At 57.8% G+C, this 920216-nt stretch carries 822 protein-coding genes, 15 tRNA genes, 3 rRNA genes, 2 pseudogenes and 1 riboswitch (2 of these 843 running past the window's edge); of the genes and pseudogenes, 475 read left to right on the top strand and 367 right to left on the bottom strand.

From position 1 onward, the window contains the following. The 4 genes from IT895_RS16625 to IT895_RS16610 all read left to right on the top strand — a co-directional run. Nucleotides 1–653: the 3' end of an L-serine ammonia-lyase gene (locus IT895_RS16625; RefSeq protein ID WP_199284099.1), read on the top strand. It extends 727 nt beyond the left edge of the window; 653 of the gene's 1380 nt are visible here — the last part of the coding sequence; its start codon lies off the left edge, out of view; it ends in the stop codon at nt 651–653. Between the two features lie 157 nt (nt 654–810). Next, entirely contained in the window at nt 811–2184 is a 1374-nt protein-coding gene (locus IT895_RS16620) for an aspartate aminotransferase family protein (RefSeq protein WP_199284098.1), read from the top strand. Nucleotides 2185–2204: 20 nt separating this feature from the next. Continuing rightward, nucleotides 2205–3701 (top strand): CoA-acylating methylmalonate-semialdehyde dehydrogenase, encoded by a 1497-nt coding sequence (locus IT895_RS16615; protein WP_199284097.1) that lies wholly within the window; start codon nt 2205–2207, stop codon nt 3699–3701. A gap of 101 nt (nt 3702–3802) precedes the next feature. After that, nucleotides 3803–4423 (top strand): TetR/AcrR family transcriptional regulator, encoded by a 621-nt coding sequence (locus IT895_RS16610; protein ID WP_199284096.1) that lies wholly within the window; start codon nt 3803–3805, stop codon nt 4421–4423. A 32-nt stretch (nt 4424–4455) separates the two neighbouring features. Here IT895_RS16610 and hpxO read toward each other — a convergent pair whose 3' ends face one another. Beyond that, the gene (gene hpxO / locus IT895_RS16605; protein WP_199284095.1) at nt 4456–5676 is read right to left on the bottom strand and encodes an FAD-dependent urate hydroxylase HpxO; all 1221 of its coding nucleotides are present in this window, start codon (nt 5674–5676) and stop codon (nt 4456–4458) included. Nucleotides 5677–5968: 292 nt separating this feature from the next. On the opposite strand from hpxO, the gene IT895_RS16600 reads away from it, so the two are divergent. The 3 genes from IT895_RS16600 (at nt 5969) to IT895_RS16590 (ending at nt 8042) form a co-directional block, all read left to right on the top strand. Further along, the gene (locus IT895_RS16600; RefSeq protein WP_085919749.1) at nt 5969–6430 is read left to right on the top strand and encodes an Hsp20/alpha crystallin family protein; all 462 of its coding nucleotides are present in this window, start codon (nt 5969–5971) and stop codon (nt 6428–6430) included. 34 nt (nt 6431–6464) lie between these two features. Next, a complete protein-coding gene (locus IT895_RS16595) occupies nt 6465–6860 on the top strand; it encodes an Hsp20/alpha crystallin family protein (RefSeq protein WP_085919750.1) in 396 nt (131 codons plus the stop codon). A gap of 129 nt (nt 6861–6989) precedes the next feature. After that, on the top strand, nt 6990–8042 hold the full coding sequence (locus IT895_RS16590; protein WP_199284094.1) for a class I fructose-bisphosphate aldolase: 1053 nt from the start codon (nt 6990–6992) through the stop codon (nt 8040–8042). Nucleotides 8043–8085: 43 nt separating this feature from the next. Here IT895_RS16590 and IT895_RS16585 read toward each other — a convergent pair whose 3' ends face one another. Together IT895_RS16585 and IT895_RS16580 are read right to left on the bottom strand one after the other, a co-directional pair. Then, the gene (locus IT895_RS16585) at nt 8086–8967 is read right to left on the bottom strand and encodes a PhzF family phenazine biosynthesis protein (RefSeq protein ID WP_199284093.1); all 882 of its coding nucleotides are present in this window, start codon (nt 8965–8967) and stop codon (nt 8086–8088) included. After that, nucleotides 8954–9166: a DUF1127 domain-containing protein gene (locus IT895_RS16580; protein ID WP_199284092.1), complete on the bottom strand. Its 213-nt coding sequence runs from the start codon at nt 9164–9166 to the stop codon at nt 8954–8956. Before IT895_RS16580 ends, IT895_RS16585 begins: the two co-directional genes overlap by 14 nt. A 165-nt stretch (nt 9167–9331) precedes the next feature. Between IT895_RS16580 and IT895_RS16575 the strand changes: the two genes are divergently transcribed. Further along, nucleotides 9332–10777 (top strand): aminotransferase-like domain-containing protein, encoded by a 1446-nt coding sequence (locus IT895_RS16575; RefSeq protein ID WP_199284091.1) that lies wholly within the window; start codon nt 9332–9334, stop codon nt 10775–10777. Here the strand turns inward: IT895_RS16575 and IT895_RS16570 are convergent. Beyond that, on the bottom strand, nt 10767–11477 hold the full coding sequence (locus IT895_RS16570; protein WP_199284090.1) for an anti-sigma factor: 711 nt from the start codon (nt 11475–11477) through the stop codon (nt 10767–10769). The genes IT895_RS16575 and IT895_RS16570 overlap by 11 nt on opposite strands. After that, on the bottom strand, nt 11456–12019 hold the full coding sequence (locus tag IT895_RS16565; protein ID WP_085919756.1) for a sigma-70 family RNA polymerase sigma factor: 564 nt from the start codon (nt 12017–12019) through the stop codon (nt 11456–11458). Before IT895_RS16565 ends, IT895_RS16570 begins: the two co-directional genes overlap by 22 nt. A gap of 187 nt (nt 12020–12206) precedes the next feature. Between IT895_RS16565 and IT895_RS16560 the strand changes: the two genes are divergently transcribed. Next, nucleotides 12207–12758, top strand: a complete 552-nt coding sequence (locus IT895_RS16560) for a fasciclin domain-containing protein (RefSeq protein WP_085919757.1) — start codon at nt 12207–12209, stop codon at nt 12756–12758. A 67-nt stretch (nt 12759–12825) separates the two neighbouring features. Here the strand turns inward: IT895_RS16560 and IT895_RS16555 are convergent, their stop codons facing one another. From IT895_RS16555 to pdxR, 3 genes are all read right to left on the bottom strand, one after another. After that, entirely contained in the window at nt 12826–13455 is a 630-nt protein-coding gene (locus IT895_RS16555) for a DNA-3-methyladenine glycosylase I (RefSeq protein ID WP_199284089.1), read from the bottom strand. A gap of 10 nt (nt 13456–13465) precedes the next feature. Then, entirely contained in the window at nt 13466–14149 is a 684-nt protein-coding gene (gene pcsA / locus IT895_RS16550; RefSeq protein ID WP_369596867.1) for a phosphatidylcholine synthase, read from the bottom strand. Nucleotides 14150–14337: 188 nt separating this feature from the next. Beyond that, nucleotides 14338–15828 carry a MocR-like pyridoxine biosynthesis transcription factor PdxR gene (gene pdxR, locus IT895_RS16545; RefSeq protein ID WP_199284088.1) on the bottom strand — a complete coding sequence of 497 codons (1491 nt, stop codon included), beginning with the start codon at nt 15826–15828 and terminating at the stop codon, nt 14338–14340. A 92-nt stretch (nt 15829–15920) separates the two neighbouring features. On the opposite strand from pdxR, the gene IT895_RS16540 reads away from it, so the two are divergent. Together IT895_RS16540 and IT895_RS16535 are read left to right on the top strand one after the other, a co-directional pair. Beyond that, nucleotides 15921–16370, top strand: coding sequence for a GNAT family N-acetyltransferase (locus IT895_RS16540; protein WP_199284087.1), 450 nt, complete (start codon nt 15921–15923; stop codon nt 16368–16370). A gap of 10 nt (nt 16371–16380) precedes the next feature. Beyond that, nucleotides 16381–16836 (top strand): rhodanese-like domain-containing protein, encoded by a 456-nt coding sequence (locus IT895_RS16535; RefSeq protein ID WP_199284086.1) that lies wholly within the window; start codon nt 16381–16383, stop codon nt 16834–16836. A gap of 1 nt (nt 16837) precedes the next feature. On the opposite strand, the gene IT895_RS16530 is transcribed toward IT895_RS16535, so the two are convergent. From IT895_RS16530 to IT895_RS16505, 6 genes are all read right to left on the bottom strand, one after another. Beyond that, nucleotides 16838–17101, bottom strand: coding sequence for a Txe/YoeB family addiction module toxin (locus tag IT895_RS16530; RefSeq protein ID WP_199284085.1), 264 nt, complete (start codon nt 17099–17101; stop codon nt 16838–16840). Beyond that, complete coding sequence (locus tag IT895_RS16525; protein ID WP_199284084.1) at nt 17094–17348, bottom strand: type II toxin-antitoxin system Phd/YefM family antitoxin; 255 nt, start codon at nt 17346–17348, stop codon at nt 17094–17096. Before IT895_RS16525 ends, IT895_RS16530 begins: the two co-directional genes overlap by 8 nt. Before the next feature lie 93 nt (nt 17349–17441). Beyond that, complete coding sequence (locus IT895_RS16520; RefSeq protein ID WP_199284083.1) at nt 17442–17918, bottom strand: YbaK/EbsC family protein; 477 nt, start codon at nt 17916–17918, stop codon at nt 17442–17444. A 51-nt stretch (nt 17919–17969) separates the two neighbouring features. Continuing rightward, the gene (codA, locus tag IT895_RS16515) at nt 17970–19238 is read right to left on the bottom strand and encodes a cytosine deaminase (RefSeq protein WP_199284082.1); all 1269 of its coding nucleotides are present in this window, start codon (nt 19236–19238) and stop codon (nt 17970–17972) included. A gap of 17 nt (nt 19239–19255) precedes the next feature. Further along, nucleotides 19256–20521: a cytosine permease gene (codB, locus tag IT895_RS16510; protein WP_199284081.1), complete on the bottom strand. Its 1266-nt coding sequence runs from the start codon at nt 20519–20521 to the stop codon at nt 19256–19258. Nucleotides 20522–20588: 67 nt separating this feature from the next. After that, nucleotides 20589–21212: a TetR family transcriptional regulator gene (locus tag IT895_RS16505; protein ID WP_085919763.1), complete on the bottom strand. Its 624-nt coding sequence runs from the start codon at nt 21210–21212 to the stop codon at nt 20589–20591. Between the two features lie 166 nt (nt 21213–21378). Between IT895_RS16505 and IT895_RS16500 the strand changes: the two genes are divergently transcribed. The 3 genes from IT895_RS16500 to IT895_RS16490 all read left to right on the top strand — a co-directional run bounded on the left by IT895_RS16500 (nt 21379) and on the right by IT895_RS16490 (nt 27669). Continuing rightward, nucleotides 21379–22473: an efflux RND transporter periplasmic adaptor subunit gene (locus tag IT895_RS16500; RefSeq protein WP_199284080.1), complete on the top strand. Its 1095-nt coding sequence runs from the start codon at nt 21379–21381 to the stop codon at nt 22471–22473. Between the two features lies 1 nt (nt 22474). Next, nucleotides 22475–25522, top strand: a complete 3048-nt coding sequence (locus IT895_RS16495; RefSeq protein ID WP_199284079.1) for an efflux RND transporter permease subunit — start codon at nt 22475–22477, stop codon at nt 25520–25522. 467 nt (nt 25523–25989) lie between these two features. Then, nucleotides 25990–27669 (top strand): methyl-accepting chemotaxis protein, encoded by a 1680-nt coding sequence (locus IT895_RS16490; RefSeq protein ID WP_199284078.1) that lies wholly within the window; start codon nt 25990–25992, stop codon nt 27667–27669. 135 nt (nt 27670–27804) lie between these two features. On the opposite strand, the gene IT895_RS19530 is transcribed toward IT895_RS16490, so the two are convergent. From IT895_RS19530 to IT895_RS16475, 4 genes are all read right to left on the bottom strand, one after another. After that, complete coding sequence (locus IT895_RS19530) at nt 27805–27933, bottom strand: MFS transporter small subunit (protein ID WP_254902953.1); 129 nt, start codon at nt 27931–27933, stop codon at nt 27805–27807. After that, on the bottom strand, nt 27914–29308 hold the full coding sequence (locus IT895_RS16485) for an L-lactate MFS transporter (RefSeq protein ID WP_233337287.1): 1395 nt from the start codon (nt 29306–29308) through the stop codon (nt 27914–27916). Before IT895_RS16485 ends, IT895_RS19530 begins: the two co-directional genes overlap by 20 nt. A 124-nt stretch (nt 29309–29432) precedes the next feature. Next, entirely contained in the window at nt 29433–30632 is a 1200-nt protein-coding gene (locus tag IT895_RS16480) for an NAD-dependent formate dehydrogenase (RefSeq protein WP_199284077.1), read from the bottom strand. A gap of 192 nt (nt 30633–30824) precedes the next feature. Next, complete coding sequence (locus tag IT895_RS16475; RefSeq protein ID WP_199284076.1) at nt 30825–31802, bottom strand: LysR family transcriptional regulator; 978 nt, start codon at nt 31800–31802, stop codon at nt 30825–30827. A 384-nt stretch (nt 31803–32186) separates the two neighbouring features. Between IT895_RS16475 and IT895_RS16470 the strand changes: the two genes are divergently transcribed. Then, nucleotides 32187–33086, top strand: coding sequence for a LysR substrate-binding domain-containing protein (locus IT895_RS16470; protein WP_139839385.1), 900 nt, complete (start codon nt 32187–32189; stop codon nt 33084–33086). 86 nt (nt 33087–33172) lie between these two features. Here the strand turns inward: IT895_RS16470 and IT895_RS16465 are convergent, their stop codons facing one another. Together IT895_RS16465 and IT895_RS16460 are read right to left on the bottom strand one after the other, a co-directional pair. Beyond that, nucleotides 33173–33757 carry an HD domain-containing protein gene (locus tag IT895_RS16465; protein ID WP_085919770.1) on the bottom strand — a complete coding sequence of 195 codons (585 nt, stop codon included), beginning with the start codon at nt 33755–33757 and terminating at the stop codon, nt 33173–33175. Between the two features lies 1 nt (nt 33758). Next, complete coding sequence (locus IT895_RS16460) at nt 33759–34892, bottom strand: TauD/TfdA family dioxygenase (RefSeq protein WP_199284075.1); 1134 nt, start codon at nt 34890–34892, stop codon at nt 33759–33761. 490 nt (nt 34893–35382) lie between these two features. On the opposite strand from IT895_RS16460, the gene IT895_RS16455 reads away from it, so the two are divergent. Together IT895_RS16455 and IT895_RS16450 are read left to right on the top strand one after the other, a co-directional pair. Then, complete coding sequence (locus IT895_RS16455) at nt 35383–37026, top strand: SulP family inorganic anion transporter (RefSeq protein ID WP_199284074.1); 1644 nt, start codon at nt 35383–35385, stop codon at nt 37024–37026. A 175-nt stretch (nt 37027–37201) separates the two neighbouring features. Then, nucleotides 37202–38803 carry a BCCT family transporter gene (locus IT895_RS16450; RefSeq protein WP_199284073.1) on the top strand — a complete coding sequence of 534 codons (1602 nt, stop codon included), beginning with the start codon at nt 37202–37204 and terminating at the stop codon, nt 38801–38803. A gap of 137 nt (nt 38804–38940) precedes the next feature. Here IT895_RS16450 and betC read toward each other — a convergent pair whose 3' ends face one another. The 5 genes from betC to IT895_RS16425 all read right to left on the bottom strand — a co-directional run bounded on the left by betC (nt 38941) and on the right by IT895_RS16425 (nt 45906). Then, on the bottom strand, nt 38941–40455 hold the full coding sequence (betC, locus tag IT895_RS16445) for a choline-sulfatase (RefSeq protein ID WP_199284072.1): 1515 nt from the start codon (nt 40453–40455) through the stop codon (nt 38941–38943). A gap of 344 nt (nt 40456–40799) precedes the next feature. Beyond that, a complete protein-coding gene (preA, locus tag IT895_RS16440; protein WP_085919774.1) occupies nt 40800–42134 on the bottom strand; it encodes an NAD-dependent dihydropyrimidine dehydrogenase subunit PreA in 1335 nt (444 codons plus the stop codon). Beyond that, the gene (locus IT895_RS16435) at nt 42131–43510 is read right to left on the bottom strand and encodes an NAD(P)-dependent oxidoreductase (protein ID WP_199284071.1); all 1380 of its coding nucleotides are present in this window, start codon (nt 43508–43510) and stop codon (nt 42131–42133) included. Before IT895_RS16435 ends, preA begins: the two co-directional genes overlap by 4 nt. 58 nt (nt 43511–43568) lie before the next feature. Then, a complete protein-coding gene (hydA, locus tag IT895_RS16430) occupies nt 43569–45008 on the bottom strand; it encodes a dihydropyrimidinase (RefSeq protein ID WP_199284070.1) in 1440 nt (479 codons plus the stop codon). 31 nt (nt 45009–45039) lie between these two features. After that, complete coding sequence (locus IT895_RS16425; protein WP_085919777.1) at nt 45040–45906, bottom strand: nitrilase-related carbon-nitrogen hydrolase; 867 nt, start codon at nt 45904–45906, stop codon at nt 45040–45042. A 537-nt stretch (nt 45907–46443) separates the two neighbouring features. On the opposite strand from IT895_RS16425, the gene IT895_RS16420 reads away from it, so the two are divergent. Then, a complete protein-coding gene (locus IT895_RS16420) occupies nt 46444–47964 on the top strand; it encodes an NCS1 family nucleobase:cation symporter-1 (RefSeq protein WP_085919778.1) in 1521 nt (506 codons plus the stop codon). 44 nt (nt 47965–48008) lie between these two features. On the opposite strand, the gene IT895_RS16415 is transcribed toward IT895_RS16420, so the two are convergent. Beyond that, nucleotides 48009–48932: a LysR family transcriptional regulator gene (locus tag IT895_RS16415; protein WP_199284069.1), complete on the bottom strand. Its 924-nt coding sequence runs from the start codon at nt 48930–48932 to the stop codon at nt 48009–48011. A gap of 160 nt (nt 48933–49092) precedes the next feature. On the opposite strand from IT895_RS16415, the gene IT895_RS16410 reads away from it, so the two are divergent. After that, nucleotides 49093–51786, top strand: a complete 2694-nt coding sequence (locus IT895_RS16410; RefSeq protein ID WP_199284068.1) for a bifunctional diguanylate cyclase/phosphodiesterase — start codon at nt 49093–49095, stop codon at nt 51784–51786. Here the strand turns inward: IT895_RS16410 and IT895_RS16405 are convergent. Genes IT895_RS16405 through IT895_RS16385 form a run of 5 tightly spaced genes read right to left on the bottom strand, consistent with a single transcriptional unit; the run spans nt 51775 to nt 56507 of the window. Continuing rightward, on the bottom strand, nt 51775–52800 hold the full coding sequence (locus tag IT895_RS16405) for a CobW family GTP-binding protein (protein WP_199284067.1): 1026 nt from the start codon (nt 52798–52800) through the stop codon (nt 51775–51777). The two genes, IT895_RS16410 and IT895_RS16405, sit on opposite strands and share 12 nt — an antisense overlap. Then, complete coding sequence (gene moaA, locus IT895_RS16400) at nt 52800–53792, bottom strand: GTP 3',8-cyclase MoaA (protein ID WP_199284066.1); 993 nt, start codon at nt 53790–53792, stop codon at nt 52800–52802. The genes IT895_RS16405 and moaA overlap by 1 nt, the downstream gene beginning before the upstream one ends. Then, a complete protein-coding gene (gene moeA / locus IT895_RS16395; protein WP_199284065.1) occupies nt 53789–55036 on the bottom strand; it encodes a molybdopterin molybdotransferase MoeA in 1248 nt (415 codons plus the stop codon). The genes moaA and moeA overlap by 4 nt, the downstream gene beginning before the upstream one ends. Further along, nucleotides 55033–55650 carry a molybdenum cofactor guanylyltransferase MobA gene (mobA, locus tag IT895_RS16390; RefSeq protein ID WP_085918940.1) on the bottom strand — a complete coding sequence of 206 codons (618 nt, stop codon included), beginning with the start codon at nt 55648–55650 and terminating at the stop codon, nt 55033–55035. Before mobA ends, moeA begins: the two co-directional genes overlap by 4 nt. Continuing rightward, entirely contained in the window at nt 55647–56507 is an 861-nt protein-coding gene (locus tag IT895_RS16385; RefSeq protein ID WP_085918941.1) for a formate dehydrogenase accessory sulfurtransferase FdhD, read from the bottom strand. The genes mobA and IT895_RS16385 overlap by 4 nt, the downstream gene beginning before the upstream one ends. 109 nt (nt 56508–56616) lie before the next feature. Here IT895_RS16385 and IT895_RS16380 point away from each other — a divergent pair, with 109 nt between their 5' ends. The 11 genes from IT895_RS16380 (at nt 56617) to IT895_RS16330 (ending at nt 67390) form a co-directional block, all read left to right on the top strand. Continuing rightward, entirely contained in the window at nt 56617–57057 is a 441-nt protein-coding gene (locus IT895_RS16380; RefSeq protein WP_085918942.1) for a DUF3305 domain-containing protein, read from the top strand. Further along, the gene (locus tag IT895_RS16375; RefSeq protein ID WP_085918943.1) at nt 57054–57674 is read left to right on the top strand and encodes a DUF3306 domain-containing protein; all 621 of its coding nucleotides are present in this window, start codon (nt 57054–57056) and stop codon (nt 57672–57674) included. Before IT895_RS16380 ends, IT895_RS16375 begins: the two co-directional genes overlap by 4 nt. 250 nt (nt 57675–57924) lie before the next feature. Beyond that, a complete protein-coding gene (locus IT895_RS16370) occupies nt 57925–59679 on the top strand; it encodes a 4Fe-4S binding protein (RefSeq protein ID WP_085918944.1) in 1755 nt (584 codons plus the stop codon). Between the two features lie 3 nt (nt 59680–59682). Then, the gene (locus tag IT895_RS16365; RefSeq protein WP_085918945.1) at nt 59683–60297 is read left to right on the top strand and encodes a TorD/DmsD family molecular chaperone; all 615 of its coding nucleotides are present in this window, start codon (nt 59683–59685) and stop codon (nt 60295–60297) included. Between the two features lie 98 nt (nt 60298–60395). Further along, nucleotides 60396–60596: a twin-arginine translocation signal domain-containing protein gene (locus IT895_RS16360; RefSeq protein ID WP_085918946.1), complete on the top strand. Its 201-nt coding sequence runs from the start codon at nt 60396–60398 to the stop codon at nt 60594–60596. Nucleotides 60597–60620: 24 nt separating this feature from the next. Next, the gene (locus IT895_RS16355; RefSeq protein ID WP_199284064.1) at nt 60621–63476 is read left to right on the top strand and encodes a formate dehydrogenase subunit alpha; all 2856 of its coding nucleotides are present in this window, start codon (nt 60621–60623) and stop codon (nt 63474–63476) included. 65 nt (nt 63477–63541) lie between these two features. Continuing rightward, complete coding sequence (fdh3B, locus tag IT895_RS16350) at nt 63542–64156, top strand: formate dehydrogenase FDH3 subunit beta (RefSeq protein ID WP_085918948.1); 615 nt, start codon at nt 63542–63544, stop codon at nt 64154–64156. Nucleotides 64157–64167: 11 nt separating this feature from the next. After that, nucleotides 64168–65265: a formate dehydrogenase subunit gamma gene (locus IT895_RS16345; RefSeq protein WP_085918949.1), complete on the top strand. Its 1098-nt coding sequence runs from the start codon at nt 64168–64170 to the stop codon at nt 65263–65265. 87 nt (nt 65266–65352) lie between these two features. Then, complete coding sequence (locus tag IT895_RS16340; RefSeq protein WP_085918950.1) at nt 65353–65670, top strand: DUF1244 domain-containing protein; 318 nt, start codon at nt 65353–65355, stop codon at nt 65668–65670. A 3-nt stretch (nt 65671–65673) separates the two neighbouring features. Continuing rightward, nucleotides 65674–66192 (top strand): molybdenum cofactor biosynthesis protein B, encoded by a 519-nt coding sequence (gene moaB, locus IT895_RS16335; protein WP_085918951.1) that lies wholly within the window; start codon nt 65674–65676, stop codon nt 66190–66192. Beyond that, on the top strand, nt 66185–67390 hold the full coding sequence (locus tag IT895_RS16330; protein ID WP_199284063.1) for a molybdopterin molybdotransferase MoeA: 1206 nt from the start codon (nt 66185–66187) through the stop codon (nt 67388–67390). Before moaB ends, IT895_RS16330 begins: the two co-directional genes overlap by 8 nt. 14 nt (nt 67391–67404) lie before the next feature. Here the strand turns inward: IT895_RS16330 and IT895_RS16325 are convergent, their stop codons facing one another. The 5 genes from IT895_RS16325 to IT895_RS16305 are packed head-to-tail and all read right to left on the bottom strand — an operon-like array spanning nt 67405 to nt 71450. Next, entirely contained in the window at nt 67405–68571 is a 1167-nt protein-coding gene (locus tag IT895_RS16325; protein WP_199284062.1) for a glutathionylspermidine synthase family protein, read from the bottom strand. A gap of 18 nt (nt 68572–68589) precedes the next feature. Beyond that, complete coding sequence (locus IT895_RS16320) at nt 68590–69201, bottom strand: DUF1190 domain-containing protein (RefSeq protein WP_085918954.1); 612 nt, start codon at nt 69199–69201, stop codon at nt 68590–68592. Nucleotides 69202–69216: 15 nt separating this feature from the next. After that, nucleotides 69217–69630, bottom strand: coding sequence for a DUF350 domain-containing protein (locus tag IT895_RS16315; RefSeq protein ID WP_085918955.1), 414 nt, complete (start codon nt 69628–69630; stop codon nt 69217–69219). Nucleotides 69631–69663: 33 nt separating this feature from the next. Next, on the bottom strand, nt 69664–70371 hold the full coding sequence (locus IT895_RS16310) for a DUF2491 family protein (protein WP_199284061.1): 708 nt from the start codon (nt 70369–70371) through the stop codon (nt 69664–69666). Continuing rightward, the gene (locus IT895_RS16305; protein ID WP_085918957.1) at nt 70371–71450 is read right to left on the bottom strand and encodes an ion channel; all 1080 of its coding nucleotides are present in this window, start codon (nt 71448–71450) and stop codon (nt 70371–70373) included. The genes IT895_RS16310 and IT895_RS16305 overlap by 1 nt, the downstream gene beginning before the upstream one ends. Before the next feature lie 514 nt (nt 71451–71964). Between IT895_RS16305 and IT895_RS16300 the strand changes: the two genes are divergently transcribed. Then, nucleotides 71965–73560 (top strand): solute:sodium symporter family transporter, encoded by a 1596-nt coding sequence (locus tag IT895_RS16300; RefSeq protein WP_085918958.1) that lies wholly within the window; start codon nt 71965–71967, stop codon nt 73558–73560. 80 nt (nt 73561–73640) lie between these two features. On the opposite strand, the gene IT895_RS16295 is transcribed toward IT895_RS16300, so the two are convergent. The 5 genes from IT895_RS16295 to dctP (IT895_RS16275) form a co-directional block, all read right to left on the bottom strand. After that, nucleotides 73641–75164: a malonate--CoA ligase gene (locus IT895_RS16295; protein ID WP_199284060.1), complete on the bottom strand. Its 1524-nt coding sequence runs from the start codon at nt 75162–75164 to the stop codon at nt 73641–73643. Continuing rightward, on the bottom strand, nt 75161–76513 hold the full coding sequence (locus IT895_RS16290) for a malonyl-CoA decarboxylase (protein ID WP_085918960.1): 1353 nt from the start codon (nt 76511–76513) through the stop codon (nt 75161–75163). The genes IT895_RS16295 and IT895_RS16290 overlap by 4 nt, the downstream gene beginning before the upstream one ends. Nucleotides 76514–76526: 13 nt before the next feature. After that, complete coding sequence (locus IT895_RS16285) at nt 76527–77861, bottom strand: TRAP transporter large permease (RefSeq protein WP_085918961.1); 1335 nt, start codon at nt 77859–77861, stop codon at nt 76527–76529. 2 nt (nt 77862–77863) lie between these two features. Beyond that, nucleotides 77864–78382 (bottom strand): TRAP transporter small permease subunit, encoded by a 519-nt coding sequence (locus IT895_RS16280; RefSeq protein ID WP_199284059.1) that lies wholly within the window; start codon nt 78380–78382, stop codon nt 77864–77866. 107 nt (nt 78383–78489) lie between these two features. Further along, nucleotides 78490–79485 carry a TRAP transporter substrate-binding protein DctP gene (gene dctP, locus IT895_RS16275; protein WP_085918963.1) on the bottom strand — a complete coding sequence of 332 codons (996 nt, stop codon included), beginning with the start codon at nt 79483–79485 and terminating at the stop codon, nt 78490–78492. A gap of 158 nt (nt 79486–79643) precedes the next feature. Here dctP (IT895_RS16275) and IT895_RS16270 point away from each other — a divergent pair, with 158 nt between their 5' ends. From IT895_RS16270 to IT895_RS16240, 7 genes are all read left to right on the top strand, one after another. Further along, nucleotides 79644–80330: a GntR family transcriptional regulator gene (locus IT895_RS16270; RefSeq protein WP_085918964.1), complete on the top strand. Its 687-nt coding sequence runs from the start codon at nt 79644–79646 to the stop codon at nt 80328–80330. Between the two features lie 109 nt (nt 80331–80439). Continuing rightward, nucleotides 80440–81444 carry a GlxA family transcriptional regulator gene (locus tag IT895_RS16265; RefSeq protein WP_199284058.1) on the top strand — a complete coding sequence of 335 codons (1005 nt, stop codon included), beginning with the start codon at nt 80440–80442 and terminating at the stop codon, nt 81442–81444. Continuing rightward, nucleotides 81435–82604, top strand: coding sequence for an MFS transporter (locus IT895_RS16260; protein WP_199284057.1), 1170 nt, complete (start codon nt 81435–81437; stop codon nt 82602–82604). The genes IT895_RS16265 and IT895_RS16260 overlap by 10 nt, the downstream gene beginning before the upstream one ends. A 106-nt stretch (nt 82605–82710) precedes the next feature. Continuing rightward, the gene (locus IT895_RS16255) at nt 82711–83076 is read left to right on the top strand and encodes a hypothetical protein (RefSeq protein WP_199284056.1); all 366 of its coding nucleotides are present in this window, start codon (nt 82711–82713) and stop codon (nt 83074–83076) included. After that, a complete protein-coding gene (locus tag IT895_RS16250; protein WP_085918968.1) occupies nt 83076–83249 on the top strand; it encodes a DUF1289 domain-containing protein in 174 nt (57 codons plus the stop codon). Before IT895_RS16255 ends, IT895_RS16250 begins: the two co-directional genes overlap by 1 nt. Before the next feature lie 117 nt (nt 83250–83366). Continuing rightward, complete coding sequence (locus IT895_RS16245; protein WP_199284055.1) at nt 83367–83924, top strand: YgjV family protein; 558 nt, start codon at nt 83367–83369, stop codon at nt 83922–83924. Between the two features lie 43 nt (nt 83925–83967). Beyond that, entirely contained in the window at nt 83968–84234 is a 267-nt protein-coding gene (locus IT895_RS16240; protein WP_085918970.1) for a DksA/TraR family C4-type zinc finger protein, read from the top strand. A 17-nt stretch (nt 84235–84251) separates the two neighbouring features. On the opposite strand, the gene IT895_RS16235 is transcribed toward IT895_RS16240, so the two are convergent. Continuing rightward, on the bottom strand, nt 84252–84536 hold the full coding sequence (locus tag IT895_RS16235; RefSeq protein WP_085918971.1) for a YrhK family protein: 285 nt from the start codon (nt 84534–84536) through the stop codon (nt 84252–84254). Between the two features lie 211 nt (nt 84537–84747). On the opposite strand from IT895_RS16235, the gene IT895_RS16230 reads away from it, so the two are divergent. Further along, nucleotides 84748–85995, top strand: a complete 1248-nt coding sequence (locus tag IT895_RS16230) for a GGDEF domain-containing protein (protein WP_199284054.1) — start codon at nt 84748–84750, stop codon at nt 85993–85995. Nucleotides 85996–86033: 38 nt separating this feature from the next. Here the strand turns inward: IT895_RS16230 and recQ are convergent, their stop codons facing one another. From recQ to IT895_RS16200, 6 genes are all read right to left on the bottom strand, one after another. After that, a complete protein-coding gene (recQ, locus tag IT895_RS16225) occupies nt 86034–87860 on the bottom strand; it encodes a DNA helicase RecQ (RefSeq protein ID WP_199284053.1) in 1827 nt (608 codons plus the stop codon). A gap of 64 nt (nt 87861–87924) precedes the next feature. After that, nucleotides 87925–88767 carry a carbohydrate ABC transporter permease gene (locus IT895_RS16220; RefSeq protein WP_199284052.1) on the bottom strand — a complete coding sequence of 281 codons (843 nt, stop codon included), beginning with the start codon at nt 88765–88767 and terminating at the stop codon, nt 87925–87927. Further along, nucleotides 88764–89648 carry a carbohydrate ABC transporter permease gene (locus IT895_RS16215; protein ID WP_085920478.1) on the bottom strand — a complete coding sequence of 295 codons (885 nt, stop codon included), beginning with the start codon at nt 89646–89648 and terminating at the stop codon, nt 88764–88766. The genes IT895_RS16220 and IT895_RS16215 overlap by 4 nt, the downstream gene beginning before the upstream one ends. Nucleotides 89649–89725: 77 nt before the next feature. Further along, complete coding sequence (locus IT895_RS16210; RefSeq protein ID WP_199284051.1) at nt 89726–91009, bottom strand: ABC transporter substrate-binding protein; 1284 nt, start codon at nt 91007–91009, stop codon at nt 89726–89728. Nucleotides 91010–91019: 10 nt separating this feature from the next. Next, nucleotides 91020–92177 (bottom strand): ABC transporter ATP-binding protein, encoded by a 1158-nt coding sequence (locus IT895_RS16205; protein ID WP_199284050.1) that lies wholly within the window; start codon nt 92175–92177, stop codon nt 91020–91022. A gap of 112 nt (nt 92178–92289) precedes the next feature. Then, complete coding sequence (locus tag IT895_RS16200) at nt 92290–93708, bottom strand: sigma-54 interaction domain-containing protein (protein ID WP_199284049.1); 1419 nt, start codon at nt 93706–93708, stop codon at nt 92290–92292. A 204-nt stretch (nt 93709–93912) separates the two neighbouring features. On the opposite strand from IT895_RS16200, the gene speB reads away from it, so the two are divergent. The 6 genes from speB to IT895_RS16170 all read left to right on the top strand — a co-directional run bounded on the left by speB (nt 93913) and on the right by IT895_RS16170 (nt 101572). After that, nucleotides 93913–94863: an agmatinase gene (gene speB / locus IT895_RS16195; protein WP_085919983.1), complete on the top strand. Its 951-nt coding sequence runs from the start codon at nt 93913–93915 to the stop codon at nt 94861–94863. Between the two features lie 132 nt (nt 94864–94995). Beyond that, complete coding sequence (locus IT895_RS16190; RefSeq protein ID WP_199284048.1) at nt 94996–96372, top strand: YjiH family protein; 1377 nt, start codon at nt 94996–94998, stop codon at nt 96370–96372. 10 nt (nt 96373–96382) lie between these two features. Beyond that, entirely contained in the window at nt 96383–98041 is a 1659-nt protein-coding gene (locus tag IT895_RS16185) for a 5-guanidino-2-oxopentanoate decarboxylase (RefSeq protein WP_085919981.1), read from the top strand. Continuing rightward, nucleotides 98031–99341, top strand: a complete 1311-nt coding sequence (locus tag IT895_RS16180) for a purine-cytosine permease family protein (protein ID WP_199284047.1) — start codon at nt 98031–98033, stop codon at nt 99339–99341. The genes IT895_RS16185 and IT895_RS16180 overlap by 11 nt, the downstream gene beginning before the upstream one ends. After that, nucleotides 99338–100072 (top strand): MBL fold metallo-hydrolase, encoded by a 735-nt coding sequence (locus IT895_RS16175; RefSeq protein ID WP_085919979.1) that lies wholly within the window; start codon nt 99338–99340, stop codon nt 100070–100072. The genes IT895_RS16180 and IT895_RS16175 overlap by 4 nt, the downstream gene beginning before the upstream one ends. A 12-nt stretch (nt 100073–100084) precedes the next feature. Further along, a complete protein-coding gene (locus IT895_RS16170; protein ID WP_233337286.1) occupies nt 100085–101572 on the top strand; it encodes an aldehyde dehydrogenase family protein in 1488 nt (495 codons plus the stop codon). Nucleotides 101573–101616: 44 nt separating this feature from the next. Here the strand turns inward: IT895_RS16170 and IT895_RS16165 are convergent, their stop codons facing one another. The 5 genes from IT895_RS16165 to IT895_RS16145 all read right to left on the bottom strand — a co-directional run bounded on the left by IT895_RS16165 (nt 101617) and on the right by IT895_RS16145 (nt 107299). Then, on the bottom strand, nt 101617–103044 hold the full coding sequence (locus tag IT895_RS16165; RefSeq protein WP_442786524.1) for an FAD-binding oxidoreductase: 1428 nt from the start codon (nt 103042–103044) through the stop codon (nt 101617–101619). A 27-nt stretch (nt 103045–103071) separates the two neighbouring features. After that, nucleotides 103072–104232, bottom strand: a complete 1161-nt coding sequence (locus IT895_RS16160; protein WP_085919978.1) for a fumarylacetoacetate hydrolase family protein — start codon at nt 104230–104232, stop codon at nt 103072–103074. A gap of 26 nt (nt 104233–104258) precedes the next feature. Continuing rightward, a complete protein-coding gene (locus IT895_RS16155) occupies nt 104259–105542 on the bottom strand; it encodes a TRAP transporter large permease (protein WP_085919977.1) in 1284 nt (427 codons plus the stop codon). A gap of 3 nt (nt 105543–105545) precedes the next feature. Continuing rightward, nucleotides 105546–106139 carry a TRAP transporter small permease gene (locus IT895_RS16150; protein ID WP_199284046.1) on the bottom strand — a complete coding sequence of 198 codons (594 nt, stop codon included), beginning with the start codon at nt 106137–106139 and terminating at the stop codon, nt 105546–105548. 83 nt (nt 106140–106222) lie between these two features. Beyond that, entirely contained in the window at nt 106223–107299 is a 1077-nt protein-coding gene (locus IT895_RS16145) for a TRAP transporter substrate-binding protein (RefSeq protein ID WP_199284045.1), read from the bottom strand. Between the two features lie 248 nt (nt 107300–107547). Here IT895_RS16145 and IT895_RS16140 point away from each other — a divergent pair, with 248 nt between their 5' ends. Genes IT895_RS16140 through IT895_RS16125 form a run of 4 tightly spaced genes read left to right on the top strand, consistent with a single transcriptional unit; the run spans nt 107548 to nt 112105 of the window. Then, a complete protein-coding gene (locus IT895_RS16140; protein ID WP_199284044.1) occupies nt 107548–109350 on the top strand; it encodes an IlvD/Edd family dehydratase in 1803 nt (600 codons plus the stop codon). A gap of 37 nt (nt 109351–109387) precedes the next feature. Continuing rightward, on the top strand, nt 109388–110329 hold the full coding sequence (locus tag IT895_RS16135; RefSeq protein WP_085919973.1) for a DMT family transporter: 942 nt from the start codon (nt 109388–109390) through the stop codon (nt 110327–110329). A gap of 31 nt (nt 110330–110360) precedes the next feature. Beyond that, the gene (locus tag IT895_RS16130; protein WP_085919972.1) at nt 110361–111131 is read left to right on the top strand and encodes a FadR/GntR family transcriptional regulator; all 771 of its coding nucleotides are present in this window, start codon (nt 110361–110363) and stop codon (nt 111129–111131) included. A 47-nt stretch (nt 111132–111178) separates the two neighbouring features. After that, nucleotides 111179–112105, top strand: a complete 927-nt coding sequence (locus tag IT895_RS16125; RefSeq protein ID WP_085919971.1) for a Gfo/Idh/MocA family protein — start codon at nt 111179–111181, stop codon at nt 112103–112105. A gap of 19 nt (nt 112106–112124) precedes the next feature. Here IT895_RS16125 and IT895_RS16120 read toward each other — a convergent pair whose 3' ends face one another. From IT895_RS16120 to IT895_RS16100, 5 genes are all read right to left on the bottom strand, one after another. Next, on the bottom strand, nt 112125–113699 hold the full coding sequence (locus IT895_RS16120; RefSeq protein ID WP_085919970.1) for an aldehyde dehydrogenase (NADP(+)): 1575 nt from the start codon (nt 113697–113699) through the stop codon (nt 112125–112127). Nucleotides 113700–113730: 31 nt separating this feature from the next. Next, nucleotides 113731–114717 carry an AraD1 family protein gene (gene araD1 / locus IT895_RS16115; RefSeq protein ID WP_199284043.1) on the bottom strand — a complete coding sequence of 329 codons (987 nt, stop codon included), beginning with the start codon at nt 114715–114717 and terminating at the stop codon, nt 113731–113733. Between the two features lie 28 nt (nt 114718–114745). After that, nucleotides 114746–116047: a TRAP transporter large permease gene (locus IT895_RS16110; protein WP_085919968.1), complete on the bottom strand. Its 1302-nt coding sequence runs from the start codon at nt 116045–116047 to the stop codon at nt 114746–114748. Beyond that, nucleotides 116047–116655: a TRAP transporter small permease subunit gene (locus IT895_RS16105; protein WP_199284042.1), complete on the bottom strand. Its 609-nt coding sequence runs from the start codon at nt 116653–116655 to the stop codon at nt 116047–116049. The genes IT895_RS16110 and IT895_RS16105 overlap by 1 nt, the downstream gene beginning before the upstream one ends. A 74-nt stretch (nt 116656–116729) precedes the next feature. Next, complete coding sequence (locus IT895_RS16100) at nt 116730–117749, bottom strand: TRAP transporter substrate-binding protein (RefSeq protein ID WP_085919966.1); 1020 nt, start codon at nt 117747–117749, stop codon at nt 116730–116732. A gap of 202 nt (nt 117750–117951) precedes the next feature. Between IT895_RS16100 and IT895_RS16095 the strand changes: the two genes are divergently transcribed. Next, complete coding sequence (locus IT895_RS16095) at nt 117952–119697, top strand: IlvD/Edd family dehydratase (RefSeq protein WP_199285511.1); 1746 nt, start codon at nt 117952–117954, stop codon at nt 119695–119697. An 18-nt stretch (nt 119698–119715) separates the two neighbouring features. Here the strand turns inward: IT895_RS16095 and IT895_RS16090 are convergent, their stop codons facing one another. Next, complete coding sequence (locus IT895_RS16090) at nt 119716–120657, bottom strand: LysR substrate-binding domain-containing protein (protein WP_199284041.1); 942 nt, start codon at nt 120655–120657, stop codon at nt 119716–119718. A 150-nt stretch (nt 120658–120807) separates the two neighbouring features. Here IT895_RS16090 and IT895_RS16085 point away from each other — a divergent pair, with 150 nt between their 5' ends. From IT895_RS16085 to IT895_RS16060, 6 genes are all read left to right on the top strand, one after another. Beyond that, nucleotides 120808–122034: an aldose epimerase family protein gene (locus IT895_RS16085; RefSeq protein WP_199284040.1), complete on the top strand. Its 1227-nt coding sequence runs from the start codon at nt 120808–120810 to the stop codon at nt 122032–122034. Nucleotides 122035–122123: 89 nt separating this feature from the next. Next, nucleotides 122124–123131, top strand: a complete 1008-nt coding sequence (locus IT895_RS16080; protein ID WP_199284039.1) for an arabinose ABC transporter substrate-binding protein — start codon at nt 122124–122126, stop codon at nt 123129–123131. Nucleotides 123132–123157: 26 nt separating this feature from the next. Then, on the top strand, nt 123158–124651 hold the full coding sequence (araG, locus tag IT895_RS16075) for an L-arabinose ABC transporter ATP-binding protein AraG (protein ID WP_199284038.1): 1494 nt from the start codon (nt 123158–123160) through the stop codon (nt 124649–124651). A gap of 83 nt (nt 124652–124734) precedes the next feature. Further along, nucleotides 124735–125745 (top strand): L-arabinose ABC transporter permease AraH, encoded by a 1011-nt coding sequence (araH, locus tag IT895_RS16070; protein ID WP_199284037.1) that lies wholly within the window; start codon nt 124735–124737, stop codon nt 125743–125745. Between the two features lie 63 nt (nt 125746–125808). After that, nucleotides 125809–127554: an IlvD/Edd family dehydratase gene (locus tag IT895_RS16065; RefSeq protein ID WP_199284036.1), complete on the top strand. Its 1746-nt coding sequence runs from the start codon at nt 125809–125811 to the stop codon at nt 127552–127554. A gap of 31 nt (nt 127555–127585) precedes the next feature. Beyond that, nucleotides 127586–128362, top strand: coding sequence for an SDR family oxidoreductase (locus IT895_RS16060; protein ID WP_199284035.1), 777 nt, complete (start codon nt 127586–127588; stop codon nt 128360–128362). A 6-nt stretch (nt 128363–128368) separates the two neighbouring features. On the opposite strand, the gene IT895_RS16055 is transcribed toward IT895_RS16060, so the two are convergent. Further along, nucleotides 128369–129580, bottom strand: coding sequence for an ROK family transcriptional regulator (locus IT895_RS16055; RefSeq protein ID WP_199284034.1), 1212 nt, complete (start codon nt 129578–129580; stop codon nt 128369–128371). 200 nt (nt 129581–129780) lie between these two features. On the opposite strand from IT895_RS16055, the gene IT895_RS16050 reads away from it, so the two are divergent. The 15 genes from IT895_RS16050 to IT895_RS15980 all read left to right on the top strand — a co-directional run bounded on the left by IT895_RS16050 (nt 129781) and on the right by IT895_RS15980 (nt 144020). Further along, nucleotides 129781–131292 (top strand): sugar ABC transporter ATP-binding protein, encoded by a 1512-nt coding sequence (locus tag IT895_RS16050; protein ID WP_199284033.1) that lies wholly within the window; start codon nt 129781–129783, stop codon nt 131290–131292. Further along, the gene (locus tag IT895_RS16045) at nt 131285–132283 is read left to right on the top strand and encodes an ABC transporter permease (protein WP_233337285.1); all 999 of its coding nucleotides are present in this window, start codon (nt 131285–131287) and stop codon (nt 132281–132283) included. The genes IT895_RS16050 and IT895_RS16045 overlap by 8 nt, the downstream gene beginning before the upstream one ends. Nucleotides 132284–132377: 94 nt before the next feature. Then, nucleotides 132378–133343 carry an ABC transporter substrate-binding protein gene (locus IT895_RS16040; RefSeq protein ID WP_085919960.1) on the top strand — a complete coding sequence of 322 codons (966 nt, stop codon included), beginning with the start codon at nt 132378–132380 and terminating at the stop codon, nt 133341–133343. 84 nt (nt 133344–133427) lie between these two features. After that, entirely contained in the window at nt 133428–134480 is a 1053-nt protein-coding gene (locus IT895_RS16035) for a sugar phosphate isomerase/epimerase family protein (RefSeq protein WP_199284032.1), read from the top strand. A 43-nt stretch (nt 134481–134523) separates the two neighbouring features. After that, nucleotides 134524–135687: a Gfo/Idh/MocA family protein gene (locus IT895_RS16030; RefSeq protein WP_199284031.1), complete on the top strand. Its 1164-nt coding sequence runs from the start codon at nt 134524–134526 to the stop codon at nt 135685–135687. Nucleotides 135688–135734: 47 nt separating this feature from the next. Beyond that, on the top strand, nt 135735–136505 hold the full coding sequence (locus IT895_RS16025) for an SDR family NAD(P)-dependent oxidoreductase (RefSeq protein ID WP_085919957.1): 771 nt from the start codon (nt 135735–135737) through the stop codon (nt 136503–136505). A gap of 280 nt (nt 136506–136785) precedes the next feature. Next, a complete protein-coding gene (locus tag IT895_RS16020) occupies nt 136786–137073 on the top strand; it encodes a hypothetical protein (protein WP_085919956.1) in 288 nt (95 codons plus the stop codon). 212 nt (nt 137074–137285) lie between these two features. Further along, nucleotides 137286–138401, top strand: coding sequence for an OpgC domain-containing protein (gene opgC, locus IT895_RS16015; protein WP_199284030.1), 1116 nt, complete (start codon nt 137286–137288; stop codon nt 138399–138401). A gap of 26 nt (nt 138402–138427) precedes the next feature. Next, nucleotides 138428–139525: a serine hydrolase gene (locus IT895_RS16010; RefSeq protein WP_233337284.1), complete on the top strand. Its 1098-nt coding sequence runs from the start codon at nt 138428–138430 to the stop codon at nt 139523–139525. Between the two features lie 89 nt (nt 139526–139614). Further along, nucleotides 139615–140550, top strand: a complete 936-nt coding sequence (locus IT895_RS16005) for an ABC transporter ATP-binding protein (RefSeq protein ID WP_085919953.1) — start codon at nt 139615–139617, stop codon at nt 140548–140550. After that, nucleotides 140547–141308, top strand: a complete 762-nt coding sequence (locus tag IT895_RS16000; protein WP_066316609.1) for an ABC transporter permease — start codon at nt 140547–140549, stop codon at nt 141306–141308. Before IT895_RS16005 ends, IT895_RS16000 begins: the two co-directional genes overlap by 4 nt. A gap of 34 nt (nt 141309–141342) precedes the next feature. Next, nucleotides 141343–142347 (top strand): nucleoid-associated protein, encoded by a 1005-nt coding sequence (locus IT895_RS15995; protein ID WP_199284029.1) that lies wholly within the window; start codon nt 141343–141345, stop codon nt 142345–142347. 36 nt (nt 142348–142383) lie between these two features. Beyond that, nucleotides 142384–142848 carry a tellurite resistance TerB family protein gene (locus IT895_RS15990; RefSeq protein ID WP_085919951.1) on the top strand — a complete coding sequence of 155 codons (465 nt, stop codon included), beginning with the start codon at nt 142384–142386 and terminating at the stop codon, nt 142846–142848. Continuing rightward, nucleotides 142841–143434, top strand: coding sequence for an exopolysaccharide biosynthesis protein (locus IT895_RS15985; RefSeq protein ID WP_085919950.1), 594 nt, complete (start codon nt 142841–142843; stop codon nt 143432–143434). Before IT895_RS15990 ends, IT895_RS15985 begins: the two co-directional genes overlap by 8 nt. A gap of 28 nt (nt 143435–143462) precedes the next feature. Continuing rightward, nucleotides 143463–144020: a YqhA family protein gene (locus tag IT895_RS15980; RefSeq protein ID WP_085919949.1), complete on the top strand. Its 558-nt coding sequence runs from the start codon at nt 143463–143465 to the stop codon at nt 144018–144020. A gap of 5 nt (nt 144021–144025) precedes the next feature. On the opposite strand, the gene IT895_RS15975 is transcribed toward IT895_RS15980, so the two are convergent. Together IT895_RS15975 and IT895_RS19575 are read right to left on the bottom strand one after the other, a co-directional pair. Then, a complete protein-coding gene (locus tag IT895_RS15975; RefSeq protein WP_199284028.1) occupies nt 144026–145051 on the bottom strand; it encodes a serine hydrolase domain-containing protein in 1026 nt (341 codons plus the stop codon). Between the two features lie 276 nt (nt 145052–145327). Beyond that, nucleotides 145328–145819, bottom strand: a complete 492-nt coding sequence (locus IT895_RS19575; RefSeq protein ID WP_325073165.1) for a hypothetical protein — start codon at nt 145817–145819, stop codon at nt 145328–145330. A gap of 39 nt (nt 145820–145858) precedes the next feature. Between IT895_RS19575 and IT895_RS15965 the strand changes: the two genes are divergently transcribed. From IT895_RS15965 to IT895_RS15850, 24 genes are all read left to right on the top strand, one after another. After that, complete coding sequence (locus tag IT895_RS15965; RefSeq protein ID WP_199284027.1) at nt 145859–147175, top strand: UDP-glucose dehydrogenase family protein; 1317 nt, start codon at nt 145859–145861, stop codon at nt 147173–147175. A gap of 205 nt (nt 147176–147380) precedes the next feature. Continuing rightward, nucleotides 147381–148733 carry a flagellar filament capping protein FliD gene (gene fliD / locus IT895_RS15960; protein WP_199284026.1) on the top strand — a complete coding sequence of 451 codons (1353 nt, stop codon included), beginning with the start codon at nt 147381–147383 and terminating at the stop codon, nt 148731–148733. 213 nt (nt 148734–148946) lie between these two features. Then, complete coding sequence (gene fliD, locus IT895_RS15955) at nt 148947–150341, top strand: flagellar filament capping protein FliD (protein ID WP_199284025.1); 1395 nt, start codon at nt 148947–148949, stop codon at nt 150339–150341. 237 nt (nt 150342–150578) lie between these two features. After that, complete coding sequence (locus IT895_RS19570) at nt 150579–152324, top strand: flagellin N-terminal helical domain-containing protein (RefSeq protein ID WP_199284024.1); 1746 nt, start codon at nt 150579–150581, stop codon at nt 152322–152324. A gap of 98 nt (nt 152325–152422) precedes the next feature. After that, nucleotides 152423–152770 (top strand): hypothetical protein, encoded by a 348-nt coding sequence (locus IT895_RS15945; RefSeq protein WP_199284023.1) that lies wholly within the window; start codon nt 152423–152425, stop codon nt 152768–152770. A gap of 27 nt (nt 152771–152797) precedes the next feature. Next, a complete protein-coding gene (locus IT895_RS15940) occupies nt 152798–152989 on the top strand; it encodes a hypothetical protein (protein WP_199284022.1) in 192 nt (63 codons plus the stop codon). 174 nt (nt 152990–153163) lie between these two features. Beyond that, nucleotides 153164–154825: a methyl-accepting chemotaxis protein gene (locus IT895_RS15935; protein ID WP_199284021.1), complete on the top strand. Its 1662-nt coding sequence runs from the start codon at nt 153164–153166 to the stop codon at nt 154823–154825. Between the two features lie 141 nt (nt 154826–154966). Continuing rightward, the gene (locus IT895_RS15930; RefSeq protein WP_199284020.1) at nt 154967–155737 is read left to right on the top strand and encodes an amino acid ABC transporter substrate-binding protein; all 771 of its coding nucleotides are present in this window, start codon (nt 154967–154969) and stop codon (nt 155735–155737) included. 68 nt (nt 155738–155805) lie between these two features. Continuing rightward, nucleotides 155806–156474 (top strand): amino acid ABC transporter permease, encoded by a 669-nt coding sequence (locus tag IT895_RS15925; RefSeq protein WP_233337283.1) that lies wholly within the window; start codon nt 155806–155808, stop codon nt 156472–156474. After that, entirely contained in the window at nt 156471–157226 is a 756-nt protein-coding gene (locus IT895_RS15920) for an amino acid ABC transporter ATP-binding protein (RefSeq protein WP_199284019.1), read from the top strand. The genes IT895_RS15925 and IT895_RS15920 overlap by 4 nt, the downstream gene beginning before the upstream one ends. A gap of 265 nt (nt 157227–157491) precedes the next feature. After that, nucleotides 157492–157758: a 30S ribosomal protein S20 gene (rpsT, locus tag IT895_RS15915; protein WP_066316664.1), complete on the top strand. Its 267-nt coding sequence runs from the start codon at nt 157492–157494 to the stop codon at nt 157756–157758. A gap of 79 nt (nt 157759–157837) precedes the next feature. Then, nucleotides 157838–159415, top strand: coding sequence for a murein biosynthesis integral membrane protein MurJ (murJ, locus tag IT895_RS15910; RefSeq protein ID WP_199284018.1), 1578 nt, complete (start codon nt 157838–157840; stop codon nt 159413–159415). A gap of 91 nt (nt 159416–159506) precedes the next feature. After that, on the top strand, nt 159507–160544 hold the full coding sequence (ribF, locus tag IT895_RS15905; RefSeq protein ID WP_085920108.1) for a bifunctional riboflavin kinase/FAD synthetase: 1038 nt from the start codon (nt 159507–159509) through the stop codon (nt 160542–160544). A 7-nt stretch (nt 160545–160551) separates the two neighbouring features. Further along, nucleotides 160552–163383, top strand: a complete 2832-nt coding sequence (ileS, locus tag IT895_RS15900; protein WP_199284017.1) for an isoleucine--tRNA ligase — start codon at nt 160552–160554, stop codon at nt 163381–163383. After that, nucleotides 163376–163915, top strand: a complete 540-nt coding sequence (lspA, locus tag IT895_RS15895; RefSeq protein WP_066316673.1) for a signal peptidase II — start codon at nt 163376–163378, stop codon at nt 163913–163915. The genes ileS and lspA overlap by 8 nt, the downstream gene beginning before the upstream one ends. A gap of 24 nt (nt 163916–163939) precedes the next feature. After that, complete coding sequence (fkpB, locus tag IT895_RS15890; RefSeq protein WP_199284016.1) at nt 163940–164386, top strand: FKBP-type peptidyl-prolyl cis-trans isomerase; 447 nt, start codon at nt 163940–163942, stop codon at nt 164384–164386. 61 nt (nt 164387–164447) lie between these two features. Then, the gene (ispH, locus tag IT895_RS15885; protein WP_066316681.1) at nt 164448–165428 is read left to right on the top strand and encodes a 4-hydroxy-3-methylbut-2-enyl diphosphate reductase; all 981 of its coding nucleotides are present in this window, start codon (nt 164448–164450) and stop codon (nt 165426–165428) included. A gap of 65 nt (nt 165429–165493) precedes the next feature. After that, a complete protein-coding gene (locus IT895_RS15880; RefSeq protein ID WP_199284015.1) occupies nt 165494–165925 on the top strand; it encodes a type IV pilin protein in 432 nt (143 codons plus the stop codon). A gap of 4 nt (nt 165926–165929) precedes the next feature. Next, nucleotides 165930–166433 (top strand): GspH/FimT family pseudopilin, encoded by a 504-nt coding sequence (locus IT895_RS15875; protein ID WP_233337282.1) that lies wholly within the window; start codon nt 165930–165932, stop codon nt 166431–166433. Then, a complete protein-coding gene (gene pilV, locus IT895_RS15870; protein WP_199284013.1) occupies nt 166430–166852 on the top strand; it encodes a type IV pilus modification protein PilV in 423 nt (140 codons plus the stop codon). Before IT895_RS15875 ends, pilV begins: the two co-directional genes overlap by 4 nt. Beyond that, nucleotides 166849–167502: a PilW family protein gene (locus IT895_RS15865; protein WP_199284012.1), complete on the top strand. Its 654-nt coding sequence runs from the start codon at nt 166849–166851 to the stop codon at nt 167500–167502. The genes pilV and IT895_RS15865 overlap by 4 nt, the downstream gene beginning before the upstream one ends. A 10-nt stretch (nt 167503–167512) precedes the next feature. Beyond that, nucleotides 167513–168925: a pilus assembly PilX family protein gene (locus IT895_RS15860; protein WP_199284011.1), complete on the top strand. Its 1413-nt coding sequence runs from the start codon at nt 167513–167515 to the stop codon at nt 168923–168925. A 102-nt stretch (nt 168926–169027) separates the two neighbouring features. Beyond that, on the top strand, nt 169028–170041 hold the full coding sequence (locus IT895_RS15855; protein WP_066316691.1) for a tryptophan--tRNA ligase: 1014 nt from the start codon (nt 169028–169030) through the stop codon (nt 170039–170041). Between the two features lie 14 nt (nt 170042–170055). After that, complete coding sequence (locus IT895_RS15850) at nt 170056–170631, top strand: isochorismatase family protein (protein ID WP_199284010.1); 576 nt, start codon at nt 170056–170058, stop codon at nt 170629–170631. Nucleotides 170632–170639: 8 nt separating this feature from the next. Here IT895_RS15850 and yaaA read toward each other — a convergent pair whose 3' ends face one another. Together yaaA and IT895_RS15840 are read right to left on the bottom strand one after the other, a co-directional pair. Beyond that, nucleotides 170640–171419 carry a peroxide stress protein YaaA gene (yaaA, locus tag IT895_RS15845; RefSeq protein ID WP_066316694.1) on the bottom strand — a complete coding sequence of 260 codons (780 nt, stop codon included), beginning with the start codon at nt 171417–171419 and terminating at the stop codon, nt 170640–170642. Between the two features lie 94 nt (nt 171420–171513). After that, a complete protein-coding gene (locus IT895_RS15840) occupies nt 171514–172545 on the bottom strand; it encodes an NADP(H)-dependent aldo-keto reductase (protein ID WP_199284009.1) in 1032 nt (343 codons plus the stop codon). Between the two features lie 249 nt (nt 172546–172794). Here IT895_RS15840 and IT895_RS15835 point away from each other — a divergent pair, with 249 nt between their 5' ends. Both IT895_RS15835 and IT895_RS15830 read left to right on the top strand, forming a co-directional pair. Beyond that, nucleotides 172795–173283, top strand: coding sequence for a tetratricopeptide repeat protein (locus IT895_RS15835; RefSeq protein ID WP_085920121.1), 489 nt, complete (start codon nt 172795–172797; stop codon nt 173281–173283). A gap of 34 nt (nt 173284–173317) precedes the next feature. Then, on the top strand, nt 173318–173818 hold the full coding sequence (locus IT895_RS15830) for a hypothetical protein (RefSeq protein ID WP_199284008.1): 501 nt from the start codon (nt 173318–173320) through the stop codon (nt 173816–173818). Between the two features lie 26 nt (nt 173819–173844). On the opposite strand, the gene IT895_RS15825 is transcribed toward IT895_RS15830, so the two are convergent. The 5 genes from IT895_RS15825 to IT895_RS15805 form a co-directional block, all read right to left on the bottom strand. Then, complete coding sequence (locus IT895_RS15825) at nt 173845–174381, bottom strand: TIGR00730 family Rossman fold protein (RefSeq protein ID WP_085920123.1); 537 nt, start codon at nt 174379–174381, stop codon at nt 173845–173847. A 37-nt stretch (nt 174382–174418) separates the two neighbouring features. Further along, nucleotides 174419–174940 (bottom strand): DUF501 domain-containing protein, encoded by a 522-nt coding sequence (locus IT895_RS15820; RefSeq protein ID WP_199284007.1) that lies wholly within the window; start codon nt 174938–174940, stop codon nt 174419–174421. Nucleotides 174941–174998: 58 nt separating this feature from the next. After that, a complete protein-coding gene (locus IT895_RS15815) occupies nt 174999–175292 on the bottom strand; it encodes a hypothetical protein (RefSeq protein ID WP_085920125.1) in 294 nt (97 codons plus the stop codon). 39 nt (nt 175293–175331) lie between these two features. Then, a complete protein-coding gene (locus IT895_RS15810) occupies nt 175332–175739 on the bottom strand; it encodes an acyl-CoA thioesterase (protein WP_186253834.1) in 408 nt (135 codons plus the stop codon). 119 nt (nt 175740–175858) lie between these two features. Next, nucleotides 175859–176290: a hypothetical protein gene (locus tag IT895_RS15805; protein ID WP_199284006.1), complete on the bottom strand. Its 432-nt coding sequence runs from the start codon at nt 176288–176290 to the stop codon at nt 175859–175861. Between the two features lie 38 nt (nt 176291–176328). Between IT895_RS15805 and IT895_RS15800 the strand changes: the two genes are divergently transcribed. After that, nucleotides 176329–177492: a MalY/PatB family protein gene (locus IT895_RS15800; RefSeq protein ID WP_199284005.1), complete on the top strand. Its 1164-nt coding sequence runs from the start codon at nt 176329–176331 to the stop codon at nt 177490–177492. A gap of 4 nt (nt 177493–177496) precedes the next feature. Here the strand turns inward: IT895_RS15800 and IT895_RS15795 are convergent, their stop codons facing one another. After that, nucleotides 177497–178441 (bottom strand): co-chaperone YbbN, encoded by a 945-nt coding sequence (locus IT895_RS15795; RefSeq protein ID WP_199284004.1) that lies wholly within the window; start codon nt 178439–178441, stop codon nt 177497–177499. Between the two features lie 252 nt (nt 178442–178693). On the opposite strand from IT895_RS15795, the gene IT895_RS15790 reads away from it, so the two are divergent. Together IT895_RS15790 and IT895_RS15785 are read left to right on the top strand one after the other, a co-directional pair. Continuing rightward, on the top strand, nt 178694–179905 hold the full coding sequence (locus IT895_RS15790) for a YeeE/YedE family protein (protein ID WP_085920130.1): 1212 nt from the start codon (nt 178694–178696) through the stop codon (nt 179903–179905). A 191-nt stretch (nt 179906–180096) separates the two neighbouring features. After that, entirely contained in the window at nt 180097–181776 is a 1680-nt protein-coding gene (locus tag IT895_RS15785) for an NAD-dependent malic enzyme (RefSeq protein WP_199284003.1), read from the top strand. Nucleotides 181777–181838: 62 nt separating this feature from the next. On the opposite strand, the gene acnA is transcribed toward IT895_RS15785, so the two are convergent. Beyond that, nucleotides 181839–184571, bottom strand: a complete 2733-nt coding sequence (gene acnA, locus IT895_RS15780; protein ID WP_085920131.1) for an aconitate hydratase AcnA — start codon at nt 184569–184571, stop codon at nt 181839–181841. Between the two features lie 282 nt (nt 184572–184853). Here acnA and trxB point away from each other — a divergent pair, with 282 nt between their 5' ends. After that, nucleotides 184854–185807 carry a thioredoxin-disulfide reductase gene (trxB, locus tag IT895_RS15775; RefSeq protein WP_085920132.1) on the top strand — a complete coding sequence of 318 codons (954 nt, stop codon included), beginning with the start codon at nt 184854–184856 and terminating at the stop codon, nt 185805–185807. A gap of 18 nt (nt 185808–185825) precedes the next feature. Here the strand turns inward: trxB and IT895_RS15770 are convergent, their stop codons facing one another. Further along, nucleotides 185826–186374 (bottom strand): GspH/FimT family pseudopilin, encoded by a 549-nt coding sequence (locus IT895_RS15770; RefSeq protein WP_199284002.1) that lies wholly within the window; start codon nt 186372–186374, stop codon nt 185826–185828. A 124-nt stretch (nt 186375–186498) separates the two neighbouring features. On the opposite strand from IT895_RS15770, the gene thiO reads away from it, so the two are divergent. After that, the gene (thiO, locus tag IT895_RS15765; protein WP_085920134.1) at nt 186499–187599 is read left to right on the top strand and encodes a glycine oxidase ThiO; all 1101 of its coding nucleotides are present in this window, start codon (nt 186499–186501) and stop codon (nt 187597–187599) included. 1 nt (nt 187600) lies between these two features. On the opposite strand, the gene IT895_RS15760 is transcribed toward thiO, so the two are convergent. After that, a complete protein-coding gene (locus IT895_RS15760; protein ID WP_085920135.1) occupies nt 187601–187879 on the bottom strand; it encodes a PP0621 family protein in 279 nt (92 codons plus the stop codon). A 120-nt stretch (nt 187880–187999) separates the two neighbouring features. On the opposite strand from IT895_RS15760, the gene IT895_RS15755 reads away from it, so the two are divergent. Continuing rightward, a complete protein-coding gene (locus IT895_RS15755) occupies nt 188000–189634 on the top strand; it encodes an NAD+ synthase (RefSeq protein WP_199284001.1) in 1635 nt (544 codons plus the stop codon). 16 nt (nt 189635–189650) lie between these two features. Here the strand turns inward: IT895_RS15755 and IT895_RS15750 are convergent, their stop codons facing one another. From IT895_RS15750 to IT895_RS15740, 3 genes are all read right to left on the bottom strand, one after another. Continuing rightward, complete coding sequence (locus tag IT895_RS15750; RefSeq protein WP_199284000.1) at nt 189651–191807, bottom strand: putative bifunctional diguanylate cyclase/phosphodiesterase; 2157 nt, start codon at nt 191805–191807, stop codon at nt 189651–189653. 103 nt (nt 191808–191910) lie between these two features. Further along, nucleotides 191911–193626, bottom strand: a complete 1716-nt coding sequence (locus IT895_RS15745; protein WP_199283999.1) for a methyl-accepting chemotaxis protein — start codon at nt 193624–193626, stop codon at nt 191911–191913. Nucleotides 193627–193875: 249 nt separating this feature from the next. Next, on the bottom strand, nt 193876–194688 hold the full coding sequence (locus IT895_RS15740; protein WP_085920139.1) for an outer membrane protein assembly factor BamD: 813 nt from the start codon (nt 194686–194688) through the stop codon (nt 193876–193878). A gap of 159 nt (nt 194689–194847) precedes the next feature. Between IT895_RS15740 and rluD the strand changes: the two genes are divergently transcribed. The 5 genes from rluD (at nt 194848) to ilvN (ending at nt 201928) form a co-directional block, all read left to right on the top strand. Continuing rightward, on the top strand, nt 194848–195807 hold the full coding sequence (gene rluD, locus IT895_RS15735; RefSeq protein ID WP_199283998.1) for a 23S rRNA pseudouridine(1911/1915/1917) synthase RluD: 960 nt from the start codon (nt 194848–194850) through the stop codon (nt 195805–195807). Continuing rightward, on the top strand, nt 195804–196559 hold the full coding sequence (pgeF, locus tag IT895_RS15730; protein ID WP_085920141.1) for a peptidoglycan editing factor PgeF: 756 nt from the start codon (nt 195804–195806) through the stop codon (nt 196557–196559). The genes rluD and pgeF overlap by 4 nt, the downstream gene beginning before the upstream one ends. Before the next feature lie 144 nt (nt 196560–196703). After that, nucleotides 196704–199298 carry an ATP-dependent chaperone ClpB gene (gene clpB / locus IT895_RS15725; RefSeq protein ID WP_199283997.1) on the top strand — a complete coding sequence of 865 codons (2595 nt, stop codon included), beginning with the start codon at nt 196704–196706 and terminating at the stop codon, nt 199296–199298. Nucleotides 199299–199712: 414 nt separating this feature from the next. Beyond that, entirely contained in the window at nt 199713–201437 is a 1725-nt protein-coding gene (locus IT895_RS15720) for an acetolactate synthase 3 large subunit (protein ID WP_085920143.1), read from the top strand. Then, nucleotides 201437–201928 carry an acetolactate synthase small subunit gene (gene ilvN, locus IT895_RS15715; RefSeq protein ID WP_066316765.1) on the top strand — a complete coding sequence of 164 codons (492 nt, stop codon included), beginning with the start codon at nt 201437–201439 and terminating at the stop codon, nt 201926–201928. Before IT895_RS15720 ends, ilvN begins: the two co-directional genes overlap by 1 nt. Nucleotides 201929–202001: 73 nt before the next feature. Here ilvN and ilvY read toward each other — a convergent pair whose 3' ends face one another. After that, nucleotides 202002–202889, bottom strand: coding sequence for an HTH-type transcriptional activator IlvY (gene ilvY / locus IT895_RS15710; RefSeq protein ID WP_085920144.1), 888 nt, complete (start codon nt 202887–202889; stop codon nt 202002–202004). 197 nt (nt 202890–203086) lie between these two features. On the opposite strand from ilvY, the gene ilvC reads away from it, so the two are divergent. The 6 genes from ilvC (at nt 203087) to IT895_RS15680 (ending at nt 210989) form a co-directional block, all read left to right on the top strand. Further along, on the top strand, nt 203087–204103 hold the full coding sequence (gene ilvC / locus IT895_RS15705) for a ketol-acid reductoisomerase (protein ID WP_085920145.1): 1017 nt from the start codon (nt 203087–203089) through the stop codon (nt 204101–204103). Nucleotides 204104–204281: 178 nt separating this feature from the next. Then, nucleotides 204282–205169, top strand: coding sequence for a CDP-diacylglycerol--serine O-phosphatidyltransferase (gene pssA / locus IT895_RS15700; RefSeq protein ID WP_085920146.1), 888 nt, complete (start codon nt 204282–204284; stop codon nt 205167–205169). Nucleotides 205170–205618: 449 nt separating this feature from the next. Next, nucleotides 205619–207150: ribosomal RNA gene (locus IT895_RS15695) — 16S ribosomal RNA — on the top strand. Between the two features lie 250 nt (nt 207151–207400). Beyond that, a 23S ribosomal RNA gene (locus IT895_RS15690) occupies nt 207401–210289 on the top strand. A gap of 148 nt (nt 210290–210437) precedes the next feature. Beyond that, nucleotides 210438–210553: ribosomal RNA gene (gene rrf, locus IT895_RS15685) — 5S ribosomal RNA — on the top strand. Together the 16S, 23S and 5S rRNA genes form the textbook arrangement of a ribosomal RNA operon. Before the next feature lie 247 nt (nt 210554–210800). Beyond that, nucleotides 210801–210989 carry a hypothetical protein gene (locus tag IT895_RS15680; RefSeq protein WP_085917018.1) on the top strand — a complete coding sequence of 63 codons (189 nt, stop codon included), beginning with the start codon at nt 210801–210803 and terminating at the stop codon, nt 210987–210989. Between the two features lie 72 nt (nt 210990–211061). Here IT895_RS15680 and IT895_RS15675 read toward each other — a convergent pair whose 3' ends face one another. After that, nucleotides 211062–212087, bottom strand: coding sequence for a Fe(3+) ABC transporter substrate-binding protein (locus tag IT895_RS15675; RefSeq protein ID WP_085917019.1), 1026 nt, complete (start codon nt 212085–212087; stop codon nt 211062–211064). A 199-nt stretch (nt 212088–212286) separates the two neighbouring features. Here IT895_RS15675 and IT895_RS15670 point away from each other — a divergent pair, with 199 nt between their 5' ends. Further along, a complete protein-coding gene (locus IT895_RS15670) occupies nt 212287–213399 on the top strand; it encodes an ABC transporter ATP-binding protein (protein WP_199283996.1) in 1113 nt (370 codons plus the stop codon). Between the two features lie 21 nt (nt 213400–213420). On the opposite strand, the gene IT895_RS15665 is transcribed toward IT895_RS15670, so the two are convergent. From IT895_RS15665 to dctP (IT895_RS15650), 4 genes are all read right to left on the bottom strand, one after another. After that, nucleotides 213421–215043 carry an ABC transporter permease gene (locus tag IT895_RS15665; RefSeq protein WP_233337435.1) on the bottom strand — a complete coding sequence of 541 codons (1623 nt, stop codon included), beginning with the start codon at nt 215041–215043 and terminating at the stop codon, nt 213421–213423. 226 nt (nt 215044–215269) lie between these two features. Then, nucleotides 215270–216595 carry a TRAP transporter large permease gene (locus IT895_RS15660; RefSeq protein ID WP_085917022.1) on the bottom strand — a complete coding sequence of 442 codons (1326 nt, stop codon included), beginning with the start codon at nt 216593–216595 and terminating at the stop codon, nt 215270–215272. Beyond that, nucleotides 216592–217095 (bottom strand): TRAP transporter small permease subunit, encoded by a 504-nt coding sequence (locus tag IT895_RS15655; protein ID WP_085917023.1) that lies wholly within the window; start codon nt 217093–217095, stop codon nt 216592–216594. Before IT895_RS15655 ends, IT895_RS15660 begins: the two co-directional genes overlap by 4 nt. Before the next feature lie 83 nt (nt 217096–217178). Further along, on the bottom strand, nt 217179–218282 hold the full coding sequence (gene dctP / locus IT895_RS15650) for a TRAP transporter substrate-binding protein DctP (RefSeq protein WP_066318211.1): 1104 nt from the start codon (nt 218280–218282) through the stop codon (nt 217179–217181). Nucleotides 218283–218603: 321 nt separating this feature from the next. On the opposite strand from dctP (IT895_RS15650), the gene IT895_RS15645 reads away from it, so the two are divergent. Together IT895_RS15645 and IT895_RS15640 are read left to right on the top strand one after the other, a co-directional pair. After that, nucleotides 218604–220784: a tRNA(Met) cytidine acetyltransferase TmcA gene (locus IT895_RS15645; protein WP_199283994.1), complete on the top strand. Its 2181-nt coding sequence runs from the start codon at nt 218604–218606 to the stop codon at nt 220782–220784. A 32-nt stretch (nt 220785–220816) separates the two neighbouring features. Further along, complete coding sequence (locus tag IT895_RS15640) at nt 220817–222283, top strand: aminoacyl-histidine dipeptidase (RefSeq protein ID WP_085917025.1); 1467 nt, start codon at nt 220817–220819, stop codon at nt 222281–222283. Between the two features lie 58 nt (nt 222284–222341). On the opposite strand, the gene IT895_RS15635 is transcribed toward IT895_RS15640, so the two are convergent. Beyond that, complete coding sequence (locus IT895_RS15635) at nt 222342–222818, bottom strand: Dps family protein (RefSeq protein ID WP_085917026.1); 477 nt, start codon at nt 222816–222818, stop codon at nt 222342–222344. 162 nt (nt 222819–222980) lie between these two features. Continuing rightward, a complete protein-coding gene (locus IT895_RS15630; protein WP_199283993.1) occupies nt 222981–224117 on the bottom strand; it encodes a glycerate kinase in 1137 nt (378 codons plus the stop codon). A gap of 92 nt (nt 224118–224209) precedes the next feature. On the opposite strand from IT895_RS15630, the gene IT895_RS15625 reads away from it, so the two are divergent. From IT895_RS15625 to IT895_RS15610, 4 genes are read left to right on the top strand one after another with little or no spacing between them, the layout of a single operon-like run. Then, entirely contained in the window at nt 224210–224755 is a 546-nt protein-coding gene (locus tag IT895_RS15625; RefSeq protein WP_199283992.1) for a hypothetical protein, read from the top strand. Next, nucleotides 224752–225111: a hypothetical protein gene (locus IT895_RS15620; RefSeq protein ID WP_199283991.1), complete on the top strand. Its 360-nt coding sequence runs from the start codon at nt 224752–224754 to the stop codon at nt 225109–225111. The genes IT895_RS15625 and IT895_RS15620 overlap by 4 nt, the downstream gene beginning before the upstream one ends. After that, nucleotides 225108–225779, top strand: a complete 672-nt coding sequence (locus IT895_RS15615) for a DUF1007 family protein (RefSeq protein WP_199283990.1) — start codon at nt 225108–225110, stop codon at nt 225777–225779. The genes IT895_RS15620 and IT895_RS15615 overlap by 4 nt, the downstream gene beginning before the upstream one ends. After that, a complete protein-coding gene (locus IT895_RS15610) occupies nt 225776–226768 on the top strand; it encodes a nickel/cobalt transporter (protein WP_199283989.1) in 993 nt (330 codons plus the stop codon). The genes IT895_RS15615 and IT895_RS15610 overlap by 4 nt, the downstream gene beginning before the upstream one ends. On the opposite strand, the gene IT895_RS15605 is transcribed toward IT895_RS15610, so the two are convergent. Continuing rightward, nucleotides 226765–227187, bottom strand: a complete 423-nt coding sequence (locus IT895_RS15605; protein ID WP_199283988.1) for an HIT domain-containing protein — start codon at nt 227185–227187, stop codon at nt 226765–226767. The two genes, IT895_RS15610 and IT895_RS15605, sit on opposite strands and share 4 nt — an antisense overlap. A gap of 146 nt (nt 227188–227333) precedes the next feature. Between IT895_RS15605 and IT895_RS15600 the strand changes: the two genes are divergently transcribed. Further along, nucleotides 227334–227465, top strand: coding sequence for an entericidin A/B family lipoprotein (locus IT895_RS15600; RefSeq protein ID WP_085917033.1), 132 nt, complete (start codon nt 227334–227336; stop codon nt 227463–227465). Between the two features lie 83 nt (nt 227466–227548). After that, entirely contained in the window at nt 227549–227905 is a 357-nt protein-coding gene (locus tag IT895_RS15595; RefSeq protein WP_085917034.1) for an I78 family peptidase inhibitor, read from the top strand. Nucleotides 227906–227947: 42 nt separating this feature from the next. On the opposite strand, the gene IT895_RS15590 is transcribed toward IT895_RS15595, so the two are convergent. The 7 genes from IT895_RS15590 to IT895_RS15560 form a co-directional block, all read right to left on the bottom strand. After that, nucleotides 227948–228952 carry a hypothetical protein gene (locus IT895_RS15590; protein WP_085917035.1) on the bottom strand — a complete coding sequence of 335 codons (1005 nt, stop codon included), beginning with the start codon at nt 228950–228952 and terminating at the stop codon, nt 227948–227950. 42 nt (nt 228953–228994) lie between these two features. After that, nucleotides 228995–229516, bottom strand: a complete 522-nt coding sequence (locus IT895_RS15585; protein ID WP_199283987.1) for an acyl-CoA thioesterase — start codon at nt 229514–229516, stop codon at nt 228995–228997. A gap of 72 nt (nt 229517–229588) precedes the next feature. Next, complete coding sequence (locus tag IT895_RS15580; protein WP_085917037.1) at nt 229589–230899, bottom strand: short-chain fatty acid transporter; 1311 nt, start codon at nt 230897–230899, stop codon at nt 229589–229591. Between the two features lie 96 nt (nt 230900–230995). Further along, nucleotides 230996–232285: an MATE family efflux transporter gene (locus IT895_RS15575; RefSeq protein WP_085917038.1), complete on the bottom strand. Its 1290-nt coding sequence runs from the start codon at nt 232283–232285 to the stop codon at nt 230996–230998. A gap of 9 nt (nt 232286–232294) precedes the next feature. Next, the gene (locus IT895_RS15570) at nt 232295–232543 is read right to left on the bottom strand and encodes a YfhL family 4Fe-4S dicluster ferredoxin (RefSeq protein WP_085917039.1); all 249 of its coding nucleotides are present in this window, start codon (nt 232541–232543) and stop codon (nt 232295–232297) included. Between the two features lie 72 nt (nt 232544–232615). Next, nucleotides 232616–233110, bottom strand: a complete 495-nt coding sequence (coaD, locus tag IT895_RS15565) for a pantetheine-phosphate adenylyltransferase (RefSeq protein WP_085917040.1) — start codon at nt 233108–233110, stop codon at nt 232616–232618. After that, nucleotides 233107–234993, bottom strand: coding sequence for a beta-ketoacyl synthase (locus tag IT895_RS15560; RefSeq protein WP_199285507.1), 1887 nt, complete (start codon nt 234991–234993; stop codon nt 233107–233109). The genes coaD and IT895_RS15560 overlap by 4 nt, the downstream gene beginning before the upstream one ends. Before the next feature lie 317 nt (nt 234994–235310). On the opposite strand from IT895_RS15560, the gene trmB reads away from it, so the two are divergent. The 6 genes from trmB (at nt 235311) to IT895_RS15530 (ending at nt 242121) form a co-directional block, all read left to right on the top strand. Beyond that, on the top strand, nt 235311–235976 hold the full coding sequence (gene trmB, locus IT895_RS15555; protein ID WP_199283986.1) for a tRNA (guanine(46)-N(7))-methyltransferase TrmB: 666 nt from the start codon (nt 235311–235313) through the stop codon (nt 235974–235976). Next, entirely contained in the window at nt 235973–236302 is a 330-nt protein-coding gene (locus IT895_RS15550; RefSeq protein WP_085917042.1) for a DMT family transporter, read from the top strand. The genes trmB and IT895_RS15550 overlap by 4 nt, the downstream gene beginning before the upstream one ends. Nucleotides 236303–236312: 10 nt before the next feature. Then, complete coding sequence (dacB, locus tag IT895_RS15545; protein WP_199283985.1) at nt 236313–237782, top strand: D-alanyl-D-alanine carboxypeptidase/D-alanyl-D-alanine endopeptidase; 1470 nt, start codon at nt 236313–236315, stop codon at nt 237780–237782. A gap of 24 nt (nt 237783–237806) precedes the next feature. Further along, complete coding sequence (locus IT895_RS15540) at nt 237807–238178, top strand: diacylglycerol kinase (protein ID WP_085917044.1); 372 nt, start codon at nt 237807–237809, stop codon at nt 238176–238178. Nucleotides 238179–238210: 32 nt separating this feature from the next. Next, nucleotides 238211–241165 (top strand): bifunctional [glutamate--ammonia ligase]-adenylyl-L-tyrosine phosphorylase/[glutamate--ammonia-ligase] adenylyltransferase, encoded by a 2955-nt coding sequence (glnE, locus tag IT895_RS15535; RefSeq protein WP_199283984.1) that lies wholly within the window; start codon nt 238211–238213, stop codon nt 241163–241165. Nucleotides 241166–241227: 62 nt separating this feature from the next. Then, a complete protein-coding gene (locus IT895_RS15530; protein WP_085917046.1) occupies nt 241228–242121 on the top strand; it encodes an AEC family transporter in 894 nt (297 codons plus the stop codon). A gap of 38 nt (nt 242122–242159) precedes the next feature. Here IT895_RS15530 and IT895_RS15525 read toward each other — a convergent pair whose 3' ends face one another. After that, nucleotides 242160–242534, bottom strand: a complete 375-nt coding sequence (locus tag IT895_RS15525) for a hypothetical protein (RefSeq protein ID WP_085917047.1) — start codon at nt 242532–242534, stop codon at nt 242160–242162. A gap of 161 nt (nt 242535–242695) precedes the next feature. On the opposite strand from IT895_RS15525, the gene IT895_RS15520 reads away from it, so the two are divergent. Then, a complete protein-coding gene (locus tag IT895_RS15520; protein WP_085917048.1) occupies nt 242696–244321 on the top strand; it encodes a BCCT family transporter in 1626 nt (541 codons plus the stop codon). A gap of 26 nt (nt 244322–244347) precedes the next feature. Beyond that, the gene (locus IT895_RS15515) at nt 244348–244494 is read left to right on the top strand and encodes a hypothetical protein (protein WP_176243600.1); all 147 of its coding nucleotides are present in this window, start codon (nt 244348–244350) and stop codon (nt 244492–244494) included. A 9-nt stretch (nt 244495–244503) separates the two neighbouring features. Here IT895_RS15515 and IT895_RS15510 read toward each other — a convergent pair whose 3' ends face one another. From IT895_RS15510 to IT895_RS15500, 3 genes are read right to left on the bottom strand one after another with little or no spacing between them, the layout of a single operon-like run. Beyond that, entirely contained in the window at nt 244504–245769 is a 1266-nt protein-coding gene (locus IT895_RS15510) for a GGDEF domain-containing protein (protein ID WP_085917049.1), read from the bottom strand. Then, nucleotides 245762–246493, bottom strand: a complete 732-nt coding sequence (locus tag IT895_RS15505) for a substrate-binding periplasmic protein (protein ID WP_085917050.1) — start codon at nt 246491–246493, stop codon at nt 245762–245764. Before IT895_RS15505 ends, IT895_RS15510 begins: the two co-directional genes overlap by 8 nt. Further along, on the bottom strand, nt 246483–247286 hold the full coding sequence (locus IT895_RS15500) for a substrate-binding periplasmic protein (protein WP_199283983.1): 804 nt from the start codon (nt 247284–247286) through the stop codon (nt 246483–246485). The genes IT895_RS15505 and IT895_RS15500 overlap by 11 nt, the downstream gene beginning before the upstream one ends. Nucleotides 247287–247430: 144 nt before the next feature. Between IT895_RS15500 and IT895_RS15495 the strand changes: the two genes are divergently transcribed. From IT895_RS15495 to IT895_RS15480, 4 genes are all read left to right on the top strand, one after another. After that, entirely contained in the window at nt 247431–248780 is a 1350-nt protein-coding gene (locus IT895_RS15495; RefSeq protein ID WP_085917052.1) for an MFS transporter, read from the top strand. 66 nt (nt 248781–248846) lie between these two features. Continuing rightward, on the top strand, nt 248847–249026 hold the full coding sequence (locus IT895_RS15490) for a PLDc N-terminal domain-containing protein (RefSeq protein ID WP_085917053.1): 180 nt from the start codon (nt 248847–248849) through the stop codon (nt 249024–249026). Nucleotides 249027–249472: 446 nt separating this feature from the next. Beyond that, nucleotides 249473–250231: a winged helix-turn-helix domain-containing protein gene (locus tag IT895_RS15485; protein ID WP_233337280.1), complete on the top strand. Its 759-nt coding sequence runs from the start codon at nt 249473–249475 to the stop codon at nt 250229–250231. A 13-nt stretch (nt 250232–250244) separates the two neighbouring features. Further along, the gene (locus IT895_RS15480; RefSeq protein ID WP_085917055.1) at nt 250245–251840 is read left to right on the top strand and encodes an ATP-binding protein; all 1596 of its coding nucleotides are present in this window, start codon (nt 250245–250247) and stop codon (nt 251838–251840) included. Here the strand turns inward: IT895_RS15480 and IT895_RS15475 are convergent. Continuing rightward, nucleotides 251803–252741: a LysR family transcriptional regulator gene (locus IT895_RS15475; protein WP_085917056.1), complete on the bottom strand. Its 939-nt coding sequence runs from the start codon at nt 252739–252741 to the stop codon at nt 251803–251805. The two genes, IT895_RS15480 and IT895_RS15475, sit on opposite strands and share 38 nt — an antisense overlap. A 99-nt stretch (nt 252742–252840) precedes the next feature. Here IT895_RS15475 and metE point away from each other — a divergent pair, with 99 nt between their 5' ends. Beyond that, nucleotides 252841–255138 carry a 5-methyltetrahydropteroyltriglutamate--homocysteine S-methyltransferase gene (metE, locus tag IT895_RS15470; protein ID WP_199283982.1) on the top strand — a complete coding sequence of 766 codons (2298 nt, stop codon included), beginning with the start codon at nt 252841–252843 and terminating at the stop codon, nt 255136–255138. 54 nt (nt 255139–255192) lie between these two features. Here the strand turns inward: metE and ppk1 are convergent, their stop codons facing one another. Together ppk1 and hemB are read right to left on the bottom strand one after the other, a co-directional pair. Then, nucleotides 255193–257319 carry a polyphosphate kinase 1 gene (gene ppk1, locus IT895_RS15465; protein WP_442786537.1) on the bottom strand — a complete coding sequence of 709 codons (2127 nt, stop codon included), beginning with the start codon at nt 257317–257319 and terminating at the stop codon, nt 255193–255195. Nucleotides 257320–257524: 205 nt separating this feature from the next. Next, nucleotides 257525–258538 carry a porphobilinogen synthase gene (hemB, locus tag IT895_RS15460; RefSeq protein WP_199283980.1) on the bottom strand — a complete coding sequence of 338 codons (1014 nt, stop codon included), beginning with the start codon at nt 258536–258538 and terminating at the stop codon, nt 257525–257527. A gap of 160 nt (nt 258539–258698) precedes the next feature. On the opposite strand from hemB, the gene elbB reads away from it, so the two are divergent. Further along, on the top strand, nt 258699–259358 hold the full coding sequence (gene elbB, locus IT895_RS15455; RefSeq protein ID WP_199283979.1) for an isoprenoid biosynthesis glyoxalase ElbB: 660 nt from the start codon (nt 258699–258701) through the stop codon (nt 259356–259358). An 82-nt stretch (nt 259359–259440) separates the two neighbouring features. Here elbB and tatC read toward each other — a convergent pair whose 3' ends face one another. The 13 genes from tatC to IT895_RS15390 all read right to left on the bottom strand — a co-directional run bounded on the left by tatC (nt 259441) and on the right by IT895_RS15390 (nt 271849). Continuing rightward, the gene (gene tatC, locus IT895_RS15450; RefSeq protein WP_199283978.1) at nt 259441–260226 is read right to left on the bottom strand and encodes a twin-arginine translocase subunit TatC; all 786 of its coding nucleotides are present in this window, start codon (nt 260224–260226) and stop codon (nt 259441–259443) included. Next, a complete protein-coding gene (tatB, locus tag IT895_RS15445) occupies nt 260223–260645 on the bottom strand; it encodes a Sec-independent protein translocase protein TatB (RefSeq protein WP_085917062.1) in 423 nt (140 codons plus the stop codon). Before tatB ends, tatC begins: the two co-directional genes overlap by 4 nt. A gap of 3 nt (nt 260646–260648) precedes the next feature. After that, nucleotides 260649–260924: a Sec-independent protein translocase subunit TatA gene (tatA, locus tag IT895_RS15440; RefSeq protein ID WP_085917063.1), complete on the bottom strand. Its 276-nt coding sequence runs from the start codon at nt 260922–260924 to the stop codon at nt 260649–260651. A gap of 42 nt (nt 260925–260966) precedes the next feature. Next, on the bottom strand, nt 260967–261329 hold the full coding sequence (locus IT895_RS15435) for a phosphoribosyl-ATP diphosphatase (protein WP_085917064.1): 363 nt from the start codon (nt 261327–261329) through the stop codon (nt 260967–260969). Nucleotides 261330–261350: 21 nt separating this feature from the next. Beyond that, complete coding sequence (gene ubiB, locus IT895_RS15430; protein ID WP_199283977.1) at nt 261351–262973, bottom strand: ubiquinone biosynthesis regulatory protein kinase UbiB; 1623 nt, start codon at nt 262971–262973, stop codon at nt 261351–261353. Continuing rightward, the gene (locus IT895_RS15425) at nt 262970–263608 is read right to left on the bottom strand and encodes a ubiquinone biosynthesis accessory factor UbiJ (RefSeq protein WP_085917066.1); all 639 of its coding nucleotides are present in this window, start codon (nt 263606–263608) and stop codon (nt 262970–262972) included. The genes ubiB and IT895_RS15425 overlap by 4 nt, the downstream gene beginning before the upstream one ends. Nucleotides 263609–263630: 22 nt before the next feature. Continuing rightward, nucleotides 263631–264386: a bifunctional demethylmenaquinone methyltransferase/2-methoxy-6-polyprenyl-1,4-benzoquinol methylase UbiE gene (ubiE, locus tag IT895_RS15420; protein WP_085917067.1), complete on the bottom strand. Its 756-nt coding sequence runs from the start codon at nt 264384–264386 to the stop codon at nt 263631–263633. Between the two features lie 122 nt (nt 264387–264508). After that, nucleotides 264509–264892 (bottom strand): gamma-butyrobetaine hydroxylase-like domain-containing protein, encoded by a 384-nt coding sequence (locus tag IT895_RS15415; protein WP_066318303.1) that lies wholly within the window; start codon nt 264890–264892, stop codon nt 264509–264511. 78 nt (nt 264893–264970) lie between these two features. Then, nucleotides 264971–266293: an ATP-dependent protease ATPase subunit HslU gene (hslU, locus tag IT895_RS15410; protein ID WP_085917068.1), complete on the bottom strand. Its 1323-nt coding sequence runs from the start codon at nt 266291–266293 to the stop codon at nt 264971–264973. Nucleotides 266294–266301: 8 nt separating this feature from the next. After that, nucleotides 266302–266835 (bottom strand): ATP-dependent protease subunit HslV, encoded by a 534-nt coding sequence (gene hslV, locus IT895_RS15405; RefSeq protein ID WP_066318308.1) that lies wholly within the window; start codon nt 266833–266835, stop codon nt 266302–266304. A gap of 136 nt (nt 266836–266971) precedes the next feature. Then, nucleotides 266972–267694: an SPOR domain-containing protein gene (locus IT895_RS15400; RefSeq protein WP_085917069.1), complete on the bottom strand. Its 723-nt coding sequence runs from the start codon at nt 267692–267694 to the stop codon at nt 266972–266974. Between the two features lie 3 nt (nt 267695–267697). After that, nucleotides 267698–269383, bottom strand: coding sequence for an arginine--tRNA ligase (gene argS / locus IT895_RS15395; protein WP_199283976.1), 1686 nt, complete (start codon nt 269381–269383; stop codon nt 267698–267700). Nucleotides 269384–269500: 117 nt separating this feature from the next. Continuing rightward, nucleotides 269501–271849, bottom strand: coding sequence for a primosomal protein N' (locus IT895_RS15390; protein ID WP_199285506.1), 2349 nt, complete (start codon nt 271847–271849; stop codon nt 269501–269503). A 19-nt stretch (nt 271850–271868) separates the two neighbouring features. Between IT895_RS15390 and rpmE the strand changes: the two genes are divergently transcribed. Both rpmE and IT895_RS15380 read left to right on the top strand, forming a co-directional pair. Continuing rightward, nucleotides 271869–272084, top strand: coding sequence for a 50S ribosomal protein L31 (gene rpmE / locus IT895_RS15385; RefSeq protein ID WP_044630499.1), 216 nt, complete (start codon nt 271869–271871; stop codon nt 272082–272084). A gap of 347 nt (nt 272085–272431) precedes the next feature. Further along, on the top strand, nt 272432–273703 hold the full coding sequence (locus tag IT895_RS15380; protein WP_199283975.1) for a malic enzyme-like NAD(P)-binding protein: 1272 nt from the start codon (nt 272432–272434) through the stop codon (nt 273701–273703). Nucleotides 273704–273762: 59 nt separating this feature from the next. On the opposite strand, the gene IT895_RS15375 is transcribed toward IT895_RS15380, so the two are convergent. Next, a complete protein-coding gene (locus IT895_RS15375) occupies nt 273763–274584 on the bottom strand; it encodes an acyl-CoA thioesterase (protein ID WP_085917071.1) in 822 nt (273 codons plus the stop codon). An 86-nt stretch (nt 274585–274670) separates the two neighbouring features. Here IT895_RS15375 and tadA point away from each other — a divergent pair, with 86 nt between their 5' ends. After that, complete coding sequence (tadA, locus tag IT895_RS15370; RefSeq protein ID WP_217807966.1) at nt 274671–275138, top strand: tRNA adenosine(34) deaminase TadA; 468 nt, start codon at nt 274671–274673, stop codon at nt 275136–275138. Between the two features lies 1 nt (nt 275139). Here the strand turns inward: tadA and IT895_RS15365 are convergent, their stop codons facing one another. Continuing rightward, nucleotides 275140–277101: a GGDEF domain-containing protein gene (locus IT895_RS15365; RefSeq protein ID WP_199283974.1), complete on the bottom strand. Its 1962-nt coding sequence runs from the start codon at nt 277099–277101 to the stop codon at nt 275140–275142. 12 nt (nt 277102–277113) lie between these two features. Beyond that, nucleotides 277114–278577, bottom strand: coding sequence for a membrane-bound lytic murein transglycosylase MltF (gene mltF / locus IT895_RS15360; RefSeq protein WP_085917073.1), 1464 nt, complete (start codon nt 278575–278577; stop codon nt 277114–277116). A 184-nt stretch (nt 278578–278761) separates the two neighbouring features. Between mltF and purL the strand changes: the two genes are divergently transcribed. From purL to nadA, 8 genes are all read left to right on the top strand, one after another. Continuing rightward, nucleotides 278762–282703 carry a phosphoribosylformylglycinamidine synthase gene (gene purL / locus IT895_RS15355; RefSeq protein WP_199283973.1) on the top strand — a complete coding sequence of 1314 codons (3942 nt, stop codon included), beginning with the start codon at nt 278762–278764 and terminating at the stop codon, nt 282701–282703. 21 nt (nt 282704–282724) lie between these two features. Continuing rightward, nucleotides 282725–284533 carry a DEAD/DEAH box helicase gene (locus tag IT895_RS15350; RefSeq protein WP_441316937.1) on the top strand — a complete coding sequence of 603 codons (1809 nt, stop codon included), beginning with the start codon at nt 282725–282727 and terminating at the stop codon, nt 284531–284533. A 105-nt stretch (nt 284534–284638) separates the two neighbouring features. Continuing rightward, nucleotides 284639–285601 (top strand): segregation and condensation protein A, encoded by a 963-nt coding sequence (locus IT895_RS15345; RefSeq protein ID WP_199283972.1) that lies wholly within the window; start codon nt 284639–284641, stop codon nt 285599–285601. After that, nucleotides 285598–286425, top strand: a complete 828-nt coding sequence (scpB, locus tag IT895_RS15340) for an SMC-Scp complex subunit ScpB (protein ID WP_085917076.1) — start codon at nt 285598–285600, stop codon at nt 286423–286425. Before IT895_RS15345 ends, scpB begins: the two co-directional genes overlap by 4 nt. Then, a complete protein-coding gene (gene rluB / locus IT895_RS15335) occupies nt 286412–287275 on the top strand; it encodes a 23S rRNA pseudouridine(2605) synthase RluB (RefSeq protein ID WP_085917077.1) in 864 nt (287 codons plus the stop codon). The genes scpB and rluB overlap by 14 nt, the downstream gene beginning before the upstream one ends. A gap of 103 nt (nt 287276–287378) precedes the next feature. Further along, a tRNA-Lys gene (locus IT895_RS15330) sits at nt 287379–287454 on the top strand. Between the two features lie 40 nt (nt 287455–287494). Then, nucleotides 287495–287570 (top strand) — tRNA-Lys (locus tag IT895_RS15325). A 246-nt stretch (nt 287571–287816) separates the two neighbouring features. After that, nucleotides 287817–288845 (top strand): quinolinate synthase NadA, encoded by a 1029-nt coding sequence (gene nadA, locus IT895_RS15320; RefSeq protein WP_085917078.1) that lies wholly within the window; start codon nt 287817–287819, stop codon nt 288843–288845. Nucleotides 288846–288909: 64 nt separating this feature from the next. Here the strand turns inward: nadA and IT895_RS15315 are convergent, their stop codons facing one another. Next, nucleotides 288910–290370 (bottom strand): M48 family metalloprotease, encoded by a 1461-nt coding sequence (locus tag IT895_RS15315; RefSeq protein ID WP_199283971.1) that lies wholly within the window; start codon nt 290368–290370, stop codon nt 288910–288912. Nucleotides 290371–290519: 149 nt separating this feature from the next. Between IT895_RS15315 and IT895_RS15310 the strand changes: the two genes are divergently transcribed. Beyond that, nucleotides 290520–290783, top strand: coding sequence for a sulfurtransferase TusA family protein (locus tag IT895_RS15310; protein ID WP_085917080.1), 264 nt, complete (start codon nt 290520–290522; stop codon nt 290781–290783). Then, a complete protein-coding gene (locus tag IT895_RS15305; RefSeq protein ID WP_199283970.1) occupies nt 290780–291883 on the top strand; it encodes an AI-2E family transporter in 1104 nt (367 codons plus the stop codon). Before IT895_RS15310 ends, IT895_RS15305 begins: the two co-directional genes overlap by 4 nt. Before the next feature lie 63 nt (nt 291884–291946). Here IT895_RS15305 and IT895_RS15300 read toward each other — a convergent pair whose 3' ends face one another. After that, nucleotides 291947–292420 carry a peroxiredoxin gene (locus IT895_RS15300; protein WP_085917082.1) on the bottom strand — a complete coding sequence of 158 codons (474 nt, stop codon included), beginning with the start codon at nt 292418–292420 and terminating at the stop codon, nt 291947–291949. Between the two features lie 251 nt (nt 292421–292671). Between IT895_RS15300 and dapA the strand changes: the two genes are divergently transcribed. The 3 genes from dapA (at nt 292672) to purC (ending at nt 295380) form a co-directional block, all read left to right on the top strand. Continuing rightward, the gene (gene dapA, locus IT895_RS15295) at nt 292672–293556 is read left to right on the top strand and encodes a 4-hydroxy-tetrahydrodipicolinate synthase (protein WP_085917083.1); all 885 of its coding nucleotides are present in this window, start codon (nt 292672–292674) and stop codon (nt 293554–293556) included. Between the two features lie 80 nt (nt 293557–293636). Next, nucleotides 293637–294632 (top strand): outer membrane protein assembly factor BamC, encoded by a 996-nt coding sequence (locus IT895_RS15290; RefSeq protein WP_199283969.1) that lies wholly within the window; start codon nt 293637–293639, stop codon nt 294630–294632. Between the two features lie 31 nt (nt 294633–294663). After that, nucleotides 294664–295380 carry a phosphoribosylaminoimidazolesuccinocarboxamide synthase gene (purC, locus tag IT895_RS15285; RefSeq protein ID WP_085917085.1) on the top strand — a complete coding sequence of 239 codons (717 nt, stop codon included), beginning with the start codon at nt 294664–294666 and terminating at the stop codon, nt 295378–295380. Between the two features lie 3 nt (nt 295381–295383). On the opposite strand, the gene tsaA is transcribed toward purC, so the two are convergent. Then, a complete protein-coding gene (tsaA, locus tag IT895_RS15280; protein WP_085917086.1) occupies nt 295384–296112 on the bottom strand; it encodes a tRNA (N6-threonylcarbamoyladenosine(37)-N6)-methyltransferase TrmO in 729 nt (242 codons plus the stop codon). Between the two features lie 117 nt (nt 296113–296229). Between tsaA and IT895_RS15275 the strand changes: the two genes are divergently transcribed. Continuing rightward, complete coding sequence (locus IT895_RS15275) at nt 296230–296751, top strand: GNAT family N-acetyltransferase (protein WP_085917087.1); 522 nt, start codon at nt 296230–296232, stop codon at nt 296749–296751. 10 nt (nt 296752–296761) lie between these two features. On the opposite strand, the gene nadC is transcribed toward IT895_RS15275, so the two are convergent. Continuing rightward, a complete protein-coding gene (nadC, locus tag IT895_RS15270) occupies nt 296762–297616 on the bottom strand; it encodes a carboxylating nicotinate-nucleotide diphosphorylase (protein ID WP_085917088.1) in 855 nt (284 codons plus the stop codon). A gap of 81 nt (nt 297617–297697) precedes the next feature. Between nadC and ampD the strand changes: the two genes are divergently transcribed. From ampD to IT895_RS15235, 7 genes are all read left to right on the top strand, one after another. Next, nucleotides 297698–298300 carry a 1,6-anhydro-N-acetylmuramyl-L-alanine amidase AmpD gene (gene ampD, locus IT895_RS15265; protein ID WP_233337433.1) on the top strand — a complete coding sequence of 201 codons (603 nt, stop codon included), beginning with the start codon at nt 297698–297700 and terminating at the stop codon, nt 298298–298300. Nucleotides 298301–298648: 348 nt separating this feature from the next. Continuing rightward, nucleotides 298649–301321 carry a pyruvate dehydrogenase (acetyl-transferring), homodimeric type gene (gene aceE, locus IT895_RS15260; protein ID WP_199283968.1) on the top strand — a complete coding sequence of 891 codons (2673 nt, stop codon included), beginning with the start codon at nt 298649–298651 and terminating at the stop codon, nt 301319–301321. Between the two features lie 58 nt (nt 301322–301379). Next, nucleotides 301380–303410, top strand: a complete 2031-nt coding sequence (gene aceF / locus IT895_RS15255; protein WP_199283967.1) for a dihydrolipoyllysine-residue acetyltransferase — start codon at nt 301380–301382, stop codon at nt 303408–303410. 236 nt (nt 303411–303646) lie between these two features. Further along, a complete protein-coding gene (gene adk / locus IT895_RS15250) occupies nt 303647–304300 on the top strand; it encodes an adenylate kinase (protein ID WP_085917092.1) in 654 nt (217 codons plus the stop codon). A 114-nt stretch (nt 304301–304414) separates the two neighbouring features. Further along, nucleotides 304415–305113 carry a tRNA (adenosine(37)-N6)-threonylcarbamoyltransferase complex dimerization subunit type 1 TsaB gene (gene tsaB, locus IT895_RS15245; RefSeq protein ID WP_199283966.1) on the top strand — a complete coding sequence of 233 codons (699 nt, stop codon included), beginning with the start codon at nt 304415–304417 and terminating at the stop codon, nt 305111–305113. Then, a complete protein-coding gene (locus IT895_RS15240; protein ID WP_085917094.1) occupies nt 305110–305817 on the top strand; it encodes a class I SAM-dependent methyltransferase in 708 nt (235 codons plus the stop codon). Before tsaB ends, IT895_RS15240 begins: the two co-directional genes overlap by 4 nt. Before the next feature lie 20 nt (nt 305818–305837). Then, nucleotides 305838–306959 carry a phospholipase D-like domain-containing protein gene (locus IT895_RS15235; RefSeq protein ID WP_199283965.1) on the top strand — a complete coding sequence of 374 codons (1122 nt, stop codon included), beginning with the start codon at nt 305838–305840 and terminating at the stop codon, nt 306957–306959. 1 nt (nt 306960) lies between these two features. On the opposite strand, the gene IT895_RS15230 is transcribed toward IT895_RS15235, so the two are convergent. Beyond that, nucleotides 306961–307623, bottom strand: coding sequence for a YecA/YgfB family protein (locus IT895_RS15230; RefSeq protein WP_199283964.1), 663 nt, complete (start codon nt 307621–307623; stop codon nt 306961–306963). Between the two features lie 69 nt (nt 307624–307692). On the opposite strand from IT895_RS15230, the gene IT895_RS15225 reads away from it, so the two are divergent. The 3 genes from IT895_RS15225 to IT895_RS15215 all read left to right on the top strand — a co-directional run bounded on the left by IT895_RS15225 (nt 307693) and on the right by IT895_RS15215 (nt 311289). Then, nucleotides 307693–308232, top strand: coding sequence for a SprT family zinc-dependent metalloprotease (locus IT895_RS15225; RefSeq protein ID WP_085917278.1), 540 nt, complete (start codon nt 307693–307695; stop codon nt 308230–308232). Between the two features lie 181 nt (nt 308233–308413). After that, the gene (gene acs / locus IT895_RS15220; protein WP_199283963.1) at nt 308414–310363 is read left to right on the top strand and encodes an acetate--CoA ligase; all 1950 of its coding nucleotides are present in this window, start codon (nt 308414–308416) and stop codon (nt 310361–310363) included. A gap of 263 nt (nt 310364–310626) precedes the next feature. Continuing rightward, complete coding sequence (locus tag IT895_RS15215; protein ID WP_066318388.1) at nt 310627–311289, top strand: LuxR C-terminal-related transcriptional regulator; 663 nt, start codon at nt 310627–310629, stop codon at nt 311287–311289. A 95-nt stretch (nt 311290–311384) separates the two neighbouring features. Here IT895_RS15215 and IT895_RS15210 read toward each other — a convergent pair whose 3' ends face one another. The 4 genes from IT895_RS15210 to IT895_RS15195 all read right to left on the bottom strand — a co-directional run bounded on the left by IT895_RS15210 (nt 311385) and on the right by IT895_RS15195 (nt 318117). Beyond that, nucleotides 311385–315326, bottom strand: coding sequence for a hybrid sensor histidine kinase/response regulator (locus IT895_RS15210; protein WP_085917099.1), 3942 nt, complete (start codon nt 315324–315326; stop codon nt 311385–311387). A gap of 106 nt (nt 315327–315432) precedes the next feature. Next, entirely contained in the window at nt 315433–315948 is a 516-nt protein-coding gene (locus IT895_RS15205) for a hypothetical protein (protein WP_085917100.1), read from the bottom strand. A gap of 105 nt (nt 315949–316053) precedes the next feature. Continuing rightward, the gene (locus IT895_RS15200) at nt 316054–317850 is read right to left on the bottom strand and encodes a sodium:solute symporter family protein (protein ID WP_085917101.1); all 1797 of its coding nucleotides are present in this window, start codon (nt 317848–317850) and stop codon (nt 316054–316056) included. 6 nt (nt 317851–317856) lie between these two features. Further along, the gene (locus IT895_RS15195; RefSeq protein WP_066318397.1) at nt 317857–318117 is read right to left on the bottom strand and encodes a DUF4212 domain-containing protein; all 261 of its coding nucleotides are present in this window, start codon (nt 318115–318117) and stop codon (nt 317857–317859) included. A 593-nt stretch (nt 318118–318710) separates the two neighbouring features. On the opposite strand from IT895_RS15195, the gene IT895_RS15190 reads away from it, so the two are divergent. The 3 genes from IT895_RS15190 (at nt 318711) to ttcA (ending at nt 322179) form a co-directional block, all read left to right on the top strand. Beyond that, on the top strand, nt 318711–320540 hold the full coding sequence (locus IT895_RS15190) for a putative nucleotidyltransferase substrate binding domain-containing protein (protein WP_199283962.1): 1830 nt from the start codon (nt 318711–318713) through the stop codon (nt 320538–320540). Then, the gene (locus IT895_RS15185; RefSeq protein WP_233337279.1) at nt 320537–321178 is read left to right on the top strand and encodes a DNA polymerase III subunit epsilon; all 642 of its coding nucleotides are present in this window, start codon (nt 320537–320539) and stop codon (nt 321176–321178) included. Before IT895_RS15190 ends, IT895_RS15185 begins: the two co-directional genes overlap by 4 nt. Nucleotides 321179–321255: 77 nt before the next feature. Then, nucleotides 321256–322179 carry a tRNA 2-thiocytidine(32) synthetase TtcA gene (gene ttcA / locus IT895_RS15180; protein ID WP_085917103.1) on the top strand — a complete coding sequence of 308 codons (924 nt, stop codon included), beginning with the start codon at nt 321256–321258 and terminating at the stop codon, nt 322177–322179. Here ttcA and fnr read toward each other — a convergent pair. After that, nucleotides 322176–322913, bottom strand: a complete 738-nt coding sequence (fnr, locus tag IT895_RS15175; RefSeq protein WP_199283961.1) for a fumarate/nitrate reduction transcriptional regulator Fnr — start codon at nt 322911–322913, stop codon at nt 322176–322178. The two genes, ttcA and fnr, sit on opposite strands and share 4 nt — an antisense overlap. Nucleotides 322914–322976: 63 nt before the next feature. Beyond that, nucleotides 322977–324401: an oxygen-independent coproporphyrinogen III oxidase gene (gene hemN / locus IT895_RS15170; protein WP_199283960.1), complete on the bottom strand. Its 1425-nt coding sequence runs from the start codon at nt 324399–324401 to the stop codon at nt 322977–322979. A gap of 114 nt (nt 324402–324515) precedes the next feature. Between hemN and IT895_RS15165 the strand changes: the two genes are divergently transcribed. The 6 genes from IT895_RS15165 (at nt 324516) to IT895_RS15140 (ending at nt 325972) form a co-directional block, all read left to right on the top strand. After that, on the top strand, nt 324516–325241 hold the full coding sequence (locus tag IT895_RS15165) for an alpha/beta fold hydrolase (RefSeq protein WP_085917106.1): 726 nt from the start codon (nt 324516–324518) through the stop codon (nt 325239–325241). A 120-nt stretch (nt 325242–325361) separates the two neighbouring features. After that, a tRNA-Val gene (locus tag IT895_RS15160) sits at nt 325362–325437 on the top strand. A gap of 63 nt (nt 325438–325500) precedes the next feature. Further along, nucleotides 325501–325577: transfer RNA gene (locus IT895_RS15155), tRNA-Asp, on the top strand. Between the two features lie 40 nt (nt 325578–325617). Next, a tRNA-Asp gene (locus IT895_RS15150) sits at nt 325618–325694 on the top strand. Between the two features lie 58 nt (nt 325695–325752). Next, a tRNA-Val gene (locus IT895_RS15145) sits at nt 325753–325828 on the top strand. A gap of 67 nt (nt 325829–325895) precedes the next feature. Beyond that, nucleotides 325896–325972, top strand: a tRNA-Asp gene (locus IT895_RS15140). 115 nt (nt 325973–326087) lie between these two features. Here IT895_RS15140 and IT895_RS15135 read toward each other — a convergent pair. From IT895_RS15135 to IT895_RS15115, 5 genes are all read right to left on the bottom strand, one after another. Next, entirely contained in the window at nt 326088–326489 is a 402-nt protein-coding gene (locus IT895_RS15135) for a heme-binding protein (RefSeq protein ID WP_085917107.1), read from the bottom strand. Nucleotides 326490–326566: 77 nt separating this feature from the next. Continuing rightward, entirely contained in the window at nt 326567–327796 is a 1230-nt protein-coding gene (glcF, locus tag IT895_RS15130; protein WP_199283958.1) for a glycolate oxidase subunit GlcF, read from the bottom strand. A 14-nt stretch (nt 327797–327810) separates the two neighbouring features. Further along, nucleotides 327811–328911, bottom strand: a complete 1101-nt coding sequence (gene glcE, locus IT895_RS15125) for a glycolate oxidase subunit GlcE (RefSeq protein WP_199283957.1) — start codon at nt 328909–328911, stop codon at nt 327811–327813. 33 nt (nt 328912–328944) lie between these two features. Continuing rightward, complete coding sequence (glcD, locus tag IT895_RS15120; protein ID WP_085917110.1) at nt 328945–330444, bottom strand: glycolate oxidase subunit GlcD; 1500 nt, start codon at nt 330442–330444, stop codon at nt 328945–328947. A 144-nt stretch (nt 330445–330588) separates the two neighbouring features. Further along, the gene (locus tag IT895_RS15115) at nt 330589–332286 is read right to left on the bottom strand and encodes an L-lactate permease (protein ID WP_085917111.1); all 1698 of its coding nucleotides are present in this window, start codon (nt 332284–332286) and stop codon (nt 330589–330591) included. A 390-nt stretch (nt 332287–332676) separates the two neighbouring features. On the opposite strand from IT895_RS15115, the gene IT895_RS15110 reads away from it, so the two are divergent. After that, nucleotides 332677–333372 (top strand): glutathione S-transferase family protein, encoded by a 696-nt coding sequence (locus IT895_RS15110; RefSeq protein ID WP_199285505.1) that lies wholly within the window; start codon nt 332677–332679, stop codon nt 333370–333372. Nucleotides 333373–333498: 126 nt separating this feature from the next. After that, the gene (locus tag IT895_RS15105) at nt 333499–333855 is read left to right on the top strand and encodes a phasin family protein (RefSeq protein ID WP_085917112.1); all 357 of its coding nucleotides are present in this window, start codon (nt 333499–333501) and stop codon (nt 333853–333855) included. 104 nt (nt 333856–333959) lie between these two features. Here IT895_RS15105 and uraD read toward each other — a convergent pair whose 3' ends face one another. Next, nucleotides 333960–334508, bottom strand: a complete 549-nt coding sequence (uraD, locus tag IT895_RS15100; protein ID WP_199283956.1) for a 2-oxo-4-hydroxy-4-carboxy-5-ureidoimidazoline decarboxylase — start codon at nt 334506–334508, stop codon at nt 333960–333962. 126 nt (nt 334509–334634) lie between these two features. On the opposite strand from uraD, the gene uraH reads away from it, so the two are divergent. Genes uraH through IT895_RS15085 form a run of 3 tightly spaced genes read left to right on the top strand, consistent with a single transcriptional unit; the run spans nt 334635 to nt 336945 of the window. Beyond that, nucleotides 334635–334988 carry a hydroxyisourate hydrolase gene (uraH, locus tag IT895_RS15095; RefSeq protein WP_199283955.1) on the top strand — a complete coding sequence of 118 codons (354 nt, stop codon included), beginning with the start codon at nt 334635–334637 and terminating at the stop codon, nt 334986–334988. Nucleotides 334989–335003: 15 nt separating this feature from the next. Further along, nucleotides 335004–336215: a urate hydroxylase PuuD gene (locus IT895_RS15090; RefSeq protein WP_199283954.1), complete on the top strand. Its 1212-nt coding sequence runs from the start codon at nt 335004–335006 to the stop codon at nt 336213–336215. A 16-nt stretch (nt 336216–336231) separates the two neighbouring features. Next, on the top strand, nt 336232–336945 hold the full coding sequence (locus IT895_RS15085; RefSeq protein ID WP_085917116.1) for a GntR family transcriptional regulator: 714 nt from the start codon (nt 336232–336234) through the stop codon (nt 336943–336945). 226 nt (nt 336946–337171) lie between these two features. On the opposite strand, the gene IT895_RS15080 is transcribed toward IT895_RS15085, so the two are convergent. From IT895_RS15080 to IT895_RS15070, 3 genes are all read right to left on the bottom strand, one after another. Next, nucleotides 337172–338653 carry an NCS1 family nucleobase:cation symporter-1 gene (locus tag IT895_RS15080; protein ID WP_199283953.1) on the bottom strand — a complete coding sequence of 494 codons (1482 nt, stop codon included), beginning with the start codon at nt 338651–338653 and terminating at the stop codon, nt 337172–337174. A gap of 29 nt (nt 338654–338682) precedes the next feature. Then, the gene (locus tag IT895_RS15075; RefSeq protein WP_199283952.1) at nt 338683–340053 is read right to left on the bottom strand and encodes an NCS1 family transporter; all 1371 of its coding nucleotides are present in this window, start codon (nt 340051–340053) and stop codon (nt 338683–338685) included. A gap of 120 nt (nt 340054–340173) precedes the next feature. Next, entirely contained in the window at nt 340174–340932 is a 759-nt protein-coding gene (locus tag IT895_RS15070; protein ID WP_267905857.1) for an aspartate/glutamate racemase family protein, read from the bottom strand. Between the two features lie 314 nt (nt 340933–341246). On the opposite strand from IT895_RS15070, the gene puuE reads away from it, so the two are divergent. From puuE to IT895_RS15005, 13 genes are all read left to right on the top strand, one after another. After that, nucleotides 341247–342176 carry an allantoinase PuuE gene (puuE, locus tag IT895_RS15065; protein ID WP_199283951.1) on the top strand — a complete coding sequence of 310 codons (930 nt, stop codon included), beginning with the start codon at nt 341247–341249 and terminating at the stop codon, nt 342174–342176. 21 nt (nt 342177–342197) lie between these two features. Beyond that, complete coding sequence (locus tag IT895_RS15060; RefSeq protein WP_199283950.1) at nt 342198–343073, top strand: MurR/RpiR family transcriptional regulator; 876 nt, start codon at nt 342198–342200, stop codon at nt 343071–343073. Nucleotides 343074–343379: 306 nt separating this feature from the next. Beyond that, a complete protein-coding gene (locus IT895_RS15055; protein ID WP_199283949.1) occupies nt 343380–344234 on the top strand; it encodes a transporter substrate-binding domain-containing protein in 855 nt (284 codons plus the stop codon). Between the two features lie 8 nt (nt 344235–344242). After that, nucleotides 344243–344920: an amino acid ABC transporter permease gene (locus IT895_RS15050; RefSeq protein ID WP_199283948.1), complete on the top strand. Its 678-nt coding sequence runs from the start codon at nt 344243–344245 to the stop codon at nt 344918–344920. Then, nucleotides 344917–345573, top strand: coding sequence for an amino acid ABC transporter permease (locus IT895_RS15045; protein ID WP_199283947.1), 657 nt, complete (start codon nt 344917–344919; stop codon nt 345571–345573). Before IT895_RS15050 ends, IT895_RS15045 begins: the two co-directional genes overlap by 4 nt. Next, nucleotides 345554–346282 carry an amino acid ABC transporter ATP-binding protein gene (locus IT895_RS15040; protein ID WP_085917123.1) on the top strand — a complete coding sequence of 243 codons (729 nt, stop codon included), beginning with the start codon at nt 345554–345556 and terminating at the stop codon, nt 346280–346282. Before IT895_RS15045 ends, IT895_RS15040 begins: the two co-directional genes overlap by 20 nt. An 88-nt stretch (nt 346283–346370) precedes the next feature. Then, nucleotides 346371–347228, top strand: coding sequence for a bifunctional allantoicase/(S)-ureidoglycine aminohydrolase (locus IT895_RS15035; RefSeq protein WP_199283946.1), 858 nt, complete (start codon nt 346371–346373; stop codon nt 347226–347228). 9 nt (nt 347229–347237) lie between these two features. Continuing rightward, nucleotides 347238–347729 (top strand): ureidoglycolate lyase, encoded by a 492-nt coding sequence (locus tag IT895_RS15030; protein ID WP_199283945.1) that lies wholly within the window; start codon nt 347238–347240, stop codon nt 347727–347729. Nucleotides 347730–347811: 82 nt separating this feature from the next. Beyond that, on the top strand, nt 347812–349296 hold the full coding sequence (pyk, locus tag IT895_RS15025; protein WP_199283944.1) for a pyruvate kinase: 1485 nt from the start codon (nt 347812–347814) through the stop codon (nt 349294–349296). A gap of 3 nt (nt 349297–349299) precedes the next feature. Continuing rightward, nucleotides 349300–350079 carry a molybdate ABC transporter substrate-binding protein gene (gene modA / locus IT895_RS15020; protein ID WP_199285502.1) on the top strand — a complete coding sequence of 260 codons (780 nt, stop codon included), beginning with the start codon at nt 349300–349302 and terminating at the stop codon, nt 350077–350079. A 20-nt stretch (nt 350080–350099) separates the two neighbouring features. Beyond that, nucleotides 350100–350747 (top strand): molybdate ABC transporter permease subunit, encoded by a 648-nt coding sequence (modB, locus tag IT895_RS15015; protein ID WP_233337278.1) that lies wholly within the window; start codon nt 350100–350102, stop codon nt 350745–350747. Then, complete coding sequence (locus IT895_RS15010; RefSeq protein WP_233337277.1) at nt 350740–351846, top strand: ABC transporter ATP-binding protein; 1107 nt, start codon at nt 350740–350742, stop codon at nt 351844–351846. The genes modB and IT895_RS15010 overlap by 8 nt, the downstream gene beginning before the upstream one ends. Nucleotides 351847–351861: 15 nt before the next feature. Then, nucleotides 351862–352383: a DUF192 domain-containing protein gene (locus IT895_RS15005; RefSeq protein WP_199283942.1), complete on the top strand. Its 522-nt coding sequence runs from the start codon at nt 351862–351864 to the stop codon at nt 352381–352383. On the opposite strand, the gene IT895_RS15000 is transcribed toward IT895_RS15005, so the two are convergent. Continuing rightward, nucleotides 352380–353240 (bottom strand): DMT family transporter, encoded by an 861-nt coding sequence (locus IT895_RS15000; protein WP_085917130.1) that lies wholly within the window; start codon nt 353238–353240, stop codon nt 352380–352382. The two genes, IT895_RS15005 and IT895_RS15000, sit on opposite strands and share 4 nt — an antisense overlap. A 233-nt stretch (nt 353241–353473) precedes the next feature. Here IT895_RS15000 and IT895_RS14995 point away from each other — a divergent pair, with 233 nt between their 5' ends. The 10 genes from IT895_RS14995 (at nt 353474) to IT895_RS14950 (ending at nt 366048) form a co-directional block, all read left to right on the top strand. Then, nucleotides 353474–354484: a DctP family TRAP transporter solute-binding subunit gene (locus tag IT895_RS14995; protein ID WP_085917131.1), complete on the top strand. Its 1011-nt coding sequence runs from the start codon at nt 353474–353476 to the stop codon at nt 354482–354484. A gap of 58 nt (nt 354485–354542) precedes the next feature. Next, nucleotides 354543–355022, top strand: a complete 480-nt coding sequence (locus IT895_RS14990; RefSeq protein WP_085917132.1) for a TRAP transporter small permease — start codon at nt 354543–354545, stop codon at nt 355020–355022. Next, nucleotides 355012–356319, top strand: coding sequence for a TRAP transporter large permease (locus IT895_RS14985; RefSeq protein ID WP_085917133.1), 1308 nt, complete (start codon nt 355012–355014; stop codon nt 356317–356319). The genes IT895_RS14990 and IT895_RS14985 overlap by 11 nt, the downstream gene beginning before the upstream one ends. A gap of 280 nt (nt 356320–356599) precedes the next feature. Beyond that, the gene (locus IT895_RS14980) at nt 356600–357586 is read left to right on the top strand and encodes a TAXI family TRAP transporter solute-binding subunit (protein WP_085917134.1); all 987 of its coding nucleotides are present in this window, start codon (nt 356600–356602) and stop codon (nt 357584–357586) included. Between the two features lie 149 nt (nt 357587–357735). Continuing rightward, nucleotides 357736–360339, top strand: a complete 2604-nt coding sequence (locus IT895_RS14975) for a TRAP transporter permease (RefSeq protein WP_085917135.1) — start codon at nt 357736–357738, stop codon at nt 360337–360339. 12 nt (nt 360340–360351) lie between these two features. Then, nucleotides 360352–360780, top strand: coding sequence for a universal stress protein (locus tag IT895_RS14970; RefSeq protein WP_085917136.1), 429 nt, complete (start codon nt 360352–360354; stop codon nt 360778–360780). A gap of 15 nt (nt 360781–360795) precedes the next feature. Next, a complete protein-coding gene (locus IT895_RS14965) occupies nt 360796–361314 on the top strand; it encodes a molybdopterin-dependent oxidoreductase (protein WP_085917283.1) in 519 nt (172 codons plus the stop codon). After that, nucleotides 361304–363538 (top strand): hybrid sensor histidine kinase/response regulator, encoded by a 2235-nt coding sequence (locus IT895_RS14960; protein WP_199283941.1) that lies wholly within the window; start codon nt 361304–361306, stop codon nt 363536–363538. Before IT895_RS14965 ends, IT895_RS14960 begins: the two co-directional genes overlap by 11 nt. Next, nucleotides 363519–364682 carry a nitric oxide-sensing protein NosP gene (gene nosP, locus IT895_RS14955; RefSeq protein ID WP_199283940.1) on the top strand — a complete coding sequence of 388 codons (1164 nt, stop codon included), beginning with the start codon at nt 363519–363521 and terminating at the stop codon, nt 364680–364682. Before IT895_RS14960 ends, nosP begins: the two co-directional genes overlap by 20 nt. Further along, nucleotides 364654–366048 carry an ATP-binding response regulator gene (locus IT895_RS14950; protein ID WP_233337276.1) on the top strand — a complete coding sequence of 465 codons (1395 nt, stop codon included), beginning with the start codon at nt 364654–364656 and terminating at the stop codon, nt 366046–366048. The genes nosP and IT895_RS14950 overlap by 29 nt, the downstream gene beginning before the upstream one ends. A 2-nt stretch (nt 366049–366050) precedes the next feature. On the opposite strand, the gene IT895_RS14945 is transcribed toward IT895_RS14950, so the two are convergent. Continuing rightward, the gene (locus IT895_RS14945) at nt 366051–366740 is read right to left on the bottom strand and encodes a LuxR C-terminal-related transcriptional regulator (RefSeq protein ID WP_085917140.1); all 690 of its coding nucleotides are present in this window, start codon (nt 366738–366740) and stop codon (nt 366051–366053) included. Between the two features lie 117 nt (nt 366741–366857). Here IT895_RS14945 and exaC point away from each other — a divergent pair, with 117 nt between their 5' ends. Then, entirely contained in the window at nt 366858–368378 is a 1521-nt protein-coding gene (gene exaC, locus IT895_RS14940; RefSeq protein ID WP_085917141.1) for an acetaldehyde dehydrogenase ExaC, read from the top strand. A 128-nt stretch (nt 368379–368506) separates the two neighbouring features. Further along, nucleotides 368507–369535, top strand: coding sequence for an alcohol dehydrogenase AdhP (adhP, locus tag IT895_RS14935; protein WP_199283938.1), 1029 nt, complete (start codon nt 368507–368509; stop codon nt 369533–369535). 75 nt (nt 369536–369610) lie between these two features. On the opposite strand, the gene dauA is transcribed toward adhP, so the two are convergent. Then, entirely contained in the window at nt 369611–371359 is a 1749-nt protein-coding gene (dauA, locus tag IT895_RS14930) for a C4-dicarboxylic acid transporter DauA (protein ID WP_199283937.1), read from the bottom strand. A 248-nt stretch (nt 371360–371607) separates the two neighbouring features. On the opposite strand from dauA, the gene IT895_RS14925 reads away from it, so the two are divergent. Then, a complete protein-coding gene (locus IT895_RS14925; RefSeq protein WP_085917143.1) occupies nt 371608–372264 on the top strand; it encodes a methyltransferase domain-containing protein in 657 nt (218 codons plus the stop codon). Here the strand turns inward: IT895_RS14925 and betT are convergent. Further along, entirely contained in the window at nt 372261–374300 is a 2040-nt protein-coding gene (betT, locus tag IT895_RS14920; protein ID WP_085917144.1) for a choline BCCT transporter BetT, read from the bottom strand. The two genes, IT895_RS14925 and betT, sit on opposite strands and share 4 nt — an antisense overlap. Nucleotides 374301–374546: 246 nt before the next feature. After that, a complete protein-coding gene (locus IT895_RS14915; protein WP_199283936.1) occupies nt 374547–374945 on the bottom strand; it encodes a hypothetical protein in 399 nt (132 codons plus the stop codon). A 183-nt stretch (nt 374946–375128) separates the two neighbouring features. On the opposite strand from IT895_RS14915, the gene IT895_RS14910 reads away from it, so the two are divergent. Continuing rightward, nucleotides 375129–376001: an alpha/beta hydrolase gene (locus IT895_RS14910; protein WP_233337275.1), complete on the top strand. Its 873-nt coding sequence runs from the start codon at nt 375129–375131 to the stop codon at nt 375999–376001. A 13-nt stretch (nt 376002–376014) separates the two neighbouring features. On the opposite strand, the gene IT895_RS14905 is transcribed toward IT895_RS14910, so the two are convergent. Genes IT895_RS14905 through IT895_RS14890 form a run of 4 tightly spaced genes read right to left on the bottom strand, consistent with a single transcriptional unit; the run spans nt 376015 to nt 382465 of the window. Next, on the bottom strand, nt 376015–376713 hold the full coding sequence (locus IT895_RS14905; protein WP_085917147.1) for a response regulator: 699 nt from the start codon (nt 376711–376713) through the stop codon (nt 376015–376017). A 30-nt stretch (nt 376714–376743) separates the two neighbouring features. Next, nucleotides 376744–378162 carry an ATP-binding protein gene (locus IT895_RS14900; protein WP_085917148.1) on the bottom strand — a complete coding sequence of 473 codons (1419 nt, stop codon included), beginning with the start codon at nt 378160–378162 and terminating at the stop codon, nt 376744–376746. After that, nucleotides 378162–381260, bottom strand: coding sequence for an efflux RND transporter permease subunit (locus IT895_RS14895; RefSeq protein WP_085917149.1), 3099 nt, complete (start codon nt 381258–381260; stop codon nt 378162–378164). Before IT895_RS14895 ends, IT895_RS14900 begins: the two co-directional genes overlap by 1 nt. After that, a complete protein-coding gene (locus IT895_RS14890) occupies nt 381260–382465 on the bottom strand; it encodes an efflux RND transporter periplasmic adaptor subunit (protein ID WP_199283935.1) in 1206 nt (401 codons plus the stop codon). Before IT895_RS14890 ends, IT895_RS14895 begins: the two co-directional genes overlap by 1 nt. A 213-nt stretch (nt 382466–382678) precedes the next feature. On the opposite strand from IT895_RS14890, the gene IT895_RS14885 reads away from it, so the two are divergent. Beyond that, entirely contained in the window at nt 382679–383269 is a 591-nt protein-coding gene (locus tag IT895_RS14885) for a TetR/AcrR family transcriptional regulator (RefSeq protein WP_085917151.1), read from the top strand. Here IT895_RS14885 and IT895_RS14880 read toward each other — a convergent pair. Continuing rightward, nucleotides 383266–384066, bottom strand: a complete 801-nt coding sequence (locus tag IT895_RS14880; RefSeq protein ID WP_199283934.1) for a helix-turn-helix domain-containing protein — start codon at nt 384064–384066, stop codon at nt 383266–383268. The two genes, IT895_RS14885 and IT895_RS14880, sit on opposite strands and share 4 nt — an antisense overlap. A gap of 195 nt (nt 384067–384261) precedes the next feature. Here IT895_RS14880 and IT895_RS14875 point away from each other — a divergent pair, with 195 nt between their 5' ends. From IT895_RS14875 to IT895_RS14865, 3 genes are all read left to right on the top strand, one after another. Continuing rightward, nucleotides 384262–386445, top strand: a complete 2184-nt coding sequence (locus tag IT895_RS14875) for an OsmC domain/YcaO domain-containing protein (RefSeq protein WP_199283933.1) — start codon at nt 384262–384264, stop codon at nt 386443–386445. A gap of 253 nt (nt 386446–386698) precedes the next feature. Further along, complete coding sequence (locus IT895_RS14870) at nt 386699–388162, top strand: alanine/glycine:cation symporter family protein (RefSeq protein ID WP_066322543.1); 1464 nt, start codon at nt 386699–386701, stop codon at nt 388160–388162. 43 nt (nt 388163–388205) lie between these two features. After that, on the top strand, nt 388206–389228 hold the full coding sequence (locus IT895_RS14865) for an asparaginase (RefSeq protein ID WP_199283932.1): 1023 nt from the start codon (nt 388206–388208) through the stop codon (nt 389226–389228). A 13-nt stretch (nt 389229–389241) separates the two neighbouring features. On the opposite strand, the gene IT895_RS14860 is transcribed toward IT895_RS14865, so the two are convergent. From IT895_RS14860 to IT895_RS14830, 7 genes are all read right to left on the bottom strand, one after another. Further along, nucleotides 389242–390174, bottom strand: a complete 933-nt coding sequence (locus IT895_RS14860; protein WP_199283931.1) for a lysine exporter LysO family protein — start codon at nt 390172–390174, stop codon at nt 389242–389244. Beyond that, on the bottom strand, nt 390175–390891 hold the full coding sequence (locus IT895_RS14855; RefSeq protein WP_233337274.1) for a hypothetical protein: 717 nt from the start codon (nt 390889–390891) through the stop codon (nt 390175–390177). It lies immediately after the preceding gene. 53 nt (nt 390892–390944) lie between these two features. Further along, a complete protein-coding gene (locus IT895_RS14850) occupies nt 390945–392294 on the bottom strand; it encodes a nicotinate phosphoribosyltransferase (RefSeq protein ID WP_199283930.1) in 1350 nt (449 codons plus the stop codon). Further along, the gene (locus IT895_RS14845) at nt 392291–392860 is read right to left on the bottom strand and encodes a nicotinamidase (protein WP_092826229.1); all 570 of its coding nucleotides are present in this window, start codon (nt 392858–392860) and stop codon (nt 392291–392293) included. Before IT895_RS14845 ends, IT895_RS14850 begins: the two co-directional genes overlap by 4 nt. A 77-nt stretch (nt 392861–392937) precedes the next feature. Next, entirely contained in the window at nt 392938–393873 is a 936-nt protein-coding gene (locus IT895_RS14840) for a 2-hydroxyacid dehydrogenase (RefSeq protein ID WP_199283929.1), read from the bottom strand. A 125-nt stretch (nt 393874–393998) separates the two neighbouring features. Beyond that, the gene (locus IT895_RS14835; protein ID WP_199283928.1) at nt 393999–396041 is read right to left on the bottom strand and encodes a CocE/NonD family hydrolase; all 2043 of its coding nucleotides are present in this window, start codon (nt 396039–396041) and stop codon (nt 393999–394001) included. A 41-nt stretch (nt 396042–396082) separates the two neighbouring features. After that, nucleotides 396083–397384 carry an ATP-grasp domain-containing protein gene (locus tag IT895_RS14830; protein ID WP_085917160.1) on the bottom strand — a complete coding sequence of 434 codons (1302 nt, stop codon included), beginning with the start codon at nt 397382–397384 and terminating at the stop codon, nt 396083–396085. Between the two features lie 356 nt (nt 397385–397740). Between IT895_RS14830 and IT895_RS14825 the strand changes: the two genes are divergently transcribed. The 10 genes from IT895_RS14825 to IT895_RS14780 all read left to right on the top strand — a co-directional run bounded on the left by IT895_RS14825 (nt 397741) and on the right by IT895_RS14780 (nt 411903). Next, complete coding sequence (locus IT895_RS14825) at nt 397741–398589, top strand: cyanophycinase (RefSeq protein ID WP_233337273.1); 849 nt, start codon at nt 397741–397743, stop codon at nt 398587–398589. Continuing rightward, a complete protein-coding gene (gene cphA / locus IT895_RS14820; RefSeq protein ID WP_199283927.1) occupies nt 398586–401222 on the top strand; it encodes a cyanophycin synthetase in 2637 nt (878 codons plus the stop codon). The genes IT895_RS14825 and cphA overlap by 4 nt, the downstream gene beginning before the upstream one ends. Further along, a complete protein-coding gene (iadA, locus tag IT895_RS14815) occupies nt 401219–402418 on the top strand; it encodes a beta-aspartyl-peptidase (protein ID WP_199283926.1) in 1200 nt (399 codons plus the stop codon). The genes cphA and iadA overlap by 4 nt, the downstream gene beginning before the upstream one ends. Nucleotides 402419–402581: 163 nt before the next feature. Further along, nucleotides 402582–403781: an ectoine hydrolase DoeA gene (gene doeA, locus IT895_RS14810; RefSeq protein WP_085917164.1), complete on the top strand. Its 1200-nt coding sequence runs from the start codon at nt 402582–402584 to the stop codon at nt 403779–403781. Nucleotides 403782–403793: 12 nt separating this feature from the next. Further along, complete coding sequence (gene doeB / locus IT895_RS14805; protein ID WP_085917165.1) at nt 403794–404825, top strand: N(2)-acetyl-L-2,4-diaminobutanoate deacetylase DoeB; 1032 nt, start codon at nt 403794–403796, stop codon at nt 404823–404825. A gap of 8 nt (nt 404826–404833) precedes the next feature. Continuing rightward, nucleotides 404834–405304: an Lrp/AsnC family transcriptional regulator gene (locus tag IT895_RS14800; protein WP_085917166.1), complete on the top strand. Its 471-nt coding sequence runs from the start codon at nt 404834–404836 to the stop codon at nt 405302–405304. A gap of 186 nt (nt 405305–405490) precedes the next feature. After that, a complete protein-coding gene (locus IT895_RS14795; protein ID WP_199283925.1) occupies nt 405491–406369 on the top strand; it encodes a carbon-nitrogen hydrolase family protein in 879 nt (292 codons plus the stop codon). Nucleotides 406370–406401: 32 nt separating this feature from the next. Then, complete coding sequence (locus IT895_RS14790) at nt 406402–408024, top strand: biotin carboxylase (protein ID WP_233337272.1); 1623 nt, start codon at nt 406402–406404, stop codon at nt 408022–408024. Nucleotides 408025–408080: 56 nt separating this feature from the next. Next, complete coding sequence (locus IT895_RS14785; RefSeq protein ID WP_233337271.1) at nt 408081–409064, top strand: C45 family autoproteolytic acyltransferase/hydolase; 984 nt, start codon at nt 408081–408083, stop codon at nt 409062–409064. 61 nt (nt 409065–409125) lie between these two features. Beyond that, nucleotides 409126–411903, top strand: coding sequence for an aminotransferase class I/II-fold pyridoxal phosphate-dependent enzyme (locus IT895_RS14780; RefSeq protein ID WP_085917168.1), 2778 nt, complete (start codon nt 409126–409128; stop codon nt 411901–411903). 40 nt (nt 411904–411943) lie between these two features. Here the strand turns inward: IT895_RS14780 and IT895_RS14775 are convergent, their stop codons facing one another. Then, on the bottom strand, nt 411944–413146 hold the full coding sequence (locus IT895_RS14775) for a GGDEF domain-containing protein (protein ID WP_199283924.1): 1203 nt from the start codon (nt 413144–413146) through the stop codon (nt 411944–411946). A gap of 361 nt (nt 413147–413507) precedes the next feature. Here IT895_RS14775 and IT895_RS14770 point away from each other — a divergent pair, with 361 nt between their 5' ends. From IT895_RS14770 to IT895_RS14735, 8 genes are all read left to right on the top strand, one after another. Next, nucleotides 413508–415004 (top strand): NAD-dependent succinate-semialdehyde dehydrogenase, encoded by a 1497-nt coding sequence (locus IT895_RS14770; RefSeq protein ID WP_085917170.1) that lies wholly within the window; start codon nt 413508–413510, stop codon nt 415002–415004. Between the two features lie 71 nt (nt 415005–415075). Further along, nucleotides 415076–416509 carry an aminotransferase gene (locus IT895_RS14765; protein WP_085917171.1) on the top strand — a complete coding sequence of 478 codons (1434 nt, stop codon included), beginning with the start codon at nt 415076–415078 and terminating at the stop codon, nt 416507–416509. A gap of 115 nt (nt 416510–416624) precedes the next feature. Beyond that, a complete protein-coding gene (locus tag IT895_RS14760; RefSeq protein ID WP_085917172.1) occupies nt 416625–417302 on the top strand; it encodes a haloacid dehalogenase type II in 678 nt (225 codons plus the stop codon). Between the two features lie 16 nt (nt 417303–417318). Further along, nucleotides 417319–417777 carry a DUF302 domain-containing protein gene (locus tag IT895_RS14755; protein WP_085917173.1) on the top strand — a complete coding sequence of 153 codons (459 nt, stop codon included), beginning with the start codon at nt 417319–417321 and terminating at the stop codon, nt 417775–417777. Between the two features lie 87 nt (nt 417778–417864). Beyond that, nucleotides 417865–418212, top strand: a complete 348-nt coding sequence (locus IT895_RS14750; RefSeq protein ID WP_085917174.1) for a putative quinol monooxygenase — start codon at nt 417865–417867, stop codon at nt 418210–418212. Between the two features lie 52 nt (nt 418213–418264). Then, nucleotides 418265–418732, top strand: coding sequence for an S-ribosylhomocysteine lyase (locus IT895_RS14745; RefSeq protein WP_085917175.1), 468 nt, complete (start codon nt 418265–418267; stop codon nt 418730–418732). A gap of 245 nt (nt 418733–418977) precedes the next feature. Further along, nucleotides 418978–420030: a CNNM domain-containing protein gene (locus tag IT895_RS14740; RefSeq protein ID WP_085917176.1), complete on the top strand. Its 1053-nt coding sequence runs from the start codon at nt 418978–418980 to the stop codon at nt 420028–420030. A 156-nt stretch (nt 420031–420186) separates the two neighbouring features. Next, on the top strand, nt 420187–420837 hold the full coding sequence (locus IT895_RS14735; RefSeq protein WP_199283923.1) for a peroxiredoxin: 651 nt from the start codon (nt 420187–420189) through the stop codon (nt 420835–420837). An 88-nt stretch (nt 420838–420925) separates the two neighbouring features. On the opposite strand, the gene IT895_RS14730 is transcribed toward IT895_RS14735, so the two are convergent. The 10 genes from IT895_RS14730 to IT895_RS14685 all read right to left on the bottom strand — a co-directional run bounded on the left by IT895_RS14730 (nt 420926) and on the right by IT895_RS14685 (nt 428961). Continuing rightward, nucleotides 420926–422197 (bottom strand): methyl-accepting chemotaxis protein, encoded by a 1272-nt coding sequence (locus IT895_RS14730; RefSeq protein ID WP_199283922.1) that lies wholly within the window; start codon nt 422195–422197, stop codon nt 420926–420928. Between the two features lie 221 nt (nt 422198–422418). Continuing rightward, nucleotides 422419–423081 (bottom strand): DUF3047 domain-containing protein, encoded by a 663-nt coding sequence (locus IT895_RS14725; RefSeq protein ID WP_233337269.1) that lies wholly within the window; start codon nt 423079–423081, stop codon nt 422419–422421. Between the two features lie 10 nt (nt 423082–423091). Continuing rightward, nucleotides 423092–423292, bottom strand: a complete 201-nt coding sequence (locus tag IT895_RS14720; protein ID WP_085917180.1) for a zf-HC2 domain-containing protein — start codon at nt 423290–423292, stop codon at nt 423092–423094. A 49-nt stretch (nt 423293–423341) separates the two neighbouring features. Next, on the bottom strand, nt 423342–423662 hold the full coding sequence (locus IT895_RS14715) for a hypothetical protein (protein ID WP_199283920.1): 321 nt from the start codon (nt 423660–423662) through the stop codon (nt 423342–423344). Between the two features lie 42 nt (nt 423663–423704). After that, entirely contained in the window at nt 423705–424136 is a 432-nt protein-coding gene (locus tag IT895_RS14710) for a DoxX family protein (RefSeq protein ID WP_085917182.1), read from the bottom strand. Nucleotides 424137–424293: 157 nt separating this feature from the next. Then, entirely contained in the window at nt 424294–424860 is a 567-nt protein-coding gene (locus tag IT895_RS14705; RefSeq protein ID WP_233337268.1) for a sigma-70 family RNA polymerase sigma factor, read from the bottom strand. Nucleotides 424861–424925: 65 nt separating this feature from the next. After that, nucleotides 424926–425483 (bottom strand): carboxymuconolactone decarboxylase family protein, encoded by a 558-nt coding sequence (locus tag IT895_RS14700; protein WP_199283919.1) that lies wholly within the window; start codon nt 425481–425483, stop codon nt 424926–424928. A 257-nt stretch (nt 425484–425740) separates the two neighbouring features. Beyond that, a complete protein-coding gene (locus tag IT895_RS14695) occupies nt 425741–426289 on the bottom strand; it encodes a DinB family protein (protein WP_085917185.1) in 549 nt (182 codons plus the stop codon). Nucleotides 426290–426366: 77 nt separating this feature from the next. After that, complete coding sequence (locus IT895_RS14690) at nt 426367–426612, bottom strand: hypothetical protein (RefSeq protein WP_085917186.1); 246 nt, start codon at nt 426610–426612, stop codon at nt 426367–426369. Between the two features lie 57 nt (nt 426613–426669). Further along, nucleotides 426670–428961: a PqqD family peptide modification chaperone gene (locus IT895_RS14685; protein ID WP_199283918.1), complete on the bottom strand. Its 2292-nt coding sequence runs from the start codon at nt 428959–428961 to the stop codon at nt 426670–426672. A gap of 253 nt (nt 428962–429214) precedes the next feature. Here IT895_RS14685 and IT895_RS14680 point away from each other — a divergent pair, with 253 nt between their 5' ends. The 3 genes from IT895_RS14680 to IT895_RS14670 all read left to right on the top strand — a co-directional run bounded on the left by IT895_RS14680 (nt 429215) and on the right by IT895_RS14670 (nt 431828). Beyond that, on the top strand, nt 429215–430186 hold the full coding sequence (locus IT895_RS14680; protein ID WP_199283917.1) for a sulfurtransferase: 972 nt from the start codon (nt 429215–429217) through the stop codon (nt 430184–430186). A gap of 220 nt (nt 430187–430406) precedes the next feature. Continuing rightward, nucleotides 430407–430991 carry a TetR/AcrR family transcriptional regulator gene (locus IT895_RS14675; protein WP_176243602.1) on the top strand — a complete coding sequence of 195 codons (585 nt, stop codon included), beginning with the start codon at nt 430407–430409 and terminating at the stop codon, nt 430989–430991. Nucleotides 430992–431048: 57 nt separating this feature from the next. Further along, the gene (locus IT895_RS14670) at nt 431049–431828 is read left to right on the top strand and encodes a ZIP family metal transporter (protein WP_085917190.1); all 780 of its coding nucleotides are present in this window, start codon (nt 431049–431051) and stop codon (nt 431826–431828) included. 12 nt (nt 431829–431840) lie between these two features. Here IT895_RS14670 and IT895_RS14665 read toward each other — a convergent pair whose 3' ends face one another. Next, complete coding sequence (locus tag IT895_RS14665) at nt 431841–432305, bottom strand: MerR family transcriptional regulator (protein WP_085917191.1); 465 nt, start codon at nt 432303–432305, stop codon at nt 431841–431843. A gap of 68 nt (nt 432306–432373) precedes the next feature. Here IT895_RS14665 and IT895_RS14660 point away from each other — a divergent pair, with 68 nt between their 5' ends. After that, the gene (locus tag IT895_RS14660) at nt 432374–434512 is read left to right on the top strand and encodes a heavy metal translocating P-type ATPase (protein ID WP_199283916.1); all 2139 of its coding nucleotides are present in this window, start codon (nt 432374–432376) and stop codon (nt 434510–434512) included. A gap of 11 nt (nt 434513–434523) precedes the next feature. On the opposite strand, the gene IT895_RS14655 is transcribed toward IT895_RS14660, so the two are convergent. After that, nucleotides 434524–435537, bottom strand: a complete 1014-nt coding sequence (locus IT895_RS14655) for an isocitrate dehydrogenase (protein ID WP_199283915.1) — start codon at nt 435535–435537, stop codon at nt 434524–434526. A 566-nt stretch (nt 435538–436103) separates the two neighbouring features. Here IT895_RS14655 and IT895_RS14650 point away from each other — a divergent pair. The 4 genes from IT895_RS14650 (at nt 436104) to IT895_RS14635 (ending at nt 440843) form a co-directional block, all read left to right on the top strand. Further along, on the top strand, nt 436104–437594 hold the full coding sequence (locus IT895_RS14650; RefSeq protein ID WP_199283914.1) for a SulP family inorganic anion transporter: 1491 nt from the start codon (nt 436104–436106) through the stop codon (nt 437592–437594). Between the two features lie 35 nt (nt 437595–437629). Beyond that, nucleotides 437630–438490 (top strand): universal stress protein, encoded by an 861-nt coding sequence (locus IT895_RS14645; RefSeq protein WP_085917287.1) that lies wholly within the window; start codon nt 437630–437632, stop codon nt 438488–438490. A gap of 155 nt (nt 438491–438645) precedes the next feature. After that, complete coding sequence (gene cfa, locus IT895_RS14640) at nt 438646–439806, top strand: cyclopropane fatty acyl phospholipid synthase (RefSeq protein ID WP_199283913.1); 1161 nt, start codon at nt 438646–438648, stop codon at nt 439804–439806. A gap of 65 nt (nt 439807–439871) precedes the next feature. Next, a complete protein-coding gene (locus IT895_RS14635; RefSeq protein ID WP_085917196.1) occupies nt 439872–440843 on the top strand; it encodes an arsenic resistance protein in 972 nt (323 codons plus the stop codon). A gap of 22 nt (nt 440844–440865) precedes the next feature. Here the strand turns inward: IT895_RS14635 and crcB are convergent, their stop codons facing one another. Further along, nucleotides 440866–441249 carry a fluoride efflux transporter CrcB gene (crcB, locus tag IT895_RS14630; protein WP_199283912.1) on the bottom strand — a complete coding sequence of 128 codons (384 nt, stop codon included), beginning with the start codon at nt 441247–441249 and terminating at the stop codon, nt 440866–440868. Next, nucleotides 441246–441635: a fluoride efflux transporter FluC gene (locus tag IT895_RS14625; RefSeq protein ID WP_233337267.1), complete on the bottom strand. Its 390-nt coding sequence runs from the start codon at nt 441633–441635 to the stop codon at nt 441246–441248. Before IT895_RS14625 ends, crcB begins: the two co-directional genes overlap by 4 nt. A 148-nt stretch (nt 441636–441783) precedes the next feature. Here IT895_RS14625 and IT895_RS14620 point away from each other — a divergent pair, with 148 nt between their 5' ends. Beyond that, complete coding sequence (locus IT895_RS14620; protein WP_085917198.1) at nt 441784–442638, top strand: universal stress protein; 855 nt, start codon at nt 441784–441786, stop codon at nt 442636–442638. On the opposite strand, the gene IT895_RS14615 is transcribed toward IT895_RS14620, so the two are convergent. Beyond that, a complete protein-coding gene (locus IT895_RS14615; RefSeq protein WP_199283911.1) occupies nt 442635–443828 on the bottom strand; it encodes an MFS transporter in 1194 nt (397 codons plus the stop codon). The genes IT895_RS14620 and IT895_RS14615 overlap by 4 nt on opposite strands. A gap of 91 nt (nt 443829–443919) precedes the next feature. Here IT895_RS14615 and IT895_RS14610 point away from each other — a divergent pair, with 91 nt between their 5' ends. Both IT895_RS14610 and IT895_RS14605 read left to right on the top strand, forming a co-directional pair. Next, on the top strand, nt 443920–444261 hold the full coding sequence (locus IT895_RS14610; protein WP_199283910.1) for a TraR/DksA family transcriptional regulator: 342 nt from the start codon (nt 443920–443922) through the stop codon (nt 444259–444261). 38 nt (nt 444262–444299) lie between these two features. Further along, entirely contained in the window at nt 444300–444659 is a 360-nt protein-coding gene (locus IT895_RS14605; RefSeq protein ID WP_199283909.1) for a RidA family protein, read from the top strand. A gap of 5 nt (nt 444660–444664) precedes the next feature. Here the strand turns inward: IT895_RS14605 and IT895_RS14600 are convergent, their stop codons facing one another. The 4 genes from IT895_RS14600 to IT895_RS14585 form a co-directional block, all read right to left on the bottom strand. Then, nucleotides 444665–445525: a MurR/RpiR family transcriptional regulator gene (locus IT895_RS14600; RefSeq protein ID WP_199283908.1), complete on the bottom strand. Its 861-nt coding sequence runs from the start codon at nt 445523–445525 to the stop codon at nt 444665–444667. After that, on the bottom strand, nt 445525–447282 hold the full coding sequence (locus IT895_RS14595; protein WP_199283907.1) for a putative bifunctional diguanylate cyclase/phosphodiesterase: 1758 nt from the start codon (nt 447280–447282) through the stop codon (nt 445525–445527). Before IT895_RS14595 ends, IT895_RS14600 begins: the two co-directional genes overlap by 1 nt. Then, nucleotides 447279–449516: a GAF domain-containing protein gene (locus IT895_RS14590; protein WP_199283906.1), complete on the bottom strand. Its 2238-nt coding sequence runs from the start codon at nt 449514–449516 to the stop codon at nt 447279–447281. The genes IT895_RS14595 and IT895_RS14590 overlap by 4 nt, the downstream gene beginning before the upstream one ends. Nucleotides 449517–449581: 65 nt before the next feature. Next, nucleotides 449582–450937 (bottom strand): aldehyde dehydrogenase family protein, encoded by a 1356-nt coding sequence (locus IT895_RS14585; protein ID WP_199283905.1) that lies wholly within the window; start codon nt 450935–450937, stop codon nt 449582–449584. Between the two features lie 137 nt (nt 450938–451074). Here IT895_RS14585 and IT895_RS14580 point away from each other — a divergent pair, with 137 nt between their 5' ends. The 12 genes from IT895_RS14580 (at nt 451075) to lpxL (ending at nt 461588) form a co-directional block, all read left to right on the top strand. Beyond that, a complete protein-coding gene (locus IT895_RS14580; RefSeq protein ID WP_199283904.1) occupies nt 451075–452220 on the top strand; it encodes a GNAT family N-acetyltransferase in 1146 nt (381 codons plus the stop codon). 89 nt (nt 452221–452309) lie between these two features. Then, nucleotides 452310–452651 carry a cell division protein FtsB gene (gene ftsB / locus IT895_RS14575; RefSeq protein WP_085917207.1) on the top strand — a complete coding sequence of 114 codons (342 nt, stop codon included), beginning with the start codon at nt 452310–452312 and terminating at the stop codon, nt 452649–452651. Continuing rightward, entirely contained in the window at nt 452644–453351 is a 708-nt protein-coding gene (gene ispD, locus IT895_RS14570) for a 2-C-methyl-D-erythritol 4-phosphate cytidylyltransferase (protein WP_199283903.1), read from the top strand. The genes ftsB and ispD overlap by 8 nt, the downstream gene beginning before the upstream one ends. Next, the gene (gene ispF / locus IT895_RS14565) at nt 453351–453839 is read left to right on the top strand and encodes a 2-C-methyl-D-erythritol 2,4-cyclodiphosphate synthase (protein WP_085917209.1); all 489 of its coding nucleotides are present in this window, start codon (nt 453351–453353) and stop codon (nt 453837–453839) included. The genes ispD and ispF overlap by 1 nt, the downstream gene beginning before the upstream one ends. Next, nucleotides 453832–454866, top strand: coding sequence for a tRNA pseudouridine(13) synthase TruD (gene truD / locus IT895_RS14560; protein ID WP_199283902.1), 1035 nt, complete (start codon nt 453832–453834; stop codon nt 454864–454866). The genes ispF and truD overlap by 8 nt, the downstream gene beginning before the upstream one ends. A gap of 44 nt (nt 454867–454910) precedes the next feature. Beyond that, on the top strand, nt 454911–455657 hold the full coding sequence (surE, locus tag IT895_RS14555; protein ID WP_085917211.1) for a 5'/3'-nucleotidase SurE: 747 nt from the start codon (nt 454911–454913) through the stop codon (nt 455655–455657). After that, a complete protein-coding gene (locus tag IT895_RS14550) occupies nt 455644–456321 on the top strand; it encodes a protein-L-isoaspartate(D-aspartate) O-methyltransferase (protein WP_199283901.1) in 678 nt (225 codons plus the stop codon). The genes surE and IT895_RS14550 overlap by 14 nt, the downstream gene beginning before the upstream one ends. Next, nucleotides 456318–457289, top strand: coding sequence for a DUF368 domain-containing protein (locus IT895_RS14545; protein WP_199283900.1), 972 nt, complete (start codon nt 456318–456320; stop codon nt 457287–457289). Before IT895_RS14550 ends, IT895_RS14545 begins: the two co-directional genes overlap by 4 nt. Nucleotides 457290–457296: 7 nt before the next feature. Next, complete coding sequence (locus tag IT895_RS14540; RefSeq protein ID WP_199283899.1) at nt 457297–458334, top strand: peptidoglycan DD-metalloendopeptidase family protein; 1038 nt, start codon at nt 457297–457299, stop codon at nt 458332–458334. Between the two features lie 147 nt (nt 458335–458481). After that, nucleotides 458482–459450, top strand: coding sequence for an RNA polymerase sigma factor RpoS (rpoS, locus tag IT895_RS14535; protein WP_085917215.1), 969 nt, complete (start codon nt 458482–458484; stop codon nt 459448–459450). 110 nt (nt 459451–459560) lie between these two features. After that, nucleotides 459561–460661: an alanine racemase gene (gene alr, locus IT895_RS14530; RefSeq protein WP_199283898.1), complete on the top strand. Its 1101-nt coding sequence runs from the start codon at nt 459561–459563 to the stop codon at nt 460659–460661. Between the two features lie 12 nt (nt 460662–460673). Further along, entirely contained in the window at nt 460674–461588 is a 915-nt protein-coding gene (gene lpxL / locus IT895_RS14525; protein WP_199283897.1) for an LpxL/LpxP family Kdo(2)-lipid IV(A) lauroyl/palmitoleoyl acyltransferase, read from the top strand. Between the two features lie 10 nt (nt 461589–461598). Here lpxL and speD read toward each other — a convergent pair whose 3' ends face one another. From speD to IT895_RS14500, 5 genes are all read right to left on the bottom strand, one after another. Next, complete coding sequence (speD, locus tag IT895_RS14520; protein ID WP_085917218.1) at nt 461599–462393, bottom strand: adenosylmethionine decarboxylase; 795 nt, start codon at nt 462391–462393, stop codon at nt 461599–461601. A gap of 222 nt (nt 462394–462615) precedes the next feature. Then, complete coding sequence (locus tag IT895_RS14515; protein ID WP_066319734.1) at nt 462616–463035, bottom strand: OsmC family protein; 420 nt, start codon at nt 463033–463035, stop codon at nt 462616–462618. 95 nt (nt 463036–463130) lie between these two features. Continuing rightward, nucleotides 463131–463526, bottom strand: a complete 396-nt coding sequence (locus IT895_RS14510) for a gamma-glutamylcyclotransferase family protein (protein WP_085917220.1) — start codon at nt 463524–463526, stop codon at nt 463131–463133. Further along, nucleotides 463523–464197, bottom strand: coding sequence for an N-acetylmuramate alpha-1-phosphate uridylyltransferase MurU (murU, locus tag IT895_RS14505; RefSeq protein WP_085917221.1), 675 nt, complete (start codon nt 464195–464197; stop codon nt 463523–463525). Before murU ends, IT895_RS14510 begins: the two co-directional genes overlap by 4 nt. After that, entirely contained in the window at nt 464194–465204 is a 1011-nt protein-coding gene (locus tag IT895_RS14500; protein WP_199283896.1) for an aminoglycoside phosphotransferase family protein, read from the bottom strand. The genes murU and IT895_RS14500 overlap by 4 nt, the downstream gene beginning before the upstream one ends. Nucleotides 465205–465274: 70 nt before the next feature. Between IT895_RS14500 and IT895_RS14495 the strand changes: the two genes are divergently transcribed. The 7 genes from IT895_RS14495 to IT895_RS14465 all read left to right on the top strand — a co-directional run bounded on the left by IT895_RS14495 (nt 465275) and on the right by IT895_RS14465 (nt 473046). Next, complete coding sequence (locus IT895_RS14495) at nt 465275–467704, top strand: LPS-assembly protein LptD (protein WP_085917223.1); 2430 nt, start codon at nt 465275–465277, stop codon at nt 467702–467704. 38 nt (nt 467705–467742) lie between these two features. After that, nucleotides 467743–468759 carry a peptidylprolyl isomerase gene (locus tag IT895_RS14490; protein WP_085917224.1) on the top strand — a complete coding sequence of 339 codons (1017 nt, stop codon included), beginning with the start codon at nt 467743–467745 and terminating at the stop codon, nt 468757–468759. After that, on the top strand, nt 468759–469814 hold the full coding sequence (gene pdxA / locus IT895_RS14485) for a 4-hydroxythreonine-4-phosphate dehydrogenase PdxA (RefSeq protein ID WP_085917225.1): 1056 nt from the start codon (nt 468759–468761) through the stop codon (nt 469812–469814). The genes IT895_RS14490 and pdxA overlap by 1 nt, the downstream gene beginning before the upstream one ends. A gap of 71 nt (nt 469815–469885) precedes the next feature. Then, nucleotides 469886–470701 carry a 16S rRNA (adenine(1518)-N(6)/adenine(1519)-N(6))-dimethyltransferase RsmA gene (gene rsmA / locus IT895_RS14480; RefSeq protein ID WP_199283895.1) on the top strand — a complete coding sequence of 272 codons (816 nt, stop codon included), beginning with the start codon at nt 469886–469888 and terminating at the stop codon, nt 470699–470701. After that, nucleotides 470698–471075 (top strand): Co2+/Mg2+ efflux protein ApaG, encoded by a 378-nt coding sequence (gene apaG, locus IT895_RS14475; protein WP_085917227.1) that lies wholly within the window; start codon nt 470698–470700, stop codon nt 471073–471075. The genes rsmA and apaG overlap by 4 nt, the downstream gene beginning before the upstream one ends. Nucleotides 471076–471103: 28 nt before the next feature. Next, entirely contained in the window at nt 471104–471928 is an 825-nt protein-coding gene (locus tag IT895_RS14470; RefSeq protein ID WP_199283894.1) for a symmetrical bis(5'-nucleosyl)-tetraphosphatase, read from the top strand. Continuing rightward, entirely contained in the window at nt 471925–473046 is a 1122-nt protein-coding gene (locus IT895_RS14465; protein ID WP_199283893.1) for a polynucleotide adenylyltransferase, read from the top strand. Before IT895_RS14470 ends, IT895_RS14465 begins: the two co-directional genes overlap by 4 nt. A 13-nt stretch (nt 473047–473059) precedes the next feature. On the opposite strand, the gene folK is transcribed toward IT895_RS14465, so the two are convergent. Next, a complete protein-coding gene (gene folK, locus IT895_RS14460; protein WP_085917230.1) occupies nt 473060–473605 on the bottom strand; it encodes a 2-amino-4-hydroxy-6-hydroxymethyldihydropteridine diphosphokinase in 546 nt (181 codons plus the stop codon). Next, a complete protein-coding gene (gene folB, locus IT895_RS14455; RefSeq protein WP_199283892.1) occupies nt 473602–473982 on the bottom strand; it encodes a dihydroneopterin aldolase in 381 nt (126 codons plus the stop codon). The genes folK and folB overlap by 4 nt, the downstream gene beginning before the upstream one ends. 80 nt (nt 473983–474062) lie before the next feature. On the opposite strand from folB, the gene plsY reads away from it, so the two are divergent. Beyond that, nucleotides 474063–474635, top strand: coding sequence for a glycerol-3-phosphate 1-O-acyltransferase PlsY (gene plsY / locus IT895_RS14450; RefSeq protein WP_085917289.1), 573 nt, complete (start codon nt 474063–474065; stop codon nt 474633–474635). A 10-nt stretch (nt 474636–474645) separates the two neighbouring features. On the opposite strand, the gene tsaD is transcribed toward plsY, so the two are convergent. Beyond that, on the bottom strand, nt 474646–475695 hold the full coding sequence (tsaD, locus tag IT895_RS14445) for a tRNA (adenosine(37)-N6)-threonylcarbamoyltransferase complex transferase subunit TsaD (RefSeq protein ID WP_199283891.1): 1050 nt from the start codon (nt 475693–475695) through the stop codon (nt 474646–474648). A gap of 199 nt (nt 475696–475894) precedes the next feature. On the opposite strand from tsaD, the gene rpsU reads away from it, so the two are divergent. The 3 genes from rpsU (at nt 475895) to rpoD (ending at nt 480222) form a co-directional block, all read left to right on the top strand. Further along, nucleotides 475895–476110 (top strand): 30S ribosomal protein S21, encoded by a 216-nt coding sequence (gene rpsU, locus IT895_RS14440; RefSeq protein WP_008956349.1) that lies wholly within the window; start codon nt 475895–475897, stop codon nt 476108–476110. A gap of 191 nt (nt 476111–476301) precedes the next feature. Next, nucleotides 476302–478158: a DNA primase gene (dnaG, locus tag IT895_RS14435; protein ID WP_199283890.1), complete on the top strand. Its 1857-nt coding sequence runs from the start codon at nt 476302–476304 to the stop codon at nt 478156–478158. 219 nt (nt 478159–478377) lie between these two features. Further along, on the top strand, nt 478378–480222 hold the full coding sequence (gene rpoD, locus IT895_RS14430; RefSeq protein WP_085917234.1) for an RNA polymerase sigma factor RpoD: 1845 nt from the start codon (nt 478378–478380) through the stop codon (nt 480220–480222). 88 nt (nt 480223–480310) lie between these two features. On the opposite strand, the gene IT895_RS14425 is transcribed toward rpoD, so the two are convergent. Both IT895_RS14425 and IT895_RS14420 read right to left on the bottom strand, forming a co-directional pair. Continuing rightward, entirely contained in the window at nt 480311–480961 is a 651-nt protein-coding gene (locus IT895_RS14425; protein ID WP_199283889.1) for a hypothetical protein, read from the bottom strand. Between the two features lie 152 nt (nt 480962–481113). Beyond that, nucleotides 481114–482010, bottom strand: coding sequence for a LysR family transcriptional regulator (locus tag IT895_RS14420; RefSeq protein WP_199283888.1), 897 nt, complete (start codon nt 482008–482010; stop codon nt 481114–481116). Nucleotides 482011–482212: 202 nt separating this feature from the next. Between IT895_RS14420 and IT895_RS14415 the strand changes: the two genes are divergently transcribed. From IT895_RS14415 to mtgA, 4 genes are all read left to right on the top strand, one after another. Then, a complete protein-coding gene (locus IT895_RS14415; protein WP_233337266.1) occupies nt 482213–483193 on the top strand; it encodes an MBL fold metallo-hydrolase in 981 nt (326 codons plus the stop codon). Nucleotides 483194–483248: 55 nt separating this feature from the next. Beyond that, entirely contained in the window at nt 483249–484358 is a 1110-nt protein-coding gene (locus IT895_RS14410; protein ID WP_085917237.1) for an S-(hydroxymethyl)glutathione dehydrogenase/class III alcohol dehydrogenase, read from the top strand. A 72-nt stretch (nt 484359–484430) separates the two neighbouring features. Beyond that, nucleotides 484431–485285, top strand: a complete 855-nt coding sequence (gene fghA / locus IT895_RS14405) for an S-formylglutathione hydrolase (RefSeq protein WP_085917238.1) — start codon at nt 484431–484433, stop codon at nt 485283–485285. Between the two features lie 10 nt (nt 485286–485295). After that, nucleotides 485296–486018: a monofunctional biosynthetic peptidoglycan transglycosylase gene (gene mtgA / locus IT895_RS14400; protein WP_199283887.1), complete on the top strand. Its 723-nt coding sequence runs from the start codon at nt 485296–485298 to the stop codon at nt 486016–486018. Nucleotides 486019–486080: 62 nt separating this feature from the next. Here the strand turns inward: mtgA and IT895_RS14395 are convergent, their stop codons facing one another. Both IT895_RS14395 and IT895_RS14390 read right to left on the bottom strand, forming a co-directional pair. Further along, on the bottom strand, nt 486081–486854 hold the full coding sequence (locus IT895_RS14395; protein ID WP_441316940.1) for an EAL domain-containing protein: 774 nt from the start codon (nt 486852–486854) through the stop codon (nt 486081–486083). A gap of 25 nt (nt 486855–486879) precedes the next feature. Beyond that, nucleotides 486880–487818, bottom strand: a complete 939-nt coding sequence (locus IT895_RS14390; RefSeq protein WP_199283886.1) for a DMT family transporter — start codon at nt 487816–487818, stop codon at nt 486880–486882. A 141-nt stretch (nt 487819–487959) separates the two neighbouring features. Between IT895_RS14390 and IT895_RS14385 the strand changes: the two genes are divergently transcribed. The 3 genes from IT895_RS14385 (at nt 487960) to IT895_RS14375 (ending at nt 491191) form a co-directional block, all read left to right on the top strand. After that, nucleotides 487960–488349 carry a DUF4168 domain-containing protein gene (locus IT895_RS14385; protein ID WP_085917241.1) on the top strand — a complete coding sequence of 130 codons (390 nt, stop codon included), beginning with the start codon at nt 487960–487962 and terminating at the stop codon, nt 488347–488349. A 204-nt stretch (nt 488350–488553) separates the two neighbouring features. After that, nucleotides 488554–490464 carry a DUF294 nucleotidyltransferase-like domain-containing protein gene (locus IT895_RS14380; protein WP_199283885.1) on the top strand — a complete coding sequence of 637 codons (1911 nt, stop codon included), beginning with the start codon at nt 488554–488556 and terminating at the stop codon, nt 490462–490464. 1 nt (nt 490465) lies between these two features. Next, nucleotides 490466–491191 (top strand): 3'-5' exonuclease, encoded by a 726-nt coding sequence (locus tag IT895_RS14375; RefSeq protein ID WP_085917243.1) that lies wholly within the window; start codon nt 490466–490468, stop codon nt 491189–491191. Nucleotides 491192–491275: 84 nt separating this feature from the next. Here IT895_RS14375 and IT895_RS14370 read toward each other — a convergent pair whose 3' ends face one another. The 5 genes from IT895_RS14370 to IT895_RS14350 all read right to left on the bottom strand — a co-directional run bounded on the left by IT895_RS14370 (nt 491276) and on the right by IT895_RS14350 (nt 496579). Next, on the bottom strand, nt 491276–492919 hold the full coding sequence (locus IT895_RS14370) for a BCCT family transporter (RefSeq protein WP_199283884.1): 1644 nt from the start codon (nt 492917–492919) through the stop codon (nt 491276–491278). Nucleotides 492920–492957: 38 nt separating this feature from the next. Beyond that, complete coding sequence (locus IT895_RS14365) at nt 492958–493380, bottom strand: universal stress protein (RefSeq protein WP_085917245.1); 423 nt, start codon at nt 493378–493380, stop codon at nt 492958–492960. Between the two features lie 144 nt (nt 493381–493524). Next, nucleotides 493525–494397, bottom strand: a complete 873-nt coding sequence (locus IT895_RS14360) for a glycine betaine ABC transporter substrate-binding protein (protein ID WP_199283883.1) — start codon at nt 494395–494397, stop codon at nt 493525–493527. A gap of 149 nt (nt 494398–494546) precedes the next feature. After that, a complete protein-coding gene (locus IT895_RS14355; protein WP_199283882.1) occupies nt 494547–495377 on the bottom strand; it encodes an ABC transporter permease in 831 nt (276 codons plus the stop codon). 2 nt (nt 495378–495379) lie between these two features. Further along, nucleotides 495380–496579 carry a quaternary amine ABC transporter ATP-binding protein gene (locus tag IT895_RS14350; RefSeq protein ID WP_085917248.1) on the bottom strand — a complete coding sequence of 400 codons (1200 nt, stop codon included), beginning with the start codon at nt 496577–496579 and terminating at the stop codon, nt 495380–495382. A 517-nt stretch (nt 496580–497096) separates the two neighbouring features. On the opposite strand from IT895_RS14350, the gene IT895_RS14345 reads away from it, so the two are divergent. Beyond that, nucleotides 497097–497528 (top strand): hypothetical protein, encoded by a 432-nt coding sequence (locus IT895_RS14345; protein WP_199283881.1) that lies wholly within the window; start codon nt 497097–497099, stop codon nt 497526–497528. A 129-nt stretch (nt 497529–497657) separates the two neighbouring features. Here the strand turns inward: IT895_RS14345 and IT895_RS14340 are convergent, their stop codons facing one another. The 5 genes from IT895_RS14340 to IT895_RS14320 form a co-directional block, all read right to left on the bottom strand. Then, nucleotides 497658–499064 carry a sigma-54-dependent transcriptional regulator gene (locus tag IT895_RS14340; RefSeq protein WP_199283880.1) on the bottom strand — a complete coding sequence of 469 codons (1407 nt, stop codon included), beginning with the start codon at nt 499062–499064 and terminating at the stop codon, nt 497658–497660. A gap of 5 nt (nt 499065–499069) precedes the next feature. Then, complete coding sequence (locus tag IT895_RS14335) at nt 499070–500515, bottom strand: sensor histidine kinase (protein WP_085917251.1); 1446 nt, start codon at nt 500513–500515, stop codon at nt 499070–499072. A 41-nt stretch (nt 500516–500556) separates the two neighbouring features. Continuing rightward, entirely contained in the window at nt 500557–501717 is a 1161-nt protein-coding gene (locus IT895_RS14330) for a PQQ-dependent sugar dehydrogenase (protein ID WP_199283879.1), read from the bottom strand. Between the two features lie 87 nt (nt 501718–501804). Then, nucleotides 501805–502683, bottom strand: a complete 879-nt coding sequence (locus IT895_RS14325; protein WP_085917253.1) for an AEC family transporter — start codon at nt 502681–502683, stop codon at nt 501805–501807. A 75-nt stretch (nt 502684–502758) separates the two neighbouring features. Further along, nucleotides 502759–503673 carry a LysR family transcriptional regulator gene (locus IT895_RS14320; protein ID WP_199283878.1) on the bottom strand — a complete coding sequence of 305 codons (915 nt, stop codon included), beginning with the start codon at nt 503671–503673 and terminating at the stop codon, nt 502759–502761. Nucleotides 503674–503878: 205 nt separating this feature from the next. On the opposite strand from IT895_RS14320, the gene IT895_RS14315 reads away from it, so the two are divergent. Beyond that, nucleotides 503879–505867, top strand: coding sequence for a ligand-gated channel protein (locus IT895_RS14315; RefSeq protein WP_066319594.1), 1989 nt, complete (start codon nt 503879–503881; stop codon nt 505865–505867). 92 nt (nt 505868–505959) lie between these two features. On the opposite strand, the gene IT895_RS14310 is transcribed toward IT895_RS14315, so the two are convergent. From IT895_RS14310 to IT895_RS14290, 5 genes are all read right to left on the bottom strand, one after another. Next, nucleotides 505960–506709 (bottom strand): sulfite exporter TauE/SafE family protein, encoded by a 750-nt coding sequence (locus IT895_RS14310; protein WP_233337265.1) that lies wholly within the window; start codon nt 506707–506709, stop codon nt 505960–505962. Between the two features lie 124 nt (nt 506710–506833). Then, nucleotides 506834–507913, bottom strand: a complete 1080-nt coding sequence (locus tag IT895_RS14305; protein WP_199283877.1) for a porin — start codon at nt 507911–507913, stop codon at nt 506834–506836. Nucleotides 507914–508304: 391 nt separating this feature from the next. After that, entirely contained in the window at nt 508305–510251 is a 1947-nt protein-coding gene (locus tag IT895_RS14300) for a tripartite tricarboxylate transporter permease (RefSeq protein WP_199283876.1), read from the bottom strand. A gap of 77 nt (nt 510252–510328) precedes the next feature. Then, nucleotides 510329–511447 (bottom strand): Bug family tripartite tricarboxylate transporter substrate binding protein, encoded by a 1119-nt coding sequence (locus tag IT895_RS14295; RefSeq protein ID WP_199283875.1) that lies wholly within the window; start codon nt 511445–511447, stop codon nt 510329–510331. A 65-nt stretch (nt 511448–511512) separates the two neighbouring features. Further along, the gene (locus IT895_RS14290; RefSeq protein ID WP_199283874.1) at nt 511513–512646 is read right to left on the bottom strand and encodes a 4-oxalomesaconate tautomerase; all 1134 of its coding nucleotides are present in this window, start codon (nt 512644–512646) and stop codon (nt 511513–511515) included. Nucleotides 512647–512790: 144 nt separating this feature from the next. Between IT895_RS14290 and IT895_RS14285 the strand changes: the two genes are divergently transcribed. From IT895_RS14285 to IT895_RS14260, 6 genes are all read left to right on the top strand, one after another. Beyond that, complete coding sequence (locus IT895_RS14285; protein ID WP_199283873.1) at nt 512791–513699, top strand: LysR family transcriptional regulator; 909 nt, start codon at nt 512791–512793, stop codon at nt 513697–513699. A 136-nt stretch (nt 513700–513835) separates the two neighbouring features. Continuing rightward, nucleotides 513836–514762, top strand: a complete 927-nt coding sequence (locus tag IT895_RS14280; RefSeq protein ID WP_199283872.1) for an ABC transporter substrate-binding protein — start codon at nt 513836–513838, stop codon at nt 514760–514762. 32 nt (nt 514763–514794) lie between these two features. Then, entirely contained in the window at nt 514795–515763 is a 969-nt protein-coding gene (locus tag IT895_RS14275) for a FecCD family ABC transporter permease (RefSeq protein ID WP_199283871.1), read from the top strand. A 19-nt stretch (nt 515764–515782) separates the two neighbouring features. Beyond that, on the top strand, nt 515783–516898 hold the full coding sequence (locus IT895_RS14270; protein WP_199283870.1) for a FecCD family ABC transporter permease: 1116 nt from the start codon (nt 515783–515785) through the stop codon (nt 516896–516898). Then, a complete protein-coding gene (locus IT895_RS14265) occupies nt 516895–517698 on the top strand; it encodes an ABC transporter ATP-binding protein (protein ID WP_199283869.1) in 804 nt (267 codons plus the stop codon). The genes IT895_RS14270 and IT895_RS14265 overlap by 4 nt, the downstream gene beginning before the upstream one ends. Before the next feature lie 101 nt (nt 517699–517799). Next, a complete protein-coding gene (locus tag IT895_RS14260; RefSeq protein ID WP_199283868.1) occupies nt 517800–519644 on the top strand; it encodes an ABC transporter ATP-binding protein in 1845 nt (614 codons plus the stop codon). Here IT895_RS14260 and IT895_RS14255 read toward each other — a convergent pair. Beyond that, nucleotides 519641–520216: a hypothetical protein gene (locus IT895_RS14255; RefSeq protein WP_199283867.1), complete on the bottom strand. Its 576-nt coding sequence runs from the start codon at nt 520214–520216 to the stop codon at nt 519641–519643. The two genes, IT895_RS14260 and IT895_RS14255, sit on opposite strands and share 4 nt — an antisense overlap. Before the next feature lie 144 nt (nt 520217–520360). Between IT895_RS14255 and IT895_RS14250 the strand changes: the two genes are divergently transcribed. Continuing rightward, nucleotides 520361–520437 (top strand) — tRNA-Ile (locus tag IT895_RS14250). Nucleotides 520438–520556: 119 nt separating this feature from the next. Here IT895_RS14250 and IT895_RS14245 read toward each other — a convergent pair. From IT895_RS14245 to hsdR, 5 genes are all read right to left on the bottom strand, one after another. Continuing rightward, nucleotides 520557–521666: an endonuclease NucS domain-containing protein gene (locus IT895_RS14245; protein ID WP_199283866.1), complete on the bottom strand. Its 1110-nt coding sequence runs from the start codon at nt 521664–521666 to the stop codon at nt 520557–520559. A 132-nt stretch (nt 521667–521798) separates the two neighbouring features. Further along, the gene (locus IT895_RS14240) at nt 521799–522776 is read right to left on the bottom strand and encodes an Abi family protein (RefSeq protein WP_199283865.1); all 978 of its coding nucleotides are present in this window, start codon (nt 522774–522776) and stop codon (nt 521799–521801) included. Next, nucleotides 522776–524548 carry a restriction endonuclease subunit S gene (locus IT895_RS14235; protein WP_199283864.1) on the bottom strand — a complete coding sequence of 591 codons (1773 nt, stop codon included), beginning with the start codon at nt 524546–524548 and terminating at the stop codon, nt 522776–522778. Before IT895_RS14235 ends, IT895_RS14240 begins: the two co-directional genes overlap by 1 nt. Beyond that, nucleotides 524545–526050 carry a type I restriction-modification system subunit M gene (locus tag IT895_RS14230; RefSeq protein ID WP_199283863.1) on the bottom strand — a complete coding sequence of 502 codons (1506 nt, stop codon included), beginning with the start codon at nt 526048–526050 and terminating at the stop codon, nt 524545–524547. Before IT895_RS14230 ends, IT895_RS14235 begins: the two co-directional genes overlap by 4 nt. 79 nt (nt 526051–526129) lie before the next feature. After that, the gene (gene hsdR / locus IT895_RS14225) at nt 526130–528553 is read right to left on the bottom strand and encodes an EcoAI/FtnUII family type I restriction enzme subunit R (protein ID WP_199283862.1); all 2424 of its coding nucleotides are present in this window, start codon (nt 528551–528553) and stop codon (nt 526130–526132) included. 289 nt (nt 528554–528842) lie between these two features. Here hsdR and IT895_RS14220 point away from each other — a divergent pair, with 289 nt between their 5' ends. The 7 genes from IT895_RS14220 to IT895_RS14190 all read left to right on the top strand — a co-directional run bounded on the left by IT895_RS14220 (nt 528843) and on the right by IT895_RS14190 (nt 535907). Continuing rightward, nucleotides 528843–529619 carry a type IV toxin-antitoxin system AbiEi family antitoxin domain-containing protein gene (locus IT895_RS14220; protein ID WP_199283861.1) on the top strand — a complete coding sequence of 259 codons (777 nt, stop codon included), beginning with the start codon at nt 528843–528845 and terminating at the stop codon, nt 529617–529619. Between the two features lie 37 nt (nt 529620–529656). After that, nucleotides 529657–530529 carry a nucleotidyl transferase AbiEii/AbiGii toxin family protein gene (locus IT895_RS14215; protein ID WP_325073207.1) on the top strand — a complete coding sequence of 291 codons (873 nt, stop codon included), beginning with the start codon at nt 529657–529659 and terminating at the stop codon, nt 530527–530529. Between the two features lie 100 nt (nt 530530–530629). Beyond that, nucleotides 530630–531109 carry a hypothetical protein gene (locus IT895_RS14210; RefSeq protein ID WP_199283860.1) on the top strand — a complete coding sequence of 160 codons (480 nt, stop codon included), beginning with the start codon at nt 530630–530632 and terminating at the stop codon, nt 531107–531109. Between the two features lie 125 nt (nt 531110–531234). Then, complete coding sequence (locus IT895_RS14205) at nt 531235–532410, top strand: HNH endonuclease (RefSeq protein ID WP_199283859.1); 1176 nt, start codon at nt 531235–531237, stop codon at nt 532408–532410. Further along, nucleotides 532410–533660, top strand: a complete 1251-nt coding sequence (locus IT895_RS14200) for an SMODS domain-containing nucleotidyltransferase (protein WP_199283858.1) — start codon at nt 532410–532412, stop codon at nt 533658–533660. Before IT895_RS14205 ends, IT895_RS14200 begins: the two co-directional genes overlap by 1 nt. A 148-nt stretch (nt 533661–533808) precedes the next feature. Next, nucleotides 533809–535428, top strand: a complete 1620-nt coding sequence (locus tag IT895_RS19525; RefSeq protein WP_325073206.1) for a ThiF family adenylyltransferase — start codon at nt 533809–533811, stop codon at nt 535426–535428. Beyond that, nucleotides 535425–535907: a Mov34/MPN/PAD-1 family protein gene (locus IT895_RS14190; protein WP_199283856.1), complete on the top strand. Its 483-nt coding sequence runs from the start codon at nt 535425–535427 to the stop codon at nt 535905–535907. Before IT895_RS19525 ends, IT895_RS14190 begins: the two co-directional genes overlap by 4 nt. 32 nt (nt 535908–535939) lie before the next feature. Here the strand turns inward: IT895_RS14190 and IT895_RS14185 are convergent, their stop codons facing one another. Next, the gene (locus IT895_RS14185; RefSeq protein ID WP_199283855.1) at nt 535940–536488 is read right to left on the bottom strand and encodes a 3'-5' exonuclease; all 549 of its coding nucleotides are present in this window, start codon (nt 536486–536488) and stop codon (nt 535940–535942) included. A 608-nt stretch (nt 536489–537096) separates the two neighbouring features. Between IT895_RS14185 and IT895_RS14180 the strand changes: the two genes are divergently transcribed. The 5 genes from IT895_RS14180 to IT895_RS14160 all read left to right on the top strand — a co-directional run bounded on the left by IT895_RS14180 (nt 537097) and on the right by IT895_RS14160 (nt 542946). After that, nucleotides 537097–537480, top strand: a complete 384-nt coding sequence (locus tag IT895_RS14180; RefSeq protein WP_233337260.1) for a hypothetical protein — start codon at nt 537097–537099, stop codon at nt 537478–537480. 88 nt (nt 537481–537568) lie between these two features. Next, entirely contained in the window at nt 537569–538267 is a 699-nt protein-coding gene (locus tag IT895_RS14175; protein WP_199283854.1) for a competence protein CoiA, read from the top strand. 255 nt (nt 538268–538522) lie between these two features. Continuing rightward, complete coding sequence (locus IT895_RS14170; RefSeq protein WP_199283853.1) at nt 538523–540901, top strand: SIR2 family protein; 2379 nt, start codon at nt 538523–538525, stop codon at nt 540899–540901. A gap of 939 nt (nt 540902–541840) precedes the next feature. Next, nucleotides 541841–542119, top strand: coding sequence for a DUF2726 domain-containing protein (locus IT895_RS19645; protein ID WP_199285496.1), 279 nt, complete (start codon nt 541841–541843; stop codon nt 542117–542119). 26 nt (nt 542120–542145) lie between these two features. Then, the gene (locus tag IT895_RS14160; RefSeq protein WP_199283852.1) at nt 542146–542946 is read left to right on the top strand and encodes a hypothetical protein; all 801 of its coding nucleotides are present in this window, start codon (nt 542146–542148) and stop codon (nt 542944–542946) included. Nucleotides 542947–543201: 255 nt separating this feature from the next. Here IT895_RS14160 and IT895_RS14155 read toward each other — a convergent pair whose 3' ends face one another. Then, on the bottom strand, nt 543202–543402 hold the full coding sequence (locus tag IT895_RS14155; protein ID WP_199283851.1) for a hypothetical protein: 201 nt from the start codon (nt 543400–543402) through the stop codon (nt 543202–543204). 484 nt (nt 543403–543886) lie between these two features. Between IT895_RS14155 and IT895_RS14150 the strand changes: the two genes are divergently transcribed. Then, the gene (locus IT895_RS14150; RefSeq protein ID WP_233337259.1) at nt 543887–545989 is read left to right on the top strand and encodes a TonB-dependent siderophore receptor; all 2103 of its coding nucleotides are present in this window, start codon (nt 543887–543889) and stop codon (nt 545987–545989) included. 28 nt (nt 545990–546017) lie between these two features. Here the strand turns inward: IT895_RS14150 and IT895_RS14145 are convergent, their stop codons facing one another. After that, the gene (locus IT895_RS14145) at nt 546018–546845 is read right to left on the bottom strand and encodes an ABC transporter ATP-binding protein (protein ID WP_442786523.1); all 828 of its coding nucleotides are present in this window, start codon (nt 546843–546845) and stop codon (nt 546018–546020) included. A 272-nt stretch (nt 546846–547117) separates the two neighbouring features. Here IT895_RS14145 and IT895_RS14140 point away from each other — a divergent pair, with 272 nt between their 5' ends. Then, nucleotides 547118–549256, top strand: a complete 2139-nt coding sequence (locus tag IT895_RS14140; protein ID WP_199283849.1) for a TonB-dependent receptor — start codon at nt 547118–547120, stop codon at nt 549254–549256. 77 nt (nt 549257–549333) lie between these two features. Here IT895_RS14140 and IT895_RS14135 read toward each other — a convergent pair whose 3' ends face one another. The 3 genes from IT895_RS14135 to IT895_RS14125 are packed head-to-tail and all read right to left on the bottom strand — an operon-like array spanning nt 549334 to nt 552367. Then, nucleotides 549334–550368: a FecCD family ABC transporter permease gene (locus IT895_RS14135; RefSeq protein ID WP_199285494.1), complete on the bottom strand. Its 1035-nt coding sequence runs from the start codon at nt 550366–550368 to the stop codon at nt 549334–549336. After that, the gene (locus IT895_RS14130; protein ID WP_199283848.1) at nt 550368–551369 is read right to left on the bottom strand and encodes a FecCD family ABC transporter permease; all 1002 of its coding nucleotides are present in this window, start codon (nt 551367–551369) and stop codon (nt 550368–550370) included. The genes IT895_RS14135 and IT895_RS14130 overlap by 1 nt, the downstream gene beginning before the upstream one ends. After that, complete coding sequence (locus IT895_RS14125) at nt 551363–552367, bottom strand: ABC transporter substrate-binding protein (protein WP_233337258.1); 1005 nt, start codon at nt 552365–552367, stop codon at nt 551363–551365. The genes IT895_RS14130 and IT895_RS14125 overlap by 7 nt, the downstream gene beginning before the upstream one ends. A 191-nt stretch (nt 552368–552558) precedes the next feature. On the opposite strand from IT895_RS14125, the gene IT895_RS14120 reads away from it, so the two are divergent. Continuing rightward, nucleotides 552559–553425, top strand: coding sequence for a putative RNA methyltransferase (locus IT895_RS14120; RefSeq protein WP_199283847.1), 867 nt, complete (start codon nt 552559–552561; stop codon nt 553423–553425). A gap of 94 nt (nt 553426–553519) precedes the next feature. On the opposite strand, the gene IT895_RS14115 is transcribed toward IT895_RS14120, so the two are convergent. Further along, on the bottom strand, nt 553520–553726 hold the full coding sequence (locus IT895_RS14115) for a cold-shock protein (protein WP_027336479.1): 207 nt from the start codon (nt 553724–553726) through the stop codon (nt 553520–553522). A 221-nt stretch (nt 553727–553947) separates the two neighbouring features. Then, nucleotides 553948–554163 (bottom strand): TIGR02450 family Trp-rich protein, encoded by a 216-nt coding sequence (locus IT895_RS14110; protein WP_199283846.1) that lies wholly within the window; start codon nt 554161–554163, stop codon nt 553948–553950. A gap of 118 nt (nt 554164–554281) precedes the next feature. Here IT895_RS14110 and IT895_RS14105 point away from each other — a divergent pair, with 118 nt between their 5' ends. Then, nucleotides 554282–555547 carry a dicarboxylate/amino acid:cation symporter gene (locus tag IT895_RS14105; RefSeq protein WP_199283845.1) on the top strand — a complete coding sequence of 422 codons (1266 nt, stop codon included), beginning with the start codon at nt 554282–554284 and terminating at the stop codon, nt 555545–555547. A 31-nt stretch (nt 555548–555578) separates the two neighbouring features. Continuing rightward, a complete protein-coding gene (locus tag IT895_RS14100; protein WP_199283844.1) occupies nt 555579–556061 on the top strand; it encodes a nucleoside deaminase in 483 nt (160 codons plus the stop codon). Between the two features lie 56 nt (nt 556062–556117). On the opposite strand, the gene IT895_RS14095 is transcribed toward IT895_RS14100, so the two are convergent. Next, a complete protein-coding gene (locus tag IT895_RS14095; protein ID WP_066319665.1) occupies nt 556118–556291 on the bottom strand; it encodes a YqaE/Pmp3 family membrane protein in 174 nt (57 codons plus the stop codon). Between the two features lie 213 nt (nt 556292–556504). Here IT895_RS14095 and IT895_RS14090 point away from each other — a divergent pair, with 213 nt between their 5' ends. After that, nucleotides 556505–558544, top strand: coding sequence for a TonB-dependent receptor family protein (locus IT895_RS14090; RefSeq protein WP_442786522.1), 2040 nt, complete (start codon nt 556505–556507; stop codon nt 558542–558544). 77 nt (nt 558545–558621) lie between these two features. Here the strand turns inward: IT895_RS14090 and IT895_RS14085 are convergent, their stop codons facing one another. The 3 genes from IT895_RS14085 to IT895_RS14075 all read right to left on the bottom strand — a co-directional run bounded on the left by IT895_RS14085 (nt 558622) and on the right by IT895_RS14075 (nt 562945). Beyond that, on the bottom strand, nt 558622–561144 hold the full coding sequence (locus tag IT895_RS14085) for a glucose/quinate/shikimate family membrane-bound PQQ-dependent dehydrogenase (protein ID WP_199283842.1): 2523 nt from the start codon (nt 561142–561144) through the stop codon (nt 558622–558624). A 221-nt stretch (nt 561145–561365) separates the two neighbouring features. Beyond that, nucleotides 561366–562367: an NADP-dependent oxidoreductase gene (locus IT895_RS14080; RefSeq protein ID WP_085918246.1), complete on the bottom strand. Its 1002-nt coding sequence runs from the start codon at nt 562365–562367 to the stop codon at nt 561366–561368. A gap of 191 nt (nt 562368–562558) precedes the next feature. Next, nucleotides 562559–562945 carry a septal ring lytic transglycosylase RlpA family protein gene (locus IT895_RS14075; protein ID WP_199283841.1) on the bottom strand — a complete coding sequence of 129 codons (387 nt, stop codon included), beginning with the start codon at nt 562943–562945 and terminating at the stop codon, nt 562559–562561. Nucleotides 562946–563259: 314 nt separating this feature from the next. On the opposite strand from IT895_RS14075, the gene IT895_RS14070 reads away from it, so the two are divergent. Further along, the gene (locus tag IT895_RS14070; protein WP_199283840.1) at nt 563260–564375 is read left to right on the top strand and encodes a hypothetical protein; all 1116 of its coding nucleotides are present in this window, start codon (nt 563260–563262) and stop codon (nt 564373–564375) included. 17 nt (nt 564376–564392) lie between these two features. Here the strand turns inward: IT895_RS14070 and IT895_RS14065 are convergent, their stop codons facing one another. After that, on the bottom strand, nt 564393–565271 hold the full coding sequence (locus IT895_RS14065; RefSeq protein ID WP_199283839.1) for a DMT family transporter: 879 nt from the start codon (nt 565269–565271) through the stop codon (nt 564393–564395). A 104-nt stretch (nt 565272–565375) separates the two neighbouring features. On the opposite strand from IT895_RS14065, the gene IT895_RS14060 reads away from it, so the two are divergent. Then, nucleotides 565376–566254: a LysR substrate-binding domain-containing protein gene (locus IT895_RS14060; RefSeq protein ID WP_199283838.1), complete on the top strand. Its 879-nt coding sequence runs from the start codon at nt 565376–565378 to the stop codon at nt 566252–566254. Nucleotides 566255–566359: 105 nt separating this feature from the next. Continuing rightward, the gene (locus tag IT895_RS14055; protein WP_066319680.1) at nt 566360–566917 is read left to right on the top strand and encodes a cytochrome b; all 558 of its coding nucleotides are present in this window, start codon (nt 566360–566362) and stop codon (nt 566915–566917) included. A 4-nt stretch (nt 566918–566921) separates the two neighbouring features. Here IT895_RS14055 and IT895_RS14050 read toward each other — a convergent pair whose 3' ends face one another. Together IT895_RS14050 and IT895_RS14045 are read right to left on the bottom strand one after the other, a co-directional pair. Continuing rightward, nucleotides 566922–568718, bottom strand: a complete 1797-nt coding sequence (locus IT895_RS14050) for a sensor domain-containing diguanylate cyclase (protein ID WP_199283837.1) — start codon at nt 568716–568718, stop codon at nt 566922–566924. A 287-nt stretch (nt 568719–569005) separates the two neighbouring features. Then, complete coding sequence (locus IT895_RS14045) at nt 569006–569875, bottom strand: LysR family transcriptional regulator ArgP (RefSeq protein WP_199283836.1); 870 nt, start codon at nt 569873–569875, stop codon at nt 569006–569008. A gap of 195 nt (nt 569876–570070) precedes the next feature. Here IT895_RS14045 and IT895_RS14040 point away from each other — a divergent pair, with 195 nt between their 5' ends. The 4 genes from IT895_RS14040 (at nt 570071) to IT895_RS14025 (ending at nt 575072) form a co-directional block, all read left to right on the top strand. Beyond that, complete coding sequence (locus tag IT895_RS14040; protein WP_199283835.1) at nt 570071–571366, top strand: imelysin family protein; 1296 nt, start codon at nt 570071–570073, stop codon at nt 571364–571366. 93 nt (nt 571367–571459) lie between these two features. Further along, on the top strand, nt 571460–572911 hold the full coding sequence (locus IT895_RS14035) for a di-heme oxidoreductase family protein (protein ID WP_199283834.1): 1452 nt from the start codon (nt 571460–571462) through the stop codon (nt 572909–572911). A gap of 43 nt (nt 572912–572954) precedes the next feature. Next, the gene (locus IT895_RS14030; RefSeq protein ID WP_199283833.1) at nt 572955–573980 is read left to right on the top strand and encodes an imelysin family protein; all 1026 of its coding nucleotides are present in this window, start codon (nt 572955–572957) and stop codon (nt 573978–573980) included. 3 nt (nt 573981–573983) lie between these two features. Further along, the gene (locus IT895_RS14025) at nt 573984–575072 is read left to right on the top strand and encodes a DUF1513 domain-containing protein (protein ID WP_199283832.1); all 1089 of its coding nucleotides are present in this window, start codon (nt 573984–573986) and stop codon (nt 575070–575072) included. 15 nt (nt 575073–575087) lie between these two features. Here IT895_RS14025 and IT895_RS14020 read toward each other — a convergent pair whose 3' ends face one another. Both IT895_RS14020 and IT895_RS14015 read right to left on the bottom strand, forming a co-directional pair. Beyond that, complete coding sequence (locus tag IT895_RS14020) at nt 575088–575891, bottom strand: metal ABC transporter permease (protein ID WP_066319694.1); 804 nt, start codon at nt 575889–575891, stop codon at nt 575088–575090. Next, nucleotides 575881–576621 carry an ATP-binding cassette domain-containing protein gene (locus tag IT895_RS14015; RefSeq protein WP_199283831.1) on the bottom strand — a complete coding sequence of 247 codons (741 nt, stop codon included), beginning with the start codon at nt 576619–576621 and terminating at the stop codon, nt 575881–575883. The genes IT895_RS14020 and IT895_RS14015 overlap by 11 nt, the downstream gene beginning before the upstream one ends. A gap of 140 nt (nt 576622–576761) precedes the next feature. On the opposite strand from IT895_RS14015, the gene IT895_RS14010 reads away from it, so the two are divergent. Continuing rightward, complete coding sequence (locus tag IT895_RS14010; protein WP_199283830.1) at nt 576762–577727, top strand: zinc ABC transporter substrate-binding protein; 966 nt, start codon at nt 576762–576764, stop codon at nt 577725–577727. A gap of 21 nt (nt 577728–577748) precedes the next feature. On the opposite strand, the gene IT895_RS14005 is transcribed toward IT895_RS14010, so the two are convergent. Together IT895_RS14005 and IT895_RS14000 are read right to left on the bottom strand one after the other, a co-directional pair. After that, entirely contained in the window at nt 577749–578516 is a 768-nt protein-coding gene (locus tag IT895_RS14005) for an ABC transporter ATP-binding protein (RefSeq protein WP_199283829.1), read from the bottom strand. A gap of 166 nt (nt 578517–578682) precedes the next feature. After that, nucleotides 578683–579480: an inositol monophosphatase family protein gene (locus tag IT895_RS14000; RefSeq protein ID WP_199283828.1), complete on the bottom strand. Its 798-nt coding sequence runs from the start codon at nt 579478–579480 to the stop codon at nt 578683–578685. A gap of 205 nt (nt 579481–579685) precedes the next feature. Between IT895_RS14000 and IT895_RS13995 the strand changes: the two genes are divergently transcribed. The 9 genes from IT895_RS13995 to IT895_RS13955 all read left to right on the top strand — a co-directional run bounded on the left by IT895_RS13995 (nt 579686) and on the right by IT895_RS13955 (nt 606271). Continuing rightward, on the top strand, nt 579686–580213 hold the full coding sequence (locus IT895_RS13995; protein ID WP_233337257.1) for an RNA polymerase factor sigma-70: 528 nt from the start codon (nt 579686–579688) through the stop codon (nt 580211–580213). Nucleotides 580214–580344: 131 nt separating this feature from the next. Beyond that, entirely contained in the window at nt 580345–580551 is a 207-nt protein-coding gene (locus IT895_RS13990) for a FecR/PupR family sigma factor regulator (RefSeq protein ID WP_199283826.1), read from the top strand. A gap of 229 nt (nt 580552–580780) precedes the next feature. After that, complete coding sequence (locus IT895_RS13985) at nt 580781–581026, top strand: MbtH family protein (protein WP_085918229.1); 246 nt, start codon at nt 580781–580783, stop codon at nt 581024–581026. Then, a complete protein-coding gene (locus tag IT895_RS13980; protein WP_199283825.1) occupies nt 581016–581756 on the top strand; it encodes a thioesterase II family protein in 741 nt (246 codons plus the stop codon). Before IT895_RS13985 ends, IT895_RS13980 begins: the two co-directional genes overlap by 11 nt. Beyond that, nucleotides 581734–582462, top strand: a complete 729-nt coding sequence (locus IT895_RS13975) for a 4'-phosphopantetheinyl transferase family protein (RefSeq protein WP_199283824.1) — start codon at nt 581734–581736, stop codon at nt 582460–582462. The genes IT895_RS13980 and IT895_RS13975 overlap by 23 nt, the downstream gene beginning before the upstream one ends. Beyond that, entirely contained in the window at nt 582455–583462 is a 1008-nt protein-coding gene (locus IT895_RS13970) for a TauD/TfdA family dioxygenase (protein WP_233337256.1), read from the top strand. The genes IT895_RS13975 and IT895_RS13970 overlap by 8 nt, the downstream gene beginning before the upstream one ends. 63 nt (nt 583463–583525) lie before the next feature. Next, nucleotides 583526–595738 carry a non-ribosomal peptide synthase/polyketide synthase gene (locus tag IT895_RS13965; RefSeq protein WP_199283823.1) on the top strand — a complete coding sequence of 4071 codons (12213 nt, stop codon included), beginning with the start codon at nt 583526–583528 and terminating at the stop codon, nt 595736–595738. Between the two features lie 25 nt (nt 595739–595763). Beyond that, a complete protein-coding gene (locus tag IT895_RS13960) occupies nt 595764–598949 on the top strand; it encodes a non-ribosomal peptide synthetase (protein WP_199283822.1) in 3186 nt (1061 codons plus the stop codon). A 14-nt stretch (nt 598950–598963) separates the two neighbouring features. Next, the gene (locus IT895_RS13955; protein ID WP_199283821.1) at nt 598964–606271 is read left to right on the top strand and encodes an amino acid adenylation domain-containing protein; all 7308 of its coding nucleotides are present in this window, start codon (nt 598964–598966) and stop codon (nt 606269–606271) included. A 60-nt stretch (nt 606272–606331) separates the two neighbouring features. Here IT895_RS13955 and IT895_RS13950 read toward each other — a convergent pair whose 3' ends face one another. The 4 genes from IT895_RS13950 to IT895_RS13935 all read right to left on the bottom strand — a co-directional run bounded on the left by IT895_RS13950 (nt 606332) and on the right by IT895_RS13935 (nt 612009). Then, entirely contained in the window at nt 606332–607201 is an 870-nt protein-coding gene (locus IT895_RS13950) for an ABC transporter substrate-binding protein (RefSeq protein WP_199283820.1), read from the bottom strand. 69 nt (nt 607202–607270) lie between these two features. Beyond that, nucleotides 607271–609466: a TonB-dependent siderophore receptor gene (locus IT895_RS13945; RefSeq protein WP_199283819.1), complete on the bottom strand. Its 2196-nt coding sequence runs from the start codon at nt 609464–609466 to the stop codon at nt 607271–607273. 114 nt (nt 609467–609580) lie between these two features. After that, nucleotides 609581–610873: a lysine N(6)-hydroxylase/L-ornithine N(5)-oxygenase family protein gene (locus IT895_RS13940; RefSeq protein ID WP_199283818.1), complete on the bottom strand. Its 1293-nt coding sequence runs from the start codon at nt 610871–610873 to the stop codon at nt 609581–609583. Nucleotides 610874–610896: 23 nt separating this feature from the next. After that, a complete protein-coding gene (locus IT895_RS13935) occupies nt 610897–612009 on the bottom strand; it encodes a GNAT family N-acetyltransferase (RefSeq protein ID WP_199283817.1) in 1113 nt (370 codons plus the stop codon). A gap of 167 nt (nt 612010–612176) precedes the next feature. On the opposite strand from IT895_RS13935, the gene IT895_RS13930 reads away from it, so the two are divergent. After that, the gene (locus IT895_RS13930) at nt 612177–613823 is read left to right on the top strand and encodes a cyclic peptide export ABC transporter (RefSeq protein WP_233337255.1); all 1647 of its coding nucleotides are present in this window, start codon (nt 612177–612179) and stop codon (nt 613821–613823) included. Here IT895_RS13930 and IT895_RS13925 read toward each other — a convergent pair. Further along, a complete protein-coding gene (locus tag IT895_RS13925) occupies nt 613809–614429 on the bottom strand; it encodes a cytochrome b (RefSeq protein WP_199283816.1) in 621 nt (206 codons plus the stop codon). The two genes, IT895_RS13930 and IT895_RS13925, sit on opposite strands and share 15 nt — an antisense overlap. Continuing rightward, nucleotides 614422–615366, bottom strand: coding sequence for a siderophore-interacting protein (locus tag IT895_RS13920; protein ID WP_199283815.1), 945 nt, complete (start codon nt 615364–615366; stop codon nt 614422–614424). The genes IT895_RS13925 and IT895_RS13920 overlap by 8 nt, the downstream gene beginning before the upstream one ends. A gap of 175 nt (nt 615367–615541) precedes the next feature. Between IT895_RS13920 and fhuB the strand changes: the two genes are divergently transcribed. From fhuB to IT895_RS13900, 4 genes are all read left to right on the top strand, one after another. Beyond that, nucleotides 615542–617542: a Fe(3+)-hydroxamate ABC transporter permease FhuB gene (fhuB, locus tag IT895_RS13915; RefSeq protein ID WP_199283814.1), complete on the top strand. Its 2001-nt coding sequence runs from the start codon at nt 615542–615544 to the stop codon at nt 617540–617542. Nucleotides 617543–617547: 5 nt separating this feature from the next. Beyond that, on the top strand, nt 617548–618327 hold the full coding sequence (fhuF, locus tag IT895_RS13910; protein ID WP_233337254.1) for a siderophore-iron reductase FhuF: 780 nt from the start codon (nt 617548–617550) through the stop codon (nt 618325–618327). 27 nt (nt 618328–618354) lie between these two features. Then, entirely contained in the window at nt 618355–620013 is a 1659-nt protein-coding gene (locus tag IT895_RS13905) for a multidrug ABC transporter permease/ATP-binding protein (protein ID WP_199283812.1), read from the top strand. 180 nt (nt 620014–620193) lie between these two features. Beyond that, the gene (locus IT895_RS13900; RefSeq protein ID WP_199283811.1) at nt 620194–620799 is read left to right on the top strand and encodes a LysE/ArgO family amino acid transporter; all 606 of its coding nucleotides are present in this window, start codon (nt 620194–620196) and stop codon (nt 620797–620799) included. Here the strand turns inward: IT895_RS13900 and ltaE are convergent, their stop codons facing one another. Beyond that, complete coding sequence (gene ltaE / locus IT895_RS13895) at nt 620800–621810, bottom strand: low-specificity L-threonine aldolase (protein ID WP_199283810.1); 1011 nt, start codon at nt 621808–621810, stop codon at nt 620800–620802. Between the two features lie 114 nt (nt 621811–621924). On the opposite strand from ltaE, the gene speG reads away from it, so the two are divergent. Next, nucleotides 621925–622479: a spermidine N1-acetyltransferase gene (gene speG, locus IT895_RS13890; protein WP_199283809.1), complete on the top strand. Its 555-nt coding sequence runs from the start codon at nt 621925–621927 to the stop codon at nt 622477–622479. 394 nt (nt 622480–622873) lie between these two features. Here the strand turns inward: speG and IT895_RS13885 are convergent, their stop codons facing one another. Then, nucleotides 622874–623011: a hypothetical protein gene (locus tag IT895_RS13885; protein WP_156524473.1), complete on the bottom strand. Its 138-nt coding sequence runs from the start codon at nt 623009–623011 to the stop codon at nt 622874–622876. Between the two features lie 144 nt (nt 623012–623155). Here IT895_RS13885 and IT895_RS13880 point away from each other — a divergent pair, with 144 nt between their 5' ends. Continuing rightward, nucleotides 623156–623917: a metallophosphoesterase gene (locus IT895_RS13880; protein ID WP_199283808.1), complete on the top strand. Its 762-nt coding sequence runs from the start codon at nt 623156–623158 to the stop codon at nt 623915–623917. 132 nt (nt 623918–624049) lie between these two features. Beyond that, nucleotides 624050–625537, top strand: coding sequence for an alanine/glycine:cation symporter family protein (locus tag IT895_RS13875; RefSeq protein WP_199283807.1), 1488 nt, complete (start codon nt 624050–624052; stop codon nt 625535–625537). A gap of 52 nt (nt 625538–625589) precedes the next feature. On the opposite strand, the gene IT895_RS13870 is transcribed toward IT895_RS13875, so the two are convergent. From IT895_RS13870 to IT895_RS13855, 4 genes are all read right to left on the bottom strand, one after another. After that, nucleotides 625590–626522 (bottom strand): cation diffusion facilitator family transporter, encoded by a 933-nt coding sequence (locus IT895_RS13870; RefSeq protein WP_199283806.1) that lies wholly within the window; start codon nt 626520–626522, stop codon nt 625590–625592. Nucleotides 626523–626593: 71 nt separating this feature from the next. Then, a complete protein-coding gene (nirD, locus tag IT895_RS13865; protein ID WP_199283805.1) occupies nt 626594–626986 on the bottom strand; it encodes a nitrite reductase small subunit NirD in 393 nt (130 codons plus the stop codon). Nucleotides 626987–627026: 40 nt separating this feature from the next. Then, complete coding sequence (gene nirB, locus IT895_RS13860; RefSeq protein WP_325073162.1) at nt 627027–629543, bottom strand: nitrite reductase large subunit NirB; 2517 nt, start codon at nt 629541–629543, stop codon at nt 627027–627029. Next, nucleotides 629543–630838: an NAD(P)/FAD-dependent oxidoreductase gene (locus tag IT895_RS13855; protein ID WP_199283804.1), complete on the bottom strand. Its 1296-nt coding sequence runs from the start codon at nt 630836–630838 to the stop codon at nt 629543–629545. Before IT895_RS13855 ends, nirB begins: the two co-directional genes overlap by 1 nt. A 697-nt stretch (nt 630839–631535) precedes the next feature. Between IT895_RS13855 and IT895_RS13850 the strand changes: the two genes are divergently transcribed. Genes IT895_RS13850 through IT895_RS13840 form a run of 3 tightly spaced genes read left to right on the top strand, consistent with a single transcriptional unit; the run spans nt 631536 to nt 636827 of the window. Beyond that, entirely contained in the window at nt 631536–634256 is a 2721-nt protein-coding gene (locus IT895_RS13850) for a nitrate reductase (protein ID WP_199283803.1), read from the top strand. Beyond that, the gene (cobA, locus tag IT895_RS13845) at nt 634216–635109 is read left to right on the top strand and encodes a uroporphyrinogen-III C-methyltransferase (protein WP_199283802.1); all 894 of its coding nucleotides are present in this window, start codon (nt 634216–634218) and stop codon (nt 635107–635109) included. Before IT895_RS13850 ends, cobA begins: the two co-directional genes overlap by 41 nt. Next, a complete protein-coding gene (locus IT895_RS13840; RefSeq protein ID WP_199283801.1) occupies nt 635097–636827 on the top strand; it encodes a bifunctional protein-serine/threonine kinase/phosphatase in 1731 nt (576 codons plus the stop codon). The genes cobA and IT895_RS13840 overlap by 13 nt, the downstream gene beginning before the upstream one ends. Here IT895_RS13840 and IT895_RS13835 read toward each other — a convergent pair. Continuing rightward, nucleotides 636821–638272: a phospholipase D-like domain-containing protein gene (locus tag IT895_RS13835; protein WP_199283800.1), complete on the bottom strand. Its 1452-nt coding sequence runs from the start codon at nt 638270–638272 to the stop codon at nt 636821–636823. The genes IT895_RS13840 and IT895_RS13835 overlap by 7 nt on opposite strands. Before the next feature lie 124 nt (nt 638273–638396). Between IT895_RS13835 and arfA the strand changes: the two genes are divergently transcribed. After that, nucleotides 638397–638633, top strand: coding sequence for an alternative ribosome rescue factor ArfA (gene arfA / locus IT895_RS13830; RefSeq protein ID WP_233337253.1), 237 nt, complete (start codon nt 638397–638399; stop codon nt 638631–638633). 105 nt (nt 638634–638738) lie between these two features. Here the strand turns inward: arfA and IT895_RS13825 are convergent, their stop codons facing one another. Together IT895_RS13825 and IT895_RS13820 are read right to left on the bottom strand one after the other, a co-directional pair. Further along, nucleotides 638739–638987 carry a hypothetical protein gene (locus IT895_RS13825; RefSeq protein WP_199283799.1) on the bottom strand — a complete coding sequence of 83 codons (249 nt, stop codon included), beginning with the start codon at nt 638985–638987 and terminating at the stop codon, nt 638739–638741. A gap of 283 nt (nt 638988–639270) precedes the next feature. After that, nucleotides 639271–639981 carry a response regulator transcription factor gene (locus IT895_RS13820; protein ID WP_199283798.1) on the bottom strand — a complete coding sequence of 237 codons (711 nt, stop codon included), beginning with the start codon at nt 639979–639981 and terminating at the stop codon, nt 639271–639273. Between the two features lie 163 nt (nt 639982–640144). On the opposite strand from IT895_RS13820, the gene IT895_RS13815 reads away from it, so the two are divergent. The 3 genes from IT895_RS13815 to IT895_RS13810 all read left to right on the top strand — a co-directional run bounded on the left by IT895_RS13815 (nt 640145) and on the right by IT895_RS13810 (nt 642915). Further along, on the top strand, nt 640145–640648 hold the full coding sequence (locus tag IT895_RS13815) for a molybdopterin-dependent oxidoreductase (protein WP_199283797.1): 504 nt from the start codon (nt 640145–640147) through the stop codon (nt 640646–640648). Between the two features lie 18 nt (nt 640649–640666). After that, nucleotides 640667–640963, top strand: coding sequence for a hypothetical protein (locus IT895_RS19435; protein ID WP_233337252.1), 297 nt, complete (start codon nt 640667–640669; stop codon nt 640961–640963). A 68-nt stretch (nt 640964–641031) separates the two neighbouring features. After that, nucleotides 641032–642915, top strand: a complete 1884-nt coding sequence (locus IT895_RS13810) for an ATP-binding protein (protein ID WP_233337251.1) — start codon at nt 641032–641034, stop codon at nt 642913–642915. A 19-nt stretch (nt 642916–642934) separates the two neighbouring features. Here the strand turns inward: IT895_RS13810 and IT895_RS13805 are convergent, their stop codons facing one another. The 5 genes from IT895_RS13805 to IT895_RS13785 all read right to left on the bottom strand — a co-directional run bounded on the left by IT895_RS13805 (nt 642935) and on the right by IT895_RS13785 (nt 649062). Beyond that, nucleotides 642935–644089 (bottom strand): EAL domain-containing response regulator, encoded by a 1155-nt coding sequence (locus IT895_RS13805; RefSeq protein WP_199283796.1) that lies wholly within the window; start codon nt 644087–644089, stop codon nt 642935–642937. Nucleotides 644090–644211: 122 nt separating this feature from the next. Then, a complete protein-coding gene (locus tag IT895_RS13800) occupies nt 644212–645888 on the bottom strand; it encodes a methyl-accepting chemotaxis protein (protein ID WP_199283795.1) in 1677 nt (558 codons plus the stop codon). A 153-nt stretch (nt 645889–646041) separates the two neighbouring features. After that, nucleotides 646042–647889, bottom strand: a complete 1848-nt coding sequence (locus IT895_RS13795; protein WP_199283794.1) for an ABC transporter ATP-binding protein — start codon at nt 647887–647889, stop codon at nt 646042–646044. A gap of 67 nt (nt 647890–647956) precedes the next feature. Further along, nucleotides 647957–648487, bottom strand: a complete 531-nt coding sequence (locus IT895_RS13790; protein WP_199283793.1) for a chromate transporter — start codon at nt 648485–648487, stop codon at nt 647957–647959. Continuing rightward, complete coding sequence (locus IT895_RS13785) at nt 648484–649062, bottom strand: chromate transporter (RefSeq protein ID WP_233337250.1); 579 nt, start codon at nt 649060–649062, stop codon at nt 648484–648486. The genes IT895_RS13790 and IT895_RS13785 overlap by 4 nt, the downstream gene beginning before the upstream one ends. 162 nt (nt 649063–649224) lie before the next feature. Here IT895_RS13785 and IT895_RS13780 point away from each other — a divergent pair, with 162 nt between their 5' ends. Together IT895_RS13780 and IT895_RS13775 are read left to right on the top strand one after the other, a co-directional pair. Continuing rightward, nucleotides 649225–649893, top strand: a complete 669-nt coding sequence (locus IT895_RS13780) for a GntR family transcriptional regulator (protein ID WP_199283792.1) — start codon at nt 649225–649227, stop codon at nt 649891–649893. Between the two features lie 76 nt (nt 649894–649969). Further along, nucleotides 649970–650533 (top strand): DUF1415 domain-containing protein, encoded by a 564-nt coding sequence (locus tag IT895_RS13775; RefSeq protein ID WP_085918279.1) that lies wholly within the window; start codon nt 649970–649972, stop codon nt 650531–650533. Here IT895_RS13775 and IT895_RS13770 read toward each other — a convergent pair. The 8 genes from IT895_RS13770 to IT895_RS13735 all read right to left on the bottom strand — a co-directional run bounded on the left by IT895_RS13770 (nt 650524) and on the right by IT895_RS13735 (nt 659566). After that, a complete protein-coding gene (locus tag IT895_RS13770; protein WP_085918193.1) occupies nt 650524–652182 on the bottom strand; it encodes a sensor domain-containing diguanylate cyclase in 1659 nt (552 codons plus the stop codon). The genes IT895_RS13775 and IT895_RS13770 overlap by 10 nt on opposite strands. A gap of 114 nt (nt 652183–652296) precedes the next feature. Further along, a complete protein-coding gene (locus IT895_RS13765; protein WP_199283791.1) occupies nt 652297–652791 on the bottom strand; it encodes a GNAT family N-acetyltransferase in 495 nt (164 codons plus the stop codon). An 80-nt stretch (nt 652792–652871) separates the two neighbouring features. Further along, nucleotides 652872–653864, bottom strand: a complete 993-nt coding sequence (locus IT895_RS13760) for an LLM class flavin-dependent oxidoreductase (protein ID WP_199283790.1) — start codon at nt 653862–653864, stop codon at nt 652872–652874. 141 nt (nt 653865–654005) lie between these two features. Next, nucleotides 654006–654692, bottom strand: coding sequence for an SDR family oxidoreductase (locus tag IT895_RS13755; protein ID WP_199283789.1), 687 nt, complete (start codon nt 654690–654692; stop codon nt 654006–654008). A 100-nt stretch (nt 654693–654792) separates the two neighbouring features. Further along, nucleotides 654793–656055 (bottom strand): nitrate regulatory protein, encoded by a 1263-nt coding sequence (locus IT895_RS13750; RefSeq protein WP_199283788.1) that lies wholly within the window; start codon nt 656053–656055, stop codon nt 654793–654795. Nucleotides 656056–656122: 67 nt separating this feature from the next. Next, nucleotides 656123–657475 (bottom strand): NarK family nitrate/nitrite MFS transporter, encoded by a 1353-nt coding sequence (locus tag IT895_RS13745; RefSeq protein WP_199283787.1) that lies wholly within the window; start codon nt 657473–657475, stop codon nt 656123–656125. Nucleotides 657476–657771: 296 nt separating this feature from the next. Further along, the gene (locus IT895_RS13740) at nt 657772–658818 is read right to left on the bottom strand and encodes a patatin-like phospholipase family protein (protein ID WP_199283786.1); all 1047 of its coding nucleotides are present in this window, start codon (nt 658816–658818) and stop codon (nt 657772–657774) included. Nucleotides 658819–658843: 25 nt separating this feature from the next. After that, on the bottom strand, nt 658844–659566 hold the full coding sequence (locus IT895_RS13735; RefSeq protein ID WP_085918186.1) for a murein L,D-transpeptidase catalytic domain family protein: 723 nt from the start codon (nt 659564–659566) through the stop codon (nt 658844–658846). Nucleotides 659567–659693: 127 nt separating this feature from the next. Between IT895_RS13735 and IT895_RS13730 the strand changes: the two genes are divergently transcribed. Further along, nucleotides 659694–661325 (top strand): L,D-transpeptidase family protein, encoded by a 1632-nt coding sequence (locus IT895_RS13730; protein ID WP_199283785.1) that lies wholly within the window; start codon nt 659694–659696, stop codon nt 661323–661325. 83 nt (nt 661326–661408) lie between these two features. Here the strand turns inward: IT895_RS13730 and IT895_RS13725 are convergent, their stop codons facing one another. Beyond that, nucleotides 661409–663133, bottom strand: a complete 1725-nt coding sequence (locus tag IT895_RS13725) for a peptidoglycan DD-metalloendopeptidase family protein (protein ID WP_199283784.1) — start codon at nt 663131–663133, stop codon at nt 661409–661411. Between the two features lie 528 nt (nt 663134–663661). Here IT895_RS13725 and IT895_RS13720 point away from each other — a divergent pair. Then, entirely contained in the window at nt 663662–664576 is a 915-nt protein-coding gene (locus IT895_RS13720) for a LysR family transcriptional regulator (protein ID WP_085918184.1), read from the top strand. Between the two features lie 76 nt (nt 664577–664652). After that, nucleotides 664653–665648, top strand: a complete 996-nt coding sequence (locus tag IT895_RS13715; protein WP_085918183.1) for a glutathione S-transferase family protein — start codon at nt 664653–664655, stop codon at nt 665646–665648. A gap of 86 nt (nt 665649–665734) precedes the next feature. Here the strand turns inward: IT895_RS13715 and IT895_RS13710 are convergent, their stop codons facing one another. Together IT895_RS13710 and IT895_RS13705 are read right to left on the bottom strand one after the other, a co-directional pair. Continuing rightward, nucleotides 665735–666232 (bottom strand): PRC-barrel domain-containing protein, encoded by a 498-nt coding sequence (locus tag IT895_RS13710; RefSeq protein WP_199283783.1) that lies wholly within the window; start codon nt 666230–666232, stop codon nt 665735–665737. A gap of 105 nt (nt 666233–666337) precedes the next feature. After that, entirely contained in the window at nt 666338–666535 is a 198-nt protein-coding gene (locus IT895_RS13705; protein WP_085918181.1) for a CsbD family protein, read from the bottom strand. A 522-nt stretch (nt 666536–667057) separates the two neighbouring features. On the opposite strand from IT895_RS13705, the gene IT895_RS13700 reads away from it, so the two are divergent. Both IT895_RS13700 and nfi read left to right on the top strand, forming a co-directional pair. Beyond that, nucleotides 667058–668770 carry a DEAD/DEAH box helicase gene (locus IT895_RS13700; RefSeq protein WP_199283782.1) on the top strand — a complete coding sequence of 571 codons (1713 nt, stop codon included), beginning with the start codon at nt 667058–667060 and terminating at the stop codon, nt 668768–668770. 121 nt (nt 668771–668891) lie between these two features. Further along, entirely contained in the window at nt 668892–669584 is a 693-nt protein-coding gene (gene nfi, locus IT895_RS13695; protein ID WP_066316895.1) for a deoxyribonuclease V, read from the top strand. Here nfi and IT895_RS13690 read toward each other — a convergent pair whose 3' ends face one another. Further along, on the bottom strand, nt 669585–670301 hold the full coding sequence (locus tag IT895_RS13690; RefSeq protein WP_199283781.1) for a glutamine amidotransferase: 717 nt from the start codon (nt 670299–670301) through the stop codon (nt 669585–669587). 99 nt (nt 670302–670400) lie between these two features. Between IT895_RS13690 and tpx the strand changes: the two genes are divergently transcribed. Next, nucleotides 670401–670904 (top strand): thiol peroxidase, encoded by a 504-nt coding sequence (tpx, locus tag IT895_RS13685; protein ID WP_199283780.1) that lies wholly within the window; start codon nt 670401–670403, stop codon nt 670902–670904. Here tpx and IT895_RS13680 read toward each other — a convergent pair. Both IT895_RS13680 and IT895_RS13675 read right to left on the bottom strand, forming a co-directional pair. After that, nucleotides 670894–671577, bottom strand: a complete 684-nt coding sequence (locus IT895_RS13680; protein WP_199283779.1) for a gamma-glutamyl-gamma-aminobutyrate hydrolase family protein — start codon at nt 671575–671577, stop codon at nt 670894–670896. The two genes, tpx and IT895_RS13680, sit on opposite strands and share 11 nt — an antisense overlap. Nucleotides 671578–671653: 76 nt before the next feature. After that, complete coding sequence (locus IT895_RS13675; RefSeq protein ID WP_066316886.1) at nt 671654–672664, bottom strand: amidoligase family protein; 1011 nt, start codon at nt 672662–672664, stop codon at nt 671654–671656. Between the two features lie 141 nt (nt 672665–672805). On the opposite strand from IT895_RS13675, the gene IT895_RS13670 reads away from it, so the two are divergent. Beyond that, nucleotides 672806–675292, top strand: a complete 2487-nt coding sequence (locus IT895_RS13670; protein WP_199283778.1) for a mechanosensitive ion channel family protein — start codon at nt 672806–672808, stop codon at nt 675290–675292. On the opposite strand, the gene IT895_RS13665 is transcribed toward IT895_RS13670, so the two are convergent. Together IT895_RS13665 and IT895_RS13660 are read right to left on the bottom strand one after the other, a co-directional pair. Next, on the bottom strand, nt 675209–675640 hold the full coding sequence (locus tag IT895_RS13665; RefSeq protein WP_066316878.1) for a hypothetical protein: 432 nt from the start codon (nt 675638–675640) through the stop codon (nt 675209–675211). The two genes, IT895_RS13670 and IT895_RS13665, sit on opposite strands and share 84 nt — an antisense overlap. Before the next feature lie 38 nt (nt 675641–675678). Then, entirely contained in the window at nt 675679–676668 is a 990-nt protein-coding gene (locus IT895_RS13660) for a J domain-containing protein (RefSeq protein WP_199283777.1), read from the bottom strand. A 133-nt stretch (nt 676669–676801) separates the two neighbouring features. Here IT895_RS13660 and IT895_RS13655 point away from each other — a divergent pair, with 133 nt between their 5' ends. Beyond that, nucleotides 676802–678229 carry a hypothetical protein gene (locus tag IT895_RS13655; protein ID WP_199283776.1) on the top strand — a complete coding sequence of 476 codons (1428 nt, stop codon included), beginning with the start codon at nt 676802–676804 and terminating at the stop codon, nt 678227–678229. 139 nt (nt 678230–678368) lie between these two features. Further along, nucleotides 678369–679058, top strand: coding sequence for a CBS domain-containing protein (locus tag IT895_RS13650; protein WP_066316865.1), 690 nt, complete (start codon nt 678369–678371; stop codon nt 679056–679058). An 81-nt stretch (nt 679059–679139) separates the two neighbouring features. Here IT895_RS13650 and IT895_RS13645 read toward each other — a convergent pair whose 3' ends face one another. From IT895_RS13645 to IT895_RS13610, 8 genes are all read right to left on the bottom strand, one after another. Continuing rightward, complete coding sequence (locus tag IT895_RS13645) at nt 679140–680264, bottom strand: aminotransferase class V-fold PLP-dependent enzyme (RefSeq protein WP_199283775.1); 1125 nt, start codon at nt 680262–680264, stop codon at nt 679140–679142. Between the two features lie 152 nt (nt 680265–680416). Continuing rightward, a complete protein-coding gene (cdd, locus tag IT895_RS13640) occupies nt 680417–680824 on the bottom strand; it encodes a cytidine deaminase (protein WP_085918168.1) in 408 nt (135 codons plus the stop codon). Between the two features lie 23 nt (nt 680825–680847). Then, nucleotides 680848–681573 carry a purine-nucleoside phosphorylase gene (gene deoD, locus IT895_RS13635; protein ID WP_085918167.1) on the bottom strand — a complete coding sequence of 242 codons (726 nt, stop codon included), beginning with the start codon at nt 681571–681573 and terminating at the stop codon, nt 680848–680850. A gap of 14 nt (nt 681574–681587) precedes the next feature. Then, entirely contained in the window at nt 681588–682832 is a 1245-nt protein-coding gene (locus IT895_RS13630; protein ID WP_199283774.1) for a phosphopentomutase, read from the bottom strand. Beyond that, nucleotides 682832–684157, bottom strand: coding sequence for a thymidine phosphorylase (deoA, locus tag IT895_RS13625; RefSeq protein WP_199283773.1), 1326 nt, complete (start codon nt 684155–684157; stop codon nt 682832–682834). The genes IT895_RS13630 and deoA overlap by 1 nt, the downstream gene beginning before the upstream one ends. 1 nt (nt 684158) lies before the next feature. After that, nucleotides 684159–684962 (bottom strand): deoxyribose-phosphate aldolase, encoded by an 804-nt coding sequence (gene deoC, locus IT895_RS13620; RefSeq protein WP_199283772.1) that lies wholly within the window; start codon nt 684960–684962, stop codon nt 684159–684161. Between the two features lie 89 nt (nt 684963–685051). Further along, nucleotides 685052–686335 carry a NupC/NupG family nucleoside CNT transporter gene (locus IT895_RS13615; RefSeq protein ID WP_199283771.1) on the bottom strand — a complete coding sequence of 428 codons (1284 nt, stop codon included), beginning with the start codon at nt 686333–686335 and terminating at the stop codon, nt 685052–685054. Nucleotides 686336–686368: 33 nt separating this feature from the next. Further along, nucleotides 686369–687208 (bottom strand): outer membrane protein OmpK, encoded by an 840-nt coding sequence (locus IT895_RS13610; protein WP_199283770.1) that lies wholly within the window; start codon nt 687206–687208, stop codon nt 686369–686371. A 413-nt stretch (nt 687209–687621) separates the two neighbouring features. Here IT895_RS13610 and IT895_RS13605 point away from each other — a divergent pair, with 413 nt between their 5' ends. The 7 genes from IT895_RS13605 (at nt 687622) to IT895_RS13575 (ending at nt 694262) form a co-directional block, all read left to right on the top strand. Further along, complete coding sequence (locus tag IT895_RS13605; protein WP_199283769.1) at nt 687622–688389, top strand: DeoR/GlpR family DNA-binding transcription regulator; 768 nt, start codon at nt 687622–687624, stop codon at nt 688387–688389. 308 nt (nt 688390–688697) lie between these two features. Then, the gene (gene cyoA, locus IT895_RS13600) at nt 688698–689654 is read left to right on the top strand and encodes a ubiquinol oxidase subunit II (RefSeq protein ID WP_199283768.1); all 957 of its coding nucleotides are present in this window, start codon (nt 688698–688700) and stop codon (nt 689652–689654) included. Nucleotides 689655–689657: 3 nt separating this feature from the next. Beyond that, on the top strand, nt 689658–691697 hold the full coding sequence (cyoB, locus tag IT895_RS13595; protein ID WP_199283767.1) for a cytochrome o ubiquinol oxidase subunit I: 2040 nt from the start codon (nt 689658–689660) through the stop codon (nt 691695–691697). A gap of 2 nt (nt 691698–691699) precedes the next feature. Continuing rightward, nucleotides 691700–692320: a cytochrome o ubiquinol oxidase subunit III gene (gene cyoC, locus IT895_RS13590; protein WP_199283766.1), complete on the top strand. Its 621-nt coding sequence runs from the start codon at nt 691700–691702 to the stop codon at nt 692318–692320. Nucleotide 692321: 1 nt separating this feature from the next. Further along, nucleotides 692322–692639 carry a cytochrome o ubiquinol oxidase subunit IV gene (cyoD, locus tag IT895_RS13585; protein WP_199283765.1) on the top strand — a complete coding sequence of 106 codons (318 nt, stop codon included), beginning with the start codon at nt 692322–692324 and terminating at the stop codon, nt 692637–692639. 5 nt (nt 692640–692644) lie between these two features. Then, the gene (cyoE, locus tag IT895_RS13580; RefSeq protein WP_199283764.1) at nt 692645–693538 is read left to right on the top strand and encodes a heme o synthase; all 894 of its coding nucleotides are present in this window, start codon (nt 692645–692647) and stop codon (nt 693536–693538) included. 118 nt (nt 693539–693656) lie between these two features. After that, a complete protein-coding gene (locus IT895_RS13575; RefSeq protein ID WP_085918156.1) occupies nt 693657–694262 on the top strand; it encodes a Yip1 family protein in 606 nt (201 codons plus the stop codon). 89 nt (nt 694263–694351) lie between these two features. Here the strand turns inward: IT895_RS13575 and pta are convergent, their stop codons facing one another. Then, the gene (gene pta, locus IT895_RS13570) at nt 694352–696535 is read right to left on the bottom strand and encodes a phosphate acetyltransferase (RefSeq protein WP_199283763.1); all 2184 of its coding nucleotides are present in this window, start codon (nt 696533–696535) and stop codon (nt 694352–694354) included. Beyond that, complete coding sequence (locus IT895_RS13565) at nt 696532–697716, bottom strand: acetate/propionate family kinase (protein ID WP_199283762.1); 1185 nt, start codon at nt 697714–697716, stop codon at nt 696532–696534. Before IT895_RS13565 ends, pta begins: the two co-directional genes overlap by 4 nt. Before the next feature lie 164 nt (nt 697717–697880). Here IT895_RS13565 and IT895_RS13560 point away from each other — a divergent pair, with 164 nt between their 5' ends. From IT895_RS13560 to IT895_RS13540, 5 genes are all read left to right on the top strand, one after another. After that, the gene (locus IT895_RS13560; RefSeq protein WP_199283761.1) at nt 697881–698801 is read left to right on the top strand and encodes an EamA family transporter; all 921 of its coding nucleotides are present in this window, start codon (nt 697881–697883) and stop codon (nt 698799–698801) included. A gap of 63 nt (nt 698802–698864) precedes the next feature. Next, entirely contained in the window at nt 698865–699926 is a 1062-nt protein-coding gene (locus IT895_RS13555) for an HlyD family secretion protein (RefSeq protein WP_199283760.1), read from the top strand. A 2-nt stretch (nt 699927–699928) separates the two neighbouring features. Next, nucleotides 699929–701005 (top strand): DUF2955 domain-containing protein, encoded by a 1077-nt coding sequence (locus IT895_RS13550; RefSeq protein WP_199283759.1) that lies wholly within the window; start codon nt 699929–699931, stop codon nt 701003–701005. A gap of 173 nt (nt 701006–701178) precedes the next feature. Beyond that, nucleotides 701179–701364, top strand: a complete 186-nt coding sequence (locus IT895_RS13545) for a CsbD family protein (protein WP_082925981.1) — start codon at nt 701179–701181, stop codon at nt 701362–701364. Nucleotides 701365–701506: 142 nt separating this feature from the next. After that, entirely contained in the window at nt 701507–702586 is a 1080-nt protein-coding gene (locus IT895_RS13540) for an NAD(P)-dependent alcohol dehydrogenase (RefSeq protein ID WP_199283758.1), read from the top strand. 107 nt (nt 702587–702693) lie between these two features. Here the strand turns inward: IT895_RS13540 and IT895_RS13535 are convergent, their stop codons facing one another. From IT895_RS13535 to IT895_RS13520, 4 genes are all read right to left on the bottom strand, one after another. Next, nucleotides 702694–704364, bottom strand: coding sequence for a hypothetical protein (locus tag IT895_RS13535; RefSeq protein ID WP_199283757.1), 1671 nt, complete (start codon nt 704362–704364; stop codon nt 702694–702696). Between the two features lie 180 nt (nt 704365–704544). After that, nucleotides 704545–706434, bottom strand: coding sequence for a phosphomethylpyrimidine synthase ThiC (thiC, locus tag IT895_RS13530; protein ID WP_199283756.1), 1890 nt, complete (start codon nt 706432–706434; stop codon nt 704545–704547). Between the two features lie 31 nt (nt 706435–706465). Then, entirely contained in the window at nt 706466–707134 is a 669-nt protein-coding gene (gene tenA, locus IT895_RS13525) for a thiaminase II (protein ID WP_199283755.1), read from the bottom strand. Nucleotides 707135–707224: 90 nt separating this feature from the next. After that, a riboswitch (TPP riboswitch) is annotated at nt 707225–707377 on the bottom strand. A 97-nt stretch (nt 707378–707474) separates the two neighbouring features. Next, nucleotides 707475–707606, bottom strand: coding sequence for a phage integrase N-terminal SAM-like domain-containing protein (locus IT895_RS13520; protein ID WP_233337431.1), 132 nt, complete (start codon nt 707604–707606; stop codon nt 707475–707477). A 240-nt stretch (nt 707607–707846) separates the two neighbouring features. Here IT895_RS13520 and IT895_RS13515 point away from each other — a divergent pair, with 240 nt between their 5' ends. The 6 genes from IT895_RS13515 to IT895_RS13490 all read left to right on the top strand — a co-directional run bounded on the left by IT895_RS13515 (nt 707847) and on the right by IT895_RS13490 (nt 712077). After that, complete coding sequence (locus IT895_RS13515; RefSeq protein WP_199283753.1) at nt 707847–708455, top strand: hypothetical protein; 609 nt, start codon at nt 707847–707849, stop codon at nt 708453–708455. 77 nt (nt 708456–708532) lie between these two features. Then, nucleotides 708533–709012: a hypothetical protein gene (locus tag IT895_RS13510; protein ID WP_199283752.1), complete on the top strand. Its 480-nt coding sequence runs from the start codon at nt 708533–708535 to the stop codon at nt 709010–709012. Between the two features lie 192 nt (nt 709013–709204). Further along, nucleotides 709205–710080, top strand: a complete 876-nt coding sequence (locus tag IT895_RS13505) for a DUF2971 domain-containing protein (RefSeq protein ID WP_199283751.1) — start codon at nt 709205–709207, stop codon at nt 710078–710080. Between the two features lie 55 nt (nt 710081–710135). Continuing rightward, the gene (locus tag IT895_RS13500; RefSeq protein ID WP_199283750.1) at nt 710136–710288 is read left to right on the top strand and encodes a hypothetical protein; all 153 of its coding nucleotides are present in this window, start codon (nt 710136–710138) and stop codon (nt 710286–710288) included. Between the two features lie 483 nt (nt 710289–710771). Further along, a complete protein-coding gene (locus tag IT895_RS13495; RefSeq protein WP_199283749.1) occupies nt 710772–711479 on the top strand; it encodes a hypothetical protein in 708 nt (235 codons plus the stop codon). Then, nucleotides 711472–712077 (top strand): GNAT family N-acetyltransferase, encoded by a 606-nt coding sequence (locus tag IT895_RS13490; RefSeq protein WP_199283748.1) that lies wholly within the window; start codon nt 711472–711474, stop codon nt 712075–712077. Before IT895_RS13495 ends, IT895_RS13490 begins: the two co-directional genes overlap by 8 nt. Before the next feature lie 423 nt (nt 712078–712500). Here IT895_RS13490 and IT895_RS13485 read toward each other — a convergent pair whose 3' ends face one another. Beyond that, nucleotides 712501–713460 carry a quinone oxidoreductase family protein gene (locus tag IT895_RS13485; protein WP_199283747.1) on the bottom strand — a complete coding sequence of 320 codons (960 nt, stop codon included), beginning with the start codon at nt 713458–713460 and terminating at the stop codon, nt 712501–712503. A 38-nt stretch (nt 713461–713498) separates the two neighbouring features. Continuing rightward, nucleotides 713499–714233: an SDR family NAD(P)-dependent oxidoreductase gene (locus IT895_RS13480; RefSeq protein ID WP_199283746.1), complete on the bottom strand. Its 735-nt coding sequence runs from the start codon at nt 714231–714233 to the stop codon at nt 713499–713501. 94 nt (nt 714234–714327) lie between these two features. On the opposite strand from IT895_RS13480, the gene IT895_RS13475 reads away from it, so the two are divergent. From IT895_RS13475 to IT895_RS13455, 5 genes are all read left to right on the top strand, one after another. Beyond that, nucleotides 714328–714693, top strand: a complete 366-nt coding sequence (locus tag IT895_RS13475; RefSeq protein ID WP_199283745.1) for a winged helix-turn-helix transcriptional regulator — start codon at nt 714328–714330, stop codon at nt 714691–714693. A gap of 291 nt (nt 714694–714984) precedes the next feature. Further along, entirely contained in the window at nt 714985–715731 is a 747-nt protein-coding gene (locus tag IT895_RS13470) for a CPBP family intramembrane glutamic endopeptidase (RefSeq protein WP_199283744.1), read from the top strand. Between the two features lie 269 nt (nt 715732–716000). Next, nucleotides 716001–716606 carry a porin family protein gene (locus tag IT895_RS13465; protein ID WP_199283743.1) on the top strand — a complete coding sequence of 202 codons (606 nt, stop codon included), beginning with the start codon at nt 716001–716003 and terminating at the stop codon, nt 716604–716606. 245 nt (nt 716607–716851) lie between these two features. Beyond that, on the top strand, nt 716852–717190 hold the full coding sequence (locus tag IT895_RS13460; RefSeq protein WP_233337249.1) for a low molecular weight protein tyrosine phosphatase family protein: 339 nt from the start codon (nt 716852–716854) through the stop codon (nt 717188–717190). 48 nt (nt 717191–717238) lie between these two features. Then, the gene (locus IT895_RS13455) at nt 717239–717664 is read left to right on the top strand and encodes a GNAT family N-acetyltransferase (RefSeq protein WP_199283741.1); all 426 of its coding nucleotides are present in this window, start codon (nt 717239–717241) and stop codon (nt 717662–717664) included. Nucleotides 717665–717747: 83 nt separating this feature from the next. On the opposite strand, the gene IT895_RS13450 is transcribed toward IT895_RS13455, so the two are convergent. From IT895_RS13450 to IT895_RS13430, 5 genes are all read right to left on the bottom strand, one after another. Further along, on the bottom strand, nt 717748–718419 hold the full coding sequence (locus IT895_RS13450) for an MFS transporter permease (RefSeq protein WP_199283740.1): 672 nt from the start codon (nt 718417–718419) through the stop codon (nt 717748–717750). Continuing rightward, nucleotides 718416–719363, bottom strand: coding sequence for an aldo/keto reductase (locus tag IT895_RS13445; RefSeq protein WP_199283739.1), 948 nt, complete (start codon nt 719361–719363; stop codon nt 718416–718418). The genes IT895_RS13450 and IT895_RS13445 overlap by 4 nt, the downstream gene beginning before the upstream one ends. Beyond that, a complete protein-coding gene (locus IT895_RS13440; protein WP_199283738.1) occupies nt 719360–719770 on the bottom strand; it encodes a hypothetical protein in 411 nt (136 codons plus the stop codon). The genes IT895_RS13445 and IT895_RS13440 overlap by 4 nt, the downstream gene beginning before the upstream one ends. Before the next feature lie 37 nt (nt 719771–719807). Next, nucleotides 719808–720629, bottom strand: coding sequence for an aldo/keto reductase (locus tag IT895_RS13435; protein WP_199283737.1), 822 nt, complete (start codon nt 720627–720629; stop codon nt 719808–719810). A gap of 263 nt (nt 720630–720892) precedes the next feature. Next, nucleotides 720893–721567: an FAD-binding oxidoreductase gene (locus IT895_RS13430; RefSeq protein WP_199283736.1), complete on the bottom strand. Its 675-nt coding sequence runs from the start codon at nt 721565–721567 to the stop codon at nt 720893–720895. Between the two features lie 97 nt (nt 721568–721664). Here IT895_RS13430 and IT895_RS13425 point away from each other — a divergent pair, with 97 nt between their 5' ends. Continuing rightward, complete coding sequence (locus IT895_RS13425; protein WP_085918836.1) at nt 721665–722087, top strand: MAPEG family protein; 423 nt, start codon at nt 721665–721667, stop codon at nt 722085–722087. A 71-nt stretch (nt 722088–722158) separates the two neighbouring features. On the opposite strand, the gene IT895_RS13420 is transcribed toward IT895_RS13425, so the two are convergent. Beyond that, a complete protein-coding gene (locus IT895_RS13420) occupies nt 722159–723115 on the bottom strand; it encodes an AraC family transcriptional regulator (protein ID WP_233337248.1) in 957 nt (318 codons plus the stop codon). A 451-nt stretch (nt 723116–723566) separates the two neighbouring features. On the opposite strand from IT895_RS13420, the gene IT895_RS13415 reads away from it, so the two are divergent. Next, on the top strand, nt 723567–724754 hold the full coding sequence (locus IT895_RS13415) for an efflux RND transporter periplasmic adaptor subunit (protein ID WP_199283735.1): 1188 nt from the start codon (nt 723567–723569) through the stop codon (nt 724752–724754). A gap of 6 nt (nt 724755–724760) precedes the next feature. After that, a complete protein-coding gene (locus tag IT895_RS13410) occupies nt 724761–727949 on the top strand; it encodes an efflux RND transporter permease subunit (RefSeq protein ID WP_199283734.1) in 3189 nt (1062 codons plus the stop codon). On the opposite strand, the gene IT895_RS13405 is transcribed toward IT895_RS13410, so the two are convergent. Next, nucleotides 727922–728863, bottom strand: coding sequence for a sodium-dependent bicarbonate transport family permease (locus IT895_RS13405; RefSeq protein ID WP_085918840.1), 942 nt, complete (start codon nt 728861–728863; stop codon nt 727922–727924). The two genes, IT895_RS13410 and IT895_RS13405, sit on opposite strands and share 28 nt — an antisense overlap. A gap of 119 nt (nt 728864–728982) precedes the next feature. On the opposite strand from IT895_RS13405, the gene IT895_RS13400 reads away from it, so the two are divergent. Beyond that, nucleotides 728983–729945, top strand: a complete 963-nt coding sequence (locus IT895_RS13400; protein ID WP_085918841.1) for a LysR family transcriptional regulator — start codon at nt 728983–728985, stop codon at nt 729943–729945. 5 nt (nt 729946–729950) lie between these two features. On the opposite strand, the gene IT895_RS13395 is transcribed toward IT895_RS13400, so the two are convergent. After that, nucleotides 729951–730616, bottom strand: a complete 666-nt coding sequence (locus IT895_RS13395; protein ID WP_085918842.1) for a phosphoribosyltransferase — start codon at nt 730614–730616, stop codon at nt 729951–729953. A gap of 171 nt (nt 730617–730787) precedes the next feature. Between IT895_RS13395 and IT895_RS13390 the strand changes: the two genes are divergently transcribed. After that, a complete protein-coding gene (locus IT895_RS13390) occupies nt 730788–731258 on the top strand; it encodes a GFA family protein (RefSeq protein WP_085918843.1) in 471 nt (156 codons plus the stop codon). Nucleotides 731259–731274: 16 nt separating this feature from the next. Here the strand turns inward: IT895_RS13390 and IT895_RS13385 are convergent, their stop codons facing one another. Next, nucleotides 731275–732000: a CDP-alcohol phosphatidyltransferase family protein gene (locus IT895_RS13385; RefSeq protein WP_085918844.1), complete on the bottom strand. Its 726-nt coding sequence runs from the start codon at nt 731998–732000 to the stop codon at nt 731275–731277. A gap of 243 nt (nt 732001–732243) precedes the next feature. On the opposite strand from IT895_RS13385, the gene IT895_RS13380 reads away from it, so the two are divergent. The 4 genes and pseudogenes from IT895_RS13380 to IT895_RS19430 all read left to right on the top strand — a co-directional run. Then, on the top strand, nt 732244–733227 hold the full coding sequence (locus IT895_RS13380; protein ID WP_085918845.1) for a zinc-dependent alcohol dehydrogenase: 984 nt from the start codon (nt 732244–732246) through the stop codon (nt 733225–733227). Between the two features lie 29 nt (nt 733228–733256). Then, nucleotides 733257–733655 (top strand): 6-pyruvoyl trahydropterin synthase family protein, encoded by a 399-nt coding sequence (locus IT895_RS13375; RefSeq protein ID WP_085918846.1) that lies wholly within the window; start codon nt 733257–733259, stop codon nt 733653–733655. Then, nucleotides 733652–735598, top strand: a complete 1947-nt coding sequence (locus tag IT895_RS13370; RefSeq protein WP_199283733.1) for a glycosyltransferase family 4 protein — start codon at nt 733652–733654, stop codon at nt 735596–735598. Before IT895_RS13375 ends, IT895_RS13370 begins: the two co-directional genes overlap by 4 nt. Next, nucleotides 735570–736481, top strand: a pseudogene (locus IT895_RS19430) (lysylphosphatidylglycerol synthase transmembrane domain-containing protein); the annotation flags it as partial. The gene IT895_RS13370 and the pseudogene IT895_RS19430, both read left to right, overlap by 29 nt. Nucleotides 736482–736529: 48 nt before the next feature. Here the strand turns inward: IT895_RS19430 and IT895_RS19425 are convergent. Then, nucleotides 736530–737225: a RibD family protein gene (locus IT895_RS19425; RefSeq protein ID WP_233337430.1), complete on the bottom strand. Its 696-nt coding sequence runs from the start codon at nt 737223–737225 to the stop codon at nt 736530–736532. Between the two features lie 208 nt (nt 737226–737433). Between IT895_RS19425 and ribA the strand changes: the two genes are divergently transcribed. Beyond that, complete coding sequence (gene ribA / locus IT895_RS13360) at nt 737434–738534, top strand: GTP cyclohydrolase II RibA (protein WP_199283731.1); 1101 nt, start codon at nt 737434–737436, stop codon at nt 738532–738534. A 57-nt stretch (nt 738535–738591) separates the two neighbouring features. Here the strand turns inward: ribA and IT895_RS13355 are convergent, their stop codons facing one another. The 4 genes from IT895_RS13355 to IT895_RS13340 are packed head-to-tail and all read right to left on the bottom strand — an operon-like array spanning nt 738592 to nt 743631. Further along, nucleotides 738592–739359 (bottom strand): creatininase family protein, encoded by a 768-nt coding sequence (locus tag IT895_RS13355; protein WP_199283730.1) that lies wholly within the window; start codon nt 739357–739359, stop codon nt 738592–738594. Nucleotides 739360–739371: 12 nt separating this feature from the next. Beyond that, complete coding sequence (locus IT895_RS13350) at nt 739372–740154, bottom strand: FkbM family methyltransferase (RefSeq protein ID WP_199283729.1); 783 nt, start codon at nt 740152–740154, stop codon at nt 739372–739374. Then, nucleotides 740154–742142, bottom strand: coding sequence for a glucans biosynthesis glucosyltransferase MdoH (gene mdoH, locus IT895_RS13345; RefSeq protein ID WP_199283728.1), 1989 nt, complete (start codon nt 742140–742142; stop codon nt 740154–740156). The genes IT895_RS13350 and mdoH overlap by 1 nt, the downstream gene beginning before the upstream one ends. Further along, complete coding sequence (locus IT895_RS13340) at nt 742135–743631, bottom strand: glucan biosynthesis protein (protein WP_233337247.1); 1497 nt, start codon at nt 743629–743631, stop codon at nt 742135–742137. The genes mdoH and IT895_RS13340 overlap by 8 nt, the downstream gene beginning before the upstream one ends. Before the next feature lie 143 nt (nt 743632–743774). On the opposite strand from IT895_RS13340, the gene IT895_RS13335 reads away from it, so the two are divergent. Further along, nucleotides 743775–745445 carry an alkaline phosphatase gene (locus IT895_RS13335; RefSeq protein WP_325073159.1) on the top strand — a complete coding sequence of 557 codons (1671 nt, stop codon included), beginning with the start codon at nt 743775–743777 and terminating at the stop codon, nt 745443–745445. A 61-nt stretch (nt 745446–745506) separates the two neighbouring features. Here the strand turns inward: IT895_RS13335 and IT895_RS13330 are convergent, their stop codons facing one another. The 3 genes from IT895_RS13330 to IT895_RS13320 all read right to left on the bottom strand — a co-directional run bounded on the left by IT895_RS13330 (nt 745507) and on the right by IT895_RS13320 (nt 747337). Beyond that, nucleotides 745507–746442: a lysophospholipid acyltransferase family protein gene (locus tag IT895_RS13330; RefSeq protein ID WP_085918977.1), complete on the bottom strand. Its 936-nt coding sequence runs from the start codon at nt 746440–746442 to the stop codon at nt 745507–745509. A 2-nt stretch (nt 746443–746444) separates the two neighbouring features. Next, nucleotides 746445–746852 (bottom strand): DUF4870 family protein, encoded by a 408-nt coding sequence (locus tag IT895_RS13325; protein WP_085918854.1) that lies wholly within the window; start codon nt 746850–746852, stop codon nt 746445–746447. 101 nt (nt 746853–746953) lie between these two features. Next, the gene (locus IT895_RS13320; protein WP_085918855.1) at nt 746954–747337 is read right to left on the bottom strand and encodes a VOC family protein; all 384 of its coding nucleotides are present in this window, start codon (nt 747335–747337) and stop codon (nt 746954–746956) included. 31 nt (nt 747338–747368) lie between these two features. Here IT895_RS13320 and IT895_RS13315 point away from each other — a divergent pair, with 31 nt between their 5' ends. The 15 genes from IT895_RS13315 (at nt 747369) to IT895_RS13245 (ending at nt 764978) form a co-directional block, all read left to right on the top strand. Further along, nucleotides 747369–748019, top strand: a complete 651-nt coding sequence (locus IT895_RS13315; protein WP_233337246.1) for a class I SAM-dependent methyltransferase — start codon at nt 747369–747371, stop codon at nt 748017–748019. A gap of 171 nt (nt 748020–748190) precedes the next feature. Further along, on the top strand, nt 748191–749564 hold the full coding sequence (locus tag IT895_RS13310; RefSeq protein ID WP_085918857.1) for an MFS transporter: 1374 nt from the start codon (nt 748191–748193) through the stop codon (nt 749562–749564). A 125-nt stretch (nt 749565–749689) separates the two neighbouring features. Next, a complete protein-coding gene (locus tag IT895_RS13305) occupies nt 749690–751477 on the top strand; it encodes an acyl-CoA dehydrogenase (protein WP_199283725.1) in 1788 nt (595 codons plus the stop codon). A 124-nt stretch (nt 751478–751601) separates the two neighbouring features. Then, on the top strand, nt 751602–753239 hold the full coding sequence (locus IT895_RS13300; protein WP_199283724.1) for an acyl-CoA synthetase: 1638 nt from the start codon (nt 751602–751604) through the stop codon (nt 753237–753239). Nucleotides 753240–753277: 38 nt separating this feature from the next. Beyond that, complete coding sequence (locus IT895_RS13295) at nt 753278–754126, top strand: 3-hydroxyacyl-CoA dehydrogenase family protein (RefSeq protein ID WP_199283723.1); 849 nt, start codon at nt 753278–753280, stop codon at nt 754124–754126. A gap of 117 nt (nt 754127–754243) precedes the next feature. Further along, on the top strand, nt 754244–755017 hold the full coding sequence (locus IT895_RS13290) for an enoyl-CoA hydratase-related protein (protein WP_199283722.1): 774 nt from the start codon (nt 754244–754246) through the stop codon (nt 755015–755017). 126 nt (nt 755018–755143) lie between these two features. Continuing rightward, entirely contained in the window at nt 755144–755833 is a 690-nt protein-coding gene (locus IT895_RS13285) for a glutathione S-transferase family protein (protein WP_199283721.1), read from the top strand. 55 nt (nt 755834–755888) lie between these two features. Beyond that, on the top strand, nt 755889–756428 hold the full coding sequence (locus tag IT895_RS13280) for a YaeQ family protein (RefSeq protein WP_199283720.1): 540 nt from the start codon (nt 755889–755891) through the stop codon (nt 756426–756428). 939 nt (nt 756429–757367) lie between these two features. After that, the gene (locus tag IT895_RS13275; protein ID WP_199283719.1) at nt 757368–757988 is read left to right on the top strand and encodes a glutathione S-transferase family protein; all 621 of its coding nucleotides are present in this window, start codon (nt 757368–757370) and stop codon (nt 757986–757988) included. A 47-nt stretch (nt 757989–758035) separates the two neighbouring features. Next, the gene (locus tag IT895_RS13270; RefSeq protein WP_199283718.1) at nt 758036–758704 is read left to right on the top strand and encodes a cupin domain-containing protein; all 669 of its coding nucleotides are present in this window, start codon (nt 758036–758038) and stop codon (nt 758702–758704) included. Between the two features lie 136 nt (nt 758705–758840). Further along, complete coding sequence (locus IT895_RS13265) at nt 758841–759437, top strand: TetR/AcrR family transcriptional regulator (RefSeq protein WP_199283717.1); 597 nt, start codon at nt 758841–758843, stop codon at nt 759435–759437. 61 nt (nt 759438–759498) lie between these two features. Continuing rightward, a complete protein-coding gene (locus IT895_RS13260; protein WP_199283716.1) occupies nt 759499–760581 on the top strand; it encodes an aldo/keto reductase in 1083 nt (360 codons plus the stop codon). A gap of 30 nt (nt 760582–760611) precedes the next feature. Then, complete coding sequence (locus tag IT895_RS13255; RefSeq protein ID WP_199283715.1) at nt 760612–761520, top strand: SDR family oxidoreductase; 909 nt, start codon at nt 760612–760614, stop codon at nt 761518–761520. A gap of 127 nt (nt 761521–761647) precedes the next feature. Beyond that, complete coding sequence (locus tag IT895_RS13250) at nt 761648–762661, top strand: lipid A deacylase LpxR family protein (RefSeq protein WP_325073157.1); 1014 nt, start codon at nt 761648–761650, stop codon at nt 762659–762661. Nucleotides 762662–762914: 253 nt separating this feature from the next. Continuing rightward, complete coding sequence (locus IT895_RS13245) at nt 762915–764978, top strand: TonB-dependent siderophore receptor (RefSeq protein WP_233337245.1); 2064 nt, start codon at nt 762915–762917, stop codon at nt 764976–764978. A gap of 58 nt (nt 764979–765036) precedes the next feature. On the opposite strand, the gene IT895_RS13240 is transcribed toward IT895_RS13245, so the two are convergent. The 4 genes from IT895_RS13240 to IT895_RS13225 all read right to left on the bottom strand — a co-directional run bounded on the left by IT895_RS13240 (nt 765037) and on the right by IT895_RS13225 (nt 767305). Continuing rightward, nucleotides 765037–765270: a DUF2798 domain-containing protein gene (locus IT895_RS13240; protein WP_066318722.1), complete on the bottom strand. Its 234-nt coding sequence runs from the start codon at nt 765268–765270 to the stop codon at nt 765037–765039. Nucleotides 765271–765355: 85 nt separating this feature from the next. Further along, a complete protein-coding gene (gene yghU, locus IT895_RS13235; protein ID WP_199283713.1) occupies nt 765356–766216 on the bottom strand; it encodes a glutathione-dependent disulfide-bond oxidoreductase in 861 nt (286 codons plus the stop codon). 70 nt (nt 766217–766286) lie between these two features. Further along, nucleotides 766287–766712 carry an organic hydroperoxide resistance protein gene (locus tag IT895_RS13230; protein WP_066318718.1) on the bottom strand — a complete coding sequence of 142 codons (426 nt, stop codon included), beginning with the start codon at nt 766710–766712 and terminating at the stop codon, nt 766287–766289. Nucleotides 766713–766855: 143 nt separating this feature from the next. Next, nucleotides 766856–767305, bottom strand: coding sequence for a MarR family winged helix-turn-helix transcriptional regulator (locus tag IT895_RS13225; RefSeq protein ID WP_066318717.1), 450 nt, complete (start codon nt 767303–767305; stop codon nt 766856–766858). Between the two features lie 256 nt (nt 767306–767561). Between IT895_RS13225 and IT895_RS13220 the strand changes: the two genes are divergently transcribed. From IT895_RS13220 to IT895_RS13195, 6 genes are all read left to right on the top strand, one after another. Continuing rightward, the gene (locus IT895_RS13220; protein WP_199283712.1) at nt 767562–768635 is read left to right on the top strand and encodes a TRAP transporter substrate-binding protein; all 1074 of its coding nucleotides are present in this window, start codon (nt 767562–767564) and stop codon (nt 768633–768635) included. 69 nt (nt 768636–768704) lie between these two features. Then, complete coding sequence (locus IT895_RS13215; RefSeq protein ID WP_199283711.1) at nt 768705–769298, top strand: TRAP transporter small permease; 594 nt, start codon at nt 768705–768707, stop codon at nt 769296–769298. Nucleotides 769299–769301: 3 nt separating this feature from the next. Further along, entirely contained in the window at nt 769302–770582 is a 1281-nt protein-coding gene (locus tag IT895_RS13210; RefSeq protein ID WP_066318705.1) for a TRAP transporter large permease, read from the top strand. Nucleotides 770583–770596: 14 nt separating this feature from the next. Then, a complete protein-coding gene (locus IT895_RS13205) occupies nt 770597–771124 on the top strand; it encodes a gluconokinase (RefSeq protein ID WP_066318698.1) in 528 nt (175 codons plus the stop codon). A 70-nt stretch (nt 771125–771194) separates the two neighbouring features. After that, the gene (gntR, locus tag IT895_RS13200; protein WP_199283710.1) at nt 771195–772190 is read left to right on the top strand and encodes a gluconate operon transcriptional repressor GntR; all 996 of its coding nucleotides are present in this window, start codon (nt 771195–771197) and stop codon (nt 772188–772190) included. 67 nt (nt 772191–772257) lie between these two features. After that, nucleotides 772258–773106 (top strand): MOSC domain-containing protein, encoded by an 849-nt coding sequence (locus IT895_RS13195; RefSeq protein ID WP_199283709.1) that lies wholly within the window; start codon nt 772258–772260, stop codon nt 773104–773106. Here the strand turns inward: IT895_RS13195 and IT895_RS13190 are convergent. Then, the gene (locus tag IT895_RS13190; protein ID WP_085918978.1) at nt 773060–773965 is read right to left on the bottom strand and encodes a DMT family transporter; all 906 of its coding nucleotides are present in this window, start codon (nt 773963–773965) and stop codon (nt 773060–773062) included. The two genes, IT895_RS13195 and IT895_RS13190, sit on opposite strands and share 47 nt — an antisense overlap. Nucleotides 773966–774137: 172 nt before the next feature. Here IT895_RS13190 and IT895_RS13185 point away from each other — a divergent pair, with 172 nt between their 5' ends. After that, the gene (locus tag IT895_RS13185; RefSeq protein ID WP_085918878.1) at nt 774138–774560 is read left to right on the top strand and encodes an OsmC family protein; all 423 of its coding nucleotides are present in this window, start codon (nt 774138–774140) and stop codon (nt 774558–774560) included. Nucleotides 774561–774674: 114 nt separating this feature from the next. Here IT895_RS13185 and IT895_RS13180 read toward each other — a convergent pair whose 3' ends face one another. Then, nucleotides 774675–775331 carry a 2OG-Fe(II) oxygenase gene (locus IT895_RS13180; RefSeq protein ID WP_233337244.1) on the bottom strand — a complete coding sequence of 219 codons (657 nt, stop codon included), beginning with the start codon at nt 775329–775331 and terminating at the stop codon, nt 774675–774677. Between the two features lie 8 nt (nt 775332–775339). Further along, nucleotides 775340–775990, bottom strand: coding sequence for a CoA pyrophosphatase (locus IT895_RS13175; protein ID WP_085918880.1), 651 nt, complete (start codon nt 775988–775990; stop codon nt 775340–775342). Between the two features lie 52 nt (nt 775991–776042). Here IT895_RS13175 and IT895_RS13170 point away from each other — a divergent pair, with 52 nt between their 5' ends. After that, nucleotides 776043–776600 carry an NUDIX hydrolase gene (locus tag IT895_RS13170; protein ID WP_085918881.1) on the top strand — a complete coding sequence of 186 codons (558 nt, stop codon included), beginning with the start codon at nt 776043–776045 and terminating at the stop codon, nt 776598–776600. Nucleotides 776601–776606: 6 nt separating this feature from the next. Here IT895_RS13170 and IT895_RS13165 read toward each other — a convergent pair whose 3' ends face one another. Beyond that, nucleotides 776607–776918, bottom strand: a complete 312-nt coding sequence (locus tag IT895_RS13165) for an NGG1p interacting factor NIF3 (protein ID WP_085918882.1) — start codon at nt 776916–776918, stop codon at nt 776607–776609. A gap of 128 nt (nt 776919–777046) precedes the next feature. On the opposite strand from IT895_RS13165, the gene IT895_RS13160 reads away from it, so the two are divergent. The 12 genes from IT895_RS13160 to IT895_RS13105 all read left to right on the top strand — a co-directional run bounded on the left by IT895_RS13160 (nt 777047) and on the right by IT895_RS13105 (nt 789486). Then, nucleotides 777047–778012: a sugar-binding transcriptional regulator gene (locus tag IT895_RS13160; RefSeq protein ID WP_085918883.1), complete on the top strand. Its 966-nt coding sequence runs from the start codon at nt 777047–777049 to the stop codon at nt 778010–778012. 182 nt (nt 778013–778194) lie between these two features. Continuing rightward, nucleotides 778195–779514, top strand: coding sequence for an ABC transporter substrate-binding protein (locus IT895_RS13155; protein ID WP_085918884.1), 1320 nt, complete (start codon nt 778195–778197; stop codon nt 779512–779514). Between the two features lie 64 nt (nt 779515–779578). Continuing rightward, nucleotides 779579–780469 (top strand): carbohydrate ABC transporter permease, encoded by an 891-nt coding sequence (locus IT895_RS13150; protein WP_085918885.1) that lies wholly within the window; start codon nt 779579–779581, stop codon nt 780467–780469. Between the two features lie 30 nt (nt 780470–780499). Then, entirely contained in the window at nt 780500–781327 is an 828-nt protein-coding gene (locus tag IT895_RS13145; protein WP_199283708.1) for a carbohydrate ABC transporter permease, read from the top strand. A gap of 12 nt (nt 781328–781339) precedes the next feature. Further along, the gene (locus IT895_RS13140) at nt 781340–782497 is read left to right on the top strand and encodes an ABC transporter ATP-binding protein (protein ID WP_199283707.1); all 1158 of its coding nucleotides are present in this window, start codon (nt 781340–781342) and stop codon (nt 782495–782497) included. Further along, complete coding sequence (locus IT895_RS13135; protein ID WP_199283706.1) at nt 782494–783192, top strand: HAD family hydrolase; 699 nt, start codon at nt 782494–782496, stop codon at nt 783190–783192. The genes IT895_RS13140 and IT895_RS13135 overlap by 4 nt, the downstream gene beginning before the upstream one ends. Next, nucleotides 783176–783961: an L-iditol 2-dehydrogenase gene (locus tag IT895_RS13130; RefSeq protein ID WP_199283705.1), complete on the top strand. Its 786-nt coding sequence runs from the start codon at nt 783176–783178 to the stop codon at nt 783959–783961. Before IT895_RS13135 ends, IT895_RS13130 begins: the two co-directional genes overlap by 17 nt. A gap of 6 nt (nt 783962–783967) precedes the next feature. Next, nucleotides 783968–784588, top strand: a complete 621-nt coding sequence (locus IT895_RS13125) for a nucleoside/nucleotide kinase family protein (RefSeq protein ID WP_199283704.1) — start codon at nt 783968–783970, stop codon at nt 784586–784588. A gap of 35 nt (nt 784589–784623) precedes the next feature. Continuing rightward, nucleotides 784624–786111 (top strand): mannitol dehydrogenase family protein, encoded by a 1488-nt coding sequence (locus IT895_RS13120; protein WP_199283703.1) that lies wholly within the window; start codon nt 784624–784626, stop codon nt 786109–786111. Then, on the top strand, nt 786111–787619 hold the full coding sequence (gene xylB, locus IT895_RS13115; protein WP_085918892.1) for a xylulokinase: 1509 nt from the start codon (nt 786111–786113) through the stop codon (nt 787617–787619). The genes IT895_RS13120 and xylB overlap by 1 nt, the downstream gene beginning before the upstream one ends. 12 nt (nt 787620–787631) lie before the next feature. After that, entirely contained in the window at nt 787632–788585 is a 954-nt protein-coding gene (gene tal / locus IT895_RS13110; RefSeq protein ID WP_199283702.1) for a transaldolase, read from the top strand. A 61-nt stretch (nt 788586–788646) separates the two neighbouring features. Then, nucleotides 788647–789486 carry a fructosamine kinase family protein gene (locus tag IT895_RS13105; protein ID WP_085918894.1) on the top strand — a complete coding sequence of 280 codons (840 nt, stop codon included), beginning with the start codon at nt 788647–788649 and terminating at the stop codon, nt 789484–789486. A gap of 3 nt (nt 789487–789489) precedes the next feature. Here IT895_RS13105 and cynS read toward each other — a convergent pair whose 3' ends face one another. Beyond that, complete coding sequence (cynS, locus tag IT895_RS13100; protein ID WP_199283701.1) at nt 789490–789930, bottom strand: cyanase; 441 nt, start codon at nt 789928–789930, stop codon at nt 789490–789492. A 72-nt stretch (nt 789931–790002) separates the two neighbouring features. Further along, complete coding sequence (locus IT895_RS13095) at nt 790003–790815, bottom strand: formate/nitrite transporter family protein (RefSeq protein WP_085918896.1); 813 nt, start codon at nt 790813–790815, stop codon at nt 790003–790005. A 609-nt stretch (nt 790816–791424) separates the two neighbouring features. Between IT895_RS13095 and IT895_RS13090 the strand changes: the two genes are divergently transcribed. After that, a complete protein-coding gene (locus IT895_RS13090; protein WP_199283700.1) occupies nt 791425–792189 on the top strand; it encodes a MipA/OmpV family protein in 765 nt (254 codons plus the stop codon). Here the strand turns inward: IT895_RS13090 and IT895_RS13085 are convergent. Then, entirely contained in the window at nt 792186–793103 is a 918-nt protein-coding gene (locus IT895_RS13085; protein ID WP_199283699.1) for an alpha/beta fold hydrolase, read from the bottom strand. The two genes, IT895_RS13090 and IT895_RS13085, sit on opposite strands and share 4 nt — an antisense overlap. 279 nt (nt 793104–793382) lie before the next feature. Here IT895_RS13085 and IT895_RS13080 point away from each other — a divergent pair, with 279 nt between their 5' ends. The 4 genes from IT895_RS13080 (at nt 793383) to IT895_RS13065 (ending at nt 800248) form a co-directional block, all read left to right on the top strand. Continuing rightward, nucleotides 793383–794870 (top strand): TolC family outer membrane protein, encoded by a 1488-nt coding sequence (locus IT895_RS13080; protein WP_199283698.1) that lies wholly within the window; start codon nt 793383–793385, stop codon nt 794868–794870. A gap of 99 nt (nt 794871–794969) precedes the next feature. Beyond that, on the top strand, nt 794970–796244 hold the full coding sequence (locus IT895_RS13075; protein ID WP_085917730.1) for an efflux RND transporter periplasmic adaptor subunit: 1275 nt from the start codon (nt 794970–794972) through the stop codon (nt 796242–796244). Further along, a complete protein-coding gene (locus tag IT895_RS13070) occupies nt 796241–799423 on the top strand; it encodes an efflux RND transporter permease subunit (protein WP_199283697.1) in 3183 nt (1060 codons plus the stop codon). The genes IT895_RS13075 and IT895_RS13070 overlap by 4 nt, the downstream gene beginning before the upstream one ends. Nucleotides 799424–799576: 153 nt before the next feature. After that, complete coding sequence (locus IT895_RS13065) at nt 799577–800248, top strand: hypothetical protein (protein WP_199283696.1); 672 nt, start codon at nt 799577–799579, stop codon at nt 800246–800248. A gap of 3 nt (nt 800249–800251) precedes the next feature. On the opposite strand, the gene IT895_RS13060 is transcribed toward IT895_RS13065, so the two are convergent. Further along, nucleotides 800252–800890 carry a TetR family transcriptional regulator gene (locus tag IT895_RS13060; RefSeq protein WP_085917733.1) on the bottom strand — a complete coding sequence of 213 codons (639 nt, stop codon included), beginning with the start codon at nt 800888–800890 and terminating at the stop codon, nt 800252–800254. Nucleotides 800891–801119: 229 nt separating this feature from the next. Between IT895_RS13060 and IT895_RS13055 the strand changes: the two genes are divergently transcribed. Together IT895_RS13055 and IT895_RS13050 are read left to right on the top strand one after the other, a co-directional pair. After that, nucleotides 801120–802151 carry a succinylglutamate desuccinylase/aspartoacylase family protein gene (locus IT895_RS13055; RefSeq protein ID WP_085917734.1) on the top strand — a complete coding sequence of 344 codons (1032 nt, stop codon included), beginning with the start codon at nt 801120–801122 and terminating at the stop codon, nt 802149–802151. A 189-nt stretch (nt 802152–802340) separates the two neighbouring features. Continuing rightward, a complete protein-coding gene (locus tag IT895_RS13050; RefSeq protein WP_199283695.1) occupies nt 802341–803795 on the top strand; it encodes a catalase in 1455 nt (484 codons plus the stop codon). Between the two features lie 36 nt (nt 803796–803831). On the opposite strand, the gene dusA is transcribed toward IT895_RS13050, so the two are convergent. After that, nucleotides 803832–804863, bottom strand: coding sequence for a tRNA dihydrouridine(20/20a) synthase DusA (dusA, locus tag IT895_RS13045; protein WP_199283694.1), 1032 nt, complete (start codon nt 804861–804863; stop codon nt 803832–803834). A gap of 261 nt (nt 804864–805124) precedes the next feature. After that, nucleotides 805125–805238, bottom strand: a pseudogene (locus IT895_RS13040) (integrase core domain-containing protein); the annotation flags it as partial. A 535-nt stretch (nt 805239–805773) separates the two neighbouring features. Between IT895_RS13040 and IT895_RS13035 the strand changes: the two are divergent. From IT895_RS13035 to IT895_RS12975, 13 genes are all read left to right on the top strand, one after another. Continuing rightward, the gene (locus tag IT895_RS13035) at nt 805774–806952 is read left to right on the top strand and encodes a transporter substrate-binding domain-containing protein (RefSeq protein WP_085917737.1); all 1179 of its coding nucleotides are present in this window, start codon (nt 805774–805776) and stop codon (nt 806950–806952) included. Beyond that, nucleotides 806949–807599, top strand: a complete 651-nt coding sequence (locus IT895_RS13030; RefSeq protein ID WP_199283693.1) for an ANTAR domain-containing response regulator — start codon at nt 806949–806951, stop codon at nt 807597–807599. The genes IT895_RS13035 and IT895_RS13030 overlap by 4 nt, the downstream gene beginning before the upstream one ends. A 150-nt stretch (nt 807600–807749) precedes the next feature. After that, complete coding sequence (locus IT895_RS13025; RefSeq protein WP_085917739.1) at nt 807750–808985, top strand: urea ABC transporter substrate-binding protein; 1236 nt, start codon at nt 807750–807752, stop codon at nt 808983–808985. 104 nt (nt 808986–809089) lie between these two features. Next, nucleotides 809090–809962: an ABC transporter permease subunit gene (locus tag IT895_RS13020; protein WP_085917740.1), complete on the top strand. Its 873-nt coding sequence runs from the start codon at nt 809090–809092 to the stop codon at nt 809960–809962. Continuing rightward, nucleotides 809963–811066, top strand: a complete 1104-nt coding sequence (locus IT895_RS13015) for an ABC transporter permease subunit (RefSeq protein ID WP_199283692.1) — start codon at nt 809963–809965, stop codon at nt 811064–811066. Then, the gene (locus IT895_RS13010; protein ID WP_199283691.1) at nt 811063–811785 is read left to right on the top strand and encodes an ABC transporter ATP-binding protein; all 723 of its coding nucleotides are present in this window, start codon (nt 811063–811065) and stop codon (nt 811783–811785) included. The genes IT895_RS13015 and IT895_RS13010 overlap by 4 nt, the downstream gene beginning before the upstream one ends. Beyond that, nucleotides 811772–812491 carry an urea ABC transporter ATP-binding subunit UrtE gene (gene urtE / locus IT895_RS13005; RefSeq protein ID WP_085917742.1) on the top strand — a complete coding sequence of 240 codons (720 nt, stop codon included), beginning with the start codon at nt 811772–811774 and terminating at the stop codon, nt 812489–812491. The genes IT895_RS13010 and urtE overlap by 14 nt, the downstream gene beginning before the upstream one ends. 138 nt (nt 812492–812629) lie before the next feature. Continuing rightward, the gene (locus IT895_RS13000) at nt 812630–813628 is read left to right on the top strand and encodes an acetamidase/formamidase family protein (RefSeq protein ID WP_085917743.1); all 999 of its coding nucleotides are present in this window, start codon (nt 812630–812632) and stop codon (nt 813626–813628) included. A gap of 17 nt (nt 813629–813645) precedes the next feature. After that, the gene (locus IT895_RS12995; protein ID WP_199283690.1) at nt 813646–815343 is read left to right on the top strand and encodes a nitrilase-related carbon-nitrogen hydrolase; all 1698 of its coding nucleotides are present in this window, start codon (nt 813646–813648) and stop codon (nt 815341–815343) included. A gap of 61 nt (nt 815344–815404) precedes the next feature. Further along, the gene (locus IT895_RS12990) at nt 815405–816916 is read left to right on the top strand and encodes an amidase (RefSeq protein WP_085917745.1); all 1512 of its coding nucleotides are present in this window, start codon (nt 815405–815407) and stop codon (nt 816914–816916) included. A 273-nt stretch (nt 816917–817189) separates the two neighbouring features. Beyond that, the gene (locus IT895_RS12985; protein ID WP_199283689.1) at nt 817190–819652 is read left to right on the top strand and encodes a DUF1266 domain-containing protein; all 2463 of its coding nucleotides are present in this window, start codon (nt 817190–817192) and stop codon (nt 819650–819652) included. 113 nt (nt 819653–819765) lie between these two features. Continuing rightward, on the top strand, nt 819766–820461 hold the full coding sequence (locus IT895_RS12980; protein ID WP_199283688.1) for a C40 family peptidase: 696 nt from the start codon (nt 819766–819768) through the stop codon (nt 820459–820461). 27 nt (nt 820462–820488) lie between these two features. Then, nucleotides 820489–821697: an MFS transporter gene (locus IT895_RS12975; protein ID WP_199283687.1), complete on the top strand. Its 1209-nt coding sequence runs from the start codon at nt 820489–820491 to the stop codon at nt 821695–821697. On the opposite strand, the gene IT895_RS12970 is transcribed toward IT895_RS12975, so the two are convergent. Genes IT895_RS12970 through IT895_RS12950 form a run of 5 tightly spaced genes read right to left on the bottom strand, consistent with a single transcriptional unit; the run spans nt 821645 to nt 826469 of the window. Continuing rightward, on the bottom strand, nt 821645–822283 hold the full coding sequence (locus IT895_RS12970; protein WP_199283686.1) for an ABC transporter ATP-binding protein: 639 nt from the start codon (nt 822281–822283) through the stop codon (nt 821645–821647). The genes IT895_RS12975 and IT895_RS12970 overlap by 53 nt on opposite strands. After that, nucleotides 822276–823091 (bottom strand): ATP-binding cassette domain-containing protein, encoded by an 816-nt coding sequence (locus IT895_RS12965; RefSeq protein ID WP_085917750.1) that lies wholly within the window; start codon nt 823089–823091, stop codon nt 822276–822278. The genes IT895_RS12970 and IT895_RS12965 overlap by 8 nt, the downstream gene beginning before the upstream one ends. A 20-nt stretch (nt 823092–823111) precedes the next feature. Further along, entirely contained in the window at nt 823112–823912 is an 801-nt protein-coding gene (locus IT895_RS12960) for an ABC transporter permease (protein WP_199283685.1), read from the bottom strand. Then, the gene (locus IT895_RS12955) at nt 823909–824889 is read right to left on the bottom strand and encodes an ABC transporter permease (protein ID WP_199283684.1); all 981 of its coding nucleotides are present in this window, start codon (nt 824887–824889) and stop codon (nt 823909–823911) included. Before IT895_RS12955 ends, IT895_RS12960 begins: the two co-directional genes overlap by 4 nt. Continuing rightward, nucleotides 824880–826469, bottom strand: a complete 1590-nt coding sequence (locus IT895_RS12950; protein ID WP_199283683.1) for an ABC transporter substrate-binding protein — start codon at nt 826467–826469, stop codon at nt 824880–824882. Before IT895_RS12950 ends, IT895_RS12955 begins: the two co-directional genes overlap by 10 nt. A gap of 87 nt (nt 826470–826556) precedes the next feature. Here IT895_RS12950 and nikR point away from each other — a divergent pair, with 87 nt between their 5' ends. Then, nucleotides 826557–826958, top strand: coding sequence for a nickel-responsive transcriptional regulator NikR (gene nikR, locus IT895_RS12945; protein ID WP_199283682.1), 402 nt, complete (start codon nt 826557–826559; stop codon nt 826956–826958). A gap of 75 nt (nt 826959–827033) precedes the next feature. Here nikR and IT895_RS12940 read toward each other — a convergent pair whose 3' ends face one another. After that, nucleotides 827034–827519: an FKBP-type peptidyl-prolyl cis-trans isomerase gene (locus IT895_RS12940; RefSeq protein ID WP_085917753.1), complete on the bottom strand. Its 486-nt coding sequence runs from the start codon at nt 827517–827519 to the stop codon at nt 827034–827036. A 173-nt stretch (nt 827520–827692) separates the two neighbouring features. Here IT895_RS12940 and IT895_RS12935 point away from each other — a divergent pair, with 173 nt between their 5' ends. Further along, entirely contained in the window at nt 827693–827971 is a 279-nt protein-coding gene (locus IT895_RS12935; RefSeq protein WP_085917754.1) for a hypothetical protein, read from the top strand. A 94-nt stretch (nt 827972–828065) separates the two neighbouring features. On the opposite strand, the gene IT895_RS12930 is transcribed toward IT895_RS12935, so the two are convergent. The 9 genes from IT895_RS12930 to IT895_RS12890 all read right to left on the bottom strand — a co-directional run bounded on the left by IT895_RS12930 (nt 828066) and on the right by IT895_RS12890 (nt 836790). Beyond that, entirely contained in the window at nt 828066–828533 is a 468-nt protein-coding gene (locus IT895_RS12930; protein WP_066318047.1) for a glycine zipper 2TM domain-containing protein, read from the bottom strand. A gap of 309 nt (nt 828534–828842) precedes the next feature. After that, nucleotides 828843–830441, bottom strand: a complete 1599-nt coding sequence (locus IT895_RS12925) for an isocitrate lyase (RefSeq protein WP_199283681.1) — start codon at nt 830439–830441, stop codon at nt 828843–828845. 303 nt (nt 830442–830744) lie between these two features. After that, nucleotides 830745–831182 carry a GNAT family N-acetyltransferase gene (locus IT895_RS12920; RefSeq protein ID WP_199283680.1) on the bottom strand — a complete coding sequence of 146 codons (438 nt, stop codon included), beginning with the start codon at nt 831180–831182 and terminating at the stop codon, nt 830745–830747. 1 nt (nt 831183) lies between these two features. Further along, on the bottom strand, nt 831184–832368 hold the full coding sequence (locus IT895_RS12915; RefSeq protein ID WP_199283679.1) for a cupin domain-containing protein: 1185 nt from the start codon (nt 832366–832368) through the stop codon (nt 831184–831186). Between the two features lie 80 nt (nt 832369–832448). Then, nucleotides 832449–833834 carry an adenylosuccinate lyase gene (purB, locus tag IT895_RS12910; RefSeq protein ID WP_085917758.1) on the bottom strand — a complete coding sequence of 462 codons (1386 nt, stop codon included), beginning with the start codon at nt 833832–833834 and terminating at the stop codon, nt 832449–832451. A 42-nt stretch (nt 833835–833876) separates the two neighbouring features. Then, the gene (gene hflD, locus IT895_RS12905) at nt 833877–834515 is read right to left on the bottom strand and encodes a high frequency lysogenization protein HflD (protein WP_199283678.1); all 639 of its coding nucleotides are present in this window, start codon (nt 834513–834515) and stop codon (nt 833877–833879) included. Beyond that, the gene (mnmA, locus tag IT895_RS12900) at nt 834512–835666 is read right to left on the bottom strand and encodes a tRNA 2-thiouridine(34) synthase MnmA (protein WP_199283677.1); all 1155 of its coding nucleotides are present in this window, start codon (nt 835664–835666) and stop codon (nt 834512–834514) included. Before mnmA ends, hflD begins: the two co-directional genes overlap by 4 nt. A gap of 69 nt (nt 835667–835735) precedes the next feature. Beyond that, entirely contained in the window at nt 835736–836179 is a 444-nt protein-coding gene (locus IT895_RS12895; RefSeq protein WP_085917760.1) for an NUDIX domain-containing protein, read from the bottom strand. Then, on the bottom strand, nt 836176–836790 hold the full coding sequence (locus tag IT895_RS12890) for a pseudouridine synthase (RefSeq protein WP_199283676.1): 615 nt from the start codon (nt 836788–836790) through the stop codon (nt 836176–836178). The genes IT895_RS12895 and IT895_RS12890 overlap by 4 nt, the downstream gene beginning before the upstream one ends. Before the next feature lie 232 nt (nt 836791–837022). On the opposite strand from IT895_RS12890, the gene IT895_RS12885 reads away from it, so the two are divergent. From IT895_RS12885 to clpA, 3 genes are all read left to right on the top strand, one after another. Then, nucleotides 837023–839257, top strand: a complete 2235-nt coding sequence (locus IT895_RS12885) for an NADP-dependent isocitrate dehydrogenase (RefSeq protein ID WP_199283675.1) — start codon at nt 837023–837025, stop codon at nt 839255–839257. Between the two features lie 247 nt (nt 839258–839504). After that, nucleotides 839505–839813 carry an ATP-dependent Clp protease adapter ClpS gene (gene clpS / locus IT895_RS12880; protein ID WP_085917897.1) on the top strand — a complete coding sequence of 103 codons (309 nt, stop codon included), beginning with the start codon at nt 839505–839507 and terminating at the stop codon, nt 839811–839813. A 137-nt stretch (nt 839814–839950) separates the two neighbouring features. Then, on the top strand, nt 839951–842227 hold the full coding sequence (gene clpA / locus IT895_RS12875; RefSeq protein WP_085917762.1) for an ATP-dependent Clp protease ATP-binding subunit ClpA: 2277 nt from the start codon (nt 839951–839953) through the stop codon (nt 842225–842227). A 148-nt stretch (nt 842228–842375) separates the two neighbouring features. On the opposite strand, the gene infA is transcribed toward clpA, so the two are convergent. From infA to aat, 3 genes are all read right to left on the bottom strand, one after another. After that, nucleotides 842376–842594: a translation initiation factor IF-1 gene (infA, locus tag IT895_RS12870; protein ID WP_066318014.1), complete on the bottom strand. Its 219-nt coding sequence runs from the start codon at nt 842592–842594 to the stop codon at nt 842376–842378. 137 nt (nt 842595–842731) lie between these two features. Continuing rightward, nucleotides 842732–843466, bottom strand: coding sequence for an arginyltransferase (locus tag IT895_RS12865; RefSeq protein ID WP_199283674.1), 735 nt, complete (start codon nt 843464–843466; stop codon nt 842732–842734). A gap of 59 nt (nt 843467–843525) precedes the next feature. Further along, on the bottom strand, nt 843526–844260 hold the full coding sequence (gene aat / locus IT895_RS12860) for a leucyl/phenylalanyl-tRNA--protein transferase (RefSeq protein WP_199283673.1): 735 nt from the start codon (nt 844258–844260) through the stop codon (nt 843526–843528). A gap of 130 nt (nt 844261–844390) precedes the next feature. On the opposite strand from aat, the gene IT895_RS12855 reads away from it, so the two are divergent. Together IT895_RS12855 and lolA are read left to right on the top strand one after the other, a co-directional pair. Continuing rightward, nucleotides 844391–847393, top strand: coding sequence for a DNA translocase FtsK (locus IT895_RS12855; protein ID WP_199283672.1), 3003 nt, complete (start codon nt 844391–844393; stop codon nt 847391–847393). Nucleotides 847394–847534: 141 nt separating this feature from the next. Then, complete coding sequence (gene lolA, locus IT895_RS12850; protein ID WP_199283671.1) at nt 847535–848191, top strand: outer membrane lipoprotein chaperone LolA; 657 nt, start codon at nt 847535–847537, stop codon at nt 848189–848191. Between the two features lie 28 nt (nt 848192–848219). On the opposite strand, the gene IT895_RS12845 is transcribed toward lolA, so the two are convergent. Beyond that, nucleotides 848220–849554 (bottom strand): replication-associated recombination protein A, encoded by a 1335-nt coding sequence (locus IT895_RS12845; RefSeq protein WP_085917767.1) that lies wholly within the window; start codon nt 849552–849554, stop codon nt 848220–848222. 111 nt (nt 849555–849665) lie between these two features. On the opposite strand from IT895_RS12845, the gene IT895_RS12840 reads away from it, so the two are divergent. From IT895_RS12840 to IT895_RS12820, 5 genes are all read left to right on the top strand, one after another. Further along, nucleotides 849666–850211, top strand: coding sequence for a hemerythrin domain-containing protein (locus IT895_RS12840; protein ID WP_066318002.1), 546 nt, complete (start codon nt 849666–849668; stop codon nt 850209–850211). Between the two features lie 135 nt (nt 850212–850346). After that, nucleotides 850347–851180, top strand: a complete 834-nt coding sequence (locus tag IT895_RS12835; protein ID WP_085917768.1) for a glutamate racemase — start codon at nt 850347–850349, stop codon at nt 851178–851180. A gap of 40 nt (nt 851181–851220) precedes the next feature. Further along, on the top strand, nt 851221–852333 hold the full coding sequence (gene trmA / locus IT895_RS12830) for a tRNA (uridine(54)-C5)-methyltransferase TrmA (RefSeq protein ID WP_199283670.1): 1113 nt from the start codon (nt 851221–851223) through the stop codon (nt 852331–852333). A gap of 164 nt (nt 852334–852497) precedes the next feature. Then, nucleotides 852498–857321, top strand: a complete 4824-nt coding sequence (locus IT895_RS12825; RefSeq protein ID WP_199283669.1) for an NAD-glutamate dehydrogenase — start codon at nt 852498–852500, stop codon at nt 857319–857321. Nucleotides 857322–857423: 102 nt separating this feature from the next. Next, entirely contained in the window at nt 857424–858449 is a 1026-nt protein-coding gene (locus IT895_RS12820; RefSeq protein WP_085917771.1) for a quinone-dependent dihydroorotate dehydrogenase, read from the top strand. A 59-nt stretch (nt 858450–858508) separates the two neighbouring features. On the opposite strand, the gene rmf is transcribed toward IT895_RS12820, so the two are convergent. Continuing rightward, the gene (rmf, locus tag IT895_RS12815) at nt 858509–858718 is read right to left on the bottom strand and encodes a ribosome modulation factor (RefSeq protein WP_066317995.1); all 210 of its coding nucleotides are present in this window, start codon (nt 858716–858718) and stop codon (nt 858509–858511) included. Between the two features lie 366 nt (nt 858719–859084). On the opposite strand from rmf, the gene rlmKL reads away from it, so the two are divergent. Continuing rightward, nucleotides 859085–861277, top strand: a complete 2193-nt coding sequence (gene rlmKL, locus IT895_RS12810; protein ID WP_199283668.1) for a bifunctional 23S rRNA (guanine(2069)-N(7))-methyltransferase RlmK/23S rRNA (guanine(2445)-N(2))-methyltransferase RlmL — start codon at nt 859085–859087, stop codon at nt 861275–861277. A gap of 19 nt (nt 861278–861296) precedes the next feature. Next, nucleotides 861297–861629, top strand: a complete 333-nt coding sequence (locus tag IT895_RS12805; RefSeq protein WP_199283667.1) for a glutaredoxin family protein — start codon at nt 861297–861299, stop codon at nt 861627–861629. 21 nt (nt 861630–861650) lie between these two features. On the opposite strand, the gene IT895_RS12800 is transcribed toward IT895_RS12805, so the two are convergent. Next, entirely contained in the window at nt 861651–861932 is a 282-nt protein-coding gene (locus IT895_RS12800) for a hypothetical protein (protein ID WP_085917774.1), read from the bottom strand. 96 nt (nt 861933–862028) lie between these two features. Here IT895_RS12800 and pdxB point away from each other — a divergent pair, with 96 nt between their 5' ends. Next, nucleotides 862029–863174, top strand: a complete 1146-nt coding sequence (gene pdxB / locus IT895_RS12795; protein WP_199283666.1) for a 4-phosphoerythronate dehydrogenase PdxB — start codon at nt 862029–862031, stop codon at nt 863172–863174. An 80-nt stretch (nt 863175–863254) separates the two neighbouring features. Here pdxB and htpX read toward each other — a convergent pair whose 3' ends face one another. From htpX to ylqF, 3 genes are all read right to left on the bottom strand, one after another. Beyond that, nucleotides 863255–864160 carry a protease HtpX gene (htpX, locus tag IT895_RS12790; RefSeq protein ID WP_085917776.1) on the bottom strand — a complete coding sequence of 302 codons (906 nt, stop codon included), beginning with the start codon at nt 864158–864160 and terminating at the stop codon, nt 863255–863257. Nucleotides 864161–864298: 138 nt separating this feature from the next. Then, nucleotides 864299–865546, bottom strand: coding sequence for a pyridoxal phosphate-dependent aminotransferase (locus IT895_RS12785; RefSeq protein ID WP_199283665.1), 1248 nt, complete (start codon nt 865544–865546; stop codon nt 864299–864301). 58 nt (nt 865547–865604) lie between these two features. Then, nucleotides 865605–866558, bottom strand: a complete 954-nt coding sequence (ylqF, locus tag IT895_RS12780) for a ribosome biogenesis GTPase YlqF (RefSeq protein WP_085917778.1) — start codon at nt 866556–866558, stop codon at nt 865605–865607. A 160-nt stretch (nt 866559–866718) separates the two neighbouring features. On the opposite strand from ylqF, the gene IT895_RS12775 reads away from it, so the two are divergent. Next, on the top strand, nt 866719–867180 hold the full coding sequence (locus tag IT895_RS12775) for a YeeE/YedE family protein (protein ID WP_085917779.1): 462 nt from the start codon (nt 866719–866721) through the stop codon (nt 867178–867180). Next, nucleotides 867177–867590: a DUF6691 family protein gene (locus IT895_RS12770; protein ID WP_199283664.1), complete on the top strand. Its 414-nt coding sequence runs from the start codon at nt 867177–867179 to the stop codon at nt 867588–867590. Before IT895_RS12775 ends, IT895_RS12770 begins: the two co-directional genes overlap by 4 nt. A gap of 5 nt (nt 867591–867595) precedes the next feature. Here the strand turns inward: IT895_RS12770 and dsbG are convergent, their stop codons facing one another. Further along, complete coding sequence (dsbG, locus tag IT895_RS12765; protein WP_199285483.1) at nt 867596–868342, bottom strand: thiol:disulfide interchange protein DsbG; 747 nt, start codon at nt 868340–868342, stop codon at nt 867596–867598. A gap of 172 nt (nt 868343–868514) precedes the next feature. After that, entirely contained in the window at nt 868515–870278 is a 1764-nt protein-coding gene (locus IT895_RS12760; protein ID WP_199283663.1) for a sugar phosphorylase, read from the bottom strand. A 144-nt stretch (nt 870279–870422) separates the two neighbouring features. Here IT895_RS12760 and nrdR point away from each other — a divergent pair, with 144 nt between their 5' ends. The 10 genes from nrdR (at nt 870423) to IT895_RS12710 (ending at nt 882018) form a co-directional block, all read left to right on the top strand. After that, nucleotides 870423–870899 (top strand): transcriptional regulator NrdR, encoded by a 477-nt coding sequence (gene nrdR, locus IT895_RS12755; protein ID WP_085917782.1) that lies wholly within the window; start codon nt 870423–870425, stop codon nt 870897–870899. Nucleotides 870900–870901: 2 nt separating this feature from the next. Next, nucleotides 870902–872062, top strand: a complete 1161-nt coding sequence (gene ribD, locus IT895_RS12750) for a bifunctional diaminohydroxyphosphoribosylaminopyrimidine deaminase/5-amino-6-(5-phosphoribosylamino)uracil reductase RibD (RefSeq protein WP_267905867.1) — start codon at nt 870902–870904, stop codon at nt 872060–872062. Nucleotides 872063–872104: 42 nt separating this feature from the next. Continuing rightward, nucleotides 872105–873262 (top strand): bifunctional 3,4-dihydroxy-2-butanone-4-phosphate synthase/GTP cyclohydrolase II, encoded by a 1158-nt coding sequence (gene ribBA, locus IT895_RS12745; RefSeq protein ID WP_085917783.1) that lies wholly within the window; start codon nt 872105–872107, stop codon nt 873260–873262. 29 nt (nt 873263–873291) lie between these two features. After that, nucleotides 873292–873783: a 6,7-dimethyl-8-ribityllumazine synthase gene (gene ribH / locus IT895_RS12740; RefSeq protein ID WP_199283662.1), complete on the top strand. Its 492-nt coding sequence runs from the start codon at nt 873292–873294 to the stop codon at nt 873781–873783. Beyond that, nucleotides 873776–874279 (top strand): transcription antitermination factor NusB, encoded by a 504-nt coding sequence (gene nusB / locus IT895_RS12735; protein WP_085917785.1) that lies wholly within the window; start codon nt 873776–873778, stop codon nt 874277–874279. The genes ribH and nusB overlap by 8 nt, the downstream gene beginning before the upstream one ends. Before the next feature lie 59 nt (nt 874280–874338). Next, nucleotides 874339–875316 carry a thiamine-phosphate kinase gene (thiL, locus tag IT895_RS12730; protein WP_199283661.1) on the top strand — a complete coding sequence of 326 codons (978 nt, stop codon included), beginning with the start codon at nt 874339–874341 and terminating at the stop codon, nt 875314–875316. Further along, complete coding sequence (locus IT895_RS12725) at nt 875313–875786, top strand: phosphatidylglycerophosphatase A family protein (protein WP_199283660.1); 474 nt, start codon at nt 875313–875315, stop codon at nt 875784–875786. Before thiL ends, IT895_RS12725 begins: the two co-directional genes overlap by 4 nt. A 48-nt stretch (nt 875787–875834) precedes the next feature. After that, complete coding sequence (locus IT895_RS12720; protein WP_085917788.1) at nt 875835–877091, top strand: DUF945 family protein; 1257 nt, start codon at nt 875835–875837, stop codon at nt 877089–877091. Between the two features lie 91 nt (nt 877092–877182). Beyond that, nucleotides 877183–879627, top strand: a complete 2445-nt coding sequence (lon, locus tag IT895_RS12715; RefSeq protein ID WP_085917789.1) for an endopeptidase La — start codon at nt 877183–877185, stop codon at nt 879625–879627. 225 nt (nt 879628–879852) lie between these two features. After that, nucleotides 879853–882018: a methyl-accepting chemotaxis protein gene (locus tag IT895_RS12710; protein ID WP_085917790.1), complete on the top strand. Its 2166-nt coding sequence runs from the start codon at nt 879853–879855 to the stop codon at nt 882016–882018. A gap of 57 nt (nt 882019–882075) precedes the next feature. On the opposite strand, the gene msrB is transcribed toward IT895_RS12710, so the two are convergent. The 5 genes from msrB to IT895_RS12685 all read right to left on the bottom strand — a co-directional run bounded on the left by msrB (nt 882076) and on the right by IT895_RS12685 (nt 887181). Then, nucleotides 882076–882474 (bottom strand): peptide-methionine (R)-S-oxide reductase MsrB, encoded by a 399-nt coding sequence (msrB, locus tag IT895_RS12705; protein WP_085917791.1) that lies wholly within the window; start codon nt 882472–882474, stop codon nt 882076–882078. Nucleotides 882475–882620: 146 nt separating this feature from the next. After that, complete coding sequence (locus IT895_RS12700) at nt 882621–884207, bottom strand: gamma-glutamyltransferase family protein (RefSeq protein ID WP_085917792.1); 1587 nt, start codon at nt 884205–884207, stop codon at nt 882621–882623. Between the two features lie 30 nt (nt 884208–884237). After that, nucleotides 884238–885563, bottom strand: coding sequence for a TRAP transporter large permease (locus IT895_RS12695; RefSeq protein ID WP_085917793.1), 1326 nt, complete (start codon nt 885561–885563; stop codon nt 884238–884240). 3 nt (nt 885564–885566) lie between these two features. Beyond that, the gene (locus IT895_RS12690; protein ID WP_085917794.1) at nt 885567–886076 is read right to left on the bottom strand and encodes a TRAP transporter small permease subunit; all 510 of its coding nucleotides are present in this window, start codon (nt 886074–886076) and stop codon (nt 885567–885569) included. Nucleotide 886077: 1 nt separating this feature from the next. Then, entirely contained in the window at nt 886078–887181 is a 1104-nt protein-coding gene (locus tag IT895_RS12685; protein WP_066317930.1) for a TRAP transporter substrate-binding protein, read from the bottom strand. Nucleotides 887182–887493: 312 nt separating this feature from the next. Between IT895_RS12685 and IT895_RS12680 the strand changes: the two genes are divergently transcribed. The 12 genes from IT895_RS12680 (at nt 887494) to IT895_RS12625 (ending at nt 892230) form a co-directional block, all read left to right on the top strand. Continuing rightward, nucleotides 887494–887569 (top strand) — tRNA-Glu (locus IT895_RS12680). A 24-nt stretch (nt 887570–887593) separates the two neighbouring features. Next, nucleotides 887594–887668, top strand: a tRNA-Gly gene (locus tag IT895_RS12675). A gap of 79 nt (nt 887669–887747) precedes the next feature. Continuing rightward, nucleotides 887748–887823, top strand: a tRNA-Glu gene (locus IT895_RS12670). Between the two features lie 37 nt (nt 887824–887860). After that, nucleotides 887861–887935: transfer RNA gene (locus tag IT895_RS12665), tRNA-Gly, on the top strand. Nucleotides 887936–887957: 22 nt separating this feature from the next. Continuing rightward, nucleotides 887958–888033 (top strand) — tRNA-Glu (locus tag IT895_RS12660). A gap of 22 nt (nt 888034–888055) precedes the next feature. Continuing rightward, a tRNA-Gly gene (locus IT895_RS12655) sits at nt 888056–888130 on the top strand. Between the two features lie 218 nt (nt 888131–888348). Continuing rightward, complete coding sequence (locus IT895_RS12650) at nt 888349–889323, top strand: ABC transporter ATP-binding protein (RefSeq protein WP_085917795.1); 975 nt, start codon at nt 888349–888351, stop codon at nt 889321–889323. After that, entirely contained in the window at nt 889320–890093 is a 774-nt protein-coding gene (locus IT895_RS12645; protein ID WP_085917796.1) for an ABC transporter permease, read from the top strand. The genes IT895_RS12650 and IT895_RS12645 overlap by 4 nt, the downstream gene beginning before the upstream one ends. A 3-nt stretch (nt 890094–890096) precedes the next feature. After that, a complete protein-coding gene (gene queF / locus IT895_RS12640; RefSeq protein WP_199283659.1) occupies nt 890097–890930 on the top strand; it encodes an NADPH-dependent 7-cyano-7-deazaguanine reductase QueF in 834 nt (277 codons plus the stop codon). A gap of 48 nt (nt 890931–890978) precedes the next feature. Next, on the top strand, nt 890979–891539 hold the full coding sequence (locus IT895_RS12635; RefSeq protein WP_085917798.1) for a nitroreductase family protein: 561 nt from the start codon (nt 890979–890981) through the stop codon (nt 891537–891539). A gap of 2 nt (nt 891540–891541) precedes the next feature. Further along, on the top strand, nt 891542–892048 hold the full coding sequence (locus IT895_RS12630; RefSeq protein WP_085917799.1) for a YiiD C-terminal domain-containing protein: 507 nt from the start codon (nt 891542–891544) through the stop codon (nt 892046–892048). 94 nt (nt 892049–892142) lie between these two features. Further along, nucleotides 892143–892230: transfer RNA gene (locus tag IT895_RS12625), tRNA-Ser, on the top strand. Between the two features lie 91 nt (nt 892231–892321). Here the strand turns inward: IT895_RS12625 and IT895_RS12620 are convergent. The 11 genes from IT895_RS12620 to IT895_RS12570 all read right to left on the bottom strand — a co-directional run bounded on the left by IT895_RS12620 (nt 892322) and on the right by IT895_RS12570 (nt 898702). Then, on the bottom strand, nt 892322–893488 hold the full coding sequence (locus IT895_RS12620) for an Arm DNA-binding domain-containing protein (RefSeq protein WP_199283658.1): 1167 nt from the start codon (nt 893486–893488) through the stop codon (nt 892322–892324). Between the two features lie 129 nt (nt 893489–893617). Then, nucleotides 893618–893833: a helix-turn-helix transcriptional regulator gene (locus IT895_RS12615; RefSeq protein WP_199283657.1), complete on the bottom strand. Its 216-nt coding sequence runs from the start codon at nt 893831–893833 to the stop codon at nt 893618–893620. Next, entirely contained in the window at nt 893830–894123 is a 294-nt protein-coding gene (locus tag IT895_RS12610; protein WP_199283656.1) for a hypothetical protein, read from the bottom strand. The genes IT895_RS12615 and IT895_RS12610 overlap by 4 nt, the downstream gene beginning before the upstream one ends. After that, entirely contained in the window at nt 894113–894337 is a 225-nt protein-coding gene (locus tag IT895_RS12605) for a TraR/DksA family transcriptional regulator (RefSeq protein ID WP_199283655.1), read from the bottom strand. Before IT895_RS12605 ends, IT895_RS12610 begins: the two co-directional genes overlap by 11 nt. Further along, entirely contained in the window at nt 894330–894659 is a 330-nt protein-coding gene (locus IT895_RS12600) for a hypothetical protein (protein ID WP_199283654.1), read from the bottom strand. The genes IT895_RS12605 and IT895_RS12600 overlap by 8 nt, the downstream gene beginning before the upstream one ends. Before the next feature lie 14 nt (nt 894660–894673). Further along, nucleotides 894674–897340 carry a toprim domain-containing protein gene (locus IT895_RS12595; protein ID WP_199283653.1) on the bottom strand — a complete coding sequence of 889 codons (2667 nt, stop codon included), beginning with the start codon at nt 897338–897340 and terminating at the stop codon, nt 894674–894676. A gap of 46 nt (nt 897341–897386) precedes the next feature. Then, the gene (locus IT895_RS12590) at nt 897387–897647 is read right to left on the bottom strand and encodes an ogr/Delta-like zinc finger family protein (RefSeq protein ID WP_199283652.1); all 261 of its coding nucleotides are present in this window, start codon (nt 897645–897647) and stop codon (nt 897387–897389) included. After that, entirely contained in the window at nt 897647–897850 is a 204-nt protein-coding gene (locus tag IT895_RS12585) for a hypothetical protein (RefSeq protein ID WP_199283651.1), read from the bottom strand. The genes IT895_RS12590 and IT895_RS12585 overlap by 1 nt, the downstream gene beginning before the upstream one ends. Nucleotides 897851–897888: 38 nt before the next feature. Then, a complete protein-coding gene (locus tag IT895_RS12580; RefSeq protein ID WP_066317083.1) occupies nt 897889–898092 on the bottom strand; it encodes a hypothetical protein in 204 nt (67 codons plus the stop codon). A 31-nt stretch (nt 898093–898123) separates the two neighbouring features. After that, entirely contained in the window at nt 898124–898330 is a 207-nt protein-coding gene (locus tag IT895_RS12575) for a hypothetical protein (protein ID WP_066317085.1), read from the bottom strand. A 45-nt stretch (nt 898331–898375) separates the two neighbouring features. Then, on the bottom strand, nt 898376–898702 hold the full coding sequence (locus IT895_RS12570; protein WP_199283650.1) for a hypothetical protein: 327 nt from the start codon (nt 898700–898702) through the stop codon (nt 898376–898378). A gap of 92 nt (nt 898703–898794) precedes the next feature. Between IT895_RS12570 and IT895_RS12565 the strand changes: the two genes are divergently transcribed. The 3 genes from IT895_RS12565 to IT895_RS12555 all read left to right on the top strand — a co-directional run bounded on the left by IT895_RS12565 (nt 898795) and on the right by IT895_RS12555 (nt 901647). Further along, on the top strand, nt 898795–899460 hold the full coding sequence (locus IT895_RS12565) for an XRE family transcriptional regulator (protein WP_199283649.1): 666 nt from the start codon (nt 898795–898797) through the stop codon (nt 899458–899460). Between the two features lie 101 nt (nt 899461–899561). Further along, nucleotides 899562–900671 carry a ParB N-terminal domain-containing protein gene (locus IT895_RS12560; RefSeq protein WP_199283648.1) on the top strand — a complete coding sequence of 370 codons (1110 nt, stop codon included), beginning with the start codon at nt 899562–899564 and terminating at the stop codon, nt 900669–900671. After that, nucleotides 900661–901647: a hypothetical protein gene (locus IT895_RS12555; protein ID WP_199283647.1), complete on the top strand. Its 987-nt coding sequence runs from the start codon at nt 900661–900663 to the stop codon at nt 901645–901647. Before IT895_RS12560 ends, IT895_RS12555 begins: the two co-directional genes overlap by 11 nt. On the opposite strand, the gene IT895_RS12550 is transcribed toward IT895_RS12555, so the two are convergent. Together IT895_RS12550 and IT895_RS12545 are read right to left on the bottom strand one after the other, a co-directional pair. Continuing rightward, nucleotides 901648–902592 (bottom strand): DNA cytosine methyltransferase, encoded by a 945-nt coding sequence (locus tag IT895_RS12550; RefSeq protein ID WP_233337243.1) that lies wholly within the window; start codon nt 902590–902592, stop codon nt 901648–901650. A gap of 134 nt (nt 902593–902726) precedes the next feature. Continuing rightward, nucleotides 902727–904046, bottom strand: a complete 1320-nt coding sequence (locus tag IT895_RS12545; RefSeq protein WP_199283646.1) for a Y-family DNA polymerase — start codon at nt 904044–904046, stop codon at nt 902727–902729. Nucleotides 904047–904162: 116 nt separating this feature from the next. Here IT895_RS12545 and IT895_RS12540 point away from each other — a divergent pair, with 116 nt between their 5' ends. Together IT895_RS12540 and IT895_RS12535 are read left to right on the top strand one after the other, a co-directional pair. Further along, entirely contained in the window at nt 904163–904513 is a 351-nt protein-coding gene (locus IT895_RS12540; RefSeq protein WP_199283645.1) for a hypothetical protein, read from the top strand. 252 nt (nt 904514–904765) lie between these two features. Further along, entirely contained in the window at nt 904766–905761 is a 996-nt protein-coding gene (locus tag IT895_RS12535; protein WP_199283644.1) for a hypothetical protein, read from the top strand. Here IT895_RS12535 and IT895_RS12530 read toward each other — a convergent pair. Genes IT895_RS12530 through IT895_RS12500 form a run of 7 tightly spaced genes read right to left on the bottom strand, consistent with a single transcriptional unit; the run spans nt 905744 to nt 912173 of the window. Continuing rightward, complete coding sequence (locus tag IT895_RS12530; RefSeq protein ID WP_199283643.1) at nt 905744–906757, bottom strand: phage late control D family protein; 1014 nt, start codon at nt 906755–906757, stop codon at nt 905744–905746. The genes IT895_RS12535 and IT895_RS12530 overlap by 18 nt on opposite strands. Beyond that, the gene (locus IT895_RS12525) at nt 906754–907197 is read right to left on the bottom strand and encodes a phage tail protein (protein ID WP_199283642.1); all 444 of its coding nucleotides are present in this window, start codon (nt 907195–907197) and stop codon (nt 906754–906756) included. The genes IT895_RS12530 and IT895_RS12525 overlap by 4 nt, the downstream gene beginning before the upstream one ends. A 14-nt stretch (nt 907198–907211) precedes the next feature. After that, nucleotides 907212–909944, bottom strand: a complete 2733-nt coding sequence (locus IT895_RS12520) for a phage tail tape measure protein (protein WP_199283641.1) — start codon at nt 909942–909944, stop codon at nt 907212–907214. Continuing rightward, nucleotides 909928–910071 (bottom strand): GpE family phage tail protein, encoded by a 144-nt coding sequence (locus IT895_RS12515; protein WP_199283640.1) that lies wholly within the window; start codon nt 910069–910071, stop codon nt 909928–909930. The genes IT895_RS12520 and IT895_RS12515 overlap by 17 nt, the downstream gene beginning before the upstream one ends. Nucleotides 910072–910097: 26 nt before the next feature. Then, nucleotides 910098–910406, bottom strand: a complete 309-nt coding sequence (locus IT895_RS12510; RefSeq protein WP_199283639.1) for a phage tail assembly protein — start codon at nt 910404–910406, stop codon at nt 910098–910100. Nucleotides 910407–910464: 58 nt separating this feature from the next. Next, nucleotides 910465–910977 carry a phage major tail tube protein gene (locus IT895_RS12505; protein ID WP_199283638.1) on the bottom strand — a complete coding sequence of 171 codons (513 nt, stop codon included), beginning with the start codon at nt 910975–910977 and terminating at the stop codon, nt 910465–910467. Between the two features lie 11 nt (nt 910978–910988). Next, on the bottom strand, nt 910989–912173 hold the full coding sequence (locus tag IT895_RS12500; protein WP_199283637.1) for a phage tail sheath protein: 1185 nt from the start codon (nt 912171–912173) through the stop codon (nt 910989–910991). Nucleotides 912174–912328: 155 nt separating this feature from the next. Between IT895_RS12500 and IT895_RS12495 the strand changes: the two genes are divergently transcribed. Both IT895_RS12495 and IT895_RS12490 read left to right on the top strand, forming a co-directional pair. Continuing rightward, nucleotides 912329–913108: a hypothetical protein gene (locus IT895_RS12495; RefSeq protein ID WP_199283636.1), complete on the top strand. Its 780-nt coding sequence runs from the start codon at nt 912329–912331 to the stop codon at nt 913106–913108. 19 nt (nt 913109–913127) lie between these two features. Next, nucleotides 913128–913721, top strand: coding sequence for a hypothetical protein (locus IT895_RS12490; RefSeq protein WP_199283635.1), 594 nt, complete (start codon nt 913128–913130; stop codon nt 913719–913721). A gap of 42 nt (nt 913722–913763) precedes the next feature. On the opposite strand, the gene IT895_RS12485 is transcribed toward IT895_RS12490, so the two are convergent. Continuing rightward, nucleotides 913764–914015, bottom strand: coding sequence for a hypothetical protein (locus IT895_RS12485; RefSeq protein WP_199283634.1), 252 nt, complete (start codon nt 914013–914015; stop codon nt 913764–913766). A gap of 217 nt (nt 914016–914232) precedes the next feature. Here IT895_RS12485 and IT895_RS12480 point away from each other — a divergent pair, with 217 nt between their 5' ends. Together IT895_RS12480 and IT895_RS12475 are read left to right on the top strand one after the other, a co-directional pair. Beyond that, complete coding sequence (locus IT895_RS12480) at nt 914233–914499, top strand: hypothetical protein (RefSeq protein WP_199283633.1); 267 nt, start codon at nt 914233–914235, stop codon at nt 914497–914499. A gap of 254 nt (nt 914500–914753) precedes the next feature. Continuing rightward, nucleotides 914754–915398: a hypothetical protein gene (locus tag IT895_RS12475; RefSeq protein WP_199283632.1), complete on the top strand. Its 645-nt coding sequence runs from the start codon at nt 914754–914756 to the stop codon at nt 915396–915398. A gap of 34 nt (nt 915399–915432) precedes the next feature. Here IT895_RS12475 and IT895_RS12470 read toward each other — a convergent pair whose 3' ends face one another. The 8 genes from IT895_RS12470 to IT895_RS12435 form a co-directional block, all read right to left on the bottom strand. Beyond that, entirely contained in the window at nt 915433–915972 is a 540-nt protein-coding gene (locus IT895_RS12470; RefSeq protein ID WP_199283631.1) for a DUF4376 domain-containing protein, read from the bottom strand. A gap of 2 nt (nt 915973–915974) precedes the next feature. After that, the gene (locus IT895_RS12465; RefSeq protein ID WP_199283630.1) at nt 915975–917171 is read right to left on the bottom strand and encodes a phage tail protein; all 1197 of its coding nucleotides are present in this window, start codon (nt 917169–917171) and stop codon (nt 915975–915977) included. Beyond that, nucleotides 917161–917793, bottom strand: coding sequence for a phage tail protein I (locus IT895_RS12460; protein ID WP_199283629.1), 633 nt, complete (start codon nt 917791–917793; stop codon nt 917161–917163). The genes IT895_RS12465 and IT895_RS12460 overlap by 11 nt, the downstream gene beginning before the upstream one ends. Next, a complete protein-coding gene (locus IT895_RS12455; protein WP_199283628.1) occupies nt 917786–918715 on the bottom strand; it encodes a baseplate assembly protein in 930 nt (309 codons plus the stop codon). Before IT895_RS12455 ends, IT895_RS12460 begins: the two co-directional genes overlap by 8 nt. Next, the gene (locus tag IT895_RS12450; RefSeq protein WP_199283627.1) at nt 918712–919053 is read right to left on the bottom strand and encodes a GPW/gp25 family protein; all 342 of its coding nucleotides are present in this window, start codon (nt 919051–919053) and stop codon (nt 918712–918714) included. The genes IT895_RS12455 and IT895_RS12450 overlap by 4 nt, the downstream gene beginning before the upstream one ends. A gap of 1 nt (nt 919054) precedes the next feature. Beyond that, the gene (locus tag IT895_RS12445) at nt 919055–919252 is read right to left on the bottom strand and encodes a hypothetical protein (protein WP_199283626.1); all 198 of its coding nucleotides are present in this window, start codon (nt 919250–919252) and stop codon (nt 919055–919057) included. Further along, on the bottom strand, nt 919252–919767 hold the full coding sequence (locus IT895_RS12440; protein WP_199283625.1) for a phage baseplate assembly protein V: 516 nt from the start codon (nt 919765–919767) through the stop codon (nt 919252–919254). Before IT895_RS12440 ends, IT895_RS12445 begins: the two co-directional genes overlap by 1 nt. A gap of 75 nt (nt 919768–919842) precedes the next feature. Beyond that, nucleotides 919843–920216, bottom strand: the 3' portion of a protein-coding gene (locus IT895_RS12435; protein WP_199283624.1) for a phage virion morphogenesis protein. Its footprint extends 85 nt past the window's final position; only the last 374 of its 459 coding nucleotides appear in the window; its start codon lies beyond the right edge, outside the window; its stop codon occupies nt 919843–919845.

Below are 920216 nucleotides of genomic sequence, written 5' to 3'. Positions count from 1 at the left end.
GTTTGCTGCATCAAAGATTGCAGGCAGTGGATGAAAATCCGTCAGTGATTACCACGACGATGTCGGCAATGGACTGGGTCAACCTCTATGCGCTGGCGGTCAATGAAGAAAATGCCGCGGGTGGTCGCATGGTGACGGCGCCGACCAATGGTGCCGCGGGTATTATTCCGGCGGTATTGCACTACTACATGCACTTCCGCGAAGGGGCCAGCGAGCGAGACGTCGTCGACTTCCTGCTGGCGGCAGGTGCCGTGGGCATTCTGTGCAAGAAAAACGCCTCGATCTCGGGTGCCGAAGTAGGCTGCCAGGGCGAAGTTGGCTCCGCGTGCGCGATGGCCGCCGCTGGCCTTGCGGAACTGATGGGCGGCAGTGTCGCGCAGGTCGAAAATGCCGCTGAAATCGGCCTGGAGCATAACCTCGGGCTGACCTGTGACCCCGTCGGCGGCTTGGTCCAGGTGCCCTGCATCGAGCGCAACGCCATCGCGTCAATAAAAGCCATCAACGCCGCCCAGATGGCACTAAGGGGGGATGGCGAGCACTTTATCTCGCTGGATAAGGTGATCCGCACCATGCGTGATACCGGCGCTGATATGCAGGATAAATATAAGGAAACCTCGAAAGGCGGGTTGGCGGTTAATACGATCGAGTGTTGATGAGGGGCCCGTTCAAGTTTGCAGGCTGTGAGGGGTAGCTTCGCCATGCCGTGTTACGTATAGATTGTCTAACGTGAACAAAAGGAAAGCATGATTTTATAAACGTGTTCAGTCGGCCACGCTGAGGCCATGCCTCACAGCGATGGAGCTGGACACCATGTTTGGACTAAAAAGCAAAACCACCCCTCAGGCTTCAGCGGATGCTGCTGGCGACCACGCGCCCGATGGCGTGCTGAATCAGCATTACTGGATGCCGTTTAGCTCGAATCGGGATTTTCGCGCCAACCCGCGTGTCATCACCGGGGCGGAAGGGCGTTATTACATCGACGACCAGGGCCGCAAGCTTTTCGATTCGCTTTCCGGCCTGTGGACCTGCGGCGCGGGCCACAACCGGGAAGAGATTCAGAAAACCGTGGCGGCGCAGTTGGGTAGCCTCGACTTTGCCCCCGGCTTTCAGATTGGCCACCCGCTGGCCTTCAAGCTAGCGGAAAAGGTGGCCAGCCTGACGCCTGCCGGGCTTGACCATGTGTTTTTCACCAACTCGGGCTCCGAGGCGGCCGATACCTCGGTCAAGATGGCCAAGGCCTACTGGCGCCTAAAGGGAAAGCCCGAAAAGACTCGCATGATCGGCCGCGCCAAGGGCTATCACGGGGTTAACATCGGCGGCACCAGCCTCGGCGGCATCGGCCCCAATCGTAAGCATTACGGCCCGTTGATGGACGTAACGCACCTGCCGCACACGCTCCAGGCGGGTCATGCCTTCACGAAAGGCCAGGCGGACTCAGGCGCTGAGCTTGCCGATGCGCTGCTCGATCAAATCGCGCTCCACGATGCCTCGACCATTGCCGCGGTGATTGTCGAGCCGATGTCCGGCTCGGCGGGGGTGATCGTGCCGCCAAAGGGCTATCTGGATCGGCTGCGCGAGATCTGCACCGCCCACGATATTCTGCTGATTTTCGACGAGGTGATCACTGCCTTCGGGCGCAGCGGCGCGACCACCGGTGCCGAGGCCTTTGGCGTCACGCCGGATATCATGAACGTCGCCAAGCAGATCACCAATGGCGCCATCCCCATGGGCGCAGTAATTGCGTCCAGCGAGATTTTCGATACCTTCATGCACGCGGGCGGCCCGCAGCACGCCGTCGAGTTTCCCCATGGCTATACCTACAGCGCCCACCCGGTGGCCTGCGCCGCGGGGCTTGCTGCGCTTGACATGATGGAGCGCGACAACTTCCCCGCTCAGGTCAATGCCATTGCCCCAAGCTTTGAGCAGAAGCTGCATGCCCTCAAAGGCCGTCAGCACATTGTGGATATCCGCAACTACGGCTTGGCCGGGGCGCTTCAACTGGCCCCCCGCGACGGCGACCCGACGATTCGCCCTCGCGATGCGCATATGGCGCTCTGGGAAGCAGGCTTCTACGTGCGCTACGGCGGTGACACGCTGCAGTTTGGTCCTCCGTTTGGCACTACCGAGGCCGAGCTGGAGCGGCTGTTCGACGCCGTGGCGACCACCCTGGATGCGCTGGCATAAATGATGACGGAGAGTAGAACATGAACGTTGTTTCCCACCTGATTAACGGTGATTTGATCGAAAGCCAGCGCACGCTGGACGTGACCAATCCCTCGACGGGGCAAGTGATTCGCCAAGTGGCAGATGCCAGTGCCGCCGACGTCGAGCAAGCGATTGCCGCCGCCCAGGCGGCGTTTCCCGCCTGGCGCGATACGCCGCCCAACAAGCGCGCCCAGGTCATGTACCGCTTCAAGCAGTTGCTCGAAGATAACGCTGACCGCCTGGTGCAGCTGGTCAGCGAAGAGCATGGCAAAACCCCCGAAGACGCCATGGGGGAGCTCAAGCGGGGCATCGAGAACGTCGAGTACGCCTGTGGCGTGCCGGAGCTGTTGAAGGGCGAGTACTCCCACAACGTCGGGCCGGGCATCGATGCTTGGTCCAACTTCCAGCCCCTGGGCGTGGTGGCGGGCATTACCCCGTTCAATTTCCCCGCCATGGTGCCGCTGTGGATGTACCCCATGGCCATTGCCTGCGGTAACACCTTCATCCTCAAGCCGTCGGAAAAAGATCCCTCCGCAGCCATGGCGGTGGCGGAACTGCTCCAGGAAGCCGGGCTCCCCAACGGCGTGATGAACGTGGTGCACGGCGGTCGTGAAGCGGTGGAAACGCTACTCGATGCCAAGGCCGTCAAAGCCATTTCGTTTGTTGGCTCCACCCCGGTGGCCGAGGCGATCTATACCCGTGGCTCCGCCGCCGGTAAGCGTGTGCAGGCCCTGGGCGGCGCAAAGAACCATGCCGTGGTGCTACCGGATGCCGACCTGGAGAACGCCGCCAATACGCTGATGGGAGCCGCCTACGGCAGCTGCGGCGAGCGCTGCATGGCGATCTCGGTAGCCGTATGCGTCGGCGATGAAACGGCGAATCGCCTGGTGGAAACCATGCTGCCCAAAATCGCCCACCTCAAAGTGGGCCCGGGCACCGAGAAAGGCCTGGATATGGGGCCGCTGGTCACCGCCGAGCACCGCGATAAAGTGCTGAGCTTCATCGAAGACGGCGTCAATGCCGGGGCAACGCTGGTCGCCGATGGCCGTAAGCTGGCAGTGCCGGGCCATGAAGAAGGCTACTTTGTCGGTGGCTGCCTGTTCGATAACGTCACCGCCGAGATGCGTATCTACCAGGAAGAGATCTTTGGCCCGGTACTTTGCGTGGTGCGGGTCGGCAGCCTGGACGACGCCATGCAACTGATCAACGACCACGAATACGGCAACGGCACCTGCCTGTTCACCCGCGATGGCGAAGCCGCCCGCCGCTTTACCGACGGCATTGAAGTCGGCATGGTCGGTGTCAATGTGCCGCTTCCGGTACCGGTGGCTTACCACAGCTTTGGCGGCTGGAAGCGTTCGCTGTTTGGTGACCTTCACGCCTACGGGCCCGACTCGGTACGCTTCTATACCCGCCGCAAGGCGGTTTCCCAACGCTGGCCTTCCGTGAGTGAAGCCACACAGGCGGAGTTCTCTTTTCCTGCCAATCAAAGTTGACGCGCCACAGTAACTAAGACATCTTCTCAGCACCGTCGCACTGCGATGGTGCTTTTTTTGGTGCGTCTTCTAGGCGTAAGACATGAAAGGATGAGTGCAGCGTGGCAAGAACCCAGGACGAAATTCGGCAGACCAACGTGAAAAAGATTCTTCAGGCGGCGGAACAGCTGTTTGCCGAAAAGGGCTACGCGGGAGCATCGATGGGCGAAATTGCCCAGTTGGCCGATATTCCCAAGTCCAACGTGCATTATTACTTTTCGACCAAAAAAGCGCTTTACCAGGACGTCTTGCTGGAGTTGCTAGAGGTATGGAAACAGGATGCGCTGTGTTTTGAGCTCTACGATGACCCCCGGGTCGTGCTTTCCACCTATATTCGCGCCAAGATGAACCACTCCCGCAATCGCGCCCACGGCTCAAAGGTATGGGCGGCCGAGGTGATGCAAGGCGCACCGATTCTGAAAGAATGCCTGCGCGACAACCTCTACGAATGGACCAAGCTCAAGGAAGCCAAGATCAGCGAATGGATCGAGTCGGGCCAGATCAACCCCGTCGAACCTTCCTACCTGCTCTATATGATCTGGGCCTCGACCCAGCACTACGCCGATTTCGACTACCAGATCTACCTGCTCAACGACGATCAACCGCTGGATGACCTGCAGTTCGAAAAAGCCGTGCAGTCGGTGACCACAGTGATTTTAAAAGGCATCGGCCTGACGGCGTGAGCCAGTAAGATACTCCCTTATAGTCAGTTCGATTAACCTAGTGGCCCGCCTGTCACCGTGGTCTTCAAGCCATCAATGATGGCTTGGCCATCTTCGTTCTTGAGCTCATCGTACCAGGCTTGGGTGTGAGTGGCGTCGTGCCCATGGATCATCGCGGCGCGCTTGCGGGCGCGCTGGACGATTTCGCCCACTCGGTCGACGCGCGCCCGGTCGTACTGGGCCAATGCACTGGCAATGGCCGCTGACGCATCCGCATTTCCTTCAAGTGACCGCTGCACTGCTTGGGCAAGTACCCAGGCATCTTCCATGGCTTGGCAGCCGCCCTGGCCTAGGTCAGGCGCCATGCCGTGAGCGGCATCACCCAGCAGGGCAACGCGGGGTGCGGTTAGTGAATCGAGCGGCGGGATATCGTAGATTTCCACCCGGGCCATGCGCGCCGGGTCAAAGTGTTCAATCAGCGTCTGTACAGGCTCGGCCCAGCCCGCGAAGTGTTCGCGTAATTCATCGCGGTAGTGGTCGGGGTCGTTTGTCGTACCGACAGGGAGAGGCACGTCGAAGAAGCAATAAAACTCCTGGGCGCCGTCATCATTACCACCTCTGCCCATGGGCATGAACGAGACCCGCTTAGCGTCCCCCACGTACTGGTCCCAGTGACTCAGCGGTGCCAAGGCTTCATCAGCAGGCACGCGGACGTTCCAGTTCACGTAGCCGACGTATTGGCGCTCCACGGGGTGGCCTACCAACTTGCTGCGCAGCTTTGAATGCGTACCTTCTGCCACGACCAGCAAGTCAGCATTCAGACTTTCGCCGTCATCAAAATGCGCCGCCACGCCGTCCTGGGTGACCGTGTAATCGTCACCGCGACGGCCAAACTGAATATTTTCATGACCTACTGCGTCCAGCAGTGTCTGTTGGAGGGCGGCGCGGGCAATCGGGCAGACGCGCTGGCCGACATCGCCAAACAGCGGTGCCAGGCTGAAGTCGGTCAAGGTCTGGCCGGTGTGGGTCAGGTAGCGCATCTGGGTCATCTCGCCGCTCAAAGCCTCGATGGTCTCACCCAGGCCTAGCTGGTGCATGACCTTGACGCCATTCGGCCATAGCGAAATCGCCGCGCCGACAGGGCGAATGGTCGCCACGCGTTCGACAACCGTGACGCGGTGCCCTTGCTGCTGGAAAGCCAGAGCGGTGCTTAGCCCGCCAATGCCCGCGCCGATAACGAGAATATGGAGAGAGGTGGTAAGAGGGCGGGGCATGACAAACTCCTAGAGCAGTGAAAGAGCACAATGAGCATTAATTCGACAAACCGGTCAACAACAGCCACATTGCGAAGGCTAACTGTATACAAGATTGAGGTTTAATGTACAGGTAATGGTCGGCCGGGCAGGCATTTACGGTGTGCTGGATAACTGAATTAAAAAGCAAAAAAATGCCTGTTACCCCCCTTGAAAACTGTCTGAATGCTCCTATTTTGCGATTTAAGAGGCGCTGCGATGGGATGTGGCGGCCTCTCTTCCCACAATCTGCTTAACGTAGGAGGTGTTCGATATGTTCGATGATCTCAAGCGTTTTGACGTTGGCTCGCCTCAGCGGCTGGACTGGTTCCGCCAATTGCTGGACGACTTCTTGCCCGACGGCAATGCGATGGATATTCGCGCTGTGCCCCATGGCAGCTTCCCTATGATCAATGTGGCCCGCAGCGACGAAGCCGTGCATGTGTATGTGTTTGCGGCGGGTCTGGCACCCTCGGATCTAGCCATTGATGTCCAAGACAATGTGCTGACCCTGCGTGGTAAGCGTGAGTCCGTCGTTGGCAATGAAGAGCGCGAGGGTTCTCGCCCGGTCTTCCGCCGCGAACGCGTCAGCGGTGAGTTCGTACGCGCCATTGCGTTACCGGATGGCGTGGATGCAGACCGAGCCGAAGCCCGCCATGCCCATGGTGTGTTCGAGGTGGTGCTGCCCAAGCGTGAGGAGCTCAAACCACGTCGTATCGATGTTCAAGCGGCTTAAGTCATGTTTATTGCTTGATAAGGAGGGATAAACCATGAATAACGTTGTTCGTTCATCAGATCGTTCACCGCTCCAACAGCGTACCGAGCAACGCGAGCAGGAAACGCTACTACCGGCGGTGGACATCATCGAGGAGTCCAGCGCCCTTACGCTGGTGGCGGATATGCCCGGCGTTACCCACGACACGCTGAAAGTAGAACTCGATAATAATGTACTGAGCTTGGAGGGCGAGATAAACCTGAACATGCCCGAAGGACTGAGTGCGCTTCACGCTGAAGTCCGCGGCCAGCGCTTTGCACGCCGCTTCAACCTCAGTCATGAAATAGACGGTGATGCGATTTCGGCACGGATCATCAATGGTGTGTTGACGGTAACGCTGCCCAAGAAAGATAGTCATCGCACGCGCCGTATCGAGGTACAAGCGGCCTAAAAGCTTGTGCTCTGCCGCCCCCGTACTCTGCTACTGCGTGGGGCGGTACTTTCCATCGTCGCAATTTAAGCTCTATGCTCTACATAAGGAGTGTTCGATACTTCCCTTATCGATAGAGAGGATTGCGTCATGACAGATATAACCGCGTTGCTCGGCAGCGATGCCGAGAGTTTGCTTAATCACACCTGCCAGGGCGTTCCCCGCGATAGCTTACACCTGCCCGGCCCTGATTTTATTGACCGCGTCATGGTGGATAGTGACCGCACGCCGGCGGTGTTGCGCAACATGCAGAGCTTCTTTAACCATGGGCGCCTGGCGGGCACTGGCTACCTTAGCCTGTTGCCGGTGGACCAGGGCATCGAGCATTCGGCAGGTGCCTCTTTTGCACCGAATCCGCGTTACTTTGACCCGGCCAATATTGTCGAGTTGGCGCTTGAAGGGGGATGCAATGGCGTCGCATCGACGCTTGGGGTGCTCTCTTCCGTGGCACGGCGCTACGCCCACAAGATACCGATGATGTTGAAGCTCAACCACAACGAAACGCTGAGCTACCCGGCCATGTATGACCAGACGCTGTTTGCCGATGTTGAGCAGGCACACGATATGGGCTGTGTGGCGGTGGGGGCGACGATTTACTTTGGTTCCCATGAAAGCCGTCGGCAAATCATGGAGATCAGCGAGGCTTTCGAGCGCGCCCACCAACTGGGAATGGTCACCGTGTTGTGGGCCTATCTGCGTAACCCGGCCTTCAAGCAGGAGGGGGCCGATTATCACGTTGCCGCTGACCTCACCAGCCAGGCCAACCACATGGCCGCCACGCTCAAGGCGGATATCGTCAAACAGAAGCTGCCGGAGAACAACGGTGGCTACAAGGCGGTCGGCTTCGGACATACCCATGAGAAAGTCTACAGTGAGCTGACCACTGATCACCCCATCGACCTGGCCCGCTACCAGGTCGCCAACTGTTTCATGGGCCGCGCCGGTTTGATCAATTCCGGCGGTGGCTCCAAAGGGCACTCCGATCTCGGCGAAGCGGTACGCACGGCGGTGATCAACAAGCGTGCCGGTGGTATGGGCTTGATCTCGGGGCGTAAAGCGTTCCAAAAACCGATGCCGGAAGGCGTTGAACTGCTGCATGCAATTCAGGATGTCTATCTCTCCAAGGACGTGACCGTCGCCTGATCTCCTGGCCCTCACGACTCACATGGGGGAACAGAAGGGGCGCTTAGCCAATGGTTTGGTGTATGTCGAAAGCGCCCCTGCCCACCACCACAGCGTTACCGCCCACTTCCACAAAGCCTGTCTTGATCCCGCCATTGGCGCCGGTATGGATAACGCTGGGCCTACCCATCTCAACCCCCTGATGAATCTGGCACTGCAAGGCATCTGGCTGAAGGGAGGCCAAATAGCCGGTCAATGCGGCTGCGGCACTGCCGGTGGCGGGGTCTTCGCAAAGGCTGTTCTCCATGGAAAACATACGACTGTGAATAAGCATCTCGGCACTGTGTAGCTGTTCAGCGACATATAGATAGATCTGCTCGGCACTGCTGTGTGCGACGGCATTTGCCCAGGTGGTTGTTGAAATGTGCACGTTCTCCAGAGCGGTGATATCTGCTAGCTCGATCAAATGAAAGGGCAATCCAAAGGAAGCCAGCACCGGGTTGCCAACCACCTTATGCCCCTCAAGCCCAAGTAGCTCGGCGGCGGTTGCGTGATCAAGGTTGCTGTCCGCGATGCTTGCAGGCTGGGCAGTGGTAAACGTCGCCCTTCCTTGGTTATAGCGTACCGCCAGTTCGCCAACAGGTGGCTGAAGCACCAAGGTTTGATCACGGTTCACAAGCTTTAAAGCGGCCAATAGATGTGCGGTGCCCACCGTCGGATGGCCTGCAAAGGCTAGTTCTTGAGTGGAGGTGAATATCCGCATGGGGAAATGATTCGGCCTAGTGGCGGCACTCAAGAACACCGTTTCAGCCAAATTGAGTTCATTGGCAAGCGCTTGCATGGTGCTGGTCTCAAGCTCTCCAGCCTCTAAAAAGACGGCCAGTGGATTGCCGGTAAATGGCTGGTCGGTAAATACATCCAGCAGGTAATACTCAACGGTTTTCATAAGGCCCCCTGTCAACAGACGCATGTTTCCAAAACGGTTTGCGGCCCTCTCTTCGGGCCTGCTCGCGGCTAATGCCGACATCCTCCAGCAGCCGGTCATCGAGCGTTAACAGATGGCGGCGACTGCGGCGGCATTGTTGATAGTAGCGAAGTTGATAACCTAGCTGGTAGCGGAGTCGGGTAAGGCTGAAGCGCGGCATGGCGAATCCTCAGTGGTGTGTGCCAGACCAGATTACTCAGCGCTGATGTTTTGATACAGATATAGAATTTATTGTTTTTAAGATACAGAAGGGCATGCTATACCTCTGTATGGCGGTTTTTGGGTGCGTCTGTATCGTTATCGGGTTGTGGAGGAGGAGGGTGTTATGACGCGCTATGAAGAAGTGGCGACCATTTTGCGGGAGCGTATCGAGCACGGTATTTACCGCGTTGGGGATCGCCTCCCCTCGATTCGTGCGGTCTGTCAGGAGTTGGACGTCAGCATTTCCACTGCCCAGGAGGCCTACCGGCAACTGATGGATGTGGCGTTGATCGAGTCGCGTCCTAAGTCTGGCTACTTTGTGCTGCCAAGCAGGGTTCCTTCGGTACTGCCGTCGGTCTCTCGTCCGGCGCAGCGCCCGTTGGATGTTTCTCAATGGGATCAGGTGCTGGAGCTTGTCGCCACCCAGCGGGACGATAATCGACTTCTGCTGGGGCGTGGGGTGCCCAATCTCGAGTATGAAACGCTGCGGCCACTGTCGAAAATCCTCGCTGGCCTGCATCGCAGCACTGATCTGAACGGATTCAACTACGACAAGCTGGGCGGTAGCCCCGAGCTGCGCCAGCAGGTGGCGCGGCTGGCGATTGCGTCCGGCTGCCTGCTGCACCCGGACGACATCATGGTAACCACCGGCTGCCAGGAGGCGCTGGCCATTGCATTGCGAACGCTCACCCAGCCCGGCGATGTGGTGGCCGTGGACTCGCCCAGCTTCTACGGCACCATGCAAATTCTCAAGGCCAACGGCTTAAAAGCGCTGGAAATCCCTACCGACCCGCAAACGGGCATCAGTCTGGAAGCCCTGGAGCTGGCATTGGAACAGTGGCCGATCCGCGCCATACAGGTCACGCCCACCTACAATAACCCGCTGGGCTACACCATGCCTGAAGCACGCAAGCGGGCACTGTTTCAGCTCGCCCAGCGTTTTGACGTGGCGATTATCGAAGACGATATCTACGGCGATTTGTCATTCTCCCTGCCCCGGCCGCGCACTGTGAAATCCTTCGATGACGATGGCCGCGTCATGTTGTGTAGCGGCTTTTCCAAAACGGTGGGGCCGGGGTTGCGGGTGGGCTGGCTGGCGCCGGGGCGCTACCGCGACCAGGCGATGCATATGAAGTATGTCTCCACGGGTGCCTCGGCGACGTTGCCGCAGCTGGCCGTGGCGGAATTTGTTGCCAAAGGCCATTACGAACGCCACCTGCGTTATGCCACTCGCCAGTATCAGCGCCAGCGAGACATTATGATCAGCTGGGTGCAGCGCTACTTTCCTGAGGGGGCGGGCATCAGCTACCCCCAGGGCAGCTTCCTGCTCTGGGTAGAGCTACCCGCCGCGGTGGATTGCGTGCGTCTAAACGAACGCTTGGCAAAGCAGGCTATTCATGTGGCGCCAGGCTCGCTGTTTTCCGCCTCGGGCAAGTTTCGACAATGTCTGCGCCTTAACTATGCGTTTACGTTAACGCCTGCTATCGAAAGTGCCGTTAGAACAGTCGGGGAGCTTGCCTCCGAGATGGTGGAAGAAGCGCTGGCCCACGAAGCAAATCTCATAGATTAAGGGTGCTGCCACGTACCGGCGTCAAGCGGCCATGGTCGATAATAGGACCGGTTGGCTGGCCTCCGGGAGCGCCCCCCTGGGGCTCGACACTGACGGCTAAATCGGCAGTAAATAATTGCGCACGCAGCTCGTCACTGGGTTCCAGACGATGGCTACCTTGCTCGGGTAACAGGCCCAGCGAGACGGGCGTACCATCGGCAATCAACCACAGCTCACCGGTCTGTTCGCTGTCGACCTGGGTCGGTTGAACCGCTTGTACAATCAACTCACCCTCCTGGGTCGCGCTAATGATCCAGCCTGGCGTGCGTGATTCGTCCTGAACCACGAAGACGGCTTCTCCGTCTGGTAGTTGGGTCCGTTCAGCTTGTTGCCAAAGAAGGCCCAGCGCTAACGCGATCACCCCAAAACTGGTCGCCATGGTCTGCCATGCACCCAGGCGCTGCCACCAACGTAAGGGGGACGCGCCTGTCGCCTGTATAATGCGCTGCCAGACCTCCTTGGGCGGTGTTTTAGGGTCCAGTTGCTCGTTGAACAGGTGCAGATATTCACGCCAGTCTTCCACATCATTACGTAGGTCATGGCTGACCGCCAACAGCGCTTCAAAGCGAGCTTTCTGATCGCTATCCAGCACGCCCAATACGTACTCACCAGCCGCAAGGTGGCGATCGTCAGGGTCGCTTAAATCCCATTGGTTAGACATGTTTTTAACCTCTCGAGTCCACGGCGGATCCAGCTTTTAACGCTGCCCAGCGGTTGGGACAGAGAGTTAGCAAGCTCGCTGTGCGTCATGCCCTGAAAATAGGCCATTTCCATTAACTGGCGCTGATGTCGACTGAGTGTGTCGAGGCAGTCGTTCAGTTTGTCATTTTGCTGATGACTGATGCTGTCATCTTCAGGGTCGTCGGTGCCTAATAGCGCTGCTAACAAGGGTTCATCGGTGGTGGTGTCCTGTGGCTTCTGGCGGCGCAGCCAGTCGATGCCAATATTGCGAGCGAGTGTGGAAAGCCAGGTCATCGGCTTGGCTCGCGTGGCGTCATATTGATCGGCGGCATGCCAGATTCTGATAAAAACATGTTGAAGGCAGTCCTGTGCAGCACTCTCGTCTCTTACTATACGCAGCAGTTGAGCATATAGATGCGCACTGGAGACGCGATAGAGACGTTCGAATGCGTTGCGGTCGCCCTGGGCGCAGCCGTTGAGTTGCTCGATAAGATACTGCTGGCGTTGTGTGGCATCTAGCATTCAGGCATCTCTGCACAGTTAACCGAAACGCCAGTCTTCGGGAGTCAGCCGTTGAAGGCAATAGGAGAGTGCTCAGCGGTGAATAAAAAAAATGTTGAGATGTTTGCATCCACTGATGCCTTGGGGCCGTAAGTATCAATGAGCTTGCATTGCTGAGCTCTTTTAATGACAACCAGGAGATGCCCCAATGAAACTCAAACTACTTACCGCTGGCGTTTGTGCCGCTGCCCTATTTACTGGCGCTGCCGTTGCTGGTCATGGCCCTACGACGGTAGGCGGCGCCAATATGCTTCCTGAGCGTAACATTATCGAAAATGCCGTTAATTCGGATGACCATGAGACACTCGTCGCGGCTGTTCAAGCCGCTGAGTTGGTTGATGTGCTGCAAAGCGAAGGTCCTTTTACCGTATTCGCGCCGACGGATGACGCCTTTGCGAAACTTCCCGATGGCACCGTTGATACGCTGCTGCAACCAGAGAATCAGGAACAACTTCAAACGGTTCTTACCTACCACGTCGTACCTGGCAATATGAACCGGGAGGCATTGTGGGAAGAAACCATGGAAAACGATGGCGCCGTGGCCTTTAAAACCGTCCAGGGCGAATACCTTACTGTATCGCGCAATGGTAATAACCTGATGGTCATGGATGCCCAGGGCAATAGTGCCAACATTACCGTTGTGGATGTCGCACAGTCGAATGGTGTTATCCACGTTATCGATAGCGTGTTAATGCCCTAAAGGTCTCGCTCACATCGGATAGTGACAATTATTCGTTTGAGGTTACGTTTGCCCACCGCCTGGCTTGCTAGGCGGTGGGTTTTTGCTGGCCGGTCGGCCGCAAAAATCCCTCCCGGGCGCGAGCTGCTTGTTCGCGAACGATACATCCTTCCGCGTGATCATTGAGCAGCCCCATCGCCTGCATAAAGGCAAACGCGGTTGTAGGGCCGAAGAACTTCCAGCCACGCTTTTTCAACGCCTTGGCAAGGGCAATAGATTCAGGCGAGGTGGTCTGGGACTGTGGTGGTGGTAGCGAAGAGGGGGCTGGTTCAAAACGCCAGAAAAACGCGGCCAGTGAGCCTTCCTGTTCGACCATTTCCTGGGCCCGCCTGGCATTGTTAATCGTTGCTTCAATCTTGCCGCGATGGCGAATAATTCCCGCGTCTTGAAGTAAACGCTGCACATCGTCTTCGCCAAAGCGGGCAACCTGATGGAAGTCGAAGTGGTGAAAGGCGGCACGAAAGTTGTCGCGCTTATTGAGAATCGTGCGCCAGCTCAAGCCTGACTGAAAGCTCTCCAGGCACAGCTTCTCGAATAGCCGCTGATCATCATCTACCGGAAAGCCCCACTCATTGTCGTGATAGGGTAATAATTCCGGCGCACCGCCACACCACTGGCAGCGGGGGTATCCATCGGGAGCGATAAAGTCGTTAGCCATCAGTGACCTGTCAATCGAACCATTCTTTCGCGGTACGCCACAGGCAGATACCCACGAAGTACACAGAGGTGACACCCCAGCCCCATAGTGCCCAGGCCGCGTGCTCGGGGGTGGAGAGTACCAGTGACGTGGCACAGACAAACCATGCAAGCGTCACGGCGATATTGAGCGGCATGAACAGGCGCACCCGGAACGGGTGAAGAAACTTCATCCGTGTCACGGTGAGGGCGGCCAGCAGGACAATCACGGCAAACGTGAACCAGGGCGGCAGATCGAGAATATAGACATAGACCGCGACGACGTTCCAGGCAGCAGGAAAGCCAACAAAGAAATTATCCTGGCTTTTCATATTGACGTTGCAGAAACAGAACATCGAAGACAGCAGGATGATGAACACTGTCAAAAGCCCAAGGTTGGGCGGTAGCTCAATAAAGGAGTAGATGAAAAGCGCCGGGATAAAGGCCCAGGTAAGGTAATCGATGACCATGTCGAGGGTTGAACCATCGAAATGGGGCAGCACGGTCTTGACGTCGAACTTGCGGGCCAGGGTGCCATCGAAGCCATCGACCAGCATTGCTGCGCCCAGCCAGAGAAGACAGGCAACCGGATTATTGTCGACCAGGGCGAGCATCGCCATCGTGCCGAGCAGAACGCCGCTGGCCGTGAAGGCATGCACGCCCCAAGCCTTACTTATCGAAGCGCGAGACTCTGTTTGCGAAGAGAACGGTTGAACCACGTTGACCCCATCGGGAACGCGTTGTCCCCTTGCTGGTTGATAGAAAGATGCGTGCGTAAAGAGCATTACCCTACTACAGGAAGGTACTCGGAGAATACGCGGCAGGCCATCAATTGATGGAGGGCGACGTTTGCTGTCATGTACTGCTAGGTAATGGTCACCGATTGCTTTATGGCCAAGTAGGCGTCGCTAAGCCATGCACCGGCGTTGGTAAGCTCGCATTCCGTTGAGCCCGCATAGCCGAGCACTAAACCAGGGCGCTTGTTCTCAGCAAGGTAATAGCGGGAAAGTGGCGAAAGCGTAATACCTTGCTTCTCGGCGCGTCTTACAAGCATGTTTTCTTCTTCTATGGTGTCGAGTTCGGCTAACAGGTGCATGCCCGCATGGCCGTCAGAAAGCCTAAGCCCTGCGGCCACTGCAGGCGCTAACGCCGCTCGCAAACAGGCTTGGCGCTGGCGGTAAGCGGCCCGCATCCGAGCGATGTGGCGAGTAAAGTGCCCGTTGGCAATGAATTCGGCGAGGGCCGACTGTACAGGGTAGTTACCCTCTCGGTGTAGGCGTGCGTGGGCCAGTCTGACGTCTTCGGCAAGCGCTTCAGGCACGACCAGATAGCCCAGGCGTAAGCCTGGATAGAGCACCTTACTGAAGGTGCCTACATAAATGACCGATGCCTGTTCAGCGAGGCCCTGGAGCGAGGGCGTTGGCGGCGTGTCGTAACGAAATTCGCTGTCGTAATCGTCTTCAATGATCCAACTGCCGGTGCGAGACGCATGCTCGAGTAACGTCAGCCGCCGGGGTACCGGCATGGTCACGCCGATGGGATACTGGTGAGAGGGTGTCACGTAAATAAGCCGAGGGGCTGGCGCATTCTCTGGGGCAAGTGACGGGTTTACCCCTTCTTTATCGACGGGTATGGGCGTGACCGCCAAACCTGATGCCAGAAAACAGGCCTGAGCGCCGCCGTATCCCGGCTCCTCCATCCAAACCGAATCCCCATGATCGGTGAGTAATTGGGTAATCAGTTCAAACGCCTGCTGGGCGCCCTGGGTAATCACAATCTGTTCTGGTTGGCAGCGCACCGCGCGGGATAGTCTTAGATAGTCACAAAGAGCCGCCTTGAGAGCAGGTAGCCCGCCGCCGGTTTGATAATCCATCCATGACCGTTCCGCCTGATAATAGTGCCGACGTAACAACCGCTGCCATTGCTTGCGAGGGAACAGGTCGAGCGCAGGGACGCCAGGCGCGAAGGCGCGATGACCGTGGCTTAACGTTCCGCTTAGCGCTAATAGTTTGTTGCCTCGGTTTGAGTAGCGAACAGGCACAGGGGTTGGTGCCTCAGCCCTGGTTAACAGCGTAGGTAGGTCTGCTACATAGAGCCCTGCCCCTTGGAGAGCAATCAGCAGACCTTCCGCTAATAGCCGATCTGTGGCGGCTAGCACGGTATTGCGGCTAATACTCAAAGCGCGGGCCAAGTAGCGGGACGAGGGGAGCGCATCGCCTGCCGACAACTCGCCGTATTGAATCCACTCCTTTAGCGAGCGATAGAGCTGCTCAACCAGCGTAGCCGCTTCGTGCGGGTTTAGCCTTAGCGCCAGCGCTTCCGCAATCCAGTCGCCAGCCGCATCATGTCGTTTCACTGGTTCCCTCAAAATAGCGTTAAGTGGCTCTTTATCGTAGACCACTATAGCGGCAATCTGTGTTGAATCACCACCCAGTTGGAGTAGTCGTTATGGTTAACATTCGTTCGGCGGTACTCGAGGATCTGGAACCACTCAGTGGTTTACTCGATGGCTATCGTCAGTTTTATAAACAACCGAGTGATATTGACGCGGCGCGTGATTTTTTAGATCAGCGCATGGGGCTGGGAGATTCATTTATTCTGGTGAGCGAGAATAGTGAAGGAACGCTCACTGGTTTTGTGCAGCTTTACCCTGGGGTTTCCACGGTGGGCCTAAATGCCCGCTGGACGCTGAACGACCTCTTTGTGCTGCCTGACTGTCGTGATAAAGGCACCGGAAGGGCATTAATGGAAGCCGCTACACAGCTGGCTCACGATCACGGCGTCGCACGTTTGATGCTGATGACACAGGTCGAGAACGAGCGCGCCCAGCACCTTTATGAATCATTGGGCTGGCAGCGCAACGACGCGTTTTACGGCTATTTACTCGATATCAAATAAGGGCCAAGCGATGAAAAGCGAACATCAATCCGCCGTATTGGCGTTTCCGCCTGCTAACCCTACCGCCATGGCCGCGGCGATGGTCGACAAGCTCTGCTGGCACACGGATGCCTGGGATGTGGCGCAGGATTTGGCCAATGGCATTGCCGATATTGTGGTGATCGATACCCGCAGTTTTGAGCACTACTGTGCCGGGCATATTCCTGGGGCAATCAGTTTGCCGCATAAAGAGATGACGCCAGAGCGCTTGGCTGAGCTGGATAACACCCTTGTCTATATCACTTACTGCGATGGCATTGGCTGTAACGGCTCAACCAAAGGCGCCTGGAAGCTGGCAAGCGCAGGGCTGAAGGTAAAAGAATTGCTCGGAGGGTTGGATTTTTGGCGTCGTGACCAACACCCCATCCAAACAGGTGAGCAACAGGGAAGTTTAATCAATGCAGAGCCTGTGGCATGCGGGTGTTAGCTTAGTAATGGTAGCGGCAGGCAATAATAGTGAGAGTGGATGCATCAACGGCATAAACCAAGCGATGTGTGTCGTCGATGCGTCGCGACCATAAGCCTGAGAGGTTTTCCCTGAGGGGTTCTGGCTTTCCAATGCCCTCGAAGGGAGAGCGTTGCGTATCTGAGATAAGTTTATTGATGCGCTTTAAGGTCTTTTTATCCTGCCCTTGCCAATAGAGGTAGTCACTCCAAGCTTCATTCGTCCAGCACAACAAACGACTATTCATCTATTAGTTCCCTTGATTGCGCCTGCCCCGCACGGTACTGAGCAATGGACTTATTTAAGCGCTCCGCGTTAGCGGGTGAGCGCATCAAGTAAACGGTTTCCATAAGGCTGTTGTAGTAGTCGAGTGACATGACCACTGCATCTTCTGCGTCGCGGCGGGTAATAATCGTGGTATCGGCATCATTGACGACACCGTCCAGTAAGCTTTTCAGGCCGTTCCGCGCTTCGGTAAACGATATAACACGCATACTTTATCTCCTGTACATTGAATGGTACAAGTATAGCGCTCTACTCCAACACGTACAGTATAAAAGACATCTTTATTGTTGTGATGGACTGGATTACTCCACCTTCTCCGGCAGCTTGCACACATCTACCCACTGGCCATTGACCAGCTCGGCCAGGCGCCTGGGGCTCAGGCGCACGGCGCTATTGGGCGAGCCGGCGGCGGGGAGCACTTCATCAAAGGTGTGGAGGGATTCATCGCAGTAAACCGGCAAGTCAGTGGCGAGGCCGAACGGGCAGACGCCGCCGACCGGGTGGCTGGTGAGTTCCATGACGGTGTCGGCGTCGAGCATCTTTGCCTTGCCGCCGAAGGTGTCGCGAATCTTGCGGTTATCAATGCGCGCGTTGCCGCTGGCGACGATCAGTAGCGGTTTTTCGCCCACCCGAAACGCCAGGGTCTTGGCAATTTGACCAGGGGCCACTCCATGGGCATCAGCGGCGAGCTGCACCGTGGCCGTGCTGGTTTCAAGCTCCTCGATGGTCACATCCGGGGCATGCTCGGCAAAAAACTGGCGAACGGTCTCGACGCTCATCGTGAAATCCCTGTGTTGGCTGAATGGTTAACCTAACGCGATTGGGTTGTGTTAGCCAAGCCACGGTGGCGTGGTGATTCTGGCCGGCTCGCGCTGCATAATGACCTCGCCGTGGCGTACCGAGAGCAGCACATCCCCCTGGGTGCGCAATACGCTGTAATCGTCCTCGCCGTCCAGCAGGTTGAAGCTGGCGGGTTTGCCCACTTCAATGCCGTAGCGTGATTCGATATCGAGGGTGCGCGCACTGTTGTCGGTGATCAGCGAAAGCGCCTGGCTGAAATCCTGATAGCCCATCATGTGGCAGATATGCAGGCCAAAATCCAGCGTGCGCAACAGTTTGCCGTTCCCCAACGAGTACCAGGGGTCGACGATGGAATCTTCGGCAAAGCACACGTTGATGCCTGCCTCGTTGAACTCTTTCACCCGGGTCACGCCGCGTCGCTTCGGGTAGCTGTCGAAACGCCCTTGCAAGTGAATGCTTTCGGTGGGGCAGGAGACAAAGTTGATACCCGAGCGCTTGAGCAGCAGAAACAGCTTGGAGCAGTAGGCGTTATTGTAGGAATGCATCGCGGTGGTGTGGCTGGCGGTAACGCGGCTGCCCAGGTCATGCGTCAGCGCTTCATGGGCCAGCACTTCGAGAAACCGCGAGTTGGGGTCGTCGATTTCGTCGCAGTGGACATCCACCAGACGGTCGTACTTGATCGCCAGTTCGATCACCCGCTGCATGGAGGCCACCCCCAGTTCGCGGGTGTATTCGAAGTGGGGAATGCCGCCGACCACATCGGCGCCGATCTCCAGCGCCTCTTCCAGCAGTTTCTCGCCCCCTGGGTAGGAGAGCAGGCCATCCTGCGGGAAAGCGACCACCTGAATATCAATCTTGTCTTTCAGTTCGTCGCGTAGGGCGCACAGTGTCTTGATGCCAATCAGGCTGGGGTCGCTGGTATCGGCGTGGGTGCGTACAAACTGAACGCCGTTACTGATCAGCAGGTTCAGCGTTTTAAGTGCCCGCTCGCGAATATCGGCTTCGGTGAGCATCGGCTTACGCTCGCCCCATCGCTCAATGCCTTCAAACAGGGTGCCACTCTGGTTCCAGCTTGGCTCGCCCGCCGTCAGCGCCGCATCCAGATGAATATGCGGCTCGATAAACGGCGCGCAAAGCAGTTTACCGCCTGCATCAATCTGTTCTTCGCGAATTTGGTCGTCGCTTATGGTTAGCGGTGCGTCCTGGGCCGTAATCGCTGTGAATATACCGTTCTCGATCTCAATACGGTAAAGCTCGGGGCGTTGGCGTAGCCGGGCGTTGATAATCTGTATGCTCATATAAAAAAATGGCTCACTTATTGTTTGGCAGCAGAGGGAAGGCTATCACCCAGCGTAGCGTGATTGACGCGCAACAGCACAGCATAGCTTCCTGCTGCGACCACGACGCCCACTAGCGGCGGCAGTAACGGCGAGAAGTAGGCAGCGCCAGCGCCTAGCGCATAGGCGGCTAAGCCACGGCGGTTAAAATCGGGTAGCTGAGCGCGTTCAAGCGCTGGATAGCGACCTTTATGCTTGAGCCAGAAGTCCGCCATGATCACGCCGCCCATGGGCGGAATAAAGGTGCCCAAAAGCACCAGGAAGGGGATCAGCAGGTTGTACATGCCGCCGACCGCCAGCACGGTCCCTATCGCCGCACCGCCTACCGTGACCAGGCGGCGTTTTTCGGTGCGTAGCAAATTGCAGCCCGCGACGGCAAAGTTGTAAATGGTGTTGTCCTGGGTGGTCCAGATATTCAGAAACAGCATCAGCACGGCGATGGTGACAAAGCCCTGGGCGATCAATACATCAACAATATCTGCTTGCTGGTAGATCATGGTGCCCAGGGCACCGGTGAGCACCATCAAGCCGTTCCCCACAAAGAAAGCCGCCACGGTAGAGATGACGGCAATTTTGGGTGTCTTGGCGAAGCGGCTCCAGTTGGTCGCCTGGGTGCCGCCGCTGATAAAGGTGCCAATGATGACGGTAATCGCCGCGGCCACGCTCATGCTCTCCGTGGGTGTTTGCTGGCTTAACCCGGCAAAGCCGCGCGCATCCACCAGCCCGGTGAAAAGGCTGATCAGGATAAACAGCATCATGGCGGGCACGGCAAAGCGTGAAAGCCAGTCCATCCCCTTGTAGCCGATCATGGCGGTGACGCAGAAACCAAAGCCAAACAGCACCATTAAGGGGATTTCCAGCCATTCGGGCATCCCGGTGGTGCGTACCAATACCAGAGCGATCGTTGCCGTGCCCCAGGCGTACCAGCCAATCTGGGTGAAGCCGAGGATGAAATCAGACAACTTGCTGCCTTTTTCGCCGAAGCAGAAGCGCCCCATCAGCACTGAATTAAGCCCGCTTTTACAAGCAATATAGGCAAGTGTAGCGGCGTAGGCACCCAGTAAAAGATTACCCACCAGAATGATCCATAGCAGTTGGCCGATCGAGAAGGCCTGACCCAGGGTGCCCCCTGCCCACATGGTGGCGGTAAAGAAGGTAAAGCCGAGCAGTACCGCTGAAGTGGAGAGCAGGCCCTTGCGGGCGCTTAGGGGGACTTCGCTGAGGGGGTAATCTGAATGATGCATGGCAAGCTCCAGGAGAAAGAACATTCATCCAGTGTAGGAAGCAAACCGTATGCCAAGGTGGTTAAATTTAGTGTGATTTCTCCAACAGGAGTCCGCGCATCAATGTTTCGACGATGCTGCCACGGTCGGCATCCAATGAATACTGATGGGTGTCTTGCAGCCAATCAAAGCAGGTGCCAATCAAGAACCCGTGAAACTGTCGACGAGCGCTTGCGGGCGTCAAGTCTGCACGCAACTGGCCCTGCTGCTGGACCTGTTCGAACAGTTGCTCGACCCTGGCTTCTGCATGCTCGGAAAGCCGTGTAATCATGCTGATACGCGGGTGGTCGTCTTCAAGTTTTTCGCAGCGGTGCAGCACGATGGTGGCAGCCCGTTGCAGCGGCAAATCGTGGCAGATACCCGCCAGCGAGCGTTGAGCGATGTCGCGCAAACACTCTACCGGTGTCGTGCCAAGCTGTTGCACGGCGTGGTCAACGATTTCATCCAGCGGAATGCGCACCCGCTCGAGTAACGCATCAAAGAGTGCGGCCTTATCCTCAAAGTGCCAATAAATCGCCCCACGGGTAACGCCCGCTGCCTGGGCAATATGCGCGAGGGTGGTGCGAGAAACCCCCTGGGCGAGAAAAGTGGTTTCTGCCGCGTCCAGGATAGTTTCCCGGGTGCGTTCCGCGTCGGCCTTGCGGCGATTCATGGCGGCTCCTGATCCAATACGTGACATTATTCTGGCATTGATCGCTGGCAAAGTCGCCAGCGAGTGATTAGTATACACTTCACTGACATTCATGAATGTCAGTGAAGTGTATACCACTGTCTGTTCATTGGGAATGCGGCGTTTGATCGTCATCAAGGAGCTTATCGTGCCCGTTACTTTTCTTCGCTTGCTGCCGGTTATGATGGTCTTGCTCGTGCTGGTGGGTTGTGATCAGCCTGAGGCGCAGTCAAACGAGGCGCCCAGGCCAGTGAAATTGGTAACGCTGGAAGCGGCGAATGCCACGGCGCTTAGGCAGTTTCCGGCACGCGTTGAAGCCACCACGCGCAGTAACCTCTCGTTTCGCATGGCAGGCGAACTGATTGAGCTCAACGTAAGTCCCGGTCAAAAGGTGTCGGAAGGCGAGGTCATTGCGCGTATTGATAACCGTAATGCGCAAAGCGAGCTGGATAGCGCACGCTCTCGCCTGGAGCTTGCCAAGGCAAACCTGGAACGCATGCGTTATACCCTGGAGCGTGGCGCGGTTAGCCAGTCTCGGTTTGATGAGGCAGAGAGCGAGTGGCGGGCGGCCCGCGCCACCTTTGAACAGGCTGAAGAGCAGGTCGAGCATACCCAGTTGCGTGCACCCTACGATGGTGTGATTGCCCAGGTGCCGGTGGATAACCGGCAGATTGTTCAGGTTCAGGAAACGGTCGCCGTCATCCAGCAGCCGGGGCAACTGGACGTGGTCTTTCACCTGCCCGAGCAGATTGTCCAGCGCATGCCGCGCAGCAACGGCATTCCCTTTGGTGATGCGTTAGCCTATGAAGTGAGCTTTGGTAACAGCGATAACCTTTACCTTGCCCAGCTAGCTTCCTATACCACTCAAGCCAGCGCGCAGAGTCTGGCGTACGAAGTCACGCTGACGCTGCCCCAGCCGGATGACATTACGCTTCTGGATGGCATGAGTGCCACCGTGCGCCTGGATTTGAGCGATCTATCGTCTGAACCTTCGGCGCCACTGTGGTACTTGCCTGCCGAAGCCGTGAGTTATGCAGGCGATAATCCTGATCAGGCCCAGGTATGGCGCTTTATCGAACCACAAAGCGTTGAGGCAGTGCCTGTCGATGTCGGCCGCCTGACCTCCAAAGGACTTGAGGTCAGCGGCGATTTGTCCGCGGGTGACCGGATTGTGGCCGCCGGTGCACATCGCTTGCACGCGGACATCCATGTGACCCCGTGGGAAAAAGAGCGGGGGCTATAACATGGTTGATTATTTTTTACGCCACCGGGCTGCCAGCTATTTGATGACCGTAGTACTGCTCGCCGGCGGCGCGCTTGCGTTTTTAGGTATGGGGCAGCTCGAGTTCCCCGAGTTCACCATCCGCAATGCGTTGATCACCACCCAATATCCCGGCGCGACCCCTGAAGAAGTAGAGCAGGAAGTCACTTCGACGCTGGAAGAGTCGATCCAGGGGATGTCGTCGATCAAGCGTATCAGCTCGGTAAGTTCCGACGGCCTCTCGCAGATTACCGTCGAGCTTGAAAGCACGGTACAGAACGAAGAGTTGGAGCAACTTTGGGATTCGCTGCGTCGTAACGTTCAGGACGCCCAGGCAGCGTTACCGCCGGGAGCCAGCCAGTCCCGAGTGAACGACGATTTTGGCGATGTATTTGGCTTTATGGTCAACCTGACCGGCGAAGGCTATAGCATGCCCGACCTTGCTGACCATGCCGATTTTCTCAAGCGTGAGTTGGCGCTGGTCGACGGGGTTGAAAAGGTATCGCTCGGCGGCGAGCACGAAGAGCGCATTTTTATCGAGGTCGACCGTGAGAAACTACGCGCGCTCAATATTCCGTTAACCCGCCTGCAACAGTTGCTCGACACGCAGAATGCGGTCGCCGACTCGGGGCATCTCGAACAGGATGGACGCCGCTTCCGTATTACCCCCACTGGCAGCGCGGCAAATATCGATGACCTGCGCGCGCTTATCGTCAGCGAGGGCGATGGCGAACTGGTACGGCTCAGCGATATCGCTGACATATCGCGCGAACTGGCGGAGCAGCCCCAGCAGCTTTACCGCGATATGGGTCGGCCGGCGATGTCGCTGGGCGTCTCCTTTGAAAGCGGTGTAAACGTGGTCGAGGTGGGAGAGCGACTGCAGCAGCGTCTGGATGAACTTCAGGCCCGCACGCCGCTGGGAATGGAGCTCAACGTGGTTTACGACCAGCCCCAGGTGGTCGATGAAGCCGTATCGGGCTTTTTGGTCAGCCTGATCCAGGCGGTGGCCATCGTCATCGTGGTGCTGATGATGTTTATGGGATGGCGCAGCGGCCTGCTGATGGGGTTCATCCTGCTGATCACCATTATCGGCACCTTCATGCTGATGCGCTTCCATGGGTTGCAACTGGAAAAGATATCGCTGGGCGCGCTGATCATCGCCCTGGGTATGCTGGTGGATAATGCCATTGTGGTCACCGAGGGCATGCTGGTGGGGTTGAAACGCGGCCATACCATCCGTGATTCGGCCCATCAGGTGATCCGCCAGAACGCCTGGCCGTTGCTGGCCGCCACGCTCATCGCCATTGCCGCCTTTGCCCCGATTGGCCTGTCGCCGGATACCACCGGCGAGTTCATCGGCTCGCTGTTTTTCGTTCTGCTCTACTCGCTGCTGCTCAGCTGGATTACCGCACTGACGCTGACCCCTTTTTACTTCAAGCTGTTCTTTCGCAATGTGGCGCCCGGCGATGGCCAGGAGGACCCCTATAAAGGCATTGTGTATCGCGTTTTCAGCCGGGTGATTATCACCGGCATTCGGTTTCGCTGGGTGACGCTGGTGTTGGTGGTGGCGATACTGGCCGGGGCGGTGGTCGGCTTTGGTTCGGTGAAAAACGCCTTCTTTCCGGCGTCCAATACGCCAATCTTCTTTGTCGATTACCGCACGCCGGAAGGCACGGATATCCTCGAAACCCAGCGGCGCGTCAGCGAGCTGGAAGACAGCGTGATGGCGATGGACGGCATTCGCCATCTGACCACCACCGTGGGCGGCGGTGCACAGCGTTTTACGCTCACCTACTCGCCGGAAGACCGCTACTCGAGCTACGCGCAGCTGATTGTCGAAACCGACGATAAAGCCACCCAGCGTGAACGGATGGCCGATGTTGAGGAAGTGCTGAAGCGCCACCATGGTGATATCGACTATAAAATCGCCCCGCTGGAAGTCGGCCCCGCGCCGAAAGCCAAGCTGGAGGCGCGCTTTTACGGCAGCGACCCGGAAGTGTTGCGTCAGCTGGGTGATCAGGTTGAGGCCATGTTCCGCGATACGCCGCATATGACCAGTGTGCGGACCAGCTGGGGTAATCGCGTTCAGGCCATCGAACCGGTATTTATGGAAGACACCGCGCGCAGACTGGGCGTGACCCGCGAAGACCTGGCCGCCACGCTCGCGTTGAGCACCAGCGGCAGCCAGGTGGGTATTTATCGCGACGGTAGTGACCTGATTCCCATGGTGGCGCGGGCGATCCCCAGCCAGCGCCACGACGTGGACAACCTCGGCTCGCTCAATGTGTGGAGCGAAGAGCAGGGGCGTTATATCACCGCCGACCAGGTGATCAGCGATATCAGGACCCAGGTGGCAGACCCGCTAATCAAGCGTCGCAACCGCGAACGCATGCTGGCGGTATATGGCGAGCCGGACCCGTTAAGCGGCGTGACCGCCGCCAGCGTACTGGCCGAGGTTCGTCCCGAGGTGGAAGACCTGGAGCTGCCGCCAGGCTACCGACTGGAGTGGGGGGGCGAGTATGAAACCGCCGGCGAAGCCCAAAGCGGGTTGTTCTCTTCGCTACCGCTGGGGCTGGTGATGATGTTTATCATCACCGTGGTGCTATTCAACAACTTCCGCCAGCCGCTGGCCATCTGGTCGCTGGTGCCGCTGACGATTATCGGTGTGGTGGGCGCGCTACTGCTCACTGGCTTGCCGTTCTCGTTCATGGCGCTGCTCGGCACGCTGAGCTTGATCGGCATGGTGATCAAGAACGCCATCGTGCTGGTGGAGGAAATCAACGTACAGCTACCGTTACACCAGGACCGCTACCATGCAGTGGTACGCGCCGCCATCAGCCGTGTCAGGCCTGTCGCCATGGCCGCGCTGACCACCATGCTGGGCATGATCCCGCTGATCAGCGACGCCTTCTTTGCCAGTATGGCGGTCGCGCTGATCGGCGGCCTGGGCGTCGCCACCTTGCTGACCCTGGTGGTGTTGCCGGTGGTCTACTGCATGCTATACCGGATCAAGGTTCACGCCGACGCATAATCCTGCCAACGGTTTTGTGCTCTTCGCTGCCCCCGTCGCTACGGCCACGGGGGCAGCGCTGTCTCTTCCCGCCACGATCCCGCTTCCCGCCATGCCGCCGTTATTTCATTGTTTTCTAGGCGCAATGGTGCGCCCGGCGTGATGAAGCGGCAGTGCCAAAGTTATATTAGTAAGTAATGGAATAAGCGCCGTTATAGTTTAAATGCACATTATTGAATGTTATTCGATAACATAGGTTAAGTTTAAAATTTTGTTCATAGATAAACAGTTTCTGGCTCTTGGTTGTGTAAAAGAGTTGGGTGCTTAAAGAAGTTTGGGTTTTCGCTAAAGTGGCATTTATCTTGGCCGATAAAGTTTTGCGCACAAGATAAAAGATTGTTCTTATAATCCAAGCCATCGGTCAGTCTGCGGCTAGGTTATCAAGATCATCTAAAGTGAATATACCTAGCCAGGAGCAGTACCGTACTATGAACCGTCTACTCAGCAATGTGTCCGTCAAAATGGGGTTAACCCTCGTTCTTGTTATCTTTTCGTTATTAATTATCGTTATCGCCTTTCTTGGTTATCGAGCGGGCGAAGAGGGTAGCTCTTCGCTTAGAGAAGTGGACCGTGCGGCGGATCAAATGCGCGCGGTTAACCAAGGCCAGTTATCGGTAGCAAACGCACAGCTTTTCTATGTAAACAGTTTTGTCGCGAGTTATGAAGGCGATGCTCGCGCGGCCCGTCAATACCTGGCGGAAGCTCAGGACATGCAGGAAAGTGCACGAGATCATTTTGACCAATTTGAGTCGATCGCGGTGCCGGCGCCTCGTGTAGACACCTTGATAGCAAGCTTCGAACGCCTGATCGAACAGGGGCTGATGCCCCAGGAAGTGGCGCTGGCCGCCAGTAACGAGGACGCTTTTCGCAACGCAAGAGAAACGGCCAGTGATTTGAATCAGCAGTTCATCGAGGCGAGCAGGGCTTACAACGATTACATGGCAGAGCACAACGGCATTATGGTTGCTGACTATGAAAGCGACATGCAGCTGATTGGCTATATCGATATCGCCGTGTTGATACTGGCGGCATTAATGGTGCTGTTCGTTCGCATCGCCATGGTGGGGGCGATTGTCAAGCCGCTCAATGAAGCGGTAGGACACTTTGAACGTATTGCGCAAAATGATCTCTCCGGCAGTGTCAGTTCGCGGGGCCGCAATGAAATTGGCAAGCTGTTTAGTGCCATGCAGCATATGCAGAGCAACCTGGTTAAAACAGTCACCGAGGTGCGCAATAGCAGCGGTTCGATTCATATTGGCGCGCGGGAAATTGCCAGCGGCAACGCCGATTTGTCCTCGCGTACCGAGCAGCAGGCGGCATCGCTGCAAGAGACCGCAGCAAGTATGGAACAGCTAACGACAACGGTGAAACAGAACGCCGATAACGCTCGTCATGCGACCCAGTTAGCGCAAGATGCGTCTACCACGGCAAGCAGTGGCGGCGAGGTGGTAGAGCGAGTCATTACCACCATGCACGGCATCTCGGACAGCTCCAAGAAAGTCACGGATATTATCAGTGTTATCGACTCTATTGCCTTCCAGACCAATATTCTGGCGCTTAATGCGTCGGTGGAGGCAGCACGCGCGGGTGAGCAGGGTCGCGGCTTTGCGGTCGTGGCAAGCGAAGTACGTAACCTGGCCAGCCGTAGTGCTGACGCTGCCAAAGAGATCAAGGCATTGATCGAGGCGTCATCAACCCAGGTGAAAGAAGGTTCGGTATTAGTCGAAAGCGCCGGGGAAACTATGCGCGAGGTGGTGTCGTCGGTGCGCCGCGTGACCGATATCATGGATGAAATATCGGCCGCTTCTCAGGAGCAGAGTTCAGGTATTGAGCAGGTGAACCAGGCGGTTAGCCAGATGGACGAAGTCACCCAGCAGAACGCCGCGCTGGTTCAAGAAGCTTCATCGGCGGCAAGCTCGTTGGAAGATCAGGCGGCCAAGCTGGAAAGTGTCGTTTCGGCCTTTCGTCTGGCGGAAGGGGAAAGCCGCACTCAGCATGCCCCGCTCGCCGCGCCCCAAACGCAACCGGCACTCAGGCAGCCCGCCGCACGGGGTAGTCAGCAGACAAAGGCCGGGGAAGCCGCCGATCAAGACTGGGAAGAGTTTTAAGGTCAAGCGCCTGTGACGACTCATTGTTAGAGGCAGGAACGCCGCCCTCCAGGGGCGGCGTTTTTGTAGTGCGCCCATCCTCACAAAGGTGCGAGGCGACTCTTCCTTTATGGACGGGGCAGGTTGTGGGCAGCGCTAGAAGAACAGTGGCGCTGCCTTGCCGAGCGTCTGCGCCAATCCCCAGCCCAGCGGAATCAGCACGAGCACCCAGACTAGGCCTAGTTGCCAGGTGGGGGGCGTATCCTCATGTGTTGTCTGTTGCATGGTCAAAACTCCTATCTTGTCCTTCGTCTGTCCGGTCTGCCAGGTGGTGTCTGCTATGCACGGCACGAATCTTCAAGTTGCAGATCAGGCCTATCAACAGCAGCGCCACCATGATGTACATGGTCATGGTGTAGGCCTGGGCCTTTGCCACGCCCGCTTCAATCTGCATCTCTCGGAGATAGTTGACCAATACCGGCCCCATCACCCCTGCTGCGGACCAGGCCGTCAACAGTCGTCCGTGAATCGCCCCGACGTGCATGGTGCCAAACAAATCCTTGAGATATGCCGGAACGGTGGCAAAACCACCGCCATACATGCTGATGATGATGCAGTAGCACAGCACGTACAGGAAGACGTTGCCCAGCGAGGCGACAGGCGGAACCGCCGCATAGAGCCCCATGCCGAGTACGAAGAAGATCGTGTACGTATGTTTGCGTCCCAGATAGTCGGACATGGACGCCCAGAAAAATCGGCCTGCCATGTTGAACACGCTTAGCAGCCCCACAAAACCGGCTGCCGCAGCAGCTTCGATCTTTCCGGGCATCATTTCCTGTGACATCGCCGATGCTTGCCCCAGCACCCCGATACCCGCGCTGACGTTCAGGAAAAGCACCAGCCACACAAGATAGAACTGGGGTGTCTTCAACGACTGGTCAACATCGACGTTCGCCGTCGTGATCAATTTGCTGGAGGTTTCAGCGGGCGTGTAGCCTTCTGGTTGCCATCCCTCGGGAGGTAGCCGCACGATCAGGGCACCTAGGCACATGAAGCAGAAATAGATGATCCCCATGGTAAGGAAGGTGGCCCCAACCCCGGCTGATTGTGCACTGGCGAAATGATCCATGAGGTCGGTTGCCAGTGGCGCCCCGATCATGGCACCTCCCCCGAATCCCATGATCGCCATACCTGTGGCCATGCCTGGGCGATCGGGAAACCATTTGATCAAGGTCGAGACGGGCGAGATATAGCCTATCCCGATACCGATGCCGCCAATCACGCCGTAGCCGAGGTAGATGAGCCATAGCCAGTGAGCCCAGACGCCAATGGCGGATATCATCAAGCCACCACCGAAGCAGAAGGCGGCCAGGAACATGGCTTTGCGGGGACCGACGCGCTCAAGCCAGCGGCCGGTCAGGGCGGCGGCGAGGCCCAGGAAGACGATCGCCAGACTGAAGATCCACCCCAGTTCGGTGAGTTTCCAGTCGGCGGGTGTCTGCTCGTTGACACCAAGCAGGCGTGTCATGGGGAGGTTGAAGACGCTGAACGCATACACCTGCCCAATACACAGGTGAATACATAAGGCGGCAGGGGGCACCATCCAGCGGTTGAAGCCGGGACGGGCGATGATTCGTTCCTTGCTGAGTAGCGATGTCATTGTTGTTTTCTCCGGCAGGGTCAGAGATCCGGCGAACCGACCCAACGGCTTGAGTCCGTTTAAGGTGACTCAAGGTGATCCCGTTGGGTGGTTTTGCTCAGAAGAGGTCTCGGCGGTGCTGCGCTCAAGTGGCCCCGAACTTCGAGGCTTCGTCGGCGCCGCCCGTGGTATTACCCGCGCTGTAGGCATGGGCGCCGGCGCCGGCCAGTCCGCCCTGATCGACGATCAGATACTCGTCGCGGATGGGTCGATCTTCCAGCCAGCATTCGAGAATTTCCCGCGTCCCTGCGGCATAGCGTGCCTGTGCGGATAAGGTGGTGCCGGAGGTGTGGGGCGTCATGCCATGATGAGGCATGGTGCGCCATGGGTGATCCTTGGGCGCTGGCTGAGGAAACCAGACGTCACCGGCATAGCCGGCAAGCTGTCCGGACTCAAGCGCACGCACGATGGCCTCCCGGTCGCAAATCTTGCCGCGCGCCGTGTTGATGAGATAGGCGCCCCGCTTCATCTTGCCGAGCAGGGTGTCATTGAACATGTGCTCGGTTTCCGGATGCAGCGGGCAATGAATACTCACCACGTCACACACCTGAACCAGCGATTCCACGTCCGGGTGGTAGGTGAGGTTGAGCTCCTCTTCGATTTCTGTCGGCAGCCGGTGGCGGTCTGTGTAGTGCAGGTGCACATCGAAAGGTGCCAGTCGCCGTAATACTGCCAGGCCAATGCGTCCTGCCGCCACAACGCCACAATGCATGGCTTCCAGGTCATAAGCGCGCTGTGAGCAGTCGGCGATATGCCACCCCTGGTCGAGGATCCACTGGTAGGAAGGCAGATAGTTGCGAACCAAGGCCAGGATCTGCATCACGGCATGTTCCGAGACGCTGATGCTGTTGGAATACGTCACTTCGGCGACTGTGAGCCCGTTCTCGGCGGCGGCTTCCAGATCGACGTGGTCGGAACCGATACCGGCGGTGATCGCCAGTTTGAGGTTGGGTGCCTTGGCGATGCGGTCTGCCGTCAGGTAGGCGGGCCAGAAGGGCTGGGAAATCACCACATCGCTGTCCGGTAGTTCGCGCTCGAAGGTCGAGTCCGGGCCATCCTTGTCCGATGTCACGACCAGCGTGTGGCCTTGACTTTCCAGGAACTGCCGTAGTCCTAGCTCACCGGAAACGCTGCCCAACAACTCCCCGGGGCGAAACCCGATGTCCTTGGGGGTTGGCAGTCGGCCGTCGGGATAATGCTCCATTCGGGGTAGATCGTCACGTGGGTAGGACTGCGGATAGCCGTCTACGGGATCGTCGTAAAGCACGCAGAGAATCTTGGCCATGATGGATTGCCTCCCGGTCGTCGGGCGACCGTTGCTGAATGGGTTATTGCCAGTCGCTCTGATTGTGTCGATGGTGAACAGCAGGGGCGAGGGCTGGCTCTTTTCACTCTTGTAGAGCGAGCGGGTTCCAGCAAAGTGAACGTTTCGATGAGGTGATCGACAACGTTTATCAAAGTAAGCGATGGGTAGCCGTCATGTCGTCAAGGTGGGCGGTTCTATTTCCTGTTGCCAGTCCCGTTCGCCAGCCAGGCTGAACAAGGCATGGGTCACGGGGGGGAGTGGATCCCGTGCGGAGGCGATCAGCCCGATCAGCGGATCCGTTATCAGGGTGGGTAACGGAACGATGCTCAATGGGCTACCGCCAGTGAGCAGGGAGAGGCTGGCACCTGGCAGGATGCTGTACCAACCGCCATAGCGAACATGCGATAGCAAAGTGGTAAGGGAGTCGGTTTCCATGCGGTGCGCCGGTTTGACGCCCACTTCGTCGAAACGCGCATCTAGGATGCGACGGTTCTGCATGTCCTGGGTGAGCAGGCACAGTCGATAGCTCGCGGCTGCCTGCCAGTCGATGCTGTCGGTATGGGTCAGCTTGACGGCGGGTGGGCCGACGAGAAAATAGCGTTCCCGATAAAGAGGATAGCGACGAACGCGGTTTAACGGCTCGTTATCGAGGTAGGTGATGCCCGCATCGAAGCCGAAATCATCGATGCCCTGCTGGATGGCATCGGAGGTGCAGGACTGAATGGACAGGCTAGCGTGCGGATAGTGCTCGACGAATTGCGTGGATAGGCAGCGGACAATGGGTAGCGCCGTCGGAATGACGCCCAGACGAAGCTGGCCTTCGAGCTGGGTACGCGAGTCGTGGAGGCTTTGTACCAGACTATCGTAGTCAGCTAGCATGCGCCGCGCCCAGGCGAGCACCTGCTCGCCTTCGGCGGTGAGTTGTTGATAGCTCTGGCCTCGTTCCACGATCAAGACACCAAAGGTATCTTCCAACTGCTTGATGCCGGCGGACAAGGTGGGTTGAGTCACATGACAGACGTTGGCGGCTCGTGCAAAGTGTCTTTCCCTGGCGAGCGCGTCCAGATAGGTCAGATAACGCATTTGTAACATGATCAACCTCGCAGTAAGGGCGATGTCATTCCACCAAAGCCCCTGATCGATTGTCATGCTTATCGTCTTCGAATGTAGCGACGAGCTTTGGCCAAACGCGGGTGAAAGGGGATGAGTGATGAGTGGATCGCAGATAGGGCTCCAGACAGGTTCGGAGAGCACGATTTAAGTATCATAAGAAGAGTCGCTGGTGCCATCAATAGCAGATGATAATCGTTACTGATACGGGTGGGCATATCAGGCCTTTTGTCCGCACGCAAAACGCCACCGCCCTCACTCTGTGGGGGCGGTGGCGTTTTATAGGGCGTTGATCAAGAGGAAGTCGTCGGACTAAAAGTCGAGGCCATGCGCCTACTGTCTGCTAAAGTGCCTTCCTCAGACTCCATTGATACGCTAAATGCTGGGCTGATGACGGAAGCTTAAAACACGGAGGCCTCACTGGTGTGCTACCCACCCCCTTCAATGAAGTCGCTAATTGCCTTCGAGGCCACGGCGCGGCTGGGTTCGATGACGGCAGCCGCCGACGAGGAGCGCGCGACCCAGCCGACGATCTCGCAGCGTATTCGCGCGTTAGAAGAGACGCTTGGATTGCCCCTGTTTGATCGTCAAGGCGGCCGCCTGGTGCTTACCCCTCTGGGAGAAAGTTTCTATCGGGAGATGGCCCCCAACCTCAAGGCGATTCGTGAAGCCTGCGAAAGAGTCATCCACCAGGGAGCACGGCCCGCGCCCTGTGTTTCAATCGCGGCAGGTGCGGGGTTTACCCACCTGTGTTTGTTACCATTGCTGCCAGCGCTCAAACAGGCGTTCCCGACGTTAACCTTCAAGCTGGTGACGGTTGATCGTGCTGACGACCCTGAACTGCAAGCGGCAGATATAGCGATCCGTTTTGGCCCTTATATACCCCAGGAAGAGGCGGTGTTGCTGGCCAAAGAAGCGGTGTTCCCCGTATGCAGCCCTGACTACGCGCATTCGCAGGGTTTGACGGGAACGCTGACGACAGCGCAGCTTTCCCGTCTGGCGCTATTGCACCAGGATATCAAAGATCCCCGCTGGCTCGATTGGGCACAGTGGTGTCAGCATGCGGGGATGGGCCTGACGACGCCAAGAGACGAGGTCTTTGCCTACCATAATTATGCCCTGTTGCTGAATGCGGCTCTCGCACACCAGGGCGTGGCACTGGGTTGGTCACCTCTCGTCAAGGAGTATCTGGCAAGCGGTCAACTGGTGGCGCTCTCCCCGTGTGTGACCCGTGATGATTATGGCTACTGGCTCAGCGTCAAGCATCATCGCAGTGCCGTCATTGCGCCGGTCAGCGATTGGCTCATCAAAGCCATCGGTTAGCCGGTCTGCCCGACCGGCTATTGCGTTCTCCCGTCTGCTCAGGAGAAAGGGTGAATGCCACGCCACGCCAGTGGCGAGCGTCATCATTACGCCAACGGATGCTCTTCCCCAATAACGGCGGGATCGAAGGGTGTGCGTGAAAACACGCTGCGCAACATGGGTTCGAAGTGCTCAAGCGGAGGCGTGGGGTAGTCAGGGTCGAAGGCCGCCTGATCATAGCGCTCGCAGAAGTCCACGCAGCTCTGGTACCAGGGATGATCCCGGTAGCGGTCACGCTCGTTGGGATCTTCGCCGAAGTGATGGGCGTAGTAGACTTTCTGGAAGAGGCCATGGTGGTGCACGATCCAGGTGACCTCGGCGCGGACGTAGGGGCGGATGATCGACGCGGCCAACTGCGAGTGATTATAGGGCGCGAGTTCGTCGCCAAGATCGTGTAGCAGGGCGCCAATGATCATATCCTTATCGGCGCCGTCTGCCTCGGCACGGGCGGCTGTCTGGAGCGAATGCTCCAGGCGTGTTACCTGATAGCCGCTCAACCCGAGCTCGAGATGACGCAATGCCTGCAGGATGCGGTCGACCAAGCCTTGGTTGAACTCGTCTTCAAGCTGTTCGAGGAAGACGTATTCCTCGCGAGTGCCGTCTTTCATTTGCCGAAACTGAACCTGTTCCATGTTAAGCCACCTTTCCCATTAAACCTTGCTGTTTCATCAGGCTTGCGAAGCGTTCGCGCGGACCATCGGTGTCGAGATAGCACCCCTGTACATGGCGATGGCCCTCGTCGGTGTTGTAACTCGTTCGCCCGTGCAGAACTCGGCTGTTGTCGAACATCATCAAATCGCCAGCGGCGAGGGGAAAACGCACTTCGTAGGCGGGATCCGTCAACAGTTCACCGAGGCGTTGACGCGCCCGATGAAAGAGCCGTGTCTGGGCATCGGAGAGGAGCGGCAGGGCATCCAGGCGAGGACTGTAGTGAACGCCGGTGGGATGGCCGTCGTCGTTGGTCTGGATCATGGTGCGATGGGTGACCAGCTCAGTACCGGCATCAATGAAGCGAAAGCGCACCGGGGTACGCTTGAGCAGCGCGTAACCCTCGGGGTTTTCCGCGCGCAATTGCTCGAGCACCTTCAGGCTGTCGGCGAGCGTAGACAGCCCCCCCGTGGTTTCGTTAACCAGGCAGTGCAGCAGTTGAATACCCGGCACCGGGCTGCGGTAGGGATTATCGGTATGCGGCCCCAGTGCGACGCTACGATAAGCCAGGTCGTTGCCGGTCGGGCGGGAGTAGACCTCGAAATAACGGCCAAAATTGGTTTCCTTGACGTAGCCGAAGTGGCTGCCGACCTGGAGGATTTGCTCCGGGTCTGTCGGCACGCCTTGAAGGATGATGTAGCCGTACCGCAAGTAGGCGTCCAGTGACGCCTGGAAGTAGGCTGGATCGTCTAGCGTTCGGGGCCAGTCAAAACGAAGCCGGTCTTGATTGAGGCTCGCGTCCCAAGGCTCGGCGAAAGGGAAGTGGCTGGTTTCGTCCAGCTCATCGGCGAGTACGCGAAGATCATAGGTCTCCTTGTGGCCATCGCTAAACGCCAAAACAACGTGATGCTCGTCGACCAGGACTGCACTCTCGAGTGTCAGCGCCGAATCGATGGCATGGGAGTCGAATAGGCGTTGCTGTGTCATTGACTCTAACTGATCAGGCGCGCGTGTTCGCTCACGTAGCCACAGTGGGCTGATTTCCTGAGAGTGATCTCCTTCGTCAATGACAATGGAGGGGGGCTGTTCATGGACGATAAGTGCATGGCGGTTGGGCATGGCGGTCCTCCTCGATGGGTTGCGATTAGCTCGTTTGCTATGACGGGGAACATAGCGATTGAGCAACCAAGCGAGTAGCGCCTTTCTCTTATGCCATTCCATGCATTTTTTTTATACCCGCCCGGGATAATTCGATAGGTCTTGAAGAACGGAGTGGTGAAGGGACCCGGAGGCCAATGTGTGCTTGGGCTCAGGTGCCGAATAAATCGTTGGTCTGTTGGCGACAAGCACGTCATCGTACAGAGACTTACGTCGACCCGATGAACTGTTTCAACGCTGGCAATCCGCGCCAGTGAGGTTTCCCCATGACAGCACCCCCAATAGGGATAAGCCAGTCTTCTGGCGTGCCTTTCAAGACAACTGACGTTTCCCTACGTCACCGTTGTCTCGCCGAGAGGCAGGGCGGCTCGCATGACGTCCATGACCCCAGTGAACGGAAATCTCTTGTGCGACGTGCGCGTGCCGCGAAACGTCTCCCGGAGATACCAAAATGACGTCGCCACCCCGTAGGAACCGGTCAACAGTCGGCTGGCACGGTTTGCCGTTTCTACAATGGCTGCCACAGCAAACGACGCGTTCACTGCGCATCGATGCCATCGCGGGATTGACCGGCGCGGTACTGGTGCTCCCCCAAGGCGTTGCCTATGCACTACTGGCCGGTCTTCCCCCGGAGTACGGCCTTTATGCGGCCATTGTGCCGGTCATACTGGCGGCGCTGTTCGGTTCGTCCCGACAGATGGTCAGCGGGCCGGTGGCTGCCCTGTCGATCGCGCTCTTTTCCACCCTGCAGCCTTTTGCCGACGCAGGCTCCAGCGAGTTCATTACGCTGGCGATGACACTGACGTTCCTGGCGGGTCTCTTTCAGTTGCTGTTAGGCCTGGCGCGCTTGGGCGCGCTGGTCGAGTTGGTGTCGCATTCCGTCATCACCGGATTTACGGCAGGGGCCGCGCTGATCATTGCCGCTAGCCAGTTACCCCATGCGCTGGGGCTGACGCAAATCGAAAGCGGCAACTTTCTTGCTATCTGGCCTCAGTTGGTTGCTCATGGCCACGCGATAGAGCCTATGGCGCCGTTCATCGCTGGTTTCACCGTCATCACCTGTCTGGCGTTTCAGCGCTGGCTGCCACGCTGGCCGGGGATGATCGTGGCGATTGTGGCGGCCACGCTACTGGCCGCCTGGCTGGATCCAAGCCGTGAGATCGTCCAGCGCGTCACGTCTGTCCAGGCCGGGCTGCCTCCGCTGTCAACCCCCGACCTTTCCCTGGAAAACCTGCGTTTGCTGACGCCAGGCGCCATCGCGTTGGGCCTGCTTGGGCTGGTGCAGTCGATTGCCATCGCCCGGGCCATCGCATCGCGAACGGGTCAACGGCTCGACAATAATCAGGAGTTCATCGGCCAGGGGCTATCTAACCTGGGCGGGGCTTTCTTCTCCGGTTTTATCTCTTCAGGATCACTGACGCGCTCAGGACTCAACGCCAGCGCAGGCGCCTGTTCACCCCTGGCCGCCCTGTTCTCGGCGCTGTTCTTGGTGCCTATTCTGCTGGTGGCCTCTCCATTACTGAAATACATGCCGATGCCGGCCATTGCGGGGCAACTGCTATTGATCGCCTTCAAGCTGGTCGACTGGAAAAGTATCCGTGAGTCACTGACGCTTAGCCGTTCGGAAGCCACGGTATTGCTGATTACCTTTTTAAGCACGCTGATCGTGGCGCTGGAGTTCGCGATCTACCTGGGCGTGCTGGCCTCGTTGATACTTTATTTGCGCCGCACCACTCGGCCACCGGTGGTGGAGAGCGACCTGTCCCAGGCGCCGTTGACGATTCAGCAAGTCGTGGAAGCGCAGTACTGCGATGTTGTCAGGATCGACGGCTCCCTGTTTTTCGGTGCTTGCGACTCGATAGCCCGCAGGCTGGAGCGTTGCGAACAGCCCGATCTTGTCATCCTGGCGGCGGGCATCAATTTCATCGACCTCAACGGCATTCATCTTCTACAGCGCCAGGCGCGCCTCTGCCATGCCCGGGGCGGCAAGCTGCACCTGGCCTGGATCAAGCCCAGTGTCGTCGCCCGCCTGCAACGCGTGGGGCTGGTCGGCGACGCGCAACCGAACGGGCCATTTGTGGCCATTACCTTGTGAGAGACGTGGTCAGGTTTTTTCTGATGACAACGTTTCGAGCAATACGTCATTTCACTTCGCAAGGCGGTCTTTAATGACCATAAGAGAGTAGCGACAACTCGATCACTACAATAAGGAGATAGACCCTATGGGCTTCTTAAATAAACGGGCTTCGTCGACGTACGACGATAGCGACATGCAGACGGATTATGTTGTCGGGCAGGACAACATCAAGGGCAGTGTGGGGCCCATCGGCTTTGACATTCACAACCGTGTCTTTGTCCTATCCGCCCTCGCCTCGTTGATTTTCATCGTGCTGACCCTGATGTTCCCGGCGCAGGCAGGGGCGCTTTTCCAATCCATCGTCAGCTTCTCGACGCGCACGCTGGACTGGTACTTCATGATCCTGGTGGATTTCTTCGTTGTTTTCTGTCTGGCGCTGATCGTGCTTCCCCATGGCAAGGTGAGACTGGGTGGGCCGGATGCCCGGCCGGAACACAGTTACTTGTCTTGGTTCGCACTGTTGTTTACCGCGGGTATCGGGATCGCCTTGCTGTTCTTCAGCGTGCTGGAACCGGTTTATCATGCGAATGTGTCGTCGCCCCTAGGCACCCCTTCACCCTTCGGCGCCGACGGTGCGCTGAATCTGGCCGCGGTTGACGAAGCCTCGGCCATGGGGCTGGCGGGGACCTTTCTACACTGGGGGCTGCACGGCTGGGCCGTCTACGCGGTGATGGCGCTTGCCCTGGCGATCTTCAGCTATAACAAGCAACTGCCGTTTTCTATTCGCTCGATCTTTTTTCCCATCCTGGGGGATCGCGTATGGGGCTGGTGGGGGCACGGGATCGATATCCTGGCGGTGTTTTCCACCTTGTTTGGCTTGGCCACGGCACTGGGCTTGGGCGCCCAGCAGGCCAACGCGGGCATGAACTTTGTCTTCGGCATGGCCATCAATACCACGACCCAGGTCATCATCATTGCGCTCGTCACCGCGGTGGCGCTGGTATCGGTGTGGCGCGGCCTCGAGGGGGGCGTCAAGCGGCTCTCCGAGATCAATATGGGGGCGTCCGTGTTGTTCTTCCTCTTTGTGCTGATCGCCGGCCCGACCCTGATGGCGATCAGCGGCATGTGGACAGGAATCAGCCATTATGTGACGGAATTCATTCCGCTATCGGCACCCTTTGGTCGTGACGATGACGCCTATCGCCAAGCCTGGTCGGTCTTTTACTGGGCTTGGTGGGTCAGCTGGGCGCCTTTTGTCGGCATGTTCGTCGCGCGGGTGTCCAAAGGACGTACTGTGCGTGAATTCTTGCTGTGCGTGCTGATCGTGCCGAGTCTTTTTATCTTTATCTGGATGGGGGTATTCGGCAGCATCGCGCTGGATCAGCTCTATACCAATCCCGCCGCCAGTCTGGTCAAGGAGTACGTGATCGATAGCTACCGTCCCGAATTGGCCCTGTTCGGCATGCTCAATGAGCTACCACTGACGGGCTTGATGTCGACCCTTGGGATCATCCTGGCGCTGACCTTCTTCGTGACGTCATCGGATTCCGGCTCTCTGGTGATCGATACCATCACCGCCGGTGGCAAGATCGAAGCACCGCGGCCTCAGCGCATGTTCTGGGCGACGGTGGAGGGGCTGATTGCCATTGTATTGTTGATCGGTGGCGGATTATCGGCGCTTCAGGCGGGTGTCACGGCGACGGCCATCCCTTTTTCCATCTTGATGCTGCTGATGTGCTACGCCATCATCCGCGCCCTGAACGGCGAGCTGCGCCGTATGCGCCACGCAAGTTGACGTGATGTTCCCTTTGCCGGACAAGACGTCCGGTAGAGGGGCTTTTACCATCCTCACAAGAAAAAACGCCCGTACCTAAGGTACGGGCGTTTACGTTGCTTGCCGAGTCGGCTCAGGCGAGGTGATTCGCCATGGCCTTATTCGCCACGGGGAAAGCGCTGGGCTTCTTCGACTTCGTTGAGATCCATGTGGTTACGCATGTAACGCTCGGAAGCGTCCTGAAGCGGCTGATAGTCCCACGGGTAGTAGTGGCCATTGCGCAGGGCCTCGTAGACGATCAGGCGCTGCGCCTGGGAGGCGCGCACGTCGGTATCGAAGGCTTTCATGTCCCAGCGCTCGTGCACCTTGGCCTGATAGTCGGTCACTACCTCGGCGTAGTCGGGATGCGCCGCCAGGTTGTGCTGCTCCAGCGGGTCGGCCTCCAGGTCGAAAAGCTGCGGCGGGTCGATCTCGCAATAGTTGAATTTCCACTTGCCCTCGCGGATGGTCACGATGGGCGAGTAGCTGGCCTCGGCGGCGTATTCCATGTATACCGGCGCGTCGCGCTTCTCGCCTCGGGTCAAGGGAAGCAGCGACTGGCCGTCGGTGTAGGGGGCGATCGAGGAGAGATCGATGCCGACCAGGTCGGCGATGGTGGTATTGATATCGATGATCGATACCGGATCCTCGACATTGCGCGGTTCGATCCCCGGCGCAGACAGCATCAGCGGTACCCGTGACGAGCCTTCATAGGGGCTCATCTTGAACCACAGGCCCTTCTCGCCCAGCATATCGCCGTGGTCGGCGCAGACCACGATAATCGTGTTGTCGAGCATGCGGGTGCGTTCGAGCACGTCGAGAACGCCGCCGATCTTGTCATCGATATAGGAGATGTTGGCGAAATAGCCCTGGCGAGCATTGCGCACGTCCTGGGGCTGGATATTGAACTTGGTATAGTCGTTGGCTTCGAAAATCCGCTGGGAGTGCGGATCCAGCTCATCGAAGGGTACGGGCCCTTGCTGTGGCTCTAGATACTCGCAGTCGTTATATAAATCCCAGTATTGGCGACGCGCCACATACGGGTCGTGCGGATGAGTAAAGCTGACGCACAGCGCCCAGGGACGCTCGTCATGACCGCGCGACAGGTCGTACAGCTTCTGCTCGGCGTGGAACGCGACTTCGTCGTCGTATTCCATCTGATTGGAAATTTCGGCAACGCCAGCGCCTGTCACCGACCCCAGGTTGTGGTACCACCAGTCGATACGCTCACCTGGCCTGGTGTAGTCAGGTGTCCAGCCGAAATCAGCCGGGTAAACATCGGTGGTCAGGCGTTTCTCGAAGCCATGGAGCTGGTCCGGGCCGACGAAGTGCATCTTGCCTGACAAGCAGGTGGAATAACCGGCGCGGCGCAAATGGTGCGCCCAGGTCGGCACGCTCGAGGGGAATTCCGCCGCGTTGTCATATACCCCGGTGCGGCTTGGTAGCTGGCTCGACATGAAGGCGGCCCGCCCCGGTGCACACAGATAACTTGGCGTATAGGCATTCTTGAAGTTGACCGAGCGCTTGGCCAGTTTCTTGAGGTTGGGCGCATGCAAAAAGTCGGCGGGGCCATCCTTAAAGAGTGTGCCGTTGAGCTGGTCGGCCATTAGCACCAATACATTAGGCTTTGTCATATGGGAATCTCCCTGGCGAGTATGGTTGGCGTTCGAAGCTGCGTATAAGCGCAACTTCTATCCCCGTACAATGACGTGCCCGGAGCAGGTAAACCAACGATTTATTCGCCCCCTGAGCCCTAACTCACATTGGTCTCCGGCAGAACCGACGTTGAAGTGATCGTCTCTGTTACCGTCATTAATGTATCAAGGCGCTGAATTGATCAGTCAAGCGAGGAGGTTCACGCTCATTGACGTTCGGGGGGGAGCCGTTCAATCAGGCCGAGGCCCATATGGATAAAGTGGCACAGCAAAACGCCACCGCCCTCACTCAGTAGGGGCGGTGGCGTTTTATAGGGCGTTGATCAAGAAGCCGCGCGGAAGGGGTTGCGCGGGTCGTCATCCCAGGCCAGGAAGGGCTTGCCGGTTTCCTGGGGCACCATGGTGATGCAGTTCTCCACCGGGCAGGTGATCTGGCACAGGTTGCAGCCCACGCACTCTTCCTCGATGACTTCGTAGCGGCGCGCGCCATCCTGCTCGGTGAGCTTGGCAATCGACTGGTGGGAGGTATCCTCGCAGGCGATATAGCAGCGGCCGCACTCGATGCACAGGTCCTGATCGATCTTGGCGATGGTCTTGAAGTTGATATCCAGATGCTTCCAGTCGGTCGTCTGGGGGATCGCCTTGCGCGAGAACGCCTCAATGGAGTCGTAGCCTTTTTCGGCCATCCAGCGGGAAAGCCCGTCTTTCATCTCCTCCACAATGCGAAAGCCATTGAGCATCGCCGCGGTACATACCTGTACGCTACCCGCTCCCAGGGCGATAAACTCCGCCGCATCCCGCCAGGTGGCAATGCCGCCAATGCCAGAGATTGGCAGCGTGGGCGTCGCCGGGTCGCGGGCAATTTCCGCCACCATGTTCATCGCGATGGGTTTGACGGCGCTGCCGCAGTAGCCGCCGTGGGTGCTCTGGTGGCCGACGGTGGGTTTGGCGACCATGTTGTCCAGGTCGATGCTGGTGATCGAGTTGATGGTGTTGATCAGTGACACCGCATCGGCGCCGCCGCGCAGTGCCGCCTGGGCCCCCACGCGAATATCGGTGATGTTAGGCGTCAGCTTGACGATCACCGGTTTGGAGTAGTGTTTCTTGCACCAGTAGGTGACTTTTTCGATCAGGTCCGGGTTTTGGCCCACCGCCGCACCCATGCCGCGTTCGGGCATGCCGTGGGGGCAGCCCAGGTTGAGCTCGATGCCGTCGGCGCCGGTGGCTTCCACGCGCGGCAGTATATAGGCCCAGGCCTCTTCATTGCAGGGCACCATAATGGAAACGATCAATGCCCGGTCAGGCCAGTCCTTCTTCACCTGGGTGATTTCTTCGAGATTGATCTCAAGCGAGCGGTCGGTAATCAGCTCGATATTGTTAAAGCCGATCACTTCGCGGTTCTTGCCGTAGTGGGCCGAATAGCGCGACGACACGTTCACTGCGGGCGGCTCTTCGCCGAGGGTTTTCCACACCACGCCGCCCCAGCCCGCTTCATAGGCGCGTACCACGTTGTAGGCTTTGTCGGTGGGTGGGGCGGACGCCAGCCAGAACGGGTTGGGGGCTTTGATACCGGCGAAATTGACCGATAGATCAACGCCGTTGACCACGCTATCGCCGCTGTCGTGCTTGCCTGGTGGGGTAAAATTGAGGGTGTTCATGCGGCCTCCTGCTTGGCGACGAGCGCCTGATGAATGGCGTGGGCGGCAAGCTTGCCGTGCTGCACGGCCTGAACGGTGAGGTCCTGGCCGGGTTTTACACAGTCACCGCCGGCGTAAACGTTGGGCAGCGAGGTGCGCAGCATGTCATCGACCTGAATGCGCTCGCCGTCGCGGGCGAGTTCGGCGGCGGTGGCGTCGCGAAGGCTTGCCCCTTCAAAGCCCTGACCAATCGCCTTGAAGATGGCGTCGGCGGCAATCTCGAAGGTGTCGCTGGTCGCCGTCAGTTGCCCCGCTTGTTCCTGGGTCTTGGCAAAGCGCATGCCGGCTACCCGGCCTTGGCTGTCCAGCAGAATGTCGTCGGGCTGTGCCCAGGTGACCATGCGCACGCCGTTGGCTTTGGCGATCTCCTGTTCGTGGTCGGTGGCGGACATCGCCTCGACGCCCCTACGGTAGACCAGCGTCACCTCGGTGGCGCCCAGGCGGGCCATCTGGGTCGCCATGTCGATGGCGGTATTGCCTGCGCCAATCACGATGCAGCGCTTGGCCACGGCTAGGCTGCCCAGGTCATCGGTTTGGCGCAGGGTCTTGATGTAGTCCACGGCGGGCATCAGGCCGGGTGCTTCATCGCCGGTAAGCCCCAGGGCGCGGCTGGTACCTAGCCCAAGGCCGAGAAATACACTGTCGTACTGCTGATGCAGGGCGGCCAGTTCCAGGTTGTCGCCCAGGCGCTGGCCGTACTGGATGTCGATGCCGCCGATCTCGAGCAGAAACTCGACTTCCTTACGGGCGAAGTCATCGGTCATCTTGTAGCGGGCGATGCCGTACTCGTTCAGTCCGCCGGGTTTTTGCTCGGCCTCGAAGATGGTTACCTGATGGCCGAGCATCGCCAGTCGGTGCGCGCAGGCGAGCCCAGCGGGGCCGGCGCCGACCACGGCAATATGCCGACCGGTGGTGGCAGCCCGCTTGAACGGGTGACCATCGAACTGCATGTTGTCGGTGGCGTGACGCTGCAGCAGGCCGATCAGCACCGGTTGGCACTCGGCGTCGTGGTTGCGCACGCAACTACGCTCGCAAAGGATTTCGGTGGGGCACACCCGAGCGCAGCTGCCGCCCAGGATGTTGGCTTCCAGGATGGTTTCCGCCGCGCCGTTGATGTTGTTTTCGCTGATCTGGCGAATGAAGCTCGGGATGTCGATCTCCGACGGGCAGGCCTCCACGCAGGGCGCATCGAAGCAGTAGAGACAGCGCTGACTTTCGATCATCGCCTGGCGATGGGTCAGCGGCGGGTGCAGATCGCTAAAGTTGCTTGCCAGCGTAACTGGGTCGTAGGTGCCGACCTCTTTTGCGCTGGGTAGGTGATTCAGTGGGCTAGTCACGGTAGAGCCTCCGCTGTTGTTATGGGCACAGCTGTTGGTCTTGGTCGTTCTTTATGGGTCAGCGCTTGACTGCCATCGGCGCATTTAGCTCGGCACGCTTGGCCAGCAGCTCAAACATGCCAGGGTAGGCAGGGCGTTCTAAATACCGGCCTGCACCGCGCTCGGCGCGCAGGTCACCGTCGCGCCACACCCATTTGCCCTGGCTGATGGTGTGGCGGGCGATGCCGCGTACCGTCTTGCCTTCGAAGATATTGAAGTCGACGTTCTGGTGGTGGGTCTTGGCGGAAATCGTCCGCGTGCCATTGGGATCCCACACCACGATATCGGCATCGGCACCCACCTGAATCGCGCCCTTGCGGGGGTAGAGATTGAAAATCTTGGCGGTGTTGGTCGACGTCAGCGCGACAAACTCCTGGGGCGACAGCTTGCCGGTGTTGACGCCTTCATCCCAGAGTACAGCCAGGCGGTCCTCGACCCCGGCGGTGCCGTTGGGAATCTTGGTGAAGTCGTCCTTGCCTGCGGCCTTCTGGTCGGCGCAGAAGCAGCAGTGGTCGGTGGCGGTGGTCTGCAGGTTGCCGGACTGCAGACCATGCCAAAGCGCTTCCTGATGGCCTTTAGGGCGGAAGGGCGGGCTCATTACGTGCGCCGCGGCGCGGCCCCAGTCGGTATCCTGGTAGACGCTGTCGTCGATCACTAGGTGGCCGGCCAGACACTCGCCGTAAACCTGGTGCCCCTGGTCCCGGGCGTAGGCAATTTCGTCCACGGCGTCCTTGGTGGAAACATGCACCAGATAAATCGGTGCACCCAGGGTGCTGGCGATACGAATGGCGCGGCTGGCAGCCTCGCCTTCTACCTGGGGCGGGCGCGAAAGCGGGTGGGCCTCCGGTCCGGTAAGGCCCTGGGCGAGCAGTTTCTGCTGCATGTGGTAGACCAGCTCGCCGTTTTCAGCGTGAACCGTCGGCACCGCGCCCAACTCCAGGCAGCGCGAAAAGCTCTCCACCAGGATGTCATCGGTGGCCATGATGGCACCTTTGTAGGCCATGAAGTGCTTGAAACTGTTGACCCCGTGTTCGTGCACCAGCGTGCCCATTTCCTCCCGTACACTGTCGTCCCACCAGGTGATCGCCACGTGAAAAGCAAAGTCGGTGGCGGCTTTTTCGGCCCACCCCTGCCAGGTCTCGAACGCCTCCAGCAGCGACTGCCCCGGCTGAGGAATCACGAAGTCGATAATTGAGGTGGTGCCGCCCGCCAGGGCCGCGGCGGTGCCGGTGTAGAAGTCTTCGCTGGCCACGGTACCCATAAACGGCAGCTGCATATGGGTATGGGGGTCAATACCGCCGGGCATCACCAGCTGGTCGCTGGCATCGACGACTTCACAACCATCGGGTATGTCTAAATCAGTGCCGATAGCGTGAATCTTACCGTCAACGCAGAGCACGTCGGCGCGGTAGGTATCGGTATTAGTGACGACAGTGCCGCCCTTGATCAATAGGCTCATTGCTCGCTCCTTTGCTTATCAGGTGGCCGGGCTATTCGCCGTCGGTCAGGCGGGTGTAGGTTTCCGGGCGGCGGTCGCGGAAGAACTGCCAGTTGTTGCGTACCTCGCGAACCATGTCCAAATCGATTTCGTGCACCAGCAGTTCGTCTTCTGTTTCGCTGGCCTGGGCCTCGATCTTGCCGCGCGGGTTAACGATATAGCTGGAGCCATAGAAATTGCCGATATTCCAGGGTGCTTCGGTACCAACGCGGTTGATGGCGGCAATAAAGCAGCCGTTGGCCGCGGCCGAGGCGGGTTGCTCAAGCTCCCAAAGGTACTGCGAAAGCCCGGCGACAGTAGCGGAAGGGTTGAAGATCACCTCGGCGCCGTTGAGGGCGAGCGCCCGCCAACCCTCGGGGAAGTGGCGGTCGTAGCAGATATACACACCAATCTTGCCAAAGGCGGTATCGAAGACCGGCCAGTTGGATTTGCCCGGCTTGAAGAAAAACTTCTCCCAAAAGCCTGCGATCTGGGGGATATGCGTTTTGTGGTACTTGCCCAGATAGCTGCCGTCGGCATCGAACACCGCGGCGGTGTTGTAGTAAACGCCGGTCTCGGTTTCTTCGTACACCGGGACGATGATCACCATGCGGTGCTTGGCGGCGAGTTTCTGCATCATCTGGCAGGTGGGGCCTTCCGGCACCTGCTCGGCGGCGGCATACCATTTGCCGTCCTGACTGGGGCAAAAATAGGGCTGGTTGAACACTTCCTGAAAGCAGAGCACCTGCACGCCCTGTTCTGCCGCTTTCTCGATCATCGGCAGATGGGCTTCGTTCATGGCGTCGCGGATGGCCGCGGGTTCCAGGTCGGTGCTGGTTTTCAGGCCCATTTGAATCAGGCCGATTTTCATCTTCTGCATTAGCGTCTCTCCCGTTATTAGTGTTAGCTCACGGCATCAGGATTAATTAATGATCTGACGGTGGGTAGTGGAGTCTAAAGCTGACTGTAAGGGCAGCTTTTAATAAAGTATCGTCAGGATGTGATTTTTAGCAAGTTAGTTGAATATTTTTTTAATGGCCTTTTTAACTCGTTGAGTTAATTTACTATTCTTCTTTTTGATTTGCGTTTTCCCTAATATGGTGAGTCATTGCACTACTTTGATGTTTTTTTATATGTCTTTTAAATCATGTGTTTAGTTATTATTTTAGGTCTTTAGGCATAATTTTAATGTTGAAAATTGGTGCAAATATTTTTTTTGATCTAGCCTTTTTGAATCCGTCGGGTATGTAGTGTCCTAAAGGGCGGCAAGATGAAGACAACAATAAAATTCTTGTCCCGGAAGACAGTTTTCCATCAATAAGTTAAGCGATAGTGCCGGGCGGTCGGCATGCTTATTGCTTGGGAGCCTCAGACCGTGAGGGTTTTCCGGGAAGCAGATGACACTGAGGAGAGACCAATGACGAAAACAACCTCTCAGATGGTAGACCGAGAAGGGCTGATTGAATTGGATGTGGGGGACGATGTTCGCGATAGCTCGCGCTTCAACAAGGACATCGCGCCTACCCAGGCGAGTGAACGAACCTGGACTAAGTGGAATATCGCCGCGCTTTGGGTGGGGATGGCGATTTGTGTACCCACCTACACACTTGGGGGTGTGTTGACCGCCTACTTTGGCTTGAGCGTGGGGGAGGCGTTGTTCGCGATATTACTGGCCAACGTGATTGTCTTGATTCCACTCACGCTCAACGCTTTTCCGGGTACTAAATTCGGGATTCCTTTTCCCGTTGTGCTGCGCTCTTCGTTCGGGATTTTTGGATCCAACGTGCCGTGTCTGGTGCGCGCCCTGGTCGGGTGTGGGTGGTTTGGTATTCAAACCATGTTCGGCGGGCTGGCCATTCACTTGCTGCTCTCGGAACTGATACCCGCGTGGGCGGCACTGGGCGGCGTTGGTGAAGTCATCGGCTTTTTCGTGTTTGGCGCCATGAATCTTTATGTGGTCATTCGCGGTGCGGAGTCGATCAAGTGGCTGGAAACCCTGGCCGCACCGTTGCTATTGGCGGTGGGTATTGGCTTGATGGTGTGGGCGTGGCCGCACACCTCGATGACCGAGCTGCTGGCTCAGCCGCCATCGCGTCCCGAAGGGGCGTCAGTGTATGGCTACTTCTTTGCCGGGTTAACCGCCATGGTAGGCTTTTGGGCGACCCTGTCGCTGAATATTCCCGATTTCAGTCGTTTTGCCAAAAGTCAGAAAGATCAGATTGTCGGGCAGGTGATTGGCCTGCCGTTGACAATGTTTTTCTTTGCCTCACTGGGTGTGGTGATGACCGCTGCCTCAGAGACGCTTGTCGGTCAAACCGTGGCCGACCCGGTGCGGTTGATCGGCTATATCGATAGCCCGTTCTGGGTAGTGCTGGCGATGCTGCTGATTATCATCGCCACGATTTCTACCAACACGGCCTCGAATATTGTCTCGCCGACCAATGATTTTCAGAATATTGCGCCCAAAATGATTAATCAGACCCGTGGTGTACTGATGACTGGTGCGGTGGGTGTGTTGCTGATGGGCTATGACCTGCTCCAAAAAGCGGGCATCATCCCGCCAGGGGTATCGCTGGAACAGATGTACTCCAACTGGCTGCTGGGTTATTCCAGCCTGCTTGGCCCGATTGCCGGTATCATGGCCGTGGATTACTTTTTGATTAAAAAACAGCGCTTGGATGTGCCCAGTCTGTATATGGACAGCCATGTTTATCCTGCGGTGAACATTGCCGGTTTTATCGCCTTTGGCGTGCCCGTTGCGCTAACGCTAATCTCGCTGACCACCGGTACGATGTACTGGTTCTACGACTACGGCTGGTTTACCGGCTCGGCGCTTGGCGCGATCGTTTATTATGTCGCAAGTCAGGTGCTTTCCTCCGCACCGTCGGTGGGTCCGGCGCCGGTGGCTGACAAGGAGCCGGCCGAGCAACTACCTTAGTTCGCGCGACGTGCGCTTCTCCAACATATCTCACCAACACCCGGCTAAATGCCGGGTGTTGGTGTTTGTGGCGTATTGATGAAGTGTAAAAAGGCGTCAACCACACGATTGGGGCGGCGATCGCGACGTGCAATAAGCACAAAGGGAATAAGGTAGTGCTGACTTGTGGTATTCAGGGCGCGCATTTTGCCCGCCGAGACCCACTGGTCTGCGACGTGTTCGGGAAGAAATCCCATAAAACGCCCGGTGAGAATCAAAAACGCCGCGCCCTCACGGTCTGACGCCGAGGCGCGCAGGTTGAGGTCATCGTGGGCCTGGCGTGCCTCAGCAGGTAGCGGATAGCGTGGTGATATGGCGGGATGCTGTGAAAGCTCGTCCAACGTGAGGCGGTCACTGGCCTTATCGAACAACGGGTGTCCCACCGAGCAGTATAGATAGGAAGGTTCGTCGTAGAGATGCTGAGTACTCAGGCTGGTGGGCAGGTTGACCGCTGGCACCACGCCGACGTGCATGTGGCCGTCCATCACGCCGCGAATCACCGCATCCGAGGGCTCCATGTGTATGTTCAGTGTCACATCGTGTTCCGGGGCGCTGAGCCTGGTCAGCGCATGGGTGACATGCATGGCGGGTAGCGTCACCAGGTTGTCGGTAATGCCAATATTCAGCTCCCCCTTGATGGTTTGATGCAGCGCGTTGACATCGCTTTTGAAGGTTTCAAGCGCGGAAAGCAGCGTCAGGCCTGCCTGATAAATCTCTTTGCCCTCCTCGGTTAGGCTGAACCCGCCACGCCCACGCTGGCACAGCGAAAAGCCTAGCCGTCCTTCCAGATCGTTCATGTGCTGGCTGATTGCCGACCGGCTTATGCCCAGCGTGGTCTCGGCCGCCGTAAAGCCACCGCACTCCACCACTGTTTGAAAAATACGAATCAGGCGAATCTCATAGTCGCTCATTTGACCAAGCGCGGGCATATCAAGCTCTCATGGCGGGTAATCAGTTGATTTAATGATAGAGGAATTGAAAAAGGCCGATGTACTTTTCAAAAATAGTTCTTCAATATCATCGACGTTTAAGCTTATGTTAGGGCGGTTCCGTTTGTTTAGTGCCACTTTATGACAAGGCGTCCGCGCAATGCCACAACCTGTTGCCCCGTTAACATCCGACTTGGCGAAAAAGTATCGCCAACAGCGCCGCGGAGCTTTAACGCTTTACGGGGTAGCGCTGTTGCTGCTCCTGAGTATTTTTGCATGGATACTCTACGAACAATATCGCCAGGAACTCCAGACGCTTGAGACGCGCAATGCGGCCAGAGCCGACGTCGTGGTCGAATGGGCAAAAGGCGTTTTTGCGCAAAGCGGTCAGGCCCTTTTTAGCGTTGCCGAGTTGGTGCAACTGGAGGGCATGCCGACCGAGGGAGAGTCTTCTGCTATTCAACAGGCATTACGCAACCGAACACGCTCTGTCGACTGGGTCGATGATATTGGTGTTATCGATGCTGAAGGAATTGTTCAGGCCAGCGCACGTAGCGCTGACTCAATAGGTCGCGACCTAAGCAGCAGCTCGTTTTTTCAAAAATTTCGTGATCAGGACGATCGCACGGAGCTGGTGACGCCGCTTTATTCGACCGCCCCTGACGAGCGCTACTATCTTTATCAAGCTCGCCGCTTGACCCGTGATAACGGTGAATTCGACGGCATAGCGGTCGCACGTATTTCCCCTGCGGTTTTTGAACGCGCCTTGCAGCGTCTAGGCGTGTCCAACGGCGAAAGTATTGCGCTGGTAGATGGTGAACTCAAGCTGATTGCCCGTTTACCTAGTCTTGAGGATCCCTTCACCGCTGGATGGCAGGTGGACAGTCCCGAGACCCTGGCGATGCTTGAACGGGATGTCGATAAGTGGTCGTTACGTGTGACCTCACCGCTGGATCAGCGCGAGCGGCTGTTTCAGATGCAGTGGATAGAAGAACTGCCGCTTTTGGTGGTCGTGGGCGAGGATGTTCATCTTCAATTGGCCAACTGGCGACAACGTGCCGGGATTCTGGCTGGGGTGATGCTGTTGATCGCAATATTGGGCGCCTGGGGTGTGCGTCACTACCTTAACCGGCTGCGCTTTGAACATCGGTTACATCAAAGTGAAGCGGAGCTGCGAATCTCTGCCACTGCGTTCCAGACCCATCTAGGCATGCTGATTGCCGATGCAAACGGCCATGTGTTGAAGGTCAACAATACCTTTACGCGAATCACCGGCTATAGCGAAGCCGAACTGGTGGGTAAAAGCCCGCGGATGTTGAACTCAGGCCGACACGATGCCGCTTTCTACCGCAAATTATGGCAGCGGGTTCAGGTAGCCGGTAGTTGGGAAGGTGAAATCTGGAGTCGCCGCAAGAATGGCGATGTGTTTCCCGAATGGCTGACCATTAGTGCCGTTTACGACCCGCAAGGCACCTTGACGCATTACGTAGCCACCATGAGCGACATTAGTGAGAGCAAAGCGGCAGAGCAGGAAATTCATCAACTGGCGTTTTACGACCCGTTGACCGGGCTTGCCAATCGGCGACTGTTCATGGACCGCATGGAGGCAGCTTTAAAGGACGTGAATCGTCATTCTCGCTGGGGGGCCTTGCTGTTTATCGATATCGATAACTTCAAGCAAATCAACGATACCCTGGGGCACTACGTTGGTGATCAACTGCTTCAACATCTTGCACGTTTAATGGGGCAAATGCTGCGTGAAACGGACACCCTGGCGCGGCTGGGAAGCGATGAATTTGCCGTGCTGATCGAAGGCCTGGGTAAAAGCCGGGAGCATACCGCTGAACTGGCCGAAAATATCGCGCAGAAACTTCAGGATATGATCAGCCAGCCGATGACGGTCCGGGATGACAGTCTTAGCGTCACGGCAAGTATCGGGATTACCGTGGTAAGTGATCATACCAGTACAGTCGATGATTACTTGCAGCAGGCGGACATGGCGCTTTTCCAGGCCAAAAGCAGCGGTCGCTGTGCGTTGAGCTTTTTTGACCCCACCATGCAAGCCGAATTGTTGGCGCGGGTTCGCCTGGAAAACGAACTTCGCCAAGCGTTGGCGAATGAAGAATGGCAGCTGTATTTCCAGCCTCAAGTTGATCAGGACGGCCGCTGCATAGGGGTCGAAGGCCTGCTGCGCTGGCAGCATCCTGAACGCGGCTTGGTCATGCCGGGCGTGTTCATTCCCCTCCTCGAATCGACCGAGCTGATTAACCCGGTAGGTGATTGGGTGCTGGAGGCTGCCTGTCAACAGCTGGCGCAGTGGGCCCACCAGCCTGGGTTTGCCGAATTGAGCGTGGCGGTCAACGTCAGCCCGCTGCAGTTCCGGCAGGTTGATTTTGTTAACAAGGTGGAGTCGATATTGCAGCGCACAGGCGCGCCGAGTCACAAGCTTAAACTGGAGGTGACGGAGTCGCTATTTGTGGAAGAGCGCGATGATGCCCGTGAGAAAATGCTGCAACTCAAACAGCAGGGGGTGCGTTTTGCGCTGGACGACTATGGTACTGGTTACTCGTCGCTGGCCTATCTGGCACACCTCCCTCTGGATCAGTTAAAAATTGATCAATCCTTTGTTCAGCAGGTGATTGACAGTAAGGCGAATGCTGCCATCGTGGAAAGTACCATTGCGCTGGCACAAAGTCTGTCGCTGGAGATCGTGGCCGAAGGCGTCGAGAGAGACGACCAGCAGGCGTGGCTTTTGGCCCATGGTTGCCGAGCTTATCAAGGCTTCCTATACGGAAAAGCAATGCCTCTGAACGTGCTTGAGATGTGGCTTAGGCATGAGCATTTAGCTTTGTAAGGTGCCGGCGAGCGCCTCTTTTAGCGTGTCCGCATCGGGCATATGTGGGCTGGACGACTCGTGGGCAATGATCTCCAGACGTGAGTCCTGACGCCAGGTGGATGGCGTGACGCTTAGCGTGCCATCAGCTCGGTTGAGCTGTCGCCAGCCATCCTGGGTGTGAAACACGCCCTTGACTCGCACGTCCCGTGAAAGCTCACTGAGATAGGCGGCCAGGCCGTCCAGGTCAAAGCAATCACTCGGATGCCAGCGCAAGCCGATACTTGCGTAACCCAGCGAGGCACCGGTTTCACATTGCGGCGTGCCGGGGGCAGGCGGGACGTCGAAAAAACCGCCGTCCAGACTGGGGGGAACAGGTAGTGGCTGATGGGCCTCAGGCGTTTCAATCGCGTTACGTTGAGCGCTGTCGCTTTCCAGCAAAAGCGACAGCGGCAGCCGACCATGGTCGGCCTCATGGACCCACTTGCGCGGTGGCCAGCGCTCGGCAACAAAGGCGTGGGCCGCACTGAGTTGCTCGGCGGTGCTTAGGTCGCGCATGGTCAAGGCAATAGCGTCGGCGATCTCGAGCTGGTCGCGGAAGGTTTCGTGGTCGACCACGCGTGGCTCATCCAGGCGACGTGGATCGAGCGTCGTCACAATATCGCGTACGTCTACGACACCCTGAAACGCCTCGCTACGCAGCAGATCCACCAACCCTGCCGGATGACCAAGGCCGGAAGGCTCGATGATCACCCGGTCAGGTTGGCTACGCGACAACAGATTGACCAGAGCGGCCTGCATCACGAAGGCCAACTGGCAACACAGGCAACCACCCGGCAAGCCTTTAACCACCACATCGTCGCGCGCTTCAAACATTGCCTGGTCGATGCCGATCTGGCCAAACTCGTTGACCAGAATCGCCCATTTTTCATCCACAGGCTTTTGCTCGACCAGGCTGTGGATAAGCGATGTTTTGCCACTGCCCAGAAAGCCGGTGATGATATGCACCGGCACATTGGATAACGCTGACACCATTAGCCGCCGGTCATGTTCATGAAGCGCACCACCTGAACATCACCGTCGGTGGTGAAATGATGACGCTCGGGTTTAAGTGGCAAGGCATTGATGATGGCATCCTTGAGCGCCTGCATATCCCCCGGGTGACGACGCAATACCGCACGCAAGTCGACCGAATGCTCGTTGCCCAGGCACAGCAGCAAGCGACCTTCGACGGTCACGCGAACGCGGTTGCAGGTATCGCAGAAGTTATGGCTGTGTGGCGAAATAAAGCCGATACGGCTGTTGCTGTCGGCCATGCGGAAATAACGCGAGGGGCCGGGCGTGGTTTCCGGGGTGGCGATCAGCGGGTAGCGGGTTTCGATCAGCGCCTGGACGTCATCGCTTGAATAGAAGGTTTCCGCGCGGGAGTGGTCGGAGACATCGCCCAGCGGCATTTCCTCGATAAAGCTGATATCCAGCCCTTCGCGGCGGGCAAAGTCGACCAGGTCGAGCACTTCATCCTCGTTGCGGCCCTTGAGGATGACCGCGTTGAGCTTGATGCGCTCGAAGCCGGCTTCCTTGGCGGCATGGATGCCGTCGATGACTTTATCCAGATCGCCGGTGCGGGTGAGCTGTTTGAAGCGTTCCGGGTCCAGCGAATCCAGGCTGATGTTTAGACGCCGCATGCCGCCAGCGTATAGCTGCTTGGCATGCTTGCGCAGGCTGGCACCATTGGTGGTCATGGTGAAGTCGTTGAGTCCCGGCATCGAGCCGATTTCATCCACCAACTGGGTGATGTCACGGCGTACCAGGGGTTCGCCGCCGGTGAGGCGAATTTTCTCGACGCCGAGCTCGGTAAAGGCGCGGGCGACCATGGCCAGCTCTTCCAGTGTAAGAACCTGCGCGCGGGGCAGAAAGGTCATCTCCTCGCTCATGCAGTAAACGCAGCGGAAGTCGCAGCGGTCGGTTACCGATATACGCACATAGTTGATGCGGCGGCCAAAGTTGTCGATCAGTTGCTCGGTCATAGCCAATCCGTTAATGGTTGTATGCTGACGACCTCACCTGGTTGCACGCCGTCCTGGTCATCGGCTAACTCTATCAAACAGTTAGCGGCCACCATTGAGGTTAAAATGCCCGACCCCTGGGCACCGGTGCTGCGTACGTGTAGCCGTCCTTCTTTATCATTATGGTAGATGCCACGGATAAAGTCTGTCCGTTGAAAGCGACTTTTCAAGGCGTCGTCGGCAACCGCCTGGAGGCGGCGCGGGGACGTCACCGGCCGACCCTGGAGCCGCTGCAGCAACGGCACCACAAACTGCAGGAAGGTTACCATGACGGCCACGGGATTGCCGGGCAGGCCGACGAAAGGCGTATGCGCCGTGCCCAGCCAGCCGCAGGCCATGGGGCGCCCAGGGCGGAGGGCCACCCGCCAGAACGTCAGGCGCCCAAGGTGCTCGAGAGCGTCACGGGTAAAATCGGCATGGCCGACCGAAACCCCGCCGCTGGAAATCACCAGGTCACTTTTCGCCGCGGCGTCTGCCAGGGTATCCGTCAGTGCGGTAAAGTCATCCGGCAAGATGCCAAGGTCAATGACCTCAGCGCCATGTTCAATGAGAAGCCCCGTCAGGGTAAAGCGGTTGGCGTCGTAAATGCCATCGCTTGGCAAGGTATTGCCTGGGGCTGTGACTTCATTGCCGGTCGAGAAAATCGCCACCCTGGGGCGCTGATAAACGGGTACTTGTGCCCAGCCCAACGAGGCGACCAGCCCCAGGGCGGCGGCGTCTAAACGAGTACCGGCGGTAAGGGCGACGTCGCCGATCGTGATGTCCTCTCCCGCTTGGCGCACGTTCTGGCCACGTTTGACACGCTCAGGCGCTTCAATCACGACGCTGTCGTGCTGCTCGACCAGCTGCTCGCGCATGATGACAGTATCGGTGCCGGGCGGGAGCGGTGCGCCGGTCGTAATGCGCACACACTGCCCAGCAGCGACGTTGCCCGCAAACGCCTGGCCGGCAAAGGCATCGCCTGCCAGTGCCCACTGGGTTTGGGCATTGTTCTCCCAGGCCAGGGCCACACCGTCCATCGCCGCATTGGTATTCTGCGGCACGTTAATCGTGGCGGTAATGTCTTCTGCAAGGCGCCGACCATGGGCATTCGTTAGGGCGACGCGCTCACTGACAAGGGGCCGTTCGATCAGGGTGGCAAGCGCCGTTCGCGCCTCGCTCACACTGAGCATCTGCTCGCCGAGCTCGAAACAGGACAGCGTCATGTGATGGCCTTTTTCGCGCTGGCGTCATTGCCAAGCGCTGTTTCCAGGCGAATTTTCTCTTCTTCGGTGTTCAGGTTGGCAAAGGCTTCCGCGCAGTCTGACATATCGACCCTGCACCAGGCATGGCGGGCATACCAGCGGTCGATCTTGCGTTCCCCATCGGCCAGCGTTGTTGCCAGATCATCAGCCAGAGAGGTGCGAATCAAGGCTACCACGGGGTGCATGCGTTCACCGTCAAAGGCAACGGCAATATCATGCTCGCCGATGCCCGCCACCATGCGTGCCACCAGGTCGTTGGGCAGCGCAGGGGAGTCACAGGGCGCCACCAGCAGCCAGGGGGTTTTAGCGGCGCGCAAGCCGCTGTAGATACCCATCAGCGGCCCCTTGAAACCGCCCTCGGCGTCTTCAATGACACGATCAGCGAACAACTCGTAGGCGTCGCTGTTGCGGTTGGCGTTGATCAGCAGTTCGGCTACCCGGCCATCGAAACGCTGAATGACATGAGCAATCAACGGCAGGCCAGCAAAGGGTTCGAGGCCTTTATCGCGGCCGCCCATGCGGCGGCCTTCACCGCCGGCGAGAACCATGCCGGTAAGTTGCTTTGCGGAAATCATTGGCGTGCCTCCTGTTTGGCTGCACGGGCGCGAGGCGGGCGTGCGGGAATGGCATCCAGCGTGAGGCGGTCTTGAGCGTTAATGGCTTGAAAGTGCTTGCCTTTGGCGCGGGCAATCAGCATGACGCCAAAGCGTTTCGCCAACTCGACGCCTTTTTGGGTCACGCCGGAGCGGGATACCAGGACGCTGATACCCATCTGGGCGACCTTGAGCACCATTTCTGAAGTTAATCGCCCCGTGGTATAGAAAATATCCGCATCGGCGCTGTCTGCCTGTTGCAGCCACTGGCGGCCTGCTAGTGTATCCACGGCGTTGTGCCTGCCGACATCTTCAACGAAATCCAGCACGTCGCTTTGCCAGCATAGCGCGCAGCCGTGCACCGCCCCGGCGCTACGGTAGGTTTCATTATAGGCATTGAGATTTTGCAGCAATTGGTAAAGCGTGGACTGGGCCAGCCGCGTGTCAGGCAGCTCGGTCAGGTCAGTCTGATCGAGGAGCTTGCCGAATACCGTTCCTTGCCCGCAACCGGTGGTAACGGTGCGAGTGCTGAGGCGAGCCTCAAGGTCGTCAGGTAAGTGGCCGGTAACGACCACAGCGGCTTCAACCTCCCAGTCCACCTGAACGACCGAAAGGTCAGCCGCGGCGCGCAGCAGCCCCTGATTACGTAGATAGCCGACTACCAGCGCTTCGGGGTCGTCACCCAGCGTCATCAGCGTGACAATCTCACGCTTGTTGAGATAAACGGTCAAGGCCCGCTCGGCGGCAATCGCCTGCCGACGGGTATCACCAAATTCGTCTACCACGTCAATCTCGGTGGTGGCCGGTAAGCGGGCTCGGCTTAGCTCCAGGGCGGGCATCCGTGATCCTCATGGTGCGTACAACGTTTGAGTTGACGATGATGGCGCTCGAAAGGCTTACTTGTCTACCTGAACCTTTCGTTCCGAATAAAGCATAAGGGCCGCCGTAATGACCGATAATCTCCGCCCGTTAAGTATTACGCTGGTCGCCGAGAACAAGCAGATCAACCGGTTTAGCCAGACACAATGGCGTATCGGTGAGGTGACGCTAGGTGAGCAGGGCCCACACGTGCTGTTTTTGCAGCTGTTCATGACCGAGCGCGCTGCCTATCGCTTTAACCTGACGGCCACCACGCCACGATTGTTCGTGCGTGCCGGTTTTACTGGACAGGCCCCTGAGCCTGCGGCGATGACGGCGAGTCAAGATGTCGCAGCCGGTTGGATGGATGGCGAGCAGCAGGTGCTGGAAGTGGCGATGCCGATGGCGATCCAGATATGGATCGAAAGCTATCTGGCCCGCCACGGTGAAGCGCCGATGGAAATTCGCAAGAAGAAACACAAGGGGGCCGGGCGCGCCAAGGAAACGCCCACCCAGGAGAAACCGCAATGAGTCGTTTAGAGCGCTGGTCGCGTATCAAGCGAGGTCTCGAGCCGGACGATCAACCATCCGCAGCAGCCCCCGAGACGAAAGACCGCAGCGAGTCACCACCACTTCCGCTGGATGAAACGGACCCGGCTAACAGGGCTGGATCGGCGGAAAATCATGAAGCAGACGATACCGAATCTGGCGAGCCCATACGACCTGCGCCACCCCCGCCCGGTAGCCTGGATGAAACCTTGCCCGACCCCGAAACGCTGGAGGCGGGCAGTGATTTCAGTGGCTACATGGTACCCGGTGTCAGTTCAGCGTTGCGGCGCCGGGCGTTAAAACGCCTTTGGGCAACAGGGAACTACAATGTGCGCGACGGTCTGGATGACTATGACCTTGACTATCGCCAGCAGTTGAAGCCCATGGCCTCCGAGCTGGCGGGCAAGTTGCGTCGGTGGGCCAAGAAAGCCGATGAATCCGTGGCCGACAAGGCCAACGATACCCAGGCCGAACAAGCACCGGCAGAGGGCGACAAGGAGCAAGTATCTTCTTCCAATGGAGATGCATCCAATCCGACTGGCTCTGAGGGAAAGGTGGCGCAAGACGACCAGTCTGATGGCTCTCATACCAAAGCATGAGATGAGTTTTAGTTTTTTTAAAACAATGACTTGAATAAATATCGGAACAACAGCGTTGAAAGTGCAAGGCGCGTTTTTCTTGGCATAGATGACGAAATCGCCATAAGCTGAGCGAATAGGCTTAAAAAAATGGAAAATGATTTTATCGCTGTGCACTAATGTTATGTATTGGTGCAGCCGATATGCCAAAATAGTTAAAAAATATGACCCACTAATATAATAAAAAATGATCCTCTGACCGTGAGAATGCATGAACCAAAGAATCCAACTGGCGTCCCTGGACGACCAGCGTAACGCCGAAGCCAGAGAAGCTGTACGCCAACGCATCTCATGGCCGGCGAACCTGACGCCCGCGAATGTGACCTATCACAGCCGTGGTCATGCGTTGGTGATTGGTCCAAGCGACGCCGCCGAGAAAGCTGCCCATGCCTTGAAGGGCAGCGGGCTCGCTTCGTTGACGTTGCTAACCATCAATACCCCCGCCGGCTCCGGTGAATCGCAAGATACCGGTTCCGAGGACACGCTGTCGTCCGACTCATCGCCACAGGGACATGCTCAACCGCTTGTCCGCTATCAAATGACGCCTGAGCAGGCCGAGGTGTTAAGCATTTCAGGCTACCTTGGCGCTTTTGCTGTCCAGTTTGATAACGACGGTACCCCGCTTAGTCTGGCTCGGGCACTCATTGATCGTGATCACTTCGATCTTGTACTGGACCTGAGCGCCCGCCCGGTGATGTCGCGCGAGTTGCCACCCCCGGGGTATGTCACCCTCGACTGGACCGATACCGAGCGGCGCCGCGAGGCGCTGGACAGCGTCGGCGAGCTGATCGGGGAGTTCGACAAGCCGCGTTATTTCCAGGTCAACAGCGATCTCTGTGCGCATTCCGCCAGCGGCAATGTTGGCTGCACGCGCTGCCTGGACGTGTGCCCTGCCGATGCCATCAGCAGCCATCAAGGGCGTATCGAATCGCAGATCGAGATTGATCCCTACCTGTGCCAGGGCGTAGGCAGTTGCACGAGTGCCTGCCCCACCGGCGCGATCGAATTTCGCTTGCCCGATACACGCCGCCAGCAGGACACGCTCTCAAGCTGGCTGGCCGCCTACCGCGAGGCGGGCGGTCAAGCACCGGTACTGCGCTTTATCACTCACGATTCCCAGGACGCCGAAAAAGCGGCGGGTGTAGTCCCCGCCGGGCACGTGCTGGATATTCCCCTGGAAGAACTGGGTGCGGCCGGTCATGACCAGTGGCTAACCGCCCTTGCCAGCGGCGCGGCAGAGGTGCGCATTCAGCGACATGCCGATATGCCTCAGCGCCTTAGCGCCTTCCTGACCGATCAGTTGGCCCAGGCTCGGACATTGCTGTCGGCGCTGGGGCATAACCCCGAACGCGTGCAACTGCTGGATACTGACGCTGCTCAGGCACGCGACGCGCTGCCATTGCTAACGCCACTGACCGACCAGCCACTGTCGTTGAATGAGCCTGAGAAGCGTGCTCGCCTGAATATCGTGCTCGCGCGCCTGGGCGAACTTGGCGAGCCCAGCGGCCAGCGACATGCCATGCCAGAGGGTGCCGCCTACGGCGGCATTCAGGTCGACAGTGATGCCTGCACCCTGTGCCACGCTTGTGTCAGCAATTGTCCAACCCCTGCGCTGTCATCCGGTGGCAATACGCCGTCGCTGAACTTCCGCGAAGCGGATTGCGTGCAGTGTGGGCTCTGCGAGCAGGCCTGCCCTGAAGATGCCATTACCCTGACTCCCGGCTTTCTGGCCACTGCCGAGCGTGAGGCTCGCCATGTGTGTCACGAAGAAGCGCCCTTTGAGTGCATCGGCTGCGGCAAGCCGTTTGCCACGGCGAGCACGGTCGCCAATATCAAGGCCAAGCTGGCTGATCATCCCTATTTTGCAGGCGACGCCATGCTGCGCCTGGAGATGTGCGAAGACTGTCGGGTGAAAGACGTATGGAAAACCATGATTCGTGATCCCGACGCCCAGTTGAAGGTATAAGCCATGACGCAAGCTGCCCCGACATTAAGCGAAGCCGATGCGTTACGAGCAGATATCTACCGGCTTATCGCCGCGCTATTGCGCGAAGCGCCCACCGAAGAGCTGCTTGGCTGGCTGGCGTCGCTCGATATCGAGCAGGACGGCAGCCGCCTGGCCGAATGCTGGCATGGGCTCAGTCAAGCCGCGAACAGCGTTGACGCAGCGAGCCTGAAGCGAGCGCACTTTGGTCATCTGGTCGGCGTGATCCAGGGCGATGTGGTGCCCTATGCCTCCTGGTACCGCAACGGTGAACTGATGGAGGCGGCACTGGTCGCGCTACGTCGCGATCTTGGTGCGCTGGGCTTCGAGCGCAGCGAGCACACAAAGGATCCCGAAGATCACCTGGCCGCGCTGTGCGAGGTGATGGCCATGCTGATCGACGCGACGAGCCCCGACCAGGCGCACTTCTTTATGCATCACCTTGCCCCTTGGGCAAGCGACTGTTTTGACGACTTAGGGCAAGTCGATACCGCTTTTTATGCAGCGCTCGGGCAGTTGGGCAGTGCTTTCATGACAAGCGAAGAGGATCGTCTGGCAATCGAGGCGAGCCATGCCCCAGTCAACATTGTGGAACCTTGACGTGACGCGCTAATGCGTTGATTCGCCCACCGGTGAGCGCGCAGCAGCCATAGCATAAGATAAAACGGCCAACGGCCATGGCAAGAGAGGAGAGCACCATGCAACAGTCACATAATCCTGAGCGCCGCCGGTTCATGAAAACCGTAGGTTTGGGAACAGCCGCTGCAGGCGCGGCCGCTACGGTCGGACACGTCACCCTGGCGCAAGCCGATAGCGCTCCCAGCGACGTTGAAAAACCAACAACCAATTATCGTGAGACCGATCACGTCCGTGCTTTTTACGCTTCCTTGCGTGACTGACGGCGGAATGCCAGGAGAATTGCCATGCGTTTAACTCGCAAAACAGACACTCCCAAAGCGCCCGGCCTGGGTATTTCGCGCCGCCAGTTTATACAGCGCAGCGGCGTGGCGACGGGCGGTGTGGCCGCACTAGGCTTTATGGGCGCGCCCATGATGCGTCGCGCGGAATCGGCTGACAAAACGCCGGTACTGGATTCCCCCGTGGAAACCAAGCGCACGATCTGTTCGCACTGCTCGGTGGGCTGCGGCGTGTATGCCGAAGTGCAAGAGGGGATCTGGACCAAGCAAGAGCCGGCCTTTGACCACCCGATCAACCGTGGTGCCCACTGTGCGAAAGGCGCTTCGCTACGCCAGCACGGCCATTCCAGCCGCCGTTTGAAGTACCCCATGAAGCTGGTGGGCGGCGAATGGGAGCGCATGAGCTGGGAAGATGCCGTCAACGAGATTGGCGACAAGCTGCTTGAGCTGCGCGACGAGCACGGCCCCGACAGCGTTTACTGGCTTGGTTCGGCCAAGTTCAACAACGAGCAGGCGTACCTGATGCGCAAGCTTGCCTCCATGTGGGGCACCAACAACACCGACCACCAGGCGCGTATCTGTCACTCCACGACCGTGGCCGGGGTTGCCAATACCTGGGGCTACGGGGCGATGACCAACTCGCTCAACGATACCCATAACAGTAAAGCGATTCTGTTCATTGGCTCGAACCCGTCCGAAGCGCACCCGGTGGCAATGCAGCACTTCCTGATTGCCAAGGAGCGTAACAACTGCCAGATCATTGTGGCCGACCCGCGCTTCACGCGCACGGCCGCCAAGGCCAACAAATACGTGCGGCTGCGCCCAGGTTCCGATGTGGCCTACGTGTGGGGCCTGTTGTGGCATATCTTTGAAAATGGCTGGGAAGACAGCGAATACATCAACCAGCGCGTTTACGGCATGGACGATGTACGCGCTGAGGTAGCCAACTTCCCGCCGAGCGTCGTTGAGGACATCACTGGCGTCAGCGAACAGGACATGTTCGACGTGGCCAAGACCCTGTCCGAAAACCGTCCGGGGTGTGTCGTCTGGTGCATGGGCGGTACCCAGCACACCACGGGTAACAACAATACCCGCGCTTACTGCATCCTCGAGCTCGCGCTGGGTAACATCGGCGTGGCCGGTGGCGGTGCCAACATCCTGCGCGGTCACGACAACGTGCAGGGGGCGACCGACCTGGGGTTGGGTTCCGATTCGCTGCCGGGCTACTACGGTCTGGCGGAAGGCGCCTGGCAGCACTGGGCCAACGTCTGGAACGTTGACTACGAGTGGCTGCAAGGCCGCTTTGATGACACCGAGTATGCTGACGGCAAACCCATGAACAGCGCCGGTATCACCGTGTCGCGCTGGGTGGACGGCGTGCTGGAGGAAGACGAGAACATCTCCCAGCGTACGGCGCTCAAGGCCATGTTCTATTGGGGTCACGCGGTCAACTCCCAGACCCGCGGCGTCGAAATGCAGCAGGCCATGAAAAAGCTCGAAATGATGGTCATCGTCGATCCGTACCCGACCGTTGCGGCCGTCATGCACGACCGCACCGACGGTGTGTACCTGTTGCCGGCCGCGACCCAGTTCGAAACCACCGGCAGCGTGACGGCGACCAACCGTTCCCTGCAGTGGCGCGACAAGGTCATCGACCCGCTGTTCGAGTCCAAGCCCGATCACGAGATCATGTACCTGTTCGCCCGCAAGCTTGGCTTTGGCGACGAGCTGGTCGCCAATTATGAGATGAACGGCGACGAACCGCTGATCGAAGATATCCTGCGGGAAATCAACGCTGGCATGTGGACCGTCGGCTACACCGGTCAAAGCCCGGAGCGCCTGAAGGAACACCAGCAAAACTGGCACACCTTCAGCTTTGAAAACCTGCGCGCCCAAGGCGGCCCGGCGGATGGCGATTATTACGGTTTGCCCTGGCCCTGCTGGGGAACGGCCGAGTTCAATCATCCCGGCTCGCCCAATCTTTATGATCCAAGCGTACCGGTGATGGAAGGCGGCATGGGCTTCCGCGCTCGGTTTGGCATCGAGCGGGACGGCGTCAATCTGCTAGCTGAAGGTTCCGCGCCGGTGAATGGCGATATCGACGATGGCTACCCGGAGTTCAACGACCAGCTGCTGAAAGACCTTGGCTGGTGGAACGACCTTACCGACGCCGAGAAACAAGCGGCGGAAGGCAAGAACTGGAAAACCGATCTGTCCGGCGGTATTCAGCGTGTCGCGATCGAGCACGGCTGCGCCCCGTACGGTAACGCCAAGGCGCGGGCAGTGGTGTGGACCTTCCCTGACGCAGTGCCGAAGCACCGTGAGCCGCTCTACTCAACCCGCCGTGACCTGGTCGACAAATACCCGACCTGGGACGACTTTGACTCCATCATGCGCCTGCCGACCATGTACAAGAGCGTACAGGACGGTGCCCCCTCGGTGGATGACTACCCGATCATCCTCACTTCCGGGCGACTGGTCGAATACGAAGGCGGCGGTGAAGAAACGCGCTCCATGTCTTGGCTGGCCGAGCTTCAGCAAGAGATGTTTGTGGAGATCAACCCGGCCGATGCCAATGATATCGGCATCAGCGATGGCGACCAGGTATGGGTCGAAGGGGCCGAAGGCGGACGCGTGAAGGTGAAGGCGATGGTCACGCCACGCGTGGACCGCAAGGTGGCCTTCATGCCATTCCACTTTGGCGGCATGTTCCAGGGCGAAAGCCTGGAGGGCATGTACCCTGAAGGCACTGCTCCCTACGTAATCGGCGAAGCGGCCAATACCGCGACCACTTATGGCTACGACCCGGTGACACTGATGCAAGAGACCAAGTGCACCATCTGCCGCATCGAGCGTGCCTGAGGCTCGCCTAGACCTGACAGCATCCACGGTGCGGGAGACATCCCGCACCGTATAAGGAGAACACCATGGCTCAAATGAAATTTATGTGTGACGCCGAGCGCTGCATCGAATGCAACGGCTGCGTGACCGCCTGTAAAAATGCCAATGATGTCGAATGGGGCATTCAGCGTCGGCGTGTTGTGACGCTGAATGACGGCGAAGCCGACGAGATGTCCATTTCGGTCGCCTGCATGCACTGTGACGACGCCCCCTGCATGGCGGTGTGCCCGACCGACTGCTTCTACAAGACCGACGACGGCATCGTGCTGCACGACAAGGACCTGTGTATCGGCTGTGGCTACTGCCTCTACGCCTGCCCCTTTGGCGCCCCGCAGTTCCCGCAGCAGGATGCGTTTGGCGAGCGCGGCAAGATGGACAAATGTACCTTCTGTGCGGGCGGCCCTGCCGAAAGCAAGGAAGAAGAGTACGAGAAGTACGGCGCCAACCGCATCGCCGAAGGCAAGCTGCCGCTGTGTGCGGAAATGTGCTCCACCAAGGCACTTCTGGCAGGCGATGCCCAAGACGTGGCGGATATTTTCCGTCAGCGTGTGGTGCATCGTGGCCATGAAGATGGCGCCTGGTCCAACAACCCTCAGGCCAGTGCCGACAACCTAGCCTATGATGCTGCCCGTAAAGGGTAAGGAGGCTTTCCATGAACCAGTTGACTGCTCAGGCACCCGGTGGGGTGCCGCACCTGTCTCAATGGCAAGGAGTCTGGCGCTGGCTGCTGTTGGCCTTCGCCCTGGTGTTCAGTCTGGGCGTGGCGCAGGTAGCTCATGCCCAGGAAGCTGACCCCAATCGTGAAATGAGCACGGCGGCGCCCGGCATCGATGCGGACCAGTGGCGACAAGTCCGTAGCGGCGAGACCGGTCCCAACTACCGTGATTCGCGAGCCGACAGTAACTACAACCTGATCAACGCCAGCGGTGAAACCTGGCGTCAGTGGCGTAACCGCTGGGTGTCACCCTTCGGCCTGATCGTGATTGGCGGCATGATCGTGATCATTACGCTGTTCTACCTCATCGTCGGGCGTAAACACCTTGAAGAGCCGCGATCGGGACGCAAGCTGTTCCGCTGGCCGCTATTCATGCGTGCCTTGCACTGGTCCGTGGCGTCGCTGTTTATCGTCCTGGCGCTCACCGGTCTCAACCTGCTGTTTGGCAAGTTTGTCTTTCGGGGGCTGTTTGGCGATGCCTTCTGGGGCTGGATGGTCTCGTCCTCTAAGTTGCTGCACAACTATCTGGGGCCGATCTTCAGCGTGTTGTTGATCGTGATGCTGGTCAGCCTGATCAAGGACAACATGCCCAAGAAGCACGACCTGGAATGGTTCAAGAAAGGCGGTGGCCTTGTTGGTAAAGGCCACGTGGATGCCGGCTTCGCCAACGGCGGTGAAAAAGCCTGGTACTGGCTGCTGGCCTCGGTGGGGCTGCTGGTGGTTGCCAGCGGCCTCGTCCTCGACTTCCCGAATTTCGGGCAAGGTCGCGACACCATGCAGTGGGCCAACCTGGTTCACGCTGTAGGCGCCCTGGGGCTCACGGCCGTGTCGGTCGGCCATATCTACATCGGCACCCTGGGCACTGAAGGGTCGCTGGAAGGCATGACCACTGGCTACGTTGATGAGACCTGGGCCAAGGAGCACCACAACCTGTGGTACGAAGAGGTCAAGGATCAGTCGGTTTCCGAGCAGGAGCTGGCTGACCAGAAAGCATCAAACAACTCGGGTGAGTCACCCGCCCCACGCTCGTCGTAAGGCGCGCTGGAATGTCGCAAAGGACACCGCCTACGGGCGGTGTCTTTTGTTATGCTGAGCGTAATGTCCATCATGGAGGTCACCTAAATGAATCAGTTTGACGATACCACCCGTACCGAGATCGAGGCGGCGGCCTTTCGCCAGCTGTTGCAGCATCTTGATGACAATAAAGACGTGCAGAATATCGACCTGATGATTCTGGCCGATTTCTGTCGCAACTGTCTGTCCAAGTGGCTGGTGAGCGCGGCGGAGGCGCGGGGCGAAAGCCTGAGCTATGAAGAGGCCCGCGAGTACGTTTACGGCATGCCTTACGATGAGTGGAAAGACCTCTACCAAGGCAAGGCAACGCCGGAACAACTGGCGGCGCTTGAGGCCCGGCAAGCGCAAAAGCGCGCCAAGGAGTAGCCCATGGAGCCGATGATTCCGCTGCGTATCGCGGTACTGACGATTTCCGATACGCGCACCGATGAGACCGACCGCAGTGGCCAGGCCCTGGTCGAACGGCTGACCCAGGCCGGTCACCAGCTGGTAGAAAAGCGTATCGTGCCGGACGACGTGTACACCATTCGCGCCGTGGTGGCCCAATGGATTGCTGACCCTGCGGTGCAGGGCGTGATCACCACCGGCGGCACCGGCTTTACCGGCCGCGATTCGACGCCGGAGGCGGTGCGGGTGCTGCTCGACAAGCCAATTGAAGGCTTTGGCGAGCGATTCCGTCAGCTGAGCGGCGAGGAAATCGGCAGCTCCACAATTCAAAGCCGCTGTCTCGGCGGGCTGGCCAACGCCACGGTGATCTTCTGCCTGCCGGGCTCGACCGGCGCCTGTCGCACCGGCTGGGACGGCATTCTTGCCGAACAGCTCGACAGCCGCCACAAGCCGTGCAACTTCGCCAACCTGGTGATCCCCGAGCGAGGCCAGCATGGCTGAGCTGCACTCCATTGATGATGCCCTGGCTGCGCTGCTGGCAGATGTCACGCCCATGACGGCGGAGCGCGTGGCGCTTCCCGGTGCGGCCGGACGAGTGCTGGCTGAAAACTTTACGGCGCAGCTTGACGTGCCGCCGTATACCAATAGCGCGATGGACGGCTACGCGCTGCGGGCGGGGGATGCCGGACAGCGACTGTGGGTCAGCCAGCGGATTGCGGCGGGCACGCCTGCCACGCCGCTGGCGCCGGGCAGCTGCGCGCGGATTTTTACCGGCGGTGAAATCCCCCCCGGGGCCGACTGCGTGGTCATGCAGGAGCGCGTCGAGGTGGATGGCGATGTTGCCACGATCCCTGCGGATATCCCCGCTGGCGACAATGTGCGTTTGAAGGGGCGCGATGTGCGCCAGGGGGATGTGCTGCTGAGCGCCGGTCAGTGCCTGGAGGCCGCAGCGCTAGGCCACCTGGCCGGACAGGGGGTGACAGAGGTTGGCGTTCGCCGTCGGCCGCGGGTAGCGCTGTTGTCTACCGGCGATGAAGTGGTTGACCCCGGTACGCCGCTCAAGCCGGGACAGCTGTATAACTCAAACCGCCCCATGCTCACGCGGTTGCTTACAACCTTTGGCGCTGAGGTGGTTACCCAGGTCAGCGTGCCCGACGATGCTGAACGCACTCGGGAGCTGCTCGCCCAGGCGGCGGAAGATGCCGACGTCGTCGTCAGCACCGGCGGGGTGAGTGTCGGCGAAGAGGATCACGTGAAAGCCTCGCTCGAGGCACTGGGTAAGCTCACGATGTGGAAGCTCGCCATTCGGCCGGGCAAGCCGTTGGCGCTGGGGCACTTGCCGCGACGCGAAGGCGGGCAGGCGCACTTTGTCGGATTACCCGGTAATCCCGTTTCCGGCTTTGTCGGCGCCTGGCTTTTTTTACGCCCGCTGATGGGCGCGCTATTAAGCTGCCCCGATCTGACAGCGCTGCCTTGTGTCACCGCGCGAGCAGAGTTTTCAACATCCACTGGCCCTCGGCAGCACTATATGCGCGTGGTCCTGACGTTTGATGCTCAAGGTGCGCATGCCAAGGCGTTTGATGATCAGAACTCGTCGGTTCTGTCCTCGTGTATTCAGGCCAATGCGCTGGCGGTCATCCCGCCGCATCGCGATATCGCCCAGGGTGATTCGGTCAGCTGTTTATGGCTGATGGGCTGAAGCATGATCAACCGTTAGACAATGGCGTGGGGCACAAAGCAGGAAGAATCCTTGGTGATGTGCCCGACGTCTTCGCGAATGCCCATGCCGCAGGCACGGTCGCCGACGACCCAACTGCCGACCAGGGCGTGATTATCACCGAAGCGTGGCATGGGGTGATACGCCTGCCGAATCCAGGGGCTATCGGTATAGGGGCCACCGACCGCTTCGCGCTGGCCCGCAGGGGTAATCAGTTCGATGTTGCTGCCTTCCCGCGAGAAAAACGGCTTGCGCACCCAGCCGGCGGGTAGCGGTGAGCTATTGGCTTTCTCGAAAAATGCCGGTAACAGGTTGGGGTGTCCTTCGAAGTGTTCCCACAGCAGCGGCAAGATACCTTTGTTGGATAACACCGCCTTCCAGGGCGGCTCAAACCAGTGAGTGTTTAACTGGGGGATCAATTCACCAAAAGCGTCGTCGGCCATTTCTTCCCAGGGATACAGCTTGAACAGTGCCTGAATGGGCTGGTCGTCGAGGTCGACGAAGTGATCGGCCGCCGGATGCTGGCCAATATCTTCGGTGTAGATAAAGGGGGCGTTGAGGCCTGCCTGCACCGCGACATCCTGAAGGTAGTGCACCGTGGCACGCTCTTCGGCGTTATCCTTGACGCACGAGAAATATAGCGTGCGGCCCTCGAGGCGGTCGCCCAGATGTGCCATGGCATTGATCAGCCGCTCCTGTATCGAGTTGTATTGATCGGCGTGACGCGGCAGGATGCCCTGTGTCATGGCTTGCTCGAGCCATACCCACTGGAAGAAGCCCGCTTCGTAAAGTGAGGTCGGGGTGTCGTAGTTGAGTTCCAGCAGCTTTGCCGGGCCATCGCCGGAATAGGCAAAATCCATACGCCCGTAAAGGTGCGGCTGACCAGCTCTCCACGAGTGATGGATGCTGTCCCACATGTGCTCGGGTAGCGCTAAACGCTGCATCAAGGCATTGGAGTGGCAGACCTTGTCGACCAACTCCATGCACATCTCATGGATTGCCTCGGTGGGTGCCTCTATGTCGCGCTCTACCTGCTCCATGGTGAACTGGTAGTAGGCGTTTTCCTTCCAGTAAGGCTCGCCCTCAATGGTATGGAAATGAAAGCCCAGTTCGTGGGCCAGGGCTTTCCAGTTTTGCCGCTCAGGGATATCGATTCGTAGCATGGTGAGCTTTGCTGGCGGTTAAGAGCCCCAGCCACTCCGTGTGGATGAACGCGAGCCAAAGCCACTACGCTGTGAAGACGCGCGCACCGAACTGCGCATGGCGTCGTTACGCTGAGAGATCCGCTGGGTAGCCTGGCTTGACGCGGTGTTCCAGTTGCCCTGGTTTTGGCGATTGCGGTACACCGGCTCTTGATAAACCCGCTCGAACGAACGCCCGCGGCTGGTGTTGGACATCATGCTGCCGACCATATAGCCCATCATGGCAGGCATGAACCAGCTGCCGCCGCTGCTACCGGTTGCCGCCTGTGACTGCTCATCTGTGGGTTCGGTACAGGCGCCTTCGCCGTGTTCCGCCTCACATTCTTCCAGGGTGTTAAAGCGCGGCACGTCCTCAAGCGAAGCCTCGTAGGCAGCCTCGCAGGCATTGCGCGTATAAACATCCGCGGCGACACAATCCTCGACGCTCTGGAAACTGCGCGGCTCATCAAACTCGATGTCGGTAATGTGTTCTTCCTGGGGTGGTTGTCCGCAGGCAGTCAGGCCAAAGGCGCTGGCGCCCATCATCGCGAGTGACAGGCGTGCGCTGCGTTTGCGTCTCGGCAAATGCGGTGTTTGATCGTATCTGGACATGTCAGCGGCTTCCTTTTACCACGTCATCGAGGCGGCGTTGAGCAAGCCAACGGCCACGGCGATGCTTGCCATTAAAATGCCGTAAGCCTGGTGGCCTTCGGTAATATGTTGCGAGAGGCTTTCTCCCTGCTTGCGTAGGAACAGCTTCACGCCGAAGAAGGTTGCCAACTGGACGATAAACGCAACCACGCCCCACAAAATGAAGTCGACAAAGCTGATGGAGTTGGCCATGGCGCTGTACAGCGGGATGGTAAAGCCCAGGATAGAGCCGCCGTAGGCGGTCGCGGCGGCCGCGTTGCCCTCGCGAATCAGCTTCCATTCGTGGTGCGGCGTGATGCGGCTATAGCAGTACATGAATGCGACCAACAAAATGATCGCCGCGACCAGGTAGGCAATAAAATACGGTAAACCCTGCAGATAATGCAGCATGGACGTTGTTTCCTTCGTGAAGGTTGAGAAAAGTCAAAGGGCGTCGATATCCATCGGGGCAACGTCAACGCCGACGTTATACACCACCATGAAACCACCGTCGCCATCGTTTTCGGCGCTGACCAATGCGTATTCCATGCGCTCAGCGTCCTGGATAGCGCGTTCAAAAAGCATGGCGTGGTGGGTAACGTAGCGGCTGCTAATACTGTCAGTGGTGACTACCTGTTCCTCGAATACGGCCGGCGGCGACCATTCTTGAGCGTCATCACCCCACACGCGTTGGTAAGTACAACGACGTTCGGATGTATCGGTCGAGGTAATCGTAACGGTTTGCGCGCCTGTTGGATTGGTATGCGGGTCAGTGCCGTTGACCAGCGTATCAAACTCGACAGGGGATAGCTGCGCGACGCGATAGAAATCGAACAGTTTGTATTCGACTACCTGCTCTTGCTCGATATTGGCTTGCAACCAAGTGTCGTTATCCAGGTAAAAGCGCACCAGGTGGGCACCTTGGCCGAGATCGACATGCCCGACAGCGGCGATATGATGAAAGGCCTCGTTGTCCCAGTGAAACAGGGCATCGGGGTAGGTGCACAGGTCAATCAGTTGGATGTTGACGCGACCATCGAGGCGCAAGCCTTCCAGCGCTGCTGGGGGCATACCGTTGGGCAAACCCGGTGCTGGAGGTGACGCAGAGGGAGCGGTGGTGGCGCGATATAACCTCTTAAGCGTCTTGAGCATCAGGCGGCCCCCTGCGCAGCAGACTGAAACAAGCGAGTTAGCTCGGCCTCTGTAAGTCGTTTGTCTCCCATGTAATACAGAGTGTCGCCTTTGCCTACCGCGAAATCAGCCGGAGGGTTGAGCATTTGATGCGCCTCAATGGATGGGCGCCACACCCCTAACAGTGTGATGTTGTCGCTTGATTTGGCCAGGCTCATCAGGTCGCCGTAGCGAGCTGTTTGATCGGCTGGCAGCGTGTTGGGTAAGCACCCCTGGAACTGGGTTGCGCCGTGGTCAATGGCGAGCAGTTCATTGACCACACGGCTGATGCCTGCGTCGGTGGCGGAGCGGACCAGCATTTCGATCGATAACCCCTGAGTACACTCAATACCCGGTAAGGTACGCCGCAACATGTTGGCCGTTGCCGGGTTATCGCAGTGGGCGACGACGTGGCAGCCAGCCGGCTTTTGATCGAAGACCGATAAGGCAATGGTGGCCACGCGCTCATCGGTCTCATCGTAAATAATGATGCGGCTGGCTCCTTGAATGCCCGCTCGTGCCAGCAGTTCAGTATCGGAAAAGCTATCGCCTTTGACGAACTTGATGCTGCCCGGCAATGGGTTGTCGATATCTTTGGCGACGCACAGCACAATATCGTCGGGGAGGTTAGTGTCGGCCTGCAGGATGCGAATAATATGCGCTGTTGGCTCGCCATGCCAACCGACGACGAGGGTATGTCCGTTAAGATGGCTGTAATCAGCATTACCCTGCACCAGCATTCTCCATGTTGAACTGATATTAGCGGTTGCTTTACCGATAAACGCGGCAAACAGCATAATGCCGCCGGGAATCACCCATAAGGCGGCGGCCCACTGGCCGCTGGACGTTACCGGACTATAGTCGCCATAGCCCACCGTTGTCGCCGTGGTGACGTAAAAGTACACCCATGTTCCGAAAGTCTCGGCTACCGCTTCACTGCTCATCGCCATAAGGGCCCATGAAAGTGCCGCATGGCTGATGACCATCAATAACAAAAACATCCAACTGACATTGATCGTAGACGCCTGAAGCGCCTTGAACAGACGTAATAGAACAGGCACTGCGAGCCCCTTTAGAACAGGCCCACCCGGCAGGGCGGGCTATACCAGCAGGTTAATACTGCGTGGCATGTTTCTTGGCTTTCAGGCGTGCCAGCAAGTCGCCGCTCTTGCTGGCTGCCGCCGATACCGGCCGATTCAAGGCGTTCCTCCAGTGAGCTTCCGCTCTCTGAAGCGGCCATCCCATCAGCGGCTTGTATCTTGGCCAAGTTAAGTAGCTGGTGCTTCTTGATGCGTTAAAGCGATTCCATAGCGCCACTCTAACATTGTGAGCGTCCAGCGACGTAGTGAAACGCGGCAACGGGCAGTCAGTCGATAGGTGGGGTGCAAATGTCTGATATTTAGAAAATTTTGTTAGAAAAACACCTCTTTAGGCGATTGATTGCGACTAAAGACGAATAGCGGAATCGAGTCACCGTTCTAAAATCCAACGCCACTCGGTAAATTTACCTAAATCCACTGCGCTGATGTTTTGTGTAGCACGCGAGCATGCGCGACCGCCCCGAAGGATGTTCTTATGCATGCCCTCACCCTGGCGTCATTTCTATTCTTCACTTGTTTAGTGGCCTTTATTACCTGGCGCATTACGCGACGGGATGATCACAGCAGCACCAGCGGCTATTTCCTGGCAGGGCGGACGCTGACGTTTCCTTTGATTGCCGGGTCGCTGTTGATGACCAATCTGTCCACCGAGCAGATGGTGGGGCTGAACGGCTCAGCCTTCAGCGATGGCCTGAGCGTAATGGCCTGGGAAGTGGTGGCAGTCATTGCCCTGGTGGCGCTGGCGCTGTTCTTCCTGCCGCGCTTTTTAAAAAGCGGTATTGCGACGTTGCCCCAACTATTGCTGATCCGCTTTGATAAAGGCACGCAACTGATCGCCAACGTGATCTTCCTGATTGCCTACGCGGTGATTTTGCTGCCGATTATTCTCTACTCGGGTGCGATAGGGCTGCAGGGCATGCTCGACCTGCCCGCGCTGACGGGTATCGAATCACCGACCACGCTACTCTGGCTGACGGTATGGGTCGTGGGGATTGTGGGCGCCATCTATGCGCTGTTCGGCGGGTTACGCACGGTCGCGGTATCCGACACTCTTAACGGCGTTGGTCTGTTGATCGGTGGCTTTGTGATCGTCTACTTCGGCCTGCAAGCCGTCAGCGGTGGTGAAGGCATCATGGAAGGCTGGAATACACTGAAAACCAGCAATCCTGACAAGCTCAATTCGATCGGCGGTAGTGATCAACAGGTGCCGTTCTTCACGCTTTTCACCGGTGTCTTCCTGATCAACCTGTTCTACTGGACGACCAACCAGCAGATCATCCAGCGGACCTTTGCCGCTAAAAACCTTGCGGAAGGCCAGAAGGGTGTCCTGCTGACGGGATTCTTCAAGCTGCTGGGCCCAATTTATCTGGTACTGCCAGGGATCATTGCCTACCACCTGTACGCCGATGATGGCATTCGCGCCGATGAAGCTTACGGCCATCTGGTGTTTAACGTGCTGCCGCCGTACCTCACCGGTTTCTTTGCCGCGGTGATGGTCGGGGCGATCCTGTCGTCGTTCAACTCCGCGCTGAACAGCACGACGACCATCTTCAGCTTGGGTATCTACAAGCAAGTCCTCAAGAAAGACGCCACAGAGGAGCAGGTGGTGAAGTCGGGCAAGGTGTTTGGTTGGATCATGGCCATTACCACCATGACCATTGCGCCCTTACTGGCAGGTCAGGAAAGCCTGTTCGGCTACTTGCAGAAGATGAATGCCATCTACTTCATTCCTATCCTGGCGGTGGTGCTGGTGGGGCTTTTGACCAAGCGTGTACCGCCGATGGCGGCGAAAATTGGCTTGGTAGGTGGCTGTTTGCTGATCGCCGCGGGCTATTTCGTGCCACCCTTCGACAAGCTACCCGCCGTCATGCATGAGTTCCACTTTGTCGCGGCGGTATTCGTGCTGCTGGTGGCGGTGATGCTGGTGATTGGCAAGCTACGTCCGCGCGAGACCGACTGGGTCCAGGAGCACTCTGGCGATGTTGACCTCACCCCGTGGAAAGGGGCGGTGCCTGCCGGTATCGTACTGGTGCTGCTGGTCATCATCATGTACGCCTCGTTCGCCGGTTAAGCGCGCCACGACGATTCGACCAACCGACAAACGCCCCGTTTCCTGTGCCTTGCAGGGAGCGGGGCGTTTGCTTTACTGCGTCAAGCTGACTGGTAAGTATCGTGGAAGCGTTTGCGTAGCTCGTTCTTTTGCACCTTGCCCATGGTGTTGCGCGGCAAGGTATCGATGAAGAACACGCGCTTGGGCTGCTTATACTTGGCAAGTTTTCCCTGCAGGTGGTCTAGGATGGTGGCTTCGTCGAGGTCCGCCCCCGGCTGGGTGACCACGGCGGCGGTGACGCCTTCGCCAAAGTCCGGGTGGGGCAGGCCAATCACCGCAGACTCGGATACCCCTTCCAGTTCGTCGATGACCTGTTCTATTTCCTTGGGATAGACGTTGTAGCCACCCGAAATCACCAGGTCTTTATCCCGTCCAACGATATGCACATAGCCCTGCTCGTCGACCTGGGCAAGATCGCCGGTAATGAAAAAGCCGTCTTCAAGCAACTCCTCGCGGGTTTTTTCCGGCATTCGCCAGTAGCCGATGAACACGTTGGGCCCACGAATCTGCAGCATGCCGATCTCGCCGGGGGCGACCTCATCGCCGGTTTCCCTGTCGGTGATGCGTATTTCCACGCCGGGCAGCGGCCTACCCACGGTGCCCGCGCGGCGCGCACCATGGTAGGGGTTAGAGATGTTCATGTTGGTTTCGGTCATGCCGTAGCGTTCGAGAATGGCATGCCCGGTCTTGGCCTCGAAGGCCTCGTGGGTTTCGGCGGTCAGCGGTGCTGAACCGGATACGAACAACCGCATGTTGGCGGTGACGTCAGGTGTCAGGCGCGAGTCCTGAACAAGGCGCGTGTAGAAGGTGGGTACGCCCATCATCACGTTGCCGCGGGGTAGTTCCTCGAAAATCACGTCGGCGTCGAACTTGGTCAGGAACAGCATGCTGGCACCGGCCATCAGGGTGACGTTGCACGCTACAAACAGCCCGTGGGTATGAAAAATCGGCAGCGCGTGGATCAGGCGATCCTCGGCGCTGAAGTGCCAGGCCTTGGCCAGGGTTTCGGCATTGGAGGCCAGGTTCTGGTGGGTCAGCATGGCCCCCTTGGAGCGCCCGGTGGTGCCCGAGGTGTATAGAATCGCCGCCAGGTCGCGAATATCCAGCTCGGCGATTTCATCATGGGGGGCGGCGCTCGCCGCTTCGTCCATCAGGCTACCATCGGCTGCGCTGCCCAGAGTGACAACCGCCGGGCATCCGGTGTCGGTGGCAATGCGGCGTGCCTCGTCGACGTCGGCAGGCCGACAGACAAACAGCGCGGGCTCGGCATCGCTCAGAAAATAGCGAATTTCATCGCCGGTGTAACCGGTGTTGAGGGGCAAATAGACACCGCCCATCCGCAGGCAGGCAAGGTATAGCAAAATGGCTTCGGGGCTTTTGTCCACCTGGACCGCCACACGATCCCCCTGGCGTACGCCAAGAGCGGTCAGAGCGCCGGCAAGGCGGGCGCTTTGGCTCAGCGCATCGGCGTAGGAATAGCGGCGGCCTTCGCGGGTGGTGATAAAGTCGGCGTCCCCGCGCTTGCGCATCTGAGTGGCAAAGGTGGCAAACAGATTGTGGTTCATTTGGCAGGTTCTCCCTTGGCCAGCTTGCGCGCCCGCTTGGCGAGGTCGCGCACGTCGCTCGAGCAGGCAATGGTGCCCTTGGCGGTATAGTTTTCGTGGTTACGCTCGATGTCGTCGAGCACATAGAGGTAGTTGACCATCAGGCCGGCGGCCTGCTTGAGGCCTTTTTCGGAAATATCGCCAAGCCAGTTGATACGCTGGAGCTTGGCGCCATTGCCCAGGTGAAAGCGGGCAACGGGGTTTAGGGGCAAACCATGGCGGTTTTTTTCGTCGGCCAGATAGTGGGCAGCGAGCGGTTGTAGCGTTGCTTTGAGCCGTTCCTGACGCTGTGTATCCTGATGCCATCCCGGCGTATCGAGCTCTGCCAGGGTGTCACGGACGCTGGACGGCCAGTGGTCGTTTTGGCGCTGTTCGCTGAGCCATTGAGCAAACCCGGGTACCGGTGAAAGCGTCACGAAGTACTTCAACTGAGGAAGCTCCTGGGAAAGCTCCTGTACCACCTGCTTGATCAGGAAGTTACCAAACGAAATACCACGCAAGCCGGTTTGGCAGTTGCTGATGCCAAAGAAGGCGGCACTGTCGGCGTCGTCGGGGTCATCCACGCCATCCTGCCCGGAAAGGATGGGCTGAATGCGGCTTGGCAGACCTTTATGAAGGGCGACTTCTACAAAGATGAGCGGTTCATCGCCGATGGCAGGGTGAAAGAACGCAAAACATCGGCGATCACGGGCGTCCAGGCGGCGCCGCAAGTCGTCCCAATCCTGAATTTCGTGTACCGCTTCGTAACGAATGATTTTCTCGAGAATCGATGCGGGCGTGTTCCAGTCGATGCGCTTGAGCATCAAAAAGCCGCGGTTGAACCAGGAGCCGAACAGGTGCGCAAAGTCGTCGTCGATGGGCGCAAGGTCGGGCTGATCGCGCAGCATACCCAATAAATCCTGACGCATGTTGACCAGTTCGTAGGTGCCGTCGCTGGCGAAGTTGAGCCGCCGGAAAAGCTCCTGGCGAAGCGGCTCGCAGGCTTCGAACAGCGTCTGCAGGGAGCGGTTGTCCCGCGCGTCGCGGTAGGCTTCGTAGGCGCTGTCAATCTGCTCGGGCTCGGCGGCGAAGTCCTCGGCGAGGCGTTTGAAGAAACGCTGCTTTTCTTCTTCGGAAAGGCGCCGGTAGATCGCCAGGGCGCGGCTGGCCAGGGCGATGCTGGAGGCTTCGCCGTCGCTCTCCAGTAGCGCCTGGCAGGCCTTGACCAGATGCGTATGGTCCACCGCGGAGGCGACAGACTGACGCCGCCGCAACAGTGCGTCGCGCTGGGTAATGTTGTTGAACAGTTCCTGAAGAAACATCATGTTCATGATCGTACTCCTTTCAGCCCATGATCAGGTTGGGCAGCCATAGAGCTAGGCCGGGGAACAGGCACAGCAATAGAATGGCCAGCACCATGCACAGCGCATACGGCAGGCTGCCCATCAGGATGTCGCGCAGCGAGATATCCGGTGCAATGCCCTTGATGATGAACAGGTTGAGCCCGACCGGCGGGGTGATAAGGCCGATTTCCAGGTTGATGGTGAGTACCACCGCGAACCAGTAAGGATCGAAGTTTGCCGCCAGGATGATCGGCAGCAAAATCGGCGCGGTCATCACGATCACGGCCACTGGCGGCAGGAAGAAACCCGCGACCAGCAGGAAGACGTTGATGACCCCCATCAGCACCCAGCGATTGACCTCCAGGTCGGCGATTGCTGCGGCGACGGTCTGAGTAATGAACATCGACGACAGCGCATAGGCGAACACCTCGGCGCAGGCGATAACCAGCATGATCATCACGCTTTCGCGCAGGGAGTCGCGCATGATCAGCTTGATCGGACCGATCTGCCACATGCGGTAGATCAGGATAGCCAGCATCAGACACAGGAAGGCGCCGACGCCCGCCGCTTCGGACGGTGTCGCGACGCCGCCGTACAGTGCGAACAGAATACCGGCCACCACCCCGAGGAAGGGCAGGACACGCACCACGGCTTTCATGTTGCTGTCGACATTCTGCTGGACGGTGTTCTTGAGCTTTTCCGCGGAGGCCGCCAGAGGATTGGCGTAGCCGCCCGCCAGCTTGCAGGCGATGATCGTCCAGATCATGAACAGCCCAGCCAGCATGAAGCCCGGCACAACGCCGGCGATAAACAAACGGCCGATGGAGGTTTCGGTGGAAATGCCGTAGATAATCATGGTCACGGAAGGCGGAATCAGTATCCCCAGCGTGCCACCAGCGGCAATACAGCCGGCGGCGACGCCGTCGGGGTAGCCCCGCGTGCGCATTTCAGGAATACCCATCTTGCCGATAGCCGCACAGGTGGCGGGGGAGGAGCCGGACAGCGCGGCAAAAATCGAGCAAGCACCAATATTGGATACCGCAAGCCCCGCCGGTAGCCGTCCCATCCACAAATCCAGCGAGCGATACAGATCGCGCCCGGTGGGCGAGGACGCCACGGCCGCGCCCATCAGAATGAACATGGGGATCGCCACAAAGCCGAATTCGGCAATACGGTCGAAAAACGTTTCCCCGAAGTAAGTCAGTTCGGGAAGGCCGCGGTCATAGAGCAGCGCCATCAGCGAGACACCGCCCAGGGCAAAGGCAATCGGCGTGCCGATGGCCATCAGCACGATCAGGCCCACGGCCACGATAATACCCAGCGTAATCGGATCCATGGTCAGCCCTCCCCGCGCAGAATGTCGGCGACGTACTGTAACGCCAGCAAGGTCGTACCGACCGCCACAGGAAGCAGCGCCGGCCAAAGCGGCGGGTTCCACACCGAGCCGGTTGTCCATTCGCCGTGGAGCGCTTCGAAGAGGTAGACCCAACTGGCGTAGGCAAGCGCGGCGCAGAACGCGAAGCCAAACAGCGAGGCGATGGTGAGCATGATCTTGCGGCTCAGGCCGCCAATGGCATCGGGTAAGATGGTGATGGCCACGTGGCCTCCGGTCATGAGTACATAGGGGCTGCCCATCAGCATCGCCCCAGTCACGGAAAAAATCGTAAATTCGGTTTGCCAACTGGTGCTCCAGCCGAGCACGTAGCGCGTGAACACCATGTGACAGATGGCCAGCACCCCGGCGATAAACAGGGCGCAGGCGATGTAGGCTGAAAAGCGAGAAAGCTGGTCCATTGTCCGGATGTAGCCACCTATCAGGCCGCTGCGTGTTGCCGGAGTGTGCGTTGTTGTTGCCATACGTCCCTCATCAAGCGGTGTCATCAAGCGGGGTCATCAGATCGGGCAAGTCATCAATCATGCCGACCATCCCGCAGGATGGTCGGACAGGTTGAATGCAGCGTGACTTATTCGACGGCTAGCGCCGCATCGATGATGGCTTGGCCGTTAGGGACGTTTTCGGCGAAGTTTTTATACGAGGTTTCACGGGCGATCTCGAGCCAGGCGTTGTAATCCTCTTCGGTCATCTTGACGACCTCAACACCGTTTTCCTCGTAGACGTCGACCATCTGCTGGTCAATGGCGGCGGCCTCTTCGGCAAAGAACGCCTCGGCTTTTTCGCCAGCGTCCATCAACGCCGCCTGCTGCTCATCGTTGAGGCCCTGCCAGACTTGCTCGGAGATCAGGATGGGTTCGTACATGAACCAGAGGGCAAAATCGCCGGGCTCGGTCAGGCACTCGACCTGTTCGTACAGACGATAGGACACAAACGACATGGAAGAGGTGTTGGCGGCGTCGAGTACGCCGGTTTGCATGGCGGTGTAGATTTCCGATGACGGCATTGAGGCGATGGACGCCCCGGCGGCCTCGAGCATTTCTTCAAATGCCGGCCCCGCTGCACGGAAAACCTGACCGTCCACGGTGTCGGGCGAGGTGATGCACTGCTCGCTGGAGGCAAAGCCGCCGGACAGCCAGGCATCGGCCAGCACGCGCGCACCGCCTTCCTGAATGACATCCTTGATCATGTCCATGTATTCCGAATCATTAAGACGCTGGGCGTGCTCGTGGTTGCGCACCAGCCCGGGCATCAGCGTGGCGGAAAACTCCGGGTGACGGCCGCTGGCATAGTCGAGCGGCAGTGAGGTGATATCCAGCCGCCCCCGCGCCAGCGCGCCCCATTGCTCGCGCGCCTTGAACAGTGATTGGCCAGGGTAGACTTCTATTTCAAGGCCGACGTCAGCGTTGGCCACTTCCTCGGCCATCATCTGGACCATTTCGTCGCGCACATCGCCCTGGCCACCAGGAAACTGGTGGGATGCGCGCAGTACGGTATTGGCTGAGGCGTGCGAAGCGGCGATTGCCAGTCCTAAAGCGGCGGCAGTGACTAGGTGGTTACGTTGCATGTGGCGTCTCCAACGGTTGTTGTTGTGGTCTTGGATTGGCTTTTATGTATTCATCAGCCGAGCTGATATATACATCAATAGGCGCTACGTATGCTAATGTCAACTTTATGACATATTCTTTATGTACAATTTAGCGCTGCCAATAAAGGGGGTGACGCATGCCAGGCTCGAAACGCTCCAACGCCCAGCGGCTCAAGGATTCACTGGAAGACGACATCATTAACGGACGCCGTTCGCCCGGCGAGCGGCTTGATCCGGAAACCCTGGGGGCGGAGTTCAACGTCTCACGCACGCCGGTTCGAGAGGCGATTCAGCAACTGGTGGCCAGTGGTTTGGTGACGGTCTCCCCCAAAAAGGGCACCTTCGTTGCCAGGGTAGGCATCGACCAACTGATCGAGATGTTTGAGGTCATGGCCGAGCTGGAGGGCATGTGCGGTCGGCTGGCCGCACGGCGCATTACCGATCAGGAGTTGTCTGCCCTGCGTGAGGCGCATCAACGCTGCGAAGCGGCGGCGCTGGCGGGGGACACCGATGAGTATTACTACGAGAACGAAGGTTTTCACGACTGTATCTACACGGCGAGCCACAACACCTTTCTCGCCAGCGAGGCACGCCAGCTCAAGCAGCGCCTGAAGCCGTATCGACGGTTGCAACTGCAGGTTCGCCAGCGCGTGCACAACTCGCTCAGCGAGCACCAGGCTATTTTCGATGCCATCGAATGCGGCGATGCGGTACGTGCCCAGCAGGCGCTCAGCGATCACGTACTGATCCAGGGCGAGCGCTTCAGCGACTTTGTGTCCAGCGTGCGCCGGATGGAAGGCGCGCCCGTCAGCCAAACGGGGTGAACGGCTAATGTCTTAATCGGTGGGGTAATGGTCCTTGCCGACATTTCGTTGAACGGTGACACTCTCTTCTATCGACTGAAGGCTTCTATCGTCTGAAGGGAGAACCACCGTGTCCCGCCATATTGCGCTACTCGCCTATCCCGACTGCCAACTGCTGGATGTGAGCGGCCCCTGGCAGGTATTTGCCACTGCCAATGAACTGAGCCAACGTCCGCTCTATCAGCTAACCCTTGCGGCCAGTGTGCCCGGCAAGCTGATGACCAATGGCGGTTTGGCGCTTGATGCAAGTCATTCCCTCGACCAGTTGGCGTCGCTAGCGCCGCTGGATACCCTGCTGGTGGCGGGCGGCAGCGGCGTGGCCCGTCAATGTGAGATGCCCGAGATGCTGGCGACGCTGCGCGCGCTCGCCCCGCAGGTACGCCGCCTGGGATCTATCTGCAGTGGCGCTTTTTTGCTGGCGGCGGCTGGGCTTCTGGACGGCCTGCGCGTGACCACCCATTGGCGATACGCCGACGCGCTGGCCAGTGCCTACCCGTCACTCAAGGTAGCGCCGGACGCACTCTACGTTGAAAGCGGTGGCCGTTATACCAGCGCGGGCGTGACGGCGGGGATCGATCTGGCACTCTCGTTGTTGGAAGCCGATCACGGCGCCGAGCTGGCCGGGCGCGTGGCCCGCGAGCTGGTGGTGTTCTTGCATCGCCCTGGCGGGCAATCCCAGTTCAGCGAGATACTGCGCGGCCAGCAATCCGCGGGCCCGCTGCGCCGCCTGCTTGACCACTTGCATGCCGACCCCGCTGGCGAACATGCCGTGGATCAAATGGCGGCTTTCATGGCCGTTACGCCGCGCCATCTGTCTCGGTTGTTCAGGCGGTATCTGAACACCACACCGGGCGCTTATCTGACGCAGTTGCGGCTCGAACAGGCTCGCCTTGCCTTACTCGACACGCATCAGCCCGTCGCGTTGGAGCGGTTAGCAGCGCGCTGGCGGCTGGGCGGTGCCGAGCAACTGCGCCGACAGTTCCAGCGCTACTACGGGGTCTCCCCCTCCGTCTATCGCCAACGCTTTGCGTCTTCCCATGCGGATTCCACCCTGGAGCATCACTCATGCCTTTAACCGTCACTCTGTTATCGCTCTGCCAGGCGCTGCTGGTCACTGGTAATGTCCTGCTGATTGCCGTTTCGCCGTTGATCGGGGCCTCTCTGGCGCCCAGCGCGTCATTGTCCACTGCACCGGTTGCCACCCAGTGGCTGGGATTGATGTGCGCCACCATTCCCGCCTCGCTGATCATGGCCAGGCTGGGCCGCAAGCGCGGGTTCATGCTGGGCAACATAGTGGGATTGGTGGGCGCGCTGGTGGCCGTTCAGGCGTTGATGAGCGAACGTTTTGGGCTGTTCTTGCTGGCGACCTGGTTGATCGGCATCGGCATTGGCTTTGGTCAGCTGTATCGCTTTGCCGCCGTGGAGGCGGCGCCTGTGCACCTGCGTGATCGGGCGATTGGCTTGGTGATGGGCGGCGGTGTCCTGGCCGCGTTTGCCGGGCCGTGGCTGGCAAGAGTCAGCCGGGAACTGGGTGAGGTGCCGTTTCTGGGCAGCTTTGCCGGTCTGGCTGCCATCTACGCCCTGGCGTTGGTGGTGCTGATCCTGACGCAATTACCGCCCGCTTCGCGCACCCACGGTGAAGGCACCGCCTTGCCGATGGGCAGGATAGTCTGCCAGCCCGGGTTTATTGTGGCGGTGAGCGCGGCGATGGTCGGTTACGGCGTGATGAATCTGGCCATGACCGCAACGCCGCTCGCCATGGCGGGAGCGGGGCACGACTTCAACCACGTCTCGATGACCATTCAGTGGCACGTGGTGGCCATGTTCTTGCCTTCGTTCTTTACGGGTCACTTGGCCACTCGCTTCGGTGCCAAACAGATCATCGTGGTAGGCTGCCTGCTATTGGTGGCAAGCGCACTGGTCGCTCAGTTGGGTATCAGTCTCGCCGGTTTCAACGTGGCGCTGATGCTGCTGGGCCTGGGGTGGAACTTTACGTTCCTGCCCGCCACCGGGCTGCTCACCGAAAGCTACCGGCCGGTGGATAAAGCCCGTACTCAGGCCGCCAACGAGTTTCTGGTGTTTGGCACCGCCGCTACCACGGCTCTGATGGCGGGGCCATTGGTCAGCAGCCTGGGCTGGGCAATGCTCAACCTGCTGTTGATACCTGTCGCGCTGGTGCCCGTGATGGTGCTGGTGTGGCAGTACCGAGCCCGGTTGGCAAATGCCACGCGGTGATCGTCAAGGCGCTTGGCACGAGGATGCAGGCGTTGCCGGGTGTCTCCCGGCAGTCGGCCAGCGGTTCGGATTACTTCTCTACACACACGAACGAGCAGGAACACTCATGATTGCCAAACGGGAACGCGGCAAACTGGAGCGCCGGCTAATTGCTGCGCTGACCGATGCCTGCGAACAGGCCAAAGCGGAGGTGGTTGGGTTTGTCTGGCTGACCCACTGCGTTGACTATCAGAACTTCCCCGCAAGCCTTGTCGTTATCTGGGTATTTGATACTGATGCACACCTGGCTTCAGCGCTGAAAGGAGGCGACAAGCAGCGCCTTCATGACCTTACGGCCAATGCCCTGGTTGATGCGGGCGTGGCAATCGACAGCGTTAGCCAGCATATCGATTTCGATAGTGAGCAGTCGTGCCAGCATACTCACGGTGGCGACTGGCAGCGCCGGTTGCGCTCCCGTGCCGCGAGGCACTGATGGCCAAGAAAATCGACAGTCCCTGCATCTCGGCTTGCCAGTTGAAAGGAGGCATGTGCACTGGCTGTGGGCGCAGTATTGAAGAGATCCGCCACTGGAAGTCGATGAAGCGGCCCGAAAAACTATCCGCCATCAAGCGGGCCGAACAGCGGCGCAAAAAACTCAACAAATAGCGTTTAGGCTTGGGTTGGTCACCGCTCAAGCTGTTACCAATGGCCGCCACTGGCCAGAGGCAGTGACGGTAACGACGTGGTAGCCTGGGGCAAAGCCGACCTAGGAGCCCTGTCGTTATGCTTGAAACATTCAGCCACAGCGCCCTGGCTGGTCAGTTCTTTGGCCTGGTCGCCCTGGTGATTTGCCTGGTGGCATTTTCAAGCAAGCACGATGACCGCCTGCTGGTGCTGCTGATCTCGGCCAACGTGGCCTTTGCGCTGCAGTTTGTGTTCTTCGGGAGCTGGACCGCCGCTGCGCTGACGGTGCTGGTGATCGTACGCATCGTGCTGGCTCGGCGCTTTCTGGGCAGCAAGCCGGTCATGACGGGAGTACTGGCGGTCAGCGGTATCGCGGCATGGCTTACCTGGCAGAGCTGGATCGACGTCTTGCCCCTAACGGCCATGGTGCTGGGCACGCTGGGCATGTTCCTGCTGCGCGGCATCGCCATGCGCGTCTTCCTGGGGCTGGCGGCCCTGGCATGGATGCTCAACAACCTGCTGATCGGCACGATTGGCGGCACGCTTGCCGAAGCCCTGATCGTGGTCACCAATATCATTACCATCATTCGGCTGGCGCGTGCCAAGCGCAAATATCCCGAGGTGTTCGAGGGCGTCGAGCAACACGACCCGTCCTAGCTGCTATGCTGAAAGAGGTTTTAACCTAGCGAGGAGCGCGGCCATGGCCGGTGGATGGGCAAAAGACGGCGCTGAACAAGCGCAGATAGAAAGCACCCTGGAAGACGCGGTGCAGCGAGCCCGCAGCCAATTGCCCCGGGGCGAAAGCCTGGACACCTGCGAAGAATGTGGCGAGCCGATCCCCGAGCCCCGCCGCAAGGCCATTCCTGGCGTTCGGCTGTGCGTTGACTGCCAGGCGGCCGTGGACAAGAAGCAGGCAAGCGTCAGCGGCTATAACCGTCGAGGCAGCAAGGATAGCCAGCTGCGCTGAGCGGTCTTCCTTGTCGGCTAGGCATCGTGATTGGTGTCCGGCAGTTGCTTGAAGTAGATATAGCGATGCAGGCGAATCGCCGGGCGTAACAGCAGCTGCACGCTGCCGATCACGAACAGCCAGACGCCCAGTGTTCTGAGGCTGCCTTCGTAGAAAAAGCAGACGCTGCCGATGGTGAACCAGATCCCCAACATGAAATCATTCAGAATGCTCAGCGCTTCATAGCGTTGGTGCACCACCAATTCCCTGTGTCCGAGTGTGAACGTCCAGTCGCGTGTCTTGGGGTCCTGTTCGCGCTGCATGCCTTTTCTCCTTAATCAATAGCGGATGCTTTCGCCGAGAGGCTGATGAGCGCCTCATACAAAAGTGTCACACGCGTTTAATCAGCGTCGGCGTATCCATTATAACTTGATGCTATCGTGGCTTTGCATAACCGTCTTCAAAGTAAAGTACTGTGCCCACTAACGCGGCATTGATGCGAAAGGTGAGCTGGTTGGGTCATAGGGGTGAGGCATGGTCAATGACGTGTTGCTCAAAGACGTCGAAGACGAGCTTGGACGAGGTTCCTGGCGACTACGCTTTGCCGACCATGTAGAAGCGCATTTCGAGGCCGATACGCAGCGTCAGCGCAGCCGAAACATGGTGGTGGCAGGGCTGATAGCGGCGTTTATCTATAATCTCTTCCTGATCAACGACTTCAGTTTTCGTCCCGATGCGTTTACCACCGCGGTGGCGTTTCGGGCGGGGGTAATGCTGCCCGTCGGGCTGACTATCCTCTGGTGGGTATATCGCGGGGTTTCGCCTCGAACTCGCGAATTTCTGATGGCCAGCACGGTGATCTGTGCCACGCTAATCTCCTGCATGATTCTTGTCTCGTCCACCGCGCGCTACTCCTACCTGGATGTGTTCTCCTTCGGGCTCATTCTGGTGGTGGGTAATATCGTCTATTCGTTGCGTTTCGGCTATGCGCTGGCGTCCTCAGTGCTCAGCGTTCTGATTATCGTGGCGTTTGTGGTTAACTACGCCCCAATGCCGCTGGAAATCAAGCGACTGGCCATCTTTACCCTTCTGGCCAATGGGGCCTTCACGCTGGTGGCCAACTATCGTCTCGAGCGCAGCGAACGGCTTGCCTATCTGCATGTGTTGCGGGAAAAGCTGCGCGCAGGTCATTACCTGAAAAACAATGAAATGCTCTCCCAACTGTCGCTGACCGATCCGCTGACGAACCTGGCCAACCGTCGCCAACTCGATATGGAATTTGCGACGCGCTGGCGTGAGGCCGTCGATAAAAACGCCTGGCTAGGGCTCATGGTGATCGATATCGACCACTTCAAGGCCTACAACGACCGTTATGGGCACCTTCAGGGTGATGACTGTTTGCGTCAGGTGGCCAGGGCTATGCAGCTGAATAGCCGCAGCGCCGATCTGGTAGTGCGGTTTGGCGGTGAGGAATTCGTTGTGCTCATGGCGGAAGCGTCGCCGGAAGCTGCCGAGCCCGCGGCCGAGCGTATCCGTCGCGGCGTCGAAGCCCTGCAGATAGCCAATGCCGGGGTCTCGCCTCAGGCGGTTGTCACGGTCAGCGTGGGCGTGGCGGTGCTGCCCCCAGAGGCAAACATGACCGCTGACGATATACTCTCCCACGCCGATCAGGCCCTTTATCAGGCCAAGCGCCGGGGCCGTAATCGTATCTGGGTGGCTAACCCGGTTGATTTACCAAACGCCGATGACGCTGCTGGTGACTTATTTAGATCAGCACGGTAGCGCCTATCAGCAATGCCATGGCCTGAGGACACGCGGGTTCAGCTGCTTTGCTCGGTTTCCTGATGCGTCTGGATAACGTTCAGAAAGCCCTCGCCGTAGTCCGTCAGCTTGCGCGCGCCGATGCCGGAGATGGCGCCCAGTGCCGCCAGGCTCTGAGGGGTCTGCTCGACCATCTCGGCCAGGGTGGCGTCGTGGAAAATCACATAGGCAGGTACGCCCTGGGCTTCAGCCAGTTCCCGGCGGTGCTGACGCAGGGCTTCCCACAGCGGGCCGTGGCCCTGCGGCACAGAGGTGCTTTTGCTTCCCCGTCGAGTTGCCTTGGCTTTGCTTGGTTTGCGCAGGGTGAGGGTCTGCTCGCCGCGCAGCACCGGCTTGGCATTGGCAGTGAGCTTGATGCCGCCGTGCCCCTCCATATCCACGCTCAAAAAGCCGCTGGCAATCAGTTGGCGAAAGAGCGCTCTCCATTCGCTGGCCGCGAGGTCTTTACCAATGCCGAAGGTGCTGAGGCGGTCGTGGCCAAAGCGGGTGATACGCTCGTTACTTTTGCCTAGCAGTACATCCACGAGGTAGGTCACGCCGAAGCGCTGTTCGGTGCGGTAGACACAGGAGAGCGCCTTTTGCGCCGCCACGGTGGCCTCCCATGTCTCGGGCGGCGTCAGGCAGTTGTCGCAATTGCCGCAGGGGGCGTCCAGATGATCGCCAAAATAGTGCAACAGCGCCTGGCGGCGGCAACTTATGATCTCGCAAAGCCCCAGCATGGCATCGAGCTTCTGCTGTTCGATGCGCTTTTGATGGTCGGCGGCGCTGGAGTCCTGCTGCATCTGGCGCAGCGTGATCACGTCCTGAAGCCCGTAGGCCATCCAGGCATCGGCGGCCAGGCCGTCGCGCCCGGCCCGGCCGGTCTCCTGGTAGTAGGCTTCGATGCTCTTGGGAAGGTTGAGGTGGGCGACGAAGCGCACGTCCGGCTTGTCGATGCCCATGCCAAAGGCGATGGTGGCCACGACGACCACACCCTCTTCGCGCAGAAAGCGGGTCTGGTGGTACTGGCGCTGCTCGGGGGGAAGCCCCGCATGGTAGGGCAGTGCCGTCAGCCCCTGGCGCTCCAGCCAGGCGGCGGTTTCCTCCACCTTGCGCCGGGAAAGGCAGTAGACGATACCCGCCTCGCCGTCGTGGTGCTCACGAATAAAGCGCAGCAACTGCTCCTTGGCGTTACCCTGATTCTCGGCGATATGGTAGCGAATGTTGGGCCGGTCAAAGCCGCTGTTGTAAAGCGCCGCTTCCTGAAGCTGCAGATGCTCCATGATATCGCCCCGGGTGGGCACATCGGCGGTGGCGGTGAGGGCGATGCGCGGCACGTGGGGGAAACGCTGATGAAGCTGGGAAAGCTGGCGATACTCGGGGCGGAAATCGTGGCCCCACTGGGAGACACAGTGGGCCTCATCAATGGCGAACAGCGCAATCCGGGTCTGCTCCAGTAGCATCTGCATACGCGGCGTGGCCAGCCGCTCGGGCGCGACATACAAAAGATCCAGTTCCCCCGCTCGCAGGCGGTTCTCAACCTCGACCGCCTCGTGATAATCGAGGCTGGAGTTAAGGTAAGCCGCCCTGACCCCGTTCTGTTGAAGTGCCGCTACCTGATCCTGCATCAACGCGATCAGCGGCGAAACCACAATGGCGGTGCCTTCGCGGAGTAGCGCCGGGATCTGATAGCACAGCGACTTGCCTCCGCCGGTGGGCATCAGCACCAGCGCATCGCCACCGGCGATTACATGCTCAATGATCGCCTGCTGCGGGCCGCGAAAGCTGTCGTAGCCAAATACCTCCTGCAGTACCTTGAGGGCTGCCGGGTGAGGGTCGCCGTGCATCAATGCTCTCCTTGTCTCGTGCCTGAGAGAGAATTGTCGCACGAAAAACCCGAGGGGCGTCTGCCTAGCGAATCCCCGCCCGTAAAAACGACTGCACGAACTGGCGCTGGAAGAGCAGGAAGGCGACCAGTAGGGGGGCGATACTCAACAGGGTGGCGGCACTCACCGTCGCCCAGTTAACGCCGGTTTCCGGTGCCGAAAAGACGCCCAGCCCGACGGTTAACGGACGGCTCTCTACCGAGTTGGTGACGACGAGTGGCCACAGGAAATTGTTCCAGTGGTGGCTGATCGAGACCAGGCCGTAAGCCAGGTAGGTGGGCTTGGCCAGCGGTACATAGACCTTCCACAAAATTTCCAGCCAGTTGCAGCCTTCGATGCGCGCAGCGTCCTCCAACTCCCGGGGGATGGTCTTGAACGTCTGACGCAACAGGAAAATCCCGAAAGCACTGGCCACGTAGGGCAGGCCGATCCCGGTGATGGTGTCGATCAAGCCCAGCCCGCTGGCGATACGGTAGTTCTCGACGATCAGTACTTCGGGAAACACGAACAGCTGAATCAGCACCAGCATGAACAGGACGTTCTTGCCGGGCACCGGAAAACGGGCAAACGCGAATGCCGCCAGGGTACAGACCACAAACTGGGCGAATACCACGCCGGTCACCAGTGCAAAGGTGTTCAGGTAGTAGCGGGCAAAGGGCGCCTGTGACCAGGCATCGGTGAAGTTTTCCAGCGTCAGCGGGGCGAATATTTCAAAATTCACCATGAATTCGCTGGGATGAAAGGCGGCCCAGAACGCATACAGCAGCGGAAAGACCCAGATAACCGCCAGCAGCCATGCGGCCACCGTTTCAAGCGACGGAATGGAGACATAACGAGAGCGGGGCGCAGTGGTCGTTGTGGTGTTCATTGGTAGTGCGTCCTGCGATCAAGGATCGTGAACTTCAGCGTTGCGACCACGGCGAGCACCAGAAGAATCACTACCGTAATGGTCGCCGCCGTGGTGCGGTCGAAGAACGAGAAGGCATTTTCGTAGACGTAATAAAGCAGCAGGTTGGTGGCGTTGTTGGGCCCACCCTTGGTCAGGATAAACAGGTGATCCACCACGCGTACCGCGTTGATCAGCGCATTGATCAATACAAAGAGTGTGGTGGGCATCAGTAGCGGAAAGGTAACCCGCCAGAAGAAGCTCCAGCGGCCGGTCCCTTCAAGGTCAGCGGCTTCCTTGAGTTCCGGTGGAATACTCTGTAGCGCGGCCAGGTAGAAAATCATGAAGAAACCGGCTTCCTTCCACACCGACATGACGATCACCGAGCCGAGGGCCACGCTTGGATCGCCCAGCCAATTCACGCCGGAAAATCCCAATGTTTCCAGCAGGCTATTGAACAGGCCGATCTGCGGTGCATAGAAAAACATCCAGATATTGGCGGCGGCGATCATCGGCAGGATGGTCGGCGTGAAATAGGCCATACGCACAAAGCCGCGCCCCGACAGCTTGCCGTTGACAAACAGCGCCATGCCCAGCGCCAGGGCAATGGAGGTGGGAATGGTGCCCAGCGCATAGAGCAGGTTATTACGCGCCACCTGCCAGAAGGTCGGGTCGTCAAACAGCACCTGATAGTTCTCGACCCCGACAAACGCCGCGGGCTCGCCACGAAAGCCGGGAAGAAAAAGGCTGTTGATGACGGTCATGATCGTGGGCAGATAGGCGAAAGCAGCCAGCAGTACGGCGGCAGGCAGCAACAGCAGCGCGCCGTAAAGTTGCATTTTAGCGTGGGCGGTTAGTGTCATGATTGAACACCGCGAGTCCGGAAAAAGCCGGGGCGCACCCCGGCGAATATGAAAGCGTTATGTTTTTTTGACGCGCCTTAGCGGGCGTAGCGGCGTAGCACACCTTCGGCCTCTTGCTGTGCCTGAGAGAGGGCGTCTTCAGGCGTCATCTGACCGGTCAACGCGGCTTGAACGGCATTGTCCAGAGCGCGGCGCACACGGCCACCCTGGTAGGTGGAAAGCTCCGCCGTGCTGTGTTCCAACTGATCCCGGGCGACCGCCGCAGGCGGGAAGTTGGCGACGTAGTCTCGCAGGGCTTCGGTTTCGTAGGCAGCAGGGCTGACGCCCATGTAGCCGGTCTCGATAGACCAGGCTGCGGCACGTTCAGGGGCGGTCATCCAGCGGATAAACGTCATTGCTGCCTGCTGTTCTTCTTCCGTCGTATCTTCAAAAATGTAGAAGTTGCCGCCGCCGGTGGGGCTACCGCGCTGGGTTTTCATCGGCAGCATGGCCACGCCAAAATCGAAGTCTGCTTCGCTACGCACAGCACTCAGGTTGCCCGTGGTGTGCCACATCATCGCGGTGGATTCCTCGATAAAATTCTGGCGCAGCGTGCCCCATTCGATGGTGTCGTCAGGCATGGCACCGTGCTCATTGGCCAGCGATACCCAGTATTCAAGCGCTTCAATGGCGGCAGGGTCATCGAAATAGACCTCGGTACCGTCTTCGCTCATCAGCCGGTGGCCGTTCTGGAAGGCGAAGGCCTGGAACATCCAGTAGGGGTAGCCGGTGGACGGTACCATCACGCCCCATTGCTCGCCGTCGGAGGCCTCGCGCACGGTGGCGGCCATTTCGACCATTTGTTCCCAGTTCTCGGGGGGCGTTTCGGGGTCGAGGCCGGCGGCTTCAAAGGCGTCTTTGTTCCAGAACAGCACGATGGTGGAGCGCTGGAAGGGAATGCCATAAGTTTTGCCATCCAACTGGCCGTTTTCCATCAGCCCGGGGTAGAAACTATCGAGCCACTCGCGTTCTTCGTCGCTTTCGACCAGATCGTCGAAGGCCACGATGGCATCTTGTTCCAGCAGTTCGTAGAGGTCGATGGAGAACATGACCGACAGCTGCGGCGTATCTCCCGCTTCCATCGCCGACATGGCGCGTACTCGGGTGTCGTCGTAGTTGCCTGCGTAGATGGCTTCCACGTCGATATCGGGATGCTCGCTTTCAAATTCGTTGACCAGGTCGTCGACCACATCGGTCAGCGCACCGCCGACGGCGACCGGGTAGTACATGGTCAATTCGACCGGGTCGTTGGCGGCGACCTGACCGGCGCTGAGCAGGCCAGCGGTGAGGGCAGAAAGAGCAAAGGGGAGACGGGCACGCATGGGAGACACCTCAACGTTGGGATTGGAGCTGGGAGTGGCGCAATTCATCTTGCGGTGAACCAGTGGGTAATTCGCTTTCCGGGGATACGGTGGGCATGAGTGAGTAAGCGGCAAGATCGTCACGACGCAGGCCGTCCTCGGCGAAGAGGTGCGCGGCGGACGCAGGCCAGCCGATCCGGCAGTGCTGGCCGGTAATCGCGTGGCGGCCGCGCAGTCGGATCCGCAGGGTATGGTCGCCGACCGCCAGGTGGGCGATGGTGTCGGCGCCCAGATATTCGTCGCTCAGCACCTTTGCCGGTACCCCGGAAGCTGATGCAGGGCGTAGCTCGATATCTTCCGGGCGGATGCCCAATTGCCCGTTGGCGGCTTCCAGCGGGGCTACCGTTGTGTCGGGTTCGCTTTCAATCACGGCACCCTGTTCGCCTGGCACAAGCGGCAGCAGGTTCATGGCCGGGCTGCCGATAAAGCTGGCGGCAAAGGCACTGGCCGGGCGGTTGTACAGCTCGTCAGGAGTGCCATCCTGCACGATCTTGCCGTGCTGCATCAGAATCACACGATCCCCCATGCTCATGGCTTCGACCTGATCGTGGGTGACGTAGATCACTGTCATGTTAAGGCGGCTTTGCAATGCCTTGATTTCCCGACGCATATCGCTGCGCAGCCGGGCGTCAAGGTTGGAAAGCGGCTCGTCCATCAGGCAGATCGGATGTTCGGAGATCACCGAGCGCGCCAGCGCCACGCGCTGGCGCTGGCCACCGGAAAGCTGGGCCGGTTTGCGGTTCAGGTAGTCGGTGAGGTCAACGAGTTCGGCGACCTTGGCCAGCCGCTCGCGCTGCTCGGCCTTGGGTACCTTGCGGCTGCGCAGACCAAACACGATGTTGTCAGCTACGCTCAGGTGCGGGAATAGTGCGTAGGACTGAAACACCATGCTCAGCCCACGATCCCCAGGCGGCAACCGGGTAACGTCGCGATCACCGATATGAATACGCCCGTCGCTGGCCTCTTCAAGGCCAGCAATCATGCGCAATGTGGTCGATTTACCGCAGCCCGACGGCCCCAGCAAAATGACGAATTGACCCGGGGTGACGTCGAAGGAAATACGATCGACAGCGGGTATCGCGTCCCAACGTTTGGTAACGCGTTCCAGGCGGATACGCGATTGGTCCATAACACTCATCACCGGCTGTTGGTTGTTATTGATCCAGCTTGTGTTGAAGGTGTTGCACTTGCATGACACTTACATGGATGGATGGTTACGTTAGCTGTGTCAAGCGAAATATTTACTTGGAGACCGTAATACCGTAACGCTGCAGTCGGCGTACGACGCTTGACTGGCTGATGCCCAGCCGCTCGGCGATGGCGTAGGTGCTGGGTAGCGTGGCGCTTAGTTCTTCAAAGGTTTGTCGCTCTAACCTTGCCAGATACTGTTTGAGGGTCTCGTGGGGAGCGATGGGTAATGTGTTGGAGGGGGGCGAGGCGCTTGGCGCATTCGTGGCGGGTTGTTCAGCGTGAGGGTGAACGGCAGGCGTTTCGATTTGATCGGTGGGGCTGGAAAGCCAGGCCCTCTCCAGCCAGTTTTCCAGTTCGCGGACGTTGCCCGGCCACTCGCTGCCCATCAGCGTCGACCATACCTGATTACCCAGGATTTTTTGCCGACCGTAGCGCTGGTTCAGCCGGTTCAGGCAGGCGTCGACAAGGTCGGGAATATCCTCGCGGCGGTCGCGAAGCGGCGGCAGGGTGACGGGAATCACGTTAAGGCGGTAGTAGAGATCCAGCCTGAAGTGCCCGGCTTCGACCTGCTTGGCCAGGTCCTGATTGGTGGCGACCACCAGGCGGAAATCGACCCGACGCGGTCGTGTATCGCCCAGGCGGGTCAGGCTGCCATCCTGAATCACCTTGAGCAGTTTGGTCTGCATCAAAAGCGGCAGCTCGCCGATCTCATCCAGAAATAGCGTGCCACCTTCGGCCTGCTCCAATAGTCCCGCTTTGCCCTGCCTGGCCGCCCCACTAAAGGCACCGGGCTGGTAGCCGAACATTTCTGACTCGAAAAGGTTCTCGGGGATGGCGGAACAGTTGACGTCGATAAAAGGGCCGTTACAGCGTTGGCTCCAGCGGTGTAATTGCTTGGCGAAGGCGGTTTTCCCCACGCCGGACTCGCCCAGCATGAGCACGTTGGCATCGGAGGGGGCCACGCGCTTGAGCAGCAGGGCAATTTCGCGCATGACATTGCTTCTGACCTGGAGGTCATCCAGGGCGTCATCCAGCGCCTGCTCTTCGGCATCGGGGGCGGCATGGCTGCGCTTCAGGTGTTCGCTGAAGCGTTTTTGCAGCAGAGCGTATTCATCTTGCAGCAACTGCAGGTCGGTCAAGTCCCGCGAGCGGCTGATGACGCGCTCAAGTTTGCCCTCCACAAAGACGGGGTAGGCTTCGGCAATGACTCGTCGGCCTGTCCCGGTGACCTGCATAAGCTGCGCAGGCCGACGCGTACGCATTACTTCAAGCGTAATCGACGGCTTAAGCACCCCCGCGGCCTGTAGCTGTTGAACGCTGCTGGCAAGCAGTTCCTCCCGTGATAACCCGTAAACCGCTTCAGCGCCCGGGCTGATATCCAGCACGCGGCCGTCGCCACCAACGATGAAGAAATGGTCGTTGGCTGTTTCCACGATGGTTTGCAGGACGCAGCTATCGATGTCGCTCACCGGGCGCTCCTTTGATGCGTTTCTGAATCGATAATGCATTCTTGAATCAATTGGCCCTATTTTCAATGCATTTTTGCATCAAAAGAGCTTTTTAACGACGCCCAATGGCGGTCTGTGCGCGAAATGGAAGTTGGCACGGTACCTGCAGTATTCAACAGTAGTCAGGCCGGATATGGCTCAATCAATAACAAGCTGGAGATGAGTATGTCGGACTTTAATCAGCCGATGGGCGGCAACAGCATGCCACGCTTTGCCGGCCCCGCGACCATGATGCGCCTGCCCACGCAGGAGACGGCTCAGGGGTTGGACGCCGCCTTTATCGGCATTCCCATGGATATTGGCACGTCAAACCGCCCGGGCACACGCCTTGGGCCGCGCCAGATCCGCGATGAGTCGCGCATGCTGCGCCCCTACAACATGGCGACCCGCGCGGCCCCCTTTGAAAGCCTGCAGGTGGCAGACATCGGCGACGTACCCATCAATACCTTTCACCTGCCGAAAAGCGTCGACATCATTACCGCGTTTTACGACGAGGTGCTCAAGCATGACTGCATTCCGCTGACCCTTGGCGGCGAACATACGCTGACACTGCCGATACTGCGCTCCATTGCCAAGAAACATGGCCCGGTGGGGCTGATCCACGTCGATGCCCACGCCGATGTGAATGAGCACATGTTTGGCGAGCCGATTGCCCATGGCACGCCGTTTCGCCGTGCCCAGGAAGAGGGGCTGCTGGCCGCCAACAAGGTCGTGCAGATAGGCCTGCGGGGGACGGGATACGCCGCGGAAGATTTCGACTGGTGTCGTGAGCAGGGCTTCCGCGTTGTGCCCGCCGAAGAGTGCTGGTACCGCTCGCTGGCGCCGTTGATGAAGGAAGTGCGCGAACAGATGGGCGATATCCCGGTATACATCAGCTTTGATATCGACTCCCTGGATCCGTCGGTTGCCCCTGGCACCGGCACGGTGGAAATGGGCGGCCTGACGTCTTCCCAGGGGCTCGAGATCGTCCGGGGCGCGTCAGGCTTGAACATTGTCGGCGGTGATCTGGTGGAAGTCTCTCCCCCCTATGACACAAGCGGCAACACGGCATTAATGGGGGCCACGCTGCTGTATGAAATGCTCTGCGTACTGCCGGGCGTGAAGACCGGCAGTTAATTCGATAATTGCGATAAAAAGCGCCGACTTAACAAGGCGTAGACGATAACGATGCAAGTTAAGAAGCGGTGTTGTCCGCCGCTTCAGAAATCGCCAGCTCACCTCCAATAAACCTTCAATACAGGTGAACCCATGTCCTCGCATGTGCAGTTAGACGAGCCAAGCGCCGATGAACCGATCCAGCGGCGCCATCTCATTAAATTCTTAATTCCCTCCCTGATTGGGGTGCTGTTGTTCTTGGTGCCCTTTCAGGTAGGCGACACCATTAACATCGGCATGGGCCTGATGGCCGATGGGTTGCAAACCCTGCTGGGAGCGGCGCTGCCTGCTATCGCCACGGTGGTATTGTGCTTCTCGGTCGTCGCCACGCTGTACGCCAAACTGGTGAACCCTTCCTGGGCGAAATCGGGCGTGCTGAACGAAATGTTTCACGTCGGGCCTGTATGGCTGGGTATGCGCATCCTGGGCGCGCTGTTTGCCTTGATGACGTTTTTTCAGGTAGGCCCCGAATTCGTCACCGCATCGTTTACCGGTGGCGTGATGCTTAACGATCTGGCGCCGGTGCTACTGACCTTCTTCTTTGCTGCGCTGCTGCTGCCGTTTCTGGTCGAGTTCGGCTTCATGGAGTTTATCGGCAGCCTGGTGCGCAAGCCGTTTCGGGTGATTTTCAACCTGCCGGGCCGCAGTGCTATCGATGCCACCGCGTCGTGGATGGGGTCGGGTACCGTCGGCGTACTGATTACCACGCAACAGTATGAGCAGGGCTACTATAACGGCCGCGAAGCCTCGGTGATTGCCTCCAACTTTTCGGTGGTCTCGATTGCCTTTGCGCTGCTCGTGACCAGCTTTGTGGATATTAACCACCTGTTTGTGCAGTTTTATTTCACGGTGGTCGTGGCGGGGTTGATCGCCGCGGTGATCGTGCCGCGTTTGCCGCCACTGTCGCGCAAAGCCAATGACTACTATGAGCCGGTAGGGTGCCAGATCAGCGAAAAACCCACCGCTAAAATAGGTCTGTTGCGTTACAGCTTGCTGCAAGCCACGCGTCGCGCCGCCGGTGCGCCGGGGCCAAGGGAACTGGCAAAGCTGGCGCTGCTGAACGTCATGGATATTTTCCTCGCACTGCTGCCGCTGGTGTTTGCCATTGGCACGGTAGCGCTGATTCTCGCCGAATTTACCCCGCTGTTTACCTGGCTTTCCTATCCCATGGTCCCGGTGCTGGAGCTGCTGCGAATTCCCGAGGCAGAAGCGGCAGCGCCCGCGACGCTGGTGGGCTTTGCCGACATGTTTCTGCCGGCGGTACTGGCGACCAATATCGAAAGCGAGCTGACCCGCTTTGTGATTGCCTGCCTGTCGCTCACTCAGTTGATTTACATGTCGGAAATCGGCGCGCTGCTGCTCAAGTCGAAGATCCCGATCAAGCTCTGGGAACTGGTGGCGATCTTCCTGCTGCGGACCGCCATCACGCTGCCGATCATTGCCTTTATAGCCCATACGTTTTTCTTCTAAGGGGCCTGCAATGAACACTAGCGTAACGAGCAATCAATCCACCATGAGCTGTGCCGAGCTGCTGGTTCATTTGCTGCGCGATACCTACGGTGTCAGCACACTGTTCGGCATTCCCGGCGTGCATACCGTGGAGCTTTATCGCGGGCTGGAAGGCAGCGATGTGCAGCATGTCACTCCGCGCCATGAGCAGGGTGCGGGGTTTATGGCCGACGGCTATGCCCGGGCCAGCGGCAAGCCGGGCGTTTGCCTGATTATCACCGGGCCAGGAATGACCAATATGGCCACCGCCATGGGCCAGGCCCTGGCGGACTCCATTCCCATGCTGGTGATCTCCAGCGTCAATCGCCGCGATACGCTGGGTTTGGGCCAGGGGCGGCTCCACGAGCTGCCTAGCCAGCAGCAGATGATCAGTGGTGTGGCGCGATTCAGCCATACGCTGCTGGACGCCAACACGCTGCCCGAGGTGCTGGCCCGTGCCTTTGCGGTCTTTAATGGCGCACGCCCTGGCCCGGTGCATATCGAAATCCCCATCGACCTGTTTAATGCGCCGGTAAATGAACCGGCCAGTTGGCAGGCACCTACGCTCTATCGTGCTGCTCCCGACCCGGAAGGGCTTGCCGAAGCCGCCCGTTTGTTGCATGCAGCGAAGCAACCCTTGGTACTGTTGGGCGGTGGCTGCGTGGCAGCGCCAGAGGCGGCGCGAGCACTGGTAGAACAGCTGGATGCGCCCACGGTCACGACCATCAATGCCAAAGGCCTGCTGGGCCGTGACCATCCGCTGGATCTGGGGGCTAACGCCGCGCTACCCGCGGTACGTGAACTGGCGGTCAATGCCGATGTGATTCTGGCGGTGGGTACCGAGCTTGGTGAGACCGATTATGACGTGGTGTTTGATGGTGGCTTTCATCTTAATGGTGCGCTGATCCGGATCGATCTCGACCCTGAGCAACTGGTGCGCAATCAGCGAACGACATTGGGGCTGGTGGGGGACGCCGGACGCAGTCTTGAACGTCTGTTGGCGCATTTCCCAGACGCAATGCAGCGTAATGGCATTGAGCGAACGGCTAACGCCTTGAGCGCGCTGAATCTAGAAAACGATCCTGCCTTCAGCGACTTTGTCCCGCTCTACGACACCCTGGCCGAGCATCTGCCTGGGGCGATATTGGTGGGTGATTCCACCGCGCCGGTGTATGCCGGCAATCACCTGGTTAGCCAGCCAGCGCCGAGGCGTTATTTCAACGCCTCAACGGGCTACGGCACCTTGGGCTATGGGCTGCCGGCGGCGCTGGGCGCTCAGTTGGGTCGCCCTGATCTACCGGTGGTGGCCTTGGTAGGCGATGGTGGGGTGATGTTTACCCTCGCTGAGATAGCAACAGCGGTAGAGGAGCGTCTGCCGGTGGTGATCGTGCTGTGGCACAACGCCGGTTACGAAGAGATTCGCCGCTATATGGATGCCAACGGCGTTGCCCGCCTGGGCGTGGACCTTCAGGCGCCGAACTTTCTCACTCTGGCCGAAGGCTTTGGTTGCCCGGGGGTGCTCGTAGAAAGCCCCGCCGAGTTGGCTAAAGCGCTCACCAACCACGAAGCGAACGGGCCGTTACTGATCGAGATAAACGCCGCCGCATGGCAAACAAACCTGATCGAAACAGGAGACAACAATGAAGAATAATCATGTATTAGGCCAGGATACGCTGTCGGCAGACGACGTGGAACACAGTCTCGGTCTGCCTGGAACCTTCGCGCTGTGGTTGGGCGCCAACGTCGTTGTTACCACCATATTGACCGGTATGTTCTTGGTGCCGGATCTCACTTTTCAGCATGCCATGATGCTGATCGCGGTAGGCTCGGCGATCGGCATTATCCCGCTGGTGTTGATCGGGGTCATGGGCCAGCGAACCGGGATGACGACCATGGTGCTGGCGCGGGGTACCTTCGGTAGAAAAGGCGCCAACTTTCCTGCCTGGGTGAACCTGCTGGCGCTGATTGCGTGGAGCTGGATCCAGGCGCTCTTGGCAGGCATGAGCCTCGACTACGCGGTGGAGAGCCTGACGGGCTATTCCAATGTGGCGCTGTTTACGGTGTTGTGCGAATCCCTGGTGGTGCTGATCGCCCTTCGCGGACACTTGGGTATCGAAAAGGTCGAGAAAATCGCAGCGCTTTTAATGGTGGGGCTATCGGCGGTGGTGCTGTTTGCGCTCAATCGCCATTACGACCTGCCAAGCATTACCCAACTGGAGCCGGAAGGCGTGCTGGGCGGCGGCGTGATCTTCGATATCGTCGTGGCCACTGCTTTTTCCTGGATACCGCTCGCGGCGGACTATAATCGCCACTGCCGTACGTTGAAGGCAGCGGTCGTCGGTACCTGGGGCGGCTATGTGACGGCCACCTTGATTGCCATGGGGCTGGGCGCCACGGTCTCGGCGCTATCCATCGCCGAAGGCATGGAGCAGACCTACGATCCCACCGCCCTGCTGAGCGGTTTCGGGTTTGGGCTGCCGGCGGCGCTGGTGATTTTCTTTTCAGTACTGACGACGAACGTCATGTGTGTCTACAGCGCGACGCTTTCATTCATGAGCGTGCGCCCCAAGGTGCCGTTCTGGAAGCCAGCGTTGATCATTGGCGTCGTGTCCGTGATCGGTGCACTGATCCCCGGTATTCTCGATCAGTTCCAGACGTTTCTACTGATTATTGGCAGCGTCTTTATTCCCGCCTTTTCGCTGATGATCGTCGATTACTTCCTGCTGGGTCGCCAGCGCTACACCTCGGCGCAACTGATTCAACAGGCCGATAGCCTGCCTGCATTTAACTGGCTGGCGTTGGGCAGCTATGCGGTAGGGGCGCTTTTGGCGTATTACTGGAACTGGGTGGCACCGCTGGACTTTGGTGCTTCGCTGCCCGTGTTTGTGATTACCGGCGGGCTCTATTACGTTGTCAGCAAAGTAGCCATCACCAGGCGAGCGACAGCATGAACTTGACGCGTATTGACGAACACCAGTGGTACCGTACCGCCGCCAAGGCGGACGGTATTACCTTGATCGACGAGCCGTGGATCAAGCCGTTTTATCGCTGCAATATCTGGCATGTCCAGGGCAGCGAGCGCGGCATGGTGGTGGATTTTGGCCTGGGTGCCATACCGCTGCGCCAACACGTTGCGCTGCTTAGCCAGCGTGACATCTTGGCAGTGGCCAGCCATACCCACTTTGACCATATTGGTGCGGCCCATGAATTTGATTGCTGCCATGTGCATCGGGCTGAGGCAGACATTCTGAATTCGCCGGATAATACACGCACCCTGGCAGCGCAGTTTCTCAGCGACGACATGTTCGAAGCGTTGCCGCCAGCGCCCTATTCCCACGAACGCTACCGCATTACCGCGCCGCAAATGGTGTGCCCATTAGAGGATGGTGAGGTGTTGGATTTAGGCAATCGACAGTGGGAAGTGATTCATACCCCGGGGCATTCTCCCGGCGGTATTGCGCTATGGGAATCCGCGACGCAAACCTTGATCTCGGGCGACCTGATTTACGATGGTCCGTTGATTGAAGACCTGTGGCACAGCGACCTCACCGACTATGCCGCCAGTATGCGACGGCTTAGAGAGCTGCCGGTGCGCACGGTGCATGGCGGACACTTCCCCAGTTTTAGCGGCCAGCATCTCAAGCAACTTATCGATGATTGGCTACGCCAACACGACCTTTAAAGGAGTCACCCGGTGTCTACGTTTTCAAGCGCGGAACACGCTTCGCTGCCAGATAGCCAGATTCTTGATCACCAGTTCATCAACAACCAATGGGTCGTCTCCCAGGGTACCCGTCTGCTCGACGTGATGAACCCTTACCGCGAAGAACGCATTGCCCAGGTGACCGCTGGGGATACGGCGGATGTCGATGCCGCCGTCAACGCCGCCCAGCAGGCGCAGCCCGGATGGCAGGCGCTCGGCGGTGCCGCACGGGCGGCGTTCCTGGAAAAGTTCGCCGACGCGCTGGAACCCCGCCGGGGTTCGATCCTCACGCTTTCAGCGACCAACAACGGTAAACCGCTGGCGGAAGCGGGCATTGATCTTGACGATGCGATTGCCTGCTATCGCTACTACGCCGGGCAGGCCAGGGCGCTGGATGCCCGCCAGGGCGAGTTGGTCAGCGTGGAAATGGAGGGTGTTGAAGCCCGCTGCTACCACGACCCTGTCGGCGTGGTAGGGCTGATTGCCCCGTGGAACTTCCCACTGGTGACCAGCGCCTGGAAGCTGGCCCCCGCTTTGGCCGCGGGCTGTACCGCCGTGCTCAAACCCTCGGAAGTGACGCCGCTCCCCGAGCGGGTGCAGGCAGAAATTGCTCTGGAAATCGGTCTGCCCACGGGCGTGCTGAATATTCTCAACGGCGACGGCGAAGGCATTGGCGCGCCGCTGACCCACCATCCCGATGTGGACAAAATTTCCTTTACGGGCAGCAATCGTGTCGGTGAAGCCGTCATGAAAGCCGCGGCCAGTCGCTCCGCCAACGTATCGCTGGAGCTGGGGGGTAAATCCCCCGTTCTGGTGATGGAAGACGCTGACCCCGCTCAGGCCGCTGATTGGGTGATGGCAGGCATCTACTTCAACGCCGGGCAAATCTGTTCCGCGACCTCGCGTTTATTGGTGCACAAAGATATAGCGGAAGCGCTCTACGCCGCCCTTGCCGAACGGATGGATGCGCTGACATTGGGCGACCCGCTGGCGGAAGGCACCGACTTAGGCCCGATGACCAGCGCCAGGCAGCGCGACGCGGTCCAGGGCTATCTGGACCTGGCTGAACAGGAAGGCCTGAAGGCAGTGCGCGATGTGAAACACCGCACGCTGCCAGAAAAAGGCTACTTCCTGGCGCCTACGCTCTACCGCGATGTGCCGGTGGACAGCCGCCTGTGGAAAGAAGAAATTTTTGGCCCGGTGCTCTGTGCACGAAGTGTCGCCAGCGAAGCTGAAGCCATCCAACTCGCCAACGACAGCGACTACGGCCTGGCGGCCACCGTCATCAGCGGCGACCCCGAGCGCGCCAAACGCATTGGCCGACAGCTCAAAGCCGGCAGCATCTGGTACAACAGCGAGCAACTGGTACTCCCCGAGACCGGCTGGGGCGGCTTCAAGCGCAGCGGCATCGGCCGCGAACTCGGCCCCTGGGGGCTCAGTGCGTACCTGGAAGTGAAGCATGTGGTGGGGCCTGCCTAGCTCTTACCTAAAGCGCCCGCTGACAATGTCAGGCGGGCCGCTTGCTAGTCATCTGCCGGCAAAATCCTGCCTGGGTTCATCAATCCCTTGGGGTCGAACAAAGTTTTAACGCCCTGGACCAACTCCCGCTCAAGTGGCGATAAGCGCGCCAGATAGGGCGCTTGCTTGGTACGGCCAATGCCGTGTTCGGCGCTGATGCTGCCATGGAAGTCGTCGAGCACGTCAAACAGTCGTTCTTCAAGGTCGTGGAGGTGGGCTTTTTTCTCACTGTCGGCCATGGCCATGGGCGGCAGGATATTGAAGTGCAGGTTGCCGTCGCCGACATGCCCGTAGGCAATGATCTCGCACTCGGGCGAAGCGGCCATCACTGTTTCGCTCGCCTGGGTAACGAAGTCGGGAAGTGCCGAGATGGGCACGGAAATATCGGTGCGCAGGTGCTCACCGCGCCGTCGCTGGCCTTCCAGCATGCTCTCGCGGAACTGCCAGAGCTGGGCGGATTGGGTATCGCTAGATGCCAGGGCGCCATCAAGTACCCACTCCCGCTCCATGCCTTTTTCAAGCAGCTGTTCAAGCATAGCGCTCAGGTCTATCGGGCCTGTGGCGGCGACTTCCATCAACACATACCAGGGATAGGCGCTTTCCAGCGGGTCGCGCAGCTCAGGCGTTGCTTCGATGGCCAACTCGATGCAGCGGCGGGGGATCAGCTCGAAGGCGGTCAGCAGGTCGCAACAGTCGCGACGCGCTAGACCGTACAGATCGATCACCGCCTGTACCGATGGCAGACCGAGCAGCGCGGTGCGGTTCTGGGTAAGGCGTGGGGAGAGTTTAAGCACCGCGCCGGTGACGATACCCAGCGTGCCCTCGCTGCCCAGAAACAGCTGTTGAAGGTCGTAACCGCGGTTGTCCTTATGTAGGGCGTCAAGGCCTTCCCAGACGCGGCCGTCGGGGAGTGCCACTTCAAGCCCGAGCACCAGCTCGCGCATCATGCCGTAGCGCAGCACGTTAAGCCCGCCGGCATTGGTGGCGATATTGCCACCAATCTGACAGCTGCCTTGGGCGCCCAGTGAGAGCGGGAAGTCGCAGTCATGTTCTGCGGCAGCAAGTTTGACGTTCTCAAGAATGCAGCCTGCGTCTACGGTGATGGTGAAGTTGACCGGGTCAATGGCGCGCACGCTATTCAAACGCTCCAGGCTGATGACCAGTTCCTGGCCATTTGCGGCAGGTAGTGCCCCGGCTACCAGGCCGCTGTGGCCACCCTGGGGCGTCATCGCAATGTCGTGTTCATAGCAACGCCTGACCACCTCGGCGACTTGCTCGGTATTCGCCGGGCGGGCAACGGCAAGCGGCGTGCCGAGCGTATCGCCCGCCCAATCGCTGACATAGCGCGCTATGTCGTTGGGGTCACGTAATACACCGCTTTCGCCCAGAAGAGTGCTGAGTTGGTCAAGAAAGTCGTCGTTCGTCATTGCCATCTGTTAACTCTTTGATAATGGTGGCTTTTAGGCCAGATGGCGCATCAGTTCGCGAATGCCATAGGTCCAGGGCGGCAACTGATCGCTTCTGCCCACCGGGTTGACCAGGGCGCCCAGGGCCGGGGTGGCGATGGTGACACGGTCGCCAAGGTGATGGGTAAAGCCCTGACCTTCACCGTCACGGTCCTGAATCGGCGAGAACATGGTGCCCAGAAACAGCATGAAGCCATCGGGGTATTGGTGATGGTCGCCGATGGTCTGGTTGACCAGGTCCAGCGGGTCGCGGCTGATTTCGCGCATATCGCTCTCGCCCTGGAGCAGGAAGTCGTCGTCCTCACCCTCGATACGCAGCGATACCTGGCAGTTGCGCACGCTGTCGATATCAAAGTGGTCGTCAAACAGGCGAATAAACGGGCCCAATGAGCAGGAGGCGTTATTATCTTTTGCCTTGCCGAGCAGCAGGGCACTGCGCCCTTCCACGTCACGCAGATTGACGTCGTTACCCAGGGTGGCGCCGCGCACCTGGCCGCGGCTATCCACGGCCAGGACAATTTCCGGCTCGGGGTTATTCCACTGCGAGGCCGGGTGCAGGCCCACTGTCGTGCCAAAGCCAACCGAGGACAGCGGCTGCGCTTTGGTAAACACCTCAGCATCGGGTCCGATGCCGACTTCCATGTATTGCGACCAGCCGCCACGTGCCTGGAGCGCTTTTTTAAGCGACATCGCCTCCTCGGAACCTGGCTTGATCTTGGAAAGGTCCTTGCCTATGAGTGCCTGTAAGTCGCTGCGCAACTCGGCCGCCCTGGCCGAATCGCCGCCCGCCTGCTCCTCAATCACCCGCTCCAGCAGGCTGACAGCAAAGGTCACGCCGCACGCCTTGACGGCCTGTACGTCGCAGGGGGCGAGCAGATAAGGCGCTTGCGGCGAAGACAGCTGAGAGTTGGTGAGTAGCGTATCAAGGGTACCCAGACTCGGCCCTTCTGCTTTACGCACGACGTCCAGTACGTCGTCACGTTCCAACAGGTCGGCCATGGTCGGGCCCAGCGGGGTAATATCGATGACCTGGTAATCACGCACCGCGACCAGTGCGGGCCCAGGGCGTGGACCTTCCTGCCATACGCGGCCAACTAATAAGGCGTTATCCAGGTCAGCCGGCAGTAGTTCGTGGGGACTTATCATCGTTTGCATGCCTTATCCATATAGAGTCTCAGTTATCAGTTACCGCTAACGGCGGTGAGGTCAGGCAACCAGGTCACAATGCCGGGAAAAGCGATCAGGATGACCAGCACCACCAGCAGTGTGGCGTAGTAGGGCAGCATGGCCTTGACGAGCTGCTCCATGGAAACCTTGCCGACACCGCAACCGACGTAAAGGCAGGTGCCCACCGGTGGTGTCAAAAGGCCGATGCCGAGGATAAATGCCATCAGTACGCCGAAGTACACCGGGTCGATGCCAACGGACTCGACAATGGGGGTGAGCATCGGCGCCATTATGACCATCGCGGGGGTCAGATCCATGACAAACCCCACCAGCAGCAGCAAGCCGGCAACGATCAATAACAGCAGGAAGGGGTCCTGGGTGATCGCCTGCACCTGGGTGACCAGCGTCTGTGGCACCATGTTGATGGTTAAAAACCAGGCAATGACGGTGGCGAAGGCCAGCAATAGCAAGACCATACCGGTCAAGCGGGCAGTGCGGATCAGCATGCCCCAGAGCGCCGTAATCTTGAATTCGCGGTAGACCACCAGCGATATGAACAGCGAGTAAAGCAGCGCGGCAACAGCCGCCTCAGTGGCGGTGAAAATACCGCCGATGATGCCGCCGATGACGAGCACGGGCAGTACCAGCGCCAGCCATGCGGCTTTGAAGGCTTGCCATAAAACATCCAAACGGAATTTACGGGTCTGCCCGGCACGTCCGATGGTGGCCATGATGAAGGTGGTCGCCATGAGCCCGAAACCGATCAATATCCCTGGCACAATGCCAGCGATGAACAGGCGGCTGATCGACGTCTCGGTAACAATGCCAAACAGGATCAGCGGAATAGAGGGTGGAATGATAATGCCGATGACTGACGAGACGGTGTTGATGGCGGTGGCCTGTGGCGCTGTGTACCCTTGCTTGGTCATGGAGGGGATCATCATCGCCCCGGTGGCGGCGGTATCGGCAACGGCTGAGCCACTAATCCCACCGAAGAACATCGAGCCGGTAATCGCCACCTGACCCAGGCCGCCGCGCACGAAACCCACCAGGGCACCGGCCAGTTCCATGAGACGACGGGCAATGCCGCCGTTGCTCATGACTTCACCGACCATGATAAAGAACGGAATGGCCAGCAGGGGAAAGCTGTTTACGCCACGAATCGACTGCTCGATCAGGATCGAGAGCGGTATATCAGAGAGTACCGCCATGACCACGGCGGCAATGCCCAAGCCAAATGCAATCGGCAGGCCCAAAGCTAACGAAACAAACAGGATGCCGAGAAAAATCCATAGCATGGTTTAGCTGCCTCCACCGGCGTTCGGCGTTGCGTTGGGGGAACGTATTTGTTGAATGCTCTTCCAGGCGCGCCAAATTGACACTGAACCAATAAAGCATGCGCAAAGCACGAATGAGACATTAACGAGATTCCAGGGCACATTAAGGATGGCCGTTTGCCCGGATGCGCGTGACATCACTAGATAGCCCCCCCAGATGATGACACCCATCAATACAGTGATAATGGTGTGCTGGAGTAGATACAGCATATGGGCGGCGCGGGGCTGTAGCCGACGCACCAGAATATCCACGGCGATGTGTTCAAAGCGCGCAAAGGCCGCCGCCGCGCCGATAAAAATCAGCCAGATGAACAGCATACGGGCCAGCTCATCGGCCCAGGGCACGGAATTGTTGAACACGGCGCGACCCACCACATTGACCGATACCGAGACGATTAACGCTAATAGCAATGCCGCAATCACGTGCTCCATGGCCAGCGTCAGCCAGCGAAACAAGGCGGGACCCTGGCGCTGCTCGGGGTCGATTTCCAACGGCTGGCGCTGGGGGTCGTCGAGAAAGGCCGCCGTATCTGGAATTTGCGTATCGGGGAAGTCCATAAGCTCTCCGCAGAGGCGAGTAACGGCAAGACAAGGGGCATACGCCCCTTGTCTTGGCTGACAGAGCGACAGTAACGCGACGCTTATTCCGTCATGGACGATTCGGCGATCTGCTGGAATTCCTCAACCAGGTCTTCGCCGATGCGGGGGGCCCACTCTTCATAAACGGGCTGTACCGCTTCCTGGAAAGCGGCAATTTGCTCGTCATCCAGACGGGTGATCTTCATGCCGCGTTCTTCAAGCTGATTACGCGACCAGTCGTCGTACTCGGCGGAAAGCTGGATTTCATAATCGGCTGCTTTCAGCGCGGCTTCTTGAATAAGCGCTTGGTACTCAGGATCTAAATCGTCCCAAGTGCGTTCGGAAATCATCTTGATAAAAGGTGTGTAGACGTGGCGGGTTTCTGAACCGAATTCCTGAACCTCGTAGAAGTTGGAGGTCAGAATAGTGCTCCAGGGGTTTTCCTGGCCGTCAACAACGCCCTGTTCCATGGCCGAGAACAGCTCACCGAAGGCCATGGGCGTGGGGTTGGCGCCCAGCGCTTCCCAGATATCCAGGTGTACCGGATTTTCCATGGTGCGAATTGCCAAGCCGCGAACGTCCAGGCCTGCGACATCCTCTGGCGAGGAGACTTCCCGGGCACTATTGGATAGCTGGCGGAAACCATTTTCAGAGAAGGCGAGGGCTTTGATGCCGGTGCCGTCAAAGGCATCAAGCATCTCCTGGGCGGCTTCGCTGCGCATCGCCGCAACAGCTGCTTCCCGGGTAGGCAGCAAGAAGGGCAGGTCAAATACGGCCAGTTCCTCGACGTAGCTCGTTGCAGGTGATGAAGAGGGGTAGGTCATATCCAGCGTACCGGTCTGCAGCATTTCCATCATCTGCACGTCATCACCGAGCTGGCTGTTGGGGAAGACATTAACTTTTATTCGACCGTCGCTACGCTGTTCAAGAATATCGGCGAAGTACTCGCTGGAGATGTACTGGGGAGAGCTTTCGGCCAAGCCAAGCCCCATGCGTAAGGTAACGCTGCCGTGGTCACCCACCTTTTCGCCATCAATCTCGGGCGGGTCGGAAAGATCAGGCGTTTGTGCGTAAGCCATGCCTGAGCTGAGCAGTGTGGCACCGGTCATTAACAGGGTGCGTTTCCATAGATAATGCATTGTCACTCTCCTGGCGTGCCGCAGGCCACTTCACTGAGGATATCTTGCAAGCGAACTGCAGCGTGGCGTCTGTTGTAGTTGTGTGTCAGCGGCGCTGCCTTATATGGCAAGCACCGCAATCCCTAGGCTAATGTCTAACGTTTTTATTGTATGTTCAACATATACTTTTGTATGTGTCGACCTGAAAGCGAAGAAAGCGTACCTTGCTTACTAACTTTCAATATTCACTCTAGGCGTGGAGCGATACCATGGCCAATTTTCAACGCATAACTCCTGAGCAATTGCGGTCACGTTACTGGTTCGACAACCCTGACCACCCCGGCACAACGGCGTTGTGCATCGAGCGCTACCTTAATTACGGCATTACGCTGGATGAACTGACCAGCGGTAAGCCGATTATTGGTATTTGTCAGTCGGGGTCCGATTTGACCCCATGCAATCGCCATCATATCGAGCTGGTAAAACGGGTCAAAGACGGTATTCGCGCGGCAGGGGGAGTGCCGTTCGAGTTCCCCATGCATCCTATCCACGAAAATGTCCGCCGGCCCACCGCGGCGCTGGATCGAAATCTCGCCTACTTAGGTATCGTGGAGGTGTTGCATGGCTACCCGCTAGACGGTGTGGTACTGACGACCGGCTGCGATAAAACCACCCCGGCGGCATTGATGGCCGCTGCAACGGTGAATATTCCGGCCATTGTGCTGTCCGGCGGGCCGATGCTGAATGGCTGGCGCGGTGCCGAGCGGGTCGGTTCGGGCACGATTATATGGGAGCTACGCAAGCGCCTGGCGGCGGGGGATATCGACTACGCCGAGTTTCTTTCCCGGGCCAGCGACTCGGCGCCTTCTATTGGTCACTGCAATACCATGGGCACCGCCTCCACCATGAACTCCATGGCTGAAGTGCTGGGAATGAGCCTGCCAGGGTCGGCGGTGATACCCGCGCCCTACAAGGAGCGCGCCATGGTGTCTTATGATACCGGTACGCGGATCGTCGATATGGTATGGGAAGATGTCAGGCCACTGGATATCCTGACCCGGGAAGCGTTCGAAAATGCCATTGTGGCGTGTTCGGCGTTGGGCGGTTCTTCAAATGCGCCGGTGCACATTAATGCCATTGCCCGTCATGCGGGCATTGAGTTGGATAATGATGATTGGCAGCGGCTGGGCCATGAGATTCCGCTGTTGGCCAATGTCATGCCGGCAGGTGCCTTCCTGTGTGAAGAATTCCACCGCGCGGGGGGCGTTCCGGCGATCCTCCATGAGTTACATACCGCCGGTAAGCTGCACGGCGACGCGCTGACGGTCAATGGCCGCTCTATTGGCGATAATCTGGAAGGCCGCGAAACCCGGGATGCCGATGTAATCTGTCGCTATGCCGACCCGCTGGTCGAGCACGCGGGCTTCCTCAACCTCAAGGGCAACCTGTTCGACTCGGCGCTGATGAAGACCAGCGTGATCTCCCGGGATTTTCGCGAACGCTTCCTGAATGACCCCAACGACCCCGATGCCTTTGAAGGCAAGGTGGTGGTATTCGATGGCTCCGAGGATTATCACGCTCGAATTGATGACCCGGCGCTCAACATCGACGCGCGCACCATTCTGGTGATGCGCGGCGCAGGCCCCGTCGGCCACCCCGGTGGTGCCGAAGTGGTCAATATGCAGCCGCCGGAAGCGCTGATTAAACAGGGCATCGAATCGTTGCCGTGCCTGGGCGATGGCCGCCAGTCGGGCACTTCCGGTTCGCCGTCGATTCTCAATGCCTCCCCGGAAGCCGCTACCGGCGGGGGCTTGGCGCTGCTGGAAAGTGGCGACCAGCTGCGGGTCGATCTCAAGCGCGGTGAGGTGCAGCTGTTGATTGATGCCAGTGAACTGGACGCACGCCGAGAGCGCTTGGCCCAGCAGGGGGGCTATCGCTATCCGGGCCACCAGACGCCCTGGCAAGAAATTCAGCGCAGCATGGTGGAACCGCTGGATCGCGGTATGACGCTGGAGACCGCAAGCAAGTATCGCGATGTCGCCCGCCAGCATCCGCCCAGGGATAACCATTAAAGGGGCGGTCACGGACACGAAAAGGACAAGCACCAGAATGAGCCATTTTAGTACTTTGTCGCATCGCCAGCAGGGCCTGCTGTTGACCGCGGGTGGCGCAATCATCATGGCGCCGGACGCCCTGCTGATCAAAGTGGCCGACCTCCCCGATGCAGAAATTTTGATGTGGCGTGGCTTTCTTTCAGGGTTGGGGTTTCTGCTGATCGCCCTGATGCGCTACGGGCGAGGCACCCTGGCAGCGTACCGGCGCTGTGGCTGGACGGGCATCGCGGTTGCGCTGCTGTTCAGCCTGACCACCTGCGGTTTCGTGCTGGGCAACCAGTACACGAAAGCGGGCAACGTACTGATGATATTGGCCAGTTCACCGTTAATTGCGGCCGTACTCTCCTGGATTATCCTCAAGGAGCGTCTGCCCAGACGTACCTGGCTGGCAATTTTTATTTGCATGCTGGGTATTGCGATGATCGCCCTCGATGACGCGGGCGCTGGCTCTTGGTTGGGTAATGCTTTCGCCTTGATGGCGGCGACAACCCTGGCGATCAACTTCACCCTCTGCCGGACGCGTCCGGGGGTGGATATGAGCCCCATGCTGGTGTTCAACGGTATTGTTGTAGGTAGTGTCGCCGGCCTGTTTTGGCTGGCGGGGAGCGAACCGGCCCTGCCAGCCGCCAACCAGCTAGCCGTGGTGATCCTGCTCTGTCTGATAATTGTGCCTTGCGGGGTGACGCTGTTGCAGCGTGGGCCGCTGTATCTCCCGTCCGCTGAAGTCGGTTTGCTGTTACTTCTGGAAGTAGTGATAGGCACGCTGCTGGCCTGGTGGATTCTGGCCGAACAGCCAGCGCCGATGGCCATGGTTGGCGGTGTCCTGGTACTGGGCACACTGAGCGCTAAAGGCCTTTATGAACGGCGGCTGGAACTGAGACAACGGGCGGGGCTTGATGCCCTTTCGGTGACAGTCGACCGGTCAAATACGTTATGATTGACAGGAATTGAAACAGGGGCCTACCGCATTGACTTCATCTTTAAGGAAACCCACCGCTCGCCCCAGTATCGCCGAGCATCTCGCCGAGGAGATTTTCGGAGGGCATTATCATCCGGGCGATTTTGTACCCCGTGAACTGGACCTATGCGAGCGCTTCGCGATCAATCGCTCAGCGGTGCGTAGCGACCTGCGTCAGTTGGTGGATGCTGGCATTATTGAGCGTATTTCCGGCCATGGCTCCAAGGTGCGTGAATACTCGGAGTGGCACATTCTCGACGCCCAGGTGACCGACTGGTTAACCCGCTACGCCGCCCCCAACCCGGATATTCAGCGCGAAATCCTCGCCTTTCGACTGGACGTTGAACCCTATGTGGCAATGACCGCCGCCAAGCGTGCCAAGGCACGGGATCTGGTCGCCATCGAGGAAGCCTTTGAGGGCCTGGGGCAGAACCTGCGCAATGCGACTTGCGAAGAAGAGCGACGACTGCATAGCGAATGCGATATTGCTTTCCACGAAGCGATCTTCAAGGCGACCCACAATATCGTCTGGGCACAGCTATCCCATATTCTGCGCCCCTCCATCTATATGCTGATATCCATGTCCAACGAGAGTGCCTCCGACCCTGAAGAGAGTCTGGAACGCCATCGACATCTCATGGAGAGCATTCGGTTGCGCCGACCCCGTGAGGCTTTTTTAGCTTCCCAAGCCGTATTGGCGGGTACCGCGGAAGCGCTGGGTCTTGAACATAGCGCCAGCTCATTAGGACGCACTGTCGAGCTGCTCCATACCGCACACTGACTCCCGATCGCTTCTCTAGAGTGAACGTTTTCAATTGAGGTAAGCGTATGTCTGACTTTACCCTTGGCCTGGTTGGCGTGGGCAAGATCGTCCGCGACCAGCACCTGCCGGCGATAGCCGCCACCCCGAACTGCCATCTTGTCGCCACGGCGGATCCTTATACTTCATTGCCGGATTTACCTGGCTATCAAGGTCTGGAAGCGATGCTTGATGCTCATCCGGATATCGACGCCGTCGCGATCTGCACACCAACCCACTTGCGCTACTCCCAGGCGCGGGCGGCGCTCTTGCGCGGCAAGCACGTGCTGCTGGAAAAGCCGCCAGGGGCAACGCTAAGCGAAGTGGAGGACTTGATTGCCACCGCTTCCAGGCAGGGCGTTAGCCTGTTTGCCGCCTGGCATTCGCGGTTTGCTCCCGGTGTGGCCCAGGCCCGGAAGTGGTTGAGTGAGCGTCAGGTGCAGCGAGTGGAGATCGAATGGAAGGAAGATGTTCGGGTATGGCACCCAGGCCAGGCGTGGATCTGGGAGGTCGGTGGCATGGGCGTATTTGATCCGGGTATTAACGCGCTTTCGATTGCCACCGCTATTTTGCCGCAGCCATTTTTCCTGCAAAAAGCACGGTTGCAGGTACCCAGTAACGCGCAAACCCCCATTGCAGCGGAGCTCTCCTTCACCGATCCAGAAGGCGCGCTGATTGAGGCTGATTTTGACTTTCGTCAACCCGGCCCGCCCACCTGGGATATGCATATCGACAGTGATGGAAGCCGCCTGAGCCTTACCCAGGGCGGCTGCCGTCTAGTGATTGACGACGACGTTCTCATCGACGCTGAAGAGCGCGAATATCAAGGCCTCTACGCGCGTTTTGGCGAATTGATCACAAAAAAACGCAGCGAGGTGGATGTTGCCCCGCTGCGCCAGGTCGCCGATGCATTTTTATACGGTCATCGTGAAACCACCGACGCCTTTATTGAGTAAGGTCTCAAGTCGCGCTTGTTTATTCGCGCTTGCCATCGACCAGACGAGATACGCCATAGGGGTTGCCGTCACGGAGCGCCTCGGGCAGTAACCCTTCCGGCAACGCCTGGTAGCACACCGGGCGAAGGAAGCGGAAAATCGCCGCGCTGCCCACCGAGGTGGTGCGGGAGTCCGATGTCGCCGGATAAGGCCCGCCGTGCACCATGGCATGGCACACTTCTACACCGGTTGGCCAGCCGTTGGCCAGGATCCGGCCTGCCTTGCGCTCCAGGGTTGGCAGCAGTTGCTTGGCGGTCGCCAGGTCGCCGTCATCCATCTGTAGCGTAATGGTGAGCTGTCCTTCGACCTGGGAAGCGACCCGCTGCATTTCGTCGACGTTGGCGCATTCAATGACCAGCGAGCTGGCGCCGAATACTTCGGCTTGCAAAGTCTCATCTGCCAGGAAGTCGGTCGCACTAGCGACAAACAGTCCGCTTTGGCAAGCATTCGGGCCTTCGCCGGCCTGACCCCGGGCGACGTTGCGAACGTTGGGGTGATTAGCCAGGGCGCCGATGCCATCGTTGTAGGCACCATGAACGCCCGGTGTGAGCATGGTCTGGGCGGCACTCCCTTTGACACCTTCGCCAGCGGTATCGATGAAGGCATCCAGGTCGGCACCCTTCACCCCGATTACCAAGCCAGGGTTGGTGCAGAACTGACCGGCGCCCATGTTGAGGGAGCCGACGAAGCCTTCGGCGATGGCGTTGGCGCGTGCCTTGAGCGCTTCCGGTAGCAGGAACACCGGGTTGATGGAACTCATCTCGGCGTAGACCGGGATCGGCTGAGGACGCGCCTGGGCAGTGGCCATTAGTGCCGTACCGCCACTGCGTGAACCGGTGAAGCCCACCGCCTGAATGCGCGGGTCGGCGACCAGCGCTTGACCAATCTCTTTGCCCGAACCAAACAGCAGTGAAAAGACGCCTTCAGGCAGGTTGCACTTGGCAACGGCGCGTTGAATGGCACGGCCGACCAACTCTGAGGTGCCGGGGTGGGCGGAGTGACCCTTGACCACCACCGGGCAGCCTGCGGCCAGCGCCGACGCGGTATCGCCACCGGCCACACTAAAGGCCAGCGGGAAGTTGCTGGCGCCAAATACCGCGACCGGGCCCAGGCCGATATGCCGCTGGCGCAGGTCGACGCGCGGCATCGGTTCGCGGTCGGGCAGTGCGGGATCAATGCGCACATCGAGCCATTCGCCGGCCCGTACCACGTTGGCGAACAAGCGTAGCTGGCCACATGTGCGGCCACGTTCGCCCTGCAGACGCGCCTCGGGGAGGCCGGTTTCGGCGACGCCACGCTCGGTCAGTGCTTCGCCGATTGCCTCGATCTCGCTGGCGATGGTTTCGAGGAACACGGCTCGGTCTTCAAGCGAGGTTTCGCGGTAAGTGGCGTAAGCCGCTTCGGCAAGTTCACACGCTTGCTCGACTTCCGCTTTGCTACCGCCGGGGTAGACGGGGTCCAGGGCCTTGCCGGTGGCGGGATTGACGGCTTGAATGTCCGCCTGTTTACCGCTGATGGCCTGCTGGCCAATAAGTAGTTTGCCTTCCAGAGTCATACAGCCTCCTGTTGGTGTAAAAAATCAGGTGTTAAAGCGGTTTCACGCTGATGGACGGTGCGTCTGCTTCAACCCTTAGCGGGTTGCGCAGGGTGCGGCCAAATTCATGGATGTTGATCTCAAAGCAATCGCCTTCGCGCACCTTGATGCCGTCGGCGAAGCTGAGTGTTGCGGTGCCGAAAAAGTGCACATGGACATCGCCGGGTCGGCGGAATCCCGGGTATTTAAAATGGTGATATTCCAGGTTAGCCAGGCTGTGTGCCATGTTGGCCTCGCCGGTAAGAAAGGGTTTCTCCCACACCGTTTCGCCATTGCGCTGGATACGGCTGGTGCCCTCTAAGTGCGCTGGCAACTCACCGATCAATAGCTCGGGCCCAAAGCTGCAGGCGCGTAGCTTGGAATGAGCCAGCCACAGGTAGTTGAAGCGCTCGGTGACGTGGTCTGAGAACTCGTTACCCAAAGCATAGCCGACTCGCCAGGGTTGACCATCGTTGCCAATCACGTAAAGCCCTGCCAGTTCGGGCTCCTCGCCGGCATCTTCAGCAAAGGCGGGGGAGGGGATCGCTGCTTCCGGGGCCACCACGCACTGGCCGTCGCCCTTGTAGAACCACTCCGGCTGCGCGCCCGGCTTACCAGCACCGGGTTTGCCACCTTCCACGCCCAGCTTGAACATGCGCATGGAATCGGTCATATCCTCTTCAGCCGCTTGAGCTTTTGCGTGCATCGCCGAGCGGGTATCGGCACTGCCCAGATGAGTAAGGCCAGTGCCGGTCACCAGGCAGTGCGCCGGGTCGGTGTGCGTCAGCGGTGGCATCAGGCGCTTATCGTCGACCAGCGCCTGGTAATCAAGGCGGATATCGGTGAGCGCTCCCGTCACCATTTCGCTGAGCGGCTTGCCGGCACTAATCGCCCGGTTGGCCAGGGTGTAGGTATCGCCGTCGAGCAGTCTGACTTGCTCTTCGCTCTCGACCAGCGCGGCGCGAACCTGGCCCTGGTGTTCACACTGAATTATTCGCATGGCGTTCTCCTCATGCAGGTGGCGGTTATCATAGTGGCCAAATGGCCAGTTGCGGCCACATCAATAGCGCCGCGAGTATGCACAGCTGAATGGCCATAAAGGGTAGTACAGACAGGTAGATATCCTTCAGGCTGATATCCGGCGGTGCCACGCTTTTAAGATAGAAGGCGGCGGGCCCGAAGGGCGGTGACAGGAACGACACCTGCATATTGACGGCGAACAGAATACCGAACCAGATCGGGTCGAACCCCAGTTGAGTGACGATGGGCAGAAAGATCGGCAGGGCCAGCATGGCGATCCCGATCCAGTCGAGAAATAGCCCGAGTACCAGCATGATGGCCATCATTACCAGAATGATCACAATCGGCGCGACGTCGAGCCCCAGGATCAGGCTCGACACAAAGCGGTTGCCGCCCATCAGATTGTAGACGCCCACCAGGGCGGCGGCGCCGATGCCGATCCAGATGATCATGCCGCAGGTGTTCATGGTTTGGCCCAGGCTATGGTGCAGCATGCTGGGGGTGAACTCGCCGCGCACGATGGTGGCGAGCAGTACGCCGAAGACACCCATGGCCGCTGCCTCGGTGACCGAGGCGATGCCGCCGTAGATAGTGCCCAGCACGAGAAAGGCAATCAGCCCTGGAAGCAGAATGGCTTTGACGGCGTCCAGTTTGCTGGCGAAAGGGTTGTCCTGGGTGTCCTTATCCAATGGCGGACCCAGCGCGGGATTTCTCAGGCAGCGCACCAGCACATAGGCGATATAGGAGCCCATCAGGATGATAGCGGGGGTAACGGCAGCAGCGAACAGGTCGGCAATCGATACACTGGCGATCAGGCCATAGATAATCAGCACGATAGAGGGCGGCATCATGGTGCCCAGGGCGCCACCGGCACACACCACGCCAATGGAGAGGCGCTTGTCGTAGCCCAGGCGGAGCATTTGCGGCAGTGCCAGAATCCCCAGCAGGACGATCTCCCCGCCGATAATGCCCGAAAGGGCAGCCAGGAAGAATGCCACCACAATGGTCTGCACCGCGACGCCGCCTGGCAGACGGCCGGCAAAAACGCGCATGGCGTTGAACAGGTCCTTGGCGATGCCAGATCGATCCAAGAGTGACGCCATCAACACGAACATGGGCACCGCTACCAGCGAATATTCGGTGATAAACCCATAGACGCGGCTGGTGACCAGTGGCAGCGCCGCCTCGCCGAACCAGCCAAAGGTAAAGGCCATGGCCACCAAACCGGTAATGAATGCCAACGGCAAACCGGTAACCAGCAGCGCGAAAATAGCACCCACCATGAGGATTGTTGCGGTTGAAATATCCATCAGCGCGTCTCCCCGGTACCAGTATGGGGTTTCGCTTTAAGCGATTGCCATAGGTGCAGCAAGGCCTGCAGCGTCATCAGTGTCAGAGCAAAAAAAATCATGCCCTTGACCATGGCAGGAAAAGGCGGATTCCAGGAGGTGCCTGAGCGCTCCAGCGACCATTCGCCCAGCGGGTTATGCGTCGCGCCCCAGAACATGTAAAAAGCGGCGTAGCTCATCGACATGCAAAAAATCAGCGTCAGCAGGTCGTTAAAGCGATCCATCCAGCACTTCAGCGTTGGGCCGGCGCTGTCGTAGAGCACCTTGACGCGAATATGGCTATTGCGCGCCATGGCCGCCGGGCCGCCAAGCACGAAAATAACGGCAATCAGAAATACCACGGTTTCGTGTACCCAGGAGGTGGGATTGTTAAAACCGTAGCGCATGAAAACTTCCACGACGCTAATGCCCATCGCCACAAGCACCAGCCAGGAAACCGCCCTGCCACCACGTACGATCAGGCGGTCAAGCGCGTTACGTTCGGGGGGGACCTCCTCCGTTTCGAGGATCTCGGGAAGATCATGAGTGGGAGGAGAGCGGTATTGATTGTCAGGTGTTTTTTGAGACATGGCGCGACTCTACGAACATCGCTCGGGTCGATGAATTCCCCGAGCGATGCGATGGTTAGTGAGATGAGACTGAGTTAAAGCAGATTGCGCGAGCGCAAAAAGGCGGTGGCGGAGTCATAGATCTTTTGGGTCATTTCATTCTCGCCGGCCCACTCTTGCCACTCCTGCTCAGCCGCGTTACGGAATTTCTGACGCTCTTCTTCCGGCAGGTTGAAGGGGTGAACCTCAGGGTCTTCCTGAAGCCGTTGCAGCGTCTCGATATCTTGCTCCTTGAGGCGGGCAATCAGGTCATAGGCCATACCATCAAAGGCCGTCTGCAAGGTCGTCTGAAGGTCCTCGGGCAGGCCATCCCAGATATCCTTATTGATCGATACGGCGATCATCGGCATGGAGTGAAAGCCTGGATACAGCGGGTAAGGGGCGAAAGCGTGCAGGCCCATGGCGTCGTTATTCGAGAGTACCGTGGAGTCTGCGGCGTCGATCACGCCTTTCTCCAGCCCGGTATACACCTCGGAGCCCGGTAAGTTGACCGGCGTGGCACCGATGCGCTCAAAGATGTTGTACACCATGCCTTGCGGTGCGCGGATCTTGAGGCCCTCAAAATCCTCAATCGATTCAATGGGGACAGTGGAGGGCACCGACTCTAACGGAAAGGTAGCGGCGGCTATCAGGTGGCTACCATAGGGCTCGACCAGTTCGTTGTAGAGTTCTTCACCGCCGCCGTACTTCATATACTCCAGGAAGTCGTAGGGGTTCTGCCAGGCGCCGACAAGGTTGCCGAGCATGCCGAAAGCGGGATCCTGGCCGGAGAAGTAGCTGGGGTCGGTCATATGGCCCTGAAGGATACCCGAACTAACCGCGGTCAGTGTCTCGGTGGGACCCACCACGGAGTTGATCGGCATTACCTCGATCTCAACCCGACCGTCGGTCATTGTCGTGATCTTGTCGGCCCATTCCTGTTTGATCTTGAAGCTGGGCTCGCCCGAGGTTTCGGATGCCTGAAACTTCCATTCGTATTCGGCTGCCTGAGCCGCCGAGAGGCCCAGCAGGAGCACTGAACCGGTCAGTAGCGAGCTGTATTTCGTTTTGAGCATGGCTAGAATTCCTCACCTTTGTTGTTGTGAAGCGACTATTTGATAATTCCTGCGAGGGTAATGTTGAACATTAAGAGTAATTGTTCAACATATACTTTTGTATGGTCGACCAGTGTGGGTGGGTAGTTTAGTGTTTTGCACATTCGGCGCAGACGTTCTCAGGTCTTCAGCCGTCACTGATTCAAAACAAGGAGTTAACCTCATGGTCAAACGTCAACGTCCGCTGCGTAGCGCAGAGTGGTTCGGCACCGCCGACAAGAACGGCTTCATGTACCGCAGCTGGATGAAAAATCAGGGCATTCCTGACCATGAGTTTCAGGGCAAGCCAATTATCGGCATCTGCAACACCTGGTCGGAGCTGACACCCTGCAACGCTCACTTCCGCAAGCTGGCGGAGCACGTCAAGCAGGGCATCCTGGAAGCGGGCGGCTACCCGGTCGAGTTTCCGGTGTTCTCCAACGGCGAATCCAACCTGCGCCCCACGGCCATGTTCACCCGCAATCTGGCCAGCATGGACGTGGAAGAAGCCATTCGCGGCAACCCCATGGACGGCGTGGTGCTGCTGGTGGGCTGCGACAAGACCACCCCGGCGCTGTTGATGGGGGCGGCGAGCTGCGATATCCCCACCATCGTGGTCACCGGCGGGCCAATGCTCAACGGCAAGCACAAGGGCAAGGATATCGGCTCCGGCACCGTGGTCTGGCAGCTCTCCGAGCAGGTCAAGGCGGGTGAGATCTCGATGCACGACTTCATGGCCGCCGAAGCCGGCATGTCCCGCTCCGCGGGGACCTGCAACACCATGGGCACCGCCTCCACCATGGCCTGCATGTCGGAATCGCTGGGCGTTTCGCTCCCCCACAACGCCGCCATCCCGGCGGTGGACTCCCGCCGCTACGTGCTGGCCCACCTCTCCGGTAACCGGATTGTCGAGATGGTCGACGAAGACCTCAAGCTCTCCAAGATCCTCACCAAGGAAGCCTTCGATAACGCCATTCGCACCAACGCCGCCATCGGCGGCTCCACCAACGCGGTGATTCACCTCAAGGCGATTGCCGGGCGCATCGGTGTTGACCTCACCCTGGACGACTGGAGCCGAGTCGGGCGTGGCACCCCCACCGTAGTGGATCTGCAGCCCTCGGGGCGCTTTCTGATGGAAGAGTTCTACTACGCCGGCGGCCTACCCGCGGTGCTCAGGCGCCTGGGCGAAGCCGACCGGCTGCCCTTCAAGGACGCCTTGACCGTCAACGGCAAGACCCTGTGGGAAAATGTTCGGGACGCCCCGCTGTACAACGACGAGGTGATCCGGCCGCTGGACAACCCGCTCACCGCGGATGGCGGCATCTGCGTGGTACGCGGCAATCTCGCGCCCAACGGCGCGGTGCTCAAGCCCTCGGCGGCGAAAGCCGAACTCATGCAGCACCGCGGCCGCGCGGTGGTCTTCGAAGACTTCGACGACTACAAGGCGCGCATCAACGACCCGGACCTGGACGTGGAAGCCAACGACATTCTGGTCATGAAGCACTGCGGCCCCCGGGGTTATCACGGCATGGCCGAGGTGGGCAATATGGGCCTGCCACCCAAGATCCTCGCCCAGGGCGTGACCGACATGGTGCGGATTTCCGACGCCCGCATGAGCGGCACCGCCTACGGTACCGTGGTGCTGCACGTTGCCCCGGAAGCCGCCGCGGGCGGCCCGCTGGCCGCGGTGCGCAACGGCGACTGGATCGAGCTCGACTGTCACAGCGGCCGACTGCACCTGGACATCAGCGACGAAGAGCTGGCCTCACGCCTGGCCGAAAGCGACCCTACGGCGGCCTCGACGCTGATCGCCAGCCAGGGTGGCTACCGGCAACTGTACATCGAACGAGTGCTTCAGGCGGACGAAGGCTGTGACTTCGACTTCCTGGTCGGTTGCCGGGGTTCTGATGTGCCGCGCCACTCGCATTGACCGAGTGGGTATGTCTGGCTAAGTACCCTGCGCGATAATCTCCCGCAGGGTGCTCATTACCACTGCCGCTCCGGGGGAGAGCCGCTGGTGGCGCAAACTCACTAACCCATAGGGTTGAACGCTGAGCGTCTCGCTGAAGGGCAGCAGGTGAAAGCGTTGCGGGTTGCATAACAGGTTGGCGGCTTCACGGGTGGTCACCGTGATAGTGTCGGATTTATCGACCAGCGCGAGGGACACCAACAAGTCGGCGGTATCGACGATTTGCCGCGGCGGCACTACTTGATGGTGCAAAAACAGGCTGTCGACCCGCTGACGCATCAAGGCGCCAATGGGCTGTAACGACCACGGATAGACCGCCATGTCGCTCAGGCTAAGCGGGTTTTTATCGGCTAACGGGTGTCCTTGGCGGCAGACAAAGCAGAGTTCCTCTTCACCAATCTCTTCAAATACAAAACGCTCCACGTCAAAGCCTGCCGGAATCCGCGTAATCGCAAAGTCAAGTTCACCTTCAAGCAAGCGCGGCACCAGCGCCTTGCTGACATCCACGTCAACGCTGATTTTGAGTCCCGGCCGGTCTCTATGTACTCGCTCAATAGTGCTGGTCAGTAGCGTGACTGCCGGGGCCATTACCGTGCCGACCGCTACCGTGCCCGCATTGCCTTCGCCTAATGCGCTCAACTCCTCACCCGTTTGGCGCAGTGTCGAGATCATGCTGTGCGCGTGGCGAATCATGATCTCGCCGTACCAGTTAGGCGTCAGCCCACGGGGGTGGCGGTCGAATAAACGAGTACCCAGGTTGGTTTCCAGGTCATTGAGTAGCTTGGAGGCGGCGGGCTGGCTCATGTGTAACTGAGCGGCGGCTCGGTGAAGGTTACGGTGCTCGTCGAGCGCTAAAAATAGCTGCAAATGGCGCAACTTTAGTCGCACGTCCAGAAACCAGTTCTCGCGGAGAACGCCCATGGAATAAGCCTCTTATTGTTATTGATAGCAATAAGTGTATCAAAGTTGCCATGTTCGTATATTGGTTGGTTATGCCGGAGGTGTCTACTGTAACGCTTGTATATGCGACGGTAGCGTCGCCCTAATAACAAAAACGCAAGGAGCAACATCATGTCTCTCATGTACGCTCGTAGGATCAGCGCAAGACACAATCTGTTGGTGAGTGCCGGTATCGCGATGCTGTTGCTTGGCGCGGCCCAGGCACAAGGCGAAGAAACCTCTGCTGGAAATAGCGCTGAAGGCAGCATTGATAAATCAGTATTTGGTCAATTGCCGGATGGCCGCCAGGTCGACGTCTACCGATTGACCAATGCCAACGGTATCGAGCTTCAGGTCACCAACTACGGCGGCATCATCCTGTCATTGAAGACGCCCGATGTAGACGGCGAATTCGATGATATCGCCCTGGGTTTCGACTCGCTTGATGCCTATCTCTCCGATGAATACCGCCAGGCCAATCCCTATTTTGGCGCCATCATCGGGCGTTACGGCAACCGCATCGCGGGTGGTCAGTTCTCCCTTGATGGCAAGACCTACTCACTGGCCACCAATGATGGCAACAACCATCTACATGGCGGCGATCAGGGCTTTGACAAGGTCCTATGGCAGGCCGAACCGTTCGAGAACGCGTCGGGCACGGGGCTGGTGCTGCGCTATACCAGCGAAGATGGCGAAGAGGGCTACCCTGGCCGATTGGAGGCGCAGGTCACCTACACGCTGACCGATGAAGATGAACTAAGGGTGGATTATCAGGCAGACACCGACAAGGCGACGCCGGTCAACCTGACCCAGCACAGCTACTTCAATCTGAAGGGCGAAGGCAGCGACACCATTCTCGATCATCAGTTGATGATCAACGCCCCCGACTTTACCCCGGTCAACGACACCTTGATCCCCACCGGCGAAATCCGCTCGGTAGATGGCACACCGTTTGACTTTACCCAGGCGACGCCGATCGGTGAGCGGATTGATCAGGACAACGAGCAGCTCGCCTTCGGCGGTGGTTATGACCACAATTTTGTGCTGGCCCGAAATAATGCCGCAGCGGATGAGTTGGTGCTGGCCGCCAGAGTCTGGGAGCCGCAAAGCGGACGCATGGTGGAAATCGAAACCACCGAGCCCGGTATCCAGTTCTATTCCGGTAATTTTCTCGATGGCAACCTGACCGGTAAACGGGGCCAGCCATACGATCACCGTTCCGGCTTTGCCCTGGAAACCCAGCACTATCCCGACTCCCCCAACCAGGAGGCGTTTCCCAGCACGATCCTGGAACCCGACGAAACGTATCGCTCAAGTACGGTATACCGTTTTTCCGCGCAGGAGTCCTTTGATCCGTAACTCGTCGGGTTCGCCACCGACAACCTGAGACATCAACAGGCATCACCACAATCAACAACAAGATTCGCTAAAACATCAGGAGTACGACCATGCAATTAACAACCAACCTAACCACGACCTTTACCCGTCTGGCACTCGGTAGCGCCGTCATGCTGGCGTCTCTAGGATCTGCACAGGCGCAGGATGACGAGGTGAAGATCGGTTTTATCGTCAAGAAGCCAGAACAGGCCTGGTTTATCAATGAGCAACAGGCAGCCACCGAGGTGGGTGAAGAACTCGGCTTCGACGTGGTACGACTGGGTGGTGAAGACGGCCAGGAAGTGCTCAGTGCGATTGATAACCTCAACTCTCAAGGGGCTGAGGGGTTTGTGATCTGCCCGCCGGATGTACGACTTGGGCCAGCGATCATGAACCGTGCTGAACAGTACGACATGAAAGTGATCACCGTCGATGATCAGTTTGTCAACGCCAGCGGTGAGCCGATGGAAGGCGTACCTCACCTGGGCATGTCGGGCACCAAGATCGGTCAGCAGGTAGGCGAAGCCATTGCCGACGAAATGGAAGCCCGCGGTTGGAACCCTGAAGAGGTTGCCGCGCTGCGAATTACCAATAACGAACTGCCCACCGCCGTTAAGCGGACCGATGGCGCGACTGAGGCGCTGCTCGACGCTGGCTTCCCAGAGAGCAACATCTTCGACGCACCCCAGCAAAACACCGATACCTCCAGTGCATTCTCGGCCGCGTCGCCGGTGCTCGCCCAGCATGGTGATTATGAGCACTGGGTGATCTATGCCCTCAATGAGGAGAGCGTACTTGGCGGGGTAAGGGCGACCGAACAGTACGGCATAGCTTCCGAGGACGTTATCGGGGTTGGGATCAACGGTTCAGGTGCCGCCTTTGCCGAGTTCTCTCGTGAAAACCCGACCGGCTTTCACGGCACCGTTGCGGTGAGCTCCACCATGCACGGTCGTCAAACGGCGGAAGACCTCTATCGCTGGATTACCGAGGACGAAAAGCCTCAGGCGAATACCGAGACCTCCGGCACCCTGATGACGCGGGATAACTGGCAGGAAGTTCGCGACGAACTGGGTCTGTAACAGATTGTCTGCTGGAGTGCTTACGCATGTCTGATGCTTATTTACGTTTCGATGGTATCAGTGTCGTTTTCCCCGGCGTGCGTGCGCTGGATGGCGTGAGCTTTGACGCTCACGCCGGCCAGGTACATGCGTTGATGGGCGAAAACGGCGCGGGTAAATCGACCCTTCTCAAGGTGCTGAGTGGCGTTAACCACGTTGCCGAAGGCGCGCTGTGGATTGATGGCAAGCGCCATGTCTTCAGCAACACTCGGGAGGCGTTGCGCGAAGGGATCGCCATCATCTATCAGGAATTGACGCTTTCTCCCAATATGTCGGTGGCCGAGAACCTGTTACTCGGCCAACTGCCCACGCGACAGGGGTTCGTGAACCGCCGTCAGTTGAAAGAAAGAGCCATGGCGATTCTGGCCGACCTGGGCGAGGGGGAGATTCATCCCTCGACCAAGGTACGTGAGCTTTCTATCGGCCAGCAGCAAATGATTGAAATTGGTCGTGCGCTGCTGCGCGATGCCAAGGTGATCGCCTTTGATGAACCTACCAGCAGCCTCTCTATCCAGGAAACCCGCCAACTCAAGCGTATCGTTCAACGCCTGCGTGATGAAGGGCGCGTTGTGCTCTACGTGACCCATCGCATGGAGGAGGTGTTCGAGATGTGTGATGCGGTCACCATCTTCCGTGACGGTCAGCACATTCGTACCCATGAGGATATGTCGTCGCTGAACCACGATCTGTTGGTGAGTGAAATGGTGGGTCGCGATATCGACGATGTTTACGGCTATCGTGCTCGTGAACATGGCGATGTGGTCTTGAGCGTGGAGGGTATCGAAGGACGCGGCCTCCAGGCACCGGTGAGCTTTTCCGTCAAGCGCGGTGAAGTATTCGGGCTGTTTGGCTTGGTGGGTGCCGGGCGCAGTGAGCTGCTTCGGCTGGTGTGCGGCGTTGAGTCCCCCAAAGCCGGTAGTGTGATCTTCAAAGGTAAGTCGCGACGTTTCAAGAGCCCTGGCGAAGCAATTCGCTCTGGTATCGCCATGTGCCCGGAAGATCGCAAATCCCAAGGCATCTTTCCGGTGGCAAGCGTCGCCGACAACCTCAATATCAGCTGTCGGCGTTTTTTCAAACGCTGGGGGCTTTTCCGCCACCCCGGTCGCGAACGTCGCAATGCCGAGTCGTATATTCAGCAGCTCAGCGTCAAAACCCCGGGGCCGCGTTCGCCTATTGGCAAACTCTCGGGGGGCAATCAGCAGAAGGTGATTCTGGCCCGCTGGCTGGCCGAAGAGATCGACCTGTTTGTGATGGACGAGCCGACGCGGGGTATCGATGTGGGCGCTCGCCGAGACATTTACTCGCTGCTTTACGACCTGGCCGAGCAGGGCAAAAGCGTCGTGGTGATTTCCAGTGACCTGGCGGAAGTCAGCTCCATTTGTGATCGCATTGCCGTGATGCGTGACGGCGAGCTGGTGGAAGTGGTGCCACGCGAATCAGCCACCCCCGAACGGCTACTGGGTCTGGCACTGCCTGCCTGACGCCTACTTTTTAGACCACAAATTTCAGAGCAGATGTTTTTCAGGACTCAAGCTCTGCAAAACGCAAGCTCAGGACAAACACGATGACAACCGACAACGTAACCCAAGGTGAGAATGAACCTGCCCGTCCGGCTGGGCGTCAGGGGCTTATCAAGCCGCTACGCACACTGCTGGACACTTCCGGGCTGATCGCCATTTTCCTGCTGCTGTTCATAGCACTGGCCGTTCTGATTCCTGATTTTCTGACCGGCCGCAACATGGTCGGACTGCTGCTTTCGGTCACTCTCATCGGCAGCCTGGCAACCACCATGATGCTGGTATTGGCGCTGGGCGAGGTGGACCTTTCGGTGGCTTCCACGGTGGCTTTTGCCGGGGTGGTGGCAGCGGTGGTGACGACCAACACCGGTAGCGTGTTTATCGGCGTGATCGGCGGTATTGTCGCCGGTGGTGCGGTCGGGGCCTTTAACGGCCTGGTGATCGCCAAGTTCGGCATTAACTCACTGATTGCCACCCTGGCGGCGATGGAGTTTGTGCGTGGGCTGGCCTACATCACCTCCGGTGGCGATGCCGTGATGATTACCGTGCCGAGCTTCTTTGATCTGGGCAGTGCCTCTTTTCTCGGCCTGACCCTGCCGGTATGGACCATGCTGGCCTGCTTCGTGATCTTTGGCGTGATACTCAACATGACCGCCTTCGGGCGCAACGTGCTGGCCACCGGCGGTAACGCCGAAGCGGCTGCGCTGGCCGGGGTCAACGTCCGCCGCCTGAAGATTATTGTCTTCGGTTTGCAGGGCGTCGTTGCGGGCGTGGTGGGCGTGTTGCTGGCGTCGCGCATGGGGCTGGGTGATCCCAATACCTCAATGGGGCTGGAGCTGGCGGTGATTTCTGCCTGTGTGCTGGGCGGTGTGGCGCTATCGGGCGGTGTCGCGACGATCACCGGCGTGCTGGTCGGGGTGATGATCATGGGTTGTGTGCAGAACGCCATGGGTCTGCTCAACGTGCCGACCTTTTACCAGTACCTGGTGCGCGGCGCGATTCTGCTGCTGGCGGTGATGTTCGACCGTTGGAAACACACGCGTCGTCAGCGGGCCTGACGCTAACGTTCCGATCCCTTTTTTTGCCACGCTCTTTTCACCGATTTGTACGGAGAGTCTCCCATGTCTGATCGCAAGCCGCCCCTACGCTCTGCCCAGTGGTTCGGCACCGCCGACAAGAACGGCTTCATGTACCGCAGCTGGATGAAAAATCAGGGCATTCCTGACCATGAGTTTCAGGGCAAGCCGATTATCGGGATCTGCAACACCTGGTCGGAGCTGACGCCGTGCAACGCTCACTTCCGCAAGCTGGCGGAGCACGTCAAGCAGGGCATCCTGGAAGCGGGCGGCTACCCGGTCGAGTTTCCGGTGTTCTCCAACGGCGAATCCAACCTGCGCCCCACGGCCATGTTCACCCGCAATCTGGCCAGCATGGACGTGGAAGAAGCCATTCGCGGCAACCCCATGGACGGCGTGGTGCTGCTGGTGGGCTGCGACAAGACCACCCCGGCGCTGTTGATGGGCGCGGCAAGCTGCGATATCCCCACCATCGTGGTCACCGGTGGGCCAATGCTCAACGGCAAGCACAAGGGCAAGGATATCGGCTCCGGCACCGTGGTCTGGCAGCTCTCCGAGCAGGTCAAGGCGGGTGAGATCTCGATGCACGACTTCATGGCCGCCGAAGCCGGCATGTCCCGCTCCGCGGGGACCTGCAACACCATGGGCACCGCCTCCACCATGGCCTGCATGTCGGAATCGCTGGGCGTTTCGCTCCCCCACAACGCCGCCATCCCGGCGGTGGACTCCCGCCGCTACGTGCTGGCCCACCTCTCCGGTAACCGGATTGTCGAGATGGTCGACGAAGACCTCAAGCTCTCCAAGATCCTCACCAAGGAAGCCTTCGATAACGCCATTCGCACCAACGCCGCCATCGGCGGCTCCACCAACGCGGTGATTCACCTCAAGGCGATTGCCGGGCGCATCGGTGTTGACCTCACCCTGGACGACTGGAGCCGAGTCGGGCGTGGCACCCCCACCGTAGTGGATCTGCAGCCCTCGGGGCGCTTTCTGATGGAAGAGTTCTACTACGCCGGCGGCCTACCCGCGGTGCTCAGGCGCCTGGGCGAAGCCGACCGGCTGCCCTTCAAGGACGCCTTGACCGTCAACGGCAAGACCCTGTGGGAAAATGTTCGGGACGCCCCGCTGTACAACGACGAGGTGATCCGGCCGCTGGACAACCCGCTCACCGCGGATGGCGGCATCTGCGTGGTACGCGGCAATCTCGCGCCCAACGGCGCGGTGCTCAAGCCCTCGGCGGCGAAAGCCGAACTCATGCAGCACCGCGGCCGCGCGGTGGTCTTCGAAGACTTCGACGACTACAAGGCGCGCATCAACGACCCGGACCTGGACGTGGAAGCCAACGACATTCTGGTCATGAAGCACTGCGGCCCCCGGGGTTATCACGGCATGGCCGAGGTGGGCAATATGGGCCTGCCACCCAAGATCCTCGCCCAGGGCGTGACCGACATGGTGCGGATTTCCGACGCCCGCATGAGCGGCACCGCCTACGGTACCGTGGTGCTGCACGTTGCCCCGGAAGCCGCCGCGGGCGGCCCGCTGGCCGCGGTGCGCAACGGCGACTGGATCGAGCTCGACTGTCACAGCGGCCGACTGCACCTGGACATCAGCGACGAAGAGCTGGCCTCACGCCTGGCCGAAAGCGACCCTGCGGCGGCCTCGACGCTGATTGCCAGCCAGGGTGGCTACCGGCAGCTCTACATTGAGCGTGTTCTTCAAGCCGACGAAGGCTGCGACTTCGACTTCCTGGTCGGTTGCCGGGGAGCTGAGGTGCCGCGCCACTCGCACTGATTCACTGAAGATTAACCGTACAGGAAACGCCATGTCCGCCAGGTTGGGCGCCAAGCATATACTGGTGACCGGGGCCGCCACCGGTATCGGCCGCGCCATTGCCGAAGCCTGTGTTCGCGAGGGTGCCACGGTCGTCTTGCTTGATAGAGACGGCGATAGCGTGGAACGGCTGGCTGCTCAGCTACGTAGCGCTGGTCATCAGGCCCAAGCAGTCGTTGCTGACATTGGCGACCGGTATGCGGTGGAAGCTGCCGTAGCAAAGTCCCGCAAGCTCTCTGGACCTTTAACCACCCTGGTTAATAACGCAGGAATGAATGTCTTCCATGAGCCACTGGCCATGCCTGATGAAGCTTGGCAGCGCTGCTTATCAGTGGATTTGGAAGGCGCATGGCACTGCAGCCGGGCAGTACTGCCTGACCTCATTGAGCAGGGTGGCGGTGCCATTATCAATGTCGCCTCCACCCACAGTTTCTCGATTATTCCCGGCTGCTTTCCCTACCCGGTGGCCAAACACGGCTTGATTGGTCTCACCCGATCGCTCGGTATTGAATACGCCCCACGCGGGGTGCGGGTCAATGCCATTGCGCCGGGCTATATCGCCACTCCGGCGGTAGAGGCACATTGGCAGACCTTCGATGACCCTGCAGCGGCGAAGGCTCGCATCGAAGCGCTACTGCCGCCTAGGCGGCTCGGGAAACCAGAAGAAGTCGCCATGACGGTGGTCTTCTTGGCCTCAGATGAAGCCCCTTTTATCAACGCCAGCTGCTTGACCATCGATGGAGGGCGCAGTGTGGTTTATCACGACTGACGCCCATTAACCGCTAGCCAGCAGTGTCTGGCTATCGGTGGCGTTCAGCGTCATGGCGATGCCGCCCATGCAGGTCATGTCGCGATCCCAGGCGCAGCTTTCGATGCGGGTAGTGCCCCTTAGTTCGGCCACCAGGGCGTCATCAATGGCGCTGTGCATGGCGGTTTGCATGGCATCAAAGCCGCGCACCCCGGAACCGGTAATCAGTACCAGGTCGGGGTTGAACAGTGCCAGCACATTGGCGATGCCATAGCCCAACGCTTGGCCTGCTTCTGTATAGATGCGCTTGGCTACCGAGTTACCTTGTAATGCCAACTGGGTTAGCGCCTGCATCTGCTGTTCGGAGGGGTGTGCACTATCGCCGGAGGGGAGTTCCAGGTGCTCGGCGGCGGCGCGATAGAGCGCGTAGTCGCTGGCGTAGGCTTCGATGCAGCCGCGTCGACCACAGGCACACAGGGCGCCGTCGGGCTGGTATTTACTATGCCCAAACTCGGCCGCTGAGCCATTGGCGCCCAGAAACGGCACGCCATTGATCAACACCGACATGCCGATGCCGTAACCCAGCATGATGACCACCAGGTTGGGGCAGTCTGCATAGGCGGGCTGCGCTGCCAGCACCCTGGCGATACAGTTGGCGTCGTTTTCCAGCAGCACGTCGCAGTGAAAACGCTCCGCTAAACGTGCCGATAGCGGTGCGTTACGAAAGCTCAGGGCGGGCGACCAGATAACCGTGCCGCTTTGCGACGACACCACGCCCTGCACCGCCAGGCAGATACCCGCCAGGCGTTGGAAGCCTTCCAGTTGTTGGGTGCAAACCGCACTGATTTTCTCTTCCAGCAGTGTTTCCAGGCTGTCGGCGGTGAGCATCAAGGTGGACACCGTGTGGTGTTCGCTGTGACGTACCTGGCCCGCAAAGTCACCCACTACCAGTTGGATCTCATTGATCGATAGCTTGATGCACACTACGCAGGCGGCATCGGGGGCGAGTTCAATCAGGGTTTTCGGCCGTCCACGGCCGTTGGGTCGCGGTGCTTCGGGCGGTCTTTCCGTAATCAAGCCCTGTTGAAGCAGCTCGGCGCTGATCGAGGTCACGGTGGCGGAGCTAATCCCGTTCAGTGTGCCCAGATCGACGCGCGCGGCTGGCCCTCGGTCGCGCAAGGTTCGAATCACCGCCAGGGTATTATCGTGGCGGCTGGTATCAGTGGACGGTAGGGCCATAAATATCGCCATTGTTGAGCAGGACGGGAAGGTCGGTTCACGTTCTCATCCTGGCGTGTTCGCCTGATGGCCAAAATGCGACCTAAGTTGCATATGCAGTTATTTATTTTAGTACCTAAAGTAAATAGGCCAGCATGCTGTAAAAAGCAATATTGGCAAGACCGGCACGCATAACAACAACAGCAATAAACAGGTGGCTCATGCTCTTATCGGCGCGGCAAGTCTGTCGCTCTTTCGGCGAAAATCAGGTGTTATTCGACGTTGATCTCGACCTGCAGGCGGGCGAAGTGCACGCGCTGCTGGGCGAGAACGGCGCCGGTAAATCGACGTTGGTCAAAATCCTTGCCGGTTATCTTCGTCCTACCTCGGGCGAGGTGTTTCTCGATGGCAAGCAGCGGTATTACCGCTCAAGCGGCGAGGCAGAAGCCGATGGTGTGGTCATGATCCACCAGGAACTGGCGCTGGCTGAACAACTTAGTGTGGAAGAAAACATCTTTTTGGGTCGCGAATTGCGCCGCGGGTTACTGCTTGATCGCCGCACCATGCGAGAGCGCAGCAAAGAGGCGTTGGCTGAACTTGAGACTGACGTTGATCCACGCGCGAGAGTGAAAGACTTGAGCACCTCCGATCAGCAGATGGTCGAGATCGCCAAGGCGATAACCCGCGATGTGCGCGTGCTGATCATGGATGAGCCCACCGCCACTCTGACCGAAAACGAAGTAATCGTACTGTTCGAGCTGATTGCCCGCCTGCGTGAGAGGGGTGTGGCGATTCTGTATATCTCCCATAAGCTGCGCGAAATCGAGCAGATCGCTGATCGTGTAACGGTGCTGCGCGACGGTCATCTGGTGGATAGTGGTGCAATGGCCGGACGCAGCAAGGAAGAACTGGCTCGCCTGATGGTGGGCCGGGAAATCACCGAGATGTATCCGCCGCGTACGGATATTCCGCCTGATGCGCCGGTGGTGCTTGAGGCGCGAGACGTCGTGGTGCCCGGTGCTGTGAAACAGGCCAGCTTTACCCTACGCCGTGGCGAAGTACTTGGGTTTGGCGGCATCGTGGGCGCTGGCCGCACCGCGCTGATGGAAGCGGTGCTGGGCCTGCGCGATAAAAGTGCTGGGCAGGTGCTGCGCAACGGCCAGCCGGTCGTGTTGAAAAATTTGCGTGATGCGGTGCACCAGCGGATTGCCTATTTGACGGAGGATCGCAAAGGCAAAGGCCTGGTGCTCAACATGGATCTGCGCTCCAACGTCACCCTGCTCAATTTACGTGCTCACTGCCACCCACTCATCGACCGCCGCCGCGAAGAGCAGGCCTTCCAGCAGGCCATCCAGCGCTTTGATATCCGCCTGCGTACAGCGGCACGTACCGCCGCCGAGCTTTCCGGTGGCAACCAGCAGAAGCTGTTGCTTGCCAAGGTGATGTCCATCGACCCTGACATCGTGGTTATCAATGAGCCGACGCGTGGTATCGATGTCGGCACCAAGCACCAGATCTATCATTTTATTCGCGAGCTCACCGAATCCGGCTGCTCGGTCATCCTGATCTCCTCAGAGATGGGCGAGTTGATCGGGCTTTCACACCGGGTGGCGGTGATGTGCGCAGGCGTGCTCACCGGGGTGCTTGAAGGTGAACAGATTAACGAACAAGAAATCATGCAGTATGCATCCGGCATCAAGGGGGTAGGGGTCGATGAGCAGCGTCATGCCTAATAAAACGACAGCATCGAAGGGGGTCTCTGTGGACCTGAAAACCTGGGGGCCCTTTGTAGCGCTGGTGGCCCTTGGGCTGCTCGGCGTGCTTATCAACCCGGCGTTTCTGGGGCTGGATAACCTTTCAAACATGCTCACCCGCAGCGCCTTTATCGGCATTATTGCCATCGGCGCCACCTTCGTGATTACCGCTGGCGGGTTGGATCTGTCTGTGGGGTCGATGGCGGCCTTTATTGCCGGGGTGATGATCATTCTAATGAACAGTCTGGTCGAGCAGTTTGGCGCAGGGCTCACCACCGTGCTGTTTGGCGTGGGGGCCTCGCTGTTGTTGGGACTCTGCGCTGGCTTTATCAACGGCATGGTGACCACCAAAGGCAGGATCGAAGCCTTTATCGTCACCCTCGGCACCATGGGGATTTACCGCTCGCTGGTTACTTACCTCGCCGATGGCGGCACCCTGACCCTGGATTGGGCGGTGCGCGATATCTATCGCCCGGTGTATTACGGCAGCTTTTTGGGTATCACCATCCCCGTTTGGGTATTTCTGTTTGTCGCCATTATTGGCTACATCCTGCTCAACTACACGCGCTTCGGGCGCTACTGCTTTGCTATCGGCTCCAATGAAAAAGTCGCCGAGTACAGTGCCATTCACGTCGACCGCATCAAGACCATGACCTACATGCTGCAAGGCGTGTGCGTGGCGTTGGCGACGATTATCTATGTGCCTCGACTGGGCTCTGCGTCAGGGGCTACCGGGGTGCTGTGGGAGCTGGAGGCAATTGCCGCCGTGATCATCGGCGGCACCATGCTAAAGGGCGGTCATGGGCGCATCTGGGGCACCGTGGTAGGCGCCATCATGCTGACCATGATTGGCAATATCCTCAACCTGACCGACGCCATTTCCAACTATCTCAACGGTACGGTGCAGGGGATCATCATTATCGTGGCGGTCTACCTGCAGCGAGCTTCGTGGAGGAAACCCGGACACTAAAACTCATAAGAAGTGCAACGCCAGTTCATAGCAGCGATGGCTGCATCAAAGGTTCCAACCGTATAACAAGTACAAACACGAAAGGAGTATCACCATGCCAACCATCAAGACTGCAGTGGCAACCTTCGTTACCACCGCTGCACTCACTTCAACGATAGGGCTTTCCGGCGCTGCCGTGGCCCAGGAACATACGATCGGGGTCTCGATTCCCGCCGCGACCCATGGCTGGACGGGCGGGGTCAACTATCACGCCGAGGAGGCGAAAAATCGCCTTGAGGCGCTCTACCCGGATATTGAAATCACCATCTCCACGGCGAGCACGCCGGGTGAGCAAGCCAATGATCTGGAGGACCTGGTATCGCTGCGCAATATCGATGCGCTGGTGGTGCTGCCGTTTGAGTCGGGTCCGCTGACCGACCCGGTGCGCCGCGTCAAAGAATCCGGCGTGTTCGTTACCGTGGTGGACCGAGGGCTTAATCAGGAAGGCATCGAGGATCTCTACGTAGCGGGCAATAATCACGAGTTGGGCCGCGTGTCCGGCGAGTACATCCGTGAGCGCCTGGATGGTGAAGGCGATATTGTCGTGTTGCGTGGCATTCCGACCGTGATTGACGACCAGCGTGTAGAAGGCTTCCAGGAGGCCATCGAAGGCTCCGACGTCAATATTCTCGATATGCAGCACGCCAACTGGAATCGTGACGATGGCTTTGAGGTCATGCAGGACTACCTATCGCGTTTCGATAACATCGACGCCGTTTGGGCCCAGGATGACGACATCGCTCTCGGTGTCATCGAAGCGGTGCGCCAGGCGGACCGTGAGGACGAGCTGTTTATTGTCGGCGGCGCGGGCATGAAGGACATTATCAAACGGGTCATGGAAGGCGATGAGCTGGTGCCGGTAGACGTACTCTACCCACCCGCCATGATCGCCACGGCGATGGACCTGACGGTTCAACACTTTGTCTCCAACGGTCCGGTCGTGGGCGAGTACATCCTCGGCTCGCCGCTGATCACCGAGGAGAACGCCGAACAGTACTACTTCCCCGATTCTCCGTTCTGATCGCGCTTATGCGCAAAGGCGCGGGTAAAAAGCAGCTCACCCGCGCTAATGTTCACCCCGTTGATACGTTATTGAGAGAGTCCTATGAAAACCATACAAGGACCGGCGCTCTTTCTCGCCCAGTTCGCCGGTGACGACGCCCCGTTTAACAGCCTCGACAGCATTGCCGCCTGGGCCGCGGGGTTAGGCTATAAAGGCGTTCAGATTCCCAGCTGGGATGCGCGCATGATCGATTTGAAACGTGCCGCCGAGAGCCGCACCTACTGCGATGAGATCAAGGGCACCCTGGCAGAACACGGCTTGATGCTCACCGAACTCTCTACTCACTTGCAGGGCCAACTGGTGGCCGTGCATCCGGTTTACGATGAGATGTTCGATGGCTTTGCGGCCCCCGAAGTGCGCGGTAATCCCAAGGCGCGGCAGGAATGGGCGGTGGATCAGCTCAAGCTGGCTGCCAAGGCCTCGCAAAACCTCGGCCTCACCGACCACGGCACCTTTTCCGGGTCCCTGGCGTGGCCGTTTATCTACCCCTGGCCCCAGCGCCCGGCGGGGCTGGTCGAAAGTGCGTTTGACGAGCTCGCCAACCGCTGGCGACCGATTCTGGACGCCTTCGACGAAGCGGGGGTCAACCTCTGCTACGAGATCCACCCGGGTGAAGACCTCCACGACGGCATCACCTTCGAGATGTTCCTTGAGCGGGTCGGCAATCACCCCCGCTGCCACATTCTTTACGACCCCAGCCACCTGATCCTGCAGCAGCTCGACTATCGCGGTTTTCTGGATGTGTACCGCGACCACATTCAGATGTTTCACGTTAAGGACGCCGAGTTTAACCCCAGCCCCAAGCAGGGCGTTTATTCAGGCTATCAGTCGTGGACGGAGCGCGCGGGTCGCTTCCGCTCTCTGGGTGACGGCCAGATCGACTTCAAGTCGATCTTCTCGTGGATGGCGGCCAACGACTATCACGGCTGGGCGGTCCTGGAGTGGGAGTGCTGCTTGAAGCACCCGGAAGTCGGCGCACGTGAAGGCGCGACCTTTATCCGCGACCACATCATCGAGGTCACCGAGCGGGCGTTTGATGACTTCGCCGACGGCGGCTCCGACGAGGCCGCCAATCGGCGAATCCTGGGTCTTTAATGACGTGCCTCAGTTAATGAACGAAAGTGGAGGGCAATACGCCATGAGTAATCAACACGACACGCCGCGTCGGCTACGCCTGGGCATGGTCGGCGGTGGCCAGGGCGCGTTTATTGGCGGCGTACACCGCATTGCCGCCCGGCTGGATGACCACTACGAGCTGGTGGCCGGGGCCTTTGCCTCTGACCCTGAGCGTAGCCGCGCCGCTGCGGCGGAACTGCACGTGGCCGATGACCGCGCCTACCCCGACTATCAATCCATGGTTGAAGCAGAGCGAAAGCGGTCGGACGCCATTGACGTGGTCGCCATCGTGACGCCCAACCACATGCACTTTGATGTGGCGCGCACCTTTCTTGAAGCGGGCTTTCACGTGATCTGCGACAAGCCGATGACGATCACGTTGGAAGAGGCCCAAACTCTCGCCGAGCTGGTGGAGCGCACCGGGCTGTTTTTCGGCTTGACCCATAACTACTCCGGCTACTCGCTGGTTCGCCAGGCGCGAGAAATGGTGGCAAACGGAGAACTCGGGGACCTGCGCGTGGTGCAGGTGGAATACCCGCAGGACTGGCTTTCCACACGCCTGGAAGATAGCGGTGTGAAGCAGGCCGAGTGGCGCACCGACCCCAAGCGCAGCGGCCCAGCGGGCTGTTTGGGCGATATTGGCACTCACGCCTACCACCTGGCGCGCTACGTGACCGGATTGCAACTGGAATCACTTGCCGCCGATATGCACACCTTTGTTGAGGGGCGGGCGCTGGATGACAACGTGCATATGTTGCTGCGTTTCAAGGGCGGTGCCCGGGGCATGCTGTGGTCGAGCCAGGTAGCGGCGGGTAATGAAAATGGCCTGCAACTGCGCGTTTACGGCAGTCAGGGCGGCCTTGAGTGGCGCCAGGAAAATCCCAATCAGCTCGTGCATTCGCCGTTGGGCGAGCCCCCACGTATCTTGACCCGCAACGGCCCAGGCTTGTGTGAAGCTGCCCAGGCGGCGGCACGCATCCCACCGGGGCATCCGGAAGGCTATCTCGAAGCCTTTGCGCAGTTATACAGCGATTTCGCGGTGCAGATCCACGCGCGTCAAAACGGCTCAAGTGCCAATGCACTTGCTGTGCCAACGCCGGGTGTGGCTGATGGTGTTGATGGCCTGACGTTTATCAACCGCGCATTGGTCTCGTCCGCCGCTGGCGGTCAATGGGTAGACGTTTAGTCGAGGCAGATGGGGTTGAATAACAATAAAGCGGCGTAGGAATCGATATGAACCAACAATCAGCGCGTTATGCGAGCCTAGAACAGCGGGTGGTCTTTATTACCGGGGGCGGCAGCGGCATCGGGGCTTCGCTTACCCGCGCGTTTCATCATCAGGGCGCGCGGGTGGTGTTGGTCGATATCAATGACACCGCCAGCGAAGCGCTGGTCGATGAACTCCGCGCAGAGACTGGTGCCGCGCCGCGCTACCACCACTGCGACATCCGCGATGTGGCAAGCCTCAAGCAGGTGATACACGCGACCGGCCAAAACGTCGGGCCGATCCATACGCTTGTGAACAATGCTGCCAACGACGATCGACATTCCTGGCGGGAAGTCGATGTTGCCTACTGGGATGAGCGTATGTCGCTTAACCTGCGGCCGATGTTCTTCGCCGCCCAGGCGGCCGCCGAGCAGATGATACAAGCAGGCGGCGGCTCGATCATCAACTTTGGCTCGGTCAGTGTGCGAATGGCGTTGGGCGGTCTGCCCCTTTACGTCACCGCCAAAGCGGCGATTCACGGTTTGACACGCAGCCTGGCTCGGGACCTGGGGCAGTATAATATCCGCGTCAATACGCTGGTGCCCGGCGCGGTCATGACTGAACGACAGCTCGAGAAATGGATTGGCCCCGATGACGAAGCCGCCATTCAAGCCCGTCAGTGTCTCAAACTGCGACTTGAACCTCAGCATATAGCGCCCACCGCACTGTTTTTAGCCAGTGCCGAAAGTCAGGCCATGACCGGCCAGGAACTGTCGGTGGATGCCGGTTGGGGCTAGGTAAGGAGGCGGCGTAGGCATTGTGTATAACCTCCTGATCCAGTTCTCATGGCAGAGCCTGTTGGGCGCATGTGCCAGCGTTAAACAGCCATCAAGCGGTTAAAGACGTCAAATTAACCGCTGTTGGAATGATGATTGGTTTTATATCTATTTGATTTTTATTGGTTGTTTTATTTATATAAAGCCCTGGCATGCTGGCTGCAAATATCTAGGTAAGAACGGACAGGCAGGAAGGCCTAACGTTCTTATCAGAAAGTGAAGCCAAACAGGAGGCAGTATCATGATGAAAACGGAATCTCTCAAGAAGCTAGGCATCCTCGGTGTATCTTTCGGTCTGATGGCCAGCCCGCTAGCCTTTGCTGACATGCATGAAGAAGACGAGCAAGACCCTGCACCGCAGGAAGAAACGATGGAGGATGAAGGCCAAGGTTCAATGAACTCCTTCGATTCTGAAGAGGAAGGTCAAGACACCACCACTTATGAGGAAGAGGAAGAAGAGCAGGAAGATTGGGAAACAACAGAAGAGGAGGACGCTGGTTCCGATTCTGAAGAAGATTCTGACTGGTAATCCCTTTATGCCAGTTGCTTAACGCCTCAAATTCAATGTTGAGTTTCAAGTGCCCCGCTTCTGGCGGGGCACTTCGCGTGTGCGATGAGTCGGTGCTCCGCTTACGCTGCAATCGAAAGCGTTGAACCTGCAAGCAAACATCGGGTTCATAATCGATCCCAAATGCGGTATTAACTTATTGACTGAAAAGGATCAGCACAGGAAATAAGGACATGCCGATGGCGATTGCCTGGAACGAAACGCCCCATCTACCCAAAGCGGACGGCCGCATTGAAGCGATTGATCTAGCCCGTGGTATCGCGATTGGACTGATGATCGTCAGTCACACCGTCAGCGGATTAGTGGGCATCCGCAATGTGCCTGACTGGGGCATGGTGCCGATTCACTTCCTCACCAAGTTTTCCTCGTCGCTGTTTATTCTGGTGTTTGGCGTCGCCCTGGCGGTGGCGTTTCTTGCCCATGTTGATCGCCACGACTGGCCTAAACGCCGCCTGAAACTCTGGCTGCGCGCGGTGGAGGTCTGGTTCTGGTACAAGGCGCTGTTGATCATCGAAATGCTGCCGTTCAATACGCCTAGCGAGATCGTCGACGCGCTGCTCTACGGTCGTTTTGGCATCTGGGTGGAAATCCTCGGCTTCTATGCCATCGCCTTGCTCTGGGTGCCGTTGATCCTGCCGTTGTGGGCGCGCGCCCCGCTGTGGGGGCGGCTGGCCGTCATCGCGCTGCTCACCGCCCTGGCCGCCTGGCTGCAAGGGTTTTCGTTTGGCGGGAACGACATCCTCAAGGCGCTGCTGGTGGACCATGAAGATCACTACGCCTGGGGCCAGATTAGCCGGGCGCCGCTTATTTTGCTTGGGCTGTTATTGGGCGAAGCGCTGCTGCGCTGTTCGGGCGACCAATTGCTGAAACGTCGCCTCACGCTCACCTTGCTCGGTCTGGGCGCCCTAATGATCGCCGGGTTTTATGGCCTGGCGCTTGTCGGCGGTGACGTTTACGCCGCCATGTTGGGGGTCGCCAATAACGAGGGTAAACATCCGCCCGGGATGGCCTTTATGCTATTTAGCCTGGGCGGCGCGCTGGTGTTGTTCGCCCTGGCCCTGGCGGGTGGCACCAAGGCGGCCAGGGTGCTTAAGCCCCTTACCCTGGTCGGCTCAGATGCGCTCAAGTCGTTTATTTTCCATATCGTGATGATTTTCCTGGTGCTGCGTTTCCTGTTGGAGGGCGAGGGCGACTACAGCTATCCACAGGCGCTTGGGATTGGCGGGCTGTTAATTCTTGGCACGGCGGCGTGGATTTGGCTGACCCGCTGGATGGCTCAGCATCGTTAAACGCCAAGAAAACGGGGAGAAATGGTTTGCGACACTGGATGCAGCACGGACTTGTGGCGGTAGCGCTGCTGTTTGTACAACCCGCTCAAGCGGAAGCATACGACGCGCATTGGTACCATGAGGTGGATAAACGTAGCGGCTGGCAAAGCGACCTTGATGCGCGCATGAGCGTATTGGAAGAACGTTTCGCCGGTGATATTGGTGTCTACGTGCAAGACCTTTCCAGCGGTGAGGCCTACCGCTGGCAGGCTGATCAGCCCTGGTACCTCGCGTCACTGATCAAGATTCCGGTCGCGGCGGAAGTCTTGGGTGAGCGTATACCGACCCGCGAGCGTCTCACACTGAACCAAAGCGATTACGTGGATGGCGCTGGGCCCACCAACTGGCACGACCCCGGCACGCCCATCTCGGTGGGGTACTTGCTGGAGCACATGATTACCGTGAGCGATAATACCGCCACGGACATGCTGATTGACCGCGTTGGCCTGGATAACGTCAATCATCGCGCCCAGTCCATGGTGGCGGCCAACGGTGGTGACCCCGACGCGCTGGGGCCAATCTCCAAGCTGGTGAGCGTACGTCAGGGTGTCTACGGTGAGCTCCATCCCGGGGCGCGTGAGCTTGGCGGCATGGACTTTATAAGTCTCCGTCAGTCGCCGGTAAATCAGCGCTCCCGCGCACTGGCGCAGCGGCTTGGCGTTTCACCCCAAGCGCTTAATCAACCTGATTACCATCAAGCCTTTGACGCCTACCACGCCAGCGGCGAAAACGTCGGTACCTTGCGCGCCGTTGGCGACGTACTGGCAACGCTGTACCTTGGCACCATGCCCGACCTCCAGGGTACGCCTCGTGATGAGTTGCTTGCCCTGATGGCCAACACCACCTCCGGGGAAGCGCGGTTAAAGCAAGGGTTGGGTGACTGGGTGAGCTTTGCGCATAAAACCGGCACCCAGGACCGGCGCAGCTGCGATGCCGGGCTGGTGGAGAGAAATGACATGCCCAATGCTGCCTGGGCAGTGGTTGCCTGCACCCAGGGGCCCGACGCGGTCAGTGAACACGAGCGCGCGCTAGCAGGCGTCGGATTAGCCCTGCGACGCAGCGGTGCATTGGGCACACCCTGGTAGCCAGCCGTTTGTTTACTGCCCGTGCTAAACTATCGCCCGCGCCATTCGCTATCAGCGGCTCACTTCAGCCGCTTTGTCAGGAGCCTGCCTTGAACGATGCCATTATCGAAATCCGAGGTCTGAACAAAACCTACCGGGGCGGTTTTCAAGCGCTCAGCCGTGTCGATTTACAGATCCAGCGCGGCGAGATTTTTGCCCTGCTGGGCCCCAATGGGGCGGGCAAAACCACGCTGATCAGTGTGGTATGTGGCCTGGTCAACCCCAGCGAAGGCCAGGTGCTGGTGGACGGCTTCGACAACGTCGCCGACTACCGCCAGGCCCGCGAGCGCATTGGCCTGGTCCCCCAGGAGCTCACCAACGAGGCGTTTGAAACCGTCTGGAACACGGTCAGCTTCAGCCGTGGCCTGTTCGGCAAGGCGCCTAACCCGGCGCATATCGAAAGCGTGCTCAAGTCGCTGGCGCTGTGGGATAAGCGCAATAACCGCCTCATCACGCTGTCCGGCGGCATGAAACGCCGCGTGCTGATCGCCAAGGCGCTGTCCCATGAGCCACGTATCCTGTTCCTCGACGAGCCGACAGCTGGTGTCGACGTCGAGCTGCGCCGCGAGATGTGGCAGGTGGTGCGCGAGCTGCGCGATAACGGTGTGACCATCATTTTGACCACCCATTATATTGAAGAAGCCGAAGAAATGGCCGACCGCATTGGCGTGATCAACAACGGCGAAATCGTGCTGGTCGAAGACAAGCACGCGCTGATGAGCAAGCTGGGCAGCAAGCAGCTGACGCTGTACCTCAACGAGCCGCTTGAAACCCTGCCGCCCGCCCTCGACCGCCCGGAGCTCAGCTTGACGGCCGAAGGCAATGAGCTGGTCTATACCTACGATGGCCACCAGGAAGAGGACGGCCACGGTATTCCTGCGCTGCTCACCGACCTTGAACGCGAAGGTGTTACCTTCAAGGACCTGCATACCCGGCAAAGCTCGCTGGAAGATATTTTCGTTGACCTGGTTAAGGAGCGCGCATGAATCTCTACCCTGTTCGCGCCATCTACATGGCCGAAATGGCGCGCACCCGGCGCACCCTGCTGCAAAGCATTGTCTCGCCGGTGATCTCGACGTCGCTCTATTTTGTGGTGTTCGGCGCGGCGATTGGCTCGCGCATCAGCGAGATTGATGGCATCAGCTACGGCGCCTTTATCGTGCCGGGGCTGATCATGCTGATGTTGCTGACCCAGAGCGTGTCAAACGCCTCGTTCGGGATCTTCTTTCCCAAGTTTTCCGGTAGCATTTACGAGCTGCTTTCGGCACCCATCTCGTACCTGGAGATTGTCATGGGCTACGTGGGGGCGGCGGCGTCCAAATCGATTCTGCTGGGGCTGATTATTCTTGCCACTTCCGGGTTTTTTGTACCCCTGGAAGTCGCGCATCCCTTCTGGATGCTGACCTTTCTGGTGCTGACCGCGGTTACCTTCAGCCTGCTGGGCTTTATCATCGGCATCTGGGCTGAGGGCTTCGACCGCTTACAGCTTGTGCCGCTGTTGGTGATTACCCCGCTGACCTTTCTGGGCGGCAGTTTCTACTCCATCGACATGTTGCCGCCGTTCTGGCAGGGCGTCACCCTGCTCAACCCGGTGGTGTATCTGGTCAGTGGTTTTCGCTGGAGCTTTTACGGCATCAGCGACGTCAGTCTGGCGGCCAGCGTTATCATGATCTGCCTGTTCCTGGCGGTCTGTTTAGCCACCATCGGCTGGATTTTCCGCACCGGCTACCGTCTCAAACCCTAGCCTTAAACCCTAGCAAGGGAGCGCCACACGTCTTATGCCACTTCTGCACAGTATCGTCCATCGCCTGGACCCGACGCTTGACGGCGAGCGCCTGACGCTGACCGCCGCCCCGGTTGAGGCCGACAGCGCCGAGCCGGTCATGGAAAGCCTGGTCAGCGCGCTCAACGACACCTACAACACCAAGCCCAAAGGCTGGGGGCGGTTTGCCGAAGAGGGCGAGCACGCCGGGCCGCTATCGGTGTGGCTGAAAGACTACCTCGCCGGTGAGCAGCCCTTTACCGAGCTTGCCACTGCGCTTGCTGAGCGGCTCGTCAGTACGCTTCAAGAGCAGCTGTCAGTCAGTGGTTACTTAGTGATCAGCCACCAGCGCCAGGGCGACACCGAAACGCTTTTCATGGGGCTTGCCCACCAGCGCGATGGCATTGGCATTGATGATGCGCACCAGGCGGTGCCCGCCGCCCAGCTCAACACCCGTCAGCTGACGCTGGCCGCTAGGATCAACCTCAGCCAATGGCAGAGCGATTCGCCGGATGCCCAGTACGTGTCGTTCCTCAAAGATCGCGGTGGCAAGAAACTGGGTGAGGGGATGATGGCCTTGCTGGGTATGGAAGAAGGCATTGATGCCCCGGAGGAAACCCGCACGCTGCTCAAAGCCTTCAGCGACTATGTCGAGAAAGAAGACTTCGATGATGAGGCCAGCCGGGAAAAAACCGACACCCTGGTGGATTACGCCAACGATCAGATGAGCCGTGGGGAACCCATGACGCTCGACGAACTCTCAGCGCTGGTCGACGAAAAACAGCCCAAGGCCTTCTACGAGCACATTCGCAATGCCGATTATGGCCTGTCGCCGGAAATTCCCCCGGACAAGCGCACGATCAATCAATTCCGGCGCTTTACCGGACGGGCGGGCGGCGTCTCGATCAGTTTTGACTCGCACCTGCTCGGCTCGAGCATTGAATACGACGCCACTCAGGACCGGCTGATCATCAAGCAGGTCCCCAAACAGTTAAAAGAGCAACTGACCAAGCAGTCGTAAGGCGCTTGCAGCGTCTTGCGTGCATAGGAGACCCCCATGCTGGACACCATCCAAGAGTTTTTTCAGCGTACGCTTGTGCAACCCGAGCAGCGCGATAACCGGACCATCACGCTCGAACTGGCTTCGGCCGCGTTGCTGTTTGAAATCGCCCGGGCCGACTACGATACAAGCGACGCCGAGCTTGAGGCGTTACGTCGTATGCTGCTTCAGCGCTACCAGCTCAGTGAAGCCGATGTTGACGAGCTGATGGCGCTGGCGCAGGACGAAGTGGAAGACGCGGTCGACCACTACCAGTTTGTCAGCCTGATCAAGGATCACTACGACTACGAACAACGCTGCGAGCTGGTGGCGTTGATGTGGCAACTGGCCTGGGCCGACGGCAGCGTCGATGCCCTGGAAGAACACCGTATTCGGCGCCTGGCGGATCTGCTTCACGTCAGCCACAGCGATTTTATTCGCACCAAACTATTAACCGAAGAGCGTATAAACCAGAATGGATGATCGTCGCGAAGGCTCGACTTTGATGGATCTAATTGCGTCGTTGGAGCGCATGGAGCAGGACGCTCAGCGAGTCAGCGTTGACGATGTGGTGCATGCCGTGGGGCGGCGTTCCTTTGGTCCCTTGTTATTGGTGACGGGGCTGATCACGCTGGCACCGATTATTGGCGATATTCCCGGCATGCCCACATTGATGGCGCTGCTGGTGCTGCTGGTATCGGGGCAGTTGCTGGCCGGGCGAGAGACCTTCTGGCTACCCAACTGGATGCTCAAGCGCTCGATTTCACGCCATAAGTTCGATAAAGGCATTTATTATTTAAAAAAGCCCGCTCGCTGGATTGATGGGTTGCTGCGGATTCGCCTGCCGTGGTTAACCGGCTATATTGGCATCCGCGTGACGGCCTTTGTGTGCCTGTTGATTGCTCTGGCTATGCCCCCCATGGAGTTTATTCCCTTTTCTGCCAACGGCGCCGGGCTGGCGCTGTCGTTGCTGGGCCTCGGGTTAGTCGCGCGGGATGGCGCTGCATTGGTGCTGGGGTTTGCGCTGTTTGGCATCACCTGCACACTCATTCTCGTTGGTCTGCTTTAATTTTTGCGCTAACAACAAGGAACCGACCATGATCGATACGCCGCCGACGCCCCCCAAACCGCCCGAACAGCAAGGTCGCTGGGAGCGGCGAGTCGAAACCGCACTATGGAACTCGCGGTTTCTGGTCATGCTGGCCGTGGTGCCCAGTCTGATCGGCGCGGTCATGCTGTTCGTGGTGGGCACAGTCGATATCTTCAAGGTCGTGATGCGCACGCTACACTACTATTTCGTGGACAGCAGCGTCGATATCCACGAAAGCCTGGTGCCCGATATCATTATCGCCGTGGATATCTATTTGATCGCCATCGTGCTGATGATATTCGGGTTGGGCATCTACCGGCTGTTTGTATCACGTATTGACCAGGCAGAAGCGCGCTATCCTCATCATCCTTTCAACGTCGCCTCGCTCGATCAGCTCAAGGATAAAATCGCCCGCGTGGTGATTCTCGCGGTGATTATCGAGTTCTTCCGTGCGGTGGTGGATATCCGCTTCGCTACCCCGCTGGAAGCGATCTACCTGGCGCTTTCGGTTCTCGCCCTGGCCGCTGCGCTCTACCTGATGAGCCTGGGACACAAAAAGGAATAGCCGGTTTACTCGTACGTTAAGAGATTCGCTACCATGGCATTCAGGCGTTCCTGAAACTGCCCGCCGGGCGAGGGCGGCGTTGGGTCAGCGGTCATGGCGATGGTTAACGCCCGCTCGGGGACCACAAACAGCGCCTGGCCGCCGAAGCCGCGGCCGTAGTAAACGTCTTCGCCGCCCAACTGCGTGATAAACCAGCCATAGCCGTAACCGTCGCCCGTCCAGCGAGAAGTGCCCCGCGGCGTCCAGGAGCGCGCGACCCAGCCTTCCGGCAGCACACGCTGTTCGTTGCCGTTGCCATCAACGACGACACCGTCGTTGCGATACAGCTCGCCAATGTGCACCAGCGCACGCGGCGAGAGCTGCATATCGTTACCGCCGAAGTAGATCCCCTGAGGGTCCTGCAGCCAGGGGGGAATGGCAATATTCAGCGGCTCCGCCAACAGCCGTTGGGCCAAAGCATAGGTGGACTCGCCGCTGGTGTAGGTCAGCGCGGCAGACAAAAGATGACTGGACCCCGTGGAATACAGCATGCGACCGCCGGGTTGGTCGACAAATGGTCGTGTCAGCGCATCTTCCACCCAGTTGGGGCTGGCTACCCAGGCGCCGTAATTCTGGCCGGATGTGCGCTCAAGCCCTGCCTGTAAAGACAGCAAATGACTCACGGTGATATCGGCAACCTCGGGGTCCGCCCCTTCAGGCACATGGTTGCCGAGCAGCGACACCAGCGTCTGATCGGTGGATTCGATAATACCCTCTTCGATAGCAGCTCCCACCAGCGCCGCCAGTACGGTTTTCGAGAGTGACTTGATGTTCGCGGGCGCATCAACCCCCGGGCCGCCCTGGTGGTGCTCGTGAATGATCCGACCCTGATGGGCCACCACAATGCTGTGCAAGCGTGAATAACCGCGGGCGTCGTCGCTCAGGTTGCTGAGCGCATCAGCCTTGGGCGGTGAGGGAGACGTCGGTTGGGCACTAATGGCGGAGGAGAACAGCGTGGCAGCGAAAAAAGCGGCGGACATCAACAAGCGCATGGCAAACTCTCAACAAACAGGAACCTGTTTGAACCCACAGCGGTGTAAGGGTTCCAGTCAGTCTTGTTAACTGAGGGGGCAACTAACGGCTTGAATACGCAAAATCTGGGAAGGCTGCTAGGCTACATAGGTCAACAAGAAATTGCTTTTTTAACCACGCAATTCGCAAGGAGTGCATCTATGAGAAACATTATCTATATCATCGGACTGGTCGTGGTCGTGCTGTTTATCCTGTCGTTTCTAGGTATCCGCTAAAAACGACGTTAGTGTCAGGGGCTAGGCACAGTCCGCTGCGCCTTCCCCGAACATATCAAACATCAGCTCGCGACCCATGGGGGTCAACACAAACCGACCCTGCTCGTTGCGGGTGGCCGCTTGGCTGGTTTCCAGCACCTGCTGGCAGGTGGCCCAGTCCGGCGCGCTCTGGTTGAGCAACTGCAATTCTTTGCTGCTCAGGCCGCGTTTGGTCAGGGTGATGGTTTCCAATACATGCCCGTTGTCGTAAAGCAGCTCTGCCACGACGGCCAAACACTGGCGTAAACTGCGCTGAACGTGACTGGCGGTGGACATGTCGTTGGGCATTTCCTTCTCCTGATACGTTAGCCGGGCAGCACTGAGCGTCTGAAAACGCATGCTTAATGCTATGTGCTCAATGCCGGGGTGTTGCAGTGCATTATAAACGAAAGTCGATATTAGACCAACGTCTATCCCATGTTTTTCCTGCCACGCCCCGTCATCAATGCCCAAATGACGTGATAAGCTCGTCATAAATTTCGCCACCCGTATTGATGAGTGAGTTAACACGGCATGCATATCAGTGTTTTTGGAACCGGTTACGTAGGATTAGTCGCAGGCGCCTGCCTGGCCGATGTCGGCCATCAGGTCACCTGCATGGACGTTAACGCCGAGCGGATCGCCCAGTTGAATGCCGGTGAAGTGCCCATCTTCGAGCCGGGTCTCAGCAATATTGTGGCTCACAATGTCGACGCCGGGCGGCTCAGCTTTACCACCAATGCCGAGCAAGCCGTGCGCGATGGTGAGCTGGTGTTTATCGCCGTGGGCACCCCGCCGGATGAAGACGGCAGCGCAGACTTGCGCTACGTCCTGGATGTTGCGCGCACCATTGGCCAGCACATGAACGATTACAAGCTGGTGATCGACAAATCCACCGTGCCGGTAGGTACTGCTGAGAAGGTGCATGCAGCGATCAGCGAAACCCTCGCTGCCCGTGGCGTCGATGTGCCGTTTGATGTGTGTTCCAACCCTGAATTCATGAAAGAAGGCGCCGCAATTGAGGACTTTACCCGCGGCGCACGAATTATCGTCGGGACTGAAAGCGAGCGCGTCAAAGCCCGCATGCACGAATGCTACGCCCCCTATAACCGTAACCACGAAAAATTGATGTTCATGAGCGTGCGCGCGGCAGAGCTCACCAAATACGCCGCCAACGCCATGCTGGCCACCAAGATCAGCTTCATGAATGAAATGGCCAACCTTGCCGAACGTCTCGACGTGGATATTGAAGACGTGCGCCGAGGCATTGGCAGCGACCCGCGCATTGGCTACCACTTTATTTACCCCGGCTGTGGCTACGGCGGCTCATGCTTTCCCAAGGATGTGCAGGCCCTTGAGCGCATCGCGCTGCAACTGGGCTACACCCCCGCGCTACTCAATGCAGTGGAAACGGTTAACGCCCAGCAAAAGCAAACCCTATTCACCAAACTGCAATCAGCGCTGGGTAATGTGACGGGAAAAACCATTGCCGTGTGGGGGCTGGCCTTCAAGCCCGACACCGACGACATGCGCGAAGCCCCCAGCCGCACGTTGATGGAAGCGGTCTGGCAGGCGGGCGCCAAGGTGCAGGCCTTCGATCCCGAGGCCATGGCCGAATGCCGCCGCCTTTACGGCGACCGCGACGATCTGCTGCTCGCCGGCGACCGCATTCAGGCAGTCAAAGGGGCTGATGCCCTGGTGATCTGTACCGAATGGAAAGCATTTCGCAGCGTCGATCTGGAATGGCTAGCCAGCCAGCTAAACGATAAAGTGGTGATCGATGGACGCAACCTGTTTACACCAAGCGCCGCCCAGGCAGCGGGGCTTACGTATCTGGGGGTCGGGCGATAGCGTGCACTCGCACACGCTTGGTTACATTTTGGTACTTAAAAATTGGCTAGAATGTTCAAGGTTGTTCTTTATAAGCCGAGTCACTAAGTAATCAGTAATGAAATAAACATATTTAACGTTAGCAACACGGTAGCCCAGTAAGGTGTAGTGGATGGGCGTTAATGAAGGCGGTTGCTTCACTCGTTTCAAAAAAGGCGGTTAGCGTATGGGTGCTATTTCTTCTCTCGGTATAGGGTCAGGGTTGGACCTGAACGGCTTGCTCGATCAGCTTGAAGACGCTGAACGCGAAAAGCTTGTCCCGATTGAGCAACAAGTAGAAACCGAAAATACCAAAATATCGGCCTATGGTCAGTTGGAGAGTGCGCTTTCCGCGTTCCAGGACTCGGCGAGTGCACTTGCTGACGGTTCCCTCTTCGAGAGCCTGTCGACCAATGTCAGTGGCGAATCAGTGGGCGCTGCCGCCGATGAAACTGCCATGCCCGGCAGTTACAACATTACCGTGGATACCTTGGCCACGCGGGGTACGTTGGCCTCCGAGGGTGTAGACGATGCGGAAGCGGCACTCACCACGGCCGCCCAGGACATGACGTTCGCCTTTGGCGACGGCAGTGAAACTACGGTTGCCATCGCCGCCGACAGTTCGATGGAAGATATCCGCGATGCCATCAATGCGGATGAAAACGCGGGGGTCAATGCCACTATCATCAACGATGGCACCCAAGATCGGTTGGCGCTAAGCTCACGAGAAACCGGTGCGGATGCATCTATCAGTAACTTCTCGTTTAGCGATGCCGCCCCGTTCGCTGCTGATACAGCAAATACATTGCAGGATGGCACCGACGCTGCTTTAAACGTCAACGGCATCGATATCACCAGCCCGACCAATCAGGTCGAAGGTGCGATTCAAGGCGTTACGCTGAACCTGCAAAGCGAGGGCGATAGCACCGTTGCGGTAGAGCAGGACACTCTTGCCGTGCGTGAAGCCGTCACGTCGTTTGTCGATTCGTATAACGCGCTGAAAGAGTCAACAGGCGAGCTGACCAGCTTCAACCAGGAGACCGGGCAGGCTGGACCACTCAATGGTGACAGCACGGTTCGTACCGTTGAGTCTCGCATGCGCAGCGTGCTGAGTGGCGGTGTCGCGCAAGATGGCGATGGCTTCTCGATGCTCAGTCAAATCGGTATTTCGCTTGAGGTTGACGGCACGCTCTCGCTGGATAACGACAAGCTAAATGACGTCGTCGCCAATGATCAGCAGGCGCTTTCTGAATTCTTCGCGGGCAGTGGCGATAACCCTGGCCTGGCAGGTCAAGTGAATACCGCTGTGGAGCAGATGCTGAGCTCAAATGGGACCGTAAGCGGCGCAATCAGCGGCAGTGAAAGCCGGGTCGAATCACTCGGCGACCGCTACACTAGCATGGAGCAGTCCATCGGCCAGACCATCGACCGTTACCGCACCCAGTTTGGCCAACTGGACGGCATGATCGCCGAGATGAACCAGACCAGTAACTACTTAACTCAGCAGTTTGATTCGCTCGATGCCCAGTTAGGTCGCTAACGCGCAGTCAATACAGTAAGTTACGTTTGAAAAGCCTGCTTCGCGCAGGCTTTTTTGTTAATTGAAACCGCCATAAATATCTAAAGCAATAAAAAAGCGCTAAAGTTGCGCTCACTTTGACCGATAATGTTTTTATTAAAATTTTGCGTTGACGTGGCGTGAGTGGCCCGCAGTGCAGAGGATAGGTTTAGCCTTTTACTGAGGACTCCCAGTATGGCAACGATTACCTCTCTAGGTATAGGTTCTGGCCTTGACCTTAACAGCTTGTTGGATCAGTTGAACGATGCCGAACGCGGCAAGCTCGCACCGATCACCCGCCAGCAGGAACAGCAGGAAGCCAAGATTTCCGCCTACGGCAAAATCCAGTCATCCATGGATAAATTCCAGGATGCAGTTGATGCGCTGAACGACCCCAAGCTCTACCAGAGCCTGTCGGCCAATGTACGTGGCGATGAAATTTCCGCCACCACCAGCGCGGATGCCCTGCCAGGCAGCTACCGCGTTGAGGTCACTGCGCTGGCTACTAGTGGCACGTTAGCTTCCCAGCGGGTAACCGATAGCGACACTCCCCTCGATATGGGCGGTGCTACTCAACTGCGGCTCGACTTCGCAGGCCAGGATAGCGTTAATATCGACGTAGCCGCGGACAGCAGCCTGGAAGACATTCGCGATGCCATTAACGCCAGCAAAGACTCAGGCGTCAGCGCCAGCGTTATTTTTGACGGCGAAGGCTACCGCCTGGCACTTAGCTCCAGCGAGACGGGCCTGGATGCCTCGGTAAGCGGCTTTAGTTTTGTTAATGCGGATGGCACAGACGTTACCACGCCGCCCTTCGCTAGCGACACCGCGCAAAGCGGCCAGGATGTCGCTCTGACGGTGAACGGCATCGCCATCACCAGCGCCAGCAATAGTATTGAAGACGCCATTCAAGGTGTGACGCTGAACCTGGGCGAGCTAAGTCTGGGCGATGGTGAAACCGCCAGCAGTACCGTCACGGTAGAGCGCAATACGCTGAAAGTGCGCGAAGCCATTGGCGACTTTGTTGAAGCTTTCAATGACGTCAAAAGCACCATCGGCACCGCGACTAATTTTGATAGCGAGTCGGGCGAGGCGGCCGAGCTGGTTGGTGACAGCACCGTGCGCACCATAGAAAACCGCCTGCGCAGCGTTCTGACAAGTGGCGTGGCAGGCGGCGAGCTTGCCACGTTAAGCCAACTAGGCATTACCTTGCAGCGCGATGGCACGTTGGAAATGGACGACGACGTTGTCAGCGAGTTATCTAAAAACAGCCCCGATGCCTTGAGCGACTTTTTTACTGGCATAGAAGACAATGAGAGCTCGGTAGGTCTTGCAAGCAGCTTAAGTACCACGCTTGAGCAGTTGATGAGCAAAACCGGCACCCTAGGCAATGCCATTAGTGGTGCAGAAAACCGCATCGATAGCTTGAACGACCGCTATGAACGGATGGAAAGTACCATCGAACGCACCATTAGTCGCTATCGTGCCCAGTTCGGCCAACTGGATGCCATGATCGCCCAGATGAACAGTACCAGCGAATACTTGACCCAGCAGTTTGATGCACTGGATTATCAGTTGGGCCGCAAGTAAACTGCTAGCCAGTAATAGCGTGAGTTCTATCAACAGGGCCGAAAGGCCCTGTTTTCGTATAGAAATGCTGGCAAGCACCATGCTTACGTTTGTTAACATTTTTCTGGCGTATTTTGGTGTTTTTTTAGCATTAGCCCTAAAGGTTCTCTCCGCCGCGCCGTTAATTAAAATAACGGCACACACAGTGGCCGAAAAGCGGGCCTTCTAGGCCAGTGTCCAAGCAAGGAGAATCACACCATGTCAGTGATCAATACCAACATCACCTCGATGATCGGTCAGCAGAATCTGAACGAATCGAAAAATGCGCTTACCACTTCCATGGAGCGCTTGTCTTCTGGCCTGCGTATCAACAGCGCCAAGGATGATGCGGCCGGTCAGGCCATCGCCAACCGCATGACCTCACAGATTAACGGTCTTGGTCAAGCGCAGCGTAATGCAAACGACGGTATCTCCATGGCACAGACTGCTGAAGGCGGTTTAGACCAAATCAACGATAACTTGCAGCGTATTCGCGAGCTATCTGTTCAGGCAGCTAACGGTACTAATAGCCAAGAAGATTTAAATTCCATCCAAGACGAGATTGATCAGCGCTTGACTGAAATCACTCGTGTTTCTGAAGAAACCGACTTCAATGGTACGAAAGTCCTAGGGGAGAATGAAGGCGCGGCTGATCCTACCCAGCGTACTGTTCAAATACAAGTCGGCGCAGATGATAGTCAAGTTATTGAATTAAACCTTGCTCAAGTCAATAAAGAAACATTGAATCTTGCAGGGTTTAATGTGAACGGTGCAGGTGAAATTGATAACGCAGCTGCGACAGAAACCGATCTTCAAACGGCGGGTAATGTCATTGCATCAGGCGGACCTGGAGATTATACGCTTCAGGAAGAAAACACAGTCGCCTCGGCAACTGATGTGTTAGGCCAGCTTGCTGATACCGATACAGTTACAATTACAAGTGATGGCGCCGGTACACCTGTGACTAATGCCGCTCAGCTTGGATTTGGTTCTGGTACGATCACTGGTACATTGACTAGTGATGGCGAAGGCAATCTGACTACAGACGTCACTGATCTTGCTGAAGGTGACGCAGCGACAATGTTGACAGGTTCTGCTGATGCACCTACCGAAGCCACCTATACCTTTAGTGGCGGTTCGCAAGATATCTTGGTCGATAGCACCGGAAACATTACAGATAAGGATGGAAACCAGCTCTACCTATCTGCAGCCAATGAATTGACGCTTAATGACGGTGGCTCCGGTACTGCTGCAACAGCAACTAATTTGACTGCTGCCGTTGCAGCCGATGCAAATGCTGCTGGAAACTCAGAAATTGCCATTTCTGGTGGCCCGACTCTTTCTTCAGATGGCGATGCTAATAATGACTTGTCTGTCTTAGGTGCTTCCTTAACAAATCAAGAAGTAGCTACACTTTCTAATGATAATAACAATTTCATCGAAACCACTGTTCAGTCTAATGGTGCTAATACCACTATTGAAGACGATGGAAGCGTGACTTCTGACTTCGGTGGTGCCGGTGCAGCCGCAGTTTATGTGGATGGCGACGACGCATTGGTTACCAATGAGTTCACAGAAACTGAACTGTTCGTCCGTGAAGATAATGGCGGAATCGTTACTGATGATACAGGTGTGCAGTATTTCACTGATCAAGATGGTGCGCTGACTACTGAGGCAACTACCTCTACTGAGCGTTCTAGTCTCGACGATCTTGATAAAGCCATTGCCGAAGTAGATAGCCTACGCTCCGACCTTGGTGCCGTGCAGAACCGCTTTGAATCTGCGATCACTAATCTGAGCACCAACGAAACTAACCTTTCAGCGGCCCGCTCGCGTATCGAAGATGCCGACTACGCGACTGAAGTTGCTAATATGACCCGTGCACAGATCCTGCAGCAGGCAGGTACTTCTGTACTGGCCCAGGCCAACCAGCTGCCGCAGAACGTTCTGTCTCTGCTGGGCTAATTGGTTAGCCAATAGGCTGATTGATCGACATATAACGGGGCCGCAAGGCCCCGTTTTTATGAGATAAACCGGCAAGCGTTATAGGCTGAAGTGACCCAATGAGCCAAAAAAGCATTTCTGCCCATGAGGTGGTGTACGATTTAATTCCCAGGCTCAACGCTCTGGAAAGGCAGATTAACAACACCCTTGAAGCCATGATCACGGCAAGCCAATCACCTGATGAGAAGCATCGAAACAAAAACCTGAAAATAGAGTTCGAGTTAGAGCTGACGATGATCCGCATGAACCTTCAGCACTTGCTAAGCCGCTACCAAACGGAGTTGGAAGCCGTCATCAGTGACGAGCGACGAGATGGCATGCTTACTCTGGATCAAAACGAAACCGTTGCGGTGGAAAGTGCCAAGGCGTTATACGACCGCGTGCAGCGTTTACAGCAAGGCCAATAGCGCCAAGGCTAAACAAGCGAGCCAACCATGAGTCCCGATGAACACCAACGCGTCGCGCAGGAACTTGAATCGCTAATCCGCGATACCCAAGCGACAATTGAGCGTGCCGAAAACCACGGTCTAGACCAAACATCCCCCGAAGACTTTCAAGCCCTGCTGGATATTGTCGACAGCGCCGTGAAGCAGCAGCGCGAGCATACTCAGGCGATGTTAGGCTGATAAAGCCGCTGCGCTTCCCCCCGGCGGATACAACGTTTATTGAAAGCAACATTTCTCGACGCCATGTGCTCAAGCCCACCGCGTCGCAGCCGATAGTAGAAAGACAGGACACAGCAACATTCTGCCAGGGTTGGCTATCACCATAATAAAGATGACAACTCAAAGGCTGATGCGATGCTGGAAAAACTCCATAAGATCAATGTGAAATACACCCTGGCGTTTATCCTGGTGGCCCTGTCGCTGCTGGGCGTCGTGGTGGTCGATAGTCTGCTTGTCCAGTCGATGCGTGAACGCATGACGGCGTTCAGTGGCTCCTTTAACCCGGCCGTTTCAGCTGTGCTCAATGCGGACCGCGACCTATACCAGGCACGGGTGGCCGAACTTGAAGTACTGCGTGAAGCGCCTGGCAGTGAGGGGGCAAGCGCTCAGTACGACGATTATCGCGAAAATGCCGAGCAGGCGTATGACCGGATGCATGACTTCCTCGAGCTACTAGAGGCGTATCCACAGGTAAGCGAGGGGCTTGAGCCGTTCGAGGATCGTTACGCGGCATGGGAGGCGGCGTCTCAGCGTGTTTTCGACCTGCATGCAGACGGCGAGCTTGACGCCGCTGAGGCGCAACTGGAAGGCGACTCGTTAGCGGCCTTTAATTCGTTGCGGGAGCTTTACAACATTGCCGGGGAAAGCGCCGATGCGCGTGGCCTGGCGCTGGAGCAAGAAACACTGGCGGCAGTCGCCGTTCAGCAGCGTTGGGTAATGGGTTTCACGGCATTGGTGTTATTGGCCACGCTGGTGATTGCCTTGATGGGGCCGAACCTGATGTCCCGGGCGCTTCGCCAGGTCAGCGGGCGCATTCGCGATATTACCGAGGGTGAGGGCGATCTCACCGCGCGTATTGATAGCCAGCGGCGCGACGAGATTGGTGAGCTGGCACGGGAGTTCGATGGTTTTATCGCGCGCATGGATGTCAGCTTCCAGGCGGTGCGCGACGGTGCCCGCAATGTCAATGTGGCGTCGGACGAGATTGCCTCCGGCAGCGAGGACCTTGCGTCCAGAACCGAGGAGCAGGCGTCTGCCCTGCAAGAGACGGCGTCCAGCATGGAAGAGATGTCTTCGATCGTGCGTCAGAACAGTGAGTCGGCCAGCAATGCCGATACCATTTCCAGCCAGGCGGCTGAAAAAGCCGAGAAAGGCGTCAAAGAGGTTCAGCACTCGGTGGAGTTGATGCGTGAACTCGAGACCAGTTCGCGCAAGGTGGGCGAAATTGTCGAAGTCATCGACTCGATTGCCTTTCAGACTAACATTCTGGCGCTCAATGCCTCGGTCGAGGCGGCGCGTGCGGGGGAGCATGGCCGCGGTTTTGCGGTGGTGGCCAGCGAGGTGCGCAATCTCGCCAGTCGCAGCGCGGATTCCTCCAAAAAGATTCGTGAGATGATAACGGATATCAGCCAGCGTATCGCCAGCGGTGCCGAGCAAGCGGTACGCAGTGGCGAGGGGATTCAGGATACGGTAGAGGCCATCCGCCAGGTGTCAGGGCTGATGAACGAGATTTCACTGGCCGTGCGCGAGCAGGAGTCCGGCATTCAGCAAGTGGGTACGGCGCTGACGCAGATGGACTCCGCCACGCAGCAGAACGTCACGCTGGTATCGCAAACCAGCGGCTCGGCGGCGTCGCTTCAGCAGGAAGCCAACCGTCTCACCCGCCTGGTGGATGCGTTCAAGCTCAGTGGTGATGCCACAGGCACTGCGTCGCCGTCACTACCTAAGCCGCCTGCCTCTCAGCAGGCGCCCCAACGCAACACGAAAAGAAACGAACCTGAGTGGGAAGCTTTTTAGATGAACTGTCGAAGACGTTCCTTGCCATCACAAAAGATTATTGGGGAATAAAAAACAGCTTTTATATTCTTTTATTCGCTGTTGATGCAAGGGTAAGATAACGTCATTAGTGCTTTTAGCTATCCAACAGGAATTACCACCATGCGACTGACACGCAAACTGACGATTACCCTTGCCACACTCTCACTGAGCATTACCAGTGGCGTGTTTGCCGCCACGACCCAGGCCGATACGCTCCGCGTTGGCATGTCGGGCGGTTACTTCCCCTTTACCTTTGTGGAGCAGGACGAGCTCAAGGGCTTTGAGGTAGATGTCATGAACGCCGTTGGCGAGATTACCGGTGATGACATCGAGTTCGTGACGGCTAGCTTCTCGGGTCTGGCGGGCATGCTGGAGTCGGGGCGTATTGATACGATCGCCAACCAGATCACCATTACCCCAGAGCGTGAAGCCAAGTATGTGTTCACGGAACCCTATGTGTATGACGGTGCACAGGTAGTGGTAAAGGCTGGGAATGACACTATTGAAGGTGTCGAAGATTTATCCGGCAAAAGCGTGGCGGTGAACCTGGGGTCTAACTATGAGCAACTGCTGCGTGAACAGCCCAATGCCGATGAAATCGATATTCGCACCTATGAGTCCAACATTGAACAGGATGTGGCCTTAGGGCGGGTAGAGGCATTTGTGATGGATCGCGTGAGTGCGACCCAGGTCATCAAGGAGAAAGGCCTGCCTTTAGAGCTGGCGGGCCAGCCTTTCTCGACCATCCAGAATGCGTTGCCGTTTCGTGATGACGAAGCGGGCCGTGCGCAACGCGACCGAGTTGGCGATGCCCTGGCAGAGCTACGCGAGAGCGGTGAGCTGCGCAAGATATCGGAAAAGTGGTTTGATACTGATATCACTCAGCCGTAACGGCCGGGTGACTCCGTTTTACGCGGCCGTGGCATTGCCACGGCCGTTTGCTTATAAGCGATATTGCTATGCTTGACCTTGAGTATATGTGGGGATTGCTGCCGGTTCTGCTGCGCTATCTGCCGCTCACACTTCAAATGGCGACCATTGCCATGCTGTTTGCCTTGGTGTTGGCGTGTCTGCTGGCGGTGATTCGCGTGTCGAAAGTGCCGTTTTTAAATGGGCTTTCGCTGCTGTTTATCTCGTTTTTCCGCGGTACACCGCTGCTGGTTCAGCTGTTTCTTTTCTACTATGGCTTGCCGCAGCTGTTTAGTTCGTTGATCGCGATTACCGGCGTGGCTGCCGCCGTGTTGGGGCTGACACTGCACTTCTCGGCCTATATGGCCGAGTCGATTCGCGCGGCGATTGTGGGCATTGATCGCAGCCAGACCGAAGCCGCGCTTTCCATCGGCATGACCCAGTCACAACTGATGCGCCGCATTATTCTGCCCCAGGCAACCCGTGTGGCGACGCCGACGTTGATGAATTACTTCATTGACATGATCAAGGCGACCTCACTGGCCTTTACGCTGGGGGTGACAGAATTGATGGGCGCCACGCAAAAAGAAGCGTCGGGCAGCTTTCTCTATTTAGAGGCGTTTTTACTGGTCGCGGTGATCTACTGGGTCATTGTGGAAATGCTGTCCTGGGGGCAGCGTCGGTTAGAAAGCTATCTTAATAAGGCCTACCAACGATGATTTCGCTGCAAGGGATTACCAAGCGCTTTGGAGCACATACCGTCTTCCAGGACATTGACCTGAGCCTCGCGCAGGGCGAGATTATCGTGATTATCGGCCCTTCCGGAACGGGCAAGTCAACGCTGCTGCGCTGTATTAACTTCCTGGAAAAACCGGATGCCGGGCATTTGCAGGTGGGCGATTTAAACGTTGATACCCAACGCGCCAGCCGGGCCGATATTCTGGCGCTGCGTCGCCGCACGGCGTTTGTCTTCCAGAACTACGGCCTTTTTGCCAATAAGACCGCGCTGGATAATATCAGTGAGGGGATGATCGTGGTGGACAAGCTGCCGAAAACCAAGGCGCACGCGCGGGCCAGAGAAATACTGGAGCGCATCGGCCTGGCTGATAAGGCGGATGCTTACCCCGCGTCGCTGTCAGGCGGCCAGCAGCAACGCGTGGGCATTGGCCGAGCCATGGCGGCTAACGCTGACGTGATCCTGTTCGATGAACCCACGTCGTCGCTAGATCCTCAGTGGGTAGAGGAAGTTTTGAGCCTGATGAAGCAGTTGGCGGTTGAGCGCCAGACGATGATCGTGGTCACCCATGAAATGCAGTTCGCCCGGGAGGTAGCCGACCGGGTTGTGTTCATGGACGAGGGCGGTATCGTCGAGCAGGCTCCACCCGAGGAACTGTTTACCGCGCCAAGGGATGAACGGACGCGCCACTTTCTGCGCAAGATTTTGGCGCCCATGGGACAGTCAGCGCCGTAAGGCGGCTGCGCTATCGTGCCGAGTGACTACTGCTAGCAAGGCCGCATTCTGCGTGATAGACTATGCCATCCTCTCAGACAAGACCCGTGAGCGGGCAGCTGAATTGAACTGCTCGCTACACTATTTTGGTCGGCTTATTGCACAAAATTTGTCGCCAAAACAATTGGTTGTTACGGAAGCGTCGCATTGGCCGTCTCGGCTCGCGACGAACACATAGTTAATCCGTTGCCCTTTAGTGGCAACCTTATTCTCCAAGGAGATACCAGTGGCGAACAGCAAGCAAGCTCGCAAGCGCGCCCGCCAGGCCGAGAACCGTCGTGTCCTGAAAGCCAGCCAACGCAGCATGGTCCGTACCTATATTAAGCGCGTACTCAAAGCGGTTAAGACTGGCGACCATGGCAAGGCGATGGAAGAGTTCAAGGTGGCGCAGCCGGTCATCGACCGCATCGCTGATAAAGACGTCCTTTCCAAGAAGAAAGCCGCACGTCTGAAAAGCCGCTTGAACAAGCGCATTAAAGCACTGGCGGCGTAAGCCGGCAGGCGCCTTAAAAAACCGGCTGCGGCCGGTTTTTTTGTGTCTGTGGATTGCCAAGGGAAGGATAGCGAAGGCGATGACCACGAATTCGCAGCAGGAAGGTCAGGAGCAGCCCCCGGGAAGAGGGTTGATGCGCTCAGGGTTGATTGTCAGTGCCATGACCATGCTGTCGCGGGTCATGGGGCTTGCGCGCGATGTGGTGGTGGCGGCGCTACTGGGCGCGGGGGACGGGGCCGATGCGTTTTTCGTGGCCTTCAAGATTCCCAATTTTCTGCGCCGTCTGTTTGCCGAAGGGGCGTTCAACCAGGCCTTTGTGCCGGTGCTTTCCGAGTACTCGACCCAGCGCAACAAGCAGGAAATTCGCGAGCTGCTCAATGCCGTGGCGGGGAGCTTAACCGCGATTCTGGCATTGATTACCGCGCTTGCGATGCTGGGTGCGCCCTGGTTGATCTGGCTGTTTGCTCCGGGGTTTGGTCGCGACCCGGAAAAGCTCGCCATGACCGCGGACATGCTGCGCTTGACCTTCCCGTATTTACTGCTGATTTCGCTTACCGCCTTTGCCGGTAGCGTGCTGAACACCTGGAACCGTTTTGCGGTCCCGGCGTTTACCCCGGTGCTGTTGAACCTGTCGCTGATCGGCGCGGCCTTGTTGCTCACGCCCTTGATGCAAGAACCCGCCATGGCACTGGCATGGGGGGTTTTGATCGCCGGGGTGGCGCAACTGGTGTTTCAGGTGCCGTTTTTGCTGCGCCTGGGGCTGATGCCCACCCCATGGCCCAACTTGGCCCATGACGGCGTCCGGCGAATATTGAAGCTCATGGGGCCGGCGCTGTTTGGCGTGTCGGTATCGCAGATCAACCTGCTGCTGGATACCGTGCTGGCCTCGCTGTTGGCCGCGGGTAGTGTGTCGTGGTTGTATTATTCCGATAGGCTGGTGGAGCTCCCGCTGGGTGTGTTTGGCGTGGCGATTGGCACGGTGATCTTGCCCGCGCTTTCCAAGCGCCACGCTGACCAGTCAAACGCGCACTTTGCCGCCATGCTCGACTGGGCAATCCGCATGGTGCTGCTGCTGGGGCTGCCCGCTGCGCTGGCGCTGGTGGTATTGGCGGAGCCGCTATTGATCACGCTGTTCCATTACGGCGCGATGACCGATACCGATATCCAGATGGCGGCGATGAGCCTGCGCGCCTACGCCGTTGGGTTGGTGGCCTTTATGCTGATCAAGGTATTGGCGCCGGGCTTTTTTGCCCGCCAGAACACCAAGACCCCAGTGAAGGTGGCCATCTTTGCCATGGTCGCCAATATGGCCTTCAACCTGATGCTGGTTTGGTCGCTGGCCCACGCCGGGTTAGCGTTGGCCACGGCGCTGTCGGCGTTCCTGAATGCCGGGCTGCTCGGTTACCTGCTGCGCAAGGAAGGCGTGCTGGTGTTTCAGCCGGGCTGGGGGCGCTTTGCGGTGCAGCTTTTAGGCGGTTGCGCGTTGATGAGTATTGCGCTGTACGCCATTGCCCCCGAGTGGACAACCTGGCTTGCCATGAGCCTGTGGCAGCGGGTCGCCTGGGTGTCGGGGCTGGTGGCGCTGGGCGCAGGGCTGTACTTTGCCTGGCTGGGCGCGCTGGGGTTGCGGGTGCGGCATTTGAAAATGCGCGCCTGACGCTGCACGACAGCGGCCAGGTTCGTTATAATCGGTGGCTTTGCTGCCTGCTGCTTGAGCGGGTGAGCGGGCTAGCAACGGCTGAGGTGCCATGCGGGTCATTCGAGGTTTGCACAATTTAACGGCGTCTTCGCGGGGCTGCGTGGCGACCATCGGTAATTTCGATGGGGTACACCGCGGCCATCAGGCGATCTTGCAGCAATGCCGCGAGCACGCCGCGCGCTTGGGCGGCCCACTGACCGTGGTGGTGTTTGAACCCCAGCCGCGCGAGTTTTTTGCCGGTGACCAGGCGCCGCCCCGGCTGACGCGGCTGCGTGAAAAGGTCCGCCTGCTGGGGCACCACGGTGCCGAGCAGGTGCTGTGCCTGCCGTTTAACGATGCGCTGCGCAGCCTCACCGGCCGTGAGTTTATTGACCAGGTACTGATCGACGGGCTGAACGTAAAGCACCTGGTGGTCGGCGACGACTTTCGCTTCGGCTGCGACCGGCGCGGCGACTTTACCCTGCTGGAGGAGGTGGGCCGCGAACAGGGCTTCGGCGTTGAGCATACCCGCACCTTTACGGTAGACGACGAGCGCGTTTCCAGCTCGCGGGTGCGTACACTGCTGGCCAGCGGCAACTTCACCGCCGCCGCCCGCCTGCTGGGTCGCCCCTATTCGGTGGACGGTCGGGTGGTGCGTGACCAGCAACTGGGCCGCACCATTGGCGTACCTACTGCCAATCTGCCGATGTTGCCCCAGCCGCTCACGCTGCGCGGGGTGTACGCCGTTGTTGGCGAGCTGGAAAACGGCGAGCGCCATTTGGGCGTGGCCAATGTCGGCTTTCGGCCCACGGTGGGTGCCACGCGGCCGACCCTGGAGGTTCACCTGTTCGACTTCTCAGGTGATCTGTATGGCCAGCGCATGACGGTGGTGCCCTGTGCGAGGCTGCGGGGCGAGGTCAAGTTTGACGATATCGAGGCGCTGAAAGCGCAGATTGGGCGCGATCAGCGTCAGGCGCGGCGCTACTTTGCGACCGCCGCTGCTGGCAACAACGCAACATTCCCGCTGGCCTCGGCCCCGCTCGGGCGAGAGACCGCATCTTCTGATTCCTCCTTGGCGGGCGATTCCGCCGAAGATAACGACGGCTGACCGGACTATGGATTATAAGCACACGCTAAACTTGCCAGAAACCGACTTTCCCATGCGCGGCATGCTGCCCAAGCAGGAGCCAGGGCGGGTGTCGACATGGCAGGATATGAACCTCTATCAGCGCCTGCGCGAAGAACGCGCGGGGGCGCCGCTGTTCGTGCTCCACGATGGCCCTCCCTACGCCAACGGCAGCATTCATATCGGCCACGCCGTCAACAAGATCCTTAAAGATATTATCGTCAAGTCGAAGAACCTGGCAGGCTTTGACGCGCCCTATGTGCCGGGCTGGGACTGCCACGGTCTGCCCATTGAGCACAAGGTGGAAACTACCCACGGCAAGCACCTGGCACCTGATCACGCCCGCGAGCTTTGCCGCGAGTATGCCGGGGCGCAGATTGAAACCCAACTGACCGACTTTGTGCGTCTGGGCGTGATCGGTGATTGGGATCACCCCTACCGCTCGATGGATTTCGCCAACGAAGCGGGCGAAATGCGCGCGCTGGCGGAGATGGTCGACGCGGGCTATGTGTTCAAGGGCTTGAAGCCGGTGAACTGGTGCTTTGACTGCGGCTCGGCACTGGCTGAAGCGGAAGTCGAGTATGCCGACAAGAAGTCCGACGCTATCGACGTTGCCTTCCCCGTTGAAGACGCCGACAAGCTGGCGGCCGCATTCGGTTTAGACACGCTGCCCAAGCCCACTGCCGTGGTGATCTGGACGACGACCCCCTGGACCATCCCCGCCAACCAGGCGTTGAACGTCCATCCCGAGTTCACCTACGCGCTGGTCGATACCGGCGAGCGTCTGCTGCTGCTGGTGGAAGACCTGGTCGAAAGCTGCCTGGAGCGCTATGCACTGAGCGGTGAGGTAATTGCCACCGCCAAGGGCGCGGCGCTGGATCTGATCAATTTCCGTCACCCGTTTTACGATCGCCTATCGCCGGTGTACCTTGCCGATTACGTCGAGGCGGAAGTCGGCAGCACGGGTATTGTCCACTCCGCGCCGTCCTACGGCATGGATGACTTCATTACCTGCCGCGAGCACGGCATGGAATTTGACGACATGCTCAACCCGGTGCAGGGCAACGGCGTTTATGCGGACGACCTGCCGTTCTTCGGCGGCCAGATGATCTGGAAGGCCAATCCGCATATCGTCGAAAAGTTGCGCGAGGTGAATGCGCTGATGGCCCACACGCCGATCACCCACAGCTACATGCACTGCTGGCGGCATAAAACGCCGGTGATCTACCGTGCCACGGCCCAGTGGTTTGTGGGCATGGATATCCAGGGCAAGGACGGCAAAACCCTGCGCGAGCGTGCCCTGGAAGGCATTGAAGCGACCAGGTTTACCCCTGCCTGGGGTCAGGCGCGCCTGCACAGCATGATCGCCAACCGCCCGGACTGGTGTATTTCCCGCCAGCGCAACTGGGGCGTGCCGATTCCGTTCTTCCTGCACAAGCAGACCGGCGAGCTGCACCCGCGCACCGTTGAACTGATGGAAGAAGCCGCCAAGCGCGTCGAGCAGGAAGGTATCGACGCCTGGTTCAAGCTCGACCCGGCGGAGCTGCTGGGTGCGGAGGCCGCCGATTACGACAAGGTGACCGACACCCTGGATGTCTGGTTCGACTCCGGTACCACCCACCGTCATGTGCTGCGCGGCTCGCACCCGCATGGCCATGAAAGCGGCCCGCGGGCGGACCTCTACCTGGAAGGCTCCGACCAGCACCGTGGTTGGTTCCACTCATCGCTGCTGACCGGCTCGGCCATCGACGGCCATGCGCCGTACCGCCAACTGCTGACCCATGGCTTTACCGTGGATGCCCAGGGCCGCAAGATGTCCAAGTCCATCGGTAACGTGGTCGTCCCGCAAACGGTCATGGACAAGCTCGGCGCTGACATTCTGCGCCTGTGGGTCGCCTCGACCGATTACTCCGGCGAAATGGCGGTCTCGGACGAGATCCTCAAGCGCACCGCGGACGTCTACCGGCGTATTCGCAACACCGCACGCTTCCTGCTTTCCAACCTCAACGGCTTTGACCCGGCGACGGATAAGGTGGCGTTTGGCGACATGCTGGCGCTGGACCGGTGGGTGGTCGACCGTGCCGCGCAATTGCAGGGGCGTATCGACACCGCCTACGACGAGTACCGTTTCCTGGATGTCTACCAGCAGGTGCATGGCTTCTGCGCCCGTGAGCTGGGTGGCTTCTATCTGGATGTGATCAAGGATCGCCAGTACACCACCCAGGCGGATTCGCTGGCCCGGCGCAGCGCACAAACCGCGCTTTACCACGTGGTCGAGGCGCTGAGTCGCTGGGTCGCCCCGATCCTGTCGTTCACTGCCGAAGAGATTTTTGAGCACATTCCCGGTGAGCGTGGCGACAGCGTCCTGCTGGAAACCTATTACACCGGCCTTGAAACGCTGGATGATAACGCCGCGATGGGGCGTGATTTCTGGGAGCAGGTGCTGGAAGTCAAGCACGCGGTCAACAAGTGCCTGGAAGATGCCCGTAATGCCAAGGTGATCAAGGGAAGCCTGGCCGCCGAGGTGACGCTTTACGTGAGCGACGCGCTCAACGCGACGCTGACCAAGCTGGGCGACGAGCTGCGCTTTGTAATGCTGACCAGCGAGGTAACGCTTAAACCGCTGGCTGAGGCCGAGAATGCTGAAGCCACCGAGCTTGAAAGCCTGAAGGTCGCGGTGGCGCAAAGCGAGCACACCAAGTGCGAGCGCTGCTGGCATCACCGCCCGGACGTAGGCACCCATGAGGCATATCCCGATCTATGCGGCCGCTGTATCAGCAACCTCCCCGAAGGCAGCGGCGAGATTCGTTACTATGCCTAACGCGACCCATACGCCTGATACCCCTTCTCAGCGGCCGCCGATGCACCGGCCGCTGCGCTGGCTGTGGCTGGCGGCAGCGGTGGTCGTGCTGGACCTGGCCACCAAGTACCTGGCCAGCAGCCAGTTGAGCTACGCCCAGCCGGTGGAAGTACTGCCGTTTTTCAACCTGACGCTGTTGCATAACCCGGGAGCGGCGTTCAGCTTTTTGGCCGACCATCCCGGCTGGCAGCGCTGGTTCTTTGCGATAATCGCGATTGGCGCAAGCATCGGGCTGAGCATTTGGCTCGCGCGGATCAAGGCCGACGAAAAGCTGCTGGCCGTGGCGCTGCCGCTGATCATCGGCGGGGCGCTTGGCAACCTTTTTGACCGGCTCGTCCACGGCTATGTGGTCGACTTTCTGTCCTTTCACGCGGCGGGCTGGTACTACCCGGCATTTAACGTGGCGGATATTGGCATTACCCTGGGAGCTGCCGGGCTAATCTGGGAGTCGGTAATGGGCGAACGGCGACGCAAAAAAGCCCAGCGGTCCTAACCTCCCTCAACAGCGAGTAACGCAATGAGCGATTATTTAATTGATGACGGTATGGAAGTGTCCTTGCACTTCACGCTCAAGCTGGAAGACGGCACGGTGGTCGACTCGACCAAAGAGAAAGTGCCCGCTACCTTTCAGTATGGCGACGGCAATCTGCCCCCCGGCTTTGAACACCCGATCAAGGGCATGATGGCGGGGCAGGAAGGCAGTTTCGAGATTACCCCTGAACATGCTTTCGGCCAGCATAACCCGCAGAATATTCAAACGCTGAAGCGTGACGACTTCGGTGATGAAGTCCCCGAGATTGGTATGGTGATGTCTTTTGCCGATAAAGCGGGAACGGAATTGCCGGGCGTGGTCAAAACGATCGAGGGAGACCGGATCGAGGTCGACTTTAATCATCCTCTGGCGGGGCGTACCCTGACGTTTGAGGTGGAAGTGCTCGACGTGAAGCCGGTCACGACACACTGAGACCCCACCTATCTGCAGGGGCGATATTCATCCAACGGTGTTCAGCATCAAGGCGCGACTTATGCAATCACAGCAGCAAACACACCCCATCGAGATCAAACTGGCCAACCCGCGAGGGTTTTGCGCGGGGGTTGACCGTGCCATCGATATCGTCAACCGGGCGCTGGATGTGTTTGGGCCGCCGATCTACGTCCGCCACGAAGTGGTCCATAACCGCTTCGTGGTGGAAACGCTGCGTGAGCGCGGCGCGGTGTTCGTCGAGGAACTGCACGAAGTACCCGACGATGTGATCGTGATTTTCTCCGCCCACGGGGTCTCCCGTGCGGTACAGCAGGAAGCCGAAGAGCGCGGCTTGAAAGTCTTTGACGCCACCTGCCCGCTGGTCACCAAGGTGCATCTTGAAGTGCTGCGCTATGCCAAGCGCGGCCAGGAGTGCATCTTGATCGGCCACCAGGGCCACCCGGAGGTCGAGGGCACTATGGGGCGTTACGATACGGCCAGCGGTGGGCGCATTTATTTGGTGGAAGACGAGCACGATGTCGCCAACCTGGAAGTTAAAGACCCAAGCCAGTTGGCCTTTGTGACGCAAACGACCCTGTCGATGGATGACACCGCCAAGGTGATCGACGCGCTGCGCGACAAGTTCCCCGAGATTCAGGGGCCGCGCAAGGATGACATCTGCTACGCCACGCAGAATCGTCAGGACGCGGTGCGTGAACTGGCCGCCGATAGCGATCTATTGCTGGTAGTGGGGAGCCCCAACAGCTCCAACTCGAATCGCCTGCGCGAGCTGTCCGAGCGTATGGGCACGCCCGCTTACTTGATCGACAATGCCGAGCAGATCGAGCCCCAGTGGTTGAAAGGCATCAACCGTATCGGCGTAACCGCCGGGGCGAGCGCGCCGGAAGTGCTGGTCAAGGGGGTCATCGAACGTCTGCAGACCATGGGCGCCACCGCGCCCCAGGAACTGCTCGGCCGGGAAGAGACGATCACCTTCTCGATGCCTCGTGAACTGCGCGAGCAGGTGATCGCCAGCAGCTAATACCTGGCAGCCAATCCAAGCCTGCGTAATGCAATGCGTATGGGTTTGCGACATACTGAAATGGTATGAGTCAACCAATACAGGAGCAACGCCGCTTGCATTACGTCTCTCATCGCCCCTTGTTACGTCACGGCCAGCGCGGCTTTACCCTTATTGAGTTAATGATCGTGCTGGCCATCATCGGTATCGTGGCGGCCATTGCCTACCCCAGCTATACCCGCTATGCACAAAAATCGCTGCGCACCGACGCCCATGCAGGGCTCATGCAGGCGGCGTCCGAGCTGGAGCGGTGCTATACGCGCACTTATGCCTATGCCGCGAGCTGCCTGGAAACGACACAGTCACCTGAGCAAAACTATGACATTGGGTTTGCCAGTGAGGATGGAGACGGCGGTTATACATTGACGGCAACGACCAGGAACGGCCAGGACGATGGCTGCGATAAGCCGCTGACCCTGGATGCCAAGGGCACGCAAGCACCCGATGAGTGCTGGTAGGCCTATGCCTCAACGCGGCTTTACCCTCATTGAGCTGATGATCGTGCTGGCTATCGCAGCATTGTTGCTGCTACTCGCGGCGCCCGCTTTCACTACGTTCATGGCCCGCCAGCAACTGGCCGGTGATGTAAACCAGCTGCAATCGGTGCTGACCTTTGCCCGCAGCGAAGCGATCAAGCAGCGTCAGCCCATCACGGTGGAATTTTCCCCGCCCGACGAACTCAACGCTACGCGCCGCCCTGAAGCGTGCAACGACGCCCCGTGGTGCTACTGGGCGGAAAGTGCTCAAGACGGCGGAGAGGCGAACGTCATGCGGGTAGGGCAAGCCGACAATATTACCCAGCCCGAAGGCAGATTCTCTTTAGCGTTTGAAAGCCTGGGCGATGCGGATATCAGCGACTGTGATGACGGTGATGGCCAGTGCGAGATTACGCTCTCGGGAGACGCTATCGACCCTGTGACGATTCGGGTTCGTGAAACCGGCAGCCTGCGCAAGGTGCCCTTATGATGTCACAGCGTGGCTTCAGTCTAGTTGAAGCGCTGATTGCACTGCTGGTGTTGTCGCTGGGTCTGGTGGGCGTGGCCGCCATGCAACTAAAAGCACTGCAAAGTGCGACCCAGGGTTACCAGCGCTCGGTGGCAAGCGTCGCCGCCGTTGATGCTCAAGAGCGTCTTTGGGCAACGCTTGAGCCCGGACAAGGCTGTGATGCCATCGATGTCGGGGCGGTTCAAACCGTCTGGCAAGACCATTGGTTTCAGGATGAGGACCATTCGCCACTGCGCAACGCCGTTGAATCGCAAAGCGATATTATGCGGGAGAGTGGAGGTAACAGTTGCCAGTTCACGGTCACCCTGGTGCTGGGCAGCGGTGATAACGACAAGTTGGATTACCGCTTTAGCTTGCCTAGCCTGGAGGACCTGGAATGAGGCACGCTCAGCGCGGGTTTACCCTGGTAGAGCTGATGGTAGCGATGGTGATCGGTACCATCATCATCCTGGGGGCAGGGCAACTGTTTCTCACTACTTTTCAAACCTTTCAAAACGTCGACAAGATCAGCCGCAAGCAGGAGAACCTGGTATTTATCGCCCAGCGCGTTACCCGCGAGATCCGTCAGAACGGCCCGGGGCGCTTCACGCTTGAATGCGAGTCAGAGCAGGTGCAGGAAAAAGACCAGTGCACCTGCACCGTGGCAGATACTGACGAGGGCAACCAGCCGTTGGTCAGTTTCCGCAAAGACCTTGCCAGTGATGCTATGGCCAGCCAGTGCGAAGAGCCGGTACGTGATCTCGGCGAGCCCGTAGAGAGTAATGATGCTCTTTATCGCGTGGCATTACCTATCGAAAATAATGGTGAGTCGCTCATCTTCCATGTCGCTCATCGCGCAGCGGTGCTGGATATTGAAAATGCTGGGAATGGCGGGAATGATGACAACAACAACGGCAACAACGGTAATAACGGTAATAACGGTAATAACGGTAATAACGGTAATAACGGTAATAACGGTAATAACGGCAATAACGGCAATGGCAATGGTGGAAACGCAAATGCGGGCGGACGTGGTAACCCTAATAACTAGGTAAATGCATATGAAACAACAAGGAGCGGCATTAGTGATCGTCATGGCTCTGCTTGCCGGCGCCATGACACTTGGTCTCTCAGGTATGCAAACTGCCTTGGTAGATGAGCGGCTGGCGGGCAATTATCGTGCTGCCACCTTGGCACAAATGGCGGCAGAGTCCGGGGCGATTGTCAGAGGCGAGAAAAACTCAGCAAATGACAGTGATGTGAGCTGTGAAGCGCTGAAAGAATCAGTTCAACGTAATGCCGCCGCGTCTGCAAATTTTTCAAAATTCAATGCCATTGAGTCGGCGGCTGGAAATAGCGATGTAGTGGCAGGGTATTATTTTGCCGAATGTCAAAATGCCGGAAAAAGCTCAGAGCTCATAGTTGGGCAAGTTAAACGTAATGCAGATGTTTCGGTGAATGAGTTCATCGCTGTCGATTATTATGTGCTTTACCCAAGTGCCAGTGGAGGTTCTTCTCCTGGTGAAGGAGGCGGCGGTAATAATAGCTTCGGTAGCGGAGCGGTCGTGGCAGGCAAGGGGGGCGTTAGATTAACGGGAAGTGCCCGAGTAAGTGGAGGGATAACGACAAGCGGTGACGTGGAAATTAAAGGCGGTGCTTCGGTGCCAGACTCGATTGATGCGGCTGGGGTGATTGATTCGCCAAACTACTGGGATGAAGATGACACACAAAATTTCCGGGAAAATGTTTCTTTTGACTCTGTTAAGCAAGATCCTCTGAGTATTGAAGACGTATATGCCTCTTTAGATAGAGAAACAGAGGCGCTGACAGAAGGCCCTTATGAATATGGCGATGTTCGCGTTGGGCAATATCCTTTAGTTGATGCCACAATAAGCGGTAATGGGCTTATTGGTTTTAATGAGTCTAAAAACCCCGGTGAAAATCAAGTCATGGTAGAGGCTGAAAATTACGACGTATCAGAAGTGCCTATGATAACGGGTGATTATCCTGTAATGAGAACGAGGGACTTTAACCAAACAAACGGCAGCCTAACAGTAACAGGGGATGCCGTGCTTATTGTGGATGGCGACTTAACCCTTGGAGGCGGTGGCGATGAAGGGCTTATATTTGCAGGGGATAGTTCCTTAACAGTTCTGGTGACAGGTGATGTGGATCTAAAAAGTTCGTTGCAGATGCAAAATTTATCTGTGAAGACGGAAAGCGGGAAGCCAAGGTTTGCTATTTACTCATTGGGTGAAAACGTCAAAATTGCTGGAAGCTCCCAGGCGATGGCCATGATTTATGCGCCCTTTGCCTCTGTTGATATTCTCGGCAGTGGTGGTTTGAGGGGCGCTTTATGGGGAGAAAGCGTGGATGTAAGGGGTGCTGGCCGCATTATCGGTGAAGGAAGTTTTATTGATAGCTCTAGTAGCGCAACTGACGGATCGGGAAGCAGCACCTGGGCTCCATTTTAGTAAAGGCTATTAAGGGGTTGAGGACGCCCTCCTTGCATTATCCGGCGTGGTAGACTCCAATGTTCAATCCGTCCAGCTTTTGAAGTGATAGGTTAATTTCCAATGAGTCAGACCCGTGTCCTAACCGGTATCACCACGACCGGCACGCCCCATCTGGGCAACTACGTCGGGGCGATCAAACCCGCCATTGAGGCGAGCCAGGACCCCAGCGTGCAGTCGTTCTACTTTCTGGCCGACTACCACGCGCTGATCAAGTGTCAGGATCCCAAGCGCGTGCAGCAGTCGCGGCTGGAAATAGCTGCCACCTGGCTGGCGCTGGGGTTGGATACCGACAACGCCATTTTCTATCGCCAGTCGGATATCCCGGAGATCCCCGAGCTTACCTGGATGCTTTCCTGCGTGTGCGCCAAGGGATTGATGAACCGTGCCCACGCCTACAAGGCCGCTGTGGCCGAGAACGAAGAGGCGGGTAACCAGGATCCGGATAAGGGCATCACCATGGGGCTGTTCGGCTACCCGGTGCTGATGGCGGCGGATATTCTGATGTTCAACGCCAACAAGGTGCCGGTCGGCCGCGATCAGATCCAGCATATCGAGATGGCGCGGGATATCGCGGGGCGTTTCAACCATCTGTACAAAGGCGACTATTTCACGCTGCCTAGTGCGGTGGTGGACGAAAAGAGCCAGGTGCTCGGTGGGCTGGACGGACGCAAGATGTCCAAGAGCTACAACAACACCATTCCGCTCTTTGTCGCCGAGAAAAAGCTGCAGAAGCTGGTGCGCAAGATCAAGACCAACTCGCTGGAACCCGGCGAGCCGAAAGACCCGGATACCTGTACGCTGTTCCAGATCTACGCCGCCTTTGCCTCAACCGAGGAAACGGCGGCCATGCGCCAGCAGTATGCCGACGGCATTGGCTGGGGGGACGCCAAGAACCAGGTGTTTGAGTATCTCAACGCTCATCTGGAAAAACCCCGCGAGCGCTATCACGCCCTCATGGAAGACCCCGGTCATATTGAAGCGGTCTTGCAGAAAGGAGCTGAAAGAGCGCGGCAAGAAACGGCGGTGACCATGGACAGGCTGCGAGCCGCCGTGGGGCTTGGCCGTTTCCACTAAAACGAGGTGATGGCGTGCGTCTGCAACGCGATAAAAGCTTACTGCTGATGGTCGATTTTCAAGCCGGCTTGGTGCCGGTGATTGACGACGGTGACCAGGCCATTGCCGAGGCTCATTGGCTGTATGGCGTGGCGGATGCCCTGGGCATCCCCGTATGGCTGACCGAACAGATGCCCGAGAAGCTGGGCGGCACGGCGCCGGCGCTGCTGGAAGCACGACAAGCGCCAACGATTTGGCAGAAGCAGCACTTCGGAGCGATGGAAGAGACGGCGTTTCGTGAAGCGCTGAGCGCCTCGGGCAGGCAGCAGGTGGTTCTGTGTGGCACCGAGGCGCATATCTGTGTCCTGCAAACGGCGCTGGGGCTGCTGGAAGAGGGCTATGCGGTCTACTGGCTGACGGAAGCAACGGCCAGCCGTCGGGCCGAGGAGGCCGTCTTGGCGCGCGAGCGAGCCTGCGCCCTGGGGGCGCAGGCGGTCTCGGCGGATATGGTGGCTTATGAGTGGCTTCACCGTTGCGATACCGCGTCTTTCAGCGCCGTGCATCGCCAGTTCCTGAAACCGCGTGCCGATAGAACCGTCCGCTTTTTCTAGCGGGAACCTTAACGATCCGATTCGCGGCGGGTGAAGACAAAGGTATCGCCCTGGGACGCGGCGGCATCGAAACGGTAACCTGCCACGTCAAAATCTTTCAGCGCCTCGGGGTCGTTCACCTGTTGGCGAATGATCCAGGCACTCATCAGGCCGCGCGCCTTCTTGGCGTAGAAGCTGATGATCTTGAAGGTGCCGTTTTTCTCGTCTTTAAACACCGGCGTAATGATCCGGGCATCAAGCTTGTCGGCATCCACGGCTTTGAAATACTCGTTGGAAGCCAGATTCACCAGTACCTTGGAACCGCTGTCGGCAATCGCCGCATCAAGCGCTGAGGTGAGCGTGGGCTTCCAATAGGCATACAGATCCTTACCCGCCGGGTTGGGCAGCTTGGTGCCCATCTCCAGCCGGTAGGGCTGAATCAAATCCAGTGGGCGCAACAGGCCATAGAGCCCCGAGAGGATGCGCAGGTGCTGCTGGGCATAGCGGTTTTCAGCGTCGCTGAAGGTATCGGCTTCAAGCCCGGTGTAAACATCGCCCTGGAAGGCCTGTGCCGCCGGTTTGGCGTTTTCCAGCGAAAACGGTGGCTGCCATTCGGCAAAGCGTGCCGCGTTCAGCCCCGCCAGTTTATCGCTGACGCCCATCAGGTCGCTGATTTGCTGCGGCGAATAGTCGCGCAGTATATCGATGAGTGTTTGGCTGTCGGTCAGAAAATCCGGCTGGCTGACGTCGTGGGTGGTTGAAGGGGTTTCAAAATCCAGTGTCTTGGCCGGCGAAATAACGCTCAACATGGCAGATTCCTTGGGACGTCGCAGAAATAATGATCCGTATTATACCAAGCCTCGGCGATGGCCGAGGCTATAAGGTCGATAGCGTTGTCTGCCATCAAGGGCAGGGGTTGGGCATACGGCGATGGATATCGTCGATCGCTTCCAGCAGTTCGTCGTCGAGCTTGAGGCTTTCGCTGGCCAGGTTGCTTTCCAGCTGTTCCATGGTGGTGGCGCCGATTATATTGCTGGTCAGGAAGCTGCGCGAATTGACGAACGCCAGCGCCATCTGCGCGGGGTCGAGGCCGTAGTCCTGTGCCAACGATACATAGGCCTTGGTGGCCGCTTCGGCTTCCGGCGAGGTATAGCGCTTGAAGCGTTCATAGAGGGTAAGGCGGCCTTTGGGTGGTTGGGCACCATTCAGGTATTTACCCGAGAGCACGCCAAAGCCCAGCGGCGAATAGGCCAAAAGCCCGACATCTTCGCGGTGGGCGATTTCGGCCAGGCCCACCTCGAAAGAACGGTTGAGCAGATTGTAGGGATTTTGAATCGAGGCCACGCGGGGCAGGTCAAGCTGGTCGGAGAGCTGCAGGGCGCGCATGGTGCCCCAGGGGGTGTCGTTCGACAGGCCAATGGCGCGGATCTTGCCAGCGTCGACCAGCTCCTTGAGCGCACTCAAGGTCTCCTCGAGCGGTGTGGCATCTTCTTCTTCGTTATGTGTATAGCCGAGCTTGCCGAAAAAGTTGGTGCTGCGGTCGGGCCAGTGCAGCTGGTAAAGGTCCACATAGTCGGTCTGTAGCCGCTCAAGGCTTGCGTCGATCGCCTTGAAGAGGTGGTCGCGGGTCAGGCGCGGCCCGCCGCGTATGTGGTCCAGCCCGGGGCCTGCGGCCTTGGTGGCCAGGATGACATCGTCGCGTTCGCCGCGCTGCTTGAGCCAGCTTCCCACATAGCGCTCTGTCAGCCCTTGGGTGTCGGCCTTGGGGGGCACCGGGTACATTTCGGCGGTATCAATAAAGTTGATGCCAAAGGCGACGGCGCGATCAAGCTGTTCGTGGGCCTCGGCCTCGGTGTTCTGTTCGCCAAATGTCATGGTGCCCAGGCAAAGTCGGCTGACGTGCATCCCGGTTCTGCCCAGTGGTCGCGTTTGCATGGTGGGTCTCCTAGTATGAACACAATGACCTGCGGAATGCGCGGTAATTCCAGCGCATCGCGTCGGGGTTGTTGGGCATGTTAGCGAGGCGTTCGCCAGGCAGCAAATAAGAGGGGTTGAGTCGTCGCCATGGCAGGCGTATGCTTGCCAGCCCATTGACCGGCCAAGGGCCGGTCTGTCGCGTGGTTGGTTGTCTCATAGAGAGTGACGGCTGGCCCAAGGTTTCATAAACAGGCAGGGTGGTTGGCCATGCCACAGGCATCATCTTTGTTCATTCGGCTTGAGTTTCGTCTGGCCGAAAGGCTGTTTCAAAATCGTTGGCTGTTGCCACGCTCACCGCGTACTCAGCGGTTGACGCTGAACTTGTTCAAGCGCTGCGCTGAGGCGGGCCATCCCGACGCGCTTTCCGTTTATGGCAACATGCTGTTACAGCGAAGCCTGTCGCCCCACGATAAAGCACGCGGGGCGCGCTATGTCATGGAAGCCGCCCATGCAGGCGATGTAAAGTCGCAGTATCAGGCGGCGAAAATTTATGAGACCGGCTGTGCGCAGTACCCGAGCCGCGATGATTACGCGGTGACCTGGTATGCACGTGCGGCACAATCCGGTCATTCACTAGCGGCTGAACGCCTGGCGCATGCTTACCGGGTCGGCGAGCTGGGCCTAGCGGTGGATGCCGACCAGGCTGCCTATTGGCAGAGCCTGGTAAGTGAGCCGTCCGACCCTGTTGCGGCATGATGTGCCGTCCCTTTTTTCGCAAGTGAGGTCGTCCGTGTCCGAGACGCTACCGACGGTGTTGGATATTGAAGCGTCCGGTTTCGGGCGCGGTAGCTACCCGATCGAGGTAGGCATTGCCCGTGCCGACGGGTCCACCTGTGCGTTCCTTATTCAACCGCTTGATGAATGGACCCACTGGGACCCGAAGGCTGAGTTGCTGCACGGCATCTCCCGCGATCGATTGTGCCGCGAGGGCTTTCCGGTACGTCAGGTGGCACGCTGGCTGAACGACGAATTAAGTGACGAGGGCAAGGCGTATAGCGATAGCTGGGGATATGACAATACCTGGCTATCGTTGTTGTTTCATCATGCGGGCATGCTGCCGGGCTTTCGTCTGGAAGCGCTGAGAATTCTACTGAGTGAAGATCAGCAGGCGCTATGGAGCGATACCAAGGAAGCGGTCATCGCCGAGCGCGGCATTCATCGCCATCGTGCCGGTGAAGACGCGCGGTTACTGCAACTGACTTACCAGCGCACCCAGCAGCTTTGTCAGTAAGCGTAGGCGTTATTTAACCATCCCCCTTATCTTTCAAGCGCCTCAAGCATTGCCTTGGGTGTTTCGGCGTCGAGCAGCATGTCTCGCGTTGCTTGTGCCATGAATCCCTGCTGGACGGTACTGTTCAAAAACGTCAGCAGCGGCGAGTAGAACCCGTCGACATTGAGGAGTCCCAGCGGCTTTTCATGCAGGCCCAGATACCCCCAGGTCCAGATTTCAAACAGTTCTTCAAAGGTACCGATACCGCCGGGCAGGGCAATGAACGCATCGGCATTGGCGGCCATCGTTGCCTTGCGCTCGTGCATATTGGGCACGCGTATCAGCTCGCTAAGGCCAAAGTGGGCCTGCTCGCGCTCGACCAGATGATCCGGCATCACGCCGACCACCTCGCCCCCGGCGTCAAGTGCCGCATTGGCCAGTACGCCCATCAAACCGACCCGGGCGCCGCCGTAGACCAGTGTATGACCGCGAGCTGCCAGGGTGTGCCCCAGTTCATGGGTGGCGTGACGAAAGGTAGGGCTATTGCCCTCCCGAGAGCCAAGATAAACGCAGATTCGGGACATCTTGCTTCCTTGTACTAATGGGGGCCGAGATGAAGGCTCAAGGCAGACAGGCGTCGACCTGATAGTGAGCATCCAGCCATTGGCCAATCACATTGTTGCCGCAAAGGTGGTGGGCGTACTGGGTGTGCAGGCAGCGAACCTGCTGCCAGTTGCTGATGCCGCCAATACCGCGCTGGGTCAATACCTCGGTGTAGCCGCGCTCGGCGACCTCGGCACGCTGAGCATCGCTCATCAGTGCCCAGCGCGTTTCAACGTAGTCGCGGTGGCTTTGCTGGTAGGCGGCGAGAAAGTCGGGGTCGTCCTGTAGCTGCTGCTCCAGCGACTTGATAACGCCGACGGCTTCAATGCGCGATATCTCGATTTTGAGCACGTCGGAGCACAGCCAGTAGAGTGTCGGGAAAGGCTTGCCCTCGACAATCGGGGCCATGCGCAGCACCAGTGGGGTGCCATTACCGTCGGTAGCCGTCACGGCCTCAATGCCCTTTGGCGGGCGGCCGAGCTGCTGTGTAATAATCGCCAGTTGGCGTTCGTCGGGCGCTTGATCAGTGCGAATCACCATGGGCGAGTCTCTTGCAGGCAGTCATCGGGTGTAAGGGAAGTGGTAGTAGTGCGCAGGATTAATCCCGGACAAACTTGGTGGAGCGGCCAACGGCGCGAAAAAAGCAGCGATTGAGCTGTTCCGGAGAGGCCACATAATGCCAGGTACGCTCACAATATTCAGCCGCTCGCGCCATCAGTACATCGTACAGGCGGTTGAACGGCGCATCATAATCGTAGGGGTCGGCGCCGAACAAGCGAATATGCGGATAATCGGCAAAGCGTTCCATAAAGTAGCGCTCAAGGTCGGCCTCGACGGCGCGGTGTTGGGCGGTGTTGTCCGGGTCTAGCCAAAGGTTATAGCGGATCGCCATGGGGCACTCCTGGCCGCCCCGTTGCCGGGGCGTCGCGGTTCAGGCGGGGGCGGGCGCGTCTTGGAGATGGGCGGAGAGCGCTTCCCGCAACTCGCCTTCGATGGGCACAGTGCATTTAGCCTGATGATCGTACTGCACGAGAATGGTGTGCCCGACATTGGTTAACTTGCCATGCTGACGCGCTTCCTGGGTAACAGTAAAGGAGCTGTTGCCCAGGCGCGTCAGGTAGGTACGTAATTCGATATCGTGACCATAAAACAGTTCAGCACGGTAGTCGACCTCCATCCGCGCCATGATCAGCCGCCATGCTTTGGGGTTCAGGTCGGGGGTGAATAACCTGAATAGGTCGTTGCGGGCCAACTCAAACCAGGCGGGAAGGCGAGTGTTGTTGATGTGGCCCAGAGCATCGGTGTCGTAAAACGCCGGCTCGATGGTGCGGGTAAACATGGCGCTATCCTTGTTGGTAGTAACAGGTTGTTAGTGGCGCGGAGCATCAAACAGTCGATGGACGACCTGCTTCAGGATTACCCCAAGCAAGCGCTTGGTCAAGTGTCGGCGGTGCTGGTTCACACCAGGCGAAGCCCTTGCTGGTCACGCCAAGCGGCTGCCAAGGCGCTTTTCAGCGGGGCTTGTAAATGAGCTGGAAGTGCCAGATGCGCGTCTTCCAGGTGGTCAAAATGCCGGTTGCGCAGCCAGCAGTATGCCCAGGCGCAGGCTTCGGCTTCGCTCTTGGGCACGGGGCGTGCGGGCATCTGGTTAAGCAGGAACACCGCTGTGCGCGGTGCCCATAGCGGAATGTCGGTGTCCTGAGCATGGCTCCAGGCATCCAGCGTGGCGCCTGTCGGCGTCTCGCTGGGTTCGCCAAGCTTGGCGACCCGCGCCGTCTCGGCGAGAATCAGTGCGAGGCGGTCGGCATCAGCCTGGCCGAGCGAACGCCATTGGCGTAATAGCGCCGGGCATCCTGCGCGGACCTTGGTATAAAAGTCATCTTGCGGCATGCTCTATAGCACCCCCGATTAGATAAGTGAGAGACATAATGGCATTTGATTTTGCCACGCCCATTGAACGACGCCACCCCAACGGGGGGTGGGCATCGCAAAAATGGCACCGGTACGCCGATGATGTGCTTCCCCTATGGGTCGCGGACATGGACTTTCACTCACCGCCCTCGGTGATAGAGGCCCTACACGCCAGGGTATCTCACGGTGTTTATGGCTACGGTGAAGTGCCTGATACGTTAACAGAAACCTTGTGCGAGTGGAGCGCTGACCACTATCTGTGGCCTATACAACCCGAGTGGCAACAGTGGCTGCCGGGCGTGGTGCCCGCGCTGCATCTGGCGGCCCTGGCGCTGACGGCCCCGGGTGACGGCGTGTTGACCGTGACCCCGATCTACCCGCCTTTTCTGGCGGTGGCCGAGCGTACCGGCCGGTTGCCTCAGCAGGCGGCATTGGCCACGCCGGTCAGCGCCGACGATAGCTGGCGGCTGGATATCGGTGCACTGGAAGCTGCGGTGACCCCGCAAACGCGCCTGCTACTGTGGTGTCACCCGCATAACCCGACTGGCCGCGTCTGGTCGCATGGCGAGCTGGCTGCACTGGCGGCATTTGTCGAACGCCATGATCTTTGGGTGGTGTCCGATGAGCTGCATTGCGATTTGCTGCTTGACGAAGGGGCGCACCACCAGCCGCTGGTCGCGGCTTTCCCGGCACTTGCCAAACGCACCATTACGCTCTGGGCACCGTCGAAGACGTTCAACCTGGCGGGCTTGACCACTGCCTGCGCGGTGATCCCCGACGAAAGCCTGCGCAAGCGTTTCGCCCAGGCCGCCAAAGGCTTGTTGCCCGATGGCAACGTGCTGGGGTTGGTGGCAGCGGAAGCGGCTTACCGCCACGGAGATCCTTGGCGTCAGGCCTTGCTGGGGGTTCTACGCGAGCATTGCGCGACGCTCAAGGCGAGGGTCGCGACGTGGCCGGGGGTCGAGATGAGCCCACCCGCGTCAACCTACCTGGCGTGGCTGGATATGCGCCAAGCAGGCCTGGGTGAATCGCCGCAGGCGTCACTGCTTGAGCAGGCGGGCGTCGCTCTTTCAGACGGTGCGGCGTTTGGCCACCCGGGGTTTGTGCGGCTCAACTTTGGCACCACCGCCTCGCAGTTGGAGGCGGCGTTAGCTCGTATGGATACGCTATTGGCCGGTTGAACGATCAGTAGAGCAGGGCAAACAGCTTACGGCGATAGGTGACCGTCAGCGGGTGGTCAGCTCCCAGGGCGTCGAATACCTGCAGCAGTGTCTTGCGTGCGGCATCGTCATTGTAGGCGCGGTCCTGCTTCATGAGCGTCAGCAGCGCCTCCAGTCCGGCTTCGTACTGGCCATCCGCTACCTGACGCAGGGCGCGTTGGTATTGCGCTTCGCTATCGGTGCGGTCACCCAGGGCGGCAATTTCGTCGCTGGAAAGTGCCTGTTCGCCGAACTCGATGCTAGCCCGAACGCCGCGGGCAGACGGAGCGTCGCGCTCTTCCGGGGGCAGGTTGTCCAACAGGCTGCGGGCTTCATCGCGGCGCCCTTCGCTGACCAACGCCCGGGCAAGGCCGATCTGGTAGGGGTAGTGGTCCGGGTATTGGCTGACCAGGTTTTGGTAAATGTCCCGTGCACCAGCGGGATCGCCCTCGTTGAGAGCCGCTTCAGCCTGCTCCTCGGGGCTGGGTGGCGCGTCTTCCGGGGCTGGGAAATAGCGATTGAGCCACTCACGAATCTGTTTTTCAGGTAGCGCGCCCTGGAAACCATCGACCAGACCACCCTGGCTGATCAGTTTAACATCGGGTACTGATTGCACGCCCAACTGACTGGCAATCTCAGGGTTGGCCTGAGTATCCAGTTTGGCGAGCAGGAAGGCCCCTCCGTACTCGACCGCGAGCCGCTCCAATACCGCCATGAGCTGTTTGCATGGCTCGGAGTCAGGCGTCCAGCAGTCCATCAGTACCGGGACTTTCATGGAGGCTTCCAGGACTTGCTGGATATTACCGGCGTTGAGGTCAATGATGACGTCTTCGGGGCGAACCGGTGGCTGGTCGCCGCTGGCTTGGCCGTCCTGGCCAGATTCAGGACTGGTTAATGCTTCACCGGTGCGAGGATCAATGATGGATGACATAAACGGACTCGCGATATAAGGAAATTTGACTCCTTATATGCAGCCGCATCGGCGCGGATTCAAGGTGAATCGGCTAAAAAAGCGTGCTTGTCGCCGGACGGTGCGTTTATATTCTTTAATGATATAGAAGATGCCCGATAAAGCATTTTACGCTATCGTGAGCAATCGGTAGGCTCATCATCATTATTATCTATATCGACCAAAAGCGCCGGTTTCCCCGCCAGGCGCTTTTGGTGTTGCCAAGGTGACTGTATGTCGACAACGACTGAAACCCCCTCCGCCCCGTATCGTGTGCCACTTATCGCCACAGCGGCGGTTGTGCTGGGCGCACTGGTCATCGGTGTGGTCTTTGAGGCCAATACCGGTCTGCTGATGATCGTCGGTGGGCTATTTGGCATGGTGCTTTATCATGCGGCGTTTGGCTTTACGTCTGCGTGGCGGGTGTTCATCAAAGAGCGGCGTGGACGCGGCCTGCGGGCACAGATGATCATGCTGGCGCTGGCCGTGGTGCTGTTTTTCCCCGCATTGGGCGCGGGTACGCTGTTTGGTCAAGAGGTGTACGGCTTTGTGGCGCCCATAGGTATCTCGGTGCTGGTCGGCGCTTTTCTGTTTGGCGTGGGTATGCAACTAGGCGGTGGCTGCGCCTCGGGGACCCTCTTCACGGCCGGTGGCGGCAATGCCCGCATGGTCATCACGCTGATCTTTTTCATCGTCGGGTCGGTGATCGGCACCGCGCACTTTAGCTGGTGGCAAAGCCTGCCCGCCTTTCAGCCCGTTTCCCTGGTGAGGGTGGCAGGCGCCGGTGGCGGTATCGCCATTAGCCTGGTGCTGTTTGCCGCCATTGCAGCGTTTACCGTGGTGATGGAAAAAGGCCGCCATGGCAGGCTCGAACAAGCCACGCCAGTAGACAAGCATGGTTATCAGCGCTGGCTAGCGGGTCCCTGGCCGCTGGTGGCAGGCGCAATTGGCCTTGCGGTATTGAACTTTGCCACCCTGGCGTTGGCTGGGCGTCCGTGGGGGATTACCTCGGCGTTCGCACTGTGGGGCGCTAAAGGCTTCGAGCTGATGGGTGGCGATGTATCCCAGTGGGGCTATTGGCAGTCGCCAGGCAATGAGGCAGCGCTTGCCGCAAGCGTATGGGGCGACGTGACCACTGTCATGAATGTGGGCATCATGCTGGGGGCGTTAGCGGCGGCCAGCCTTGCCGGACGCTTTGCGCCTAACTTCAGGATTCCGCTACGCTCAATACTGGCGGCGATCATCGGTGGCCTTTTGCTGGGTTATGGGGCGCGACTGGCCTTTGGTTGCAATATCGGCGCCTATTTCAGTGGCATTGCGTCCGGCAGCCTCCATGGCTGGCTTTGGTTAGTGGCGGCATTTGTCGGCAATATGGCAGGCGTCAAACTGCGCCCGTTATTTTTCACCGGGGAAGCTGCGCGTAAGCCGACGGCCAAAACATGCTAAGAAGTCATTAGCTAGCGCCATTTTCAGGCTACTTTTCTATTTACGCCTCAACGTTGGTTGGGGCTTTTTTGTCGCTTTAAAACGCCTGTTTGCTACCTTTGTAGGGTGGGCATGTTACATTACGCTAAACGGCTGCAGACGCGCTATGTTGCTGCATTGCAATAGAAATTTGCTAAAAAACGAGACTGCTTATGACCACCGCGAGCAAACGCCCCTTATACCTTCCTTATGCCGGTCCTTCCCTACTTGAAATGCCGCTATTGAATAAAGGCAGTGCGTTTACTCAGGAGGAGCGGCTGGCGTTCAACCTGATCGGTCTCTTGCCACAGAAGGTGGAGACGATCGATGAACAACTTGAGCGCGCCTATCGGCAATATCAGCAGTGCCACAGTGACCTGGAGCGCCATATTCACCTGCGTGCCATCCAGGATGATAACGAAACACTGTATTTTCGCCTGGTGTCACAGCACCTCGAAGAAATGCTGCCAATCATCTACACGCCGACGGTGGGCAAGGCGTGTCAGGAGTTTTCCAATATCTACCGCAACCACCGCGGGTTGTTTATCAGCTACCCTGACCGCGAGCACATGGACGACATCCTGCGCAGCGCCACCAAGGACAACGTCAAGGTGATCGTTGTCACTGACGGTGAGCGGATTCTCGGCCTGGGCGACCAGGGCATCGGCGGGATGGGCATTCCCATTGGCAAGCTGGCCCTGTATACGGCCTGTGGCGGCATCAGCCCCGCGTACACGCTGCCGATCATGCTTGATGTGGGTACCAACAATAAGTCGCTGCTGGATGACCCGATGTACATGGGCTGGCGGCACGAGCGGATCGGTCAGGAGGAATACAATGAGTTCATGGCCACCTTCATTGCTGCCGTCAAACGTCGCTGGCCCAGCGTATTGCTGCAGTTTGAGGATTTTGCCCAGGCCAACGCCATGCCTTTGCTGGAGCAGTATCGTGACCAGCTGTGCTGCTTTAATGACGATGTTCAGGGTACCGCCTCGGTAGTCGTAGGGACGCTCCTGGCGGCGTGCCAGGCTCGCGGGCAAACCATTGCTGATCAGCGGGTGGTTTTCGTCGGCGGCGGCTCTGCCGGTTGCGGTATTGCCGAGCAGGTGGTGGTGGCCATGCAGACGGAGGGCTTGCCCGAAAGCGAAGCCCGCGCGCGCATCTACATGGTGGACCGAGAAGGCCTGATGACTGACGATCAGCCCTGGCAGCGCGATTTTCAACGCCGCCTGGCCCACGAGGCAGACCTGGTCGCCAACTGGAACGGGCAAGGGCTTGAAGAGACGATTGCGCAGATCAAGCCGACAGTGCTGATTGGCGTATGCGGCCAGCGCGGGATTTTTACCGAGCAGGTGGTGCGCACCATGCACGCGGGGTGTGAGCATCCTGTGATCATGCCGTTATCCAACCCGACCTCCCAGGCGGAAGCGGTGCCCGAGGATGTCATTCGTTGGACGGAAGGCCAGGCGTTGGTGGCAACCGGCAGCCCGTTTCCACCGGTGGTCTTTAACGGCCGCACCTATCCGATTGCGCAGTGTAACAACGCCTATATTTTCCCCGGCATCGGGCTTGGGGTCGTGGCTGCCAGGGCATCGCGCGTCACTGATGAAATGTTGATGAGTGCTTCGCGGGCATTGGCGCGGGAGGCGCCATTGGTCAAGGAGGGCAGGGGCGCGCTGCTGCCACCGCTGTCGCGTATCCGTGACATCAGTCAGTCCATCGCCTTTGAAGTGGCGGCCCAGGCGCAACAGAACGGTGTGGCCCTCAAGACCGGCGGTACCGAACTGCGCGCTGCCATCGATCGTGCTTCATGGAATCCGGAATACCGCACCTACCGGCGGCGCGCTTTCTAGGCTTACGTGCAAAAAAAAGCCCCCACAAGGTGGGGGCCAGCAAGCATTGGTCGGTTTCCCGATTAGGCTGCGCCAATCATGTTACGCAGCACGTAATGTAGGATACCACCATGACGGAAGTAAGCCAGTTCGTTTTCCGTATCAATCCGGCACTTGGCATCAACGGTTTTTTCGCCATCAGCAGTTTTGATGGTCACCTTGACGCTACCTCCAGGTGTTAAATCGCTGAGTCCGGCAATCGATACCTCTTCATCACCGGTTAGCCCCAGCGTCTTGCGGCTCTCCCCTTCGGGGAACTGCAGCGGTACCACGCCCATGCCGATCAGGTTGGAACGGTGGATGCGTTCGTAAGACTCGGCGAGCACGGCGCGAACGCCCAGCAGGCGGGTGCCTTTGGCCGCCCAGTCACGCGAAGAGCCGGTGCCGTACTCTTTGCCGGCGATCACGACGAGCGGCTTGCCTTCTTCCTTGTACTTCATCGCGGCGTCGTAGATCGCCATCTGCTCACCGCTTGGCACATGACGGGTTTCGCCGCCAACCACGCCATCGAGCATTTCGTTTTTGATCCGCACGTTGGCGAAGGTGCCACGCATCATGACTTCATGGTTACCGCGGCGCGAGCCGTAGGAGTTGAAGTCCACCGGCTTGACGCCGTTCTCCTGAAGGTAGCGCCCGGCGGGACTATCGGGTTTGATGGCGCCGGCCGGGGAGATATGGTCGGTGGTCACCGAATCGCCCAGCATGGCGAGTACGCGGGCGTTGTGGACGTCCTCGATGGCGTCGGGTTCACGGCCCATGCCCTCGAAAAACGGCGGGTGCTGGATATAGGTCGACTCAGGCCACTGATAGACCTTGCTTTCGGGTACCTTGATGGCCTTCCATATATCGTCGCCTTCAAACACCTCACCATATTCTTTATGGAACATCGCGGTATTGACCTGCTCGACAGCGGTGGCGATTTCCGCCTGGCTTGGCCAGATATCCTTGAGATAAACCGGATTGCCGTTGCTGTCCTGACCCAGTGGATCCTTGCTCAGGTCGCACTGGACGTTGCCCGCCAGCGCGTAAGCGACGACCAAGGGGGGCGATGCCAGCCAGTTGGTCTTGACCAACGGGTGAACGCGACCTTCAAAGTTACGGTTACCCGACAGTACCGAGGCAACGGCCATGTCGCCGTCGGAAATAGCCTTTTCGATCTCATCGGGCAGTGGACCGGAGTTGCCGATACAGGTGGTGCAGCCGTAGCCCACCAGATTGAAGCCCAGCGCGTCCAAGTCATAATTCAAATCGGCGGCCTCCAGGTAATCGGTGACGACCTTGGAGCCCGGTGCGAGGGATGTCTTGACCCAGGGTTTGGTGGTGAGACCTTTTTCGCGCGCTTTGCGGGCGAGCAGGCCGGCCGCCATCATCACGCTGGGGTTGGACGTGTTGGTACACGACGTAATGGCGGCAATCACCACGGCACCGGGGTCGAGGCTGAAATCGTGGTCATTGAGCTTAACGGCCTGACTGGTGTCATGTTCAAAGCTGCGCTCAACCCCCACGGCAGTCTGGCCGCCCTCAGAGGAAAGTTTTCCGTTGGCGGTCGGTTCCGCGTTGGTATCTTCCTGCATGAATTTTTCAAAGGCCGACGCCATGTCTTTCAGGGCCACTCGGTCCTGGGGACGCTTGGGGCCTGCGAGGCTGGCTTCGACCTCGGTCATGTCGAGATGCAGGTTGTCAGAGAAAATCGGCTCGTCGCCCGGTTCGCGCCATAGGCCTTGAGCCTTCGAGTAGGCTTCGACCAGGGCAACCTGCTCATCTTCACGGCCGGTCAGGCGCATGTAGTTAAGCGTTTCGTCGTCAACCGGGAAGAAACCACAGGTGGCGCCATATTCCGGTGCCATGTTGGCAATGGTCGCCCGGTCGGCCAGCGGCAGGTCTTTCAGGCCATCGCCGTAGAATTCGACAAATTTACCCACGACGCCTTTCTTGCGCAGCATCTCTGTCACGGTGAGTACCAGGTCGGTTGCCGTGATGCCCTCGCGTAGCTTGCCGGTGAGTTTGAAACCGATCACTTCGGGGATCAACATGGAAACCGGTTGGCCGAGCATGGCCGCTTCGGCCTCGATACCGCCAACACCCCAGCCAAGGACACCAAGCCCGTTGATCATGGTGGTGTGTGAGTCAGTGCCGACCAGCGTGTCGGGGTAGGCAAGGGTGCGACCATCTTCCTGCTTGGTCCACACGGCTTTGCCCAGGTATTCCAGGTTGACCTGGTGGCAAATGCCGGTGCCGGGCGGCACCACGCGGAAATTATCGAAGGCCTGTTGCCCCCAGCGCAGGAACTCGTAACGTTCCCGGTTGCGCTGCATTTCAATGTCGACGTTTTCCTGAAAAGCGGCTGGGTTGCCAAATTTATCGACCATCACCGAGTGGTCGATGACCAGGTCCACCGGCGACAGCGGGTTGATCTTGGCAGGATCCTCGCCGAGCTTTTCAACAGCGGCGCGCATGGACGCCAGGTCGACCACGCCCGGCACGCCGGTAAAATCCTGCATCAGCACGCGGGCGGGACGGTAGCCGATCTCACGACTGGATTTGCCTTCTTTCTGCCAGTCGACCAGGGCCTGCATGTCATCCTGGGAAACGCTCTCGTCGTCGGCAAAACGCAGCTGGTTTTCGAGCAGAATTTTGAGTGTCTTGGGTAGCCGGTCGATGTTGCCAAGAGTGTCTGCTGCGTCTGGCAGACTGAAATAGTGGTAGGACGTGTTGCCTACCGTTAATGTTTTTTCCGTGTCAGAAAGCTTGCTCATGCGATTCTCCTCTCTATTGCTTGGCGTTGCGCGATGCGCGCCGGTCACTGTCTTCCTTTCCTCTGGCTGATCTTGATATGACGACTATCAGTATGGCTCATCCGGGTCGTTACACCCGAGCATCATGGCCCATGGTTGTTATTAGAGGTGGGTCTGTACGCCTGCGGTTTCAAGTCGCAGCGACCTTTTTGGGTAATACTGGCCTTGCAATCCCTTGTACTTGACGCCATTTCAGGCAGACTCTGTGCAAAATTATCAGCCGACTCTTTACAAGGTGGTGTCATGCAAACACGTCACGAGCGCTTAATCATTCTGGGATCTGGCCCGGCAGGCTACACGGCAGCGGTCTATGCGGCGCGCGCCAATTTGAAGCCGCTGTTGATTACCGGACTGCAAGCAGGTGGCCAGTTAACGACCACCACCGACGTGGATAACTGGCCCGGTGATGCGCAAGGCGTACAAGGCCCTGAGCTCATGGAGCGCATGAAGCTGCACGCCGAGCGTTTCAATACCGAAGTGCTTTTTGATCATATCCACGAGGTTAGCGTAAGCGATAAACCCTTTACCTTGAAAGGCGACAATGGTGTATATACCTGCGATGCGCTGATCGTGGCGACGGGAGCCAGCGCGCGTTACCTGGGCCTGCCCAGCGAACAGCAGTTCATGGGGCAGGGCGTGTCGGCCTGCGCCACCTGTGACGGGTTCTTCTATCGTAATCAAGAGGTCGTTGTCGTCGGCGGCGGCAACACCGCGGTTGAGGAAGCGCTTTACCTTTCGAATATCGCCTCCAAGGTGACCCTTGTGCATCGTCGTGACACCCTTCGCGCAGAGAAAATTCTCCAGGACAAGCTGTTTGAAAAAGTCGATGCGGGCAAGATCGTGCTGGAGTGGTTTCAGCAGGTGGAAGAAGTGCTCGGTGATAACACCGGGGTGACCGGCGTGCGGGTGAAATCGACAAAAGACGACACTCTGAAGGATATTCACGCGCCGGGGCTATTCATTGCCATTGGGCATAGCCCGAATACCGGCATTTTTGACGGTCAGCTGGATATGAGCGGTGGCTATATCAAGGTGAAGTCGGGGCTGGAAGGCAATGCCACAGCGACCAGTGTGCCTGGTGTCTTTGCCTGCGGCGATGTCATGGATCATGTCTACCGTCAGGCGATCACCTCTGCGGGAAGTGGCTGCATGGCGGCGCTGGACGCTGAGCGTTACCTGGACGGCATTACAGGCTGACAGACGCCACTGGCCAGGCTAGTGGGTGCATTGGGTTGGTGAGGGCGCCACTCGCCAGCGTCCAAGTTGGCTCAAGATCAGGGTGCTGCCTCTGGAGCGGGATTTTTCGCCCTGGGGGCAGAGGATAAATCGTCCGTTGTAACCGCTGCTGTGGCCCAGCGCATCGTAGCGTATTCGCCGCCAGCCCCGACTGTAGCGAATGTCGATGCGTTCGCTGGCGGGAAATGTGCGTAGTATGTCGATTGTCGCAATATCCTCGGTTTGATCTCCACGGACCACCATCAGAGCCTGGCTCCAGTTATCGCCGCAGCGCGATGTAGTCTGTGAGTCGGCGATGGGGCATAGCGTGATCGACCGACGCTGGGTAATGGCGGTTTGCCGGGCAAAGCCCAGCGCCGTTTGCAGTCGATTGATTTCGCCGGTGCGCGCAGTCCGTTCACCCAGCGCCTGAAAGCTGGGAATGCCCCAGACAGCGATGATGCCCATGACCAGCAGGGTGACCAAGAGCTCCAGCAGGGTAAATCCCCGAGCCTTGGCAACGTTCATGCGCCATTCTGGTTGATACATATCGCCTCCTTGCACTTGACCCCTTGGCGCCCACCGTTATGCTCGTGAGCAAGCGGCAGGTGGTGAAACTCTTACCTTAGGGGCTGCCGATACTTTTTTATGTAAGCCAAAGCGGACAAAGTGTGTGAGCGATTTCTTAATTGTGGGTGGCGGCGTCATCGGCATGATGACCGCGCTGCAGCTAGCCGATGCAGGGCAAAAGGTCAGTCTGGTCGAGCGTGGCGACTGTGGACAAGAAGCCTCATGGGCGGGGGGCGGCATCGTTTCGCCGCTGTATCCATGGCGTTACGCTCCAGCGATTTCCCAACTGTCGCGCTGGTCGGAAGGCGCCTATCCAAGCCTCGCCCTGCGTTTGCTGGAAGAGACCGGTATCGACCCGGAGTACCGTCAAAAAGGGCTGCTGTACCTGAGCGTGGATGATCCGGATTCCGCGCTGTCCTGGGCGCGGCAAATGGGCAAGCCGCTTGAGCGTGTGAGTGCGGATATGGTGCGTGCCAAAGAACATTGCCTGCCACCGACCGAGGGAGCACTCTGGATGCCGACGCTGGGCAGCGTGCGTAACCCGCGCCTTGGCAAGGCGCTGCGTGCCCGGTTATCGGCGATGCCCAGCGTGACGCTGCATGAGCAGTGTGAGGTGAATGGCTTTGTACGTCGCGGCGAGCGCATTGAGGGTGTAAGCACTGCCCAGCGGACGCTGACCGCGGCGCATACGATTGTATGTGGCGGCGCCTGGGCCGGGGCGCTGCTGGAAACGCTTGAGGTCTCGCTGCCCGTCAGGCCGGTAAAAGGCCAGATGCTTGCTTATCAAACGCCGCCTGGCTTGGTAAAGCGCGTTGTGCTCAAGGACGGGCGCTACGTGATTCCGCGGGCCGACGGTCTGCTGCTGGTCGGCTCGACACTCGAGGAGTGTGGGTTCGACAAGGCGACTGATCAGGAAGCGTTGATGTCGCTTCGCCGGAGTGCGGAGGGCATCGTGCCAGCGCTTGCCGACTATCCGGTGGCGTATCATTGGGCAGGGTTGAGACCGGGGTCGCCGGATGGCGTACCCTTTATCGGCGAACTGCCCGGCTGGAAGAATATATCGGTGAATGCGGGGCATTACCGCAATGGTCTGGTGCTTGCCCCAGCGTCAACGCACCTGCTGGTGGATCAGTTGCTCGGGCGCCCACCGTTGATCGATCCGGCGCCGTATCAGATGACGCCAGAGCGATTAACTGCCGGGTAGGCTATGGGTCGGTGTCGTTATCACGCTGGCTCTGCTGCTCCTGCAGGAAACGGTCGCGATGGGCGCTTGAGCAAAACCATTGCTCAGCCTCGCGCAGCGCTTCCTCTTCGGGTAAATGCACGTCGCACCAGCGGCAGCGTACCATATGGCCGCCGTCGTGCTGTTGGTCATGCTGCTGGGTAAGACGTTCACGCTGCCATTGGCGGTACATGCTGAAAAGCTTGAGACCGGCGTAGAACAACACCGCGAAAATGAGTAGCCGAATAATCAAAAGGTTCATCCTGTTAGCGCCCTCATGCAATTTGCAAGCGCGGCCTTTGCCTGCGAGCGGCCCTTGCGGGACAATGCGTATTGATGGTGTGTCTCCATTCTAAAAGATTCTCAAGAGATTTTATCGCCCATGCAAGATTTAACGCTGGTCATGGCTCAACTCGACCCCTTGGTGGGGGATATTCCCGGCAATGCCGCACGCGCCATTGAAGCCGTGCGAGAAGCGCGCATTGAGCACGGTGCCGACATTGTGGTGTTTCCCGAGTTATTTTTGTCGGGTTATCCGCCGGAAGATTTGCTGCTGCGTCCGTCCATGGAAACGCGTCTGCGTGAAGCGCGTGCCCGCATGGCCGAGAAGATGTCGCCGGACGTGCTGGTGATCATTGGGTATCCCGGTGTACGGGAAGGCCACTGTTATAATCTGGCGGGGTTGTTGTACAACGGCCAATGGGAGGCCGAGTACGCCAAGCAGGCGCTGCCCAACTATCAGGTGTTCGACGAGCAGCGCTATTTCACACCGGGCACCGAGACGCTGGTGCATGAGCACAAAGGGGTGAAACTGGGCATCGCCATCTGTGAAGACTTGTGGGATGGCGCGCCGATCAAAGCCGCGGCAACGGCTGGCGCTGAAGTGCTGATCACCTTGCATGCGTCGCCGTATCATCAGGATAAGCCCAGTGAACGTCTTCGCCTGCTCGAGCAGCGTGCTCAGGATGTCGAGCGGCCCATCGTCTACGTCAATACCATTGGCGGCCAGGACGAGCTGGTATTTGACGGCGGATCCTGTTGCTTCAACGCCCAGGGGCAGCTACAGGTGTTGGCGCCTTACTGGGAGGTCGGCTTGATGCCGGTGCAGTTACTGCAAACCAGTGCCGCGACCTGGGAGCCGCAACCCGGGGAGATAGAGCCTGAAGTTGAGCCCGAAGAAAGTCTCTATTGTGCCCTGGTAACCGGCGTGCGCGATTACGTCAATAAAAGCGGGTTTGATGGTGTGGTGCTGGGCCTTTCCGGTGGTATCGATTCGGGACTCTCATTGGCGATTGCCGTGGATGCACTGGGGCCGCAACGGGTCCAGGCGGTGATGATGCCCTACCACTACACCGCTGACATCTCCAAGCAGGATGCCGCCGAGCAGGCCCGCTTATTGGGCGTGCATTATGACATCATGCCCATCGAACCCATGGTGGAGGCGTTCATGGGCACACTGGCGGAAAGCTTTGCGGGCACCGAGCGGGATACTACCGAGGAAAATCTGCAGTCGCGTTGCCGTGGTGTGCTGCTGATGGCGATCTCCAATAAAAAGGGCTTGATGGTCCTGACCACCGGCAATAAAAGCGAAATGGCCGTGGGCTATGCCACGCTCTACGGCGATATGGTGGGCGGCTACAACGCCATCAAGGACGTATACAAAACCTGGGTGTACCGGCTGGCGCGCTGGCGCAATACCCAGTCACCGGCGATACCCGAGCGCGTCATAGAACGCCCGCCCAGCGCCGAGCTGGCACCTGATCAGCAGGATAGCGACTCGTTACCCGATTATGACGTACTCGACGCCATTCTGGCTCGCTATATCGAAGGCGATATGAGTGCCGAAGCGATCATTGCGGCGGGCTTTGCCCGGGAGGATGTCTATCAGGTCGTCAAGCTGGTTGACCGCTGCGAATACAAGCGGCGACAGGCACCAGTTGGTGTGCGGGTCACCCCGCGTGGCTTTGGCCGCGACCGGCGCTACCCGATCGTTAATGGCTGGCAGCCCGGCGAATAGCCGGGCATTCCGAGACCTAGTCAAGCATCGGCGGTGGTGCCAGACTACGCTTTACCATTTCGACAGCGGAGACCGGTTTGCTGAAATAGTAACCCTGGTAGGCATGGCACTGGTGATCGTTGAGGTGGCGCCAGTGCTCCTGGGTTTCTACGCCTTCGGCGATCACGTTCAAACCCAGTGCCTGCCCCATGGCAATAATGGTTTGCACAATCGCCATATCGTCCGCGTCCTTATGCAGGTCGCGGACAAACGCCTGATCGATTTTGATCTGGTCCAGCGGCAGTCGTTTAAGGTACTGGAGCGATGAATAACCGGTACCAAAATCATCCATGGCGAAACTGATCCCCAGCGCTTTAAGCTGATGCATGCGGGCAATGGTATCGTCCACGTTACCAATTATCATGCTTTCGGTGAGTTCCAGCTTTAACCGTTGTGGCAGAGCGCCGCTCCTGGCGAGTACGCAACGTACGCTATCGACAAAATCGGGCTGCTGAAACTGTTTGGCGCTGACGTTGACCGCAAGCGTCAGATGCGCGGTGCTCTCATCGTCGGCCCAGACAACGAGCTGCTCACAAGCGGTTTCGAGCACCCATTGGCCCATCGGTACGATCAGTCCGGTTTCTTCGGCCAAGGGGATAAAAGTCCCTGGCGATACCATGCCTTTCTGCGGATGTTTCCACCGAATCAGCGCTTCCGCGCCAATCGCACGCCCTGTGCTGTCGACCTGCGTTTGATAAACGAGTATGAATTCCTGACGTTCAATGGCCAAGCGCAGGTCGCGCTCCAGCTCGGTCCTGGCTTCTAGTTCAGCTTGCACCGCCGGGTCATAAAACCTCAGGCCGTTGGGAGCTGACTGTTTGGCAAGGTGGGCAGCCGCGTTGGCGTATTGAAAAAGGTTGTCGACGCTATGCGCTGCGTCGCCAAACAGTACTACGCCAATACTCGTGCTCAGGAAGTGCTCTTTTTCTTCCCAAAGACAAGGCTGGCCGAGAGCGTGATGGAGCTTCTCGGTAAGCAGCTCGGTTTTTTCGGCGGCCTTCAGTTGATCCGCCGGTAATCCATCCACAACCATGACAAATTCATCACCGCCTATTCGTCCAATGGTTGCGCCTTCGATACCAAGGGCCGATAACCGCCGGGAAAGTTCTTGAAGCAGGCTATCGCCTGCCCGGTGACCGCAGCTGTCATTGATGCGTTTGAAGTCGTCCACGTCCAGGTATAGCAACGCGCCGTAGGTCTCTGTCTGCTGGTTGGTGTCCAGGGAATGCTGAAGGTGCTCTTTCATTAGCTGCCAGTTAGGCAGTTGGGTGAGGCTGTCGTAGTAGGCCAGTCGGTGTACCTTGCGTTCGGCCTCACGACGCTGCTGCTCGGTTTTTCGAAACGATAGCAGTGCTGAGGCAATGCGCTTCAGTGGCCCTCGCTGACGTTGGCTCAGGTGTTGGATATCGGCAAAGTCAGGTAATGCTTGGTGCGTGTTGGAAAGCGCCAGGATGGCATCACCAACCATCACCAGTCGACGGTTGATACGCCAAGCGGCAAAGACAGCGGCGACGACCAGTATGCTCAATAATCCTAATCCCAGCCAGGCAAGGGTAGTTATAGATCGGCTCAGGTTATGGAAGGTTTGTTGATGACGTTCACTGGCGCGTTCGGTGAGTGTTTCAAAGGTACCTTGGGTGAGGATCATGAAACGATTGAAGTTGCTTTCCGCCTCCTGCATCAAAAAACCGATGTCTGCTTGATTAAGCGTGGCGGCTTCGTTGGCCATTTGGATAAAACGCCGATATTTTTGAAAAGCGACCAGTAGCGTTTCAGCACTTTCGGCATGCATGCCATCAATCAGGCCCGAAGACGCCAAATGCTCGATACGCTCGCCCATTTCGTTCAGCTTGAGGTGAATTTGACTGTATTCGCTATAGCTATCAAACGCACTGAGCTGGTCGTTGTCGGCTTCAACGAGAACGTGGCTAAGGCGTTCGTGAAGGGCGCCGAGACGGCGCTCGAAGGTTGCCATTTCAACCAGGCTGGCAAGATCGTTTGATTGCGTCTGGTGACGGTCGAGGAACTGTTCTCGGGCAATGCCCAGGGCAAGCATGCCCAACACAACGGCAGGAACAACGAACATCAAGACGGGCAGCAGGAAAAACACGATAAGATTTTGGGTGGGTTTCATATTCGCCTCAGCACAGAGGGCCTTGAATAGTGGCTCCCTTCCTATTGGGAGCCTTTCTTTTGGTGAGTGCCTATCCGTGGCAATGAAGACAGGGGGCCTTTGCCTAGAAGCTTTCCCACTCTGGCTGAGGTTGTTGCTGCTGACGCAATGCGGGTCGAGAGGCGGCTGGCACAGTGTTGGCGGTGGTCTGAGACGAGGCCAAGGCCATCGTGTGGTCTGAGCCGCTAGTAGGCAGCTTGAAGATGGACATGGAGTCGATCAGTTTATGGGCATTCTGGCGTAAATTGTTGGCAGCTGTGGCACTTTCATGTACGAGGGAAGCGTTCTGCTGGGTGACCTGATCCATCTCGGTAACCGCTTGGCCGACTTCCTGTACCCCGGCACTTTGTTCAGCACTGGCATGGCTGATTTCTTTCATGATGTCGGTGACCCGGCCAATTGCCGCCACGATCTCTTCGGTGGACTTGTTGGCGTCGGCGGCACGTTCATTGCCGTGCTTGACGCGCTCAAGATTGCTGGAGATCAAATCATTGATTTCGCGGGCGGCGTCGGCACTGCGCTGGGCGAGTTTGCGAACTTCTTCGGCCACCACGGCGAAGCCGCGGCCGTGTTCGCCAGCACGGGCCGCTTCAACGGAAGCGTTCAGCGCCAGGATGTTGGTCTGGAAGGCGATGGCATCGATGGTCGAGATAATCCCGGCGATTTCCTGTGAACTCTTGTTGAGATCGTTCATGGTGTCAGCCACCTGACGCACGGCGTCACCGCCTTGTGTCGCTGTACGGGAAGCACTGGTCGCTTCCTGGCTGGCCTGTTCGGAGTTGTCGGCGTTGAGTTTGACGGTGCTGTTGAGCTGTTCCATGGCCGAGGCGGTCTCTGCCAGTGCGCTGGCCTGTTGCTCGGTACGCGATGACAGGTCGTTATTGCCCTCGGCAATTTGCTCGCTGTTGCTGGCGACCGCCTGGGCTGATGCCCGAACGTCAGCGACGATGCCCTGCAGTTGACGCGCCATCTCCACCTGAGAGGCCATGATGCTGCGCTTGTCGCCCTTCTTCAAGCGCCCTTGGCTATCCAGCTCGCCGCGCCCAATGGCTTCGGCAAACGCCTTGACTTCATGGGGCTCGGCGCCCAGCTCACGCATCAGCTGACGGGTCATGAAGACCGCAATAAAGCCGCCTACAAGCAAGGCGAATACAGTCAGGCCGAGCATCTGCATCTGGAAGCCGGATGCGGTATCGCGAGCGGACGCAGTGGTAGCGTTATTCAGCTGTTCCTGATAATCGATGAACTGGTTGATGCGGTTGAGCCATTCGGCATAGGCAGGCCCGGCTTCAGCCAGCAGTAACTGCTCAGCCGCTTGATAATTTCCTTGCGCATGGGCATCCAGTACTTCGTCGGTGAGCGCACGGGTCGACTCGGCTTGCTCTTCAATACGGCTGAGTATGTTTTGCTCTTCGCTGTTGTTTTGGCCCTGTAGGCTGGCGTTGTTGGCGATAACGCTCTGCATGCCTGCTGAGGCGCTAGTGTAGTTGTCCTGCAAACGCTGCATGGTGTCCTGAAGCGCAGCAATGTTGCCGTCGCCAGTGAGCACAATGTCGCGCAGCGCGATGGCGCGGTCATGGACACTGCCTCGCCAGTCAATCGCGTGACGCTGCTTTTCGCCGTTGACGTCGTTGATGACTGCGAGGTCGCGGTCAATCTGGTTGACCTGGTAGATACCAATGCCCGTCAATATCACGAGAAGCGCAAGGAGTGCCGAAAACCCCAGGGTAAGACGCGTACTGATCTTGGTTCCCGTGAACCGTGAGTTTGACAAAAGCATTGAGTTTCTCCTTAGGCACCGTTTAGATGCTTGATCATATTGGTACGGGGATATTAGTCATTTATATAGCTTTTGTACAACTATTGGCGGCGGATTTAGCGTGGTTTTTTGTTAACTAGTTGATAAATATAAGCATAAAAAGAAAAGCCACGCGAATGCGTGGCTTTTAAAATGGCGGTTTAGCAAGAAAACTTGTACAGCTTTCTTGCTAGCTCATGTCAACGCCTGACATGGCGAATACGCGATACGCTAATCGATATGCTTGGGTACAAACCGATTGCCTTCTAGCTGGTCATGGTTGGGCGCATTGTCGCGCAGAACCGCGAGCACTTCGTTGGCGCGGTCGTCCATCTCCAGACCCTGGTAGCCTTCTATCATGGTGGCAAGTGCATCGTGAGTGGCGTTGGATTCAGGGTAGTTTTCGATCACCCAGCGACCGCGCTTAACGGCAGCAAGATAGGCGCCGCGACGCAGGTAGTAATCGGCCACATGGAGTTCATGGCGAGCGAGCAATTCACGCAGGTACACGATTCGCTGCTGAGCATCCGGTGCATACTCGCTTTGTGGGTAGCGCTGAATCAGCTCACGGAAATCGCTGTAAGCATCACGTGTGGCGCCTAAGTCGCGCTTGGAGATATCAATCAAGCGCAGGCGCTCAAGGCTGAAACGTCCTGCCTGCCAGGCAGACAAGCCCCGCAGGTAATAGGCATAATCGACCTGAGGGTGATCAGGGTGCAAGCGAATGAATCGGCTGGCGGCGGCGCGCGCTTCTTCCCAGTCGCCATTCTCGTAATAGGCGTAAATCAACTCCAACTGGGCCTGTTCAGCGTGCTCGCCAAACGGGTAGCGGGTGTCCAGCGCCTCCAGGCGTTCTACCGCGATATTGAAGCGGTTCGCATCAAGAGCATCGCGCGCCCGTTCGTAGAGTTCACGCTCGGCAACGCCAGCGTATTCGTCATCGTCGTAGGCTGTGTCGTTGTTGCCATTGCTGGCGCACCCAGCCAGTAGAGCAAAACTTAAAGCAAACACGCCAAAGCGGTTGGCAGCGGAAAAAGCGCGCATCATCATCCTCGTTGCAAACAAGCCTCAATCACCGAAAAGCGACGATGGCCATGAGTAGAAATGGTAGAATAAGTCACAGTCAGCCCACTATAAATCACCTCGGCAAAAAACGCAGGCTTCGTATTACATTGCCGGGGTGTCGTTAAAGGAAGTTATCCTATGCCTCGCAGTGTTGAAGCGACGCAACGCGTGCCAACGTCATTGGCAGGTGCCCGTTTGGACCAAGCGGCGGCCGAGTTGTTCAGTGATTACTCTCGTGAACGTTTGAAAGCGTGGATCAATGCCGGTGAGTTGACGGTCGATGGCGAAAAAGCCAAACCCAAGGCGAAGTTGCACGGTTACGAGACGCTCGTGCTGCAAGCAACACTCGAGGAAGATACGCGTTTTGAGCCTCAGGCGATCCCGCTGGATATCGTCTTTGAAGACGAGACGGTGATGGTGGTCAACAAGCCAGCGGGGATGGTGGTTCACCCGGCGGCGGGCAACCCGGATGGCACGTTGTTGAACGCCCTGTTGTATCATCATCCTGCGTTGGCGGAAGTCCCCCGGGCAGGCATCGTCCACCGGCTGGATAAAGATACCACCGGGCTAATGATGGTGGCCAAGACCCTGCCCGCGCAAACCGCTCTGGTTGAGCAGCTACAGGCGCGCACTGTTTCCCGCCAGTACGATGCCGTGGTGATTGGCAAGCCGATCGCGGGCAGCACGATCGATGCACCGATTGGACGCCATCCCAAAGATCGTAAACGCCAGGCGGTGAACGCCTCAGGCAAACCGACAGTGACCCATTTTCGTGTGGTGGAGCGCTTTCGTGCGCATACGCACGTTCGCTGCCAGCTGGAAACCGGGCGCACTCACCAGATCCGTGTCCACATGGCCCACGCCCGCTACCCGCTGATTGGTGATCAGCTCTATGGCGGGCGCGCCAAGCTGCCGCCTGGCGCTGCTGGTCCATTAAAAGACATACTGCGCGAGTTTCCCCGTCAGGCGCTGCACGCGCGCAAGCTGCGATTTATCCACCCTGTTAGCGGCGAAACACTGACTTTCCACGCAGGCCTGCCTGATGATCTACTAATGTTGTTGGACTACCTGCGCGACGATAGCGAGACCATGCAATGAGCGATGCCATTGACCTGAAGCCCACGCTGTTGGTGCCTGATTGGCCGGCACCGGCTAACGTGGGGGCGTTTGTCACCACCCGGGAAACAGGGCCCAGCCAAGGTGATTTTGCTGCCTTCAATCCGGCTGCCCATGTCGGTGATAACGCTGACCACGTTGATCTGTGTCGTCGGTTACTTGAAAAAGAACTCGGTGATGAGCGTCCATTGCTGTGGCTCAATCAAGTCCATGGCGCGCGCGTTCAGCAGGCGTATCAATGTGATGCGCCAGAGGCTGACGCGGCGATTGCCAATGACCGCGGCTACGCCTGTGTGGTGCTGACGGCCGACTGCCTGCCGGTATTGTTTTGCAACCGAGCGGGGACCCAGGTGGCGGTTGCCCACGCGGGCTGGCGTGGCATGGCCACGGGCGTGTTGGAAGCCACGGTCTCAGCGATGAACAGTGATCCAGACGATATTCTGGTGTGGCTGGGCCCGGCGATATCGAACGCGCAATTTGAAGTGGGCCCCGAGGTCTACGGGGCCTTTGTGGCAGCTCAGCCTGAAACGGCGGATGCGTTCGACCACAGCCCTTATCGTCTGGGGCATCACATGGCTGACCTCTACCGGTTGGCCCGCTTTCGTCTTGAGGCGTTGGGGATTCATCACATCAGCGGCGGTCACTTCTGCACTGCCTGCGAGTCACGCTTTTACTCCTATCGTCGAGACGGCGGCCGTACCGGCAGAATGGCGAGCGTGATCTGGATCAAGTAAATCAGCAGACGGTCACACTTCCCCTTGAAACCTCCTGGCGCTGACGCCATTTAACTAGTCAATCTAATCGTGATTAGCACGATGATGACAGGTTATCGGGATACGCCGTACGTCCAAACGCGCGGCCACCCCCAGGAGGAAACTATGCGATTTGATAAATTTACCGCCAAGCTTCAGGCCGCCATTGCCGAGGCGCAATCAGTGGCTGTTGGCCGTGGACACAACCAGCTTGAGCCTGCTCACTTGCTGCTGGCGCTACTGGATACCAAAGATACCGGCATCAAGGCCCTGGTCGAAAAAGCTGAGGGCAGTAGTTCGCGCCTGCGCGATGGCTTGGTTCAGCAACTTGACGATTTGCCCAAGGTCGGCCAGTTCGATGGCGAGGTGCAGCCCTCGCGGGATTTGGTCAAGCTTTTCAACTTGACCGACCGCGAAGCGCAGAAGCGTGACGACCAGTTTATTGCCAGCGAGCTGGTGCTGCTGGCCGCGCTGGAAATGAACAGCGCCATCACCAAGTTGATGAAGCAGGTCGGGCTTACCCGCAAAGCGCTTGAAGCCGCCATAGATAGCTTGCGCGGGGGCGCCAAGGTGGACGACCCGAACGCTGAGGACCAGCGTGAGGCGCTCAACAAGTACACCTTGGACCTGACTCAGCGCGCGCTGGACGGCAAGCTGGATCCGGTGATTGGCCGCGACGACGAAATTCGTCGCACCATCCAGGTGCTGCAGCGTCGCACCAAGAACAACCCTGTTCTCATCGGTGAGCCCGGTGTCGGTAAAACTGCCATTGTCGAAGGTCTGGCGCAGCGGATCGTCGATGGCGAAGTCCCAGAAGGCCTGAAGGAAAAGCGCGTGCTGTCGTTGGATATGGGCGCGTTGCTGGCGGGGGCCAAGTTCCGCGGCGATTTTGAAGAGCGCCTGAAAGCGGTGCTCAAAGAGCTCTCCCAGGAAGAAGGCCGGGTGATCCTGTTCATCGATGAGCTGCACACCATGGTTGGCGCAGGCAAGGCCGAAGGCGCCATGGATGCGGGTAATATGCTTAAGCCGGCGCTGGCTCGCGGTGAGTTGCATTGCGTGGGTGCCACTACCCTGGATGAGTATCGCCAGCATATCGAGAAAGATGCCGCGCTTGAGCGCCGTTTCCAGAAGGTGCTGGTCGACGAGCCGACGGAAGAGGACACTGTGGCGATTCTGCGTGGCCTTAAGGAGCGCTACGAGGTCCACCACGGCGTCGATATCACGGACTCGGCGATTATTGCCGCGGCGAAACTCTCCACCCGCTACATTACCGACCGCCAGTTGCCCGATAAAGCCATCGACCTGATCGATGAAGCAGCCTCGCGTATTCGTATGGAGCTGGATTCCAAACCTGAGGAGATGGATAAGCTCGACCGCCGCTTGATTCAGCTCAAGATGGAGCGCGAAGCGCTTAAGAAAGAGACCGACGAGGCGACCAAAAAACGCCTGGAAGCGCTCAACAACCAGATCCACGAGTTGGAGCGCGAGTACGCGGATCTGGATGAGATCTGGAAAGCCGAGAAGGCCAGTATTCAGGGGGCAGCGCAGTTCAAGGCCGACCTGGAACAGGCCCGTATCGATCTTGAACAGGCCCGCCGCCAGGGTGACCTGGGCCGCATGTCGGAGATTCAGTACGGCAAGATACCCGAGCTGGAGAAGAAAATCGCTGAAAGCGCCGACAGCGAAACGGATACCTCAAGCCATCAACTGCTGCGCTCCAACGTGACGGAGGAGGAGATTGCCGAGGTCGTTTCCCGCTGGACGGGTATTCCGGTCGCCAAGATGCTGGAAGGCGAGCGGGACAAGCTGCTGCGTATGGAAGAGGCGCTGCACGAACGGGTAATCGGCCAGGATGAAGCGGTCGAGGCCGTGGCCAACGCCGTGCGTCGCTCACGGGCCGGTCTTGCTGACCCCAACCGCCCGAACGGCTCGTTCCTGTTTCTCGGCCCCACCGGGGTAGGTAAGACAGAGCTGTGCAAGTCGCTGGCCAACTACCTGTTCGACACCGAGGAAGCCATGGTGCGTATCGACATGTCGGAGTTCATGGAGAAGCACTCCGTGGCCCGTCTGATCGGTGCGCCGCCCGGTTACGTGGGCTACGAAGAGGGCGGCTACTTGACTGAAGCGGTGCGCCGCAAGCCCTATTCGGTAATGCTGTTGGACGAGGTAGAGAAGGCTCACCCTGATGTGTTCAATATCCTGCTCCAGGTGCTGGAAGACGGGCGTTTGACCGACGGTCAGGGCCGCACGGTAGATTTTCGCAATACCGTGATCGTCATGACCTCCAACATGGGATCGGACATTATCCAGCGTATGGGCGGAGGCGCTGGTGAGGATCAAGACAGTGATTACGAAGTGATGAAAAATAGCGTCATGGAGGTGGTGGGTAACCACTTCCGGCCTGAATTGATCAACCGTATCGATGAAGTGGTGGTGTTCCACGCGCTTGGCCAAGAGCAGATTCAGGCGATTGCCGGCATTCAGCTTGAGCGCCTGAAAGCGCGCCTTGCTGAGCACGAGTTACGTCTGGAAATCAGTGACGATGCCTTGGCACAGTTAGCCGTAGTGGGGTTTGACCCGGTATATGGTGCAAGGCCGCTCAAGCGGGCGATTCAAAGCCGTATCGAGAACCCCTTGTCCCAGGATCTGCTGGCCGGCAAATTTTCACCCGGCGACACCATTCATATCAGTGCGGCCGATGGTAAATTAGTGTTCTCTTAATATAAGGTTCTCTGCCTATCAGCCCCGCTTGACGATGTCAGCGGGGCTTTTTTTGCTTTCAAATAACCTGTTTGTCGGCTTTCGTTGGATCGAAGGTTGACAGGCTGAGGATGCTAATGGAATCTTGAGGGTTCCTGATTTGCGGGCGCGGAACCAACGGGTAATCCCCAGTCCCCGCGCGAAGGGTAGGCGAATGCCTCTACCCGCCGAAGGACTTCCGGGCTTGGGCTAACCGCCCGACCTGGCCAACGCCCCGACACGGCGAACTGCCGTGATAAGAGTGCAGGCCCTAACCGGGCCTTATGCCAGGGTTTGGCATCAGGTGCCAGCGATGGCTGGCAGCGGCATACCGCCGCACTCGACACCGTAGAATTGTCTGCGGATCGCACTCGAGACCTTCAGGGGAGAAACACTGTGGAACTGCTTTCCGGCGCAGATATGATTGCCCGCTTCTTGCAAGATGAGGGCGTCGAATACATTTATGGTTATCCCGGCGGTGCGGCGCTGCATATCTATGATGCGCTCTTCCGCCAGGACAAGGTGAAGCACATTCTGGTGCGTCACGAACAAGCGGCGACCCATGCAGCCGACGGTTATGCACGCGCGTCCGGCAAGCCCGGCTGTGTGCTGGTGACCTCGGGCCCGGGTGCCACCAACGCCGTGACCGGCATTGCTACCGCTTATATGGACTCGATTCCCATGGTGGTGCTGTGTGGGCAGGTAATGAGTCACCTGATCGGCGATGATGCCTTCCAGGAGACCGATATCGTCGGTGTGACCCGCCCGATTGTGAAGCACAGCTTCTCGATTCGTCACCCATCCGAAATCCCGGAAGTGCTAAAAAAAGCCTTCTATCTGGCGGCCACTGGACGTCCCGGCCCCGTCGTGGTCGATATTCCCAAAGACATGACCGCACCCACCGAGCGTTACGAGTACGTCTACCCGAAGAAGGTCAAGATGCGCTCCTACAACCCGGTGACCCGAGGCCATACAGGGCAGATAAAGAAAGCCGTCGAGATGATGCTCAAGGCCAAGCGCCCGGTATTCTATACCGGCGGCGGTGTCGTGCTGGGTAAGGCCAGCGACGGTCTGACCGACCTGGTCAAGCAACTGGGCTTTCCGATAACCACCACATTGATGGGGATTGGCTCGTACCCTCAAAGTGACCGGCAGTGTTTGGGCTGGCTGGGGATGCATGGCTCCTATGAATCCAATATGGCGATGCATCATGCGGACCTGATCATCGCCATTGGTGCGCGCTTTGACGACCGCGTGACGAACAATACCTCGAAGTTCTGCCCAACGGCGAAGATTATTCACGTCGATGTCGACCCAAGCTCCATCTCCAAGACCGTACGCGCCGATGTGCCGATTGTCGGCCCGGCCTCAAGTGTCATTAATGAGATGATTAGTCTGGTGCAGGGGCAGGAAATTGCGCATCCGGAAGCACTGACGGAATGGTGGCAGAAGATTGATGACTGGCGCGCCGACCGTGAAGGCAAACTTTACGAGCCGTCCAGCACGGGGGAAGCCCTCAAGCCTCAGGAGGTAATCGAAGCGCTTTGCCGGGTGACCCGCGGTGAGGCCTACGTGACCACCGACGTGGGCCAGCACCAGATGTTCGCGGCGCAATACTACAAGTTTGATAAACCCAACCGACTGATTACCTCAGGGGGGCTGGGCACCATGGGATTTGGCTTCCCGGCTGCCATGGGTATCAAGCAGAACTTCCCGGACGATGACGTGGTATGCGTCACCGGTGAAGGCAGCTTTCAGATGATGATGCAGGAGCTTTCGACCTGTAAGCAGTACGGTGTCGGTGTCAAGATTGTCAATCTCAACAATGCCTCGCTTGGCATGGTGCGTCAGTGGCAGGACTTGAACTATAAGTCGCGCCACGCCCACTCATATATGGAGTCGCTGCCCGATTTTCATATGTTGATTGAGGCGTATGGGTTCACCGCGATCACCGTGACAACCATTGATGAGTTGGAACCGGCGATGGAGCGGGCGTTTGCTGACAAGCACGAGCTGGTGTTTCTTGACGTGAAGGTCGACCCTTTTGAGCACGTCTATCCGATGCAGGTGCCGTTGGGCGCCATGCGCGACATGCTGCTGTCTAAAACGGAGCGTACCTGATGCGTCATATCATCTCGATTCTGATGGAAAACGAACCGGGTGCGCTGTCACGTGTGGTCGGGCTGTTTTCCCAGCGAAACTTCAACATTGAAACGCTTAACGTCGCACCCACGGAAGACCCGTCGCTGTCGCGCCTTACAGTGACGACGGTGGGCGATGACCGGGTGATCGAGCAGATCACCAAGCACCTCAACAAACTGATTGATGTGGTCAAGCTGGTGGATCTCACCGAAGGCAACCATATCGAGCGTGAACTGATGCTGGTGAAGGTGAAAGCGCTAGGCGCCGCGCGTGACGAGGTGAAGCGCACGGTGGATATCTTCCGAGCCCAGGTGGTCGATGTCACGCCGAGCCTTTACACGGTACAGATCACCGGCGATGCCGCCAAGCTGGATGCCTTCCTTCAGGCCATGGCACCGGTGGGTATTCTGGAAGTGGCGCGTACCGGGGTGTCGGGTATTGCCCGCGGCGACAAGGTGCTGTCGCTGTAGGCAGCTCTGTTGACGAATGCCTCTGGTCGAAAGGCCGCCCTCTCTGGGCGGCCTTTTTCATGGGTGAAGGTTTTTACCGGGCGCTGACGGTTGCCCAGAAAGCGTCGATCATGGGATTTTTTAAACGTCGGTTGAGTACGCATAACCCAACATCGTAGTGAGGGAGTTCAGGTTTCACGTTCAGCACCTGAACCCGCCCGGCCAGCGGGCTGTTATCCAGTACAATTTTCGGCACTACGCCCACGCCAAAACCCAGGCCTACCATGCTGACGATGGCTTCATGTCCGGCCACCTGGGCATAAATCCGCGGTGCGATTCCCAATGCCTTGAACCAGGTATTGGTATGCTCCCTGGATAGCCCCGCTTCAGACAGAATCATGGGCACCCGTTGCCACTGCGCAGCGGTCGAGCTTTCGGGTTCGAGTGGTAGCCAGTCCTGTGTCTCGTTGGACGCAATAAATACTAACGGCGAGCGTGTGAGCGATTTAAAGGCCAGTGCGCCAGGCGGTATGCGCGGGCGCGGTGTAATCGCCATATCGTCAGCGCCATCCAGCACCCGGGTCATGGCGTTGGCGGGGTCGCCGGTGTGCAGCTTGAGCTCAATGCCCGGATGACGCGTGCGGACATCGCTCAATAACTCATAGAGAAAGCTGTAGCTGGCGGTGACCGAGCAGTAAATGCTGATTTCACCGCGCAGCTGTTCGGTGGTGGCCGCGAGGGTGCGCTTTTGCGTTTCCCACTGCTCCAGCGTGTCTTTGGCGTAGTGATGAAACGCCAAGCCTTGCGAGGTCAGCGTGACATGACGGTTGTCGCGCTCAAACAGGCGAGTGCCAAGTTCAGCTTCAACGTGCTGAATCGAGCGGCTGAGTGTTGACGGACTGATGTGGCAAAGTTCGCTGGCGCGACCATAATGCAGCGTCTCGGCCAGGGTAACCACATGTTTGAGTAAGCGGAAGTCCATGGCAGGCCAGTATCCTCGAGAATATTTCATAAAGTGAAATAGTATGTTGCAAACATAGCGTTTTACGCAACGGTGATGCTGTCGTAGAGTGACTCCAATGCCGAATCCCAGTGCTGCAGAAGATGGCACGGGTGGCCATCAACGCTGAACCACACGCTATTCAAACTGCTGATTCAACCCATTTTTGGAGTATTGCCATGCGCGTTTATTACGATAAAGACTGTGACCTGTCCCTTATCCAAGCCAAGAAAGTCACCATCGTTGGTTATGGTTCTCAGGGGCATGCCCACGCCAACAACCTGAAAGAATCAGGTGTCGATGTCACCGTTGCATTGCGCAAAGGTTCTTCGTCGGCGGCCAAGGCAGAAGGCGCTGGCCTGAAAGTCGCTACTGTTCCTGAAGCCTGCCAAACCGCCGATGTGGTGATGATTCTGGCGCCGGATGAGAATCAAAAGGCTATCTATGAGCAGGAAGTCGAGCCGAACCTGAAAGAGGGTGCCACTCTGGCGTTTGCCCATGGCTTCAACATTCACTACAACCAGATTGAACCGCGTAAAGATCTCGATGTGATCATGATTGCACCGAAAGCGCCGGGTCACACTGTACGCTCTGAGTTTGTAAAAGGTGGCGGTATTCCTGATCTGATCGCTATCCATCAGGATGCATCGGGCAGTGCCAAGGAATTGGCTCTTTCCTATGCGGCGGGTGTAGGCGGTGGCCGCAGCGGCATCATTGAAACTACCTTCAAAGACGAGACCGAAACGGATCTGTTTGGTGAGCAGGCAGTGTTATGTGGTGGTGCCGTTGAGTTGGTAAAAGCTGGTTTCGAAACCCTCACAGAGGCGGGTTACGCACCAGAAATGGCTTACTTTGAGTGTCTGCACGAGCTCAAGCTGATCGTCGACCTGATGTACGAAGGCGGCATTGCCAACATGAACTACTCCATCTCCAATAACGCGGAGTATGGCGAGTACGTGACCGGCACCGAGGTCATCAATGAGCAGTCGCGTGCCGCCATGCGCAATGCATTGAAACGTATTCAAACGGGTGAGTACGCCAAGATGTTCATCAACGAAGGTAACAGCAACTATCCTTCAATGACCGCGCGTCGCCGCCTTAATGCCGAGCACGACATTGAGCAGGTGGGTGCCAAGCTGCGTGGCATGATGCCATGGATCGCCGCTAATCAACTGGTTGATAAGTCTAAAAACTGATGGTGGTAAGTCATTAACACCACAGGGAAGGCTAACGGGGTGCGCACTGGCGCGCCCCGTTTTTTTATGGTGCGATTGTTAAGGCACGCTCGGGCGCAATTGACTGGCTGATAAGTCTTCAGCGTGTAGAATGAAAGTGATCACTGTTCCCGTGATTTACTTTTAATGGATGAGACCTATGACCCAGGACGCTCGCGATCAAGAGCAACCAAGTTCAGATCATTCTGGCGAAAACCAGGCAGGCAGTACGCGACCAGATACCGCTGACCAATCAGAAATAGGCGGCAATGAGGACTTGGCAGCAGCCTTCTTGCGCGACACGGAAGTGGTTGAAGAAGCGGTTGAAGATGGCAAAAAGGTTCGCCGCAAGGGTATCTACCTGCTGCCCAACTTGTTTACTACTTCGGCGCTGTTTTCAGGATTCTTTGCCGTGGTGGCGGGGATCAATGGTGACTTTACAGCGGCGGCCGTCGCCATCTTTATTGCCATGGTGCTTGACGGGCTAGATGGTCGAGTTGCGCGTATGACCAATACAGAAAGTGCTTTTGGTGCCGAATACGACAGTCTTGCCGACATGATTTCTTTTGGCATGGCGCCCGCGCTCGTCGCCTTTACCTGGATTCTGCAGGACATTGGTAAAACAGGCTGGGTGGTGGCATTTCTCTACGTTGCTTGCGCGGCACTGCGCTTGGCGCGCTTTAATGTGCAGATTGGTAGCGTGGACAAAAAATGGTTTATCGGCTTGCCCAGCCCCTCAGCCGCGGCGCTGGTGGCGGCGAGCGTATGGACATTCCATAGCTTCGACGCAGATGCTTTTGGCTTCAAACTGTTGATGCTGGTGGTTGTGGCGGCGGCTGGCGTGCTGATGGTCAGCAACATTCGCTATTACAGCTTCAAGGACCTCGACTTCAAAAAACCAGTGCCTTTCGTGGTCCTGCTAGCCGTGGTGCTGGGCTTTGTGATGATTTCCGTTGAGCCGTCTGTCATGCTGCTTTTGCTGTTTGGCACCTACGTGCTCTCTGGTCCTGTATTGGCCGTCATGCGCAAGGCAAAACCGAAAAGTTAAAAAATTCCGCACACCCCTTGCGTCCTCGTCAGCAAAGCCGTAAAGTACGCATCCGCTGCCGGGGACGCCCAGCGTTGCCAGCGGTGAATGAGGTGTAAAAACCTCGGTTTGTCAGTAGGTTAGGCAAATAGCAGGAAGGAAAGTTGAGTTAAACATTTCCTTCGCTTCTGCCAAACAGTCGTTGACAAACATTGGAAAGTGCGTAGAATACGCCTTCCTCGCTTAGCAGCGGCCATGTCAGATTTTGAGGCCCGCAAGCGAAACGCTCTTTAATAATGTGATCAGGTAATTCATGTGGGCGCTTGCCGATGAGGGTGATAAATCACCAATTATCAAGGCAAGCGACTCGTCCAAGGTCTTCGGACCTTGAGAGAACGTTTGAAAACCTTGAGCCAAGTTTGATCCGCTTTTGTTACTTTCGAGTGACAAGTAAGGATCACAATGATTGTAAACTGAAGAGTTTGATCATGGCTCAGATTGAACGCTGGCGGCAGGCCTAACACATGCAAGTCGAGCGGTAACAGGTCCAGCTTGCTGGATGCTGACGAGCGGCGGACGGGTGAGTAACGCATAGGAATCTACCCGGTAGTGGGGGATAACCTGGGGAAACCCAGGCTAATACCGCATACGTCCTACGGGAGAAAGGGGGCTTAGGCTCCCGCTATTGGATGAGCCTATGCCGGATTAGCTGGTTGGTGAGGTAATGGCTCACCAAGGCGACGATCCGTAGCTGGTCTGAGAGGATGATCAGCCACATCGGGACTGAGACACGGCCCGAACTCCTACGGGAGGCAGCAGTGGGGAATATTGGACAATGGGGGCAACCCTGATCCAGCCATGCCGCGTGTGTGAAGAAGGCCCTCGGGTTGTAAAGCACTTTCAGCGAGGAAGAACGCCTGTCGGTTAATACCCGGCAGGAAAGACATCACTCGCAGAAGAAGCACCGGCTAACTCCGTGCCAGCAGCCGCGGTAATACGGAGGGTGCAAGCGTTAATCGGAATTACTGGGCGTAAAGCGCGCGTAGGTGGCTTGATAAGCCGGTTGTGAAAGCCCCGGGCTCAACCTGGGAACGGCATCCGGAACTATTAGGCTAGAGTGCAGGAGAGGAAGGTAGAATTCCCGGTGTAGCGGTGAAATGCGTAGAGATCGGGAGGAATACCAGTGGCGAAGGCGGCCTTCTGGACTGACACTGACACTGAGGTGCGAAAGCGTGGGTAGCAAACAGGATTAGATACCCTGGTAGTCCACGCCGTAAACGATGTCGACCAGCCGTTGGGTGCCTAGCGCACTTTGTGGCGAAGTTAACGCGATAAGTCGACCGCCTGGGGAGTACGGCCGCAAGGTTAAAACTCAAATGAATTGACGGGGGCCCGCACAAGCGGTGGAGCATGTGGTTTAATTCGATGCAACGCGAAGAACCTTACCTACCCTTGACATCCTGCGAACTTGTGAGAGATCACTTGGTGCCTTCGGGAGCGCAGAGACAGGTGCTGCATGGCTGTCGTCAGCTCGTGTTGTGAAATGTTGGGTTAAGTCCCGTAACGAGCGCAACCCTTGTCCCTATTTGCCAGCGATTCGGTCGGGAACTCTAGGGAGACTGCCGGTGACAAACCGGAGGAAGGTGGGGACGACGTCAAGTCATCATGGCCCTTACGGGTAGGGCTACACACGTGCTACAATGGCCGGTACAAAGGGCTGCGAGCTCGCGAGAGTCAGCGAATCCCTTAAAGCCGGTCTCAGTCCGGATCGGAGTCTGCAACTCGACTCCGTGAAGTCGGAATCGCTAGTAATCGTGCATCAGAATGGCACGGTGAATACGTTCCCGGGCCTTGTACACACCGCCCGTCACACCATGGGAGTGGACTGCACCAGAAGTGGTTAGCCTAACTTTGGAGGGCGATCACCACGGTGTGGTTCATGACTGGGGTGAAGTCGTAACAAGGTAGCCGTAGGGGAACCTGCGGCTGGATCACCTCCTTAAACGATGCATCATCCTCGCGGTAAGCGCTCACAATGAATTACCTGATCAGATAGCTGTCGATACGCAGTGATAAGCCAACCGCCGCCGGCGGTGTCTTATCACTGCGCATAGCAGTCGCTCTTTAACAATGTATATCATGCTGACATGAACGTTTTTTTAAGACGTTCATACGTAATTGTTTTGTGATACGTCTCAAGCGTATCCGGCAATCGTTATCGTTGCGAGACACCAGACCCCTTCGGGTTATAGGGTCAAGCAATGAAGCGCACACGGTGGATGCCTAGGCAGCCAGAGGCGATGAAAGACGTGGAAGCCTGCGATAAGGCTCGGCGAGGTGGCAAACAACCTGTGACCCGGGCATTTCTGAATGGGAAACCCACTCATCATCAGATGAGTCCCCCACTGAATATATAGGTGGGGGAGGCGAACCAGGGGAACTGAAACATCTAAGTACTCTGAGGAAAAGAAATCAACCGAGATTCCCCCAGTAGCGGCGAGCGAACGGGGACCAGCCCTTAAGCATGAGACTGACTAGTCGAACACGTTGGGAAGCGTGGCCGTAGCGGGTGATAGCCCCGTAGTCGAAAGTCTGATCATGTGAAATCGAGTAGGTCGGGGCACGAGAAACCTTGACTGAAGACGGGGGGACCATCCTCCAAGGCTAAATACTCCTGGCTGACCGATAGTGAACCAGTACCGTGAGGGAAAGGCGAAAAGAACCCCGGAGAGGGGAGTGAAATAGATCCTGAAACCGTGTGCGTACAAGCAGTAGGAGCAGACTTGTTCTGTGACTGCGTACCTTTTGTATAATGGGTCAGCGACTTATATTCAGTGGCGAGGTTAACCGTATAGGGGAGCCGTAGGGAAACCGAGTCTTAACTGGGCGACACAGTCGCTGGATATAGACCCGAAACCGAGCGATCTATCCATGAGCAGGTTGAAGATTGAGTAACATCAATTGGAGGACCGAACCAGGATCTGTTGAAAAAGATTTGGATGACTTGTGGATCGGAGTGAAAGGCTAATCAAGCTCGGAGATAGCTGGTTCTCCTCGAAAGCTATTTAGGTAGCGCCTCACGTATCACCGCCGGGGGTAGAGCACTGTTTCGGCTAGGGGGTCATCCCGACTTACCAACCCGAGGCAAACTCCGAATACCGGTGAGTGCGAGCGTGGGAGACACACAGCGGGTGCTAACGTCCGTTGTGAAAAGGGAAACAACCCAGACCGTCAGCTAAGGTCCCGAAATCCTGGTTAAGTGGGAAACGATGTGGGAAGGCTCAGACAGCTAGGAGGTTGGCTTAGAAGCAGCCATCCTTTAAAGAAAGCGTAATAGCTCACTAGTCGAGTCGGCCTGCGCGGAAGATGTAACGGGGCTAAACCAGGTACCGAAGCTACGGGTTCACACTAAGGTGTGAGCGGTAGAGGAGCGTCGTGTACGCCGATGAAGGTGAATTGAGAAGTTCGCTGGAGGTATCACGAGTGCGAATGCTGACATGAGTAACGATAAAGGGAGTGAAAAACTCCCTCGCCGGAAGACCAAGGGTTTCTGTTCGACGCTAATCGGAGCAGAGTGAGTCGGCCCCTAAGGCGAGGCCGAAAGGCGTAGTCGATGGGAAACGGGTCAATATTCCCGTACCGGACATGATTGCGATGGGGGGACGAAGAAGGCTAGGTGAGCCAGGCGTTGGTAGTCCTGGTGAAAGTCGGTAGGCTGAGGGCTCAGGTAAATCCGGGCGCTCAAGGCCGAGAGACGAGACGAAGACACCACGGTGTTGAAGTCATCGATGCCACGCTTCCAGGAAAAGCCTCTAAGCTTCAGATCATGTGCGACCGTACCCCAAACCGACACAGGTGGTCAGGGTGAGAATCCCAAGGCGCTTGAGAGAACTCGGGTGAAGGAACTAGGCAAAATGGTGCCGTAACTTCGGGAGAAGGCACGCCGGCGTATTGTGAGAGCCCTCGCGGCTTCAGCGAGAACCGGTCGAAGATACCAGGTGGCTGCAACTGTTTAGTAAAAACACAGCACTCTGCTAACGCGTAAGCGGACGTATAGGGTGTGACGCCTGCCCGGTGCCGGAAGGTTAAGTGATGGTGTTAGCCGCAAGGCGAAGCTCTTGATCGAAGCCCCGGTAAACGGCGGCCGTAACTATAACGGTCCTAAGGTAGCGAAATTCCTTGTCGGGTAAGTTCCGACCTGCACGAATGGCGTAATGATGGCCACGCTGTCTCCACCCGAGACTCAGTGAAATTGAAATCGCCGTGAAGATGCGGTGTACCCGCGGCTAGACGGAAAGACCCCGTGAACCTTTACTATAGCTTCACACTGGACGCTGATGTTGCCTGTGTAGGATAGCTGGGAGGCTTAGAAACCCGGACGCCAGTTCGGGTGGAGCCAGCCTTGAAATACCAGCCTGGCATCATTGGCGTTCTCACTCAGGTCCGTTATCCGGATCGAGGACAGTGTGTGGTGGGTAGTTTGACTGGGGCGGTCTCCTCCCAAAGCGTAACGGAGGAGCACGAAGGTACCCTCAGCACGGTCGGACATCGTGCAATGAGTGCAAGAGCATAAGGGTGCTTGACTGCGAGACAGACACGTCGAGCAGGTGCGAAAGCAGGTTCTAGTGATCCGGTGGTTCTGTATGGAAGGGCCATCGCTCAACGGATAAAAGGTACTCCGGGGATAACAGGCTGATACCGCCCAAGAGTTCACATCGACGGCGGTGTTTGGCACCTCGATGTCGGCTCATCACATCCTGGGGCTGAAGTCGGTCCCAAGGGTATGGCTGTTCGCCATTTAAAGTGGTACGCGAGCTGGGTTTAGAACGTCGTGAGACAGTTCGGTCCCTATCTGCCGTGGGCGTTGGATGTTTGAGAAGGGCTGCTCCTAGTACGAGAGGACCGGAGTGGACGCACCTCTGGTGTTCCGGTTGTCACGCCAGTGGCATTGCCGGGTAGCTATGTGCGGACGGGATAACCGCTGAAAGCATCTAAGCGGGAAGCCCCCTTCAAGATGAGACATCCCTGAGGCCTAGAGCCTCCTGAAGGGCCCAGCGAGACCAGCTGGTTGATAGGCACGGTGTGGACGCGCTGCAAGGCGTTGAGCTAACGTGTACTAATGGCCCGTGAGGCTTGACCCTATAACACCCAAGGGGTCTGGTCGTGATGATAACGACGCGTGTGAAGACACGCAGAGAACCGGATACGCGTACTGAGCCAAGTGGTGATGACACAGGGCTTGGTAGGAGACGCACACAAAACACAGCATGATATGCATTTAAAGTTACGCCTGAGGACCATAGCAAGCGTGAACCACCTGATCCCTTGCCGAACTCAGCAGTGAAACCGCTTCGCGCCGATGGTAGTGTGGGGTCTCCCCATGCGAGAGTAGGTCATCGTCAGGCACCTATACCGCAGAAAACCCAGCCAATCGGCTGGGTTTTTTGTTTAGGGGTCTCCCCATGAAGCGTATCGGAGCGCCGACCGGCGGAAGGCCGCCCCGATCATCGTCAGGCACCTATACTGCAGAAAACCCAGCCAATCGGCTGGGTTTTTTGTTTGTATGTGCCATTTATTGGCGTGATTTATGTGTAGCACCTAATATGAAACGGCGTTTAACTGTTTAACTACCGTGATAGAAGGAGCATGGTGATGGATAAAGGATTCAAAGCTATTGGTGTGGCGCTTTTATTAGCATTTCTCGCCGTCGGTCTGACCGCCTGTGGCGATGATCAAGGCCCTGCAGAAGAGGCGGGCGAAAATATTGATGAAACCATGGAAGAAGCTGGTGATGAAATTGAAGAGGCCGGTGACGAAATGGAAGAGGCTGCTGAAGAGTAAGCGGCTGTAATGCAGTGACAAAAAAAGCCCCACGGTCGACCGTGGGGCTTTTTGCATGGTTAACGCTGGGTATTAACGCCATTCGACCCGATCAAAGATGCGAATCGCTTCGGGATTGTTTTCTCCCAGAATGCTGATATTTACATCATCCTTTTTGAAGTTGCCCCATGATTCGAGGACAGGGTCACGCTTGACGTTATTCACGACGGGAAATTCATTGTTACCCGACGCGAAGATTTCCTGAGCCGTATCGGATGCCAGGAACTCAAGGAATGCCACCGCGTTTTCGCGGTTAGGAGCACCCTCAACAACACCGGCACCGCCGACATTGACGTGAGCGCCTCGATCATCTTGATTGGGGAAGATGATACCGACGTTGCGTGCAGCCTCGCGATCCGCTTCATCGTCCGATTTCAACAGGCGAACGTAATAATAGTGGTTGGCGACGGCTAGATCGCACTCGCCGCTGGCGGCGCCAAGGATCTGATCTGTATCACCGCCTTCTGGGTCACGTGCCATGTTATCGACAACGCCTTGAGCCCACTCTTCAGCGCCTTCCTCACCGTGATGCTCAATCATCGAAGCGAGCAAGGACTGGTTGTAGATGTTGTTGGACGAACGAATGCAGATGCTATACCCCAGGTCGTCGCTGGCAAGGTCTTCGTAACGCGTGATGTCACCGGGATCCACGTTCTCACGGTTATAGAAGATCGCCCGTGCACGCTGGCTAAATCCGAACCACAGCCCTTCAGGGTGACGCATGGATTCAGGTAGGCGTTCAGCTAGCACATCGGATTCGATTCCCTGGAAAATCCCCTCCTGTTCAGCGCGCCACAGCCTGCCAGCATCAACCGTCATCATGATGTCGGCAGGGCTGGCAACACCTTCGCGCTGGATGCGTTCGATCAACTGATCGGAATCACCTTCCAGGATATTGACTTCAATACCCGTTTCTTCTGTGAAAGCATCGTAAAGTCGCTCGTCAGAATCGTAGTGACGAGCAGAGTAGATATTAAGCTCATCCGCCAGTGCATGGCTTGCGAAGGCAGAGCTGGCGAGAGCAAACGCGATAGGTGCGGCGAAACGTGCAGTTTTCATCGGCGATAATCCTTATATTGCTAATGATAATAAGTTGTATTATTAACTTGATTATTACAGCTTTTTGCAGCGTTAACGTCAAGATGACTTACCGTTGAAGGGTGCATATAGGATAAATAGAAAATAGAATGTTAATTACTTTCAAACGTATTATATGGTTGTCTGTTGGTCAGGCAACCGGGAATAGAACGGTGATGCAATGACAGCAACAATGAAGGCGGCGCAAAAAGCGCTTAATGAAACGGCGCTAGCGATGCATCAGGTGCAACACGCTTTTGACCAGAATACCGTTGTAAAGGGTGTGGATCTTACCGTGGCGCCGGGAGAAGTGGTCTGCCTGCTGGGCCCTTCCGGCTGTGGCAAGACCACCTTGCTGCGAATTGCAGCGGGCTTGGAAATGCTGCAAGAAGGCAGCGTCAGCCTGCAAGATGAACAAATTGCCGCGCCGGGACTGCGTCACGTGCCGCCAGAAAAGCGTAACGTGGGGCTGGCATTCCAGGACTCGGCGCTATTCCCTCATCTGTCCGTGCTGGAAAATGTCACCTTTGGCCTGAAGCACTTGTCGGCCAGTGCCAGGCGTGAGCGTGCCGAGGAGCTGTTATCTCAGCTGGGGATGGCGAGCTATGCGTCAACCTATCCGCATATGCTGTCGGGCGGTCAGCAGCAGCGTGTGGCGCTTGCCCGGGCGTTGGCGCCTGAGCCGAGGCTGATGCTGTTGGATGAGCCTTTTTCAAGCCTGGATGCGAGGCTGAGGGATCGGATACGGGACGATACGCTACACGTTTTAAAAAAGGTCGGAGCTGCGACCTTACTGGTTACCCATGACCCTGAAGAAGCCATGTTCATGGCGGATCGTATTGCACTGATGCGCGATGGGCGTATTGTACAAACAGGCACGCCGAGAGAGCTCTACTGTTCACCCAAGGATCCATTCGTGGTGACGTTTTTTGGTGAGGTCAATGAGATCGAAGGCGTGGTTGAAGAAGGGCACGTTACAACGCCTGTGGGGTGGGTGCCGGCTGAAGGCATTGCTGATGGGACGGCCGTGCAAGTGATGATTCGCCCGGAAGCCTTGCGTGTCATCGAGCGCGACCTGCCGGCTAATTCCCATGCACATAGTCATATCGTGATGGCGAAGTTACTCGGCCGCAGTAGTCTGTTGCATCTTTGTGCCCATGCAGACGACGGCCAGGAAGCCCACTTGCATGCCAGGGTGCCCGGGGTTTTTCTGCCTGCTGAAGGCCAACCGATCGATATTCATTTGGATTTGTCTCAGGTATTCGTGTTTCCGCACGCGTCTGAGGACAGTTAACGACATTCTTGGCGGTTACGGCTATGCCCCAGGGCGTGAACGACGCATGGCCATACTCAGAAGTATCACCGGCAGAATGCCGACCATCACGATCGCCAATGATGAAGTGGAGGCTTCAGCCAGGCGCTCATCAGATGCCAGGTTATGCGCTCTGACGGCAAGCGTATCGAAATTGAACGGCCGCAGTATAATCGTCGCGGGAAGCTCTTTCATGACATCGACAAATACCAGAATGCCCGCCGCAAGCAAGCTGCTGCGCATCAAGGGCGTGTGCACGTAGCGCAAAGTGCCGCCCGCCGTTTGCCCCAGGGTTCGAGAGGCCGCATCCATGCTGGGAGTGACCTTGCCGAGACTGGCTTCTACGGCATTGAAGGAAACGGCTAGAAAGCGCACGACGTAGGCGTAGAGCAGAATAAAGGCCGAGCCGCTGAAGATCAGGCCAATGATCTGGCCGTTATACGCCTGCAAGCCCGTATTGATGATGTTATCCAGCCAGGCAAAGGGGATCAGAATCCCTACTGCCACTACCGAACCGGGAATGGCATAGCCCATCGCCGAAATACGTGTTGTAAAGCGCGCAAGCGCTGTGTCGTGTACCCGAACGCCATAGCTAAGCAGTACCGCCGTACCGACGGCGATGATGGCCGCTAGCGCCGACAGGCTTAGACTATTCCACGCAAAGCCAAGAAAGCGCGATCCCCACAGAGAATCGCCTTGCGTCAGCGCCAAATCGAGCAGAATGCCGCTGGGCAGTAGAAATCCGACAATGATCGGAATGGCGCATGCCCCAGTGGCGGCGGCTGCCCGCCATCCATGAAGCGCATATTCAGGCAATTGCTGATACCGGTTTGTGGTGTGGAAGTAGCGCCGCTTGCCGCGGGACCAGCGCTCAAGTAACACCAGTACAATCACAAAACTGAGCAGGCAGGCAGCCAACTGGGCGGCGGCGACGGGCTCGCCCATGCCAAACCAGGTTCGATATATGCCCGTCGTGAAAGTATCGACCCCAAAAAACTGGACCGCGCCAAACTCATTGAGGGTCTCCATCAGTACCAATGATACGCCGCCTACCAGCGCCGGGCGTGCTAGCGGAACCGCAATGCTGAAAAACAGGCGCCAGGGGCCGCGACCCAGAGTACGGCCAACGTCGAGAACGCAGACCGACTGCTCTAGAAAGGAAGCCCGGGCCAGTAGGTAAACATAGGGATAAAGCACCATGGTGATAAGGGTGGCAGCACCGCCTAGCGAGCGAACGTCAGGGAAAAAATAGTCGCCGTGTTCCCAGCCGAACATGTCACGCAGGGCGCTCTGAAAGGGGCCTGCAAATTGTAGGAAGTCGGTATAGGCGTAGGCGATGACATAGGTAGGCACAGCCAGGGGAAGAAGTAATGCCCACTCGAATAACCGCTTGCCCGGAAAGCGGCACATGACGACCAGCCAGGCGCTTCCCGTGCCGATGATCAGGGTGCCGACTCCCACCCAGACGACAAGCCAGAAGGTATTGTTCAGGTAGCGCGGTAGCACGGTACTGGCGAGGTGTTGCCATACGCCATCGGTCGGCAGTGCAATATGTGCAAATACCACGATGACAGGCAGCGCCACCACTAACGCGACGCCGATGAGTACTGCCGACCAGAGGTTCAGTTTTCGCTGAGGACTGGGCCGCTGTGCGGCTGACTCACCAGAAGTGGAGCGGGACACGAGAAGACTCCTTGCAAAAGCAAACGGATATCGCAGCGACATAGGGTGCGCACGGCGAGGAATAGTACCATCGGCCGTCGACAGCTGCAGCCACTTGGCTTCTTGTGACGTGCTGTTCAAAAAAAGCCCGGCTTTATGCCGGGCTGAACGACTTGAAGGATGATGAAGATCAACCGACCAATAAGCTGGGTAAGCCGGTAATCAGGACGGGGAAGAAAGCCATCAGTGCGCACGCGAAGAGAATGAGCGCCACAAACGGAATAACCGCTTTGTAGAGGTCAACAATCTCTACCCCAGGCGGTGCCACCCCTTTGAGATAAAACAGGGCATAGCCGAATGGGGGGGTAAGGAAGGAGGTCTGGAGCACAACGGCGACCATTACCACAAACCACAGCACATCGATGCCCATCGTCTCGACAATCGGTAGCATGATGGGGAAGCTGAGTAGCACGATTCCTGTCCAGTCCAGGAACATTCCCAAGATGAATACCAGAAAGAGCATCAGCAGCAGAGCGCCGAACGTACCACCTGGCATGGACAGGACGACCTCGCTGATAACCTCCATACCGCCACCAATCGAAAACACGCCGGTAAACGCCGTGGCGCCTACCAGTACCAGCATTACCATGGTGGTGGTTTTGCCCGCTTCGATCATCGTGCTGTAGCAGGTGGAGAGTTTGCGGTCGCCGAAAATCATGAACAGGATGAAGGCGATGAAAACCCCGATGGCGGACGCTTCGGTGGCCGTTGCAATACCGGTAAACAGAGCCCCCAATACGCCCAAAATCAATGACATCGGCGGAACGACATACTTCGCAAGCATGACCATAAGCTGCCGAGTGCTGACTTCGGCGCGTTCCGCTGCTGGCACCTTCGGGCCATATGAGGGTTTTACATAGCAGATAATCAGCACGTAAAGCGCATACATGACGCCGAGTAGCAGGCCGGGTACCAGCGCTCCGGCAAATAGCGCACCCACCGATACGGGGGAATAGCTCGCCATCAGGATCAACATGATGCTGGGCGGAATCAATATCCCCAGGCAGCCGCTGGCCATGATGACACCGGCACTCAGTTCTTTGTTGTAGCCATACTTGAGCATCGGTACCAGGGCAATCATACCCATCACGGCAATGGAAGCACCGACAATACCTGTTGTGGCAGCGAGCAACACCGAGACCACGACCACCGTCAGGGCTAACCCGCCGCGCAGGTTGGCGAGTAATAAACGCATGACATCGAACATTTTCTCGGTCACGCCTGAGTCGTTCAAAAACCGCGCCATCAGGATAAACAGCGGAATGGCGACGAGGACGTAGTTATCCATGGCGTTGCCATAGACGTTATTGATAATAATGCCAAGGGTGTTGGCGCCCGGGCCCAAAAAGGCACCAATGACGGCCACGCCCCCCAGCACAAACGCTAACGGATGCCCCATGAACAGGCCGACTAACAGGCCGCCAAACATCACCAGAGTCAGTAATTCTGCACTCATGCGTGGTTCTCCTCACGCAGTTGGATAATAGCGCGCAGCACGATGGCAATGGCCTGCAGCAATATCAAAACCGCTGCCAGGACAATCACGCCTTTTACAGGATAAACCGGCAGGGCCACCATGCCGTAAGTGGTCTCGCCACGGCTAATGGAGCGCTCGAAGAAGGCCCAGCCTTGGGTTAACAGCAGCCAGATAAATGGTACAAAAAAGATGGCGTAGCCGGCGAGTTCCAGTGCTGCCTGTTTTTTTCGGGATAAAAGGCGTTTTAATACGTCGACTTCCACGTGAGCATGGTGACGAAGTCCATAGGCGGCCATCAGCATAAAATGGGCGCCGAAGAGCATTTTTGTCACGTCAAAGGCCCAGTCGCTTGGGCGTCCAAGGAAAAAACGCATCGCGATGTCATACAGCACAATCAGTGTGATAACCGCGATAAGAGGCGCAACAATTCGCCCAAAGAGCTCATTGAACCTGTCAATGGCTTTTGCGATCGCATGCATGGGACATCTCCCGCTTCTAAAGTATAGGCACTTGACGTAAAAACCGCCCCGACGGTGGTATCGGGGCGGCTATCGACAATCAATTACATGCAGGCTTCGATTTCTTCGAGCGATGGCAGGTTGTCGATGGAGCGGCTCATGTTGAACGGCACGGTGATGTCACGCCAGTTCGCGTAGTGCTCCATATAGCTGATCATGGAGTGATAAACTTTTGCATGCATCGGGTCTTCACATGCGCCGCGCAGAATCACTTCGTTAGTCGCATCTTGGATGGTGGCAAGGTCTTCGGCCGAAAGGGTGCTGATTTCGACGCCATCTTCCTGGAATTTCACTGTTGCCTCGGTGGATTGGCGCTCTGACCATGCCAGTGACCACGCCATTGTCGCGTCGGCAGCAATTTTCAGCGTCTCCTGGGTTTCCTCGGAAAGCTCATCCCACGCATCTTTGTTGATCATTACACCGAAGACACTGGCCGATTGGTGCCAGCCAGGTGTCGACCAGTAATCGGCTACTTCAGAGAAGCCAGCGTTATAGTCGACGCCTGGTGTCGAGAATTCACCCGCATCGATCACGCCGCGCTCGATCGCCTGGTAAACTTCACCACCGGCCAGCGTGACCTGTGAGCCACCCAGCTCTTCAAGGACGCGGCCCTGATCGCGGCCTGACAGGCGCAGGCGCTTGCCTTCAAGATCGGCGATACTTTCGATGGGCGTGTTGCCCATGAAGCCGGATTCGTTATTGGTGATCCCGTAAGGCAGATACACCATGTTGTAGTTGCCATATACTTCTTGATAGAGGTCCCAGCCACCCCACTGCTGAATCCAGTTGAGGTAGTCAACGCCGTTGAACAGGCTGGTGGTTGTGGCTAGCGGCGAAAACGCCGGGCTGCGGCCTGCCCAGTAGCCTGGCCAGTCGCCCGAGGCCTGGATGGCGCCGGTTTCGGTGGCGTCAAACACCTCGGTGCCCGGCATCAGCGTGCCGCCGGCGCGGAAGTTGATCTGCAGCTCGTCGCCCGCCAACTGGTTGACCAACTCGACCCAATGCTGATCAATTTTAATTAGATCCAGGTTGTCTGGCCATGTCGTGGTCATGGTCCACTCTTGCTGGGCATGAGCGGTCGAAGAGATGGCTGCTAATGCAACACCAGCAGCGAGGCTTGTGATGGCAAACTTGGCAGTTTTTTTCATGTTGGATCCTGTTGGTCGCCGTTAGATTTATTAGGGGATTTGGATGCAGTTAGTGCAGTTGGCATGCATTACGTTTACGTAAAGGAATGAATTACCCTGCATGCTTAAATTAGCACATTCTGGCCGTTGCAATGCAACATCCGTGCTGTGCTAGGTTGATGGCTGGCAAGCAGGGTGAAGATGTTTTTTATTTATATATAAATCATGTGGTTAGTTTGTTGTTGGATTGTTCGGGCAACAGGGTCTAAGTGTGAAAAACGTTGAAAGGGTCTCGGTGATGCAACCAAAGTTGTAAGCTGTCTATCCCGTCGAGGAGATGTTATGTCGTCGTTACCAACCGGCGAAGCGGTAGCGTCACGGTCGATCACGCTATTGGTTCAACGGGCAAGACAGTTGGAAAGGCGGCGTTGGCGTCAGCTTGTCTGGCTGCAAGGCGGTGCCAGGCAATGTGAAGCGCTAGCAGTTGCGTTATGGAAGTCGCGGGCATGGCGTTCCCCATTATGGATAGGCAAGGCCGCGCCTGTTCAACCCGCAATGAAAGCCAATCAGGCCCCTAATCGGCTCGGTGCCGAGCATCAACTGGTGGTGGTCAATGCCCATGATCACGCAGGTGGCTTCAATCCTGATGCGCTAGGCGCCATTGGCGGGACCCTGACAGCGGGTGGGCTGCTGGTGTTGATCACGCCCACCGACTGGGGCCGGGAGCCCGACCCGGACTACGCGCGCATCGCTGACTCCCCTTGGCAGTGGAACGACCTGACAGCGCGCTACCTGGCACGGTTGGCCGCTCAGTTGAAAACGTCAGAACAGATCATCCGCTGGTTACCCGGAGCGCTGCCTCGACTGGGGCGTCTTGTGGCCACGCCGCCTATAATGCAAAAGCCCGAGGATACCGACTGCATCACGCTGGATCAGGCCACTGCCGTCAGGGCACTGGTTGGTCTCAAACGCAGGCGGCCGCTGGTCATCACCGCCGACCGAGGTCGTGGTAAAAGCGCCGCGCTGGGCATTGCCTGTGTTCGACTGCTACAGCAGCAAAAAACCTCGAGAGTGATTGTCACCGCCCCACGCCTGGCCGCCGTGGAAGCTGTGTTTGAGCGTGTGGCAGCGCTATGCCCTGATGGCAATCGAACCACCCCAGAGCGATTTATATTCACCAACGGCGCTGAACTTTTGTTCGTTGCGCCCGATGCGCTTGGCGAACACGTGACAGCAGGTAAGCTGGGTGGCGACGGCAGCTACCTGATGGTCGATGAGGCCGCAGCACTGCCGCCAGCGCTGTTAGCACAATGGCTGGCCGCCTTTCCCAGACTTGCGTTTGCCACCACCGTCCACGGCTACGAAGGTTCCGGGCGCGGGTTTGCGCTGCGTTTTCGTCAAGTGCTGAATGTGAAGACACCGGACTGGAAGGCACTCACCCTTGATACACCGGTTCGTTGGCAGGCGGCGGATCCGCTTGAAGAAACGCTCAATCGTTTGTTGCTATTGAACGCGCCGCTGCCCACCGCTAAAGAAGCATTAGCGCTACCCGCTGCTTCCTATGAGGTCTCCAGAGATGAACTTGTCCTGGACGAGGAGGCTCTTGCCCCACTATTTGGTCTGCTGGTGCAGTCTCACTATCGCACGACCCCCAGCGACTTGCGCCAGTTGCTGGATGGCCCCGGTATGCGCCTGCGCGTTATCGGCCATCGGCAGCGGCCGCAGGCGGTGCTGGTCACCCGTGAAGAAGGAGGCTTTGCGGTGGACCTTGCTGATCAGGTGGCGCGCGGAGAACGCCGCCCCCAGGGGCATTTAATGGCTCAATCACTGGCGGCACATTCGGGCTGCCGGGATGCGTTGACAGCGTGTTGGCGGCGGGTGGTTCGCATTGCCTGCCACCCTGACTGGCGTCGTCAGGGAGTGGGGGGCAGGCTGTTGAGCGATGATCGGCAACAAGCCGTCGGTCAGGGCGCCATGCTGTATGGCGCGACCTTTGGGGCCGATGCAGGGCTGCTGCGTTTCTGGCGTGCCGAAGGGTTTAGAACGGTGCGCCTGGGCGTTACTCGTGAACCGTCAAGCGGTGAGTTCGCCATTATGGTGGCAAGCGCCCTGACTCCAGCAGGTGAAAAAGTGCTGGATGCCCTTTCCGGACGATTTATCTCCCTGCTGCCCAACTTGTTGGCATTTGAATTGGCGCGCTTGCCCGCTGAGGTGGTGAGCCTGGTGATTAACGAACTGCCCGAGCAGCCATTAACTGAGGTTGAGTGGCAGGATATCGACGATGTGGCGACAGCACATCGAGCTCCCGCGCTTGCCCGGTCGTCCTTGCAGGCACTGGCCCGCGAAGCGAGTCGCTGGCCGCTGTCGGCAGCGGGTCAATCAGCGCACCAGCAACTGGCCGCCTGGGCGTTCCAGAATCAGCCGCTTGACGATGCGCCGAGCGTGTCTGTGCAAGCGCTACGCGAGGCGGTGCGAACCCTTTGGGCTCAGCAACCGCTTCCCCCCGCTGCCCGGGACCGTTAAAGTAAGCCGGTTATCCATGATAAAGAGTTTCCATGAACGAACATCTTGATGCGCTGACCCCCACACTCGTGTGGCAGCACTTTCGTACGCTGTGTAATACGCCTCGCCCATCCGGCCATGAGGCCCAGCTTGTTGAGTTGCTGGAAGCCTGGGCAGCGACACAAGGCATGGCCCATGACCGTGATGCCTTTGGCAACCTGCGCCTGCGCAAGCCGGCCACCCCGGGTTATGAACACGTCCCAGGGCTCATCTTGCAGGGTCATCTGGACATGGTGGCTCAAGCCAATGCCGGGCACGCGCATGATTTCCAGCGTGACCCGATCGCGACCTATGTCGCTGACGGTTGGCTGCATGCCGAGGGCACGACCCTCGGGGCTGATAATGGCCTTGGGGTGGCCGCGATTTTAGCGCTGCTTGAAGATCCCGCGCTTACCCATGGCCCTCTGGAAGCCTTGTTTACCCTTGAGGAAGAAACCTCAATGGGCGGTGCCCTGCATCTGGCCGAAAACTGGCTGGAAGGAGAGCGCCTGCTGAATCTCGACAGCGAGGATCATGGCGAGGTGTTTATTGGCTGCGCGGGTGGGGCCGATGTGGTCGTTAATGCCCAACTACCTAGTGCTGCACTCAGGGACAATGAGTGCCTGCTCAGACTGTCGCTGACGGGATTAAAGGGCGGCCATTCGGGGATGGATATTCATAAGCCGCTAGGTAACGCCAACCGCCTGTTGGTACGCGTGCTGCGCTCCCTCGAGCATGTCGATGCCCGGTTGCTTAACTATCAGGGTGGCACACTGCGCAATGCGATCCCTCGCGAAGCCTTTGCCGATATCGCCCTGCCCGTTGACGAGCAGCAAGAGGCGCTGGCTATTGTTAGCGAATTGACGCAAACGCTGCAGCGCGAACTGGGCAGTGGTGATGAGGGTATGCGGCTGGTTGCCGAGCCTCTAAGCCCAAGTAGAAATGTTGAACCGCTGACACTGGATGCCAGCACGATGCTGGTGGCCGCGTTGCATGCAGCCCCCTGTGGCGTCGAGCGGATGAGTGCCGATGTGCCCGGTGTGGTTGAAACGTCCAACAACCTGGGGGTGGTGAGCCTCGATAAAGGGCGCTTTCACCTATGTGCACTGGTGCGCTCGCTACACGACAGCGCCGTCACGGCGATGGCGGACCGCTTTAAAGCACTGTTTGAACTGATCGGGGCACGAGTTAACGTCGAGCACGGCTACCCGGGCTGGGTACCCAACCCCAACGGTGATCTGCTCAAGCGCTTTAACGCCTGCCACCAGTCGCTGTTAGGGAAACAGCCAGCAGTCAAGGTAATTCATGCGGGGCTTGAATGCGGTATTCTGGGCAGTAAATACCCACATCTCGATATGTTGTCTTTTGGCCCCACGATTCGCGGTGCGCACTCGCCGGATGAGCGCGTGGAGCTGGCAACGGTGGACGAGTTCTGGCGCTTGCTGAAAACGCTGGTGGAAGACCTGGCGCATAACCCCTGAACCCAAAAACGGCACCCGATGGGTGCCGTTTTCATTCGACGACCGGCTTCTGAAACGCTTATTTACTGAGGTAGGCGTTCAGCATCCAGACGGTTTTTTCCTGCTCGCGAATGTAATCGCTTGCCTGCGATGCGGTGCCTTCATCGTCAGCATCTGACGCGATGGACAGCAACTCACGCTGCAATTCGATTAGCGCTTGATAGCCGCGCAGTACGCCATTGACGCAGGCGGTGCCGTCATGGACGTCTTTGTCTTCCTCGATACGCGAGAGCTTGATGTAGTCACTGTAGGCGTGGACAGGTTTGTGGCCCAGTGTGAGGATACGCTCGGCAACTTCATCCACTTTCGTCAGCAAGTCTGTGTAAAATTCTTCAAACTTGGCGTGCAGCTCGAAAAAGTCGTTACCTTTGACGTTCCAGTGATAGCCACGAACGTTCATATAAAAGATCTGATAGTTGGCGAGCAGGTGATTGAGTTTTTCTGCCAACTGGCTGGCGCTGCCTTCGTGAAGACCGATGCTGTTGGTATCGGACATATCTAGACTCCTTGATGGGCACCGCTGCGCGGCGACAAATGTTGGTGATTAGGTTAAGAGGGCGGACTAGCGTTGCAAAGCAGGTTTTTTGCATTGCCGCCATAGCGCTAGCCCATTACCTATCAATCTATAACCAATAAATGCAGACGAGGCCGTCGTTTTTCAAGGGCGGGCCGACTGCCAAAGCCGAACCAGGTTTTCGCAACGTGCTTCAAGCAGCTCAGCCGTTCTGGGCAATGCGTCGCTTAACGCCATCGGGCCATCCGCAAGCGCAAAGGCGGCGGTCACGCCTTCCTGCAAACAGGCCTGCCAGCCATCGCCCAGACTGCCGGCCAAGACAACCACCGGCACCTGATGCCTCGCGGCCGCTCGAGCAACGCCGATGGGTGTCTTGCCGGAAAGGCTTTGGCCGTCCAGACGTCCCTCTCCGGTAATTACCAGGTCGGCCTGGGCGAGCAAGGTATCAACCCCGGCCTGCTGCATGAGCATGTCGATGCCCGGTTTCAGCGTGGCGCCGAGGAATGCGTGCGCCGCAAAGCCCATGCCGCCCGCCGCACCCGCTCCGGGCAGGTCGCGGTCATCACGGCCCAATGTATCGGCCGCAATGTCGGCGAAATGGCTGAGCGCTTGGTCAAGTTGCTGAACATGAGCGGGTGTCGCGCCTTTCTGTGGTCCGAAGACGGCGCTGGCGCCGTGCTCGCCCAGCAGCGGGTTATCGACATCCACCGCGGCATCAATGGCCAGTTTGCCAAGCCGAGGGTCCAGCTCCTCTAACGATAGCGCCGCAAGGTCGGCAAGCGCTGCTCCGCCTGGGGGCAGCGCTTGTCCTTGGCCATCGAGCAGGCGAGCCCCCAGTGCCTGGAGCATGCCAGCACCCCCATCGTTGGTCGCGCTACCGCCTAATAGCAGTAGCGCCTTCTCTGCACCGTGGTCCAGTGCTGCGAGAAACAGCTGGCCCACGCCATAGGTAGACGTATAACGCGCATCGCGCTCGTTCTGGGTAAGTGGTTGCAGGCCACTGGCTTCTGCCAGTTCAATAAACGCGGTACGCTGCTCGGCAAGCCAGCCCCAATAGGCCTGGCTCGGGCGGCCCAGAGCATCCAGCACCGTTTGTTGACGACGCTCGGCCCCGGTTGCCGCGATCAGGGCATCGAGGCTGCCTTCGCCACCGTCAGCCAATGGGCAGATCAGCGGATGCAGGTCAGGGTCCGCCCTTGCGGCGCCCCGGGCCATGGCATGAGCCGCTTCTTCTGCGCTGAGTGCGTCTTTAAAACTATCAGGGCAAAACAGGATATGCATGGGCACCCTTTTCAATGATCATGGTCTGTAGAATGAGCTTAGCGCGCCATGCCGAAGCAAACCAGCACCATCCGTCAACCCAAGGAGTGGTTATGAAGTGGATGCCGTTCAGTTTCATATGCCTGCTCGCCCTTGGCGGCTGTCAGGCGGTACCGTCATCGCTGCCCAATGCGGACCCCCTGCCTTCCCCGGCGTGCTACTTTCCAAGCGAGGCGCCTTCAACCTTGACTGCCAGTGTCGATGTGCTGACTGAATGGGGCTTCAGTCTGGACGCAAGCGATACCCGGTTAGGTTTTTTAAGCGCCAGTCGAGAGCGTGAGCTACATGGTGCGTCAGACCTTTACGCCTCGCCGCATTTCAGCTCACGAATGTCGCTGAGCGTGTTCGGCGGGATGGGCGTTGGCAGCCGGTCGCATTTGGGAGTTGGTTTGGGTGGTGGGTTTGGCCAGTTGCCCACCGAAGTAGAACGGGTATCGCTGCTTTGGGATAACCATCACGTGCGAGTGTCACGCGATATCCGCCGGTTTGATCAGTATGGCAGTTTGCGCACGGGGCGTAGCGCCAGTACCGACGATTTTTGCGCGCGATTCCAAACTGCCCTGGACGCGTATACGGCCACAGGAGACAGCGCACCATGAGAGTGATTCATTGGGCCGCGGCTGGCTTGCTGTTAATGCTCAGCGGCTGCGCGACGACACCGCCGCCGGAGCCACGCGAACTGGTCTATCAGGCCCCGGCTGAAGACACCTTTCGCGCGGCAGTTAGCCTGATGGTCGAGCAAGGCTATGTCCTGCGCCACGCCGATTTATCGCTTGGGCGTGCCGAAGGCGTGTTGACACGCTGGCCAGGTTACCGGCTAGTGCTCGAGGTGAGTGAGGTAGGCAGAGACAGCCATGTGAGCGTTTCGGCGTGGCGTGGTGGGCAGTCGTTACCGCCGAACCGTCTGGATCCATGGTTGGTGGCGCTCCAAAGCCGCCTGGGGTTGGTACCATGACGTATTTGCTCCGCTGGCTGGCACCCCGCTGGGTCGGCTTTATAGGTGCGTTGAGCCTGTTGGCAAGCGCGAGCGCCATGGCGCATCCCCACGGATGGATAGATATCAGCGTCCGTGTGCTCACCGATGACCAGGGACGGGTAACGGGCCTGCACCAAACCTGGCAAATGGATCCGTTCTATAGCCTGGTGGTATTCGACGAGCTGCAACGTGTCGATGGGGCGACGCTCGACGAGGGGCTTGATCAGTTAGGTGGCGAAATACGCAACAATCTCGCCAGCCAAGGCTACTTTACCGAAGCGCGGATAGACGGTGAGCGCCTGCCGCTTAAAGAGGTTAGCGAATACACCGCCATGCGACGCGATAATCGACTGACGTTTATTTTTATCCTGCCGTTCGCATCCACGCCAGCATTAAGCGGCAGCACGCTCACGTATCAAGTGTATGACCCGACGTATTACCTTGAGGTGGTGCATAAAGCGGAAGGTGACGAGCCAAGCGACAATGCCCTTGTGCTGCGTGATATGCCCGAGTGCGAGCTCACCATCATGCCCGCTGACCCGGATCCCGAGAAGATCATGGAAGCGTCACGCCTGGATGCCGATGAAAGCGGCGAGCCGGGGTTAGGGCGCTATTTTGCTGAAACGGGTCAGGTGGTGTGTCCATGATGTCTCGGCGTTTACCTTTAGGGTTGCTATGCCTTTTAGCCCTGGGAGTTGCCGTCGCAAGCCTTGTCGTGTGGCAGGGCGGGTTAGCGTCAATGAGTTACACCTTGCTCGGCTGGCAGCGTGAGTTGCACCGGGACCTTACCCTTGCGCTGACGGCGCTTTCAGAGCAGTCAGCGGTGGCAACCTGGGCAACACTGCTGGGGGTAAGTTTTGGCTACGGCGTGTTTCATGCCGCCGGGCCAGGGCATGGTAAGGCGGTGCTGGCAACATTCTTGATGTCTCACGGTGGTGCCGTGGGGCGTGCCCTGGGGCTTTCGTTTGCCGCAGCGCTGCTCCAGGGGCTAACGGCCATCGTGTTGGTGGCCATCCTGGTCTACGGCCTCGGCTGGGTAACGCGCCAGGCGATGGGCAGCGTCGTATGGGTGGAATACGCCAGTTTTCTTCTGGTGGCGACCCTGGGGGTATGGCTTTGCTGGCGGGCTGTTGGCCAACTGCGCCGAGCCTATGCTGTGAACGACCACGACCACGACCACGACCACGACCACGACCACGACCATGCATGCTGCGGGGGGCACCATATTGGCCCGCAGCAATCGCTTGATTGGCGCACCGCGCTGATGACCGTCGGTGCGATTGGCATGCGCCCGTGCAGCGGGGCGGTGCTGATGCTAGGCGCAGCAGGCTTGTTGGGTCAGTTTGCGGTGGGGGTGGCCGCTGTTGCCGCCATGTCGTTGGGCACTGGGCTCACCGTATCGATGCTTGCGCTGGCCAGTGTTGTGGCGCGAGGCTGGGCGCAGCGTCGTCTGGCGCGTCAGGGGGCCGCTCACCACCGCGTTCAGCGGGCAGCGGGTTGGGTGGCCCTTGCGGGGGGCATCGTGATTGTCACGCTGGGCGTTTCGCTCTGGGCGGCCGGTGTCGCACAGCCGGTGGGGGACCCGGTGTTAGGCGAGCCGCCGTCTCGGTCAGGCAACCCGCTCACCGGTGGTTAGCGTAAGTCCAGCGTTTCAATCAGCGCCGAAAGACGTGCTTGCATGGTTTGCTGTTTGTTGGGCGTGTATGGCTCGGCCCTGCCATACCCCCAAACGGGCGCTGGCCAGGCCTCGTCGTCGTGGTGGCGAATCACTACATGCACATGCAATTGGCTGACCACGTTACCCAGCGTGGCGATATTGAGCTTGTCGCCGTTAAAGGCGGTCTTCATCACCTGGCCCAACTGGCCTGCCTCCCGCCAGAGCTGTTGCTGGTCGTCGGTCGTCAGTTCAAACACCTCGCTCAGCGCAGCACGCCTGGGCACCAGTACTACCCAGGGATAGCGCGCGTCGAGCATTAACAAAGCGCGGCAGAGCGGCAAGTCTGACAGTAGCAGCGTATCCTTGGCCAGGCGCTCATCAAGTGCAAAGGTTGTCATTACGGTGATCCTCATCGGGTAGTAAAAGGTATGGCTTTCAAAGTAGGCGCCATACTGAAAAGGCTGTTACCCTGAAAGTGCTTTTGGCTCATACGTATTGAGTTGAAGTATCCCGATAGTGATTGAATTTGTTAAGGAGAACACTCATGAAAAAACTACTGGCAATGAGCTTTATTCTTTTAATGTCGGCAGGCGTACTGGCGGGCTGCAATACCCTCAGTGGCGCAGGCCAGGATATAGAAGAGGGCGGTGAAGCCGTTCAGGACGCGGCAAGCTAAGCAAAGTGGTACCAGGCGGACCGACGTTTAGCGTCGGTCCGCTGCGTTATAAACGCATTTTTCATGTAACAGGAGTCTCAAGGATGATGTGTTGGCGAGGTTGGCAGCTTAGTGTTTTAACACTTTTATCTCTCTTCTTGGCGGCCTGTGCCCAGACCCCCGGCGCGGGTGATGATGTCCCGAGTGCGCCCCCGCCGCCGCAGGTTGGTAGCGCTCACACCACCGATGATGAAAGGACAGCCTGCCGTCTGGAAGATATTCAATTTGCCTTGGGAGCGCCGATAGATGGCACCTCAAGCGACGCGCTGGCGCAACAAAGCGGTGCTCAACAAGTTCGCGTGTTGCGGCCAGAGGAGGCTGCCACCCTGGACCATCGCCCGGGGCGGCTGAATATCCACCTCGACGATAATGACGTGATCGAAAAGCTAAGCTGCGGTTAGCCCGCATTGATCCTTCAGTGTCATCGGTTTTTTGTCTGTCAGCTAGTCGTAGCGGTCCTTCCAGCGCTGGCGGTTGACCTGTTCTTTGAGTAATTCCAGGACGTCGTACACCACCTGTTCGGTGACCCGGTCACTGCCTTCGTCTGGGGTCAGCCAGCTATCAAAGCCATTTTCCGCCGCGCCTTCAACGAGCCGTTGAAACTCGGGGGAGTGAATCGACAGGGCGACTTCATCCACCAGCCGTTGGGCAACGCCGCTTAACGATGCTTCCATGGCGCTGGTGGCAGTCTCTCCCATGGGCAGGCGGCGTAGTCGCTGGATTTCGGGACTTTCACGCAGCGTACGGCTGACCAACTCGCTGATCGCCGCCATGATGGCGTGTCGGTTGTGCTGGTAGGCAGTGCCCACAGACGTCTCAAGCCGCTGGGCAATTTCCTGGATGAGTTGCTGTTTGCGAGGCATGACGACACGGTCTATGACCTGTTCGGTCAATGAGTCGCTTGAGCGTATTTGCTGTTGAACATTCCCAAGCAACCGCAGGGCGATACGGTCGGAGAGCTCTTCCAGCAAGATATCGTAATACTTGCCGAAGAACTTATAGATCCACCAACCCTCGACGTTGATAAGACGCAGGCGGTGCAGCCGGTAAAGCAGCGAGATAACCCGCAGAATGCGCAACCAGCGCAGCCCGCTCAGCGGGATGCAACCAAGGACGTCGTACCAGTGTACAAAGGGGTAGAAAAACCAGCGGTGGTAACGGCGCTCGGCAATCGCCACGGCCCAGCCCAGCAACACGTCAGCGATAAAAATGCTGACAAAAAACAGGTCGATGGTAATGAAGCGGCTATGAATGGTGGTCGCGTAGGCGCCATGAAAGCTCGGCGATATCGCCTCTATCGTCTGGTTGATCGGAGCAAGTAAAAATAGTGAATCGAACAACAACAAACCGAGGTTGATCACCACGGCCGCAAGAATGAAAAAGTCCCAGCCAATGTGTGCGTACTCAACGCCCTTGGGAAGATGGGGATAGCGCTCCCTGGCAGGCATGGCAGCTCCTTTGGCTTAGTTGGCGGGCGTCGGCAAGACGGATCAAGTCGGCGTTTGTGATTGATGCTGCTGTTGGGCCAGCTGTTCTTGATGCTCGGCTTGTTTGCGCATTTTTTTGCGCAGGGCGGCTTTCTCAAAGCGTAGCTGCTGCAATGGCGTTGCCAAGGCAAGTGGCGGAACTTTAGCGGGTTTTCCGTCGGCGTCTACCGCCACCATACTGAGATAGCAGCTATTGGTATGGCGGATCAGTTTATTGCGGATATCTTCCGCCACCACCTTGATGCCAATTTCCATCGACGAACGCCCTACGTGATTGACGCTGGCCAAAAAGGTGACCAGTTCACCAACGTGAATGGGTTGCTTGAAAAGCACCTGATCGACCGACAGGGTGACTACGTAATGGCCGGAATAGCGGCTGGCGCAGGCGTAGGCAACCTCGTCGAGTTTTTTGAGAATCGCACCACCGTGAACTTTGCCACTGAAATTCGCCATGTCAGGCGTCATTAAGACAGTCATGGACAATTCATGCTGACCGGGCAGGGCGGTCATAGGGGTATCCGACATGGGCTCTACTCGTCTATTGAGATCAATGTAAAGCGCCTGCCTTCATGGCAGGCGCAGACGCATTGCCTGAGCTTAAAACCAGACAAGGCCAACCGAGATGATGGCACCGGTAATAAACAGCTGAACCAGGCAAAAGCCCATAATATCCTTGGCTTTCAGGCCCGCAATCGCCAGAACCGGCAAGGCCCAGAATGGCTGCAGGAGGTTGGTCCAGGCATCACCCCAGGCAACCGCCATGGCAATGCGTGAAATGTCCGCCCCCAGGGCTTCCGCCGCGGGCAGCATGACCGGTGCCTGAACAGCCCACTGACCACCGCCTGAAGGCACAAACAGGTTGACGATCCCCGCGCTGATGAACGACCAGAAGGGTAGTGACGTTTCAGTGGCAAACGAGATCAGCCATTCGGACATGCTCTGTGCCAGGCCGGACTCGACCATGATGGCCATAATGCCGGCATAGAAGGGGAACTGGATGACAATGCCAGCGCCACCTTTAATGGCTTCGTGCAGGCTGTTGAGCAGGTTGCGCGGTGTGCGGTGAAGAACAATCGCCAGAAACAGGAAAAGAAAGTTCACCACGTTGAGGTTCAAGCCGCCCCCGCGCAGCAGGAAATGATCGGCCAGGAACAACAGTCCTGGAATACCTACCAGCCAGGCCAATGAGGTGCTGTTTTCCAGCTTTTCAGCCGGGCGGGTAATACGGCCTTTGGTCTCTGGCTCATCGTCCAGCAGCTTGGTGTCTACATAGACGCTGTCTTTTTCGTCCGGCAGCATCAGCCGGTTGACCAGCGGAATGGAGATGAACAGGCACGCCACAATGGCCAGGTTAAAGAACGCAAATACCGTTGAGCCGGTGCCGATAATGCCGATATCGTCAGCGGCAAAGTGGCCCTCGGTGGCAATGGTGAGCGGAATTGAACCCGCCAGCCCACCGTGCCAGACCACAAAGCCGGAGTAGGCGCTGGCGACCAGTAGTCGGTAATCGACACGCACCAGGCGAGCCAGTTCCTTGGCAAACAGCGCGCCTACCACCAGGCCGAAGCCCCAGTTAATCCAGCTTGCTGTAAGCGATACCAGGGTGACCAGAATAATCGCGCCACCGGGGCTTTTCGCCGTACTGGCGAGGCGTTGCAGTAGTCGTTTGACCGGGGGAGAGCTGGCCAGCATGAAGCCGGTGACCAGTACCAGCAGCATCTGCATGGAGAAGGTCAATAAGCCCCAGAAGCCGTCGCCCCAGAAACGCAGGACAGCCAGTGGCGTCTGACGCTCGATGGCAATCGCCGCGACAGCGGCAATCAGGGTCAGCAGCAGTACAAAGATGTATGGATCGGGAAGATAGCGTTCGACCATCTTCACCGCCGGTTTGGATATCATTTTCAACATGGCAGGCTCACTTTTTCATTATTAGGAAGTGCACCGCTAATATACTGGGCAACGACCGTTTTTTCATCCTCACAGGCAGGTTTGACAAGTGCTTGATCAACGCCAGCGAGTAAGACGGTAGTGACGGTAATAGCCTATCAAGACAGCCGAGCGTACACAGGTAAATGCCATGAAGGCGAGCCACAGACCATGGTTGCCAAGTTCTTGGGTTAGCCACCAGGTAGGCAGGTAGGCCGCCAGGCCGATAAAGATGCTGTTGCGCATGGCCGCGATGGATGTCGTGCCGATAAACACGCCGTCCAGCAGGTAGCTCCACACGGCGATCAGTGGCATCACGACCATCCAGGGTAAGTAAGTGGCGGCAGTGGCGCGAACTGCTTCAAGACCGGTGAGCATGGCAATCAACCCATTGCCGCCCACAGCGAACACGAGTGCGGCGCCGGCGGCAGTCCACCAGGAAAATCGCGCCGCCGCCCGCACCGTGTCGGCAAACGCTGGCCAGTCATCACGGCCAACGGCACGCCCCACCAGCGATTCCGCTGCGTGGGCAAAGCCGTCAAGGGCATAGCTGGTAAGCATGATGAACTGCAGGAGTACGGCATTGGCGGCGAGGATGGTGTCGCCCTGGCGTGCACCCTGGGCAGTGAAAAATGCCATGGCAAACAAAAGTCCGAGTGTGCGTATAAAAAGATTGGCGTTGACGTTAAACAACGCCGCATAGGCAGAAAGAACCCCCAGACGGCTACGCAGAAACGTCCCTTCGAGCTTGCCTAGCTGACGCAAGACGAGAAAACCGCCGAATGCCAGGGCGGAATAGTCGGCGATCACGCTGGCCCACGCCACGCCATCGCTGGTGAGGCCCAGGCCCATCACGAACCACACATCAAGGACGATATTCACGCTGTTGGTAAGCACCAGGATCATCAGCGTGACGCGAGCGTTCTGCTGGCCGAGGAACCAGCCCAGAATGGTGTAATTGGCCAAAACCGCCGGGGCCGACCATAGACGTATTTCAGCGTAGCTTCTCGCAAGGGCTGTGGCGGCCTCGCTACCATCTAGCAGCCATAGTCCCAGGGCAATAATCGGCGATGCGAAGGCAATCAATAAACTGCCGATAACGACGGCCATGATCAGCGATTGGCCAAGCAGGTTGCGCACATCGCTGTCGCTTTCTCGGCCGACTGCCTGGGCGACTAGCCCCGTAGTGCCCATACGTAGAAAGCCAAACCCCCAATACAGGAAGCTGAACAGGGTGGCACCCAGGGTAACGGCAGCCAGGTAGCGGGAGTCAGGCAGGTGGCCGACCACGGCTGTATCCACCAGCCCAAGCAGCGGCACCGTGATGTTGGAGATGATGATGGGCCAGGCTAGCTGCCATATACGCACCTGATTAGCCTAGGCAGCCGTGATAAGACGGTACTTGTGCATCAGTTGGTCGTGCGTTTCGGGGCGTTCCGGGTCAAGTGGAATGCAGTCGACCGGGCAAACCTGTTGGCACTGGGGTTCGTCAAAGTGACCCACGCATTCGGTGCACAGATTGGGATCGATTACATAGATTTCTTCGCCAGGCGAGATGGCGTCGTTGGGGCATTCGGGTTCACAGACGTCGCAGTTAATGCACTCGTCGGTAATCATCAGGGCCATGGGTATACCTCACGGATGGCGTTCACACTCGGGTAATGCGATTACCCGAGTGTTTTGCTCAACATTAGCGTCTTAGCCATTGTAGTGCTTACGCAACGTCTCTGCGACCTTGGGATGAACCAGCGGTGATACATCGCCGCCAAGCTTGGCAATTTCCCGCACCATCGTGGAGGAGATATAGGAGTTTTCCACTGCTGGCGTGAGGAAAACGCTCTCAAGCTCCGGGTTCTGGGCGCGGTTCATGTTGGCGAGCTGAAGCTCGTACTCAAAGTCGGAGACGGCACGCAGTCCGCGCAGAATAATCGTTGCGCCCTGTTCGTGCATCATGCTGGTGAGCAGATTGGAAAAGCCGATGACGCCCACATTGGGTAACCCTGCACAGACCTCCTGAGCCAACTCGATGCGGGTGGCTAAATCCAGGGTTGGGTGTTTGCCGGGACTGGCGGCGATCGCAATTACCACCTTGTCGAACATGCGGGCGCCGCGCTCGATTAAATCGTAATGGCCGTGAGTGATGGGGTCGAAGGTGCCCGGGTAGACGGCGATATTGACGCGCTGATCCGTCATGACGTTGGCTCCTCATCATCCAGGCGGCCGAAGGGGTTATCGCTTTCCAGCGATACCGCGTGGTCATATCCGGGAATATGGATGCGATCCGCCCGAATATCCAGTTCGGGTCCTTCAAGTACCGCTTCACCAAACTGATAGCGGGGTGCGTAATGGCCTTGGTCGGCATGCGCCAGATAGGCGGCGGCATTCTCACGAACGCTTTCGCGGCGTGTTTTCCAAGCCTGGATGGCAGCGGCGCCATGGCGCTGCGTTAACAGGCGTTCGGTCACCGCAGGAGACAGCACAACGCCGGTTGCGTTATTACCGCCGAATCCCTTGGCGTTGATGAGGGCGGCATCGGCGTTAAACGGCTGGGCAACTGACGAGAAGCGCAGGCGGTTGGCGTAAACATCGTCAGCCACGGCGTCCAGGGTGGGAATGCCGGGCAGTAATTGGTGGGCAAAGCTGCCCAGTGCGCTGACCAGTTGATCGCCGGCCGCGCTACCCTGGGAGTGGCCGATAAAGGCTTTGACCGCCACCACCGGCCAGTCGTCGATGCCGTTGGCGCGGGCGATCTCATCAAAGACGTGGGATTCGGTAAGGCGGTTTTTGGGTGTGCTGGTGCCATGAGCGTGCAGGAAGCTGCGTGACCTCAAGGCGTTGTCGCCCAGCATGTTGCGGATCAACGATGCTGACTTGCCAAGCGTAATATAGTTGCCAATACCGGGAGCTGAAATAGACCGTTTGTAGCCGTCGGCGTTGACGAATACCTCCGGCACGGCGCCTAGAATATCGGCGCCGACTTCAAGGGCCAAGGCATCGTCCATCAACAGCACAAACTGGCTGGCCTCGGCCATGGTAAAACCACAGTTGCGCGCAAAGGGGCGGCAGGCACGTTGGTAATCTGCATCGGTCAACAGCTCCAGCGTGTCGAGCGCCTTGAGGCTGGCATCATCGGCCAGGGCGCCCATGGCCCGGAAGCCTTCGATAATCTCGGGGGTGATCGGCGCATCGGCGGTGCCGACCATCACCACACGGCGTCGCCCGGCACGAATATCGTCGATACCCAGTCGCAGGTTGTAGAGAAAGCTCGCGCAGGCACCCAGCGCGGCGCCGGTGCCCCCAACGCTGCCCAGCACGTAGGCGTTCAAGAAGTCGGCGGGCATCTGGCCATAGCCTAACGGCATCTGCTTAGAGGTGGCGCGCTGTCCGCTGACCAGGCTCTTCAGCAGTCCTCCCCAGCCCAGTTCGTCTAGCTGACCGATCGAATTACCTGCATAAACGGCAATATGGTCCGGGTTCAACTGCTGGCGAAGGTGTTCCCACGAAAGGCCGCTGGCGCCCAGGCAATCACTGGCCCCAAACACTGACATCGCCAAGCCGCGAGGGTGATGTACGCTGCGGTAAAGGCTGGCGGGGTCGAAGCCGGTAGGCAATTGAGCCGCCGCGCGCACCTTTGGGGGCTGCGCATCGGGAAGCAGGGCATTCATCTCACCTGCGGGCACGCAGACTTCAACCGTACGCAGGTCGATATCCTGAACCTGCCAGCTGTAGGGTAGCTGTTCAGGCAGCTGTCGACGGCGCAGCCGAAAACGCAGCGGCTCAGCGAGTTGCATGCTCACATGGCGATTGGCTGGGAGCCCAGGCTCGCTGAAACGCGGGTCTTCATTGCGGCGAATCAGCGTGTGGTTCAGAACGTATTCGCGTAACGTATCAGCCGGGGCCTTGATGGGCTGTCCTGCGCTGTCGTGCCACCCCTGGGGAGACGGCGAAGCCAGGCGCATCAGTGCCGCCAGCCCCTCTATTGTCTGGCGTTGCTGGTCAGCAGAGAGGGCATCAAGCACGGTCCGGCGGAAGGCCTGATGGCCCGAGGTTCTGCCAGCGGGATTGATGCCGCCCATGCCGACAATCACCGGTAAGTGTGACAAGCCGGGTTCCTCGTGGTGCGGTGGTTTAAATAACAGTTATCGGCAATGCGTCACTGACAGTAACACCTGTTGCTTATAAGCAAAGAGTCTTACCCGCCGCTTTGCACTTAATAAATATGACAAAATGCGTATTGCTGCCAGTGATCATATCACCGGGCGAGCAGCGGCGTCATGCCGCAACCATGCTGGACTGGTAGAATCGCATTATTTACGCGATTTATTGTGCGCTGGTGCCCGGGTGCGGGTGACATGGCGCGATGGTCGACAGATCCTTTTACAAGAGAGTCAATATGCAGCAGCCTTCGAGGCCGGTGGTGACCAATCAGCCAGGCCCGCACCACGATTTGGCCCGCCGGGTCAGCCGTGGGCTCACTCATCCACTGCGTAAGCCGATTGCGAGGCATACCCAGGAAGCATTCGCCTCCGTAGCGCAGTGGTATGAGTGCCAGTCAGGTCCGTTGATACTCGATGCGGGTTGCGGCGTTGGGTTTTCGACCCGGCGGCTGGCGGAGCAGTTCCCTGATCATAAGGTTATCGGTGTTGATCGCAGCGAGGACCGGCTCACCCGGGCTCATGGCGAGCTGCCCGCCAATGCCCGGCTGGTGCGCGCCGATCTGGTCGATTTCTGGCGGTTGGCGCACGAGGCCGGGTGGGCACCCGAACGGCACTATCTGCTTTACCCGAATCCTTACCCAAAGGCGTCGCATTTGAAAATGCGCTGGCATGGACATCCGGTCTTCCCCACACTGTTGGCGCTGGGAGGCTTGCTGGAAGTCCGCTCAAACTGGTCGCTGTATATTGAGGAGTTCGCCATGGCGGCCTGCCAGGTGACCGGTCAGCGGGCCGACGTCACTGAATGGGTGCCCAGCGGTGAATATTTAACACCGTTTGAGGCCAAGTATCATCAAAGCGGCCAAACACTATGGCGCTTGCGTGTGGCATTGGAGTCGACATGACATTTGTCTATTTGGTGCTGGCGATTATTGCCGAAGTGATTGCTACCAGCGCTTTAAAAGCGTCAATGGGATTTACCCGTCCGTTACCAAGCCTTCTGGTAGTCGGCGGTTATGGGATGGCATTCTATTTGTTGAGTCTGGTGCTGCGTAGCTTGCCAGTCGGGATCACCTACGCCATCTGGGCAGGGCTGGGGATCGTACTGGTCACGCTGGTGGGTATAGTGGTTTTCGGCGAAAAGCCGGATGTGCCCGCGGTCGTCGGTATTAGCCTGATCGTCGCCGGTGTGGTGACGTTGCAAGTATTTTCGAAAATGAGCGTGCATTAAGGAGAGGCGGATGTTGCGCGGTGGCTGGCAGCGTTTTAGTAGCAGTGATTGGGGATGGCGGTCAGCAGTGGGTGTGCTGAGCTTTTTGATCAGTTGCCCGTTGTGGGCTGATTTTAGCCGGGTAGGCCAGCTTCAGGATAAAGGGTTTGCTGTCAGCGCCGAGGCGCGTTTGCTGAATGCCGATGCGGCACCGCTGGCAAGCATTGAGCCGATGAGCCAGCTTTCCCCGGCATCGGTTACCAAGGCGTATCTGGCTGCTGCTGCGTTGGAGCGCTTTGGTCCCCAGCATCGGTTTACCAGTCAACTGGTCAGTTCCGGGCGTGTTCAAGACGGCGTTTTACGCGGGGATCTGATTTTCGAGGGCGGCGGTGACCCCGGTCTCACCACCGAAGATATCTGGCGTCTGGTGCAACGGTTGCAGCAAACAGGCGTGCGTCAGGTTGAGGGTGCTCTGGTTGTCAATCAGTGGCGCTTTGGCCCTGTTGACTGCATCACCACCGACCGCTGTGACGCGCTGACGCGTGTTGCCAATGCTTATAGCGCGCCGCTGTCGTCAGCGGGTGTGAATTTTGGTAGCTGGTGTGCCAATGTCGCTCCCGCGTCGGTGCCCGGCAACCCGGCGCGAATATCGCTATGCGACGGTCAGTCCTTGGGGACCACGATTGACAATCGGGTGGTAACCAAGCCCGATAACAGTGGCACCGAGATCAGCGCCGAAAGGATCACCAACGCCGACGGTGATATCTTTCGGTTGAGCGGGCAAATATCAACGAATGCCCGGGCACGGGATGTTTATCGTGGTGCGGGAGATGCCGCTGAGGTCACCGCCGAGGTAGTGCTGGGCATGCTCCGGCAGGCAGGGATTAGCGTGCGTGATGGATGGCGCATCACCTCGATACGGCCGCCAGGTGATGCGCAGCGACTTGCCGCGGTGGATAGCAAGCCGCTACAGGAATTGCTGTTGCGCATCATGAACTATTCAAATAATTACATGGCCGATGTGCTGGCCCTCAACCTGGTGGAGCCTCCCCAGGTACAGCTTCGCGAAGCGGGGCTGGCGTTGGAGCGTTATGCCGAGAGCCTGCCGGGGCACGGGCCGCTGACGCTATACAGCGGTAGCGGGCTGACCACCGAAAACCGTACATCGGCGCATGGTATCAATGTAATGCTGACCGAGATGTTCCATGAAAGTGCGCTATTTCCGAGTTTTATAGCGGCCTTTCAGTCACCCGCCAACGGCGTGATGCGTTTTATTCGGCGCGGTTCCGATACCTTTCAACACAATGTCATGTTAAAAACCGGTACGCTTAATCAGCCCTTCGCCGTGCGCGCTGCTGCCGGCTACTTTCGCACGGCTCAGGGGCGTTGGGGGGTATTCAGCGTGTTGGTCAACGGTAATGCCAGTACACCTTACCTGAACTGGTCGCAGGTGCTGGATCCGCTGACCAAAGATCTTGAAGCCATGATACTCGCCAATTGACGACTTTATTTTGAGGCAACCGCCATGAAACCAGGGCACACCGGCTTGACGCATTTGGCGCATTCAACGCGCTACTCATGGAAAGGATTGAAAGCGGCGTTCCGCAACGAAGCCGCGTTCCGTCAAGAGGTCACCATTACGGCCATTCTAATACCGTTTGCCTGGTGGATTGGCGAAGGCCCGGTGAGCTGGCTGTTGCTGATCGGCAGCTGTTTTTTCGTGTTGGTCGTTGAGTTGCTCAATAGCGCGATAGAAAACGTGGTGGACCGTATTGGCACCGAGCACCATGAACTTTCCGGGCGGGCCAAGGATATTGGCTCAGCGGCGGTGATGCTGTCGTTGATACTCGCCGGGCTGACCTGGGGCCTGTTAGGCTGGCTGAAATTCGTCGGCTAACGTAAGACTCACTCCAGGGCAGCGAGGTCATTATGCAACTCAATGAGGCGTTTTTACCGCTTGATATCTTACCCAAAGCGCTTCAGCCGGTGACGAAGCAAGCTTGGCAGCGGCTTTGTGAGGCGCTTTCCCAGGCGGACAACGTGGCTGACATGACCCAGCAACCACTGCCGTCTGCTGATTGGCCATCGCTGTCCGCTGAACGCCGCAAGGACCTGACCCGCGTTCTTTCAGTCTCGAGTTTTGCGCTCGATACGCTGATCCGTTATCCCGACTGGCTGGCGACGCTCGACAGTGGCGGTGAGTTGGATGCCACGCCGACAAGGGACGACCAAATCCAGCTGTTAGCCAGCGCGCTGGAAAATGCCGATGACGAAGACGCCATGCATCGGGCCATTCGCCGTTTCAGGCGCGCGCGTATGCTGGGTATCGTGTGGCGGGACCTCAATCGGCCGCCGGGCTACACCATGTGGGATACCGCCCATGCAGTCTCCCAACTGGCAGAGATCTGTCTTGAAGCGGCGCTTGGCTGGCTCGAACAGTTTTATGCACCGCGCTGGGGGCTGCCAGCCCCTACACGTGATGGCGAGCCGCAGCGACTAGTGGTGCTGGGTATGGGGAAACTGGGGGCCGGCGAGCTGAACCTGTCCTCGGATATTGACCTGATCTTTGCGTTTGCCGAAAACGGCGAAACCCAGGGCGGCCGCAAGCCGCTTGAGCATCAGGAGTATTTCACCAAGTTAGGCCAGAAGCTCATCGCGGCGCTGGATGCCATGACCGCCGATGGCTTTGCCTTCCGTGTTGACATGCGTCTTCGCCCGCTGGGCGACGGCGGGCCGCTGGTGGGCAGTTTTGCGATGCTTTCCAGCTATTATCAGGACCAGGGCCGCGAGTGGGAGCGGTATGCGATGCTAAAGGCGCGTCCTGTTGCGGGTGACCTGGACGCGGGTGAGGCGCTGCTGGCCGGGCTACGCCCCTTTGTGTACCGCAAGTATCTGGATTTTGGCGCCATCGAGTCGCTGCGCGAACTGAAAGCGATGATCAATCGCGAGGTGAAGCGTAAAGGCATGCAGCAAAACATCAAACTGGGGCCTGGCGGCATCCGCGAGGTCGAGTTTGTGGTGCAGGCATTTCAACTGATTCGCGGTGGGCGCGACACCGAACTTCAGGTGGCTTCCTTGCATACGGCGTTGACACGCTTGCCAGCGCTTGGGCTGTTACCTCAGGAAGTGGTGGATGATCTGTTGCCGGATTACGCCTTCCTGCGCGATATCGAGCACGTCCTGCAGGCCCTGGAAGACCGCCAAACGCAAACACTGCCCGGTGCGGAAACGGATCGTGAACGGGTCGCGTTTGCCATGGGGCACGATGATTGGCCGAGCCTTGTGCACCAGTTGGATGAAGTACGCGAACGTGTTCGTCATCACTTCGACGCGGTTATTGCCGAGCCTGAAGACGAAGTGGAGAACGACAGCGATGAGCAAGCGCCGGGGCTTGAGCAGTGGCGGCTGCTTTGGCGTGGCGAGCTGGAGCAGGACGAAGCCCTGGAGCGCCTGGGGGAGGCAGGGTTCAAGGCCCCTGACAAGACACTCACGCGACTGTCTCGTTTGTATCATTCGCGTCAGGTGCAAAGCATGCAGCGTATTGGCTTTGAGCGCCTGGATGCGTTGATGCCTCTGCTGCTGGATGCCCTGGCCGATAATGACACGCCGGATACGGCGCTTTCGCGTGTTCAGCCGCTGATCGAAGCGGTGCTGCGGCGAACGGCGTATCTGGCCCTGCTGCGTGAAAACCCCCATGCGCTTGAACATCTGATGCGTTTATGCGCGGCAAGCCCCTGGATCGCCGAGCAGCTGGCGCGCTACCCCATTCTGCTGGATGAGTTGCTGACCCCCGATACCCTCTATACGCCGGCCGATAAAGACCGTCTGGCGGATGAACTGCGCCAGACACTGAACCGGCTTCCCGAGGATGACGAAGAAGCCCAGCTCGAAGCGCTACGGGTCTTCAAGCATGCCCAGATGCTCCACGTGGCAGCTTCGGATATCGTAGGCACTCGGCACTTGATGAAAGTGAGTGATTACTTAACTTATATCGCCGAGGTGATCCTGGATGCCGTGCTGGCGATGGCCTGGAAGCATCTCGCTGCCAAGCATGGCGTACCCAGCGGGTGTGATGCCCGCGAGCCCGCGTTCTTGATTGTGGGTTACGGCAAGCTAGGGGGAATCGAGCTTGGCTATGGGTCCGACCTGGATCTGGTGTTTCTCCACGATAGCGATGGACAGGGGACCACTGATGGCCCGCGGCCCATCGATACGCCGGTATTTTTTACCCGCTTGGGGCAGCGGGTTATTCATCTGCTCACGGCGGTAACCCCGGCGGGCAGCCTGTACGAGGTCGACATGCGGCTCAGGCCTTCGGGTAATTCCGGTCTATTGGTCACCTCGCTCGCCGCCTTTGCCGATTATCAGCGCCAGCACGCCTGGACCTGGGAACACCAGGCGCTGGTGCGAGCGCGCGTGGTGGCGGGTAACGCATCGTTGGCAGACAAGTTTGACCAGTTGCGCGGTGATATTCTGGGGCGCAGTCGGGATACGATCGCTTTGCGCGACGATGTGGTCAACATGCGTCAAAAAATGCGCGATCATCTTGCCACCAAAAGCGAGGGGGATACCTTCGACCTCAAGCATGACGCCGGGGGCATGGTGGATATCGAGTTCTTCTGTCAATACGCGGTGTTAGCACTTGCTAACCAGACGCCGTCGCTGCTGACCTATAGCGATAACATTCGTATTTTAGAGGCCCTGGCAGAGAGTGGGCACTTACCAGAGGAAGAGGCGGAACAGCTTCGCGAGGCGTATCTTGCATACCGGAGCGCGACCCACCGGGCCGCGCTGACCGGTGACAAAGCCGTGGGGCGTGCCGCTGATTACGAGGCCCATCGTCATGTCGTAACGGCATTGTGGCAGCGCTTTTTGGCGCCTTGAAGGCTGACAAGGACAGTGGATGAACACAGTACAGCAGGTAAGCAGAAGAGTAGAGGCGCGCGATGATCGGTAATATTATTGGCACCTTGCTGCCCGTTTTTCTGATTGCGGGAGCGGGTGCTGCCTATGGGCGCTTTCGCACGCCGGATATTCGCAGTTTGAATACCCTGAACATGGAGCTGTTCGTCCCGCTTCTGGTGTTCGCTGTACTGGCCGACCGGCAGGCACCACTGGCCGATTACGCCTGGCTGGCAAGTGCCGCCGTAGCCGTTGTGCTGGGCTCGGGGGTGGTGTTGTGGCCGGTTGCACGCTGGCTGGGTCTGGATATCAAAACCTTCCTACCTCCGATGATGTTCAACAATTCCGGCAACATGGGCGTGCCCTTGTTGGTCCTGGCATTTGGAGAGGAAGCGCTTCCGGCGGCGGTCGTGGTATTTATTATAGAAATGCTGCTGCATTTTTCGGTCGGCCTCTACATGCTTGATCCACGCACGTCGCTGTGGCGTTTGCTGCGCATGCCGATTGTCGCGGCGAGTCTGGCGGGTTTGGCCGTCAACGTTAGCGGAATGCCGTTGCCCGACTGGCTTTTAGAAGCAATGAACATGCTGGGTGGGGTATGCATTCCGCTGATGCTGTTTGCGCTCGGGGTGCGGCTGCTGGATATCGATTTCAGCGACTGGCGAACCGGCCTGCTCGGCGCCTTGCTGTGTCCTCTGTCGGGACTGGTCATTGCGCTACCGCTGATTGTGCTGCTGCCGCTTAATAGTCTTCAGGCGGCGGTATTGCTGGTGTTCGGCGCGCTACCGCCTGCCGTGTTGAATTACCTGGTTGCGGAGCAGTATCGACTGTCGCCGCACAAGGTGGCTTCCATCGTGTTGATAGGTAACCTGGGCAGCCTGGTGGTAATGCCGCTTACCCTGGCGGCGGCCTTTATCTGGCTTCATGCACCCCAATAAAGCCACCTGCCGTGGAAACGGGGGCATTCAAGCACTATCTAACTAACGCCATCGTCAGTTTTCTTGCCCGTTTCAGTTTTAATTTCATACTGTCCTTCGAGAACATCCTGATGGCGAGAGCCTGAAGAAGGTTCGGAATGGTTGCCGCCAATGTCCTGGGCCTGTTGGGCGCGCATCTGCTCCATGCGTTTTTTCATCTTGTGGCGGACAAAGGGCATCATGGCCCAACCCACCAACAGGAAAAAAAGACCCAGCACGACGCCGACAATCATTAACAGGCCAAATGCCAGCCAGGTAAAGAGCAGCTTCAAGCTACCCATGACGCCATTTGGTTGAGTCCGGGTTGCCCGGGCGCGCCACTGGTGGGCGGCCTGCCAGGCGGCATTGCGTTGATCACGATTCATGTGGGGCATGAAAGCCTCCCTCGTTTGGTGTCACTGCTTGGAACACACCGGTTGGGGAGAGTTCAGTCACCTGGCTGGACCATAAGTTAAAGTCGCGTTGCATGCAGAGCAAGGGCGCAGGTGTTACGCTCCTTTGCAGCGTAACGAGTTCATTTTAACAGGGTTGTTGTATGGCAAATCATGGAGGAAAGTCGGTGTTCATCGCATCGACACTGATCATTTTTGGCTTGGTGGTTGTCGGCGCATCTTTCCCGGAAAGTTTTGGCAGTGCCGCAGAGTCGGCACTCGCGACGATCACCGAGTTGTTCGGCTGGTTCTACCTATTTTCCGTGTTTGGCTTTGTGGTGTTTTTGTTTGGCCTGGCGCTCAGTAAATACGGAAAGGTGCGCCTGGGGCCTCAGGACAGTCGGCCCAACTATACCTTCTTTTCCTGGATCAGCATGCTGCTGGCCGCCGGATTCGGCGTAGGCCTGGTTTTCTACGGCATGGCCGAACCCATGTTTCATTACATTGACCCGCCCTACGGAGATGTGACCGCAGAAAGCGAAGCCTCGGCACGCTACGCGATCCAATACAGCTATTTCAACTGGGGGATTCACCAGTGGGCAGCGTTTTCTGTCGTCGGTTTGATCATTGCCTATTTCCAATTTCGTAAGGGCCAGGCGGGGCTGGTGTCCTCGGTTCTGTCATCGGTCACGGCGAAGCACCCAAGAATACGTCCTTACGCCTCCTGGCTGGACGTGTTTGCTGTAGTGGCCACGGTCATGGGGGTGGCGACTTCGCTAGGCCTTGGTGTGTTGCAGATGAATGGCGGGTTGAATGCCGTCTTTGGCCTGCCGGAAAACGGTTTTTGGCAGTTCGTCATCCTGTTCGTAATGTTTTGCGCTTATATGCTTTCCACTTGGTCAGGCCTTGATAAAGGCATCAAGCGTTTGTCCAATCTGAACATGATCCTGTGCATTGGCCTGATGCTTTATGTGTTGTTTACCGGCCCGACCGTCGCGATTCTCGAGACCATTACGGTCGGGATTGGCGATTATCTGCAAAACTTTATCGGTATGAGTTTGCGTACCGCGCCGTATAGCGATGAGAACTGGGCGAGCAGTTGGACCATTTTCTACTGGGCATGGGTTATCGCCTGGTCGCCTTTCGTGGGTACCTTTGTGGCCCGCGTGTCCAGGGGGCGTACGATCAAGGAGTATGTCTTTGGCGTGCTGTTGGTGCCGCCGCTACTGGCCTGCTTGTGGATTGGTGTATTTGGCGGCGCCGCGCTCAACATGGAAATTGTCGGTGAGAATATTGGTCTGGCGGCGGCGACCCAGGACAATATTACGGTGGCGTTATTTGAAATGTTCGAACTGATGCCGTTTTCCGGCGTGCTGTCACTCATTGCCATCATGTTGATTTTTGTTTTCCTGGTGACGTCCGCCGACTCGGCGTCTTACATCGTGGCGCAAATGACCGATAATGGTTCTATCAATCCGCCGCTTTACAAGCGGGTGTTGTGGGGTGTGCTGATCGCCGCGATCTGCTTTACCCTGATTTTGGCGGGCGGGCTGACCGGCCTGCAATCGGCAGCGGTGCTGTCCGCGCTGCCGTTTACCTTTATTCTCTATATGATGGTGATCGTGCTGGTGCGCGAACTGCGTGCCGACCGTAAAGCGATGCTTACCCAGCTCTACCGTCGCCACGGTGAAACGCCTGTGGGGGCCGATGCTTTTGAAGCGGAAGAGCTAGGCGAAGAAGAGCGTTTACGCCGTGCGCCCAACGTCGTCAATCGGCGTATCAATCACTGAAGGTGTCCCATGAAGGGTAACGACTGATGGTCAGGCAAACACGGCACGGAGCCACACGGCGGCAGTCCAAAGGGGCTGCCTTTGATCGCTGGCTGGACCATGCCGTGTGTGTCGCTGTCATAACGGCGCTGGTGATCGGGCTTGCCGCTGTCGTCGCACACTGGTGGCTGTGAGCCGGTCGTTCAAGCTGTCCGCGAACGGGTTTCGATGCGGTTTCGGCCCAGATGCTTGGCGTGATACAGGTGCTGGTCTGCCTGTGCCAGCAGTGCCGCTGCACTGAGCGTTGTCTGGGCTGATGTGCTGGCGACCCCCATGCTGGCGGTCAAGTGGGTATGCGTACTTGAGTAAGCGTGAGGAATGGCTAAAGACAGCACTGCCCGGCGTAAACGCTGGGCGACGTCAAGCGCGGCCGCTTCATCTTGATTGGGCAGGACGCAGACAAACTCTTCTCCGCCATAGCGTGCAAGCAGGTCATGGGCCGGGTCGATGCAGTTATTCAACACCTGTGCCACCGCGCGAAGCGTGTCATCTCCCATGGCGTGACCGTAATGGTCGTTAAATTCTTTAAAGTTATCGATATCGATAAAGATAACCGAGAAGGGTTGGGCACCTCGCTTGGCGCGCTTCCACTGCTGTTGATAAAACAGATCAAAATGCCGCCGGTTGGCGACACCGGTCAGTCCATCAATATGCGACAGGTGGTGGAGTTGGTCGCGTTGGTCCAACCCTTGTTGGAAGGCCTGCAGCAAGTGGTCAAGGCTGTCGACCAAATGCCCCAGCTCATCATGACGGTGGCCCCGCAACTGCGGTTTATCCCACTCGCCGGGGCGTTCAGGATCGGCATGCGCGATGGCGTCGTGGACCTTGAGCAGTGGTCGGGTAATAAAGTAATGGAAGAAGGCAATAATCAACAGGCTGAGTATAAAGGCTTCCAGCACGCTGGAGCCAACGACCGATATACTGCGATCAAGGAATTGTTGGGTAAGGCGCTGCTCATCAAGCCGAAGTTCGACCTCGCCCACCACGGCTTCGGGTAAGTCGACGGCCACGTAATAATTCAGCGGAATCTGGTAATGCAGCATATCGCCAAACAGCCGCTGGCTTAACCAACTCGATTCAACCGCCTCGGTGGGAGCAAACTCGGACAGGGGGCTGCCGAAATCGTCGCGGATGGCGACTTCGGCAATTTCGTTATCGCTGAATAACCCATAGGCGATCTGGTGAGCCAGGTCAGGGTTCAGTTGAAAAGCGGCTTCGGCGGCAGCGCCGCTGACGATAGCCAACTGCTGTTCAACACGCTGGGCAACATTCTGGCGCATCGACAAGGCGTGATTAAACAACTCTACACTGCCGGCAATAACGCTGATCAAGATAGCCAGCAATATGGTGAGCAGCGCTTGCTTGGACGTCAGGCTACCCGAGCGCAACGGTATGGAAGTTTTATTCATGGCGCGAAACTCCGCGCGCCTCGCCGAGAGGAGGAAGGTGGTGCTGTAGCCGCTTGATCAGATCCTTGGATACGCTGGGATGACAGGCAAGATAAAGCGGTGCGCGATAAAACGTAAACAGGTGCCGTAACGCCACGTTTTTCGCGTTGGCCAGAAACTCGCCGGTGGCTTTGCCGGTGACGATGACATCAACGAGTCCCGCGTCCAGGCGCGCCAGGTTTTCGCGTTCATTCGGTGCGCGCAGCACGTCGACTCCCTGAGCAGCGACATGATTACCCACCGCATCTTCGCGGAAGCTACCCACACGAAAGTGAGCCAGTTCTTGTATTGAACTCGCCTGGATATCCCGGCCAGCAAGGCTGAATGCTGCCCACTCGTTGATAGCCAGCGGCCCCGCCCAGCGAAAGAGCGCCTCGCGCTCAGTGGTGCGGGTGGTCGAGTAAACGCAGTGTTGCTCGCGCAGGCGTGCAGCCGTATAGGCCCGTGCCCAGGGCAGCACCCGAAACTCCGCGTCAATATCTGCCGCCTGCAATGCCTCGCGCAGCACCTGGGTGGCACTACCCATGATCTGTCCTTGCTCGCTTGGGTAATTGAAGGGTGGGTAATCTTCGGTATTGATGATCAGCGGTGTCGCGCTGAGTGGCTGGCTCAGGGCCAGCAATAACGTAGCAAGCAAAGACCGCCAGCATGACGCGATGCGTTGTTGTATTGGGTTAGTTCGCATGATGGCCGGCCTCCCGGTCTTTTTGTCCAGCACGAACATTCTCCAGGGCCTTCTGCAGGCGATTAATCAGGTCTTGAGCCGTGGCCGGGTTGAAAGCAAAGTATAAATCCGATTCGCTTAACGTATGCACGGCAGTCAATCGACTGGCCTCAACGCCTTCCTGTGTGGCGATCCAGCGCGCCACTTCATCGCTGTAGGCCCATAAATCGACGCGCCCACGACGTAACATGTGCAAGGCGCTGCGGTTATCAATGGCCGGGCGGAGTAACTCGGCCGGGTAGTCGGCTTCTTGCAGCGCCTGAGCGCCAATATCTTCACGAATCACCGTGATGCTCAACCGCTTGTCAATTGCCTCTTCCAGCGACGCGAGCCGAGCGACCTGGTTATCCCAGGTCAACAGTACGACCCGGTCGCGTGCGATGGGGCCTACCCATTTGAAGTGTGCTTCTCGGGCAGGGGTGCGGGTGGTCGAAAATAACGCTGTATTGGGTTCACTTTGCGCCAACTCGTAGCCGCGTATCCAAGGGTAGTAGAGAATATCCTCACGCTTGAAAGGTGTGCCAGCCTGCTCAAGTATTGACTCAAGCAGCGTGATCGCTCGGCCTTCCAATTGGCCAGTCTGTGGGTCCTGATAATTATAGGGAGGGTATTCTTCGGTAACAAAGGTGAGCGACGTCAGGTCAGAAGACGAGCCGCCAGCGAGTGCCAGCGGTGCGAGAAGCGACAGTAGGCCTGCTAGCCAGCGCCCGACGATCGGCTTTCGACGACACCTTACTCCCCCCGCTTCCTTCATGTATTAACGTCCCTGTTATTAGATGATCAATCAAACTTAGAGCAAGCTGCCGCGACTGTCACCTCTATTCTTCCAACGATAGGCGTGTCGCTTTTGTGCGCCAACCTGATACGCTTGGCACCTTGTTAGCTGGTGAGAGACATCATGGTGCACGCTCAACCTACCCAAGCTGCTTCAGGCTTCGCTTCGCGTCGTGAAATTTTTGGCTGGGCGATGTTCGATTTTGCCAACCAAGCCTATACCTTGCTGATTATCACTGTGGTTTTCGGTGAATTGTTTACCACCGTGATTGTGGGTGACCGCGGCGATAACTTTCGTCTTGCCAATCTGCTATGGAGTCTCGCCCTGGCTACCAGTTATTTGTTGGTAGTTGTCACCGCACCCTTATGCGGCGCAATCATGGATGAGCGGGCAGAAAAGAAACGCTTCCTGCTGTTCAGCTACCTGGCGACGGTTGCGACGACCGCTATGCTGTATTTTGTGGCGCCTGGCTATGTGGTCATCGGGCTCATACTCATCATCATTTCGAACTATGCCTACTCGATGGGTGAGTCATTTATCGCGGCCTTTCTGCCTTCGCTGGGTCCTCCCGAGGCATTGGGTAAGATCTCCGGGTTTGGCTGGGCGCTGGGCTATATCGGTGGGCTCTTTGCCGCGGGGTTCACGCTGGTGGTGTTGGGCGAAGCAAGCGCTGATAACTTCGAGCGCATTCGCTGGGTAGGTCCCTTCGCTGCTGGATTTTTCCTGGTGGCCGCCATACCCACCTTCATATGGCTGAAAGAGCGGGCAATGCCGCAACCGCATCGCGGATCCTACTGGCATACGGCGCGTCGGCGCGTCACTGCTACCTTTCATGACCTGAAGCATTTCAGGGATCTGTCGGTGTTTCTGGTATCGCTGCTGTTTTCGATGGCAGGGGTGTACATCATCATCGCCTTTGCCTTTATTTACGGCGCCCAGGTGATTGGTTGGGAAGCAAGCGTGCGCAATATCATGTTCATTATTGTGCAAATTACGGCGGCCGCCGGGGCGTTAGGGTTTGGTTGGATTCAGGACCGGCTGGGTGCCAAGCGTACCTATCAGATTACTCTGGGGCTGTGGATCGCCGCCATTCTGGCTATCTGGCTGACCCCGCAGTTCACCGACTGGGTGAACCAGGTCACTGAATGGCAATGGCAACCTCAGTATGTCTTCTTGTTCGTGGGGTGTTTAGCCGGGCTGAGCCTGGGTTCCAGTCAATCGGCAAGCCGCGCGCTGGTCGGTTTATTCTCGCCAACGACCAAGTCAGCGGAGTTCTTTGGCTTTTGGGGGCTGGCCAACAAGCTGGCAGGTGTCATCGGGATTGTGCTGCTGGGAGGGTTGCAGGCCTTGGTCGGTCTCCAGGCATCTATTCTGCTGTGCGCGGTATTGTTTGGCGTGGCGATGCTGGTTTGCGCAAGGGTAAATGAAGCGCGTGGTCGCCAGGCCGCCCTGAACTGGCAGGCATCCTCTTAGTCGCTTGTGTCAGCTGTAGCTATATGCTTAGCTGCACAGTCATGGATCCCAATACAAGGAGTTGATATGGGCATTGAAGTGGGTGGATTACTGGGGCTTATCTGGCTCGTCATCATCGTCTGGGCCATCATTAAGGTAGCGAAAAGCACTGCCGGTGGCCTGGCCAAGTTACTATGGATATTGGTGTTGCTGTTTTTTCCGCTGGTCGGGCTGATCGTGTGGTTGCTGCTGGGGCCGAAAGGATAGCGAAACGTTACTGGTGATGTAGATATGAATAAGGCAGGCCCTGAGCCTGCCTTATTAAGTCACTACTATAGATAAATGGCGATCAGCTTTGTTCTTCACCGGGAGGGGATTTGTAATGCCCAGGGATTTTAAGTTTCTCCCCGTTAGGCAAATCACGCACTTGGGTAGGAACGTAAACACGTTTGATGACACTTTTGGGTTTGTCACTTCCCATGACCGTCTCCTCCTGTCAGGTTGACGACAGCGTAGTCACTTACATTAGCTGTCGGTGTGGCAAGAATCAAGCGGCGGCTTTTGGGTAAAATGTTTAAGAAACGTGCATATTGCGTCAGCTGACAAGCGCTTGAGCACTTTTGAGGTATTCTGTAAATAAACATAAACAGCCTGCTTCTGAGTGGGGTAAGCAGGCGATAAGACACATAGCTTAAGTGGAGTTGACAACTAGGATGGTGGATCACTTAGAAGAACGGTTTCAGACGCTTGGAAGTCAAGAATCGCACAAGCCTGATTATCCCGACCAGGATCACGTGCTCATCATTGAGGATGATCAGCGCCTGGCTGAGCTGACCCGGGATTATCTGGAAGCCAACGGCTTTCAAGTCACGCTGGAGGCTGATGGGGCGAAGGGAGTGGATCGCATCCTGACCCTGCAGCCGGATCTGGTGATTCTTGATTTAATGCTGCCCGGGGAAGACGGCCTGGCGATCTGTCGTCGCGTGCGACCCAACTTTGCAGGTCCGATCATGATGTTGACGGCACGTACGGACGATCTGGATCAGGTATTGGGACTTGAAATGGGCGCGGATGACTATGTGCCCAAGCCTGTTCAGCCAAGGGTACTCCTGGCCCGCATGCGAGCGCTGTTGCGGCGTGCCGACGGGCCAGCCTCGGAAGGCGAAATACGTCTGCGCTTCGAGAATCTTGAAATCGATAATGCCACCCGTGAAGCCTGGCTGTCGGGGGAACGCATCGATTTGACCAGCGCCGAGTTCGACCTGCTTTGGTTGCTGGCGCGCAATGCCGGGCGTGTGCTCACCCGTGAAGAGATTTTTAATGATCTGCGTGGGATCAAATATGATGGGCAGGATCGTTCGATCGATGTGAGAGTGTCACGTATTCGTCCCAAGATTGGTGATGACCCCAACCAGCCCCACCGTATCAAGACGGTACGTAGTAAGGGCTACCTGTTTGTAAAAGACAGCTAAGAAGGACAGCTACATGCGGCGGGTGCTCAGCCACGGCTCGTTTTTACGCTTTTATCTGCTGCTGGGTGCCGCGCTGCTAATGGTGTTTTTAATTGCCCTGGGCGGGCGCGCCTTTATCGAGCAGGTTAGCCGCGAGGACTATCGCGAGGCATTAACGGCGCTGCCAATGTCATTAATGACGCAGCAACTCGCCGACAGCACGCCGCGCGAACGCCAGGCGAAGCTAGCGGGTTGGGCTGAGCAGCTCGATATGCAGTTGACACTTTTGCCGTTGGAAGATGCTTCCCTGAGCTATTTCGAGCGTGCCCGCCTGGAGCGGGGAAAAGTACTGGTGGCGACGTCTCCCTGGCGACTACAGCGCCGCCTCCCTGGCCAACCCTGGCTGTTACAGGCCGACTTCCCTTACTGGAGCGAGCGACAGTGGCACGCCACCATAGAGATACTCGGTGCGTGGCTGTCGCCGCTTGACGGTAACGAACGTCGTGAGCGGCTTGGTGCACTGGAGCAGGGTGGCTGGCCACTTTCGCTGACCGATCGCCCCCCTGCTGCGTTGAGTGATGCGCAGCGTCGCCAGCTCGATCGCGGCGAGGTCGTCACGCGTTTACGCGGTGAACAACTATCGATAAGCTTCGTCTATCAGCTGTCCGACGGCTCCCAATGGCTTGAAGTAGGGCCTGCAGCCGGGGGCTCCGTCCTGCCGTTGAACCTTCACCTGCCGTTATTGATGGCTCTGATGGTCGTGCTGGCGCTGATTATCTACCTGGTGATGCGCAGTATCGAATCACGCATGGCGCGTCTCGAGCTGGCGGCGACAAGGATTGCCAGTGGTCGCCTGGAAACCCGCGTCAAAGTCGAAAGCGGCGACTTTCTTGGGCGCCTGGGCATGGCGTTCAACGGGATGGCCAATCAGGTGCAGTCGCTGTTGCGTGGGCAGCAGGAGATGATTCGCGCCGTGTCACACGAGCTGCGAACGCCGGTAGCCCGTATCCGTTTTGCCGTGCAAATGGTCGAGGATATGACCGATCAGCCCGCGATACGACGCCAGCTTCAGGGTATCGATACCGATATTGCCGAGTTGGATGAGCTGATCGATGAAATTCTCACCTATGCCCGGCTGGGGGGCGAGACGGTCAACGGCGCCGAGCTGGAAACGTCGCTGGTGGAATGTCGGGCGATGGCCGAGCGGGTGATCGATTCGCTTTCGCCGCTTCATGAAGGCTTGTCGATAACGCTGGCGCCGGGGCCTGACGTCGAGCTCCTGGCGGAGCCTCGCTACCTGCAGCGCGCGCTGCAGAACCTGGTCAGTAATGCCTGCCGACATGGTCAGTCCAAGGTGGTGATTGGACTATGGGATGAGCCCCACCTGGTGCGTATTGACGTGGAGGATGATGGACCGGGGATTCCAGCCGATGCTCGGGCCGACGTGTTCAAACCCTTCGCCCGTCTGGACGATAGCCGTGCGCGCAGTTCGGGGGGCTACGGGCTGGGGTTGTCGATTGTGCAAAAAGTCATGGCAGGCCATGGCGGTAGCGTCACCGTGGATACCAGCCCTTCCCTGGGTGGCGCGCGCTTCACGCTACTGATTCCGCGTCGCGAGTCGCCGGTTTGATACCGTTGAGGACGGCAAACGACGTTTCCCGTGCGGTGCGTAAAAAATCCTGCATCCATGGCGCCTCCAGCGTTTCTTCCCGCACGGCGGCATACAGCGTGCTCCACACACCCTGCTCTCCAAGCTTCACGGCACTAACGTAGTCGCGTTCCAGGTACTCCGAGAGCGCCCAGTTAGGCAGCGCACAGACACCACGGCCGCTGGCGACAAGCTGCATCATCATGATCGTCAGCTCGGCGGTGCGGATTTCCCGGGGGCGCACATTGGCGGGTGTTAAAAACTGGCTAAAGACGTCAAGTCGTGACTGCTCGACCGGGTAGGTGATCAGGGTTTCATCGGCCAGTGCCTCGGGCGTCACGAAGCTCTGACCGGCAAGTGGATGTTGCCTGGCAACCGCGAGCAATCCTTCATAGCGGAACAGCGGCGCGTAGTGCACCCCCTCGATGGGCTGCGGATCAGCCGTGATCACCAGATCGAGCTGTTCGCGCGCCAGCGCGGGCAGCGGGTCAAAGTGGTGGCCGCTGGGTATGTCGATCTCGACCTCGGGCCAGTGATCGCGAAAGTAGTCCACCGTGGGCATCAGCCACTGGAAGCAACTGTGGCACTCAATGGCCATGTGCAGTCTCCCCATTTCGGTTCCGGCCATGCGTGCCAGGTCGCGCTCGGCCTTGCGCACTTCGGGCAGAACCTCATCAGCGAGTGCCAGTAAACGCAGTCCGGCGCGGGTGAATTCAACCGGCCGGGTCTTGCGCATGAACAGTGGGCTATCCACCCGGCTTTCAAGGTCTTTCAACTGATGTGACAGCGCAGATTGGGTGAGATGGACCCGCTCGGCCGCCTCTACCAGAGACCCTGTCTCACGGAGCGCCAGCAGGGTGCGCAAGTGGCGTAATTCAATCATAATGAAGGTTTTTCATATTTAATATTAAAAACTTTAGTTTGATTCACTTTCTGTCGATGCCCAGACTAAGTGAAATCATTCACGTTGCAAGGTTTCATCATGACAGTTTCTCATATCCTCGGCTATCCCCGAATTGGCGCTCGTCGCGAGCTCAAAAAAGCCACTGAAGCCTACTGGCAGGGCGAGTGTTCCCGCGAAGAGCTTGAACAGACCGGCCGGGACTTGCGTTTGCGCCATTGGCAAGCCCAACAGGCGGCGGGACTCGACATGGTCAGCGTGGGCGATTTCGCGTTTTACGATCAGGTGCTGAATGTCTCGGTGCTGTTAGGCGCGGTGCCCGAGCGCTTCAATGCGGCACAGGAAGTGGCGGCGGGTGACGTTGACCTGGATACCACCTTTCGCATGGCGCGGGGACGTGCGCCCAGCGGCGAACCGGCAGCTGCCTGCGAAATGACCAAGTACTTTGATACCAACTATCATTATCTGGTCCCGGAGCTGCACCAAGGGCAACGTTTTGCTCTGGCCTCCAACCGGCTTTTCGACGAAGTCGATGAAGCATTGACCGCGGGATTTACCCCCAAGGTGACCCTGACCGGTCCGCTCACCTGGCTGTGGCTGGGGAAATCCCAAAGCGCCGAGCTGGACCGATTGACGTTGCTGGATAGCATCCTGGATGTCTACTGCGACGTGCTGGCACGCCTGGCCACCCAGGGGGTCGAGTGGGTTCAACTGGATGAGCCAGCACTGGTGCAGGACTTGCCCCTTGCCTGGCAGCAGGCCTTTGAACGCGCCTATCACCGCTTGCAGTCCGCTCCCTTGAAGCTGATGGTGGCCAGCTACTTTGGCGGCCTGGGTGATAATCTGTCGGTGGCGACCCGGCTGCCGGTGGATGGGCTTCACATTGATGCAGTGCGCGCGCCTCAGCAGGTAGACAGCGTGATTGATCGACTGAGCCCGCACCAGGTGCTATCGGTGGGGTTTGTTGATGGCCGCAATATCTGGCGTGCCGACCTTGCCGCGCTGCGCGAACGCCTGCTGCCGCTCAAGGTTCGCCTGGGCAAGCGGCTCTGGCTGGCGCCAAGCTGTTCGCTGCTGCACGTGCCTGTGGATCTTGCCCAGGAGACAGACCTTGATGAAGCTTTGGTCAGTTGGCTGGCCTTTGCCCGCCAAAAGCTCGACGAAGTGGTTTCCCTGGCCCGGCTGATCGATAATCGCGCCACCGACCTTGATGGGCAGCGCTTGAAAGCGGCAACGCAGGCGTTGGATGTCCGGCGTGAATCAGGGCGTATTCATCAGCCAGCCGTCAGTGCTCGCGTTGCCGCTATCACGTCCGAGGACAGCCAGCGCGGCTCTCCCTATGCAGAACGCGCGGTGGCGCAACGGCGTGCCCTGAACCTGCCCCTGTTGCCGACCACGACGATTGGCTCCTTCCCGCAAACCTCCGATATTCGTGCGGCGCGGCGTGCTTTTAAAGCGGGTGAGATAAGCCAGGCCGACTACGAGGCGCGCATGCGCTCGGACATTGCCTACGCGGTCGAGCGTCAGGAAGCTTTGGGTCTGGATGTGCTGGTTCACGGTGAGGCCGAGCGCAACGATATGGTGGAGTACTTTGGTGAACAGCTGGACGGCTTTGCCTTTACCCGTTTTGGCTGGGTGCAAAGCTATGGCTCGCGGTGCGTCAAGCCGCCGGTCATTTTTGGTGACGTGAACCGTCCGGCCGCCATGACTGTACGCTGGAGCGAGTATGCGCAAACGCTGACCGACAAGCCCATGAAGGGCATGCTGACGGGGCCGGTGACGATCCTGCAGTGGTCGTTTGTACGCGATGATCAGTCCCGGGAAACCACCTGTCAGCAGATTGCCCTCGCGCTGCGCGACGAAGTGCAGGATCTGGAGCGCGCCGGCATCAGGATCATTCAAATCGACGAGCCCGCCCTGCGGGAGGGCTTGCCGCTGCGCCAGCATGAATGGCAGGGCTACCTGGACTGGGCAGTGACGTGTTTCCGATTAAGTGCCTCAGGCGTCGACGACAGCACCCAGATTCACACCCATATGTGCTATTCGGAGTTCAACGACATCATAGGTGCGATTGCGGCGCTGGACGCTGACGTGATCACCATCGAAACGTCACGCTCGAATATGGAATTGCTGGACGCTTTCCAGGACTTTGCCTATCCCAATGAAATGGGGCCCGGTGTTTACGATATCCACACGCCGAATATTCCCGATGTGGCGTGGATGGTCGATTTGCTGGAAAAGGCGCTGGAAAAGATGCCCGCCGAGCGGCTGTGGGTCAATCCGGACTGCGGCCTGAAAACCCGCACCTGGGCGGAGGTGGAGCCGGCCCTGGCCAATATGGTCCAGGCAGCCCGGCAGATTCGTCAGCGCTATACGTAAGCGACATACCACAGGACGTTTAACCCCGGCTTGGTGCCGGGGTGTTTAACTGGGCTAGCTTTTGCTGGCGTAGGCGTAGAGCAGGGTTTCCTGGGCGCTGATCGCATCCCCGCTACCGGGGTTTTGAAGGTGATAACTGCCGTCGCTTTGCAGCAGCCAGCTCTGGCAATTGTCGACCAGGTAGGTTTCCAGGTCCTTGCGTACCCGCGTGGCGAGCTTTTTATCCAATAGTGGAAAGCAGGTTTCCACCCGGTGGAACATGTTGCGCGACATGAAGTCGGCGCTTGAACACCAGATCTCCGGCTTGCCGTCGTTGTGGAAATGGAAAACCCGTGTGTGTTCCAGGAAACGGCCAATGATCGAGCGCACACGAATATTGTCCGACACACCCGGCAGGCCGGGTTTCAGGCAGCACATGCCACGAATGATCAGGTCGCATTCAACACCCTCCTGGGAGGCGCGATAAAGCGCCTTGATCAGTTTCGGCTCGGTGAGCGAATTGCACTTGATGATGATGTGGGCTCGCTTGCCCTTGCGGGCGACCTGGGCTTCACGGTCGATCATTTCCATGAGCCGCTCGTGCAGGGTAAACGGCGCATGGAGCAGCGTGTCGATCTTGCGCGCGCGGCCCATCCCCGACAGTTGCTGAAACACCCGGTGAACGTCGGCGCAAAGTGCCTTGTTGGCGGTCAGCAGGCTATAGTCGGTGTACAGCTTGGCGGTCTTCGAATGGTAGTTACCAGTACCCAGATGGGCGTAGTGGCGTAGTTCACCGCGTTCGCGGCGCACGATGTGCAGCATCTTGGCATGCGTCTTGTACGCCATGATGCCGTAAATCACGATGGCCCCGGCTTCCTGCAGGCGCGATGCCAGCTGTAGATTATCGGCTTCGTCAAAGCGCGCGCGCAGCTCGATCACCACGGTGACTTCTTTGCCCTGGCTGGCCGCGTCCACTAGTGCGCTGACAATCGGCGAATCGGCCCCGGTGCGGTAGAGCGTCTGTTTGATGGCCAGCACATTCGGGTCGCGGGCTGCTTCGCTGAGCAGGTCCTCAATTGGCGAAAACGACTGGAAAGGGTGGTGCAGCAGCACGTCCTGCTTGGCGATGGCATCAAACAGGCTGCCGCCTTTCAGGGCTTTGGGGATCCCAGGCGTGTACGGCCTGTAGAGCAGCTCCGGCCGGTCAACATCGCCAAGAACGGCCATCATCCGGGTCAGGTTGACCGGGCCTTGCACACGGTACAGGTCGTCAGCTTCAAGGCTGAATTGGCGCAGCAGGAAGTTGGTCAGGTCGTCCGGGCAGTTATCGGCTACCTCCAGACGTACGCCACTGCCATAGCGGCGAGCCAAAAGCTCGCCACGCAGCGCGGAGGCCAGGTCGGAGACCTCTTCCGGGTCAACGCTCATGTCGGCGTTGCGTGTCAGGCGGAACTGGTAGCAACCGCGCACCTTCATGCCTGGAAACAGTTCTTCAGCATGGGCATGAATCATCGACGACAGGAACACGTACTCGGTATAGCCCTCGCTGCACAGATGCTTAGGCAGCGCCATGAGGCGTGGCAACGAGCGGGGCGCGGGGAGAATCGCCATGCCCCCGGCGCGTCCAAAGGCATCTTTGCCCTCCAGCTCGACGATAAAGTTGAGGCTTTTGTTCACCAACCGCGGAAAAGGGTGCGAGGGGTCCAGACCGATGGGACTGATGACCGGCATGATGTCGTTGTTGAACAGCTCGTGGACCCAGTCTTTTTGCGCCTTTGTCCATTGGTCGCGGCGACGGAACCTTAGCCCCTGCGCTTCTAGAGCAGGCAACAATGTATCGTTGAGAATCTGATACTGGCGGACGATTTGCGCGTGGGCAATGTCAGAAATCTCGGCAAGCACCGCCCTTGGCAGCCGCCCGTCGGCACCCGTTGTATCGTCACCCAGGGCAATCTGGTGCTTGAGTCCGGCCACGCGAATTTCAAAGAACTCATCCATGTTGGATGAAAAAATCAGCAAGAACATCAATCGGTTGAGCAGTGGATGTGCTTCATCCAGCGCCTGCTCCAGCACACGGATATTGAACTGCAGGTGGGAGAGCTCGCGATTGAAGTAAAGCTGCGGGTCGTCCAGATCGGTCTCAGGCAGCGCTTCGCGGGCCTGAACGCCTGTGGGCGTGCGGTTGACGCGAAGCGTGGACATCTCGGTGTCGCTACCGTCATTGTCATGGCGCGGGTAGGGCGAGTTATCGGTGACCTGGTCGTCCATGGTAGCTGCCTCCGGCGTTAGTCGTCTCTGAGCATATCACTGCCTGATACGCATCTGTTAACGCAGTATGGCGGAGGAAGATGACAAAGACGTGTCACGGCATTGTCATCTACGCTTTACTGGCTTCAGCCTCCCAGGATCAACGCGCATTCGTCAGCAGACGTGCGGCGTCAAGGGCAAAGTAGCTCAGAATACCGTCTGCCCCGGCGCGCTTGAAGCACATCAGAGACTCCAGGATGACCGTGTCGGCATCCAGCCAGCCATTGTCGAAAGCAGCGCGGTGCATCGCGTATTCGCCACTTACCTGATAGGCATAGGTGGGCACGCGCAACTCGCTTTTGACCCGCCGGACAACATCCAGGTAAGGCATTCCCGGTTTGACCATGACCATGTCAGCTCCCTCGGCAATGTCCATTGCCACCTCATGAAGGGCTTCGTCGCTGTTGGCCGGGTCCATCTGGTACGTCCGCTTGTCGGCTTTGCCCAGGTTGGCGGAGGAGCCCACGGCATCGCGGAAGGGACCGTAGTAGTGCGAGGCGTACTTGGCACTGTAAGCCATGATGCGCACGTTGTGCAGATGCTCCTGTTCAAGCACCTGGCGGATAGCGCTGATACGCCCGTCCATCATGTCGGAGGGGGCAACGACATCGGCACCGGCTTCGGCATGGGAGAGCGCCTGTTTGAGCAGGGTGTCGACAGTGCGGTCGTTAAGCACGTACCCGTTCTCGTCGATAATCCCATCCTGGCCGTGGATGGTGTACGGGTCCAGGGCGACGTCGGTGATGATACCCAGTTCCGGCAGCGCCTCCTTGAGTGCGCGCACGCTGCGCTGTACGAGCCCGTTGGCGTTGTAGGCCTCTTCGGCGAGTTCGGTTTTCTGTTCACCGCCGACAACCGGGAACAGCGCGATTGCGGGAATGCCCAGCGCATAGGCGTCGCGGGCCTGCTCGATCAACAGGTCAATCGACAGGCGCTCCACACCCGGCATAGAGGCGATGGCTTCGCGCTGCTGGCTGCCTTCCAGGACGAAAACCGGCAGAATGAGGTCGCCGGGCGTCAGCGTTGATTCGCGCATTAAACGGCGGGAGAAGTCGTCGCGGCGCATGCGACGCAGACGCGTCGCGGGAAAGTGGCGAGGGGTAGGTGTACTCAACGGTATTCTCCACAAAAACTCGTAAATGAGGGTATCTGCCGACCTTGGCTGAGTATATCAGCCCTGGTCTGCATCGAAAGCCGTCTTGTGGTGCGCTGAAAGACTGACTAAAGTGGCGCAAACGCTGCTGAACGAGCAGGCCCTGCACAAGGAGAAAAGCATGACCAAACAGGTAGCAGTGATTCTTGCTGGCTGCGGTGTATTCGACGGGTCGGAAATTTACGAAACCACCCTGACGCTACTGCGCTTGGACCAGTTGGGGATAGGATATCGTTGTTTTGCCCCGGATATCGAGCAGCACCATGTGGTCAATCACCTCACCCAGGAGACTGACACGGACGAAAAACGTGACGTGCTGGTGGAATCAGCACGTCTGGCCCGCGGTGACGTCAGCCCACTAACTGACCTGGCGGCTGACGAATTTGACGCGGTAATTGTACCGGGTGGTTTTGGTGTCGCCAAAAACCTGTCGGATTTCGCCTTGGCGGGAGACAGCATGCAGGTGTTGGCGTCGTTCAGGGAAGTCCTGTCAGGCTTTCGCGAAGATGCCAAGCCGATCGGCCTGATCTGCATTGCGCCAGTGTTGGCGACGCGTTTGTTGGGTGACGGGATCGCCGTGACGGTGGGCAATGATCCTGGCGTATCCGGGGCCATCAGCGCCATGGGCGGCCTTCACCGTAGCTGTAGTGTCGAGGATATCGTGGTCGATCTTGAGCACCGCGTGGTCTCGACGCCTGCCTATATGCTGGCAACGCGGATCAGTGAAGCGGCCACCGGCATCTTCAAGCTCGTTGATCGGATCGATGAAATGATGGACTGACCCATTAGCGACGCTTTCCGCCGGACGTCTATATCCATCCACAAACCGCTGCCTTTGGGCAGCGGTTTGTTTTTAGTGCGAGCTATTCTTCACCTGACGCTTCGGCGGCCTTTTCGGCGCGCCGCTTGCGGACCAGGCGGCCAAACAGCAGGCCAACCTCGTAAAGCAGGTACATGGGAATGGCCAGCAGGCTTTGCGATATGACGTCGGGTGGTGTGAGCACCATGCCAATCACGAAACAGCCCAGGATAATGTACGGGCGTTTTTGGGAGAGGCTCTCGACCGTGGTCGCGCCGGACAGAATCAGTAAAAACGTGGCAACCGGAATTTCAAACGCCACGCCAAAGGCAAAGAAGAGCTTGAGCACGAAGTTCAGGTACTGATTGATATCCGTCATTACCGTGATGTTTTCCGGCCCTGCCTGGGTGAAAAACGCAAACAGCAACGGAAACACCACGTAATATGCAAACGCCGCCCCGGCATAGAACAGCATAATGCTGGAGACCAGGATCGGAATTGCCAGTGCTTTCTCGTTATCGTAAAGCCCTGGTGCGATAAACGACCAAGCCTGGTGCAGCACAAACGGCACCGCAATAAATAGCGCTGTTACCAACGTCAGTTTGAACGGTGCAAGAAACGGTGAGGCCACTTCGGTCGCAATCATTTGCGACCCTGGGGGCAGCAGCGCCATCAGCGGTTCTGCCACGAAAAGATAGATGTCGTTCGAGAACGCATAAAGCCCGAGAAAGATCAAAAGAATCGCGATAACCGCGCGCATCAGTCTCGAGCGCAGTTCAATGAGGTGCTCGATTAACGGCGCTTGTTTCTGATCATTGCTGGGCTCCTGCGAATCATCAGAGGTGCTCATGGGTGCTTGCTGTCCTTGGTAGATGACTCGGCGTCGGGCGACGCGGGTGCTTTCTCACGGACGGTTTCCAGTGCTTCATCCAGATGCGAGGCGGCACTGGCGGCACGCTTTTCCGACGTCGTTGATGGGTCGCCGGAGGCTGGCGTTGGCTTTTCGGGGGCGTCCGCTATCCGCTCTACGTCATGCTTGGCTTTGCGAAGGCTGTCATCGAGCTTTTTCTGCTGGTCAGAGAGCGTTTGACGCAGATCTTCCGCTTCGAGCTGGGCGCTGATTTCGCGCTGCATGCCCGAGACGGTGCGCTTGATCTTGCCGACCCACAGGCCGACCGTGCGCGCCGCGCGGGGAAGGCGTTCCGGACCCAGTACCAGGAGCCCGACAACGCCAATGACCAGAATTTCAAAAAAGCCAAAATCGAACATGGCTTATTTGCGCTCGTCTTGATGATCAGCTGTCTGTTTTTCTTTCTCTTCCGCTTGAACGTCGTAAGTGTTGCCAGCCTCATCGTGACGAACTTTCGCCTGGGGCTGGTCATCGTCCTTCTTGCTGGCGTCTTTCTCGTCTTCATGGACGGCTTTCTTGAAGCCTTTCACCGCACCGCCCAGGTCGGTACCGACGTTGCGGAGCTTTTTCGTGCCGAAAACCAGGATGATGATGCCTAGTACAATCAGCAACTGCCAAATACTGATACCACCTAACATAAGCGTGTCCTCGTGATGGGGCTGTGTTGCAAAGCCTGAAGGCTATTGTTGACGCGCCGCTTTTTCGTCGTGGCCGGAAATGCCGAAACGGCGCGCCAATTCGTTGAGTACATCCTGGTGATCCAGGTCCAGATGCGACAGCATCACCAGGCTATGAAACCATAGGTCGGCGGTTTCGGCGACCAGTGCCTGTCGCTCGTCAAAGCTGCCATGTTCGGCGTCTTTGGCGGCGAGCAGTGTTTCGGTGGCTTCCTCGCCGAGTTTTTCGAGTATCTTGTTCAATCCCTTGTAATGCAAGGAGGCAACATAAGAATCGTCCGGCGACGCGTGACGACGCTGACGTAATACGTCGGCGAGCGCATCAAGCACAGGTGCATTATTAGGGGTGTAAGGCGTCGTGTCCATGGGGATCCTCGGGTTCTTGAACTATTGCCATACCAGCAGCAGCAGACCGATGGCGGCTGCGACAAGCACCGGCCATTGCTGACTGCCTGCCCATTGGCTCAGTGGCTGCCAAGCCAGTGCCAAGCCTAGCAGAACCAGGCCAATACGCAGGCGATGCTGGCGTTTGCCCTGGCGAGCCATTTGCTGTTGCATGTCGCTGATGGCAGAGGTCTGCTGGTGACGCTGGCGGTGCTCGTGCTCCATGCGGCTGAGCGCCTGATGCGCCAGTACCGGTAGCTCGGGTAACTGGTGCGACAGTTCCGGTGCCTGGCGCTTCAACGAGCGCCATAGGCCGCCGACGCCCGCCCGTTCTTTCATCCACTGCTCGAGATAGGGTTTTGCCGTGCTCCACAGGTCCAGGTCAGGGTAAAGCTGTCGGCCCAGGCCCTCAATATTGAGCAAGGTCTTCTGCAACAGTACCAATTGGGGCTGTACTTCCATGTTAAAGCGCCGTGCGGTCTGGAACAGCCCCAGCAGGACCTGGCCGAAGGATATATCTTTCAACGGTTTTTCCAGAATCGGTTCGCAAACCGTGCGAATCGCCGCTGCAAACTCGTTGGCGCGGGTGTTTTCGCCCACCCAGCCCGATTCAATGTGCAGTGCAGCGACTTCGTAATAATCCTGATGGAAAAACGCCAGCAGGTTGCGGGCCAGGTAATCCTGATCCTCCCGTGTCAGGCTGCCGACAATACCGCAGTCAATGGCGATATATTGCGGATCTTCCGGGTTATCACAGTTGACGAAAATATTGCCGGGGTGCATATCGGCATGGAAGAAATTGTCGCGAAACACCTGGGTAAAGAAGATTTCCACACCGCGCTCGGCGAGCTTCTTGAGATTGGTACCGTTGGCCTTGAGGGTGTCGAGGTCGGCGACGGGCACGCCGCGAATACGCTCCTGGACCATGACGTGGCGGCGGGTAAACGGCCAGTAGATGGTCGGTACAAACAGCAGCGGGGAGTCTTTGAAATTGCGCTTGAGCTGAGAGGTGTTGGCGGCCTCCTTATACAGGTCAAGCTCATCGAAAAGCGTGGCCTCGTAGTCCCTGATGACTTCCACCGGGCGTAGACGTCGGGCTTCGGGTACCTTGGCCAATAGTTTGGCCACCTGATACATCAACGCCATATCTTGACGCATGATGCGCTCGATGCCGGGTCGAATGATCTTGACCACCACGTCTTCGCCGCTATGTAATTGGGCGACATGAACCTGCGCAATGGACGCCGAGGCCAGAGGCGCCGTGTCGAAGAACGCAAAGGCATCGCTGAGCGACATTTCGAGTTCTTTTTCCACCCGGGTCACAGCCTGCTCACCCGGAAAGGGCGGCACCTGGTCTTGCAAGCGCCTGAGCTCGTCGGCAATGTCTTCGGGTAACAAGTCGCGTCGGGTGGAGAGCATCTGGCCGAATTTGATAAAAATCGGTCCCAGTGTTTCCAGCGCGAGGCGCAGGCGCTCGCCGCGCGTGCGTTGGCCGACGGGCATCAGGCGCAGTGGCGAGAACCACAGCAGAAGGCGCAACCACCAGGGAAACCGATCAAGCGGGAGGAGCGTATCCAGGCGGTAACGGGCCATCACCCAACTGATGCGAAACAACCGCAAACTCATGGGCGTGCTCCTGCTCGCAGCCGTCGCTCGAGGCGCTTGAATCGGGCTTCCAGACGGTCAGTCGCCACCTCGAGCGCGGTCAACTGGTCGCGTAATACATCGCGCTGCTGGCGGCCGGGCAGTAAGCGGGCTTCTTCAAACACGTACTCGGAGACATCCTGCACCAACTCGTCCTTGGTACGCAGCCCCCAGTCAGCCGCTCGCCGCACCCCCTCGGCCAGTGAGTGGGCAGGCGTATCCCCCAACCAACGTGCCAGTTCGTTTTCCCAGTCGAGATCCAGGTCAAGAAGCAGCGTGCGCGTCGCTTCGAGTAAATGCACCTGGCCGCGTATCGCCAGCTTGCCTTCAAACATCAACTGCTCGATCGACGTGCCGCCAATCCAGGCTGACAGGGTTTCCGGAGTCAGCTCCACGACGGCATCAACGTGGCGTTCGTCAATATCGTCGGCGCGCAGCAGGTCAATCCCGGCGGCGTGATAATGAAGTACCAGGGCGAACTGAGGCTGTTCGAAACGCACGAGCAGCCGACTACCCGAGAGCTGGGCAAGCCGCGCTGGTGACGCCGGGTCACGGGCAAGCAGGGCGTTCAGCGTGCGTTCACATCCGGCCAGCAACAGGGTCGGGGTTAGCAGCATGCTGACCTCTCGGTGGTTGGTGTCATAGCTTGATGCCGCGGTGCAGTGCCACGATACCGCCGGTTAAGTTGGTGTACTCCACCCGCTCGAGACCGGCATTTTCCATCATGCCTTTCAGCGTCTCCTGATCGGGGTGCATACGAATCGATTCGGCCAGGTAGCGGTAGCTTTCGCCGTCGCCTGCCACCCATTCGCCCATTTTCGGCAACAGGCGGAAAGAATATTCGTCGTAGGCTTTGGTGAGTAGCGCATTGCTAGGCTTGGAAAACTCCAGCACCAGCAGGCGTCCGCCGGGTTTGAGGACCCTTGCCATGGAACGTAGCGCGGCGTCCTTGTCGGTGACATTACGCAAGCCAAACGCGATGGTGATGCAGTCAAAGCTGTTGTCGGGAAACGGCAGGCATTCGGCGTTGGCCTGTACATACTCGACGTTGCTGCCCACGCCGTTGTCCATCAGCTTGTCGCGACCAACGTTGAGCATGGAGGCGTTGATATCGGCAAGCACGACTTTGCCTCGCGGGCCGACCAGGCGCGAAAATTTAAGCGTCAGATCACCGGTGCCGCCCGCGATATCGAGGACGTGGTGACCTGGCCGAACGCCGGCACGCTCAATGGTGAGGCGCTTCCAGACACGATGAATGCCCATCGACATCAGGTCGTTCATGACGTCGTAGCGTGCGGCGACCGAGTGGAAAACGTCGGCTACCCGAGAGGCTTTTTCGTCGAGAGGAACTTCCTGATAACCAAAATCGGTCGTGCGTTTATCCGTGGGGCTCATGGGGCTCTGGCTCCAGAGTTCGAGGCGATGAGCGTCGACCCAGCGGTCGCCGCATTAATAAGGTTGTCAGCATTGTAGCCTTGTCCGCCCCGGCTTGTCTGCGTTTGCTCTGGGGCGTTACGTCACAGCTGTTTGAACTGGATACTGGCAGGCTCGCGGGAGGCCCCGGCCTCCTCAAGCCGTTGCAGGTAGTTTTCCCAGTAGGCCGTTTGATGCTGGGCCAGGTCATAGAGATAGTTCCAACTGAACAGGCCGCTGTCGTGACCGTCGTCAAAGTGCAGTTTGAGTGCGTAGTTGCCCGCTGGGGTAATGTTCTGCAGCCCTACATCCTTTTTGCCGACCTGCAGCACCGCGGTATCGCCGCCATGGCCGCGTACCTCGGCAGAAGGTGAGTAAACGCGCAGCAGTTCCACCGGCAGGCGATAGCTTTCGCCATTGGCGTAGCCGAGCTCAAGCTCGCGGGTCGACTTGTGGTAGTGAACGCGGGTGGGGGTGGGAGCAGTCATGATACACCTCAAAAGCAGCTGGGTGTCGGCGGCCATTGGTGGCGCGCCAAGGCTCGGCATCCCTGCCGAGCCGACAGGTTACAGAATATAGCGCGACAGGTCTTCGTCGACGGCTAGCTCACCGAGTTGGGCATTCACGTAATCGGCGTCAATCAGTAGCGGGCTTTCCATGTCGCCACCCTTGAACGAAGCCTCTTCCAGTAGACGCTCCATGACGGTATGCAGGCGCCGCGCGCCGATGTTCTCGGTGCCCTCGTTGACCTGCCAGGAGATTTCGGCGATGCGCTCGATGCCGTCCTGGGTAAACTCGACGTTCAGCCCTTCGGTGGCCAGCAAGGCCGTGTACTGCCTGGTCAGCGAGGCAGACGGCTCGGTCAGGATGCGTTTGAAGTCACCGGGTGTCAGCGCATCCAGCTCGACGCGGATGGGCAGGCGGCCCTGCAGCTCGGGGATCAGATCCGATGGCCGCGACAGATGGAAGGCACCGGAGGCGATAAACAGGATGTGGTCGGTCTTGACCATGCCGTACTTGGTCGAGACGGTCGATCCTTCGATAAGCGGTAGCAAGTCGCGCTGCACACCCTCGCGGGAGACGTCGCCGCCACTCGACTGGCCACTGCCCTTGGCGACCTTGTCGATTTCATCCAGGAAAACGATACCATGCTGCTCGACCGCTTCCACGGCGCGGGCCTTGATCTCTTCCTCGTTGACCAGCTTGCTGGCCTCTTCATCGCGCAACAGTCCGAAGGCTTCTCTGACCTTGACGCGGCGTGTCTCGCGCTTCTGTTGGCCCATGTTGGAAAACAGGCTCTGCAACTGGCTGGTCATCTCTTCCATGCCGGGGGGCGTCATGATGTCGATCCCCTGACCCTGGGCGGAAATCTCGATATCGATTTCTTTGTCGTCCAGTTCTCCTTCACGCAGCTTCTTGCGGAACGTCTGGCGGGTGCCGTTATCCTCGCGCGGCTTGTCTTCCTGGCCGCGGGGTGGGGGCAGTAGCGCATCGAGAATGCGGTCTTCGGCGGCATCCTCGGCCCGGTGGGCGACTTCTTCCTTGGCGTGTTCGCGGACCATCTTGATGGCCGCTTCGATCAGGTCGCGAATGATCGATTCGACGTCGCGACCCACATAGCCAACCTCGGTAAACTTGGTAGCCTCCACCTTGATAAACGGCGCGCGCGCCAGTTTGGCCAGGCGACGGGCAATCTCGGTTTTACCCACGCCGGTAGGGCCGATCATCAGGATGTTCTTGGGCGTAACCTCCGGGCGCAGCTCATCGTCGAGCTGCATGCGGCGCCAGCGGTTGCGCAACGCAATGGCAACGGCGCGTTTGGCATCCTGTTGTCCAATAATATATTGGTCCAGGGCGTGGACGATTTCGCGGGGGGTCATCTGGGTCATAAGGGGCCTCAACGTTCGTTGGTGTTCAGCTCTTCAAGCGTGATGTGGTGATTGGTGAACACGCAGATGTCACCAGCGATAGCGAGGGATTTTTCAGTGATCTCCCGGGCGCCCAATTCGGTATTTTCCAGCAGTGCCCGAGCGCTTGCCTGGGCATAGTTGCCGCCTGAGCCAATGGCGATAATGCCGCGCTCGGGCTCGACGACGTCACCGTTGCCGGTAATGATCAGGGAAGCACTGTGGTCGGCCACGGCCAACAGGGCTTCGAGGCGGCGCAGGGCGCGATCGGTGCGCCAGTCCTTGGCAAGCTCGACGGCAGCCTTGGTGAGGTGCCCCTGGTATTTTTCAAGCTGAGCTTCAAAGCGTTCGAACAGGGTGAAAGCATCGGCGGTGCCACCCGCAAAGCCCGCCAGTACCTTGCCCCGGTAGAGGCGGCGTACCTTGCTGGCATTGCCTTTCATCACGGTGTTGCCCAGTGATACCTGGCCGTCACCCGCTAAGGCGACTTGGTTTCCGCGACGCACGGATACGATGGTGGTCATGGAGGTAACTCCTTGGGGGGAGGCTTGCTCCCGATGACGATCGGGTCGGTGCTCGACCCTCTTTAAGCAGTTCTCAACAAAATGCGGGCGGTCGATAAAAAATCAACCGCCCGCACGTCATTGGGGAGTGAGTTTGTCAGTTTTGCAGTTGAATCAGCAGCGGCTCAATGCCTTGGGTGGCCATTAAGTCCTGAGCGCGGTTGAGTTCGCGGGTATCCTCGTAAGGACCCACCTGCACACGATGCCAGGTGCTGCCGTCGGCCTGGATCTCGCTGATCTGTGCCAGCAGGCTCAAGTTACGCAGCCGTTGACGCAACTGTTCGGCATCGTCCAGCTCGCGAAACGATGCCGCTTGCAACACGTAGCGGGCACCGTCTTCATTGGCCGTTTGCTGCGCGGTGGTGACCTGTTCTTCCGGGCGCATATTGGCCGCGATCACCTGGGCGATGGGATCGTCGACGGTGTCGCCATCGCTGCTGGGGCTATCGGCTTCGGCGGCAGTCGGCGTCTCAACGCTTGAAGGAGGGGCCACGCCGGGGGCAATCACCTCGGTTTCAGGTAGCAGGGTGTAAAACTCGAAGGTCGGCATGGAGGGCTCTGTCGAGTCTTCGGTTTCCCGGGCGGCCTCACGTGCATTCCGCTCCTCAGCGCTTGATTCAGACGTCGTTTGGGTGGCGTCATCCGCGGTGTCCTGCCAGGGGGCTGTGCCATGCTGGTGTTGGGCCAGAAAGAAACCGGCCGCCATGCCCGCCAGACCCCATAGCCAGCCGGGTAAACGGAATCCACCGCTTGAGGGGCGGGGCGATTTGCGCTGGCTGGTAGCGCCGCGGCGGGTGGGCTTTTTACGCGGGCTCGCCATGGGTTACATCTCCTCGGGGGCGCTGACCCCCATTAAATCCAGGCCGTTACGCAGCACCTGGCGGGTCGCAAGGCCCAGCGCCAGGCGTGTGTTGCGAAGGGTGTCGTCTTCAACCATGACCTTGACGGCGTTATAGCAGGTGTGGAAATCACCTGCTAGGTCAAGCAGGTATTGGGCGACCTGCTGGGGTTCACGGTTGTGGGTGGCGTTTTCGATGACTTCCGGGTAGCGGGCCAGGCGATTGAGTACGGCGCGTTCCTGATCGCTGTCCAGCAGGGCCAGATTGGCCATGGCAAGGTCGTGATCGAAAGGCTGCTCCGCCGCTTCGGCCTTGCGCAGCATGCTGCACACCCGGGCGTGGGCGTACTGAATATAGTAGACCGGGTTGTCATTGGACTGGGAGCGTGCCAGGTCAATATCAAAAGTCAGTTGCGAGTCGGCCCGGCGGGCGGCCAGGAAGAAACGCGTCGCGTCGCGGCCCACTTCGTCGATCAGGTCGCGCACAGTGACGTAGCTTCCTGCGCGCTTGGAGAGTTTTACTTCAACGCCGGAGCGGGTCACCATCACCATCTGGTGCAGCACGTAATCCGGCCAACCCCTGGGGATGCCGACATCCAGCGCCTGCAGACCGGCGCGTACCCGGGTGATGGTCGAGTGGTGGTCGGCCCCCTGCTCGTTGATCACCGTCGTGAAGCCGCGCTGCCACTTGTCGAGGTGGTAGGCCACGTCGGGCAGGAAGTAGGTATAGCCGCCTTCCCGCTTGCGCATCACGCGGTCCTTGTCGTCGCCGAAGTCGGTGGTGCGCAGCCACATGGCACCGTCTTCTTCATAGGTGTGGCCTGCGGCGATGAGCTGTTCGACCGTGGCATCCACCTTGCCGTCGGCATATAGCGAAGACTCCAGAAAGTACACGTCGAACTCGACGCCGAACGCCTTCAGGTCGAGGTCCTGCTCCCGGCGTAGCCAGGCCACGGCAAAGGCTTGAATCGCGTCAAGGTCATCGGCGTCGGCATTGGCGGTGACCTCGCGATCATCGGCGCTCACCGTTTTGCCCGCCATGAAGTCCCTGGCAACATCCACGATGTATTCACCGCGATAGCCGTCTTCCGGCCAGCTGTCATCCTCGGGGCCAAGCCCTTTGGCGCGCGCCTGTACCGAACCTGCCAGGTTGGCAATTTGCGCGCCCGCATCGTTGTAATAGAACTCGCGGGTCACGTCATAGCCGCTGGCATCGAGCAGGCGACACAGGCAGTCGCCAATTGCAGCACCACGGCCATGGCCCACGTGCAGTGGCCCGGTGGGGTTGGCGGAGACAAACTCGACCTGCACTTTCTCACCCCTGCCGATCAGGCTGCGACCAAAGGCATCGCCGCTGTCGAGCACCTGGGCGACAATTTGCGCGGCGGCGTCCGAGGCAGCAAAGAAGTTGATGAATCCAGGGCCAGCAATCTCGGTTTTCTGGATGGCGTCGCTCGGCGGCAGCGCCGCTACCAAGGCGTCAGCCAGCTCGCGGGGTTTCATGCCGGCGGGCTTGGCCAGCATCAGCGCCAGATTAGTGGCGTAATCTCCGTGAGCCTTGTCCTTGGTGGGGTCCACCTTGATGGTGGGCGCTAGATCAGCGGGCAGCACGCCTTGGTGCTTGAGCGCGGAGACCGCGCCGTCGAGCAGTGAACTAATCGTGTCTTTCATTTAAGTATCCGGGTGTTATCAGTGGCGGCGTGGGCATGCACGCATCGCTATTCAGCGGCAAGGTGCCCCATTATCGGCAATTGAGGCGCAGTTTCAAAGCGGTGTGTCGGCTGGCATCTAGGACAAGCTTTGTGGATCAATGTCAATCGACCAGCGAACCCGGCGTGCGTCGCGGTTGGCTTCAAGCCATTGTGTCAGCCAGCTGGCGGCGGCGTGGAGCTGGCTGCGCTTATCCGCGGTCAGCATGACTTGCAGGTGGTAACGGTTCTGGCGGCGCTCCATGGGGGCGGGCACCGGTCCCAGGCAGCGTGCGGGTGTGTCGCTATTGGATAGCCATTGGCGCAGAGCCTGGGCGGCCTGCCGGGCCAGGCCAAGAGCTGCTTCCTCTTTGGGGCTTTCAATACGCAGTAGTGCCATAAAGCAAAACGGCGGCAACTGGGCGAGGCGGCGCTCTTCCAGCAGGTTGCGCGCCAGTGTGCCATAGCCGTGTTCGGCAAGCTGGCCCAGTTGCGGATCGTCGGGATGCAGGGTCTGTACCAGCACGCGCCCTGGGTGGGCCGCTCGTCCAGCACGACCGGCAACCTGTTCGAGCAGTTGGGCGCTGTGTTCCAGGGCGCGGAAATCTGCTGCGTAGAGTCCACCATCGGCATTGACCACCACCACCAGCGTCACATGGGGGAGGTGGTGGCCCTTGGCGAGCATTTGTGTGCCCACCAGCAGGCAGGGTTCGCCACGCTGAATCTCCTTGAGCATCTGCTCGAAACTGTCCTTTTTCCGCGTGCTGTCGCGATCGATGCGCTGCACCTTGGTCTTGGGGAAAAGGCTTTGCAGGGTCTCCTCGGTACGTTCCGTGCCGCTGCCCAGGGCGCGTAAATCGCCACTGTCGCATTCCGGGCAGGCGTCTGGCAGGGCGCGGCGGCTGTCGCAGTGGTGGCAGGCAAGCAGCGGTGGCTGGCGGTGCAGGGTCATGCGGGCATCACACTGGCCGCATTCGGCGAGCCAGCCGCAGCTGTGGCAGGCCAGTGTCGGCGCAAAGCCTCGCCGGTTGATGAAAATCAGCACCTGTTTGCCAGCGGCCAGGGTATTTTTGATGGCGCTGAGGGAGGCCGGTAATAGGCCGCCCTGGCGCCGCTGGTGACGCATGTCCACCAGTTCGAGTTTGGCGGGCGGGTGACGGCTGGGCCGCTGGGTCAAGCGCAAGTGCCGGTAAGCCCCTGTTAATGCTTGCTGTAGACTTTCCAGAGACGGTGTGGCACTACCCAGCAACAGCGGTATTTTATGGTGGTGGGCACGGGCCACGGCCAGGTCCCGCGCGTGATAGCGCAAACCGTCCTGTTGCTTATAGGAACCGTCGTGCTCTTCATCGACGATAATCGCGCCGGGGTTGGCGAGTGGGGTGAAAATCGCTGATCGGGTGCCGATGATGATCAAGGCCCGCCCGGAGGCTGCCGCCTCCCAGACGTCCAGGCGCTCGGGGTCGGTAAGTCCCGAGTGCAATGCCACGACGGGCACGCGGAAGCGGCTTTTGAAGCGTGACAGCGTCTGTGGGGTCAGGCCTATTTCGGGGACCAGTACCAGCGACTGCTTTCCCTTGGCTGCCACGGCCTCGATCAGTTGCAGGTAAACTTCGGTCTTGCCGCTGCCGGTAACGCCTTCCAGTAAGCAAGGGTGGTAGTCATCGAGTTTTTCATGCAGGGCGGCCAGCGCCGTCGCCTGTTCCCGGTTAAGCGGCAGCGCAGGGCTTGCCAGCAGGCTGCCGCCGGGTGGCGTGGGGGCGGTGAGGGTAATGTCTTGTGCTTCGGCCAGGCCCTTTTTTTCCAGCGCGAGCAACTGGTCGCGACTAAATCCATGCGCATTGACCGCGCGTCCCGGCAAGCCGTGGGGATGCTGTTGCAACAGCGCGTGTAACGCCGCCTGTTTCGGGGCGCGGCTCAAGCGGTCATCGCCCGGCGGGCCCGACGCCCGCCAAAGTGTTTGCGTGCGTCCGGCCATGGGGTGGCCCTGGCGCATCCGTGCAGGCATGGCCATGGCCAGGGTGTCGCCCAGGCTATGCTGGTAGTAGCGTGCCGTGAACTGGCAAAGCCATAGCCAATCGGCGGGCAGGGGAGCATCGTCCAACGTTTCGCTGACGCTGCGCAGTTGGGTGTGCGGCAGGTCGCTGTGGTCCGCCAGTTCAACGACCACACCGACGACATCGCGATGGCCGAACGGGACGCGGACGCGCAATCCTGGCTGCCAACCGCCAGGCGGTGTCTGGCGGTTGGGCAAGTAGTCGAACAGGCGTCGCAAGGGCGACGGCAGGGCGATTTTGAGCACCTGGGCGGAAACAGCGTCGGACAATTGGCCTCCGGCATTAGTTTTGCTAGAATACGCGGCCGCTCTGACTTTAAACGAAGGAGCGATTAACCGGTTAGTCGTTTTTTTAAACCCGTATGCGGTGCCTGGCACGAGATCAGGTGGCGGCATACCGCTGATGAGGCTCAAGATGAAACAAGGTATCCATCCGAATTACAACACGGTCACCGCCAACTGTTCCTGCGGTGCCAGCTTCCAGGTGGGCTCCACGTCGGGTCAGGATTTTTCCCTGGACGTGTGCTCCAACTGCCACCCTTTCTACACCGGTAAGCAGAAACAAGCGACCACCGGTGGCCGTGTAGAGCGCTTCAACAAGCGTTTCGGTGCTGCTATCAAGCGCGGCTGATCCTTTACGGACCTGCCATATCGAAAGCCCCAGGGCTTGCGAAAACCCACGCCAAGGCGTGGGTTTTTTTGTGCGTGACGAGAGCGTTGGCAACAGGTAATAGCCAAATGCCTGGATAAAATGGAAAAATTTTCCATAAATGCTGCATTGCATTAATAAAAACAATCGTTACCGTTGAAGTGTTTACGTGTAAATTTCACTAAAAATGTTTGAAATGTTACGAAATGAGGGTAAACGTCGATTAAACGACCGTTTTTATGCCGGGTTTACCGCTTGCTTGAGCGGGCCGGGGTTTTTCTATATTCTGGCACCACTTATCTCCTTTCTATGTAACTGGACCCTTGACCATGACCGATGCAAACAAGCAGGCCGCCTTGGATTATCACGCGAAGCCGATTCCCGGCAAGCTGTCGGTGGAGTTGACCAAACCCACCGCGACGGCACGGGATTTAGCGCTGGCGTATAGTCCTGGGGTGGCCGAGCCGGTCAGGGAGATTGCTCGCGAAGCCGAAAACGCCTACCGCTATACCGGCAAAGGGAATCTGGTCGCGGTCATTTCCGACGGCAGTGCGATCCTTGGGTTGGGCAATCTGGGGCCAATGGCGAGCAAGCCGGTGATGGAAGGCAAGGGCGTGCTGTTCAAGTGTTTTGCCGGCATCAACTCGGTGGATATCGAGGTGGATGCCGAAAGCCCGCAGGCGTTTACTGACACCGTGGCCCGCATCGCCGATACCTGGGGGGGCATTAATCTGGAAGATATCAAGGCACCTGAATGTTTTGAGATCGAAAAGGCGCTGATTGAGCGTTGCAGCATTCCCGTGTTTCATGACGATCAGCACGGCACGGCGATTGTCACCGCCGCGGGCATGCTGAACGCGCTGGATATCGCGGGTAAAACCATCGAAGACGTCAAGATCGTTTGCATGGGCGCAGGTGCGGCGGCCATTGCCTGTATGCGACTGCTGGTATCCTGTGGGGCGAGTAAGGAAAACCTGATCATGCTTGACCGGCGCGGGGTTATTCACAGCGATCGCGAAGGCATAAATGAATACAAGGCCGAGTTTGCCCGTGATACGGACATGCGCACCCTGGATGACGCCATCGATGGCGCCGACGTGTTTATCGGTTTGTCAGGCCCTGGCTTGTTGTCGGCAGAGCAGGTGAAAACAATGGCGCCGGATCCGGTGATTTTCGCCTGCACTAACCCTGATCCCGAGATTCATCCCGATGTTGCTCGCGAGGCGCGTCCGGATGTGATCATGGCAACCGGCCGCTCCGATTTCCCCAATCAGGTGAATAATGTCCTGGGCTTCCCGTTTATCTTTCGCGGCGCCCTCGACGTGCGCGCGACGCGCATCAATGAGGCCATGAAGCTGGCGGCGGTTCATGCACTCAAGGACCTGGCTCGCGAGCCGGTTCCCCAGGAGGTGCTGGATGCCTATGAACGCACCGAGATGCAATTTGGCCGCGAGTACATCATTCCCACGCCCGTCGATGTAAGGTTGCTGGCGCGGGTTTCTTCGGCGGTGGCTCAGGCCGCGGTGGATTCTGGCGTGGCACGTAAGCCATATCCGGCGCACTATCCACTACAGTCAATTAATGACGTTTACGGCGAATAGAGCCCGCAATATCCGCGACTGTTTATTCTGACGCCCGCTATCCAGCGGGCGTTGGTCGTTCAGTCAGCGGTGGAATAGCGTGTCAGGCCTTCCTGGGCGGTAGAGGCAACCAGGCGGCCGTCGCGCTGGTAGATATGCCCCCGCGCAAGTCCGCGGGCGCTGCCTGCCCACGGCGAATCGATAACGTACAGTAGCCAATCGTCCAGGCGGGTGTCTTCGTGTAACCAGAGGGCATGATCCAGGCTTGCAATGCGCAGCTGCGGATCGGTATAGCGGATGCCGTGGGGCGTCAGGCTGGTGGTCAGCAGGTTAAAGTCGGACGCGTAGGAGAGCAAATGACGGTGAAGGGCCGCGTCATCGGGCAGGCTGCCAGCCAGGCGAAACCACAGGCACTGACCGGCAGGGTGTGACCGATCTGGATTCCCCTTGAGATGCAAAAACTCGATCGGGTGGCCAGGGAAGCGAGAATGCTTGACATCACCGCTGTCTATCAATGATTCGGGAGTCGGCACCTCAGGCATTGCGCGCTGATGACTGAAACTTGTTTCGTTGCTCTGAAACGAGGCACTGCAGAAAAAGATCGGGCGGCCCTTTTGAATTGCTGTCACGCGGCGTGTGGTGAAGCTGCCCCCGTCACGAATGGTATCCACCTGATAGACCACCGGCCGGTGGGGGTCTCCGGGGCGCAGGAAATAGCCGTGCTGGGAATGCGGGCGACGCTCGACGGGCACGGTGCGACTGGCGGCGGCGAGCGCCTGTCCCAATACCTGCCCGCCGTAGAGTTGGGGGAATCCCAAGTCCTGACTTTGGCCGCGAAAAAGGGTGTCTTCAAGGGCTTCAAGCTCAAGCAAGTTGACCAGCGTATTCAGCGCGTCTGCCATTCTGGGTATCCTGTAGTCTCTCATTCGGCGGCGCTCAATGGCGCCGTTCATACGATCGTTTTGTTACCTTAACGGAGTTTGCTGTGATTCGCAGCGATGAATTTTACATGCACCGGGCGTTGGACCAGGCGCATCTGGCGGCTGAAATGGGCGAAGTGCCGGTGGGGGCCGTGGTGGTTGACGCTGATGGCAGGATTATCGGTGAAGCTGGCAATGCCCCGGTATCCAGTTGTGACCCCAGTGGTCATGCAGAGGTTCGTGCTCTTCGCGCGGCGGCCCGGCAGGTAGGTAACTATCGCTTGTCCGGTTGTACGTTATTCGTGACGCTGGAGCCCTGCATGATGTGTGTTGGGGCGATGATCCACGCCCGCCTGCGCCGCCTGGTCTACGCAGCTGCCGAGCCGCGCACGGGAATGGTGGAGTCTAAAGCCAATCTGCTGGCGCAGCCGTGGTTCAATCATGCCATCGATGTTCGGGGTGGGGTATTGGCGGGGCAGGCAAGCAAGTGCTTAAAAGCTTTTTTTGCCGCCAGGCGGAATGAGGCAGACCGATAGCCTAGTCGTCAATGCCGCCGGTGGCGATTTGGTTACGCCCTTCCCGCTTGGCACGATAAAGGGCTTTGTCGGCGGTTTGCATCAAGCGCGTCATGTCGAATGGTTGGGGGGCGGTGACACTCACGACCCCAGCGCTCAGGGTGATTGGCTTGCCATCGGCATGGGTCAAGCAGGCATCGATAACCTGCAAGCGCAGCGTATCGGCCAGCTTTCGGGCGGCGTCCATGTTCAGGCCGGGCAGCAAGGCGACAAATTCCTCGCCACCGTAACGCGCAAAAATACCGCCATGCTGTTCCATAAGCGCCTCTCCCAGCAACGCGATGTGTGCCAGGTAGTCGTCGCCTACCAGATGACCCAATTGGTCGTTGACGCGCTTGAAGTGGTCAATATCAAACAGCGCCAGGCTGAGTGGCCGCTTTGACCGGTGTGCGCTGACGTGGTCGATAAAGTGGCGCCGGTTGGGGATGCCGGTTAGCTCGTCATGGCTAGCCAGCCATTCAATCTCGCGCTGTAACTGACTGCGAGTGCGTATTTCCTGCTGCAACGAAGTATTGCTTTGCAGCATGGCGCGATGTTGGTAACCCAGGCGCTTGAAGCTATAGATGACCAGATACACGAGATAGGCAAATGTCAGGCCCAGCACGAGGCTCAAGGTGGGCAGCCGGGGGAGCTGGCTCAGCAGGTAGTTGCGTCGCGGTCGATCCGAGAGTGTCAGCGCCTTATCGCCAAGCATCACTTGGTGGTGGTAAATCCATGGGCCCGGGTGTCTGGTATCGCCGTAGACGGCGAGTATCTGCTCGTCGCTGTGCCATTGGATAATACCTTCAGCGTCCGTTAATTGCTTGAAGAGGGTATCAGCCAACTGGGGGAAGCTTATGACCATGGCCGCCGCGCCTATGGGCGCTTGCTGCTCATTTTTGACGGGCAAATAGTGGATCATGCCGCGTTCGCCTTGGAGTAGCTGGATGATATCGGTGCTGCCCTCGCGCTCGCCATTTAATGCCGGCTCCAGCGCGCGACGTCCTGCTGGCTGTGCGTCGAAAAGGCGTAGCCCCAGGGTGCTCAGGTTGAGCGGTGTAGCGGGGTATACCTGTCGAATACCGCTGTCAGGTGTGATGAAGGCCATGTTGATCAGGTAGTCAAAGTCTTTCTGATAGCCTTCTGCCTGCTGGACCCATTGGGCATAACTGGGGGGCGTCGACTGAAGCTCCCAGGTGCGCGCAAAGCGGCGCATGGCGTCGAGATGGGCGGTAATTTCGCGGCTGAGCTGTGTTGCCAGGGTTTGTACGCGGGTCTCGGCGCGCTGGTAGAGCGCGCGTTCGGCGTGCAGGTGAAGCTGGTGCCAAAGCAGCAACGAAAAGCCGACCACGGCAAGCGTTGACCATAACGTTACAGCCAAATAGCGTCGCTTGCCTCGCCAATAGGGAAGGGCATGAACCACCTGTGCGGTCAAAAGGGCCGCGTGGAGGATTAGCACGGGCCAGGACGTTGCGTAGTCGAGCAGGGGGGAGAAGCCAGGATACAGGGCGGGTTCAATGCCTTGCAGGCCGAGTAAAAGCGCGGCCGAAGCGCTTAATAACGGTGCGCCCAGTCGCGCGCGTAACTGCAGAATTAGACTGAGCGCAGTCAGTTGCAGGGCGACCGTCGTGAGTAGCGGCGCCCTGAGTGTTTCAGTCGTCGCATCCGGTAAAAAGTGCTCGGCCAGTCGTTGCCAACTGGCGGTGGGTAGCCAGGCTTCGGGCAGCAGGTAGCTGAGCATGCCCGGTGCGAGCATCCCTAGTACGCCAAAAGCAAGCAGGCATGCCAATGGCCAGATTCCGCGCATGGCAGCTAGATTGGCAAGTGCCAGCAACCACAGTGCCAGGGTCGTCATCCCTGGTGTTACCCACAGCAGCGTTGTCGCCCCCAGCATTACGACGATAGCAAGTGTCAGCGCAAAGCGGCTGCGAAGCGTTTGAGGCATTACGGTCTCGACTTAATCAAGCGGCGGTATCAACTCGAACATTAACAGTGGGTCTGCGTTGACAGGCGTTTGCTCTAGCTGAAAGAACTGCTGGCGACTGCGTTCAACGTACTCAAGCATTTCGTAGTAGCGGCGAATGTTACGCACATAAATGACGGGCTCTCCCCCGCGTGCGTAACCGTGGCGCGTTTTGCTATGCCATTCGCGCTGTTGCAGCAATGGGAGCGCCTTGCGCACATCCGCCCAGCTGTCCGGGTCGCCGTCGCGCATTTCCGCGATTTTGCGCGCATCGTAAAGATGCCCCAGACCGACGTTATAGGCCGCCATTGCCATAAACAGGCGGTCGTCTCCTGTGATGTCGTCAGGAAGGCGATCCATGAGGCTGCGCAGGTAACGCGAGCCGCCGTCGATGCTTTGCGCTGGGTCGCGGCGATTCTCAATATCCATTTCCTTGGCGGTAGGGCGGGTAAGCATCATCAGACCGCGGACGCCGGTGGGGGAGACGGCATCGGGGTCCCAGTGGGACTCCTGGTAACCGATGGCGGCAAGCAGTTTCCAGTCGAAGCCGGTATTCTCGGCGGCCTGCTTGAAATCCTCGGTGAAGCGGGGAAGACGGGCATCCAGATGGGAGAGAAAGGTGCGTGTACCGACATACTCTAGGTAGTCGTCATGGCCGAAATAGCGTGCAACAAGTTGGTCGAGAGTCCCTGTCTGTTGAAGGTCTTCAAGAAAGCGGTTAGCCGATTCAAGCAACCCCAGTCCCCGCCCGCTGGGAACCGCCCATGCCATCGAGACCGGGTCACCCAGCGGGAAGCCATCTTCGACATCTTTAAAAAACAGCCGGTTAATGCGGAACTGATGTTCGAAAATCACCGCCGCATCGAAACGGCCATCTTCGATTTGGGCCAATAGTTCGGCAACTTCCAGCTCGTGGGACTCGCGCCAGCTTAATTCGGGATAATCTTCCTGCAACTCGCGTAATGCTTTGCTTGTGCCCGCTCCGCTCAGTGTGCCCAGCGAGAGCCCGACGAGGTCGCCGGGTTCATCGATGCCGTTGAGTCCGCGACGGTAGACCACGAGTGGCTGCATGTTGATGATCGGACGGGTGTAGTGAATGCCTGGCGTGTCGGTGAGCAAGGGAAGCGCTGCCGCTCCCAGGTCGCCTTTTTCACGCACCGCTGTGAGCACGCTCTCCGGGTGGTGGCTGGCATCGATATTCAGGCTAACCCCCAGGCGATCGGCAAAACGGCGCATGAGTTCATACTCGAAGCCAGTTGGCCCATGACGGCCTTCATAATAGGTGGTCGGCGTATTTCGAGTGTGCAGGGTGATGAAGTCGCGCTGGCGTATCTGGTTCAGGTGTTCGCCGTCCGGCACAAATGAAAAGGTCGGCATCATCACCAGCAGCGCAATGGCTGTTAGTGCATAGTAATAGCTTGAGCGAGCGATAAAATGTCGGCAAATCAGCGTCAGCATGGTGTCTTGTCGGCGCAGGATAAGCTGCCACGATACCCAGCCATCAGCAGACTGTCACCTTGTTGATTTCGTGTGGCCGACGCTTTCCAGTATCATAGGGGGTAATCAGTGTCATAAAAGAAGGCCGCTCGGCGGCCCGGTGATTTCCCTGCTCGAATTCCCCCTGCTCTAGAGGCTTCTGGATATGCTCGAACTGCGAGGCGCACCCGCCCTTTCTGCCTTCCGTCATGCTCGGCTATTAGCGGTGCTGCGTGAACGTGTTCCCGAGGTCGAGGCGCTATCCGCCGACTACGTTCACTTTATCGACCATCACGCGCCGTTGGAGGCAGACGCTTACCAGCGGCTGGTACAGCTGTTGGATTACGGCCATGAAGCAGCGGTTGAACCACCCAAGGGCGCACAGCGTTTTTTGGTGGTGCCGCGCATAGGGACCCAGTCTCCCTGGTCGTCCAAGGCCACTGATATCGCGCATAACTGTGGTTTGCACCAGGTCAGCCGCATAGAGCGCGGTGTCGATTATCGGATAAGTGTTACCGTCATGCCGGATGAGGAGGGACTCAACGCGCTGACTGCCCTTCTGCATGACCGTATGACCGAAAGCGTACTCACCGATGCCACGGATGCCGCCAAGCTGTTTGCCCACCACGACCCGGCCCCGCTGGGCAGTGTGGATATCATCACCGGCGGCCGTGAAGCCCTGGCCACCGCCAACCATGAGCTGGGGCTGGCACTTGCCGATGACGAGATTGACTATCTTGTCGATGCCTTCAATGAATTGGATCGCAATCCAAGCGATGTCGAGTTGATGATGTTCGCCCAGGCGAACTCCGAGCACTGCCGCCATAAAATCTTTAATGCCGACTGGCTGATTGACGGCGAGCCGCAAAGTCATTCGCTGTTCAAGATGATCAAGAATACCTTTGCCACATCGCCGGACAACGTCCTGTCTGCCTACAGCGATAACGCGGCGGTCATCAAAGGGAGCCAGGCCGGGCGCTTTTTTGCCACTCCCTTGACCGGGGACGACGACGAGCGCGCCCTGTACGCCACCCATCAGGAACCTATCCACATCCTGATGAAAGTGGAAACCCATAACCACCCGACAGCCATTGCGCCTTTTCCCGGTGCGGCGACCGGCTCGGGCGGTGAAATTCGCGACGAAGGGGCGACCGGTATTGGCGGTAAGCCCAAAGCGGGGCTATCCGGCTTTACCGTTTCCAACCTGCGTATTCCCGAGTTTGTTCAGCCCTGGGAAGCCTTCGACTATGGCAAACCCGAGCGCATGCAGTCGGCGCTTTCGATCATGCTGGATGGCCCGATCGGCGGTGCGGCCTTCAACAACGAATTTGGCCGACCCAACCTGACCGGCTATTTCCGCACCTACGAGCAGGACGTGCTCAGCGAAGACGGCATCGAACGGCGCGGTTTCCATAAGCCGATCATGATCGCCGGCGGCTACGGCAATATTCGTGCCCAGCACGTCCAGAAAGGTGATATTCCTGTCGGCGGCAAGCTCATCGTCATGGGCGGCCCGGCGATGCTGATCGGCCTGGGTGGCGGGGCTGCCTCCAGTATGGCCTCCGGCGTGTCGAGTGCCGACCTGGATTTTGCCTCCGTGCAGCGGGAAAATCCGGAAATCGAGCGCCGAGCACAAGAGGTTCTCGATCGCTGCTGGGCGATGGGCGATCATAACCCCATCCGTTTTGTTCACGATGTCGGTGCCGGCGGACTTTCCAATGCCCTGCCAGAGCTGGTCAAGGACGGTGGCCGGGGCGGTCTGTTTGACTTGCGCGCGGTGCCCAATGCCGAGCCGGGCATGAGCCCGCTGGAAATCTGGTGCAATGAAGCCCAGGAGCGCTATGTGCTGGCGGTAGCGGCTGATGACCTGGCGACGTTTGAGGCGCTGTGTGCCCGCGAGCGTTGCCCCTATGCGGTGGTCGGTGAAGCGCTTGAGCAGCACCACCTTGAAGTGCACGACGGTCATTTCGAGACCCGGCCGGTTGACCTGCCGATGAGTGTCCTGTTCGGCAAACCGCCCAAAATGCTGCGTGAGTTCAATCGCCAGTCACCAACGCTGTCGGGCGTGATGCTCGACAATCTGGACCTGCGCGAGGCGCTGGACCGCGTCCTGCGTCTGCCCACGGTGGCCTCGAAAAGCTTCCTGATTACCATCGGTGATCGCTCCATTACAGGGCAAGTGGCCCGGGATCAGATGGTCGGCCCCTGGCAGGTACCTGTCGCGGATGTCGCCGTGACGACGGCGAGTTTTGACACCCATGCGGGCGAGGCGATGGCCATGGGCGAACGCCCGCCGGTGGCCCTGATTGACCCCGCCGCCAGCGCCCGTCTGGCGGTGGCCGAGGCGATTACCAATCTGGCAGCGGCGCCAATAGCAAAGCTGGGCGACGTCAAGCTGTCGGCCAACTGGATGAGCGCTGCCGACTACCCTGGCGAGAACCAGGCACTTTACGATGCCGTGCACGCGGTCGGCATGGAACTCTGCCCGGCGCTGGGCATTGCCATACCGGTAGGCAAGGACTCCATGTCGATGCGTACCGCCTGGCAGGCCGAAAATCCCAAGGGGGAGGTGGAAGAGAAGTCCATTACCTCGCCGCTGTCGCTGGTGATTACCGGCTTCGCACCCGTGACCGATGCCCTGGCGACCTTAACGCCGCAGATCAATCTGGAGCAGGATGAATCCGACCTGATATTGATCGATCTGGGCAACGGTCAGAATCGGATAGGCGGCTCGGCGCTTGCGCAGGTATACGGTCAGGTTGGCAATGAGTGCCCGGATGTGGATGACGCCGAAGACATCAAGGCGTTCTTCGAAGTCATTCAGGGGCTCAACCGCGATGGCAAGCTGCTTGCCTACCATGACCGCAGCGACGGCGGTTTGCTGGTGACGCTGCTGGAGATGGCCTTTGCCGCCCATTCCGGGCTTGAAATCAAGCTCGACTGGCTGATCGACGAGCCGGTGGAAGCGTTTGGCGCGCTGTTTTCCGAAGAATTGGGGGCGGTGATCCAGGTCAACCGTCAGGATACCGAAGAGGTGCTGACCCAGTTCGCCGTGGCCGGTATTGAGACCTGCGGCGTGATTGCCCGCCCGCGCTACGACGATCAGGTGCGCGTGACGCTGTTCGAAGAGCCGTTACTCGAAACCACTCGCCAACTCACCCAGCGCACCTGGTCTGAAACCAGTTATCGCATGCAGGCGCTGCGTGATAACCCCGAATGTGCCAAGAATGAATTCGATCAGTTGCTCGACGTTCGCGACCCTGGTCTCAGCGCTTCACCAAGTTTCGATATCAATGATGATATCAGCGCCCCGTTTATCAATACTACGAAACCGGCCATGGCCGTGCTGCGTGAACAGGGGGTCAATGGCCAGGTGGAAATGGCCTGGGCATTCGACAAGGCCGGGTTTGACGCTGTCGACGTCCATATGAGCGATATCCTTGAAGGGCGGGTGTCGCTCGATGATTTCAAAGGCCTGGTCGCCTGCGGTGGTTTCTCCTACGGCGACGTATTAGGCGCTGGCGGTGGCTGGGCGAAGTCAGTGCTGTTCAACGAGCGTGTCCGGGAACAGTTTGCGACATTCTTCAAGCGTGACGACAGTTTCTCGCTGGGGGTATGCAACGGCTGCCAGATGCTATCGCAGCTTCGGTCATTGATCCCCGGCGCGGAAGACTGGCCCGCTTTTGTGCGCAACGAATCCGAGCAGTTCGAGGCGCGCCTTTCCATGGTCCGGGTGGAAAAGAGCCCCTCCATCCTGTTGGCTGGCATGGAAGGCTCGCAGTTGCCCATCGCTGTTGCTCACGGTGAAGGTCAGGCGGCGTTCCGCGACAGTGCGCACCTGCGCCGGATGCAGTCGAGCAGTCAGGTCGCCCTGCGCTACATCGATAACTATGGTCAGGCAACGACCCGTTACCCGGCGAACCCTAACGGGTCACCATCGGGAATTACCGGGCTGACCACGCCTGACGGGCGCGTCACGATCATGATGCCGCACCCTGAACGCGTGGCGCGGGCGGTGACTAATTCCTGGCACCCCAGCGAATGGACCGAGGATGGTGCATGGCTGCGCTTGTTCCGCAATGCCCGAGCGTGGTTAGGCGAGGCCTGACGCACAAATGCCAGGTGATGGATGACACACCCTGAAAAGGCGGCCTCAGGGCCGCCTTTCGCGACTGACGTGATGACCCCTGAACTGCGCCCCTATCAGAGCCAGGCGGTTGGCCGTGTGGTTGAACATTTCCGTGCTTCCCACGCCCCGGCGGTGGTGGTATTGCCCACGGGAAGCGGTAAATCGTTGGTGATTGCCGAGCTTGCCCGTCTGGCGCGAGGGCGAGTGCTGGTGCTGGCACACGTGCGCGAGCTGGTCGAGCAGAACCACGCCAAGTATCAGGCCTACGGCCTGGAAGCCGATATTTTCAGTGCCGGGTTGAAGCGTAAAGAGGCCGAGCGACAGGTGGTCTTTGGTTCGGTGCAGTCGGTGGTGCGAAACCTGGATCGTTTTGCCGACGGTCGCTTCACCTTGCTGGTGGTTGATGAATGCCACCGTATTTCGCTCAATGAAGACGCCACCTATCGTCAGGTAATCGATCACCTGCAGCAGCAAAACCCACAGCTTAAAATACTAGGCCTTACGGCAACGCCTTATCGCCTGGGGCAGGGGTTCATCTATCACCACCATTATCACGGCATGGTGAAAGGCAGTGATGACTGCTTCTTTCGCGACTGCGTGTTCGAGCAGCCGCTCAGATTGATGGTTAAGCAAGGCTATCTGGCCGAGCCCAAGCGGCGTGATATGGCGGTCGAAGGGTATGATTTTTCCCGCCTGACACCGGCGGCGACGGGTGCTTACACGGAGGCGGCGTTGAATCAGGTGGTGGCCGGCAATCGTGCCACGCCGGGTATTATCCGCCAGGTCGTCGAGTTGGCGGAGGGGCGCCAGGGTGTGATGATCTTTGCCGCGACCGTGGCCCATGCGGAAGAGATCATGGGCTATCTGCCGACGGGGGAGGCGGCGCTGATTACCGGCGCCACTGTATCGCAGGACCGCACGGCGATTATCGACGCCTTCAAAGCCCAAAGACTTAAATACCTTGTCAACGTGGCCGTGCTGACCACTGGGTTTGATGCTCCCCACGTGGATTTGATTGCAATACTGCGGCCCACCGAGTCGGTCAGCCTGTATCAGCAGATGGTGGGCCGGGGGCTGCGCTTGTCGCCTGGCAAACAGGACTGCCTGGTGCTCGACTATGCAGGCAACCCGTGGGACCTCTACGCGCCGGAAGTGGGTGAACCCAGGCCGGATAGCGATAGCGAGCCGGTGCAGGTAACTTGTCCTGAATGTGGTCATGCCAACCTGTACTGGGGCAAGCGTGACGGTGAACTGGTGATCGAGCATTTTGGCCGCCGCTGCCAGGGGCTTGTCGAGGACGAAAACGGCACGCGTCGCCAATGCGAGTTTCGCTTTCGCTTTAAAGTCTGCGATGAATGCGGCGCCGAGAACGATATCGCCGCGCGCCGTTGCCACGGCTGCCAAACGCTGCTGGTCGACGCGGATAGCAAGCTCAAGGATGCCCTGAGGCTGAAAGACGCCAGGGTGCTAAGGGTCAGTGGCATGTTACTGGAAGCTGCCACCAACGGGCGCGGGCTGCCGCGACTCAAGGTCACCTATCATGATGAAGACGGCGCGAGCCTGGCTGAATGGTTTGCTCTGGAAACATCGGCGCAAAGGCGTGCTTTTTACGTTGCATTTTTGCGTGATCATTTGCGCGCGCCGGGTATGCCCTGGCAACCTGCCACGCCGCAGGAGGTTGTCAGCGAACAGCGCCGCCTGCGCCATCCCGACTTCGTGGTCGGGCGCAAGGTAGGGCGTCACTGGCAGCTTCGCGATAAGCTGTTTGATTATCAGGGCCGCTACCGCAAAGCCAGCGATGCAGGTTAAGGTGGCGGGGTCACTTTATTAAGTAATGCCGATATTGGAATATTGATTCATTAGCAGATACATACAGCCTTAAAAATCGCCTATCTAACTGAGGAACCGACCCGCGTGAGCGAGACGCCAAGTGCTAAACAGGCCCCCTCAAGCACGGACACCTCGGACACAGTGCCGGTGGCCGAAGCGCTGGGGCGGCTCTTCAACGAGCCGATCACTCAATTGCCGGAGGATTTATATATCCCGCCGGAGGCGCTGCGCGTCTTTTTGGAAGCCTTTGAAGGGCCGCTTGACTTACTGCTTTACCTGATTCGCCGCCAGAATCTGGATATTCTGACGATTAACGTGGCCACCATTACGCATCAGTACATTGAATACGTGGAACTGATGAAGGCCATGGAGATCGAGCTGGCGGGCGAGTATCTGCTGATGGCGGCGATGCTGGCCGAGATCAAGTCGCGCACCTTGCTGCCCCGGCCGCCCAAAGCGGAAGGCGAGGATGAAGAGGATCCGCGGGCAGAATTGATCCGTCGCCTGCAAGAGTATGAACGCCTCAAGGAAGCCGCCGAGTCGCTGGATACGCTGCCACGCGTTGGCCGCGACTGGTTCAGCGTGCAGGCAGGTTTGCCGCCGCTGGAGGCGCGGGTCATTCATCCGCCGGTCGAGCTGGATGAACTGTTGGGCGCACTGGCCGATATTCTCAAGCGCGCCGAGCTTGCCCAGGCGCACCATATTAGCCGTGAGGTACTCTCCACCCGTGAACGGATGCTCGCCATCATGGAGCGGCTCGGTGGTGAGGGCGGCGAGCCGCACTACGTGCCCTTTGCCGCGCTGTTTACCCTGGAAGAGGGGCGGGCAGGCGTTGTGGTGACGTTCATGGCGATTCTGGAGCTCGCCAAGGAAGCCATGATCGATATCGTGCAAAATGCCCCGCTCTCACCAATCCATGTGCGCGCGCGCCCCGCTGCCATTAGCGACGGCCATGACCCCGAAGACGCCTTTGCAATCGATGACGCTGGCGAACATTCTGATGAAGAAAGCGCGTTTGAAGCACCTGCCGACAGGGAAGCACCATGAGTGAGATTGATTCGCCGTTGGAGGAAATACTCGAAGCCGCGTTACTGGCGGCGGGAGAACCACTCCCGCTGGAGCGCATGGAAACGTTGTTTCTGGATGGCGAGTGCCCGTCTCGATACGAGCTTCGCGAAGTACTGGTCCGGTTGAGCGAGCGTCATGAACACGGCGCCCTGGAGCTTATCGAAACGGCATCGGGTTATCAGTTGCGGATTCGCCCGCGGCTTTCGCAGTGGGTGTCGCGGCTCTGGGATGAGCGCCCCCAGCGTTACTCACGGGCACTGCTCGAAACCCTGGCATTGATTGCCTATCGACAGCCGGTGACCCGCAGTGACATTGAAGATGTCCGCGGGGTCAGCGTGAGCAGCTCGATCATGCGTACGCTGATGGAGCGTGGCTGGATACGCGTGGTCGGGCACCGTGACGTGCCGGGAAGGCCGGCGGTCTACGCGACTTCGCGCAGTTTTCTGGATGATTTCGGCTTGAAAACCCTGGATGCCCTGCCGCCGATGCACGAGCTGGTCAGTGGGGAAGCCGATGGCCAGGACGCCGCTGATGTGCCTGATACGAACGACGGGCAAACGCTGTTGCCGGATTCGCCGTCTTCTGACACGCAGGAAGCACTGGACGACGCGCCCGAAACCGTGCAGGATGCGCCACCCGAAACGGCCGATAGCGCCGAGACGCACGCCGAGACGGCGTTAACCCAGCCGCTGAGCTTTGCCGATTTAGAGGCACGCCTGGCAGCACGTGCGCAGCGATCCGATGACCAGGAGGCGCGCACGCAGACCCATGATGAGAGGTCAGACGACCATGAGTCAGAGTAATACCCCCCCTACCAGCGAAAAGCTGCAAAAAGTTCTCGCCCGTGCCGGTCTTGGCTCGCGGCGTGAAATGGAAACCGTGATTGCCGACGGCCGCGTCAAGGTCAACAATCAGGTCGCCAAACTGGGCGACCGTGTTGAAGCGCGCGACAAGGTCAGCCTTGACGACCGGTTGGTGACGCTGAGAGCGGAAGACGAAACACCGCGCCGGGTGATCATGTACAACAAGCCGGAAGGCGAGTTGTGTACCCGCAAGGATCCCGAAGGCCGTCGCACCGTGTTCGATCGCCTGCCGCGCTTGAAAGGCGAGCGCTGGATTGCCATCGGTCGCCTGGATATCAACACCAGTGGGCTTTTGCTCTTCACCACTGACGGCGAGCTGGCCAACCGCTTGATGCACCCCTCGACGCAGGTCGAGCGTGAATATGCGGTGCGCGTGATGGGTGAAGTGAAGCGTGAACATATCATGGCCATGGTAGACGGTGTGATGCTGGAAGATGGTCCCGCCCGGTTCACCGATGTTCAGGAGTTCGGCGGCGAAGGGATCAACACCTGGTTCCATGTGGTCATTCTGGAAGGCCGAAACCGCGAGGTTCGTCGACTCTGGGAGTCTCAGGAGTTGACGGTAAGTCGTTTGAAACGGGTTCGTTACGGCAATATCTTCCTCGATAAGCGCGCCAAGGCGGGAGAGTGGGTCGAGCTTTCTCAGGATGAAGTGGATGACCTGGCGGCACTGGCCCAGTTGGAAACCCGCAAGGTTCCCGAGCTGACGCCGGATGAAAAGAACCGTTGGAGCCGCGATAAAAACAAGCGTCGCCCGGTGCAGGCAATGCGCAAGCCCAAGCGGCGCTAAAGGCCGTTTGTAATATGAGCAAATCGCGCGGTCGTTAAGGCAAAAGTTCAAAAAAGACTTGCGGATAGCGTGGGCTATCCGTAAGATATGCATCCGTTCGGGCGGGTCGTTAGCTCAGTTGGTAGAGCAGTTGACTTTTAATCAATTGGTCGCAGGTTCGAATCCTGCACGACCCACCAGCCGAACTTTATTTAGATTTGCCGCCGCCGTGTGAGTAGCGGGTCGTTAGCTCAGTTGGTAGAGCAGTTGACTTTTAATCAATTGGTCGCAGGTTCGAATCCTGCACGACCCACCAGATTCGACACCCCTGACAGTTCGCTGTCAGGGGTGTTTTGCTATGTGCACAACCTGATGCCTGACAATTGGACTTGCTGTCAGCAACCATTTCCCGCCAAAATAGTCACATTGATGTTGAGACCGACAGAAACCCAACGCGAAAGACGCAAGCGGTTTCTGTCAACGAGAGCGGCGCGTGCGGAGTGCATACGCCGTGACTGGTGTTTAACAGGGGGATTCCCTGTTCGTCACAGTGGTAGACACGATGACTATTATGACTACTCAAGCTGAGCTTGATGCTCCGCTCCCAAGCCCGTACTGCCCGACCCGCATACCCGCCGAAGACCAGGCGCGCGTGGAAGAAATCAAGCAGTTGCTGAACCAGCATAACGCCGTGCTGGTAGCGCACTACTATACCGATGACGCCATTCAGCAACTGGCGGAAGAAACCGGTGGTTGTGTGGCCGATTCGCTGGAGATGGCGCGCTTCGGTGCCCGCCACGATGCCACTACCCTGGTCGTGGCCGGCGTGCGCTTCATGGGCGAAACCGCCAAGATTCTGTCGCCTGAAAAACGCGTGCTGATGCCTACCTTGGAGGCGACCTGTTCGCTGGATATAGGCTGCCCTGCCGACGAATTCAGCGCTTTTTGTGATGCCCACCCTGACCGCACCGTGGTCGTTTATGCCAATACGTCGGCTGCCGTCAAGGCGCGTGCCGACTGGGTGGTCACCTCATCGATCGCCGTCGATGTGATCGAGCACCTTCAGGCCAAAGGCGAAAAAATCCTCTGGGCACCCGATAAACACCTGGGTGGCTACATCCAGAAAAAAACCGGTGCCGATATGCTCATGTGGGACGGTGCCTGTATCGTCCACGAGGAATTCAAGGCGAAAGGTGTCGAAGATCTCAAGCGGCTATATCCGGATGCCGCCGTGCTGGTTCACCCGGAGTCGCCCGCGCCGGTGGTTCAGTTGGCCGATGTGGCTGGGTCGACATCGCAGCTTATCAACGCGGCCAAAACCCTGCCCAACGAACAGCTGATTGTGGCAACCGATCGCGGCATCTTCTTCAAGATGCAGCAAGCGGTCCCTGATAAGACGTTATTCGAGGCCCCGACAGCGGGTAACGGCGCGACCTGCCGCAGTTGCGCGCATTGCCCGTGGATGGCCATGAACGCCCTCGACAACCTGGCGGGTGCGCTACGTGAAGGTAGCGGCGAAATTCAGGTCGGAAGTGAGTTGCGCCAGCTGGCGCTCAAGCCGCTGGAGCGGATGCTTAACTTCAACGCATAACCAGCACGCACGCCCAGTCTGGCCGTGCGTCCGTGAGACCGTGATCTGCCTGAATCGGTGGCGCCTAAAACTCTTCCAAGGCCTCGCGGTAGTCCATGAAATCCTCGCGTCGCTGTTCGATGCGTGCCAATGTCCGCTGATCGTTTTCGCGTTCAGCGGCGTCTTTGGCTATATCCAACTGGCGAATACCGCTATCCACGCGCCCGGTAAGCTGAAGATATTCCGCCCGAGCCAGATGCCCCAAACCGTTGCGCCCGCTTCGCCCGGCAGCTTCTGCCAGCAGGTTGAAGCCCTGCGGGTTTTCAGGATGTTGCGCGGTGACATCGCGCAGAATGTCATAGGCGGCATTGGGATCCCGCTGAAGTTGCGCCTCGGCTAAGATAAGCTGGGCAGGCAAGTAGTCAGGCATAAAACGCAGTAACCGCTGGCTGCGTTGGATCGCTTCATCGTAGCGCTGCGCCTGTAGGGCAACCTCTGCCGCCGATGCCGGTAACATGGCAAGATCAGGCTGTTCGTCACGTAGTCGATCAAGCGCTTTTAGCGCTGTATCCACTTGGCCGGACTGAGCATCGACCAAGGCCGTTACATAGCGCTGTGCCGTTTCGCTGGCATTTTCCTGAGCTAGTCGGGAGACGGCTTGCCGAGGCGACTGTGAATCAATCTGCAGTAAAGCACGGCCGCGAATCATGTCGTAGAGCGTATAGTTTGAGTAGCTTGAGGCAACGTCCATCTGAGCGGCCCGTGACTGCGCATCGCTCAAGCGAGATTCCGACACCGGGTGGGTCAGCAGGAATTCCGGTGGCGTCCCACCCTGAAGGCTGGACATGCGTTGTAAAGTACGGAACATGCGCGCCATGGCGTCCGGCTCATAGCCGGCATCGGCCATGGCCTGAAGGCCCACGCGATCTGCTTCCTGCTCGTAGCGGCGCGAGTAGGTGAGTTGGTCTTGAATGAGGGCGGCCTGAGACCCCATGGCGGTAGCGATGCCGGCATTACCGCCGCCGCCTGCTGCGATCAGCAAACCGGCCAGCATCCCGGCCATGGCCGGTAGCTGGGTCTGTTCAGCGCGCTCGCTGCTACGGGCATAGTGGCGTTGGGATAAGTGGCCAAGTTCGTGGGCGATGACTGAGGCAAACGCCCCTTCGTCTTCGGCAAAGGCGAACAAGCCAGCGTGAATCCCAACCACGCCACCGGGGACAGCAAAGGCATTGAGGGTTCGATGGTCGACCATGACGGTGGTCACGTCCAGGTCGCCCAGTTGGCTATGCGGGGCCAGGCGATCAACCAGACTGGTCAAGTAATCATGGGCAATGGGATCCTGCCATTGGGGGGCGTGGGCGCGGAACTGGCGCAGCCAAGCGCGGCCCAGCCGGTGTTCTTCGGCGCTAGCCGACGAATAGCTGCTACCCAGACTGGGTAGCGTCTGCTCGTCACTGACGGCAGGCGAGGGGATTAACAACGTCGTACTGCAGGCGAACGCTAAGGCACGCGTCCAGGCTGCTGAGGCGTTAAAAAGGCGCGGCATGGCATCCTCATCGGTGATGGAAAGCGCTAGGTCACTACCTACGACATTGATTCACCTTGTGAAGTGCCGTTAAATCAAATCGCAGTCAATACTGCACAGTCTATGCAACAATGATCGATACGTGCAGGGTCTTTTTTGAGGGGAGAAAAATGGTAGAGCGAACAACGCGTTTACAGCCTGATAGCGTGCTCGACGCCTGCGGGCTTCATTGCCCGCTGCCGCTGCTCAAGGCCAAGCAGGCCTTAGCAGGCCTTGCCCCTGGGCAGTTACTGGAAGTGCGCGCCACGGATGCAGGCTCGTGGAGGGATATAGAAGCCTTTGCCGAGCAGAGCGCCCATCATCTGGAAGCCCGTGAGCAGTGTGGCGATATCTATCATTACTGGCTTCGCAAGGCAGAAGGCGAGCGCTCATGAGCCTGCGTACGATCTTGAAAAGCTGGGTCGAACGGTATTTTTCAGACGAAGAAGCCTTGATTCTGCTGGTAGTGCTCATCGCCGGATTTGCCGCGGTGATCTGGTTTGGCCGTATGTTGGCGCCTTTTTTTACCGCGTTGGTCATTGCCTTCCTGCTCCAGGGCGTGGTGGGCGCATTAACGCGGAGAGGTATCCCTCATCTACTCTCGGTAATCGTGGTGTTCCTAGGCTTTGTCAGCGTGCTATTAGCCCTGGCGTTTATTTTGCTACCGCTGATATGGGATCAGTTGATTGGTCTTGTTCAGGAAACGCCGCGCATGTTTGCAAGCGGGCAAAACTGGCTGGATGAACTGCAATCGCGCTACCCCAACTTGATTACCCCGGATCAAATGCAAAATTGGATTGGCGTCGCCAGCCGCGAAATAAGTCAGTTGGGCCAGCGTGCCCTGACGCTTTCGCTGGCCTCTCTGGGTAATCTTCTATCGCTGATTATCTATCTGGTACTGGTGCCCATTTTGGTCTTTTTCATGCTCAAGGACCGAGAGGCGCTGGTTGGCTTCACATTGTCATTGCTGCCGCAAAAACGTGCCTTGATGGCGCGTATCTGGCATGAAATGGACGACCAGATTGCCAATTACATTCGCGGCAAGTTCATCGAGATCATTATTGTCGGCACCGTCTCCTTTATCACGTTTTCGTTCTTCCAGCTGCCGTATACGGCGCTGCTGGCGGTATTGGTCGGTTTTTCGGTGCTGGTGCCGTATATCGGCGCGGCCGTGGTCACCTTGCCGGTCGCTGCAGTCGCCGGATTTCACTTCGGGTTAAGCGAGTCGTTTGTCTACGTACTGGTGGCTTACGGGGTTATCCAGGCGCTGGATGGCAACGTACTCGCCCCGGTACTGTTCTCGGAAACCAACAATATCCACCCAGTGTCGGTGATTGTGGCCGTGTTGTTCTTCGGTGGTATATGGGGGTTCTGGGGCGTGTTTTTTGCCATTCCGCTCGCCACGCTGTTGAAGGCGTTGGTGCATGCATGGCCGAGGGGAATGAAAGGGCGCGAGGAGCAACATCATGCGCTCGCCAGCGAAGAGTCACTGTAAGTCAAATGGAATGGCGGGTTTGGCAACCTCCCCATCCAACCGTCTGTTGGATGGGGAAGGGGCTTACGACGCGTCAAGCGCCTGGGCCGCCGCGAGCACTTCGTCAACGTGCCCGGGTACTTTGACGCCACGCCAGGCCTGGGCAAGCTTACCCTCGGCGTCGATTAGAAAGGTGCTGCGTTCGATGCCCAGGTGCTCTTTGCCATAAAGCTTTTTAAGCTTGATGACATCAAACAGTTTGCAGACCGTCTCGTCCTTGTCTGACACCAGCGTAAAGTTGAAGTCCTGCTTGGCTTTGAAGTTCTCCTGGGCACGGATGCCGTCCCGGGAAACACCCACAATCACCGTGTTTGCGGCGTCAAAGTCAGCTTTGCGGTCGCGAAAGTCGCCGCCTTCGGTGGTGCATCCCGGCGTGCTGGCCTTTGGATAGAAGTACACCACCACCTGTTGGCCGCGAAGCTCGGATAATGTCAGGGTGGTATCGCCCGTTGCCGGTGCCGAAAAATCGGGGACTGTTTGGCCTATGTCGAGTGGCATAAAAGGTTCCTCAGGTAGCGTGGTTTTCAAGGGCGATTACACGCAAGCTTGCGCCGCATGTCAAAGAAGAAAGTATCGCAGGGGCAAAACTCGCCGCGCTTTCCGCTGTACAGGGTCGAGCGGCCTGAGTACCATTTGTCCTTCGTGGATTCCTGTTGAGATGATGGCACGCTGCGTAAAGCACTAGCTCGGCTCCTTATCTCGTGATATTCAGACGCTCGATTTAACCACTTGCAGGTGAGGAAAAAAGGATGATCACAGGCAGCATCGTCGCCCTGGCGACGCCGATGAAAGTCAATGGCGACATCGACTGGGAGGCGCTTCGTCGTCTGGTGAACTTCCACCTCGACAATGGCACCGACGGGATTGTGGCCGCAGGTACTACGGGTGAGCCCACGACCATGTCGTTTGCCGAGCACTTCGACGTGATACGCAGTGTGGTCGAGGAAGTGGATGGACGCATTCCGGTCATTGCCGGTACAGGGGGGAACGCGACCTCTGAGGCCGTCGAGTTGGCGCGTTATGCCAGTGAAGTCGGTGCTGACTATTGCCTGTCCGTATGCCCCTACTATAACAAGCCGACTCAGGAAGGCTTGTATCAGCACTTCAAAGCGGTAGCGGAAGGCAGTAAATTGCCGGTCATTCTCTACAATGTGCCGGGCCGCACCTGCTCAGACCTTTATAATGAAACGGTGGTCAGGTTGGCCGACATTAACAACATCATCGGCTTGAAAGATGCCACGGGTAACCTGGAGCGCGCGGAAGATCTTATCGCCCGTCTCAAGGGCAGCGACTTCATGCTTTACTCGGGTGACGATGCCACCGCCTGTGATTTCATGCTGATGGGTGGGCATGGTGATATTTCGGTGACCGCGAACGTAGCGCCCAAGGCCATGCATGAGCTTTGTGCCGCTGCGGTCGCCGGGGATGCGGATAAGGCGCACCAGATCAATACACGCTTGATGCCGCTGCATACCAATCTGGGGATCGAGTCTAATCCTATTCCGGTAAAGTGGGCGTTAAACCGAATGGGTTACGCAGACGCGGGTATTCGCCTGCCGCTGACATGGCTGTCAGACAAGTATCACGCCACGGTCAGTGAGGCCCTTCAGCTTGCTGGGGTTGTCGAGGAATAAACCGCAAAGAATTTTGCTACTTGGCGATCCTGGGTTGCATGGCGTCAGGTAAACGATCTGTTGACTGTTAAGGTGGCTTGATGAGCTCTGTGCTTGGAAAACACGCGCTGAAATGGATTCCGCTGGCGCTGGTAGGTGTCGTGACGCTTGCCGGTTGCGCCCGGGATGAAGGTTTTTATGATGATCGCAATTTGGATTATGCTGACGTAGAACCTGCGTCGCCGTTGGTATTGCCGGAAACCCGCAATACTCAGCGTTATCGTCAGGCACTGCCGGTGCCGGAAGCAGCCAGCCAGCGTGCTCGTGATGGGGTGGCCGAAGTGCGTCCTCCTCAACCTCTTACGGTTGGGGGAAGTACGGAAGTAGATTATGTTGAAGGCCGTGAGATCGGAGACCAGCGCTGGTTAGTCGTTGCGGCTGATCCGGGGAGCGTCTGGACACAGCTTGAAAGCTTCGCACGTCAGCGCGGTCTGGACGTTCAGGAAAGCCGTGCCAGCGATGGTGTTCTGGTCACCTCTCAGGCTGAGTTTCGTTTGCAAAGCGGTCTCCGGGAGGGGAGTAGTGAAGTCCGCTGCGAGCGTGGCGGCCAAAGCATGACAAGCTGCCTTGAGGCTCTAAAAACCTATCTGAGCGCCAACGCTTCCGCTTCTCAATCCGCTTCGGCGACTGCATCATCCTGGAGCGCGCAGCGTTTGGAAAACAATGACCCCCTCTCGCTTCGTCAGCGTGGTGATGGGTGGGAAGTATCAATACCTTACGCGGCAGATCGTGTATGGGCTGAGATCCATCATTATCTGGCGCAGGACTTCGATCAAACTGACGAGCGTGAGTTGCTGGCCGCCGACGCTGATAACTATGCCTTCCTTGTAAGCTATCTGGCCCGTGAACAGCGGGACCGGAGTTTGTTGCAGGTGGTGTTATTCACCGATACCAGCGATCAGGCCCAAGAAGTGCGCCTGATCGTTGAGCCTCGCGGCGACCAAAGCGTGCTTCGCGCCAAGGCAACCGGTGAGCAGCCGTTGAGCGAAAACGCCGAGCGCGAACTGCTCGAGCGGGTATCCAGCTATTTACGTTAATTCAATGACCTTGTCTCTCTGCGGAGCTCCCATGGAAAAGCGCCAAGAACTCTATGCCGGTAAGGCAAAATCTGTCTACACCACCGATGATCCGGATCTGCTGGTACTTGAGTTTCGTGATGACACCAGCGCCTTTGACGGCAAGAAGAAAGAGTCGCTGGCGCGCAAGGGGATGGTGAATAACCTCTTCAATGCCTACATCATGGAGCGGCTGGAAGATGCCGGCATTCCGACGCATTTCGAGAAGCAGCTTTCTGACACAGAAAGTCTGGTCAAGAAGATGCAGATGATCCCGGTGGAATGTGTGGTGCGCAATATTGCCGCGGGCGGTCTGGTCAAGCGACTCGGCGTTGAGGAAGGTATCGCGCTGAACCCGCCGACGTTCGAACTGTTCCTGAAAAACGACGAAAAGGGCGACCCGATGATCAACGAGTCGCTGGCGGAAACATTTGGCTGGGCGACCCCAGAGCAGCTCGCCAAGATGAAAACGCTCACCTTCAAGGTCAATCATGTGCTCAAGCAGCTGTTTGCGGAGGGCGATATGCTCCTGGTGGATTACAAGCTTGAGTTTGGCGTATTTAACGGCCAAGTGGTGCTGGGTGATGAGTTCTCCCCTGACGGATGCCGGTTATGGGACGCCAATACCCGCGAGAAGCTCGACAAGGATCGTTTTCGCCAGGGCCTTGGCGGCGTGATTGAAGCCTACGAAGAAGTTGGCCGCCGCCTCGGGGTTACCTTTCCCCGCTAACGTCTAGCCGCTAATGTCGATAGCCACCACCTCCAGTGTGGTGGCTTCGCCGTTCTGGCGCGGACAAAATTTGACGTCCACATCGCGAAGCCGGACACCGTAAACCCGCTCGGAAGCTTGGCCGTGCCGGTAGGCCGGTCGAGGATCCTGACCAATGACCTGCTCGATCAGCGCGCTTAATGAGTCGCGATCAGCACGCTGTGCCAGCTGATCAAGGGCAGTAGCGCTGAACTGAACCGTCAACTGTTCGGGTGGGGCGGGGGCAAAGCCTGCTTGCGCATTAGGTGGGGATTCAGCCCAGGGGAGGTAGGGTTTAATATCCACCACGGGGGTGCCGTTGACCAGGTCGCAGCCTGACAGTTTCAGGCGCACGCCCTGATGGGTATCAATACCCCCCAGTTCGACAAGCGAAAGACCTAGCCTGTTGGGGCGATGCGTACTGCGGCTGGCAAACACGCCCACTTTTCGGTTGCCACCTAACCGCGGCGGTCTGACGAGAGGTGACCAGCGTTCAGGACTCTGGTGGAACACAAAGCTGATCCACACATGGCTGAACGCGTCGAGCCCGCGCACGACCAGCGGGTCGTCATAAGGCGGGCTAAGTATCAACTCGGCGTTGGCTGCAGGCGCCAGGCCAGGCTGGCGGGGAACGCCAAACTTGTCGGCGTAGTCGCTAACCACATAGCCGATAGGCGTCAGTGTAAAGGACTCGCTGGAAGGGGCATGATGCATCACACTGCCTTATCAAAGGGAAAACCAGAGGGCTGAGTATAAAACAGCCGTGTTCTCAGTACAGTGGTGCTGAGCATGCCTTGAAAAAAGAAAGCGATAACGCTCACATGGTGAAACATGACAGATGAACAGACTGCACAGCCCTCGACGGCCCGCATCACCTACCGCGTGGCACGTGCCAGAGATGCCGCTGATCAAGCGGAGGTGTTTTACCATGCCGTCATGCAAGGGGCTGCAACGCGTTACAGCCTGGCGCAGCGGCGCGCATGGGCGAGCGCCTTACCCCGCGAGGCCAGCGCCTGGTCAGCGCGCCAGGCGCTATATACGACGCTTGTTGCCAGCTGTGATGGTCGCTGCGTCGGGTTTATTGAACTTGATGTGCCAGCCGGACGGGTTGAGACCCTCTATGTGTGGCCATCGCTCAACGGACGCGGCATCGGCACTACGCTGTTGATTCACGCTGAACGGTGGCTGTTGGAGCAGGGTGTTTCCCGTATTCAGATCGAGGCAAGCCTGACGCTCTATGAACGGCTGCTGCGGCGCGGTTGGGAAAACCTTGGCGAGCAGTGGGTTGAGCGTGGCGGTGAGCCGCTTCAGCGTTTTCGTCTGCAGAAGCGGCTTAACGCCGTCGAGACCTGACTTCATCCGGTTAACGGTTAGTTTGGCGGGTGATCCGCATCGACAGGTCAATGGCCTGGATGTCCTTGGTCAAGGTGCCACAGGAGATACAGTCGACGCCGGTCTCAGCAATCGCGCGCAGGGTCTCGGTATCAACATTCCCTGACGCTTCAAGCGTGGCGCTGCCAGCCGTCAGTTCAACGGCCGTGCGCAGTTCATCCAGGCTGAAATTATCCAGCATAATGACATCTGCTTTCGCGGCCAGCGCCTGTTCCAACTCGGCGAAATTTTCGACCTCAACCTCAACGGGAAGCTCGGCGGCCAGTTTGCGCGCCTGGGCCACCGCTGCCTGGATGCCGCCACAGGCGGCGATATGATTTTCCTTGATCAGAAACGCATCCCATAGGCCAATGCGATGATTGTGGCCGCCGCCACACATCACGGCGTATTTCTGTGCCAGCCGCATGCCGGGCAGCGTCTTGCGGGTATCCAGCAAGCGCACGCCGGTGTCGGCGATCAGGTCGACATAGCGGCGGGTCGTTGTCGCCGTGGCTGACAGCGTTTGCAGCACGTTGAGGGCGGCACGTTCGCCAGTCAACAGGCTACGTGCGGGGCCCTCCAGGGTGAGAAAACATTGCCCGGCCTCCAGTCGGTCACCGTCGGCGGCTTGCCAGTAAAGTGCAACGCGGCTGTCCAGGCGGCGGAAAATATCGTCGACAAAGGCAACGCCGCACAGCACGGCCGGGACGCGGGTAATGACCTCCGCCGTCGCCAGTTGGTGGTCCGGAATCAACTCGGCGGTGATATCGCCCGGGCCTACGTCTTCGGAGAGCAGACGAGCAGCACTGGAGCGGATTTCTTCGGCAAGGGCAGTTTGGTAATGCATGGCATCAATTCTCTGGGCGTTAACGTCGATGACCGGCATTATAGTGAAAGAGAGCGCCAACGTAGAGGAGTCCTTCGCGTGATTGACCGACAATTTTCTCCTGGCCGATGGCAAGTCGCACGCCAGGTGGCGTCGCCAAATGCAGACCAGCGCCCCGATGACGAGGTATCGCTACTGCTGATTCATGCCATCAGCCTGCCTCCCGGTCAGTTTCAGGGAACAGCCGTTGAGGCACTGTTTACCAACCAGCTAGACCCCGGTGCACATCCTTATTTTGCCGCCATTGCCCATTTACGGGTATCCGCCCACCTGCTGATTCGCCGCGATGGCGAATGCGTCCAGTTTGTCGACACCGATCAGCGGGCCTGGCACGCAGGACGTTCCCGTTGGTGGGATTCGCGCCAACAGCGCTGGCGGCAAGCGCTCAATGATTTTTCGGTGGGTATTGAACTGGAAGGTGATGAAACGACGCCCTTTACCAAGGCCCAGTATGTGGCGTTGGCCAAGGCTGCTCGGTGGTTGTTGGGCCGTTATCCTGCGCTTACCCCGGAGCGTGTGACCAGTCATGCACGGGTGGCACCGTTGCGTAAAACCGACCCCGGGCCAACGTTTGATTGGGCTTATTGGCGTCAGTTGGTTGCGACCCAGGAAGATGATTTAAGTCGGGATGAGTCAAGAAATTAAAACGGTAGTTTGACTACATGAGGGGGGTCTGGGTCGTCTTGGCAAGTGCCTTAACAATGCCTTATGTTGCGGTGCAATAGTTTGTTTTCGATAGCCTTTTAGGTGTTACTGTAATTGGCAGCGTGGCGACTTTGCGGTATCTTCGCCTATACAAAAGGCTAACTTTTACAACAATTATGTAGCTTTACTACATTTCCATGTATGTAGCTCGTTGAATGTAGAAGAAAAACCAGACGACGCTCAGGCGTCGACTGTCAGCATGCCAGTGGTGGCGACACACCACAGCCGCCCCAGGCCCAACGGGCCAGCGGGGTTGATTGTCATTTATCGTCATTCGGAGAGACCTCTATGAGTCTGGAGACAAGAGAAGATCTCGATCCGATCGAAACCACGGAATGGATTGATTCCCTGGAGTCGGTATTGGATCGTGAGGGCGAAGATCGTGCCCGCTACCTGATGACCCGCCTGGCGGACCGCCTGCGTCGGGACGGCATGAGGGTGCCCTTCTCGGTGACAACCCCGCATCGTAATACGATTCCGGTTCACCGCGAAGCGCCGATGCCTGGCGACCTGTTCATGGAGCGGCGTATCCGCTCCTTGATCCGCTATAATGCCATTGCCCAGGTGATTCGCAACAACCGCGCCAAGCCCGGTCTGGGCGGCCACATTGCCAGCTTCATGTCATCAGCCACGCTGTATGACGTGGGCTTTAACCACTTTTTCCGTGCTCCTCAGGGCGACTTCGAAGGCGACCTGATCTACATTCAGGGCCACGTGGCACCGGGTATCTACGCGCGCTCCTACCTGGAAGGCCGCCTGAGCGAAGAACAGATGGACCGTTTCCGCCAGGAAGTCGATGGTGATGGCCTGTCATCCTACCCGCACCCGTGGCTGATGCCGGATTACTGGCAATTCCCGACGGTTTCCATGGGCCTTGGTCCGATCCAGGCGATCTACCAGGCGCACGTGATGAAGTACCTGCATCACCGTGAGCTGAAAGACATGTACGACCGCAAGATCTGGTGCTTCCTGGGTGACGGCGAGTGCGACGAGCCGGAATCTCTGGGCGCCATTTCACTGGCCGGTCGTGAAAACCTCGACAACCTGATTTTCGTCATCAACTGTAACCTCCAGCGTCTGGATGGCCCTGTGCGCGGTAATTCCCGCGTCATGGACGAATTCGAGGGTGTATTCCGCGGTGCGGGCTGGAACGTTATCAAGGTTGTCTGGGGTCGCCACTGGGATCCACTGTTCGAGAAGGACAAGAAAGGCATTCTGCAAAACCGCATGGACGAAGCAGTCGACGGCGAGTATCAGAACTACAAGGCCAACGGCGGGGCCTATACCCGCGAGCACTTCTTCGGCAAGTATCCGGAAACCGAAGAGATGGTCAAAGACCTCTCCGACGAGGACATCTGGAAGCTCAACCGCGGTGGTCACGACCCGTTCAAGGTCTACGCGGCCTACCACGAGGCGGTTAATACCTCGAACGGCAAGCCCACGGTCATCCTGGCGCATACCGTCAAGGGCTATGGCATGGGTAGTGGCGATGGCGAAGCCGCCAACGAAGCCCATCAGGTCAAGAGCATGGAATACGAGGCGCTGAAGACTTTCCGTGACCGCTTCGGCATTCCGCTGACCGACGAGCAGCTCAAAGACGTGCCGTACTACATGCCAGAGCAGGATTCCCCCGAACTCAAGTACTTGCACCTGCAGCGCGAGCGCCTGGGTGGCTATTTGCCCAGCCGTCGCAGCGACTTCGAGGCGCTGGAAATTCCCACCCTTGAAGATAAAGCCTTTGCCTCGCAAATGGGCGGTTCCAAAGGCCGTGAAGTGTCCACCACCATGGCGTTTGTGCGGGTGCTGAACGGGCTGGTCAAGGACAAGAAGATCGGCAAGAAAGTGGTGCCGATTATTCCTGACGAGGCGCGTACCTTCGGCATGGAAGGCATGTTCCGTCAGTTGGGGATCTACACCTCTGAAGGGCAGAAGTATGAGCCGGTCGATAAAGGCCAGATCATGTTCTACCGTGAAGATCAGAAGGGCCAGATTCTCGAGGAGGGTATTTCCGAAGCAGGCGCGATGTCCGCGTGGATTGCAGCGGCCACCTCCTACAGCAACAACAACGTCACCCTGCTGCCGTTCTACGTCTATTACTCGATGTTCGGCTTCCAGCGTATCGGCGATCTGGCTTGGGCAGCAGGCGACCTGCAGGCACGTGGCTTCATGGTTGGCGGTACCGCAGGCCGCACGACGCTCAACGGTGAGGGTTTGCAGCACCAGGATGGCCACAGCCTGATTCAGGCATCGACCATTCCCAACTGCCGCAGCTACGACCCGACCTATGCCCATGAGGTCGCGGTGATTCTGCATGATGGCATGAAGCGCATGTTCACCGACAAGGAGAACTGCTTCTATTACCTGACGGTCATGAACGAGAACTACGAGCACCCCGAGCTTGAAACTGTGCCTGTCGACGACATCGTCAAAGGCATGTACCTGCTACGCGAAACCAAGGGCAAAAAAGGCCGCGTGCAGCTGATGGGTTCGGGTACGATCCTGCGCGAAGTCGAAGAAGCGGCCACACTGCTTGAAAACGACTGGGGGATTGGCGCTGATATCTGGAGCGTGACCAGCTTCAATGAACTACGTCGTGAAGCACTGCTGCTGGACCGGGAAGCCTTCCTGAGCCCTGAAGCCGAGGCCATCAAGCCTCACGTCACCAAGTGTCTGGAAGGCCGTGAAGGGCCGGTGATTGCGTCTACCGACTACATGAAGCTATACGCTGATCAGGTGCGTGCCTGGGTGCCGAACGATTACACTGTACTGGGTACCGATGGCTTTGGTCGTTCCGATACCCGCGAGAAGCTGCGTTACTTCTTTGAGGTGGATCGTTACTTCGTGACTGTCGCGGCGCTGCGCGCACTGGCAGACCGTGGCGAAATCGATCGCAAGCTTGTCGGTGACGCCCTGAAGAAGTACGGCATCGATGTCAACAAGCCGAACCCGCTGACCAGCTGATCCGCTGCCCGGCGGGCAAATGCCCGCCGGCTCGATCCGATTTTAAAGGAGCGCGACCTTGAGTAGCGAAATCATCAAAGTTCCCGATATCGGTGGTGATACCGATGTCGAAATCATCGAGATTGCGGTGTCGGAAGGCGATGTCATTGAAGCAGAAGACACCCTGATCACGCTCGAATCCGATAAAGCCAGCATGGACGTACCGGCTCCGAAAGGGGGGAAGGTCATAAAGGTGCTGGTCAAAGAGGGCGATAGCGTCTCTGAAGGTGACGATATCGTCGAGCTGGAAGTCGAAGGTGGTGGCGATGCCGGGGGTGAAAGCGACGTCTCTCCCGCTGAGTCATCCGGCAGCCAGCAGGACGAAGCCCCCTCCAAAGCACCTGCGCCGGAACCCTCGAAGCCTGCCGCCAAGAAGGCGTCCGGCGGCAAGCAGACCGTGGATATCAAAGTGCCCGATCTGGGTGGCTCGGATAACGTCGAAATCATTGAAGTCGCGGTGGGTGAAGGCGATGAAGTTGACGCCGAAGATACCTTGATCACTCTGGAGTCCGATAAAGCCTCCATGGACGTGCCGAGTCCTCATACCGGTAAGATCGTTTCGTTCAGCGTGAAAGAAGGTGATACGGTCTCTGAAGGCGATGTCATTGGGCAAATGGAAATCGCCGGTGAAGGCGACGACGCCGAAGACACGGCCGACGAGCAGACGTCCAGCCAGGCCAGCAGCGAACCACAAGCGGCGGCTGAGCAGCATGACGAGCCAGAAGAAGCTGCTAGCGGTGAGCCGGCGCGCAAAGAGATTCGAGTACCGGACCTGTCCGGCTCCTCTGACGTACCGATTATTGAAATTGGCGTAGCGGCCGGAGACGAGGTCAACGAAGAAGACCCGTTAATCACGCTGGAATCCGACAAGGCGTCAATGGATGTCCCTAGCCCCTACAAAGGCAAGCTCCTTGAGCTGACCGTCAAAGAGGGCGACACGGTCTCCGAAGGCGATGTGATCGGCTATATTGAAGTCGCGGGTGCCAAGCAGGCAGCCCCGAAAAAGGCCGCCCCTGAAAAAGCCCAGCCGCAGAGCGCCAGCCCATCCAGTGCCAAATCTGCCGAGTCGCCTGCTGGCACCCCCAGCCCCGAAGCGCAGATGGCATCGCACAAGCCACGTGATGGCAAGTTGGTTCATGCTGGCCCCGCCGTGCGCATGCTGGCACGCGAACTGGGTGTTGACCTGGGGCTGGTCAAGCCCAGTGGCCCGAAAGACCGTGTGTTGAAAGAAGATGTTCAGGCCTATGTGAAACAGGCCATTGCCAATCAGGGCAAAGCGCAGGCGGGTGCAGCGCCCGCTGCCACCGGTGGCGCAGGTATACCGCCGATCCCGGAAGTTGACTTCAGCCAGTTTGGCGAGGTGGAAGAGAAGCCGATGGGTCGTCTGCTCAAGATGGGCGCGACCAATTTGCATCGCAGCTGGCTCAACGTGCCCCACGTTACCCAGTTCGACGAAGCGGATATCACCGAGCTTGAGAACTTCCGCAAGTCCATGAAAGCCGAAGCCGAGGCCCAGGGCGCGAAGCTGACGCCGCTGCCGTTCATGGTCAAGGCTTGTGCCTTCGCACTGCGCAAATTCCCGCAGTTCAACGTCAGCCTGAAAGGTGACGGCGAAACGCTGGTATGGAAGAACTATGTGCATATCGGGGTGGCGGTGGACACGCCAGAAGGCTTGATGGTCCCGGTGGTGCGTAACGCCGACCAGAAATCCCTGATTGAGATTGCCAAGGAGATGGCTGAGCTTGGCAAGAAAGCGCAGTCCAAAAAGCTCAAGCGTGACGAGATGACCGGTGGGTGCTTTACCATTTCGAGCCTGGGCTCGATTGGCGGTACCGCGTTCACACCTATCGTCAATGCACCGGAAGTGGCCATTCTGGGTGTTTCCAAGTCCCAGATGAAGCCGGTATGGGATGGCAGTGCCTTCCAGCCGAGGCTTATGATGCCGCTATCGCTGTCATACGATCACCGTGCGATCAACGGTGCGGATGCAGCGCGCTTTACCGCGTTCCTTGCGGATGTCCTGACCGATATTCGCCGTCTACTGCTGTAAGTGGCAATGGAGGGTCTTGCGAGCGGCGTCCGTCAGGGCGCCGCTCGTGTTTGGGCCTCCTTTGTTTGAACACAAGGGCGACCAAAGTACAGGTTGGGCGTCACTTGGCTGATTTTATTTAAAAAAATGCCTTCACAACCATGCTTTCAGGCTTTTGGGTAGTTGTGTCGCCTTAGAGGCACGGTTATTGTCGGCTGATTGATTTATTGCATTTCTATTATTCAAGGAGCAGAGCCATGCGTTTAATCCTGTTGGGTGCCCCCGGTGCGGGGAAGGGGACTCAAGCTCAGTTCATCTGTGAGCGTTATAAAATTCCCCAGATTTCCACCGGCGACATGTTACGCGCGGCGATCAAGGATGGCAGCGAGCTGGGCCTCAAGGTCAAAGAGATCATGAACAGCGGTGGCCTGGTGTCCGACGATATCATTATCGACTTGGTCAAAGAGCGCATCAACCAGCCCGACTGCGAAAATGGCTTTCTGTTCGACGGCTTCCCACGCACCATTCCCCAGGCGGATGCCATGAAAGAAGGCGGCGTCAAGCTTGACCACGTGCTGGAAATTGCCGTTCCCGATGAGGAAATTGTTAACCGCCTGGCGGGGCGGCGCGTTCACCCTGAGTCTGGGCGGGTCTATCATGTGGAGCACAATCCTCCCAAAGAGCCGGGCAAGGATGACGTGACCGGCGAGGCGCTGATTCAGCGCGAGGACGACCAGGAGTCTACTGTACGTAATCGGCTGGCGGTTTATCATGATCAAACGGCACCGCTGGTCGATTATTACCAGCAGTGGGCTAAGGAAGACCCCGAGGCGGCGCCGCAATACCACCGCGTTGAAGGGGTTGGAAGCGTGGATGATATTACGCGTCAGGTCACCGAAGCGCTGAGTTAGGGCGCCCCAGGCAAGCACGAGCCAATACGTGATGGCCCGCCAAGTGCGGGTCATCGTCGTATGCGCAAGGCAAAGGTATAATGCCTCTCTACTTCTCACGAGTGCTGAATCGCTATGTCGCTATATCTTCTCGCCCTCGATGCCTCTTCAAGTGCCTGCTCCGCTGCCTTGCTGCGTCAGGACGCCGACCACAGCGAGTGTGTTGCGCGCTTTGAAATGACACCGCGTGCGCATACCCGGCGGCTGTTGCCGATGGTCGATGAGGTGTTGGGCGACGCCCAGGTTACCTCAAGCCAGCTGGATGCGATTGCCTACGGTCACGGCCCCGGTTCGTTTACCGGGCTGCGTATCGCAGCGGGGGCAGCGCAAGGCCTGGCATTTGGGCTGGATCGACCGTTGCTGGGTATCTCCACGCTCGAAGCGCTGGCACTCCAGGCCCACCGACGCTATCACTTGCGCCATGTTGTCACCGCGCTGGATGCCCGTATGGGAGAAGTTTATGTGGCGACGTGGCACTGTTTGCACGACAGCTTGCGCCTTCAAAGTGCCGAGGCGGTCATGGCGCCTGATGCGGTAACTCTGCCTGACGAAGAACCCGATTGGGTCGGTATCGGTTCCGGTTTTACACGTTGGGAGCAGTTCAGCGCACCCTTGCAGGCGGCGATGACGCAGCACCTGACCGACCTGGAGCCGCGTGCTGAGGAAATGGCCTGGCTGGCCGCCCGGGACTTCGCGGTTGGTCTGGGGCAGCCAGCCCACGCCGTGCAGCCGGTCTATCTGCGCAACCAGGTGGCGTGGAAAAAGCCCGCATGACACTGCCCGATGTCGGTGAACTGCCCGCCGGGTTAATGCTTGCCTACCGTGATGGGCAACTGGTATTGACCGGCGATGAGCGGCAGTTCGGCAAACCTCTCAGTGTTGATTTTGTGGCGGGCCGGGCTGCTCATCGGCGTCAATTTGGCGGCGGACGTGGTCAGTTGGTGGCCAAGGCCTGTGGTCTGAACAAGGGTTGCGACCCATACGTGGTTGATGCCACGGCCGGTCTGGGCCGCGATGCCTTTGTGCTGGCAAGCCTGGGGGCGTCGGTGTTGATGATCGAGCGCGTCCCGGCGATTGCCGCCCTGCTTGCCGATGGTTTGGCCCGTGCAGCCAACTCGGTCGATACCGCGCCCATTGCCGCGCGTATGACGTTGCGCCATGGGGATGCCGCTGGGGCATTGGCCGCGCTGGTGGCTGACGCTGACTTTAATCCCGAGGTTGTCCATTTGGACCCCATGTTTCCCCACCGTGAAAAATCCGCATTGGTCAAAAAAGAGATGCGCCTGTTTCGCGAGCTGGCGGGCGATGATGATGATGCGCCTCGCCTGCTGGAAGCGGCTTTGGATGTGGCCACTCACCGTGTGGTGGTCAAGCGACCACGCAAGGCGCCGCCGATTGACGGACCTTCACCCCAGCACACGCTGGAAGGCAAAACCAGTCGCTACGATATGTATGTCCATCGCGCCCTGACGCGCTAATGAGGACCAAGGAGGGGGGAATGTCGCCGATCTGGTGCGAAGGCAACCGCTTTACCCTGCTTCCTGAAGCGTCGCGGTTTCTACCTGCAATGCTCGAGGCTATTCATCATGCCCAGCATTATGTGCTGGTAGAGCTCTATCTGATGGAGTCAGGCAGGTTGGCAGACCGGGTTAGCGAGGCGCTCGTCCAGGCGGTCAATCGTGGGGTAACGGTGTGTCTGCTGCTGGATGGGTTTGGCTCGATGGGCTTGTCGAGCCAGGACCGACGTCGCTTGGTCAACGCGGGCATCCAACTGCGCTTTTTTAACCCGCTCGGCTTTCACTCCCTGGCACGTAACTTGAGTCGCGACCATCGAAAGATCGTGGTGGTCGATGGAGAACTGGCGTTCACCGGCGGCTTTGGCGCGGTCGATGAGTTTCTCGATGCCTGGTACGAAATTGCGGTGCGGGTTGAAGGTCGGGTGGTGGCGGACTGGGAAGGCCTGTTCAGACGTTTGTGGCGGTCACGGCTGACGCGCCCCGATAAGTCGCAGGCGCGCAGCCAGCCGCTGCCCGTTCAGCGCAAACCTCCTTATTTTGCCGACGGCGTGCGTGGGCGAGTCATGTCGGCGAGGGGCTATCGCTACCAGGCTATTCGTCATTCGCTGCATCAACGGGTAGGGCAGGCGACGCAACAACTGTGGCTGTGTACGCCCTATTTCGTGCCCACGTTTCCCTTGCGCCGACGGCTGGTGCGCGCCGCCAGGCGCGGTGTCGATGTTCGACTGCTATTGCCAGGGGCCCAGCACGATCACCCCGGCGTGCGCTATGCCGGGCAGCGCTTTTATCAGGCGATGCTCAAGGCCGGGGTGCGTATCTATGAGTTCCAGCCGACGTTTATCCACGCTAAATTCGTGTTGGCCGACGAGTGGGTCAGTATCGGGTCGTGCAATTTCGACCATTGGAATCTGCACTGGAACCTCGAAGCGAACCAGGAGGTGGAGGATCCAGGCCTTGCTCAACAAGTGCGCGAGCTTTTCGAGGGCCACTTCGCCGCCAGCGAGGAGGTGGACGCTGCCGCCTGGGCGGCGCGGCCCTGGAAGCAGCGCGCCAAGGAATGGGTCTATGGACTGCTGGATGCCCTGGTGACCCGGCTCAAGTGACTTATCGCCGCTGTTTGCCCTTGGCGGGCGTTTTACGGCGCGGCTTGGGCTTGGTGGTTTCTGGTGGCACGCGGTAGTGTAGGTAAAGGTCGAGCACCAGCTCCGGTAACTGGGTCACCAGGGCTTCCTGGCGCTCGAGGTCGCCAGCCATTTCGGCCATATCGGGCTCGTCGTCAAACAGCCCCGACAGCAGCATGAAAGGCAGCAGCAGGGTGGCCGCGGTTTCTTCGTCATCCCGGAACCAGGCACTCTCATCGCAGAACACGCCTTCCATGAACCCGGCGCACCAATCACCGATGGGCGTCTCTTCGGCGGGCATACCGGCAAGGGTCAGTTCGAAAGGCAGTTCAGGCAAGCCGCCCTGCTCGAGAACCGCCATGGCATTATCGCGTAGCAGCGTGAGCAGGTGGATAATATCGTCGCGCTGCGCCTCGTCGACGTAGCGGGGTTCGCCATGGAACAGCTCGGCGATCCATTGGGTAGGCGGCACTTCGCTGGGGCCGACGGCCAGCGCGACGAGAAATCCATGCGCCGAAATCAAATCCAGAGCATCTTCATCGACCCGGTCCGACGCGAGAAAGTCGTCCAGTCTATCGAGTTGTTCATCGTCAAGCAGCGGCTGTGGCGGAGTCGCCTCTTCGGGCGAATGGGGACGCGCTGGCATAAGGAGCCTCATCAATGAGCAGCGGAAACAAACAGTCAAAATGACACAATGACGGCTAGTTTATCACTAATGACGACCACGCCACTCCCCCCCTGGCCCGATGCAACGCTTGCGGCCCTGACGACAGACGCATTGCACCAGGCTGCCCGCGAGCGCGTCGAGCATGCTTGGCAGCGCTGCCGCGAGGTCTATCCAGAACTCCCGTGTCCTGGGGTATGGTTTGACCTGCGCGGTGCTTCTGCCGGGCAGGCGCACCTTGGCCGCGGCGGATTAAGGTTCAACCCGGTGCTGCTGGATGAAAACCGCTGCGCGTTTTTTGACGAGGTTATCCCTCATGAAATGGCCCACTGGCTGGTGTTTCACCTCGCCGATGGAACCCGCTTGAAGCCCCATGGGCGCGAGTGGAAAACCGTGATGCAAGACCTGTTTGGATTGCCGCCCAAGGTAACGCATCGCTTTAATGTGGCGCGTGCGCAACCGGCCCCTTATCGCTACCGGTGCGGTTGCCGAGATTACCAGTTGACGCCACGGCGTCATGCTTTGGTCGTAAAAGGTCGTCGCTATCGATGTCGTCATTGTGCTGAGACCTTGGTCTACTGTGCTGGATGACGTCCTGATTGTTTGCTATAAGTTATTGTAATTAATGCTAAAAACGTTAATACCAATGTCTAAAGGGAAGGCCGGGCCGAGAGGTTTATGCTAGGGTGACATTATGTGGTGCCGGTAACGTAAAAAATAATATCGGCTACATTCCTTCAGAGAGTGCATTTCCACGGACAGAGGCAATTTCATGAGCGAACAGCAGAACGTCTATCCGGTGCGCGAGGATATCGCCGCCAACGCGTGGGCTGACGAAGCCACCTACCAGGCTATGTACCAGCAGTCGGTAGACGATCCGGAAGGCTTTTGGGCTGAGCAGGCCAAGCGGCTTGACTGGATCAAGGCGCCGACCAAGATCAAGAGCACTTCCTTCGCGCGTGACAATGTCGATATTCGCTGGTTTGAAGATGGCCAGCTCAACGTTGCCGCCAACTGCCTGGACAGACACCTAGAAAAACGTGGTGATCAGACCGCGATCATCTGGGAAGGCGACGATCCCAATGATTCCAAGCAAATCAGCTATCGTGAGCTTTACGAACGCACCAATCAGCTGGCCAACGGCCTGAAGGAATTGGGGGTCGGTAAAGGCGACACGGTCACCCTGTATATGCCGATGATTCCCGAAGCCGCCATGGCAATGCTGGCCTGTGCGCGTATCGGTGCGGTGCATTCGGTCGTCTTTGGCGGCTTCTCGCCCGACGCCGTGGCCCAGCGGGTTATCGGGGCTGATTCCAAGCTGGTGATTACCGCCGATGAGTCGGTGCGCGGTGGCAAGCAGGTACCGCTGAAAGACAACGTCGACGCCGCCCTGACCCGGGAAGGCACCGACGTCTGCCAGAACGTGCTGGTGGTCAAGCGCACCGGCGGCGAGATTGAATGGAAAGAAGGTCGCGACCTGTGGTTTAGCGACCTGGTCGACAAGCAGTCAACCGAATGCAAGCCCGAAGCGATGGGCGCGGAAGACCCGCTGTTCATTCTTTATACCTCGGGTTCCACCGGCGCACCCAAAGGGCTCAAGCACACCACCGGCGGGTACCTGACCTTTGCGGCGATGACCCACCAGTACGTGTTCGACTATCAGGACGGCGAAGTCTATTGGTGCACCGCCGATGTGGGCTGGGTTACCGGGCACAGCTATATCGTCTATGGCCCGCTGGCCAACGGCGCCACCACGCTGATGTTTGAAGGCGTGCCCAGCTACCCGACCCATGGACGTATGGGCGACATCGTCGACAAGCATAACGTCAATATTCTGTACACCGCACCGACCGCGGTGCGTGCCTTGATGGCCCACGGCGACAATGTCATGGACTCAAGCAAACGCGATTCGCTGCGCCTGCTCGGTTCGGTGGGTGAGCCCATCAATCCTGAAGCCTGGGAATGGTTCTACCGGGTCATCGGTAACGAAAAATGCCCGATTGTGGACACCTGGTGGCAAACCGAAACCGGCGGTATCATGATCTCGCCACTTCCCGGTGCGACGCCGCTCAAGCCGGGGTCGGCGACCAAGCCGTTCTTTGGCGTACAGCCCGCGCTGGTGGATAACGAGGGCAACCTGCTCGAAGGCGCCACCGAAGGCAATCTGGTCATCCTGGATGCCTGGCCCGGTCAGGCGCGGTCAATCTGGGGCGACCATGATCGCTTCGTGCAGACCTATTTCTCCACCTACGACAACATGTACTTTACCGGTGACGGCTGTCGTCGTGATGAAGACGGCTATTACTGGATCACCGGCCGGGTTGACGACGTCCTTAACGTTTCGGGCCACCGCATGGGGACTGCCGAGATCGAATCGTCGCTGGTAGCTCATTCCGCCGTTGCCGAAGCTGCGGTGGTCGGCTTCCCTCATGATATCAAGGGTCAGGGTATCTATATTTACGTGACCCTGAACGATGAGATTGACCCGACAGAGGAGCTTAAAAAAGAGCTGACCCAGTGGGTGCGCAAGGATATCGGCCCCATTGCCTCACCGGACGTCATCCAGTGGGCGCCGGGCCTCCCCAAAACCCGCTCGGGCAAGATCATGCGCCGTATCCTGCGCAAGATTGCCGCCAATGAATGCGACGGTTTGGGGGATACCAGTACGCTGGCCGATCCTTCGGTAGTGGATGAATTGATCGAACATCGCGCAAATCAATAGCCCGTTCACTGGGCCCCGTTGTTGCCGCGATGGGGCAGGTGATAAAGAACAGGCTGAGTGTTGGCCTGCTTCCCAAGGGCCATGACGATCAGTGCCGGCCATCGTGCCGGCACTGCTTTGTTCAGCGCGATGAAGAATCCATTACAAATTGTGCATATGACGCTTGGGCATGGCGAAGCCCATGGGGTACCATGCTTTAACCGTATGAGCCTAGCGTCGCGGCAGCAGCAAACCCCGCTGCTTGAGGAACCGGAGGAATATCCATGGCAGTAGCCCACAAGTTTATCGTCGCAGACGACCATCCGCTGTTTCGTGCAGCACTCACCCAGGCGTTGCGCCAACTGGCCCCGCAGGCAGAAATCGTGGAAGCCGATACCATGGAGGCGACAACGGAGGTGGTCAACCGACACCCGGATGCTGACCTCATTCTGCTGGATTTGCACATGCCGGGCGCCCACGGTTTTTCGGGGCTTATCCAACTACGTGGGCAAATGCCTGATATCCCGGTGGCCGTGGTCTCCGGCAGCGACGAGCCCTACGTCGTGCGCCGTGCCATCGATTATGGCGCATCAGGCTTTATTCCCAAGTCCTCGTCGCTGCAGTTGATCGCTGAAGCAGTCAGCGAGATTTTGCAGGGCGAGGTGTGGCTACCCGAGGCATTGGCTGGCGTTCTGGAAGAAACCAGCGAAGAAGAATCGCGCTTTGCCGAAGCGATTGCCTCGCTGACCCCGCAGCAGTTCCGGGTACTCAACATGCTCACCGAAGGGTTGCTGAACAAGCAGATCGCCTACGAGCTCAATGTGTCAGAGGCGACTATCAAGGCGCATGTGACAGCTATTCTGCGCAAGCTGGGCGTACACTCGCGCACGCAAGCCGTGATTGCAGCGCAGAAGCTGGAAGTCGAGCCGCCCAAGGTCGAGTCATAACGACACTGTTGGGGTAACCCTTCTCCGTTCGCCTTCTTCGACGCCGCTCTGTTTGTATAACGAGCGCGGCGTCGTCGTTTAAGTTCTTGCAACGATCACGGTTTGGCCCGGCTGGCCTGAAGTGTGCGGGTCAGTAGTGCACGCAGGGCTGCCGGTTTAACGGGCTTGAGCAGCAACTGATACCCGGCGCGCTTGACTTCCTCGGCCACGGCTTCGGTGCGGTCAGCGGTAATCACGATGCCGGGGACGGCGCTGGTCAGGCGCTCGCTGAGGGCTTCCAGGGCCATCAGGCCGGTGACCTCGTTGTCCAGATGGTAGTCGGCCAGGATGGCATCCGGGTCGCCGTCCATGTTGCGCAGGATCGATTTGGCGCCACCGATACTGGTGGCGGTGAACACCTCGCACCCCCAGCCGCTGAGCATGGCGGTCATGCCCTCGAGAATCAGCGTTTCGTTGTCGATACATACGATGCGGGTACCCGCCAGTTTGTTACCCGTGCGACGCGGTCCCTGATCCTGGTCGACAACGCGGGTTTCGCTGGCTTCAACGCGCGGAACGCTGACCGAGAAGGCAGTGCCGGTGTCTTCCCATGAGCGGACCTTGATCGGATGATCGAGCACACGACTCATGCGATCGGCGATGGAAAGCCCAAGCCCAAGGCCTTTTTCACTTTCTTTGTGCCGTGACACCTGGTCCAGGCGACGAAACTCCTGAAAAATCTCGCTCAGCTTCGAGTCGGGAATGCCTGGACCGCTGTCCCAGACTTCAATCACCAGTCGCTCGCCCTGACGGCGACAGCCGAGCAAGACACGGCCTTCCTGGGTATAGCGAATCGCGTTGGACAGGAAGTTTTGCACAATACGTCGCAGCATCTGCGGATCCGAGTCGACCCATTGCTGGGTAGGTACCACGACCAGGTCCAGCCCTCGCTCATCGGCCATCACTTCAAACTCGGCGCGCAACGGTCGAAAAATGTCGGCCAGCGCAAAGTGACTGCGGCGCGGTGTCAGAGCCCCGGCGTCAAGCTTGGAGATATCCAGGAGTGTGCTGAGGAGTTCTTCCGCCGCTTGAAGTGAATTATCGATATGGCCAATGGTGCGCTGGGTATCCGGCACGCTGACGTTTTGCATCAGCGCCGAGGTGAACAGGCGCGCGGCATTCAGCGGCTGGAGCAGATCGTGACTGGCCGCGGCCAGGAAGCGTGTCTTCGAGGCGTTGGCATCCTCGGCCAGCTGCTTTGCCTGGCGTAGCGCCTGCTCGGCTTCGGCACGTACGCGGTTTTCCTGTCGCAGCGCCGCATTGGCCTCGGAAAGCGCCTGGGTGCGTTCGCGGACACGCTCTTCCAGGGTTTCGTTGGTTTCCTTGAGCGCGATTTCCGCCTGACGGCGTTCGGTAATGTCCTGGTAAAGGGCGAAAAAGCCCAGGATGGACTGGCTGTCACCGAAGTGCGGGGTATAGGTCACCAGCATGTGGCGCATGGAGTCGCTCATCTGCATGGCGACTTCAAAGCTGACTCGTTCACCGCCCAGGGTAAGGGCCACCCAGGGGGCTCTTTCCTGGGCCTGGCGTGTGGGCAGCACGTCTTCGTAGCGTTTGCCGATCACGGCATTACGATCAATACCAAAGGCCTGTTCATAAGCACGGTTGGTGAACAGGTAACGTCCTTCTTTATCGAAATAGGCGATCAGGGCAGGAACGTTATCGGTGTAAATCCGGATATTGTTCTCGGATCGGATCAGCGCTTCCTCGATGCGTTTCTGCTGGGTGATATCCTGATAGGTATAGACGAAACCGCCGCCGGGCATCGGGTTGCCCTGGACTTCGAGCACACTGCCATCCTGGCGGTAGCGGACGTAGCGGTGGGGCTGACCGTCGCGGATGTTGTCGAGCAGCAGCTGGACGTGTTCCTCAGGGTCGCCGGGACCGTATTCGCCGTTGTGGGCGTTATAGCGGAAGATGCGGTCCATCGGCGCACCTACACGGATGAGGTGATCAGGGAAACGAAACAGCTCGAGGTAGCGCTGATTCCATACCACCAGCCGCAGGTTCTGGTCGACAACGCTGATGCCCTGGTTGATGTTCTCGATGGTGGCCTGCAACAGCGCGCGGTTGAATTCGAGCACCTGGGAGGCTTCATCGACAATCGAGATGACGTCGGAAATACCGATGCCGCGGCCTTGCAGCGCGGAGTTGACCACGATCCGCGCTGAAGACGCCCCAAGCACTGAGGCCAGGAAGCGCTCCGTGAACTGGATAACATCGATAGAGGCTCGAGTACTGTCATCCAGCGGTTTCCCCGTGCGTCGCGCGTAGTCTTCAAAAGCGCGGTCCACTTGGTCAGCACCCAGGAAACGTTCACAGAGCACCTTCAAGTCGCCCACCGTGGTCGCCCCGGTCCAGGGGCGGTTAATCGAGGTTTGGCGGGTTTCAACACTATCGACGAATAGCGACGCCTGAATACGCTCGACCACGCGCTGGGACGTGACCTGGGAAATGAAGATATAGCTGAACAGGTTAACCCCCAGGGAAAGCATCACCCCATGGGTGAAGCTGTCGCCCAGGTTCAGGCCAAACAGCGCCGTAGGCGACAGCCATGCAAGCCCCAGGGGCCCACCGTCAAGCCAGTCGGCCGGCAGCACATCAGCACTGATCATGGCGGGCATGAGCAGGCTGTAGACCCAAATGGCAAAGCCGGCATTCATGCCCACGATGACGCCCAGCCGGTTACCGCGCTTCCAGTACAGGCCGCCGATCAGCGCAGGGGCAAACTGGGCTGCCGCCGCAAAGGACAGCATGCCAATCGACGCCAACGATGTGAACTCGGCGATCATCTGGTAGAAGCCGTAAGCCATCGCCAAGACGGCGACGATGGTCAGCCGCCGGGCACGCAGCACCAGCCGACCATAATCGCGGGCCTTGGTGTCGAACCAGCGCAACCGGAACAGTGCCGGAATCACGATCTCGTTGGAGATCATGATCGACACGGCGACGGCCGCAACGATGACCATACCCGTGGCGGCAGAAAAGCCACCGATGAACGTCAGCAGGGTGAGCCACTCATGGCCGGAGGCCATGGACAACGCCAGCACATAGGTGTCGGGCTCAACCGATGAGCCGGAAAACATCATCAAGCCAGCGGCCGCCAGCGGTACGACAAAAAACGCGATCACGATTAGGTAAAGCGGAAACAGCCAGCGTGCTTTTGTCGCATCATCGGAATGGGTGTTTTCAACCACCGCAACGTGAAACTGACGGGGTAGGCAGAGTATTGCCAGCATCGCCAGCAGTGTCTGAGCCCAGAAGCTTTGACCGAAATCCTGATTGGCCAGTTGGCGTTGAAGTTCCAGCTGGGTCTCCGCGTAGCCCATCAACTCGCCCAATCCGTCGAACATGCCCCAGGTGACAAACACGCCAAGTACCACGAAGGCGAGCAGTTTAACCATTGACTCGAAGGCGACAGCGTGGATCAGGCCTTCGTGGTGCTCGGTGGCGTCGGTATGTCGCGTCCCGAACAGAATGGCAAAAATTGCCATCACCACGGCGACATAAAAAGCGGTATCGCCAAACAGCGGCGTGTTGGTCATGTCGCCTTCGGCGGTCAGCACGCTGAAGGTCGTCGAGACGGCCTTTAATTGCAGCGCTATGTAGGGCAGTGTGCCGACCAGGGCGACAAGGCTGGCGAACGCCGCCAGCGATTGCGTTTTACCGTAGCGCGAGGCAATAAAATCGGCGATGGAGGTGACGTTCTGATGCTTGGCCACGCGAATCATTTTCGCAAGCACGGGCCAGAACAGTAAAAAGGTCAGTACGGGCCCCACGAAAATACTGGCAAACGACCATCCGGCGGTCGCTGCCTGGCCCACGGCCCCATAGAAGGTCCAGGAGGTGCAGTAAATCGCCAGTGCCAGGCTGTAGATAATGGGGCGACGGCGGCTTGATCCGACCATGCGAGCGCGGCGGTCGCCGTACCAGGCAATAGCGAATAGCACCGCGATATACACAAGTGATACCGCGACTAACAGTCCGCCATGAAACATAGCTGTCTCCCGCCTTATGCCTATCGTTCAAGCCATTGGAACCTACTCGTCAGGCGAACCATTCTAGGCGAAATAAGATTTGTCGTCAGGCGTGGGATAGGGGTGACTATGCGTTATCGCATACATTGTTCAGTAGCGGGGAAGTATCGCGCAGCGTACGCATCCGATCGATTTGCGGCTCCCGGGTTTCCGGTTCGAGAGGAATCAGTTCACGGCTATCGCAATTGAGTACATACGGATGGTGGGTAATCACATCGGTGTAGTGGCGTTCGAACTGATAAAGAATAAATTGTGCCACTCGCGCATCGTCGCTGGTACCCAGTTGAATGTTCTCGCTGTCGACGACGCTGAATTTGGTCGTCACTGGAAAGATGAACGTCCACGGCCGCCAGACCTGTTGACTTGTATCGCTGGAAATCACCTCAGCGGTGTCGGGAAGCTGCTGCTGCTTATGCTCAAACCACGAATATTCCATATGGATCTGGTAGCTGATCATACCCAGCCCCCCGCAAACGGGCACAATCCATTTGGGTAATCGCTTACCGCTGAGCGTGCGCAGTAATAAGCCAACCCCTGCCGCTGCCAAGCCTGCAAATATGGCGGCAATCAGATGCCAAATCATAATACGTCCTTCTAAAAAGCCATCGGGCCTCCCGGAGGAAGCCCGATGGCGGGTCGATTCCACAGCCTGCGACCCTTGGGTCGGCAGGTAAGGGATGATTATGACTTAATGGTCAACGGCAACGCCAGCGCCTTTCGGGTAGCGAACGCTTTCGACCAGGTCCTGAATCTCCTGCGGAGGCTCGTTGGTCACCTTGCAGACCAGGAAGGCCACGGCGAAGTTGATCATTGCGCCGACCGCACCGAAGGACAGCGGCGAAATGCCGAACAGCCAGTTTTCCTGGGTGTTGGCCAGCATGTTGGTGTCGGGGATGAACAGCCAGCCCAGGTAGGTGAAGATGTACAGCAGGGTGCAGCCCAGACCAGCCAGCATACCGGCAACGGCGCCTGAGTTGTTCATCTTCTTGGAGAAGATACCCATCATCAACGCGGGGAACAGCGAGGCACCCGCGATACCGAAGGCCAGAGCCACTGTTTGCGCGGCAAACCCGGGTGGGTTAAGGCCAAGGTACGTTGCTACCAGGATGGCACCCGCCATGGAAATACGGGCGGCCAACATTTCACCTTTCTCGGTGATTTTGGGATTGATCATGGTCTTGATCAAATCGTGGCTGATGGCCGACGAGATCGCAAGCAGAAGACCGGCTGCCGTCGACAGCGCCGCGGCGATACCGCCTGCTGCAATCAAGCCAATGACCCAGCCGGGTAGGTTGGCAATTTCGGGGTTAGCGAGTACAAGAATATCGTTATTGACGGTCAGCTCGCTCCCTTCCCAGCCACGTGACTCAGCAATTTCGGCATATTCTTCATTGCTGTCGTTGTAGACCTGAATGCGACCATCATTGTTCTTGTCGTCAAAGTTGATGAGGCCGGTTTCTTCCCAGGTGCGGATCCAGCCAGGGCGATCCTCGTAGACAAGTGCCTGTTCCGCAGCGGCGTCATAGTCTTCTACTTGCCCTGCCATTTCCGGGTAGATCGTCGTGGCGAGGTTTAAGCGCGCCATGGAACCAACCGCCGGTGCGGTGAGGTAAAGTAGCGCGATGAACACCAACGCCCAGCCGGCTGACCAGCGTGCGTCAGCGACCTTCGGTACGGTGAAGAAGCGAATGATGACGTGGGGCAGGCCCGCGGTACCGACCATCAGCGACAGGGTAAACAGCACCATGTTGAGCTTGTTGTCGACGTCAGCCGTGTAGTCCCGGAAACCCAGCGCGTTCACTACGTCATCGAGTTTCTCCAGCAGCGGAAGACCCGATTCAGTATGCGTGCTGAACATGCCAAACATCGGGATGGGGTTGCCTGTCAGCTGCATGGCAATGAATACCGCCGGGATGGTATAGGCAATGATCAGGACGACATACTGCGCGACCTGGGTATAGGTGATGCCCTTCATGCCACCGAAAACGGCGTACAGGAATACGATCGCTGCCGCAATCCAGATGCCGGCGGTGTTGGGCACTTCGAGGAAGCGAGAGAACGCCACACCCGCACCGGTCATCTGACCGATAACGTAAGTCACCGAAGCCACGATCAAACAGATAACCGCTACCAGACGGGCCGTGTTGCTGTAGAAGCGGTCACCGATAAAGTCGGGAACGGTAAACTTGCCGAACTTACGCAGGTAGGGCGCAAGCAGCATGGCGAGAATGACGTAGCCGCCAGTCCAGCCCATCAGGAAGGTAGAGTTGGCGTAGCCACCAGAGGCCAGAAGACCCGCCATTGAAATGAAAGATGCCGCTGACATCCAGTCCGCGGCGGTTGCCATCCCGTTGGTGATCGGGTGGACGCCGCCGCCAGCGACATAGAAGTCTTTTGTCGATCCCGCACGTGCCCAGATCGCAATGCCTATATACAAGGCAAAGGAGGCACCTACGAAGAGCAGGTTGATTGCAAATTGGCTCATACCGGCTTACTCCCCTAGGCCAAATTTTTCGTCGAGCTTGTTCATTTTCCAGGCATAGAAAAAGATCAAGGCGATGAAGGTGAGAATTGACCCTTGCTGAGCAAACCAGAAGCCCAGGTCGGTCCCACCGACAGGGATTGAGGCCAGTAGCGGGCGAAAGAGAATAGCGCAGCCGTATGAGACGAATGCCCAGACAGCCAAGCATCCAATAATGGTACGGACGTTGGCTTTCCAGTATTCAGCAGCATTGGATTTGTCGTCTGCCATTGTGTTGCTCTCCACTAGTGTTTTTTAGGTTGGAAAGTTCACTCGGAATAGCGGTTGACCCACCAGGTCAATCGCACGTTTTAGATCCACTCGCTTTTTGTGATGTCATGAATCAGCTGTTCGTTAACACGTCACTTGGCTAAGAAGGACTTTGAGTGGTGCAACGACGTGCGATTACCCTGCATGACTCACTGACAATACTGGGCAATAAATGCAAAAATTAAATCCCAGACTTTGGTATCAATAAACTTTGGTGGTGAACAAAAGGTATCCAATCAGTTGAAAATGAGCCTTTTTGTGGGTTTTTGACGCTATCGTGCAAAGTTTTATTAGCTGCATGGGACGATGGTCTAGGTGGGGAGTATAGGGCGATGTTTGCTATGTTCAGAAGATGGAAAGCCCTCTTTTTTAATAAGTCTAAAAGGGACGATTTGTTTTGTCAGTGACATGCCGACAACGTAAATAAAGCGCATTAGACATTAGCGCAATAACCCAAAGTAGTAGTTGAGAGACTGGTTGAGAAGAGTGGTTGTGAGATGTAGTTGAGACCGTCAGGTTATCTGACTCCGCATTATTCTAATGAGGTCATGCCCATGGTAGATGTAGACCTTTCCCAGCCCCCGTTTTCACTGCTGGATGACGAGGGCAAGGATCACGTGCGTCGTGGCATGGACCTCGCCTATTTTGAACGCCACGATATTATTGTCGAGACAGGCCAGACTGGCGAGTACGTCTATTTGATCCACAGGGGGGAGGTCGCTGAACTGGACCCTACCTTGCCATCGTCCATGTCACGTATCGGGCACTACACGGCAGGCGACTTATTTGGCGCAATCAGTATATTGAACGGTAAAAGCCGCTACCGCTTTCAAGCGGAGCAGGAATGCCTTTGTTACCTGATGCCCAAAGCGTTATTCAAGACGCTGTGTCAGAAGTACCCCGAGTTTAGCCAGTTCTTCCGCCAGTCACTGGCCCATAAAGCTCGCCTGTTGACCGAAAAGCGCGCCGAAGGCGGCGTGACAATGGCGGGCTTCATGCTGGCCCGCGTCAGCGAATGCATGCGCGCACCGCTTCTTCTGCCTGCCAACGCGGATATCGACAAGGCCGTGCGCACGCTCAGCGACAGCCATGCCGACAGTTTGCTGGTCGATGCCTCCAGCCAGACGGGTATGGTGACCAAGACCGACCTGCTCAATGCCATTGTGCTGTCGCAGCGCCCGGTGACCACGGCGCTTGCCGATATCGCCCAATATACCCTGGTGACGGTGAAGTCCGATCAATACTTGTTTGAAGCGCTGGTCAGCATGACGCGTCACAAGGTTACGCGTGTCGTGGTGGTGGACGATAAACAGGTCGTCGGCGTCGTCGAGTTGACCGATGTGCTGAGTTATTTCTCCAGTCGCAGTTATGTGGTCAGTCTCCAGGTTGAACAGGCCCATGACTTGACCGAGTTGGCAACTGCCAGCCACCGCACGCCCGAATTGGTCAGCGCGCTGATGGCCCAGGGTGTGAAGCTGCGTTTTGCGATGGATCTGCTGGCGGCACTGAACGGTCGCATCATGAGCAAGGCCTGGGAGTTCACGATTGATGCGGCGCACCACCAAGACAGCTGCATGATGGTCATGGGCAGTGAGGGGCGCGGCGAGCAAATTCTCAAGACCGATCAGGATAATGGGCTGATTCTGGCCGATGATGCAGACTGGACCGCGGTGCACGACGACATGCAACGGCTTACCTCGACCCTGATCGAGCTGGGGTATCCGCCGTGCCCGGGCAATATCATGGTGTCGAACCCGGACTGGGTCGCCACGGTGAGTGAATGGAAAGGGCGCATTGCACGCTGGGCCAGCGCGCGGGACGGCGACAGTCTGATGAAACTTGCCATCATGCTTGATTCCCACGGCGTGGCGGGCAATCCGAGCCTGCTGGAAAGCGTGCGCGAAGAGCTGTTCGAGCGCTGCTCGAGGGATGAGTTGCTGCTGTCTTACTTCGCCCGCACCGCGCTGCGCTTTTCCACGCCGCTGACGCTGTTCGGTTCGCTAAAGAAGCCCCAGCACGGTATCGATATCAAGAAAGGCGGCATTTTTCCCATTGTTCATGGTGTTCGCACACTGGCGCTTGAACGGCGTATTCATGCCACCTCGACATTTGAGCGTCTGGATGCACTGGCAGAGGACGGGCGACTCAACCGTCGTTTTGCCGATGACCTTGGCGAAGCCCTGGCGCTGTTTAGCGAGTTGCGGCTCAAACAGCAACTGGACGACATTACCAACGACGGCTCCGGTGACCAACAGGAGCGATCCAACCGCGTCGTGGTGCAGGAATTATCGTCGTTGGAGCGCGATCTACTGCGCGAAGCGCTGCATATCGTCAAGGATTTCAAGCAGCGTCTCTCGCATCGTTACCATTTGGAGTATTCGTGATCAGCCGACACTATCTGGACGCCCCTTTCGCTTGGCTTGGCGGCATGCTGCGCAGAGGAAGCGAGCGCCGCCGTTATGCAGCTTCTCCCTACGCATGGCTCTTCCAGCCCTACCTGGGCAATGAGCTGGTGGCATTGGCATGCTTTGCTCACCATGGCGTCATGAGCGTAGCAGCGGTCACACTGCGCCAGCATCAGGTGCTGACCAGTCGTGCCTGGGTGGCAGCGCTCATTGAAGACGCGTGCGGAAGTGATGCCGCCGAGCGGCGCCATCAACTGCTGTATAGCGTCGAGGCGACCAAACCGTTGAACATTGAAAGCCTGCGCTCGCTGGTTGAGTTTATCGGCAATCGGCCAATCATTGGCTGGCAACTCGACCAGCGTCTCGCCCCGCTTGAGCAGGCGCTTCGCCATCATTTGGGGTTTGGCCTGCCCAATGCCCGGGTGGATGTTACCAAGCTGCATCAGCGCCATCTGCGTCGTCTACATCCCCAGGCGGAACACGCGGCCGAGCTGGCGCGTGCGCTTGACTGCTGGCAAGTGCCCAGTAAGACGCCTCAGCGGGCACTGGAAGACGCCACAGCCAGCGCGCTCTTGTACCTTCGTCTGCAGCGTAACGAGGTAGATACTGTTTCATAGCGGCCTGCGATTGGGTCATTGCGCTGTGAGTTGCTAGAATAACGGCTGCTTCTCTTACCATCGGCAGTGCTATTACCATGCAACATGATCCTGTTCATTTTGACCCAGCGTTGGCGACTGCCGACGCGACATCCAGCTTATCCGAAGCGGCTGACACTTCGGAGTCCCAAGATGTCAGACAAAAACGCGAGTTCAATAAGCTGCAAAAGCGGCTCCGCCGTGAAGCGGGCAATGCGATTATCGACTATCGCATGATCGACGAAGGTGACCGCGTCATGGTGTGCCTGAGCGGTGGCAAGGATAGCTATACCATGCTGGAAATGCTGCTCAGCCTGCAGCGCAACGCACCGGTCAACTTCTCGCTGATAGCCGTCAACATGGACCAGAAACAGCCGGGGTTTCCCGAGCATGTGCTGCCGACCTATCTCGAGCAACGCGGTGTGGACTACCACATTCTGGAACGTGATACCTATTCGGTGGTGAAGGAGAAAACCCCCGAAGGAAAAACCACTTGCGCGCTGTGTTCGCGCTTGCGGCGCGGGTCGCTGTATGGCTTTGCCGAGGAAATCGGTGCGACCAAGATCGCCCTGGGGCATCACCGGGAAGATATCCTGGAAACGCTGTTTTTGAACATGTTTTTCGGTGGCAGTTTGAAATCAATGCCGCCCAAGCTGCTCTCCGACGATGGCAAGAATATCGTCATCCGGCCGCTGGCCTACTGCAAAGAAGCGGATATTGCCGAGTACGCGCGTTTGATGGCGTTTCCCATTATCCCCTGCAACCTGTGCGGCTCCCAGCCCAATATGCAGCGCCAGGTGGTCAAGGAAATGTTGGCCGAATGGAACAAGAAACACCCTGGCCGCCTGGAAAGCATGTTCAAGGCCGTCACCAACGTCGCGCCTTCACAGCTGGCCGACCGCGACCTGTTCGACTTTGCCGGGCTGGAGGCCAAGCAGGCGGAATTGAGGGCGGGGCGTATTCAGGCGCTCAACGTCGGTTAAGCGGGCTCTTCTTCGGCGAGCCGTTGAAGCTTCGCCATGTCGAGAATGTTTACCTCACGACCGGAAATGGCGACCACGTCCTGGGACTGGAAGCGACTGACAATCCGGCTGACGGTCTCAACGGCAAGGCCCAGGTAGTTGCCGATATCAGCCCTGGGCATGGAAAGACGGAAGCTATAGGGCGAGTAACCCCGGCGACGGAAGCGATCGGAAAGCGTGACCAGGAAGGTTGCCAATCGCTGATCAGCGGTCTTGCCCGATAGCAGACGCATCATTCGCCGGTCATTGCGCAGTTCTTTGCTCATGCTGCGATATATCTGGCCGCGTAACTCGGGCAGTTTCTCAGACAGTTGGTCAAGGCGGTCAAAGGGAATCTCACACACAGTGGTGGTTTCCAAGGCGATTACGCTGCCGGGGTAGTGCGGCTCATCGATAGCATCAAGCCCCACCAATTCACTGGGCAGGTAAAAGTTGGTCAGTTGGTCATGCCCGCCACCTTCGCTGGTGACCTGCTTGAGGCTACCAGAGCGCACCGCATAGACACTGTTGAAGGCATCCCCCTGATGAAACAGATGCTCTCCTTTCTTGAGGGGGGCGCGTCGCCGAATGATCGCGTCAAATTGATCGATATCCTCAAGCTCCAGTGCCAGCGGCAGGCACAGCGAACTCAAGCTGCAGGTCTGGCAGCGTGCTTCGTGCAGGACGGCGCGCCGCCGTTGCGGGGCTTCCAGCATAAGAGTCTCCAAAAGAGAATTCGTATGTTCATTATGGAAGCGTGTGCCCATGAATAACAACTGCTAAACAATATTCGAGTAGTGGTTGTCGGTCTGAGAAAGCAAGCGTGCATCAAAGGCCATGGCCAGGTGGCGTATTAACAGGCGTCCGACAGGCGTCACCTCCAGTAAACTGCCGCGGATATCGATCAAGCCGTCGTGTTGCGCCTGCTCCAGGGCGTTCAAGGCCGATTGAAAATAATCTTGCGCATCGACCTGCCAGCGCTCACTGAGCGCTGACAAGTCGAGCCGCATATCGCACATTAAACGCTCGATGGCTTCACGGCGAAGCAGGTCGTCTCGACATAGCCGTATGCCGCGTTGTGTGGCCAGTTGCCCTTGGTCAATCGCCGCCTCGTAGTGCTCAAGCGTGCTTTTGTTTTGTGCGTAGCTGTCATTCAGGCGTGAAATGGCGGAGACCCCAAGGCCGATAAGGTCGCATTGGGCGTGGCTGGAATAACCTTGAAAGTTGCGTTGTAGCGTACCGTGACGCTGGGCGATGGCCAGGCTGTCATCAGGGCGGGCAAAATGGTCCATGCCGATATGCACGTAGCCGGCGGTTGTGAGCAATTCAATCGTGATGCGCAGCATCGCCAGCTTTTCGTTGTGACTGGGTAGCTCGGCATCAAGGATCCGTCGCTGTGGAGGGAAGCGCTGGGGCAAATGGGCGTAATTGAAGACCGACAGGCGTGCGGGGTTCAGCTCGATCACCTGGCGAAGGGTTTGTGCAAAGCTGTCTGGGGTTTGTCTGGGCAGGCCGTAAATCAAGTCGAGGTTTAACGAACGGAAGCCCAGTCGATGGGCTTCGTCCATCAACGTTTCGGTTAGCGCCCGCGGCTGGGGGCGATTGATCGCCTTTTGAACCCGTGGATCGAGGTCTTGTACGCCCAGGCTCAAGCGATTGAAACCCAGTGACTGTAGATGACGCAGCGTCAGCACATCGGCTTCGCGAGGGTCGATTTCGATGGCATAGTCGCGCTCAGGGGCATCTGAAAGCCCGAAGTGCGCATCCAGCTTATCCACCAGTTCGCTCATTTGATCGAGAGTCAGAAACGTCGGTGTGCCACCGCCCCAGTGGAGCTGTTCAACCGGGCGTCGGGTATCCAGATGCTGCGCTGTCAGCGCCATTTCCGTGTCGAGCCTTGCGAGGTAGGGCGCGGCGAGCGCGGTGTTTTTGGTCGCGATCTTGTTGCACGCACAGTAAAAGCAGACTTTGCGGCAGAAGGGGACGTGCACATACAGTGATAGTGGTCGTTGAGCTTCGTTACTGCGTTGCAGTGCCGCGCTAAACTCGTCGGCAGTGAACGCCGCGTCAAAGGATAGCGCGGTCGGGTAGGATGTATAGCGCGGTCCGCTTCTCGCATAGCGATGGAGGCGGTCAGCGTCCCACACCGCCGCCGCGAGTGGATTACCCGGCGCTGAGTGATCTGAGTGAATGGGGGCAGGCATGAGGCAGGGCTCCAGACTGAGTATTGATTCATGGTAGCGAGTGCCGCACGAGGCAACGTTGAGCCACGTCAAGGAAAAGCCCGTTACCGACACAAGCGACACAGGAGGGGTGAGTTGGACGCGCAATGGCCAGAGGAAAAAGTCGTCAGCCAGCAGTTGCTGGCTGAAGCGGTCGCCGAGCAGGCCGAAGGCTGTTTTTGGCGGGAGGGCCTGGGGCCGCTCAGGCTTTATGGCCAGGCAGACCTCGGCTGCCTACTGCTCGCTCATGGAGCGGGTGCCGGGCAGCGTTCGGCCTTCATGCAGCAGTTTGCCAGTGCACTCGCGCGAAGGGGGCTGCAGGTGATTACCTTTGATCTGGGCTACATGCAGCAAATGCAGGCGACGGGCAAACGCCGCCCACCGCCCGCCATCGAACGGAGCGTTGCTGAACTGGCGCGTTGGTATGCCTGCCTGTCGCCGCTAACGATCAAGCCGCTATGGCTGGGGGGTAAATCCATGGGGGGCCGTGTGGCGAGTATGCTGGCAAGCGAGCAGCCTTGCCCCGGGCTGGTGATTGCCGGTTATCCCTTTCATCCCCCCAAAGCGCCCGACAGACTGCGCCTGGCGCACTGGTCGAAGGTGCCGGTGCCGGCGCTCATACTTCAGGGCGAGCGCGATCCGCTGGGGAATCGTGATGAAGTCGCGGGGTATGCGCTACCGGATAATGCCCGCGTGACCTGGTTGACCGATGGCGATCACGACTTCAAACCCCGCCGGGCATCTGGGCTTGATCAGACGATTTTGATTGACGAGGCAGCGGCTCATGGGGCATCCTTCGTGCGCGCTCAATCGCCGCAGTGAGGCGTCTGGAAAATTGCGTTGGAAACTGTCGTTGTAAGGACCGTATCTGGACGCAGTATTTCGACATAGTCTGTTGACTTCCTTCGCATCTACTGTAGAATGCAGCGCCACGTGACCAGCGGGTGGTTAGCTCAGTTGGGAGAGCACCAGCCTTACAAGCTGGGGGTCACTGGTTCGAACCCAGTACCACCCACCATCTTTTGATGGCCTGGAAACGTTGCAGTAAGGAAAGCACCTAGCGTTAGCAGTGCGATACAGCGGACCGGTAGTTCAGTTGGTTAGAATGCCGGCCTGTCACGCCGGAGGTCGCGAGTTCGAGTCTCGTCCGGTCCGCCATCGTCGCTTTTTCGTTTGTTTTCCATGTTTTGTCGTATGTGGACCGGTAGTTCAGTTGGTTAGAATGCCGGCCTGTCACGCCGGAGGTCGCGAGTTCGAGTCTCGTCCGGTCCGCCACGATAAACAAGCGGTAAAAATTCAATTGGCATAGTTCAGCTAATGATGCCAATGCGCTGGGTGGTTAGCTCAGTTGGGAGAGCACCAGCCTTACAAGCTGGGGGTCACTGGTTCGAACCCAGTACCACCCACCATTTGAATCGCTTGGCGTACTCAAATGGTAATAATGCAATACCCTGCTAGATATCAGTGCGATACAGCGGACCGGTAGTTCAGTTGGTTAGAATGCCGGCCTGTCACGCCGGAGGTCGCGAGTTCGAGTCTCGTCCGGTCCGCCATTACGCAGCTTTTATCTCCAGCAGCCAGAATTATCGGTTTTATACCGAACGAATTTAAAAAAACCCCGGATCATCGATCCGGGGTTTTTCGTATGTGCTTTATACAGCCGCTAACTCAGGCAATCGCACCCACGCCCGCTTTGGCGACCTGAACGTCCTGGTCCGGTTTGACGCCGGAAATACCTACCGAGCCGACCACCTGGCCGTCGACGATAATCGGCACGCCGCCGGAGAGCAGCCCTTGAAGTGGTGCGGATACAAAGGCGGTACGGCCGCCGTTGATCATCTCTTCAAAGACCTGGGTTTCTTTGCGACCTACCGCCGCGCTGCGTGCTTTCTGGGTGGCCACATCGGCGCTGAAGGGCGCCGCGCCGTCCAGGCGGCGTAGGGCAAGCAGGTGACCACCATCATCAGCGACGGCGATGGTCACCGCCCAGCCATTGCTGTCGGCTTCTTTTTGGGCGGCATCAAGTACGTGGGTAACGTCTGCTTGGGATAAGACAGCTTTAGTTTGCATCAGGTGGTCCTTTGGTTGGTTTGCCGTTAAACATGCCCGTGCCATTCGCTTGGCACGGGGTAATGTGATGTGTGGAATCAGTGTAACGCAGCGTCGACGATTTCCACCCAATGGCGTACCGGCGTGCGGTTGGCACCGGCCAGGTGGGTTTGGCAGCCAATGTTGGCGGTGACAATCATTTCCGGATTGCCCGCTTCCAGAGCGTTGAGTTTATTGTCGCGTAGCTGGGTCGCCAGTTCAGGCTGGGTGATCGAATAAGTGCCCGCCGAGCCGCAGCATAGGTGAGCATCCTGCACCGGGGTCAGTGCAAAGCCAAGCTTGGTCAGCACACTTTCAACCGCGCCGTTGAGCTTCTGAGCGTGCTGCAGCGTGCAGGGGCAGTGAAACGCCAGCCGCTGGCTGGCTTGCACATCCAGTGACTCAAGTGGTTCGTCACGCAGCACTTCGACGATGTCCTTTGCCAGGGCGCTGATTTTCTCGGCCTTGTCGGCATAGTCCGGGTCGTCTTTGAGCATTTCGCCATACTCTTTGACGAAGGCGCCGCAGCCGCTGGCGGTTTGCACGATGGCTTCGGCACCTTGCTCAACGTGTGGCCACCAGGCGTCAATATTGGCCCGCACACGGGCGAGGCCAGCTTGCTGGGCATTGAGGTGGAAGTCGATCGCGCCGCAGCAGCCCACCTCGGATACCGGCGTCACGCTGATGCCCAAACGGTCGAGGATCCTTGCGGTGGCGGCATTGGTGTTGGGCGATAGACCTGGCTGGACGCAGCCTTCCAGCATCAATACCTGACGACTGTGCTGGGTACTCGGCCGCTGACCCGCGTCGACTGGCGCGCCCGGCATTTTGCTGCGTAGCTTGCCGGGTACCAGGGGTTTGAAAGTTTGGCCCAGCGCCAGCAGTGCCTTGAAGCGCTGCGGCTCGACCAGCATTTTGCGTAGTGCATAACGCTGCGCCCGCTCGGCAGCCGGTCGCGGTACGCGACGCTCAATTTCGGCCCGGCCAATATTGAGCAGCTTGTGATACTCCACGCCTGACGGGCAGGTGGTCTCGCAGTTAAGGCAGGTGAGGCAGCGGTCCAGGTGCAGGCGGGTTTCTTCGGTGACCTGATCGTCGTCATCACGACTCTCAAGTAGCTCCTTCATCAAGTAGATGCGACCACGAGGACCGTCGCGCTCATCGCCCAGCAACTGATAGGTTGGGCAGGTGGCGTTACAGAAGCCGCAGTGCACACAGGTGCGCAGCACGCGGTCGGCTTCCTGGATGTGCGGCTTTTCAAGGTCGGCATCGGTAAACTGCGTTTGCATGTCAGCTCTCCTGATTAAAACGCCGCATAGAGACGTCCCGGGTTAAAAATGCCGTGGGCGTCTAGTTCCGCTTTCAAGTTGCGGTGGTATTTTTCCACCACGCTGGGCAGCGGCGTAAAGGGGCTTTGCGTGCCACCTTGCGCATAGGGGGTATAGCAGGTGGCGTGGCCACCGGCGGTATGGCAGGCATCGCGAAGCGTATCGGCATCCAGCGATGTCTTCACCCAGCGCTGGCTACCGCCCCAATCGTAGAACATATCAGCGTCGTCGATACCCAACGCCAGAGGCGGTGTGTTGGGTGGCAGCGACAGCCGCCACAGTACCTGGTCTTCACTTGGGGTGAAAAACGCGTGCTGATGGTCGCGCAACTGCTGCCAGAAGCTGGCATCAAGGTCGTCACCGCCCAGGCGTTCACGCGTGGCTTTCACCGAGCTATGACCACCTTCCAGGCGGATAAAAAGCTCGTCCTGATGCCAGGCAGCGGCCGTGATCGGCAGCGGCTGACGGCCAAGCTCGGCGAGCTTCTTCAGCGCATCGTCGATACCCATTGACAAGCGCAAGCTGTGGCTGGCGCTGGGCAACGGCAGTACCTTGAAGGAGATATCGGCCAGCACGCCCAGCGTGCCTTGTGCGCCTGCCATGAGGCGGGAGAAATCGTAACCGGCGACGTTCTTCATTACCTCGCCGCCAAAGCGCAGCAGTTTGCCTTCCTGGGTAATGACCCGTGTGCCGAGAACGAAATCGCGAGCGGCGCCTGCCCAGGGCCGGCGTGGGCCGGAAAGCCCGGTAGCCACAGCGCCGCCAATGGTGCTGGCCTCGCCAAAGGCAGGCGGCTCAAAGGCGAGCATTTGATGGTTCTTGGCCAATTCGGCGTCTAGTGCGCTTAACCGGGTACCGGCGCGAACGGTGACCACCAGCTCGACCGGGTCATAGTCGACAATGCCGCTGTGACCGGCAAGGTTGAGCGCTTGGCCTTCCACCGGGCGGCCATAGAAGGCCCGGGTGTCGCCGCCGACAATGCGCAACGGTGTGCGTGAGGCGTGGGCCTCGCGGACCTGGTCGCACAGCGCCTCGGCGATGTCGCCATCCGCAGTGTGAGTCACGGTGTTAGTCATGGTCTTTCCTAGTCAGGGTCTTTACCTGGCGCATTAGAAACGTGGCAGTTCAGGATGCGGTAATTCGTTGTTATGGACGTGCATCGCGCCGAACTCGGCGCAGCGCGCCAGAGTAGGAATATTTTTGCCCGGATTGAGCAACCGCAGCGGGTCAAACGCCGCTTTCAAGGCATGAAAAACGGTCAGCTCGTCGGGCTGGAACTGGCTGCACATCTGGTTGATCTTTTCCCGGCCTACGCCATGCTCGCCGGTGATCGACCCGCCAGCGGCCACGCACAATTCCAGTATCTTGCCGCCGACATCTTCCGCCAGCGCCAGTTCGCCCTCCTTGTTGGCATCGAACAGAATCAGCGGGTGCATATTGCCGTCGCCGGCGTGAAACACATTGGCCACCAGCAGGCCGCTTTCTTCGGACAGCGCGGCAATGCCCTTGAGCACCCTTGGCAATTCTCGTCGCGGAATAGTGCCATCCATGCAGTAGTAATCCGGCGACATCCGGCCAACCGCCGGGAAGGCATTCTTGCGGCCCGCCCAGAACTTGGCGCGTTCGGCCTCATCGCGGGCCTGCTGAATGTCGGTGGCCCCGGCGTCGATAAGCACGCGGCGAACGGTGTCGCAGTCGTCGTCCACATCGGCTTCCACGCCGTCGAGTTCGCACAGCAGAATGGCTTCGGCATCCAGCGGGTAGCCCGCCTTGACGAAATCCTCGGCAGCCTTGATGGCCAACTTGTCCATCATTTCCAGGCCGCCGGGAATAATGCCTGCGGCGATGATATCGCCTACTGCGCGACCTGCTTTCTCGACGTCGTCGAAGCTGGCCATCAGGACCTTGGCGGTTTCCGGCTTGGGCAATAGCTTGACGGTGATTTCGGTGACGACCCCGAGCATGCCTTCAGAACCGTTCATCAGCGCGAGCAGGTCAAAGCCTGGCGCATCGAGCGCCTCGGCGCCCAGTGTCATGCGTTCACCTTCGATGGTCAGTATGTCGACGCGCATCACGTTGTGAACAGTCAGGCCGTATTTCAGGCAATGCACGCCGCCAGCGTTCTCGGCCACATTGCCGCCAATCGAGCAGGCGATCTGTGACGACGGGTCGGGGGCGTAGTAAAGCCCATAGGGGGCGGCGGCTTCGGAGATCGCCAGGTTGCGTACGCCGGGTTGCACCCTTGCAAGGCGCGCTTCGGGGTCGACCTTGAGAATCTGATTGAAGCGGGACATGACCAGCAGCACGCCGCGTTCCAGAGGCAGCGCGCCCCCGGAAAGCCCGGTGCCCGCGCCGCGCGTGACCACCGGCACGCCGAGAGCGTGGCAGCGTTTGAGCAACCCTTCTACTTCTTCAAGGGTCCCGGGTAGCGCCACCAGCATCGGCAAAATCCGGTAAGCCGCCAGGCCATCGCACTCAAACGGTCGAAGATCCTCTTCGCGGTGGAGTAAGGTAAGCGAAGGCACTGCCTGCTGCAGGTCGGTCAACACCTCGGTTTTATCGCGGCGAACCAGTTCGCCATCGAGGCGCTCATCAAAGAGGATGTTCATGATAGCTCCTGAAGATGAGGAGAGCGTGGGAAGTCCGTGGCTCTATGTTATGGAAAAGATTTCCATAAATCCATCCTGATGATGGTGGAAAGCTTTTGCATAATGTCGCCGAGGTTTCCCCCGGCGACGTCATGGGGTTGAGGATTACGACCCGACAAGCGGGTCGGTAACACCCAGTACATAAAAGGCAATCAAGCCGATCAAGCCTGTGGCGACCAGGTAATAGATCGTCGGCAGGATCGTCTTACGAATGGTAGCCCCTTCGCGGCCTAATAGCCCAACCGTTGCCGACGCAGCGACCACGTTGTGAATCGCAATCATGTTACCGGCGGCTGCCCCAACGGCTTGCAGTGCCACCATCATGGCGGTGGACAGGCCAAGGGTTTCCGCGACACTGAACTGAAACTCGGCCAGCATCAGATTGGACACGGTGTTCGAACCGGCAATAAAGGCGCCCATGGCACCCACAGCTGGTGCGAAGAACGGATAGATATCACCCACGCCGCTGGCAACGGCCTGCGCCATCATCACCGGCATGGACGCGATATCAGCACCGTTAACCCCTGAGTTGATCAAGATTCGTACCATCGGCACGGTAAAAATCAGTACGAAGCCCGCGCCAAAAATGGTTTTGGTGGATTCAGATAGTGCCGCGCTCATCTTGCGGGCATTCATCTGGTGAATAAAGAAGGTGACGGCCACCACTGCCAGAATGATGCCGCCCGGCAGGTAGAGCGGCTGAATACTGCCGCTGATACCTTCCTCGCCGAGGATATTCGACCAGCTCAGGCTCAACGAGGTCAGTGCCGCTTGCAGCGGCTCAATGGTGCGCGACGCCACCAGGAAGACAGCCAGCAGCACATAAGGCACCCAGCCCTTGAAGGTCGACATCGGTGCCTGCCCGACAACGTCTTCAAGCTTGATCTGCAGGTTGCCGATCCACTCGTCGGGCCATGAGGTCGACTCGGGGAAGTCCCAGGTGTCCTTGGGCAGCAGAAAGCCTTTGCGTGCTGCCGGTACGACGATTGCGAGACCCACCATCGCACCGATCATGGACGGAAACTCTGGCCCCAGGAACACGCCCACCAGCATATACGGAACGACGAATGAAATACCCGTAAAGATGGCGAAGGGCACAATCGACAGGCCTTCTTTCCACGACCTGTTGGCACCGAAGAAACGCACCATGATCGTGACCAGAATCAGCGGCATCAGGATGCCGACAATACCGTGGGTGACCGCCACACCGCTGGTTACCTGCTGGAAGAAGATATCCCAGGTTGACCCCACGGATTCCAGTTCAGAGGTGATGCCTGCACGGTCAAGACCACTGCCCACGCCGACGACGATCGGGGTGCCCACGGCGCCAAAGGAGACGGGCGTGGACTGGATCATCATGCCGACCACAACTGCCGCCAGCGCCGGGAATCCCAAAGCGACCATCAGCGGCGCGGCTACAGCGGCGGGGGTGCCAAAGCCAGACGCCCCTTCAATAAAGCAGCCAAACAGCCAGGCAACGATCAGCGCCTGGACGCGACGGTCGGGGCTGATACCCGAAAAGCCGTTACGAATAGCAGTGATACCCCCCGAGTGCTTGAGCGTATTGAGAAGCAGGATCGCGCCGAAAATAATCCACAACAGCCCTGCCGTTTGGATCAGCCCCTGGATCGTCGAAGCAACTATCCGCGACAAAGACATGTCCCAGGCGGTCAAGCCGATAATGGCCGCCGCCAGGAAGACGATGGGCATGGCGATCTTGGCGGGTATTTTAAAGCCAATGAGCAATATTCCCGCTAACAACAGCGGTGTGAATGCCAGAAGGGCAAGAAATGATTCATTCATGGGAAGAACTCGACTCCTTGTTATTAACCGTTGTGCTCCACAATAATGACGCGCCGTATTTAAGGCATTAGATGTCAGAACGAAAGATACGGCGCTACCGATACGATGACTACTGGTGGAAAATTGGTATGACCAATAACGATCCGTCCTGATGTCATGTCGTAATCTTGTTGTTGTTCGTTAAGTAACTGTTTATATTATTTTTTATGGAGAATTGTTAAGCAGATATCGAGCGGTACTCATTAGACTAATAGACAGTAGGGTTAGCCTGTCGAGGGTCAGTGCTGCACCGCTAATCGCAGGCGCTTGCGTCGTGGAAGACTTGCGGCCATGGTTAGTGGGTTAAGGTGTCCTACCATTATGACCAACAGCAACAAGGAGACGATGACGGTGGCAATCAAACTCTATGATCTTTGTGGTCGCGACGAGCGACTACGTTTTTCGCCCTTCTGCTGGCGAGTGCGCATGGCGCTGGCCCATAAAGGTCTCTCATTTACCACCCAGCCCTGGCGGTTTCTCGAAAAAGACGCTATCGCGTTTGCCAATCACGACAAGGTGCCGGTACTGGTGGATGGTGAGCAAGTGGTGACCGACAGCTTTGATATCATGCGCTACCTTGACGATACCTACCCCCAGGCGCCGCTTTTTGGCGAAGGGGCCAGCTATCAGCGGGCGCGGTTCTTCAAGCATTATGTTGAACGTAGCGTGACGCCCGCACTGTTCAAGATAGTCGCGCTCGACTTGCTGGCGGTGATCCACCCCGACGACCGCGACTATTTCCGTGAGACCCGCGAGGCGCGTTTTGGCTGCACGTTGGAATCGCTTCACCAGCCCGAGAAGGGGCGGGCGCAACTCAAGCAGGCGCTTGCGCCGGTCTACGCTCAACTGAATGACGCCGACTTTATCGATGGCGACTCGCCCGCGGGGGCTGATTACCTGTTATTTGGCAGCATGATGTGGGCATATACCGTATCGAATGAGTCGCTGGTTGATGCAGAAGACGTTGTGGATCAATGGTTTAAGCGCATGCTGGCTGTTCACGATGGCATTGCCGGCAAGGCTGCCACGGTGCGGGATATCGCCTAGTCGAAAATTTATGTTGCACTGCACAAAATCGACTGCTAACGTGTGGTGTAGCAGAGGCGCTGACCTTACTGATATTCCCTTTCCAAGGCGCGCCTATGTCGTTACTCACTTTAAGGAGTTAGCGCGATGAATAAAGCCGCCGAAAAAGCCAGCCAGCAAGTCGAGTCCATCTTTGTATCGCCGATGCGTTCTTACACGCTGACAGCGCTGGACTACTATGATCAGATCGTTAGCGCACAGCTTGACGCTGTTCGTGCCTACTCGGATCTGAGCATTGCCCAGGCTCGCACCTGGCTGGACGTGAAAGATGCCGACAGCTTCAAGAAGGCAATGGAAAGCCAGCAGAAAGCTACCAGCGACCTGATGGAGCGCATGAAGGGGGATGGCGAAAAAGTCACTTCCATCAGCCAGAGCTTCATCAAAGACAGCCAGAAAATGGCCGAAGATACCACCAAGAAAGCGGTAGAGACGGCCAAGCAGTAAGCCTGGTCACTATCGTTTAATCGCCTTGGTTAATGACTGCGCTCTTTTTAGAGCGCAGTTTTTTTGCTGGGTGCTGTATACAAGCGGTTGGTAGGCCGCCAAACCTATTGCTGTTGTTCCGCGGCCCGTGCGCGGAGACGTAGCCTAGCGATGCGGATGATCTGTTCGATGGCGGTTTTGCGCTCTGTCATTGCGTCGTTCTCGAGGCGCTTGGCAAATGCCTCCAAAATGGCGAACCGGTCCAGCCCTTTCACGGCGATCACAAAAGGAAAACCGAATCTTTCCTTGTAGTCGGCGTTAAGCTGCTCGAAGCGGGCAAACTCTTCAGGCGTGCATTGGTCAAGCCCGGCCCCTGCCTGTTCACTGGTAGAGTCCTGGGTCAATCTGCCTGCCATTGCGGCTTTGCCAGCGAGGTCGGGGTGCGCCTGAATAACGCGTATCTGTTTTTCGCTGCTCGCCTGCTGGAGTTGAAGGCCCATCGCGTCAGCCAGGGCATCCGGGTGGTCATGTGTCGAGGTCAAGCCGGTTTCCCAGGCTGCCTGAGCGACCCAGGGAGAGTGCTCGTAGATATCGCCGTAATGCTCGATAAAGGCGTCAAGGGATAGCTCACTCGGGCAGGGTTGAAGGCATAAGTCGGCGGCGGGTGAGGGCATGGGGCGCTCCGGGCTAGGCTGAGTGTGTGATGGCTCAATGTATACAATAAAACAAGCTAACGGTACTCTAAAGCCATCGATACGCGACGCTGAACCCGCGATACACAAAAGCAATAAGGAGCCACCATGGGATATCTGACGACTCACGTGCTGGATACCGCACTCGGCTGCCCCGGCCAGGGCATTGCCATCGATATACTGCGGCTAAACGGCAGCGAGCGGCAGCATCTGCACACCGTGATCACCAACCAGGATGGCCGTTGTGATACACCGCTTCTCGAAGGCGATGCTTTTACACCCGGCGAGTACGAGCTGTGCTTCCATGCCGGCGACTACCTACGCGCCAAGAGCGTCGACGCCGCTGAACCGCGCTTCCTGGATGTCATTCCCATCCGCTTCGGCGTGGCGGATGCCGAGCAGCACTATCACGTACCGCTATTGCTCTCGCCCTATGGGTACTCGACCTATCGTGGCAGCTGATGGCGGAGGCCAGTGATGCAAACGTATTTGATAGACGCGGTTAACCTGCTGCTGCGGTGGCTGCATGTAATTGCGGCCATCGCCTGGATCGGTGAGTCCATCTATTTCGTGATGCTGGATAACAGCCTGCGTACGCCAAAGGCCGAAGCGGACCGCCAGAAGGGGATTTTTGGCGAGATGTGGGCCGTCCATGGCGGCGGCTTCTATCATAACCAGAAGTACACCACGGCCCCCGACAAACTGCCCAACGACCTGCACTGGTCGTTCTGGAAAGCCTACACTACCTGGCTTTCCGGCTTTGCCCTGTTCGTCATCCTCTACATGGTCAACCCTGGCTTCTACCTGATAAACCCGGATAGCCCGTGGCAGTGGGCGGCCAACATGTCAGGCTGGCAGGCCAACCTGCTGGCGTTACTGTTCCTGCTCGGCGGCTGGGTGGTTTACAACCAGCTGTGCAAACGCATCAGCCCCACCATGCAGCGCGACGGCCTGTTGAGCATCGCCGTGGCGGTGATGATGGTGGTAGTGGCCTATTTAAGCACTCAGCTGTTTGGCGGGCGGGCGGCCTTCCTGCTCACCGGGGCCGTGATGGCCACCGCCATGTCGGCGAATGTGTTCTTCTGGATTATCCCCGGCCAGCGGCGCATGGTGAAGGCCATGAAAGCAGGCGATGCGCCCAATCCTCTGGATGGCAAGCGCGGCAAGCAGCGCTCAGTGCATAACACCTACTTCACCTTGCCCGTGGTACTGTTGATGGTCAGTAACCACTACTCGTTTCTTTACTCCCACGAGCTGGCCTGGGTAGCGATGTCGCTGCTGATCTTTGCAGGCGCCGTTATCCGCCAGTTTTTTGTGTTACTGCACGCGGGCAAGCGGCAGTGGGGCTACCCGGCGGCTGGCGTGGTGCTGGTCATCCTGGCGTTTTGGGTAGCGTCACCGGATTCGCAAACCGCTGACCCATCAGATCGCGACACCCAGGTCAGCGATGTCGGCGACAATCAGATAGCGGGGCTGATCGAGGAGCACTGCGTACAGTGCCACGCAAGCAATCCTGAACATGCCGGTTTCTCCGCGCCACCGGCCGACTATGCGTTCGACGACTGGGACGACATCCTGGCCCACAAAGCGGTCATACAGCAGGTGGTCGAGAGTCGCTACATGCCGTTAGGTAACATGACCGAGATGAGCGATGAAGAACGCGATACCATCGCCGCCTGGGACGAATGATCAATGAGGAGAGTCGATGAGTGATGCGCAGGCGGTTAAGCGATCGGCGTCGAAAGCGGAAGGCGATGAACGCCACGAGGCGATTTATCGCGCGGTGAGCGACGCGATTGTTGAACAGCGGCTTAAGCCCGGCGCACGGCTGCGTGAAGATGCCTTGGCCGATGTGTTCGGCATCAGCCGCACCGGGATTCGCAAGATATTGCAGCGCCTGGCGCTGGAGCAACTGGTGACCCTGACACCGCGCCGTGGGGCCAGCGTTACCCGGCCCACCGCCGACGAAGCCAAGGATGTGTTTGATGCGCGCCAGTTGATCGAATGCGGGTTAATGCCCGACGTGGCGCGGCGCATGGGCGACAAAGAAGCAGCGGAACTACGCGACATGGCCAAGCGCGAGCGACAGGCGTTGCGCAACGGCGAGCAGAGCGTGGCGATACGCCTGTCAGCGGATTTTCACGTTCGCATAGCGCAGCTTTCCGGCAATGCGACACTGGCAGCCTTCGTGGAAAGCCTGTGTTCACGTTCATCGCTGATCTTGGCCGTCTATGGCCATCCCGGCCACTTAGGTTGTGAATCCCACGACCACGACGACCTGGTCGGCTATCTGGAAACCGGCAATGGCGAGCGCGCAAGCGCGTTTATGAGCCGTCATCTGAAAGCTATTGAAGCCTCGCTCTCGATGGTCGAAGAGGAAGAGAACGTGCCCGATTTGCAGCAGATTTTTGGGGGTTAAGGGGGCTTGCTCTTAATTGGTATTGCAATACCAGCCCGACAGAAAAATATGCGCTGTAGATTGAAAAAAGCTCATTGCACTGGGCTTCAATACCGCGAAATGAATTGCCATGTGAGGCTACTAACGGGCTTCATAATGACCGGTTTAGACCGACATATAAAAAGCGCCATCGGCGTTGAACCGATGGCGTTTAGAATCATTAGCCGCTAGCACCGGCTAATTCATTTCAGCTTGTCTTCTGCTCAGCAAGAGTAGGGTCTACCTTAAACTGCCGCATCAAACCGTAATAGAACAGCCCGCCAAGGCCCGCGCCCATCAGCCAGCCGTAGCCATTCAGGCTTGCCAGCGCCGGTACCAGCACGGTGGAAATCGAGAACAGTGCTGCCACGCCAAAGGCGATCAGCGCCCGGGTATTCCAGCCGTTGGTGTAGTAGTAGGCACCGCCTGGGTCGGAGGAAAACAGTTCCTGCATATTCAGGTGCTGGCGCTTGATCAGGTAGTAGTCGACCACGATGATGCCGTAGAAGGGCGCGACGATGGCCCCGACCGCATTCACAAAGCCGGGTACGCCAATCTGGCTGATGACCGAGACCCACAACGCGCCGACAAAAAACGCGATGATCGCCGTGATCAGGCCGCCCAGTTTAAAGCTCACCTTGCTGGGAAACAGATTGGCCAGGTCGTAGGCGGGTGGAATAAAGTTAGCCACCAGGTTGATCCCCACGGTGGCGGCGAAGAAGGTCAGGGCGGCCACGATCGTCAGCGACAGGTTATCCACACGCTCGACGATATCGGACGGGTTGGTCAATGCGTCGCCGAACAAGACTAGCGTGCCCGCGGTGATGATCAGCGCGATAAACGAGAAGAACGCGACGTTAAGCGGCAAGCCCAGCAGGTTGCCCAGCTTCATCTGGCGTTCGGTTTTCACAAAGCGGGTAAAGTCGCCGAAGTTGATCACCACTGCCGCGAAGTAGGCCACCATGGTGCCCACAATGGCCACGAAGGCACTAACTGGATGCGTGGTGGTATCGGCTTCGCCGCCGCTGAAAATCGTGTCAATCGCAGGCAATAATTCGCTGCCAGCCTTGACCCATACGATGACCATGAGCGCGATCATGACCAGGTACACCAGCGGCCCTGCCCAGTTGAGGAAGTGCTTGATACGCTCGATGCCCGCCCAGAAGATCGCGATCTGGAACAGCCAGACGATGATGAACGATATCCACGCTAAGCTGGATAATCCCAGGAAAGTGGCGCCGTCACCGCCACCGAACAGCGCTGCCAGCAGCAGCGTCATGGCGGTCGAGGCAAAGTAGGTCTGCACGCCGTACCAGAAAATCCCCACAATCGCCCGCAGCATCGCGGGCAGGTTGGCCCCACGCACGCCCATGCTGGCGCGTACCATCACCGGAAAGGGAATGCCGTACTTGACGCTGGGCTTGCCGGTCAGGTTGACCAGAAACATCACGATCACGCCCGCCAGGATGATGGCGGCCATGACGGCCCAGCCATTGAGGCCGTAAGTCAAAAATAGCGAAGCGGCCAGGGTATAGCCAAAAAGGCTCTGGATGTCGTTGGACCAGACGTTGAATATCTCGAACGCTCCCCAGTTGCGGTCCTGGGGTTTCAGTGGCGCGAGGTCCTCGTTATACAGCGTGGGATCGATATGCTTGATATCCAGATCGCCGACGTCGTTACGCTTGTTCATGGCATTAGCTCTTGTAGTGGCGAGTGGATTTACGAGTTAAAACGCTGGCAGGCGGGCCAGTGCTTCATCAACAGGAAGTAGGTCAGCCCGGCGGGAATCAGGCTGGCGTACCAGGAAACGGCTGAGAACAGCAGCGCCGCCACAATGCCCACGGCGGTGGCGATCAAGGCCGCCGCATTAACACCCCGGTATGGGCCGCTGGCGTCGTAGAGCTTGTCCAGATCCAGCGTGCGACGACGAATCACGTAATAATCCACCACCAGAATGGCGAAGATCGGGCCGAGAAAGGCAGAGTAGGTTTGCACGAAAAGCTGCAACCCTTCTGCCGATCCCGGCTGCACCAGCTTCCAGGGAAAGGTCGCGAACGCCAGCAGGCCGACGATCACGGTGGCCACGGGGAACTTGAGCTTAAAGATATCCATCAGGACGTAGGTGGGCGGAACGACGTTATTCAGGACGTTGGTCGTTACCTGCGCAAAGGCGATGAACAGTAGCGTGGTCATCAGCAGCGGGGTGTTATCCACGGCGTTGGCGAAGACCTGGATGGGGTCGGCGGTGCCGGTGGCTTCCGAGACCATAAAACCAATCAGGCCCATGAACAGCGTGCAGGGCAGAATCGACATGGCATACAGCGTGGTCAGCAGGCCCGGCCCCGAGCCGGTTTTATGCTCCCGGGAGTAGTCGCTGACGTTGAGCATCATGGTGCTGTAGATGCCCAGAAACAGCATGGTTGCGCCCCAGAACGGCATGCCCCAGGAGCCTTCCATGGTCAGCAGGTTTGCCGACAGTTCATCGCCGTAGCGCTGAATGGTAGCTACAAACATGTAGACCAGTGACAGGAGAATAAACCCGCTACCCAGATTTTCCAGCCACTTGATGCCCTGAAAACCGGTCACCGAAAGAGCGATTTGCAGCAGCTGGAAGGTAATGAAGTAGAACACCAGATTATCAAAGCCAAACAGCGTCGCTGACACCATGTTCAGCGCACCGGCGCCGATCCAGCTTTGAAACCCGTACCACACGATCGCCGGTACCGCGCGAACCAGCCCTGGCAGCCGGGTGCCCGCAAAGCCAAAGGCGCTGCGGGCCTGGACCATGAAGGGAATGCCGTATTTATAGCCACCGGCGCCGTTGAGCGCCAAGGCAATGCCAATCACAAAGCAGCCAATGGCGATCGCCAGCGTCGCCTGAATCAGGTTGAGCGTGCCGACCACACTCGAACCCATGGCGAAGGTGCCAATGGACACGCAGCCGCCAAACCAGGCAAGAAAATAAGAGGCGCGCCCCATTATTCGCGTACTTTGTGGCGCGAGCGATTCGTCGCCTATGCTTTTCTGGCCGTCGCTGGGTGTAACGGTCGCTGGGTCGTCCGACGTCAGACCCGATGGTGATGCACTCATGGTGTGAACCTCGCAAGATGGCTGTTATTGACCCTCAGCGGTGCTGGGGATGCTTGCGGCTGGCGTGTGTTTTTGATGCGGTCATTGTTATTGGCTGGCATCGTGATGGTGTCTTGTGGGTTAGCCTCCGGGCGGCAGCGTCAGGTTTGAAAAATCGGCAAACTGACCGGTAAACGGTTTGGGCCGCGGGTAAGCCAGGTCGCCGTGCTTGCTGGTAAAGAGCCCCAGCCCCACCAAGGATTCGGCAAGCTTGAGCCCAGCGCTGACACCCTCGACAACGGGCAGGCCTACCTCACGGCTAATTTCCTGGGTGAGGTTGGCCATGCCGCCGCAGCCCAGCACAATGGCGCCAATACCATCTTCGTCGCGGGCTCGGCAGCATTCTTGCACAATGCGCTGGTAGGCGACTTCGGGGTGGTGTTCAAGGTCCAGAACCGGGATTTCGGCGGCGCGAATGCGTCGGCAGTGCTGTCGAAAGCCGTACTGTTCCAGCAGGTGTTCGGCAATGATGCCGGTGCGGCCAAGCGTGGTGACAATCGAAAACCGCGTGCTGATCAGCGTCGCCATGTGAAAGGCGGCTTCGGCAATGCCCACCACCGGGGCGCGGGTCAGCTCACGGGCAGCGAGCAACCCAGGGTCACCGAAACAGGCCACGATATAGGCATCGATGTTGCCTTCCTGCTCGCCCTTGATGACTTCCTGTGCGACGCCGACGGCGCTGATTGCCTCATCGAAATGGCTTTCAATCGACACTGGGCCAGCTTCCGGCTGACAGGCACTGACCTGCGTGCCTGCGGCGGCATAGTCGTTGGCGGCACGATAAATCGAGGCGGTCATTGAGGCCGTGGTATTGGGGTTGATAAGGCGTATATGGGCCACCCGATTCTCCTCTTGGTCGCAATACGTTCGTTTCAGGTAAACAATTTATCTTTTCTTGTATACAAAATAGGGCGATTTTTCGCCCACCGCAAGTGCGAGACTGCGTCAAATGTCAAGTTGTTAGTTGACCAATTGATCAACTTTTGCGCTGTTCGCTGCTTTATTGGTAGTGAAACATCCCCTGTCTCAACCTATTCGCTTTGTCGTGCGTTGCGGTTAAGGTTTGATCAGGCTATTTTGTATACAAGCTAATAAGGCGTTGCGAATGATCATGTTATGTCGACGCATGCCAGGATTCATCTAAGGAGCCGTCTATGACACAGCGCCATTACCCCCGCGACTTGATCGGTTACGGACGCACCCCGCCCCATGCCAACTGGCCCGGCAACGCTAAAATAGCGGTGCAGTTCGTGCTTAACTACGAGGAGGGTGGCGAGAACTGCGTGCTGCATGGCGACTCAGGTTCCGAGCAGTTTCTATCAGAAATCATCGGCGCACCGTCCTATCCAGACCGCCATCTGAGCATGGAGTCGATTTATGAATACGGCTCCCGCGCCGGGGTGTGGCGCATTCTGCGCGAGTTCGAGAAGCGTGATTTGCCGCTGACGGTGTTTGGCGTGGCCATGGCGCTGGAGCGCAACCCCGAGGCCGCCCTGGCCTTCAAGGAGTTGGGCCATGAAATTGCCTGCCACGGCTATCGCTGGATTCACTATCAGGAAGTCCCCGAACATATCGAGCGCGAACACCTGCAAAACGCCATGGAGATTTTCCAGCGGCTGTACGGCGAGAAACCGCTGGGCTGGTACACCGGGCGCGACAGCCCCAATACCCGTCGACTGGTGTTGGACGAGGGCGGTTTCCTTTACGATAGCGACTATTACGGCGACGACCTGCCGTTCTGGACCCAGGTAACCGATAGCCAGGGCAGCGATCACAACCATTTGATCGTGCCCTACACGCTGGACAGCAACGACATGCGCTTTGCCGCGCCCCAGGGGTTTAACACCGCGGATCACTTCTTTACCTACCTGCGCGATGCGTTCGATGTGCTCTACGCGGAAGGGGAGGAGGCGCCCAAGATGCTTTCGGTGGGCATGCATTGCCGTTTATTGGGGCGTCCAGGGCGTTTTCGTGCCCTGCAGCGCTTTTTGGATTACATCGAAACCCACGACCGCGTTTGGGTGACCCGGCGGGTCGATATCGCCCGCCATTGGGCGGAGCACCATCCGCCATCAACGCGTTAATCAAGCAGCTAAAAGGATATTATGACGCCGCATATCGGACAGCGGATTACCGCTCAGTTTGACGCGCTAAGTGCCCAGGAACAGCGCGTGGCGAGCTTTATCCTCGATCACTTTGATGATCTTGCGGTATACAGCGCTGCCGATTTGGCGCGCTTGACCGGGGTCTCCAAATCGACTGTCAGCCGACTGTTCAAGCGATTGGGGTTCGAAAGCTATCGCTCGGTTAAAGACCACGCCCGTCAACTGCGCAACCTGGGGGTGCCGTTGGTGATCGATGCCAACGCCATGCAGGATGAGGCGGGCGCGCCGTTCCAGCGTCACTTGCAGCGCGAGCAGGATAATCTGCAGCGCTGCCTGAATGGCATCGCGGCGGATCAATTTACCGCGCTGGTAGAGCGCCTGGCTAGCGCACGTCATGTGGTCGTGATCGGGTTTCGTAACAGCTATCCCTTGGCGCTGCATTTTCGCCAGCAGTTGATTCAGGCGCGCTCCCAGGTGCGTGTGGTACCCCAGCCCAACCAATCGTTGGCTGAAGAGATTGTCGATCTCAACGAGCAGGATGTGGTGGTACTGTTTGGTTTTCGCCGCCGCCCGGCAGCATTTGCCGCGCTGGTGAATGCCCTCGAGCACTCGCCAGCCGAGGTGGCGCTGATCGCCGACCCTACCGCGGTAAATTTTGTCTCCCAGGTCGACTGGCTGATGGAAGCGCCGCTGGAAAGTCTCTCGGCGTTTGATAGCTACGCCACCGCCAATAGCCTGATCTGCCTGCTGGCCAACGGCGTATTGCACCGGCGCCTTGGTGAAGGTCGAAAGCGGATCAGTGCGATCAGCGATAGTTACGCTGACCTCAGCGAACTGGAATCACCCATCATGAGTGTTGATTGGAACGCCCAGTAGACTTCCACCCTGTCGTAGTGCATATCGTTCTTTTGTTGGTTTGAAACTGCACCAACACCATGCACACCTCCTTCCTTTCTGGCGCAGCGACCGCTGCACCATCGCCCGTGGTTTCAATAAAGTGCTGTTATAAATGCGGTTAGCGACTTCTGGCATCGCCATTGCTTTTATGTGAGTAGGTGAAACGAAAGTTTCTTGTATCTGCTGTATGAAACAAAGCTTTCATTAGCCTTACATGAATTGCCGCTTCGGCTTATTACATACAAAGCATTCCTTAATAAAACGCGTCCCTGCCAGGAGAGTCCTATGAAATTGTTATCGCAGCGTTTCAACCACGCCTTTAATGGCCGCTTCAAGCGGTTGCAGTCCGGTCTTTTAGCAACGGGCTTGAGTGCCGCTGTTGCCCTGGGGGCTGTCGCGACAAGCCCAGACGTTCAGGCGGATGCCCTTGAGGACATCGAATCCCGAGGCACCGTTCGCATTGCCGTGCCGCAGGATTTTCCGCCGTTCGGCTCGGTGGGTACCGACCTGGAACCCCGTGGCTACGACATTGATATGGCCAACTACCTCGCCGACGAGATGGGCGTGGAGCTTGAATTGATTACCGTGACGAGCGCCAACCGGATTCCCTATTTGCAGACCGGCCAGGCGGATCTGGTGATTTCCAGCCTGGGTAAGAACCCTGAGCGCGAAGCGGCGATTGATTTTTCAGACGCCTATGCGCCGTTCTTTTTGGGTGTGTTCAGCGCCGATGAAGATGAAAGCGTGGAGAGCCCGGAAGGCTTGGCCGATAAAACCATCGGTGTAACCCGTGGTGCCGTGGAAGATATGGAGCTTTCCGAGATTGCACCAGACTCCACCACGGTGCAGCGCTTTGAAGATAACGCCACCACCATTTCTGCGTTTCTTTCCGGGCAGGTCGATTATGTTGCCACCGGTAACGTGGTAGCGGCCGAGATCGCCGAGCGTAATAGCGACCGGGCGCCCTCGCTGGTGTATCAGTTGAAAGATTCACCCTGCTACGTGGGTATGAACAAGAACGAACCGGCGTTGATGGAAGAGGTTAACCGCCTGATCGCCCAGGCGCTTGAAGACGGCACCTTGAACGAGATGTCCCAGCGTTGGTTCAGTGCCGACCTGCCTGAAAACTTCGGTAGCTGAGGTTCATCATGGGGCCAACACTCGATTTCCTTACCCTGTTGCCCTACGTCAGTGAGCTTCTGAAAGGCCTTACCACCACGGTCATCCTGACCATGGTGACCACCTTGACGGGGCTTGCGCTGGCGGTGGCCGTGGCTTATCTACGCGCGAATGCGCAGCCATGGGTGCGTTGGGGGCTCGGCGGTTACGTCGAATTGACCCGTAACACTCCCTTTATCGTGCAACTGTTTTTTATCTTTTTTGGGCTACCAGGGCTCGGCATCAAAATCGATGCCATTACCGCGGCCTTTATCGCCATGACGCTCAACCTGGCTGCCTACAGCGCCGAGATACTCCGTGCCGGTATCGGTGCGACGGCGAAAGGGCAACTGGAGGCCGGGCGGGCGTTGGGCATGACCACATTGCAAAGCTATCGCCATGTCGTGCTGGTGCCTGCTTTTGCGCGGGTTTACCCCGCACTTATCAGCCAGTCGATTATCGTCATGCTGGGGTCGGCAGTGGTGTCACAGATTTCGGTGTTTGATCTGACCTACGCGGCCAACTTTATCCAGTCGCGAAATTTTCGCAGCTTTGAAGTCTACCTGCTGATCACGCTGGTTTATCTGCTTCTCGCCTTTGGTATGCGGCGCAGCTTTATGCTGGTGGGCAAACGCCTATTCGCCTATCAGCAAGGAGAGCAACGATGATCGAGTTCACCTTCTGGGACATTCTGCGCAACCTGTTGATGGCGGCGCGCTGGACGGTAGTGCTGTCGCTGATTGCCTTTGTGGGTGGGGCGACGGTAGGGCTGCTGTTGACCTTTATGCGCCTTTCCAGCAACCGCTGGCTGCAGCGTTTAACGTCACTCTACGTTGATCTTTTCCAGGGCACGCCGCTGCTGATGCAGCTGTTCTTGATCTTCTTTGGTGCCGCTGCCATGGGCCACCAGATTTCACCCTGGGTAGCAGCCTCCATTGCGCTCACGCTATTCACTAGCGCCTTTCTGACTGACATCTGGCGGGGGTGCCTGGAGGCGGTGGCCAAAGGGCAGTGGCATGCATCGCAGGTGCTGGGGATGAATTATTTCCAGACCATGCGTCATGTGATTCTGCCCCAGGCGCTGCGGCTTTCGGTTCCGCCCACGGTGGGGTTCTCGGTGCAGGTCATCAAAGGCACGGCACTGGCGTCCATCATTGGTTTTGTCGAGCTGACCAAGGCCGGCACCATGCTCAACAACGCCACCTTTGAGCCCTTCACCATTTTTGCCCTTGTGGCCCTTCTTTACTTCGCGCTGTGCTACCCGCTTTCGTGCTATGCGCGCTATCTGGAGAAAAAGCTCTATGACGCTGGTCTGCGTTGATAACGTTCATAAAGCCTTTGGCGACTTGGAAGTGCTTAAAGGTATTAATCTTTCGGTCGCACAGGGCGAAGTCGTCGCCATTATTGGCCGCAGCGGCTCGGGTAAAAGCACCCTGTTGCGCTGTTTGAATCAGCTTGAAAAGCACGACAGCGGCAAGATTACCATCGCCGACAAGCAACTGGATGCGGCTTCCATGTCGCCCAGGGAACTGAGTGAAAACGTCGGTATGGTATTTCAAAGCTTCAACCTGTTTCCCCATAAAACCGTGGGTGAAAACGTTTGCCTGGCGCCCATAGTGGTACGCGGCGAAGGGAAGGGGGAAGTCGAGAAAATCGCCCATGAAGTGCTTGAGAAAGTCGGCCTCTCGGATAAATACGATGCTTACCCGGCGCAGCTTTCCGGCGGACAGCAGCAACGAGTGGCCATTGCTCGGGCGCTTGCCATGCGCCCTAAAGTGATGCTCTGCGATGAGGTGACCTCGGCGCTTGACCCAGAGTTGGTGGGGGAAGTGCTGCGCGTCCTGGAAACGCTGGCGGCCGAAGGCATGACACTGATTCTGGTGACTCACGAAATGGGCTTTGCCCGGGACGTGGCTGACCGCGTCGTGTTTATGCATCAGGGGCGGATCCATGAAGAAGGCGTCCCCAGTGAGTTGTTCGCTAATCCGCAAACGGCCGAATTGCGACAATTCATTTCGGCGGTCCTCTAGCGTAATATCGTATACAAGGACGCATACACAAGAATGCTGCGCTGGATGGCGCAGTCTACGACATCACGCTAGCTGATGAGGATATAAAATGCCTGCAATTCCTTCGCCCACTTACGGCGTCTCCACTTACTACGCCCCCACCGGCGGGCACCCGCCGCAAACGCAGATCACCGCCGACCGGGCGGTATTTACCGAGGCTTATGCGCTGATTCCCAAAGGCGTCATGCGCGATATCGTCACCAGTAACCTGCCGTTCTGGGAAGGCACCCGGCTGTGGGTGCTGGCGCGCCCACTGTCAGGATTTGCCGAGACGTTCTCCCAATACATCATGGAAGTGCAGCCGGAAGGCGGCAGCGATAAGCCGGAGTTGGACCCTCAGGCCGAGGGTGTGCTGTTTGTTGTCGACGGCGAGTTAACCCTGATGTTGGCAGGCGAGCGCCACACCATGCGTCCCGGTGGCTATGCATTTATCCCGCCGGGCAGCCATTGGCAGGTGCGCAATGAAAGCCTTGAGGCAGTGCGCTTTCATTGGGTGCGTAAGGCGTATGAGTTTGTCGAAGGACTGGAGGTGCCCAAGGCGTTTGTCACCAACGAGCAGGATATAGCTCCCATCGAAATGCCGGGTACCGAAGGTCGCTGGGCGACCACGCGCTTTGTCGACCCGGCGGATGTTCGCCACGATATGCATGTCAATATCGTGACCTTTCAGCCGGGCGGCGTAATCCCCTTCGATGAAACCCATGTCATGGAACATGGCCTTTATGTGCTGGAGGGCAAGGCTGTTTATCACTTGAATCAAAACTGGGTGGAAGTCGAAGCCGGGGATTTCATGTGGCTGCGTGCCTTCTGCCCCCAGGCCTGCTATGCCGCTGGCCCGGGGCCTTTCCGGTATTTGTTGTATAAAGATGTTAATCGCCATGCCTCTCTAAAACTGTCATCTCGTTAAGGAGCCGCCATGTTGCAGCTAAAAGCCGAGCCGCTAACGGCAGGGGCCTTTGCTCCGTTTGGCGATGTGATTGATGCGCGTACATCGACGTCGTTTCCCATTAATGCCGGGCGTACCCAGCGCCACCATGACCTGGCCAAGGTGGAAACCCTGGGTGAAAACGCCCGCACGCTGATTAATATCTTTGTCAGCCAGCCGGTCACTCTGCCGCTGGAACTCACGTTTCTGGAACGCCATCCTCAGGGCAGCCAGGCGTTTATGCCGCTGCATGAAGAGCGGTTTATTGTGGTGGTTGCTCCCCCTGGCGAGCACATTGAAGACGCCAGCGTGCGGGCTTTTGTGACCGACGGTCGCCAGGGCGTCAATTATCACGCGGGCACCTGGCACGCCATTCAATCGGTGCTGGACCGTGAAGGCGAGTTTTTAGTAGTGGACCGGGGCGGTGATGGCAACAACTGCGACGAATACCCTCTGTCGTTGCGGATTCACCTCGCCGATTAACTTGAGGTGTTGCATAGCGGTCATGTTTCGCGCGTTATACTGTTAGGCTAGTGATCATCAACGTTTAGCGCCTGGGAGCTTTATGAACGCACTGCACCATTCCTCTATCCGCCGCACCAAGATTGTCGCCACCCTGGGGCCTGCCAGTGACCGCGAGGGCGTGCTTGACGCCATGCTCGCGGCGGGTGTCGATGTGGTGCGGCTGAATTTTTCCCACGGTAGCGCCGACGATCATCGTCGCCGACTTCAAGAGGTACGCGAGGCCGCCGCCAAACTGGGCAAAAGTGTGGCCGCGTTAGGTGACCTCCAGGGCCCGAAAATCCGTGTTGCCCGCTTTAAAGAGGGCGCGGTGACGCTGCAGGAAAGCCAGCCGTTTATTCTCGATATGTCGATGGACGGTGACGCAGGCGACAGCACACGGGTCGGCTGCGACTACAAGACGCTTGCCGACGACGTCGTGGCGGGGGATCGCTTGCTGCTCGATGATGGCCGCGTGGTGCTGGATGTCACCGGCGTCGAAGGCTCGCAGATTCATACTCAGGTCGTGGTGGGCGGCAAGCTGTCCAACAATAAGGGCATTAACAAGCAGGGCGGTGGACTTTCAGCCCCAGCGCTCACCGAGAAAGACAAGGAAGACCTTAAAACCGCCGTCGAGATCGGCGTCGATTACCTGGCAATTTCCTTTCCACGCTCGGCCGAGGACATGCTTGAGGCGCGTCGCCTCTTGGGTGAGGAAGGGAAAGATATCGGCCTGGTGGCCAAGGTGGAGCGCGCCGAGGCGGTAGCCGATGACGCTACCTTGGATGGCATTATCGAAGCCTCCGAGGCGGTGATGGTCGCGCGTGGCGACCTGGGCGTCGAGATTGGCGATGCCCAGCTTGTAGGCGTTCAAAAGCGCATGATCAAGCGAGCGCGGACACTCAACCGTGCCGTGATCACGGCAACACAAATGATGGAGAGCATGATCGCGTCGCCGTTACCAACGCGTGCCGAGGTGTTCGACGTGGCCAACGCCGTGCTGGACGGCAGCGACGCAGTGATGCTGTCCGCGGAAACCGCCGCGGGTGATTATCCCGTCGAGACCGTCGATGCCATGGCACGGGTATGTCTGGGAGCCGAGCGCGAAAAAACCGCCCAGGAGTCTGGTCACCGCATCCACGAAGGCTTTACCCGCCCGGACGAAACCATTGCGCTGTCCGCCATGTACGCAGCCAACCACATGGAAGGCGTCAAGGCGATTGCGTGTATGACCTCGTCGGGCTATACCCCACTGATCGCCTCGCGGATCCGCTCGGGGCTGCCGATTGTTGGCCTGGCACATAACCCCATCGCCCAGCGCCGCATGGCGCTCTACCGTGGCGTGGTATCACTGCCGTTTGATACCTCTGAAATGACCGCCACTGAGCTTAATGACCGCGCGCTTGAGTTGTTGGTCAAGCAGGGGGTCGCCAAGCCTGGCGATTACGTGATTCTGACCCGCGGTGATCATATGAATGCTCATGGCGGTACCAACACCATGAAGGTCATGGCGATTACCGAGCAGCACCTTCCTCCAAAGGCGGGCTAGGTGATGCGTGGCCTATACCGGCATGGGCTGTTGTTGGCCTGGCTGCTGCTTACCGCCATGCCCGTGTCGGCGGGGACGGCAACAGTGGCGGCGGCGTCTTCCCTGCAGTTCGCGCTGACCGAAGCCGCCGAGCGCTTCGAGCACGACACCGGGCACACGCTGCGGCTGAACTTTGGCTCTTCGGGCAATTTTCGACGCCAGATTGCCCAGGGTGCGCCCTTTGAGCTTTTTCTTTCTGCAGATGAGCGCTACGTAGAGGCGCTACATGACGAAGGCCATACTCGTGATGAGGGGGTGATTTACGCCCATGGGCGTCTGGTGTGGCTGCAGCGGCCAGGGCAGGCAAAGTCGTTTGGCGATGCCCCCATGGCGGGCGTAGAGCAGGCACTGGCGCGCCATGCGAAGGGTGAGCGCCCCCGTATCGCGCTTGCCAATCCTGAGCACGCACCGTATGGCGTGGCCGCGCAGCAAGCACTGACGCATGCAGGGCTTTGGGATCAAACCGAACCGCTGAGGGTGCTGGGAGAAAACGTTTCCCAGGCGGCGCAATTCGCGCTTTCTGATGATGCCCAAGGCGGCCTGGTGGCCTATTCGCTGGCACTGGCGCCGCCGTTAGTCGATCGAAGTGAGTACATACTCATTCCTGAAGGCTGGCACGATCCGCTGCGCCACCGCATGGTGCTCACCTGCGAAGCGGGCGATACCGCCCAGGCGTTTTATACCTGGCTCCAGCAGGAAGAAGGGCGGGCGATCTTTCAACACTATGGGTTTAGTACAGATTGATGGATTGGTCGGCGCTTTCTGTGTCATTCCGCCTGGCGGCGCTAACCTGTGCTTTTTTGCTGCCGATAGGTATTTTTCTGGGACGCTGGTTAGCGAGTGCCCGCTTTCGCGGTAAAGGCCTTTGCGAGGCGCTGGTGGCGCTGCCGCTGGTGTTGCCGCCCACCGTATTGGGGTTTTATCTGCTGCAAAGTTTTGGCCGCGAGGCGCCGTTCGGCCAGCTGTGGATGTCGCTCACCGGGGGCGGTCTCAATTTTACCTTCAGCGGTATCCTGCTGGCCTCCTTGGTTGCGAACCTGCCCTTTGCCGTGCAGCCGATTCAGCGTGCGTTTGAGAACATCCCCCATAACTTGCGAGAAGCAGCGTGGTGCAGCGGGCTAAGCCCGTGGCAAACGCTGCTGCGCATTGAACTGCCGCTGGTATGGCCGGGTATCCTGTCCGCTGCCGCATTGACCTTCGCCCATACCCTGGGCGAGTTCGGCGTCATCCTGATGGTCGGTGGGGCGATAGACGGCGAAACCCGAACACTGGCGATCGCCATATATGACCGGGTACAGGCCTTTGACGAGCAGGGGGCGGCTCTGATGGCGGCGTTGCTGTTGGTGGTGTCATTTACCACCCTGGGCGTCGTCTATGGCTTGGCGGGTCGCCGGAGGTGGGCGCGTGGCTAGGTTGATAGTGAGCGCGGAACAAAGTGGGCCGATTCCACTCAATGCCGAGTTCAGCTGCTTGCCCGGCGAGCTGTTGGCGCTGGTGGGGCCGTCTGGGAGTGGTAAAACCACCTTGCTGCGTGCCATTGCCGGGCTGTATCGCCCCCAGCAGGGCCTTATTGAGTGTGCCGGACAAACCTGGTTTGACTCGCGGGGTAAGCGCTCGCTATCGCCCCAGCAACGCCGGGTCGGCATGGTGTTTCAGGATTATGCCCTTTTTCCTCATTTGACTGCCCTGGCCAATATTGCGCTGGCACTGCGGCATTTGCCGCCCGCCAGGCGCCGCCCTCAGGCGGAACAATGGCTTGAGACGGTGCGCTTGAAAGGTCTCGAAAGCCGCTATCCCAACGAGCTCTCCGGCGGCCAGCGTCAGCGTGTAGCCCTGGCGCGTGCGCTGGCTCGCGAGCCTCAGGTGCTGCTGCTCGACGAGCCGTTTTCGGCGGTGGACCAGGTAACCCGGCGACGGCTACAGCGTGAACTGGCCAGGCTTCGCCAGCAAATCTCGATACCCATCGTATTGGTCACCCACGACCTGGAAGAAGCCGCCGCGCTGGCGGATCAAGTTTGTGTGCTGCATAACGGTCGCAGTCTGCAACAAGCTTCGCCTGAAATCCTCTTCAGAACGCCTGCCTCGCCCAGCGTCGCAAGGCTGCTGGATCGGCATAACGTCTTTGCAGGGCAGGTGGTCGAGGTCGGTGGAGAGCGCCGTTTGCGCTGGGGCAACGCTCAACTGGACGTTGCCTCGGGGCTTGACGCGCTTCCTATCAATGAGCGTGTGGCGTGGTACCTGCCACCCTCGGATATCGTGCTCCATCGTCGCGACCGACCGTCGCTTGGCGAGCGGGAAAATCCGATTGCCGCGACGGTCGATGAGCTTGTCGTGTTAGGCGGCATGACCTCGGTCGCATTGCGCGTTCAACATGGCGATATGCTACGTTTCGATATTGCCACCCATGCGGCACGACGTAATCAACTGACCCCCGGCGCCGCAGTGCACGTATCACTGTTGGCGGGAGGGATTCATCTGATGCCAGGATACGGCGTTGATAGCGCCCGATAAGACAAGGAAAACACCATGACCATGAACCGCCGGTCGCTGCTCAAAGCCTCCATCATATTACCGCTGTCGCTATGGCTACCCGGGACGTCATTGTGGGCGCAAGCGACGCCAGACGACGCTGAAACCTTGTCGTTGGCGATTCACACCCCGCAAGGCCCGCATCGCCTGTATGTCGAGCTGGCCGATACATTGGCTGAACGTCAGCGAGGGTTGATGCAGCGAGACCATCTCCCCGAAAAGCGCGGCATGCTGTTTGTCTTTGACAGCGAACGGTCAGCCGGGAATGGGTTCTGGATGTACCGTACCTTGATCCCGCTGGACATTGCTTTCATCGACGATGCAGGGCACATCGTCGCCATTGACACCATGCAACCCTGCGAATCGTCGTCACCGAGTGACTGCCCCTCGTATGCCCCCGGCGCCGCCTATCATGCGGCGCTTGAGGTCAACGCGGGCTACTTTGCCGAACGGAGAATTGGCGTGGGTGACTGTGTATCCGTCTCCGCCCTGGCCGGCTTTTGCCAACCGGAAGATTAAGCCGGACGAGAGCGAGGGGTGATATTGAGCACAATCAGGGCAATGCCTGCGATTACCAGACCGCCGCCCAGCAGTTTATGCACGCCAAGGCTGTCGCCCAGCAAGAGCGCACCCAGGCCGACCGCCAATACCGGTACGAGGAGTGTCATGGGCACCACACGGTTGACCGGGTGGCGGCGTAACAGCGCGTACCAGATCCCGTAAGCGATGATGGATGACATCACGGCGGTGTAAATCATCGCCCCCCAGCCCAACCAGCTCGCCTGCTGAATTGCCTGCCACTGGCCGCTCTCAAACAGCCATGAAGCCAGGGCCACCTGCGGCACCGCAAACAGCGCGACCCAGCCCGCCAACGCCAGCGGCGCAATGGGCGGCCCGCGTTTAATTAACAACTGCGATACCGCCCAGCCCATGGCGCTGCACAATAGAATTGCCAATGGCAGTGGGGTCGGCAAGGTGGGGCCACCTGCCAGCACAATGATGCCAGCAAACGACAGCAACAGCCCCGCAATACGTTTTGGCCCAAGTTTTTCCTTGAGAAATATCACGGCCAGTAGCGTGGCAAAGGGTGTCCCCATCTGCACCAGAAGCGCTCCGGTGCCTGCCTCTGCCTGCTCCAGGCCAATGAACAACAGAGCAAAATGCAGACTGCCGAATGTCGTCGACAACAGCATCAAAAAAGGCAGTTGCGCCCGTGCCACCGGGTAAAAGGGCACCAATAATGCCGCGACCAGCATAAAGCGCAGCGTGGTCAGCAGCAGAGGGGGAAGCTCTGTCACGCCGACCTTGATGACGATGATGTTCAACGCCCAGATAGTGATGACAAAGAGGCCGAGCAGCAGGTCGCGTAGGGGCACGTTGATGTCCGTTGATAGATGGCAAAGGTCGTCATTGTATCAGCTTGGTAGACTGCCCAAATGATAGTGCCGTAAGTCGCTGCATTTTCTTCATCTTATGCTGCCAACAACGACCAGGGCGACCTTGGATGTCTTCCTTTTACTAGTGAAGTGCATACAATGAAGCGGGGTGCCGCCAACGGCAGGCGGCCGTTGAACACACCACCATAAAAACCGATAAAAAAGGATCTGTTATGACGCTGACACGCTCAATGGCTTGCATGTCTACCGGCCTGGCCGGTGCAATGTTGTTGTCTCTATCGCTTTCCGCACAGGCGCGTGAGCTTTCGGTTTCCACCGTATTGTCTGACGCTTTTCCGTGGGGGCAGGCGGCCGAAAAGTGGGCAGAACTGGTCGAGGAACGTAGCGACGGTGAACTGACGATGCGGGTGTATCCCAACTCACAGTTGGTATCCGGCGACCAGACCCGCGAATTCTCGGCCATGCGTTCAGGGCTGATTGACGCCGCCGTCGGCTCGACTATCAACTGGTCACCGCAGGTGCCCGAGCTCAACCTTTTCTCGTTGCCGTTTTTCATTCCTGACGAGGCCGCGGTGGATGCGGTCACCGGTGGTGAGGCCGGAGAAATGGTGTTTGAAGCGATCGAGTCCCGGGGAGTTATTCCGCTGGCCTGGGGGGAAAATGGCTTTCGCCAGGTGTCTAATTCGCAAGGCCCCATCAGTGAACCGAGTGACTTGGACGGTTTGAAAATCCGCGTAGTAGGCTCGCCGCTGTTCCAGGATACGTTCTCCGCGCTGGATGCCGACCCGACACAAATGAGCTGGACCGATGCTCAGCCAGCGCTGACCACCGGTGCGGTTGACGGCCAGGAAAACCCGCTCTCGGTATTTGATGTGGCGCGCATTGACCAGGTCGGTCAGGAGCATCTGACGCTCTGGAACTACATGAATGACCCACTGATTTTTGCCGTCAACCAGCAGGTCTGGCAATCATTGAGTGAAGCACAGCAAACGATGCTGCGCGAAACCGCGGTTGAAGCGGGCGAGTGGGAAATCGCCATGACCCGAGAACAGGAAAGTGAGCGGCTTGAGGCCATTAAAGAACGCGGCGTGACGGTAACCGAACTAACCGATGCGCAGTACCAGGCCTTTGTCGACGCAACACAGTCCGTCTACGAAGAGTGGACCCCGCGTATCGGCGAGGACCTTGTAGAGGCCGCACAAGCCGCTATCGACGCACGCTAATCATCCCTGATGTTCTGTCTCCCAGTCGTCAAGGCTGGGAGTTTTCTGTGAGGCTGCCATGAAAGGCTTTCCTGATGCGCGCCCTGAGCGTTGGCTGGGCGCGCTGGCATTGATCATTATTGCATTGATTAGCCTGGGCAATGTGATCACGCGCTATTTAACCGGCGGGTCGTTTTCCTTCACCGAGGAGTTTTCGGTGTTCCTGCTGGTCGTGCTGACCTTCGCCGGGGCGTCGGTAGCGCTGCGACGTAACCGTCATATCCGAATCAGCTTCCTGGAACGCGCACTGCCGTTTAAGTACCGCCGTGCATTGATTCTGTTTCAAGCGCTATGCGGTGCCATTGTACTGGGCTTGATCACTTGGTACGGCGGCAAGCTTGCCTGGCAGGAATACCAGTGGGAGTCGCTTTCGCCTGGGCTTGGCCTGCCGCAGTGGTGGTATATCGTCTGGCTGCCGGTGCTTTCCGCGGCCATGCTGTGGCGTTTGCTGGAGCAAACCCGCGACCGTTTGAACGGGAGGTTCGGCGATGACGCCTGACGTGTGGATGATTCTGGCGTTTGCAGGATTGCTGATCGCGGGCGTTCCGGTGGCGTTTTCGCTAGCGCTTTCGGGCGCGGTGGGGATCCTTATCGGGCTGTCGCCGGATATGCTGGCAACACTTGGTACCAACACCTACAACAGTATTGCCAAATACCCGCTCATCGCCATTCCGCTGTTTATACTAACCGGGCTGATTTTCGAGCGTGCCGGTGTCGCGCTGCGCCTGGTGCGCTTTGCCCAGGCATTGATTGGCCCGCGCCACGGGGGGTTGGCGCTGGTCGCGGTGCTGGTGTGCATGATTATGGGGGGCATGAGCGGTTCTGGCCCCGCAGACGCGGCAGCCGTTGCCATGGTGATGTTGCCGAGCATGACCAAGGCAGGCTATCCAAAGCCGTTTTCCGCCACATTGATTGCGGCCTCGGCCTCCACCGCGATTCTCATCCCGCCCTCCGTCGCGCTGATTCTCTACTCCATTGTTGTGCCGGGTGTTGATCTGCGTGCCTTGTTTGCCGCCGGGTTGTTTCCGGGTGTGCTCGCGGGTTTGGCGCTGTTGCTACCGGCACTCTTGGTGTCCAGACGCTATGGCTGGGAAGGCGGGGCAATGACGGAGGGTGCTGAGCAGTTGAGTGTACGGGACACCTTCCGGCAGGCATTGCCCGCCTTATTCGCACCGGTGCTGATTCTTGGCGGGCTGCGCTCCGGGCTCTTTACCCCGACAGAAGCGGCGGTGGTGGCGGTGGCCTATGGCGCCGTCGTCGGACTTTTTCTTACCCGCGAGCTGTCATGGCGGGACCTTTGGGAACTGTTTGGCGAAGCAGCCATTATCTCGGGCGTGGTGATGCTGATTATTGCCCTGGCGGGTATTTTTGCCTGGGCCGGCACCATGCTGGGTACATTTCGGCATCTGGCGGAATGGATTATTGGGTTGACCGATAACGGCGTGCTGCTGCTGATTCTGGTGATGCTGGCCGTCCTGGTGGCGGGAATGCTGCTGGATGCGATCTCGATTTATCTGATCATGATGCCGATCCTGATTCCGGTCATGCAGCACTTTGAATGGAACCCCGTGTGGTTCGGCATACTGCTGGCCATGAACATTGCCATCGGGCAGTTTACACCGCCGGTGGCCGTGAACTTGATGGTCACGACGGAGGTGGCCAAAATCCGCCTGGAGCAGACCCTGGGCTGGGCATTGTTGTTCGTGGTGGCCATGGGCTGTGCATTGGCATTGGTGGCCATATTCCCAGGCATTGCGCTGTGGCTACCGCGTGTTCTGGGCTATAACGTTGATTGATATCGATTGGCCTATGCCAAAGCGGAATGACGGTTAACGCTCCCTAAACGGTGAAGATCGCTACACTGGGTTTACAGGTTGGTAAACGAAGTTTGCTGGTTTGATGTATCTGATTTCGCCAACGAGGTTTTTTTTCGCTAAAGTAGTGAAAGCCGACAGAAGCTGTCGATGCTGATAACAGATTGTCTTGAAAACGTTTTGGATCCTTAAGCCTGCATGATTAGCGCGCAGGTGGGGCCAACGCACAATGCTCATAACATCAAGATAAAGAGGTGTGTTCATGAAACGCCATGCATTTTCTACCGCTGCCTTCTCAGGCACGTTACTCGCTGCTACTGCCTTTGCTTCTCCCGCAATGGCACAAGAAGACGAACAATTCATTACCATCGGTACCGGTGGCCAGACCGGGGTATATTACGTCGTCGGCCAGTCCGTCTGTCGCCTGGTCAACCGCGGCAGCGACGAGCACAACATCCGTTGTAACGCGCCATCAACCGGTGGCTCGGTGGCCAATATTAACGGCATTAAATCCGGCGAGCTGAATATGGGCGTTGCCCAGTCCGACGTTCAGTACCAAGCCTACAATGGTACCGGGAATTTCGAGGGGGATGCGTTTGAGGACCTGCGTGCCGTCTTCCGTATCCATGGCGAGCCGTTGACGCTGCTGGCCCGCGCGGACTCGGGTATCGAAACGCTGGATGATCTCGAAGGCAAGCGCGTTAATATCGGCAACCCGGGCTCAGGTCAGCGCAACACCATGGAAGTGGTGATGGATGCCAAGGGCTGGGACGAAGACACCTTCTCCCTGGTCTCTGAGCTGGACGCCGCTGAGCAGGCTGCTGCACTGTCTGATAACAACATCGATGCCATGGTGTATGTGGTCGGTCACCCGAACGGTTCTATTCAGGAAGCCACCACCACGGTGGATTCACACCTGATCCCGATGAACGACGACGATATTCAGGGCATTGTTGACGAATATCCCTACTACTCCACGTCTGTGATTCCCGGCGGTCTGTATAAAAACAACCCTGATGACGTAGAGACCTTCGGTGTGGCGGCGACGTTCGTGACCTCAGCGGATGCCGATGACGATGTGGTCTACGAAACTGTTAAAGCAGTATTCGACGACTTCGACCGCTTCAAGCGTCTACACCCTGCCTTCGAAAATCTGGATGCCCAGGACATGGTGACGCAAGGCCTGTCTGCACCTCTGCATGACGGTGCCAAGCGCTACTACGTAGAGCAGGGCTGGATCGAAGAGTAAGGTTATCGGTACTGGGTGTTAATCACCGATTGAAAGATGCGCGCGGTCTCTCACGGGGCCGCGCGCTGTGTTTGGAATGTCGCCTTGATTGATCCAGGGCTTCTTATTGGCATTCCTCATTGTCATCCAAATTTTTGCAGGGCATGCATATGACAACGGATAACACCAAGACCGGTGGGTCAAATGTTGATCTTGAAGATCTGGTGGCCTCTACGGACTCCGGGTCTCGTAAACCGGCCGGAATGCCTGGCAAGCTGCTGGTAGGGATTGCGGCGGTGTGGTCACTTTTTCAACTGTGGATCGCGTCGCCATTGCCTTACATCTTCGGCTTCGGGGTGTTTAACGCGACGCAATCCCGTTCGATTCATTTGGCCTTTGCGCTGTTCTTGGCGTACATGGCATATCCTGCGCTCAAGCGGTCGCCCCGCGACCGTATTCCACTGCAAGACTGGGTGCTGGCGGCGGTGGCCGCATTTTGCGGCGCCTACATGTTCATCTTTTACGAAGGCTTGTCGGAGCGTCCTGGTGCTCCGCTGCTGACCGATGTCGTCGTCGGTGTGGCGGGGATTTTGCTGTTGCTGGAAGCGACACGACGTGCGCTCGGGCCGCCACTGATGATTGTTGCCTCCGTGTTTTTGTTCTATTCGCTGGCCGGGCCCTGGATGCCGGGCATGCTTGCCCATGGTGGCGTGAGTCTTTATGGACTGGTTAATCATCAATGGCTAACTACCCAAGGGGTATTCGGTATAGCGCTGGGGGTGTCCACCAGCTTTGTCTTCCTGTTCGTATTGTTTGGTGCGCTGCTGGATAAAGCAGGCGCTGGTAACTACTTCATTAAAGTCGCGTTTTCGTTGCTTGGGCACTACAAGGGCGGCCCGGCCAAGGCGGCGGTGGTGGCGTCGGGCATGACCGGCTTGATTTCGGGCTCTTCGATTGCCAATACGGTGACCACCGGCACCTTTACCATTCCCATGATGAAGCGCGTGGGCTTTTCCTCGGAGAAGGCCGGTGCTGTCGAAGTCGCCTCCTCTGTCAATGGTCAGATCATGCCGCCGGTCATGGGGGCTGCTGCGTTTCTGATGGTCGAATACGTGGGCATTTCGTATGTAGAAGTCATCAAGCACGCATTTCTACCTGCGTTGATATCCTATATTGCGCTGATTTATATCGTCCACCTGGAAGCCCTGAAAGCCAATATGCAGGGGCTTGAAAGCAGCAACCCGCCCAAGCCGCTCGTTCGCAAGGTGACGGGCTTTCTGGCTGGCCTGTTGCTGATGATGGTCACGGCACTTGCGGTATATTACGGCCTGGGCTGGTTGCAGCCCCTGCTGGGCCCGGCGGCCCCCTGGGTAATTGGTTTAGTGCTCGCGGCGGTTTATGTCGCATTGCTCAAACTGGCTTCGGGCTACCCTGAACTGGAAGTCGATGATCCCAATGAGCCAGTGGTCAAGCTACCGCAAACCCGCCCTACGGTGCTGGTGGGGTTGCAATACATTCTGCCCGTGATCGTATTGGTATGGTGTTTGATGGTAGAGCGCCTGTCCCCCGGGCTTTCAGCCTTTTGGGCCACGGTGTTCATGATCTTTATCATGCTGACTCAGCGTCCGATTACCGCGTATTTTCGTGGCCGTAGCGATATTGCCTACGACCTGCGTGAAGGCGCTATTGACCTGTGGAACGGACTGGTGACCGGCGCCCGTAACATGATTGGTATCGGCATTGCGACGGCGACGGCGGGTATCATTGTCGGTGCGGTTTCCCAGACAGGGGTCGGACTGGTGTTGGCCGATGTGGTCGAAACCCTGGCAATGGGCAACCTGTTGCTGATTTTGCTGTTTACCGCGGTACTCAGTTTGATCCTCGGCATGGGGCTGCCGACCACTGCCAACTACATCGTGGTATCGGCCCTGTTGGCGCCAGTGATTATTCAATTGGGGGCTCAGAATGGCCTGCTGGTACCACTGATTGCCGTGCACCTGTTTGTGTTTTATTTCGGCATCATGGCGGACGTTACGCCACCGGTGGGGCTTGCCTCGTTTGCGGCAGCTGCAGTGTCAGGAGGCGACCCGATTCGCACTGGTTTCCAGGCGTTTTATTACAGCCTGCGTACCGCCGCGCTTCCGTTCCTGTTCATCTTCAACACCGACCTGCTGTTGATTGACGTGACACCGCTGCAAGGGATATTGATCTTTGTGGTGGCGACCGTGGCGATGCTCATCTTTGCTGCAGCCACTCAAGGCTTCATGATTACGCGTAACCGCTGGTATGAGTCGGTCCTGTTGCTCGTGGTGGCCTTTGCGCTTTTCCGTCCAGGCTTTTTCATGGACATGATTCACGATCCTTATCGGTCTACCGAGCCCACCGAGTTTGTTGAAACCCTGGGTAACGTCGATGAGGGATCGTCGCTAAGAGTCCAGATTAGCGGCCTGGATGATTATGGTGATCCCATGACGACCTATATTCTGGTGCCTGTGCCGGAGGGTGATAGTGGACAGGAGCGCCTGGATAATCTGGGGCTGATGCTGCTGACAGAAAACGATGAAGCTATCGTCGATATGGTGACCTATGGCAGTGATGCGGCAGACCTGGGCTTTGATTTCGATCAGGAAATCGTCGAAGTACTGGCACCGGTGGACCGCTGGACAAAAGAGTGGATCTGGATTCCCGCTCTCGGCGTGTTCGCCCTGATCGTCATGCTACAGCGCCGTCGGCGGGACGCCGATGGTCGCACTACCAAGGCTAATGCCGCGTGAGGAGGGGCTGTCATGTACCACAAAATTTTACTGCCCGTTGATCTTAATGAAGAAAGTTCATGGAGCAAGGCGTTGCCCACGGCCATTGAGCTGTGCCAGACGTTTGACGCGTCGCTACACGTGGTGACGGTGCTGCCGGACTTTAAGATGCCCATGGTGGGGGCTTATTTTCCTAAAGACTTCTCCAAGAAGGCGCATGAGGCCGTCAAGGACGCGCAACATGCGTTTATAGAGCAGCACGTGCCTGAGACAATCAATACCCAAAGCGTGATTGTCGATGGCTCACCATGGGAGGCGATCATCAAGGTCGCTAAACAGCTGGATATCGACCTGATCGTCATGGCCTCGCATACCAAGCGCAAGTTTGTCGATTACGTACTTGGGCCTAACGCCGAGCATGTGGTACACCATGCGAAGATGTCGGTCATGATTGTCCGCTAGTTGCCCGAAGGGGATATCGCAGTGAAGGCGTTTTTATTGAGAGTCGTCCTGCTGGCGTTCAGCATTCCGCTGGCGGGGGCCGCGTCCACGTCAGTTGAAAGCCATGCGCCGACAGGTCCGGTGATTCTTAAAGTTGTGGGTGATATTGCCCGCACAAATGTCGATGACGAGGCGCATTTTGATCGCAAGATGCTGGAGCAACTGCCGCAGCATGATTTTGCCACGACCACGCCCTGGACCGACAGCCGGAATCATTATGAAGGCCCGCTAATGCGCGACTTGCTGGCGCATCTGGGGGTGGAGGATGGCAACGTCAATGTACAGGCGCTTAATGGCTACCAGGCGGAGATTCCGGTCAGTGATTTTTATGACTACGATGTCATTCTTGCGCTGAAGCGTGACGGTGAAGCGATTCCCATCCGTGAATACGGCCCGCTTTGGGTGCTTTATCCCTTTGATCAGGATGAGGCCTTGTTGAGTGAGAAAATGCGTTTTCGAGCTGTCTGGCAGGTGATGCTCATTAATGTCCTCTAGCGCTCCCACGACGCATTATCCTCGATTACTGCGCTATCCATGGCGTTTCAAACTGGTTGCCATGGCCGCGGTGGTGCTGTTTGCGGCAGCCCTGGTCGTGGCGACAATCGCCGCCTGGCGGCAAGATAACCTGACCCAAACCCTGCGTGAAGACACCTCCTGGGTGGTTTATAAACTGGACCGTGATGCGGTCCAGTTGCTCAACCAGCTACTCAACGCGACCCGGGGGCCAATAGCACCGAGTGCTCAGGATGAGTTGGAACTGAGATTTGAGCTGCTCTATAGCCGCCTCAACTTGCTCAATGAAGGGGAGGTCAGCGAGTTGCTCAACCGCATTGAGCCTGCACGTCAGCTGCTCAATGACATCCAGCAGCAGCTAGACACTCTCGACCCGATGTTCGAGCCGCACGAAGATCTCGAACAGATGCCTATCACCGCACTGGAAACCGAACTGCAAGCACTGACGCGGCTCACCGAACGGCTGGTGATCACGATCAATGGCTTTCTGGCAGAGTCCGCCACTGAAGAGCGAGCCCAGCTTAGCCTGCTTTACAAGCTGTTGATGAGCTTGATTATGGCGATGAGCCTGGCGGCATTGCTGGTGGTGGTCTTTCTGGTAAGGGAAATGCGTGAGAGCGCTGCAGCCCGGCGAGACCAGGAAACGCTTAGTCGCCAATTGGAAGTCACTGCCGAGCAGGCCCAGGCAGCCAATCAAGCGAAATCCGATTTCCTTGCCATGGTTAGCCATGAAATTCGCACGCCGCTCAATGGCGTTATCGGCATGAGCGAACTGTTGCGCGAGCCCGCCAATCGGGTACAGGTTGAAGATTACGCCAACACGATTTACGACAGCGCCAATCAGTTACTGGCGATGATCAATGAAATTTTAGACTTTTCCAAAATCGAGGCCGGTCATCTTCGCCTTGAAACGGCACCTACTGCGGTCAAGCCGCTGGTCGAAAGCGTCGTGGCATTGTTCAAGCCAAGGGCTGAAGCTAAAGGGCTGATGCTCACTATCGATGTGGATGAGCGGGTGCCTGCCTGGGTAATGGTGGATGCTGGTCGTTTACGGCAAATTTTGCTCAACCTGCTGGCCAACGCGATCAAGTTTACCGATGACGGAGTGGTCTCTGTGCGGGTCTCTGCCACGGCTGATCATTTATTCTTCGATGTCATCGATACGGGCTGTGGCCTGAGCGATGTACAACAACAGCGTCTTTTCGAACCTTTTCAGCAGGCCGATGCATCGGTCGCCCGGCGGTTTGGCGGCACTGGTCTGGGGCTTGCCATTTGCAAACGGTTAAGTCATGCCATGGATGGGCAATTGCGTGTTGATAGTCAGCCGGGTGAGGGCAGTACCTTCCGCTGCCAACTACCCCTGGAGGAAACGACGCCCCATCAGCGTCCGGAGCTGCCATCGCCGTCGACCCAGCACCATTTCCCTGATACGTCACTACTACTGGTGGAAGACAACGCTATCAACCGCAAGGTCGCCATTGAGTTGCTGGCGCGCTTGGGCTGCGATGTGGTCTGTGCAGAAAGTGGTCATGATGCACTGGACATGGTAGCGGCTCAGCGTTTCCACCTGATTTTCATGGATATTCAACTCCCCGACATGGATGGCCTGGATGTCACCCGAAAGCTACGAGCGCAGGGGGGGTGGCTGGTCGAGGTGCCCATCGTGGCCATGACCGCCGGTGGTGTTGAGGATGACCGGCAGCGTTGCCTGGATGCGGGCATGAACGACTACATCACCAAGCCGCTGTCAACGAGTGCGTTGAGCAACGTTCTCGCGTTTCAGCTGGGTGAGTCCGTTGCCGCTCCCGTTCAGCCCCAGACGTCGTCAGGCGGCGATAGCCTGCTCAACGGCGACACCCTGGGCAGCCTTGTCCAAACCCTCGATGAAAGCCATCTGCGTGAGCTGATTGCCCTGTACCACCGGCAGGTTGAGGATTATCTGGCGCAATTTACGACTTACCTCGGGTTTGAGACGTTGTCTGATGAGTACGCCGAACAGGTCGCTCGTCTGGCCCACCAACTGCGCGGTGAAGCGCTGAGTATCGGGGCTCAGAAGGTAGCGCAGCATGCCAAGAAACTCGAGATGCTGGTCGTCAAGAGGCCTGCTCCCGGCGAGTTGCATCAAGCCTTGAGTGCGCTGCGTCAAACCGCAGCACGTACGCATTTGGCGTTGGAGAAATGGCAGCGTGACGACTTCTCTCTCTAACCATGGCACGGTGGTCGTCGCCAGCCGATCGGCAAATGCCGAGCAGGCTGTACAAGTATTGGCCGAGGGCCTCAGCCATGCCGATCTTGGCGGCGTTATTTTTTTCTGTAGTGCCGAATATGATCTGGAGCGACTATCGGCTGCGCTGGTCCATGCGTTTCCGGCGGTACCAGTCAGTGGCTGCACCACAGCAGGTGAGATTACCCCCGAGGGGTATGATCGCGGCAGTATTGTCGCGATTGGCTTTGATCATCGGGTGTTCGCCATGGAAACGTCGCTGGTCAATGACCTGGACCGCTTCGCGTTGAGCGACGCCCAGCCGCTGGTCGATGACCTGATCGAGCGCTGTCGCCGTCGAGCGTTGGCACCGGTGAACGAGCATAGTTTTGCGCTGACCTTGCTGGACGGACTATCAAGCCGCGAGGAACAGGTGCTGGCGACGCTGGACGCGGCCCTGGGGCGCATACCCAGTTTCGGCGGTTCCGCCGGTGACGATAACCACCTTGCCAATACCCATGTGTATGCCAACGGGCGCTTCCACAGCCGTGCCGCCGTGGTTGTGATGATCAATACGTGCCTACCGTTTGAAGTATTCTCTACCCACCACCTATTGCCGCTGAGTCATAAGCTGGTCGTGACCGAAGCTGACCGTGAACGCCGCCGCGTGATGGAACTTAACGGCCTTCCTGCGGCCAGTGTCTACGCCGATTTGGTAGGCGTCTCGCTTGATGCCCTCGTACCCGAGGTGTTTGCACGGCATCCTCTTGCGGTGCAGCTTGGGGGGCAGCATTTCGTACGATCGATTCAGCGCGTGAATGACGACGGTAGCCTAAACTTTTACTGTGCAGTGGAAAACGGCATTGTACTGACGGCAATGCAGCCCGCCCCGTTGCTGGATGATCTCAATCGCATGCTTGACGGGGTAACGGCACGATTGGGGCCGCCATCGCTGATGATTGGCTGCGACTGCTTTTTACGCCGCATGGAGCTGGAAGCCGTCGATCATCTCGAGCAGGCCTCGGCGCTGCTGCGTCGATCGCGGGTGGTGGGATTTAACACCTACGGTGAGCAGCACCATGGTATGCATGTCAATCAAACCTTTACAGGAGTGGCGCTTGGCACTCTTCCAGCTCTCGACGGGTGATGACACGACACTCAGCCCCGAAGCCTTACGCGAAGAAAATCGCCGTCTGCGCAAAGTGTGTCAGGCGCTCATGAGCCGTGTGGAATCGGGCAGTGGTGCCGATGGTGCCCCGTACGCGGCTTTCGAGCGCTCTGTCCTGCTGGCCGAACAGGTCAAGGAACGTACCGATGCGCTGCACCGTGCCCTGGACGAGCTGGGGGAGGCCAACGCGCATTTGCAGGCGGCAAAAGCCGACGCTGACGCCGCCAACCTGTCAAAAACCAAGTTTCTTGCCGCCGTCAGTCACGACCTGCTGCAACCGCTTAACGCTGCCAGGCTGTTTGTCAGTGCCTTGGAATCTCATTCCTTGCCCGAGGCATCGACGACGCTGGTCGGCCATGTGGGGCGTTCATTGAAAGATGTTGAAGGACTGCTGGGCACCCTGGTGGATATTTCGCGCCTGGATGCCGGGGTGCTGCACGCCGACAAGGCACCATTTACGGTCAGCACTCTGCTGGATGCCTTGGCAGAGGAGTACCGTCAGGTGGCAGCAGTGCGTGGCTTGAGTCTGCATTACGTGCCGTCGCATGTCATGGTGGAGTCAGACTTGGCGTTGCTGGCAAGGGTGGTCCGTAATTTCTTGAGCAACGCCGTGCGCTATACCGAGCACGGTCACGTGCTATTGGGTTGCCGCCGCCGCCCCGAGGGCGTCGAAATCATGGTCGGTGATACCGGCCCGGGGATTGCTGAACAGCAGCGCGAGGCGATCTTCCTTGAGTTTCAGCGCGCCCCGGACGCTCAGCGCCATCATAGTCGAGGGCTGGGTCTCGGCTTAGCGATCGTCGACCGTATCAGTACCATGCTGGATCAACCGGTAACGCTGGCCTCTCGGTCTGGGCATGGATCGCTGTTTTCAATCACCGTGCCTTATGCATCTTCCCGTGTCGCCTTGTCTCAAACGAGTCCCGAGCAGGGAGGTGCTCTGGGAGACGATGATCCAGGGTCTCCGCTTGCTGAATGCGTGGTGTGGGTCATCGATGACGATGAGGCGATTATCGACGGCATGCAGGCGCTGCTGGGGGGCTGGGGCTGCCGGGTCAGGGCGGCGGCCACGGCCAGTGCTCTTGAAGCCACCAGTGACGGCGAGACCCCTGACGTCTTGCTGGTCGATTATCATCTTGGCGATCACCGGGAAACAGGCCTGGCACTGGCGGCGCGCCTGCGCCGTCGCTATCCAGGCTTGGCGGTGGTGGTGATTACCGCCAACCATGATGCGCAACTCAGCCGTTCCGCCCGCGAGGCGGGCATGCACTGCTTGTTGAAGCCGTTAAAGCCGATGCGCCTGAGGATGCTGCTGGTCAGCCTGTTAACCAAACGGGAGAGGTAAGGTTAACGCGTCGTTCGACTGGCCAAATAAAGCGGCAGGTTATCCTCGCCCGCCATCACGATGGCATGGACACGGCTGGTCGCTTCCAGTTTGCGCAAGATCGCCGAGACGTGAGTTTTGACAGTCGTCTCGGCAATATCCAGTTCGCGGGCGATCAGCTTGTTCGACATGCCCTGAGTCATGCAGCGCAATACCTCAAGCTGCTTATCGGTCAACTGGGTGAGCCTTTCACCGGCCAGGCGCTCGGCGGCTGCCGATCCTCTGGATTTGGACGGGGGCGTTGCTGATGGTGGGCGGCGCATGACATCGGAAGGCAGATAGAGCTGCCCTTCAAGAATCTGGGTGAGTGCATTGAGCATGACCTCCCTGGGGGTTGATTTGGGGATGTAGCCCACGGCGCCCAGGCTGATCGCATCCAGCACTAACTGACGCTCCTGATGGGCGGAAATAATCGCCACCGGCAGCCAGGGAAACGCTTCGCGCAGGTGGGTCAAACCGTCGAGCCCTTCCGCATCGGGTAAGCTCAGGTCGAGCAGCAGTAAGTCCAGGCCGTCGTGCTCGCTAATCAGGGAGATGGCGGTGGCGAGGCTATCGGCTTCCAACAGTTGGCTATGTGGCAAGCCGCTGCTGACCACGACCTGCAGCGCGTCGCGAAACAGCGGATGATCGTCTGCCACCAATAACGAATACATGGCGTCTCCTACCAAGGGATGAGGGCGCATCCTGCCAACGGGGTATGTCGCGTTGCGCCCGTCTGACCAACACTGCATGAGCAACCTTTAATAATCATAATACGCAGGAGCTCAATAATGATCTACGCCAATCCTGGTGATGCTGGTTCACTGGTGTCATTTGAAAAACGCTACGGCAATTACATCGGCGGCGAGTTTGTTCCTCCGGTTAAGGGCCAATACTTCGATAATATCAGCCCGGTTAACGGCCAGGTGTTTTGCGAAATCCCCCGATCAAGCGCGGAAGATATCGACAAAGCATTGGACGCGGCTCACAGCGCCGCACCTGCATGGGGCAAAACGTCCGCACAAGAGCGCAGCAATATTCTGCTTAAGATCGCCGACCGCATCGAACAGAATCTGGAAATGCTGGCCGTTGCTGAAACCTGGGATAACGGCAAGGCCGTGCGCGAAACGCTCAATGCCGACCTTCCGCTTGCCGTTGACCACTTCCGCTACTTTGCCGGCTGTATCCGTTCCCAGGAAGGCACGGCGGCCGATATAGACGGCAACACGGTGGCCTACCACTTCCATGAACCGCTGGGCGTGGTGGGGCAGATTATCCCTTGGAATTTCCCGATTCTGATGGCTACCTGGAAGCTGGCGCCTGCGCTGGCGGCAGGTAACTGTGTGGTGCTCAAGCCCGCTGAACAGACGCCAGCGTCGATTTTGAAAGTGATGGAAGTGATTGGCGATCTGCTGCCGCCTGGCGTGCTGAATATCGTCAATGGCTTCGGTGCCGAAGCGGGGCAGGCACTGGCGAGCAGCAAGCGTATCGCCAAAATCGCCTTTACTGGCTCCACCCCGGTGGGCTCACACATCCTGAAGTGTGCCGCGGAAAATATTATTCCCTCCACGGTCGAGCTGGGTGGTAAATCCCCCAACATCTACTTCGCCGATATCATGAATGCCGAACCGACATTTATTGATAAAGCGGTCGAGGGCCTGGTGCTGGCGTTCTTTAATCAGGGCGAGGTGTGTACCTGCCCATCTCGTGCGCTGATTCAGGAAAGCATGTACGACGAGTTCATGGCCAAAGTCATCGAGCGTACGCAAACCATCAAGCGCGGCAATCCGCTGGATACCGACGTGCAGGTAGGCGCTCAAGCCTCTCAGGAGCAGTTCGACAAGATCATGTCGTACATGGATATAGCTCGTGACGAGGGCGCCGAGTTCCTCACTGGCGGTAACAAAGAGACCCTGGATGACAGCATCAACAGCGGCTACTACATTCAGCCAACGCTGCTCAAGGGCAATAACAAGATGCGTGTCTTCCAGGAAGAGATCTTTGGTCCTGTCGTGGCGGTGACCACCTTCAAGGATGAGGAAGAAGCGTTGGCGATTGCCAACGACACCGAGTTCGGACTGGGCGCTGGCCTGTGGAGCCGCGATATCAACGTTGCCTTCCGCATGGGCCGGGGTATTCAAGCCGGGCGTGTGTGGACCAACTGCTACCACCAGTACCCTGCCCATGCGGCATTCGGTGGTTACAAGAAATCCGGCGTTGGACGCGAAACCCATAAAGTGGCGCTGGAGCACTATCAGCAGACCAAAAACCTGCTGGTCAGCTACGACATCAATCCGCTGGGCTTCTTCTAACCAGCACCGCTGGTCATACCGTCCGGCATAAAATATAAGCCGGACGGTATTTTCAGTTCCCCTGACGCTGACTTTTCGGATAAGAGCCATTGTAAATGGTCGTAGCGAAAACGATTAGGAGTTGCATCATGGATAGCACAATGCGCGCGGCGGTGGTCCGGGAGTTTGGCCAGCCGTTGGCGTTAGAAGAAGTCGACGTCCCCCGCCCCAAGCAGGGCGAGGTATTGATGAAAGTGGCGGCCTCTGGGGTTTGCCATACCGATTTACACGCCGCTCACGGCGATTGGCCGGTGAAGCCCGCGCCACCGTTTATTCCCGGCCATGAAGGCGTTGGTCATATCGTGGCGGTGGGTGAAGGGGTCTCCCATGTCAAAGAGGGTGATCGCATTGGTGTACCCTGGCTCTATTCGGCCTGTGGTTACTGCGAACACTGTTTAGGGGGGTGGGAAACCCTTTGTGAGTCCCAGCAAAATACCGGCTACAGTGTTAACGGTGGGTTTGCCGACTATACCCTGGCGGATGCGGGCTATGTCGGTCGGCTGCCCGACGCCGTTGATTTTGTCGAAATAGCCCCGGTACTGTGCGCGGGGGTGACGGTCTATAAAGGCTTGAAAATGACCGATACCCGCCCAGGCCAGTGGGTGGTGATTTCGGGGATTGGCGGCCTTGGTCATATGGCGGTCCAGTACGCCAAAGCCATGGGGCTTAACGTCGCGGCGGTGGATATCGACGACGGCAAACTGGCCCTGGCTGAACGCTTAGGCGCTACGGTAACTGTCAACGCCCTGAAAACCGACCCGGCGGCGTATTTGAAGAAAACCATCGGGGGTGCTCACGGTGCCTTGGTCACCGCGGTATCGCCTAAGGCGTTTGATCAAGCGCAGAATATGCTACGTCGCGGCGGCACTCTGGTGCTCAACGGCTTACCGCCGGGTGACTTCCCGCTGCCGATCTTCAGCACGGTGCTCAATGGTATTACCATTCGCGGCTCGATTGTCGGCACGCGCAGCGACTTGCAGGAAGCGCTGGACTTCGCCGCTGAAGGCAAGGTAAAGGCGACGGTCGCGACCGATACGCTGGACAATATCAACGACGTTTTCCAGCGCATGGTCGATGGCAAGATAGAGGGCCGTATCGTGCTCGATATGGCGAGCTGATAGCTGGCTATGAGAGCAGACGGGGGAGGCAACTCCCCCCTTTTTATTTCTGATACTGCCATGGCACCGACGCTATTAATTCCCTGCTGTCACCTCGCTGCTATTCCGCCAGCCCAACCAACGGCGCGCCATGCGCTCGGCGTGGGCAAGGTTACTGACGACCGCTAGCTTGCCCGCTTCGCGCTTAATGCCCGCGCGTTTTATTTTCAGCGCCATCCGCGGCGGCAGTCCAACAAATATAACACCTACATCTTGCTCACCCAGTTCTCGTCGCAGGCTGTCCAGCGCCACCATGCCCGTGGTATCCAGGCTAGACACGTCGCGCATATCCAGTACGACAATCCGAATGCTGTGATCAATGACTCTTAGCGTGGCAATGGCCTTTTCGGCCGCGCCGAAAAATAGCGGACCACTGATTTTGTAGAGTGCAACTTCTGGCGGAAAGTTTTCGCCGACGTCGGGTGCCGCCAAGCGCTGGGTATGAGTTAACTGTGCCATGCGACGGATAAACAGCGCGGCTGCCAGGCCAATACCCACGGCCACGGCAATCACCATGTCGAAAATCACCGTCAATGCAAAGCAGATTACCAGCACTGTGACATCGCTGGCGGGGGCGCTTTTCAGCGTATGCACAAAGTGGCGCGCCTCGCTCATGTTCCAGGCAATGATAAACAGCAGGGCGGCTAGGGCGGCCATGGGAACGTAGCCCAGTACACCCGCCAAAGCGACCACGGCAAGTAATACCACCAGCGAATGTACCACCGCGGCGACAGGAGAGCAGGCACCGCTTTTGATATTGGTCGCGGTGCGGGCCAGGGCCGCGGTAGCGGTAATGCCGCCAAAGAAAGGCACCACCATGTTGCCCAGGCCCTGACCGATTAACTCGGCGTTAGGGTCATGGCGCGTACGGGTCAGGCCATCCGCCACCGTGGCACACAACAGTGACTCAATGGCCGCCAATAGTGCAATCGCCAGTGCCGGACCGAGCAACGACTGAATCAGCGTAAAGTTGATCTCGAGCGGTGTGCCATCCGCCCCAGGGAAATGCCATGGTGCCGTAAAACCAGGCGCAAAGGGGGGAATGCCTCCGCCGGTTTGGCCTTCGAACTCCCAGCTAAAACGTGAGGCGATGGTATCGACTTCAACGCCAGTCATCATGAGCAGCGCGGCCGTCAGCGTTCCCATTGCCAAACCGACCAGCGGGGCTGGGATGGGAGTATTCAGACGGGGCCAGATTATCAGCGTCGCCAAGGTGATAAGCCCGACACTGATCTCTGCGGGTGAAAGACGGGGTAGTGCTTGGCCAATCAGCATCAGGTTATGCAGGGTGCTATCGCCAAGCTCGACGCCGGATAGACCGAGAAAGTCCGGCAGCTGCAATAGCGCAATCACCACACCGATACCCGCCGTAAAGCCGAGAATCACCGGATAAGGCACGTACTGAATCAGGCTGCCCAGCCGCGACAACCCCAGTGCGACCAAGATAGCACCTGCCATCAATGTGGCAATCAGTAGCCCGCCCAGACCGTGGTTGGCCACGATGGGAAACAGGATGACCACAAAGGCAGCGGTGGGGCCGGAGATGTTAAACCGCGAACCGCCAGTCAAGGCGATTACCGCTCCCGCCACGATGGCAGTGTAGAGACCATGTTGAGGGGGGACACCGGTGGCAATTGCCAGCGCCATGGAAAGCGGTACCGCGACTACGCCAATCGTGAGCCCCGCCATGATATCGCGCTTCAATTTGCCAAGGGTGTATCCTTCACGCCAAGCGCTAATGAGTGCACTACCAGGCACCGGAAAAACGTAACGCGAACGGGACATGCGGTAGGCCTCTTGGGTGGTAAGTAAATCAAATTGTTACGTTACTCTGCCTGCTGAATTTGCACAACGGGGCGTTATATATGATAGGGCCTCCCTAATGGTTCGCCGTGGGCACCTGGACGGCGGGTGTTAAGATATTGCCGCTTACGCTGTTGGTCAGTTGCATTGATTTGATCGGCTATCAATTCCGCCAAACTGTTCGATGGATCCGATCCACAAAGGGTCTTTTACTTTATATTGGAGTCTGTGTGACCGATTTAGAAACGCCGGATCTTCATCAGCAGCGGTTGCTTTATGTCGCCGAAAAACTTCGCGCAACCCAAGCCCGCGACGTATTGGATTTAGGTTGCGGGTCCGGAGGATTGTTACAATATTTATTGCAGGTGGAGCAGTTTGAGCGAGTCGTTGGTGTCGAACTGGACGGTGAGCTATTAGCGCAAGCCAAATTTCGCTTGGCGGATTTACCCCGAGCAAAGCAATGTCTAGAGCTGATTTGTGGCTCGTATACAGATGACAAGCAACCGCTAAAGCACTTTTCAGCCGCGGCCATGGTGGAAACCATTGAGCATATTCCTCCCGCCCAACTGTCGGCGGTGGAAAAAGCGGTGTTTGCGAGCTTCCAGCCGACTTATCTGGTGGTGACCACACCCAACGCCGACTATAACCCGTTACTCGGGTTAGAAGAGGGCGAGTACCGAGATCCAGACCATAAGTTTGAATGGTCCCGGGGGCGTTTTCAGCAGTGGGCAAGGGGAGTGGCCAAGCGCCATGGCTATCGAGTGCGCTTCACCGGTATTGGTGAGTGGCATGACGCACTGGGTCAGCCGACCCAGTTAGCGCACTTTACCCACAAAAAAACGCCCTCCCAGCCATTAGGCCGGGAGGGCGTTGCACGCTTGGTTTAAGGTTGCGTGGACTCTTCCGGTGGTTCACCGATAGTGCCCGGCATAGCCTGCTGATGGCCTGCCAGTGTCAGGAAGTGCAGGTGGCGTTCGTACTCGGCCACCAGATCACCAATCACCTGGCCACGGGTATAGCCGTTGAGGTCTTTATCCTGACCGCCTTCGGCGAGGAAAACATCCAGCCGCACGTAGAAATCATCGTCTGCCGGTATGAAGCTTGGCGTCCGCATGCGGTGCGGGCATACTTGATAGACAAAGCTGGTGGCTTCGCCAAAGTCGACCTGCAGCATCAACTTGGGTAGTGATTCGCCCTCTAACTGCTCTTCGGTCACGTTGGCGGTCTGGCCACGGCTCTCCAGCTCCTGAGCAAACTGCGTCATCGCCGGACGAATCGAGTGCTCAATCGTCGCAGCTGCGCCAGCACGGTTGGACGTATCCAGCGCACGATCAAGGCGTTCGCGCCAGTCACCCCCAGAGGCGCCGCCAGCAATCATGCGGCGTGCATCGGCCTTGCTGCCTTCAAGCTTCAAGGCTTTGACCATGCCCACCATGATAGCAAAAATCACCAGTGAGAACGGCAGCGCGGTAATCACGACGGCGCTTTGCAGCGCGTTCAAGCCACCTGCCATCAGCAGCGCAATGGTGATCAAGCCAATGATGGCTGACCAGAAAATACGCAGTTTGATCGGCGCGTCGTGGTTGACATCGCTGAGAATGGACGTGAAGTTGGCCAGTACCAGCGCGCCGGAGTCTGCCGAGGTTATAAAGAACACAATCCCCAGGATAGTGACCACTGCCGCTGTAATGCCGACATACGGATAGTATTCAAGCAGCGTGTATAGAGTGGTTTGCGGCGTATTGAGTGCCTGTTCGCCAAGCTCTGTAATGCCCTGGTTGGCGACGAGTTCGATGCCACTGTTGCCGAAGATAGACATCCACACCATCATGAAGGCCAGCGGGATAAACAACGCACCGGCAACGAACTCACGAATGGTGCGGCCACGCGAAATACGCGCCAGAAACAGACCGACAAACGGCGTCCAGGCAATCCACCAGCCCCAGAAGAAGATTGTCCACCACATTTTCCATTCTTGAGCGCCTTCACCGTCGAACGCGTAGGTGTTGAAGCTGGCGGCCACAAATCCGGAAAGGTAATCACCCGCGTTATTGACCATTTTATCCAGCAGCATCAGCGTATCGCCGGAAAACAGCACAAACAGCATCAGCGCTAACGCCAATAGCATGTTGAACTCGGAGAGTCGGCGGATACCTTTCTCAACGCCAGTGACCACGGAAATCGTCGCTAACACAACGACCAGTACAATCAGGATGATTTGCACGGTGAGGGTTTCCGGCACATCGAACATATAGTTCAGGCCGTAATTGAGCTGCATGACGCCAATGCCCAAACTGGTCGCGATACCGAACACCGTCGAGATCACCGCGGTAATATCAACCGCATTACCAATAGGACCATGGATGCGCTTGCCCAGTATGGGATACAAGGCGCTACGAATTGCCAGCGGCAAACGGTGGCGGTAGCTGAAGTAAGCCAGCGCCATACCCATCAACACGTAGAGTCCCCAACCGGAGAGGCCCCAGTGCAGATAGGTTTGAACGACGGCGTTACGCATGGCTGCCTGGCTTTCAGGGGTCAGATCCGGTGGCGCCAAATAATGGGCAACCGGCTCGGCAACGCTGAAGAACAGCAAGTCGATACCGATACCGGCGGCAAACAGCATGGCTGACCATGACAAGAGGGAAAACTCCGGTCGTGAATGATCAGGCCCCAGCCGAATGCTGCCGTAGCGCGACATGCCAATCAGCGCGACAAACACCAGGTACGCGACGATGGCCAGCATGTAATACCAGCCAAATGTTTTGCTCACCCAGGCAAGGCCAGCATCGAAAAAGGTACCAGCCTGCTCGGTGAAGAGCATGGTAAGCACCAGAAAGACCACAATGCCCGCTACGCTGCCGTGGAATACCACGGGGTTGAGGCGGTCTCGGGAGGGTAGGACGGGGTTGTCTTTCGCCATGGAGGCGGACTCCTGTTGTTAGACAATGATGGAAATGCGATCAAGCAAATTTATTTTAAATGAACGTTCAAATAAAATACGCGCTTTACCCTTTCCCTTCAAGTCTGTCTTTCAACTCCCCGTGTCGCTTCCTTGATCGGTACATGGCCGATCCCGGGGTGATCAACCTCCTAGTATGATCTGGATAGAAATAGAAATGCCCGGCAGAACCGGGCATTAAGCGTATTAGACGTTAAATAAACGTGCTTATTGGCTAGTTTTTTCCTCACCGTGATGACGTTTACCTTGGGCTTCCCGGTACTCCTCACGGTACTCTTCACGGGCCTCGTGCATGGCGTCGCGCAGCGCTTCCTGCTCGTCCTCGGTCAGAATCTCGGCCATGCGTGCTTGGTGGGCGTCGCGAACGTTTTTCATTTCATTGCGAAATGTGTCGTGGGCCTCGTTAAGTGCTTGTTGTTTATCGTCGCTGAGCGCCGCGCGTTCATAAACGTCCTGACGGTGTTCTTCCATTCTCTCTTCCATGCGCTCGCGGTCATGGTGAGGCTTCTCGCCGTCGTGATGATCCGCCTGGGCGGTCGCGGCTAATGGCAACAAGGCGGCGACGAACAGCGCCGGGGCAACGAATTGACGGAGTGAAAGGGTCATGACGTATCTCCTGATGGGTGGACGCTGTCAGTATTGTCCGTCCGGGTGCAAACCCTTTGCAGGGAGTGTGCAATAATCGTGATCTTGGTAGGCTCGCTGGGGGCGGGGGATTGTTCAAGGAGAAATGCTGTGTTGCATATATCGCGGTGGTCTTGCTTACGACGCTGTAGCGCTGTGAGTGCCTTGGCGTTGCTGTTAAGCAGCTGCGGTGTCACCCATCTTGCCAGCCAAGGTGAGCCCGCCAGCGGCGCGGACGAAGGTGCGCGTCAGGCGTTGTCCTATAAGCGCCTTCCGCCTACCCCCTATACACCCGATGCATGGCCTGAGGCGCTCAATGCCGAGGTCTATTTGCCGCATTCGCCTACCCAGACCCGTCGCCCCGCGGCGCTGATTGTCCACGGCGGGGGGTGGCGCAATCGTGGTCCTGAAGATATGCAGGGGATTGCCGAGCAGCTGGCCGCGCAGGGCTACGTGACAGTGAATATCGAGCATCGTTTTGCGCCGAGCTACCAGTTTCCCGCACAGTTGCATGACCTGCAGCAGGCGATGACCTGGATTCACGCCAACGCGGATGAGTGGCAAGTGGATACGCAGCGCATCGTGGGCGTAGGTTTTTCATCCGGCGCGCACCTGGTGAGCCTGCTGGCGCTGGCCGGGTCGCAAGGGCCGCTTGCGGAGCCTTATGGCGGAGAGCATGCTCGCTTGGCCGCCGTGCTGGCCGGTGGCCTGCCCAGTGATTTACTCAAGTTTGACGACGGGCGCCTGGTGGTCGACTTTATCGGCGGTACCCGCGCTGAAAAAAATCAGGCTTACCGTCTCGCTTCCCCCGAGCGCCAGATAACGTCGGAAGCGCCGCCGTTTTTTATCTTTCACGGCACCTGGGATCAACTAGTGCCGGTGGATCATGCGGAAGACTTTTATCAAGCACTGATCGACAACGGCGTGGAAAGCGAGCTCTACCTGCTGCATGGGCGTGGCCATTTCGCCAGCTTTCTGCTGCGTGGCGGCGCCATAGAGGCGGGGATTGCGTTCCTCAACGACCAGGTTTCGCCCTGAGGTGTGCGTACCGCTAACCTTCGGGCTGGTATTTGTAGCCGACGCCATACACCGAGCGGATGATTTCCTGCTCGGGGAGCGCTTCGTGGATTTTCTTGCGCAGCTTCTTGATGTGGCTGTCCACGGTGCGCTCCGAAACGATCCGGTTGTCTCGGTACATGTGATCCATCAACTGCTCGCGGCTGAAGATGCGCCCCGGCGCCTGCATCATCACCCGCAGCAATTGGAACTCCACCGCCGTGAGACCCAGGTCGTGGCCCTGTGCCAGGGCTTGCCAGCCGTCTTCATCAAGCGTTACCAGCGCGTTGCTCGCCGCTTGCGGGGTGGTGTCGGCCGCCGCCTGGCTTCGCCGCAGTACCGCCTTGACACGGGCAACCACTTCGCGCGGGCTGAACGGCTTGCATATGTAGTCGTCGGCCCCCAGTTCCAGCCCCAGTAGGCGATCCACTTCCTCGACCTTGGCGGTCACCATGATAATCGCAATATGTGGCCATTGATGGCGGATTTCACGACATAGTGTCAGGCCGTCTTTGCCGGGCAGCATGAGGTCGAGCAGGATAAGGCGGGGAACCTGCTTTTCAATCCACGGTACCACATGATCGCCATGGTCGAGGGTGGTCACCTCGAAGCCATGGGTGGTCAGGTAGTCTGCCATCAGACGGGCAATTTTTGGCTCGTCTTCCACGACCAGTAAAGAGGGGGTATCCATCATGGCAAGCTCGCTTGAAGAAAAAGGACCGGATTAATGGTTAGCGTTCAGCAACGGGAAACGTAGTGTCCAGCATAATCCACCCAGGGTCGAATGAGAGGCCGAAAGACTGCCACCATGGGCATGTACCAGGGCACTGGCGATCGACAGGCCAAGACCGCTGCCGCCGCTAGAGCGGCTGCGCGAGCCTTCGACCCGATAAAGTCGTTCAGTGAGGCGCTCAAGCTCGCTATCGGGCACGCCTGGCGCACTGTCTTGCCAGTTGACCACGGCCTCGTTGCCGTCTTGGGCCAGGGTGACGTTGAGTGAACCCGGGGCGCTGGTATAGGCACAGCTGTTATCCATCAGGTTATCCCATAGTTGGCGCAGTCGCTGGGCATCGCCGCGAATCATTATCTCGGGGGTGATCTGTTGGGTCAGACTCATGTCGCTGTCTGTCAGCCAGCGTTCGGCATCTTCCAGGCGACCCGCCAGCGCATCGCTAAGATTCATCGGCGCCAACTGAATATCCAGTGCGCCGGCATCGCTTTGGGAAAGCAGACGCAGGTCGGCGACCAGCCGCTCCAACTGATCCACTTCCTGGCCGAGGGACCCGAGGCTTTCCTGGTTCAGCGGACGAATCCCATCCTGCATGGCTTCGATCTCACCGCGCAGCACCGCCAGCGGGGTACGTAGCTCGTGGGCGGTGTCTGAGACCCAGCGGGCCCGGGCATTGCGGCTCGCTTCCAGGGTGGCAGCCAGGACATTGAAGTCGCGGGCCAATAGCGAAAGCTCGTCGCGACCACGCTCGGGCAGTCGGCTGTGATAATCACCTTCGGTCAAGCGCCGGGTGGCGGTGGCCAGGGCCCGAGTGCGTCGTCCCAGCCACCAGGAGAGCCCACCGGCCAACAACAAGGAGGCGACACCCAGCGAGAGAACGATAATAACCAGGTTGCGCTGCTGACGTTCAAGGAAGCGGTTTTCCATGCGTTCCATGACTTGTTGGGGAGGGCGAAACCCGAGCTCCCCGATCTCTTCGTCGTCGCTGCGTAGCGTGAGCCAGTGCCAGTTGCTCTGACTGGCATTATGGGGCGGGATCACAAAACGTTCATCGGCATCGCGCAGCACAAAGTCCTGTGCCTCGCCGAGAGGACTTGGACGGTCACGGTGCTCTTGGCCCAGGGCGTGGCGTACGACCATCGGCCAGCGTTCCGGTGAGCGTTCGAGCCACGCCCAGCTTTGCCGGGGCTGCCAACGCGTCACCAGGCTGTCGGCCAGCAAGGTGGCCCGCCGCTCCTGGGCCTGGTTAAGATACTCAAGAAATCCCCGGTCAATGCTGTACGAGACGGCCAGAAAGGCGCCCGCGGAAATCGCCACGTTAACGCTCAGGATGATCAGGAACAGCTTCAGTCCCAGCCGCGAGAAACGCCAGCGAAAGCCGCCCAGGGTTGAGCGCAACGAGGTCAACGACATTAGCTAACTCCTGCTGAATGCGGCTGCGGCGGCGTACGTAACCGCTCGCGCAGATTCTCGAGGCTGAGGTAGAGGCACGGTACCAGAATCAGCAGAATCAGCGTGGCGAAAAGCATGCCAAAGCCCAGCGAAATCGCCATGGGAATCATGAAGCGAGCCTGCCGGGAGGTTTCCATTATCATCGGCGCCAGCCCCAAAAACGTGGTTAGTGTGGTCATCATGATGGGGCGCAGGCGGCGGGTGGCGGCGGTGACGATGGCTTCGCGCGCCGCCATGCCTTCGCGCCGCTTGCGGTTGGCAAAATCGATCAGCACCAGCGCATCGTTGATCACCACACCCGAGAGCGCCAGCATGCCGAGCAGGCTGATGATCGACAGTCCGAAGCCCATCAGCATATGCCCGCCAATCGCTCCGACGATACCAAACGGGATCGCGGCCATCACCAGCAGCGGTTGCAGATAGCTTTTGAACGGGATCGCCAGCAGCGCATAAAGCGCGGCCATCATCAACCACATGGAGGTGCGAAGCGTAGCGAGGTTGTCGGCGGTATCCTGCTGGCGCCCGCCCAGGGTGACGTCAAGCCCCGGCCAGTTGGTTTCCAGGTCGGGGAAAACATCCGTCTGAAGGGTGGCCATTACCTGGTTGATGGGCAGGTCATCCTCGGCATCCGCAGTGACGGTGATAACCCGCCGGCCATTAATCCGCTCAAGGCCACTGGAGGCCTGGCTCAGCGAGATGTCGGCGACCCGGGAAAGCGGCACGCTGAGGCCGTCGGGTGTGCGTACCGGCAGGCGGTAGAGTTCGTTCAGACTATTGCGGTTTTCTTCGGGCAGGCGTACCTCGACGCTGACTTCGCTGCGCCCGACAAACTGCTCCAGGGCCGTGGCACCCTGGAGGGGGCCGCGCAGGGCTTGGGCCAGATCGCTGCCGGTAAGGCCCAGCGAGCGTCCTTCGGAGGAAAGGCGCATTTCAAGCTGCGGTTTACCATCGCCCAGTCCGCTGTCGATATCGATCAAACCATAGTTGCCCAGTGAATCGGCCAATTGGTTGGCCGCTCCTTCGAGCACCTGGGTGTCAGGGTGTGACAGGCGTAAGCTAAGCGCTGCACCGCTACCCGGCCCGCCTGCATCTGAAGCAAAGCGCACCGATTGCGCGCCAAGTAAATCGCCGGTTAGCTCGCGCCACTCCCGGGCAACTCGCGAAGGCGGCCAGTCCTCCAGGCTTTCTGGCGCAATCTCCAATTCTACCTGCAGGCTCTCGCCGTCCAGGCGGGTGTGGGTGCTGCTGAAGTGGAGAGACTCCTCACGTTGACTCAGTTGATCGCCAGCCTCCAATAGCTGTTGGCTGAGTTCGCGGCTAACGCTGATATGACTGCCAATGGGCAGTGTGACGCTGGCCTCGACCTCATCGGATTCGACCCGAGGCATCAGCGAGAAACCAAGCCGCCCGCTCATGCTCCAGGCAAGCGTCACCAGCAAGATGACGATTCCCAGCGCGACGGTCAGCCAGCGGACATTGAGCGCCCGCTGCAGAAAGGGCTCGAACTGATGATAGGTAAAGTGATGAAGCCCGCCTTGCATGTGTTGGCGCAAGGCTTCCAGCGGGCGTTGCCAGGTGGGTGTCTGGCGGGGTTTACGGCTATGGGCCAGGTGTGCGGGCAGAATAAACAGCGCTTCAGCCCAGGAAATCAAGAAGACGGTGATGACCACTACCGGGACGGTCGCAAAAATCAGCCCCAGGAAGCCGGGCAAGAACAACAGAGGTAGAAAAGCGACGATGTTGGAAAGAATCGCAAAGGTCAGTGGCGTAGCGATTTCCCGGGCACCCTTGACCGCTGCATCGCGCAGCGAATAGCCCTCTTCACGGTAGCTGTAGATATTTTCACCCACCATGATGGCGTCGTCGACCACAATCCCCAGCGCGATGATAAACGCGAACATCGATATCATGTTCAGCGATACGCCGATCCAGGGAAGGAATAGCATCGCGCCCAGGAATGCCGTGGGGATCCCAAGCGTGACCCAGAAAGCCAAGCGGGCTTCCAAAAACAGCGCCATCAAGACCAGGACCAACGCCAGGCCCATCCATGCGTTTTTCAGCAGCAGGCTCAACCGGTCTTCGTAGACCTCGGAGCTGTCCCGGGAAACATCCAGACTGACACCTTCGGGTAGCCCGGCACGCAGGCGTTCAAGCTCGCCGTTGACGGCTTCTGAAATGCTGGTCGGTGTTTGGTCGCCAATCTGATAAACATCCACCGAGAGGCCGGGTTGGCCGTTATAAAACTCCTCCCGGTCGGTTTCGGCAAACCCCTCGCGTACGTCGGCGATATCGCCTAGTCGAATTGGCATACCCTGGGAGCTGGTGAGAACCGGCAGCTCGGCGAAGGCATCGGCGCTGTTTCGTCGCCCCTGGTAGCGCACCAGCCATTCACCTTCGTTGGTGGTCAGCTGGCCGCTGGCCAGGTCCAGCGCTTCCTCACCAATCACGCTGGCCAATGCCTGATGATCCAGGCCGTAGCGTTCAATGGCTTCGTCATCCAGCAGCACCTGGATTTCCCGGGCGCGATTCCCCGATAGTTCGGCACGGGAAAGGCCGTCGGTGGCCTGTAGTTCGGCCCGGACGTTTTCCGCGGCATCGTGGAGCGTGCCCAAGTCGGTCTGACCGTAAACCTGCAGGCTCAATACGCTTCGCGCACGACCGGCCAGGGTGAAGCGGGGCGGGTCAGCGGCGTTGGGCAGCGTCGTGATCGCATTAACCGACTGCTGAATATCCTGATAGGCGCGCATCACGTCGATGCCATCCACGAGTGTGGCGCTGACGTTGGCGCTACCCTCGCTGGCGCTGGATGTCAGTTCATCGATGCCTTCGACGTCGGAAATGGCGGCCTCAACGGGCAGCAGCAGGCTCTGTTCGATATCTTCCGGCGTGGCGCCCGGGTAGCTGATGGTGACCTGGACCACTTCAGTCTCAAATTCCGGGAAGATCTCCTTCTTGATTGCCAGCGACGCCATGAGCCCGCCGACAATAAACAGGATCATCAGCAGGTTTGGTGCAACGCCATGGTCGACCATCCACGCCAGGGGGCCTTTACGCAGCATCAGCTGTCACCCCCGTTGTCGTCCGAGGGTATGTCGCCGCGTTGTCGGATACGAACGTGCTGGCTTTCCCTGGGCTGGGCCAACCCTGCTGTCACGACGCGTCGGCCGTCGGCCAGACCGCTACTGACCAATGCCTGATCCTGGCCGCGGTAGGCGAGCGTGACCTGGCTACGCTGCAGGCGGTCATCGGCGTCGACCCACCACACCTGTTCGCCGGGACGCAGCGCGGCGGAGGGCAGGGCGATGAGATCCGGCCTGGTGCGGGTGGTAAACGAGACGCGCAGCACATCGCCAAGGCGCAGGGCCGGACCTTGGGTGTTAAGCGCCAGCGGATCATCAACGGCAATCAGTAGCTGCGCCTGCAGGCCGTTTTCTTCCAGCGCGGGAAGAATCGAGACCAGTGTTCCTTCGCGCTGCTCGCCTGCCGGCCACCCGCTGCTCGACAAGCTGACACGGCTGCCTTCCTGCAGCCAGTCAAGCCATTCGCCGGGTAGCGAGGCGCGCACCCAGAACTGGTCGACGCCCACCAGATGCAACACCTCGGTGCCCTGGCTCAGCAGGCTGCCCGCGCCGACGAGGCGCTCCTGCACCATCGCCTCCCAGGGCGAGCGCAGGGTGGCTCGGTCCAGGTTAAGCGCGGCCTGGTCGCGGGCAACGCGTGCCTGGGCAACCAGCGCCTGGGCTTGGCGCAACTGTGGCTCGCGGAGGACCAACGCCCGGCGCTCGGCGGAAAGCTGGCGTCCGAAAGACTCATACTCACTGCGGGCGCGTTGCTGCTCCGCCTGTTCAAGTGACAACTGCGCCTGGGCATCGGCTAACTGAGCCTCGGCATCTTCCAGTGCCAACTGTAGGTCGGCCTGGTCGATATACGCGACGGGGGCATCCTTTTCGACCACCCGCCCAGGCATGACACCTTCGGCGAACCGTTCGAGCTGGCCGTCGACCCGGCTGGCGAGCATGGTTGCCTGCTCGGCCTCAACGCGGCCAAAGCCTTGCAGGTCAGGAGAACGGGCGGCGGATGATACGCTGACCACATCGACCAGTGGTGGCGCGGGTTCGGGTGGGGGCTGGCGCTCGATACGCGGGGGCTGAGTGACGATCCACCATGCCAGCGCCGCACCACCTATCAAAACAAATAGCGCAACCACTGCGCTTAGCCGAATGCGACCATGTTGTGATGGTGAGAGAGGTTGATGATCTGTCATGGTCGCGGGTTATCCATTGGCCGAAATCGAAACTTAGAGCTATTGGGGCGTATCATGCTAGCATCACCCTATGTCACGCAGCGATTAGGTAAGCAATGTGTAAATTGCGTGCAACTCGCCTTGCGAAGCGCCTTTATCGCCGTAACGTGGCTCAAGACTACTTGGCTGACACTTTATTTGCTAACAATAGACTGACTGGTCTACTTTAATGATATGAAAAATACCGCTACGCGCGACAAGCTCATTGAGACCGGTGCCGAACTGATTGGTCAGCACGGCTATAATGCCACGGGCATCAATGCTGTTTTAAAAACCTGCGGCGTGCCGAAGGGATCCTTCTACCACTATTTCTCGAGCAAAGAGGCGTTCGGTCTGGCGGTGATCGATAAGTTTGCAACGGCCTATGACGCCCAGCTTGCCGAGCTTCTGGAAGACACCACGATGCCTGCGCTTGAACGGCTAAGGCGCTATTTTGCGGCGGGTCGTGAGTATATGTGCGATTGCAACCATACGACCGGCTGTCTGATTGGTAACCTTGGGCAGGAGCTTTCCGGGCAAAGCGATACCTTTCGCGATGCTCTGGATCGCGTTTTCCAGCGCTGGGAACAATATTTTGTCGCTTGCCTGCAGGACGCTCAAAAGGCCGGCGAACTCAGTGCGGCCCTGCCTGCCGATCATCTGGCCAGCTTTATTCTCTCGGGCTGGGAAGGCGCGATTCTGCGGGCCAAAACGCTCAAGTCTGTCGAGCCGATGGAGCAGTTTGAGAAAATTCTGTTTCAACAGGTGCTGGTCTCTGACGATTAATGCCTGGCTCTGAAGTGATGCTCATCCGCTGCTACATCGTTTTGGGTTGCAGCGATCAGAGCGTCATCAAGGGACGGGTCTTCCAGGGTTATCAAGCCGCACTGTGCCAGCGCTTCGTGCAGGCTGACCTGTTCATCCAGGCGCTTATACACCACCCGCACACAGCAGGGCATGCGCTCGCTATTATCCGCCACGCCCATTTTCAAGCCAGTCAAGCGCGTCACCTGGCTCTGAAAACTCGGAAACAGAATCGTCTGGGTGATTTCATGACCGTTGAGCGTTTCGTGGTCGACCAAAAAGAGCCGATCAGCAAGCTTGACCGCAGTACCCACATAGCGATTGTGGCACGAGCGGGCACCCGGCAGAGTCTGCATCCGTTCGGTGCGCTGATAGACCACGCCGCCCTCCCGTGCTTCCAGGCAAACCAGGGTACGCATTAACAGCCCTGGTCGCGACATCGAACGATAAAGCTCAAAGTAGCGGCCGATATAGCGCTCCATGCCTTCGCGGCCGCGCTGAATCAGCGCGTTAGGCCATGGCAAAGTGGTTGGGTTTTCCCTATTGAGCTGACCGGTTTGTACCAGGGCACGAAAATCCTGGTGGGGAAGGGCAATATCGCCCGTGGTGACACCAAAAAAGTGGCAAATACGCTGAAGCGCCGCGTGGCTGGGACGATAACGCCCACTCAGGTAGCGGTTAAACTGAGCTCGGTTGATCGCCAAACGCCGACAAACTTCAGCAATGGACGGGTAGTAGCTGCAGAGTAGGCGTAGATTGGCCACAAAATCGTCATGCATGGGGTGACTCTGTTCTTTCATGGGCTTTTGGGCTGCCTAATGTGATGCCTTGGGTGGCAGAGTGCAACGCTTTCCCGCTATCGGCGTTGAATAGATTATTCGGGAGACTGCCCAAGACGAAGCGGGTAAAAAACTGGATAATGGCCACCAATCAGCTTACGGCCTTTAGACATTTACCACTCCGGGTGCCCGTTCATGGAAATCAAAGTCAACTACCTCGACAACCTCCGCCTGGAGGCCAAGTTCGACGACTTTAACGTTATCTCCGACCAGCCGATTCGCTACAAGGGCGACGGCTCGGCGCCTGGCCCGTTTGACTACTTCCTGGCCTCGTCGGCCATGTGCGCGGCTTACTTCGTCAAGGTGTACTGCAACGCGCGGAACATTCCCACCGAGAACATTCGCCTGTCGCAAAATAACATCGTCGACCCGGAAAATCGCTATAAGCAGATTTTCAAGATTCAGGTCGAATTGCCGGAGGATATCTCCGACAAGGATCGCGAGGGCATGCTGCGCTCCATCGATCGCTGTACGGTGAAGAAAGTCGTCCAGACCGGCCCTGAGTTTCAAATCGAGGTGGTCGAGAACATCGACGAGGACGCCCAGGCGCTGCTGATGGGCGCGCCGGAAGGCAGCAGTACCTATATTGAAGGCAAGGATCTGCCGCTGGAGCAGACCATCGCTAATATGAGCGCACTTTTCGCTGACCTGGGCATGAAGATCGAGATCGCTTCCTGGCGCAATATTGTGCCCCACGTCTGGTCACTGCACATCCGCGATGCGGCTGCTCCCATGTGCTTTACCAACGGCAAAGGCGCCACCAAAGAGAGTGCGCTATGTTCGGCGTTGGGCGAATTTATCGAGCGTTTGAGCTGCAATTTCTTCTACAACGACCAGTTCTTCGGCGAAGAGATGGCGGGCAGTGACTTTGTTCACTACCCCAATGAGAAGTGGTTCCAGCCGGGCCCTAACGACGAACTGCCTGCGGAGATTCTCGACGAGCACTGTCTGGCGATCTACAACCCGGAAGGCGAGCTGTGCGGCTCTAATCTGATCGATACCAACTCGGGTCGCGAAGACCGGGGGATTGTCTCGCTGCCTTGTGTGCGTCAGTCCGATGGCGAGACTGTTTACTTTCCGTCCAACCTGATTGAAAACCTGTTCCTCAGTAACGGTATGAGCGCGGGCAATACCCTGGTGGAAGCCCAGGTGCAGTGCCTGTCGGAAATCTTCGAGCGGGCGGTCAAGCGTGAAATCCTCGAACAGGAGTTGACCCTGCCGGATGTACCGCAGGAGGTGCTGGCGAAGTACCCCAGCATTGTCGAAGGCATTAACGCTTTGGAAGCCCAAGGCTTTCCGGTGCTGGTCAAAGATGCCTCCATGGGCGGGCAGTTCCCGGTGATGTGCGTCACGCTGATGAACCCGCGTACCGGCGGCGTTTTTGCCTCCTTTGGCGCCCACCCAAGCTTTGAAGTGGCGCTGGAGCGCAGCCTGACTGAGTTGCTCCAGGGCCGCAGCTTCGAGGGCTTGAACGATCTACCGCTACCGACCTTCAACTCGCAAACCGTGGCCGAGCCGAACAACTTCGTTGAGCACTTTATCGACTCGGTAGGTGTGGTTTCCTGGCGTTTCTTTAGCGCCAAGCCCGACTTTGAGTTCAGCGAGTGGGACTTCTCCGGCACCAACCAGGAAGAAGCCGAGACGCTGTTTGGTATCTTTGAAGAGCTGGGTGCCGAAGTATATATGGCGGTGCACGAGGATCTGGGCGCGCCGGTTTGCCGCATTTTGGTGCCGGGCTACTCCGAGGTTTATCCCATCGAGGATCTGATCTGGGACAACACCAACAAGGCGCTGGATTACCGCGAGGATATTCTCAACCTGCACCGCCTGGATGACGATCAACTCACCGATCTGGTCGAACGACTGGAAGACAGCCAGATGGACGATCACGCCGATATCATCACGCTGATCGGCGTCGAGTTTGACGAGAACACCGTTTGGGGGCAGTTGACCATTCTGGAGCTGAAACTGCTGGTCTATCTGGCGCTTCAGCGTCATGAAGAGGCGCTGGACTGCGTGCAGATGTTCCTCCAGTACAACGACAACACCGTCGAACGTGGTCTGTTCTACCAGGCAGTGAACGCGGTGCTGGAAATCGCCCTGGATGACGAGCTGGAACTGGATGATTACCTGCCCAACTTCCAGCGCATGTTCGGCGAAGCCACCATGGAAGCGGTGGTGGGCTCGGTGGAAGGCGCCGTGCGCTTCCATGGCCTAACGCCGACCAACATGCAGTTGGAAGGCCTTGAGCGCCACCAGCGCTTGATCGAAAGCTATAAGAAGCTTCACGCGGCACGGGCGGCGAGGGCGGAAGTGTAAAGAAACAACGCCACGCCGCCTGTATATCTCGCTGAACTAAAAGTGCGCAGCCTCATAAGGCGCGCACTTTTTTTATGATGCACTCTGGTGCACCCATTGATGCAGTAAGTGCATACAACTGCAACGCTGCGCCAAATTTAATTCTGCCTCACGCTTGGTAAAACGTTCTCCGCGGCGCGCTATTCCAAACGTGCGATTTTAGAAAGACACGCATTCCAACATAACGCTAATACAACAACGCGGAGAGAATCACATGCTCGATATGCTCAATGACCTTCTGTGGGGGAAGGTTCTGTTGGTGCTGCTGGTGGGGGTTGGTATCGGTTTTACCGTTGCGTCCCGCTTTGTGCAGTTTCGCTATTTCAGTGAGATGTTTCGTATTCTGGGCTCCGGCCAGGCCTTCAAGCGCAACCAACACGGCCATTTAAGCTCGTTCCAGGCGCTGGTGCTGTCTGTAGCCGGGCGTGTCGGTGGTGGCAACATCGCCGGTGTGGCGGTGGCGATTACGCTGGGTGGCCCAGGGGCAATTTTTTGGATGTGGTTGGTGGGCTTGATGGGCATGGCCACCAGCTTTTTGGAATGCACCCTGGCACAGACCTATAAAGAGGCCGAAGGTGACGGCACCTATCGCGGCGGTCCCGCTTACTACATTGTGAAAGGGCTGGGTAAGCAGTGGCGCTGGCTGGCAGCGTTCTACTCGGCACTGCTGCTGTTGACCTTCGGTTTTGCGTTTACCGCACTGCAATCTTATTCAGTGGCGACCTCTTTCGGTGACGCTTTCGGCGTGCCGGTGCTGTATAGCGGTATTGCTCTGGCGATGCTCGTCGGGCTGATTATCTTCGGCGGTATCAAGCGGATTGCGCGTATTTCCGAAGTGTTGGTGCCCTTTATGGCGGTGAGCTATATCGCCATTGCGCTGTTGGTCATTGCCATGAACATCGGTGACATTCCGGGCATTATCGCGCTGATTGTGAAAAGTGCTTTCGGCCTTGAACCGCTGATGGGTGGCGGGATCGGCGCGGCGATCATGATGGGCCTGAAGCGTGGCCTGTTTTCCAACGAAGCGGGCCTGGGTAGTGCGCCCAACGTGGCGGCCGTTGCCTACGTACCGCATCCGGCTAACCAGGGTATCGTGCAGGCATTTTCGGTCTTCATCGATACCGTGATCATCTGTTCCGCCACGGCGTTCTTGATTCTGCTTAGCGGCGCTTACGACCCCGCTGTGGGCGCTGGCGTTGAGGGGATCGCGCTAACTCAAGCCGCATTGGCCGACCATGTGGGCGAATGGGGACGCACCTTTGTCAGCCTGGCGCTGCTGCTGTTTGCCTTCAGTACCATTCTGTACAACTACTATCTGGGCGAGAACAGCCTCAACTTTTTCAGCCGTGACAACCAGAACCTGTTCAATGCCTTCCGCGTAGCCATCGTGCTGCTGGTGTGCTGGGGCGCGACCACCGATTTGGGCACCGTGTTCGGCTTTGCGGATGTCACCATGGGGCTTCTGGCCGTGGTTAACCTGTTGGCGTTGATCATGCTGTTCAAGCGCGGCCTGCGCATTTTGAAAGACTTCGACGGGCAGCGTCGTCAGGGCATCAAACAGCCGATTTTTGATGCTAACCAGCACCCGGATCTCGATCTGGATCCCAAAGCCTGGGAACTGGACCCCGAAGAGGCTGATGCATTAAAGCAGCGCCTGGAAGGGGTGCCTGCGAAGTAAGCAGTTAACTGGAACGTATTGCTAAGACAAAATAGGAGAGCCCATGCCCCGCGTACTGATGCTCTATACCGGTGGGACCATTGGTATGCAGCCATCGCCACAAGGTTATATACCCTGCGCGGGGCTGGCCGAACGCCTGGCGGCGCACCTGGCGCTGGGTGACCCTTACCGGCTGCCAGCGTTTGATGTGATTGAGATGCAGCCGCTGATGGATAGCGCCGAGCTAATGCCAGTTGCCTGGAACCGTCTGGTGGCGCTGCTGGAAAGCCACTGGCCCCACTACGACGCCTTTGTGGTACTCCACGGCACCGATACCATGGCGTACAGCGCCGCTGCACTTTCGTTTATGCTCGGTGCGTTGAACAAGGCGGTGATATTCACCGGCTCCCAAATTCCCTTGGGTGAGCCAAGAAGCGATGCGTTGAATAATGTCGTCAGCGCGTTACAGCTTGCGGCTCACCCCGCGACACCTTGCGAAGTCAGCCTGGCGTTTCATGACCGGCTATTGCGCGGTAACCGGGCGCGCAAGGTGCGCACTCAAGGCCTGGATGCCTTCGACTCTCCCAACTTCCCCTGGCTCGCTGAACTGGGTATTGGCGTAAGTTTCCCCCAGCCCTCGGCATTGCTGAGCGGTCTGCCCAACTTTGCCCCTATTGAGGTGGACGACGAGGCGGTCGCGGTACTGCCGCTGCATCCGGGGATGTCGCTGCGCCGGGCAAGGGCGTTGCTGGCTGATGAGAGTCTGAAAGGCCTGGTGCTTTACAGCTACGGCGTTGGCAACCCGCTTAGCTTTGGAGGCGAGCTGCTTGACGACCTGAAAGCGGCCAACGAGCGCGGCGTCGCGCTGCTCAACGTGACCCAGTGTGCCCAGGGCGAGGTGGTACAGGGCGCCTACGCCACCGGAGCCGCGCTTAATCAGGCGGGCGTGATTGCTGGAAGCGACATCACACTGGAAGCCGCCCTGGCAAAGCTCACCGTTTTACTCGGCCGCGGACTAACGGGCCTTGCATTGCGAGACTGTCTGAAAAGCGCGGTAAGGGGTGAGTGCCGTCATACTGATCAATGAACGTCGGGTATCGCTAACCCGAAAGCGACAGAAAGAACAGAATAAGCGGCGGTGACAGCAGCGAGAGAATAAACCCGCTGACCACGGCGATGGGAACGCAGGCCACGCCGCCGTGTTGTTGAATGACGGGCAGGGTGAAGTCCATGGAGGTGGCGCCGCCGTAGCCGATGGCCAGCGCCGTGTGGCGGTGGATCACCAGCGGAATCAGGATAAATGCCAGCAGCTCGCGGGTCAGGTCGTTGAAAAACGCCACGCCCCCCATCAGTGGCCCCAACTGGTCGCCAATCAGGATCGCCGACAGCGAGTACCAGCCAAAGCCTGCGGCCATGGCGAGGCCTTCGTTCCAACTGAGTGACAGAAGCGGGGCGGCCAACAGGCCTGCCAGTAGCGAGCTAAGCGCCAGGGTGACGGCAATGGCCAGCCCCAGGCGATTGAGCAGGATCTGCTTGAGCGGCATGCCCGAGTTGCGCAGCTGGCAACCGATCAGTGCCAGAAGGCCATAGAGGACCCATTCGGCCAACAAATCGGCCGTGGAAAACAGCCCTTCCCCAAACCGCGGGCCGGCCAACAGGCCGGTCATCACCCCAGCCGCCACTACGGCAACCAACAATAACGAGCCCTGCATCGCGGCGAGCTTGCTGGTCGGCGCATCCTTGACCACCGGTGACTGGCCTGCCTTTAGCGCCACCCTGCGCGACAGCCACCACAGCGCGACCAGGTTAAGCAGGGTGGTAATACTAAACAGGAGAAGGGCGTTGCCGCCCAGCTTGGCAAGCTGGTTGGACAGGTTTTCAAGCCCGGCCAGGCTAATGCCCATCAGCAGCAGGATGATGTAAACGGCACTGTTGACGGCATGGTTGATGCGCTGTTGCCAACGTAACGCGGGGACAGATACCAGGTAACCCAGCAGAAGCGGTAGTAAAACAATCAGTAATCCGGAAAGCATTTACGGCGTGTCGCCCCCGCTTGGGTTGAAGTCGGTCAGGGCAATCTGCGTTTCGCGCTCGCCGTCCTTGAAATATTCCGCTGAAAGCAACAGTCCGGGCCAGTCCGGATGAAAGCTCAGATGAAGCTCACGGTCATCTTTTTCTGCATTGAGCATGATGACATTCAACGCTTCGAACTCACCGGCGGGGACGTTGATGGGGGCTTGGCTTTCCATATAGTACTGGTAGTGCTCTTCTTCTCCCTCATGATCGAGAAAGCGCAGATCGCAGGGGGCCGATGCGCTGCAGTTTTCCTTTCCCGCACGACGGGAAAGGTCGAACAGAGCCGTTTGCCGATCAAGGGTCGTGAGTTGTTCTTCCTTGAGCTGGTAATCGTTGCCGATGCCAAACAGCGAGTAGCGGCTGTTATAAAGCAGTGCACGCGTGGCGTCGTCAGCGACACTGAAGCGGCTGCGCTCTTCACCGCTGACCACGGCAATCGAGAAACGCATGTCGCTTAGCCAGTGGCTCTCTTCCTGGCTCAAATGGTGAGTGATATTGGCGCTTGGCCAGCCGTCGACCTTGAGCCGGTAGTGTGCCTCAAAAGGCTTCGGCGTCGAGAAAGCCGTGCCGGGCGACACATCGGCGACGGCCGTCGTCAAGCCGGTAAAACAGAGTGTAACCGCTACCGCAAGGCAGCGCGGGTACGTAAGAGGAGGTAGTAGAGCGCATCGCATTTTGAGTTTCCCTGACAAGTAGTAGTCCAGCCAACGGGGGTAGCCTAGTGCTATCACACCGTGGACGATAGATGCTTCAGGGTGTCACTCAGTTCCACCGGGTAATCGCTTTCACCTTGCTCCAATGCCGTCACCGAGGCAGGAAAACGCGGTAGGGCATCCGCCACGCGAGCCCTGGCTTGATGTGCTTGCGCCATCGTGTCGGGGATGATAACACCGTTTTGCACCACCGGGCTCAGAAGGGCTTCTCCGTGAATGTGGGTGTCATCGCGTTGGGCAATGGTGTCGCCAATATAACGCCCGGCAGCATCCTTTCGGCGGTATATCTGTTTGCGTGTCGGCAGGCTGATTTTGCCGGGGGAGTGTTTGGCCCTTGGCTGCCCGGCGTATTCAACCAGCTTGTACGAGAGATCGATGACCGGGGCATCTGCCGAAACGCCCATTTGAGTGCCTACGCCAAAGGCATCGATGGGGACTTCCTGGGCGACAAGCTCGGCAATGCCATGCTCGTCCAGGCCGCTGCTGGCAATGATCTTGATGTCGGTGAAACCGGCATCGTCCAGCAAGGCGCGTGCCTTGCCTGCAAGCTGGCCTAGATCGCCGGAGTCGAGGCGTACGGCACCCACCGATAAATCGGGTAGGTCGCGGAGCATGTCAATCACATGCCTGACGCCTTCCAGGGTGTCGTAGGTGTCGACCAGTAAGGTGGTGTTGGGGTAGTGACGGGCGAAGGCACGAAATGCCGATGGCTCATCGTCATGGGCAAGAACATAGCTGTGCGCCATGGTGCCACTCAGCGGCAGGTCATGACGCAGCCCGCCGAGCACATTGCTGGTACCGTTCAGCCCGGCGGTCTTGTAGGCCCTGACCCCACGCACGGCAGCATCGATGCCGTGTACACGGCGCATGCCAAAGTCGACCACCGGACGGTTGCCTGCCGCCCACACGATGCGGGCGGCCTTGGAGGCGAGCACGGTTTCCAGTTGCACGAGGTTCATGATGAGGCTTTCCAGCAGTTGTGCCTCGGCGATCGGCGCGTCCACTTCAAGCAGCGGCTGATGGGGAAAAAGCGGCGTCCCTTCGGGCACGGTCCAGATGTCCCCGGAAAACCGCCAGTGCGCGAGCCAATTCAGAAAGTCGTCGTCGAAGCGCCCGGTCGAAGCGAGTTTTTCAATGGCCGCATCGTTAAAATGCAGCTGGCTGAGTTTGGCCGCAGCGTGCTGCTGGCCGCAGGCGAGGATAAAGCGGCGTGACGGGGGCAACTGGCGGAAAAACAGGCTGAAAGTCGCGGGCGTGTCATGTATGCCCTCCTTCCAGTACGCCTGGATCATGGTCAGTTGGTAGAGGTCGGTTAATAGCGCCAACTCCTCGTCTGCAACGCTCAGCGTTAACGGTTCATTCATGCGCGTACCTCGGCCCCGGCAGCCTGCATTTCATGGCGGCAGCGCTCGACGGCGTCAGGGTCAGCCGCGGCGGATAGCGTTTCCAGCAACAGGGTCGTAAAGCCCTCACGGCAGGCGGCAAGCACCGTGGCATGAACACAGACATCAAGCGCCAGGCCGCAGACCACGACGCGCTGGATACCGTTTTCGCGCAAGTACTCGCCAAGCCCGGTGCCATCGAATGCCGAGTAGGCATCGGCGTTGAACGCCGTGGCCTTGCTGACGCGAATGACCTCATCGGGCAGGGTGAGGTCGGGGTGGAAAGCCGCTCCCGGCGTATCCTGAACGCAGTGTATCGGCCAGGGGCCGCCCCGGTGGCTAAAGCTGACATGGTCCACCGGGTGCCAGTCGCGGGAAGCCACCACGGTGGCACCGGCGTTCAGGGCGGCGGCAATCTCGGTATTAATGCCCGGCACCAGAGCACTGCCGCCGTTAATCGCCAGCGCACCGCCTTCACAGAAGTCGTTTTGCATATCGACGACCAGAAGGGCGTCGTGGCGTTGATAATCATGGAGGGGCGACGTCATGGTACGTTTCTCCTTCGTTTACAAGGGTTTACTCCCTGTCCCGCAGGGACAGGATAGCACGCCGTCTGTTTCGGCCTTCAGTAACCGGCCTCAGGGTCAATAGTGGTGACGGTTTCCCCTGCTTCAAAGGCCTTTACGTAATCAATCACCTGGTCGATGGCGTCACTGAGGGGCGTGGGGGCGGCCATGTGCGGCGTGATGAGGACCCTGGGATGCTGCCACAGCGGATGCTCGTCGGGTAGCGGCTCTTCCTCGAAGACGTCCAGCAGGGCACCGCGGATATGGCCAGGTTGGCTGTTGTGGCCCAGCGCTTCCAGCAGTGCCTGCTCGTCAATCAAGCTGCCCCGGCCGGGGTTGATCACGCTGGCCCCTTTGGGCAGCTTGGCAAGCTGCTGGGCATCAAGAATATGCCGGGTGGCTGCGGTATCGGGCAGTATGGTGACCACCGTTTGCACTTGACCCAGGAGCGCGGCAAGCCCTTCATCGCCATGGTAGCAGTGCACACCTGTGATCTGCTTGGGTGAACGGCTCCAGCCGAGTACCGGAAAGCCCGCCTGGTGTAGCGCACCGGCTACATAGCGGCCAATCGCCCCCAGACCGAGTACGCCCACTGGCCATTGAGACTTCGCTACGACGTCTTGCGGCTGCCAGGTGGCGTCCTGCTGCTGAGCGGCATAGCGGTCCATGCTGCGGTAAAAATGCAGCACACCATAAAGCACGTAGTCGGCCATCAGCTCGCCCATGCCTGCATCGCGCAGCTTGACGATGGGCACATCCGTCGGCAGGCCCGGGGTTTTGAGCAGGTAGTCGACGCCCGCGCCAAGGTTGATAATGCCTTTAAGGTGGGTCTGCTCTTCGATCAGATGCGCAGGCGCTTTCCAGACGGCCAGATAATCGGCGTTTTGACGCTGATCTGCCGGCGCATCGCTGGTAACGACCTGGGCATCAGGAAACGCATCGGCCAGCGCGTTTTGCCACGCTGCGGCCTCGTCAATATGCACGATGATCTTCATTGCCTTGTCTCCCTCAGACGCTTGTTCGTTGCGTCTATCATGGGGAGCATCGTAGAGCGCTGCAAGCAGGGGTTAGCGCTTATGTACCCGTTGCCCTTGCAACGCCATCCGACCTCCAAGGCGTCTCACACCAGATCCCGCGGGATCTCCTCGTCCCAACTCTTGGAAAAGACCCGGCTATCACCCTCGAAGGCATCCATGGTCGCCCGTAGGCGAAAATGAGTGGCATTGGACGTCATCAAGGTGCGGGTCAAACTTCGGACTTCCCAGTCACCGCGGCGAAAACGACGCTCCCATTCGGTCCAGCCGCTCAGGCTGTCGTAGTTGCCGTATGAATAGGTGTAGCGCTCAACCACCCGCGACGAGAGTTCGAGATCGATATCATCGAGACGGAAGGTGCCCTCGTCATTGATGACCTCCAGCATGGTCTGATCCTGGGCCAGGTCGCGTATTACCCGCCATGATTCCTGGCTGGGCTGTAACAGGCTCACGGCCAGTGGCGGGGCGCCTTCCGGTTCCCCGAACGGGGGCAGTGCCGCTTCTTCCTGAGGTTGGGGCTCACGGCTCGGCAGGATCAATTGGCAGCCGGCAGGGTGCATGGTCAGCTTGACAGGAGCCGGCGACGGCCACGCCAACGGCCAGTAACTGGTCGAGAGCGATAGCCGTATGGCGTGGCCGACGGGAAATTTTTGGGCGATATGCTTAAGCTTGACGCGTACGCGATAACGCTTGCCGGGCTCCAGGGGCTGTGGAAATTCGTCGCTGTCACGGTGGGTCAGGTTGAGCAGGCCGTAGGAAATTCGGGTGGCCTTGTCGTCGTCGGCAATATCGATGAGCCTAACCGCGACCATGGCCACCGGCTGATCGGCTTCGATGTCGAGCTCGACCACGGGTTGTCCGCAAATCTCGATGTCGTGATCGAGTCGAGGGGTCTGGAATATCAGCGCACCGCCGTCCTCGTCGCGTTGGTCGTGAGGCAGGTCCGGCGGCGCGTTATAGGAACACCACTTGCCTGCATACAGGCCTACGGACAGCGGCGAACGTACGCTGAGAGGAACAGCGTTGTCCGCGGCAAATACGGTGGGATCCTGTGTAACGGGCAGCAGGTCATGGCCACTGGTGAGACGGAAATGTTTGGGGTCGATTCGCGGCGAGGGCCAGCTCGGCTCGGCGACCCAGCGCCCTGGACGTTCCTCGTAGCGGGCCGACGGCGGCACCGAATCCTGCATCCAGACGCGCAGCATGGGCTCGTCCATGATGCCCGTTTCTTTGCCTTTCAACCAATGGTCCCACCAACGCAGCGTTTCCTGTAAAAAACCGATGGCCGGGCCGGGAACGCCCAGATGAGGGTACTTGTGCGACCAGGGCCCCACCAGGCCTTTGCGCGGCACGTCGAGCCCCTCGAGCAGGCGGAAGACGGCGTTGCAGTAGCCATCGGCCCAGCCGCTAACGGCATAAACCGGGCAGCGAATGCGTGAGAAGTCTTCGCATACCGAGCCATGCTTCCAATAGTCGTCACGGCGCTGATGCTGGAGCCATGTCGCCAGCCAGAGCCCGCTGTGCTCAAGGCGCTCCATCCACATCTCGCGCCATCGCTCACCGACCAATTGCGGGTCGGGAGGGCAGGTATTGCCATCGAACATGGTCGAGGCCCACGACAGGTTGTCGCCCAGCAGGCAGCCGCCCATGTGGTGGACATCATCAGCGTAGCGGTCGTCGGTGGAGCATAGCGTAATGACGGCCTTCAGCTCGGGTGGCTGGAGCGCCGCGATCTGCAGGCCATTGAACCCGCCCCAGGAGATGCCGATCATACCAACGTCGCCGGTACACCAGGGTTGCTTACCCAGCCACTGTAGAATTTCGACGCCATCGTCGAGTTCCTGTTGCAGGTATTCGTCGGTCAGCACGCCGTCCGACTCGCCGCTGCCGCGCATGTCGACGCGCACCCCGGCGTAACCGTGGCCAGCCCAATAGGCGTGTGTCTGGGCATCGCGCATCGCCGTCAGATCTCGCTTGCGATAAGGCAGGTATTCCAGAATGGCCGGTACCGGGTCGCTTTCGGCATCCACCGGGCGCCAGATACGGATGGCCAGCCGACAGCCGTCGGCCAACGTGATCCAGTCTTCTTCCTCCTGTACCTCGCGGGGGAAATCGCTGACGATCTGCATGGGCGTGTTCCTTATCGTTTGTGTAGCGCGACGCAATTCCGTCAGCTGGTGATGTCGTCAAAGGTGAAATGGAGCTGCTCGGCAAGCCGTGCGTAGTTGTCTTCCAGCGCGAGATCGTCGTCGGCCCCCATCCATACGTAAGCCAGGGCGTAACTGTAGCTGTCCTGCTCGGGCAGGGAGGATAAGCGCGTTCCGGTCTCCACCTGGAGCGTGATCACGGTGCCGGGGAAAGCTTTCTGCAGCGCCTCGATCTGTTCAGCACTGGGGACCTGGGTGACGATGGCGTCGGTGAAGAATACGCGATAAAAGAACTTTGCGGCGACGTTAAAAGCCCCTTGGCGGTGCGGCATGTCGGGCAACTGCCCCAGCGCCAGGTCCACCGTTATTTGCTGGTGGCTGACCCCGTCGACCTTCTCGAACAGGTCGCAGTGCGATTGCGCCACACGGGTATTGATCTCCAGCAGCCAGATGCGGTCTTGCACTTCATCCCAGAAGTATTCGATGTTGAAGGCCGCATTGTCATAGCCGATATGAGCCATGATCTGACGCGTCAGGTCCTGCATCTTGGCTTGAATGGCATCGGGAAGGCGGGATGGATAGCGATAGTAGAAAAAGCTCAGTACCTGCGGATAGCGAATCGAATCGACAATGCCATACGGGACAACATCGCCCTGGAAAACGTAGCCCTCGACCGTGCATTGCCAGCCGCCGATGATCTCTTCCGCCATGCAGTGGCCGCCGTCGACCGAGCGAACGTCGTCTGGCAGGTTGGCGTGTTCCAGCACGTAATTAAACGGTTCTGAAATTGTCCCTATGCCTTCACATAGCCGCTCCACGGCATAAGCGAAGTCTTCCGGACTCTCGATGCGAAAGCCCAGTCGTGAACCCGAAGACTTGATCGGTTTGACGAAGAAGGGCATGTACAGCCCGGCTTCGCCGATACGCTGAAGGGCATTAGCGTCGAAAGGGTCAAAGGCCGTAAATCGGGGAATGTAGTCGGCCATTACCTCACGCTGGACGAGCCGACTCCAGTACTTGTGCTCACATTTGAGCAAACTTTCAAGGCTGGTGGAGGGCGTGCCGATGCGCTTGCAGAGCAGTGGCAGCATGGTCGACACGGGAAAATCCATGTAGCCCACGATGGCATCGATAGGCTCGCCAAATGCTTTCAACTGAGTTTCGGCTCGGGCCAGCATGTCTTCGATAGGAAAGATTTCCGTATCGTTGACTTCCTCCGGTTCGATCACGCCATGGAAGCGGTATTGCTCAGCTCCGCGTATATGCTCAAGGCGTTGACGATTATAGTCATCCATTCCGACAACAAAGATATTCCGAACGCTCATGATCGCCTCCAGGCGCAAACTTCGCTATCACTATGCTGACCACCGTCCTCTCCACCCAACGGCAATGGGCAGCAGGCGGGGTCGGGGGTATCGGTCTGACCTTAGGGCCAGGCAAGGAGTAGGCGCCTTTTGCAGTATAGCGATTTATGGTGGCGGCGCTTGGCCAATACGTGATGGCGCAGCCATTCAGTATTACCCAAGGAGTTTTCACCCAACCAAGGGGCATGATTAATCTGGCTAGCGCAGTTTCCAGCTGGTATAAGTTAAGATCAGGTTAAAACTTACGCGATACGACATTGCCGCTATCGGTAATGATTCAGCGTTCCTCCAAAGCGTCGCTGGGCGACGAAAGGAATATGGCCCATCCCCTTTTTTCGGCAGCCGGCCACCTCGTTGCCATCGGCGGTGCCGAAGATAGAACCTCCGATCTCGAAATCCTCAAGAACGTCTTCGCCCTGACCCCTGAAGGTAACCGGGAGGTCGCGGTTATTGCCACGGCCAGCGGCATACCCAAACAGGTCCTGCCCGAATACGAGGCAGCCTTCTCACGCCTGGGCGCGAGCCAGGTCCATTTGCTGGGAATCCGTGACCGTCGGGAAGCCGCCGATGCTGATACGGTGCGCAGGATAGAGAAGAGCGGCATCATCTTTTTTACCGGTGGTGACCAGCTGCGCTTGACCAATGTCCTGGGAGGCTCGCCGGTTCTGAGAGCCGTACGCAAGCGCCTGCAGGACGGCGCGGTAGTGGCTGGCACGAGCGCTGGCGCGGCGGCCATGCCGAGCACCATGATCTACAATGGTGCTGCTGCCGATGCTCTGCGCAAGGGGGCCGTCAATATGACCTCTGGCCTCGGCTTCGTCGACGGTTTGATCATCGACAGCCACTTCCTCGAGCGCGGCCGATTTACCCGCCTGATGGAAGTCGGCGCCAGCAATCCTGAGCACCTGGGGGTGGGGCTGGGCGAAGATGCCGGTGTCATCATGCATCCCCACGGTATTCTCGAAGCCATCGGGCCGGGGCATGTCATCCTCATCGATAGCCTCGACCTGGCGAGCTCGAACATCGCCGATCTTGATATGGGCAAGCCGGTGGCTGTCGAACACATGATCCTGCATGCACTGGTCAGCGGCCATGGATTTGACGTTGAAGCCCGACGTTATCTCGTTCCCCATGAACTCAGTGCTGCCCTCGCGGAGAGTCGATGAATATTATCGAGCATCGAGCTCTGCGCGGACCGAACTATTACAGTCGTTATCCGGCCATCTTCATGCGCCTGGACATCGGTGAGCTCGAAGAGCGGCCGAGCGACCTGGTTCCCGGCATCGTCGAGCGTCTGACAACGCTGTTACCAACCCTGCAGGAGCATCGCTGCTCGATAGGCCGCCCCGGCGGCTTTCTGGCGCGATTGGAGCGCGGTACCTGGGCGGGTCATGTTGTCGAGCATGTCGCCATCGAGCTGCAGAACCTGATTGGTTTTTCGGTGGGCTACGGCAAGACGGTTGATTCCTACGAAACCGGCATCTACAACGTGGTCTACCGTTACCGGGACGAGGCCTGCGGTCTGGCCGCGGGTGTCGAGTCCGTCGATCTCGTCGAGCGATTGTTTCGCGACGCAGAAATCGATTTGCCCGACATCCTGGAGCGCCTCAGACAGGTGCGCGATGCCCACATGCTTGGTCCCTCCACGGCGGCTATCGTCAATGCCGCCACCCAGCGTGGCATCCCCCATGTCCGGCTGAGCGAGGAAAACAGCTATATCCAGTTTGGTCATGGTCATCGGCAGCAGCGTATTCAGGCCACGGTGACCGGCCGTACGGGGCTTGTTGGCTATGGCATTGCCGACGACAAGGAGTGGACCAAGCAGCTACTCGGTGATGCCGGGATTCCGGTGCCCAAGGGGCAGGTGTGTGGCGCCTTCAACGAGGCGCTCGATATTGCCCGTGGCATCGGTTATCCCGTCGCGGTGAAGCCGGTTGTCGGCAACCATGGCCGCGGGGTGAGTACCAACATCGAGGATGACCAGGCACTGAGTGATGCCTTCGATATTGCCTCCCTGCGTCACCCATCGGTAATCGTCGAGCAGTACATCCGAGGCGAGGATCATCGTCTGTTGGTCATCGATGGCAAGCTTGTGGCTGCTGCGAGGCGTCGCCCGGCGCATGTGGTGGGTGATGGGGTCACCACCCTCCAAGGGTTGGTCGATAAGGAAAATCGCGATCCACGTCGCGGTATCGGCCACGAGAACCTGCTCACCCAGATTCAGCTGGATGACCAGTCGCTAAGACTGATCGGCCAGCAGAACCTGACCCTGCAGAGCGTCATCCCGGCCGGTGATATCGTTTATCTCAAGCCCACCGCGAACCTCAGCACCGGGGGCACGGCCACGGACGTCACCGACGATGTCCACCCGGAGGTGCGTTACGTGGCAGAGCGCATCGCTCGGCTGGTGGGGCTGGATATCATCGGTATCGACCTGCTGGCCGAGACCCTGACACTGCCGTTGGAAGAGCAATCTGCCGCCGTGGTCGAGGTCAATGCCGGCCCCGGCTTTCGTATGCACCTTTCACCCACCCACGGGGAGGGCCGCGACGTGGGTCGTCCGGTCATCGATATGCTGTTCCCTGACAGTGAGGCCACTGGACGCATCCCTATTGCGGCGGTCACCGGCACCAATGGCAAGACCACCACGGTGCGGTTGCTCTCGCACCTGCTGCGCCAGGCGGGACGCAGCGTCGGCATGGCCTGTACCGGGACCATCGAGATCGATAACCATGTGATCATGCGCGGTGACTACAGTGGCCCCCAGGCAGCGGCGATCGTCCTGCGTGAGCCCACGGTCGAGTGCGCTGTGCTGGAAGTCGCCCGCGGCGGCATCATGCGCCGTGGTCTGGGTTTCGACGAGTGTGATGTGGGCGTGCTGCTCAATATCGCCAGTGACCACCTGGGTGAGCACGACATTCATACCCTCGATGAACTGGCGCGCTGCAAAACGGTGGTCATCGACGCCGTCCGTCATGGGGGGACGGCGGTGCTTAATGCCGACGATCTACGGGTGCTGGAAGGTCAGGAGTGGGCCCGAGGCGATATCATCTTCTTCACGCTGGACCCCCATTCCCGCCCCGTCCGTCAGCATGTCCGCGAACAGGGCATCGCTTTTACCGTTCACAACGAGCGTATCGTGATGCGCCAGGGTCACGTTGAAGCCGAGGTGATTCCGGTAGTGGACGTGCCGATCACCTTTGAAGGCCATGCGCGCTTCAATGTTGCCAATGCCCTGGCAGCCAGTGCCGCCGCCTATGCGCTGGGCCTGTCGATCGCCGATATCCAGAGGGGCCTGCAGACCTTCCATCCCACGCCGGGTCAGAACCCCGGGCGTACCAACCTGATCGACGCCGACGGCATGAAGGTGCTGATCGACTATGGCCATAACGTCCCGGCGCTAGAGGCGCTGAGCGAACTGGTCGGCTGCATTCCGGCCCGCCGACGCATCAGCGTGGCCAGCGCCCCGGGCAACCGCCGCGACGAAGACCTGTTCACGCTGGGCACTCTGCTGGCCAGGATGCACGACGTCGTCTTTATCTATGAAACCGATGCCCGCGGCAGAACCCCCGGTGATGCTGCTCGCCTGCTGCGCGAAGGAGCCGAATCAATCCCGGGGGACTGCCGTGTCGAGGTCATCATGGAAGAGCAGGAAGCTGTCGACCGGGCCTTTAATGAGGCCGGCGAGGGCGATCTGCTGGTATTGCTGATCGACGATGTCGAGGGCGCCATTGAGCGTATCCGGGGGCGTCGCTTCCAGCCAGCTGCCGCCACGACACCCGACGGTGAGCCGACATGATGCCCGCCAACGCCCAGGACCAACTGCTGACCCTGCTGCGGGTGGGCAGTATCTTCGCACCGGACCCTCTAGAAGCGACCGATATCCTGATTGCCGACGGCCGGATTGCCGCGCTGGGCCGTGATATCGAAATCCCGGTGGGCTGGCCCATCCAGTTGGTGGAGGCACGTCATCTTATCGCCGTGCCCGCCTTTATCGATCAGCACGTCCACGTCACCGGCGGCGGTGGCGAAGGCGGCTGTGGCACCCGCTGTCCGGAAATCACCGCCCACGAAATCGCCTCGATGGGGATTGGCACGGTGGTGGGGGTGCTCGGCACCGACAGCATCAGCCGCTCTCCGGCTGACCTGCTGGCCAAGGTGCGTGGACTCAGGGCCGACGGCATATCGGCCTACATGTACACCGGCGCGTATCGCGTCCCGCCGCCCACGCTGACTGGCGACCTCCAGCGTGATCTGGCCTGGATACCTGAGGTGATAGGCCTAGGCGAAATTGCCATCTCGGACCATCGCTCGAGCCAGCCGCGCCAGGATGAAATCGAACGTATCGTCAGTGATACTCGTGTGGGCGCCATGCTGGCGGGCAAGCGGGGTATCTGCCATTTCCACCTTGGGGACGGTAAGCGGGGCCTGGAACCGCTGCGCAGGTTGCTAACCGAAACCGAAATTCCCGCCGATCAAATCATCCCCACCCATGTCAATCGCCATCCCGCTTTGCTTGAGGAAGCCGCTGCGTACGCGTTAGCCTTCAGTGCCTGTGTCGACGTCACCGCCTTTGAAGAACCCGGCGACGGTCTTTCAGCCTTTGACGCGGTGTCGCGTCTACTCGAGCGCGGTGTTCCCCCCGAGCGCATTACCATGAGCTCCGATTGCAACGGCAGCTTGCCTGAATTCGATACCCAAGGCGCTTACCTGGGCATGAAAGTGGCCCGCAACACGACATTGATTGCGGACTGGCAACGCCTCGTTCGTGACGGTGTACTGCCTATCGAGGCGGCGTTGGGCCTGATTTCAACCAGTGTGGCTCGAGTGCTTGGGTTACATGACATCAAGGGACGAATAGCCATCGGCTTCGATGCCGATGTGGTGCTTCTCGGCAGCGAACTTCAACCGCAACTGACGTTCGTGGCGGGAAAATGTATTTATGACGTGGACCGTGTGAAAAAGAGTGCCGGAGAGTGTTTCAGCACTGATTAGCATGCCGTATGCACATTTTGTAATAAAGGCTTTGACCGGCAACCAAGGGTGAGTGCTAGTATCGGCTCAAGACGACATTGGCGGGCCTACTGTGGCGATGGCCAGGTCGATCCTGTGGCCCAGCGGCGCTGGTTCTTAGTGATCTTTAATGGCGAGTTGCCCGATGACTCAGGTTTCCCTGCCCTTCACTCGTGAAGAGTATGCTAACCGCCTGTGGAAGGTGCGTGCTGAAATGGCCGGTAGAGGCATTGACGTATTGATCGTCAGTGACCCCTCTAACATGGCGTGGCTGACCGGTTACGACGGTTGGTCGTTTTATGTGCATCAGTGCGTTCTGGTGGGTCTTGAGGGCGAGCCGGTGTGGTTTGGTCGCCGCATGGATGCCAATGGCGCATTGCGCACCTGCTGGATTGATCCTGAGAACATCACCTATTACCCGGATTACTACGTCCAGAATCCGGACATGCACCCCATGGAATACCTGGCCCAGTCGATCATGCCCGACCGGGGCTGGCATCTGGGCGTAGTCGGCATGGAAATGGACAACTACTATTTCTCCGCTCAAGCTTACCTGAGCCTTTTGCGTTCATTGCCCCACGCGCGCTTCATGGATGCCAACGCCCTGGTCAACTGGTGTCGGAAGATCAAGTCACCTCAGGAAATTGCCTATATGCGTATTGCCGCCAAGATTGTGGAAGGCATGCATTCACGTATTCTGGAGGTGATGGAGCCCGGGGTGCCCAAAAGCAAGCTGGTCTCGGAAATTTACCGCGTGGGTATCGAAGGCTGGAAAGATGAAAACGGCAAGGTGTTCGGCGGCGATTATCCTGCCATTGTTCCGATGCTGCCGACTGGTAAAGACGCAGCGGCGCCCCATCTGACCTGGGATGATACGCCGTTTCGTGAAGGCGAAGGCACGTTTTTCGAGATCGCCGGCGTGTTCAAGCGCTACCACGCCCCGATGTCGCGCACGGTCTTTCTGGGCAAGCCGCCGATGGACTTTATCCGTGCGGAGTCGGCGCTGCTGGAAGGCATTGAGAACGGCCTGGCAGTGGCCAAGCCGGGTAATCGTACGGCGGATATTGCCATGGCGCTGGGGGCGGCCATGGATAAATACGGTTTTGACCGCGGCGGCGCTCGCTGCGGTTACTCCATTGGCCTTTCTTACCCGCCCGACTGGGGCGAGCGCACCATGAGTTTGCGTCCCTCGGATGACACTATCCTGGAACCCGGCATGACGTTTCACTTTATGCCCGGCCTGTGGGATGACGACTGGGGACTGGAAATTACCGAAAGCATTTTGATCACCGAAGACGGCTGCGAAACCCTGGCCAATTTTCCGCGCCAGCTGTTTGTTAAGTAAAAGGAAGACACCATGACGATACCCTCCAGCCAACAGCGGCCCAGTCCGATTTCGGCCACCGTGGATTTTGACGCCGACGGCGTGCAGCACGGTTTTTTAAAGCTGCCCATCTCCACCGATGAATCCGCCTGGGGCGCGGTGATGATTCCGGTCACCGTAGTCAAAAACGGTGACGGTCCCACGGCGCTGCTGACCGGTGGTAACCACGGCGACGAGTACGAAGGCATTACCTCGCTGTTGAAGCTGTCTTCAACGCTGAAAGCGGAAGACGTCACCGGGCGGGTGATTATCGTGCCATGCATGAATACCCCGGCTGTCATGGCCGGCAAGCGCACCTCGCCAATGGATAAAGGCAATCTTAATCGCAGCTTCCCGGGTGACCCTAATGGCGGTGTCACCTCTCAAATTGCCGATTACTTCACCCGCGTGCTGGTGCCGATGAGCGATGTGGTACTCGACCTGCACTCCGGCGGCCGCACGCTGGATATCCTGCCGTTTGGCGCCTCTCATGTACTGGACAACAAAGCCCAGCAGCAGGCAGCCCTTGAAGGCGCGAAAGCTTTCGGTGCTCCCTACGCCATGGTGATGTTCGAGCTGGATGCCGAGAAACTTTTCGACACCGCCTGTGAGCGCCAGGGCAAGGTTTTTGTCGCCACCGAGCTTGGGGGCGGCGGCACCTCCACCCCGGAGAGCATCGCCATTACGCAACGCGGCGTGCGCAACTTCCTGATTCACTACGGTCTGGTAGACGGCGAGGTGGAAATGCCCTCGGGCGGGCAGGTGTATCTCGATATGCCCGATGCCAGTTGTTACGTGCAGAGCCAGCACTCTGGCGTGCTGGAGCTGTTGGTGTCGCTGGGTGACGAAGTGACAAAAGGCCAGACACTTGCCTACGTGTACGACATGACCCGCAGCGGCACCGAGCCGGTTGCTTACAGGGCTGAGCGCGACGGTATTCTGATGGCCCGTCGAGCGCCCTCGCTGATCAATATGGGGGACACCCTGGCGGTGATCGCCGATGTTGTTGAGCGCCTGGAGGCGTAACATTCACCGTGATGAAACTTGACCGTTACGATCTGAAAATTCTCGATATCCTCTCCCGCGATGGGCGGATCACCAAGTCGAAGCTGGCCGAAGCGATCAACCTCTCGGTTAGTCCATGCTGGGAGCGGGTAAAGCGCCTGGAAAATGCCGGTATCATTCAAGGTTACAGTGCACGCATTGATACCGACGTGCTGGTGCCGCGCAACCCTGTCTGGGTACAAATCGAGCTCAAGCAGCACAATGCCGACAGCTTTACCCGCTTTGAAGCCCTGGTGATGCAAACCCCGGAAGTCACCGAGTGCGTCGCGGTAGGAGGCGGCGTGGATTACCTCGTCAAGTTCGAGGCGCGCACCATCGATAGCTATCAGCGCCTGATGGACAAGTGGCTGGTCTCGGATGCAGGTATCGAGCGCTACTTTACTTATATTGTGACCAAGACCGTCAAGCAGGAGCCTATCGGCATCGATATTAACGTTTAGTGCTTCAAAAGTTGAAATATTGATATTGCTAGGCACTTGGTCAACGCCAATTCAGCGCTTCGTTGGCTTACTATGAGATAAATGACCTTTATTCACTCACCTAATGGAATATACGCACCTGAATCACCGAGCTATACCGTAAGGCTAAGCTCAAACAACCCGTTCGCCTAACGCAGAGAGAACACGATGTCTTACTTCACCATTGCTGGTGTCCAAATGCATGCCCTGCACCATGGCGATAATACCGAAGCCATGCGTCATCGAGTTGACGCACTCATGACCCGCTTTCCTCAGGTTCAGATGGTGCTGTTCAGTGAGTTAATGCCGATGGGGGCTTCACCCCATCATGCCCAGCCATTGCCCAGTGATACCGAGGCGATGTTTTGTCAACTGGCGTTACAGCATCGCATCTGGTTGATACCTGGTTCCATGTTTGAGCAGGTCGGTGACCATATTTACAACACCTCCGTGGTCATTAATCCCATGGGTCAGGTGGTAGCGCGTTACCGCAAAATGTTCCCGTTCCGTCCCTTTGAAGCCGGTGTGGAAAGCGGCAGCGAATTTGTTGTCTTTGACGTGCCAAACGTCGGGCGCTTTGCCATCTCGATTTGCTACGACATGTGGTTTCCGGAAACGACTCGAACCCTTGCCGCCATGGGCGCTGAGGTCATTCTGCATCCCACCATGACCGATACCATTGATCGGGACCTGGAGCTTTCCATTGCCCGCACCAGCGCGGCGCTCAACCAGTGTTACTTCTTCGATATCAACGGTGCTGGCGCCTTGGGCAACGGCCGCTCAATTGTGGTTGGACCTTCTGGTGATGTCATCCATCAGGCAGGGAGTGGCGAACAAGTAATGCCCATCGAGATTGACCTGAACCGGGTGAGACGCGAACGCGAGAGAGGCCTGCATGGTCTTGGCCAGCCGCTCAAGAGTTTCCGTGACCGGAAGGTGAACTTCTCTATCTATGCAAGCGAAGGCGGCTCTTCACCATTTCTGGATACCTTAGGGCCATTGGTAAAGCCTGCTCGCGCTGACCTTGAGACGCCGCCGGAACATTAATCCCGGCAATGGCCGGCAAAGGGAGACCATCGATGAAATTTCTGTTGGATCTGATGCGTCGGCTATTGCGCCCCGCGCAGAACAATAAGGCCGCTAGCGATGCTATTGAGCCGTCAAGCGCTCCGTCACAGACAACGCTTGATAACACGCGCACTCCTTCCGCCACCCAGGGAGCATCAACCATGAGCAAGATCACCTCCATTGCCGATGTCCGTCGTCACTTTCGCAATAATCAGGAACCGATTTACTTCATATCAGCGACCAACTTCAATCTGTTGGGGATTGGCGACTGGGTGAGCAATTTTCGCCATATCAACTATATAGACTGTTTTGAGGGGCAGCAGCGAAACGTTTTTGTGCCTAAAGAAAAATTCCCGCGCGATTTTGAAGGCATCGAAGATATCAACAACTACCTGCTTGAACACAAGGAAGTGATCGATTTTATTCAGTCGCGATCCAGCGGTGATAACGCCGGTATTGCGTCTTTCCTGATGTTTGATGAGCATACCGAAGAGATCTGCAAGCAACTGGGGCTCAAGATTGCTTTTCCCCCGGCGACGTTACGCCAGCGCATGGATAACAAGATCGAGACGGTGCGCATCGGCAATAAAGCGGGCGTGCCAAGCGTGCCCAATGTACTGGCGAAAGTCGGCAGCTATCAGGAGCTATGTGAGGTCAGTAAAGAGCTCGGCAGCGACCTGGTGGTGCAGACCGCCTTTGGCGACTCGGGGCATACCACCTTTTTCATTGCCAATGAAGAAGACTATTACAAGCACGCCGAAGAGATTGAGGCCGAGCCCGAAGTCAAGATCATGAAGCGGATCAATTGTCGTGGCTCGGCGATAGAAGCCTGCGCCACGCGTTGTGGAACCGTCGTTGGCCCCTTGATGACAGAGCTTGTCGGGTTCAAGACATTGACACCCTACAAGGGCGGCTGGTGCGGCAACGAGATGTTCTCTGGTGCCTTTACCCAGGAAGTACGTGACAAGGCGCGCGACTATACGTTCCAGTTCGGTGAGGCGCTTCGCGAGGAGGGGTATCGCGGCTATTTCGAGCTCGACTTCCTGATCGATATGGATACCGACGACGTCTACCTTGGCGAGCTCAATCCGCGCGTCACCGGCGCCAGTTCACTGACTAACGTGGCGGCGTTCGCTCACTCCGATATCCCGCTGTTCCTTTTCCACTTGCTGGAGTTTTCAGACCTCGACTTCGATCTTGATATCGATGATATCAATGAGCGCTGGGCGCACCCCGAGAGCGTCGATAGCTGGAGTCAGCTGGTGATCAAGCATACCGACGAGAGCGTCGACCTGCTGACTCGTGCCCCAAAGACGGGGGTATGGCGTATCAGTGACGATGGCAGCATCAACTATGACCACTATAGCTACCATCCCCACGCTGCTGAAAACGAGCAGGAAGCCTTCTTTATGCGCATTAGCGGAGCCGGTGATTTCCGCTACGAAGGCGCTGACCTTGGCATTCTGATCACCCGTGGCCGTTTGATGGACGACGATTTCAATCTTAATGAGCGGGCGAAGGCCTGGATCAAAGGCATTCGCGGTGAATATGCTGGTCAAGCGTTGCAAGATCCTGTGGTGGAGGGAGTTGCCGTCAGCCATGCGATTGGCGGTGGCAACTTCAAAATTCTGTGAGTATTGACGGAAAGTTGTCAGCGGGCCGTTCGCCAGGCGTTGAGCTGGACAAGGCGTTGACGTTTCGTACCGTTCATGAAGAGCAGGCGGGACCCAAGTGGCAATCGCTGTTTGATTACCACTGGCCTGCTTATGAACCCTGGTACCTGTCCGAAGGTGAGCGTGAAAGGCCCTCCTATCTGGAGTGCTACAACGCCCTACGTCACTACATGCCGGAGTTGCTGGAAACCTATCGCACCTTGTGCGCACTGACCGGTGGGGGCGACCTGGCGTCGCGGCTGCTCAGTCTGTATCGGCCGCCGCCCTATATCACCGGTTGTTCCCAGGCGGTGTTGGCAAGGCCGTCTTCTACCGTGCTGGCACGCAACTATGATTATCCACCGGAACTGTGCGAGGGCACGATTCTCTACACCCGTTGGAATCAGCGCCGTGTGATCGCCATGTCGGACTGTCTGTGGGGCGTGCTGGATGGGATGAATGATTCGGGGCTTGCCGTTTCCCTGGCCTTCGGTGGGCGCAAGGTGGTGGGGGATGGCTTCGGCGCGCCGATCATTCTGCGCTATATCCTTGAATTCTGCGATACGGTGCCCGAAGCGGCGGCCGTACTCGAGCGGGTGCCCACGCACATGGCTTACAACATTACCGTGACAGACGCCAGTGGGCGCTATGTCACGGCGATGATTGCGCCAGACCGCCGCGCCAATATCCGGCGAGTCGCGGTGGCCACCAATCATCAAAAGAAAATTGAATGGTATGCCCACGCGCTGGCCTCGGAAACGCTGATTCGCGAGCGTCAGCTTTCGATCCTGGTGGACGATGACGAGACCACTAATGAGCGTCTGATCTCGGCTTTTTCCGCTCCTCCTCTATTTCGCCACGACTACCAGCGTGGCCTTGGAACCGTGTATACCTCTGTGTATTACCCCAAGGAAGGGCTTGTTGAGTTTCGTTGGCCCGGCAGGGTGCTGGATTTGAGTTTCGATAAATTTTGCGAAGAACAAATAATCGTGCGTTACGGCTTACGAGGGCTGTACGGCTGATTGAATCGTTGCCGACGCCAATGCGTTGCTAGATAAATACCGACAAAGGATGGGTGTCGTCATGTCAGAGAATAATCCTACCGAAACGTCCTACACCGCCTTGGGTTTTTATCACAAAATCTCCCAATTGCGTGCCGACACCTGGAATGCACTGAAACGTGACCTGGGTATTTTGACAAGGCTTGAGGATGAGGGCCGCGCCAAGAATCTGGTCAAGGCCATTGACGTTAAACTGACTCGCCTGGAAATCATCGAGGATTATCATGCGTTTCCGTCCAAGGAAGATTTTCGCCACCTGTGGACACTCTTCAACCGGGGGGAGTACGCGCTGCTGGACAAAGTCGTAAAGCGACTGGTAAGAGCCTTGATCAGCGAATCCTACCGCCGTCGCCATGTCGATCTCTCCGAGACGGATGCCGGTTCAGAAGACATGGAAGCACTCGATGCGCTCAATCAGCTGCGCCGCGGACACCCTGCTTCCAACAGTTCGGCACAACCTTATTTCGAGCTGTTGATCGTCGACAACCTCTCCAATCAGGAAGAGGAGGTGGTGCGCGAAGCGTTTCACAATATGCGTCGTCCCGAGGATCGTTTTGTCTATGACGTGGTGACGGTAAAGAGCTTCGAGGATGCGTTGATTGCCATCCTGGTCAATCCCAATATTCAGGCCTGCCTGATCCGCTACGAGTTTCCCTACAAGTCAAAGTACAACCTCAGTGCCCTGCGTAATTACCTGGAAGGCCTGTCGGAAAAGGAACTGGAGCATCAAACGGAAGCCGAGCGCAGTATCTTGCTCAGCTCGATGATTCATGAACTGCGTCCTGAGATTGATCAGTTCCTGGTCACCAGTGGCGATGTGGAGGCCACGGCGAGCCGGGACATCCAATATTTCAACCGTATCTTCTACCGTGAAACGGATTATATCGAGCAGCACCACACCATTCTGCGCGCGATCGATAGCCGTTATCGTACCCCCTTCTTTGATGCCTTGCGTGAGTACAGCAAAAAGCCCACAGGGGTGTTTCACGCCATGCCCATTTCCAGGGGTAAGTCGGTGACCCGCTCCCATTGGGCGGGCCACATGATCGACTTCTACGGCATCAATATATTTCTGGCTGAAACGTCGGCGACATCCGGAGGTCTCGACTCTCTGCTACAACCCTTCGGGCCGATTAAAAAGGCGCAAGAGTATGCCGCCCGGGCCTTCGGAGCGCGTCGCAGTTTTTTCGTCACCAATGGCACCTCAACGGCCAACAAGATCGTGGTGCAAGCCCTCATCAAGCCGAGGGACATCGTGCTCATCGATCGTGACTGTCACAAGTCGCACCACTACGGCATGGTGCTGGCCGGGGCGCATGTCAGTTATCTGGATTCCTATCCACTCGACGACTACTCCATGTACGGCGCAGTACCGCTGCGCGACATCAAGAAGACACTGCTTACCTACAAGCGCGCTGGCCAGTTGCACAAGGTCAAGATGCTATTGCTGACCAACTGCACCTTCGATGGCATCGTGTATAACGTACGCCGCGTAATGGAAGAGTGTCTGGCGATCAAGCCTGACCTGGTATTTCTGTGGGACGAAGCCTGGTTCGCTTTCGCTGGCTTCAACCCCACTTATCGGCCGCGTACCGCGATGAACACGGCAAGCACCCTGCGATATCGTTACCGCAGTGAAAGCTATCGTGAAGAATATGCGGCCTGGAAAGCCGAGTTCGACAAGCTCGATCCGGAAGATGATGCGACCTGGCTTGACCAGCGACTGATGCCCGACCCGGATCAGGTACGCATTCGTACCTATGCGACCCATTCGACGCACAAAACGCTGACTTCCTTGCGACAAGGCTCGATGATTCACGTCTGGGATCAGGACTTTCGCCAGAAGGTGGAGGCCTCTTTCCATGAGGCCTACATGACGCATACCTCAACCTCTCCCAATTACCAAATTGTGGCATCGCTGGACGTAGGACGTATGCAGGCGGAAATGGAGGGCTTCGAGCTGGTGCACTCCCAGGTCGAAACGGCGCTGTCCCTCCGCGAACAGCTTTATACTCACCCGTTACTGCAAAAATATTTCCGTGTACTTAAAAATAGCGACATGGTGCCTGAGGCTTATCGTGAGTCGGGTGTCGAGTCCTATTATGACCCGGTGACCGGCTGGAACAAAATGGAGGAAGCCTGGGCACGCGATGAGTTTGTGGTGGACCCTTCCCGCGTGACCATCGCGATCGGCAATACAGGGGTCGATGGCGATACCTTCAAGAACGAATACCTGATGAATAAGTACGGTATTCAGATTAACAAGACATCACGCAATACCGTGCTGTTCATGACCAATATCGGCACGACGCGCGGATCGATTGCCTACCTGTTGGATGTGCTAATGAAGCTGGCTAAGGAGTTCGAGTATCGTCTGGAAGACAGCAGCCGCCCCGAGCGCAAGATCATCGAACAGCAGGTGCATTCCCTGAATCATGATCTGCCCCCGTTGCCTGACTTCAGTCGCTTTCACGATGCCTTTCGTCCGAATGCCGACACGCCCCAGGGCGATATCCGTTGCGCCTACTTCCTTAGTTACGAGGAAGAAAACACCGAATATCTTCGTTTCGATAACGGCAAATTGCAGGCGCAGATGCGTGAGGGACGGGATGTGGTGTCTGCAAGCTTCGTGATCCCCTATCCGCCGGGCTTCCCGGTCTTGGTGCCTGGGCAGGTCATCAGCGAGGAAATTCTCGACTTTCTTCAAGCGCTGGATGTGACCGAGATCCATGGCTACCGGCCGGAGTTAGGGCTGGTGGTATTTACCGAGGAGGCACTGCTGAACCCGGCAGACGGCTGAGCCTTGGTATAGGCACTGATGGAGGAGCGCCGCCAGCCAATTAGAGGCGGCGTTGGTATGGCACATCAACGGGAGTATGGTCGCTTATACGGACTTGATTGCGCCCTTCACGCTTCGCCTCGTAGAGTGCACTGTCGGCGGCGATGATGATTTCATCGAGCTTGGTATGGGTATCGACCGGCGCGGTATATCCCCCTGCGCTTATGGTTACCTGTCCTAATGGGCTTTTTTGATGGGCAATTTCCAGGTTCGCGACTTTGCTGCGAATATGCTCCGCGAGTGACCAAGCGCCGTGTGCTGACAGGTGGCTGTCTGAATGTAGGACAAGAAATTCTTCGCCACCAAAGCGGCATACCAAATCCTCTGGACTACAAGCGGAGCGAATGGCGCCGGCAACAGCTTGTAAACAGTTGTCTCCCTCGGCGTGGCCATAATGGTCATTGAAGGGTTTGAAGTAATCGATATCTACAATCACCACGGCAAAACGTTTATGCGCTGTGGGTTGTTTAAACAGCATAGTGGCGTAGTGGACTAAAGCGCGACGATTAGCCAGTCCGGTAAGAGGGTCAAGACGGGATATCTTCTCGAGCTCTGCATTCTGCATCGACAGGGTTTCGCCTAGCCGGTCTGCGTGGACTTTAGCCATATACAGTCTCAGAGATTCAGCTGAAAAACGGTAATTGGCGATGAGCGTCAATACAAATGTGGGTAAGCCAAGAGCTAAATGATTGAGTATGTAATGGCTATCGACGCCCTCTAAAAACCAAATCGTTGTGTAAAGGCAAGCAAACACAAATAGCGAGCCATACACGCTATATTCGAAGGGTGGCGTGATGACAATCGTAATGACTAAAATGAATACGAGTCCTGCATAGAAGTAATCTAGTACGCCGGGAGCCGATGAGCCCAGTAGCACTGCGCACCATACGACAGTTCCCATGCAGACGACGAGAACACCAGCAAGCTCCTTACGGCGAATAGAAACAGGACGCTTGTAATAAAAAAATAAAAAGACGGTTATGGGCCCCACAACCAATGCACGCAATAGCACTGACCGAAAAGTGACATCACGGAGTAAAAAAATATCCACAAAAGTGTAAGAGAAATAGAAAAGCGCCAATACTGTTGTTAACACAAAAAGTGATCGCAAACGCTCGTCGTGGCGATCAAGGTCGTACTGCTCCCGGACCGTTACGTTGCCGATACGCTGGGAGAGCTGTTGAAAATAATCCAGTCGATACACGAGTCCGTCCATGGTGGCCACTAACGTGAAGACATTGAGTAAGTGAAAGTATTAAATAATATTCATTTTATATCGACTAATGCCACAAAAACTTAAACTGAATCAAAATCTAAAATACATTCCCGGCGGCCATCATGATGAGTCCATCATGATGGCTCAGCTTTTTGCGACGTCTCGCCAAAAAAAAGCGTTGGAAAAGCGGTTTTGACAAAAAAACTCGCGTCATACGTCGGTCCTTTCAAAAACACTTCGTGCGCAATCTCCCTTAGGCTAGACACATCGAAACACGACGGCTCAGGGCCGTCATTTTTAATGTGCAACGGCTGTCGCCCACGCCAGGCGTCAACCAGGGGAGGTTTCCATGACCACACTATCGACTACGCTCGCCAAGCGCCTGGAAGACCCGCGCCTTTTCCGTCAGTATGCCTACGTGAACGGCAAGTGGACCCATGGCGAAGGCGGTCGCGAAGAAGCCGTGATTGATCCGGCAACCGGCGAAGCCATTGGCCATATTCCGCTGATGGAAGCCGAACAGATCACCGCGGCGGTTGATGCCGCGGAAGATGCCTTTGTGCAGTGGCGGGCACTACGCGCCGATGAACGCTGCGAGAAACTGCTGGCGTGGTATGACTTGATTCAAGCCAACCGCGAAGATCTGGCCACCATCATGACGCTGGAGCAGGGCAAGCCGCTGCCTGATGCACGTGGTGAAGTCGAGTATGGTGCGAGCTTTGTGCGCTGGTTTGCTGAAGAGGGCAAGCGGACCTACGGTAACACCATTCCCAGCCCGATTCCCAACGCCTCGCTGGGTACCATCAAGGAGCCGGTGGGCATATCGGCAATGATTACGCCATGGAACTTCCCGTTGGCAATGATTACCCGCAAAGCCGCAGCGGCCCTGGCAGCAGGCTGCCCGGTGATCATCAAACCGGCCAACGAGACCCCGTTTTCTGCGCTCGCGCTGGCCGAATTGGCTGAGCGTGCGGGGATTCCGGAAGGCATTTTCAATGTCGTGCTGGGCGATCCCCCCGAAGTGTCCAAGATTCTGTGTTCCGAGCCGCGTATTCGGGCACTGTCGTTTACCGGATCTACCCGCGTCGGACGCATCCTGATCGAGCAAAGCGCCAACACCGTCAAGCGACTCTCATTGGAGTTGGGCGGTAACGCGCCCTTTATTGTCGGTCCGGATATGGATCCCAAGGAAGCAGCCTATGCGGCGGTTGCGGCCAAGTTCCAGACCGCCGGGCAGGACTGCCTCGCCGCCAACCGTATTCTGGTGCACGAATCCATCCACGATGAGTTCGTCGCGCAGTTTGCCGAGCGCATGTCTGCACTCACCGTGGGCAATGGCCTGCAAAGTGAAATAGACCTGGGGCCCTTGATCCATCGCCAAGCGGTAGAAAAAGCCGCCTCCATCGTTGATGACGCTGTCTCTCGCGGCGCCACCATGGTAGCGGGCGATCAGAGCCAGGCACCTGGCGAAAACTTCTTCATGCCCGTGTTGCTGACCGGTGTCACGCCACAGATGAAAGTATGGCGGGAAGAAAACTTCGCCCCGGTTGCCGGTATTACCGCTTACCGCGATGATGATGAAGCGATCGAGATGGCCAACGACACTGAATACGGTCTGGCCGCGTATATCTACACCCACGATATCCGCCGCATCTGGAAGCTGATGCGCGCGCTGGAATATGGCATGGTCAGCGTCAATTCGGTGAAGATGACGGGTCCCCCGGTGCCATTCGGCGGTGTGAAGCAGTCCGGCCTTGGCCGTGAAGGCGGTGCTACCGGTATCGATGAATATCTCGAAACCAAGTATTACTGTCTTGGAGCCCTGGGCTCCGTGTCCGGGAGCTAGTCAAAAAAGCTCGCCATATTTTCAACACCCTCCCCGCTGATCGGGGAGGTTTACCGTATAGAGAGAACATTATGAGCTTGCACCAGGATCTGATTGAACGTGATCGCAACGTCACCTTCCACGCATCCACTCATCTGCGCGACTTCGCCCATGGCGATGCCCCGGGGCGCGTAATTACCGGCGGTCAAGGTATCAATATCGTGGATAAAGACGGTCGCGAGTTTATCGACGGCTTTGCCGGGCTTTACTGCGTCAATATTGGCTATGGTCGCACCGAAGTGGCCGAGGCGATCTACAAGCAAGCCCTGGAGCTCTCTTACTACCACACCTATGTGGGCCACTCGAATGAACCGCAGATTGAGCTTTCCGAGCAGATTCTGAAAATCGCCGGTATGAACATGTCGAAGGTTTACTACGGCATGTCCGGTTCGGACGCCAACGAAACCCAGCTCAAGATTGTGCGCTACTACAACAACGTGCTGGGTCGCCCACAGAAGAAAAAGGTCATTTCGCGGATGCGGGGCTACCACGGTTCCGGTATTGCATCGGGGTCACTGACCGGTCTGAAAGCGTTCCACGATCATTTCGATCTGCCGATTGAGACCATCCGCCACACCGAAGCACCGCATTACTACCTGCGCGCCGCCGAACAGCACGGCATGTCCGAGCTTGAGTTCTCGGCTTTCTGCGCCGACAAGCTGGAAGCGATGATTCTGGAAGAAGGACCGGACACGGTAGCCGCCTTTATCGGTGAGCCTGTGTTAGGCACCGGCGGCATCGTGCCGCCGCCGGAAGGCTATTGGGACGCGATTCAAACGGTACTGGCCAAGTACGATGTCCTGCTGATTGCCGACGAAGTGGTCTGTGGTTTCGGCCGCACGGGCTCTGATTTCGGCAGCCACCACTACAACATGAAGCCTGATCTGGTGACCATCGCCAAAGGCCTTACCAGCGCCTATCAGCCACTCTCCGGTGTCATTGTAGGCGAGAAAGTCTGGCAGGTACTCGAGCAGGGCACCGGCGAGTATGGCCCCATCGGCCACGGCTGGACCTACTCTGGCCATGCACTGGGCTGCGCGGCCGGACTTGCCAACCTGGCGATCATCGAGCGCGAAAACCTGGTGGGCAACGCGGCCGAAACTGGCGCCTACTTCCAGCAGCAGCTCAAGGCCACCTTTGAAGGCCACCCGCTGCTAGGTGATGTTCGCGGTGTTGGCCTGATGGCGGCGCTGGAGTTCTCACCGGATGCCAAACAGCGCCTGCATTTTGATCCGGCGCTGAAAGTTGGGCCTCGTGTGGCGGCGGCCGCCATGGAAGAGAACCTGATTGCCCGCGCCATGCCCCAGGGCGATATTCTCGGCTTTGCGCCGCCGCTGACCATTAATCGCGGTGAGGTGGACGAGATGATTGGCCGCGCCAAGCGCGCCATCGACCGTGTTACCGATGAGCTGGTGCGCGCAGGCGACCTGAAAACCGGTGAAAAGGAAGCCGCGTTTACGGTCTGATTCGTAGGGCGATAGCCAAAACGCCGCTGCCTGATTCTTGGCAGCGGCGTTTTTGTTTTTCAACGCCTCGACTATGCTAAATACACGCCATAATCCGTGAAACTAAGGAGTTTCCATGCAGCCCGTATTAGCTTTCGATGTATACGGCACGCTGATTGATACCCAGGGGGTTAAGGCTGAGCTTGAAAGACGTCTGCCCGAGCGGGATAAAGCGGCCGAATTTGCCCGCCGTTGGCGCGACAAGCAGTTGGAGTACAGCTTTCGCCATGGCTTGATGGGCGCCTATGTGCCGTTTGTAGAATGCACCCGGGAAGCCTTGGTATTCACCGACCGTGCGTTGCAAACCGGCCTCTCCGACAATGACTATGATCACCTGATGGCGGTTTATGCCGAATTGCCCGCCTTTCCTGATGTCGTGCCAGCGATTGACCAGCTTCGCGATGCCGGTATGCGTTGTGTGGCGTTTTCCAATGGCACGTCTGACGCCGTCTCGGCGCTGCTGAAACGTGCAGGCGTTGACCAGCATATGGATGACGTTGTCAGTGTTGACGATATCAAGCGCTTCAAGCCCGACCCGGCGGTGTATGCGTTTTTAAGGACCCGGTTGGAAACCCGCCCTGAAAATACCTGGCTGATTTCCAGCAATCCTTTTGATGTGATCGGAGCGACCCATGCGGGGTTGCGCAGTGCCTGGGTACGCCGCAGCTCTGATGCCCCCTTCGACCCCTGGGGAATCGAACCCGATATGACGGTCACCGATCTGGAAACCCTGGCTAACCGGCTGCTCAAATAATTGACAAGGAGGAACTATGCGCCCTTTTTATGGGTTGGGAATCGCGGTACTTGGCGGACTGTTGAGCCAGCCGGTTCTTGCCGAGCGTGACAACGGCATTGAACATGTCATCAGTGATTCAGCTTACAGCACCGTCGTGAGGCAGCTTAATACGGCGCTGGAGGATAATGGCCTGAACATTATGGCCACCGTCAATCACGGGCAAAACGCGGCCAACAACGACCTTGAGCTACCGCCTACCATGACGTTTATCTTTGGTAATCCCAAGGTCGGCACCCCCATGATGCAGTGCCAGGGAAGCGTCGCATTGGACCTTCCGCAAAAGATGGTGGTGCGCGAAACCGACGACGGCGTGCGTCTGGAGTGGAACGACCCTCACTATCTTGCTGAACGCCATGGTTTGGAAGGGTGCGATCTGCCCCTCGGTAATGTGGCGGATGTGCTACGTGACGTCGCAGAGAGCGCTGCTCAGTAAAACTGTCGAACCTTGGTCAAGTCACATTGTCCAGGTGGCGTGGCAAAGCGCATAATACGCAAGCGTTCAATGACTCAGGGTATAAGCATGTCAGAAAAAATCTATTGTGTGGCGGGTTTCAAGCCCAAGCCCGGTAAAGAAGAAGCGGTGTTTAAAGCGCTGCAGGCGTTAGAACCCAATGCGCATCGCGAAGATGCCTGCATCCACTACACCGTGACGCGACAGATCGATAACCCCTTTGCTCAGGGCACCAGCTACCCGATCGTTTTCCACGAAATTTGGGCCAGCCGCGAAGAGTTTGAAGCCCACTGCCAGCGCAAGGAAATCCAGGATTTTTTTGCCCAGCACGTTGAAGCACCCGATGGCGATATCGAAGATGCCAACGTGTGTGTGTACACCGACGAGCCCTGGGACTTCGACGCGCCAAACGTGTAGCTTAAAGGTGTAGAATAAGGTTGAGTCAATACGCAAACGGAGAGGAGCCAATATGGCCGAGCAAAAAATGAACGTTGAAAGCTTTAACCTGGACCATACCAAGGTGAAAGCGCCCTATATCCGTTTAGCTGATATCAAAGAAGGCGAAAACGGAGATCGTATTCATAAATACGACCTGCGCATTTGCCAGCCCAATAAAGGCCATATGGACATGCCTGCGCTGCATTCGCTGGAGCACCTGCTGGCCGAAAAATCGCGCAACCACACCGATAAAGTGGTGGATATCAGTCCGATGGGCTGCCAAACCGGCTTTTATATCGCGATGATCAACCACGATGACTACGATGAAGTGGTGTCCATTGTCGAGAAAACGCTAAACGATGTGCTGGAAGCTACCGAAGTGCCTGCCTGCAACGAAATGCAGTGTGGCTGGGCAGCGAGCCATAGCCTGGAAGGTGCTCAGGAGCTTGCCAAAGCCTTGCTGGAAAAACGTAGCGAGTGGACTGAAGTGTTTGCCTGAGTGGTAAAAGGAAGCAGAAGTAAAGGCTGTTAGCCAAGCGCCTCCTGACGGGAGGCGTTCTAGCTTTATGACTTCTCGGTTGACCGCATGACTGGCCGCCGCTCTCTGTCCAGGCTAATGTAATGGCTTGTCCGGTGCAGCGGTTTTCGGCTTCGACAGTGGAAAAGACGCTTTATTGAACCGCCTGTTGATTCTGGTGGTCCATGGTCCTATAACATACCTATCATTCCTTACATGAGCCTTACATGGTCCTTCTGATCACGATTGCCGCCTTCTCCATCGGTTTTTCCTTTCTATGCTCGATTCTTGAAGCGGCATTACTTTCTATCACGCCAAGCTACATCGCCAAGCAGAAAGAAGATAACCCCAAGCTTCATGCATCGCTGACGCAGTTAAAAGACAATATTGATCGCCCGCTCGCGGCTATTCTGACCCTTAATACGATTGCCCATACGGTAGGGGCCACCGCCGTTGGCGCCCAGGCCGCAGTGGTATTTGGCGAAGCCTCTATTGCCATCGTATCGGCGGTGATGACCATGCTGATTCTGGTGCTCTCGGAGATTATCCCCAAAACGATTGGGGCGACTTACTGGCGGGGGTTGTCGCCGCTGTTGCCGCGTCTGCTCAAGCCGATGATCATCATTCTGCTGCCGTTTATCTGGATGTCGGAGCAAATCACCCGTCGCCTGGGCAAGTCTGAGCACGATGTTGATCTTCGCGATGAAATCAAAGTGCTTGCCCGGGTGGGGCTGGAAGAAAAAGTCCTGGATGCCGATGAAACCCGCACCATCGTCAATATGCTCAATTTGCACGAAATTCCGGTAGGCAAGGCGATGACACCGCGCACTGTCTGCCAGACAGTGCTGCCCCATCTGACGGTGGGAGAATTTGAAGAAACTTACAGCCATACACCGTTCACTCGCTTTCCGGTCATGGATAATGGTGAGCAGGCCTTTGGCTATGTGCATAAAGCGGATATGTATCATGCGGATGAGCACAGCATCATGAAAGACATGATGCATCCGATTGCCAGTGTGGATGTCTCAAGTAATGTGGAGCAGGTGTTTGCTTCAATGCTCAGTGACCGGCTGCACATGCGAGTGATTTACGACGAGCATGGTACCTTCGTTGGCTTGATTACCCTTGAAGATATCATTGAGACGATTCTTGGGCAGGATATCGTCGACGAGACCGACGACGTTGACAACTTGCGCAGCTACGCCAAACAGGTATGGCTGAAGCGAGTCAAACGAGAAACCAAAGCCGCTGAAAAGTCGGCTGGTTCTCATAGCGCCTAATTTTTATATACCGTCCAGAGTAATCAATGCCTTTGCTTATGCCGTTTTTATCACGGTGTGATGGTTTTGATTGGCTTGCTTAGCACTTTATGTTCTATAGTGATGGATCTGAAAGGCGCATAAAGCATTAGGGGTTTTGACCCACAGGAGGAAAACATGTCACTACGTATCAATGCAGTGGTTCCCGATTTTGAAGCCGAAACCAGCCATGGACCCATTCGCTTTCACGATTGGATTGGCGACAGCTGGGCGATCCTGTTCTCTCACCCCAAAGACTTTACGCCCGTGTGCACCACCGAGTTTGGTGCCGTCGCCACGTTAAGCGGTGAGTGGAAGAAACGCGGTACCAAGGTGATTGGTGTTTCGGTCGATGGCGTGGAAGATCACAAGCGCTGGGGCGACGACATTAAAACCGTGAGCGGCAGCGACGTTGATTTTCCGATCATTGCCGATGACGGGCTGACTGTCTCCAAGCTTTACGACATGTTGCCGGAAGACGCCTATCTACCGGATGGCCGCACGCCCGCTGACAGCGCCACGGTACGCTCGGTCTTCATCATCGGGCCTGACAAGCAGCTCAAGCTCTCCATGACCTACCCGATGACCGTAGGCCGCAACTTCGCTGAAATCCTGCGCGCACTGGATGCCTTGCAAGCTACCACCAAGCACGGCGTGGCGACCCCGGCAGACTGGACCGTCGGGCAGGATGTGATTATCCCGCCCAGCGTCTCCGACGAAGATGCGAAGCAAAAATTCGGCGATTACGAGACGGTGCTGCCGTATCTGCGTAAAACGCCGTTGAAGTAAGTTGCATCTTGAAGGCGGGGAATGAAAACCTGCCAAAAAAAGTGCCAGCCTTTCAAAAGGCTGGCACTTTTTATGATGGCCAGGAAAGCTAGCTGGCGGCTTTGAGCGTTAGCTGGTCGATAGACGACGATACATTACGCGACCCCGTCAGTATTTCATTCACGATCGTTTCAATTTCGCTGATGCTTGCCTGGCTCGACTCGCTGCGGTCTATGACTTGCTTCATGGTCTGAGTGGTGCGTGTAACAAGGTCACTGTTTTCCCTGAGCACCAGGGTAATGCTGTCGACCGCTTCACTCGACCCTTTGGCCAGTTGGCGAACCTCATTGGCAACAACGGCAAAGCCGCGCCCCTGCTCTCCGGCGCGAGCGGCTTCCACCGCCGCATTAAGCGAAAGTAAATTGGTCTGGTTGGCAATGTTGGCGATGGCCTCAGTAATCATGTTGATATTTTTTGCCTGCTCGTTGAGCGATTCAACCAGGCGTTGCGCCTCAGACAGCGCCTGGGCTGATTGCTGGGCATCCTCCAGTACACGCTGCAAGTGAGACAGGCCGCTCTGGGCAATCTGTTCGGTTTCCGATGATGTCGATTGCGCCGTCAACACTGCTTGGTTGGCAGCCTGGGCTTCCTGCATGGCCGAGGTAATGTCGGTGGCAAACTTGACCACTTTAAACACCTCGCCGTTGGCATCCGTAATCGGGTTGTAAGTCGCCTCCAACCAGAGGCTTCTGCCTCGCGAATCCAATCGCTCAAACTTGCCTTGCTTGAACTCGCCTCTGGCCAGCTCTTCCCAAAAATGCGGGTTTTGTTGATAAAACGAGGGCGGGCAAAGTTGACGATGATGCGTACCTGCCAACTGTTCATTGGTGTAGCCTACCGCTTGCTCGAAGTTGGTGTTGGCGTTGATGATGTCGCCTGTCGGGGTGAATTCAATCACTGCCATGGAGCTATCAAGCGCTTGCAGAACAGCGTCCTTGCGCGCCGCTTCCTGGTGCTCGGCCGTTACATCATTGGCGACCTTGAAGACGCTGACAACACGTCCTTGTCGGTTACAAACAGGCACATAGGTAGCCTCAAGCCATATTGGCTGGCCCCTGGCATCTATGCGCTTGAACGTACCCTGATGGCTTTCACCTTCAGAAAGCGACCGCCAGAATGATCGGTACGCTGAAGAACTCGCCTCTTTTTCCGTGCAGAACAGTCGGTGATGCTGGCCTTTGACGGCTTCTCGCGAATAGCCAACCGCATCCAGGAACTGTTTACTGGCGTCAAGAATAATACCGTCAGGGGTAAACTCTATACAGGCGGTGTGTTGCATCAAGGCACGTCGATGAGCGTTAGTCGTGTTGTTAAAAATCATTGTCTTAAGTCCCTTGTCTTCTAAGCCGCCTGAGTAATCAGTGTATTGCTGTTATTTAATAGTTGTACATATCCTATACGAAAGCGGCGAGATTGACATCCCTTGTCGCCTTGAAGAGCCAACGGTAGATCAAAAAACTGTTTACATACCTCAAGATAATCTTGATGGGCGGTATGCAAGAGTCTGGGTATCAAGTGTCCGGGGAGTTCGAGAAGCCGTTTTTATGGGCAATTAGGCAGCTGTTTAGTCGCGGAGAACCCGAGTTGGCTAAACCAGGCGGTGGCGTCACTGCCTGAGTTGTCGCCATCGCTCATCAAGGCGACGCCGTTGATGGTGCTCACCGTGTCACCAAACAAGTTGGCAAAGTCGGCGCGCACGTCGCGTACTTCAGCGACCCATTTGCCGACCTTCGAGGTGCCGCCCTGCAAGGCCATCAATTCGGCACGGTCGGTAAATGCATTGGTCCAGGCGCTGCCAGCGTCCTGCGTGGACGACCATACATAGTTGACGGACTGTACCTGCCAGGGCAACAGCCCTGTTTTGCGAGCGACATAGACACGAGCAGGGTAGTCGTCGCCCGCCTTGGTGGTCTCATCGAGTCCCGGGTAGGTGGAATCCACCTGCCAGCACCAGTGCAGGTAGGGTGTTTCATCGAGGTCGATTTCGCGTTCCAGATAGCGTGCCGATGCCTGGCCCTGTGATTGGGCCATTAGCACCCTGGCACCATCCTTTTCGACGATCTCGTAATGGGTCTCACCGTCAAAACTGCGGGTGGGCCAGGTCATGATCTGGTTGGGCGTCAATAATATATCTGCCGTTGCCGCGCTGCTGATCGCCAGCGAACCGACGATAACCACAGCGATTTCAAGTGGGCGTATCGCCATAGCGCAACTCCTAGTCATCGGATGTCGATGTCGTTTTCAATGCGGCAGGGTGGTGTTCACCAATGGCGTGCAGCAGATCAAACTGACGGGCGCAAGCACGGCAGGCCCCACACATGGAAAGGTGAAAACGCAGCGCCGCTCGTTCCCGTAAGGTGAGCGCCTTGTCCTGCTTAAGCGACATCAAGCGTGTCGCTTCACGGCACATCAGCATAGAAGACTCCTTGGTTAGTTGAGCGATCAGGGTGAGTTAAGCTTGCCACTTATGAGGCGGCTTCGGCTTCGGCGCCACCTTCAGCTTCACCCTCAGCGGCACCTTCGGCTTCGGCGCCACCTTCAGCTTCACCCTCAGCGGCACCTTCGGCTTCGGCGCCACCTTCAGCTTCGGCTTCACCCTCAGCACCACCCTCAGCTTCGGCTCCACCTTCTGCTGCGGCCATCATGTAATAACCGGATTCAGTGGTAACGTCGGAGTAGACGGCATGCACTGCCGACCCACCGGCGACCAGGGCCAGAACGGGGACCGCATAGGCGAACCCTTTGGTCAGGCTATCCAGTAACGTTTGTCGTTTATTGTCTGACATAAAGCCTCCTTCACAAAGGCATGAGTTTATTAGGTTAAGTTTTTAAGCATTATTGCCTTTGGCTAGCAGATAGATTGCCATCATAGCGAGCGTCACCTGAAACATCATGCCTCCCAGCGGGTGCGAAGCGGTGGACATAAAGTGCCACTGCCCCCAGTGCACCATGAAGATGGCACCGAGCAGGATGGGCACCATACCCAGCGCACCTAGGCGAGTTATGAGGTCGCCCAAGCGACTCTTCATCAACCCACCCAGGACGACAAGCAAACCGGTGCCAATCTCACCTAGGGCAACAAGAACGCCAAGAATTAGCGGTAGGCTCATCGTGGCCGAAAATGCGGCAATCCCTGAGCCCATGAATTTGTCGATTCCCATGAAAATAAAGACACTGGCCAAGCCCAGGCGCAACAACCAGTGCGCATGGCGTTCTATTAAAGATGCCTCTAGGGAGCGTGTGGTCGTATCGTTTTGCATTTGATTGCCTCCTCCTCAATGCCAAGCCTTATTGATCTCTTAGCGATTGTTAGCTGCTAGCCTTCAAAAGCCATCAAGCCGTGCTTTACAGGTCTTAGTGGGCAAGAGACGTAAAACTTTACAGCGGATCGCATATTTTGAGGGGGAGGGGGAAGCGTTAGGCTAACCAGCCTTTTTCAACACAGTGGCGTAACTTTAGCCTAGCTCGATGCAATATGACCCAGCAATTGGTCTCTGTTATGTCCAGTATCTGGCATATTTCCTGCGTTGAAAGCTCCATGAGTTCACGCATCGTGAAAACGCGAGCCGTGTTTTCCGGCAGTGCTATGAGGCAGGCATCCAGTACTTTCCAAAATGCCGTGTTTTCTAGTATCTGATCTGGGTCGCCCCATGGCGTTGGACGATTCGCTGCCCGCCAGCGTCCGTTGTCCTGAAAGAGGCTTTCCAGTGCATCGTCCTCACTCTGATCATCATTTTGCCACGCGACATAGCGGTCTTGCTGGCGGAATCTTTCGAGAATCTTGTTTTTGAGGATGCCGAAGACCCAGGTCTCGAACGCGGAACGCCCGGCAAAGGTATCGTGCTTTTCCAGTGCGGTGACCAGCGTGTCCTGCACGGTATCCTCAGCTGCGGCGTTATCGCGAAGCTGTAAGCGAGCGAAGGCGACGAGCTTGGGTCGCAGCGCCGCAATATGTTCATCGGGTGAGCGCATGGCGGTTGTCACGTTAGTCCTCACCGACAAGATCTGATAGCAGAAAAGTGTTCATGCTCATACTCGCCTCTGATCCCTTATGACGTGGGGGCTTCCCACGCAAGCGGCCTGAGCTCTTCGTTGAGCGGTGTGCCGGCAAGGTGGTTAGTGTAGTTCGAGAGTGTTTTTAGCGCGCAGGCAATGACCAACTCGAGCACCTGCTGATGGGTGAAACCTGCTTCAAGGAAGGCATCCAGCTCGGCTTGCTCGGCCCAGCCACGCTGAGCATTCAAGTGGCGTGCAAAACGCGTCACGGCGGCCAGTTTGGCATCGTTGGGTGTCTTGCGGTCGCGCAGATCCTTGACGATCTCGTCGTCGGCGCCGGCTTGTTTAATGCCACCGGTATGGGCGGCGACGCAGAATGCACAGTGGTTATCGGCGCTGATGGCGAGCAGGGCCGCTTGCTGTTCCACCGGGCTCAGGCTGGTCTTGGCATAGATGCCGTCAAGGGTCATATAGGCGTCGAGAAGCGTCGGCGCCTCGGCCATCTTGGCAAAGATATTCGGCAGGAAGCCCATTTTCTTTTCGGCGGCTTTCAGGTTTGCCTGCGCGGCTTCGGGGGCGCTATCGGCGGTGTGTAAGGGGAAATCGGCCATGTCGCTCTCTTTGGGTTGATAAAAAACGGTTGCTGCAGTATCGCTGCATTGTACTCATTGATTATGGAACAATTGGTTCAGAATTGACAACAGGCGCGATGAGGGTTCTGTCATGTATCTTTCGTTGAGCGTTGGTGGCCGGAATCTTTATTACCACGCAAAGGCAATCGTGTAGTGTTCCACTGGAATTGAACAGGGATCGAGTAGGTGATGTGGCGAATGGAAACGCGCTTGGAAGTGGGGTGGCGCGTAGATTCTCAAGAGCCTGAATGCTGTAGCTCCCAGTAACGTAGCGTCGATGGATGAACGCCGAAGTGCTCGGGTAGCGCGATGCCCAGCTGTTCGCAGAGCAGGCCCAGCAGCGCCATATGGTGAATGCTGTGGCTGGTTAAAAATGCCAGCTCCCGGCCCAGGCTGGTGGGCAGTGCTACCGAATCGTCAACGTCACCCTCAACCGGATAGCTCAGCGTTAGGGCGGCATCGTGTTGCATGGTCGCTAATGCCTTGAGCCCCGCCTGAAGCGCTTCAGTCCGGTCACTCGCATAGCCAGGCTGGGTTTCCAGCGCCGCTTCCCGCGGGCGATTTTCATAGTCAAAGATCGCCTGGGTAGATGTCGTCGCGCAGGCATCCAGCAGGGTTTGGTAGTGCTCAAGGATATGGCGAACGTGCTTGCCCAGCGACTGAGTCCCCTTGGCGCCGAGCGAGCGCTGGTAATCGTGTGCCGAAACGCGGCCCAGCAGTTGGGCGAGCTGCGCGAGGGTTTGCACATTTTCGTCAATCAGTGGCGACAGTGGTGATGTCGACATGGTCGTTAGCCTCCCGGTGAAGTGTGCCGGTGCGGACACCGGCACAGAAGCAGTTATCTTGGTGGGCAAGGCCGGTGTTAGCCGGCTTCGGCACCGCCTTCGCCTTCTCCTTCACCTTCCATTTCTTCCTCGCCTTCGCCCTCAGCGCCACCTTCTGCCAGCATCATGGGCGCTTCCTGCATCGAGGTGAATCCGTCGGTGGGCTCGTCGGCCTGGGCCTGAAAGGCCAGACCACCTGCGACCAGCGCAAGGGCGGGGGCGGTATAGCCGAACCGACGGCTAAGGCGGCTCAGTAAACGACGTTTAGCTTCGTGTTGAGACATGAGGCTTCTCCTTTTGGTGTGACAAGCAAATGCGCCAGATGGCGCGACTTCCTGCCGCTATACCGCGGCGTGGGAAGAGGGTGAAAGCGGTGTCCGGTCAAGCCACTGGCCGACGGCCTCGACCTGCGTGCTGGCCAGCCGCGCACAATGCGCGCCCTGAGTCATGTGCTGCAGCGCGGTCAAGGCGTCAGGGCTTAAGCCTTGTGGGTGTTCTGCGGTTTCCAGGGTCGCGGGGAGCAAAGCGCCGAGTAACTCGAGCGATGACGGCGCCTCCGGGCTGTCGCTCGGGTCGGCATCAAGCCATAACAGCCCAACGCAAGGGCCGCGTTCCTGAAACAGGAATCCGGCATCCCCAAGCGGTACATTAAGCGGTTCCAGGGTATCCGGTGTGGCCAGTGAGAGGCGTGCCCCGCGCGTCAGGGCAAGGGCGTTCCGTTCCGCCACAGCCTTCAGCGTGCCCATCGCCTGGGCAGGCTCCTGGTCGGGCACCACGCAGACGACATGCCCCTCCGGCCGACTCAGCAGGACGACGTCGAGCACCAACTGCCCGTCACCGGTAGCGTGGGACAAGCAGTGCTGGGTGAGGGCAGGGACGATGTCGTCGAGGTGCAGGCGGGAGCGAATCACGCGGCTGTCGCTGGTCAGGCAGTAACCGTTGGCGCTTTCCAGTATATGCAGCGACGTGTCAGGGGCGTTGCCGTCGGCGTCCAGCAGCGGCGCCAGTGTCTCGGCAATGCGTGTTGCCACGGGGCCTTGTGGCGCGCTGATCGACCAGCAGCGCTGATCAAAAAACAACGTACCGCGCCAGGTGGCGGGATGCTCGCGAGCGGGTGACGCCGTGTCGGGCACTGAAGTGTCGCGATCCCCGGGCGCCAGCAGCCCATGTTGCCACCATAGCGAGAGCGTCGCCCAGAGGTCGCTGGCCAGGGTGTCGGCATCGACCTGCCCGCCGCTAGCCGCCTGGAGCTGCTCTAGCACGCTCTCGATCGGCGCGCCTTCGCTGACCAGCAGCCAGATAAGCGCCGCGCTGTCGTTGAGCTGAAAGTAGCGACCGCTGGGGTGGTGGTAAAGCGCCAGACGATCGTCATCGATAAGCTCGCTGACGTCCTGGCCGTGGAAAGACAGGCTCAGCGGGGCGAGTTCGGTCGCCAGCCGGTAATCGGCAAGGCTGGGTAGCCCGACAAAGGGCAGGTGGCGATGGGCGTCCCGGGTCGGGTAGAGCGGCACGAAGCCACCCGCCCGTTCGCGCTCGGCCGCCAGCGCCGCGGCATCGAAGGTGGCCGTCTCCCGGGGTGGCTGAGCAAGCCCGGTCAGGGCAATCATGTCCTCCACCAGCCCGGTTTTGACGGCCTCTTCGACCACGCCGCCATGTTCGGGCTTGGCGCAGGTGCCCAGTGAGGGGCTCAGGTTGCACTCCAGAATCCATGGCTTTAGCTGGTCGTCGACCAGGCAGTCCAGGCCGATCAGCTCGTAGCAGCCCCGCGGGTCGGCGCCGTCTTCCCGGGAGCGGGCGCGCATCGCCTCGACGCCGGACAGCGCGGTCAGCGTGGCCAGATCCTGCAGCTGGCTAAACAGCGCCTGGTCGTCGTGGCCCTGCTCGCGAAGCCAGTGGCGATAGCGGTCAAGGTCGATAAACTCCACCGGAATCTCGGCGTCCAGGTTGAGCGCGTTGATGTCGGGGTTGGTCAGCTGGCTAAAGGGATTGTCGATGTCATCCGGGCTCCACGGCGCCGAGGCCAGCTTGGCAAAGCCCTGGTCGTAGAGATACACGCGTAGCGGGTCAATGCTGGCAATCAGCATATAAAGGCGCAGCACGTACTTGTGGCCACGGATGGTGTGCGGGTTGGCAATATACTCCTGCACCAGCCAGTTGGGTTCCAGCGGTGCGCTGGTCGGATCGCGCAACACCTGAACCCCTTGGCCCTTGGACGCATTGGTCGGCTTCAAGATCCAGCGCTTGTCGGGATGCGCGGCGGCGTCCTCGACCAGCGCCGGGTAGTCGTGGGGCATTTCATAGGCGCGCGGGAAGAAATTCAGCCGTTCCGTGTTGGGATGCGCCTCCCCAAAGTGGCGCCGGGTGCGTTCGCGCAGCCCTCTCAACCCCGCATGCAGGCGGCTTTTGACCGTGAGCGCGGCGTTGCCGGGAATGTGGTTCATCACGCGGCTGGGAGACGTCGCCTTGAATGCCGCCCTGGGCGGCATGCCGGTAACCCAGGCTGCCTGCCACTGCGCGTCGTCGCCTTGCTGCCAGCCCTTGGCTTCCAGCGTCTGGCGAAAAAAAACATCCTGCTCGGCATGGCGTTTGCCGCTCAGCCAAAAGCGTGGCGGGGGAGTAGCGTGCGCGCTCATCCTGGGCTCCTCGTCGGGTCGTTACCAGTGAGTGGTCGATCAGCGCGATTGCTTACACAACATTTTCAGCGATTGTGAAAAGCAGACCCTGCACCGATGCCACGACCATTGGTATGTTTATCTATACGGTTATGCCAAAAAAGCATTTTGATAATGGTTTTATATCACCCACTATCATATTAATGTACCAATCGTTCTTTTGCCTGTTTTACTCAGGTCGATGAGCGTTGCTCGCGACCGCAATGGAGGTTTTATGTCCCGCTTACTATTGGGCCTGATCGGCGCCCTGGGGTTTTCCGTCCAGGCCCTAGCACTTGAAGAAACGCCGCTTGAAATGACGCCGCTGGTGGATGCCCAGTGGCTGAACGAACACCTTGATCAAGAGGAACTTGTGGTACTGGATGTGCGCTCGTCCATCGACGATGGTGGCGATGCCGAGAGCTTTGCCGAGGCGCGCATTCCGGGCAGCCGTTATTCAAGCTACACCGATGACGGCTGGCGCGAAACCCGCGACAGCGTTGCGGGCTTGATGCCCGAGGTGAGCGATCTGGAAACGCTGATTGGCGACCTGGGGATCGATAACGACAGCGCGGTGGTGATTGTGCCCGCCGGTACCGGCGCCACCGACTTCGGCAGTGCAGCGCGGGTGTATTGGACGCTTAAAGTCCTCGGCCACGACGAGGTTGCCATCCTCAACGGCGGCTTTGCGGGCTGGGAGCAGCAGGGTTTTGACGTGGCAAGCGGCGCGCCTGAGCCATACGATGCCGCCGAGTTCGACGCCACACTCCGTGAAGAGCTGATTGCGTCAACCGAGGACGTGGAAGCCGCCCGGGAAAGCCAGGCGCAGCTGGTCGACGCCCGGCCCGCCGACTATTTCGCCGGTGACAACCAATCCTCCGCGGCACGGGTCGCCGGTACGATTCCGGGCGCGCGGAGCCTGCCCCACCAGTCGCACCTGAACGACCAGAACGGCGCTTACTATCTGGACGTCGAGGGTCTGCAGTCGCGCATCAATGCCGTGGAACTGGATAGCAGTGAGCGCACGATTGCCTTCTGCAACACCGGTCACTGGGCTGCTACCGACTGGTTCGTGCTCAGCGAAGTCGCCGGGTTCGACAATATCGCCATGTATGACGGCTCGATGGCCGCCTGGACCCTCAGCGATTCCCGCCCGGTGCAGCTTGCCCGCGAAGGCATCAAGCAGGTCAGAGAACTGCTGAACTAAGCTTTCAACGCCCTCTGGACGCATCCCATCCCCGGTTCGGCCAGGCCGCGCCGGGGATGAGCGTTGCGGTTTCTTCGTTGGTGGCCTCGTGTCGCTTTTCCTCGCCCCGCGATCAATAGGGGCGCTGACTCCCCTAATGCCCCTGCGGCATGTTAGATTGATGTTCCAGATCGTGATTGCCCTGTTGAATAGTGGGCGACAGCTTCCAAGAGTGGTGACGATGACCATCGGCAGACCCCTACAGCATCAGCCTGAAGAAGCGCTAAAGGCCGCGGTTAACACCTTCTGGCGCTCCGGTTACTACCATACGTCCATGCGTGATCTGCTGGACGCCATGGCGCTGTCGCGCAGCAGCCTGTACCAGGCGTTCGGTAACAAAGAGGCGCTGTTCCTGTTAGCCCTGCAGAATTATCGCGAAGAGCTGTTGGCGTCGCTGGCAGAACAGTTGGACGCTGCCGATAGCGCCTGGTCGTTTATCGAGCAGCTTTTGCATTCAGCCGCTGATACCGACAGCCAACAGGCATCGCTCGGCTGTTTGCTGTTCAATTCTGCCACCGAACTGGGCGGAGAAGACTCGCTTCCGGCTCAGACTGCCCGGGACAGCGTGGCCAGCATCAATGCATTCTTCTCCGAGGTGATCAAACGCGCTCAGCGGGAAGGCAGCATAACTGATACGCGGGATCCGGACAGCGCCGCGCAATTCTTGACGCTGTCCATGTCCGGTTTGCGGCTGTTGATGAAGAGCGGGGCTTCTCAGCAACAGGCACGGCAAACGGTAAACTTTATTCTGCGCGGGCTGGGGTAGGCTAGACTAGACATAACCCCCGGCGCTGATTCTCTAGATACAAGGCCTGCTTGGCGCATGGAAAATACGTTTTTACTAGGTTTCTTGGGTAGCCTTGTGGCCGGGTCGTTGACAGCCGTCGGCGCACTACCGGTATTGCTGGGCAAAACGCCTGACCGCGGCTTTCGTGACCTGGCACTGGGGTTTGCCGCTGGCGTCATGCTGGCGGCGTCATTCTTTTCACTGATCATCCCGGCGCTGGACGCCGCCGAAATCTACTATGCGGGTGGCCCTGTGCCTGCCGCCATCGTCTGCGCGGCGATTCTGCTGGGCATGGGCGCGATTGCGCTGCTCAATGAGCGCCTGCCCCACGAGCATTTCCAGCAGGGCCGCGAAGGCCCCGAAGCTGCCTCGCTGCGGCGGGTCTGGCTGTTCGTGTTTGCCATTGCCATTCATAACCTGCCCGAGGGCATGGCGGTAGGCGTTGGATTCGGCGCCAACGGCCTGGAGGGCGGCATGCCGCTGGCGATCGGCATTGGCCTGCAAAACATACCGGAAGGGCTGGCCGTGGCGATTGCGCTCATGGGTGAGGGGTATTCACGGGTTCGCTCGTGGACGATTGCTGCGCTCACTGGACTGATCGAGCCTATCGGCGGCCTGTTCGGCGCCAGCATTATCAGCGTCTCGCAGATATTACTGCCCTGGGGCATGGCTTTTGCCGCCGGGGCCATGCTCTACGTGATCAGCCATGAAATCATTCCCGAGACCCATCGCTGCGGTCACCAGAAGAAGGCGACCTTTGGTCTGGCCATCGGCCTGGTGATCATGCTGTTCCTCGACGTGTGGCTGGGGGCATGACGCGCCGCCGTATTAGCGTAGCGCCTCCGCGCCGCCATGGGCGGCATCGTGGCTGCACAGCCGGTGGTCGCTCAACACCTCGATAATCCGGCACTGAGCCACGCTGTCGCCGTCGCACTGGGCGACCGTCCGCTTCAGTTCGTCGCGCAGAACCATCAGCCGCTGAATGCGCGATTCCACCTCCGCCAGGTGCCGCCTTGCCAGGCTATCGACCTGCTCGCACGGCTGGCTCGGGTGATCGGCCATATCGAGTAACTCCCGCACGGCCTCCACCGAAAAACCAAAATCCCGCGCGTGTCGAATAAACATCAACCGCTGCACCGTAGCCTCGCTGTAGCGCCGCTGGTTGCCATCATTACGCGGGGCGGCGGGTAGCAGGCCGATCTTCTCGTAATAGCGCACGGTCTCCGGCTTGCAGTGGGTCCGGCTGGCGAGTTCGCCAATGCCGATAGCGGCATGGCTGGACGTGTTGGTCATGGCTTAAACCTCTAGTGACTACAGGTATTACGCTATTCCCACGATAGCCGAACGGGAAGGATGATGCCATGACCACTCGCCAGCAAGACACCCGCGACACCGCGCGTCTGAACGTCCAGGGCATGGACTGTGGCGGCTGTGAACGCAAGGTAGAGGCAGCGCTAGAAGGGTTGTCGCAGGTTGAAAAAGTCAGCGCCTCAAGCATGAGCGGTACGGTAAGCGTGACCGCTTATGCCGATCAGGCGCTGGACCATGACGCCCTGACACACACCCTGTCCAAGCTTGGCTATCCGGTGATTGACGCCTCACCATCCACGGCATCGACGCCGCGCTGGTGGGGAACGGCAAAAGGACGGCTGGTACTGATCAGTGGCGCACTGCTGGTAATGGCGTGGCTGTTGGCCTGGCGTCTGCCCGAAGTGGGTGCCTGGCCATTCATCTTGGCCACGCTGATCGGATGGGTGCCAATCGGGCAAGCCGCCTGGCGCTCACTGCGCATGGGCAATCCTCTGACCATTGAAATGCTGATGAGTATCGCGGCCCTGGGGGCTTTAACCATCGGGGCCGCCGCTGAAGCGGCCATGGTGGTGTTCTTGTTCGCGGTGGGTGAGCTGCTCGAAGGGGTGGCGGCCGGGCAGGCGCGGCGGCGCATCGCGGCGCTAGGCAATCTGACGCCGGCGACGGCGCGTCTACTTGAAGGGGAAGCCATCCGCGATGTAGCAGCTGATACGTTGACGCCCGGCCAGCGGGTATTGGTGCGCCCGGGGGACCGCGTGCCTTGCGATGGGCGTATTGTCGCAGGAACCTCCCAGCTCGATGAGTCGCCTATCAACGGCGAGTCGGTGCCCCGGCAGCGTGCCACCGGCGAGGATATCTGGGCGGGCACGGTCAATCTCAACGCGGCGTTAGAGGTGGAAGTCACTCGGGGGGCTGCTGACAATACCATTGCCCGGATTATTCACCTGGTCGAAGAAGCACAGGCCGCCAAAGCGCCAGTGGCGCGCTTTATCGACCGGTTTGCCCGCTGGTACATGCCATTGGTCGTCGGTGTGGCCGTGCTTGTCGCGGTGGTGCCGCCCTGGCTGACCGGGCTTGCCTGGTCCGAGTCGATCTATCGGGCGTTGGCACTTCTGTTGATTGCCTGTCCGTGTGCGCTGGTCATCTCGACGCCGGCGGCCATTGCCGCGGGGCTTTCAACCGCCGCGCGGCGTGGTCTTTTGATCAAGGGCGGTGCCGTGCTTGAACAGCTGGGCAAGCTCCAGCGCGTGGCGGTGGATAAAACCGGGACCCTGACCGCTGGTGCGCCCAGCGTGACCGATGTTGAAGCATGGACCGAGTCGAGCGAGGACGAGGTGGTCAGGTTGGCCGCCGCGCTGGAGCAGGACTCAAGCCACCCGGTTGCCCAGGCCATTGTGCAGCATGCAGAGCAGTTGGGGCTGTGGCTTGGCAGGGCATCCGAGGGGCAGGCTCAGGCCGGGCAGGGTGTCAGCGGTCGGTTCGAGGGCCGGCAGTTAACCCTCACAAGCCCGCGCCATTGGCAGGGGACCGAGACACAGTCAGCGCGAATTGCCGCGCTGGAAGCAGAGGGTAAAACGGTGGTCCTGTTGCTGGCTGAAAGCAAGGCACTTGGCGTGTTGGCACTGCGCGACGAACCCCGTGAGGATACGCCAGCCGCGATTGAGGCGCTCAAACGCCTGGGCGTCAGCGTGGTGATGCTCAGCGGCGATAACGCGCGCACGGTGGCCGCCATGGGTAAGCAGTTGGGTATTGAGGCCGAAGGCGAGCTGATGCCCGAGGACAAGGCCCAGCGGGTGCGGGACTGGCAGGCCCAGGGACTGGGGACCGTGGGTAAAGTGGGTGACGGTATTAACGATGCCCCGGCGCTTGCGGCCGCCGACGTGGGGATCGCCATGGGCGGTGGAACCGATGTGGCGTTGGAAACCGCCGATGCGGCCTTGCTGAAGAACCGTGTGATGGGGGTTGCCGAACTCATCGCGCTGTCCCGGGCGACACTGAACAACGTCAAGACCAACGTGGCGCTGGCGCTGGGCTTCAAGGCGTTGTTTCTGGTGTCGACCGTACTGGGCATCACCGGCATGTGGGTGGCAGTAATGGCTGACACCGGCGCTACCGTGTTGGTCACGCTTAATGCGATGCGCCTGTTGGGCTACCGGTTTCGCTCACCGGCCGTTACTGAGGGCCGGTGAGCGGTAGCTGCTTAATGACCGACGTAGTCGACCAGTGCGTCGGCAAAGGTATCGGTGGTGCCGGTGCCGCCCATGTCCGGGGTGACCATATCGCGGCGGTTTTCCAGCACGTCGCGAATCCCCTTGCGAATGGCGGTGGCTTTGTCGTCCATGTTCAGGTGGTCGAGCATCTGCGCCGCGGCCAGCAGCAGCGCACAGGGGTTGGCGATCTTCTTGCCTTCGATATCCGGCGCGGAGCCGTGCACAGCCTCGAAGATCGCCGCTTTTTCGCCGATGTTGGCGCCCGGTGCCAGGCCAAGCCCGCCGACCAGACCCGCACAAAGGTCTGACATGATGTCGCCAAACAGGTTGGTGGTCACCACGACGTCGAACTGATGCGGGTTCATGACCAGTTGCATGCAGGCGTTATCGACGATCATCTCCTGGAATTCGATGTCGGGATATTCCTCGGCGATTTCCCGGGCAACATCCAGGAAAAGCCCTGAGCTGGTCTTGATGATGTTGGCTTTATGCACGGCAGTGACTTTCTTGCGGCCGTTGCTTTTCGCCAATTCAAAGGCATAACGCACAATGCGCTCGGAGCCTTTACGGGTCACCTTGATGACTGACAGGGCGGTGTTGCCATCATCGATATATTCCTGGCCATCGGCGAGGTAAGCCCCTTCGGTGTTTTCCCGCACGGTGATCATGTCAATGTTGTCGTAGCGTGACTGAGTACCGGGAAAGCTGATGGCAGGGCGCACGTTGGCGTAAAGGTCGAAGTGACGGCGAAGCTGCACGTTGATCGAGGAGAAGCCTTTGCCAATCGGCGTGGTGAGCGGGCCCTTGAGCGCGATACCGTGTTTTTCGATGGCATCCAGCGATGCCTGAGGAATCAGCGTACCGTGTTTTTCCAGCGCGCCAAGTCCTGCATCGATAAATTCGTAATCCAAACCGCAATCCAGGGCATCCAGCACGCGAAGCGTGGCGTCCATGATTTCGGGGCCGATACCGTCGCCTTTGATCACTGCTATGGAATGGCTCATCTACTGCTCCTCTTCTCTCGGCGGGGGTGCCGCTTCAACGTGGAAAGTTGGGACTCGATCAGTCGATATATTGCGTTGCAATGGTACGCCAAAGTTATGGGCTTGGGCACCCTGCGGTCGTCGAACATGGTGCCTTCCTGACCGTTGTCAAAGAACGCCAACGGCGATGGCCGGGTGCAGCGTGGTAAAATTACTGTTAGAATCTTGCGCCTTCTGCTGCCGCCCTTATTTTCAGGGCAGGCATATAGACGAATCCGTGTAGATGACACAGTGACCTTGTTTATGACATTACCGGCATTTGCCACCTCAGGGCTGATGACTCCACCCTAGGCCTCCCTTCCTATTTTGCTTTGCATGACGCCTTCACCCGGCTGTCATCGCCTGGCGGTATATTGCATATCGCCTTTGCTATGTCCTGGCGTCACCGGACGTCAATCTCTCAAGCACTCAAGCACTCAAGCACTCAAGCACCGTCTTGTATGACCCAAGCGCTTTACGCGCCGCTGTCGGGCGTTTTACGCCACAGGCTTGCGGCCTGTCGTTAACCCTTAACTATGGACCCCCGCATGTACGAAAAATTTAAACAGTCTTGGCTTTCGAACCTCAAGGGCGACACCCTGGCGGGTATCGTGGTGGCACTCGCCCTGATTCCCGAGGCGATCGCGTTCTCCATCATTGCGGGGGTCGACCCCAAGGTCGGGCTTTACGCCTCCTTCGCCATCTGTGTGATCATCGCCTTCACCGGCGGCCGCTCCGGCATGATCTCGGCTGCCACCGGGGCCATGGCGCTATTGATGATCACCCTGGTCAAGGAGCACGGGCTCGAGTATCTGCTGGCCGCCACGCTGTTGACCGGCGTGCTGCAGATTATCGCCGGCTACCTGAAGCTTGCCGACCTGATGCGCTTTGTCTCGCGCTCGGTGGTCACGGGGTTCGTGAATGCCTTGGCGATTCTGATTTTCATGGCCCAGCTGCCCGAGCTGACCGACGTTACCTGGCACGTTTACGCCATGACGGCGGCAGGGCTGGCGATCATCTACGGCTTTCCCTATGTGCCCGCTATCGGCAGGATGATTCCCTCGCCGCTGGTGTGCATTGTGGTACTAACCGCGGTTTATATGATGACCGGCATGGAAATCCGCAGTGTGGGTGATATGGGTGAGCTACCCGATAGCCTGCCGATTTTCCTGTGGCCAGATGTGCCGCTAAATCTTGATACCCTGATGATCATCCTGCCGTATTCGCTGATGCTGACGATTGTTGGCCTGCTGGAATCAATGATGACCGCGACGATCATCGATGATTTGACCGATACCAAGAGCGATAAAAATCGTGAGTGTAAAGGCCAGGGCATTGCCAACATCGGTTCGGGCCTGATCGGCGGCATGGCGGGCTGTGCGATGATCGGCCAGTCGGTGATCAACGTAAAATCCGGCGGCCGTCGACGCACCTCGACCCTGATTGCCGGCATTGCGCTGCTGTTGATGGTGGTGTTCCTCGCCGACTGGGTCTCCCAGATCCCCATGGCGGCGCTGGTCGCGGTCATGATCATGGTGTCGGTGGGTACCTTCAGTTGGGAGTCGATTCGCGACCTCAAGAAACACCCCATGAGCACCAATATTGTGATGGTGGCGACCGTGGCGGTCACCGTCGGCACTCACAACCTGGCGATTGGTGTCTTCGTGGGCGTTCTGCTGGCGGCGATGTTCTTCGCCAACAAGGTCGGCAACATCATGTACATCGGCTCGACGGAAGTCGCGCCAGGTAGCGAGCGCGAATACCAGGTCGTGGGCCAGGTGTTTTTTGCCTCCTCCGAGCGCTTTATCGAAGCGTTTGATTTCAAGGAAAGCATCGACAAGGTCACCATCAATCTATCGCGGGCTCACTTCTGGGATATCACCGCCGTACAGGCGCTGGACCGGGTGGTGATCAAGTTCCGCCGTGAAGGCACCGAGGTTGAGCTGATCGGCCTCAACGAGGCGAGCGCCACCGTGGTGGATCGTTACGCCGTACATGACGACCCCGTGGCGGTAGAAAAACTCATGGGCGGCCACTAATCAGCAAGGAGTGCACAATGTCTGATCAATTCTCAATGTCCGGTCAGGTACTGGCCGCCATCGACGGCTCATCGTTTTCAGAAAGCGTCTGCGATTACGCCGCCTGGGCCAGCCAGGCGCTGAACGCGCCGCTGGTATTCGTCCACGTGGTGGACAACCATCCGCAAACCAGCGAGGACGCCAACCTGTCGGGGAGTCTGCGCCTCGGCGCGCGGGAAAAGCTCATGGAAGAGCTTTCCGATCTTGATGAACAGCGGGCCAAGGTCAACCGTGAGCAGGGCAAGCTGATGCTCGAGGCGGCCAAGGCGCGTGCCGCTGAAGACGGCATCGCCGACCCGGCCACCCGCCAGCGCAACGGCACCCTGGTGGAAACCCTGGTGGAGCTCGAAAACGATGTGCGTCTGCTGGTCGTGGGCAAGCGCGGCGAAACCGCCGACCAGGCCAGCGGCCATCTGGGTTCCAATCTTGAACGCGTGGTGCGCGAAATGCACCGGCCGATTCTGATGGTGCCGCGAGGCGGTTTCAAAACCCCGGCAAAGGTCATGATGGCGTTCGACGGCAGCAAGACGGCGCGGAAGGGCATTGAAATGCTCGCCAAGAGCCCGCTGTTCAGCGGTATTGCCTGCCATGTGGTCATCGTCGGCGCCGATACCGGCGAAAACAGCTCGCAGCTCGAGTGGGCGCTTTCCACCCTGCGCGAGGCCGGCCACGAAGCCGAAGGGGCGATTCGCGCCGGTGAAGTGGAAACAACACTTCATGCCTACGCAAAGGACAATGACATCGACATGATGGTCATGGGGGCCTATGGCCATTCGCGCATACGCCACCTGTTGGTGGGCAGCACGACCACCGACATGCTGCGCAAGAGCACCATACCCGTGTTGATATTGCGTTAAGCTCCCCGAAACCGGCCCTCGTACAGTGAGTGTGCCGGTTTTTTTTATCATTGTGGGTGGTGTGACTATTAAGGCACTTCACCTAATGTCGACGTTGGTTCTATGCTTAACTGAGGTGTTACTAATTCACTCACGGGATAGGCGGGGGTGTTACCTTGAACTTACCAATATTGGGGAAAAAAAGTGAGGTGTTCGACGAGCGTTCACCTTCCCATCGGTTCGTTGCCGACCTGCTCAAGCAAGCCGATATTGAAATCAATGGCCAGAGGTCCTGGGATATTCAACTGAAAGCCCCTGGCGTTATCGATAGCGCCCTTTCGCGAGGCAACCTGGGGTTTGGCGAAAGTTATATGCAAGGCGACTGGGAGGTTGAGTCGCTGGATCAATTCTTTTATCGCCTGATGCGTGCTCAGCTTCATCAGCGGATCAAGCCCACGCAACTGATTTATCATTCCCTGCGTGCCAGGTTGATCAATCGGCAAAGTGCCAAACGTGCCTGGGAAGTGGGCGAAAAACATTACGACCTGGGTAACGAGTTTTACGCGGGCATGCTCGACAAGCGTATGACCTATACCTGCGGGTACTGGAAAGATGCCACCAATCTGGACGATGCTCAGGAGGCCAAACTCGACCTGATCTGTCGTAAGTTGAATCTGGAGCCCGGCATGCGGGTGCTCGATATTGGCTGCGGCTGGGGCAGTTTCATGGCCTACGCCGCCGAGCATTATGGCGTCGAATGTGTTGGCCTGACCATCTCCAGAGAGCAGGCAGAGTTTGGCCAGCGCCTGATGAAAAACGGATTGCCGGTGGAGTTCCGTCTGCGGGACTACCGCGATGAAACCGAGACGTTTGACCGTATCGTCAGTATTGGCATGTTTGAACACGTGGGGCATAAAAACTATCGCGAGTTCATGGAGGTGGCGCATCGTTGCCTGAAAGACGACGGCCTCTTCCTGCTTCACACCATTGGTAAAAATCTGCGCGCCACGGCCTGCGATCCCTGGATCGACAAGTATATTTTTCCCAATGGTGAGTTGCCGGTCATGGGCCAGGTCACCGATGCGGCAGAAGGGCTATTTGTCGTTGAAGATGTACATAATTTCGGCGCTGACTACGACAAGACCCTGATGGCCTGGCACGCCAATTTCGAAACCAACTGGCCAAACTTCCGCTACCGTTTTGATGAGACCTTCTACCGCATGTGGCGTTATTACCTGCTGAGCTGTGCGGCTGCTTTCCGTGCGCGGGAAATCCAGCTTTGGCAGTTCGTGCTGAGCAAGAAAGGCGTGGTGGGCGGTTATGAGCGCGTGAGCTAATCATCGTTTAGGCACGACCAACGCCCCTGAGAGGGACATTTTTCTCTGGATCCGACACTACCTTGATGCGCGAAACCCTGGAAAAGTATCAAGTCTGGCTTTATCTCGTTGCCATCCTTGCCGGTATTGGTTTGGGGGCGCGTTGGGAAGTGATTCAGGCATGGAACGTTGCCCTCTGGCCACTGCTTGGCTTGTTGCTGTATGCGACCTTTACTCAAGTACCGCTGCTACATATCCCGCAAGCATTCAAAGACCGACGCTTTATGAGCGCGTTGGCGCTAGGTAACTTTATTGTCATGCCGCTGGTGGTGTGGGGGTTGGCCACGCTGTTTGGGTTGAAAGGTGCTGTGCTGCTCGGCGTCCTGCTGGTGTTGTTGGTGCCCTGCACCGACTGGTTTATCAGCTTTACCCATCTTGGGCAGGGGGATAGTGCCAAGGCAATTGCCGCGACGCCGGTACTGCTCTTGCTGCAGATAACGCTGCTGCCGCTTTATGTCACGTTAATGATGGGCGAGCAGCTTGTCAGTGACCATCTGCTGAGCGAATTATTACCTGCCTTTTGGGGACTGATCGTAACGCCGTTGCTACTTGCCTGGCTGACCGAAACAGGCGCCGCGCAATCTGCTGTACTCAAGCGAGGCGTTGAGGTGATGGGCTGGCTACCCGTGCCTTTGCTGACAGCAGTGGTGTTCTTGATTGCGGCCTCGCAAGTGCACTTGATTATTGAGTCGCAGGAGATGCTGGGTCAAATCGCCGTGCTTTTTGTGCTCTATCTGCTGGTTGCAGCCCTGGTCGGCAAGACGCTCCACATGCTGTTTCGCCTTCCCACGGCTTCTGGCCGGACGCTGGTTTTCAGCCTCGGTACCCGCAATTCCTTTGTGGTACTTCCGTTGGCGATTGCGCTGCCCGATATCTGGGCAGCATCGGTGGTGGTCATTGTCCTGCAGTCACTGGTCGAATTGCTGGGCATGGTGACGTATCTCGCCTGGGTGCCGCGGCTGGTAAAACACTCACCGGCCGATACGAGAGAATATTAGGTAGGTGTCAGGAGTGGGTGGCTTAACCGCTATTGGCCCAGCGTTGTCCTGCCCAGACTGCCGCCAACCATAAAGGCAGGCTGACAGCGATATAAGCCAACGCCAGGATGGGTTGGGTCTGGGCAAGTGAAACGACTTCCAAGCTGAATAGAGAAAAGGTGGTGAATCCGCCGCAAAAGCCCGCCACCCAAAAGGGCTGCCAGCGTTTGCGTTGTGCATCGGGTGCCCGGGCAATGCGCCCGGCAAGCCAGCCGATCAGCCCTGAGCCGACAACATTGACCAGAAGCGTCCCCCAGGGAAAGGAGCTACCCAGGGTGCCTGTCATCGACAACGAGATGACGTAACGCAGCGCGCTGCCCAGCCCGCTGCCGATGCCAACCGCGGCATAGGTGGCAAGCGTCTTCATAGGCCCCCTCCCGCTAACCATGCACCTAACCCCAGCGCCGCAACGCCGAGTGTCAGCGTGCTGGTGATATTGGCGAGTGCCTTGCCTCCCATGCCGCTTTCCCACAGGCCCAGGGTCTGCAAGCTGAAGGATGAGACCGTCGTGAAGCCGCCCAGTAGCCCAACGGCGACAAACAGCCACGCATCACCGAATGGTGGGCTGCCCTGATTGAGGGTGCTCGCCACCCAGCCAAGGGCAAAAGCGCCCAGCAGGTTAACGGCCAGGGTGCCCCAAGGAAATGCGATGCCCAGCCATTTGGCAAACAGGTTCGAGGTGGCCACGCGGGCCATGCCACCGAAAGCCCCGCCAACTGCCACCAGCATAATGCTACCCCAGCTAATACCCAAGATACGTCCCCTTGCCAATTCCCCCAGCGGTCATCAAGCTTATCATGTTGAGATGTCGGGGCAGGCGCTGTTGCCGGTCAATAAGTTCGTGTAAAAAGGTAGGCCACAACAATAATGTTTATTGCACCTGCTTGAGTGAGGTTGATCAATGTCTGATCGAGTATTGGCGGCTATCGACAGTTCCCAGTTTTCCGAAGGGGTATGCGACTACGCTGCCTGGGCTGCCAAGGCGCTTGATGCGCCTCTCGCGTTTATTCATGTAGTGGATAACCACCCACAAATCTCCGAGCCTGACCTGACCGGCAATCTGGGGCTGGGCACCCGCGAGCATCTACTGGAAAAGCTATCCGACGTCGAAGAACAGCGTGCCAAGCTGGCGCGTGAGCAAGGCAGGCTGGTGCTGGAGGATGCCAGGCAGCGAGCCTTGAAAGCGGGTGTCGAAGCGCTAGATGCCATGCAGCGCAACGGTACCTTGGTGGAAACCCTGGTCGAGCAGGAAAAGAGTGTACGCCTACTGGTGGTGGGTAAGCGTGGTGAAACCGCTCACCAGGCCAGCGGCCATATAGGTTCAAACCTGGAGCGCGTGGTGCGCGAAGTGCACCGCCCTATCCTGATGGTGCCCAGAACATTTACCCATCCCGAAAACGTCATGATGGCCTTCGATGGCAGCAACACAGCGCGCAAAGGCGTTGAAATGCTGGCCAAGAGCCCGTTGTTTAACGGTGCGACCTGCCACGTTGTCATCGTCGGCGCGGAAACCGCCGAGCACCGTTCACAGCTGGAGTGGGCGCTGACGAGCCTGACGAGTGCGGGACATACGGCCGAAGGCGCGATTCGAGCGGGTGATGTCGAAGAGACGCTGCGCGCCTACAAAGAGGAACATGGCATCGATATGCTGGTCATGGGCGCCTACGGCCATTCGCGCATTCGCCATTTGCTGGTTGGCAGCACTACCACCGCGATGCTGAGGAAGGCCCAATTGCCGGTGCTGATTCTGCGCTAGGGGCTGGCCGCTTGGTTGGCTATTTGCAAAACGCGTTGGGCAAGACACCAGGCGGCGACGATAAACGCCAGCATCGTGGCAAGGATGGCCGGAAACGCCATGCCAGCGCTGAGCGCGAGTCCGATGGCGGCGGGAGCGATACCCGTGGAAAATACCATGGCGGCGCTGAGCGCGGAGCGTACGCGTCCCAGGTGCTCGATGCCCCACAGCTTGATCAGCAGGCCCGAGGCAATCAGCTCTTGAGCGCCCATGGCCAAACCGCCTCCCACCATCAACGCCCAAACGCTTGCGTTCCCTCCGGCCAGTGTGGCGAATAGCATCGCCGCAGCATAAGGAATCAAGTACACGCGGGCTAGACGCACCGGGCCAATTTTGTCGATCCAGCGGCCGCCCAACAGTGCGCCAGGAAGCTTGGCGACCCCCATGCCGGTAAGGGCCAGCGCATAGACGCTCAGCGAGCTGTCCAGGGCATCGGTCAGCTGCGCCTGGTAAATGAATAGCCCTGTCATGGTGATCGGCAGCGACATGAGCAGCGGCAATAACGCCCAGAAGCGAGGCTCGTAAAAGGGTCGCGGCCCGGTGGTGTCACGTTTCTGGGGTTTTTGGCCCGGGGCGTTGGACCAGGGGGCACGCTGCAGCAGCCATAGCCAAGGCAGGGCCAGCAGGGCACAAAGCAACCACCAGAAGGACTGCCAGCTTAGCCATAGCAGTGTCGCCGCGACGAGCGGTGGAAGCAGCGCTTCGCCAAGTGGAATGCCCAAGCTTGCAAGCCCCATTGCGCGGCCCCGCTGGGTGGTGAACTCCCGGGCAGCGAGGGTGTTGCCCAGGTGGGTCAACATGCCCTGCCCGCATAATCGCACCAGGCCCAGGCCGAGAACGCCAAGCCACCACCAGGGGGAAAGGGTGAGCAGGGCAACGCCCGTCACCAGGGCGAACAGCACGGTAATCGCGAATCGGCGTGGGGATATCCAGTCGATGGAAGGACCGTAATACAGCATTACAAACCCTGAAACGAGCGTCACGACGGTGTAGGCGGTACCGAACTGGCCCGCGCTGAACTGCCAATGGTCAGCCAGCGGTGCCTGAAAAAGCCCGACAAAAAAACTTTGCCCAAGGCTTGAACTGAACATTGCCAAAAAGGCGATACTTAACACACTACGGTGGTCGCGCAGCAGGGTACGATAGCCCATGATGCAGTATCCTTTGCGAAACAAGCGGGCGAAGGGGCGCTCGTAAAGGGTTAATTCTCCAAGTATAACAGCAGATCCTAAGGAGGTGGCGATGAACCATCCCGATGTAGACGTGGAGGCCATGAAGGCCCGTTTAATCACCCTGCGCGAAACGCTGATCGACGAAAGTGCTGGCAGTGCCGGGGCTCGGGATACGGTGACGCTGGATCAAACCTCGGTAGGTCGGCTGTCGCGTATGGACGCCCTTCAGGGGCAGGCCATGGCCAAGGCCGAAGAGCAGCGTCGCCAGCAAAACGTGACGCGTATCGCGGGCTCACTACAGCGCCTCGAACAGGGTGTCTTCGGTGAATGTATCAAATGCGGCGAGTGGATTAACATTAAGCGTCTGGAAAGCGACCCGCTGGTGCTCAAGTGCATCGGCTGTGCCGAATAGGCCGAATGACAACGGATTCAACGATAACGAGGAACCCCATGACAATTGAACGCCACGACACCAAAGCCCGCATGAGCCGTGCGGTCATCCATCAGGGTGTGGCCCACCTGTGTGGCCAGGTTGCCGGGCCAGAGGCGCGTTTCGACGATATCACGGCACAAACCGAAAGCATGCTGGCGCGGGTGGATGCCCTGTTGAGCGAGATTGGCTCGTCTCGAGAGCAGCTGCTGACCGCCACGATCTACCTCAAGGACGGTAGCGATTTCGCGGCGATGAATGCCGTTTGGGATGCCTGGGTGCCGGAAGGCCATGCGCCGGCACGCACCTGTGTATGTGCACCGATGCCTGCCGACGAGCTGAGGGTCGAGATTACCGTTTGCGCCGCTGTGACCGATTAAACGCCCTAGGTGTTTTTGGGAATAGGGAAGCGTGTTTCCCGTAGGCTGTCCTTGATCTTTTTGAGGTGCGGCAGGAAATCCTCGCCGCGCCTGAGCGTCACACCGGTGGCCAGCGCATCGATCAGCGTCAGTTGAATCACGCGTGACGTCATGGGCATGTAATGGTCAGTGTCTTCCGGCGTCGCGACTTCAAGGGTGGCGGTGCATTCCTGGGAAAGCGGTGAATCCGGCGCTGTGATGCCCAGCACCACAGCGCCCGCTTCGCGGGCGACGCGAGCAATGTCGACCAGTTCACGGGTGCGCCCGGTATAGGAAATGATCACTACCACATCGCCTGTATGGCAGGCAGCGGCAACCATGCGTTGCATCAGCACATCGATGTGCACCATGACCGGCAGGTTGAAGCGGAAGAACTTGTGCTGGGCATCCTGCGCCACCGCACCGGAGGCCCCAAGGCCGAAAAAGTGGATCTGCTTGGCCTGGGTCAGGTAATCCACCATGCGTTCCACGGCGCCCATGTCGACTTCACGTTGGGCTTCATCCAGTGCGGCAATGGTGGCGCCAAAGATTTTCTGGGTGTACTGGGTGGCGGAATCGCCAGGCTCGACTGCCCGGGTCACGTAGGGGGTGCCGCCCGCGAGGCTCTGGGCAAGTTTGATCTTGAAATCGGGATAGCCCTTGGCGCCAAAGTTGCGGCAGAAGCGGTTCACCGTCGGCTCGCTGACGCTTGCCGCCTGTGCCAGGCTGGCAATGCTCAGGCTGGTGGCGGCCGCAGGATCATCGATAATCACGTTGGCGACCTTACGCTCCGAGCGGTTGAGATCTTCCAGGCGTTGGCGTATCCGGTCGAGCAAGTCGTGAGCCATTAAACGGTCTCCGTGGAGGTTGGTGGCAAGTGCGGCTGCCAATTATCGCACCAGGCGAGGAACTCGCTGGCCGGTAATGGCCGCGAGAAATAATAGCCTTGAGCAGTTTCACAGCCAATGCCCCGTAAGTACATGGCCTGATACGCGGTTTCAATGCCTTCCGCGACAACATCACTGCCCACGCTATGCGCCAGTTGGGCAATGGTACGCGCCAGTTGGCGTTCTACGTCGCTTTCCTCCAAGTCCATAACAAAGGCGCGGTCAATCTTCAGCGTTGAAAAAGGCAGCGTCTTGATATACGCCAACGAAGAGTGGCCGGTGCCAAAATCATCGATGGCCACGGCGATATTGGCCTGGGTAAACTGCTCAAGCTGTTGCCGTGCGTTCTGCATATCGCTCATTAAACCGGATTCAGTGACCTCAATGGCGAAGAAGTGCGCGGGGATTTGGTGGTCTTCCAACTGACGCAAGACGCTTTCGGCGAAATCCTTGCGCGCCAGCTGCCGGGCGGCTACGTTCACCGCAATGTGAAAGTCATTGCTGAACACGTTTTTCTGTCGCCAGTCGGCGATCGTCCTCATGGCCTCTTCCAGAACCCACTCGCCAATCGAAAAGATATCTCCGCTGGCTTCAGCCAGAGGAATGAACATGCCTGGTGATATGTGTCCCAGGTCGGGATGGTGCCAACGTAATAATGCTTCGGCACCGATAATACGCTGATCACTCAGGCGCAGCTTGGGCTGGAAGACAAGCGACATTTCACCGCGTTCGGTGGCGCCACGCAAGGCTTGCAGAACGTGTAGCCGATGGCGCTGCTGGGCCTCGAGCGTTTCGCTATAGCACTGAACGGCTCTGCCGTTCTTCTGTGGTAGCGCCAAGGTCGCCATATGGACTAACCGCTCAATATCAAATGCACCGCGGGCTTGGCTAATGCCGACTCTTGCTCCTAGTGGCAGCAGCAAATCGTCAACCTGCTGGTCGGTTTCGAACGTTTCCATCAGGTGATGGGCCAGCGACAGAAGCTTACGCTTGTCATCGGTGGCGCTAATCACCAACAGCTCGCTGCCACCCCATAAGCCGAGTGTGTGGGAGTCGCTCAGGCGCTCACCCAGGCGCTGTACAATATGGCTCATTAGCCTTTCGGCAATCCGGTACCCATGCAATCGAATGACATCATCAAAGCGGTCTAAGGCAATAAACAATAGCCCAGTGGCATCGTTGTGCGTTGCCGCTTCGCTGAGGGCTTGAGTAAGGCCGCGCCGATTGGGTGAACGCGTAATGGGGTCGGTGCATGATTGAAGGTAAAGCGCCTGAGTGCGTTCATTGACTATGCGTTCCAGAGTGTCGGCCTGTCGGTCGCGGACGTGGTAGCGATGCTCGACGTTCAGCACGTTGAGAATGCGTTGCAGCACCTCGTCATGCTTGAAAGGCTTGGTAACAAAGTCGCGCACGCCAAGCGCCAGCGCGCGCTGTCTGGTTTCGTCGTCAATCTGGGCCGTGAGGATGACAATCGGCGGCGTCTGCTCGCCAAGGTGCGCGTTGAGCTGCTCGATAACCGCGTAGCCATCCAGGTAAGGCATGCGAATGTCCAGCAATAACAGATCAGGTAGTGACCGCTGGCAATAGGCGAGCACATGGCGGGAATCGCTGATGCCATGAGTGTTGTGAAAACCCTGGTTTTCGAGCAAGTCGAGCATTAGCTCAATGTTGACAGTGTTATCGTCAACGACCAATACGTGTTTGGAATAGAATGTCATGGCTCCTGCCTGATGGGCGCTCCCAGCAACGGGTTAAGCGTGTCAGTAAACTGTTTAATGTCGATTGGTTTGGTTAGATAGGCATCAAACCCTGCTCTGAGGCCCTTTTTTATGTCGCTGGGCAGCGCATTGGCCGAAAGGGCAATGACGCGCACATCGCGATAGAGGGGAGTCGTACGCAGCTTGGTCAACGCGTCATAGCCACTCATGCCGGGTAGGTGCAAGTCCATTATCACCACAGCGGGAATGTCGTAACGCATCATTTCCAGGCCGATCTCAGCACTTGATGCGGTGCGAAGCGTCACGCCCTCCATGGCGTCGACAATATCTTCCATCAGGTGTTGGTTGGCAGGATTGTCTTCGATGTACAGCAGTGTTTGCTGGTTTGCAGTCTCTGGCAGGTGTTGTCGGTCAGCGCCTCCGGGGCGCTCAGTGGCGGGGGAGGTCGACACTGGCAACGTAAACCAGAACGTCGTCCCATGGCCTGGCTGGCTGTCGACGCCAATCTCTCCATGCATGCGTTCCACTAGCTTCCGGGTAATGGACAATCCTATACCGGTTCCTTCCACATGGCTTTCTTCAGCATCAAGGCGGTTAAACGGTTCGAACAGCTCGTTCAACCGGTCGGTCTGGATGCCGGGGCCCGTGTCGCTGATGCTGAGCTTGGCGACATCTTTCTGATGCTGCGCAAGGATATCGATACGCCCGTTGGCCACGTTGTACTTGATCGCGTTGGACAGCAGGTTGAGAAGTATTTGCTTGGTACGTGTGTAGTCGGCACTGATCTTCAAGTCGGTATCAGGTAATGAAAAGGTTAAGGTGATACCAGCGGCCTCGGCGTTAGCCTCGAGGGTGCTACAGGCATCCTCGAGGATGCTGTTCAACGAAATGGCTTCAATGGAAAGCGACAGTTGGCCCGCTTCGACTTTGGCCAAGTCCAGTACGTCGTTTATCAAACTAAGCAGATGGTGGCCGCTCTTTTCGATCTGGTTGACTTGGCGTTTTTGTTTGTCATTCAGAGGTGCGCGGGGGTTGTGGCCGAGTACTTGGGCAAAGCCGATAATCGCGTTGAGCGGCGTGCGCAGTTCATGGCTCATCGATGATAAAAATTCGCTCTTGGCCTGGTTGGCACGCTCGGCTTGATCGCGGGTATTGGCTAAATCCTGCATGACCTGCTCGCGCTCAGCCATCTGGCGGTAAAGGTTGATCAGTAGTACGCAGGTGTCGGTGAAGGGCTGAAGCCAGTCCAGCAGATGCTGGTCCAGCTGCTGACGGCTGTTGGCGATGGCAAACATGCCGATGAGTTGGCCGCTATTGAAAATAGGCACGCCCAGGTAGTTTCCAAACTGCACCTGGCCCAGCGGGAACTCGCTGCGCTGGGTATGCTCATTAACATCGTTGTCGATGACCACCTCACCCCGGGCAAAGACCCTACCCAACAGCGAGTTGGGGTTCTTGAGCACCCTATCGCCGCTGAGCAGTTGCTCTATGTGATGACGTGATTCGGAACTCCACAAAGGGCCTTTAATGGCATTAAGCTTCAGCGCATTGCTGATATCGCCGGGTAGTACCTCGCCAATCAAAGTGTATTCGCTGTCGGTGAGCTCGCTCAGGGCTTCCGTTAAAAAGGTCCACAGTTGCTCGCCGGACATGAGCGCCTGATAGTCGGTGATGCCGTGGTGGAGAACTTTGAGCAGTTGCTGCTCTTTATGCATCCGGTTGGCTGTCTGGGTGAGTTCAACCTGCAGCTTGTGGTGGCGAAACAGTTCTTCAACCTGACCCGCTAAACGACCCAGTAGCTTCAAGTCACGTTCGCTGAATGGGCGCGGTTGGAAGTCGATAATGCATAAAGTGCCAACGGCCATGCCATTGAGGGGCCGTATCGGGAAGCCAGCGTAAAAGCGGAAATGCGGCGGGCTTGTGACCAATGGATTGCCGGCAAAGCGCTCGTCTTCAAGGGTGTCTTCAATGATGAGCGGTCCATCTTGGGCGATGGCGTGGTCGCAGAAAGAAATGCTCCGGTCCGTTTCAGACATCTCAATTCCTTGGTGCGATTTAAACCACTGCCGTTCTTGATCGATGAGCGATACCAAGGCAACAGGCACATCGAATAGGTCGCGGGTCAGTTGTGTCAAGCGTTCAAACGCCCTGTCACTGGGGGTATCGAGGACACGAAGCGCATGCACCGCGTCCAGGCGCTGAGGCTCGTTATCGAGGGTTGGTGGTGCTGGCATCCTTGCTCCGTGGGAAGGTGTCAATAAAACCTTATATTAACATTATCGGCCGTTTGCTCCCCGGCTTAAATGAGACGAAGTAACTTTAGTAGCCAGCGACGGTAAGGTGGGTATAGCTGCGTGGCAGGAGAGCGGCTGGCCAGATAAAACATCCCGCGCAGGTGGCTGAAACGGTGAAAGCCGTGACGGCCGTGATAGGCCCCGTGGCCGCTGGCCCCGACGCCGCCAAACGGCAGCCCCGGCACGGCGTGATGCAACAGTGTGGTATTGAATACCAGGGCACCAGACTGGCTGGCGTGTTGCCAATGGCGTTGTTGATCGCGTTGCTGGGTGAATACATAAATCGCCAGCGGGTGTGGTCGCGCAGCGACAAAGTCAAGCGCCTTATTGCTGTCCTTGACGCTGATAACTGGCAGGCAGCGGCCGAAAATTTCCTCGCGCATCACGGCAAGCCTCTGGTGGGGATCTATCACCAGCGCGGGCGCGTGGGCGCCGTGGTCAATGATTCGGCATCCGTGGTTACGCGCCTCGGCGAGCATCGCTTCACTGCGTGCACGCTGAGCCTCGTTTATTGGCTGGGTGGCCTCCCGTGCCGAGGGGCGCTGTTTTAAAATCGCGCGGCTCAGAGCGTTGGTCAGAGCATCGATATGGCGGCTTTCAACCAGCACGTAATCGGGGGCAATGCAGGTTTGCCCGGCATTCATGCCCTTGCCGAAAATAATCGCGTCGGCAGCACGCGTAAAGTCGGCATCCCCTGCTACAAACGCCGGGCTTTTGCCGCCCAATTCCAGCGTCGTTGGGGTCAGGTTGTTGGCAGCGGCCAATGCAACTTTCCGGCCGACCTGGGGCGAGCCGGTAAACAGCAAATGGTCGAATGGCAGAGCGCTGAACGCCTGGCCGGTGGTGGCGTCGCCCTCAATCACGCACAGTGTTCGGGGGCTGAAATACTGCGTTACCAGTCGGCCAAGCAGGGCGCTGGTGTGTGGCGTGAGCTCGCTGGGCTTGAGCATGACGCGGTTTCCCGCCGCGAGTGCATCAACGACCGGCATCAACGCAAGGCTCCAGGGGTAGTTCCAGGGGGCGATAATACCTACAACGCCAAGAGGTTGGGGCGCAATACGCGCACGTGCAGGCAGTAGCCGCCAGGGGACGCTGACTCGCCAGGGGCGCATCCAGTGCCATAGATGACGACGCGCATGGCTCACAGCATCAAGTACCGGTTGAATGTCGGCAAGCTGAATCTCGACCTCGCTGCGCTGGCCGAAATCGGTCTGGATGTCCTCGATGATGGCGTGTCGGTGGCGCCTGGTCATCAGCGCCAGCCGGGCCAAAAGCTCACGTCGTTCCGCCCGGGAGGGGTAAGGCGACTGGCGGCAGGCGAGACGCTGAGTCTCCAGGCAGGCGTTGAGGTGGCAGGTCATGGCGTCTCCTTGATGGATCCTGATGTCAGGCGCGAGGCAATTCGTTGCGTTAAATCACGAGCTTGTACCGTAAGGGTAATGAACCCGCATAGTGTAGAGTAGCTTAATTGAAACCAACCCTAGGTCTGGGAGAGGCTATGCCAGTGTCGCTATCGGTTGCGGTGTTATCTGCCATGGAGGCTGTGTCGGCCAGTCAGTGGGATGCTCTGGTAGATGCCGATCAGCCGTTTTTACGTCACGCCTTCCTGCATGCGCTGGAGGCGAGCGGTTCGGTAGGCCCAGCGACCGGCTGGCAGCCCTGCCATTTAACCGTTTGGAAAGGCGCGCAACTGGTGGGCGCAATGCCGCTTTACGAGAAGCACCATTCCTACGGCGAATATGTGTTTGATTGGGGGTGGGCTGATGCTTTTGAGCGCGCCGGGGGGCATTATTATCCTAAAGCGCTGAGTGCCGTACCGTTTACTCCGGTACCCGGCGCGCGTGCCTTGGTAGCCCAAGACGCTGATACAGACGTCGTCTACGCGGCCCTGGCCCAGGGCTGGCGGGAGCAGTGCCAGCGCCATGACCTTTCAAGCTGGCATTTGCTGTTTGCGGGCACGTCAGAAGTGGAAGTGTGGCAGGCCCAGTGCCCCGAGCTCATCAGCCGCGAGGGCGTGCAGTTTCAGTGGCGTGATCGAGACTTCGGCGACTTCGACGGGTTTCTCGCTGCGCTGACGTCCAAGCGGCGTAAAATGATCAAGCGTGAACGCCGTCTGGTGGCCGATCAGGGGCTGGAGGTGGTGCGCTTGGTCGGCGAACAGATCACGCCTGCTGACCTGACGCATTTTTACCGGTGTTACGCCATTACTTACCAGGAGCGCGGGCGGCCGCCTTATCTGGCCCAGGATTTTTTTACCCGTATTTACAATGCCATGCCCGAGTCGCTGCTCTTGGTACAGGCACGCCTTGACGGGAGACCTGTTGCGGCAGCGCTTTACTTTAGAGGCGCTCAGACGCTTTATGGGCGCTACTGGGGCAGTGAGGTGGTGGCCGACTGCCTGCATTTTGAAGCTTGCTATTACCAGGGCATCGAGTTCTGTCTCGAGCAGGGCCTGACGCTGTTTGATCCGGGTACTCAGGGCGAGCACAAGCTACTGCGCGGCTTTGCACCGCAGCGTGTGCGCTCATTGCATTACCTGGCCCATCCCGGCCTCGCGAACGCTGTCGCGACCTTTTGCCGTGAAGAAGGGCAACAAGTGGCTGCCTACCGTGATGCGGCCTTTGCCGCGCTACCGTATAAATGAAAGCAACTCGCTGGTCGGGCGGCTTGATGGCATAATGGCGCGCCAATTTAGGCAAAACGTATTTGAGCGGCATTTATAGGAGAGCGGTCATGCGCAGATGGCTATTAATCGCGCTGCTGCTGGTGTTGGGCATGCTGCAATACCAACTTTGGCTTGGCGATGGCGGCTGGCGCGACTTGCAGCAACTCGAGCAGCGCGTTGCCGCTCAGGAGGCAGAAAATGTGCCCCTGCGCGAGCGCAATGCCAGAATGGCGGCCGAAGTGACCGATCTCAAGGACGGCCTGGACGCGATTGAAGAGCGAGCGCGCAGCGATATGGGCATGGTGCGTACCGACGAGCAGTTTTTCTGGGTGCCAGGCGTTGCCATCGAGGAGGAGTTGGTCGGCATCAACGCCCGCTCGGTGATCAGGCCGGAGTTGCCCGATGAGTGATCCTTTGTGGTTGGTGGTGCCCGCTGCCGGTCAAGGACGCCGCATGGAGGCGGACAGGCCCAAACAGTACCTGACATTGCTGGGCCGCCCGCTGCTTGCCCATACCCTGGAACGCTTGTACAGCGCTTTCCCAAATGCGCGTCTGGTACTCTGCCTTGACGACGACGACCACTGGTTCGCCGAAAAGTGGGTGCCGTTTGCCGATTGGCAGCGTGTCACTGGTGGCGAAGAGCGCATGGACAGTGTGTTCAACGCGCTCACGGCCATCGACGCCGGGGATAACGATCTGGTGCTTGTCCATGATGTCGCCCGCCCCTGCGTGACCCGTGAAGATCTGCTGGCGCTTTACCAGGCCGTGCAGCACCATGCCGCGGGTGCGCTCCTGGCGATGCCGGTGGCTGACACCATGAAACGTGCCAGTCCTGCCGGTGCCAGCCTGCATAGTGAGCCCCGTGACGCACTCTGGCATGCGCTGACGCCCCAGGGCTTCCGTTACGGCCAGCTTTACCGAGCGATAAACGATGCTCGAAACCGGCATACGCTGGTGACCGATGAAGCCTCCGCCGTGGAAGCGCTGGGCGATGCTCCCCAACTGGTGTCCGGGCGACGGGATAACCTTAAAGTGACACACCCCGATGATCTGGCACTGGCGGCCGCGATTCTTACGTCACAGCGTGATATCACCGAGAGGAGCCACTAATGCGCATTGGTCATGGATTTGATGTCCACCGGTTTGGTCCCGGCGATCATCTGATGTTGGGCGGGGTAAAGGTAGCGTTTGATAAAGGGTTTATTGCTCACTCCGACGGCGATGTACTGCTGCATGCGGTGAGCGATGCCCTGCTGGGGGCCTGTGCGCTGGGCGACATTGGTCATCATTTCCCGGACACCGACCCGGCATGGAAAGGGGCGGACAGCCGCGATCTCTTGCGTCAGGTTATCGCGTTGGTGCGTGCTGAAGGGTATAACGTCGTCAATATCGATGCCACGGTGATGGCCCAGGCGCCAAAACTGGCCCCCTTCGTGGGCGCCATGCGCGAGGTGATCGCGGCCGATCTGGGTGTGAGCCAGGGCCAGGTGAATGTTAAAGCCACCACTACCGAGCGGTTGGGCTTTACCGGGCGCGGTGAAGGCATCGCAGCCGAAGCGGTGGTGCTGCTCGGCCTGAATGAGAGGCCCCATGCCTGAATTACCCCGCTGGCAGCGCAGCCTGGAAGCGGCACTCGGTCCGCCAAAACCTGGCAGGTTTCGTCTGGCGCCGGATGACTTTTTGGTCGACGAGGTGCTGGATTTTGCCCCGGAGGGGCACGGCGAACATCTTTGGCTGAACATTGAAAAGCGCAACCTGACGACCCTGGAGGTCGTTAAAATACTCAGTCAGCGCTGTGACGTTGCACCCCGTGACGTTGGCTATTCGGGGATGAAGGACCGTGTCGCGGTGACTCGCCAATGGTTGAGCGTGCATTTACCCGGCAAGGAAGCCCCTGAGGGGTTGATGCAGGCCCTCGCCGATGGCGGCATCAGCGTTTTGCAGCATGCCCGACACCCGCGCAAGCTGAAGCGTGGCGTGCATCGTTATAACCGATTTCAACTGCGGTTGAGCGGGGAAGCGATAGAGACAGATGACGTTAGCCAGCGTTGGCAGTTGCTATGCGAGCAGGGCGTGCCCAACTACTTTGGGTCGCAACGCTTCGGGCCAGCGGGGCGCAATCTACAGCGCGCAGAAGCATTGTTGGCGCGCGGATGGCGCAAGCGTGACGATCGTCACGGTATTTTGCTGTCCACCGCCCGCAGCTTTCTGTTCAACGAGTTGCTTAGCGAAAGAATTGAGAAAAACCAGTGGCAGCAACCAGTTAACGGCGATACGCTAATGCTTGACGGTACCCAGAGCGTGTTCAATGTTGACCAGGTAGACACCACGCTTTGCGCGCGTGCCGATGCATTGGATGTGCATCCGACAGGTCCCTTGTGGGGCGTCGGCAATATCAGTCAGCAGGCAGCGGGTGACTACGAGGCTGCGCTGTTGGATCGTCATCCGTCGCTGTGCGAGGGCCTGCTGCGCAGCGGAGTCAGGCGCGGCCAGCGGGCATTACGCGTTCGTTTGAGCGAGCCACAGCTAAACCGCGAAGCCCAGAGCGTGGTACTCTCATTCGCTCTGCCTCGCGGCAGTTTCGCCACCGCGGTGGTCAGCGAATTGATCGCGTCACCGGACTGAAGGGGCGTGTGCCGGGACTCGGGCAACCAATTAAGGAGTTTTCCATGCGGCGTTTGCTGCTATCCAACGACGATGGAGTTCATGCGCCGGGGCTCAAGGCGCTTTACGATGCATTGACCAAGCACGCCAATCTGCGTGTCGTTGCCCCGGACCGTGACCGCAGCGGGGCGAGCAACTCGCTGACGCTCTCGCGACCGCTGGCGATGACCGCACTGGACAGCGGGTTCTACAGTGTCGACGGCACGCCGGCGGACTGTGTCTACCTGGGGGTCAACGGCGTGTGGGATGAAAAACCCGACCTGGTGATTTCCGGCATTAACCATGGCGCCAACCTGGGGGACGACGTGCTGTATTCGGGTACGGTTGCCGCTGCCATGGAAGGACGTAATCTGGGCATGTCGGCGATTGCCATGTCGCTCTGCGGCCATCGCCACTTTGCTACGGCCGGCCACCTGGCGGCGAGCCTGGTGGGGGCCGTGGACCAGCTGTCGCTGCCGCCGCGCACACTGCTGAACGTTAACGTGCCCGATGTGCCCTGGGGGGACGTCAAGGGGGTTAAAGTGACGCGACTTGGCTATCGCGGCCCCGCGGAGCAGCCGCTGGCCGTTAAAGACCCGCGTGGGCGCACCCGTTACTGGATTGCCCCGGTGGCTGCCAATGCCGACGATGGTGACGACACTGATTTTGCCGCCGTCGAGGCGGGCTTTGTATCGATTACCCCCTTGCAAACGGATTTAACGCGCCATCAGGCGCTCAACGACGTTCGAGACTGGCTGGATGCATTCGCCTAAACTGTCACCGGAAGAGCTGCGCGGTACCGGAATGACCTCGCAGCGTACCCGTGACCGCATGGTCCAACGCCTGATTCGCCAAGGAATTGGTGACGCACGGGTGCTTGAAGTCATGGCCAGCGAGCCGCGCCATCTTTTTGTGGATGAAGCGCTGGCCCACCGCGCCTACGAAGATACCTCGTTACCCATCGGGTTTGGCCAGACGTTGTCTCAACCGCTTATCGTTGCGCGCATGACCGAGCTGGTGCTGCGTGCTGAACCCAAGCGCGTTCTGGAACTGGGCACTGGTTCTGGCTATCAAACACTTATTCTGGCCCGATTGGTCGATAAGCTGTTTTCCCTTGAGCGTATCGAGGCTCTGCACCGGCGCGCCGCCTTCCGGCTTAGCCGCCTGGGTGCCCGGGCGTCGCTGGCCGTTGCTGACGGAGGTGAAGGCTGGCCCGCCGCCGCGCCATTTGACGTCATTCTGTTGACCGCTTGCGCCCAAACGCTACCAGAACCACTGCTTGAGCAGTTAAGCCCTGATGGCGTCTTGATTGCCCCTCTAGAGGCATCAGACGGCAGCCAGTGGCTTACCCAGATCAAACGCGTCGGTAATGCGTTTGAAAAACGCCGCCTGGAACCGGTTCGTTTTGTTCCATTATTGCAAGGAGTGGTCGATTGAAGCGTCAACCCGTACGATTGTTATTAACCGGAGCCGGGATGGGCGCTGCCGATGCAGTGCCGGGGGTTTCGGGTGGGACCATTGCGTTTATCAGCGGCATTTATGAAGAATTGATCTTAACCATCAAACAGTTCGGCCCAAGCGCCATTGGTGCATGGCGTCGTGGCGGGCTGGGAGGGCTGAGTCAGCACCTTAACCTGGCGTTCCTGGTGCCGCTGCTCGTCGGTATTGTCATCAGCGTTTTCAGTGTGGCGCACCTGGCGCTGTGGTTGATGGAAGCACATCCACTGTTGCTGGATGGTTTTTTCTTTGGTTTGGTGGCTGCTTCGGCCTTTGTTGTGAGTGATTCAGGAACGCGTTTCAAGTTGCGCTACCTGTTCCCGCTAGGGGTTGGCCTGCTGCTGGCTCAATGGCTACCCGGATTGATGCCCCTGGTGTCAACATTGGGTAATGAGTCACTGATATTGATAGTGGCGGGGAGTATTGCCATCAGTGCCATGTTGTTGCCCGGCGTATCAGGAAGTTTTTTACTGCTCACCATGGGGCTTTACGGTACGGTGATGGAAGCTGTGCGCGGCTTTGATTGGGTGACCATCCTGCTGTTTGGGGGCGGCTGCCTCATTGGTCTGGCGCTTTTCTCACGGGTGCTCTCCTGGTTGCTGCGCCGCCATCGTGGCTCAACGCTTCAATTATTGTTAGGTTTCATTATGGGTTCACTGCCCGTGCTCTGGCCGTGGCGAGAACTGGTGCGATACCAACTGGGTAGTGATGGTGAAATGATTCCGTTGGATTATCGATATTTAATGCCCGGTGATTATGCACAGCTAACGGGCGAATCCGCGCAACTCATTGGTGTAATAGCGTTGATGACGTTTGGCGCACTGGTCGTTGTACTGTTGCATCGGCGTGCCCTTGGTCGCACGCCGCCAACGTCTCCCCAAACCGCCTCCGCTGCTGAAAAGGAGTAGGCTTTGCATGCGTAAGATAGTAATGATGTCCGCACTGGCGTTAGCCGTTGCCGGCTGTGCCAACCAGCAGAGCGGCGGCCCGCAGGTGCGTGATATAAGCGATGCCCGCGACGCGGTCGAGCGCTCCCCCGAGTATCGGGTCAAGGAAGGCGATACCCTTTACGGCATCGCCTGGCAGCATAATCTCGATTATCGCGAAGTGGCTGAACTCAATAACATCGAGCCCCCTTACCGTATCCAGCCTGGGCAGATCATTGCCCTGCGTGAGGGCACGTCTTCAACGTCGGCGAACGCCTCAGCGGGAGCGAATGAAAGCGCCAGTGGTGCGGTGGCAAGAGGTCTTTCGCCCGAGGCGTCTACCCCCGCTTCGAGTGATGATCAGCAAATGGACTGGTTGCTGCCCGATGAGTCAGCCATTGAGCGCAATCAGCGGTTGACGGCTGAGCGTGATGCTGATGACGCCGAGGAAAATGTCACTACGGCTGAGGCATCTGAGACTCAGGCGGCTTCTGATTCAGCCCCCGATCAACCTCGGGCTGAGCAAACTCAGCCCGAGCAGGCTGAAGCGCAAACAGCGCCGGAACCTGAAGCCGAAACGGCCCCAGAGCAGGCGACGGCCGCTCCTGAGGATTCGACACCTGACCGCGACGACCGCACTTATACACCAGCCGAAACCATTGATTGGCAGTGGCCGAGCGATGGCAATGTGGTGGGCGAGTTTGGCCAGGGCGATAGCATCACCGCCGGTATTGATATCGCTGGTGAAAAGGGGCAACCTGTAAGAGCCGCCGGTTCTGGCATTGTGGTATATGCAGGCAGCGGTGTGCGCGGTTACGGTAATCTCATCCTGCTCAAACACAACGATGAATTTCTCAGCGCTTATGCGCATAACGACAGCCTTAATGTCAGCGAGAACGACGTTGTGGAAGCCGGTGAGGTCATTGCCACTATGGGCGATAGTGACGCGGAAGACGTGAGACTGCATTTCGAGGTACGCCGCGAAGGGCAACCACAAGATCCCCTGGAGTTTCTACCGTCACGCTAACCGGTATCAGCCATTTGCAACGTGCGTTGCCACGACTCATTCGACAGGTAACGGCGTGAACGCTTTGTATAACAATAACGATGGGAAGCCCAAGCGACCCATTTGGTTTTTTAAGGGCGGATAGGCGATATAACGGGGGTAAGACGCATGAGTATGCTGGAAAAAGATCTACAGGAAGTAGACCTGAACGCTGTGGAAGAAGCACTTGACGACGGTGAGGATGTCGTTGCCGCCGAGGAGGCCTTCGAAAAAGCGTTAGGGCGCGAGGACCGTCAGCATCAAAGTCTTGATGCCACACAAATTTACCTCAATGAAATTGGCTTTTCGCCACTGCTGACGCCTGAAGAGGAAGTCTATTACGGGCGACTGGCCCGCAAGGGCGATCCGCTGGGGCGTTCGCGGATGATTGAGTCGAACCTTCGCCTGGTGGTGAAGATTGCCCGTCGCTATCTTAATCGTGGCTTGACCCTGCTGGACCTGATTGAGGAAGGTAATCTGGGGCTGATTCGAGCCGTCGAAAAATTCGACCCCGAACGTGGCTTCCGCTTTTCGACCTACGCTACCTGGTGGATCCGGCAAACCATCGAACGGGCGCTGATGAACCAGACACGTACCATTCGCTTGCCGATCCATGTGGTCAAGGAGCTTAACATCTACTTGCGGGCAGCCCGTGAGTTGACGCAAAAGCTCGACCACGAAGCCACGGCGGAAGAAATCGCCGAGCATCTCGACAAGCCGGTAGGCACGGTGAAAAAGATGCTGGGGCTTAACGAAAGGGTCTCGTCGGTTGATTACCCCATGGGCGGCGAAAGCGACAAACCCCTCATCGACACGCTCTCTGATGAGGAAGACCATGGCCCCGAGGCTTCCCTGGTAGATGGTGATGTCAAGGAGCATGTTGACCACTGGCTCGACGAGCTCAATGAGAAACAGCGCGAGGTGGTGGTGCGGCGTTTTGGTTTGCGCGGCCATGAAGCGGCCACTCTCGAGGAAGTGGGTGCCGAGATCGGCTTGACCCGAGAAAGGGTACGTCAGATTCAGGTAGAGGCGCTCAAGAAATTACGTCGGTCGCTGGAGAAACAGGGGCTGTCGCTGTCGTCGATTTTTGAAAGTTAACGGCCTTCCTTCAACTCCCGTTAATTTTCCCAACACCGGGCCATGTGCCCGGTGACTTTATTTAGTCATAATGATGAACCCTGATTAGAAGCAACAAGCGAGAAAGCCCAATGCGCCCGCTGGTGGCCCATATTGATCTAGACGCGTTGCGTCATAACTATCAGCTGGCGTGTCAGTGCGCGCCACATAGCCGATCGGTCGCCGTCATCAAGGCAAACGCCTATGGCCACGGCGCGCTTGAGTGCGCGCGTGCCCTGGCCGCGGATGCTTCCGCGTTCGCCGTGGCGTGCCTGGAAGAAGCAGTGACACTGCGGGAAGGCGGGATCACCACACCCATTATCCTGCTGGAAGGTATCTTCAGCACCGACGAGTTGGCGTGGGTGGATGAACACCGGCTATGGATGGCGGTGCACAGTGCATGGCAGGTTGAGGCGCTGCTAGCCTTTTCGCCGCGTGAGCCGATTCCTGTCTGGGTCAAGGTAGACTCCGGCATGCACCGGCTGGGGTTTGCCCCGGAGGACGTCAGCAATGTCTGGGCGCAGCTGAGCGAGGCGCCGCAGGCATCGTCGCTGCACTTGATGAGCCACTTTGCCACGGCGGATGCCGCTGACAGTCGCTATTTTCAACAGCAGATGACGCGGTTGCAAGCGCTTGCCACGACACTCGATGCGCCGCTGTGTCTGGCGAACTCCCCCGCGACCCTTGCCTGGCCGGTGTCCCACGGGGCCTGGAATCGCCCCGGTATTATGCTGTATGGCAGCAATCCGTTGGAAACCGCTACGCCTGCCACGGACTCGTTGCGTCCGGTAATGACGCTGCGCTCTGAAATCATTGCCCTGCGTGACGTTGAGGCGGGTGAGCCGGTGGGCTACGGCGGGCGCTGGCGGGCACCGCGACGCTCCCGCATCGCGGTAGTCGCCGGAGGCTATGGCGATGGCTATGACCGCCACGCCCAGGATGGCACACCGGTGCTGGTCAATGGCCAGCATTGTCCGCTGGTCGGCAAGGTCTCGATGGATATGTTCACGGTGGATGTCAGCGGGGTGGCGGATGCCGTCATTGGCAGTGAAGTGGTACTGTGGGGGCGCGCAAGCAATGGCGCAGTGCTGTCGATCGATGACGTCGCCCGTCACTGCGATACCATCAGCTATACCCTGCTGACTGGGGTGTTGCCCCGTGTACCGCGCCGTTATCATGGCGCTTTTGGTTAAATGGCGAGGCGCATGTCACGATCAACCTATCCCCGTTCTTTCGCGCACCCGCGCTTTTGGTTCACCTGGATGGCCATTGCTGGCATGCACATTGCGGCATGGCTACCCTGGCGGCTGAACATTGCCCTCGGTTCGGGTATCGGGCGCTTGGCCTGGCGGTTTGCCAAGCGCCGTCGTCATATTACCGATGTCAACATAGCGCTATGTTTTCCCGAAAAAAGCCCTGACGAACAGCGTAGATTGGTAAAGCAAACCTTTATCGCCAATGGCATCGGGCTGATGGAAACCGCCGTTGCGTGGTGCCGCAGCCCCGAGGATTTTCGACATCGAGTCGCGTGCGTCGGCGAAGAAAATCTTGCCAGGGCCCAGGCGCAGGGTAAGGGCGTTCTGATTATTGGCGTGCATTTTTCGCCGCTGGACTTGGGGGGCGCGCTGCATTCGCTGTTTTTTCATTCGGACGCGGTCTACCGCCCGCATAATAACCCGCTTTTCGACCGCTTCATGACCCGCGCTCGCCTGAGGGTGTTCGATCAGATGATTCATCGTCATGACCTGCGCAGCGTCATACGGCGGCTGAAAGCCGGGCATTCGGTATGGTATTCACCCGACCAGGACTTTGGTCGTGATGCCAGCGTATTTGCCCCGTTTTTTGGTCAGCAGGCTGCGACGGTGCGGTTAACCGCCAAAATTGCGCGGATGACCGGGGCGCAAGTCGTGCCGTTGATTTTCTACCGCAACCCGGATGACCGTACCTACACCTACGAGTGGCTACCCGCGCTCGAGGGATATCCCAGCAACGATGAAGTGGTCGATGCCACGCGTGTCAATGCGTTTATCGAGCAGGCGATTCGGCAGCACCCCGAGCAGTATCTCTGGTTGCATCGGCGCTTCAAGACCCGGCCTGAGGGTGAGCCGGGACTTTACTAGCAGAGCGCCCTCAGTCGAGGTTGCGCGAGTAGAAGATCTCGAGCATTTCCTTGCGCAGACGGTCTTCTATATCGCGCGCTTCTTCAAAGGTGATATCCCGGCTCGAGGTGCCGAACAGGTAGTTATCCAGTTCGAAGTCCTTGAGCAGCATCTTGGTGTGGAACATGTTTTCCTGATACACGTTCACGTCGATCATTTGATAGGCGTGCTTGGTGTCTTCGGCCAGGTAATCCTGGATCGAGGTGATGTCGTGGTCGATAAACAGCTTTTTGCCATCTACGTCACGGGTAAAGCCGCGAACACGGTAATCCATCGTCACGATATCGGAGTCAAAGCTGTGGATCAGATAGTTCAGTGCCTTGAGGGGACTGATATGGCCACAGGTCGAGACATCGATATCCAGGCGGAAAGTGCTGATGCCGTTATCCGGGTGGGACTCAGGGTAGCTGTGCACCGTGACATGGCTTTTATCCAGGTGAGCGACCACGGTTTCGGGGAGCGGCCCCGGCCCGGGTTCTGTTTGCTCGGGATCCGTCTCATCCAGCTCATGTTCAGCAATCAGAATCGTCACGCTGGCGCCGTGGGGCTCATAATCCTGGCGTGAAATGTTCAGCACATGGGCGCCAATGATGTTGGTCACGTCTTTAAGAATCTGTGTCAGCCGTTCGGCATTGTAGAGCTCATCGATGTAATCGATATAAGCCGCACGCTGCTCTTCTGTCTTGGCGTAACAGATGTCGTAAATGTTGAAGCTTAGCGAGCTGGTCAGGTTGTTAAACCCGTGGAGTCGGAGATTGTCTGACACGTCCGAGCCTCCCTTTGGCAGATGAAAACACCCCGACGAGCCAACGCCGGAACCGGTCATGCGTTAGCGACGCATGATGATGAGCACTCAATTCAACACCTGATAATCCCAGGCGCTCAACAAGCGGGCGTATTATGCCCGCCCCAGGCGCGGGATGCATCCAGCAGGGCAAGTTTTTTGGCCTGCTTACCGAAGCTTGAACGCTTTTCAATGCAAAGGCGCTCAGGCGTCGACGATCTCGTAGGAATGGGTGATCTCGACGCCGCCGTTGGTCAGCATGATCGATGCACTGCAGTATTTCTCTGCAGACAGCTCGACGGCACGCTGGACCTGTTTTTCTTTCAGCGCGCGGCCGGTGACCACGAAGTGCACATGAATGCGCGTGAACACCGAAGGCACGCTATCGGCCCGCTCAGCGTCAAGCTCCGCCACGCAGTCGGTGACGTCGGCGCGGGCCTTGTCGAGAATATTCAGAATATCAAACGCCGTGCAACTGCCCATGCCCATTAGCAGCATTTCCATGGGCCTCGGGCCGGTATTGCGGCCGCCATGGTCGGGCGGGCCGTCAATCACCACGCTGTGGCCGCTGCCCGATTCAGCGACGAACTGGCGGCCATCTGTCCATTTTACGCGTGCTTTCACGTTGCTCTCCTTATTCAGGCGGCTGGCTGACAAAAAGTAAGTCGCGCAGCATAACATCTCTTACCTGGTTCGCACTGCACTGTCTTATTGAGGCCTCATTGTGACGGCCAGCCACCTTCGGCAATCATTATGCAACCATCCACGCTAGGGTTATAAATATATACCCAGGCCTTGCCGAAACGGGTCGTGAGCAGCTGGCGCTGATACTCGCCCTGTTCAGGCGCCCCGTGGCGGTGATCTTCCAGCTCGTCGAGCCGGGCGAGCTGGCTGGCCGTTACGCGATAAATCTCAAGGCTAATGCCGCGCGATGTCTGCCATTTTGCGCCGGGGTAGGGTCCTATATCGTAGAGGGTCAGCGCCGTGCAGGTATCGCCACCCAGCCGAGTCGCTGTCGACAGCCAGTGAGCGTTATTCAAGCCTTTCTTAAGCGTACCGTATACCGCTACCAGGGATGTAGTGGTCACTGCGGCTTCCAGGTATCTGGCGGTCATTGCGCACCTCGTCGGTCTTGCAGATGAGTGTCCAGTGCGGTTAATCGCTCGGGAGTCCCCACATCCACCCAATGCTGAGAGGTGTGTTCACCGCTGACGCGCTGGCTGTCGATGGCGTTTTTCAGCAGCGGCGCCAGAGCAAAGGCGCCTGCCGGGTGATTCGCCACCAGCGCCGGGCGGATCAGGCTGATACCCGCGAAGGTGAGGAACGGGGGAGGGCCTTCATGCACCCGACCGTCACGCAAGGCAAAATCCCCGTCGGGGTGATGCCCGGGGTTATCCACCAGCACCAGGTGCGCCAGGTCCTCCTTGGCTAGCGCCTTCGCATCGGGCAGGTGATCGCACCAGACATCGCCATTGATGAGTAAAAACGGGTTCTCGCCGAGTAGAGGCAATGCCTGACGAATACCGCCGCCGGTCTCAAGCGGCGTGGCTTCTCGGCTCCACTGAATCTGGACCCCATGGGCGTGGCCGTCGCCCAACGCCTCGATAATCTGCTCCCCGCGGTAGCTGACGTTGATCACCACCTGGTCAATGCCGACGCGTTTGAGCCGTTCAAGGTGGTGCACAATGAGCGGCTTACCGGCGACGGTCAGCAAGGGTTTGGGGCAGTGGTCGGTGAGTGGACGCATGCGCTTGCCGAGACCGGCGGCCAGAATCATTGCCTTCATTGGCCTACCTCGCTTAAACGTGCAGTGATGGCGGGGCGTAAGGTGTTGGACGCCCATTGGGCGAACTCGGCATGGGCAGGCAGCCCGGCCAGGCTGTCGTCCAGGTGGTCCAGGAAGTGTGGCAGGCGCGCTAGATAACCTGCTTTTTGGTCGCGCAGGGTAAGACGGCAGAAAATGCCAAGCACTTTAAGGGTGCGCTGGGCGGCCATTGCCTGGCTCTGGGCGAGAAAAGTGTCAGCATCAAGATGCTGCGACAGGCGACCATCCTGTTGAGCCTGTGAGTGAAAGTTGCGAATGAACGTCGTAAATTGCTGTTTGCTGAAACGCTGGTAGCGTCCCCGCAGCAGCGAGATGGCATCGTAGCTGATCGGACCGGCGACGGCGTCCTGGAAGTCGATCATGTAGAGGCGTTGATCCAACACCATCAAATTCATGGCGTCGAAGTCGCGGTGCACGCAGACCACGGGCTGGGCCAGGGACTGTTCAATTAGATCGGCCCGCAACGCCGTCCAGTTCTCGGGCGTCGGGATGCCCAGCCATGCATTGAGACACCACTCGGGAAACAGGTCGAGTTCCCGGCCCAATAGCGCGGCGTCATAAACGGGCAACGCCTCGGGGGAAACACGATTTTGCAAATCGGCAATCAGCGATAGGGCCTGATTATGATAGCCTCTAATACGCGCATCATCAGTAAACAGCTCTTGTAAGGGTGTGCTACCCAGATCGTCTAGCAGTAAGAAACCCTGCTCCAGGTCGGCCGCGTGTATCCGAGGGACAGGTAATCCTGCGCTGCGCCAGCGTCGGGCGATGGTCACGAATGGTTGACTATCTTCCTGCCGGGGCGGGGCATCCATGACCACCCGGGTCGTACCGTCGGGTAGCATGAGCCGGAAATAGCGCCGAAAACTGGCGTCACCCCCGGCCGGGGCAAGGGAAATAGTGTCTATGGAAAGACCGTGTTGTTGCGCGGCCCATGAAATAAGGGCGTTAATCCGCGATGAAGACATGCAAGCTCCTGGCTGGTCGGGCATGATGCGGACTGTATAATACCGATTCTCGATGCCAAGGATAACGAACATGGGCAAGCGATTTTCGCGCGCGGTGCCAGTGGCGCAAACATTGATGGGCAGTTTGTTGGCAAGCGCCTCTTTTTCCGTTGTCGCGCAGAGCGAGCCGCTCTCGGCGGAGGCGCTGGACTGGCAGCCATGGGGACGAGAAGAAGCCGCAACCCAACTATGCCGTGGGCGTTACGTGATGCCCGGCTACCGCCTGGCGGAACAGGACAACCCCGAAACCCTGGCGGCCGAAGCCACCGAAGCGGATTACGACATCGACGGTCAGACAATTCTGCGTGGTGACGTGGTATTGCGGCGTGCCGACCAGGAGGTGGAAGCGGAGCGTGTCAGCATGCCCGCTGACCGTGAACGGGTGAACGCCGAGGGCAATATTGCGCTGCGAGATGGCACCTCCCTGGTGCGTGGCAATACCGCTGAGATAATGCTTAACGAAGATCGCACTCAGTTGGACGATAGCCAGTTCGTGCTGTACGACCAGCACTTGCGCGGTCAGGCCGTTCAGTTGGAACAGCTGGAGGAAGACCAGTACCGCCTGGTGGATGCCCGCTTTACGACATGCGATCCCGGTGAAAATACCTGGCACCTCGTCAGCAGTGATATCCGTCTGGACCAAGCCAAAGGGTTTGGTACCGCGCGTAATGCACGTCTGGAAATCAAGGACGTGCCTGTTATGTACGTTCCATGGGTGCGCTTTCCGATCGACGACCGTCGCCATACCGGACTGCTGACCCCGGCGATTAGCGTATCTGGCGACGGTATCGACTATACCCAGCCGTTTTACTGGAACATCGCGCCCAACCGTGATGCGACGATCACGCCACGCTGGATGAGTGATCATGGCCTGCTGCTGAACGGTGAGTTTCGCTACTTGCTTGACGATGTTCGGGGAACGGTGGAAGCGGGTTACTTGAACAGCGATAACGGTGGTTCGGGCGGTGCCGAAAACCGCTTTGCGGGCGAGGATCGCTGGTACTTCGAGACGCAAAATGCTGGGCGTATCAACCCGCGTAGCCGCTACCGTTTAAATTATGGCGCTGCCAGCGACGGGCGTTACTTCGATGATTTTGGTGGCGAATTTGGCAGTAGTGACCGCATCAGCATGGAGCGCTTGGCGCAGGTCGATTACCGAGGCGATCGCTGGCAGCTGGATGCTCGGGCGCAGGGCTTCCAGCGCCTGGATGACCCGCTTAACGAACGCAACAAGCCTTTTTATCGCCTGCCAAGTTTAACCGCCAACGCCCGTTGGCAACTGGGTAACGGCTTTTATAGCCAGTGGCGCTCCAATGCGACCTATTTCTGGCGTGATGTGAACGAACAGCGCGTCATTGAACGCGAAGCGGCAACGGGTAGCCGCTTGCATCTAACCCCCGCCGTGGGTTGGCGGTTCGAGCGCCCGTGGGGGTATATCGAACCCCGCACAGAGCTTTGGCATACCGATTATCAGTTGGACTATGGTGACCGTGTGACCGAAAACAGCGAATCGCCGAGCCGTAGCATTGCGGTGACATCCGTGGACAGCGGCCTGGTGTTTGAGCGAGAACTGGCACTGGGGGGGCGCGACTACCGGCAAACCCTGGAGCCCCGTTTAAACTACGCCTTTGTGCCGCGTACCGACCAGAGCGAGCTACCTAGTTTTGACAGTCGCGAGCGGCCCTTTTCCTGGAATCAGCTATGGTCGGCCCAGCGGTTTTCGGGAGCCGACCGGGTGGGAGATCTGAACAGGCTGTCGTTGGGTGTTGAATCACGGCTGCTTGAAGACGAAACCGGCCGCGAACAGCTATCCGTTGGTGTGGGGCAAAGTGTTTACTTCGATGAGCGAAGAATAGATATCGAGGGAGACGCCGATGAGCTACCGCCCATAGGTACGGAAAGCCGCTATAAAGCCACCCGTGATCGCTCGCCGCTGGTGACGCAGGTTGACTGGCAGATTAACGACCGCTGGAGCACCGGCTACGAGTGGCTCTATGACGACAAGCGTGAGCGTACAGAAAGCTCTACCGTCGATGTACGCTATCGTCATCCTCAGGGCCACGTAGTGAACCTCGGCTACCGCTGGGAAATCGAAGATTTTAACCCGGGCGTGGAACCCAGCGACGATAACTTCCGCAACTATGATCGCGAAGAATGGAACCTGTCCTTTGCCTGGAAGGCCAGTCCACAGATCGATCTGATCGGCCGTTACCTTCACGATCAAACCAATGATCGTGTGCTCGAGCAACTGGCGGGCGTTCAGTGGAACGACTGTTGCTATGGCCTGCAGCTGGTGTGGCGTGAATGGGTCGATGATAGCGATACTGCGCGTATCGATGATGACTTTAACGATCGTGGTATTTTCCTTCGTTTCGTGTTCCGCGGCTTAGGCGGCGTGGGCCAGAATGCCGATGGGTTCTTTGAACAAACCATTCCGGGGTATCGCCCGACGCCTTTATAAATTAGCCTTCAAAATGGCGACTGATAGAGACTGACGTTATGAAATTGAGAAAGACCTTATTCGCCCGCGCCACCCTGCTTTCGCTGGGAGGTGCGCTGGCTCTTTGCATGGCGGCCGCTGTTTCACTGAGTGCTCAGGCCCAGACGTCGGCACCCACTGAGCGTCAACCGTTGGACAGCGTGGTCGCTGTGGTCAACGACGGCGTTATCATGCGCAGCGAACTGGATAACCGACTGGCGCAGGTCGAGAGGCAGGCGCAGTCCCGGGGGGAATCACTTCCCTCTCGCCAACAGCTGGAATCACAGGTGCTTGAACGCATGGTGGTTGAGGAAATTCAGTTGCAGATGGCCCGCGATGCCAACATCACCATCGATGATACCGAGCTGAACCGGCAAGTTCGCGCCATCGCCGAATCCAACAACATGAGCCTTGACGAGTTTGCCGATGCGGTGGAAGCCGATGGCATGACGCTGGCCAGTGTCCGTGAGGACGTGCGTAGAGAGATGTTGATACGTCGAGTTCAGCAGAGGCAAGTCGGTAGCCGGGTCAATGTCAGCGACAGCGAGGTTGACCGCTATTTGAGCCAGCAGATGGGACAGGTAGGCGAAGAAGCCGTTATTCAGGAGACCCGGGCTCGTCATGTGCTCATCGAGCTAACCCCCACCCGCGGTGAGAATCAGGCGCGGGCACAAGCCGAGGAAGTGCGCGAGCGGCTTGCGCAGGGCGAAGATTTCGCCACGGTGGCCCGTGAAATGAGCGATGACGATGGCAGTGCGCTTAATGGGGGTAACCTTGGCTGGTTGCGCCCTGGGCAGACAGTACCCGCGTTTGAAGAAGCCATGAGCGGGCTGTCGATTAACCAGATCTCTGAGCCTGTCCGCTCGCAGTTCGGCTATCACGTTATTGAGGTGCTGGATCGCCGCCAGCAAGATGTGACCCAGGAAGCCCAGCGTGAAGAAGTCCGCCAAGCCATCTTCCAGCGCCGCGCCAATCAGGAGTTGGAAACCTGGCAGCAGCAAATCCGTTCGCAAGCCTTCGTTGATATTCGTCTTTGATGAAAGCTCGTTGCCCAGCGCCATTGGCGATCACCACCGGTGAACCTGCCGGTATCGGGCCTGAACTGACGCTGATGTTGGCAGCCCAGGGGGCCTTGCCCGCCGGTAGTGTCGCGATAGGTGACCCGCAGATGCTACGGCAACGCGCCTCGGCCTTGTCGCTTGAGGTCGATATCTTTGAGGTGTCGCCGTCGCAAACGCTGCCAGCGCAGCGGTCGACAACGCTGCCGGTCTGGCCGGTTGAACTTGCCGAATCTGCGGTGCCCGGCGAGCTCAACACCGCGAATAGTCGCTACGTGCTTGAGACATTGGCGCTTGCCGTGACGGCTTGTCAGGCTGGGCAAGCGGCGGCGATGGTCACCGCGCCGTTGCATAAAGGCGTGATTATCGATGCAGGTTTCTCGGGGTTTACCGGACACACCGAGTGGCTACGCGACGCCTGCGGCGTTGACGAGGTGGTCATGATGTTAGCCACCGATCGAGCCCTGCACGCTCAAGCGCCTGGTTGGCAGGGCAGCGGTGACATGCGCGTGGCGCTCGCTACCACGCACTTACCGCTGCGTGAGGTGGCGGATGCCATTACCTTTGAGCGTATTGTGCGTATCAGTCGTTTGCTGGAAGCCGATCTGCGCCAGCAGTTTGGCTTGGCCGCGCCGCGAATAGCGGTATGTGGCTTGAATCCCCATGCCGGTGAAGGTGGTCACCTGGGGCGCGAGGAATTGGATATTATCATTCCGGCCCTTGATGCGCTGTGTCAGGAAGGCATGGCGATTACCGGCCCTTTCCCCGCCGATACGCTGTTTACGCCGCGCCATCTGGCTGGTGTCGATGCTGTCCTGGCCATGTATCATGATCAGGGGTTGGCGGTGCTTAAATATGCAGGCTTTGGGCAGGCCGCCAATATCACACTGGGCTTGCCCCTGGTGCGTACCTCTGTTGATCATGGCACGGCGTTAACGCTGGCAGGCAAGGGCATTGCCGATCCCGGTAGCCTGCAAGTGGCGCTATCGTTGGCGCGCCGCCTCGCCGACCAGCGCGCCGTCTCGTCGGGCTAGTACCGCGCGACGCAACAATCTAGTTATCCAGGCTTTTTGGCTAACGACCGACCCCCAAGGAATCGTGTTAGATGTCTCACGCGCCCCAGCAGCACCGCGCCCGCAAACGTTTTGGTCAGAACTTTCTCCGTGACCTGGGGATCATTTCGCGCATCGTGCGTGCCATTGGCCCGCGCGAAGGTGATCGACTGATTGAAATTGGCCCGGGTCAGGGCGCGCTCACCGAGCCGCTGATAGAGGCCGCCGGTGCGCTGGAGGTTATCGAGCTCGACCGTGACCTGATTCCAGGCCTGCGCGTACAGTTTTTCAACTATCCAGATTTTGTCATCCATGAAGGCGACGCGCTGAAATTCGATTTTGCCGCCCTCAAAGGCGATGGCCCCGGGCTACGTGTGGTGGGCAACCTGCCCTACAACATCTCGACGCCGTTGATTGTGCATTTGCTGACCATGGGCAGTGCCATTGCCGATATGCATTTCATGCTGCAAAAAGAGGTGGTGGAGCGGCTGGCGGCTGAGCCTGGCGGCCCTGACTGGGGGCGCTTATCGGTCATGGCTCAGTATTACTGTCAGGTCGAGCAGCTTTTTATTGTCCCGCCTGAGGCCTTTGTGCCACGTCCAAGTGTCGACTCAGCTATAGTCCGCCTCACCCCCCACGCGACGCTGCCCCATACGGCTGATGACCCCGAGTTGCTGTTTGAGCTGGTCAAGCTTGCCTTCGGCCAGCGGCGCAAAACCCTGCGCAATAACCTGAAAGGAAGGGTGGGTGCCGATTTATTGGAATCGCTTGGCATCGACCCGGTGCGCCGCCCGCAAACGCTGACGGTGGCTGAATTCGTGACGATTGCCAACCGTGTGGCATCGAATGAAGGGGGTGTCACGCAATGAGCGGCTTGGCGATCGATGTCACGGTGACCCCCGAATACCGCGCTGAAGAGTCGAGCCAGGCAGAATCACGCTTCGTATTCAGTTATACCGTCAGCGTGCACAACGGCAGTCCACACAGTGTTCAACTGATGGCACGCTACTGGAAAATCACGCATGGCAGTGGCGAACACCAGGAAGTGCGCGGCAAGGGCGTGGTGGGGCAGCAACCGCTGATCGGCCCGGGCCAGCAGTTTCGTTATACAAGCCGTGCCATGTTGCAGACGCCCGTAGGGGTCATGGAAGGCGTCTACACCTTGCTGGATACCTCAACCCAGCGGGTCTTTGAAGTGTCGATTCCTACCTTTCGACTTGCGGTACCTTATCAACTGCACTAATGACTCATGACCTGAAAGGCCTTCAACAATGAGCACCTATGCGATTGGCGATCTGCACGGCTGTTATGGCGAATGGATGGCCTTGCTAGACACGCTCGGTTTCAACCCGGAGCAGGATACCCTTTGGCTGGTCGGCGACCTGGTCAACCGGGGGCCTGACTCTCTGGCCTGCCTGCGCGAAGCTGAAAGATTGGGCAGTCGCGTTCGCTGTGTACTGGGTAATCATGACTTTCACCTGCTGGTAGCCGCGCGCGGCGGCGGCAAGGTCAAGAAGAATGCCAGTCTGGAGGCCGTGTTGAATGCGCCTGACCGCGAGCGTTTGCTCGATTGGCTTCAGGGTCAGCCATTGGCGGTGAGTGAAGGGAGCCGGCTGATGACCCATGCAGGTCTGTTGCCCCAATGGGACCTTGCTCAGGTGACATCACTTTCTGATGAGGTGCAGGCGGCATTAGTCAGCGAGACCTCAGGGCGCTTTTTAAACCAGCTCTACGGTAACCACCCGGCTCGTTGGGACAACGCGCTTGACGGCATGAATCGTCTGCGTTGCATTGTCAATGTGCTCACCCGCATGCGCTTTATCAATGCAGAGGGATGCCTGGATTTCGAAGCCAACCAGGGGCTTGAAACGGCACCCGCAGGGTTTGCGCCGTGGTTCCAATTCCCCCGCGACGACGATCCTCAATTGCTGTTTGGTCACTGGGCGGCACTCGGTGGAGAAACGCCTGGTGCCCGTGTGCGAGTTGACGCCCTGGATACCGGCTGCGCCTGGGGCGGGAAGCTGACCGCTCTTGACCTGGAGACCGGCGCGCGTACCAGTGTGCCAAGCCATAAATTACAGGGCTCGCCGCGATGACGGGCGGCAGCGATCCGCGTATCGCCGGACTTGATGTTTACCGAGTGGGTGGGGCGGTGCGCGACAGGCTATTGGGCTGGCCGGTCTATGACAACGACTGGGTGGTCGTGGGCACTACGCCCGATGAGATGCTCAAGCGAGGGTTCAAGCCAGTGGGGCGCGACTTTCCGGTGTTTCTCCATCCTGAGAGCGCTGAAGAATACGCTCTGGCACGCACTGAGCGAAAAGCGGGGCACGGCTATGCAGGTTTTAAAGTGATCGCCAGCCCTGACGTCAGCCTTGAGGACGACTTGCTGCGTCGCGATCTGACCGTCAATGCGATCGCGGAAGCACCTGATGGTACGCTGATCGATCCTTTTGACGGCCAGCAGGACATTGAACAGCGACAGCTACGGCATGTCTCCCCAGCGTTTCGCGAAGATCCGCTGCGTGTGTTACGTACGGCGCGCTTTCTAGCACGCTATAGAACGCTGGGCTTTGCGATTGCGCCGGAGACGATGGCGTTGATGGGGGAGGTCAGCCGCAGCGGTGAGCTGGCCTATTTGGCCGCTGAGCGGGTATGGCGGGAAACCGAAAAAGCCTTGGCCGAAGCGCGGCCGGCGAGCTACTTCACCACACTTGACCAGTGTGGTGCGCTGACTACCTGGTGGCCTGAATTAACGCGGGGCAGCTTGGGTGATTGTCTCAACGCTATGTCGCTGGGGGTGAATGATGATGCGCTGGCCGGTGCCGAATGGCGCTATGCGTTGTTGGTTTCGCCGCTGGACGATGCCGCGCGCGAGTCGCTGGCCAGGCGTTTACGGTTGCCGAATGCGGTAGCGCAGCTAGCGCGGCATGCCGCCCTGAGTCGTCACCTGGTGGGAGGAACGCTGGATGCCGCAGCGGTGTCTCACTGGCTCGAGCGGCTCGATGCCTGGCGGAAGCCCTCTCAGGTATATACCCAGTTGACTCTGGTGGCGGCGTTGGCGCCGGAGCATGTTGACGCATTGAACGCCGCTTGGCAGGCCGCGCAACAGGTAAGTCCTCAGTCGTTGATGGCAGAAGGTCTCCAGGGAGCCGAACTGGGCGCTGCGCTAAAAGAGCGCCGTCACATGGCGATCGACAAGACGCTCAATTGACGTGTGGCCGGGCTTATCGGGCCAGCGCCTGACGGAGTGGTGTGTCGGCCTGGGAAATCCATGTGCCTTGCCATTCGAAATCAATTGCCCATAAGCGCTGAGCGCCCAGTTCAAAGGCTGCCCAGAGCGTTGCATAAGGGGTGCGACAGTGGGGATGGCAGTGTGTGGGCAGGAGTTCGGCCAAGGGCTGCAAGACAAAGGCATTGTAGTTGATTTCGGCGCGGGGAAGCGTGATCCCGTCAACGATGCCGCAGGCGTCACCCACCGTCAGCAGGTCGATATCTAGCGCGCGGGGGCTGTATTTTGCCGTGTCGGGCGTTCGGCCATGGTTGGCCTCTAGTTGTTTGGCCCAGGCCTGTAGCTCACCGGGTGTCCAGTCGCTATGAAACGCCACCACCAGGTTGAAAAAATTGCGCCGATCACTGAAGCCAACGGGTTCGCTCTCGAACACCCGGGATACCTCAAGCGAACCGAAGGTGTCGGCCAGCGCATCAAGGCATAAGCGAATGTGTCTGGCGGGCTCGATATTGCTGCCCAGGCTCACGGTCACTAAGCTCATTGGGTGGTTGCTCCGGTTTCGTCGGGGAGCGTGCCGCGGGTGATTTCCAGGCCGACACTGCGTGCATTGGGGATGGCGCCGGGTTTGTGGACGGTAAGTCGCAGCCAACTGATCGGGAAATCATTGCGCAGGCAGGCGGCCAGGCGCTCGGCGAAGGTTTCCACCAGAGCAAACTGATGAGTATCAGCAAACTGTTGAATACGCTGGCAAATGGCAGCGTAATCCAGCGTGAGCCGAAGGTCATCGGTGGCCGCCGCCGAGCGAATATCGGTCGCCAGCGTTAAATCCAGACGCAGTGACTGATGAATGGTGCGCTCCCATTCGTAGACGCCAATAATGGTATCTACCTCAAGCGCTTCGATGAAAATGCGGTCCATGAGCCTTCCCCAACACAACGAGCGAGCGATTGTACGTGAGCAGAGCGCTCAGCAACAGTAGCCAACGCGAGCACAATGGCATGATATGGATACTAGTGGGATATGCGAGCGGTAGCTGGCTGGCGGCACTTAGCGTCTGCCGCTGGGCAGGGGTGCCCGACCCCCGGCAGCACGGCTCGCACAACCCAGGCTTTTCCAACGTGCTGCGCCTGTACGGCGCCCGTCTGGCGGCAGCCACGCTGCTGCTCGATGCGCTGAAAGGCATGCCGGCGGTGCTCGCCGCCAAGCTGCTGGGCTTTCCCGTCTGGCTTCAGGGGATGGTGGGGTTGGCCGTCTTGCTGGGCCACAGCTACCCGTTATGGCATGGGTTTCGCGGTGGCAAGGCAGTCGCCAGTGCGTTCGGCGTGCTACTGGTATTGGTGCCCGCTGTGGCGCTAATCAGTGCCCTGGTCTGGGCCCTGCTTGCCTGGCGGCTGAAAACAGCCGCGCTGGCATCGCTTTGGAGCGCTATGCTGGCGCCGCTGGTATGCAGCTGGCTGGCACCATCTTATGTGCTGGTGGTTGGCGGGTTCAGCTTGCTGGTGCTGACCCGTCATGCGTTGAATATTCGTCGGCTGAAGCGCGGTGAGGAGCCGCCATTTGGAGGCTCCTGAGAGGCGGCGGCTAAGGCGTGGTCGGTGCCGCCAGGTCGGCGAGCGGCCAGCGCGGTGTGGCCTGCATGATGCCGCTTGCGTCCTGCTCGCCGGCGACGAGTCGCTGGGCACCCACATAGGCGATCATGGCACCGTTATCAGTACAAAAACGTCCGCGCGGATAGTAGGCCTTTGCCTGGCGTTTTTCACAGGCCTGGGCGAGCCGTTCGCGGAGACGATGATTGGCGCTTACACCGCCCGCCACGACCAGCCGCTTAAGGCCGGTTTGATCCAGCGCCCGACGGCACTTGATGACCAGGGTGTCGACAACTGCTTCTTCAAAGGCGCGGGCAACGTCAGCCCGGGCCTGGTCGTCCAGCTTGTCTGCCATTTCCAGCTGGCGAATAGCGGTGAGGGTGTGGGTCTTCAGCCCGGAAAAGCTGAAGTCCAGTCCCGGGCGGTCGGTCATTGGGCGGGGAAAGCGAAAACGCTCAGGGTTCCCTTGTTCGGCCAGCGCCGCCACGTGGGGGCCGCCCGGGTAGGCCAGCCCGAGCATTTTGGCGGCTTTGTCGAAGGCTTCGCCAGCGGCATCGTCCACCGACTCGCCGAGAAGCTGGTAGTGGCCTAGCCCCTGCACGTTTACCAGTTGGGTGTGGCCGCCGGACACCAGCAGCGCCACAAACGGGAAGTCGGGGGCGTCGTCCTCGAGCATGGGAGCCAGTAAGTGGCCTTCCATGTGATGCACGCCAAGCACGGGAATGCCCAGTCCGCGGGCCATGCCATGGGCGGTGCTGGCGCCCACCATTAACGCGCCGACCAGGCCAGGTCCAGCGGTATAGGCGATACCATCAAGGTCGTGGCGCTCGAGCCCGGCGTCGGCAAGAACTTGCTCAATAAGTGGTAGCAGTTTGCGGGTATGGTCGCGTGAGGCCAGTTCTGGCACAACGCCACCGTAATCGGTGTGCATGGCAATTTGGCTGTAAAGCGCATCGGCGAGCAGACCTTGGCCGCCGGTCAGCGACGAATCGTAAATGGCGACGCCGGTTTCATCGCAGGACGTTTCAATGCCCAGTACGCGCATAGGACAATAACTCTGTGAAAAAATAGGTGGCCTATTCTAGCATTCCTAATGGCGAGTGGGTGTTAGCATTTGCAAAGCGTGCCCAGCAGGATTAGAATATTGTGCGCTGTAAAACTGAGTCGTGCACTGTGCTCGCATACATGCGTAACGGTGTGCGTACTATCCGAACTCAAGACTCCTTAAGGTAGGTGAGTGCTTAATGCCTTCTGTAAAAGTACGTGATAACGAGCCGTTTGACGTCGCCCTGCGTCGCTTCAAGCGTTCTTGCGAAAAAGCCGGCGTTCTCTCTGAAGTACGTCGTCGCGAGCACTATGAGAAGCCGACTGCTGAGCGCAAGCGCAAAGCGGCTGCGGCCGTAAAACGTCACGCCAAGAAAGTTCAGCGTGAACAAAAGCGTTTCGAACGGCTCTATTGATCCGTACCGAAACACGCTATGTCACTCATGGTGTGTTTCTAGAGGGATGCCGAGCGGCCGCCATCTAGGTGGCCGCTTGTTTTGCGTTTATCCAAGCGTGTCTAAGGTGATCAGGCATCGTCCCTCATGACGATAGTGTCTGATGACATTAGGTTCGCGAATCAGCGCCCCGCGCGAGGATGCCTGCATCCATGGCTGGCCAAATTCCACAGCGTTTTATCGACGATCTTCTCGGCCGCGTTGATGTGGTGGAAGTGGTTGGTGAGCGTGTACAGCTAAAAAAAGCAGGTCGCAACTACTCGGGCCTATGTCCTTTCCATCAAGAAAAAACCCCTTCGTTTACGGTGAGCGCTGACAAGCAGTTCTATCACTGCTTTGGCTGTGGGGCGCACGGCAATGCGCTGCGTTTTTTGATGGAATACGACAAGTTGCCGTTTCCCGAGGCGGTTGAGCAGTTGGCCGGGCGCTTGGGGGTTGAAGTGCCCCGAGAAGGGGCTGACGATCCGCGCGCCCAGCAACGCGAAAAAAAGCGTAAAGAAGGCGTTAATCTGCTTGAGCTTGCCGCCAGCTTTTACCGCGAGCGGCTGAAAATGCAGGAAGGGCAGGATGCCAAGCAGTATTTGCACGAACGCGGTCTTTCCAGTGATGTCATCAGTGACTACGGCATTGGCTATGCACCAGGGGGCTGGGAAGCGCTCAAGCAACACCTGAGCGAGCGGGGTATCAGTGAGTCGGTGCAGATTGAATATGGTCTGTTGATTCACCGTGAAGACACAGGGCGCACTTACGACCGCTTTCGTGACCGGGTAATGTTCCCGATCCGTGATCTGCGCGGTCGTACAATCGCTTTCGGTGGTCGGGTAATGGGTGACGGTCAGCCCAAGTACCTTAACTCTCCGGAAACGCCCGTGTTTCATAAAGGGCGGGAGCTCTATGGCCTTTATGAAGCCCGCCAAGCCTCCAGCAGGCTTGAGCAACTGGTGATGGTCGAGGGCTATATGGACGTTGTCGCCCTGGCGCAATATGGCATTCATAATGCCGTGGCCACTCTTGGTACGGCCACCACGGAAGATCACTTGAGTCGCCTCTTCCGTCTCGTCGGGCGCGTGGTGTTTTGCTTTGACGGCGACCGGGCTGGCCGCGAGGCGGCAAGTCGGGCACTCGAAACCGCGCTGCCGATGATGATCGACGGCCGAGAGGCGCGGTTCTTGTTTCTGCCGGAAGGCGATGACCCGGATACGCTGGTGCGCCGCGAAGGAACCGAGGCTTTCCAGGACCGTGTCACCTGTGCGATGCCGCTGTCTGAGTTTCTCTTTGAGCAGGCAGCCCAGGACCGTGACCTTAATACCGTGGAAGGGCGCGAGCGGTTTGCCAGTCGGGTGCTTGAGGCATTGAAAAAAGTGCCGGATGGCATGCTCAAATCATTGATGCTCGAGGCGCTTGCCAAGCGTAGTGGTTTGACTCAGGAGCAGTTGAAAGAGTTGCTGGAAAAGCGTGTCGAGGCGGCAGCGCGCCAGCAACAGACTCGCGGGGAGGCAGTTGAATCCTCCAGTGCTGAGAGTTCCAGGCCGCAGAGCGCTCCAGCGCGTCCGACAGTTCGGGAGCAAGCGCTGTCGCCGGTTGGGCGTATTGTGCAGCTCCTGCTTCACGAGCCCGGCCTGGTGACGAGCCTGCCAGAGAATGATGCATGGTTGCCGGGTAGTGACGGGCCGGAAGGCAGTGATGTGCGTCTATGCCGAGAGTTGCTGGCGCTCTTGCGGGCTGGGCGTTATCGCAGTCCTCAGGTGGTTTTGGCGCATTTTCAAGGCAGTGTAGAGGGCTCGCGGCTGGCTGAATTCGCAAAGCGTGAACTGCTGATTCCCCGGTCGACGCGGGAAACAGAGCTAACGGGATTGGTGGAACATCTTAAACATTTGCAGCGCCAACAATCGCCGCGAGAGGAATATGAAGCATTGCTGGCGCAAGAGCGTCATGGACAAAAGCTCGATAAAACACAGCGCCAGCGTCTGGCAAGCTTGGTAATGGAGCTGTCTCAGCGACCACATTGACGCTACTTGCAAAGAGGCGGGTTGAATTATCACTGTACCGCCTCCAAATCAATTGCCACGGGTTAAAAAGTGGCTAACTAATCAACCTAACACACCTGAATGACAGCGCAAATACACAAACTGGAAAAACTCAAGCCAATCACGCTATAATGTTAGGCTTGTTAGGTTTTATGTCAGCGCTTCAGGTGCTTCATTCTTCTTCGTCGAGATAGGGTTTCTATGGCTGGAAATGCACAGCAGCAGTCGCGTCTGAAGGAGTTGATCGCGCGCGGCAAGGAACAGGGTTACCTGACCTATGCCGAGGTCAACGACCATCTACCCGAGGATATCGCCGACCCGGATCAAGTGGAAGACATCATTGGCATGATCAACGACATGGGTATTAGTGTCGTTGAAGAAGCGCCAGATGAAGACACTTTGATGATGTCGGATCACTCCACGGACGAGTCCGCTGCGGAAGAGGCCGTTGCGGCCCTTGCCGCCGTGGAAAGCGACGTCGGTCGCACCACCGACCCTGTCCGCATGTACATGCGTGAGATGGGCACGGTTGAACTCTTGACCCGTGAAGGCGAGATCGAAATCGCCAAGCGGATTGAAGAGGGGACACGCGAAGTCATGTCGGCGCTGGCCTATTTGCCTGGTGCCGTGGCCTCTATTCTGGACGCCTACGACGCGACCCAGGACGAAGAGGCTCCCGGTCGGTTATCCGACCTCTTCTCTGGGTTTATCGACCCGGATGAAGGTATCCCTGGCGTGGCGGAAGCAGAAGTGCCCGAGCCAGAGCCCGTGACAGAAGTTGATGAAGACGTCGAAGGCGACGACGAAGATGATGACTCCACCGCGAGCGAAGGCGGCCCGGATCCCGAAGAGGCGCGTGCGCGCTTCGAGCAGATTCGTGAGCAGAACGCAGCGGTAGAAGCGGCTTTTGCCCAATACGGTCGTGGTAGTGCCGAGCTGAAAACGGAGCAGGCGCGTCTGGCGGTGCTGTTCTCCCCGATCAAGCTGGTGCCCAAGCATTTCGAGCGGTTGGTGGGGCAGGTACGCATTAGCATTGAGCAGGTGCGTGCTCAGGAAAAAGCTATCATGCAGATGTGCGTGAAGAAAGCCAAGGTGCCGCGCAAAACCTTTATCAAGTCGTTTCCGGGGAGTGAGTCAAACCCGAAATGGCTGGATGCGTTTCAGTCCGAGCAGCCCAAGTACGCTGATCGTCTGGAGCCACTGCGCGCCGATATTGCCCGCTCTCAGCGCAAGATTGCCTTTGAAGAGGACATGGTGCAGCTGAAAGTGTCTGACCTGAAAGAGGTCAACCGCAAGCTGTCGATTGGTGAAGCGAAAGCCCGCCGTGCCAAGAAAGAGATGGTGGAAGCCAACTTGCGCTTGGTGATCTCGATTGCCAAGAAGTATACCAATCGCGGTTTGCAGTTCCTGGATCTGATTCAGGAAGGCAATATTGGCCTGATGAAAGCGGTCGACAAATTCGAATATCGCCGTGGCTACAAGTTTTCGACCTATGCCACCTGGTGGATTCGCCAAGCGATTACCCGGTCGATTGCCGATCAGGCTCGTACTATCCGTATTCCGGTGCACATGATCGAAACGATCAACAAGCTCAACCGCGTATCGCGTCAGATGCTGCAGGAAATGGGCCGCGAGCCGACCCCGGAAGAGCTGGGTGAGCGCTTGGAAATGCCGGAGGATAAAGTCCGCAAGGTGCTCAAGATTGCCAAAGAGCCCATCTCCATGGAGACGCCCATTGGCGATGACGACGACTCGCATCTGGGTGACTTTATCGAAGACGGCACCATGTTGCTGCCAATCGATTTGGCAACTGGCGAAGGTTTGGTCGAAGCCACGCGTAATGTGTTGGGCGGCTTGACGGCGCGTGAAGCCAAAGTGCTGCGCATGCGGTTTGGTATCGATATGAACACCGACCATACCCTTGAAGAGGTGGGCAAGCAGTTCGATGTGACCCGTGAGCGAATTCGCCAGATTGAAGCCAAGGCGCTTCGCAAGCTGCGTCACCCGAGTCGTTCTGAGCCACTGCGCTCGTTCCTCGACGAATAACAAGGCGTTTCATACCGCATCAAAAAGCCCGCCGTTCATCGAACGGCGGGCTTTTTTATGGTGATTTCGTATGGCGAGTGCGGTGGCTCTATAGCGACGACAACTTGCGCGCTTGATAAACGCGGCGAGCAAGCAATAACAACTCCAAAGTAGCGATAAGAATCAAGCTGTAACCGAGCAGCTCAACCACTTCTTCAGCGACGCTCTTGAAAGTTCCTGAGTAGCTATCTTCAAGAATCGCTTTCCAGAATTCCTGTCGCCCATATAACCGCGAGAAAATGTAGGTGGTAAGTACACCGGCCGTGAACAAGCCAAAGGCGAAGGTATTGCTGTAATGGGCGAATTCCTCGAGAAAACATTGACGCTGTTTAACCACCCAAGCGAGGGTCGGGAGGATGATCAGTGCAACAAGCACTTTCCAGGTATTGTCAGCAACATAAGTATCCAAAAAGTGATCTTGTTCGCGCACCAGAGAAGCGGCCACGAACCCAAGAAGCAGCAATGTAACGGTGGGCCACACCTTCAGTACCTGCCGAATGTAGATCAGCATCGCGCAGCATGTAGCCAACACCAATGTCTGCGTAAATTCGGTAAAACCAAGTTCTGAAAAGCGGATATCGGGAAGATACAGCGCTTCTAAGTAGGCACCTTGAGCGATAGCGCCAATAAATAATACGTACAGCACGGCACGTAGAAAGAGGGTTTGAAAGCCGATTGGCCAGGAAAAGGGAGGCGACATACCAACGTCCTTTGTGGGTAAGCAGTTATGCTAAGCAGAAAGAAAAAACATGCCTGGATGGACGTTCATTATATCGTCATCTTTCTGTGACCGCACGTCGAACTAGCATGCCGTTGTCGCGATTCGGATGTCGACCTTGCCTGGGTGAGGGGTTAACGCCATTGAGTGTCAGGTAGCACCTGATCAATATGCTCGACAAGATAATCCACCAGTTGGCGTATCTTGGGTGAAAGATGCCGATGGTGGGGGTAAACCGCCCATACCCCGGTATCATGGTGCTGAAAGGGTTCCAGCACGGCGACCAGCTCTCCACTGGCAAGATAAGGTGCGACGTAGTAGTCAGGTAGTTGCGCAAGGCCAAGGCCCTTCCGTGTGGCGTCGAGCAGGGCTGGTCCTGAGTTGGCCTGCCAGCAACCGTTGACCTTGACTTCACGTCGCTGGCCATTGACCTCAAACAGCCAGTTGGGTCGCGAGCCCACCAGGCAGCGGTGCTGGCTCAGCTCGCCCAGCGTATGCGGCCGGGTCGCCTGGCGAAAGTAGGCTTGCGAGCCGACAATATATTCGCGGCGTTTGCATAGGCGACGCGCAATCATGCTCGAATCCTTGAGCACCCCCATGCGAATCGCTATATCAAAGCCTTCGTCAATCAACTCGACCGGACGGTTGGTAAAGTGCATCTGCACGTCCAACTGCGGGTGCAGGCACTGGAAGTCGTTGACCAGCGGCGCGATATAGCGCTCTCCAAACGTCGTCGCTGAGGTGAGTTTCAACACGCCGTGAGGTTTGCCCTGTTGTTCGCTCAACACCTGTTCGGCATCACGCAATCCGTCGAACAGGTGCCGACAGTGTTCCACATAGATAGAGCCGGCATCGGTCAAGCGGATCTGGCGGGTAGTGCGGTACAGCAACTGAACGCCCAACTGATTTTCGAGCTGGCTGACCAGGCGGCTGGTGTGAGAGGTTGATACCTTGAGGTGGCGCGCTGCCGCCGAGAAGCTTTCCAGGCGGACTACCTCAATGAAAGCTTCAATTCGATCCCAGCGCTGCATAAGGAGCTTACCTGCTGTTAAATGGATTGTTGCACAGTGGCAATAATCTTATGAGTGTATCCCGGTTTATCCCTGCCGACTAGCTGACCTACACTGTGACTAGTTAGGGCATTGCGTACCAGCGTTGTAAAGTAAATGCGCAATCGCTGCGGGCAGGTTTATCGGCCGTGGCGGATTTTTTCGTAGGCTAAGGAGATGACGAGTGTCTCATCATGTATGGATTCCACGAGTAGGCAAGGCATCACTGTTGCTGGCCATGGGAACCTCGCTAAGCGCGGTGGCGGCCCCTGACCAACGGCCGGAGCAGGTATCAGGCTGGTTCAGGATGATGGTTGATGACCATGAAGTCACGGCGCTGTACGACGGCTATACGGCGATTGAAACACAACTGCTAAAAGGCATGGAGCAAGCGGAGATACGTGAGCACCTGAATGCGTTGTTCATCGACTCCGAAGATGGCGTTCAAACCGCTGTTAATGCTTTTCTGATCAATACTGGGGAGAACCTTGTTCTGGTGGATGCGGGTTCATCTGCGTGTTTTGGCCCGACACTTGGGCATGTTGAAGACAACATGCGTGCGTCCGGTTACCAGCCAGAAGATGTGGATACTATCCTGATGACCCATCTTCACCCCGACCATGTTTGCGGGTTGACCCGTGACGGCGAAGCTGTTTATCCCAACGCCGAGTTGCGGGCCAGCCAGCAGGACGCCGATTTCTGGTTGAGCGAGTCGCGTGCAGAAGCGGCCGATGAAGGCCAGCGTGCCTTTTTCGAGATGGCTCAGGACGCTGTTGCGCCTTATATAGAGGATGACCGGTTCACACCCTTTGAGCCGGGTGATGAGATGCTGATGGGGATCGTGGCCGAGGATACCCATGGGCATACCCCCGGTCACACCAGCTTTATGCTGAGTGGAGACGATGATGCCATGCTGGTGTGGGGCGATGTGGTGCATAGTTACGGCGTACAGTTTGATGATCCCACGGTCGCCATCGAATTTGACTCTGACCCCGAGCAGGCCATTAAAACCCGCCAAGCCGTGCTTGAAGAGGCGGTCGAAGGCAAGCACTGGGTGGCCGGGGCGCATATGCCGTTTCCTGGCATAGGCCATATTATTCAGGATGAAGAGGGTTATCAGTGGCTACCCATTGAGTATCAACCTGTCACGTCCGACGAAGAGTGAACCATGCGCCCGGACTGAGTGGCGTGAACAGATAGGCTGTAGAGGAGCAATAGTAATGAAGTCACGTGCGGCGGTAGCACTGGAAGCGGGCAAGCCTTTAGAGCTTGTCGAGATTGATGTAGAAGGGCCCAAAGCGGGTGAAGTGCTGGTCAAGATGGCGGCGACAAGCGTTTGCCACACGGATGCCTATACGCTTTCAGGCGCTGATCCAGAGGGGAATTTTCCTTCTGTGCTGGGCCACGAAGGTGCCGGTGTGGTGCAGGAGGTTGGCGAGGGTGTCACCAGTCTCAAGCCCGGTGATCACGTCATTCCGCTTTATACGGCCGAGTGTGGACAGTGCAAATTCTGTCTGTCGGGCAAGACGAACCTGTGCGGTAGCGTTCGTGCCACTCAGGGCAAGGGGGTCATGCCCGATGGCACCTCGCGCTTTTCCCTGGATGGCAAGATGCTTCACCATTACATGGGGACGTCCACGTTCAGCGAATATACCGTGCTGCCCGAAGTATCCCTGGCAGCGGTGTCCAAAGAGGCGCCGATGGATAAAATCTGCCTGTTGGGCTGTGGCGTGACCACCGGCATTGGGGCCGTCATGAACACGGCCAAAGTGGAACCTGGCGCGACGATTGCCGTATTTGGCCTGGGCGCGATCGGCCTGGCGGTCATTCAGGGCGCAGCCATGGCCAAGGCGTCGAAAATCATCGCTATCGATGTCAATCCGGACAAGTTCGAATTGGCCAAGCAGTTTGGTGCCACGGACTTCGTGAACCCGAAAGATTACAGCGACCCGATTCAGCAGGTCGTGGTGGACATGACCGATGGCGGGGTGGATTACTCCTTTGAGTGCATCGGCAACGTCAATGTCATGCGTTCCGCGCTGGAGTGCTGCCACAAAGGGTGGGGCGAATCGATCATCATTGGGGTCGCCGGTGCGGGTGAGGAAATCTCCACACGGCCTTTCCAACTGGTGACCGGTCGGGTCTGGAAAGGCTCCGCCTTTGGTGGTGTGAAAGGCCGTACCGAACTGCCGGGCTATGTAGAGCGTTATATGAACGGTGAGATCAATATCGACGACTTTATTACTCATGATATGCCGTTTGAGAAGATCAATGAGGCCTTCGATTTACTGCACGCAGGCCAGAGTATTCGTACCGTCCTGCATTACTGAGTATGATAGTGCCTACAACAAGGGGCGCGGCGGGGAGACCCGCCGCGCTTACTGCTTTAAAGGAGCCTGCTCATGAGCATGAGTGAAACCCTGGAATTAGTGTCGGCCAACCGCAGCCACGGTGGCTGGCATAAACGTTATCGGCATTACTCTCGCGCCTTGGACTGCGACATGGTGTTCGCGGTTTATTTGCCACCTCAAGCGGAGGAAGAGCGGGTGCCGCTGTTATGGTGGCTCTCGGGACTAACCTGCACCGACGAAAACTTTATGCAAAAAGCGGGTGCGCATCGCCTGGCGGCAGAACTGGGTATCGCGATCGTCTGTCCCGATACCAGCCCGCGTGGTACTGACCTGCCCGGCGAACACGATAGCTATGACCTGGGTTCCGGCGCGGGCTTTTACGTCAATGCCACCCAGGCACCGTGGAAGCCGCAATACCGTATGTACGATTATGTGATTGAGGAGCTGCCATCGGTCGTTCGTCAGCATTTTCCGGTGAACGGTCGCGAATCCATCAGCGGGCATTCGATGGGCGGCCATGGCGCACTCATCATGGCATTGCGCCATCCAGGGCGCTTTCGTTCCGTATCGGCATTTGCCCCGATCGTTAACCCGATGAATTGTCCGTGGGGAGAAAAGGCGTTTTCCAACTACCTGGGTGACGATCTGGCACAATGGCGCCAGTACGATGCCTGCGAACTGGTGGCTAACGGCGCTTCGCGGCAGCGGCTGTTTATCGACCAGGGAGAAGCCGATCAATTCCTTGAAGAGCAGCTCAAGCCCGAACGCCTTGAGACCGTGTGCGAAGCGCACGACCATCCTCTGACTCTGCGTCGGCAACCTGGCTATGACCATAGCTACTTCTTTATTGCGACCTTTATCGATGACCATCTTCGCTACCATGCCGACCACTTGTTGAAACGGTGAGGAAGCTTTCATGTTGAAACGTACGCTACGTCGCTCATTCAGTTGGCTATGGTGGTGGGTATGGCGTGGCGTATTTCTGTTTGTGGTTCTGTCAGTGAGCCTGGTGATGCTGTTTCGAGTGGTGCACCCACCGGGATCAATGGTCATGGTGGAGCGTAAAATCCAGAGCTGGATTCACAGCGAGCCGATACAGCTGCAGCGGGAATGGCGGAGCTGGCCACAACTTGCCGATTCTGCAAAAGTGGCGGTCATGGCGGCAGAAGACCAGCGGTTTCCTCATCATTACGGTTTCGATATCACTGAGCTACGCCGCGCCTTGCGGGCCAGCATGGAGGGTGGGCGCTTGAGGGGAGCCAGTACCATCAGTCAGCAAACCGCCAAGAACGTTTTTCTATGGACGGGCAGAAGCTGGGCGCGTAAAGGACTCGAAGCCTGGTTTACCGTGCTTATTGAGCTGATCTGGGGCAAACAGCGAATCCTCGAAGTCTACCTTAATGTCGCCGAGTGGGACGCCGGGGTGTTTGGGTTAGAAGCGGCCGCGCAGCACTACTTTGGTGTCCCGGCCGACGCGCTGACAGATCGCCAGGCCAGTCTGCTGGCAGCCATATTACCTAGCCCGCGAACACGCAGTGCCTCGCGTCCAAGCCCTCAGGTGGAGCAGCGTAGCCAATGGGTGCGCCAACAGATGCGTAACCTGGGTGGTGCCGACTATTTACGACACATCGTCGATTGATGACATTGTGGGGTCACCACAGGCGGCGGCAAAGAGTCGCCTGCCTGGACCGCCTGGCTAAATCAGTCGTAAAGGGTGTCGTCGATAACCGCAAGCGCTTCCAGTTGCGGGCGGGCAAAGTAGTAACCTTGCTGTACCGGGATGCCCAACGCCATTAAGCAGCGCGATTCCTCACGGGTTTCCACGCCTTCCGCTACTAATTGAGTGCCCAGCGTATCCGCCAGGGCCACCAGACTGCGCAGAATCGCCTGACGGCGCTTGTTGCTATTGCAGTCCATGACAATCTCACGGTCAACTTTCAAAGTGTCCGGGCGCAGGTCGGTGAGCAGATCCAGGTTTGCGTAGCCGTTGCCGAAGTCATCAAGGGAGGTGGTAAAGCCCATCGCGCGGTAGCTTTCGATAATGTTACGCATGTGCTGCCGGTCCTGAACGCGCTCGGTCTCGGTGATCTCGAAGTTCAGTCGCTCGGTGGGCCATCCCACTCGCTGAGAGGTTTCCAGGGTCGCCTGGATACACGCCTCCGGCTCGTAAACAGCATTAGGCAGGAAGTTGATCGATAAACGTGCCTGCATCCCTAGCGCGCTGGCTAATTCAATCGCTTTAATGCGACAGGCTTGATCAAACCGATAGAGCAAATCGTCGGTGACCTTTCCCAGAATCGATCCCGCCGACTCGCCATCGGGTCCCCGCACTAGCGCTTCGTAATAAATCACCTGCCGCGCAGCGACATCGACAATGGGTTGAAAGGCCATGGTGAAGGCAAAAGGCACCGGGGTATCGCACCGGTTACAGCGGCCATCCACTCGCGCGCAATGGTGATATTCAGACGTCTTCATACTAGCCCTGAGAATTTCTATATCGTTATGTTGGTGACACTTTGGCAGCGGGTTTGCGCACCGTCAGTACGACGCCGACAATGGCAATGAACATCCCGCCAAGCCCTATCCAGGAAAGCCGTTCATCGAATAGCCACCACGCTTGTAGTGCGGTAACGGGTGGCACTAGGTAAAACAGGCTTGCTACCCGAGATGCCTCGCCGCGCTTGATTAACGCCATCAACAGCAGGATAGCGGCTATCGATAGAATCAGTACTAACCAGCCCAGCGTCAAGATAAAAGTGAGTGACCAGGTGACGTCCCGGGTCTCGAATAACAGCGCCCCAATGCCCAATACCCCGCCCGCAGCCAGGTATTGAATGACGGCCCCAGAAAGCAGCGGCATACGCGTGCAAAAGCGTTTCTGGTAAAGCGTACCCAGCGAAATGCCCATTAAAGCGGCCAGGACACTCAACAAGGCACCCAGGCCAAAGCCGCTGAATAGCGATTGCCCCAGATCAAGTTGGCTGCCCAACACGGCACTGATGCCGAGCAAACCCAAACCCAGCCCCAGCCATTGTTGTTTTGCCAGGCGCTCGCCCAACAGCGGGCCGGCGCAGGCCGCCGTCAGCAGGGGTTGCAGGCCGACCAACAGCGAAGCCAGGCCGGCAGGCATGCCAAGGGAAATCCCATAGAAAACGCCACCTAAGTAGGTGCCGTGAACAAGGAGACCTGAAATGGCGATATGCGTCCATAACCTGGGTGATGAAGGCCAGGATATTTTAAGTATCCATACCAGCGGCGTCAGCAGTAGCACCGTCATCACAAAGCGAATAAATAGAAACGTGAAGGGCTCTGCGTAGGGAAGGCCGAACTTGGCGCCAATAAAGCCGGTGCTCCAAAGCAGCACAAACAGTACAGGCATGGCGAGTAATCCGAGTGACGCGGCATCCCGTTGGCGTACGAGCGATATAACACCTTTCATAAGGCTCTCAATGTCTAATTTGGCTGGGGGTGAGTGACTTGATATTCTTTTTGTTACATTACTTTACTTAAAAGGTTGAACCTCGACGCTATGTCCGCGTCACATAAACCACATTCATAACGTGTTAACCGAGGTTTTTTTATGCAACGTATGACTGCCCTGTTTTCTGCCGCACTGCTCGCCACTGGCCTGATGACGGCAACGGCTCATGCCCAGCAGGATCAAGAGTCTACGCAGGACTCAATGGCCACCCAAGAAGCAGCACCGACTCAAGATTTTTCTGATGAACAGCTGCAACAGTTTGCCGATGCGTCACAAGAAATCGCGGTCATCTCTCAGGAATACACTGAGCGTCTGCAGGAAGCCGATGATGAAGCCGCTCAGCAGGAAGTCCGCACCGAAGCCAATGACCGGATGATCGAAGTCGTCGAAGACAGTGGCCTAGATGTTGATACGTTCAACGCAATTGGTCAAACAATCCAGCAAGATCCTGAAATGATGCAGCGTGTTCAGGAAATGGCGGAATCGTAAGCAGTCTTTGAGCGTTGCACCCGCTTGTAACGTCATTCCATGACATCGCTATGTAGCGGTTGCAAAGCCCGGCGCGAAAGCGCCGGGCTTTTTCATGGTTAGGGTTTACGCGTCTTTTGCTTCGCGCCACACTTGTATAAATGCCCGTATCAACGTGGATACGAGGTCACGTTGAAGTCCGGTTATACGGTCTGGGGAGAGAGCATGGACGTCGAACTACTAGAAATACGTCAGCATATGGGGCAGCACCCCCCTTTCGATAGGCTTTCGGACAGCTTGCTGGATGAAATCGCCAGTAGCGTCGAAGTCAGTTACTTCAAGACCGGCAGTGATATTCTGGCGCTGAACGAGACGATGTCCGACCTGTGCTATATCCGTAGCGGTGCGGTCGAGGTGTATCGAAGGCAGGGTGATCTCTATAACCGGCTGGGGGAAGGCGATATCTTTGGCCACTTCAGCTTATTGCGTAACCAAAAGGTGCGCTTTCCTGCCAAAGCTATTGAAGACACGCTGCTTTACTTTATCCCCAAAACTGTATTTCAGCAGTTGTGCGAAGAGGATGAGGACTTCGCTGACTTTGTTGAAGTGGAACGTCCGCGACTGGAAACTGCCGCAGAGCAGCAAAAGAAATCCAACGACATGATGGTCACGCGGATTCGCAAGCTGGTGGCGCGTTACCCGGTTATGGTGGAAGCATCGACCACAGTGCAGCAAGCGGCTCAACAGGTCAGCCATGCACAAGCCTCAGCCGTTCTGGTGCTCAAAGAAGGCAGCACCAATCCGCGTTACAGCTTCAAGGACAGCGAAGGGCAAACGTGGCAGGTATGCGGCATCTTGACCGATAGCGACTTTCGCACCCGGGTCGTGGCTGAAGGGCTTTCGCCTCAAACGGCGGTAGGGGAGGTGGTCTCTTCACGGCTTATCACGGTTCAGTCGGACGTTTCGATCTACGAAGCGATGCTTACCATGCTGCGTAACAACGTTCATCACCTGCCGGTGCTTTATCGTCAGCGACCCATGGGGGTGGTGCACCTCTCCGATATCATTCGCTATGAAACCCACAGCGGACTTTACCTGGTGAGCAATATTTTTCACCAGTCGAGCATTGAGGGACTGGCGCGTCTGGCACCTGACGTGAGTGCCTCCTTTGTCCGGATGGTGCAGGAGGGGGCCAACTCCCACATGGTGGGCAGTGCACTCTCGACCATAGGACGCAGTTTTTCGCGCCGTCTGTTGGAGCTTGCCGAGGAAAAACTGGGACCGCCGCCGGTGGCCTACTGTTTCATGGTCAACGGGTCGATGGCACGCAATGAGCAGAGTATTGTCACCGACCAGGATAATGCGCTGATTCTGTCGGATGACTTTGTTCCTGAAGAGCACGACGACTATTTCAAGGCGCTGGCGGACTTTGTGAGTGAGGGCCTGGATGCCTGTGGTTATACCTACTGCAAGGGCGACGTGATGGCGACCAATTCACAGTGGCGCCAGCCGTTGAGTGTCTGGAAAAGCTACTTTACCGACTGGATCAATAACCCGACCCCGGAAAGGCTGTTGCACAGCTCGATCTTTTTCGATCTTGATAGCCTCTATGGCGAAGATGTTTTTGTAGAAGCGCTCCAGGATCTGATTGCTGAAAAAGCTCCCCAGTCACCGCTCTTCTTAGCCGCCATGGCGCGCAACGCCCTGAATCGAACGCCACCGCTGGGTTTTTTCCGGACCTTTGTGATGGAAAAAGACGGCAAGCATAATAACTCCATCAACTTGAAGCGCCGTGGAACAGCACCGATGGTTGATTTGATTCGCGTACATGCATTGGCCTGCGGCTCAAAAGCCCAGAACACTTTCCAACGGCTGGACGACATTGCCAATACGCAACTCCTGGCCACCGGCATGAGCGACAAGTTGAGCTATGCCTTTGAGTTCATGTGCATGTCGCGCATCCGCCATCAAGTGATCGATCTGCAGGAAGAGCGCGTACCCGACAATAATATCGAGCCGGAGAACGTGGCCGATAGTGAACGGCACAACTTGAAAGATGCCTTTCAGGTGCTCAGCAATGCGCAAAAATTTCTGAAGTTCCGCTATCCCGTGCCATCAAACCGGGCGGGTCGCTAACATGACGTTGATTCGCCCGCGCCGGAAAATCACCCAGGCAGACTGGGCGCTATATACGCAAAAACGTGCACCGCTGGCGCAGGATCCGGCCATTCGGCGTTTTTTCGAGACGCCACCTCCGAGCCTCGATACACCCATTGCCGAGGTGCCGATGGTCGCACTGGACATGGAAACGACGGGGCTAGATGAGCGTCGCCATGCCATTGTGAGTATCGGGCTGGTGCCGTTTACGTTAGGGCGCATCAAGCTTGCCGAGCGTCGCTACTGGGTGGTGAAACCGCCGCGCCCGCTTAATGAAGCCTCAATTACCTTCCACCACATCACCCACTCCGAGATAGCCAATGCCCCGGATCTGGATGCGATTATCGATCCCCTGCTGGAAGCCTTGGCAGGGCGGATCGTGGTGGTGCACTTTCGCCATATTGAACGCCCCTTTTTGGATGCGGCGATCAAGTCACGGCGAGGTGAGGGCGTCATGTTTCCGATGATTGATACGATGTCGCTCGAGGCGAGGCTTCACCGCCAGAAGCTATGGGCGCGTTTTCGTCGTTGGTTGGGGCGCCCGCCGGTCTCTATTCGTCTTGATGCCAGCCGCCGTCGCTACGGGTTGCCGAGTTACCAAGGCCATCATGCGCTGATTGATGCCATGGCGACAGCGGAGCTGTTGCAGGCACAGATTGCAACGCACTATGAGCCCAGCACGCCCTTGAGGGCGCTCTGGACTTGATTCCCCAAGCGTCACCAACATCTTTCTGAGCATAAAAAAACGGGCAGCCCAAGGCTGCCCGTTCAAGTTTGATGCAAGGATCTTTTAGACGGCTTTTGGCTCGCTCATCAACCCTTTGATAATGGCATAGCAGGCCACCAGCAGGATGATCGTGAACGGGAAGCCGGTCGAGACGGCCATGGTCTGCAGCGCGGTCAGGCCACCACCCAGTAACAGCGCAATGGCGAGGGCGCCTTCGATAATCGCCCAGAACACGCGTTGCGGTTTGGGAGCATCGACCTTGCCGCCAGCGGTAATTGAGTCAATCACCAGCGAGCCTGAATCGGACGAGGTCACGAAGAACACGATGACCAGCACAATGGCCACGAACGACGTGATCTGCGACAGCGGCAGTTGCTCCAGCATGATGAACAGCTGCAGATCGATACCTGCATCGCGAACGGCGTCAATGCCCTGGCTGAGGTATTGGTTGATCGCCGTACCGCCAAAGGTGGTCATCCACAGGACTGACACGATGGAAGGCACGAGGAGGACTGATACCATGAATTCGCGCACGGTACGGCCCCGCGATACGCGGGCGATGAACATGCCGACGTACGGCGACCAGGAAATCCACCATGCCCAGTAGAAGGCCGTCCAGCCTTGGCTGAAGTTGGCATCTTCGCGGCCAAACGGATTAGACAGTGCAGGCAGGTGCACCACGTAGTTAAGCAGGTTTTCAAAGAAGCCTGTGGCAATCAGCAGCGTCGGTCCGACCGCAATGACGAAGAACAGCAAGGCGGCGGCCATGGCGATGTTGATCTTGGATAGCAGCTGTACACCTTTATCTACACCGGCCAGTATCGAGCCGATCGCGATGATCGTGATACCGATAATCAGCAGAATCATGGTGATATCGGATTCAGGTGCACCAAACAGGTAGGTCAAACCGGCGGCGGCCTGCGTGGCGCCCAGGCCTAGCGAGGTAGTCAGGCCAAACAGTGTGGCAAACACGGCCAGAATATCGATAAGGTGACCCGGCCAGCCCCATACGCGTTCGCCCAGAAGGGGGTAAAATACCGAGCGCATGGACAGCGGAAGCCCTTTATTGAACGCAAACAGCGCAAGGGACAATGCTACCACGGCGTAGATCGCCCATGGGTGGAGGCCCCAGTGGAAAATCGTCGCTGCCATGCCCAAGGCGGCTGCGCCTGCTTCGTCGCCTTCGGCACCGCCCAGCGGTGCCCAACTGCCACCGTCAAAAGACGTGCCAAAGTGGGTCAATGGCTCATTGACGCCGTAGAACATCAGACCAATGCCCATGCCAGCGGCAAACAGCATCGAGAACCAGCCCATATAGGTAAAATCAGGTTTGGCATTGGCACCGCCAATCCGGATTTTGCCTAATGGGGAAATGATCAGGCCGATACACAGGATGACGAATATGTTGGCCGCCAGGATAAAGAACCAGGCGAGATTGCCTGTCAGGAAGCTGAAGACTGAGTCATAAATTGGCGCGATGGTGTCTTGAAGGGCCAACGTGAGTATGACGAAAAGCAGTACGACGATGGAAGAAATGGTGAAAACCTTGCCGTGCAGGTCAAGGTTAACCCCCATCGTTTTGGTCGTGATGTTGTCCTGGCCGATAACGTAATCGGTATCGATCAGGTTGGCTGGCCCCTCCGGAGCAGGAATCCCTTCCGAAGGAGCGTTCTCATCTGGCGATTGGTCTTGCGATTTGTTATCCACAAAGTTGCTCCCTTATTTATTTACAACAATACGTCGCTTTATTTGCTCGGGCGAAGCAGGAAGACGGATGCGTCGGTGTGTGTGGCTACCTTGCCGCCATGAGAGGGCATGACAATATCCAGATGGCGTGGCAAATGGGTCGCCATCATGACCAGATCCGCGCCCGTTTCATCGATCGCTTTCACCAACAAGTCGTCAACATTGGCAACCGGGTCGGTCGAGCTATAGACCTTGATGCTGACGGGCTGCCCATGAACCTTATGGCGGTCCTGAGCGAAGGCGTCCAGCTTTTGTTCGTACTCTTGGGGTGTGCGGGCGATGCTGGTAGGGGTGTTGGCCGTAACGCCGACGTAGGTAATTTTCGCGTCGTACTGTTTGGCCATGTCCGCGACAACGCTTAAAGCGGGCTCCAGCGTTTCCAGGTGGGCAAGATCCACGGGCACCATAATGTTCTTAAACACGGCAATCTCCTCACTATACTTTTGTAATGATCAACATTAGTCAAATATATGCCGGTCATCGCTATGGTTTAGACGAGATGTAAACAACTGAACTGGTGCGCAAGGTACGCACCAGTTCATCTCTTCTATCTACCAGGCAAGGAATTAGTTGTTAATCCATTCCTCTACTACGTCCTGGTTATCTTCAACCCACTGTTTGGCATTTTCGTATGGGTTGCTGTCTTCTTCCTGATTCATGAGCATGACCTCGCCCATCTGTTCAGGTGTCCACTCGAAAGCATCGAGAATGGCATAGGCTTCCGGCATGTCGTCTTTCAGGCCATCGCGCACGACAGTGTGAATCTGCTCGGCGCCACCATAGACGTTTTCCGGGTCTTCCAGGTATTTCACGTCAAAGCGGGCGAACATCCAGTGCGGTGTCCAGCCCGTCACGACGATGTCTTCCTCGTTTTCAATAGCGCTTGCAAGTGCGGCGGTCATGGTGGCACCGCTGCCGCTGCGCAATTGAAGATCAAGATCATAGGTATCCACAACCTCTTCGGTGAGGGACATCAGGCCCGCACCAGGATCAATACCGATAATCTCGCCGTTAAAGTCATCGGCGTTGTCGTTCAGTTCAGCGATGGAATCGACATCGGTGTACTCAGGAACCACCAGGCCCAGCTTGGTGCCATCCAGGTTTTGACCGAGGTCTTCAACGTTGTCGCCAACGCGTTCCATATAGTTCTCATGGGTCGAAGGCAACCAGGCAGCCACAATAGCGTCGGCATCCCCGGTAGACAGTGCCTGGAACATGGCAGCCGCCGAGAGAGACGTCATCTCGACGTCGTAGCCTTCTTGCTCAAGTACAGCGCGTACCACGTTGGTTGACGCGACTTCAGACGACCACTCGACATAAGCCAGGTTGATAGTGCCTTTATCCTGAGCCTGAACCATGCCACCAGCGGCAAGGCCAGCGCCTGAGATGAGTGCCAAAGAGGCGAGACGGATACGGCGATTCAACATACGAGTTTTCATTCACTTGCTCCCTTAGATGGAGAGGTAGTAATTAGCTACCTCAGACAACGTCGTGGTTACTTCGTATCACTCACAGCATGGGCATGTATCCCATGCTGTGCAAGTCCTACCAGCTTAACGCCGGTGTCGTAAAAGGCCAGTAGGCGCTTTTAACGGCGCGCCTTACTGAACGATTGGGTCAAGCGATCAAGCACCATGGCGAGAATAACAACCGCAATACCGGCTTCAAAGCCGTCACCCGGACGTAGGCGCTGGATGGCACGCCATACTTCGCTGCCCAAACCGTCCGCACCGATCATGGCGGCAATGACCACCATGGAGAGCGCCAGCATGATCGTTTGGTTAATACCGGCCATGACGGTTGGAAGTGACAACGGTAGCTGTACTTTGAAAAGCTTCTGGCTGCGAGTTGCCCCGTAGGCGTCGGCGGCCTCAATCAGCTCCACTGGCACCTGGCGAATGCCGAGGGTGGTGAAGCGAATCGCTGGTGGCATCGAGAAAATCACGGTAGCAAAGATGGCCGAGACTGAACCGATCCCGAAAAACGGGATGGCCGGAATCAAGTAAACAAACGCCGGCATTGTCTGCATGAAATCGAGGATTGGCATGATGACACGGTACAGGCGTTGGGATAGCGCGGCGGCAATGCCAACCGGAATCGCCATGACCACGGCCACCAGCGTGGCAATCACCACCAGCGTCAAGGTTTCGATCATTGGATCCCAGAGACCCAGGTTCCATATCAAGGCCATCCCAGCGGCCGCGCCGATGGCGAGGCGAGGTGATGCGGCTTTCCAGCACAGCAGCGCGATAATGGCCAGTAATGCCCATGGTGGGAGCCACATAAGGCCATCATTGAGGCCGCCGATACCGGTTTGCGTAACGCGAGAAATGGCGCGTGTGATCAGCGAGTATTCGCTGGTCAGCCAGGTCAGGCTGCTTTCAATCCAGTAACCTAACGGAATGCTTGGAATATCCATAATTATTCTCCTGCCCGAGCGAGTTCATCGAGTACTGCCCCTTTCACCACGACGCCGAGCAGCCGTTGCTGTTCGTCTATGACGGCGATTGGGAAGCTCTTGTCGTTGAACATGGCGAACAGGTTATGAAGCGGTTCGTCAGTGGTGACTTTTCGAAAGTCCTGGGTCAAGTAATCGGTAATGGTATCGGCACCTGCCTCGATAGCGCGGCTTGCCTCCTCGGCTTCTAGAAGCCCGAGCAGTTTACGGTCCCTGTCGGTCACGTAAATCGAGTCGACGCTGTTTTCACGCATGCGGTGTAATGCGGTGCGAGGTCCATCGCTTTCCCGGGCGGTCGTGCGCACCGGGCGCATGGCACTCTCGGCCGTCAGGATGCGCGAGCGGTCTACACCTTCGATAAAGCGGCGCACATAGTCGTCGGCCGGCTTGGTCAGGATGTCTTCAGGAGTGCCGATCTGCACAACTTCACCGTCCTTCAGCAGCACGATGCGGTCGCCGATATTCAGCGCCTCGTCCAGGTCGTGAGTAATGAAGACGGTGGTTTTTTGCATTCTGGACTGCAACTGCAGGAGTTCCTGCTGCATATCCTTACGAATCAAGGGGTCCAGCGCCGAGAAGGCTTCGTCCATCAACAGGACGCTGGCATCGTTTGCCAGTGCCCGGGCAAGACCAACCCGCTGCTGCATACCGCCGGATAGCTGGTTGGGATACGCATCTTCCCAGCCATCCAGGCCTACCTGGGTGAGTGACTCGCGCGCCTTTTGATCGCGTTCGGCGGGGGCGATGCCGCGGATTTCCAAGCCAAACTGAGCGTTTTGCAGCACCGTTTTGTGGGGGAAGAGGGCAAAATTCTGGAACACCATTGAAAAGTGCCGACGACGGCACTCGAGCAACGCTTTCTCGCTCAGCGTAGGGATGTGTTCATCGTCGATGACAATGTCCCCTTCGCTGGTGTCGATGAGCCGGTTAAGGCAGCGAATCAGGGTGGATTTGCCCGACCCTGAAAGCCCCATGATGACCAGTAGCTCGCCTTCATAAACATCGAAAGAGATGTCGGAAAGCCCCAGTGTTTGGCCTGTCTTTTCAAGAATTTCAGGGCGTTTTAAACCCTGATCGCGAAGCTTAAGCGCGCTTTTTGGGTTTTTACCAAAGACCTTGCTTACGCCTCGCACCTGAATTTTGACGTTTCGTGTCTCGTCCATCGGCGATGCCTTTTGTTAACTGGGCTAGGTGTTGATGCCTGTTTGGGCACAAAAAATGACCCATAAGGCCAGCGAACACCCTCACCCATAAGTAGAAATAGGGGATGAAGTACTAAAGGATTACCAATTATTATACATAAGTGCTTTGGGTGTGTCACAACGCCTCGTCTTGAGCGGCTGCATAGTGTCTCATGTGTCATTTTTTACCCACCGCTCAGCGATTAATCAGACTGGAAAAATATATCATTTTAAATATTAAGTAATTGATTTTTATATATTTTGTTTTTATAGGGTAATCTTGGCATAAAATCTGTAATTCATTCTCTAAACTTGATCAATCTAGACATTATTCAAAAACTAAACGAGTGGTAAACGTTTAATTAAACGCAACGTAAACGCATGAGCAGTAAGCAGCCGGCACAGGTGTAGATTGAACATTGCTGTCTGTGAACTTGTTGCTCAATGCCGACGTCGACGTCACAAGGCAGTAACGTCCCAAGCTGAATGGAGTAAGCGCGTGAAATTTTATCGTTTTAATGGCCAGTCAAGTGTCCTGACAGCTTTGCTTTTGAGCGGCGTGTTACTGGCAGGCTGCGGTCAGGAAGAAGAGGCAGATGGCACAGCAGTGCCAGAGGAAACAACCCAGGATCAGCAAAATAGCGAAGTGGCTGATGAAGCTTCCATCCAGGATGATCAATTCGTGTCTGAGCAGGAATCAACCGAAAATGATCCGGCGATGGATAGCGAAGCAGGAATGGAAAGTGAGTCGGGAGCGGGAGGCGAGTCGACTAATGAAGAGCCAGGCTTTGGCGATGGTACGGATCCCATGCCAGGTGACGGCGAAGATGCAAGCGATCTGTCAGCGACTGGTTCAGCAAGCAGTGATAATGATGAAGAAGGTCAGTCAGAAAACACGGATAGCGAGGAAGAGGATAGCAGCAGTCAGTAAACCAGTTTAGTTATCAGGTCCCTACGATGGTAAACCGTCCAACTGTTTGTTCCCTGCGGTTGTCTTCACGGTTTATCATCCTTTCAGCCCCCGCGCCCGCGGGGGTTTTTTTTAGCTGTCTGTTGTTATTCAGGACTCTTCGCTATCTTCCAGGCGACGGTAAAGGGTGCGGCGGGCGATGCCCAGCACTTCTGCGGTGCGTCGTTTGTTGCCGCCTGTCGCTTCCAATACCTTGCGGATATAACGCTTCTCCACTTCTTCCAGGCTGGGCCAGGGAGCCGCTGTTGCCGTTGGCATTCTGGGTGTGGGTAGCACTTCACCGGTAACCGTCGCGGTCGTCTGGGCTGCATCCTGAGAGATGTGTTCGCGCAGTCGTTCAGGCAGATGCTGATGGTGTAGCGTGCCATCTTCACTGAGCGTAACGGCGCGCATAATCGCATTTTCAAGCTCGCGTACGTTACCTGGGTAAGGGTAGTGGAGCAGGCAATGGAGCGCATTGGGTTCGATTTGCTCAATCTGTTTTTGCTGCGCATCGGCATGCTTGTCGATCAGCGTGAATACCAGATGTTCAATGTCGGGACCACGTTCCCGCAGAGGGGGAATGCGTAACGAGAAGGTTTCCAACCGGTAGAATAGATCGCTTCGAAAGTTGGCCTGCTCGATTTCCTTTTCCAGATGCCGGTGTGTGGCGGCAATGATCCGTACATCGACCGGTTCTTCGCGCTCGCCGCCAACGGGGCGGACGGTTTTTTCCTGCAGCGCGCGGAGCAGTTTTGCCTGGAGATTGATCGGCATTTCACCGATTTCATCCAGGAAGAGACTGCCTCCCTGAGCACTGTGAAACAGGCCCTGTCGCGCCTCGTTGGCACCGGTAAAGGCCCCTTTAACGTGACCAAAAAACTCACTTTCCATCAGTTCAGCGGGAATGCTGGCGCAATTGACCGCCACAAAAGGCGCATCGTGACGCCAGCTTTCCTGGTGAATCGCCTGGGCCAAAAGTTCCTTGCCGGTGCCGCTTTCTCCCAGCAGTAGGATGGGGGCATCGCTTTTTGCCAAGCGTGAGGCATCATTAAAAAGCGCCCGCATCGCGTCGCTTTGGCCCACGATGCCGTGAAAATGGCTAGTATCAGTGGCGTGGGACACCGCCAGGCGCTGGCGTTCCAGCACGCGAAATACCGATTCACGTACGGCGTCAAGATCCAGCGGCTTGGTCAGGAAATCGTCGGCCCCGAGCTTGAGCGCTTCAACGGCCTGATCGATAGTTCCAAAGGCCGTAATCACAATAATGCCCAGCTCACTGCCCTGGTGACGTAGCTGTTGAAGCAATTGAATGCCGCTCATACCGGGCAGGCGGACATCGGTGATAATCAGGGATACAGCCGTATGGCTTAGCAGGGCGAGGGCATCCTCGGCGCTGGAAACGCCGTGGGTAGTGTAACCCGCGTCCTGTAGCTCTTCTTCCAGCAGCTCGCGTATGGCGCTGTCATCTTCCACTACCAACAAAGGTAAAAAATGTTCCGGATGCTTCACAGACATGGCCCTCATGCAGGTGTGGTGTCGTAAAGAGGCAGCGTGATTTCAAAACCGGCGCCGCCTAAGGGGCTGTTGAATACGCCGATTGTGCCGCCATGGTCATTGATAATTCGGTGTACCATCGAAAGGCCTAACCCGCTGCCCTGGCCAACGGGTTTAGTGGTAAAGAAAGGATCAAATACTTGCTGATGGTGTGAGGTGGGGATACCAGGGCCGTCATCCTCAACCCATAAATGAAGTTCGTGTTGCTGCTGCTCGGCACGGACACGGATGTGGCGAACGCCTTTGGCCTGGGCCGCATTGCGCAACAGGTTGGTAATTACCTGAATAATTTGCTGCCCGTTGGCCAGCAATGTGGGCGTTGGGCGGGGCAGGTGGGTTTCCAGATGCACCCCGCGCGGCTCCAGTTCGTCTTCCACGAGGGCGCTGGCATTGTGCATCAATTCGTCGAGGGGCTGTTGGTCTTTTTCAACGTTATGCTGGCGGCCCAGTTCCATCAACTGACGGACAATCTCGACGATCCGCTCCACCTCGCCACGAATACGGCTCAACCGGGCACGCTCGTCGTCGCCGATGACGTCACGCCGAGCCAGCCGCTGGGCCTGACCGTTGATCACGGTCAGTGGTGCGCCGATTTCATGAGCAACGCCTGCCGCCAGGACGCCCAACTCGGCAAGTTTCTTCGATTTACGCAGTCGTTTTTCGAGCTCGATTTCGCGCTGTTGTCGATCTTCGATGTCGTGATCTTTCTCGGCCATGGCATCCAGCATGCCGTTAAGCCCTGACGCCAGCCGACGGTACTCCGCTGGCCCTTCAATGTTGGCGCGCTGACTACGATCACCTTCCTCGACGCGCTGCATGACCATCAGCAAACGATTCAAGGGCCGTTCGATATACTGACGAAAACCCCACCAGATACTCAGCACAATGCCCGCGGCACCGAACACAAAGACCAGACCGGCCACGATGCTGAGAAACCCGGTATAGTTTTCGATGCCGGTATTTAAACGGTTGACCTGCAGTACGCCACTTATCTCACCATCGGGTGTGCGCAGGGGCTTGAGGGCCGAGTAGTAGGTCCAGCCTTCAAACTGTCGGTAGTCACCGTAAAGTTCGTCGTCCGCGATCACCTGCTGGATCTCCTCGCGGCTAAACAACTCGCGGCCGAGCCCCAGGCCGTAGACTTCCCGTCCATCGGTATCGAACACATAGGCCCCGTAGATGCGATGAAAAGAGAAAGCGGCCTCCAGGGCTTCCTCAAGCGACGCGTCACTTTCCCGGGCAACGGCGTAGCCAAGCGTTGTACTTAGCGCATGGGTGATCATGTCGACTTCATTCTGCAGCTTTGAGCGAACGTTATCTTCCATGGATTTGATCGCCACCAGGCTGAATACCACTAAGACAATGAATAGCGGGACGATGACGGTCAGAATGATCAGATTTCGTAAACGCATGCGTTAACCGGGGTTATGAAACGTCAATAGGTGATTGGCCGTTAGTCGGCGGGGCGTAAGCGATAAAGCCCACCATTGGCGGCATCTGTCAGCAGGTAAATAGCCTCGTCAGGCCCCTGATGCACGTCGCGGATGCGACCAATCTCGCCATCAAGAATAATTTCGTGGCTAGCGACTTGATTATCTTCGATATGCAGCCTGACCAGCTGTTCACTGCTCAGACCGCCCGCCAATAGCTGGCCTTGCCAATCGCCAAAGGCACGACTGGTGACTTCTGCCAGCCCCGACGGCGCAAACCGGCCTTCAAATACGTACACCGGGTCAACCATACCGGGTTTGGATGTTTCGCCGATCGGTTCGTTGGTTGCATAGTCATTGCCCCGGCTGACCTCGGGCCAGCCGTAGTTTTCACCCGCCATCAGACGATTCAGCTCATCGCCGGTTCTGGGACCATGTTCCGTGGCCCAGGCCTCGCCATCCTGTCGGACCACCATGCCTTGAATGTTGCGGTTGCCCTGGGTGTAAATTTCATCAAGCGTGGACGCATCGCCCACAAAGGGGTTGTCGTCGGGTGCGTCGCCGGTGTCGGTCAGGCGCAGTGTAGAGCCTGCGTGATCGTCATCAGCCTGGGCACGGGTCGGCTCTTGACCGCGATCGCCAATGCTCATCAGCAGGGTGCCGTCCGGCAGCCAGGCAATGCGTGAGCCGTAATGGCGCCCTGGTGAGGAAGCGCGATCTTGAGCAAACAGATGTTCGACATCACCGAGCTGATCACCTTGCCACTTGACACGGGAAAGCGCGCTGCGACTGCCGCCCTCTGCGGGTTCGCTCCAGGTGAAGTAGATCCAATCGTGATCGTCATCGCCAAATTGTGGATGCAGAGCAATATCCAGCAGGCCACCCTGGCCGCGCTGGCTTACCTCGGGTAATCCATCGAGGGCACGTGGTTCGCCACCGTCGGCATCAATGACATTAAGTTGTCCCGACCGCTCGCTGACCAGAAAACGACCGTCCGGGAGTACGGCTACCGACCACGGGTTTTCTAGACCACCGGCGACCTTTTCGATCGAAAAAGCCAATTGGTCAGTCTCAACGCGTTCCTCAATCATTTCGGCGGCGCTGACAGGGGCACTGGCGAATAACCCAAAAAGAACAGCGGTCAACCAGCGCTGACGGAATACATAGGCAGATAAGCGGCGCATTGGGGCTCTCCCAAAAGGTGGCAGATATTAGGCGCGTTTAGCAGAGACGCTTTTGGGGCCGAGAGGTTCCCTGTTGACGTCCTCAGCTCACGGCATCAGCCAGATGAGTAACAGCGGGAGATAAATCAATGCCAGCAGGGTGGAACAAAACACCAGGCTTGCCACATAGGCGGGTTCACGCTGAGAACGTTGGGCAAACAGGTAGTTAAATACCGCGACCGGCATGCTCATTTGCAGCACCAAAATCCCCTGGGCCAATGGGGGAAGCCCCATCAGGTCGGCAATCAGCCAGGCTGCCGTTGCGGCGAGCGGAATGCGGACCAGACTGAAACCGAGGCCCGAACGTAGGTTTTTGACCTTAATGCTGGCCAGTGACACGCCAAGGGTGATCAGCATCAGCGGCACGGTAAAGCCCGACATCAAATCCACGCTGTTCGCCAACCAGAGCGGCAGTTCGGAGTCCGTCAGCAATAGCGCCATGGCAATGGCGATCGCGTAGACCGTTGGCGTCTTGGCGAGTGATTTAAGCGGATTCCCCCGGCTGGCCAGCATGGTACCCACGGTAAATTGAAACAGGGACACCGTGACCATCACGGTAATACCGTACACAAAACCGGCACTGCCAAAGGCGTAAAGCACTACCGGTAGCCCCATGTTGCCGGTATTGGGGTACATCATGGGGGACAACAATACACGCCAGTCGCGGCGCAATAATTTGGCGACAAAAAACGTTGCCCCGGCCATGCAGATGATGACCAGCGCGGTTGAGAGCATGGTGCGGCCAAAGGTACTGGCATCTATTTCCGCCCCGGCGAGCGATGCAAGCACCAGCGAGGGGGTCCCGATATTGAAAACCAGTCGGGTCACAAAATCGACCGGATAGGGGTGGCCCAGTCGTACCCAGGTAAACCCCAGGCCAGCGCCCGCCAGCACAGGGGCCATTACCGCAAATAGTTCCGCCAGCATGGCGCGTCCTTGGCAATGAATGGCCGACTATTGTGAATAGGTAGCGGACTAACTGGCAAGTCGTTAAAGCAAAACCTAAGCCGCGGCCTCGTTGTGCTGCCATTGGCGGGGCAGTGTCTGGCGCAAAAATGCCAGCAGCGCCTTTACGCGCCTGGGCTGGTAGCCATAGGCGTAGAGCAGCGTGATAGGCAGCGGCGCTGGCTGCCAATTGGGCAGGCAGGGCGTCAGTTCACCGGGATGGTGGGCCTCGCGTTTGTCGGCCAGCCAGTGAGGCAGCAGGCCGATCCCCTTGCCGTGGGCGATGGCATCCAGGTGAAGTGCTGTCATATCCACCCGCAAACGTGAGCGGGGCGGATAAAAGTGGTAATTGCCGAGGCTTTCATGATGCAACAGCAAGCCATCCGGAGTCGTGCTCAGCAGGTCGATCCAGGGGTGGTCGGCGAGATCGCGAGGGTGTTCAAGCAATGGTTGCTGGCTGAGGTACGAAGGACTGGCATAGAGGCCTCGTGTCAGACGACCCAGGAGCTCCTGGTGGAGGCCATTTTCCGGCACCGGCCCGAGGCAGACGTGGACACAGTGGCTATTGAGCGAACTGGGCGGTGCTTCCCGGGTACGCATCGTTAGCTCGATTTTAGGGTAGCGGGCCATGAAGGTGTCCAGGACCTGACCCATCCAGCCTCTTGCCAGCGCGCTGTGAACCTCCAGGGTGACCGTCCCGCTGATATCTTCACGCAGCTCTGCCAGTGCTTCATGGCTGCTTGCCGCCAGTTTCAGCATGTCCTGGCAATAACGATGGAAGACAAGCCCGGCCTCGGTAGGCAGCAGCCGATTGGCCTGGCGACGCAGCAGCGGTTGTTCCAGGCGCGCTTCCAGATGGCTGATACGCCGGCTCAGAGTGGATTTGGCCAACCCCAACTTGCGCGCGCTGCGCGTTAGGCTGCCGGATTCCATTACCTCTGCAAAGGCCTTTAGTTCGTCGAAATCATGCATGGGTACACCGCAGAAACGGGGGAAACGGGCGTATTGTGCCAGTATTTTAAACGAATAAAAATTATTGCGATTTGTGTTGCGGTTATTTGAACATGCTGTTCCACCCCGAGAGGGGCTAAATTGTGCAAGAATTCAGATGCTAATGGTTCTTATTAGTTTTTATTTTTCGTTAATTGATTAAATAGCACGCCACTGGGGACCCCGCATGCCGAAGCATTTATACAGAACATATCTGACCACAGCCATTGCCGGTTTGGTAACACCACCACTACTCGCCCAGGAAGCCGAGTCGCTGGACAACATGGTCGTTACGGCGTCAGGTTTTGAACAGCAGGTCGTTAATGCGCCAGCTTCTATCAGCGTGTTAAGCCGTGAACAGCTGGAGGACGGCCACTATCAAAACGTCACCGATGCCCTACGCGATGTACCTGGGGTGATCGTGACCGGCGGCGGGGCAGGCGATAACGGAAAAGATATCACCATGCGGGGCATGCCCGCGCAATACACATTGATCCTGGTGGATGGCCGCCCGCAGAACTCACGCGAGTCTCGCCCCAACGGCAGCGCCGGGTTCGAGCAGGACTGGCTGCCACCACTGCAAGCGATCGAGCGCATTGAAGTGGTTCGTGGGCCGATGTCGACGCTTTATGGCTCCGACGCCATTGGCGGGGTTATCAATGTGATTACCCGCAAGGTAGCTGATACCTGGCACGGCAATGTGCAGCTCGACACAGTGCTACAGGAAGATAACGATTCCGGCGATAGCCGCCAGGCTAACGTCTACCTGAGCGGGCCGCTGATCGAAGACCGTCTGGGCCTGCAGCTGTTTGGGCGCACCTCGCAACGTGACGAGGACAATATTGTTAACGGCTATGAGGAGAAAAACCTGCAAAGCGTCACCGCGCGCTTGAGTCTGGCCGCGAGTGACAACCATGACTTTACTGCCGAGGCAGGCATCACCGAGCAGGATCGCACCTCACTGATGGGCAATTCAGCTCCGTCGGATGGCTGCCGCGGTGGCTGTGAAGACAGCTTCAACGATTACACTAATGAGCACGTAGCGTTGACGCATGACGGGCGTTTTGAGTGGGGCACCAGTGAAACCTTTGTGCAGCGTGAACGTAGTGAAAATACGTCGCGAGATATCGAAATCACCAACACCACAGCGAAAACTAGTGCGGTGGTGCCGCTGGGCATGCATATGCTAACGGTGGGTGCAAGCTATGAAGAAGAGTCGCTTGACGATGGCACCACCAATCAGATTTCCGACCGTAGGACGATTGAGCAACGTCAGTGGGCGCTGTTTGTCGAAGACGAATGGATGCTGACCCACGATGTTGCGCTGACCGGCGGCTTGCGCATGGACGACGATGAAAACTACGGCAGCCACCTGAGTCCACGGCTCTACAGCGTGTGGAACATGACCCCGGAGTGGACCCTGAAAGGCGGTGTCTCTACCGGCTTTCGCTCGCCCAACCTACGCGAAATAACCTCCGATTGGGGGGCGATTAGTCGCGGGGGCACGACCTATGGGAATCCCGATCTTGAGCCGGAAACCTCACTCAACAAAGAGATCGGTCTGCTGTACGCGAGTGAGAATGGCCTTAGCGGCAGCTTCACGGTGTTCCATAATGATTTTGAAGACAAGATTACACGGTTGCCGTGCACATCCGTAGGCTTATCAGCCACAGAGTGCCCGGTAGCGACGCAGTATGATAGAGACGAAAATGGCAACCTAAATACAAATACACGCGTCAATGTCGATGAAGCGGTGACTCAGGGCGTAGAGGCGACTGTGGCGGCGCCGTTAACTGATACCGTTGAGCTAATAGCCAGTTACACTTTTACCGATAGCGAGCAAAAAAGCGGTGAATATGCAGGCGAGCCGTTAACTCAGCTACCGCGTCACCAAGTGTCGGCCACGCTGAATTGGCAAGCCTCGGCTAAGCTCAGCCAGTGGACGAAGGTGACTTATCGCGGTGAGGAGACCCAGCCCAACACCGGGCCGTCACAGGATGCAACGGTGGCCCCGTCTTATACCTTTGTGGATACGGGGATCGGCTACCAGCTGACCGACAATACCAAGGTGAACGCCGGGATCTACAACCTGTTCGACGAAGACATCGACTACGATGAGTACGGCTACGTCGAAGACGGCCGCCGGGTTTGGCTGGGGTTGAACGTGGCCTTCTAACTGTTGGTGAGATAATCACAGTGCTAACGCCATAAGCAAAGCGGGGAGCCACGATATAAAGTGGTTCCCCGCTTTGTGCATGGCGTCGAGGGTTAACCGGTCATCGCCTGCCAAACCAGGCGAATGGCCAGCAGTGTCAGAACCCAATTGAAGATAGGGGCGAAATGGCGTTCCGGCATGTGCTTCAAAATGCGCAATCCCGCCCAGGTGCCGATGGCACCGCTTGTGATCATGGCGGCCGCTAGCGGCAGCCAGGGGACAAGGGAAAAACCCGCCTGCTGAAAGACCGCGATTTTAATGACGTGCTGCAAGCTCATGACCGCCGCCAGCGTCGCGACGATCGTGAAGCGTTGATGATAGAGCTGCTTGAGATAGGCACCGATCAACGGGCCGGTCGCCCCGACAAAGAGCGTCAAAAACGTTGTGAGGGCACCCATCAGGAGGGTTCCTCTCCGGCCCATGACGATTCTGGGGAGTGACGGGCCCCAGCACAGATAAAGAATAAAGCCCGCAATACTTAAATAGAAAAGGGTGGGCGTCAGCGAAATCAGTACCAAGCTGCCCAGTAGTGCGCCGACCGCAGCACCGGGTAAAAAGGTGAGGATCAATGGCCGATCAATATGGCGAATGAGCATGGCCGCCCGATTGGCATTTGACCCTAGTTGCACCATGCCGTGAAGGGGGATAATCGCCTGCGGTGGGATGATCTGGGCCATGACGCCCAGAAGCATTACTCCGCCACCGGCACCCAGGCAGGCGGTGAGCAGGGAGGTTAGGAAGGATGTGCCTATGAGTAGTCCTCCCATGAAAGGGGGGAGGCCATTGAGTAAATGTTCCAGCAAGCTCTCTCCACAAAAGATATCAGCTCGATAACTTAGCAGACGTCGACCTTCTTAACTATTGACGCACCACAAAAAAGCGGCCTATAAAAGGCCGCAACAAACGATCAAAACAGGCACTAAGCCCCTAGAATTTTATGCGTGATCCCAAGATAGCGACATTAACATTGCTGTAGTCGGCACCAACGCCAGATAAAGAGTGCTGCCTATAACCCGCATAAATGTCAAGCCATTGAGCTGGCTTATAAACATATCCGGCACCAATAGTCTCTGCGTTATCCCCTTTTAACCTTAGATCCATTGTTTCTGCATAGTGCGCATCAATCGCATGCTCTTCATTGAACCTATAGCCCACTTTCGCCCAATAAAACGCCGAGTCTGGTGAAGCGACGTTGTCGTCAGTGCGATGTGAATAAGCTCCCGTCAGATTGAAGCCGCTTGTGTGCAGCCACGAGATTGACCCGCCAATGGTTTCTACATCTCCAGAGGCTTCACCCACATCTTTCGTTGAATAGCCTAGCCTAGCGACAACCTGCCCAGCCAGAGGAAAAGAGACGCGTCCACCAAACTCAGTGACATCAGAGTTACTCTTAGTCCCTTGGCTGACAGACAAGTCAACGGGGCCCAATGAAGGAGCGTCATATCTCAATCTAGAATACCTACTCTCAAAATCTTGATTACTGACAGAGCTTTTAAGAGTAACTTCTTCCATGGATTCTTTATTAACAAATGGCAACCCCCCACCAACGAGAGGAAGATTGGCGAAAGAGACGACATTAGTTCCAGACAAATCGGCTTCAATGTTCCCATTTGCTGCGCCATTACCCTGACCAAGTGAGAAACGGCCTGCCGCTCCTTCCAAAAACACATTAAGGTGACGATCCTTAAATTCTCCGCTGATATTTTTATTCTCAGGGCTCACTGCACTTGAAGGATTTTGCACATAGCCAAGTTCAACATGCGCGCCAACCGTAATATTGTGACTCTCTAGATCCCCACTTAAATTAGCTCCCACCCTGCTTGAGCTATTGTTATTGTTTACGATGTAGCCCTCTGAGCCGAGCCCAGTATCACCATGCATGTACCCCAAGTTGATTTGCCCATAAGGGTTGAAATCAATCTCTTTAATCGGATCTGCATTGGCCATACTTATGCCCATAATGCTTGTAGCAAAAATAGAAATTGTTTTTCTGATGTTTTTAGTCATATCTTGTGCCTCAATTATTACATGAATTAAAGGTTTTTAGCTGGTTATATCTATCGGCAAAGTATTTTTATGTAAGCACCTCCATGCTATTGGTGGTTGAAATTTAAACGCACTCCTCCCTCCCAAGGCTGCTGTCTCAGCGGCTTTGGTTATTTAGGTTTTTAAATATTAACTAGGTGCAATCGTTGCTAGTTATTAAAAGTTAGGAGTCATAAGGATATGGATTGATTGTTGTTAATGACATGTGAAATAAACGATTTTTCCTATGTTTTATGTTGGTGTTGTGGAGCAGCCCTGTTAAACAACTCCGATCACATTGTCTCCTTTCTTTGCGCGGGCCGATGTCGCTGATAGTCGTCGGCCCGCGGTGGGCGTTCATGTCATGACTGATTCATCCAAACAGCCAGGGATCGATCAATCCGCTCGGGTAGGTCAGAGTCAGGAACTCGGCCATGCCAACCAGAAAAGCGGTGACCCCCATTGCCATGACAGCTGCCACCCAAGGCTTGAGTCGCGCAATGGTGAGCAGAAAAACGAAGCAGAACAGCGTCGCCACAGTGATAAAGCCCAGCAGCAACATGGCGCCTACCAAGGCAAAGAAGCCCACCAGCCAGAGGCCCTGCAGGCCAATAGCCTGGTGCTCCCAGCGGGACCGGAGAATAATGCAGCGAATGATCTCCGCCAGACAGGAAAGGGCCAATATTGCGATGGCCAGCCGCGGCATGATGCCACCAATCAAGGTCAGGTCGACTATATCCACCCAGGCGATGACCGCGGTGCCCAACAGTGCAGCGAAGAGCACCACATCGATGACGCCCAGGGTAGGGGCGGCCTTTGGGGTGACAGCCGCGCCCACGGAGACGGCTTCCCGGCGCTTGCGCCACGCGGCAGTGATCATGGGAATGAACATGGCGCTGAGGATCAGAGCACCAATGATCACCACGCCGGGGCGCATGAAGGCGTCTGTACCCTGGAACTGCACCGCCTGATAGAAGTACCCCTCTGCGCCTGGCGCCAGGACGAAACCAATCAGGAAGGCAGGGCGCGACCAATTCGCCTGCTTGAACAGAACGCCCAAGACGCCGACTGCTCCCAGGGCGAGCAGGTCACCCGAGGAACGCGTGGCCTGAAAGGCGGCGAACATGATCAGCACCGTGATCAAAGGTGCCAGCGTGGCGAAGGGGACCCGTGTGAGGCTGGCCACCGGGCGTGCCAGTACCAAACAGAGCGCGGCCCCCAGGATATTGGCCAGGGCCAGCGACCAGATGATGGTATAGGTCAGATCAAGATGAGTCTCGATCATGCCAACACCGGGCTGCAACCCAAGCAATAATAGTCCACCCAGGAACACCGCGGCCGTGCCCGAGCCGGGCACGCCAAACAGCAGGGTCGGGACCATGGCGCCGCAGGCGCAGGCATTGTTGGCGGATTCGGGGGCGATCACCCCGCGGATATCCCCCTTGCCGAATTCAGACTTGTCCTTGGCACTTTGCACCGCGTGGCCATAGGTAAGCCAGTCGACCACCGAGCCCGCCAGACCAGGGATAGTGCCAATCAGGCTGCCGATAGCCGCACAGCGCGCGACGAGGCCACGTTGTTCACGGACATCGCTGATGCCTTTCCGCCAGCCTTCACCCAGCTTGCAAGGTTCTTCGGCGATGCTTCCGCGTTTGACCAGCAGATCGATAATCTCCGGGAGGGCGAAGATCCCGAGCCCCACCACGACCAACGGCAGGCCATCGTAGAGATAGTCGAGTCCGAAATTCATGCGGAACTCGCCGGTGGCTGGCGCCATGCCGATGGCACCTACCAACAGGCCCAGACCACAGGCAGCCAGTCCTTTGAAGAGGTCGCGACCGGAGAGCACCGCCACCATCGACAGGCCGAGCAGGGTCAGCATGAAGAGCTCGGAAGAAGAGAACGATAGCACCAGCGGACGGGCGATCAGGATAAAACCTGTCAGTACGACGGCACCGATGATGCCTCCGATCATCGAGGACAGGAAGGCGCTGGATAGTGCGCGTGCCGCCTGCCCGCGCTTGGCCAGTGAGAAGCCATCGATGACGGTTGCCTGGGAAGCGCTGGAACCGGGTATGCCCAACAGCACCGAGGCAAAGGTATCGCCGGTAGGAATTACGGCAACCAGGCCCATCAGCATGCCAAGGGCCACGGTCGGCTCCATGCCATAGAGGAAGGGCAGCAGCAGCGACATGCCGGCAATGCCCCCGAGGCCGGGAATGATGCCGACGACGAGGCCGACCAGCACGCCCAGCACCATGAAGAGCAGATGAGACAGGGTGAAGAGCTGTCCCAGGCTGGAGAGAAAAATATCGAGCATGGCGTATGGCTCTTATATTGTTTGGTCAGGAGGAGGCGAGGCTGCCGGCCCCTTGGACCGGCACATCCCACTGCGCGTTAGATCTTGGCGCCGTGCTCCGACTTCAGCCAGTCGGCCAGCCAGTCGCGAGTGGCGTCATCGATGGACATAGCCTCATCAAGGTGACGCTGGACGACATCGCCAATAACCGGCGTGTATGGCCCCAACTGAGCAGCGGCCTCCTCCTTGAATGCATCGGTGTCCACGAAGTCGCGAGCCGCCTGGCGATAGGTGTCGACCAGGGCCTGCGGGGTGTCCTTCGGCACCATGATCAGCTTCTGCAAGGCATAGCCGGAGGCAAAGAATTTGCGGAACGCATCAAACGCACTGCCCGTCGGTGCCTCACCATGCCGAGTCTGGTAGACCTCATTGAAGGTAGGCAGCTCGGGGAAAGCCGGATCACGGACGATCTTCCCTTCGTCGTTCAGCACCCCAAGCGAAAATAGCGGCACTGCCTTGCCAGCCTCTACCAATGGCTCAACGTTGCTCAGATAAGCGGAAGTGGTTTGAAAGTCGATATCGGCTTCACCACGTTCGAACGCCAGGCGGCCCTCGCCTCGGCTGCGCATGCCGAACACGGCCTGAACGTCGGCGCCCAGCATGTCCAGAGCGATCAAGACCGGAAGCTCCACGCCAGTGGGATTCTGCGCCGCCAATTTGACCGGCTGTTCCAGGAGGGCGTCTAGCGCCGTATCGGCGGACTCACCGAGGCTGGGTTGGGCATAGACTACCCCGCCCGTCGGTGTGGCCAGAATGGGCGCCCAATCACTGTAGTCATAGCGAACACGAGTGTCGTTGAGCATGGCCGGATATTGGGTCGAGGCCGAGGTGCCTAACCAGTCACTACCATCCGACTTGGCACGCATGGCGAACAGGTTGGCACCGTTGATCGAACCGCCGCCGGGCACGTTATCGATCATGATGGTCGGCTCTCCTGGCAGAGACTCGCTGAGCCAGGGGGAGAAGAAGCGCGCCCATACATCCGTACCGCCGCCGACCCCAAATGGGATGGTCCATTTGATGTTACCGGGTACCTCGGTATCTTGAGCCTGCGCAGACGTCATCAGGGTCATTCCAGAGATCGTAATCCCAAGCAATACGGCTTTATTGATCCGTCCGAGCGAAAAGAAGGAAGTTGCAGTCTTGTTGATTAGCATGGCGTTACTCCTGGTGTGTTGTAGTTGTCATGGTTGATGAATGTTATCCCAGCAGATATGAGGATTTAGCTGGCTCTTGATGTCAGCATATCCTGACTGGGGGCAGAGGGAAGTGAATAGAAAATGGTCCCACTCATGATTTTTCTGGCGGTGCGAATGAGGGAAACGCGGGCAATGTCGACGGGATTTCCGTTGCGGTGCTCGACATCCAGGTCAATGAAGCCAGAGGGATGTTCCAAACTTACCTGTGACAGTTGACCGCCAGCCTCCAGTTTCCCCGCCCGAACCGCGATTCGGTTGGCCACGGTGCCAGGAACACTGATGGCCGTGGCCACTGCAATGGCGCCCGTAACAGCAATCGCCTTATGACAGCGGTGAGGCACGAAGTAGCGAGTGCATAAAGTATTGGTGCCGTCGGACGCTGCCGTCACCAACACGGGCTTGGGCAGGACACTCTGACTCACATCCCCCAGCCCCATTCGCAGCCCGGCCTGGCGACGAATCATCTCCAGTCGCTCGAGCATGGCCGGATGAGCGTCTAACTCCGACGCGGTCTCCCGGCCGCTGAGGCCCAGGTCGGCCGCGTTGATCATCATGATGGGAGTGGCGGCATCGAGGCAGGTGACTTCGATACCCTCTATCGTGTCGATGGCATTCCCGGTCGGCAGCAGCGCGCCCGTCTTGGTGCCAATGATATCCAGGAAACTAAGCTGAATGCCGGCGGCATGCCCCGGAACGCCACTGATGGTCGTATCACCCTCGTAGGAAACTTGGCGCCCTGGTGTCGGCACGCGACACTCGATCAGCCTCTGGGTATTGAGGTTGCGAACGCGCACGATGGTGGTCCCTTCCTGAGGCTCCACCAGTCCTGTCTCAAGTGCATAAGGTCCCACAGCGGAAAGCATGTTGCCGCAATTCGGGTTGAAGTCGACGCGCCGGTTGAGCACATCGACCTGCGCGAACAGGTAATCGACATCCGCTTGTGGATGAGAGGAGTGCTCCACAATGGCTACCTTGCTGGTCAGCGGATCCCCTCCTCCGATGCCATCTATCTGGAGAGCGTGGCCAGATCCCATGAGATTCAGAAGGATTTCGGCTTGCGCTTCCTGGCTGTCGGGAAGGTCTCTCATTCGCAGGACGGGGCCTCTTGAGGTGCCGCCGCGCATGATCATGCAGGGAATGCTGTTCATCATTGTCATGCCATATCGCGTTTCAAAGTGGTGATATGAGCATGTCAGGGAGCTTTTGATGCTTCAAATGCAAATAAGCGTGGGTATCAATGTGATAATCACATTAATGTGCTATTTTTATTAATCTTCACTACTCCATGCAAGAGTTAGGATATGCAACATCGACTAGAATTTCTTGATCTGCAAGCCTTTATCCAGGTCGCAGAGCTGGGCTCCTTTCACGAGGCTGCGCAACGTCTGCATCTCTCTCAGCCAGCACTTTCTCGCCGCATCCAGAAGCTCGAGGAACTCCTGGAGGTCGAGCTGCTGGAACGCACCACCCGGCGGACGCGGCTGACCCCCATCGGCACGGACTTCCTTCCCCGAGCGAGACGCATGATCGAGGAGTACGAATCGTCGATTCTGGGGATTCGTGAATTGGCAACGCACCAGAAGGGCACGGTCACCATTGCCTGTATCCCCACCGCAGCCTTCTATTTTCTACCTAGTGTGATTCGCGGGTTCAGCGAGGCATGGCCAGGGATCCGCATCAGGATCCTCGATGTGAGCGCCAAGGAAGGTTTGGAAAAGGTGACCAGTGGCGAGGCCGACTTCGGCATCAACATGTTCAGTGCCCAGAGTCCGGAAGTTTCTTTCACACCACTAATACGTGATCCCTTTGTTCTGGCGCTGCGTTACGATCATCCTCTGGCAGATAAAGGCCATATCGCCTGGGCAGACCTCGAACAGGTCAGGTTGATTACTGTGAGTCGAGACAGTGGCAATCGGATGCTGTTGGACAACACCCTCTCAGCAGAGGGCATCCGTCTGAATAGCTTTTACGAAGTCCAGCATCTTTCCACTTCGCTTGGACTTGTTGAATCGGGTCTTGGAGTAGCCATTCTTCCCAAGATGACAATGCCTGGCCCTGACCATGACACGCTTTGCTCACGTGAACTCCCCGAGCCTAGTATTCAGCGCACTATCGGTCTGGTGAGAAGTAATTCACACAGTTTATCCAGCACCGCCCAGCTGTTTATCGACATGCTGCTCGAACACTGGGGAAGTTCCATGTCCCCCTGAACGATCGATGGTCTTAACGGCACTGCCCGCCGGGTAGGCGTTGCGTAATGTGGAACATGGTATTCGCTGTAATGTGGGTGCAAGTGCTTCTGATAATCGTTACTATTTTTGCCCGATTCAACAGCGAGGATATCTTATGGGGGCTGCAGCGTTGCGCAATGGCATGGTGGGACTACTACTCAGTGGGTTATTGGTGAGCGCCGCCCAGGCGCGCACGCTCGACACCGCCTTTGGGGAGGTGGACGTGACGGGCACGCCGGAACACGTGGTCACGCTCTATGAAGGCGCGCTGGATGCCTCGCTTGCCGCAGGTGTCACGCCCCTGGGCGCGGTGACTACCCGCGGCGGTGATAACGTCGCCGAGTATGTGGAAGCGCATTTGGGCGATGAGCGACCCGCCATCATGGGGGTGGTGCGCGAAATCAACATTGAGGCCGTGCTTGAGCAGCGCCCGGATTTGATCCTGGCGCCCGCTCGGCTCACTGAAGAGCAGTATCAGCTGCTTTCGCGCATTGCCCCCACCGTGGTGCCGCCCACTCAGCCGATTGCTCCGGATAACTGGAAAGCCGAAGCGCGCCTGTACGGCAACGCCCTGAATCGCCAGGACGCCATCGAAGACGCCATCAGCGCCGTTGACCAGCGCGCCGCGGAATTAGCGAGCGCTCTGGAAAACGCGGGCGTCGGCGGCAGGGCCTTTGTGGTGCGCTGGATGCCGGGCGGGCCGATGGTCATGTCGAAAAACCTGTTTGCCGCCGGGCTGCTTGATCAAGTGGGCCTGACGGTGGAAGACGCCGGGCTGGTGGGCGAGCGGGGCGTGCACAGCGATGTGCTGAGCCTTGAAAACCTCTCCCGGGTAGATGGCGACTGGCTGTTTTTGGCCACGCTGAATAAAGACGGACGGGAAGCGTTGGAAGCTGCCAAGCAAAGCAGCGCCTTTACGCGGCTGGACGTGGTACAGCGCGACCAGGTCGTGCCGGTGAATGGCCAGCTATGGTCGAGCGCCAACGGCCCACTGGCGGCCCAGGCGATCCTTGACGACATTGAAGCTGCCTTGTTGCCGTGATGCCGCTTCGCGTCGCCCGTCAACGAACGCAGATGACGTTACTCCTCACCGCCCTTGTGGCGGTGAGTCTCGTGAGCCTTCTGATTGGCGCCGGTGAAACTGGGCCGCTGCGTGCGCTGGCGGTGCTGGCCGGTAGCCAGGATAGCGACGCGAGCTTTGTGGTGTGGCAACTGCGGGCGCCGCGCACCTTGATTGGCATTGTCGTGGGCATGGCGCTGGGTGTCGCGGGGGCGCTGTTGCAGGCGGTGTCGCGTAATCCGCTGGCCGAACCCGGCCTGCTGGGCGTCAGCGCCGGGGCGGCGTTTGCCGTGGCGCTGACATTGGTGATGGGGGCCAGCGCCGCAACGCTGCGTATTTCGGTTGCCCAGTTGGGGGCTTTGGTGGGCTGTCTGTGTGTGCTCAGCGTGACGCGGGTGCGTGGGGTTGGCAGTGATCCTGTACGGCTGGTGCTGGCGGGGGCGGCGTTTTCGGGGCTGTTGAGCTCGTTGACCTCGCTGATGCTGCTGTATGACCAGCGCGCGGCGGATGAAATCCGCTTTTGGGTCATCGGCAGCCTCTCCGGGCGACGCCTGGACGACCTCGCCGCAATGCTGCCCAGCATGCTGGTCGCCGCCGTCGCGGTGGTGTTAATGGCACGCCCGCTGGCGGCGTTGGCGCTGGGCGAGCGGGCGGCCTCAGGGCTGGGCCATCACCCCGGGCTGATTCGTTGGTGCGTCGTGGCCTGTGTGGCCTTGCTGGTAGGGGGCGCCACGGCAATGGCTGGGCCCATTGCCTTTGTCGGCTTGGTGGTGCCGTTTGCCGCCCGGGCGATGGCCGGTCCGGACATTCGCCGTACGCTATGGTTTTGCTTGCCGATTGGGCCGTTGATGGTGTTGGCGGCAGATATGATTGCCCGCGTGGCGGTGGCGCCGTCGGAACTACCGATTGGTGTGCTCACCGCGCTGTGCGGCGCGCCGGTGCTGGTCTCGGTGGTCCGCGCCAGGCGGCTACCGTCTTTATAACCTCTGGCGTTGGCTTGTCATGAACTCGAAAACAAGTGACTTTTCCACATCGACCTTTGTGCCTGAACGCCTTCCACAGGCGGTGACCGCGCCGTCGGGCTACTGGCGTGTTGCATGGCGTTCCCCATGGGGGAGCGTCTGCAGCGTGCTGATTGAGCAACGTGCGCTGGTCGTCAGCACGGGGTTGTGCGTCGCCCTGCTGTGCGCCGGTGTGCTTTATTTGAGCCTGGGGAGCATGGCGCTGCCGGTTAGCGCCGTACTGCCAGCGCTATTCGGCCGGGGCGAAATGATCAGCGTGTTTACCGTCCAGGAACTGCGTCTTCCCCGGTTGGTGGCGGCCTGTTTGACCGGGGCGGCTTTCGCGCTCGCCGGTGTGTTGATGCAAACCCTGGCGCGCAACCGGCTCGCCACGCCGGGGATTATCGGTATTGATAACGGTGCGACCGCGTTTGCTGTGGCCTCGGTGGTGGGCATGGGTGTCTCGCTGACGCCACCTGCCATGGCGCTGGCGGGGGCCGCCACGGCCGCCGCGTTGACCTTTGGTCTGGTGGCGGGCGGCGGCACCCAGGGCTATCGGTTTATCGTCGCGGGGATTGGCGTGGGCGCGGTGTTTGGTGCGGTGACGCAACTTATGCTGGCGCGGGTGGCGATCGATACCGCCAACGCCGCTTACCCCTGGACCGTCGGGTCGCTGAATGCCCGCCCCGGTGACGCGGTTGGCTTGCTTGCCGTTGGGTTGGGCGCGGGCGTGATCGCCGCTTGCGTCGTCGCGCGTCCGCTATCGCTGATGCGCTTCAAGGACGCCACCGCCTATGGGCTAGGCGTCAATGTCAAAGCCCGCCGCTTTCAGGTGCTGATGCTCTCGGTCGTATTGACCGCGCTGGCAGTTGCGGTGGCTGGCCCCGTCGGCATGGTCGGGCTGATCGGCCCGGAAATCGCCCGTTCGCTCTCCAGCTCACGCCAGGTGCCCCTACTGGCGTCGACGCTTGCGGGGGCGTTGGTGATGGTCCTTGCGGATCTCGCCGGGCGTACCCTGCTTGCCCCGATTGAAATTCCCGTCGGCATTGTCACCGCGGTGATCGGCGGCCCTTGGCTGTTATGGATATTAATGCGCCCGCAACGGAGCCACGCATGACGCAGGTTGAACCATCGCCCACGCTGACCACCAACGCGCTCGACCTGAGCTATGGCCCGCGACGGGTTATCGCGTCGTTAGGCGTCAGCCTGCGCAGCGGCCGGGTGACCGCGATTGTGGGCCCCAATGGGTGCGGCAAGTCCACGCTGCTGTCGGGCCTTGCCCGTTTACATAAACCCGACAATGGCACGGTGTTGTTGAGCGGCGAGGACATTCAGCGCCTGCCCGGCCGCGAACTGGCCAGAAAGCTCGCCTTGCTGCCGCAGGAGGCCGTCGCGCCGGAAGGGCTTACGGTCAGTGAACTGATTCGTTTCGGTCGCCAACCGCACCAGGGCTGGCTGCGCCAGTGGTCGGCGGAAGACCAGCGCGTGGTGGAACACGCCTTACACGCTGCGGGGCTTGAGGCATTGGCCGAACGGCCACTGGAAGCGCTTTCCGGCGGGCAGCGCCAGCGGGCATGGATCGCCATGACCATCGCCCAGCAAACACCGCTGTTGCTTCTCGATGAGCCAACCTCAGCACTGGACCTGGGCCATCAGATCGAGGTGTTCGAACTGGTACGCCATCTCGCCAGCCAGGGACGTACGGTGGTCATGGTGCTTCACGATCTGGCCAGCGCCTGCCGCTACGCGGATCATCTCATCGCCCTGAATGACGGGCAGATTGTCGCCCAGGGAGCTCCGGCAGAGGTCGTTACACCGGAACTGGTACGTGCGCTTTACCAGGTGGACTGCACGCTGATTATCGACCCCGATACCGGTAGCCCTTTGCTTGCCAACGTGCGCCGCGCCTGTTCCTGAGCCCGATTTCCAAGCGTTGTCTACAAGCCCCAGCCCCATGACAATGATTGGAAAATGCTACGATAGGTCGCATACCTCGAACCCTAACCGCTCAGTAAGGAATGCTTGTGGCTTCTTCCACGCCTCGATCTCAAGCTAATGGTTCCCCGAATCAGAGTTTTCAGGCGCTAATGCGCCTTTTGCGCTACGCCAAGGGCTACCGGCGGCGGATTATCGCCGCCACCGTTTGCTCCATCATCAACAAGCTGTTCGACATCGCCCCCGAGATCCTCATCGGCGTGGCGATCGACGTGGTGGTCAACCAGGAACAGAGCTTTGTGGCGCGGTTAGGCTTTGAGACGCCCCAAGAGCAGATCACCATTCTCGCCGTGCTGACGTTCTTTATCTGGGCGGGTGAGTCGCTGTTCGAGTACCTGTTCCAGATTCTGTGGCGCAACCTGGCCCAACGGCTGCAGGCGGATATGCGCCAGGATACCTACGAGCACGCCCAGCGGCTGGATATGGCGTTTTTTGAGTCGAAAAGCTCCGGCCAGCTCGTCGCCACCATGAACGATGACGTCAACCAGCTCGAACGGTTTCTCGACGGCGGTGCCAACGCGCTGATTCAGGTGGGCGTCACGGTGGTCGCTGTGGGGGCGGTCTTTTTCGTGCTCTCGCCGTTGATTGCCCTGCTGGCGTTTACGCCCATCCCGCTGATTATCTGGGGCGCTTTCTATTTCCAGCGCAAGGCAGGACCGCTGTACAGCGACGTGCGTGAAAAGGTCGGCGATCTGGCCAGCCGTCTCTCCAATAATCTGAGCGGTATTGCCACCATCAAGAGCTTTACCAGTGAAGCGCGGGAGGCCGAGCGCCTGCGCGATGCCAGCGAGGCCTACGTGAATGCCAACCGGCGGGCGATTCAGGTCAGTTCGGCGTTTATTCCGGTCATCCGCATGGCGATTCTGGCGGGCTTTTTGGCCACCTTTACCGTCGGCGGGATGATGGCGCTCAACGGTGACTTGAACGTGGGTGCTTACGGCGTGCTGGTGTTCTTGACCCAGCGACTGCTGTGGCCACTGACCGGCCTGGCTCAGGTGATTGACCTGTTCGAGCGCGCCATGGCCAGCACCAAGCGCATCCTCGACCTGCTGGAAGAGCCCATCACGGTGAAAGACGACAGCGCCACGCCGCTGGCCCAACCCGTCCAGGGCGAAGTGCGCTTCGAATCGGTGAGCTTTCATTACTCGGCAAGCGAAGTCGGTGTTGACGGCATTGACCTTCACGCGCCTGCCGGGCATACCCTGGCGCTGGTCGGCGCCACCGGTTCCGGCAAATCAACGCTGGTGAAGCTGTTACTACGCTTTTACGACCCTGAAAGTGGGCGGGTGCTGATCGACGGCCAGCCGGTCATGGACGTGAGTATGCACTCACTGCGCCAATCAATTGGCCTGGTCAGCCAGGACGTGTACCTGTTTGAAGGCAGCATTCGCGACAATATCGCTTACGGCAAGCCGGACGCTGATGAAGAGGCGATTATCGATGCGGCCAAAACCGCTGAGGCGTGGAGCTTTATCGAAACGCTTCCCCAGGGGCTGGACACGCCGGTAGGCGAGCGGGGCGTGCGGCTTTCCGGCGGCCAGCGTCAGCGGCTTTCGCTGGCCCGGGCGCTGCTCAAGGATCCGCCGATTCTGGTGCTGGACGAGGCCACCAGCGCCGTCGATAACGAGACTGAGGCGGCCATTCAGCGCTCGCTGAAACGCATTGCCCACGGGCGCACGGTGATCATGATCGCCCACCGGCTATCCACCATCGTGCACGCCGATGAAATCGTGGTGATCGAAAAGGGTCGGGTGGCCGAGCGCGGCAACCATCAAAGCCTGCTGGCGGCCAACGGCCACTACGCCGCCCAGTGGCGGGTGCAAACCGGCGAGGCCGAGATGGGAGACGCCGACACTATAAGCGCTTAACGGTTAACTAGCCGCGCATCGAGCGTGACCGGCACGTGCTCGTCGATCTCCTGGTAGCCCAGCAGCGAGAGCACGCTGCGCAGCGTCGCGTTGGCCATCAGTGCGCGGCCATCCAAGACCATGGGTTCGGCGTGGGTGACGCGTACTTCATTCAAGCCCTCGCGGGTGAAGCGCAGCGGGACGGCTTCTTCCTGGTTGACCATGTCGCTTTGCAACCGGAATGTCAGCGTTTCAACCAGCGACTCGCCAATGTCCAGCGCGTCCAAGCGTTCCGGTGGCATCTGCGCCACCAGCGTGACCAGGGTGGTATTGGCCAGCATCTCGGCCCAGGTGGGCAGCTCGCCAAACCGCGTCAGCATATCCGTTTGACTGAGCTTGAGCGGCAGGCGCAGCGTGCCATCCTCGGAAATATCGCCCTGCAGGTCGCGTACCTGATGGTGATGGGTTTGCGGTTCATCGCCATTCAGTTGGGTAATGGAGGCCTGCACGTTCGAGCGGTCAGGGTCCAACTGCCAGTCCGCATGCGCTGGCACCGCCAGCAGCAGCGAAAAAAGCGCCATCAATGCTTTCAAAGCGTATCTCCTTATCAAGGGCCTTTATTAAAAGGGCTTCCCTCAAGACCCGCTAAGCGTCAAAAAGTGCCGCCTAAATGACAAGATAGCTCCAACGGGGGCTGGCCTCGCTCCACCACATTCGCTATGATATGCACGCCTTTCGGGCCCATAGCTCAGTTGGTTAGAGCAGGGGACTCATAATCCCTTGGTCGTCCGTTCAAGTCGGACTGGGCCCACCATTTCTCTTGTTTAACCGCACTATTCTGTTTACTTAAGCAGCTTCCTAGCCTGTTATTAGCGTATGCGTCTTAGCTTTTAGCTGTGTTTCGTTATCCGCTATTGCCTGCATTACATGGAGTTAATCAATCTTCCAGGCTTGCTTGAGTCGGGCGACGGTGTGCTCCCACTTCGGCGCTGTAGGCTTGCACACAGTATTTTGATTACCGAACAGCCCTACCTCGCGAAAAGCTTCAGTCACCGGAACGCTTTTGATCCAGCGGACAGGGACGATGTACTCCAGCGTATCTTCGTCGTCCGGAGTGCTCGGGTGATGAAGGTGCGGGTATTCGGCCAGGGTGGTGACCGCCTTCAGGTTCTGTAATCCGTCTGCCGTCTCGACCATAAATTCGTCTGCCCGGCAGCGCTCTCCGGTCACCTCTGCTACTCCCACGTAACCGGTTTTGGGGATATTGACCCATACCCTGTCGCCGTCGGAGAGCAGGTTGAGGGTTTTGGAGTACCACGTTGCGCCACCCCCAGCGATAAAGCCATAGCGGCGGGCCAGTTCCCACGGCCGGTCATCCCCAAATGAGGCGTAAAACTCACCGTTCCAGGGCGCCTTTTGTGTTTTACGTGAGGCGGGCTGTGGAGGCTCGTTTGGGTCGATCATCCAGGCGCGGCTCAGGTAATGATTGCCGCCATCTTCGAAGGCGGCGAAAAACAGGGCGTTGATTGAGAGCTGGGCATGCTCGTTAAGGTAATTAATGATCCGCTCACTGCTGGCGTCGAGCTTTGTGGCCACGACCACCATCTGGTGACTGTCGTTTAGCGTGACATCGGCGAGTGGCACGCCAAACTTGGCGGAAAAGGCGTCTTCGAGGGTAAGGTGAGGGCGTTGGTAACACTCGGCGAAGGCCTGGTAGATCTCGATTAACTGGTAATCGGCAAGCGTTAGCACCCAAGAAGCGTAATCGATGGCCTGAGCAACTACATCACGGGGCGTTTTATCGCGTTTGAGTTCGATAATGACGACGTTGCCGTTGGCATCCAGCGCCAGGAGGTCGATCAGCTTGTCGAAGCCGGTGCGCACCTGGCGTCCGATTAGTAGCCAGTCTGGGTTGAGAATCGAGATATCCTGCATGATCTGCTCTTCCAGCCGTCCTTCGTCGGCCAGTCCTGTGGGACGCAGTTTCTGCGGTGCCTCGCCGGTACTACCTGCCAGTCTCCAGATGCCTTGCTCAATGGCCATGCGACTCTTTCCCTTTAATTACAAGAAAGTCTTGTGATGATGAAGTAATGATCCTAAAATTAAGATCAACACGGCCCCCGCCTCTTGGCTCTCACGAGCTTACGCGGGGGTTCTTATTTGTGTTCTCGCCAACTACTCGGCCCACCAGTGTTCCCAGCCCTGCGGCGCGCCCATGTCTGCCAGCGATAGACTTCGCTCGGCATGCGGTACCGGGAAACTCTCTAGATGTGTCTGTAAGCGATGATGCCAGCCGGTATTCGGGCAAACCACCTTGGTCATGTGCCGGACGATGCTCAGCAGCAAGAAAGGGCGAGCGACTAACTGCGGCTGATCGTGGAACGCGTCGCACCACGACAAGACACCCGTCTTGGGAAGCTTGGGCTGATCGATGACGTTACGGTTCCAGAGTCGGCTGTGGTGGGCGCAGACGTTGCGCAGGTAGTTCAGCGAGCGAAGCCAGCTTTGAAAGACCTTCCAGTCCTGAACGCCATATTTCTGCGCGATCCGTATTTGGTCCGGCACCTTCATCATGGCGAAGAGCTGAGAGAGGGTTCCAAAATCCCAGGTCTCGACGGCGACCCAGATCGGCAGCCGCGGCCCGTGCTTTTGCCGATAGTGCTTGACGAAGTCTTCCTTGGAGCGCTTTTCCATCCCCTCGCAACGTTCTTGCCACTTTTCGAAGTTGTCTCGTGTGTCACGCCCAGACTTGCGGCGGGCGAAGGAGGGGTGAAAGGTGCCTCGATAAAGATGCGCGAAGGCGTCCTGCTCCCCTAGCAAGTAGGCGATATCCACCCGCAGGGCGATCTCGATGCGTTCTAGGGCATCAGACAGGCGTAGCCGAAGTTCCTTGTCGAATAGGTAAAGCCGTACCGCGTCGACGAAGTGGGTGCCGGAAACGAACCGATCTGTTGCCTGGGTAATCGGTCGGCCCTGCTTGTCATGACCGAACGTCTCGAAGACTCGGAAGGGATACCAGTAGGCGCTTAGTCGGTAGTAGCCAACGCGCTCCAGATACTCCAGAGCCGCGGCCTCATCGCCGACCTGCATCCCGCGCCCTGCGAGCAGGACCAGTTGTTCTTGAAATGACTTCCAGGGGCGATCATAGGCCATCAGCTCACCGCTTGGTCCACTACCGCCTCGGCGAGCTGGGCGCGGGTCTCGCCGACCTCACCCAGACGTACCTTGAGCTGGTCGCAGAAGGTCATCAGTTCGTCGACTTTTTCGACGATGCGGTGTTGTTCATTCAAGGGAGGAAGGGGGAGTAATAGGTTTTTAAGGGAGCTTCCATTTACGTTCGGTTGCCCTGTACCCATTGAAGCTGCGTAAAGTTGAGTCCAATAAGATCCTGATCCCAAGAAAGTCTTTAGGTATCGAGAAAACATGGTTTCTAGTCTTTTTATCCTAATTAGGTAGGATGCGAAGACGGATTTAATATTTATGTTTTCGACCAGGTAAGATTTTCCTATTGTTCCCCCAGTTCGAGCGACAAGAATATCATTTTCTGACAATAAATAAGCTTGGGCTTGCGCCTCGGTTATTTCGCAGCCTGGTACTGTTGTCCAGTTTACTCTGTCTTCCTGAATATCTGTAATACGGAGCAGTCGATATTCTTTCAGTTTGTCATCGGCGGATGCCGTGTAGCCATAGTGAATGTCTGCCGAGCATTCCCCTAAACGAATCCACTGCCATCGAGTTGGTAGCTCAAATAGTTTTGCATCATCAGCAATAACCGGCAGTTTCTTCGGCTTCTTAATCTTCCCGTCCTTGACCAACTGTGCCTTCTCCTCGGCGATCCTTTCCAGCAATGCACTGACAGGCTCATCATTGGGATCCTGCTCCACCAGCCGCCCCATCACCGCCAGTTGAAGAATGGTCTGCTTCAGCTTGTCGATGCTGGCTTTAGTAGTGAAGAGGGTATCGAAATGCTCGGCCACCCAAGCCCAGTTCTCGGTCACTTCCTCGGCGTTGTCGGAACGGTTCAAGGCGTCGAGCAGGGTATCGACTAGCACCTCATGGGCTTCCAGCTGGTCGCCGATCTGCTGCTCCAGTCGGTCGCAGAGGGCCATCAGCTCGTCGACTTTTTCGACGATGCGGTGTTGCTCAGCCTCAGGGGGAATTGGTATCTCGAAAAGTTCAAGGACCTTCTTGCTGAGGCCCTCACGTGCCATTCCCACCTGCCTTCCCCATACTAGGCCTTGAATATAAGGTGATAGCATTGTCGCGTGAAGGTAAGTGCGATTTGCTGATTCGGTTGTTCGAATTATGGTGACGTGCTGACTTACATTTGCCTCAGGAAGGCTGTCGGGAACTACAGTGCATCGCCCAAGAGATGCTCCAGTAATATTTAGAAGAATGTCGTTGGGCGAGACATGGGTGTTCGACATTTTTTCATGGGTTTTTTCGGGGATGCAGGCCACATCTTCCAGCGATAGGCCATCGTTCCAAATGTTCTGGGAGCGGAGGAAAGGAATACCAGTTTCCGTGTAAGCGTTTTTTCCGCCACGCGGTGTGGCTCCAGAGCCAATTTTGGAAGTTATATTTCCTAGGCGCGCCCAAGTCCAATTATCAGGCAGGTCAAACGGCCTCTCTTCCTCCGTAATCTCCGGGAGCTTCTTCGGCTTCTTGATCTTCCCTTCCTTGACCAACTGGGCCTTTTCCTTGGCGATACGCTCCAATAGCATGCTAGCGGGCTCGTCGCTCGGATCCTGCTCCACCAGCTTGCCGCGCATGGCCAACTCGAGGATCAGTTCGCGCAGTTTCTTGATGCCGGTAAGCTCGGTTTTCCCGTTCTTACCCGATGTGCCACGCCCCGAGCCGCTCTTGTGCGTCACGGCGCCGGTCCAGAGGTCGAGGCGGTCGATGATCAGTTCCTGAGCGCTCATGCCGACTCCTCCGCTTGCTGCGGTGTAGCCTGGTCTTGCGGCTTATGGCTGAGCGCGTCGCCGAGTACGGTTTTCAACTGATCGCGCAACTCCTGGATCTCGGCCTGCTGGCGAGTGTATTTCGCCAGCAGCTCCTCCGGGTCGTGGCTGACCTGCTCTTCCTGCCAGGGGTTCTTGATGTCCAGGTTGTAGTTGCGCGCCTTGATCTCGTCGATACCAACCTTCCAGGCCTGCTCGGTTTCCTGGCGGCTGGCAAAACTGTCGGCCTCGTCGCCCCACCATTCGATCTCGGTCGCGAATTCCTCGACGCGCATCGGACGTGTCTTGCTGTAGTTCTTGTAGCCCTCGGGGTAGGGGTGCTCGTAGTACCACACCTGTTCTGTCGGCTGGCCCTTGGTGAAGAACAGTAGGTTGGTCTTGATGCCGGTATAGGGGTTGAACACGCCGTTGGGCAGGCGAACGATGGTGTGCAGGTTACATTCGCTGAGCAGCTTTTCCTTGAGGCGGGTTTTCATCCCCTCGCCGAACAGGAAACCGTCCGGCAGCACCACGGCGGCGCGCCCATTCGGCTTAAGTAGGCGAATGAACAGCGCCATGAACAGGTCGGCTGTCTCGCGGGTGCGAAACTCTGCCGGAAAGTTGTTCTCGATGCCGTCTTCTTCGGTGCCGCCGAACGGCGGGTTGGCGACGATGACATCGACGCGCTCGCTGGGACCCCAGTCACGGTAGGGGCGATCCAGAGTGTTGTCGCGACGAATCTGGCTGGGCACCTCGATGCCGTGAAGAATCATGTTGGTGGTAGCCAGAAGGTGCGGCAGGGGTTTCTTCTCCCAACCATAGATGCTGTATTGCAGCGTCTGCTCATCGGCGGGGGTCTGCACGTAGCGGCTTCGCTTGTGCTCGATGGCACAGGTAAGAAAACCGCCTGTGCCGCAGGCCGGGTCAAGCACGCTTTCGGTAAGCTTAGGATCGACGCGATTGACCATGAATTCGGTCACGGCGCGTGGGGTATAAAACTCACCGGCGTTGCCGGCGCTCTGCAGGTCTTTGAGGATCTGCTCGTACATGTCGCCGAAGGAGTGGCGCTGCTGAGAGACGTTGAAGTCGATGCCGTCTTCGATACGGTTGACTACCTGGCGCAGTAGATGGCCGGACTTCATGTAGTTATAGGCGTCTTCGAATACGCTGCGAATCACCACGGCGCGGGCGTCACCGCCAGTATCCAGCTGTTGTAGGCCTGGGAAAAGGGTGTTGTCGATGAAGCTCTTCAGGCCCTCGCCCGTCAGCCCTTCCGAGTTGGCGGCCCAGCTTCTCCAGCGCAGGTCTTTCGGTATAGGGCTGACGTAGTTGTCGTAGATCAGCTCCCATTCCCGCTCGCGGTCATCGTAAATCTTTAAAAACAGCATCCAGACCAGCTGGCCGATCCGTTGGGCATCGCCGTCGACGCCGACATCTTTGCGCATGATGTCCTGGATGCTTTTGATGATGGTGCTGATGCTCATTGAAATCCCGTCTCGATAACCGAAAGCGCGTCGGCGAGGCTGCCGACGCGCATAATGCGACGTATTGTACCTAGTCCTGTCAGCCGACTGTAGCAGCGTCGGCGTAGAGTGTTGTCTCTAGATTTCTCACTGCCTCTTGATAGCCAGCCTTGCCGCCGAAGGCCCCGGCCAGTTCCACAACGGTGCCAAGCCGGTCCAGCGGTGCCATCTGAAGGACCTTGGTGTCTTCGATGGTGGCCACGCCGTTGTCGGCGTACTTGTCGAGTAGGGCGTCCAGCACGGCGCGGGCCTGACCTTCATAGCGAGTGAAATAGTCCGATTGGCGGGCCTTGGCCGCACGCTGGCGCCGTGTAAGTGCGGGCTGACCGTAGACGATGTGCACGATGGCATCGAAGGGGTCCGGCGTATCGCCGAGAGTCTTCTCGACCTCGCTGGTGAGTTCTTCCCAGAACACACCTTGTTCGGCCAGCTCATCCAGTACGGCCTGTTTACGGTCGCTATCTTCCCAGCGGCGCAGGAAGTCGCTCAGGGTGGCGTAGTGGGCACGTACCGTCTTGCGGGTGTAGTCGGTCAGCTCTTCGGTGATTAGCTTGCCATCGGGGCCCAGATACTGCACACGCCGCCCGATGACTGCCACGCGTACATCATTCACAACGTACTTTTTTGGCGGTTCGCCGACACCGCCATCATCTCCACCTTCTCCAGGTGGATATTCAGGCTCGGGAGAGCCGCCGTCGGGCGATGTGCTATCTTCGCCTGCAGGCTCTTCATCATCGCTACTGTCATCAGTTTCATCGTCTTCCGGTAGCAATGGGTCGCCATTGCCAGGCACGTAGACCTGCTCGGGGTCACCATCAAAGGCGGGGTCGGCGAACAGCTCCGTGGCCTTGCGGAAGTCGAGAATGGTGAACCAGAACTTGTCGTGCTCGGCGTCAATCCGCGTGCCGCGTCCAATGATCTGCTTGAACTCAGTCATCGACTGAATGCGTTGATCGAGCACTATCAGCTTGCAGGTCTTGGCATCGACGCCGGTGGTCATCAGTTTACTGGTCACCGCGATGACGGGGTAGGGCTCCTCGGGATCGGTAAAATGGTCCAGCTCGGCCTTACCCTCAAGCTCGTCCCCCGTGATGCGCATCACGTACTTGCGGTTCTTCGCGACCTGCTTCGGGTTGAGGTTGACTAACGCTTGGCGCATCCGTTCGGCATGGTCGATGTTCTCGCAGAAGACGATAGCCTTCTGCATCGGGTCGGTCTGGGTCAGATAATCGGTGATGGTACGCGCGACTAGCTCGGTGCGCTGGGTCAGTACCAGATTGCGGTCGAAGTCGCGCAGATTGTAGATGCGATCCTCGATAAGCTCGCCGTGGATATCGGTCTGACCATCGCTGGGGCGCCAGCCTTGCAGGTCGCGGTCCAGGTCGACTCGAATCACCTTGTAGGGCGCCAGATAGCCGTCGTCGATACCCTGCTTTAGCGAGTAGGTGTAAATGGGCTCGCCGAAGTAGTGGATGTTGGAAACCTCGGTGGTTTCCTTGGGGGTGGCGGTCAACCCGATATGGGTAGCCCCGCTGAAGTAGTCCAGGATGGCGCGCCAGGCGGAATCTTCGGCGGCACTGCCTCGATGGCACTCATCGATTACCACCAGATCGAAGAACTCCGGCGAGAACTGCTTGTAGATATTCTGTTCTTCTTCACTTCCGGTAACCGCCTGGTAAAGCGAGAGGTAAATCTCGTGTGATTTCTCGATCTGGCGCTTGGTGATCTTGGTCATCGCCTGGCCAAAGGGCTTGAAATCACCTCGTTTGGTTTGGTCAACCAGTGCGTTGCGGTCCGCCAGGAACAGGATGCGCTGCTTACGGCCAACTTTCCACAATCGCCAGATCAGTTGGAAAGCGGTGTAGGTTTTACCGGTGCCAGTGGCCATTACCAGAAGCAAGCGATTCTGCCCTTTGGCGATAGCTTCGACGGTGCGATTGATAGCCACCGCCTGGTAGTAACGGGGAGCTCGGCCGCTGCCGTCATTGAAGAAGGGCTGTTCGATGACCGGGCGCGCCTCTTCATTAAGGCCTTTCCAGCGGCGATACCCATACCAGAGTGTGTCCGGTCTAGGTAATTGATCAAGCGCCAGCTCAGTTTCGGCCTGAGCGAAGACTAAACGGTGCGGGTCGCTGAACAGAAAACCGCTGCCATTGGAGCTGATGGCAAAGGGCACATCGAGCTTTTCCGCGTAAGCCTGCGCCTGTTGCATGCCATGGCCAAGGCTGTGGTTAGCATCCTTGGCCTCGATGACGGCAATGGGCTGATTTGTTTGGAAGCACAGTACGTAATCGGCGCGACGGGGGCGGGCGCGTGAATGTATACGGCCACGCACCATGATGCGGCCATCGCTGATCGTATACTCTTCGCGTACCTGGGTATGCAAGTTCCACCCGGCTTGTTGGATCGCGGGAGTAATGAACTTGGTGCAGATATCCCGTTCGCTATACGTCTGCTTGCTCATGGCTGTCCCTGTTGCATCTTATAAATTAGCTACTTATTTTTTGTTAGATTACGTGAAAATGCACTTAAACGCATTGGGGAGGTGGCGACGGCTTGCTGGTGTCGTCCGGCATACTGACTGATATCGAGGCGGAAAACTGCAACTTAACGTTGGCTCGAGTAAGGAAATGAAGTGGCTATTGGTTTAATTTTCTTTCCTAAAGCGGCATATAGTGATGGTTTTTTGTGCAAAGATAAACTCACTGGTTTACCATTTAATGTGAAAACGGATTTTTAGGCCGCTTTTTGGTGTGAAGATAAACTACTTATTGCAAAAAATCCCGCATGGCGCCGTCGTGACGACTGCCTGGCTTGCATCTCATGGCGTCACCTCGGATCAGGCTCGAAAGCTAGCTAGCAGTGGCTGGCTGAAGCGTGTGGGTCACGGGGCCTACTGTCGTGCAGGAGACCCTCTTTCATGGGAGAGCGCTGTTTTCGCTCTGCAGGCGAGTGACAACACGGATTCACCAACGATTTGGCCGGGTGGCCAGACGGCCCTGGCGCTGCATGGTTTTGTTCATTATCTGCCCATGGGGGAGCGCACAACGCACCTGTATGGCAAGGAGGCCGCTCGGCTGCCCCGTTGGTTGAGTGACGCCGAGTGGGCAGGGCGGATGGTGCTCCACTCTGAAAAGGGCCTGCCAGCGCAGCTTCCCGGTAGCTTCACGGACTACGCGCCGGATAGCAGGGCCTTCAGCTTGCAAGTATCAACCCCCGAGCGAGCGGTCCTGGAGTGGATCGCCGTGACGCCGAACGAGCTGCTGTTCAGCAGTGAGCTGGTCGACACCTTCGGCGGGCTCAATACGCTGCGTCCGCGCCGGCTGCAGGCATTGCTGGAGGGGTGCCGTTCGGTGAGAACCAAGCGGGTCTTCCTGGTGCTGGCTCGCCACGCCGGGCATGCCTGGTACGGTCGTCTGGAACCACGCCGACTGGACCTCGGCAAAGGCAAGCGACAGCTCTGCCAGGGCGGCAAGCTGGACAGGGAATATCACGTGACGGTGCCGGAGGCGTTCCTGCATGCCGATTGACGCGTGTTACCACGAACAGGTCAGACTGCTGGTCTAACTGCTGCCATTTCTCAATGACGAGCCTTGCTTCGCCCTGAAGGGCGGCACGGCCATTAACCTGTTTGTGCAGCCATTACCCCTCCGATCGGTCGATATCGACCTGGCCTACCTGCCGCTGGAACCCCGCGACGAGGCACTGCGACGCTGTCGCGAGGCGTTGCAGCGACTGGTACAGGCCTTCAGTACCCGACTGCCAGGCGAGCGGGCCGAGCTTCAAGATAACCGACGAGATGAACTAAGGATCCTGGTGCACAAAGGGCGTAGCCAAGTGAAGGTGGAGGTATCGCCGGTACTGCGCGGCACCCTGCACCCGCCGCAGGAGCGCGATGTCGTTGAAGCCGTGGAGGACGAGTACGGCTTCGCTGCGCTGCGGGTGGTGTCGCTGCCGGACCTGTATGGCGGAAAGATCTGCGCCGCGCTGGACCGCCAGCACCCCCGGGACCTTTTCGATGTAAAGCTGCTGCTGAACCAGGGCGGCCTGGATCGAAGCGTATTCGAAGGCTTCCTGGTCTATCTGCTGGGGCATCCCAGGCCCTTGAATGAAGTGATCAATCCGCGACTGAAACCACTGGATGACGTCTACCGACAGGAGTTTGTCGGGATGGCCAGGGTTGACCTTCCTTTGCAGGAGCTGGAGGACGTCCGGCACGAACTCCTGACGCGGTTGGGCCAACTGATGACGGATGAGGATGTTCGCTTTCTGCTGTCGTTCAAGCAGGGAACGCCCGATTGGACGCTGCTTCCACTCTCAGGGGTTGACCGGATGCCTGCTGTGCGCTGGAAGCTCGCCAATATCCAGAAGATGGGGGCTGACAAGCACCGTCAATCACTTGAGCTCTTGGAGCAGGCTCTGGGTAGTCTTCGGAGCTAATGCCCAATAGCCCTGCGGCGTACCGTCTTAAGTAGACTTCTCCTTATATCCTTTAAACGCTAGGCTGTTACGCATAATTACGCTAGGCGCAGGGCATGACATGGCGAACACCAGGGAAGCTCTGTTCCAGCGGGACATCATCGAGGCCATAACGGCCTATGTCTGGGAGGTCGGCATAGCCGTCGGCTACGACCTTAAGGTAGGGGCCGTCGGCGAGGTGGGCTCAGGCAAGCCCCATGACCCCGAGAAGCAGCGCTTGGCCGAGATCATCGACCGCCTCAACGACCTCTACGGCGCCGAGGTCAGCGACGACGACAAGCTGCACTTCGCCAATGGAATCGCCGACCGCATCGAACGCGACGAGGCGGTAATGGCCCAGGTGCGCAGCCACAGCGAGGACCAGGTGATGCACGGCCTGTTTCCCAAGCGAGTCACTGACGCGGTGCTTGATGCCATGAATGACCACGAAAAGCTCTCGATGCCGCTGCTGGAAGACGAGGAGACTAGTAGACAGTTCGCGCTGTTGATTCTGAAGCTTTTGGAGGGGAGGTCGGTGCGAAATGAGCAGCTAGATAAATAGCTTCCTCCGTTGATGAGGATCAGCCCCCGGTTCCTCTCACCTTGTAGTCTGGATTAATGGTCAAAATGTTACTTTATCTGACCAGCACGGAACAGTGATCATAGGTCTCTCAGGGAGAAGGCGAATTGGAAAAAAACGAAAAGCCCAAGCCCGCAAATGGGCGTTACAACACCAACGAGGAAACGAAAAGGATCGTCTGGGTCCAGGCTGCTGGTCACTGCGAGCTGTGTGGCAGTGATCTCACGTACGACTATCGCGTAGGCCAGCCCATGAGGTGGGGTGAGGTTGCCCATATCCTGCCGGCCAGTCCCAAAGGACCGCGGGGGATCAAGGACCATGACGAAGCAAAGGCGCAGGCGCTCACGAACGATAGCGCTAACCTCATGCTTCTGTGCCCAGGCTGTCACGACAAGATTGATCGTGACGCGGATGGTTACCCTGAGAATGACTTGACTGGTCTACACCAAGCTTACCTAGAACGCATCCGACTCGCGGCCACAACACCAGATGGGGGGCGGGCAATTCCCGTGATTGTGCAAAGCCAGCACTTTGTGACAACTAATGATATTCCCGTTCGCGATCTTCTTACTGCAATGTCTTCCGAGGGATTAGCTGCCTTCGATCACGAAATTAAGATCACTTTTCCGCCACCCGGGCCACGTGGCAGGGATGCGACCTACTGGCAGAATATTAAGGATAGTATCCAGCACGATATGGAGCAGCAACTAAGGCGTCGTGGAGGCAGCTATGGTGACACACCTGCTCTGGCCGTGGTGGGCTTGGCCGATATTCCAGCGCTGATGATATTGGGACAGGCCATCGGTGACCGTTCCAAACGCCTGCTCTTTTCCTTCAACCGCGAGCATGGCCTGTGCTGGCCTGACCAGTCCGCTGAACCGCCAGAGTTTCTGTTCACTCCCCCGCCGGAAGGTGATGCGCCGCTGGCATTGGTGCTATCTATCTCTGCGCAGGTCCCTCATCGCGATGTGAACGAAGCGCTACCTAGTGTGCGTATTGCAGAGCTGACCATCCCTGAGCCAAGCTATATGATGGTTCAAAACCGCCGGGTAATCCATGCGTTCCGAGACGCACTTCAGATACGACTGAGCCAACTTGAGGCCCTGACTCCGGAAACGATTCATGTATTTGCTGCAATTCCAGCCGCTTTAGCGATCGAATTTGGCGCACTGCTTACCACGCAACATCAGCACCCGTACCTGATTTTTGATCGGGATAGAGAAAACCAGAATCAGTTCAAACCAACACTGCATTTGGGCCCACAGGCCCAGGAGGCCCAATAATGGTTATCAGTAATGAGCAGACCAAACATGGCAGTTGGGAGCACTTCCTGCTCCGTGCAGCACAGGAGATCTCATTATCAGAAGCGCAGTATGACAAGATCAGCGGACGTTACTCCCAGCTAGAGGATATCCTCTCGGCATCCGACAACCCGCTACTAGCTGAAGCACATATCTTTGTTCAAGGGTCCATGGGGCTTAAGACAACTATTAAGCCTGTTTCAGAGGCTCCCGAGGATCTGGACACCATCGATGCGGATGCCATCGTCTGGCTGCCTCACGCACAAGGCGCTGAGGCGCATGAGGTGCTGGAGGCGATTGAACAGCGCTTTAAAGATGGCAGCCGCGTACAAGAAGAAATCAAGCCATTGCGCCGAGGGATCCGGATAGTCTACGCAGATGAGAACCCTGGTTTCCATATTGATGTCACGCCTGCGCGCGCCATCAACGGAAGCGCCGAAGAAAAAGGCGAGGGAAAGTTGGAGGTGCCAGACCGGGAAATGGGCTGGAAGGCAAGCAGTCCTATTCCTTACTCTAATTGGCTGCAGGCCGCTTCTGAGCAGGAAGTCACCTTGGAGAGCCTTGTGGTCGCTAAGAGTGAGCACTCAATTGATGCGGCGACCCAGGACCCTCTACCGGACTATAAGGATTATCTCGATCAGGATCCGCTTCGGGCAAGCATAAAACTGCTGAAGCGGCACCGCGATGAGTGGGCCATCCGGACCAATAATGCGGATCACCGCCCCATATCCGCCGTCATTACGACATTAGCTACCCATGCCTACCTTGAGGTGGTAGAAGAATCCAAGTCAAAGCCGCTCCGGCCGTTGGATGCAATCCTGGAAATAGTTCGCAGGATGCCGCGGCACGTCGATTACACTGAGTCTGGCTGTCAAGTCTGCAACCCCGAAGATAAGGGAGAAAACTTCGCCGAAAAGTGGAATAGGCCCCGCGATGGAGAACGCTACCGGGAAGCTTTTCATGATTGGCACGCAAGCGCTAGTTCGTCGATATCCTTGGGGCTGGAAAGTTTCGAAACCGCGGATTCCTTTGCAAAAGCGGTGAAAGAGAGATTTGGTATGGGGCCAACCTTTATCACTGAAGTGAACAACGAAATCCCGGCTCATTGGACGATGCCCGGCCGGCCAGAGGGTATCACCCGAAATTCTGTGTCGATGGGAGCACTTTTCGGAGGCGCAAGCGGTGATGAGAGCTCTCAGGCGGAACTAAAACCGGTTGAACGCCTTGGCTGATCGCGATGACATAGCTCTGAAGCGCGGTATCGCTGCGCTTCAGAGTTTTTTGGGTGAAGATAACGCCTCCGCGCTGCTCCGGCCTGCCCCCCTGCGAGCTGGTGAAGCAAAGAGCTTCTTCTTCCCCCTGCCGGTTGATTACACGGGGATGGAACGGCGCCTGCGTATTAGCTTTCCATCCAACTTCCCGCGAGAGCAGTTGAGGCTCCATATTGAGCCTCCTCCCTGGTTGGTTTGGCCACATGCTATGAAGTCCGGGCTTTGCCTGCATGGGTTTCAAGAGCGACCTGTCACGGGCTCCCCCGAAGCTGTGGTCAATGACAGTATGTATCGCTTGGGAAAGATTGTGTCTTTATCCGAGGCAGGGTCGAGCAAGGCCAGGCGTGACGCAGAGTTCCAGAGTGAGATCACGTCCTACTGGTCCATACAGCACGGACAATCCTCGCAGAATCTCATTTTGTTGCACCGCCCCCAGGGTGCGTCGGAACTGTTTGCCCTTAGTGATCCGCGGCACACCTTGTCATCAGGGCAGAGGCCGATCTGGCTAGCGTCAGACGTTTCTGTACTCAAGAGCCACTACAGGCGAGTGGTCGGAAGGTCCGCGATAGTCCGGGCGGCGGTGATGCCAGCTTTCTACGTTAAAATGCTGACCTATCCAGATGTTCGCACTCCAGATCCAAAGCACTTGTTGCCCTGGCTTACACCACATCTGAAGCCAGGCGATGCAAAGCGACTACAGTCTTGGTTTGCCGAGCACGGTTCGCTGATCAGCCGATGGATTGTCCTGGAGCTTCCCGGAGGCGCATTCGCACCGATCTACTGCCTTAACTTGGTTTCCCACGAGACACAATCGGTGCGGGGGACAAAATTCGGCTTACGCTCTGCGCGTCGAAGTCCTGTCAAGACGTCTCATCGTCCTCCGGCGCGTGTCCGCGCTTCAGAACTGCATGTGCTCGATCGGGACGCTATTCTGTCCCGCGACCTAAGCGGCACCGCCAAGAGCCTTGAGAATTCTCGTGTAGTTTGCATCGGCGTTGGATCGCTCGGGAGCCCTGTGGCACTGCAACTAGCTCGCTCTGGAGTCGGTCACCTTACCCTTATTGACCCTGACACCCTTGAGTCAGCCAACCTTGGCAGGCACGTTCTAGGAGCAGATGATCTGGGAAGCCCGAAGGCCACGGCGCTGCGAGAGAGAATCCGCAGGGACCTACCTACCATCGAAGTCGCAGCGCACGCGACCTTTGCCGAGGTTGTGATGGATAAGGAACCCGACGTATTCGATAAAGCGGATTTGGTTATAGTCACCACTGCGGATTGGCAGTCAGAAGTAACATTCTGGAGAGCCAAGTCCAGTGGCACTACCTGGGGGTTGCTACAGGCCTGGAGCGAACCCCATACACATGTGGGGCACGCCCTCCTAGCCCCCTCTGGAACGTTTGATGCCACAGGTTTGTTTAGGGACAACGGTGATTTCAAATATAAGTTAACTGAGTGGCCGAGAGGGGGAATCGTTGCACTCCCTGCCTGCGGAGAGAGCTTTATTCCAGGTGGGTCGCTGGGGATGGTGAACATTGCCTCAATGGTGTCGCAAACTGCCTTGCGCACGTTGACCGGCAACGTCAAAGATGCAGTGTGGGTCAGCAGTATCTACAGACCTCAAGATGTGGCGGAACTCGGCGGAGAATACCTTGGACCTGAACTGCCCGACGGGGTACGGCAATCCTTGCTGGAACGCGAATGGCCGGAGAATAAGGAAAGAACGGAATGACGGATATCGCCTGGCGCTGGACATGGCCGGAGGTAGGTTCCGAGCTCCTGGTGTCTCAGGAGGTCGTGGACGTTCTGGACAGCCACCGGCAGCGAGGATCGGACGTGGAGCGAGGGGGGCAATTGTTTGTTAATCCGGTCAACTGCACCGGGTTGCTGCTTGCACGAGCTACGCCGCCCCACCAGGCCGACCGTGGGGGCAGATCGTGGTTGGAGCTGGATGCGAGACGTTGCCGTCAGGAGATAGAAGGCGCCAACGCGCAAGGTCTGCGATTGGTGGGGTATTGGCATACCCATCCCCAGACTGTCCCAGTAATTTCGCCCGCGGATGTAAGGAGTTTCTCCAAGTTTTCGGCACGCTATATGCAGGATTTGCCACACCCGATTGCCATCATCGTTGGTATGTCTGATAAGTCAGAAGGCATCAAGGCGTGGTCATTTAGAGGGGGCAGGTATATCGAGGCGGTTAGGGTTAGGTGAATGATAGCCTAGCAGTGACTGTGGGAAGCCGGTCAGCGTTCATCTCTGTTCGCGAGCATTAGAGTGAAGAGTTCAGCCTGAAAGCTGGCATCATCCAGTGCGTTGTGGTTTGGCGCGCTGCGTGGTTTGAGCTTGGCGCTTATGTGGGAGGACTTTGTTTCCCTCCAGCTACAACCGCTAGCACCCATGAAGTAGGCCTTCATGTCGATTGCGGTGTACCCAAATGGGTTGCTTCCCAAGTACTTATGGAAGTAGTAGTTAACAAATGACCAGTCGAACGGTGCGTTAAGACCCACGAAAACAGCTTTCTGCCCCCGTGGGCAGGAGGATTCTAGCCATTGTTCAAGTGTACGCATTGCCTCTTGTGGGGCGAGCCCCTCCCGCTTCAATTTCTCCAGATCAAGTCCGGATACGGCCACTGCCTCCGGATCGTGTATCGTGCTGTCCGGCTGTAGTTCAAGATAGATGGACGTTTTTGGTTCGGCTACAAGGCAGGCCCCGATGGAAAGCAGGCTATATTCGCCAGGTATCGGCCCAGAAGTTTCGACGTCGACAGAAACATACAGCTCGTCATTAGTCATGCCATATCCTTATCGTTAAAGCCCGCTGGGGCATGGAACTGGCTCTCAGCCTTGGGCTAATCTGATTCCTGAGCCCGAGGAGACCCTTTCATGAATAGGGTAACAAATCAGATGCCCCGCCGCTCAGGAAACCCTTTTTCGAGGAAACAGCACGTGCAGGTGGCTGTAGCCGAAACAACGAAGCCGCATCGCCAGATCACGGATACGATTGCCCAGCAAGGCCTCATCAAGGCTTTCCGTGTGGCTGGGAGGGAAGCGCGAAACAGGTTGATCAAGCTGATTTGAATGTTCCGGTTGACCCCCAGGGCTACTTTAAGTAACAAGGAAGGTACAGCAGAGGTACACCCACCAGCTTCGTGTGCTATCCTCAACCTTCGCTAAGCTACTGATTCAAAAGAACTGTACCTTTCGCTCAATTACGGTTGCTTTTCCTTGTGTGTCAGTAACTTATTGTTTTAAAAGCGAACTCATAATCCCTTAGTCGTAGGTTTAAGTCCTACTGGGCCCACCATTAAAATCAGTAGCTTATAAGTTTTTTCTGATGAGTCCCCTACTCCAAGGGTACAGTTTCGGTACAGTGCCGATCTTTCAGACCCTGGAGATTTATTGTGGCCACTATCGTCAAGACCCCTTCTGCAACCTGGAAAGCCGTCATCCGCAAGTCGGGTTGGCCAACCACCGCCAAGACCTTCCGTACCAAACGTGACGCCCAAGATTGGGCACGCCGCACTGAAGATGAAATGGTGCGCGGCGTTTATATCCAGCGTAGTGCCTCAGAACGAATGACGCTTGAATCGGCGCTAAAGCGTTACCTGACCGATATCACCCCTACCAAGAAATCTAGCAGCCAGAAAAGCGAACGCCTCAAGGCCAATACGCTTATCAAGCATTTGGGTAAATACTCTTTAGCAGCTCTTACGCCAGAACTGGTCGCCAACTACCGTGACAAGCGTTTAAACAGCTTGGGACGCCCGGCGTCACCCCTTGCCTGAGTAGCGCTACGCTGTAGAGTCCGATCCGATGCATATGGAGCTTGATCAACTCAGGGCTTTCAGCAGTCAAGTTTTTTGGGAGGCGAAAATGACGCAATCAGCATGGACCCGTGATAGCCAGCCGGTGGATGCAGCTGCCATCTCCAGCGAAGAATGGGAGGAGTTGAAACAGAACGCGCAGCTCGGTGACTTCATTATGCCTTGCTGCAAGGCACCGGCGGTGCTAAAGAATAGCATTAACAACATACCGTTTTTTGCTCATCATGCAAACGAGTGCGATACAGCGCCCGAGACAATATGGCATAAGGACGGCAAGGCGGCAGTGCTAGCCTCTTTAAACAGCATGGGTATTTCTGGTCGTGAAGAGGTGCAAGGCTGCTCTCCTGATGGTGACAAATGGGTGGCCGATGTAATCTTTTCAGTCCTTGACCGCACCATCGTGATCGAGCTGCAACGCTCATATCAGCACTTACGCGACTTCAAGCGACGACAGGAGCGGTATATCGCCTCGGGCGTTGAGTGCTATTGGCTAGTCCGTAAGAAGACTTTTATGACTTTGGGTAAAGCCACTTCACGTCTACTATTGAAGCGCGAATTTGACAACTTGTTCCCGCCTAGTGGTATAGGGACTGGGATGTTGCCCGAATTGCCTGTGGCGATGCTAGATACTGAGGGCGAACAATTGGTTCGGTTCGGCGGGTTCAAGACGGCGCCAGTACCGGTATGGCTAGCGGGAATTCTCGACGGCTCTTACCAATATCGCGACGGGTCTTGGAACCTAGAGTGATCGAACAGCGACTGTAGGGCGCGATAAAGGACCATTATAGAGTTGGGTTAGCAGCTTATAGAACTCTATTCCCATTCCGAAAGTGTTGTTGTGAACGGCTGGTTACGGATAATCCAGGCGTTCACCTAAATAAGCTAATCGGATCAGAAAGGAGCGAGGTTGGTTGTTACCGACTGGCAGCCTAAGAACTCAGGGCGCCCTAGAAGCTTTCAGTTGTCCACCACTTGCCACACCGTCTCGTACAATGGAGTAAGAATGGCGCATGTTATTGATGAAATTGGAGAGTTCGATCCCGAGTCCTCGGTTCTCCTCCTAGGATCTGGGTTTAGTCTTGGCGCGACCAATATCGGGAACGGTACCCCGCCAAACGGCAAGGGGCTGCGACGTCACTTTATCGAGCAACTCAAACTCCCAGCGGATACGGACTACGATCTGCAAGTCCTTAGCGAGGAATTCGCCGAGAATGACCCCGAGAAGCTTCGAGATGAACTCTACAGGATTTTTCGGCTGACCGAGCTAACCTCTGGGCAGACGGCTGTGCTCAACGAGCCGTGGCGACGCATCTACTCGACTAACTACGACGACGCGGTTGAGTTGCATCGGTTAAAAAAGAAAGTGCCGCCGAATGCCTACGATATCTCGGAGCCGGTTCCGAACAAGTTGCCTCACGGAGCAGTAGTGCACCTCCATGGAAGTATCCGACTGATAACACCTGATAATGTGATGAAGAGCATCGTTCTCGGTGAAGGATCTTACGTGAACCAGTATGTCGTGCGCTCGCTCTGGTACGACCAGTTTCAGCGCGATGTGGCTTTCGCAAGTACCCTGTATATCGTTGGCTACAGTCTCGCGGATTATCATATCGCCGGCCTGCTGTTGGCCAACCCTAAGCTTGCCGAGCGAACCGTCTTCATTCAAGGGCCAACCGTCGACGATACGTTCCTGCGTCGTACTAAGCAGTTCGGGCGTACTATGTTCATAGGAACCGACGGCTTCGCCGAGATGCTCACACGCGTCCCACGCTCAGCCGCTCCCTCACTCGATAATCTGCGGTCCTTCCGCTCGATGTCACCTTTGCGTGACAAGAAGGCAGTCGCTCGCCCGACTGCTACAGAGGTTTTCGATCTTCTAGTTTACGGAGATTTTGACCCTGGTCGCCTTGCCCGTTCGCAACCTGGTCAGGAGTACGCGATTGCGAGAGCGGATTCGGTACGCGCAGCGGCAGAGGCCATTGAGAGCAAGGCATCGCTCGTTGTTGATGGTCGCCTAGGTAACGGCAAGACGATCTTTCTTCATCTGCTTGCGTTCGAGCTTTCATCGAGAGGTTGGACCTGTCTACAGCTCCAACTCGGCCATCCGGACCTGCCGCGCGAGGTCACGGCGCTGGCCGAGGAAGATCGTGTGGTCGTGTTCGTAGACCAATATTCGGCCGCGCAAGATAGTTTGCGCGGCCTTCGCGAGGCGCTTCCAAAAGCTAAACTAGTGGTGGAGGTTCGGACGGGGACATTCGAGGTTCGTTTTCACGAGTTCGTCCAACTGCTGCCTAAGCCATTTGACAGAGTGAGTCTTAACAGGCTTACACGCCCCGAAATGACTGCTTTTAGCCAATTGTGCGAGAGTGCGGGGCTCGATGCACCTGCTGAAGATCACCGGGGCGACCTTCGTGACCTTTTGCTTAACGTTTTTAAAAATGCCGCAGTCCGTGAACGTGTTAAGGAAGCCTTGGCACCTCTCTTCGAAAAGAGAGCTACCAGGCGAATTTTGACCATGACTATGTTGATCGCTACTCATCAGGTCTCTGTCGGCGCCTCCTTCGTGAGAACCGTAGTCGGCGAGGATCCATTTATGGCGCTCAAGCCGCTGGAGGATCTTTCACATGAAATTTTCGAGACGTCAGCTGACGGCTTTAGGGCCCGTTCATCTGTCTTTTCCTCGTTCGTGATTGCAGAGTTCATTGCGGCAGAGGAGATCGCCGACGCGGTCGTTGAGGTGACGCTGGCCGCATCTCAGCGACGAAGGGAGCGACCTTATCGGATTCTTATGTCGAACATGATTGCTTATTCGAGCTTGCGGAGAACTCTGCGCGGCAAGGGAGACCCGGATACGGTCATCGCCAGCATCTATGAACGTCTTCGTTACGACGAGCGGGTGAACGGTGAGCCGCTCTTCTGGCTTCAGTACGCGATCGCGATGGCCGAAAAGCCTCGGCTCGATACGGCCGATGAATTTATAGCCAATGCGTACCGGAAGGCCGAACACCTTCAAGGCTTCCATACCTACCAGATCGATACTCAGGCTTTTCGCATCGCATTGTTGCGCGCGACTAAACAGAGCACGGGCCAGGCGGTGTTCAACATCGATGCTGTTCTTCGTGGGATTGAGAGGATCGACGCCATGCTCGATGACGGGAGCCACCGGTCCTTCGCCGTGAAGGTACTCGATAACGTCCAGCCGTTTGTAGCGGCGCGGCTCGGTGATTTGGCAGCTGGCGAACGGACCGCCTTGCAGTTCTGGCTTCTAAAGGTGGCGAAGTCTCTCGCTTTGTTGCCGGACGATTTTAAGGCAACAGCGGGTTCTGAGGCAGTTCGTAAGAACGTCGAGGCCGCCGCCGCGATGTTCGTTGACCAACGTTAGCCAATGCGCACCCGCTGATCTCCGAGTTTTGCTATGGCTTCGCCCTGTTGCTCTCTCCAATAGCTGCCGCAACATTGAGGAGACTATCAAGCTCGAATGGAGAGGAAAAATCAGGATTTCTTGGGAATCATACAATCGGCTCTAGATATTCAGGCCACCCAGATTCAACAGACGTTGAGGTCCACATGGCGCTTGAGTTTGGGTGAGATTACTCGTCATCGGTACAGTAGCAGTACACTCACCCGTTCCGGCCAGCTTCGCAAAATTGCGCTAACCTACTGTCACAGAAATACTTTTACCTTCCGCATTTTTCGCTCGTTTACTCTTGATTTGATTAATCTTTTGATTTTAGTAAGGGACTCATAATCCCTTGGTCGTAGGTTCAAGTCCTACTGGGCCCACCATTTCTTTCTATCCCATCATTGCGCTCACCAAAATCGCAGGCTAGGTCACCTGTCGATCTCTTTGGCATGTCTGTCATTTACCCGATGCGACTCGTCTGCTCTGAATAGGTGGTCACTGTCAATTCCCAGCGCGAGAGGTTGTTTTTAGCTACAAGCATGAAGTAAAGTTAAAATAATAATCGAAAATCAGGCTGATGGTGAAATTTCCTTATATAATCAATTCATTTGGAAATGGGAACGGATACCAACTAGCAAAAAGAGTTTTTGATAAATGGTTCCAGGGAAGAGAGCGCTATGGGTAAAGGGGGGGCTTGAAGTGTTGGGAATAATGGGGTTTTTGTTAAAGGAATCATGGCCTTTTTTATTAGACTTGATTGTGGTGTGTGGATTAAAGTTTATTTTAAATAATAAGAATGATAGGAAGACGAGATTAAAAGGTGATAAAGAGTCGCTGTCTTCTGCACTGCTTGAAAAAAATAACGCATATGGAGCAATATTTTTTTTGATGACACGAACTGAAAGGTAGTTTTATAAAATACTTGAGAAGATATATGGAGCTGAATACTATGTTTTTGCTCAAGTGCGAGTGGCAGGTGTTATTAAGCAAAATGTGAAACGATTTTTTTTGAAAATAAGAAAATATCCAGCATTGTTTAGGCAGATATCACAATGGCACTTTGATTACCTTCTGTTTCACAAGAAAGATTTTCGCATCCACTGTGCGATAGAGGTCGACTATCATAGTCATACAAGGAGCATTTTGAATGATTTTTGTGAAGATGTTGCTCTTAATTTGAAAAGTATGCTTATATAATTAAAGTAAAAAATTAGGTGTTGCTGATGGAAAATAAAGGTTTTGTACTTATTGGTTTTTTGGGCTTTGGTTTTGGTGCGTTGTTAGCATTTATATTTAATGTTGATGCTGAAAATATTACATTATTATCAGTTGCGGCAATTGCAGGGCTTTTAAGTTACATGTCTATTTTTGTTACGGAAGAAAATAATAATAACGAAAATATTATAGAGGAGTTAAAGCGAACTGCGTGGCTTTACTTAGAAAGTGTAGATAAATATTCTTTGAGCCTGGCTTTAAAGTTGATGGAGCTGGAGGATGTGAGATTAAAGAAATTTGAGCTTGATGATATGGCTGATTTAATAAAAAATGATGAAGCAGAAGAACGAGATAAAGAAGAGTTTAATGATAACCTAAAAGAGTGGGAGTTGTACACAAAAAAACATTTTGAAAGCAAAGAGCTATATGTGCATAACCACGTTTCTTGCCTTTCAAAAGGCATGGAAGTAATGGATTTGGTCGATATGTGTAAAGTTGTTTGTGACAATAATGATCTTTCTTGTTTAAGCTTAATTAAGTCCTATGCAGCGTTTATAAATAATTCTTTGCATGTGTATGGAAAAATGAATGACTTGTATGCTAAGCAAGATCTTTTAGACATGGAAGATGGCGTATTAGATAATATTGAGAGCGGTAAGAAAGGACTTAGAAAAAGTTTGATTGACTTAAGAGTTGAAAGAAGTAAGCGTGTAGTGATGAGAAAGCGAGGCGTTCTTGTTTATGTGTATGTGATTGTTTTTTTGTGTTTAGGTTATCTTGTTTCAGAAGGTTATAAGCAGTTGGCTTGAATGATATATAATTATTTTGACCAAAAAATTGTCCACTTAAATAGCTGTAAGTGAATGGAAAAGGCCGTGTTGGTTTAATTAATTGACTGAAAATACAAATAAAGCTGATTATTGGCACGCTTCACAAGCGGCTCATAATTCCTTGGTTTGCAGATTCCACCTTATCGTTAGTCTTCCGACGTGATCCTACGCTCGTGTAGCGCTAAGTAATAAGGCCCGATCGTTGCACAAGACAAGGCGAAATACTTCTTACTCTTACCCCTGATGCTGCGCCCCAATCCCCTGAAAAATCTGGCGTAGATCGACACTCGAGCGTTCTCCGATGGTATCGAAGTTTTTATCCAGCCAGTGGGAGACCGTCTTGCGGCCGAGGTCGCGTAGCTTGGTGAGAAACTGCCATTCGACGTTCATCTTGGAGGAGGTACCCAGCGGTATCAGTTCGGCCTGGTTTTCCACCACGTGTACCCGTAGCTGGGGGTATTCGTCGGCGGAGAGCTTGCCCTGGCAGATAGCAGGGCGACGAAATCGATGCCGCGCATTTCCCTGAGCAGGCTGCTGTTGAAGCTGATTTCGTTCTGGCAGCCTTTACGATGCAACATCTTGCCGTACAGCACGCGGTCTTGGGCATAGCACTCACAGGCGGCAGCAATCAGGCCAGGGCGTTCAAGCACCGTGATTGCGCCGCGACCTGATCAAACCGAAATCTATCGATTCGTGAAGTTGACGTGGTTAATGGCCACGGGTGGGCTGCAACAGCACGTCGACAAAGGTGAGTTCAACTGTCCCTACGAGTGCGAGCAGCTTCTAACAAACCTCTCCCATGAAGCGTTGAAACCATAAGCAGGAATGCAGCTGGGCTGCCATTGTGAAGCGTAATAAAAATTCGTATCATTCGTCTTACTATAATTATACGCTTCCTACACATCCCAAGGTCCTCTTCATGCTCCAGAAAACTCACCCATTCCCGCGACGTCTGCTCCCTGTTGCTATGCGACGTTCACTTACCCTATCACTCGGCAGCGTGCTGAGTTTTGCGCCGCTCGCTGCCCTGGCTCAGGAAGAGTCAGTGGATACCGGCACCACGGTTGTTACCGCCACGGCGTTGAAGGTGGATACGCCCGAAGTCGAGACGCCGCGAGCGATGTCGACGGTTGGTGCCGAAGAACTGGAAACCCGCGCGGTTAACAAATACGACGAAACCTTTCAGTACCGCTCCGGTGTGGTGTCACAGCCTTACGGCGACGACAACAACACTGATTGGTTCTTCCTGCGGGGTTTTAGTGCCGAAAACTCAACCTACCAGGATGGCCTTCGCCTGTTTCGCACCGGCGGCTATTTTTGGTGGATGAATGAACCCTTTGGGGTTGAGCGTGTTGATCTGCTTAAAGGTCCAGCCTCAATTCTTTACGGCGAGGCTCCTCCCGGTGGCGTTATCAATGCCATCAGCAAACGTCCTACTGATGAAGCACGGGGCACGCTCGAAATTGAAGCGGGCAATCAGGATCACCGACAGGTGGGCATTGATGTCTCGGGCCCCGTAGGCGAGCGTGATGACATGCGCTATCGCATGGTAGGGCTTTACCGCGATGGCGAAGGCGAGCTGGATGGTAGCGAGAAAGAGCGTTACTACTTCGCGCCTAGTTTGGCGGTAGATTTCTCTGAAGATACAACTGTGACGTTCCTTGCCAGTGTTCAGAAAGACGAAGGCGTTCCGACGACGGGCTTTTTCCCAGCCTATGGCACATTGAATGATACGCCTTTTGGTAAAATCGATCGCGACACCAACCTGGGCCAGCCGGATTACGACAGACTGGATCAGCAGCAGACCTCGTTGGGTTATGAGCTGGAACACCAGATCAACGATACCTGGGAGTTCCAGCAGAACGCCCGCTATAGTCATCTGGATCTGGAGTTGCGTACTGTTTATCCCTTTCCAGCCAGTACACGCACGGCCTCGCGTGGCGTGATCGATCGTGATGGTGATTATGATGCTTTTAACATCGACAATCGGTTCATTGCGCGTACTTACAGTGATAACACCGAAAATACGCTTTTGCTTGGCGCCGGTTATCAGGAGCTAAATCTGAATTATGCTGACAAAGATCTCTTCGGCATAGACACCGTTGATACCTTTGATCCGGATTACAGCGCCTTTACTGCACCGGATCAAACAGACGCCACTCAGCACGATTTGGAAAGTCGTCAGTTCGGTGTGTATGTTCAGGATCAGCTACGCGTGGCGGATAAGTGGATATTCCTGGCGGGCGCGCGTTATGATAGCATTGATGGCAGTGATGATGCCCGCAATAGTAGCGGTCGTTCGAGCGAAGCCTATGATGAAGAGCAACTCTCGCTCACTGCTGGGGCAATGTACTTGGGTGACAATGGCGTTTCACCTTATCTCAGCTACAGCGAATCGTTCACGCCTGTAGCAGGCGTTGGGCCAAACGGGGCTTATGAGCCACAGGAAGGGCGTCAAATGGAGGCGGGGATAAAATTCACCCCTCTAAACTTTGATGGTTACTTGACTGTTGCGGCGTTTGATTTGGAAGAAGACAAGACATTGATCTCCACCGGTAGTGGGGCGCAGGAGCAGGTAGGCGAGCGTCGTTCGCAGGGTGTGGAAGTCGAAGGTGTCGGCTATCTGACGGATAACCTGAAGCTGACAGCGTCGTACACTTATACCGATGCTCTCTACGATGCGAGCGAGTCGCAGCAGGATGAGCGTGCGCCGTTTGTGCCTTATCACATGGCGTCAGCGTGGCTGGATTACGACTTTGACGGTGATCTATCCGGATTGTCGGTTGGCAGCGGCGTGCGCTATATGGGGGAAACCTCGCCTAGTCCCGGTAGTGGCATTGATCGCGACGTGCCGTCGGCTACTTTGGTCGATGCCATGGCCAGCTACGACATTAACGATAGCTGGACAGCGCAGTTGAACGTCAACAACCTCACCGATGAAAAGTATGTCAGCGGTTGTGATTTCTACTGCTACTACGGGGCCTCGCGTAGCGTAGTGGGCAGCTTGAAGTACAATTGGTAAACCTTTGATGCGTCGCTATAAACCCGGCTTAACCGCCGGGTTTTTTATGCGCTGCTGGGCGCGGTACGCAAACCGGCCGCCCAGTTTCCGGGTCCTGGATCACCTGGGCGTCCAGATCAAAAACACGCTTGAGGTTAGCGGCGGTAAAGACCTCGCTGGGCGCGCCGCTGGTGACGATCTGACCGTCTCGCATCATCACCAGGTGGTCGGCGTAGGCCGCTGCCAGATTCAGGTCGTGGAGGACCAGTAGCAGGGTGCGGCCTTTTTCATGAGCCAGGCGTGAAAGTAGCTCCAACAGGTCAACCTGAACTTTCAGGTCAAGAAAGGTGGTGGGCTCATCAAGCAGCAAGAGGTCGGTCTGTTGCGCCAGTACCATGGCGATCCAGCAGCGCTGGCGTTGGCCGCCGGAAAGCGCATCAACGTTACGTTCGGCAAATTCCGTTACGTGGGTATAAGCCATGGCGTCGTTAACCGCGCGGGCATCCTGCTGGGCGTCTTTTTGCCATAGGCTTTGATGCGGAAAACGTCCCATGGTGACCAGCTGCCGCACGCTCAGCCCTTCCGGGGCAATGGGGCCTTGAGGAAGGATGCCCAGTTGCCTTGCCACGTCGCGGGTATTGCGGCGATGAATGTCTTTTCCATCCAGATATACCTGCCCGGCGCTGGGTGTCAGCGTTCGGGCGAGTGTCTTCAGCAGGGTTGATTTACCGCTTCCGTTGGGGCCCAGCAGGGCGGTCAGTTTTCCTTCTGCTATGGCGATATCCACGCCATTGAGTACGCGTTTGGTGTCATAGCCAGCGTAAAGGGCTTCGCCGGTTAATCGAGCATGCGGGGCTGATGCGAGTGGCATGGGCATTCACGGGTTATCAAAACAGCCTGCACCGTAAGACAAAAAATTCTCATTTTCAATATTATCAATGTTGTAAGTTAGCGGTTACTTCTTTTTTAATGCCCTTTTGAGCGGGTTAGTAGTAAAAATCGTCGGCTAAAGCCATTGCATGATGCCGAATTGCTTATAGCTGCTTGGTAGACCCAATGCCTTCTTATATGCATAATATAACTATTCTCATTTAGTGTTGAGTTGTATTAGCAAGGGTTCTTCAGGCAAAAAAAGGGGATAAGAAGAAGATGTACGTCAATAAGCATCACGTGCTTTGGCCGACCGTTTCGTTTATCGGTTTGGTGGCTGCCAGTCACGTTTACGCTCAGCAGGCTTCTTCCACCGGCACTGCGATAAGCACTGCGGACGAAAGCCAACCCATGGTCGTCACCGCAACCCGGAGCAAGAGCGAGGCGGGCCAAACGCCGCAAAAAGTCACGGTGATTAGCCGGGAACAGATTGAGCAGCAGATGGCCATCAGCAGTGACCCTGGCCAGGTGCTTAGCAACCTGATTCCGTCTTACTCCCCCAGTCGCCAAAAACTGTCTAATGCAGGTGAGACCTTTCGTGGCCGTGATGCGGCTTTTCTGGTCGACGGTGTGCCGCAGTCCAACCCGTTGCGCGACAGCTCGCGTGATAGTTACACCATTGACTTGTCGATGGTCGAGCGCATTGAGGTGATTCACGGCGCTAGCGCGGAACACGGCCTGGGCGCCACTGGCGGGCTGATTAACTTTGTTACCCGGCGCGCCGAAGGTGGAGGAATAAGTCAACATGCGGGCGTCAGCCTGACGACGGACGACGACTTCGAGTCCGACGGCATCGGTCATAAGCTGGACTACCGCATAAGCGGCCAGCAGGGTGACTGGGATTTCGTCGCTGCTGCCACCCGCCAGGAGCGGGGCGTCTTTTACGATGGCAACGACGACATTGTCGGTATTGCCTATCCCGGCGAGCTGCAGAACTCTGAAAGCTACGATCTATTCGGCAAACTGGGGTACTGGATAGACGACAATCAGAACCTTGAGCTGTCGCTCAACCATTTTGATCTGGAAGAAAGCAACGATTACGTGCCGAAGCCAGGTGATCGCGATGCGGGTGTTCCCACGACGGCGATCAAGGGCACGCGTGATGGTGAGCCTGGCTTCAATGAGGTCACCACGGCGCGGCTTTCCTACGCCCACGCGGACTGGTTTGGCAACGAGGTCGATGCACAGGTTTATCATCAGCGCTTCCGCGCCCGCTTTGCCACAACCCCTTACTTCCCTTACCTGGATAGCGCCGGTGACACCCAGTACGACCAAACGCGCACTGAGTCCGACAAGGTGGGGGCCAAGTTCACCGTCAACCGCGATGGCTTGCTGGGGGATCGGCTGGGACTGACCGCGGGACTGGATATCCTCCGCGACGAGACGCGCCAGATGCTGGTGGAAACCGGGCGTACCTACGTGCCGGAAAGCCAATTCGATAATATTGCGCCTTTCCTCCAGGGCGAGTTTGAACTGGCCAAGTCGCTCACCCTGCACGCTGGGGTTCGCCACGAGCATGCTGATCTTGAGGTGGATACCTATCAAAGTATCGATCGCGACAATGTCACCCAGGATAACGTGACCGTTGAGGGCGGTAAGCCCAGCTTTGACGAGACGCTGTTCAACGCAGGTCTGGTTTATCAGGCCACCGACTGGGCCCAGCTTTACGCCAACTACTCCGAAGGGTTTGGTATGCCCGACGTGGGCAGGGTGCTTCGTGGTATCAGCACGCCGGGGCAGAACGTTGATGATCTGATCCAGCTTCAGCCTATCGTGACCGATAACCGCGAGGTGGGCGCGCGATTCGACTGGGACCGCTACGGCTTGGAGGTCAGTTACTACCAGTCGAACGCGGACTTCGGTCAGCGTCTTACGGAGGAAAACGGCACCTGGGTAGGCAATCGCGAGAAAACCGAGATTCAGGGTGTCGAGATTACCGGCGATATGCAGGTAACGGACAATCATGACCTGTCGCTTTCCTACACCCACGCCGAAGGTGAGTCGGATCAGGACGGTGATGGCCGTGTGGAGACCGAGCTGACCGGTATCAATATCGCACCGGATACGCTCAAGCTGGGCTGGAGCGCTACCTGGAACGATAAAGTGTCGACTCGCTTGCAGAGCCGTTACTACTTCGATCGGAGCGTCGATGACCCGAAACTTGATTTTGACGGCTATGGGTTAGTGGATGCCTCGCTGACGTATCGACTGCCCGCGGGACGCATGTCCGTCGGCGTTGAAAATGCCACCGATGAAGACTACCTCACCTATTACTCACAGTCGGCCCGTGTCAGCGACGAGTATTACTTCACCGGCCGCGGGCGCACCCTCACGCTGGGCTATCAATTGGATTTCTAAACGCGAACGCCTTCTTAACTAGCAAGCTGATTGGCGGCACCCCATGGGTGCCGTTTTTTTATTCACGAATGGTTGTCTTAATAACGGCGTCGGCGTGTTCTATACAGCAAGTAAACGAAAAAGGGCGCGCCGATACCGGAAACGAAAATGCCCGCTGGCAGGTCACTGGGTAAAAAGGCCACTCGGCCTAGCAGGTCGGCGTTGAGCACGATCAATGCCCCGATCAAGCCGGATGCCGGTACCAACCTGACAAAGTGACGGCCCACCAGCTTGGCGGCTATATGAGGGGCCATCAAGCCCACAAAGCTCAAGCCGCCCGCAAAGGCGACGGCAGCGCCTGCCAGCGCCACGCTACAGGCCATCAGTACCAGGCGGCTTCTGAGCAGGTTTATCCCGAGTCCTTGGGCGACTAAATCACCCAGTGCCATGGTATCGAGCTGCCGTGCGTAGCCAAGGCATAGCGGAACCGCAACCAGCAACCAGGGCAGCATGCCCGCTACATCCTGCCACTGGGTGGCATAAAGGCTACCAGTGAGCCATACATAGGCCACCATGGCGGCCGCGTCATCGCTGATCACGATCAACAGCGTCGTCGCTGCGCCCATGGCGGCGGAAAGCCCGATGCCCACCAGCACCATCCGCGAAGGGCTAACGCCGCCTTTCCAGGCCAGAAAGAACACTAGCAACGCGGCACAAAACGCGCCGCTCAAGGCAGCAAGCGGGAGCCATTGGCTGCCTAGATAGGTACTTAACAGGCTCAGAAACACGACCGCTGCCAGCGAGGCACCACTCGTTATGCCGATAACATCAGGCGAGGCGAGCGGGTTGCGCACAATGCCCTGAAGAATCGCGCCAGCAATCGCCAGCGCGGCACCCACCAAAACGGCCAGCACGATACGCGGCAAACGCAGCTCCCAGATAATAAACGTAATATCGCTTTTTTGCGGTGAAACGAGTGCGTGCAGTACGTTTGCAAACGGTGTCGGAAAACTGCCGAGGCTGAGCGATATCCCCATATTGACGACCAGAAGCAGCGCAAGCAGCCCGGTGATGGCCCAAAAACGATCACTCGTCAGGTTGTGTTGCTGTTTCAAAACACTGGAAGAGGTCATCATTGGGCCTGCTGTCGCCGCGCCAGATAGATAAAGAAGGGCGTGCCAATCAGGGCGGTCATCACGCCGACGGGAATCTCCTGAGGCGGCATCAAAACGCGCGATGCGATATCGGCCAACAGCAGCAAACTCGCCCCCATTAGTGCGCAGGCGGGTACTAGCCAGCGGTGGTCGACGCCAAACAGGCCGCGCGCCATGTGCGGCACGATCAACCCCACAAAGCCGATCATGCCCGCCAGTGCCACCGAGCTTCCCGCCAGCAGAATCACTACCAGGCCAAGTAACAGCTTGATGGTGCCTGCCCGCATCCCGAGCCCCGCGACCATGTCGTCTCCCAGCATGAGGGCGTTGGCGTGTCTTACCAGCAAACCACACAGCAACAGGGCAAAGCCGAACAGCGGGAGCAGGGGCGCCACCAGTGAAAGTTCCCGGCCCGCGACGGAACCGGCCAGCCAATACAAGACGCTTTCGAAGCTTTGCTGGTCGAGTATCAATAGCCCCTGGCTGAACGACACAAACATGGCGGTAACGGCCACGCCCGCAAGCAATACACGTAGCGGGGGAAGTTCCCCCTGACGGCCGCGGCTGAGGACGACCACCAATCCGGCAGCAACCAGGGCGCCCAATAATGCTGCCCAAACATAGCTCGCAGGCGTATGCAGCGGTAGTAACGAGACGGCGACGACGACAAAAAACATCGCCCCGGCGTTAATCCCCAGAATGCCGGGGGAGGCCAAAGGATTGCGTGTCAGGGTCTGCATCAGCGCCCCGGCAATGGCTAAACTTGCCCCCACCAGGGCGGCGATCACCGCGCGGGGCAAGCGTTCGGTGCGCAGGACAATATGGGCCACCTGCGTTGGGTCGTAGTCACTCAGAGAGGTCAACAAGGCGGCTGGCGGTATATCGGTAGGGCCCGACATGATGCTGGCGATAAAGCTGGTTAGCATGAGTATCCCGCCCGTGCATAGCCCCGCGACTTTGGCAGCTTGCCCGCTCAGCATCGAGCGGGCTCCATGTTGCCGTTCAGACGTGCGCGGCATGAGCGCGCCGATTGAGATGGCGAAGGCGTAAGGTCGTAATGGGTATAAAGATCATCCAGCATCGCATTGGCGGCCAGAATGCCGCCGCCCATGATCCAGTTCACCGTATCGACTTCAAACACACGGTCGTTTTGTACCGCGTCCAGTCGCTGCCATAGGGGGTGTGACGTCCAGTGGCGGTAGTTATCCATGATGGCCGGGTCGTCGGGCTCCAGTATCACAAAAATGACGTCGGCGTTGATGACGGGAATGTTTTCCTCGCTGGTCAGCTTCATTCCCCAGCCCTGGGCCTTGAGTGCGTCAGGCTGTTGAAAGCCCAGCTCGCTTAAAATCGAGCCGGCAAACCCCGACGAATAAAGGCGCAGGTGGTCACTCTTGAAACGTGCCACGGCGGCCTTTTGAGGCCAGGCCAGGCCCGAACGACGCATTTTATGGCGAAAATCCGCCACTCGCTGATCCCATTCGCCGAGTAAGCGGCGGGCACGGTTTTCCCGGCCGGTGGCATCGGCGATCAGTGAAAGGCTTGCTTTGAAATCGAACACCGGGCCAGCCACGACGGTGGGTGCCGTTTTCTCGAGTATCGGAAGCACCCGCTCATGACGAAAACGGGTAGCGACGATAAGGTCCGGATCAAGCCAGGCAATTTTCTCCAGATTGGGCTGGGTTTCCAGGCCCACGTAGTCGACATCGGAAAGGGCATCGCGCAGGTAGCGGTACATGGGTTTTTCCAGCCAGGACTCGACAACGCCGACCGGGGTGGTGCCGAGCGCCACGGCGCTGTCAGTCGCGCCTTGGTAAAGGGTGACAATGCGTTGTGGCGCAGAAGGCAGGGGCGCGTCAGTATCATCAACGCTTGGTTGGGCGTTTTGAAGGCCCTGCGCGGCGCAGATATTAACGCCGAGCAATAGCATGCCGAGCAGCCATAGCGGAATGTAACGGTTTGGCGGATGGCGCGTCATTCCAGCTTCCTGATGGCCGCGGTTTTCAAGGAGCCCATGCGGGGAGAGAAAGCTACGAATGATGGCATGATGCAGAGTCTAATGCAAATCGTTATCAATTGAGGGTTTCTGCTTCACTGCCCGCTATCTTTCTTGAAGCGATGCGGTACCATGCTGCGCCTGGTTCGCTTTCTCTATAAGGCATTATTGGCATGAACACATCCCCTTTTCAGGCGCTGGCCTGCCCGTTAGACGGTAAGCCACTGACACCGTCAGATAGCGCATGGTGCTGCCCGGCGGGGCATAGCTTCGACATTGCCAAGCAAGGTCATGTGAACCTGCTGCCGGTTCAGCAAAAGCGCTCCAGCGATCCTGGCGATAGCAAGGCGATGGTGGCTGCGCGGCGTCGGTTTCTGGAGGCGGGCCACTATCAGCCGATTGCCGAAGCGGTGAGCCGGGCAGTATTCGACCACGCAAAACAGAGGGTATCCCGCGATACGTTGTTCAGTTGCCTGGATGCCGGCTGCGGTGAGGGCTATTACCTTCGGGAGTTAGCCGATGCGGCGGCGAGCCAGACGTCGTTGGCGTTAATGGGGCTGGATATTTCCAAATGGGCCGTGCAGGCGGCGGCCAAGCAGGATAATAAACAGCAACCGCACAGCCGCTGGGTGGTGGGCAGCAATGCCAACCTGCCGGTTCAGAGCGGGGCGCTCGATGGTGTGCTTTGCATGTTTGGTTTTCCGGTCTTTGACGAGTTCGCGCGGGTACTCAAACCAGGCGGCCTGCTGCTACAGGTGGAGGCGGGGTCGGATCATCTGCGTGAATTGCGCGATATTATCTACCCGACGTTAAAACCGGAGCGGGCAAGTGATGCTGAACCGCCAGCGGGTTTCGCGTCGCTGGGTTCAGAGACGGTGCGCTATACCATTGCGCTTGACGATGCAGAGACGATTGCTGATTTGCTGGTGATGACGCCGCATTTTTACCGTGCCACCACTGAAAGCCGCAAGAAGGCCGCTGCACTTGGGGAGATAACCTTGACGGTAGACGTGCGCTTGGTGCGGTGGGAGCGCCTTTAAAGGCGATTTTCATTGATGCCAGACGCAACAAGGCCCGCCTAAGCGGGCCTTGTTATCCAAACCTCGGAAGGTTCGGGCAAACTGCTAACGGATGTTAGGAAGTTTGCTTGATGTTTGAAGCTTGTAGGCCTTTCTTGCCTTGGGTAACGTCAAAAGAGACGCTAGCGCCTTCTTGCAGAGATTTGAAGCCGTCGGCTTGAATCTCGGAGAAGTGGGCAAAGAGATCGTCGCCACCGTCAGAAGGAGCGATGAAACCGAAGCCTTTAGTGTCGTTAAACCATTTAACTGTGCCAGTTGCCATGATGTAGATCCTTTCGCGCAAAAGCGCCTTAATTAAGTTCCTGGTATTACCCAGATTTAAGTAGCGGGTGAAACAAGGAATACAATGTCAGGCTGCCGAAATAGATCGTACACTTCTGAAACCATGCTGCTTGCTAACCACTGACGACACAGTGCCATGGATCGTTTTGGGTGTCAAAACCTTTCAGGTTTTATTTTTCTAAACCCCATGGCGCTTATTGGTTATTGCCAGCCCATTTTCCACACGCTGTCATCTCTCAAGTGCTGCCACGGCATGAGCGTTTCCCGGTGGGAATAGATCGCTTCGACGACAACGTCCACGACGTTCTCATCCTCATCCCGGATCAACTGGGTAACCATGAAGTGCTTTTCTTTGTTACGCGGCTGAACCGCCGTCCATTTGCTATGGTGCAGCTTGCTCGGATTGATCGTGTTCATTCGTGCTCCAGGTTACCGACGTATTCAGGGCAAATATCGCTATGCCACACTGATATAATAATGAGCGTGCTTATAATGTTAGCATTGCGAACATATTCAATCCTGTAAAGGACATCCAATGAATCGCATATGGAAAGCCTATTCTCAGGCGTCGTTGATTTTACGCGTCACCATCGCGCTGGTGCTGGGTGTCGTGGTCGGGCTTGTGGGTGGAGAAACAGTGGCTGCCTGGCTGGCGCCACTGGGCGATCTGCTCCTGCGGCTGCTGACGTTCCTGATTGTGCCCATTGTGCTGTTTACCCTGATGGTGGGTGTGAACCAGTCCCGGGAGGGCAGCGCGGGCCGAATCGGCGGCAAGGTGCTCGGCTATTACCTGGCGTCGTCGGCACTGGCGATTATGGTGGGTTTGAGCGTTGCGACGCTGTTCAGCCCAGGCAGCGGCATGACGCTGGATGACGATGCCAGTTTCTCGGTGCCGGACAATCCGGGCGTTGTCGATACGCTGCTCAATATCGTACCGAACAATATTATCGGCGCCTTTTCCGAGCTCAATATGCTGGGGATCATCTTTACGGCGCTGGTATTCGGCATCGCGCTGCTGAAAATGCGCCAGTCAGCGCGCCAGCATGCCATGGGCGAGCGGCTGTATGAGGTGATCGAGTCGCTGAACGAGGTCACCTTGAAAGTCATGTCGGGGGTCTTGCATTACGTCCCCATCGGCGTCTTTGCGATTGTTGCCGAAACGGTGAGCCGCCAGGGCCTGGAAACGCTGCTGTCATTGGGCGATATGGTCGTTGTGCTCTACATCGCGCTGGCAGCGCATCTGTTGATCTACTGCGGCATCATGAGCCTGTTCGGGGTAAAACTGCGCGCTTTCTTCCGCGAAGCGCGCACGCCGATGCTCACGGCGTTTGCCACCCAGAGTAGTTCCGGCACCTTACCCATTACGGTCAATGCCGCCCGTCGCTTGGGAATTTCCAAAAGTATTTATGGTTTCAGCCTGCCGTTGGGGGCTACCTTGAACATGGATGGCGCGGCAATTCGTATCGCCATCTCGGCGGTCTTTGCCGCCAATGTGATCGGCGCGCCGCTGGACTTTATCAGCATGGTGCAGATTGTGCTGATCGGTACCCTGGTGTCGATTGGCACGGCCGGGGTACCGGGTGCAGGCATCATCATGATTGCCACTGTATTTGCCCAGGTGGGGCTGCCGATTGAAACCGTTGCGCTTTTGACCGCTATCGATGCCCTGGTCGGCATGGGGTGTACGGCGCTCAACGTCACGGGCGACCTGGTCGGCACCTCCGTTATTGCGCGTAGCGAAGGCGAGTCGTTAAGTGAAGAACCGGCTGACGAAGCGACAGCAGCGGCGGCAAAGGGGTAGCTTGGAAAACCACGCTAGATGAGGAGAGCCCATGTTGGACGAGCGAGAGCAGCGCTACCTGGCACGCGCCGTGGCGCTTGCCGAAGAAGCCCTGAAGGCTGGCGATGAGCCCTTTGGCAGTGTGCTTGTCAGTGGCGATGGTGAGGTGCTGGCTGAAGATCGCAACCGGATTGCTGGCGGCGACTCTACCCAGCATCCCGAATTCGCCCTGGCACGATGGGCGGCCCAGCATATGACGCCAGAGGCGCGAGCGCAGGCCACGGTGTTTACCTCCGGCGAGCATTGCCCGATGTGCGCGGCCGCTCACGGCTGGGTTGGACTCGGGCGTATCGTCTACGCCAGCTCTTCGGCGCAGTTGGGTGCTTGGTTAGCCGAGCTAGGCGTGGCACCGCCACCGGTGGCAACCCTGCCTATTCAACAGGTGGTGCCAGGCCTTCCAGTGGAAGGGCCGGTCGATGGGTGGGATGAAAAAGTACACGCCTTGCATCTGCGGCGACATGACACTGTTCGCTAGGCATAAAAAAACCGCCTGAGCGCATGCTCAGGCGGTTTTGAGTTACCTGGGAAAAGCTAGTGCTTCAATATCACATAAAACGCATGGATGATGCCGGGCACGAAACCAAACAGCGTCAAGAGGATGTTAAGCCAGAAATGTCCTTTAAAACCCACCTCAAAAAATACGCCGAGGGGCGGTAAAATGACCGCAAATATCATCTTGATCGGGTCAGTCGCGGTAAACGCCATGAAGCCTCCTTTGCTTTCAGGGTAATAGCTCTATCAAGCACTTTTACACAAGTGCGGTTACGGAAATGTAACGAGAGCTTTTTCAACTGTAGACATCACCAGCACTTCTAGCGAGGCCAACGGTCGGTTATGACGCGTGCCATCAGAAATCGTTCCATCTAGTCATGCAGCATTGTTGTACACACTCTTTTGATGCCCCGGGAGGGACCCCCTGTGAAAAGACTCACCACCACCTCGGTTTGCTTGGCAAGCTGCTTGCTAACCCCTTCAGTCTGGGCACAGCCCAATGACACAGAACTGGCGACAGTTGAGGTCACTGCGCCCCGGTTGGCCCGCGAGCTTTACGCAACCCCCGCGGCCGTCTCAACGCTTGAATCGGACGCCATTGCCCAGGGGCAGCAGCGCGTTCGGCTGGATGAATCGCTGGTGCGGGTGCCCGGCGTGTTCTTGCAAAACCGTGATAATTTCGCCCAGGGCCAGCGCATCTCGATTCGTGGCTTTGGCGCCCGCGCACCCTTTGGCGTGCGCGGCATCACGGTCATGGTCGATGGTATCCCTTATACGCTGCCGGACGGTCAGGCCCAGCTCGATGCGATTGACCTGGACAGCGCCGAGCGCATCGAAGTGATTCGCGGCCCGTCGTCGGTGCTCTACGGCAATGCGGCAGGCGGGGTGATCGATGTGACCACCGCCGATGGCCGCGATAACCCCGGCTCGAGCCTGCGCGCCGAGGCAGGCAGCGATGGCTACCGTAAAACATCCCTGCAAACCGGGGGGAGCCAAGGCGATTGGTCGCACCACGTTAGCCTCTCGGCACTCAATGTCGATGGCTATCGGGAGCAAAGCTCGACGGAAAAGTACCTGTTGAATGCCAAGCTTCGTCGGGAACTGGGCAGCGAGCGGGCGTTGACCGCCATCGTCAACCTGTTGGACAACCCGCGCTCAGAGGATCCCGGTGCCTTGAACGCGGATGAAGTAGCAGAAGGCCGTGATCAGGCCGCGCCGAATTCGCTGGCGCTGGATGCAGGACAAAACGTGGACCAGCAACTGCTGGGGTTACAGTACGAAGACATGGCCGCCGGCCCCGGTGAGTTCTACCTCAAGGGGTTTATCTCCCAGCGGGATTTTGAGCAGCAGTTGCCGTACGTCGGTGACAGCCGCATCGGCTACCAGCGGGATTACCTGGGGGCGAGCGCCGAGTACCACCATGAGGTGACCTTGGGGGATCTGCCGCTGAGTTATATCGCAGGCGTCGAGGTAGCCCGGCAGGATGACGAGCGCTTCCGCAAGGATGTGAACCCCCAGGGCGTCGTCGGTGAGCAGTTGGCTGAAGAAACCCAAACGGCCACCTCGACCGGCGCCTTCGTCCAGGGCGACCTGGCCATGACCGAGAAGTTGACCCTTTCCCTGGGCGCACGCTTTGATCAGGTGGAATTAGAGGTGGATGACCGTTATCAGGACGACGGCGACCAGAGCGGCGACCGCCGCTTTAATGAGTGGAGCGGCTCGGCGGGGCTGAGTTATCGCTACCGCCCCCAGCATCAGGTCTACGTGAATACCGGCACCGCCTTTGAAACACCGACGTTTTCGGAGTTTGCCAACCCCCAAGGCGGCGGCTTCAATGCGGCGATTGAGCCGCAAAAAGCCTGGAACCGTGAAGTGGGTGCGCGTGGCTATCTGGCGCCGCTGGCGTTGGATTACGACCTGACACTGTTTTCGGTGCGCGTGCGCGATGAGCTGGTGCCGTATGACGAGGGGGATCGCACTTTCTACCAAAACGCCGGTGATACCGACCGCGATGGTATCGAACTGGCGCTGGGCTGGCAGTTTGCCGACCAATGGCGACTGGATAGCGCCTTGACGCTGGCGCGCTACGAGTTTGATCGCTTCTCTACCCCCACAGAGCGCTTTGGGGGCAATCGTATCCCCGGTTTGCCGGAGCAGACCTGGGTCAACCAGTTGACCTGGGAAGGACGCGATGATCGCTTTGCCACGCTGGAAACCCAGTATACAGGCGACATGGTGGCCGATAACGCCAACGAGACAGAGGTTGATGACTACTGGCTGTTGAACCTGCGCGCGGGCAATGGCTGGCACCTGGGGGACGATACCCGACTCAACGCTTATGTTGGCGTACGCAACCTGCTTGACGAAGACCACTACGCCAATGTGCGTTTAAACGCGGGGTTCGGCCGCTATTACGAGCCCGCGCCGGGGCGCAGTGTTTACGGTGGGGTAGAAGTCAGCTTTTAAAGCGTCAGCCATGTGAGACAAAAAACGGGCGGTCCTCGGTCATCGAGGCCGCCCGTGTTCGTCAGGGATACCCGAAATTACTCCGGTAGCGCGTAGCCAATCACGTAGTCACCCATTTGGGTACCGAAGGTGCCGTGGCCACCGGCCGTTACCACCACGTACTGGCGGCCGTCTTCCCCGGTGTAGGTCATGGGTGTCGCCTGGCCACCTGCGGGCAGGCGAGCCTTGAACAGCTCTTCACCGGTGGTGATATCGTAACCGCGCAGGTACTGATCCAGCGTACCGCTCAAAAACGACACCCCGCCACCGGTCGTCAGCGGACCGCCAAGGGCTGGCACGCCTACTTCAAAGCCAATCGGCAGGTCGAAGGGCATGCTGTCCCGGGTGGTGCCATTACGATGCTTCCAGGCTATTTCGGCTTCCTGCAGGTCGATACCTGCCACATCACCCCAGGAGGGCGCTTGGCAGGGCAGGCCGAGCACCGACAGTAGCGGCCCCAGTTTGACGGCGTAGGGCGCACCGGCATTGACCTGCAGCCCCTGTTCGCTGGCCGAGCCCTGGCCCTCTTCGACCTCTTCACGGGGAACCAGCGTCGAGACAAAGGCCAGGTACTTGGCGCCGGTGAACAGCGCCTGGCGTTCGGGGTCAACCGCGACACCGCCCCAGTTCATCACGCCGACATTGCCCGGGTAGACAATGCTGCCCTCAAGCGAGGGCGGCGTGTACTGGCCATCGTAGCGTAGTGAATTGAACTGAATGCGACACATCATCTGGTCAAACGGTGTGGCACCCCACATGTCGCTTTCAGTGAGCGGCGGTGGCAGCAGGTTAAGGTCAGAACGCGGCTGCGTCTCGGCGGTCCAGTCGCCTTCAACGGCGCCCAGTGGGGCCGGGACTTCCTCGATGGGCACAATCGGCTCGCCGGTTTCGCGGTTCAACACGTAAAGGCTGCCCTGCTTGGTCGGCTGAATGACGGCTGGCTGGGTGCCGTTCTCGGTGGCGAGGTCAATCAGTACCGGCTGGGCGGGTGTGTCCATATCCCAGAGGTCGTGGTGGACAAACTGGTAGACCCACTCGACCTGACCCGACTTAAGGTCGAGGGCTACCAGCCCGGCGCTGTAGGTCTCGTCGTTGGCGCTTCGGTTGGCGCCGTACTGGTCGGGTGTGGCATTGCCCATGGGCAGATAGACCATGCCCAGGTCTTCATCGACGCTGATCGGTGCCCAGACATTGGGCGAGTTGCGGGTGTAGGTTTCACCGGCGTCCAGCGGCTCGGTGTGGTGGGGGTTGCCGCTGTCCCAGTTCCAGACAAGCTCGCCGGTGTGCACGTCAAAGGCGCGAATGACGCCGGAGGGCTCATCGGTGGAACTGTTATCGGTGACGTGGCCGCCAAGGATAATCAGGTTCTCGGTTACCGTGGGGGGCGAAGTGGAATAGTAGCCGCCGGGATCAAAGTCGCCGATATTATGTGTCAGGTCGATTTCGCCGTCATCGCCAAACGCTGCGCAGCGCTCGCCGGTATCCGCATTTAGCGCAATCAAGCGGGCATCAGCGGTAGGCAGGTAGAGCCTGCGCGGGCACATCACGTCAGCGGCACTTGGCATACGGGGCGTGACGTCATCCCCGGCGTCGCTGCCTGGGTTCATGAAGAGTAGAAACGCCAGGTCAATATCAAAGGTATCGCGATCGAAGAGTTCAGGCGTCTGGCGGGTGCCATCCGTCTTATTGGTGTCAGCCTCGCGGGTGTCGTCGCTATCGGCATAGCGACCGGCATCGTAATAGGCGAGGCCGCGGCAGGTCATATGCGCCCAGCCGGAGAAGTTCTCTGCGCCCATGGTGCTGATCTCCGGATCGAAGGACCAGTTGGTCTCGCCGGTTTCCGGGTCCAGCGACATCGCGCGGCTGTGCGAGGTGCAGATATAAAGGCTGTCGTTGACCTTGAGCGGTGTGTTCTGGTTGGTGATTTCCGGCGGCGCGTTGGGGCCTGCCTCGTCGCCGGTCTGAATGCGCCAGACTTCTTCCAGTTCGCCGATGTTGTCCGGCGTGATCTGATCAAGGTTGGAGTAGTGCGTGCCCGCGTTGGTGCCGCCATAGGCGGGCCAGTCGTCACCGGCCACCTGAGCCGGGTTGACGGTCTCCTGGTGGTCGCTGCGCTGGGTATCGAGGGTGCCTTCAACGGTGGCCGGGTCGTCAAGCTGACTGGCCAGGGCGACACCAATCGAAGCGATGACGGCCAGGCCAAGCGCCACGCTGCCGCCCCGCGAGTCGAGGGATTTTCGCCACCACGGCAGCAGCAATACAATGCCGATCAAACAGGGGATGGCCACCCGGGGAACAAGCTGCCACCAGTCCAGGCCGACTTCCCACAGCGCCCATCCCAGGGTGGCGAATAAAACCAGCGCGTAGAGCCACAAAGCAGCTCCCTTGCGTAGGGCGAGCAATACCCCGCTGGTGATAATGGCAACGCCCGCTACCAGATAATACGCGCTGCCCCCCAGGCTAAGTAACTTCCCTCCGCCAATCGCCAGGGCGAGGCCCGCGATGATAAGCAGTAGGCCAAGAAAAATAGCGGGCCATTTTGCCCGCTTGCGGTCTTCCATGAAGTTCCCCTTTTATGAACTCTGGATCGCTTGGCGATCCTCTCGAACCATCATCAGGCGTCATATGCTTAACGCGCTAACTATTTTAAGAGTCAATACATCAATGGTCTAACGATTTTATGTGTTTCTCAATGATATGAAGGGTCACGTAAAAGAAAAAGCCGCGCTGGAAGACCAGGCGCGGCTTAAATACACAACAGTGAGAGGCGTTCAGTGCGGCATCAATTCAACTTGACCAGCATCTTGCCGGTATTGCCGCCATCAAACAGCGCCAGAAAAGCATCGGGGGTGTTTTCCAGCCCTTCTTTGACGGTTTCTTTATAGTCGAGCTTACCGGCGACGACCTGAGGAGCGACTTCCTTGAGGAAGTCCGGGTAATGTTGCCAATGATCCGCCACGATGAAGCCCTGCATTCTCGCTTTGCGTACCACAAGCTGGGCGAGATTGCTGGGGCCAGGGACCGGTGTTTTGGCGTTGTAGCTGTCAATCATGCCGCATACCGCAATCCGTGCGCCCTCGTTTAACTGGCTTAGAGCCGCTTCCAGGCAGGTGCCACCGACGTTTTCAAACACCACATCAATACCTTTGGGGCTTGCCAACTGGATGGCATCGCCAAGCTCTTGGGCGTTTCGGTCGCGGTAGCTTACGGGTTCGATATGCAGTGATTCCAGCCAGGCCAGTTTGTTGGCCGCGCCCGCGATACCTACCACATGGCAGCCTTTTGCTTTCGCTAACTGGACCGCCAGTGAACCGACGGCCCCGCTGGCGGCACTAACCAGGACGTTATCGCCAGGCTGGCAGTTGGCTATCCGGTTGAGTCCAGTCCAGGCGGTCATGCCCGGCATTCCCAGCACGCCCAGGTAGGCCTGTTCGGCCACCCCAAAATCCGGCAGCACTTGAACACCCTCAGAGGAAATCTGTGCAATATCGCGCCAGCCGCCCATATGGCCGACCAGGTCGCCTTCTTTAAGGCGCTCGTCGCGCGAGGCAATGACTTCGCCAACAGCGCCGCCTTCCATGGGCTTGCCCAGCTCAAACGGGGGGACATAGGTGTGCAGGCCGGTCATGCGGCCACGCATATAGGGATCTACTGAAAGCCAATGGTTGCGTATGCGGACGTCGCCGGGAGCGAGATCCGGGAGCGTTTGGGTTTCCAGTTGAAAAAGTTCGCGTTCGGGGCGGCCTTCCGGATAACGGCTTAGCGTAAAAAAGCGAGACTGCATGTTGCCTCCAGCGACGATGTTTTTAACAGCGGTGTTCGTGACAGTGGTGTTTTGAATAACGTTCCGTGTTATCCAGAGACCGTTAGCGTGCTTGATAGTTTCGTCGCGAATCCTGGCAAAGGACGCACAAAAAAACAACGGGCGCTTGAGCGCCCGTTGATGCGAATGCAGTAGGTCGTGGTTAGGTGTTGCTAGTTCAGCAGCGTCACCATAACCGGTGCAACGCCACGCTTCAGCATGCCCAGTTCACGCGCTGCGCTTTTGGACAGGTCAATGATACGCCCTTGCACGTAAGGACCGCGGTCATTGATCAGGACTTCGACTTCTTGTCCGGTATCCGGGCGCTTTACCAGCACCTTGCTTCCAAAGGGAAGGCTTGGGTGCGCGGCGGTCAGTGCCTGTTGATCAAAGGCATCACCACTGGCAGTGGTTGCGCCTTGAAAGCGGTCGCTGTAGAAGGACGCAACGCCGCGCTGTGTATCGGCTGGTGTCCCGTGTGCCAGAGCGCTATTCACTGCCGTGGTGAATACGGCTATGGCAAAGCAAAAACTCAATAACGTGTGTTTGATAGCTCCCATAGGAGTACCTCAGTGTGTCGTGTCGCGGGTTTCGCATTCATCGATGAGGTGCCAATCTGGCTATTTGATAGTAACGCTGGGTCGTACTCTGAGCAAGCTTTTAGACGATCGGCGCCATTGGCCTCATGTTGGCCTCTCTTGTGTATAATATCTGGCGCCTTTTAATTCAGCGGCTTATCCCGGGCCGTTGTTAACACCGAGGCTGTAAAAAAGCGAAACCGGATGAGGCTGCCAACCCAATGGCGGCGATTATGCGCTTATAATGCCGGTTTGAACCCGACGATATCTATCTGCCACAAGATCAAGGATTGCTCATGGCTAAATCTTCTCCGCTTGGTTATCTGCTTGTCGCCGTTGGCGGCGGTGTTATCGGCTTTTTGGCGGCACAGGCCATTACGCTCAATATACCGTCTGAGCTAACACCCGATTCTCAAACCGACCAGGACACTGCTGAGTCGAGTCGTTTGGCAGGTCTTGAGCGCGTTACCCTGGGGGAGCGCTTGAGAGGGGAGGTGACCTCTGAAAGTGCGCTCAACGGCAATGATGGCAGCCGTTTCGAGCGCTATGTCATCGCGCTGGATGAAGACGATTTGGTAGAGGTATCGCTTGCGGGAGCTCTCCAAGGCGTGGTGGCGCTCTATGATGACCAGCTTCAACTGCTGGGTAGCGCCGAGGTATTGCGCCAGCGCATCGAGCAAAGCGGCGACTACATGCTGGTGGTCAGTGGTGCAGACGCCCAAAGCTACGGCCCTTTCACCCTTGAAAGCCGTCGCCTTGAGCTCAGCGATACGGACACCCTGGCGTTGGATACGCCGCTGGATAGCTGGCTTCAGAGCGATGAGCGTGACTATACGTTCACGATTGAAGAGGCGGGCATGTACGACATTGACATGCGTTCCGATGAATTCGACGCCTACCTGGTGCTGGAAGGACCCAATGGCTACTACCGCGAGGATGACGACAGCGCGGGTAATCTGAATGCGCGTATCGCCGATTTTCTGGCGCCCGGCGAATACCAAGTGACAGCACGTTCGGCCTACGGCGACGGCGAAGGTGTCTTTACCCTGGCGCTGATGCCCCGTGAGTTGCCCAGCGATACCCAACTGCGTAATGCGGGTGAGTTGACCCCGGGCGAGTCGCTCAATGGCTGGTACAGCGGTGAGTCGTTGACCTATGAGCTCACCCTAGACGAGACATCCAGCGTCACGCTCGACATGCGTTCCAGCGATTTCGATACGTATCTTGAGCTTGAGGGCAACGGCGTTGCGTTAAGCGATGATGACGGCGCAGGTGGCACGGACTCGCGAATCACCGAACAGCTGCTACCCGGTACCTACACGGTCACCGCCCGGGGCTACAGTCATACCGCCAGCGGTCTATTTGAGCTTAGTACTCGCGTTGAGCCAAGCGAGGGAGAGCCTCAGCTGTAAGCGGGATGTGCCTTGCATCAACGACCAGCTTTCAGACAGCCCACGACCACCAGGGCGCCAGCCACCGGCAGGCGCCAGTCCAGCGTGCTCATACCGGCCAATACCAACAGCAGCGCTGCCAGAATGGGGACACCATAGGCGAGGCTGCCCACCAGGCTGGTATGCCCCCAGCGAAGCGCTTTATCCCAGGCCACCATGGCGATGCCGTAAGGGCCAAGGCCCAGCGCCATGCCAGTCAGCACCGCTTCACTGCTGGGTAAGGCAATCTGCCCTTCGAGTAGCGCACTTGCGGCCGCGGCTATCGCACAGGCAATCAGCAATAAACGCGGCAGCAACGGCGTTAGCGGCACCGGTGCTACTTGGCTAAGCCAGGAATAGAGTGCCCAGCAGCAGGCGGCTAGAAGCGCCAGCGCATAACCGGTTAGCGCAGTGTCGCCCCCGCCCCCAGACGCCTGCGGGATCAGCAGCAGGGCCGCACCGGAAAAGGCAATCAGCGCACCGACCAATCCGCCCATCCGCAAACGACCCAACCGGCTCCACTGGCTGAGCAGCACGAACAGCACCGGCCAGGTATAGGTGATCAATGCCGCTTCAGCCGCGGGGGCCAGCCGCATGCCGATAAAATACGTGCTGACGGCACCAATGATCAGCAGCGGAATACCCAGCCAAATGCTTAGCTGCCAGGTGTGGCCACAGCTGGCAACGTTAACCCGTCGACTTAACGGAAGCGTTGCCAATGCGCCCGCTAACAGCGTTAGTGCCGTGAGCTGGAGGGGCGGCGTGGCGCGGGCATAATCGGCCAGAAGCGGGGCGGCACTCCAGAGCACCACGGCCACCAGCGCCGCGCCAACACTGTAGCTACGTGGAAACACAGCGAGTGGATTGACGGGATGCATGAGCGGTCTCCTGACTTGCCTTGAAATGACCTGCACAGCATACTCATTGCCAACACATCACAAAATCGATCTTTTTTGATCATTTTTATCAAGGAATATGATGTATGAGGGCGCCGACGCTGGATCTGACATTACTCCGCACGCTAGTGGCAATCGCCGACACCGGCAGCGTGACGGCGGCCGCAAAGCGCCTGGCCTATACCCAGTCGACCGTCAGCATGCAGCTTCAGCGTCTGGAAACCCAACTGGCGCTGACCCTTCACGAGCGCGAAGGGCGCAAACTTCGCTTTACCCCGGATGGCGAGCGGTTGCTTAACCACGCCCGCCGCTTGTTGATACTTAACGACGAAGCCTGGAGTGACATGCAGGCGCGCCAGGTGGGCGGTGAGCTGACCCTGGGCATCCCCGAAGACTATGCATCGCTATTGCCTTCCGTGTTTGCCTACTTTCACCAGTTATACCCAGGCGTGGGGCTTCAGGTCAGGTGCGGTACCAGTGGCGACCTGGTGGAACGCGTAAAACGTGCCGAGCTGGATCTGGCGCTGGTGACCCGGCAGCGTAATTCGCCAGGCGGCGAGATCATTCGGCGCGAGCCTTTGATATGGGCGGTAGGCGTTAACCAGCAGCCATCGTTAACCGACCCGCTGCCACTGGCACTGTATTCACCCGGTGCGGATGTGTTTCGTGAGATAGCCGAACAGGCGCTGAAAAACGCCGGACGTGACTGGCGCGTCGCCTATACCAGTCAATCCATGGCAGGGCTGGCGCCTATCGTGACGGCCGGGCTGGCGGTAGTGGTGGTGACGCGGAGCATGCTGACGCCGCTGTTAAGGCCACTCGACGAGGCCAGTGGCATGCCGTCGCTGCCGATGATTGAACTGGCCCTCCATCGCGCACCGCATCGCCCCTCGGAACCCGCACGTCGGCTGGGCGAACTGATTCGGGAGCAATTGGCCGCACCGGTTGATGCCTGGGCGCCCTGACGGCAAGCGTTGACGGTGACAAGTCGGCTTTATCAGCGAAGTTGCCCAGAACTCGCTAAACTAAGCGCAACTAAGCGAATTCTGGGCGGTTGTAAGGAGTACAGCATGCACGAGTTAGACCACTATATTTACCCGCACCGGGTACTCCACTGGCTAGTCGCGGGGGCAGCGCTACTCTCGCTGGCGAGCGGTTTGACGCTGGGTTTTCTGGGTTTTGAACGGACGGTAGAGCTGGTCGGTACGGGGGTTACCAACCTGCTTTACACCAGTCATAAAACGCTGGGCGTGACCATACTGCTGCTGATGACCCTGCGTATCATCACCCGGATCGCGTTCGTGGTACCCGACCACGACCCGCCCTTGAACGCCTTCGAGCGCATCGTCAGCACCAGCGTGCATCATTTGCTCTATGCGGCCTTGGTCGTGATGCCGCTATTGGGCTGGGCGGCAACGGCCAGCGGCGGTTTCCCGGTAGAGTTCTTTCATTGGCATCTGCCAGGGCTGATTGGCGAACGTCCGGCGCTTTCCGAGCGGCTCTTTACCTGGCATGGTTGGCTCGGCTGGGCCATTGTGGTGCTGGTAACCCTGCATGTATTGGGCGCGCTTTATCACTGGCGCATCAAGCGCGACAACGTGATGACGCGGATGAGCCTGTTTGACTAACGCCTTATGGCTTTGCTGAATAATAGCGAGCACCACTGTCGGCTCGGCTGGCTTTAACGTCGTACATTTTTCCATCGGCTTCGTAGATAAGTTTCTTCAGGCAATAGTGATCACCTTGGCTGATGCTCATGCCGATGCTGACGTCAATGCTGACCAGCTCACCACAAGGGAGTTTGATGGGCTTGCGTATGGCGGCATTGAGGCGTTGACGGATGTCGTTGAGGACGGTGACGTCGTCAATGCCCTCAATCAACAGAATGAACTCGTCCCCGCCAAAACGGGCGCAGCGGTCATGCGCACGGGCCAGGTGTTCGATACGCCTGGCGACTTGCTGCAGCACAAAATCCCCGGCTTCATGCCCATATTGATCGTTAATGGGCTTGAAACGATCCAGGTCGAGCATGAAAAGCGCCACGGGTTGCCCGATATGCTGACTGCGCTGGAGGGCCTTTTCGGCGCAGTCGGTGAGGCCTTTACGGTTCAATAGCCCGGTCAGCATGTCGCGAGTGGCGAGATGCTCGAGCGCTTTTGTGCGGTCGGCAACCTTTTGTTCCAGAATCGCTTCCTGGCGTTTCAGCGTCGTCAGCATGTCGTTCTGAGCGCGTTCTTTTTGTCGCTTCAGCTTGTTGAATCGAGCCGCCAGCGCAAATGATAACAAGAGCATTTCCATCGCCGAGCCAATCTGAATGCCGTGCAGAGTAATAAAATTGGCCGGCAAAATGCCGAGATTGCGCAGCGCAAACACGCAGGCGCCAACCAGAAACAATGACCACGCCAAGACAAATATCCGCGCGCTGGGCACGTGTTGCGTGACGCAGTAAACCCCGCATATCAGGATCGTCAGCGCGGCCATGAATCCGGTCACGTCCATCAAGCGCAGGGCCGGTTGAATAGGTAACAGCACAGTTGCCACGAGTGCGAGCAAGCAGTAGACGCGGAAATAGCTCAACAGGCGATGCCAGCGGGGCGTGAATCTTTTCGTTTCAAGAAAGCTTTGGGCAAAAAACGTACCCATGGTAGAGGCAAAGATGAAGCCGATTGCGACCAACCGTGACGTGTTTTCGCCCAGGAAGCTCCAGAACATCAGGGTGCCGATGCCGTTGAAGGTTAAAATCGCGATGGTAAAGCCCAGCGTAAACAGCGAATAATATAAAAATACGCGCTCTTTGAGACCGAAGAATAACAACAGGTTATAAAGACCCAGGCCCAGCAATATGCCGAAGTAGGTCGCGAGCCAGAAGTTATGCCGATCATTCTGCTGGAAGAACGCCTGCTCGGAGAGCAGGTTATAGTTCAGCATCTTGCTGCCCGCCGCATTGACCTTGGCGTATAGGGTAACCGTTTCGCCCGGTGCCAGATTTAACGGAAATACCGCCTGACGATGGGCAAGTTCTCGTTGCTCTATGGGCACGGCGCTGCCGCTTATTTTTTGTTCATTATAATGCTCTCGCATTACATGCAGCGTGACGCGATCCAGAAAGGGGTATTCAAACTCAACGATCCAATGCTGGGAATGCTCCGTTGGGTTTTCGACCTGGGTGCGCAGCCATACTTCGTTGGGTGTATAGCCAAAATTCAAGTCGCTTTTGTGCTGAACCTGAGTGAACGGTGGGTCGCGTTCAAGCAGCTCGTTGAGCGTAAGAGACTCATTACTCTGCCAGAACTGGGTGGGGTCGGTAAGTGAATAGCGAGACTGATCAGGAGAGGTGGCCAGCGAGGCGACAGCTGGTTGCCAGCAGGTTATCCAGATCAGCAGCAGCAAGCCCACGCAAACCTTGCGGTGCAAAAAACATGAATACATAAGAGGTCGCTTTGGTTATGTTCTTCTGCTCCCCGCGCTGATGTCCCTTTAAGCTGTTACTAATGCCGGGGTATTGTCTTCGTTATCGCCAAACCTCTATGTATGGCGTCAGTACAACGCTGTAAATACAAGTACAAAGAAAGCTTAAGATACTATGGCCGTTACGTCGTTTTGATGACATGGATTGCGTCAACGATAATTCAGCCTTTCACCGTGGGACTGCCGAACTCGGATGTGCTAACGCCATTGTAGAACGGTTTTGTGGTGGCATAGGAAAAATGAATGATCTAGGTCAACGCGACTTGCGAAAGTCGGTCGGTGAGGCGCTGCACCAGGTTGCCGCTATGTCGCCAGTAGTGCCAATGGAGTGGAACGCTGAGTGTTTGCCCTGGCGCAATGCTGACCAGCTGGCCGCTTTCGATCAGTGCATGGGTTTGTAGCTGGGGCATCATGCCATAGCCAATGCCAGCCGCAGCCAGGCGAATAAACCCCTCCGAAGAGGGACATAAGTGGTAGGGAAAGCGGCCATGGTAGCCGCACTGGGCGAGAAATTGGTGCTGCAGTTGATCATGGGGGCCGAAGACGATGGCCGGGGCCTGTTGAAAAGCGTCATCGTTGGGGCCGTCAGGGAAGTGCCGCTCCACATAGGCGGGTGAGGCGAGCGGATGGTAGTGCATTTCGCCCAGCGCCAGACTGCGTGCCCCGGCAATCGGCTGCGGTGTGGCGCACAGGCAGGCCGCGACATCGCCATCGCGCAAACGTTTGAGGCCGACGTCCTGATCCTCGATAACAAGATCCAGCAAAAGCCCCTCAGCCTGGCAGATGTCGGCAATCGCCTCGGCCCACCAGGTCACGACGCTATCCGCGTTAATCGCAATGCGCAGACGCGGAGCGGGATCATCCAGCGTGGGCAATGAACCGCGCAGGTCGCGTTCTAACAGCTGTACCTGCTGGTAATGGGTTAACAGCCGCTGGCCTGCCGGGGTCGGCGCCAGGTGTGGGTGGCGGATCAACACGGGCTGCCCTAACCGCACTTCCAGGGCTTTCAAACGTTGGGAGACGGCCGACTGCGATAGCCCCAGCACGTCCCCTGCGCGCTCAAAACCGCCGCATTCCACCACGGTTGCCAGGGCATGGAGCAGTTTGTAATCGAGCATAGTGATGTTCCCGGGGCAGCAGACAATGACGCAGGGCAAACAATGGCGATTGTATCCAGCAATACGCGTTATAGGGCACCAAATAAGATTGAATCCCATGGGCCAATGGATTACATTTCATTTTGAGGCTCAATAACAACCCTAGCATTTTACTTTAGCCGTTTCTGTAAGATCTTAACCTAAAAGGATACTGTCATGCCCGCCACCATGCCCCGTCGCCCTCTTGCAGGCATCGTTGCGCTTAGCGCGCTGATGCCTTTTGCCTCGGTTTTTGCCGACACCGCCGCTGACGATACCGTTAGCGCCGATGCGGTGGTGACTCACTACGCCGACCTGGCGCATGCCAATTACGCCGATGCGCTCAACGCCGCCGAGGTGTTGAACGAGCGTATCGACGAATTGCTTGCCAACCCCACCGCCGAAAACCTGAAGGCCGCCAAGCAAGCCTGGCTGCAAGCGCGTATTCCCTATCAGCAGAGTGAAGTGTTTCGTTTCGGCAATGCCGTCGTGGACGATTGGGAAGGGCAGTTGAATGCCTGGCCTCTCGATGAGGGCATGATCGATTACGTCGAAGGCGATGACTACCAGCACGAACTGGGTAACGAAGGCGCCACCGCCAATATCATTGCCAACGAGCAAATCAATGTGGGTGGCGAAAGCCTGGACGTCAGCGAGATCACCCCGGAACTCCTCGCCGACCTGAATGAAATCGGCGGTTCGGAAGCCAACGTTGCCAGCGGCTACCACGCCATCGAGTTTCTGCTCTGGGGCCAGGATCTGCACGGCTTTGAGGCAGGCAACGGCGAGCGCCCGGTGAGCGATTATCAAACCGGCGACGACTGCACCCATGGTCACTGCGACCGCCGCCGGGACTATCTGGACGCGGTATCCGATCTGCTGGTCGACGATCTTGAGTGGATGGTGGCCCAGTGGGCGCCGGACAGCGACGACAACTATCGCCAGGAACTGCTGGCGGAGAGCGATCAGGAAGGCCTGCGGCGCATGCTGTTCGGCATGGGGTCGCTGTCCCTGGGAGAACTGGCGGGTGAGCGCTTGAAGGTGGCGCTGGAAGCCAACTCTTTTGAAGATGAGCACGACTGCTTCAGTGACAATACCCACAACTCCCACTACTACAACGGTCAGGGTATTCAGAATATCTACACCGGTACCTATCAGCGCCTTGACGGCAGCGTGGTCGAGGGGCCGTCCCTCGAAGACCTGCTGGCGCAGGAAGACAGCGAGTTGGCCGACGATCTTCGTCAGCAGCTCGACGCCACGATGGCGCGCCTTGATGCGATCAAGCAGGCGGCGGAAGCGGAAAGCTCGCCAATGGCCTTCGATATGATGATTGCCCCTGGTAACGAGCAGGGCAGCGAATTGATCAACGACGCGATACTCACCCTGGTGGCGCAAACGGGATCCATCGAGCAGGCTGCCGGTGAGCTGGGCGTTACCTCGCTTCAGCCCGATGACGCTGGTCACCAGTTCTAGACCGGGCTAGCGTCAATCCTGAGCCGCCGATAGTATGACTGTCGAGCGGCTCTGTTGCTTTGTATACCGCATCATCCCTTTCAAGGTATCACCATGTACCGCTTACCCCGGTTTATGATCCTCGCCAAGCGGCTGCCCAGCGCATTTACCCGCAGTAGCGCCATCCTGGCCCTGCTGGTAGCGCCCTTGCAGGCCGCTGAATCGCCTACCCAAGCGTACCCTGTTCAAACGACACCCATGAGCGGTGGCGACGGGTCGGTGGAACAGTTCGACCACAATGCCTACTCGCTGCCGCTGGGCAACATGTCCATGACCAAGCGGCTGGATTTCAGCGTCGGCAATAGCTTCTTCCGCAACCCCTGGGTGGCGGCCCCCGCCAGTACCGAGGCCCGTGATGGCCTGGGCCCGCTCTTCAATACCAATAGCTGCCAGGGCTGCCATATAAAAGATGGTCGGGGGCATCCACCGACAGGGGACGAGAGTCCCATTGCGCTTTTTCTGCGCCTTTCGCTGCCTGCGCAGCAAGCAGAACCCGAGGTTCTGGAACAGCGCGGCGCGCTCCCCGTGCCCAACTATGGCCTGCAGCTACAAACGGCGGCCATCAGCGGTGCCGAACCGGAGGCCAAGATGCTGATCGACTATCGCCCTCGGGAAGTGACGTTTGCCGATGGCACCAGCGTTACCCTGCAGGAACCGGTCTACTCGATTGCCGAGCCCGCCTACGGCGAGCTGCCCGAGGATCTGCAGACCTCGCCCCGGCTGGCGCCTCCGATGATTGGGCTGGGGCTGCTGGCGGCGATTCCCGAAGCCGATCTGCTGGCCGCCGCCGACCCTGACGACGCCGATGGCGACGGTATTTCCGGTCGCGCCAATCAGGTCTGGGATCTGCGTACAGGCAGCACCGTTATGGGGCGTTTCGGCTGGAAAGCCGGTGAGCCCAGCATCGAACAGCAGGGCATGCACGCCTTTGCTGGCGATATGGGGCTGACGTCCAGTCTGGTACCGCAAACCGACTGCATGCCAAGCCAGGGCTGCGATAACTTCCCTAACGGCGGTAACCCCGAAGTCAGCGACGACGTGGCCGACTTCGTGACCTTCTACGCTTCCAGCCTGGCGGTGCCGATGCGCCGCAACATGGACGACCCGGCGGTTCAGCGAGGGGCCGAACGCTTCAATGCCCTGGGCTGCGCCAGCTGCCACACGCCCCGTCATCGCACCGCGGCGGACGCGCCACGCCCGGCGCTGGCGGATCAGATAATATGGCCCTATAGCGACCTGTTGCTCCACGACATGGGCGATGCCCTGGCGGACAAGCGCAGCGAGTTCAAGGCCGATGGCCGCGAGTGGCGCACCCCGCCGCTTTGGGGCATCGGGCTGGCGCAAACGGTCAATCCCAGGGCGGGATTTCTTCACGATGGCCGCGCCCGCACCCTGGAAGAAGCGATTCTCTGGCACGGGGGCGAAGCTGACGAGGCCACCGAGGGCTACCTTGAGCTGCCCGAAGACCAGCGCGCTGAGCTCATTCGTTTTCTTGAATCCCTGTAAAGGGCGTTGAATGGTTGAAAGGCTTGATTGCCAAGGAGTTTAGATGATGGCTGCGTTTCGACGGTTGGGTTTGCTGGCCTGTGCGTTTCTGGCGGCACCGCTTTCTTTTGCTACGGAGAACACCTCACCGCGGGAGATGTGGCACAGCGCCGTGGAGATGCAGTACGCCGAGCTGAGCGCCGCCTCCGAGCGACTGGAGACTAGCGCCGCGCGTTTCTGTCAGGGCCCCGACGATGCACTCAGGCAGCGGCTGGAAGATGACTGGCTGAGTGCCTATCAGGCCTGGCAGGCAGTGCGCTTTATCCAGTTTGGCCCGGTGGAGCAGAACAGCCGGGGCTGGCAGCTGCAGTTCTGGCCGGATCGCAAGAACCTGGTGGGCCGCAAGGTGAACGGCTGGCTGAAAGCGCACGACTCGCCGGATGCCCAGGCGATTGCCCGCGACAGCGTGGCGATCCAGGGCTTTCCCGCCCTGGAGTACCTGCTTTATGACGACGCCATGGATCAGCAGGCCCTTGGCGAGCCGAATGCCTGTGCACTCATGCAGGCCATCACGACCCATCTCGCGGATACCACCAGTGCGCTGCATCGCGACTGGCAGGCCTTTGGCGAGCACTATCTTGATACCGCTGACTACACCGAAACCACCCTGGCCAGCGCTATCCAGGCCCTTGAACTGCTCGAAGATAAGCGTCTCGGGGAGCCCATGGGCCTCAAGAGTGCTCCCGCCAACGGCTATCTGGCGGAAGCTTGGCGCAGCGACAACTCGATCCGCTTGGTAGAGAGCAGCCTTGAGGGCTTGCGTACTGGCTTCCTGCCTGGCCTTACCGCGTTGCTGCGCGAGGCGGATGCGCTGCCGCTCGCCGAGGCGTTTCGTGACCAGTTGGACAAGACGCTCGCCCAGGCCAGCGAACAGCCGTCCGGCTTGGTGCCTGCCCTGGACGACGAAGTGGCGTTTCGCGGCCTGCAGTCGCTCTATCTGGATATCAGCCAGCTACGCCACCTGCTGGGTAACGAGATCGCTGGTGAACTGGGGCTGGTGCGCGGCTTCAATTCCAGCGATGGGGATTGAGCCATGCAGCGACGCCAGGTACTCAAGGTAGGGTTGGGCAGCATGGCCGTGGCGCTGACCCCGCTGAGCTGGGCGCTGCCCGCTCGTGAGGAAGTGGATTGGCTGTTTAGCGCGGTGGATGCCCCCAGCGGTGGGCATTTTATCGCCGGGGTGGCGCTGGATGGCCAGGCCCGCTTTATGATCGAGGTACCCGAGCGCTGCCATGGGGGCTGTTTACGTCCAGATTCTCGCCAGGCGGTGCTATTTGCTCGCCGCCCCGGTACGCGGATGCACGTGATCGACGGCGACAGCCGCCAACTCGCCCATACCATCGACGCCGGGGAGGGTTACCACTTCTACGGGCATGGCGTCTTCGACCTGATCGGGCGATATCTGTATGTCACCGCCAATCGCCTGGCGGATAGCGCTGGGCTGGTGCGGGTTTACGACGCTGCCAACGGCTACGCCCATGTGCGTGATATGCCGCTGGAGGGCATTGGCCCTCACGAGCTTCGGTTGATGCCGGATGGTGACACCCTGGTCATTGGCTTGGGCGGCATTCAGACCCACCCCGACTACGGCCGGGTAAAGCTCAACCTGGACACCATGGCCCCGGCACTGGTGCTGATGGATCGCCATAGCGGCGAAATTCTGGCACGCCACGAGCCCTCGCACCACCAGTTAAGCTGCCGTCATCTGGATGTAGCAGCGGACGGCACGGTGATTGCGGGCTACCAGTTCGAAGGCCCCGAGTGGGAGACCCATCCGCTGATTTGCCGCCTGGATGCCAATGGGCATTTTTCAGAACTGGCGCTGCCCGATGAGGTCACTGCCAGCCTGCACCATTACACCGCCAGCGTCGCGTTTAGCCGTGTTTCGGCAAACGTTCTGGTCACCGCGCCCCGCGGCAACCGGGTGCTGCTGCTGGACGCTGAACAAGGCCATCTGAACACCAGCCTGGAACTGCCCGACGCCGCCGGCGCCCGCTGCGATGGCAACGGCGGCTTTCTGGTCTCCTCCGGCCAGGGCGGGCTCTACCGGGTAACCCCTGGCTCGGCAACGCCCGAGCTGCTGGCCAGCCTGGAAATCCGCTGGGATAACCACCTGACCTGATCAGCGCTGACCTGTTTAGTGCTGGCCCAGGTAGCGCACGCCTTGCATGGCGATCGTCGAGAGCAGGAAAAATCCAGCGGCCAGGGTGACAATGGTCGGGCCAGTCGGGGTGTCGAAGAGGTAAGCCGCTTTAAGCCCCGAGGTGACGGCCAATGACGCAATGCCTGCCGCTACCAGGGCCATTATTTCGGGGGTTCGGCAGAAAGGCCGTGCCGTGGCGGCGGGGATAATCAGCAGGGCGGCAATCAGTAAGGCACCCACAACCTTGAGCGCCACCGCCACGACCATAGCGAGAGAGAGCGTGAGAACTAATTGCTCCCGGCGTGGCTGAATGCCGCTGGCGTGGGCGAGTTCATCGCTGAGCGTGGCGGTCAGCAGCGCCGACCAGCGCCAGCCGAGTAACGCCAACACCATCAGCGTGCCGCCCCCGATGACCCATAAGTCGTCTTTGCCAACGGCCAGAATATCGCCAAATAGATAGGCATTGAGGTCGACACGTACGCCCGATATAAACGAAACGGCAACCAAGCCAATCGCCAGGGCCGAGTGCGCCATGACCCCGAGCAGGGTATCCATGGCATAGCCACGTCCGCTGAGCAACGTCACGCAGGCGGCCATGGTCAGGGCAATCATTAACACCCCTGCAAAAATAGAGATATTAAGCAGTAACGCCAATGCAACGCCGAGAATGGCAGCGTGAGAGGTTGCATCGCCGAAGTACGCCATGCGCCGCCAGACCACAAAACAACCGAGCGGCGCAGCGGCAAGGGCGACGAAAAGGCCTGCCAGGGTCGCACGCCACATGAAATCATCCAGCATGGGCAGTCTCCTCGTGTTGGTGGCGATAAACGGCGAGCATTTGGGCTGTCTGCTCGCCGAATAACGCCTGATAGTCGGGGGAGGAGGCAACCCGCTCGGGTTTGCCCTCGCAGCAGATGTGGCCGTTCAGGCACAACACATGATCAGCGGTGCGCATCACCACATGCAGGTCATGGCTAACCATCAAAATCCCGCAGCGATAGGATTGGCGTACCTCTTCGATCTTTTGGTAGAAGTCAGCGACGCCACGATAATCAAGCCCCTGTGTGGCTTCGTCGAGAATCAGGATGTCTGGCCTGTTGATGAGCGCACGGGCCAGCAACACGCGTTGCAACTGCCCGCCAGACAGCTGGCTCATCGCCGCATTGTGTAACCCTTCAACCCCGGCATTTGTCAGCGCCTGGTGCACATCGTCCCAGGGGTGGCGGTGGGGCAGGTTAATAAAGCGCGAGACGGTGATGGGGAGCGTCGGGTCTAGATGCAGCCGCTGGGGCACGTAACCGATATTCAGGCCTGCGTCGATTTCCACACGGCCTGACGTTGGCTTGATGGCGCCCACTAGCGTTTTAACCAGCGTGGATTTTCCCGACCCGTTGGGGCCGATCAGCGTGACGATTTCTTCGCGATGCAGCGCCAGGTGGATGTCTTCAAGAATCGGTTTTCCCCCGATGCGCACGTTGAGTTGGCAAGCGCGCAAAAGGGAAGCGCTAGGGGTAATAGATTGGAGCATCAGCAGGCAAACTCTGGCTTACGTATTTATTGTTATGTTATAACATATTTGGCGGAGGGCGCCTAGCGTTACGCGTGGACGAAAGCGCCTGACCATAAGACGACGATTATTTACCTGCTGTTGACCATTAGGAGAGAGCCATGACGTATCGCTTGGCACATTACGCCTTACCGCTGTTGGTGGGCCTTCCCTTGACGGCCTTGGCCGATGTTCCCCGTGTGGCGGTGGATATCCCGCCGGTACATTCACTGGTGGCCAAGGTGATGGGTGATCGTGGGTCACCTGAGCTTTTCATCCAGCCCGGCGCATCCCCCCACGGTTATTCACTACGGCCCTCGGAAGCAGACGCCTTGGATAATGCCGATCTGGTTGTATGGGTAAGCAACGATCTAACGCCATGGCTATCAGGCCCGGTGGAGAATCTGGCCGGCGATGCCAGGCATCTGGAGTTGATGCGCGTCTCCGACATCAACACCTTTGCCTATCGCGAAGGCGCGACGTTCGATGTCGCTGACCACGACCACGACCACGACCACGACCACGACCACGACCACGACCATGGTCATGATCATGCCCATCATCACGACGGACAAGACCCGCATGGTTGGATGGATCCTGACAACGCACGGCGTTGGCTCGACGCCATTGCCCAGCAGCTTGGTGAACTGGACCCGGAAAACGCAGATTATTACCGTGACAATGCGGCGAAAGGTCGACAAGCGCTTGAATCACTTGAGCAAGACATCGAAGAGCGCTTGGCCACCAGCGAGAGTACTCGCTTTATCGTGTTCCACGACGCCTATCAGTATTTTGAGAAGGCGTTTGATGTAACGGCAGCGGGCGCGATTTCCATCGGCGATGCCTCCTCACCCAGCCCTGCACGCATTGAAGCTATTCAAACGATGGTCAACGAAGAGGACATTCACTGCGTCTTCAGCGAGCCGCAGTTTAACCCGCAAATTGTCGATGCCGTCTTTGGCGATACCGATACCTATATCGGCGTCATGGACCCCCTGGGCGTTGACCTAACGCCTGGCCCCGAGCTTTACGACGCGCTGCTCAACCAGATGGCGGATGAAATCCAGCATTGCACAAACGCCATGTGACTGGCTGGAAAGGCTGGCGCGTCACTGCGCCACGGCGATATTGTGCTCCCCGTTCGGGTGCTTCATGACCTGCATGGGGAGCCCGTAAATCGCTTCCAAGGTGCTGTCGCACATCATGTCGTTGGGGGAGCCGCAGGCCAGTAGGCGGCCGCTGTGCAGCGCCATCAGTTCATCGCAGTAGCGCGAGGCCATGTTGATATCGTGCAGCACGATAATCACCCCGAGGTTTAGCTCATCGCACAGCTTGCGAATCAGCGCCAGGACTTCGATCTGGTGGGCGATATCCAGCGCTGCAAGTGGCTCATCCAGGAGTAGAAAACGGCTGCCCTGTGCCAACAGCATTGCAAGCCAGACTCGTTGACGCTCGCCGCCGGAAAGCGTATCGACCAGGCGGTCGGCGAAGTCCTCGGTGTGGGTGAGGGCAATGGCGCGGTCAATAGCGTCCTTGTCTTTTTGGGTGTGGCGCCCCAGCAGGCCGTGCCAAGGGTAGCGGCCAAAGGCCACCAGCTCGCGCCCGGTAAGACTCTCAGCGCTGGGCAGGTGTTGAGGTAAATACGCGACTTGGCGAGCGAACTCGCGGTTGCCCCAATCACTCAGCGGGCGCTGATCAAAGTAGATCTCTCCCTGGCTGGTAGGCTGCTGCTGGGCCATGAGCTTTATCAAGGTCGACTTGCCCGAGCCATTATGGCCAATCAGGCCGTAAATCTTGCCTTCCTGAAAGCTATGTTCAATGGGCGTTAGAATCGGTTTGCCATTGATTTCGAAGGTGGCCCCTTTGACCTCGAACATGAATCACTCCTAGCGATGCGTTAATGACCATGGCTCCATTCTAGTGCTAATAGTTCTCATTTTTAACAAAGAAATGGAAAAAAATCACGCGGGAGCGACTGCGCTCTGTGCAGGCGCGCTATCGGTAGGCAGAAGGAGAGGTGCCGATCAGGCATGGCAATGCGGTTTAGTTGTTTTTCATCAACGTCAACAGTTGGCCATGCCGCTTGGGGTGGGCCACAAGCAAGCTATTCCATTCGCCGGGATGCGCCTCACCAGCGAGGTCGGTAACGCTGCAGCCTGCTTCTCGGGCAATCACAATGCCCGCGGCGATATCCCAGAACTCGAGCTTGGCGCCCTGGGACCAAAAGGCATCAAAACGGCCCAGACTGACGTAGGCGATCTCGAGAGCCGCCGAGCCAGGGCTGCGGATGCCAGCCACTTGTAGCATCAGCGCGGTAAGCTGGTTCAGGGCCGTGGCGCAATCGCCTTTGGCATGGTAGGGCAGGCAAGTGCTCACCAGCATTTCGGTCATTGGGCGAGGCGAAGGTGTGGTGAGCTTTCGATCATTGAGAAAAGCCCCCATGCCTTGGGCCGCCCAAAGCATTTCATCAAGCAGTGGTTGATAGACAACGCCCATGACGAGCTCATTACCTTTGGTGACCGCGATCGACACCGAAAAATGTGGCACGCCGTGCAGGAAGTTATTGGTGCCATCCAGCGGATCAATCACCACGGTATAGTCGCTATCGGAACTGGGCGTCAGGCCGCTTTCCTCACCAAGAAAGGCAATATCGGGAAAAGCGCTGCCGATACAGTCGATAATGATATTTTCAGCCGTTGTATCGTAGTAAGTCACGAAATCAGACGCGCCCTTTTGCTCAAAGGCAATCCGCCCCTTTTGCGAATACCCCTCGCGCAACAAGGTGCCAGCTTCATAGGCGGCTTGCTTCACCGTTTCGAGCAGGTCATTGCTATCCAGCATCGTTATTCCCCTGGGCAGAGCGACTGATGCGCCTTGCTGAGCGCATGGTAGCTTCACGATAACCCGCTATCCATGACGCGCCGGTGACAGACACCTGCCTCGGGTTGATTCAGATTGGTCTCACCGATTGACTTACTGCCATTTAACGCAAATAATAACTATTGCCATTTATTCCGTAGTGTCAATCAAGGCAGGAGGCCGAGCTATGGATGTCCACCCCTGGAGCGCTGAATTAGAGGATATTTTCGTCAATCAGCGCCCCCGGCTCCGCTGTGTCGCTGCAAGGGTCCTGGGCAATACCGATCAAGCCGATGATGTATTGCAGGATGCCTACCTGAAAATTTCAGAGGCCACCACGCTGTTTGAGATGAAGCAGCCCATATCCTACGTGTCGCTTGTGGTGCGCAACCTTGCCATTGACCGCTGCCGCCGCTCGGCCTTTGAGTCAACGCTGTTCGCAAAAGAGGAGGAGGGAGATAACGCTTCCTGCGCCTCACACTCCCCCGAAGTGATTGCCATTGATCGCCAGTCTCTGGCCCAGGTGGTGGACGCACTGGATGAGCTGCCCGAGCGAACGCGGCGCGCCTTTGAACTCTACCGTTCGGGAAGCCATACGCAACGGGAAGTGGCTCAGTTGCTGGGGGTTTCCACCACGTCAGTCAACTTCATGATTCGTGATGCGCTAACTTATTGCCGTCAGTCACTGCGAGGCACGTCGTTGCCAGGCAGATAAGCAGACGTTCGCTGTGCCGCTTTTGTTGTCGCTTTGTTACACTGTCAGCACATAGTGAAAGCGTTGTTAGTAGCAGGCGCTTTCCGGTCCAATGATTGATCGGGCAGCAGTAGTGAGGCTAGACGGTAACGATGAATAACGACAGCGGCGATGAAGCCGTGTGGCAAACAGCCCTGGACTGGCTGATGCGCGAGCATGAAGAAACGTTGAGTGATGCGGATCGCGAGGCGCTCCATGCATGGCTAGCGGCGTCTTCCCAGCATCGCCGGGTATTCCGTGAAGCCGAACAGCTATGGTTGCTGACGGGGATGGTCCCGCGCAGTGATGAGCGTCGCTGACAAACGGTGGTTTTCTCTCCTTCCTGTTTCCTTTTCCATGCCTACTCCTCCCTCTAGGACGGTTTAGCGCCTTGTGCGCACCCGGACAGCCTTAAGTCCGACAGGCTGCTGGTCCCAGACTAATTGATTTTCTTTCCCGTTAAATTTTCTGGTACCTCACTCGTCATTATGTAATGAGAAGCAATTGCGTTTTATTTCTCATTCCTTAGGCAACGGTGAGGTTAGCCCCATGACAAGCTGTTTTGATCGTGAAGATGCTGTCTTCCGCGTATTGGTCAACCACGAAGAGCAGTACTCCCTCTGGCCCGAGTGGAAGGCGATTCCCCCTGGATGGACCGACACTGGGGTGCTCGGCGATAAGCCAACCTGCCTCGACTACGTGGAAAAGACCTGGACCGATATGCGGCCCTTGTCGCTGCGTCAGTGGATGGATGAACAGGCCAACAGCGAGGCGGAGCAGGTGAATGCCGGTTAAGCGCTTGAGACTGCTCTGCCTGCCCTGTGCCGGGGCCAGCGCCACCATGTATCTGCGCTGGAAGCATCAGTTGCCCGCCTGGATCGAGGTCTATCCCATTGAGCTGCCGGGGCGTGGCGAGCGCCTGGGTGAGCCGCTCATCGATGACTTCGAGACCCAGGTCGTGCGGCTGTGCGAAGAGCAGGCAACGCGGATGCGCGGCGACTTTGCCCTATTCGGCCACAGCATGGGGGCGTTGCTGGCCTATGGCATGGCCGCTCGCTTGCGCGATGTGGGGCGCCCTCAGCCGCGGATACTGTTCGCCTCGGGCAGCCCGGCGCCCTCAATGCGCGACCCAGACCGCTTGGCGGGCCTTGAGAACGACAAAGCCCTGATCGCGGATCTTCGCCAGCAGGGTGGCACACCGCAAGAAGTGTTCGAAAGCCCTGAACTGCTGCGTCTTACGCTCGATGTGTTGGCGGCGGACTATCGTCTCTGCCGCAGTTTCCGCTATCGCGGCGGTGCGACGCTTGCTTACCCCCTACAGGTACTCGCTGGTCGCGATGACGATATCGAAAGCGAACGCCTGGACGCGTGGCAGCGGGAAGCGGGTGGGGCGTTCGCGTTGAACTGGTTTGACGGCGGTCACTTCTTTATTCGTCAGCAGCAGGCCCAGGTGCTGGCGACCATCGAACGCGCGCTGACCCGACGGCTTGAGGAGGTGCCCCATGCAGCGCCTGCGGTTAGCTGAAGGCACCCCTGAGGGCCTTGAAGTCTGGCGCTTGGCGCTTGACTTGGACGCCCCGGTGGCCGTCGACGACGAGCGGCTGCTGAGCCAGGCCGAGTGGCAGCGCGCCCAGCGGCTTCGCCGTCACCCCGATGTCGTCCGCGCCGTGGCGACACGTGCAGCCCTGCGGCGACTGCTATCAGTGCACACTGGTATAGCGCCAGAAAAGCTGATGTTTACCCACAACACCTTCGGCAAGCCACGCCTGAAAAGCGCTAATGGGCCGGCCTTCAATATTTCCCACTCTGGCCATGTCGCTCTGATCGCGCTTGCTCCCGGCGGCGCGGTGGGGGTCGATATTGAGCGCTGCCGGTCGGAGGCCGAACTTGCACCGCTGAGCGAGCTGGTGCTATCGCCGAGCGAGCAGCTCGACCACGCACTGCCCTTCATGGAGCGCTGGGTGGTTAAAGAGGCGGTGCTCAAAGCCCTGGGCCTGGGCATTGCAGAGCATTTGCAGGCGCTCTCGGTTATGCCCGCTCCTGGGCCATCAGGCACCTATCACCTTGAGCACTCGCTCCCCATTTCATCCTCTTTGCAAGCATGGCCGCTGTCAGCGCCGAGTGGCTATGCCGCCGCTCTGGGCTATCTCGACGCGGGCTGTACCTGCTATGCCCATGGCGCACAGGGCCAACGCGACTCAACGACTTTTCAGGAGATCCATCATGGATAATCAAAGCGCAACCGCAACGCAACCCACCAACGCCATACCCGAACGTCAGGGGCCTGCTGACTCGGAGCTGCCCATCATGATTTCTCCCGCCTACCCGGGGCAGCCGCTGCTGGAAGCCTTTGGCGAGTTGCGTGGGGATATTGAATCCCTGGTGACCCGAGTTGGCGGCGTGCTGCTAAGAGGCTTTGATGTGCCCACCGTGGACGATTTTCAGCAGTTTGCCGCCGCCTTTGGTCATCCGCTGCTGAGTTATGAGTTCGCCTCAACACCGCGTTCAGCAGTGTCATCGGGTATTTATACCTCGACCGAATACCCCGCCCATCAACATATTCCCCTCCACAATGAGCAGGCTTATACCCGCGAGTGGCCGATGAAAATCTGGTTCCACTGCGTCACCGCCGCCCCTGAAGGGGGAGAGACGCCGATCGCCGATAGCCGCGCGATTTACCGTCGCATGCCGGTAGAGATTCGTGAGCGCTTCGAACCCGGCATTCTCTACGTGCGCAACTACGGCGATTTCGACATGCCTTGGCAACAGGTCTTCAACACCGAAGACCGTGCCGAGGTGGAGGCATTCTGCCACCGAGCGGGTATTCGCTGTGAGTGGAAGCCCGATGGCGACCTGCGTACCACCCAACTGTGCCAAAGCATAGAGACCCATCCGGTCACCGGTGAGCGGGTGTGGTTCAACCAGGGCCATCTTTTCCATGTCTCCAACCTGCAGCCAGAGGTACGCGAGTCGCTGGAAGAGATGCTCGACCCCGAAGACATGCCCCGCAACGTCTTCTTTGCCGATGGCAGCCCCATCGACGACGCCATTTTCGACGAGGTTCGCGATGTGCTGGCCGACGAAACGGTGATGTTCCCCTGGCAGGCCGGTGACGTGCTGATGCTCGACAACATGCTGGTCGCCCACGCGCGAACGCCGTTTAAAGGGCCACGCAAAGTCGTTGTCGCCATGGCGGAAGGCCACGGCAACCTCTCCAGCGACCGACCATAACGCCTCATCCCTCGGCCAGGAATTCCAGCAGGTATACCCATGACTACAAGGCACGCTCAGACAATGAACAGTCACCCGGCCCATCACGATGTTTTTATAAGCTATGTCGAGCACTTGAGCCGTCTGGCCCGGGAAAGACCCGGCGACAGAGCGCTGGTCGTCGTGAACGCTCAAGGCGAAACCATCCTCGACTACGCCACGCTGGAGCGGCGTTCCCGCGCCCTGGCCAGCGAGCTCCAGCAGCGGTTTCCGGTTGGCGAGCGCGCCTTGATCTTGCTGGATAACGACGAGCACTACGTGGTGTCGTTCTTTGCCTGCCTGTATGCCGGGGTGATTGCCGTGCCGGTCTTCCCGCCGGAATCGGCCAGGCAGCACCACCTGGCACGCCTGCTGGCCATCGCCGACGACAGCCAGGCCGCCTGTGTGCTCACCTCTTCGTCGATTATCGAGCTGATCGCTTCAGCGGGAAAAGACGTTGGTAGCGCCGAATTGATCCCCGTGGATGCCGTAGATGAGAGCCGCGCTGAGTACTGGGCTGAGCATCGCCCGCAGCGTGACGATATCGCCTTTTTGCAGTACACCTCGGGCTCCACGGCCACGCCCAAAGGCGTCATGGTGAGTCATGGCAACCTGATGGCGAACGAGCGTGCCATCGAGACGGGCTTCTCGATTGGCGCTGACGATGTCTTCGTCAGTTGGCTGCCGCTGTACCACGACATGGGCCTGATCGGTGGGTTGCTGCAGCCCCTCTATCGCGGTATCCCCGCCGTACTGATGAGCCCCACTTTCTTTTTGCAGCGGCCGATACGCTGGTTGGAGGCAATTTCCCGTCATGGGGGCACCATCAGCGGCGGCCCCGATTTCGCCTACCGGCTGTGCCTTGAACGTATTCGCGACGAGCAGGTTAAAGCGCTCGATTTATCCAGCTGGCGGGTCGCGTTCTCAGGCGCCGAACCGGTGCAACACGCAACCCTCACTGGCTTTATCGAACGTTTCCGCCCTTCGGGCTTCGCCGCTGATGCCGCAGCCCCCTGCTATGGCCTGGCCGAAGCGACGTTATTGGTCAGCTGTAATCCACGCGGTTCGGGCGTGGTGGGTACGGCTTTTTCTCAACAGTCACTGGCCGAAGGTAAAGCTGTTTCAGCCGTTGAAGGCAACACTCTGGTGGGCTGCGGCACGCCGGAGCCGGGTCACACAATCGATATTGTCGATCCCGAAGGGTTTCACTCACTGCCCGAAGGCGACGTGGGCGAGATCTGGGTCAATGGGCCCAGCGTGGCACACGGGTATTGGCGGAACCCCGAGGCAACGGCCAACACCTTTGTCACTCGCGATGGGGTCAGTTGGCAGCACACCGATGCAGAGGCTCACGACGTTCGCGATGATCGCTGGCTGCGCACCGGTGATCTGGGCTTTCTGCACGAAGGGCAGCTGTATATCGCCGGGCGCATCAAAGATCTCATCATTCTGCGTGGCCATAACGTCTACCCCCAGGATATCGAGAGCGCTATCGAGGCGGAAGTGGAAGCAGTGCGCAAAGGACGCGTAGCGGCCTTTGCCGTGACCACACCTGAAGGCACCGAGGGGATTGGCGTGGCGGCTGAGGTCTCCCGAGGTATGCAGAAGCTGGTGCCCGTCGAGACGCTGGTCGAAGCGCTAAGCGAGGAGGTAGGGAATGCTTGCCATGAACCGCTTTCTGTCGCGCTTCTACTCAACCCCGGTGGCCTCCCCAAGACCTCCAGCGGCAAGCTACAGCGCAGTGCCTGCCGCCAAGGCTGGGAGGCAGGTAGCCTGGATGCCTACGCCATTCACGCCTTTGGGCATTTTGCCAGCGGTGGCGACGCTGAGTGCGGAGGAAAGTCATCGCCATCTACCACGGAACCAGAGAGCGAAACGGAGCAGGCGTTGGCGAAGCTCTGGTGCCAAGTGCTGGGGGACGGCAAGGAAAAGCCGTTGGGAAAAGATGCTCACTTCTTCTCCAGCGGGGGTAATTCTCTGGCGGCGGTGCGCCTAGCCGCCGCCATCAGTGATCACTGGGGCGTCGAGCTATCTCTGCACGCGCTGTTCGAGCAACCGCGCTTGTCTGCCATGGCTAAAGCTATCGAAGCACGTTTGGCGGCACCATCGGATCAACGAGGGATGGCCATCCCCCGTCTTGAAGATGATCAGCGTCAAGGCGACATACCGCTGTCGGAAGGACAGCGCAGCCTATGGCTGACGTGGCAGCTCGATCCCCATAGCGCTGGTTACAATATGGCGGGGGCACTGCACTTCAAGGGGGAGGTGGATTTACCGGCGCTCAATGCAGCGCTAGAGGCCCTGGTTCAGCGACATGACATTTTACGTACATATTATCCCTTGAGTGAGGCGGGAGAACCTGTTCAGCGGCTAGCGCAGGACTGGAGTCCTGAGCTGATCTGTGACGATATACCCGGTGATACCGCGGATGAACAGGAGCAGGCACTGCAGGACGCTCTCTCCGAACTGGCGAGGCAACCTTTTGATCTTGAAAATGCGCCTCCCTTAAACGTTGCCCTCTACCGCTTGTCCCCAGAGCACCATGTATTAGCCGTCGTTCAGCACCACATTGCTGGCGATGGATGGTCAGTACAGGTGCTCATCGATGATCTATGCGCACTTTATGAGGGTGCGTGCACACAGCAAGAAGTCAAGCTTGCACCACTGCCAGTACAGTTCGCAGATTATGCGGTTTGGCAGCAGCGTCAGCAGCATAGCAGTGAGAGACATAGTAGTGAGCGACAGAGCCAACTTGCTCACTGGTGCGAACGCCTCGCCGGGGATCATCCCCCGCTGGCATTGCCGCTGGATCGTCCACGCCAAGCGCTGTCCGCACCGAGCGAAGGCCAGCTGCGCTTTACGCTTCCTCGTGAGTTGAGCGAGCAGCTACGTAGCTTATCCCGTGAACGAAGTGTTTCGCTCTACGCCGTGATCTTGGCACTATTAAAGCTGACACTGCATCGCTTTAGCAGTGAGACAGATATCAAAGTAGGGGCCCCCATTGCCAATCGCCATAAAGCCGAGCTCCAGGGCTTGATTGGTTACCTTATCAATGTCGTTGTCCTGCGCACTCAGGTTGATCCCACTAAAAACTTCGAACGTTTATTAGATGAGGTGAACGCTACCCTGATCGATGCCCAGCTGCATCAAGAGGTGCCTTTCGATCAGTTGGTGGAGGCACTGCAGCTTGAACGGCAACCCGGGGTACATCCACTATTTCAGGTGAAGTGTACTCAGCAGGAAAGGTGGCAGGCGGAGCGTCACGTGGTTGGCCTGGCGATTCAAGCCGAGCAGGTATTCACAGGCATTGCTCACTTCGACCTGAGTCTCGATTTTTGCGATGAGTCCGAGGGAATAGCAGGTCTATTCGCTTATTCCGCAGAGCTATTCGATGCCAATACGATCGAGCGTTTCTGCCAGGCATTCCGGTGCCTGGCCGAGCAGGTCGTCGCTGATCCGCAGTCTCATACGGCGATGCTGGCGCTACCCGAGCCTATCTCCGTGCTGGAAGGCAACCAAAGCGAATGTCTTGCTCAGGATATCCCCACTCTGCTGTCGAAAGCGGTGGCAGTTAATGCTGATGAGCCAGCTGTAGATGATGGGCAATACTGCTATACCTACGCCGGCCTGGACGCTCAAGCCCAGCGTATAGCACAGGCACTGGCCGCACAGGGAGTAGGCGCTGAAGTGCGTGTTGCCATTCACGCCGAACGCTCATGTGAATACGTACTTGGCATTCTCGCCGTACTCAAAGCGGGCGGGGCGTTTGTGCCGTTGGATCCACAACTACCGATGGAACGTTTGGCCTATCAACTGGCTGACAGTGGCGCTCGCTTAATGCTGAGCAGTATGGCTTGCGACTGGAGCGATGACATTCCGGTAATGGAACTGGCGTTTGCCGATGATATTCCAGTTGCAGTAGAGCACGAACCACCAGTTATCCATCCCCAGCAGACGGCCTATGTGATCTATACCTCTGGCTCCACGGGTAAGCCCAAGGGCGTAGTGGTAAGTCACGGTGCGCTGGCCAATTATGTACAGGGTGTTCTGGAAGCGTTGGCGCTACCAGAGGATGCCCGCAACATGGCGATGGTGTCGACGGTAGCGGCGGATCTGGGGCATACGGTGCTGTTTGGTGCCTTGTGCACCGGCCGCACCTTGCACCTCATTTCTCCCGAGTGCGCCTTTGACCCGGATGCCTTTGCAGCTTATATGCGGGAACAGCGGGTGGATGTGCTCAAGATTGTGCCCAGCCACCTGCGGGCACTGCTGAGTGCGGCAACCCCGGCTGACGTGCTTACGCACGAGCGCCTGATTCTGGGCGGCGAAGCGACCGACTGGGCGCTACTGGAACGTATCGCCGAGCTTAAGCCAACCTGCCAAGTGCTTAATCACTACGGGCCTACGGAAACCACGGTAGGTATTCTCACACAGCAAGCTGACATAGCCGATCGAGCTGCCAGCACACTGCCGATCGGCACACCGCTGGCCAATGCTCAGGCCTATGTGCTTGATCCTTGGCTTAATCCGGTGCCGAAGGGTGTTGCCGGTGAGCTCTACCTAGGCGGGCCAGGGCTGGCGCAAGGGTATCTGTACCGGCTGGGGCAAACGGCGGAATGCTTTGTTGCCAGCCCCTTCCATTCGGGGGAGCGGCTCTATCGCAGCGGTGACCGGGTGCGCCAACTTGCCGACGGTAGCCTGGAGTTCCTTGGCCGTGTGGACGATCAGGTCAAGATTCGCGGTTATCGGGTGGAGCCGAGTGAGATTGCTGCCCTGTTGCGCGACCACCCAGGGGTCTCGGAAGCAGAAGTCGTCGCAAGGGATGACAATGAAGGCCGCGCGCAACTGTATGCCTACGTGGTGATGGCCGCCGGGAGCGATGTCGATGACGCCGAGTTACTAGAGCAGCTTGGCGAGCGCGTACCAGACTATATAGTGCCCAGCGCCCTGGTACGGCTGGATGCCTTACCACTAACCGCCAATGGCAAGCTGGATCGCAAGGCGTTGCCAGAGCCAGTGCAAGCCGATGGTGGTAAAGCCTTCGAAGCGCCCCAGGGAGAAGCAGAGGAGGCGTTGGCAGCGGTCTGGGCTGACGTGATCGGCTGCGAGCAGGTGGGGCGTAACGACAACTTCTTTGAGCTGGGTGGTGACTCCATCCTCAGCCTGCAGATCGTTGCGCGCTCGCGCAAGCGTGGCTACAAGATAGCCCCCAAGCAGTTGATGGAAGGGCAGACCGTGGCCGCCGTGGCAGCGATGGCCACGCCCCTGGCGGCGGCCGCACCTAAACAAGTGGCTGCGCCTGATAAGGTGGCTTCCTTTGCACTGTTGCCGGTGCAGCGCTGGTTCTTCGAGCAGAACTTCGCCGAGCCAAACCACTGGAATCAGTCGTTGATGCTGGAAGCGGCCAGTGGTGTAGATGCCGCGCTGCTGCAGCGTGCCATTGAGGCAGTGGTAGATCACCATAGCGCCTTGCGGCTGCGCTTTGAGCGCGTTGGCGATAGCTGGCAACAAGCCTATGGCAAGCTAGCCGATGACCTCTTCGAGCACCTGGATCTGAGTGACCAAGCGGATACGGCGCAGGCCATCACTCGGGCCGCCGATGCTGCGCAGCGCAGTTTGAGTCTGGCGCGGCCGTTCCGTGCCATCTGGATGGAACTGGGAGGCGAGCGCGGTGGAAGATTGCTGCTAGTGGCTCACCATCTGGTGGTAGACGGCGTCTCGTGGCGCGTGATTCTTGATGACCTGCAAACGGCCTACACGCAGTTAAGTGCAGGAAAGGCAGCCGACCTGCCACCGGCCACCACCTCGTTAGCTGAGTGGGCGAGTGCCCTGGCCGACTACGCCAAATCGCAGGCGTTGGCTGAGCAACGCCCTTATTGGGAAGACCTAGTTAAAGCGCCAGAGCCTAGCCTACCGGCACAGAATCCCCAGGGCAGCAACACCGTTGCCGATACCGCCTCACTTGCCGGCAGCTTGTCTACTGAGGCAACCACGCAACTGCTGGGGCCGGTGCATAAGGCCTACCGAACCCAGATGGACGATCTGCTTCTCACGGCGCTGTCGAGCGCCCTGTGCCAGTGGGAGGAGCGAGATAGTGTGCTGATCGAACTGGAAGGCCATGGCCGCGAAAACCTGTTCGACGGTGTCGATCTCAGCCGTAGCGTGGGCTGGTTCACCTCGCTCTACCCGGTTCGCCTGACGCCGGGTAATGCGGAGCCTGCTACGAGCCTAAAAGCCATCAAAGAGCAACTCCGCCAAGTGCCTGACAAGGGGCTTGGCTACGGCGTGCTGCGCTATTTGAATGAAGAGCCCGCGCTGGTCGGTGGTGCCTACCCCCAAGTCACCTTCAATTATCTAGGCCAGTTGGATCGCTCCCTACAGGGCGATGGGGCCTGGCGGCTCGCCAAAGAGAATGCAGGGCAGACTCGCGCGCCGCAAAGCAAGCGCCGTACCTGGATTGAGGTGGTGGCCTGGGTTCAAGATGGCCAACTGCGCTTCGACTGGAATTACAGTCGTGAGATTCACAGCGAGGCGGCGATAAATGCCTTGCAAGCAAGCTTCCAAGCGCAACTAGAGGCATTAATTGAGCACTGTGCTAGTGGCGTTCGTGGCGCAACACCTTCGGACTTCCCGCTGTCGGGGCTGAGTCAGACGCAGTTGGACGGTTTGCCTGTTGCCGCCGATCAACTGGCGGATATCTATCCGCTATCGCCATTGCAACAGGGCATGCTGTTCCACAGCCTCTACGATGACCAGGATGTGGCCTATCTCAACCAGTTACAGGTGGAGATTAGCAACCTGGATGTTGAGCGCTTCAAGGCCGCCTGGGATCAAGTGCTAGAGCGTCACGAGATCCTGCGTAGCGGCTTCATGGAGAACGCTGGCGCACCGCTGCAGTGGGTGGCACGCACCGTCGAGCTGCCGTGGTTTGAAGCGGATTGGCACGGAAGAGAGGATCTATCAGCGGCGCTTGAGAGGCTTGCCGAGGAGCAGCGGGCGCCATTCGATCTTACGTTGCCGCCGCTGATGCGCTTGGCGCTGGTGACAGTCGCCGATAACCGGCACTGCTTTATCTGGACGCGTCACCATCTGCTGCTGGATGGCTGGAGTACCTCGCAACTGATGGGTGAGGTTCTGCGCTGCTACGTCGGTGAATCCCTGCCATCTGTAGAAGGACGCTATCGTGATTACATTGAATGGTTGCAGCGCCGTGACGCTGATGCTAGTGAAGCCTACTGGCGTGCCCAGCTGCAGCATCTTGATGCGCCCACGCATCTCGTCAGTGCGATGCCTAGCCCCCACGAAGTGCAAGCTGGACACAAAGATATATCCCTGTCGCTAGATAGCACGACCACTCAGCGACTGGAGAATTTCGCCAAGGCTGCTCACGTAACACTCAATACACTAATGCAAGGTGCCTGGTCGCTGCTGGTGGCCCGTTACACGGGGCAAGATAGCCTCTGTTTTGGAGCCACCGTCGCCGGGCGACCTGCGGAGCTACCAGCGGCAGAGCAGTTGATTGGTCCCTTCATCAATACCTTGCCGCTCATTGTCTCACTGAATCCCTCACTGCGTGTCGATGAGTGGTTGCGCCAGTTGCAGGAACAAAACTTGGCGAGTCGCGAGCATGAGCATACGCCGCTCTATGACATCCAGCTCTGGGCGGGGCAGGGTGGTCAATCACTGTTCGATAGTTTGTTGGTATTCGAGAACTATCCTGTGGATGCAGCATTGGATCAGAACCTGCCGGGCGAATTGGTGTTCGGCGAGGTGGCCAACCGCGAGCAAACCAATTACCCCGTAACGCTGGCCGTCTTCCAGAAGGAAACGTTGGAACTTTGCTTCAGCTATTCAAGATCACAGCTAGACGATTCCGTTGCCATGATGTTGATTCAGCATCTGGTTAGAGCGCTTGAGCAACTGAGCGAGTCAGCGACTCAACGAGTTGGGGAGATTGATTGGTTAAGTGACGAAGAGCGGCAGCAAATAGAGGCGTGGAGCGTTAACGGTGATCGCTATACCAAGACCGACCCGGTCCACCGTCTGATCGAACACCGTGTCGAGATAACCCCAGAGGCTACGGCCGTAGTATTCGAAGATCAGTCACTCAACTACGCCAAACTCAATGATCGAGCCAACCAGTTAGCCCATTATCTGATTGGCTTAGGCGTAAAACCCGAAACCCGAGTGGGCATCTCGGTGGAACGCTCCATCGAGATGGTGGTGGGGCTACTGGGTATCCTCAAAGCGGGTGGTGCTTATGTACCGCTAGACCCAGATTATCCGAGTGATCGGTTGGCCTATATGGTCGAGGACAGCGGTATTGAGCTGCTACTTACCCAGCAACACCTTCGTGAGTCGTTACCAGTAGCCGAAAACCTGAATGTCATCGAACTGGATCAGTTGGATGTGACGCATCATGCGTCGACCAATCCAAGCGTGGCCCTGCACGGTGAACACCTAGCCTATGTGATTTATACCTCGGGCTCTACCGGGCGGCCCAAGGGCGCAGCTAACCGCCATCACGCGTTGACTAACCGCCTACAGTGGATGCAGGAGGCCTATGATCTAACGGCCGATGATGCGGTATTGCAGAAGACGCCGTTCAGCTTCGATGTTTCTGTGTGGGAGTTCTTCTGGCAGCTGATGCAGGGCGCGCGGCTAGTGATGGCCCCGCCAGGCGCTCACCGTGAGCCAGCCCAACTGGTTGAATTAATCCGTACCCACAAGATCACCACGCTACATTTCGTACCTTCAATGCTTCAGGCCTTCCTAGCGCATGGTGAGGTAGAAGCCTGCACCAGCCTGACGCGTCTGGTATGTAGCGGCGAGGCGCTTCCGGCAGCGCTGCAAAACCAGGTATTTACCCGCCTGCCTCACACGGCGCTCTACAACCTCTATGGCCCCACCGAAGCTGCCATCGATGTGACCCACTGGACGTGCCAAGACGATGGGCGCAATCAGGTAGCGATCGGCAAACCGATCGCAGGTATCCGCACTTACGTACTGGATGGTGATCTTAACCTGGCGCCGCCTGGCGTCGCAGGGGAGCTCTATCTGGGTGGCGTGGGCTTGTCGCGGGGCTACCTGCACCGTCCTGACCTTACTGCAGAACGCTTTGTCGCCGATCCTTTTGCACAGGGCGAATGCCTCTACCGTACGGGCGATTTGGTGCGCTGGCGTGACGATGGTCAGCTTGAGTACCTGGGCCGCCTCGATCATCAGGTGAAGATCCGCGGCCTGCGTATCGAACTGGGCGAGATCGAAGCCGAACTATTGGTTCAGCCGGAGGTTCGCGAGGCGGTGGTGGTTGCCCAAGACACCCCTAGTGGCTCGAGGCTGGTGGCCTATGTGGTGCCCCAAGCTGACAGTGAACTCGATAGCGCCGTATTACGTGAAGCGCTGGGCCAACAACTACCGGACTATATGGTGCCGGGGGTTGTGGTGGCTCTTGATGCACTGCCGCTGAATGCCAATGGCAAAGTAGACCGCAAGGCGTTACCTGAGCCGGATTTAGCCAGTGGCTCGCAGTACGAGCCGCCTCAAGGTGAGGTTGAAGAAGCGCTGGCGCAAATCTGGTCAGAAGTATTGAGCGTTGGGCTGGTGGGCCGACACGATAACTTCTTCGAGCTAGGCGGCCATTCTCTGTTGGCAATGCAAATGCTTGCGCGCATGCGAGCGGCAGGTCTTCAGAGCTTGGCCCTTCGCGACTTATTTAAGACCCCCGTTCTGTGCGAATTGGCTCTCCTTGCCTCTACTGGTGGAAATGATGTGGTGGGCGATACGCCGCTGTGTCCCATTACCCGGCGTGAGCAAATGCCATTGTCTCCGGCCCAGAAGCGGTTATGGCTGGTCAATCGATTGGCAGGCTCCTCCAGCGAGCGAACGGGCTACAACATGTCCGCTGCTCTAAACCTCACAGGGCAGCTTGATGCAGAAGCAATTAAGTCGACGCTTGATGTGATTGTAGATCGTCATGAAGTACTGCGTACCCGTTACCCAGAGAACGAAGTGGGTGAACCGATCGCAGTCATCGCACCCGGCAACCCTATGGAGGTTGAATGGGTCGACTTGGTGAACCTGGAGGGCGACCAGCAGCATGATCAAGCCCGGCAGCTTATGGAAGAGCATGCACAGCGCGCCTTCGATCTATCCTCGGGGCCGCTTCTCCGTGCCGCTGTAATAAGGTTATCGCCACGGTCGCATCTGCTGCTGCTCTGTGTTCACCACATTGTATTCGACGGTTGGTCAGAAGCTGTCTTCATCAAAGAGTTCGTCACAACCTACCGCGCGCTTATTGATGATGAAGAGAGTGGGCTTCCCGATCTCCCCATTCAGTACGTTGACTACGCCGCTTGGCATGACAAAGCACTGTCGGGAGCGGCCTTCGAGAAAAGCGCAACCTTCTGGCGTCGCTATCTAAGCGATGCTCCTCCGCTCTCAACACTACCGGGGGACTTCGCTAGGCCCACCCAAGTATCGCACGCCGGTAGTGCTCTGAGCATGTCGCTAAGCCCTGAGCTGTCAACGTCCTTAAACCGGCTCGCCACCCAGCATGGCACTACGCTATTTACGCTTCTATTGGCGAGTTTTCAGCTGTTGATGCATCGTCAGACACGTCAACAAGACTTAGTGGTGGGAACCGATGTCGCCGGCCGTAGCCATCCCGACGTTGAGCCGCTAATTGGCTTTTTCGTCAATGTGATCCCACTGCGATCTCGTTTGGCTGATGGACAGATTGATTTCGGCCACTGGCTCGAGCAAGTACAGACCAGCGTGCTGGATGCGTTCGATCATCAAACTGTTCCCTTCGACAGAATTGTCGAGCTTTCGGGGATTAGCCGTGAGCGCGATCGCTCCCCCCTGATACAAACCCTCTTCGTACTACAAAACACGCCAACCGAACGGTTCTCACTTCCGGGTCTTGAGGTGGAGGTAATGCCTCAGCCTAGGCAGGAGTCGAAGTTCGATATGGCGGTATTCGTTGATGAAAGTGATACCGGACTATCAGTCGAGTGGGTTTATGCCACTGCCTTGTATCGACGCGAAACCATTGAGCACTTGACCGGTGCTTGGCAGTCGCTACTAGCGCAGATCGTGGAAGCTCCCAGCACACCCGTCGAGGAGTTTCGTTTACCCCTAATGGAGAAACACGCTATGCAAAACAAGCTTTCAAAAGGTGCCAAACTCAACAAGCTTGGCAGCCTGAAATCCCAGCCAGATGCGCGCTCCTCGACCAACAGTGACTCACCGGTACGAACGGCGTTGTTTGACGAAAAAAGGGTCTTTCCCCTGGTGATCGAAGCGACGGACGCTGACCTTGATGCAGTGGCGTGGGCAACGTCCCAGCGTGACTTCATTGAGCAACATTTACGAACGCACGCAGGCATCCTGTTCCGTAACTTTGACCTTACCACGCCACAAGAGTTTGAGGCCTTTGCCGAGGCTATCCAGCCGGGCCTTTACGGCAACTATGGTGATCTGCCCAAGAAAGAGGGGGGGCGTAATACCTACCGTTCAACCCCCTATCCCGAGCGCCAGATGATTCTTTATCACAACGAAAGTTCGCATTTGGAGCGCTGGCCGCGTAAGCAACTGTTCTTCTGCGAGAAGCCTTCTCCTGTGGGAGGTGCCACCCCGATTGTTGACTGTCGCGAGATGCTACGCCAGCTCCCCGCCGATGTGGTGGAGGAGTTCGAGCGCAAAGGGCTGCTTTATGTGCGCACCTTCACCCGCAACCTGGACGTGAGCTGGCGAGACTTTTTCAAAACCGATAGCAGGGAGGAGGTTGAAGTGCGGCTCAAAGAAGCGGGAATCGATTGGGAGTGGTTGGGTGATGACGAGCTGCAGACGCGTACGCACTGCCCTGCAGTAGTCACCCACCCCGTAACCGGTGATCGGGTGTTCTTCAATCAGGTGCAGCTCCACCACGTCAGTTGCCTTGAGCCTGATGTGAAAGAAGACCTGCTTGGCATGGTTGGCCAGGAGCGCCTGCCGCGCAATGTCTATTTCGGCGACGGCTCCGTGATTAGCGACGAGATGATGAAGGTTGTCGGAGAAGCATACGAAGCCTGTGCGGTGCGTTTCGACTGGCGCCGGGGCGATGTGGTGATGGTCGACAACATGTTAGCGGCCCATGCCCGGGATCCCTACGAAGGGCCACGCAAGATTGTAGTGGCGATGGGAGACATCTATGAGCGCTCGGCGCTGGAAGAGGCCCAAGGGGTAAATGCCGATGCCGAGTTGGTCGGTCAATGAAGTCACGGGGTTCGGGAGTCAATAAATGAATGCGATAACGGAACAGCAGAGCCTTGCCCATTGGCCGCTTAGCCCTGAACAGCGCGCAGTGTTGGTGGCGGCAGAAGCTAATGAAAATGACACCCAGCAGGCAGCATCGGCGCAGGATAATGTCATGGTGGTCGATATCCAAGGTGCGCTTGATAGCTCGCGGCTGGAGTGCGCACTGAGCGACCTGAGGCAGCAGCATGAAGCCCTATCGACGGCTTTGAAGAGCGTGGCCGGGTACCGGGGGCTGCGACACCAGGCGCTTGAAGAACTACCTGCTATTGAGTGGCGGTATGAGGACTTACGTGGCAGCGATGACAAAGCCAATGGTGTTCGTGACTATAGCGAGGCATTAAAGCTCCGGCCCATGACCGTTGAGAGTGGCGAACTGCTGCGACCAGTGCTGCTGCAAACAGGTGAAACTACCTGGGTATTAGTACTGGCTGTTTCGGCGTTGGTGGCGGATCGCGGCAGTCTGCAGTCGCTGTTCTCAGCGTTGGTGGATACTTACGATCAGAGGGGCGGAGCCGATGATGAGTCGGGGCTACAGTATTCCCAGTTTATCGAATGGCGCGCTTCTCTCGAAAACGACGATGACGCCGAAGAGGGTCGTGAGTATTGGCTAAATCACCAGCAGCATGCCGAGCAGGCAGGGGCATGCCGTTTACCTGCGAGGCAAGCGAATCACTATGACGTGCGGGTAGAGCATGAATATGTGGTCTGTCAGCTCGGACCAAGCCTAGTAGCGCGTATCGATAGCCTAGCAGATGGGCTTCAAGTATCCGCAGAGGCAGTATTGCAGGCGGCCTGGTGGGCGCTACTCGCCAGGATTAGCGACAACGAGAGCATGCTGGGCGGCTGGCAACACGACTGCCGCCAGGATTACGAGGTGATGCAAGGGGCAATCGGGCTCTTCGACAAGGTGCTGCCGGTGCTGGTTGAAGGTGTCGCTGATAGTGACTTCTCTAGCTGGATCGCCCGTTTATCAGAGCAGTTAGAGGCGCATACCCAGGCTCAAGAGTATTGGTCAATTGATGCGCTGCCTGATAAGCGCCACCTCGCAATGGGGTTCGCATTTTCAGAAGGAGTGAGTGAGTTAGATACGTCGGGTTTGCAGTGGCGCTTGCGAGAATTGCCAGGGCCATCGGCAGAATTTGAACTTGCCTTGCACGTTGGCCGCAATGAGAGCGGGGCAGTGGCAACGCTCTACACCGACCCATCATGCTATAGCCGAGCGGCGGCTGAGTGCTTGCTGGATCAGTTCCAGACGCTGCTTCAGGCGGGCCTAGCTGACCCTGCGCAAAAGCTATTTTCGGTGCCGCTTATCTCCCCTGAGCAACAGCAGGGATTACAGTCGATTGAGGACAGTGAGCTCGACGTGGGCGAGCGTAGCGTAGCTACCCATATCGCTGCCTGGGCGGCCTCGACGCCAGATTCCATTGCCATTGAGGAGCAGGGCCGCACGCTGAGCTACGCCCAATTAGAAGCCCGCATTAATGGTATCACGCGGTGGTTGGATAACCAGGGCGTCAAACATGGAGATTACGTAGCGCTCAACTTGCCCCGTTCCACCGATTTGGTCGTGCTGCTACTGGCAGTATGGCGTGTAGGTGCCGCCTACCTGCCGCTCGACAATGAGTGGCCCGTAGACCGTAAACGGCGAGTGCTTGAGGATGCCCAGCCCGCGCTAGTGGTGAGCGCTGAAAACGCCGAGGCGGAACTAGCAGCACAGACCCTTCCCGGTATCCCCACTGTAGGTCTGCCACAGGAAGTGCAAGAAGCGGGTAGCGCATTGTCGTTTCCAGAGCAAGACCTCAGCGACGTGGCTTACCTTCTCTATACCTCTGGCTCCACCGGCACGCCAAAAGGTGTGGTAATTGAGCATGGTCAACTGCTTAATTACGTCGCCGGTGCCACAAAGGCTATGGAGCTATCGGCATGCCAGCGCTGGGCATTGACCGGGGCGCTGGCTACCGATCTGGGCAATACGGCACTGTTCGGCGCCTTGTTCAATGGTGCCCGCCTGGTGATCGTCGCACCGGACGATATGCAGGATGGCGACCACTTTGCGCGCTTTATGTCGTCGACCAATATCGATGCGCTCAAGATAGTGCCGTCTCACTTGGAGGCCCTGCTGGAGTGCGAGGCGCCCCAGTTGCCGAAAACACTGATTCTTGGCGGCGAGGCCGCTTCACCTGCCTTGCTTTCGAGCATTGCGCGGATTTCCCCTGAGTGCCAGCTATACAACCACTATGGCCCTACAGAAGCCACGGTGGGCGTTATGGTGCACCCGGTATCGCTGTCGCAAGATATTACAGGCCCGCTCCCGCTAACCCAGCTGCTGCCGAACTGCCGCTATCGTGTGCTTGACGATAACTTGCACGCGATCCCCACCGGTGCAGTAGGTGAGCTGTATCTGGGCGGCGCCCAACTGGCGCGCGGCTATCTCAATAGCGATGCTTCCGCGTTTGCCGAAGATCCCTTTATTCCCGGTGAGCGTCTCTATCGCACCGGCGATCTGGCGTGTGTGCTGCCCGAGGGTGGCGTACGCCTTATTGGGCGAGCCGACGATCAGATCAAGCTGCGTGGTTTCCGGATCGAACCGGCGGAAATCGAAAGCGTGTTGCAAGCACGGCCAGGGGTTAAGCAGAGCCTGGTTCGCCTGATGGGTAGAGGCGGTGATACCCCGGAACTCGTAGCGTTCCTGATCGCTGACACCGAGGTAACGTCCGTTGAGGGTCAAGCTCAGCTTCGCGAGCAGCTGGCTGTGCTACTGCCTGAGCCTATGCGTCCTTCTCGTTTTATCCCTGTTGAGCATTTCCCTCGCCTAGGTAACGGCAAGGTAGACACCTCCGCGCTGGAAGCCTTGGCCCAAAATACCGCGGAAAGCAAACCCTTGGTGAAGCCCCGAGATGCCGTGGAAGCCAATCTGTGCCAAGCCATGGCTGAGCTGCTTGGTCGCGATGAGATCGGTATTGATGACGACTTCTTCGAGCTGGGTGGGCACTCCTTGCTGGTGATCAAGCTGGTAGCCCGCATCCGTAAGCAGTTCGGCATCGAGATAGCTCCCGGCGTGGTATTTGATCATCCCACTGTCGCCGAGCTGGGTGCCGTTCTACGCGAGAGTGAATACGGGATACAGGAAGAGGTACACCCTTCCTTTCAATCGAATAGCAGTCTCTAGTTAAGGATTCAGCAATGGATGGTATGAGTCAGGAATCTCTAGCCGCTAATCAGAGTGGGCGGTATCAAGAGAGTATTGTAGCGCGCACCCAGGTAGGAGAGCACGTTCCTCTCTCTTTCTCTCAGCATCAGTTATGGCTACTGCAGAATATGGAGCCAGGGTTGAGTGCCTATAACCTACCTCGGGTCTTTCGTCTGAAGGGGAGCGTGAATCCTGAGGCATTGGAGCGAGCTTTTCAGGCTGTCATTGCACGACATGCCGTACTGCGTACTCATTTCGTCGAACGAAACGGGGAACCGATGCAAGTGGTTGCCTCTGATGCGAAGTTCGAACTGCAGTGCGAGAATTTATCAATGCTAACGCCAGCGGAGCGAGAAGCTCGGCTGGCCATATCCATTAATGAAGTTACAAACCATGTCTTTGACCTTACCGCATCACCGGCCTTAGTGGCGAAATGGATAAAAGTGGGTGATCAAGAGCAAGTGCTTGCGGTGTGTATGCACCACATCGTTTCCGATGCGTGGTCGAACCCTATTCTTGCAAAGGATTTGACAGCGGCTTATCGCTTGGCAGTGGCATCTCAGGAAGAGGTCTTTCTACCAGAACTGAAAATCCAATATACAGACTATGCAGCCTGGCAACGCGAGAGATATGAGCGTGGTGAGTTTGAGAAAAGTTTAGCGTATTGGAATAGTTATCTGGGTGACCAAGTACCAGACATCGAGCTACCCACTGACTATAAGCGCCCTGGGGTGCAGATGTTTTCAGGTGCTCGTTCTTCTATAGCGTTGCCTGCTGACCTTGCTAATGCGCTGCGACAACTCTGTCGGAAAGAAAAATGCACGCCATTCATGATTCTCTTAGCGGCATGGCAAGTCCTACTGGCGCGCTACAGCGATCAGATGGAGTTCGCTATTGGAGTACCGCACGCTGGCCGACCGTTCGATGAGCTGCAAGACCTGATGGGCTACTTTGTTTCGACCCAAGTATTTCGTGCCAACTTATCGCCCGCTATGACACTTCGCGATATCGTCCGGCAGGTTAGGAAAGATGCGCTCGGATTGATGAATCATGCAGAGTTGCCCCTAGAGATACTATTGGAAGCTCGTAGTGAGCAGCGCGATCCGTCACGCAACCCACTGTTTCAGATTATGTTTGGCGTACAGATGGATGGCGACGCCGAGCAACTGGAATTTGATGGCGTTATTGCTGAGCCAATGAGGGCAGAAAATGGCACGACTAAGTTTGAGCTTTCCCTTAATTGTGTAATAGGAAAGGAAAGCGTTCAATGCGATTTGGAGTATCGTACCGATCTCTTCGAGCAGGGGACTGCTGAAAAGCTGCTCGAGCGCTACCAGCAGGTGTTGACGACGCTCTGCGAGAATCACAGCAGATGCCTGGGAGAGCTGGAAGTCCTCGGACCCTGTGAAAGACGAGAGTTGGCTGAATGGGGAGTCAACACTAAGGAATACTCCGATGCTGAGCCAGTCCATCATTTGATTGAGAAACAAGCGGCGGCAACCCCTGAAACCATGGCGCTGGTATTTTCAGATCTGACACTCAGCTACGCCGAACTCAACGCTTGTGCCAATCAATTGGCTCATTATCTGATCGGACTAGGTATAAAACCCGAAACTCGAGTGGGCATCTCGGTGGAACGCTCCATCGAGATGGTGGTGGGGCTACTGGGTATCCTCAAAGCGGGTGGTGCTTATGTACCACTAGACCCAGGTTATCCGAGTGATCGGTTGGCCTATATGGTCGAGGACAGCGGTATTGAGCTGCTACTTACCCAGCAACACCTTCGTGAGTCGTTACCAGTAGCCGAAAACCTGAATGTCATCGAACTGGATCAGTTGGATGTGACGCATCATGCGTCGACCAATCCAAACGTGGCCCTGCACGGCGAAAATCTTGCTTATGTGATCTACACCTCCGGCTCCACCGGGCGGCCCAAGGGTGCAGCTAACCGCCATCACGCGTTGACTAACCGCCTACAGTGGATGCAGGAGGCCTATGATCTAACGGCCGACGATACGGTGCTGCAGAAGACGCCGTTCAGCTTCGACGTCTCGGTGTGGGAGTTCTTCTGGCCGCTGATGCAGGGCGCGCGGCTAGTGATGGCGCCACCAGGCGCCCATCGCGAGCCGACGCAGTTGGTCGAATTAATACGTACCCACAAGATCACCACGCTGCACTTCGTACCTTCAATGCTTCAGGCCTTCCTGGCGCATGGTGAGGTCGAGACCTGTACCAGCCTGACGCGTCTGGTATGCAGCGGCGAAGCGCTACCGGCAGAACTACAGAATCAGGTATTTGTTCGGTTGCCTCGCACGGCGCTCTACAACCTCTACGGCCCCACCGAAGCAGCTATCGATGTTACCCACTGGACGTGCCAAGACGATGGGCGCAGCCAGGTAGCGATTGGCCAACCGATTGCTGGTATTCGTACCTATGTGTTGGATGGCGATCTTAACTTGGTGCCGCCTGGCGTCTCGGGGGAACTCTATCTCGGTGGTCTGGGCTTGGCACGGGGCTACCTGCATCGCCCTGACCTTACCGCAGAACGTTTTGTCGCCGATCCGTTCACAGAGGGCGAGCGTCTCTACCGCACCGGTGATCTGGTGCGCTGGCGTGACGATGGCCAGCTCGAGTACCTGGGCCGCCTCGATCACCAGGTGAAGATTCGTGGCCTGCGTATCGAGCTGGGTGAGATCGAGGCCGAACTGCTCGCTCAGTCGGCGGTTCGCGAGGCGGTGGTGGTCGCCCAAGAAGGTTCGGGCGGCTCTAGGTTAGTCGCTTATGTGGTGCCCCAAGCCGACAGCGAACTCGATACTAGCTCATTACGTGAAGCGCTGGGTCAAACGCTACCGGACTATATGGTGCCGGGAGTGCTGGTCTCGCTTGACGCACTGCCGCTGAATGCTAATGGGAAGGTGGATCGCAAGGCTCTGCCCGAGCCGGGCCTTGCCAGTGGCTCGCAGTATGAGCCGCCTCAAGGTGAGGTGGAAAAAGCGCTGGCGGAAATCTGGTCAGAGATACTTGGCGTCAACCAGGTGGGCCGCCATGACAACTTCTTTGAGCTAGGTGGCCATTCGCTATTGGCTCTAAAAGCGTTGGAGCAAATGCGCCATCGGGGACTGACGGCGGAGGTACGCACGCTGTTCCAACACCCGGAACTGACAGCCTTTGCCCAGGCGATTGCACAGAAGCCAGAGCAGCAGGAATGCATCATCCCGCCTAACCGTATCCCCCACGGTTGTCAGGCTCTCCAGCCTGAGATGTTGACGCTAATCGAGCTTAATGACGAAGAGCTTCGTGAGGTCGAATCGGCAGTGCCCGGCGGTGCGAGTAATATTCAGGATATCTATCCGTTGGCACCGCTGCAGGAGGGCATTCTCTTCCATCATCGGCTGCAAGAAGAGGGCGATGCCTATGTCACCCCGCGTCTGCTTGGCTTCGACAGCCGCGAACGGCTGGAAGCCTTTACTGCCGGTTTTAACCAGCTGGTTGCCCGCCACGATATCCTGCGCACTGCCGTGCTTTGGGAAAATCTGCGTGAGCCGGTGCAGGTGGTATACCGGCATGCTGAATTAGCCCTCGAGTGGCTAAACGTGGATGATGTCTCATCACAAAGCATTGCTGAACGGCTGAATGCCGAGGTGGATCCTGAGCACCACCGCCTCGATGTGCGCCGAGCCCCTATGCTACGGGCGGTGGCTGCATACGATGCCGAGCAAAACCGCTGGCTTTTGCAACTACCTAGCCACCACCTCGTCATGGATCACACCACCCTTGAGCTACTAGTGGAAGAAATTGCACTGATCCAGCAAGGCCGCGAGGACGAACTGCCCAAGCCGATTCCATTCCGCAACTTCGTGGCGCAGGCGCGCCTGGGGACAAGCGCAGAAGAGCATGAAGCCTTCTTTCGCGAGCAATTGGGCGACATAGAGGAACCGACAGCGCCCTTCGGGCTGCTGGAGGTACGTGGCGATGGCAGCGATATCGAGGAAATGCAGCTGCCGCTAGAACCAGAGTTGGCTCAACAGGTGCGGCAGCAGGCGCAGCGCTATGGTGTCAGCACGGCAAGCCTGTTCCACTTAGCCTGGGCCTTGGTGCTAAGCAAAACCACCGGTCGGGATGACGTGGTATTTGGCACCGTTTTGTTTGGACGTATGCAGGGCGCTGAAGGGGCTGAACGGGCATTAGGGATGTTTATCAACACTTTGCCTGTGCGCATCAAAACGGGATCTAAAACCGTTGATAAGTGCTTGCGGCAGACTCACAGCGCCCTTAGTGCGTTGTTGCACCACGAGCATGCCAGTCTCGGGCTAGCACAGCGCTGCAGTGGGTTACCCGGGGGAATGCCACTATTTACGAGCTTGCTGAACTATCGTTACAACGCACCCCAGACAGAAAGTAGCCCCATTAATGTATGGAAAGGCATGGAGTCTCTAGGGGGGCAGGAACGCACTAACTACCCCATTGGGATGTCGGTGGATGATTTGGGAGAAGGCTTTCGACTGGTGGGGCAGGTGGGGCGTGTAATCGGTGCTAAGCGGCTGTGTGATTACATGCGTTCGGCCGTAGCCGGTATCGTGGCAAGCCTGCAAACTGCATCTCAGCAGTCACTAAGTGAGATTAGCCTGCTAGGAAAAAACGAACTGGAACTGTTGATTGGGTGGGGAGAGAACCCAGATCAGAACCCCGATGCTCCACCTATTTATCAATTGCTTGAGCGCCAAGCAGCGTCAACTCCAGAGGCCACGGCCCTCATCTTCGATGATCAGCACCTCAGCTACGCCGAACTCAATACCCGTGCCAACCGCTTGGCTCATTATCTGATTGGATTGGGTGTAAAACCCGAGACTCGGGTAGGGATTGCAATGGAGCGTTCCATTGAGATGGTAGTAGGATTGCTAGGTATTCTAAAAGCGGGATGTGCTTATGTCCCGCTGGATCCCGAGTATCCCGCCGAGCGGTTGGCCTTCATCGCCGAGGATAGTGGTATCGAGCTGCTGCTGACTCAGCACTACTTGCGCGAGTCACTGCCAGTCGCTGATGGCCTGAACGTTATTGAGTTGGATCAGTTGGATGTCGTGCAGCATGCTTCTACTGATCCGGCGGTGACGCTGCACGGTGAGCAGCTCGCCTATGTGATTTATACCTCAGGCTCCACCGGTCGGCCTAAGGGCGCTGCCATCCGCCATGATGCCCTGACCAACTGCATGGTCTGGATGCAGGAAACCTACCAGCTTACCGATACCGATGCCGTACTGCACAAGGCGCCGTTCGGGTTCGACGTTTCAGTATGGGAGATTTTCTGGCCACTGAGTGTCGGGGCACGTTTGGTGATTGCCCAGCCCGGCGACCATCGAGATCCAGAGCGCATCATCGAACTGATCCAACGGCACGGCGTTACCACGCTCAACTTTGTACCCTCCATGCTCAAGGCCTTCCTGGCCTATCCCGATGTGAAGGCCAAGACGCGGCTCAAGCATATTATGTGTGGTGGCGAGGCCGTTCCCGCCACGCTACAGCAGGAGGTAACGGAGTGTCTTGATGGCGCCCACCTGCATGATCTCTATGGCCCCACCGAAACCACCATCCATGTCACTCACTGGTGGTGCCGTGATGACGCCCACCGCCAGATCCCCATTGGGCGACCCATTAGCGGTACCCGCACTTACGTCTTGGATGATGAACTCAATCTGGTACCACAGGGCGTCGCAGGAGAGTTGTACCTAGGAGGGGTAAGCCTGGCCCGTGGCTATCTCAATCGCAGTGATCTCACGGCGGAGCGCTTTATCGCGGATCCGTTCACGAAGGGCGAGCGTCTTTACCGCACCGGCGACCTGGTTCGCTGGCGGGAGGATGGCCAGCTTGAGTACCTGGGTCGTCTGGATCACCAAGTGAAGATCCGCGGCCTGCGTATAGAACTAGGTGAGATCGAAGCCGAGCTGTTGGCTCAACCGGAGATTCGCGAAGCGGTAGTGGTTGCACAGGAAAGTCCTAGTGGCTCGAGGCTAGTGGCCTATGTGGCGCCTCAAGCCGACGGTGAGCTCGATACCAACGCACTACGTGAAGCGCTGGGCCAAACGCTACCGGATTATATGGTGCCGGGCGTCGTGATCACGTTGGATGCACTGCCGTTGAATGCCAACGGTAAGGTGGATCGTAAGGCGTTGCCTGAGCCGGATCTAGAGGAAATTCGCGAGTATGTGGCACCCTCTACCTCGGAAGCCCAGCAGCTCGCTGAGATATGGCAAGAAGTGTTGGGTGTTGAACGGGTCGGTGAGACCGACAACTTCTTCGAGTTGGGCGGGGACTCCCTGCTGAGCTTGAAAGTGATGAGCCGTGTGCAAGCACTGCGGAAACCTGGGCTTAACTTCAAATTGTTCGACCTGATGCAGAAACCGACCATTGCGGCTCTGCTGGGACTGAGGGGTAACAGCGAGTCGCTGCCCAAAGGGACTGTCATGCTCAACGGTGAGTGTCCCGATCAGCCGCCGCTATTCTGCATCCATGCTGTGATGGGAACGGTTTACGACTATCAACCGTTGGCCCGACACCTGCAGGGAATATGCACGGTCTATGGACTGCCGTGCCGGATGCTAACTGATCCTGAGCATCAAGACTCGTCTCTGGAGGCAATGGCGGATGCCTATGTGGAGACGATACGCCGCATACAGCCCGTGGGGCCCTATCGGCTGTTGGGATGGTCCCTTGGTGGGACATTGGCAGCGATGATTGCGGCACGACTTGAAGGGCTAGGGCAAGACGTAAATCAAGTGGCTTTGATAGATCCCTATATACCTGGCGATGGTCTGCATAGCGAGGATAGCTGGCAGCGAGATCTTGTTAGTTTCTTGTCGGTCATACTACCAGGTGTTTCGCTTGAGCCTCTCAGTGATGATGAGGAAAGGAGTGAAGAACCGAATGAAGAAGAGATTGTCATCAAATTGGAGAGAGCAGTTACATCATCCGATAAAAATGGCCGTGAGGGTTACGCGACACTGGGTAGTGAAGAACTAGCTCGAATATTCTGTGTGGCTCGGCACTTGAAGCATCTTTCACTACAGCTTGGTGCCTTGTCACCATTGCGTTGCAGTGTAGACTGCTGGTGGGCAGATGGTAGAATGAAAGGACAGCGCCAAGCGCTCAATCAACAATTGGGTCAGCTACCTAAGTGTTCAATCAAACTATCCGAAGACCATTTTTCAATTATCACTAGTGAAATCTTACTTACACAAGTTTCGAAAGTGATAATGAAAATGAATAACTTTCGAGATATGGATATAATCAATAAAGTAATGGCCTAAGTTTCAGTTGAATTGGGAAATTCTCTTCCCAGCCGTCTGCTGGGAAGAGTCAACCAATTACTACAGCAGGTGGCTCTCACTAGTTAGTAGTGCAGCAGTAAAAGACTCAGCAAATTTCAGTGCTGACGGAAGTGCGCCTATTGGCCAGTAGTTGGCTTGAAGATAAGTTATTTTTTCTTCACGTTGGCTAATAAGCTCTCTCCAGATAGCACTGCTTTCTAATTGTTGACCAATCCTATCTTGATAGGCAGGGCTCTCTATAATAAATAAATGTCCTTCTGATCTTGCAAGTGCATCAATAGATACAACTGATAGACCAATGTCACTCGTGGGTCGATCCCATGCATTCGTTAAACCTAATCGATCAATAACGCCACCTAATAAACTATTCTTTCCGTAAACCCAAGCATGCCGATCATCCCTAAATTGAACAAGAAGAATGGTTTTATTCTTGTCTTTTATTTTTCTATTTAAAGTATCTAGCTGCTGATTTGCTTGTGTGATCACCACCTGAGCTTCATCGGTAAGATCGAGATGCTCCCCTATTTTAAAGGTGAAGTCGATAATTTCTTTCCATGGATTATTCGTAAAAGGGTAGAGTGATATATCAAGAGTGGGTGCGATATCAGAAAAATGCTGCAATAATATTTGATTGCCTCCTATTAGAAGCTCAGGTTCATGGTCTGCAATTAGCTCTAAATTTGGCATGGGTTTTAATCCAATGTCGATCCCTTCTCCTGTTATAATTTCATTTCCGGTCCAATCCTGATAGTTCCTGAGTTGAGCCACTGCTAATGGAGATACACCCAGTATGCTAAGCGTTTCAGCAACGGCCCAGTCAGAAGTAACGGCTGGGAGTGGAGTAGAACCTAAAGAGCTATTTGAAGAAAATAATATAACAAGTAATAACAAAAAGCGTTTTTTACGCATGGCCATATTTCAAATTTTCGGTGTAAAAAAAACCCGAAAATACAACTTTCGGGGCTCGTTGGTTGGGGGTCACCAATCGTAGGAAACTGTTGCTATAACATTTCTTCCCGTACCATATCGGCAGGAGTCTCCGAAGAGGCCACAATTACTGACGTACTCTTTGTCTGTAATGTTGTTAGCATTAATTTGCGCATGCCAACCTTCAAAACTGGCATCGATTTTTGAGAAGTCATAGCTCAACGCTGCATCAAACAGTGTTGTAGATGGAAGTGAGTTTTCATTAGCGCTATCGTAGAAACTTGAGCCCATGTAGCGTACGCCGGCTCCAAGTCCTAAGCCATTAAAAGTTCCACTGTTAACGTTATAATTCGCCCATAAGTTAGCCATGTTTTCAGGTTGGCCAGTTGGCGTTTTTCCTTGATTACCGCTGTTGCTTTCGGTGACCTCAAGATCTAGGTGAGTATAGCTTGCAACCAAGTCAACGCCAGACGATAGGCTTGCTCTCGCCTCTAGCTCCAGGCCTCTGGAATTCCATTCTCCAGTCTGTTTACTAAAGCCAGGGTTATCTAAATCAGCTGTTGTCACATTCTGACGCGTGAGGTCAAAAATTGAGCCGATAATAGAAAGATTGCCATCGTTCGAGAGGTATTTTATACCAGCCTCGTATTGCTGGGCTGTTTCTGGCTCAAAAGCAGAACCATCGGCAGCTTGGTCTACGACAGGTAAGAATGATGTCGAGTAACCAATGTAAGGTGTTATCCCATTATCGGCAGTGTAAGCGAGTCCTGCTCGATAAGTAAATTCGTTATCAGATGCTTCTTCTTCTGTATCGTCAGTCCTGTTGCGATTAACTTGGCTGCTCCAGTCATGGCGGCCGGCAAGTGTCAAAGCCCAGCGTTCGTCTATTTTGATTTGATCTTGAAGGTATAAGCCCGTTTGTTCTAGCTCTTGCTCAACACTAGCTGACTCTGAAACTTTCGGATTCGTAGTGCCATAAGTGGGATTAAAAACGTCCAAAGGCGCAACGTCTTGGACTGACAAGTAAGTTATGTCGTTGTTGGCTTTTTGCCAATCTAACCCAACAAGTATAGTATGTTCGATGTCATAAGTATTAACATCAAACTCTAATTGAGTGTCGGTTGTAATGGCATCAACCTTTTCGTCGCGCCCTAAGCCAAACCGGGGTACTGTCCGTAAGTCATCCATTATTTGTCCAGGGTAAATATTAACAATATCTGTGTCTGCTTCCCGGTAACGTGTGTTTTGTCGAATTGTTACGGTGTTATTAAGTTCATGTTCGAATAGGCTTGCTACTGAAAAGTAGTTTTGTTCAAATTCGTCAGTGCTAGGCTCACCCATAAAACGTGAACGAGGAATTTCACCGTTAGGATTGTTATCCAACGTACCTACACGAGGTAGCGCATAATAAGAACCAACGGTATCCAGCTCCTTATATTCTGCCAGTAACGTAAGAGAGGTTTTGTCATCTGGCGTCCAGGAGATGCTAGGTGCGAGATAGGTGCGATCATTCTTATTAAAATCTACCTCGGCATTTGCATCTCTTAGCAAGCCAACAAAACGATATTTTAGATTTCCCTGCTCATCTAAATAGTCGCTGACATCTGTTGCGATTTGTTTTCGATCATAACTCCCTGTTGACAAACGCACCTCGCCTTGAGGGGTGTCGGTGGGTTTTTTACTAACTAGATTGACAAGCCCGCCAGGCCCCCCTTGTCCATAAAGGACTGAGGAAGGGCCTCTCAGGACTTCAATGCGCTCAAGGCCATAAGGCTCTGAGACGGTTCGCCCCTGATTATTAAACGCAGTGAGCCTTAAGCCATCGCGATAGAAAAGCTCTGTAGCACTAAAACCACGTATAGAAATAAAATCCCGTCTTGGATCTGGCCCGTTAGCCTTACCATCAACGCCTGCAGTGTAACTCAAGGCATCGCCGATAGATTGAGCGTTACGAGCCTCAACTTCATCGCGGGTGATTACAGAAATCGATTGTGGCACCTCATTAAGGGGCGTATCGGTTTTAGTGCCTGTGGCGCTGCGCGTAGCCACATAGCCATCTACCGGCCCTGTAGCCTCTTCATAGATGCGACTTTCGGTTACTTTGACTGTTGGTAGTGTGGTTGAGGGTTCACTACCTGGTGATGAGCTCTGCTCAGCATTTTGTGCAAACGCAGCTGCCGAATAACTGCAGGTAGCCACAGCAATGGCAGCCGTTAACCACCGCTTGCGGAAAGTGGGATGTTGCATGAATGTTCTCCTTGCAATGAGTTGATATTAATTTTTGTAAATACTAATTGTTATTGTTTGTATTATGAATAGCTGTAACCCGATGTCAACACTTGTGAACACCGGGGTTGGCCACTATGGCGCGGGAACTTCTTGCTTACAGGGCGAGGAGGTAGACAAGGCGGTTGTCTGATCTAATGCATCGCAGATTTCGCTTGTCCGCGCTGCCAAAATCGACAACAAGGTGTCGCTCAAGCCATGAGTCGGCTCGCAGCTGCCTTGCAGGAAGATCGCAGGTTTGAACTCAGGCGTGGTGTAAAGCTGATAATGGCGGTTGACGGCAAAGTCAGATAGGTAGTCCGCAACGGGGGCCAGCAGCTGTTTATGGGTGTCGCGTACATAGCCGGTGGCGAGCACCACGGCGTCGTAACGGGTGGACTCCGTGTGGCCGCTTTCCAGGTCACGAACACTTAGCTCAACGCCTGCGGGGCCTGCTTTACTGCCGATCACCTCATGGCGGCGGCGGAAGCGGTGGCGGGCCTGGCCGGTGACTTTTTGCTGATAGAACACATCGTAAATCTCCTGAATCAGCGCCAGGTCAGGAGCTGAGTAGTTGGTGCTTTTGTACTCCTGCAGTAGTGCTTCCCGCTGGCCGGTGGGGTTATTGAACACGTAGTCGGTGTATTCGGGGTTGAAAATCTCGTTGACGAAGGGGCTATCGTCCGAGGGTTTAAAGGCCCATGCCCGGCTAATCAGATCTACCTCAATGCCTTCGCGGCCGTGCAGATCCAGGAATATCTCAGCGGCGCTTTGGCCAGCACCGATCACGGCGATGCGTTTGGGGGCGTCTTGCTTTGCCAGCTCACGAAGGTAGTGGCTGGAGTGGAAGACCCGCGGGTCGTCTTTTAGCCCGGCGAAGCAGTCAGGCACATTGGGCGCGCCGCCTACGCTGATCACCAGTGAACGGGTGAGCCTTTCCTGCACCGCACCGCTCTCATCCCGTGAACGAACGCGGAGGTAGGCGACCTCGTCTTGGTCAGTTTCGGGCAGCACTTCAAATACATCCTCTCCATAGGCGCACTGGTGTTCAAAGTGGCTGGCCGTCCAGCTCAGGTAGTCATTGAACTCATGGCGGCTGGGGAAGAAGGTCTGCAGGTTGATAAAGTCCTGCAGACGGCCTTTGCTGTGCAGATAGTTGAGGAAGCTGAAGCGGCTTTTGGGGTTGCGGGGCGTGACCAGATCTTTCAGGAAAGAAATCTGCATATGGGCATTGTCCAGCAGCATATGCGGGTGCCAGGCAAAGCAGGGCTGGCGCTCAATAAAGAAGGCATCTCTTGCTTGCCCTGACTGGCGTTGCTCGTCGAGCGCAATGGCCAGGGCAATATTGGAGGGGCCGAAGCCGATGCCGATCAAATCGTGAATATGCATAAGCGTCCTCATGGCTGACGTGTTTATAAGGTGAAGCGTGGGTCGGGTCGTGGCGCAGACCCAGGGTGGGGCGGCAGCGGAATCCAACTGCGCTCGTTAAAAAAGTGTTCGCGTAGCTGCATGCCGAGCATGGCCCGCTTATGGGGGAAATCGAACGCCTTCACATGGGCATACCCGCACTGGGCAAGGTTGCGCAGCATCTTGGCGTTATCCACGCGGGGCTCGATCACCAGGCGCTGGGTGCGGCAGTCATCCAGAAACAGGTAGTGCGAGATAGAAGGTAGCCAGGCCGCGACATAGGGCTGCCCGCGAAAAGCGGCTTCGCCGATCAGCACGTGCCAGCCGCGGTCAAAATCATCGGCGTCGTAATAAGCGCCGATGCGATCCTCCTTGGCCCAGTAAGTCTCGAAATAGCCGAAGGGCTCGCCGTCGATACAGCCGATCAGCGGTACAACGCTGGGATTCTGGAGCGTGCTTTCCAGCCGCTCGCGATGCTGCGCCAAATTCCCATGTTCTTCCCAGAAATGGGCGACGACCGGGTCGTTCATCCAGCGGTTGAAGCGCTCCAGGTCCTGTTCCAGGTCAAGGACGCGAAAACTCAGGGTGGCATCCAGCCAGGCGATATGGCGCTGATACACCGTGCCACTGTGGCGCGGCGGGCGACGTGGGTGTCGTTTTCCGTTCTCCAGGATGGGCTGCTGCGGGTAAGGGCACGTGGGTGGTGGGGTAAGCCAAAGCGTCGGTAACTGCCAAAATAGCTCCGCATAGGCCCACAGCGCTCCGTGGCTATCTCTCACCGCGACGCCAGTGGCACACAGCTTGGTGTGCAAAGCACTAGGTAGCTGAAGGCGTAGCGCAACACTGCCAGGGTAAACGGCAAAAGCCCCCTCGATAGCGGCAAGCAATGCCGGGAGCGGTGGCGCTGAGCGCTGCGGCCAGCGCAGCGTCAAGGTGTTGCTATCGTCCACTAATGACCATTCAAGACGTTCGTGATCACCCTTTACGATCAGCGACTGCGTGGTGGTATCACCGATGACTTGATAGGTGTAGCCCTCGGGGCGTGAGAGCAGCGAGGCCACCGTGTGGCTTTCGGAAGGTGCGTGTACCTGGGGTTGTGCCTGGACAGAACGGGACACCGCTAGGCTCCTATCAAATATCAACAAAAAGGCGGTATTACTGACTTCCTTATCTAAAGACGAATGAGAATGAGGGTTGTTTACATAAATATGGGTTAATTTTCTGGGGTGGCGATTCGTCTGTATCGATAGGTGTCGCTTTCTAACTGCTTTCCAACGAGGTGAACGTGCTTGTCTATCTGATTCGTCGAACCCGCGGGCTGATGACCGCCGCTGCCCTGGCCAGTATTCTCGCGGGGCTTTTCAGCGTAATGCTGATTGCCCAGATCAATACGGCGTTAACCAGCGATGCCGCCAGTCGCGCCAGTGCGGCTTGGGCCTTTGCGGGCATTGCCGTGGCGTTAATGCTCTGTCGAATGGTGTCGACGGCGCTGTTTGAGCGGTTGGGACAGCGTGCCCTGGCTGAGTTGCGTAGTTTTGTCGCCCAGTGTGTGGCCAAGACCCCCTTTGCACATTTTGAGCGCGTGGGCAGTGCGCGGATCCAGTCAGCGCTCACCGAGCACAGCAACAATGTGGCGGTACTGTTCGTTAGCTTGCCGGTGATTTTGACCAATACGGTCATTGTGGTGGGGTGTTTGGGCTACTTGGCAATGCTGTCATGGCAGGTGTTCTTGTTTGCCCTGGGAGTGATTGGCTTGGGCGCTGTTGGCTATCACCTGGTGCACTTACGCGCTATTCGCTACCTCCAGACTGCGTCCTCAGAGCAGGATCGCTTATTTGGGCATTTCCGCGCGCTGACCGATGGGGCGAAAGAGCTTCGCCTGCATCAGGACAAGCGCCACACGTTCATTAATCAGGTACTGGGAGCGTCGGTTGAAGGCGTGCGGCGGCTGCGTACCCATGGCATGTCGCTGTTTGTGATCTCGACCAGTTGGGGGCAGTTCCTGATGTACGCCTTTATTGGCCTGGTGCTGTTTGTATTGGCGGGCAATGGGCCTAATCAAACCCAGGTCATGACCGGCTTTGCCCTGGTCTTTGTGTATATGGTGACGCCCCTGGAAGGCTTACTGATCAATATTCCGCGGATCAATATGGCACGGGTTGCCGCTAGCCGCATCGATGACATCACACGAGAGATGCCCCAGGGGCAGGAGCGGCAGGCGTCACCTCGGGTACCTGCTTTGCAGCGTCTTGAGTTACGCGACGTCACCCATCAGTACTACCACGAGCAGAGCGATGACGTCTTTGAACTGGGGCCGATCAATCTGAGCTTTACGCCAGGCGAAGTGGTGTTTCTGGTGGGGGGCAACGGTAGCGGCAAGACGACGCTTGCCAAAGTGTTGGTGGGGCTTTATTCGCCTGAAGGTGGCGAGGTATTGCTCAATGGAGAGCGGGTCGAAGCGGATGGCTGGGATGCTTACCGGCAGCTCTTCTCGGTCGTTTTTTCAGACTTCCATCTTTTCGAGCGCCTGCTGGAAGCGCCGCGGGAAGACCTCGACGAAGAGGGCAACCGCCTGCTGGCCAAGTTGCACCTGCAGCACAAGGTGCGGGTTGAGAACGGTGCCTTCACTACCCAGTCGCTCTCCCAGGGCCAGCGTAAGCGTCTTGCGCTGGTGGTTGCCTACCTTGAGGATCGGCCCTTCCTGGTGTTTGACGAGTGGGCGGCGGATCAGGATCCGTTATTCAAAGAGGTGTTCTATTGTGAGGTATTGCCCGAGCTGAAGCGCATGGGCAAGGCGGTGCTGGTGATTACTCACGATGACCGCTACTTCCAACTCGCGGATCGATTGGTGCGGCTGGAAAGCGGCAAGCTGTTGGCACCAGAGCAGTCGGCTGACGCTGAGGTGGAGGTGGCACCCTCAGTGGCCACTTGACACCATCCGCGCCAATACCTTGTCCTTGAGCCAGAACCTGTGAATCAGCGCCATCGAGATATGGCCGATGACCAACCCACACAGCAGCCACGAGAGTGGGCCGTGGAGAAGAGCGGCGGGGGCGGTCATCCAGGTGATGTCGCGCTCGACTTCGGGCAGTAGCTCCATACCGTAAAAGCGCAGCGCCCCGCCACGCCCGTACTGACGCAGAATGGCAAAAGCGGGTAGCCAAATCAGCAGCCCATAAAAGGCGATATGTACAAGGCGCGCCATGCGACCACCCCATCCAGGCGGCTGCGGAGGACGCTGCTTGCGGTTGACCCATGCCCAGCCAAGTCGCGTCAGGGTTACGATCAGGAGCATAAAACCCAAGGAGCCATGAGGCCCGATGCTCGCCAAAAAGAGCGTGATAGCGTTTTCGCCCATCCCTCGCCAGGCCAGCAACACGGTAAATTGCAGCGTGACCAGCGCGGCGGTCAGCCAGTGAAGCACACGGCTTATGCGACCGTAGTGGCTGGGGCTGTCTCGCCAGCCAATGGTCGCTTGAACTGGCTTGCTTGTGTGATCACTGTTGAGCGCTGTGCTATTTGCTGCGCCTTTATCCATTGGCCTTGTCCTTGCGCCAGTAGCCCATGCTGGTGACGTACTTTTTGGGTAGCCCACACTCGTTAACCAAGTAGCGACGCAGCTCCATGGCGACCTTGGTTTCAGCAGCAATCCAGGCGTAGAAGGGCGCGCTATCGTCCAGAGTGGCGGATTCCCAGAGCGGGCCGTCCTCATCGTCGCTTTCGTCGTTGGTCGTGGCGCTGGTAGTGGTGTTAGCAGGCGTGCCGCCTAGTGCTTGAATTTCCGTATGCAAATCGATATCACGCAACGCTCTCATCAGCAGCTCACCGTGTTGGCAGTCGGGCTCAGCCTCGCGGGCCAGCCAGTTCAGCTTGGCGACCTGGGGCAGCGGCTGGACATCGTCGCTGCGGGGCACTTCGAACAGCGCTTCGGCCCTGGGTTTGAGCGGCAGGTCATCGAGGGTTTCCAGGATGCCAGCCGCCGCGGGGAGGGCGGTCTCATCGGCGATAATCAGGATTCGGCGCACGTTCTGGGGTGGCTTCCACTCAAAGCCCAGTTTGGGGCCTTCCGCATTGGCGTCGGGGGCCGTCATGGCGAGTCGGTCACCGGGACGGGCGCGCATTGCCCAGCGCGACGCGGGGCCATTGTCGCCGTGGAGTACAAATTCTACGTCCACCTCGGCCTGCTCCGGGCGCAGCGCACGGATGGTGTAGGTACGCGCAGAGGGGCGCTGGGCGTCCGGCAGTGCGCGGTAGGCACCGTACCAGTCGTGCTCTTCCAGCTTGGCGATCTCAAACAGCGGGTCGAGACTGCCACCGCCTTCGGGGAAGAACAGCTTGACGCGCTGATCCGGGGCGTAGGTCGCCATTTGGCTGACTTCCGGGCCAGTGAAAGTAAACCTGACTAATGAGGCGCTGACTTGGGTGCGCCGGGCGAGGGTGATATCAAAAAGCCGGTAGCTCGGTTTGGTTGCCATTGTGATGCCTACTTTTTATATAAGGAGTCAATTGTAGTGCTAATTATTATCATTTAGAATCGTTGTCAATAATTTAATCATTAACCTCCTGAACGATTAAGGCTTAGACAATGACGCTGTTGCCTATTATGCCCCGCGTGGCGAGCTGTTCGGTGTTCACAAGAGGGTGTCCACTATGCTAGGCGCCTCGCAAGTTGCCCATCGGGTGGGAGGCATGTCGCCCGCGAAAGCCTGCCTGTTGCTTAGCCTGCCGATGGCGGTGCTATTTTGGCTGGGCCTGCAGGGCCAAGGGGGAATTACGATAGGGCTACAGGCATTAGTGGCGCCTTCCTTCGAGAACGTTGATGAGCTGCTGCTTCACTATGCTTGGTGGCCGCGCCTCTCGATCGCGCTGCTGGCCGGGGGCGGCTTGGGGCTGGCAGGCGTGCTCATGCAGCAGGTGCTGCGCAACCCCTTGGCGTCGCCCACCACGCTGGGGGTGGCGTCGGGCGCTAACCTGGCGCTGATGACTGCCACCTTGCTGGCGCCGGGGCTGCTTGTCGCCGGGCGCGAATGGGTTGCCTTGTTGGGCGGCGCGTTGGCGGTAGGACTGGTATTCCTCCTTTCCTGGCGGCGCGGGCTGGCGCCGATCGTGGTGGTGCTGGCGGGTTTGGTGGTCAATCTGTACTTGGGGGCGCTGTCTACGGCGCTACTGCTGTTCAACCACGAGGCGCTCTCGGGGCTGCTGATCTGGGGGGCGGGTTCTCTGGCGCAAAACGGCTGGGACGGCGTTGCCACCCTCTGGCCGCGGCTGGCGATTAGCTGTGTCGCCGCCTGGTTCCTGCTGCGCCCTCTGGCGGTGCTGGAGCTTGACGATGCCAGCGCCAAGAGCCTGGGGGTATCGCTTGCCTATCTGCGCTTTGCGGGCATGGGGTTGGCCGTATTCATTACCGGCAGCATTGTCAGCGTGGTAGGCATCATCGGTTTTATCGGTTTGGCAGCGCCCAATATCGTGCGCATGGCTGGTGCGCGGCGCCTGGGGCCGCGGCTGCTCTGGTCGACGCTATTGGGGGCCGTGCTGCTGGCTACCACGGATCTGCTGCTGCAGCAGTTCGGTGGGATGGTGGCGGCCTTTGTGCCGACGGGTGCAATTACCGGTGCCCTAGGGGCGCCGCTGTTAATGTGGCTGATTCCACGCCTGAAGCTGCAGGGCGACCAGCCGCCGAAAGGGGCGGGTGTTTTCGCCCATCGCCACCCCGCACCTACCCGCTTGGCCACCGCTTTAATCCTCGCGCTTCTGGGGGCTACGCTGCTTGGTCTGTTGGTTGGACAGGGAGTTGATGGCTGGTATTTGCTGTCGCCTGATAACTGGAACGTCATGCAGTGGCGCGTGCCCCGGGTGATGGCGGCCGCCGCCAGTGGCTTAATGTTGGCGACTGCCGGGACGATTCTCCAGCGCCTTTCCGCCAACCCTATGGCCAGCCCCGAAGTGCTGGGTATCAGCGGGGGCTGTGCCATTGCGCTGATTCTGGGCATCTTCCTTCTGCCTGCGCCCACCAATATGATGCTGATTGGCGTAGGTACCCTGGGGGCTTTTGCGACGCTGCTGGTGTTGGTGGGCATTAACCGCAAGAGTGGTTATCTCCCGGAGCGTTTGCTGCTCACCGGGGTGGCGGTCAGTGCGTTGTTTGATGCGGTGCGCAGCGTGATGCTGGCGGGTGGCGATCCACGTGGCCAGCAGGTGATCGCCTGGCTGGCGGGCTCTACCTACTATGTGGATATCACCAATGCCGTCGTCGTCGGCGGTATTGCTGCCTTACTGGCGCTGGTGACGCTGCCGTTGACCCGCTGGCTGGATATCCTGCCTTTGGGGGCACCCACCGCGCGGGCATTGGGGGTCAACCTCAACCGCGCCCGTTTGGCGTTGCTGGTACTGGTGGCGCTACTCACCGCCTGCGCCACTCTGGTGGTAGGGCCGCTTTCGTTTATTGGCCTGCTGGCGCCGCATATGGCGCGCCTGGTCGGCTTCTCCCGGGCAGGGCAGCATCTGCTGGGGGCTGCGCTGATCGGTATGCTATTGATGGTGCTGGCGGACTGGGTGGGGCGCCAAATCATTTTCCCGTATGAGATACCGGCCGGCTTGGTCGCCTCCTTGATTGGCGGGGCTTACTTTATGTGGGGGCTGCGGCGGCTATGAATAACATGGCGACCAAACCGAGTGAGCTTTTGGCAGCGGCAGATCCTGCGGAGGCGCTGTTGGCGCTTTACCGCCAGCCGCCGCTGGATAACATGAAGGCCCCGGCGTTTGGTCCGCCTGATGAGCCGACGCTGGCGGCCTCTGCGTTGCTGGATCGAGGCTTCTTGAGTGAGCAACTGGCGCGCTATGGCCGCAGCCACGGTGACGATGCTGACCCCAAAGCCATTGCGTCGATCTGGTCGAAGTTTCATTTCAGCAGTGTCTCGATCCCGACGCTGGTGGCCAATCTGTTATTGGGTTACGACTTACCGGTGGGTGGGGATGCGTTGCGGCTGGCGCTTGGCGATAAGGGTCAGACCGCGCGTATCTGGCTGCCCCACGGGGGCGTGCCATTGGCGTCCAAAGCGCCCCAGGCGCGATTCAGTCGCTTATTCGATGACCACTGTGCACCGCTCATTGAAGCGCTGGCGGTGGTCTCCGGGGTGTCTGAAAAGGTGTTCTGGAGCAACCTTGGTCACTATGTGGAGTTTGTAGGGAAGACCTGCTCCCGGCACCCGGAATTTACTGGCGCGGGTGAGCCGCTGCTGGATTATCTCGACACCAGGACGCTCCCTGATGGGCGGCGCAATCCGCTCTACCAGCCGGTGCGTTATCTGGAACTGGGCGGTGAGACGCCGTCCAGGGTGAGGCGCCTGTGCTGCATCAAATACAGGCTGCCCGGCGAACCCCTGTGTGGCGGCTGCCCACTCAAACCTGAAAACAAGCCGACCAAGCGTCGGCGCTAACCCCCGAATCGCCAAGGAGCCCTATTCATGGAGTTGTTGAGGATTGTCTGGCGTGATTACCGCTGGCCCTTCGTGGCGGTGGTGGTGCTCAGCCTGGTCAGCGCTGGTCTTGGCATCGGGGTCATTGCCTATATCAATGAACGGATGCTAGGCACCTTTGCTGATCCTTGGCGCATCCTGCCTGAGTTTCTGGCGCTGGTGGCGTTGTTGCTGGCGATCACCCTGGCCTCGCAATTAGCCTTGACCACCCTGGGTCACCACTTCGTCTATAGGCTGCGGGGGCAGTTGATCAAGCGCATCCTCGATACCGATATCGAGCGTATCGAGCAGATCGGCAGTGCACGGTTGCTGGCCAGCTTATCCAGTGACGTGCGCTATATCACTGTGGCCTTCGTGCGCCTGCCGGAGTTGGTGCAGGGTGGGGTGCTGACGGCGGGCGTGACCCTTTATCTGGCCTGGCTCGCTCCTGCCATGCTGGCCGTGACGGCGCTATGGGTGATCTTTACGATTCTGGTGGGCATGCGCCTGGTAGCGAAGGTCTATCGGCACATGGCCAAGCTGCGCGATGCTGAAGACCGCCTCTATGAGGACTACCAGTCGGTGATCGAAGGGCGCAAAGAACTGGCGCTCAATCGCGACCGCGCCGAGTGGCTGTACCGTGACGTTTACACCCCCAACGCCGAAGCGTATCGCCACCATATCATTCGCGGCGATACCTACCATCTCAGCGCGGTGAACTGGTTCAACATCATGATGCTGGGCGCCATCGGCGTGGTGTTCTTCCTGGCCAATGGCCTCGGCTGGTCGTCGGCGCAGGTGGCGACCACCTTCTCGCTCACGCTGCTATTTCTGCGCGCGCCGCTGATTCAGGCCATTGGCGCCTTTCCGCCGCTGATCAATGCCCGGGTGGCGTTCGAAAAAATCAGCGCCCTCGATCTGGCTGAACACCATGAACCGTTCGAGCATTCTACCCAGCGTCATGAGTGGCAAACGCTGGCGCTGGATCAGATCACCTATCGATACCCCGCGGAAGAGGCGCGGCCGGGTTTTGCCATTGGTCCTATTGATCTGACGTTAAAACGCGGCGAGGTGCTATTTCTGATCGGCGGTAACGGCAGCGGCAAGTCGACCCTGGCCAGGCTTCTGACCGGGCTCTATCAGCCCCAAAGCGGCTGTATAAGGGTCGATGGCAGGCCGCTTCAGGAGGAAGACTGGACAACCTATCGTCAGCACATCTCGGCTATCTACACCGATCTGCACCTGTTTGACCGCTTGATCGGCCCGGCGGGCGAGTCACCCGACCCGGCGCTAATGGAAGAGTGGCTGGCAGCACTGGGCATGCACAGCAAGCTCGATTTTGACGGCGATCGAGTCACCAATGCCAACCTCTCCCAGGGGCAGCGTAAGCGCCTGGCAATGCTGCTGGCGGTGGCCGAGCAGCGCGACCTCTTGCTGCTCGACGAGTGGGCTGCCGACCAGGACCCGCAATTCCGGCGGGTGTTCTACCGTGAACTACTCCCCCAACTAAGGGCACTCGGCAAGACGCTGGTGGTCATCAGCCACGATGATCATTACTTCGACCAGGCCGACCGCCTGCTGGAAATGCGCCAGGGGCATTTGGTCGAACTCACCGGTGAGCAGCGGGAAGCGGCCAGCCGCGATGCGGTGGCGAGGGTGAATGAGTGAAATCGTAATGGCTAAAATCAGTTCCACCATTGGCTGGTTCAGGCCGTCTCTGAGGAATTTTTTTAAATAAGAAAAACTAATACCCCATTAGCAGGATGATTTTTAGTTATCAGTGCTGCCCGTTACCTTAGTGCCAGGATTTATCAACACGACGCTAATTCCGGCAATGGGAGCAGGGCAATGTGGGAAAGTTATATCACCGGGCTGGTGGTGTGCGGCGGTATTATCATGGCGATTGGGGCGCAGAACGCCTATATTCTGGGGCTGGCGATTCGTCGTGAGTACCACTGGTGGTCGGCAGGACTGTGTATAAGCGCGGATATTATTCTGCTCACGGCGGGGATGTTTGGGGTGAGCGCCTTCCTGCTGACGATGCCCAGCGCTATGGAGGTCATGCGCTGGGTGGGTGTGGTGTTTTTAAGCTGGCTGGCGGCCCAGGCACTGTTTAGAGCCGTTAGCGGGCGGCAGGGGCTGAACGCGGAAGCGGGCAAGGCGCGCAGTTTAACCAAAGTGATTTTCGCGACCCTTGCCGTCACAGTGCTCAACCCTCAGGTGTACCTGGACACGATGCTGCTGATCCCTGCCATTGGCGCTCAGCAGGAGAGCGCCGGGGTTTTTGTGGCGGGGGCCTCCACCGCCTCCATACTGTGGTTTAGCTTGCTGGCCTGGGGCGGTGCCGCACTGTCGCCTTGGCTTTCAAAGCCCATTGCGTGGCGCACTATCGATGGCCTGATTGGTTTGATGATGGCTGGGATTGCCGTGCATCTTGCGCTTAACGCCAGCTAGTCATCCGTGGCGACTAAAATAGGCCTCCATCACTGCGGTAACCTTGTCGATATCTTCATCGCTGATATCGCGGTGTGCGACGAGGCGCGTGGCGTAGAGTAGTTCAATCAAAATGCCGTGCTCTTTGAGCCAGGCGGAGAGCGGCTGAACGTGTTCGTCGGGAAAGTGCGCGAATACCATGTTAGTTGCCTGGGAGGTAATCTCGACGCCCGGCAACCTCGCCAAACCTTCTGCCAGGCGCGCTGCACGGCGGTGATCGTCGGCTAAGTCCGCCATGTGATGATCCAACGCATACTGACAGGCAGCGGCGATAATGCCTGACTGGCGCATGCCGCCACCCACCACTTTACGCCAGCGCCGTGCGCGGTCGATCAGTGCTTGCGAACCCACCAGGGCCGAGCCAATAGGGGTGCCCATGCCTTTTGAAAAGCATAGCGACACGCTGTCAAACGGTAGGCACAGTTGCTTGAGCGAGGTCTCGGTGGCAACAGCAGCATTGAATAGTCGTGCACCGTCCAGATGCGTTGCCAGGCCGCGCTCGCGTGCCAGTTCGGTGGCCTTCAATACGTAGTCGGCAGGCAGCACTTTGCCGCCAATGGTGTTTTCCAGCGCCAGTAGCTTGGTGCGTGCAAAGTGAAAATCGTCGGCTTTGATGGCGGCGCTGATTTTCTCCAGCGGCAGCGAACCATCGGCTGCGTTCTCAATGGGCTGTGGCTGAATGCTGCCCAAGACCGCTGCACCGCCGCCTTCATAGCGATAAGTATGGGCCGACTGCCCAACGATGTACTCATCGCCGCGCTCGCAGTGGGCCATGAGCGCCACCAGGTTGCTTTGTGTGCCACTGGGAAACAGCAACGCGGCTTCTTTACCTGCCTGCTCGGCCAGATTGGCTTGAAATGCGTTGACCGTCGGGTCATCGCCCCACACATCGTCACCCACAGGGGCGGCCATCATGGCGTCTTTCATGGCAGAGGAGGGGCGGGTTACCGTGTCACTGCGTAGATCAATCATGGGCATCTCCTGAGCGGCGGGATTAATGACGACAACATTTTCTTGAGCATACTGCATGCCGTACAAGCGCGAAAAGCGCTACGCTAGCGTAAAGACTTGGATAAGGCGTTAATAATGGCAGCACCCGACCTTAAGCTCCGTGCCCTGGAGCGCAACGACCTGCGTTTCGTTCACCAGCTCAATAACAACCAGAGCATCATGTCGTACTGGTTTGAAGAGCCTTATGAGTCCTTTGATGAGCTGGAGGAACTGTACAACAAGCATATCCATGACAATGCCGAGCGGCGTTTCGTTGCCGAGGACAGTAGGGGCAACGCCATTGGCCTGGTCGAGTTAATTGAAATTAATTATATTCACCGTAGCGCGGAGTTTCAGATCATTATTGCGCCGGACTATCAGGGCCAAGGCTTTGCTCGGACCTTGATTCACCAAGCGTTGCATTATTCCTTTACCATCCTGAATTTACACAAGATATTTCTGATCGTGGCAGTGGAGAACATTAAGGCAATCCACCTGTATCAGCAGAGCGGCTTTGTGGAGGAAGGGCATCTGGTGCAGGAGTTTTTTATCAATGGCAAATACCGCGACGTAAAACGCATGTATATCCTGCAGGAAGCTTTCCTGGCGCAGTTGACCGATACCGACAGCTCAGATCTATTGGACTTATAAAAAACGCCTCATCAAGAGGCGTTCGTCACTAGCTTAGGTAAGCCGCGATGGCATCTACCGCAGCGCGCTGTTTCTCGGCGCGCGAGGCCCATACGTCGAGAACATCAACGTTGGCCCCGTTGAGTGATAACGGCATGGCGTTGACTCCTGAGTGGCGAGTGGAAACGTGGTGTTATAGAAATAGCCGCCTGCTGTATCGCAACATGGTTAGCGGAAAAACGATATTAAGGACTTTTTTACCCGCAATCTAGTACTTAAAACGTAGTCTTTTGGCTTACGTGTGTAAGCATATTCTTACAATTCTGGCTTAAACAGGCTATGTCATTGGATGGAAAAGCTTTTCACAAGATGAAAAAGCCGAGCATAAGCTCGGCTTCGATTATTCTCTTTTGGTCTAACGGGGCAAGGAATAAGTCAATGACTCGCAATAATCCGCGAGGGCATCACTGGCGGCGCGTTGCCAATATGCGCGCTGTGTCCAGAAATTGAGTACTTCGCTATCCCGCGTCGAGAATACATTGGATATAGACATGTGTGGCCCTCCTATTCGGACTACAACGTCAGTATAGCGACTTTGCTGCACTGCAGCAAAGTATTTTCAAACGGTCGTATTGGCACCGCCATTAGGGATCGGGCGGTGTTGGGTTTTGCCTTGATTAAAGAAAGGAGAAAATGGATGCGGTTGCGAATTTTATCGGACCTTCATCTGGAGTTTTTTGACGGTCACCGAGAATTGCCTGATGTTGAGGCCGATGTCGTCGTGCTGGCCGGAGATATCCATCGCCAGTGTGAAGGCTTGGCCTGGGCCCGGCAGCGCTTTTCTGACACGCCGATTATCTATGTACCGGGCAACCATGAGTTTTACGGTACCTGCCTGCCGTTGTTGCGTGGAGAGCTGGCGCTCGAAGCCGAACGGCTCGATATTGAGCTTCTGGACAATCGTGCCGTCACCCTCAATGGGGTACGTTTTTACGGCACAACGCTATGGACAGACTTTGCCCTGTACGCTGACAACCCGACACGTAATCCAGAAGACACGGTCACAAAAGCGAAGCGCTATATGCCTGATTTTCGTATTGTCGAATCACATCCCGGCACCATCATGACCCCCGAGGCAAGTAACGCGCTGCACCAAGAGGCCTTGAACTGGCTGACAGCAGCACTCGACGATCAGTTTGATGGGCCCAAGGTCGTGGTTAGCCACCATGCCCCAATGCGTGAATGCATTCCTACCCAGTACACAGGCGATGTGCTTTCGCCTGCATTTGCATCTCATCTTCCACAGCTAATGGGCAAAATGCATTTATGGGTACACGGCCATGTCCATGAGCCAGTCGATATGTGCCGCGAGGGCACAAGAATTATTGCCAATCCTGGCGGCTATCCTGATGAGTTCAGCCCGCCGCTGTTTAAGTCAGATTGGGTGGTGGGCCTGTAAGGCTCGGCAATGACCACGATGCGACAAGAATAAAAACTGACTAGACTCGAATAAGAGCGCGAATTTAGACTACCGCTCGCTTGCGGGGCAAGGCACTTCCCGCCGTTATTCAGCAATCTGGAGAGCATGGCCATGGAAATTCTCGAATCGGTACTCGGCCCGCTGCGTGATGGCCTTTATGCCGTCATGATGCCGGTCAGCGACTTTATCTGGAGCTATATTCTGGTGTACCTGCTGTTGGGCGCCGGTGTGTGGTTCACGATCATCACTCGTGGCATGCAGTTTCGTATGTTCGGCCATATGGCCCGCGTCACGGTAACGGCCCGGGGCGCCGGCGAAGGGGTGAGCGGTTTTCAGGCCTTTGCTACATCAATGGCGGCGCGTATTGGTACCGGCAACCTTGCCGGTGTGGCGCTGGCGTTATGGATTGGCGGCCCGGGGGCGATTTTCTGGATGTGGGTGACGGCGCTGGTGGGCTTCGCAACCGCTTTCATCGAATCCACGCTGGCCCAGGTTTACAAACACCGCAATGAAGATGGCGTATTTCGCGGCGGGCCTGCCTACTATATCGAACGCTGCCTGGGATGGCGCTGGCTGGGGTCGCTCTTTGCGGTATTTTTGATTATTGCCTATGGCCTGGCATTCAACGCTGCCCAGTCCAACACCATAGCCCAGGGCATGAATGGCGCCTTTGGCGTACCCAATTGGTTAACCGGGGTCGTTATTGCGGTCCTGGCGGGCCTGGTGATTTATGGCGGGCTCAAGTCCGTAGCGCGTACCGCTGAGAAAATCGTCCCCGTCATGGCGATTGCCTATCTGCTGGTCGCGCTGTGGATTCTGTTTGCGAACCTCTCCGCTGTGCCGGATATGCTCTCGCTGATTGTGATGAGCGCCTTCGGGTTTGGTCCTGCCGTGGGTGGCGCCGCGGGCTATGCGATCAAGGCAGCGATGGAAAACGGCATCAAGCGCGGTCTGTTTTCCAACGAAGCCGGTATGGGGTCGACGCCCAACGCCGCTGCCCAGGCCACGGTCAAACACCCTGCCGCCCAGGGGCTGGTTCAATCGTTCGGGGTGTTTGTCGATACCATCGTGATCTGCAGCTGTACGGCGGTCGTGATCCTGCTTTCCGGCGTGTACGAACGGCTACTGTCTGAATCGGCGGGGGATAGCATCGAAGGTATTCAGCTTACCCAGGACGCCATGGTCGATCACCTGGGTGGCTTCGGGGAAATCTTTATCGCCGTGGCCATCTTCTTCTTCGCTTTCACCTCGATTCTGGCCAACTTCTCGTTTTCTGCGGTGAATATCGAGTACCTGTTCCGCCGTCATGCGCAAAAAGCGGTCACCGTCTTTAAAGTTGTCATCATCGCCATGGTGCTCATTGGTTCAGTGGCCGAGCTCAGCGTGGTATGGGACTTCGCCGACCTGGCGATGGGGCTGATGGCCACCACCAACCTGTTTGCCATCCTGATCATGGGGCCCATCGCCGTGTCGGTGCTCAAAGACTACGAGCGCCAACGCCGGGAGGGCATCAAAGAGCCGATCTTTCATCCCTCGGTGCTCAAACGCCCCGAGCTGGTCGATGACGATGTATGGCCGGTAAAAGAGACAAAGTCCTGACCATAAAAAGGAAAGGCGATCAGCATACATCAGGGCGGCTAGGCCGCCCTGTTTAATGATGGGGTTCAACCAGCAGCCCACAGGATGGCGCCGCCCAGCGTGTGTCGGCGGTGAACACCACGTCGCAAACCACGGGGGAATAGTAACGCCTGACTTCTTCATCGACTTTCGCTCGCAGCTTGTCCTGGGCCGCAATGGAAATGTCAGGGGTAGTGGGTAATACCACGTGCACAATGACATACAGCAGGCGACCGGGGCGTACCATGCGCACGCGCACTTCTTGAGTCTCGATATCCGCCAGTGCACGCCCGACGGCCTGATGAACTGGCTCTGCAAGGGCTTCTTCTGGCGTCTTGTTGAGCAGTTCCTTCAATGCCTGGGAGGCCATGCGCACCGGTACCCCCATGCACAAGACAACCACGGCAATGACCAGCAGCGGGTCGATATAAGTGAGTACGCTTTGCCAATTGAGCTTTTCGAAGATCAGCACCAGGCAAAAAGCAGCCAGGACCGATGCTGAAATAACGCTGTTGACGACCCAGTTCGCTTTGTCGGCTTCCACCAGCGGGCTGCTGACCGAGCGCAGACTGCGGCGCATGACCCAGGCCGTCAGTGAACACGCGGCGGTCGCAAAGAGGGCGTAAGCGATGGCGATACCTGCCGCAATAGCGCGTCCGCCCGTCAGCAACGCCGCAATGGCATCCACCAGGGCGAATATCGACACGCCAAAGATCAACAGTCCCTTGCACAGGTTGACCAGCGACTCGAAGTAGCTGTAGCCGAACGGGTACGACTCGCTATCCGGGCGGGTGGCAAGGCGGCTGACCTTGATGGTGACCAGCGCCACGCCGAAATAGATCAGGTTGAACAATCCATCCAGCAGAATCGCCTGGGAATTGGAGGCCAGTGTGGCGGCAATGCCTGCACAGCCGATCAGCAATGCCATGAAGGCGGAAAAGGCTAAGGTACGAGACTCGGTTTTCATGACGCCACTGCCCTGTGAGCTTGATAAAAGCGACAGTATAACAGCAGCGCGCGTTAACGAGGGGGATGGCACTACCCCTCAATCCATACTTCCTCACCCTTGAACTCGATCTTCCAGGTACGCAGCTTGATGGCCTCATCCTCCAGGCATTGTCCATCTTCCAGGCGGAAATGCTGCTTGTAGATGGGCGAGGCGACCACCGCCGCGCCCTTAAGGTCGCCCACAATCCCCCGGGCAATCACGTTGGCGTTGGAAAAAGGATCGTGATGATCCAGCGCGAAAAGCTCATTTCCCTGGTCGGGAAGATAAAAGATCGCCACCTGGGTGGCGCCGTCTGGGGTTTCAAGCCAGGCGGCCACGCCGGAGAACGCCACCAGATCGGCTCGAGTGCAGACTTTTTGCCACGTCATAGTGTTTTCGGAATCCACAGTGTCCATCGCTTTTTTCATTGCCGTTGCGGTCATGAGGTACCTCGTTTTTATTCAGAGTCAGTCAACGCGTCGATCAAGCGGGACGAAGCTGGCCGCGCTCACTGGTCATGATGATCGACGGGTCGGGGCGGTCGTCGTTGACGAAGCTTCTGAAGCGCTTGAGCTTCTCTGGGTCGCTAATGGCATCCGCCCATTCGCACTGGTAGGTATCCACCACGGTCTGCATCTGACGCTCCAGCTCGTCGTTGATGCCCAGGCTATCGTCCAGGATGACTTCCTTGAGGTAGTCGAGGCCGCCGTCGAGGTTTTCACGCCATACCGAGGTACGCTGGAGACGGTCAGCGGTACGCACGTAGAACATCAGGAAGCGGTCAATGGTGCGGTACAGCTGCTCGTCGTCCAGATCGGTGGCGAACAGTTCGGCGTGACGCGGGCGCATGCCGCCGTTGCCGCAGACATACAGGTTCCAGCCATTTTCCGTGGCGATAATGCCGATATCCTTGCTTTGCGCCTCGGCACACTCGCGGGTGCAGCCAGATACGCCAAACTTGATCTTGTGCGGTGAGCGCAGGCCCTTGTAGCGATTTTCCAGCTGGATCGCCATGCCGACGCTGTCCTGCACGCCGTAACGACACCAGGTGCTGCCCACGCAGGACTTCACGGTGCGCAGCGACTTGCCGTAAGCGTGGCCGGTCTCAAAGCCGGCTTCGATCAGCTCGCCCCAGATATCCGGCAGGTCTTCCAGGCGCGCGCCGAACAGGTCGATGCGCTGACCGCCGGTGACTTTGGAATAGAGGCCGTATTTCTTGGCGACTTCGCCGAGCACGATCAGCTTATCAGGGGTGATTTCACCACCGGCGACACGCGGCACCACCGAGTAAGTGCCGTTTTTCTGCATGTTGGCCATGAAGGTGTCGTTGGTGTCCTGCAGCGGCACGTGGGCGGCGTCGGTGATCGGCTCGTTGAAGCAGGAGGCGAGAATCGAGGCCACCGCGGGTTTGCAGATATCGCAGCCCAGGCGATGGGTATCGTCGTTGCCGTGCTTGTCGATCAGCTCGCTGAAGGTCTTGATACCCTCGACGCGCACGATGTCGTAAAGCCCCTGGCGGGTATGGGCGAAGTGCTCGCAAATCGATTTGTCGACTTCGACACCGCGGGCTTCAAGCTCGTGGTCCACCACGCTTTTGAGCAGTGCGGTGCAACCACCACAGCCGGTACTGGCTTTGGTGACGTCTTTGACACCGCCGAGGTCGACGGCGCCGTCATCGATGGTGGCACAAATATCGCCCTTGGTGACGTTGTGGCACGAGCAGATGGTGGCGGTTTCCGGCAGTGCACCCGGGCCGAGCGTGGGCGCGGCGCCACTGCTTTGCGGCAGAATCAGCGAGGCGGGTTCGTCGGGCAGTTCAATACCGTTGGCGTAATACTGCAGCAGGGTGTCGTAGGCGGCGTTATCACCCACCAGCATGGCGCCCAGCAGCTTCTTGCCGTCGCTGGATACCACCATCTTGCGGTACACCTGGGTGAGCGGGTCGAGGTAGCGGAACATCCTTGCCCCCGGGTTCTGGTTGCCGTGGGCGTCGCCAATCGAGCCCACATCCACGCCGAGCAGTTTGAGCTTGGTGCTCATGTCCGCGCCGCCAAAGCGGGTCTCGCCGTCGGTAAGCGTGGCGAGCGCCGCTTTTGCCATCTGATAGCCGGGCGCCACCAGGCCGAAAATACTCTGGTTCCACAGCGCCACTTCGCCGATCGCCAGGATGGCCGGGTCGCTGGTGCGGCACTGGTCATCGACCACTACGCCGCCGCGCTCGCCGATCTCAAGGTCGCAGTCCCGGGCCAACTGGTCGCGAGGGCGAATACCGGCGGAGAACACGATCAGGTCGGTTTCCAGCACTTTGTCGTCCTGGAAGACCATGCGGTGATGGCTGTTGTCGCCGTCTTCGATTCGCTGGGTGGCGCGCTCGGTGAGTACCTGCACACCCAGCGCTTCGATTTTTTCGCGCAGCAGCTCGCCGCCTTCGTTATCCACCTGCATGGGCATCAGGCGAGAGGCAAACTCCACCACGGCGGTATCCAGGTTCAAGCCGCGCAGTGCATTGGCGGCCTCGAGGCCCAGCAAGCCGCCGCCGACCACCACGCCGTTGGTAGCGTTTTCCGCCGCCGCGCGAATGTCGTCCAAGTCGTCTAGCGTGCGATACACCAGGCAGCCGTCGCGGTCGTTGCCGGGAATCGGCGGCACAAAGGGATAGGAGCCGGTGGCCAGCACCAGCTTGTCGTAACGGTAGCGGCCCTGGTCGGTGACCACTTCCTGCGCGCTGCGGTCGATCTCGATGACGGCTTCGCTGGTGTGCAGTTCCACGCCGCTGGTGGCGTAGTAATCCGCCTCGCAAAGTGCCAGCGAATCGGCATCGCGGCCGCTGAAGTACTCAGACAGATGCACCCTGTCGTAGGCCCGGTGGCGCTCTTCGCCAAACACGGTGACCTGATAACGCTCGAGGGCACCGTTGTCGACCAGCTGCTCGACCAGATGGTGGCCGACCATGCCGTTACCAATAATAATAAGCTGTTCGGGAGTCTTGGAAGACATCATTATGCTGCCTCTGAGGTTGATAAATGGGGGGTGTCGTTCTGCTGATCTTTGAGCACTTCTGCATCGGCGGCGCCAAATAGCAGTGCCTGGCGAGAAGCGCTCAGGTCGGTGCCGGCCAAGGCTTGCTCGAAATACCACGGGCCGTGGCGGGTATCGCCGTACAGCACGGCGCCTTCGAGGCGCCCGTCGCGTAGCAGCAGGCGGCGGTAGTCGCCGCTTTGCGGGTCCTGGTAACGCAGTTCGTCGTGCTCGGGTTCAGGGTCGGTGGGGCCGAACGCATAAAGCGCGACGCCGCTTACCTTGAGCTTGGTGGCCGTGGGCACTTCGCGGTAGCCGTCGGTGGGTTCACCGCTGAGGGTCGCCGCCAATACCTCGACCTGATGCCAAATGGGCTCGACCAGGCCATAGGTGTGCTGCTCAAACTGGCAGCATTCGCCGAGGGCATGAATCGCCGGGTCTGAGGTCGTCAGGAAGGCATCGACCATCACGGCCCGCTCGGTGGTGAGGCCGGCGTTGCGCCCGATGTCGGCGTTGGGCGTAATGCCCGCGGCGATGATGACGCTATCGGTGGGCAGGCGGCGCCCATCCTTGAGCACCGCGGCGCATACCTGGCCGTTGGCGTCGCCTTCGAGCCTTGCGAGCTGTGCTTGGGTAACAATGTTCAGCCCGCGCTTTGTCAGCGCGTCTTTGAGTAGATCGGCGGCGGTGGCATCGAGCTGGCGATTCATCAAGCGGTCGCTGCGCTGGAGCACGCTGACGTTCAGCTCGTTGCCGCGCTTGCGCAGCCCTTCAGCGGCTTCCAGGCCCAGTAGGCCACCGCCAATGACCAGCGCATGGCCGCCGCGCTTGGCGATTGCCTCCAGCTCGGCGGCATCGTCGAGGTCGCGAAAGCCGTGGACACCGCCAAGCTTGATGCCGGGCACGTTGGGCAGCGCCGGGCGCGAGCCGGTGGCCAGCACCAGTCGGTCGTAGTGAATGGCATGGCCGCTGTCAGTGGACAGGAGGCGTTTCTCACGATCGATGGCCTCTACCTGTTCCCCCAGGCGAAGCGTCACGTCGTTTTCGGCGTACCAGGCGGCATCGCGCAGGGTGAGTGCATCGTGCTGCATGTCGCCCGCCAGCAGCGGCGACAGCAGAATGCGGTTGTAGGCAGGCGTTGACTCTGCACCTATCACGGTAATCGCCCTGGGGCGTTGCGGCTGGTTGACCAGGGCTTCCACCAAACGGTGGCTGGCCATGCCGTTACCGATTATGACGAGATGATCATTAGGTGAGCACCGGGAAGCGGTTTCCATAGGTGACTCCTCTGTGTCGTTGCGGCTGCTTGAGCGCCAAACAAAAACGCCCCTGACACATGCGCCTCCTGCGAACAGGGGAGCAAGGTCAGGGGCGCCATTGCCCGGCAGCGTCTGGTAATGCGGGGCAGCCGCCATTGGCTGCCGACAGATTTACGATTACCAACGAATGTCTTGTTAGTAGTAAGCAAACCCACGGCCAAACCCAGTGCATGACGTTTTTTTGCTTTATTTTCATCACGTTGAAAATAAGTAGAAAAAAGTGCCTGTAAGTCGCTTCCCAGGCGAGATGCACGCTGTTGGTGCGTATCGGGTGTGGGGTTGCACCCTCAGCACCCAAACTACCAAGCCGTGTGCAGTAGGGTGGTGATCGCAAGGCGCTGTTGCGATATTTTAAAATACTGTTTTATTTAATTTTTTTCTGAAAGTTCGCGGTGACGGCGTAGCCTTTGCAATTATCTAGGCATAAGCAACAAACGCACATTGCAGTGTGTTCATCAAGAAAACAGTGGCAGCGAATAAGCCCAATAACGTTGTTAGACAAATAAATATCTTCACACAATACGTTTGGCACCTTTAACGGTGCCCGCTGCGGCAACGACGTCCAGCCTGCTGATCGCCTTGCGCTTTGCGCAACAGGGTCAGCAGCCTGGGCGTTTTTTTATGTGCGGCGTTGGCAATCAGCCGAGGAGTCACCATGCACCAAGCCAAAACGACCTGCCCCTACTGCGGCGTTGGCTGCGGCGTTACCGCGACCGTGGCAGACGGCACCCTCAGCGCCGTGGAGGGCGACCGCGACCATCCCGCCAACTTCGGCCGGCTATGCGTAAAAGGCTCGGCGCTGCACGAAACGCTGGGCGAACAAGGCCGCCTGACACGACCGCGGGTGGATGGCAAGGATGTGTCCTGGGAAACCGCCTTGAGCGCCACCGCCGAGCGCATGAACACGCTGCGTCACGCCCACGGCCATCAGTGTTTAGCGGCCTATCTGTCAGGGCAGCTGCTGACCGAGGACTATTACGTAGCCAACAAGTTGTTCAAGGGCTTTCTGGGCACGCCGCACCTGGATACCAACTCGCGGCTGTGCATGGCGTCGGCGGTGGCCGCCTACAAGCGCGCCTTCGGTGCCGACGCTGTGCCCTGCAACTACGAGGATCTGGAAGAGGCGGAGCTGGTGGTGCTGGTGGGGTCCAATCTGGCCTGGAACCACCCGGTGCTCTATCAGCGGATTAAAGTCGCCAAGGAGCGCAATCCGTTGATGCGGGTCGTCGTCATTGACCCGCGGGTGACTGATAGCTGCGAGATTGCCGATCTGTATCTGGGCATCAAGCCCGGGAGTGATGCGGTCTTGTTCAACGGGCTGCTTGCGTGGATGGCGGCCAAGCGCAAGCTGGACCATGTCTACCTCGAGCGCCACACCCAAGGCCTTGACGCGGCGCTGGACGCGGCGCAACAAACGGCGGGTTCGCTCGCCGAGGTGGCGACGGCCTGCGACGTGGATGCCGAACGCCTGGAAACCTTCTATTACTGGTTTGCAAGCCAGCTCCACGTGGTGACGCTGTATTCCCAGGGGGTCAACCAGTCGTCCAGCGGAACGGACAAGTGCAACGCCATCATTAACTGTCATTTGGCCGGCGGGAAGATCGGCCTGCCCGGGGCTGGGCCGTTCTCGATCACCGGTCAGCCCAACGCCATGGGCGGGCGTGAAGTCGGTGGTCTGGCCAACCAGTTGGCCGCGCACATGGATTACGATACCCCCGGCGCGCGCGAGTTGGTCAGCCGCTTCTGGGCAACCGATAACCTCGCGCCCATCCTGCCGGAAGGCCCCGGCCACAAGGCGGTCGATCTCTTTGATGCGATCGAACGCGGCGAGATCAAGGTGTTGTGGGTGATGGCCACCAACCCGGCGATTAGCCTGCCCGATGCCGCCCGCGTGCGGGCCGCACTGGAAAAATGCCCGCTGGTGATCGTCTCGGAATGCGCGGCGGATACCGATATGCTGCCCTACGCCGACATTGTGCTGCCCGCGTCCGGGTGGTCCGAGAAAGATGGCACCGTGACCAATTCCGAGCGGCGCATCTCGCGCCAGCGGGGCATGCTGCCACTCCCCGGTGAGGCGCGCCACGACTGGCAGATTATCTGCGATGTGGCTAAGCAGTTGGGTTTCGGGGGGGCGTTTGATTACACTCACCCAAGCGAGATATTCGACGAGCACGCACGGCTCTCCGGCGTGGACAATACCGGCGCCACGCAGCGCCTTTTCGATATTTCAGGGCTGGCCGGGCTTGGCCGCGAGGGCTATGATGCGCTCGCGCCGATCCAGTGGCCGGTGAATCGCGATGCCCCCCAGGGTACCGCGCGCTTATTTGAAAATGGGCGGTTCGCCACGCCCGACGGCCGGGCTAAGCTGTTGCCGATTACCCCGCGTGGGCCGGGGAAAGCCCTGAGTGCCGCCTTTCCGCTGCGTCTGAATACCGGACGGATTCGCGACCAGTGGCATACCATGACGCGGACCGCGCGGTCGCCGCGGCTGATGAACCACCGCGCCGAGCCTTTCATGGAGGTGCATCCGGACGATGCCGCCCAGGCGGGCGTCAGCGACCAGGCACTTGGCGTGTTGACCGCCGCCACCGGCGAATACCGCGCCCGGGTGAGGGTGGCCCATGGACAGCGGCGCGGGGAGGTGTTCGTGCCGATTCATTGGACCGACTGCTTTACCCACAGTGCGCGCAGCAGTGCCTTGATCGAAGGCATCACTGACCCGCTGTCCGGACAGCCGGAAGCCAAGCACGGTGCCGTGGCTCTGGCGGCCCTGCCGACCGCCTGGCAGGCGACGCTGTTTGTTGCTGATCACGCCCTGGCGTCGCTGCCTGACGCGCCGAGCTGGTGCGTGAGCGACTACTGGACACGAATCCCGATGCGCGGCTGCCAGCGCTGGCAACTGGCCGGTAGCAGGGCGGTCAGCGACTGGTTCCGCCAGATGGGCGAATGGCTGTCGGCGTCGCCGGCGCTGTGGTGTGAAGATGCCGCTACCGGTCGCCTGCGCGCCGCGGGCGTCGAAAACGGTCGTCTCACCTGGTGGCTGATGGTGGGGCCACCTGGCGAACTGCCGGGCTGTGCCTGGCTGGAAGCGCGCTTCAACGACGACGCGGTGAGTGATGCCCACCGCCGCCGACTGCTGGCGGGCTGCGACGACGGCGCGGTGGATAGTGGCCCGGTGGTATGCAGCTGCCATCAGGTCGGCCAGACGTCGATTGTCGAGGCCATCCGGCGCGGCGATACCAGCGTCGAGGCGTTAGGCGCACGATTGGCGTGCGGTACCCAGTGCGGTAGCTGCATTCCTGAGTTGAAATCATTACTTGAAGAGGAACGCCCCCATGCGCGCGCTGAGCAAATCCCAGCTTCTGAAATGGTGTAACCCCTTGGCGCGCCTGGCGAGCCGCTTTGAGCTGCCCCGCAGTGGCCGTGATGCGTCGCGGTCCCTCCCGCTGAGCGACGACTGCCGGCCTGGGCACGTGTACCTGGTGGGCGCCGGCAGCGGCGACGCCGAGTTGCTGACCCTCAAGGCCGCGCGGCTTTTGCAGCAGGCGGATGCCGTGGTCTACGACCGCCTGGTGGGCGATGACGTGCTGGCGCTGCTGCCCGTCGGCGGCGAGCGCCACTATGTGGGCAAGGCCAAGGGCCATCATAGTGTTCCCCAGGCCGAGATCGGTGCGCTCATGGTGCGCCTGGCCCGGCAGGGCAAATCGGTAGTGCGCCTGAAAGGCGGCGACCCGGCCGTTTTCGGACGCATGGGCGAAGAGCTCGATGCCTTAGCCTCCGCGCAGGTGCCGACCACCATCGTGCCAGGGATTACCGCGGCATCTTCGGCGGCGGCCTGTATGGGCATTCCGTTAACCGACCGGGGCCATGCCCAGCAGCTGCGCTTTGTCACCGCGCAGCTGTGCCGCGAGGACGGCACGCCGGACTGGGCGGCGCTAGCGCGCCGCGACGAAACGCTGGTGTTTTACATGGGGCTTTCCAAGGTGGACGCGATCTGCGCCGGCCTGCGCGAGGCGGGGCTGCCCGACGACTGGCCGATCATGCTGGTGGCCAATGCCAGTCAGCCTGACCAGCGGTCGCTGGTCGGCAGCCTGGCCGATATGCCGGGGCGGTTGGCCGCCGAGCCTCTGCCGTCGCCCTGTGTGATTGTCGTGGGTAGCGTCGTCAAACGCGTCGAAGCAAGCCCTGCAACCCCTGAGAATCAAGCGCGCTATGCATGTCAACGCTGAGCATTTCCCTCGGCCAGTGGTCCGATAAAGGCCAAAAGCCCAGCAACCAGGATTTCTACGGCGCCTGTTTGCCCGACGACACCCAGCGGCGACAAAAAGGCATTGCCGTTGCCCTGGCGGATGGCATCAGCAGCAGCGCCGTGAGCCGCGACGCCGCCGAAGCAGCGGTGGGCGGCTTCCTGACAGATTACTACGCGACCCCCGCCCCGTGGAGCGTCAAAAGCTCGGCGCAGCGGGTGCTTCAGGCCACCAATGCGTGGCTGTATGCCCAAACGCGGCAAAGCCAGTATCGCTACGACATGGACCGGGGGTACGTCTGCACGCTGAGCGCGATGGTGATCAAGTCGGCAACGGCGCACCTGTTCCACGTCGGCGACTGCCGCATTTACCAGTTGGTAGGCAAGACGCTTGAGCCCTTGACCGAGGATCACCGCTTCTGGGCCTCGCGGGAGGTCAGCCACCTGAGCCGTGCGATGGGCGCAAGCCAGCACCTCGAGCTGGATTACCGTGCCGTCTCGCTCAGTGAGGGCGATGTGTTTTTACTGGCCAGCGACGGCGTTTACGAATGGCTGTCCCCTCAGGTGATGGCCACGCTGATCCAGGACCACGCGGCAGACCTTGAGGCCGGCGCAAAAGCCCTGGTGGAGGCCGCGCTGGCCAACGGCAGCGACGATAACCTGACCGCACAGCTGGTGCGTATCGAGACGTTACCCGACCGCGAGGCCGACGAGCTTTTCGAGTCCCTGGGCCGCCTGCCGTCACCCTCCGAGCTGCGTGCGAATAGCGAGCTGGATGGCCTGCAGATCATCCGACCGCTGCATGCCAGCGCCCGCAGTCACGTCTACCTGGCGCACGACCCTCAGGCCGACCAGCATGTGGTCGTCAAGACCCTGGCCACCGAGCTTGCCGAGGACCCCGCCAGCGTCGAGCGCTTTGTGCGGGAGGAGTGGATCGCGCGTCGCTTGCATAATCCCCATGTGCTATCCGCGCCCGTGCAGCGCGGCCCAAGGCGCTACCTTTATACCGTCTGGGAATACATTGAAGGCCAGACGTTGACCCAGTGGATGCGCGACCATCCAGACCCGGACCTGGCCGACGTGCGCGATATTATCGAGCAGGTGGCCAAGGGGCTGCGTGCCTTTCACCGGCTGGAAATGCTCCATCAGGACGTGCGTCCGGACAACATCATGATCGACCGCCACGGTATGGTCCGGCTGATTGATTTTGGCGCCACACGAATCGCGGGAATTGCAGAAGCAACGGATTCCGCCAGCGAGGTTGACCCGATACTCGGAACCGCCCAATACACGGCGCCGGAATATTTTCTGGGCGAGGGTGGCACTGAGCAGTCCGACCTTTATTCACTAGCAGTGATTGCCTATCAAATGCTAACCGGCACGCTGCCCTACGGCACCGAGGTGGCCAAAACCCGCACCCGGGCTGCCCAGCGCAAGCTCGCTTATCAGTCAGCGGTCAGCGAAAACCGCGCGCTGCCCGCCTGGGTGGATGAGGTGCTCAAGAAAGCCCTGCACCCTAACCCTCAACACCGCTACCCGGCGCTTTCGGAGTTTATTTTCGAACTGCGCTCGCCAAGTCCAGGCATCCTGAAGCAATCGCGCCCACCGCTCCTGGAGCGCGACCCGGTGCGTTTCTGGCAGTGGCTATGTGTCTTGCTGGGTGTCATTATTGTGGTGCTTTTGGTCAATATGCCTCAATAAGTCGTGAGTTTGAGATATGCCTGGACGCCGTAAAGCACTCTTTGCCATTCGGACAGGGTATTCTGGTATTCGTCGACTTCTACTGTGTAATCGCCACCTTCGTTATGCCATAGCATCAGGAAATAATCGTCCACCTCCCGCATTACCTCGGCATCGTTAGGGCCTGATATCAACAGGCTGGCTTCCAGGTTGTAATTATCCATGTTGCGGCTGGTGAAGTTGGTTGAGCCGCTGATAATCGTGCTTTGGTTGGCCTGGCGCAGCATCATCATTTTGGGATGGAACTGTTCTATCTCAACGTCGTACCAGCGCACATTGATGTGTCCATCGGTATCTTCTATCAGTTCTTCGACTACCGGGCGGTTGGGCAGGCCGCTTTTGTCACGCCCAAAGGCTTTTTTATTGGGGTCTAAAATCAGTGAAACCTGAGCCCCGCGCTGGCTGGCCTGGGTCAGTGCATTGACGATTTCCCGGTCGGCAAGGTAATACATGGCAAGCCAAAGCTCGTCGTCTTGCGCGGCACGCTCTATGGTGTCGAGCACGTTGTAAAGCGTTTGTCTTTCAGTGGTGTACTGAATGTTAAACTTACCGGTTGCGGGCATCTCCCGCGGCGCGTAGTTGGGGAGTTGAATACTGCTGTCGCCGAGGTCGATGGCTGCCTGCTCGGCGCGCAATAAGTCAGCGATAATGGGCCCATCGATTTCGAACGCTACGTTTTCGTGAAAGCCGGATTCGTCATGGGCATTGGCAGAGGCGATCAGTGCCGTGCGCTCGGTAATGACCACCTTGCGATGGTTGGCCTTGATGTTGAACAATTCCAGGTAGCCGCCCAGATTGAACTTGGGGCCATCGTCAACAAACGGGTTTTCCCACCATTCGCCACCTAGATCGCCCAGCCACTGCGGCCCCATGCGCCAGAAAGACGAGTAGAGTGGAGTCGAATCGCGCAGCGGCGTCAGATTAGAGATCACCACGTCGATGTCGGTGTCGCGCAAGCGGTCAAGCCATTCGGCGGGATAGGAGCCGTAGCCCGAATTAATCGCATCGCTGATAAACACAATCGGCATGTCGGGATTGGTGTCGCGTTTGCGAACCAATTGATCAACCAGATTGTCGCTCAGCGGCGGGTAATCTTCGGAGGGATCACTGACCAAGCCATTGACCATGAAATTATCGATCACGATAAAGTCGTCGGCGCGTTCGATCATACGCTCGACTTGGTCAAAAATTTCCTGATCTACATGACGTTCGCCATTTGTGTGGTGCGTCAAGTCACGGAAGAACCCGACATTATCGATTTGATAAACTGGGCTGGTGTGGGAAATGCCGGGTGGCAGCGGCTTTAGCTGGTGGTACGCCATGAGGGTGAAGTAGAAAGTGAGTATGACCAGAACAACGACACCCAGACGTCGTAACCAACGAACAAAATGTTTAAAGAATGTCACCCGAATCCCCAAGCTAAGGTATGGTCAGCAATAACGTTGCTGAGTGTGCCTTTAAGATAGTGCGTACGCTAAAAGCTGCAATGCAATAGACGCAGATTTTGTACCACGGTAAAAGGAACGCTTGGTGAGCCAAGGTGTCGTAATTGTCGGCGCTAGCCAGTGCCAAGTATATCCATTCGATCAGGAGATAACGGTGAAGAAACATTCCATTCGCGATAACGCACTGCAGGCACAGCTGCGAACCCCGATGTTTAAAATGCAGCAGCAATCGCCGAAAAAAGGCAAAGGCAGCTACTCCCGTAAAGGACGCAATTCCCTTAAAAGCCACAAGGTCCTGAGGGGGTATCGCCAAGTTGCTTGAGCCAGCATTGACGCTAGGCGATTTGGCCATACCTCCATCATTCTTTTTGATTGCTTTACACAATCAATAACTCGCCCCGACCACTTCCTGTGGTCGGGGCGTTCGCTAGGTCAATTGGCTCCCACAATAGGGACAGGTTTCGTGAGCGTCGCGGGTTTCAGCCTCATGGCGCTGATGGCGTTGACTTGGTTCTTCTACCCCATGAATCGATACCAGTTGACCCTGCTCCCAGCGTAAGCCGATATCTTTTAACAGGTGCGGGTCATGAAAACGCAGATCTTCGTAAAGACGACGCTGAGTGCGCGAGTGCTTGATGGCGTTGAGTAGTTTACGGGTAATCGTTGCTATTGCCATGGGATCGGTCTCCTGGGTTAGGAGGCCGGGCAACATCGCGATCAGGAAGTATCAAAGGTAACGATAAAATACATGGCCGCGACACTTGCCGCGGCCAATTTTCTCACTTTACCTCTGGCGCGCGACAACAATAAGCTGATACCGCATTATTCATAATGCGATGCAGCTTATTAATTCGGGTCGCGGGGATTTGCCAGCGCATGAGAACGTCTCGTGATTAAAAAGGACGCTACCTTTATAAGGTAGCCTCTATGTTTTAACCGATGCTTATATAAGCGTCAACCTATTCCGCGATTTGTTCATGTCTAGCGGTTTGGCAGATTTCCATTCGATACCCGGATTGGTAAACGCTGCGCAGGCGTAGGCCACGACCATCCAGTTCCAATTTTCGGCGCAGGCGGCTCACGTGCGTATCGACAGTGCGCGTTGAAACGTCTCCCTTGATGCCCCAGACCAGCTCGAGCAAATGGGGGCGGGTGACCAATTCACCGATCTTGGAAAAAAAGAGGGCAGCCAACCGATACTCACGTTCGGTCAAATTAACGGGCTGGCCTGCCACGCTGATGTAATGCTCGTCGGTGTGCAGGGTGAAAGTATCTGGGCATGCAGCCGCCGGACGTGGAGTCGTATAGCCTGCACGTCTACCGAGCGCACTGACTCTGGCAATAAGCTCCTTAGGGCGAAGCGGCTTAGCAAGAAAATCGTCCGCGCCCTGCTCTAGAGCGCGGACGACGTCATCCTCGCCCTGACTGGCGGTGATAAACAGGATGGGGTCTTTCCAGCTCTCGTGCTGTCGTAAGTGGGCGACAACATCCATGCCGCAGCTGTCGGGGAGGCGCCAATCGATAATCAGCAAATCAAAGGTTTGTTGACGGATGGCGCGAGTCAGCTCATTGGCGCGAGCAAACAGTATCACAGAATGCGCTGATGCGGTCAGACACTGTTCGATAAAAGCTTGTTGGTCAAGATCGTCTTCAAGTACGCCAATATGCATGGTAAATGACCTTATTATCGCTTATAAACGCCACAAGCTGAGGAGCAGAAAAAACTGTATTAAGTCTAATTGATACAGGTGCGTTGACACAAAGGTTCACAGTTTGGCGTAAAACGGCCGTTATATACTCGTTCAGTCCAAACAACACACACTGAGGTGTCACATGGTTCGGGGTTACTTGGCTTTGATGATCGCGGCGGGGGTTGCCCTGTTTTCGACTCACGCACTTGCGCTGGATATGCCGGAGGGGCCGGCGATACTAGTGGTGAGCGGCAAGATAGAGCAGACCAATGTGGGCGATGAGGCCCATTTTGATAAACTCATGCTGGAAGCGCTGGCTCAGCATGAAACGGTTTCACATACGCCTTGGTATGACGGTGAAGTGCGTTTTTCAGGTCCATTGGGGCGCGCCATACTTGATGCTGTTGGGGCCACTGGCAGGAGCCTGCGCGTAGTAGCACTCAACGACTACGCAGCGTCGATACCGATCAGTGATTTTGAAGACTACGAGGTGATCCTGGCCATGCAGGCCAACGGTAAATCACTGCGTATCCGCGACCATGGTCCGTTATTTGTCATTTACCCTTTTGATACTCATCCTGAACTCCTCAACGAAGAAATCCTGGTGCGTTCCGTGTGGCAGGTGAATCGTATCGAGGTTGAATAAGTTGACTGAGTCTCTATCATGCTAGCTTTATTGAAGTTTTATTTCTCTCGCCGCACCAGGGTCGCGACATTTTCAGCGATCCTTTTTTTTCTTTCGGCCCTCACGGTGGGGGGCGTGATTTACAGTCGACAAAATGCCCTGGAAAACCGACTGCTTGAAAACCTGCTATGGGCGTCGTACCAGTTTGATCGAGAGGTGCGAGAGTTTCGGCTGTCATTGCATGAAATGACAGCCGACGAGTCTGCTATTGATGAACTGCTGGTGCGTTATGAAATATTGTTTAGCCGAAAAAACTCTTTTTTCAGGGGGAAATAGGCAAGGTTGTTGAGGAACTTGGGAATATTCAAGATGTTTTGCAAGCGTCTCAGTCAAGCATTTCAAGGATGGAAACCTTTATCGAACCGCTATGGGAAAAGCCAAGCATCCTCGATAGTGAATTGATAACAGAGTTGCACCAACAGGCATCCGCCCTGCAGCAGCTTACCAACAACATCTTGGTCGAGACCAATGCCCATGTTTCCAAGGTTCGCAGCGATGAGCGCCGTGTATTAACTCATCTATACGGTCTGGTACTGCTACTTATCATTTTTCTGATGTTTTCCGGCGGAATGCTAGTGCGTGCCCTGATTCTGGAAGGCCGTTCCAGTATTCGCAAGGCCCAGGCGTTAGAAGTCAAAGGCCATGAATTGAACGAGGCGGCCAGCCGCGCCGAAAAAGCAAGTCTGGCGAAGTCAGAGTTTATGGCGGTCATGAGCCACGAGATTCGCACCCCGTTGAATGGGGTGGTGGGCATGGCGGATTTATTGAAAGACGAAGTAAAAACGCCGAAGGCTGTCACCTATCTGGCTGCTTTAAAGCGCAGTGCGGAAAGTTTGCGCGCCGTCATTAACGATATACTCGACTACACGAAAATCGAGTCGGGTCGTCTCGATCTTGATTATCAGACACTGGACCTTTATCAGTGCATCGATGAGCTTTGTGAAAGCTATGCACTGCAACAGTCAAGGTCGAACGTCATGTTTCATTACTGGGTCGACCCTGCACTGCCGCGCTATGTTATCGGCGATGTTGCACGGCTGCGGCAGATCATAATGAACTTGATCAACAATGCGCTGAAGTTTACGGAAGAGGGTGTTGTTCAGTTTTATGTAAGACCACGAACGGGCAATAGCATTCTATTTGAGGTGCTTGATACTGGCTGTGGTATTTCTGAGGAGCATCAAGCACAACTCTTTACGGCCTTCTCACAAGTCGATGCATCCATCGCGCGTCGCCATGAGGGTACCGGGCTTGGCCTTGCCATTTGCAAGCGGCTAGTGGAAGCCATGCAAGGAAATATCGGTGTCAGCAGTCAACCAGGATTAAGCAGCCGGTTCTGGTTCACGGTCAACATGGATGTCGCCAAGCCGATGATGGACGACGACCCTGATGAACAACGCCGTGTGCTGGCGTTCTATCACCATATTCTGGTGGTGGAGGATAACCCATTGAATCAGACCGTTGCACAAGGAATGCTGGAGTACCTGGGGGCGAAGGTGACCATTGCTGAAAATGGCCAGGAGGCACTTGACGAACTTCAAGAGCACCACGGGAAGATCGATCTCGTTTTGATGGATATGCAAATGCCGAGGATAGATGGGCCGGAAACAACTCGGCGCTGGCGTACCTTTGAAGCGCACCATCAACTGCCGCGCATGCCTATTCTGGCGATGACCGCCAATGTAATGGCCGAGCATCGTGAACGTTGCATGCAAAGCGGTATGGACGACATGATCCATAAGCCCTTTACCAGAGACGAGCTTTTCAGAGGGATACACCGCCACCTGGCCACCCGGCAGTTGACAAGCCCCGCCACTGAACGAGGCGTTTTGCCAACCTCATCAGCACCAGCAGTAGACAAGCATGACGGTGAGCCACCATTGCTGGATGAGCATCTTTGTGATGAGTTGAGAGACACCTTTGACGCAGCATCTCTTGATGCATTGCTGAGCGCTTTTATAACCCGTTTTGATGAACGTTATGCGCGGCTTGAAGCGTTTAATGCAGCAGAGGCGCGCGAGCATCTGTCCCAAGAGGCCCATTCACTAAAAGGCGCTGGTTTATCGTTAGGTTGCCTTGCGATTGCCGATCAGGCTAGCCACATAGAACGTCGCGCGAACACTGCAACACCCGACGAGTTGGCCATGTATCTGGAACGCTTGAAAAGCCTCAAGGCGTCTACCCAAAGGGCGTTGCAGGACGCGGGATTGATTTGTGGCCAGCTTTAGGGCAAGGCGAATGTCTCGTCTAATGGGCCAAGTGAGGCTCGCTCGTTAACCAGGTGTCAAGCGCATGGCGCGCTAACGGACGGGCAATAAAGTAGCCCTGGCCAAGTGTACAGCCGTATTGCGACAGAAGGGTGTGCTGGCGTGACGTTTCGATGCCTTCTGCCACGACCTTGAGCCCCAGCCGCTTACCCAGGTCGATAATGGAGAGAGTAATTGCGCGGGCATCATCATCATGGTCAATCCGTGACACAAAACTTTTATCAATCTTGAGCTCGGTAAATGGCAGGCGGTAGAGCTGAACCATTGACGAGTAACCGGTTCCAAAGTCATCCAGGGCGAGCTGGCATCCCTTTTGCCTCAGCGTTTCAAGCACGTGTCGGGCGTAACCCAAGCATTCAATGCCGGCTGACTCGGTTAGCTCCAGGGTAATCTTTTCCAGGGAAATACGATGCCGTTGCGTCAGGCGATCGAACGTCGCCAGCATCCCTTCTGCCTGGATAAACGCAGCGGGGACATTGATCGCAACATTCAAGTCGATCCCTTCGGATTGCCAGCGAGCCTGTTGCGCCAGCGCAAGCTCGATAACGTGCCAGGTGAGGGGCAGTATCAGGTCTTGTTTTTCGGCCAGTGGAATAAAGCTGTCCGGATAAAGAACCCCGCGTTGTGGGTCCTGCCAGCGCACCAATGCCTCAACGCCCGTTATGTTGCCCGTGTGAAGGTCCTGCTTGGGCTGAAACGCCAGAAAGAGCTCACGGTCACGAAGAGCCTTTTCCAGCTCTGCTTTGACGGGCGGTTTGGACGACTGTTTTAGTGAATCAATAAATGGCGCCAAGCCCGTCATCAGTTTGGTTTTAGGCAGGAAGCCCAGCATGCACAGGCCTTTTTGATTGCCACTCTCGATCGTATGTGCCGCCGCCTCTTCAGAGCAACCGCTGGTCACTATGATGGCGGCATTCAAACGTAAATCATGCAGATAATCGATAATGTCCAGACCGGTAAATTCGCCAAGTCCCAGATCCAGCAAGATCAATTCTGTATTGAGTAAAGATGGCTGACGGGCCAACTCGCCAAGGCCCCCCGCCGTTGCGACGTTGTACCCGTGTTTCTGAAGCAGCATGGTGCTCAATAGCTGTATATCGGCATCATCATCTATGACTAATGCGTTGCGAATCATATGGGTTCCTTTGGCGGATCCAGGTCACCGTTTTACATATCGAGGCGTTGATAGAAATAATTGGCGGTACAGTAAGTAGCCTCCCCTGGGTTAAACGATCAACGCAGGGGAGACTCGCGGTATTAGAAAGATTCCCATTCGAGCGCAGGAGATTTGCTCAGTAGCGGGGCAGTCATCGTCGTTGAAGAAGACGGCCGGTTCTTGGTGATAGCCACCGCTGGTCTTTCCTGCGAATCGCTTTGCGTATTACTGAGTTTGAAGGCGCCCACCAGCTTACCCAAACGATCAGCCTGTTCCCTTAGCTCTGCGGCGGCGGCGCTTGACTCTTCGACCATTGAAGCATTGTGTTGGGTCATGCTGTCCAGTTCGGTGACAGCATCATTGACTTGACCAATACCCACGCTCTGCTCTTTTGCTCCAGAGCTGATGTCGGCAATGACGTCAGCCACGCGCTCGATGCTCTTAACCATTTCCTGCATGGTGGTACCGGTTTTCTTGACCTGGTCGACTCCCGATTGGGTTCTCGTCAAAGAGGTGTTGATCAGCTCATTGATATTCTTTGACGCTTCACTCGAGCGGCTCGCCAACGTGCGAACTTCCTGGGCCACCACGGCAAAACCACGACCGTGCTCCCCCGCTCGGGCGGCTTCAACGGAGGCGTTTAGCGCCAGTATATTGGTCTGGAACGCAATGCTATCAATGAGACTGACGATGTTGCTGATCTCGGAGGAGGACTCGTTGATGGTATCCATCGTCTTTTCAACGCTATGCATGGCCTGCAAACCTTGCTGAGCAAGTTTGCGCGTCGATGTGGCGAGCTGGTCGGCTTGATCCGCTGATTCAGAAGCGTTGGTGACCACCGCCGCGATTTCCTCCATGGAGGCGGACGTTTGTTGCAAATTAGCCGCCGCCTGTTCCGTCCGTGCCGCCAGCTCTTGGCTGCCTTTGGCTATTTCATTAGACGCATGCTGCAGGCTGACCGTACTGCTGCTTACCGACTGTAGCGTATCGTCGATCCGCTTGATAAAGGCATCGAATTGCTGCGCGAGTTCGCCGATTTCATCACGGCGGCCGCTTTCGATACGGGCGGTTAGGTCGCCATCACCGTCGGTGATTTCTTTGATTCGCCCGGTAATCTGGCGAATAGCCCGTGACATCATTAAAGGGCCTAATAAAGCAATCGTTACAGCGACTAAAAAAACGATGATAGAAAAGATAATTGTTGACGTTTGCTGAACCTGGATTCTGTTTACAACGGCTTCTTCAGCGCTGTAAGTGGCTGTTTCAATATTGACCCCTGATACATCGTAGATATCACGCAATGTATCGAAAGCCGTTAAGGATGAGCCATAAAGGAGTGCTAGAGCAGCTGACGTTTCGCCTCTTTGGTGAAGATCGAAAACGCGCTCTGCTTCTTGTTTCCAATTGCGATGTAAAACTTCGAAATTCGATAGCTGAGAAGTGAGTTCTGGATAGTTTTGCATGAGCCCTGCATAACGTTCCATACGGTCGTATGCCTGTTGCGCATTTTCTTCAAATACGGCAATGAGCTCGGATCCCCGCTCACTTGAAGGGTCTGACAATAGATATTCAATTTCGGCAGCGCGTGCCTGGTAAAGGTCTCTATCTCCGTTAAGTGTTGCTGTGGTGGCGGGTATATAGTTGGTGATAAAAGTATCCAGTCGACTTTTTACCATGTTAACGAGCATGGCGTCGGCGATTACAATGAACAACAGAGCCATTGCAACGCTGATGAAGGCTAAGGCGTACTTGAAGCTGATTTTATGGAGGTGGCGCATTTAACAATCCTTTAATGGAATTTAATGAGCGAACACTACCTCTAAATTGCTAAAAGCGTCGACGAATTTATGAGTTTCGTCACCTTTGTTTACGATTAGTTTATTAACTTGCTAATAAGTTAGGCGTGGGAGTCACCAGGTCAGGACTCTGATTTATTGATAGCCCTTGGCCTGAAGCTGAAACAGCTTGGCATAGCGGCCCTGGGCAGCGAGCAGTTCCTCGTGGGTGCCGCGCTCGATGATATGCCCTTGATCGATCACCAGGATAAGGTCAGCGCTGCGCACTGTGGAGAAACGGTGGGAGATCAGAATCGCCATCTTGTCGCGGCTATGCTCGCGGAAGCGGGCAAACACTTCTGCTTCGGCAGCGGCATCCATCGCAGCGGTGGGTTCGTCCAGCACTAGAATATCGGCGTTTTCACGCATATAAGCACGGGAAAGGGCAATTTTCTGCCATTGGCCACCGGAGAGCTCCTGGCCGTTTTTGAACCAGCGGCCCAGTTGGGTTTGATAGCCGCTGGCCATGTTGGCGATGAAGTCATCTGCCATCCCGTGGCGGGCGGCCTGCTGCCAACGTTGCTCGTCGTGATAGGCATGGGTATCGCCCACGCCCAGGTTTTCGCCCACCTGCAACTGGTAGCGCACGAAGTCCTGAAAAATCACCCCAGTCCGTTCGCGCAGTGCTTTTGCCTGCCAATCGCGCAAGTCGCTGCCGTCCAGCAGGATGCGTCCCTTGGTCGGTTGGTAAAGCCGCGTCAACAGCTTGATCAGCGTTGTCTTGCCCGAGCCGTTTTCTCCCACCAGGGCCAGGCTTTGCCCGGGGGATAGGTGCAGGGAAATATCGTGCAACACCGGTGCGCTGCCGGGGTAGGCGAAGCTGACGTTTTCAAAGCGCAGGCCGTCGCCGGGTAATACGCCCCGGGTCAGGGTGCCTGTGTCCGCTTCGACCGGCTGTTCCAGGTACTCGTAGAGGTTGGAAAGGTAGAGGTTATCTTCGTACATGCCGCTAATCGCGGTCAGGCTGGCGGAAAGCGCGGCCTGTCCTTGCTTGAACACCATGAGGTACATGGTCATCTGGCCGAGGGTCAGCGTCCCGGTAATTGTTTCAATTACCACCCACGCATAGGCAGCGTAAAAGGTGAGGGTGCCCAGCAATCCCAGCACAAATCCCCAGCTTTCCCGGCGGAGCGTCAGGCGCCGGTCTTCAGCGAACAGTTGGGTAAAGATATCGCGATAGCGTTTGAGAAAAAGCCCTTCCAGGCCGAACAGTTTGACCTCTTTGATGCTGTCTTCCCGGGCGAGTACGGTTTCCAGATAAATCTGCATGCGGGTTTGCGACGAGCGTCGGCGAAACAGCCGAAAGCCATCTCCTGAAAACTTGGCCTCCGAAATAAACACCGGCAGGGCGCCGGCGACCAGAATCAGCAGTGCCCAGGGGGAGAACTGCACCAGCAGGACCCCGAAGCTGCCCAGCGAAATCGCATTTTGCAGAAGCCCAAAGGTTTTATTCACCAGAGCGAGAGGGCGGGTTGACGCCTCGCGCCGCGCCCGCGTCAGCTGGTCGTAAAGCTCCGAGTCCTCAAACTGGCTAAGCGAGAGCTGGCCGGCTTTCTCCAGAATCATCACATTGACCTTCTGACCCAGCAATGCGCGCAGTAACGACTGCTGGGCGGCAAGCCCGCGCTGGGCAAGCGCAATCAGGGCAATAATGAGTGCCTCGAAAGCAACCAGCTTGAGTACCGGGGTAATCGACATCAGCAAGTTGGGATCAGTGGCTGCTTGATGGGCGTCCATGGCGCTCACCACGCCATCCACAATCAACTGGCCGACCCAGGCGGCGACGGCAGGAAGCACGCCTGCCACGAGCGTACACAGCGCTAAGCCAAGCATCATCCAGCGGGAGGTTTCCCATACCAGGCCTAGCGCTCGACGGCTGTAGCCAAAGACGCTAAGAAAACTGCTTAGCGGCGCGGTGGAGGCGTCAGAAGAGGGTGGCGACATATGACAACAAGCTGATACCTGGCAGAAAGGACTGCCATGATGCGATGGTTAAGCGTAGATAGCCAGTTCAACCCAGGAAAAGCCCGCCATAAACCAACGCCCCCACGACGACAAAAGCGGGATGCGTTTTAAAGCGAATCAGCGCAATGCCAGCAATCACGCCGATAATCAGCGTGTGCATCATGCCGCTTGAATTAACACTTTCGAGCAAAAACCCCAGGGTCAGCCAGCCCATCATCATGGCGATAACCGGGCGTACCCATTGGCTCATGCGTTTGACGCGGGGAGAGTTGCGGTGGCGATACAAGAGGCCCAGCGCGCCCAGCATGAGCAGCAGCGTCGGAATGACCGTAGCGGCCACTGCCACGAAGGCACCGCCGATGCCGGCGACTTCATAGCCGATATACCCGGCCATCTTGGTGGCGATAGGGCTGGGCAGGGCATTACCCAGCGCCAGGGTTTCGGCGAAGGTCTGTGCGGTCATCCAGCCGTAGCGGCCAACGACCTCGGTCTCGATCAGCGGAATAATCGCCGGGCCGCCGCCGTAACCGATAATATTGGGGATGAAAAAGGCAAGAAACAGTTCCCAGTAGATCATGCCGACTTCTCCGCTTTTTTATTGCTTTTAGGGCGTAGCAGGGCAGCCAGCAGAATAGCGCCAATCACCCAGCCCGGATGAACACCGAGCCAATAAATAAGTCCGCCAGAGGTAATGGCCATCACGATGCTGACTAGCCAGCCCAGGGACGCTTTTGATTTATCGAAAAAGTCCCACGTCAGTTGTGCCATCATGATCATGACCACGGGCACCACGGCCTGACCCATGCCGCGAATCCAGCCAACATCGCGATAACGGCTGAAAATGCCTAACATGACAATCATGGCAACAATCATGGGGAGAATGATGGCGACGACAGTGGCAATACAGCCGCTGATACCGTTCACCCGGTAGCCGATGTAGCCCGGCATCTTGGTGGCGATAGGGCCGGGTAGGGTGTTGCCGATCGCCAGTACATCGGCGAATTCTTCATCGGTCAGCCAGTGGTGGCGGGTGACCACTTCGGCTCGCACCAATGGGATCATGGCGGGACCACCGCCGAAACCCAATAGGCCAACGCGCAAGAATGCCCAGAACAGTTGCCAGGATGCCGACGACGTCATGGGCGATGACATCGCAAGGTCAATGATGAGAAACAACGCATGGTCGACCCTTGTTTATCGTTTGTCAGTTAAAAAATCGATTATTATGTATAAAATAGAATATAAGCGAGGGCTTCCCAGGGCGTCAACTCCAGCGTTTAAAGGCATGGGCGTCAGGATGAAAAAGGATCTTATATGAACCAGCATCTTCAACCGGTTATCAGTACGGCATCCAGCCGCATTTACGAGACGCTACGCCGTGATTTAGTTGGCGGACGCTTTGCCGCGGGCGAAAAATTGGCGATCAACGCGCTCAAGGACCATTATCACGTTGGTTTGAGTCCGCTGCGCGAGGCGCTCAACAAGCTGGCCGCCTATGGCCTGTTGATTCAGGAAAATCAGCGTGGCTTTAGAGTACCGACATTATCGCGCAGCGAGTTGGATGATATTGCCAATATGCGGCTGGAACTTGAGGGCATGGCGTTTGAACGCGCCATTCAGCACGGTGACGACGTATGGGAAGCCGAACTTTTGGCCGCCGCCCATCGCCTGAAACGCGCGGATTTATCGCTGGAAAAAGGCGAGGAGTGGGAGGTGTTGCACAGCCAGTTTCACCGCACGCTTGTGGCGCCCTGCGGCTCGGTTTGGCTGTTGCGTTTTATCGAACAGCTGCACGACCAGTTCGATCGCTACCGTCGCCTCGGTCCCAAAATACCGACGGTAAGGCAAACACTCGATGAACAGCATCACGAACTGGTGGAGCTTGCCTTACAGCGTGATAGTAAAGCTGCCCGTGCACTCCTGGACGACCATATCCATAAATCCTATCAGGTGGCCCTCAAGCGCTATCAGGAACACGCCTAGTGTGTATGGCGTGTAAACTGTTGCGCTGTCGGCGATGGTAGGCATCGGCGAGATTACCGAAGGGGACGGGACAGGCATGCAAGATGCAGATAACAGGGTCATCGCGCAGACATTGAACTGGGTGAACCGCTTTGTTGTGGTTCACGATATATGCCCGTTTGCCAGCCGCGAGCTGGCGCGGGATGCGGTTCGCGTTGAAGTTGTGCGCTCAAAAAAGCTGGAAGTGGCGCTGGAAGAGCTGATGGTGGAGGTGCATTGGCTAGACGAACACCCGGAAACAGAAACCACCCTGTTGGTATTTCCCACCTTATTTAAAAGCTTTGATCATTATCTGGATTTTGTTGAGCTCGCTGAAAGCATCCTGATTGACCAGGGGTATGAAGGCATCTATCAGCTCGCATCGTTTCATCCGGATTACTGTTTTGACGATGCGGGTGCTGATGATGCCGCCAACTATACCAATCGCTCACCCTACCCGATGGTGCATCTGCTGCGTGAAGAGAGCGTCGAAAAGGCGATCGAGTTTTATGGCGATACCGACGCGATACCTGAGCGTAATGTGGCCCTGCTGAACGGCATGGGCATTGAGGCCGTGGAGCAATTGTGGCAACGCAGCTGCCGCCTCGATGATCAGGGCTGATGGATCACCAGCCGATGCCTGCCCTCTTGCTTGGCAACATACAGGGCAGCGTCGGCAAACTGCATGACTTCCTTTATGTCATGGCTATGCTCTGGCCACCACGCGGCCCCCAGGCTGCAGTTGACGGTCACCGCTTGATGCTCGGGCAGCGATATTGGTTGAGAAGTGGAGGCAAGCAGTCGCTCGCTTATCGCCTGGGTGAGCGTCGGTAGTTGGTCCGCGGGGGCTTTCAAGGCCATGACGAATTCGTCACCGCCCCACCGAGCGACGACATCGCTGGCTCGGAGCACTTCCTGCAGACGATTGGCAATGTCGATTAACAGCAGGTCGCCCGCATGGTGACCCAGCTCATCATTCACGTCTTTAAAGCCATCCAGGTCAATATATACCAGCGCAATACTTTGCTGTTGGCGCTCGGCCTCGGGCAGGGCGTGCGAAAGATAACGATCAAGGAAGGCGCGGTTCGGCAACCCGGTCAACGGGTCGCTATTAGCGATGTCTTCAAGGCGGCGAATAGTGCGGTTTTGGTCGAGCAAGCGTCCGACCATGTTGCGCATTGACGTGGAGAGGCGCATCAGTTCCGGCGAACCTGTTTCCAGGGGAATCTCGTTAGTGGGTTGGCTGGCATCGTGGATAGTGTCTGCGGCGTGAGAAAGACGGGTTAAAGGCGTCGTTAGCCGCGACGCGACAAACCAGCCAACCACTGCAAACACGATGGCCAATAGCACGCCTATGCCCATGATCACACGTTTTAGTCTTTCCACGGGGGCAAATGCTTGCTCAATCGGCTGACGGCTAACAGCCACCCATCCCAGCCCCGGGAAATCCTCGAAACCCTGGCTGCGGGCTACACCCGTCACATAGCGCTGGTCATCTGGCCATGTCTCAATTGACCATGAAGGCTTGGCGCTGGCCTGTAAATGCAGGGTGGATAGGCCCGGCACAGGCTGTCCCAGCATATCGTCCGGTCCGAGCAGCACTGTTCCATCGGCCGCGAGTAACAGTATTTCGGTGCCCTGGCGCTGTTGCGCAGGCGAGAACATCGCACGTTGAATGTACTCGGCCCATTCCCAGCTCAGGTGAACGGCCAGCACCCCCAGCAAGGTGTCATCCTGGGTATGGACCGGGGTGGCGATATCGACAAACTGTATGGCTTTTCCATACGGGTTAGGCAATAGCTGCGACAGCAAGACGGCGTCGTGAACATCGCCAATCCACATACCATCGCGGCCGTTTTGAAAGACCGGGCGCTGGGCAATGGAAGTCCCTTCCAATACACCACCGGTTGCGGCTTGTACAACGCCGTCTGGGTCAATAAAGCCAATCCATGACACCACGTTGTAGTTATCTTGAAGAGTTTCCAACTGAGAGCGAAGAGTATCGTTATCGGTACCGTCGGTCAGTGCTTCAATGCCCAGCAGTAACTTTACTTCCTTAATGCGGGCATCCATGCTGCGGTCCAGCTTATCGACCATCTGATAGGCCGATTCTGCCGTAGAGGCGCCGATGTTGGCTTCCAGTTGATCAGCTGACTGTCGAGCAGCGACCCAGCCAAGCAGGATGGTCGTGCTAAACACCAAGCCAATAATCAGCAGCATAAAACGTGTACGCAGGGATATTTGGTTTAGCCGCAGGGGGGCGTAGGGCATTCCGGCATCTCGTCGGGGGGTGAGGTCAGCTAACGACTGTTATCCAACCACGAAGGATGCCGATAGACAACCCACATTAATGCGCTTGACGTGGGCGACGTTAACGTTGAAGGCTTAAAGCGTTTTATGCATGACGTGGGTATCGACTTCGCCAAGACGGGCATGACGGTAAGCGTTAGGCACCGTGCCCACAATGGCGAACCCCAGGCGCTGCCAGAGTGCGACCGCCACCTCATTCGTAGAGACAACCGCGTTGAACTGCATGGCCCTGAAACCCAGCTCGCGAGCGAACTGCTGTGAATGCTCGCACATGCTCCGGGCGACGCCTCTGCCACGCGCGGCAGGGGCCACCATATAACCGCAGTTGCAGACATGATCACCCGGCCCGGCCGCATTGGCTTTTAAATAGTAGGTACCGAGAAGTGTGCCTGTTTCATCCTTGACCGCAAGCGTTGCCTGTGGGGCTTTACACCACAGTTGGTAGGCATCTTCGGCGGATATATCCGGGTCGATGGCATAGGTTTCCTGGGCCGCCACAATGTGTTGAAAGGTTGGCCAGAACGCCGTGAAGTCAGCGTGTGACATTGGAGAGTAAGTGAGCGCAGACATGGTTCTGTGTACCTGATCCTTCGGGTTAGCTCGGCTGAAATCAGCAGCCCCTATGCAAGGCTACCGACCATTGTAGGCAGTTATTGTGCCGCTTCAGCAACAATCTGATAACTTCTTAACCGATCCTGATGGTCATAGAAATCACTATTGATCATCAACTCATTGGCCCCTGTGCGTTCCTGGAAGTCGGCAAGTTGGGTTTTTACCGTGTCGGGGCCACCGATGATCGCTGCCCCCAGAAACTGCTCGACCTGGGCGCGCTCCATGGGTGACCAGTCAAGCTGCTCCACTGGAGGCAGCGACACCGTTGGCTTGCCGCGGATCAGGTTGAGAAATTTCTGCTGGGCCGTGGTTGCCAGGTATTCCGCCATGGCGTCGCTTTCCGCGGCAATGACCGGCAACCCGACGGTGGCGTAGGGGGCATCCAGGTGCTCCGAGGGCTGGAAGTTCTCACGGTAAAGCCGCAGCGCTTCAAACAGGTAGCCTGGCGCAAACTGCGCGGCGAAGGCAAAGGGCAGGCCAAGCTTGGCGGCTAACTGTGCACTAAAGCCACTGGAGCCGAGCAGCCAAATCGGCACGTGAGTACCCTGGCCGGGTACTGCTTTTACCCGCTGGTGAGGCGCAGGGTCTCCCAGATAGCCCCGCAGCTCGTTTAGTTGGGCCGGGAAATCATCCACGCCAGCGTGGGGATGGCGGCGCATCGCCTGCATGGTCGCGCCGTCCGAGCCCGGCGCACGGCCAAGGCCCAGGTCGATGCGCCCGGGATAAAGAGTTTCCAGCGTGCCAAACTGCTCGGCCACCACCAGTGGCGGGTGGTTGGGCAGCATGATCCCACCGCTACCCACGCGAATACGCGAGGTCTGACCGGCAATATGGCCGATCAGTACCGCTGTCGCAGCGCTTGCGATGCCATCTATGTTGTGGTGCTCGGCCAGCCAGTAACGCTTATAACCCAGTTGTTCGGTGCGCTGGGCAAGCGAAACGCTGTCTTGAAAGGTTTCGGCAGCGCTGCCCCCCTGACGAATCGGGGCGAGGTCCAGTACGGATAGCGCGGTAGACGCGAGTGCGCTCATGCATCACCTATAAGGCCGGAAGATGGGGCGGCTAATGAGATGCCGACGCAAGGGAGTCGAACGAATCATTAGCACGCTTGTTAATTAAGGGTTATGCGGCCAGTATCGATGAATTACAAGGCAGGGTATCGGCAAAACACATTATTCCAATGGCGGGGTAGGGCGAATCAGGATTTCGTTGACGTCGACATGGGCAGGCTGTGATAGCGCATAAATGACGGCATTGGCAATATCGCGGTCTTCCAGCGCATGTTCGGGCGGTTCGTCAAAGAAGGGGGTATCGACCATGCCGGGTTCAATCAGCGTTACCCGCATGCCGGTACCGCGTAGCTCCTCGCGCAGGTTATAGCCGATGCCGGTAACGGCCCACTTGGTCGCGCTGTACATGGAACCCGGAATGGTCGCACGGCCTGCGGCTGAGCCGGTTAACAGCACGTGGCCTTTGCTTCGTTTGAGTGCCGGTAAGCATGCCTGGAGAGTCAGGCCAACGCCATATACGTTGGTTAAGATCATTTCCTGCCAGCGCTCGTGATCGGCACCACTGAAGCCGCCCGGCGAACCACCGCAACCGGCGTTGGCAAAAACGGCATCAATCCTGCCAAAGGTTTCCAATGCTTCGTCGACCATGGCGCGCTGTTCGTCCATCTGGGTGACATCCAGCTCGCAGGTCAGCACATTTTCTGGTCCTAACTCTTGGGCAAGCGCGGTGAGCTTGTCAGTCGAGCGGGCGGCCAGCACCAGTTTGTAACCTTCACGGGCGGCTGCTCGGGCGGTGGCAGCCCCAATTCCGCTGGAGGCACCGGTAATCAGTAAGACGTTTCTATGCATCCTTTGCGCTCCTGACGATTAACCATAACATCCTATCTAGCATGGCTAATTGAGCGCCGTTGTGCAAATCGTAAGCCTGCGAACGAAGAAGGTGAAAGCGTTAATGCCCGGCTTCTTTGCGCTTGAGCATGGTGGATAGGTCGAGAATCGACTGCGCCATGTCCGCCATGCTTTTGCTCTGATTCATCGAGGTAGTGCGCAGAAACCGGTACGCTTCTTCTTCTGTCATGTCCTGGTGGGCCATGATCAGGCCTTTCGCTCGTTCGATCAGCTTGCGTTCGCGAAGGGCCTTGCGCGTATTTTCCAGCTCGTCGCTAAGCCCCTGTAAGCGGCTTGATTGTGCCTGGGTCAATTCGATCAATGATCGGCCCAGGGGCGAATTAAGCGCATTGGCGGTCAAGTCTCCCAGTGGCTCACCGTTGCTCAAGGCGAGCAGTTGCTCGCAAGGCGCCGGCGAATTACGGCAAGGCTCCGTCTTGGCTTTTTCCAGCGCGACATTGGCTTGTTGTATCTTGCTATGGCACAGGGCGGTCAACTGAGCGTTGCAGGCATCTTCCACGTTTTTAATGCTGTCGATGCGCAGCGTGGTGAGCTCATACCAGGTTTCACCCAGTGAATCCGATGTGTCTGGATGCGAGGCCCGCTGGCGGGCAATATCGCGCAATTGATGGATGCCTGAGAGCGTGCGTGGCGACAGCTCCGCTTGCCAATGTTGCTGTGCTTCGGGAGAAGCGAATTCCTCAAAGGTATCAAAGCAGCGTTGCTGGTCGTCAATCAGTTGGCCAAGCAATGCACTATGGGCATCGTCAAAATACCCCTGGGTAAAGCCAAAGGCGCCGCATGCGCGTTCCTGTCCCGCCAGTTCTTTGCCTTGCATTAAATGGAAAATGGCGACCAGGGCGCGGGTGATGTCAGGGTCGACAGCCGTGTCGGCTGCTTCAAAGACAATCGCCAGCAGCCCGCTGGTCAATTGATTGAATGCCTGAGTTGCCGCGTCGGGTGTAATGGCAAAGGTGTCAATGGCGTGGCGCAGCGTGCTGAGTTCATCCAGCGCTGCCCATACCATGGCAATGCGGCGCAGCAGGCGCGCAGCCGCCTGGGGACGCGCTTCCTTGCTTAATGCCTCGAGGCGACGACGCATCAGTGCTTCGGCATCCTGGCTATGCTGGCGGTAAGTCGCGCGACGTTCTTTAAAGCGGCTGCCCTGGGAAACCAGGAAAACCGTCGACGCGCCCCGCTCACGCTGCAGCATGTGAATGAAGTGGCTGATGTCGCCCACAATGTCACAGGTTGTCGCCAGATGGGTCAGGTTGTCGATATCGCAGCGTTTGGCGGTTAACAGAAGCTGTTGAGCTGAAGACATAATGCGTTTCCTTTGTGCTCACCGCCATTGATTGCGCACTTCCCTGGAAGTGCGCAATCGGCGTCGTTTAGCGTAACGATAGGGCACCCGCGCCGGTATCGTCGCCCACCGCCTCTCGGTAGGCGGCTGCCTCTTCGGCTTCTTGCGCATCGGAGAAGCGTACCAGCAGGACGCACGAGGCCAAGGCAAGGACGGCTAACCCCAGGTAGAAGAGGCCTTGCTGATAGGTCAGGCTTTCACTGCGGAACAGGAAGGCGGCAGAGACGGCGCCAACGTTGCCGCCTGCGCCCACAATACCGGCCACCGCGCCCAGGGCTTTTTTATTGATGAAGGGTACCACCCCGTAAGTCGCACCTTCGGCCATCTGCACAAACAGGCTGAACACCAGCATGATACCGATCGCCAGGCTTAGTACATGCATTTGTGAAAAAGCGATCAGGGCGATGCCTTCACAAATGAGAGCGACCAGTAACCAGCGCACGCGCCCCTTCAGGCCCCCCAGTTTGGCAAACAAGTCAGAAAATATGCCGCCCAGCGTACGGGCAAAGATATTCATCAAGCCAAACAGGCCGGCAATCAGGCCAGCGGTGGCAAGTGTCAGGTCAAAATTATCGAAAAAGTAGATGGCGGCGATGTTATTGATCGTCAGTTCCACGCCAAAACAAATCCCATACACCACGAACAGCGCCCACACGCGAATATCTTTTGCCGCGACGGTAAAGCTTTGTAGCGCGCCGTTTTCGCCGCTGGCGGGCGGTAGCTCGCCGCGAGCGCGCAGCTCGTCAAAGTTGCCATCGGGCGCATCCTGGGTAAATAGCCAATAGGCAATGCCGGTGAAGAACAGCACAACGCCTGGCACGACCATGGCTAACCGCCAGCCCAACGCCTCGTTAACTCCAAGCATCAACATACCGGCAAATATCAACGGCATGACGATCTGTGTCGTGCCGCCGCCCAGGTTCCCCCAGCCCGCACTGGTGGCGTTGGCGGTACCCACGACATTGGGCGCAAACATGATGGAAGTATGGTATTGAGTGATAACAAACGACGCACCGATGGCCCCAATCGCCAGGCGCGCAAGCAGGAAGGTTTCAAAGCTGTCGGCCAGGCCGATGCCCATCACCGGAATGGAGCCGAGCAGCAACAAGCCGGAATAGGTCTTTCGTGGCCCGAGGCGGTCGCATAATACGCCGATCACCAGGCGGATAATGACGGTGATCGTGACCGAGGCGATGATGGTGTTACCGATCTGGGTCTGGGTGAGAGCTAGGTCTTCACGTACCACCGCCATGAGCGGCGCAATGCCAAACCAGCCAAAAAAGCAGAGATGGAAAGCAAACCACGAAAAATGGAAAGCGCGCATTTGTGGCGTAGAGAAATTGAGCAACCGAATACGGTTGGCTTTGTTGCGAATATCCATGGGATGGCCTCACGGGTTCTGTTACGAGTTCAACACCCTGCGCGTGAACACGCAGCGTCATCGGTTCACGAGAACATGCCTTCTTCATTGAAGGTCAGGTTCGACGCACTCGTACCCGCTTGGGCCTGGTCCACGCCTACCACCACTGCTTACATTTATGCAAAGTGGTTGCCATGGTTGTTTTTTATTATTTTAATCAGTTGGTTACTATTGAAGGGAGGGTGTTTGAGGAACAGGTTGAAAGATAAATATCATGCTAATGCTGCATCATTGGGCATCAGCAGGCCTGGTTTGGCTTAGTTTGGTGCTGTAGCAGGCGCCGGGCTTTCATCCAGATAGACATCCTCGATATCCAGCGTGGAGCGTTCGCCGAGCGCGTCGATGTTGTCTTCCAGCCAGCGGTCGGCGGCGGCATGGCCCTGTTCAAACAGGTGGCATAGAAAGGGCCACTCGGCATTCAGCTTGCTGGATACCGACAGTGGCAGTAACGCACCTTCACCGCTGATGCGGTGGAACAACGCCTGCTGATAGCAGTTCTCGATACCCTGGGCGTCAAGCACCTGTTTAAGCATGGCGATCATGCGCACCTCTTTGATCAGCGCTGAATTGAAGGTGATTTCATTAAGGCGGTTCATGATGGCTGACGCCGTGGTGGGTAAGTCGTCTCGTCGAATGGGGTTGATCTGAACGAGCAGAATATCGCGTGCGCTACATTCCTCCATTAGCGGGAACAGCGCCGGATTGCCCATATAGCCGCCATCCCAATAGGCTTCTCCGTCAATTTCAACGGCCTGGAAGACAAATGGCAGACAAGCGGAGGCCATGACCGCATCAAGGCTCATCTCATGCCGACGAAAGACCCGCTGCTTACCGGTACGGACGTTGGTGGCAGTCACGAAGAGTTTGAGCTGTTCACAGCGGCGGACCCGATCAAAGTCGATCCGTTCGGCCACAATGTTGCGCAGAGGGTTCACGTTGAGAGGATTGAACTGATAGGGCGAGACCAGCCGACTCATCAGGTCCATGGCGATATACCCCGGCGAGTGTTCGAGACTCCAGTTCCCGGTCAGCTTGTCCAGCGGTGAGCGACGAATAGGGCTTGCCATCCCCGCTCGGCTGACGGCCCGCCAGAAATCGTGCAAGGCCTCGCGGGCGGTTTCTTTATCGCCCCGGGTGAGCGCGTCGGCCATGACCACGCCGTTCATCGCACCGGCACTGGTGCCGCTGATGCCCTCGATCTCGACCCTTGAGTCCGCCAGTAAGCGGTCAATGACGCCCCAGGTGTAGGCGCCATGAGAACCACCGCCCTGTAATGCCAGGTCTAACGATTTAGGTTGCGTCATCGACTTGCCTCCTGGGTATAAGTCGTTAAAAACGGTGGGCAAGTGACGGTGCGTTAGGGCAGTTGATCACCTGTGAGGTTGCCACCCATTCCTGGTCAGGGTAGTAGGCAAACACATAGTGGTCGCCCTTTAAGCTGTCGATCAAGGGGTAGGTGACTTCTTCGCGAACCGCCGGGCAGCCGTGGCTGCGACCCAGTCGCCCTGTTTGGTCAATAAAGGCTTCGCTGACATAGTCGGCACCGTGAATGACGATGGCTCGTTCGTAGGCGTTGTCGTTAACGTTGGTCTCCAGGCCTTCCAAGCGCAGTGAATAGCCATTGCGGCCGTAGTAACTGTTCATGGTTTTAAACAGCCCGATGCTGGATTGGTGGCTGTCGGGGATGTTGGAAAACGTCTCCGCCAGGGCGTCCCCCGACCCTTGACCGTGGGAGACGAGCTCTTGGAACATCAGTTCGTGCTGGGCCAGATCGAACACCCACAGCCGCGGCTCGGTTGACGGTAGAGAGTAATCGATCACCGCCAAGCGCTCGGCGTGAGGGTCGCGACAGCTGAGCGCTTTAGCAGCGAGGCGAAGCGCCTCCGGGCTGGCGTCTGGCGCGAGCTGAAGCAGTTGGTGGTTTAACGGCAGAACGCCATTGGGCGGTGCGCTATCGATGTGGCTATAAAAACTGGAGGCATGGATCGGGAGTGACAATAACGTGGCGGGCAGGTAAATAAGCCAGGCACGCGGCGAAAAAAATGGCACCATATAAGTCCATCCTGAAAGATAGGTCCATACTGAAAAGTACAACGCGGTTAGGCAGTCACTAACGCGCTATGATAACAAGTAAGTACGTACATTATTGGGACAGCCATAGTAACGCAAGGAGAGGGCAATGAACGAGCGGCAGCCATTAAGACGATGGGCGATGGGGGTGGCGCTTTGCCTGAGCGTAGGTGCGGTGGGTGGTGCTGGTGCAGACACAACACCCATTAGCGACACGCTGGAAGTGCGTGTGACGGCGAGTGAACAACAGTTGCCGATCAAAAGTTTCTATCAATACCGCGATTACCAGCCTGTATGGACGACGGCGGCAAGCGTGGAAGCGCTTGTGGCAGGTCTCAATGCGCTTGAGCAGGACGGTATAAACCCTGAGAACTACGCGTCAGCGTCGCTCATGGAGGCGTTTGAGCGCAGCCAGGCAGGTGGGGAGTCTGCCCAGGTGACGTTTGAGTTGCAAGCGAGCCAGGCGCTTTTGCAGGCGCTTGATCATTTGAATCGTGGCCAGGTGAATCCCCGAGAGTTAAGTGCTCAATGGGATGCTGAGCGGCCATCGCGAGGTTACTCGATGGGGGCGGTGGCCAAGGCCGTTAATCAGATGGATATGGCGGCGGCGTTTGACCAGGCACGTCCGGACTCGTCGGCGTACCGTCGACTAAGAGCTGCGTTTATTGATTTCCAATCGCGGTCATTGCAGTCGAGCGTGCCTTACCTTGATCATCGTGAAGAATCGCTCAGACCTGGCGATCAACATGATGATGTTTTAACGTTGCGTCGTCGACTGACGCACTGGGGCGAGCCGCACCTGCTGGCGGCTAACCCGCAGGCTTATCCGCTGGTAGACGTCGACACCCCTGATCAAAGACATTTTGATGCGCCGCTGGCGGCGGCCGTCAAACGTTTTCAACGGCGCCATCTGCTTCAGGAAGATGGCGTGGTCGGCGAACAAACCCGACGCGCGCTTAACGTCCCGCTGTCATTGCGGGCCAAACAGCTCAAGGTGAACCTTGAGCGTGCGCGCTGGATGGGATCTCAGCCGGACAATGCGCCAAGGGTGTGGGTCGACCTTGCCGGCTACCGCTTGCATTACAATCGGCCAGGCGGCGAGCATTGGCAGACCCGCGTCGTGGTAGGTTCCCCCCAGCGTGCAACGCCGGTGATTCAATCGGCGATTACTCATCTAACGTTAAATCCAAGCTGGACCATCCCGCCGACGATCATGCGTGAGGACGTATTACCGCGTGTTCGTGAGGATGTGGGCTATCTAGCCGAGGAAAATATTCAGGTGGTTGATTTTGACGGTAACCCGGTGAATGCTGAGGAGGTCGATTGGCAGCAGCCGGGCAGTGTCATGCTGCGCCAGGTAGCAGGTAGCGCGAACCCATTGGGGAGCATCGTCGTGCGCTTTCCCAATGACCATATGATCTATCTGCACGATACCCCAGCCCAGGGGCTTTTTCAGCGGCATCAGCGCGCGCTCAGCTCAGGCTGCGTCAGGGTTGAGGGTGTTACCCAGTTTGCCCAGCTGTTGTTAGAGGATACCGGCAGTTCGGCACAGGTGGCGAGCTTGGTGGCCAGTAGTCAAAGCGATCGGCAGCTCAGCTTGCCGCGTCGCGTGCCCATTGCGCTGCATTATTTGACGGCTTGGCCGAATGCTGAGGGCGAGGTCGAGTTTCGGCCGGATATATACGGCCACGACGCAGCCGTGGAGTCGGCACTTAGCCAACCCATGCAGCTATCGGGTTAATGACCCTGTAAGCGGTCGATTGCCGAGTAAGGAAATAAAAAAAAGCGCCACGTGTGTGGCGCTTTTTTGTTGGAACGCGAGAGTTATTCGTCGTCTTCTGAGGTGTTGCCGACCAAACTGATAGTGCCGGTTTCACCGCTATCCAGTGCCGCCAGTATGGGCTCGGCCTGGCGCTGAAATGCGATGAGCGTATCGCCATTCAGGCTGGTATTCTCTGGCAGATCAACGGTCATCGCGTTGACCGGAGAATTGTTGACAATGACCTCGTAGTGCAGATGCGGGCCAGTGCTGCGGCCGGAGTTGCCCGATAGCGCAATGCGCTCGCCCATTTCGATCCGTTCGCCCTGGCTGACCAGAGGTCTTGAAAGGTGTAAATAACGGGTGCGGTAGCCGTTGTCGTGGCGAACGACAATATAGCGGCCGGCGGCGTAATGGTTGGCGACCTTCTCGACCCGGCCCGAAGCCGGGGCCGTGACGGGGGTGCCGATGGGCATGGCAAAATCGGTTCCGTTATGCGGGCTTATGCGCCCGGTTACCGGGTGTTTACGGCGTGGGTTGAAGCCGGAACTCAGGCGGTAGTTGCCTTCAAACGGTCGACGTGCAAAGGCCGGGTCCAGACTAGCACCTTCAGGCGTATAGAATTTATCGTCGGTAGCATTGCGAACGACTGTCAAATTCATGCGTTCGCCCTGGTATTTAACCGCCAGTACACGTGAGTCAAGCGTTTCGCCTTCAATCATGTCAGATTCGACGAGCACCTGAAAATGATCGCCGCGACGGCTGTCGCGGCGAAAATCGAGTTTTTTCTGGAGCAGTAGGGTCAATGCCGTAACGGCGCTACTGCTAAGACCCGTCGACTGGGCGGAGCGGGCAAAGCTGCCGCTGACGGTACCCGCGTAAAGGCGTTGAACCGGCTCGCCTTTGCGCTCAATGCCGGTGATGGCGTACTGGTCATCTTGGCGTTCAACCAATACCCCTTCACGGGTGTTTTTCATCATACGCAGCGACAGCAGGCGACCTTCTTCGTCAAGCTGGTAATCGAAGCTGTGGCCTGCACGCCAGTGGGTCAGCATTTTGGGATCGGGAACGTCGTCAAGCAGCTCGAGGACTTCGCTGTAACCCAGGCCTAATTGGTTCTGGGCCAGAACCGCAAAGGTTTCTCCCGGCTCAACGATATGGGTTTCCCACTGCGGGACAAACGGCTCTTCTGCGGCAAGTTCCAAATCAAGGAAAGACACATCGCCAAACAATTCAGCGCCATAGTCTTCATAGGACGTGGCGTCGGCTATCTGGGTAGATGATTCGTCGTCGACATCCAGCATGCCGCTGGTAAGGGTGCCGATCACAACTGCCATGTGCAGCGCGCCATCATTAAGAATGACGTCATTTGTCTTACTTGTGTCTGAAGCGCCGAGTGTGTCTGAAGCGCTGAGTACAGCGGACGAGGGAGCTGGCACGCTTGCAGTTTGTAGTTTTACATCGGCTTGCGCGCCATCAATAACGTCCAGATCGACAATCTCGGTCGCCTTCAGATCGCTCAGCGGTATGTTATCGCGAGTGGCATCAAGGGCGCGGGAGGCGCGGTCGATGGCATCAGCCACCGGGGTGCGTTCTTTATGAAGCACGGGGACGCCAGGGGTAGAATCGCTTGGAAGAGGGACCAGAACGCTCTCCATTGGAGCGTCAGGTTGATTCAGTTCGTTGTATGTCGTTAACAATTTTTGTGTGCCCAGCACCGTAACCATGGTGGCTACCGGTAACAATAACAATTTATGCGTGCGGGGCAGCGAATGAAGGATTCGCAACATGGGTAAATAGACCGCCGAGTTCGTGATTTTAAAGTAACAAAAGCGAATAAACCCATGAACCATAACCCATGATAGCGGGGGTGCCTAGACTGTATATCCATACATAAAGGGAACTTACGCCCAATCGCGCAAGAACATCGCAGATTCTACAGTTTTTTGAACACTGTTTGCTAACAAATGTAATGCTAGGCGATAAACATCCTTGTTGTAAGCTTTATAGAGTGAAAAAATTTTGCGAGCTTCCATGTGCTTAGCAAGCAAAGCATAGCTGTATTTGGCTTTTTGTAAAGTATCTATATAAGTAATGTCTAACTAATATTGGCGCTAAAATCTCTCCATAACTCCATAAGTTGCTCTGCCCGACGACAAGCTATTGCGTCACCTGAAGGGGCTTGCAGATAAGGGGCTTGTAGAAAGCGTCTTGCAGAATAGTTGGTTCGGGTTACGGTAATCCGGGCCATAAGCTGGCACTATGGTTTTATCGAAAGTTTGGCGATTGTTTCGCTGTTTTGCGTCGGGGAAATCGAAATGTCTCGGGTAACACTTGCACAGTGGCAGATGTTAGCCGCCGTGGTTGACCATGGAGGGTTTGCTCGGGCCGCCGAGGCCGTGCATAAAAGTCCCTCAACGTTGAACCATGCGGTACATAAACTGGAAGAGCAGTTAGGGGTTCAGGTGCTTGAGCCGGTAGGGCGCCAGGTCCGGCTGACGGAGGCCGGCGAGTTACTGCTGCGCCGGGCACGTCAGTTGATTGAAAGTTCTGAGTCGCTGGAAGATGTGGCCTCGCGGTTGGCAGCCGGACTGGAGGCGGAAGTTGTCCTCGCAATTGATCAGGTGTTTCCTGCTGGCGCCCAGGCGAAAGCGCTGGAGCGTTTTTCTGAAACCTATCCCCAGGTACGGGTACAACTGTTTGAAAGCGTCTTAAATGGCGGCATTGAAATGCTATACGATGGCCGCGCGGACTTGGTGATTTCAGGTATTGAGGCGCAAGGGTTTCTTGGGGAGCCGCTGGTGATGGTGAAGTTTGTTGCCGTCGCCCATCCCGCTCATGCGCTGCACAGATTGGGTAGATCGCTGGATCTGCGCGACCTTGCCCAGCACCGTCAGCTAGTCGTCCGGGATTCCGCGCTTCGCCAATCGACTAACGCTGGTTGGTTGAAAGCCGAACAGCGCTGGACGGTCAGCCACCTGAATACCTCGCTCGATATGCTCAAGCGGGGCCTTGGTTTTGCTTGGATGCCAGAAACGCGTATCGAACAAGAACTCCGTGATGGCCAGCTCAAGCCATTACCACTGGCAGCGGGCAGTATTCGGGAAGTCCCTATCCAATTAATTTTTCGTGATCAGGACCGTGCTGGCCCGGCGGCTCATGCCATGGCTGCAGCGTTGCGCCAGGCGGTGCGTGAGTGTGCTTCCGAGGATTCGATTGCGTCGAATGAATAGCGCTAAAACATCCGCTTGAGTCGCGTACCCCCAAGCGTATGCTGAATCGACGCTAACCGCTTTGAGGAGATACACCATGGGGCTGCTGATTGATGGCGAATGGCACGACCAGTGGTACGACACCAAGAAACATGGGGGGGAGTTCGTGCGCGAATCCGCCCAGCTGCGCGACTGGGTGGGCGATCATCCAGGTGTTGAAGGTAGCTGTTACCCGGCTGAAAAGAACCGTTATCATCTCTATGTATCGCTAGCCTGCCCGTGGGCGCACCGTACGCTTATCATGCGCGCTCTAAAGGGACTTGAGTCGATTATCGGGACTTCCCACGTCAGCCCGTTGATGCTTGATCAAGGGTGGACCTATCATCAAGACGAAGGTGCCAGCGGCGACTCTGTCAATGGGGTCGAGTTTCATCGCCAGCTTTATACAATGACCGATCCCCACTACACCGGGCGCGTTACCGTCCCTGTGCTTTGGGACAAGCGGCGTGATGCGATTGTCAATAATGAATCGGCCGATTTGGTGCGTATACTTAACGGCGCCTTTGACGAGTTGACCGGCAATGACCTGGATTTCTACCCTGATGATCTGCGCGATGTCATTGACGAGGTCAATGCCGACGTTTATGACCACATCAATAACGGTGTTTACAAGTCAGGCTTTGCTACCGAACAGCGCGTTTACGAAAAACATGTACAGGCGCTGTTCGATGCCTTGGAACGTATGGAAACGCGTCTGGCACAGCATCGTTACCTGGCAGGTGAGTGGTTGACCGAGGCGGATATTCGACTGTTCACCACCTTGATACGCTTCGATGCAGTGTATTACGGCCACTTCAAGTGTAACGTGAAGCGCATCGAGGACTTTCCTAACCTAGCCAACTATGTGCGCGAGCTTTATCAGTGGCCGGGCGTCGCCGAAACGGTCAACATGGACCACATCAAACGCCACTACTATTACAGTCACGACACCATCAACCCCACGCGTATCGTGCCGGTTGGGCCAGCGTTGAACTTCGATCGTCCCCATGATCGCGAGCGGTTATCGGGGAAGGGGATACGCCGCAAGGCCTGATCAAACGTCTGGAAATCAAAAAGCCACCTCGCGGTGGCTTTTTTGACGTTATTCCTAAAAGGGAATCTACGATATCAACGCTGAAGTTACTCTTCGTTGATTTCTTCGTCAGGATCAATGGCCTCGCGAGTTGTTTGCCAGGCGCTTTGAACCCCTTCCTCGGTACTTTGCCAAGCATCACGGGCATTTGCCTTGGTCTGCTCCCACCAGTCGCGGTCATAAGTCGGGAACGACGTTACTTCCTCTTCCGAGGCGCTGATGAGGACACGGTGCTCGGTTTCGTCACCGTCAGTATCGGTTTCCAGGCTGAAGTAGTCAGTGTCGACGACTATTTCGCGACCGCCCAGGCCGAGGACAGAGCCGCTTTCGACGACCAGGGCGCTTACCTGCATATCTTCGTTCAGCAGAATGTCGTCGACATCACCGATTTCTTCATTGGAATTGCCTTCGAGATAAACACTCGCATCCATGATGTCGTCGGCGGAATACATGCCTTGTGGCTCGTCTGAAGCAGCATTGGCATTGAGGGCAACACTGCTGAGTAGGGCTGCACTGACGGCAGTGGTGATCATTGATTTACGCATAGCATCTCTCCTTGTGGCTACGAACCTCAATATCTGGTTGGGTAGCCGTGTCGACTAGGCGACAGGCAACAGAATATTGAGAGAATATATTGGCGCGTTGAACGATTACAGGGAATTGGCCCAGTCGTCCGCCTTGCGCTCGGCTTCTTCCTTTTCCAAGCCATATTTTTGCTGCAGCTTGCCCACCAATTGGTCACGTTTGCCGGCGATCTGATCAAGTTCATCGTCGGTGATTTCGCCCCAGCTGGCGCGTGCTTTGCCTTTCACTTCGGTCCATCTTCCTTCGACTTGATCCCAGTTCATCGAATCACTCCTTGAGGTGCCATGAAATTGATAAGGCACCCATCAGGCTAGACGAAATATGGCATGGTGCAAGGAGGCAGCGAACGAAAAAACACTGAAATGACTGGTCAGGTACCGAAGGCGGTGTTAGGATGCGCACTCCTCGCATGTGCTGACCCCACCATCAAGACGATAAGCGTTTGCCTGTGTAGTCATGAGCCGTTTTCGATACGCTCCCTACAAAGCAACGTTTGCTGGAACATCTTGCTCAGGCCAGATGTTGACTGCTGTGAAGATGGCGCGCCTCCAGTATTTCACCAAACGGGTGAAATCGGCGCAACAAGGTCGCCACGGCGGATTGAGCCGCTATCAAGCTGTCAATCCGGATGCTGGGTGCGACCGGCGTCTCCGACTCCACCGATGACGATATCCGCTACGCGGAGCCATGTTCTTTGATGCTGCCTTGACGTGCGCATCATTAAACGAGTCAGAGACGCTTACGATGTTTTTTGCCGGAACAACCGGCCTACCAAGGTGTGATTAATGACCTCGACTTCTGTCGCTTCGCCGAGCTTCGGCGATCTTGCTTTATTGCCTGCCGTTCTGACTGCTGTTGAATCTCAGGGCTATGAAACTCCCTCTCCCATTCAGGCGCAGACCATTCCTGCGTTGCTCGAAGGCCGGGATATGCTGGGCCAGGCGCAAACCGGTACCGGTAAAACCGCGGCGTTCGCATTGCCATTGTTATCGCGTCTGGAACTGACGCGCCGTGAGCCTCAGGTGCTGGTCATGGCACCAACTCGCGAGCTTGCTCAGCAGGTGGCGGTCTCGTTCAGTAAATACGGTCAAAACCTTAAAGGTCTTGAAGTGGCTACCCTGTGTGGTGGTCAAGAGTACCGTGAACAACTCGGCGCGCTGAAGCGCGGTGCCCAGGTCATTGTCGGCACCCCTGGCCGGATTATCGACCATCTCGACCGCGGCAGCCTGAAACTCGACGGCCTGACGGCGCTCGTGCTGGACGAGGCGGACGAAATGCTGCGTATGGGCTTTATCGACGACGTAAAACGCGTGGTTGCCGATACCCCGAAAGATGCGCAGCGTGTGTTCTTCTCAGCGACACTGCCCACTGAAATCGAGCGCATCGTTAACCGTTACCTGGTTAACCCGGTTAAAGTCGCGATCGAGTCGGGCACCACGACCGGCGAAAACATCGAACAGCGCATCGTGCGTGTTGACGGCGGCGCCAAGCTTGAAGCGCTGTCGCGCATTCTTGAAGTCGAGCCGGTCGATGGCGCCATCGTCTTCGTCCGTACCCGTGCCGCCTGTACCACGCTGGTTGAGCAGTTGACGGCGCGTGGCGTTAACGCCGCTGGCCTGTCGGGTGACCTTGACCAGAGCCTGCGTGAGCGCACCATCACCCGTTTGAAGCGTGGCAAGGTCGACGTATTGATCGCCACCGATGTGGCTGCCCGTGGTCTTGACGTGTCGCGGATCACCCACGTCATCAACTACGATCTGCCCCAGGACGCAGAGGCTTATACGCACCGTATCGGTCGTACTGGCCGTGCCGGGCGTAGCGGTATCGCGATTACCTTTGCCGGTTTCCGTGAAGGTCGCAAAGTGGGCTGGATGGAGCAGGCAACCGGTCAGAAAATGACCGAAATGCCGCTACCTGACGAATCTGCTATTCGTGCGCACCGGGATGAAGTGTTCCACCAGCGCGTCATTGCCTCGTTGACCAAAGGTGCAGAAGAACAGCGTGCGCTGATCGAGCGTCTGGTCGAAGAAGGCCATGACCCGATCGAGCTGGCCTGTGCATTCTCTGCCATGGCCCGCGCTGATGAAGCACCGATTGGTCGTTTGCAGGCACCGCGCAAAGAGAAACCCTCGCGTGATGGCGCGTCTGGCGGCAAACCGGGTGCTCGCCGTGAGCGTTCAAGCACGCCCAGCGAAGGCATGACCCGCTACCGCGTTTCTGTCGGCCATAAAGACGGCGTCAAGCCCGGTCAACTGGTCGGTGCGCTGGCGAACGAAGGCGGTATCGAAGGCGCTCGCATCGGGCGTATCGATATCCGCAACGCCTTCTCGGTGGTTGAACTGCCCAGCGGTCTGCCGTCCACCATTCTGACGAAAATGGCCCGTGCCCGTGTCTCCGGCCGTCCGCTGGAAATCAGCGAAGACAGCGCCCCTGAGCGTGCCCCGCGCCGCCGCCGTGATGAAGGCGATGCGCCGGTCCGTCGCCGCGAACGCGCCTAAGGTGCCATCAGTTGCCGCTTAGCGGTCACTGGTGATATCCCGACGCCCCCGTGCCTTCCCAGGTGCGGGGGCGTTTTTTTTTGCTACCGTGTTCATCATTTAACCGCTCAAGGATGAAGCCATGTCGGCACCGCTACACGAATGGAACCTTGCGCCCCGGGACGCGATGGCGCTGCAGACTGAGTTGGCAAAGCGGCTCGAGCTGAGTGACCGACTCGACCCGGTGCGCCACATTGCCGGGGTGGATATCGGCTTTGAGGATGGCGGCGAAACAACCCGGGCAGCGGTGGTGGTGGTCAAATGGGACCCTGATACGGCGCCTGACTTAAGCGTGATAGAGCAAGTGGTTCACCGCGAGCCCACGCGCATGCCCTATATCCCCGGGCTGCTGTCGTTTCGAGAAATCCCCGCTGCGCTTGGCGCCTTCGCAAAGCTGACCGTTCAACCCGAACTGGTGATGGTGGACGGACAGGGCATCGCCCATCCACGGAGACTGGGGGTGGCTGCTCACCTGGGGTTGTGGCTGGACACTCCCACCATTGGCATTGCCAAATCCCGGCTGACGGGCCGCCATGCCGAGGTAGGCGAGCAGCGTGGCGATTGGGTGCCGCTCACTGCCCGCGGCGGCGAGGTGATTGGCGCCGTATTGCGCTCCAGAACCAGGGTGAAACCGGTGTTTGTATCGCCTGGCCACCGCCTGTCACTGGATACGTCGTTGCAATGGGTGCTGCGCTGCCTGGGGGCGACCAAACTGCCAGAGCCCACCCGTCTGGCAGACCGCCTCGCCTCGCGGCGGGATCAAAGACGCGGTTGATTACACAAACGCCAGGAAGCGGCGCAGCAGACCGGATGCCTCTGGCGTGTCGTGAACCCCACTGATCAGGGTGTCGGGGTCTTCACCCTGATCGCGCAGCGCTGCCCGCTGACGCTCAAGATACGCCCGCATCACCGGTGCAGTGAATTCGGGGTGAAACTGCACGCTCCATTGGCGTGGTCCATAACGCAGTGCCTGATGGGCATCGTGGCTGTTATGCGCAAGCACCGTGGCATTGTGGGGTAGTTGCATGACCGATTGCGCATGGGTGAGATGCGCCGGGAAGGACACGGGCAACTGGCTGAAGAGGGGGTCCTGCTGGCCGGCCTGGGTAAGCCGTACCCGATGCGTGCCCGATTCCCGACCGGCGGGATGGTAATCGCTGACGCCGTCAAAGGCCGCGGCCATGAGTTGGTGCCCGTAACATACGCCGAGCATTGGCACGTCGTCGGCCAGGGCCTGCTTGAGCCAGGGCTTTAGCGCTTCACTCCATGGCGGCGCTTCACTCACCATGCTGTGCGAACCGGTGATAACCACGCCAGCCAATGAGGCGGGCGAGGCCGTTGGTGTGTTCTCCCGCGCATCCCATACGTTTAACGTCATGCCATCAGGTAGCGCCTCGCGCAGCTGCTGGATAAAAAGCTGCTCGAAATCACCGTGCTGTTCGGCCACTTCCGGGAAGGCATCACCGGTTTTGATAATCACTAAAGAAGGCATGATGGCTCTCGTTTTGACGCGGTGTATGACAAACCCAGCTAGGATAATTCCCTTTTAGGATGCAGTATAGGCATCCCATACTATGTTCAGGAGCCTGATATGCAACAGATTACCCGTGCCGGTGAACCGATGGATGTCGCCGGCCGTTTGCCAGCCCCAGGAGAAGTGGCGCCTGCCATGACGCTCACCAACAGTGAGCTTCAGGATGTCACCCTTGATACGTATCAAGGCAAACGCAAAGTGCTCAATATTATTCCCAGCGTCGATACGCCGACTTGCGCGATGTCGACCCGGCAGTTTAACGAGCTGGCGTCCCAACTGGACAACACCGTGGTTTTGGTGGTGTCGGCCGATTTACCCTTCGCGGCCAAGCGGTTTTGTGGCGCGGAGGGGCTGGACGATGTGGAAACACTGTCCACCTTCCGCCATCGCGAATTTCAGGAAGCCTGGGGCGTGGCGTTGTGCAACAGTGCCATGGAAGGGCTATGCGCCCGCGCCGTCGTGGTGCTGGACGCCGATAACCGGGTGCTGCACAGCGAGCTGGTCAGTGAGTTGAAAAACCAGCCGGACTACGACGCGGCACTCTCCGCCCTTAACTCCTGATAGCGGTTCGATGACGCTCTGCCGCCGCCACCAGCGCGCGAATCAAGCGCTGCTGGGGGCGGTTGAACACCAGCCATTCGGGGTGCCATTGCACGCCCAGCAGAAAATCGTGGTCACGGGACTCAATACCCTGAACCAGACCGTCGCGGTCGCGGGCGACAATGTCGATTCCCTTGCCAGCCCGGTTGACGGCTTGATGGTGCAGGCTATTAACGCGGCACCAGGACACGCCGAGCAGGCGGTGCAGCTTACTGGCCCCGACGATATCGACGGTCTTGCGTGGGAGCACCGTGCGGCGCCGCTTGATGCCCTCATGGGTGGTATAAATATCCGGGTCCAGGGTACCGCCCAGGTGGACGTTGATCAGTTGGGCACCCCGGCAGATGCCCAGTACGGGGGTATGCCGCGGGATAAAATGTTCCAGCAGTTTGAGTTCCAGCTCATCCCGGGCTGGGTCAAGGCGCACGCCTAACTGCACCTCCCCGCCATACAGGGACGTCTGAATATCATCACCACCGCCGATGATGAGTCCATCCAGGTCGTCGGGCATGGGTCTTGCCGGTGATAAACGCAGCGGTCGGCCGCCGTGGCGCCAGACCGCAAACCAGTCGAAACACCAGGCAAGCTGGCTTTTTGCATCGGAAGTGGTAATGCCAATTAACGGGCGGGCCATGCAAGGGCACTCTTGGTCAATGTGAATGAATAGACGGTAACAGGCATATCGCAAAGATGATGCGATCAACGCCTCGTCAGAAGCGCTCATCCCACCAGCGCTTGGCGCGGCTTGCCAGGCGAGTGATCAATGGCCTGTTATGCTGGGCGATATAGTGATCACAGCGTGCGGCAAGGGTCTCCTTGGAGGCTGCCAAGCGTTCTACGGCGACCCAGCGGTTCCATTCGGTGACGCCTCCCCAATGGGACTCCGAAAGCTGCGCATTAGGTAGGCGGTAATGAAACGTTGGCCGTGGTTGGGTCAACTCACCATGCAACAGCTTGTGCGGGTGGTCAGGGCGAAGGTAAGCAAACAGGGGCAGTAAATCCAGTTCCCGGTTGCGGGTGGGGTTGTAGTACAGGTAGTCATCAATCAGGGTGTCGATATCCGGCGTGTACTGACGGTTTAATACCTTGAGGGCATACTCTTTGGGGAAGGGGTTGGCGTGGGGCAGCACTTCGCGGGTGATGTCCACCTTGATCTCGCTGCGCAACCAGCTTGCCAGGAGCAGGTAGGCGCGCAGCATCGACAGCAGGTAATCCACATCTTCGCGCTCCACTTCAGGGTTGAGGTGTAACCCGAAACCGTAAAGTAAGCTGGCATCCGTGCCTTTTGCCCCATGGGTCCGCAACGCTTCGAACAGCGTATCGAGCTCGTCGAGTTCGTTCCAGGGCACCGGCGGGCACACGATCTCTGTGGGCACCAGACCCGTGACCATATCGCCAATCAGCTCGCGGGTCTTGCGGTGGAACTCCAGGCGGTGCTGGTGCTGCTGGCGCGACCACTCGCTGTCCAGCTCGTGGTGTTCCTCCAATAACGCCCGGTCAGGATGCGCATACTGGGTATCCAGTTCAATACCAAACTCGCCCCAGCGGGTGCCTTCGACCAGTAGCCGGTGGGGGCTGACCACGTTAAGCTCACCACCAAACAGTTCGCACACAATCAGAGCTGTGTCACGTGGGGGCAAGCCGGCGAACTCGATTTCGACACCGACCTTGCGGGTTTCGCCCTTTGAGTTCCACCCATTAGGTGGCGCTTCTAACGTCATCTCGGCATCCTGTGAGGTGAACGATTTGTGGGCTCAGCCTATCATAGTCACGCACTTGGGCTGAGAATATTCGCTCAGCGAGCCCTTTACGGGGATAATCATGCGGCATTGCCTTTTGATGCCTTGGTTCAGGAGTAATATGTGCGACCGCACTGGCTAATCAATACCGTTGTTCGTTTTATTTTCATCATGCTGATGGGCGTCATGGCGTCCCACGCTCATGCACAGGCGATCTCGTTGCCAAGCCTCGGCGGTGGTGAATCGGAAGAGCAGAACGACGTCAGCAGTGAGGACTTTCAGGGATCGCTGAATGACGTGATTTCAGTGCTCGAAGACGAAGAGCGGCGCAGTGAGTTGATCAACTCGCTGCGTGAACTGCAAACGACCACGCAAGAAGCCAGTGAGGATGAAGGGGTCGTTCGCCAGGGGGTGCTGGGGGCGCTTGCGGATACGCTCACCGACATCGGCGAGCAGGCTCAGGCGGGGGGGTCGCCGGTAGAGGAATGGCAGCGTCAACTGGTCAACGGCGGTAAAGGGTTGCAGGCCGTGGCCAGTAGCGCCAGTCGAGGCGAGATGATTCGTGCGGTGGCCGAAGGCGCTGTCCTTGCAGTGGTCTGGATTGTGCTGCTGGTGTCCATGATCGGTGCGGGAAGGGTGATCGCCAAGCGTCGCAAGTGGCCGCTGGATTTGCCCCGCGACCCTAAAGGCTGGCTGATGGTCGTGCACTTCTTTCGGCGTATCCTGCCCTGGACACTGGCGTTTGCGATCACGCTGGGGATCGGCCAGTTGATGGCTTACAGCCCGGGCCGGACCATGGTGCTGGTTGTGGCCTATATTTGCGTTTGTGGTCGACTGCTATCGGTGGTGTTTGAAACCGTTGTGGCCTTCTTCAGCCGTGGGCATCGGTTTACGGCCGTGCAATTGCTGCATCAGCGTGCTCTGCGCAGCCTGTTTGTCATTGGTGCGCTGATTGCACTGGGTGACGCGGTGAATTCGAGCCGCATTGTCGAAATGCTGGGCACCGAGCTTTCCAGCCTGGTTTCCGTGCTGGCCAATATGCTGGCAGCGTTGATCTCGGCGCGTTTCGTGATCAAATTCAAGCGTCCAGTGCGCCACCTGATCTGTAATCGCCCCTACCGGCAACGGCGGGATGCCAACACTGCTGTGGAGATGATTCGTGCGCTCGGTGGGCTGTGGCATATCCCGGCACTTTTGTTGGTAGGTGGCTCGCTGCTGGCGATCTTTATTACCGTTGGCGATGTGGGTACGGCACTTGCCCGATCGATCATTTCGGCGAGCCTGCTGGTGCTGACGTTGGTCGTGACGGGCCTGCTGCGTCGTCAAGCCGAACGCTTGGGTAAGCGCCGCCACCGCCGCCGTCGGCAGAGTCAGTATCGCAAGCGCCTGGAGCGTTTTGGGTTCGTGCTGGCACATATTTGTGCCTGGGTGGTTTTTGCCGAACTGTCGATGCAGGTGTGGGGTAGCTCGATGTTTGGCCTGGGCCAGCGCGGCCTGGCCGGTGCACAGCTTGGTCCCGCCCTGGTAAGCCTGGGGGGAACCGTGCTGCTGGCGTGGCTGGTATGGATATTTGCCGATACGGCCATTCAGCGGGCGTTGATCTCATCGACGCGCTCCCGTGGCAAGCGGGTCAATCAGGCCCGCGCGCAAACCATCACGCCGATGATCCGCAACGTCATTTTTATCACGATTCTGATTATTGCCATTATTGCCGGACTTGCCAATCTGGGCGTTAACGTGACCCCGCTGCTAGCGGGTGCCGGTGTCATCGGTCTGGCGATCGGCTTCGGGGCGCAAACGCTGGTACAGGATCTGATCACGGGTATTTTTATCCTCATCGAAGACTCCCTGGCCGTGGACGATTTCGTCGAAATCAACGGCCACATGGGCACGGTAGAAGGCCTGACCCTGCGCACGGTCAGGCTGCGCGACCTCGACGGCATCGTGCATATCATCACGTTCAGCCGCATCGAATCGATCCACAATATGTCCCGGCAGTTCGGTATTGCGCTGATGCGTATCCGGATTCCCCACGACATGAAAATAGACGATGCCATCCATTTGATGCAGGAAACCGCCCAGGAACTGCGCAAGGATCCGATGATGCGCCACCATATCTGGTCGCCGCTGGAGATGCAGGGAATCGACAGTTTCGACGATGGTGGGGCGATTTTGCGCATGCGGTTCCGTACCGCACCCGAAATGCAATGGGACGTGGCCCGCGCCTTTAACCTGATGCTGAAACAACGCATGGAAGCCGACGGTGTCGACCTGGGCGTGCCACGTTTGAGTGTCAGCATGGAAGGTCAGGCAGGCGGCCTGATGGCGCCTGACAGCAGCGTGGAGATGAACCTGGAGGGTGGCAGTGAGGCTGACCACGGCCAGTCCAGCCAGAATGCCAGCGATTCTGAAGAGGCAGCAGAAGGGAGGGAAAGACCAACGCCCCCCAAACCTGCCCCCATGCCGACCAAAGCCGAAATCAGGAAAGATGAGCGGCAGCGTAAGGGAAGTGAAGAAGACCGTCGCCTATCCCGCGGCAAGCCCCAGGCAGAGGGCAAATCCCATTACGACGCCGATACCGGCCCCGGTGGCGAACACGGCGACGAGTAGCCAGGGGCCTCGCCAGCGACGCCAGCGGTTGTACAGTGAGACCGCGTTGCTGACGCGGTCGACCAGTTCATCGTGGCGCGAAATGGCATGATCTGGGGGCAGTGAAAAATCGTTGGCCACATCACCTTGCCAGTGGGCCCCGTGGGTCAAGCCGAGCCGCGCACGCAGGCAGCCAATATCGTTGAGCGTGTGGTGCAGCGTATCGTAGGCCTCACGGTGCTCGTTGACCGCGAGAACACTCTCAGCGTCCTGGCGTAGGGCACTGTTGGGGCAGCGCATCACGGCATCCTGGATGTCGTGCTCACTGGCCTCTGGTGAAAGCGATAGGCGTTGATACAAATCGCGCATAAGGATGGTCTTGTTCCGTCGGTCGCTGCTGCGTCTTTTTAGTAGGTTTGCATCAGGTAATCATACGCGTTTTTGATGCGCTGAAAACGTGCGGATGCCAGGGCCACCTGGTGTTCGCTTTCGGTGAAAAAGCGGTCCGGGTGATGAAGCTGGGCCATGCGCCGATAGGCGAGGCGCACGTCGCTACGACTGGCTCCCGGCGGCAGTCCGAGTACCGCCAGGGCACGCGTGGTGCGGTCCGGAGGAGGCGCTGTGCGCTGCCACTGGCGGCGTTCTCCCTGGGCGCGTTCGTAACGGGACCGGTCTTGCCGCGCCTGCTCCCGTTGAGCCTGTTCGCGGCGGCTCTGGTCATCGCGTTGCCGTTGGCGTTCACGCTCCTGTCGGGCATGCGCCTGACGCGCCTGGGCCTCTTCCTGTTGGCGCTGCTTTTCCTGCTGTTTACGCTGTTTTTTCTGTTTGCGTTGCTGGTTTTTCTCGTCAGCCTGCTGTGCGGCTTCATCCCGAGCCTGCTGTTTAGCGGCGGCCTCGCGTGCCTTTTGGTTAAAGTAGTCCGGATTGTGACGTTGCCAATAGGCATGACGGCTGGGGTCCTCGGGGGACGTTAATGGCCTGCCGGTTAACTCATAAAACAGGGTGCTCAGCGTTGTGGGTGTCACATTGAGCAAGTCCGCCAGAAAGCGCAGGATATAATGGTTGGCCAGCGACAGGTCGCCGTCATCGGTTGCCACCGTGATCGACTGATGCAGGACACTCAGGCTGCGTTCTTGCGAGCACTCTTTACGTAGAATCTCGGCGGCCAGCTGAATGGCTTGCAGATCCTGATTATGGGCAATGCTCATGACCGGCCCCAATTCATGCCCATGACGAAACTGCGCCGTGACCTGGGCCAGGCGACGGCGTCGCTGGCCTTCCGACACGTGCTGGCGGTTAACAAGTACCCAAGCCAGCAATAGTAGCGTTGCCGTATCCACTTGGCTGCGGCTATTTAACAGCACCAGCTCAAAGGGTGAAAAACGGGCCATGGACATCCAAAGGCTCCCAAAGTGAAAAGAACAGCGGGCAATAGTGGCGTCAGGCGTGCCTTAAGGCAAGGCCTTCACCGGTTAGCGATAATGCCATGTTATCGCATTGACGTATCCAGGGAAGCAGGAGATTGGTGAGTTGATTAATGTAGAGCGCAAAAACAGCTTTCAACTGCGTATTTCACGGCGCTTGAAGGAGGAAACCTCTCACAACCTGGATATTTATCTGTTTGTACCGGGGGATATTGGCCTTTCGACCCAGTTGATTTCGGAGGAAGCGTTTTACCACGCGGCGATTCAAGTGTCGCGTACCTACTACAGCGACGAATATCATCTGCCCCTGGTGCATAGCCGCCTGGCGAGCCGCAATCAGCTGAGCAGTGACTCCTATCGCCTGAGCCTCAGCCTTTATGCTTATCAATACGTGGGCGCGATGGAGCGCAATACCCAAGCCATGCTGAAAAGTGCGCGGGAGATACGCCGAAGCGAAGATAAGCATCAGGTCGACCAGGAAAGTGTCCATTGGCTGCGTGACCAGCTGCAGCAAACCAGTGACTTGAGTGAAAGTATTCTGAGGCGCCTGCGCCGCCATCCGCCCCGGGATGAACGACTAACCAAGTATTTCACCAATATCGATAATTACCTGTCGTGGTTTACCGAACAGCAGCTATTGGCGCTGGTGGCTCACATGCCCAGGGGCGGTGAGTTTACCCCCATCCGTCACCGGTTTGTGGCGATTTGCCAGCGTGAAGAAGCGTACCGGCGCGAGCAGGAATACAACGCCGAACGGGTGATGGCTGACCCTACCCGGATGTCGAATAAAATGCGGTTGCTGCGTCGCTTGATCGAGTATCCCATTACCCTTAAGCAGCGACCCCAGGAGTTGGGTGGCGGTGAGCAAAAAGCCGTCAAAGCCTTGGCGACGGCCGTGGTCATGGCCTTTGTTTCGTTTGGCGTACTTCGCCTGCGCGATACCCTCGGTGATATCACCTCGTTGTTCGTGATTGCCATGGCCGTACTTTATGCCATGCGCGAAGTGTTCAAAGACGATTTACGTAACACCTTATGGCGCTGGTTGCGCCGTGGGCGGCCTAAGTGGCGGCGGCAGTACGTCGACCCCAACCGCAATGTATCGGTGGGGCATCAACTCGAATGGTTCGACTATAAGCGCTATTCGTCTTTGGACCCTGAAATTCAGCGGTTGCGTCGCCGGACCGTGGCCCAGCGTGAGGAGGTGGTGCTGCATTACCGTTCGCGTTCCCGGATGTCACCGACCCGCTTCCTGAGTGGTTACGAACATACCCAGGAAAGTTTAACGCTGGATATCTCCATGCTGACCCGGCTGATGAGCAAGGGCAAGTATGACATCTACCGGCTTAAAGAAGGCCAGGCCGTGCGCGAAAGTGTCGAGCGTCGTCACCTGTTCAATCTGGTCATTCGCGAAACCGGCAGCGAAGACCAGCCTTACCTGGCTCGCTGGAAGGTCGTGGTCAGCCGGTCTGGGATTGTCGATGTAGAAAAAGTCGGGGAGAGCGGCACAGCAAAGGTCAGTGAAAAAGACCAGTGAATAAGCTGCGCTAGATCAAAAAGACGCCAACTAAAGGGTGTCAGCATGGGCAACTGAAGAGCAGCGAACTAGTCTGAAGTAGAGGGCTTTGCAAACTACGACGATAACGTCGAAAGGGCCCGTTGCCAGGAGGAGCACCATGCAAGCTATCGATATCATGACGCCCAAAGTGGTGAGTGTGGCGCCCGACACCGATGTGCGCGATATAGCACAATTGCTGCTGAGCCACCGTATTAGTGCCGTCCCGGTGGTGGATGACGAGCATCGGGTGGTCGGGATCGTCAGCGAAGGCGATTTGATGCGTCGTCTAAAAGACGACGACGGCCAGCCCCAGTCAGGGTGGTTGTCGCTTTTGAGTGGCGGAAAAAGTTCGCGCGACTATGTGAAATCCCATGGCCGTAAAGCTCAGGATGTCATGACCCCTGACCCGCTGAGTGTCGAGGAAAACACGCCAATACACAGTATTGCTCGCCTGCTGGAAAAGCACCACATCAAACGTGTGCCTGTTCTGCGTGATGGCAAATTGGTGGGCATTGTCAGTCGCGCCAATTTACTGCAAGGCATTGCGAATGCTGTCGTGGGGCCGACGCAATCGCCTGCCGACGATCGCCAAATTCGCGACGCCATCCTCAACGACGTTGAGCGCCATACCGACGTGCGCGTCGAAAATATCAGTCTGATCGTCGATGGCGGCGTTGTGGAAGTCTGGGGGCTGGTTGAATCCCTTGAACAGAAAAAGGCCGTGACGGTGGTGGCAGAGAACGTTCCAGGGGTGACGCAGGTTGAAAATAACCTGGGCATGATGCCCCGCGGCGTAGGCTATATGTAAGCAACCAGTGGCAGATGGCGTAAGATGCCCGCTATTGAGTAGCGGGCTTCTGGCGTTGATTACCTGATTTAGCCCAGGGCGTTAACTCACTGACTTGATGGCTTGCTCAAGGTTTTCCACGCTGCGCTGGGTATGGTGCAGCTTATCGAGACCAAACAGGCCAATGCGGAAGGTCTGGAAGTGGTCGCCCTCATCGCACATTAGTGGCACCCCGCCGGCCACCTGCACACCAGCCCGGGCGAGCTTGCCAACCAGGCCGCTGTCGTCGGTGTAACACACCACCACACCCGGGGCCTCAAAGCCATTTGCCGCGACGCTTGCAAAGCCGTGGCGCTTGAGCATGGCGCGGACATCTCGACCGATCGCCTGCTGCTCCTCTTTGACCTTGCCAAAGCCGTAGTCACGCGTTTCCTGCATGATGTCGCGCAGCTGGCGCAAGGCATCGGTGGGCATGGTGGCGTGGTAGGCGTGCCCGCCGTTCTCGTAGGCCTGCATGATGCTGTGCCACTTTCCCAGGTCACAGGCAAAGCTGTTGCTCTGCGTCTCGGAAAGACGCTGGGCCGCACGGTCCGACAGCATCACCATGGCGCAGCAGGGCGAGCCGCTCCACCCCTTTTGCGGTGCGCTGACCACGACATCCACACCCAGCGACTGCATGTCCACCCACAGCGTGCCGGCAGCAATCGCGTCGAGCACAAACAGGCCGCCCACATCACGGGTCGCCTGGGCAACGGTGCGGATGTAGTCGTCCGGCAAGAGCATCCCGGCGGACGTTTCCACCTGAGGGGCAAAAACGACCGCTGGCTTTTCAGCACGAATGCGCTCAGCAACCTCGTCGGCGGGTACCGGCGCGAAGGGGGAGTGCGGGTCGTTGGGAGCTTCGCGCCGTGCTTTCAGAACGGTGTGCTGGTCGGTCAGTCGGCCCATCTCGATAATCTGCGTCCAGCGGTAGCTGAACCAGCCGTTACGAATGACCAGCGTCGGCTGGTCGACAGCGAACTGGCGCGCAACCGCTTCCATGCCGAAGGTACCGCTACCCGGCACGATGACAGCCGTATGGGCGTTGTAAACTTCTTTGAGCGTGGCGGAAATATCGCGCATCACGCCTTGAAACTGCTGCGACATATGGTTCAGCGAGCGGTCGGTATAGACCACCGAATATTCCAGCAGGCCGTCGGGGTCGACGTTGGGCAATAGTCCAGCCATGGCGTTCTCCAGTGTGTGATGCGCTCTCAATCGGCACATTTTGTCTTGTACAATCAGGTTTTCTTAAGAGTAAGAGTACGCGTAAGAGTACGAGCAATAAACGCACAAAACCAGCCCACAAGGGGCTGGTCGTTAGAGATATACAGAGGGCGTTATCGCGCCGGCAGTTGCTCGGGGCCGAAGGCGTCAGGCAGCAGCGTTTCCATGGTGTAGGTCTTCAGCACCTCGCCTTCGCGAGAAAGCACCAGGATCTGCGTGTCGGGCGTGGCAAATTCGCGGATGCGCTGGCGGCAGTCGCCGCAGGGCGTACACAGATGCTCGCCGGGACCCATCACATAGACCTTGGCAAGTTCGCGTTGCCCGGCGGTTGCCATGGCGGAAATCGCCGAGGCTTCGGCACAGAGCCCTTTGTAGTGGGCCACTTCGACGTTGCAACCGGCGAACTGCTGGCCATCCGGACACTCCATCACGGCGGCCACTGGGTGGCTGGAATAGGGCGCGTAGGCATTGCCGAGCGCTGTCAGTAGTGTCTCAACCAGTGCCGAATCGACTTGGCTCATGGCGATTTCCTTGGTGTTGGCCTTCAGGTGCGCGCTGCGTCGTCGCGTAATACCGTGTCGAGCGCAATTGTCATCATGTCATTGAAGGTGGTTTGGCGGTCGGCGCTGGAGAGCGAGTCGCCTTTCAGAATATGGTCGGATACCGTGCAGATGGTCAGCGCCCGGGCGCCGAATTCCGCGGCCACGCCATAGAGGCCTGCCGCTTCCATCTCGACGCCGACAATGCCGTAGCGCTTGAGCATCTCGGCCATCTCGGTCTGCGGGTTATAGAACAGATCCGCCGAGAAAATGTTGCCGACTTTCACCGGCACGTTTTGCGCGTTGGCGGCGGCGACCGCGTGCTGGGTCAGATCGAAGTCGGCAATCGCAGCAAAATCGTGGTCGTTGAAGCGCATGCGGTTAACCTTGGAGTCGGTGCACGCACCCATGCCGATAACCACGTCGCGGACGTTGACGTCGTCGCGTACCGCGCCGCAGGAGCCGACACGAATCACGGATTTAACGCCGTAGTCGGTGATCAGTTCCTTGGCGTAGATCGAGACCGAGGGGATGCCCATGCCATGGCCCATGACCGAAATCTTGCGGCCTTTGTAGGTGCCGGTATAGCCAAGCATACTGCGCACATCGTTGACCAGGCGGACATCGTCCAGGTAGGTCTCGGCGATGAACTTGGCACGCAGCGGGTCGCCGGGCATCAGCACGGTATCGGCAAAATCGCCTTTCTCAGCATTAATATGCGGTGTCGCCATTGTAGGTTTCTCCTTTAAGCGGCGCTGGATAAAAAGCTTTCGCCATCGGCCATGGCTTCGAGCGCGAAGTAGTCGGCGAGCGTCTGGCCGATATCGGCAAAGGTGCCGCGTTCGCCCATGGGGCCGGGGGTGAAACCGGCGCCGCGTACCATGACCGGTACGTATTCGCGGGTGTGCTCGGTACCTTCCCAACTGGGGTCGCAGCCGTGATCGGCGGTAAGCAGCAGCAGGTCATCCTCGTTGAGCGCGGCGAACAGCTCGGGCAAGCGGGTATCGAAATGCTCGAGCGCGGCCGCATAGCCCGGCACGTCGCGGCGGTGACCGTAGACCGAATCAAAATCGACAAAGTTGGTCATGATCATGGTCGGGCGGTCGCTGGTTTCCTTGGCAGTGCGCGCTACCTCGCCAAGCGTCGCTTCCATCAGCGCGTCGTGACCGCTGGCCTTGACCTTGTGGGTAATGCCGCAGTGGGCGTAGATATCGGCAATCTTGCCGATCGACACCACTTCGCCCCCCGCTTCGGCGAGTTTTTGCAGCACCGTAGGCGTGGGGGGCTCGACGCTGTAGTCGCGGCGATTGCCGGTACGCGCAAAGTCGTCGCGGTCATTGCCGACAAAGGGGCGGGCGATCACGCGGCCAATGTTGTAGGGCTCGAGCAGACCGCGCACGGTTTCGCATAGTTCATAGAGCCGTTCGAGGCCGAAGTGCTCCTCGTGGGCGGCAATCTGAAACACGGAATCCGCCGAGGTGTAGACGATGGGCTTGCCCGTGGCGACATGCTCTTCGCCCAGGCGGGCGATGATCTCGGTGCCCGAGGCGTGGCAGTTGCCGATCACGCCGGGCAGGTTGGCGGCATCGACAATCCTGTCGAGCAGCTCTGTCGGGAAACTGTCGGTTTTATCGAGGAAGTAGCCCCAGTCGAAGCGAACCGGCACGCCGGCAATTTCCCAGTGGCCCGACGGCGTATCCTTGCCGCTGGAAACCTCTTTAGCGTGGGCGTAGGCACCTGTCAGCGTATTCGGCAGGTCAACGCCCTCGGCGACTTTTCCCGTGGCATCGCGGTGGGCGTGAAACAGGCCGAGTTTTGCCATGTTGGGCAGTTTCAAAGGGCCTGAGCGCTCGGCGGTATCCGCTTCGCCGCGGGCGCAGGCGGCGGCAATATGGCCCAGGGTGTCAGCCCCCTGGTCGCCGAACTGGTTGGCATCCGGCGCGCTGCCGATGCCGAATGAGTCGAGGACAACAACAATGGCGCGGCGCATCAGGCTTCTCCTCTGAAGGTATCTTGAAGTAGCGTATCGGCGGTCGCGGGGGCGTCACCCAAGGTGACCGCAGCGCGAAGCTGGGCGGCGGCAAGGGCGGCAGCGTCTTCGCTGTTGGCGTGAACCATGGCGATGGGGTGTTGGCTATCAACACGGTCGCCGATTTCGGCAATGTCGCTGAAGCCTACGCTGTGGTCGACGTTGGCGTCGTTACGCAGGCGCCCCCCGCCGAGTTCCACCACGCTCATGCCGACGGCACGAGTGTCAATGCGCTGGATGATGCCTGATTGTTCGGCATACACTGGCTTGACCACGTCAGCTTTGGCCAGGTAGTGATCCGAGCGCTCCATGAAGTCGGCAGGGCCACCAAGCTCGCTCACCATGCGGGCAAAGACCTCGGCCGCCGCACCTGACGTGAGGGCTTTTTCAAGCTTGGTCAGCGCTTCCTCGCGGCTATTGACCAACTTGCCCGCCATCAGCATTTCCACCGCCAGTTCGCGGGTTACCTGCATCACCCGACTGTTGGAGCGCTCGCCGCGCAATAGCGCCAGGGTTTCGACGATTTCGACCGCGTTACCGGCGCAGGGAGCCAGCGGCTGGCTCATGTCGGTGAGCAGGGCGGTGGTAGGTGTGCCCGCCTGTGTAGCCACGTTGGCAATGCTCTTGGCCAGTTCGCGGGATTTTTCCGGCGTGGGCATGAAGGCGCCGCTGCCGACTTTGACATCCATGACCAGGGCATCCAGGCCGGAGGCCAGCTTTTTGCCCAGGATAGAGGCGGTGATCAGCGGGATGGATTCCACTGTGGCGGTCACGTCACGCACACCGTAGATGCGCTTGTCCGCTGGAGCGAGGTTGCCGGTCTGGCCGATAATCGCCACGCCAGTGGATTTGACCACATCGCCGAAGCGCTCCGGGGCGGGATAGGGGTTATAGCCGGGAATGGATTCCAGCTTGTCCAGCGTGCCGCCGGTGTGGCCCAGGCCGCGGCCGGAAATCATCGGTACGAAAGCGCCGCAGGCGGCGACCCAGGGGCCGAGTACCAGAGAGACCAGGTCACCCACGCCGCCGGTGGAGTGCTTGTCGACGATCGGGCCCGGCAGGTCAAGCGAATCCCATTGCATGACGTGACCGGAGTCACGGGTGGCGGTGGTCAGCGCGACGACTTCCTCACGGCTCATGCCGTTTAAAAACACCGCCATGGTAAAGGCGCCAATCTGGGCATCACTGATACGGTCATCGGCAATGCTCTGAACAAAGGCCTTGATTTCTTCTGCCGGCAGCGGCTGGTTATCGCGCTTGAGGCGAATCAGTTCTTGCGGGAGCATGTTAGTAGCCTCCGTCATTACGCGAGAGCGACGCGGTCTGCGGGTTGCCACTCAGGGTATTGAGCAAGTCCCCCAGCAGGCTGGACGCACCAAACCGGAAGTGGCGTGGCGAGATCCACTGGTCCCCCATGATGTTGGCGGCGAGAGTCAGATATTCGGCGGCCTCTTCGGCTGTCTTGACGCCACCTGCCGCCTTGAACCCGACATCCTTGCCGCTGGCTTTGATCGCCTGGAGCATGATCTCGGCGGATTCCAGCGTTGCGTTGACCGCCACCTTGCCGGTTGAGGTCTTGATAAAGTCGGCGCCGCCTTCAATGGCCAGCTCGCTTGCCCGCTTGATAAGCGCAGGCTCTTTAAGCTCGCCGACCTCAATGATGACTTTCAACAGCGCCTGGCCACCGCAGGCCGCATGGCACATTTCCACCAGCTCGCGGCCGGTCTCTTCGTCGCCCGCCATGAGGGCGCGGTAGGGGAAAACGACATCGACTTCATCTGCCCCGGAGGCGACGGCTTCACGGGTCTCGCGGGCGGCGCCCATGATGTCGTCACCGCCGTGGGGAAAGTTGGTGACCGTGGCAATTTTGACGTCACCGTTGAGCTCGTGGGCGGTGAGGGCGCGACGTGCGGTCACGACGAACTGGGGGTAGACGCATACCGCCGCCGGGTAGCCAAAGGGGGTTTTTGCCTTTTTGCACAGCGATTCGGTGGACGCATCGGTGTCGGTATCGTTGAGACTGGTCAAGTCCATCAGTGAAAGCGCCTGGCGCGCAGCAAGGGTGATGTTAATCGAAGCGGTCATGGACATCTCGCACAGTATTAGGATTTAAGAACGACTGAAAAAAACGGGCACTACTGTATATGACAGCAGCGCCCGCGTAATCGTTGACGGTTACGTTAAGAAGCTACGCTGCTCAGGGCGATAAAGAAGCCTGCAATAGAGGCCGACATCAGGTTAGACAAGGTGCCTGCCAATACCGCCTTGACGCCAAAGCGGGCGATTTCCTTGCGCCGCGAGGGGGCAATGCTACCCAGGCCGCCGAGCAAAATCGCAATAGAGGATAAATTTGCAAAGCCGCACAAGGCAAAGGAAAGAATCGCCATGGTGTGCGCGGTCATCGCTTGGCCAGTGGCTGCGACCATCTGCTCGCCTTCAATATAGGGTGCAAGGTTGATATAGGCGACAAACTCATTAACGACCAGTTTTTGGCCAATGAATGAGCCGGCCAGTGTTGCTTCTTCCCAGGGGACACCCAGTAAAAAGGCCAGCGGGGCAAACAGCCAGCCCAGAATCCACTCAAGGCTCAACGATTCAAAGCCGAACCAGCCGCCAACACCGCCGAGAATGCCGTTGATCAAGGCGATAAGCGCGATGAAGGCAAGCAGCATGGCCCCTACATTGGCAGCCAGCATCAAACCGGATGTCGCGCCAGACGCCGCTGCGTCCAGTACGTTGCTGGGCTTGTCTTCCTGCTCCTTTAATTCTTCCTCAACCTTGGAAACACTGTCTCTATCCTGTATTTCCTGCGTTTCGGGCATGATCAGTTTAGCAAACAGCAAGCCGCCGGGAGCTGCCATGAAAGAGGCAGCCACCAGATATTCCATGGGAATGCCCAGCGCGGCGTAGCCCGCCAGTACGGAGCCCGCCACCGACGCCAAGCCGCCACACATCACGGCAAACAGCTGAGAAGGTGTCATCCGGGCAATAAACGGACGTACCACGAGCGGCGCTTCGGTCTGGCCGACGAAGATGTTGGCCGTGGCGGAAAGCGACTCGGTACGCGAAGTGCCCAGCGCTTTCTGCAGGGCGCCACCCAGAATACGGATAACCCACTGCATGATCCCGATGTAGTACAGCACTGCAATCAGCGAGGAGAAAAAGATAATCACCGGCAGCACTTTAATGGCGAATACGAAGCCGACCTCGTCAGTATCTGCCAAGCCGCCGAACAGAAAGCTGATGCCGTCATCGGCATACACCAGAATCTGGCTAACGCCAGCCGAGATCGTCTGCAAGACGCTCTGACCAAAGGGCACATAAAGGACGAAAGCGCCAATGCCCGCTTGAATGCCGAAGGCACCCAACACCGTACGTAAGCGAATTGACTTGCGATCATAAGAAAAGATCAGGGCGATGGTCACCAGGGTGACCATGCCGACCAAGCTCATCAGGAGTGTCATAAAAAAAGATCCTTCGCGTGGGCCAAGTGCGTGTTACAGCAGGTTGAGCTTCACAGTGTAAATCATCGCGTTCTGATAATTGTTAGGCGTGCCTAGTTTTTCATCAGAATAGCGGTACTGGATGCCGGTCGTGATCAACTCGGAAGGATGCCACCACAAGCTTACCGCGCCATTGGTGCCCACGCTGTCAGCCTTGCCACCGACGTAGTTCTGTTCCAGGTATTCGTCGTCCCGGCCAAAGGTCTGCTCGTGCCAGTTGGTGACACCAAACTTCTGGCCAAAGGCATTGAAGTCGTAGCCCGCGACCCAGCCGGACATGAAGCCGTTCGAGCCGGTATAGTTATTACTTTGTACCCGGGCGGCGCCCAGAAACGGCTTGAACCAGACGCCGTTATCAAAGTTGGCGAGATAGCCCAGGCCCAGGATCTGGTCTTGCTCGCGGCTGTTGAAACCGTAATCACGGAAGTCGTAGAGGTGGGCATAAATCGACATCGGGCTGTCGCCCAGGTAAATGTGTGAGGTCAGCTTGCCCGCCGTGCGGAAGTTATCGGTGCCGCCGCTGGCTTCGTCGAACTGGTCGTTGGTGGGGTTCTCAAAATCAAAAAAGCCGTAAAACTCACCCCATTCGTAACCCAGCCCGCCCTCGATCTCCAGGAACATGAAATCGCTCTTGGCGGCATTGCTCGCGGTGCGGTCTTCGGTGCCGTCAGACCAGTCAAGATAATTGACCGACACATTGGCGAACGACCAGATGGGATCAAAGGCGTCCGCGTTAGCGGTGCTGGCGGTACCAGCGATTAGTAGGCCAGCGCCAAGCGCTGTTAGCGATGCGCGTGATGGAATAGCAGTAGTAAAACGAGTACGAGCAGTCATGGTAGCCTCAACCGGTTTGTTAGTTGCAGTTTTGATCCGCCTCGACGACGGACGTGAGGGCTGGCGTTGACCCGAATCAGCGGGTTTCTTGAGTTGTAATGTTAAAATTATAACATTTAGTGTTATTTTTCTAACGCGGATTTGCAATTTTTATCACGTGATCCGCTGTTAAATGAAAAACGGCTGACATAAAGTTTCAACGGCCGTTGATTTAATGGTAATTCTCTGGCCGCTCGCTCAGCATGGGGAGGAGAAACCTCAGCTAAAGGGGGAGAGCCACCCGTCAATGGGAAAGGCCATCAGCAAGTGGAGAAAGCTATCCCGCAAGCGCTCTCAAGCCCTCACAAGAGGTAACCTCCGCGATAACCCAGGCCCATTCAACGACAACAGGCCGTTACCAGGAGAAGCTGTCAATGAAAGACCGAAGCGCGTTGCGCTTGGCAACGTTGCAGGAGGCACTCGCTAGCGGTGGGACGCTGCATTTACGCGATGCGGCCGAACTGTGTGGTGTGTCCGAAATGACCATCCGGCGGGATGTTAACGCCTATCCGCAGGTGATTAGCCTGCTCGGTGGCCGATTGGTCATGGCGCATACGCCTGGTGTCACCCCGGTATACGACCTGACCGAGCAGCAGGCCAGCCACTACCAGGCGAAAAATCGCCTCTGCCAGCGTGCCCAGGGGTTCATAGAGGACGGCGATACGCTGTTTGTTGACTGTGGCTCGACATTGATGCCGCTAATGAATCAGCTGAGTGGTTATCAGGATCTGACGGTGATTACCTATGCCCTCAACATCGCGAATGCTGTGGCCCCCTTGCCGAACGTGCGACTGGTGTTGCTGGGTGGCTTGTTTTATCCGGCGTCGCAGTCTTTTGCCAGTGACACCATGGCCGAGTCCATCGAGCGGCTGGGTATTAACAAGGCATTTATTTCGGCGGCGGGTGTCGATATGCAGCGTGGAGTGAGTTGCTTCCATTTCCATGAGGTGCTGCCCAAGCAGGCGGCGATGGCGTCGGCCATGCGGCGTCTATTGGTCGTAGATGCCAGTAAATTCGGTGTGGTACGACCGGCGTACTTTGCGTCAGTGAGTGAGTTTGACGTCATTGTCACCGACGAGGAGGGCGCCCCGGCCTTGCTGCGCGATGCGCACAGCGCTCACCCGACGATCACTGCGCCATAGCCTCTAGCGTCGTTTTTTGGATTAAATTTGCCAAGTTACCTTTAAGCCGTGGACCAATCGTGGCAGAATCCGCGGCGTTTACCTGCGGCAAATCGTCTCTTCTCTTCTGCGTCATTGATGCGAGAATAGCCTTCGTCTGCGGTAACTGTGTTCGGTGTTAGCCTGCCGAACGATCCTCTCTCGCGATCAGACGTCGACGTTAAGCACCTGCTTATCGACTGCGTTTGCTCAAGAGATTTTGTTAGCTCGCTATCCAGAATGGCAGCTTGTTTACAATGTTTGCCTCCCAGCCCTGACGAGGTCGTAACATGAGAAAAAACCTCTACGCCAAAGCGGCAGGTATTCTACTGTTGCTTTCTTTATTTTTATTGCTGGGTGGTTGTAGCTCGGCGCTGATGGATCCTAAGGGTCAGATCGGCGAAGAGCAACGCACCCTGATTCTGACAGCCTTTGGCATTATGCAGATCGTCGTGCTTCCCGTTATCGGGATGACGCTGTTCTTCGCATGGCGCTATCGTCGCAGTAACCACAAGGCCGCCTACACGCCTGACTGGGCTCACAACACCTGGGTTGAAGTGGTGGTGTGGCTGATTCCATGCGTTATTGTTCTCTTCCTAGCGGGGCTGACCTGGTACACCTCGCACAGCCTGGACCCGCACAAGTCCATTGCTGAGGAAGGCGAAGAAACGCTTGAAATCCAGGCTGTGTCCATGGATTGGAAGTGGCTGTTCATCTATCCCGAGCAAGGCATTGCCACGGTCAACGAGGTGGCGTTCCCCACGGATACGCCCGTACGTTTCCGGGTCAGCTCCGCGTCAGTGATGAATTCGTTCTTCATTCCTGAGCTTGGCAGCCAGATCTATGCCATGGCGGGTATGGATAACGACGTCCATCTGATTGCAGACGAGGAAGGCACTTACCCAGGTCGTTCTACCAACTACAGTGGTTCGGGCTTCTCGGGCATGACCTTTGACGCGCATGCGACATCGGAAGAAGGCTTCGATGAGTGGGTGGCAGAAGTCAAAGCGTCCTCCCAATCGATAAGCTTCGACGATGGCTATAACGAGCTGTTGAAGCCAAGCCGTAATCATCCGGTCGAGTACTTCTCTGAAGTATCGCCAACCCTCTATGACGACATCCTGAACGTTTACCACAGCGGTGAGCCTGTTGAGGTGTTGCCTGATGAGACCGGATACAAAAATGCCAGTAGCGATCATCAAGAGCAGGACGGCGATATGGCGATGAACGCGGAGGCAGCGGAGTAAACTATGTTTGGAAAACTCGGTTTAGACTCGATCCCCTTTTACGATCCCATCATGGTAACGCTCATGGTCATGACCGCCTTGGGCGGAGCGGTAGTGTTAGGGGGTGTTACCTACTTCCGCAAGTGGGGCTACCTGTGGAGTGAGTGGGTAACCTCGGTCGATCATAAAAAGATCGGGATCATGTATTTCATCGTGGCACTGGTGATGCTGATCCGCGGTATTGGTGAAGCGCTGATGATGCGTGCCCAGTTGGCGATTGCCTCTGGCGGGGCAGAAGGCTTCCTGCCGCCGGAGCACTACGACCAGCTGTTCACGACCCATGGCGTGATCATGATCTTCTTCGTGGCCATGCCCATGGTCATCGGTTTGATGAACCTGATCGTGCCGCTGCAGATCGGTGCGCGCGACGTCGCCTATCCGTTCCTGAACAACCTCAGCTTCTGGTTGTTTGTATCCGGTGCGATGATCGTCAACCTATCTCTGTTTATCGGCCAGTTTGGTACCACCGGCTGGTTGGCCTATGCGCCTCTCTCGGGGATTGAGTACAGTCCCGGGGTCGGGGTCGACTACTGGATATGGGCGTTGCAGATATCCGGGGTGGGTACCACCTTGACGGGGATCAACTTCTTCGTGACGATCCTGAAAATGCGTGCGCCGGGCATGAAAATGTTCCGCATGCCTATTTTCACCTGGACGTCGCTGTGCGCCAACGTGCTGATCATCGCGTCCTTCCCGATTCTGACCGCGACGATCGCGCTGCTGACCCTTGATCGCTACCTGGGGATGAACTTCTTCACCAACGATCTTGGCGGCAACGTGATGATGTACGTCAACCTCATCTGGGCCTGGGGCCATCCTGAGGTATACATCCTGATTCTGCCGGCCTTCGGGGTGTTCTCTGAAGTCGTGGCGACGTACGCCCGCAAACGGCTGTTCGGCTACCACACCATGGTATGGGCCACCGTCGCGATTACGATTCTGTCGTTTGTCGTGTGGCTGCACCACTTCTTCACTATGGGGGCGGGGGCCAACGTCAATGCCTTCTTCGGCATCATGACGATGATCATCGCCATCCCCACGGGCGTGAAGGTATTCAACTGGCTGTTCACCATGTACCGCGGCAGCATCGAGCTGTCCGTGCCCATGCTGTGGCTCATCGGTTTCATCATCGTCTTTACCATCGGTGGTATGACCGGCGTCATGTTGTCGGTGCCAGCGGCCAACTTTGTGCTGCATAACAGCCTGTTCGTTATCGCCCACTTCCATAACGTCATCATCGGCGGTGTGGTGTTCGGCATGATGGCGGGATTGTACTACTGGTTCCCGAAGGCGTTTGGCTTCAAGCTCGACGAAAAGTGGGGCAAGCGCAGCTTCTGGTGCTGGTTGATCGGCTTTCTCATGGCCTTTATGCCACTCTACGTGCTCAGCTTCGATGGGGCCGTGCGTCGCATGTCGTCTTACGGACCCACCGAGTGGCAGCCGATGATGATCATTGCCTTTATCGGTGCCTGCATTATCCTGATGGGTATCTTGTCGACGCTGATCATGGTGGCGGTCAGCATCAAGAACCGCCATAGCATGAAGTATGCTGACATGAGCGGTGACCCTTGGGATGGCCGTACCCTCGAGTGGGCAACGTCCTCTCCTGCGCCGTTCTACAACTTTGCGCATCTGCCGAAAATCAGCGGTATCGATGACTTCTGGCGCCAGAAACAGGAAGGTCGTGATGCGATCAGCAGCGGTCCTTATCAGGACATCCACATGCCGCGGAATACGATTGCGGGACCGGTGATCAGTCTGTTCTCGATGATCTTTGGCTTTGCCTTGGTATGGCACATCTGGTGGCTGGCGATTGTCGGTGGTATCGGTATGTTTGTCGCCTTCATCGCACGCGTTGCCAATGACGACATTGATTACTACGTGCCAGCGGCTGAAGTCGAACGTATTGAGACTGCACATAAACAGCGCCTCGAAGAGTATCGGGAGTGGTTGAAGCAGCATCCCGAAGAAGCGTCTCATCTACAGGTCCGGATGCAGGGGTAACCATGGCGAACGAAGCAGTAACTAACCACGACGATCACGCTCATCCCGAGACGCATGATCACCACGATACCGGCAGCATCAAGGTGTTCGGTTTCTGGGTTTACCTGATGAGCGACTTGGTAATCTTCGGAATACTATTCGCTACCTTTGCCGTGCTCCTTCGGGGCACGGCCGGTGGACCCGACGGCTCAGAGATCTTTGATCTACCACTGATTCTGACCGGTACCTTTGCACTGCTGATCAGTAGTTTTACCTATGGGATGGCGGTGCTGGCAATGACCGCCGAGAAGGTCGACAAGGTCAAGAAATGGCTTTGGATCACCTTCGTGCTGGGAGCAGCCTTTATCGCCATGGAGATTTATGAGTTCCAGCATCTCATAAATCTCGGCTATGGCCCTGATCGCAGCGGCTTCTTGTCTGCCTTCTTTACACTGGTTGGCACACACGGTCTGCACGTAACCTTCGGGCTGATCTGGATCCTGGTGGTACTCTATCAGCTGCGTACCAAGGGTCTGAACGATATGACGCGTCCGCGTATTTTGTGTCTAAGCTTGTTCTGGCACTTTCTGGATATCGTGTGGATTTGTGTATTCTCATTCGTCTACCTGATGGGGGCTCTGTAATATGAAGGACTCACCCACTGCACACGGCAGCGTCAAGTCTTATGTGACGGGGCTGATTCTCTCCATCGTGCTGACCATTATCCCGTTCGCGGCGGTGATGAGCGGCGCGTTGAGCATGAATGCCACCGTCTGGACGATCGTGATCACTGCAGTTGCCCAGATATTGGTGCAGCTTGTGATGTTCATGCACATGGACACCAAGCAGGAGGAAGGCTGGAATTTGATGTCTTTCGTCTTCACCTTGGTTATTCTCGGCCTGGTTGTTGGAGGATCGTTGTGGATCATGCAACATCTACACCTCAATCTACAAATGGGATAACGTTTATGGTCAACGTGGGCGATTATTTCGCCCTCACCAAACCGGGCATCATTGGTGGCAATACCATTTCGGTCATGGGCGGCTATTTTTTAGCCGCCCGCGGCGACTTTGACTTGCTACTGTTTATGAGCGCGGTGGTGGGCCTGGCGCTGGTCATTGCGTCGGGCTGTGCCTTCAATAACGTGATTGATCGCGATATCGATGCGGTGATGAGCCGTACGCGTACGCGGGCCCTGGTGCAGGGGCGCATTACCCCTGTTTCGGCGCTGTGCTTTGCGACACTACTCGGCATTGCCGGCTTCTCGGTACTGGCGTTGGGCACCAATGCGCTCACCGTCGGGCTTGCCGGCTTTGGCTATGCTATTTATGTCGGGGCATATAGCCTTTACATGAAGCGGCATTCAGAGTTCGGCACCCTGGTGGGGAGCCTATCTGGCGCAATACCGCCGGTGGTGGGTTACTGCGCCGTGACGAACCAACTGGACGCAGGCGCACTGACGCTGCTGTTGATTTTCTGCCTATGGCAAATGCCGCATTCCTATGCGATCGCTATTTTCCGGATGGATGATTATCGCGCCGCTTCAATTCCGGTCCTGCCAGTCGTTCGCGGTATTGCCTCGGCTCGCCGCTACATCCTTGGCTATATTGTGGCGTTCATTGCCGCGTCATTGGCATTAGCGCTGGCTGGCTATGCCGGCGTTGGCTATCTGATCGTGGCATTGGTGATGGGAAGCTATTGGCTTTACCAAGCCGTGCAGGGCTATCACGGAAGCGATGATGTTCGCTGGGCCAGGCGCGTTTTTGGTGTATCGATTCTGGCGATTACGGCGCTTAGTGTTGCCATGTCGCTGGATGCCAGCCTGCTCTCGTTACCTCCGTTGTTAGACCGTTGGTTATGAAGTACGTCAGAAATTAGGCAGGAGTGCAATGCTCCTGTCTATACTGTCTATAAGCCCGATGCGGGTTTGACCGGCTATCCCGTCGGTTAGAATAAAAAGGACAGTAGGAGGCGTACCCATGCTGACACACGTCTGGGGCTTGATGGCCCACCCTCAGCGCGAATGGAAACAAATGCACGATGAGCACGAAACGGTGTTTCATCTTTATGCCCACCATGTGCTGATTCTAAGCGCAGTACCCGTAGTCTGTTCCTTCATTGGCACCACTCAGTTTGGCTGGGGACTCGGTGCTGAGCGCACCATTCAGTTGGGTTTGCTGGACGCCTTTTATGCGGGCATCGTTTTCTACCTGGTCATTCTGGCGGCTGTGTTTTTCATGGGCAATGTTATCCACTGGATGGCACAACGTTTTGTTGACCCCCCGAACCGTCGCCGCTGCGTAAAATTTGCAGGCTATGTCGCTACCCCCATGTTGCTCAGCGGCGTTGTGGCGCTTTATCCCATTGTATGGCTCTGCCTGCTGGCCGGTGTGATCGGACTTTGCTGGTCGGGTTATCTGCTCTACGTGGGGATACCGAACTTCCTGGATATCTCTGATGAGCAGGGGTTTATCGTTTCCAGCGCGACGTTGGCAATTGGGGTGCTGGTATTGGAGATGCTGCTGGCAGCGACGGTACTGCTGTGGGGCTACGGTGAGCGGATAATCCTGAGTATTCTGCAATAGCCAGTGTCGACATGCCTTCTGTATGTCTTCAGACATTTAATGCCTGCCACCTCATCGTCAACGATAAGGTGGCAGCTTGCGTTGGTGAGTCAGGCGAGTCGTTGACTGGCCTGAATGGCGGTGAGGGCAATGGTATAAACGATATCATCGACCAGCGCGCCACGTGAGAGGTCGTTCACCGGCTTGTTCAGGCCCTGCAGCATGGGGCCAACGCTGACCACCCGTGCGCTACGTTGAACGGCTTTGTAAGTGGTATTGCCGGTATTGAGATCCGGGAAGACAAACACCGTGGCCTTGCCCGCCACAGGCGAGTCAGGAGCCTTCTGTTTGCCGACGCTTTCGATCGCGGCAGCGTCGTATTGAAGCGGGCCATCAATGAGTAAGTGTGGTGCGCGCTGCTGGGCAATGCGCGTCGCCTCGCGCACCTTGTCGACATCGGCCCCGGTACCTGAGTCGCCAGTCGAGTAGCTGATCATCGCGACGCGTGGTTCGATACCAAAGGCTTCGGCAGAACGGGCGCCCTGCAGGGCGATCTCGGCCAGCGTTTCAGCGTCCGGGTCGGGGTTCACGGCGCAATCACCATAGACCACTACCTGCTCCGGCAGCAGCATGAAGAATATCGACGAGACCTGATGATATTCTGGCGCGGTTTTAATCAGTTGGAACGCAGGGCGTACGGTATTGGCCGTAGTGTGTACCGCCCCTGATACCAAACCATCGACTTCATCCAGCTGCAGCATCATGGTGCCGAGCACGACATTGTCCTGCAACTGGGCCTCGGCGGTTAACTCGTTGAGCTTGCCGCGCCGGCGGTCGACCATGGGCGCGATGTAATGTGCGCGGGTGCTTTCCGGGTCGATGATGGTCAGCTCTTCTGGCAACGTCAGGCCGCGGTTGCGAGCGATGCTGTCAATGTCATCGCGTTTACCCAGCAGCACACAGTTGGCGATGCCGCGGCGTTGACAGATAATCGCTGCTTCGATGGTGCGTGGCTCGTCGCCTTCAGGCAGCACAATACGTTTCTTGGCGTGCTGGGCGAGCTTGACCAGTTGGTGACGAAACGCCGAGGGCGAAAGACGATGCGTGTAGCCGCGACTGAGATGGGTCTTTAACCATTCCAGGTCGATGTGAGCTGCGACATAACGGGCCACCTGTTCTGCGCGCTCGAAATCGTCCATGGGAATTTCGTTACTCAACTGGCTCAAGTTCTGGGCGGTGGTCAGGCTGTCGGTATCGACGGCGAGCACAGGGAGGCCGGTTTTCAGCGCTGGTCGACACATTTCAATCATGTTGTCGTTAGGCATAAAGCCATTGGTCAGCAGTACGCCTGCCAGCCGAGTGCCGTTCATGGTGGCAAGCGCAGAAGCCAGTATCACGTCGTCGCGGTCGCCAGACGCCACGACCAGGCTACCCGGCGTGAAAATATGCAATGCATTGGCGGCACTTCGGGCGCATAGGCTGGTGGAAAGCACCCTGCGACTGAGGGCCTCGCCTTCGTTCAGCATCTTTGCCTTCAGTGCCCGTGCGACATCCAGCGTGCGCGGTGCGCTGAGGGCGTTGCTGTAAGGGACAACGCCAATCAGGTGAAACTTGTCAGTCGCCAGAGCAGGGGAATACTGGCGGAGTTCAGCGAGCACCGACTCTTCCAACTGAGGTTTAAAGGTGCCCGGCGCTGCAGAAAGATCATCGTCCTGGGCATAAGGTAAGTTTTTCATACGCATTAAAATGCCGCCCAGGGTACGGCTTGAGCTGACGCCGCCAAAGCTGCGCGCGTGCATATCTAGCTGGTCCGCCAAGGCCTCAGGCTCATTTAAATCCCCGGTGCCGACCAGAATAATGCGTGCATTTAATGCATTGGCCAACTGTGCATTGGTCTGGGTGGCGTAGGTGGTGTGCTGGGTAGGGACGACGCCCTCGACCACCACCAGATCCAGTGCGCTGCCGTCGCGATAAGCCTGCTGGGTGACCTGATCGTAGAGCTCGATGACGTTTTCCATCAGCTCATCGGTCTGGTTGTCGCGCAGCAGGCGCTCCAGGCGGGTCTGGGAAATGGGCGAGGGCGGGCGCTGATTCAGCGCCCGGGACACCAGCGCCGTTGAGCGATCAAGGCCCGGGCCGTTCAACTCGTTCTGCATGAACGGTTTTAGGAAGCCCGCCTTGAGACCAATGGTATCCAGCGCTTGAATCAGCCCGAGACAGGCGGAGGTTAACCCGGCCCCTTCGCTGGTGGGCACAAGCAAAATGGCCTGAGGAGTTTCGGAGGGCGTATTCATGCTTGGGTCTCCAGGCAGTGGCGGGTTTCCAGAGCGATACGGGCTTCCTCATCGGTGGGGATGACCCATACTTCTGGGCCGCGATGACCGTCGCGATCCAGCGCGCCTTCCCGGCCGCGAACCGTGGCGTCGTTAGTCGCGTCGTCCAGCGCAAAGCCGAAGTGGGGCATCAGCTGAATCACCCGGCGACGCACCTGGGGCGAGTTTTCGCCGATGCCGCCGGTGAAGATCACGCCATCGAGGGTGGGAAGCGCGCAGGACAGGCCGGCCAGTGATTTGGCGATACGGTAGCAGAAAACCTCCACCGCCAGCGACGCCCCCGCGTGGCCCTGTTCGGCGGCCTGTTCGATTTCGCGCATGTCGTTGGTCAGGCCGGAAAGCCCCAGCAGGCCGCTCTGCTTGTTCAGCACGTTATCGATCTCTTCCAGCGACCAACCCAGCTGGCGGTGAAGATGCGCGTGCAGGCCGGGGTCGACATCGCCGCTGCGGGTCCCCATTACCAGGCCTTCCAGCGGCGTTAACCCCATGCTGGTGTCCAGGCTTTGGTGTTGCCACACGGCGCTGGTCGAGCAACCGTTGCCCAGGTGCGCTGTCAGCCAGCCGCCAGCTCCCCTGTCGCTTAACTCCCCGGCGCGCTGGCTAACAAAGGCATGGCTGGTGCCGTGAAAGCCGTAACGGCGAATACCATGATGGGTATAAAGCGCTTCAGGCAGCGCATAGCGGTAGGCGCGCGGCGGCAGGGTTTGATGAAAGGCGGTATCAAACACGGCGACCTGAGGAAGCGATGGAAAGACGTTTCGAGTCGCGGCAATACCGGTCAGGTTAGCCGGGTTATGGAGAGGCGCCAAGGCCGCGGTGGTTTCAATGGCGGCGATGACATGCTCATCAATCAGCGCCGCTTCTGTGAAATGTTCACCGCCATGAACGATACGGTGGCCCACCGCAGAGGGCAGTCGGCCTTCCAGATTATCCAGAATAGCGCTAATGGCTTCGGCATGGTCGGCGCCAGGCAGTGATTTGATAAAACGCTCACCGGCGTTATCGTTGCCCTTTAGCTGTGCATCCGCACTGTCCAAACGCTCGACAATACCATCAAGACGTGCCGCCTTGGGGTCTGCATCAATCAGTGCGTATTTAATGGAAGAGGAACCGCAGTTAATGACCAGAACCGACGCGTTCATAGAGGCCTTCTGTCGATAGAGAGACAATGGGTTGATTAGACGTTAGTATAACATTATGTGAGGTTGGCGGTCAGTGCACCTATATCGTTAGCCTTCTAGCTACAATCCCGGCATGCTGGGTATTACCACCCTTCGTTTCATCATAAAAAGAGCCCGCTTCCAACATGCAATCCCCCTCGCTTCCGTCTGTTTTACCCCGTCACTTGGCCATCCTGCTGTTAATGACGGTGGCGACGATGTTCGCGGCCAACCACGTCTCGGCGCGACTGGCGTTCGATAATGGCACAGGGCTTTTGCTGGCGGTGCTTACCCGCTCAGGTGTGGCCTGCTTGATTCTGGTTTGTCTGGTCGTTGCACAAAAAAAGCGCCTCTGGCTGCCGCCGGGCACCTGGCCGTGGCAGCTTGCGGTCGGGCTCTGTATCACGGTGCAGAGCCTCTGTTTGTACTCGGCCGTGGCGCGCTTGCCCGTGGTCATTGCCCTGTTACTGGTGAATACCTTTCCGATCCAGTTGGCATTGCTGAGTTGGGCGTTAGGTGGACCGCGACCCACGCTGCGCAGCTGTCTGATCATGGGCACGATTCTGATCGGCTTACTGGTGGTGCTCGATATTCCCGCCTGGTACGCCAATATAGACGATATGGGCCCCGGTTGGCTGGCGGGCATCGGCTTCGGTTTGACGGCGGCGTTTGCCTTCGCCTGTGCTCTCTGGACTACGGAGCACCGGCTCGCGAGAGTGGGGAGTACCCTGCGCAGCCTGCTCACCATGCAAACGGTGTTTATCGCCATGATCATCGGTGGCCTTACCGGCATTGTGCCCGGAGGTATGAGCTTGCCGGAAACTAACCAGGGCTGGATTGGGTTAGCGCTTTTGGGGTTGTTGTACGGCTCGGCATTTTCGACCCTGTTTATCTTTGTGCCTCGACTGAATATGGCGCGCAACGCACCGGTAATGAATATCGAACCCGTCGCTTCGTTAGTGATTGGTTACTTCGTCCTGGGCCAAATGCTCAGCCCCAGTCAGTTGGTCGGTGGGGCCGTGGTTGTTGGGGGGATTATGGTGCTGAGTCTCTCCAGGCAGCGGTAATATTGTTAGCGCGCTAATTAAATGATAAGCTAATGCTGTCATTAACACGCTAATGAGTCCTGCATGTCCCCCGAACAACGTTTTGCCCGTTGGGTAAAGGTAGCGGTTGCTGCCTTTATTCTTTTGTTTGTGTATTTTCTCATCGCCGATAGCTTTATGCCCATCACCCCGGAAGCGCGGGTGATGCGCCCGGTGACGCGTATTGCCCCTGAATTGAGCGCGCCTGTTAAGGAAGTGATGGTAGACGACCATCAGCAGGTAGCTAAAGGTGATGTGCTGTTCCGCCTGGACCCGGCGCCGTTTCAGCTAGCGCTCGCCGAAGCCCGGCTCAATCGCGAACAAGCCCTGCAAGACAATGCCCGCTTGAGGGCAGAGCTTGCGGCCGCCCGTGCCAGGCTGGCATCGGCAGAGGCCACGGCCCAGGAACGTCGTGGCGAGCGCCGTCGTGGGGAAGCGTTGCTCGCACAGCACAGCCTTTCTCGTCAGCAGTACGATCAGCAGGTTGCCGCCGAACAAACGGCGACGTCCGCCGTCGCCTCTGCCCAGGCCGAAATTGAAAGCCTTGAAGTACAGTTGGGTGAGGAGGGCGAGGCCAATTTGCGTTTGCGTCAGGCGGAAAATGCCCTGGAAAAAGCGCAGTTGGATATGGCGCATACCCAAGTCCGCGCTGCGCAGCCGGGGGTAGTTACCAACCTTCAACTGCAGGCGGGCGACTACGTTCAGGCCGGTCAGCCTGCATTGGCGCTGGTGGCCGATCAGATGGATATCATTGCCGATTTCCGCGAGAAGAGCCTGCGTCATGTGCACCCCGGCGATCAGGCAAAAGTTGTCTTCGACAGTTGGCCGGGGAAGGTGTTTGAAGGCAAGGTCAGTGCCTTTGATGCGGGCGTGCGTAACGGCCAGCTGGCTGCCGATGGCCAACTGGCTGATATTCCGACGACGGATCGCTGGGTGCGCGATGCCCAGCGGCTACGCCTCCACGTGGCACTCGACGAACCGGTCCCCTCGTTACCGGCCAGTGGTGCTCGTGCCTCTGTTCAGCTGGTGCCGGGCGGCCACCTGTTGGCCAGGCCGTTCGCCGCGCTTCAGGCGCGTTTAATCAGCTGGCTTCACGCGGTGTATTGAGCATGGCAATCCGACGGCTATTGAAGCCCTACCGCCCGGCGGCGGATAAGCACCCTGCCGGATTAACGGAGAACGGCCTGCGCCAATGTTTGCGGGTGGCAGGCGGTGGCCTGATGGGGTTTGTGGTCAGCCAACTGATGGATTGGAACTACGGCGTGTTCTTCACCGTTTTTCCGATGTTTTTGCTGGGGATGGTGCCCATCCTGAACGGCCATATCGTGCGCCAGTTTCTGGCCAATGTGTCGATCAATGTACTCGAGGTCAGCTTGGTCGTTGGTTTGCTCAAGCATATGCCCGTGGTGATGACGTTGGTAGTGCTGGCGATGTTCTCCTTTCGCTTTTATCTCATGGCCAAAGGCCCCTTGTTCTTGTTCGGGGCCAACGGTGTGCTGACGCTCAGCATTCTGCTGCACTTTGCCAGTTACCCAAGTGTTGATTTGAGCGACTTGCTGGCCAGTAACATGGTGGCCAGCGGGCTTGCGGTGTTCATCGCCATGCTGATGTACACGCTATTTCCCGATGTTGAGCCACGTCAGCCGCCACCCAAAGGCATAAAACCCGCTGAACAAATTCGCCACGAAACCCTGATGGGCGGCATCACCGCGACGCTATCGTTTGTGATGTTTCAAGTATTTGATCTGCAAGGGTCGCTCTCGGCGCAGATGGCGACCATTCTGGTGCTTTTCTCACTGGGCTATGACGGCGCCAAAGTGTCTGCGGGCAAGCGTGCCGTGGGCACGCTTCTGGGGTGCAACCTCGCGCTTGCCATGCAACTGGTGCTGTATACCCAAAGCCACCATTTTATGCTGGTCATCCTGCTCTACTGGCTGGGTCTCATGCTGTTCGCAAGGGAGCACATTCTGGAAGGCGGCGGCTCTGGCATCGGTTTTGGTGGGCTGACAACGCTGGGCATTTTATTTGGTCAGTCGTTGGGGCCGGGGCAAGACCTCGTTTACAGCGCGCTATACCGTTTTTCGTCGATGAGCGTGGCGTTGCTGGCAACGCTGCTGGTGATGGCCTGCCTGCATGTTGCACTGAACTCCAGGTCGCCCACGCGCTTACCCGATGCGGTAGGCTAAAAGAAATTGCGGTGATATTTCAGATACCGACTATGCTGATGAAAGCGCCTAGGACGAAGTAAGTATTTACTTTTTAGGCGCTGTCTCCAGATCTATCTTCAGAACTATTTCCAGTACTATCTCCAGCGCTGTCTCCAGCACTATTCTCCACTAACGGACTAGAGGTGTTCATCATGGCAAGTGGCAAAAAAGACAAGGCGAAAGGGGCTGCCAGTCAGACCGTCGGTAAACTGAAAGAAGCGGCGGGCAAGGTGACCGGAAGCGGCAAAACCGAAGCCAAAGGCAAAGCCCAACAGGCAAAGGGCGGCATGCAGAAAGGCGTAGGTCATTTGAGGGAGAATCAGAAAAAACAACGCTAGCCACATGATACTGACGACCAACAGGGGGCTTCGGCCCCCTGTTGGCGTTTAAGCGCGGTAAGTTTGATCCAGCGCAATATGGCGCGTCGTCTTGTGTGCCGTAATGGTCAGGTGATTCGACTTCCGACCGAGGAGACGTCCCATGCCGACCATGATGAAAGCGGCCATTTTTGTTGAACCTGGCCGTATTGAAATTGACGACAAACCGATCCCTGAGATTGGCCCCAACGATGCCTTGATGCGCGTGACCACCACGACCATCTGCGGCACCGATGTACATATCCTGAAAGGCGAATACCCGGTGGAGCGTGGCCTGACGATTGGTCACGAGCCCGTGGGTGTTATCGAGAAATTGGGTGCCAACGTCCAAGGGTACCACGAAGGCCAGCGAGTGATCGCTGGGGCGATCTGCCCGAGCTTTACCTCCTATGGCTGCCAGGACGGCTGTTCATCCCAGGATGGCGGCCACCACAGCCACGGCTACAAACCCATGGGCGGCTGGCGTTTCGGTAACACCATCGACGGCGCCCAGGCGGAGTACCTGTTGGTACCGGATGTCCAGGCCAATCTCTCGCCGGTGCCGGATGGCCTGACCGATGAGCAGGTACTGATGTGCCCCGACATCATGTCGACCGGGTTTGCCGGTGCCGAAGCCGGAGGGATCAAGATTGGCGACATCGTGGTGGTGTTTGCCCAGGGGCCGATCGGCCTTTGCGCGACGGCCGGTGCAAGGCTGCGCGGGGCGGGCATGATCATCGCCGTTGACGGCGTGGATGAGCGTTTGACCATGGCCAAGCAGATGGGCGCCGACGTGACGCTGGACTTTCGCAAGGTCGACGTGGTGGATGAAATCCTCAAGCTCACCGGTGGGCGTGGGGTCGATTGCGCCATTGAAGCGCTCGGCCTGCAGCAGACGTTCGAGTCGGCCTTGCGGGTGTTAAAACCCGGTGGCACGCTCTCCAGCCTTGGCGTCTACTCCGAAGACCTGACGGTTCCGCTGGGGGCGTTTTGTGCGGGGCTTGGTGACCACAAGATCATTACCTCCCTGTGCCCGGGTGGCAAAGAGCGCATGCGCCGGCTGATGAGCATCATCGCCGCCGGCCGCCTGGATCTGGGCCCCATGGTTACCCACCGCTACGCGCTGGAGAACATCGTCGAAGCCTACGATCTTTTCGCCCACCAGCGCGACGGCGTCTTGAAAGTGGCGCTCGGGGTCTCCTGAGTTTCAGGCACCGTATAAAACAACGAGGCTATAAATGAAAAACCCGCTAACGGTTATCTGTATAACTGTCAGCGGGTTTTATTGCTGGCGGCAATAGCCGCCAGGTATCAGTCCAGTTCCAGCGAGAAACTCATTTCAACGCCTGCATCGTCCACTCTGAACCAGTACTCCATGTTCTTGTAGATATCCCCATACTGCCGGAACATGTCAATATCGGACGTTTCCAGCTCATCGGAAGGCACCTGCTCCATGACATCGGCCAGGGAATGATAAAACTCGCCGGTCAGATGACCATGAAGCAGTAGGTCGCGCTCTGACGCAGGGGCTTGCAGTGCTTCCTGCAGTGACGCCGGGTCGCTGATGTCTGCGCCCAGGGCAATGGCCGTGTCAGACATGGCGGCATACAGCGGTGGTGTTTCGGGCGGCAGCATCATGCTTTCGATTTGCTTGGCGTCTCCGCCTGGCTCAAGCCCAAGAGCGCCCAGTTCAGGCAAGAAGGTGGCTGCGGTCGTCACCAGCCCCATCGGGTTTGGGGAAGCAAGGGTCAGGATGCCGCTGCCACTGGGTTCGCCGTCGATCATTGTCAGGCTGTCGATGCGCGCTCTCAGGCCGGATAGCGCTGACCCGATCATCATGGTGGCCGGGTTGTTCATCGCCATGTTGATCTCGCTCCAGGCGCTGTTCAGATCCTGCAATTCATCACAACTGAAGGGATTCTGACGAACTTCCTGGGCATATTTCTGAGCCGTCTGAAGCAGTAAGGGTAAATTCAGGCCCATGCCGAAACTGGCCATACCCTCTGTGCTGCCAAGACCTGGCACCTGAGTGGTCAGAGCGCGCAGGTCACTGACGATCGCTTCATCGGTTTCCAGGATGACATTCATCTCCATGCGGTCTTGATTGTACTCGCGCATGCCCATAACAAGGCCGGGGAAGCGGCTGGTGAGGCGGTCAATATCGGTTTGGCAGGCAGACAGATCCAATTGCTCTGCCTCAACGGCGTCCATCAATGCCTGAGTACCTGCATGGGAAGGAGAGCTGAGCTCATTAAGCAGGCGTGAAAAGTCGACTTCCCCGGCACCGTAAGGGGTAAAGTCATGGCGTTGCTCAAGCGCTGCCAGCGCGCCAGAATCTTCAAGGCTGCTGTCAGGCAAATCGCTACCCAGTACCTGCGCAAGCAACTCGTCGCTGGCATCCTGCGGTACTACCGACATCAGCAGCTTCTGATCTTCAATGACGAGGATCGCCTGGACGGGCGCCTCGGGCGTCAGGACCCAGTACTCGGTGCCGTTGGTGGTGGCCGTGCTGGGGGTGATCTCCGCCTTGGTCAGGATGCGCTGAAGCGTTTCGCGAAAGGCCTCTTCATCCTGCAGCTGCATGCGCAATACAGGCAAGATACCCAGTCCATACAAGGCGGCGCGAGGGCTCACCTTCAGGCCCAGCGCATGGAAATCATCCAGTGACTCAACACCGTCGAGCTCTTCACCCATGGCGATCAGCAGCTTCATCATTGACCGCGACGCTTCATCGTCAATATCGGGCAGCGTCGCGCGCAGTTCATCCAGATCAGACTCAAGGCTCGCCATGGGCTGAAAGCGCTGATAGAGATCAAAGGCTTCCTGCTCGGGCATTGCCTCACTGGAGGCCATGAAGTAAGGGGAATCAGCCGGAATATAACTCAGCATCGTCGCTGCTTCGGTTGATGCGTTGTCATCGCTGCAGCCGCTAAGCAGGCCAGCGCTGATCAGGGTAACCGCCAGGGAAAGCTTGGTTTTCATCGGGTATTCGTTCCTTGAATGGTGTGGGGTTGAAAGAATTGTTGGGCTGAAGAATCAGTAAATGATAATCATACACAAAGTTTTCTTCATGATCTTCTCCTTATGTAAAAAAGTGACCCTTGAGGCTTGCAACACTCAAGCGCCACCTTATTCAGCCGCGTTATTCACGAGGCGGTTGTTTTAAACCTCCTGGTACAGCTCGCTGCCTTTCTGGCGAAATTTCTCCGCCTGCTCCTCCATGCCTTTCATCACCGCTTCCTGGTCGCCGTCCAGGCCGTGTTCATTGGCATAGTCACGAACCTCCTGGCTGATCTTCATGGAGCAGAACTTCGGCCCGCACATGGAGCAGAAATGGGCCACCTTGGCGGAATCCTTGGGCAGGGTCTCGTCGTGGTATTCCCGGGCGGTGTCCGGGTCCAGCCCCAGGTTGAACTGGTCTTCCCAGCGGAATTCAAACCGTGCCTTGGAAAGCGCATTATCGCGCCGCTGTGCCGCCGGGTGGCCTTTGGCCAAGTCTGCTGCGTGGGCGGCAATCTTGTAAGTAATAATGCCGGTTTTAACGTCGTCTTTATTGGGCAGCCCCAGGTGTTCTTTAGGCGTCACGTAGCAGAGCATCGCACAGCCAAACCAGCCGATCATCGCCGCCCCAATGCCGGAGGTGATGTGGTCGTAGCCGGGGGCGATATCGGTCACCAGCGGGCCGAGGGTATAGAAGGGCGCCTCGTCGCAGTACTCCAACTGCTTATCCATGTTCTCTTTCACCAAGTGCATGGGCACATGGCCGGGGCCTTCGATCATCACCTGCACATCGTGCTTCCAGGCGATATGGGTCAGCTCGCCAAGGGTTTTCAGCTCCGCCATTTGCGCTTCGTCGTTGGCATCCGCCACCGAGCCGGGACGCAGGCCATCGCCGAGGGAGAACGCCACGTCGTACTGCTTGCAGATCTCGCAGATCTCTTCGAAATGGGTGTACAGGAAGCTCTCCTGGTGGTGGTACAAACACCACTTGGCCATGATCGAGCCGCCGCGGCTGACAATGCCGGTGACCCGCTTGGCGGTGAGCGGCACATAGCGCAGCAATACGCCCGCATGAATGGTGAAGTAGTCCACGCCCTGTTCGGCCTGCTCGATCAGCGTATCGCGGAACACTTCCCAGGTGAGGTCTTCGGCCACGCCGTTGACCTTTTCCAGCGCCTGATAGATCGGCACCGTACCAATGGGCACCGGCGAGTTGCGCAGGATCCACTCGCGGGTTTCGTGGATGTTCTGCCCCGTGGAGAGGTCCATGATGGTGTCCGCGCCCCAGCGGATCCCCCAGGTCATCTTATCCACCTCTTCTTCAATAGAAGACGTCACCGCCGAGTTGCCCAGGTTGCCGTTGATCTTGACCAGGAAGTTGCGGCCGATGATCATCGGCTCGCTTTCCGGGTGGTTGATGTTATTGGGAATGATCGCCCGCCCGCGGGCGACTTCATCGCGCACAAACTCCGGGGTGATCTCGTCCGGCAGGCTGGCGCCAAAGCTCTGGCCTTTATGCTGGTGGCCCAGAATGCGCTCTACTTCCGCCGTGCCTAACGCCTGACGACGCTGGTTTTCCCGCAGGGCGATAAACTCCATTTCCGGCGTGATAATCCCCTGGCGGGCGTAGTACAGCTGGGTCACGTTTTTGCCCGCTTTCGCTCGGCGTGGTGTACGGGTTAGATCAAAGCGCAGCTGGGCAAGCGTCGGGTCGTTGGCGCGGCGGTGGCCGTACTCGCTGGTGGGGCCGGTCAAGAACTCGGTGTCGTCCCGGGCTTCAATCCAGGCGCGACGCAGTGCCGGCAGGCCGCGACGCAGGTCGATCTGGGCGTCGGGGTCGGTGTAGGGGCCGGAGGTGTCGTAGACCAGCAGTGGCGGGTTCTGCTCGTCGTCGGCAGACGTCTTGGTGGGCGAGAGGGTGATCTCCCGAAACGGTACGCGAATGTCCGGCCGTGAGCCTTCCACGTACACCTTGCGGGAGCCCGGCAGCGGCGCAATGGCGGCGGCATCTACTTGGGCGGTTTCGGCTAAAAAGTGGCTAGTTTTGCTCATGACGGTCGCTTCCTTATGTTGTTTTGCTGAATTAGTTGGTGAGGTCGAGGCCCATCTGCCAAAAGTCGATTTCCAGGCGGGTGGCATCGCGGAAGATTTTGCTGAGTTCGGCAAAGCGGGCGGGGGTAACGTCGGCAAGGCGGGCATTTAGCCATTCGAGCTCCGCCCGCATGGCGGACTGAAACTCCTCGCTCTCGTACATGCCAATCCAGTCGTCAAAGGGGTTTTGCTCGCCGCGCACCGTGGTGGGCTGGTCGTTAAGCCAGTTGGCGATTTCGCCGTAGCCGACCAGGCAGGGGGCCAGCGCTACGTGCAAATCGAGCAGGTCGCCGCGGCTGCCGGTATCCAGCACATAGCGGGTGTAGGCAAGCGTCGCCCTGGCTTCCGGCAGTTCCGCCAGCTCCGCCTCGCGAATGCCCCACTCGTGGCAAAAGCCCACGTGCAGGCCCAGTTCTACATCCACGATAGCTTTCATGCAGTCATGGGCCTGGCGCAAATCCGCAAGGGTGGGGCTTTTATAGGCAGCCAGCGCATAGGCGCGAGCGAAGTGGATCAGAAACAGGTAGTCCTGCTTTAAATAATGGCGAAACGACGCCTCGGGCAGCGTCGCCGTGCCCAACTGACGCACGAAATCGTGCTCGATATAGGCGCGCCATTCATCGTGACAAGCGTTGGTGAGATCGGTAAAGCAGTAGCCCATGATGCCTCCGGTAGTAATGATCCGGAGGGCAGGCGAGAGGGATCGAGGGAATGGCACTGAGGGCGGCGTGTGATCGTGGGAGAAAGCTAGCCATGGCCATCGCTTGATCCCTACGCCGGTACCCGTGCTGCCAAAAGCAGCCCATTAGCCGGATCAGGTTCAGCGGGACCAGCGCTTGGCAGCAAATATTGCTACGCCCTGCGCCATCTCAGCCGGATATCACCGGCACCCCGTCAAGCTGTTCGTTGGTGGAGTGTAGGAGGCGGGTGGGGGAGATGCAAGGGGAGTCAGCTCAGGGCGATGTGCCGCTGGCTCGGCGGATGCTACCAAAGTTGCAGTACTAATGACCTGCGATGGTGGCAGGAAGCCGCATTCTATGGAAACGAATGAAAAAGCGAATCCAGTAGCAATAGGTTTTCTCAGTACGAAGGCTATAGTGCTTGACTCTGAGGGCAGCCTTCACCCTCTCCATCAGTTTCATAGATTGCACTCATGCGGCTTTTAGCTGATTTTATATACAGCATTATTGAAAATAGCAAATCGCGCAAGCACGCGAATTTTGTCTATACTGAAAGATTTTGCTTTGCTCTCAGGGGAATCAATGGGGTAGAGTCAAAATGGTAGGCTGCAAAACCCCAATGAATGCGCCGTCGCGTTCATTGAGGTTTTGTAGCTGGGTGTAGAATCACTGTTATGCATCAGGAGGGTTTTGGTGCTATCGGAAATTGAAGTAAGGCGTTTGTATATTGATGACGCTGAATGGGAGCGAACCAGCGAAAGCTGGAAAGATCTCAAGCCACATCGTGATTTCAACTGTTTCAGCATTTCGGATGAGTCAATCGAAGATTACTATCTCAGATTAAAAGAGCGATTCAATATACCTAAGCAAGTTTTGGAGCAGTGGCTCTATGGGCTGTACTATGATAGGAACTGTGTAAATAACTATGGTTGGATTGACTTTGATCGTATTGAAATTGAGTTGGAGAGTTTTTCGTTAGATCAGCTTCGATCAGTAAAGGTTATAGAGGATTATCGAGGTTATGTTGAAGAAGGTGCAAGCTACATCGCGTATGAGCAGCTACCTTGCCTCGAAAAAGACAAAGATCATTGGAAGAATCATGGAACCTGGCGAACACCGCCGGTTATTTTGGATGTGAACAGCTTTTCTAATGACCTGATACCCGAATACTCAGATATAGGCTCGGGGATGCAACTAATTGAGGGGCACTCAAGGTTGGGCTACTTGTATGCAATTGCTAACTGCCAGTTGGGGTTGGCAGGTACTCACAAGGCTTATGTTGTTAAATACAAAAATGCATAACAAGCGCATGTTGTCGGACTGGTTTTCCGCTGCGCTCCAAACCAGCCGCAAATGCTGGCGTTATGCAGGGAGAGTGAATGAGATATTTGGCTGCTGACGATAGCGATGTGATTTTTCATCACAACCTGAAGATCTGCAAAGGAATTTTTCAGTCGCCCTCTATGATGCGTGAATTAGATCCTAGCTTGAGTGGTGTCGTGTCTAGGTACGAAGCTGTCCATACAGACCGAGAGAAGGAGACGGTATTTGAGGAGGTCAGAAGGGCTCACTATCCGCATCTTCCCAGTCGAATGGGCGCTCTTTATCTTTTCCCAGATCTTGATACTGCGGTCAAAGCTAATGAGAGATGGTGGGGTGGAAAACGTTCACTCTATGAAGCAATTATTCAAAAAGGTTCTTCCTCGTTCATCGCTGACTCCAAGTGGCTAGACTGTACCGCTCCTGAATTTGAGGAAAGCGCCCATAACTATTTTTCAGGGAAGCGCACGGATGATCCATGTCTCGAGATTATCGTCATGGGAACCATAGAGGTTTCAGAGGCTCCGGTTAATGCATAACCAGTTATTCCAGTTCGTTCCGGCCTTCGGCCTCCACCGGACGCCCTTGTCAGGGCGCCGCTGAATTTTGGCGTTATGCATCCGGAAAAAATTATTCAATAACTCTGGGGATTAAGCTTGTCTAACAAAAAAAGCGTGCAGAACGATTACGATAAGTTATGTTCCCGTGAGGAAGTTATAAAGTGCCCACATATGATGGTGTTACTCGGTTACTTGCATCAGAAACACGACCTTCCTAGGTATGGGTGGCGAAACAATGGACTCCGCTACCACTATACAGATGCTCAAGGTTTGCTTGGTATAATTCAGAATGGTCGTTTGTGGGCTACCGACATTCGTTTCCTTAATGATCCATCAGAAGGATCATTCCTACCCGAACGACTAATTAGCCTCATGGAATCGAAACCTGGCGGAATAAATGATACTGAACGGGAAGTAATTAAAGGGTTACAAGATGCACTTCGAAATCCGAATTCAAATTATTCTAGCTTCTGTACTAGCCTCTCCGCGAACGGAGATCTTCTGAGTCAATGGCGAGGATATGGTAGCTTCGGTAAAGGTTACGCTGTTGGTCTAAGTCTTGAGGGTTTATTACCACATCCCCAAGTTGCTTCATATTACGACGTGATATATGGAGATGATGGTCTCGAAGAACTCGCTTTCGATCTTCTCGATCTGTTTGTATCTTCCGTTAATAAATGGAAAGATTTGATGTTCGATGAATGGGTGTTCACATTGAGCGTTTTAGCGAAATCCTTTAAAGATCCAAGTTATAGTGAAGAGCAAGAAAGCCGTTTAGTATGCTCCTATTCTGGCGATGACAATAATATTTTTCAGAACGAAAAGCCCCTCCGATTTAGGGCAAGAGGTAGTGATTTAATTCCTTATATTCCATTATCTTTAAGTTTGCTTAAGGATGGAGAAGTGCCGAGACTACCCATAAAGCGAATTGTCATTGGCCCTGGAGTTGACTTCGATCGGAATTATATATCAATTAATGAGCTTCTGAAGGCTCATTCTTACGATGACGTAGTTGTGGAAAAATCAAATATTCCTTTTCGGCCATAGAGGTAAGCTGATAAGTTATTTCTTGTAAAGTGAAAAGCACCTGAGAGTATTGGGCATGCACGCTATTTCAGTAGGTCATTATATCAAGATTAATGCCAGCATTCGCTGGATAATGCACAACAATGCCAGGCAGCGCAACCCGTTTTTCGTTGCGCTTCGCGCCACTACAAATGGTTGCCTGCTGGCGGCGTTATGCATCATTATTTAGGGTCGACAGTACGATATGACTAGAGAGGATTTCACTGAAGTTGGGCACACTGGGGGAAAAGTCACTTTCACTATCATTTGTGACTCAGAGGGCCAGGTAAAGCACCAAATCGGCTACTCGCATTCGTCACCGCGCCCCGCAAGTCTTGTTGGCGTCTACGCCCATCCTGATGGTTTTGCATGTGGCAATATAGATATGGGGGGTATTGGTACTCCTTGGAATGCACCCCCATTCCCGAATTGTATTGCTGTGATGATGGCATCAGATTCGCATGGTAGATTTGGTCATGAATGCCCACGCTGCAGCAAACATTTTCGCTCTGATAATATCCCTGCGAAATTTCTATTAACTTGTCCGTACTGCGGCGTTCGTGCGGAGTCGTATCATTTCCTTACACCTCCTCAAAAGGTATACATATCGCACTATGTAGAGTCATTGTATACAGCCATATATGAAGCAGAAGTAGACACTACCAGGGAGGTAGTGATTGATATGGATGTCTTAGCAGACTCCGTAACGGGGGATCCAAGGCCCGATTTTTACTACACATCTACAGCCCAGCAAACAGAATTCAAATGCTCCGCTTGCAATAGTTACAACGATATTCGTGGAAAATACGGATATTGTTCTTCATGTGGGTGGAGAAATTCGGCCGAACAGCAACGTGTTGCCCTTGAGCAAATCAGATCAAAATTAAAGAGCGGTGATGTATCTGCTTCTGTCGCGGTTAAGCAGGTAGTTTCAGAATTTGATGCAGCAGCACGAGACTATGTAAATCAGCTAATTTCTCACGTACCGATGAAAGAATCGAGAGTGAAACAATTAGAAAAAATTTTGTTCCACAATATTGATAATTTTGAAGAGTTATTGAGCAAGTTTTTTGATATCAGTCTACTTAAAGGCATGGCAGCGGATCGCAGCTTCGTGAACAAAATGTTTTGCCGTCGTCACGTCTATGAACATGATGGGGGAGTTGCAACCACACGATACGTTGAAAAAAGCGGGGACACTGACATTGTGGAAGGTGATCTCATCCGCGAAACAGTGAACAACGCTCATAAACTTATAGGATGCCTCAATCGTATGATTGCAACTTTCGAAACCGACTTTCAGGAAATGTTTCCTCCTGAGGAATTCTGCATTGAAGTTGAGAAAGAGCGTAGAGAGAGAATTGGACAGAGAAATGCATAACAAGACGCTGTTGCCGGACAATTTTTTCACCGCTTCGCGCGGTTCCAAAATTGCCGCAAAGCTCTGCGTTAATTCGTGCAAGAGGTTTAGTGTGGATGTTGAAATAAGTAATGAAAAAGTCGGCGATGAGTTGAAGATACATCAGATTACTGAGCGGGCGTTTTTAAGCGCTCCTCATACTGATCATACTGAGCATTTCATTGTTGATGCACTTCGCTGTGCGGGAGCGTTGACGATCTCTCAGGTGGCTAAGTCTGATGAAGAAATTATTGGTCATGTTGCAATTTCCCCGGTAACTCTTTCAGGTGGTGCAACCGGCTGGTTTGGGCTTGGACCAATATCTGTTCTTCCTGAATATCAACGGCTCGGTATTGGATCTAAGCTAATGCGAAGCTCCCTTGCTGCCCTTGAGGCAATGGGTACCTCTGGCTGCGTAGTACTCGGTGATCCTGGCTATTATGGTCGCTTCGGATTTACGGTTGTAGATGGGCTGGTCTTTCCCGGTGTGCCCCCTGAGTATTTTCAGGCTCTATCATTTTCCGGTGGCTTTCCAAGAGGGGAAGTGTTGTACCATCAGGCATTCTCAGCCAAGGGTTAACAAGGCAAAGCACAGCGGCATTATGCGCTACTGATGAGGCAAAATGGATAGCGCCATAGTACGGTCTACATCGCTAGTCAATCAGGCGGCAGTGTTCAATCACGTCAATCAACTCCATCCAACGGTTGGGGTCGATGAGACTTGCTTCTCCCTTGAGTCGGAAAAACGTGTCTACAGGACACCCGTTCGAATTTACGCGAATGGGTGTCCCGCGAAAGTTGTTGAAGGGCGGCGATGCTGTCCTCTTGATGTGCGATCCTGTCCATGATGCAGTTTCCGTCGCCCTTGCCGAATCGTCATCGATGGTAGCCAACAGCCAGGCATGGCCAGCGCCAGATCAACGTTACATTTCCCATCTACGGCAACGGTCCCCGATGCAGCGACCCGGGCGTATGCCTTCGCGGCGGTCACGGGCCTTGCAGGTCAAGGGATAAGGACGACCCGGCCCAGAATGGAATTTTCCTCGGCATAGGCATGGGCCGCCGCGGCCTCGCAAAGCGAAAACCGTCGATCGATGGGAACCTCCAGCTCACCGGTAGCTGCCAGGCGCAACATGTCGTCGACCGTCCTGTGGACTTCGGGTTTTTCGAGCTGGCTGCCCATGAATACCCCTAGAAGCGTCTGGTTGGCCTGCAAGGCGGGCCAGAGGTCCAGGTCCAGCGACGCGCGCCCTGCATTGCCGACGAAGACCAGACGGCCCTCGGGCCGGAGTGCGGCAAGCGATCCTGCGAGCGTGGACCCGACAGGGTCGACGACCAGATCCACGCCGCGGTCGTCGGTCAGTCGCATGACGGCCGCGGTGACATCCTCTGAGCGGTGGTCGATCGCGGCGTCCAGCCCATAAGCCCGCAGTCGCGCAGCGCGATCCGCGCCCGAGACGGTTGCCAATACCTTCGAGCCGGCGCGATGTGCCAGTTGGATCGCCGCGACCCCGACGCTGCCCGCTCCGCCTTGCACGAGCAGGGTCTCGCCGTCGACCAGGTTGCCACGCGCGAACAGGCTGTGATGGGCGGCTCCAAACGAGATGGGCAGGGCAGCCGCAGCCGCCATCTGCAACCCGTCCGGCACGATCCATGTTCGCGTGGCCTTCACAGCGCGCAATTCGGCATGGGACCCGCCCATGTTGAATGACGTCACCTTTTGCCCGATGAAGCGGTCGCGAACCTTCGCGCCAACCTCGACGATCTCGCCCGAGGCCGCATAGCCAGGAACGTGGCCTGCCACCTGAGGCGTCGCCGTCGCCCGATTGATGAGATCGCCCCCCTCAATCGAGATTGCTTCCACCCGGAGGAGTACTCCATCCTCGGGACAAACCGGAGCCTCGACTTCTATGTAGCTCAGGACCTCCGGTCCGCCTGGAACCTCATAATAGGCAGCCTTCATGTTCTTTCCTTCCATCGAGGGAATAGTGGGATAGCCATCTAAACCTGCGCGTAGCCCCCGTCAACGAACACCTCGCTCCCTGTCATAAAGCTGCTGTCGTCGGACGCCAGGAACGCCACCGCGCCTGCGGTTTCCTTGGGATCGCCCAGACGCTCAAGCGGTACGGTCCGGTTCATCTCGCTCAGAGCTTCGGATGGGAGCAGTTCCATCAGCTTGTCTGTTTGGGTCGGCCCGGGAGACATGACGTTCACGCGAATGCCGGTGCCCCTGAGATCATGGGCCCAACTGCGCGCCAGATTGCGGACGGCCGCCTTGGAGGCGCTGTAGATGCTCATGGCCGGGGTGCCCATGCTGCCCACCGTGGACCCGGTGAGGATGATGGAGCCGCCGTGCTTCATCAGGGGCAGCGCCTTCTGGACGGTGAAGAGGGTGCCTTTGACGTTGATGTCGAAGATGTAGTCGTAGTGCGCTTCGGTGATTTGTCCCAGGCTGGCGAATTCGCCGACGCCCGCGTTGGCCACCAGGACGTCCAGATGGACTTTCTCTTCCTGGATCGTTTCGAAGACGCGGTCGAGATCCTCCGGCTTTGTCACATCCGCCTGGATGCTCCGGGCGTTGGATCCCAGTGCCTCAACCGCGTTGTCGAGGGCGTCCTGGCGCCGCCCGGTAATGAAGACGAAGGCGCCTTCTTCGATAAGGCGTTGGGCCGAGGCCAGGCCGATGCCGCTGGCGCCGCCTGTGATTAGTGCGATTTTACCGTTTAGCCGACTCATGGTTGGGTCTCCGTGTGTGTTGACTTGATTCGCCTTCACGATATATAAACCGCTTACAAATGTTCAAGTATGCACCTTTTGGTAAGTACCCGTTATGGCGAAAGAAAACTCAGAAATCCCGCGTTTCATTTGCGGCCTGCATGCGACGCTGCAAGTGATCTCCGGGAAATGGAAACCGTTGATTCTGTTCTTTTTAAACAAGGGCCCGACGCGTTACGGCGAGCTCAGGCGAAGCGTCCGGGGCGTGAGCGACAAAATGTTGATCCAGCAGCTAAAAGAGCTCGAGTCCGACGGCATCGTCCAGCGAACGGACTATGGGGAGATCCCGCTGCGCGTCGACTACTCGCTGACGCCCTTCGGCGCGAGTCTGGTGCGGGCTATGGAGCCGCTTTGCGGCTGGGGCGAAGAGCACGAAGAGGACATTGCCGCGGCGATGGACCGCCGGAAAACCAGCCGGTAGAAAGCGAAGTGGGAGGGCGGCTGATGGACAGGCAAACCATCATGCCATCCGGCGAGTCCTCCGGGTAAATCCGCACGTTCAGTGTTCTGGTTCGTGGCGCCGTTGGTCCTGATGGTGCAAAGTATCAGGGAGTCGGCATTCGGTATCGGATGCCAGAACAAAACAACGGGTGAACGGACCCATAACCAGGCGGTCAATCGGACACCATATCCCTTGCGGGGTTCCCTACGCCCCGCTTCAGTGCCGGTTACTGCTAGCGCTAGTCCGCTTGTAGCGTTGCTAAGGAATTTGATGATTCAGGTATCTAAATTGCGCCTGAGTGCGGCACTGTGGGCAGTAGGTATGCTTGGCGTTGTCGTATTGACGCTAACCGTGATTCCGCAACTCTTGCATGGGGCACAAACGCCAGTGCCGCAAAGTGTCGCTGTCACCGCGAGCCTGATACAGAGCGGGCTCTTCCTTGCGTTGGCCGCTTGGTTAGGCGCGGCGCTCTCAAGGTCGGTCGGCCTCAGGGCACCTGTGACAGAGGCGGTACTATCCGGCTCAAGTGTCTGGAGGGCCGCAAAGCCTCAGCTACTACCTGGCGCACTTATAGGCCTCGTTGCGGGTGCTGTACTGCTAATTGCAGGGCAGGCCGCGCCACTCGAGGTGCAGAGCGCTGCCCCGGCCTTCAACATCCCTGTTTCGGCTCGGCTGCTCTACGGTGGCATCACGGAAGAAATCTTGATGCGCTGGGGGCTGATGACTCTGATCGTCTGGTTGGAATGGCGGCTCTTCCAGCGACGCAATGGTGCGCCAGCCCCTCGCTATGTGGTGGCTGCAATCCTCGTAGCAGCCTTGCTTTTTGGCGTCGGCCATCTCCCCGCTGCAACGGCCATGGGGATCAATCTTACCCCCTCCGTTGTCACCTACGTGCTAGTCAGCAATACCATTCCGGGCGTGTTGTTCGGCTTCTCGTACTGGCGCTGGGGCTTGGAGTCTGCCTTTCTCGCACACGCTACTGCTCATGTGGTCGTTATTGTCGCAGGTGCAACGTAGTACCGCGGTCTAACAGTTTGTTCAAGAAGAAGCCGCTTAGTGGCTCGTCTTAACTCAAGCGCCTCTACCTTCCAGGTAGAGGCGCTTTTTTTGCAACAAAAACTTACCCGTCGTAACTGGATTATCCTTGTTATCGAACAGTGTTCTGTCTATGTTTGATATGTGTGAATCAAACGACTGTCACATTGAGTGAATCAAGGCAGGATCGCCTTTCAATACATGACGATTCATAGAATCTTTCATAGCAAGTCGTCACAAGGAGAAGACACGTGAAACTCAGAACCCTACTTACCGCCTCGTTTGCCTCTACCGCTCTGCTCGCCGCGGCACCGTCGGCATTCGCCGCGCCCAATGCTGATGGACTCTATCTGGGTATCGGTACCGGTTTCAGCTCGCTGAAGAATGACGACGACGATGTCGATAATTTCATCTCCAATGGCGCTGAAGACTTTGATCTGGATGATGACGAAGACAACGTCTTCAAAGGTTTCGTCGGCTACGAAATCAATCCTTACTTCGCCACCGAAATCTTCTATGCTGATCTGGGTCGTACGCGCCTGAAGGGTAATAGTGACGCCAATACCGATTTGGAATCCGACGCCTACGGGGCGAGTCTGGTCGGCCAATTGCCCATCACCTCTTGGTTTACCGCCTTCGCCAAGGCCGGTGTGGCCAAGTGGGAAACCGACATCGACGGTAACCTTGGTGGTGCTAGCGTTGATCTTGAAGACCAGGACGGTACCGATCCGGTCTATGGTGTCGGCGCGCAGTTCAACTTCGACCCCTTCCTGGTGCGTACCGAATACGAGCGCTACGACTTCGACAGCGACTACAAGATCGACACCTTTACCGCGTCAGCCGGTTTCCGCTTCTAACCGTCAATCTGTTTTGCCATGTACGATATCAGCGCCGGGGCTTGCCCCGGCGCTGTCGTTTTATCTCACGCAACTCTCCCATACTTCCAATCGGTACGCTGCCAGCGCGTTAAAGCGCAGGGCTAGCTCAGGTTCATAACCATTATCGGCCGCGTTACGATGCAACTTTTACTGATCGTGCTGTTATGAATGCCAACGTATCTGGCAAATTGTCGTTGGCACATACAGTAAACGAGGGAGCGCTTATGAACCTTCTATTCATCTGCAGCGAAAACAGGCTACGCAGTCCGACGGCGGAAAGTGTCTTTTCCGCTTATCCCGGTATCCAGGCAATCGGCGCTGGCACAGGGGTACATGCCCAAACGCCTGTGTCCCGAGACTTGATTGAGTGGGCCGATATTGTTCTGGTGATGGAAAAGCACCACCAGGATGAGGTCGCAAGGATGTACAAGGACGCGTTGAAGGAGAAGCCGCTAGTCTGCTTGGATATTCCCGATCAGTATGAGTTCATGCAGCCTGAACTCATCAAATTGCTCAAGGAAAGGGTGCCAGCGTATGTGCGATTATCTTCCGTCGAAACATAGCTGGGGCTAGGCTGGGCGTGGCGACAATTACCTTGGCACCGAAGATACATGAATACAATTTATAGAAAGTATACCCACCAAGACGCCCAAGCGTTGGTCCCGCTAATGGCGCAGCTTGGCTATGATCACTCTGAAGAATCACTTTCAGCCAATATAAGCGCCTTGCGAGAGCAGGGTGGGGAAGTGTTTGTCGCAGAGGTGGCTGGCAACGTTCTCGGCTGTGTGTCTGCTATTATTGATGTGCGCTTGGCGGAGGGCGTCAAAGGCGAGATAGTTAGCCTGGTGGTCAGCGAAGACGCCAGAGGCCAGGGGCTTGGCAAGGGCCTGGTTCTCGAAGCGGAAAAATGGCTGTCTGGAAAGGTCAGTGTTATCCGAGTGCGCGCCAATGCGCTGAGAGAACAGTCTCACCTCTTCTATGAGTCTCTGGGCTACAGCAAGGATAAGACCCAGGCTGTTCTCTTAAAAAAGGCTTAGCATCAGGCGCCGCTGCGGACACGTTCACCAAGCGCGGCACGTAGCGCCGTTACCTCCACGCTTACGGCGTCAGTGCAGCGACGCTATCGCTTGAACTCAATGCTTTTCCAGACCAGCCCAATCAGCACGATCGCCAATATGGCGAACAGCACCGTGGCGCCCGTCGAACCCAACACCTGCAGGGTCAGGCCTGACACGACCAGCCAGAGCGTTGGGATGATGGCGGCGATCCAGAGGGCGAAACCCCGCAGCATGATGAGCAACAGGCCAAGCGTGGTCACCGCCGTGGGGTCGGCGTGTAGGCCGAACACTTCCGCCTGGTACCAGGAATCGCCGCTGAGCGGCGCTATCAGCGGCATGACGATCAGGCCGAAGAGGGCGATGGCGGTGCCCAGAATGACGGGCGGGCTTGTGCTACGCGGGGCTTTATCCATTCCCCACCCTGTTAGCGCCATCACTACCAGCAGCACGGCCTGGGCGATGAAGGCGTTGCCCACATAGCCCCCCGCCCAGTTGAGCGCTGCATAGCGCTGAAAGAAAAACGCCACGGCGACAAAGGCCCAGAGCGGAGCGGGTAGCAGGCAGGCGAGTCGCGGGCGGTGCCTCAGCGCCAGTGTAAGGGCCGCGGCGCCGAGCCCGAGGGTCAGCAGGTGCAGCGGCCAGAAGGTTTCGCCCATGCGCTCCAGCAGGCGGAAGTAAACCTCCGCGGTGAAGGGAATAAAGTCCTGTAGCCGGTAACTTGTCCAGGCGTTCATAGCGACTCGATATAATCAGCCATCCGCTGCCGGGCATCGGCCGAGGGCATAGGAGAGTGGCCGGCGCGCATGTTCTCGCGCATATGCTCGACCTGGGTGGTAGCGGGTATCGCGCAGGTGATCGCCGGGTGGCTGACGATAAACTTGAGCAGAAAGTCCGCCCAGGTGGTGCAACCGCACTCCTCGTTGGCCCACTCGGGCAGTGGCGCGTCACGGCGCTTAAGGTGCTTGATCAGGCTGCCGCCATCATAAGGGCGATTGGCGATCACCCCGATGCCCCGCTCTTGTGCCAGGGGCAGTAGCCGGTTTTCAACTTCGCGGTGGGTGATGTTGTAGGTGAGCTGCACGAAGTCGATGTCCTCTGACGTCATGATCTGCTCGATCTCGCGGTGGCGCCGCCCGTGGGAGGTGGTGATGCCCACATGGCGGATAACGCCTTCGGTTTTCATCTCCTGCAGCGCGGCCAGGTGGTCGCGCCAGTCGGTCAGGTTATGTACCTGCACCAGATCGAAGTGATCCACCGTCCAGCGGTCTTTCAGCTCCGCCACCTGCTCGCGGGCTGAACCACCGGCGGGGCTCCAGACCTTCTCTGCGGAGAACAGGCTCTCGGGCGTGCCGAGTTGTTGCAGGGCATAGCCCATCACATCCGGCGCCGAGCCGTACATGGGCGAAGAGTCGATCAGGCCGCCGCCATGTTCGAAAAAGGCCTTCACCACCTCGGTGCGCGCATCGAGCAGCTCAGGGTCGTTGCCAACGTTGAAGGTACGCCAGGTGCCCATGCCGATCACGGGCAGTTGTTTGTCCGTGCCCGCAAAGGTCTTGTAGCGCATCCCGCCGGTGTTGGCAAAAAGCGATGTGGTGGGAAGCGTCATGGCGGCGAACGTGGCGCCGATGAGCGCAAGGCTTTGTCGGCGGGTGATGCGATGTTTAATGCGAGGATTCATAGCGGACGCTCCTTCCGATGTTTTTGAATCGGCAGGGTGGAGGCCAACAACAGCACAAAGCAGGTCAGCACAAATACCTTGTTCACAAACCAGTTGGTACGCCAGATCGACCATTCGGGGTCGGCGAGAAAACGCACGAACAGGGTGCCGATGATGAGGATTTCAAGGACGGACATGCCCACCGCCAATGCACGCGTATAGCGAGGCTGTTTGAGCAGCGCCCACCCAAGCCAGACGTGCGCCAGGGGCCATAGATCCCAATAGATATACCGCGCCCAAGGCTCCCCGTAGGCCAGCGCATAGCCAACGGGGAACAGGTATTTGATAAACAGCGTCCACGCCGCGAGGATAAACAGCAGGTGGGCGAGGAAGCGTGTCCAGGCATTGGGTGGGGCAGGCAGTGACATGGCATCGCTCCAGTGCTGGGCCGTTGACGGCCTGGCCTTACACCATCTGCAAGGACTGCTTGCGCATTGGCGGAGGAAAGGCGGCGTCGATCTGTGCCAGGTCATCGGTGTCGAGGCTGACGCTATCGGCATCAACGTTCTGTTTGAGGTGATTCAGGTTAACGGCTTTGGGAATAGCGATCACCTCGGGATGGCGCAGTGACCAGGCGAGGGCGATTTGCGCAGTCGTGGCGCTGTGCTTGTCGGCGATGCGTTGCAGGGTGGCGTCATGCAGTAGCGCGCCGCCTTGCCCGATCGGGCAGTAGGCCATGAGTGGCATATTTTGCTGTGCTTGCCAGGGCAGCAGGTCGTACTCAATGCCCCGCGCGTCGGGGTTATAGAGCACCTGATTGGTGGCGCAGGCGGGCGCGTCGAGCTCTGCCAAGTCGTCAGTGTCGAAGTTGGACACGCCCCAGCGCAGAATCTTGCCCTGCTCGCGCAGCCGTTCGAACGCTGCCACTGTTTCGCTCAGCGGGTACTGGCCACGCCAGTGCAGCAGGTAGAGATCGATAGTGTCGGTGCCCAATCGGCGCAGGCTGCGCTCGCAGGCGGCTTGAACCCCCTGGGTGCTGGCGTTGTGCGGGTAAACCTTGCTGACCAGATACACCTCATCGCGCCGACCGCGGATGGCTTGGCCAACGATCTCTTCAGCGCCGCCCTCAGCATACATCTCGGCGGTATCGATCAGCGTCATGCCCAGGTCGATACCCTCCTGCAGCGCCCTGACCTCAGCACTTTGCTGCCCGGCATCTTCGCCCATATGCCAGGTGCCCTGGCCGATACGGGGAACGCTTACGCCGCCTAGTTTGATCGTTTGCATATCTCTTCCCCGTTTTGGTGTTACTCCGGCTCGTATTTATTAAACGCAGGAACTACCCAGGGAGTATAAGTTACCAGAAGACTGGGAACCCGCTAACCCATAGGCGCTAAGCGCCTATGGGTTGCAAATATCTGGTCCCACCTCGGGTGTCATTGATTCGAAGCTGGGAGAGTTACCGCTTACCGTTCGCTCGGTAGTCGCCCGAAAACCCCAGGCGACCCTTGGCAACGTGGTACTCATATCAGAGTGCGTTGCGCAATATCTCACTTTTCAAAGATCAGCGCGTCCGGGTTGGCGCCCAGCTCTTTCAAGGCTGCCATGATGCTCTCGTTGAACGGATCCGGGCCGCACACGTAGAAGGCCTGGCTCGTATCCTTGATATGCGATGTCAGGAAGGCCTTGTCGATGACGCCATCGGTGAAGATATGGTCGCCGGACGGCTTTTCGTCGGTGATGACGTTGATGAACTGGTCTCCCAGCATCGTCTCGAATTCTTCCTTGAGAATGATGTCGCGTTCTGACTTGTTGGAGAAGATCAGCTGGTTGTTGCCGATCTCGCCCTTGCGGTGCAGGTCGCGCAGAATGGCGATAAACGGCGTTACCCCCGCACCGCCTGCCAGGAATACACCCTCGTCCTTGTATTCGATGGTGCCCCAGGGCTCGCCAACGATCAGCGAGTCCCCCTCCTTGAGCTGGCCGATCTGCTGGGTAACGCCCTCGTGGTCCGGATAGATCTTGATGACGAATTCCAGCCACGGATCCGACACCAGTGAAGAGAACGTGAACGGCCGTTTCTCGTCGGTCCACCCTTCACGATTGACGGCGACCTCGGTCGCCTGGCCAGGCGTAAAGGTGTATCCCTCAGGCTTGGCAAGCCGTATCTGTTTGACATCATGAGTGAGATTGCGGATTTCCTGGATTTCGAGTGTATGGTCCATACTTCGCCTTATGCCTCTCATCGTTAGGTTGCAATACGTCATGTTGGCCGCGGGAGCGTCGGGTTGCAAAGCCGGGCATTAAACGCAAGGAGACACCATGGATAATGCAGTGTATTGGTACGCGGTGGCGTCAGTGCTGCTTTTTTTGAAGATGTTCGCGATTGCCGTGTATCAAGGGTTTCATCGCATCACCAAGATGACTTTCAAGACCCCTGAAGACGCCGCCTTTGTAGGCAGAGACGCTGCGAAAGAGGAATTGCCCCAGGTACAAAGGGCCGCTCGTGCCTGGTCAAATGACGTGGAAAATATCCCCATCTTTCTGGCGCTCGGGGTTGCTTACGTGTGGGTGGGCGCCGCGCCAGGTTTGGCGGCCTGGCTCTTTTTGACGTTTACCGGCGCCCGTTACGTACACACCTTGTGCCTGCTGGCGGGGCTCCAGCCCTGGCGAACCTTGGCGTATTTCGTCGGCGTGGGGTGCATGTTTGTAATGTGTGGCCTGATTATGTCGGCACTTCATTAAAACGACCCAACATTGAGCACGCTCGCTTTTCCAGCGCGCTGTTGTAACCGGTAAGCGTTAGGCAATATGCCTCAGGCAGGCTCGGGCGCTGCTCTGACCCCTCGCAAGTAGCTGACGTCAGCCCGTGGCGGCGCGCCAAACATGCGGCTATATTCGCGGCTGAACTGGGAGGGGCTTTCATAGCCAACCCGGTAGCTGGCGGTGGCTGCTTCCAGCCCTTCGGCCAGCATGAGTCGTCGGGCTTCGTGGAGGCGCAGCTTCTTCTGGTACTGCAGGGGCGACATACGTGTGACCTGACGGAAGCTGTGATAAAGCGTCGATTCGCTCATGTTGGCGGCCGATGCCAGCTCACCAATCTTGAGCGGTTGTGTATAGCGTTCTTTAAGGGCGTAGATGACCCGTGCAATCCGGTTGGCCTGGGAATCGGAAGCGGCAAATCGGCGCATGTGCGGCCCCATGGCGCCCATGAGTGCCCGGTAGATCAGCTCCCGACGGGCCAGCGGTGAAAGCACTTTGATGTCTTCCGGGGAGTCGAGCAGGCTCAGCAAACGATAGAGTGCGCCCTGCATACGTGCATCCATGGGGGCCGATTTTAATCCGCAGTCCGTCTCGGGGCAGATCGTATCATTTCCCGCGAGCGGCGCTGTGTCACCCAGTTCCAGTATCAGTCCTGCTACCTCCTGAGGATTCACCGAGACTTTCACCGCCAGAAAGGGGGTTTCCGGGGTCGCATGGTCAATCCTGCCGACCACTGGCAGGTGAACGGCGCTGCCCATGTAGCTGGGCCCGGTGTAGACAATCTCTTTGTCACCCAACAGCACCGTCTTGCTGCCCTGGATGACAAAGCACAGGCACGGGTCGTAGACGGCACAATGGAAGGTGGTGGGTGAGTCAGCGCGTACCAGTTGCACTTCGGCAATCGCCGTATCCTGAAGCTCCTCCAGGGGCGTCCAGCGCCGGGCGATTCTGCTCAGCTGATGCAGCGTGTCCGTAGAATGGCTAGCTTGCATGGGCAAGGTATCGTTCAATGGGGCTCCTCCCTAACAGCTTGCAGTATATGCCTTCGTTTCGTGAATCGTGTGCTTTTGCCGCGTTTCTGCAGGATCAGGCAAGCACTGCGCAGAAAACGACAACCCATGCTGTGTGTCACACAACGGTCATTATCCTCAAAACCCTAGCAACAGGCTTATACAAATACCCCACCCGATGAAGCCTTTAACGCTTCACGACAGAATCAGGCAATCTTCTCGCAGGAACCCGATACCCTCCGCGTCTCCGCACGGCCTATGTTAGAGAGCATCTGGCAGGTGCTAAGTCATTAGCTCGATCCTGCCAGCGCGCCCAGCCCACCTTTATTACAAAAATCACTGTCGATTCTGACGCGAGTCAACCGACTGGATAAAAGCTGACCGTCAACGCGGTGCCAAATAGATCACCAACGCTGCTATCGGTTTCCGATAGCCATTGGAGCAAGTCATCATGAGAAGTCTGAGACAAGGTGCCCGGATGGCAAGTAGCCGGGCGATGGTTCTGTGCCTGCTGGCCATCGTGTTGCTGACCGGCTGTGAGGCCAAGAGTGAGGAAGCAGCTATACAGCAGCCCCCGCCACCCCCAGAGGTGGACGTAGTGGAGATAGAGGCTCGGCCGGTGGTGTTAACTGAGTCGTTTACCGGCCGCGTGGAAGCGCCGGAAACGGTTGAGTTAAGGCCCCGGGTCAGCGGCTATATCCAGGAAGTGGCGTTCGAGGAGGGCGAACTGGTGGAGCAGGGGGAGTTGCTGTTCCAGATCGACCCGCGACCTTACCGGGCGCGAGTCGGCGCAGCCCAGGCTGAGCTTGCCCAGGCCAGGAGCCAGAGCGCCCAGGCCGCTAGTGAAGCCGAGCGTGCTCGGGTATTGCTGGGGCGCCGGGCCATTTCCCAGGAAATACATGACCAGCGCCAGTCAGCCCTGAACAATGCCCGCGCCATGGTGGATGCCGCCGAAGCCGCCCTGGAGACCGCCGAGCTTGACCTGGCGTATACCCGTATCACCGCACCCGTCAGCGGTCGCGCCGGTCGCGCGATGGTGACACGCGGCAATCTGGCCAATGCGGATCAAAGCCTGCTGACCACTGTCGTCAGCATTGACCCAGTCCATGTCTACTTCGAAGCGGACGAACAGGCCGCCTTCGCCAGCCACGCGCTGATGGTCGATGGCGAGAGCAGCCTGAAGATCGAGCTGGGGGGCGACCAGCAACGCCAATACACGGGCACGCTGGACTTTATCGACAACCGTTTGAATCCTGATACAGGCACCCTGCAGTTCCGGGCGCTGCTGGCCAATGCGGATGGCCGCATCCGGCCGGGAGAGTTTGCCCGGGTCGAAATGCCGGTTGCCCACCTGGAGCAGGCGCTGGTGGTGGATCGCAAGGCGATTCTGACCGACCAGGATCGGCGCTACGTGTACGTCGTCGATGGTGACAATCGGGCAGAACGTCGCCAGGTGGCCACCGGCCGGCAGATGGGCGAACAGATGGTGATTACCGAGGGGCTCAGCCCCGGTGACCGGGTGATCGTCAATGGGGTGCAAAAAGTGTTCTTCCCCGGCATGCAGGTGAGCCCGCAAAGCGTCGCTGCCGACGTCCCTATTTCCGCTGACCAGCCCGCTCTTGCGGCCAGGGAGGAGTAGACCGTCATGAATTTCTCCCGTTTCTTCGTCGACCGGCCGATCTTTGCGGCGGTGCTGTCGATTATTATCCTGGCGATCGGGCTGATCTCCATTCCCAACCTGCCGATCAGCGAATACCCGGATGTCGTGCCGCCCTCGGTGGTGGTGCGCACGGTTTACCCGGGTGCCAACCCGAAAGAGATTGCCGAAACCGTGGCGACGCCGCTGGAGGAAGCCATCAACGGCGTCGAGGACTTGATGTACTTCAAGTCCGTCGCGGGGTCGGATGGCGTTCTGCAGATGACCGTCACCTTCCGCCCGGGTACCGATGCCGAGGAGGCCGCCGTGCGGGTGCAGAACCGCGTCAGCCAGGCCGAGGCGCGGCTGCCGGAAGCGGTGCGTCGCCAGGGCGTGACTACCCAGAAGCAGTCGCCTACGTTTCTGATGGTTGTTCACCTCACCTCGCCTGGAGGCGAATACGACACTCTTTATTTGCGCAACTACGTACGGCTGCATGTCAGGGACCGCCTTGCCAGGCTCGAAGGGGTAGGCGACGCCCAGATTTTCGGCGGTGGAGACTACGCCATGCGCGCCTGGCTGGACCCGGATCGCGTCGCTGCGCGTGATTTGACCGCCAGCGACGTGGTGGCCGCCATGCGGGAGCAGAATGTCCAGGTCTCCGCCGGGCAACTGGGCGCCGAGCCCATTGAAGAGAGCGATTTCCTGACCCTGATCAATGCCCGCGGGCGGTTGGAAACGGTGGAAGAGTTTGGCGATATCGTCCTCAAACGTGGTGACAATGGCGATATCTTGAGGCTCTCTGATGTGGCACGGCTGGAGATGGGGGCCAGTGATTATACCCTTCGCTCGCAATTGGATGGCAATGAGGCGGTGGCCATCGGTATTTTCCAGGCGCCGGGCGCCAATGCGCTGGCGATTCGCGAGCAGGTGGTGGCCACCATGGATGAACTGTCTGAACAGTTCCCAGAAGGCGTTGAGTATGAGGCGGTCTATGACACCACCATCTTCGTCAGCGATTCGATCAAGGCCGTGGTGAAAACCCTGCTGGAAGCGGTGCTGCTGGTCGTGCTGGTGGTCACTCTGTTCCTGCAAACCTGGCGTGCCTCGATTATCCCGCTGCTGGCAGTGCCGGTATCGGTGATTGGCACCTTTGGGGCGCTCCACCTGCTGGGGTACTCCATCAACACCTTGACCCTGTTCGGTCTGGTGCTGGCCATTGGCATTGTGGTGGACGACGCCATCGTGGTGGTGGAGAACGTGGAGCGAAACATCGGTGAGGGGCTCAATCCCCAGGCCGCGGCGCACCAGGCCATGAAAGAAGTTTCTGGCCCGATCATCGCGATCGGCTTGGTACTCTGCGCGGTTTTTATCCCCATGGCGTTTCTTTCCGGGGTGACCGGTCAGTTTTACCGTCAGTTTGCGGTGACGATTGCCATCTCTACGGTGATCTCCACGATTAATTCGCTGACCCTCTCGCCCGCTCTGGCGGCGATGCTGCTCAAACCCCATGACGCGCCCAAGGATCGCCTTACCCGTATCATTGACGGGCTGTTCGGCTGGCTCTTCCGGCCTTTCAACCGCTTCTTTAATGCCAGCGCCAACAAGTACCAGGGCGGCGTGTCGCGCTCCCTAAAGCGTCGGGGCGCGGTATTTGTGGTTTACGCGCTGTTGCTTGCGGGAACGGGCGTTATGTTCAAGGCGGTGCCGCCCGGTTTTATCCCGGTGCAGGACAAGCTGTACCTGATTGCCGGCGTTATCCTGCCGGAAGGCGCTTCCCTGGAGCGAACCGACCAGATGCTCCAGGACGTGGTGGATATCGCCATGGAGGCCGAAGGGGTCGAGCACGCGATTGCCTTTCCCGGCCTGAACGCGCTGCAGTTCACCAATACCTCTAATACGGGGGTGGTGTTTCTCACCCTCAGTCCCTTTGGCGAACGCAGCCTGACCGCCGCGGAGATAAACGCCAGGATCAATCAGGGCATCGGCGGGCTGAAGGAGGGCTTTGCGTTTGCCTTTATGCCACCGCCGATTCTGGGGCTCGGCAATGGCTCGGGCTATCAGATGTTCATCGAGGATCGCGGCAATCTTGGCTACGGGGCGTTGCAGGAGGCAGTCAACCAGGTCCAGGGCGCCATCGCTCAGACGCCGGGAATGACCTTCCCGATCAGCAGCTACCAGTCCAACGTGCCGCAGTTGGATGCCGAGGTGGACCGGCTCAAGGCCAAAGCCCAGGGCGTGCCGCTAACCGAGCTGTTCGATACCCTGCAGACCTATCTTGGCTCGACGTACGTCAATGACTTCAACCGCTTTGGCCGTACCTGGCAGGTGATCGCCCAGGCGGATGCCCCTTACCGGGCCAGCGTGGAAGATATCGCCCGCCTGCGCACCCGTAACGATCAGGGAGAAATGGTGCCGATCGGCACCATGGTCAACATCACCCAAACCTTCGGCCCCGACCCGGTATTACGCTACAACGGCTACCCGGCGGCGGACTTGGCCGGGGAGGCGGATCCTCGAGTACTTTCTTCTGCCCAGGCCATGGAGGCGATCAATGCGCTGGCGTTGGACGTGCTGCCGCCGGGTATGGCGTTCGAGTGGACTGACTTGAGCTACCAGCAGTCCACCCAGGGTAATGCAGCGCTGGTGGTCTTCCCGCTGTCGATCCTGCTGGTCTTTCTGGTGCTGGCGGCCCTCTATGAAAGCTGGACGCTGCCCTTGGCGGTGATCCTGATTGTGCCCATGTGCATGCTGTCGGCGCTGATTGGCGTCTGGTTTGGCGGTGGTGACAACAATATCTTCGTGCAGGTGGGGCTGGTGGTGCTGATCGGTCTGGCGTGCAAGAACGCCATCCTGATCGTGGAGTTCGCCCGGGAGCTGGAGCTGCAGGGCAGAAGTATCGTGGACGCCGCCCTGGAAGCCTGCCGCCTACGGCTACGCCCCATCATCATGACCTCCATTACCTTCACTGCCGCCGTGCTGCCGCTGGTGATTGCCACCGGCGCCGGTGCCGAGGTTCGGACGGCGCTGGGCACGGCGGTGTTTGCGGGCATGATCGGGGTGACCCTGTTTGGGCTATTCCTCTCCCCGGTGTTCTACGTGGCGCTGCGCAAGCTCTCGGGTAATCGGCCGCTGGTCAGCCATCACAGCGCCACCTTGGAGGGCACACCTCACCCTGCCAGCCATCCCCAGAGCTGATGATAAAGGGGAATACCCATCAGCACATTGAAGGGGAAGGTGAGTCCTAACGATGCCAGCATGGCAAGGCCAATGTTGGCGTCTGGAATCGCGGCGCGAATGGCAACGGGGGCGGCAATGTAGGAGGCGCTGGCGGTAAGGCTCGCCAGAATGACCGCTGAGCCGGCGGGCAGCCCAAGCCAGTACGCCATCATCAAACCCAAACAGGAGAGCGCAACGGGCGCAGCCAGGGCAAAGATGATCAAGCGGCTGTGCCCCCAGCGCAGGCTGCGTAGCGTCTCTGCCGCGACCAGGCCCATTTCCAGCAGGAACAGTGCCAGAATGCCCTGGAAGGCGTTGGTGTAAAGGCTGGTCACCGACTCGCCGGCATTCGGTCCGTATAGCCAGCCGATCAAAACGCCGCCCACCAGCAGGATGACGCCGCGATTGGTCAGCGTCTCGTGCCATAGGCCCGACACCGTAGTGGTTGAGCCTTGTTGGCTAAAGCGACGATAGAGCAAAATTCCGAGCATAATCGCCGGTAGTTCCAGCAGCACCAGATAAAGCGTTACCTGCCCGCCGGTCATCAGGCTGTGTGCTTCGGTATACGCCAGGGCGACGGCGAAGGTACCGGCGCTAACCGAACCGTAGTGGGCAGCAAGACTGGCGCTGTCTGCCAGAGAGAGCCGCACCAGGTAGCGAACAACGGGGAAGATGATCAGCGGGATTAAAATGCCCAGCAGGGTAACCCCGGCAAGCTCGATTAACAGAGCCGTATTCAGGCTCCCGTGCAGGGCCATGCCGCCCTTAAGGCCAATGGTCAGCATCAGCAGCAGGCTTAAGATGTCATAAGCGGCTTTGGGAATGCTGAGATCGGAGCGCAACACACCGGCGACAACACCTAATACAAAGAACATGACCACAATATCCGGCACGGTTACTCTCCTTGAAAAGCTGGGTTGGATGGGCTGGGCGACTACTTTAGCGATCTCAGTAGATTGATGAAAACAAATAAAGTTTATATAGTCATAGATGATTATCTATGGTGTAAGCGATGAAAGTACGACAACTGACCTTCCGTCTGCTGCAGGTTTATGCCGACGTGGTTCGCACAGGCTCGATTACCGCCACCGCCAATCGGCTTCATCTGACCCAGCCGACGGTATCTCAGCAGTTGAAACGGCTGCGGGAGATTGTCGGCGAACCCATCGTGCGCCAGGAAGATAGCCGCGTAGTCCCCACCGAGGTTGGCCAGGCGCTCTATCAACTAAGTCAGGACTTGCTTAGCCGCGCCGATGTGTTCAGCCAGTATCTGGACGAATACAACCGGGGCGGCCGTGGTCATTTTAGTATTGGTTTAGTGAACACTGCCCAATACGTGCTGCCGCGGCTGTTGGGGCCCTTCGGTCAGGCCAATCCCCAGGTAGATGTCACGGTGGAGATCGGCAACCGTCAGCAGATGCTCAATCGTTTTGAGCGCCACGAAGACGATCTCTACGTATTTAGCCACCCGCCTTCGGACGACGCCGTGATGGCCGCGCCTTTTCTGAGCAATCCGCTGGTGGTGGTAGGGCCCGAAAATAATCGCTGGGCGAATATCAACGACCTCACCATGGAGGCCTTGAAAGAAGAGCGTTTCCTGCTGCGTGAACCGGGCTCGGCGACACGGCATACGTTTGATGCCTGGTTATACAGCGCGGGTATTGAGCTTCACTCTACCCAGCAGATCGCCAGCAACGAGGCGATCCGGCTGGCGGTGGCCTCCGGGATGGGGCTGGCGGTGCTGTCGCGCCATGTTGTTGCGGATTCGCCCAAGGGCGTTCAAGAGCTGCCCTTGCAGGGTTTTCCGCTAAAAAGCCGCTGGCACTTCGTGGTGCGTCGAGAGCGCCGTCTACCGCCCGCCGCCTATCGTTTCTTGAGTTTTGTACAGGGAGTGCTGGCGCTCGAGTTCAATGAAACCGAAGGAGAGCTTGCCGTGGCTGAGCTGCTACGAACCCTGGACACCGAGAGACGGTAGCTTACTTAATCCTCGTTTGAGGCGTCGCGAGCTGCCTGCAACAACCCAATGACGTCGTCATCGCTGGTCTGGGTAAAGTCCCGGTAGTGCTCGCCTACGGCGTTGAAGGGCTCGGGGGTTGCCAGGCAAATCACATCGACGACATCGTCAGCCAGTTCATCCAGTGTCGATGCCGGGGCGACGGGCACGGCCAGGGTGACAGTGGCGGCACCAGCCTGCTGAAGTGCCCTGATGGCGGCCTTGGCCGTGCCGCCGGTGGCGATACCGTCATCTATCAGTAGTACTCGGCGTCCGCTCACATTCACCGGCGCTCGGTCGCCTCTGTAAGCTTGGCGACGGCGGGTAATCTCGCGCTTTTGTCGTTGTATTTCCTCTTCAATATAGCGCTCGGGTACCTGCAGCATCTCCACCGTTTTCGGGTTCATTACCACCTGCGACGGGTCGCCATCCACTACCGCACCGATACCGAACTCGGCATGCCCCGGCGCGCCCAGCTTGCGTACCACCAGGATGTCCAGCGGTAGCCGAAGATTTATGGCCACTTCATAGGCCACGGGCACACCGCCGCGTGGCAGGGAGAGAACGACGTCGTAGTGTTGGCCGGCTAGTGCCTTGGCGAGTTGACGTCCTGCGTCATGTCGATTCTCGAAGCGCTCTTGATGGTTAAACATGAGGAGCTCCTGAAGACCTATCGGTGGACACCCGCCACGCTCTTGACGGGGGTGGGTGTCATCCCACGATGGATTAACGCTCCTTAGACTATAGTAAGAGGCAGTGGCTTATCCAAGCCTAGTCGGTTCTTCATTGACCACCATTGCGGTAACCCTTGTGAAGGAGGCGTCATGCTGCTCAAAGGATCATGCCACTGTCAGGCAGTGACGTTCAGCGTCAAGTCACACCATCCCTATCCGTTTAACCGCTGTTACTGTTCGATATGCCGCAAAACGGCGGGCGGAGGTGGTTATGCGATCAACCTGGGTGCTGATAGCAGTACCTTGAGGGTCAGCGGTGAAGAGCACATCACCATCTACCGAGCCGTGATCGACGGCGAGGAAAGCACCGGCGAGCGGCACTTTTGCCAGCATTGCGCCAGTGCCCTTTGGGTTTACGATCCCGAATGGCCAGAGCTCATTCACCCTTTCGCTTCGGCACTCGATACGCCGTTGCCTTCGCCGCCAAAGAAAACGCACATGATGCTGGGTAGCAAGGCGGAGTGGGTCGAAGTCAACGCGCCGATTCAGGACAAGTGCTTTTATGCCTACCCGGACGAGAGTCTGGCCGAATGGCATCAACGCCTCGGGCTGGAGCAGTAATACAGGCAAATAGAGACTAACGAGCGTGTGCCCGCCGGTACAACCACCACGCATCTATCCCGAACGAATAGGCTAAAGACAGCAGGGCGCTTAACGCCAGCATCCCCGCAACGCCGGAGGAGGTCAGCGGCGTCAACGCCAGCAGAAGCGCCGCTACCTGCCAGACGCATACGGTTTTGCGGCGCATACTGGCAAACAGCGGTTTGGCCAGCCAGGTGAACCGCCAGCCCGCGGCCACAAACAGGTAGCGCATGCCGCCAATCAGCAACACCCAGCCGCCCAACGACTCAAACCACAAGCCTACGCAGAGCAGCATGATCAGCAGGGCATCCAGCTCCATATCAAAGCGCGCGCCAAACGATGAAGCGCTTTGCGTGCGGCGTGCCACCCAGCCGTCAACCCCGTCCAGCAACAAAGCGAGTATGGCAATGGCAAGCCAGAGCCATATGGCGGCCATGAACGCCTGGTTGGCCAGTGCGCCCGCCACCAGCGCGACCAGCACTGCCCGGACCAGTGTCACCCGGTTCGCCCAGCCCAGCAGGCCATGAGGCCAGTAAGTCGTCACTAACCCACCGATTAGCGCATAACAGGAAATGGCAACGCCCCAGTTAAGCGGTCCGGATAACAAACCAGGCAACAACCACCCTGAAAGAACCAGTGCGATGCCGCCCAGGAAGACTTCCATGGCCGTTTGCCATCGCTTGTTGGCCGGAACGGTTGGTGTATTGGTAAACAAGTACATGGCACTCCCGCCATTGCGATCACCGCATCGATAAAATAATTCGATGCAAATATTTTTATATGTACCATTCTTGTAGAAGAAGGTAGGGTTGTCTAGTCTGCAATATCGAATATCCGTTTGTTTAACGCTACGCTAAAAGGGTACTGCCAGTGAACACAATTCGACGCCAGCTCGGTCTAACTGGTCCGGCATTGTACATTGGCATACCCCAGGAAAAGCGAGCGGCACAAGGAAGGAGTGCTGATGAGCAACAGCAATAACGCGACGGCGTTCTGGGTGACCCACCCAGGCCGTGGTGAACTCAGGCATGAATCATTGCCAGCGGCGGGTGAGGATGACGTTCTTGTACGTACCCTCTATAGCGGGATCAGCCGTGGTACCGAATCGCTGGTATTCAATGCCCGCGTGCCGGAAAGCGAGTTTGCCCGCATGCGAGCCCCTTTCCAGGCGGGTGACTTTCCCGTGCCGGTTAAATACGGTTACGCTAATGTTGGCCATGTGCTGCAGGGACCGCCCAAGTTACTGAACCAGCGCGTGTTTTGTCTGTATCCCCATCAAGACTACTTCGTGGTACCCGCGTCGGCGGTGCTACCGCTTCCTGATGACTTGCCGTCCGAGCGTGCCGTGCTGGCCGCCAACATGGAAACCGCGATTAACGGTGTCTGGGATGCCGAGCCTGTGCTGGGCGAGCGCATCAGCGTGATCGGTGCCGGGGTGGTGGGCGCACTGGTGGCCTATCTATGTGCCCGGATACCCGGCGTCGAGGTGCAGTTGATCGATATCAATCCCGACCGCGAACCGCTGGCGACAAAGCTGGGCGTGCCGTTCAGCCTGCCTGACGAGGCCAGTGCCGAACAGGACTGCGTGATTCACGCCAGCGGCCACGCAGACGGCTTGCGCCAAGCGCTAAGCCTGGTCGGCAACGAGGGGCGCATCGTCGAAATGAGCTGGTTCGGCGAGGGTGAGGTGTCAGTCCCCCTTGGCGGCGCTTTCCATTCCCAACGGCTTACCCTGCGCGCCAGCCAGGTGGGTCAGTTGCCGCCTCGCTTGCTGCCACGCTGGGATTATCAGCGGCGGCTCCGCCTGGCACTGAAACTGCTGGTAGACGATTGCCTGGATGCCCTGATCAGCGGGGAGAGTGACTTTACCCACATGCCCGACCTGGCTCCAGAGTTGTTGTCATCCAGCAGTACCGAACTGTGTCACCGGTTGCGCTATTCCCACTAACGCTAATACGAAATACGACAGGAGTGTTTATGTACCGCCTATGTGTCCGTGACCACTTTATGATTGCCCACAGCTTCAAGGGCGAGGTTTTTGGCCCCGCTCAGCGCACCCACGGCGCAACGTACGTGGTGGACGTTATCTTCCAGCGGCCGGAATTGGACGATGACGGCTTGGTCATCGATATCGGTTTGGCTGGCGATACCCTCAAGGCGGTCCTGGCAGGCTACAACTACCAGAACCTGGATGAGGTAAGCGAGCTGCAGGGTCATAACACCACCACGGAATTCATGGCCAAGGTGATTTACGATCAGCTTGGCGCCGCGATTAAAGCGGGCGAAATGGGCACGACGGCCCGCGGACTGACCCATCTTGAGGTCAGGCTGCATGAGTCGCATGTGGCGTGGGCAAGCTACGAAGGCGCGCTATGAGCCAGCGACTCAGCCTGCTGGTGGCTGGCGACCCGAACCAGCGTACCGGCGGCTACCTTTACGATGCCCGCATTGTCTCGGCGCTTCGTACACAGGGCTGGGCGATCGAGGTCATCGGGCTGGATGGGGCGTTCCCGGACGCCGATGCCACCGCGACCCGGGCATTGGCGGATGCATTGGCGGCCCAGCCCGATGGCGCAATGGTCGTCATCGACGGCTTGGCCATGGGGGCATTGCCTGACGTGGTAACCCGCCATGTGGATCGTCTGGCTATCACGGCGCTGGTGCATCACCCGCTGGGTGATGAATCGGGCCTGGGGGCGGATGATCAGCAGCGGCTCCACCAAAGCGAGCTGCGCGCCCTGGCGGCTGTTTCGCGGATTATCGTGACCAGCCACTTCACCGCCCGCCGCCTGTCGGTGCTGGCGGATACGTATGCGATCCCGCTCAAAGCGAATACGACCGTTGTTGAGCCCGGCGTTGAGCAGGCGCCAGTGAGCCCCGCCTGCGAGCCGGGTGAGTCACTGAACTTATTGTGCGTAGCGACCTTGACGCCCCGTAAAGGCCAGGACGTGCTGATCGAAGCGCTGGCTGGACTCTCGGCGAGCCGCTGGCGCTGTGACTGTTATGGTGGCGCACGGGATGCCGAATTTACCCTGAGGTTACAGTATCTGATTGAATTTCATGGCCTTGAGGGTCAGGTTGCCCTGCATGGCGAGTGCGACAGCGACACCCTTGAGGCTGCCTATCAACATGCTCACGCTCTGGTGCTGCCTTCCTGGTACGAAGGCTATGGCATGGTGGTGACCGAGGCGCTGGCCCACGGCCTGCCCGTGATCACCACCACCGGCGGCGCCTTACGCGATACCTTGCCCACCGGTGCCGGTTTAAGCGTTGAACCCGGCGACGTGGAAGCCTTGCAAAGCGCTATCGGGCGGTTCTGTGGCGATGCCGACCTGCGTGCTTCACTGCGCCAGGGGGCGATGGCGGCCCGCCAAACGCTCAAGGACTGGCCCGCCGCGGCCGAGGCGTTTGCCGGTGCAGTGGCGTCAACACCCAGGCCCCTGATATCGGGTAGCGAATTTGCCGCCTCTTGGCTGGCGCTGCGTGAGCCGGTGGACCACGGCTCCCGTTCCCAACACCTTGTCACCCTTGCCGACGAGTGGCTGTCGGCCTGTCCTACGCCTCATCGGCTAGTGGATCTGGGCTGTGGCCGGGGCAGCAATGTTCACTTCCTGGTACCCCGACTATCCGGCCCGCAAACCTGGACCCTGCTCGACCACGACACCACCTTGCTTGGGGACGCCCGGGCGCGGGTGATGACGTTGCGGGATATAAACGGACAGCCGATCGCTGCCGACACAGAGACGGCATCGTTCGCCCGTCTCGACACCCCTGCATTGAATGGCGCTCACCTTATTTGCGCTTCGGCACTGCTCGATTTGGTCTCGAAGTCCTGGATTGATCAACTGGTTGCCCACTGCGCTGCGCATCGTCAGGGGGTGCTCATGGCGCTCAGTGTTACCGGTGAGTGGTGGTTTACCGACCGTCATCAACGGCCGGTTGCCGATGACGAAGATCAATGGGTACTCGATCTTTTTCGTGCCCATCAGCAGCGGGATAAAGGCCTTGGCGATGCCCTCGGCGGCCGCGCGCATGCCACTCTTGCCGCTGCCTTCAAGGTCGTTAATTACCGCGTTGAAGAAGCGGATACGCCGTGGCAGTTATTGGCGGATAACCCCGATCATCAACCACTGATGACGTCATTGATTGATGGCTGGGCATTGGCGGCCGAGGAACACGCGCCTGATGCCGCTGGCCGCATTGCCGACTGGGCGGGACAGCGTCGCCAGGCGGTCGCCAGCGGTGAGCTGGGTATCTGGGTTGGCCACCGTGATCTGCTGGCCGTGCCCAATGAGACGCAACTCCAGGGGGAAGGGTAACGCCATGGCCAATCCGCAGTGGTGGCAGTCCCCGTGGCTACGTCGCGTAGCCGTCAGCGGCTTGTTGCTGGTGGCCGTGGCACTGTGGGTTGACCCCCAGGCGATTGTCGCGCAGGTACAGCGCCTGTCACCTGGTTGGGTGCTGCTGGCGCTACTGATTAGCGTGGGTCAGGTTGTTCTCAGCGCCTGGCGGTGGCAGCTGACGGCAAGGTTGATCCAGGTACCCATGCGCTTTGGCTACGCGCTGCGTGAGTACTACCTGGCCTTGCTGGTCAACCAGTTATTGCCGGGTGGGGTATTGGGCGATGCGGGGCGTGCCCATCGGCATGCCAGACAATCCGCCTCCAGGGGGCGCGCGTGGCGCGCGGTGATTATCGAACGGGTCTCGGGCCAGGTGGCTATGGGGCTGCTGACGCTTGTGGCGCTTGCGCTGTCGCCACTGTGGCAGGCAGCGCTCGGCTGGCCGGTGTGGTTATCCATCGGCGTCGCAGGGATGCTGGCCACAGGGTTTATCTCGGCGCTTGTCGGCCTGGCACGTAAAGGGTTGATTCACCTGCCTGGCTGGTGCCTGTCCGTTGGCCGGGATATTCAGCGTGGCCTGTTTACGGCTGGTGTCTGGCCTCTTCAATTATTGTCCTCGCTGACCATTGTGCTCAGTTATGGACTGGTCATGGTTTGCGCAGCGCGGGCGATCGGCGTTGAACTGCCGGTGTTGAGCTTGCTGGCCCTGGCGCCGGTGGTGTTGCTTGCCATGCTGGTGCCTTTCTCGGTGGCCGGTTGGGGCGTGCGTGAAGGCGCCGCAGCAGGCGTCTGGGTAGGGGTGGGTTTGCCCGCCGCCCAGGGTGTGGCGGTGTCGCTGGCTTACGGTGTGGTTGTGCTGTTGGCCAGCCTGCCGGGCCTTTGGGTGGCCTTCGGCCGACGCCATGCGGCGCTACCCCCCGAAAGTGGCCGGGCGCAGCAGGACGTCGAACAGGGTGTCTTCTCCACAACGGAAGGTTCGCAGCGCGGGGCGCAGCGCAGTGTCCAGCGTTTCGATGGGCGTCATCTGCAAGCCGGGGCGCCCCGAGCCGATCAACAGCGGTGCGACAAGCAAGTGCAGTCGGTCTACCACGCCTGCCTCGATAAATTGCGAGACGGTAACCCCGCCGCCCTCGACCAGTATCCGGTGCAATTGGTGGGTGCCGAGCAGTTCAATGACATCGCAGGGCGCAAACTGGCCTCGGTCATTCAGTGGCAGCACGCAGCGCTCTACGCCCGCGGGCGGGTCGGGAAGCGAGGCATCTGGCCCAACCACATGCAGCGTGGGCGCCACGCTGGTTCGAAACAGTTGCCGATCCATCGGCACGCGGCCACGCGGGTCAAGCACAACGCGGGTGGGGTGAACGCCGCTAACGTGGCGCACGGTCAACTGGGGATCATCGGCCTCGGCGGTGCCAGCACCGATGACCACGGCATCGGCAAGCCCCCTCAGCCGGTGCAGATGCACAAGACTCGCCCGACCGTTGATGTAGTGGGAGTGACCGCTCTGGGTGGCGATCCGTCCGTCCAGGCTTTGCCCCAACTGCGCCACCACCCACGACGCCGTCGTTGCCAGGGGCGCCAGACTGCTCGCCAGTTCGCTGGCCATCGGCTTGTCATCATCCAGGGACTGTCCTGCCAGCAGGCGCTGCCAAGTCGCGTCCGGGATGACGTCAGCGTCGGGGCTCAATCGATTCGTACGTTCCATGGAGTCGGGCATGACGCCTCCGTTCGGGATCAATCGTTGCATCATGCGGTGCACGGCGACCCGGCGCAAGCGCCACTCGTCCGTCACGTCAGTCAGCCAGGAGGCTTCTATGTATCACATTGAACGCGCCATCTTTGATATTCGACGAGGGCTTCCCGTGGTGGTGAAGGCGGGAGAACAGCAACTGCTGGTTCAGGCTTTGGAGGGCGGCGAGTCGGTGAATGAACTGACCCGGCTCTCAGGCTCGCGCCCTTCGCTGGTATTGACGCGCCACCGTTTGGACGCCATGGGTGTGTCCATCACCGCGGATGCTGCCTATCTGCCGTTGGCGGCCCAGATGGACGAACGTGCCCTGCACACGCTTGCCGTTGCCCAGGTGGTGCCGGGCCAGGCACCGGCCCTGCTAAGCGGCTTGCAGCCAGCAGGTAGAGCCGAGCGGGGGGCTGTCGCGCTGATGCGCCGGGCCTTGCTAATTCCGGCGGCATTGATTGCCGAAGTCAGTGAAAATGCAGCCGACGGGATCGCCCAGCAGTTGGCGAAAGGCGAACTTCTGGCGGTCGATGCCAGCGATGCCGAGACTTGTGTGGCCGGCGCACCCGGTATGCTCAAGCGGGTAAGCGAAGCCCGCATCCCGTTAGAAGATGCCGCCGAGAGTCGGTTTGTGCTGTTTCGTGAGCCGGATGGCCTGCGTGAGCATGTGGCCGTGGTCATCGGTCGGCCCGAGGCGCACACCGAGGCCGTGCCGCTGCGGATGCACTCGGCGTGCCTGACCGGCGACCTCTTTGGCAGCCTGCGGTGTGACTGTGGCGAGCAATTGCGTAATGCCGTCGCCGATATCGAGGCGATGGGGGGCGGAGTGCTGCTGTATCTGGCTCAGGAAGGCCGTGGAATCGGCCTGGCCAACAAGCTTCGCGCCTATACCCTGCAGGATGATGGTCTGGACACCGTCGATGCCGACCAGATGCTGGGTTTTGGCGATGACGAGCGCGATTACGCCGTAGCGGTCGATATGCTGCGAGCGCTGGATATTTCCCGTGTGCAGCTACTCACCAATAACCCATTGAAAATGCAGGCACTCAGCGAAGGCGGTATTGAGGTGGTCGCTCGTCAGGCATTGTACGGCCGCTTGACCGACCAGAACCATCGTTACCTCAATGCCAAAGCCACCCGAGCTGGGCATTTTTTGGAAGATGTATTAAGCAGTAAGTAATCACTATCAATTAGTAAGAGGCAAGTTGTAAGAGATAAACCGCTATCACCAAGCCTTTTAAAGTGGTGGCAGGTTGGCGGTTTCCGCCACGACCTGGGCAAGTAGACGGGCGTAATGATGAATCAAACGTGCGCCCAGCTCGGCCGTCGCTGGGCGAGCATCGCCTGATACCCCCTGGCGGCTTAAATCTTCCGCCAGCCAGGCGAAAGCGGCAGCACCCTCTGGCCCTACCAGGTCATCGTCTTGAGCATCAGCCGCTGAGGGCGCTTGATAGCCCTCCAACTGAACCAGCGTGGGCGCCAGATGCAACATCATGGCGGTTTCCAGTGCGCCACCGTGCAAGCCTTTGCGCAATTCATCGGCGTCAATGGCGCCTTCAAGCGGCGGCAGGCGGGTGTAAGTCGCCTTGACCACGCGCATGTTGTGGCGGCGGCGCAGCGTCAGCGCGGCCAGATCCATCACGGCCTTGTTGCCGCCGTGGCTGTTGATCAATACCAGGCGCTGAATCCCCGTTCGAGCAAGGCTGTCGCCGTAGGCTTCCAGGGTGGCAATGGCGACCGGTGCAGGCAGGCTGAGCGTACCGGGGTAGCTGGCATGCTCATCGCTTGCACCAACGGCGATCGGCGGCAGGCAGACCACTTCCAGCGACGGCGATAGTTGCTCCAGCATTGCGCTTTGTAGACCCTCACCAATGGTCAGATCCGTGGCTAACGGGAGGTGAGTGCCGTGCTGTTCAACGGCGCCAAGTACCAACACGGCCACTGGGTCGCGATGGGCAACCTCGACTAACTGAGGGGCGGTAAGTTGCTGCCAGTGGTGAATCATGGGGTAACGTGCCTATGGAGTATTCAGGAGGTGCGGGTGGTCTGAGCGGCAGGCGTAAAGGTCGCCGGAGGGCAGGGCGTCTGCTCCGTCTTTCAACCATTGGCGAATCGCCTCCGGTGTTTGCCATTCTTTCCAGCGAAAATGGCGCTGTTCGCCGACAACGATATTGTAGCGATAATCCCCCAGGCGGTTTAGCAGGTCGACGCATTCATGGCTTACCTTTAGAGCACCTGTTACAAATTCTACCGATAGCGCTACGACGGGATAGCTTAGCCCGGCCAGTACCTCGGCTTCAAAGCCTTCCACATCGATCTTGATGAAACTGGGCTCGCCGTAGTCGGAAATGAGTTGATCGAGGGTGGTGACGGGAACGCTCAGGCGTTGCTCCCAGCGTACCTGACTAAAGCCCGCATTGCGTTGGCCGATCTGCTCGCGCCATTCGCTGGCGAGTGTCGAGAGGGTAGGGTTGGCGTTGCTGATGGCAATCTCGGCAACGCCCTCTATGGAGCCTGCCGCCACCGGCAGCAAGGTGATGGAGGGCGTTTTTACCATGCGCTTGAACCACTGGGCGAGAACGGGCTGCGGCTCCAGGGCGATCACCCGGGCGCCTAGCGCGTGAAAGGCGGCACTTCGGTCACCCAGGTGGGCGCCAATATCAAATGCGGGTTTACCCGGCACAATGAACGGCTGGTAAAGCCGTTGAAGCCCCCGCTGACGCCCTGGACGCCAATAGATAAATAGCGAGCGGGCAAGCCCGCTCGCTTGACGAAGCCGCTGGCAATACCCGTGCTGCATTAACTGGGCTCCTTAATGGTGGCTGATGATGTGACGAGTGCCTCGCGATCAAAGTACTTGAACGACTGGCAGGGCATTTCGCCCACGCGCTCAGCAAGTAGTGGCACCAGCGGAAAAGGTCGCTGGGTGTCGGGCGCTTGTGGACAGACGTCGCTACTTGCCACCAAGGTTTCAAACTTATCCAGCAAAGGGGGTTTCAATGCAATACTGGGCGTTTGCAGTAGCCCCAGGCGATGGAGAACAACGCCGCCCCAGGTACCGCTGCTGGAGTATTTGACCAACGGTGCGGCGCCAACCAGCCCAAGCCAAGCAGGGGTTAACCAGCCAAATGCTGTCGGTGAAAAGGCCATCATTACCCCCGCCCAGAGTAGCCCGCTGAGGGTCATCCAGCCGGTGTGCTGCCAGGTTTCCCGCCAACTGAGCGAGCGCTCGCCACGTGGCTGTGTTTGCCATTCAATGGAGCGACCCAGCAATACGTTGATAATGAACAGGCTGTGCCAGGCCATCATCATTGGGGCGATCAAGGCGGCAAACAGCATTTCCAGACAGGTGCTCGCGAGCAGGCGTAGCCGCCCCCCAAAGGCATAAGGTGTTTGCCAGCAAGCTAGCCCTAACCCAAGAAATTTGGGTGCTAGCAGCATGCCCAGGGTAATCGACAGCAGCCCGAGCGAAAGCGGTTGGGGAAGCGTTTTGCCGGTGACATCGCCAAGCACATGATAAGTCACCAACACGCTGGTGCAGAGCAGCAAACCCAGCCATACAAGCGACGATAAAAAGGCAAAGGCGCCATAAAAAAAGTGCAGCCGGCTAAGCGGGTGAAAGCCTGCCCCGCTCAACAGCCGCAGGTGTTGTAGGTTGCCTTGAAGCCAGCGACGGTCGCGTTTTGCAAAGTCGAGTAAATTGCTTGGCATTGCTTCGAAGCTATTGTGAGATGCGCTGACGTAGGGGTCATGCCTCGAAACCGACGTGGTCATGGTGGTGTCCAGCAGCACCTGCCAGCCGCCGCGTTTAAGCAGGGCAGCCTCGACAAAATCATGGCTGAGTATCTCGCCGCCAAGCGGCGGCTTGCCGGGCAGCGTGGGCAAGCCCGCATGATCCATGAACGCTCGTGTGCGGATGATGGCGTTATGCCCCCAGTAGTTGGCCGTATCGCCCTGCCAGAAGCTTTGGCCGGCCGCGAGCATGGGGCTGTACAACGCTGAAGCAAATTGGGTAAAGCGGCCAAATAGCGTCTTTTGGCCTACCGGCATTGGCACCGTCTGGATCAGGCCAATGCCTGGCTGGCGCTGCATTCGCTGAACCATGCGTAATAACGTCGCGCCACTCATCAGACTATCGGCATCCAGCACGACCATGAAATCGTAATGCCGCCCCCAGCGGCGGCAGAATTCGGCAATGTTGCCCGCCTTGCGGCCTTGGTTGTTGGGCCGCCGCCGGTAGTGAATGGCAAGCTCGCCAGCAAAACGGTGCTGCAAAGCTGCTACGTGGGCTTCCTCTATCCGAGCTTGCTCAGCGTCCTGGGTGTCGCTGAGCACAAAAAACTCAAAATGCTCGCCTAACGGATGTGCCGCCTCATTTGCGTCTTTATCGCCAAGCGAGTGCTGCATAAGCGAGCGGCAGGTGGCTTCAAGGCCGGCAAAGGTAGGCACTGGCGGCTCGGCGTAAATCGGCATGACCACAGCCGTCCGGCTTACCAATAGCCGTGCGTTGGGAATTTCGTGATTGAGCCTGCGCAGGCTTAGTGGGTCAAGTTTCAACGCGCATACCACAAAGCCGCATAAGGCGTTCCAGAATGCCAGCGCGATCCAGGTAAACGTCAGCGCAAACAAAACGAGCATCGATATCTGCCAGCCCAATGCAAGGCTCGATGTAACCCGGTACATGGCAGCACACCCAGCGACACTCGATGCCAGCACCGCAATGGCCAACAACGCACGGCGTGTTTTCAGCCAGGGAATCGAGGGGACCAGAGGATCTGTATCAATCATCGGGGTACCACACATAGTTCCAGGTCTCGCTGATGGGCTCACCTTCAAGGGTTAGTCGTAGTCGGATATCGCTGGGTTGATCGCTCGCGGGTAGCCGGAAACTTGCCCGCCAGCCACCGTTCGGCAGCGCGGTGACCTGAGGCAGCTTTATGTCGCCTTTTCGGTTGCTGATATCCAGCTCAACGGGCTGGTCGGTGGCGATTTCGCCAAGTTCGCCCCCCTGGAAGTCGACAATGAACTGGCGCTCGCCTTCATTGGTTTCCTCCGTTTGCCCTGGCACTTCGGCGCGGCCATGACGGGCGCGCACCACGCGGCCTAATGCGTGGTTTTCAGGTTGCGAATTGAGCGTATAGGTCTGGTAGTGCAGGCGACGGGAATCGCCAGCTTCCATGGGTTCTTCGGCGACCCAGTAGGCAACGATATTGTCGTGGGTTTCGTCCGGCGTGGGGATTTCCACCAGTTCAACGTGACCCTTGCCCCAGTCCTCGAGGGGGGTGACCCACTGGCTGGGGCGCCGGTGATATTGCGCTTCCGTGTCCAGGTAGCGGTTGAAATCACGCTCGCGCTGCATCAGCCCGAACCCTTGGGGGTTGTCGTCGAAAAAGGATGAAATACGCACGCTGTCTGGGTTGCTCAACGGCCGCCAGATCCACTCGTCGGTACCGGTTTGTATCAGTAGCCCATCGGAGTCGTGAACCTGTGGGCGATAGTCATCCGGGCGTTCGCGACTGGTTTCACCAAAGGTGAACATGCTGGTCAGTGGGGCAATCCCTAGCTTGGCGATGTTGTCACGCGCAAACAGTGCCGCTTCGACCTCTACGCGCGTCTTGTCACCGGGTTGGATAACAAAACGATAGGCGCCGCTAAGCGAAGGGCTATCCATCAGGGCAAGCAGCTCGACCTGGTCGGCGTCCGCGTCGGGTTTGTGTAGCCAGAACTCGCGAAACGCCGGAAACTCCTCGCCGTCGCTTGACGCGGTATCAATGGCTAATCCTCGAGACGATAAGCCGTAAACCTGGTCGCGGCCGACCAGCCGGAAATAGCTGGCACCCAGAAACACGGCAAATTCATCGGCATAGTCATCGCGATTCAGGGGGTAATGCAGGCGAAATCCTGCGTGACCGCTGCCGGTGAGGTCGTGGTCAAGTAACGCACTCGCCGCGCCGTCGTAGGAAAAATCATCTGTGGAGAAGGACAACGGGGCAACGTTGCCGTTTTCAATAACATTGATATTAACAGGCGTCTCGAACAAAAAACCGCTGTGGAACAGTTGCACGCTGAAAGGGCTGTCATCTCGCCAGTAGGCGTTTGAGGGATCAAAGCGAATTTGCCGATAGGTGTCGTAATCGATTTTGCGCAACGGTGCGGGGAGGTCACCCTCTGGCGATTGGTAAGGTGCGTCGGCCAGATCTCGTGCCTGTGCAATCACGGCTTGATAGTGGGAGTGTTGATCAGCCATTGCTGGAAGTATGGCCAGCGAGGTGATCATGACGAGCAACCTTCCTTTTATGTAGTAGCGCATAACGATGATGTCCTTTCAGCTGCGTGTGCTGTCTGTCCTCTACGTTGGCTTATCTTCTACCACTTCGTGCAATTTTTAAACAATAGTTATACATTTAGTCAGTAAAGTACATGTCGAGTTCGTTTACCAGCATGGTCGTGATCATGCGACGATATGGCGCTCGCCCACTTCAACTGGCAACGGATGGCAAGCCTGCAATGCGTCGATTATGGATAGGAGCGTTAGCGCTCAATATAGGCTTGGTGGCCCCACTTTGGTGGCGCTATGGCGATATGTCAGGGAACCTGATCGCCTGGGAAGCTTGGCTGGTAATGCCACTCATGCTGCTCATGCCCCGAGGAAGCTTTCGCTTGGGGCTTGGCATTGCACTGGCAAGCTGGCTCATCCTGGCCACGTTGATCAACCTTGGGGAAGCGGCGACTTACACCGCCTTTGGTCGACCGTTAAACCTGTATCTCGACACGCCGCTGCTGGGCTCCATTTACGACTTGCTCGTGGGTAATGTAGGCCATATTTGGGCACTTTGCGCAATAGTCGTGGCGACGACATTGCTTTTGCTACTGGCACTTGGCGTGTTCAGGCTGCTGTTGCCGGGTGAAGGTTACCCGCTCAAGGGAAGAGCCAAAGGATGGGCATTCGCAATGCTGGTGTGTGCCAGCCTGGGTGCAGGATTGGCACTGAGCGGCAAGTCCATCCTTGGGCGTGACAGCTTGCCGGTGGTTAACGCGACCCATGTTCAATGGGGGCAACTGGTCACTACCCATCAGGCCAAACAGGCTTTTGTGCAAACGCTTGAGGCAGCGCCTATCGAGCAGCGCTCACTCAGTGGTCTGGCAGGGCGCAGGGTGTTGATGACGTTTATTGAATCCTATGGTGTTACGGCACTGGAGGACGAACGCTATCGTTCTGTCCTGGCGCCTACCTTAGACGAGATTGAGCGGCGGCTTGCCGATCGGGAGATCAACGTCGTATCGGGTCTGCTCGAATCGCCGATCCGTGGTGGTCAATCCTGGCTGGCGCACGCCACGGCATTAAGTGGTTACACCATCGATAACCAGCTGTGGTACCAGTTGTTGTTAGACAGCGATGCGACCACGCTGGTGGATGACTTTCGGGCCACCGGACAACGCACGCTGGCCGTGATGCCGGCGATTACTCAGCCCTGGCCGGAAGGCAGGGCCTACGGTTTTGACGAACTGGTGGTGGAGAAAGATATTGACTACCAGGGACCGCCGCTGAACTGGGTGACGATGCCGGACCAGTTTACGCTGGCCTATACCCAGCGAGAGTTACTGGATAATTCGCCTGTCTTTGCGCAGCTGGCGCTGATTTCAAGCCACGCGCCGTGGACGCCGATTTTGCCGGTATTTGATGATTGGTCCAGCATTGGCGATGGCAAGCTGTTTGCGCCATGGGAAGAGGCGGGTGATCCGCCTGAAGTCTTGTGGCAGGACATCGAGCGTATCCGCGACCATTATGCCTGGTCGGTCGACTACTCGATTAAAACGGTTGGCCGCTGGGCGGAGCGCGTGGCGGACGACAATACCATGCTGATTGTGTTGGGCGACCACCAACCGGCACCGTTGATTACCGGCGACGATGCCAGCGGTGCAGTGCCCGTCCACATTATCAGCGGCGACCCGGCCTTGCTGGCGCCGTTTCAGGCCCGAGGGTTTGTACCCGGCATGTGGCCGACGCCGGAAAGTGACGAGAGTTCAGCCGAGCTGAGTCAGTTGCGGCGCTGGCTGCATGCTGATTTTACCGAAAGCAATACCCGCTGACCCCTCGAGCCAGCCTGTGGCTGGTTATAACCCGCGACGGCGGTTGGCACGCCAACCAAGCTTAGTAAATCCGGTAATCGCGGAAGTTGGCCAGCTGCTGCTGCTCCTGAATGGTTTTGCGGTAGCGCTTGTATTCCCATTGATACTGGGCGGGGGCGAGGGCAATAGCGGCTTCGACGCTGGCATTGACGCCGGTGGCTGACTGAATATCGTCTGGGTCGTAGACGCGCTCGTCGGCGTCAAGAAAGTGAATCTCAAACCCTTTTCCAGGCACCCGCAGGGCGATCCCCGTCACCACGCGGGCCTGGGTACGCGCTACCAGTTTAGGCAGCAGCGTGGCCGTGTAGGCATCGCGGCCAAAAAACGGTGCGAAGACGCCACTGCCCCAATCAGGCTCCTGGTCGGGCAGGATGCCGATGGCTTCGCTACGTTTGAGCGCCTTGAGGAGCGCCGCAACCCCGCGGGGGTTGGTGGGGACCAATTGCGCGCCCATGCGCTCGCGACCCTGCCGAATAACCGGGTCAAGTGCGGCCATCTTGGGGGGCTCATACATGGCGGTGAACGGAAAATGGTTCGACAGCCAGAAATTCAGCACTTCCCAGTTACCAAAATGCGGCGCCAGTACAATCACGCCGCGTCCTTCGCTGCGGGCGTTATCGAGTTTATCGCGACCATGCACCGCCAGAGTGCCCAGTGTCACTTGTTCGGGTTCGGCCATCCACGCATGACCAAGCTCCAGCATGGTAGCTGTGGAGTGACGCAGGCTGTCGTGGGCCAGTGTCTTGCGCTCCTGGTCGGACAGCTGTGGGTAAGCGACCTTGAGGTTTGCGTTGGTAATACGCCGTTCACGACGGCTCAGCCGGTAAACCTGGGGGCCTAGCCACGCCGCACATCGCCACAGCCTGCCCAATGGCCAGCGTGAAAGATAGCGCCAAAACCAACGTATCGCGTTGGCTTGAGACAAACGCTGACTTGACGCCGCCATCTTCTGAGGCATTTTCAGATCAGCCAAGTGTTGACGTTAGAAGGCGCGCGTTGCTCCTGCAGCCCTTTAAAGCCTTTAACACAGCGCACAATGAGCCATACGGCCAGTGCCAGCATAAGCAGGAACCCAATGCCGATGATGGCCAGGACCAAGCACAGGAACCCGTAAACCAGGCCTATCCAGAAAGTGCGAATCTGGTAACGGTAGTGTTCATCCAGCCATTCAGGGCCTTTGCCTTTGTAGACGTAAGCGATGACGACACCGACAATCGACGTGAAGCCGAGGATAAAACTGGCAAGATAGAGCGCATAGACCACCATCGCCATGGTGGTGTCGGGCTTGCGCTGGTGTTCAGCTGCGCCCTCAGGCCCTCCGTTGACGACGGTTCCTTCAGTCGGCGTGTCCTGGCTACTGTCTTGCATAACGTTTCCTTTTCCGTGTTTTTAGAGTGACACTGTAATAACAAGGATTCTCTATCGTATTTCAGTGAACGCTATTGTAGCGTGCCTGACCGGTCTTGGCATTAGCGTGCCGCAGGGCGGCAAATCTCGAGCAGGTTGCCGTCCGGGTCGCGCAAATAAATCGACTCGATGGGACCATTGGCCCCCTGGCGTGCCACGGGGCCCAGTTCGATATCAATCCCCAGGACATCCAGGTGCTGTTTGAACTCGTTCAGCGGTAGTTGGCAGCGCAGGCAGAGGTCTAGACTACCGGGAGTGGGGGTGGCAGAAATGGGTGCAATATCCGTGTCGGTCTGATGCAGGCGCAACGCGGTATCGCCGAGGAGCAAGTCGACCCGTTGGGCGTCTCGGTAGCGTACCTCCAGTCCCAGAACACGTGAGTAAAAATCCACCGCGCGACCCATGTCGGTCACGGTCACAACAAGATGGTCCAGACCTGAGAGCATGCCACTTTCCTTAATACAAAACAGTGAGTCAATGAAGACAACGACGCGGCGTTGCCCGCTATGTGACGAGGGTGATGCTACCCTCTATCATCAAGATCGCCGCCGTGACTATTTCCAGTGTGCCACGTGTGCACTGGTCTTTGTGCCGCCAGAGCAGCATTTGAGCGCAGCCGCCGAAAGGGCGGAATACGACAAGCACCAGAACTCGCCGTATGATACGGGATATCGACGTTTTTTAGGGCGTTTATTTACCCCGCTGACCGCTAGGCTGACCGCCCAGGCCCGAGGGCTTGATTTTGGCTCAGGCCCTGGGCCCACGCTCTCTGTGATGTTCGCAGAGCAGGGCTACCCCATGTCAATTTATGACCCCTTTTATGCGCCAGAACAGCGGGTGCTTACCCATGAATACGATTTTATCACCGCGACAGAAGTCGTCGAGCATCTGGCGCAGCCCGGCCAGGTGCTGGCTCAATTGGTCGGACTGCTAACGCCCGGTGGCTACCTTGGGATGATGACCAAGCGGGTCACGTCGCCCGAGTCGTTTGCTCGCTGGCACTATATTGCGGACCCAACACACGTCAGTTTCTTCAGCGAAGCAACATTTTGCTGGTGGGCCGCCCAGCATCATTTTACAGTGGAATTTCCTGGGCCTGACACGGTTATCCTGCGTAAATTGCTATAGCCGACAGCGACGCCGTCAGAAAAGCATTGACTTTACCCCGTTCGGGGCAATAATTGCGCGCCGTTATCCCTGCCTGAATCGATGTGCCAGGTGAGATGGCGGTTTCTGTGGGCACGCTCTGCCGTGTTTTCCACGCCTGTTTTTCATCTCTATCGGCAAGACGAGGTTTTCATGTCGCGGCAACTGCTGGCCATGGCGCTGGCGCCCCTTTTAGGGCTGTTCATTCTCGGGATCGGTAACGGCTTTCTCGCTACCTTGATTACCATCCGCCTGGATGCGGCAGGTGAGTCGGCCACGTTAATCGGTATTGTCTCGTCCGCCTACTTTATTGGCCTGGCACTGGGTGCCATGGTGAATGATCGCCTGTTACTGCGTATCGGTCATATCCGCGCCTACGGTAGCTTCGCCTCGCTGGTCGCCGTGACGGTACTGCTACAGGGCCTATTCTTTGATCCCTGGGCCTGGTTCGTGCTGCGTTTGATCGGCGGCTGGGCAACGGTGGGGGTCTATCTGGTCATTGAAAGCTGGCTGTTGACCTCTGGCGACCAGAAAGTGCGCGGTCGTCTGCTCGCGCTGTATATGATTTCGCTGTATGCCGCTGGCGTGTTGGGGCAATTGCTGCTGGGCGTGACCGATGCCATGGGCATGACGGCACCGTTCATGGTGATAGGGCTTCTGGCGTCACTCTCGGTACTGCCAATGGCGATGATTCCACGCGTATCACCGCTTATCGAGCATGCCGAGCCGCTTCCGCCTCTTCGCCTGATCACCATGACGCCAACCGGTGTCATGGGCAGTCTGGGGTCCGGCATGGTGGTCGCGGCGGCGTATACGCTGCTGCCGCTCTATTTACAGCGAATTGGCATGACGGTCAGCCAGGTTGGCCAGATGATGGCCGTGGTGATTATGGGCGCCATGCTACTGCAGTACCCCATTGGCCGCTGGTCGGATCGCCACGACCGCCAGATGGTGTTGATCGCGATCAGCGCTTTCTGCGCGCTGATCTCGGCGGCAATGTTGTGGCTACCGCTTTCCACGCCAATGCTGGCGGTGCTGCTGTTCCTGCTGGGTGGCGGGGTGTTTGCGCTTTATCCGGTGGCGGTCAGCCATGCGGCTGACCGTGCCCCGGCCGGTGCCCTGGTGCGCATGAGCCAGGGACTGCTGTTGATCAACTCCATCGGTGCGACGATCAGCCCGCTGATGATCTCCCCGGTGATGACGGTCATGGGCGATGCCGGGCTGTTCTGGGCTTTCGGTGCGCTGAGCCTGTTCTTTGTCATGTTCTTCAGTTGGCGTCGACGTGTTCGCCCCGCGCCTGTGCCGGTGGCACCGTTTACCGCCACGACGCCGATGAGCTCTGCGGGTGCCGAGCTGGTAGTCACCGAAGAGCTGATGCAGGGAGCGCTGGAGCACGAACATCTCGAGGATCTGTCGGACCTGGTGCCCGATGTGGACGTGGCGGAACCAATTGTCGGGCCACCGCCTGAAGACGAAAATCACATCGTTTATTACGATGATACCGAGCAGGCTGGTGAGCGGCATTGAGGCGCCGTCGTTAATTGCGTGACGTTTTGTTGAGACCTTGGGCTAATGGTGTGTAGTGGCGAGGATTACTAGTATCACTGTAGACTTTCAAACAATTGTTTAAATTCTCAGCCCGAGGTCTTGTTATGAACTATTACGCCGCGCCGGTACGCGATTTGCGCTTTGTGCTTGAAGAACTGCTAGCGCATCGCTCGCTGAACCTGCCGGGCTTTGAAGAAGCCACCCCCGATCTGGTCGAGGCAGTGCTTGAAGAAGCTGCCAAGCTGGCCGGTGATGTCTGGGGGCCGCTGAACGATGTTGGCGACAAGCAGGGAGCAAAGCGCCATTCAGATGGCAGGGTAACGACGCCGGAAGGCTTCGCGGCGGCTTACCAGGCGTATGTGGAGGGGGGCTGGAACGGCATTGGCGTCTCTGAATCATTGGGCGGACAAAATTTGCCGGAAGTGGTGGCCAGCGCCGTCCAGGAAATGCTCCACGGCGCCAATATGGCGCTGGGTCTTTGCCCCATGCTGACAGCCGGTGCTATCGAAGCCTTGGCCCACCATGGTAACGACGACCAGAAAGCGGTCTATCTCCCCAAGCTGGTAGAAGGTACCTGGACCGGGACCATGAACCTGACCGAGTCCCAGGCCGGCTCGGATCTTTCGAAGGTCCGTACTAAAGCCATTCCCGAAGGCCGTCATTACCGTATCAGCGGCCAGAAAATCTACATTACCTGGGGCGAGCACGACGCCGCCGAGAACATTATTCACCTGGTACTGGCCCGCAAACCCGACGCGCCGGAAGGCAACAAAGGCATTTCGCTGTTTCTGGTGCCCAAATTTCTGGTCAACGACGACGGTTCCCTGGGTGAGCGCAACGACGTCACCTGCGCCTCCATTGAACACAAGCTGGGCATCCACGGTTCGCCCACCTGCACCCTGAGCTTTGGCGAAAATGGCGGCGCGGTTGGCTATCTGGTCGGCGAGGAGGGGCGTGGCCTCAACCATATGTTCACCATGATGAACGAAGCGCGCCACAAGGTTGGTATTCAGGGCATTGGCGTGGCCGAGCGCGCCTGTCAGCACGCCTTTGCCTACGCCTTGGAGCGCACCCAGGGGCGTTCCCCTAAAGCCCGGGGCGGTAAGGACTGCACCATCAGCGACCACCTGGATGTGCGCCGCATGTTGCTCTCCATGCGTTCACGCACCGATGCGCTGCGCGCGCTGGCCCAGTACTGCGCCGCCGAACTGGACACCGCCCGCCATGCGGAAAACAGCGATGCCCGCCAAACCGCCCAGGCCCGCGCCGATATTTTGATTCCCGTCATCAAGAGCTTCTCCACCGATCAGGCCGTGGATATTGCCTCTATGGGCATTCAGGTACACGGCGGCATGGGCTATGTGGAAGAGACTGGCGCCGCCCAGCTGCTGCGCGATGCCCGCATTGCACCGATTTACGAAGGCACCAACGGTATCCAGGCGCTCGATCTGGCGGGGCGGAAGCTCCAGCGTGACAACGGCGAAGCGCTCACCGCGCTCTTGAAAGAGGTCGCCGCGACGGTGGAGCAGCTCAATGCCGACCCCGCCTTGGCAGCATTGGGCCGCGGCTTGGCCGCCGGGCTTGACGATTTAAAAGCCGCCCAAGCCATTGTGCTGGCAGAGGGTAAAGACCCCGATAGCGGCGCAGACGCCGTTCAGGCCTACGCGACACCGTTCCTGAATCTAGCGGGGCATGTGCTGTGCGCGTGGCAAATGGGTCAATCAGCGTTGAGTGCCAAAGCTGCCATTCATAATGGCAGCGACGATCCCTTCTATACTGCCAAGATGCGTAGCGCCGACTTTGCCATCACTCAATGGCTGCCGGTTGGCCGGGCCCAGCGGGCGGTGATTGAGGCAGGTATACAATGTTTAAGCGACTTTGAGGTTCATTGACGCTAATTGTTAGCTTCGCACCGCCGCCCTTTGAGGCGGCGGTGCTGTTTCTAGGCTATCAAAACAGTCATTTAAAACGTGCGCTTATTAATAATAACGATTTCTATAATGCCAGGAGCCGACCATGACGAACACTTCTATCTTCGAGCAGGGGTTGCCGAAGACCGTTGCCAACCACGTACCGCTTTCACCGCTGACCTTTATCGAGCGCTCGGCGTCGATCTATCCCGATTACCCTGCGGTGGTTCATGGCAGCACGCGGCGCACCTGGGGTGAGACCTGGTCGCGTTGCCGTCGGCTGGCCTCTGCCCTCAAGCAGCGAGGCATTCAGCCGGGCCAGACGGTGGCAGCCATGCTGCCCAACGTGCCCGCTATGTTTGAAGTTCACTTTGGCGTGCCGCTGGCCGGCTGTGTATTGAATACCCTGAACATCCGTCTGGATGCCGAGGCGATCAGCTATATGCTGGGGCACGGCGAGGCCAAAGCCATTCTGGTTGACCCCGAGTTTGCCGACGTCATCCAGCAAGCGGTGGCCAAGCTTGAGCATAAACCGTTGATCATTGACGTCGCCGATGTGGAGTTTCTTGGCGACACCCAGGGCATTGGGGAAATTGAATACGAAGCGCTACTCCAAGAGGGCGATGCTGAATTTGCCTATCAGCTGCCCGCGGATGAGTGGGATGCGATCTCGCTCAACTACACCTCCGGCACCACCGGTAAGCCCAAGGGGGTGGTTTATCACCATCGCGGCGCTTACCTGAACGCGGTGAGCAATATCATGGAGTGGGCGATGCCCCACCACCCGATCTATCTTTGGACACTGCCGATGTTTCACTGCAACGGCTGGTGTTTCCCGTGGACGATTGCCGCCAACGCCGGGGTCAATATTTGCCTGCGCAAAGTCGACCCCAAAAAGATCATGCAACTCATTACCGCCGAGAAGGTCACTCACTTCAGCGGGGCGCCGATTATTCTCAATGGCCTGGTGAACTTACCGGCCGACGACAAGTGCGAGTTTGATCACCCGGTGAAAGTGACCACCGCCGGTGCGGCACCTCCCGCGTCGGTAATTGCCGGGGTAGAGAAGCTGGGCATTGACGTCACCCACGTCTATGGTCTGACGGAAGTGTATGGGCCGGTGACCGTGTGCGCCTGGCGCGAGTCGTGGGATGAGTTGTCGCTGGAAGCGCGGGCCAAGATCAAAGCCCGCCAGGGGGTGCGCTATCACATGCTCGAAGCCCTCTGTGTGGCCGACCCGCTAACCATGGAGCCGGTCCCCAAGGATGGTCAGACCATCGGCGAGATTCTGATGCGCGGTAACAACGTCATGAAGGGGTATTTAAAGAATGCCGAAGCCACCGAGCAGGCGCTGGAAGGGGGCTGGTACCACACCGGGGATCTGGCCGTGTGGCACCCGGACGGCTATATCGAGATCAAGGACCGCTCCAAGGACATCATTATTTCCGGCGGTGAAAATATCTCGACCATTGAAGTGGAAGACGCTATTTACGGCCATCCTGCCGTGGAAGAGGCAGCGGTGGTGGCCAAGCCTGACGAGAAGTGGGGCGAAACCCCCTGTGCCTTTGTGAAGCTCAAAGTCGGTTATGGTGAAGTCAGCGAAGCCGATATTATCGCCCACTGCCGTGAACACTTGGCAGGCTACAAAGTCCCTAGAATGGTTATCTTCAGCGACCTGCCGAAAACCTCGACGGGCAAGATTCAGAAATTTGTACTGCGGGAAGAAGCCAAACAGCATCAATAATCGCTAGCAGAATCAGTCATCGACCGGGGAGAGAATGCATGAGTGATCAGAATATCGGTGTCGTCGGCGCAGGTACCATGGGGCAGGGGATTGCCCAAGTGGCGGTTGCCAGTGGCGTTAATGTGCACCTTTATGACGTGGCCGAGGAGCCGCTTGGCCGTGCCAAGGCAAATATCGATAAAGGTTTGGGTAAGCTGGTCACGAAAGAAAAAATCAGCGCGGTGGAGAAAGACGCTGCGCTGGCGCGCCTTTCTACCACCACCACGCTGGACGCACTAAGCAACTGCGCGGTGATTATCGAAGCTGCCCCTGAGCAACCCGAGCTGAAAGAGAAGCTGTTTCGCGATCTCAGCCAGTTGAGCAGCACCGCGATACTGGCCTCCAACACCTCTTCGCTATCACTCACTCGCCTGGCAGCGGTGTGTGAGCACCCCGAGCGCGTGGTGGGGATGCACTTCTTCAACCCGGTGCCGGTGCTCAAACTGGTGGAAGTGATTCGCGCCGAGCAGACCGCCGATGCCACCGTGGCCGAGATTGAAAAACTTGCCAAGACCCTTGGCAAAACCGCCGTGCCGGTGGGCGATACGCCTGGCTTTGCGGTCAACCGCTTACTCGTACCCATGATCAACGAAGCGGCATTTATTGTTCAGGAAGGCACTGCAACGCCTGAAGCCATTGATGAGGCGATGAAACTCGGTGCGGCTCACCCCATGGGTCCGCTGGCGCTGGCGGACCTGATTGGCCTGGATGTCTGCCTGGCGATTATGGAGGTGCTCCAGGAGGGCTTTGGCGACCCCAAATACCGTCCCTGTCCGCTGCTCAAGCGCATGGTCGCGGCGGGCTATCTAGGTCGTAAGAGCGGCCGCGGTTTTTATCATTACGATTAGCTTGCACTGACCTGAAGAGCGCGGCATAAATAAGTGATTGCCACTCAACCAAGCGTTCGCTAGGGTTGATGGGTATTCATTTTAAAATTCCATAACAAATCAAATAAGGAGCCCATCATGAGCGAAGCAGTGATCGAAAAGGTTGATAACGATGGGATGGTGCGCCTCACCATCAATCGTCCCAAAGCACTGAATGCGTTGAATAGCGATGTACTACTAGCGCTGGAAACACACCTGGTGGAGCTTGAAGCCCACCCGAATTTACGCGGCGTACTGCTTACCGGTGCCGGGGAGAAAGCCTTCGTGGCCGGTGCCGATATCACCGAAATGCGTGATAAAACACCTGAGGAAGCGCGGGACTTTGCCAGTCAAGCGCTGCGTACCATTAAACGCCTGGAAACGTTACCCGTGCCGGTGGTCGCGCTGGTGAACGGGTTTTGCCTTGGCGGCGGCTGCGAACTGGCACTGGCCTGCGACTGGGCGGTAGCCAGCGACAACGCCGTGTTCGGTCAACCTGAAGTGCTGCTCGGGGTCATCCCGGGCTTTGGCGGTACCCAGCGACTGCCGCGCCGCGTTGGCCCCGCCATGGCGATTGATCTGGTCACCACCGGACGCAAGATCGACGCCCAAGAGGCGCTGCGTATCGGCCTGGTGAACCGGTTAATGCCGCAAGCCGAGCTCGAGAGCTACGTTGAAGAGCTCACCAAACAGCTTAAAGGTAATGGCGCACAGGCGGTGCGCGGTGCCAAGCAGGCGGTTCACGACGGCTTGGATCAGGATCTGGACAGTGCTCTGGCGCTGGAAACCAGCCTTTTCGCCTTCTGCTTTGCCGGTGGTGAGCAGAAAGAGGGTATGTCCGCCTTTGTCGAGAAGCGCAAACCGAACTTTTAAGCGTTTGCTCATTCAATATTTGCTGATTTAGGGGGTGGCGCTTGCGCCACCCCCGTTTTATGCTCGAAGCAACATGGTGAAGCATTTCGTTCGATTAACGTCTCTGTTATCAACAAGGAGCGCTGCATGTTTGAGTTGTATATTGCCAACAAGAATTACTCTTCCTGGTCGCTGCGTCCTTGGGTGCTGATGAAAGCGCTGGAAATTCCGTTTAACGAACATCTCATGCCGTTCGAGGGTGGCTTTGGTGCCAGTCATGAGGCGTTTAGGCGTTTTTCCCCTTCGGGGTTGGTTCCTTGCTTGGTGGATGGCGAGCTGGCCGTGTGGGATTCTCTGGCAATCGTCGAGTACCTGGCCGAGCAACACACCAACGTATGGCCTGCAGATAAGGCAGCCCGTGCCTGGGCACGCTCAGCCACTGCCGAAATGCACAGTGGCTTTGGCGCTTTACGCGACGAGTGCTCAATGAACTGCGGCCTGCGGGTTGAGTTAAACGGCTTGTCGGATAAGTTGAAGGCTGATGTGTACCGCCTGGATGCCCTATGGCAGCAGGGACTTGAGCGCTTCGGCGGGCCCTTCCTGGCAGGCAAGTACTTCAGCGCTGTCGATGCGTTTTATGCGCCCGTGGCGTTCCGTGCGCAGACGTTCAACCTACCGCTCAGTGCACCCTCTCAGGCTTATGTGGAGCGCCTGCTGGCGCTGCCTGCCATGCAGGCCTGGTATCAAGCCGCCCTCGAAGAGCCGTGGCGCGAGCCGATGCACGAGGCCGAAACGCTAAAGAACGGCACCCTTAAAGCGGATCTCCGCCTGTCATGACCTGTCTATACCCTGTATCAGGTACACTGGCGTAAATTTTCGTTTGGAAACTGCAATGGCCCTTAGTGCAACGCCCTACAAAGTGGATATCAATCTGACCGATCTGGATCGCGGGGTGTATGAGACGCTGCGTTTTACCGTGGCACGTCATCCGTCAGAGACCGAAGAGCGCATGACCGCGCGCTTGCTTGCCTATGTGCTTTGGTATGACGAAGCCCTTGCCTTCGGGCGTGGCCTTTCCGACGTCGATGAGCCCGCTTTGTGGGAAAAGAGCCTGGATGGCCGTGTGCTGCACTGGATTGAAGTCGGCCTGCCGGATGCTGAGCGCCTTACCTGGTGTTCCAGGCGGGCTGAGCGCGTATCGCTGCTTGCCTACGGTCGCGTCGATATGTGGGAGAGCAAGGTACTGCCTAATGTGGCATCGTTGAAAAATGTGCATGTGGCGGGGCTGCCACAGGAAGCACTCGCGACCATTGCCAAGGATTTGCCAAGGGCGATTAACTGGGCCGTGATGATCAGCGAAGGATCGATGTTCATTACCGATGAAAACGGCCAACATGAAATCACGCCGTACTGGCTGCTAAGGGGTGGTTAGCCCTGCGCAAGAGTCGCTGGAGCACGGTGAATCGGAGACGCATCGGAGTGCCCTTGAGATCATCTTTTTTGATGCGCGCCAGGCTTGGCGCGCAGCGCCTTGACTGGCGCTGTTCCTGAGTTGGTACCTGAGGGTGACTTTGGGGTTAAAGTCCCCTGCACGCCCGGTAAGGGTGTCCCTCGCGAAGGGAAATCTGAAGAAAGCTCGAGGCAAAACGCTGGCCTGACGAACATGAAACGGATTGAGGCGTCATAGCGGCGTGAGGTGGCCCCATCATCAAAGCCTAGCACTTTTGCTGTACGCCATGACGTATATCCGACAGACTCAAGCGGTACAAATTCGTCTGGAACGAATTTGAGTGTCAGCCTGAAATGTGAGGCGCAAGGATGCGCTGAACAACGTCGCGTGCCTTACCTTGGGAGGTCTGGTGGTCTGCTAGGGCGCTATCGGGGTCGAGAGGCGACGGGAGGGAGTATTAGGCGAGGTCTAAATAATCGCTGATTTTCGCTGGCCTTGATTTTAGTCGGCCTAAATCAAAGATTGAGACGCTATTTTTCCGTTATTGGCGTTTTTTGCCTATTTCCGCCATGTCGGCGAAAACAGTCGCACTGGCCCTACGCCAGCAGGTATTTTTCACCGATCAGCAGATTGCTGAACGCGGCCAGCAAATTTCATCTTCAACTGCCTCCAGGGAATCAGCTTGTCATCCGCTTAAGAAAGATCTCACGACGGGTCTTCTTGCGCTTCTTGGTTTGGTACTCGGCTTCGGAAAAGGTGATTTGATCCATGGTGGCAACGAATCCTGTTGTGAGCAGGGACAGGATTATCGCTCATTTCGTGAGTTATTCAGAGTGTCCATAAAAAATATCTTTATTTTATTGAATGACTACCTTTTAGTAGGTAAGGTGTTGTCATATTCATTACTAATAAAGGTCAAAAATGAAAATCTACGAAACCGAAGGCTTTCCCAACCCGCTACGCGTCCGTATTGCCCTTGCCGAGAAAGGTGCTACCGACAAAGTGGTGTTTGTCCCGGTGGATGTCATGGGTGGTGAACACCGTACCAGTGATTTCAGGGCAAAGAACCCCGATGCCACCGTACCGGTACTGGAGCTTGATGATGGCACCTGCATTGCACAGTGCAACGCCATCACTGAGTACCTGGACGGTGTGTTTGACGGGCCCTCCCTAACGGGCGCCTCGCCTAAAGAGCGTGCGGTTATCGCGATGATGAATATTCGTGCCGAATCCGGTTTGATGAATGCGGTGGGCGCGTATTTCCACCATGCAACCCAGGGCCTGGGACCCGACCTCGAGACATGGCAATGCCCTGACTGGGGCAATAAGCAGAAGGAGGTCGCTCAGTCCACGATGGCCTACCTCAACGAGGTTCTTGCGGAAAACGAGTTTCTTGCTGGTGACCGTTTCACTGTTGCGGATATCACGACTTATGCCGGGATGGTGTTTGCAGAATTTGCCAAGGTTGACATTCCCGATCATCTCGATCATCTCCTCGCCTGGCGTGCCCGGGTCGCGGCCCGTCCGTCGATTACCGGCTGATGCCAGGGGCTTTTGGCTTGGCAGACTGATTAACCGGAGGACAGAGCATGGAAATCAATGCAGACTTTACAAAGCCCGTGGTCATTGACACCGACCAGCTTGAGTGGCGCCCTTCACCTATGAAAGGGGTGGAGCGGCGAATGCTGGATCGTATCGGTGGCGAAGTGGCCCGTGCTACCAGTATTGTGCGGTATGCGCCAGGCAGTCGGTTTTCGGCGCACACGCATGACGGTGGTGAAGAATTCATCGTACTTGACGGTGTGTTTCAGGACGAACATGGGGATTATCCGGCGGGAACCTATGTGCGGAATCCGCCAACCACGTCTCATGTGCCTGGTTCTGACGAGGGATGTACGATTTTCGTCAAGCTCTGGCAGTTTAATCCAGCGGACCGTACTCAGTTCAGCAAAAACATGGAAGCGGAACTGGGTGCTCCGGTGGAAGGCATTTCCACCTCGCTCCTGCACGAGGACGAGCGTGAAACGGTCACTTACCGCAAGCTTGAGCCCGGTGCTACCTTAACATCAGACGCGGCTGGCGGGATCGAGGTGTTGGTCCTGGACGGCGATGTCGCGGTAAACGATGATGTGCTGGGCAGGAATGCCTGGCTGCGCCTGCCTGAAGGAGAAGCATTATCCGCAACGGCCGGAGCCCATGGGGCGGAAATCTGGATTAAGACAGGGCACCTTCAGTTTGTCAGGACCCCCGAAGTTTAACTGGTGGGAGTCTGAACATTCTGTACCGGTAAGGAGCCCAAAGGGCTTGATCAAGGGAAGGAATCTCAACCTTCCCCTGATCAAGGTACCATACTAGGTAACTGCCTGAGTGAACGACGTCAACCTTTGACTAATTATGAACCGTGACACAAGAACCGCCCTGTTAGACTTCGCAGAGCGCACCGCCCGATCAAGAGGGTTTGACGGGTTCAGCTATGCGGATCTCGCGAAGGCCATCGGCATCAGAAAGGCTTCCATTCATTATCACTTTCCGACCAAGGCGGACTTGTCGGAGCGTTTGATCGAGCGGTATCACACCAGCCTGAAAGAGCGGCTGGCTGAAATAGAGGCGGCTTGTCCCAGCGCTGGCGCACGCCTAAGTGCTCTCATCGCTGTGTACCGGGGTGCCCTGCATGACGGCCAGACTGTCTGCCTGTGCGTTGCCTTTTCAATCTGTCGAGAAAGCCTGCCCGAGGCGGTTGTTAACCGGGTGGGTAGCGTTCGGACAATGGTGCTGGACTGGATCAGGGCAACCTTTGAACGGGGCCTGAGGGATGGATCAATCTCGTCCATTTCTGATCCTGCACAAGAAGCCTGCGCAACCCTGGCCATGCTGGAAGGCGCCCATCTGGCGGCGCGCACCGTAGAAGATCCCGCTCCGTTTGATGCGGCTACACAACTTTTAAGGGCTCGCTGCCAAAGTGCTTCGGAAGGGAACAACACTGGCGTTTGAATGGCAATGAATGAGACACGACAAAAAGTCACGACATTAACCTTTCATCAGGAGGTGCAACATGACCACTCACAACCTGCCAAGATTTGATAGCAATTCGTTACGCTACAGAGCACTCGGAAACTCGGGCTTGTTCGTCTCCGAACTCTGCCTGGGCACCATGACCTTTGGCGGTGATGAAGGCATCTGGGGCCTGATCGGGCAATTGCAGCAGGAACAGGCCGACGAACTGGTGAAGATCGCCCTGGAAGCCGGTATCAACTTCATCGATACGGCCAACATCTATGGCTTGGGTGCCAGCGAACGCATCGTTGGCCAATCCCTGAAAAACCTCGGTGTCCGCCGGGAAGATGTCGTGTTGGCCACCAAAGTGCTCGGCCCCATGGGCGAGGGCCCCAATGCCCGTGGTGCTTCCCGAGGCCACATCATGAGCGAATGCAAGGCGAGCCTGGCGCGATTGCAGACCGACTATATTGATCTGTACCAGATCCATGGCTTTGATCCGGCCACCCCGATCGAAGAAACCCTGGAGGCACTGAACACCCTCGTGCAACAGGGCCATGTGCGTTATGTGGGCTTGTCTAACTGGGCCGCCTGGCAGGTCATGAAGGCCATCGGTATCACCCGGGCCCGCAACCTGTGCCCGGTCGCGTCTCTGCAGGCGTACTACACCCTGGTGGGGCGCGACCTGGAACGGGAGGTGATCCCCATGTTGGCGTCGGAAAAGGTCGGGTTGATGGTGTGGAGCCCGCTGGCCGGCGGTTACCTGTCCGGCAAATACGAGGGTCCGGACGTGTCCGAGGACAACCGGCGCGCCAAATTGGACTTCCCGCCGATTAACCGAGAACGGGGCAGAGAGGTTATCAAGGTCATGCGGGAGGTGGCTGACGGAAAACAGATTGACGGCGAACCCGTCACCATGGCCCAGATCGCGCTAGCGTGGCTGCTGCACCAGAAGCCTGTATCCAGTGTTATTGTTGGTGCCAAGCGACCAGATCAGCTGAAAGCCAATATCCGGGCCGCACGGATCCGATTGTCTGATGGCGAGCGTAAAGCCCTGGACGAGGCGAGTCGTATCCCGGAGGAGTACCCGGGCTGGATGATGAGCATGATGGCTGGGTACCGCGAGCAAGGCGAATCATAAAGGTCGCTATTTTATTGATGAGGAATACCCATGACGCCAACACAGACACAAGATCTTTCTCTAACGGAACACCACGACCAGTATGACGCAATCGCTCCAACCTCTACGCTTTCAGGCACCGCCTCTGGCAAAATTGTCCTCATAATGGGTGCCTCAAGGGGAATTGGTAGGGAAACGGCGATATGCTTCGCTAAAGCAGGAGCCAAAGCCATTTATCTGACAGCACGCTCTGAGCAGTCGCTGGTGGAAACACAAGACTTAGTCTTTCAGGCAAATTCCGATACTCGGTGCGCTTATTCCATCTGCGACGTCACCAATGCGGCACAGGTTGACGCTGCGGTATCAGCTTGTGTAGAACAATTTGGCGGCATTGATCTAGTTGATGCGAATGCAGGGCATCTTGAACGGTGGGCTAAAATCGGTGAGTCTGATCCAGAGAGCTGGTGGCATACTTGGGAGGTCAATATCCAAGGAACCTATCATATCATACGGTATTCTATTCCCCACCTCATTCAATCTGCAAAAAAGTGGGCAGACATAGGAGGCAGCGGCGGTCATTTGGTTCTACTGTCGTCTGTCGGGGCTCAGCGAGTTGCGCCTACCGCATCCAGTTATCAGACATCCAAGCATGCCATCAATCGCCTTTGTGAGTTTGTGGATGTTGATCATGGTGAGGATGGTGTCAAATGCTTTGCCCTTCATCCAGGCGGCGTTGCTACAGAACTTGCTCGAAACATGCCTGAGGATAGGCACTCCTTTCTGATCGACAGTCCGGAGCTGTCAGCCGCCTTTCTAGTCTGGCTGGCGTCAGGAAGGGCAGATTGGGCACGAGGGCGCTATCTGAGTGCTAATTGGGATGTGGATGAGCTTACCTCGCTCAAAGAGGAAATCCTGCGAGACGACTTATTGGTCAATCGCCTCCAGACTGGTATGCAATAAGTAATGCTAGGTGTGTAAACAACCAACTTTTGGGGGGCGGGAAAGAAAAGTATGCTTGCTATCTTTTTACATCATTACATACAATCAACAATGTTTGTATCCGTTTCCTCAACTCAAGGAATGAGCCATGATGCCGTTCGCCAAACATCCCAGCATCCGCAAAGGCATATTTTGCAAAGCTGCGCTGTCGTTTGTATTGTCTTCCAGTTTACTACCGATGGCCGTGGCCGCTGAGGATAATACGCTTTCCCTTAAGTTCGAAAACGATCTATTTGCCAGTAGTGATGATGGTCACTTTACCAGTGGCTTTGAGCTGAACTGGATGTTTAAGCCTGAGCCGCAAAGCTGGATGCAGCGTTTAGCCACGGCGTTGCCGGATGGGCTCATTAGCCAGGCAGATCGCGCCTCTTACCGTTTGATACACCAAATTTACACGCCCGATGTCATTAAGCGTCGCGATCTTATTGAAGATGATCGCCCATACGCTGGTTTAATATATGGTGGTGTATCGCTTTATGAAGATAAGCCAGTAGGCCGTTGGCAGCAGGCAACGGATCTGCATTTGGACGTTGGCTTAGTAGGGCCTTCCTCTCAAGCAGATAGCATTCAGCAAGAGGTTCACCGCCTAACAGACAGTGATCGCCCACGTGGCTGGCGAAACCAGTTGGACGATGAGCCTATTATCAATTTTACGATGCGGCGTCAGTGGTGGCACGATACCCCCTTGGCTGGCAAGCAGTTTTCTCATGGCCCCAGCGTCGGGGCAGCACTTGGCAATCTCTATACTTATGCCAGTGCAGGTTATAGCGTGCGCTGGGGAGATGATGCACAGGGAGTTCCGACGCTGACCCCCAATCCCGGCAGTCGTCATCAGATCCATGGCAACAGCGGTTGGCAATGGTATCTGTTCGCCAACATGGAAGGATATTACATGGCGCAAAATCTGACACTTGACGGTAATACTTTCCAAGATAGTCACTCGGTCGACCGCAAGGAATGGGTAGGCGATATTTCAGGTGGGTTGGCGCTCGCCTGGGAAGACTGGCAGGTCACCTATGCAGCCGTGGCGCGCTCTCGGGAGTTTGATGGTCAGGAGGAGTCGGATAAATTCGGTGCGGTGACGCTCTCGAAGCGTTTTTAAGTCAAGTTTAGCCCTATAGGGGTCGCTTTTGGATGGACATCATGGAACCTGCGGGCGGCCTATCGAGCCGCCCGCAGGTTTTTTTGTGGTGGCTAAAGTGGTGATGGTTAATTGATGGTGGCGTGTTGACATCCTCGGCCCGGATTATTACTATAATGCAAATAAAAATCTATATCATTAATATTTGCTCCGGGATCTGTTTATCATGCGAAACGCTTTTTTCTCTATGCGTTGCCTTTCCAGCGCAGTTGCCATGGCATCAATATTTGGCACGCCGACGCTTGTCGTCGCCCAACAAAACCCCTCCGCCAACGATGTAGAGTTAGAGGCGATGCAAGTGGTCGCCACCGCTGTGGATGCCATGGGCTATATCGAAGCCGAAAAACAGCCCAGCGTCGGCAAGCTGGATGTGCCGCTCAACGAGCAGCCGTTTTCGCTCTCGGTGGTGGATGAGCAGTTTATGCAAGATACCGGCAGTAAAACGATTCAGGATGCGCTGCTCTATACGCCTGGCGTGTATGCGGGTAACTTCGGTTTCGATACGCGAATTGACGGTGCCACCGTGCGTGGCGTTGATGCCGGGCGCTATCTGGATGGCCTGCGCCAGATTTACGGCTCTTACAACTCGGTGCGCACTAACCCTTACGCGCTGGAAAGCGTGGAAGTGCTGAAAGGGCCGTCTTCCATGCTTTACGGCCAGGCTGACTTGGGGGGTATCATCAACGGTGTTTCCAAGCTGCCCGAAGAAGAGCGTAGCGGGGAAGTGTGGGCGCAGTACGGCTCTAACAACCGCAAGCAGCTGGCGTTTGACGTAACCGGGGCGGCAGACGAGGACGGGAAACTGCTGTATCGCCTGGTCGGCCTCAAGCGCGACAGTGATACCCAGGTCGACCACGTGGAAGACGACGGCTATGTGGTTTCGCCATCGCTGACCTGGCGGCCTAGCGACGACACGGAAATTACCCTGCTGGTCAATCGCCAGGAGAACAAGGGCCAGGTGTCGGCGCAGTTCCTGCCCCAGGCTGGCACGCTGGAGCCGGGATCCCAGGGCTTTATCGGCTCGGAGCGTTTTGTCGGCGAGCCGGGCTGGGATCGTTACGACCGCGAGAAAACCGAAACGACGTTGTTTTTCGACCATCAACTGAACCGCGACTGGGCTTTTTCGGCCACCGCACGTTACACCGATTCCAGCACCGAAACCCGCGAGCACTGGGTGGATATTGGCACCCAGCCGGATGCCAATGGGGAGGTCTCGCGGACGATCTATACTGCCGATGCCGAAACCCAAATTTTTAACCTTGACGCCCGTCTGGAAGGGGAATTTGCTCTGGGTGATACCAAGCACAACCTGATTGCTGGTATTGATCGCCAAGACGCCACTTGGGAGCAGGATAACTATTCATCGGTAGCGGGAGGCGGTGGCACCATTAATATTTATGACCCGCAATATGGCAACTTGCAGTTGGATTCGCTTGACCCTTCAGACCGGCCGGGCAACGAGATTGACCAAGTCGGCATTTATTTGGCCGATCATATCGAAGTCGGTCCGGTGGTGGTTTCCGCTGGGTTGCGTCACGACTGGGCTGAAAACCGTCAGGTAGCGGTTGCGGGCAGCGATACAGTGAGCGATGAAGAGGCCACCACCGGGCGTCTGGGCTTGATGTACCAATTTGATAACGGCATCTCGCCCTATGTGAGCTACTCCGAAGCGTTTGCGATGAACTTGGGTAACGATGGTGCGTCGGAAGGCGGTACGTTAGACCCCACCACTGGCGAGCAAGAAGAGGTGGGCATCAAGTACCTGTCACCGGATAAATCGCTGTCGGTCAGTGCGGCGTATTTTGACATTAGCGAAGAAAACCGCATTGCAGAGGGCGCAACCCCCGGTGGAGTGACACAAACCGGTGCCGTCATTGATGGCTGGGAGTTGCAAATCAACAAGCGCTGGCAGGACTTTGAAACCCAGCTGGGCTACACCAATATGAATGCCGATGATGAAAGCACCGGCGAGCGGCTACCATACGTGGCGGAAAAGCAGGCGTCCTGGTGGAACAAGCTTTATCTGGGGAATAACTGGCGATTTGGTGCCGGGGTTCGCTACATCGGTGACAACGTAGGCTCGGGTGGTGCGCCCAAGGTGCCGTCCGAGACCCTGGTTGACGCCATGATCGGGTATACCGTCGGGAAGTGGGATCTAAGCCTGGATGCCAAAAACCTGACTGACGAAGAGTTTATCTCCTGGTGCCGTTATGAGGGCGGCGACTGTGGCTATGGCGAGAGACGCAACGTGACGGCCAACGTACGTTACCGATTTTAATTCCTGACGTTCAGCGCATTGAAAGGACAAAAGGGACGGCTACGCCGTCCCTTTTGCGTTAGCCATGAGGCTTTTTAACCAGAATGGCCACCAACCTGCGCACAATGGGTAACACCAGGTTAATGACCGGCAGCGCGACGGCAAAGGCAAACAGCCACGCTTTGAGCCAGATCATCACAATCCCGTCAATAAAGCCGATGTTGTATAGCGTAATCACCAGCGACATCACACATGACATGAACAGCGCCATCAAAAAGGTAAACAGCAACTGGCTATATTTTGGGTCAATCATCGTGCGCCCCTTCACACTGCGTATCAGGCCAGGACTCAACTCAAAACGGCCCGCGTGGGCCGTTCGTGATTAAGGTGGAGCACTATTATTGCTTGTCTTGGGTACGCAGTTCAAAGTCGCTGGCGTCGTGGCGCTCATGTAACTGCTCATGGGGTTCGCCCCAGGTGCGGTTGACCATGCGGCCCCGTTTGACGGCCGGGCGCTCATCGATCTCTTCGGTCCAGCGAATGACATTTTTGTAGGTGTGGGCTTCAAGGAACTCAGCCGCCTCGTAAACCCGGTTTTTGACCAGTGCGCCGTACCAGGGGTATATCGCCATGTCGGCAATGGTGTATTCATCGCCTGCAATGAAGCGGTTTTCGGCCAGGTGGCGGTCGAGTACATCAAGCTGGCGCTTTACTTCCATGGTGTAGCGATCGATCGGATACTGATAGCTCTCCGGTGCGTACGCGTAAAAGTGGCCGAAGCCGCCACCGAGTAGCGGCGCGCTGCCCATTTGCCAGAATAACCAGGACAAGCACTCGGTGCGTTTTGCCGGGTCAGTGGGCAGGAAGGCGTTAAATTTCTCGGCCAGATAAAGCAGGATGGCGCCGGATTCAAATACGCGCTGGGGCGGGTTAACGCTGTGATCCATCAGCGCGGGAATTTTCGAGTTGGGATTCACTTCGACAAAACCGCTGCTGAATTGGTCGCCTTCACCAATCTGGATCAGGTGGGCATCATACTCAGCGCCCTCAATGCCTTTCTCCAGCAACTCTTCGAGCATCACGGTGACTTTCACCCCGTTGGGGGTGGCCAGTGAATAAAGCTGTAGGGGATGTTTACCAACCGGCAACGGTTTGTCATGCGTTGCGCCCGCGACAGGGCGGTTAATGTTGGCAAATTTGCCGCCGTTGCCGGGTTCCCATTGCCATACGCGTGGTGGGGTGTAGGTGTCTTCGCTCATCGTTCCCTCCTGTTAAAGGAAGCCACCGCACCAAATGATGCGGTGGCTGATGGTTCGCTGACTATCGACCTTATACCACTGTCAGTGTGACGTCGATATTACCGCGCGTTGCATTGGAGTAGGGGCAGACAACGTGGGCCTTATCGACCAGCATTTGCGCCACGTCTTTTTCAAGGCCGGGCAGGCTGATTTCGAGTTCCACTTCAATGCCAAAACCGGTCGGAATAGCCCCAATGCCAACGTGGCCGTTAATTTGGGTATCGTCTGGCAGCTTGACTTTTTCTTGGCTGGCAACGTGTTTAAGGGCGCCTAAAAAGCAGGCTGAGTAACCTGCTGCAAAAAGCTGTTCGGGATTGGTGCCGTCGCCGCCGGGGCCGCCCAGTTCTTTGGGCGTGCTTAGCTTGACGCTCAACGCGCCGTCCGACGATTTGGCATGACCCTCGCGGCCGCCGGTAGCGGTGGCGTGGGCACGGTAGGCAATGGTTTCAATCGACATCGTCAATACTCCCTGAATAATTCGATAAGTAGGGTTTACCCAGCTTGTACACATCATGGACGTGATCAATAGGTTAGTGCAGCTTTAGTTTGTGCGCAAGGTAAATGAGGGAGCGCTGTGTAGCCGGACTGGCGATAGGCTGATTACTGGGACTGCTGCAGTTTATCTCGAAGTTTGACCAGGTCGTCCTTGAGCTGGGTGAGTGCCTCAATGGACTGCTCGCTAGCATTGACCACGCAGCTGGGGATGTGGCGCGCCTGCTCGCGCATTGCGCGTCCTCGATCGGTTAGAAAAAGCTCCACGACCCGCTCATCCTGGCAGCTACGCTGCCTGATCAGTAGCTGATCGGCTTCAAGCCGTTTAAGCAGCGGCGTGACCGAGCCAGGGTCAGTGAGTAAGCGCTTGCTCAATGTGCTGACGGTAATGCCGTCTTCCTGCCAGAGCACCAGCATTGCAAGGTATTGGGGGTAGGTAAGCCCCAGTTCTTTAAGCAGCGGCTTATAGACCTTGGTCATCATCAGGGACGTGGAGTAAAGCGCGAAACAAAGCTGGTTATCGAGTTCCAGTTCGCTACAGGTCGGGGCGTCGGCCATGAAGGCTCCGTAACAAAATGCGTGACCTTAATGTAGCGTGATCCACCGTGGAGTGGCTAGCGCTCTATACCTTGGTCGCAATTTACCTGTTTCGCTTTGACACCGTGATGGCAGATGGCTAGCCTTCGCTTAACCAATGTTACCGGTAACAAAGCGTCGATAATCGTCGTGGCCGGCAACGTTCACTCGGTGGCGATGCCATTCATCCGCTATCAATCATCATTATCAACAACAATGATCTGTATGGAGATACGTCATGACTGCAATTTGGCGCAACACACTGACTCTGGTTGGCGCAACAACCCTGACACTGGGCATGGCCCATGCCCAAAGCCCCGAACTTTCCGATCCGCCTGAAATCGATGGCGATAAGGTGGGCGACCATGGCTCCCATACGCTGCGTATGGGTATCGGCCTATCGGAAAACTCGCCGCAGTACATTTCCAGCCAGTATTTCGGTGAGATTCTCGAAAAGCGCACCGATGGGCGTATCACCGTCAATGTCTTCCCCAACAGCCAGTTGGGTGACGACGTCCAGATGCTCGAAATGCTGCAAACCGGCACGCTGGACATGACCTACCCGTCCAGCTCTGCAGCCACGGGCTATGTTGAAGAACTCGCCGTGTTTGACCTGCCGTTTTTGCTGCCCAGCCGTGAAGCGGCGATTGAGGTCCTGCAAAGCGATGTGGCACTGGAACTGCTGGAAGGCTTTGAAGGTTCTGGCCTGAAGCCGCTGGCTTTTTCTGAGAATGGCTATCGCCAGCTTTCCAACAGCGCTCGTCCGGTTGAAACGCCGGAAGATGTTGCTGGCCTTGATGTGCGTGGCCTGAGCGTACGCACCATGGAAAACCCGGTGCATCTGGACATCTGGGAAACGCTGGGCGCCAACCCTACGCCCATGGCGTTTGGCGAGCTTTTCTCGGCGATGGAGCAAGGCGTTGTCGATGGCCAGGAAAACCCCTGGAGCACCATCCTGACGTCCAACTTTCACGAAGTTCAGGATTACGGTACCGAAACCCGTCACGTTTACACGCCGTTTATCATGATGCTTTCCGAACGCACCTGGGACAGCATGGCACCTGAGTACCAGGAGCTGGTGATGGAAGCGGCGCGTCAATCGGCCGAGTACGAAATTCAGCTGTCGGCGGAGTACGATACGTGGTCGCGGGAGCAGCTTGAAGAGCGTGGTATGCAAATCACTCGCCTCAATGACGAGCAGTTGGAAGCCTTCCAGGAAGCGGTGCAGCCGGTATACGAAGAGTGGGCGCCGCGCATTGGCGAAGAGCTGATTCAAGACATTCAAGCGATTGTCGACGACAGCACCGAATAACCCTCGCCTTTGTTGGTGATCGGGCAGGCCCATTGGCCTGCCCGAGTTGTCAGTATCTCCGGAGTTATCATGACCACTTCCCAGACGACTACGCTTGACGATCCCGTGATCGAAGATCCTTCGGTGTATCTGGATGATCCCAATCGCAAACAGTTAGAACTTCACACTGACACCGCCCAAGGCCCCGCTGTGTTTCGCTGGCTAACCCTGGGCATGGAGTATCTGATCGGCGCTATTCTGGTCGCGCTGATTGCGTCTGTTTCCTGCAATGTGGTGGGTCGTGCGGTGTTTAATCATTCGCTGCCCTGGGCGGATGAACTGGCGCGTATGCTCTTTATCTGGTTGGTGTTCATCGGGGCCGCAGCCGCCTTTGCGCGCTATGAACATATTGCGGTAGACGCCTTGGTACGCCGTCTGCCCATGCGTTTTGCCCATCTGCTTTATTTTATTCAGCATTTGATTATTACCGCCTTGATGGGCGTGATGTTAGTTGGCGGGTACCAAGTCATCGCGAACTCCAGTGGCCGCTCGGCGATTTTGAATGTGCCATTGAGTCTGTTGAGTTTGTCACTGGTGCTGTGCGTTTTATTTATCGCCGTGGTGTCGCTATGGCGGATGTGGGTGAGTCTTTGCATCATTCGCCAGCCAGAAAAGGGGGCCTGAGCCATGTTGTGGATTTTTCTGGGTATCTTATTGATTTCTATTGTGCTGGGCCTGCCGATTGCCTTTGGCTTAGGGGTTGCCGCGGTGGTAATGGCGGTGCTCTCGGATATTCCCCTGTCGATCATGATCGAGCAGTCGATTCGAGGAGTGAACAGCTTTCCGCTGCTGGCGATTCCCTTCTTCATTCTGGTGGGGGAGGTGATGAGCCAGGGGGGCATCGCACGTCGCCTGATGGAACTGGCCGGGGCGCTGGTCGGCTTTATGCGCGGTGGCCTGGGCCAGGTCGCGATCACCGGCTCTATGTTCTTTGGCGGTATCAGCGGTTCGGCAGTGGCCGATACGGCCGCCACAGGGGCCATGATGATCCCGTCGATGAAACAGCAGGGCTACACTGCCGCTAACGCCACGGCGATTAACACCGTGTCATCGGTAATCGGCATTATCATTCCGCCCTCCATTCCGCTGATTCTCTACGGCATTGTGACCGAAACCTCGATCAGCCGTCTGTTCATTGCCGGTATTGTCCCGGGGATGATGATCGGCTTTGCACTGATGGTGACCACTTTCATTCTGGCGAGTAAGCAGGGCGGTGGGGTGCGCAAGTTCCGTTGGGATGCCCTCTGGAAAGCCTTTAAAGATGCCTGGCTGGCGCTGGTACTTCCGGTCATTGTGATTGGCGGTATTATTGGCGGTATCTTTACGGCCACTGAAGCAGCCGTTGCCGCATTACTCTACGCGCTGGCGATTTCCCTGCTGGTGTATCGTGAGTTCAGCATCAAGGCATTGGGCGGCATGTTGATCCGCACGGCTCGTCTTACCGGTATGGTGATGATGCTGCTGGCGTTTGCCACCGTGATTGCCTGGTTCCTGACCATCAACATGGTCCCGCAAACCCTGGTGTCTCAAGTGCAGTCGATCACCCAGGATCCTTTCTTGCTATTGTTGATTGTGGCTGCTTTGCTGTTGGTGGTGGGCTTTGTGATGGATCTGACGCCTGCCATGGTGATCATGGCGCCGATGCTGGCACCCATTGTCACCTCCGTAGGGGTGGATGAGGTCTACTTCGGCGTGCTGATGGCCTTTATTCTCGGGGTTGGCCTGCTGACACCGCCGGTTGGCACCTGTCTGTATGTAGGGTGCGGGGTCGGTAAGGTATCCATGGAGTCATTAGTGCGTGCGATGCTGCCGTATTATGCCGCGCTACTGGTGGTGCTGGTAATATTGATCGCCTTTCCGGGCGTGGTCACCTGGTTACCGGATCTCACCGCTGTGCGCGGCAATTAAACAGGAGCGTCAGTATGGAAAGTGCTTCTCAGCGCATTCTGGTGATGGGCGTGTCCGGTTCGGGTAAGTCTCATATTGGACAGGCGTTGGCGGCCTCCCTGGGGGCGACCTTCATAGACGGCGATGATCATCATTCACCCGCCAATGTGGCCAAGATGGCCAGCGGAACCCCGCTTGACGATGATGATCGCCGGGAATGGCTGGACACGCTTGCTGGCCTGTTTGCCGAGTACTACCGAGCGGACCGCTCGGTAGTGATTGCCTGTTCGGGCCTTAAAAAACGCTACCGTGACCGCCTGCGCGTGGGAGATCCGGGGCTGCGTATACTCTACCTGGAAGGCAGCCGTGATCTTCTGCATGAGCGGCTCACTACACGGGCGGGTCACTTTTTCAAGGGCGATACAATGCTGGCAAGCCAGTTGGCCGACCTGGAACCTCCGGATCCGTCAGAGGCGGTTAGCCTCTCGATTGCGTTAAACCCTCATCAGATTGTGCACGAATTTATCGCGACACTGTCTGCATCGGCCAGGCCCCCCTACTAAGCGGGCATCGTCTTCGGGCCAAGGTTTCGTTAGGCTAAGGCCCCTGACATCTGTTGTAGAAGGCCTTCGATTGAAAAAAAAGCGACCCACCTTGCAGGATATCGCGGATCGCGTTGGCGCCACCAAGATGACGGTGAGCCGCTGCCTGCGCGATCCTGAAACGGTGTCTGAAGGCTTGCGCGAGCGCATCTTTTCGACGGCGGAAGACATCGGCTATATCCCCAACCGTGCGCCCGACTTGCTCTCCAGGGCCACTAGCCACTCGATAGGCGTGCTGGTGCCATCGCTCACTAACCAGGTGTTTGCTGACGTTATCGTCGGCATCGAAACCCTGACGGAACCCGCCGGCTACCATCTGATGCTGTCCCACTATGGCTATAGCCCCGAGCTTGAAGAGCGCAGCCTGGCGTCGTTGCTTTCCTACAATGTCGATGGCGTGATTCTCTCCGACCGGGATCATACCGACCGCAGCCTGCGGATGCTGGAAACCGCAGGCATCCCGATTGTTGAAATCATGGACACTCACCGTGCGCCACTTCAGCAGGCGGTGGGCTATGACAACGTCCGTGCGGCTTTTGACATGGTCAGCGAGATGATTCGCCGCGGTCGGCGGCAGGTCATTTACCTGGCGGTGCGGCTTGACGAGCGTACCCGGCAGCGCGAGCAGGGCTATCGCGATGCCATGGAGGCCCATGGCCTGCCGCCCGTGACGCTGTACAGCACTTTGCGCTCTTCGTATACCGTGGGGGCGTCGCTGCTCGAACAGATCATGTGCGAGTATCCCGGCGCCGATGGGGTCTTCTGTACCAATGATGACGTGGCAGTAGGGGCCTTTTTTGAATGCCAGCGGCGTGGCATCAAGGTTCCCGAACAAATGGCGATTGCCGGTTTTCACGGTCACGACGTTGGCCAGGCAATGACCCCTCGGCTCGCCAGTGTGATCACACCCCGCCAAGCTATCGGCAAGGCGGCTGCCCAGGCGCTGCTGGCACGTATCGAAGGCGCCCCGGTAACGCACAAGGTGGTCGATCTGGGCTACGCCATTGAAGCAGGTAGCACCCTGTGAACCCTTCACGTCTGGCGAAGCGGCAGGCAACTGGCTAAAGTAAGCGTTTTCTTTAAAGGGGGCCGCCATGAAGATTGTCCAGCTGAACGTTTACCCGGTTAAATCACTGCAGGGAATCACCCTGGAGCAAACCCGGCTACATGCGCATGGGCTTGCCTGGGATCGCCGCTGGATGCTGGTCGACGACCGGCAACGGTTTGTGACCCAGCGCCAGTTGCCCGCCCTGGCGACGATTGGCGTTGCACTGACCGACGACCACCTGGTGCTCTCACATCCCGACGTCGAGCCACTGAGCGTACCGCTGGCAGAGCCGGAAGGTAATCTACGCCTGGTTAGCGTCTGGGATGACCACTGCAAAGCGCTTCCGGAAGGCCCAGAGGTCACACAATGGCTCGAAGCCGCGCTCGGCGAGCAGGCCTGGGGGATGAGCCTGGTGCGCTTTGCCACCGAATTTACCCGTGCCGTCGAAGAGGATTTTCTGGATGGCGGGGCGGCGCATACCTATTTTTCCGACGGTTACCCCTTTTTATTGACCACCACCGGCTCGCTCGACGCCTTGAACGATGCCTTGACCGCAGGTGGTCAAGCGCCGGTGCCGATGAGTCGCTTTCGCCCCAATGTGGTGATCGAGTGCGACCTACCCTGGGCGGAAGACCGCTGGGCCACGTTAAGTGAGTCCACGGGGACATTTCAGTTTACGCTGCGTAAACCCTGCCAGCGCTGCAAGATCACCACCATCGACCAGCAGACAGCTGCGGTTCCCGAGCCGGGTGAACCGCTGAAAACGCTGCTGTCGCTGAATACCCAGCCTGACTTGAAAGGCGCCCATTTTGGTCAGAATGCCACCTTGACCGGCGGAGACGGTGCGATTATCCGGGTGGGGGCGGCGCTTGAGGCAAGCGAGCGCGACGCCTGAAACGTAATAGGCGTGTGGCAATTGCGGTGCCCAGTAGCGTGATCAACATCCCTGCGATAATTTGCAGGCTGAGCGTCTCGCCCAGCAGCAGGTAGCCCCAAAGTAACGCGCTGACCGGCACCAGAAACGTGACGGTGGATGTTGCGGTGGCTCCGGCGCTGGCGAGCAAGCCGAAGTAAAGCAAAAAAGCCAGCGTGGTGCTTAGGATCGCCAGTGCCAAGGCGTTACCCCATGCCAGTGGAGATATAGACTCGCCTGGCCACAGTAGAATGCCCGGTATCAACAGCACGGTGGCCGACATCGCACAGCTACCGGCCGCCAGCACACGGCTGGGTAGATGGCTCAAGCGGGTTTTCGAATAGTTACCGGCAATGCCGTAGCAGAATGTCGCCCCCAACACCGCCAGGATAAACCAGCCGTCGCCGCCTACCGCGAAGTCGAGCCGATTGGCCGACAGCACATAAACACCTGCCAGGGCGAGTGCCAACCCGAGGTATTGCTGGCGGATGATCGGCGTGGCAAAGAAGAATGCCCCGATAAGCGCTGTAAAAATTGGCGTGGTGGCGTTGATCAGCGACGTGAACCCTGCTTCCAGGCGCGTCGTCGCCAGGGCCAGCAGTGAGAAAGGCAGCACGTGGTTGATAATGCCAAGTAACAGTAGCGGTCCCTTGTGCTGCCATATCAGATGCAAATAGCGGGCGCTGAGAAGAAACGGCAGTAACAGCAATGCACCTATCCCCATACGTACCAATATCAGCGGAATCGGACCAAACTCGGGTACGGCGACGCGCATAAAAATAAACGATAATCCCCAGAGAGAGGAAAGCAGCACTAATTTCAGCGCATCTGCCGACGACATGGCGAGTCCTTGCACAAAAGGGTTGGCATTGAGCCGACAGCTTACGACCGTCCTGGCGTCAATGGAACCTGGGCTGTCGGCAGAGCGGCAAAAATCAGCTACGCTGGTGAAGTGGCTGCCGTTACTGGCGGCTCCATCAATAACCTGACATTTGACGCGAAAGGAGCTATCCATGGATCGTAAAGCAAGCGCACGTTGGGAAGGTGGACTGAAAGATGGTCGTGGCCATGTTGCCACGGAAAGCGGCGTACTCGACGCCAGCTATTCATTCAAGAAGCGCTTTGAAGACGAAAAAGGCACCAACCCTGAAGAACTGATCGGCGCCGCCCACGCCAGCTGTTTTTCCATGGCCTTGTCGATGGTGTTGGGTGAAAAAGACCTAACCGCCACCTCTATCGAGACCAGCGCCAATGTGACGCTCTCTCAGAGCGACGCCGGGTTCGATATCTCGAAAATTCATCTGGACGTTGAAGCTCAGGTGGACGGTGCCGATGAGGCGACCTTTAAAGAAGCGGCAGAAACGGCCAAGGCCAATTGCCCGGTCTCCAAGGTGCTCAACGCCGAGATCAGTATGACGGCAAAGCTCAAACACTGAGTCTCCGCTGACAACGAACGGGTCAAGCTGATTGCTTGACCAATGTTGACTGTTTCAGATACTGACGCCCTGGCAATGGCCAGGGCGTTTTTTATTTTATGTTGGGTTTATGGCTTAGCGCGCCGGGTCGAGCACGCCCCCCATCGACGCATTGCGCCGGAACCAGCCGGCGATGCTGGCCCGTGGTTGTTGGGTGGGGAGCACTTCGTGGGGAATGGTGTCCGACATGAAACAGGCAAAGGTACCCGCTTCCGGTACCACTCGGGCTACTGCCTGGTCGGGTGCGTCGGGATGGTACAGAACCATTTCACCGCCGCCATCGGCAGGCCAGGCAGGGTTCAGGTAGCCTACCGTGGAGATCACGCGATTGGCTCGCCCGCGGAAGCTGTCCAGGTGGCGCTGGTAAAATGCCCCGGGCGGGTAGTGGGCAAAATGGGCTTCGTACTCGAACAATCCCAGGAACAGTGTCTGGTTGAGCACCTGCTGTAAATTTTCCATTGCCATTAAGTAGCGCCGCTGAGCGTCGCTTTCACGGTCGAGCCAGTGGATCGCGTCGCCACGAACGTCTTTGCGCAGGTGATGCTGTTTTCCTCGGCCGATACCCGCTTCATCCAAGGCGTTATGCGCGGCCATATGATGCAGCTCTTGATGAAGGGCATGGCACAGATCAAGGTCAATAACACCCCGGCCGACATACCAGCCTTGTTCAACCAGCGCATCCACCAGCTCTGCCTGGGCAGCTGATGACAGAACGGAAGGCGATAAATGCATGCTTGGGGTCATTCGTTGGTTCTCAAAGGTTTTGAATGCAAGGTCGGCGAGTTGCGTTCTGGGTAATGACGCAATGCACCGTCAGGACGCTGGTAAAGGTCGATCGGCATGTCAAAACCCTCGGCCAGCAGTTCCACCAGCATCATGGCAGACAGCCCCCAAATGATATGGCCGTCAACCTGGTAACTGGGCACGTAGTGGGCGACGCCATCGACGGTAATCACATCGGTATGCGTTCGCCGATCGTCCAGGAAATGGCTTAACGGCACTTCAAAAATAGCGTCCAGCTCACCGGGATCGGCCACCAGCGGCAGGTCGGGCGGAATAATCCCCACCCAGGGCGTTACCCGGATACCGTGCAGCGAGATGACATCGGATAATCGGCCCAGTGCCGTGACGTGCCCTGGGTCGAGGGCAACCTCTTCCTGGGCCTCGCGCAGCGCCGTGGCGTAAAGGTCGTGGTCGTACGGCTCGCGCATACCGCCGGGGAAAGCCACCTGGCCACTGTGGGTACTGAGGTGGCGGGCGCGCCGGGTAAACAGCAGGGTCGGGGCCGGGCGCTCGACAATAGGCAGCAAAACAGCCGCCTCGGGCAAGCCAGCGTGGTCTAGCCGTTGAGGGGAGAGTTGTTGCAGCCGATTGCGAAGTGTCTCTAACATGTAGCATCCATAAGCGTTGTTATCTTTTCCCAGCAGCCGTAGAGAAATCGCAATGAACTTTTGCAGCCAGTGTGGCAATACCGTCCGTTTTGCCGTTCCTGAAGGCGATGATCGCCCGCGCTATCTTTGCGATACTTGCGGCACCATCCATTACCAGAACCCTCGCATTGTGGCAGGGACGCTACCCGTGAGCGGTACCAAGGTATTGCTATGCAAACGCGCCATTTCCCCGCGTAGAGGGTACTGGACCCTGCCGGCCGGCTATATGGAAAACGCCGAAACCACCGAACAGGCCGCCACTCGCGAAACCCGTGAAGAAGCCTGCGCTGAGGTGGCGCTGGCCAATCTCTACACGCTGATCGATTTACCGCATATCAACCAAGTTTATATGATTTTTCGGGCGGAACTTACCGGTGGCTTCAACGCCGGACCGGAAAGCCTTGAGGTGGCGCTATTCGAGGAACACGAAATCCCCTGGGATGAGCTGGCGTTTCCCACCATTGAGCAAACGCTCCGACACTTCTATGCCGATCGCGTGCGTCACGAATATCCGCTGCATATCAGCGCCATCAATCCTGAGGATCGTGAGCGCTACGCCGGTAGTGCCTGAGAGGCCCTAGAGATCGGCCAGTGCCCAGACATCATAGGCAACTTCTTCATAGGGATGCGCCAGTTTTAACGCAGCGATAGCGGCTTGAATATGGTCGTCGTCGCAAACCAGTTCAACCTTCAGCTCGTCCACGAACTCAAGCTCGCCGACCTTGCCAATATGCGGGTCTGCTCCGTTAAGCGGGCGGAACTGACCCGTACCCCGGGTCTGGAAACAGCAGGCCTCGTAATCGCCGATGCGCCCCGCGCCGGTTTCAAACACGGCTTCCTTGACGCTTTCTGCTTCCTCAACGGGGACAAAAAATGCCAGCTTATACATGGGTTAACGCCTCCTGATTCCACCATGATGTAGGGTTGCGCTATCGTCATATTAGCGAACAGGCGACTTCTGGTCTTCCCGTTGACTTTGTATGATGCAATTTAATCACCTGGGTAGCGAGCCAGCGAATGGATAAATTTGAGGTAAAAATAGATCAGGCGGCCAGAGCCGCCTGGATGTCCTACGTCGGCGGCATGACGCAGGATGACATTGCCACTCAATTGGGCGTCTCAAGGCCGGGAGTGCAGCGACTGTTGGCTCTCGCCCGGCAGGAAGGCCTGGTAAAGGTGCATATCGATCACCCGATTTCCACCTGCATGGCATTGGGCAGTGCACTGCGCGAGCGCTTTGGATTGGCTTACTGTGATGTGGTGCCCGCTGACAGCCATGCCCCTGAAAGTGCTGCTTACTATCTGGCAGTGGCCGGGGCGGAACGGCTTTCCCGGCTCGTTGAGCGTAGCGAACCGCTGACGTTGTCATTGGGCACCGGCCGCTCGGTACGCGCGGCGGTGGAGGCGCTGAGCCGCGTTGAGCGTCCTCAGCACCGTTTCGTCTCGCTGGTGGGCAATGTCGCTCGGGATGGCTCGGCGAACCGCTATGACGCGGTGATGGTGCTGGCCGATAAAACCGGTGGCGAACGCTTCTTGCTGCCCGCCCCGGTAGTGGCCGAGTCACTCGATGAGAAACAGGCCATGCTGTCGCAGCGCCTGTTCAAGGCGATTGCCGATGTGGCTAGAGAGTCCGAGGCGGCCTTTATTGGTGTGGGCCGTATCGATCGGCAAGCGACATTGTTTCAGGATCATTTTATCAGTGAAGATGAGCTTGATGAGCTGCTTGGCCTGGAGGCCGTCGGCGAATTGCTGGGCTGGCCGCTCAATCGTCAGGGGGAGGTGATCGACTGCTCGATTACCCGCCGGGTCACAAGCCTGCCCCTTGAGCGCTTTGGCAAACACATGATGGTGGCCATGGCGGGCGGGCGTGACAAAGCCCCTGCCATTCATGCGGCTCTGAAGGGGGGCTGGTTGAAAGGCTTGATTACCGATGAGATAGCGGCTCGGCACATTGTCAATACGGAAGAATTGGGAGCCCTCTGAGATAGGTATGTGGCGGCGCAACATGCTGTTTTGCTGATTCATTAGCGTAAAGTCTAAGTGCCGGGGCTTTGCTTTTTTTTGGCTTTCGTACGATCATTTGATCGATTATTGATCAATGAGATCAGATTGAGAGAAAACATCTGGCGAAAACAATGCCAACACAAAGCCAACAGGAGTGCCTTATGCAACTTGCACGTTACTTACCCCTTACTAGTCTGGCGGCGGCCATTGCCTTCGCTGGTCAGGCCCAGGCCGAAACCGAACTGACCGTTGCAACGGTGAACAACAACGACATGGTCATCATGCAAAGCCTCACCGATGCATTCGAGAAGGCGCATCCTGACATCACCCTGGATTGGGTGGTGTTGGAGGAAAACGTGCTGCGTCAGCGCATGACGACGGATATCGCCACCGGTGGTGGGCAGTTCGATGTGATGACCATTGGCACCTATGAAGTACCGATCTGGGCTGAACGCGGCTGGCTGTCACCGCTTGACAACCTGCCCGACGACTACAATGAAGACGACCTGTTGACCTCTGTCCGCGATGGTCTGAGTCATGACGACACGCTCCATGCGCTGCCGTTTTATGCCGAAAGCTCGATGATGTACTACCGCAAGGACCTGTTCGAGGAAGCGGGCATCGAGATGACCGATCAACCCACCTGGGAAGAGGTTCGCGAATGGGCCGGTAAGCTGCACGGTATGGAAGAAGACCTGGCCGGCATTTGCCTGCGTGGCAAGCCAGGCTGGGGCGAAAACATGGCCTTCGTATCCACCTTGGTCAACACCTTTGGCGGTCGCTGGTTTGACGAGGACTGGAATCCTGAGCTTAATTCCGACGCCTGGGTTGAGGCGGTTCAATTCTATGTTGACCTGCTTAACGATTACGGCCCACCCGGGGCAAGTTCCAACGGCTTTAATGAAAACCTGGCGCTGTTCTCGCGTGGTAATTGCGGTATGTGGGTCGATGCCACCTCCGCGGCTGGCAAACTCTACGACGGCGATGAGTCCGACGTGGCCGACAGCCTAGGCTTTGCACCTGCGCCGATTGCCGAAACGCCGAAAGGCTCGCACTGGTTGTGGTCCTGGGCGCTAGCCATCCCTGCGTCTTCTGAAAATCAGGACGCCGCGCGTGAGTTTATTACCTGGGCGACTTCGCAAGCGTATGTCGAACTTGTCGGTGAAACCGAAGGCTGGACCAGCGTACCTCCCGGCACGCGTGAATCCACCTACGCAGACGAGCGCTATATCGAAGCAGCCCCGTTTGCCGATTTCGTGCTGAAGGCGATTCAGGATGCTGATCCCACCGACTCGACGCTCGAACCCAATCCCTACATTGGCGTGCAGTTCGTCGGCATTCCGGAGTTCCAGTCGATTGGTACCCGAGTCGGCCAAAGCATCGCGGCGGCGCTAACCGGTGATAGCACGGTGGAAGAGGCGCTCGATACTGCCCAGCGCGCCACCGAGCGCACCATGCAGCGAGCAGGTTACTTAGACTAACGCGGTTAACGCCTGGGCCTTCGAGCCCAGGCGTTTTTCCTTGCGCCTTCTGGCAGGTACTTCCATGAATACGAAACGTACTTCCGGCCGCACCGTCGGCGGGCTGAGAACGCTGTCGCTTCAAGCACCCGCTGTCACGCTACTGCTGCTTTGGATGGTTGTGCCGTTGGGCATGACGATCTGGTTTTCGCTGCAGCGCTATAACCTGTTGATGCCGGAGATGACCGGCTTTGCCGGATTCGAGAACTATCAGTATCTACTGACCGATCCGTCGCTCTGGGCGGCGATGGGCAATACCCTGCTGTTGGTGGGGTGGGTACTGGTGATTACCGTGGTCGGCGGTACGCTGCTGGCCGTGCTGTTTCAGCAGGAGTTTGCCGGGCGGGGCATTGCCCGCGTGCTGGCGATTTCACCGTTTTTTGTCATGCCCACCGTCAGTGCTTTGGTGTGGAAAAACATGATGATGCACCCATCCAATGGGGTGCTGGCCTGGCTGGCTGAGTCGTTTGGCTTGCCCGCATTGGATTGGTTTTCATCGCTACCGCTGACCTCAATCGTGATTATTGTGGCCTGGCAGTGGACACCGTTCGCGCTACTGATCCTGCTGACGGCGATGCAGTCGCTGGACGAAGATCAGGTCGAAGCCGCCCGCATGGATGGCGCGGGGCCGGTCGCCATTTTCTTCTTTATCACGCTGCCGCACCTCAAGCGCGCCATCAGCGTGGTGGTCATGATCGAGATGATTTTTCTGCTGACCATCTTCGCGGAAATTTTTGTCACCACCTCCGGCGGGCCTGGGCTTGCCACGACCAACCTGGCCTATCTGATTTATATCCGTGCGCTATTGGATTTCGATGTCGGCACTGCCTCCGCCGGTGGGGTGATCGCGATCATTCTCGCCAATATCGTCGCTATCTTCCTGGTCCGCATGGTCGCCAAAAACCTGGAAGAGTAACCGGCACGTAAGTGTCCTGGGAGTCTTGTGATGACAAGCTTACGTTCCATTAACAGCAAAAAACTGCTGCTGACGGTCTTTGGCTGGTCGGTGGCCTTGGTGATTTTCTTCCCCATCCTGTGGATGGTTCTGACAGGCTTTAAAACCGAGACAGCGGCGATTGCCGACCCGTCGTTTATTTTTTCGCCTACCCTCGAGAGCTATCAAGCGGTTCAGGAGCGGTCGGGCTATACACGCTTCGCGCTTAACAGCGTCGTGGTGGCCTTTGGCTCGACGCTACTGGCCTTGTTGATCGCGATTCCTTCGGCATATTCGATGGCGTTTTTGCCGACCAAGCGTACCAAAGGCACCTTGCTGTGGATGCTATCCACCAAGATGCTGCCACCTGTTGGTGTACTGGTGCCGATTTATCTGATCTTCCGCGATGTTGGGCTGCTGGATACCCGCACCGGACTGATCATCATCTATACGCTGATGAACCTGCCGATTGTGGTGTGGATGCTTTACACCTTCTTCAAGGACATGCCCAAGGACATCCTCGAAGCTGGCCGCATGGACGGCGCCACGACGTTCCAGGAGGTGTTCTTTCTGCTTTTGCCGCTGACCCTGCCGGGCATCGCGTCGACAGGCTTGCTGTCGGTCATCCTGAGCTGGAATGAAGCGTTCTGGAGCCTCAATCTCACGTCGTCCAAAGCGGCGCCGCTGACCGCCTATATCGCCTCGTTTTCAAGCCCCGAGGGGCTGTTCTGGGCCAAGTTATCAGCGGCCTCCACGATGGCGATTGCGCCCATTCTAATCCTCGGCTGGATGACCCAGAAGCAAATGGTGCGCGGCCTGACCTTTGGTGCCGTCAAGTAAAGGAGTTTTCCTATGGCAACCCTACAACTCAACAATATTACCAAGCAGTTTGGCGACACCGAGGTCATCAAAGGGATTGATCTTGACGTTGAAGATCGTGAATTTGTGGTCTTTGTGGGTCCTTCAGGCTGCGGCAAATCCACTCTGATGCGCATGATTGCCGGGCTGGAAAGTGCCACAGGCGGCGATATCCTGATTGACGGCCAACGGATGAACGATGTGGGGCCCGCCGATCGCGGGCTTGCCATGGTCTTCCAGAGCTACGCGCTTTATCCCCATATGACGGTGGAAGGCAACATGGGCTTCAGCATGCGGCTGGCCGGTGTTTCCAAGGAGGAACGCCGGGCCAAGGTCCTGGAAGCGGCCAAGATTCTGCAGCTGGAACCGCTGCTGGACCGCAAACCCAAGGCACTGTCCGGCGGCCAGCGTCAGCGCGTGGCCATTGGCCGCGCCATCGTACGTAACCCGAGCATTTTTCTGTTCGATGAACCCCTCTCCAACCTGGATGCGGCGTTGCGTGTGCAGATGCGTATCGAGCTGGCGCGTCTGCACGACGAGCTCGACGCTACCATGATCTACGTCACCCACGACCAGATCGAAGCCATGACCATGGCGGACAAGATCGTTGTGCTGCGCGATGGGGTCGTCGAGCAGGTCGGCTCGCCGATGGCGCTGTATCACCATCCCCAAAACCGTTTTGTCGCCGGATTCATTGGCTCGCCGAAGATGAATTTTTTCGACGTGACGCTGCTTGGCGTCAAGCCCGAAGGGGTAGGTATTCGAATGCCTGGCGGCGGCGAGCGCCATGTGCCGGTGGACGGTCAGCATCTGGGTGACGACGCGGCGCTGGAGCTGGGTATTCGGCCCGAGCATCTGGTGCTTGAAGAGCAGGGACCCTTGGTCGGGCAAATACAGGTGCTGGAACGTCTTGGCGGCCAAACCTCGCTCTATGTGCAGATGGCCGACCAGCTCGTCACCATCATGGCCGACGGCGATGTGGCCTACCGGGTTAACGATACGGTGCACTTTGGTTTTGCCCCGGAGCGGGCTCACCTGTTCGAGGCTGACGGCCAGGCCCTGCCGAGTTTGCAGCAGCACCCTCTGGCGGGCCTCACACGCGAGGACAATCGCGCCAACGGGGACAATACGTCTTCCGAGGCGTCGGTATGACGGCGCTTATTTTCGACTGTGACGGTGTTCTTGTCGATAGCGAAGCCTTGGCCGAAGGCACCCTGGCGGAACACCTTGGCCGCTGGCTGCCGGATATTGATGTTGAGCAATCGCTTGGACAGGCGTTAGGCATGACCACTGCTAACATTCTGCGTCATGCCGAGCAGTTAAGCGTCTATCCGTTACCCGCGAATGCGGCGGAGCGGGTCGATACCGCCATTGAGGCGAGGTTGGCACGTGAACTCATCGCGATCGACGGTGCTGAAGCTGCTGTGCGGGCGCTGACGCTACCCAAGGCGGTGGTTTCCAACAGCCGTCGCTGTCGAGTGCTGGCATCGCTTGCGGGTACTGGGCTGGATGCCGCCCTTGGCGATGTACCGATTTTTACCGCAGAACAGGTCGACCAACCGAAGCCAGACCCCGCGCTCTATCAACTGGCGGCCGAGACCATGGGAGAGGCGCCCCATGACTGTCTGGTAGTGGAGGATAGTGTGGCCGGCGTGACGGCGGCCACCGCGGCAGGTATGTGGGTGATTGGCTTTGTGGGGGCCAGCCATGTCGATGATGGCCAATCGGAGCGGCTTCGTAAGGCGGGCGCCTGGCGCATCTTGCCGCACATGAAGGGGCTAAATGACCTGGTTAGCGAGTGGCAAGATCTTGCCCACAATGGAGGTCGGCATGAAGCTAACCAGTAAGGTAGCCATCGTGACTGGTGGGGCGAAAGGTATCGGACTGGCGATCGCCGCGCGCTACCTCAGCGAAGGGGCCAGCGTGGTGGTCGCCGATATTGATACAGCGGCCGTCAATGACGCTGTTAATCTGCTACGCCAGGCAGCGGGTGAGGAACGGGTGCTGGGAATTGAGCTGGATGTCTGCGATACAGCGTCCATCGACGCCATGGTGGCAGAGGTTCGCGAGCGCATGGGGCGCATCGATATTCTGGTCAATAACGCGGCGGTATTTGATATGGCGCCTGTGCTTGAGGTCACGGAGGCGAGCTTTGATAAGCAATTCGCCGTTAATACCAAAGGCATGTTTTTCACCCTTCAGGCGGTGGCCAAAGCGATGGTGGACCAGGGGCAGGGTGGCAAGATCATCAATATGGCGTCCCAGGCGGGGCGCCGTGGTGAAGCGCTGGTGAGCGTTTACTGCGCCAGTAAGGCGGCCGTGATCAGCCTTACCCAGTCCTGTGGGCTGGACTTGATCAAGCACAGCATCAACGTCAATGGCATTGCCCCCGGCGTGGTGGATACGCCGATGTGGGAAACCGTGGATGCGCTGTTCGCCCGCTATGAAAACCGTCCATTGGGCGAGAAAAAGCGCCTGGTCGGCGAGGCCGTACCGTTTGGCCGTATGGGGCTGCCGGAAGACCATACTGGTGCAGCGGTCTTCCTGGCCAGCCAGGACAGTGACTATATCGTCGCCCAGACGCTCAACGTCGATGGCGGCAATTGGATGAGCTGACTTGCCATGACCCCGGATATTGACCATATCAGCCGCCAGATTATCGATGCGGCAGCCGGCATTCCTCGTTATATCGTCGCCCTGGCGGGTCCGCCCGGTGCCGGGAAGTCTTACCGCAGCGAGCAACTGTGTGCAGCGATTAACCAACAGTTGCCAGGGCAGGCTGGGGTGGTGCCGATGGATGGCTATCACTTCGACAATGCCGTGCTCGGTGAGGCGCAGCTGCCACTCAAGGGCGCGCCGCACACCTTCGACGTGGACGGTCTGCGTGTTGATCTGGAGCGACTTCGCCGCGCTGACCAGGCGGTCGCTGTCCCCGTGTTCGACCGCCCGCTGGATCTGGCTCGCGCCGGTGGGCGGCTCATCCGCCTTGAACAGCGCATCGTGATTGTCGAGGGCAACTATTTATTGCTCGACCGCCCGATATGGCGCGACCTGCAACCTTTGTTTGACTGGACGCTGATGCTTGATGTCGACGATGACGTCTTGGCGCAGCGCCTGGTGGCCCGCTGGTTAGCCATGGGCCAGGACCACGCAGGCGCCATTGAGCGCACGCACCAAAAAGACATGCTCAATGCTCAACTGGTGAAAACAGGCAGTTTTTCGCCCGATCAGTACTGGCGTTAGCACGTCATGTCCAACGAATAACCTGGAGAGCGACGATGACCCAACTCAATAATCACAATGTGGGCAAACTAGGCTCCCCCATTGCCACGCCTGACTATGATCGCAGCAGGATTACCCCGGGTATTGTTCACATTGGTGTGGGCGGCTTTCATCGCGCCCACCAGGCGATGTATCTGGATGCCCTGATGAACAGGGGCGAAGCGCTGGACTGGGGGATTGTCGGTGTGGGCGTAATGCCGGGTGATAAACGCATGCAACAGGCGCTGGCAGCGCAGGACCACCTTTATACGCTGGTCGTCAAACACCCGGATGGCCGCTATGAGCCGCGGATAATCGGCAGCATGGTTAACTACCTGTTCGCGCCTGAGGCCGCCGAGGCGGTGATCGAACAGATGGCCGATCCACAGATTCGCATCGTGTCGTTGACGGTCACCGAAGGCGGTTACAACTTCCACCCGGTGACCGGCGAGTTCGATCTGGATAATCCACAAATACGCGACGACCTGGCCCATCCCACCCAGCCCTCATCCAGCTTCGGTCTGGTGGTGGAGGCGCTGGTACGCCGCCGCGAGCGGGGGATCGCCCCCTTTACGGTCATGTCCTGCGATAACATTCAGGGCAACGGCGATGTGGCGAAGCGCATGTTCAGCGCTTACGCCCGTGCCCGGGATAACGCGCTGGGGGAGTGGGTAGCCGACCAAGTGGCGTTTCCCAACGCCATGGTGGACCGTATTACCCCGGTGACCTCAGAGGCGGATATCAGCGAGCTTTCGCAGCATTTTGAGATTGACGATGCCTGGCCCGTGGTCTGTGAGCCTTTCACGCAGTGGGTGCTGGAAGACCATTTTCCGCTGGGGCGTCCGGCGCTGGACAAGGTGGGCGTACAGTTGGTTGATGACGTTGAGCCTTACGAGCTGATGAAACTGCGGCTGCTTAACGCGAGCCATCAGGCGCTGACCTACTTTGGCTATCTGGCCGGTTATCGCTACGCCCACGAAGTCTGCCAGGACCCGCTATTTGTCGACTTTTTGCTAGGCTACATGCGTGAAGAGGGCTCACCCACGCTGGCGCCGGTGCCTGGCGTTGACCTGGAAGCCTATCGGCTGACGCTCATCGAGCGCTTTGCCAACCCCCAAATCAAGGACACACTGGCGCGCCTGTGCGCAGAAAGCTCTGACCGTATACCCAAGTGGCTGGTACCGGTGATTCGTCAGCAGTTGGCCGATGGCGGTGAGATCAAACGCAGCGCGGCGGTTGTAGCCAGTTGGGCGCGCTATGCTGAAGGGGTCGACGAACAGGGCGAACCGATCGAGATCGTCGATCGTCTGAAAGCGTCACTCATGCAGGTTGCCGCCAATAATCGCACCCAGCCAACGGCGTTTGTTGAAAACCGTGAGGTGTTTGGTGACCTGGCAGACCAACCCCGTTTTCTGGCGGCCTACCTTGAGGCGCTGACATCGCTGCACGAACGCGGCGCACGCGCTACGCTTGAGGATCTGGTCTCGTCCATAGGAATTCAGTAATGTATATCGGAGTCGATTGCGGAACGCAAAGTACCAAAGTGGTGGTCGTGGATGTTGAGCAAGGCCTTATCCGCGGGGAGGCGAGCCGCCCCCACCATCTGGATGAAGGTGAAAATGGCCGCCGTGAGCAGGCCCCAAGCGAGTGGCTGACAGCGCTGAAAGGCGCTTTCTTCGAGGCGCTTGAGCGTGCTGAAGTCGATGCCAGCCAGGTGCGCGGTATCGGTGTCTCCGGCCAGCAGCATGGCATGGTGGCACTGGACGCCGAGGGCGAGCCGGTATATCCCGCCAAATTGTGGTGCGATACCGAAACCAGTACCCATAACAGCGACCTGATGGTGCGCCTTGGCGGAGAAACGGGCTGCCTGGAAAAGCTTGGCCTGGTGCTGCAAACCGGCTATACCGCCTCCAAGGTGGCGTGGTTGCGCGACCATCATCCTGCCGCTTATCAGCGTATCGATAGTCTGTTGTTGCCTCACGATTACCTGAATTTCTGGCTCACCGGCAACCGCGTGACCGAGGCAGGCGATGCCTCCGGGACTGGCTACTTCGACACGCTAAGGCGCCGCTGGCGGCTGGATGTGTTTGCCGAGATAGCCCCTGAGCTGGATGCCAAGCGCGTGCTTCCCCGGTTGCTTGAGGCGCATGAACCCGCTGGAGTTGTGCAAAGTGCCGTAGCCGCCGAATTGGGCTTGGCAGATGATGTCGTGGTGTCTTCAGGCGGCGGGGATAACATGCTTGGCGCGATTGGTACCGGCAATATAACCCCGGGGCTGATTACGTTAAGCTTGGGAACATCAGGCACGGTGTGTGCATACTCACCGGCCCCTGTGGTTTGCGATAATGCCATGGTCGCCAATTTCTGTTCGAGCACCGGCGGGTGGTTGCCGCTGATCTGCACCATGAACGTGACCTCTGCCACTACCCGTGTGCGCGAGCTGTTCGGTTTGGACCTGGCTGCGTTTGGCGAGCGGGTGGCCAGTGCCCCGGTTGGCGCCGAAGGGGTGACGGTGCTGCCGTTTTTCAACGGTGAACGGGTTCCCATGTTGCCGGAGGCGTCCGCGGACTTCCTGGGCCTGACCAGTCTGAATACCACCCAGGCCAACCTGTGCCGTGCGGTGATGGAAGGGGCAACCTTTGCACTGCGGTATGGGTTGGAACTGCTCGGAGACTTAACCGCGGGGGCCAGCCAGATTCGCCTGATTGGCGGCGGCGCCAAGAGCCCGGTATGGCGGCAGATGGTGGCGGATATCACCAATACGCAGGTGATCTGCCCGGAAATCACCGATGCCGCGGCGCTGGGTGCCGCCCTGCAGGCCGCTTGGTGTGACCAGCGGGAAGATGGGGTTACCCTGGAAGCGTTGTGTGAACGGCTGGTAACGCTGGATGCTGAATCGCAGGCAGATCCTGACCCCATACAAGTGGCGGCTTACCAAACAGCCTATGCGCGTTATTGTCGTGCGCTCGAGCAACGCCACGGCAGCACTCATTCATTGAAGGCACCCGGTTAATAAGGAGCATTTATGTTGGATCAACTACAGCAATTAAAACAACACTCACTGGTGGTGGCCGATACCGGTGATCTGGAGGCGATTCGTCGTTACCAGCCGCAAGACGCCACCACCAATCCGTCGCTGTTGCTCAAAGCGTTTAGTTTGCCGGGCTACCAGGCGATGATCGATGAGGAGTTGAGCCAGGTTAAGGCGTCCGGTGGTGCTCGCGAGCAGCAGGTCACCCACGCGGTAGACCGTTTGGCGGTTGCCGTGGGTAGTGAAGTCGCCGCGGTGGTACCGGGGCGTGTTTCCACCGAAGTGGCGGCCCGACTGTCGTTTGACACCCAGGCGAGCATCGCCAAGGCTCACGAGCTGATCGAGCTTTATGAAGCCCGAGGCGTTAGCCGCGACCGCGTGCTGATCAAGCTGGCGTCTACCTGGGAGGGCATTCGCGCCGCCGAAGTGCTCGAGCGAGAGGGCATTCAGTGCAACCTGACGCTGCTGTTCAGCGATGCCCAGGCCCAGGCCTGCTTTGATGCGGGCGTGTTTCTTATCTCGCCCTTCGTGGGGCGCGTGACCGACTGGTACAAGAACGCCACCGGCAATGACTACACACCAGAAAACGACCCGGGTGTTCTGTTCGTGCGTGGTGTTTGTGAACGCGCTAATCAGGGCGGCTACGATACCGTCGTGATGGGTGCCAGCTTCCGCACCACCGGCCAGGTGCTGGCGTTGGCGGGCTGCCCACGGTTGACCATCTCCCCGGCATTGCTTGAAGAGCTGGCCTCGGCAGAAGGTGAAGTGACGCCCCGGATTGCGGCACATACCGGCAACGGTCAGCCGTTACCGGCTTTGAGTGAAGCTGATTTCCGCTGGGGTCACAATCAGGATGCGATGGCCAACGACAAGCTGGCGGAAGGTATCCGTCGTTTCCACGATGACCAGCTTGAACTGGAAAAGCTCATTCATCAGCGGCTCGGGTGAGTCGACGTCGCCGACAGTCGGCAGTCATAATAGACAGACATTCAGCGCACAGGAGCATGCAATGGACTCGGCCCTAGACGCGTTACTGGAAACACTCGACCTTACCCCCAAGGGCGCATTAACGCCGCTTGGCGGTGGCGATATTGCGGCCGTCTATCAGCTTGATACCGAACAGGGCAGCGTCGTCGTCAAACATGACGACGCGCAGCGGCTGCGCGGTGAAGCCGAGGCACTGCGGGCGTTAAAGGGAGCGTGTTCCATCTTGATTGTCCCTCAGGTGCTGGGCCTTTCCGACAGCTGGCTGGTAATGGAGACGCTTGAAGCATCCGGCCGACGCGATAGTTCAGCGCTGGGTGAAGGCCTCAAAGAGCTTCACGCAAGCGTCGGTGAGCAACATGGCTGGCACTGGGATAACGCCTGTGGCAGCACCCCTCAGCCCAATGCACCGTTGGACGATGGGCGTGTTTTTCAGCGCGAGCGGCGGCTGTTGCCTCTCGGCGACGCCTGCTATCAGCGCGGTTTGCTCGATAAAAAGCTTTATGAGCGCATCGCCCGTCAGGCACATGAGTTGGAAGATTGGCTGCCCGACAGGCCCGCGAGCCTGGTGCACGGCGATCTGTGGTCGGGCAATGTGATGTTCACGCCGCGTGGCCCCGCCATTATCGACCCGGCGATATATCGTCACTACCCGGAAGTCGATATTGCCATGTTGACCCTATTTGGCTCCCTGGATGAACGCTTTTTCGAGGCCTACTGGAACGGCGACGCCCCGGCCGATTGGCCGAGGCGTGAAGCGTTATTTCAACTCTACCCGCTGCTTAATCATTTGCTGCTCTTTGGGGCGAGCTATCGCAGCGGCGTTGAACGCAGCATTACCGCGCTCGAGGCGTACCAGAAGTAGGCGTTACCAGGACTTATAAGGTAAAAACTTGCCATTCAGGGTAAGCAGAACACGGTCGCCTTTGGGATCTTCCACCTTATCGACGTCCATGGTGAAATCGATAGCACTCATGATGCCGTCGCCAAACTGCTCCTGCACCACATCCTTGAGTGTCTCGCCATATACGCCGACAACTTCATAGAGCCGATAAATGAAGGGGTCCTGTGGGATGGCTTCATCCCACACCTTGGTCGGGAATGTCACCAGGGCATCGGCAACGTCGCTCTCGACATCCAGCGTGTTGCAGATCTTTTGGGCGATATCGGGGCTGGCGCTGTTCATGCCATAGCAAGCTGACGCTACCCACACAGGCGACATCCCGACAGCGGTGGCGATATCATCCCAGCTCATTTTCTTGCGCGCTTTGGCGGCAAGCAGGGTGTGGCGCATTTCAAGTTTATCCATGAGAGTTCTCCCGTGTGGTAAAGGGCGCATGGCGCCCTGTTTTGTTAGCTGTTTTAAGTCAATGGATCTCGATCAAGATAAATTTTTCTTGGGCTGGGTACGCACGTGGGTGGTGTAAAGAACCAGACCGACCAATGTCAGACCACCGACCAAGTTACCCAGAACCGTAGGGATTTCATTCCACATGATGTATTGATACAGCGTAAATTCAGCGCCCATCATCAGGCCGATCGGGAAGAGGAACATGTTGACCACGGAATGCTCGAAGCCAAGATAGAAGAACACAATGATCGGCATCCACATGGCCATGATCTTGCCGGATACCGTTGTCGAGATGGCGGCACCCACAACCCCCATGGAAACCATCCAGTTGCAGAACATGCCCCTCAGGAAAAGCACAATCCAACCGGCTAGGCCAGCATCCTGGTAACCCACAGTACGGCTTTCACCGACAGACATCATGGTCTGGCCGACGGCGTTGATTTCCTCAGTGCCGCCCATGGTGAAGTTCATATAGCCAAACGTGGCAATGAACAAGGCGCCCCCCAGGTTACCAAGTCCTACCAGCCCCCAGCACCTGAGCATCCGTGGCAGGGTGACCCCGGGTCGTTTATCGAGCCAGGCGATTGGAACCAGCGTGAAAACCCCGGTGAGCAGGTCATAACCCATCAAGTAGAGCATGACAAAGCCCACGGGAAAGAGCAGCGCTCCAATCAGGAAATTACCTGTTTGGGTGGCGATAGTAATGGCGAAAATAACCGCCAACGCCAGGGTGGCCCCCGCCATGAAGGCGCGAATAAGCGTATCCCGGGTGCCCATATAGACTTTCGCTTCACCCTGGTCTACCAGCTTGGTAACAAACTCACTGGGCATTAGATATGACATGAATAGGTTTTCCTGTGTCATTTTCGGTTGATTAACGCCGCGCCTGAATGTCCAGTGTTAGTCCTTTAGTCTTTAGCCCTTTGCGTTAGCTTTTTGAGTTAGCTCTTCGATTGGATCTGGGTATTGCAGGCGCTGAGCTCGTTGTCAGGGTGCTGCATTTGGCATGCCAATTTATTAACTGGAGGGCTGAGAAAATCGTAAAATCGATTTATTTCATTGATTTATTTTTTTTAAGGTCGAATTTATATTTTCCAGTGGTGTGGTGAGAATCAGCCATCGCAAGGCTTGCTCGGTGAGGGCTGCACCACTGAGGGGCACACTTGTGGGCTGTGCACGATCTTGTTGCAAGAAGGCCGTTCTGTCGTTGATTGCCTCGGTGGTAGCGTTGATTCGGTGGGAGAAGTTAAATTGACGGAAATGAAGGCGAATGCTAGCTTACATACATAAATGTATGTTAGGCGTGGCGCCTGCGCCACGCTGATCGTCAATCCATTTGCAGCTGGCCATTCCTGGTGAGGATTTGTCGCTGATTGCTTACGTCAAGGAAGACGGCCTTTGGTTGGTTAAGGCATTGCTTCCAAACCTAAATGATAACAGTGGGTTTTAACCATGAGATCGAGACTATCTGCCCTATCATATTTTACGCTATCCACGTTGCTGATGGTTGCATCGGGTAGCGCTTTGGCCCAGTGGGAAGGCAGCGTTGGCGCCGGTGTATTTAGCGTTCCCGACTATCTGGGTAGCGACAAAAATGAAACGCGTGGCTGGCCAAGTGCCAGCGTTACCTATGGTGATACCTTTTATGCCAGTGTCCGTGATGGTATTGGCTGGAATTTACTTCGCCAGGGAAACTGGAAGGTTTCACCGTTCATCACCTACCTGCCGGGGCGTGATAACGATGGCGAGCTAAGCGGCCTTGACGAGGTAGACGATGGTGCAGCGGCGGGCGTACGTGTCCGCTATTCAAACGGCCCGTGGGGGCTGGAAGCCGCGACGAAAGCTCCTCTAGGCGGCGATGTAGACGGCTATGAAGCTGACCTGAAAGCCAACTGGCGCACCATGCTGTCTCAGCAAATGGCGTTTTCGATTGGTCCTGAGTTGACCTACTCAAGCGATGACTGGACTCGCGACATGTTCGGCATTTCGCCAGCAGAAAGTGCGCGCTCAGGGCTAGCCATCTACCGCCCGAACGATGGCTATGTCCGTTACGGGCTGAACAGCCGCCTGAGCTATTACCTGACCCGCGATTGGTCGGTAACGGGGTTACTCGGCGTGACGCGGTTAACAGGCGATGCCGCGGACAGCCCGATCGTTGATGACGTGGGTGACAAGACCCAAGTGATGGGTGGTGCGCTGATCAACTATCATTTTTAGCCGCGAGGGTGGATCAGACGTTGCCACCAACGACTGATCCGCTGCCCCGGGGTAGCTGTCTGGGGAGAGGCAATGTCGCCATAGCGGCTCAGAAAGCGCTTGAGGGGAGCCACCTGCTGATCATTGTTGAGCATAGGGGCATGGCCACATCCCGGCGCCTCAAGCGTTTCCATATGCGGCTGGTCGACCTGCATGCGTTCTACACTCCCGGCACGAAGTAGCGTGGAATGTTCACCCCGAATAACCATTAGCGGGCAGCGGATTTGCTGCCAGTCGCGCCATGTGTCGCGGGGCGTATCGTGAACAAACTGCTCGCTTATGCGGGGATCGTAATGAAAGCTCCAACTGCCATCAGGCAGCCGGCGGGCACTGCTTAGTGCCATCTGCTGCCACTCAAAGCGGCTGAGGTCACCAAACCCCTGGTAATGTTGCTCAAGTGCCTGTTGTAGCTCACTGAGCGTCAAAAAACGTTTGAGCACGCTAAAGTAGGTTGCCATTTCGGCCAGCGTCTGGCTGTCCAGCTCGGGGCCTACGTCATTGAGAACCAGGCAGCGAATTCGCTGCGCGGTGTTTTCATCAGCGGCCAGCAGCATGCCGAGCAAACCGCCCATCGACGTGCCGACCCAGTTAGCGCTCTCAATGTGGAAATGGTCGAGTACCGCCAACGCGATCGTCACATAGTGGCTGTATAAGTAATCATTGGCAGGGTAAAGCGACCAGCTGGAAAGTCCGCGTCCCGGCGTGTCGGGCGCAATGACTCGCCATTGGGGGCCGAGCTTTCGGGCCAGGGATTCAAAGTCGCCACCGTGACGGGCCAGCCCGTGCCAGGCGATCACGGTATTGGAGGCATCGGGATGCCAGATACGAACGGCGATTTCGAGCTGCCGTACGCTAATATATTCAATGCGGTCCATGATATGCCTCAGTAAGCTGTTTGTTGCTTTGCAGCATGATGACGTACAGGATAGCCAAATAAAGCCAGCTTGTACGGCCTGGCGATGTGGTTGCCATGGAGAAAGGCAATGGCCCTAAGGAAAAAGGCCCAAAAGCAAAAGTGCAAAGCCAACAATGCCAAGGCAATCGTTAAAGAAAAATGAAATATAAGCCGAATATTTGACCAAGGTCTGGTATCGCCAAAAAAACATGCGACAATGTATGTAAGCATTCAGACTAATATTAATGAGGAAAACGCTATGCTGCGACTCCCTTCCACGTTGGCTTTCAAAACTCCACGCCCTTTTGTGGCAAAGCGCACGTTGCTTCCTGCGCTATTGCTTTCAGTATGGGCGGTTCCCGCTTGGTCAGCTGATCTACTCACCATTACCCGGGATGCGCTGGAAAATAACGCCGAGTTGAGTTCAGCGCGCTCTCAAACCCAGAGTGTCGAGGCTGGGCGTGACGTTGCCCGTGGCGACTTGTTGCCTCAGTTGAACGCGTCAGGGAATGTGGCGCATAACCGCATCTACGAAAGCCAAAGCAGTGCAGCGGGCACTCAGGCAGGTCAGGTGGCTAACGGGACGGGCAACACCAGCGGCAATGACGATCCCTTCAATAGCGTCAGCCTGACACTTGAAGCCTCGCAAGCACTTTATGATGCGCGCAACAGCCGCGAGGTTGAACAAGCCGAGCGGGAAATCGATCAGCAAATTTACGCACTGGCTTCGACCGAGCAGCAAGTGCTGATCGATGTGGCGACGGCTTACTTTGACATTCTTCGCGCCAACGACATTCTCGATGCCCGCCTGGCTCAGGAACGTGCCATTGGTCGTCAGTTGGAACAGGCTGAAGAGCAGTTCGAGGTCGGACTGATCGCGATTACCGAGGTAGAAGAGGCGCAGGCGAGTTTCGATCAGTCGCGCGCCGAACGTATTGCCGCACAGAGCGATCTGCAGGTGAGTTTTGAGGCCCTTGAGCGCTTGACCGGCCAGCGCTATGCCAGCATTGAAGCGCTGAGCGACGACTATCCCATCCAGCAACCGTCGCCTAGCGACCGCGATTACTGGGTTGATCTCGCCGTTGAGAACAACCCTCTGGTGCTCGCCGAACAGGCGGGTGTCGAAGTGTCCCGCAGTGCTGTGGGCGTGGCCCAGGCGCAGCGCTTGCCCACCCTGGAGGCGTTCGCGAGTTATCAGTATGCCGATAACGATATCGATGGCATTCAAGGTCACGACGAATCCAGCCAGATAGGGTTGAGCGCCAACTGGCCGCTATACACGGGCGGCAGCACCCAGGCCAGCATCCGTCAAAGCACTTACCAGTTGGAAGCCAGCCAGTTCGACTTTGAGGCCCAGCGCCGCGACACCGTTCAGCAGGTGCGTTCGCTATATACCCAGGTCAGCAATGATGTCTCCACCGTGGATGCCCGCGAGCAAGCCATCGTTTCCAACCAGAGCGCACTGGATGCCACACGCGCAGGCTATGAAGTCGGTACCCGCAACATTGTCGACGTCTTGAATGCCGAGCAAAATCTTTATAACGCCATTTCCGACTATGCCCAGGCGCGTTACGACTACGTAGTCAACCTGCTGTCCCTGCGCCAACAGTCGGGGAGTTTGGACGTTGAGGCCGTCGAAGAGATCAATGCCTGGCTACAGGGCGAAGAAGTTACCTTTACATTGCCTGAAGACGCTGGCTCCAGCAGCGTAACCAACATCGGTGAGCGACCGGTACTTGAGCAGTAACTACCTCTTTGGCGGCACTGAAAGCCGCCAAACATTTACATTCATACGTGTATGGTTGTAGTCTGTGTCGGTTTTATAGGCGCCTCAAGGGAAAAAGTAATGAAGAACATGTTTTACGGCGTACGTAGCGCGCTGATGGTGATTGGCGCTAGCGCGCTGCTTGTTGCCTGTGGCCAGGAAGAGCAAGCCGGCCAAGCAGAGGGACAGCAACAAGAACCGCCTCCGCATCCTGTTGAAGTGACCGAGGCGGCCCGACAAGATCTGCCGCTGGAAAAATCATACTCATCGCTGCTCCGCAGCGACGATGAAGTTACTCTGGTTGCCCGCGTCACCGGCTATTTACAGGAGCGTCATTTCGAGCCCGGTGAGTTTGTCGAGGAAGACCAACTTCTCTACTCCATCGAGCCTGATGTCTACCGCGCCACGGTGAACCAGCGAGAAGCCGATTTGCAAAGCGCCCGTGCGGAGTTTTCCCGCGCTCAGCGTGATGCAGAGCGCTTTGAGCGGTTGCTGAACCAGAATTCGGTGAGTCGTCAGGACTACGACCAGGCGCGTGCGGACCTAGGCGTTGCCCAGGCCAATGTGGCCCAGGCTCAGGCGGCACTGGAAAGCGCCCAGATCGACCTGAACTATGCCGAAGTGACGGCGCCCGTCGCTGGTATGATCAGCTTGAGCGAGATTAATGTGGGCAATCTGGTGCAGTCCGGCACCGAGCTTGCCACCGTCACGCCGCTGGATCCTTTGGAAGTTCGCTTCCAGATGCCGCAAGACGATGCGTTTGCACTGCGTCGACAGCTGCATGAAGAGGAATCGGTTGAAGACATTCGTGCCACCCTGGCGCTGCCCGGACGTGATGGCGGAGACGATCAGTCCCTTGAAGGTCGCCTTGATTATCTGGGGTCGCGGGTCAGCGACCGCACCAGCACCGTGCAGGCCAGCGCCACCTTTGATAATCCCGACGGGGACATTCTGCCGGGTCAATTCGTCCGCGTCAGCCTTGAGGGGCTGAAGCGCTACGGCGTTTATGCGGTGCCCGAAATTGCCGTTACCCAAGGCCTGATGGGGCCCCAGGTCTTCGTACTTGACGATGAGAATCGCGCCCGCTCACGCACGGTCACCCTTGGCGAGATGGCCGGCCCTTGGCAGATTCTGCGCGACGGTCTGGAAGAAGGCGATCGCGTGGTGGTCGGCGATCCTACCGGTATCGAACCCGGGACGGCGATCGACCCTCAGCCGTTTAGCGGCAGCGCCGAGGAAGTGATTGAAAACCTGGATGAAGCGCAGGCGGAAGCTGCCGAGCCGGCACGGCAAGGCCAGGGAAACCATGCTGGCGGTGAACAGGAAGGCGGTGAGGAAGGGGACGCCTCGCAATGAATTTCTCTAATTTCTTCATCAGCCGCCCCATCTTCGCGACGGTTCTGGCGATTATCCTGACCATCATCGGGGTCGTCAGCATGCGGGTGCTGCCCATCGAGCAGTACCCAAACGTCGTGCCGCCGACCGTTTCGGTGCAGGCGCAGTTCCCGGGGGCCGACGCCGAAACCGTCGCCCAGACCGTCGCAGCGCCGATCGCAGAAGCGATCAACGGGGTCGAGGGCATGATCTACATGACCTCGAACAGCAGCGATAACGGCAGCATGTCGCTCAACGTGTCGTTCGATATCGGCACCGAAGGCGACATTAACACCATCAACGTCAACAACCGGGTACAGGGGGCGCTCTCGCAGCTCCCTGAAGCCGTGCAGGATCAGGGCGTGACCGTCGAGCTGCGATCAAGCTCGATCTTGATGTTTGTGGCGCTGACCTCGCCGGAGGGCGACTACAACAACATCTTCATGCAGAATTACGCCACCCTCAACGTCATCGACGAGTTACGTCAGGTCCCCGGGGTGGGCGAAGCCGAGGTGTTGGGCGGCGGCGAGTTCGCCATGCGCATCTGGATGGACCCGGAAAAAATCTCTCAGTACGACCTGACGCCCACCGAGCTGGCCTCGGCCATTCGCGCCCAGAATACTGAAGTGCCGGCGGGCAGCCTGGCGGCCACGCCGCAAAGCGATCCGCGTGCCTATACCTATACCATCACGGCGGGTGGTCGGCTCAACAACGTCGACGATTTCCGCAATATTGCGCTGCGCACCAATCCGGACGGTTCGACGTTGCGCCTGGATGACGTCGCACGGATCGAGCTCGGCGCCTCGTCGTACGGGGTGGATGCGCGCCTGAACGGCGAGGCCATGGCGCCCATCATCATCAATCAGCAGCCGGGTGCCAACGCGCTGGAAACCGCGCGCGCGGTGAAAGCCACAATGGAAGAGCTGAGCGAGCGTTTTCCGCCGGGGCTCGAGTACGCGGTGCCCTACGACACCACGCTGTTCATCGACGCCTCGGTCAAGACCGTGGTGAAAGTCTTTATTGAAGCCTTCCTGATCGTTGGCGTTATTCTGTTCATCTTCCTGCAGAACTGGCGATTCACGGTGATCGCCATGTCGGTGGTGCCAGTGTCCGTACTGGCAACGTTCGCGGGCTTTTACATGTTCGGCTTCTCGATCAACTTGCTGACGCTGTTCGCGCTGGTGTTGTCGATCGGGATCGTGGTGGACGATGCGATACTGGTGGTCGAAAACGTTGAGCGGGTGCTCAGCGAGGACGATGACATCAGCGTGAGGGACGCCACTATTCGCGCCATGAAGGAAGTCGGCGGGCCGGTTATTGCGACCTCGCTGATCATGGCGGCTGTCTTCATTCCCGTGGCGTTCCTCGGCGGTTTCACCGGGCAGATCTATCAGCAGTTTGCCTTGACCGTGGCGATATCGGTGGCGTTCTCGGCGCTGATGGCGCTGACCTTCACGCCCGCGCTGTCAGCGATCTTCATCAAGCACAAGGCCCAACACGGTCAGTCCAAATTCATGCGTGCGGTGAACACGCCGCTGCGCCTGTTTGACCGCTTTTTTGCCGCCATTACCGCGGTGTTCATGGTGGCGGTGAAGTTCCTGGTACGCTTTTGGGGACTGGCGCTGGTATTGACTGGCTTGGTCATCGGCGGTTCATGGTGGCTGTATCAAACCACTCCCTCGAGTCTGGTGCCGGAAACCGACCAGGGCGTGGTGTTGGCGAGTATCCAATTGCCCAATGCGGCGTCTCTGGACCGCACCCAGGATTACATGGCCGCGCTAAGCGAGCGGGTCGAAGCCATTCCGGGGGTAAGCTATTCATCAGCAGTGGCGGGTTACGACATCCTGACGGGTTCGGTGAATACCGCCCGCGGGGTCATGTTCATCAACCTGGCGCCCTGGCCCGAGCGCGATATTACCGCTACTGAGCTTGTCGGGCGGATTATGCAGATCGGTGCTGAAATACCCGGCGGCTCGGCCAGGGCGTTCAATGCGCCGCCGATCCAGGGGTTGTCGACCACCGGCGGCTTTACCGGCTACCTGCAGTCTTTCGGCGGGGCCTCCTCCCAGGAGCTGTTCGAAGCCTCGATGCAGGTCATGCAAAAGGCCAACGCGCACCCGGCGCTCGAGCAGGTGTTCACGACCTTCAGCGTCAACGTGCCCGGCTACCGCGCTGATATCGACCAGCAGAAAGCGCTGAGTTACGGCGTGTCGCTGGAAGATCTGCATTCGACGCTGTCCAATACGTTCGGCACCGGCTTTGTTAACTACTTCAGCTACCAGAACCGTAACTTCCAGGTATATCTGCAAAACGAAGACGAGTTCCGCCGAACGCCGGATGACGTGAATCATGTATACGTGCGCGGCGGCGACGGCGAGCGTATTCCGCTGTCCGAGTTTGTCAGCCTCGAGCGGGAAGCCAAGCCTGCCGTGGTATCGCGCTTTGGCGTCTATCTGGGGGCGCAGTTCCAGGGCGGCCCGGCGGAAGGCTACAGCTCGGCAGAGGCGATCGAGGCGATGGATCAAATCGTTGCCGACAATTTGGGTAGAAACTGGGGCATGGGCTGGACCGGTACCGCTTACCAGGAAGCCGAAATGGGCAATACAGCGGCGCTTGCGATTGTCTTCGGCATCCTGATGGTGTTCCTGATCCTTGCGGCCCAGTATGAAAGCTGGTCGCTGCCGCTGGCGGTGCTGACCTCTACGCCCTTTGCGTTTTTGGGGGGCGTCGGCGGCATCGTGCTGCGCGGGCTGGATACCAGTATCTACGTGGAAATCGGCCTGCTGGTGGTGGTCGGCCTGGCCGCCAAAAACGCTATCCTGATCGTTGAGTTCGCCGAGCTACAGCGCAAGGAGCAAGGCAAGACGATAAAAGAGGCAGCCATTACCGCTGCCGAGCTGCGTTTCCGGCCGATCATCATGACGTCGCTGGCGTTTATCTTCGGTACCCTGCCGTTGGCCTTGGCCACGGGGGCGAGTGACGTCAGCAGCCACCACATCGGCACCACGGTGGCGGTGGGTATGGCCACGGTGGCCATTCTGGGCAGCCTGTTCGTGCCAAGCTACTACGTCATGATCGCTCAGCTCTCTGACTGGTTAGGCCGCATATTCCGCGGTAAATCCAAGCAAGGCGATCAGTCGGCGATGGAACAAGGCCGTTAAGCCACCCCGCTGATCCAGCAAAAATTGACGGGCATCATCGCGAGCGATGATGCCCGTTTTTTATGCTGCGCTGCTACATGTTATTGCCAGGGCAGGCCGCTACGCTGATAGGGCAAAGCTCAATAACATGAGCGCAAGCGTAGGAGGCATAATATGGATACCGTACGCCAGCTGGTGATGGGGTTTCCGTTTATCCTGTTCAGCATATTACTGCCGTTAGTCGGGCTTTATTGGCTATTGGTGCTACTACGGTTAGCCCCTGTGGAGCTGTTCGAGCGAGACAGCCTACGCGATGACCACCTGGCGAGTGCACTGGTCGCCCTTGGGTTCGCCGGGGTGCCGACGACGGTTGCCTTGAGTTGGCTGATCGTTTTAGCGGCTGGGATGACACTAGCGGTAGAACTGCTGGTGCTGCGCTGGCTGTCGGTTGGGCTGTTTATCGTGCCGATTGGTGTGGTGCTGCTTTGGGCAAGCTTTGCCCTGGCGTCGCCAATCGCAGAAATCCTGTGTCGGCAGGTAGGGCCATGGTTTCATCGCCATCACGCTCGTCGCAGCTTACTGGGCAAGTGTGTGCAAGTGGTGCAGGCGAGCAGTGAAGGGCATCCTGGGCGCGCGGTTCTCACCGACGACCCTTCCTGCGAGGTGCAGTTACTTGGTAAGCATGACGCGGCAGAAAACGTGGGTGAATACCGCGTTCTGGTCAAATACCTGCCTAGAGAGGATGCGTTCCGCAGCGTTGCGCAGGATGCATTTCTCGAAACCCGCACACGGTTGCGTCTGCTTAAAGGCAAGTCCGGGTCGGCTGGGCCTTTAGCGCATCATTAGCGGTCAGTTTGCCCCGCTGGTGTCAGTTGAACGGCGCATCATGCTGGTCAACTGGTTCACTAGCGGGACACCCCGTTCATAGATTGAAAATCGCGAAGGGTCTCTGATCCATTCATGGAACAGCCCGGCGAGGGTTGCCTGGAGCAGGTCAGTGGCAACGTCGGGTGATAGGCCCTGAACGAGCATCTGTTGCTCTTCGGAGATCAGCAGGTGCTGGTAAAGCGAGTCGCGGCATTCGTCGGCGATTTCCTGCTGCATGGCGATAGGATCGATGTCGCTAAAAAATTCACAGCGATGAATCAGGATGGCGTGAACCCGGCGCGCGCGAGGGTTCTGTTCAAAGCGCTCCAGCCCCTTTAGGCAGGCCAGTCGAATGGCTTCCAGCGAGGAAACATCGTGCTCCAGCGCCTCGATTTCATCCACCAGGTCCTGGAACGGCATATGAACGCGCTCGAGCATGGCACGAAACATGTCGCCCTTGTTTTTAAAGTGCCAGTAAACCGCGCCCCGCGTCATCCCGGCTTGACGGGCGATTTGCTCCAGCGAGGTGCGGGCGACACCGTGTTCCATGAACATCTCTTCCGCAGCATCGAGTAGCGCCTCGCGCGTGGCCGCTGCTTCAGCCTTTGTTTTTCTTGCCATGGAAACCCAACCTCGTCGACGTTATTTATGCATATATCTTATCTGATTCTGCAATTATTTTACATTCAATTGTGTATGGAAACGGTGTGCGGAAACGTATGGGTAAGCACTCACATATTCAGGGGGCTGATATTTCAGAGCGAGGCGGGTATAAAGAATAATTGGAAACGCTGTTTTTAAATGTCGTGGCAGTGCACGCTATACAACCCGCAAAGCGAGACAATCCATAATGGCACGAGCCTCTTTTCAACTTGCCGGACACAGTATTGCGCCCGGCAAGCGCTTACAGATCGATGTACCGGTCGCCCGGCTGTATACCCATACGCCTTTGCACATTCCCGTCGAGGTGGTGCACGGACGGCGCAGCGGTCCGGTCATGCTGGTATGTGGTGGCATTCACGGCGATGAAATCAACGGTGTGGAAATCGTTCGCCGCGTATTACGCGCAAAAACCATCAATAGCCTGAAGGGCACCTTGATTGCTGTGCCGGTCGTCAATGTGTTCGCCTTTCTGCAACAAACGCGTTACCTGCCCGACCGGCGAGATCTCAACCGCTGCTTTCCGGGTAGCGAATCCGGTTCCCTGGGTGGGCGTGTGGCGGCGTTGTTCCGTGAAGAAATCGTCGATCACGCCACGCATATCATTGACCTGCATACCGGGGCGATCCACCGCACGAACCTGCCACAAATCCGCGCTCAACTGAGCCCGGAGAGCGAAACCGAACGTATGGCCGATGCCTTTGGTGCACCGGTGGTCCTCAATGCTGAGCTGCGCGAGGGCAGCCTGCGCCACTATGCGCAAAGTCGCGGTATTCCGGTGCTCACCTACGAAGCCGGTGAGGCGCTGCGCTTTGATGAATGGGCGATCGCTCCGGGGGTACGCGGCGTACTGCGAGTAATGCGCCGCCTCGGCATGCTCAGTGGCGAGCAGCGCCGCCGCTCGCCGGCGCCTGCGGAAGTCGCCAATGGTTCGAGCTGGGCGCGGGCACCCATCGACGGCATCCTGCGACCCAAGGTGCGCCTGGGGGCACGCGTTGCCAAAGGTGAAGTATTGGGTAAGGTGGCGGACCCATTCGGCAATGATGAGGGCGACGTGCGCGCCATGGCCGACGGCATCGTGATTGGTATGAGCCGCTTGCCGTTGGCCAATGAAGGCGAAGCGCTGTTTCATATCGCGCGCTTTGATGCCATCGAGGAGGCCGAGACAGCGATCGAAAGCTTCCAGTCGAGCCTTACACCACCCCCTGACGCGATTTACTGAATAAAATTGATAATAGAAAACTATCGATTTGATAGTTGGAGCCCCACCGCCATGGATGGCGGGAAGTGCTGTATTTAACTATAACTGATGACGTGACCAACGCAGCCAACTGGCCAGTGGCCAAGCTTTAGCGGCAGAGACGGTGACTGGACAGTGACCGCGCCACCTCGAATGAAGGGAGAACTAACGATGGCAGGCGACAACCCCAACTACACGACAACTGAAGCAGGCAATCCGGTTGCCAGCGACGAGCATGCGCTTTCGGTAGGCCAAGATGGTCCTATCGTCATGCACGACCATTATCTAATGGAACAGATGGCGGCGTTCAACCGCGAAATGATTCCCGACAGACAACCCCACGCCAAGGGCAGCGGGGCGTTCGGCCATTTCGAGGTGACCCACGATGTCAGCCAATACACCAAGGCCAAGTTCCTCCAGAAAGGCGCCAAAACCGATGTGGTGATTCGCTTTTCAACCGTGGCCGGGGAAAGCGGCAGCCCGGATACCTGGCGCGACCCGCGTGGGTTCGCGGTGAAGTTCTATTCCGACGACGGCAATTTCGACATGGTGGGTAACAATACCCCCGTGTTCTTTGTGCGCGACCCGATGAAGTTTCAGCACTTCATCCATTCGCAAAAACGTCGTGCCGACAATGGCCTGCGCGACCACGACATGCAGTGGGATTTCTGGACGCTGGTACCCGAGTCTGCTCACCAGGTGACCTGGCTGATGGGCGACCGGGGCATTCCGGCCACCTGGCGGCACATGAACGGGTACTCGAGCCATACCTATATGTGGGTCAATGAAGATGGCGAGCGCTTCTGGGTGAAGTATCACTTCAAGACCGACCAGGGCATCAAATGCATGACCCAGCAGCAGGCCGATGAGATGGCAGGCACCGATGCGGATTATCACCGTCGTGACCTGTTTGAAGCGATTGAGCGGGGGGAATACCCGACCTGGACGCTCAAGATGCAAATCATGCCCTTCGACGATGCCAAGACCTATCGCATCAACCCGTTCGACCTGACCAAGGTGTGGCCCCACGACGACTATCCGCTGATCGACGTCGGCAAGCTCACCCTGGACCGCAACCCGACGGATTTCCACAGCCAGATCGAGCAGGCCGCGTTCGAGCCTAACAACATGGTGCCGGGAACGGGGCTGTCACCGGACAAAATGCTGCTGGCACGTTCGATCTCCTATGCCGACGCCCACCGCGCTCGCTTGGGGGTCAACTACAAGCATATTCCGGTGAACACGCCCAAGAGCCCCGTGCACAGCTACGGCCAGGGTGGGGCGATGCGCATCAAGCATGCCACCGACCCGGTATATGCGCCGAACAGCAAAGGCGGCCCCAAAGCCGATCCGCAGCGCTACCCGGAAGATGCCGTTTGGTCGACCGACGGTCAGTTTGTGCGTGAGGCGTACGCGCTTCGCCCAGACGATGATGACTGGAGCCAGGCTGGCGCGTTGGTACGTGACGTGATGGACGACGCCGAACGTGAACGGCTGGTCAACAATGTGGTGGGCCACCTCTCTGGCGGCGTGACGGAACCGGTGCTGGAGCGCGCGTTCGAGTATTGGCGCAACGTTGACCCGGATATTGGCAAGCGCATCGAACAAGGCGTGCGCGGCCAGTAACAGCTCCGGCAATCGCCTAATCGCAGCCCGTCACTGCTAAGCGGTGGCGGGCTGTTTGGCGTCGGCAGGCTGGGGTGAGGGCTCGCGGGCCAGACTCAGGGCTTCGTCAAACAGGCGTAGCCCGGCGCCTTCTTTATGCGCGTTTTCCGACAGGTGGCGGCGAAAACGACGCCCACCCGGGCAGCCCTGAAACAGACCCAGCAAATGACGCGTGATGTGGTTGAGCTTGGCACCTTCGTCCAACCGCGACTGTATGTAGGGGCGAAATGCCCGTGCAGCATCCAGGCGGCTAGCGGCGGGTCCTGGTGTGCCAAACAGTTGCTCATCCACGCCCGCCAGCAGCCACGGGTTTTGATAGGCCTCACGGCCTACCATCACGCTATCTACGTGTTCGAGCTGTACCTGGCATTCCTCAAGCGTTTTAATGCCGCCGTTGATCCCGATGTGCAGCGTGGGATGCTGCTGCTTCAAGCGATGCACACGCGGGTAATTCAACGGGGGCACATCGCGGTTTTCCTTGGGCGATAAACCTTGCAGCCAGGCTTTACGGGCATGAACGGTAAACGTCTGGCAGCCCGCATCCGCCACGGTGTCAATAAAGCGTGCCAGGTCAGCATCTTCGTCCTGATCATCAACACCGATACGACATTTTACCGTCACGGGAATCGACACCGACGACTGCATGGCACGCACAGCGGCAGCGACTTTTTCCGGGTAACCCATCAGGCAGGCGCCAATCATGTTGTTCTGCACCCGGTCGCTCGGGCAGCCGACGTTCAGATTGACCTCGTCGTACCCCCACGCTTCGGCAATCGCTGCGCACTCAGCAAGCTCAGCGGCATCGCTGCCGCCAAGCTGCAAGGCTATCGGGTGCTCAACGTCGTCAAAGCCCAAAAAACGCGCACGCGGCGAACCGTGCAGGATAGCCCCGGTGGTCACCATCTCGGTATACAGCAACGCACGCCTGGTCAAGGTGCGCGCAAAGGCTCTGTAGTCCCGGGTTGTCCAGTCCATCATAGGCGCGACGGAGAACCGACGCGCGGCGTCTGCTGGGTTAATGTTCGTCATATCAATCACTTGCATACTCGGTATGCGGTATAAATAACGTCCTGAAACAAGTGGAAATGATACACCGTAGCGGACGCATAGAATCGGGGATGGTTGGTGTGCGATTGTACGCAAAAAAAACCACCCGGCCCAGAGCCTAAATCGCCACCCAAAGAGGGTGAAATCGTCTCTGTTGCTGCCGTTGAACCCTGAAGAGCGTTTATCAGGCGTGGGGATAAATCGACTTCGAATGCGGTTAGGTCGGGCTATGGGTTAGGGATGAAGGTTGGTGAATCGATGCTCAATCAGCCATTTATCCCCAAAGCGCGCATTGAACGATTCGATGTGGTTGTTTTGGTCTGGTTTTTCAGGCTTGATCAAAAACAAAGCAACGCCACTTAGATATCGCCCACCAACGTATAGGATCGGATTCTAATCGGTAGTGCTACTCAATCGGGGCGTGACGTCGCTACATCGAGGCCATGACCCAAAAAGCCGGGCGGACGATCAATGTTATTTTTACTGTCGGCGTATGAATAACGCTTGGTAGCGGGATACTTGATGATTGCCCAACGAATTGAAGGCTTAGAGGACCAGTTGCACCTGTTCGGGGCGTCGCAGCTTACTTTTGAGTCAAAAGCGCGCATCGATGGTTGGTGAGGCGTGTGAAAAAGCCGTTATGGCAGGCGTTGGTCAGTTGGCACGCTTGTTGCTTTAACTCAATATTAAGAATTTTAGGGTGTGATCTTCGACTTTAAAAATATCGTCAGTGGGTTGACAAAGTCGATAAAGGGTCACAATCTAAATTCTGTAATAGACATATTGTGCGTCGGCATATGCCGAAAGAGCACAGAGCAATAGGGCTCCCATCGTTACCGTCAGGTAGCGTTGTGAGCCCTTTTTTTATGTCCGCAAACAGGAAGGTCGTTCAATGAACAGTCGTATTCCGGTTGGCATACTCTTTTCCACCCAGGGCCCTTACGCCACCGTTGGCCGCTCAATGCGAGATGGGGCGATGCTGGCGCTGGAAGAGGTCAACCAGGGCAAACGCTTCCCCTTTGAACTTGTACCTATCGAATGCGAGCCAGCCGGTGACAACGCTGCTTACAGCACCCACGTGCGGCGTTTGCTGCGCCATGAGGGCGTGAAGCATGTGATTGGTTGCTATACGTCTTCCAGTCGCAAAGAAGTCATCCCGATTTTCGAAAAATACGATGGCTTGCTGTGGTATCCGTCTCACTACGAAGGGTTTGAGACCAATAATAACGTCATCTACACCGGCGCCGTTCAGAACCAGCATGTCCTCCCGCTGATGGACCATGTGCTCGCCCATATCACCCGAGATGTCTACTTCGTGGGCTCCAACTACGTGTGGGCCTGGGAAAACGGCCGCATCATCAGAGAGCTGACCAAGGCGCATGGCGGAAAAATGATCGCCGAGCGCTACCTGCAGGTCGGTGATCTGGATGTGGCCCGTATCATTGAAGAGATCCACGAAAAGCAGCCCGCGTTCATCATGAACATGCTGATCGGTGAGTCCAGCTATGCGTTCTACCGAGCGTTTGCCAAGGCGCGGGGTGAAAATGCAGCGCTACAAAAGACCGTGGTTGGCAGCTGTACGCTCTGCGAGCCGGAACTTGCCCAGATTGGTCCTCAGGCGTGTGCTGGGCATCTCGCATCCAGCGTTTACTTCTCGACGATCGACACGCCGGTTAACAAGCAGTTCGTTGCCAGTTATCGCCAACGTTACGGCCATGATGCCCTGCCGAGTGCCGACGCAGAGGCTTCCTACAATACTGTGCATCTACTCGCCCTTGCTTTGGCTGGTGCTGATTCCGTTGATATCGACCGGGTGAAAAAAGCCTTGCATGGAGCGTCGTTCCAGGCGCCCCAGGGAAGGGTGCATGTCGATCCCGAGAGTAACCACAGTTACTTGACTGTTCGGCTGGGGATATCCAGCGAAGACGCGACGTTCGAGGTGATTTCAGAAGCCACGGCACCCGTTCGCCCGGATCCTTATCTCGTATGGGCGGAAGCATGTGGATCAGGGCCAGCGCAGTCGGAAACGCCCATTGCTCAGAACAACATTGGCTTGAGGATCGTGCGATGACGGTTACCACGCGACGCAACTTCAGGGGGCACCGGGCATTGATTGTGTGTGCCGCTGAAAAGGATCGAGCGGTGCTGACTCAGTTCCTTGTGGAACTGGGCGTCACCCCGGTCGTTCTTGAAAGTCACGATGAGGCGGAGACTGGCAAGCCGTTTGACCTGGTGTTCTTCGACGATGAACTGGGACGCCAATTTGGCAGCATCACGCAGATGATCGACAGCGTCCAGGGGCCGGCGATTGCATTGATCGGTTCGGATGCGCCGAGTTCAGTCAATTGGTTCATCGAGCGCCGTGTGTGCGGCTATCTGACCAAGCCGTTACGCAAGGCCGGTATTCTGGCCAGTCTCATCATCGCTTACCAAACCTATAACGAGTCCTGCCAGACGGAGCAACAACTTCATCGTCTGGAGCAGCAGGTTCGTGCTCGCCAGGTCGTCTGCACGGCGGCGATCAAGCTCATCGAGGATATCGGAATTTCGGTCAATGACGCCTTTGCCCTATTGCGGTCGGCGAGCATGAACCGCCGGCTATCCCTTGAGGATTTGGCGGCAATGATCGTCTCGGGTGAGATCGCGGTGGCGGCACTCAAAGAGGAGATCGACTCGGTCCATCGTCTTCGGGAGACCCGATTGAACGGTTATTTATAGCGGACTGATTGAGATCGGTCGAAGCGGAATATATCGGTCAGGCTTCAAGAGCAAAAGGTCGCTTCTCATTTTAGGCAGAGGCGATTAGGGAGCTGTTTTGCTGCAGGACGGCGAGGAAGGAAAAAGTAAAACTACATCAGGGGTATACAAATGAAATACTCAACAATCCAGAAAACGGCCACCTTGACGACGTTGTTGGCGGGCACTTTCGTGACCCAGGCGTCAGCGGATGATCCCATCCAGATAGGTGTGCTTGAGGACCAGTCGGGCAACTTTGCCGCGGTGACGCAGGCCAAGGTGAGTGCCATTGAGTTGGCAGCTGAGGAAATCAACGATGCGGGCGGTATTGCGGGTCGTGAGGTCGAGCTGGTCGTTTACGATACGCAATCGGATGATCGTCGTTACCAGGAGTTGATGCGGCGGGTCCTGCAGCGTGATCAGGTGGATACCGTCTTTGCGGGTTTTGCGTCGTCATCGCGTGAAGCGTATCGCCCGATAGTCAACCAGTTCGACGGCTTGGCGTTCTATAACAACCAGTATGAAGGCGGTGTGTGCGACGCCAACATGATCGTGACCGGCGCGGTCCCAGAGCAGCAGTTCTCGACGCTGATTCCCTGGATGATGGAAGAGTATGGCCCGAACGTCTATACGATTGCCGCGGACTATAACTTTGGCCAGATTTCGGCAGAGTGGGTGCGTCAGATTGTTGAAGAGGAAGGCGGCGAAATCGTGGGCGAGGAGTTCATCCCTCTGGATGTTTCCCAGTTCTCGCAAACCATCCAAAACATTCAGGGGGAAGCCCCGGACTTCGTCGTCACCCTGCTGGTCGGTTCCAATCAGGCGTCCTACTACGAGCAAGCGGGGTCTGCAGACCTTGGGATCCCCATGGCTTCATCGGTGAACGTTGGGCAGGGCTACGAACATAAGCGGTTTGCGCCACCAAGCCTTGCAAACATGTTCGTGACAACGAACTTCATCGAAGAAGTGGATACCCCTGAGGCGAATGCGTTCGTTGAGAAATTCTATGAGCGCTTCCCTGATACGCCCTATGTGAATCAGGAAGCCGCCAACTCTTATATCGCCATGTACCTTTACAAGCAGATGGTTGAGCGTGCCGATGGCTCGACCGACAAGGAAGACCTTCGCGCCGTCATCGCCGAGGGAGATGTCTGCTTTGATGGCCCTTCTGGCACGGTGTGTCTCGATCCGCAAAGCCAGCATATGTCTCACAATATCTTCCTGGCAAAAGTGGATGAGAACCACGAGATCTCCTTCCCTGAAACCTGGGAAAATATCGAGCCGTACTGGCTGGGTGACAATGGTTGCGACCTGACCCAGAACGACCCAAGTGCCCAGTACACCCCCTCTAGCCCTCCCAACGAGTAAATATCACGCATCGTCCCGGCAGGGTGGTGAACGTCACCCTGCCTGACCTGTGAGTTTGCATTAAGCGGGAAACCTCGCGGGCGTTTCCTGCCCAGGAGCTGGATATGGAATACCTACATTTAGCGTTCACAGCTTTCTATCAGTTTGGGGATGCGTTTGCTTTTCTGGTGCTATCTGCCATGGGGCTTGCGGTGATCTTCGGGATGATGGGCATCATCAACCTGGCTCATGGTGAATTCATCATGTGCGGCGCCTACGTCACGGTCGTAACGGCACGCCTGGGGGTGCCACTGCCCATCGCGATGCTGTGTGGCAGTCTGGCCGCCGGGATACTTGGCATTGTGCTAGAGCGCACGATCATCCACCGCCTCTATCACCGGCCGCTGGACTCTATTGTGGCCACCTGGGGGATCAGCCTGATTCTTACCCAGGGCACGCTGATCCTGCTTGGCTCAAGCATGTCGGGCATCAGTACGCCGCTTGGCAGCTTTTCGGTGGGCGACTACACATACTCTACCTATCGGATGGTGCTGCTTGGGGTCGCCGTGCTTCTTCTCGTTGGCCTGTATGTGCTGTTTCACCATACGACGTTCGGCATCCACTCGCGCGCCACCATTCAAGCACCGCACATGGCGAAAGCGGCGGGTATCGACACCGGACGTATGTACTCACTCACCTTTGGCCTCGGGGCGGCCCTGGCCGGGTTGGCCGGTGCGCTTTATGCACCGACGATTTCCATCGTGCCGACGCTGGGTGCCAATTTCCTGGTCGAGAGCTTCGTGACGGTGGTTGTCGGTGGCGCGGATGTGTTCCTGGGTACCGCACCGGCGGCGGCCACACTCGCGGTCATCAAGGCCTTTCTGACCGGTTGGCAAGGGCAGCTAATAGGCCAGGTGGGGCTATTAATAACCGTCATGGTGGTTATCCGCATTCTCCCACAAGGCCTGTCTGGCTGGTTACTCAAGGGGCGTACATAAATGGGTATGTTGCAGCGAGAAGGATCGGTGACGACACCTTCGTCGTCTCGAGTTCCCAACTGGATGCGGCTCGTTAACGGTCCGCAAACATTGGGTCGCGGCCCGTTGTTTTGGGTTGGCTTTGCCTTGGCCATTGGGGCCGCCATCGTTTACCCCGCCTTTGCGGATGCCTGGAGCGTCGGTAATACGGCCTACTTCTTTTGCTGGGTGTTCATGGCGCTTGGGCTGTCGTTGATCTGGGGCTACACGGGGTCGCTCAGCTTTGGCCAGACTGCTTTCTTCGGGCTTGCCGGATACACGTACGGTGTCGTCACGATCAACTTTGGCGCGGCTTACGGTATGACCCTCGTCGGCGTGTTGATTGGGGTTGGGGTGTCGTGCCTGGGGGCGGCGCTACTTGGTTACATTCTTTTCTACGGGCGAATCAGCGGTGTCTTCCTGGGTATCGTTACGCTGTCGACCACGCTGGTATTTGCCACCTTTATGGCACAGACCGCTGGCTCGCAATGGGCGATCGGCGATGCACGGCTGGGTGGCGACAATGGCATGACCGGTATGCCGCCGTTGACCATTCCTTGGTCGGGGGGCGATATCGCGCTGTATTCGGGCGTGCCGCTTTATTACCTGCTTCTGGCCCTGCTGGTGCTTTGCTACCTGGGGTTGCGGGTGCTGGTCAATTCGCGATTCGGCAATGTGCTGGTGGCGATTCGTGAGAATCCGCATCGCGCTGAAATGCTTGGTTATGACACGCGCCGCTATCAATTGATTGCCTTTGTGATTGGCAGCGGGCTGGCGGGGCTGTCCGGCGTGCTCTATACCGCCTGGGGGCAGTACATCAGCCCCTCCAACATGGATTTGGCGGCTGCTGCCTTGCCCATTATCTGGGTGGCAGTGGGTGGACGCAAAGATCTTACCGCGACGCTGGTAGGCACCTTGGTGGTGCTGGGCATATTCCAGAATCTGACGATCTACGGCAGCTACTACGCCTTCGTCATCATGGGACTGCTATTGGTCGTCATCGTGGTCTATTTGCCGGAAGGCTTAATCCCGGGGTTGGCCAGGCTCTTTGTCCGCCTGCGTAAGCGTAAGGAGGGTATGTCGTGACCCTACTGCGAACCGAACATTTATATAAACATTTCGACGGCGTGAAAGTTGCCCAGGATGTGAACTTTTCGATGGAGATCGGTGAAATCCGCTGTTTGATTGGCCCCAATGGTGCGGGGAAGAGCACGTTTTTCAAGCTTGTGCTTGGTGAGCATCGACCCAGCGCCGGAAAGATATTCTTCTCGGAGAAGGACATCACCAAGTTTCGTTCCTTTGAACGCGTGAAACAGGGCATCGCCGTCAAGTTTCAGGTGCCGGGTATCTTCGCTGAGCTGTCCGTTTGGCAAAACATGCAGATCGCGGTTCAGAACCATCTGCATGGCGATTCAATGACAGCGGCGATCGACAAAGCCCTTGCCTTTGTAAGGCTCACCGACAAGGCAGGCGAGCTTGCGGGTGAGCTCTCCCACGGCGAGCAGCAGTGGCTTGAGATCGGCATGGCGGTGAGTACTGGACCACGTTTGCTGCTGCTCGACGAGCCGACGGCGGGTATGACGCCGGAAGAAACGGCGCGCACGGGCGAGATGATCCAAGCCCTCAATCGCCAGGGGATGTCCATTCTGGCGGTCGAGCACGATATGGAATTCGTACGCCAGATTGCCCATAAGGTCACCGTACTGAACTTCGGTGAGATCTTCGCGGAAGGCACGATCAACGATATCGAGGCTAACGAAGAGGTCGCACGTATTTACCTGGGGACAGCCGATGACGACGAATAATACAGATCTGCTGAGCGTGGAGGGCGTCACGTCTGGCTACGGGACAACCTCTGTTCTGCAAGAGGTCAGCTTGAGTGTTGGCCGGGGAGAGGTGGTGGCCGTCATCGGCCGGAATGGCGTCGGCAAGACGACCTTGATGAAGACGCTGATCGGTCTTCTCAGGCATCGACAGGGCATTATCCGCTTCGATGGTGAGGATATCAGTACGCTCGAATCCCACCAGCGTGCGCGCTTGGGTATTGGCTATATCCCGCAGGGGCGCGAGGTCTTCTCGCGCATGACCGTCTGGGAAAACCTTAAGGTTGGCGAGATGCTCCAGCAGCCAGGAGAGGGCGTCGACTATGAGCGGGTCTACGAGTTCTTTCCTATCCTGCGCGAGCGGGCCAATCAGCGGGCGGGCACCTTCAGTGGTGGACAGCAGCAACAGCTGGCGATCGGCCGGGCCATGGTGGGCAAGCCGAAGCTGATGCTGCTCGATGAACCCTCGGAAGGTATCCAGCCGAATATCGTCAAGGACATTTCGCGCAACATTCTCAAGCTCAACCGTGAGCTGGGCGTCACGATTCTGCTCGTCGAGCAGAATCTGGACATGATCATGACCATGGCGCAGCGCTGCTACGTCATGGACAAGGGGCAAATCACCCACGAGCTGGCTAGGGAACAACTCCGTGACCGTGACGCGATGCGTCGCATTCTGGCGGTTTGAGGGTAGGGCGTGACCCCAAGGTGGGCATGCGAAGCGTAGGTTCATTTCACCATGACGCAAGCTCCGGTCTGCAGTTCCTGGAGCGATGACTGAAAGCAGCTAAAAGTACCTAAACAGTACATAAAAAGGAGTAGAACAATGAATTGGTTTGATCATTCCATCATGGCGCGTCGCGCCGTCGCCAGCGGTAAGCCGGGTACTACCCACCAACTGACAGAGGCGGTTCAAGGTCAGTATCACTATACGCTTGGGCCCAACCCCAAGCCCGTGCTGCATATTCAGCCGGGGGATATCGTCAGTGCGGAAACCCATGATGCTTTCGAAGGCAAACTGCGCTCGGAAAGCGACAAGCCAAGCGAATTGCTTAATCTGCCTTACCTTAATCCGCAAAACGGGCCGATCTACGTAGAAGGGGCCGAGAAGGGTGACTGCCTGGCGGTGTATATCCGCGACATGAAACCCCGTGGCCCGCAGCCTTGCGGTACGACGGCGCTGATTACCGAATTTGGTGGTTTGGTGGCGACCGGTGACACCGCGCTACTCAATGAACCACTGCCGGAGCGGGTTAAGAAGGTAGACGTTGACGCGGAAACCGGCGTGAAGTGGACCGATAAAATAACCCTGCCGTATCAGCCATTTATTGGCACCATTGGGGTCTCGCCAGAGATAGAGTCGATTAGCTCGCTGGTTCCCGATTATTACGGCGGCAATATGGACTTACCCGATGTGGCGCCTGGAGCAGTCATCTATCTGCCGGTGCATACCAAAGGTGCCTACCTTTATCTGGGGGACTGTCATGCAGCCCAGGGCGATGGTGAATTGTGCGGCGTGGCGATTGAGCACCCTACCGTGACAACCGTACAGGTCGACTTGATTAAGGATTGGACGTTCAAGTGGCCGCGCCTGGAAAACGAGCAGTTCTATATGACCATTGGTTCCGCACGGCCGATGGAAGATGCCTCGCGCATTGCCTACCGAGAGCTGGTTCGCTGGCTGGCGGCAGAGTTCGATTTCGATGAGATCGAGGCTTACATGCTGCTCACCCAGGCAGGGCGTGTGCGGTTGGGCAATATGGTGGATCCAAAGTATACGTTAGGTGCTTCCATCCTTAAGTCCATCGTTGGACAAGCACGCTAGCGAGCGGGGAGGTAACAATGAAATACCTTGCCGCCACGGTGCAGTTTGAGCCTGAAATGTTAGCCAAAGAGCGCAATATCGATGCGCTGAAACGGTTGGTGGAAGAGGCGGCTGCGTCGGGGGCGCGGCTGATCATCACGCCGGAAATGGGCCTTACCGGTTACTGCTGGTATGACAGGGAGGAAGTGACGCCCTATGTAGAACCGGTACCTGGGCCTTCAACCGAATGCTTCGCCGCTTTGGCGGCGAAGCTTGACTGCTATATCGTTATCGGGCTGCCGGAAGTGGAGCCTGCCAACGGCCTTTACTACAACACCGCGGTTCTAGTGGGCCCAGAGGGGTATCTGGGTAAGCATCGTAAAAGCCACCCTTACATTGCCGAGCCAAAGTGGGCGGCCTCTGGGGATACGGGCCATCAGGTGTTTGAGACGTCGCTTGGGCGGATTGCGCTGCTCATCTGCATGGATATTCATTTTCTTGAAACCTCACGTCTGGTGGCGTTGCAGGGCGCCGATGTCATCTGCCATCTGAGTAATTGGCTTGCCGAGCGCGCACCTGCCCCATATTGGATTAGTCGTGCCAGGGAAAATGGCTGCTACCTTATCGAGAGTAACCGCTGGGGGCTTGAACGCGGTGTTCAATTCAGTGGCGGCAGCTGCGTGATTGACCCGGATGGACATGTCCAGGCGAGCAGGGATGACGGCGATGGAGTCGTGCTGGGCGAGATTGATACCGACCGAGTAACAGGGCCGTTAGCCAATGAGCGTCGGCCAGATCTCTATCATGAGTTACTTCATCAAACTTACGCCTGGAACCCGTTGGACTTTTTCAGGCTTTATGGTCATCAGCCACTGCCCAAGGGCAAGGCAAGTACCATTGCGGTTGCTCAATTCTCCCCTTCGAACAATCTCGACGATAATCTTTCCCAATGTATGGCGCTGATCGCCGAAGCAGAGCATGCCGAGCTGGTGGTTCTGCCCGAGTTAGCCCTGACGGGACTGAACGCTGGCGCGATCAATCCTATTTCATCGGAGCACCCTGCTTTCAGCGCACTCTGTCGACTCGCCGAGGATCGTCAACAGTACTACGTGGTGGGTTTCGCGGAGCAGGAGGATGGGCATCTCTATAATGCGGCCGCTCTTGTGGGGGCGCAGGGCGTTATGGAGGTGTATCGCAAGATTCATTTAACCGAGGTTGATCGAGAATGGGCAACACCAGGCGAACGTTGGGTTAGCGGCGATTTACCCTTAGGTCGCGTGGGAATGCTGATCGGCCATGATGCCGATTTTCCCGAGGCGGGGCGTATTCTGGCGCTGCGAGGGTGTGATGTGATCGCTTGCCCTGCCGCCTTACCCGGGCCTTTTCATAGTGCGCATCCCGGTACAGGCATTCGTCAGCCAGCCCCTATTTCTACCGGCCCGGACGAACACCATTGGCACCATTACCGGGTGCGTGGTGGCGAGAACAACTGCTATATCGCCTTCGCCAATGTGCATATGCCCGAGTCGGGTTTACCCGGATTAAGCGGTATATTCGGACCGGATACGTTCCATTTCCCTCGCCAGGAGGCGCTGATGACCAGCGCCAGGGGCTGCATTCAGCTTGCCATCGACACGAGCAACCTGGAGTCGGCTTACCCGAACAGCGCTGTGCGCCGCAAGGACCTGGTGGCGATGCGCCTGCCACACCATTACCACAGCTTGTTGGAGAGGTAGTTTGTTCCTCCCTTACTAGATGCCTTTTCAGGCAACCGTCTGTTTATAGGAGTAGTTGACCATGAGCGTGAAGCGACCCGGCATTGATACCTTGGCGGCCATTTCCGATTATTACGGTTTTGACCTTTCCTTTGATGAACTGAGCGAGTTCCAGTCCGCCGTTGCGGGCTCAATGGCCATTTATGATCGCCTGGATGAACTGGCGGATGAATCACTGCCGGTCAACTACCCTCGGTCAGAATTGGGTTATCGCCCGGTAGGTGACGACAACCCGCTCAATGGCTGGGCGTGGAAGTGTTCGGTGCCTGGGGCCAAGGAAGGACCGTTAGCCGGTCGAACAGTGGCGTTAAAGGACAATATCGCGCTGGCAGGCATTCCCATGATGAATGGTTCGCCGATCATGGAAGGTTTTGTGCCCCGGGAAGACGCCACCGTGGTCACACGGCTGCTCGACGCTGGCGCGCATATCATCGGCAAGACGGCCGTACCTGCGTTCTGTTTTGACGGTGGCGGCTGTACCGGCTATCCCGAGCCTCAGCCGGTAAATCCGCACGATCATGACCGGCTGGCCGGGGCCTCCTCCAACGGCAGCGCCGTGGTGGTGACTAATGGTGAAGTGGATATGGCGCTTGGGGGCGACCAGGGCGGTTCCATTCGGCTGCCCGCCTCGTGGAGTGGCTGTTACGGCATCAAAGGCACCCATGGCCTGGTGCCTTACACGGGGATCTTTCCGATTGAGCTGACAATCGATCATGTGGGCCCCATGGCGCGCACTGCGGAAGATTGCGCGCGCATGCTGGAAGTGCTGGCTGGCTCGGATGGGTTGGATCCGCGCCAGTACGATGTACGCACGGCGAAATATACCGAATCGCTTAGCGAAGACCTTGCAGGTTTGCGTATTGGCATCCTGCGTGAAGGGTTTGGCATTGCCGGTGTCAGTGAACCGGACGTGGACGCCGCTGTGAGAGAGGCCGTCAGCATACTGGAAAAAGCCGGGGCGCGTGCCTCGGAGGTCTCAGTCCCCATGCACAGCGACGGGCTGGCGTTGTGGAGTGCGATCGCCTTTGAGGGTGCGACCGAGCTGATGGTCAGGGGCGATGGTTACGGCACCAACTGGCGCGGCCATTACAGTACGCAACTGATGGACTTTTACGGACGGGCTCGCCGCGCCCGTGGCCATGACTTCAGCGACACTGTGAAGATGACGGTGCTCGCCGGGCATTACATGTCCGAGCAGTATAATCGCCACTACTACGGTAAGGCCCAGAATATCGGTCGGCGGCTAGCTCGCGATTATGACAAGGCCCTGCAGGAATATGACCTGCTGATCATGCCCACCACCGCCATGAAAGCGGTCAGCAGGCCGGCAGATAAACACCTCACCAGCACACTCGCCGGTGCGCTTGGCAATCTGCACAACACCGCCCCGTTTGATGTGAGCGGGCACCCGGCAATGAGCGTGCCGGTCGGCTTTTCAGAAGGCCTCCCTGTCGGTATGCAACTGGTGGGGAGACGCTGGGATGAGGCAACCGTGCTGAAGGTCGCCCATGCCTATCAGGTCGCTATCGGCTAGCGGTATGCGTCCAGCGCCGTAGGAGGTGTTATACCCAGTCCTTAACCTTCGCTCGTAAAGCCCTTGTAGGCCAGCGCCCGACTTCGTCGGGCGATAACCTTCGGTGCCGGGATGCTTGCTGATCGCGCAACAAGTTGTGCTCCTACAAACCCCGCCTGCACTTGGCTTTGAAAACCCGCCTTCAACATCTATCGGCCTTTGGAGCTGTTTCCGTTACACTAAGCGGCTTTAAGCTTGCCTGCGGGCAGTGGGTGTTTTTTGTCGAGGTGTCTCTTGGGTGACGCGCTACATGCTTGGTGGGCGCAGCAGTTGGTGCTGTGCGATTGGCATTTTACGCCGCATCCCTTATCGGTGGATGCGGGGGCGGCAGAGCAGCGTTTGCTGGGCCAGGGGATTGCCCATCGGGGTGAGCTGGCCGAGCAATGGTGGGTTGCGCTGCATGCGCCGGCAGGCGATGCGGATCAACTGCTGGCAGCGCTTGAATGGGCGGCGTTGGCCGGTGCAGCGGGGTGGATAAGCCCCGAGCAGGCCAGCGACTGGGCCTGCTGCGTGATGCAGCGTATTCACCGTGAGTACCGCGACCTGCGTAGTTGGCTGGGCGATGTGCGCCGCTCCCTGGGCGTGCGTGGCTGGGCCTCCGGGGCCGATGACCGTTTTATTGATGCCTGTCAGGTGCTGGCGGATTCGGAAGCCGAGGGCGCGGGGATCACCTGGGAAATGTTTGAGACGGCGTTGCGCGAGCACGGTGAAGTCGCCCTGTGGCCTACGTCGCCTGGCGCTCAGCCCTGGCGGCTGTGTGCGCTGTTTCGCCCGCTGCTGAATTACCCGGCAAGCAAGGCGGATTGGCCTGATGCGGTCAACTGGTTAGGTACCGCTTGGGACATCGATAGCCGCGACGAACTGCTGACCGGGCTGTTATGGCTGGGTGCCCAGGGTGAACGCCAGCGCTGGGATGTTGAAGCGCGCGACCTGCTTGCCATGGACGCGGCCCAGCGCCAGGAGTGGCAACGCAATGCCCAGCCCGATTCGCACCACGCCAGCGTGCTGTGCCGCTTTGTCAACCAGGGCGAGCCCCTGGAGTGGGCCGCCTGGGATTGGTTGCGGCTGGTCGAGCTGGCCTGGGCGGGCGCCTGTAGCGGCTGGTTGAGTCAGGCCGAGGCGGATGCCTTTGCGGCGCACGCCGCCGAACTGATGCAGCGCCGCTACCACGACTGGCGGGCGGTGATTGTTGCCTACCGACGAGGCCAGAGCTTGTTTGATGGCATTGACCGGCGCGACATGACGCCGTCTGAACGCGAGACGCTGTTGCTGAGCGGCTCGTTCAGCCCTTGGCAGGTCGCCGTTGACGACCTGCTGGACGCCGAGACCCAGGCTGCCTCGCGCGAAATGCTTGGCCAATGGCGCAATACGCCACACCGCTGGTTGCTGGCCATGGCGGGCGTGCGCGAGCCGGATGCCATGCTGCGGCTGGCCAATCCCGGCGCCCCGCTGAGCGAAGCGCAGCGCGTCGAGGCAGGAGAGTACCTGGATGGGTCCTTAGGGTTGCATGCCGATGAGGGTGCGGCGGCCATGGCGCGCTACTGGCTGCCCGCTCAGGCGCATCATCTGAATCAGCTCGCTGCCGATGCGGCCCACGGTGTCATGCCGCCTTCCGCGACGCTGTTTGGTCAGCCGGACTTCCCGGTTAACGCCCAGCGCCAGGCGCTGAAAGGCGTCAGTCGTCATGCCGCCACAATCCACATGGCCGAGAAGTTTGCCTTCTACCTGCATATGGCCCTCAACAGCGAACTGCTCGAGACGGAAGCGCTGTTGGATTACGCGCGCTCGCTGCGCAGCTGTTTGTGCCGCTTTTATCCCAATGCCAAGCGCATGTTGGAGGCGTGGCTGGCCTGGGAGCACTGCCTGCCGGAGAGCGAGCACGCCTCGCTGTGCAATGAAATTGCCTGGCATCTGGAAGATCCGGGCAGTCTGTTCCACTGGCTGGACTGGCGCGCCGATGCCTGGCGCGAGCCCAGCGAGCGACCGACGCTCAGCCAGTTTACCGCGATGTCCCTGGTTGGACCGCTGAACAGTGCGGTATGGAGTGAGCCCCAGCAGGAAAGTCCCCGCGAGTGCGCGGAGATTCGTGAGTGGGTGGAAAGCCATTATCACCTGGCCAGCGCCGACGATATGCAGACCTTTCTGGCGTCCATGCTGGAGGCGGGTGACCGCCAGGAATACCAAATCAATTACGAGCCTTACACACTCAATACTCAGCGCCTGGAAGCCGAGATTGCCATTCTGGAGTCCGGTGATTGCGCGGAGGAGGATCGCCATCACCTGCTTAGGCTGCGCCGCGTGCGCGATAACGAGGATGGGTGCAACGAGATCGATATGGCGGCCTGGGACATTGCCCAGATAGTCGACCTGGCCATTGCCGGTCGCCAATTGGGCTGGTTATCATCCACGTCCTTTGCCGATGTGCTGGGGCGCGCCTATCAGCTGGCGGCGGATCACTACTCGGGCTGGCAGGATTACGCGGCTGGCATGTACGCTGGTTTCTCGTTCTTCATGGGGGAAACCCCCGAGCGGGAGAGCTTTCTGGCCAGTTTTCGGCAGGCGTTGGTCGCCTGGCTGTGCGCGGCACCGATACTGGCGGGGCCTTGGGCGAGCCTGGATTTTCCCGGCAACAAGCCGCGTCATTTTGCGCCGCTGCACATCGATACGTTGCCCGGCGATCAACGTACCTTGCATTGAGACTCGCTTAACGTAGGTATTTTGGCTTATAGTCATGGTTAACCAGTATTAGCTCAGCCAAGAATAGGTCTGGCCACTGGTGTTTTTATTCAATTATTGACGAGGGATCGCGCATGGTTGCGTTGCCAACTATTGCTGTTACCGCTGCTCGTTTTATCAATCTTTATTCTGGTCGATTACGTGAACGCCATGCGCCTCTTGCGATGGCTGGCTGTATGGTCGTTGTGCTGAGTGGCTGTGCGACCAGCGTGCCGCGTGACGATACGCCCGATGATTATTTTGCCCGCTCGATGCCGGGCCTGCCTGACGATTGGAAGACGCAGATGTCGCCCTTCGATGGGCAATACGATGCCTTCGGGAATTGGCAGGCCTCGCCAACCGAGCAGGTGCGCGAGGCACTGCTGGCCCAGCATGAGCAGTGGGTAGGCACGCCATATCGACTTGGTGGCACCAACCAGCGTGGCATCGACTGCTCGGCGCTGGTACGCAACATCTTCCGCGATACCTTTGAGCTGGAGCTGCCACGCTCCACCCGTGGGCAAGTCCATGAGGGACGCCCGATCGACCGCCAGGAATTACAGGCGGGCGATCTGGTGTTCTTCCGCCCGCCGGGAGCGTATAACCATGTAGGCATTTACGTTGGCGACGGGCATTTCCTGCACGCCTCTACCTCGCAGGGGGTAATTATCTCCAGCCTGGATAATGTCTACTGGAAACGCTACTACTGGCAATCGCGGCGGCCGCTGGCGCCGTCACACCTGGCCAAGCTCAAGGACGCGTTGCCGCTCAACGCCTCTCGGTCGATGTAGCGGACCTTTCTCACCGTTGAGCATCACATGATCGAAGCCAACACCCGTGCCTGGTGGCGCGCGACCTTTGCCCTCTGCCTGGGCTCCTTTCTGGTGTTCATCAATCTTTATGCCCCGCAGCCGTTGCTGCCGGGGCTAAAAGAGACCTACGGCGTGTCTACCCTGGTGGTTAGTCTGCTGATGTCGGTATCGACGTTGTCGCTGGCTCTGGCACTGCTGGTATTCGGGCCACTTTCCGACGCGATCGGCCGCGAAAGTATTATGCGCATTACGCTCTTGCTGGCCGGTGGTTGTTCGCTGGCGCTGGCCTTTGCGCCCACTTTTGAAACCCTGTTGGCGCTGCGGTTGGTGCAGGGCTTTGTATTGGGTGGCCTGCCCGCGGTGGCGATCGCCTGGATGGGTGACGAGTTCGATAAACCCGCGCTACTCAGCGCGGTGGGGCTGTACATCGGCGCCAATTCGCTGGGCGGCATCAGCGGGCGTGTGGTCGGTGGCGTGGCGGCGGATATCGGCGGGCCCTCGGCGGCGTTTTTAACTGTGGGTGTGCTGACGCTGGTGGGCTGTGCGGTATTCTGGCGGCTGTTGCCCAACAGTCAGGCGTTTCGTCCGCAGCGCTTTCAGTTGCGCGTCGCACTGGGTGATCTGGCCGGGCACTTGCGCAATCCGATCCTGCTCGCCGCCTATGCGCTGGGCGGCATCAACTTCCTGATCTTCATCAACCAGTACAGTTATATTACGTTCCGCCTGGCGGAGTCGCCTTATCAATTGGCGGCGAGCAGCCTGGGGCTGGTGTTTCTGACCTACCTGGGCGGTACCGTCGGGTCGACGCTTTCAGGGCGGCTGGCCCAGCGCTTCTCACCGGCGACCTGCATGAGCATGGGCGTGGCGATCCTGATGATGGGCACGGCGATCACGCTGGCGAATTCCCTTTTACTGATTATCCTTGGGCTGACCATCAACGCCTTTGGGTTTTTCCTGGCCCATTCGCTGGCCTCAAGCTGGGTGGGTCGCCATGCCCAGGGCGCTCGGGGCAGCGCTTCGGCGTTGTATCTGGTGTTCTACTACGTGGGGGCCAGCCTGGGCGGTTTCTGGCTGGAGCCGTTCTGGCAGTGGGCGGGCTGGCAGGGCGTGGCGCTGGGATCGTGGCTGCTGCTTGGCGTGACGCTGGTTGTGGCGCTGGGGCTCAGGCGCTTTGAGCGCCGTGCCGCGCAGGCGGGCTCAGCCGCCCCTCGCTGAGCGTCAATCGTCTTGGGCAGAGGCGTTCAAGCAGGGCCGCGTCGTGGCTGATGACCAGCACGCCAAGCCGACGCTCATCGGCCACCTGGCGCAGTGCTTGCCAAAGGGCAAGCTGGGTGAGGGGATCGAGCATGCTGGATATTTCATCCGCTATCAGATAGCGCACCCCGGGGGCCAGGGCGCGCAGTACGCAGACGCGCTGCAGTTCGCCGCCGGATAGCGCGCTGGGGTAGCGGTTCAACCAGCCGGGTTCGATCCCGAAGGCTTCACGCAACGCTGTCGAGGGTGTCCAGGCTTCTTCCAGAATGCGCTTGACCCGCCAGCGTGGATTGACCGAAAGCTCCGGCGACTGGGGCAGCCATTGCACGGGTTGCAAGCCGCTTCGTGGCGGCGCTGCGCCGTCCACCTTTATCACTCCCGCCTGGGGTGTGAGATGCCCCGCCAGCAGTTGGCCAAGGGTCGACTTGCCCGCCCCGGAAAGGCCGTTAAGCCCTACCCACTCGCCCGCCTCAAGTGATAGGGACACGTTATCCAGCACGGCCGTCTGGTCGGCAAACGCATGATGTAAGCGATAGGCGCTAAGCAACGTTCTGGGCCTGTGTGGTTGTGAGCACGCCAAAATGGTTGTCCGGCAGCGCCTGCCACAGCGCCCTGGCGTAGCCGGTGGCCAAGGTGTCACCGTCGCCCCGGAAGGCGCTGGCGCATGCGGTTTCGATACATCGCCCTTGGTTCATGAGGGTGACTTGCTGGGCAATGGGCAGGGCGTGCCGCAGATCGTGGGTAATCAGCAACACTGACTTGCCTTCGAGGGCTAGTGCCGCCAAAGCGTCAAGCACCCGGTTGCGCTGTTGCGGGTCGAGGCCGACGCTGGGTTCGTCGGCGATGATCAACTGCGCGTGGCTCACATGGGCCATGGCGGTGAGTACCCGCCGTGCCATGCCGCCGGACAGTTCATGGGGAAAGGCCTGCCTGCCACGTTCATCCAACTGGTAGTGAGTGAGCGCTTGCCCGGCTGCCTGCCATGCATCAGACCTGGCGTGCCCTGCGCGGCTTGCCGCCCAACTGACCTGACGCTGACTGCGGACCAGAGGGTCGAGTGCATCGAGCGACTGGGGGATCAAGGCCAGTTCACGACCTCTTAGCTGGCGCTGACGCGCAGCGGTAAGCGCCCGGTTCTGGAAGGTCAGGCGGCCGGTTTGGTGTTTGGGCTCGGGCAGCAGACCCAGCAGTGCATGGGCGAGCAGGCTCTTGCCCGCTCCCGAAGCGCCCACCACGGCATGCACCTCGCCGGGGTGAAGCTCGAGTGAAACGTCGCTCAATACCTCGGCCCAGCGGCGTCGCCACCAGCTGGTGTAATACGGCAATTGTAGGGTCAGGTGTTCAATGGACAGCATGTCAACTCTCCTTGCAGTGCCTAAAGCGCATGACGCCAGTGGCTGGAAAGGCGCTCAAGACTGAGTACCACCAGCAACAGCCCAAGCCCGGGAAATACCCCGAGCCACCAGGCGCCGCTGCTCAAGTAGCGCATGGCATCAGCGAGCAGAAGCCCAATGGCGGGTTGGCTGGGGTCCAGCCCGACGCCTAAAAAGGTCAGCGCGGCTTCGTGCAAAATGGCGTGGGGAAACAGTAGCAAGGCGCCGACCACACATTGGGGTAGCGCATGGGGCAGATAGTGGTAGGCCATCACAAAGCGTCGTGACTTGCCGAGCGCCCTGGACATGACGATATACGGGGCATGGCGAAGCTGAAGTAGCTCGGCGCGCAGTAATCTCGCCAAGCGAGGCCAATGGGTCACCGCCACGGCAATAATCACCGCCTGGGTCCCGCCGCCGAGCGCAAAGGCAATCAGCAGTAACAGAATCAGGTGTGGCACACTGAGCAACGTATCGATCACCAGGGCGACTAGCGCGTCCCAGCGTGGCCCCAGCATGGCCAGCATGGCCATGCCCAGCGCGATGAGCGTGCCGAACAGCGCTGCCAGGCTGCCGACCCCGATGCTGAGGCTAAGGCCTGCCAGGGTGCGCGCCCATAGGTCGCGGCCCAGCGCATCGGTGCCGAGCCAGTGGTCCAGGCTGGGAGGGGCGAGGCGGGCGTCAAAGTGCATCTGGCCTGGCGTGTCGCCGAGCAGCCAGCGACTGCTGAGTAGCGCGACGAGCAGTATGGCGATGGCGGTACCGATCCAGAACGCATCGCGCCTGGGTTGCGCTCGGCTCATGGCGTCACCTTCTGCAGGCGCGGGTCAATCATCGCGTGGAGAGTATCGGCAAGCAAATTGCCCACGCTGACGAACAGCGCGGTAAACAGCGCAATGCCCAGCAGCAGCGGCACATCGCTGCGCAGCCCGGCGGCGACCGTTGCCTGGCCCAGGCCGGGGTAGGCAAACACCTGTTCGATGAGTATTGAGCCACCAAACAGCTCCCCCAGCGAGGCCAGTGAAAGCGTCAGCGCGGGGAGGCTGGCATGGCGGATACCGTGCCGCCAGGCGATATCCCAGCGGCTGGCGCCTTGTGCAAAAGCGTGGGTGGCGATGTTGGAGTTCATCAGCGCGAGCATACGCGCGCGGCTGTGCAGGGTAATATTGGCGATGCCGATCAGCGCGAGTGTCGCTACGGGCAGGACCAGATGGTGGAGCCGGGTGGCCAGGCTGACGTCCTGGCTTAGAGTGCCGGTGGGGCCTGCGCAACATACCGGCGTCCAGCCAAGGTAAACCGAAAATAACAGCAGCAGTAACATGGCCAGCCAGAAAGCGGGCGTCGAGGCCGTCAAGTAGGCGTAGGTGCTAATGATTCTATCCAGCAAGCTGCCTTCTTTTGCCCCGGCGATCACCCCGAGGGCAAAGCCAATCAGTGTGGTGAGCAACCAGGCGCTGCCCAGCAACATGATGGAGCGCTGAAAGCGCTGGCCGATGACCTCGCTTACCGGCTGGTTATACACATGGCTAACGCCCAGGTCGCCCTGAAGTAGCTGGCCCAGCCAGTGGCCAAACTGAACCACCGGCGGCTCGTCGAACCCCCAGCGCTCGGCGATCAGGTGGCGCTGTTCCGGGCTTACCTGGGCCATTTGAGGTCCCAGGTAGGCGTCAATCGGGTCAATGGGTGACAGCATTATCAAGCTAAACGACACGACTGCGACGCACACCAGTACCAGCGCAAGGCGCAGCAGACGAGCGGCGGTGATCGCGATCAGTTGCACGTCCAGCGCCAGTCGAGCAGGTTGGCGGTAATCGGCCAACCGTGGCCGTGAGGGGCAATCCCCAGCGTGCCGAGATCAAGGCAGCTGTCGGCGGCGTAGATGTGTTCCAGGTTGACCATCCATGCCCAGGTTGCGTCGCCGCGCACGCCATAGCCGGTTTCGCCGTCCCATTGGGCATTGCGCCAGTGGCGATTGGCCTGTTCGGCGCTGGCGGCTCGCTGGGCGTTGTCGAGGTGATCGTCCACGCTGGGGTTGGTGTAAACGCCGCTGTTGTAAAAGGCGTTGCCGCTATGCGCGCTATGGAACAGGTAATAGATCTCTTGGGGACTGTGGCTGCCAAAGCCCATTACAACGGCGTCCTGATGGATCGCTTTGCGCTGTATCTCATCCCAGTGGCGGGCAGTGGGTTGCATCTCGATGCCCAGGGGGCGGACCATTTGCGCGCTTATTTCGGCCAGCCGTTGCCGGGTGGTGTCGCCTGCGGGATAAGTCAGCCGGAAACGGGCGGTTTGACCGTCTTTTTTGCGCAGGCCGCCGTCGCGCTGCTGCCAACCAGCGTCTTCCAGGCGCTGAATGGCCTGCTCAAGGTCAGGGGCCGCCAGGGTTTCGTCGGGGTCGCTCCATGGCATCCCGTCGGCAGGGCCGAACGCCGGGCGGCCGTAGCCTTCAAGCGCTACGTCCACCAGAGTGTCGCGGTCCAGCGCCAGGTTGATTGCCTGGCGGATGGCAATATCGGCGGTGACATCGTTGCCAATCGGTGCGCCATTGTCGGCGGTTTTGCCTTCATCATGCTGCATGGGAAACAGAATGCCGCGGTTGTCGACGCTTTCCATCACCACGCGCTGCATGTCGGATGGGATCTCGCCGGCAAGCGCCGGGGGCAGGGTAGCCAGGTCGACGTCGCCTGCGCGTAAGGCGTTAAGGGTGGTATCCTCACCGGTGAACAAGAACACTAGCCGCTCAAACGGCGGGGTGGGGCCATAAAAGTATGGGTTACGTTCGACGATCAGCTGCTCGCCTTCCTGCCATTCCACCAGCTGATAGGGGCCGGAACCCAGCGGGGCACGGCCGTAGTCATCGGCGTAACCGTTTTCGCGCGCGGCACTGGGGACAATCCCTAAGGTCATCAACTGGTCGATAAAGGTGATGCGCGGCTCGCGCAGGGTGAGAGTGACGGTTTGAGAATCGACGGCCTCGGCGTTTTGCAGCACGCTCAGGTCGGCCCTCCCGCCGGCCTTGGCAGCGGCATTGAAGGTAAAGGCGACATCGTCAGCGGTCAGCCGGGTGCCATCGGCAAAACGTACGTCGTCGCGTAGCGTCAGCGTCCAGGTGAGGCGATCGTCAGAGAGCGACCAGTGGATGGCGACCTGCGGCTGAGGTGCAAGGTCGATGCCTCGAGCGAGCAGCGTCGACTGAAATAGCGGGTTGCCATACTGCCCCCAGCCAAGTAACGGGTCGAACCCCTGTTCGGGCTCACCGCCGATGGCCATCACAAGTTGGTCTTTGGGTTCGGCGGCATTCGCCAGCGTGACGCAACTTAGCGCCAAGCCGAGTAGAATCGTTCTTGAGTCGAGCGCCATGGCCGTTTCCTGAGGGGGACGGGTATGATGTTTTTTTAATATCATCATACTGGCAGCCGGGGGTCAATTTTTTGGAGGGGTAAACCGATGCAACGCGTAACGGTCACGCTTGATGAAGAGTTGTTGGCAGATGTGGATGCGCTGATCCAGGAACGCGGTTACCAGAACCGTTCCGAGGCGATTCGCGATTTAACCCGTAGCGGGCTTCAGCAGGTACGCGAGGAAGCCGCGCCACAGGCGCCGTGCATGGGCGCACTGGTGTATGTCTATGACCATGCCGCCAGGGAGTTGTCCAAACGGCTGACGCGCCATTCCCACGCCCATCATGACCTCACCCTTTCGACGCTGCACGTCCACCTGAATGAGCAAAGCTGCATGGAAGTCGCGTTGCTCAAGGGGCAAAGCGACCAGTTGAAACAGTTCGCCGCTGAAGTCACCTCGTCACGCAGCGTTCGCCACGGGCGCCTGGTGCTGATTCCTGAAGAATGAGCATAAAAAAGGCGACCGCTTGGGTCGCCTTTTCGCATGTCACGCGTCGGCTGGGAAACAGCCAGGGGGAAGAGCTTAGTGCTGCTCTTCGCCACCTTCGCCGTGTACATGGCCGTGCTCAACTTCTTCTTCGCTGGCTTCGCGTACTTCGGCGATTTCAACGTCAAAGTTGAGGTGCTGACCGGCTAGCGGATGGTTGCCGTCGACAACGACAGTGTCGCCTTCGACTTTCTTCACGGTGACCATCAGCGGGCCGCCTTGGGTCTGCGCCTGGAACTGCATGCCCGGCTCAACGCTTTCAACGCCCTGGAACGCATCGCGCGGAACTTCCTGCATCAGTTGTTCCTGAATCTCGCCGTAACCCTCTTCCGGGGCAACCTGGACGTTCAGCTTTTCGCCAGCCGCGTGTCCTTCCAGCTCTTTTTCCAGGCCAGGAATGATGTTGCCTGAACCATGGAGGTAGGTGAGGGGCTCGCGGCCTTCGGAACTGTCTAGCACTTCACCTGAATCGTTGGTCAGGGTGTAGTGGAACGCGACAACCGAGTTTTGCGCAATTTGCATTAAATAACCTTTCGGTGAGTGCATGTCCCTAACATGGTAACGCGTGAACACAGGATTGTCAGGGGGTAGAGGGGATTTTCTGCCGTCTTGCCTTTATGCAGTATTGCGCCCAGGATTTAGCAGGGCTACCCTAGCCGGACACTTTTTTCGCCGCACCTTCTACGGAGCATGACATGACCATATTTATCATCTGGTTAATCGCCCTTGTGCTGATTGGCTATTTTGTCAATCAGCGCTGGCAAACCGTGAGTGCCGGGTTGGATAAAATGTTGCCCCGGCCATTGAAGACTCATGGCGATAACCGCTGGCTTTGGGTGGGTGCCCTTGCCGTACTGGGGGCGACCACATTGGTGCGTCCGGTGGAGATCCTGCTGGTGGCTATTCTGTTGGGCATCATCGCCGCAGTGGTGTACAAATTGATCGGTTGGGCATCGAGCAAAGCGCCTCACTAAACACCCCAAGCATCAACACAACGAAAAAAAGCCCCGTCAGCGATGCTGGCGGGGCTTTTTCTTGCAGCGATTAGCTATTTATATCTACTAACCATCAGTAAGGGGCAACGCTTGCATTGGCACCGTTACCAATCAGGCGAACTTTCTGACCCGGCTGGAACTGGCGGTCGGCGCGCTGTACGACCACTACGTCGGTACCGTCTTCCAGGCGGATTTCCATTTCCAGGGCGTCAATGCGATTGGCGCGGTCTTCAGCAGCGGTACCGGCAATAGAACCACCCAGCGCGCCGGCAACGGTGGCCAGTTGACGCCCGGAACCGCCACCGATCTGGTTACCCAGCAGACCGCCGATAATGGCACCGCCACCACCGCCGAGCAGGCCGCCGGTGCGGCTATCTGCCTGAATTTGTACCGGGCGCACCGCGGCAATGGTGCCAATCCTTACATTTTGCGTGGTCTTGGCCTGGTTGCCGCTGTATACATCGCCCGAGTAGCCCGCTGTGTTGGCGCAGCCAGCAAGCGTGAGAACGCTGAGAGCGGCGATAGGGAGTAAACGTTTCATGGACACCTCCGGGTGGTTGTCTTAGTCATCCCGTCTGCAACGAGAACTTTCGACCATATTATAGAACAGCGTTCGTTAACAACATACCTAAAAATGCTGATGTTGATAAGCGGTCGTTTGAAATGCTGACTATGTAAAGTAGTAATATAAGACAATGATGCAAGCTAATAGTGCAAAATGATTATGCAAAACAGTGTAGTGGTTGATTAAGAAAAGAGTGTGCAAAGCACGCAGGTGGGTATAAAAAAGCCCGGAAAGTGGAAATCTTTCCGGGCGTTGGGCCATTAGATTAGCGTCTGGCGGCCGGTGTCAGCCGAACTGGTTCATGGTGTTGTCTTTGCCGCCTGCTTTCAGCGCGGCTTCACCCTGGAAGAACTCCTTGTGGTCATCGCCGATGTTGGAGCCTGCCATGTCCTGGTGCTTGACGGTGGCAATGCCCTGGCGGATTTCCTCGCGCTGGACTTTCTTGACGTAGGCCAGCATACCGTCATCGCCAAAGTAGCCCTTGGCCAGGTTGTCGGTGGACAGCGCCGCCGTATGGTAGGTGGGCAGGGTGATCAGGTGATGGAAGATACCCGCCTCACGTGCGCTGTCGCGCTGGAAGTTACGTGTCCACTCGTCGGCCAGTTGGCCAAGTTCGGTGTTGTCGTACTCGATACCCATCAGCTTATCGCGCTCGTAGGCCGAGACGTCCTTGCCTTCTTTTTCCCAGGCATCGAATACTTGCTGACGGAAGTTGAGTGTCCAGTTGAACGACGGTGAGTTGTTGTAGACCAGCTTGGCATCCGGGCAGACTTCGCGGATACGATTGACCATGGCGGCGATCTGGCCGACGTGGGGTTTTTCGGTCTCGATCCACAGCAGGTCTGCGCCGTTTTGCAGGCTGGTGATGCAGTCGAGCACCACGCGGTCTTCACCGGTACCCGGTTTGAACTGGTAGAGGCCGGAGGCGAGCCGCTTGGGCTTGACCAACTTGCCGTTCTGCTTGATGACCACGTCGCCATTATTGATGTCGCTGGCGTTTTCGATCACGTCGCCGTCGAGGAAACTGTTGTACTGGTCGCCCAGATCGCCCGGCTCGGTGGTCACGGCGATCTTCTGGGTCAACCCCGCCCCCAGCGAGTCTGTACGTGCCACGATCACGCCATCATCAACCCCCAGTTCCAGGAAGGCGTAGCGTACGGCGTTGATTTTGGCAATAAAGTCTTCATGGGGTACGGTGACCTTGCCGTCCTGGTGGCCGCACTGCTTCTCGTCGGATACCTGGTTTTCCAGCTGGATACAGCAGGCACCCGCTTCGATGAATTTCTTGGCCAGCAGGTAAGTGGCTTCCGCGTTACCAAAACCGGCGTCGATGTCAGCGATGATCGGCACCACGTGGGTTTCGTGGTTGTCGATCTGACTGATCAGTTCCTGCTCCTTGGACTTGTCGCCAGCCTCTTTGGCGTCGTCCAGGGCGCGGAACAGGTGGTTAAGCTCCCACGCATCGGCCTGCTTGAGAAAAGTGTAGAGCTCTTGGATCAGGTTGGCGACCGAGGTTTTTTCATGCATGGACTGGTCAGGCAGCGGGCCAAACTCTGAACGCAGCGCGGCGACCATCCAGCCTGACAGGTAGAGGTAGCTGCGCTTGGTGGTGCCGAAATGCTTTTTGATGGAAAGCATTTTCTGCTGGCCGATAAAGCCGTGCCAGCAACCCAGTGACTGAGTGTACTTGCTGGTGTCGGCATCGTAGGCGGCCATGTCGTCGCGCATGATCTTGGCGGTATACCGGGCGATATCCAGACCGGTGTGGAAGCGGTTCTGGGCACGCATACGCGCGGCGTATTCGGGGTTGATGTTATCCCACTTGCCGCCTTGTGCTTCGCGTAGTTGGGCCAGTGCCTTGATCTCTTCGAGAAGTCCAGTCATGAGCTAATCCCTCCGGGGTTATGATGGCGATGCGCATGTAAGCAATGTCTTATGCTGCACCTGCGAAGTCGCTTTCAGCATCGTTCAATTCGCTTGGCGTGTCTTTAAGAAATAAGTCTCTTAATAGAACGTCGTAAGCGGGTTTTCCGGGCAGTCCTTGCGGCACTGCAGTAAAGACACTATCCCTGAAGGGGCGGAGGGCAACAATTGACACTTGGGGGCAGGCAGCGTTGTAGCTTGACTACAGCCGGGCGACAACGCTGGGGTCTGTGTAGTGGAATTTCGTGATTAGCGGGAAAGCGATCAGCTGAAGGTCAGCGTCATCTCGCGGTGAGGGATGCCGGCATCCATGAAGGTCTCGCCATGGGCGACGAAGCCGAGCCGTTCGTAAAAGGCCAGCGCATGGAGCTGTGAGCTCAGGACGACTTGAGGGTGGCCGACACGCTGGGCGGTGGCGATAGCGGCGGCCATCAATTGGCCACCGATGCCGGTTCCGCGTGCTTCGGCAAGCACCGCCACGCGGCCAATATGGCCATCAGGCAGGAGTCGTGCAGTGCCCACCGGGTTGCCGTCCAGGTAGGCCAGGAAATGATGGCAGGCGGGGTCCTGGCCGTCCCATTCCTCGTCCTGGGGCACCTGTTGCTCGTCAATGAACACCACGCGACGGATATGGCTGGCGATCTCGCCCAGCGCTTGCCAGTCGCCTTCCTGAACGGTGACCGGTAGGCTGTCGCGGGGCATGCTATTCCTCGTCGTCATCGTCGTCCTGCAGCCAGCTCAGGCTGCCCGCGTTGACAAGCTGGGTGATGAGCGCTTTGGCACCCGGTAGTTCCAGCACGTCTTCATGCAGCGGTGCCGTTGACGCCAGCCGCTGAGCAAGCGCTTCTGTGCAGGTGTAGCCTTCACCGTCGACGAACAGCGTGGTGGTGCCATTCTCGGTGCGCCAGGCAAAGCGCGAGCCAGGCATATGATAGAGTGGACCATCTTCCTGTAGCTGAGCGACAAGACCTGATTCGTCCATCGGCGTATCCAGCGGGACCACCTGGTCAACGTACTTGGGCTGGGTCATTGCACGCCCGAACCACTGAGCGATTTGCTGGGGATTATCCAGTGTCGACAGGATCAGTTGGCGCATGCGCTCCACCGAGACATCGTCCAGCTCGCCACTGTGGGCCGCAGGGGCCCGACCGGCGTCGCTGTAGCGCAGCGAGGCGGGTAGCTGTTCGCCCCGGTAATCGGCGTAGGAGGTGACCGCTTCATCCGCCGATGGCGCCCTGAAACCCACCGACATGGTGATGCAGTCGTCGGTCTGGCTAACCCCGTGGTGAGCCCAGCCCGGTGGCAAGTAAAGCATGTCGCCGGGCTCCAGTACCCAGTCGGAGTCTTCTTCAATCTCGAAGGTTTCCAGAATGCGTAGGTCAATGCCCTGCACAATCGGCGCGTCATCACTGGTCGGGCCGCCCAGTTGCCAACGGCGCTGGCCACTGGCTTGAAACAGGAAAACGTCGTACTGGTCGACGTGGGGACCGACGCTGCCGCCGGGCGGCGCGTAGCTGACCATGATGTCGTCCAACCGCCAGCGGGGCAGAAAGTCGAACTCATCCAGCAGGGCAGCCACCGAGGGCAGGTAGTGATCCACGGCTTGTACCAGGAGGCTCCAGTTGCGCTCCGGCAGCCGCTCGAAGGTGGCTTCGTCGAAAGGCCCGTGGGACACCTGCCATGCGCCGTCCGGGCCTTTTTCTTCTACCAGACGGGCTTCGATGCCTGGCTCGCAGGCAAGCCCTGCCAGCTCATCGGGTTCGATGGGGCTGATGTAGTCGGGTATCGCCCCGCGAATCAATAGCGGCTTTTGTTGCCAGTAGCTCGCCAGAAATTCCGCCGGGGTCAAATCGCCGAGCAGGGTCAGTGGCTTATCAGAAGGTTGCATGGTGGTATCCTAAACGAACGTGGCAGTAGAGCCGTGGTTCCAGCCTAATCAGGGTAGACCTTAACTAGAGTAAAACTTAATTATAGTGCATCAAGCCGTTGGCGAATGGCTTCGGCCTGGGCTTTTGCATCGCCGATGTAGGTGGCGGGTGACATCGCCTTCAGTTCGGCTTTGGCGTCGTCGGGTAGCGCAAGCGTGTCAATGAAGGCGGCAAAGCCTGCCTGATCGATGCGTTTGCCTCGGGTCAGTTCCTTGAGTTTCTCGTAGGGCTTTTCAATCCCGAAGCGACGCATGACGGTTTGAATCGGCTCGGCGAGCACTTCCCAGCTGTTGTCCAGATCCTGAGTCAAACGCTCCGGGTTGGCTTCCAGCTTGCTGATGCCCTTGAGGCTGGCGTGGTAGCCAATCAAGCCATAAGCCAGGCCAACACCGAGGTTGCGCAATACGGTGGAGTCGGTCAAATCGCGCTGCCAGCGCGAGATCGGCAGCTTTTGCGCCAGGTGGCCGAGCACGGCATTGGCCAGGCCAAGGTTGCCTTCAGAGTTCTCAAAGTCGATGGGGTTGACCTTGTGGGGCATGGTCGACGAGCCAATTTCGCCTTCCACGGTGCGCTGTTTGAAGTAGCCTAGCGAGATATAGCCCCAGACGTCGCGGTCGAAGTCGATCAGGATGGTATTGAAGCGGCATATGGCATCGAACAGCTCGGCGATGTAGTCGTGGGGTTCGATCTGGGTGGTGTAGGGGTTGAAGCTCAGCCCCAGGCCTTCCACGAAGGTACGCGCGTTGGCTTCCCAGTCGATCTCGGGGTAGGTCGCCAGATGGGCGTTGTAGTTGCCTACCGCGCCATTGATTTTACCCAGGATCTCGACGCCTTCGACCTGCTTGAGCTGGCGCTTGAGGCGGTAGGCCACGTTGGCCATTTCCTTGCCAAGCGTTGTGGGGCTGGCCGTTTGCCCGTGGGTGCGCGACAGCATCGGCTGCCCGGCATGGGCAATGGCCAGTGCGGCGATGTCGTCGGCCACGTTATGCATGACCGGCAGCAGTGCCTGGAGGCCATCGGCCAGCATCACGCCGTAGGAAAGGTTGTTGATATCTTCGGAGGTGCAGGCAAAGTGAATGAACTCGGTGACCGCATGCAGCTCGCTGTTGCCGGCAATCTTCTCCTTGAGAAAATATTCCACCGCCTTGACGTCGTGGTTGGTCGTACGCTCGATATCCTTGATGCGCTCGGCGTCGGCCACGGAAAAATCACGGATCAAGGCTTCAAGAAACGCCGTAGCCTGGGCGGAAAGCGGCGGCACCTCGACGATCTGGTTATGCTCTGCAAGCCGCTGCAGCCAGCGAACTTCCACAATGACACGGGCGCGAATCAGGCCGAATTCGCTGAAATGTTCTCGCAGGGCGGCGGCTTTACTGGCGTAGCGGCCGTCAACGGGGGAGAGTGCAGTCAAGGCAGAAAGTTGCATGGCTTGGTTTCCAGAGGTGAAAGCAGTTAAGCGTAAAAGGCGTTATTTCAAGTCATCCAGCGCGCGACGCAGGGCCTTGCGCTGGAACATCAGTTTCCAGCGGCGACCGCCTTGCTGGTGCCACAGCAGCGCGAAGCGAATACCGGCCATCAAGCAGGCACGTACGCGCTCGGGCATCATACGGGTCTGCAGCAGCGACGGGTCGCCCTGAACGACAATGCGGGTTTTAAATGTCGAGATGGTTTCCTGATAGGCTTCGCCCAGGCTGGCGACCACGTTTTCATGGGTGGCGCCGAAGTGTTCCGCCTGGTCCTGAATATGGTTCATTTTTTGCCCCAGGGTATCCATCATCTTGCGGTTGGTGCGCAGCTTGTTCATGAGCAATAGCAGTGAGAAGCCATAGCGCAGTACCACCGGGTTGGCCTGTTCCCGGCCGACCAGCATCTCGAGGGTGTCGAGCCCCTGGCGCAGGTTGTTGGGGTGGCCGCCGTAGATCGCCTCAAAGCTTTCCGGGTTGGGGTTGCTGGTGGCTTCGATCAGCGTTTCCCAGGCGCGCGTTTCAACCTGGCCGGTGCGGGCCAGTTCGTCCACCAGGCTGGCGGCCTGAAAGACCCCCGCTAGCGCAAGGGCTTGGCGCGCGGTCGGGTTTTCCGGCGCGCGGTGTATCGGCGTTGGGTTCATGCGGCTGCCTCGGTTGCCTTCCATGTGGAGTGAATCACGCCGCCGCCCAGGCAGATATCGCCGTCGTAAAGAACCAGCGACTGGCCTGGGGTAACGGCGCGTTGAGGCTCATCGAAATGCACCTCGACACTGCCATCGGGCCTGGTGATGATATCGCAGCCGCGGTCGCTCTGGCGGTAGCGGGTTTTGGCCTTGAAACGTCCCTGGGTCACCGGTGGCTCACCGGCGACCCAGTCCATCGCCTCGGTGACCAGGGCATCGCTGTAGAGCAGCGAGTGGTGCTTGCCTTGCACGGCCACCAGCACGTTGCGATCCAGGTCTTTTTCAGCGACATACCACGGGTCTTCAGAGTAGTTGGCCAGGCCGCCGATACCCAGCCCCTGACGTTGGCCCAGGGTGTAGTACATCAACCCCATGTGCTCGCCAATCACGTCGCCGTCGGGGGTTTCGATGGTGCCGGGCTGGGCAGGCAGGTACTGCTTCAGGAAATCACTGAAGCGCCGTTCGCCGATAAAGCAGATGCCTGTGGAGTCTTTCTTCTTGGCAGTCACCAGGTCGTGCTGCTCGGCCAGCGCGCGAACGGCGGGCTTCTCGAGCTCACCTACCGGAAACAGCGTGCGGGCGATGGCGGCTTCAGGCACGGCGTGCAGGAAGTAGCTCTGGTCCTTGTTGGCGTCCAGGCCTTTCAGCAGGCGCGGGCGACCTTCTCGTACCCCTTGACGAACGTAATGACCGGTGGCGATTTTGTCCGCGCCAAGCATCTCTGCGTATTCGAGAAAGACCTTGAACTTGATTTCCCGGTTGCAAAGGATGTCCGGATTGGGCGTGCGGCCCGCTTTGTACTCGGCCAGAAAGTGCTCGAAAACGTTATCCCAGTATTCGGCGGCAAAGTTGGCCGTGTGCAGCTTGATGCCCAGCTTCTCGCACACCGCCTCGGCGTCAGCGAGGTCTTCCTTCGCCGTGCAGTACTCCGTGCCGTCGTCTTCGTCCCAATTCTTCATGAACAGGCCTTCGACCTCGTAGCCTTGTTGCAACAGCAGCAAGGCTGAGACGGAGGAGTCAACGCCGCCGGACATGCCGACAATCACCTTGCCGGTGGGAGGTGTATCGGGCGTGCTTTTAGGCATCGTGGTGCCAGTGATGGATGTCATCGCCATCCTCGGTTGAGTGTGCAATCAGGCGGTGATTATACACGATGGAGCCATGGCGCTTCGAGTGGTTCACTCGCGGATAACGTTCAAGGGGTAGCCGTTACCTTGCATGGCGTCTTCGATGCGGGTGATCACCAGCGGGCTACGCAGTCGACCCGCGCTATTGAGCGCCTGAATTTCGGCAAGCGTCAGCCAGTGGGTCGCGGTGATATCGATGTCCAGCGGTGTGGCGAGGAACGTCGTGGGCGTGGCGATGAACCCATGACTGTGAAAGGTTTTCCCCTGGGGGGTATGGAAAATATAGAGCCCCAGATAGCCGGTCAGCGTGACCTGCCAGGCGGTTTCTTCGGCGACCTCGCGTAAAATAGCGGCCATGGGGCCTTCGCCCGGCTCAATGTGTCCGGCTGGTTGGTTGAATACCGTGGCCGTGCCGCCGCGGGCTTCCTCGACCATCAGGAAACGTGCGCCCCGCTGGATGACGCAGGCGCAGGTACTGTGAAGTGTGTTCGTCATGACCGCCTGCGTCCTGAAGTGGGCCGTTTGCGCTGGCTGGACGGCTTGGGCCGGGATGTGCTTCGAGGCGCATGAAGGGTTTCCCGGCGCCACTCGCCGGGCGCCAGTTCGCCAAGCTGCCAGGCGCCAATAGCGGCGCGAATGAGGCGCAGCGTGGGGAAGCCGACATGGGCGGTCATGCGTCTTACCTGACGATTGCGGCCTTCGCTGATGGTCAGCTCCAGCCAGCTGGTGGATGGGTGACGTTTGGGATCTATGGCTGGCTCGCGCGGCGCGATGTTGGGCGTTTCCATGCGACGAACCTTGGCGGGCAGCGTGGGTCCATCTTTTAATGTCACGCCGTTTTTCAGGGCCGCTAGCGCGGCATCGTCCATGCGACCTTCGACCTGGACCCAATAGGTTTTGGGTTGTTTGTGACGCGGGTGGGCAATGCGATGGATAAGGTTGCCGTCATCGCTGAGCAGCAGCAGGCCCTCGGAGTCGTAGTCGAGCCGCCCGGCCGCGTAAACGCCGGGGACTTCGATGATATCCGCAAGAGTGGCACGGCCCTGAGGGTCGGTGAACTGGGAGAGCATGCGGTAAGGTTTATGCAATAGGTAGAGGTTGCTCATCGTGGTTTGGGCCCGGCCTTGATTTGTCGACAATCGCTCATGCGGTTAACGTTCAGCGCTGGTATACTCCTGCGTGGCCGCTGGGGTCGTCACCACCACCGATCAATCACCTTGTGAAAAAAGGAGCCACCTAAAAGGCTCCGCACGCTTCGCGGTAGGGTTGCTTGCTTAATGAACCGCTTAGCTTACGAATTAATAATCACAGCGACAGAAAAAAGAGGTTAACGCAAAAATGTCCGATACGCCGAAGATCATTTATACGCTCACCGACGAGGCGCCTGCGCTCGCGACCTATTCGTTGTTACCGATTATTGATGCCTTTACCGACTCGGCGGGCATTATCGTTGAGACGCGCGATATCTCGCTTGCCGCGCGCATACTGTCCCAGTTTCCTGACCTGTTGAGCGAAGAGCAACGCGTCAGCGACGACCTGGCCGAGCTTGGACAGCTGGCGACCACACCTGAAGCCAATATCATCAAGCTGCCCAATATCAGCGCCTCAGGCCCGCAGTTGAAAGCCACCATCAAAGAGCTTCAAGGCCAGGGGTATCCGCTACCGGATTATCCCGACGAGCCGAAAAACGATGAGGAAGCTTCCATCAAGGCGCGTTACGACAAGGCCAAGGGCAGTGCGGTCAACCCGGTTCTGCGTGAGGGTAACTCTGACCGCCGCGCGCCCAAGTCGGTCAAGAGCTATGCACGCAAGTATCCGCATCGCATGGGGGATTGGAGCGCCGACTCCAAATCCCATGTGGCCCATATGAGCGAGGGCGACTTCTACGAAAGCGAGCAGTCCACGGTGATCAAGCACGCCACCAAGCTCAAGATTGACCTGGCTCAGAAAGACGGCACCCACACCGTATTGAAAGAAGGCCTGGCCGTGCAGGAAGGCGAGGTCATCGACGCGGCCTGCATGAGCAGCCGCCGTCTGCGCAACTTTATCGACAGCCAGATCAAGGACGCCAAGAAAAACGACGTGTTGTTCTCGCTGCATTTAAAAGCGACCATGATGAAGGTCTCTGACCCGATCATGTTCGGTATGGTGGTAGAAGAGTTCTATAAAGATGTCCTTGAAAAGCACGGCGAGGGCCTGACGCTTGCGGGCTTCAACCCCAACAGCGGTATTGGTGATCTTTATAGTTCAATCGAAAAGCTGCCCGGCGAACAGCAGGAGGCCATCAAGGCCGATATCGAGGCGCTTTATAAAGAGCGTCCGCCCATGGCGATGGTCAACTCGCACAAGGGCATTACGAACCTTCACGTGCCCAGCGACGTGATCATCGATGCTTCGATGCCTGCCATGATCCGTGATTCGGGCAAGATGTGGAACGCCAATGACGAGCTTCAGGATGCCAAGGCAGTGATCCCGGATCGTTGCTACGCGACCATCTATCAGGCAGTCATCGAAGATTGCAAGAAAAATGGCGCTTTCGATCCGACTACCATGGGCAGCGTGCCCAATGTTGGCCTGATGGCCCAGAAAGCTGAAGAGTACGGCTCTCACGACAAGACCTTCCAGATCCCTGCTGATGGCACCGTGGTGGTCGCTGACGAAAACGGTCACACGCTGTTCCGCCACGAGGTCGAGGCGGGTGATATCTGGCGTATGTGTCAGACCAAGGACGCGCCGATCCAGGATTGGGTCAAGCTGGCGGTCACCCGTGCCCGGGAGAGCGGTGCGCCGGCGATTTTCTGGCTCGACGGCAACCGTGCCCACGATGCTCAGCTGATCGAGAAAGTCGAAACCTACCTCAAGGACCATGACACCAGTGGCCTGGATATTCGCATTCTGCCACCGGTCGAGGCGATGAAAGTATCCCTTGAGCGTATCCGTAAAGGCGAGGACACGATCTCGGTCACTGGTAACGTGCTGCGTGACTATCTGACCGACCTGTTCCCGATCATGGAGCTGGGTACCAGCGCCAAGATGCTGTCCATCGTACCGCTGATGAATGGTGGTGGACTGTTCGAAACCGGTGCGGGCGGCTCGGCACCCAAGCACGTTCAGCAGTTCCTTGAAGAGAACCACTTGCGCTGGGATTCGCTGGGCGAGTTCCTGGCCCTGGCGGCGTCGCTTGAGCACCTGGGCAGCACCTTCAGCAATGCCCGTGCCACGCTGCTGGCCAATGCCCTGGACGAGGCCAATGGCAAGTTCCTGGACAGCAACAAGTCACCGTCGCGTAAGGTGGGCGAGCTGGATAACCGCGGCAGCCACTTCTACCTGGCGCTATACTGGGCGGAGGCACTGGCCGCTCAGGATGATGATGCCGAGATGAAAACGCTGTTTGCGCGTCTGGCGGAAACGCTGAAAGCCAATGAGGCGACTATCGTCGACGAGCTCAATAGCGTTCAGGGCCAGCCAGTGGATATTGACGGCTACTTCCGCCCCAGCGGTGAGCTGGCAAGTCAGGCCATGCGTCCCAGCGAGACGCTGAACAACGCCCTGTCGATGGTCGCAGCCGACTGACGCATCAGGCCGCCGTTGTGTAAAGCCCTCGCCCGCTCGTCGGGCGGGGGTTTTTTGTCCGGCCTAGTGTGATAATTTTGATATTTCCATGAACCCTTGCTGATTGCGCACGTCTTATACATAGCACACCATGTATTTACGATGTTGCCCGTCAGCCGAGAGATGAAAAACCTTGCTGCTTATGTCCCACACTAACAGTTCATACCCGGGCGCGACTTCGCTTGAAGCGGGCATGACACGCCCCGATATGCCTGATTATGACGACGACCTGACGGTGCAGTCTGCCGAGCCTGAGTTGGCTCAGCCGCCACTTTTCAAGGTGGTGCTACATAACGACGACTTCACGCCGATGGAGTTTGTTATCGAAGTGCTGCAAGGCTTCTTTAACATGGATAGTGAAAAAGCCGTTCAGGTGATGTTGGCGGTGCACACCCAGGGCAAGGCGACCTGCGGGGTGTTCACCCGAGACATTGCTGAAACCAAAAGTTACCAAGTGAACGAATACGCCCAGGAGTGCGAGCATCCTTTAATGAGCGATATTGAAGCCGCCGATTGAGAACGTTGAAAAAAATCGGTAGGTGGGCTTGCAACTGTACGATTTGTACCCGATGTTGAAGGTGCCGGTCGATTAAACTGATCCGACGCAAGCCTAGTTGGCACTATGCCCTAGGATGTAGCGAAAAGGGGACTGCCATGCTGAGCAAAGAACTTGAACTGACCCTGAACACGGCCTTTACCGTGGCACGCTCCAAGCGCCACGAGTTCATGACCGTCGAGCATCTACTGCTGGCGCTGTTGGACAACGCCTCGGCGATGGATGTGTTGAAGGCCTGTGGGGCAAACCTCGACAAGCTGCGGTCCGATTTGCAGGACTTCATCAATTCGACCACGCCGCTGATTCCTGAAGGCCAGGGCGACCGCGAAACGCAGCCCACGTTAGGCTTTCAGCGAGTACTGCAGCGGGCCGTGTTCCACGTGCAGTCCTCCGGGAAAAGTGAAGTGACCGGTGCCAATGTGCTGGTGGCAATCTTTTCCGAGCAGGAAAGTCAGGCCGTCTACTTCCTCAAGCAGCAGAATGTGGCTCGGGTGGATGCAGTCAATTACATCGCGCATGGCATTTCGAAAGTGTCGGGTCACGGCCCCTCGCCATCGCCTTCCCAGCAGGAAGGTGAAGAGGCCGAGGAAGGCAGCACCGAAGGGGCTGCTCATCCGCTTACTGGCTACGCCACCAACCTCAACGAGCAAGCGCGTCTGGGCAAGATCGATCCCCTGATTGGCCGCGACCACGAACTCGAACGCGTGGTACAGATTCTGGCACGGCGCCGCAAGAATAACCCGCTACTGGTAGGCGAAGCTGGCGTGGGTAAAACGGCGGTTGCCGAAGGCCTGGCCAAGCGTATCGTCGAAGAAGATGTCCCGGAAGTGATTGCTGATGCCGTGGTGTACTCGCTGGATATGGGCGCGTTGCTGGCAGGTACCAAATACCGCGGCGACTTCGAGAAGCGGCTGAAGAGCCTGCTGGCTGAGTTACGCAAACAGCCCAATGCCGTTCTGTTCATCGACGAGATCCACACCGTGATCGGCGCAGGGGCTGCGTCGGGCGGTGTGATGGATGCATCCAATCTGCTCAAGCCGTTGCTTTCCTCGGGCGAGTTGCGCTGCATTGGTTCGACCACTTTCCAGGAATACCGCGGTATCTTCGAGAAAGATCGTGCCTTGGCGCGCCGCTTCCAGAAAGTCGACGTCATGGCACCGTCGGTGGAAGACACCATCAAGATTCTGCAGGGGCTGCGGTCACGGTTCGAGGAGCACCATGCTCTCAAGTACACCGATGGGGCGCTTGAAAGCGCGGCCCGCCTGGCAGACCGTTACATCAATGATCGCTACCTTCCGGACAAGGCCATCGACGTGATTGATGAAGCCGGGGCGCACCAGCGTCTACTGCCGGAAGAGGTGCGTGTCGATACCATTGATGTGGAACAGGTTGAGGCAGTGGTTGCGTCGATTGCCCGGATTCCGCCGAAGAGCGTGTCCAGTTCGGATCGCAAGCTGCTTGAAAAGCTTGACCGCGACCTGAAAATGCTGGTGTTTGGACAGGATGAGGCCATCGATACCCTGTCCGCCGCCATCAAGCTGTCTCGCGCCGGACTGAAGTCGCCTGACAAGCCGGTAGGCAGCTTCCTGTTCGCCGGTCCGACCGGGGTGGGTAAAACCGAGGTGGCCAAGCAGCTCTCGCATATCATGGGGATCGAGCTTGTGCGCTTTGATATGTCGGAGTACATGGAACGGCACACCGTGTCCCGGCTGATCGGGGCACCCCCGGGGTATGTGGGCTACGACCAGGGTGGCCTGTTGACCGAGGCGGTGACTAAACAGCCCCACTGCGTACTGCTGCTGGATGAAATCGAGAAAGCGCACCCGGAAGTCTTCAACCTGCTGCTGCAGGTGATGGACCACGGTCGCCTGACCGATAACAACGGCCGCGAAGCCGACTTCCGGCACGTCATCCTGATCATGACCTCCAACGCCGGGGCAGAGCAGGCGGCACGGCGCTCGATCGGGTTCCAAAGCCAGGATCACTCGACCGATGCGATGGAAGTCATTCGTCGCACCTTCTCGCCAGAGTTCCGCAACCGTCTGGACGGCATCATTCAGTTCCATTCGCTGCCAACGTCGGTTGTGCGCAACGTGGTCGACAAGTTCCTGATCGAGCTGCAAGCGCAGCTGGATGAGAAGCGTGTTCAGTTGGAAGTCGACGATATGGCCCGCGATTGGCTGGCGGAACTGGGGTACGACCCGGACATGGGCGCGCGCCCGATGGCACGGCTGATTCAGGAGAAACTCAAAAAGCCGCTGGCAGAGATGATCCTGTTTGGCGAGCTTGCCGATCAGGGGGGTATCGTGCACGTCAGCCTGGAAGAAGGCGAGCTGCGCTTATCCACCGAGTCGGAAATGGCCGATGCGCCCTAACGGGCGCGCAGGTTGAGGCAAACAACGCAGCGCCCTGTCATTGACGGGGCGTTGTTGTTTGGGTCGAGCTGTTTGGGTCGAGCTGTTTGGGTCGAGCGGGCATCAAAGCTGGGTGACGGGCAGGGTGCTGTGACACCTGCTGGGCGCCTTAGCGCGAACGGTAGACGATACGGCCTTTGGACAGATCGTAAGGCGTCAGCTCAACCTTGACTTTATCGCCGGTCAGGATGCGGATGTAGTTTTTACGCATTTTTCCGGAGATATGCGCTGTGACGACGTGACCGTTTTCCAGCTCAACACGGAACATGGTGTTGGGTAGGGTATCGACAATAACGCCATCCATTTCAATATGATCTTCGCGTGCCATATAGGCAATTCCTCACTTAATTTAACGTAATGGGTATGCTCAAAACGACTGGGCATTGGGCAGTGTTTTTAGCCACCACCTCGGATAGCGCTATATTGTGCCGCAAGGCTGCCGTCAAGGCAAAAAAGCGTGGCTAATTACCGAATTAATTCTCGCCATTGGCGACCATCAAGTACCTCAAGCGGCGTAAAATTCTGCTTGTAACGCATTTTTCGGCACGCTTCTATCCAGTAACCGAGGTACAGGTGGGGTAGCCCCTTGTCATGGGTCAATTCGATAAGCCGTAAAATGGCCAGGGTGCCCAGCGAGCGCTTGTCGAGGCTTTCATCGACGCTAAAGAAGGTATAGATGGCCGAGAGGCCGTGTTCAAGCTCATCGAAGGCGGCCACGCCAATCAGCCTGTCCCCCAGGTAAAGCTCCATCAATTGCGCATAGGGCTCGTCCAGGGTCAAAAACGTCCGGTACTGTTCGCGGCTGGGAGGGTACATATCGCCATCGGCGTGGCGATGATTGATATAGTCGGCGTAGAGCGCGTAGTGGCGTGTATCAAAGTACGCCGGGGTAATGTGCGTGGTGATGTCCTCATTGCGCCGGCTGATTCGCCGTTGGGTACGATTCGGTGCAAAATGCGCCACAGGCACGCGCACGGAGCGGCAGGCGTTACAGCCTTCGCAGTGCGGACGGTATAAATGGCGACCGCTGCGCCGAAACCCGAGCAATGAAAGCGAGTCGTAAACGCCAGGCATGGGCGATTCCTGAGGGTCCAGAAACAGCGTGGTGGCTTCCTGGTCGGGCAGGTAGCTACAGGCATGCGGCACTGTCAAAAAGAAGCGCAGGTCGCGAACGAGCCGACGGGGAGCGTTGCTGCTCACAATTTGCCTCCTGATGGGGTTAACGTTGTCGCCGTTAGCCTGTCAACATGGCTGGAAAACTAGCGTCCAATGGCGGCCAGCCACGGAGAGGGCGGTACGACGGGCACACTCTCCGGTGAGGCTGAGAAACTAAAATCAGTCTCTGGCAACCACTTCTCAAGATAGCTGATGAATGTCGCCCGGGCGACTGTTGTTGCGCCCAGGCTTGCCAGGTGGGGCGTATGCATCTGACAGTCGATGAGCTTGCCGCCGCGTTCGCGCATGGCACTGGCGAGATGAGCCAGGGCCACCTTGGAGGCATCCGGAACCTGGGAAAACATGGACTCGCCGAAAAACATCGGGCCCATGGCAATACCGTAAAGACCACCTACCAGGCGTTGATGCTGGTGCACTTCAATGCTGTGGGCGATGCCATTGGCCTGAAGCTGACAGTAGGCATGAACCATGTCATCGGTGATCCAGGTGCCCGGTTCGTCGCCCCTGGGGGCGGCACAGGCGTCGATCACCTGCTCGAAATGTTGATCGACGGTAATCTCAAAGCCCGCATTACGCAGCTTTTTTGTTAAGCTGCGGCGCTGCTTAAAGTGTTCCGGTAGGAGTATCATGCGGGGATCGGGGCTCCACCACAGGATGGGGTCGTTGTCGCTGAACCAGGGGAAGATGCCGCGCCGATAGGCCTCCACCAGCCAGCCGGGGGTTAATTCGCCGCCTGCCGCGAGCAGGCCGTTAGGCGAGTCCAACGCCGAGGTGACGGCAGGGAAGTGAGGCATTGGCGAAGATAGCCAAGGTAACATTGAGTGCTCCGGTCGGTAACGACAGTAACAAGTCCGCATCGAGAGGCCCTGTGACGGCAGCAGGATGCTCGGTATGATACAAACTCGCAAGTGGATTAACGGCGCCAATGGGTGCAAAAGGGAGAGTCGCTTGAAAGTGAATAAAGCGGTCGACAAGCGAACACAGCGTAACACGCGCCAAAGTGGGTCTTCTGCGCGGGTTAATGCCGCCAAGGACAAAGCGCGTCGGTTTGGGTTACGCCTGCAAGGGGCTGCGCGGGATGGCGTGGTCGTGGCGTTGTTGGCGGTATGTACGTTTTTATTACTGGCACTGTTTAGCTATTCATCATCGGATCCTGGCTGGTTGTCCGAGGGTCCGGAAACCGCCGTCAGCAACTGGATGGGCCCGGTAGGCGCATGGCTTGCCGATGTGCTCTATTCGCTGCTGGGTGCCAGCGCCCTTTGGTGGCCTGGCATGGTGGGCTATCTGGCCTGGTGGCTGGTGCGTTCCCGACAGGTGCGCTTCGAGCTGGACCCGGTTGCCGTGGCGGTGCGCGCCGGTGGCCTGATGCTGTTGATGTTCGGCACCACCATGCTTGGTGCGCTGCATTTTTATAACCCTGAAAGCCCGCTGCCTTATGCCTCGGGGGGAATTCTTGGTGAAGGCCTGGTCGGCGCATTACGCCCGCTGGTTAGCAGTGGCGGCGTGGGGCTGATTGCCGCCGCGCTTATCTTGAGTGGTTTTCCTCTCTTCAGTGGGATGTCGTGGCTACAGGTTGCCGACGAAGTGGGCCGGCGTCTCTGTCGCCTGGGGGGCTGGTGGTCAGCACGCCGTCAGGCGCGTCGAGAGGCCCGGCGTGCCCGCGCCAAGCAGCGCGCAGCAGCGCGGCCCGCGGCGGAGCCCGCGCAGCGCTCGCCATTGGCAGAGCAGGATACTGAGAGCAGCGTCGGTAAGAAACGCCGTGAGCCCGCCGTATCCGCGCCTTCGGCGGAAGACGACTCAACGGAACGTGATAACGTGACGGATACGTCGATTCCCTGGACCGCCGCTGCGCGAACGCCGTCTGCCACGGCTTTCAAGGCGGAACCCCAACCACGGTCAGCGACTGAAGAGAGCTCAACTGATAGCGCTACACAGACGCCCGTGAAGCCTGAAACCGCTGCGACGGCACCCTCGCTGAGTGAGACGCCGACCGTTGAGTCTTCGGCTGATCGCCAGGGGAGCCACCTGGACGAACCATTGACGCCGTCCTCCAGTGAGGACGAGGCCAGCGAGTCGTTTCCGTTGCACGCCTCGCGCCGCGATGCTGAGGCTGAACCGTCATCTAACTCGCCGCTGTCAGCCGCCGATGACGAACCCGCGTCGCCACCATTGGCGGGCGCCCCGGCATCCGAACAGCCTCGGCCGCTGACAGCCGAACGGACCAAAGAGCGCGTGCCTGAAGTCGTGCCCGAGCCGGTTTGGGACGATGATGATGAAGAGCTCGCGTCACAACCAACGGTATCGACACCAGCCCCTGCGCGTAGTGAGCCGACCTTCAGCCCGGACGACGCCGCCGAGGCAGAGGAATCCGATAACGGGCCGACGCTGTGGACCGTTGAGCATCTGCAGAACCAGCGTCCCAGCTTCGATCATATCCCTGACCCTGAAGGTGATGTGCCGAGCTTGCGCCTGCTGACGCCGGCGGAGCCTCACCAGCCCAACTACACCGACCAGCAGCTCGCCGATATGGCCGAGCTTCTGGAAGTGCGGCTGCGCGAGTATGGTGTGAAGGCCGAGGTGGTCGATACTTGGCCGGGGCCGGTGATTACGCGCTTTGAAATCAAGCCGGCTGCCGGTGTGAAAGTTTCCAAGATCAGCAATCTGGCCAAGGATTTGGCGCGTTCGTTGATGGTCAAGAGCGTTCGCGTGGTCGAGGTGATTCCCGGGCGCCCGACGGTGGGTATCGAGATTCCCAACCCTCACCGGGCAATGATCCGGCTCCGCGAGGTGATCGATTCCGACCGTTATCAACAGGAAAAATCACCGCTGACCATGGCCTTGGGGCAGGATATCGGCGGTGGCCCTGTCGTGGCCAACCTTGGCAAAATGCCGCATTTGCTGGTGGCCGGTACGACCGGGTCGGGCAAGTCGGTGGGCGTCAACGCGATGCTGATTTCGATGCTGCTCAAGGCCACGCCGGATGAGCTGAAACTGATCATGGTCGACCCCAAGATGCTGGAGCTATCGGTCTACGATGGTATTCCTCACTTGCTGGCGCCGGTGGTCACCGACATGAAAGAAGCGGCCAACAGCCTGCGCTGGTGCGTCGCCGAAATGGAGCGCCGCTATAAGCTGATGGCGGCCATGGGGGTGCGTAATATCGCGGGCTTCAACGCCCGTCTGGACGAAGCCGAGCGCGCTGGTGCCCAGGTGGCGGACCCGCTTTGGGAGCCGCAACCCTGGGAAATGCACCAGACGCCGCCGATACTTGAGAAGCTGCCATACATCGTGGTGGTGATCGACGAATTTGCTGACATGTTCATGATTGTGGGCAAAAAAGTCGAAGAGCTCATCGCCCGTCTGGCGCAGAAAGCCCGCGCGGCGGGCATCCATCTGATACTCGCCACCCAGCGCCCGTCAGTGGACGTGGTCACAGGTCTGATCAAGGCCAATATCCCCTCGCGGATGGCCTTCCAGGTCTCGTCGCGGATCGATTCACGCACCATCCTGGACCAGGGCGGCGCGGAGAGCCTGCTGGGGCATGGCGACATGCTCTACCTGCCTGCCGGGTCAGGCCCGCCCAATCGCATCCACGGGGCCTTTGTCGACGACGATGAAGTTCATCGCGTCGTCGAGGATTTGAAACGCCGCGGTGAGCCTGAGTATATCGAGGAGATCCTGTCGGGCGGCGTATCAGCGGATGCATTGACCGGCCTGGAAGCCGAGGGTGGCGACAGCGACGATGCCGAGCAGGATGCGCTGTACGATGAAGCGGTGCAGTTCGTGACGCAAACGCGCAAAGCGTCGATTTCTGCCGTGCAGCGGCGCTTTAAAATTGGCTATAACCGTGCGGCCCGCCTGGTGGAAGCCATGGAGGGCGCGGGCGTGGTGTCGTCGATGGGTACCAACGGTGCCCGCGAAGTCCTGGCGCCGCCACCGGTGGGCCAGTAGCCCGCACGTCAAACGTGCAATAAGCGTGAAAGTCCGGCGAGCGGTGAAACTTGGGCGCCGGACGAGCGTCTTAATGGCTAATCGAGTGGTTCGGCTGATCCACTGTTATGTTTATCTGGCAAGGTTGCCTAGGGAGATCGCATGCGCGATACGCAAACTCGACGTCCTTCATCGTTAGCACTGGCTGCCAGCGCGCTGGGGTTAACACTTACAGCGCCGTTGGCCTTGGCCAATGAGGCGGCAGAGCGATTGACTGAACGCCTCGACCCGCTGCAAAGCTATCAGGCTTCGTTCGAGCAACGGATTCTTGATGGCAGCGGCGAGCGGTTGCAGGACGCGCGGGGCGAAATGTGGTTGTCCCGCCCCGGCCTGTTGCGCTGGGAAGTCGAAGCCCCTTATACGCAAACCGTGGTATCCGACGGTGACGATGTCTATCTCTACGACCCTGACCTTGAACAAGTGACCGTTCAGGCACTGGATGAGCGCGTTACCCACACACCCGCGCTGTTGCTTTCAGGCCAGGTCAGTGAGCTGACGGAAAGCTACGATGTCGAATATGAACAAGACAGCGGCGATGACGTCTTTACCCTGGTGCCTACCTCGGTAGACACCTTGTTCGAGCAGCTACAGATGGTCTTTGACGGTGATATGCTCACCGAGCTGTGGATGACCGACAGCACCGGCCAGCGCACGTCGATTACCTTCAGCAACGCCGAGCGCAATGGCTATATCGATGACGAGCGTTTCGAATTCGACATCCCTGACGGCATTGATGTGATCCGCGAAGACCAGCGCTAGCCTCCATTGACTTCTGAACAGAGGCCGATCAGGCATCCGGTGCCTGATCAGCCTCTTTGTCTTGTGCGTCGCGCCAGGCCATGATCTCGGCAAAGCGCTTTTCCTGGCCGAATCCGCTGGGTTGGTAAAACGTCTGTCTGGGTAGCTCGTCCGGCCAGCAGTCGTGAGCACTGCCGGCCGGGTAGCCGTCTTTTTCATTGTGAGCGTAACGGTAGCCTTTGCCATGGCCGAGCTGCTCCATCAGCTTGGTGGGCGCATTTCGCAGGTAGGTCGGCACCTCAACCTGGGGCTGTTGGCGGACGAACTGCTGGGCTTTGTTCCAGGCCTGGTCAATGCGATTGCTTTTGGGTGCCACCGCGAGGTGTATGGCTGCGTGGGCGATCGCTCGCTGGCCTTCGTAGTCGCCCAGGCGTAGATAAGCATCCCAGGCGGCGATAACCAGTGGCAGCGCGCGAGGGTCGGCGTTGCCCACGTCCTCAGAGGCAATGGCGCTGAGCCTTCTCACCACATCAAGTGGATCGCCGCCGCCCTGAATGAAGCGCGCCATATACAGCAGAGCAGCATCGGGCCGCGATGAGCGCACCGATTTGTGGATCGCCGAGAGCAGGTCATAATAGGCGTCGCCCTGCTTGTCGAAGGCGCTGGCCTGATGGCCAATCACATCATTGAGTACACTTTCGGGAAGCCTTTCGCGGCCTGCCTCGTGCAGGGTGAAGTCGCAGGCGGTTTCCAGTAGGCCTAATGCGCGGCGGGCATCCCCGGCGCTGGCGTGGGCCAGGGCGGTCAAGACTGAAGGCTCCACCTCGATGGCGCGCTTACCCAACCCGCGCTCGGGGTCCTCCAGCGCCTGGCGCATCACGCTGATCAACTCGTCTTGGGTAAGCGATTTCAAGACGTAAACCCGTGCCCGGGAGAGCAGTGCCGAGTTGACCTCAAAGGACGGGTTTTCGGTCGTTGCACCAATCAGGGTCAAAAGCCCGGACTCCACGTGGGGAAGCAGGGCATCCTGCTGACTCTTGTTCAATCGGTGAATTTCATCTAAAAATAAAATCGTCGGTGAGTTGATCTGTTGGGCGCGATCGACAACCAGACGAATATCCTTCACACCTGCCATGACAGCGCTGAGCTGCTCAAGATGGGCATTTGACGCATGCGCGAGCAGTTCCGCCAGCGTGGTTTTTCCGACCCCCGGCGGTCCCCAAAGAATCATCGAGCGGACAACCCCCGACTCTGCCATGCGTCGAAGCGGTTTATCCGGGCCGACGAGGGCTTGCTGGCCGATAAAGTCTTTAAGCAGGCGCGGCCGCATCCGGTAGGCTAATGGGGCATCGTCGGCTGGGGTTTCGCGGCTGAAAAGATCCATGGAAGCTCCGTTTATCGCTGACCCATCTGTTGGGTTTGTTATCTTAAGGTGTATGGTAAAGCATGTCTGCTCAGACTACCTTTGGCGTAAGACGATAAAGGAGACGGCCCAATGTTAAACCAACTGCGTTCGGATCATGCCAACATGGCAAGGATGCTGCACGTCCTGCAGCTCAAGCAAAAGACGCTGGCTCAGGGCGAACGTCCCAACTTTCAACTCATGCGCGAGGTGGTGGATTACATCTTGTCCTATATGGACGGCTTTGCCGTGCCGTTGGAGCGGATCTGCGTCGAACGCCTGGGTAAGGTGGCGCCCGAATACTCGTCCCTCACCGAGAAAATGGCCGAGGATTATCGGCAACTGACGCCTCGTCTGCAGCAGCTATCCAATGATATCGATATGATTCTGATGGATAACGTGCTGCCGATGGATAGGTTTGCCGACGATTTGAAAGCCTACCTGGACGCCCATCGGGCCTACTTGCGTCACGAGCGTGAGGAGCTGTTTCCGTTAATCGACAAGCACTTCAGCGAAGATGACATGGAAGCGTTGCGCCAGTCGTTGCCGGCTGAGGCTCAACAATCGCTTGAGCGTCTGCAGTTGGCGTACCCGGAACTTTATGCCGAGCTGCGCGGCGCCGATGTGCCCAACGTGTAAGTTTGTCTATTGACCGGGCTGACGATGGCTTATCAGCTAGCGCGTGCGTGTTAAACTAAGCGCCTTGATGAAAGGCAGACTGGGTCAATAGGCAGGGGCGATAGTGGGCATAAGCATCGGTTGTAGCGTGAAAGGATGAGCCAGGGGCCTGTTCTTATATTTGATTCCGGCGTGGGCGGGCTTTCGGTAGCGGCAGCACTACGACAGCACTACCCCCACGCCGGTTTTTGTTATGCCTGCGACAACGCATGGCTGCCTTATGGCCTGCGTGACGACGCCACGCTTGCCGACCGCATTGTGGCCGTTTGTCTGGCGGCCGTGGCGGCCTGCCAGCCCAGCGTACTGGTCGTCGCCTGCAATACCGCCAGCACCCTGGCCCTTGAAAGGCTGCGCTGGCATTTGACGATTCCCGTAGTGGGTACGGTACCGGCGATCAAGCCGGCGGCGGCGCTCAGCCAGACCCGCCATATCGCGCTGCTGGCCACCAGGGCCACCGTCGGTCGTCCCTACACCCAGGCATTGATCGACCGCTTTGCCAGCGACTGCGTGGTGACCAGGGTCGCAGCAGATGCTCTGGTGAGCGAAGCCGAAGCTTGGCTGGCAGGTCATCCCCCCGATGAAGCGCGCCTCCAGGCAGCGATGGCGCCGCTCTGGCAGGCCGCTCAGCCAGATCTCACCGCGCCCGTCCCGCCTACGTCTGGGCCGCATGCCCCCGCGTTGGATACGATTGTGCTGGGCTGCACGCATTTCCCTCTCTTGAAACCCTGGTTGGTCGAGCTTGCCCCTGTGCCGCTCAACTGGGTCGATTCCGGCGATGCCATCGCCCGGCGCGTCGGCCAGGTGGCGGGGACGCTGTTAACGAGTGCGGCGGACGGACGTTGCTTTACCACGGCACCGGCCCCGCATTTAACGGATGGTCTGTCACGCTATGGTTTTCACCCCGCGCAGCCCTTAACCCTTGCGCCTTGATGTTCACAAATATTGTTTACGAATATAAAAAGGAGCCGCTTTGGCTATTCCCGACGTTGACCCCGAACGCTATGCCGAGCAACTCGCCGACAAGCAGGCCTATGTCGAACGCCTTTTTGCGTCCTTCGAGCCGCCGACCCTGGAGGTGTTTGCCTCGCCGCCCAGCCACTATCGCCAGCGCTGTGAGTTTCGTATCTGGCATGAGGGCGATGATCTTTTCTACGCCATGTTCGAAGTCACCCCGGGGAATCCCAAGAGCAAGCGCGTTATCCGGCTCGATCAGTTCCCGGTGGCCAGCGAGGCGATCAACCGGTTGATGCCGCGGTTACGCGACGCCTTTCTGGCAAGCGATGAGCTGCGCCGTCGACTGTTCCAGATCGAGTTTTTAACCACGCTCTCTGGCGAGGCGCTGGTGACGCTGATCTATCACCGTCCGCTGGGCGATGACTGGGAAGCCGAGGCACGCGCATTAGAGGCAGAACTGGGCATCATGATCATTGGTCGTTCGCGCAAGCAACGCCTTGTGCTTACCCAGGATCACGTCTGGGAGCGCCTGGAAGTGAAGGGCCGCACGCTGCATTACCAGCAGGTCGAGAACAGCTTTACCCAACCCAATGCGCATATCTGCCAGGCGATGCTGGGATGGGCCTGCGACGTGACAGCGGGGCGCGAGCAAGAGGATTTAGTCGAGCTATACTGCGGTAACGGTAACTTTACCATTGCCCTGGCAAAGAACTTCCGCCGCGTGCTGGCCACCGAAATCTCGCGCACCTCGGTGGCCAGTGCCAACGTCAATCTGGCTGCCAATGGCGTGACCAATGCTCAGGTGGCGCGGATGTCGGCTGAAGATTTCGCCCTGGCACTGAAAGGTGACAAAAGCGGCCGACGTGTAGCGGAAATGGCGCTAGACACATATGACTTCTCGACGGTGTTGGTGGACCCGCCACGGGCCGGGCTTGATGAGCAAAGTTGCCAGCAGATCAGCGAATACGCCCAAATCGTCTATATTTCATGCAACCCGGTAACACTTGCTGACAACCTGGCTCAGCTTATGCAAACCCACAAGATTGAACGCTTTGCGTTGTTTGACCAGTTTCCGTTTACCGACCATTGTGAATGTGGGGTATGGCTTACGCGGCGCTCATCACCATGATGATACCCATGCTGGTGATGCGTAAGTGGTATGCGCTATGAGCAACCGTGCAGGTGACTAGGGCGATGCCTGCGGGTAGCGTAAGCTAACTGGAATGATGGCCTAAAGGCCTATTGTCCTTCGTTTTTTTGGCCAGGTGATGGCCCCGGCAGTAGAGGTGATGGATGCATTACGTTGCGATTGAAGAAAGTCGGCAAGATTTGTTGAAGCAGCTACAGGAACGTCTGCACGATCGCTTGGAGCCGACCCGCGCCGAGGCCATTGATGCCTTCGCGCGTCACTTCTACGCGACGGTGCCCGTTGAAGACCTGATTGACCGTCGCCTGGATGACCTTTACGGGGCGACACTGTCGATTTGGCAATTCCTTCAGCACCACGATCCTCAAAGCCCCAAAGTGCGTGTGTTCAACCCCGATTTCGAAGAGCACGGCTGGCAGTCGACCCATACCTTTGTGGCGGTGCTTCACGAGGATATGCCGTTCCTGGTCGACTCGGTGCGGATCGAGCTCAATCGTCGCGGTTTAACGGTGCATGCCATTCAAAATGCGGTGTTAGCGGTGAGCCGTGATGCCCAGCATCAGTTGCAAGCGCTTGGTTCACCCCGCGATGCCCAGGCACCCGAGGCGCGCGAATCACTGGTGGTGATCGAAGTTGATCGCCACACCGACCCGGAACTGTTGGGCACAATCGAGCACAATCTTCACGAGGTGCTGCGCGATGTGCGTACCGCCGTGGGTGATTTTGATGCCATGTGCGAGCAAATTCGCAGTTCGATTCAGGAGATCGAGAAAAACTGCCCGCCGCAAATCGACCCTGACGACCATGAAGAGGCGATTGCCTTTCTGGAATGGCTGCTCAAGGATAACTTTACCTTTCTCGGCTACGATGAGTACCTGCTCGAAGATGGTGAGCTGACCCGGGATCCTGACAGCGTGCTGGGGGTTTTCCGTCTGGATCAACCCCGCTATTGCGAGCGGATCCGTACCGAAGAAGGTATCGGTGACGACGATAACTACGTGTTGGTGCCGCAGTTGCTGTCGTTTGCCAAGAGCGCTCATCACTCGCGGGTTCATCGCCCCACCTATCCCGATTACATCACTGTCGACCGTTACGACGACGACGGCAATGTCATTGGCGAGCGGCGTTTCTTCGGCCTGTTCACTGCCACGGTGTATAACGAGTCGCCGCGCAATATTCCCTTGCTGCGCCGCAAGCTCAAGGCCGTCATGGATATCGCCGGGTTCAACCCGCAGGGGCATAACGGCAAGCAGTTGCTTCAGGTGCTGGAAGTTTATCCCCGCGATGACCTGTTCCAGATGAACACCGAGGCGCTGGCCAGTACGGCGTTGGGCATTCTGGATATTCGCGAACGCCGTCAGGTGCGGCTGTTCATACGCGCCGATGTCAGCGGCAAGTTCTATTCGTGCCTGGTCTTCGTGCCGCGGGACGTGTTTTCCACTGATTTGCGTCAACGCATTCAACATCTGCTCTGCGACGAGTTGGACGCCCGCTTCGGCGACTTCAACACGTACCTGTCGGAGTCGGTACTCGCGCGTATCCAACTGATTTTGCGCTTCAATGGTGATGCACCCAGCCAATACGACCTGAAACGCCTGGAAAATAAAGTTGCGCGCCTGGCACGCAGCTGGCGCGATGATTTGCAGGCGGCGATGATCGAGGGGTTCGGCGAAGAGCAAGCCAATAACCTCATGGAACAATTCCAAGAGGCGTTTTCTGCCAGCTATCGCGAAGACTTTACCGCGCGTACGGCGGTCTTCGACGTCCAGCATCTGCTGACGCTGGATAGCGAAAACGACCTGGCGCTTTCTCTCTACCGGCCGTTGGAAGAGCAGAGCGGTGGCGTGAATTTGAAGCTGTTCCATCGGGCGTCGCAGATTCCGCTGTCGGATGTGCTGCCGATGATGGAAAACCTTGGCCTGCGGGTCATTGGTGAACGTCCCTATGATATCAACAGCCCTCAGCAGCGCTACTGGATCCACGATTTTGAGCTGGAGCACAGCGGCGCCGAAATGAGCCTGTCGGAAATGCGCGAAACGTTCAGCGAAGCGTTCAAGCGCATTTGGGTGGGCGAAGCCGATAACGACGCATTCAACCGCTTGATCATCGGTGCAGGCCTGGACTGGCGGGAAGTGGCCATGCTCCGGGGCTATGCCCGTTATCTGAAGCAGATTCGCTTTGGCATGTCCCAGGATTATATCGCCACCACGCTGGCAAACTATCCCGTGATTACCCAGACGCTGGTCGAGCTTTTCCAGCAGCGCTTCGACCCAGGTCTGGATGAGCACGACACCAGCGACTGCATAGCGCGTATCAATGAGCACCTTGAGGCGGTTGCCAGTCTTAATGACGATCAACTGCTGCGCCGCTTCATGGAGCTTATCCAGGCGACGTTGCGCACCAACTACTACCAGCAAACCGAGAATGGCCGAGCCAAGGACTACATTGCCTACAAGCTTGAGCCTTCCAAGGTCACCGGGATGCCCAAGCCGCGCCCGATGTTTGAGATCTTTGTTTGCTCGCCACGGGTCGAGGGGGTGCACCTGCGCGGCGGCAAGGTGGCCCGGGGCGGGCTGCGTTGGTCCGACCGTCACGAAGATTTCCGCACTGAAGTGCTCGGGCTTGTGAAAGCACAGCAGGTCAAAAACGCCGTGATCGTGCCTGTCGGCGCGAAAGGCGGCTTCGTCTGCAAGCGGATGCCGGAGAATGCCGACCGCGAGACCCAGCAAAAAGAAGGCATTGCCTGCTATCAGCTGTTTATCCGTGCGTTGCTGGATGTCACCGATAATCTTGTGATGGGCGATGTCGTGCCACCACAACACGTGGTTCGCCACGATGAAGATGACGCTTACCTGGTGGTTGCCGCGGATAAGGGCACGGCAACCTTTTCGGATATTGCCAACGAAATCTCGCTTGAATACGGCCACTGGCTGGGAGATGCCTTCGCGTCTGGCGGTGCCAACGGCTATGATCACAAGAAAATGGGGATCACTGCACGCGGGGCCTGGGAATCGGTCAAGCGTCACTTTAAGAACCTGGATATCGACACCCAGCGTGATGAGTTCAGTGTGATCGGCATCGGTGACATGGCAGGCGATGTGTTTGGCAACGGTATGCTGTTGTCCGAGACGATCCAGCTGGTGGGGGCTTTCAACCATCTGCACATTTTTGTCGATCCCACACCGGACCCGGCCGCTACCTTTGCCGAACGCCAGCGCTTGTTCAAACTGCCACGTTCCAGTTGGGAAGATTACGATCAGACGTTGATCTCCCAGGGTGGCGGCATTTTCAGCCGTAGCGCGAAATCGATCGTCATTACCCCTGAAATGCAGGCGGTGTTTGGCATTGAAGAGACGCGGCTGTCACCCAACGAGTTGATCCGCGCCATGCTGGTCGCCAAGGTCGACTTGATCTGGAACGGTGGCATCGGTACCTACGTGAAAGGCTCCGAAGAAACCGACGCAGAGGTGGGTGATAAAGCCAACGATTCGCTGCGCATCAACGGCAACGACCTTAACTGTCGTGTGGTCGGCGAAGGCGGTAACCTTGGCCTGACGCAACTGGGCCGCATGGAAGCGGCTGCCAAAGGGGTGCGGGTTTATACCGACTTTATCGATAACGCCGGGGGCGTTAACTGCTCCGACCACGAAGTGAATATCAAGATACTGATTGATGAAGTGGTCAAACGCGGTGACATGACCGACAAGCAGCGCAATCAGTTGCTGGCCGAGATGACCGATGAGGTGTCCGATCTGGTCATTCTGGATAACTACCGTCAGACCCAGGCGCTGGATCTTTCGGCGATTCTTTCCCAACAGGGCATGGGTCCTTACCGGCGCTTTATCAGCGAACTTGAGTCGGCGGGGCAGATTGATCGGGAACTTGAATTCCTGCCCACCGACGACGTCTTGAAAGAACGTTCAAGCCAGCAGCAGGGGATGCGCCTGCCGGAACTTTCGGTGTTGATCTCTTACGCCAAGAGCACGCTGAAAGGCGACCTGATCGCCTCAGAGGTGCCCGATGACCCGTATATTCACCATCACCTCGAGCGCCTGTTCCCGGCGGTGCTGACCGAACGCTATCGGTCGGAAATGTATGACCACCGTCTGAAGCGTGAAATCGTCGCCACCCAGGTGGCCAACGATCTTGTCGATCACATGGGGGTTGTGTTCGTACGCCGGCTGATGGATTCAACGGGCGCTGGCCGAGCGGACATCGCGCGGGCTTATGTGGTTGCCCGGGACAGCTTTAATCTGCCTTCCCTGTGGGCCCAGTTGGAAGCGCTGGATAATCAGGTACCCAATCGCGTTCAGTACGCGATGATGCTGGATGTGATGCGCATGATCCGCCGCGCGACGCGCTGGTTCCTGCGCCAGCATATGGGGCTCTCGACCCAGGACACCATCGAGTACTTCCGGCCGCGGCTGACGCAACTCCAGGAAGGAATTGGTGAGCTGTTAAGCGGTGAAGAGCAGGCGGCATGGCAGCAACGCTATGCAGAGTTGCAGTCAGCGGGCGTGCCGGATGCGTTAGCCTCAACCGTAGCAGCGGCCCCCAGCCTGTATGCGGGGCTGGGTATTATCCAGGCGGCCCGGGCCACTAATGAGAAACCTCAACGGGTCGCCGAGGTGTACTACGAGATTGGTAGCCGTCTGGAGCTTCCCTGGATGATTCAGCAGGTTACCCAGCTTGATGTGCGTGATGCCTGGCAGGCCCAGGCGCGGGAAACCTTCCGTGATGATATTGACCGCCAGCAGTTGGCGCTGACCACCAGTGTGCTCAAGCTGGAAGCGGGCAGTCGCGAGACCCAGGAGCGAGTTGCCCAGTGGCTGGAACAGCACGCGGGTCTGCACAACCGCTGGTGTCGCTTGATCGACGAGGTGCGTAGCGGTAGCGAAGGCGGTTTTGCGCTGTTCGCGGTGGCTATTCGTGAACTGGTCGATCTCGCTGAAAGCGATAGCGAAAGCTAGTTCGACGCTTTCACCGATGTATCAAGCGCGCCCACTCGGGCGCGCTTTTTTAGGTTATAATGACGCCCGTTTTAAAGCCTTCCTCGTTTCAAGAGACTTTCCATGTACGCCCTTGCCCGTTCGCTGTTCTTCCGCATCGACCCCGAGACCTCCCACGGTATGGCGCTGGGCGCTCTGGATGCCCTGCACCGCGTAGGCGGCGTTAAACGGTTGATGGGCCCGCCCGTTGATGACCCTGTCGAGTTGATGGGGCTGCGTTTTGCCAACCGGGTGGGCCTGGCAGCGGGGTTGGACAAGAACGCCGATCACCTCGATGCCCTGGGAGAGATTGGCTTCGGGTTTATAGAAGTCGGCACCGTCACCCCGCAGGCCCAGCCGGGTAACCCCAAGCCCCGCCTGTTTCGTCTTGCCGGGCACGAAGCCATCATCAACCGATTCGGGTTTAACAACCGGGGCGTTGCGCATCTGGTCGCGCAAGTAAAGCAGCGTCACTATGGCGGTATCGTGGGCATTAATATCGGCAAAAACCTGACCACGTCGGTTGACGATGCGTTGGGTGACTACCTGGCCTGCCTGGAAGCGGTTCATGGGGTGGCGGATTATGTGACCGTGAATATTTCTTCACCCAACACACCAGGACTGCGTACGCTGCAGTTTGGCGCTCAGTTGGATGCGCTTTTGGGCCCCATCCGGGCGCGCAGTCAGGCTCTGGACGAGCAGGAAGGTCGACAGGTGCCATTGCTGGTAAAAATTGCCCCGGACATGACTGACGAAGAAGTGGCATTGGTGGCAGCTAGTATCGAGCGCAACGCCTTTGACGGGGTGATTGCCACCAATACCACCATCTCACGGGAAATGGTGGCGGGTGACCCCCAGGCTGACGAAGCAGGTGGACTTTCGGGCAAGCCGGTGTTTGAAGCCTCGAACCGTATCATCCGTTTGCTGCGCGCCCACTTGCCAGATATGCCGATTATCGGCGTCGGCGGTATCGACAGCGGCGAGGCCGCCAGAACCAAGCGTGACGCCGGCGCGGACTTGGTGCAGCTGTATTCCGGACTGATTTATCGTGGCCCCAGGCTTGTCAGCGAGTGTGCCGAAGCACTACAAAACGATAAAAAGCCCGCTTGATGGAGCGGGCTTGAGGGGTATTCAGTAAAACGATGTATAGAGATTAGGGTTGTTAAGGGTTAGGTCATAACAGTGGGGTTTTTATGGATACCGGAAACGCCGGTCATGCCATCCCACTGGTCGCCGCGACCTTCACGCCAACCGCTCATCCAGTATTCGCGTAAATTTACCTCTTGACTGGGGCAATCATCACGGGAGCGACCCGTAACGCCCGCTTTGTAGCCGTGTACATAAGCCCGCTGGAAGCGATCACGTTTTTGTCGTTTCATTGGCTAACCTCTTTGTATGAAAGCCTTTGAGATGAAATAACGGGGAATGACGAGATAGAAAACCCAACTCTATGTCGCGCCCCATCATTTCGAGAGCTAACTTCAAGAGTGAACTGCCGTTTGGGCGAAGTGGTCTAGCACTCACGTGCTGAACCCACCGGGCGGCTCGCTCGTCAACGCCATAGGTCCTTGAGACGACTCCTTGAGACAATCTTCAAGACCCTGGCAGGCAACGCATGCGTTTTCAGTAGCTACTCTCTTATTGTTAGACCATGATGGGGTCACTTGTCGACCATCAAATTGTCATAAGACGTAAACTCATTTGCAATATATAGGAATATCGCGCGGTTACGCGCAGCCATTACCATGACCGAGTCGAGCCAAATTGCCCCCCTAGAGCTGCTGGCAACGTGCCCCAAGGGTATCGAAAGCCTGCTTGCCGACGAACTGACTGCGTTAGGCGCCACCCCAGGTAAAACCACCGTGGCAGGCGTGTACTTTGCTGCCGATCAGTCCACGGCCTACCGTGTTTGCCTGTGGTCGCGGCTGGCAAATCGCATCATCCTGATCCTGGCTCGCGAGCCGATGATCGAAACCGCCGACCAGTTACGCACTGTGGTGGCGGGTATCGACTGGACGCGGCACCTGGCCCCGGGGCGGACGATGGCGGTGGATTTCCACGGCCGCAGCGACCACATTCGCCACACCCGCTTTGGCGCCCAGACCGTCAAGGACGGCGTGGTGGACGCACTGCAGCTGGCCGGCCAGGAGCGCCCCACGGTGGATACCAAGGCCCCGCATCTGCGCCTTTATGCCCATCTGCACCGGGCCAATGCGACGCTGGGAATCGATTTATCCGGAGAAAGCCTGCATCGTCGTGGCTACCGGCGCGATGTGGGGCACGCACCGTTGAAAGAGAATCTTGCAGCGGCATTGCTGGTGCGTGCCGGTTGGCCCGAACGCGCCAAAGCGGGTGAACCGTTGATGGATCCACTGTGCGGCGCGGGCACGCTGTTGATTGAGGCCGGCCTGATGGCGGCCGACCAGGCACCCAACCTGCACCGCGAACGTTTCGGATTTCACGGCTGGTCTGGTCACGATGAAACCGAGTGGCGAGAGCTTAAGCGAGAAGCTGACGCTCGGGCGTCGATTGGTCGCAAACGTTGTAAAACGTCATTGACCGGCTTTGATGAAAGCCCGGCGGCACTGTCGGCTGCCAAGGCCAACGCCATGCGCGCGGGTATTCCCGCTCTGATCCACCTGCACGGCCAACGCCTCGGTCAGCTGACGCGGCCTGCCGAGTTGACTGCCGAACAGGGGTTAATGATTACCAACCCGCCCTACGGCGAGCGTCTGGGCGAGCTGCCCGAACTGGTTCAGCTGTATGCTCAACTGGGTGAAAAGGCCAAGGCGTTGTTTCCTGGCTGGACCCTTGCCGTGTTTACCGGTAATCCGGATTTGGGGCATCGGCTTGGCCTGCGGGCACACAAACAGTACGCGCTGAAAAACGGCGCCCTGGATGCCAAGCTGTTGTTGATGACCATTGACCCCAAGACCAGCCGGGTAGAAGAGGGTGACAGTGCACCATCGACGGTTGCGCAGGCCGCACCCAAAGGGTCCGAGAACGCCCAGATGTTTGCCAACCGGCTGGTCAAAAACCAGAAGCGCCTGAAAAAGTGGCTCAAGCAAAGCGGTGAGACCTGCTACCGGCTTTACGATGCGGATATGCCCGAGTATGCCCTGGCGGTCGATCGCTATGGTGACCATGTGCACGTCCAGGAGTACGCTGCGCCGCGTTCGGTGGATCCTGCCCAGGCACAAAAGCGCCTGTTCGATGCGCTGGAGGTCATGCCCGACGCACTGGGTGTTGACCCCAGCAAGATCCATGTTAAACGCCGTGAGCGGCAAACCGGCAATGCCCAGTATCAAAAACGTGATGCCAGCGGCGAGCGTTTCGAGGTGCGCGAAGGCAATGCACGGATATGGGTCAATCTGCGCGATTACCTGGATACCGGGCTGTTTCTTGACCACCGGCCCGTAAGGCGCATGCTGGGCGAGATGGCCAGCGGCAAGCGTTTTCTGAATCTGTTCTGCTATACCGCGAGCGCCACTGTGCAGGCGGCACTTGGCGGCGCGAGCGACAGCGTCAGCGTGGATATGTCCAATACCTATCTTGAGTGGGCGCGGGACAACTTCACGCTCAACAAGCTCGACCCCAGACTGCACCGAGTGGTGCGCGATGACTGCTTCCGCTGGCTGGAAACCGCCAACGCCGAGTTCGATCTGATTTTCATGGACCCGCCGACGTTCTCCAACTCGAAGAAGATGCGCGATACGCTGGACGTTCAGCGTGATCATCCGCGCTTGGTAGAATTGGCCATGGCGCGACTGGCGCCGGGCGGAGTGCTGGTGTTCTCCAATAACCAGCGGCGTTTCAAGCTGGATGAGTCGCTTGGCGAGCGCTACGTGGTCGAGGATATGACCGCGCGCAGTTTTGACCCGGATTTTCAGCGGCGCAGCAATGCACATCAGGTGTTTCTATTACGCCACCGCGAGTAACGTCATTCAGGTCTGCAACATGATTCGGCTAACGCTATATACCACACAGGGCTGCCACCTTTGCGCTGAACTGGAGGCGCAGGTGGCAGCGCTAACCCGGCAGCCCATTGCGTGGCAGCGGATAGAGGTGGCTGATGATGAAACACTGCTGGCATATTACGGCGAGCGAATTCCCGTGTTGGCGGACGACGCGGGAAACGAGCTGGAAGCTGGGTATGTGCTTGAGCGACTATGCGACTGGCTGCGGGCGCGTGGCTGGCTTGATGAATCAGCCATCAGCGATGGGACGAAGCCCGAGGCCCTAGCGCCGAAAGGCAGGCACCAGCGCGACGGGCGGCGTTATCTGGGGTGAGGCGTTAAGCATATCGGGGTGTTAGATCGTGTCCAGCAGTGAAAGCTGGCGCATGGCTTCCTGGCCTTCGGGAGAGTTGTCAGCCACTTCGAGTACCTTGCGAAACCCGCGTGAGGCCTGGATGGTGGTTTCATCTTCCAGCCACATATGGGCCTGGGCCAGGGTGTCGGCCAACTGATGCTTCAGGCCACCAAACTGAGTGCCGATCTGTCCCCAGGCGCGGCTGAATATCCAGTCACCCAGCATGTCCTGATGAATATGCACCAGCACGTAGTCATGGTCGGTTTCCCAGCGTACGATCAAAACATTCTCCTTGGCATTCTCTGTAACGCCTCCTTAAACCTGCCTGCAGCAAACGTCGTTGCGGGCGTATTGTAAAGCCCGGATAAGCAAACGCCTATGAAAGTTGTTATCGACGCCAATATCCCAGCCGCCGACGCTTGCTTTGGGGCCTTCGGCATGCTTGCGCGCGTGCCCGGTCGCGAGATCAGCGCTGCCGACGTGGCTGATGCCGATGCGTTGATTGTCCGCTCGGTGACTCAGGTGAATCAGGCACTACTTGCCAATAGCCGCGTCGGGTTTGTCGGCACTTGTACCATCGGCACCGACCATATCGATCAGGCCTTTCTGAACGAGCAAGGTATCGGCTTTGCCAGCGCGCCTGGCTGCAACGCCGAGGCGGTTGTCGATTATGTCCTCAGCAGCTTGCTGACGATTGCGGAGCGTGAGGGCTGGGCACTGAGTGAGCGCAGCGTTGGTGTAGTGGGCGTGGGTAATGTGGGCAGCCGACTGCTCGCACGGTTGAAAGCACTGGGAATATCGGTGCTGGCCTGCGATCCACCCAGGGCCGAGGAGGAAGGTGCCCATGGCTTTTCTGATATCGACGAACTCATCGCCCGCTGTGATGTGCTCTGTCTGCATACGCCGCTGGTGGCATCCGGCCCCCATGCCACCCATCATCTGCTCAACGCACAGCGAATCAATGAGCTGGCACCGGGCAGCGTGCTGTTGAACGCCGGGCGGGGGGATTGTGTGGATGGTCTGGCGCTACGCAGCCGGCTGGCGGGCCAGGGCGATATCATCGCCGTGCTCGATGTATGGGAGCAGGAGCCTGCCATCGATGCGAATCTGCACGATCTAGCGACCCTGGCGACGCCCCATGTTGCTGGCCACAGCCTGGAAGGCAAGCTGCGCGGTAGTTGGATGATCCACCAGGCGTTGGCGGCCCATCTGGGTCAGTCGAGCTCGTTGGGGTTTGACGAACTCTGCCCGCCGCCAGCGCTTGAGAGTCTGACGCTCGAGCAGGCGCTGCCGGTGGAGGATGCGCTCAGGCTGTGCGTTCGGGCGGTATATGATACGCGCCGCGATCACGACACCCTTCAGCGCCAAGTGCACCAGTTGGGGGTGGCAAAAGGCTTTGACCATTGCCGCACCCACTACCCGCTGCGCCGCGAGCTTGCCACGCTCGAAGTGCGGCTGAAAGGCGCTGCCCACGAGTTGTTTGAGCCACTCGGCGCTGCGGGGTTCCGGGTAAGCGTTGCATAAAAAACATCATCATAGATGCTGTCTGTCAACGCAAAGAGGCCCGCTCAAAGCGGGCCTCTCAGGTGTCCTACCTTGACTGTTTACTGACGATAAGCGGCTTCTTTAAGCGCGCGAATACGATCATCCAGCGGCGGGTGGCTGGCAAACAGTTTCTCGACCAGCGAACGTGTCTGGCCTTTAGTGATGGCCATGGCACGCAGGGTATCGGGCATCTGGTCGGGCATTTCGGTTTCGCCTTTCAGGCGGGCCAAGGCATTGACCATGGCGCTGGTTCCTGCGAGGCGTGCGCCTGCTTCGTCGGCACGGTATTCACGAAAGCGCGAGAACCACGCCACGATGGCCGAGGCCGCGATACCGAAGATGATTTCAGCGACCATCACGACAGCGAAATAGCCCATAAAGCCCAGGCCGCCCTCACCATCGCTGCGACTTTTCAGGAAGCCGTCGATGAGATGGGCCACGACGCGGGCAAAGAACATTACAAAGGTATTCACGACCCCCTGAATCAGGGCCAGAGTGACCATGTCGCCGTTGGCAACGTGACCGATCTCATGGGCCAGCACAGCGCGGACTTCATCCGGGCGCATGCGATTTAAAAGCCCGGCGGAAACCGCTACCAGGGCGTCGTCTTTTTTCCAGCCCGTCGCAAAGGCATTGGACTGTTGTGCCGGGAAGATACCCACTTCGGGCGTCTTGATGCCAGCCTCGCGGGCCAGTTCGGCGACGGTGTCGACCAGCCACCTTTCAGTGTCGTTCGACGGGTTTTCAATAATCACCGTACCGGTACTGCGCTTGGCCATCCACTTTGAGATGAACAGCGAGATCATTGATCCCGCCATGCCGAAGATAAAGCAGAAAATCAGCAAGCCGGTGAAGTTGATGCCCTGGGCGTTGAGGTAGCTTTCCACCCCAAGCAGTCGTAATGTCAGGCTGGCGACCAACAACACCGCTATGTTGGTACCTAAAAACAGCAAAATGCGCATCATGTGGCGGATTCTCCCTAGGATATAACCGTCTTGAGTTTGGCGGCGTTGAGCAGAACGATTGCTGTCGAGCCGTACTGGTTTGATTAGATACGTGCAGTGTGCCCGGGTTTCAAGTACTCACGCCAAATATCGTATCTTTTACTGCCGATAGCGGGCGAGGAAGTTTGCAAAGCGGTCCAGGGCATCGCCCAGCTGATCAGCCCATGGCAGCGTGACAATGCGAACATGGTCAGGCTCTGGCCAGTTGAACGCTGTGCCCTGTACCAGCAGGATCTTCTCTTGCAGCAGCAGATCAAGCACCATCTGCTGGTCGTCCTTGATGTTGAACACCTTGGGATCTAGGCGTGGAAACGCATACAGCGCCCCTTTGGGTGTTACGCACGATACCCCAGGGATGGCATTGAGTTTTTCCACGGTGATATCGCGCTGGGCCAACAAACGTCCGCCGGGCAGGATGAGATCATTGATCGACTGGTAGCCGCCCAAGGCCGTTTGAATGGCGTGCTGGGCGGGCACGTTGGCGCACAGACGCATCGAGGCCAACATGGTCAGCCCCTGAATGAAATCCTGGGCGTGGAGCTTGGCCAGTGTGCCTGAAATGGTCATCCAGCCCGAGCGAAACCCGGCGCAGCGGTAGCTTTTCGACAGTCCGTTCATGGTGATGACCAGTTGATCGTCATCTGCCAACGCACCGGTGGCGGTGTGTTCGACACCGTCGTAGAGAATCTTGTCGTAGATCTCATCGGAGAACACCACCAGATTGTGCTGCTTGGCGATATCCAGCACTTCACACACCACGGCGGGCGGATAGACCGCGCCGGTAGGGTTGTTGGGGTTGATCAGCACAATGGCGCGGGTGCGACTGGTGATCTTGGCGCGAATATCGGCCATGTCCGGCGCCCAGTCCGCCTGCTCGTCGCACATGTAATGCACCCCATGACCCCCGGAAAGGTGCGCCGCGGCGGTCCACAGCGGGTAATCCGGGGCGGGGATCAGCAGTTCGTCGCCGTCGTTGAGGAGTGCTTGCATGGCCATGACGATCAGCTCGGAAACGCCATTACCAATGTAAATGTCCTCAATGCCGACGCCGGGAATCTGCTTGCGCTGGCATTCCTGCATGATTGCCTTGCGTGCCGAGTAGAGCCCCTTGGAGTCGCAGTAACCCTGAGCGGTGGGCAGGTTGCGCATGACGTCCTGAAGAATTTCTTCGGGTGCCTCAAAGCCAAACGGCGCAGGATTGCCGATATTGAGCTTGAGAATTCGCTGGCCTTCTTCTTCCAGCCGCTTGGCATGGTCGAGCACCGGGCCGCGAATGTCGTAGCAGACGTTACTCAGCTTGTGGGATTTTTTAAGCGTGGGGGATTCTTGAGGTTGGGGGGTGTCCATGAGCCTTGATTTCCAAAAAGTGTCCAGTGGCCGCGCGGCATTGTCGGTCGATGCCTCATTATGCGTCGGAATGGGAGGTGCTGTCTTCGTCGCTGTGCACCGGCGGCGGTGGAATATCGTCGGGGGTTTCCAGTGTCAGCCTTCCCAGCTTGCCGTCACGCAGTTCGTGCAGCAAGACTTCAGCGCCCCGGTGCAGGTCAACCGTGCCGCCGGGGCGCAGCCCGCCACGCTTGCCTGCTATTTCCTTGAGAATGGCCTGGCCGTCAAAGCCTGCGATCGCCAGAAAATCAGGCTTTTGCGGGCCGTCAGCATCGACCTCATCGGTGCTGGATGGCGCATAGCGGGGCAACGTCTTGAGCTTGTAGCGGGCGGTCAGTGCATCCGGGTAACGTCTCGCCAGTTCCGCGCTGGTGATGATCGCCACGTCGGTGTATTCAATCGCGGTATCACGAATCGCGCCACTGGCGGCGAGACGGTAGGCGCTGGCCTGGTCTTCAATCTTGGGCCATAGCACGCCGGGGGTGTCGATGAGCGCGACCCGACCGTCGATGCGTACCTTCTGCTGGCGCTTGGTCACCGCTGGCTCGTTACCGGTTTTGGCGATCTTACGCCTTGCCATGCCATTGATCAGTGTCGACTTACCCACGTTGGGAATGCCCATCACCATGACACGTACATCGCGGTCGACACGAACGGCCCCCGCCAGCTCGTGGCAGAGCTGGGGAATTTTTTTCAGTTCTCGGGTATTGGTGGTGGTGACTGCCAGCGCGCGCGTGTCGTCCTGGGCGTCGAAAAATGCGACCCATTCGGCAGTACGCTCCGGGTCGGCCAGGTCCGCACGGGAGAGAATCTTGAGCACCGGCTTGTGGCGGGTCAACTCGGCCAGCATGGGGTTGGCGCTGGAGTAGGGTAGCCGCGCATCGAGCACTTCGATGACCACGTCGATTTCCGGCAGCGCCTCCTGGATCTGGCGGCGGGCCTTGTTCATATGTCCGGGGAACCAGCCGAGCATGGGTCTCTCCTGCAAATTGCTAATGCGGTGCATCTTAACAGAAGGAGGTGGCTAAACGGTTGTTAACGCGTGATGCCGGTCATATATTCGCTTGTGATATAAGTATATAGTTAATGGAGCGGTATGATGCCGCTAAGTAATCGCTGAAGAGGAGCAATACATGGAACTGTCATCGAGCCTGCAGGGGCTTGCAGGTGGCATATTGATCGGTATCTCGGCGGTCTGGCTGATGGCAAGCCTGGGACGAATCGCCGGTATCAGCGGTATTGTCGGTAACTTGATCGCCCAGCGGCCTAAGGGCGATAGCGCTTGGCGGGCGGCGTTTCTCGTCGGCCTGGTCAGCGGGCCATTACTATTAATGGGGCTAGGTGCTGGATGGGGCAATGTCGTCAATCACCCCGGCGCGGTTATCGGCCAGCCGCTGGGCGGCGTGCCGCTGATGCTGGTGGCCGGCCTGCTGGTGGGGCTGGGCACCGGGCTCGGCAGTGGCTGTACCAGTGGTCATGGGGTGTGCGGTCTGGCGCGTCTCTCACCGCGGTCGTTGGCGGCGACGGTCACGTTTTTGGGTGCCGCCCTGGTGACCGTCTATGTCGTGCGTCACGTCCTGGGAGGTGGAGCATGAGCAGACAGGCTCTGACCCTGGTGGCGAGCTATGTAGCCGGCCTGCTGTTCAGTCTGGGACTGGCGGTATCGGGCATGACTGATCCGGCCAGGGTGGTCGGCTTCCTGGATGTCGCCGGCAACTGGGATCCGACGCTCATGTTTGTACTCGGCGGGGCGGTCATTACCACCTTTATCGGCTACCGTTTCGTGCTGAAGCAGCCGGTACCTCTGCTGGCAAAGCGTTTTCAACTGCCCGATAAGCAGGGGCTGGATGCCAGACTGTTGATCGGGGCGGCGTTGTTCGGCGTGGGGTGGGGGCTTTCAGGTTACTGTCCGGGGCCCGCCATCGCGTCGCTGGGCGGTGCCACGCTACCGCTGGTGGCAATGCTGGCGACCATGGTGCTGGGCTGGGTGATCGCCAGGCGTTGACGACGCTATTGCTCAGGTGCCGGACCGCCCATCATTTCTTCCAGGCGCTCTTCATCCGGCATGCCTTCGACGCGGTCCAGACGGGTGACGCCGTCATCGGTCTGGCGCTTGAAAGCGCTGGTCGGGGTGGCGTAGAGGCCCAGACCGTCAAACAGCTGGTTGTTGCTGTATACCTGCTCTTCAATTTCACGAGGTTGGGCGCTGGCGCGGATGTGGTCGCCTTGCTTATGGCGGGCAAGGGCGTCGGCGGGATCGTCGGCAGCGAGTAGCGATGCGGCCTTGGCGGGGCTGTCGGCGTCAAGAATGCCCACCACGATATGGCGTAGTTGCACCTCGCCTGCTTCAACCCAGGGCCGTGCGGCTTCCCAGAAAGCCTGGCAGTAGGGGCAGTTGGGGTCGGTAAAGGTGTAAACCACCCGTGGCGCGTCACGCTGGCCATCCTGAATCCAGTAGCTGTCTTCGAGGAGTTGCCAGGTTTGTGCTTCAAGTGGTGCCCGTACGTGCTTGTCCAGCGCTGCTTCCTCGAGCTGGTTGTCGCCCTCCTGGTCGGTCAGCGAGCCGGTAATGGCGTGCTCGCCGTCGGGGGTGAGGTAGATGGTCACTTCCTGGCCCTGACGGCTGGCGCCAAAGCCACGCATGCCGCCAGGGGCGTCAAATTCGCCGTGAATCTCCAGTCCTTGATCCGCCAGTGCCTGTACAGGGGCGGGGAGAGAGTCCGCTTGGGCTGTCGGCATCATGAGCATGCCGAGCATCGCGCTGCCGAATAGGGGCGAACGGCGTGATGTTGGCCGGGGTTGGAATAAGCGGTGCAGGGTGAACACATCGCGCATAGCGTTCCTCAATCGTTGCAGAATCGAGGGGATAGCCTAACGCGCAGGGCCTGAATCGGCATCATTTTCCGCTAATAAATCGATGCCGGGAATATCAAGGGCCATGAACCAGCCAGCGCACGGCATAGGGAGGCAAAGGGTCGGTGGCTTGACCAGAGGATCGGGCGTTGAGGTCTTGCCATGGGACTGACGATAACGCGTGCTGGACGTCATCACCGAGCTGATCAAATGATAGGGGCACCTCGGTGACATTGTATAGCGCCAACAGGCGGCGACCGTTGGCCAGCGGACCACGTTCGATGGCCAGCAACGATGGATCCGAAGTCAGTACGCGCTGTGCGGCATTGGGGTGGAAACAGGGCTCCCGGCGTCGGCAGTCCAGCAATCGACTCAGCGCATTGAAAACGTCATGGGTGGGTGTGGCGGTGCTGTCGAGGAGTAAATCGAGTTCGCGGCGCTGCCAGCGGCGGCGATTGATAGAGCGTAAGCGACCGCTGCGCTCAACGCCTTCCACGTCGTTGAGGGTGCCGGTCAGGGTATGGATATACAGGGCCGGAATGCCTTGAAGACTGAGCATGATCGCCTGGCTGCACAAGAAACGTGCAATTTGCCACGGATCGGGGCCTTTGCGCGTGCCTTGCATGGCTTCAAACCAGGTGATGTTGATTTCATAGGGGGTGTCGCTGCCGTCGGGGTTGCTGCGCATGCTGACAAAGCCGCCAAATCGGTGCATCAGTTCGAGCAGCGCATCGCGTTCGTGATCGGGTAACAGGCCTTCCAGTGGGCGTACGCCAATGCCATCGTGGCTGGCGGTAAAATTGAGATAGGTGCAGTGGTCGGGTAGAGGCGGCAGGCTGGCCAGCCAGCCTTGCAGGGTATGCGTTTCGCCCCGTGTCAGGGTGTGCAACAGCAGCGGCGGCAAGGTGAATTGGTAGATCATGTGGGCTTCGTCGGGCGGGCCGTCGGCGAGGCGGTCAAGACCGAAGTAACTGATGTTTTCGTGATGCGGCACGTTGGTTTCGGTGATCAGCAGCGTGCCGGGGGCAACGTGGTCCACAATGGCGCGTAGCAATCGCACGACGGTGTGGGTTTCCGGCAAGTGAATGCAGTTGGTTCCCAGCCGCTTCCATAGAAAGGCGACGGCGTCCAGGCGCACGATACGGGTGCCCTGCTCGAGGTAAAACAGCAGGATGCCGACAAATTCCAGCAGCACATCGGGGTTTTCGAAGTTCAGGTCGAGCTGGTCTTCGGAAAACGTCGCCCATAGGTAACGTGTTCCCCGGCGGGTGGATATCGGCACCAACAGCGGGCTGCTACGTGGCCGAACCACTGCCGACACATCGGTGTCGGGGTCGACTTCGATAAAATAATCGCGCCCCGGTAGGCTACCGCTAAGATAGTCGACAAACCATAACGACTCCCGGGACACATGGTTGAGCACCAGGTCCGCCATCAGGTCGTAGTGGCGGGCAAGGGTCTGAATATGCTGCCAGTCGCCCAGGTCGGGGTTTACTTCCCGGTAGTGGATTACTGAAAAGCCGTCGTCGCTGCTCCACGGGAAAAACGGCAGTACGTGGACGCTGCTGATACGTTCACCGAGACGCGCTTGCAAAAAGTCGTCGAGCACTGCCAGCGGGGGCGCTGGGTCATCAACGATAGAGTCACCATAGGTGATCAGCCACTGGTCTTTCTCGCTCCACAATGGTGCACGCTGACCCTGCTGCTCGATGGAAAGTTGCGGCTCCGACGCTGGGCAAAAATGCGCCAGGCGTTGATTCAGGCGGCGCTGAACCTCCGTGGCGCGGGGCCCGTAAAGGTGATCCAGATAAACGTGCACAGTGTCGTCGAAGGCGGTCATAAGGGTGTCCCAGTAAACAGGCTTCCACAAACGGTGCAGCTTGTGTGCCAAAACGTTACAATAGGCGGTTAATAGCGCATTAACAGGTCGTATTTTGCTTTCTCGTGCAGCGCTTTCGCACGGGCCGACAACAGGTTGAACGCCATGCATTGCCCTTTTTGTGGTGCTAACGATACTCGCGTGACCGATTCGCGGCTGGTAGCCGACGGTGACCAGGTGCGTCGCCGTCGCCAATGTGCAAGTTGCCAGGAGCGTTTTACCACTTATGAAACCGCCGAGCTGGTCATGCCCCGTGTGGTCAAGTCTGACGGTTCGCGCGAAAGCTTCAACGAAACCAAGCTGCGTGCCGGTATGCTGAGGGCGCTCGAAAAGCGGCCGGTCAGCGCAGAGGCCATTGAGGCGTCCGTCGAGCGGATACGCCAGACGCTTCGCGCGCGGGGAGACCGGGAAATTGACGCCCGCGATATTGGTGAGTCGGTCATGCAGGCCTTGAACACCCTCGATCAGGTGGCCTACATTCGCTTTGCATCCGTGTATCGCAAGTTTCAGGATCTGGACGAATTCCGGGCTGAAATTGATCGCTTGTCCCAGGAACCTGCTGACGGCAGGCCCTCAACGTGAGCGTGGCCTTGTTCAGTACCGATGACCATCGTTACATGGCCCGCGCGCTGGCGCTAGCGGCATACGGTCTGTACACCACCGACCCCAACCCTCGTGTGGGCTGCCTACTTGTCCGCGATGGTAAGGTTGTGGGCGAGGGCTATCACCGCTACGCGGGTGAGCCGCATGCGGAGGTCAATGCATTGGTTGCGGCGGGCGAGAACGCTCGTGGCGCGACCGCCTATGTCACGTTAGAGCCGTGTTCACATATTGGCCGCACTGGCCCCTGCGCCGTGGCGTTGCAAGACGCTCGGGTGGCGCGCGTAGTGGTGGCCATGGTAGACCCCAATCCTCAGGTCAGTGGCCGGGGCATTCGCCTTTTGGAAGATGCGGGGATCGAGGTGTCAGTCGGGTTGCTGGAGGCAGACGCCCGCGCGCTCAATCCTGGCTTTATCGCCCGTATGGCGAGCAAACGTCCCTTTGTGCGCATGAAGATGGCGATGAGCCTCGATGGTCGCACCGCCATGGGGTCGGGTGAATCCCAGTGGATTACTGGTCCTGAGGCGCGCGCGCAGGTTCAACGATTACGTGCCCGTTCAAGTGCGATATTGAGTGGTGTGGAGACCGTCATCATGGATGATTCACGCCTGACGGTTCGTGCCGAGCAACTCGGCTTGGATGATGCCGCTGACATCGCCAGGCGCCAGCCGCTGAGGGTAATTGTCGATAGCCAACTGCGATTGCCGTTGGCAGCCGCCTGTTTGCGAGCGCCCGGGCGTACGCTGATTGTTACCACGTCCAGGGATACTGAGAAGCGCGGGCGACTGATAGACGCTGGGGCTGAGGTGCAGGTGTTAGCCGCCGATGCCCAGGGTCGTGTTGATCTGTCGGCTCTGCTTGAGTGGCTGGCGGCAAACGAAGAGGTTAATGAGCTGCTGGTTGAAACCGGCGCCACACTCGCCGGCGCCATGCTAAACGCGGGATTGATCGATGAAATGCAGCTATTTGTCGCGCCGACGCTGTTGGGCGGAGACGCCAGGCCGCTGTTTGCACTCCCGGGGCTTGTCCAGATGGCCGACCAGCAGCGCCTCACTATTCACGATATGCGGGCCGTTGGACAGGATTGGCGAATTATCGCCTCGCCAGTGGTGACTGGCACGAGCGACGATACCAAGGTACCCTGACGCGCGAAATCGCACCCTTGCGACAACTTTACTGGAGATTCCATGGCGCACGCTTCCTCTGGGACACTAGCCCCCATTGCTGAACTGGTCGATGATATTCGCCAGGGCAAAATGGTGATTCTCATGGACGACGAGGATCGCGAAAATGAAGGCGATATCATCATGGCCGCTGAAAAAGTCCAGGCGGAGCATATCAACTTCATGGCACGCTTTGCCCGCGGCCTGATCTGTTTGCCGATGACACGGGCGCGCTGCGAACAGCTGAATCTGCCGCTGATGGTACGCGACAACGGCTCCGGGTTTGGCACCAAGTTCACCCTGTCGATCGAAGCGACCGAAGGCGTGACCACGGGGATCTCCGCCGCCGACCGGGCGCGGACCGTCCAGGCCGCCGTTGCCCCGCATGCCAAACCCACCGATATCGTCCAGCCGGGACACATCTTCCCGCTGATGGCCGAGCCCGGTGGCGTTCTGCGTCGTGCCGGTCATACCGAGGCCGCCTGTGACCTGGCAGCCCTGGCAGGTTGTGACCCGAGCGGCGTGATTTGTGAGGTCATGAACGATGACGGCAGCATGGCGCGCCGTCCTGAGCTTGAAGCTTTCGCTGAAGAGCACGGCATCAAGATGGGCACCATTGCCGATTTGATTCACTACCGCATCGTCAATGAGCAGACGGTGGATCATCTCGAAGCCTCGCCGATTACTACCACCCAGGGCGAGATGACGCTGCATGTGTTTCGCGACCGCATTCAGGGCGCGCATCACTTAGCCCTGGTCAAGGGCCAGCCAGCGCCTGAGCAGCCCACGACGGTGCGGGTCCATCTGGCCGACACCTTGCGTGATGTGCTGGGGTTGACCAAAGACGAGCAATGTCGATGGGATGCCCAACGAGCGCTTGTCGAAATATCCGAGGCTCCTGCGGGCGTGTTGGTGCTGATCGATGACGGGCGCCCGCATCAAGACCTCAAAGACCAGTTGGATGTCTTTTTAGAGCGCGTGCGCCAACCGCGCACCAGCGATTCTGACGGCGCGGGAAATTACTTAACTATCGGTACCGGCTCGCAAATACTTCGCCATCTTGGCGTGGGTAAAATGCGTTTGCTCAGTTCGCCCTGGAAATTCTCGGCACTTTCCGGCTTTGACCTGGAAGTCGTCGAGCGGCTGGGGCCGAACGATACGTCCGATGAGTCCACCGCTTAGCCGTTATACACTTTAGCAGGAATAAATTGATGCAATCCCTTTCTCAAGTTGAAGGTACCTTTGTCGACGTCGATGGCCGTTACGTCATCGTGGTTGGCCGGTTCAATCACCATGTCGTAGACAGTCTGGTGGAGGGCGCCGTCGATAGCCTGGTTCGTCATGGCGTTGATATGGAGCACATCGATATTGTGCACGTCCCCGGTGCCTGGGAGCTGCCGCTGGCCGTCAAGCGTGTCCTCAAGGTGGTGAAGCCTGACGCGGTCATCGCCCTGGGGGCGGTGATCCGCGGTGGAACGCCGCATTTTGAATATGTGGCGGGTGGCTGCAATACCGCCCTCAACCAACTACAGCTCGAGTTCGATACGCCCATCGCCAACGGCGTGCTGACCGTCGAGTCGATCGAGCAGGCCATTGAGCGTGCCGGTACCAAAGCGGGTAACAAGGGTACTGAAGCGGCCATGGCGGCCATGGAAATGGTTTCGTTGCTGCGCGCTATTGCGCCGGGTGATACTCATGAGTGAACGTCGTGAGCGCAAGCCTTCGGCTGCCCAGCAGGGCCGGCAAGCGGCGCGTGAGCTGGCGGTGCAAGGGCTCTATCAGTGGCACATGACGGGTAAGCCGATCAACACCATTGAGGCCGAATTCCGCAGCCATCTACCTGATGCCGACATGGAAGATCATGAGAATTGGGCCAAGGTGATGGAGATTGCTGACAAGGCGCTGTTTCATGAGCTGCTGATCAATACGTCGCGTTTCAGTGCGGAGCTGGACCGGGATATAGCACCGTTGCTTGACCGTCGTCTGGAAGACCTGGATGCCGTCGAGCTGGCCATTCTTCGCCTTGGAGCCTACGAGCTGTCGCGGCGTATGGAAGTGCCTTATCGTGTGGTCATTAACGAAGGCGTTGAGCTGGCCAAGTCGTTTGGTGCCACTGACGGCCATAAATACGTGAACGGCATTCTCGACAAGTTAGCCATTCGCTTGCGGAGTGCCGAAGTCAGTGCGCGTCGCCGCTAACCGGCCCCATGGACCGGGTGACTGCGCGTTCTTGCTGACGTTGCGTTCAAGGGGCCTTTGTGCTTGCCGAATTTGATCTGATTCGACGTTATTTTACGTCGCCGTGTCGCGATGCGAGCTCTCGGAGCGTGGCGCTGGGGGTCGGTGATGATGCTGCCGTACTGACGCCACAGCCGGGCCGCCAGCTAGTGGTGAGTGTGGATACCTCGGTGGTAGATGTTCACTTCCCCGGCGAAGCACCCGCTGAAGCCATTGGACACCGTGCGCTGGCTGTGGCGCTGAGTGACCTGGCCGCCATGGGGGCGACGTCACGTTGGTGCGTGATGGCGCTGACCATTGATCAGGCGCAATTTGCCGATGATAACGCTGCTGATGCCTGGCTCTCGGGCTATGCGCGGGGGTTTGCCGCACTGGCTGACCGGCACGCAACAACGCTGGTGGGTGGCGACATCACGTCCGGCCTGCTTTCCATCGCCGTGACTGTCATGGGTGACGTGCCCAATACCACAGCGCTGACACGAAGCGGCGCCCGGCCTGGCGACGTGATTGCCGTTACCGGCGCGCTGGGCGGGGGAGCCGGCGGTTTGGCGCTGTGGCGAGAGGGTGAACGCGATAAGGCTCACCCGCTGCTTGAGCGCTATTTATGGCCGACGCCGCGCTTGGCGGCAGGCGAAGCGTTGCGCGAGTGGGCGACCGCGGCGATTGATATTTCAGACGGACTGTTAGCTGATCTGGGCCATCTGCGCGAGGCATCTGGCGTAGGGGCAACGTTATCGCTGGACGCATTGCCGCTGGCTGAAGGCCTGGAACATGCCTTGGGGCCAGAAGCGGCTCGACAGGCCGCATTGACCGGCGGCGACGACTATGAACTACTGGTGACGTTGCCCTCGACTCACGTCGAACAAGCGCGCCAGCAGCTTGCTGCGTCAGGCGTTCCACTCCACGTGATTGGTGAGTGCAGCGACATCTTGGGCGTGCATGGACTTCCCGTTCAGCGCTATCACGGCTGGCAGCATTTCAAGGGAGAGACGCCATGAATCATGCCCCTGCAAGCGTTTGGCGTCGGCCCACGCATTTTTTTGCCTTTGGGCTTGGCAGTGGTGCCGTGCCTTTTGCGCCGGGTACGTTTGGCACGCTGGCGGCGATTCCTTTTTATTGGTTAATGGCCGATCTGTCGCTAGGCTGGTACTTAAGTATTGTTTTTGTCGCCTTTGTGATCGGCGTATGGCTGTGCGATAGAACGTCCAACGATTTAGGGGTGCATGATCATTCCGGGATCGTTTGGGATGAATTTGTCGGCTACTGGATTACCATGGCGGCGGTGCCGTTTTCATGGGAATCTGCACTGTGGGGCTTTTTGGTGTTCCGCATTTTCGATGTATTCAAACCCTGGCCTATCCGCTGGGCGGACCGGAGGGTGGCCGGCGGGTTTGGCATCATGATCGATGATGTGATGGCAGGGATCTACGCCTGGAGCATAATGCATCTGTGGTTTTGGCTGCATTGACCGTTTAATAACGCTGCCCGTTGGCGCGTTTGGCTCAAGGGAGATGCCATGCGCAAGGAACGTTTGATTGTCCCCGTTCTGGCGGTAATAGCCGTGCTATGGGTAGCGGCACAGCTGCTTTCAAGCGTGTTGTTCGAGCGCAGCCTGCGTCAGGCGCTGGATGACCTGGCCGCCCGCGGTGAGTGGCGGGTGACGCGTACTGAAAGCGATCAGGGATGGTTAACCTCACAAGGCCGATTGGTTCTTTCGCCTTTGCTCGGGCGGCCCTGGCGACTGGAGCTTAGCTACACGGCCCGTCACGGTCTTTTAAGCACCGACGTGGAAGGCACGCTTTTGCCTCGCCTCGATACCGTCCTTCAGCAAGCGTTGGGGGAGGTATCTGCGCCTTCCGTACCGCGTTGGCAAGGCACTTACCACACATTGAGCGGTCACAGCGAACTGCGTCTGGCGCTTGCTCCCTTCGTTATTCAGCAAAACGGCAGGGAATTAGCCGTGCGCGGTGGTCGGCTGCGCCTAGAGGGCGTTTACGGCGATTGGCGGCTACGGGCGCTGATGGATCAACTGACCATTACCGATGGGCCGGCCGAGCTGCGTGTCGGGCCCTCGACGTTGGAGAGCCGCTACACCTACACCGAAGACGCCTACCACTTTACCCAGTACGATTCTCTACATATCGAGAATGTGGCGCTGTCCTACCCTGCTTTTGATGTGCAAATAGCCCCGCTTGATGTCAGTAGCCGGATGATGCTCGACGAGCAGGAGTTGCGCGTGAAAGGAGAGCTGCATATTGGCGAGGTCAGGGTGCCTTCCGAAGCGCCGGACACGCCGTTACTGCAAAACGGCCATATGGAAATGGAGCTTTCCCGGATCAATGCCGATGCGGTGCGCGATACCATACGTCAACTGCGCCAGGAAGCCGCATGGGGCGATGCTCGCTTACCCTTGGCGGAGGGAACCCTGACTCGCCTGCAGCCCGACTTGCGTCAGCTGTTAAGCGATTCACCGCGGTTGGATGTCTCGACCATCGCTGTCGACAGTCCGCTGCTGGGGATTCGATTGGATGCCGATGGCGCGCTGTTCTTTGACAACCGCCAGCTGGACAAGTTGGACATCACCAAGCTGGATGAGCCTGAAGAGCAGGCGCGTTGGCGTGAGCGTATCGACGGGGACTTTACCTGGCACGATGCCCCGACCGTCGCGGCCCTCTGGTTGGGGCTGCCGTTGGGTACTCAGGAACTGGCGTTCGACGTGGTGCGTGGCCAGTGGCGCGTCAATGGTCGTCCAATGCCCAATCTATGGCCCTGAGCGTCAACGGTTGAAGTTTGTCTGATGTGCCCGCATTTCCATCACAAAGCCGAGCGGCAATCGCCACCGGCAGGTGTTGATTGGAGGGTTCATGAGCGACCAGGAATTTGACCGAGACGACCACTTTAACGTGCAGGACGACAACGATCCGACCTCGCAGGGTGAGGACGACCAATTCCGATCAGACGGTGAGCGTGTCAACTCAATGGTGCCCGCCAGTGACATGCTTCCCGAACGTATCTATCTGCTACCGATCCATAATCGGCCCTTCTTTCCCGCCCAGGTGCAACCGCTGGTCATCAATCGTGAACGCTGGGAAGAGACCATGCGCCGGGTGGGTAATACCCCGCACCAGACTGTAGGGGTTGCTTATGTGGGTGAGCAGGGTATCGACTCCCTGGATAGTGAAGGCTTTCCGACCATTGGCACGGCGGTCAAAGTTCACAAGATGAAGGGTGAGGATCAGCAGATCCAGTTTATCGCCCGGGGTGTGCAGCGCTTCAAGATTCAGCGTTGGCTATCCAGCACGCCGCCTTACCTGGTTGAAGTGAGTTACCCCAAAGAGCCGGTGGATGCAGAAAACGAAGAAACCCGCGCTTATGCGATGGCGATTATTAATGGGATCAAGGAATTGCTGCCCATTAATCCGCTGTACGGCGAAGAGCTCAAGCACTACCTGAACCGTTTCAGCCCGCACGAACCCGGTCCGCTGACCGACTTTGCCGCGGCGATTACCTCTGCCAAGGGTCCGGAGCTTCAGGATGTGCTGTCGACGCTGGATGTTGCTGAGCGCATGCAGAAGGTACTGCCACTGCTGCGCAAGGAGATTGACGTTGCACAGCTGCAAAGCGAAATCAGCGAGCAGGTCAACGCGCAGATGCAGGAGCGTCAGCGTGAGTTTTTCCTCCGCGAGCAGCTCAAGGTGATCCAGCGCGAATTGGGTATTTCCAAGGACGACCGTGAAAACGATGTCGATACCTTCCGCGCCCGCCTGGAATCGCTGGTGGTGCCCGAGCGGGTCCAGTCGCGGATCGACGATGAACTGGACAAGCTCAGCGTACTGGAAACCGGTTCGCCTGAGTACGGCACGACACGCAATTATCTTGACTGGCTGACGTCGCTGCCATGGGGCGTGACCAGTCCTGACCAGTTGGATCTGAATCATGCCAGACAAGTCCTGGACCGTGATCACGACGGCTTGAAAGACGTCAAGGAACGGATTGTCGAATTCCTCGCCGAAGGGTCCTTCAAGGGCGATGTTGGCGGCTCGATTCTGCTGCTGGTAGGCCCGCCTGGCGTGGGTAAAACCTCTGTTGGGCGTTCGATTGCCGAAGCGCTGGGTCGTCAGTTCTATCGCTTTTCCGTCGGCGGCATGCGCGATGAGGCCGAGATCAAGGGACACCGCCGTACCTACGTGGGCGCGATGCCCGGCAAGCTGGTTCAGTCGTTCAAGGAAGTCGAAGTCGAGAATCCGGTGATCATGCTGGATGAAATCGACAAGCTGGGCCAGTCTTTCCAAGGGGATCCGGCATCGGCGTTGCTCGAGGTACTCGACCCGGAGCAGAACGTCGATTTCCTCGACCACTATCTGGATGTCCGTATGGATCTCTCCAAGGTGCTGTTCGTGTGTACGGCCAATACCCTGGATTCCATACCGAGTGCGCTGCTGGATCGCATGGAGCAAATTCGTCTGTCGGGCTACATTGCCGAGGAAAAGCTGGCGATAGCCAAGCATCACCTCTGGCCCAAGCTGCTCAAGCGCGACAACCTGCCCAAAAAGCGTATTCAGCTCAGTGACGCCGCTCTAAAGCAGGTGATTGAGGGCTACGCCCGGGAAGCGGGGGTGCGTCAGCTGGAGAAACAGCTGCACCGCATCGTGCGCAAGGCAGCCGTCAAGCTGCTGGAAGACGACGTTGAGACCGTCAAGGTGTCGGTTAAGAACCTCGAGGAATTCCTGGGCGCGCCCATCTTCCGCAAGGAAAAAGTCCTCAAAGGTGAGGGCGTGGTTACCGGTCTTGCCTGGACGGCAATGGGTGGTGCCACTTTGCCCATCGAAGCTGGCAAGGTTCATTCTCTGGATCGTGGCTTCAAGCTTACCGGCAAACTTGGCGATGTGATGCAGGAGTCTGCCAATATTGCCTACAGCTATACGCTTGGCCATCTGCAGGAATACGGCGCCGATAGCGACTTTTTCGACTCTGCCTTTGTACACTTGCACGTGCCGGAAGGTGCCACGCCCAAAGATGGTCCCTCGGCGGGGGTCAGCATGACCACGGCGCTGCTGTCACTGGCCAGGCATCAGGCTATTGACCGTCCTCTGGCCATGACGGGTGAGCTGACGCTCACCGGCCAGGTACTGCCTGTGGGCGGGATTCGCGAAAAAGTGATTGCGGCGCGCCGCAGTGACATCTTTGAAGTCATCCTGCCGGAGGCAAACCGGCGTGATTATGAAGAGCTGCCCGATTACCTCAGAGAAGGCATGACAGTGCACTTTGCCAATCGCTATCGTGATGTGGCCAAGGTTGTATTCAAATAGCTCATTAAGCGAATTAGTCATTGACTTGCTTAATTGATGACACTGCTAACGATTATCATCGTTAAATTAGCCTTTCTGGCCATTAACGTTTAGTCCTGTATAACCTTTAAACGCTATCCTCTCGGATAGCGTTTTTTTCTTTGTAGATCACTATTTAGTTTTTACGCTCAAGGTCGATATCCATAAAAGCTTCTTAGAAAAAATACATTCTTCACAGGGATCATTATGCGCAACAACCAACCCGTCACGCAGCAAGAATACCCATTAACTGAAGAGACCGTGCTGATATCGCGCTCGGACTTGAAAGGCAACGTGACCTATGCGAACCCGACGTTTGTTGAAGTAAGTGGTTACTCCCGCGATGAGTTGATTGGCGCGCCGCATAATTTAATTCGACACCCGGATATGCCCGAAGCGGCCTTTGCGAATTTATGGAAAACCCTGCAGGCAGGCACTACCTGGCAGGGCCTGGTCAAGAACCGCCGTAAAAACGGTGATCATTACTGGGTGCATGCCACGCTTGCTCCACTGCGTGACGGTGACCGTATCGTGGGGTATACATCGGTACGCCGAAAGGCGAGTCCCAAGGCCGTTGCCAAGGCGGAAAAGGTCTACGCCGAGATGCGTGAGAAAGGCAAATCCAGGCACTACACCCTGGTACGCGGTGAGCTTCGACGCAAGGGGGTTATCGGCATCGTCTCGCGCTTCAAGCTCACCAGCCTGCGCGCAAAGCTGATCGGCATGGTGCTGGCGTCCGTGGCGCTGATAGGGATTGCTGGTGGACTGGGTATTTACGGATTGATGGTCTCCGGAGATCGCCTGGATACCCTGAGCCGCTCGGGACTGGATGACGTCGCGAGCCTGCAGGGAATCGAACAGGCCGCCGGGCAGGTAGTGGATGAGCTGGATCCCGCCGTGCTCAATCCGCGCGCCGTGGACGCCGATGAACTGGCCGCGTCGGTCGGCACAAAACGGGAAAGGATCGAGGCGCGCTGGGACGAATACCGCGCCGATGAAGATCCCGACAGCCAGGCACTGCAGTCCTTTGGCTCAGCGCTCGGCAACTGGAGCGACGGGGTCGATCAGGCGGTGACCGCCCTGGTCGAGAAGGAGAGCTACGACGCCTTTGTCGCCTTCAACGATATCGTCAAGCCCGGCACGCAAACGTTGCAAGCCGAGGTCAGCCAACTGGTTGAAAGCGAACGAACCTTTGCTGCCGAGATGCTGGCGGAGGCCGACCAGGGCCGCCAGCAGATGATGATTGCCCAGCTGGTGCTGATGGGGCTGGGCGCGGCGGTCATGATCGGCTTGAGCGTGCTGATTCTGAAATCGGTGCTGCGTAGCCTGGCCGGCGCGCGCTACGTGACCTTCCAGATTGCCGCGGGCAACCTGGCGGCCCGGGAGCGTCGCCAAACCGGTGATGAGCTAGGTGAGCTTCTGTACTCGCTCGATACGATGCGTTTTAGCCTGTCAGGTATTGTGGGTGACGTTGAAAACCGTGTCTCGGTGGTTACCCCGGCCATTCAGCAGATTGCCGCCGAAAATGAGGAACTGGCGTCGCGTACTGAGCAGCAGGCATCGTCGCTGCAGGAAACGGCCTCGAGCATGGAAGAAATGACTTCGACCGTGCAGCAGAATACCGACAATGCCCGCAAGGCGAGCGAATTGGCCGTACAGAACTCGCACAGTACTCAGCAAACCAGCGAGCAGATGCAGCAGCTGGTTGAGCGTATGCAGCGGATTGCTCAAAGTGCTGAAAAAATGACCGAAATGATCAGCGTGATTGACGGCATCGCCTTCCAGACCAATATTCTTGCCTTGAATGCCTCTGTGGAAGCCGCCAGGGCTGGCGAGCATGGTCGAGGGTTTGCGGTGGTGGCCAGTGAGGTACGTAACCTTGCCGGGCGAAGCGCTGAAGCCGCCCAGGAAATTCGTCGCATGATCGACAGCACCACTCAGGAAGTCACCGGCGGGCGAAGCGCCGTGGAGGAGGCCGAGAAAGCGATCGACGCCGTTATGCGCCAGGTCAACCAGGTAAGCGAGCTGATGGAGTCAATCAGCACGGCATCCAGTGAGCAGAGTAGCGGAATTGGGGAAATCAATTCGGCGATTGCTGAAATGGATAACGTCACCCAGCAAAACGCCACCAAGGTGCAGTCGATTGCCGCGTCGGCGGATAACCTGTCCCTGGAAGCTTTCGAGTTGGCTAACGTGGTGGACGCATTCCGCCTGGAAGGGGCTCAGGAAGAGAGCATCAAAATAGCTCGCGCACATCTGGAAAGAATGAATCAAGCCACTCAGAAAACCGCCAAGGCATTACCCAGCCATTCTTCATCGACGAAAGCGCGCGAGGTGGCGACTGAAACTGCTGATCAATGGGATGAGTTCTAACGCTAGGGTGCGCGCAGATCATTGCGCCCGCCACTTGGTGGGCGCAATGGGTAACATCTATTCGTCGGGATGAAACTCAAGGGCTACCGAGTTGATACAGTAGCGCAAGCCGGTACTCTCGGGGGGGCCATCGGGGAATACGTGGCCAAGATGCGCATCGCAGTGGGAACACACCACTTCGGTGCGCACCATGCCATGTGTAGTGTCCTGATGCTCTTCGACGCAGCGGGTGCCAAGCGGACGGTCAAAGCTTGGCCAGCCGCAGCCTGCATCAAACTTGTGTTCGTTCTCGAATAGAGGGGCATGGCAGCAAACGCAATGGTAGATACCTTGCACCTCTCTGACTTGGTAGTCCCCGGTAAACGGCCGCTCAGTGCCTTTTTCACGAGTGACGCGATACTGCTCCGGCGTGAGTTTTTCTTGCCATTGATCCGGGGATTTTTCGATTTTTGCCATGGGGGTCTCCTCTCCCGCTTCCTGACTCAGGATAGCGTATCACTATCGTAAAGGACTTTATCGCCAAGGGCACTATCGTCAATGACAGTGCCTGGCCTGCTTGAGTTCAGGATGCGCAATATCGGCAAAAATCGCCAGCCAAGCCATCAAACGCTGGCCGCGCCACCGTTACTACGCGGGTCGTGAGCGCTTTCAATCAGCCCGTCAGGGTGATGAACGATACCTCCCGCATGTCCCATGGTGTCGCTGAACGGCTCATCGAGCACTTCGACATCATGCCCAGCCGCCTTGAGCGCTGCCACCAGTTTGGCGTCAAAGCGATCCTCGAGTTTTAAGTTCATGCTCGATTCGCCCCAAGTACGGCCCAGGAGCCAACGTGGTGCGGTAACCGCCTGCTGCAACGGTATGTGGTGAAACGCGTAGCGCGAGAAGACCGCGGCTTGCGATTGCGGCTGACCCTCACCGCCCATGGTGCCGTAGACCATGGTACGGCCATCGTTAAACCGGGCCATCGCTGGGTTAAGCGTATGGAAAGGCTTGCGCCCAGGGGCCAGTCCACGAAGCGATTCCGGGTCAAGCGAGAAGCTGATACCGCGGTTCTGCCATAGCACGCCGCTTTCCGGCAGGACAACGCCGCTGCCAAACTCCCAGTAGATGCTTTGTATGAAGCTGACTGCTCGACCCTCGCTATCTACCGCGCCCATCCAGACGGTATCGCCTGGCGCTGGATCGTGGGGCCAGGGCAGTGCTTTGGATGAGTCGATCTGGGCAGCCTCAGCGGCAATGCGTTCGTCGCTGAGTAACCCTTGAAGCGAGGTGGGGACCCGCGCCGGGTCCGTGACGTATTGGTCACGCAGCATGAAGGCGCGCTTGGTGGCTTCAATGAGGCCGTGCAAGTGACCAAAGCCATTGGGTTCGGTGGCTTTGATGCGCTCGTAAATGGCGAGGATCATCAGCGACGCCACCCCCTGGGTAGGGGCAGGGAGGTTATACAAGGTGGCGTCGGTGAGGCCTACTTCCAGGGGTGTCACGCGCTGGGCGCGATACTCGTGGAAGTCCTGCAAACGCAGCGGGCTACCCAGCATCTCCAAATCCCGGGCCATGCTTTCGGCCAACTTACCGCGATAAAAATCATCCAGACCGGCCGTGGCCAGTCGTTCCAGCGTCGCGGCCAAACGCGGCTGGCGAAGCCGGTCGCCTTCTCTGGGCGCTTGACCATCGACCAGAAGTGCCTCGCTGAACCCAGGGCTTTGTGATAAGCGCTCCAGGTGCTTGGCAGTCAGCGTTTCCTGGCTCTTGGAAACCGCGACGCCTTTTTGTGCATGACCAATGGCATCGGCCAGCAGCGTTGTCAGCGGTAGAGGTTTTCCCCAGTCGGCGGCAACCGCTAGCGCCTCCTGCCAGCCGCTTACCGTGCCTCCCATGGTGAGGGCTGCTTTAGGACCGCGTTCGGGAATCTGCGTGTCACCGGCATAGAAATCCGCATTGGCCAACCCCGCAGCTGGGCCGCAGGCATCAATGGCCACTGGTGCCTTGCCAGGCTCATGGATTAACCAGAAGCCATCACCGCCAAGAGCATTCATGTGCGGATAGACCACGGCGATGGTGGCCGCGGCCGCGACCATGGCTTCCACGGCGTTGCCCCCCTGCTTGAGTACGTCTCGACCGGCACTGGCGGCGAGGTGGTGCGGAGCGACACAACTGCCGCTGAAGCTACGTTGCGTATGGAGCATAAGCTGTCCTTTTATTATTGAGCCTGAGGTTTACCAGCCAATGGCGGCAGGCAGCCACGTGGCAATACCCGGAAATAGTATCACCATGGCAATGGCGAGAAACTGTAAAGCGATAAACGGTAGCACGCCGAGATAGATATCCAGCGTGGTGACGCCTTTGGGGGCGACGCCTTTGAGGAAAAACAGTGACCAGCCGAAGGGCGGCGTTAAAAACGAGGTTTGCAGCACCAGCCCCACCAGAATGCCCAGCCACACCATGTCAACGCCCATCTGGATAAAAAAGGGCAAGAACAACGGCAGGGCGATATAGCTGATTTCTATCCACTCGAGAAAGAAACCGAGCACAAACATCAGCAGTAGCATGAAGAGCAGTGCACCTATCTCACCGCCGGGTACCCACTCGAACATACGCGCTACCAGGTGCTCGCCGCCAAGACCACGAAACGCCAGGCCGAATACCTGCGCGCTGATTAGGATAAAGAAGACCATGGATGAGATGATCAGCGTTGCCTTCGCGACCTCTGTCAGTAGGTCAAGGCTAAGCCGCCCGGAGCTGGCAACAAATACCAGGGCGCCCAGCGCGCCCATGGCGGCGGCTTCAGTGGGCGCGGCAATGCCGCCGATGATCGAGCCAAGCACGGCAACGACCAAGCCCACCGGCGGGCCTACCACCAGTATGACCTTGCGTAACAATTGCGCCTTGCCCATTTGGGCACGCTCTTCGGCAGGGATCGGTGGCATTAGATGGGGTTTCCAGGCGGCGAGCGCAAGAATGGCAATAATGTACACCGCTGCCAGGGTCAATCCAGGCATCATGGCGGCAGCGAACATAGTGCCCACCGACTCACCCAGGATCTCTGCCAGTAGAATGAGCACAAGGCTTGGAGGAATAATCTGCCCCAGCGTGCCAGAGGCGCATATCATCCCGCTGGCAAGTGCCTTGGGGTAGCCGCGACGCAGCAGTGTCGGCAAGGTGAGCAGGCCGAGCGTCACGATGGTGGCGCCGACGATGCCCGTGGCCGCACCAAGCAGGACACCGACAAAAATAATCGCCACACCCATTCCGCCCGATACATTACCGAACAAGTGACCGACTACATCGATCAGTTCGGCGGCAAGTTTCGACTTTTCGAGCATCACACCCATGAAAACGAACAGCGGGATAGCCATGAAGGTGTAGTTGGTTACCACGCCGTAGATACGCGACGGAAGCAGGTTGAAAAGCATCGGACCAAAGCCGATAAAACCAAAGACAAAGGCGGTTGTGGCAATGCTGATCGCCACCGGAATGCCGATCAGTAGCATGACGAAAAAAGCCCCGATCATGCCGATCGCCAGCCATTCATTTAAAGACATCGGTTAGTCACCTTGTGCGGGGAGTGCGAACGCATTGCGCAGTGCATGGGCCAGTCCCTGCAGCGCAAGCAGGGTGAAGCCAAAGGGAAGAAAGGCCTTTAAAACCCAGCGGTAGGGCAGGCCACCAGGATTGGGTGACCCCTCGCCGCGGCCAAACGATTGCGCGACCCAGGGAAGCGTCAGCCAGGCGATATACAAGCCCATAACCAGCAGCGTGAGCCCGCCGAACACCTCGATAGTACGTTTTACGAGCACCGGGAAGTGCTCGTAAAAAACGTCTACCCGAACCTGTTCGTCGTTAAGTAGCAAATACGCCATGCCGAACAGGGCAATGGGCGATATCAAGTGCCACTGCAGCTCTTGCAGCCATAGGGCTCCGAAGTCGAACAGGTAACGCAGTATTACATCACCGGAGACCAGTGCTACCAGCAACACACAGGTCCAGGCGGCGATCCGGCCAAATAGCCGGACCAGCACCTCTATGCTATTAACTACCTTTTCTACCGCTCGCATATCACACTCCGATGATATCGCTTAGCCAAGCGCGTTCACTGGCACCTGCCCAGCGGTCATGTTGAGCCTTGAAGGCCATGTAGCTGTCGTGGATTTTGCGTACCGCCGGATCGGCGTTGGCTTCGGTTTGCAGCGTATCCAGCGTGGCTTCGCGCAGTGCATTGACGATTGATTCTGGCAGTTGATTGGCGATGACCCCGTGATTATCGACCAGGTCGGTCATGGCTTCACCGTTCACGGCCTCCGACCAAGTCAGGCTTTCCAGGCAGGCGGCCATGCACGCCGAGCGAACAATCATCTGCAGATCTGCTGGCAGACTGTCCCAGTGGGATTTGGAAATCAGTAGCTCACCGGTGGTGGAGGGTTCGTGCCAGCCGGTGGTGTAATAGTATTTCGCAGCGTCTTGAAGTCCCATACGGCGGTCCTGGAAAGGGCCGACGAATTCGGCGGCGTCAATCACGCCGCGTTCCAGCGCCGGGAAAATCTCACCACCGGGTAATACGCGGGCATCGACACCGAGGGAAGAGTAGACCTTGCCGGCCAGGCCGGGAACGCGCATGCGCAGGCCATCAAGCTGGCTGATGTCTTCAATTGGTTCACGGAACCAGCCGGTCATTTGTACGCCAGTGTTATTCAGCGGGAAGGCGACCATGCCATACGGCTCGTAAAGCTCGTGCCAAAGCTCGAGGCCGCCGCCGTGATAAAGCCAGGCCATATGGCCCATAAAGCTCATGCCGAATGGCACGGTGGTGAAATACTGAGCGGCAAAGGTCGTGCCTGACCAGAAATAGCTGTTGGCCGCATTCATTTGGATAGTGCCGCTCTGTACCGCTTCAAACCCCTCGAGCGCCGGGATCAGTTCACCCGCGGCAAAGTGTTGAATATTGAGGCGACCACCCGACATGGTGTTGATTTTTTCGATGACATCGGTGGGGCTGCCGGGTCCCTCGACATAAAACGGAGAGCCTGGCCCGTAGGCATTGGTCATGCGCCAGTTAAAGGTTTCGGACGACTGTGCTCGCGCAATGCTGGGAGCTCCCAATACCAATCCTGCAGTGGATGAAACAGCGGCGGTCGTAAGAAACTTGCGGCGTGTAAAGGTCATGAGTCACCTCTTGGCGGTGGAGAAATCAAGTTTGTCCCACCAAGGTGTTAGCAAACGCCATGCCATAAAATCGATTTTATTTTAAATAAAAGATTTTTACAGTGTTTATCGGCTGTCGCTTACCGCTACCGTGGTGGCCGTTGCACTCAGCTGGCGCGCCGCGTCATGCTTTGTGCACCACCTTGAGGCGGCTATGTGCCTGCGTTGATGGAAGTGACGCTGCCGAGTCGGGAAGGGCGATTGGGCCGGGAATGCTTGACAGTTCAATAAGGGGTGAGTAACATACGCGCCACCTCGACGAGGCATTGCGACGTCCCATTCGTCTAGTGGTCCAGGACACCGCCCTTTCACGGCGGTAACAGGGGTTCGAACCCCCTATGGGACGCCAACTAAATCGTTAAGGTATCGGAGTGCGGGAATAGCTCAGTGGTAGAGCATCGCCTTGCCAAGGCGAGGGTCGGGAGTTCGAATCTCCTTTCCCGCTCCAATTAGGTGTGTGGTAAAGCAGACGAGGGTCGTGAGCTGGAACGCCAGCCCGGTCGAATCTTCTTTCCCGCTCCAATTGCGTCCCATTCGTCTAGTGGTCCAGGACACCGCCCTTTCACGGCGGTAACAGGGGTTCGAACCCCCTATGGGACGCCATCCGATAGCGAGAATGCGTTAGGCGTAGGTTTATAAAGCGGGAATAGCTCAGTGGTAGAGCATCGCCTTGCCAAGGCGAGGGTCGGGAGTTCGAATCTCCTTTCCCGCTCCAATTAATTTTATGCTTGCACAGTGTCCCATTCGTCTAGTGGTCCAGGACACCGCCCTTTCACGGCGGTAACAGGGGTTCGAACCCCCTATGGGACGCCATCTCGTACTTGTCTTTTGCGCTGCGGGAATAGCTCAGTGGTAGAGCATCGCCTTGCCAAGGCGAGGGTCGGGAGTTCGAATCTCCTTTCCCGCTCCAAGCGCATACTTAGATAGGGCATACTGCCTAGGGTCGTGAGCTGGAGCGCCAGTCCGATCGATCTCCTTTCCCGCTCCAAGCGCACCCATCTCTACTTTCCTTCTCTTCAGTTATTCATAGCCTTCCGGGGCAGAACTGTTTGAAAAAATAGTTTGCGCCCTAATATCTAATGTTTACGCATGTGATGACTTCCTTATTTTTGCTGACAGGACATGTTTATGGCCGAACCGGCATTGTCGATACGTGGCCTTACCAAAGAGTACGGTAACGGCTTTCAAGCGCTAAAAGGTATTGATCTCGACGTCCAGCAGGGCGATTTTTTTGCGCTCCTGGGCCCCAATGGCGCAGGCAAGTCTACTACCTTGGGCGTGGTTTGTTCGTTGGTGCAGAAGACCCAGGGAAAGGTATCGGTCTTTGGTATCGATATCGATAAAGACTTCTCTAAAGCGAAATACCAGATCGGCGTGGTACCGCAAGAGTTTAATTTTAACCAGTTCGAAAAAGTGCTCGATATCGTGCTGGCGCAAGCGGGCTATTACGGTATGACGCGTCGTGAGGCGCTGCCTCGCGCCGAGCAACTGTTGACCGACTTGGGGCTGTGGGACAAGCGCAATGGCAGCGCAAGAATGCTGTCCGGCGGCATGAAACGCCGCTTGATGATTGCGCGTGCCTTGATGCACCGACCTAAATTGCTGATCCTTGACGAGCCGACCGCGGGCGTGGATATCGAGCTACGCCGTAGCATGTGGGAGTACATGCGCCGCATTAATCGTGACGAAGGCACTACGATCATTCTGACGACGCATTACCTGGAGGAGGCCGAGAGCCTGTGCCGCAATATCGCGATCATTAATCACGGCGAAATCGTCCGTAACACCAGTGTGCGGGAGTTGCTCACCGAACTGAGTCGAGAGACCTTTCTGTTGGACCTTGCTGTCCCTGTCAGTGATACCCCCGTGGTGGAGGGATTTGATATCCAGCGAGTGGAAGCCTCGCAGCTATCATTGGTGATCCATCGTGGCCAGCGACTCAATGATGTGTTTGGTGCATTAACCGAGCAGGGCTTGCAGGTTGTCTCCATGCGCAACCGCGCCAACCGCCTGGAGGAAATGTTTGTGTCGATGGTGGAAGGCGGTCAGAGCGCGATCGATCAACGGGCAGAGCAGCCTCAAGCACAGGAGGCGCGGGTATGAACGCCAGTCAAACGCTCATCGCCCTGTGGACGCTGGTACTCAAGGAGATCAAGCGCTTTACGCGGATATGGCCGCAAACCTTGTTGCCACCCTCTATCACTATGGCCATGTACTTCATTATCTTTGGCAATCTGATCGGCTCGCGCATTGGGGCGATGGACGGCTTCACGTACATGGACTTTATTGTTCCCGGGCTGATCATGATGTCGGTGATCACCAACAGCTATTCCAACGTCGCCTCCAGCTTCTTCTCGAACAAGTTCCAGCGTTCGATTGAAGAGATGATGGTCTCGCCGATGCCTAACTGGGTCATCTTATCCGGTTTCATTTTTGGCGGTATGGCCCGTGGTCTTGGCGTCGGGCTGATTGTGACCATTGTTTCGCTGTTTTTTACTCGCCTGACCGTCGAGCATCCGTTTCTGACCGTGCTGGTGGTGGTATTGACGTCGGCGCTGTTTTCCATCGGTGGTTTTATCAACGCGCTGCTGGCCAATAAATTCGACGACATTTCCATCGTGCCGACCTTTATCCTCACGCCGCTGACCTACCTGGGGGGAGTGTTTTACTCGATTTCCATGCTGCCCGATTTCTGGCAGGGCGTGTCGATGCTCAACCCGATTCTGTACATGGTGAATGTCTTCCGCTATGGCTTCCTGGGTGTGTCGGATATCCCGGTTGGCTGGGCCTTGGCTGCCGTCCTGGGCTTCATTGTCGTGTTGTTTGTCGTAGCGCTTCGCATGTTGGAACGTGGTAAAGGAATCCGGAGTTAAGTCATGTCGCATCGACCCGAAACACTGATGGAGGCACCGCTGGGGCGCGAATCTGCTTATCCAGACGCCTATGATCCTGACCTTTTGTATCCGATTCCCCGTGCGGCCAATCGAGCCCCGTTGGGCATTGTCGAGGGCAGGCTGCCGTTTGTCGGTGAGGACGAGTGGCATGCGTTTGAGGTGTCCTGGCTGAACGGGCGTGGCAAGCCGGTGGTGGCTGTTGCACGCTTTCGTTTGCCCGCTGACTCACCCAATCTGATTGAGTCAAAATCCTGGAAGCTATACCTCAACAGCTTTAATCAGACTCGCTTTGCCAATCAAGACGACGTCATTGCGACATTAACCCGGGATTTAGCAGACGCAGCGAATGCGCCGGTTGGCGTCGAGCTTTTTGATGTTGACGCCGACACCTTGGCGCCTCGGCAGCTTCCGGGGGAGTGCCTAGATGCGTTGGATATCGAGGTGAGCGATTACACCCCGAGTGCTGACCATTTGAAGGCAGGTGATCAGGTGGTGGAAGAAACACTGTACTCGCACCTTTTAAAATCCAACTGCCCAGTGACCGGTCAGCCGGATTGGGGCAGCGTCATGATTCGCTATAAAGGTCCGCAGATCGAGCGAGAGGGGCTATTGCGCTATTTGATCGGCTATCGTCAGCATCAGGACTTTCACGAACATTGCGTTGAGCATATTTTTACCGACCTGATGCAGCGCACCAAGCCCACTGAACTATTGGTCCTGGCGCGCTATGTGCGGCGCGGAGGGTTGGACATCAGCCCCTGGCGTGCCACGCCTGGGCTTGCGCCGCCTAGCCCGCTGCGTCTGGCAAGACAATAAATGATTGCGCTAAAGTAGCGCTCATCTCATTGAACCGACGGAGTCATCATGGACGCACTTACGCTGCTGCACGAACGTAGCTCCATGGGCAAGCTGAACGAGCCCGCGCCCAATGCCGAGCAGCTTGGCGCAATCTACCGGGCTGCGCTGCGTGCCCCTGACCATAAAGAGCTGCGCCCCTGGCGGTTTATCGAATTCAGCGGGGAAGGGCGTGAACGCCTGGGTGAGCTGTTTGCCGAGGCCGAGTTTCAGGAAGACCCGCATGCCAAGGATTCCGTGCTTGACTCGGCGCGCAAAAAACCACTGCGGGCGCCGATGATCATTGCCGTGATCGCCAAGGTGACGCCGGATATTGCCAAAGTGCCCAAGATGGAGCAGGTGATCTCCGCCGGCTGCGCGGCCCACGGTATTCTGCTGGCGGCTCATGCGCTGGGTTTGGGGGCCATGTGGCGTAGCGGCAAGTATGCCTTTGACCCCGTGGTGCACAAGGGGTTGAGCCTGGAAGACGACGACGAGGTCGTTGCGTTTATTTATCTGGGAACCCCCGCTGGTCGCCACAAGCCGCTTCCTGAGCATCAAACTGATGACTTTGTCGAACGCTGGAGTTAGCCATGGCAAGCAGCCGAGAAGCCGGTGTCGCTTACCCACGGCTACCGTTAACCGAAGGGTCGGATGATCTTGTTGCCTTTCAGCAGTGGCTCGGCGAGGCAATTCCCATGGTTGGCGCGCTGGGCATCATGCAGATGGATCGCCAGGGTGACACGCTTACCTGGCAACTGTCGTTAAAGCCCAGCCTGAATGATAAAGGCACCGGTTTTGGTGGAGCGCTCACCGCGCAAGCGACACTACTGGGCTGGTGCTGGGTAACGTTATGGCTGCGCGCGCAGGGCAGAGCGCAAGACGTGGTCGTCGCCGAATCGAGCCAGCGCTTCCATGCGCCGGTGACGGCAGATTACCGCATGGTATGTAGTCCGCATGATTCCCAAGGCCCTGTAATGCTTGCCGACAAGCTTCAGCAACGCGGTAGAGGGCGCATTACGCTGGATCAAAAGCTCTATTGCGGTAACACGCTGTGCCTGGAGGCGACCGGCAGCTACGTGGTTCTTCCCGAGGCCTGATCTGAAAATGGCTTGCTATTTCGCAGCTTAGGCCATAGAATACGCGCCGTTCTGTTGGGAAAAGCATCGCTGGTCTCAAAAGAACAAACAACGCGGAGGAGTGTCCGAGTGGTCGAAGGAGCACGCCTGGAAAGTGTGTAAGTCGAAAGGCTTCGAGGGTTCGAATCCCTCCTCCTCCGCCAAGAATTTTAGAAGGGGAATCAACATCTTATGTTGGTTCCCTTTCTTCGTTTATGGGCCCTGGGAGCGGTTTTGGGAACAATCCTGGGAATGCTAGAGGCCTAGCTGCTTCTCGATTAGAGCAGGGATGTCCGGGCCGTCACCACGAATCCACTTGCCATAGCGCTGCTGAATCATGGTGATGGTCGCGTGGCCAACGTGGTTCGAGATCCAGTGAAGGGGCACCACGCCAAGCGAAAGCAGCTGACTGATAAAGGTGTGCCGGCACTGATTAGGGCCGCGATAGCGAACCCCCGCTTTTTTCAGATGGGTTTTCCAGAAGCGCTCGCGGATCGCATTTTCGTAGAAGGGCTGGTTGTTACGTGAATTCAAAAACACCAGGCGTAGCTTCTCTTTGCGCACCGTGCGATTGTCACGATCGACAACTTCATAAACGCGTGGCTCCAGCTTGCCCGTCATGGCATATTGCGCCTGCAGCGCCTCGCGGGCAGGTTTGAGCAAGTGGTGAACGCGCGTTGAGCGTTTCGTCTTGGTTACCTTAAACCGTCCCCGCACGACTGCTCGCCGATATCGAATGATCCCTTTCTCAACATCCAGCACGTCTTCCCAGGCAAGTGCCTGCGCCTCTGAAATGCGCGGCCCGTCGTAGATAGCAAACTGGATCAGGTTGAGTTCCTGAACGCGATTTGTGGGCGTTGTCAGGATCTTCTCGATCTCGCTTCGCGTAAAAGGATCTGGATCTTCATCGTCGGGCAGCCGAATGGTGATGCCGCTGGTGGGGTCAAACGCCTTCTTATTGCGCGTGGCATACAGGCGAAAGGTTTGGCGCATGATGCTGACGATCTCTTTGATCGTTTTGTTGGATAGGTGTGCCGCCAACTCCTTTTGAATCCAGTCCTGCAGCTCGATATGGTCGATTGTATCTGCCTGGGCTTCGCCCCATTTGGGCCTTACGTGCGTTTCTGCCTTGGAATGCACGCCGCGAAAGCTGGAGTAGGCGAGCTCGTTTTTCTTGATAGCCAGCCAGAGGTCCAGGTAATGGCCGAAGCGGTTTTCAGCCAGGCGTTTTGATTCAGGAAAATGGCGAGCATAATCGAAGGTGCCCGCTTCAATCTCGTAGTTGATGATGGTGACAAGACGCTTGGCATGATCAATGTTTTTTTCCGTGGCTGGGCCTGGCAGTGGCTCCCGGCAAAGTTCTCCTTCCCAGCGAAAATAGACGCGCACGGCATTGCCGCGCACCTCGACACCTTCTGCCATATCCGATCCCTTTCAGACTGTAAATATAAACAGTTTATTCCAGTTTGAAAGAGTAAGAAAAGGGCGCCTTTCTTATACCGTTATCTAAATTCATGATTCAAACGCCGCGCTGGGCGGCGTTATGGGATGTTACTGTTTACGCTGAGTTGCTCTAGCGGCCACACAGTTGGCGATCCAGCTTTCAACTTCTTCTTCCAGCCAGGCAACGCTCTTCCCTCCGATGGGGACAGGCGCGGGGAAAGTCCCTTTTCTTATGCCGTCATAGATGGCAGAGCGACTTTTTCCTGTACGGCTCTCTACTTCCTTTCTGCGCAATAGGCGGTTACCGGTAGATGATGTGGTCATGATTTATTACCTCTTAGCTGCTTCCACTTCATGAAGCGTTGGTGAATGCGGCGGAACGTGGCCGCCGCGGTTGGGTTGTGATCCAGCTCCGACCGGCTTTGGATCTGGCAGGCGGCGCAGAGCCAGTCGCGGGCGTCGTCGGCGTTGTGGGTGCCGTCGGGTAATTGGGCCTCGGTGAGGCCCTGTTTGTGGCGGCGGCGTTTGTCCAGGTAGTCCTGAAAGGCGCGATCCTGGCAGAGCATGGCCGCTTGCCGTGCAAGCCTGCCGCCTTTGACCGGTTCAGCGCACATGCCGCCTCCGTTGCTCGCGAATGCCCTGGCACTCGATGCAGGTGGTGGCCCAGGGCGCGGCTTTGCGTCGGGCGGCGGGGATCTCGTCGCCGCAGTCTTCGCAGTCCGGATCGGAAGCGGCCATGTCGATTCCTAGCCACTTGGGGCGGCTGGCCAGCGCCGCTTCCATGCGGCGCTCCATGGTGTCGGTGGCAATGTCGGCGTTATCAGCCATCGTTCACCTCCTGGGCTTTGAAGCGGTAGATTGGTGTGACGCTGGGGCAGCGGGTCACGGTGATGGTGTTGTCGTTGAAGGTGTCTTCCACCACGTCGCCGTCGTTGATGATGATCAGGTGCTCCATATCCTCGATAGGGTTTTCCGAGAGCGCGGTGAGCGTTTCGTGAGGCAACGTTTTCAGCGTGTTGAAGGCCTCAAGCTTGGCTTCTTGAAGCTCGCGCTCGGTTTGCTGGTACGCCCGCCGGTGCTGGTTGGCGATGCTCGTTAACCGGCTGATGCGGGTCAGGGCGTTGTAAATGGCGTTATCGTGAAAAGTCATGATGGTTAGCTCCTTCATTGTTGAAACACCCAACACTTCACGCTGCCGCCGTGGAGGCGGACGCGGGAGTTCACGGTGCGGTTGGAATCCACAAACTTGCGGGTCTTGCTGCTCTTCAGGTACCGCTTCAGCTCGCGCATTTCCGGCGTGCGCAGCTTGTATTCGGCGCAGGTGCGCTCGAAATCCTTCAGGTTGATGGCGATCAAGTCGCTGCCCTTGCCGTAGTGGTTCAGCATGGGCTCGTCGCGCAGGCCTTCGATGTAGTCGACGGCTTCCCAGAATTCGGCGACCAGGGGATGGTCGGCATTGATGGATTGCTGACGCTCGCGGGCCATCTGCTGGATGTGGCCCATGGCCACGGTGATGGTCTGCTCATCGAACAGGCCGAGCCCTTCCGGCCCCAGGCATTCCACCAGGGCCATTAGCTGGCCGTGGCATTTGGCGATGCGCAGCACCTTGATATCCGGGTCGTCGCCCAGCTGGTTGGCGTACCGGCGGGCGCGCTGGGTGATTAAGGCCAGCAGCGCGGCTTCGCGCTGGGCGACCTCGAGGGCAAACTGGCTAACGTGCTCGAGCTCGGCTTTTTCCAACGCCTCGGCCATGGCCTTGGTGTCTTTGTTTTGGCCTTCCCGGGAGAAGTGCAGGTGACAGATCCGCGTTTGGATGGCCTCGCCCGCCTGTACCGGGGCGTTTTGGCTGATCACGATGCTGCCGCGAAAGGGCGGCTCGTAGGTGTCGTTACCGCTGTTCTTCACGCCCCGGGCGCGAATCGAGCGGCCGTTGAAGGCGGTCTTGAGCTCGTCCCAATCGAACTGCTTTTGCTTGGCGCCGCCTTCCTGCTCGCGGTCGGACTCGATCAGCACCACCGGCAGGTTGCTCACCTGGGCGAAGTTGCGCGAGCGGGCGGGCATGGTGGCCTTGCTGGGGTCAAAGCCCTCGTAGTCGCGGCGGCCGCACAGCTTCCACAGAAACTCGATCAGCGTGGATTTACCCGCGCCCGCTTCGCCGACGATCTCCAGAAACGGGAAGCTGCCCATTTCGGCGCGGATCTGCTCGGCCAGCAGGCTGCCCATCCAGTAGCCCAGGGCTACCACGCCCCTGGGGCCGAACGCGCCGAGCAACTGCGGAATCCAGTCGGTGCTGAACGCTTTGCGATCAGGGTTGATATGAAGCGCCACGGACTGGCTGAGAGTCTTCAGCTGGCGGCGGGGGCCGAGCTCGAAAAAGTCCTCGCTGTTGATCGGTACCACTCGGCCACCGGCCACGGCGAGATCACCGAACACATAGGCACCGTGGTCTTTGCTGTAGCCGATGAAATCGATGGTCTCGACGGTTTTGATGTTGCCGATCTGGTCCTGCAGCAGTTGGTCCAGCTGCTGGCTCGTGCCTGTCCAGACAGCGCCAGGGGCCACGCCCAGCAGGCGCTTTTTGTACTCGCTGGCACTGGCCAGCTGGCCGCCGCTGAAGGTGTTCTTGATCGGCGGGCGACCGTCGGGGAATTCCACGCGGTAGTAGTACCAGCTCTCATCGGTGACCGCGTTGGCCTGGTAATACAGCGCCGTGGGGTAACAGGTGCAGATCCGCTTCACGCTGCCCGCTTGCTCCAGCGCCGCATCGCGCATGGCCGGGTCGAGCTGTTCCTGGTCGTGGCCATCCGCTCCATCGGCGCGCAGGGCACGGTCGAAGGCGTCCATATCCAGCTTCCACCACCACACCTGGCGTTTGAACTCGAACCAGAACTCCCGCTGCTCGCGGCGCTTGTACATCAGCAGCGCCTTGGCCATGGCGGTCGGCGCTAACAGCAGGTCGCCGTGGTAGCGGTAGGTCTCGCGGTCGGTCTCGGTCAGCTCACCGCGCTGGTGGGCATCGTTCCAGTCGTGGCCACCGTGGGGAATTTGCGAGGCGTGGCACTCCCAGCCAGCCGCCCGGGCACGTTTAACGTGCTTGAGCGTGGCGTTGTGGCCAGCGCGGTTGTTATCCAGCGCCCACACCAGCGCCGGGCGGCTGGTGCCTGCGTGGTGGGCGGCGTCCGCCATGGCTTTGAGCGCTGCATCGGGGTAGTTACCGCAGCTCATGGCGGACACAGCGGCGATGCCGTGGTGATACAGGGCGATGGCATCGAAGATGCCTTCCACGATCCACACCTCGCCGGCGGCGACCAGGTCGCTTAGCGTCAGCGCCGGCGGACACCACCACTGGCCCTTATAGCGGCCGACGAAGTTGGCTTTTTGCTTCCCGAAGCGCTCCGGGTTATCCAGCAGGCGCTCCCAGTAGGTGCCGCCGGGAAGGGCAAAGCGCACGGTGGCGGTGCCGCCGATCTCCGGCTTCCAGTAGCTCTCTTGCGTGTACCAGCCCTGAATACGAGAAAGCTCAAAGCCACGGCCGTCGCGCAGGTAGCCATCCGCCACTGGCGTGGCGGAGGCGGGCTGTTCCCCCGCTTTGGGACTGTAGCGTTCGCTCCAGGAGCGGAACAGGTCAGGGAACAGCGCTTTCACGTGCAGCTGCGCGCCGCAGTTGTTCTCCCGGCCACATTTCAGCATCCACGGCGCGTCGGCATTGATATACGCCTCGCGCTTCCCGCACTCCGGGCAGCGCACCCGTTGCAGGTAGGGGCCGCGCTCAATAGCCTCAAAATCGCTTATCAAGCGCGTAACAATGTCCTGGCGCAGCGATGGATTCACGCTCGCCTCCTTAGTTTCAGAGTCATTGGCTGGGCCGGTCAGGCGTTTACGATGCCTGGTGCGCCTGCTTGATCGCTTGTTGAAGCAACCTGGGCGTAAACGGCAGATCCACCTGGGCGTTGGGGCTGTCGCTGGGTGTCAGCGTGTTGCACACCTCGATGCGCGCTTTGCCCCGAAACCCACAGTCTTCATTGCGGCATTCCACGACCGCCTCGCGGTACACCGGCGTTAGCCCCTGGCTTTTGCGAATGCGCAGGTTGTGGCCACAGTGCGGGCAAGGAAGGCGGTGTTTGCTGGTCATCGTCATCAGTGTTTTCTCTCAATGGGGTAAAGGGCGCGGCCTCGGCCGGTGAGTCCTTGGGTGCCTTTGCGCAAGCGGCGACGCATCAACCACTCGGCGGCTTCGTCCAGGCTCGATAAGTTCTGCTGGTCGCATACCTGCTGCAGCACGTCCTCTAGCTGCTCATTCAGCGGAAGGCGTAATTCGCCGCGGGCCGGTTGGTCAGCCATACATCAGTGCTCCTTGGGGTCCTCAAAAAGACCTGCCTTTACGACGCCTCTTGAGGCACATTGCTAACGGAGAGATCAGCAACGCCCAGCGTCTCCAGTGCTTCTTTCAGCACCAGTTGACGTAGCAGCGAGGCTCGGTCGATGCCGGTGTAATCCACCAGGGCATCGATCAGTCGGGCCTCGTACTGATCCAAATTGAGAGCGGCGTAACGAGAGCGCACACGTTTGGGGTCCTGGTACATGGCAAACATCCTTATGCAAGGCAGCGGGTCGTCATTCGGCACTGAGGGTGTCTTGGTCGTACTGCTCGATACCGCGCAGCATGAGCATGCGAGCGGTGGCGGACAGCGTGCGCATTTCCAGCTGGGCGATACGCTTCAGGTCGTCGCGCTCGTTCTCGGTCACGTGGGCCATGATTGGGCAGTTACACCCCTTGGGGGCATAAATTGCCTTTGGGGTAATGGAGTTAGGGCGGTTCATGGGTTAGGCTTCCTTGACAAAGTGAAAGACAATGCGAACCAGTGGTTAGCGCTGGTACAGGCGAATCAGCTTGCGTTGCACGAAGTGCTCATCCAGGTGGGTGCGCAGCGCTTCCAGCGCGTGTTCCCGCTGAATGTCGGAATGCTGGCCGTTGGCGATCAACGTGGCCGCCAGTTGGCCTACCGCTTCGGCGGTGGTGCGCTCTTCCAGCGCTTCAATTTCCGCCAGCGGGTTGAGCGTTTGGCTACCGCCGCCGGTTGCCAGCTGCAGCAACTGGCGAGTGCGTTGCGGGCATCGCTCCAGCTCAACGGTGACGCCACGATAGGTCACGGTTTTAGGGTGTAGCGGTGTGGGTTTGGCAGGTGTGGCCATGGCAGTGGCTCCCTAGCTATGTGTTGTGATCTGAAAGACATCGATAGAATGGTTCACAAAAATGAACCTGTCAATAAGGATGGTTCATAAAAATGAACATTGGCGAGCGCCTGAAAGAAGAACGCGAGCGGATTGGGCTGAGCCAAACGGCTCTCGCCCAGATCGGTGGCGTGGGTAAAACGACACAAATTAAATATGAAAAAGGCGCTAGCAGCCCTGATTCTGCGTACTTGTCGGCAGTGTCAGATGAAGGCGTTGATATCTTTTATGTGCTCAAGGGCCAGCGTTCAGGAACACCCGACGCACAACCATTGGGGTTGCCGTTAAGTGAACCATCGCCGGATCTCTCGCCGGTGAAGATGTACGACATCGAAGCCGCGGCCGGGGCAGGGCGCAGCTTTGAAGGCGAGCCGGTGCAGACAACGCTGTACTTTTCCACGGCGGAGCTTTCCGACCAGGGGCTGGATCCCGCTCAAGTGGTCGGTGTGAAAGTGCGCGGCGATTCGATGCTCGGCACGCTGGATGATGGCGACTGGGTGCTTGTAGATCGCAGCAACCGCGACCCGAAACAGGAAGGCGTGTTTTTGCTACTGGTAAGCGGGGAACGCCGTATCAAGCGGGTACAGCGCCTGGCGGGCGGCGCGCTGTACCTGATCAGCGACAACGACCACTACCAGCCGGAAATGATCAAGCCGCAGGATATGCACGATGTGGAGATCCTGGGGCGGTGTGAGATTCGGATTGGGCGGGTTGTGTGACTGTAAAACTATGAAGGTAGTTTTTTGGCTATGGGGCTTCGAGCATCTACTTTCCCTAGAATAATGGCAAAGCTTTACTTATAAATAATTTGGAGTATGAAATGGAAGATAATGGGATCACTTACGAAAAAGTTGATGATTTGCATTTAGACATGGAGAACCCAAGACTTCCTTTGGGTGTAAAAAAAACAGAAAAAGATGTACTTACCTATATTGCAAATACTACTAGCCTTGAAGATTTAATGGATGCAATTGCCAAAAATGGTTTTTTCCCTGGTGAGCCTTTAGTTGTTGTTAAAGAAGGGGGTAAGTTAGTAGTAGTTGAAGGGAATAGACGTTTGTCTGCAGTTAAGCTAATAAATGATCCTAGCTCGATGAATAGGCCGGGTCGTTTGATTAGGGAGATTTCTGGAACAGTTGAATATCTAATTGATGAGTTGCCTGTTGTAATAAAAGAAACTCGTGAAGAGGTTTTGCCATACTTGGGTTTTAGACACATTACAGGAGTTAAGCAGTGGGACCCGCTCTCAAAAGCAAGGTATATGAAGCAGCTTTTTGAGAGGACGGATAGTCATATAAGCGCGCCTGATAGATATAAAGACGTTGCAAGAGCTATTGGTTCTAAGAGTAATCATATTAAAAGGAGTCTTGACGCTCTCGCTGTCTACGAGGAAATTGAAGAGCAAGGCTTTTATGATATTGCTGAATTGGATGAAGAGTCCATCAAGTTTTCTGTTTTATCAACGGCACTGGCAGATGAAAGAATTGCCAATTTTATTGGAACAGCTAAAAAAGATGAGGATGGTGACTCTGAGTATCAACACCCTATTGTTGATGGTAGTTGTTTAGATAGAGATTCTATAAGGAATCTAACTATATGGCTTTATAAAAAAGATGAATCAGGTTCTACTAAAATTGGCGAATCGCGAAACCTGAAAATGTTAGGTGCTGTGTTAGATTCTGAGCAAGCATGCCATGCTTTCATGAAAGGCAGTAGTTTAGATTATGCATATAGGCTATCGAAAGGCTCAGATGAGGAGTTTATTGAGCTTTTATATATAGCTCAGGCTTCTATTGAAAAAGCTGCAAGTTTAGTTGCTACTTCAGATTTTTCTCAAGAAGCCTTGGATGCTGCAAGAGATATTAATAAAACTATTAAATTGATTGGTACGAGTTTGAAAGAAAAAAAGGTAGATGATGATGAATTTTAATATTGGAGTTCAGCATCCCTCTACTCCTCATCTCTATGCTGATTTAGTTGAGCTTTTAGCAGTGTATGATTATTTGGGTAAAGGGGAGTTGCATAAAAATGATGTTGTTAGCTTGGCTAATGGGTTGCCTGTAGTTGCTGATGAGTTTGATGAAACTATTGATGAAGATGAAGTGCCTTTTTCGGATGCTCTAAAGTATGAGATTCGTGAATCTAAGATTGAAGACTTATGGACTCAGATGAGTTACAGATGCACTTCTTTCTCTGAAAGTTATCCATTTGAGATAGATGGAGATCGTATAATTATAAATACTGATTGGAGTTCGTCTAAGCATAGAGTATATAGGTTTTTATTAGCAGCATCTAGACTTCGATCCTTCCATAGGAGTAGTAGGTCTAAGTGGGCAAAAGTATTTGCAAATATAAGCGCGCTGGCGTTAGAGTCTCTTCTTCCTACTCATGCTGATGTCAAGATATTTGATGCTAATTCTGAAGATCGCCGTGACTTTTATGGCACTAATTGTAGAGAGGCTTTAGTGAGACTGGGTGAACAAATCTGTGTTCAAGATATAAATAGAAGAGGAATCGATAAGTTGCATTCGTCAGGAGACGCTGGCATAGATTTAGTTGGAGTAGTGTCTTTTGATGATAACGCCTCGGGTTCACATGTCGTATTTGGGCAATGTGGAGCTCAAGAAAGAGAGTGGCCTAATAAAATATTAGAAGCACACCCTATTAGTTTTAGATCATATTTTACTTTATTACACGATACCGTTACTACGATGTTTACTCCTGTAACTTATCGTATGGCCAATGGTGATTGGGTAAATGATAGGCATGTTAGTGGTGCACTTGTTCTAGACCGGCTTCGTATACTAACTCTATTAGATAAGAATGACATGTTTGATGAGATCGTTCAAAAAAATTATTTTGTGGATTTTGAAAACGAGTTCATGCGCTATGAAGTTGAGATGTAGTTAGTTATCCCATATGTCTGGCAATGCTTCAGCCACCGCTTGAAATAAGGGCGGTGGCACAGCATTACCTATTACTTTATAGCGCATGCTCATGCTTCCGTATTTATGCTCTGGAAACACTAAATCACCAAATCCTTGTAGCTTAGCTGCCTCTCGATAGCTAAAACGGCGCGCTGGTCCATCATGTGTGAAACGCCATACGTTATGCTCAAGCTTCTCGAGTGGCGGGCTCATTGGATGAAGCGGCATGTGCCTTGGGTTGGCCACAATCGTTTTTGACTGATCTGCCCATTCGTTACGACGGTTTCTTGATAGGTAGTACCAATGGAAGTCTAGATCGTAGAACTCCCCCTCTGGCCATTCAGGCATTCCTCCAATGGCATCGTGAATTGTCGTTTTTGCAGCCCCGCCCAGCACGCCATGGGTTGGCTGTGGGAATTCATACTCAATACCAAAGTCGTCTCGTATACCGACGATGAAAATCCGCTTACGTTCTTGGGCAACGCCGAAGTCGGCTGCATTAAGCACTTGGAATGAAACGTTGTAACCAGCTTCAGTAAATACCCGCTCCTGGTCCTGGAGGAGGTAGGCGTAATTTTTACGCACCATGCCAGATACATTCTCAACAATGAATGCCTTGGGCCGTATCTGCCTCAGCGCGCGTGCAAATTCAAGATACAGCGTGTTGATTTTTCTGTTAGCGTCGCGAACGCCGCCTTGACTGAATCCTTGACAGGGGTAGCAGCCAACCAATAACTCAGCATCTGGAAAATTTTCTATTTTGCTGATGTCGCCTAAGCGGTAGTCAGTCTCTGGGTGGTTGTGCTCATATACTGCCTGCGCGTATGCCAACACATCGTTGGCCATCAGCACATCAAAGCCAGCATTGATGATGCCAGCGTCTGAGCCTCCGCAACCTGAGAAAAGTGACACTGCTGTTGGCATGACGTTACCTTAAGCTTTAACTCCCTCTCGGGATGAATGTTCTTGAAAGGGTGGGATTCTAACGTCTCTTGGCCGAGTAGGCACACCCTCATTGCGCTAATTCTTTATTTCATGAATGAAACACATTCTAATACTTAGATGGTTTCATGGCCAGCCCCATTTTTAGCCACCCCCTCATCCGTATACGCCTTCACCAACTCATCCCAGTTCGTCGTATAGCGCGGGCTGCGGTGGGCGCAGCGTAGGTGCCAGGGGGCGTTCTTTTCCGGTAGGCCCAGGCGTACCGTTCCTTTTCCCATCTTCTCGTTCAGCGCGTCCATGGTGGCCATGAGCTTGTGGCTGCGCTGGCGTTCTTCCTCGGTTTGCGGGGTGTCCATGAGGCTGAGCTGCTGGCGGTTTTCGTCGGTGAGGTCGAGCATCATCACGCCTGCCTTCTTGTAGCCGTATTTGGGCCGGTAGATCTTGCGCAGCGCTTCCTGGGCGGCGTGGAGAATGTCGCGGGTGTCTTGGCTGGGGCGCTCCATTTCCACCACCAGGCTGGGCGAGTATTGGGGCAGGTCGGGGCGGAAGCGGTCGGTCTTGAGGAAGACCAGCACGGCGCGGGCGAGGCTTTTCTGCTCGCGTAGCTTTTCGGCACCGCGCTGGGCGTGCTGGCGAATGGCGCCCTGCAGGTCAGCGAGTTGCTGTGTGGGGCGGCCGAACGATCGGCTGGTCATGATGCGCTTCTTGGGTTCATGCAGGTCGTTCATTTCCAGGCAGCTGATGCCGCGCAGCTCCAGCACCGTGCGCTCCATGTTCACCGAGAACTTACGCCGCAGGCGTTTGGCGTCTGCCTCGCGGAGATCCCAGGCCGTTTTGATGCCGAGGATCTGAAGGCGCTCGTTCAGGCGGCGGCCAATGCCCCATATATCGCCCACGTCGATCTGCTGCAGCAGGTGTTTGGCCTCGTCGCTATCCGCATGAAAGATGCACACGCCTGGGTAGCCAGGGTGCTTTTTGGCGATGCGGTTGGCCAGCTTGGCAAGGGTGTGGGTCGCCGCTACGCCCACGCACACGGGAATGCCGGTGTAGCGGTGGATTTTCCAGTGCAGGCTTTTGGCATGCTCCAGGAGTGCTTCGGGTGTGAAGCCATCCATGCGCACGAACATCTCATCGATTGAGTAGGGCTCCACGCCAGCGGTTTCCTGCTCGAGGGTGGCTTGTACGCGATGGGACATATCCCCGTAGAGCTCGTAATTGGAGGAGTACAGAATCACCTCGCCGCGGTCGACCAGGTGGCGGACGTGGTGCGCCGGGGTGCCCATTTCCACTCCCATGGCTTTCAGCTCGTTGGACCGGGCCACGATACAACCGTCGTTGTTGGACATGATGCCCACGGCGCGGCCGTTGAGCTTGGGATTGAACACCCGCTCGCAGCTCACGTAGAAGTTGTTGCAGTCCACCAGCCCGATCATTTTTGCCTCCTGCTACTTGTGTAATACTGTTTATTTATACAGTATTAGCCACAGGGAAAGCGACAGGCAAACGCTAATGTACGTCGCCAAACATCGAGCAAGCACAGGGGGAGCGAATGCGAGTGACTTACTTGGGGCCAGCCGTGGTGGGCATTGATCATCCAGCGGTAGCGGAAATGGACAGGCGAAAATTTACCCCCAGCTGTTTTCTCGTGGAGATTAGCGAGGAAGCACATCCAGGCGGGCCGTTGATGGAAGGTGACGTGCTGGTGGTGGATGAAGCGCGCTCGCTGGGCCACGCCGATCTGGTGGTGGCTGAGATAGAAGGCGAATACCGGCTGTTTAAATCCCATCGCGCCGGTAGCCGCTGCCGGTTATTGCCGCCCAACGGTGGGCAGGGCTACTTTGTGAACGCGCAGCAGTTCAAGGGGGTGGTGGTCAGGCAGGCGAGGTGCTGGGCCGTGTAAGCGATTTCTTACACGCGCTGTGGGTAATGGCTTACATCATCCTGAGAAGAAATTTGCCAATCTGACAATGTCGCCTTGAAGCACGCGGGACGGAATCCGGCTCGTCAGAAGGATGCGGCATTAAAAACCCCTGGCCATGGAATGGCTGGGGGTTTTTGATTACCCCACATGGCTTTCAATTTGTTATACAATTTGTCTAAATGCTAATTTCTATTTAGTTTTTAGCCTTGCAAAGCCTTAGCTGGGGGTGGGATGAATAAAATTACAGAAATTAATTCATATCAACGTGCTAGTGAAGTTGTAGAAATTGTCAGTCCAGAAAACCCCATAGCTGTAAATGCTGATAATTTTCTTTCGCTAATTGGTGACTACCATCTGAATGATTCAGAACCTCCTTTGAAGTGTTGTTGTGAGAAAGATAAGAAAAAGCTTTGTAGACAAAGTCATAGGAACGGGTATGTTGTGGAATTAAAAGATGGTGAGAAATCTTTATTGGGCAGTACGTGTGTCAAAGATTTTGACCCTGATGGGGACCTAAGGAAATCAGTTAGTCAATACGATAATGAAAAAAGATACCAGGAGCGAGTAAGTTATATAAATCACTGCTTCAGAGATAAAGATAAAATATCAGAAAAATTAAGAATTGAGTTGGAGCGGCTTAGCGATTTGAATCATTTTGTTTCCGGGTTCTTGAAGTCAATACCAGCGAAGGTTTCACGCAAGCTACAAGATATGTCAAAAACAGGGCGTAAGGATATAACTGTCGATGTTCGAGTAGTCAAAGAAGAGAAAGATAAAGAAACTGGGGAAGTTGAAAGAGATGTAAATGTAATTACTCATAAAATTGGAGAGGTTAGTGGTCTCGAGATATTCCAAAATGAATACAGGTTATCTTTTTTTTCTACAGTAAAGAATAAGATAAAATTAATTGAAGATCTAGAGAGCGTGAAAGATAAAGAAGGCGCTAGGGCTGTATTGCGAATATATAAGGAGTTGCAAGAAATAGAACCTCTTTGCGAGCGATCAAAAGCGTACTGCAGTAAGCGGGTTTTTTTTGAACAATCCAGCTTTAAGAACTTTATCTTTCTGAGTGATAATGAGGAGGATAGAGTTAAATGCTATCAGATGTGGCATTTTGATTTCTTTGAAAAGGTCATCTCAAAGTCAAACGCTGAGAAAGAAATAGCAAAAATAGATAAAGATCTGCTTGATCAGTTCGAAGCAACTAATCTAATCATAGCTGCTTAATCTTTTCATCACCTCACACCTAACCTGCATCCCAAAGCCCCCATCATTCAGCGAATGCACCACCTCCGTCGCCAGCCATTGGGTTTCGTCAATCTCCGGTTTGTAGCCTTGTGCGGTGATGGTGGCCTCGGGGGTTAGGCTGGCATTGCCGCGTGCCAGGGTGAGCTCGAATTCCGCCACGCCGCGCTGGATGCGTTGCCATTCGGCGCGGGCGGCGTCTAGGGCGTCGGCTTCGGTGGCGTAGGTGGGGCGTAGCTGTTTGGCGTTATCGTCGCTGCCTGCCAGTACCGTTTGGCGCTCGGCGCCATGGGTGTCGTTCCAGTAGGCTTTTACGCCGCTGTAGGCGTCGCGGTCGGTGATGCTGTAGCGGTGCTGGTCGCCATCGCGGCGGGTGAGGGGCACGCGGGGCATGGCGTTGCCGCTGGCGGTGAGGGCTTCGCCTGCCACGGTAAACAGTATGCGCCCGGCCTTGATGGTGGCCACGGCGTCGAACCGTTCTCCCAAACGGGTAAGAAAATTAAGATCTGACTCGTCGGTTTGGTCAATGTGGGCAATGCGTCGCTCGCCAAGCTGTGTGGCCACCACGGGCGTTAGGTCGTGCCGGGCGGCAATGGTGCTGATGATGTCGAGCAGGGTGATGTCGTGCCAGCTTTGTGTGCGTTTGCCGGGCAGCTGCCCGCGCATATCCGCCGAGCGGGCGCGGAGAGTGAGCTTGTCCGGCGTGCCGCTGTGCTGCACCTCGTCTACCGTGAAGCGGCCTTTGTCCACCAGCCCTTCTTCCTCCCAGCCGAAGGCGACTTCCAACGCGGCGCCGCGTGAGGGTAACTCCAACTGACCATCGTGATCCGAGAGGGTGATATCCAGCTGGTCCGCCTCCATGCCGCGCTGCTCGCGCAGGGTGAGGTTGATCAACCGGCCGTTGATGCGTGGGGTAATGTCCTGGTCGCCCAGGGTGATGCGGTAGCTGGGCCGTGGATAGCCATTGGGTGTATTCATGCGTAGGCCCCGGCCAAACGTGCCGCTGCAGAGAGCGTCAGGCGGCCGATAAGATCGGTGCGCTGATCGTCCACGTGCTCAAGCGTCACGACGAAGTCGATTTTCTCCGCAGCGCCGTCGCGGAAAAAGTGGGTGCTGGTTTCTTCCACACGGGTGACCACCCACAAGCCATACTGGCGACCGGTGCCTTCGACCAGCGGCCAGGCGCTGCCCTGGTCGGCCATCTCGCGCAGCTCATCCAGGCTGAGCCGCCCACCGGTGAAGCTGGGCAGCAGGGTGCCGGTTAGCGTGATGCTATCAGCCCCTGGGCCAACGAATTGATAGGCCGGGCGGTCGCCCACGCGGGATTGGCTGGCGTGCCGCCATTCGGTGATTCGCTTGAGTTCCTGATACGGCACGGTGCGGGTTTCAAACACGAACATGCCAAGGGCCATGAGCATGCGGGAGACTCCTGTTAATCGATATCCCACAACGATGAGCGGCGGCGTGCTTGGCTCTCGCGTTGGGCGTTGGCCAGGGCGCGTTCCACTTCCTGGGCGACGTATTGGGCGAGCTGGCGTTCGTCCATGCCCTGGGCGGGCGTGACGTTGATGTTGATATCGCCCATGCTGAAGCCGCTGCCCGCCTGGGTGCTGGCTTGGGTGAGCGGCGGGCGGTTATCAAACTGAATGGGCGCTGGTTGCTCGATGGCGGGCATGGCCGCTGCGGGTAGGGCGGCGGTGCCCAGGGCCAGCCCGGCACCGGCGCGGGTGACGCGCTTGGCGATCTCCTGAATACGCCGGGCGGGTTCGTCGCGCTGGGCGTCCAGGCCTTTGTTTAGGCCATCCACCGTGTAGCCGCCCAACTGGGTAAACACCCGGGAGGGGCTGTTGATATCCAGCACGTCGGCAAACCAGCCTTTTACGCTACCCGCTATACCCACGACACGGTCACGCAGCTCGCTGATCTTGCCGGTCAGGCCGCTGATTAACCCATCCACTGTAAAGCCACCTAGCTCGGCAAATACCCTGGAGGGGCTATTAATGCCCAGCACGTTGGCGAACCAGTTGCGCACGCTACCTGCCATGCCTTTTACGCGATCCTGCAATTCGCCCAGTTTGCCGGTTAGCCCGCCGATAATGCCGTCCACAATGGCGGTGCCCAGCGAGCCGAACTGCGCGGGGATCTCGACGCCCAGCGCTGAGAGGGCGGTCGTCATGCCCTTATACAGCAGGCCCAGCGGCGACCAATTCACCAGCAGCTTGGCCACGCCACCAATGCCGTCACTAAACGCGGCTTTGACCTGCTGCCAAAGCCCCTGGAAAAACGCCTTGATGGGTTCCCAGTAGCGATAGATGAGGTACGCCGCGGCGGCGATCGCGGCAATGGCGATGCCGATGGGATTGGCAAGGAAGAACATGGAGACCGCCCGAAACACGCCGCCCAGCCACATCATGGCTTTACCGGCGGTGAGCAGCTGCGGCCCCACCAGGGCCATGCCGTAGCGCACCATGGCGATGGGGCCGAGAATCGAGGCGAGCATCAGCGTCAGCGCGCCCCCGGCGGTGACCAGCACGGCCAGCCCGGCGGCCACCTTGGCGATGGTACCGGCCAGGCGTGGGTTTTCGTTGATCCATTCGCCCACGCCGCGGGTAATGGCGGTAACGCGCTGAATGAGATCGCGCAGCGGGCCGTTGTTGGTCTCGGTGATCGAGATGCCAATTTCATCCCAGGCGCTGCTGAGCGATTTGAGGTCGCCACCGATATTATCGGCCATAGTTTTCGCCACGCGGGCGTTCTCGCCAGCTGAGTTGCTGAGGATCTCGGTAAACTGCTCGATCCCGGCGCTGCCTTGCTGTGCGATTAGCTCGGCCATCCCCGCGCCGGGCTCTTCACCGAAGATCTCTTTCAGGTAGGCGGCGCGATCGGCGTTGCCCATTTCTTCCGTGGCGCGGGCCACATCGGCGAGGATCTTGGGCACGTCGCGCAGGTTGCCTTCGGCGTCCTTGGCGTTGACGCCCAGGTCTGCCAGTGCCCCGGCGGCGGCGCTGGTGGGGGCGGACAAACGCGTGACCATGGCGCGCAGGGTGGTGCCCGCCTGGCTGGCCTGAATGCCCACGTTACCCAGCAGGCCCGCCATGGCGGCGGATTGTTCCAGCGACATGTTCATGGCGCGGGCCTGGGGCGCGACGTACTTCATCGACTGGCCGAGCATTTCCAGGTCGACGTTGGCCCGGGTAGTGGTGGCGGTGAGCACGTCGCCCACGCGGCCCATCTGGTCAGGGTCCAGCCCAAAGCCGGAGAGAATATTGGAGGAGATATCCGCCGTGCGGCCGAGATCCGTGCGGTTGGCCAGGGCGAGGTTGAGCATATCCGGCATGGCGGCCTGAATCGCCTCCGGATCAAACCCAGCCATGGCCAGGTAACCTTGCGCGTCGGCGGATTGCCCGGCGCTGAACGCAGTGGAGGCTCCCAGCTCCCGCGCCTGCTGGCGAAGCGCCTGGTAGCGTTCGTCGTCTGCGTCCATGCGGGTAAGCGCCTGCACGCGAGACATCGACTCGCCATAGGCCACACCGGGGGAAAGCAGGCGCGCCCCGGCATACAGGGCGGCACCGCCGCTGGCTGCCATGCCCGCGCCGGTACCGGCCATGTTGTTGCGCATGCTCATGGCGCGGTCGTACTGGCCGCGTGCGCGGGCGGCATTACGCTGCTGCTCGGCCAGCCGCTTCAGCCGTTGCCGCTGTTCATCCACCACGGTGTTGGCCTGGCGGATATCGCTGGAAAGCCGACGCTGGTCGCGGGCGAGCTGGCCGGTGCTGACGCCATTGTCGTTCAGTGAGGTGCGCAGCCGGTGCAGCTTCTGGCGTTCGTCGTCGTAGCGCTGGGTCAGGCGGCGGGCCTGGCTGATGGCCTTTTGGCGCTCGGCGGTGAGGGCGGCTGTGTCGCCCTGGTTATCTTGCATCTGCTGCGAGAGGCGGCGAATACGGTCCTGCTGCTCGCGCAGCGCGCTGGCGGTGTCGGTGGATTGGCGAGACAGGGTACGAAAGGAGCTGACGTCCTTCTGCGTGGCTTGCAGCTGCTTCAGGCGGTCGCGGTTTTCGCGCATGGCCTGGGAGGCGCCCGCCGATGCGCGGTCGATGGAGCGCAGCGGGCGGGTGGCCTGGTCAACGGCGTTGAGAATTACCTGAAGTTTAAGATCGCGTGCCACGCTGGCTCCCGCTTTCCGTTGGTGTGCTGCGCTTACGCGCCCGTTCGCGCCATTCCATCAGCTCGCGCAGGCTAAAACCGGCGCAGTCCTCCGTTGACCAGTGGAAGACGATGGCGAGATCCGCCATCGCGTCTTCTACTTGACCGGGTAGGTTTATTCGCTCTCGCCCTTGGCCCGCTTCGTCAGCAAAAAACCGGCGATTTCACCGCCGCATTGCACGAGATCCGCCGGGTCCATCTGGCGTACCTCGGCGGCGGTGAGGGAGGGGCTGGAAAGGCGCGGTACCAGCATGATCAGCGCGTCGGTGTTCATCTGCAGCACCTCGGCCAGCGAGACGCCGCGCAGCTCGCCGGAGGTGGGTTTGCGCAGGCGCAGCTCAGTGATTTCGGTTTCGCCCCGGGTGAGCGGGGTATCCAGCGTGATGGTGGCAGCGATGGCTTGAGTAACGGCGGCTTTGGTCATGGGGTCGTCCTAGTGTGTGAGTGAAGTGCGGGAATGGGAGCGGTTTAAATACCTGTCTTCAAATGCCTAAGCGTTGCCGGCGACCGGCCAGGCGGTCTTCGCCGTTGACCTTGAACACGCCGTTGACCAGGTCGATCTCGATCTTGGTGGTGCCGTCGATGGTCAGCTTGTAGTAGCTGAGCGTGCTGGTGACCTGGTGCTCGGTGTTCTCGCCGGCCTGGGCGTCGCCCATGTCGATTTCGGTATGGCGGCCGCGCATGACCACCTCGACAGCGGAGGCATCGTCCACGTCGTCACGCTCGTAGCTGCCGGTCATGCGCAGCATGTCGGCGTCGATGCGGGCGGTGCCGAAGTTATCGAAGATGCTTTCGACTAGCCCGCCTACGGTCCACTGAACGGTCAGCAGGCCGTCCTGACCCAGGTCGATGCCGACGGGGCCATCCATACCGCCGCCACGCCATTCTTCGATCTTGCGGGTGAGAGTGGGCAGGGTGATGGACTGCACGATGCCCTGCCAGCTGTCGCCGTTGCTGAACAGATTCAGGTCTTTGAGCTTTTTGGGGAGTGCCATGGAAAAAATCCTTACGCGGTGGCCGCAACGCGCTCAGCGAAGTCGGCGAGGTACGAATCGGTAATGCGCTGCAGGAAGCCGAGATCCTCGAGCGGCGGCACCGGGGTGTAGTCGTAGTCGATGCGCAGCTTGCCAGCCTTGAGCGAGGTCTGGGTGTTCAACTCCTCGTTCAGCCAGGCGTTGGCATCGACGATCAGCCCCAGGTTTTTCAGCTCGCGGAACTTGGCGTTTAGGCCCTCGATGATGTCCCGGGCCAGCGAGGCATGCAGCGGCTTGTCCACCGCCCACAGGTGCGCTTCCGCCACGGTGTCGGCGATGATCTGCGCGGTGCGGGTGTAGTTCTCGAACGGGTAGAGGCTTTCCGGCCCGGCGCAGGTACGCGAGCCCCAGAAGCGGTAGCCGTTCTGGTTGATCAACGTGGTGACATCCGCCGCGTTGAGCAGGCCTGCATCGGTGTTGGGCGATTGCAGGTCCCAGAACACGTCTTTACTGATGCCGGTGACGCCGTTGACCACCACGTTACTGATGGTTTTGTGCCAGCCCACGGTTTGGTCGAGCTGGGCACGCAGGCCCAGGGCGATGGCCACCGGGCAGAGGGTGGTGGTGTCGGCATCGTCGGTATCAAACGCTTCCCACTGGGGCCAGATCGGCATCAGCTCACGGGCACCGAACTCATCGCGGTAGGCGATCACCTCGGATACCGTCTCGCAGCCGTGGGCGTAGAAGTAGCCGAAGGCGCGCAGCTGCTCGAGGATCGAGGCCATGGCGGTGACTACTGGTTGGGTATCCAAGTACGGCACGCCGATGATGCGCGGCGTCACGCCGAGCTTCTGCTTGGCGGTTAGCAGCGCCTGCAGACCGGTGCGCTGGCCTAGCTCGGTAGTGGTGCCCACCAAATTGGCGGTGGTTTCTTCCTCGGTTTCGCCTTCGGCCACCCGCACCGCGACGATGATCGGCTTGGCCTGCTGGCTGATGGCGGTGAGGGTGTTTTTCAGCGTGCCCTGGGTACCGGCGTTGCCAATGGCGGTATCCACATTGGTGACCAGGGCCGGGCGGTTGAGGGGGAAGGTTTTATCGTCAGCATCCGGCGCGGTGCACACCACGCCAATAACGGCGGTGGAGACCGTGCGAATGGATCGGGTGCCGTCGTTGACTTCCGCAACGCGCACGCCGTGGTGGTATTGATCGAGTGCCATGGTGGCTCCTGCGCAGGTTCACAAGAAAGGTGAATTCACGCGGGTATCGTGCGGGGTCTTGGGGCTGGGTGTTAGCAGCGCTGGGGGTGAGTGGAGCGGTTTACACTGTGGGGTGTGGTAAGGTGCGGGAAAACGACGGCTAAGGGAATGTTGGGATGAGAAGGTTGTTAAGTGCCATAGGCTATTCGCTGATAATTTTTTCCGTTTTATCAGTTGGTATTGTAGCTCTCTATCTTTATGAGCGTGAATTTGGGGCCAATGGCTTTTCTGAAAACACTGGTGACTGGGCAAACTTTGCGACGTTTATATCGGGCACTATTGGGGTGGCTGCTGTTGTGGCTACCTTGGCGGCCTTTATGATTACGATAAAGCAGCAGCAGGCATTGATTCGCCAGCAAAAAATACAAATTGAGCAAGCTGATGGTCACCAACAACGTCTTAATGCCTATCAACGTGCTTCATCTTTGTTGCCAGATGCTTTCTCAGCCTTAAGACATCACCTCGATAAATCTTTAGGTGAAATAGCAAGTGATGAATCTTTTGCGGCTTATGATATGATTTTTATTAATAGAAGATATAGAGTTTGTGATTTTTATATGAGTGATGATGTTCTTCAAGAACTCATGAGTGAAGATTTAAAAGTCCAGAATTTCATAGGTCATATAGTCACGAAAGAGGTCTATAGGTTTGCAAGGTTTGTCACAGGAATACTTCAAGATGCGCCAGATCTATATGATGTGATAATGTTACAACTTGTGAGCCACATGGATGTTTTAAGGTGTGCTATGGCTTATAGGCGAAGTAGAAGCCTTCAGGAGGAGTGGTATTTAATATCGCAATTTTTACGTTTGCCAAAAAATTATGAAGGTTTGTCACAACCAGAGCAAGCCTGGCAATTGCTAGGCCATGAAAAAAACGATGAAGATAAATCTTAAAATACTCGAGTGAATGTCTATGATCGGAACAGAGCTGATGCTAAAGAGCTCCGGTATGGCCTGCCGAGTGTATATGGAGTGGAAGTTTGAACGGCTGCTTCAGAAAGCAGAAGCGCATGGGTTTACAGAAGAGGAACTGCGAAATAGCGATCATCGCTTTGCCCTGTTCATGCGTGTGGGGAGAGCCTTTGAGATTTGTTCCGAAAAGGAAGTAGTCGATTACATTACTGATGCCATGATTGGTGGAATTCAGAGCGGTGATGCCGACAAACGACCAGATTTAGCACAAATGGCAATCAGCGCGCTGAACGGGGTGACCGGGACTGAGTTAAACCTCATATTGCTTATGCGTGAGTACGGTCTTTGGGGCACATCGGATGAGGAGATCCTGGATGAATCTGGCTTTGAGGGTTTTCAGACAGCTATTCATCTAGAGCTAGGCTTAAATGACGCGTCTGCCAGCGCTATTTTGAACGGGCTTACACACACCGGGTTAGTGACCCCGCAGGCTTCCGGTCTCGGTAATACCGCGAATATTCAAGGCAATAGACTGACACATTTGGCTCGAGCTCTTTTTCAGTATGTCGATTATGCGCGACGATTGACCTCGTAAAAGCCCGCCTTGAGGCGGGCTTCCTGCTTAACGCATTTACCTTCACGGATGATCAGAACACATGTGCCCTGCATCAAGCTGGCCTGGCGCGTAGGTAGGCTGTAACTCGTAGTCCTCATCATTCTCGTCCGTATACTCAATGGCGTACCCGAAGTTTTCGCAAATACTGCACATCTCACGGCCATCATCAAAGGCATGTTCTGCGCAATAGACCTCTTCAGGTTGGACGGTATCGTGGTTGTAATTAACCAAAATATGTGTCGCTTCGCGGTTGCAATCTTCGCAAGTGGCCATGCGTTTTTCCTCTGGGCTATGGGTCTGTTGGTGCGCCCTGAAAACTAGCATACTCAAGGTTAACTTTGGAGCTTGGCGGCCTGTTTTGTTGATAGCGGGGTCAAGGCCAACCGGCTGGTGCAACCTGGACAGGTAGGGTAGTGTATTCATCGGCGAGGCGACATTAGAGGTCGTAAGCCACTCAAATCCGTTTAACAAAGTCGTTAAAGGAGCAGTCATGCTGAATAGCACGAGTAAGTTCGAGTTGGTGGAAATTCTCTACAAGAAAGAGCACGATCACGGCGGTTTTGCGATTGCGACCGGGTACTGGGATGGTGATCGCAGCCAGCTAGGCACCGCATGCCGTTGGTACGAGGACAATGGGATAGGATATCCGCAGACTTTCGGAAAACCCCAGTGGATGAACTTGCCAGCAGAGGCGATCAGCGTAGACGACCTGCTTAAGTCCCCTGAAAAACGTTCCGCTGAGATTAGCTTCTTCTAAGCTCAGTTTTCGAAAGACCCCGGGTTATTGCTCGGGGCCTTCTTACTTTTACCAAGTAATTGTCTCAACCCCCTCCCCCTCACGATTTTCATCTTCCAAGGCCGCGCGTTAATTGCGTCCTTCCGCCCCCTGCTGTTGTAGTAGATGCTATCAATTTACGCGAACGTGGTCTGCGCCTGTCAGCTGATCTATTGGAGTGTGTAAAATCCCAAAAAACGATCTAGTCTAAGTATAAACAGGCCAGGGGAAGAACAATGAATTACGATGAGCAAATGCAGCAGGTTATCAATCAGGCAAAAAAAGATGTCAACGAGATCGCAAAAAATGCACATGAAAACCTGCAAGAAATGAGAGGTCTTCATGAGGAAGAGGTCGCTGCTCTAGTGAAGGAGTTTCGACATACTGCCAAGGAAACCTTAAATGAAGCTGAAGAATCACTAGAAAGAACTAAGAAGAAAGTGTTAGCTGGAGCAGGAGGTGTGTTTGCATTGATTCTGCTTGGCTTTATCATGTTTCTTTATTACGAGGCCAAAGATATTAATAAATCAATACTAGATTTGCACTCACAGATACAGTACTCAAAGAGCTTTTTAGAGCAAGAGGTAGCTAACTTCAAGAATAGGACTGCCGAGCTTTCTGAACAAATTGATACTGTTATGGAAGAGAATCAATCTGCAATTAACAGTCTCTCTTTCACATCAAGCCAGTACGAAAGTCGCTTGACTGAAATGAGTGAGGTCACGCAACGCCTAGACACCAAGCTTACTAGCTTAGAAAGTTTGTCGACAGACCCAAATATCATGTTGTGGAGAGAAGCTTGGGATGAATCAGCAGAAATGAGTATTCCGGAAACTATTCAAATCCCCAATAATGATGAGACATCAGAAGCGCAGCAGTAAAAATAGGGGCGAAAATAATTCATGCCCCTGGCTATCACCACTCAACCGCTTTAATTCCTTCCCGATCCTCGGCCTTTAGCGCCACATCAATCGCGTCCTTCCGCTCCCAGCTGTGGTCGTAAATGCTTTCGATGTGGGCGAGCGCGTCGTTGGTCAGCGTGTACATCTCATCGGGGGTGAGGTAGCGGGTGACGTTTTGCTCCCCGCGAAATTTCATCACCGGCTCGGTGACGCCTTCATCACGTGCTGATTCAGCCTTGGCGCGTAAGCCCAGCAGGTTGATCTGATCCTGGGGTCGGGTTTGCACGACGTCTGGCTCGCCAGCGATGTCTCGGGGCAGGCCTTCAGCAAAGGCTGCATCGCGGGCGGCGTCGATCTCTGCGCGTTTCTGGGTTGCAAGCTCATTGATATCTGGCGCTGGGGGCGCTGAAAATTCGCCGTTCTCGAATCGCCAGCCGATCGCTACATTACGTCGACCATCGAATTTCTCCCAGTGCATGCTGGGGTGAAAGCGACCGGCGGGGTCGTGTTGTGTAATTTCAGCTACGTGCTTGCCATCAATTCTTGCCCACATACTTAAAACCTCACCGTAATAATGCCATTTCCACCTGCTCTCCCTGATCCTTGGAGATTTCCTCCACCTCCAGAACCATGTGTGGCCGCTTCCCCGGCGTTTGAGGCGCCGGTTGTTCCGCCTCGCCAGTAAGATGCACCACCAGTTCCCCCATAAGGTGAGAAAGCTGAAGGTGTATTGGCATTTATAGTGGCGTTAGTACCATCCCCACCGGGGATATTTATGTCTCCCCCTACTCCAGCTGGAGCTCCTGTGTTTGCACCAGTTACTAGTCTGCCCCCGATACCTCCCGGAGCCGATATTAATTCTCCGAAACTTGATGAACTGCCATTGTTGCCAGGGCCAGTTGAGCTTTTCTCATCGCCACCGGCACCGATGGTGATTTCGATGGTTGAAATGCCAGTTAAATCAACCAGGCCAAGACTTGTCGCCCCGGCACCACCACCTGTGCAAAAAGATCCAGATCCAGATGCGCCCCCGGCACCGCCCCCAGTCACTACGACGAAAGCTTTTCGTAAACCTTGTTTAAGCACCTCGGGGACAGGCCAAGTGATAATGCCTGGCGTTTCAAAAACTACGATGTTCTGAAAGCCGTCTGCTGCGAAATTGCCCAGCGCAGCGAGTGCCTCGGATACTTTCGTTGCATTGGGTGCCTGGGCAATGGGGACGCTGAGGATGATTTGATCATCCGTATGGGCCTCGTCGTCGTCCTCATGCTGGCGACGTTGGATATCGACATACTCTCGGGTGGCCAGCACCACTGCCGGGTCGACTTTCAGCTCCACGTTGGCGGTGTTGCTTAAGATGAGGTGCATGTGCACCACCTGGTTGCGGCCGGAGCCTTGCGCGAGCAGGGGCTTGTAGCTGGGTGGGCAGTTGGCCACGGCAACGAAGTCGCCATCCTCGTCTTCAATGCCCAGCTCGCGTATCCACCAGCCGCCAATGTTGGGCGGCAGCACTACCTCGGCGATCAGAATGCCGGGGTTATCCGGGTCGATGGATAGTTGATTGATGGCGGCGCGGTGTACCTGGTTAACCAGCTGGGTCTGGTCAGGGTCGGGCACCGGGTCGCTGCCGTTGGCATCTCCCAGCAATAAGTGAGTGAGCTTCCAGGGCGTTTTCAGGGCATTGGCGTTGGCTTGCTTGGCTTCCCCAACGGTGGTGAGAAAACCGCCGAACGTAGAGTTTTCATCGATCATGGAGGTAGACATCCAGCGTGTCGTGGAACAAGGGGGTGAGCGCGTGCGTAGTGAGGCACTGCACGTGCAGGTCGGGCGTTTGCCAGGGCAGTACCTCGAGGGTGTCGCCATCGAACATGGCCACACCCACATGGCTGGTTACGCGGGTGCTCAGGGTGATATCCAGGCCGGTGATGTGGCGGGTGAGCGGCTTGGCATCATCGATCAGCCGCTCGAGCTCCTGGTACATGGCATCGGTAATGCCGTTATCCAGCACGCCGATGCGCAGCGAAAACGTGCCGCGTTGGCCTGCCGGTTCGGTTTCCCACCACTGGACCACCTCAAGCAAATAGCCCAGCGGCTCGACCACCCGGCGCAGCGCGCTGATGGTGCCTTTGCGCTTGTGCACCGCCCAGGAGGCGCTGACCACGTCGCGCTTGGTGGCGGTGGACCAGGCCGGGTCCCAGCGGTCGACGCTGAGCGTCCAGGCAAGATAGGGCAGCAGGTGGGCCGGGCAATCGAAGGGGTTCCAGAGTTGGCGCAGCGGTACCGGCACGTCCTGAAGCTCGGCCAAGGCTTGGGCGGCGGCGCGTTCCAGCGGCGAGCTGTTGGCGGGCAACAAGGGTCGGTGTTGATCAGTCATCACTGCCCCCGATGCGTAGGCGTTTATCCGTGCAGCGGGCCGCCTGGGTGGGGGCGATGATCAGGTGCTCGGCGGGCTTGATCAGGTTGACGTGCTCGACCCCTTCAACGTGCAGCGCGGCCTTGATCGCATCGCGGTAGATGCTGACCCCCAGGCGGCGGCGTTGCCGGTGCTGGGCTTCAATAAAGCGCGACAGGCGGCCGTTGGCGGCGGTGAGAATTGGTTCCTGGGCGGTGTCGGCGTCGTCGTACAGCTGCAGCTCGGCGTCGATCTCGTAGTCGATGATCTCGGCAGATTGCACCGTGACCCGGTCGCCCAGCGGGCGCACATCTTCCGGCGTGAGGGCGGTCTCGACGATATCCAACAGGCCCTGGCTGGCGGTGCCGTCGCCCTCGCGAGATAGAATGATCACCAGCGCCTCACAAGGCTCCGGCGACAGGGCTCGGGCATCGGCCACGCGGCCGTCCGCCGAGCGGGCGTGAAATTCATAGGCACCGCGTGGCCCGGCGATGCTCAGGCCTTCCCACGCTTCCTGGGTGCGCAGGCGCAGGTCGGTGTTGCGCTCGTAGGTCGGCGGGATGGGCGGAGAGGCGTCGGGGTCGCCGGGATCGATCATCAGCCGTTCGACCTCATTGTTGGCGGCCAGGTGATCGAGATCTTCATCCTCTGCGTAGGCGAGCATGACACCGCGAGCGGCTTCATTGACGCGCTGGCGAAGCAGTAGCTCCCGGTAGGCGTTTTCTTCCAGGAGCTTGACCAGCGGCTCGGATTCAAGTGTGAGCAGCTCGGTGATCGTTTCGCGCTCTTCTTCGGGGTAGAGCGCAATCAGACGCGCCTTGCGAGCAGCGAGGATGGTTTCAAAATCCAGCGGCTCGATCACGTTGGGCGGTGGCAGCTGGGAGAGATCGATCGGCGTGCTCATTGGATGGGCACCTCCATGTCGAACGTCTCACCGGTGGCCACCTGCTGGGCGGTAATGCTGAGGGTTAACCGGCCTGGTCGCGTCGTGCTGACCTGGCGTGTGATGTGCTGCACGCGCAGGCGCGGCTCCCAGGTCATCAGTGCGACCACGGTGGCGGAGTAAACACGCAGTACCGTGGGGCCGTTGAGCGGCTGGTCGATCAGCTCCGGCAGTAGCGAGCCGTAATTGCGGCGCATGACCCGCGAGCCTAGCGGAGTGGTGAGAATATCCTGCACCGACTGCACCAGGTGTTGGCGCTCACTTAGCTGACGGCCGGTGGTGGCGTTCATCCCGGGCATGCTATTGCACCTTGTACGTGCCAGAGGAGCTGCCACCGGTGACCGGCACGGCGGCGTTGCTCTGAATCTCATCCACCACGGCATTGGCGATTGCTTCGGCCATGCGGTTGACCCAGCTGTGCTGGCCCGAGGCGGTCGCGCCCTGGGCTTGCATTTCGCTGATAATGCGGTTTTTGAGCTGGGATTTACTGAGCGCCATTATTTGCCTGCCTTAACGGTGCTTGAGCCGTCGCCATGCGGGTTGCCGGTGAAATGGCAGATGTGCTGTTGCGTCACCACGCCGGTGCCCTGGTTGTGTTTGATCAAGGGCGCATCGACCGTGACGATTCCGGTGGCCTTCACTTCAATGGGCCCCACGCAGTCGATGAACAGTCGGTGCTTGGCATGGTCGTACTCGACCCGGGAGCCATCGGGCAGCCAGCGGCCGATCACGTCGGGATTGCTTGAAGGGGTCGGATGCGCGTTTGAGCACAGCCCGGCCAGCACCACCCCGGCGGCGGGGTCGCCGCCGGGGGAGAACACAATCACCTGCTCGCCCTTGGTCGGCGGGTTCCAGTCCCGCGTGGTCCCGGCGCGTGCTTCCAGCCAGGGCAGCCAGTCGGTGAGCAGCTCGCCGGCTTTTACACGCACACGTGCAGCGGAGTGATCCACCTCGGCGATGGTGCCGGTGCGGATCAGGTTGTGGAGCAGGCGGAGAAGTTCGGGAATGTTCATGCCGCTATCGTGCGGCGGCAGGCTTTTAAGGCGAAGCGGTGGCGGGTGTGAGTGGGGCGTTTTACACCGAGGCCATTACACAGTGCTTAGGTGGGTAAGCACCGAGTCCATGATCAGCTCGCGATCCTGGTGGGTAAAACCCAGCAGCTCGCGCTGGGCGTATTCCACGCGAGGGCCGTCGCGGCTGACGCGATCACGCAGGCCGTATTGGTGGGTATGCGCAATGCGGGCGATGTTGCCGAAAAAGCCGACCATGGCAGTGTCGTTGCGGGCCGTGGCCTTGAGCCACTTGGCGGTGGAGAGCTTGCTGAACATGGCGCGACGGCGGATGTGGCCTTGTTTGGCCCGCCACGTTTGCGGCTTGCGGGGTGCGTAGGGCGTGCCGTCCGGGTTGGTTTGGGCGCGGATGCGTTCGCGCTGGCTTCGGCGAAGATCCCGCGCTACGCGTT

Source organism: Halomonas sp. A40-4 (assembly GCF_015767635.1).
Taxonomy (GTDB): domain Bacteria; phylum Pseudomonadota; class Gammaproteobacteria; order Pseudomonadales; family Halomonadaceae; genus Vreelandella; species Vreelandella janggokensis.
This window is presented reverse-complemented; position numbering and strand designations above follow the sequence as displayed.

What these genes read in the sequence shown, in the direction of transcription:
- IT895_RS16620 (WP_199284098.1), top strand. Translation starts at nt 811, where the DNA reads ATGTTTGGACTAAAAAGCAAAACCACCCCTCAGGCTTCAGCGGATGCT.
- IT895_RS16615 (WP_199284097.1), top strand. Translation starts at nt 2,205, where the DNA reads ATGAACGTTGTTTCCCACCTGATTAACGGTGATTTGATCGAAAGCCAG.
- hpxO (WP_199284095.1), bottom strand. Translation starts at nt 5,676, where the DNA reads ATGCCCCGCCCTCTTACCACCTCTCTCCATATTCTCGTTATCGGCGCG.
- IT895_RS16600 (WP_085919749.1), top strand. Translation starts at nt 5,969, where the DNA reads ATGTTCGATGATCTCAAGCGTTTTGACGTTGGCTCGCCTCAGCGGCTG.
- IT895_RS16595 (WP_085919750.1), top strand. Translation starts at nt 6,465, where the DNA reads ATGAATAACGTTGTTCGTTCATCAGATCGTTCACCGCTCCAACAGCGT.
- IT895_RS16590 (WP_199284094.1), top strand. Translation starts at nt 6,990, where the DNA reads ATGACAGATATAACCGCGTTGCTCGGCAGCGATGCCGAGAGTTTGCTT.
- IT895_RS16585 (WP_199284093.1), bottom strand. Translation starts at nt 8,967, where the DNA reads ATGAAAACCGTTGAGTATTACCTGCTGGATGTATTTACCGACCAGCCA.
- IT895_RS16580 (WP_199284092.1), bottom strand. Translation starts at nt 9,166, where the DNA reads ATGCCGCGCTTCAGCCTTACCCGACTCCGCTACCAGCTAGGTTATCAA.
- IT895_RS16575 (WP_199284091.1), top strand. Translation starts at nt 9,332, where the DNA reads ATGACGCGCTATGAAGAAGTGGCGACCATTTTGCGGGAGCGTATCGAG.
- IT895_RS16570 (WP_199284090.1), bottom strand. Translation starts at nt 11,477, where the DNA reads ATGTCTAACCAATGGGATTTAAGCGACCCTGACGATCGCCACCTTGCG.
- IT895_RS16565 (WP_085919756.1), bottom strand. Translation starts at nt 12,019, where the DNA reads ATGCTAGATGCCACACAACGCCAGCAGTATCTTATCGAGCAACTCAAC.
- IT895_RS16560 (WP_085919757.1), top strand. Translation starts at nt 12,207, where the DNA reads ATGAAACTCAAACTACTTACCGCTGGCGTTTGTGCCGCTGCCCTATTT.
- IT895_RS16555 (WP_199284089.1), bottom strand. Translation starts at nt 13,455, where the DNA reads ATGGCTAACGACTTTATCGCTCCCGATGGATACCCCCGCTGCCAGTGG.
- IT895_RS16540 (WP_199284087.1), top strand. Translation starts at nt 15,921, where the DNA reads ATGGTTAACATTCGTTCGGCGGTACTCGAGGATCTGGAACCACTCAGT.
- IT895_RS16535 (WP_199284086.1), top strand. Translation starts at nt 16,381, where the DNA reads ATGAAAAGCGAACATCAATCCGCCGTATTGGCGTTTCCGCCTGCTAAC.
- IT895_RS16530 (WP_199284085.1), bottom strand. Translation starts at nt 17,101, where the DNA reads ATGAATAGTCGTTTGTTGTGCTGGACGAATGAAGCTTGGAGTGACTAC.
- IT895_RS16525 (WP_199284084.1), bottom strand. Translation starts at nt 17,348, where the DNA reads ATGCGTGTTATATCGTTTACCGAAGCGCGGAACGGCCTGAAAAGCTTA.
- IT895_RS16520 (WP_199284083.1), bottom strand. Translation starts at nt 17,918, where the DNA reads ATGAGCGTCGAGACCGTTCGCCAGTTTTTTGCCGAGCATGCCCCGGAT.
- codA (WP_199284082.1), bottom strand. Translation starts at nt 19,238, where the DNA reads ATGAGCATACAGATTATCAACGCCCGGCTACGCCAACGCCCCGAGCTT.
- codB (WP_199284081.1), bottom strand. Translation starts at nt 20,521, where the DNA reads ATGCATCATTCAGATTACCCCCTCAGCGAAGTCCCCCTAAGCGCCCGC.
- IT895_RS16505 (WP_085919763.1), bottom strand. Translation starts at nt 21,212, where the DNA reads ATGAATCGCCGCAAGGCCGACGCGGAACGCACCCGGGAAACTATCCTG.
- IT895_RS16495 (WP_199284079.1), top strand. Translation starts at nt 22,475, where the DNA reads ATGGTTGATTATTTTTTACGCCACCGGGCTGCCAGCTATTTGATGACC.
- IT895_RS16490 (WP_199284078.1), top strand. Translation starts at nt 25,990, where the DNA reads ATGAACCGTCTACTCAGCAATGTGTCCGTCAAAATGGGGTTAACCCTC.
- IT895_RS19530 (WP_254902953.1), bottom strand. Translation starts at nt 27,933, where the DNA reads ATGCAACAGACAACACATGAGGATACGCCCCCCACCTGGCAACTAGGC.
- IT895_RS16485 (WP_233337287.1), bottom strand. Translation starts at nt 29,308, where the DNA reads ATGACATCGCTACTCAGCAAGGAACGAATCATCGCCCGTCCCGGCTTC.
- IT895_RS16480 (WP_199284077.1), bottom strand. Translation starts at nt 30,632, where the DNA reads ATGGCCAAGATTCTCTGCGTGCTTTACGACGATCCCGTAGACGGCTAT.
- IT895_RS16475 (WP_199284076.1), bottom strand. Translation starts at nt 31,802, where the DNA reads ATGACAATCGATCAGGGGCTTTGGTGGAATGACATCGCCCTTACTGCG.
- IT895_RS16465 (WP_085919770.1), bottom strand. Translation starts at nt 33,757, where the DNA reads ATGGAACAGGTTCAGTTTCGGCAAATGAAAGACGGCACTCGCGAGGAA.
- IT895_RS16460 (WP_199284075.1), bottom strand. Translation starts at nt 34,892, where the DNA reads ATGCCCAACCGCCATGCACTTATCGTCCATGAACAGCCCCCCTCCATT.
- IT895_RS16455 (WP_199284074.1), top strand. Translation starts at nt 35,383, where the DNA reads ATGACGTCGCCACCCCGTAGGAACCGGTCAACAGTCGGCTGGCACGGT.
- IT895_RS16450 (WP_199284073.1), top strand. Translation starts at nt 37,202, where the DNA reads ATGCAGACGGATTATGTTGTCGGGCAGGACAACATCAAGGGCAGTGTG.
- betC (WP_199284072.1), bottom strand. Translation starts at nt 40,455, where the DNA reads ATGACAAAGCCTAATGTATTGGTGCTAATGGCCGACCAGCTCAACGGC.
- preA (WP_085919774.1), bottom strand. Translation starts at nt 42,134, where the DNA reads ATGAACACCCTCAATTTTACCCCACCAGGCAAGCACGACAGCGGCGAT.
- hydA (WP_199284070.1), bottom strand. Translation starts at nt 45,008, where the DNA reads ATGAGCCTATTGATCAAGGGCGGCACTGTCGTCACTAATACCGATACC.
- IT895_RS16425 (WP_085919777.1), bottom strand. Translation starts at nt 45,906, where the DNA reads ATGCAGAAGATGAAAATCGGCCTGATTCAAATGGGCCTGAAAACCAGC.
- IT895_RS16420 (WP_085919778.1), top strand. Translation starts at nt 46,444, where the DNA reads ATGACGAAAACAACCTCTCAGATGGTAGACCGAGAAGGGCTGATTGAA.
- IT895_RS16415 (WP_199284069.1), bottom strand. Translation starts at nt 48,932, where the DNA reads ATGCCCGCGCTTGGTCAAATGAGCGACTATGAGATTCGCCTGATTCGT.
- IT895_RS16410 (WP_199284068.1), top strand. Translation starts at nt 49,093, where the DNA reads ATGCCACAACCTGTTGCCCCGTTAACATCCGACTTGGCGAAAAAGTAT.
- IT895_RS16405 (WP_199284067.1), bottom strand. Translation starts at nt 52,800, where the DNA reads ATGGTGTCAGCGTTATCCAATGTGCCGGTGCATATCATCACCGGCTTT.
- moaA (WP_199284066.1), bottom strand. Translation starts at nt 53,792, where the DNA reads ATGACCGAGCAACTGATCGACAACTTTGGCCGCCGCATCAACTATGTG.
- moeA (WP_199284065.1), bottom strand. Translation starts at nt 55,036, where the DNA reads ATGACGCTGTCCTGTTTCGAGCTCGGCGAGCAGATGCTCAGTGTGAGC.
- mobA (WP_085918940.1), bottom strand. Translation starts at nt 55,650, where the DNA reads ATGATTTCCGCAAAGCAACTTACCGGCATGGTTCTCGCCGGCGGTGAA.
- IT895_RS16385 (WP_085918941.1), bottom strand. Translation starts at nt 56,507, where the DNA reads ATGCCCGCCCTGGAGCTAAGCCGAGCCCGCTTACCGGCCACCACCGAG.
- IT895_RS16380 (WP_085918942.1), top strand. Translation starts at nt 56,617, where the DNA reads ATGACCGATAATCTCCGCCCGTTAAGTATTACGCTGGTCGCCGAGAAC.
- IT895_RS16375 (WP_085918943.1), top strand. Translation starts at nt 57,054, where the DNA reads ATGAGTCGTTTAGAGCGCTGGTCGCGTATCAAGCGAGGTCTCGAGCCG.
- IT895_RS16370 (WP_085918944.1), top strand. Translation starts at nt 57,925, where the DNA reads ATGAACCAAAGAATCCAACTGGCGTCCCTGGACGACCAGCGTAACGCC.
- IT895_RS16365 (WP_085918945.1), top strand. Translation starts at nt 59,683, where the DNA reads ATGACGCAAGCTGCCCCGACATTAAGCGAAGCCGATGCGTTACGAGCA.
- IT895_RS16360 (WP_085918946.1), top strand. Translation starts at nt 60,396, where the DNA reads ATGCAACAGTCACATAATCCTGAGCGCCGCCGGTTCATGAAAACCGTA.
- IT895_RS16355 (WP_199284064.1), top strand. Translation starts at nt 60,621, where the DNA reads ATGCGTTTAACTCGCAAAACAGACACTCCCAAAGCGCCCGGCCTGGGT.
- fdh3B (WP_085918948.1), top strand. Translation starts at nt 63,542, where the DNA reads ATGGCTCAAATGAAATTTATGTGTGACGCCGAGCGCTGCATCGAATGC.
- IT895_RS16345 (WP_085918949.1), top strand. Translation starts at nt 64,168, where the DNA reads ATGAACCAGTTGACTGCTCAGGCACCCGGTGGGGTGCCGCACCTGTCT.
- IT895_RS16340 (WP_085918950.1), top strand. Translation starts at nt 65,353, where the DNA reads ATGAATCAGTTTGACGATACCACCCGTACCGAGATCGAGGCGGCGGCC.
- moaB (WP_085918951.1), top strand. Translation starts at nt 65,674, where the DNA reads ATGGAGCCGATGATTCCGCTGCGTATCGCGGTACTGACGATTTCCGAT.
- IT895_RS16330 (WP_199284063.1), top strand. Translation starts at nt 66,185, where the DNA reads ATGGCTGAGCTGCACTCCATTGATGATGCCCTGGCTGCGCTGCTGGCA.
- IT895_RS16325 (WP_199284062.1), bottom strand. Translation starts at nt 68,571, where the DNA reads ATGCTACGAATCGATATCCCTGAGCGGCAAAACTGGAAAGCCCTGGCC.
- IT895_RS16320 (WP_085918954.1), bottom strand. Translation starts at nt 69,201, where the DNA reads ATGTCCAGATACGATCAAACACCGCATTTGCCGAGACGCAAACGCAGC.
- IT895_RS16315 (WP_085918955.1), bottom strand. Translation starts at nt 69,630, where the DNA reads ATGCTGCATTATCTGCAGGGTTTACCGTATTTTATTGCCTACCTGGTC.
- IT895_RS16310 (WP_199284061.1), bottom strand. Translation starts at nt 70,371, where the DNA reads ATGCTCAAGACGCTTAAGAGGTTATATCGCGCCACCACCGCTCCCTCT.
- IT895_RS16300 (WP_085918958.1), top strand. Translation starts at nt 71,965, where the DNA reads ATGCATGCCCTCACCCTGGCGTCATTTCTATTCTTCACTTGTTTAGTG.
- IT895_RS16295 (WP_199284060.1), bottom strand. Translation starts at nt 75,164, where the DNA reads ATGAACCACAATCTGTTTGCCACCTTTGCCACTCAGATGCGCAAGCGC.
- IT895_RS16290 (WP_085918960.1), bottom strand. Translation starts at nt 76,513, where the DNA reads ATGAACATGATGTTTCTTCAGGAACTGTTCAACAACATTACCCAGCGC.
- IT895_RS16285 (WP_085918961.1), bottom strand. Translation starts at nt 77,861, where the DNA reads ATGGATCCGATTACGCTGGGTATTATCGTGGCCGTGGGCCTGATCGTG.
- IT895_RS16280 (WP_199284059.1), bottom strand. Translation starts at nt 78,382, where the DNA reads ATGGCAACAACAACGCACACTCCGGCAACACGCAGCGGCCTGATAGGT.
- dctP (WP_085918963.1), bottom strand. Translation starts at nt 79,485, where the DNA reads ATGCAACGTAACCACCTAGTCACTGCCGCCGCTTTAGGACTGGCAATC.
- IT895_RS16270 (WP_085918964.1), top strand. Translation starts at nt 79,644, where the DNA reads ATGCCAGGCTCGAAACGCTCCAACGCCCAGCGGCTCAAGGATTCACTG.
- IT895_RS16260 (WP_199284057.1), top strand. Translation starts at nt 81,435, where the DNA reads ATGCCTTTAACCGTCACTCTGTTATCGCTCTGCCAGGCGCTGCTGGTC.
- IT895_RS16255 (WP_199284056.1), top strand. Translation starts at nt 82,711, where the DNA reads ATGATTGCCAAACGGGAACGCGGCAAACTGGAGCGCCGGCTAATTGCT.
- IT895_RS16250 (WP_085918968.1), top strand. Translation starts at nt 83,076, where the DNA reads ATGGCCAAGAAAATCGACAGTCCCTGCATCTCGGCTTGCCAGTTGAAA.
- IT895_RS16245 (WP_199284055.1), top strand. Translation starts at nt 83,367, where the DNA reads ATGCTTGAAACATTCAGCCACAGCGCCCTGGCTGGTCAGTTCTTTGGC.
- IT895_RS16240 (WP_085918970.1), top strand. Translation starts at nt 83,968, where the DNA reads ATGGCCGGTGGATGGGCAAAAGACGGCGCTGAACAAGCGCAGATAGAA.
- IT895_RS16235 (WP_085918971.1), bottom strand. Translation starts at nt 84,536, where the DNA reads ATGCAGCGCGAACAGGACCCCAAGACACGCGACTGGACGTTCACACTC.
- IT895_RS16230 (WP_199284054.1), top strand. Translation starts at nt 84,748, where the DNA reads ATGGTCAATGACGTGTTGCTCAAAGACGTCGAAGACGAGCTTGGACGA.
- recQ (WP_199284053.1), bottom strand. Translation starts at nt 87,860, where the DNA reads ATGCACGGCGACCCTCACCCGGCAGCCCTCAAGGTACTGCAGGAGGTA.
- IT895_RS16220 (WP_199284052.1), bottom strand. Translation starts at nt 88,767, where the DNA reads ATGAACACCACAACGACCACTGCGCCCCGCTCTCGTTATGTCTCCATT.
- IT895_RS16215 (WP_085920478.1), bottom strand. Translation starts at nt 89,648, where the DNA reads ATGACACTAACCGCCCACGCTAAAATGCAACTTTACGGCGCGCTGCTG.
- IT895_RS16210 (WP_199284051.1), bottom strand. Translation starts at nt 91,009, where the DNA reads ATGCGTGCCCGTCTCCCCTTTGCTCTTTCTGCCCTCACCGCTGGCCTG.
- IT895_RS16205 (WP_199284050.1), bottom strand. Translation starts at nt 92,177, where the DNA reads ATGGACCAATCGCGTATCCGCCTGGAACGCGTTACCAAACGTTGGGAC.
- speB (WP_085919983.1), top strand. Translation starts at nt 93,913, where the DNA reads ATGTCGGACTTTAATCAGCCGATGGGCGGCAACAGCATGCCACGCTTT.
- IT895_RS16190 (WP_199284048.1), top strand. Translation starts at nt 94,996, where the DNA reads ATGTCCTCGCATGTGCAGTTAGACGAGCCAAGCGCCGATGAACCGATC.
- IT895_RS16185 (WP_085919981.1), top strand. Translation starts at nt 96,383, where the DNA reads ATGAACACTAGCGTAACGAGCAATCAATCCACCATGAGCTGTGCCGAG.
- IT895_RS16180 (WP_199284047.1), top strand. Translation starts at nt 98,031, where the DNA reads ATGAAGAATAATCATGTATTAGGCCAGGATACGCTGTCGGCAGACGAC.
- IT895_RS16175 (WP_085919979.1), top strand. Translation starts at nt 99,338, where the DNA reads ATGAACTTGACGCGTATTGACGAACACCAGTGGTACCGTACCGCCGCC.
- IT895_RS16165 (WP_442786524.1), bottom strand. Translation starts at nt 103,044, where the DNA reads ATGGCAATGACGAACGACGACTTTCTTGACCAACTCAGCACTCTTCTG.
- IT895_RS16160 (WP_085919978.1), bottom strand. Translation starts at nt 104,232, where the DNA reads ATGCAAACGATGATAAGTCCCCACGAACTACTGCCGGCTGACCTGGAT.
- IT895_RS16155 (WP_085919977.1), bottom strand. Translation starts at nt 105,542, where the DNA reads ATGCTATGGATTTTTCTCGGCATCCTGTTTGTTTCGTTAGCTTTGGGC.
- IT895_RS16150 (WP_199284046.1), bottom strand. Translation starts at nt 106,139, where the DNA reads ATGGACTTCCCCGATACGCAAATTCCAGATACGGCGGCCTTTCTCGAC.
- IT895_RS16145 (WP_199284045.1), bottom strand. Translation starts at nt 107,299, where the DNA reads ATGCATTATCTATGGAAACGCACCCTGTTAATGACCGGTGCCACACTG.
- IT895_RS16140 (WP_199284044.1), top strand. Translation starts at nt 107,548, where the DNA reads ATGGCCAATTTTCAACGCATAACTCCTGAGCAATTGCGGTCACGTTAC.
- IT895_RS16135 (WP_085919973.1), top strand. Translation starts at nt 109,388, where the DNA reads ATGAGCCATTTTAGTACTTTGTCGCATCGCCAGCAGGGCCTGCTGTTG.
- IT895_RS16125 (WP_085919971.1), top strand. Translation starts at nt 111,179, where the DNA reads ATGTCTGACTTTACCCTTGGCCTGGTTGGCGTGGGCAAGATCGTCCGC.
- IT895_RS16120 (WP_085919970.1), bottom strand. Translation starts at nt 113,699, where the DNA reads ATGACTCTGGAAGGCAAACTACTTATTGGCCAGCAGGCCATCAGCGGT.
- araD1 (WP_199284043.1), bottom strand. Translation starts at nt 114,717, where the DNA reads ATGCGAATAATTCAGTGTGAACACCAGGGCCAGGTTCGCGCCGCGCTG.
- IT895_RS16110 (WP_085919968.1), bottom strand. Translation starts at nt 116,047, where the DNA reads ATGGATATTTCAACCGCAACAATCCTCATGGTGGGTGCTATTTTCGCG.
- IT895_RS16105 (WP_199284042.1), bottom strand. Translation starts at nt 116,655, where the DNA reads ATGTCTCAAAAAACACCTGACAATCAATACCGCTCTCCTCCCACTCAT.
- IT895_RS16100 (WP_085919966.1), bottom strand. Translation starts at nt 117,749, where the DNA reads ATGCTCAAAACGAAATACAGCTCGCTACTGACCGGTTCAGTGCTCCTG.
- IT895_RS16095 (WP_199285511.1), top strand. Translation starts at nt 117,952, where the DNA reads ATGGTCAAACGTCAACGTCCGCTGCGTAGCGCAGAGTGGTTCGGCACC.
- IT895_RS16090 (WP_199284041.1), bottom strand. Translation starts at nt 120,657, where the DNA reads ATGGGCGTTCTCCGCGAGAACTGGTTTCTGGACGTGCGACTAAAGTTG.
- IT895_RS16085 (WP_199284040.1), top strand. Translation starts at nt 120,808, where the DNA reads ATGTCTCTCATGTACGCTCGTAGGATCAGCGCAAGACACAATCTGTTG.
- IT895_RS16080 (WP_199284039.1), top strand. Translation starts at nt 122,124, where the DNA reads ATGCAATTAACAACCAACCTAACCACGACCTTTACCCGTCTGGCACTC.
- araG (WP_199284038.1), top strand. Translation starts at nt 123,158, where the DNA reads ATGTCTGATGCTTATTTACGTTTCGATGGTATCAGTGTCGTTTTCCCC.
- araH (WP_199284037.1), top strand. Translation starts at nt 124,735, where the DNA reads ATGACAACCGACAACGTAACCCAAGGTGAGAATGAACCTGCCCGTCCG.
- IT895_RS16065 (WP_199284036.1), top strand. Translation starts at nt 125,809, where the DNA reads ATGTCTGATCGCAAGCCGCCCCTACGCTCTGCCCAGTGGTTCGGCACC.
- IT895_RS16060 (WP_199284035.1), top strand. Translation starts at nt 127,586, where the DNA reads ATGTCCGCCAGGTTGGGCGCCAAGCATATACTGGTGACCGGGGCCGCC.
- IT895_RS16055 (WP_199284034.1), bottom strand. Translation starts at nt 129,580, where the DNA reads ATGGCCCTACCGTCCACTGATACCAGCCGCCACGATAATACCCTGGCG.
- IT895_RS16050 (WP_199284033.1), top strand. Translation starts at nt 129,781, where the DNA reads ATGCTCTTATCGGCGCGGCAAGTCTGTCGCTCTTTCGGCGAAAATCAG.
- IT895_RS16045 (WP_233337285.1), top strand. Translation starts at nt 131,285, where the DNA reads ATGCCTAATAAAACGACAGCATCGAAGGGGGTCTCTGTGGACCTGAAA.
- IT895_RS16040 (WP_085919960.1), top strand. Translation starts at nt 132,378, where the DNA reads ATGCCAACCATCAAGACTGCAGTGGCAACCTTCGTTACCACCGCTGCA.
- IT895_RS16035 (WP_199284032.1), top strand. Translation starts at nt 133,428, where the DNA reads ATGAAAACCATACAAGGACCGGCGCTCTTTCTCGCCCAGTTCGCCGGT.
- IT895_RS16030 (WP_199284031.1), top strand. Translation starts at nt 134,524, where the DNA reads ATGAGTAATCAACACGACACGCCGCGTCGGCTACGCCTGGGCATGGTC.
- IT895_RS16025 (WP_085919957.1), top strand. Translation starts at nt 135,735, where the DNA reads ATGAACCAACAATCAGCGCGTTATGCGAGCCTAGAACAGCGGGTGGTC.
- IT895_RS16020 (WP_085919956.1), top strand. Translation starts at nt 136,786, where the DNA reads ATGATGAAAACGGAATCTCTCAAGAAGCTAGGCATCCTCGGTGTATCT.
- opgC (WP_199284030.1), top strand. Translation starts at nt 137,286, where the DNA reads ATGCCGATGGCGATTGCCTGGAACGAAACGCCCCATCTACCCAAAGCG.
- IT895_RS16000 (WP_066316609.1), top strand. Translation starts at nt 140,547, where the DNA reads ATGAATCTCTACCCTGTTCGCGCCATCTACATGGCCGAAATGGCGCGC.
- IT895_RS15995 (WP_199284029.1), top strand. Translation starts at nt 141,343, where the DNA reads ATGCCACTTCTGCACAGTATCGTCCATCGCCTGGACCCGACGCTTGAC.
- IT895_RS15990 (WP_085919951.1), top strand. Translation starts at nt 142,384, where the DNA reads ATGCTGGACACCATCCAAGAGTTTTTTCAGCGTACGCTTGTGCAACCC.
- IT895_RS15985 (WP_085919950.1), top strand. Translation starts at nt 142,841, where the DNA reads ATGGATGATCGTCGCGAAGGCTCGACTTTGATGGATCTAATTGCGTCG.
- IT895_RS15980 (WP_085919949.1), top strand. Translation starts at nt 143,463, where the DNA reads ATGATCGATACGCCGCCGACGCCCCCCAAACCGCCCGAACAGCAAGGT.
- IT895_RS15975 (WP_199284028.1), bottom strand. Translation starts at nt 145,051, where the DNA reads ATGCGCTTGTTGATGTCCGCCGCTTTTTTCGCTGCCACGCTGTTCTCC.
- IT895_RS19575 (WP_325073165.1), bottom strand. Translation starts at nt 145,819, where the DNA reads ATGACGAGCTTATCACGTCATTTGGGCATTGATGACGGGGCGTGGCAG.
- IT895_RS15965 (WP_199284027.1), top strand. Translation starts at nt 145,859, where the DNA reads ATGCATATCAGTGTTTTTGGAACCGGTTACGTAGGATTAGTCGCAGGC.
- fliD (WP_199284026.1), top strand. Translation starts at nt 147,381, where the DNA reads ATGGGTGCTATTTCTTCTCTCGGTATAGGGTCAGGGTTGGACCTGAAC.
- fliD (WP_199284025.1), top strand. Translation starts at nt 148,947, where the DNA reads ATGGCAACGATTACCTCTCTAGGTATAGGTTCTGGCCTTGACCTTAAC.
- IT895_RS19570 (WP_199284024.1), top strand. Translation starts at nt 150,579, where the DNA reads ATGTCAGTGATCAATACCAACATCACCTCGATGATCGGTCAGCAGAAT.
- IT895_RS15945 (WP_199284023.1), top strand. Translation starts at nt 152,423, where the DNA reads ATGAGCCAAAAAAGCATTTCTGCCCATGAGGTGGTGTACGATTTAATT.
- IT895_RS15940 (WP_199284022.1), top strand. Translation starts at nt 152,798, where the DNA reads ATGAGTCCCGATGAACACCAACGCGTCGCGCAGGAACTTGAATCGCTA.
- IT895_RS15935 (WP_199284021.1), top strand. Translation starts at nt 153,164, where the DNA reads ATGCTGGAAAAACTCCATAAGATCAATGTGAAATACACCCTGGCGTTT.
- IT895_RS15930 (WP_199284020.1), top strand. Translation starts at nt 154,967, where the DNA reads ATGCGACTGACACGCAAACTGACGATTACCCTTGCCACACTCTCACTG.
- IT895_RS15925 (WP_233337283.1), top strand. Translation starts at nt 155,806, where the DNA reads ATGCTTGACCTTGAGTATATGTGGGGATTGCTGCCGGTTCTGCTGCGC.
- IT895_RS15920 (WP_199284019.1), top strand. Translation starts at nt 156,471, where the DNA reads ATGATTTCGCTGCAAGGGATTACCAAGCGCTTTGGAGCACATACCGTC.
- murJ (WP_199284018.1), top strand. Translation starts at nt 157,838, where the DNA reads ATGACCACGAATTCGCAGCAGGAAGGTCAGGAGCAGCCCCCGGGAAGA.
- ribF (WP_085920108.1), top strand. Translation starts at nt 159,507, where the DNA reads ATGCGGGTCATTCGAGGTTTGCACAATTTAACGGCGTCTTCGCGGGGC.
- ileS (WP_199284017.1), top strand. Translation starts at nt 160,552, where the DNA reads ATGGATTATAAGCACACGCTAAACTTGCCAGAAACCGACTTTCCCATG.
- lspA (WP_066316673.1), top strand. Translation starts at nt 163,376, where the DNA reads ATGCCTAACGCGACCCATACGCCTGATACCCCTTCTCAGCGGCCGCCG.
- fkpB (WP_199284016.1), top strand. Translation starts at nt 163,940, where the DNA reads ATGAGCGATTATTTAATTGATGACGGTATGGAAGTGTCCTTGCACTTC.
- ispH (WP_066316681.1), top strand. Translation starts at nt 164,448, where the DNA reads ATGCAATCACAGCAGCAAACACACCCCATCGAGATCAAACTGGCCAAC.
- IT895_RS15880 (WP_199284015.1), top strand. Translation starts at nt 165,494, where the DNA reads ATGAGTCAACCAATACAGGAGCAACGCCGCTTGCATTACGTCTCTCAT.
- IT895_RS15875 (WP_233337282.1), top strand. Translation starts at nt 165,930, where the DNA reads ATGCCTCAACGCGGCTTTACCCTCATTGAGCTGATGATCGTGCTGGCT.
- pilV (WP_199284013.1), top strand. Translation starts at nt 166,430, where the DNA reads ATGATGTCACAGCGTGGCTTCAGTCTAGTTGAAGCGCTGATTGCACTG.
- IT895_RS15865 (WP_199284012.1), top strand. Translation starts at nt 166,849, where the DNA reads ATGAGGCACGCTCAGCGCGGGTTTACCCTGGTAGAGCTGATGGTAGCG.
- IT895_RS15860 (WP_199284011.1), top strand. Translation starts at nt 167,513, where the DNA reads ATGAAACAACAAGGAGCGGCATTAGTGATCGTCATGGCTCTGCTTGCC.
- IT895_RS15855 (WP_066316691.1), top strand. Translation starts at nt 169,028, where the DNA reads ATGAGTCAGACCCGTGTCCTAACCGGTATCACCACGACCGGCACGCCC.
- yaaA (WP_066316694.1), bottom strand. Translation starts at nt 171,419, where the DNA reads ATGTTGAGCGTTATTTCGCCGGCCAAGACACTGGATTTTGAAACCCCT.
- IT895_RS15840 (WP_199284009.1), bottom strand. Translation starts at nt 172,545, where the DNA reads ATGCAAACGCGACCACTGGGCAGAACCGGGATGCACGTCAGCCGACTT.
- IT895_RS15835 (WP_085920121.1), top strand. Translation starts at nt 172,795, where the DNA reads ATGCCACAGGCATCATCTTTGTTCATTCGGCTTGAGTTTCGTCTGGCC.
- IT895_RS15825 (WP_085920123.1), bottom strand. Translation starts at nt 174,381, where the DNA reads ATGTCCCGAATCTGCGTTTATCTTGGCTCTCGGGAGGGCAATAGCCCT.
- IT895_RS15820 (WP_199284007.1), bottom strand. Translation starts at nt 174,940, where the DNA reads ATGGTGATTCGCACTGATCAAGCGCCCGACGAACGCCAACTGGCGATT.
- IT895_RS15815 (WP_085920125.1), bottom strand. Translation starts at nt 175,292, where the DNA reads ATGGCGATCCGCTATAACCTTTGGCTAGACCCGGACAACACCGCCCAA.
- IT895_RS15810 (WP_186253834.1), bottom strand. Translation starts at nt 175,739, where the DNA reads ATGTTTACCCGCACCATCGAGCCGGCGTTTTACGACACCGATGCTCTG.
- IT895_RS15805 (WP_199284006.1), bottom strand. Translation starts at nt 176,290, where the DNA reads ATGCCGCAAGATGACTTTTATACCAAGGTCCGCGCAGGATGCCCGGCG.
- IT895_RS15800 (WP_199284005.1), top strand. Translation starts at nt 176,329, where the DNA reads ATGGCATTTGATTTTGCCACGCCCATTGAACGACGCCACCCCAACGGG.
- IT895_RS15795 (WP_199284004.1), bottom strand. Translation starts at nt 178,441, where the DNA reads ATGTCATCCATCATTGATCCTCGCACCGGTGAAGCATTAACCAGTCCT.
- IT895_RS15790 (WP_085920130.1), top strand. Translation starts at nt 178,694, where the DNA reads ATGTCGACAACGACTGAAACCCCCTCCGCCCCGTATCGTGTGCCACTT.
- IT895_RS15785 (WP_199284003.1), top strand. Translation starts at nt 180,097, where the DNA reads ATGACCACCGCGAGCAAACGCCCCTTATACCTTCCTTATGCCGGTCCT.
- acnA (WP_085920131.1), bottom strand. Translation starts at nt 184,571, where the DNA reads ATGAGCAAGCTTTCTGACACGGAAAAAACATTAACGGTAGGCAACACG.
- trxB (WP_085920132.1), top strand. Translation starts at nt 184,854, where the DNA reads ATGCAAACACGTCACGAGCGCTTAATCATTCTGGGATCTGGCCCGGCA.
- IT895_RS15770 (WP_199284002.1), bottom strand. Translation starts at nt 186,374, where the DNA reads ATGTATCAACCAGAATGGCGCATGAACGTTGCCAAGGCTCGGGGATTT.
- IT895_RS15760 (WP_085920135.1), bottom strand. Translation starts at nt 187,879, where the DNA reads ATGAACCTTTTGATTATTCGGCTACTCATTTTCGCGGTGTTGTTCTAC.
- IT895_RS15755 (WP_199284001.1), top strand. Translation starts at nt 188,000, where the DNA reads ATGCAAGATTTAACGCTGGTCATGGCTCAACTCGACCCCTTGGTGGGG.
- IT895_RS15750 (WP_199284000.1), bottom strand. Translation starts at nt 191,807, where the DNA reads ATGAAACCCACCCAAAATCTTATCGTGTTTTTCCTGCTGCCCGTCTTG.
- IT895_RS15745 (WP_199283999.1), bottom strand. Translation starts at nt 193,626, where the DNA reads ATGCTTTTGTCAAACTCACGGTTCACGGGAACCAAGATCAGTACGCGT.
- IT895_RS15740 (WP_085920139.1), bottom strand. Translation starts at nt 194,688, where the DNA reads ATGCGCGCTTTTTCCGCTGCCAACCGCTTTGGCGTGTTTGCTTTAAGT.
- rluD (WP_199283998.1), top strand. Translation starts at nt 194,848, where the DNA reads ATGCCTCGCAGTGTTGAAGCGACGCAACGCGTGCCAACGTCATTGGCA.
- pgeF (WP_085920141.1), top strand. Translation starts at nt 195,804, where the DNA reads ATGAGCGATGCCATTGACCTGAAGCCCACGCTGTTGGTGCCTGATTGG.
- clpB (WP_199283997.1), top strand. Translation starts at nt 196,704, where the DNA reads ATGCGATTTGATAAATTTACCGCCAAGCTTCAGGCCGCCATTGCCGAG.
- ilvN (WP_066316765.1), top strand. Translation starts at nt 201,437, where the DNA reads ATGCGTCATATCATCTCGATTCTGATGGAAAACGAACCGGGTGCGCTG.
- ilvY (WP_085920144.1), bottom strand. Translation starts at nt 202,889, where the DNA reads ATGGACTTCCGCTTACTCAAACATGTGGTTACCCTGGCCGAGACGCTG.
- ilvC (WP_085920145.1), top strand. Translation starts at nt 203,087, where the DNA reads ATGCGCGTTTATTACGATAAAGACTGTGACCTGTCCCTTATCCAAGCC.
- pssA (WP_085920146.1), top strand. Translation starts at nt 204,282, where the DNA reads ATGACCCAGGACGCTCGCGATCAAGAGCAACCAAGTTCAGATCATTCT.
- IT895_RS15680 (WP_085917018.1), top strand. Translation starts at nt 210,801, where the DNA reads ATGGATAAAGGATTCAAAGCTATTGGTGTGGCGCTTTTATTAGCATTT.
- IT895_RS15675 (WP_085917019.1), bottom strand. Translation starts at nt 212,087, where the DNA reads ATGAAAACTGCACGTTTCGCCGCACCTATCGCGTTTGCTCTCGCCAGC.
- IT895_RS15670 (WP_199283996.1), top strand. Translation starts at nt 212,287, where the DNA reads ATGACAGCAACAATGAAGGCGGCGCAAAAAGCGCTTAATGAAACGGCG.
- IT895_RS15660 (WP_085917022.1), bottom strand. Translation starts at nt 216,595, where the DNA reads ATGAGTGCAGAATTACTGACTCTGGTGATGTTTGGCGGCCTGTTAGTC.
- IT895_RS15655 (WP_085917023.1), bottom strand. Translation starts at nt 217,095, where the DNA reads ATGCATGCGATCGCAAAAGCCATTGACAGGTTCAATGAGCTCTTTGGG.
- dctP (WP_066318211.1), bottom strand. Translation starts at nt 218,282, where the DNA reads ATGAAAAAAACTGCCAAGTTTGCCATCACAAGCCTCGCTGCTGGTGTT.
- IT895_RS15645 (WP_199283994.1), top strand. Translation starts at nt 218,604, where the DNA reads ATGTCGTCGTTACCAACCGGCGAAGCGGTAGCGTCACGGTCGATCACG.
- IT895_RS15640 (WP_085917025.1), top strand. Translation starts at nt 220,817, where the DNA reads ATGAACGAACATCTTGATGCGCTGACCCCCACACTCGTGTGGCAGCAC.
- IT895_RS15635 (WP_085917026.1), bottom strand. Translation starts at nt 222,818, where the DNA reads ATGTCCGATACCAACAGCATCGGTCTTCACGAAGGCAGCGCCAGCCAG.
- IT895_RS15630 (WP_199283993.1), bottom strand. Translation starts at nt 224,117, where the DNA reads ATGCATATCCTGTTTTGCCCTGATAGTTTTAAAGACGCACTCAGCGCA.
- IT895_RS15625 (WP_199283992.1), top strand. Translation starts at nt 224,210, where the DNA reads ATGAAGTGGATGCCGTTCAGTTTCATATGCCTGCTCGCCCTTGGCGGC.
- IT895_RS15620 (WP_199283991.1), top strand. Translation starts at nt 224,752, where the DNA reads ATGAGAGTGATTCATTGGGCCGCGGCTGGCTTGCTGTTAATGCTCAGC.
- IT895_RS15615 (WP_199283990.1), top strand. Translation starts at nt 225,108, where the DNA reads ATGACGTATTTGCTCCGCTGGCTGGCACCCCGCTGGGTCGGCTTTATA.
- IT895_RS15610 (WP_199283989.1), top strand. Translation starts at nt 225,776, where the DNA reads ATGATGTCTCGGCGTTTACCTTTAGGGTTGCTATGCCTTTTAGCCCTG.
- IT895_RS15605 (WP_199283988.1), bottom strand. Translation starts at nt 227,187, where the DNA reads ATGACAACCTTTGCACTTGATGAGCGCCTGGCCAAGGATACGCTGCTA.
- IT895_RS15600 (WP_085917033.1), top strand. Translation starts at nt 227,334, where the DNA reads ATGAAAAAACTACTGGCAATGAGCTTTATTCTTTTAATGTCGGCAGGC.
- IT895_RS15595 (WP_085917034.1), top strand. Translation starts at nt 227,549, where the DNA reads ATGATGTGTTGGCGAGGTTGGCAGCTTAGTGTTTTAACACTTTTATCT.
- IT895_RS15590 (WP_085917035.1), bottom strand. Translation starts at nt 228,952, where the DNA reads ATGCCTGCCAGGGAGCGCTATCCCCATCTTCCCAAGGGCGTTGAGTAC.
- IT895_RS15585 (WP_199283987.1), bottom strand. Translation starts at nt 229,516, where the DNA reads ATGTCGGATACCCCTATGACCGCCCTGCCCGGTCAGCATGAATTGTCC.
- IT895_RS15580 (WP_085917037.1), bottom strand. Translation starts at nt 230,899, where the DNA reads ATGTTGAAAATGATATCCAAACCGGCGGTGAAGATGGTCGAACGCTAT.
- IT895_RS15570 (WP_085917039.1), bottom strand. Translation starts at nt 232,543, where the DNA reads ATGGCCCTGATGATTACCGACGAGTGCATTAACTGCGACGTCTGTGAA.
- coaD (WP_085917040.1), bottom strand. Translation starts at nt 233,110, where the DNA reads ATGACGGATCAGCGCGTCAATATCGCCGTCTACCCGGGCACCTTCGAC.
- IT895_RS15560 (WP_199285507.1), bottom strand. Translation starts at nt 234,993, where the DNA reads ATGGGCGGCATCAATCCCGCTGGCAGAACCTCGGGCCATCAGGCCTTC.
- trmB (WP_199283986.1), top strand. Translation starts at nt 235,311, where the DNA reads ATGCAGCAGCCTTCGAGGCCGGTGGTGACCAATCAGCCAGGCCCGCAC.
- IT895_RS15550 (WP_085917042.1), top strand. Translation starts at nt 235,973, where the DNA reads ATGACATTTGTCTATTTGGTGCTGGCGATTATTGCCGAAGTGATTGCT.
- dacB (WP_199283985.1), top strand. Translation starts at nt 236,313, where the DNA reads ATGTTGCGCGGTGGCTGGCAGCGTTTTAGTAGCAGTGATTGGGGATGG.
- IT895_RS15540 (WP_085917044.1), top strand. Translation starts at nt 237,807, where the DNA reads ATGAAACCAGGGCACACCGGCTTGACGCATTTGGCGCATTCAACGCGC.
- glnE (WP_199283984.1), top strand. Translation starts at nt 238,211, where the DNA reads ATGCAACTCAATGAGGCGTTTTTACCGCTTGATATCTTACCCAAAGCG.
- IT895_RS15530 (WP_085917046.1), top strand. Translation starts at nt 241,228, where the DNA reads ATGATCGGTAATATTATTGGCACCTTGCTGCCCGTTTTTCTGATTGCG.
- IT895_RS15525 (WP_085917047.1), bottom strand. Translation starts at nt 242,534, where the DNA reads ATGCCCCACATGAATCGTGATCAACGCAATGCCGCCTGGCAGGCCGCC.
- IT895_RS15520 (WP_085917048.1), top strand. Translation starts at nt 242,696, where the DNA reads ATGGCAAATCATGGAGGAAAGTCGGTGTTCATCGCATCGACACTGATC.
- IT895_RS15515 (WP_176243600.1), top strand. Translation starts at nt 244,348, where the DNA reads ATGGTCAGGCAAACACGGCACGGAGCCACACGGCGGCAGTCCAAAGGG.
- IT895_RS15510 (WP_085917049.1), bottom strand. Translation starts at nt 245,769, where the DNA reads ATGAATAAAACTTCCATACCGTTGCGCTCGGGTAGCCTGACGTCCAAG.
- IT895_RS15505 (WP_085917050.1), bottom strand. Translation starts at nt 246,493, where the DNA reads ATGCGAACTAACCCAATACAACAACGCATCGCGTCATGCTGGCGGTCT.
- IT895_RS15500 (WP_199283983.1), bottom strand. Translation starts at nt 247,286, where the DNA reads ATGAAGGAAGCGGGGGGAGTAAGGTGTCGTCGAAAGCCGATCGTCGGG.
- IT895_RS15495 (WP_085917052.1), top strand. Translation starts at nt 247,431, where the DNA reads ATGGTGCACGCTCAACCTACCCAAGCTGCTTCAGGCTTCGCTTCGCGT.
- IT895_RS15490 (WP_085917053.1), top strand. Translation starts at nt 248,847, where the DNA reads ATGGGCATTGAAGTGGGTGGATTACTGGGGCTTATCTGGCTCGTCATC.
- IT895_RS15485 (WP_233337280.1), top strand. Translation starts at nt 249,473, where the DNA reads ATGGTGGATCACTTAGAAGAACGGTTTCAGACGCTTGGAAGTCAAGAA.
- IT895_RS15480 (WP_085917055.1), top strand. Translation starts at nt 250,245, where the DNA reads ATGCGGCGGGTGCTCAGCCACGGCTCGTTTTTACGCTTTTATCTGCTG.
- IT895_RS15475 (WP_085917056.1), bottom strand. Translation starts at nt 252,741, where the DNA reads ATGATTGAATTACGCCACTTGCGCACCCTGCTGGCGCTCCGTGAGACA.
- metE (WP_199283982.1), top strand. Translation starts at nt 252,841, where the DNA reads ATGACAGTTTCTCATATCCTCGGCTATCCCCGAATTGGCGCTCGTCGC.
- ppk1 (WP_442786537.1), bottom strand. Translation starts at nt 257,319, where the DNA reads ATGTCCACGCTTCGCGTCAACCGCACGCCCACAGGCGTTCAGGCCCGC.
- elbB (WP_199283979.1), top strand. Translation starts at nt 258,699, where the DNA reads ATGACCAAACAGGTAGCAGTGATTCTTGCTGGCTGCGGTGTATTCGAC.
- tatC (WP_199283978.1), bottom strand. Translation starts at nt 260,226, where the DNA reads ATGAGCACCTCTGATGATTCGCAGGAGCCCAGCAATGATCAGAAACAA.
- tatB (WP_085917062.1), bottom strand. Translation starts at nt 260,645, where the DNA reads ATGTTCGATTTTGGCTTTTTTGAAATTCTGGTCATTGGCGTTGTCGGG.
- tatA (WP_085917063.1), bottom strand. Translation starts at nt 260,924, where the DNA reads ATGTTAGGTGGTATCAGTATTTGGCAGTTGCTGATTGTACTAGGCATC.
- IT895_RS15435 (WP_085917064.1), bottom strand. Translation starts at nt 261,329, where the DNA reads ATGGACACGACGCCTTACACCCCTAATAATGCACCTGTGCTTGATGCG.
- ubiB (WP_199283977.1), bottom strand. Translation starts at nt 262,973, where the DNA reads ATGAGTTTGCGGTTGTTTCGCATCAGTTGGGTGATGGCCCGTTACCGC.
- IT895_RS15425 (WP_085917066.1), bottom strand. Translation starts at nt 263,608, where the DNA reads ATGCTGCTAACCCCGACCCTGTTGCTGGCCGGATGTGAACGCACGCTG.
- ubiE (WP_085917067.1), bottom strand. Translation starts at nt 264,386, where the DNA reads ATGAGCCCCACGGATAAACGCACGACCGATTTTGGTTATCAGGAAGTT.
- IT895_RS15415 (WP_066318303.1), bottom strand. Translation starts at nt 264,892, where the DNA reads ATGACTGCTCCCACCCCCACCCGCGTTCACTACCACAAGTCGACCCGC.
- hslU (WP_085917068.1), bottom strand. Translation starts at nt 266,293, where the DNA reads ATGACCCAGATGACCCCCCGCGAAATCGTCCACGCCCTGGACCAATAT.
- hslV (WP_066318308.1), bottom strand. Translation starts at nt 266,835, where the DNA reads ATGACCACCATCGTATCCGTGCGTCGCGGAAACCAAGTCGCCTTAGCG.
- IT895_RS15400 (WP_085917069.1), bottom strand. Translation starts at nt 267,694, where the DNA reads ATGGCGAGCCCGCGTAAAAAGCCCACCCGCCGCGGCGCTACCAGCCAG.
- argS (WP_199283976.1), bottom strand. Translation starts at nt 269,383, where the DNA reads ATGAAAGACACGATTAGTTCACTGCTCGACGGCGCGGTCTCCGCGCTC.
- IT895_RS15390 (WP_199285506.1), bottom strand. Translation starts at nt 271,849, where the DNA reads ATGCCGCCACCTGATCTCGTGCCAGGCACCGCATACGGGTTTAAAAAA.
- rpmE (WP_044630499.1), top strand. Translation starts at nt 271,869, where the DNA reads ATGAAACAAGGTATCCATCCGAATTACAACACGGTCACCGCCAACTGT.
- IT895_RS15380 (WP_199283975.1), top strand. Translation starts at nt 272,432, where the DNA reads ATGACCGATGCAAACAAGCAGGCCGCCTTGGATTATCACGCGAAGCCG.
- IT895_RS15375 (WP_085917071.1), bottom strand. Translation starts at nt 274,584, where the DNA reads ATGGCAGACGCGCTGAATACGCTGGTCAACTTGCTTGAGCTTGAAGCC.
- IT895_RS15365 (WP_199283974.1), bottom strand. Translation starts at nt 277,101, where the DNA reads ATGCCTCAAACGCTTCGCAGCCGCTTTGCGCTGACACTTGCTATCGTC.
- mltF (WP_085917073.1), bottom strand. Translation starts at nt 278,577, where the DNA reads ATGCTGACGCTGATTTGCCGACATTTTATCGCTCGCTCAAGCTATTAC.
- purL (WP_199283973.1), top strand. Translation starts at nt 278,762, where the DNA reads ATGCTCGAACTGCGAGGCGCACCCGCCCTTTCTGCCTTCCGTCATGCT.
- IT895_RS15350 (WP_441316937.1), top strand. Translation starts at nt 282,725, where the DNA reads ATGACACACCCTGAAAAGGCGGCCTCAGGGCCGCCTTTCGCGACTGAC.
- scpB (WP_085917076.1), top strand. Translation starts at nt 285,598, where the DNA reads ATGAGTGAGATTGATTCGCCGTTGGAGGAAATACTCGAAGCCGCGTTA.
- rluB (WP_085917077.1), top strand. Translation starts at nt 286,412, where the DNA reads ATGAGTCAGAGTAATACCCCCCCTACCAGCGAAAAGCTGCAAAAAGTT.
- nadA (WP_085917078.1), top strand. Translation starts at nt 287,817, where the DNA reads ATGACTATTATGACTACTCAAGCTGAGCTTGATGCTCCGCTCCCAAGC.
- IT895_RS15315 (WP_199283971.1), bottom strand. Translation starts at nt 290,370, where the DNA reads ATGCCGCGCCTTTTTAACGCCTCAGCAGCCTGGACGCGTGCCTTAGCG.
- IT895_RS15310 (WP_085917080.1), top strand. Translation starts at nt 290,520, where the DNA reads ATGGTAGAGCGAACAACGCGTTTACAGCCTGATAGCGTGCTCGACGCC.
- IT895_RS15305 (WP_199283970.1), top strand. Translation starts at nt 290,780, where the DNA reads ATGAGCCTGCGTACGATCTTGAAAAGCTGGGTCGAACGGTATTTTTCA.
- IT895_RS15300 (WP_085917082.1), bottom strand. Translation starts at nt 292,420, where the DNA reads ATGCCACTCGACATAGGCCAAACAGTCCCCGATTTTTCGGCACCGGCA.
- dapA (WP_085917083.1), top strand. Translation starts at nt 292,672, where the DNA reads ATGATCACAGGCAGCATCGTCGCCCTGGCGACGCCGATGAAAGTCAAT.
- IT895_RS15290 (WP_199283969.1), top strand. Translation starts at nt 293,637, where the DNA reads ATGAGCTCTGTGCTTGGAAAACACGCGCTGAAATGGATTCCGCTGGCG.
- purC (WP_085917085.1), top strand. Translation starts at nt 294,664, where the DNA reads ATGGAAAAGCGCCAAGAACTCTATGCCGGTAAGGCAAAATCTGTCTAC.
- tsaA (WP_085917086.1), bottom strand. Translation starts at nt 296,112, where the DNA reads ATGCATCATGCCCCTTCCAGCGAGTCCTTTACACTGACGCCTATCGGC.
- IT895_RS15275 (WP_085917087.1), top strand. Translation starts at nt 296,230, where the DNA reads ATGACAGATGAACAGACTGCACAGCCCTCGACGGCCCGCATCACCTAC.
- nadC (WP_085917088.1), bottom strand. Translation starts at nt 297,616, where the DNA reads ATGCATTACCAAACTGCCCTTGCCGAAGAAATCCGCTCCAGTGCTGCT.
- aceE (WP_199283968.1), top strand. Translation starts at nt 298,649, where the DNA reads ATGAGTCTGGAGACAAGAGAAGATCTCGATCCGATCGAAACCACGGAA.
- adk (WP_085917092.1), top strand. Translation starts at nt 303,647, where the DNA reads ATGCGTTTAATCCTGTTGGGTGCCCCCGGTGCGGGGAAGGGGACTCAA.
- tsaB (WP_199283966.1), top strand. Translation starts at nt 304,415, where the DNA reads ATGTCGCTATATCTTCTCGCCCTCGATGCCTCTTCAAGTGCCTGCTCC.
- IT895_RS15240 (WP_085917094.1), top strand. Translation starts at nt 305,110, where the DNA reads ATGACACTGCCCGATGTCGGTGAACTGCCCGCCGGGTTAATGCTTGCC.
- IT895_RS15235 (WP_199283965.1), top strand. Translation starts at nt 305,838, where the DNA reads ATGTCGCCGATCTGGTGCGAAGGCAACCGCTTTACCCTGCTTCCTGAA.
- IT895_RS15230 (WP_199283964.1), bottom strand. Translation starts at nt 307,623, where the DNA reads ATGCCAGCGCGTCCCCATTCGCCCGAAGAGGCGACTCCGCCACAGCCG.
- IT895_RS15225 (WP_085917278.1), top strand. Translation starts at nt 307,693, where the DNA reads ATGACGACCACGCCACTCCCCCCCTGGCCCGATGCAACGCTTGCGGCC.
- acs (WP_199283963.1), top strand. Translation starts at nt 308,414, where the DNA reads ATGAGCGAACAGCAGAACGTCTATCCGGTGCGCGAGGATATCGCCGCC.
- IT895_RS15215 (WP_066318388.1), top strand. Translation starts at nt 310,627, where the DNA reads ATGGCAGTAGCCCACAAGTTTATCGTCGCAGACGACCATCCGCTGTTT.
- IT895_RS15210 (WP_085917099.1), bottom strand. Translation starts at nt 315,326, where the DNA reads ATGTTTCATGGCGGACTGTTAGTCGCGGTATCACTTGTGTATATCGCG.
- IT895_RS15205 (WP_085917100.1), bottom strand. Translation starts at nt 315,948, where the DNA reads ATGATTTGGCATCTGATTGCCGCCATATTTGCAGGCTTGGCAGCGGCA.
- IT895_RS15200 (WP_085917101.1), bottom strand. Translation starts at nt 317,850, where the DNA reads ATGAGCCAATTTGCAATCAACCTGCTCTTCGTAGGTGCCTCCTTTGCC.
- IT895_RS15195 (WP_066318397.1), bottom strand. Translation starts at nt 318,117, where the DNA reads ATGGCAGACGACAAATCCAATGCTGCTGAATACTGGAAAGCCAACGTC.
- IT895_RS15190 (WP_199283962.1), top strand. Translation starts at nt 318,711, where the DNA reads ATGGTAGATGTAGACCTTTCCCAGCCCCCGTTTTCACTGCTGGATGAC.
- ttcA (WP_085917103.1), top strand. Translation starts at nt 321,256, where the DNA reads ATGCAACATGATCCTGTTCATTTTGACCCAGCGTTGGCGACTGCCGAC.
- fnr (WP_199283961.1), bottom strand. Translation starts at nt 322,913, where the DNA reads ATGCTGGAAGCCCCGCAACGGCGGCGCGCCGTCCTGCACGAAGCACGC.
- hemN (WP_199283960.1), bottom strand. Translation starts at nt 324,401, where the DNA reads ATGCCTGCCCCCATTCACTCAGATCACTCAGCGCCGGGTAATCCACTC.
- IT895_RS15135 (WP_085917107.1), bottom strand. Translation starts at nt 326,489, where the DNA reads ATGCAAACTAAAGCTGTCTTATCCCAAGCAGACGTTACCCACGTACTT.
- glcF (WP_199283958.1), bottom strand. Translation starts at nt 327,796, where the DNA reads ATGCAAACGCAGTTTACCGATGCCGACCTTGAAAAGCCGCACATCCAG.
- glcE (WP_199283957.1), bottom strand. Translation starts at nt 328,911, where the DNA reads ATGACTAACACCGTGACTCACACTGCGGATGGCGACATCGCCGAGGCG.
- glcD (WP_085917110.1), bottom strand. Translation starts at nt 330,444, where the DNA reads ATGAACATCCTCTTTGATGAGCGCCTCGATGGCGAACTGGTTCGCCGC.
- IT895_RS15115 (WP_085917111.1), bottom strand. Translation starts at nt 332,286, where the DNA reads ATGAATGAATCATTTCTTGCCCTTCTGGCATTCACACCGCTGTTGTTA.
- IT895_RS15105 (WP_085917112.1), top strand. Translation starts at nt 333,499, where the DNA reads ATGAATAAAGCCGCCGAAAAAGCCAGCCAGCAAGTCGAGTCCATCTTT.
- uraD (WP_199283956.1), bottom strand. Translation starts at nt 334,508, where the DNA reads ATGCCCTCACCCGCCGCCGACTTATGCCTTCAACCCTGCCCGAGTGAG.
- uraH (WP_199283955.1), top strand. Translation starts at nt 334,635, where the DNA reads ATGGGATATCTGACGACTCACGTGCTGGATACCGCACTCGGCTGCCCC.
- IT895_RS15090 (WP_199283954.1), top strand. Translation starts at nt 335,004, where the DNA reads ATGCAAACGTATTTGATAGACGCGGTTAACCTGCTGCTGCGGTGGCTG.
- IT895_RS15085 (WP_085917116.1), top strand. Translation starts at nt 336,232, where the DNA reads ATGAGTGATGCGCAGGCGGTTAAGCGATCGGCGTCGAAAGCGGAAGGC.
- IT895_RS15080 (WP_199283953.1), bottom strand. Translation starts at nt 338,653, where the DNA reads ATGAACAAGCGTAACGACGTCGGCGATCTGGATATCAAGCATATCGAT.
- IT895_RS15075 (WP_199283952.1), bottom strand. Translation starts at nt 340,053, where the DNA reads ATGAGTGCATCACCATCGGGTCTGACGTCGGACGACCCAGCGACCGTT.
- puuE (WP_199283951.1), top strand. Translation starts at nt 341,247, where the DNA reads ATGACACAGCGCCATTACCCCCGCGACTTGATCGGTTACGGACGCACC.
- IT895_RS15060 (WP_199283950.1), top strand. Translation starts at nt 342,198, where the DNA reads ATGACGCCGCATATCGGACAGCGGATTACCGCTCAGTTTGACGCGCTA.
- IT895_RS15055 (WP_199283949.1), top strand. Translation starts at nt 343,380, where the DNA reads ATGAAATTGTTATCGCAGCGTTTCAACCACGCCTTTAATGGCCGCTTC.
- IT895_RS15050 (WP_199283948.1), top strand. Translation starts at nt 344,243, where the DNA reads ATGGGGCCAACACTCGATTTCCTTACCCTGTTGCCCTACGTCAGTGAG.
- IT895_RS15045 (WP_199283947.1), top strand. Translation starts at nt 344,917, where the DNA reads ATGATCGAGTTCACCTTCTGGGACATTCTGCGCAACCTGTTGATGGCG.
- IT895_RS15040 (WP_085917123.1), top strand. Translation starts at nt 345,554, where the DNA reads ATGACGCTGGTCTGCGTTGATAACGTTCATAAAGCCTTTGGCGACTTG.
- IT895_RS15035 (WP_199283946.1), top strand. Translation starts at nt 346,371, where the DNA reads ATGCCTGCAATTCCTTCGCCCACTTACGGCGTCTCCACTTACTACGCC.
- IT895_RS15030 (WP_199283945.1), top strand. Translation starts at nt 347,238, where the DNA reads ATGTTGCAGCTAAAAGCCGAGCCGCTAACGGCAGGGGCCTTTGCTCCG.
- pyk (WP_199283944.1), top strand. Translation starts at nt 347,812, where the DNA reads ATGAACGCACTGCACCATTCCTCTATCCGCCGCACCAAGATTGTCGCC.
- modA (WP_199285502.1), top strand. Translation starts at nt 349,300, where the DNA reads ATGCGTGGCCTATACCGGCATGGGCTGTTGTTGGCCTGGCTGCTGCTT.
- IT895_RS15005 (WP_199283942.1), top strand. Translation starts at nt 351,862, where the DNA reads ATGACCATGAACCGCCGGTCGCTGCTCAAAGCCTCCATCATATTACCG.
- IT895_RS14995 (WP_085917131.1), top strand. Translation starts at nt 353,474, where the DNA reads ATGACGCTGACACGCTCAATGGCTTGCATGTCTACCGGCCTGGCCGGT.
- IT895_RS14990 (WP_085917132.1), top strand. Translation starts at nt 354,543, where the DNA reads ATGAAAGGCTTTCCTGATGCGCGCCCTGAGCGTTGGCTGGGCGCGCTG.
- IT895_RS14985 (WP_085917133.1), top strand. Translation starts at nt 355,012, where the DNA reads ATGACGCCTGACGTGTGGATGATTCTGGCGTTTGCAGGATTGCTGATC.
- IT895_RS14980 (WP_085917134.1), top strand. Translation starts at nt 356,600, where the DNA reads ATGAAACGCCATGCATTTTCTACCGCTGCCTTCTCAGGCACGTTACTC.
- IT895_RS14975 (WP_085917135.1), top strand. Translation starts at nt 357,736, where the DNA reads ATGACAACGGATAACACCAAGACCGGTGGGTCAAATGTTGATCTTGAA.
- IT895_RS14970 (WP_085917136.1), top strand. Translation starts at nt 360,352, where the DNA reads ATGTACCACAAAATTTTACTGCCCGTTGATCTTAATGAAGAAAGTTCA.
- IT895_RS14960 (WP_199283941.1), top strand. Translation starts at nt 361,304, where the DNA reads ATGTCCTCTAGCGCTCCCACGACGCATTATCCTCGATTACTGCGCTAT.
- IT895_RS14945 (WP_085917140.1), bottom strand. Translation starts at nt 366,740, where the DNA reads ATGTATTCGTTATTGGTGGCAGACGATCATCCGCTGTTTCGCGACGCG.
- exaC (WP_085917141.1), top strand. Translation starts at nt 366,858, where the DNA reads ATGATCTACGCCAATCCTGGTGATGCTGGTTCACTGGTGTCATTTGAA.
- adhP (WP_199283938.1), top strand. Translation starts at nt 368,507, where the DNA reads ATGGATAGCACAATGCGCGCGGCGGTGGTCCGGGAGTTTGGCCAGCCG.
- dauA (WP_199283937.1), bottom strand. Translation starts at nt 371,359, where the DNA reads ATGTCCCGTTCGCGTTACGTTTTTCCGGTGCCTGGTAGTGCACTCATT.
- betT (WP_085917144.1), bottom strand. Translation starts at nt 374,300, where the DNA reads ATGGCGAAAGACAACCCCGTCCTACCCTCCCGAGACCGCCTCAACCCC.
- IT895_RS14915 (WP_199283936.1), bottom strand. Translation starts at nt 374,945, where the DNA reads ATGACCCTTTCACTCCGTCAATTCGTTGCCCCGGCGCTGTTCGTCGCC.
- IT895_RS14905 (WP_085917147.1), bottom strand. Translation starts at nt 376,713, where the DNA reads ATGATGGATACCCCCTCTTTACTGGTCGTGGAAGACGAGCCAAAAATT.
- IT895_RS14900 (WP_085917148.1), bottom strand. Translation starts at nt 378,162, where the DNA reads ATGTCGTTGACCTCGTTGCGCTCAACCCTGGGCGGCTTTCGCTGGCGT.
- IT895_RS14895 (WP_085917149.1), bottom strand. Translation starts at nt 381,260, where the DNA reads ATGCTGCGTAAAGGCCCCCTGGCGTGGATGGTCGACCATGGCGTTGCA.
- IT895_RS14890 (WP_199283935.1), bottom strand. Translation starts at nt 382,465, where the DNA reads ATGACAGATCATCAACCTCTCTCACCATCACAACATGGTCGCATTCGG.
- IT895_RS14885 (WP_085917151.1), top strand. Translation starts at nt 382,679, where the DNA reads ATGAAAAATACCGCTACGCGCGACAAGCTCATTGAGACCGGTGCCGAA.
- IT895_RS14880 (WP_199283934.1), bottom strand. Translation starts at nt 384,066, where the DNA reads ATGCATGACGATTTTGTGGCCAATCTACGCCTACTCTGCAGCTACTAC.
- IT895_RS14875 (WP_199283933.1), top strand. Translation starts at nt 384,262, where the DNA reads ATGGAAATCAAAGTCAACTACCTCGACAACCTCCGCCTGGAGGCCAAG.
- IT895_RS14870 (WP_066322543.1), top strand. Translation starts at nt 386,699, where the DNA reads ATGCTCGATATGCTCAATGACCTTCTGTGGGGGAAGGTTCTGTTGGTG.
- IT895_RS14865 (WP_199283932.1), top strand. Translation starts at nt 388,206, where the DNA reads ATGCCCCGCGTACTGATGCTCTATACCGGTGGGACCATTGGTATGCAG.
- IT895_RS14860 (WP_199283931.1), bottom strand. Translation starts at nt 390,174, where the DNA reads ATGCTTTCCGGATTACTGATTGTTTTACTACCGCTTCTGCTGGGTTAC.
- IT895_RS14855 (WP_233337274.1), bottom strand. Translation starts at nt 390,891, where the DNA reads ATGCGATGCGCTCTACTACCTCCTCTTACGTACCCGCGCTGCCTTGCG.
- IT895_RS14850 (WP_199283930.1), bottom strand. Translation starts at nt 392,294, where the DNA reads ATGAATGAACCGTTAACGCTGAGCGTTGCAGACGAGGAGTTGGCGCTA.
- IT895_RS14845 (WP_092826229.1), bottom strand. Translation starts at nt 392,860, where the DNA reads ATGACGTCGCCCCTCCATGATTATCAACGCCACGACGCCCTTCTGGTC.
- IT895_RS14840 (WP_199283929.1), bottom strand. Translation starts at nt 393,873, where the DNA reads ATGAAGATCATCGTGCATATTGACGAGGCCGCAGCGTGGCAAAACGCG.
- IT895_RS14835 (WP_199283928.1), bottom strand. Translation starts at nt 396,041, where the DNA reads ATGCAGATCGTCAGCGATTTCCCCCGCGAGGTACAGGAGGAAGAAGAC.
- IT895_RS14830 (WP_085917160.1), bottom strand. Translation starts at nt 397,384, where the DNA reads ATGAGCGTTCGGAATATCTTTGTTGTCGGAATGGATGACTATAATCGT.
- IT895_RS14825 (WP_233337273.1), top strand. Translation starts at nt 397,741, where the DNA reads ATGGCCCATCCCCTTTTTTCGGCAGCCGGCCACCTCGTTGCCATCGGC.
- cphA (WP_199283927.1), top strand. Translation starts at nt 398,586, where the DNA reads ATGAATATTATCGAGCATCGAGCTCTGCGCGGACCGAACTATTACAGT.
- iadA (WP_199283926.1), top strand. Translation starts at nt 401,219, where the DNA reads ATGATGCCCGCCAACGCCCAGGACCAACTGCTGACCCTGCTGCGGGTG.
- doeA (WP_085917164.1), top strand. Translation starts at nt 402,582, where the DNA reads ATGACTCAGGTTTCCCTGCCCTTCACTCGTGAAGAGTATGCTAACCGC.
- doeB (WP_085917165.1), top strand. Translation starts at nt 403,794, where the DNA reads ATGACGATACCCTCCAGCCAACAGCGGCCCAGTCCGATTTCGGCCACC.
- IT895_RS14795 (WP_199283925.1), top strand. Translation starts at nt 405,491, where the DNA reads ATGTCTTACTTCACCATTGCTGGTGTCCAAATGCATGCCCTGCACCAT.
- IT895_RS14790 (WP_233337272.1), top strand. Translation starts at nt 406,402, where the DNA reads ATGAAATTTCTGTTGGATCTGATGCGTCGGCTATTGCGCCCCGCGCAG.
- IT895_RS14780 (WP_085917168.1), top strand. Translation starts at nt 409,126, where the DNA reads ATGTCAGAGAATAATCCTACCGAAACGTCCTACACCGCCTTGGGTTTT.
- IT895_RS14770 (WP_085917170.1), top strand. Translation starts at nt 413,508, where the DNA reads ATGACCACACTATCGACTACGCTCGCCAAGCGCCTGGAAGACCCGCGC.
- IT895_RS14765 (WP_085917171.1), top strand. Translation starts at nt 415,076, where the DNA reads ATGAGCTTGCACCAGGATCTGATTGAACGTGATCGCAACGTCACCTTC.
- IT895_RS14760 (WP_085917172.1), top strand. Translation starts at nt 416,625, where the DNA reads ATGCAGCCCGTATTAGCTTTCGATGTATACGGCACGCTGATTGATACC.
- IT895_RS14755 (WP_085917173.1), top strand. Translation starts at nt 417,319, where the DNA reads ATGCGCCCTTTTTATGGGTTGGGAATCGCGGTACTTGGCGGACTGTTG.
- IT895_RS14750 (WP_085917174.1), top strand. Translation starts at nt 417,865, where the DNA reads ATGTCAGAAAAAATCTATTGTGTGGCGGGTTTCAAGCCCAAGCCCGGT.
- IT895_RS14745 (WP_085917175.1), top strand. Translation starts at nt 418,265, where the DNA reads ATGGCCGAGCAAAAAATGAACGTTGAAAGCTTTAACCTGGACCATACC.
- IT895_RS14740 (WP_085917176.1), top strand. Translation starts at nt 418,978, where the DNA reads ATGGTCCTTCTGATCACGATTGCCGCCTTCTCCATCGGTTTTTCCTTT.
- IT895_RS14735 (WP_199283923.1), top strand. Translation starts at nt 420,187, where the DNA reads ATGTCACTACGTATCAATGCAGTGGTTCCCGATTTTGAAGCCGAAACC.
- IT895_RS14730 (WP_199283922.1), bottom strand. Translation starts at nt 422,197, where the DNA reads ATGATTTTTAACAACACGACTAACGCTCATCGACGTGCCTTGATGCAA.
- IT895_RS14725 (WP_233337269.1), bottom strand. Translation starts at nt 423,081, where the DNA reads ATGGCGATACGCCCACTTGAAATCGCTGTGGTTATCGTCGGTTCGCTG.
- IT895_RS14720 (WP_085917180.1), bottom strand. Translation starts at nt 423,292, where the DNA reads ATGCTGATGTGCCGTGAAGCGACACGCTTGATGTCGCTTAAGCAGGAC.
- IT895_RS14715 (WP_199283920.1), bottom strand. Translation starts at nt 423,662, where the DNA reads ATGTCAGACAATAAACGACAAACGTTACTGGATAGCCTGACCAAAGGG.
- IT895_RS14710 (WP_085917182.1), bottom strand. Translation starts at nt 424,136, where the DNA reads ATGCAAAACGATACGACCACACGCTCCCTAGAGGCATCTTTAATAGAA.
- IT895_RS14700 (WP_199283919.1), bottom strand. Translation starts at nt 425,483, where the DNA reads ATGGCCGATTTCCCCTTACACACCGCCGATAGCGCCCCCGAAGCCGCG.
- IT895_RS14695 (WP_085917185.1), bottom strand. Translation starts at nt 426,289, where the DNA reads ATGTCGACATCACCACTGTCGCCACTGATTGACGAAAATGTGCAAACC.
- IT895_RS14690 (WP_085917186.1), bottom strand. Translation starts at nt 426,612, where the DNA reads ATGTCTCAACACGAAGCTAAACGTCGTTTACTGAGCCGCCTTAGCCGT.
- IT895_RS14685 (WP_199283918.1), bottom strand. Translation starts at nt 428,961, where the DNA reads ATGAGCGCGCACGCTACTCCCCCGCCACGCTTTTGGCTGAGCGGCAAA.
- IT895_RS14680 (WP_199283917.1), top strand. Translation starts at nt 429,215, where the DNA reads ATGTCCCGCTTACTATTGGGCCTGATCGGCGCCCTGGGGTTTTCCGTC.
- IT895_RS14675 (WP_176243602.1), top strand. Translation starts at nt 430,407, where the DNA reads ATGACCATCGGCAGACCCCTACAGCATCAGCCTGAAGAAGCGCTAAAG.
- IT895_RS14670 (WP_085917190.1), top strand. Translation starts at nt 431,049, where the DNA reads ATGGAAAATACGTTTTTACTAGGTTTCTTGGGTAGCCTTGTGGCCGGG.
- IT895_RS14665 (WP_085917191.1), bottom strand. Translation starts at nt 432,305, where the DNA reads ATGACCAACACGTCCAGCCATGCCGCTATCGGCATTGGCGAACTCGCC.
- IT895_RS14660 (WP_199283916.1), top strand. Translation starts at nt 432,374, where the DNA reads ATGACCACTCGCCAGCAAGACACCCGCGACACCGCGCGTCTGAACGTC.
- IT895_RS14655 (WP_199283915.1), bottom strand. Translation starts at nt 435,537, where the DNA reads ATGAGCCATTCCATAGCAGTGATCAAAGGCGACGGTATCGGCCCCGAA.
- IT895_RS14650 (WP_199283914.1), top strand. Translation starts at nt 436,104, where the DNA reads ATGTACGAAAAATTTAAACAGTCTTGGCTTTCGAACCTCAAGGGCGAC.
- IT895_RS14645 (WP_085917287.1), top strand. Translation starts at nt 437,630, where the DNA reads ATGTCCGGTCAGGTACTGGCCGCCATCGACGGCTCATCGTTTTCAGAA.
- IT895_RS14635 (WP_085917196.1), top strand. Translation starts at nt 439,872, where the DNA reads ATGCGCGAAACCCTGGAAAAGTATCAAGTCTGGCTTTATCTCGTTGCC.
- crcB (WP_199283912.1), bottom strand. Translation starts at nt 441,249, where the DNA reads ATGAAGACGCTTGCCACCTATGCCGCGGTTGGCATCGGCAGCGGGCTG.
- IT895_RS14620 (WP_085917198.1), top strand. Translation starts at nt 441,784, where the DNA reads ATGTCTGATCGAGTATTGGCGGCTATCGACAGTTCCCAGTTTTCCGAA.
- IT895_RS14615 (WP_199283911.1), bottom strand. Translation starts at nt 443,828, where the DNA reads ATGGGCTATCGTACCCTGCTGCGCGACCACCGTAGTGTGTTAAGTATC.
- IT895_RS14610 (WP_199283910.1), top strand. Translation starts at nt 443,920, where the DNA reads ATGAACCATCCCGATGTAGACGTGGAGGCCATGAAGGCCCGTTTAATC.
- IT895_RS14605 (WP_199283909.1), top strand. Translation starts at nt 444,300, where the DNA reads ATGACAATTGAACGCCACGACACCAAAGCCCGCATGAGCCGTGCGGTC.
- IT895_RS14600 (WP_199283908.1), bottom strand. Translation starts at nt 445,525, where the DNA reads ATGGCTCACGACTTGCTCGACCGGATACGCCAACGCCTGGAAGATCTC.
- IT895_RS14595 (WP_199283907.1), bottom strand. Translation starts at nt 447,282, where the DNA reads ATGACATTCTATTCCAAACACGTATTGGTCGTTGACGATAACACTGTC.
- IT895_RS14590 (WP_199283906.1), bottom strand. Translation starts at nt 449,516, where the DNA reads ATGCCAGCACCACCAACCCTCGATAACGAGCCTCAGCGCCTGGACGCG.
- IT895_RS14585 (WP_199283905.1), bottom strand. Translation starts at nt 450,937, where the DNA reads ATGACCTGCCACCTCAACGCCTGCCTGGAGACTCAGCGTCTCGCCTGC.
- IT895_RS14580 (WP_199283904.1), top strand. Translation starts at nt 451,075, where the DNA reads ATGCCAGTGTCGCTATCGGTTGCGGTGTTATCTGCCATGGAGGCTGTG.
- ftsB (WP_085917207.1), top strand. Translation starts at nt 452,310, where the DNA reads ATGCGCAGATGGCTATTAATCGCGCTGCTGCTGGTGTTGGGCATGCTG.
- ispD (WP_199283903.1), top strand. Translation starts at nt 452,644, where the DNA reads ATGAGTGATCCTTTGTGGTTGGTGGTGCCCGCTGCCGGTCAAGGACGC.
- ispF (WP_085917209.1), top strand. Translation starts at nt 453,351, where the DNA reads ATGCGCATTGGTCATGGATTTGATGTCCACCGGTTTGGTCCCGGCGAT.
- truD (WP_199283902.1), top strand. Translation starts at nt 453,832, where the DNA reads ATGCCTGAATTACCCCGCTGGCAGCGCAGCCTGGAAGCGGCACTCGGT.
- surE (WP_085917211.1), top strand. Translation starts at nt 454,911, where the DNA reads ATGCGGCGTTTGCTGCTATCCAACGACGATGGAGTTCATGCGCCGGGG.
- IT895_RS14550 (WP_199283901.1), top strand. Translation starts at nt 455,644, where the DNA reads ATGCATTCGCCTAAACTGTCACCGGAAGAGCTGCGCGGTACCGGAATG.
- IT895_RS14540 (WP_199283899.1), top strand. Translation starts at nt 457,297, where the DNA reads ATGCGTAAGATAGTAATGATGTCCGCACTGGCGTTAGCCGTTGCCGGC.
- rpoS (WP_085917215.1), top strand. Translation starts at nt 458,482, where the DNA reads ATGAGTATGCTGGAAAAAGATCTACAGGAAGTAGACCTGAACGCTGTG.
- alr (WP_199283898.1), top strand. Translation starts at nt 459,561, where the DNA reads ATGCGCCCGCTGGTGGCCCATATTGATCTAGACGCGTTGCGTCATAAC.
- lpxL (WP_199283897.1), top strand. Translation starts at nt 460,674, where the DNA reads ATGTCACGATCAACCTATCCCCGTTCTTTCGCGCACCCGCGCTTTTGG.
- IT895_RS14510 (WP_085917220.1), bottom strand. Translation starts at nt 463,526, where the DNA reads ATGACCGCCAGATACCTGGAAGCCGCAGTGACCACTACATCCCTGGTA.
- murU (WP_085917221.1), bottom strand. Translation starts at nt 464,197, where the DNA reads ATGAAGGCAATGATTCTGGCCGCCGGTCTCGGCAAGCGCATGCGTCCA.
- IT895_RS14500 (WP_199283896.1), bottom strand. Translation starts at nt 465,204, where the DNA reads ATGTCTTCATCGCGGATTAACGCCCTTATTTCATGGGCCGCGCAACAA.
- IT895_RS14495 (WP_085917223.1), top strand. Translation starts at nt 465,275, where the DNA reads ATGGGCAAGCGATTTTCGCGCGCGGTGCCAGTGGCGCAAACATTGATG.
- IT895_RS14490 (WP_085917224.1), top strand. Translation starts at nt 467,743, where the DNA reads ATGAAATTGAGAAAGACCTTATTCGCCCGCGCCACCCTGCTTTCGCTG.
- pdxA (WP_085917225.1), top strand. Translation starts at nt 468,759, where the DNA reads ATGAAAGCTCGTTGCCCAGCGCCATTGGCGATCACCACCGGTGAACCT.
- rsmA (WP_199283895.1), top strand. Translation starts at nt 469,886, where the DNA reads ATGTCTCACGCGCCCCAGCAGCACCGCGCCCGCAAACGTTTTGGTCAG.
- apaG (WP_085917227.1), top strand. Translation starts at nt 470,698, where the DNA reads ATGAGCGGCTTGGCGATCGATGTCACGGTGACCCCCGAATACCGCGCT.
- IT895_RS14470 (WP_199283894.1), top strand. Translation starts at nt 471,104, where the DNA reads ATGAGCACCTATGCGATTGGCGATCTGCACGGCTGTTATGGCGAATGG.
- IT895_RS14465 (WP_199283893.1), top strand. Translation starts at nt 471,925, where the DNA reads ATGACGGGCGGCAGCGATCCGCGTATCGCCGGACTTGATGTTTACCGA.
- folK (WP_085917230.1), bottom strand. Translation starts at nt 473,605, where the DNA reads ATGAGCTTAGTGACCGTGAGCCTGGGCAGCAATATCGAGCCCGCCAGA.
- folB (WP_199283892.1), bottom strand. Translation starts at nt 473,982, where the DNA reads ATGGACCGCATTTTCATCGAAGCGCTTGAGGTAGATACCATTATTGGC.
- plsY (WP_085917289.1), top strand. Translation starts at nt 474,063, where the DNA reads ATGATATGGATACTAGTGGGATATGCGAGCGGTAGCTGGCTGGCGGCA.
- tsaD (WP_199283891.1), bottom strand. Translation starts at nt 475,695, where the DNA reads ATGCGCGTACTGGGCATTGAAACGTCCTGCGATGAAACCGGCGTCGCC.
- rpsU (WP_008956349.1), top strand. Translation starts at nt 475,895, where the DNA reads ATGCCTTCTGTAAAAGTACGTGATAACGAGCCGTTTGACGTCGCCCTG.
- dnaG (WP_199283890.1), top strand. Translation starts at nt 476,302, where the DNA reads ATGGCTGGCCAAATTCCACAGCGTTTTATCGACGATCTTCTCGGCCGC.
- rpoD (WP_085917234.1), top strand. Translation starts at nt 478,378, where the DNA reads ATGGCTGGAAATGCACAGCAGCAGTCGCGTCTGAAGGAGTTGATCGCG.
- IT895_RS14425 (WP_199283889.1), bottom strand. Translation starts at nt 480,961, where the DNA reads ATGTCGCCTCCCTTTTCCTGGCCAATCGGCTTTCAAACCCTCTTTCTA.
- IT895_RS14420 (WP_199283888.1), bottom strand. Translation starts at nt 482,010, where the DNA reads ATGCAGCGCTGGGATCGAATTGAAGCTTTCATTGAGGTAGTCCGCCTG.
- IT895_RS14410 (WP_085917237.1), top strand. Translation starts at nt 483,249, where the DNA reads ATGAAGTCACGTGCGGCGGTAGCACTGGAAGCGGGCAAGCCTTTAGAG.
- fghA (WP_085917238.1), top strand. Translation starts at nt 484,431, where the DNA reads ATGAGCATGAGTGAAACCCTGGAATTAGTGTCGGCCAACCGCAGCCAC.
- mtgA (WP_199283887.1), top strand. Translation starts at nt 485,296, where the DNA reads ATGTTGAAACGTACGCTACGTCGCTCATTCAGTTGGCTATGGTGGTGG.
- IT895_RS14395 (WP_441316940.1), bottom strand. Translation starts at nt 486,854, where the DNA reads ATGAAGACGTCTGAATATCACCATTGCGCGCGAGTGGATGGCCGCTGT.
- IT895_RS14390 (WP_199283886.1), bottom strand. Translation starts at nt 487,818, where the DNA reads ATGAAAGGTGTTATATCGCTCGTACGCCAACGGGATGCCGCGTCACTC.
- IT895_RS14385 (WP_085917241.1), top strand. Translation starts at nt 487,960, where the DNA reads ATGCAACGTATGACTGCCCTGTTTTCTGCCGCACTGCTCGCCACTGGC.
- IT895_RS14380 (WP_199283885.1), top strand. Translation starts at nt 488,554, where the DNA reads ATGGACGTCGAACTACTAGAAATACGTCAGCATATGGGGCAGCACCCC.
- IT895_RS14375 (WP_085917243.1), top strand. Translation starts at nt 490,466, where the DNA reads ATGACGTTGATTCGCCCGCGCCGGAAAATCACCCAGGCAGACTGGGCG.
- IT895_RS14360 (WP_199283883.1), bottom strand. Translation starts at nt 494,397, where the DNA reads ATGAAAACTCGTATGTTGAATCGCCGTATCCGTCTCGCCTCTTTGGCA.
- IT895_RS14355 (WP_199283882.1), bottom strand. Translation starts at nt 495,377, where the DNA reads ATGGATATTCCAAGCATTCCGTTAGGTTACTGGATTGAAAGCAGCCTG.
- IT895_RS14350 (WP_085917248.1), bottom strand. Translation starts at nt 496,579, where the DNA reads ATGGACGAGACACGAAACGTCAAAATTCAGGTGCGAGGCGTAAGCAAG.
- IT895_RS14340 (WP_199283880.1), bottom strand. Translation starts at nt 499,064, where the DNA reads ATGTCTGTGAAGCATCCGGAACATTTTTTACCTTTGTTGGTAGTGGAA.
- IT895_RS14335 (WP_085917251.1), bottom strand. Translation starts at nt 500,515, where the DNA reads ATGCGTTTACGAAATCTGATCATTCTGACCGTCATCGTCCCGCTATTC.
- IT895_RS14330 (WP_199283879.1), bottom strand. Translation starts at nt 501,717, where the DNA reads ATGCGCCGCTTATCTGCCTATGTATTCCGTCAGCGCTGGTTGACCGCT.
- IT895_RS14325 (WP_085917253.1), bottom strand. Translation starts at nt 502,683, where the DNA reads ATGCTGGCGGAACTATTTGCGGTAATGGCCCCTGTGCTGGCGGGCGCT.
- IT895_RS14320 (WP_199283878.1), bottom strand. Translation starts at nt 503,673, where the DNA reads ATGCATGATTTCGACGAACTAAAGGCCTTTGCAGAGGTAATGGAATCC.
- IT895_RS14315 (WP_066319594.1), top strand. Translation starts at nt 503,879, where the DNA reads ATGCCGAAGCATTTATACAGAACATATCTGACCACAGCCATTGCCGGT.
- IT895_RS14305 (WP_199283877.1), bottom strand. Translation starts at nt 507,913, where the DNA reads ATGACTAAAAACATCAGAAAAACAATTTCTATTTTTGCTACAAGCATT.
- IT895_RS14300 (WP_199283876.1), bottom strand. Translation starts at nt 510,251, where the DNA reads ATGCTCGATATTTTTCTCTCCAGCCTGGGACAGCTCTTCACCCTGTCT.
- IT895_RS14295 (WP_199283875.1), bottom strand. Translation starts at nt 511,447, where the DNA reads ATGCTAATCAACAAGACTGCAACTTCCTTCTTTTCGCTCGGACGGATC.
- IT895_RS14290 (WP_199283874.1), bottom strand. Translation starts at nt 512,646, where the DNA reads ATGACAATGATGAACAGCATTCCCTGCATGATCATGCGCGGCGGCACC.
- IT895_RS14285 (WP_199283873.1), top strand. Translation starts at nt 512,791, where the DNA reads ATGCAACATCGACTAGAATTTCTTGATCTGCAAGCCTTTATCCAGGTC.
- IT895_RS14280 (WP_199283872.1), top strand. Translation starts at nt 513,836, where the DNA reads ATGGGGGCTGCAGCGTTGCGCAATGGCATGGTGGGACTACTACTCAGT.
- IT895_RS14275 (WP_199283871.1), top strand. Translation starts at nt 514,795, where the DNA reads ATGACGTTACTCCTCACCGCCCTTGTGGCGGTGAGTCTCGTGAGCCTT.
- IT895_RS14270 (WP_199283870.1), top strand. Translation starts at nt 515,783, where the DNA reads ATGAACTCGAAAACAAGTGACTTTTCCACATCGACCTTTGTGCCTGAA.
- IT895_RS14265 (WP_199283869.1), top strand. Translation starts at nt 516,895, where the DNA reads ATGACGCAGGTTGAACCATCGCCCACGCTGACCACCAACGCGCTCGAC.
- IT895_RS14260 (WP_199283868.1), top strand. Translation starts at nt 517,800, where the DNA reads ATGCTTGTGGCTTCTTCCACGCCTCGATCTCAAGCTAATGGTTCCCCG.
- IT895_RS14245 (WP_199283866.1), bottom strand. Translation starts at nt 521,666, where the DNA reads ATGGCCATTGAGCAAGGCATCTGGAGACTGGCAGGTAGTACCGGCGAG.
- IT895_RS14240 (WP_199283865.1), bottom strand. Translation starts at nt 522,776, where the DNA reads ATGGCCTATGATCGCCCCTGGAAGTCATTTCAAGAACAACTGGTCCTG.
- IT895_RS14235 (WP_199283864.1), bottom strand. Translation starts at nt 524,548, where the DNA reads ATGAGCGCTCAGGAACTGATCATCGACCGCCTCGACCTCTGGACCGGC.
- IT895_RS14230 (WP_199283863.1), bottom strand. Translation starts at nt 526,050, where the DNA reads ATGAGCATCAGCACCATCATCAAAAGCATCCAGGACATCATGCGCAAA.
- hsdR (WP_199283862.1), bottom strand. Translation starts at nt 528,553, where the DNA reads ATGAGCAAGCAGACGTATAGCGAACGGGATATCTGCACCAAGTTCATT.
- IT895_RS14210 (WP_199283860.1), top strand. Translation starts at nt 530,630, where the DNA reads ATGGCGAACACCAGGGAAGCTCTGTTCCAGCGGGACATCATCGAGGCC.
- IT895_RS14200 (WP_199283858.1), top strand. Translation starts at nt 532,410, where the DNA reads ATGGTTATCAGTAATGAGCAGACCAAACATGGCAGTTGGGAGCACTTC.
- IT895_RS19525 (WP_325073206.1), top strand. Translation starts at nt 533,809, where the DNA reads ATGGAACGGCGCCTGCGTATTAGCTTTCCATCCAACTTCCCGCGAGAG.
- IT895_RS14190 (WP_199283856.1), top strand. Translation starts at nt 535,425, where the DNA reads ATGACGGATATCGCCTGGCGCTGGACATGGCCGGAGGTAGGTTCCGAG.
- IT895_RS14185 (WP_199283855.1), bottom strand. Translation starts at nt 536,488, where the DNA reads ATGACTAATGACGAGCTGTATGTTTCTGTCGACGTCGAAACTTCTGGG.
- IT895_RS14175 (WP_199283854.1), top strand. Translation starts at nt 537,569, where the DNA reads ATGACGCAATCAGCATGGACCCGTGATAGCCAGCCGGTGGATGCAGCT.
- IT895_RS14170 (WP_199283853.1), top strand. Translation starts at nt 538,523, where the DNA reads ATGGCGCATGTTATTGATGAAATTGGAGAGTTCGATCCCGAGTCCTCG.
- IT895_RS14160 (WP_199283852.1), top strand. Translation starts at nt 542,146, where the DNA reads ATGGAAAATAAAGGTTTTGTACTTATTGGTTTTTTGGGCTTTGGTTTT.
- IT895_RS14150 (WP_233337259.1), top strand. Translation starts at nt 543,887, where the DNA reads ATGCTCCAGAAAACTCACCCATTCCCGCGACGTCTGCTCCCTGTTGCT.
- IT895_RS14145 (WP_442786523.1), bottom strand. Translation starts at nt 546,845, where the DNA reads ATGCCCATGCCACTCGCATCAGCCCCGCATGCTCGATTAACCGGCGAA.
- IT895_RS14140 (WP_199283849.1), top strand. Translation starts at nt 547,118, where the DNA reads ATGTACGTCAATAAGCATCACGTGCTTTGGCCGACCGTTTCGTTTATC.
- IT895_RS14135 (WP_199285494.1), bottom strand. Translation starts at nt 550,368, where the DNA reads ATGACCTCTTCCAGTGTTTTGAAACAGCAACACAACCTGACGAGTGAT.
- IT895_RS14130 (WP_199283848.1), bottom strand. Translation starts at nt 551,369, where the DNA reads ATGCTGAGCGGGCAAGCTGCCAAAGTCGCGGGGCTATGCACGGGCGGG.
- IT895_RS14125 (WP_233337258.1), bottom strand. Translation starts at nt 552,367, where the DNA reads ATGACGCGCCATCCGCCAAACCGTTACATTCCGCTATGGCTGCTCGGC.
- IT895_RS14120 (WP_199283847.1), top strand. Translation starts at nt 552,559, where the DNA reads ATGAACACATCCCCTTTTCAGGCGCTGGCCTGCCCGTTAGACGGTAAG.
- IT895_RS14115 (WP_027336479.1), bottom strand. Translation starts at nt 553,726, where the DNA reads ATGGCAACTGGCACAGTTAAATGGTTTAACGACACTAAAGGCTTCGGT.
- IT895_RS14110 (WP_199283846.1), bottom strand. Translation starts at nt 554,163, where the DNA reads ATGAACACGATCAATCCGAGCAAGCTGCACCATAGCAAATGGACGGCG.
- IT895_RS14105 (WP_199283845.1), top strand. Translation starts at nt 554,282, where the DNA reads ATGAATCGCATATGGAAAGCCTATTCTCAGGCGTCGTTGATTTTACGC.
- IT895_RS14100 (WP_199283844.1), top strand. Translation starts at nt 555,579, where the DNA reads ATGTTGGACGAGCGAGAGCAGCGCTACCTGGCACGCGCCGTGGCGCTT.
- IT895_RS14095 (WP_066319665.1), bottom strand. Translation starts at nt 556,291, where the DNA reads ATGGCGTTTACCGCGACTGACCCGATCAAGATGATATTTGCGGTCATT.
- IT895_RS14085 (WP_199283842.1), bottom strand. Translation starts at nt 561,144, where the DNA reads ATGGAAGACCGCAAGCGGGCAAAATGGCCCGCTATTTTTCTTGGCCTA.
- IT895_RS14080 (WP_085918246.1), bottom strand. Translation starts at nt 562,367, where the DNA reads ATGCAGTCTCGCTTTTTTACGCTAAGCCGTTATCCGGAAGGCCGCCCC.
- IT895_RS14075 (WP_199283841.1), bottom strand. Translation starts at nt 562,945, where the DNA reads ATGGGAGCTATCAAACACACGTTATTGAGTTTTTGCTTTGCCATAGCC.
- IT895_RS14070 (WP_199283840.1), top strand. Translation starts at nt 563,260, where the DNA reads ATGGCTAAATCTTCTCCGCTTGGTTATCTGCTTGTCGCCGTTGGCGGC.
- IT895_RS14065 (WP_199283839.1), bottom strand. Translation starts at nt 565,271, where the DNA reads ATGCATCCCGTCAATCCACTCGCTGTGTTTCCACGTAGCTACAGTGTT.
- IT895_RS14060 (WP_199283838.1), top strand. Translation starts at nt 565,376, where the DNA reads ATGAGGGCGCCGACGCTGGATCTGACATTACTCCGCACGCTAGTGGCA.
- IT895_RS14055 (WP_066319680.1), top strand. Translation starts at nt 566,360, where the DNA reads ATGCACGAGTTAGACCACTATATTTACCCGCACCGGGTACTCCACTGG.
- IT895_RS14050 (WP_199283837.1), bottom strand. Translation starts at nt 568,718, where the DNA reads ATGTATTCATGTTTTTTGCACCGCAAGGTTTGCGTGGGCTTGCTGCTG.
- IT895_RS14045 (WP_199283836.1), bottom strand. Translation starts at nt 569,875, where the DNA reads ATGCTCGATTACAAACTGCTCCATGCCCTGGCAACCGTGGTGGAATGC.
- IT895_RS14040 (WP_199283835.1), top strand. Translation starts at nt 570,071, where the DNA reads ATGCCCGCCACCATGCCCCGTCGCCCTCTTGCAGGCATCGTTGCGCTT.
- IT895_RS14035 (WP_199283834.1), top strand. Translation starts at nt 571,460, where the DNA reads ATGTACCGCTTACCCCGGTTTATGATCCTCGCCAAGCGGCTGCCCAGC.
- IT895_RS14030 (WP_199283833.1), top strand. Translation starts at nt 572,955, where the DNA reads ATGATGGCTGCGTTTCGACGGTTGGGTTTGCTGGCCTGTGCGTTTCTG.
- IT895_RS14025 (WP_199283832.1), top strand. Translation starts at nt 573,984, where the DNA reads ATGCAGCGACGCCAGGTACTCAAGGTAGGGTTGGGCAGCATGGCCGTG.
- IT895_RS14020 (WP_066319694.1), bottom strand. Translation starts at nt 575,891, where the DNA reads ATGCTGGATGATTTCATGTGGCGTGCGACCCTGGCAGGCCTTTTCGTC.
- IT895_RS14015 (WP_199283831.1), bottom strand. Translation starts at nt 576,621, where the DNA reads ATGCTCCAATCTATTACCCCTAGCGCTTCCCTTTTGCGCGCTTGCCAA.
- IT895_RS14010 (WP_199283830.1), top strand. Translation starts at nt 576,762, where the DNA reads ATGACGTATCGCTTGGCACATTACGCCTTACCGCTGTTGGTGGGCCTT.
- IT895_RS14005 (WP_199283829.1), bottom strand. Translation starts at nt 578,516, where the DNA reads ATGTTCGAGGTCAAAGGGGCCACCTTCGAAATCAATGGCAAACCGATT.
- IT895_RS14000 (WP_199283828.1), bottom strand. Translation starts at nt 579,480, where the DNA reads ATGCTGGATAGCAATGACCTGCTCGAAACGGTGAAGCAAGCCGCCTAT.
- IT895_RS13995 (WP_233337257.1), top strand. Translation starts at nt 579,686, where the DNA reads ATGGATGTCCACCCCTGGAGCGCTGAATTAGAGGATATTTTCGTCAAT.
- IT895_RS13990 (WP_199283826.1), top strand. Translation starts at nt 580,345, where the DNA reads ATGAATAACGACAGCGGCGATGAAGCCGTGTGGCAAACAGCCCTGGAC.
- IT895_RS13985 (WP_085918229.1), top strand. Translation starts at nt 580,781, where the DNA reads ATGACAAGCTGTTTTGATCGTGAAGATGCTGTCTTCCGCGTATTGGTC.
- IT895_RS13980 (WP_199283825.1), top strand. Translation starts at nt 581,016, where the DNA reads ATGCCGGTTAAGCGCTTGAGACTGCTCTGCCTGCCCTGTGCCGGGGCC.
- IT895_RS13975 (WP_199283824.1), top strand. Translation starts at nt 581,734, where the DNA reads ATGCAGCGCCTGCGGTTAGCTGAAGGCACCCCTGAGGGCCTTGAAGTC.
- IT895_RS13970 (WP_233337256.1), top strand. Translation starts at nt 582,455, where the DNA reads ATGGATAATCAAAGCGCAACCGCAACGCAACCCACCAACGCCATACCC.
- IT895_RS13965 (WP_199283823.1), top strand. Translation starts at nt 583,526, where the DNA reads ATGAACAGTCACCCGGCCCATCACGATGTTTTTATAAGCTATGTCGAG.
- IT895_RS13960 (WP_199283822.1), top strand. Translation starts at nt 595,764, where the DNA reads ATGAATGCGATAACGGAACAGCAGAGCCTTGCCCATTGGCCGCTTAGC.
- IT895_RS13955 (WP_199283821.1), top strand. Translation starts at nt 598,964, where the DNA reads ATGGATGGTATGAGTCAGGAATCTCTAGCCGCTAATCAGAGTGGGCGG.
- IT895_RS13950 (WP_199283820.1), bottom strand. Translation starts at nt 607,201, where the DNA reads ATGCGTAAAAAACGCTTTTTGTTATTACTTGTTATATTATTTTCTTCA.
- IT895_RS13945 (WP_199283819.1), bottom strand. Translation starts at nt 609,466, where the DNA reads ATGCAACATCCCACTTTCCGCAAGCGGTGGTTAACGGCTGCCATTGCT.
- IT895_RS13940 (WP_199283818.1), bottom strand. Translation starts at nt 610,873, where the DNA reads ATGCATATTCACGATTTGATCGGCATCGGCTTCGGCCCCTCCAATATT.
- IT895_RS13925 (WP_199283816.1), bottom strand. Translation starts at nt 614,429, where the DNA reads ATGGATAAAGGCGCAGCAAATAGCACAGCGCTCAACAGTGATCACACA.
- IT895_RS13920 (WP_199283815.1), bottom strand. Translation starts at nt 615,366, where the DNA reads ATGGCAACCAAACCGAGCTACCGGCTTTTTGATATCACCCTCGCCCGG.
- fhuB (WP_199283814.1), top strand. Translation starts at nt 615,542, where the DNA reads ATGCTAGGCGCCTCGCAAGTTGCCCATCGGGTGGGAGGCATGTCGCCC.
- fhuF (WP_233337254.1), top strand. Translation starts at nt 617,548, where the DNA reads ATGGCGACCAAACCGAGTGAGCTTTTGGCAGCGGCAGATCCTGCGGAG.
- IT895_RS13905 (WP_199283812.1), top strand. Translation starts at nt 618,355, where the DNA reads ATGGAGTTGTTGAGGATTGTCTGGCGTGATTACCGCTGGCCCTTCGTG.
- IT895_RS13900 (WP_199283811.1), top strand. Translation starts at nt 620,194, where the DNA reads ATGTGGGAAAGTTATATCACCGGGCTGGTGGTGTGCGGCGGTATTATC.
- ltaE (WP_199283810.1), bottom strand. Translation starts at nt 621,810, where the DNA reads ATGATTGATCTACGCAGTGACACGGTAACCCGCCCCTCCTCTGCCATG.
- speG (WP_199283809.1), top strand. Translation starts at nt 621,925, where the DNA reads ATGGCAGCACCCGACCTTAAGCTCCGTGCCCTGGAGCGCAACGACCTG.
- IT895_RS13885 (WP_156524473.1), bottom strand. Translation starts at nt 623,011, where the DNA reads ATGTCTATATCCAATGTATTCTCGACGCGGGATAGCGAAGTACTCAAT.
- IT895_RS13880 (WP_199283808.1), top strand. Translation starts at nt 623,156, where the DNA reads ATGCGGTTGCGAATTTTATCGGACCTTCATCTGGAGTTTTTTGACGGT.
- IT895_RS13875 (WP_199283807.1), top strand. Translation starts at nt 624,050, where the DNA reads ATGGAAATTCTCGAATCGGTACTCGGCCCGCTGCGTGATGGCCTTTAT.
- IT895_RS13870 (WP_199283806.1), bottom strand. Translation starts at nt 626,522, where the DNA reads ATGAAAACCGAGTCTCGTACCTTAGCCTTTTCCGCCTTCATGGCATTG.
- nirD (WP_199283805.1), bottom strand. Translation starts at nt 626,986, where the DNA reads ATGACCGCAACGGCAATGAAAAAAGCGATGGACACTGTGGATTCCGAA.
- nirB (WP_325073162.1), bottom strand. Translation starts at nt 629,543, where the DNA reads ATGATGTCTTCCAAGACTCCCGAACAGCTTATTATTATTGGTAACGGC.
- IT895_RS13855 (WP_199283804.1), bottom strand. Translation starts at nt 630,838, where the DNA reads ATGGAAACCGCTTCCCGGTGCTCACCTAATGATCATCTCGTCATAATC.
- IT895_RS13850 (WP_199283803.1), top strand. Translation starts at nt 631,536, where the DNA reads ATGCACCAAGCCAAAACGACCTGCCCCTACTGCGGCGTTGGCTGCGGC.
- cobA (WP_199283802.1), top strand. Translation starts at nt 634,216, where the DNA reads ATGCGCGCGCTGAGCAAATCCCAGCTTCTGAAATGGTGTAACCCCTTG.
- IT895_RS13840 (WP_199283801.1), top strand. Translation starts at nt 635,097, where the DNA reads ATGTCAACGCTGAGCATTTCCCTCGGCCAGTGGTCCGATAAAGGCCAA.
- IT895_RS13825 (WP_199283799.1), bottom strand. Translation starts at nt 638,987, where the DNA reads ATGGCAATAGCAACGATTACCCGTAAACTACTCAACGCCATCAAGCAC.
- IT895_RS13820 (WP_199283798.1), bottom strand. Translation starts at nt 639,981, where the DNA reads ATGCATATTGGCGTACTTGAAGACGATCTTGACCAACAAGCTTTTATC.
- IT895_RS13815 (WP_199283797.1), top strand. Translation starts at nt 640,145, where the DNA reads ATGGTTCGGGGTTACTTGGCTTTGATGATCGCGGCGGGGGTTGCCCTG.
- IT895_RS19435 (WP_233337252.1), top strand. Translation starts at nt 640,667, where the DNA reads ATGCTAGCTTTATTGAAGTTTTATTTCTCTCGCCGCACCAGGGTCGCG.
- IT895_RS13810 (WP_233337251.1), top strand. Translation starts at nt 641,032, where the DNA reads ATGGAAACCTTTATCGAACCGCTATGGGAAAAGCCAAGCATCCTCGAT.
- IT895_RS13805 (WP_199283796.1), bottom strand. Translation starts at nt 644,089, where the DNA reads ATGATTCGCAACGCATTAGTCATAGATGATGATGCCGATATACAGCTA.
- IT895_RS13800 (WP_199283795.1), bottom strand. Translation starts at nt 645,888, where the DNA reads ATGCGCCACCTCCATAAAATCAGCTTCAAGTACGCCTTAGCCTTCATC.
- IT895_RS13795 (WP_199283794.1), bottom strand. Translation starts at nt 647,889, where the DNA reads ATGTCGCCACCCTCTTCTGACGCCTCCACCGCGCCGCTAAGCAGTTTT.
- IT895_RS13790 (WP_199283793.1), bottom strand. Translation starts at nt 648,487, where the DNA reads ATGATCTACTGGGAACTGTTTCTTGCCTTTTTCATCCCCAATATTATC.
- IT895_RS13785 (WP_233337250.1), bottom strand. Translation starts at nt 649,062, where the DNA reads ATGTCATCGCCCATGACGTCGTCGGCATCCTGGCAACTGTTCTGGGCA.
- IT895_RS13780 (WP_199283792.1), top strand. Translation starts at nt 649,225, where the DNA reads ATGAACCAGCATCTTCAACCGGTTATCAGTACGGCATCCAGCCGCATT.
- IT895_RS13775 (WP_085918279.1), top strand. Translation starts at nt 649,970, where the DNA reads ATGCAAGATGCAGATAACAGGGTCATCGCGCAGACATTGAACTGGGTG.
- IT895_RS13770 (WP_085918193.1), bottom strand. Translation starts at nt 652,182, where the DNA reads ATGCCCTACGCCCCCCTGCGGCTAAACCAAATATCCCTGCGTACACGT.
- IT895_RS13765 (WP_199283791.1), bottom strand. Translation starts at nt 652,791, where the DNA reads ATGTCTGCGCTCACTTACTCTCCAATGTCACACGCTGACTTCACGGCG.
- IT895_RS13760 (WP_199283790.1), bottom strand. Translation starts at nt 653,864, where the DNA reads ATGAGCGCACTCGCGTCTACCGCGCTATCCGTACTGGACCTCGCCCCG.
- IT895_RS13755 (WP_199283789.1), bottom strand. Translation starts at nt 654,692, where the DNA reads ATGCATAGAAACGTCTTACTGATTACCGGTGCCTCCAGCGGAATTGGG.
- IT895_RS13750 (WP_199283788.1), bottom strand. Translation starts at nt 656,055, where the DNA reads ATGTCTTCAGCTCAACAGCTTCTGTTAACCGCCAAACGCTGCGATATC.
- IT895_RS13745 (WP_199283787.1), bottom strand. Translation starts at nt 657,475, where the DNA reads ATGGATATTCGCAACAAAGCCAACCGTATTCGGTTGCTCAATTTCTCT.
- IT895_RS13740 (WP_199283786.1), bottom strand. Translation starts at nt 658,818, where the DNA reads ATGACGCAACCTAAATCGTTAGACCTGGCATTACAGGGCGGTGGTTCT.
- IT895_RS13735 (WP_085918186.1), bottom strand. Translation starts at nt 659,566, where the DNA reads ATGGTGCCATTTTTTTCGCCGCGTGCCTGGCTTATTTACCTGCCCGCC.
- IT895_RS13730 (WP_199283785.1), top strand. Translation starts at nt 659,694, where the DNA reads ATGAACGAGCGGCAGCCATTAAGACGATGGGCGATGGGGGTGGCGCTT.
- IT895_RS13725 (WP_199283784.1), bottom strand. Translation starts at nt 663,133, where the DNA reads ATGTTGCGAATCCTTCATTCGCTGCCCCGCACGCATAAATTGTTATTG.
- IT895_RS13720 (WP_085918184.1), top strand. Translation starts at nt 663,662, where the DNA reads ATGTCTCGGGTAACACTTGCACAGTGGCAGATGTTAGCCGCCGTGGTT.
- IT895_RS13715 (WP_085918183.1), top strand. Translation starts at nt 664,653, where the DNA reads ATGGGGCTGCTGATTGATGGCGAATGGCACGACCAGTGGTACGACACC.
- IT895_RS13710 (WP_199283783.1), bottom strand. Translation starts at nt 666,232, where the DNA reads ATGCGTAAATCAATGATCACCACTGCCGTCAGTGCAGCCCTACTCAGC.
- IT895_RS13705 (WP_085918181.1), bottom strand. Translation starts at nt 666,535, where the DNA reads ATGAACTGGGATCAAGTCGAAGGAAGATGGACCGAAGTGAAAGGCAAA.
- IT895_RS13700 (WP_199283782.1), top strand. Translation starts at nt 667,058, where the DNA reads ATGACCTCGACTTCTGTCGCTTCGCCGAGCTTCGGCGATCTTGCTTTA.
- nfi (WP_066316895.1), top strand. Translation starts at nt 668,892, where the DNA reads ATGTCGGCACCGCTACACGAATGGAACCTTGCGCCCCGGGACGCGATG.
- IT895_RS13690 (WP_199283781.1), bottom strand. Translation starts at nt 670,301, where the DNA reads ATGCCTTCTTTAGTGATTATCAAAACCGGTGATGCCTTCCCGGAAGTG.
- tpx (WP_199283780.1), top strand. Translation starts at nt 670,401, where the DNA reads ATGCAACAGATTACCCGTGCCGGTGAACCGATGGATGTCGCCGGCCGT.
- IT895_RS13680 (WP_199283779.1), bottom strand. Translation starts at nt 671,577, where the DNA reads ATGGCCCGCCCGTTAATTGGCATTACCACTTCCGATGCAAAAAGCCAG.
- IT895_RS13675 (WP_066316886.1), bottom strand. Translation starts at nt 672,664, where the DNA reads ATGACGTTAGAAGCGCCACCTAATGGGTGGAACTCAAAGGGCGAAACC.
- IT895_RS13665 (WP_066316878.1), bottom strand. Translation starts at nt 675,640, where the DNA reads ATGCGCGATTTGTATCAACGCCTATCGCTTTCACCAGAGGCCAGTGAG.
- IT895_RS13660 (WP_199283777.1), bottom strand. Translation starts at nt 676,668, where the DNA reads ATGTCCATGGCCCGTTTTTCACCCTTTGAGCTGGTGCTGTTAAATAGC.
- IT895_RS13650 (WP_066316865.1), top strand. Translation starts at nt 678,369, where the DNA reads ATGCAAGCTATCGATATCATGACGCCCAAAGTGGTGAGTGTGGCGCCC.
- IT895_RS13645 (WP_199283775.1), bottom strand. Translation starts at nt 680,264, where the DNA reads ATGGCTGGACTATTGCCCAACGTCGACCCCGACGGCCTGCTGGAATAT.
- cdd (WP_085918168.1), bottom strand. Translation starts at nt 680,824, where the DNA reads ATGAGCCAAGTCGATTCGGCACTGGTTGAGACACTACTGACAGCGCTC.
- deoD (WP_085918167.1), bottom strand. Translation starts at nt 681,573, where the DNA reads ATGGCGACACCGCATATTAATGCTGAGAAAGGCGATTTTGCCGATACC.
- IT895_RS13630 (WP_199283774.1), bottom strand. Translation starts at nt 682,832, where the DNA reads ATGCGCCGCGCCATTGTTGTTGTCCTCGACTCATTCGGCATCGGCAGC.
- deoA (WP_199283773.1), bottom strand. Translation starts at nt 684,157, where the DNA reads ATGCTCCCGCAAGAACTGATTCGCCTCAAGCGCGATAACCAGCCGCTG.
- deoC (WP_199283772.1), bottom strand. Translation starts at nt 684,962, where the DNA reads ATGTCCATGACCGCTTCGATTAACATCACCCTTGCTGCGCGCCAGGCG.
- IT895_RS13615 (WP_199283771.1), bottom strand. Translation starts at nt 686,335, where the DNA reads ATGACACTCCTGATGAGCTTGGTCGGCATGGTCACCCTGGTGACCATC.
- IT895_RS13610 (WP_199283770.1), bottom strand. Translation starts at nt 687,208, where the DNA reads ATGACTGCTCGTACTCGTTTTACTACTGCTATTCCATCACGCGCATCG.
- IT895_RS13605 (WP_199283769.1), top strand. Translation starts at nt 687,622, where the DNA reads ATGAAAGACCGAAGCGCGTTGCGCTTGGCAACGTTGCAGGAGGCACTC.
- cyoA (WP_199283768.1), top strand. Translation starts at nt 688,698, where the DNA reads ATGAGAAAAAACCTCTACGCCAAAGCGGCAGGTATTCTACTGTTGCTT.
- cyoB (WP_199283767.1), top strand. Translation starts at nt 689,658, where the DNA reads ATGTTTGGAAAACTCGGTTTAGACTCGATCCCCTTTTACGATCCCATC.
- cyoC (WP_199283766.1), top strand. Translation starts at nt 691,700, where the DNA reads ATGGCGAACGAAGCAGTAACTAACCACGACGATCACGCTCATCCCGAG.
- cyoD (WP_199283765.1), top strand. Translation starts at nt 692,322, where the DNA reads ATGAAGGACTCACCCACTGCACACGGCAGCGTCAAGTCTTATGTGACG.
- cyoE (WP_199283764.1), top strand. Translation starts at nt 692,645, where the DNA reads ATGGTCAACGTGGGCGATTATTTCGCCCTCACCAAACCGGGCATCATT.
- IT895_RS13575 (WP_085918156.1), top strand. Translation starts at nt 693,657, where the DNA reads ATGCTGACACACGTCTGGGGCTTGATGGCCCACCCTCAGCGCGAATGG.
- pta (WP_199283763.1), bottom strand. Translation starts at nt 696,535, where the DNA reads ATGAATACGCCCTCCGAAACTCCTCAGGCCATTTTGCTTGTGCCCACC.
- IT895_RS13565 (WP_199283762.1), bottom strand. Translation starts at nt 697,716, where the DNA reads ATGAACGCGTCGGTTCTGGTCATTAACTGCGGTTCCTCTTCCATTAAA.
- IT895_RS13560 (WP_199283761.1), top strand. Translation starts at nt 697,881, where the DNA reads ATGCAATCCCCCTCGCTTCCGTCTGTTTTACCCCGTCACTTGGCCATC.
- IT895_RS13555 (WP_199283760.1), top strand. Translation starts at nt 698,865, where the DNA reads ATGTCCCCCGAACAACGTTTTGCCCGTTGGGTAAAGGTAGCGGTTGCT.
- IT895_RS13550 (WP_199283759.1), top strand. Translation starts at nt 699,929, where the DNA reads ATGGCAATCCGACGGCTATTGAAGCCCTACCGCCCGGCGGCGGATAAG.
- IT895_RS13545 (WP_082925981.1), top strand. Translation starts at nt 701,179, where the DNA reads ATGGCAAGTGGCAAAAAAGACAAGGCGAAAGGGGCTGCCAGTCAGACC.
- IT895_RS13540 (WP_199283758.1), top strand. Translation starts at nt 701,507, where the DNA reads ATGCCGACCATGATGAAAGCGGCCATTTTTGTTGAACCTGGCCGTATT.
- IT895_RS13535 (WP_199283757.1), bottom strand. Translation starts at nt 704,364, where the DNA reads ATGAAAACCAAGCTTTCCCTGGCGGTTACCCTGATCAGCGCTGGCCTG.
- thiC (WP_199283756.1), bottom strand. Translation starts at nt 706,434, where the DNA reads ATGAGCAAAACTAGCCACTTTTTAGCCGAAACCGCCCAAGTAGATGCC.
- tenA (WP_199283755.1), bottom strand. Translation starts at nt 707,134, where the DNA reads ATGGGCTACTGCTTTACCGATCTCACCAACGCTTGTCACGATGAATGG.
- IT895_RS13520 (WP_233337431.1), bottom strand. Translation starts at nt 707,606, where the DNA reads ATGGAGAGGGTGAAGGCTGCCCTCAGAGTCAAGCACTATAGCCTTCGT.
- IT895_RS13510 (WP_199283752.1), top strand. Translation starts at nt 708,533, where the DNA reads ATGAGATATTTGGCTGCTGACGATAGCGATGTGATTTTTCATCACAAC.
- IT895_RS13505 (WP_199283751.1), top strand. Translation starts at nt 709,205, where the DNA reads ATGATGGTGTTACTCGGTTACTTGCATCAGAAACACGACCTTCCTAGG.
- IT895_RS13500 (WP_199283750.1), top strand. Translation starts at nt 710,136, where the DNA reads ATGCACGCTATTTCAGTAGGTCATTATATCAAGATTAATGCCAGCATT.
- IT895_RS13490 (WP_199283748.1), top strand. Translation starts at nt 711,472, where the DNA reads ATGCATAACAAGACGCTGTTGCCGGACAATTTTTTCACCGCTTCGCGC.
- IT895_RS13485 (WP_199283747.1), bottom strand. Translation starts at nt 713,460, where the DNA reads ATGAAGGCTGCCTATTATGAGGTTCCAGGCGGACCGGAGGTCCTGAGC.
- IT895_RS13480 (WP_199283746.1), bottom strand. Translation starts at nt 714,233, where the DNA reads ATGAGTCGGCTAAACGGTAAAATCGCACTAATCACAGGCGGCGCCAGC.
- IT895_RS13475 (WP_199283745.1), top strand. Translation starts at nt 714,328, where the DNA reads ATGGCGAAAGAAAACTCAGAAATCCCGCGTTTCATTTGCGGCCTGCAT.
- IT895_RS13470 (WP_199283744.1), top strand. Translation starts at nt 714,985, where the DNA reads ATGATTCAGGTATCTAAATTGCGCCTGAGTGCGGCACTGTGGGCAGTA.
- IT895_RS13460 (WP_233337249.1), top strand. Translation starts at nt 716,852, where the DNA reads ATGAACCTTCTATTCATCTGCAGCGAAAACAGGCTACGCAGTCCGACG.
- IT895_RS13455 (WP_199283741.1), top strand. Translation starts at nt 717,239, where the DNA reads ATGAATACAATTTATAGAAAGTATACCCACCAAGACGCCCAAGCGTTG.
- IT895_RS13450 (WP_199283740.1), bottom strand. Translation starts at nt 718,419, where the DNA reads ATGAACGCCTGGACAAGTTACCGGCTACAGGACTTTATTCCCTTCACC.
- IT895_RS13445 (WP_199283739.1), bottom strand. Translation starts at nt 719,363, where the DNA reads ATGAATCCTCGCATTAAACATCGCATCACCCGCCGACAAAGCCTTGCG.
- IT895_RS13440 (WP_199283738.1), bottom strand. Translation starts at nt 719,770, where the DNA reads ATGTCACTGCCTGCCCCACCCAATGCCTGGACACGCTTCCTCGCCCAC.
- IT895_RS13435 (WP_199283737.1), bottom strand. Translation starts at nt 720,629, where the DNA reads ATGCAAACGATCAAACTAGGCGGCGTAAGCGTTCCCCGTATCGGCCAG.
- IT895_RS13430 (WP_199283736.1), bottom strand. Translation starts at nt 721,567, where the DNA reads ATGGACCATACACTCGAAATCCAGGAAATCCGCAATCTCACTCATGAT.
- IT895_RS13425 (WP_085918836.1), top strand. Translation starts at nt 721,665, where the DNA reads ATGGATAATGCAGTGTATTGGTACGCGGTGGCGTCAGTGCTGCTTTTT.
- IT895_RS13415 (WP_199283735.1), top strand. Translation starts at nt 723,567, where the DNA reads ATGAGAAGTCTGAGACAAGGTGCCCGGATGGCAAGTAGCCGGGCGATG.
- IT895_RS13410 (WP_199283734.1), top strand. Translation starts at nt 724,761, where the DNA reads ATGAATTTCTCCCGTTTCTTCGTCGACCGGCCGATCTTTGCGGCGGTG.
- IT895_RS13400 (WP_085918841.1), top strand. Translation starts at nt 728,983, where the DNA reads ATGAAAGTACGACAACTGACCTTCCGTCTGCTGCAGGTTTATGCCGAC.
- IT895_RS13395 (WP_085918842.1), bottom strand. Translation starts at nt 730,616, where the DNA reads ATGTTTAACCATCAAGAGCGCTTCGAGAATCGACATGACGCAGGACGT.
- IT895_RS13390 (WP_085918843.1), top strand. Translation starts at nt 730,788, where the DNA reads ATGCTGCTCAAAGGATCATGCCACTGTCAGGCAGTGACGTTCAGCGTC.
- IT895_RS13385 (WP_085918844.1), bottom strand. Translation starts at nt 732,000, where the DNA reads ATGTACTTGTTTACCAATACACCAACCGTTCCGGCCAACAAGCGATGG.
- IT895_RS13380 (WP_085918845.1), top strand. Translation starts at nt 732,244, where the DNA reads ATGAGCAACAGCAATAACGCGACGGCGTTCTGGGTGACCCACCCAGGC.
- IT895_RS13375 (WP_085918846.1), top strand. Translation starts at nt 733,257, where the DNA reads ATGTACCGCCTATGTGTCCGTGACCACTTTATGATTGCCCACAGCTTC.
- IT895_RS13370 (WP_199283733.1), top strand. Translation starts at nt 733,652, where the DNA reads ATGAGCCAGCGACTCAGCCTGCTGGTGGCTGGCGACCCGAACCAGCGT.
- IT895_RS19425 (WP_233337430.1), bottom strand. Translation starts at nt 737,225, where the DNA reads ATGGCCAGCGAACTGGCGAGCAGTCTGGCGCCCCTGGCAACGACGGCG.
- ribA (WP_199283731.1), top strand. Translation starts at nt 737,434, where the DNA reads ATGTATCACATTGAACGCGCCATCTTTGATATTCGACGAGGGCTTCCC.
- IT895_RS13355 (WP_199283730.1), bottom strand. Translation starts at nt 739,359, where the DNA reads ATGATTCACCACTGGCAGCAACTTACCGCCCCTCAGTTAGTCGAGGTT.
- IT895_RS13350 (WP_199283729.1), bottom strand. Translation starts at nt 740,154, where the DNA reads ATGCAGCACGGGTATTGCCAGCGGCTTCGTCAAGCGAGCGGGCTTGCC.
- mdoH (WP_199283728.1), bottom strand. Translation starts at nt 742,142, where the DNA reads ATGATTGATACAGATCCTCTGGTCCCCTCGATTCCCTGGCTGAAAACA.
- IT895_RS13340 (WP_233337247.1), bottom strand. Translation starts at nt 743,631, where the DNA reads ATGATCACCTCGCTGGCCATACTTCCAGCAATGGCTGATCAACACTCC.
- IT895_RS13335 (WP_325073159.1), top strand. Translation starts at nt 743,775, where the DNA reads ATGTCGAGTTCGTTTACCAGCATGGTCGTGATCATGCGACGATATGGC.
- IT895_RS13330 (WP_085918977.1), bottom strand. Translation starts at nt 746,442, where the DNA reads ATGCCTCAGAAGATGGCGGCGTCAAGTCAGCGTTTGTCTCAAGCCAAC.
- IT895_RS13325 (WP_085918854.1), bottom strand. Translation starts at nt 746,852, where the DNA reads ATGCAAGACAGTAGCCAGGACACGCCGACTGAAGGAACCGTCGTCAAC.
- IT895_RS13320 (WP_085918855.1), bottom strand. Translation starts at nt 747,337, where the DNA reads ATGCTCTCAGGTCTGGACCATCTTGTTGTGACCGTGACCGACATGGGT.
- IT895_RS13315 (WP_233337246.1), top strand. Translation starts at nt 747,369, where the DNA reads ATGAAGACAACGACGCGGCGTTGCCCGCTATGTGACGAGGGTGATGCT.
- IT895_RS13310 (WP_085918857.1), top strand. Translation starts at nt 748,191, where the DNA reads ATGTCGCGGCAACTGCTGGCCATGGCGCTGGCGCCCCTTTTAGGGCTG.
- IT895_RS13305 (WP_199283725.1), top strand. Translation starts at nt 749,690, where the DNA reads ATGAACTATTACGCCGCGCCGGTACGCGATTTGCGCTTTGTGCTTGAA.
- IT895_RS13300 (WP_199283724.1), top strand. Translation starts at nt 751,602, where the DNA reads ATGACGAACACTTCTATCTTCGAGCAGGGGTTGCCGAAGACCGTTGCC.
- IT895_RS13295 (WP_199283723.1), top strand. Translation starts at nt 753,278, where the DNA reads ATGAGTGATCAGAATATCGGTGTCGTCGGCGCAGGTACCATGGGGCAG.
- IT895_RS13290 (WP_199283722.1), top strand. Translation starts at nt 754,244, where the DNA reads ATGAGCGAAGCAGTGATCGAAAAGGTTGATAACGATGGGATGGTGCGC.
- IT895_RS13285 (WP_199283721.1), top strand. Translation starts at nt 755,144, where the DNA reads ATGTTTGAGTTGTATATTGCCAACAAGAATTACTCTTCCTGGTCGCTG.
- IT895_RS13280 (WP_199283720.1), top strand. Translation starts at nt 755,889, where the DNA reads ATGGCCCTTAGTGCAACGCCCTACAAAGTGGATATCAATCTGACCGAT.
- IT895_RS13275 (WP_199283719.1), top strand. Translation starts at nt 757,368, where the DNA reads ATGAAAATCTACGAAACCGAAGGCTTTCCCAACCCGCTACGCGTCCGT.
- IT895_RS13270 (WP_199283718.1), top strand. Translation starts at nt 758,036, where the DNA reads ATGGAAATCAATGCAGACTTTACAAAGCCCGTGGTCATTGACACCGAC.
- IT895_RS13265 (WP_199283717.1), top strand. Translation starts at nt 758,841, where the DNA reads ATGAACCGTGACACAAGAACCGCCCTGTTAGACTTCGCAGAGCGCACC.
- IT895_RS13260 (WP_199283716.1), top strand. Translation starts at nt 759,499, where the DNA reads ATGACCACTCACAACCTGCCAAGATTTGATAGCAATTCGTTACGCTAC.
- IT895_RS13255 (WP_199283715.1), top strand. Translation starts at nt 760,612, where the DNA reads ATGACGCCAACACAGACACAAGATCTTTCTCTAACGGAACACCACGAC.
- IT895_RS13250 (WP_325073157.1), top strand. Translation starts at nt 761,648, where the DNA reads ATGATGCCGTTCGCCAAACATCCCAGCATCCGCAAAGGCATATTTTGC.
- IT895_RS13245 (WP_233337245.1), top strand. Translation starts at nt 762,915, where the DNA reads ATGGCATCAATATTTGGCACGCCGACGCTTGTCGTCGCCCAACAAAAC.
- IT895_RS13240 (WP_066318722.1), bottom strand. Translation starts at nt 765,270, where the DNA reads ATGATTGACCCAAAATATAGCCAGTTGCTGTTTACCTTTTTGATGGCG.
- yghU (WP_199283713.1), bottom strand. Translation starts at nt 766,216, where the DNA reads ATGAGCGAAGACACCTACACCCCACCACGCGTATGGCAATGGGAACCC.
- IT895_RS13230 (WP_066318718.1), bottom strand. Translation starts at nt 766,712, where the DNA reads ATGTCGATTGAAACCATTGCCTACCGTGCCCACGCCACCGCTACCGGC.
- IT895_RS13225 (WP_066318717.1), bottom strand. Translation starts at nt 767,305, where the DNA reads ATGGCCGACGCCCCGACCTGTAGCGAACTGGAACTCGATAACCAGCTT.
- IT895_RS13220 (WP_199283712.1), top strand. Translation starts at nt 767,562, where the DNA reads ATGACTGCAATTTGGCGCAACACACTGACTCTGGTTGGCGCAACAACC.
- IT895_RS13215 (WP_199283711.1), top strand. Translation starts at nt 768,705, where the DNA reads ATGACCACTTCCCAGACGACTACGCTTGACGATCCCGTGATCGAAGAT.
- IT895_RS13210 (WP_066318705.1), top strand. Translation starts at nt 769,302, where the DNA reads ATGTTGTGGATTTTTCTGGGTATCTTATTGATTTCTATTGTGCTGGGC.
- IT895_RS13205 (WP_066318698.1), top strand. Translation starts at nt 770,597, where the DNA reads ATGGAAAGTGCTTCTCAGCGCATTCTGGTGATGGGCGTGTCCGGTTCG.
- IT895_RS13195 (WP_199283709.1), top strand. Translation starts at nt 772,258, where the DNA reads ATGAAGATTGTCCAGCTGAACGTTTACCCGGTTAAATCACTGCAGGGA.
- IT895_RS13190 (WP_085918978.1), bottom strand. Translation starts at nt 773,965, where the DNA reads ATGTCGTCGGCAGATGCGCTGAAATTAGTGCTGCTTTCCTCTCTCTGG.
- IT895_RS13185 (WP_085918878.1), top strand. Translation starts at nt 774,138, where the DNA reads ATGGATCGTAAAGCAAGCGCACGTTGGGAAGGTGGACTGAAAGATGGT.
- IT895_RS13180 (WP_233337244.1), bottom strand. Translation starts at nt 775,331, where the DNA reads ATGCATTTATCGCCTTCCGTTCTGTCATCAGCTGCCCAGGCAGAGCTG.
- IT895_RS13175 (WP_085918880.1), bottom strand. Translation starts at nt 775,990, where the DNA reads ATGTTAGAGACACTTCGCAATCGGCTGCAACAACTCTCCCCTCAACGG.
- IT895_RS13170 (WP_085918881.1), top strand. Translation starts at nt 776,043, where the DNA reads ATGAACTTTTGCAGCCAGTGTGGCAATACCGTCCGTTTTGCCGTTCCT.
- IT895_RS13165 (WP_085918882.1), bottom strand. Translation starts at nt 776,918, where the DNA reads ATGTATAAGCTGGCATTTTTTGTCCCCGTTGAGGAAGCAGAAAGCGTC.
- IT895_RS13160 (WP_085918883.1), top strand. Translation starts at nt 777,047, where the DNA reads ATGGATAAATTTGAGGTAAAAATAGATCAGGCGGCCAGAGCCGCCTGG.
- IT895_RS13155 (WP_085918884.1), top strand. Translation starts at nt 778,195, where the DNA reads ATGCAACTTGCACGTTACTTACCCCTTACTAGTCTGGCGGCGGCCATT.
- IT895_RS13150 (WP_085918885.1), top strand. Translation starts at nt 779,579, where the DNA reads ATGAATACGAAACGTACTTCCGGCCGCACCGTCGGCGGGCTGAGAACG.
- IT895_RS13145 (WP_199283708.1), top strand. Translation starts at nt 780,500, where the DNA reads ATGACAAGCTTACGTTCCATTAACAGCAAAAAACTGCTGCTGACGGTC.
- IT895_RS13140 (WP_199283707.1), top strand. Translation starts at nt 781,340, where the DNA reads ATGGCAACCCTACAACTCAACAATATTACCAAGCAGTTTGGCGACACC.
- IT895_RS13135 (WP_199283706.1), top strand. Translation starts at nt 782,494, where the DNA reads ATGACGGCGCTTATTTTCGACTGTGACGGTGTTCTTGTCGATAGCGAA.
- IT895_RS13130 (WP_199283705.1), top strand. Translation starts at nt 783,176, where the DNA reads ATGAAGCTAACCAGTAAGGTAGCCATCGTGACTGGTGGGGCGAAAGGT.
- IT895_RS13125 (WP_199283704.1), top strand. Translation starts at nt 783,968, where the DNA reads ATGACCCCGGATATTGACCATATCAGCCGCCAGATTATCGATGCGGCA.
- IT895_RS13120 (WP_199283703.1), top strand. Translation starts at nt 784,624, where the DNA reads ATGACCCAACTCAATAATCACAATGTGGGCAAACTAGGCTCCCCCATT.
- xylB (WP_085918892.1), top strand. Translation starts at nt 786,111, where the DNA reads ATGTATATCGGAGTCGATTGCGGAACGCAAAGTACCAAAGTGGTGGTC.
- tal (WP_199283702.1), top strand. Translation starts at nt 787,632, where the DNA reads ATGTTGGATCAACTACAGCAATTAAAACAACACTCACTGGTGGTGGCC.
- IT895_RS13105 (WP_085918894.1), top strand. Translation starts at nt 788,647, where the DNA reads ATGGACTCGGCCCTAGACGCGTTACTGGAAACACTCGACCTTACCCCC.
- cynS (WP_199283701.1), bottom strand. Translation starts at nt 789,930, where the DNA reads ATGGATAAACTTGAAATGCGCCACACCCTGCTTGCCGCCAAAGCGCGC.
- IT895_RS13095 (WP_085918896.1), bottom strand. Translation starts at nt 790,815, where the DNA reads ATGTCATATCTAATGCCCAGTGAGTTTGTTACCAAGCTGGTAGACCAG.
- IT895_RS13090 (WP_199283700.1), top strand. Translation starts at nt 791,425, where the DNA reads ATGAGATCGAGACTATCTGCCCTATCATATTTTACGCTATCCACGTTG.
- IT895_RS13085 (WP_199283699.1), bottom strand. Translation starts at nt 793,103, where the DNA reads ATGGACCGCATTGAATATATTAGCGTACGGCAGCTCGAAATCGCCGTT.
- IT895_RS13080 (WP_199283698.1), top strand. Translation starts at nt 793,383, where the DNA reads ATGCTGCGACTCCCTTCCACGTTGGCTTTCAAAACTCCACGCCCTTTT.
- IT895_RS13075 (WP_085917730.1), top strand. Translation starts at nt 794,970, where the DNA reads ATGAAGAACATGTTTTACGGCGTACGTAGCGCGCTGATGGTGATTGGC.
- IT895_RS13070 (WP_199283697.1), top strand. Translation starts at nt 796,241, where the DNA reads ATGAATTTCTCTAATTTCTTCATCAGCCGCCCCATCTTCGCGACGGTT.
- IT895_RS13065 (WP_199283696.1), top strand. Translation starts at nt 799,577, where the DNA reads ATGGATACCGTACGCCAGCTGGTGATGGGGTTTCCGTTTATCCTGTTC.
- IT895_RS13060 (WP_085917733.1), bottom strand. Translation starts at nt 800,890, where the DNA reads ATGGCAAGAAAAACAAAGGCTGAAGCAGCGGCCACGCGCGAGGCGCTA.
- IT895_RS13055 (WP_085917734.1), top strand. Translation starts at nt 801,120, where the DNA reads ATGGCACGAGCCTCTTTTCAACTTGCCGGACACAGTATTGCGCCCGGC.
- IT895_RS13050 (WP_199283695.1), top strand. Translation starts at nt 802,341, where the DNA reads ATGGCAGGCGACAACCCCAACTACACGACAACTGAAGCAGGCAATCCG.
- dusA (WP_199283694.1), bottom strand. Translation starts at nt 804,863, where the DNA reads ATGACGAACATTAACCCAGCAGACGCCGCGCGTCGGTTCTCCGTCGCG.
- IT895_RS13035 (WP_085917737.1), top strand. Translation starts at nt 805,774, where the DNA reads ATGAACAGTCGTATTCCGGTTGGCATACTCTTTTCCACCCAGGGCCCT.
- IT895_RS13030 (WP_199283693.1), top strand. Translation starts at nt 806,949, where the DNA reads ATGACGGTTACCACGCGACGCAACTTCAGGGGGCACCGGGCATTGATT.
- IT895_RS13025 (WP_085917739.1), top strand. Translation starts at nt 807,750, where the DNA reads ATGAAATACTCAACAATCCAGAAAACGGCCACCTTGACGACGTTGTTG.
- IT895_RS13020 (WP_085917740.1), top strand. Translation starts at nt 809,090, where the DNA reads ATGGAATACCTACATTTAGCGTTCACAGCTTTCTATCAGTTTGGGGAT.
- IT895_RS13015 (WP_199283692.1), top strand. Translation starts at nt 809,963, where the DNA reads ATGGGTATGTTGCAGCGAGAAGGATCGGTGACGACACCTTCGTCGTCT.
- urtE (WP_085917742.1), top strand. Translation starts at nt 811,772, where the DNA reads ATGACGACGAATAATACAGATCTGCTGAGCGTGGAGGGCGTCACGTCT.
- IT895_RS13000 (WP_085917743.1), top strand. Translation starts at nt 812,630, where the DNA reads ATGAATTGGTTTGATCATTCCATCATGGCGCGTCGCGCCGTCGCCAGC.
- IT895_RS12995 (WP_199283690.1), top strand. Translation starts at nt 813,646, where the DNA reads ATGAAATACCTTGCCGCCACGGTGCAGTTTGAGCCTGAAATGTTAGCC.
- IT895_RS12990 (WP_085917745.1), top strand. Translation starts at nt 815,405, where the DNA reads ATGAGCGTGAAGCGACCCGGCATTGATACCTTGGCGGCCATTTCCGAT.
- IT895_RS12980 (WP_199283688.1), top strand. Translation starts at nt 819,766, where the DNA reads ATGGTTGCGTTGCCAACTATTGCTGTTACCGCTGCTCGTTTTATCAAT.
- IT895_RS12975 (WP_199283687.1), top strand. Translation starts at nt 820,489, where the DNA reads ATGATCGAAGCCAACACCCGTGCCTGGTGGCGCGCGACCTTTGCCCTC.
- IT895_RS12965 (WP_085917750.1), bottom strand. Translation starts at nt 823,091, where the DNA reads ATGCTGTCCATTGAACACCTGACCCTACAATTGCCGTATTACACCAGC.
- IT895_RS12960 (WP_199283685.1), bottom strand. Translation starts at nt 823,912, where the DNA reads ATGAGCCGAGCGCAACCCAGGCGCGATGCGTTCTGGATCGGTACCGCC.
- IT895_RS12950 (WP_199283683.1), bottom strand. Translation starts at nt 826,469, where the DNA reads ATGGCGCTCGACTCAAGAACGATTCTACTCGGCTTGGCGCTAAGTTGC.
- nikR (WP_199283682.1), top strand. Translation starts at nt 826,557, where the DNA reads ATGCAACGCGTAACGGTCACGCTTGATGAAGAGTTGTTGGCAGATGTG.
- IT895_RS12940 (WP_085917753.1), bottom strand. Translation starts at nt 827,519, where the DNA reads ATGCAAATTGCGCAAAACTCGGTTGTCGCGTTCCACTACACCCTGACC.
- IT895_RS12935 (WP_085917754.1), top strand. Translation starts at nt 827,693, where the DNA reads ATGACCATATTTATCATCTGGTTAATCGCCCTTGTGCTGATTGGCTAT.
- IT895_RS12930 (WP_066318047.1), bottom strand. Translation starts at nt 828,533, where the DNA reads ATGAAACGTTTACTCCCTATCGCCGCTCTCAGCGTTCTCACGCTTGCT.
- IT895_RS12925 (WP_199283681.1), bottom strand. Translation starts at nt 830,441, where the DNA reads ATGACTGGACTTCTCGAAGAGATCAAGGCACTGGCCCAACTACGCGAA.
- IT895_RS12920 (WP_199283680.1), bottom strand. Translation starts at nt 831,182, where the DNA reads ATGCCCCGCGACAGCCTACCGGTCACCGTTCAGGAAGGCGACTGGCAA.
- IT895_RS12915 (WP_199283679.1), bottom strand. Translation starts at nt 832,368, where the DNA reads ATGCAACCTTCTGATAAGCCACTGACCCTGCTCGGCGATTTGACCCCG.
- purB (WP_085917758.1), bottom strand. Translation starts at nt 833,834, where the DNA reads ATGCAACTTTCTGCCTTGACTGCACTCTCCCCCGTTGACGGCCGCTAC.
- hflD (WP_199283678.1), bottom strand. Translation starts at nt 834,515, where the DNA reads ATGAACCCAACGCCGATACACCGCGCGCCGGAAAACCCGACCGCGCGC.
- mnmA (WP_199283677.1), bottom strand. Translation starts at nt 835,666, where the DNA reads ATGACATCCATCACTGGCACCACGATGCCTAAAAGCACGCCCGATACA.
- IT895_RS12895 (WP_085917760.1), bottom strand. Translation starts at nt 836,179, where the DNA reads ATGACGAACACACTTCACAGTACCTGCGCCTGCGTCATCCAGCGGGGC.
- IT895_RS12890 (WP_199283676.1), bottom strand. Translation starts at nt 836,790, where the DNA reads ATGAGCAACCTCTACCTATTGCATAAACCTTACCGCATGCTCTCCCAG.
- IT895_RS12885 (WP_199283675.1), top strand. Translation starts at nt 837,023, where the DNA reads ATGTCCGATACGCCGAAGATCATTTATACGCTCACCGACGAGGCGCCT.
- clpS (WP_085917897.1), top strand. Translation starts at nt 839,505, where the DNA reads ATGCCTGATTATGACGACGACCTGACGGTGCAGTCTGCCGAGCCTGAG.
- clpA (WP_085917762.1), top strand. Translation starts at nt 839,951, where the DNA reads ATGCTGAGCAAAGAACTTGAACTGACCCTGAACACGGCCTTTACCGTG.
- infA (WP_066318014.1), bottom strand. Translation starts at nt 842,594, where the DNA reads ATGGCACGCGAAGATCATATTGAAATGGATGGCGTTATTGTCGATACC.
- aat (WP_199283673.1), bottom strand. Translation starts at nt 844,260, where the DNA reads ATGTTACCTTGGCTATCTTCGCCAATGCCTCACTTCCCTGCCGTCACC.
- lolA (WP_199283671.1), top strand. Translation starts at nt 847,535, where the DNA reads ATGCGCGATACGCAAACTCGACGTCCTTCATCGTTAGCACTGGCTGCC.
- IT895_RS12845 (WP_085917767.1), bottom strand. Translation starts at nt 849,554, where the DNA reads ATGGATCTTTTCAGCCGCGAAACCCCAGCCGACGATGCCCCATTAGCC.
- IT895_RS12840 (WP_066318002.1), top strand. Translation starts at nt 849,666, where the DNA reads ATGTTAAACCAACTGCGTTCGGATCATGCCAACATGGCAAGGATGCTG.
- IT895_RS12835 (WP_085917768.1), top strand. Translation starts at nt 850,347, where the DNA reads ATGAGCCAGGGGCCTGTTCTTATATTTGATTCCGGCGTGGGCGGGCTT.
- IT895_RS12825 (WP_199283669.1), top strand. Translation starts at nt 852,498, where the DNA reads ATGCATTACGTTGCGATTGAAGAAAGTCGGCAAGATTTGTTGAAGCAG.
- IT895_RS12820 (WP_085917771.1), top strand. Translation starts at nt 857,424, where the DNA reads ATGTACGCCCTTGCCCGTTCGCTGTTCTTCCGCATCGACCCCGAGACC.
- rmf (WP_066317995.1), bottom strand. Translation starts at nt 858,718, where the DNA reads ATGAAACGACAAAAACGTGATCGCTTCCAGCGGGCTTATGTACACGGC.
- rlmKL (WP_199283668.1), top strand. Translation starts at nt 859,085, where the DNA reads ATGACCGAGTCGAGCCAAATTGCCCCCCTAGAGCTGCTGGCAACGTGC.
- IT895_RS12805 (WP_199283667.1), top strand. Translation starts at nt 861,297, where the DNA reads ATGATTCGGCTAACGCTATATACCACACAGGGCTGCCACCTTTGCGCT.
- pdxB (WP_199283666.1), top strand. Translation starts at nt 862,029, where the DNA reads ATGAAAGTTGTTATCGACGCCAATATCCCAGCCGCCGACGCTTGCTTT.
- htpX (WP_085917776.1), bottom strand. Translation starts at nt 864,160, where the DNA reads ATGATGCGCATTTTGCTGTTTTTAGGTACCAACATAGCGGTGTTGTTG.
- IT895_RS12785 (WP_199283665.1), bottom strand. Translation starts at nt 865,546, where the DNA reads ATGGACACCCCCCAACCTCAAGAATCCCCCACGCTTAAAAAATCCCAC.
- ylqF (WP_085917778.1), bottom strand. Translation starts at nt 866,558, where the DNA reads ATGCTCGGCTGGTTCCCCGGACATATGAACAAGGCCCGCCGCCAGATC.
- IT895_RS12775 (WP_085917779.1), top strand. Translation starts at nt 866,719, where the DNA reads ATGGAACTGTCATCGAGCCTGCAGGGGCTTGCAGGTGGCATATTGATC.
- IT895_RS12770 (WP_199283664.1), top strand. Translation starts at nt 867,177, where the DNA reads ATGAGCAGACAGGCTCTGACCCTGGTGGCGAGCTATGTAGCCGGCCTG.
- dsbG (WP_199285483.1), bottom strand. Translation starts at nt 868,342, where the DNA reads ATGCTCGGCATGCTCATGATGCCGACAGCCCAAGCGGACTCTCTCCCC.
- IT895_RS12760 (WP_199283663.1), bottom strand. Translation starts at nt 870,278, where the DNA reads ATGACCGCCTTCGACGACACTGTGCACGTTTATCTGGATCACCTTTAC.
- nrdR (WP_085917782.1), top strand. Translation starts at nt 870,423, where the DNA reads ATGCATTGCCCTTTTTGTGGTGCTAACGATACTCGCGTGACCGATTCG.
- ribBA (WP_085917783.1), top strand. Translation starts at nt 872,105, where the DNA reads ATGGCGCACGCTTCCTCTGGGACACTAGCCCCCATTGCTGAACTGGTC.
- ribH (WP_199283662.1), top strand. Translation starts at nt 873,292, where the DNA reads ATGCAATCCCTTTCTCAAGTTGAAGGTACCTTTGTCGACGTCGATGGC.
- nusB (WP_085917785.1), top strand. Translation starts at nt 873,776, where the DNA reads ATGAGTGAACGTCGTGAGCGCAAGCCTTCGGCTGCCCAGCAGGGCCGG.
- IT895_RS12725 (WP_199283660.1), top strand. Translation starts at nt 875,313, where the DNA reads ATGAATCATGCCCCTGCAAGCGTTTGGCGTCGGCCCACGCATTTTTTT.
- IT895_RS12720 (WP_085917788.1), top strand. Translation starts at nt 875,835, where the DNA reads ATGCGCAAGGAACGTTTGATTGTCCCCGTTCTGGCGGTAATAGCCGTG.
- lon (WP_085917789.1), top strand. Translation starts at nt 877,183, where the DNA reads ATGAGCGACCAGGAATTTGACCGAGACGACCACTTTAACGTGCAGGAC.
- IT895_RS12710 (WP_085917790.1), top strand. Translation starts at nt 879,853, where the DNA reads ATGCGCAACAACCAACCCGTCACGCAGCAAGAATACCCATTAACTGAA.
- msrB (WP_085917791.1), bottom strand. Translation starts at nt 882,474, where the DNA reads ATGGCAAAAATCGAAAAATCCCCGGATCAATGGCAAGAAAAACTCACG.
- IT895_RS12700 (WP_085917792.1), bottom strand. Translation starts at nt 884,207, where the DNA reads ATGCTCCATACGCAACGTAGCTTCAGCGGCAGTTGTGTCGCTCCGCAC.
- IT895_RS12695 (WP_085917793.1), bottom strand. Translation starts at nt 885,563, where the DNA reads ATGTCTTTAAATGAATGGCTGGCGATCGGCATGATCGGGGCTTTTTTC.
- IT895_RS12690 (WP_085917794.1), bottom strand. Translation starts at nt 886,076, where the DNA reads ATGCGAGCGGTAGAAAAGGTAGTTAATAGCATAGAGGTGCTGGTCCGG.
- IT895_RS12685 (WP_066317930.1), bottom strand. Translation starts at nt 887,181, where the DNA reads ATGACCTTTACACGCCGCAAGTTTCTTACGACCGCCGCTGTTTCATCC.
- IT895_RS12650 (WP_085917795.1), top strand. Translation starts at nt 888,349, where the DNA reads ATGGCCGAACCGGCATTGTCGATACGTGGCCTTACCAAAGAGTACGGT.
- IT895_RS12645 (WP_085917796.1), top strand. Translation starts at nt 889,320, where the DNA reads ATGAACGCCAGTCAAACGCTCATCGCCCTGTGGACGCTGGTACTCAAG.
- queF (WP_199283659.1), top strand. Translation starts at nt 890,097, where the DNA reads ATGTCGCATCGACCCGAAACACTGATGGAGGCACCGCTGGGGCGCGAA.
- IT895_RS12635 (WP_085917798.1), top strand. Translation starts at nt 890,979, where the DNA reads ATGGACGCACTTACGCTGCTGCACGAACGTAGCTCCATGGGCAAGCTG.
- IT895_RS12630 (WP_085917799.1), top strand. Translation starts at nt 891,542, where the DNA reads ATGGCAAGCAGCCGAGAAGCCGGTGTCGCTTACCCACGGCTACCGTTA.
- IT895_RS12620 (WP_199283658.1), bottom strand. Translation starts at nt 893,488, where the DNA reads ATGGCAGAAGGTGTCGAGGTGCGCGGCAATGCCGTGCGCGTCTATTTT.
- IT895_RS12615 (WP_199283657.1), bottom strand. Translation starts at nt 893,833, where the DNA reads ATGACCACATCATCTACCGGTAACCGCCTATTGCGCAGAAAGGAAGTA.
- IT895_RS12610 (WP_199283656.1), bottom strand. Translation starts at nt 894,123, where the DNA reads ATGTGCGCTGAACCGGTCAAAGGCGGCAGGCTTGCACGGCAAGCGGCC.
- IT895_RS12605 (WP_199283655.1), bottom strand. Translation starts at nt 894,337, where the DNA reads ATGGCTGATAACGCCGACATTGCCACCGACACCATGGAGCGCCGCATG.
- IT895_RS12600 (WP_199283654.1), bottom strand. Translation starts at nt 894,659, where the DNA reads ATGACTTTTCACGATAACGCCATTTACAACGCCCTGACCCGCATCAGC.
- IT895_RS12590 (WP_199283652.1), bottom strand. Translation starts at nt 897,647, where the DNA reads ATGACGATGACCAGCAAACACCGCCTTCCTTGCCCGCACTGTGGCCAC.
- IT895_RS12585 (WP_199283651.1), bottom strand. Translation starts at nt 897,850, where the DNA reads ATGGCTGACCAACCGGCCCGCGGCGAATTACGCCTTCCGCTGAATGAG.
- IT895_RS12580 (WP_066317083.1), bottom strand. Translation starts at nt 898,092, where the DNA reads ATGTACCAGGACCCCAAACGTGTGCGCTCTCGTTACGCCGCTCTCAAT.
- IT895_RS12575 (WP_066317085.1), bottom strand. Translation starts at nt 898,330, where the DNA reads ATGAACCGCCCTAACTCCATTACCCCAAAGGCAATTTATGCCCCCAAG.
- IT895_RS12570 (WP_199283650.1), bottom strand. Translation starts at nt 898,702, where the DNA reads ATGGCCACACCTGCCAAACCCACACCGCTACACCCTAAAACCGTGACC.
- IT895_RS12565 (WP_199283649.1), top strand. Translation starts at nt 898,795, where the DNA reads ATGAACATTGGCGAGCGCCTGAAAGAAGAACGCGAGCGGATTGGGCTG.
- IT895_RS12560 (WP_199283648.1), top strand. Translation starts at nt 899,562, where the DNA reads ATGGAAGATAATGGGATCACTTACGAAAAAGTTGATGATTTGCATTTA.
- IT895_RS12555 (WP_199283647.1), top strand. Translation starts at nt 900,661, where the DNA reads ATGAATTTTAATATTGGAGTTCAGCATCCCTCTACTCCTCATCTCTAT.
- IT895_RS12550 (WP_233337243.1), bottom strand. Translation starts at nt 902,592, where the DNA reads ATGCCAACAGCAGTGTCACTTTTCTCAGGTTGCGGAGGCTCAGACGCT.
- IT895_RS12545 (WP_199283646.1), bottom strand. Translation starts at nt 904,046, where the DNA reads ATGATCGGGCTGGTGGACTGCAACAACTTCTACGTGAGCTGCGAGCGG.
- IT895_RS12540 (WP_199283645.1), top strand. Translation starts at nt 904,163, where the DNA reads ATGCGAGTGACTTACTTGGGGCCAGCCGTGGTGGGCATTGATCATCCA.
- IT895_RS12535 (WP_199283644.1), top strand. Translation starts at nt 904,766, where the DNA reads ATGAATAAAATTACAGAAATTAATTCATATCAACGTGCTAGTGAAGTT.
- IT895_RS12530 (WP_199283643.1), bottom strand. Translation starts at nt 906,757, where the DNA reads ATGAATACACCCAATGGCTATCCACGGCCCAGCTACCGCATCACCCTG.
- IT895_RS12525 (WP_199283642.1), bottom strand. Translation starts at nt 907,197, where the DNA reads ATGCTCATGGCCCTTGGCATGTTCGTGTTTGAAACCCGCACCGTGCCG.
- IT895_RS12515 (WP_199283640.1), bottom strand. Translation starts at nt 910,071, where the DNA reads ATGGCGGATCTCGCCATCGTCTTCCACTGGTCAACGGAGGACTGCGCC.
- IT895_RS12510 (WP_199283639.1), bottom strand. Translation starts at nt 910,406, where the DNA reads ATGACCAAAGCCGCCGTTACTCAAGCCATCGCTGCCACCATCACGCTG.
- IT895_RS12505 (WP_199283638.1), bottom strand. Translation starts at nt 910,977, where the DNA reads ATGGCACTCCCCAAAAAGCTCAAAGACCTGAATCTGTTCAGCAACGGC.
- IT895_RS12500 (WP_199283637.1), bottom strand. Translation starts at nt 912,173, where the DNA reads ATGGCACTCGATCAATACCACCACGGCGTGCGCGTTGCGGAAGTCAAC.
- IT895_RS12495 (WP_199283636.1), top strand. Translation starts at nt 912,329, where the DNA reads ATGAGAAGGTTGTTAAGTGCCATAGGCTATTCGCTGATAATTTTTTCC.
- IT895_RS12490 (WP_199283635.1), top strand. Translation starts at nt 913,128, where the DNA reads ATGATCGGAACAGAGCTGATGCTAAAGAGCTCCGGTATGGCCTGCCGA.
- IT895_RS12485 (WP_199283634.1), bottom strand. Translation starts at nt 914,015, where the DNA reads ATGGCCACTTGCGAAGATTGCAACCGCGAAGCGACACATATTTTGGTT.
- IT895_RS12480 (WP_199283633.1), top strand. Translation starts at nt 914,233, where the DNA reads ATGCTGAATAGCACGAGTAAGTTCGAGTTGGTGGAAATTCTCTACAAG.
- IT895_RS12475 (WP_199283632.1), top strand. Translation starts at nt 914,754, where the DNA reads ATGAATTACGATGAGCAAATGCAGCAGGTTATCAATCAGGCAAAAAAA.
- IT895_RS12470 (WP_199283631.1), bottom strand. Translation starts at nt 915,972, where the DNA reads ATGTGGGCAAGAATTGATGGCAAGCACGTAGCTGAAATTACACAACAC.
- IT895_RS12465 (WP_199283630.1), bottom strand. Translation starts at nt 917,171, where the DNA reads ATGATCGATGAAAACTCTACGTTCGGCGGTTTTCTCACCACCGTTGGG.
- IT895_RS12460 (WP_199283629.1), bottom strand. Translation starts at nt 917,793, where the DNA reads ATGACTGATCAACACCGACCCTTGTTGCCCGCCAACAGCTCGCCGCTG.
- IT895_RS12455 (WP_199283628.1), bottom strand. Translation starts at nt 918,715, where the DNA reads ATGAGCACGCCGATCGATCTCTCCCAGCTGCCACCGCCCAACGTGATC.
- IT895_RS12450 (WP_199283627.1), bottom strand. Translation starts at nt 919,053, where the DNA reads ATGCCCGGGATGAACGCCACCACCGGCCGTCAGCTAAGTGAGCGCCAA.
- IT895_RS12445 (WP_199283626.1), bottom strand. Translation starts at nt 919,252, where the DNA reads ATGGCGCTCAGTAAATCCCAGCTCAAAAACCGCATTATCAGCGAAATG.
- IT895_RS12440 (WP_199283625.1), bottom strand. Translation starts at nt 919,767, where the DNA reads ATGAACATTCCCGAACTTCTCCGCCTGCTCCACAACCTGATCCGCACC.